Genomic DNA, 898,552 nt, shown 5'->3' with positions numbered 1-898,552 from the left:
CTCCTGCCCGGCGAGGATCAGGTTCTCGCGGACCGAGAGTTCCGGGAAGACCTGCAGGAGCTGGAAGGTGCGGCTGACTCCGAGCCGGTTGAGCGCGGAGGGGCGCATGTTGGTGACATCGCGGCCATCGAGCTTCACCGCCCCTTGCGTCGGTTCGAGCTGGCCGAGGATGCAGTTGAACAGGGTCGACTTGCCGCAGCCGTTCGGCCCGATGATGCCGAGGATTTCGCCCTCGTTGACCGAGAACGAAACGCCGTTCACGGCCTTGATGCCGCCGAAGGCCTTGTGCAGGTCGTGGACTTCGAGGACCGGGCTCATCGCGCGCCTCCGGTCTTGCGCCGGAGCGCATGCCAGCCGCGTTCGATCAGGCCGCTGACGCCCTGCGGGCAGATGACCAGCAGCGCAAGCACGATCGTGGCGAAGATGATCAGGTAGAGTGAGCCGGCGAAGCGCAGCCATTCCGGCAGCACGACGCCGAGCAATGCGCCGACGAAGGGGCCGAAGAGATATCCGGCCCCGCCCGCAACCACCATCAGCAGCAGGAACAGGCTCTGCGACAGCGAGAAGGGCGAGGGGTCGATGAACTCGACCAGCGGCGCATAGAGCGCGCCCGCGAAGCCGCCATAAGCCGAGCCGATGGCGAAGGCGAGCAGCGTATAAGTGCGGGTGTCGATGCCGAGGCTCGCGGCGCGGACCGGGTTCTCGCGCAGCGCCGTGAAGGCACGGCCCCAGGGCGAGCGGACGAGCCACCACAGCTTAAGCGACAGGATCAGCGTGACGACGACGACGAAGCGGTGGAATTCCAGCGCGCCGAACAGCTTGATCCCGAAAAAGTTCGGCCGGTTGATGTTGGAGATGCCGAAGACGCCGCCGGTCAGCCATTGCTCGTTGCGGAGCACGAGCCAGATCAGCGTCGAGAAGGCGAGGGTGACGAAGGCGAGGTAATGCGTGCGAACCCTGAGCGCCGGGAAGCCGAGCAGCAGCCCGACCCCGAAGGTCAGCAAACCCGACAGCGCGAAGGCGGCATACCAGTTCACCCCGTATTTCGTGGTCAGGATCGCCGTGGTGTAGGCGCCGAGACCCATGAAGGCGGCCTGCGCCAGCGAGGTCTGGCCGGCATAGCCGAGCGTGAGGTTGAGCCCCATCACACCGATGCTCATGACGAGCCAGAGCGAAAGCACATAGGTGCCGTAGCGGCCCATCCCGACCGGTGCGAACCAGAGGAGGACGGCGCCAAGCACGAGCCCGATCAACGCGGCATCGATCCGGCTGGCGGCGCGGCGCGGGGCGGCGGAATTCTGGACGGCAGGGGCGCTCATACGCGGCGCTCCTCCTTGCGGCCCATCAGCCCTTCCGGCTTGATCAGGATAATGGCGACGAGCAGCACCAGCGGCACGGCCAGCCGGTATTGCGTCGAGATATAGGCTGCGGCCAGCGAATCCGCGACGCCGATCAGGACGCCGCCGACCAGCGCACCGCGCACCTGGTTGAAGCCGCCGACGATGGCCGCGATGAAGGCGAAAAGGCCGATCGTTTCGCCATTGGAGAACTTGGCCAGATAGATCGGCGAGATCAGAAGCGAGGCGACGACCGCGAGCGCGGCGTTGAGCAGGAAGGTCAGCAGCACCATCCGCTCGACGGGAATGCCGAGGATGCGCGCGACCGTCGGGTTCTGCGCCGTCGCCTGCATCTGCCGGCCGAGCCTGGTGCCGCCGACGAACCATTGCAGCAGGCCGATCGCCGCAAAGGCAACGACGATGATCGCGAGATGCTGCAGCGAGATCGATATGCCGAGCAGGTTGATCATGTCGGTCGGCACCAGCGAGGGGAAGCTCTGCGCCTCTGCCGAGAAGCCGTCCTTGGCGCTTTCCTTCATCACGATCGAGAGCGCCATGGTGGCGATCGCGAGCGGCAGCACGCCATGCTTGATCATCGGGTCGACCACGACGAGCTTGAAGCCCGCGCCGAAGATCAGCAGGAAGACCGCGATGCCGAGCAGTCCGCCGGCCCAGAGCGGCAGGCCGAAAAGCTTGACCGCGAGCAGGATCAGCGCGGCCGGCAGCATGACGAACTCGCCCTGGGCGAAATTGATCGTCTGCGAAGTCTGCCAGACCAGCGTGAAGCCGATCGCGGCGAGCGCGTAGATCGAGCCCGTGGCGATGCCGGCGATGAGATAGGCGATGAATTCGGCCATGGCTTCCGCTTTGTGCCCAAACTCATGTCATCCCGGGCGGCCTCAGGGAGACCCGGGATCCATTCCGGAACCTTTCCGATGAAGGCTCAGGCATGGACCCCGGATCTTCGCTTCGCTCCGTCCGGGATGACGTCGAGGGTATGCTGGCTGCTTACGGCTTGATCCGCGGCAGGGTGGTGTTGATCACCTGCTTGCCGTCGACGACCTCGGCCAGGAAGCTTTCGCGGTCGAGATCGCCGTTCTGCTCGATCACCGTGTCGATCATGATGCCCGGCTCCTCGCTCGCCTTGATGGTCGCGCCGCGCAGCGTGTCGGCGAGGCCCTTCTTGTCGAGCTTCTTCTGCTTTTCCGTCGCCCATTTCACCATGAACACGGCCATGTAGCCCTTCACGCCGTTATGGTCGGAGGCGAAGCCGTATTTCTCGCGATAGCGCTTGCCGAATTCCTGCAGGGCCGGGATGGGTGCATCGGTCGACAGGCCGACATGGCCCTTGGCGCCGTTGGCGGCGTCGCCGGCCAGTTCCAGCACGCGGGCGCCGAGCAGCGTCGTCTCGCCGATCATCGGCTTGGTGATGCCCTGCTGCTTGGCGGCGCGCAGGAAGCGGGCGCTCTCCTCCTCGTTCAGGTAGACGAAGACGGCATCGGCATTGGCGTTCTTCACCTTGATCGCGTCGGCGGTGAAATCGGCCTGGCCCTGCTCGGTCGAGACGTCGACGGCGACCTTGATGCCGGCCTTCTCGAGTTCGGGCAGGATGGCGTCGCGCCCGCCCTTGCCGAAATCGTTGTTGACCCAGACCACGGCGATCGAGCCGGCCTTGACGGTGTCCTTCAGGTATTTGGCGATCTTCGGCATCGCCGCCGTCTGGCTGAGCGAGGTCCGGAAGATGTAGGGGTTGCCCTGCTTGGTGAAGCCGGCCGCCTCGCCGCCGACGATCTGGGCGACTTCGGCGCGCTGCGAGATCTGCATGGATGCGCCGATCGGGCCGGAGAAGATCGGGCCGAGAATGGCATAGGCGCCTTCGTCGATGCCGCGCTGCACGGCGGCACGGGTGTTCCCCGGATTGGTCTGCGTGTCGTAATGGACGATCTCGACCGGCTTGCCGAGGATGCCGCCCTTGGCGTTGATGTCGGCGGCGGCCATGTCGGCGCCGTTCTTCCAGTTGGTGCCGGCGGCGGCGCCCGCACCCGACAATTCGATGACGTCGACCAGCTTGACCTTGTCCTGCGCCTGCGCCGGCAGGCTGAGCGTGGCGCCAAGCGCGGCGGCCATGATCCAAAGCGATTTCATTCTCTGTTCCTCCCGGACGATTCTTGTCGCATGCGCGGTCTTGGACAGCCGCGGCGCCCGCCCGCTTCTTGCCGGGCTTTGGGGCGGGATGTCCAGAGCTCGTAACCCGCGGTACGGTCTAGGCTTCCGCTTTGCCGGGGATTGCGCGGCATCGCTGACCGCTCCGGCCGCTGACGCCTGCTGTCAGCATGCGGCCGGATCGGCCTGTCGCCATCGGCCGATGATGCTAAACAGGGAAGGGCTTTGCCGGAGGATGCCGCATGAAACAGGACCCGTTATTCGAGCGTCTCTGGGAAGGCTCCGCCGCGATGGAGGAATGGACGGCTGCAGTCTCGCATGGCGCGATCACGCAGGTGGACGACAACATCGTCACCGTCCACACCACCTATTTCTGCGGCAGCGTGACGGCGATCAAGACCTCGGCAGGCCTCGTGCTGATCGACACCGCCAAGCCCGACACCGCCAGGCAGACGCTCGACGTCATCCGCTCCTGGGATGACGGCCCGATCCATACGGTGATCTTCACCCATGGCCATATCGACCATACCAGCGGCATCAAGCTGATAGACGAGGAGGCGGATCGGCGCGGATGGGCGCGTCCGCGCATCGTCGCGCATCGCAATGTCGCCCGGCGCATGCAGCGCTATGTCGACACGCATGGCTTCAACAGCCTCGTGCAGAGCCAGCAGTTCAACATGCCCGGCTATGTCTATCCGATCGGCCAGCGCCGGCCTGACGAGGTCTATGACGACACCCTGTCGCTCACGATCGGCGGCGAGCGGCTCGAACTCTTCCACGGCCGCGGCGAGACGGATGACGCGACCTTCGTCTGGCTGCCGGAGCGGCGCGTGCTGGCGAGCGGCGATTTCGTGATCTGGGTGTTCCCCAATGCCGGCAATCCCCGCAAGGTCCAGCGTTATGCCGCCGAATGGGGGCAGGCGCTCCGGCGGATGGAAGCGCTCGAGCCGGAAACGCTGATCCCCGGCCACGGTCCCGTCGTGTTCGGGCAGGAGCGCGTGGCGCGGATGCTGAGCGACGGTGCCGAGGCGCTGGAGCATCTCGTCCGCGAGACGCTCACGCTGATGAATGCCGGCGCGACGCTCGAAGACGTCCTGAGCAAGGTCAAGGTACCCGCGAGCTATCTCGCCAAGCCCTATCTCCTGCCGAAATACGACGACCCCGAATTCCTCGTCCGCAGCATCTATCATCTCAATGCGGGCTGGTTCGACGGCAACGCCGCCCATCTGAAGCCCGCCCGGACGGCGGATCTGGCCGCCGAACTCGCCGATCTTGCCGGAGGCGCGCGGAAGCTGGCCGAGCGTGCGCAAGCTTTGGCAGGGCAGGGGCAGAACCGGCTCGCGGTGGCGCTGGCCGAACTCGCAGCCGCGGCCGTGCCGCACGATCCTGAACTCCAGGCCATCCGCGCCGCGACGCTTCGGAAGCTGATCGACGGCGAATCCTCGCTGATGGGCAAGGCCTTCCTCGCTGTCTACGAGCGCGAGGCGGAAGGGCGCGCGAAGGGGTGACAACGCTCCACCCTTGTCATTCCGGGGCTTTGCGGAGCGAAGAGCCCGGAACCCACGACCGGGTGAGACACTGGGCAACCCGCATGGAATGTCTTACCCGGTCGTGGGTTCCGGGTTCACGCCTGCGGCGCGCCCCGGAATGACAAGGGTTGTGCGAAGTCCCCGGCGTGTGGGTCGCGAAAGACCCTAAGGCGTGACCTGCAGCTCGCGCGACTTCCGGTCGAGTTCGCGGAACACTGGCAGGGTCTGCGCGGCGAAGCTCTTCAGTTCGGCATCGTCGCCTTCGCTGGCGTAGCGCTCCATCAGCGCCGCGACATCGCGGTGCATGCTGCGCTGGGCCTCGACATAGGCCTTGTCGAAGGCGGCGCCCTGCTTGTCGGCGAGATCGCGCAGGAGATCGAGATGGCGCCCGTCCGGTCGGTCGGGCAGGGCGATGTCCGAGCGCTTGGCGATGATGCGGCGCAGGCCGCTCGTCACCGCGCCTTGTTCGCTGGCGAGCGTATGCGCGAAATCCTTGATCGCGGGCGAACTGCTCTTGTGCAGCGCGAGCGTTGCCGACTCGATGCCGAACATCTGGGCGATGGCGGTCTGGCGCACGAATTCCCCGGCGGGAACGGATGATTGTGCCGTGGCAGTGAAGCCGAGCAGGACGATCCCGGCGAAACCCTGGAGCAAAGTCCGCCGGGTGCGATGAAAGATATGGGTCATCCCCGGGGAACCGCCAAGCCGCCGCGAGGTTCCATGGCGCCGGCGCCGGGCATCGACGCGCCGGCGCGCCTTGTCGCATCCCGCCTGCTGCGATAGCAGGGGCTCGGCGCGCTTGCCGTCCGGATGCAGAGGAATGCCCATGCCGAACACCGTCGAGACCGTGCGCGATGCGCTGGTGAAGGCCCGCCGCGAGCGTTCTCTGGCCGAGATCGCGAGCCTGCCGGTGCCGGCAACCCTCTCCGAAGGCCTCGTCGCGCAGGCCGCGGTCGGCAAGGCGCTCGGCCTGCCCGAAGCAGGCTGGAAGGTCGGCATCGCCGAGGATGGCACCGCGGTCGCCGGCCTGATGCCCGGCCCCTATCTGGCGCCCGGCGATGTCTATGACGGCGCGATCGGCGCGGAATTGCGTATCGAGATCGAGATTGCGCTCCGGCTCGCCCGCGACGTGCCGTTCCGTCCGGGCCAGCCCTGGTCGCGCGCCGAATTGCTGGGCTGCTGCGACAAGGCCTATCTCGGCATCGAGATCGTCGAGAGCCGCCTCGCCAACTGGTCCGGCAATGTCGCCTTCCCGCTCTGGCTCGCCGATGCGATGGGCCATGGCGGCTATCTCATCGGCCCCGAGCTCGACATCGCCACGCTCGATGATCTAACCGGTCTCGGCTGCTTCATCTCGCTCAACGGCGTGACGATCTATGACCAGCCGGCCGTACACGCCAACGGCGATCCGATGGCGCCCTTCCTTGCCTGGGCCAACCGCAGGAGCGACGATCTCGGCAGCCTCAAGGCCGGTCAGATCGTGACCACCGGCAGCTTGTGCGGCGGCGTGCTCTCGCCCGGAAAGGGTGAGGTCGTGACGCGACTTTCGCCGCTCGCGACGGTGGCCTTAACCCTTCGTTAGCAGGAACGTTCGAGTCCTTGAGCATTGCGCATGCCCGTCGGCTCCCTATGATGGCGGCGGGCATGGGCATGATTTTGCGTGTGGCGGGGGGTTGCTTGGAGGGTGGATGCGGTTTTGGCGTAGGGCAGGGCATGCGGTCGCGCTGAGCGGCGGCTGTGCGTTTGCCACTCTGCTGGGCCTGCAGGCGGAACCTGCCCGGGCTTTCGACCTTTCGTCGCTCGACGTGTTCGGCCTTTTCACCAAGAAGGACGAGCCGCCGGCGCCGAGCGCGTCCGCCTTGCCCTACAAGCTCGAATTCGATCTCGGCGAGGCCGACGATGCCAAGGCCCTGACGCGCTCGCTGCAGGACGCCTCGCTGCTCTATCGCCTGCGCCAGGACGCCCCGCCCGACGGCGAGAGCCTGGCGCGCCGGATGGCGACCGACCTCAACCCGATGCTCGATGCGCTCTGGTCGCAGGGCTATTTCAACGCCGATGTCACGCTGGTCGTCGACGGCGTCCCGCTCAAGGTCGGGGCCGAACCGAACGCAACGCTGGTCAGGACGCTCGAAGCGCATCGCAACCGCGATGCCGTGCCGATCAAAATCGTTGCCCGGCCCGGCAAGATCTTCGGTCTGCGCAAGATCGACATCGTCGAGCGTGACGAGGCGGGCGCCCCGGCGATCGCCGATCCCGTCAAGGTCTCCAGGCTCAAGGCCGGCGACCCGGCCACCGCCGCGGCCTTGCGGGCGGCGCAGGCGGCGCTGGTAGACCATATGCGGGCACAGTCGCGTCCGCTCGCCAAGGTCGTCGAGCTGCGCCCCGTCGTCGACCATGCCACCGGCATCATGGACGTGACCTATGTCATCGCGCCCGGTCCGCTTGCCGGCTTCGGCGACATCACGGTCGGCCAGACCGACGAGATCCCGCCGGAGGTCGTGCGCTCCTTCATCTATCTGGAGCCCGGCGATCCCTATTCGCCGAAGGCGCTGGCCGATACCCGCCGCTCGATTGCGACGATCCCCGCCGTCGGTTCCGTCCGTATCCGTGAGGGCGACAAGCTCGACGGTGCCGGCAACCTGCCGATCTTCGTCGAGGTGACCGAGCGGCCCAAACGCCTGCTCGGCTTCTCGGCCCGCTATTCGACCATCGACGGCCCGGCGGTGAAGACCTACTGGGAGCACCGCAACCTGTTCGGCGGCGCCGAGCGCCTGCGGCTGGAAGCCAGCGTCTTCTTCGCGCCGCGCATCGACGGCACCAAGCTCCAGCGCTTTGGCGATTTCAAGGAATCCGATCTCGGCGGCCGCTTCGCCTTCAGCTTCATGAAGCCGGCGCTCGGCGGCAGCCGCAACGACTGGCTGCTCGACGGCGTCGCGACGCGCGAGCGCGTCGGCCTCAACCGCTATGGCGGCTACACGGCGCGATACGGCAACGTCACCACGGCGATCCGCCATCGCTTCAGCGACACCTTCTCGATCCAGGGCGGCGTCGAGGTCGAGCGCGGCCAGACCAGCGACGTGCTCGGTCAGGTCGACTACACGCTTGTCGGCATCCCGCTCTCGGTGAAGTACGATTCCACCGACAACCTGCTCGACCCGACGCGCGGCTACCGCGCGACCGCCTCGTTCACGCCGTATCCGACCTTCCTTGGCTCGACGGTCGGCATCTATCAGACCAAGGCGGCCGTCTCCGCCTATTACGCGCTCGACGAGGACGCCCGTTACATCCTCGCCGGGCGCATCGGCTTCGGCTCGGTCTCCGGCGCGAGCCTCGATGACATCCCGGCGACGCGGCGCTTCTATGCCGGCGGCGGCGGCTCCGTGCGCGGCTATGCCTATCGCAGCCTGTCGCCGCTCGGGCCGTTCGGGCGGATCATCGGCGGCCGCAGCCTGCTGGAGGCCTCGGTCGAGGCCCGCATCAAGATCACCGACACCATCGGCATCGTGCCCTTCTTCGATGCCGGGACCGCCTTCGAATCGAGCCTGCCGGACGGCAAACAGAAGCTGCAAATGGCCGCCGGCCTCGGCTTCCGCTACTATACGGGCATCGGGCCGATCCGCGTCGACGTCGCCGCGCCGCTCAATCCGCGTAAGGGCGACAAGCCGGTCGCGCTCTACGTCAGCATCGGGCAGGCCTTCTGATGCGCCGGCTTCTCACCATACCGCGCCTTGCGCTTTTTGCTCTGCTGCTGACGGCCGGCTTCCTGTTCTCGGCGCATTTCGGTGGCTTCGCCCAGAATGCCCAGACCGACCGCGGCGTCGTCGCCGACCTGATCTCAAAGGCCCTGTCGAGCAGCACGAGCCAGGTTTCGATCGGTGAGGTCAACGGCGCGCTCTCCTCCGATGTCGAGATCCGCGATATCGTGCTCTCCGACCGCGACGGCGCCTGGCTAAGGCTCGACCGTGTCCGCCTGATCTGGACGCGCAGCGCCCTGCTGCTGCGGAGACTCGATGTCGACCGGCTGGAGATCGGCAAGCTCGAAATCCTGCGCAAGCCCGCGCCGCAGCCGGCCGGCGCGGCTCCGCCGAGCAACGAGCCGATCCTGCCCGAATTGCCGCTCAAGGTGATCATCCGCGCGCTCCAGCTCAACGAGCTGGCGCTGGGCGAACCCGTGCTCGGCGTCGCCGCCCGCCTCAGTGCCAATGGTGCGGCGCGGCTCGGGCCGCCGAACGAGGGGCTCGACCTCAAGTTTCAGGCGAAGCGGCTCGACATGGGCGGGCTCTTCGACGTCACCCTGTCCTTCGTGCCGGAGAACACGCGGTTGCAGCTCGCCGCCAAGCTCGATGAGCCGGCGGGCGGCCTGATCTCGAAGGTCGCGGGCCTGCCCGGCGAGCCGCCCGTGAAGCTCGACCTCAAGGGCGACGGCCCGCTCGATTCCTTCCGTTCCAGCCTCGTCTTCACGGCGGGCCCGACCATCGGCGCCGACGGTTCCGCGACGCTCACCCGCGCTGGAACCGAACGCCAGCTCGCGCTCGCTCTCGATGCCCGCATCGAAGGGCTGATGCCGGCGCCGGTGGCCCCGGTCTTCGCCGGTTCGACCCGTCTCGACGGCGCGGTCGGCTTCCGCGACGACAGCGGCATCGACATCCGCAATCTGGCGTTGGTCTCCGCGCTGGCCCGCCTCGACGTGCTCGGCCGCTACAACGCCGATAAGACGCTCGACCTGCGCGTCACTGCTGCCTCCCGCCCCAACGAGGGTGGGCGCACGGTCGCGTCCGGCACCGAGATCGGCAAGCTCGCCTTCGATGCGACGATCCGCGGCCCGGTGGCCGGGCCGACCGTCGTCGCGAAGCTCGACGCGAACGACGCCAAGCTGCCCGCCGGGCAATTTGGCAAGGTCGCTCTCTCGTTCAATGCGACGCCGACCGGCACCATCGGCGAGCCCGGCACCCGCATCGCGCTAGCCTCGGATGGCGAGGCCAGCGGCATCGTGCTGGCCGACAAGGCGCTGATGCGTGCGGTTGGCGACAAGGTCACCTTCACCTTGCGCGGCACCGGGCAGGATGACGGCACCGCCGATTTCGAGATGCTGAAGCTCGCGCTCTCTGGCGTCGAGCTCGATTACAAGGGCAAGCTCGGCCAGGCGCGCATGCTCGGCCAGCTCAAGGCCGTGCTGCCCGATCTCGCCCGGTTGAGCGGTCTGGCAGGCCGCCCGCTCGGGGGCAGGGCGGAGATCGCCGCCGATCTCGACGCGACCCCGCGCCTCAACGATTACACGGCGACGCTTTCGGGCAAGGCCGAGCGCTTGGCCACGGGCGAAGCCGCGCTCGATCGTCTGCTCGCCGGCAACCTGACCCTCGCCGGCCGTGTCAACGCGCTCGCCGGCGACTATACGGTGAACGGCCTGCGCGTCGCTGGCCAGCACGCCGCCTTCACCGCCGACGGCTCGATCGGCCAGCAGCAATCCAATCTGAAGCTCGCGCTGAGCCTGCCCGATTTGAAGCGCGCCGATCCCCGCCTGTCAGGCCGCGGTGACGTCACCGCCGAGATCACCGGCCCGCAGAACAAGCTCGACGCCACCGCTCGCATCGCCGTCGCCAATGCGACCGCGCTCGCCCGGCCGATCCCGCGCCTGACGATCGATGCCGTGGCCAAGGATCTGCAGGGCGCGCTCGACGCCAGCGTAACGCTCGCGGGCGAAGTCGATTCCAAGCCTGCGACCGGCTCGCTGCGCCTCGCTCGCCAGCCCGATGACGGCTGGAACCTCTCGACGCTCGACTTCGCCCTCGGCTCCGTCCGTCTGAGTGGCGGCCTGACGCTCGACCCGGCCAGCCGCGCCGCCGGTCGCCTGACGCTCGCCGCGCGCAATCTCGACGATCTCTCGGCCCTGGCGCTGACCAAGCTCGGCGGCCAGCTCGACGCCAATATCGTGCTGGCAGCGCCGGAAGGCCGGCAGGATGTCGACCTGACCGCTCGCGGCTCGCGCCTTGTCGGCCCCTCGCTGTCGATCGACAAGCTCGATGCCCGTGCGAATGCCCGCGATATCTACGGCCGCCCGATGCTCGACGCGGCGATCGCCATCGACCGCGCCGTCGCGGCCGGCGAGGCGATCAGCGGCATCCGCTTCGATTCGAAGGGCGCGCCTGACGCCAGCGCCTTCACGCTCAGCGCCAATGCCCGCGGCTTCGCCTTGAAGGGCGCCGGCCGGCTTGTCCCGGGCGAGCCTTTGAAGCTGGAGCTCGCCTCCTTCGACGCACGCCGCGACGGTCGCGCCATCACGCTCGCCAATCCCGCCGCCTTCAGCTTCCCGGCTTCCGGCGTCGAGATCGCCAATCTCGCTGTCATGATCGACAAGGGGCGGGTGACGCTGGACGGCCGCGCCGGCGAGACGCTCGATCTGCGCTTCGCCGCCCGCGACGTGCCGCTGTCCGCCGCAAGCATCGCGGTTCCCAGCCTGAAGCTCGGCGGCACGCTGAATGCCGAGGCGCAGGTCAAGGGCAAGCCCGGCGACCTGTCGGGGCCGTGGAAGCTCAGGATCGCCCAGCTCGTTACGCCCGAAACCCGCCAGGCCGGCCTGCCGCCGGTCGAGATCCAGGGCGAGGGCGCGCTCAAAGGCGACGCAGCCGGCATCTCCGCGACCGTCAACGCCGGGAAGGGCGCGAGTCTGACCTTGCGCGGCACCGCCCCGCTGAATGCCACCGGCCCGCTCGATTTGACCGCCCAGGGCCGGGTCGACGCCGCGCTCGCCAACACCATGCTGGGGGCGAGCGGTCAGCGTGTCACCGGAGCGGTCGCCCTCGACATGCGTGCCGGCGGAACCGCTTCCGCCCCGCGTCTCAGCGGCAACGCGACCCTGACCGGCGGCAGTTTCACCGATGCCCTGCAAGGCATCCGCTTCAACGCGATCGAAGCGCGGATCGCCGCCAATGGCGACAACCTGACGATCGAGCGCGCCTCCGCCCAGACGCCGAACGGCGGCACGATCTCCGCGAGCGGTCAGGTCAAGGTCGATCCGGGCGCGGGCTTTCCCGGCAGTATCCGTATTCGCGGCGATCGCGCCCAGCTTGTCTCCAGCGGGTTGGTCACCGCCGTGGCGGGGCTCAATCTCGAGATCGCCGGCCCGCTGGCGCAGCGCCCGCGTCTCGGCGGCCGGATCGATATCGCCTCGCTCGAAGTCTCCGTGCCGGATCGCCTGCCGACGACGCTTAGGCCGGTCGACGGCATCAGGCATGTCAATGCGAAGGGCGCGGCGGCTGCCCGCCTCGCCGCTGCTCGCAAGGCGCAGAAGGCCAGGGGACGCGGCGGCCGCGCTGCGCCGGCTTTCGACGCGACGCTCGCCCTGACCGTTTCGGCCCCCAACAAGGTCTTCATCCGCGGCCGCGGCATCGACGCCGAGCTCGGCGGCGAAATTCGTGTCGGCGGCACCTCCTCCGCGCCTGCGCTGGACGGCGGCTTCGAACTGCGTCGCGGCCGTTTGAGCGTCCTGACCCAGCGGCTCGATTTCAGCCGCGGCCGGCTGACCTTCGCCGGCGGGCTGATTCCCGATCTCGACTTCATCGCCCAGACCAGCGCCGGCGACGTCACCGCCCGGATCATCATCAGCGGCCCCGCCGACCAGCCGGTCTTTGCCTTCACCTCGCAGCCGGAACTGCCGCCAGACGAGGTGCTGTCGCGGCTGCTCTTCGCCCGTGCCTCGGGCTCGCTCTCGCCCTTCCAGGCGCTGCAGCTCGCGCAGGCGGCGGCGCAGTTCGCCGGTGGCGGTGGCGACGACACGTTCGAGCGGCTGCGCAAATCGCTCGGCGTCGACAATCTCGACATCCAGATGGGCGCAGGCGGCCCGACTGTCGGAGCCTCGCGCTATATCAGCGACAACATCTCCGTCGGCGTGAAGGTCGGCTCCAAGCCCGAGGACAGCGGCGTCTCGGTCGGCATCGACGTGACCAAGCGCCTGAAGCTCCAGGCAGAGACCGGGGCGGACGGCAGCGCTGCTGTCGGAATCGGGGCCGAGTGGGAGTACTGAATCAGGCTCTCGCTCCGGAATCGGTGCGAGAGGAGATTCGGCCGGATTCCCGATTTCCAGGCAGCGATTCTGGGCTGCGGCAAGCCGAAAACCCCTTGCACGGTGCCGTTGGGGTTAATGCCTGGTGAATTTCGGCGGTCAAAGCGTGGCTCGCCTGCAACACCGGTTTCCAAAGCACCCCATTCACAGGTCCGGGAGGCGGATCGTGGTTGATCGGCAGGGCGGCTTTCGTATGGTGGGAATGCGTCGGGACGTTCCCGGTCGCTGTTTTTCGCCTTCGCCTCCGAAATCGGTCGGTGACGCAGGCGAAAGACCGGGAATAGGCAGGTTCTGCGATCAGGCTGAAAGCTTGGGGCGGGGGGCAGGCTGAAGCCCGAGGGTCTCGAAACTCTTTTGGAGGTTACCAAATGAAGCTCGTCAAGAGCCTCCTCCTCGGTTCCGCCGCCGGCATCGCCGCGGTCGCCGGGGCTCAGGCCGCCGACCTTCCCTCGCGGAAGGCCGCTCCGGTCGAATACGTTCGCGTTTGCTCCGCCTTCGGCGCGAACTTCTTCTATCTGCCCGGCACCGACACCTGCCTTCGCGTTGGTGGTCGTGTCCGCGCCGAGTACTCCTTCGGTGAGCGTTGGAGCGCTGGCCAGGACATGTTCGGTACCCGCGCTCGCGGCCGTATCTTCTTGGACGCTCGCAACCAGACCGCTTACGGCACCCTGCGCACGTTCATCCGTTATGACGTGACGACCACCACGGGCGTCTATCGTTACGGCGGCACCAACTCGGCGGCCAACCGCTTCTCGTCGATCAACGGCGTGAACCAGGACAGCGGCATCGACCTCGTCGACGCAGTCGTCCAGCTCGGCCCGTTGACCGCTGGTCGTACGGCGTCGATGTTCCAGTTCTACGCCAACGACTACACCTTCCACGGCGCCCGCACCTCTGACCGTCAGGTCAACCTGCTCGCCTACACCGCTTCGTTCGGTGGTGGCTTCACCGCCACGCTGTCGCTCGAAGATCCGCGCACGACCGGCCGTCTGGCCGCCGCTGCCGGCACCGGTGGCTATGCTGGCCTGACCTATCCTGACGTCGTCGGCCAGATCCGCGTCGACCAGGGCTGGGGTTCGGCTTCGCTGTCGGGCGCCTTCGGTGACCGCAGCACCTACAGCTCGCCGTTCGTCGGCGGCAACGGTGCCAAGCAGGACGACATCGGCTGGGCCGTTCAGGCCGGCGTGAAGATCAACCTGCCGATGCTCGCCGCTGGCGACGCTCTGTTCCTGCAGGCTGGTTACGCCGACGGCGCTCTCGAGTACATCGGTTGGGGTGCCAACGCCGGTCACGGCCGCGTCGCTGCCTTCCCGGTCGGCAACTACGGCATCAACGGCTTCGGCCGCGTGGAGTCGAACACCGGCTACACCCTGCTCGCCGCCATGCGCCACTACTGGACCCCGGCGATCCGTTCGGACTTCCTGGTCTCGTACTCGGCTCTCCAGACGGCTGCGGTCATCCCGGGCTCGCTCCGCTCGTTCGACCCGAAGGAGCTGGTCGCCAGCGCCAACCTGGTGTGGTCGCCGGTCGCCGGCCTCGACATCGGCGTCGAGGTGCTCTACGCCCGCACCGAGTTCGGTGGTCGCGTTCCGGACGCCAAGGCTGGCTTCCTCGGCCGGACCATCAAGTCGGACGACTCCTGGAGCGGCCGTCTCCGCGTCCAGCGCGACTTCTGATCGGTTTCCGATCTCTAGTCAGGAAGCCCCGGGGAAACCCGGGGCTTCTTTTTTATGTGGGTTGTCCTGGCTTCGCTGTTGACGGAGCCCGCTTGCCCGGCCTGATCTGACATGGGCGTTCCGGCCGTGGTCCAAGGGCATGCGGCTTCGATCGTTCGTTGAATCGATATCTGCGGATCGCTCGACAAGTCCTTGAGAAAACGAGGGCGATCCCGATGGGGGTACCCATGCCGACCCCGGGTCGGTGCGGTGCAGGGGGCGATGCATGTCTCAACCGGCGCGTTGGCTCTGGGGGCTGATTCCACTGGGCTTGTTGTGGGGAGCCGGAAATCTCGCGCTCGATGCTGCGATCGAGCGTGATGTCGGCCTGCGCGCCGAGCAGGCCGTGGCGGCCGCAGCCGGCACGACGCCGGGCGCCCGTCCGGTCGTTGCCCAGGTCGATGGCCGCGACGTCACGATCGGGGGTGAGGTCCTGTCCTCCGATGGCGCGAGCAAGGCGATGGCTCGGCTGCATGGCGAATTCGGCGTCCGCCGGACCCTCGGCGGGTTGTCGCAGGTCGTCGCCCAGAAGCCCTATTCCTGGTTCGCGAGCCGCCAGGCCGAAAGTGTGACGCTCGGTGGCTTCGTTCCGGACCTCGACACCGCGGCGGCCAATATGGCGGTCGCATCCGCGGCCTTGCCCGGTTTGCGCATCGACGACCGCCAGACGGTCGCTTTCGGCGCGCCCGAGGGCTTCGCTGCGATGGCGGTTGCGATGCTCGCCGAATTGCCGAAGCTGGCCTCTGGGCGCGTCGCCCTCGACGATGGCCGCTTCTGCATCGAGGGCAAGGCGGCCAGCCCGGATTCGTTCCTGGCGCTCGAGGCCGCGCTGGCACAGGCGGAGCGGCCGGGTTTCCGCGCCGTGCAATGCGATCTCGAACCGCCGACCGTCGCACCTTATCGCTGGAGCGCCGAGCAGGAGGCGGGCGGCGGGGTCGTGTTGCATGGCTTCTATCCCGGCCAGGACGCGCGCCGGCAGATTCTCGCGGCGGCGCGGCAGGCGCTTGGCGCAGGCACAGCTCTCCGCGACGAGATGAAACCAGCACTCGGCGCACCATCGGCCTTCCTCGCGAAGGTCGCGCGTGCGGTCGGCGATCTGGCGCGGCTGCGGCAAGGCAAGGTCGAGCTCAACGGCGACACCTATACTATTGCCGGCAAGGGACCGGACACCTACGAGGCCTGCCAGGCCTTGCGCCTGCAGATCGCGCAGATGGATGGCCCGGACTCGGTGGCGCAGGCTGCGATCGAGTGCCCGCCGGCTCCGCCGCCGGTTCCGGTCGTCGTGCCGATCCCGGACGTGCCGGGCCTGATCCTTCATGACGTCCTGCCTGCTCAGCCGAAAGCGGACGGCTCGGCGGCGTCGCCTGCCTCCGGGCCTGCACCTGCCCCCGCGGCCCCACAAGATACGCCTCCCGCTGCGCCGCCCGGCGCACCGGTGGTGACACCGCGCCCGGCCGCGCCGGTGCCGCTGGAATGGCGGGCGATCCGTGGCACGGACGGCCTCCGCCTGGACGGAACGCTGCCGGACGCGGCCGCTCGTATCGAGTTTCTCGGGATGGCGCGCGGCCGTTTTGGTGAAACGCCTGTCGAGGACCGGATGACGGTCGAGCCGGCACTGCGAGCCGAAATCGACCTGCGCGCCGCCGTCGCCTTCGCGCTCGATGCGCTGTCGAAGCTCAAAGCCGGCTCCGTGACGATCCGCGAGAAGGCGTTTGCGATCACGGGCGAGGCGGCGGACGCCGCGAGCCTCACGGCGTTGCGTGATCTTCTCGCCGGTGGCGCCCCTGCCGGGCTGACGCTGGCCGCGACGCCGGACAATGTCGTCGTCCGGCCTTATAGCCTGTCGCTCTCGGCCGATCGGACCGGTTTGCGGCTCTCCGGATATCTGCCCGATCGTGCAACGCAGGCTGCGCTCCGGGCTCTCGTCGCTGATTCGCCGCTGAAGGACCGCTTCGAGGATGCGACGACGCTCGTTCCAAGGGCTCCCACCGGCTTTGCCGAAGCGGCGCGCGCCGTGCTCGCCGATCTGCTGCGCCTGGATCTCGGCTCGGCGACGATCGTGGACGATCAGGTGACATTGCGCGGCCTGACCTGCCGCGACCTGATCAAGAGCGAGATCGAGACCAGCGCCGCCACCGGCCTGCCGCAGGGCTTCAAGGTGGATGCGGCCGTCAGCTTGCGCCAGACCGGCTGCGTGGTCGATCCGCCGGCAAGCTGCCAGAACGACCTCGACGGACTGACCAAGCGCAACACGGTGCTGTTCGGCCAGGGAACCTCGGTCGTGGAGCTCGACGCCACGACCGAACGTGTCATCGGCGAGGCCGCTGCCATTCTGCAGAAGTGCCCGGGCTCTCCGGTCGTGATCGAAGGCCACGCCAATCGCGATGGCGAGCGGCGCGGCTTCGACAACATGGACCTGTCGCTGCGTCGTGCCTTGCGCGTCCGCGACGAGTTGGCGCGGCGCGGTATCGAGCCCGGCCAGCTTGCGGTCAAAGGCTATGGCAGTACCCGCCCGCTCGTGCCGCACGAGGCGCCAGAGGCCCGGGCGATGAACCGCCGCGTGCAGTTCACCGTGGCGAAGTAGGAGGCGGCCATGCTCTATCTCGCCAGCCAGTTCATCTGGTTCCTGCTCGCCGCGTTCGCTCTCGGTGTCGCCATGGGCTGGATCAGCCATGCTGGTGGCAAGGCCCGCTTCTGGAGCGGCGCCTGGAGCGCGGTGGCCGCGCTCTGGATTGCCGGCGCGGTCGTGACCTGGCTCCAGCTTCTGAACGGCATGCCGGCGACCTGGGTCGAGACGGCTTTGCTGTTCACCGCCGCCTATTGGGTCGGATGCATCTGCGCCGGCCTGGTGCGGAAGCCGGTTGCAGCTCAGCCGCGTTCCGTAGTCGCCGCAGCTCCGCAGCCGGCCGTCGCGGTAAGCCCTGCGCCAGCAGCACCGGCCGCCGCACAGCCACCCCAATTGCCGCCCGTCGAGAACGAGGCGGAACTGCCCGGCCAGCGTCCCGCGGGCCTCCTCGCAGCTCGCGACGAGAAGCCCGACGATCTCAAGCTGATCAAGGGCATCGGCCGGCAGAACGAGGGCCGCCTGCACGGCCTCGGCATCTGGCATTTCGAGCAGATCGGCGGCTGGTCGGCCGAGAATGCCGAATGGGTCGGCGGCTACCTCGCCTTTCCCGGACGCATCGAGCGCGAGGACTGGGTCGGCCAGGCCAAGCTGTTGGCGGCAGGAACCGAAACCGAGTTCGCCAGGCGGGCCAAGGCCGGCGAGGTCGAGACCTCGCGTGACGACGGTACGGCGGGGCAGGGCAACATCGCCGAGATCGTCGAGGACAAAAGCGAGGGGAAACCCCGGAAGTCCTGATCCGTATCAGCCAGCGCGGCGCTCTGTCCGGGCGATCAACTTGGCGATCCGCCGGATCATGTCCTTCGTGCCGAGCAGCGGGGCATGGCCCTGGCCCGGTGCGGTATAGGTTTCGCAATCGGGATGGCGCTCCGCCATCTCCTCCAGCGTCTTTTCGGCCAGCAGGTCGGAATTAGCGCCGCGGATCGCCAGGATCGGCACGGTCTTGAGCGCATCGAAATAGGTCCAGAGCACCGGCAGTGGCGCCTCGAGATCGAGTTCTTCCAGAATCTTCATCAGCCTGACGTCGTAATCGGGCTTCAGCGCTCCGTCGCGATCGGTCCAGGTCCGGCGCGCCATCATCTCCCATTCCGCCTCGCCGAGGATCGGGAACTGCTGGTCGGAGAGGCGCTTCAGGATTTCCGCACCTTCCTGGAAGCTGCGGGGCACCGGCAGCTTGCCGACATAGCCGCGGATGCGCAGCAGGCCGCGCGCATCGATCACCGGGCCGACATCGTTGAAGACGACGCCGCGGATCATGGCGGGCCGCGCCGCCGCCAGCGCCATGGCCAGCAGGCCGCCGCGCGAGGTGCCGACGAAGATGGCCTGCTCGATCCCGCTGGCGACCAGCACCTGAACGAGATCGTCGAGCTCGATGCGGATGTCGTAGTTCTTCCAGTTCCTGTCGTATTCCGAGAGCCCGCGGCCGCGATAGTCGAGCGCCAGCACGCGGCGCGGTTTGGCTTCGTCCTGCGACAGGGCGAGCGCCAGTTCGTGGAAGTCGGCGGCGGTACGGGCAAATCCGGGCAGGCAGACGATAGGCAGCGCGATCGCCGCGAGCGGCCCGTAATCGCGAAAATGCAGCTTGAGGCCGTCGTTGGCACTGACGAAGCGGGAGGTGAAGCCGGTTTCGGACGTCATGGCGGACTCAAAGGGGCAGGCGCGGCGGGAGCGCACCTAACCATGGCCGCGCCAGGCATGAAAGCCGGCTTTCGGGATGCCCCGGTTCAGGACGCGCCCCAACGGCGCAGTTTCGCAAGGCAATGGTTGAACTGGGCGAGTTCTTCCGGCGTCAGAATCGAGAGGAAATCGCGTTCCATCTCCTCGCCCAGCCGGTCGGCCTCCCGCCGGACCGCCTCGCCCTGCGTGGTGAGCTGCAGGGCAACACGTCGTGCATCGGCGCTTTCCAGTTCGCGCTGAACCAGACCGGCATCGACCAGCTTGCGCAGATGTTTGGAGATCAGTGTCTGCTCGATGAAGGTCGCGTCCGACAGAGTCCGGGACGACAGCCCCGGCTGGTCGCCGATCGCGCGCACCACCCTTAGTTCGCGAATGTTGAGCCCGAGCCGTTCCTTGTAGACCTGCGAGGCCTTCGCCATCGCGGTCTGGCTCAACTGGTCGAGCCGGAAGGTCAGGAACGAGTCGCGGGCCATCTTGCTCCCTTGCTCAGCCTTGCGTGCGCGTCCGGTTCGCCAGGCTCAGCGCAAGCAGCGAGACTGCCGTGCAAGCGAGGAGATAATAGGACGGAACCATGTCCGAGCCCGTCTTCGCCACCAGCCAGGTCAGGGTGAACGGCGCGAGTCCGCCGAACAGCAGCACCACGACATTGTAGGCGATCGACATGCCGGTCGAGCGCACTTGCGTCGGGAACATGCCGGCGAGCAGGCCGGGCGTCGGTGCCCAGATCGCGGCGATCGAGAGCGCGCAGATCGCCTGCGCGGTCAGCAGCCGCTCGAAGCTCGGTTGCGCCACGACATAGGCGAGCAGCGGATAGGAGAGCAGCGCGAAGCTCAGCATGCCCAGCAGCCAGACGCGGAAGGCGCTCCAGCGATCGGCGAGATGGCCCATGATCGGCACGAAGATGAAGAGCAGGATGCCGCCGATCAGCGAGCTCAGCATGGCGCTGGTGAAGGGCAGCTTGAGCTGGCGGATCACATAGCCGGGCAGGAAGATGAACCAGACATAGTTCGAAGCGGTGCCGGGGATCATGATGCCGAAGCAGCGCAGCAGCGCGTTGCGGTGTTCGGCCAGCACGGTGCGGAACGGCGTCTGGCCGGTGCTCTGCTTCGTATCCTTCTCATATTCCGGAGATTCGTCGACGAAGCGGCGGATATAGAAGCCGAGCGGCGTGATCAGCGAGCCCAGCAGGAACGGGATGCGCCAGCCCCAGCCTTGCAAATCCTCGGGCGTCAGCAGCGTCGCCAGCGCGTAGCCGGAGAAGGCGGCGAGCGCGAGCGCCAGCGCCTGCGAGCACATCTGGAAGCTGCCGAACATCATCTTGCGGCCGGGCGGCGCGTATTCGACCAGCATGGCGGTGGCGGAAGCGAATTCGGCACCGACCGAGATGCCCTGCAGGATGCGGGCGATGATGATGAGGATCGGCGCGAGGATGCCGATCGTCGCATAGCCCGGCGTCAGGCCGATCAGCACGGTCGAGAAACCCATGATCAGGATCATTACCGTCAGGATCGGCTTGCGGCCGAAGCGGTCGGCATAGGTCGAGAGCAACACGCCGCCGACCGGGCGGACGAGGAAGGAGATCGCGAAGGTCGCCGCCGTCAGCAGGGCCGAGACCAGTGGGTCGGAGGTCGGGAAGAAGACTTGCGCGATCACCGTGGCGAAGAAGCCGTAGACGAGGAAATCGTACCATTCGAGGCCGTTGCCGATCACCGAGGAGATCACGGCGCGGCGGACCATGGCGGAGGAGCGCGGCTCGGCGCTCGGGATCGCGGCGGCGGTCATGCGTTGGCTCCGGTCTGGCGCTCGACGAGGCGGCACAGGATGCTGGCGCCGACCGGCAGCAGGCGGTCGTCGAAATCGAAGGTCGGGTGGTGGCACATCGCGCCGGGCTGGCCGAGGAAGATATAGGCGCCCGGCCATTGCCGCAGCATCAGTGCGAAATCGTCCGAAAAGGGCAGGGGCGTGAGATCGGTCTGCACATTGGTTTCGCCGAGCACCTGCCCCGCCGCGGCGGCAGCGGCCGCAGCGGCGCGGGGATCGTTCAGGCAAGGCGGGCAACTCGCCTTTCTGGTGCAGGTGATCGTGCAGCCCGATAGCAGCGCGAAGCCCCGGCAGGCCGCATCGAGCTTGTCGATGATGCGGGCCTCCGTCTCGGGATTATAGGTGCGGATCGTACCGCTGAGCTCGGCCGAGTCGGGGATGACGTTCGAGGCCGTGCCGGCGACGAGCTTGCCGAGGCTGATCACGGCCGGCTGCATCGGGTCGACATGGCGGCCGACGATCGAGGAGATCTCGGTCGCGAGCCGCGCGGCGACCTGCAGCGGGTCGACGGTCGTATGCGGCGCGGCGCCATGGCCGCCGACACCCTTGATCGTGATCTCGAACACGGTCGTGCCGCTGAGCGTAGGGCCGGGCCGGACCGCGACGATGCCTTCCTCGTAAAGCGGGATGGTGTGGAGCGCGTAGACCTCGGAGCAGGGGAAGCGCTCGAACAGCCCGTCCGCGATCATGCGCTCGGCGCCCTGGCCGATTTCCTCGGCCGGCTGGAAGATCAGGTGGACCTTGCCGCGCTTCGGCGGATTGGCGGCGAGATGGCGCGCCGCGGCCAGCAGCATCACGGTATGGCCGTCATGGCCGCAGCCGTGGAACTTGTCCTTGGTGGAGGAGCGATAGTCGAGCCCGGTATCCTCCTCCATCGGCAGCGCGTCCATGTCGGCGCGCAGGCCGATGGTCGGCCCATCAGCGGCGCCCTTGATGACGCCGACGAGCCCGGTGCCGCCGAGTCCGCGATGCACTTCGATGCCGAAGGAGGCGAGCGTCTTCGCGACGAAGTCCGAGGTTCGGAATTCCTGGAAGGCGATCTCCGGATGGGCGTGAAGGTCGCGACGCCAAGCCTGAAGGGTCGGCGCGAAATCGGCAATGTCCTGCAGCATCGAAGTTCCTCCGCTGCCCGGCAGAGGTAATTGAAAATTTCAAATATTGCAATCAGCAGAGAATATCGTTGCCGAGGGGGCTGCGGGTTGTCATTCCGGGGCGTGCCGCAGGTACGAACCCGGAACCGACGACCGGGTGAAACATCATATGTCGAGTTATCTAGGGCTCTGCCCAGTCGTGGGTTCCGGGTTCTTGGCTGTCGCGAAGCTCCGGAATGACAAGGGGGAGAGAGCCCTCAGTCCCGCTTGCCGCCGCGCTTCAGGTCGTAGTCGATCAGGTAGGCCGTGCGCTGGTTCAGGCGCTCGCGATAGACCTGCAGGTTCTCCATCACGCGCTGGACGTAGTTGCGCGTTTCGGAAAACGGGATGCGCTCGACCCAGTCGACGGCGTCAACCTCGGGATCGCGCGGATCGCCATAGGCGGCGATCCATTTCTTCACATTGGGCGAGCCGGCATTATAGGCGGCGAAGGTCAGGATATAGGAGCCGCGCCATTCCTTGAGCAGGTCGTTGAGATGGGCGGCGCCCATCCGCGCTGCGTAGAGCGGGTCCTGCCCCAGCTTGTCCCAGTCGAAGGGCAGGCCGGCGCGCCTGGCCGTCTCGCGGGCCGTGGCAGGCATCATCTGCATCAGGCCGCGCGCACCGGCGCCGGACATCGCAGTCGGGTCGAAGGCGCTCTCCTGCCGGGCGATGGCATGGACGATGGCGCGCTCCATCGGGTCGCCGAGCACGTCGAATTCCGGAATGCCGTTGACCGGATAGGCCGTCATGTCGAGCGGGAATCCGCGCTGAAGCGCCGCCTTGCCGATGCCGACCTGCGCCCGCGCATCGGTCTCGCGCCGGGCGATGGCGGCGATCGCCTCCAGCGCCTCGGGGGTGTGCAGGCGCTGCGCCAGATCGTTCAGCATCAGGGTCGCGAGGTCGCGCTCGCCGATGCGGTAGAGCAGGCGTACGGCCTGGTGCGCCGGCACGGTCTCGATCCCGGCGGCAACCGTGCGTCGCAGCGGCAGATCCGGGAAGCCGAGCTTCGCCCGCGCCAGTTGTCCGTAATAGGCGATCGGCTGTTCCGCGGCCTTGCCGAAGGCGGCTCTGGCCTCTTCGGTCTTGCCGAGCTCGTCATAGGCGCGGCCCCGCCAATAGGCGGCGCGCGCGACCGAGATCGGCGTCTCGGCGATACCCGCCGCCGCATCGAAATGCTTGAGCGCGACATCCGGCTTCTTGAGGAAGCGCAGCGCGATGAAGCCGGCCTGCCATTCGGCCTCGATCCGCTCGGCCGCATCCTCGGCGCCATGGTTGGACGAAACCTCATAGGCCTTCTGCGGCTGGCCGGCATCGAGCAGCTTGCGGGAGATGATGCGCCGCTCCTCCCACCAGCCGTCGCCGTCGCCAAGAAGGGCAGGGTCGCGCGGGATCGCGGTCAGCGCCTTCACGGCATCGTCGAGCTTGTCGCCGCGGCGGGCCTGCTGGGCTTGCAGGAAAGCGAAGGAGACGTCGCCGCGCAGCGAGGCCGGCACGGCTGAAATCAGCTTCTCGGAAATAGGCCGGCGTGCCTTGGCGCTCGCGAGCCGCGCCTTGGCCAGCACGACATAATCGGCCGAGACGCGCGCCGCATTGCGCAGGGCCGCTTCGCCGTTCTCGCGGAACAGGAAGCGCTCGGTGCGCAGGCGGTGATCGTCCTTGGTGAGCACCGTCTCGAAAGCGGCGAGCGCGATCTTTTCCAGTGACTGTCCGAAAACGTCCTTGCGCCAGCTCTGGCGGATGAGGGCGTTGGCCTGCTCGGCCTTGCCTTCGTCCTGGAGTGCGATGGCCAAAGCGACACGCCCGGCCGGCGAGACCGGCTGTTGGCCATGGAAGAAGGCGCGCACGATGGCGGGGCTCTTCTTCTCGGCGATGAGCGCCTCCTCGGCGCGGCGTCGAAAACGGGTTGTGGCCGGATAGTTCGGGTGCTCGCGCAGGAAGGCGTCGATGCGCAGGAAGGGTACGGCGCCGGCATTGGCATGGATCGCCACCCATTCGAGCAGCGAGCGCGCGGAGCGATCCTCGATCCGCGCCGCGAGATCGTCCCCCTCGGCGAGCGCGCCCCGGCGATAGGCGGCGACAGCCGCCTTTACGGCCTCGACATTGACGGCGCTCTCGCCTCGCAGTGCGTTGGGCGGGTAGGGCGGCAGCGCGCTGGTGGTCTCGACATCGCCGAGCATGGCGAGCTTGCGCTGAATCGCGAGCATGCCGTCGTCACCCGCTCGCGTCGATGACGCCGAGAGCAGGGCCGGCAGCAGCAGGCAAATCAGTCTCCTCGCGGCGGCAGGCGAGGCCATGGCGCGGCTCCAGGCTCGGATGGTCATCAGGGAATGGTCGGGGAAGGCAGTTTATGAAGGTTTAACTATGAGGCCACGCATTTTCATGACTTGCCGGCTTTGCCTTGGCGAGACGACGGTTTATGTGTGGCGGCCCCGTAACCCGCGTTTTCGTCCCAGGATCGTCCCATGACCAAGCACATTGCCTTTACCGGCTCGATGCCCGCTCTGGTCACGCCGTTCAAATCCGGCAAGGTCGACGAGCAGGCACTGCGCGCGCTGGTCGAATGGCAGATCGAGAACGGCTCGACCGGGCTCGTCCCCGTCGGCACCACCGGCGAGAGCCCGACGCTGTCGCATGACGAACACAAGCGTGTCGTCGAGATCGTCATCGACCAGAACAAGCGCCGCGTCCCGGTCATCGCCGGCGCCGGCTCGAACAACACGATCGAGGCGATCGATCTCGCCGTCCACGCCGAGAAGGCCGGCGCCGACGCCGTGCTCGTGGTCACGCCCTATTACAACAAGCCGACCCAGGAGGGCATGTACCAGCACTTCAAGGCGGTGAACGATGCGGTCGGCATTCCGATCATCATCTACAACATCCCGCCGCGCTCGGTGGTGGACATGTCGGTCGAGACGATGACGCGGCTCTATGAGCTGAAGAACATCGCCGGCGTGAAGGACGCGACCGCCAATCTCGCCCGCGTCTCGCAGCAGCGCCACGCCATGGGGCCGGATTTCATCCAGCTCTCCGGCGAGGACATGACCGCGCTTGCCTATATGGCGGCCGGCGGCCATGGCTGCATCTCGGTCGTCGCCAATGTCGCGCCGCGTCTATGCGCCGACCTGATGGAGGCCGTCCAGAAGGGCGATTATGCCGGCGCGCTGAAAGTGCAGGACCGGTTGGTGCCGCTCCATGACGCGATCTTCAAGGAGCCTGGCCTCGCCGGAGCCAAGCACGGTCTCGCGCTGCTCGGCCGCATCGAGGAGGAGGTCCGCCTGCCGCTGATGCCGGTGACCCCGGCGACCGGCAAGGTGATCCGCGAGGCCATGGTTTTCGCCGGGCTGGTGAATGCCTAGATAGGATAAATGGCCGCGCTGGACTGGCGCGGTCATTCGCTTGCCGATCATGGCGGGCGAAAGAATGATAAGGCCGGTGTTTCAGGAGCTTGGGTGCCGATCCCGAATCGGATTGTCAGGCTCTGGCGGCGCCGGCCGCACAGCATGGATTCAGCGGAACGGCATGAAGAAACCTGATCCGGAGCGCTATCGTCTGGCGGCGGATAACCGCAAGGCGCGCTTCAATTACGAGATCAAGGAAACCGTGGAGGCGGGCATCGCCCTGCAGGGGACCGAGATCAAGTCGTTGCGCGGCGGCAAGGCGACGATTGGAGAGAGCTATGCCGGCCCGATGGGGACCGAGCTCTTCCTGTTCAACGCCCATATCCCGGAATATCTTGAGGCGAACCGCTTCAATCACGAGGTCCGCCGGCCCCGGAAGCTGCTGCTTCACAGGCGGGAGATCAACAAGCTGATGGGCGCGGTCCAGCGCGAGGGCATGGCACTGATCCCGCTCAAGGTCTACTTCAACGACAGGGGCCGGGCCAAGGTCGAGCTCGGTCTCGGCAAGGGCAAGAAGCTCCACGACAAGCGCGAGACCGAGAAAGAGCGCGACTGGAACCGAGACAAGCAAAGGCTGCTGAAGAACGGCGGGTGAACACCGCTTTCAGAATAAGGCGCGGGAACCCTTTACTGTAAGGAGAGGGGTTCTCCCGTTCTACTGGAGCGGCGTTTTGCTCACCCCTCCGCCGGCTCGTCGCCCTGGCGGATGCCGTAGCGGCGTTCCAGCGACGGATTGCCAGGAGTGACCGGCGCTCCGCCCGCCGTGCCGCTGCGGCTCGCCCGCTCGGCCGGGTCGCGGCCGATCTTCTGCATGAGCTGGGCGAGATCGACGAACTCGTCGCATTGGCGCCGCAACTCGTCGGAGACCATCGGCGGGTTGGTCGAGATCGTCGAGACCACCGAGACCTTCACGCCCTTGCGCTGCACCGCCTCGACCAGTGGCCGGAAATCGCCGTCGCCGGAGAACAGGTAGATCTGGTCGAGATGCGGGGCGAGCTCGAGCATTTCGATCGCCAGCTCGATATCCATGTTGCCCTTGATCCGGCGCCGGCCGGTGGCGTCGGTGAACTCCTTCGCCGCCTTGGTGATCACCCGGTAGCCATTGTAGTCGAGCCAGTCGACCAGCGGCCGGATCGAGGAGTACTCCTCGCTTTCCACCAATGTGGTGAAATAAAAGGCGCGGATCAGGTTGCCGCGCCCCTGAAACTCCCGCAGCAGGCGCCGATAGTCCATGTCGAAGCCGAGCTGCTTCGAAGTGGCGTAGAGATTGGCGCCATCGATGAACAGCGCGATGCGCGGTGCGGCGCTCATGGCAATCACTCCTGCTGAAATATCTTTAGGCATCAAAATGGAGGCAAAACGCGTTCTAACAATGTCGTTTCACGACTGAAATTTGACAAGTTACAAGGGCGGGCCGTGGCACACTGACGCAGCTCAAATTTCCGTTACGTCAGGGTCGCAGGCGCGCCGGATTGCCGACGGCCGTGGCGCCGGCCGGCACGTCGCGCGTAACCACGCTGCCCGCGCCGATGATGGCGTCATCCCCGATCGTGACGCCCGGCAGGATGATCGCGCCGCCGCCGATCCAGACATTGCGTCCGATCGCGACCGGGCGCCCGAACTCCAGCATCTGCCGGCGGTGTTCGGGATCGCGCGGATGATCCGCGGTCAGGATCTGCACGCCGGGGCCGATCTGCGTGCCCTCGCCGATCGTGACCGCGACGACGTCGAGGACGATGCAGTTGAAGTTGAGGAAGACGCCGTCACCCAGGCTGATGTTGTAGCCGTAATCGCAATGGAAGGGCGGGCGGATGACGACGTCGCGGCCGACATGGCCGAAGGCTTCCTGCAAAAGCGGCAGCCGCGCTTCCGGCGTGGCGCCGGTCGCGTTGAAGCGCTCCATCCAGGCGCTGATGCGGTGGTTATCGGCGATGAGCTCGGGGCTGTCGGCGCGGTAGAGCTCGCCGGCGAGCATCTTGTCCTTCTCGCTGCGCATCGCGTGGTCCGCGTCGCTCAGGCTTTGCCCTTGGGGAATTCCAGCCCCATCTCGCGATAGCGCTCCGGATCGTCGCTCCAGTTCTCGCGCACCTTCACGAACAGGAAGAGATGGACCTTGGCCTCGGCCGCTTCGGCGATCTCGACGCGCGCCTTTTGGCCGATCGCCTTGATCGTCTGGCCGCCTTCGCCGAGCACGATCTTCCGCTGGCCCTCGCGCTCGACATAGATCGTCTGCTCGATGCGGACGGAGCCGTCCGGCTTCTGCTGCCAGCTCTCGGTCTCGACCGTCGAGCGATAGGGCAACTCGTCATGCAGCCGCTCGAACATCTTCTCGCGTGTGATCTCGGCGGCGAGGAAGCGCAGCGGCGCATCCGAGATCTGGTCCTCCGGATAGAGCCAGGGGCCGAGCGGCAGGCGCTTCTCCAGCCAGGCCAGGATGTCCTTGACGCCATAGCCGGTCAGCGCCGCGACCATGAAGGTCGTCTCGAAGCTGCCGCGCTCGTTCACCTTGGCGGTGATTTCGAGCAGCTTCTCCTTCGGCACCGTGTCGATCTTGTTGAGGATCAGGAATTTCGGCTGCTTCAGCTCCGCGAGCTTCTCGAACAGCGCCGTGTTCTCCTCATGGTCGAAGCGCGCGACATCGATCAATACGCCGATCAGGTCGGCATCGGTGGCGCCGCCCCAGGCGCTCGTCACCATGGCGCGGTCGAGCCGGCGCTTGGGCGCGAAGATGCCGGGCGTGTCGACGAAGATGATCTGCGCCGTGCCAGCAAGCGCGATGCCGCGGACCTGCGTGCGCGTCGTCTGCACCTTGCGCGAGACGATCGAGATCTTGGCGCCGACGAGCTGGTTCAGCAGCGTCGACTTGCCGGCATTCGGCGCGCCGATCAGCGCGACGAAGCCGCAGCGCGTGGCTGGATCGGTTTCAGACATTCTCGTTTTCCGGGTTGTCGTTCCACAGGCCTTCGCGCCTCAGGAAGGTTTCGGCCGCGGCCTGCTCGGCCAGCCGCTTGGAGGGGCCGCGCGCCTCGGCGTCGGCGAGCCCCGTGATCTTGGCGGCGACGACGAAGACCGGCGCGTGGTCGGGGCCGGAGCGGCCGCGTTCGCTATAGGTCGGTGTCGGGTAGCCCTTGCCTTGCGCCCATTCCTGCAGCGCGGTCTTGGCGTCGCGCAGGGGTCGAACCGGCTTCAGCATGCGTTCGCCGAAGGCGCGCTCGACCAGCGCGCGCGCCGCCTCATAGCCGCCATCGATGAAGACGGCGCCGATGATCGCCTCGCAGGCATCGGCCAGGATCGCCTTGTTCTTGCGGGCGCCGCCGAGGATTTCTCCCTCACCGAGCCGCATGAACTGGCCGAGATTCCAACCCAGCGCCACCTCGGCGCAGGTCTCCTTGCGGACGAGATCGGCCAGCCGGCGCGAGAGATTGCCTTCTTCCGATTGCGGGAACTGCCGGAACAGCAATTCGGCGACCGACAGGCCGAGCACGCGGTCGCCGAGGAATTCGAGGCGCTGGTAGCTGGCGAGGCGTGAATCCTCGGCGCTCATATGGGTCAGCGCCGTGGCGAGCAGGCTCTGGTCCGCGAAGCGGTGCCCGAGCGCGGCTTCGAGCCGCGCGGTGTCCGGAGCCTTGCGCCCGCCGTCGCTCACCTTGCTCACTTGATGGTGCTGAACAGACGGTTCCAGCGAACCGTGTAGGGCCATTCCCAGATCTTCCAGGCCGAGGCGCCGTCCTCGATCGAGAAGAAGATGATCTCGGCGCGGCCGACGAAATTCTCGAACGGCACGGGGCCGACGCTGCGGTCGCGCGAGTCGAGCGAGTTGTCGCGATTGTCGCCCATCATGAAGAAATGGCCGGGCGGCACGATGAAGACCTGCGTGTTGTCGAAGGTGCCGGTGTCGCCCTCCCGCTCGATGATCTGGTGGCTGACGCCGTTGGGCAGCGTCTCGCGGTACTGGATCGTGGGGACGCTGCGGCCCCAGTTGTCGGCGGTCACGTAATCGGCGATCCGCTCGCGTTTCACCGGCTGGTTGTTGATGTGCAGGATGCCGTCGATCATCTGGATGCGGTCGCCCGGCAGGCCGATCACGCGCTTGATGTAGTCGGTCGAGTTGTCGCTCGGCAGCTTGAATACGGCGATGTCGCCGCGCTTCGGCTCGGACGCCCAGACCCGGCCGGAGAACAGCGGCGGGCTGAACGGGATCGAGTGCTTGGAATAGCCGTAGGTGTATTTCGACACGAACAGATAGTCGCCGATCAGCAGCGTCGGGATCAGCGATCCCGACGGGATGTTGAAGGGCTGGAACAGCAGGGTGCGGATGACGAGCGCGATGAGCAGCGCCTGGACGACGACCTTGATCGTCTCGAGGACACCGCCTTCATCCTTGGCCGCCTTGCTCTTGCTGTCGACGTCGTTGGCCACGCGGGCGCTCCTGAGGCTGCGATAGGCTGCGATCCTGCGCGCGGTCTAGCCGACTATCGCGCCTGCGACAACGCGCAAGAGCGGAATGGTAGGGTGTCGATAAGTGTAAAATGCGAATCCGAAGCAGGAAAACCGCGAGAACGCAGCGGCTTCCCACCCTAACGCGATTGACGGCCCCGGCTTTCGGGAACAGCATCGTTTTCGGCGACACTGGGGGGTATCGTTCATGAGCACGAAGAAGTTAGTCGCCGAAGCCATCGGCACGTTTTGGTTGACCTTTGCGGGTTGCGGCAGCGCGGTCATCGCCGCGGGATTTCCAAATGTCGGGATAGGGTTGCTCGGCGTTTCGCTGGCGTTCGGCCTGACGGTCGTGACGATGGCCTATGCCATCGGCCACATCTCGGGTTGCCATCTCAATCCCGCCGTGACGGTCGGCCTCGCGGCCGGCGGGCGCTTCCCGGCGGGGCAGGTCGTTCCCTACATCGTCGCGCAGGTTGTCGGCGCGGTCGTCGCGGCGGGCGTGCTTTATCTCATCGCCCGCGGCGCGCCGGGCTTCGATCTCGCCGGCGGCTTCGCCTCGAACGGCTATGCCGAGCATTCGCCCGGCAAGTACAATCTCGTCTCGGCTTTCCTCATGGAAGTCGTGATGACCATGATGTTCCTGTTCATCATCATGGGATCGACCCATGGCAAGGCGCCGGCCGGCTTCGCCCCGCTGGCGATCGGCCTCGGCCTTGTCCTGATCCACCTCGTCAGCATCCCGGTCACCAACACCTCGGTGAACCCGGCCCGCAGCACCGGCCCGGCGCTCTTCGTCGGCGGCTGGGCCATCCAGCAGCTCTGGCTGTTCTGGGTGGCGCCGCTGCTCGGCGGCGTGCTTGGCGGCGTGATCTATCGCTGGCTGAGCGACGAGCCGACAGGCGAGGTCACCGGCCGCTGAGCGGCCGGACAAGGACGGTAGCATCTAAAAGGCCGCCGCCATTCCGGACACATCGCCAAGCGGTGTCCCGGAAGGCGGCGGTTTCTGTTTGAGGGGGACGCTGCTTACGCGACCGGCCGGGCCTCGATCACCACGAAGGCTTGCGCCAGAGGCGGGTCGTCCGTCAGCGAGACATGGACAAAGGCCTCGTATCCCGGCGGGGTCATCGCCTTCAGCCGCTCGATTGCGCCGCCGGTCAGGCGCATCGTCGGCCGCCCGCCCGGCAGGTTGACCACCTCCATGTCGCGCCAGAACACGCCCTGGCTCATGCCGGTGCCCAAGGCCTTCGAGCAGGCCTCCTTGGCGGCAAAGCGGCGGGCATAGGAAGCGGCGCGGGTCGCGCGGCGATCCGATTTCGCCCGCTCGCCCTCGGTGAAGACGCGTTGGGTGAAACGCTCGCCGAAGCGTTCGAGGGAGCGCTCGATGCGGCGGATGTCGCAGAGGTCGGAGCCGATGCCGAGGATCATGCCCGCGATGTAGCGCGGTTTTCGCCCGACAGGAACCGCTTCCGGATGGAGGAGGGCGCGGCGCGGCCATTCAGCGTCCGCTGCGGCCCTCGTCCATGGCCTGCCGCATCCGGCGGATCGCCTCTTCGAGGCCGATGAAGATGGCTTCGCCGACCAGGAAATGGCCGATATTGAACTCGACGAATTCCGGCACGGTGGCGAGCGTGCGCGCCGTGTCGTAGTCGAGTCCGTGCCCGGCATGGACCTCGAGGCCGAGCCTGGCTCCGAGCGCCGCGCCCTTCGCCAGGCGCTGGAACTCGGCTTCCGCCTTGGCGGTTTCGCCGTCGATGACGGCATGGCACCAGCTTCCGGTATGCAGTTCGATGACCGGCGCGCCGAGCTTGGCGGACATCGCGATCGGCGCCTCGTCCGGCTCGATGAACAGCGAGACGCGGCAGCCGGCCGCTTTCAGCCGGGCGATGGCCGGGGTGAGATGAACTGCCTGCCCGACGACGTCGAGGCCGCCTTCGGTCGTGCGCTCCTCGCGCTTCTCCGGCACGAGGCAGGCCGCATGCGGCTTCAGCCGCTCCGCCAGAGCAATCATCTCTTCGGTCGCGCCCATCTCGAAATTGAGCGGCCTGGTCAGTTCGGTCGCGAGGCGCTCCATGTCGGCATCGCGGATATGGCGCCGGTCCTCGCGCAGATGGGCGGTGATGCCGTCCGCGCCAGCGGCGACGGCGAGATGCGCGGCGCGGACCGGATCGGGCAGGGCGCCGCCGCGCGCGTTTCGCACCGTGGCGACATGGTCGATATTGATGCCCAGGCGTAGCCGGTCGGCCATCATGCGCCCCCCTTGTTTCTTTGAGCCTTGCTTAGACGAAAGCGGCGCATCGGCTCAAGGCAGGGATTGTGATGCCGGGCTCACGAAATGTGATCGGTGCGAGGCGCGGGCCGAACCATTACGATTCGATGAAGCGGAATAACTGCTCCGCGTGAAGGTAATCGTAACCGAAACTCCGTAGCGTCGATGTCCGACATAGCAGAATTCACGCAGGCCGATGCAACTCCCACTGAAGAACGCGGCTTTCCACACCGATGTTCAACCGGACAGGCGCGACAGCCAGCAGCCGCCCGAGCGGGCGCTCGGCCGCGTCATTGCCTGCGACGGCTCGCGGGCGACGATTCTCAGCGCGGTCTCGACCGACGGCTGGCAGGCCGGCGATGCCTGGGCTATCGGCCAGATGATATCGATCAATCTTGGCGCGAGCCGTATCGTCGCGCTCGTCTACAAGCTGCACGCCATCGATGCCGCCTGGTACGACACCGAGGAGAACCCGATCCGGGTCGAGGTGGAGTTGCTTGGCGAGGTGCTGGAAAACACCGATGGAAAACCGCGCTTCCAGAGCGGCATCACCACCTTTCCGTCGATCGGCGCTGTCGCCCACCGTATCCGCTCCGGTGATCTTGCGCTCGTCCATAATCTCGGTGACCGGGTCGGCGTCGAGATCGGTCATGTCACGCAGGATGCGAGCATTCCTGCGACCGTCAGCGTCCAGGACATGCTCTCGCGCCATTTTGCCCTGGTCGGGACCACCGGCGTCGGCAAGTCCAGCGCCGTTTCGCTGCTGCTGCGCCGTGCCGTCTCGGTTCGGCCGCGCCTGCGCGTGCTCATCCTCGATCCGCATAACGAGTATTCCAGCGCCTTTCCGGACCTCGCCCTGACCATCGATGGCGAAAGCCTCGATCTGCCGTTCTGGATGTTCAAGCAGGACGAGCTGGCCGACGTCGTGTTCCGCGGGCGGGCCGCTCTCGACGACGAGCCGGATATTCTGCGCGAGGTCGTCTCGGCCGCGCGCGCCCGCTACCGCCAGCCCAATGGGCAGGATCTGACGCGCGACCTGGGCTCGAGCCTGTTGAAGCGTCCGCTCGATCTCGGCGTTTCCCGACAGTCGGCCGATGCCCAGCAGGCCGGGCCGGCCGATGCCGCCACACCTTACCGCATCAAGGACGTCTTCACCGTCATTGACGAGCTGATCGGCCTGCATGAGCAGCGCTGGCCCCGCGCCGCCCTGCGCTCGCTCAAGGTGCGGCTGGAATCGCTGCACGCCGACCCGCGCTATCGCTTCATGTTCGGCCGGGCCAACATGTACGAGACCGTGGCGCCGATCCTGTCCCAGGTCTTCCGCATCCCGATGCATGGCCGGCCGATCACCGCTTTCCAGCTCGGCGGCCTGCCGTCCGAGGTCGTGAACGCCGTGGCGTCCGTGCTGTCGCGCCTGGCCTTCGACCTTGCCAGCGCGAGCCAGGGCGCCTGCGAGATCCTGGTGCTCTGCGAGGAGGCGCATCGCTACGTCCCCTCCGATCCCAAGCTCGGTTTTGCGCCGACGCGGCAGGCGCTCGCCCGCATCGCCAAGGAGGGCCGCAAATACGGCGCCTATCTCGGCATCGTGACGCAGCGCCCGGGCGAACTCGACCCCACCATCCTGTCGCAATGCTCGACAATCTTCGCGATGCGGCTGGCGAACGAACGCGACCAGCAGATCATCCGCTCGGCGATCTCGGATGCCTCCGCCAGCACGATCAACTTCCTGTCCTCGATCGGCAATCGCGAGGCGATCGCCTTCGGTGAAGGCGTCGCCACGACGATGCGCATGCGCTTCGCCCAGCTCCAGCCGCACGAACTGCCCGCCATGGGCGCGCGCGGAGGTGAGGTGATGGGACGGTACGAGCCGACGCTGGATGACATGGTGCGCCGCATGGGTGCCTGAGGCGGCGCCGGTACCCCGCGAAATTCTTGCATCGCGGTGGCTTTGCCTGTAAGGCCGTGCTCAATCCATTTCCCTGCATCGCTGAGATCGGAAGAAGCCGGCCATGGCTCGCGTTACCGTTGAAGACTGCATCGACAAGGTCGAGAACCGCTTCGAGCTGGTGCTCCTCGCCAGCCACCGCGCGCGGATGATCCAGTCGGGCTCGTCGATCCTCGTCGCCCGCGACAACGACAAGAACCCTGTCGTCGCGCTCCGCGAGATCGCCGACGAGAAGCTCAAGCCCGAGGATCTCAAGGAAGACCTGATCCACTCGCTCCAGAAGCATGTCGAGGTCGACGAGCCGGAGCAGGAGACCGTTCCGCTGCTCGCCAATCCGGCGACCGCTTCGACCCCGGACAGCGAAGTCCAGTTCGACCGCATGAGCGAAGAGGATCTGCTGCGCGGCCTCGACGGCCTCGTGCCGCCGACCGAGAGCGCCGACGACGAGGATTGATCCTCAAAGCATCGGCCCGAAAAGCGGTACGCGGTTTTCGGACAAGGCCGATGCAAAACCAAAGAGCCCGAGTGTCGGGCTGAGAAATCCGCGGTGTCGATCAGATGTGAATCGATTGTTCACCGTTTCCCACTAAAGCCCGGCAGTGCCGGGCTTTTTTCATGGCCCCCTTCCGGAAAACGCCTTGCTGCCGCCGATGCCTGTGCAAATAATAATGTGTTGCAATGATCGCAGGATGAGGTTGGGGCCCGCATGGGCATGATGCGGCAATATGAGCTCGTTGACCGGGTCAGGAGCTATAATCCGAATACCGACGAGGACCTGCTCAACCGGGCCTATGTCTATGCCATGCGCGCCCATGGCACGCAGAAGCGCGCCTCCGGCGATCCCTTCTTCGCGCATCCGCTCGAAGTCGCGGCGATCCTGACCGATCTCAAGCTCGACGATGCCACCATCGTCGCCGCCGTCCTGCACGACACGGTCGAGGATACGGCCGCAACGCTGGAAGAGATCGAGACCATGTTCGGGCCGGATATCCGCCGGCTCGTCGACGGCCTGACCAAGATCAAGAAGCTCGACCTCGTCTCGAAGAAGGCGGCGCAGGGCGAGAATTTCCGCAAGCTGCTGCTCGCCATCGCCGACGATATCCGCGTCCTGCTGGTCAAGCTCGCGGACCGCTTGCACAACATGCGCACCCTGCATTTCGTCCCGCCCGAGAAGCGCCTGCGCATCGCCGAGGAGACGATCGAGATCTATGCGCCGCTCGCCGGCCGCATGGGCATGCAGGAACTGCGCGAGGAGCTGGAGGAACTCTCCTTCCGCCACATCAAGCCAGAGGCCCACGCCACCGTGACCAAGCGGCTGGAGGAGGTGACTGCGCGCGAGGGCAAGGTCATCGGCGAGATCGAGGACGACCTGAAGGGCAAGCTCGCCGCCAGCGGCATCCAGGCCGAGGTCTTCGGGCGACGCAAGCGCCCCTATTCGATCTGGAAGAAGATGGAGCGCAAATCCGTCTCCTTCGAGCAGCTCTCGGACATCTTCGGCTTCCGCGTCATCGTCGACAGGCCGGAGGATTGCTACCGGGTGCTCGGCATCGTCCACATGACCTGGCCGATGGTGCCGGGCCGCTACAAGGACTACATCTCGACGCCCAAGCAGAACGACTACCGCTCGATCCATACGACGGTGGTCGGCCCCGGCCATAGCCGTGTCGAATTGCAGATCCGCACCGACAATATGGACCGCATCGCCGAGTACGGCATCGCTGCTCATGCGCATTACAAGGATGGCCGTGCCGGCGAGCCGATCGGCCTTGCCGACGAGAGCCGCGCCTATCAGTGGCTGCGCCGCACCGTCGACCTGCTGGCCGAGGGCGACAGCCCGGAGGAGTTCCTCGAGCACACCAAGCTCGAGCTCTTCCACGACCAGGTCTTCTGCTTCACGCCGAAGGGGCGGCTCATCGCCCTGCCGCGCGGCGCGACGCCGATCGATTTCGCCTATGCCGTCCATACAGATGTCGGCAACAGCGCGGTCGGCGCCAAGATCAACGGCCGCATCGCGCCGCTCCTGACCGAATTGCAGAACGGCGACGAGGTCGAGATCACCCGAGCCGACGGGCAGGCCCCGCCTGCCGCGTGGGAATCGCTCGTCGTCACCGGCAAGGCCCGCGCCGCGATCCGCCGCGCCACCCGTGTTGCGGTGCGCCGCCAATATGCCGGCCTCGGCCGCCAGATCCTGGAGCGCGCCTTCTCGCGGGCCGAGCGCGCCTTCTCCGACGACAAGCTAAAGGCGGCGCTGAAGCGCCTCGCTCGCAGCACCGTGGACGACGTCCTCGCCGCGGTCGGGCGCGGCGAGATGTATTCCGGCGACGTGGTCAAGGCGGTCTATCCGGATCTCGAACCGGAGAAGCGCGGCTCGACCGATGGCAAGCCGAACACCGCCGCCACCGGGAAGGGCTGGTTCGAACTGCGCCAGGGCGAGAACCTCAAGTTCAAGCTGCCGGGCGAGGCGCCGGATACCGCCATCCCGATCCGCGGCCTCGGCGGCGACCTGCCGGTGCGTTTCGCGCCGCATGGCGGCGCCGTGCCGGGCGATCGCATCGTCGGCATCCTGACGCCGGGCGAGGGGGTGACGATCTACCCGATCCAGTCGCCCGCTCTCGCCGCCTTCGACAACGAGCCCGATCGCTGGCTCGATGTCCGCTGGGATCTCGACGACAAGGTGCCGCAGCGCTTCCCGGCGCGCATCGCCCTGAAATCGATCAACGAGCCCGGTTCGCTCGCCCAGATCACCACGACCATCGCGGAGCATGACGGCAACATCGATTCCGTCTCGATGAACCGGCCGAACCAGGACTTCACCGACGTCACCATCGACCTCACGGTCTGGGACCTGAAGCACCTCTCGGCGATCATCAGCGAGTTGCGCGAGAAGCGGGTGATCAGCCGGGTGGAGCGGGTGGTCGGATAAGGCGGCAGGGGCGGCCGTTTGCGGCTGGCACCATCCTTGTCATTCCGGGGCTTCGCGCAGCGAAGAGCCCGGAACCCACGACTGGGTGAGCCACTTGCAGTCCGCTATTGAATGTCTCACCCAGTCGTGGATTCCGGGTTCGCGCCTTTTGGCGCGCCCCGGAATGACAAAGGTGGCTTCCAAGCCACCATGATCATGTCAGATCAGCCATTACCCCCGGAACGCCGCCGCCAGTTCGCGCACGAAGGCGCCCGCGCGCGGCGTCGCGACATTGCTGCGGAGCACGACCTGCGATCCGCCGAGCGGTGGCAGGCCCCATGCGGACCCGATATCCACGCTGCCCGCCGGCGCGATCCGTGCGGCCAATGGCGAGACGCCGAGCCCGACCTGGACGGCCGCCGCGACCGCCGCCATGCCGCCGCCGACGAAGGCCTCGCGCCAGGCGATGCCTGCGCGATCGAGCGTGTCCATGCTGTGCCGCCGCAGCCGGCATTCGGCGACGAGGCTGACCAGCGGCACGGGCGCGTCGGCCTGCCGCACGAGATCGGGCGCCGCGAACCAGCCGACCGCATCCTCGCGCAGCACCTCGCCGGTCCGCCCCGCCGCGAGACGGCGCACGATCACGGCATCGAGCTCGCCACGCTCGAACGCTTCTTCCAGAATCCGTGATGGCTCGATCCTGAGATTGATGACGATGCCGGGGTCATGGGCGGTCAGGCGCGCCAGCACGGCCGGGACCTCGGCGCCGACCGCCTGCTCGCTGATGCCGACGGCGATATGCTCGGGTATCACGGCAAAGGCGGCCAGCGCCTTGCCATGAGCCGCCAGCAACTCGCGGGCGGCGGGCAGGAAGCGCTCGCCTTCGGCCGTCAGGCGCACGAGCCGGGGATGGCGCTGCAGCAGCACCCGGCCGAGCCCGTCTTCCAGCCGCTTCACCCGCGTGCTGACCAGCGATTGCGTCGTACCGAGCGCCTCGGCGGCGCGGGTGAAGCTTTTCAGCTCGGCCGCACGCAGGAAGGAGGCGACGGCGTCGATGTCGAGAGTGCTCATAGATCATGATACCATATCATTGATATCATCATAGATGTTATTATCAGATATAAGGAAGCCGCTTATGGTGCTCTTCGACGGGCGCGGTTGCGCCTCGATACGGAGACAGACCATGCCCCTGATCAGGATTTCCATGCGCCGCGGCCGCCCGGCTTCCGAGCCGGCCGCCATCATCGACGGCGTCTACAAGGCGCTGCGCGAGACCTTCGAAGTGCCGGAGAAGGACCTCTTCGCCGTCGTCCACCAGCATGATGCCGACGAGTTCGTCTTCGACGCCAACTATTTCGGCTTCAACCGCAGCGACAGGCTGGTGATCATCCAGCTCACCGTCGCCAATACGCGCGGCGTGACGCAGAAGAAGAAGCTTTACGCCGCGATCGTCGAGAATCTCACCAGGGAGCCCAGCCTGAACCCGGACGACATCTTCATCAACCTCGTCGAGGTCAAGCGCGAGGACTGGTCCTTCGGCGGCGGCGTAGCGCAGTACGTGGCGTGAGGCGCACCCCGTCGTCATCAACCGCACCGTCATCCCGGACAAGCGGCGAAGCCGCGCCGATCCGGGATCCATCGTAGAACACTGAGCCCTCCGATGGATCCCGGCGCTCCGCTTCGCTTCGTCCGGGATGGCGTCGCGCATGAAATTGCAGCGGCGAGCCTCACGCCCTAAATCCTGTCCTTATGGAATGGACCGACGAGGGCACGATCATCGGCCTCAAGGCTCATGGCGAAAGCGCCGTGATCCTGGAGGCGATGACGCGCGCGCACGGCCGTCACCTCGGCCTCGTCAGGGGCGGGCGGTCGGCCAAGGCGCAATCCTCGCTCCAGCCCGGCAACAGCGTCTTGCTGACCTGGCGCGCCCGGCTCGACGAGCATCTCGGCGAGTACAAGGTCGAACTGCTGACCTCCCATGCTGCCCGCCTCATCGCGGCGCCGGTTGCGCTCTACGGGCTCGGCACGATCGCCGGCCTGCTGCGCCTGCTGCCGGAGCGCGATCCGCATCCCGGCCTCCATGAAGGGCTTTCGGTCCTTGTCGCCCATCTCGACGAGGCCGAGATGGCACCGGCCCTGATCATCCGCTTCGAACTGGCGATGCTGACGGAGCTGGGATTCGGGCTCGATCTCGCGCGCTGCGCCGTCACAGGCTCGCCTGATGACCTTACCCATGTCTCGCCGAAATCCGGCAAGGCGGTCAGCCGAAAGGCTGCGCAACCCTATCTCGATCGCCTGCTGAAGCTGCCATCCTTCCTCGTCGAAGGGCAGGGCGGGCGCCGGCCGTCGCCGGCCGACATCCTCTCGGGCTTTGCCCTGACGGGCTTTTTCCTGCGCCGCCATATCCTCGATCCGCGCGGCCTGCGCGAGCCGCCGGAGCGGGCGCGACTGGTCGAAATGGCAACACGCACTGCTGCGAATGCGCCACCCGGCGAATCATCCACCGCCTAAGCGCGAAAAGGCGCTCCCTGCGTTTGCGAAGGGGGCTTCGTACCTGCATTGTTCTGGCGGGCTGATTCGCGCTGTGCCATAGAGACCACGCGAATTTTGGACAAGTCGAGGGCTGACGCAGCATGGGCAAACCGGTCGATCCGCCGCCGGAAGATGAAGCCGAGCGCATCGATCTGAAATCGGCGCTCGAAGAGCGCTATCTCGCCTATGCGCTCTCCACGATCATGCATCGCGCCCTGCCGGATGCGCGCGACGGCCTGAAGCCGGTCCACCGACGCATCCTGCATGCCATGCGGCTGCTGCGGCTCGACCCCGGCCAAGTCCACAAGAAATGCGCCCGCATCGTCGGCGACGTCATCGGCAAGTTCCACCCGCATGGCGACCAGTCGGTCTACGACGCGCTGGTGCGCCTCGCGCAGGATTTCGCCCAGCGCTATCCGCTCGTCGACGGGCAGGGCAATTTCGGCAATATCGACGGCGATAACGCCGCCGCCTATCGCTACACCGAAGCGCGCATGACCGAGGTCGCGCGCCTCCTGCTCGATGGTATCGACGAGGACGCGGTCGATTTCCGCGAGACCTATAATGGCGAGGACGAGGAGCCGGTCGTGCTGCCGGCCGCCTTCCCGAACCTGCTCGCCAACGGCTCGCAGGGCATCGCGGTCGGCATGGCGACTTCGATCCCGCCGCACAACGCGGCCGAACTCTGCGACGCCGCGCTCTATCTGATCCAGCATCCGGACACGTCTTCCGAGCAGCTCATGACCTTCGTGCCCGGCCCGGATTTCCCGACCGGCGGCATCATCGTCGAGACGCGGGCCTCGATGGCGGAGACCTACCGCACCGGGCGCGGCGCCTTCCGCACCCGCGCGCGCTGGGTGAAGGAGGATCTTGAGCGGGGGGCGTGGCAAGTCGTCGTCACCGAGATCCCCTACATGGTCTCGAAGGGCCGATTGATCGAGAAAATCGCCGAGCTGCTCAACGACAAGAAGCTGCCGCTGGTCGCCGACCTGCGCGATGAATCGGCCGAGGACATCCGCATCGTCATCGAGCCGCGCGCCCGCAATGTCGACCCCAACCTGATGATGGAATCGCTGTTCCGGCTCTCCGAGCTCGAAGCGCGCATTTCCATGAACATGAACGTGCTGACTGGCGGGCTGGTGCCGCGCGTGCTCGGCCTTGCCGAGGCGCTGCGTGCCTGGCTCGACCATCGCCGCGAGGTGCTGCAGCGGCGCTCACGCTTCCGGCTCGGCCAGATCGACAAGCGCCTCGAAATCCTGCGCGGCCTGCTGATCGTCTATCTCGATCTCGACCGGGTGATCAAAATCATCCGCGAGGAGGACGAGCCCAAGGTCGAATTGATGAAGGTCTTCGATCTCACCGAGATCCAGGCCAACGCGATCCTCGACACGCGCCTGCGGGCGCTCCGCAAGCTCGAGGAGATGCAGCTCAAGACCGAGCTCGACGAACTGACCAAGGAGAAGGAGCAGATCGAGACGCTGCTCGGCTCCGAGGCGACGCAGTGGAAGACCATCGCCTGGGATATCCGCCAGGTGAAGAAGACCTTCGGCCCGGAAACCGCGATCGGCAAGCGCCGCACCGATTTCGCCGATATGCCGGAGACCGCCGATATCGACCTGACCCAGGCCATGGTCGAGCGCGAGCCGATCACGGTCGTGATCTCCAAGAAGGGCTGGATCAGGGCGCTGAAGGGCCATGTCCAGGACAAGTCGAGCTTCTCCTTCAAAGGCGACGACGCGCTCCAGACGGCCTTCTTCACCGAGACGACGGCGAAGGTCTTGGTCCTCGCCTCGAACGGCAAAGTCTTCACGCTGGATGCGTCCAAGCTCCCCGGCGGCCGCGGCTTCGGCGATCCGATCCGCCTGATGATCGAATTGGAGGAAACGGCCGAGATCGTCTCCGCCTTCCCCTACAAGCCCGGCTCGAAGCTGTTGATGGTGACGAGCGAGGGCCGGGGCTTCGTCGCGCCGGCCGACGACGTCGTCGCCAATACGCGCAAGGGCCGTCAGGTGCTCAATGTCGACGGGGCCAACGTCGCGGTGCTGGCCGTGCCGGCCGATGGCGACCATGTCGCGATCATCGGCGAGAACCGCAAATTGCTCTGCTTCCCGATCTCGGAAGTGGCGGAGATGGGCCGCGGCAAGGGCGTGCGCCTGCAGCGCTACAAGGATGGCGGCCTCTCCGACGCGAGGACCTTCAACCTGGCCGACGGCCTGACCTGGCTCGACACCTCCGGCCGGACCTGGACGGTGACGCAGGCCGATCTGCTGGAATGGCTCGGCCATCGCGCCGAAGCCGGCCGCCTGCCGCCCAAGGGCTTCCCGAAGAGCAATACCTTTGGTGGGTGAAGGAAGACACTCGGGCTTGACCCGAGCATCTCAGGAGGAAGCGGCGCTTTTTCCGGGAGGAGTTTCTCGGGTCGAGCCCGAGAATGACGTCAGATCAAAGGCTTGCCCGCCAAACCGGAATCAGCCTCGCAGCGGCCTGAATCAAATCCTCAGCGGATTTCCCGCCCGATGATGCCGGCCTCGAGGCCGATCGTGATCTTGTCGGTAACGGCCCACTGGACGCCAGCTCGGGCTTCGGGGCGCACCGCGATGCTGCTGCGGCTGAAGGGCGAGGAGAAATCGGTCGCGCCGAAGCGCCAGGTCTCGTTGGCCGCGCTCAAGCCGACCGTCGTGTAGAGCAGCACGTCGGGCGTCACGAGAACGCCGGCCTTGACCTTGAAGGCGCCGGCGAAGTCGCGGGTATAGGCGACATTGCCGAAGCTCGGATAGCCATAGCCGCCGATGGCGGGCGTGTAGTCGAGGGCGCCGGCAATGCCGTAGACGAAATTGCCTTCCCGCAGCATCGTGCCGGCCTCCAGTCCGATCGTCGGGCCGGCGCTGGTGCGCATATGCTTCGAACTGGTGACCTGGAAACCGGAAGAGATCCGGGCATAGGACCCCTCCCATTTCGGCGAGAGGCTCGGGCGGTCCCAGGCGAAGGAGGGCAACGGCGCGAAGCCGGACAGGGGCAGGATAGACTGCGCCTGCGCCGATGCGCCCGCGCCCAGCAGGGCGGCGAGCGTCGCGGCGGAAAGAAGCGGAAATCTCACGTCGAAAGCATCCTCGCGACAGCGTGCCCCGTCGGAAGCTAGCATGGAGCGAGGCGAATGTCGCGGTTTTGTGGCGCGGGGCCTCGCCGCAGCTCAGGCCATCTTGGTCCGGAGCTTGAGGAAGCGCAGCGTCCGCTCGGCCGTCGCGAGATCGAGCTTCTCATACGCGTCGACATCGTCGTCGACGTCGCGCGAGGAGAAATAGAGTCGTCGAGCCCGCAATTGCAGGATGGCGCGGAAGGCCGTGGCGCCGATGCCGAGCGAGCGGCAGGCGACGGCGATGCCGCTGGAATCGCGCTGCATCAGCACGCGCAGCGCCTGTTCGATCGAGATGCCGGCGATCTCCGCCAGCACCTGCGAGAGATGATAGGCGCGATCCTCGTCGGACAACATGATCAGCACGTCGTCGACCTCGCGCACCTTCGCGGCGAGATCGGAGAGCAGTAGCTTGACTTCGAGACGCTGCTGGCGGGCCTGCCGGGCGAGCGAGACATTGCCTTCCGTGGCAGGGGCCGCACTGCCATCGGAGAACTGCTCGACGATCCGCAGGACACGCTGCGCCCGGTTCGGCGCGAGATCGGAGCGGCGGGCGAGCGCACCGGTAATCGTGGCATCGGCCTCGCCGCGTTCGAGCAGCCGGTCGAAGCCGCGATCCGAGAAGGCAGCGCCCTCATTGGCGCTGACGGTGTGCAGCACCTTCTGGTCGCCGCGCTCGACGAGGATATCGGTGACGCTTTCGGACAGGCGCGCGCGCTCGGCGATGGCGACGAGATGCTGCTGCGACTGGCTGACCGCGATGGCAGCGAGATCTGTATCGGTCAGGACGGGGGACAGCGAGAGCACCAGCCGCGCCACCTCGGCATTGCTGTCGCCGCCGAGCGTGACGGCGACGTTATGCGGCAAGGTCGGCATGGTGGCGACGCGATCGGCATAGCCCTTGCGGTCCTCGTCGCCGAGATGGCCGAGCGAGCCGGCGGCGATCTCGCCGTAATGCTCCTTGGCCGCCTCGTTCGGATCCTGGTCGAGCAGGAAGAGGTCCGTCACGGCATGGAGAAGCTGCCGGCGCGAATCCGACGACATTTCCGCCGGCATTCGGGTCAGGTTACGCAGCATGAGGGCCCCCGCGACAAAGCAGTGACGGCACTCTGCGCAGGTCCGGCTTGATTTACTCTTAAGGCGACAGTGATCTTTTCTAAGCAACGGGGCAATGACGCCCCGTTGCTCAGTCCGTGGGTAAGCCTGCTGCTCGGGAAGAGGCAGGCTTTCTAATTTATACACCTATAGGTTGCAGTTTTCTTACCAGGACCGCGTCGAATATCACCATGACGACAAGCGACAGTCCGACCAGCGGAAAGACGAGCCCGCCGATGGCGAGCATCGCGACCACGACCCGCAGCGTCGTCTTCTCCGCCGGCAGCGGCGGCACGCCGAGCGAGCCCTGCGGGCGCCGCTTCCACCACATCACCAGCGCGGAGACGCAGAGCAGGACGATGGCCAGGCAGGCGGCGAGCATCACGAGCTGGTTCGCCAAGCCGAACTCCTGCCCCATATGGACGTTGATGCCCCATTCCAGCGCTTTGCCGAGCGGGCCGTAATCGGCATAGCTCATGTCGATCAGGGGCTTGCCACTATACTGGTCGAGGTGGATCACGCGCTGCAGCGCCATGTCCTTCGGGTAGACCGAGCCGGTATAGACGCCGCCCGGACCGCCCGGGAGATTGACCGCATAGCCGCGGGCCAGCCCCAGCCGGTCGAAGGCTGCGACGGCAGCATCGAGACCGATCGGTTCACCGCCGGTTGCCTGTGATGCCGGTAGCTTCGCCTGTTCAAGGGACCATGTCGTCGGCGCGACATGGGCAAGATGCTCGTCCGACATCGGCACGGCGACGCGGACGCCGGCGGGATAGCCGAAATTATGGCCGTTGGCCCATTGGTTGACCTTGGTGCCCCATAGCACCGACCAGGGCATGCCGGTGATTGCGAGGAACAGGATGAAGCCGCCCGCGACGAGCCCGGTCACCGCATGGAGATCGCGCCAGAACACGCGTTGGCGCGGCTTGCCCCTGACCGTGACCACGCCGCCGCTCTGCTTGCGCGGCCACCAAAGGTAGAGCCCGGTCAGCACCAGCAGGATCGCCCAGCCGCCGGCGATCTCGATCGCGCCGTTCGCGATCGGCCCGAAATACGCGAGGCTGTGGATCTGCCGGATCACCCACATCACCGTGCCCTTGTCCGGAATCTGGCCGAGCACGCGGGCGTCGTAGGGATCGACATAAACGACCATCCGCGTCCCGGCGGGATTGCGAATCGTGACCTCGGCCGAAGCGGTCGCAGTTTCGGGCGGGATGTATTTCACGGCTTGACCGGGAAAGGCTTTCACCGCCTGAGCGACGATCTCGCCGGGCGGGCGCTCAGCCGTCGCGCGGGCCTCGACACGTTTGACGTCGCGATGGATCAGGCCGTCGATCTCGGCCCGGAAGAGGTAGAGCCCGCCTGTCACCGCCAGCAGGATGAGGAAGGGCAGGGTGATCAGTCCGGCATAGAAATGCCAGCGCCAGACGGCGCGATAGAGGGATGCGGCAGGCCCGGCCGTGCGCTCGGGCGCGGCCGCTGCCGTTGAAACGGTTGTCATCGGGAAATCCTGGTCTGATCTGAAGGGAGAAGGGCTTCAGGCCAGGACAGGGGGAGCGCGGGCGCCGAGCGGATAGCCCGGTGCGGACGGAGACGAGACCTGTTCCGCCGGCAGGTTGCGGACGAGGGAGCGGGCAGGCTCGCGTGCGACTGGCACGGTGGCCGGAGAGGGCGGCGGCAGAGCGGTCGCGCCCGAGAGGCAGAGCGTCGAGCAGCAATCGGGTAGCTTGGCGCCGCCGCTATCGGGAGTCGGGTCGACCGGAGCCGTTTGGCCGGGCGCGCAGAGCGGATGCAGGAGGCCGGACGAAGGCTGCGCCGACAGGCCGGCTGCCAGCGCGACCAGCGTCGTTTGCAGGATGAGGACATAGACGGCGACGAGCGCGATCGCGCTCCTCCGCCAGTTCATCCGTCCCGCTGCGCCCGTCATGGAACGAGGCTTAGCCAATCCGCCCGATCAGTGGAAGCGGGCGCCGTGACGCGCCTCGATCTAAGCGGGCAGGCAGGCCGGGCCGAGCGGCTCGAAGCTCTTATAGGTCAGGATGAACTCCTGATGGCCGAGCTCTTCCGATTTCGTCCGGCCACCCTGGCCGAGCGAGACGACGAGATCGCGGATTTCGCTGCCGACCTCGTCGAGTCCGGCGCGGCCTTCGAGGATGCGCCCGGCATCGACATCCATGTCCTCGGACATCCGGCGATAGGTCTCGGGGTTTGCGCAGATCTTCACCACCGGCGAGATCGCCGATCCCACGACCGAGCCGCGCCCCGTCACGAACAGCACGCAATGCGCGCCGCAGGCGATCAACTCCGCGATCTCGGCATTGTCGTTGATATTGGGGAAGCCGAAGCGGACTTCTCCATCCGGCACGACGTCGAGCAGGTAGAGCCCGCCATGCGGCGGCACGTCGCCGGGCTTGATCAGGCCGGAGATCGGCGAGGCCCCGGACTTGGCATAGGCGCCCATCGATTTCTCCTCGATGGTCGAAAGCCCGCCTTCGGCATTGCCGGCGGCGAAGGAGCCATAACCAAGCGTCGCGTAATAGCGGGCGGCCTTGGCCACGGATTTCTCCAGCTCCAGGCCTAGCTCGGGCGTGATCGCGCGCGCCGCCATGATGTGCTCGCAGCCGATCAGCTCCCCGGTTTCCTCGAAGATGCAGGCGGCGCCTTCCGCGATGAGCTGGTCGAAGGCGCGTCCCGCCGCTGGATTTCCGGTGATGCCGGAGGTGCCGTCCGAGCCGCCGCAGACCGTGCCGACCACAAGCTCGGAAACCGCCATCGGCACCGTCTCATGTGCGTCGAGCAGGGCGCGCTGTTCCTCGACCCAGGCGCGACCCTCACGGATCGAGGCGCGGGTGCCGCCGGTGCCCTGGATGATGATCGTCTTCACCGGCCGGCCGCTGGCGCGCACGGCCCGCTCCAGCGCGTATTTGTTGAAGCTCTCGCAGCCGAGCGAGACCAGCAGCACTGCGCCGACATTCGGATGGGTGCAGAGCTGCTCCATCATCCGCTCGGCGTAAGGATTGGGGTAGCAGCCCGGAAAGCCGATGGCGTGGACGCCTTCCTCGCGCCAGGGCAGGGCGATCTCGCGCGCGACATGGTGGGCGCACTCGACGAGATAGGCGACCGCGACGGTGTTGCGGATACCCTTGCGCCCGTCGGACCGGAGATAGCCGCGCATCCTGCTCATGCCGAGGCTCCCGCCTTGCGTTCGTCTTCGAGATGATAGGTCGGCGTGTAGTCGCTGCGCATGTTGTGGACATGGACATGCGTGGCCGGCGCGATCGCCTCGGTCGCGACGCCGATCGGCGCGCCGTATTTCAGGATCTTCTCGCCGGCCGCGATGGCGCGCCGCGCGACCTTGTGGGCGAGCGCGATATCGCGGTCGAGTGCGGCCTGTCCGGAGCCGGTCTCGACCGTCTCGCCAGCCTTGAGGCGAACCCGCGCGACGAGGACGTTGTCGCGCGGATCGAGCAGGATGAGGCGCGGATCGTGGGTCATGGTGAGCCGCCCTTTGAAACGGTGATCGCGTCAGAACTTGCCGTATTGCAGATAGGCCTGCTGCGGATCGGTGCCGGCAAGGATCGCGGTGCGGACCTTGTTCTCGGCCGAGATCGCGGTCTCCGACTTGTCGAGCACCTCCTCGATGATTTCGGCGGGGATGCGCACGACGCCGTCGCGGTCGGCCAGGATGTAGTCGCCCGGCCGGATCCAGACCTCGCCGATCTTGATCGGCTCGTCGACGGCCTTGGGCAGCCAGGCGCCGACGATGTCGCGCGGCGTATAGGCCTTGAAATAGGCCTGGAAGCCCATCTCGACCATGAATTCGGTGTCGCGCGAGAGCCCGTCGATGACGCAGCCGCGCACGCCCTTGTTCTTCAGCGTCTCGGCCGAGAGCTCGCCCATCAGCGCGATCTCGTTGGTGTTCGGCTGGCAGACCCAGACATGGCCGGGCTTGGCGGCGGAGAGCAGGCCGGTCCAGCCGAGCAGCGTCTCATGGGCATCGAACTCGCCGGTCTTGCCCTCGACCGTGAAGGCCGGCCCCGCCAGCTTCTGGCCGGGCAGCAGCGGGCGTAACTCCGGCGGCAGGACGAAATCCTTCAGGCCCATCGCCCGCATCGTGTCGTGGATGATGCCGGTATAGCAGCGCTCCAGCCTGTCGGTGAGTTCCTGGCTCATCATTCCTCCGGTTCGGCCCCTGTCGCGTGGCTCTGCCGCCATGGCCGTTACCGCTACAGTGTCGGGAGGAGCGATGCGCGGCAAGCGCGTTTTCCGCGCGTCGCGGATGCGTTTCAATCGGTTGAATCGTTGTGATCCACGCGCTCCCAGCCTTGCGGCATCAGGCGTTCCTGCGGCAGGAAGCGCGCCTTGTAGGCCATCTTCGGCGAGCCCTCGACCCAGTAGCCGAGATAGACGTAAGGCAGGCCGAGCCGACGCGCCCTGGCGATATGGTCGAGCACCATGAAGGTACCGAGCGAGCGCAATTCCAGCCCGGGATCGTAGACCGAATAGACCATGGAGAGCCCGTCGCCGAGCGTATCGGTCAGAGCCATTCCGAACAGATCGCCTTCGCCCCGCCCGGTGAAGCCGGAATCGGGGCCGCGGCGGCGATATTCGATCAGGCTGGTCTCGACATGGGTGTCCTCGACCATCATCGCGAAATCGAGCGCCGACATCGTCGCCATGCCGCCATCGGGATGGCGCTCGTCGAGATAGGAACGGAACAGGGAATAGTGCTCGGAGCGTGGCCGCGGCGGCAGGGCCTCGCCGATCAGGTCGCTGTTGCGCGTAAGCACGCGCCGGAAACCGCGCGACATCCGGAAATCATCGACGCGGACCCTGACAGATACGCAGGAGCGGCAGGTCTCGCAGGCAGGACGATAGGCGATGCTCTGCGAGCGCCGGAAGCCGCCTTGCGAGAGCACGTCGTTCAATTCACGCGCCCGCGAGCCGACGAGATGCGTGAACACCTTCCGCTCCTCGCGCCCGGGCAGATAGGGGCACGTGGTCGGTGAGGTCAGATAGAATTGCGGGGCATCCCGCAATGGGCGCGTCACGTCGGCTGGCTCCCCGGAAGCTTCCGACTCTGAATGTAACATCGGCCGCTCCGGCAACAAGCACCGGGCGGCCGATGAGGGGTGGATTCGCGGTCTTTTGACCTGGCTCGACCGGTCAGGCGCGAACGATGACGAGCCCTGTCAGCAGGTCATGGCCCATGCGCCGGTCCTCGCGGGCAAAGCCGCAGGCCACATCGACGAGCCAGAGCAGGAATGTGCCGGCCGCCACATAGAACAGCAGCGCATGCACGGCGGCGGCAAGGCCGTCGGGGCGTCCGCCGCTGGCTGTCTCGACCCTCAGGCCGGCGACACGCATGCCCCAGGTCGACTGCTTGCGCCCGCCGATCGTCAGCGCGGCATAGCCGAGCGCAGTCGCGACCGTCGCGATTGGGATCAGCAGCCAGGTCGCGCCGAAGGTGACGATGCCGAGCACGCCCAGCAGGAACACGACCAGCCAGCCCAGGAAGAACAGCACGACGATGTCGATGAACCAGGCGAACAGTCGCGAGCCGAGAACGCCGCTGACGTTCTGGTAGGAACGCGGCTCCAGCGCCGTGATCGGCGGCTGGCCATAACGGGTGTCGCTCATCGGGACTTCGATCCTCCATCGGCGCGCGGAATGCGTGCCCGGGAGATAATGTTTGGTCAGCGGGCCGGTTCCGCAAGACCGCGCGGCAAAATCCGCCGCGGCGCGAAGCCGTTCCTGGCGAGCGCATCCTCGATCGCGCGCGAATGCGCCGCTCCGCGCGTCTCCACCGTGACGTCGAGCGTCACGCCCTTGGCAGGCACGTCGAGGAAGAGTCGGCCATGGCTGACCTCGAGGATATTGGCGCCTTCCTCGCCGAGCAGGCTGGCGATCCGGCCGAGCAGGCCCGGCCGGTCGCTGGTCGTCAGGCGGAAGGCGACGATGCGGTCGTCGCGCTCCAGCTCGCGCACCATGATCGCGGCGAGCAGGCGCGTGTCGATATTCCCACCGCTGAGCACGAGCCCGACCTTGCGGCCGGCATAACGCTCCGGCTCCTTCAGCATCGCGGCGAGGCCGGTCGCGCCGGCGCCTTCCGCGAGGCTGTGCTGGAGGCTGGCATAGGCATTGACCGCGCGCTCGATCAGGTCCTCGCCGACGAGCACGATGTCGCCGACGAGGGCGGAGATCACCGGAAGCGTCAATTGGCCGACGGTCTTGACCGCGATGCCTTCGGCGAGCGTCGGCCCGCCGATCGGCTTGTCCTGCCGATGCACGGCATTGAAGAAAGAGGGATACAGGCCCGCCTCGACGCCGATCAGTTCGATTCCCGGCTTGATCGCCTTGGCCGCGACGGCGTTGCCGGCCATCAGGCCACCGCCGCCGAGCGGGATGATCAGCATGTCGAGATCGGGAGCTTCCGCCAGCATCTCGCGCGCGAGCGTCCCTTGCCCGGCCATGACGGCGGCGTCGTCATAAGGGTGGACGAAGGTGAGCTTCTCGGCGCCGGCGAGTTCATGCGCCTTCTGGCTGGCTTCGGAGAGCGTCTCGCCATGCAGCACGACACGCGCGCCATGAGCGCGGGTGTTCTCGACCTTCACCAGCGGCGTCGGCTCGGGCATCACGATCGTTGCGGGGATGCCGAAGCGCTTGGCGTGATAGGCGACCGCCTGGGCATGGTTGCCCGCCGACATCGCGATGACGCCGCGCACCCGCTCGGCCCCGCTCAGCGAGAGCAGCTTGTTGACCGCGCCGCGCTCCTTGAACGAGGCGGTCGCCTGCATGTTCTCGTGCTTGACCAGCACGGTCGCGCCGGTGAGCTCGGACAGGCGCGGCGCCGGCACCAATGGCGTGCGCAGCACATGCCCGGCGATCCGCCCGGCGGCGGCGTCGATATCCTCGGGGGTGATCGCGAAGCTCTCGCTCATGCTCGGGTCTCGTTTCAGATCGGCAGGCGACGAGAGGGCCTCACACCCGCCGCGGCGTCAATTCGCCGTCGCCGAAAAAGCCGCCGGGACGCCAGATCAGCACGATGGCCAGCAGCGAATAGACCGCGAGGTCGCGTTGCTCGATCGGCAGCGTCGCCGACCAGATCGCCTCGAAACCGGCGATGAAGAGCCCGCCGAGCGCCGCGCCGCTGACCGAGCCGATGCCGCCGAGGATCGCCGCGACCAGCGCCTTCAGGCCGAGCGAGAACCCGCCGGCGAAGCCCATGCCGCCATAGATCGCGGTGACGATGACGCCGGCGATGCCGCAGCAGGCGCAGGCGATGATGATGGCGACGTCATGGACCGAGCGGGCATCGACGCCGAACAGCGCGGCAGTCTTCGCATCGTCCGATACGGCTCGCCACGCCCGGCCATAGGCCGTGCGCCGGATCAGCAGGACGACGCCGAGCGTCGCACCGAGCCCGATCGCGGCGAGCGCCAACGCAAGCGGATTAAGCGTGACCACGAAATTGCCGGCATGGGCGAGCGGGACCGGCGTGTTGAACACCGGCGGCAGCCAGCGCAGCTCCGGTCCCTGCACCAGCCGAAGGTATTCGGACATCGCGATGGCGAGCCCGATCGTGGCGATCAGCATCTGCTGGCCGGTGGCGCGTTCGAGATGGCGCAGCACGAAGCGGCCCATGGCGAAGCCGTGCAGGGCGCAGACGGCGATCGCGACGATGAAAGCGACGACAAGGCCAGAGATTGGCGTCGATATAGCCAGCGAGAGCAGCAGCGCGACCCCGACCACCGAAGCGAGCGCCCCCAGCGCCGCGAATTCGCCGAAGCTCAGGATGATCCGCCCGGTCAGGCCATAGACAAGAGCATAGGCGGCCGCGAGCATCGCGTAGATCGCGGCCGAGGGCAGGGCGCCCAGGCCCTGCTGCAGGCCGTAGGCGAGGCTGGCGGAAATAGCGGGCAGGGTTTCGACCAAGCGCTCGGCCGGATCGGGCGGTGGCGAGGCCCGGTCCTCCAGATAGAAGCGACGCAGCAGGTAGAAGCTCGCGTCGGCCATCGGCAGGCCATCGGACGCGATGCCGACGAGCGCGCCACGGCTGGGGCCGCTGCCTTCGCTGGCGAACAGGCAGTCGATGCTGCGATGGCGCGAAAGCCCGTCGCCGAGCTGGATCCGGTAGAGCAGCCTGAGCGCGCGCGGCACCGGCCCCTTGGTGGTTCGCTCGATCTCGATGCGGGCGTTCGGCGGATTGAGCGGCGGGATCGCCTGTCGGCACAGCCGCATCTGGTCGGTGTCGAAATCGGCGCCGCAGCCCGCCAGTGCGAGCGTGACGACGGCCAGAATCGACAGGAGGAGCGGGCGCATGCAATCGCGACGGTAGCGCCTGCGGGGCCGCGCTGTCATCCCGTGCGCGGTGCAGCGCGTAAGCGGTGCGCCGCAGTCACGAAGCCGCGTAACGAGAAGGCGCCCTTCCTGAAGACGGTCCCGCATCTGCGCAACGGCATTACATGCCGCAGCGCGTGCGGGATGACACCCTGTTTACGCGCTGGCCTTCAGCTTCTTCGCCACGCGCGGTGCGAAATAGGTCAGCACGCCGTCGGCGCCGGCCCGCTTGAAGGCGAGCAGGCTTTCCAGCATCGCCTTGTCGCCGTCGAGCCAGCCATTGTTGGCCGCCGCCATGATCATCGCGTACTCGCCGGAGACCTGATAGGCGAAGGTCGGGACGCGGAAATGGTCCTTCACCCGCGCCACCACGTCGAGATAGGGCAGGCCGGGCTTGATCATCACCATGTCGGCGCCTTCTTCGAGATCGAGCATCACCTCAGCGATCGCCTCGTCCGAATTGGCCGGGTCCATCTGGTAGGTGCGCTTGTCGCCGACGAGCGTGGCATTGGTGCCGATCGCGTCGCGGAACGGGCCATAGAAGGCCGACGCGTATTTCGCCGCATAGGCCATGATCTGCACGTCCTCATGGCCATCGCTGTCGAGCGCCGCGCGGATCGCGCCGATACGCCCGTCCATCATGTCGGAGGGCGCGATCACGTCAGCCCCGGCATCGGCGAGCGCCAACGCTTGCCCGACGAGGATCTGCACGCTGGCGTCGTTGAGGACGCGCTCGCCCTCCATCACACCGTCATGGCCATGCGAAGTATAGGGATCGAGCGCGGCGTCGCAGATGATGCCGATCTCGGGCACCTCGCGCTTGATCGCGCGCACGGCGCGGCACATCAGGTTGCCGGTGTTGAGCGCCTCCGAGCCGGTCGGGTCGCGCAGGGCCTTGTCGACATAAGGGAACGGCGCGATCGCGGGGATGCCGAGCGCGGCCGCTTCGGCCGCCCGGCGCACGGCCTCGTCGACATTGAGCCGGTCGACGCCGGGCATCCATTCCACCGGCGAACTGGCCTCGCGCGAATCCATCAGGAAGATCGGCCAGATCAGGTCGTCGGTCGTCAGCGCCGATTCCCGCACCAGCCGGCGCGACCACTCCGCCTTGCGGTTGCGGCGCATGCGGCGCGTCAGGCCGAGCGACGGTGCCTCGTCATGACGGGATTTCGGAGTCGGGAAAGGCCGCACGACCGGGGATTCCATGGCGATTGCCTCAAGCGATGAACGACACACGCGCGGCTTTCGTCATGCGGGCGAAGCCGACCAATGGCTTCTTTATCACATCGGAACGATTCCAAAACAGGGCGCATGGTCGCAACTTTGCCGGCATCGCGGCTGCGGTGGATGGCGGGCATCCTGCTCTTGCCTTGCAGGTCCTTTCGCGAGGAAGTCTGCCTTGCCGCTTCCAGGGACTCTCCGCGTGCCGAATCCGATCTGGACGATCATTCCCGTTCTTTGCCTTGTCGCAGTCCCGGCCCTGTCCGACGTTTCGCGCCGCGACGCAATAGAGGCGCAGACGGCGAGCGCGCTCGCTTCCGCTGACTACGCACAGCGTCACTGCCCGTCGCTGCGGATCGGCTGGCCGCGCGTCGAGCAGAACCTGAAATCGATCAAGGGCACGATCGAGGGTCTGCGCCGCACCGAAAGCTATGAGGAGCAGGTCGCGGCGCTGCAATCGGTGGAGAAACAGCAGGGCCGGGCGATGGTCTGCATGGTGTTGCCCTCCGCCCATGGCGGCTATGGGCGCGGGATCATCCTGCGCTGATGCGCAGGTGGATGGCCGATCCGTCGCGTTGACAAGCCATGCCCCGCCTTCCAGAACCGCTGCCCACGGAGGCCGGATCGGACCATGACTGAAGATCGCGAGATCATCTGCGAGATTCGCGGCGCTGCCGGCGTCGTCGTGCTCAACCGGCCGAAGGCGCTGAACGCGTTGAGCCTCGGCATGGTCCGCGAGCTCGCTCGCGCGCTCGACACCTGGGAGAACGACCCGCAGGTCACGCGCGTCGTCGTGGTCAGCACCAGCGAGAAGGCTTTCTCGGCCGGTGGCGACATCCGCTGGCTGCATGATTGCGGCAAGGCTGGCCGCCATGACGAGATGCTCGCCTTCTGGGGCGAGGAGTACATCCTCAACCACCGCATCAAGACCTATCCCAAGCCCTATGTCGCGCTGATCGACGGCATCGTCATGGGCGGCGGCGTCGGCATCTCCCTGCATGGCAGCCACCGCATCGCCGGCGATCGCTATCTCTTCGCCATGCCGGAGGTCGGCATCGGCTTCTTCCCGGATGTCGGCGCGACCTATGCCTTGCCGCGTCTCGAAGGCGGCTTCGGCGGCTTCCTCGCGCTCACCGGCGAGCGGGTCGGCGCGGCCGATGCGCTGGCGGCGGGCCTCGCGACCCATGGCGTCCCCAGCGAGCGCATGGCGGAGCTTGCCGACGCGCTGACGAAGCCCGGCTCGCTCGACGATATCCTCGCCGGGTTTACCTTGCAGCGCGGGCCCGGTCCCCTGCATGCCGAAAGGGCGGTGATGGCCGATGCCTTCACGGCGGGCAGCCTGCCGGAGGTGATCGCGCGCCTGAGGCAGGCGGCCGAGAAGGGCAGCGCCTTCGCCGGAAAGCTCCTGCAGACCATCGCGGTGAAGTCGCCGACCAGCGTCGCCATCGCCTTCGAGCAGATGCGCCGCGGAGGAAGACTCGACTTCGCCGAGGCGATGCGTACCGAATACCGCATCGTCTCGCGCATCGCCCGCGGGCATGATTTCTATGAGGGCGTGCGCGCCGTAGTGATCGACAAGGATCAGGCGCCACGCTGGCAGCCGACGACGCTGGACGAGGTCCGACAGGCCGATATCGACGCCTATTTCGCGCCGCTCGGCGCCGCCGAACTGAAGCTGGAGGGTTGAGCTTGGGCCTGGGCGGAGATGGCGAGGCCCTGCGCGGCGCCCGGACGGGCGAAGCCGAGGGCAAGCAGGCGAACCGCTGGCGGCTCGTCCTCGTCTGGTTCCTGCGTCTGCTCTCGGCCTTCTGGCTCGCCAAGGGGCTGACCGCCTGGATGGTGATCTTCGGCCTGCCCGGCAATCCGCAGCCGCCCTTCGAGAACCGGTTGCTGAGCTACCAGGCGATCATCGTCTATTTCGCGGTGATCGATCTCGTCGCGGCGGTGGGCCTCTGGCTGACATCGACCTGGGGCGGCGTGCTCTGGCTGCTGGCCGCGATCAGCCAGATACTGCTGAGCTTCCTCTTCCCGCGCTTCGTGCCGATGACGGCTTGGCTGGTCGGCCTCTATATCGGGCTGATCGCAGTCTATTTCCTGGCGACCTGGGCGGCCGAGAACGAGGCCGAGTAGCTGTCGGCGCGTGCGTGACCGGGGCGCGTTTCTCGTTACGCGGTCCCGTGTCTGCGACGCACCGCTTCGTGCTGCACCGCGCCCGGGATGACGGCGCGGGTTGGCCGCCTGACCCCTCGATTGCCCCGAGTCATGGTAAGAATCGCTTTAGCTTAAGCGTTTCTGGCTTCACTTACGATTCACTCAAAGGGGTAAATCCCTGATTCATCCTGATATTTAAACTCGTTTTCATCCGCTCCAGCTTATGGTGTGTTTCAGAAGCGGACCGGGAGACAAATCCTGGCCGACACACAACAGGCGGGATATACCATGAAAGCGAGCGTCAAGACTTCTGAGGTTGCCAAGACCGGCGATGCAGATCTCAACGTGAAGCCTCTTTATCTTGAGTCTCTCACGCTGGTGGAGCGGCTGCATCGCCGCCTGCTCGACGTCATCAAGGATGAGTTCGAGCGCCGCGGCCGGGACGACGTCAACAGCGTGCAGGCCCTGCTGCTCTACAATATCGGCGATGCCGAGCTGTCGGCCAGCGAGCTGCGCACCCGCGGCTACTATCTCGGCTCGAACGTCTCCTACAACGTCAAGAAGCTGGTCGAGCTCGGCTATCTCCATCATGCCCGCTCGCGCATCGACCGCCGCTCGGTCCGCATCAGCCTGACCGAAAAGGGCGCCAGCGTGCACGATATCGTGAAGGGCGTGTACGACAAGCATGTCCGCACGGTCGAGCAGATCGGCGGCATCGCGGCCGACGACTTCGAGCGGATGAACAACGCTCTGCTGCGCCTCGAGCGCTTCTGGACCGACCAGATCCGCTACAAGCTCTGAGGTATCAGCCGGTTTCCGGCATTCGAATGCTGCCCGCCTGGCAGGGGCACGACAGGGAGGTCATCCCGGTCGTGCCCATACGGCTTTGTCGAGCTGCGACCTCGACTGTGGTTTTGCTGCCATGCATGCGGCAAAAGCGGGCCATGCCCTAAATTCGCCTCTGTCATCACGCCTCGTTAACTGTGCTAGGACACCGTCGACGGCCGAGAGCTTGTCCGCCGCGCATCGCGTCGCCAGCGTCGCCCGTTCAGGCGGCGTTTTCTTGTGGCCGGCGTGCTCGCGTGAAGCCTTGAAGAGGGAAGAGATGTCGCAGTTGAGCCTGACCCGCCGCGAAACCGTGCTGGCTTTGCTTTCGAGCGCCGCCACGGCTGCCGCCGCACCGGCGCTCGCCCAGCAGGCCGAATGGCGCCAGAGCTACGATGCCGGCGCCCGCAACGCCGTGGCGCGCTCCTCCACGCCGATGCTGTCGGCCGAGGCGCTGCAGGCGACCGAGCAGGCGATCGTCGCCTATCGCGATCTCGCCGCGCGCGGCGGCTGGCCGCAGGTCCAGTTGCCCGAGCGGATGAGCGTCGGCGCCAAGGGGCCGGGGGTCGTGGCTCTGCGCCGCCGCCTGATCGTCACCGGCGATCTCGACGCCGCGGCCGGCGAAAGCAGCATTTACGATTCCTATGTCGAGGCGGGCGTGCGCCGCTTCCAGTCGCGCGTCGGCCTGTCGACGACCGGCTCGATCAACCGCGCCACCGTCGCCGCGCTCAACGTGCCGATCGACCGCCGTATCCGCCAGCTCGAGACCAATGTCGTCCGTCTGCGGAGCTGGTCCGGCAATCTCGGCAACCGCTATGTCGTGGCCAACATCCCGGCTGCCGCGGTCGAGACGGTCGAGAACGGCCATGTCGCGACGCGCCATGCCGCCGGCGTCGGCCGTGCCGACCGCCAGTCGCCGCTGCTGCAGACCAAGATCCCCGAGATCAATTTCAATCCCAACTGGACCGTTCCGGCTTCGATCATCCGCAAAGATCTGATCCCGAAGATGCGCAAGGAGCCGAACTACCTGGCCGAGAACAGGATCCGCATCATCGGCCCCTCCGGCGCGGAAATCCCGTCGTCGCAGGTCAACTGGAATTCCGACGAGGCGACGCGCTACACCTTCCGGCAGGATCCGGGCGGCGAGTTCAACTCGCTCGGCTTCGTGCGCATCAACACGCCGAGTAAGGACGGCGTCTACATGCACGACACGCCGTCGAAGGGAATCTTCGGCGACGATTACCGCTTCGTCTCCTCGGGCTGCATCCGTGTCCAGAACGTGCGCGACTATATCGGCTGGCTCCTCAAGGAGACCCCTGGCTGGGACCGCGCCAAGATCGACGAGACGATCCAGTCCGGCGAGAGAGTGAACGCGCGCATCTCCAATCCGGTGCCATGCTACTGGGTTTATGTCACCGCCTGGGCGACGCCGGACGGGGGCGTGCAGTTCCGCGACGACATCTACAACAAGGACGGCCTCGGCCCGGCCCCCGTTGCCGCGCTGCAGGGCGATCAGGACATCTGAGGCCTGGTCTTCACGCGCGTTTTGAAAAGCCCGCCGGCTTCCGGCGGGCTTTTTCGTGGGTTGCAGATCTCAGCGCGTCAGCCAGGATGGCGCGACATAGCCGACGCAGCGCGCTTCGCCCGGGCCCGGATTCAGGACTTCGAAGGCCGGAACGGGGCAGTTGTTTCCCGGCGCTGGATTGTTGAGGCGAGCGACGTTGCCGTCGCCGTCCGGCAGCGAGCGATAGACGCTGGTGGAGCCGCCCGGATAGTACTGTCTGGTCACCGTCCAGGTCTCGGCTGACGCCTCCTGGCTCAGCAACGGCATCGACAGGACGAAGACGCTCGCGCCGCCGAGAAATACCTTCTTGAGCTGCCTGGAGATCGGCTGAGCCGAATCTGGAACGGGACTCGCGTTCTGTTTTGGGGCGTTTTGTGTCATCGAGAGGCATCCAGTGTTGCGCTAGGTCATGCGCAGCAAGCTGCAAGCCATGATTTGTTAACCATTAAGGCGGGCGCCGGGGGCACCGCTGCCGCGGTGGCCCGACGCCCGCCCTCAGTGTCTCTGCGTCGGAACCGCACGGGAGCGGCTGTCCCGGTCAGCCCCCGACGCGCGAAAGCCTCGAGAAACGCGCTCCTGTCGCCGCGACCGCCATGACCGCGAGCAGCCAGGCGGTGCTGCTGAACAAGATCGCATAGCTATGGGCGGCGATCAGCGGCGTGCTGGCCAGCGGAGAGCAGAACTGGCCGATGAAGATCGATGCGGTCAGGATGCCGCCCGCCAGGCCTCGCGACCGTCGGGGCGCGAGATCGAGCGCCATCGCGACGAAGCTCGGCGACACCAGCGCATAACCGGCGCCGATCAGGAGCGCTGCCGTGAACAGTGTCGAAATCGATGCCGAGCGCGACAGGAACAGGAAACCAAGCGCCATCGCGGCATAGCCGGCGGCGAAGAGGCCCGCGGAGCCGATCATCTGCCGGATGCGCCGATAGAGCAGGGCGGAACAGCCGCCCGAAATCATCAGCAGGCCGAGTACCGTTCCGGTCATCACCGCACTGTCATAGCCGCTGGCCTCCAGGAAGAACGAGATCTGCGTCGGCATCAGGAAGAAGATCATGTTCGTCAGGCCCTGGAGCAGGACGAGCGCGGCGAGCAGGCTGCGCCAGGACGGATGCCCATCATCGCCGCTTGCCGGCAGGGCACCTGGCGCGGCCGCGAGGCGCGGCGGCTCGATGATGGCCAGCCACATCAGCGGCAGGAACATCGCCGCCAGCCCATAGATCGCGAAGGGCAGGCGAGGCGACAGGGTTGCGGCCCAGCCGGCCAGCGAGATGAAGACCAGCCCGCCGAAGTTCCGCGCCGAGATCTGCAAGCCGGTCAATGCGTTGCGGTCGTCTCCGCTGAAATAGTCGCCGATCAGCGCGGTCTGTGCGGTCATGATCAGCGCAACGGCGACGCCGAGCACGAGGCGGCTGGCGAAGATCGATGGCAGGTCGGGCAGGGCGAGCCCTGCGCAGCCCGCAATCACGAACAGAACGACACCGGCCAGCAGCATCGCGCGCCGGCCGAGCCGATCGGCGGCAAGGCCTGCGAGCGGCGCGAACAGCGCGACGCTGAGCGAAGGCGCCGGCACCAGCAGCCGCGTCAGCATCGCGGCGTTCGGGTCATCGGCGAACAGCCGCTCGATGCCCGGCAGCGCCGGGCTGATCGTCGCATTTGCCATGGTGGTGAGCGATGCCGCCAGCAGGAGCGCGATGGCGCGCGGGTCCATCCAGATCGCTCTTTCTCGTGCTGCAGCAAGGCTTTCCATGATTTTTCCTCTTGTCGTTTTCATGCGTTCGGCAGAGCCTACAAATTCAAGTCGACTTGAGGTCAAGCATGCTGTTGCTGGATATCGGAGAGGTCGCGGAACGCTCCGGCGTGCCGGCCTCGACCCTGCGCTATTACGAGGAGATCGGCCTCATCCGCTCGGACGGGCGGCGCGGCCTGCGCCGGCAATACGATCCTGATGTCCTGCTCAGGCTGTCGCTGATCGGGCTCGGCAAGACCGCGGGCTTCTCGCTGGACGAGATCGCCGCGATGTTCGGCGCGGACGGGCAGCCGAACATCCCGCGCGAGCAGTTGCGGGAGCGGGCCGACGAATTGCAGCGGCAGATGATCGGGTTGAGGACGCTGCGGGACGCGCTCCGCCACGTCGCGGATTGCCGGGCGCCGACTCATCTGGAATGCCCGACCTTCCGGGCGCTGCTGCGCACGGCGTCGCGCCGGCCGCTCGCCTACACGCCGTCCCGCCCAGCCGCGGAGAAGAAATTGCTGCCGAAGCGGCAAAAGCCGGGCGGTTGACGCTGCGGCGATGCAGCTTTTCCGCCGCGGCATCTATCGCTTGGACAGCCTCCCGCCACATGATAGGGGAGCCGCGACGAAGCCGGGCGCCCACCGGCCGTTGAACTTCAGGAGCCGGACATGACCGACGCCGCGCTGAACAAGCACCTCTCGAACTCCTTCTTCGGCGCCTCGCTGCATGATGCCGATCCCGAGATCGCCCGCGCGATCGACCTGGAGCTCGGTCGCCAGCGCGACGAGATCGAGCTGATCGCCTCCGAGAACATCGTCTCCCGCGCCGTGCTCGAAGCACAGGGCTCGGTGATGACCAACAAATATGCCGAGGGTTATCCGGGCCGGCGCTATTATGGCGGCTGCCAGTTCGTCGACATCGCCGAGAAGCTCGCGATCGAGCGCGCCACGCGCCTCTTCGGCTGCGCTTACGCCAACGTTCAGCCGAACTCCGGCTCGCAGGCCAATCAGGGCGTCTTCATGGCGCTGATGCAGCCCGGCGATACCTTCATGGGCCTCGACCTCGCTGCCGGCGGGCACCTGACCCATGGCGCGCCGGTCAACCAGTCCGGCAAGTGGTTCAACGTCGTCTCCTACGGCGTCTGCGTCGTCGACCAGATGATCGACTACGACGCGATGGAGCGCCTCGCCGTCGAGCACAAGCCGAAGGTCATCGTCGCTGGCGGCTCGGCCTATGCCCGCCACTGGGATTTCGCCCGCTTCCGCGAGATCGCCGACAAGGTCGGCGCTTATTTCATGGTCGACATCGCCCATTTCGCCGGGCTCGTCGCCGGCGGCGCGCATCCCTCGCCGTTCCCGCATGCCCATGTCGTCACCACCACGACGCACAAGACCCTGCGCGGCCCGCGCGGCGGCATGATCCTGACCAATGACGAGGCGATCGCGAAGAAGGTCAATTCGGCGATCTTCCCGGGCATCCAGGGCGGCCCGCTGATGCATGTCATCGCCGCCAAGGCGGTTTCGTTCCACGAGGCGCTGCAGCCGGAGTTCAAGACCTACGCCCACGCCGTCGTCGCCAATGCCAAGGCGCTGGCCGAGACGCTGAAGTCGAAGGGCTTCGATCTCGTCACCGGCGGCACCGACAACCACCTGATGCTGGTCGACCTGCGCTCGAAGAAGCTGACCGGCAAGGCGGCGGAAGCCGCGCTCGGCCGTGCGCACATCACCTGCAACAAGAACGGCATCCCCTTCGATCCCGAGAAGCCGATGACGACCTCGGGCATCCGCCTGGGCACCCCGGCGGCGACTTCGCGCGGCTTCGGCATCGCCGAGTTCAAGCAGGTCGGCGAACTGATAGCCGAGGTGCTGGACGGTCTCGCGGCCCATGGCGAGGAAGGCAATGCCGCGATCGAGCAGGCGGTCACCGCCAAGGTCAAGGCGCTGACGGCGCGCTTCCCGATCTACTGAGGCGGGATCGGGGAACCTGCATGCTTCGGGCTCAGGGGAACGTGCCCTTGAGCTCGAACATGATCATGTTCTCGGTCTGGTTCCCCATGTCGGGGCGGTTCTTGCGGCTGAGATCGACGCCCAGCTTCAGGCTCTCGGCGATTTTGTAGGAGGCCGAGGCGCTGCCGGTGACGTTGTCGTCCTTGATATTGGCGGCAACCGACAGGCCGAAACGATCCTTGTTGGCGCTGAGCCGCAGCGTCAGATCGACTTTCGGTTTCGTCAGGTCGACCTTGTTGGTCGCGTTCAGGCTGATCACGCCGTATTTCACCCCGACTTCGCTGGTGACCTCGGGCGCCTTCGCGTTTGCGGTGACGATCTGCAGCGACAGGTCGATCTTGAGCTGCTCCCAGGCGATTTTCCCGGTGACCTTGCCGCCATAGCGCTCGGCCGTCGGGTCGAAGATGATGTTGCCGAGACCAACGGTGACCTGGCCGGATTTCAGCGTGCCGACCTTCAGCACCTCGAATTTCAGCTTCTCCAGCTCCCGGATGCCCATGCCGTAGATCGTGCCGGACGGCTTGGTGATGTAGAGCGCGACGCCGGAACCGACCGCCAGCACCGCGCCGACCACATAGAGAATGCCCTTGTTGTGATCGACCCAGACGCCGATCGCCGATGATTTCGCCGCGTCCTCGAAGTTCTTGAGCTGCTTTTCCAGCGCCTTGAACTTCGAGGATTCCTTGATCTGCTTGAGATAGGCGTCGGTCGCAGCCGTTTTCACGCCGTTGACGATCGAGGATTGCAGCTTGCCGATCTCTTCGGTCGTCAATTGCGAGCTGGCGGTCGGGCTGCGGGATTTCGCGAAGCTGAGGACCGCATTCTCGGCCGCCTTGAGCAGTGCCGGGTTCTTGAAGGTCTGGATGAGGCGCTCCGGAGCCCGTGCAACCTCGGAATCCAGGAGATCGAAGGCCAGCAGCACCAGGCCGCCGAACGCGTCGCTCATGTTGTCTTCGTTTTCTGCCATGGTAGAAGCTCCGCCGCGCTCGCTGTGAAGGTCGAGTGTTCGTCGCCGTAACGCGCTTCGAGGTTCATCGCCGCGCGCAGCATAGCAGCAGCGGCGCCTTGACGTCTGGCGCGAGAACCGGCGCTGGGGCAAAGAAGCGTCGGGCGTCTCGCCCGCAGGCATTCAAGGATTCGCGCATGCGCTGCCCCTATTGCAGCTCCCTCGATACGCAGGTGAAGGACTCCCGTCCCACCGACGATCACGCCTCGATCCGCCGCCGCCGGGTCTGCCCGGATTGCGGCGGCCGCTTCACCACCTTCGAGCGCGTGCAGTTGCGCGAATTGACCGTCGTCAAGCGCTCGGGCCGGCGCACGCCCTTCGACCGCGACAAGCTGGAGACCTCGATCGCGCATGCCCTGCGCAAGCGCCCGGTCGCGCCGGAGCGGATCGAGCGCATGGTCAACGGCATCGTGCGCCAGCTCGAAAGCTCGGGCGAGGCGGAGATCCAGAGCTCGGCCATTGGCGAACTGGTGATGGAGGGGCTCAAAGGTCTCGACGACGTCGCCTATGTCCGCTTCGCCTCGGTCTACAAGAACTTCCGCGAGGCCAAGGATTTCGAGGAGCTGCTCGGCCAGCTCGGCACGATCGAGGAGGAGGGCGTCTCCGCCCCGCCGCGCCGCGCCGATGACTGATCCCAGGGCTTCTTCACACGAAGCGGCCATCGCTTCGCGTGAAGACAATGCGTCGGGCCGACAGCAGGCGATCGACCGCGCCTTCATGCGCCAGGCGCTCGCCTATGGCGCGCGCGGCCTTGGCACGACCGCGACCAACCCTTCTGTCGGCGCCATCGTCACCCGCGACACGCCGGACGGTCCCGTCGTGGTCGCACGCGGCCATACCCAGCCCGGTGGCCGTCCGCATGGCGAGGCGCATGCCTTCTCGCGAGCGGGCGCGGCCTCGATGGGCGGCACGCTCTATGTCACGCTCGAACCCTGCTCGCATCGCTCGGTGCGCGGCGGCATTCCTTGCGTCGAGCACACCATCCTCTCCGGCGTGAAGCGCGTCGTTTCGGCGATGTCGGACCCCAATCCCTTCATCGCCGGGCTCGGACATGCCTTGCTGCGGACCGCCGGTATCGAGGTCACCGTCGGCGTGCTGGAAGCCGAGGCGCGGCAGGCGCATCGCGGCTATCTCACCCGCATCACGCAGGGCCGCCCGATGGTGACCTTCAAGATCGCCCGCACCGCAGACGGCTATGCCGGCGGGGCAGGAGGCGTTCCGCTCGCCGTGTCGAGCCCGGTCGCCGGCGGCTGGGTCCATCTCCAGCGCGCGCATCACGACGTCATCATGCTCGGCATCGGCTCGGTGCTTGCTGACGATCCGCAGCTCACCGTGCGCTTGCCCGGCATGGCGGATCGCTCGCCGATCCGGGTTATCCTCGATACGCATCTGCGCCTGCCGCTGACGTCGAAGCTCGTCCGCACGGCCCGTGGGGTCCCCGTCTGGGTGATCGCGGCCGAAACCGCGCCGGTTGAGCCCGAACAGGCGCTGGTCGCTGCGGGCGTCGAGGTCATGCGGGTCTCGCTGGGACCGGACGGCCATCTCGACCTCGCCGAGGCGCTAACCCTGCTCGGCACGCGCGGCATCAACCGCGTCTTCTCGGAGGGCGGCCCGCGCATCGGCGAGAAGCTCGCGCTCGCGGGGCTCGCCGACGAGGTCATCGTCTCGACCTCTCCGAAAACGCTGGGGCAGCCCGGCATTGTTGCGGTGCGCCCGGGGCTTGCCGCTGAGCTGGCCGACCCCGATCTATACGCCCTTGTCGAGACCGGCCTGATCGGTCAGGACCGTTTCGAGCATTTCACGAGGAGAGGCTGATGTTCACCGGCATCGTCACCGCCATCGGTGAGGTCGTGGAGGCGGAGCGCAAGGGGCCGAGCCTCAAGCGCCTCGCCATCGCCTGCCCTTATGAGGCGGAAGGCATCGCCATCGGCGCCTCGATCGCCTGTGCCGGCGTCTGCCTGACCGTGACCGCATTGCGTGCCCGCACCGATGGCGAACCCGGCTGCATCTTCCAGGTCGAGGCTGCCGCCGAGACGCTGGCGAAGACGAATGTCGGAACCTGGGAGTCCGGCACGCGGATTAACCTCGAGCGCTCGCTCAAGGTAGGCGAGGAACTCGGCGGCCATCTCGTCACCGGCCATGTCGACGGCGTCGGACGCATTCTCAGGATCGAGCCGATCGAGCCCGATCCGGACGAGCCCTGGGGCGCAACGGCACGTTTCCATATCCGCGCGCCGCAGGGTCTGCCCCGCTTCATCGCGACCAAGGGCTCGATCTGCCTCGACGGCACCTCGCTAACCGTCAACTCGGTCGAGGACGATGTCTTCACCGTGCTGCTGATTCCGCACTCCTTCGCGGTCACCACCTGGGGCCAGCGTGGCGAGGGCGACCCCGTTCATGTCGAGGTCGATCTGATGGCACGGTATGCCGCGCGGCTTGCGGAGGCGCGCCCGCAAGGGTAACCAGCCCGATCACGTTCCAAGAAGGACAGAAGAAATGGCCGGACCCCGGCAGACCTCGGCCGACAAGGCCGCAACTCCTGCCGTCGAGATCGACGGCGCCCGCGTCCTCGTGGTCGAGGCACGCTTCTACGACAACTACGCCGACGAGTTGCTGGCCGGCGCCATCGCGGTGCTGGAGGAAGCCGGCTGTCGCGTCGATGTCGTCACCGTTCCCGGTGCGCTCGAAATCCCCTCGGCGATCGTCATCGGCCTGCGCGCCGCCGACGAGGCTGTCGACCCTTACGAGGCGGTCGTCGCGCTCGGTACCGTCATCCGCGGCGAGACCGGCCATTACGATATCGTTGCCGGCGAGAGCTCGCGCGCGCTGATGGATCTCTCGGTCGCCTTCGCCCTGCCGCTCGGCAACGGCATCCTGACCGTCGAGAACGAGGCGCAGGCCTGGGCCCGGGCCAGTCGCGAGGACATGAACAAGGGCGGCGGTGCTGCCGAGGCGGCGCTCGCCGTGCTGCGCTACAAGCGCTCACTGGCGGAGCCGTCCCAATGAGCCGCGCCGAGAAGCGGCGCGGGGCGCGGCTCTCGGTCGTGCAGGCGCTCTACGAGATGGAAATCGGCGGCCGCGGCGTCGTCGAGGCCATGGCCGAGTTCGAGCATTTCTGGATCGGCAAGGAGGTCGAGGAGATCGAGCTGCCGGAGGCGGAGATCGCCTTCTTCCGCGACATCCTCGGCGGCGTCGTCCGCGAGCAGCGCCTGGTGGACCGTACCGTAGACGAATTGCTGGCCAAGGACTGGCCGCTGAAGCGGGTCGAGGCCGTAGTCCGCGCGATCCTGCGTGCCGGTGCCTATGAGCTCGCCTTCCGCAAGGACGTGCCGGCCCGCGCCGTGATCTCGGAATATGTCGCGGTCGCGCGCGCCTTCTACGAGGGCGACGAGATCGGCATGGTCAACGCCGTGCTCGACCGCATGGCCCGCGACTTCCGCGCCGACGAGTTCGATCCCGCCAGCGCCTGATGACCGAACCGACCCGCCCCGGCGAATTCGAGCTGATCGCCCGCTATTTCGCGCCGATCGCCGGGCCGGGCGGGCTTGGTCTCCTCGATGATGCCGGCCTGTTGCGGCCGGGCCGTGGCTATGAGGTCGTGGTCACGGCCGATGCCCTCGTCGCCGGCGTCCATTTCTTCCCCGACGATCCGCCGGGCGCGATCGGGTGGAAGGCGCTGGCCGTCAATCTTTCCGACCTTGCCGCGAAGGGCGCCAAGCCCGAAGGCTTCGTCCTGACGCTCGCCTTGCCGCGCGGCTGGACCGAGGGCTGGCTCGCCGATTTCGCTGGCGGACTCGCCCGCATGGCCGAGGCGGCGGGCTGCCCGTTGATCGGCGGCGACACCGTCTCGACCTCGGGGCCGCTCACCCTCTCGATCACCGCCTTCGGCACGGTTCCGGCCGGGCGGATGGTCCGGCGCTCAGGCGCTAAGCCGGGTGATGTCGTGCTCATCTCCGGCAGCATCGGCGACGGCGCGCTTGGGCTCAAGGTCCATGGCCCGGACAAGCCGGACTGGGTCGCCGCGCTGAGTGCCGAGGACCGCGCCTTCCTCGCCGATCGCTATCTGCATCCGCAGCCGCGCCATGCGCTCGCCGATGCATTGCAGCGCCATGCCTCGGCGGCGATGGATGTCTCGGACGGCCTCGTCGGCGATCTCGCCAAGCTCGTGAAAGCATCCGGCGTCGGTGCCGAGATCGATCTCGACGCGGTCCCGCTCTCGGGTCCGGCCCGCGCCGCGCTCATGGCTGCTCCTGCGTTGGCGGAACTGGCCTGGACCGGCGGAGACGACTACGAAATTCTCTGCACGGCCTCGGAAAGGGAATATACTGCTCTCGTCGCGGCGGCGGAAGGAGCGATGCTTCTGCTGATGCCGGTCGGGCGGATCTCGGACGAGGCCGGCGTGGTGACTTATCGCGGGAAGGGCGGGCCGCAGAGCTTCGCGCAGGGCTCCTTCTCTCATTTCTGACAGCGGCGCATCACGGCGACCGCAAGGCGCGTTGTGATGAATCAGCATTTCTCGGCTCTCGACGGCGACAGGCTCGCGAAGCGCAATGCGCTTGTCCTCGCCGGCGCCCAGGCGCTCGGCGGCGCCAACCCGGCGATCATCGTCTCGCTCGGCGGCATCGTCGGCGCCCAACTCGTCGCCGATCAGGCTTTCGCGACCGTGCCGGTCAGCCTGCTCCAGCTCGGCATAGCCGCGGGCGTCATCCCGGCGGCGATGGTCATGCGTCGGCTGGGCCGGCGCAATGGCTACCTGATCGGGGCGCTCGTCGGCGCGGCCGGTGCGAGCATCGCCGCTGGCGGCGTCTCGCTGCGCCTGTTCTGGCTGTTCTGCCTCGGCACCTTCGTTTGCGGGCTCTACGGCTCCTTCGTCCAGAGCTATCGCTTCGCCGCCGCCGATACCGCGACCGACGCCTTCAGGCCGCGCGCGATTTCCTGGGTCATGATAGGTGGCCTCGCTGCGGGCGTCATCGGCCCGCAATCGGTCTACTGGACACGCGATCTGACGCCTGCCGCGCCTTTTGCCGCGAGCTTCATCGCGCAAGGCGCACTCGCGCTGATCGCGATCCTGATCGTGTCGCGCTTGCGGGCGCCGCCGGTCGCTGCGGTCCGTTCCGGCGGCGGGCGTCCGCTCGGGGTGATCATGCGCCAGCCGAAGTTCATCGCCTCGGTCACGGCCTCGCTCGTCGCCTACGGCCTGATGAGCTTCGTGATGACGGCAGCCCCGATGGCGATGGTCGCCTGCGGCCATTCGGTCGGCGACGCCACGCTCGGCATCCAGTGGCATGTGCTCGCGATGTTCGGGCCGAGCTTCTTCACCGGCCGCCTGATCGCCCGCTTCGGCAAGGGCACGGTCACTGCGGTCGGCCTCGGGCTGACGGCGCTCGCCGCTGTCGTCGGTCTTTCGGGTCTCAGCGTCGGCCATTTCTGGCTGGCCCTGATCCTGCTCGGCGTCGGCTGGAATTTCGGCTTCATCGGCGCGACGGCGCTGGTGACCGACTGCTACCGGCCTGAGGAGCGGGTGAAGGTCCAGGCGGCCAACGATTTCCTCGTCTTCGGCTCGGTCGCCATCGCCTCGTTTTCGTCGGGCGGCCTGCTCAGCCATGGCGGCTGGACGGCCGTGAACTGGCTGGTCTTCCCGCCCGTCGCGATTGCCCTTGCCCTGGTGGCATGGCAGCGTTTCCAGCGGCCGGCCGTGGCCTGAGCCCGGCCGCCGACAGATCCACGATTGGAGCCGATCGATGAACAACCGCGCCTTCCCGCCCGCGACCGGCCATGTTCCGCCCGGCGCCATCGGGCATAATCGCGGTGTCATCAAATCCAACTACGCCTTCATGCCGCCCGAGGGCGTGCTGGTCAGCCGCCTGCCGCAGTATCGCGATACGATCGTGCGCGTCCTGACTGGGCCGGTGATGGGCGCGGTTTTCGCCCAGTATGTCCTGGAGATCGCGCCCGGCGGCGGCACGCCGGCCGCCTTCAGCGAGGACGGCATCCAGCACTTCTTCTACGTCCTCTCGGGCGAGGCGCGGATCGCGGTCAGCGGCGGGGTGGCGCAGGCTCTCACCGTTGGCGGCTTCGCCTATCTGCCGCCGGCGACCGCCTTCACCCTGCGCAACGAATCGGCCGAGACCATCCGCGTGCTTGCCTTGCGCAAGCGCTACGAGGCGGCTCCTGGGCTCGACGTGCCCGAGCCGATCGTCTCGCATCAGGATGCCGTGCCGATCACGAATCACACCGGCATGGAAGGGCGCGGCTTCCAGTTCCTGCTGCCCTATGGCGACATGCGCTTCGATTTCGAGATGAACCTGATGTGGTTCAAGCCGGGAGTCTGCTTCCCGGCGGTCGAGACCCATGTGATGGAACACGGCCTCTACATGCTGGAGGGGCAGGGGCTCTATCTGCTCGGCGCCGACTGGCACGAGATCTGGGAGCGGGATTTCATCTGGATGGGCGGTTTTTGCCCGCAGCAATTCTACCCGACCGGCTACGGCGACGCCTGCTACATGCTCTACAAGAACGTCAATCGCGACCTCGCTCTCTGAGCTTTCGCCGATCTGCCTGACATTCGACCAAATTTGTAAGCCGAGGCGTTTGCGCTCCTCGCCGAAACTTGCCACAAATTCGCCTGACACTGGCGACGCGAGGCGGGCCTTGAGTCTTTAGGGCCCGTTTTTTCGCTGCCTGACGTCCAACGCTGCAAAGAGGAGCGATCACGCTCCCACGGCTGGAAGCTCAAGGTCAGGAAATCGAATGTCAGCTCTGCTTCTCATCATCATATTGAGTGCGCTTTCCATAGCCTACGGCGTCTGGGCCTATGGCGATGTGATGAAGCGCGACGCCGGCAACCAGCGCATGCAGGAGATTTCCGGTGCGGTCGCCGAAGGCGCGCAGGCCTATCTCAAGCGCCAGTACATGACCATTTCGATGGTCGGCGTCGTGCTTTTCGTCGCGCTCGCCTGGCTGCTCGGCAAATGGGTGGCGATCGGCTTCCTGATCGGCGCGGTGCTCTCGGGCGTCGCCGGCTTCATCGGCATGAACGTCTCGGTGCGCGCCAATGTCCGCACCGCCCAGGCTGCGATGCAGTCGCTGGGCGAAGGTCTCGACGTCGCCTTCAAGGCGGGTGCGGTCACCGGCATGCTCGTTGCCGGCCTCGCGCTGCTTGGCGTCGCCGTCTATTACGGCGTCCTGACCTCCTTCCTCGGCTTCGAGGCCTCCAGCCGCACGGTGATCGATTCGCTGGTGGCGCTGGGCTTCGGCGCCTCGCTGATCTCGATCTTCGCCCGTCTCGGCGGCGGCATCTTCACCAAAGGTGCTGACGTCGGCGCCGACCTCGTCGGCAAGGTCGAGGCCGGCATTCCCGAGGATGATCCGCGCAACCCCGCGACCATCGCCGACAATGTCGGCGACAATGTCGGCGACTGCGCCGGCATGGCCGCCGACCTGTTCGAGACCTATGCGGTGACGCTGGTCGCGACCATGGTGCTTGCGGCGATCTTCTTCGCCGGCCAGCCGGCGCTCGGCACGATGATGCTCTATCCGATGGCGATCGGCGCGGCCTGCATCGTGACCTCGATCATCGGCACCTTCTTCGTGAAGCTCGGCGCCAACCAGTCGATCATGGGCGCGCTTTACAAGGGCTTCATCGCTGCTGGCGTGCTTTCGGTCGGCGCGATCGCTGCCGTGAACTACGCCATGTTCGGCGGCTTCTCGGCCGCCTTCAAGACGGTGCAGGGCGTCAGCTTCACCTCGGGCGGGCTCTTTGCCTGCGCGCTGGTCGGCCTCGCGGTGACGCTGCTCATCGTCATCATCACCGAATACTACACCGGCACCGGCAAGCGCCCGGTGGTCTCGATCGCCCAGGCCTCGGTGACCGGCCACGGCACCAACGTCATCCAGGGCCTCGCGGTCTCCCTGGAATCGACGGCGCTGCCGACCATCGTCATCATCGCCGGCATCATCGCCTCCTACAGCCTTGCCGGCCTGTTCGGCATCGCCATCGCCACCACCGCCATGCTGGCGCTGGCCGGCGTGGTCGTGGCGCTCGATGCCTTCGGCCCGGTGACGGACAATGCCGGCGGCATCGCCGAGATGGCGGGCCTGCCCAAGGAGGTCCGCCACTCCACCGACGCGCTCGACGCCGTCGGCAACACCACCAAGGCGGTGACCAAGGGGTATGCGATCGGCTCGGCCGGTCTCGGCGCGCTGGTGCTCTTCGCGGCCTATACCTCGGACCTGAACTTCTTCATCTCCGAGGCCAACAAGGCGGGCTCGACGGCGTTCCAGTACTTCAAGGGCGTCACCGTCGATTTCTCGCTGTCCAACCCTTACGTCGTCGTCGGCCTGCTGCTCGGCGGCCTCATTCCCTTCCTCTTCGGCGGTATGGGTATGACGGCGGTCGGGCGCGCGGCGGGCTCCGTCGTCGAGGAAGTGCGCCGGCAGTTCAAGGAGAAGCCCGGCATCATGGAAGGCACGGACCGGCCCGATTACGGCCGCGCCGTCGACATGCTGACCCGCGCCGCGATCAAGGAAATGGTCGTGCCTTCGCTCCTGCCGGTGCTGGCGCCGATCGTGACCTATTTCGTGATCTACTGGATCGCCGGCAAGAACAACGCCTTCGCAGCCGTCGGCGCCATGCTGATGGGCGTGATCGTCACCGGCATCTTCGTCGCGATCTCGATGACCTCGGGTGGTGGCGCCTGGGACAACGCCAAGAAGAGCTTCGAGGACGGCTTCGTCGACAAGGACGGGGTGCGCCATCTCAAGGGCTCCGAAGCTCACAAGGCCTCGGTGACCGGCGACACCGTCGGCGACCCCTACAAGGACACGGCGGGCCCCGCCGTGAACCCGGCGATCAAGATCACCAACATCATCGCCCTGCTGCTCCTGGCCATCCTGGCGCATTCCTGAGCGCAGGCAGCACTGAGACGCTCACGGACCCGCGGCGCAAGCCGCGGGTTTTTCTCTTGAGGGGGCGGTTCAAAGATTTTTGAAAACAGAGGCTTAAGCGCCTCGCTTGAATCAATCCGGCAAGCCCCCTGAATCAAGCTCCGAAGCTACGGCCGGGTCCGTAGCGTTCCCGCATGCGCCGCTGCTGCCGCGCTGGCATGGTCCTGCGACCTCAGGAGAAACCATGGCCATCCGAACGCTCGATCAGTCCACTGCCACCCCGAACCGCGCCGTGGAGCTCACGCTCCTGCTGGTGCTGGCCGGGCTCTGGGGCGGTTCCTACACCTTCATCAAGCTCGGCGTGGAGACGATCCCGCCGCTGACCCTGATCGCGGCCCGGACCCTGATCGCGGGCGCAGCACTGCTCGCCGTCATCCGCTGGCGTGGCCTCAGGCTGCCGCACGATCTCGCAACATGGCGGCAGTTCCTGATCCAGGCCTGTCTCAACAGCGTCGTGCCCTTCACCCTGATCGCCTGGGCCGAGCGCAGCGTCGATGCGGGGCTGGCGACGATCCTGAGCTCGACCAGCCCGATCTTCGTCGTCCTGCTCTCCTGCCTCTCGGCGTCGGCCGAGCGCCTGCCGCCTTTACGCCTCGCCGGAATCGCGGCCGGCCTCGTCGGCACCATCCTGATCGTCGGGACACAGGCGATGGCAGGCTTCGGCGAGCAGCTCTGGGCACAGCTCGCGCTGGTCGCGGCGAGCCTCTGCTATGGCGGCGCGGCCTTGTTCGGGCGCAGCTTCAAGGGGCTGGATCCGATCATGCCGGCGGCCGGCTCGCTGCTCTGCGGTGCGCTCGTCCTGCTGCCGCTCAGCCTGCTGCTGGACCGGCCCTGGACCCTGTCGCCTTCCGCCCAGTCGATCCGGGCGCTGGTCGCGCTCTCGCTCGTGTCGACCGCACTGGCCTTCGTGATCTATTTCCGGCTGATCGCGCGGCTGGGCTCCGTCGCCACGACGGCGGTCGCCTATCTGCGTGTCCCGACCGGCGTGCTGATCGGCATGGTCTTCCTGGGGGAGGTGCTTGCGCCGATGGCCTGGGCCGGGCTCGGCTTTGTGATCATCGGGGTGATGGCGATGACGCTGCCTGCGAAGCGATCAGGCGCAGGCCGGGTGTCATGATACAAGAAGAGGTTGTGCCAGCCGAAACGGATCGTCCTCGGGGACTTGCCAAGGCCAAATACCGCGCGTGTCTGGATAAATCAGTTGTAGAACGTCGAAGTGTTTGCCGTCATTGAGCCAGAGGTTCCAGCCAAAATGCTGCCGATAGTGGCTGTGCCCGACTGCGCCAAACTGACAGGCAAATCCCTCTAGAAAGCCGTCGGCGACGTCTCCGGACTTGAAGAGCTCTCCGCTTCGAACACGAGCGTTATATTCATTGATGATCGAGTGGCAGAGTTCCTGCCGAAGCCCAAGCACGACCAGTTCCGGCACATTGCAGGAGCGCTGAATGCCCACGGAATACGAGAAGCGAGGGTAGTCCTCGCTCTCCAGTACATGGATGATATGGCAGCCGTAACGCTCGATGTCGGCGAGGCACTTGAGCTCGCCTGCATCGAGCGTCATTAACTCCCGCTCCGCTTACGAGCCGAGCGGGTTGAACTTGGTGACGCCCCTGAACAGGTTGCGCAGGAAGCTCTGTTCCTCGCCACCCGTCGGGGTCGTCCGGCTGATGAAGTCGAAGATCACGCCGTCCTGCAGGCCGTAATGCGCGATGCGCTCGACCTTGAAGCCCTTGTTGAAATAGATCACCAGCACCTGCTGGTCGATCGTCTGCGGGTCCTGGAACTGGAACCGGCGGCGCATCGTCTGGCTGATGTAGTAGAAGGTGCGGTTGCCGACCGTCGAGGTGGTCGAGGGCGTGCCGAGCGTCGTCAGCACCGCCTGCACGTCCATGCCGACCTTGACCTGCGCGATCAGGGTATCGTCCATCACGAAGCCGCGCTTGAACTCCTCGTTGATGCCCGAGGAGGTCGGCAGCACGAAGCCGCCGGCATCGGGGCCGCAGCCGGCCAGCGCAAAGGAGGTGGTCGCGAGGGCTCCGAGCAGAGCCGTGCGGCGGGTGATCTGGGTCATGCGGGCACGATCCGAAAGGCGAGCACGGCCCGGGACGATCCCAAGCCGCTTGTCAAAAGGGTAAGGGTTGGCGTAACGCCCGAGGATGGCTTTGGCAAGGCGAGGACGCCCCGAGCAAGAGCGGGCGGGAGTAAACAAGTGATTTTCGGGTTGTTCGGCAAGCGCGCCAATCGGCGCTCTCCTATGGACACGCTGTTCGCGCGGGTCGCAGAGGCCTCGCGCCTGCCGGCTCTTTATATCGAAGGCGGGATTCCCGACAGCTTCGAGGGCCGTTTCGAATCGCTCACCTTGCATGTTTTCCTGGTGCTGCGCCGTTTGCGCGAATTGCCACCGCCGGCCGCCGAACTGGCCCAGGAATTCATCGATGCCTGCTTCGCCTATCTCGAACTCGGCTTTCGCAATGGCGGCGTCAGCGACATCGCCGTGCCCAAGAAGATGAAGAAGATCGGCCAGATGTTCTATGGCCGCGTGCAGGCTTATGAGGCGGCGCTGGCGGCGCCGGGCCCGGAGGCGCTGGCCGAGGCGCTCGGGCGCAATGCCTGCGCCCCCGAGGCGGCGCCGACGCTCGCAGCCTATATGCGGGCCGCGCAGGAGCGGCTCGCCACGGCCGATCTCGACGGCATCATGAACCGGGAAGACCTTTTCCCGGCCTTCTCGGTCCCGGAGGCTGCTCATGACGCATGATCACCTGCCGGCTGCGCCGCTCAGGCACCCGATCCGCGTCGAGGCGATCCGTCCGCGCGGCACGGAGGTCGTGGTCCGGGCGGAGGCGGAGCAGTTGCCCGCCATCGCCGCGCAGCTCGGCCTCGTCTCCATCGAGTTGCTGGAAGGGCGCTACAACCTGACGCGCAACGGCGAGCGCGTGAAGCTCGACGGTCGCATCGCGGCCCGCCTCCACCAGGCCTGCATCGTGACGCTCGATCCGTTTCCGGTTCAGCTCGACGTGCCCGTGCAGCTCGACTTCGCCCCCGGGGAGGAGGCTGCGGCCTTCGCACGGCGCAATGACCGGGACGATGCCGAGATCGACATCGAAGTCCTCCTGAACGAGGACGACCCGCCCGAGCCCATTATCGACGGCGTGATCGACCTGGGCGGCATCACGCTGGAATTCCTGGCGCTGGCGCTCGATCCTTATCCGCGCAAGCCCGGCGCCAGTTTCGAGTCGTCGGAGAGTGACACCGGCACGGAATCGCCTTTCGCGGCGCTGGCAAAGTTGAAACGCGGTGACTGAAGCGCTCTCCGGCTCTTGCGTTGCTTGCGGCATTGGCCCAAGTCGCTATTGTCCGGCCGGCACTGAGCCGCCCCGGATCGAAGGTCGGCCATTTCCGGGACACGCCAGAATTCCATGACAAGACCGGTTACAATCGCGCTCGATGCGATGGGCGGGGATCACGGCCCCTCCGTCGTCATTCCCGGCGCCGCCATGATGCTCGAGCGCCGCCCGGATTGCCGCTTCGTCATCTTCGGCGACGAGAAGCAGGTGCTGCCGCTGATCGACCAGCATCCGAAGCTCAAGGCGGTCACGACCTTCCACCACACCGAGGTCTCGGTGAAGATGGACGACAAGCCGAGCCAGGCCCTGCGCTATGGCCGCTACAAGTCCTCGATGTGGCGCGCGATCGACGCGACCAAGACCGGGGAGGCGGATGTCACCGTCTCCGCTGGCAATACCGGCGCGCTGATGGCGATGTCGAAATTCTGCCTGAAGTCGATGCCGCAGGTCGACCGGCCGGCGCTCGCCGGTCTGTGGCCGACGGCGCGCGGCGAGAGCATCGTGCTCGATCTCGGCGCCACCATCGGCGCGGACGCCCGCCATCTCGTCGATCTCGCGGTGATGGGCGCCGCCATGGCCCGCGTCGTGCTCGATCTCGACCGCCCGACCGTCGGTCTGCTCAATGTCGGCGTCGAGGAGATCAAGGGCGTCGAGGCCGTCAAAGAAGCCGGGCGCATCCTGCGCGAGAGCAACCTGCCGCATCTCGCCTATCACGGCTTCGTCGAGGGTGACGATCTCGGCAAGGGCACGGTCGACGTCGTCGTCACCGAGGGCTTCACCGGCAATATCGCGCTCAAGACCGCCGAGGGCACCGCCAAGCAGATCGCCGAATATCTGCGCGCCGCGATGGGCCGTTCGCTGATGTCGAAAATCGGCTATCTTTTCGCCCGCGGCGCCTTCGCGGCGCTGAAGGACAAGCTCGATCCGCGCAAGTCCAACGGCGGCGTCTTCCTCGGTCTGGAGGGCATCGTCGTCAAGAGTCATGGCGGCACGGATGCGATCGGCTTCGCCAGCGCCGCCGAACTGGGTTATGAAATGGCACGCGAGGACCTGATGGCGAAGGTTCGCGAAATGGTCGCCGCGAGCACGCGCCCGGAGCTGACGGCCGCGCAGCCCGCCGAGGCCGAGTAAGGAACAACCTCCTTGTCCATCCTGCGCTCTCAAGTCGTCGGCTGCGGCTCCTATCTGCCCGCGCGCATCGTCACCAATGCGGAGCTGGCCGCCCGCGTCGATACCAGCGACGAGTGGATCGTCCAGCGCACCGGCATCCGCCAGCGCCATGTCGCTGCCGACGACGAGCCGACCTCCATCGTTGGTCTCAAGGCGGCGCAGGCCGCGATTGCCGATGCCGGTATCGATCCCGACGAGATCGACCTGATCATCGTCGCGACCGCGACGCCGGACCACACCTTTCCTGCCACCGCGACGCAGATCCAGGCGGCGCTCGGCATCACCGGCGGCGCGGCCTTCGATGTCCAGGCGGTCTGCTCCGGCTTCGTCTTCGCTTTGGCGACGGCCGACAAGTTCCTGACCACGGGCGCCGCCCGTGCCGCCCTCGTCATCGGCGCCGAGACCTTCTCGCGCATCCTCGATTGGGAAGACCGCGCCACCTGCGTGCTGTTCGGCGACGGCGCCGGCGCCGTGGTGCTGAAGGCCGCGCCGGGCGAGGGAACGCTGGCCGATCGCGGCATCCTCACCACCCATATCCGCTCGGATGGCCGCTACAAGGACAAGCTCTATGTCGATGGCGGCGCCGGTTCGACCAAGACGGTCGGCTTCCTGCGCATGGAGGGCAAGGAGGTCTTCCGCCACGCCGTCAACAATCTGGCCGAGACGGTGCGCCATACCTTCGAGCAGACGGGCCTCACCGGCACCGATATCGATTGGTTCGTGCCGCACCAGGCGAACCGCCGCATCATCGATGCGACCGCCGACAAGCTCGGCATCAGCCACGACCATGTCGTGATCACGGTCGACCGCCACGGCAACACCTCGGCGGCCTCTATCCCGCTGGCTCTGGCGGAGGCTCACGCCGATGGCCGCATCAAGCCCGGGCAGCTCGTGCTGGTCGAGGCGATGGGCGGCGGCTTCACCTGGGGCTCGGCCTTGATCCGCTGGTGACGTTGCGGCAATAAACTCACGAAAATTGTCATGAAACATCGTCATTTCGGGTCAAGTCCGGCCTGAGCGGGCATATTGCCCCCGCTTGAGGATTGACCCGCGCGGCGGGGGCGCCTAGCGTCCGCCGTCCGTAATGGCGAAGGGCCGGTGGTTTGAGCCGCCGCCTGCAATACGCCTTGGAGGATATGAATGGCGGGGCAAACGGTCACTCGCGCGGACCTGTGCGAGGCTGTCTACCAGAAGATCGGCCTGTCGCGGACGGAGTCGTCGAAGCTCGTCGAGGCGGTCCTCGACGAGATCTGCGACGCCGTCGCACGCGGCGAGAACGTGAAGCTCTCTTCGTTCGGTTCTTTCGTCGTACGAGACAAAGGCGAGCGAATCGGGCGTAATCCCAAAACTGGCGTTGAGGTGCCCATCGAGCCGCGTCGCGTGATGGTGTTCAAACCCTCGAACGTGATGAAGGCCCGCATCAACGGCCAGACGGGTGAGGGTGAGACTGAGTGAACCTGGAGTTCCACGCCGGCGATACCGAGGCCGAATTGGACACCAAGAGCCCAGATGCCTTCCGGACCATCAGCGAGGTCGCCGAAGACCTCGACATACCCCAGCACGTGCTGCGTTTCTGGGAAACCCGCTTCAACCAGATCAAGCCGCTGAAGCGCGGTGGCGGTCGCCGCTACTACCGGCCTGACGACGTCGCCCTGCTCAAGGGCATCCGGCGCCTGCTCTATGGCGAAGGCTATACGATCAAGGGCCTCCAGCGCATCCTCAAGGAGCAGGGGCCGCGCCATGTCCAGGCGATCGGTCGTGGCGCGCCGATCGGTGCTGCGCCGCCGGCCGAGCAGCGCGAGGCCTCCGCCGGGGCGGGCGGCGTCGCTGAGGTCGCTGCCGAGCGGACGGCGCCGTATCGGCAGCCCGTTCCCGAGGGGCTCGACGACGTCTCCATCCTGACGGCGGTGATGAAGGAGCTCGGCGAATGCCGGCGCATCCTCGAGCAGGCCCTGCAGCCTGCGCCCGACGCGGCCTGACTAGCGGCACACGCTGCCCCGTCGCCTTGCGCCCGCTTTTCACGGGACGCGTGTTTGTTCGTAGCCTGAAGCCGAAAGCGCTCAGCTTTGTGGCGCTTCCTCCGCTTCGGTGCGCTGGGCGGGCTCGCGGCGGATGGCGGCCTTGTGCTTTCCGCGGCCCAGCGGGCCAGCTTTCTTGAGTGGGACCAGGCTGGCGAGCACCGGATTGGGATAGTGCTCCAGTGTCGAGCCGGTTGCTGCGTCGACGCCCATCCCGACAACGCCGCCGATCAGGATGTTTCCAGCGAAACCGGCTGCGCCGGCACCGGCAATGCGAGTGGAGACGGGTACCTGCAGATCGGCATAGCCCTCTTTCGAGAAGCTGACGACGAACTCGGATTTGCGGCTGACTTCCCAGGTGCAGGGCGTGGCTGTGCAGGCATGCCCCAGCGATGAGCGGGCTTCTGCGCCGCCCGGTTCGCTGCTGATGGTGATCTGGTTCGTCGTGCCGCGTGTGACGGTCGCACAGCCACCCAATGCCGCAGCTACGGCGGCTGCGCCAAGAACGCGAACTATCAGCATGTTAAGCCCCTTGCCCTGGTGCTCAGCTAGGTTCGCTCACGGCAGAAGAGCAAGGCGAACATGCGTGCCGGCTGTGTACAACTTGCACGCGCGCCAGATTCGTAGCCTTGATGTACCAAGGCCGCAACATAGGTCCGATGAGCCGGGAATGATCTCGGTTACCTGTTGGACGCGGATCGCCGCGCCACATCCCCGGGGAGCGCCGGCATGGCTTGGCTCTATCTGTTCGTCGCGGGCCTGTTCGAGGTCGGCTGGGCGATCGGCCTGAAATACACCAACGGCTTCACCCGGCTCGTCCCGACGCTGTTCACCGGCGCCAGCATGATCGTCAGCCTCGGGTTGCTCGGCCTTGCCTTGAAATCGCTGCCCGTCGGCACGGCCTACGCGGTCTGGACCGGCATCGGCACGATCGGCACCGCGATCCTCGGCATCGCCCTGCTGGGCGAGCCGGCAGGTGCTCTGCGGCTGGCCTGTATCGGCTTGATCGTCGCCGGCATCGTCGGGCTCAAGCTGGTCTCGGCGTAAGCGCCGAGGCTCAGCTCCGGCGCCAGGATTCAGGCCAGTAGCCGCCGCGCTCCACCAGCACGATCAGGACGATGATCACGAGCGTGACCACGACGGTCATGAGCTTGGCGTTCCAGGGCACGCCACGGCCGATCAGCCAGATCAGGCTGAGGCCGACGATCAGGGGAATGACGATCTCCATGACAGCAGCCTAGCCTGTGGGGCGGGCGGGCGGCAATCACCCGATGGGGCATCGCTGCAGGCGTTCAGGCGGAGATGTCTGTGAGTCGTTCCGGGCCCGCACTCCTTCCGATCGGGCGACCGCCCTCGACCAGCGGCTTCAACCCCGCGAGCTCGACCGCCAGAAAATCGAGGAAGAGCCTGACCCGCGGCGTGTGGCGCATGTCCGGGTGGGTGAGAAGCCAGAGATCGGCGGCAAGATCGGGATCGGGGTTTCCAAATCGCCTGAGGGCGGGGCGCGTATCGCCGATGAAGCAGGGCAGGAAGCCGACGCCGATGCCGGCCTCGACCGCCTCGGCGAGGCCGAGCACGGTGTTGAGTCGATAGACGACGCGCTCCGGCGCGACATGGCGGGCGAGGTAGCGCACCGCGCTCAGCATGGTGAACTGGTCGCCGAGCGAAACCCAGCTACGCTCCCACAGGCTTTCGCGGGAGGGTGGCTCGGCTTCGGGAAAATCAACGGCGCGGCCATAGAGCGCCCAGGCGATCCGGGCCGGCTTGCGGCCTATCAGCGTTTCCGGTGGGTTGTCGGTGGCGCGGATCGCAACGTCGGCATCGCGCTTGGAGAGATTGGCCGCCTGGTTGCCGATCAGGATATCCAGCCGGATATCCGGGCACTGCTCCAGGAAGCGCGCGAAAAGCGGGGTCAGCAGGTCGACCAGCAGCGAATCGTTGGTGGCGACGCGCAACTCGCCGGCCGGCTTGATCTCCTGCCCGGCGAGCTTGCGGGCGAAGGCGGTGATGTCGTCGTCGACGCGGGCGGCGAGCTGGATCATCTCCTCGCCGGCCGGCGTCGCGACATAGCCGCTGCGATGGCGCTCGAACAGGCGGGTGCCGAGCGCCTCCTCGATCTGGCCGAGGCGGCGGAACACCGTCGAGTGGTTGACGCCGAGCGCTGCCGCGGCTGCCGGCAGCGCCCGTTTGTCGGCGATCGCCTTGATCAGACGGAAATCGTCCCAGGCCAGGGGTTTGGCGGCTTGATTCATCCACTCACTCTCGGCCAAGCGACGCTCCCCTTCAAGGCGGGCTCGCGTCAGGCCAGCGCCGGCTTGGCGCTGATGGCCGGGCGCGAGCCGGTGACGGCGAGCGCACCGTCGCCGATCAGCACATGTGCCAGCGCGGTGATGGCCAGGAAGGCGGGATATTCCCAGCCGCCATTCGGCGCATTGAAGACCCAGCCATTCGGCGCGTGGATCGCGAGAGCGCCGAGCAGGACCGGCAGCAGCGCAGCCGAGACGAGGCGGCCGTGGAAGCCGATGAGGATGGCGAGGCCGCCGAGAAGCTCGGCCAGCATGATCGGCCAGGCGAGGAAGCCGGGCAGTCCGACCTGCCCGAGGAAACCGGTGAAGCCGGCCGGCGTGAAGATGACGAGCTTGAGATAGGCATGGGCGATGAACATCAGGCCGAGCGAGACGCGAAGGCCGAGAGCGCCATAAGGAGCGAGGCGATTGTCGATCATGGGAAGTCTCCTGAAACGGGACCGGTTGGTCTCGGGTCAAAAGGTCAGGGAGATTGTTCCGCAAATCAAATTGTCAATTGGCGTTCGATACATTGCATCAGTGCAATGAAATGCCTCTGGCGCTCGGCCGCCTTCATGCCGATCTTCCGGCCAACGGGGCGAATGAGCGCCCATCACGATCAGATCACGGAGGAGCTGCCATGCAGATCAACGGCCTTCACCACGTTACCGCCATCTCCGGCCCGGCGCGCCGCAATCTCGATTTCTATGCCCGCGTGCTCGGCCTGCGCCTCGTCAAGAAGACGGTCAATTTCGACGATCCCGGCACCTATCACCTCTATTTCGGCGATGCGGATGCCGCGCCCGGTTCGATCCTGACCTTCTTCCCGTGGGAGCATGCCGCTCCCGGTCGCCTCGGCGTCGGCGAGACGCAGGAGACGGTCTTCCGGGTTCCGGAAGGCTCGATCGGCTTCTGGGCGCATCGCTTCGTCGAGCAGGGCGTGCCGCATGAGGCGCCCGCCAAGCGCTTCGGCGAGACCGTGCTGAGCTTCCGCGATCCGGACGGCATGAGGCTCGCCCTCGTCGGCCTGCCGGGCGTCGAGAAGGAGCCGGCCTGGGGCGAGGGCGGCATCCCCGCCGAGCATGCGCTGCGCGGCTTCCACAGCGTCAGCCTGCTGCTGGCCGAGGCCGCGCCGACCGGCGCCATTCTGAGCGACGTCTTCGGCTTCACGGAGATCGGCCGCGAGGACACGCTGATCCGCTATGCCGCGAAGGGCACGGCGATCGGCGGGGTGATCGACCTGCGCGTCGCCGGTGGCTTCCTGCCGGCCAGGCAGGGCGCGGGCTCGGTCCACCATATCGCCTTCCGGGCGGCCGATGACGCCGCCCAGCAGGAGATGGTGCGCCGCCTTGTGCAGAACCATGGCATCAGCCCCACGGAACAGCGCGACCGGAACTATTTCCGCTCGGTCTATTTCCGTGAGCCCGGCCATGTTCTGTTCGAGATCGCGACCGATATTCCGGGCTTTGCGGTCGACGAGCCGGCGGCCGAGCTCGGCCGTTCGCTGAAGCTGCCGCCTCAGTACGAGGCGCATCGCAAGGAGATCGAGGCGGTTCTGCCCGATCTCGGCTGACGAGACCCGTCGCCCGCCGCGCAGGCGGGCGGCGGAGCGACACCACGGCGTCCTGTCTGCTTGTTGCAAGGGGCAGGGCGCTTCCGCTTGTCGAAGGGAACGACCATGACCGCCACGACCGCCGCCACCGATTTCATTCATGTCTTCGAGCAAGGCCACGACCCGGCTCGCCGGCCGCTCCTGCTCCTGCATGGCACCGGTGGCGACGAGCGCGACCTGCTCTCGCTCGGCCGCACCGTCGCGCCCGGCGCGAGCCTGCTCTCGCCGCGCGGCAAGGTGCTGGAAGGAGCGGCGCCACGCTTCTTCCGCCGTCTCGCCGAAGGCGTCTTCGACGAGGCCGATCTCAGGCGGCGCACCGACGAACTGGCCGATTTCGTCCTATGGGCGCGGGAACGCTACGGTTTGCCGGCGCCGGTCGCGCTCGGTTTCTCCAACGGCGCCAATATCGCGGCGGCGCTGCTGCTGCAGCGACCTGAGATCCTCGCTGGCGCGGCTTTGCTGCGCGCGATGGTGCCTTTCGCAGAGCCGCCGCGCGCCGATCTCGCGGACAAGCCCGTGCTGGTCCTGTCGGGCGCGCTCGATCCGATCGTGCCGAAAGCCAATGCCGAGGCGTTGGCGCGGCAGCTCGGCGGGAGCGGGGCCGTTGTCGAGCATCGCGTGCTGCCGGCCGGCCACGGCCTTGGCCAAGCCGATATCGGCCTTCTCGGCGACTGGCTTGGGCGCAACTGACCGGAAGCGGCATCGCGGAGAAGGTTCCGCGGTGCCGCTGTCGCCATTAATCGATCAGGGGCATCAGGACGGCCATCGTAATGGCCAGAAGCACCAGCATGCGCAGCAGGACCGCCCGCTGGCTCGAAACCGGCATATCCACCGAACGCGACACCGCACGCATCCTCGACCTCCCAATCGACGCTACGTCAGACGATCGTGACGCCTGACGTTACGTCTGGCAAGCCGGCCCGAGATGCCCGGCGGTGGACAACTCCGTCTGTCCCGATCGGAACGCCACCAGAGCTGGAGCATGCTCCACTTTCACGGAAAAACACGCCGTCATTTCGGGCAAACGGCGACGTCGCGCTGATCCGGAATCCATCGTAAAGCTCGACGCTCTCCGATGGATTCCGGGCCAAGCCCGGAATGACGGCGCGGTTTGGCGTAAAATCAGCAGGCTCCAGCGCAATTCCGCAGATCTTCGAAGCGCGGAATTACTCCAGGCCCTTGTTTTATCGCATTGTCTCCACGCGAACCGGTGCCCGCTTCGCTGGAAAACGCTCTAGGCCTCGGCCAGGACGCTCCCGACCGGGTCCGCGACGATGACGCGGCGCGCCTTGCTGGCCTGCTCGGTCATCAGGGCGAGGTTGATCCTGCGGCGGTACTCCGCCCAGGAGCCCAGGCTAAGTCCGCAATTGGCGCAGGAGACGACGCTGGCATCGCTGAGCGTGTGCGGAATCGAAACGCCCGGCGAGCCGCAATCCTCGCAATGGAACCAGTCTTGCTTCAACGCGACACCGTCCGTGCTCATGCTTGACGCTACGGCAACGTCCGTGCCGCGCCGCCATCAAAGGCCATCGCAGATGACTATGGGCTGAACGCGGGCGTGAGCTGGAACGGGTCGCTACTCGACGGCCGAAGTCAGGTCGCGACGATCGGCTCGCGCGACCCTCTCGGCTTCGCTGCTGGTCGAGACGAGGCGCAAGGCGGGCCTGCCGGTCGGTTGCACGGCAGGAAGGTCCTTCCGGCTGGCGGCGGCACGACGAATCTGAGCCCGTCGCGCGATAAGCGACATCTGATGCTTGTGTTTCATGATGGAAGTTCCGGAGCCGCATGATCGTCATGACATCAAGGCGTGTGTTCGGGCAGCCCCCATTTGGGGTGTCTGCACCCGCGGGTTCCGGAACAGGGAGCGCTCGGTTCGCAGGCTTACCCAGGTAACCGCATCAGCGGCGAGGCCGGCGCAATGGCGCTTGAACAAGCCCTGACGCCCGAGACGCGGATGGGCTGCGGAGGCCACAGAAACCCGCAATCCGCTTTCACATGGCGGATGGGTATTTCTCAATGATTTCCGGTGGTGAATGGTCGGAGCGAGAGGATTCGAACCTCCGACCCCTTGTCCCCCAGACAAGTGCGCTAACCGGGCTGCGCTACGCTCCGACGGCTCGGCTTATAGTGGCGGGGCGCGGCAGATGCAATGCGCTTCGATGCGATCTTGAACAGCCTTGACGCAGGACGCATGAGGTTGCCGCCCGGCGGGGAGAATGCTCGCCTGATTAACCCTTGCTTAACCTTCCCGTTGCGGTCGGGCCGCCCTGCGGCCAATGTCGGCCGGGGATGGGCAGGGTGTGCAGAGGCGGAGGCGGTCATGTCCATGGCAAGTCTTGCGATCGCGGGTGGCGGGCCGGAGCGCCAGGCCATGACGCAACCGGCCGGCTCGCTTGCCGCTTTCTTCGGCGAGATCAGGCCCGGCTGGCATTCGGAATGGGCCTGGGAGCACTATGAGGCGACCATTCTCGGGCTGGCGCATCAGTTCGGCCTGCGCAGCGTCTGCGAGATCGGCGGCGGGCGCGATCCGCTGTTCACCCAGGAGCAGGCCACCCGCAACGGCATCGATCTCATCGTCAACGATATCGATGCCGGCGAGCTCGCGCGGACGGGGCGCGGCCTCAGGACCGCGCGCTTCGACATCGCCGGCGACCTTTCCGAGCCCGATATCCGGCGCGGCAGCTACGACATGATGGTCTCGCGCATGGTCTTCGAGCATGTCGACGGGGTCGAGCGCGCCTGGGCCAACATCCATGAACTGCTGGCGCCCGGCGGCGTGGCGCTCGCGTTCTTCCCGACGCTGTGGGCTCCCGTTTTCGCGCTGAACCGCATCCTGCCGGACAAGGTCTCTCACGCCATTGTCCAGGCGCTGTTTCCGGCGCGCCGGGATGGCGGCGACGATCCGAAATTCCCGGCTCTCTACGACTGGTGCCGCGGCGATCCGGCCGTGCTCGAGCCGATGCTGAAACGGGCCGGTTTTGCCGACATCCACGTCCAGCGCTTCTGGGGCCACGGCTATTTCGAACGGATGCCGGGGTTGAAGCAGATCGACCACGTCTTCAACGCGGTGGCGGCGCGAATCGGCTGGAATCTCGTCACGACCCACGCCTATGTCGTGGTCCGCAAGGGCCGGGCCTGAGCAGGCTCGCTGCTATCCGCGAGAGGGATGATCGGGGGCTGCGCCATCCGGCCCCAGCACGGCCAGGCCCCAGACGAGGCCCATGAGCAGATAGAGATGGCGCCAGTGGTCGGTGTCGATCTGGAAGCCTTGCAGGATCGTGACGAAGAGCACTGACCAGATCGCGATGGCGTGGAGTTGGGTCGGGCCGGGCCGGAACACCAGCCGCCAGCCGACATAGCAGGTCGCCACTGTCAGGCTGGCCCAGGACAACCCGCCGAGCCAGCCATAGGAGGCGAAGGCGTTGACATAGACGTTGTGCGGGTCGGCCTGGTTGAAGAGCCAGCGGAATTGCAGCGGCCCGAAGCCGTTGGGAGCTTCCAGCAGCATCGGGATGGCGCGCAACTGGTTGCCGAAGCGGCCGGTGACGCCTTGGTCATAGTCCTGTTCGAGGCTGGCGCGCGCTTCGAAGACGCTGCGGATCTCCTCGAAGGACAGCGCGACCAGCAGCGCGGCGAACGCGGCGACGAGCGCTGCCAGTGACATCGCGACGATGCGGCCCCGGCTGGCCGCGGTCGGCGCAGTCAGGAAGGTGAGGGCGATCATCAGCGCGGTCGAGACCACGAGCACGGCCCAGGCACCGCGCGAGAAGGTGAAGAACAGCGCGGCGAGCGGGACGCTGAGCGTGATCAGGCCGCGCAGCATGCCGACCTGGCCGGTCAGGATGCGTTGCAGGACATAGACGATCGGCAGGGCGAGATAGGGACCCAGCACGTTGGGGTCCTTGAAGGTGCCGGAGGCGCGGCCGTAGAGCGTGAAGATCGAGCCGAGCCCGGCGACGTCGAAATAGCCGAGCAGCGCCGCGAATCCCGCGATCCAGGCGGCGAAGAGATAGCCGCGCCGCAGCGTCTCCAGCCGGCCGGCCGCGTCCTGCGACATGATGCCGGCGATGAAGACCGCCGTGATCATCAGATAGACCGAGACGGCGGTGAAGCGCACCGAGTCGCCATCGCTCATCCAGGGAATGAGCGAAAAAATGCCGCCGATATTGTAGGCGAGCAGCAGTACGGCCAGAGGCAGCAGCTTCTGCGAGAACCGGATGCCGGTGAGCGCGAAGACGAACAGCGCCAGCAGGAAGACGACTTCGTAGGGCGAAGGCTCGATCAGGGCGAGCCCGCTGGAGGCGCCGAGCAGCCACAGGGTGCCGCGCTTGATCGCGGCATAGGAGATCACCAGCCGTGAGGCCGGCCCTGCTCGGGGCGTGTTCTGCGCCAGCGTGTTCAATAGGCGTTCTCGTTCTTGGTCAGGAGCGAGAACGGCGTCTTCGCGAGGATGTAGAGGTCGAGCAGCACCGACCAGTTCTCGATATAGTAGAGATCGTGCTCGACGCGGCGCTGGATCTTCTCGTCGGTATCGGTCTCGCCGCGCCAACCGTTGATCTGGGCCCAGCCGGTGATGCCGGGCTTGACCTTATGGCGCGCGAAATAGCCGTCGACGACCTGCTCATAGGCGCGGTTGGACGCCTTGGCGTGGATCGCGTGCGGGCGCGGGCCGACCAGCGAGAGATCGCCTTTGAACACGACGTTCAGGAGCTGCGGCAACTCGTCGATCGAGGTCTTGCGGATGAAGCGGCCGACGCGGGTCACGCGCGGGTCGTCCTTGGTGACCTGCTTGGCCGCCGTGTGGTCGGCCATGTCGTTGCGCAGCGAGCGGAACTTGAAGATGTCGACGGTCTCGTTATTGAAGCCGTAGCGCTTCTGGCGGAAGAAGACCGGCCCCTTGCTGTCGAGCTTGATGGCGATCGCGGTCGCCAGCATCACCGGCGAGAGCGCGATCAGCGCCAGCGTGCCGACCACCTTGTCGAAGGCCCATTTCACGACGATGTCCCAGTCGGCGATCGGCCGGTCGAAGACGTCGAGCACCGGGACGGCGCCGAAATAGGAATAGGAGCGCGGTCGCAGGCGCAGCTTCGAGAGATGGGCGGAGAGGCGGATGTCGATCGGCAGCACCCAGAGTTTGCGCAGCATGGTGAGCAGCCGCGCCTCGGCCGAGATCGGCAGTGTGAAGATCACGAGATCGAGCTTGGTGCGGCGCGCGAATTCGACGAGATCGTCAATCGTGCCGAGCTTGGGATAGCCGGCGACGAGATCGGGGGAGCGCTCGTCGCTGCGGTCGTCGAACACGCCGCAGATGCGCAGACCCGTGTCCTTCTGGCTTTCCAGGGCGCGGATCAGGGCCTCGCCCGCTTCGCCGCCGCCGACGATCGCCGTGCGTCGTTCCAGCCGGCCGGTGCGGGTGAGATGGCGCACGCCCGTCGTCATGACCACGCGCCCGGCGAGCAGGGCGCCGGCGCCGGAGAAATAGAAGCCGATCAGCCAGACGCGCGAGACCTGGTCACCGATCTTCAGGAAGAAGAAGGCCGCGAGCGCGACCAGGAACAGCATGGTCCAGCCGGTCACCAGCCTGACCGCGCTGCCGATGAAATGGCGCAGGGCGCCGATCGGGTACAATTGCAACGCCTGGAAGAGCACCAGCGTGCCGACAGCGAGCGCGCCGACCGTCACCTGATACGGCAGGGAGTCGACCTTGCCGGCTGCATAGAGCCAGTAGATCAGCCCGCCCGTGCCGAGCACGGCGATCAGGTCGAACAGCCGGGCCACGCCTTCGATCATGACCGGGGACAGGGTCGGCTTGACGGGGATGGCCGCGATGCGTTCGGCCAGCGGGTGGAAGCGCCGCGTCTGCCCCTTCTCGGTCCCGCCGAACACGCCCGGCGTCGCCGAGGCGGCCGCATCCGCCTTCATCATATCGCGGACGTCGAAAGTCCCCATGACCCTACACCCTCAACTCGGAGCGCCGTGCCAGGGGTGCGGCGATCCCGCTTCGGCTCTAACCGAAATTGCTCACGGAACGTTTAACCGGACCGCTTGCTGTTTCGACGGATTCGTAAAGCCTTGGAGGCAAGGCGGCGGCCCGCGCCGGACGCCTTTCGCACTGTGCAAAAAAGCGATGGCGAAAAAGTGGATTTTGTCTTGGCCGGCCAGTGATTTGGCACAGGTTCGAGACGGTCGGAAAATGCCGTGATTTCCCGCAAGTGATTGTTATTGCAAATGATCGCGAGTTGACAGGCCGGGGCGGCATAGGCATATTGGCTGACGATGAGTGTCTGAGAAGCATATAACGCTCAAGAAGAGCGCCGCGCCCCGACAGGTGTTTTACCTATGGCGTCGGTTGCTGGAGTAAATCTCCGGCTCAGTCTTCTTTTCGGAACTGTCGATTTAAAACTCTAACGATTGCTTGGCTGTCCCTGCGTCGCACCCGCGGCGTTCAGCGCCGGCTTCGCCCGTGTGCATCATGTCTTTTCATTGGTTGGTTCTGCTCGCGGCCATCGCCGTCGAGATCGTCGCGACGGCCGCGCTGAAGACGGCTGTCTCCAGCTCATGGGTCGTCGGCACCTTGCCGCTGATCCTGATCGGCTTCTCTTTCGTCCTGCTCAGCATCGCGCTGCGCGTCATCCCGATGGCGGTCGCCTACGCCGTCTGGGAAGGGCTCGGCATCGTCGGCATCGCGCTGATCGGCCATGTGCTCTTCGGCGAGCATCTGACCCCGGCGCGGGCGGCGGGTCTCGCCGCGATCCTGGCCGGCATTCTCCTCATCGAGAACGGGGTGGGGCACGAACGCAGCAAGGATCACGGGAGGCTCGTGTGAACGCCTCCTTCCTGCAGGCTGCGCCGTTCCTCTGGCTCCTGCTCGCCGTCGCTCTCGAAATCGGCGGCACCTATCTGCTCAAGCTCTCGGACGGCATGACCCGCCGTGCGGTGGGGGCCGGCGGCATCGTCCTTGTCATGGGCGCTTTCGCGGCGCTCGCACAGGCCATCGAAGGCATGGACCTTTCGGTCGCCTATGCGGTCTGGGGCGGAGCGGGGCTGGTCATCACCGCCATCATCGGCGCGCTGGTTTTCGGGCAGCGCATCAGGCCGGCGGGCTGGCTCGGCATCCTGCTGGTGGTGGCCGGCGTCGTCGCGCTGAAGATGGTCTGAAGTGCAGGCTTCAGGCGACGCCGCGCGCCTTCAGCGCGTCGCGATAGCCGGCGATGACGCCGTCGACCATGTCGTCGAGGCGGAAACTCTGCCGGACATGGCCGGCAAGATCCGCTGCCTGGGCGAGGCGCTCGGCCTCCGGCGCCTCCAGCATGGCCCGGATCGCCCCGGCGAGAATCGTCGGGTCGTTCGCCGGAATCAGGCGCTGGCGATGGTTGGGGCCATAGATCTCGCCGATGCCGCCGACATCGGTCGAGATCAAGGGCTGCGCGGCCGCGGCCGCTTCCAGGATGACATAGGGCAGGGATTCCGCCCGCGACGGGATCACCATGGCCCGTGCGCGCGCCAGCGCCTTGCGGATGGGCGCCGGCGGTTCGAAGACGCATTGGTCGGCGATGCCGCGCTCGCGCGTCATCTGGCGCAGTTCCTCCTCGTCGGGGCCGGAGCCGACGATGAGTATCCGCGGCGTCAGCCTGTCCCGGCGGCGCAGCAGCGCCAGTGCGTCGATCAGCGTGTCGACGCCCTTGGCCGAGCGCAGCTCTCCCAGATAGAGCAGGTCGAATTCCGCGGCACGGTGATCGATCGGCTCGAATTCCGCGTCGGAGACGCCGTTGAGCACGATGCGATGATCCGTTCGCGGCATATGCCCGACATGGGCCTCGAAGCGGCCGGCGATGAAGCGGCTTTCGAACAGGAACATGTCGGTCGCGCCCTCGAGCAGGCGCTCGACGCTCATATAGACCTTATGCTCCGTGCTGCCGGGCTTGTAGTTGAAGCTGCCGCCATGCGGCGTGTAGGCGGTGACATAGCGTCGGCCGGATGAGAACAGGGCGGGGATGCGGCCATAGACGCCGCCTTTCGAGCCGTGGCAATGCACCACGTCCGGCGCGAGCCGTCGCCGCAGCGACACTTCGGAGAGCTGTGCCTTGAGGTCGGTGATGCTCGGGTAGCGCGACATCGGCACCCGCGTCACGCCGAGCGTCAATTGCCCGGCGAGTTCGCTGAAGACCGCGTCGGCGCGCGCTCCGCCGGTGCTGGAATCGCAGAAGATGCCGACATCGTGCCCGCGCTCGACCTGGCCGCGCGCCACGTCGAGGACGTGCCGGAACAGCCCGCCGAGCGGCGCACGGAAGACATGCAGGATTCTCAGGGGGCGGGCGGCGAGGCTGTCCGTCATGGCGCGCGCCGCGATCTCAGAACCAGCGTTCCTTGATGACGATCGTATCGCCGGGCTGAACCGGGTAGGTGATCGGCACGGTCGCGGTCACGGTCTGCCCGTCGATCTGGCGCGTCACTTCGGCCGAGGAGCGCAGGCCGCGCGGCGTGAAGCCGCCGGCGATCGCGACCGCGGTCTGCACGGTCATGCCGTTCACATAGGGGAACTGGCCGGATTGGGTGACCTCGCCGAGCACGAAGAAGGGACGGTAAGTGTCGACCTCGACCGAGACCTTGGGCTCGCGGAGATAGCCGCCGCGCAGCTTGGCCTCGATCGCCTGGGCGAGCTGCTGGGTCGTGCGGCCCTGTGCCTCGATCGTGTTGATCAGCGGCATCGCGATGCGCCCGGCGCCGTCGACGGCATAGATATTGGAGAGGTTGTCCTGTCCGAAGACGATGATGCGCAGCCGGTCGCCGCTGGCGAGCCGATAGGGGCCGGCCGGCTCGGCGAGCGCATAGTCCGCCGCCGGATAGCGGGGCGCGCAGGCTCCCGCAATCATGGCGGCGGCCAAGGCGAGAGAGGCGAGGCGTCGACTCATCACTGGCTTACCCGTGCAGAATTGGCCCGATCTTTAGGCTCGACATGGTTAACAAAGGCTTCCCACGGGCATCATGGGGCGCGAGGTCGCGCCGTTTCGGCTCATCGCGGAGGGAAGGGCGCGCGAAAACGCTGCCGACTGCTAGGCTGTGGGGGTAGCTGCAGTCGGCAGCGGCCCGATCATGGCGACACGTTTGATCGAGCGATTCAAGATTCGCTTCCCTGGCTGAAGGGCCGATGAAACCGCCGCTCAGAATGGCGGTAACGGGTCGTTAACCTTCATTACCGCGTGCCGGGCCTTGCGCGCCGAAATCGCCGATCGCGGCTTGCCGCGGGGCTCGATGGCGGCTGGCGGACGTCATAGCCGTTTACGATTGAAGGCGCGGCCGGGCGGGAAATCGCGCCCAGCCGGCGAAGATCTCCCGCTCGATCAAGGGCGCCGTGCTGCCCTGGCGCCTCGGGAAGCCGGTTCGAGGCTCGGGTCGGCTGGTCTCGAATCGCCCGGACGTGGTCCGCGCCCGAGGAGGAAAGGGCCTGTGGCGCCCCCGACGTTAACTAACGCGATGAGATCGTTAGGGCTTCATTAGGCTTACTGAGCTTTCAATGGCGCCCGCGTCCCCTCCGCGGGACGAGAGTTTTGCGTCGATAGGTGGGCCCATGACCGCTCAAGCTGGGATTGATGCGCGCGGCGCCGGCGAAGGCCGGGGCGACATGCTCGATCTCTCCGCCCTCTGGGCGGCGATCAAGCGCCGCAAGTTGTGGATCATCGCGCCGACGCTCGCCGCTCTCGGCCTGTCCTTCGTCGCGGTGAATGTCGTCACGCCACGCTATACCGGTGAAGCCAAGCTGTTGCTCGAAAGCCGGGGCGGCTTCTATGCGCTGCCGGGCCAGGCCGTCGCCGATAGCGGCCAGTTCGATTCCGAAGCGGTGCAGAGCCAGGTCCAGATCATCATGTCTCGCGACCTCGCGCGTGAGGCGGTGAAGCGGATCGGCCTCGTCGGCAATGCCGAATTCGATTCCGGCGTCGGGGCGTTGAGCGCGGTGCGCAAGCTCGCGGTCATGATCGGGCTCGGCGGTCATCCGGCCGACCGCTCTCCCGAGGAGCGCGTTCTCGAAAAGTATTATGACCGTTTGCTGGTCTTCCCGGTCGCCCGCTCGCGCATCGTCTCCGTCGAGTTCACCTCGCGCGATGCCGCGCTCGCGGCCAAGGCGGCCAACACCATCGCAGAGACCTATCTGGAGTTCCAGGAGCAAGCGAAGCAGGAGAACGCGCGCAGCGCCTCGAACTGGCTCTCGACCACGATCGAGCCCTTGCGCAAGCGCGTCGCCGAGGCCGAGGCCAGGGTCGAGGATTTCCGCTCGAAGAACGGCCTGTTCGCCGGCCCCAACAACACCACCATCACCTCCCAGCAGCTCACCGATCTCTCGGCGCAGCTTTCGGGCGCCCGCAGCCAGCAGGCGGAGGCGCAGGCCAAGGCCGGGCTGATCCGCGACGCGATCAAGCAGGGCCGCACCTTCGAGATCCCGGACGTCGCGAACAACGACCTTGTCCGACGGCTGATCGAGCAGCGCGTCAACCTGCGCGCCCAGATCGCGGCGGAGGCGCGCAGCCTCCTGCCGGAGCATCCGCGGATCAAGGAGCTCAACGCCCAGCTTCTCGACCTCGAAGGCCAGCTCCGCGCCGCTGCCGAGCGGACGGTGCGCACGCTCGAAAACGAGGCCAAGATCGCCGGCCAGCGCGTCGAGAGCTTCCAGGCCGCGCTCGACGGCCAGAAGAAGAACGTCTCCAGCGCCAATGACAGCGAAGTGCAGTTGCGTGCCTTGGAGCGCGAGGCCCGCACCCTGCGCGAGCAGCTAGAGCAGTACATGCAGCGCTATCGCGAGGCGGTTGCGCGCGACACGTTGAATGCGACGCCCGCCGATGCGCGCATCATCTCGCGCGCCGTCGAGGCGACCGAGCCCTCCTTCCCGAAGAAGGTGCCGGTCGTGCTGGTCTCGACGCTAGCGACTTTCCTGATCGCGCTGGCGACGATCGTCACTCGCGAATTGCTCAACGGCCAGGGCCGCCCGCTGCCTGACGCCCCGCGCGGGCCGCGCTGGGTCTCCGCCAGTTCCTCGGAGGAGGAGACGGAGGGGCCCGGCCCGGTGCCCGGCGCGCCGCGGCATGCGCGCGTCGCGGGCCTGCTGACCCATGCCGGAAAGCTCGGCCAGACCCGGCTCGACCTCGATCACCCCGAATTGACGCTGGCCGAGATCGCCGAGCGGACCCGTGAGCCGGCGCGCGGCATGGCGCCGCTGGCGCTGGTTCTCGATGGCGCCGGCGAAGAGGCCGTAAAACCGCGTGACCTCGCCGAACTGCTCGCGCAGCGCTGCCGCTGCGTGCTCGTCGACCTCTCCTCCGACAATGCCGTCGGGGAGGCCGGCTTCTCCGAGCTTCTCGCCGGCGAGGCGCTGTTCTCCGACATCATCACGCGGGCGCCGGGCTCGCGGCTGCATCGTATCGGCGCGGGCCATGCCGGCCGGGCCGCCGTGCTGGCCGCTCCCGATCTCGTCGATGTCGCGCTGGACGCGCTCTGCGAGACCTATGACTGGGTGCTGGTCGCCGCCGCCTCGAACGACGATGGCGCGGTGCTGGCGCCGATCGCCCGCCGCGCGCAGGCCGGGCTCGTCATGGCCGGGCAGGTCGGCAACGGCCACGCCCTGGAGACCGCCTATCGCCTGAGCGAACTGACCGAGGCGCCGGTCACGCTGATCCTCGATGCCGAGGGCGGCATGCCGATGCCCCCGGTCTCGCGCTCGGAGATGCCCGTCGGCGCCTGACATCGCGGGCGGGACGGCTACTCCTCTTCGGAGCGCTTGCCCCGCAGCCAGCCCGACGCCCGGTGGGCGAGCTTCAATGCTGCCGGCGAGCGCTTGATCTGCCGCTTCAGCTCGCGCTTCGTCCGGGCGATCCGGGCGAAGACGCGGCCCTTGAGGGTCAATGGCAGGAAGCTGTCGACGAGATCGTCATGGTCGTCGCAGAAGGTCGTCTTGTAGCGGGCCTCGCCGACGCCGAGATCGAAGACCGCGATGCCCTCGCGGGCTTTCAGGCGGATCAATTCGGCCAGCAGCAACTCTCCGGGGCTGGTCTTGACGGTTTCGCTGGCCATGTCGAACGAGGTTGCCATCCCGGAGAAGCGCTCGCCCTGGATTGCGCCGACATAGGTTGCGACCGCCCGGCCGCCGAGATCGAGGGCATAGAGCTCGATCGCGGGGCGCCCGGAGCTGCCCTCCATGGCCGCCTGCTCCAGAAAGGCGCGCATCGCCGGCTCGGCGAAGGGATCCGGCACGCCCATGGCGCGGAAGCGCTCCGCCTTCTGCGCCAGGAAGGCGTCGATGATGCGCGCAGTCTCGCCGGGCGTCGTCGCGCGCGTCAGCACCGACGGCCCGAAATCCTTGAAGCGGCTATGCTTGTTCTTGAGCTTCTTGCGCGCGTGGCTGCTCATAGAGCGCCTGAGCGCCGCATCGCCGTCGCCGGCGATCAGGGCGAGCTTGTAGGCGCGGCTCGGGCTCGGGCCGGCGGCGAGCCGGGCTGCGGGGTTGGCGACGCCCTGCCAGATGACCGGCTGGTTGACGAAGGCGAATGCGTCGAGTCCGCCGATGGCATGGCCGATCTCGGTCAGCATGCGGGCGATCTGCGCCGCGTCGAGCTGTGCGGCGAAGTCCGGAGCATAGAGCCCCATGTGGTAATTGGCGTGCTTGCCGCCGATGAACTCGGCGAATCTGAAGCCGCTGCGCCGGGTGATGACGAGCGGCAGAAGCGCGCAGAGCTCGCCGTCGGGACCACGCACCAGCGCATAGCGCAGGGCCATGCCATGGGCCGCGCCGATCGTCTCGACGAAGGACTTGATCCAGCCATGGCTCTGATAGGGCGTCACCAGCGCGGTCGCCTCGAAGGCGCGCCACCGTTCGGCCAGCGCCGCGATATCGGTCTCGATCGCGACCGACGTCCAGGGGCGCGATACGGCGCCGGCGGCGGTCGCGTCAGGCATGGCCGGCGTTGAGGCGGTGGCTGCGGGCATGTTTCCTTCGCCCATGCGAGCAGGACAGATGGCGCCTCCTTAACCCGCCATTGTGAACGGATCGGCCACACTCCCGCGGCCCGGCAGCGCGATCGCACGATAGCGTTAGCGGGGGGTTGCAAAGGGACGGTTGCATTTGGCGGCGATGAACGGGCGTCACAGGGCCATTGCGGCCGCATTCCGGATGATGGCGGCGACCGGCGCCGACCGTTGGAGCCGCGGCTTCGCGCAAGGGCAGGGCGTGATCCTGACGCTGCACCATGTCCGGGCGGCGGAGATGCGTGGCTTCGCGCCGAATGCCCTGCTCGACATCACGCCGGATTTCCTCGACCGCGCGCTGCGCCTGATCCGGGCCGAGGGCTACGACATCGTCTCGCTGCAGGAGGCGCTGTCGCGTCTGCGCAATCCCAAGCCCGGCCGCTTCTTCGTGGCGCTGACCTTCGACGACGGCTATCGCGACAATGTCGAGGATGCCTGGCCCGTCCTCGCCAGGCACGAGGCGCCCTGGACGCTGTTCGTGACGCCGGGCTTCGCCGATCGGACCGCGCGACTCTGGTGGGTCGATCTGGAAGAGGCGATCCGGGCGCTGCCGCGGATCGATCTCGCCCTGCCGGATGGCCGCTTCAGCGCCCGGACCGAAACCGATGCCGAGAAGGACCGCGCCTTCGCCAGGCTCTACTGGCGCCTGCGCCGCGGGCCGGAAGCGATTCTGCTTTCTGCGGTTTCGGCCTTGGCGACCGAGGCCGGCATCGATCCCGTTGCCCTCGTCGAGCGCGAGTGCCTGCCCTGGGAGACGCTGCGGGCCTTGTCCGGCGCACCGGGCGTGACGATCGGCGCCCATACCCTGACGCATCCGATGCTGGCGAAGCACGACGCGGATGTGGCGCGCCGCGAGATCGTCGACAGCAAGCGGCGTCTGGAGGCGGAGCTGGGCATGCCGATCCGCCATTTCGCCTATCCGGTCGGCGATACCGGCTCGGCCGGGCCGCGCGATTTCGCCCTGGCCGCGGAGGCCGGCTTCGAGAGCGCGGTGACCACGCGGCCGGGCCATCTTCTTCCCGAGCACGCCGGCCATCTCCACGCCCTGCCGCGCGTCTCGCTCAATGGCCTCCACCAGAACGAGGCGGCGTTGCGAGCGCTACTGTCGGGGCTGCCGTTCTGGTTGCGGAGCGGGGGGCGTAAACTGGATGTTGGTTAGGCGCCGTCGCTGGCCATGGCTGCTCCGGGCCTCTCGGCTTGTCATTCCGGGGCTTCGCGGAGCGAAGAACCCGGAACCCACGACCGGACGAGCTGCTCACAACAACGGTGGTTCTCCCGTTGAGACCGGAGAAGCGTTTCAAGCCTCGTCCTTGCGCTCCATCCACTTGATCAGCGGCAGCAACGGCAGCACCCAGGCGAGGCCGAGCACGATGTAGGCAATGGTCTGCACCGGCTTCGAGGCCTCGGTGATCCGCCCTTGTGCCAGCGCCATCGCGACGAGCGCGTAGACGCAGACGAAGACGAGGATCAGCACGGTCCCGATCAGCTTGCGGTTGCGTTGTTTCATCGGGCTCTCCACCGCGCGGGCTCGGCTGCTGCGGCAATGCGGGCGTTGTCGCGCCGGAGCGACGGGTCTATGTCACCGGCGAGCGCGCTTGTGAAGCGCCAGCGTCTGCGACCGAAAGCCCACCCGTGACCCTAGCTCTGAACCAGACTGCCGGCGATCGCGCCAGGACTGATCATGCCGGCATCCGCCGCTGGCTCTGGATCGTGGCCGGGCTTGTCTTCCTGATGGTCGTGGTCGGCGGCGCGACAAGGCTGACCGGTTCCGGCCTCTCGATCACCGAATGGAAGCCGATCACCGGGGCGATGCCGCCGCTCTCCGCCGAAGCCTGGGCCGAGGAATTCGGCAAGTACCGCGCGAGCCCGCAATACCAGCTCCTCAACGAGGGCATGAGCCTGGGCCAATTCCAGTTCATCTACTGGTGGGAATGGGGGCATCGCCAGCTCGGCCGCTTCATCGGGTTGATCTATCTCGCGGGCTTCCTCGTCGTTGCCTTGCGCCGCCTGCTGCCGGCCCGACAGATCGCGACGTTGTTCGGCATGGGCCTGCTGCTCGGCCTGCAGGGCGCGATCGGCTGGATCATGGTCGCGTCGGGCCTGCAGCCCGGCATGGTCGCGGTTGCGCCGGTGAAGCTGACGCTGCATCTCACCTTCGCCGGCCTGTTCTTCGCCTCGGTCATTGCCTTCGCGACGGCGCTGACGCCGTTGCGTCGGGTCGAGCCGGCGCGGTGCAGGGCGATGGCCTGGCTGCTGCTGCTGCTGCTCTTCGTGCAGATCGCGCTCGGCGGGCTCGTCGCAGGCTCGAAGGCGGGCTTCACCTTCAACACCTGGCCGTTGATGGACGGCGTGCTGGTGCCGCCGGGCTCGCAGCTCTTCGCCCAGTCGCCGTTCTGGGAGAACTTCGTCGACAATGTCGCGCTGGTGCAGTTCAACCACCGCATCGGCGCCTATATCCTTTTCGCCGTCGCCTTGTGGAACGTGCTGAAGCTGCGCCGCGCCGCGCCGGGATCGGGCAGCGCCAAGCGTGCGACCGCCATCGCCGGGCTGGTGCTGGCGCAATCGGCGCTTGGTATCGTCACGTTGCTGCTGGTGGTGCCGCTCTGGGCCGGCCTCGCTCATCAGGCGCTCGGCTTCGCCGTGCTGGCGATGGGCGTGGTCCATGTCACCCGAACGGAACAGGCGGCGCGGGCGTAAGGAGCGCCGCCCGAGCATCTCAAAGAGAAAGGCGCCGTTTCCGGCGCCTTTATCATTTCAGGGATGCGCGTTTCGATCAGGTCAGCGCCTGATCCAGATCCGCGATCAGGTCCTCGACATCCTCGAGCCCGATCGAGAGGCGCACCACCTGAGGGCCGGCGCCGGACGCGATCTTCTGCTCGTCGGTGAGCTGGCGATGCGTCGTGGACGCCGGGTGGATCACCAGCGAGCGCGTGTCGCCGATATTGGCGAGATGCGAGAACAGCTTGAGGTTCGAGACCAGCTTGACGCCGGCGTCGTAGCCGCCCTTGAGCCCGAAGGTGAAGACCGCGCCGGCCCCCTTCGGCGTATAGCGCTTGGCAAGCTGCTCGTACTTGTCGCCGGCCAGGCCGGGATAGCTGACCCACTCGACCGCCGGATGCTTCTGGAGATGCTCGGCAACCTTCTGCGTGCTCTCGCAGTGCCTCTGCATGCGCAAGGGCAAAGTCTCGATGCCGGTCAGCAGCATGAAGGCGTTGAAGGGCGACAGAGCCGGGCCGAGATCGCGCAGGCCGAGCACGCGGGTCGCGATGGCGAAGGCGAAGTTGCCGAAGGTCTCGCCCAGCACCATGCCGTTATATTCCGGCCGTGGCTTGGAGAGCATCGGGTAGCGGTCGTCGCCGACCCAGTTGAACGAGCCGCCATCGACGATCAGGCCGCCGATCGAGTTGCCATGGCCGCCGAGGAACTTCGTCGCCGAATGCACGACGATGTCGGCGCCATGCTCGAACGGGCGCAGCAGATAGGGCGAGGCCATCGTGTTGTCGACGATGAGCGGGATGTTGTGCTTCTTGGCGATGGCGCTGATCGCGGCGATGTCGACGATGACGCCGCCCGGATTGGCGATCGACTCGATGAAGATCGCCTTGGTCTTCGGCGTCACGGCGGCGGCGAAGCCTTCGACATCGTCCGGATCGGCCCAGATCACGTTCCAGCCGAAGCTCTTGTAGGAATGGTTGAACTGGTTGATCGAGCCGCCATAGAGCTTGCGCGCCGCGACGAACTCGTCGCCCGGCTGCAGCAGCGCGTGGAAGCAGAGGAACTCGGCCGCATGGCCGGACGCGACGGCGAGCGCCGCCGTGCCGCCCTCCAGCGCCGCGACGCGCTCCTCCAGCACCGCGTTCGTCGGGTTGCCGATGCGGGTATAGATGTTGCCGAAGGCCTGCAGGCCGAATAGCGAGGCGGCATGGTCGACATCATCGAAGACGAAGGAGGTCGTCTGGTAGATCGGCGTGGCGCGTGCGCCCGTCGCTGCGTCGGGGGCCGCTCCGGCATGGATGGCGAGTGTGCTGAAACCCGGTGCGCGGTCGGTCATGGTTGCTCCCTGACAATCTGACGTCGAAAACGGATCGTTCGATTTAACGAACGGTTGGCGAGGCGTCAATTCGAGAGCGGCAGGCCGGTCAGGTCCCCGGCCGGTGGATCGTCAGCTTCTGGAAACCCTTGCCGGCAAGCACCGGCTTCTTGGCCGAGAGAATGCGCGAATTGATGCCTTGCCAGCCGATCTCGCCGGAAAGCCGGCCGTATTCGATCTTCGGGCAGCGGTTCATGATGACGGTGACGCCCTTCGCCTCGGCCCGCGCCGCGGCCTCGTCGTTGCGCACGGAGAGCTGCATCCAGATCACCTTGGGCAGGGGATCGAGCGCCAGCGCCTCGTCGGTGATCGGGCCGGCCGCTTCCGAATTGCGGAAGATCTCGACCATGTCGATCGGGCCGGGAATGTCCTTGAGCGCGGCATAGACAGTCTTGCCGAGGATCGTCTGGCCGGCGAGACCGGGGTTGACCGGAATGACGTCGTAACCCCGGTCGATCAGGTACTTCGTCACGATCCAGCTCGGCCGCGCCTCGTTGGCGGAGGCGCCGACCAGCGCGATCCTTTTCACGGATTTCAGGATGTCGCGGATCAGGCTGTCGGGATAGGCGTCGTGGTTCATGAAGCTGAGGCTCAGCGGCAGGGAAGGCGCAGGATCGATATAGGCTGCAACAATCACGCCGTCATCTCGGACGCAGCGATGCGGAGATCCGGAACCCATTCCGGAGCGTTTCCAATGGAGGTTCCGGCATGGATTCCGGGTCTCCCTCCGGTCGCCCGGGATGACGTGGAGGCTGCTACTTTCCCTCCCACACCGGCGCACGCTTCTCGACGAAAGCGCCGATACCTTCCTCGGCGTCCCGAGCGAGCATATTCTCGACCATCACCGCCGAGGCGTGGTCATAGGCCGCCTTCAGCCCCATCTCGCGCTGTTCGTAGAAGGCGCGCTTGCCGATCTTGACCGTCGCCGGCGATTTCGAGGCGATGATCGCGGCCAGCCGCTGGGCCTCGGCCAGCGCCTCGCCGGCCGGCACGACGCGGTTGACGAGGCCCATGCGCGCCGCCTCGTCCGCCGGGACCATCTCACCGAGCAGCAGCATCTCCAGCGCGTGCTTGGCCGAGAGGTTGCGCGAGAGCGCAACCATCGGCGTCGAGCAGAACAGCCCGATATGGACGCCGGGCGTACAGAAGCGGGAGGCCTCGCCCGCGACCGCGAGATCGCAGCTCGCGACAAGCTGGCAGCCGGCCGCCGTCGCCGTGCCTTCGACGGCTGCGATCACCGGCTGGGGCAGGGCGGTGATCTGCTGCATCATGGCCGAGCAGCGCCCGAGGATATCCGTGAAATAAGCCCGGCCCCGGTCGGCATCGGCGCGACGGGCCGTCATCTCCTTGAGGTCGTGCCCGGCGCTGAACACCGGCCCGGCTGCCGCGAGAATGACGGCCTTGACCGAGCGATCGGCCACGATCGCGGTGAAAGTCTCGCTCAACGCCGCCAGCATCGCCTCGCTCAGCGGGTTGCGCGCCTGCGGGCGGTTCAGCGTCAGCGTCGCGACGCCGCCGGCATCCTCGCGCAGCAGGACGGGCGCGGCTTCCGGCTTGTGATGGGCGTTCATCGGGCTCCCCTTCCGCAATTCCGCCTATTGTCGGAGCCGGTCGGCCATGCTGCAAGGGGAGAAGTCCCGCCTCAGCCTTCGGTTTTCCGCATGACGACCCGCATGAGCGCCTCCGAGATCGACGCCTATCTCGACGAGGTTTTCCCCCAGCTTCATCATGGCGGGCGCACTTATTTCATCGAAGAGGTCGGGCCGATGACGGCCCGGATGCGCTGCGACTACCATGAGAAGCACCTGCGCCCCGGCGGCACGATCTCGGGCCCGACCATGATGGCGCTGGCCGACCTTGCGCTTTATGCGGCGATCCTCGCCCAGATCGGTCCGGTCGGCCTCGCGGTGACGACGAGCCTCAACTTCAACTTCCTGCGCAAGCCCGGCCAGGCCGCGCTGATCGGCGAAGCGAAGCTGCTCAAGCTCGGCAAGCGGCTCGCGGTCGGCGAGGTCTGCCTCTATTCGCAAGGGGAACCGGACATGGTCTGCCACGCGACCGGGACCTATTCGATCCCTGCCGGGCGTTGAGCGGCACGCGGTCCCAACCGCAGCGCAAAATAATATGCGGTATCCTGATACCGTTTTTTGCAGTCTATTGAAAAATCGACGTTTTCTGCTTTTGAGTGGCGATCGTAGCGCTTGACAGCCGGCTTCCTTGCCCCTATCCCGACGCCACACCGCCGCCGGGCTCTCCGGCGGCTTGTCCTTTTTTACGCAACCGAGGGGTACCGCGATGAAGACCACCGTCTCGCTCAAGCCCGCCGATGTCGAAAAGAAGTGGGTTGTGATCGACGCCTCCGGGCTCGTCGTCGGCCGTCTCGCCTCCGTTGTGGCGATGCGTCTGCGCGGCAAGCACAAGGCCGCCTACACCCCCCACGTCGACTGCGGCGACAATGTCATCGTGATCAATGCCGAGAAGGTCTCCCTGACCGGCCGCAAGCGCGAGCAGAAGAACTACTACCACCACACGGGTTTCCCGGGTGGCATCAAGGAGCGTTCGGCCAAGTTCATTCTGGAAGGCCGCTTCCCTGAGCGCGTCGTCGAGAAGGCCGTCGAGCGCATGCTGCCGCGCGGCCCGCTCTTCCGCCAGATCCTCGGCAACCTGCGCGTCTACAAGGGCGCGGAGCATCCGCACGCTGCCCAGTCGCCGGAGGCGCTCGACGTCGCCGCGCTCAACAGCAAGAACAAGAGGGTCTGACCGTGGCTGAAGTTCTGCAGTCTCTCTCCCAGCTTGGCGACGTCGCCAAGCCCGCTCAGCCGGAAGCTCCGGTCCACGTCAAGAAGGTCGATGCGCAGGGCCGCGCCTATGCCACCGGCAAGCGCAAGAACGCCATCGCCCGCGTCTGGATCAAGCCGGGCTCCGGCAAGGTCACCGTCAACGGCCGCGACCAGGAGATCTACTTCGCTCGCCCGGTGCTGCGCCTCGTGCTCAAGCAGCCGCTGCAGCTCGTCGATCGCCTGACCCAGTACGACGTCATCGTCTCGGTCAAGGGCGGCGGTCTCTCCGGCCAGGCCGGCGCGGTGCGCCACGGCATCTCCAAGGCGCTGACCCATTATGAGCCGGAGCTTCGCGGCCCGCTCAAGAAGGAAGGCTTCCTGACCCGCGACTCGCGTGTCGTCGAACGTAAGAAGTTCGGTAAGGCCAAGGCCCGCCGCAGCTTCCAGTTCTCGAAGCGCTGATCGTTTCCGGGATTACCGGTATGCGGAAGGGCGGCTCGCAAGAGCCGCCCTTTTCGTTTCTATTGCTCTTCTATCTGTCCCAGCCCTCATCCTGAGGAGCCGTTCCCACGGGAATAGCTCCTCAGGATGAGGGCTGTGTCTCGTGAAGGAGCCCGCCATGACCCGCCCCGTCCTCCTCGTCACCGGCGGCAGCCGCGGCATCGGCGCCGCGACCTGCATCATGGCGGCCGGGCGCGGCTACGATGTCGCGGTGAACTACCAGAGCAACGCCAAGGCCGCTGCCGAGGTCGTCGCGGCCTGCGAGGCGGCGGGGGCGGAGGCTGTGGCTCTGCAGGGCGACATGGCGAGCGCGACCGACATCATCCGCGTCTTCGCCGAGGCGAAGGCGGCGCTGGGGCCGTTGACCCATGTCGTCAACAATGCCGGCATCACCGGCAAGTCGGGCCCGCTTGCCGAGGCCGATATCGCGATCATCCGCGAATGCATCGACGTCAACGTCACCGGCGCGATCCTCGTCGCGCGTGAGGCGGTCCGTGCTCTCATGGCCAACGAAGCTGCGGAGGGCAGGGCAATCGTCAACATCTCCTCCATCGCGGCGGAGCTGGGCTCGCCAGGAGAATATGTCTGGTACGCGGCGTCGAAGGGCGCGGTCGATTCCCTCACCATCGGCCTCGCCAAGGAGCTGGCTGGTCAGGGTATCCGGGTGAACGCGGTGGCGCCCGGCATCACCGAGACCGAAATCCACGCGCTCTCGACCGGCGAGGCTGGACGCGTCGCGCGGATCGCGCCGCTGATTCCGCTGAAGCGCGCAGCGACGGCCGATGAGATCGCCGAGGCGGTCCTGTTCCTGCTCTCCGGCGCTTCGAGCTACACGACGGGCATCATCCTGAAGGTTGGTGGTGGACGGTAGTTTCGGCGGCAGCCACTCGCGTGCTGTCCGGCTCTGATGTAGCAAGAGGCCCATGCGCGTCCTCCTCGTCCTGATCGCTTTCGGCATGATCGCGGTGCCGGCCCTGCTGATGCTGGCCCGGGAGGAGCTGCCGCGCGGGCGGCGCATCGCGCGGGCCTTGGTCATCTTCCTCGCGCCGGCCATTGCGCTCGGCTTCATCCACGGCGTGCCGGAGCTCGACGGGCGCGCACTCAACAACCCGAACGCCTGGACGATGCTGCGGCTCGTCCTGACCGCGCTCGCGCTGATCCTGCCCTGGTGCCTCTATGTCTGGTTCAATGCGCGCCGCTGACGATCCGAGAGGCACATGACCGAAGCCACCGACAAGCCGCCGATCGACCATGCCTTCACCGGGGACAGGCGCGGCGGCGCCGCCGACCCGAGCTATGCCGGCGCGCTCTCCTTCATGCGCCGCCGCTACGGCAAGGACGTTGCCGATGCCGATCTGGTGATCTGGGGGGTGCCTTTCGATCTTTCCGTCACCAACCGGCCGGGCACCCGCTTCGGCCCGCAGGCGATCCGCCGCGCCAGTGCGATTTTCGACGGTGACCCGCAATATCCCTCGGGCATCGACCCCTTCGCCCGGCTCTCGGCGATCGACTATGGCGATTGCGCCTTGCCGCGCGGCGATCTTCAGGGCTGCGCGCGCGCGATCGAGGCCGAAGCCGCCGGCATCCTCGCCTCGGGCGCCCATCTCGTGACGCTCGGTGGCGATCACTTCATCACCCTGCCGCTGCTGCGCGCCCATGTCGCGCGTCACGGCAAGCTGGCGCTGATCCAGTTCGACGCCCATCAGGACACCTGGGACGATGGTCCGGGCGGAATCGGCCATGGCAGCTTCGTACTGGAGGCGGTGCGCGAGGGATTGATCGATGTCGAGCGCTCGATCCAGGTCGGCATCCGCACGGTTGCGCCGCGCGATTGCGGCATCGCCATCATCGGCGCCTATGAGGCGCAGGAGCTCGACGTGGCCGGCACGGCAAGTCGCATCCGCGAGCGGGTCGGGGAGGGCGCGGCCTATCTCACCTTCGACATCGATGCACTCGATCCCGCCTTCGCGCCCGGCACCGGCACGCCGGTCTCCGGTGGCTTCACCGCGGATCAGGCGCTGCGCATCCTCTGGGCGCTTCGCGATCTCGATATCCGCGGCATGGACGTGGTCGAGGTCTCGCCGCCCTACGACCATGCCGACATCACCGCGATCGCAGCCTCGACCATCGTCCAGCATCACATCCAGGCGCTGGCGCTGAAGCGGGGCGGCTGAATCGGTTTGAGAGGAGGTGCGGCGAAGCGATTCAGATGAATCGCGTTTTCGAGATTGTTCGCTGCTTGCTCGGGCTTGACCCGAGCCGCTCATGACACGGAGATTCCTGCCCCTCCTTCCGCAAGAGCCTTTCGGGTCTGCGCTTCGCTCCACCCGAGAATGACGCCGGCCTCCAAGCTTTGATTGACACCCGGCCCAAGCGCGAACATATACGGTGCCATGATGACGAGCTTCATCCGACGTCGCCCTGTCCAGGCCGCTCCGGCGCGCCCGCGATGACGCTCGGCTGACGTCCGAACGCCCGCGACCGCGCCATGGAGCGCGGTTTTTTTATGCCCTTAGCCGACTTGCCTGCCAGCCACCGGGGTGCCCGATGAGCCAGAACCTGAAAACCATCTTCATCGACGGCGAAGCCGGCACGACCGGTCTCGGCATCCGCGAGCGCCTGGCCGTGGTGCCCGAGGTCGCGGTCAAGAGCATCGATCCCGACAAGCGCAAGGACCCGGCTGCCCGCAAGGACATGATGGCGAGCGTCGATCTCGTCGTGCTCTGCCTGCCCGACGATGCCGCCAAGGAATCGGTCGCGCTCGCCGATCAGCTCGGCTCCGACGCGCCCAAGATCGTCGATGCCGCGACGGCTCACCGTGTCGCGCCGGGTTGGGTCTATGGCTTCGCCGAGCTTGAGCCCGGCCATGCCGAGAAGATCGCCAAGGCCGACCGCGTCGCCAATCCCGGCTGCTATCCGACGGGCGCGATCGCGCTGCTGCGGCCGCTTGTCGATGCCGGGCTGATGGCGCAGGACCATCCGGTCACCGTCAACGCCGTCTCCGGCTATTCCGGCGGCGGCAAGTCGATGATCGAGGATTTCGAGACCGGCGTCGCCCCGGCCTTCGAGCTTTACGGCCTCGGGCTCCGTCACAAGCACCTGCCCGAATTGCAGGCCTATGCCCGGCTGACCCGGCGGCCGATCTTCGTGCCCTCCGTCGGCAATTTCCGGCAGGGCATGCTGGTCTCGGTGCCGCTGCATCTCGACACGCTGCCCGGCCGGCCGAGCGCGGCCGATCTGCATCACGCGCTGGCCGAGCGCTATGCCGGCTCGACCTATGTCAGCGTCCTCTCTCAGGACGGCAAGAACGGCAAGATCGAACCGGAAGCGCTGAACGACACCAACAAGCTGGAGCTCACGGTGTTCGGGCAGGACGATCTCGGCCAGGCGGTGCTGGTCGCGCGGCTCGACAATCTTGGCAAGGGCGCGTCCGGCGCGGCCGTTCAGAACATCCGCCTGATGCTCGGATTGCCGGAGGGCTGAACTTTCCGGCTGCGAGCGCGTTGCACCATCAACCAAGACCTGTGTTTTGACGAGACTTTTTGGCGTCGGGCGGGATAGTTTGGTTGTCCCACGAGAGGGAGCGACGTGACGGGCAGCGAGTTCGAGAATGCGTTGATCGACGGCATCTACGAGGCCGCGATCGTTCCCGAGAGCTGGCCCGCCGTACTCCGCGACACGGCGCGGATAGCCAGTTGTCGCGAAGCATTGCTGGGGACCGTGCTGCATGACGAGGCACGGCTTATCGGCTCAACGCCCGAATTCACCGATGGTTACGAGGAGGTGCTGCGCCGCATCCCCTTCGCCGTCAACGAGCGGGCCCAGCGTCTGCTCGCGCACGGCCGGCTCGGCTTCATCACCGACGAAGATGTCTTCAGCCGTGACGAGATCGCGCATGAGCCGGTCTATCAGGACATCCTGATCCCGGCCGGATACGGTTCCGGGGTGGCCACGGTGATTACGGCGCCCACCGGCGACACCACGATCGTCCATTGCGAGCGTTCGTTCGCGGAGGGCACCGTCGATGGCCAGGCCATTGCGGCGCTGGACCGTTTGCGTCCGCATTTCGCCCGGGCCGGGCTGCTCGGGCGCCGCCTTGCGATGGAGCGCGCCCGCGCCGCATCTCAGGCGCTCGAACTGATGGGTCTGCCGGCTGCGGTTCTCGGCCTGCGGGGCCATGTGCTCGACGCCAACACACTGTTCCAGGATCTGACTCCGAGCGTCTTCCTCGATCGCACCGCCCGCCTCGCCCTGAGCTATGCTCCGGCCGACGACATGCTGGCCAATGTGATCGCGGGATTCTCGCGGACGGACCTGCCTCAGCCCATCCACTCCGTGCCGATTCCGGCCTGGCGCGGCGCGAACCCGATGGTCGTGCATGTCGCGCCGGTGCGCGGACGCGCACGTGACATCTTCTCCTTCGCCGGTGCCATCATCGTCGCGACGCCGGTCACTGTGGGCGCGGGACCGGATGCAGGCCTGATTGCAGGCCTGTTCGATCTTACCCCGGCCGAGGCGCGGCTGGCCGCGGTCATCGCCGCCGGCCATCCGCCGCGGGACGCGGCGCTGCGTCTCGGCGTCACCGAGGCGACCGCGCGCACGACCCTGAAGCGAATCCTCGCCAAGACCGGCACGCGCCGGCAGGCCGATCTGGTGGGCTTGTTGAAGAGCGCTGCCGGGCCAGGCTGATGCGGCAGGGGAAAAAGCGCGAAATCCCTTCGCAATCATGAGGAAAATCGATCACCGGGCTGAAACATCGGCCATTTCCGGCCGTGGCGAGGCAGAATGACGCCTGGGAAACTCCCATTTGGGGGATGGCAGGATTTTCCGACGAGGCCATGGTGGTGGTCCGCAACGAGGCTGCAAGGCCACAGGCGAGTATCCGCTTGCACTGCCGAAGCTAGGTCAAGCAGCTTCGGCAGTGCCTTTTCGCGTTGGCGTCCTTGTTCCCCGCATCGGCTTCGTGGCCGGGTGAAGCGCCCACCGGGTGTCGGTATGACCCGGCGCCGGTATATGACTCCACCGACATGAAAAGGGGCGCCGCAGCGCCCCTTCCGGATCAGCCCTTGTAGGGCACGAAATTCTGCCTCTGCTCGCCGAGGCCCTCGATGCCGAGAGTGACGACTTCGCCGCCCTTCAGGAAGCGTGGCGGCTTGAAGCCGAGGCCGACACCAGGGGGCGTTCCGGTGGTGATGACGTCGCCCGGATCGAGCCGCATGAACTGGCTGATATAGTGGACCAGATAGGCCGCGCCGAAGATCATCGTCTTGGTCGAGCCGTTCTGCACGCGCTCGCCGTCGACCTCGAGCCACATGCCGAGATTCTGGATGTCCTTGACCTCGTCGGTGGTGACGAGCCAGGGGCCGAGCGGCCCGAAGGTCGGGCAGCCCTTGCCCTTGGCCCACTGGCCGCCGCGCTCCTGCTGGAAGGCGCGCTCGGAGACGTCGTTGCAGACGCAGAACCCGGCGATTGCCGCCATGGCCTTGTCTTCCGGGATATAGGAGCCGCCGTCGCCGATCACGATCGCAAGCTCGACTTCCCAGTCGGTCTTTTGCGAGCCTTTCGGGATGATCACGTCGTCATTCGGTCCGACGATGCAGTTCGGGGCCTTGTTGAACAGGATCGGCTCCTTCGGGATCTCGGCGCCGGTCTCGGCGGCGTGATCGGCGAAGTTCAGGCCGACGGCGATGAAGTTGCGGACATCCGCGACGCAGGCGCCGATGCGCGGCGAACCGGACACCAGCGGCAACGATTCCGGCGAAAGCGCCTTGATCTTGGCGAGCGAGGCAGAGGTCAGCGCCTTGCCGGCGAGGTCGGGAATGACGCCGGACAGGTCGCGCAACCCGCCCTTGGCATCGAGAAGGGCCGGCTTCTCCTGGCCGGATGCGCCGTAGCGGAGCAGTTTCAAGGTGTTTCCCCCGTTTCAAACGATCTAAATGGGTGAGGGGATTCTGATCGGATGCCGGCTGGAAACACAAGCCCATCATCGCGCATGGGACATCCGCAAGGAGCAGGCGGCCGGATTGTTGCCCGAATGCAACGGGGCTTCCCAAACCGACGATTGACCTTGGGGTAGCCTAAGGGATCGGGGCGGGCCGGAAATGCGCGAAAACCGACAATAGTTCTTATATAAACGATATCTTTCTGAACAATCTCGCCGACGCATGTCCGAAAACCGGTGATTTTGAGCAGTTTCCGGCTCTCTCGGGCTGAATTGCGGATGTCTTGCGGCGATTTCAGGGCGGCAGAAGCAGGATTGCGGCGGGAAACGGCTCGGGTCATGGTTCGAATCAAGCGGGGTGTCTGGCCTCGAAGAACCTAGAACCGGGATGGATTCGATGAAGGGCCTTGTTCGTACCGCCGCAGCCGCCACCGTCTCGCTCGCCGCCTTGCTCGCGGCTGGAGCGGCTTCGGCGAGCTCCTTCGCTATCCGCAGCGGCCAGAGCGCCGAGGGTCTCGGCATGGCCTATGCCGGCGCTGCCGCTGGCGGCATCGGCATGGGTTCGATGGCCTGGAACCCGGCGACCATCACCATGTTCCCCGGCCGCAACAGCCAGTGGAACTTCACCTATCTGCTGCCGCAGGGCGAATACACGCCGACCCAGGGCACGCGCGTCTCGGTTGCGCCGGGCGTCACGGTGCCGAACACCGCGCTGGGTGGCAGCCCGCTCGGCACCGGCGAACTCGGCGGCGATGGCGCCTTCATTCCCGCGTCCTACTCCGCCTGGCAGCTCAACGACCGGCTCTGGATCGGTATGACGACCGGCGCGCCGTTCGGCCTGCGCTCCAAGGCCGACAACACCTATAACGCTGCCCAGACCTATGGCCGCTCGGCCAAGGTGCGCTCGATCAACGTCTCGCCGACCATCGGCTACCAGCTCAACGACTGGATCTCGATCGGTGCCGCGCTCCAGGTCCAGTATTTCAAGGCCAATCTGAAGCAGGCGACCGGCCTGACGGCCGCTGCCGGCAATGCGATCCTCGATGGCGACACCATCGATTTCGGCTATCGCTTCGGTGTGAACCTCACGCCTTGGCAGGGCACCAATATCGGTATCGCCTATCGCTCCTCGATCCGGCAGACGCTCGAAGGCAAGTTCTGGCTGCCCAACGCCGTGCTGCCGATCAGGGCGAACCTGAATCTGCCCGACTCTGTCGTCTTCGGCGTCTCGCAGCAGATCAACGACCAGTGGCAGGCTCATCTCGGCGTCGAATGGACGAACTGGAGCCGCTTCCGCCGTATCCCGATCGTCAGCCAGCTCACCGGCCTGCCGGTCAACAGCCTGAACTTCGTCTATGACGACTCCTGGTATTTCGCTGCCGGTCTCGAATACAAGTACAACCGCGACCTGACGCTGCGCGCCGGTGTCGGCTACGAACTCTCGGCGGTCAACGACACCAACCGCACGGTCTATATCTCCGACAACGACCGCCTCTGGCTCTCTGCCGGTCTGAGCTACAAGTTCTCGGAGAAGATCAATCTCGACCTCGGCTACACCTATATCCATGTGAACAAGGCACGCGTGAACTACGGCCCCGGCCATCCCCAGTTCAGCCCGGCCGCGCCGGTCATCTACGCCGCGGAGGCGAAGCCGCAGGTCCACATCATGTCGGCCGCGCTGACCTATCGCTGGGACAACCCGATGGAGACGATCCCGGTTCGCCCGGTCGTCCGCAAGAACTGAGCGGCATCGCTCCGACGCAAAAGAGCCGGCCTTCGGGCCGGCTTTTTTGTTGCCGTTATCCCGCCGGTTTTTCCGGGATGCTGGCTGTAGCCTCGCGCAAGCATCGCCTGCGAAGCTGCAGCCTGGAGTGAAGATGACGATCAAGATCGAAAGAGCCGGAGAGCAGCATCTGGGCGAATGGGCGGCTCTGCGGGCCGAGCTCTGGCCGGATCAGGATGCGCAGGCGCATGGCACGGAACTGGCGGAGACGCTGGCCGCCGCGAATGATCGCGATTTCGCCTGCGTGGCCCTGACGGGCGAGGGCGCCTGCGTCGGCTTTGCCGAGGCGGCTTTGCGCAGCGACTACGTCAATGGCTGCGAGACATCGCCCGTCGTCTTCCTCGAAGGTATCTTCGTCGCCGAACCATACCGGCGTTCCGGGATCGGCCGGATGCTCTGCCGCGCCGTCGAGGACTGGGGGCGAGCGCAGGGCTGCACGGAATTCTCCTCCGACGCTGCGATCGGCAATGCGGCGAGCCTGGCTCTCCACCGCGCGCTCGGCTTTGCCGAAACGGAGCGCGTGGTGTTCTTCCGCAAGGCCGTCGGCGCACGCGCGGCCGACAGCGCCTGAGCAAAGGGAAAGGCGAGGCGCTGGCTAGGCCTTCATCTTCACATAGGTCCCTGGGGCATCGGCCAGCGGCTTGAGCTTGCCGCCGCCCGGCTCGCGGGCCGGAACCTTCTTCGGCGCCTGGGCCTCCAGCCAGCCGAACCAGTGCGGCCACCACGAGCCAGGATGCTCGTCGGCCTTGGCCAGCCAGTCCGCATAGCGGCCCCTGGCCGGGCCGCCGGTCCAGTACTGGTACTTCACCTTGGCCGGCGGATTGACCACGCCGGCGATATGGCCCGAGCCGGCGACGACATGCTCGACCGGCCCGCCGAAGCATTGCGAGCCGTTGAAGACCGATTGGGCGGGGGCGATATGGTCCTCGCGCGCCGCGAGATTGTAGATCGGGATCGCGATCTGCTTGAGATCGAGCTTCTTGCCGCCGATCCGCATCTCGCCCTTGGAGAGCTTGTTGTCGAGGTAGCAGTTGCGCAGGTAGAAGGAGTGGTTCGCCGCCGGCATCCGCGTCGAATCCGAGTTCCAGTAGAGCAGGTCGAACGGGGTCGGTGCCTTGCCCTTCAGGTAGTTGTTGACCGCGTAGGACCAGATCAGGTCGTTCGGCCGGAGCATGTTGAAGGCGCCCGACATGCGCGAGCCGTCGAGATAGCCGGTGCGGGCCATCTGCTCCTCGATCGCGCGGATTTGCTCCTCGTCGACGAAGACCGAGAGTTCGCCGGCCTGCGAGAAATCGACCTGCGTGGTGAAGAAGGTCGCGCTTTCTATGCGCTTGTCGCGCACCGCCGCCATATAGGCCAGCGTGACGCCGAGCAGCGTGCCGCCGACGCAGTAGCCGATCGTCGAGACCTTCTTTTCGCCCGTCACGTCCTCGATCGTGTCGAGCGCGGCGAAGATGCCCTCGCGCATGTAGCTCTCGAAATCCTTGGCGGCGTGGCGCGCATCGGGATTGACCCAGGAGATGCAGAAGACCGTCAGCCCCTGCTCGACGCACCAGCGGATGAAGCTCTTCTCCGGGTTGAGGTCGAGGATGTAGAACTTGTTGATCCAGGGCGGCACGATCAGGAGCGGCCGCTTCAGCACCTGCGGCGTCGCGGGCGCGTACTGGATCAGTTCGATGATCTCGTTGCGGAAGATGACCTTGCCCGGCGTCGTCGCGATATTGACGCCGACCTCGAAGGAGCTCGCATCCGACTGGCGGATCTTGAGCTCGCCGCCGCCGGCCTCGACATCCTCGGCATACATCTTCATGCCGCGCACGAGGTTCTCGCCGTTCTGCTGCAGCGTCTCGCGCAGCAATTCGGGGTTGGTCGCGACGAAATTGGTCGGCGAAAGCGCCCCGGCGATCTGCTTGATGTAGAAGCGGGCCTTCTCGCGGGTATGCGGGTCGAGATCGTCGGCCTTGTCCACCATCGTCTCGGCCCAGCGCGAGCCGATCAGGTAGGCCTGCTTGATGAAATCGAAGGTCGGGTGGTTGGTCCAGTCCGGGTCCTTGAAGCGGCCGTCGCGTTTGTCCGGCTCGGCGACGGGCGCGACCTCCTCGCCGCCGGCCCGCTTCAAGGCCGCGCTCCACAGGTTCATGAAGTCGCCGGTGAGGGAAGCCTGCGCCTCGATGATCTTGGAGGGATCGTTGACCCAGCGTTCGGCGACGCGCCCCAGCGTCTTGACCATGTCGCTGGCCTCGTCGGCCTGGCCGGTCTTGGCCTCGCCGCGTTCGACCGGTTTCAGATAGGCGGCGGTGACCTTGCCGTATTCCTCGACGAGCCGGCCCATATTCTGCGCGAACTGGTCGAAGTCGGGCGCGGCGGCCTCGGCCGGGCCGGTGGTGTCCTTCGCCCTGTCGCTTTTGCCGCTCATATCTCGCCCTTTCCCCCAGTCATTGTCGGATAGCGCATGGCGCTCCATTTTGGTCCTATTAAGGACGCAGCCTGTGTGCTTTACCAAGCAAAATCGACAACCGCTGGATGCAACGATGCCGACCGAAATCTCCGCGAAAAAGTTGCTCCTGATGCCGGCGGCGCTGGTCGCGATCGGGACGGCGCTCGCCGGCTGTGGCAGCGACGAGGGACTCAAGGGCGCCGCCGAGGCGGCGGGCCTCGCGACGACGCCGCAGCAATCGAAGGCTTTCGTCCGCGAAGCCCGCCCGGCCGACCTCGAATACGTCCCCGTCGGGTCGAGCGTGACCCGGGCGGCGCCGCGCAAGCCGGTCGAGGACTACAAGAAGATCGAGGCCACGCTCGAGGCCAAGCAGAAGGCCAATGCGGCTGCCGGCAACACCGCTAAGACGCTTGGCAGCACGCCGCCGCCGGCGCCGGCGAAGATCCCGCAGAACTGAGGGCGGGTTTGGTCCCGGCAGATTGAGCCGGCTGCCGATCAACGTCATCGGCCGACGAATCGCATAATATTGCGTCGTGGACCCTGTCATGACGAAAGATGCGATGCTAAGCACCCTCGGCGCAAGGATGTAATCCGCGCGAAATCATGACACCGCCCCTGGGCGGCCGAGGACCTGTTCGAGATGACCGATTTTCACCGTATCAAGCGCCTGCCGCCCTACGTTTTTGAACAGGTCAACAAGATCAAGGCTGCCGAGCGCGCCAAGGGCGTCGACATTATCGATCTCGGCATGGGCAATCCCGACCTGCCGGCGCCCAAGCACGTCATCGAGAAACTGGTCGAGACCGCCGGCAAGCCGCGCACCGACCGCTATTCCGCCTCGAAGGGCATCGGCGGCCTGCGTCGCGCCCAGGCAAGCTATTACGAGCGCCGCTTCGGCGTGAAGCTCAACCCCGACACGCAGGTCGTCGCGACGCTGGGCTCGAAGGAGGGCTTCGCCAACATGGCCCAGGCCATTACCGGGCCGGGCGACGTCGTGCTGGTGCCGAACCCGAGCTACCCGATCCACGCCTTCGGCTTCCTGATGGCGGGCGGCGTGATTCGCTCCGTTCCGGCCGAGCCGACGCCGGCGATGTTCCCGGCGCTGGAGCGGGCGATGATGCATTCGGTGCCGAAGCCGATCGCGCTCGTCACCTGTTATCCCGCCAATCCGACGGCCTATGTCGCCTCGCTCGATTTCTACCGGGACCTCGTGGCCTTCGCGAAGAAGCATGAATTGATCCTGCTCTCGGACCTCGCCTATGCCGAGGTCTATTTCGACGAGAACAACCCGCCGCCCTCGATGCTGCAGGTGCCGGGCGCGATCGATGTCGCGGTCGAGTTCACCTCGATGTCGAAGACCTTCTCGATGGCCGGCTGGCGCATGGGCTTCGCCGTCGGCAACGAGCGCCTGCTCGCGGCGCTGGCGCGGGTGAAATCCTATCTCGACTACGGCGCCTACACGCCGATCCAGGTCGCGGCGGCCGCTGCGCTGAACGGCCCGGACGACTGCATCCGCGAGATGCGCGAGATCTACCGCAAGCGCCGCGACGCGCTGGTCGAGAGCTTCGGCAAGGCCGGCTGGGAGTTCCCGGCGCCGGAGGCCTCGATGTTCGCATGGGTGCCGATCCCCGAGAAGTTCCGCCATCTCGGCTCGCTGGAATTCTCGAAGCTGCTGATCGAGAAGGCCGAGGTCGCGGTCGCGCCGGGCATCGGCTTCGGTGAGCATGGCGACGACTATGTCCGCATCGCCATCGTCGAGAACGAGCAGCGCATCCGCCAGGCCGCGCGCAATATCGGCCGCTTCCTCAAGGGCGCCGACACCACGCTGCACAACGTCATCCAGATGCCGAAGGCGGGGTAGGGTCCTCTCTCGCTTCCAAAGAAAGAACGTGGTCATCCCGGATCGGCGCGGCTTCGCCGCTTGTCCGGGATGACGGCGTGAGGTTGCCGCGCCTGCGGCATCGCATGCCTCTGGACCGCGCCCGCAAAACATGGGAACCGATGCGATGCGGACGGATGGCTCCGCATCGCGTCCGAGGCTCGCTTCCATGTTACGAACAGGCCGCCTGCTCGGCGTCGCTTTCGCCGTCTTCGCGCTGATCTGCCTCGTCGCGACCTATGACTATTCGCGTGGCCGCATCACGCAGACGAACTCGGCGCTGGTCTCGGATGTGCTGGCGGTTTCCGGTGGCCGGGAATGCGCCCGCGACGCGACGGATATCGTCACCCGCTACATCCCGGTCGGCACCGGCCGGGCCGATGCCGAGCGCGCGCTCTCGGAGATCACGATCGATCCGCCGAAACCCTGGTTCTGGACCCCCGCGGTCGAGAACAGCACCGTTTCCCAGGAGACGACGATCGAGGCGCTGCACACCATCAAGGCGACCGCCTTCGGCACCAATCTGCTGCGCATCTATCTGGGTTTCGAGGACGGCAAGGTGAAGCGCGTTGCCGCCGAGGTCGTCTGCCATTTCGGCTGAGGCGGCTTCCACGTTGACTCGCGCCGCACCTCATGCGACGCCGCGCGCATGACCAGCGTGCCTCTTTCGCCAGCCTCCCAGCCCCTGCGCATCGGACTTGCCGGCCTCGGCACGGTCGGCGCCTCCACCTTGCGCATCCTGCGCCGGCAGGAAAATGCCCTGGCGGCGCGCTGCGGCCGCGCGATCCGTGTCACCGCCGTCTCGGCGCGCGACCGCAACCGCGATCGCGGCATCGATCTCGGCGGCCTCGCCTGGTTCGACGACCCGGTCGCGCTGGCGAAATCGGACGAGATCGACTGCCTCGTCGAATTGGTCGGTGGCTCCGACGGCCCGGCCAAGGCTGCCGTCGAGGCGGCCCTGTCGGCCGGCAAGCATGTCGTCACCGCCAACAAGGCGCTGCTCGCGGCCCATGGCGTGGCGCTCGCCGACCTCGCCGAGAGCAAGGGCGTGGCGCTCGCCTTCGAGGCATCCTCGGCCGGCGGCATTCCCGTGGTGAAGACCCTGCGCGAGGCACTGGCCGGCAACAATGTCAGCCGCATCTCCGGCATCCTCAACGGCACCTGCAACTACATCCTCTCGCGGATGGAGCAGGAGGGACTGACCTTCGAGGCCTGCCTCAAGGACGCGCAGCGCCTCGGCTATGCCGAAGCCGACCCGACCTTCGATGTCGAGGGCTTCGACACCGCCCATAAGCTCGCGATCCTGACGAGCCTCGCCTTCGGCACGAAGATCGACGCCGAAGCGATTCATGTCGAAGGCATTTCCGCGATCACGCCGCTCGACCTGAAGATGGCCGACGACCTCGGCTACCGCATCAAATTGCTCGGCGTCGCCGAGCGGACCAAGACCGGCATCGAGCAGCGCGTTCACCCGACCATGGTGCCGAAATCCTCCCCGATCGCGCAGGTGATGGGCGTGCTCAACGCCGTCAGCGTCGACGCCGACGCGGTCCGCGAGATCACGCTGGTCGGACCCGGCGCCGGCGGCGACCCGACGGCGTCGGCCGTCGTCGCCGATATCGCCGATGTCGCGCGCGGCACGGCCGGCCTGCCCTTCGGCCTGCCGGTCGCACGTCTGGAAGAGGCGAAGCGCGCCCCGATGCAGCGCCATGAGGGCGGCTACTATGTCCGCCTGGCCGTGGCCGACCGTCCCGGCGCCGCCGCCGCCATCGCGACGCGCATGGCCGAAGCCGACATCTCGCTGGAAAGCATCGTCCAGCGCCGCTCGCCCGAGGCTGCGACGCGTGATCCCGGTGGCCGCTCCGGCGCGCCGGTCCCGGTCGTGCTCATCACCTATGCGACGAGCGAGACCACGATCCGCGCCGCGTTGGAAAAGGTCATCGCCGACGGCCATGTCGCGGAACCGCCACAAGTTATTCGGATTGAACGCGAACAGGTCTGACAAGACCTCCTTCCATCTCCCGATTTCAAAGGGGACTACATTTCATGTCCGTCGATCTCCGCATCTCCCCCGACCAGATCATCGAGCGCTATCTCTCGATGGAACTCGTGCGCGTCACGGAGCGCGCCGCCGTCGCAGCCGCCCGCCTGCGTGGCCACGGCAACGAGAAGGCGGCCGACCAGGCTGCGGTCGACGCGATGCGCCGTGAACTGAACCGCCTGCCGATCGATGGCGAGATCGTCATCGGCGAGGGCGAGCGCGACGAGGCGCCGATGCTCTTCATCGGCGAGAAGGTCGGCAACAAGCAGGGCCCGAAGGTGCATATCGCGGTCGACCCGCTCGAAGGCACCACGCTCTGCGCCAAGGATATGCCCGGCTCGATCGCCGTGATGGCGATGGCCGGCGCCGGCAGCCTGCTCTATGCGCCCGACGTCTACATGGACAAGATCGCTTGCGGTCCGGGCTACCCGAAGGGCGTGATCGACCTCGACGCCTCGCCGGCCGACAACATCAACGCGCTGGCCAAGGCCAAGGGCGTCAAGCCGAACGAGATTTCCACGCTGATCATGGACCGCCCGCGCCATGCCAAGCTGATCGAGGAGGTCCGCAAGACCGGCTGCTCGATCCGCCTGATCACCGATGGCGACGTCGCCGGCGTGATCTTCTGCACCCAGCCCGAGAAGACCGGCATCGACCTCTATCTCGGCATCGGCGGCGCCCCGGAAGGCGTGCTCGCCGCGGCGGCACTGCGCTGCGTCGGCGGCCAGATGCAGGGCCGCCTCATCCTCGACACCGAGGAAAAGCGCGTGCGCGCGGCCGGCATGGGCGTCAAGGACCCCAACAAGAAATACGACATGTCGGAAATGGCCTCGGGTGACGTCATCGTCTGCGCCACCGGCGTCACCGATGGCGGCATGCTTTCGGGCGTGCGCTTCGGCAAGGATTTCATCGAGACGGAGACGCTGGTCTACCGCTCGATCACCGGCACGGTCCGCCGCATCTATGGTGAGCACCGCGAGTTCTCGAAGTTCCAGCTCGACTGAGTACTTTCCTCACGCGGTCATCCCGGGCTTGGCGAAGCGCTGACCCGGGATCCATTCCGGAACGGCTCAGGGATGTATCCCGGATCGGCGCCGCTGACGCGGTTCGTCCGGGATGACGTGAAAGGAAATCAGATCACAGCGCCCGCCGCCGCCCGCCCGGCGGCGCGGCCCGAGAAGATGCAGCCGCCGAGGAAGGTGCCTTCCAGCGCCCGGTAGCCATGCACGCCGCCGCCGCCGAAACCGGCGGCTTCGCCCGCCGCATAGAGCCCCGGCACCGGCTCGCCGGCCTCGTCCAGCACGCGCGACGACAGATCCGTCATCAATCCGCCCAGCGATTTCCGCGTCAGGATATTGAGCCTGACGGCGATCAATGGCCCATGCGCGGGATCGAGGATGCGGTGCGGTTTTGCCGTGCGGATCAGCCTGTCGCCGAGATAATTGCGCGCGCCGCGTAAGGCCGTGACCTGCAGGTCCTTGCCGAACGGATTGACCAGAGCCCGGTCGCGCGCCTCGATCTGCCCGCGCAGGTTCGCCTCGTCGATCAGGTGCTCGCCGGCGAGCGCGTTCATGCGCGCGACGAACTGCGAAAAATCACTCTCGACGATGAAATCCGCGCCCTTGTCCATGAAGGCCTGCACCGGGCCGGGCACGCCGCCGCCCGCGCGGCCCAGCACCTGCTTCCAACTCTTGCCCGTCAGGTCGGGGTTCTGCTCCGAGCCCGAGAGCGCGAATTCCTTGGCGATGATGCTGCGGTTCAGCACGAACCAGGAATAGTCGTAGCCGGTCTTCATGATGTGCTCGAGCGTGCCCAGCGTATCGAAGCCGGGGAAGAGCGGCACCGGGAGGCGATGGCCACGCGCGTCGAGCCAGAGCGAGGACGGGCCGGGCAGGATGCGGATGGCATGCTTCGGCCAGATCGGCGCCCAGTTGGCGATGCCCTCGACATAGTGCCACATCCGGTCGCAATTGATCAGGCGCCCGCCGGCCGCTTGCGCCACGCCGAGCATCACGCCGTCGACATGATCAGGCACGCCCGACAGCAAGCGGGCAGGGGCCTGGCCCAGCCGCGCCGGCCAGTTGGCCCGGACAAGCTCGTGGTTGCCGCCGATGCCGCCGGAGGTGACGATCACCGCCTGCGCCCTCAGGCTGAACGAGCCCACGACCCCGCGCCCGCTCTTCTCGCCGCGTGCGACGCTGCTCGGCTCCAGAACCTCGCCCTCGACCCCATCCACCTTGCCGCCGCTCTTTGTAATGCCGGTGACGCGATGGCGGAAGCGGAAGGACAGCAACCCTTTCGCCTGAGCTTCCTTTGCCCGGCGCAGGAAAGGCTCCAGCACGCCCGGCCCCGTGCCCCAGGTCACATGGAAGCGCGGCACCGAATTGCCATGGCCGGTGGCGAGATAGCCGCCGCGCTCCGCCCAGCCGACGACCGGGAACCAGCGCATGCCCATCCCATGCAGCCAGCTTCGCTTCTCGCCCGCGGCGAAATCGAGATAGGCCTCCGCCCAGCGCCGCGGCCAGCCGTCCTCGGGCCGGTCGAACGCGGCCGAGCCGAACCAGTCGTCATGGGCCAGCGCGCGCGAATCGCTGATGCGCAGGCGCCGCTGCTCGGGGCTGTCGACGAAGAACAGCCCGCCGAGAGACCAGAAGGCCTGCCCGCCCAGCGATTGCTCCGGCTCCTGATCGAGCAGCACGACCTTGCGCCCGGCTTCTGCGACCTCGCAGGCTGCGACGAGGCCGGAAAGCCCCGCGCCTACGATCGCCACATCGGTTTCGTGCTGCATGATCCCCCGCGATGCCGCTTTGCCGATGGTCTGCCCGTACTATGGCGAGGCTACCGGGCCCGGCCAAGTTCGACGCTGGTTGACCTTGCGCCCGCTATGGGCGACGCCGGTGGCACGATGAGTCTGGTGCAGCAGTCCCGTGTTTTCCTCGGCGTGAGCCGTTCGGCCCTCGGCCGCCCCTGGCGCGATCGGCTCGATACGGCGGGCTTGGGCCGGGCCGAGGCGCTCTCCCAGCGCGAAGGGCTTTCCGACATCCTCGCGCGCCTGCTCGCCTCGCGCGGCGTCGAACCGGCCGAAGCGGCGCTCTTCCTAGAGCCGAAGCTGCGCGACCTGCTGCCCGACCCCGCCGTCCTCACCGACATGGAAGCCGCTGCCGCCCGGTTGGCGCAGGCCGGCATCAAAGGCGAGCGGGTCGCGATCTTCGGCGATTACGATGTCGACGGCGCCTGCTCCTCGGCCTTGCTGGCCGGCTTCCTCACGCAGGCCGGTGCCCGCCCGCGCATCCACATCCCGGACCGGCTGATCGAGGGCTATGGCCCCAATAGCGAGGCGATCCGCATGCTGGCGGGCGAGGGTGCGACCCTGCTCGTCACGGTCGATTGCGGCACGACCAGCGAGGAGCCCTTGGCGGAGGCGCGCCGGCTCGGCCTCGATGTCGTCGTGCTCGACCATCACCAGGCGCCGGAGCGGCTGCCGGCCGTCGAAGCGCTCGTCAATCCGAACCGGCAGGACGATCTCTCCGGTCTCGGCCATCTCTGCGCCGCCGGCGTCGTTTTTCTCGCTCTCGTCGCCACGAGCCGCGAACTGCGCCGGCAGGGCCATTGGGCCGCGCGGGGTGGCGAGCCCGACCTGCTGGCGGCGCTCGATCTCGTTGCGCTGGCGACGGTGGCCGATGTCGTGCCGTTGCAGGGCCTCAATCGCGCCTTCGTGCGGCAGGGGCTGGCGATGATGCGCAGCCGTGCCCGGCCGGGTCTTGCCGCGCTGATGGACGTCTCCGGCCTCGACGGGCCGATCCAGCCTTGGCATCTCGGCTTTCTGCTCGGTCCGCGCATCAATGCCGGCGGTCGCATCGGCGATGCCGTGCTCGGCGCACGCCTGCTCCTGACCGATGACGAGGTCGAGGCGCGCACCATCGCGACCGAGCTCAACCGCCTCAATCAGGAGCGCCAGGAGATCGAGCGCCTCGCCGTGCTGGAGGCGGTTTCGCAGGCCGAGCACGAGCTGATGGGAGCAGCCGAGCTGCCGGTGCTGCTCGCCGGCAGCGCAGATTGGCATCCCGGGATCGTCGGCTTGGTCGCGGCCCGACTGAAGGAACGCTTCCGCCGTCCGGCCTTCGCGCTGGCAGTCAACGGGGAGGGCGGTGCGACCGGCTCCGGCCGCTCGATCGCAGGCGTGGATCTCGGCCGTGCGGTGCGCGCGGCCGTCGAGGCCGGGCACGCGGTCAAGGGCGGCGGTCATGCCATGGCGGCAGGCGTGACGCTTGCCGCGGGCCAGACCAATGGCTTCCACGCCTTCCTCAAAGATTATCTCTCGCGTGAGGTCGCCGCCGTCGGCGATGCCGAGGCCCTGCTTGTCGATGCCGCGTTGAGCGCCGGCGGCGCCACCCCCCGTCTCCTGGCCGAGGTCGACAAGGCCGGCCCCTTCGGTTCCGGCAGCCCGGAGCCGGTCTTCGTCTTTCCGGCGCATCGCCTGACGGATGCCGTCGAAATCGGCAGCGGCGGCCATGTCCGCATCAAGCTGCGGTCAGGCGACGGCGCCAGCATCGGCGGAATCGCCTTCCGTGCGGCGCAGGAGCCGCTCGGACAGGCCCTGTTCGCCGCTCGCGGCGAGATGGTGCATGTGGCCGCGACGCTTTCTCTCAACCGCTGGGGCGGCCGGGAGACCGCGGAATTGCGCATCCTCGACCTCGCCCGGCCGGTCTGAGACGCTGCCGGCTATTTTCTTGTGAACGGGTGCTTGCGGAGCGGGGAGCCTGCCACTATACCTCGCCCCGCTTCGGCACGAACCCCGGCGGTTCGCGGCAAAGCGGTCTTCGTCTATCGGTTAGGACACCAGCCTTTCACGCTGGGAAGACGGGTTCGATTCCCGTAGACCGCGCCAAAATTCGGCCAACCTGATACAGAACTGCGAACGCTCGGCACCCCAAGAAGGAGGCGCGCGAGGGACGCGCTTCGTTGTGCATGCCGGATCGCGCCATAGCTGACATGGGTGAGGCGCCCGAAAGCAGACCTTGGCGGAGCCGCCAAACGCCGAAACGCGATCGGACGCTCTCGTGAAGCCTTGCGGGTGATCTCCGGCTGTTCACATCGAGACTTGAGCCGGTGTCGGCAGCTTCAAGTGCTCGGCCTGCCCTCAGCTCTCGAACAAGTCCGGGTAACTGGCTTCCGTCTTGGGGAGTGCCCGGAGAATTTCGGTCAGGTGATGGCGCATGGCGCTTGCCGCCGTGGGAGCGTCCTGCGCATCGATCGCCGCCATGATGCTCCTGTGCTGCTCGACCAGCGGCAGCATCACCGCCGCGCCGGGCAGGGTTAGCTGACATACGCGGTCCATATGCGCTTTGATGTCCCGGATGGCCTCCCAGGCCAGGGGCATGCCGACGCCCTCCGACAACTCGATGTGGAAGAGTTCGTCATAGCGCTGGAACGAGGCGTGATCATTCCGCTGGGCCGCCTTCTCCTGGACATCGAGAAGGTCGGCGATTCGGTGCCTGCTCTGGGGTGAGAAGGCCGTACAGGCCTCGCGCACGATCGCAACCTCGACCGCCTCGCGCACGAAACGTGCCTCCATCATCTTGCGGACCGAGAACTTGACCACGACCGTGCCGCGCTGCGGCTGCACGTCGACGAGCCGCGTCCTGGCGAGAGCGATCAAGGCCTCGCGTACCGGCTGACGCGAAACGCCGTACTTCAACGCGATCTCCTGCTCCGACAGGCGCGTACCCGGCGGCAACTCCAGCGCGACGATCGCCCGGCGCAACTCGGCTTCGACGCGCCCGGCCGCCGAAGCGCCCGGAGCGAGGGCGGGGGACGCCAACGAAAGGCTCAAGTCAAAAACCTCCACAGCCTGTTGCGTGCCATACCGCAACATACTACCATACAACTACTGCCGCAACCGCGACGGGAGCGGACAGCAAGCTTACGTTCGAGGCGCCAGCGAACAAGCCGGGAAACGGCAAGGCGCCCGAAAACACGGGAGAACGCACATGACCGCACGCCGCAGTTTCCTCGCTTATACCGCAGCTTTCGCCTTCTCGGCCGCTGCCGCGACTTCAGCCCTGGCCCAGAGCGTGACGCTGCGCTCGGCCGACATCCACCCGACCGACTACCCGACCGTCGAGGCCGTCCGCTATCTCGGCAAGCTGCTCGAGGAGCGCACGCAGGGCCGCGTCAAGATCAACGTCTTTCACTCGGCCCAGCTCGGCCAGGAGAAGGACACGATCGACCAGACCCGCTTCGGCGTCATCGACATCAATCGCATCAACATGGCGCCGTTCAACAACCTGATCCCGGCGACCAACATTCCGTCCCTGCCCTTCATCTTCCGCTCGGTCGACCATATGCGGAAGGCGATGGACGGGCCGATCGGCGACAACCTGCTCAAGGAATTCGAGAAGCACGACCTGATCGGGCTGGCGCTCTACGATTCCGGCTCGCGCTCGTTCTACAACTCCAAGCGCCCGATCAACACGCCCGCCGACATGAAGGGCCTGAAGATCCGCGTCCAGCAGTCCGACATGTTCGTCGCGCTGGTCTCGGCGCTCGGCGCCAATGCCACGCCGATGCCCTTCGGCGAGGTCTATTCCGCGCTCCAGACCGGCGTCATCGACGGTGCCGAGAACAACTGGCCGTCCTATGAATCGACCCGGCATTTCGAGGTCTCCAAGTTTTACTCGGTGACCGAGCACTCGCTCTCGCCGGAAGCGCTGGTGATGTCGAAGAAGAGCTTCGACAAGTTCAACGCCGCCGACCAGGCGATCATCAAGGCGGCTGCGAAGGAGTCGGTCGCCAAGATGCGCGAGCTCTGGGATGCGCGCGAGAAGGCGTCCGAGGCCAAGGTCAAGGCCGGCGGCGCCCAGATCAACCAGGTCGACAAGAAGCCCTTCATCGACGCGATGAAGCCGGTCTACGACAAGTTCGTCACCGACCCGAAGCTGAAGGAGATGGTCGCCGCGATCCAGGCGGTGAACTGAGCCTCGTCCAGGTGGGGCGGCCCATGGCGGCCGCCCCACCTTCGGCCCCTTGCCAGCCCGGGCAGATTACATGCGCGCTTTCGCAGCCTTTCTGACACGCCTCGATGCCAAGCTCAGCCTGTTCGCGCTGATCGCCGCCGGGGCCGGCCTCGTCCTGATGACCGTGATGGTCGCCTGGGGCGTGTTCGGTCGCTATGTGCTCAACGACACGCCGATCTGGGTCGAAGCCGGATCGCTCTTCCTGATGTCCTGGTTCATCCTGCTCGGTGCCGCTGTAGGCGTGCGCGAGAGCGACCATCTCGGCTTCGAGGTCGGGCTGGTGATGTCGCCGCCGCCGATGCGAGCCGCGCTGATCGTCATCGGCGAGGCCCTTGTCTGCGCCTTCGGCCTCGCCATGCTCGGCTATGGCTGGCAGCTCGCCGCCGGCACCTGGGCCGACCGCATGCCGATCATCGGCATATCCCGCGGCTGGGACTATGTGCCGATCGCGGCGGGCGGCGCGCTGATCGCGCTCTTCGCACTGGAAAAGCTCCTTCTCTTCATCACCGGCGAGCAGCAGGCGCCGCTCGGCTTCGTCCATTTCGGCGAAAGCCAGGAGGCCTGAGCCATGGAACTCTGGATTCTCTTCGGCGTCTTCTCGGTCCTGCTGCTGATCGGCGTGCCCGTCGCCTTCTGTCTCGGCATCGCCTCGGTCGCCACCGTTGCCTATATGGGCCTGCCCCCGGTCGTCGTCTTCCAGCAGATGAATTCCGGCATGAACGCCTTCGCCATGATGGCGATCCCGTTCTTCATCTATGCCGGCGACCTGATGATCCGCGGCGGCATCGCCGAGCGCCTGATCCAGATGGCGGCGAGCCTCGTCGGCCATCTGCGCGGCGGCCTCGGCCAGGTCAATGTCGTGACCTGCACGCTCTTCGGCGGCATCTCCGGCTCGGCCGTGGCCGATGCCTCGGCGGTCGGCGGCCTGATGATCCCGCAGATGAAAAAGCGCGGTTACGACGCCGACTACGCCGTCAACGTCACCGCCAACGCGGCGATCATCGCGCTCCTGATCCCGCCATCGCACAACATGATCATCTATTCGCTCTCGGCTGGCGGCAATCTCTCGATCGCCGATCTGTTCACCGCGGGCATCGTGCCGGGCCTCATGCTCTGCGGCGCATTGATGTTCGCGGCCTGGGCGGTCGCGGTGAAGCGCGGCTATCCGCGCGAACCGTTTCCAGGCTTTGCCACCGTCGGGCGTTACGTCGTGCTGGCGCTGCCCGGCATCCTCTTGATCGGCATCATCTTCGGCGGCGTCCGCTCCGGTGTCTTCACTGCGACGGAATCCTCCTGCGTCGCCGTGGTCTATGCCATCCTCGTCACCATCTTCGTCTATCGCCAGCTCACCTGGACGGCCTTCGTCGAGGCGACCCTGGGCGCGGTACGCACCACCGCGATGGTGCTGCTGGTGATCGGCACGGCCGGCGCCTTCGGCTGGCTGATGGCCTTCCTGCAGGTGCCGCAGGCGACGATCGCCGCGATGAAGGCGGTCTCGGACAATCCGATCGTCATCCTGCTGATGATCAACCTGATCCTGCTGGTGCTCGGCACCTTCATGGACATGGCGCCGATGATCATCATCTGCACGCCGATCTTCCTGCCGGTGGTGAAGGCCTTCGGCGTCGATCCCATCCATTTCGGCGTGATCCTGATCCTCAACGCCGGCATCGGCCTCAACACCCCCCCGGTCGGCTCGGTGCAGTTCGTCGCCTGCGCCATCGGCCGCATCTCCATCGGCGAGTCCATGCGCACGATCTGGCCGTTCTACGGCGCCAGCGTCGCCGTGCTCCTGCTCGTCACCTATGTGCCCGGCCTGTCGCTCTGGCTGCCGCGCCTGTTCCACTGAAGGACCGATCATGACCATCGAGATTCGCCAGGTTTCGCACCCCGAGGCCGTCAAGTGCTTCGACACGGCGGAGCTCAGGCGCCACTTCCTGATCGAGACGCTGTTCGCCGCCGGCGAGGTCAAGCTGACCTACAGCCATCTCGACCGCGTCATCGTCGGCGGCGCCATGCCGACGGCAAGCGCGATCGCGCTGCCGACGCCGAAAGCGGTCGGCACCGATGCCTTCCTGAAGCGCCGCGAACTCGGCATCGTCAATGTCGGTGGCCCCGGCAAGGTCTCGGTCGGCGGCCAAGGCTATGCTCTGGCCAAGCGCGATGCGCTCTATGTCGGCAAGGAAGCCGGCGAGGTCTTCTTCGCCAGCGACGATGCGGGCAATCCAGCCAAGTTCTACCTGCTCTCGACCCCGGCCCATGCGGTGCATCCGACCAAGATCATCCGGGAGGCTGATGCCAAAACGCTGGCGCTCGGCGAGCAGGCGACCGCCAACAAGCGCGTCATCCGCCAGTACATCATCCCCGGAATCTGCGAGACCAGCCAGCTCGTGATGGGCGTGACCACGCTGGACGAGGGCAGCGTCTGGAACACCATGCCGGCGCATGTCCATGACCGACGCTGCGAGATCTATCTCTATTTCGACGTGCCTGCAGACGCCCGCGTCTTTCATTTGATGGGCGAGCCGCAGGAGACCCGCCATCTCGTCGTCGCCAACGAGCAGGCAATCCTCTCGCCCGGCTGGTCGATCCATTCCGGTGTCGGGACGAAGGCCTATTCCTTCATCTGGGGCATGGGTGGCGACAATGTCGACTACACCGACATGGACATGGTCGCGACCGGAGACCTGCGTTGATGGCCGCTCCCTTCGATCTGACCGGCCGGACCGCCATCGTCACCGGGGCCAATACGGGCCTCGGTCAGGCGATCGCGGTCGCGCTCGCTGAGGCCGGCGCCGGCATCGTCGCAGTCGGCCGCTCCAGCATGGCCGAGACCAAGGCGCTGGTCGCAGCGACCGGCAAGCCCTTCCATGAGGTCGCCGCCGATCTCGCGACCGTGGAGCCGATCGCGCGCATCGTGGAAGAGGCCGCCGCCGCCGCAGAAGCCGATGGCTCACGCCTCGGCATCCTCGTTAACAATGCCGGCATCATCCGCCGCGCCGACGCGATCGACTTCACCGAGGCCGACTGGGACGCGGTGATGGACGTCAACCTGAAATCGACCTTCTTCCTGACGCAAGGCGTGGCCAGACGCATGCTCGCCGACGGCAAGGGCGGCAAGGTCATCAACATCGCTTCGCTGCTCTCCTTCCAGGGCGGCATCCGCATTCCCTCCTACACCGCTTCCAAGAGCGGGCTGGCGGGGCTGACGCGTCTGCTCGCCTGCGAATGGGCAGGCAGAGGCATCAACGTCAACGCCATCGCGCCGGGCTATTTCGTGACGAACAATACCGAGGCCCTGCGCGCCGATCCCGCCCGCAACGAGGCGATTCTCGCCCGCATTCCGGCCGGGCACTGGGGCAAGCCGCAGGAGATCGGCGGGGCGGCCGTGTTCCTCGCCTCCGCCGCCGCCGCTTACATCCACGGCGTGGTGCTGCCGGTCGATGGCGGCTGGCTCGCGCGCTGAGGGAGACTCGACATGGACCGCAAGAACGAGCCTTTCGCCCATGATGCCGACCTCGCCTGGGAGCCGGCCGGCGAAGGCGTGACGCGCAAGATCCTGACCTATCGCGACGAGGTCATGATGGTGCGGGTGCGCTTCGAGGCCGGCGCGGTCGGCCCGGCCCACAGCCACCCACATATCCAGTGCTCGCTGGTCGAGAGCGGCGCCTTCGACATCACCATCTCCGGCCGCACGGAACGTCTCGTCGCCGGCGACAGCTTCACCGTTCCGCCCGATGCGATCCATGGAGCCGTCAATATCGAGGCTGGAACGCTTGTCGACGTCTTCACGCCCATGCGCCAGGACTTTGTGAAGGCATAAGACCTCTGTCGCCGGCAGAACGATCGCTTTCGAGTGAGCAGGCTGGGAAAGCTATCCTGAACGACGGAGGTGGCTATGAAGCTGGCGCCCTAGCTTTGGGGTGGCAAGCCAAATAGGCCTGTGCTGGCCGCTTCCAGATGCTATTGCGCCAATTCGCGCACCGCCCGCGTCACGATGCTTCTCAACTCGGCGACCACCTTCGGAAAGCGCACGTTCGCTCCCTCGTCCAGCACCAGCTCGCGCTGGATGGTCGGCTTCACGATCTTCGCGCCCTGGAAGCGGCCGTTGTCCATATCCGACTTGATCGATCCGTAGCCGAGAATGCCCGGAGCGAACGCGTCCCGGATCAGGCTCTTGAGCGTCGGGAAGCCTTCCACCTCGGCCTCGATCCGGATGGTCAGCCCGTGCTTCTCCGCAGCCTCCTCGACCAGTTCGCGCACGACATGCCCGCGCGGCGGCAGAAGAAGCCGGTGCTGCAGCACATCGGCAAGTGCGATGGTCGGCTTTCTCAGGTCGATCAGGTTTGGCCGTGCGAAGACATAGAGATCCTCGAACAGGATCGATTGCGACGAAGCGGCCCCGCGCTCGCGCAGGTTCACGGCGAGATCGAGGCTGCCGTCGTCGACGCCCTTGCGCAGATAGAGGCTGGTGCCTTCGCTGAGCTGCAACTGGATGCCCGGGAAGCGCTCCTTGCATTCCCGCGCGATCCGCGACGCCACCGCGGGGGCGATCGAGGCCAGGAACCCGATGGTGACGATCCCCGTCGGCTGGCTCTTGCGCTCGCGCATCGCCAGCTCGGTCGCACGCATGGCTTCCATCACGCGCTTGGCATGCGCGAGCAGCACGATGCCGGCATCGGTCGGCACGACGCCGTCGGGGCGCCGATGCAGGAGGCGCTCGCCCACCGTCTTTTCGAGTTCGGCGATGTGATAGGTCAGGACAGGCTGGGTCACGAACGACGCATTGGCGCCGCCCGTCAGCGAGCCCTTTTCGCAGGCATTGATGAAATAGGTCAGCCGTCGGCTGTCGAGCATCCGGAAGTCCTCGTGTCTGGCTCGATGCTATAGAAAATTTGAATGCCTTGCGCAAAAATTTGAATTCGCTTTTCTATATCACCTGCCTCAGGCTGCCTCCAAAATCAGTCAAGCGCGACCAAGCGCGCAGGTGGAGGAAATGCCCGAGATGAAGACCGTAGCCTTCCTGCGCGCCGTTCTGGTCGCATCCATCGCCGCGCTCCTTCCGCTCGGTGCCGTGTCTCCGGTGGCGGCCCAGGCGGAGGTCCCGGCGGAGGTCATCGCCGCCGCCAAGGCGGAGGGCAAGCTCACGATCTACACCTCGGCCGTCGATGCCGAGATGCAGGAGATCGCCGGCCAGTTCGAGAAGGCCTATCCCGGCATCAAGATGGAATGGCTGCGCTTCCCGTCGACGACGCTGTTCACCCGCTTCGTCGGCGAGCAGAACGCCAAGATCTACACCGCCGACGTGCTGTTCTCCGGCTCGACGCAGCTCTACCAGCAGCAGCCTGAATTGTTCCGGCCGCTGACGCCGGAGCTGGTGCCGAACGTCAAGGCGCTGCGCGTGCCTGCCAAGAACGGCAACTATGCCGTGGCCGAGATCGTGCCTCATGCCGTCAGCTACAATTCCGGCCTGGTCTCCAAGGCGGATATCGAAAAGCACCTGAAGAGCTGGGCCGGCCTCGCCGATCCGCGCTGGAAGGGCAAGATCGCGCTGGTCGATCCGAAGATATCGACCAATGTCGTGTCCTGGCTGATCAACATGCGCGAGACCTATGGCGAGGCCTGGGTCAAGGGCGTGATCGCCAACCAGTTCAAGGTCGTCGGCACCGGCACCTCGGGTGCGCAGCAGGTCGCGGCCGGCGCCTTCCAGATCGTGGTGCCGACGGTGCAGAGCCACAGTGCCGACGTCCGGGCGCAAGGCGCGCCGCTCGTCGTCTACACGCCGGAAGGGCCGTCGCACGGCCTCGAGCAGGGGCTCGCCATTCCCGCCAACGCACCGCATCCCAACGCCGCCCGCCTCTATGCCAACTGGAAGCTCGGCCGGGACAGCGCGGCGCTGATCTGCAAGAATCTCGGCGTCCCCAATGTCGAGCCGCCGGCCGGCACCCAGTGCGCCGCGCTCTCGCCCCAGCATGTCGGCTCGAACGATACGCTGAACGCCGAGCAGCAGCGCGAGATCATGGCGCAGTTCGGGCTCAAGCCCTGATCCCTGTCCCGACCCGACCCAGCTTCCGCAGGACAGGTTTCGCGCGCCGATGACCGACCGCATCCAGATCACCAACGTCACCAAGCGCTATCGGCGGGCGGGCGGCGCAACGATCACGCCCGTCGACAATATCAGCCTCGCCGTTGCGCAGAACGAACTCGTCGTGCTGCTCGGCCCCAGCGGCTGCGGCAAGACCACGCTGCTGCGCTGCGTTGCCGGGCTGGAGACGCCGGACGAGGGCGAGATCGTCATCGACGGGCGGGTCGTGTTCTCCTCCGCCAAGGGCATCTTTGTGCCGCCCGACCAGCGCCGGCTCAGCATGATCTTCCAGTCCTATGCGCTGTGGCCGCATATGACGGTGGCGCAGAATGTCGGCTACCCGCTGGAGGGCCGGAAGCTCCCGCCGGCAGAAATCTCGCGGCGCGTCAGCGAGGCGCTGGAGCTTGTCGGCGTAGGCGGGCTCGAGCAGCAGTTTCCGGGCCGGATCAGCGGCGGGCAGCAGCAGCGCGTGGCGCTGGCGCGCGCGCTCGTCTCCAATTCCTCGGTCGTGCTGTTCGACGAGCCGCTCTCCAATGTCGATGCGCAGGTCCGCAACCAGCTCCGCTTCGAACTGAAGCGGATGCAGCGGCAGATCGGCTTCTCCGGCCTCTATGTGACACATGACCAGGCCGAGGCGATGGAGCTCGGCCATCGCGTCGCCGTGCTCCAGTCCGGCCGGATCGCGGCGCTCGACACGCCGCGGCGCGTCTATGAGGAGCCGGCCAATCACTACGTCGCGAATTTCGTCGGCGTCAGCAATTTCCTCGACGGTCAAGTCCGCTCCGTCGCCGATGGAAGGACGGTGGTCGAGACCCGTTTCGGCCTGTTCGAGACAGGCGCGCTGGAGCAGTCCTTCGCGCCGGGCTCGGCGGTCGAGCTCGTGCTGCGGCCGGAGAAGATCACTCTCGATGCCGTGGCTCCGTCAGGGGAGACGCGGAACACGGTTCCGGTGCGGGTCGAGGCGCAGCTCTTCTCGGGCGCCTATACCGAATATGTCGTCAGCGCCGGGGACCAGGTCTTCCGCGTCTGGTCGCATGACGACACGCTGCGCGGTTTCGCCGAGGGCGATGCCGCCTGGCTGTCGATCAAGCCGGCCGCCCTGCGCCTGATCCGGCATCCCGAGACGGCGGGAGCCAAGTCGTGACGATCCAGGACCGCACCGGCATGGACGAGGGCAGGGCGGGTCTGCCTCGGATTCTGCAGCCGCTCAACCTGCTGACCGGGCTCTGTTTCGCGGCGCTTGCCCTGCTGATCGTCTTCCCGCTCGGGCGGATGTTCCTCAGCACGCTCCTGCCTGGCGGCGTGCCCAATGTCGCGGCAGTATCCTCATTGCTGGAGCAGCCCTGGCTGCTGCCGGTGCTCGGCAACACCCTGATCGCGGTCGGCATCAGCACGGTGCTGGCGGTGGCGGTCGGGGCGATCTTCGCCTGGCTGAACGAGCGCACGGATGCCAGCCTCGGCATCTTCGGCACGATCCTTCCGGTGATCCCGCTGTTGCTGCCCAGCGTGGCGCTGACGATCGGCTGGGTCTTCATCGCCGCGCCGAATGTCGGCCTGATGAACGGCGTGCTCAACTGGCTGCTCGGCCCGGAGGTCTTCCAGGTCAATATCTACACCTGGTTCGGGCTGATCTGGGTCTACACGATCCATGGCGTGCCTTACGCCTACCTGGTCGTCTCGGCCGCCATCAAGAACCTCGATCCGGCACTGGAGGAGGCCTCGCGCATCAGCGGCGCCGGCATTCTGCGCACGCTGTTCCGGGTCTCTCTGCCGGCGATCATGCCGGCTCTGGCCGGCTCATGCCTGCTCGTCGTGATTTCCGGCCTCGGCACCTATTCGATCCCGGCGATCATCGCGACCACCGCCGAGATCAGCGTGCTGCCGACGCAGATCGTGCATCTCCTGGTCAAGGACTACCCGCCGAAGCTGGCCGATGCGCAATTGCTCGGCCTGATCATGCTGATGGTCGTGTTCGGCTTCTGGTTCCTGCAGAAGAAGATTTCCTCCTCAGGCCATTTCGTCACGGTCGGCGGGCGGGCCGGCGGGGGCTCGCTGCTGCCGCTCGGCCGGTGGCGCCTGCCGGCGCGGGTCCTGATGTGGCTCTACATCGCCATGGCCTCAGTGCTGCCGATGGCTGCACTTCTGCTGGTCGCGGTCCAGCGCTTCTGGTCGCCGGTCATCGACCCCTCGAAATTCACGCTCTTCCATTTCGAGCAGGTGCTCTTCGTCAACCGGGTGACTTTCGCTTCGTTCCGCAACAGCCTGCTGCTTGCCGGCACCGGCGCGACCATCGCGATGTTCATCGCGATCCTGACTGCGATCTACGCCTCCTTCCGCGGCGGCATCACCGGCAAGGTCGTCGATCTCGTCATCAAGTCGCCGGCGACCATCCCCAACCTCGTGATCTCGCTGGCCTTCCTGATCACCTTCAGCGGCGCGCCGTTCTTCCTGTCGAGCACGCTGACCATCCTGCTGATCGCCTTCATCGTGATGTACATCCCGCCGGGATCGATCGCGGCCGCCTCGGCGCTCACCCAGGTCGGAACCGACCTGCGCGAAGCCTCCTATATCGCCGGGGCCGGCGAGGGGCGGACGATCCGCCGGATCGTCTTCCCGATCGCGCTGTCGGGCTTCGCGGCGGGCTGGACGCTGGTCTTCGTCCATATGATGGGCGACCTCTCGGCCTCGGCCCTGCTCGCGGGCGTCGGCACGCCGGTCATCGGCTTCGCCATCCTGACGATCTGGGAAACCGGCAGCTTCGGCCTGCTCGCTGCCTTCTCGACCATCATGTGCCTGCTCAACGCCATCGTCGTCGGCGCGATGATGCTGTTCGTGCGCTCGCGCTCCTGGCGGTGAGGACGATGACGATGCACGACACTGTCAACACGATCGAAGCGGCGGCTTCCGCCTTGTCGCAGGCCATCGCAGGCGGGATGCGGCTGGCCGCGTTGCCCGGTCCCGGGCCCGCTTCGGAAGCGCAAGCCTACGCGGTGCAGGATGCCATCATCCGGGCGGTCGGCACGCGCGGCGGCTGGAAGGTTTCGCCCTTGCGCGAGGGCAAGGCGCGCTGCTCGCCCATTCCGGCGCGCTTCTTCGTCGATGCGCCCGCGCAGTTCGATACGGGCTTCCTGGACGGCTGCCTCGCCGAGGTCGAGATCGCCGTCCGGTTCAGAGAGGACCCGCTGGGGCAGGGCCGGGCGCTGAGCCCGGCGAAGCTCGCCGATTGCATCGCCAGCGTGCATCCCGCGGTCGAGCTTCTTTCCAGCCGTTTCGCGGCTCCGGACAGCGCGCCCGATCTGCACCGCCTGGCCGACCTGCAAGGCTGCGTCGCCGTCATCCTCGGCGCCGCCACGACCGACTGGGCTGCGCTGGAATTCGCGGAGCTTCCCTTCGCGCTGGCTCTGGCGGGGCAGGAGGTGTCGCTCAAGGTCAATTCTCCCACGACCGAGCAGACGCTGGAGGCACTGTGCTGGCTCGCGGACCACGCCGCCGCGCGCGGCGCGCCGCTCAAGGCCGGAGACGTGGTGATCACCGGGGCCAGGCTCGGCCCCGTCAGCCTTCAGGGCGTCCGTGATTGCCGGGCGCGGATCGGGACGCTCGGCCCGGTCGCGCTCTCGGCGCGCTGACGAAACACAAGCAAAGACGGGATCGATCATGCGCAGGACGGGATGGGTCGGAAAGCTGCGGCTGGTACTGGCAGCCACGGTGGGAACGATGGTCCTCGCGGGAGCGCTCTCGGCGGCGAAGGCGCAGGCCCCGCTGGAGGGCGTCGCGCTTGAAGCCGCGGCGAAGGCCGAGGGCAAGCTCACGCTCTACACGTCGTCGGTCGATGCCGAGACGCAGGAGATCGTGAAGAGCTTCGAGGCGCGCTATCCCGGCATCAAGATCGAATGGCTGCGTTTCCCCTCGACGACGCTGTTCACGCGCTTCGTCGGCGAGAGCGAGCAGAAGACCCATCACGCCGACGTGCTCTATTCCGGCTCGTCGCAGCTCTACCAGTTGCGCCCCGAGCTGTTCCAGAAGCTGACACCGGAGCTGGTGCCGAACATCACCAGGGTGATCGTGCCGGCGAAGAACCCGAACTATGTCGTCGGCGAGGTGCTGCCGCATATCGTCGCCTATAACAGCACGACCGTCTCGGCGGCGGATATCAGCACTCATCTGAAGAGCTGGAAGGACCTGGCCGATCCGCGCTGGAAGGGCAAGATCGCCATGGTCGATCCCAAGATCTCGACCAACATGGTCTCCTGGCTGATGCTGATGCGCCAGACCTATGGCGAGGACTGGGTCAAGGGCTTCACCGCCAACCAGTTCAAGGTCGTCACCGGCGGCCCGTCAGGCGCGCAGCAGGTCGCGGCCGGCGCCTTCCAGATGGTGGTGCCGAGCGTCATCAACCATTCGACCGACATTCGCGCGCAGGGCGCGCCGATCACGCTCTACAGCCCGGAAGGCCCGACCCATGGCCTCGAAATGGCGATGGGACTACCGCTGACGGCGCCGCATCCCAATGCCGCGCGGCTCTACGTCAACTGGAAGCTCGGGCACGATGCGGCGGTGCTGCTCTGCAAGATGGGCGGCGTTCCCAATGTCCCGGCGCCGACCGAACTGCCCTGTCCGACCATGTCGCCGCGCCATGTCGGCTCCAACGACATGATCACGCCCGAGCAGCAGAAGGACGTGCTGACCGCTTACGGCATCAGGCCCTGAGCCCGGGCGCCTGGCACCCAATCCCGACATCACCCTTACTCTCGAAGGAAGCTGCATCATGGCCGAATTGATCAAGAATCCGTCCGCCCCGCAGGTCGACCCAAAGGTCATCGCGCGGATCCGCGGGATCGCGATCGCGCTCCTTAGCGACAACCTGCACCGCAACCGCGGCAGCGTGGGCCTGAGGCCTTATCACAAGCCCGCGCCGATGGCTGGCACGGCTGTGACCGTCCGGACTCGCGGCGGCGACAATCTCGCGGCATTGCGCGCCTATGATTTCTGCCGGCCGGGCGACGTCATGGTGATCGATGCCGGCGGCGACCTGACCAACGCCGTCTTCGGCGGGATCATGGCTTTCGGCGGGGAGACGATGGGGCTGGGCGGCATGGTCGTCGACGGTGCCATCCGCGATGTGGCCGAGATCGCGGCGCGCGAGTTCCCAGTCTATGCCCGCGGTGTCAACCATCGCGGCCCCTACAAAGACGGGCCGGGTGAGATCAACGTCCCCGTCACGATAGGCGGCATGGTGGTGCGCCCTGGCGACATCATCGTCGGCGACCAGGATGGACTGCTCGCCTTCCCGCCGGAGCTCGCCGAAGCGACGATCACGGCTGCGCTCGCCCAGCATGCCAAGGAAGAGGCGACGATCCAGGCGATCCGAGACGGGAAATGGGACCGTTCTTTTGTCGACGCGCTGGAAGCGCGCTGCATGAATTGAGCGTCCGCAGGCTCACCCTTTGGGGCGAGACCATGAGCGAAGAAGAACGCCTCGGGCTTTTGTGGCCGGCCGGAAAACCCGGCCGTCGGAAAGTCCGAGGCGGCAGGACGTGTAAGCAGGCAGAGAGCCAAGGGCGCGGGCGCCTTCACCGTCACCATGATACGCCCGTCGCTCGTCTGATGCGCCAGAGGCAGCCTTGAGCCTCCGCCGGCAAGCGGACATCGGAGAATAGCGGTAGGTTCAGGGCTGCGCCGTCGCCGGCTCGTCACTTCGCACAACCGCCGTTTCAAGATTTTCGCCTGCGCGAATTGCTCGACCTCGCTCAATTCGAGCCGGCGAACGGGAACCTGCTGCCGGCCGGCGTGTTCGATTCGCTATCAGTTCCATCGCGATAGGACACGCCATGCCGGCGCTCGACCAATCGGAATGGGCGGTCGCCGACCGTCCTGCCGCCAATCGTTTCGTCATGAGCTTTCCGGGCGGCGAAGCCTTTGCAGTCTACCGCAAGCTCGACGCATACATTGTCGTATCCCATACCGAGGTGCCGGCGGCGTTTCGCGGGCGCGGCATCGGCGAGCGCCTTGTCGAAGGGGTCTTCCGCCTTGCGCGCGAGCGAGGGCAAAGCATCGTGCCCGCTTGCAGCTTCGTCGCCGACTGGGCCCGTCGCCATCCCGAGTTCCATGACGTTCTGGCAGCCAGCGACGGAGCGAGGCGATGATCGACCACGTCTCCGTCGGCACCAGCGATATCGCGCGTGCTGTTTGATCCGGACGGCAACAAGATCGAAGCCGTAACCCGTTCATCCCAGTGAAGGAGGACGCCATGCCTGCAAAATCAGCCGCACAGCAGAAGGCCGCAGGCGCCGCCCTGGCGGCCAAGCGCGGCGACATGAAGAAAAGCAAGCTCAAGGGCGCATCGAAATCTATGGAGAAGTCGATGAGCGAGACCGAGCTGGAGAAAATGGCTTCGACCAAGCGCAAGGGAAAGCCGGAGCACGCTTCCAGGCACTGACCGCGTATGCGCGGAGGCCGGACTGGCCGCCGCAGAGTAGCGCGATGACCGCACGTTTTGAGCCGCCCGACGCCGGGCGGGATCGAGGCGATGACGCCGCGGCCCGATCATGGCGATCCTAGCCTCTGGATCGCAGGCGCCTCTCCAGCGCACGGGCGTAATGCGAGATGAACAGGCAGAACGCGACATAGAGCAGGGCGACGAAGAGATAGGCTTCGAGCGAGAAGCTGCGCCATTGCGGATCGCCCAGCGCCTGCTTGGTCGCGAGCAGGAGGTCGGTCAGGCCGACGATACCCACCAGCGACGTATCCTTGAACAGGCCGATGAACAGGTTGGCGATCGCGGGAATGGCAAGGCGCAGCGCCTGCGGCACGACGATCAGCAGCGATCTCTGCCAGTAGCCGAGCCCGAGCGCCTTGGCCGCCTGCTCCTGTCCGGCCGGAACGGCCTGCAGGCCGCCGCGAATGGCCTCAGCCAGATAGGCCGCGCTGAACAAGGTGATCGCGATCAGGGCGCGCAGCAGCGCGTCGACCTGCAGCTTCCCAGGCAGGAAGAGCGGGATCATGAACGACGCCATGAACAGCACGCTGACCAGCGGCACGCCGCGCACCATCTCGATGAAGACGACGCAGATGCCCCTGATGACGCCAAGCTCGGAGCGCCGCCCGAGCGCCAGCCCGATCGCGATCGGGAAGGCGCCGATGATGCCGCCCACGGCCAGGAACACCGTCAGCGGCAGCCCGCCCCACAGATCGGTCGGCACGAGGTTGAGGCCGAGCACGCCGCCCCGCATCAGCACGATCACGGCGACGATGCCCGCCAGCCCGCCGGCGACGACGCTGCGCCAGCCGAAGCGCAGCGAGGAGCCCGCCAGCACCAGGGCGACGGTGAGCAGCAAGGCGAGGAGAGGGCGCCACTGCTCCTCGAACGGGTAGCGGCCGAACAGGACCAGCCGGAGCTTCTCGTGGATGAAGGCCCAGCAGGCGCCGCCCGCCGCGCGGCAGGCGGCGGGAGACGCCGCCCACCAGGTCGCGTCCCACACGGCCCAGCGCAGCAGCGCGGGCAGATAGGCGGAGAACAGGCCGAGCATCGCCAGGGTCAGGAGCGTGTTGCCGACGCTGCCGAACAGCCGCGCGCGCAGGGACAGCGCCGCGGCGTTCATGACGCCCCTTTCAGTGCGACGCGGGCATTGTACCAGTTCATGAAGGCCGAGATCGCGAGGCTCAGCGCCAGATACACGCACATCAGGATCGCGATCACCTCGACCGCCTGACCGGTCTGGTTGATGATCGTGTTGCCGATCGACATCAGGTCGGGATAGCCGATCGCGATGGCGAGCGAAGTGTTCTTGGCCAGGTTGAGATATTGGCTGGCGAGCGGCGGCACCGCGACCTTCATTGCCTGCGGGATCACCACGAGGCGCAAGCTCTGCCCCCGGCTCAGGGCGAGCGCGGCGGCCGCTTCCAGTTGGCCGCGGCCGACCGAGAGGATGCCGGCACGCAGGATCTCGCCGATGAAGGCGGCGTTGTAGAGCGACAGCCCGATCAACAATGCGGTCAGCTCCGGCGTGATCATGCCGCCGCCGGAGAAGCCGAAACGGGTCGGCCGCGGCACGTCGAAGGAGATCGTCGCGGCGTGTTCGAGCGCAACGGCGGCGATCGGCAGCGCGAGCAGCAGCAATCCCGGCCAGAGCCGCGCCGGCATGCCGGTCCGCTCGGCCCTGCGGCGAGCCCAGAAGCCGTGCCCGGCGAAGGCGAGGGCGCCGGCGAACACGGCCGCCAGGAGCGGCCCGGCGCCGTGCTGGAGCACCGGGAAATGCAGCCCGCTCTTGGCGAGATAGACACCGGGAAGTAGCTGCGGCGCGGCCGAGGCCGCCGGCAGCATCTGGGTCAGAACCGCGTACCAGAGATAGAGCTGCAGCAGCAGCGGCGTGTTGCGGACGAGCTCGACATAGAGCCGGGCCAGAGGGCTGACCAGCGGGTTGCGCGACAGGCTGGCGATGCCGACGACGAAGCCGGCGAGCGTCGACAGCACGATGCCAAGCGAAGCGACCACGAGCGTGTTGAGCAGGCCGACCAGCAGCGCCCGCCCGAAGCTGGCGCTCGGGCTCCAGGCGATGAAGCTCTGGCCGATCTCGAAGCCGGCAGCCTGCCAGAGGAAGCCGAAGCCCGTGCGGATCGAGCGCGCCTCGAGATTGCCGACGAGGTTCGTGGCGAGGAAGGCGATGGTGCCGGCGAGCAAAGCCAGCACGATCACCTGCGTCGCCAGCGCCCGGAAGCCCGGATCGGACCAGCCTCTCGCCGCTCTCACCGGCGAGACCGCGACGGCGCTCATCTCAGCGGACGGGCATGGCGTACATCAGCCCGCCCTTCGTCCAGAGCGCGTTTGAATTGCGCTCCATCCGCAGCGGTGTCTTGGGGCCGACATTGCGCTCGAAGATCTCGCCGTAATTGCCGACGCGCTTGACCGCGCGATAGGCCCAGCCCGGATCGAGCCCGAGCCTCTGGCCCATGTCGCCGGCCGTGCCGAGCAGGCGCTTGATCTCGGGGTTCTGGCTGTCCTTCATCTGGTCGACATTGGCGGCGGTGATGCCCTTCTCCTCCGCCTCGATCAGCGCCATCATCACCCACTTGGCGGCGGTGTACCAATCGAGGTCGTTGCGGGCGACGATCGGGCCGAGCGGCTCCTTCGAGATCATTTCGGGCAGGATCTGCCATTCGTCGGGGTTCGGTGCGTCCGAGGCGCGGACCGAGGAGAGATAGGACATGTCGGCCGAGAAGGCCTGGCAGCGGCCGCTGAAGAAGGCGGCGCGCGCCTCGTTCTGGGCCTCGAACACGACCGGCTTGAACGTCTTGCCGTTGGCGCGGAAATAATCGGCGAGGTTGAGCTCGCTCGTCGTGCCTGTCGCCGTGCAGATGCTGGCGCCGTCGAGCTCCAGCGCGCTCTTCAGGCCAAGCGATTTCGGCACCAGGAAGCCCTGGCCGTCATAGAAATAGACGCCGGCATAGATGAGGCCGAGGGAGGCATCGCGCGTCAGCGTCCAGGTCGCGACGGTGGTGAGCATGTCGATCTCGCCCGATTGCAGGGCGGTGAAACGCTGCTGCGGGCTGAGCGGGACGAATTTCTCCTTCGCCGCGTCTCCCAGCACCGCCGCCGAGACGGCCCGGCAGAAATCCGTCGTCAGCCCGGTCCAGCGGCCTGAGCTGTCGGCGATCGAGAAGCCGCCGATGCCGGTGCTGACGCCACACACGACCTCGCCGCGCTTGCGGACGGCGTCGAGCGTCGGCCCGGCCTCGGCCGGCGCGGAAAAGGTCGCGGCGATCGCCAGCGCGGCGGCGGCCAATCCCGACTTGAATGGAAACGTCATGAGCTCCTCCCCTGGAACGCCCGTTCGACGCTGCGAGCTGTCGCGGGCTTGTCTCGTCCCGATCGGCGCGGCTTCAGGCGCTTCGCCGGCCGCGCTCTTGTCCGGCCGCCGTCAGGTGACGGCGCGGCGTTTCGTGAAGCGCTCGTCGCGCCAGATCCCCGATGTCATCACGTCGTTGAAGGCTTCCGCCGCGGCCTCGGCGTCGGCATAGCCGAGATAGGCCGGCGCGAAGCCGAAGCGCATCATGTCCGGCGCCCGGAAATCGCCGACCACGCCGCGCGCGATCAGGGCCTGGACCACGGCGAAGCCATGCTCGAAGGTGATCGAGACCTGGCTGCCGCGGGCGGCGTGATCGCGCGGCGTGACGATGCTGGCGCCATGAACCCGGCAGACCGGCTCGACCAGCTCCATGAACAGATCGGTGAGGCCGAGGCTCTTGGCTCTGAGCGCGGTCATCTCGACATCCTCGATCGCCGCCAACCCGGCATCTACGACCCGCATGGACAGGATCGGCTGCGTGCCGCAGAGCAGGCGCTGGATGCCGCCGGCCGGCCGATAGCCGCGCTCGAAAGCGAAGGGCGCGGCATGGCCCCACCAGCCGGAGAGCGGCTGCGACAGGGCCTCATGGTGCCGCGTGGCAGCATAGATGAAGGCCGGCGCGCCCGGGCCGCAATTCAGGTATTTGTAGGTGCAGCCGATCGCGAGATCGGCGCCGGAACCGTCGAGATCGACCGGTACGACGCCGGCGCTGTGACAGAGATCCCAGACCGCGACCGCGCCCCTGGCGTGGATCAGCCGGTTGAGCGCTGCCATGTCGCGCAATTCGCCGGTCTTGTAGTCGACATGGTTGACCAGCACGACCGCGGTGCGTTCGTCGATCAGGTCCTCGATCTTCTCGGCATCGACGCCTTCGAGCTTCAGCTCCACATCGGGCCGGCCGGCAGCCACGCCCTCGGCGACATAGAGATCGGTCGGGAAACTGCCGCCCTCGGCGACGATCACGTTGCGATCGGGCCGCAGCGCGAGCGCAGCGTGCAGCGCCTTGTAGACGTTCACCGAGACGGAATCGCACACCACCGTCTGGCCGCTGCCAGAACCGATCAGGCGGCCCAGGCGATCGCCCAGCGTGCCGACGAGCGCGAACCAGCCGGCATCGTTCCAGCTCCGCACCAACCCTTCCGCCCATTCCCGGCGCAGCGCGGTTTCCATGTCGCCGAAGGCGGCGACCGGCGCCGGACCGAGCGAATTGCCGGCGAGGTAGATCGTGCCTTCCGGCAGATGGAAGCGAGCCCGCAGATGCCGCAACGGATCGGCCGCATCCCGCCGCGCCCCCTCGGAAGCGCTGCCCGCGTTGTCCAGCGATGCCAAGCTCATCCCGCCTCCGCTCATGATCGATATCGCGCCATCTGGAGTGTCGGGGCAGATCATTTCGGCCATTATCGAAGATGTCAATTGATATATATAATTTTGCCAAGGCGGATGGATTATATATAGTCGCCTCATCGCATGAGGGGTCCATGGACGAAGTCGAGATCGCCACCAAGACCGAGTCCGCCTACCGCACGCTGCGCCAGGACATCCTGGAGACGCGACTGCGCCCGGGCGCCCCGCTGAAGCTTGGCGCGATGCGCGAGGCCTATGGAATCGGCTGGACACCGCTGCGCGAGGCGCTGTCGCGCCTGGAAGCCGAGCGGCTGGTCATGTCGAGCGCCAACAAGGGCTACACGGTCGCACCGGTCTCGCTGGAAGAACTCAGTGACCTGACCCGCGCCAGACGCCTGGTCGAGTTGCCGATGCTGGCCGAATCCATTGCCCGGGGCGACGAGGCCTGGGAGACGGCGCTGGTTGCCGCCCATTACCGGCTGTCGCGCTGCACGCCGCCCGTGGAGAATCCGGAGGAACTCGCCCTGACCGATTGGGAAGAGCGGCACGAGGCCTTCCATACCGCTCTGCTCGCCGCCAGCACGTCGCCCTGGCTGATGCGCTTCTACGTCCAGATCAAGGACCAGCTCCGGCGCCACCACCGCGTGCTCTCGATCGCGCCGGCCTTGTCGCATGCGCGCTCCGGCGCGCGATGGCAGGACAGCCCCGGTTTTGCCGCGCTGCGCGAGGCGCTGGCGCTCGAACCGCACACCGCCCTGATGAACGCGGCGCTGGATCGCGATGCCGACCACGCTGTCAGGCTCCTGGACGAGCATATCGAGTTCACCCGGAAGGTCTTCCTCGCCACGGATCTCGAAGGCGAGGCAACCTGACTCCCGCGCGCTGACGATACCTCCGAAGGCCGCTCGTCAAGGCCTCCGATCCTGAAAGTCGACAAGGACGCCCTATGCCTTCCGCCTTCCCCGACGCCGGCCCTTCGCTCGCGCTGATCAACGGCAAGGTTCTCGCTGAAGACGGGAGTTGCGAGGCGCTGGCGATCGCCGGAAATCGCATCGTCGCGCTCGGAACCTCGGCGGAGATTACGGCCCGTGCCTCCGCCGCGACCGAGATCATCGATCTCGCCGGCCGGACCGTGGTCCCCGGGCTGGTCGACGGCCATGCCCATCTCGACCGCGAAGGTCTCAAGAGCGTGCTGCCCTCGCTCGCCGATTGCCGCTCGATCGACGATATCGTCGCGCGCATCGCCGCGATCGCCCGCACCAGGAAGCCGGGCGAATGGATCATCACCATGCCGATCGGCATTCCGCCGAGCTATGAGGACGTGCTGGCGGGCATAGCCGAGCACCGTTTCCCGGACCGCCACGATCTCGACCGTGCTGCGCCCGACAACCCCGTCTATATCCGCTCGATCTGGGGCTATTGGCGCTCCACTCTCCCGCTCGTCTCGATCGCCAACAGCCGGGCCTTGCGGCTGGCCGGCATCGATGCCGCGACGGTGCCGCCGGCGCCCTCGATCGAGATCTGCCGCGATGCCGATGGCGAACCGAACGGCATCTTCGTCGAGACCAACAAGATGCCGGTGGTCGAGCACAGCCTGATGCACCGGGCGCCGCATTTCTCCGCCAGCGAACGGGCCGGCGCGCTCGCCGCCTCGATGACGCTCTACAACCGCGCCGGCGCGACCAGCGTTTTCGAGGGGCACGGCATCGCCGCCGAGGTGCTCGACGCCTATCGGCAGGTGCGCAGCGAGGGACGCCAGACCGTGCGCGCCTCGATGATCTTCAGCCCGGCCTGGCCTTCGACCTCTGCCGAGGATTGCCGCGCCCTGCTCAAGTCCTGGGGACACTGGCTCGCCGGCAAGGGGCTCGGCGACGCCTGGCTTGGCATGGCCGGCCTCTATGGCGAGATCGACGATTCCGTCGAGCGCGAGCTACGCAGCCGGGCGTTTCCGCAGACCGGCTGGGCCGGCTTCCATTACAATTCGTCGCTGCCGCGCGAGGCCCTGAAGGAGGTGCTGGTCGAGGCCGCGCGCAACGGCATCCGCGCGGTCGGCATCCTCCCCAACATGCTCGATCTCTTCGCCGAGGTGGACAAGATCGCCCCGATTGCGGGCCAGCGCTGGGTGCTCGGCCACGTCGTCAGCCTGACGCCGGACCAGGTGAAGCAGGTCGCGGGCCTCGGGCTGGCGGTGACCACCCACCTGACCGCCTATATCTACAAGCGCGGCAGCGAACTGGTCGAAAAGCTCGGGCGGGAGCGGGCCGGCGAGATCGTGCCGCTGCGCTCCCTGCGCGAGGCCGGCGTCCCGATCTCCTTCGGCAGCGACAACGCGCCGCTCAGCCTGTTCCAGTCGCTCTCGCTCGCGGTCGACCGGCGCGACCGCTTGGGTGCGGTGATCTCGCCCGAGCAAGCCCTGACGCGCGAGGAGGCGCTCGAGTGCGCCACGCTCGGCGGAGCGAAACTGACTTTCGAGGATGGCGAGAAGGGCAGCATCGCCACCGGCAAGCTCGCCGACCTCGCGGTGCTCTCGGCCGACCCGCTGCGATGCGCCCCGGACGAACTCGGCCGCATCGAGTCCGAGCTCACCATCGTCGATGGAGGCATCGTCTACCGGGCGCAAGCCGGGGCGGAGCGATGACGGAGCCAGCCATGACCGAACCGGCAGCACGCGTCTATCTCGACTACGATCAGGCGCGGCTCGACCTGAACTACAACCAGGTGGCCTGGGCGCCCAATGCCGAAGAGATCATCGCCTGGTATCGCAGCGCCAGCCTGGAGGCGCATCGCAGGCTCGCCTGCCGCCATCTCGCCTATGGCGAGGGGCCGGCCGAGCGCATCGACCTGTTCCCTGCGGCCTCGCAAGGCGCGCCTCTCGTCGTCTATGTCCACGGCGGCGCCTGGCGCATGCTCGACCGGATGGACAGCGCCTTCGCGGCGGAGGCTTTCGTCGGCACCGGCCTGAATTTCGCGGTGCTCGATTTCGCCAGCATTCCCGCTGCCCGCCTCCCCGAGATGGTGATGCAGGTTCAGCGTGGCATCCGCTGGCTCGTCGACCATGCGGAGGAACTCGGCTTCGATCGCCGCCGCCTGTTCGTGATCGGTCATTCCTCGGGCGCCCATCTCGTCTCGGCCGCGCTCACGGCCGACACGCCGCATCGCATCGAGCCTGGCCTGGTGGCCGGCGCCCTCTGCGCCAGCGGCGCCTATGATCTCGAAGGGCCTATGCTCAGCGCGCGCGGGAGCTATCTCGGGCTGATCGCGGCAGAGATCGAGACGTTCAGCCCCATCCGCCATGCCGAGCGGCTTGGGTGCCCTGTCCTCGTCGCTTATGGCGATGGCGAGACCGATGAATATCGACGCCACGCGGTGACGTTTCACGCCGCCTTGCGGAAGGTCGGGGCGACGAGCGCCCTGCTGCTCGCTCCAGGGCAGAACCACTTCGAAGTGAGTCGCACGCTCGCCTCACGCGATAGCGCGCTCTTCGCGGAGCTGATGAAGAACATGACGCTCGCGTTCGGTTAGCGGTCCGCGGTTTCTCCACCTGTTTGGCTGACCGCGAGTTCAAGCTGAATGGGCCCCGGGGGGCTGCACCCTGGTTCTTGCGACCATAGCGCTGGCCTTCGATCCCATCGCGCCTGCCCACCTGCTGCACCTCATGCGGCCATGGGGAACTTGGGCGCCGGCCGGCATTGAGTCTTTCGCCCGCCGGCCGATCGTGCGCCGGACGGCAGAACAGATGATGACGCCGCAGCAACTTGCCCGTATCTACGGCGGCGAGATGAGCATCGTTGCCCATCCCCAGACACGGCGCCCGATCGCTCTTCCAGCCTGAGAGCGATCCCGCGGAGACCGATATGGACGTGATCAAGCGGTTCGCCGCCTATTACCGGCCGCATCGCGGCCTCTTCCTGCTGGATTTCTGCAGCGCGGTCGCAGCCGGCCTGCTCGAACTCGCCTTTCCCGTCGCTGTCACGCTTTTCATCGACCGATTGTTGCCTACCGGCGAACTCGGCATGATCGGCCTCGCGGCTGCCGGCCTGTTCGTCGCCTATCTGATCAGCGCGAGCCTGCAGGTCATCGTGACCTATTGGGGCCATATGCTCGGCATCGGCATCGAGACCGAGATGCGGGCCAAGGCCTTCGACCATCTCCAGAAGCTCTCCTTCGGCTTCTTCGACAACCAGAAGACCGGCCATCTCGTGGCGCGACTGACAAAGGACCTGGAGGAGATCGGCGAGGTTGCCCATCACGGCCCTGAAGACCTCTTCATCGCGATCATGACGCTGATCGGCGCCTTCATGCTGATGACCTGGGTCCATCCCCAGCTCGCCATCGTCACCGCTCTCGTCGTGCCGCTCACCGCCTTCGTCACCATCCGCTACGGCAGCCGGATGACCACGAACTGGCATGCGCTCTATGGCCGGGTCGGTGATTTCAACGCCCGCATCGAGGAGAATGTTGGCGGCATCCGCGTCGTGCAGGCCTTCGCCAACGAGGACCACGAGCGACGGCTCTTCGCCGAAAGCAACCGGCATTACCGCGACACCAAGCTCGCGGCCTACAAGCTGATGGCCGCCTCGACCTCGCTGTCCTATCTCTCGATGCGCTTCGTACAGGTCGTGGTGATGCTGGCCGGCGGCTGGTTCGTCGTGCGCGGCGAATTGTCGGCGGGCGGCTTTGTCGGCTTCCTGCTGCTGGTCGGCGTGTTCTTCCGGCCGGTCGACAAGATCAACGCGGTGATCGAGAGCTATCCGAAGGGCATCGCCGGCTTCCAGCGCTATCTCGCCTTCCTGGCGACGCGTCCCGACGTCGCCGACCGGCCGGGTGCCCGCGAGGTCGAGCGCCTGCGCGGCGACATCGCCTATCGCGACCTGAAATTCGGCTACAGTGCGGGGCGGCCGATCTTCGACGGGCTGAACCTCGAGATCAGTGCTGGCGAGACGATCGCCTTCGTCGGCCCCTCCGGCGCCGGCAAGACCACGATCTGCTCGCTGCTGCCGCGCTTCTACGAGGTCACGGGCGGCGCGATCACGATCGACGGCATCGATATCCGCGACATGACGCTGAAATCGCTGCGCTCCAATATCGGCATCGTGCAGCAGGATGTGTTCCTGTTCGCCGGTACGATCCGCGACAACATCGCCTATGGCCGCCTCGGGGCGAGCGAGGAGGAGATCGTCGAGGCGGCCCGGCAGGCCAGGCTCGACGCTGTCATCGCAGCATTGCCCGACGGGCTCAACACGGTGATCGGCGAGCGCGGCGTCAAGCTCTCGGGCGGCCAGAAGCAGCGGCTCGCCATCGCCCGCATCTTCCTGAAGAACCCGCCGATCCTGATCCTCGACGAGGCGACTTCGGCGCTCGACACCGAGACCGAGAAGGCGATCCAGCTCTCGCTGGCGGAATTGTCGCGCGGCCGGACGACGCTGGTGATCGCGCACAGGCTCGCGACCATCGCCAATGCCGACCGGATCGTGGTGGTCGAGAACGGCGACGTCGTCGAGCAGGGCAGCCATGTCCAGCTTCTTGCCCGGCAGGGCGGGCGCTATCGCAGCCTGCATGCCGCGCAGTCCGGCATGCCCGGCGCGGTTTCCGGCAATGCCGTCGCCTGAGCGGAGCCGATCCGCAGCGCGACGGCATGGCGATCTCGGTCTGAGATTGCCTCCGAAACGTACAAGAATATGTTCAAGCAAGGTGGATACCGGTTCGCGCGAAGGAAATGGAATAAACAAGAACGTGGAGCGCTCCCGCCTTTCTGGGAAACGTGGAAGCGCTCCGGATCGGGTCCGGCAGGGGGCGGGATGTTTCTGAGCGTATTCGACGTGTTCAAGATCGGGATCGGCCCTTCGTCCTCGCATACGATGGGGCCGATGACGGCGGCGGGGCATTTTCTCGCATTGCTGCGCCAGTCTCCGTCGCGCGACCGGGCCGCAGCGGTGAAGGCGACGCTCTACGGCTCGCTCGCCTTCACCGGGAAGGGCCACGCCACGGACCGGGCGGTCGCGCTCGGCCTGCTCGGCTGGACGCCGGCCGCCTTCGATTTCGATGCGGCCGAGCGCCAGCTCGAAGAGCTCGGCCGCAGTCATCTGCTGCGCCATGACGGCCTGCCGCCGCTGGTCTTCGATCCCGCGGCCGATATCGTCTTCGACTACGGCCCGCCGCTGCCGGGCCATGCCAATGGCCTTGTCTTCACCGCCTGCGATTCCGACGCGGCCGCACTCCTGTCCGAGACCTATTATTCGATCGGCGGCGGCTTCGTGGTGACGGCGCAGGAGCGCGGGGCGCCGGCAGCCGCGGCGGAGGCCGCTTCCTGGCCCTATCCGTTCGCCAATGCGGCGGCGATGCTGCGCATGGCCAAGGAGAGCGGGCTGTCGATCGCCGAGATGAAACGCGCCAACGAGATCCATCGTCTGTCGCCGGAAGAGGTCGACAGCGGTCTCGGCCGGCTCTGGTCGGTGATGAATGACTGCATCGAGCGCGGCCTGGGCCAGGAGGGCGAATTGCCCGGCGGCTTGCGCGTGCGGCGCAGGGCCGCGCGCATCCACCGGCAGCTTGAGGCCGAGAAGCTGGCCAATCGCTCGCAGCCTCATGCCACGACGGACTGGCTCAGCGTCTATGCGATGGCGGTGAACGAGGAGAACGCCGCCGGCGGCCGGGTGGTGACCTCGCCGACCAACGGCGCGGCCGGCGTCGTGCCTGCCGTGCTGCGCTATTATCTCGACCATTGCGTCGGAGCGGAGCCCGAGAAGGTCGCCGATTTCCTGCTGACGGCCGCGGCGATCGGCGGGTTGATCAAGCATAATGCCTCGATCTCCGGGGCCGAGGCCGGTTGCCAGGGCGAGGTCGGCTCGGCCGCTGCGATGGCGGCGGCAGGGCTCTGCGCCGTGCTCGGCGGCACGCCCGCCCAGATCGAGAACGCCGCCGAGATCGCGCTCGAGCACCATCTCGGCATGACCTGCGATCCTGCGGCGGGGCTGGTTCAGGTGCCCTGCATCGAGCGCAATGGCATCGGCGCGATCAAGGCCGTCGCGGCCGCCTCGCTGGCGCTGCGCGGCGACGGCTCGCATTTCATGCCGCTGGACAACTGCATCGAGGCGATGCGCCAGACCGGCGAGGCCATGAACGAGCGTTTCAAGGAGACCAGCCTGGGCGGGCTCGCGGTCAACCTGCCGGAATGCTGAGCCCTTCCCCTCAATTTTGCATGATGAGCCGGGCGAGCACCCGATAGGGTGGACGCTCAGCCCTGTAAGGATCGGATCGATGATCGTGGATGACTTCCGCTCGGATACGGTGACGCGCCCCGGCGAGGGGATGCGTGCCGCCATGGCGGCGGCTGAGGTCGGCGACGCCGTTTACGACGATTGCCCGACGACGAAGCGGCTGGAAGCCATGACAGCCGAGCGGCTCGGCAAGGAGGCGGCCCTGTTCTTTCCGACCGGCACGCAGGCGAACCTCGCGGGTATGATGGCTCATTGCGGTCGCGGCGAGGAGTATATCGTCGGGCAGATGGCTCATACTTATCGGCTGGAGGGCGGCGGCGCGGCCGTGCTGGGCTCGATCCAGCCGCAGCCCTTGCCGAACGAGGCGGATGGCACGATCGCGCTCGACGCCATCGCCAACGCGATCAAGCCGAACGATTTCCATTTCGCGATGACGCGCCTGCTGGCGCTGGAGAACACCTTCAACGGTCAGGTCCTGCCCGATGCCTATCTGGAAGCCGCGACCGGGCTCGCCCGCTCGCGCGGCCTTGCCACCCATCTCGACGGCGCCCGCCTGATGAACGCCGCCGCAGCGAGCAACCGCGATGCGGCCTGGATCGCCGGCCAGTTCGACACGGTTTCGTTGTGCCTGTCGAAGGGGCTGGGCGCGCCCGTCGGCTCCATCCTCGTCGGCCCCCGGGATTTCATCGAAAAGAGCCGCCGCATCCGCAAGATGCTCGGCGGCGGCATGCGCCAGACCGGCGTGATCGCGGCGGCCGCGATCTACGCGCTGGAGCATAACGTCTCCCGGCTCGGCGAGGATCATCGGCGCGCCGCGGCGCTGGCCGAGGTGCTGGCCCGTTTTCCGGAGCTCGGGGCAGGGCCGGCCCGCACCAACATGGTGTTCATGTCGCCGAAGGCGCTCGACACCGCAGCCTTCGCCGGCTTCCTGCGCGAGCGTGGGATCGCCGTCAGCGGGCGCTACGGCACGCTGCGCTGGGTAACCCATCTCGATGTGAGCGACGCCTCCGTCTCGCGCGTTGCGGAAGCCTGCGAAAGCTTCTTCGACAGCAAGCCGGCATCGGCGGGAGCGAAGCTGCACGCCTGAAGCGGCCTGACGCAGGCTGCTTGCAACGTCGTCCGGCGCCCTCCGGCGTTGGCGACGAATGCACGCGTCGTGCGCCAGCATTGCGCCCGGCAACGGCTGTGTTCTCCCGAGAGACCTGCTAGGGGAAGGATATTCTCCGTGTTAGCCGGCAGGGGCCCATGCAGCTTTCCCATAATTTCGACGAGCGGATCGATCGCCGCGGCACCCATTCGGCCAAATGGGACAAGATGGAAACCGTCTATGGCGTCTCGGCGGATAGCGGCATCGCGATGTGGGTGGCCGACATGGATTTCCGTCCGCCGGCCTGCGTGCAGCACGCCCTCGACGGCATGAATGCCCACGGCATCTACGGCTATTTCGGCGATGACCGCGCTTATCTCGCTGCGATCCGCTGGTGGATGCAGAGCCGCCACGGCTGGGAGGTCTCGCCGGATTCGGTCTTCACTACGCATGGCCTGGTCAACGGCACCGCGCTTTGCGTCGAGGCCTATACCAAGCCCGGCGACGGCGTCGTCCTGATGACGCCGGTCTACCACGCTTTCGCGCGCATCGTGACCGCGTCTGGTCGGAACGTCGTCGAGTGCCCGCTGGCGCTGGAGCAGGGCCGCTACGTCCTCGACGTCCCCGCCTGGGACGCCGCGATGACCGGCAAGGAGCGCATGCTCATCCTCTGCTCGCCGCATAATCCGGGCGGGCGCGTCTGGACGCGCGACGAGTTGCGGGCCATTGCCGATTTCTGCAAGCGCCATGACCTCATCCTGGTCTCGGACGAGATCCACCACGACCTGGTCATGCCCGGGCACAAGCATATGGTGATGCCGGTCGCCGCGCCCGAGATCATGGACCGCCTGGTCATGATGACGGCGACGACCAAGACCTTCAACATCGCGGGCGCCCATATCGGCAATGTGATCATCCCCGACGAACGGCTGCGGACGCTGTTCCGCGGGCGCATGGACGCGCTCGGCATCTCGCCGAATTCCTTCGGCATGGCGATGGCGACCGCCGCCTACAGCCCCGAGGGCGCGGCCTGGGTCGATGCGCTCAACCTCTATCTCGATGGCAATCGCCGCATCTTCGATGCCGGGATCAACGCGATTCCGGGCGTGCGCTCGATGCCGCTTGAATCGACCTATCTCGCCTGGGCGGACTTTTCGGGCACGGGCATGGACCCGGCCGAGTTCACCGCGCGCGTCGAGAAGCAGGCAAAGATCGCCGTCAATCATGGCCCGACCTTCGGCGAGGGCGGCGAGAGCTTCCTGCGCTTCAACCTGGCGACGCCGCGCGATGTCGTTTCGGAGGCGGTCGAGCGCCTGAAGCTTGCCTTCGCCGACCTGCAATGAGCGGGCGAGGCGACCTTTGGTAAGGAAAGGCTCGCGCTGCCGATTGACGGGAGCGGGGCCGCGTGGAACATCGTCAGCACTACCGTAATATGGGGATCGAACAATGAAGTTGACCTTGGCGCTTGCCGCTGCCGCCGTTTGCGCCGTTTCGGTTTCGGCCGAAGCGCAGACCCTGAAGACGATCCAGTCGCGCGGTGTCCTGAACTGTGGCACCGGTGCCAATCTGGCCGGCTTTGCGGTTCCGGACGCGAATGGCGTCCTGACCGGCATCAATGCCGACTATTGCCGGGCGCTGGCCGCGGCCGTCTTTGGCGACAAGTCCAAGGTGAAATTCATCCAGCTTCCCTCGAAGGACCGGATCACCGCGCTCCAGTCCGGCGAGACCGATCTCATCGCCGCCACCACGACCTGGACCATGAGCCGCGACACCACGCTCGGCCAGAACTTCCGCGCGACCTATTACTATGACGGCCAGGGCTTCATGGTGAAGAAGTCGCTGAACATCAAATCGGCGAAGGAACTCAGCGGCGCCTCGATCTGCATCCAGCAGGGCACCACGACCGAGCTCAACACCGCGGATTATTTCCGCAAGAACAACATGAAGTTCGAGCCGGTGACCTTCGCCACCAACAACGAGGCGACCGAGGCCTATGAGAGCGGCCGCTGCGACGCCTTCACCACCGACGCGTCCGGCCTCTATTCCGAGCGCATGCGCTTCAAGGCCCCGGCGGATCACATCGTGCTGCCGGAGACGATCTCGAAGGAGCCGCTCGGCTACGTCACCCGCCATGGCGACGACCAGTGGTTCGACATCGTCACCTGGGTCCATTTCGCCCAGATCACGGCCGAGGAGCTCGGCGTGACCCAGGCGAATGTCGACGAGATGCGCGAGAAGTCGGACAATCCCGAGATCAAGCGCCTGCTCGGCAAGGAAGGCACCTTCGGCGAGGCGCTCGGCCTCAAGAACGATTGGGCCTATAACGCCATCAAGGCCGTCGGAAATTACGGCGAGATGTTCGAGCGCAACCTCGGCCAGGGCTCGCTCCTCAAGATCGCCCGCGGTCAGAATGCGCTCTGGACCAATGGCGGCCTGCAATACGCTGCGCCGATCCGCTGATCGCGACGCCATCCGGCCGATGGAATAGGGAGGGCCCGGCTGCGACGAGCAGCCGGGCCCTTCTTCATTCGGCCAAGCGTGCGGCGCTTGCCGGCAATCTGCGAAACCCTCTTGCGATCCGCATCGGACAAGGGGAATGAGGAAGGGCTGTTGAAGTCCGAAAAGGTGAGGGTGAAGGCGATGGCGGCTCCAATCGTTCCGGCAGGCGAAGCTGCGGCCGAAAGCGAGGCGTTCCGCCCGCATACCTCGCATTGGGGGGTGTTCTCGGCGCGCATGAAGGAAGGGCAGCTCGAGGTCCGTCCGCATGCGGGCGATCCCGATCCCAACGAGATCATCCAGAATTTCCCGGCGGCCTTGCGCCATCGCGCCCGTATCGCCCAGCCCATGGTCCGGCGCGGCTGGCTGGAGGACGGACCCGGTCCCGATGATCGTCGCGGCCGCGACGAATACGTGCCGATGTCCTGGTCGGCCGTGCTCGACAAGCTGGCCGGTGAACTGCGCCGCGTGCGCGACGATTTCGGGCCCGGCGCGATCTTCGGCGGCTCCTATGGCTGGGCCAGTGCCGGCCGCTTCCACCACGCCCAGAGCCAGATCCACCGCTTCCTGAACACCTCGACCGGCGGCTATGTGAAGTCGGTCAATAGCTACTCCTCGGGCGCCTCCTCCGTCCTCGTGCCGCATATCATCGGCGACTATGAGGACCTGGTGAAGCGCAACGTCTCCTGGGAGCAGATCGCTGATCACAGCGAGATCGTGCTCGCCTTCGGCGGCATGGCGCTGAAGAACAGCATGGTCGCCGGCGGCGGCACCAGCCGCCATGTCGAGCGCGGCGCGATGGAGCGGGCGCAGGAGCGCGGCTGTGAATTCGTGCTGGTCAGCCCTCTGCGCAGCGACCTGCCGGCCGGAGCCCACGCCGACTGGGTCGCCAACAAGCCCGGCAGCGACACCGCGCTGATGATGGCGCTGGTCCACACGCTCGTCGTCAACGGCCTGCACGACCGCACCTTCCTCGATCGCTACACGGTCGGCTGGCCGGTTTTCGAGCGCTATCTGCTCGGCGAGACCGACGGCCAGCCGAAGGACGCAGCCTGGGCCGCGCCGATCGCCGGCCTGCCCGCCGGGGAGATCGTGGCGCTGGCGAAGCGCCTCCACGGTAAGCGCGCGCTCATCGTCGTGGCCCATGCCCTCCAGCGCGCCACCCATGGCGAACAGCCGGTCTGGATGGGCATGGTGCTGTCCGCGGCGCTCGGCCAGATCGGCCTGCCCGGTGGCGGCTATGGCTACGGCCTCGGCGCCATCGCCTATTACGGTCGGCGCTACAACGCCGTACCGATGCCGACCTTCTCGCAAGGCAAGAATCCGATCAGCGACTACATCCCGGTCGCCCGCATCTCCGATATGCTGCTGAACCCGGGCACGACCTATCGCTACAATGGCCAGACCCGGACTTATCCCGAGATCAAGCTGGTCTACTGGGCCGGTGGCAACCCGTTCCATCACCATCAGGACCTAAACCGCCTGCGCGAGGCCTTCGCGCGGATCGATACGCTGGTCGTGCATGAGCTCGCATGGACTGCCACCGCCCGGCACGCCGATATCGTTTTACCCTGCACGATGACGCTGGAGCGCGAGGATATCGGCGGCAACCCCAACGACCCGCTGCTGGTGCCGATGCATCCGGTGGTCGCGCCCTATGGCGAGGCGCGCGACGACTACGCGATCTTCGCCGATCTGGCCGACCGCCTTGGCACGGCCGAGGCCTTCACCGAAGGTCGCACCGCCCGGCAATGGCTGGAGCACCTCTACGAGCCGACCCGCAACGCGCTGGCGGCGAAGGGCCTGCCGGCGCCGAGCTTCGCCGAATTCTGGGCGGGCGAGGGCTTCGACCTGCCGCAGCAGCCGGATGATGGCGGCAATCTCCGCGCCTTCCGCAACGATCCCGATGCCGCGCCGCTGCCGACGCCATCAGGCAAGCTCGAAATCTTTTCGGAGACGATCGCCGGCTTCGGCGAGGCGGATTGCCCCGGTCATCCGACCTGGCTCGGCGCCAGCAATGTGCCCGACGAGACCAATCCCTATGTTCTCGTCGCCAACCAGCCCAGGACCCGCCTGCACAGCCAGTTCGATTTCGGCGGTCACAGCAGCGACGCCAAGCATCGCGGCCGCGAGGTCGCGCATATGCATCCGGACGACGCGGCCCTGCGCGGCATCGCCGATGGCGACATCATCCGGCTCTCGAACGAGCGCGGTGCCTGCCTTGCCGCGGTCCATGTCACCGACGGCATCCGCAAGGGCGTGATCCAGCTCCCGACCGGCGCCTGGTACGATCCCGCCGATCCGACCGAGGACAAGCCGCTCTGCGTCCACGGCAATCCCAACGTGCTGACCCGCGATATCGGCACCTCGGCTTTGGCGCAGGGCTGCACCGGCCAGCTCACCACGGTGCAGGTCGCGCGTTTCGACGGCAACCTGCCGCCGATCCAGGCCTTCGACCCGCCGGGCTCGCAGTCCGCACAAGCCGCCGAGTAAGCCTCGACATCCGCGATCCGCTGCCGGGAAAACCGGTGGCGGATCGCGGGAGCCGGCCACGAAAACAGCCCGCCGCCCGCCTTCCGCGAGACCGCATGTCCTCCTCCTATATCGACACCTATTACCGCCGGGCTCTCGCGACGCAGGAGAGCTATCCGCCGGCCGAAGGCACGCTGAAGACGGATATCTGCATCGTCGGCGGCGGCCTCGCCGGCCTGACCGCCGCGCTCAACCTTGCCCGCGCCGGCCGCTCCGTCCTGCTGCTGGAGGCGCAGCGCGTCGCCTGGGGGGCGTCCGGCCGCAATGGTGGCTTCGTCAGCCCGGGCTATGCGACCTCACTCGCCGCGATCGAGCGCCAGACCGGCCGCGATCAGGCGGACGAGCTCTACCGCCTGACCATGGAAGGCGTCGAGATCGTTCGTGGCAATATCGAAAGCCTCGCCATCACCGAGGCCGCGCCGTCGCCGGGCATCATGAAGGTCGTGCGCTATGACGGCGGCGCCGGGCTGCAGGCGGTACGCGACACGCAGGAGAAGCGCTTCGGGCGCAAGCTCCGCTATCTCGGCCGCGACGAGACGCGCGCGCTCCTCAATTCGCAGAAGTACCACGCTTCGCTGACGGCCGACGATTCCTTCCATTTCCACCCGTTGAACTACGCCCGCGCGCTCGCCCGCGAGATCGTCCGGCTCGGCGGGAGGATCCATGAGGGTTCGCCGGTTACGTCTTGCGAACTCGACGGCGCGGTGAAGCGGCTGAAGACGGCCAAGGCGACGATCGAGGCCGAGCAGGTGCTGTTCACCACCGGCGGCTATACCGGCGACGTGCTGCCGGCTCTGCGCCGGGCCTATATCCCGATCGCGACCTATGTGCTGCTGACCGAGGCCGCGCCCGACCTGATCCGCTCTGCGATCCGCATCGGCACCGGCGTCGGCGACGACCGGCGCGCGGGCGACTATTACCGCACGGTCGAGGGCGGCTCGCGCATCCTCTGGGGCGGGCGCATCACCACCCGCACGACCGAGCCAAGCGACGTCGCCGCGATCCTGCGCCACGAGATGGTCACGACCTATCCGCAGCTCGCCGAGCTGAAGGTCGAGGCCGCCTGGTCGGGCCTGATGTCCTATGCCCGCCATCTCATGCCGCAGATCGGCCAGTACCGGCCGGGCGTCTGGTACTGCACCGCCTTCGGCGGCCATGGCATGAACACCACCGCGATCGGCGGCACGGTCATCGCCGAGGCGATCCACGGCGCCAGCGACCGCTACAAGCTCTTCGCGCCCTTCGGCCTGGTCTGGAACGGCGGGCCGTTCGGCACGGCAGCGGTTCAGATGACCTATTGGAGCTATCAGGCGGCTGATCTGATCCGCGGACGATAATCACCTCTGAAGCGGCTGCCGGACCTACTGGAATCCGGCAGCCTGCAGCTTGAAAAGCTCGGCATAGCGGCCGTCCTGCGCCATCAGCTCGGTATGGCTTCCCTGTTCGAGGATCGCGCCGTTCTCCAGCACGAGAATGCGATCGGCCATGCGCACCGTCGAGAAGCGGTGCGAAATCAGCAGCGTCGTCTTGCCGGTGGTGAGGTGGCGGAAGCGCTCGAAGATCTCGGCCTCGGCGCGGGCATCGAGCGCGGCGGTCGGCTCGTCGAGGATCAGGATCGCGGCGTCGCGGAAATAGGCCCGCGCGATGGCGATCTTCTGCCATTGCCCTCCCGAGAGATCGAGTCCGCTCTGGAATCCAAGTCCGAGCATCTGGTCGTAAGACTCTGGCAGGGCAGCGATAACGGGATCGGCGAGGCTCTTGCGGGCAGCTTCGACGATCGCCGGCCGCTCGCCGATCCGCACCACCCGGCCGACGCCGATATTCTCGGAGGCCGTCAGGTTGTAGCGCATGAAATCCTGGAAAATCGCGCCGACATGCTCGCGCAAGTCCGGCAGCGGGATATCGCGGATATCGATGCCGTCGATCAGGATGCGGCCTTCGTCGGGCTCGTAAAGCCGCGTCAGCAGCTTGACGATCGTGGTCTTGCCGGCGCCGTTCTCGCCGACGAGCGCGAGCGTTTCGCCGGCCGGCAGGGTGAAGCTGAGATGGCGCAAGGCCCAGTCCGGCTTGCCGGGATAGCGGAATCCGACATCCTCGAAGACGACGCCCTGCCGGAGGGGCGCGGGAAAGGCGCGCGGATGCGCCGGAGGCGCCACGGTCGAGCGCATGTCGAGGAAGGCATAGAGATCGCCGAGATACTGGGCCTGCGAGGTGATCTGCGAGAGGCCGACGATCAGCCCTTCGAACAGCCCGTTGAGCCGCATCAGCGAGCCCGCCAGGAAGGTCAGGTCGCCGATGCTGAGTTGGCCCGTGAGTGCCCGCCAGGCGACTACGGCATAGGCCGCGTAATAGGCGAGCGAGCCGATCGCCCCTGACAGGCTGCTCCAGGTGGCGCGCCGCACGGCCAGCCGGCGGTTGGTGGCGATGATGCGCTCCGCGACCTCCCGCAGCAGGCCGGCGATATAGCTGCCGAGGCCGAACAGCTTCACTTCCTTCGCCGCATGCGTGGAGGAGCCGACATGCTGGAGGTAGTTGAGGCGCCGCCGTTCCGGGATCAGCGCCGTGGCCGCTTCGTACTGCCGGGCATTGAAATGCGCCTCGACCAGCAAGGTCGGCAGCAGTGCGACGAGCAGCAGCACGATTAGCCAGGGCACGAAGAGCACGAGGCCGGCCAGCAGCGCGAGCAGCGTCACGCCGTTCTGGGCCTGCGTGAGGAGATTGGTCACGAGCTGATAGCCGAGCATCGTCGCGGCATTGGCGCGTTGCAGCTTGTCCTGCGCCACTGCGCCTTCGATATCCCGGAGATCGAGCTCGGCCGCGCGCTCGACGAGCAGGGCGCCCATCGCGAAGCCGTGGCGCTCGGATAACAGGCCCTCGACCAGCGTCCCCAGCCGGTTGAGGGTGTTGCCGCCGGCGACCAGCAGGAATTCCAGCAGGATCCAGCCAGCCAATGCCGAAGCCCGGCCGCTCTCCAGCCAGTCCGACAGGGCCGGCCCGGGCGCCGGCGTTCGCGTCTGAAGCACGATCTCGTCGATGATCAGCTTGCCGACGAAGAGCATCGCCGGCGGCTGGAGCGCGCGCAGCAGGCGCAAGGCCGCGATTGCCGCTAAGAGGCGCGGGCTGGTCTGCCAGAGCGAGCGCAGCAGCCGCGGCACGTCCTGCCAAAGCGCCAGGCGCCGCCGAAGCGCGGCGGCCGCCTTGGAAAGCGAGGGAACGGTCATCAGGAGGCTGACGAAAAGGGCAGGCGACTCATCTGCGCTCAGCTTACCGGCTCGGCCAGTGCAAAGGCAGGGGCGGTCGCTGCTTCCAGCCGCGGCTTCCTCAACTCGATCATCTGGAGCGAGCCCAGCCCTTGCGGCGCACGATGTGCGATCAGGACCAGCGTGCTGTCAGGCAGCGATTGGCGCAATGCAGCCAGTAATTGCGCCTCGGATTCCAAATCGAGCGCGCTCGTCGCTTCGTCGAGCACGAGCCAGTCGGGCGCCTGCAACAGCGCACGTGCCAGTGCGAAGCGTTGCTGCTCGCCGCCGGAGAGCCCGCGCCGCTTGTCCGTCCAGCCGTCCTCGTCGAGCGACCAGAGCTCCTCCAGCTCGACGGTGGCGAGCGCCTGGCGCAAGGTCGCATCGTCGATGGCTTCCGGCGATAGCGGATAGGCCAGCGCGGCGCGCAGGCTCCCGAGCGGCAGATAAGGTTGCTGCGGCAGGACGAGCATCCGTCCTGCCGGCCGCTCGATCCGACCTTCGCCATGCGTCCAGAGCCCGGCGATCGCCTTCGCCAGCGTGCTCTTGCCATGGCCGGAGGGTGCCGCGAGCCAATAGCTGCCGCCAGCCTCCAGCTTCAGGTTCGGGACGGGTGGGAGGCGGCGTCCCGCAGGTGTTGCGAGCACGAGGTCGCGCAGCCGCAACTCCGCATTGCCCGCCTTGTGCATCGCTGGGCCGCTTGCCGGCGTGGCCGCGTTTTCGGCCGCCTTCATGAAATGCGAGAGGCGGCTCGCGGCCGCGGCGAGATCGGTCAGGTCGCGATAGGAGAAGACGAACCAGGACAGCGTCGTCACCACGTTCTGGAAGGCCGAGCCGATCTGCATCAGGCCGCCGAAGGTGACGCGCCCGGCGAGAAAGGCCGGCAGCGCCAGGAAGAGCGGGATGCGCAGCACGGTCTGGAAATAGGGGCGCGTGAAGAAGCCGAGGATCAGCTCTCGATTGGCGAGCTTCTGCCAATTCCCGGCGATCGCACCGAAGCGCTTGCGCAACAGCCGCCGCTCCGCCGGCTCGCCATCGGCCAGTGCCACGCCCTCGACATGTTCGCGCAGGCGTACCAGCGAGAAGCGGAAATCGGCTTCACGTCGCTGCTGCTCGACCGTCAGCGCCTTCAGCGGACGGCCGAGGCCATGCGTGATGAAGGTCGCGATGGCCACATAGAGCGGTGCAGCCCAGACCATGTAGCGCGGGATTTCGATGGCATGGCCGAACAGGGTGAAGGACAGCGCGAAGGTCGAGAGCGACCACAGGATCGAGACATAGGTCACCAGCGCGACGATGTTCGTGGCGAGCTCGAGCCCTTCGACCGTGAGCTTCTCGACGAAGATGCGGCAATCCTCGGCGATGCGCTGGTCGGGATTGTCGAGCCCGTGATCCGTTCGCTCGCGCATGTGCCAATAGGCCTTGCCGGCGAGCCAGCGGTCGAGCGCGGCCTCGGTCAGCGCGCGCCGCCAGCGAATCTGCAGCATCTTGCGCAGATAGGCGCTGGCAAGATGGATGCAGACGCTGATCGCGATCAGCCCGAAGAAGATCGCGATCTGCCTGAGCGCGCCGTCGACATCGAGCTTCTGCAGGGCGTTGTAGAAATCCGCGGTCCAGGAGATCAGGCGCACGCCGACCTGAACTCCGGCTAGCCCGAGCCCGAAGATCATCAGGAAATAGAGCGCGCCGACCTTGCCGCCCGGCCCGGCGATGCAAAGCCGGGTCAGCCCGATGATCTGGGAGAGCACGGCCCTCATGACGCGGCTCGCGGTGTCCGTCGCGATTGCGGTGGCTCGGGCGTATCGAGCCGGAACAGCGCGTCGGCGATGCCGGCGAGTGGCTCCGCTTCAGGCGCCGCATCGGTGGCCGGTAGCAGCACCGCGACATCCTCGATGCCGAGATCGCGGAGCTGGAACGGCGTACCATGGCCGTATTCGAGATGACCGCGCCCGATGATGCCGACGACCAGCGGATCGTCTTTGGCCCCAGCGAGATGATCGGCGACGCGGCAGGCGAAGGAGCGGTCCCAGCACTGCTGCGCTCGCACGAAGCGGTCGAAGCGTTCCGGCGCCATCGCCTCCGGCTTGGCCGCTCCGCTGAACCGGCCGGTGATGGCAGCGAGATAGGCGCGATAGCCTTCCGTTGCGGGCGCAGACGGCGTGACGCCATCGCGCTCCTCGACCGGGATCGCCTCCCAGCCGACCTGTCCGACCCGCGTGACCAGCGGGCGATGGCAGTTCAGCGCCAGCATCTTCACGCGCTGCTGCCGGCAGAAATGGAACAGCGGCAGGTAGAGTTCGGGATCGAAGCCCCAGACCTGTGCCCATTCGCTGCGCTCGATGAAACTCGCGGTGTCCATCTCGCCCGCGACCCAGGCGTCGAGCACCGGCTGGATGCGCAGCGGGAACATCTCGAAGCCCACCGCCATCTGTGGCCGCAGCAGATGCAGGCAGGTCGTGACATGAAGCTGCCAGCGATGGATCTCGGCGACGTCATGCGTCTCGCCGAGCAGGACGACGCGCTTTCGCGCCATCGCCTGCATCAGTTCGCCTTGCGCCAGCAGCCTGCCCGTGTTCGGGCAAAGCCATGTCGCGCGCGGATGGGCGAAGGTCGCGCCCATCGGTGCCGGTTCAGCCGCTGATGACATCGACATTGGGGACCTCTGCAAAGGCGGCAGCCGGGCCGCGCAGGACGAGGCCGAAGCTCTTGCCCTCGCTGTCGCGGGCATGAAGAGCGACGCTTCCCTCGCTTTCGGTCCGCTCCCAGCCGGAGACAGCGCCCGCCTTGAGATGCAGGTGGAAATCGCCCTGCATGATGTTGACGAAGCCCATCGCCGGCTTCGGCTCGGGCAGGGCGCCCTGCCAGTGCTGGAACAGGCCGGCACGCTCGACATCGATCGCGATCGCCTCGCCACTGGCAAGGATCGCCGCGAAGCTGCGGGCGCCGAGATCGTCTTCCGGCACATCGGCGGAACCGCCGCCGCTGCCCGGTGCCTCGCGCTGGACCGGCTCCAGCGTCTCGCCGGCGCCGAACGGTTCGAGCGCCTTGTCGAAAGGCTCCAGCCCGTCGAGCCCGATCAGGCTGAACAGGGTCTCGCCGGACGCATCCTGGCATTCCAGGCGCGGCAGCACGCGCTCGCGCATCTTGCTGGTCCGGTCGGCGACGATGCTGACGATCGTGGTGAGGTCGATGCGGCTGTCGTGGAAGGCGCCGGAGAGGCGGGCCTCGTTGCCGGCGATGGTCACGGTCTCGACCGCGCCCATCCGCTCATGGGTCGCGCCGCCGGAGCGGGTGCTGAGCATGACGCGGCCCATGCCGGGCAGGCTTTGCAGGATTTCGGCCGGCGACTGCGCGAATTTCTCGCGCGGATTGGTCTCGTTGCTCATGATGGTCTCCAAAAGGGTTGCGACGCCCCGGGGTCTCGACCGGGGCGCCGCTGATCCGCCGCGCTTTTGGCGTCCGGCGTCTCGAACAGGGTTCAGAACTCGATGGAAGCCGCCAGCTTGAAGGTGCGTCCCGGCGCCGTCTGCAGTTCCAGCGGATTGGTCGCTGCGGTCGCTAGGGTTGCCGTCTTGGAGTAATTCAGCACATCCGCGAAATAGCGCCGGTCGAAGATGTTCTGCACGCCGCCGCGCACCGTGATGTAGCTCGTCGGCTTCCAGTTCAGATAGGCATCGAACACCGAATAGCCGCCGGGCTTGGACGTGGTCGGAGCATCCGCGCGCGTCGCGCCGGCTGCGAAGGTGCCGATCACTTCGGCTTCCAGCCCGTATTCCGGCATCAGGTATTTCAGGCCGGCGACGGCCTTCAGCGGGCTGATATTGTAGGGAACGATGGGTGAGCCCTGTTCCTTGCGCTGCTTGCCGTACTGGTAGCTGACGGCGAGATGGCTGACCCAGCGGTCATGGAAGCGCCATTCGGCCGAGGCCTCGATGCCGGAGATCTTCACCCGCGACAGGTTGCGCGAGGTGATGTCGGTGGTGCCGGGCACCTCGTAGAGCTCCTGGATGAAGTCCTTGTAATCGGCATGGAAGGCGCCGAGCGAAAACCAGCCATCGGCAAAGCGGCCACGCAGGCCGGCTTCGTAGGATTTCACCTTCTCCGGGCGCAGGTCCGGGTTGGGGATCAGATTCTGGGTACCGAAGGGCAGCGAGGTGTAGAGCTGCTGCGCTGTCGGCATCTTGAAGCCTTCGGCATAGCGGGCATAGAGCGAATAGGTTTCGTCGAGCTTGAAGAGCGTGCCGACCTGCGGGATCACCCGGTGCGAGTCGAGTTCGCGCGGCGCCTTGCCGGGCACGATGACGTAACCCTGCCCGATGCGCGGATCGATGTTGTAATTGGCGTAGCGAAGGCCCGGCGTGATCGTCCAGCGCCCGTTCATGAGCTCGATCTCGTCCTGCAGGTAGAAATCGTAGCGCGTCGTCGTGGCATTGGCGAAGTTGAAGCCGCCCGCGATCGTCGTGGTGGTCACGCCGGTCGTCATGTTCCGGACGTCGTCGCGGCGCTTGTAGTCGGTGCGCGTGACGTCGCCCTGGAATCCATAGGTCAGGCGGTGGAAGGTCGGACCCAGCGCGAAGCTCGACTTCGCCTGGATATCGAGCTGCGAGAAGCGCTCCTTGTAGTCGAGCAGGCCGCGCGTGAAGCGCTGCTGGCCGTTCGAGAGCGTCTGCAGGCGGTTGTTGATGATTTCGCGCTCCTGCGGGGAGAACGAGGCCTGCCAGCGGACGGAGTCGAGGAAGCTCAGACCCGCCTGCCATTCATGTTCGATCGCGATGCGCTGGCGGCTCTTGGATTGGTCGCGGATATAGGCGCCGTTGCGGGTGCCGAGGCTCACGACATTGTAGTCCCAGAGCTGGTTCACCTTGGTATCGTTGTCGAAATACTCGCCGGTCAGCTTGATCGTATGGTCGGCAGATGGCTTGAAGACGAGCTTGCCGAAGGCGTTCCACACCTCGGTGTCGAGGGGATTGAGCTGGTTGCAGCCCAGGAAGCGCAGGGTCGGCACCGGGCAGCCCCAGCGCCCGCCATCGGCGCGGGCCTTGCTCAGCTTGCCCTCCTGCGCCGTGCGGTGGCTTACGCCGACGATCGCCTCGAAGGCGGGCGAGAAGCTGTAGGCCGCGACGCCGGTCTTCACCAGGGAGCGGTCGAAGCTGTCATAGCTCGTGTCCAGCTTGACTGCCCAGGGCTTGTCCTTGCGGCCCTTGAGCAGGTCCTGCGGGTCGAGCGTGCGGTAGGCGACGATGCCGCCGAGTGCATCCGCGCCCCACAGCACCGAGCCCGGGCCGCGCACGATCTCGACATTCTTGAGGAAGGGCAGGTCGACGAAGTCGCGGTTGCCGTCGGTGATGCGCTCGATCACGCGCGAACCGTCGACCTGCATCTGCACGCGGTTGCCGCCGACGCCGCGGATTGTGAAGCCGCCATAATTGCCGAACGGATCGGTGCCGGAGGTCTGGCGATTGACGATAACGCCCGGCTCGTAGCGCACGAGGTCCTGCGTATCGCGGGTGATCCGCTGCTCTAGATCCTGCCGCGTGATCACGCTGACGGTGCCGGGAACATCGAGCACCTGTTTTTCGCCGCGCGTCGCGGTGACCGTGATCTGATCGAGCGAGATCGCCTGTTCGGCAGTGTTGCCGTTGGCTTGCGGCGTCTGTGCCTGAGCCATCGAAAGGGCCGTCGTCGACAGCAGTGCCGCCAGGAAAGCCAGCTTGGAATTATTATTCATTACGTAACCCCAGTCCTATGTCTGGGGCGTCTAATAGTTTCGTGAAAAGATTCGCAAGTTGATTCTTGCTAGACCGATAATATAATAATTAATACAATTCAAAAGAACGCAGTCTATACAATATAATTAGTACAATAAATTGCCGTGTAAAGTGCTTTTGGACAAATTGATCGGGCGTTTGTTCGATATCGCTGCGGCGAATGAATGGCCATTCAGGCTGAATGCCGTGAACGGCGATCAGATCAGCGCCAGCAGATGCAGCCCGACGAAGCAGCCGGCACCTGTCGCGATCAGCAGCAACGGATTGACAGGCGTCAGCATCAGCAGGGCAGTCGAGATGAGCGCGATGGCCCGGCCGAGCCAGCCGCTGTCGAGCGACTGGATCAGCACATAGCTTGCCGCGAGGATCATGCCTGCCGCGACAGGCCGCAGGCCCTTCTCGAGCGCGCGCAGCAGGCGGGCGCCCTCATAGCGCGACCAGATATGGGCGACCCCGTAGATCAGGAACGCCGTCGGCCCAAAGATGCCGGCGGTGGCGGCGATCGCGCCCCAGAACCCGGCGATCTGCCAGCCGATCAGCGTCGCCAGCAGCGAGCCCGGCCCCGGCGCCAGCCGAGCGATCGCGAAGGCATCGACGAATTGCGCGGCGCTCATCCACTGATGCACCTCGACGATCTGCCGGTGCATGTCGGCGATGGCGCTCTGGCCGCCGCCGATGGTGACCAGCGAGAGCGGCAGAAAGACCAGCAGGAGGCTGAAAGGCAGGGATTGCATGGCCTGAAGTATTTTCGAGCGAAGTGGGCACCGGTTCGCGTGAAGAAAATGCGTCTGAAGCAAAAAAACGCTCAACCGTCGCGATAGGTCACGGCGACGCTGAGCGAGCCGAAGCCGAGCACGGTCCAGAGCAGTGGCCATTTCAGGATGGCGACGGCGACGAAGGTCGCGGCCATGATCGCGAGCGGGAACACGCGGCGCGGCACCCGTCGCGCCGCGGTCAGCCCCATCGCAAGCGAAAGGCCGATCGCCGCGGCGGCCGCGCCGCTGAGCGCGACATGGCTGAGTTCATAGCCGCTGAGCGAGGCGAAGACGCTGCCGATCAGCACGATGACGAAGGCGGCCGGCACCACGATGCCGAGCCAGGAGGCGATGGCGCCGTTGCGTCCGCCGAGCTTGTAGCCGATCCAGATCGCCATATTGGTGACGTTGACGCCGGGCAGGGCCTGCGCGACCGAGAGCCCGTTGAGGAAATCGTCCTCGCTCATCAGCCGCCGCCGCTGCACGAATTCCCGCAGCATCCAGCCGCTCAGGCCGCCGCCGAAGCTGGTCAATCCGATCCGCGCGAAGATCAGGAAGAGTTGCAGCGCGCTCGGGCGCTCGGCCAAGGCATTCGGCATCTGATTCTGCGCCCTGAGACGGCTGAGCAATCCAGAAAGCAGGCTTCGCCGGGATTGACCAGCGCCGCAGCGCATTGCCGGCATGACAGCGGCTTCAAACCACCTTTGTCATTCCGGGGCTTGGCGGAGCGAAGAGCCCGGAATCCACGACTGGGTGAGCGGCCTGCGACCGGGCATAAAATGCTTCACCCAGTCGTGGATTCCGGGTTCGCGCCTGCGGCGCGCCCCGGAATGACAGGGGGCTGGGAATGATCCCGCAATTGTCGACGCTGCCTAGCGCGTCGGAGCGTCCGGGCGACGCAAGGTGCGTTTGACGGCGCGTTTCAATTGGTCGCCGGCCTTGCGCACGAGTTCGCGATTGCTGCCGTGGTGCCCTTTGCCGGATGACAAGGCAGGCAGAGGCAAGGGCGCTTCCTTGTCCTGAGCGGTCGGCTTTCTCGAGGCCGCCTCAGCCGGCACGAGCGCGAGCTCGGGCGCGCTGACCGGCAGCGCTGCCAGGGCCAGATCGACGAAGGCCTTGATCGGCAGGTGGTCGGAGGCGACGCGCGCGAGCGGCGTGTCGTGGACCGCGACCTCCGACAGGATTTCCGGGCGGTTGGCGATGATCCGGTCGAGCGCCAGCAAAGGCAGTCCGGCCGGGAAGCTCGGCACCGGCACCGGCATCGCACCGAAGGCAGCATCGAGCGCGCTCAGCGCCGAGCGGCCGCCGAGGCGCCATTCGTTGAGGTCGCCGAGCAGGAGGGTGGGGCGCTCGTCGCGGCTGCGCATCAATTCGATGATCATGCGGGCCTGCTGCGAGCGCGATCGCCTGAGCAGCCCCAGATGCGCGGCGACGATGCGCAGCGCCGCGCCGCTCTCCAGGTCGATATCGACGACGAGCGCGCCGCGCGGCTCCAGCCCCGGCAGCGAGACCTGGTGGACTTCGCGCACCAGCCCCTGCCGGAACAGCACGACATTGCCGTGCCAGCCATGCGCCGCGGCATTGGCGCTCTCCACGGGGACCGGAACCAGCCCGGTCTCTTCCTTCAGGCGGGCGAGGTCGAGCAGGCCGTGGCGGGCTCCGAAGCGCTTGTCGGCCTCCTGCAGGGCGATGACATCAGGCGCGATCTCGCGGATCACCTGTCCGACCCGGCCGGGATCGAAGCGGCCGTCGATGCCGACGCATTTGTGGACGTTGTAGGACGCGACCAGCGTAGCGCCGGGACGGCCATCCTCGCCCGCAGGCACGGTGCCGGGGCGGTTCTTGCGCTGGCGCAGCGAGGCGATGATGCTGGCGGGCAGGCTCTGGTTCTTCTTCTGCATCGCTCCGCCGGCTCGTGCTCCGGACCCGCCGTGATGGGGCGAGTGACGGCTTAGGCATCCATGGCGTCAGGGGTATGACCGCATCGGTTCACAGATAGGGTGAGCCGAGCCAGATCAGCCTGTCGATCAGACGCATGACATAGGGCCGGGCGCGCAGGCCGGCAAGCGTCACCGGGGTCGCGCTCGCCATCACCGCCCCGATCCGGCGCTCGATCTCGCGGGCGAAGCCGTGGTCGAGAACCTCCAGGTCGATCTCGAAATTCAGGCGGAGTGAGCGCGGGTCGAGATTGGAGGAGCCGATATAGGCCCAGCTCCCGTCGACGGCGAGGAGCTTGGAATGGTCGAAGGCGCCGGTGGAGCGCCAGATCCGGCAGTAATTCTTCAGGATCTGGTCGAATTGCGCGGTCATGGCGCGGTCGACCAGCACCAGATTATTGACCGAGGGCACGACGATATCGATGTCGACGCCGCGTCGCGCCGCGGTGACCAGCGCGCTGATCAGTTCCTGGTCGGGCAGGAAATAGGGCGACATGATCTTCACCGAATCGCGTGCCACAGACAGGGCGCCCATCAACAGCTTGTGATTGGTCTCCAGATAGGCATCTGGCCCCGACGGCACCGCGCGCGCCAGCACCGGCATGCCGCCGCGCTCGAGCGTCGGAATTTCCCAGGCGGGACCCGTGAGCGGCTCGCCGGTGGCGAAGCACCAGTCCTCGGCCGCCACCGCGAAAAGATCTGCCACGACCGGGCCTTCGACCTTGAAATGCGTGTCATGCGCGAAAGCGTCGCCCGCGAATTCGCGGGTGAAGCCTTCGCGGATATTCATGCCGCCCATGAAGCCGACGAGCCCGTCGACGACGATGATCTTCCGGTGCGTCCGGAGATTGGCATAGGGCAGCCTCAGGCCCATGATGATGTTGCCGTTGAAGACGTCGACCGCAACCCCGCCCTCGCGCAGGTGCCCGGCGATGCTCGGCACGGAATAGCGCGCGCCGACCGCATCGATCAGGACGCGCACAGCGACGCCGCGCTTCTGCGCATCGATCAGCGCATCGGCGATGCGCAGGCCGATCGGATCACGGTCGAAGATATAGCTTTCCAGGATGATGCTGCGTTCGGATGCCGCGATCGCCGCAAGCATCGCGCCATAGGCTTCGTCGCCGGTCTCCAGCGTCTCGATGCGGTTGCCGGTGGTCAGCGGATGGCGGGCGACGCGGTCGCCGAGTGTCTTGAGCGCCAGGAAGCGCCGGCCGAAATGCGTCGCGACCGCCTCGTCCTCGACATGGAAATCGGCGGCTGCCATGCCATGGCCAGGGCGATTGGCCAGGATCGAGGCGCGCCGGATGCGGTTGACCCCGGCGATGGCGTAGAGCAGCGGCCCGACGATCGGCGAGAGGATGATGACGCCGACCCAGCCGATGGCGGCGCGCACCTCGTCCTTCGTCATCACCGCATGCGCGCCGGCGACGGTCGACGTCACGATGGTGATGACGGCGAGGATATGCGCCCAGTAGTCTTGGAGAATCCCCCACATGTGGCCGAGGCTAACCCGAGGCGAGGCGATCCGCCATGCTCAGCCGGCTTTGATCGTTCCTGTGGCTGACGACTGCATGATCTTCGCCTGGGAGAGCATCCGGACCGTCGCGATCACGGCGATGGCGGAGATCGCCGTCGCCAGCGAGAACAGGACGCCGTAGCCCATCGCGTCGGCAAGCTTGCCGGCCAGCATCGAGCCCGCGAGATAGACCAGCAATTGCGCGCAGGCGAGGATGGTGAAGTCCGTCCCGGGCTGGTCCGAGGTCGTCACCGCCATGAACAGCGAATAGAGCGCGACGATCTCCATGTAGCGGATCAGCGTCTGGAATCCGGCCGCACCGAACAGCGGCCAGACCCCGACGACCGCGCCGAGTGCATGGGCCGCGAAGAGCGCGAAGCAGACCGTCCGCATTCCGCCGAGCAGGGCGAGCACGAAGGACAGGCCCTGCCGCTTCACCATCCAGGCTGCGATGGCAGAGCCGGCAAGCCCCGCGGTCGTCGCCGAGAGGCCGGAGAGATAACCGATCTGGTCGAGCGGGATGCCGGCATCGACCAGGTACGAGCCCTCCATCGCCTTCACGAGCCCTTCGCTCGCCCGGTAGGTCAGGGCGATCCACAGGATCTGGCGCGCTTCCGGGCGCTTCAGGAAGGCGCGGATCGACGGACGCGGTGCAGGCGCGGCGCCCGGCACCGGATCGTTCTCCCGCATCATCGCGGCTGCGACCAGGGGCAGCAGCGAGATCGCGGCGATGGTCACCAGCATCCCGGTCCAGCCGATATGATGGTAGAGAACGAGGCCGAGCGTGCCACCGATGACGACGCCGAAGGCGACCGAGCCGCCCTGGATCGCGTTGCCGATGGCGCGGTCCGCTTCCGGCAGGTATTTCGCGGCATAGCCGTCGGTCGCGATGTCCTGCGTCGAGATCAGCAGCGAGGCGACGAAGCCGATCGCGATGATCGCGTTGACCTCGGTCGGCCCGACCATGATCAGGGCGAGGATCGCGAGGATCGTCAGGCTCTGGGTGATGAAAACCCAGCCGGCGCGATGCGCCCGCGCGAAGGGGCGGATGCGGTCGACCCAGGGCGCCCAGATGAATTTCAGCACGAGCGGCAGGAGCAGGATGCTCATCGCGCCGATCGCCGTGCGCGAGACCCCGAGCTCGCGCATGATCGGCGGCAATGCCGCGACGAAGAGATAGGACGGGATCGCCTGCGCCAGATACAAGCCGCCCAGCACGGCGAAGAGCCGGTAGCGTTGGCCCGGCGCGAGCGCGGCCGGCATGCTTAGGGGCTCCGTCGCGCTGCTCATGGCCTTGTTCCGCTGTACTGGCTCAGCAGGAAGGCACGCCCGACAGCCTCCTCCCGCTCGGCGACGATCGGGAACGGCCAGAGCCGGCGGAAGATTTCGGCGGTCTTCTCGCTGGCATCGGGTCGCACGATCGCACAGGCCCGGCACGCCTGCGAGACCCGATCCCGCGTCGCCTTGAACCAGAGCGCCTGCTCGCGCTCGCCCGCCTGCGAGAGGGCCCGCCCGCCGCCGAAGATCGTCAGCAGCGTATAGGGCTCCTCGCGCTGGCCGATCTGATGGAGCGCGTCGAGATAGGCGCGCTCATCTTGCGGATCGTAGGGCTGCATGAAGCGCAGCGTCACCACCGCATCCGCATCGATCTCGAGGCTGACCATGGCGTCAGAAGGTCTTGCGGAAGCCGAGGGTGACGGTGCGGCCCCAGCCATAGTTCGGCAGGTTGCGCACCGAGGTCGCGGTCGGGTTCTGGTAGGCGCGGTCGAACAGGTTGTTGACCGCGACATAGGCCTCGCCCTCCCAGACCGGGGCGGTCAGCGCGACGTTCATCGTCGCCGCGCCCTTCAGCTTGTAGCGGGTGCCGCGCAGGTCGATCGCGACGTCGCGGTCCGAGAACGCCTCGCCCTCGACGCGGAACTGCATGCCGTTCACGAAGCGGTAGCTGCCATAGAGCATGCCGCGCCAGGGCGAGCCGATGCGGTTGTTCGGCAGGTTGCTGTCGAGCCGGCCGTCGCCGTTGGTGTCGTAGCGGCCCTCGCGCCAGGACAGGACCGTGCCCATGGTGAAGGCGTCGGTGATGGTGACGTCGCCGGTCGCCTCGACGCCCCAGATCCGCTCCTTCTGCTGCGACATCGTGTTGGTCACGGAATCGAAGGTGACGCCGTCGTCGGAGGTGCTGACGAAGCCGGTCAGCGAGCCCTTGAAGCGGTCATAGCTGCCGCGGATGCCGAGCTCGTAATTGTTCACGATCTGCGCTTTCGGCGCGATTGCCGAATAGCTGATCGTCTGGCGGTTGGCCGGCAGGCAGTTCGGGAGCTGCACCGGGCAGGCATATTGCGTCGAGATGCCGGCGCGACGGGTGAAGGCGCCGACATCCGGCAGAGCGAAGCCTTGCGAGAAGCCGCCGAAGATCTCGCTCGTCTCGGAGAGCTTGATCGTCGCGCCGAGATTGGCGGTCAGCGCCGAATAGTCGAAATCGCCGCCGAGCACGCGCAGCGCCGGCAGCACGAACGCCTGGTAGCCCTGCGCGTTGTTGGCGGCCACCGCAGCATAGGCGGCCGGGCGGGTATAGTCGTTCACCGAGAGCGAGAAATGCTCGTAGCGCAGGCCGCCGCGCAGCACGACGCGCTCGCCGATCGGGATCTGGAGCTGGCCGAAGCCGGCCGCCGTCGTCTGCTTCAGCGGCGTGAAGACATCCTGTCCGCTGGTCAGGGTCTGCCAGGTCTTCTCCTGGATCAGGTCGCCGCCCCAGGTCAGCTTGGCGCCGGGCAGGATCGCGTCGAGGGATGTGTCGATCGTGGCGTTCAGGCCGCCGCGCTGCGAATAGAGCGTGGTCTGGTTGTCCCGGCTCGTCGGCGAGAGCGGGTTGAAGGAGTAGTAGACCTGCGAATTGTAGGGGTAGGAGAAGGTCGAGTAATTGAAGCGCTTCTTGATGTCGTTGTAGTAGCCGAGCAGGCTGAGCTTGCCGAGCGCGAAATCGGCGTCGCTATAGCGTAGCGACACGGATTTGGTGTCTTCCAGCACACTTTCGCCGGTATAGAGCTTCGTCCGGTCCGGCCGGGCGAAGGGCGCGGCATAATTGGTCAGGTATTTCGGGTCCTGGTCGAAACCGATCCAGGAGGCGTTGAACTCGATGCGCTTGCCCCCGGCGAAATCGTAGCCGAGCTTGGCGAGCAGGTTCCCGGCTTTGTAGCGGTCGCCGCCGCCCTGGCCGAGCAGGCCGTCGGAAGGCAGTTCGCGACCGGCGCCGTCATAGGTACGGCCCGCGCCGCGGATCTGGCCGGAGAACAGGTAGTCGATCCCGTCAGGCACCTTGCCGGAGACCGTCACCGAGGCTTCCGGCGCCAGCGAGCGCCCGATGTTCTGGGTGAAGCCGCGGATTGCGGTGTTGACCGTGACGCGCGGCTTGCCCTCGGCCGCCTTCTTCGTGATGAAGTTGACCGTGCCGCCGGTGGCGCCTGCGCCGTACAAGCTGGATGCGCCGGCGACGAGTTCGATCCGTTCCACCGTGTTGAGGTCGATCAGCGAGAGGATGCGCGAGACATCGCGCAACGGCGTGTTCATCGGCACGCCGTCGATCATCACCAGGAGGTCGCGGCCGCGATAGTTCTCCGAGGCGCTGGAGACCGTCTGCGTCGACATCGAATAGCCCGGCACCAGCTTGCCGAGCGCGGCAGCGGCATTGGGGCTGAATTTCATCTGCTGCTCGATCTCCGTCCGGTCGATGACCTGGATGGATTGCGGCGTCTCGGCCGAGCTGCGTTCGGCGCGGGCGGCGGTCACCGTGATGGTGTCGAGATCGATCGTGGTCGGCGCGGTTGCGGTGCGGCCCGATGCAGCAGGGCTGCCGGACTGTGGCGAAACCTGCGCGACCGCCATCGAGGAGGCGAGGAGGGCAACGAGGCTGGTGGCGAGGCTGATCGGTCTGGTCATGGTTCTATCCGGCGGCGCCGGCCGCGGCATGCCCATGTGTTGGGCGCGGTGCCGATGCCGAACGGGTGACGATTTACTTGGAGAGCTTGAGAATTCGTTCTTTAGAATTATAGTAAAGTAGCTTGATTTCATTGCGGATTCGATCTTTGGTGAGATCCGTGATCGATTTCAGTTGTTGCTGTAATGATGTTTCTGCGGTGTAAGCTTGGACACCCGCGAACGCGCTATAGGACTGAGACGAATCCGGTGTCGAAAACGGGAGATGTGGCTGTCGCGACACGCCTTGGCCTGGAGGCCGCGCCGGAAGCGCGAAATTTCGTGCCGTTCTGGCTGGTCTCCGCCGATGTCGGCCGCGACGAGGCGAGCACGCTGTCGCGGCGCATCCTCGGCCGTAACGTGGCCCGCGAAGCCGCAGCGCCCGATCTGCCCTTGCCTTTCGACGCCCGCTGCGTGCTGACCACGCGTCCCGATATCGGCCTGCGCTCCTGCTTCGCGCCGGCTTCGCATTGGACCTGGCAGCGGGGGCAGGGCGAGGAGGGCGCGCGCTATTGCCTCGTTCGTCCGGCCGAGGGACGGGTGGTGATCCGTCAAGGTGACCGCCGCATCGCGCTGCGTGCCCGCGAGGCGGCGGTGTTCGCTCTCGACCAGCCGACCGAGTTCGTCTTGGCCCAGCCCGGCCGCATCGATGTGATCGAACTGGACTTGGCCTTGCTGCCATCGCTTGTGGACGATGCTGGGCTGATGCAGGTCATCCCGCGCTCGAATCCGGGCTTGCAGGCGCTGGCGCATTACGGCGCGCTCCTGCTGCGCGGCCTGCTGCCGTTGAACTCCGCGGAGCTTCAGGCCCTCGCCAAGGCCCATGTCCACGATCTCATCGGCGCGGCCCTCTCGGATCGCGAGCCCGCGGCGCCGGCTGCGATGGCAGATCGGCGGGCCGGTCGCCTCGCCGCGATCAAGGCCGATATCGAGGCGCGGCTGGAGCGGCGCGAACTCGGCGTCGAGATGATCGCGTCCCTGCACGGCGTCAGCATCCGCGTCGTCCAGAAGCTGTTCGAGGCCGAGGGGCGGACCTTCTCCGACTATGTCCTGGAGCGCCGGCTTGATCGCGCCTGGCATCGGCTGGTCACGGCGGAAGCGGGGAACCTGACCATCAGCGCCGTCGCCTATGAGGTCGGCTTCGGTGATCTCTCCTATTTCAACCGCTGCTTCCGGAAGCGCTTCGGCCGCCCGCCTTCGCAGATCAAGGCACAGGCGATCAGCGGCGAGACCTGATCCGCGTCACGCTCTGGCAGGGGCATGGGGACGGCTGGAAGACTCGACTCGCCTTCCGGCGGGGAGCGTTCTATAAAAGAACAAATAAAGAACAATTGCCTTGCCCCCATGCCCGAAACCGCCCCGACCCTGTCCGATCTGCGCCGCAGCCTCGCTGAAGCCGCTCTGCGGAGCGGCCCGGCTGCGGCTGGCCGGGTCAGCCTGGGCGTGCCTGCCGTGGATGAGGCCCTGAATGGCGGGCTTGCGCGGGCGGCGTTGCACGAAATCTACGCGGCCGAGGTCGCCGACCTCGCCGCCGCGACCGGCTTCGCGCTCGGCCTCGCATTGCGGGCGGGGCAGGCGGAGGAGAAACCCGCCGAACGCACCATCCTCTGGGCGCGGCAGGATTTCGTGGATGCCGAAGCCGGGCGGTTGCATGCGCCGGGGCTGAACGAACTCGGCCTCGATCCGGCGCGCCTGCTGCTGGTGCGGGCACGCGACGGCGAGGGCGTCTTGCGGGCCGGAGCCGAGGCGGCGCGCTGTGCCGCGCTGGGCGCCGTGCTGATCGAGCCCTGGGGCGAGCCGCGCCCTTTCGACCTGACGGCGAGCCGACGCCTCGCTTTGGCGGCTGAAGCCTCGGGCGTGCCGGTGCTGCTGTTGCGCGTGGCCGCCGCCGAGGCGCCGAGCGCGGCGCGCACCCGCTGGCAGGTGAGGGCGCTCGCCTCGCGGGCGCTGGAGGCGAATGCGCCGGGCGCCCCGGCTTTCGCCTTGAGATTGCTGCGCCAGCGCGGCGGCGCGGCCGAGCGTGAGTGGCGTGTGGAGTGGGACCGTGACCGACATTGCTTTGCGGAACGCAGCCTTTTCGATCGATCTGCCCGGACAGACCATGCCGCGCCGCTATCTCGCCCTCTGGTTCCCCTTCCTGGCGACCGACAGGTTACGGCGGACGGGCGCGATTCCGACCTTCGGCGCGCCGGCTGAGAAGCCGCATGTGCTGACCGAGATGCAGGGCAATGCCTTGCGCATCGTCGATTGCGACAGCCGCGCCGTCGCTCTCGGCCTGACGCGGGGGATGACACTGGCCGATGCCCGCGCCCGCATCCCCGATCTCGTCGCGCTGGAGACGCAAGCCCTGGCCGATCGCGAATTCCTCGAAGCCCTCGCCGGTTTCTGCGACCGCTTCACGCCGCTGGTCGCCCTCGACGAGCCTGACGGCCTGATGCTCGACATCACCGGCTGCGCCCATCTCTTCGGCGGCGAGGCCGGGCTCGGCAATCTGGCCGGTCGCTCCATGCAGCGGGGTGGTCTCAAGCTGAAAGCGGCCATTGCCGGCACGCCCGATGCCGCCCGCGCCTGTGCGCGGCATGGCCGCGGCGGCATCGTCCCGCCCGGCCAGGAGGAGGCGTGGCTCCGCCCCCTGCCGACTGCCGCGCTCGATACCGACGCCGAGACCGTGATCGCGCTCTCGCGCGCCGGCCTGAAAACGCTGGCGCATCTCGCGGAGCGCCCCTCCGAGGCCCTCTCCGCCCGCTTCGGCGAGGCGCTGGCGGTCAAGCTCCGGCGCATTCTCGGCCATGAGGACCGCCGCATCACGCCATTGCGTCCGCCGCCCGATTGCGTGGTCGAGCGCCAATTCGCCGAGCCTTTCGCCGATACCGCAAGCCTCGAGGCCGTCGTCGTCAGGCTGATCGGGGAGGCGGCGCGGGTGCTGGAAGCCCGTGGCGAGGGCGGGCGGATCTTCGAACTCGGCTTCTTCCGCAGCGATGGCGCGGTGCGCCGCCTCGCCATCGAGACCGGCCGGCCGTCGCGCGATGCGAAAGCGCTGCTTCGGCTCTATCGCGAGCGCATCGAGACCCTGGCCGATCCGCTCGATCCGGGCTTCGGCTTCGATGCGATCAAGCTCGCTGTGCCGCTTTGCGAACCGCTCGACACGCCCCAGCACAGCCTCGATGGCCGCGCGGTGGAGGAGGAGGCGGTGGCCGATCTTGTCGACCGGCTGGTCACCCGCTTCGGCCGCGACCGGGTGCTGCGCTTCGCGGCGCAGGACACGCATCATCCCGTCCGCTCCGCCAAGGCGCTCTCCGCCGCTGCGCCATTGCCCGAAGCATCCTGGCCTGCGCCCGAGCCGCAGGAACCGCCGGCCCGTCCGCTCCAGCTCTTCGAGCCGCCGCAGCCGGTCGAAGCCATTGCGGAGGTGCCGGACGGCCCCCCGATCCGCTTTCGCTGGCGTCGCCTCACCCATGACGTCGCTCGCGCCGAAGGCCCCGAGCGCATCGCACCCGAATGGTGGCGCGACGGCTCGGATGAGCCGATGCGCGATTATTACCGCGTCGAGGATGCTGAAGGGCGCCGCTTCTGGCTCTACCGGATCGGCTTCTATGAGGCCGACAGCGCCCCGCCGCGCTGGTTCCTGCACGGGCTCTTCGCATGAATCAGAGTGGGAGCCTCTTCGCCGAACCCGTTGCCGCCTCGCATTTTTCCTTCCTGCGCGGCGCCTCGCCGGGGCAACATATGGTGCTGACTGCCCTGCTGGTCGGCTATTCCGGTATTGGCATCGCCGATCGCAACACGGTGGCGGGCGTGGTGCGGGCCTGGGCGGCGCTGAAGCAGTTGCGCGAGGACGGTTTGCCGGCGCCCGACAAGATACGGGAAGGCGGCAGTCCCGGCGAATATTACTGGGCCGAGAATCCCGAATTCGACGCCTTGCCTTTCACGCCAGAGGAGATGAAGGCAAAGGCGGAGCGTTTCAAGCTTGCGACCGGCACGCGTCTCGTCTTCGCCGACGCCACGCCGGACATCGTTGCCTACCCGGCCAATCGCGCCGGCTGGGGCCGGCTCTGCCGCCTGCTCAGCCATGGCAACCTGAAGGATGGTGTCAGGAAGGGCGAATGCCAGCTCGTTCTCGACGACCTCCTCAACGATGCCCGCGACCTGCTGCTGATCCTGATGCCCGCGCGCAGCCTCGACGGCCTGCCCGCATTGCTCGCCCGGCTGGATGATGCAGCGCCCGGCGCTGTCTGGCTCGCCGCCAGCATGCACCGGCGCGGCGACGACCGCCGCCGCCTCGCGCGTCTCAAGGCGATCGCCGCTGCGACCCGCACGCCGCTGATCGCGACCAATGACGCGCTCTACGATTCCATCGCGCAGCGCGACCTGCAGGATGTGCTGACCTGCATCCGCGAGGGCACCACCATCGAGCGGGCCGGGCGCCTGCTCGAATCCAATGCCGAGCGCCATCTCAAGCTGCCGCAGGAAATGGCCCGTCTCTTCCGGGATGCGCCCGAGGCCATCGCCGAGACGCAAGCCCTGTTCTCCCGCATCGAGTTCGACCTCGGTCAGCTCAAATACGAGTACCCTGACGAGCCGATCCCGCCCGGCTGGAAGGATCAGGACTGGCTGGTGGAGCTGGTCCGTCGCTGCTGCCTGATCCGCTATCCCAAGGGTGTGCCGGAGAAGGTCGAGAAGCTGCTGGCGAAGGAGCTCGATCTGATCGGGAAGCTCGGATACGCCCGTTACTTCCTGACGATCCGCCAGATCGTCGAATTCGCCGAGAGCAAGGGCATCCTCTGCCAGGGCCGCGGCTCGGCCGCCAATTCCGCGGTCTGCTACGTCCTCGGAATCACCGCCGTCGACCCGGCCGAGAACGACGTGCTCTTCGAGCGCTTTATCTCGACCGAGCGTAAGGAGCCGCCCGATATCGATGTCGATTTCGAGCATGAGCGGCGTGAGGAGGTGATCCAGTGGATCTACAAATTCTATGGCCGTGAGCGTGCCGGCATCGCTGCGACCGTGATCCATTACCGGCCGCGCAGCGCCATCCGGGAGGCCGGCAAGGTGCTGGGCCTGACCGAGGATGTCACCGCCCGCATAGCCGATACGAATTGGGGGAGCTGGGGCAGCGAGATCGGCGATGCCCGCGTCCGCCAGGCCGGGCTTGATCCGACCAATCCGACGATCCGCCGCGCCGTCGATTTCGCCACTCGCCTGCTCGGCTATCCCCGCCATCTCTCGCAGCATGTCGGCGGCTTCGTCCTGTCGCGCGGGCGCCTCGACGAGACCGTGCCAATCGGCAACGCCGCGATGGAGGACCGCACCTTCATCGAATGGGACCGCGACGACATCGATGAATTGCGTCTGATGAAGGTCGATGTGCTGGCATTGGGCATGCTGACCTGCATCCGCAAGGCGTTCGACCTCATCAGGGAGAACGGGGGCAAGGATTACGCGCTCGCCGACCTCAAGGATGGCGACGAGGCAACCTACGACATGCTCTGCGAGGGCAAGTCGCTCGGCGTCTTCCAGGTCGAGAGCCGCGCCCAGATGAACATGCTTCCGCGGTTGAGGCCGCGGGAATTCTACGATCTCGTCATCCAGGTCGCGATCGTCCGCCCCGGCCCGATCCAGGGCAACATGGTCCATCCCTACCTGAAGCGACGGGCCGGGATCGAGGAGGTGACCTATCCCTCGCCATCGCCGGAGCATGGGCCGCCGGACGAACTCTACGAAGTGCTGAGGAAGACTTTTGGCGTCCCGCTCTTTCAGGAGCAGGCGATGCGGCTCGCTATGCAGGCAGCCAAATTCACGGAGCCTGAAGCCAATGGCCTTCGCCGGGCGATGGCAACCTTCCGTAATGTCGGCACGATCCATCATTTTCAGGACATGATGGTCGAGCGTATGGTTGCGCGCGGTTATGAGCGCGATTTCGCCCAGCGTTGTTTCGAGCAGATCAAGGGCTTCGGCAGCTACGGCTTCCCGGAAAGCCATGCGGCTTCCTTCGGAAAGCTGGTCTACATCTCTTCCTTTCTGAAGAAGCATTACCCGGCGGCTTTCGCTGCCGCCTTGCTGAACTCTCAGCCGATGGGCTTCTACGCTCCCGCCCAGATCGTGCGGGAGGCGGAAGAGAACGGGGGCGTCGAGCCGCGGCCGGCCGATGTCAATTCCAGCTTTCTGGACAACAGCTTGGAAGCCGTTTCGGAATCAAGTTCTTACCGTGATCGGCCTCACCGGCCGAGCAAGCGTGACCCCTTCGCACTGCGCCTCGGCTTCCGCCAGATCGACGGCTTCAAGGATGAGTGGGGCAAGGCCATCGCCGGAGAGCGCGAAGCGGGCGGCCCCTATCGCGACGTCGAGGAATTGATGCGCCGGGCCAGTCTCCCCGCCCGTGCGATGCGCCTGCTCGCCGATGCCGATGCCTTCCGCTCGCTGGGTCTCGATCGTCGCGAGGCGCTCTGGGCCGTGCGCCGCCTGCCGGACGATCCCGTTCTGCCGCTCTTCCAGGCCGCGCAGGCGCGCGAGCTGGGCTCGGAACGGAGCATGGCGTTGCCGGTCATGCCGCTCGCCGAGCATATCGTCGCCGATTACCAGACCGTTAGGCTCTCCCTGAAGGGCCACCCGATGCAGCTCTTGCGTCCGCGTTTCCGGCGCGAGGGCGTGCTGAGCTGCGCCGAGACCGAGGCGAAGCCGGATGCCGCCTTCGTCCGCACGGCGGGAATCGTGCTGGTGCGCCAGCGGCCGGGCAAGGGCAACGCCATCTTCGTCACGCTGGAGGACGAGACCGGCATCACCAATGTCGTGATCTGGGCGCGATTGTTCGAGCGCTTCCGTCGCGAGGTCATGGGCGCGCGATTGATGCTGGTTGAAGGCCGGGTGCAGAAAAGCGTCGAGGGCGTCACTCATCTCATGGCCCAGCGCATCGCCGACCGCTCGATCGACCTGCTCTCGCTCTCGGATACCCATCGCGCAGAGGTTCCGATGCCCATCGACGAACTCAAGAACCCGCCGCTGCCCCGTCATCGCCACCCGCGCAATGTCAGAATCCTCCCGAAGTCGCGGGATTTCCATTGAGTTTATGCTGCTATGCGGCCCGGAAAGCGTCCGTCAAAACAAACTTCTCCAACAGAAGTGAAATAAGAAAAAACACGCTACCTCCTGTAAATTGAACCTTTGCCGCCATGGGTATAAGTGGTTCGTTCGATTTACCGAACAGGCGGCCACGATCATGGCGAACGGCTTCGGCTCGGACCAACTCACGGCGGCACCGCCGTCGGAGACATTGCTGACGCACCGTGCCGCTGCACTGGATGACGTGTTCGGCGAGGCGGATGTGCCCGGGCGCCTTGCCGGCATCGTCGCGGAAGCGAACGGGCGGGTTGTCTTCACCACCTCCTTCGGCCTCGAAGACCAGGTTCTCACCCATTTCATCGCAACCGCGAAGCTGCCGGTCGCTTTCGCGACGCTCGATACCGGCCGACTCTTCCCCGAGGTCTATGCGCTCTGGCAGGAGACCGAGGAGCGCTACGGCATCCTGATCCGCCCCTATTATCCGCGCCATGACACGCTTGAACTCCATGTCCGCCAGAACGGCATCAACGGCTTCTACGCCTCGCGCGATGCCCGCAAATCCTGCTGCGACATCCGCAAGGTGGAGCCGCTTGGCCGGGCGCTCGCCGGTGCCGATACCTGGCTCACCGGCCTGCGCGCCGATCAATCGGCGGCGCGGGGCGGGGTGAAGCTGGCGGAGGCCGACATGGCGCGCGGCCTCGTCAAGGCAAGTCCGCTGATCGACTGGACGCGCGAGCGCGCGCTCGCCTTCGCGCATGAGAACGGCGTGCCGATCAACCCGCTGCACGCGCAGGGTTTCGTCTCGATCGGCTGCCAGCCCTGCACCCGCGCTATCCGCCCCGGCGAGCCCGAGCGGGCCGGGCGCTGGTGGTGGGAGGACGACGCGGCCAGGGAATGCGGTCTGCATGTCGGGCCGGACGGAAAGCTGGCGCGCCTGAAATCTGTCCCGGCGGAGGCGCAGGCATGATCCAGCTCAGCCATCTCCAGAAGCTCGAGGCGGAGGCGATCTTCATCATCCGCGAGGTCGCCGCGACCTGCGACAAGCCGGTGCTGCTCTATTCGATCGGCAAGGACTCCGCCGTCCTGCTGCATCTCGTGATGAAGGCCTTTCATCCCGCAAAGCCTCCATTCCCGCTGCTCCATGTCGATACGACCTGGAAATTCCGCGAGATGATCGCCTTCCGCGACGAGACTGCGCAGCGGCTCGGGCTCGACCTGATCGTCCATATCAACCGCGAGGGCGTCGAGGCCGGGATCAATCCCTTCACCTCCGGCTCGCGCGTCCATACCGACGTGATGAAGACGCAAGGGCTGAAGCAGGCGCTCGACCTCTACAGGTTCGATGCGGCCTTCGGTGGTGCGCGCCGTGACGAGGAGAAGAGCCGGGCCAAGGAGCGCGTCTTCTCGCTGCGCAGCCCTGAGCATCGCTGGGACCCCAAGAACCAGCGCCCGGAGCCCTGGCAGCTCTTCAACACCCGCAAGCACCGCGGCGAGAGCTTTCGGGTGTTTCCGCTCTCGAATTGGACCGAGCGCGACGTCTGGGACTACATCGCGCTGGAGAACATCCCGGTCGTGCCGCTCTATTTCGCTGCGCCCCGCCCGGTCGTCCGGCGCGACGGCGCCTGGATCATGCGCGACGACGAGCGCATGGAATTGCTCCCCGGCGAGACCGTCGAGACGCGCACCGTTCGCTTCCGCACGCTCGGCTGCTACCCGCTGACCGGCGCGGTCGAGAGCGAAGCGGCCAATCTCACCGACATCATCGCCGAGATGCGCTCGTCGCGATCCTCCGAGCGGCAGGGCCGCGTCATCGACCATGACGGCTCCGGCTCGATGGAGCAGAAGAAGCAGGAAGGCTATTTCTGATGGGCTTCGCGCTCGCCAAAAAGAAGACACTGAGGCCGGCGCAGGCCCCGCTTCCGGCTAACGATGCACCAGCTTCATCCGAAACCGGCCAGCATTCACTGCTGCGCTTCATCACCTGCGGTTCGGTCGATGACGGCAAGTCGACCTTGATCGGCCGCATGCTCTACGAGGCCGGCGCGGTCTTCGACGATCAGCTCAGCGCACTCGACAACGACTCCCGCAAGTTCGGCACGCAGGGCGAGGCGCCTGATTTCGCGCTGCTGGTCGACGGCCTTTCGGCCGAGCGCGAGCAGGGCATCACCATCGATGTCGCCTATCGCTACTTCGCGACGCAGACGCGCAGCTTCATCGTCGCCGACACGCCCGGCCACGAGCAATACACCCGCAACATGGCCACCGGCGCCTCCACCGCCGATCTCGCGATCATCCTGGTCGATGCGCGCAAGGGGCTGCTGCCGCAGACGCGCCGCCACTCCTTCATCGTCTCGCTGGTCGGCGTCCGCCATGTCGTCGTCGCCATCAACAAGATGGACCTGGTCGGCTATGACGAAGCCGTCTTCGAGCGGATCGCGGCGGACTATCGCGCCGCGGTGCAGAGCCTCGGCTTCGCTTCGATCCGCTTCGTCCCGGTCTCGGCGCGGGACGGCGAGAACGTCATGCGCCCGTCCACGCTGATGCCGTGGTATGACGGCCCGGCGTTGCTGCCTTATCTCGAAAGCATCGCGATTGCGCGTGCTGTGCCGGCCGAGGAGGGCTTCGTTCTGCCGGTGCAATGGGTCAACCGGCCGGATCTCGATTTCCGCGGCTATGCCGGCACTCCGGTTACCGGCCGCGCCCGTGCCGGCGATCCGGTTATCGCATTGCCTTCCGGCCGCATCAGCCGCATCGCGCGCCTGATCGGCGCCGCGGGCGAGGCGAGCCAGATCGCTGCCGGCCAGGCCGCGACGGTGACGCTGGAGGACGATATCGACATCTCGCGCGGCGACGTCATCGCCGCCGCCGGCATGGCACTGCCGGTCAGCCGGGGGCTGAAGGCGCGCCTGCTCTGGACCGGCGAGCGGGCCATGCTCGAAGGCGGCCAGTTCCTGGTGAAGCTCGCGACGCAGAGCGCCAATGCCACGGTCGAGACGCTGCATCACAGCATCGATATCGAGGGCTCCCAGCCGCTGCCGGCGCAGAGCCTGGGCATGAACGGCATCGGCCTCGTCACGCTGCGTCTCGACCGGCCGCTGGTTTCGCTGCCCTATGCTCGCAGTCACGAGCTCGGCGGCTTCATCCTGATCGATCGCATCACTAACGAGACGGTGGCGTTCGGCTTCGTCGAGCCGGGCGAGGGCGAGGCTCGACAGGTTGTGGGCGAGGGCGGGGTTCTGGAGCGGACCCGGCGCGGCGTCCTCCGCGTCGTCGGAAGGCGTGGCACGCCGGATCGCCGGGTCTGGCTCGCGGGCGTGAGCTGGCGGGTCCTGAGCACGGCAGGGCTCTTCGCGGCGGCCTTCGCGTTGACGGCAAACGTTCCGGCTTCGCTCGCGCTCGCCTTCGGTGACATCCTGCTGCGGCCGGGCTTGCGGGCGCTGCATATGCGGCTCTGGCGCAAGGCGCCGATCGGCACCTTGCAGGACGGCGCGGGGATCTAGCCTCCAACCACCGCCGTCGCCTCGATCTCGACCATCGCCTCGGTCTCGACCAGCGCAGTGACCGCGACCACGGCCATCGCCGGGAAATGCCGGCCGAAGACCTCGCGATAGACCGGCCCCATCTCCTTGAGGCTGGCGCGATACGCCGCGATATCCGTGACGTACCAGGTCAGGCGCACGATATCCTCGACGCGCCCACCGCCGGCCCCGACCACCGCCTTGATGTTGATGAAGGTCTGGCGGAGCTGAGGGATGAAACCCTTGGCGAAGACGCCCTGCGCGTCCCAGCCGACGAGCCCGCCGGTCACCAGAACGCGGCCTTCCGCCACCATGCCGTTGGCATAGCCGCGCGGCTGCGGCCAGCCCTCGGGCAGGATGGCGCGGGATTGCGGAAGTTCGGACATGGCGTATCGCCTCGGTTTCGGCCGTTCGGGCTCTGTTGACGGGAAATCAGCTTTCGCCCTGCGCCATCTGGCGCAAGGCGAAGCGTTGCAGCTTGCCGGTCGCGGTCTTCGGCAGGACCGGAACGAATGCGATGGCGCGCGGATATTTGTAAGGCGCGATGCCGGCCTTCACATGCTCCTGCAGCGCCTTGGCCAGCGCGGCGTCGCCGGTGATGCCTTCTCGCAGCACGACGTAGGCCTTCACGATCTGCCCGCGCTCGGGGCAGGGCGCGCCGACCACGCCGCATTCGGCCACGGCCTCATGGGTGAGCAGGCAGGCTTCGACCTCGGGCCCCGCGATATTGTAGCCGGCTGAGACGATCATGTCGTCGGAGCGGGCCTGGTACCAGAAATAGCCGTCCGCATCGCGCAGATAGGTATCGCCGGTGATGTTCCAGCCGTTCAGGACATAGACCGCCTGCCGCGGGTCGGCGAGATAGCGGCAGCCGGTCGGGCCACGCACGGCGAGCCGGCCCGGCGTGCCGTCCGGCACGTCGCGCCCTTCGGCATCGACGACCTTGGCTTCGTAGCCCGGCACCGGAAGCCCGGTCGCGCCCGGCCGTATCGCCTCCTGCGGCGCACCGATGAAGATATGCAGCATCTCGGTCGCGCCGATGCCGTCGAACAGCTTCATGCCTGTTCGCGCCAGCCAGGCGTCGAAGGTTGCCTTGGGCAGCGCCTCGCCGGCCGAGACACAGATGCGGAGCGAGGCGATGTCGCGCCCGTCGAGCTTGTCGAGGATGGCGCGGTAGGCGGTAGGCGCGGTGAAGACGACGCTGACCTTGTGGCGCTCGATTGCGTCGATCAGGTCGGCCGGGCCCGCCTTCTCGGGCAGTACCATCGCCGCTCCTATCCGCATCGGGAACAGCACGAGCCCGCCGAGCCCGAAGGTGAAGGCGAGCGGCGGCGAGCCGGTGAAGCGATCATCCGGCGAGGCCTTCAGCACGCGGGCACCGTAGCAGTCGCAGATCGCCAGCATGTCCTGGTGGAAATGCATCGTGCCCTTGGGCTCGCCGGTCGTGCCCGAGGTGAAGGCGATCAGGCAGACATCGTCGCGGGCGGTGTCGACGGCCTCGAAACGCTCGTAGCCCGGTTGGGCCATCAGCGCTTCCAGCTCGCTGCCGGCGCTGCCGAAGGCGACGATGCGGGCAAGCTCCGGCACCTGCATCTTCGCGCTTTCCAACTCGGCCATGAGGCGGTGGTCGCAGAACGCCATAGCGATCTTCGCTTTGCGCAGCGGATAGGCGAGCTCGCCCGCCCGCAGCATCGGCATGGTCGCGACGGCGACGCCGCCGGCCTTGATGACCGCGAGATAGGCGGCGACCATCATCGGCGTATTGCCGGCGCGCAATAGCACGCGGTGGCCGCTGACCATGCCGAGATCGCGGGTCAGCACATTGGCGATGCGGTTCACCTTGTCCGCGAGATCGGCATAGCTCCAGTGCAGGTCATTGGCGATCACCGCCGTGCGCCCGCCGCGCCCCTCGACGATGTGTCGGTCGAGCAGTTCGGCGACGCAGTTCAGCCGCTCGGGATAGGCGAGCCCTGCTTCTTCCAACCTCAGGTCGGGCCAGCTTGCGCGCGGCGGCAGGTTGTCCCGCGCGAAGCTGTCCTGATGCCCCGATCTCGCGAATCCGGTTGCTGTCATGCTGTTCCCCTGCGCGAGCCGGATTCGATCAGGTCCCCTCGGCCTGATCGGCGAATCCGCCTCTAACGATCTGCTCTTCCGGCCTGTGCTTTCAGCAGGTCGCGCGCGATCACGACCTTCTGGACTTCCGAGGCGCCCTCGTAGATGCGCAGCGCTCGGATTTCCCGGTACAACTCCTCGACCTTGACGCCCTTGGTGACGCCGAGGCCGCCATGGATCTGGACGGCCCGGTCGATCACCGTCTGGGCGTTCTCGGTCGCGACGAGCTTGGCCAGCGCCGCCTCGCGGGTGACGCGGGCCGCACCGCGATCCTTGGTCCAGGCGGCGCGGTAGACGAGGAGTGCGGCGGCATCGACCTCGGCGGCGCTCTCGGCGATCGCCGCCTGCGAGAGCTGGAGATCGCCGAGCGTGCCGCCGAAAAGCTTGCGGCCATTGGCGTGTTCAAGCGTCTCGTGCAGCGCGCGCCTCGCGAAGCCGAGCGCGGCGGCGCCGACCGTCGAGCGGAAGATGTCGAGCGTGGCCATCGCGACCTTGAAGCCATCGCCCGGCCCGCCGATGCGGTTGTCCAGCGGCACGCGGCAGTCCTCGAAGCGCAGCGTCGCCAGCGGATGCGGGGCGATCACCTCGATGCGTTCGGCGATGGTCAGGCCGGGCGTGTCGGCCTCGACCAGGAAGGCGGAGAGCCCGCGCGCGCCCGGCGCCTCGCCTGTGCGGGCGAAGACGACGTAATGGTCGGCGATGCCGCCATTCGAGATCCAGCTCTTCTCGCCATCGATGCGGACATGCGTCTTGCCTTCTGGCGTCGCGGTTGTCGCCATGGCGGCGACGTCGGAGCCGGCTTCCTTCTCGGAGAGGGCGAAGGCGGCGATGCGCTTGCCGGCTGCGACATCCGGCAGGATGCGCCGCTTCATCGCCTCGGAGCCGGCGATCGAGATAGCGCCGGTGCCAAGCCCCTGCATGGCGAAGGCGAAATCGGCGAGCCCGTCATGCGCGGCCAGGATCTCGCGGGCGAGGCAGAGCGTGCGGACATCAAGCTTTTCGGACGAGCCGCCATAGGCCGCCGGCACCACAGCCTTCAGGAAGCCCGCAGCGCCGAGCGCCGCGACACGCGCCCGGCAGGCCTCGTCGACATCATCGGGAGGCAGGTCGGCAAGGTAGGAATCGGCCCAGCCGGAAAGCTCGGTCGCGAAGGCGCGATGGCTCTCCCCGAAGAACGGCCAGTCCAGCGTGTCGCCGAGGATGTCGAGGCCGAGAGGAGAAACACTGCCCATCTCAGTTGCCCTCGAAGACCGGCTTCTGCTTCGCGGCGAAGGCGTGATAGGCGCGGGAAAAATCCTCGGTCTGCATGCACAAGGCTTGCGCCACGGCCTCGGCCTCGATCGCGCTCTCGACCGACATCGCCCATTCCATTTCGAGCATGCGCTTGGTCATGGCGTTGGCAAAGGTCGGGCCGTCCGCCAGCTCGGCGGCGAGCGCCTGCGCGTCCGACAGCACGGCCTCGGAGGCGCAGATGCGGTTGAGGAAGCCCCAGCGCTCGGCTTCCTCGCCCTTGAGTACCCGTCCGGTATAGAGCAGCTCAGCGGCGCGGCCCTGGCCGATGATGCGCGGCAGCATCGCGCAGGCGCCCATGTCGCAGCCGGCGAGCCCGACGCGATTGAACAGGAAGGCGATCTTGCTGCTGGCCGTGCCGAGCCGCAGGTCGGACGCCATGGCGACGATGGCGCCGGCGCCGGCGCAGACGCCGTCGATCGCGGCGATGATCGGCTGCGGGCAGGCCCGCATCGCCTTGACCAGTTCGCCGGTCATCCGGGTGAACTTGAGCAGGTCCTTGGTCTCCATCGCGACCAGCGGTCCGATGATCTCGAAGACGTCGCCGCCCGAGGAGAAATTGCCGCCGGCGCCGGTGACGACGATCGCCTTGACCTCTTCCTCCTTCTGCGCGGCGAGGAAAAAATCCGTGAGTTCGCGGTAGCTTGCGAAGGTCAGCGGATTCTTTTTCTCAGGCCGGTTCAGCGTCATAGTCGCGACCTTGCCGGAGACCGAGAGGCTGAAATGCTCCGGCGTGAATCCGGCGAGCGGAAGGGTCGTGGCATTGGCGATCTCGCCCATCAGGCATCTCCCTTGGCGGCGTCGCCGGCCCGCCCCGCGATGGCGCGATGCAGCGAGGTCTTGGTCTCTCCGAGCAGCCTGAAGAGCTGCGCGATAGCGGGCTGGTCGAGCCCGGCGAACAATTCCGCGATCCAGTCCTCGTGGCGCTCGGCCATGGCGCGGAAGACCTTGCGGCCCTGTGCCGTCAGGGTGAGGATCTGCACGCGCCGGTCCTGCGGGGCGGAGCGCTTGTCGACGAGTCCGTCCGTGACGAGTCCCGCGACGACGGCGGTGACGTTGCCGTTCGAGACCATCAGCCGCTGCGAGACCTCGCCGACCGTCATGCCCACCGCGGTCTTGTCGAGCTGCGCCATCAGGTCGAAGCGCGGCAGCGTCGTCTTGAACTCCTCGCGCAGGCGATTACGGATCTCGGTCTCGATCAGGGTCGAGCAGGTCAGCATCCGCAGCCAGAGGCGCAGTTCGTCCTTGTGGTCGCCGGGGCGCTCGCTGGCCTTGGTCTCGCGGTCCAGCACCAGGACGGAGGAGGGCGTTTCCATCTCAGAACTCTCCGCCGTTGATCATCAGCGACTGGCCCGTGACGGCGTCGCTGCCCGGCCCGCAGAGATAGAGCACGGCCGCCGCGACCTCTTCCGGCGCGATCAGCCGTCCTTGCGGATTGTCCTTGATCATCGCCGACAGCGCCTCTTCACGGCTCTTGCCGGTCTTGGCCGCGACATTTTCGATGCTGGCGGTCGCCATGTCGGTATCGGCATAGCCCGGGCAGACGGCGTTGACGGTGACGCCGGAGCGCGCGGTCTCCAGCGCCAGCGACTTCACCAGCCCGACCACGGCATGCTTCGCCGCGGTATAGGCGCTGACATAAGGGTAGCCGCGATGCCCGGCGGTCGAGGCAATGGCGATCAACCTGCCGCGGCGGTGCTCCAGCATGGCCGGCAGCGTGGCGTGGAACAGGTTGACCGTGCCGATCAGGTTGATGTCGAGCATCCGGCGGAAGCGCTCGCCGTCGCTGCGCATGAACGGCCCGGTCTCGACCGCGCCGGCATTGGCGATGGCGATGTCGAAGAATTGTTCGCGGCCGAGCTGGCTGAGCGCCGCGGAAACCGAGACTTCATCGCGCACGTCGCAAGTGGCCCAATCGGCTGCCACGCCGGCAGCGATGGCTTCCCGCAGGGTCGCCTCGTCGCGCCCGAGGATGCTGACCCTGGCTCCAGCCGCCGTCAGCGCGGCGGCGATGGCCCGGCCGAGGCCGCGTCCGCCACCCGTTACCAGTGCGCGCTGTCCCTGCAGTGTCATGGCCGCTCGACCTCCGGCAGCAAATATATTTTAAGTCTGAAGGAATTTGCAAGCGGGCTGATGAGGACGGCCGGGCAGGGGGATTTCGCAGTGCAAAACTAGGCGCTCTACGGAGCGCTTTGCAGGACAGAGCGGTCACATTCCCGTCGAGATGGGCGCAAAAGCCTCTTGAGGTCAAAAACATTTTAGGCTTAAAATAATTTCTCAAGCCGGGTCGACCGGCTCCCGGATGGAGGCGTCGATGCGTATCGCGGTCGTGGGCGGAGGGCCGGCGGGGCTCTATTTCGCGCTCCTGATGAAGCGGGACTGGCCGGAGCTGACGGTCGATGTCTTCGAGCGCAACCAGCCCGACGACACCTTCGGCTTCGGCGTCGTCTTCTCGGACCAGACGCTCGACACCTTCAAGGCGGCGGATGCGCAGAGCTATGCCGCGATCCGCGACAATTTCGCCTACTGGGACGATATCGAGATCCGCTTCAAGGGCGACAGCTACCGCGTGCCCGGCAACGGCTTCTGTGGCTGCTCGCGCCGCTCGCTGCTGATGCTGGTGCAGGCGAGGGCGCGCGAGCTCGGCGTCAACCTGCATTTCGGGCAGGAGATCGCCGATACCGAGGCCTTGAAGCGCGATTACGATCTCGTCGTCGGCGCCGACGGCATCAACAGCCGCATCCGCGAGAACTGGCGCGAGCGCTTCCAGCCGCAGACCGACCTGCGCCCGAACCACTTCACCTGGATGGGCTCGACCCGCCCCTTCGACGCCTTCACCTTCTTCTTCAAGGAAACCGAGCACGGCGTCTTCATCGCCCATTGCTACCAGTACGAGGCCGGCCGCTCGACATGGGTGCTGGAGACCGACCCCGAAACCTTCGCTAAGGCGGGTCTCGGCGCGATGGACGAGGCGCAATCGGCCGCTTTCCTCGAAGGCGTCTTCGCCGCGGAGCTGGAAGGCCACAAGCTCATCACCAACCGCTCGCTCTGGCGCAATTTCCCGATGATCCGCTGCCGCAACTGGGTGGTCGAGAACGTCGTGCTGATCGGCGACGCCAAGGCGACGGCGCATTTCTCGATCGGCTCCGGCACGAAGCTCGCGATGGAGGACGCCATCGCGCTGCACAAGGCGATGGGGCAGGCGAGGCTCGATGTCGCCGCCGGCCTCAAGCTGTTCGAGACGCAGCGCCGCGAGGAGGTCGAGAAGACCCAGCACGCGGCCGATGTCTCGCTGGTCTGGTTCGAGGAGCTGAAGCGCTTCTGGGATTTCGAGCCCCTGCGCTTCGCCTTCGGCCTGATGACCCGCTCAAAGGCGATCACCTACGACAATCTCGCCCTGCGCGCGCCGGAAATGGTCACGGCCGTCGACAGGCTCGTCGCCGATGGCCTCGGCGATCTCGCGAAGCGCCGCAAGGACGGCTCGCCCGTGCCGCCGGCCTTCCAGCCTTTCAGGCTGCGCGAGATGCGGGTCGAGAACCGCATGACGCTCTCGCCGATGTGCCAGTACTCGGCCGAGGACGGCCTGCCGGGTGACTGGCATCTGATGCATTACGGCTCGCGCGCCATCGGCGGCCCCGGCTTGATCTTCACCGAGATGACTTGCGTCGCGCCGGACGCCCGCATCACCCCCGGCTGCACCGGCCTCTGGAACGACGAGCAGGAAGTCGCCTGGAAGCGGATCGTCGGCTTCGTCCACGCTCATTCAGCGGCAAAAATCTGCCTCCAGCTCGGCCATGCCGGGCGTAAAGGGGCGAGCAAGCTGATGTGGGAGGGCATGGATCGGCCGCTGTCGGAAGGCGCCTGGCCGATCGTCTCGGCCTCGCCGCTGCCCTACTATCCGGAAAGTCAGGTGCCGCGCGAGATGACCCGCGCCGACATGGACCGGGTCAAGGCCGAGTTCGCCGCCGCCGCCGAGCGGGGGATTCGCGCCGGCTTCGACATGCTGGAGCTGCACTGTGCCCATGGCTATCTGCTGGCGAGCTTCCTCTCGCCATTGACCAACAAGCGCACCGACGAATACGGCCGCTCGGTCGAGAACCGCCTGCGCTATCCACTGGAGGTCTTCCGGGCGTTGCGCGAGGTCTGGCCGCGCGAGAAGCCGATGTCGGTGCGCATCTCCGCGACCGACTGGGTCGAGGGAGGCCTTTCGGCGGCTGATTCCGTCGCGATCGCCGAGGCCTTTGGTGCCGAGGGCTGCGATCTCGTCGACGTCTCGACCGGCCAGACCGCGCGGGAATCGCGCCCGGTCTATGGTCGCATGTTCCAGACGCCGTTCTCGGACCGCATCCGCAACGAGGCGGAGGTCGCGACCATGTGCGTCGGCAACATCACGACCGCCGACCAGGTCAACACGATCATCGCTGCCGGCCGCGCCGATCTCGTCGCGCTGGGGCGCCCGCATCTGGCCGATCCGTCCTTCGTGCTGCGGGCGGCAGCCTGGTACGGCGTCGATGCCGACCAGCCGGTGCAGTACGGGCCCGGCAAAGACCAGCTCATGCGCAACACGCCGCGCGAGCGTCAGGACCTCGAAGAGCTGAAGCTCAAGGCCAAGCCCACCCGTCACGCCGTGACAAAATAGGCGGTCTCCCGCCTACTTGCCTTCGGCGTGGCTCCGGCGCCCGGAGAGCGAGACGTCGGGAATGGTCGGCGGTGCCGGCTTGCGCTCGCCGAACGGATTGGCCGAGGGCGGGTTGCGCCGCAGGCGGAAGGCGAGATAGGCCGCGGCTGCCGCTGAAAGCACGCCTAGATAGGCCAGGAGCCCGTTCGGCCCGGCTGCCTGCATGAAGGCGGCGGCAACCATGGGGCCGATCGCCGAGCCCACCGCCCAGAGGAAGAGCAATTGCGCGGAGAGGCCGAGCGCGCGTTCGCGGCCGAGCCGGAAATAGGCATGTGCCACGGCGACCGTGTAGATCGGCATGGCGCCGGCGCCGATCAGGGCGAAGAGCCCGAACAGCCAGAAGCGCGTATGGGGAACGGAGAACCAGAGCACGGCTCCCAGCGCCAGCGTGCAGAGCACGACCGACCCGGTGGCGCTCAGCATGATCTTGCGGCTATCGACGCGGTCCGCCAGCAGGCCGAGCGGCCACTGCAGCACGAGCGCGCCGATCTGGATGCCGGCCGTCAGCAGGATCGCCCAGGCCTGGTCGAGGCCGATCAGAATGCCATAGGCCGGTGCGATATTGGTCAGCGCGCCGCCCATCAGGCCGACATAGAGGCAGCCGATCACCGAGGCAGGCGCGTATTGCCACATCGTGTTGAGCCGGACCGAGACGACCTCACCCGATTCAGGTCCCTTGGCACGGGTCATGCCGACCGGGATCAGCGCGATCGAGAAGGTCGCGCTCGCCAGCAGGAAGATGTCGTGGGACTGCAGCGAGACATAGCCGACGCCGATCTGCGAGCCGATCAGCGCCAGGCGGTTGAGGATCTGGTAGAAACCGAACAGGCGCCCGCGCTGGCCGGCCTTGGCCTGGCCGCTGATCCAGCTCTCGATGCAGATGGCGTGGCCGGCGCCGGCGAAGCCCATGCCGAGGCGCGAAATGCCCCAGAAATCGAGCGACGTGAGCGCGAAGCTGATGGTGAACACCGCTTGCAACGCTGCGAAGACGCCGAAAGCGCGGATATGCCCGACGCGGCGGATGAAGGTCGGCACTAGGAAGCAGCCGGCGAGGAAGCCGACGGAATAGGCCGAGCCGACGAGGCCGATCAGCAGCGGCGCCTTCTGCTCCAGCGCCATCTTCAGCGGCACCACCGTGTTCACGATGGTCGAGGCGATCTGCAGGATCAGCGCCCCGCTGACGATCGCGCCCAGCGCGGCGACGGAGCTTGTCTTCGGCTCGGCTGGCTGGCTCACGGCGATCCCGGCCTCCGGCGCAGCCGCCGGGAAAGCCTCGGGTTCCGGCGGCGGCAACTCATGCGGTTGCGATGCTTGCGACATATCCGATTCGAGGGCCGGTTTGGGAAAAATGGGCTGGTATTGCAGCCTGGCCGGGAAAGATGGGCCAATCGGGGCAGCCTGCGAAAAATCCTCGTCTTTCTTCCTCCTCCGTCCGGACTCGATCGTGCCGTCTTTCGATGGTCATGCATCCCCGCGCCGAAGTCCGCTCCGCCGCGCGCGAACCACGAAAATTTATCGATACGGTTCACCGGCGATTAACCAAGGCGGCGCCTTATCGACACGGAACGAATTTTGGGTTCTCCCGGCATGCTCTGTCACCTCGCGACATGCACCGCGCCTCCGCTTGTCGGGGTGCGTGCGGCGGCGCTGTGCCTGCGGCCGCCGGGCGTGGCGTAAGCGTATCGAGAGTGCGGCGGATGACCTATGCGACCTATGTCCGGGAAGGTGGCGCACCTTATGTACGGTCGCGCCGCCGCCGCCGACCCCTTCTGAAGGGCTTCCTGCTCGCGCTCGCCCTCGGCGGCGGCGCGATGTCCGGCTTCTGGATGCTGGGGCAGGTGGCTCCGTCCCCCGATGCCGGCAATCCCCAGTCCGCAACAGCCCGGAAGGCGTCGAATGCCCGCGTCGCCCAGCAGCAGGCGCCGGCCTATAGCGGTCTGCTCGATCCGGCCTTGTCGGCCGGCAAGGGCGCTTCCTTCGTTCAGGGTGCTCCTGCGCGTGCAGCCTTCCAGCCCGCTGCTCCGTCACAGTCCTCCCTCGCCGCTGTCGCTTCCGCCGAGCCAGCCCTGCCGTTGCCGCCGCAGCCACCCGTCACGCTGGCGGAGAAGGCTGCGCCCATGCCGGTGCCGCGTCCGCTCGACCTGTTGCCGAAGGGTGAACCCCAGCAGCTTCAGCCGCAGCAAGCTCAGCCGCGCGTCGCTCAGCCGGGTACCTCGCGCCGCAACCGCACCGCAGCCGCCGCGCCGACGCCCGAGGACAACCGCAATTTCTTCGAGAAGCTCTTCGGCGTGCAGAAGCAGGCGGAGCCGGCTGGTCCCGCGCTCGCCTATGCCGCGCCGCAGGACGACATTATCGACCGCGGCCGCATCACCCGCCTCAGCCCCTCGACCGGCACGCCGCCGCGCACCGCCGAGGCCGGCACGGCGATCTACGATATCGCCGCCAAGATGGTCTACATGCCGAACGGCGAGCGGCTGGAGGCGCATTCCGGCTTCGGCGAGATGATGGACGATGTCCGCTACGCCCATGTCCGGATGAAGGGCGTCACCCCGCCGCATACCTACACGCTGACCGAGCGCGAGGCGCTGTTCCACGGCGTGCGGGCGGTCCGGCTCAACCCTGTCGGCGGCAGCGGCGCGATCCATGGCCGCACCGGTTTGCTGGCGCATACCTACCTGCTCGGGCCGCGTGGCGACTCGAACGGCTGCATCTCGTTCAAGGATTATGACCGCTTCCTGCAGGCTTTCCTGCGCGGCGAGGTGAAGCGGATCAGGGTAGTCGCGAGCCTCTGAGCGCCACTAGGACCGGCGTGAACGGCCGCTGATCCGCAGGATCAGGCCGGTCGCGGTCAGGACGCAGCCCAGCACGAAGGGCGGGACGAAGACCATGAGGGCTTCCGTATCCTCCCAGCGAAAGTAGAACCGGGAGAGGCTGCAGCCGCCCGAGGCTAGGCCGCAGGCGAAGAGGTTGAGCCCGACCCAGCCCGCGAAAGCGAGAAGGCAGAGCACTGCTCCGCCTCCGATCAGGAGCCAACTCGCGAGCCGCATTCAGGCCGTCCCAGGCATCTAAAGCCCGTTAGCCGCGCGCGGCCTTCGGTGCCTTTTTCGCGGCCGGCTCTGCCTCGGCCGCCTTCTTCGCAGGGGTCTTCTTTGCCGCAGCCTTCTTGGCGGGCGCCTTGGCCTTGGCTGCACCTGCAGCGGCCTTCGGCTTGCCCTTGCCGCCCTTGGCCTCGGCCTTGGCGTTCGCCAGCTCGATCGCCTGTTCCAGCGTGATGCTCTCGGCCGTCATCGTCTTGGGCAGGGTCGCGAAGATCTTGCCCCAGGCGACGTAAGGTCCGTATTTGCCGGCCTTGACCTCCAGGGCGCCTCCGGCGGGATGGTCGCCGAGCGCCCGGCCCGGCGTCGCCGCAGCCCGGCCACGCCCGCCGCCGCTTTCCTTGGCGACGATCAGGTCGATGGCGCGGTTGGCGCCGAGTTCGAGCACATCGTCGTCCTTGTCGATATTGGCGTAGACCTTGCCGTGCTGGACGTAAGGCCCGAAGCGCCCGATGCCGACGAGGATCGGTTCGCCGCTCTCGGGATGCCGGGCGACTTCGCGCGGCAGCGAGAGCAGGGCGAGCGCCTTCTCCAGCGTCACGCTCGCCGGGCTCATGCCCTTGGGCAGGCTCGAGCGCTTGGGCTTCTCGCCCTCGCCGAGCTGGATATAGGGGCCGAAGCGGCCGTCGCGCAGCGTGACTTCGAGATTGGTCACGGGGTCGGTGCCGAGGATGCGCACGCCCGGCGCGCCCTGGCCGCCCTCGGCAGACGCCTCGCCATCGGCGGCGGGCACGGAGAGGGGGCGCGTATAGCGGCATTCCGGATAGTTCGAGCAGCCGACGAAGGCGCCGAACTTGCCGAGCTTCAGCGAGAGCTGGCCGTTGCCGCAGGTGGGGCACACCCGAGGATCGGAGCCGTCGGCCTTTTTCGGAAAGATATAGTCGCCGAGGATGCCGTTCAGCGCCTCCAGCACGTCGCCTACGCGCAGATCCTTGGTCTCGCCGATCGAGGCCTGGAACTCGTCCCAGAACGCGCGCAGCAGCGCCTTCCAGTCGATCTCGGCATTGGAGACGCGGTCGAGATTCTCTTCCAGGTTGGCCGTGAAGTCGAACTCGACATAGCGCTTGAAGAAGCTCTCCAGGAACGCCGTGACCAGCATACCCTTGTCCTCGGGCACGAGGCGCTTCTTCTCGATGCGGACATACTCGCGGTCGCGCAGCGTCGAGAGCGTCGCGGCATAGGTCGACGGCCGGCCGATGCCGAGCTCTTCCATGCGCTTGACCAGGCTCGCTTCCGAGAAGCGTGGCGGCGGCTCGGTGAAATGCTGGTCGGCGGCGATCGCGCGCTTCTCCAGCTTGTCGCCGGCCTTCATCGCCGGCAGCTTCTTGGAATCCTCGTCCTCCTCGTCGTCGCGGCTTTCCTGATAGAGCGTCAGGAAGCCGTCGAAGAGCACGACCTGGCCGGAGGCGCGCAGGTCGAGATTGCGGGCGCCGACCTTGGCGGAGATATCGACCGTGGTGCGCTCCATCTCGGCCGATTCCATCTGGCTCGCGATGGTGCGCTTCCAGATCAGTTCGTAGAGCTTGGCCTGCTCGGGTTCGAGCTGGCGCGCGACCATGGCCGGCAGGCGGCCGAGATCGGTCGGGCGGATGGCCTCGTGGGCCTCCTGCGCGTTCTTGGCCTTGACCGTGTATTTGCGCGGCGCGTTCGGCACGTATTTCTCGCCGAATTCCTTGCCGATAACGCGGCGTGCCGCAGCAATCGCCGAGCCGTCCATGTCGACGCCGTCGGTACGCATATAGGTGATGAGGCCGACGGTCTCGCCGCCGATATCGACGCCTTCATAGAGGCGCTGGGCGAGCTGCATCGTCCGCGCCGGGGCGAGGCCGAGCTTGCGCGAGGCCTCCTGCTGCAGCGTCGAGGTCTGGAAGGGCGGCTGCGGATGGCGCTTGACCGGCTTGGCCTCGACCTCGCTAACGGTGAAGAGCGCGGTTTCCAGCGCCGCCTTGAAGGCCTTGGCCTCTTCCTCGTTGCCGATATCGAGCCGGGCGATCTTCTTGCCGTCGGCGCCGACGAGCCGGGCCTCGAAGGTCTGGCCGGACGTGGTCGCGAGCGTCGCCACCAGCGACCAGTATTCGCGGGCCCGGAAGGCCTCGATCTCGCGCTCGCGGTCGCAGACGAGCCGCAGCGCCACCGACTGCACGCGGCCGGCCGAGCGGGCGCCCGGGAGCTTCCGCCACAGCACCGGCGAGAGCGTGAAGCCGACGAGATAGTCGAGCGCCCGGCGCGCCAGATAGGCATCGACCAGCGCCTGGTCGATCGCGCGCGGATTGGCCAGAGCCTTCTGCACGGCGTCCTTGGTGACGGCGTTGAAGGTGACGCGTTCGACGGGGATGCCCTTGAGCACCTTCTTCTGGTTCAGCGCTTCCAGCACATGCCAGGAGATCGCCTCGCCCTCGCGATCCGGGTCGGTTGCGAGGATCAGCTTCTCGGCGCCCTTAACGGCGCGCGCGATCTCGGCAACCTGCTTGGCGCCGCGGCCCTCGATCTCCCATTTCATGGAGAAGTCGTTGTCGGGCTCGACCGAGCCGTCCTTGGCCGGCAGGTCGCGGATATGCCCGAACGAGGCGATCACCTCGTAGTCGGAGCCCAGGTATTTGTTGATCGTCTTGGCCTTGGCCGGCGACTCGACGACGAGGAGCTTCATGGTTTTCGTGTCTCGATGACAGCCTTGATCAGAGCGCGGAGCCGGCCCTGAAGGGCGGTCCCGCGACCCGCAAGACCGCTGCGGTTCGGATTTGCGCGCGAAAGTGGTTCAGCGCGCCCGCTCTGTCAAACCCCGAATGGGTGGTGACGACGATCGCCTGCCCGCTGATGCAGCGGTGAGACATGGGGGCGATCGCCGGCTTTGCAAGCGGAGCCTCAGCCCCGCGCCGCCACCAGCCGGTCGATGAAGCCATCGGTCTGGGCGCCGTTGATCCAGCGCAGCACGGCGACGACGTCCTGCTCGGGATCGACCCAGATCACATTGCTGCCGGCGCCGAGCGCCGAGAAGGACGAGGCCGGCACGCCCGGGCGCGCCGCCAGCCACCAGAGATAGCCGTAATTCGTCAGGGTGGGCGAGGGCGTCAGCATCCGCTTCACCCACTCGCGTGACAGAATCTGCCGGCCGCCCCAGTCGCCCTGCCGGCCGATCAGCAGGCCAAAGCGGGCATGATCGCGCGCGCCGATGAACAGCCCGCCGCCCCAATGACCGCCGCCCGGCACCGATTGGATCGAGCGTCCGTCGATATCCGTAAACGAGGTGCTGTAGCCCTCCCAGCGCCAATCCGGCGAGGCGCCGATCGGGTCCATCACCCGCTCGCGCAGCACCTCCGGCAGCGGCCGGCGGAAGCGCTCCAGCAGCGCGTAGGACAGCACGTTCACCCGCACGTCGTTATATTCGTAGAAAGAGCCGGGCGTCTTGAGCTCGCGGCGCTGGCCCTTGCGGCTGTTATCGGCGCCGGGGCCGATCTGGCGGTTATGGTCGACCTGGTCGGACTTGCCGAAGATCTCGCCCTGCCATTCGCTGGACTGCTGCAGCAGGTGGCGCCAGGTGATCTGGCCGTTATGAGCCCCGGAGAAGACGGGGCCGGCGACCGTCGCGCCGACCGCCTCGTCCACATCCGTGATCAGCCCGTCGTCGAAGGCGATGCCGGCGAGCACCGCGAGATAGCTCTTGGCGATCGAGAAGGTCATGTCGGTGCGGGCGGTATCGCCCCATTCGGCGACGATGCGCCCGCCCTTCAGGATCAGCCCGGCCGGGCCGCCGCGCTCGCGCACCGGGCCGACGATCTCGGTCCAGGGGCCGCGCTCGTTCCACTCGACATTCCCGACATAGCTGCCGTCCGGATAGTACAGGCTGCGCGGCCAGGGGCTTTCCTGCTCGCGAGCGAAATCGACCGCAGCTTTCAGTCTGTCCGGGTCGAAGCCGGCCTTGGCGGGCGCGATCGTCTGCCAGAGGGTGCCATCCGCGGCGGGGACGAAGGCATCGGTCAGGCTGGACAAGGCAGCATCCTCACGCACAGCGGAAAACCCGATTGGTAGCGCCGTTCGGCCGAAAGCTCCACGACCCACAGGACATGTGCGCTCCCGGCCCGGGGCGGCTTGCGCCATCAACGACTCGCGCCTAAACAGCCTGCTTCAAATGACATCGCCAGCACCGCTCTACCCGCACCGCCATCTCCTCGGGATCGAGGGGTTGTCCCATCTGGACATCGAAGCGCTATTGGACAGGGCGGAGGACTATGTCTCCCTCTCCAGGCAGGTCGAGAAGAAGACCACGGCGCTACGCGGCCGCACCCAGATCAACCTGTTCTTCGAGCCTTCGACCCGGACGCAGGCCTCGTTCGAACTCGCCGGCAAGCGCCTCGGCGCCGACGTGATGAACATGTCCGTCGCCTTCTCCTCGGTGAAGAAGGGTGAGACACTGATCGACACGGCGGCGACGCTGAGCGCGATGCGTCCCGACATCATCGTGGTGCGCCATCATGCGGCGGGCGCGGTCAACCTGCTCGCCCGCAAGGTCGGCTGCTCGGTGATCAATGCCGGTGACGGCGCGCATGAGCATCCGACGCAAGCCCTGCTCGACGCATTGACGATCCGCCGCAACAAGGGCCGCATCCAGGGCCTGACGGTGGCGATCTGCGGCGACATCCTGCATTCGCGCGTCGCCCGCTCCAACATCATCCTGCTGAACGCGCTTGGCGCGAAAGTCCGACTGATCGCCCCGACGACGCTGCTGCCGCCCGGCATCGAGCGCATGGGCGTCGAGATCTTCACCGACATGAATAAGGGCCTGGAAGGCGCCGACATCGTCATGATGCTGCGCCTCCAGCTCGAGCGCATGAACGGCGCCTTCGTGCCCTCGGCGAAGGAGTATTTCCGCTATTACGGGCTCGATCAGGAGAAGCTGGCGCGCGCTCAGGCTGACGCGCTGGTGATGCATCCCGGCCCGATGAACCGCGGCGTCGAGATTTCCTCCGCCGTCGCCGACGGGGCCCAGTCGCTGATCCGCGAGCAGGTCGAGATGGGCGTCGCCGTCCGCATGGCGGTGCTCGATGCGCTCGCCCAGCACCTGCCGAATGTCTGAGCGTAAAGAGACCGAACATGGCTGACACGCAGGACATGACGTCGAGAGACTTGGCAATCGTCAACGCGCGCCTGATCGACTCAGGCACCGGGCGCGAGGGCGCAGGTTCCGTTCTGATCCGCGATGGCGCGATCGCCTCGGTCGAATGGCAGGGCGCCCCTGCCACGGGCGAGGGCGTGCGCCGCATCGATGCCAAGGGCCAGGTGCTGACGCCCGGCCTCGTCGATCTGCGCGCCTTCCTCGGCGAGCCCGGCGCCGAATTCCGCGAGACGCTCGGCACAGGCTCGCAGGCCGCTGCCGCCGGCGGCGTCACCACGGTGGTCTGCCGCCCGGATACCAACCCGGTGATCGATGATCCCGCGATCATCGATTTCGTCAAGCGCCGTGCCCGCGACAAGGCCGTCGTCAACGTGCTTTCCTGCGCCGCCCTGACCAAGGGGCTGGAGGGCAAGGAGATCACCGAGTTCGGCCTGCTGCTGGAGGCCGGAGCGGTCGCCTTCTGCGATGGCGCGAGGGGTCTGCGCAATCCGCAGGTCATGCGCCGCGCCATGATCTATGCCCGCAACTTCGATGCCCTCATCATGAATCATGTCGAGGACCCCGATCTGCGCGGCTCCGGCGTGATGAACGATGGCGAATTCGCCAGCCGCAAGGGTCTGCCGGGCATTCCGATCGAGGCCGAGACGGTGATGCTGGAGCGCGACATCCGCCTCGCCCGCGCCAGCGGCGCCCGCTACCATGCCGCGATGATCTCCTGCGCGGAATCGGTCGAATTGGTGCGCCGCGCCAAGCAGGACGGCGTGCGCATCACCTGCGGCGTCTCGATCAACAACCTCACCCTCAACGAGAACGACGTCGGCGAGTACCGCACCTTCTGCAAGGTCACGCCGCCGTTGCGCCATGAGGACGACCGCCTCGCCATGGTCGCGGCCCTGGCCGAGGGCGTGATCGACGTCGTCGTTTCCGATCACGACCCGCAGGATGTCGAGACCAAGCGCCAGCCTTTCGCCGAATGCGCCGACGGCGCGCTCGGCATCGAGACCATGCTCTCGGCTGCCCAGCGCCTGGTCCAGGCCGGGCAGGTTAGCCTGCCGCAACTTCTTGCCGCGCTCTCGGCGCGGCCGGCAGCGTTGATCGGCCTTTCCGCCGGCAAGCTCGCGGTCGGTGCCCCCGCCGACCTCGTGCTCTTCGATCCCGAGGCGCCGTTCGTCGTCGACAAGCGCAAGCTCAAGTCGCGCGCCAAGAACTCTCCCTTCGACGAGGCCCGGCTGGAGGGCATCGTGGCGGCGACTTTCGTCGGCGGCCGGGTGGCTTACGAGGCTGAGCCGGGCTAGGCTGTCCGCGAACCGCGGGGAAAAGGGGCGGCATGACGGATGTTCTGAACTGGGGCCTCTCCGGCCCCGCCACGCTGGTCGCCCTCGTCGTCGGCTATCTCTTCGGCTCGATCCCCTTCGGCATCATCCTGACCAAGCTCGCCGGTGGCCCCGATCTGCGCAGCATCGGCTCGGGCAATATCGGCGCGACCAACGTGCTGCGCACCGGCAACAAGAAGCTCGCGGCCGCGACCCTCGTCGGCGACATGCTGAAGGGCACGGTCGCGGTCCTCGTCGGCGCGCGCTTCCTCGGCGGTCCGGAGGCGGCGCTGGCGGCTGGCGTCGGCGCCTTTCTCGGCCATCTCTTCCCGGTCTGGCTGGGCTTCAAGGGCGGAAAGGGCGTCGCGACCTATATTGGCGTGCTGATCGGCGTGAAGGCCTCGATCGCGCTCGTCTTCGCGGCGATCTGGCTGAGCCTCGCTTACCTCTTCCGCTATTCCTCGCTTTCGGCATTGGTCGCCAGCGCGCTGACGCCCCTCCTGCTCTGGTTCTGGGTCGGGATGCCCAAGGCGGCGCTCGTCATGGCCGGGCTCACCGTCCTGCTCTGGATCATGCACCGGGAGAACATCGCCCGGCTCTTGGCCGGGCGCGAAGGCAAGATCGGCCAGAAGGGCTGACGGGGCCATGGCTGGGATCGTCCTGTCCGATCGCCAGCGTCTCGATTGGTTGCGGTTGATCCGCAGCGAGAGCATCGGCCCGCGCAGCTTCCGCTCCCTGATGAACCGTTTCGGCGGCGCGGCGGCGGCGCTGGACGCGCTGCCGGATCTCGCCCGGCAGGCGGGCCGCGACATCCGCATCTGCCCGGCCGGAGAGGCCGAGCGCGAGTTCGACGGCCTGTCGCGCCTCGGCGGCCGCTTCATCGCGCTGGGCGAAGCCGACTATCCCCTGCCATTGCAGGCGATCGATTCGGCCCCGCCTTTGCTGGCGGTGCTCGGGCGCGCCGATATCCTGCAACGCCCTGGTGTGGCGCTGGTCGGCTCACGCAACGCCTCGGCGGCCGGCATGAAATTCACCGCGCGCCTCGCCCGCGAGCTTGGCGAGGCGGATTTCGCGGTGGTTTCGGGGCTCGCGCGCGGCATCGACACCGCCGCCCATGAGGCGAGCCTCGATACCGGTACGGTCGCCGTGCTCGCCGGCGGGCTCGACGAGATCTATCCGCCGCAGAACATCCCGCTCGCCCGACGCATCGTGGAACGCGGCGCCGTCGTCAGCGAGATGCCGCTCGGCTGGGTGGCCCGTGCCCGTGACTTCCCGCGCCGCAACCGCCTGGTTTCGGGGCTGTCGCTGGGGACGGTCGTGGTCGAGGCGGCGCGCCGCTCGGGCTCGCTGATCACGGCGCGCTTCGCCAACGAGCAGGGCAGGTTGGTCTTCGCCGTGCCGGGCTCGCCACTCGATCCACGTGCCGAGGGCGGCAACCACCTCATCCGGGAGGGCGCGACGCTCTGCGCTGAATCGGCCCATGTGATCGAGGCGCTGCAGCCCTTGCGCAAGCGCGAGCTCGACCTGTCGCCTCCGCCTCGCCTCATGCGCGAGGCCGTCGGCGAGCCGGCCTCCGAGGCGATGTGGGACGAGCTCGACCTGCCCGAGATCATACCGGCGCCCGGCTATGCCCGGCACGAGGATGGCTTCGAGCTGGAGCCTGCCTCGTCATCGCGGTCGGCCGGTGCCGCCGATCCCGGCCGCCGTGTGCTCGATCTCCTCGGGCCGACGCCGATCGCGCTCGACGATCTTGTCCGGGCCAGCGGTCTCGCGGCGGGCGAGGTCGGCCATGTCCTGGTCGAACTGGAACTCACGGGCGCGATACGGCGCCATCCCGGCGGAGCCCTGTCGCGCCTCGCGCCTTGAGCGCCGCGCGTTCGCTCAGTGACGTTCGCGACTCGGCGAGGCCAGTCGCTCGATTTCGGCGGAGGCCTCGATCCGGGCCATCTCCAGGAAATAGCTGAGCGTGCTGAGCTTGGTGTTGCGGGCCATGATGCGCAGCTCGGCAGCCATGCCCTCGATGAAGGAGGCCGCCTCCAGCGGCGTCATCGGCCGATTGCGAACCTCGTCGTTGCGACCCTCCGGGTCGGATTCGAGCGAGATGAGCTTGGACACTTTATGCTTCATGGCGAATGGATTCCCTCCCATAATGGGGGACCAACTCGTCCGCGGGGCTGCGATTCCCTACGGATATGCAATTATAGATTGCAAATGTGAACGAATTTCAAGCATTAGTATACTAAGCGACGGCATACTAAGTGAGAAGAAGGACGGCTGCCGGGAGCGTCGCCAGCGCGAGCAGCGTCTGCAGGGTCGTGATCTCTGCCATCAGCGGCGCATCGCCGCCGAGATCGCGCGCCAGGAAATAAGCGGCGGTCGCGGTCGGCACGGCGCCTGCGACCACGGTCATCGCCAGCGCTGGGCCGGTGACGCCGAACCAGCCGGCATAGAGCCAGGCGAGCACGGGCAGGACCGCGAGCTTCAGGCAGACAGCCACCGCATGGGCCAGCCGCGGACGGGCGAGCTTGTCGAGATCGAGCGCCGAGCCGACCACCAGCAATCCGATGCCGAGCGAGGCGCGCCCGAGAACGTCGAGATAGCCGGTGAAGGCGCTGGGCAGCATCCACTGGATCTGGTTCAGCGCCAGCCCGGCGGCCGAGGACCAGATGAACGGGTTGTAGAGGATCGAGCGGATCGTCGCGCCGAGGCTCATCGGCTTGCCGCTGGCATAGCGGGCGAGCACGAACACGCACATGACGTTCAGCAGCGGGATCATCGAGGCGACGGCGATCGCCATCAGCGTCGTGCCGGTGCGTCCTTGCAGGCCGGCGGCCAGCGCGAGGCCGACGAAGGTGTTCCAGCGCACCGAGCCCTGGAAGATCGAGGTGAAGGCCGGCCCGCCGATGCCGGCGCGCGCCAGCAGCGGGCGGGCGAGCAGGAGCAGGGCGGCGACGCTGAGGATCGCGAGCACGAGGCTCGAGCCCATGCCGAGAACCGGCATGCTGCGCAGGTCGGCCATGGCGAGCGTATGGATCACCACCGCCGGAAACAGCACCTGATAGGTCAGGCGCTCGACGCCGACCCAGTGCGCCGGCGAGACGATCCCCCGCGCCTTCAGGAACCAGCCCGTCGCGATGACGAGAAAGACGGCGATCAGGCTGTCGAGCATGCAGGGGCCGGAAGGGAGAGCGGGCAGGAACAGCGGCGGGCCGTCGGGAACAATGGCGGCGCGCCGTCGTTTTTACTGACGAACAGACCTGTCCCTGTCATGGCCTCCCGTGGCTGGCAAGGGCGCGGGGGAAAGAGCGCCCTGTCCCTGCCGCAATGCTGCCGCGATTGGTTCAGGTCCCATTCAACCGGATGGCCCCATGCTGGCTTCAACATTGGGTAATCTCGCGAAAGGAGATGCCGTCATGATGTCTCTGAAGAAAAAAGCCGCCGTTGCGCTGACCGTGGCCAGCGTCGCCGCCGGCAGCTTCGCCGTTCCGGCCATGGCCGGGGAAACGCGTGGTTTTGACCCGGCGCGCCTCGACAAGGCGCAGGCCGAGTACACGCAGTATCGCTACCGCGGCGGCTATCGTGGCTATTCGCGGGGGCCGTCGCGCGGCGCGGCTGTCGCCGGCGCGATCGGCCTCGGCATCCTCGGCGCGGCGGCGATCGCGGCCCAGAACCGCGCCTATGCGGCGCCGAGCTACTATTACGATGACGGCTATTATGCCGCTCCGGCACCGGTCTACGCCTATCCGCGCCGCTATTACTATCAGCAGCCCTATGACTGGCGCTATGATCGCTGATCGCCCTTGAACGGTCGGCCTTGCAAGGCCCGCGCAATTCGCGCGGGCCTTTGTGTGTGAGGAATTTTTTCGGATTTCGACGTCATGCATGGCGTCATGGATCGATGGATAGGGGGATTGTCACGATGAAACCGCTTCGACGCGCCGGGATCGCCGGACTTGGCCTGATCGCGCTGGCATGGGCTTCCGCCCAGCCGGCGGTCGCCCAGTATTATGGCGGCCAGGGCTATGGTTACGAGCGCCGCTCCGGCGAAGGTTACGAACGCCGGTCGCGGGACGGCTACCAACGCCGCGACTACGAGCGCCGCGATTCCCAGCGCTATGACGACCGCGGGCCGCGTTACGGCTCGGGCGGCGGCTATGGCCGCGATGATGGTCGGGGTCGTGGCTATGGCCGCCAGCAGAATCCGATGGCTGGGATGACGATCGAAGAGCAGAAGCGCGCGGTGAAGAACGAGCGCGAAGCGCAGAAGAAGGCGATCAAGCGCGGGCAGCTCTTCCGCTAGGCCGCCTCTCGCCGGCAGCAGTCGTCAGGTTTCCTTGAAGGCCGCTTCGCCATCGCGCGGGCGGCCTTCAGTCGTATTGGTCCTCGTCCTCGGCCTCCTGCGGGCCGAGCCGGTCCAGCCGGTCGAGCGCGCCCTGCAGGATATAGGCGGCCGCCATCTTGTCGACGACGGCGGCGCGCTTGGCGCGCGAGGCATCGGCATCGAGCAGGGTGCGCGTCACCGCCAGCGTCGACATCCGTTCGTCCCAGAACACGATCGGCAGATCGGTGAGGGGCAGGAGATTGCGCACGAACGCGCGGGTGGACTGCACGCGCGGACCTTCCGTGCCGTCCATGTTGAGCGGCAGGCCGATCACCAGTCCGGCCACCTGATGCTTGTTCGCCACCTTCAGCAGCGCGGCAGCGTCGAGCCCGAACTTGACCCGCTGGATCGTCTCCAGTGGCGAGGCGATCTGCCGTTCCAGATCGGAAAGCGCTAGCCCGATCGTCTTGGTGCCGAGATCGAGCCCGAGCAGCCGGGCATGGGTGGGCAGGTCGATGAAGGCTTCGAGCGGAACGACGGCACTGGTCATGGCATGGCGGTATCACGCGCCGGCCGGTCTCGCGAGCGATACCTCTCTGATGCGCCGGGAGAATGGCGGGTTTCCGGCCGCTGTAGCGCGGAAGTCATCGCGCATTGCCGGCCGCCACGTTATAGGCGCCGGCGTGGTAAGCGGCACGGCCGCTTGAGAAGGATGCCTCCCGTGCCGGCGCGGATTTCGCTGCAAGTTCCCGACAAGTCCCTGCTAGACGCCTATCAGGCGGCTTTGCGCAGTGGCTGGTCGCCGAATACGACACGCAACGTCGCGCCGCAGCAGCTTGCCGCCATCGCCGCCGATCCCGATGCCTTCCTCGCCGAGACGCGCGGTGGGCCGGGCCGCATCAAGCTGCCGGATGGCCGCGAGGTCGACCGCATTCCCGGCCCGACGCGCTGGATTTTCGCCGAGGATCGCCTGGAGCGGCCCTTCATTGGCTCGATCAACCTGCGCTGGCAGGAGAAGGACGGCCGCCCGATCCTCGCCCTGCCGGACCATGTGCTCGGCCATGTCGGCTACACCATCCTGCCGGCCTTTGCCGGCCATGGCTACGCTACCGCGGCGCTCGCTGCGATGCTGGCCGTGGCGCGCGAGGCCGGACTGCCCGAGATCGTCATCACCTGTGACGCGACCAACCACGCCTCGCGCCGCATCATCGAGAAGAACGGCGGGCGTCTCGTCGAGACCTTCGTCGCGCCGCTCTACGGCCCCGATCAACGCCTTCGTTTCATCGTCAGCACTGCCCCATGACCGACATCGTCATCACCGAATTCATGGACGACACCGCCGTCGCCAACCTGAGGGCGCGCTTTTCGGTCCATTACGATCCCGAGCTCTATGCCAACCCGGACGAGATGGCGCGGCTCTTCGCCGATGTCCCGGCCGTGATCGTGCGCAACCAGACGCAGGTTCGCGGCAAGGTGCTGGCGTCGGCGAAGCGGCTGAAAGTCATCGGCCGCCTCGGCGTCGGCCTCGATAATCTCGACATGGAAGCTTGCGCCGCACGCGGCATCCGCGTCTTCCCCGCGACGGGCGCCAACAGCCTCTCCGTCGTCGAATACGTCATCGGCACGACGATGACCCTGCTGCGCGGCGCCTATTTCGCCAATGCCGCGATGCTCGCCGGCGAATTCCCCAAGACCAAGCTGATCGGCCGCGAGATCGCCGGCAAGCTGATGGGCCTCGTCGGCTTCGGCTCCATCGCCCGCGACGTCGCCCATCATGCCCGCGCCATCGGCATGGAGGTGGCGGCCTACCATCCGCGCCTGCCAGCCGACGATCCTGCCTGGAGCGGCGTGCGGCGGCTGGAGCTCGACGAATTGCTGGCCGAGGCCGATGTCATCAGCCTGCATGTGCCGCTTACCGCGGAAACCCGCGGGATGATCGACGCGAAGGCCTTCGCCCGGATGAAGCCGGACGCGATCCTGATCAACACCGCGCGCGGCGGCATCATGGACGAGGCGGCCTTGGTGAAAGCACTCAAGGCCGGCAAGCTCGGCGGCGCCGCGATCGACGTCTACGAGCAGGAGCCGCTCGGCAAGGACGCCGCCAAGGTCTTCGCGGGCGCGCCGAACCTGATCCTGACGCCGCATATCGCCGGCAATACGGTGGAGTCGAACGGGCGGGTGTCCGGGCTCGTGGCCGAGAAGGTCATGGCGGCGCTGGAGGAGCGGATTTAGGGCGCAAGTCGGTCGATCGGGAACGACTGCTTTCGACCCTAAGCGGACTTCCCGCTCTGAGCATCCAGCGCGGCAAGATAGCGTTGGATCGATAACGCGACCGTGCTAGCTCGCGCATCTTGCCCTTGGTAAACGCCTAGCCCCATGTAGTCGCGTTCGACGGTCAGCAGGTATTTGGTGGCTTCCTCGACCGATCCCCCTTGACGGAGGTGGCGAGCCACCGCGAGCAGATATCGGTCATATTCGTCGGCAACGTCGGCTAGCCCAATCTCCTTGAGTTCGGACAGGCCAATAGGGTCCCATTCTTTCCAGCCGATATCGCGCAATGTCGCCAAATCAATTCGAGCTACGGCCTCCATTCGCTCCCCTTCGAAAATCACCGGCTAGACCCACGCTCGTCGACCTGTATGCATTGAGAGTGCTTATAGCCCCAGACGGGCTGCCAGCGAATGGCAGCTATCGACCCATTGCAGACGCTGGGCGATTGGTAGGCGTTATAGCCCACCACCACAGTCTCACACGAAATCGAACCGATCCACATCGACCAGCCCCTTGTCGGTGATCTTGAGATGCGGGATCACCGGCAGGGTCAGGAAGGCGACCTGCAGGAAGGGCTCGGCCAGCACGACGCCGAGCGCCTTCGCCGCGGCGCGTAAGCCCTCCAGATCGTGCCGCACCGCCTCGAAAGGCTGCTCGCTCATCAGCCCCGCGACCGGCAGCGCCAGCTCCGCCGTGACCGCGCCGCCGTCGGCCACAGCGAAGCCGCCGCCGATCTCGATCAACCGGTTGGCCGCCGCCGCCATCGAGGCCTCGTCGATGCCGACGACGCAGAGATTATGGCTGTCATGGCCGACGGAGGAGGCAATCGCGCCGCGCTTCATGCCGAAGCCGTGGACGAAGCCTGTGGCGATGCCGCCGTTCTTGCCGTGCCGCTCGATCACCGTGACCTTGATCGCGTCCTGCGCCAGATCGGGCAGGGCTTCGCCATCGCGCGAGGGCAGGGCCATCGAAAGGCGCTCGGTGATGATCCGGCCCGGCACCACGCCGATCACCGGCGTTTCGCCCTCGCGCGCCTTCGCGGAGAAATCGGCGGGAGCGAGCTTGCGGCTCTTCACGCTGCCGAGCCCGACCGGCGCGATCGTCGCCCGGTCCGCGAACAGCGCCTCCTCGACCAGCCGGCCACCTGTCAGAACCTGCTTCACCGAGCAGGCGGCGAGATCCTCGACCAGCACGATATCGGCGCGCTTGCCCGGCCCGATGAAGCCGCGATCGAACAGTCCGAAATTCCGCGCAGCCGACAAGGAGGCGATGCGATAGGTCGCCAGCACATCCGCGCCCTCCGCGATGGCGGTGCGGATCATGTAGTCGAGATGGCCTTCCTCGCCGATGTCGAGCGGGTTGCGGTCATCGGTGCAGAACGCGAGGAAGGGCGAGGTGTCCCGCGAGATCAACGGGATGAGCTGATGCAGGTCCTTCGAGACCGAGCCTTCGCGGATCAGGATCGCCATGCCTTTGGCCAGCTTTTCGCGGGCTTCGTCGGCGGTCGTGGTCTCGTGGTCGGTGCGGATGCCGGCCGCGAGATAGGCGTTGAGGTCCAGACCACGGACGAGCGGTGCGTGGCCGTCTATATGGCGATGCGAGAAGGCTTCCAGCTTGGCGAGGCAGCCGGGATCGCGATGGATCACGCCCGGGAAATTCATGAACTCGGCCAGGCCGATCACCTTGGGGTGATCCATCATCGGCGTGAGGTCAGAGGCCTCCAGCGCCGCACCCGCCGTCTCCAGATGCGTCGCCGGCACGCAGCTTGAGAGATTGACGCGCAAATCCATCCGCATCGCCTCGGCGCAGGCCAGGAAATAGCGGATGCCCTCAGTGCCGAGCACGTTCGAGATCTCGTGCGGGTCGCAGATCGCGGTGGTGACGCCATGCGGCAACACGCAGCGCTCGAATTCGAGCGGCGTCACCAGCGAGGATTCGATGTGCAGATGCGTGTCGATGAAGCCGGGCACGGCGATCAGGCCCTTGGCATCGATGACGCGCTTGCCATCGTAGGTCCCGTAGGTGCCGACGATGGTGTCGCCGCAGATGGCGATATCGCTCTCGACCAGCGTGCCGGTGACGAGATCGAGGAGCTTCGCGCCCTTGATGACGAGATCGGCCGGCTCGTCGCCATGGCCCTGGGCGATCCGGCGAGCGAGCGTGGCGGCGTCGGTCATGGGGCGATTCCGTGGGTTCGTCATGGCGCCAGCCTGCCTCTCTCTGCCTGCAATGTCGACTTGGTCGGCGGCCCGGATCGGCCTAGATAGGGGCCGGCATTTCGAAAGCCCGGAGCCTTCGCATGAAACTCACCTGGTACGGCCATTCCGCCTTCCGCGTCGATCTCGACGGCGCCGCCATCCTGATCGATCCGTTCTTCACCGGGAACCCGGCCTTCGCGGGTGATGTCGCGGCGATCTCCAAGGGCATCAGCCATATCGTCGTTACCCACGGCCATGGTGACCATGTCGGCGACACGCTGGATATCGCCGAGAAGACGGGCGCGACGGTGATCACCAATTACGACCTCGCCATGCATCTGGCCTCGCAGGGCTTGAAGAACTTCAGCCCGATGAACACCGGCGGCACGGTCGATCTCGGTCCGTTCAGTGTCACGCTTGTCCGCGCCGATCACTCGGCCGGGATGGGCGAGGGCGGCGTCAATGTCCCCGTCGGCAATGCCAATGGGGCGATCATCAAGGCCAAGGGGCAGAAGGCGCTCTGGCACATGGGCGACACCGATATCTTCTCGGATATGGCGCTGCTCAGCGAAATCCACGGCGTCGAGACTTGCATCTGCCCGATCGGCGACCGCTTCACCATGGGTGGCAAAGTCGCCGCGCTCGCCATGACCCGCTTCGTCAAGCCGAAGGTCGCGATCCCCAGCCATTACGGCACCTTCCCGATCATCGACCAGAACGCCGATGCCTTCGTCGCCGGCATGCAGGGCAGCGGCATTGAAGTCGTGCTGCCGAAGAAGGGTGAGGCTTTCGCGATCTGAGCCGGAGAAACCGCCTCGATCGCTCAATGCTGATTTACGTTTGCCCATTCGCCGCGCTATAGCGCGGCGAACCGTTTCCGGCGCGTGATCCGCGCCCTATCCAGGAGTCCGCCATGTCGGTCGATCTCGCCACCGTCAAACGCGTCGCGCATCTCGCGCGCATCGCCGTGCCGGAGGCCGATCTGCCCAAGCTGCAAGGCGAGCTCAACGCCATCCTAGGCTTCGTCGAGCAGCTCAACGAGGTGAATGTCGACGGCGTCGAGCCGATGACATCGGTGACGCCGATGGCGATGAAGCAGCGCGAGGACGTGGTCACCGACGGCGAGATCGCCGACGCGATCGTCGCCAACGCTCCGGCCTCCGAAGACGATTATTTCATGGTGCCGAAGGTGATCGAATAAGGGCGCGGCGCGCTCCTTCGACCATCCCGGATGCGCGTTGCGATCCGGCCTTTGCGACCAGATAAATTCCGGAATTCTCCCGTGACCGATCTCACCCGCCTGACGCTGACCGAGGCCCGCGACGGCCTGAAAGCCAAGACTTTCTCCGCGACCGAATTGACGAAGGCCCATATCGCCGCCGTAGAGAAGGCCCGCGCCCTCAACGCCTATGTGCTGGAAACGCCCGAACATGCCCTGAAGCAGGCCGCGGCTTCCGACGAGAAGCTCGCCAGGGGCGAGGCGGGCCCGCTCGAAGGCCTGCCGCTCGGTATCAAGGACCTGTTCGCGACCAACGGCGTGCGCACCACCGCCTGCTCGAATATCCTCGGCAATTTCGTGCCGGCCTATGAATCGACCGTGACGAGCCAGCTCTGGCGCGACGGCGCCGTGATGCTCGGCAAGCTCAACAACGACGAATTCGCCATGGGCTCGTCGAACGAGACCTCGGCTTTCGGTAACGTCGTGAATCCTTGGCGCCGCAAGGGCTCCAATGTCGGCGCAGGGCAGGGCGGTGCGGTTGAAGGCAATCATCTCGTGCCGGGCGGCTCGTCGGGCGGTTCGGCTTCGGCCGTTGCTGCCGATCTCTGCCTAGCCGCGACCGCGACCGATACTGGCGGCTCGATCCGCCAGCCGGCCGCCTTCACCGGCACGGTCGGCATCAAGCCGACCTATGGCCGCTGCTCGCGCTGGGGCACGGTCGCCTTCGCCTCCTCGCTCGATCAGGCCGGGCCGATCGCCAAGACCGTGCGCGACGCCGCGGTGATGCTGCGCTCGATGTCCGGCCACGATCCGAAGGACACGACCTCGGTAAACATGGCCGTGCCGGATTATGAGGCGGCTGTCGGCCGCTCGGTGAAGGGCATGAAGATCGGCATTCCCCGCGAGTACCGCCTGGACGGTCTCAACGCCGAGATCGACGCGCTTTGGCAGCAGGGCATCGAATGGCTGAGGGCGGCCGGTGCCGAGATCGTCGAGATCTCGCTGCCGCACACCAAATACGCCCTGCCGGCCTACTACATTGTCGCCCCGGCCGAGGCTTCCTCGAATCTTGCCCGCTATGACGGCGTCCGCTACGGCCTGCGCGAGCAGGGCAAGGACATCGTCGAGATGTACGAGAAGACCCGCGCCGCCGGCTTCGGCGCCGAGGTCAAGCGCCGCATCATGATCGGCACCTATGTGCTCTCGGCCGGCTATTACGACGCCTACTACGTCCGGGCCCAGAAGATCCGCACGCTGATCAAGCGCGATTTCGAGACGGTCTACGCGCAGGGCATCGACGCGGTTCTGACGCCGGCGACCCCGTCCGCCGCCTTCGGCATCGGCGAGAAGGGCTCGGCCGATCCGGTCGAGATGTACCTGAACGACATCTTCACGGTGACGGTGAACATGGCCGGCCTGCCCGGCATCGCCGTGCCCGCCGGCCTCGACGCACAGGGCCTGCCGCTTGGCTTGCAGCTCATCGGCCGCCCCTTCGACGAGGAGGCGCTGTTCTCCCTCGGCGAGGTGATCGAGCAGGCAGCGGGCCGCTTCGCGGTCTCCGAGCGCTGGTGGGGCTGAGCCGGATTCGGATCTGACTGAAACGTCTCAAGGAAAGACCCTGTCATCCCGGGCGGAGCGAAGCGAAGACCCGGGATCCATGCCTGAACATTTTTCGGGAAGATTCAGGCATGGATCCCGGATCGGCGCGGCTTTGCCGCTTGTCCGGGATGACGACTGTGGGGTCCGATAAGTAGGTTGCGGCGACCACCCCTTCCAAGGAGACGGCGATGATCGTCAGCCGCGCGATGGCCTATGCCTGCCTGATGGTGTTCGCCGGTATTCTCGTCCTCATCGCCGGGCTGATGATCCTGCTGACGATCGTCCAGTTGGCGCGCGGCGAGACGATTCCGGATCTGGGCGCCAGAGTGATCGGTACGCTGGTCGCCGCCGGCCTTGCGCCGCTCTGCCGGGCCTTGGCGCGGCGTCTGGTTTGAGCCTTGCGGAGCAGGTGCGGCGAGCCGCCCGCCGGTGACCGGCGAACGAAAAAGGGGCCGCATCGCTGCGGCCCCTTTCTTGTTGGCTGTCCCAGACCTTCCGCGGCCTCAATGGGCTCCGGACGCCTGCGTCGCGGCAGCCTTCCGCTTGTTCCCGCGCAGGTCCGCCAGCCAGCGCACCATCACGTAGAACACAGGCGTGAAGATCAGGCCGAAGAAGGTCACGCCCAGCATGCCGGAGAACACCGCGATGCCCATCGCCTGGCGCATCTCGGCGCCGGCGCCGACCGAGACGGTCAACGGCAGCACGCCGAGGATGAAGGCCATCGAGGTCATCAGGATCGGCCGCAGGCGGGTCTTGGCGGCGGCGATCGCCGCGTCGCGGCGATGCATGCCCTCGTCCTCCGCCTGCTTGGCGAACTCGACGATCAGGATCGCGTTCTTGGCGGCGAGGCCGACGAGCACCACCAGGCCGATATCGACCAGGATGTTGCGGTCGAGCCCGGCATAGTTCACCCCGAACATCGCGGCCAGGATACACATCGGCACGATCAGGATGACCGAGAGCGGCAGGAGCCAGCTCTCGTAGAGCGCCGCCAGCAGCAGGAAGACGAAGACCACTGCGAGGCCGAAGGCGATGACCGCGGTATTGCCCGCGAGCTTCTCCTGCAGCGCGATCTCGGTCCATTCGAAGCCGAACCCGGCCGGCAGCCGCTCCGCCGCGATCTTCTCGACCGCCGCGATGCCCTGTCCGGTCGAGAAGCCATGCGCCATCGAGAGCTGCACTTCCGCTGCCGGATAGAGGTTGTAGCGCGGCACGCGATAGGCGCCGGTCGTGTCTTGGAAGGACGCGATCGAGCCGATCGGCACCATCTCGCCATCCGCATTGCGGGTCTTGAGATTGGCGACGTCGCGCGTGGTCAGGCGGAACGGGTTGTCGGCTTGCGCCGTGACGCGATAGGTCCGGCCCAGCAGGTTGAAGTCGTTGATATAGGCCGAACCCATATAGACCGACAGCGTCTCGAAGATGCGCGTCACCGGCACGCCGAGCATCTCCGCCTTGGTGCGGTCGATATCGGCGTAGATCTGCGGCGTCTTGGTCGAGAACAGCGTGAAAGGCTGCTGGATTCCCGGGACCTGCCCGGCCGAGCCGGCGACGACCCAGGCCGCGCCTTCCAGCGCCGCGAGGCCGCGCCCACCGCGATCCTGGACATAACCCTTCAGGCCGCCGCCCGTGCCGATGCCCGGAATGGCCGGCGGCTCGATGACGAGCGTGAAGGCCTCGGGAATCGTGAACATCTGCTGGCGCAGGTCGTTCAGGATGCCGGCGGTGGTCAGCCCCGCCTTCTCGCGGTCCTTGAACGGCGAGAGCGTCACGAAGGCGACGCCGGCATTCGGCGCGATCGTGAAGGTCGCGCCGTCGAGGCCGGCGAAGGCGACGGTATGGGCGACGCCAGGGCGTGACAGCAGGAGGTCGTTGGCCTTGCGCAGCACGTCGTCCGTGCGCTGCAGCGAGGCACCCGGCGGCAACTGCATCGCGATGATGAAATACCCGCGGTCGAGTTGGGGCACGAGGCCGGTCGGCGTCCGGCGGATGTCCCAGACGGTCGCCGCGATCAGGCCGGAATAGACGATCAGCAGGATCACCGCGATGCGGATGAGGCGCGAGGTGACGCGTCCATAGGTCCGCGACAGCCAGTCGAAGCCGGCGTTGAAATAATGGAAGAACCCGCGGATCGGCGCGCCCAGCTTGTAGAAGAAGCCGTGCTGCTCGTTCTCGTCATGCTTCTTGTGGGCCTTGAGGAGCACGGCCGACATCGCCGGCGAGAGCGTCAGCGAGACGAAGCAGGAGATCGCCGTCGAGGCCGCGATCGTGACCGCGAACTGCTGGTAGAACGTGCCTTGCAGGCCGCTGATGAAGGCGGTCGGGATGAACACGGCGCAGAGCACGAGCGCGATCGCCAGCAGCGCGCCACCGACCTCGTCCATGGTCTTGTGCGCGGCTTCCTTGGGCGACATGCCCTCGGCGAGATAGCGTTCGACATTCTCCACAACCACGATCGCGTCGTCGACGACGATGCCGATGGCGAGAACCAGCGCGAGCAGAGAGATCGTGTTGAAGGAGATGCCGACGGCGCTCATCACCAGGAAGGTGCCGACCAGCGAGACCGGGATCGCGACGATCGGGATGATCGCGGCGCGCCAGGTCTGCAGGAACAGGATCACCACGATCACGACCAGCACGACCGCTTCGAGCAGCGTCCGCACGACGGCGTCGACGGACTCGCCGATGAACTCGGTCGGATTGTAGATGATGCGGTGCTCGAGGCCGACAGGGAACTGCTTGGCCATCTCGGCCATCGTCGCGATCAGCTTGTCCGAGGTCGCGAGCGCGTTCGAGCCCGGCCGCTGGAAGACGCCGATGGCGACGGTGTTCTTGTTATCGAGATAGGCGTTGGTGGTGTAGTCCTGCGAGCCCAGCTCGACACGCGCGATGTCGCGCACGCGGATCGTGCCGCCATCGGCGTCCGAGCGGACGACGATGTTCTCGAATTCCGAGATCTCGGTCAGGCGGCCGAGCGTGTTGACCGAGAGCTGGAAGGCTTCGTCCGACTTCGCCGGCGGCTGGTTCAGTGCGCCGGCCGCGACCTGCACGTTCGCGGCTCGCAGCGCCGCGACGACGTCGCCCGCCGTCAGGTTGCGGGCCGCGACCTTCGCCGGGTCGAGCCAGATGCGCATCGAGAAGTCGCGTGCGCCGAAGACCTGCACGTCGCCGACGCCGTCGACGCGGGTCAGCACGTCCTTCACATAGAGCGAGGCGTAGTTGGAGATGTATTGCGCGTCGCGCGACCCGTCCGGCGAGATCATGTTGATGACCATCAGGAAGTCGGGCGAGGCCTTGCGGACCTGCAGGCCGAGCTGGCGCACCTCGGCGGGCAGGCGCGCTTCGGCCTGCGAGACGCGGTTCTGCACCAGCACCTGCGCCTGGTCGACATCGGTGCCGCCCTTGAAGACGACGTTGATCGTCACCCGCCCGTCGCCGGTCGACTGCGAGGTGATGTAGAGCATGTCGTCGACGCCGTTCACCTCCTGCTCGATCGGCGTCGCCACCGTGGCGGCGACCGTCTCGGCCGAGGCGCCCGGATAGGTTGCGGTGATCGAGACCGTGGGCGGCGCGATTTCGGGATATTCGGCGATCGGCAGCGAGCGCTGCGCGATGGCGCCGGCGATCGTCAGCAGCACCGAGAGCACGGTGGCGAAGATCGGCCGGTCGATGAAGAAATGGGCGAAGCGGAACATGGGAATGTCCTGGCCGGAATAAGGCGGGCGGGCGCCCGGTGGCGCCCGTGTTTCAGTGCCGGGCCAGGCATGGCCCGAGAGGCGGGCACCGGCTTTCGGGGAAAGCCGGCGCGGCAGGCGCTCAGTTGGTCGTCGCGACCTTGATCTCGCCGGGCTGCGGCGTGACGGCAACGCCCGGGCGGACCATCGGGTTGGCGGAGCCGCCGACGATCACTTTGTCCTCGGGCGTCAACCCAGAGCGGATCACCCGCAGGCCCTCGCTGAGCGGCCCGAGTACGACCGGCTTGGGCACGACCTTGTTCTCGGGGCCGACCGTCAGCACGACCTTGTGGGCCTGGTCCGAGGCGATGACCGTATCCGGCACGAGCAGCGCATCGGACTCGCCGGCGAAGAAGCGCAGGCGGCCGAACGTTCCGGGGGTCAGGAACTGGTCCTTGTTCTCGAACACGGCACGGCCGCGGATCGTCGCCGAGCGGGCGTTGAGCGCGTTGTCGAGGAAGTTCACCTTGCCACGGCGGCCCCATTTCGGCTCGTCCGAGAGGCGGACCTCGACGATCGTCCCGCTGTCCTTGGCAGCTTCCTCACGCGGGTTGCTCATCCGGGAATAGCGCAGGAAGTCGGCCTCCGAGACGTCGAAGGTGAAGTAGATCGGTGCGACCGCGACGATGGTGGTCAGCAGCGAGGCGCCCGACTGGCCGCCGGCGATCAGATTGCCCGGATCGACGCGGCGGTTCGAGATGCGGCCGGCGAGCGGCGCGCGGACCTCGGTCCATTCGAGGTTGAGCTCGGCATTCTTCAGGTTCGCCTCGGCGCCCTGCAGCGAACCGACCGCGCTGTTCAGGTTGGCGCGGCGCTGGTCGACGTCGCGTGCCGTGATCGTGCGGTTCTGCGTGAGGCCTTCGGCACGCTCGACCTCGTTCTGGGCGAGCTCGACCTGCGCCTTGGCACGGGCGACCTCGGCACGGGCCACGTCGACGGCCAGTTTGTAAGGCCGCTGATCGATGGTAAAGAGCAGGTCGCCCTTCTGGACGAGCGAGCCGTCGCGGAAGTGGACGTTGTCGATGAAGCCGGAGACGCGGGCGCGCACATCGACCTGCTCGCTGGCCTCGAAGCGGCCGGTGAACTCGTCCCAGTTGGTGATGCGCTTGGCGAGCGGATTGGCGACCTGGACCGGAGGAGCCGGCGGAGCTCCCTGCGCGACGGCGTCGAAAGCCGTGAGCGCGGTCGACGTGAGGGCGGCGGTGAGCACCAGACCGATGAAACGGCTGCGTGACATGACGGAACTCCGGGGTAACGAGCCGGCACAACCAATGGGGGTTTCCGGCATTTTGCGCAAGAAGGGTCGGTCAGTGACGAATGTCAAGAACCATCACCCGTCAATCTGCGCGATATTGCGCCACATAAGCCACATTCCCGCCATCTGGTTGCAGGAGCGCAACGCGGCGGGCCGTTTTCGCCTCTCGTGAGTGCCGTGCCGGTGCAACGGATGCTTGCCGCCCGCCCGCCGACATCGTAACGCGTAGGCGAATAGAGCACGCGCCGATCAGATTGCGTTGCAATCCGATCGGGTCACGCGTCCTCTACTATAACTTAGAGACGGATTCACCGATCAGGTTTCCACCTGATCGGATCCGGCTCTAGCAGCCGGAAGAGTCAAGATGAACGCGCATGCCCGCCCCGCCGACCCGAAGAAGCTGATCAAGGGCGCGACCGGCGATTGGGAGATCGTGATCGGCATGGAGATCCATGCCCAGGTCACCTCCAATGCCAAGCTGTTCTCCGGCGCCTCGACCGGTTTCGGCGCCGAGCCGAACGAGCATGTCAGCCTCGTCGACGCGGCCATGCCCGGCATGCTGCCGGTGATCAACGCCGAATGCGTCAGGCAGGCGGTGCGCACCGGCCTCGGCCTGAACGCGCAGATCAACAACCGCTCGGTCTTCGACCGGAAGAACTACTTCTACCCGGACCTGCCGCAGGGCTACCAGATCAGCCAGTACAAGAGCCCGATCGTGGGCGAGGGCGAGATCGTCGTCGATCTCTCGCCGACCGAGCAGATCACCGTCGGCATCGAGCGGCTGCATCTGGAGCAGGATGCCGGCAAGTCGATCCATGACCAGCACCCGACCATGAGCTTCGTCGACCTCAACCGCTCGGGCGTGGCGCTGATGGAGATCGTCTCCAAGCCGGACCTGCGCTCGGCGGACGAGGCGAAGGCCTATGTCTCCAAGCTGCGCACCATCCTGCGCTATCTCGGCACCTGTGACGGTGACATGGAGAAGGGCAACCTGCGCGCCGACGTGAACGTCTCCGTCCGCAAGCCGGGCGACGCGCTCGGCACGCGCTGCGAGATCAAGAACGTCAACTCGATCCGCTTCATCGGCCAGGCGGTCGAGACCGAGGCGCGCCGCCAGATCGGCATCATCGAGGATGGCGGCACGATCGACCAGGAAACCCGCCTCTATGACCCCGGCAAGGGCGAGACGCGCTCGATGCGCTCCAAGGAAGAGGCGCATGACTACCGCTACTTCCCCGATCCGGACCTGCTGCCGCTCGAGTTCGACGACGCCTTCGTCGAGAGCCTGAAGGGCGCGCTGCCGGAACTGCCGGACGCCAAGAAGGCCCGCTTCATCGCGACCTACGGGCTTTCGCCCTATGACGCCTCGGTGCTCGTCGCCGAGCGCGATCAGGCCGATTATTTCGAGGACGTGGCCAGGGGCCGCGACGGCAAGGCCGCCGCCAACTGGGTGATCAACGAGCTCTTCGGCCGCCTCAACAAGGAAGGCAAGGACGTCACGACCTCGCCGGTCTCGGCCGCGCAGCTCGGCGGCCTCGTCGACCTGATCGGCGAAGGCGTCATCTCCGGCCGCATCGCCAAGGATCTGTTCGATATCCTCTGGACCGAGGGTGGTAACCCCCGCGAGATCGTCGAGGCCCGCGGCATGAAGCAGGTCACCGACACCGGCGCCATCGAGAAGGCGGTCGACGAACTGATCGCTGCCAATCCCGACAAGGTGGAGCAGGTCAAGGCCAAGCCGACCATGCTGGGCTGGTTCGTCGGCCAGGCCATGAAGGCCTCGGGCGGGAAGGCCAACCCGCAGGCCCTGAACGAGATCCTGAAGACAAAGCTTGGGATCGAGTAATCTCACCATGCCGTCATCCCGGACGCAGCGAAGCGGAGATCCGGGATCCATGCCTGAACCTTGCCCGGAAGCGCTTTGGCATGGATCCCGGGTCAAGCCCGGGATGACCGTGGTGGTTGTTGCGCAAGCTGGACGATTGGGATGACGCCCGCCGATCTCGTCATCCGCGACGCCGAAGCCGCCGATCTCCCGGCGGTCAGGGCGCTTTTGGTCGAGACCTGGCACGCCACCTATGACGGCATCTATGGCTGGCAGCGCGTCGCCGAGATCACCAATGCCTGGCACTCCCTGGAGAACCTGAAGGCCCAGCTCGGCCGCGACGAGGGCGTTTTCCTCGTCGCGCTGGTCGGCGAGGAGATCGTCGCCACCGCTTCCGCCCGGCAGGAGCGCGATCGGGCGGCGCTGCTGACGCGGCTCTATGTCCTGCCGAACCGGCAGGGCGTCGGCATCGGCCGCACTTTGCTGCAGGTCGCGCTCGCCTGCTTCCCGGACGCGCCGGTGGCGCGGCTCGAGGTCGAGAGCCAGAACGAGCCCGCGATCAGCTTCTACGAGCGCATGGGCTTCTTCCTGCAAAGGCAGGCCCGCTTCGACGGGCGCGAAGACACGCCCAACACGCTCCTGATGGCGAAGCGTCTCTTTGTCGCCTGAGCAGACTGCCAACGGACGAGATAGGCCTATGACGAAAACCGTCGCTACCGAAATCCGCATGCGCGAGGCGGCGAGGGCGGATGTGCCCCGCGTTGCGGAGCTCATCATGCATGGCGCCTCGGTGCAGAAGCGCACGCCGGACGAGATCGCGGATGAGGCGCGGGATCCGGCCTACCTCAAGGCTTTCGACGTCATCGCAGCCAATCCCTACAACACGCTCTTCGTCGCTGAGCTGGAGGGTAAGGTCGTCGGCACCTACCAGATCACCGTCCTGCCGGGCATGGCCGAGCGCGGGCGCATCCGCGCCAAGATCGAGAGCGTGCATGTCGCGCCGGAATGCCGTGGCCGCGGCATCGGCGCGATCATGATGCGCCATGCGATTGCTTTCGCAACTGAGAAGGGCGTCGGCCTCGTCGAACTGACCTCGCACAAGGCCAGGCCCGAAGCGCACCGCTTCTATAACGGGCTCGGCTTCGTGCAGAGCCACGAGGGCTTCAAGATGGCGCTCTCGCCCTGAGCGAGCCTGCCGTCAAGGCATGGGGCGGTCGCGCCCAAAGCACACCGCAGCCCCTTCCGGGGCCTTCGCAAGCTTCCTAGGTTTCGGGGCGAGGCCTCCCGCCTGAAAGGAAGCGACCGATGTCCGCAGCCCCCGCCAAGCCGATCGACCTCTATTACTGGCCGACGCCGAACGGCACCAAGATCACCATCATGCTCGAGGAGACCGGGCTGCCCTACGCCATCGTCCCGGTGAATATCGGCAAGGGCGACCAGTTCAAGCCGGATTTCCTGGCGATCGCTCCTAACAACCGCATGCCGGCGATCGTCGATCCCGACGGGCCGGACGGCAAGCCGATCTCGGTCTTCGAATCCGGCGCGATCCTGCAATATCTCGGCCGCAAGACCGGGGAGTTCTATCCCAAGGACGAGCGCGGCCGCGTCGAGGTCGACGAGTGGCTGTTCTGGCAGATGGGTGGCTTCGGGCCGATGCTCGGCCAGACCCATCATTTCCGGCTCTACGCGCCCGAACCGGTGCCGTACGCCATTGATCGCTACACCAACGAGGCCAACCGCCTCTATGGCGTGCTGAACAGGCGCCTCGAACGCCGCGATTACATCTGCGGCGACTACTCGATCGCCGACATGGCCTGCATCGGCTGGGCCCGCGGCTGGGAAAAGCAGGGCCAGGATATCAAGCAGTTCCCGAATGTCGCGCGCTGGCTGGAGACGATGCAGGCGCGCCCGGCCGTGCAGCGCGGGCTGAAGGTAGGCGAGGAATTGCGCAACCCGGCCGGCATCAGCACGGCCGCGGAAAAGGCGATCCTCTTCGGTCAGAAGGCGCGCTGAGCACGGGCCGTCATTGGAAGCACATGCGTCATGGTCGGGCCTGTCCCGGCCATCCTCGTCTTCACTGGTCGACGGGCGCGTTCGAGACGTGGATGCTCGCCACGAGGGCGAGCATGACCTCGAGCCTCAATTCATCCGATTCCACTTCACCGAGCGGCAGATCAGCCCGCCCATGACGCAGCCGGCGGTGGTCAGTGTGCTGCCCGAGAGCGTCATCGTGCCCGAATAGGTCTTGCCGTCCTCGGGGTTGAAGGCGCTGCCGCTCCACTTGTTCGCGCCGTTCGGCTTCATGTCGTAGAAGATGCGCTGGCCGACCTTGGCCGGGCCGCTCGTGTCCTTGAGCCAGAAGAGCGAGCCGCAGAGCGCTTCGCCGCATTTGCTGAAGCGCACGCGCGAGGCGCCGGTATCGCGCTCCCAGGTGCCGACGACTTCCTGAGCCGCCGCGGCCGAGACGCTGGCCAGCAGGCCGAGAGCAGTCAGGGCCGCAAGCTTCGATCCGGTTCCGTGATGCATTAGATCCTCCCGTGTTCGACCAGCTATGCCTGCATGGTTCAGATATGAACTATATCCGGGATTTGGCCTGTCTCCAAGCTGCCGCTACGGAAGAGGTTTTCGCCGCTTCCGCTGCGCAAGGTGAATCCATTCTCAACGCGCGTGACGCTGACGTAAGATCAGGCCTTTGAATTCATTCGGTTTCTCGCGATTCCGAGATGAATCCTTCGTTGATTTAACCGGCTGATTACGTCTCGTTGAGACTCGATTCATCGCAAAATTTAGGACGCATTTTAAAAATCGAGCCCAGTCTCGCTCACATCAGGCCGGGGCCTTGGACGGGTGGCTGGCCAGCAACGACAAATCAGGGTGGTTGTCATGGCACGCATGGAGATGAACGCGGTTCCTGCTTCGCTGGTGATCCCGGCGGAGGTTTCGGCGGAAGCCTATTATGAACTCGGCCTGATGCACGCCTCGGGGCGAGCCGGCGCTGTCGACCTGGTCAAGGCGCAGACATGGTTCAACGTCGCCTTCGCCCGTGGCTGTGCCCGTGCGGCGGCGCATCGCCAGGAACTGGCGCTCGAAATGAACCGCGACGAGATCGCCTTGGCGCTGCGCGAGGCCCGCGCTTTCCTGACGCGGCACTGACGCCACGCTCGGCATCCGCAAGGATGGCGCCGTGCGGCGCGTTCAGAACGCGGCGACGCCGCCCGAGGGCGGGGGCTGGTTGCCCCTGCGATCCCGGGTGATGGAATCGGGCGTTACGGACAGGATTTCACAAAGCAGCGCCAGGCAACTGGCGAAGGCGAGACCAATGAGCAGCATAGGCAGGCTCCTCGTCGTCAACGCCTCAATCTAGCATCGAATTGATCCGCCGGCTCATGGTTTCCGGGCATGACGGCCCGGCTCTGGAGCCTTGTGGGGTGCGAAGGCGGCAGCTATAAGCGCGCCGCATTTCCTTTTCCGTACCCCGTTCCAAGGATCGACCGATGGCTGTCCAGCGTACCTTCTCCATTCTCAAGCCCGACGCGACGAAGCGCAATCTCACCGGCGCGGTCAACGCGGTCATCGAGAAGGCTGGCCTGCGCATCGTCGCGCAGAAGCGCATCCAGATGACCAAGGCCCAGGCCGAGACTTTCTATGCCGTCCACTCGGCCCGTCCGTTCTTTGGCGAGCTCGTCGAGTTCATGACCTCCGGCCCGGTCGTCGTGCAGGTTCTCGAAGGCGAGGACGGCATCGCCAAGTACCGTGAAGTGATGGGCGCCACCAACCCGGCCAACGCTGCCGAGGGCACCGTCCGCAAGCTCTTCGCCCTCTCGGTCGGCGAGAACACCGTTCACGGTTCGGATGCGCCGGAAACCGCCGCGATCGAGATCGCGCAGTTCTTCTCGGGCAACGAGATCGTCGGCTGATTTCAGCTATTCGCTGAAAAGCAGAAAGGCGGGCCGGTTTCCGGTCCGCCTTTTCTTTTTGCGTAGCGGGCGCCGAGGCAGGGCAGGGAGCCCTGCGCGGCGCGGCGGCTTCTCAGAGCCCGAAGGAGTAGTTCGATCCGGTGTCGAACGAATAGCTCGCCGACAGGCCGAAGGTGAGCGAATCGCGCGAGCCGAACGGCCTGACGATCGGAGAGCGCGTGGCGTCGCCGACGAGGCGCTTGTACTCGACATAGGCCGTGGTCTTGAGCTGGTCGGACCAATGATAGGTGACCTGCGCCAGCGCGCCGACCGTGTGGACGCCGGCATTGTAGCGCTGCAGCAGGCCGCCGGTACCGGGCATGGCGCCGCCGGTGCCGAAATAGGTGCGGACATAATCGGCGGAGGCGATCCGCATGCGCGGGCCGACGCCCAGTGTCCACGTGCCGACGGTCGAGAAGGCGTCGAGCTTGAAATCGGCGACGACGCCGTCATGCGCGGCGACGCCGCGGCGCAGGTCGACGCGGCCCCGAAGCCAGGAGGTCGGGTAGAATTCGGCGAAGCCGCCGAGCTCGGCGCCGAACTTGGTGGCGGGCACCGCGACGAGAGCCGGATTGACCTTGGCCGAGCGCTTCCAGAGCAGGTCGCCCGAGAAGCCGATGCGCCAGCCCTGGCCGGAGAACACGCCGATGCTGAGCATCGCGTCGTCCTCGGCGCTCCACCATGTGCTCTTCAGGCCGCGGCCGAGCGAGATGATCGGGCGGGCCCGGAAGACGTAATCGTCCGAGCCGGTATAATCGGGCTGGTAGCGCACGCCGGCGCCCAGCGTGATGTACCAGTTCTGCGCCGACTGGGGCGAGGTCAGGGTCGTGTAGTCTCTCGACTGTGCCTGGGCCTGGCCCGGCAGCGAGAGGGAGAGGCAGGCCGAAAGACCCGCCAGATACGCAACGCAACGCATGATCCAGAACTCCGACGCGACGGCGTCTCCGATAGGCGATGCCCGCAATCTGGCGGACGAGGTTTAATGCGCGGTTAAGGTTCCCATTTCGTTATCTTCAGCATTTTCAAGTGTTTGAGCTTGTGGGGTTTTTTCAGATCGTTGGTTTTCGTTACGTCGTGTTCCGCGTGGGCTTCGCCAGCTTGCCGCCTCCGCGCGACGGCGCGGTCGTTCGGATCGCCGTGTTGAGCGCGGAGCAGGCAGACGCGCTGGCCGGCAGCCCGGTTACCGCGCGTTAAGCGATGACGGAGAGAATGGATCGCGAGGCCGGAGATGTCGGTCGAAAGAGACTCCAGGAGGAGCGGTGATCATGGAAGTGGCGATCCTCTGGCTGCTCTGTGCTGCGGTTTTTCTCGAATTGGCCGAGAGCGCGCCCGAGATCGACTAGCCGTCACCCAGGAAAGTCCAGGCTGTCCATCCCAGGAGGGCGATCCAGGCCGTCATCGTCACGCTCATGGCGCTCATGAGCAGCAGGCCGACGATCTTGCTCTGGGTTCGCGCTTCGTCTCGCGGGGGATCGGAGCGAGGCGGCTGCGGTTCAGGATCGTTCATCGCATGGCACCACAAGTCGGGCAGCCGTAGCGTCGCTGGGCACGGCGTGGGTTCGTCGAAGCAGAACGCGGTCCGGGGATGGCGCCGTCTCCATTTCCTGACCTGTCGAGTTTTCGATTTCGTCGGTCGATACGGCAACTCCCAAATGGGACCAGCCGCCCCCGGTTCTGGCCCGCCGGCTTTGCGGGCGGATTGCGGAAGCCGATCTGGCACGCAGGCGCGTCGAACAGGACGCACCGCTCTTGAAATCGACGGCCGGACCATGATGCACCTCTTGACCTAGGCGCCGCTCTATGGCCATGCCGGAACACGGGCTCGGCATCGTGGTCATCGCTGCGCTCCGTTCTCGAAGGGCAGGCGGAATCATGAAGATGCGGCGGATGGGTGCGGTCGTTCTGGCCGGTGGATTGTCGATTCTGGCGAGCGTTTCGGCCTATGCCGCGAGCAGCTCGACGACCTTGCCGCCGCCGGATCCGACGGCGAAGAACCTCACTCCCTACATGATCCAGTTGCGCGCCTTCGACGCCTGCCTGATCACGCAGTCGCAATTGATGAGCACGACGCGCGAAGCGGTCCACAACCCCTGTAGCTGCTACGCCAAGGGCACGGTCAGCGCGATGACCAAGGACGAGATCCAGGCCTTCCGCGACACCGGCTATTTCAACGACACGGCCCGCCAGAAGGGTCTGCAGTTCATCGATCAGTGCAAGCTGAAGCGCCCGTTCTGAGCTGAAGGCCGCGCCGGCACGCAGATGCCGGGGCCTCTCGACAGGTCTGCCTTGCTGCTGACAGACTGCTGACAGAAGCTGTCAGCGCGGCTGAGCCATTCTGCCGCAGGTCCACATCGTGATCCGTTCGATCCCCGTGATCGAACGGCATGGCTGTTGGATCGGGAGACGAGTGGGGAGACGCCGCCGTGCAGCGCGCTGAACGATTGCTCGACATGATCCAGAGCCTGCGTCGCCGCAGGCGCCCTGTGACAGCAGAGACATTGGCCTCCGAGCTCGATGTCTCCGTGCGTACGGTCTATCGTGACATCGGCGCGCTGGTGCGCCAGGGTGTGCCCGTGCGCGGCGAGGCCGGCATCGGATACGTCCTCGATGCGGGTTTTGACCTGCCGCCATTGATGCTCTCGCCGGATGAGATCGAGGCCGTGCTGGTCGGCATGCGCTGGCTCAGCGAGCGGGCCGACCCCGTGCTGGCCCGTGCGGCCGAGGATGTCGTCAGCAAGGTCGCGGCGGTGCTGCCGCAGCATCTGCGGCCGATCCTGCTCGATGGCGCCCTGTTTGCGGCGTCCCACCCCGGCGAAATGCCGGCCGATCAGGTCGATGTCGCGGCCGTGCGCGCCGCCATCCGTAACGGACGCAAGCTCTCGATCCATTACAGCGACGAGAGCGGCCACGCGACGCAGCGCATGATCTGGCCGATCGGCATGACCTTCTACGAGCGCGTGCGCATCGTCATCGCCTGGTGCGAGCTGCGGCAGGCCTTCCGCCATTTCCGCACCGATCGGCTGACCGGCCTCGTCGCGCTGGAAGAGCGCTATCCCGCCCGCCGCGCCGATCTCTTCCGCCGCTGGCAGAAGGAAGAGGAGAGGGCGAAGGAGGAGTGGGAGCGCTGCAAGCGCGAGGGAAGCGGATTGCCGGCAAGCGCCGAGGGCAGCGTCGCAGCCTAGCCGCGGATCACGATCCCGCCTTGGAGCGTCGCGCGGCCGGAGGCGACCTCCGCCAGCGCCGCAGGATAGAGCTTGTGCTCCTCGGCGAGGACGCGTTGCGCCAGCGTATCCTCGTCGTCGCCGGGCAGAACCGGCACCTTCGCCTGCAGGATCACCGGCCCGGCGTCGAGTTCCGGCACGACGAAATGCACCGAGCAGCCATGCTCGCTGACGCCGGCTTCAAGAGCCTGGCGATGCGTATGCGTGCCCTTGAACAGCGGCAGCAGCGACGGGTGGATATTGATCATCCGCCCTTCCCAGCGCGCCACGAACCAGGGCGTCAGGATACGCATGAAGCCGGCGAGCACGAGCAGGTCGATCTGGTTCGCCCGCAGCACTTCGTCGACCGCCCGCTCGAACGCTTCGCGATCCTTGTTGAAGGCGCGGTGATCGACCGTCGCCGTGGCGATGCCGAAATCACGCGCGCGCTCGAGCCCGGCGACATCGGGAATGTTCGAGATGACGAGCGCGATCTCGGCCGGATAGCCCGGCGCCTGCGCCGCTTCCGCCAGCGAGACCATGTTCGAGCCGCGCCCGGAGATCAGCACCCCGACGCGCTTGCGGGGAAGGGTGGCGCTCACAGCGAGAGCTTGCCGCGATAGCTGACCTGCTCCTCGCCGGCCGCGACCGGCACGATCTCACCGAGCTTCACCGGCGCCTCGCCGGCGGCCTTCAGGGCAGCCAGAACCTCATCCGCCTTGTGGGCTTCAGCGGCGACGATCATGCCGATTCCGCAATTGAAGGTGCGCAGCATCTCGCGCTCGGCGACGCCGCCGATCTTGGCGAGCCAGCCGAACACAGCGGGTACCGGGATGGCGGGAAGATCGAGCGCGACGCCGAGCCCGTCGGGCAGCACGCGCGGGATATTGTCGGGGAAGCCGCCGCCGGTGATATGCGCCAGCGCCTTGATGCCGTCGGTCGCCTTCAGCACCTGCAGCAGCGGCTTCACATAGATGCGGGTCGGCTCCAGCAGCGCTTCTGCCAGGGTCTTGCCGGGCGCGAAGGGGGCGGGCGCCTCCCAGCCGAGGCCGCTGACCTCGACGATGCGGCGGACGAGCGAATAGCCGTTGGAGTGGACGCCGGAGGAGGGCAGGCCGAAGACGACGTCGCCGGGCTTCAGGTCCTCGCGCGGCAGGAGCGTGCCGCGCTCGGCGGCGCCGACGGCGAAGCCGGCCAGGTCGTAATCCTTCTCGGCATACATGCCGGGCATCTCGGCGGTCTCGCCGCCGATCAGGGCGCAGCCGGCCTGGCGGCAGCCATCTGCGATGCCGCGCACGATCTCGACGCCGACCTTCGGGTCGAGCTTGCCGGTGGCGTAATAGTCGAGGAAGAGCAGGGGCTCGGCGCCCTGCACGATCAGGTCGTTGACGCACATCGCGACGAGATCGATGCCGATCGTCGAATGCAGCCCGCTTTCGATCGCGATCTTCACCTTGGTGCCGACGCCGTCATTGGCCGCGACCAGGATCGGATCGTTGAAGCCTGCGGCCTTGAGATCGAACAATCCGCCGAACCCGCCGATCTCGGCGTCGGCGCCCGGCCGGCGCGTGGCGCGCACCAGCGGCTTGATCTCGTCGACCATCGCATTGCCGGCGTCGATATCGACACCTGCCTGCGCATAGGTCAGTCCGTTCGCGCCGGGCTTGCTCATTGCGTTTCGCCTTCCTTGCGTGCTCGCGGGAGCGATAGGCAAGCACGCCCGCCATGGCAAGGCGTCAGGGCCGGTTTTGGCGATTTCGCACAGGCGGAGAGGCGTCATTCCGGTCGGACACAGGGTCTCTGACCGCAGGGCATTGGTCTTTCCGGCGGTTCGCGCGACAGTGCTGCCATGACGATCCCCAACCTGATCACCATCGGCCGCCTGTTCCTGGTGCCGCTGGTCATCGTCATGATCATCGGCGCGAACTGGGATGCGGCCTTCATCCTCTTCGTCGTCGCCGGTATCTCGGATGCGGTCGACGGCTTCCTCGCCAAGCGCTGCGGCATGGCGAGCGAATTGGGAGCTTGGCTCGATCCCGCTGCCGACAAGGCGCTGATCGTCTCGATCTACATCACGCTCGCCGTCGTCGGGGCGATCCCGGTCTGGCTCGTCGTCCTGGTCGTCGCGCGCGATCTCATGATCGTGGCGGCGGTGATCCTGTCCTGGCTGCTCGACAAACCGCTGACGATCGCGCCCATCGTCGTCAGCAAGGCGAATACCGCCGCGCAGATCGGCTTCGCTGCGTTCGCCTTGGGCTCGCGTGCCTTCGGGATCGAGCTCGGCTCGCTGGCGCTCGCCTGTGAGCTCCTCGTCGCTCTGTTGACGGTCGCCTCTATGACGGCCTATCTCGCCTTCTGGCTACGCCACATGGCAGGTTGATAGGGCTTTGTCTGCGTTCCGGCTTGGAACGGCTGGCCTTGATGCACATCTGACAGGTCCCGCCGGCCGAGAGACGCGAGAGAGGCTGATCGATGACGTTGCAACGCCAGATCGGCTTCTGGGTCGGCTCCCTTCTCGCCTTCGTCCTGTTTCTGGTCGTGTTGCGCGACGTTCTGCTGCCCTTCATCGCGGCGCTGGCGCTGGCCTATCTGCTCGATCCGCTCGCCGACAGGCTGGAACGCATGGGCATGAGCCGGTTGGTGGCGACGATCGTCATCCTCGTCGTCTTCCTGTTCGTCTTCGTGCTGGGGCTGGTGCTGCTCGCGCCGCTGCTCGGCCAGCAGCTTGCCGGCCTCGTCGCCCGCCTGCCGGGCGATGCCGCCAAGCTCCAGGCGCTGGTGCTGGAGAAGGGCACGCCCTGGCTCGAACGTTTTGGCGCCTCCGAACTCACCAAGGATGCGCAGAGCTCGCTCGGCAACCTCGTCGGCGACGGCATGAAATGGGTCGGCGGTTTGTTGCAATCGCTCTGGAGTGGCGGCACCGCCATCGTCGGGGTGTTCTCGCTCCTGGTGCTGACGCCGGTCATCGCCTTCTACCTGCTGGTCGACTGGGACCGCATGGTCGCGACCGTCGATAGCTGGCTGCCGCTCGACCATCGCGACACCATCCGCAGCCTCCTGCACGAGATGGATATGGCGATCGCCGGCTTCCTGCGTGGGCAGGCGCTGGTCTGCGTTCTGCTCGGCGGTTTCTACGCCATCGGGTTGAGCGTCATCGGCGTCAATTTCGGCGCGCTGATCGGCATCATCTCCGGTTTCCTCTCCTTCATCCCCTATGTCGGCTCGCTGACGGGACTCGTGCTCTCCGTCGGCGTCGCGACGGTGCAGTTCTGGCCGGACTGGACCTGGCCGCTGGCGACGCTCGGCGTCTTCTTCGCCGGGCAGTTCCTCGAAGGGAACATCTTCCAGCCCAAATTCGTCGGCGATTCCATCGGCGTGCATCCGGTCTGGCTGATGTTCGCGCTGCTCGCCTTCGGCTCGCTGTTCGGCTTCGTCGGCCTGCTGCTGGCGGTGCCGCTCGCAGCCGTCATCGGCGTGCTCTGCCGCTTTGCGCTGCGCCAATATCTTGCCAGCAACCTCTATCACGGCGGCGATGCCACCCGCGCGGCAGCGGCGAAGGCGCGCATCGACGCCGACGCCTGAGTTCTCATGTCCGATATCCCCCCGCGTCCGCGCCAGCTCGCCTTCGACCTGCCGGTCGACAGCCGCCATGGCGTCGAGGATTTCCTGGTCGGCGCCTCCAACGAGGCGGCCTACGGCCTGATCGAGCGCTGGCCCGCCTGGCCCGAGGCCTGGCTGCGCCTGACCGGGCCGGAAGGCGCCGGCAAGACCCATCTCGCCGCGATCTGGGCGCGTGCCGCCCACGCCTGGACGATCCCCGCGAGCGAGTTGAGCGAAACGCAGGTGCCGCATCTCGTCTCGGGCGGTGCGCTGGTGATCGAGGATTGCGATGCGGGCGCGCTCGACGAGCCAGCCCTGTTCCATCTGATGAACGCGATCAAGGCGCGCGGCGGCTTCCTGCTGCTGACGGCGCGGAGCGCGCCCGATCTCTGGGGTCTGAGCGTGCCGGACCTGCTCTCGCGCCTCCGGTTGGCCCCCGCCGCGACGATCGAGCCGCCGGATGACGGACTGCTGCGGGCGCTGCTGGTCAAGCTCTTCATCGATCGCCAGCTCGTGGTCGACATCGCCGTGATCGACGCCCTCGCCATGCGGATGGAGCGCTCCTTCGCCGCGGCGCGGCAGGTCGTTGACCGGCTCGATCGGCTCGCGCTCGAACGTGGCCGGCGCGTGACGCGCCCGCTGGTGCAGGAGGCTCTGGAGGAACTGTTTCCGGAGGAGCCGGGTTGACCCCGGCCATATCTGCGCAAGCCGCATGCTTCAAATCATGTCGCTTGTCATCGAACCGTCGCACTAGAATGGCTTCAACGGCGGCATGAGCGGCAAGATGACCAGGACGCGAGCGAAGCGCATGACCCTCGACACCGTGATCGACGAGTCGGAGAAGCTATCCAGCGAGGCTGATGCGGCGCCCCTGCGCCATCAGCCGGAGCGCTTCATGAACCGGGAGCTGTCCTGGCTCCAGTTCAACCGGCGCGTCATGGAGGAGGCCTCGAATCGCAGTCACCCGCTGCTGGAGCAGCTTCGCTTCCTCTCGATCTCCGCGAATAATCTCGACGAGTTCTTCATGGTCCGCGTCTCGGGCCTGCGCGAGCAGCTCAAGGCCGGTGTCGTCACCCGCAGCCAGGACGGGCTGACGCCGGCCGGCCAGCTTGCCGCCATCGGCGAGGCGGTCGCGGCACTGACCGCCGACCAGCAGGCGCGCTGGGCTGAACTCCGTCATGACCTGCATGAGAATCGCATCCACCTGCTGCAGCCGGGCGATATCGGGTCGCAGGACCGGATCTGGCTGGAGGACTACTTCCTCAACTACATTTTCCCGGTGCTGACGCCGCTGGCGATCGACCCGGCTCATCCCTTCCCCTTCATCCCCAATCTCGGCTTCACCATTGCGCTGGCGCTGGAGCGCAAGCATGACGGGCGCCAGCTCGACGCGCTGATCCGCGTGCCGACCAAGATCGATCGCTTCATCGAATTGCCGGACCTGGCGCGCGAGGGGCTGCATCGCTTCATCGCCCTCGACGATGCCGTCTCGCTGTTCATCAGCAAGCTCTTCCCCGGCTACGAGGTGAAGGGCGCCGGCTCCTTCCGCATCATCCGCGACTCCGATCTCGACATCGAGGAGGAGGCGGAGGACCTCGTCCGCGTCTTCGAGACCATGTTGAAGCAGCGCCGTCTCGGCGTCGTCATCCGGCTCGAACTCTCGACCGGCATGCCCGATCATCTGCGCCGGATGATCGTGCGCGAACTCAAGGTCGACAGTGACGAGGTCGTCGAGGTCAACGGCATGATCGGCCTGAACGAGCTCTCGCAGCTCGTCGGCACCGACCGGCCTGACCTGAAGTTCAAGCCCTATAATGCCCGCTTCCCCGAGCGCATCCGCGAGCACGGCGGCGACTGCTTCCCGGCGATCCGCCAGAAGGACCTGCTGGTCCATCATCCCTATGAGAGCTTCGACGTCGTCGTGCAGTTCCTGCAGCAGGCCGCGCGCGATCCCAATGTCGTCGCGATCAAGCAGACGCTCTACCGCACCTCGGCGAACTCCCCGATCGTCAAGGCGCTGACGGAGGCGGCCGAGGCCGGCAAGTCGGTCACCGCGCTGGTCGAGCTCAAGGCCCGCTTCGACGAAGAGGCGAATATCCGCTGGGCCAAGGAGATGGAGCGCGCCGGCGTCCAGGTCGTTTACGGTTTCATCGAGCTCAAGACCCACGCCAAGCTCTCGCTGGTCGTGCGCCGCGAGGCCGGCCAGCTCGTCAGCTACTGCCATATCGCGACCGGCAACTACCACCCGATCACGGCGCGCATCTACACCGACGTCTCGTTCTTCACCGCCGATCCGGTGATCGCGCAGGACGTCGCCCGCATCTTCAACTTCATCACCGGCTATGCCGAGCCGGCCGGGCTGGAGCGCATGGCGGTCTCGCCGACCAGCCTGAAGCAGCGCCTGCTCGCCGACATCGCCGAGGAGATCGCCCATGTGAAGGCCGGCCGCAAGGGCGCGATCTGGGGCAAGTGCAACTCGCTGGTCGATCCCGAGATCATCGACGCGCTCTATGATGCCAGCCAGGCCGGCGTCGAGATCGATTTCGTCGTGCGCGGCATCTGCTGCCTGAGGCCGGGCGTGCCCGGCCTCTCGGAGAATATCCGCGTCAAGTCGATCATCGGCCGCTTCTTGGAGCATACCCGCATCTATGCGTTCGGCGCCGGCCACGGCATGCCGTCGCCCAAGGCCAAGATCTACATCTCCTCGGCCGACCTGATGCCGCGCAATCTCGATCGCCGCGTCGAGGCGCTGACCCCGATCCTCAATCCGACCGTGCATCAGCAGTTGCTGGATCAGATCATGCTGGCCAACCTGCTCGACAACGAGCAGAGCTGGACGATATTGCCCGATGGCGGCTCGCGCCGCATTGTCCCCGCGCCGAACGAAGAGCCGTTCAACGCGCATAAGTACTTCATGACGAACCCGAGTCTGTCCGGACGTGGAAAATCGCTCTCCAATTCGAGTCCCCGCTCCCTCTCGCGCCGAGGGGGACGTAAAGCCTGAGCTCCGGCATGCGCCGGGGCGGCTGGCGCTGTCGCATACCCTCGCCATCGTCGATATCGGCTCGAACTCGGTCCGTCTCGTCGTCTACGAGATGCTGGCCCGCGCGCCGTCGCAGGTCTTCAACGAGAAGGAGATGGCGGGTCTCGGCCGGCAGGTCGCCTCGACCGGCCGCCTCGCCGACGATGCCATCGCCAAGGCGATCAACGCGCTGGTGCGCTTCCGCATCCTCTGCGAAGCGATGCATGTCGGCGAGATCCGCGTCATCGCCACCGCCGCCGCGCGCTATGCCAGCAACGGCCCGGAATTCATCGCACGCGCCGAGGAGGCGATCGGCCAGCCGATCGAGCTGATCTCGGGAGGGCGGGAGGCCGTGCTCTCCGGTCTCGGCGTGATCTCCGGCTTCGACAATCCGGATGGCGTCGTCGGCGACCTCGGCGGCGGCAGCCTGGAGCTGATCTCGGTCAAGGACGGCGCGGTAGGGCAGGGCGCCAGCGTCCCGCTCGGCGGCCTCGCCCTGCTCGATCGCTCGAAGGGCTCGCTCAAGGCGGCCGAGAAGATCGTCAAGGACGAGCTCGACAAGCTGCCGCAGCTTTCTGCCATGAGGGGCCGCGACTTCTACGCGGTCGGCGGCACCTGGCGCGCGCTTGCCACGCTTCATCAGCACCGCGCAGCTTACCCGCTGAACGTGATGCACGGCTACTCGGTGCCAACGCGCGACGTCGCCGATTTCGTCAAACTGGTCGAGCGGGCCGATATCTCGGTGCTCGACGCGATCGATTCGGTGTCATCGGCCCGGCGTCCGCTCCTGGCCTATGGCGCGCTGGTGCTCGACGAATTGATCAAGCGTGGCAGGCCGCGCGAGATCATCATCTCGGCCCAGGGCGTGCGCGAAGGCCTGCTGCACGAGCAGCTCTCGCCGGAGGAGCAGAGCGCCGATCCGCTGATGCAGGCCGCGCGCGACTACAACCTGCTGCGTGCCCGCGATCCGCGCCATGCGGCCGAACTGATCAATTGGACCCGCGGCATCCTGGAGACGGCCGGCCTGCCGCAGGACGAGCCCTCGGGCCGGATGATCGAGACCGTCTGCCTGCTTTCCGATATCGGCTGGCGCGCCCATCCCGATTATCGCGGCGAGCAGAGCATGAACGTCATCGCCCATGCCTATTTCACCGGCATCGACCATGTCGGTCGGGCCTTCCTGGCGCTGACGATCTTCCATCGCTATGCCGGGATGAAGGCGAGTTCTCCCGCCGCCGCCGGTCTGAAGACACTGCTGCAGCCGGCGGTCCTGGCACGGGCGATGCTGATCGCGGCGATCTTCCGCGTCGCCTATCTGCTCTCGGCCGGCATGTCCGGCATCCTGCCACGCATCCCGGCTGCTTGCGTCGACAACCGCCTGTTGCTGCGCTTCCCCAATGATCTCTCGGCGCTGGCGAGCGAGCGGGTCGAAGGGCGCCTCAAGCAGCTCGCGAAGCTGCTCGGCCGCGATTTCGAGATCGGAAGGCTCTGAGGCCTGGCGCTGCGGCTTCGTGGCACAGCTCTGTCATTCCGGGACGCGCCGCAGGCGCGAACCCGGAACCCACGACTGGGTGAGACATCAGTGTTCGGTTGTGAGCCGTGCGTCCGATCGCGGATTCCCGGTCTTTGCTGTGCGAAGCCCCGGAATGACGACGGGCGCGCCTAGCCCACCGCCCGCAAGCGCGCGAAGCCGGCATCGAGATCGGCCTTGAGGTCCTCGATATCCTCCAGCCCGATATGGATGCGGATCGTCGGTCCCTTGAACCCCGGCTTGGTCGCGGTGCGATAATCCTTGCAGTCGAAGGGCAGGACGAGGCTCTCGTAGCCACCCCACGACGCGCCGATGCCGAACAGTGTCAGCCCGTCCAGCATCGCGCCGACGGCCTTCATCGAGACCGGCTTCAGTTCGAAGGTGAAGAGCGAGGAGGCGCCGGTGAAATCGCGCTTCCAGATCTCGTGGCCGGGCGCGCCGGGCAGGGCGGGGTGCAGGACATTCGCGACCTCGGGACGATCGCGCAGCCATTCGGCCATGGCGATGCCGGCCGGCATCTGCTCCTTCAGGCGGATCGCCATCGTGCGCATCCCGCGCAGCGTCAGGAAGGCGTCCTCCGGGGCGATGATCAGGCCGAGCTGGCTCCAGGTCGCGCGCAGTTTCTTGTAGAGCTCCGGCGTGCGGGCCGAGACGGTGCCGATCAGCACGTCGGAATGCGCGGCGTAATACTTGGTGCCGGCCTGCACCGAGAGGTCGACACCGAACTTGTGGGCATCGAAGAACAGCGGCGTCGCCCAGGTGTTGTCCATCGCAACGAGAATGTCGCGCTCGCGTGCGGCGGCGACGATCGCCGGGATGTCCTGCATCTCGAAGGTCTGCGAGCCCGGTGCCTCGGTCCAGACGGCCCTGGTGTTCGGCTTGAACAGCTTCGCGATGTCGCCGCCGACCAGCGGGTCGTAATAGGTCACCTCGACCCCCATCCGCTTCAGGAAGGTGTCGCAGAAGATCCGCGTCGGCCGGTAGACGCTGTCCGTCACCAGAACGTGATCGCCGGACGAGAGTACGGTCAGGAAGGCGAGCGTGCAGGCCATCAGCCCCGATGGCGTCACCACGACGCCGGCGCCGCCCTCGATCGTGTTGGCGGCGGCCAACAATGCGTCGATCGTCGGGTTGCCGTCCGTGCCATAGGTGTAGCGCGCCTTGCGCACGAGGAAGTCTTCGGTGTTGGGATAAACGACCGTCGAGCCTCGTACGATAGGCGGATTGACAAAGCCGTAGCTATCGGTGGGGTCGCGGCCCGCAAGCGCCAGGCGGGTGCGCTCGCCGAGGCGCGCAAATTCAGGCGAAGTCAGCTTTTTCATGGAACGGCACGGCCAGGAGATGGGAAAACCATGGTCAGGCTTGACCACTCCCCACAAACTCGCATGTGATGTATGCAGGGAACAAGGGGCGGCTCATGCGTATGGTGGTTGCTTGACGCTCATGGGACGCTCTGGCAATCGACGCGAGGATATGGGGACGCCGCGCGCAAGCGGGATGAACCGAGCGGCGAAAATGCCGCCGGCGGCGGGACCAGAAATATCTTCCGGCATCAGCCGGATAACGGGGTCCAACGGGAGAGTACCGATGAAAAAGTTTGTTGCAGCCGCCCTTGCGGCCGGAATCGGCATGGCGCTGTCCGCGACCGGGGCTTCAGCTCAGGCGACGCTCGCGCAGGTCAAGCAGCGTGGCATCCTGAATTGCGGCTCGAACACCGGCCTTGCCGGCTTCGGCGTGCCGGATGCGCAGGGCAACTGGAAGGGGCTCGACGTCGATGTTTGCCGCGCCATCTCGGCGACGATCTTCAACGACCCCAACAAGGTGAAGTTCATACCGCTCTCGGCCAAGGACCGCTTCACGGCGCTCCAGTCGGGCGAAGTCGACGTGCTCGTGCGCAACTCGACCTGGACGATGACGCGCGACGCCTCGCTCGGCCTGCTCTTTACCGGCGTGAACTATTATGACGGCCAGGGCTTCCTGGTCCGCAAGAAGCTCGGCGTGAACTCGGCGCTGCAGCTCAACGGCGCCTCGGTCTGCACCCAGCAGGGCACCACGACCGAGCTCAACCTGGCCGACTACTTCCGCGCCAACAACCTCAAGTACGAAGTCGTGGCCTTCGCGACCTCGGACGAGACGGTCAAGGCTTACGATGCCGGCCGCTGCGACGCCTTCACCACCGACGCCTCGGGCCTCTATGCCGAGCGCCTGAAGCTGACGAACCCCGACGAGCATCTCGTCCTGCCGGAGATCATCTCGAAGGAGCCGCTCGGCCCCTCCGTCCGCAACAACGACCCGCAATGGTTCAACCTGATCAAGTGGGTCCACTTCGCCATGCTGAATGCCGAGGAGCTCGGCGTCACCCAGGCGAATGTCGAGCAGCAGCTCAAGTCCGACAATCCGGAGATCAAGCGTCTGCTCGGCACCGAAGGCAAGTTCGGCGAGCAGGTCGGCCTGACGCCGGACTGGGTCGTCCGCATCGTCAAGCATGTCGGCAATTACGGCGAATCCTTCGAGCGTAATGTGGGCCAGGGCTCGCTGCTCAAGATCGCCCGTGGCCAGAACGGTCTCTGGACCAAGGGCGGCCTGCAATACGCTCCGCCGGTTCGCTGAGGAGCATGCGGGGCGCCGGCCTGACCGGCGCCCCGTTTTCGCATGGGTTCATCGATGCGGCTTTTCTCGAAGGGCCGCATGATTCGTCTCTGTCGCCGCGCGGTGCCGTCGCTGTTGTCGTCCAAGACCCGTTACGCCATGGAAAAAGCTGGGATGCCGCCCCTCTTCGCGATGGCATTCGCCGCCATGGCCTCCGTCGCGCCCGGTAGCGGCTTGGCTGCGCCGGCGGACGGCCTGCTGGAGCAGGTCAGGCATCGCGGCGCCGTCGTCTGCGGCGTGGCGCCTGCGCTGGCCGGTTTCTCCAGTCCCGACAGCCAGGGGCGCTGGACCGGCTTCGATGTCGATCTCTGCCGGGCGGTCGCCGCCGCGATCTTCGACGATCCCGGGAAGGTGACGTTCATCCCGCTCCTGTCGAAGGACCGCTTCACGGCACTGCAGACCGGCGAGGTCGATCTTCTGTCGCGGACCTCGACCTGGTCGATGGCGCGCGACACGGCGCTCGGCCTCAACTTCACCGGCATCAATTTCTACGGCGGCGAGGGCTTCATGGTCCGCGGCAAGCTCGGCTTGACCTCGGCCCTTCAACTGAATGGCGCCTCGGTTTGCGCCGAGCAGGGCACCACGACCGAACTCAACGTCGCCGATTTCTTCCGCAGCCACGGCTTGAAATACGAGATCGTCACCTTCAAGGGCAGCGAGGAGACCGTGGATGCCTATGCCAGCGGCCGCTGCGACGCCTATGCCTATGATCGCGCCGGCCTCGCGATCCAGCGGATGAAGCTCCCGGCGCCGCAGGAGCATGTCATCCTGCCGGAGACGATCTCGAAGGAGCCGCTCGGTCCCGCCGTCCGCCATGGCGACGACCAATGGTTCGATCTGGTCAAATGGACGCTCTTCGCCATGCTGAACGCCGAGGAGATGGGGGTCGGCCAGAGCAATGTCGCGGCGATGCGGGCCTCGGAGCGACCGGATATCCGTCGCCTGCTCGGCATCGAGGGCGATTTCGGCGAGGCGCTCGGCCTCGATCGCGATTGGGCCTATCGCATTCTGCGTCATGTCGGCAATTATGGTGAATCTTTCGAGAGAAACCTCGGACGGGACTCGCCTCTGAAGATCGAACGTGGCCAGAATGCGCTGTGGACGCGGGGCGGGCTGCAATACGCTCCGCCGATCCGCTGAACCGTGCCGGGGCAGATCCGGATCGGGCCAAAATAAAACGGAGCCGCAAGGCTCCACGCGAGACGAAGCAATCGGGCAAGGCTCCGGGCGTGGCCCGGGACTTGCTGGCAAGCCGAGAGCGGGACGAACCCGCTCCGAACAGGGGTATGGCATGGAGAACATCATCGCGCCGGCGGCTGCCGGCGCCGGTTGCCCGTCGCCGCGCATGGCGCGCGCCGGGGCCGGGGGCTGAGGGGAAAGGCGCGCGGCCTGCCGGCCGGGCGCGATCGAACAACCAGAATCGAACAACCAGAAGAGTGGCACGGGCAACAAGACGACCGCGGCGCAACCGCACCGTCGCAGGATCGCCGGCCATGACAAGCGAAACAAAAAGGGCGTGACAGGTGTCGAGCATTCCCACCGAACAGGTAACACCCGGCAAGGCGTCGTTATTCTACGACCCGAAGATCCGGGGCTATGTCTATCAGATCGCTTTGGTGGCGATCGTCGCCTTCCTGATCTGGTCGGCGGCATCGAACGCGATCGAGAACCTGCGCGCGCAGAAGATCGCCTCCGGCTTTGGCTTCTGGCACAACGCGGCCGGCTTCGACATCAACCAGAAGCTGATCCCGTTCTCGGCTTCCGGCGGCTCGACCTATGGCGACGCCTTCATCGTCGGCCTGCTCAACACGCTGCTCGTCGCAGGGCTGGGCATCATCTTCGCGACCTTCCTTGGCTTCTTCGTCGGCGTTGCCCGGCTCTCGAACAACTGGGTCATCTCGAAGCTCGCGATGATCTATGTCGAGGTCATCCGCAACATCCCGCTGCTGCTCCAGCTCTTCTTCTGGTACAACGCGGTGCTGAAGCCGCTGCCGAACCCGCGCCAGTCGATCGAACTGCCGGCCGGGGCACTGCTCAACAACCGCGGCCTGTACCTTCCGGATCCGCATCTGGGCCCCGGCGGCAGCCTGATCGTCTGGGCTTTCGTGATCGGCATCGTCGCCACGCTCGTCTTCCGCTCCTGGGCTCACAAGCAGCAGGCGGCCACCGGCCGGCAGTATCCGATCGGCTGGGTCGCGCTCGCCATGATCGTGGTCGTGCCCGCGCTGATCTATTTCGTCCTGGGCCGGCCGGTCACCTTCGTCTATCCCGAGCTCGCAGGCTTCAACCTGCGCGGTGGCATCCAGATCTTCCCGGAATTCGTGGCGCTGTTGATCGGCCTGACCACCTATACGGCGGGCTTCATCGCCGAGGTCGTGCGCGCCGGCATCCTCGCGGTGTCGAAGGGGCAGACCGAGGCCGCCCATGCGCTGGGCCTGAGGAACGGGCCGACGCTGAAGCTCGTCGTCATCCCGCAGGCGATGCGCGTCATCATCCCGCCGTTGACGTCGAACTACCTCAACCTGACCAAGAACTCGTCGCTGGCGGTCGCGATCGGCTATCCCGATCTCGTCCAGGTCTTCACCGGCACGGTGCTGAACCAGACCGGCCAGGCGGTCGAGGTCGTGGCGATCACGATGGCGGTCTATCTGACGATCTCGCTGGTGACATCGCTGTTCATGAACATCTACAACAAGCGCATGGCGCTGGTGGAACGGTGAGGGCTGCGCGATGACCGACGCAACAACCGAAAACGCCCCCTTCGCCTTCGTCCGCAAGGAGACGCTGGAGCAGGAGCCGGCGCCGCTTTCCGTCGCCGGCCCGCTGGCCTGGATCCGGGCGAACCTGTTCTCGAGCCCGCTCAATATCATCCTGACGCTGCTCTGCGTCTGGCTGGTCATCGACACGGTTCCGGGAATGGTCCGCTTCTACTTCCTCGATGCGGTCTGGACCGGCACGAACCGCGACGCGTGCCTTGCCGACAAGGTCGGTCGGCCGGTCGGGGCCTGCTGGGCGTACATCGCTGATCGTACCCAATACTTCATCTACGGCTCCTATCCGGTGACGGAGCGCTGGCGCGTCAATATCGTCTTCGTGATGTTCGCGCTCGGCGTGGTCTGGCTGCTCTGGAACAAGATGCCGCTCAAGAAGGTCGGCTTCTTCTTCTTCTTCGTCATCCTGCCGGCGAGCGCCTTCATCCTGTTGCTGGGCGGCTCGCGCGCCGAGAGCTTCCTGCGCTTCCTGATCCTCGTCACCTTCGCGCTGGCTGTGCTCTATCTGGTGCTTTCCTTCGCGCCGGGGCTGATGAAGTTCTGGATCGGCGAGGGGCAGCTCGCGGTCGAGCAGGCGATGCCGGCCTGGCAGCGCTTCTATCGGCCCAAGCGCCTGATCCTGATCTCGCTCGTTGTCTTTGGCCTGCTGGCGATCCTCGCCGACAAGGTCGGTTTGCCGCGCGTCGATACCGGCCTTTGGGGCGGCATGACGGTGACCTTCCTGATCTCGGCGGTCGGCATCGTCTTCTCGCTGCCGCTCGGCGTGCTGCTCGCGCTCGGCCGCCGCTCCAAGCTGCCGGCGATCCAGTTGCTCTCGGTGATCTTCATCGAGTTCGTGCGTGGCGTGCCGCTGATCACGGTGCTGTTCATGGCCAACACCATGCTGCCGCTCTTCGTGCCGCAGGAATGGTCGCCGGACCGCTTGCTGCGTCCGCTGATCGGCGTCGCGCTCTTCGCCGCCGCCTATATGGCGGAGGTGGTGCGTGGCGGCCTGCAGGCTATGCCGAAGGGCCAGTACGAGGGCGCGATGTCGCTCGGCCTGGGCTACTGGCAGATGATGCGCCTGATCATCCTGCCGCAGGCCCTGCGCATCGTGATCCCCGGCATCGTCAACACCTTCATCGGGTTGTTCAAGGATACGACGCTGGTCACCATCGTCGGCATCTTCGACTTCCTGCGCACCATCGAGGCGACGCTCATCGATCCGACCTGGGCGACGCCCACGACACGGTCGACAGGCTACGCTTTCGCCGCCATCTTCTATTTCCTGTGCTGCTGGGGAATGTCGCGCTATTCGATCGCGGTCGAAAAGCGCCTCGCCGCCGGCCAAAAACGTTGAGAGGGACGACAACCATGGCAATGGCAGAAACCAAGACGACCGACACGCGTCCGGCAGCACTGAAGCCGACCTCGCTGAACACCGCGACGGCTGTCGAGATGATCGGCGTCAACAAGTGGTACGGCGAGTTCCACGTCCTGCGCGACATCAACCTCAAGGTCAGCCGCGGCGAGAAGCTGGTCATCTGCGGCCCGTCCGGCTCGGGCAACCATCCCAGCTCGCACGGGCCGGCATCCGAAACCCTTCACAGGAGCAGACACTGGGCTCCTGCCGAGAAGCGGACATTCAATCCGCATACAATTACCGGGTGGCTTGAAGCCTAAGGGTGCGCTCCAATGCGTCCGGTTCACTCCGACGCAGCGACACCAGAAGCGAGCTGCAGCACAGTGGTCTTTTCGGGGATCAGCGAAGGCATTGCCTGATCCCCCAGCCCACGGGAAGCGACGCGGAAAACTCTAACCCAAAGCGATCCAGTTTTAAGGGCTCAGATCATCGAGCTCACCGTCCTTCTTTACACCGCGCGCCACAATCTCCAGCGAGCCGCCCGGCAAAGGTCTTTGCAGCGCGAATGCCTGGTCCCAAGGCGCTGTCATCCAGGCCTCGCACTCTTCCGGTGTCGTCAGGATCACCGGCATCGCCTTCGGATGGATCGCTTTGACCTCGGCATTCGGATCGGTGGTGAGGAAGGCGTAGAGATCCGCCGTCACCTCACCCTCTTTGACCTTCCTGACGCTGCGCCATTGTGGCGTCCACACCCCGGCGAAGAAGGCCGTCGGCCGCTCCTGCCCGAAAGCGAACCAGATGTCACCGCCGGCATCCTTGTTGAATTCCGAGAAGGATGTGAACGGCACCAGACAACGATTCTCAACGCCCAGAAACCTCTGCCAGTGCCTGTATTTGGTATCGCGAATGTTCGTGTTGCCCGCGCTCGGCTCCAAGCGGATCAACTCGGCCATGTCGACTGGCTTGCCTTTCAGGGCGAGCTTGTCTGCCCGCTGCTTCGCCGCCTTTTCGATAACGAAGAACGGCGACGGCATGCCCCAGCGCGCCATGACAAGCTCCGGCATGCCGCCGCCGACCGGGTTGCGGATCACCGGCGCGGAGTAGTCAGGAAAGATCCCCGGCTGCGGCACGACCTGCGCCGCGACATCGAACTTCGCAAACAGCTTGCGCATGGCCTCGACGTTGCGCGTGTGGCTATAAAGATTGCACATGCTGTTCTCCTGGCTCGCCCGCCGCCGCGACTATCAGGCCCTCGTCGACGCCGAGGCAAGCAAGCTCGTCGAAACCGAAGGCGGCGCCGGCTATTACACCGCCCGGCAGATCGCCCGCGCCGCCCGTGAGAGGGGCGATGACCAAGCCGTACGTCTATGGCTCCGCGTTGCTAGACAGGTCGCCAACAGGACCGGCCTCGAACCAGCGCGCAGTAAGATCGGCCGTCCCGAGTCCGGGTGGTAGGTTAGTCCTCGACGTTGTACTCGGCCGCCTGCCGGTCGAAGGCGTCCTCGGCGTCTGCATCTGCCGCCATCGCGGCCTCTAACTCGTCGGCCGGCACGATGACGCCGCCGAAATGGCTGACGAACGCGCGGGCAAAGCGCGCTTCCTCAAACGCGATGCGGACGATCCCGGCAGTCATCGTGTCGAGCACGCGAAATCCGATCTGCCAGTCGCCGCACCACGCCTCGATCCGACGCAGGCGCTCGCCGGCGGACACCTTGTCCAGCCTGATCTCGACCTGATGTAGCAAATGCCCGGTCATCGCCACATGCCCCGCATCTTGGCCCGGACATCGACCTTGGGCCTGCCTGGCGGTGACCGCGAGGGCTCGGCCGCTGCGATGGGCCAGGCCATGCGTTCGAACTGGCCCAGAAGCGCATTGGGGATGAAGCGGGTCCGGTTGGCATAGACATGCCGATCGCCCGTCGCCGACTGGCCGTGCGTGAAAAAGCGCTGAGGCACCACGAGATGCAGATCGTCCTTGGCGCGCGTCATGGCGACATAGAGGAGCCGACGCTCCTCCTCGATCTCATCCCGGCTGCCGGCGCCCAGGTCGATCGGGATGCAGCCATCGACCGTGTTCATGACGAAGACCGACTTCCACTCCTGGCCCTTGGCCGAATGAATCGTCGACAGGATCAAATAGTCCTCGTCGAGATGCGGCACGCCAGCCTGGTCGCTGGTCGCGTCCGGCGGGTCGAGCGTCAACTCGGTCAGAAAGCGCTCGCGCGACGGGTATCCGCCCGCGATCTGTTCGAGCTGCACCAGATCCGCCTGCCGCGTGCTGGCGTCCTCATGGATGCGCTCCAGATGAGGTTCATACCAGCGGCGGGCCCGTTCGATCTCGGCCGGCCAGCCAGTGGCGCCGCCATGGAGCTCGCAGACCGCAGCGACAAACGAGGTCCAGTCGTCGCCGGCCCGCGGCGGAGCCGGAGCGGTCTCCAGCGCCTCCATGGGCGCCGAAGCCTGCGCCATATGCTCGATGATGCGCTGTGCTGAGGTCGGCCCGACCCCCGGGAGCAGCTGCAGAACCCGGAAGCCCGCGACCTTATCGCGCGGGTTCTCGACGAAGCGCAGCAGCGCCAGCAGATCCTTGATGTGGGCGCTGTCGAGGAATTTCAGCCCGCCGAACTTCACGAAGGGGATGTTCCGGCGCGTCAGCTCGATTTCGAGCGGGCCGCTGTGATGCGACGCGCGGAACAGCACGGCCTGCTGCTTCAGTGTCGAGCCACCTTCGCGGTTCTCCAGCACCTTCTCGGCGATGAAGCGGGCCTGGTCGGCTTCGTCACGAACATGCACGAGCTGCGGCCGCGATCCGGTGGCGCGATCCGTCCAGAGATTCTTGGTGAAGCGCTCCGCGGCCAGGTCGATGACCGCATTCGCCGCCGAGAGGATGGCGCTGGTCGAGCGGTAGTTCTGGTCGAGCGTGATGACCTCGGCCGGCGGCACGAAGGCTGCGGGGAAGTCGAGGATGTTGCGGACGGTTGCGGCCCGAAACGAATAGATCGATTGGGCATCGTCACCGACCACAGTGAGGCCACGGCCATCGGGCTTGAGCGCGAGCAGGATCGAGGACTGCAGCCGGTTGGTGTCCTGGTACTCGTCGACCATGACGTGATCGAAGCGACCGCCGATGTCCGCTGCGATATCCGGGTCCGTGACGGCCTGCGCCCAGTAGAGCAGCAGGTCGTCATAATCGAGCACGTTCTGGTTCTGCTTGGCCTCGACATAGGCGGCGAAGAGCTCCTTGAGCTCGACCGCCCAGGCGACGCACCACGGATAGGACCGGCCAAGCACGTCCTCGATCGGCAGTTCCGCATTCACGCAGCGGGAATAGATCGCCAGGCAGGTGCCTTTGGTTGGGAACCTCGCCTCGGTCTTGGAGAAGCCGAGCTCGTGCCGGACCAGGTTCATCTGGTCGGCCGAGTCCTCCCGGTCATGGATCGTGAAAGCGGAATCAAGGCCTAGCTGATCGGCGTAGTCGCGCAGAAGCCGCGCGCCGATGCCGTGGAATGTGCCCGCCCACGTCAGGGCGTCGGCAAGGACGCCGGCGCCATCGCCCAACACCTTACCCGCGATCCGTTCGACGCGTTTCGCCATCTCGGACGCGGCGCGGCGCGAAAAGGTCATCAGCAGGATCCGCCGCGGATCGGCGCCGCTGACCATGAGATGAGCGACGCGGTGGGCCAGCGTGTTCGTCTTGCCGGAACCCGCGCCTGCGATGACGAGCAACGGGGACGTAGCCACCGAGCCGACGCCATGGATGACGGCGCGACGCTGCGCCGGATTGAGCGTGTCGAGATAGCTGATCGGGGCGATGGCGTTCATGGCAACAGCCTGTTGGGTACGGTGCGGCGCGAGCCTGCCAGGTCGAATGACAGGAGAACGTCAGGATCATCGGCGTCGGCGGCGCGGCCTCGGCGGCAAGCGAAACGCCCGTTAGCCCAAGCCCCAAAAACCGTAGGTCCCGCCGACCTCCGGCTCGGGCTTGGTGAGCCACCCGCCATCCACGACGTTGGGGGCGTCGCGGCGCTCAAAGAGGTAGTAGCCGCCGCTCTCGTCGTCACAGTCGTAGGGACCACTCACCAGGCAGCCGTATGGCTCGGCCAGTTCGTCGAGTTGCTGGAGCACATCGGTCGCGTCGCCGAGTTGATCGCACCCGACGCCGCCCACGACGCCGCGGTCGCGGGTTTCGGCGAGCGACTCGCGGATCATCTCAACCGCCGCCGACGCGATGGCGACGCCGCTCTCCGGGCTCGTCAGTTGGAAGTTGCTCATCCTTCCCTCCGTCGATCAGTGTGAATTTGCGCATGGACGGCGGCAGATCAGGCGGTGGCGTGGCGTTCAGGTCGAGGCAGTAGCCGGCGCATCTGAAATACGGGTCCGCGACGTAGCGGCCGCTCTTCGATCGCGGCCGGTTCGGGCAGGTCGCATGAAAGCGCGCGAGCAGCATCTCGATCGTCTCGGTGGCTCCGAACTTCTCCGCCAAGCGCGCCAGGCGGGCGTCGCCATAGCGCCGGCAGTTCGTGCATCTGAAGCGCACCACGACCCATGGGTAGAACTCCAGCGTCGTATGTGGGCCGGGCGGCTCGCTCACGACTCCTTCTCGGGAATGGGCCGAGCCCCCTGCGAGAACAGGCCGCGCAGAAACCCGCGCGAAACGGAGCGATCAGCATCGGCCAAGAGGACAATAAAGTCGTGCGCCAAGGCGCGCAGCGCTGCCGCTTCGGAGCCGTGTTCTTCCATCAGGATCGAGACGATGCCCGTGATTTCGGCGTCGAGCGTGGTGTCCTCGACCTGCTGATCGGCTGGCTGGGCTGACATAGCTGCGTCCTCACATCTGAGAACATTAAGGGAACAAATACGCGACGAGAGTCAAGGGCAACCGAACTCGCTGGCGCCACACCACCCGTCACCACAGGGAAGGGGCGCTCACTATGCAGACGCTCATGGAGTTCTAGGGATTTTCGCTGGATAGCTCGATCCGCCGACTACGGCGCTGACAACGCCTCGACGATTGCGTCAGCATCAACAATGATCGCCGGACCGCCGCGTTTTGCGAGCGCTATATCGTATGGGACAGGGCGGCGATGAAATTGATGCTCCTGGGAGCGACGGGGCTCGTCGGTCAGAATGCCCTGCAGTTGGCCTTGGCCGATAGCCGCATCGATCAGGTGGTCGCTCCAACCCGTCGGCCGCTCTCGGAGCATCCCAAACTCCTGGCACCAATCATCGATTTCGAGAACCTGGACGATGAGGCGGACTGGTGGTCGGTTGACGCGGTCATCTGTGCGCTCGGCACGACCATAAAGACAGCCGGCTCCCAGGCGGGATTCTACCGGGTTGATCACGACTATCCGCTCGCCTGCGCACAGCTGGCGCTTCGGCATCACGCCAAAGCCTTTGTCCTGAATTCAGCGATAGGGGCGGATGTGACGTCCCGCTTCTTCTACAATCGCGTAAAGGGCGAGGTGGAGCGCGACATTGCAGGCCTCAACTTCGCCTCCCTGACGATTGTGCGCCCTGGCCTTATCGGCGGAGAGCGCCAGGAGTTTCGTCGCGGAGAGCGGTTGGCATTAGTCGCCCTGCGCCTTCTTAGCCCCATGCTGCCGCGGGGGTGGCGCATCAACCCAGCCGACAAAATCGCTGCCGCAATGCTCGATGCTGCTGTGGCTGCGAAGCCTGGTCGCCACGTTATCTCGTCAGCCGAGCTGGTTTGACGCGCGCAGGAGCACGGGAACCAAGAAGTCCGAACTTGTCGCACCATCGCTTGGTTGCGAAGATTTCGACGCCGACGGTTAGCTACGATAGGGTTGCCGCTTCGGCGTCGGGCAGGTTGCGCAATGTTTCTTTTCGACGGCCCCGAGCGGGCCGATGTGACGATCCTCCTGGCACACGGGGCCGGCGCTCCGATGGAGTCTGCCTCAATGACGGCTGCTGCAAATGCCCTGACTGGGGAGGGCTTTCGTGTTGCCCGCTTCGAGTTCGACTACATGGCGGCGCGGCGCACCGGGGCAGGGCGCAAGCCACCGCCACGCGCAGACAAGCTGCGGCCAGAGTATCTCGCGGCCATCGACGCGCTCGGCAGCAGCGGGAGTCTGGTCATTGGCGGCAAATCGATGGGCGGGCGCGTCGCGAGCATGGTCGCCGATCCACTGTTCGAGAGTGGCCGGATCCGTGGCCTTCTTTGCCTTGGCTACCCATTCCATCCGCCAGGCAAGCCCGGGCAGCTGCGGACCGCCCACCTTGCCGACCTCAAGACGTCCACCCTCATTGTGCAGGGGACGCGGGATGAATTCGGCAGCCGAGAGGAGGTCGAGAGCTACAACCTGTCGCCTCGCATCGACATCCTCTGGTTGAAGGACGGCGATCACGACCTGAAACCCCGCAAGCGGGTGTCCGGCTTTTCAGCGGCGGATCATCTCGCGACGATGGCCAAGACAACTATCGCCTGGACCGGGCGACTCCATCAGCCCGGCGACCTCACGACATGAAGATCGCGTCCACCCAAATCGACTTGTTCGATGATGCGCCCGGATACCGGCAAACGCCAAGGCCATCGCCGAAGAAGCGCAAGTGTGCTAGCTCGCCACCTTCGACCGGCGATGCCGATGAAGCAACAGCCCAGAGGCTGGAGCAGACCGGTCGTTTCAAGGTGCTGCGCAGGCTTGTTCCTCGTCCTATCGTCCCGAGAGCCCATAGCCCATTCCCAAACCTCGCCGTGTTGGTGGACACCGAAACGACGGGTCTGCAGCACGCTCGCGACGAGATCATCGAAATCGGCGCAGTCGCTTTCACCTATGACAGCGACGGAGCCATTGGCGATGTCGTCGGCGTCTATAGCGGCTTGCGGCAACCTTCAGAGCCAATTCCCGCCGAAATCACCCGGCTGACGGGTATTACCGACGAGATTGTCGCGGGTCATGACATCGATCTCGACGCGCTCCATGCGCTGATCGAACCTGCGGACCTCATCATCGCTCACAACGCCGCATTCGATCGGCCGTTCTGCGAGCGGCTTTCGCCGGCATTCGTGTCGAAGGCCTGGGCATGCTCCGTGACAGAGATTCGGTGGTCCGATGTGGGCTTTGAAGGCAACAAACTGGGATACCTTGTTGGTCAGTCCGGGCTCTTCCATGACGGGCACCGCGCGACGGATGATTGTAATGCCCTGCTGGAGGTGCTGGCACGGCCTGCGGGGCCTGGCGGAGCTCGACCGTTTGCCGAGCTTTTGCGATCTAGTGCAAGCAGCAGAATCCGCATCTACGCCGAACATGCGCCGTTCGATATGAAGGATCACCTCAAGGGGCGAGGTTACCGCTGGTCCGATGGGAGCGACGGCAGGCCCCGGGCGTGGTGGATCGAGATCGACGAAGAGCTCTACGAAGAGGAACTCAGATATCTCCGGACCGAAATCTATCAGTGGGCGGACGCCGAGCCGCTCACCGTCCGGCTAACGGCGCTTGATCGGTTCCGCGGGTGATTGGCAAGCTTCGATAGGGCAATTTGGAGCTTGGCGTCCGCGGAGCGCCATCGGACTAAGCCGCTCTCGCGGCAGGGCGCTGCGGCACGGTCATCGCTGAGATTTCGCCTGTGAGGCGCTGCATCCGAGGATTTCGGGGTCGTTTCCCCTGATCCTTGGAGGCCTCCATGACCGATGCCGTCACCGTCAGTCCGCTGCGCCAGCGGATGATCGAGGACATGACCATCCGCCGGTTTGGCGAGCACACGCAGCGCGATTATGTGCGGCAGGTCCGGGAGTTCACGGTCTTCCTCGGCCTGTCGCCGGATCGGGCCGAGCCCGAGGATCTGCGACGCTACCAGCTTCACCTGGCTTCGCTTGGTGCGAGCTACGCCCGGATGAACCAAGCCTGCACGGCGTTACGGTTCTTCTTCCACGTCACTCTGGGTCGGACCGGGTTCGGCGACCGCATGGCGCGGATCCCGACGCCGGAGCGCCTGCCGGTGGTGCTGGGCACCGAAGAGGTCGCGCTGTTGCTGGCGCATGCGCGGAGCCTGAAGGACCGGGCGGCGCTTAGCATCGCCTATGGCTGCGGACTGCGGGTCTCGGAGATCGCCCACCTCAAGGTCGCCGACATCGACAGCGCCNAGGACCGGGCGGCGCTTAGCATCGCCTATGGCTGCGGACTGCGGGTCTCGGAGATCGCCCACCTCAAGGTCGCCGACATCGACAGCGCCCGCATGCTGATCCGGGTCGAGCAGGGCAAGGGCCGCAAGGACCGCTATGTCATGCTCGCGCCCGACCTGCTCGATCTGCTGCGACAATGGTGGCGGGTGAAGCGGCCGCGCGGCTGGCTCTTTCCCGGCCAGCAGCCGGGCCAGCCGATCACGACGCGTCAGCTCAACCGAGCCTGCCATGCCGCAGCCGTTGCGGCGAAGCTCGACAAGCGGGTGTCGATGCACACGCTGCGGCACAGCTTCGCCACGCATCTGCTGGAACGGAAGACCGATATCCGGGTGATCCAGGTCCTGCTCGGCCACAGGAAGCTCGACACCACTGCCGTCTATACCCGCGTCGCGCTGAAGACCCTGCGCGAGGTGACCAGCCCGCTCGCGCTGCTGGCGCCGCCGCCACCGCCGTAACGCTCCGCGCCGATCATGGCGCGGCCTTCGCTGGAGGTCGCGGATATCCTGAACCGGCATGGCGACGCCTTCCTCGCGCGCCACCGGCTCAGCCGCGGCCAGCTCAAGGTCATCGGTGCGATCCGGGCCTGCCGCACGGCTGCGCTCGGCGGCCATGTCATGGCCTGCGGCGACTGCGATCACGCGACGATCGCCTACAACTCCTGCCGCAACCGCCACTGCCCACGCTGCCAGAGCGCGGCGGCGAAGGACTGGCTGGCGGACCGGCAAGCCGATCTCCTGCCCGTGCCTTACTACCATCTCGTTTTCACCTTGCCGGCGCCCCTCGCGGCCATCGCCTTCCAGAACAAGGCCGAGGTCTATGGTCTGTTGTTCAAGGCAGCGGCCGCGTCGCTCGCCACCATCGCGATCGATCCCCGCCATCTCGGCGCCCGCATCGGCTTCACCAGCGTCCTTCACACCTGGGGATCGGCGATGACGCACCATCCCCATCTCCATATCATCACGCCCGGCGGCGGCCTCTCGCCGGACGGCGCGCGCTGGATCGCGTGCCGGCCCGGCTTCTTCCTGCCGGTGCGCGTGCTCTCCCGGCTGTTCCGCAGGCTCTTCCTCGAAGGGCTCGCGGCCCTGCACGCGGCCGGCCGGCTCGCCTTCCATGGCGATCTCGCTCATCTGGCCGAAGCCCATGCCTTCACCGCCATGCTGGCGCCGCTGCGACGAGCCGACTGGGTTGTCTATGCCAAGCGCCCCTTCGGTGGCCCCGAGGCCGTGCTGGCCTATCTCGCCCGCTACACCCACCGCGTCGCCATCGCCAACAGCCGCCTCGTCGCCTTGGATCGGCACGGGGTCACGTTCCGCTGGAAGGATTATCGCGCCCGCTCCGCCGGCAAGGCCTGGCGCAAGACCATGACGCTGGCGGCCCACGAGTTCATCCGCCGCTTTCTGCTCCACATCCTGCCCGACGGCTTCCACCGTATCCGCCACTACGGCCTGCTCGCCTCCAGCCGGCGCGCCGGCACCATCGCCCGCATCAGGCAGATCATCGCGGCGCCGACGCCGGCCGCAACGACGGCAGATCGTGAAGCTGAGTTCTCGGCCGAACAATCCGATCTGGTCGACGAGCGGAGGTCACCTTGCCCATGCTGCGGTGGTCGCATGATCATCGTCGAGCGCTTCGCTCCGGGCACAGCGCCGCGCACCATCGTCGCCGTCAGGATCGACACATCATGACGACGGCGCCGGGGAGCCACCCAGACGGACCACCGCCGGTCTCAGCCAGAGAGCGGGCAAGCCCGTTCGCCCCGATGGCGGAAACAGAGATCACCGCAGGCTCGAATATATCCAATGCGAGGCCAAGTGCGGGCTCCCGGGCATCTCGGTCGGAGCATCGCGCCGCCGTCCCGCGCCTCGCACGATCCCGCCGACCAGGCCGCGCGGCGAAATCCCCATAGCGCACGACCCCGGGCCGCGGCTTCCTCCCCTGGAGGCTTTCGGACGCCGGCCCTCAGCCCGGTCAGACCCCGCCCGCACGGACCGGCATCCGAAACCCTTCACAACTACAGACATTGGAGTCTTGCCAGTAAGCGGACATTACGGCCACTAGGTTAAAGGAGGCACTTCGACCCGTGGCGGACACAAGGCGGTCTGATCGGACACGGTCGGGTATGACACCGCGAGATCGGCGTCACCGACGACGACGTGCAGGCCTGGCTCGACGCTGCCGCTTGCGACGGCGCTTGCGAAGATCGTCTCGCTGGTGGTCCGGAATGCCGGAACAAATGCGACAGATGGCTGAGGGCTTACGAGGCTTGGAGGAGGATGCCCCCCGCGAGGCGGGCTGGTTTCTTGACTCGCCGGCCAGTTTGGCGACCGGTCTCACGGCATTAGAGCGGACCATGTATTTTCGGGGTGAGTACCTGAACAAGCACTGGTGCCTGACATCTGCGGTTGTGCCCGAAAAGATGTAGGTTCGGAGCTAGATCTGACACGGCTCAGTAGCCAATACACAGAACCTTGCCAACTCCAGCAGTGCGTTCAGACGGCCCTTTCCTATCCCCTAGCGCACCTGACTAGGCCGCGCACGATCAAAGCCACCGCTTGATCCACGTGCGCGGTCCTCGCCAAGCTATGGCTCTCGTCTCTCTCCAAACCGTTCCTCAAAGCCGACAAACCGTGATCGCCGAAGTTGTCGCGACCTTTCCAGCGGAGACCACCGCCTTCGCCCGGAAGAAGCCGCATTTCAGCGGCGATGTCTCGCGCACAGCCACCGAACCCACCCATAAGGTAAAGCGGCCTCTCCGCTACGATAGCGCTAAGGACCTCTTCGGCAACGCCAGGCATTTTGCCTTTGAAGCCCTCGACGCGCCCACCGAGAGCGACAAGCGCATCGGTTTCACGCACGATTAGACGGCGCATAGCGGTCAGTTGCTGTTCGATGCCTGCCGACGAATGCCGAGCCAAGGCATCTCCCAGTCGATCCACAGGGATGACATGGCCGTCCAAGTCAAGAAACTTGAACTCGACCAAGCCTTCGGTCCTCGCGCGCTTCTCCTTCAAGTCCGCCAATGAAAGCGAAGAGATCGAGGGCCAAGGAAGGTAATTGACGATGGAAGCCCGCCGGTCGCCAGCGTCCGCGTCCCTACGATGCCGGGTAACCAATTCGAAGAGCAACTCGGTGAAGCCATCATCCCGGAGGTCGCCGCCGTAGGCCAGCCGGGCGCCTAGCGCCAGTAGGTGGCGGGCTATCTCGGCAGCCGCGTCTCGCAGATGCTCCGGCGCAAGGCCCAGCGCCGCCATGTCCGTACTTTCGGAGATCGAGATCGCGATCGTCCGATCGCTGAGGGGTTCGTTGTAGCTCACGCGCCGTCTCCCGAAAGAGCGATCCATTCGGTGAGGCTCCTCATACGCAAGTCCGGCACTAGCTCCTCAAACAAGCGTTGTTCTTCGGCGCCGAGAGGCGGGTCGGGATAGACGACCGTGACTGCGTTGCTTTTCGATCTGTCGAGCCCGACGAGGGAGATCAGCTCCGGTGGACGCGGTAGGTATTGTACGGTCCCGTCGGCCGGCTCTTCAAGCAGAGCGATGCGACAGCGCCACAGGAAATCCTTTAAAACCTCGTCCAACAGATGACCGATGACTTGCTCAATACGATCGAGCTGTGCGGGATCCATCCTCACGACGGGTACGTTGCCCATATACGGAAAGCCACGCTCATCCAGGTCCGTAAGGCAATTTGCGATCACGAGAGGCACACTGGCCCTCTTCGCCTCGATGATCTCTCGCCGACACCACTCACGGGACGAGAAGCTGTCGGTGTGAATGGCCACGACGGCGCTCGTGCGGATCTTATGGACGATGACCTTGTCGAAGCGGAGGCCCGGCGAGATGTCGTGGACGTCGAAGAAGCTGGAGAGACTGGATGTCTCGAACAAGGTCCTCCGGATCGCGTTGGCGATACGCTCGCCGTCGTCGTCTCGCTTGGAATGGCTCAGGAAGACTTCCACCTTCTTGAGATACCGGCCGAGTTCCTCGTCCGGATCGCCAGGATGCCGTAGCCGCTCGAGGTAGAGACGCAGCATTCGTGTGAACTGGTACGTCAATTCGGAGATCAGCTTGCGCCTACGTCCTTCCACCTCCTCTTTCATTCGGTCCCAACGAACGGCTTGCTCGACAATTCCCGAGTGTGTCAACGAGTCGTCGATAGCGACGGGGAATACCCGCGTTCCAAGACCTTGGGCGTCGGATCTCGCCGCAAGGTCGTCGTACCACTGGCGATAACTTGGGTCGTTCGCGAAATTCGCGTCGAACAGGACGACGACCGCGGCCGTGTCGCTCTCGGCGAAGTCGATCGGCAAGGGAGCATCCGAGCCGGTAGCCGGCTGCGATCGATATTGGACACTTAAGCCGGCGCCGCCAGATGCGTTCTCGAAGAGCTTGCGGCGAAAATGGTCGTACACGGCGCGGGCGATTTCGGAACCCTGCTCAAAGGCTGGATGCCAAGCGACGTACACGACGATGAAAGGGCGGGTCGGAAGTGTCATGCGACGATCAATCATAGCTTTCTTGGGCCAGGGCAACCGTCCTGCGCAGTCCCGTCGACCGCTGCGCAACCGGCGAAATGAATCGCGCGCTCAGGCCGTGTTGCGTTCGTCCATCTGCGCCACTCAAGCGATGACGCGGTCGCTCTTGTAGGAGTAGCGGGCCCCGCTGGCGTCGAAGTCGAAAGGATCGCCCATGACGCGGTTAAATTTCGATGCGAAGCTCGCGTGTAGCCAATCGAAGAGCGGCCTGGCGTTCTCGGCGTCGATGGAGCGGTGCCCCCGGCGATTGGAGTAGCCCAGGGCCTGCAGGACGTCGACGGGCACCACGGCGGCCTCGCGCCCCAGATAGACGAACCTTTCCGATATGAGCACTCGGTCCGTTCGGGTATCGGCTCGCACGTTGTAGTCGTCGGGAGCACCGTCGGGGCGACTGTGATGCGAATCCTCCTGCAACCAGGTCACACCGTCCGCCGCGCGACGATAAATGTTGTCGCCTACCATCGATTTCCGCGAACCGTTTCGGATCGGCCTTTTCGATCGGAAGCGAAGATCGGCCCAATATTCGTCGAAGGTCGCCGTTTCGGTCACCTGCATCGCGAACAGGCAGCGCCCCGTCGCGTTCAGCCTACTGCCGCCCATTCCGACGACCCAGTCCGCGACTTTGGCGACGCGGCGGATATCAGGCTTGCAGGTCGCCAAGGTGCAATAGCCATGGAACGGGTTGGGAGCGAAGCCGAAGTCCCGAGCGACGACGTAGAGATACGCGGTCGAAGGCCGCGTCAGCATCGAGACGTAGCCGATGCATGCACATTGTCCCGAGCCCCTCCCCCCGGAGCCTGGAAAGGACTGTCCGTGCCGTCGATCGCGTCGATCAAGGAATCGGAATTCCAGTTCACCAGGGCATCGCCGTACCGATCGAATTTCGAGGGAAGATCCGCAGCGGTACCGCCTCGCGCATAGACGCCGACGATCCTCTTCCCCAGCTCGTTGGCTGTCTCGATCTCCCAGTCCACCCACTTCCGGCTATGCGTGTTCGAGCCGATCAAGACGATGACCGTCGACGCCCAAGCCATCTTCATCCGCAACAGTCGCTTGATCGCGTTGTCGGAGACAAGGCCTTTCTCAATTCGTTCGCGATTGGCAGGTTTCGCTCGAATGGAACTATTACGAAGCGCATAGCCGTTACGCGAAAGCATTCCCGTCAGCCGGTCGACGTGTGCGTCGTCGGCGTGATGGTGACTTATGAAGACATGTTTCCGCTTGGACATGCCGCTCCTCGCTCGGAACCTGAGGTTGCAAGTTGCCATCCCGGCTTGCAACATGCCGAACGACCCGGCGGATCGTGTCAGGATCACTGCTTGTGGAAAAGTCAGTCTTTGGCTCGTTTCGGCGCCAAGGCTCACTTGGGCGGACGCTACGGGAAGCGGTGCGCCCGTCCACTCGTTAGCCCACTTTTCGCGGCATGCTCGACGGCGCGCTAGTCCGGTCCAGCACCCACTGCGCCCAAATGACCCTGAGAGCCGGATCGCGGCAGCTGTCCGACGCCGATTTGGAGAGCGCCTCCCATCCCCTTCGCCGAGCGCTGTCAGCCGCGGCAATCCGAACCATATCTGCATGACCTGAGGGCAGGCCTTCCGCCCGCACGATCTCCGCGAAGCGGGCTTCGACGAGGGCCTCGCTCGAAAGCTCTTCGAGAAATCCTATGCATTTCCCCAACGCGGCCTTCGCCGATGCGCGCGGAAGGGCGATGCGACATTCGCTGCGAGGATGCGGACATTCGCCGACTCGATACTTTTCCATGTCCGCCTCGTAGGCGTGGAGGCTGTCGGCGACGAGCACGAACGAACCTAGTTCCAGACCCAAGCAGCCAGCTATGTATTCCTGCAGGATCGTGAACTGGACGACGTTATAGGGCGTGCCGCGGAAAACGTCGTTGCTTCTGAGAACCTGTAGCCATTCCAGTCGCCCGGAACGCACCTTGAGGATGGAGCAGACGTTGCACGGCACGTCTGGCGACGGCGGACGGCCGCGATCGTCCGAAAGATCAACGCGGGGATCCCATATCTGGAGCACCACTTGCCGGCTGCTCGGGTTACCCGCCAGCGAGTCGATGGCCAACTCGATCTGATCGCGCCCGAACACGCTTCTCAAGCGCTTGCCATAGGCTCCGTCATAACGGGCGCCGTGCCCCGCGAACCTCGGCAGGGCCGGATTCCAGAAATTAACGAACCTCGCATCGTCCCTGCCACCAAGGATCCAGAACGCCTCGGCTATCGCGAAAGCGGGATTGATCGCGGGGCAGCGCGAAAAAACCCACCTCTGCGTGGGATCGGTTATTCGCATCGTCGAGTGAAGGATCTCCTTCGTCGCGCCGCCGCGCCCCTCGATTGGCTCGCCGAGGCTTCCGGTAACGGCGCGAACCGCGCCCACCCACGCCTCGTCGGCGGTCGCGCCGTGGAAGAACGGGATCGCCTGAAGAGGATCCTCGTCGTCCAGCCGCTCACAACTCATGCCGCTCCCTGCCCGTTCGGATCGATGCGCCAGTCGGCGCGAATGTCCAAGATTCGTTCCGACCTCATCCTATAGCAATGGGCAGTCCCGGACATGAGTTTCGCCTAAAGTGGAGCAACGGGGCGCCCGTCATCCCCAAATATCGTTGCGACCGATCTCGCCGAGCGCCCCTTGGGTATTTTATGCTCGGCCAATTCAAGGGCTTGGCGGCGGATGCAAATGGCCACGACGGCGACTTTCCTACACGTCACCGATACCCATCTCAAACCGGGCGGTCTCAGCAACCAAGAAGATCTAAAACTAGACGTACCCGGCATAGGCCCGGTTCGCCGTATCGACGCCCTTCGCATTACCGTCAGGCAATTGGCCGAGAGGCTGAAGGCCGAGGACCGGAAGCTGGACGGGGTGCTCTTTTCAGGCGACGCTCAGGACAAGGGCCTTCCCAACGGTCACAAAGAATTACGCGAGGTTCTGAGGGAAGAGCTCGGGGGCGTGATGTCCTGTGGCGCTCGCTTCGTTGCGACGCCCGGAAATCACGACGTACCTCAAGGAAGCGATCCGGGTAGCGAAAAGCGGTACGCGGAGTTTACGGAAATATGGCGCGATAAGAAAAATCCGGCCGTCACTCCTTGGCTGGACGACATCGACGGACCGTCCATCGCGGCTACGAACTTCGACGAGCACCGCTTCGCCGCACCAGACGGAAGCTGGGTGATCTATCCGCTGAACACGTGCAACTGGTCGCACACCCAGGTCAGGCTGCCTGAAACCGTGGCGGCGGCCATCGATAAAATCGACCAGCTCCTCGAAAGCCAGGAGGACCTTCGGAAGGAAGTCGCCGACCTCATTGCGAGGGACATCCGAGCGCCATACGAAAAGCATCTGCTCTACGACATCGCGCGCGTTTCGCCGCAGCAGCTCGGCGCCATGAAACCGCTTATCGACGACAGCAATCAGGATCGGAGAAAGCCCGTCCGGATCGTGCTGATGCATCACCATTTGCTGGCCCCCTCGATCCGGGAGGAGTTGCGGCCCTTCGGGGACATCGTGAACGTCAGCGGCCTGCGGACCTATCTCAAACAGAACGAGATCGACATCGTCATTCACGGCCACAAGCACGTGGAGGCTTTGGCCTACGACTATATCTACGATCACGACAAGACCGTGCAGACGGATGCGCGACGTATCATGGTCATCTCGGGTGGAACGGTCGACGGTCCTACCGATGCGAGTTCCATGCGCCTCATCACAATCGCGGGCTTGCCCGGGGCTCCGAAGGTCGAGGTCGAGCAGATCCCGCTCGGTCGGTTGGGATTCAAGCTGGCGAAAGGAGCCGTGTACGGTGGCCGCTTGTGGAGGACGAACGAACAGGTTCAGGGGGGGCCGGTCGTCATCAACGGCACCGATATAGACGACGTCTACGCGCAGGCCGTCCAAGCCGCCAAGGAAGAGGCAGACAAGGGGATGCTCATCGTGCATCTCGACCTGCCGGCTCCTAAACCGGCATCCGACGACGAGACTCCCAAGCTGCCGTTCCCGAGTACGTACCCAAATCCCGACGTCGCATCGAACGCGACCGAACAGCCGGAGCTCGACGCGTGGGTCGAGGATCTCGCATCCTGGTGGCAGTTGCCGACCTCGGCGCTGGAACCGAGATTTCCTTACGTCCATGGGACACGCCTGCGTCGCTTCGCAGGCCGCTTCGATCAGGTTCAAAGGGTGGTTGCCTTGCTGAAGGCTTCCGCTTCCACCTCGCGGGCCATCGCGGTTTTGATAGATCCGCTTAGGGATTTTGGCCAATCCGGCGAGGGCGAGGACTTCGCGTCGTTCTGCCTGGTGCAGTTCCGTAGGCGTTCCGCCGAGGCCGGGGGGAGCCATCTGGACTGCACGGCCTACTATCGTGCCCAGGAATTCAAGCACTGGTGGCCGATAAACGTCGCCGAACTTCGGAAGCTTCAATTGGAGGTCGCGGAGCAGCTCGGCTGTAGCCCTGGTCGGATCACCACGATCGCCGCCGACGCCCGCGCCGTCGTGAGTCGCGCGCCTGGCCAAGTGGCGGTACCGGCGATCGACAGATGGCTTGACCAGGCGCCGGCCAAACTCATGGCGTTGGCGAGCTACCTGTGCGTCGTTTCCCCGCCTCGGTCGGAATTGAAAGCGGTCGCAGCTGAATGGTTGCAATATCTCGCCGACCAAAAAGCGGCCACCGAGAAGACCGCCTTCAACGCGGACGGCGTTCCCGTGGCAATAGACAGCCTGGAGATCCTGGCTTCATACGTGGAGGCGCTGACGTCGACCGACCCCAACGAGGGACGCGGTCTCGCTGCCACTCTCAAGGATTTGGCACGTGAGAACCGCAAGTACGAGCGGTCGTCGAAGGATTGGTCCGCGTTTCGCGATTGGGCGGATAGGGCCTCGGCGCTCTGCGACCAACTCAAATTATTGGACGAATCCCGCATGTCCCACTTGGAAGCCGGCGAGCGCGATGCATCGATCGAGCCCGTTCCGGCATGACGCCTCGCGCCATGCCACCGATAAGCGGGGCCCGAGGCCTTCTCGTCGTCCTTGAAGGCCCCAACGAGGTGGGAAAGACCACGTTGGCGGACGCGCTGTCGTCCCGCTTGAGCGAACGCGGCTCTCCTAGCATCGTCCATCGCTTCCCCGGGCGGATGCCCTCGACGCTCGGCGAACACGTATACCGCCTCCACCACGCACCCCGGGAGTTCGGCATCGACGCGATCGCTCCTGCCGCGCTACAGGCCCTCCACGTCGCGGCCCATTTGGACGCCATTGAGCGGTTGATCCTGCCTGCTTTGGAGGATGGCATCAACGTCGTGCTTGATCGTTATTGGTGGTCGACGATCGCCTACGGGACCGCTGGCGGCGTCTCTCGGGATTTGCTTTCCAGCCTCGTCGCCGCCGAGCGCTTGGCCTGGCAAAGCGTCGAGCCCTCGTTAGCAGTGCTCCTCGATCGGTCGAGCGCGGAGTCCGCGGCGGGCGACCTGGACATGCGGGCCGAACTGCGCCGCGAGTACGCCAAGCTTGCGCACGACGCGCGCGCCCTCCATCCCGTGGCTCTCGTGGAAAATTCAGGGACGTTCGAGCGAACCTTGGACACGATATTGTCCCAGCTTGAACTCGCGATAAACGGCGCCACCCGCGCCCCCAATCCGACGGGCGGCCATGGCGACGCTTGAACCGACGGTGGTCTACGATACGTTCTGGCGGTTCGCCGCCGAGCGGCACGCGATCTACGAGCGCCGAATGAGCGGCAGCCCGGGCCCATGGACCAAGGACCCGATCCTGCTGCGGTATCGTTTCACGAACGCTTACAGGGCCGCGGACCGGGTGAGCCAGTACCTGATCACCGAAGTACAAAACGGTCCGGGGCGGTCCCAGGATCCGCGGGAAGTCTTCTTCCGCACCATTCTCTTCAAGCTCTTCAACAAGATCGAAACGTGGCGGCACATTGAGCGCGAATGCGGTGCCGTATCATTCGGATCCACGAACCTGGAAGACGTCGATCGCGCGTTGGAGGAGCTGCGTATACGGACGCCCATATATTCCGCCGCCTACATTATGCCGTCGCCCAAGCTGGGCGGCTTGCGTAAGCACACGAACCATCTGGCGCTTGTCCGCCTCATGATGAGGGAGAGGCTGGCGGAAAGACTGCATCAATCCGCGGGCTTGGCGGACGTCTACGAGAAACTGCGCGCCTATCCAGGCGTCGGCCGGTTTCTGGCCTTCCAATATGCGATTGACATCAATTATTCGGAGATGCTTCGATTCGACGAAGGTGCATTCGTCGTCGCAGGCCCGGGTGCTCTGGACGGTATCTCGAAATGCTTCGGCTCGACGTCGGGACTGACGCCCGAGCAGGTCATCATGCGCGTGACCGAGCGCCAGCACGAAGAGTTTTCGTCGCGAGGCATCAACTTCAAGGGCCTATTCGGAAGGCCTCTGCAACCGATCGACTGCCAGAACCTGTTTTGCGAGATCTCGAAGTATTCCCGCGTGGCGCATCCCGAGATACCGGGCCTCGCAGGCCGAACGAAGATCAAGCAAATCTATCGAACCGATCCGCAACCGCTGGCGCCCCCTCGATTTCCGGCTCATTGGAACCTAGGTATAAAACCTGCCTTCCGGTAAGGCGATAGAGATTCCCACCATTCGGATACTCCAGTCATACCTTAGCCAGACGTGGCGAGCCTGCGTCTGCCGCTACGCGCGACAAATAATAGCTTAAAATCTGCCGGCGCGATCCTCCTGTGTCGGAGTGATTTCTTACTGATAGAAAGCGCGCATCCAAAAAGGTCGAAATCGCCGTATCGCCATCGCGATCGATGCGGGATCCATCGGCGAGCGACGTATCCAGACGTTCGCCAGGCGGAGTGACCCGTTGTAGCGCTGCCGCTGCAACTTGAAATGCGTTAGCTTCCCATTGTTATGCTGCAGGCCTGATGCACGGCACCGGTGCACCTAACCATCTTCCGGATGAACCGCGATGCACATCAGCCGCCTCGTCATTAAGAACTTCAGGTGCATCCGCGACCTCGATATCGCGCTATCGCCGACTTCGGTGATCATCGGGGAAAACAACGCGGGCAAGTCAGCGGTACTTGATGCTGTGAAGATCGCCCTCGGCAGGAAATGGGGGCGTTCGGGGCACACGGGTTTTTCAGAGTACGACTTTCCTTTTCAGCGCGACGCCGGCGAACCGAGGCCCGAAATCCTGATCAAGGTGTGGCTCGCCGAGGCCCAGCCGGCCGAATGGCCGCAACCGCTCATTGACGAGCTTTCAGACATTGTGCGGACCAATCCGCACAATGGCCTAAACTCAATCTGCATGCAGGTCGGCTGCACGTTTGAGAGCGTTGCCAAATCAGTCGAGCCGGTCTGGCAGTTCATCAACGACCAGGACGTCCCATTCGCCGGAGCCGGTGCTCGAAACCAAAACCTATCGCGCTTCTTCGACTACGTGCCGTGCTTCTCAATGTCCGCCATGCGCGACGCCAGCGTCGAGTTTGGCGGACGCTCTCGATTTTGGGGCAGCCTACTCAAGACGATCGAAGTCGACGACGAAGTGGCCGCCGACCTTGAGCAGCGCTTCGCTGCCCTTAATACCCAGCTGCTCGGCGCCGATCCGAAGCTGGATGCTATCAAGACCACGCTCCGCGCCATTAGCGCGGTGATCGCGAACGGCGCCGCCGGGGACGTTGACGTGCGCGCCATCCCCGTAAACTTGTGGGAGATCATCAGCAAGGCAGAGGTCGTAGTTCAGGGCCAAGCGCAAGACCCCTGGTTGCCTATCGAGAAACATGGGCACGGAGTACAAAGCCTCGCGGTGATTTTCTTGTTTCGAGCGTTCGTCGAAAACGCACTTTCGGCCTCCCTACATGAAGAGACCGAGCCGGTTCTCACGCTGGAGGAGCCCGAAGCTCACCTTCATCCGCAAGCCTGCCGATCACTGTGGGAGTCGGTCAAGGCGCTTCCGGGTCAGAAGCTGATTACCACGCATTCGCCCTTCTTCGTTCAGAACGTGCCCTTCAAGGACATCGTCGTTCTCCGCCGTGGCCCCGGGGGACCGCGGGCCGCCGTCATCCCCCGGGTGGCGTTTGCGCAGGTGCCGCACAATGCCGCCCTCGCCGCGGAGATAGCGAAGCTTCCCGACGGCCTAGCATGGGACGCCTCCAAGGGGGCAATTGTCTGCTCGAAGACGCTCACGGAAGACCAATATCGTGGGCTGCTCCGCTGTTACACCGACGCCGACCGGCAGCAGCATCACGCCGCCTTGAAGGCTCTGCGTGATGCGAGCCGGACCTTCATCGCCGAGGAGGAAATCTCCAAGCTTGAGAGCTGGGCGAAGCGCATTCGCGGTGAGATATTCTTCGCGTCGAAGTGGCTGCTTTGCGAGGGCCAGGCCGAGTATGCGATTCTGGGCGCAGTCGCGGAAAAACTTGGCTGTCCTCTTGATGCCCACGGCATCGCGGTGATCGACTATCAAAACAATGGAAGCCCCGGAGCGTTCGCTGCTCTGGCGCGCGCCCTTGAATATCCTTGGTCCATGATTTGCGATGGCGATAATGGCGGCAATGATCACATTGACCAACTTCGCACCCACAACTTCACCGAGGCGGAGATTGCGGACCGGGTGACGCAGCTTCCGGCCGGCTTCGATCTTGAGCGCTTGATCCTCGAGAGCGCCCTCCGCCCGTGCCTTCTAGCGGCAGTGCGAGAGTTGGACCCAGCGGTCGCGGACGAGGATCAGGCGATCCTGGCCTATGCAGCGGCGAACAAAGAGGTCGTTGCTGTCCGGGTCGGGGCGCAGATTCGGCTAACCGCTGATCGGGGGCATATACCTGCGCAGTTCCGGCGCATATTCGTTCGGATCGGGGCATGCGAATGAGCGATCAGAACACCATCGACGGAGCTTTCCAGACCCTCAGCGATATCCAGCGCGAAGCTGCGAGTTGGGGGGACGGAGCTTTGATGCTTCTGGCCGGGCCTGGATCAGGTAAAACGCGTGTCCTAACCTCGCGCGTAGCGCGGTTGTTCGCAAATGAGCCCGCCGCCAAATGGCGCATTTTGGCGCTGACGTTCACGACCCGCGCCGCTGACGAAATGCGAAGTCGCATTGAGCAGTTGGCGCCGGACGCCGTTGGGCGGCTGTACGTCGGCACCTTCCATGCTTTCGCCTGCGAAATTCTCCGCCAGTCCGGATCCCACATCGGCGTTCAGACGGACTTCAAAATCTATTCAAATCCTGGGGACCGTGAACTGCTGCTGGCCGAAGCGCTGCGCGCAGCTGACCTTAACCTCGGTGAACCGCTTTCCAAAGCCTTCCCTGTGCTGGACGGTCTGCGGGATCGGTTGGCGGGACCGGACAACTGCCTCCGGTTTTTCGCTGATCCGGATCGGGGCACCCGGTTTGCCGCTGCCTATCAAGCCTACGTTGACCATCTTGCTCGCGAGAACGCTCTTGATTTTCCCGCCATTCTCTACATGGCGCATAAGCTATTCACCGACTTTCCACTCATGGCCGAGCGATATCGCCGGACCTATCGATACATAAGCCTTGATGAGTTTCAGGATACCAACTTGGCGCAATACGCCTTTGTGCGCGCGCTGACTGGGGACGTCTACAAGAACGTGTTCGTCGTCGCGGATGACGACCAGGTCATCTATCAGTGGAACGGTGCCAGTCCTCAACGACTGCAGCAATTTGCCAAGGACTACGAGCCAGCAATCCTACAGATGCCTACGAATTATCGCTGCCCCAGCGAGGTTGTCGAGATGGCGAACCGCCTGGTGGCCAACAATCGGCTCCGCACCGCCAACAAGCAGCCCCTTCTCTCCGGCAAGGCGATGCCGACGGTGCCGGATCGGGTGCGGGTTTTCGAGTTCGATGAGGACTCCGACGAGGCCGTTGGCATCGCGGCTGATATTAAGGCCCGCCACGGCTACGCCGCCGGCAATGTCGTTGTCATCGCGCGGACCAAAGCGATCCTTCAGGCAACGCAAGAGGAGCTAGGGAAGCGCGGGATTCAAGCGCAAATCGCCCAGAGACGGGACAGCTTCGCTAGTGTTCCGTACCAATGGCTCCACACGAGCCTCCAAGTCGCGAACCGCCGCTCCGACGAGCGGGAGTTCAAGAACTTCGTCGAAATTGGCAACGCGATGTGGGGCTTTGAGCTCGACACTGCCCAACTGGTAGCGAGGGCAAAATCCACGAACGGCGACTTGCTGCGCACTTGGGCAAAGGCGACCACTGATCTGCCCCTCTCTCCGTTCGGCGCTGAAATCATCCCTATAGTGAGGTCCGACCTAGCAGAGCGTTCGGACTTTCAGAGGTACCTCAGGGCTGCGAACGCGGCCCTTGCGGCGGCTGCGCCAACGTTGCTCGAAGAGCATCCGTCGGTCGACGAGGATGCGCGGGCATGGAAGGACCTCTACAAGGAAATCATCGGCGCGGTCGGCCGCACGGCGCCCCTCGAGGCCTTTCTCCAAGAACTTGATCTGAGATCGAAGGAGCCGCCGCTAGAAGCTGGCGTCATCCCGCTCCTGACAATCCACGGGTCGAAGGGCAACGAGTTTGACCACGTGTATCTGTTGGGCTTAGCAGAAGACGTACTTCCATCCTTCCAGAGCAAAAAGCAGGGGGACAACAGTCCGCAGCTTGAGGAAGAACGACGGAACTGCTTCGTCGCTATCACCCGCTGCATGGAAACGCTGACGCTATCGCGCGCCAAGTCCTACAAGGGATGGACCAAGTTGCCGTCGAGGTTCCTAGCGGAGATGGGAATCTGAGGTTGCTACGGCACACAAGCGGTCCTTTCGAAGGTTAGCCGAGGGCAAGTTTCGGCCGCAGCATCTTCTCGCAAGTTAGGTGCCTGAAAGCGGACGTTCCGCGAGTCCGCAACGGGCCAATATTCACCCTGCTGCCGGCACAATGTGCCCACGCGACACGTGCGCTTTCTGGCGAAGGTCTCGGTCGATTAAACCCAGGGGTAGGTGTCGCGCCGCTCTCTGCAGTGGCAGATTCGGTCTTGCCCCATCCGGCGTTTCCTCCCTTAATTTGCCCCGTCGGCCGGTGCCGGCGGGGCCACTTGGTTTGAGATGCCTTACTCATCGCTTCACGATCCGGTCGATGTCGCCCGGGCCTACGCGGCTGTTGGTAAGCGCTCCGCCGCGGCCCTACGGATTTGGGCTTGAGGTTTTCCGGAAGCGCCATGGCATGAGGTCTTCGACGGCGCTTTGTGGGTGGCCGTTGATGATGGCGTCGAGGGTTTCTGCGACATAGGCGACGGGATTGACGTCGTTGAGCCTGCACGTGGCGACGAGGGATGAGAGCAAAGCCCAGTTTTCGGCCCCGACCTCATGGCCCGCGAACAGAGCATTTTTTCGGGTCAGGCAGACTGGCCGGATGGCGTTCTCGACGGGGTTGGTGTCGAGCTCGAGGCGGCCATCTTCGAGGAAGCGGGTGAGCCCCTCCCAGTGAGCGAGCCCATAACGGATGTCTTCGGCCAGTCTGGATCCGGAGGAGATCAGCGACAGCTGCTTCTCGAGCCATGGTTTGAGGGCGGCGATAATCGGCGCGGAATGCTCCCGCCGGGCGGCGAGCCGCAGTTGCGGCGCTGCCCCGCGCACTGTCGCCTCGATGGCATAGAGCGCCGCGATCTGGCGTATCGCCGCCTCGGCGATCGGGGATTTGGTGTTGCGCGCCAGCTTGACGAACCGTCGGCGCAGATGGGCCCAACAATGGACGAGCCTCCAGGGCCCCTGCGGCCGTTCCAGGCGCGCCAGCCGATCGTACCCCTCATAGGCGTCGACTTGCAGGAACTGCCCGCGGAAGCCCTGAAGGAAGCGTTCCGCATGCTCGCCACTGCGCCCCGGCGCATAGTGGAACAGCACGATGGGCGGGCCCTGGCCGCCATGACCGCGGTCATCGGAAGCGATCGCCCAGAAGAAGCCCTTCCGGACCTTCCCTCGTCCAGGATCGAGCACCGGTGCGGTGGTCTCGTCCATGAACAGACGACCTGCCGCGGCCAGATGTTGGCGCATGCGCTCGGCGATGGGCTTGAGATGGAAGCAGGCCCGGCCAGCCCAGTTACCCAGTGTCGCGCGATCGAGCCGGATGCCCTGGCGGGCATAGATCTCGGCCTGCCGGTAGAACGGCAGGTGATCGCCGAACTTGGCGACGATGACCTGGGCGATCAGCGCCTCGGTGGGCAGGCCGCCCGGCACCACATGCTCGGGGGCATGGGCCTGCACGACCGCGCCCGAGCAGCGGCGGCAGGCGTATTTCGGGCGGCGGGTGACCAGCACGCGCAACTGCGCCGGCACCACGTCCAGCCGCTCGCTGACGTCCTCGCCGATCCTGGCCATTTCGCCGCAGCCGCACGGACACAGCCTGCTCTCAGGCTCGATGATCCGCTCCACCCGCGGCAGATGGGCCGGCAGGTGACCGCGGTTGCGCCGATGAGAAGCGCAGGCGCCGTCCGGGCGGCCCTTGATGATCCGCTGCGCTTTCTCATGGGCGGCGTCGAGCACGCCCTGGGCGATTTCGACGTCCTCCAGCGGCAGATGGTATTGATCGCAGGAGAGCTTCTCGGACCTGGCGCCGAACTTCTCGCGCTGGAAGTCGCTGACGATGCTCTCCAGCCGCCGCCGTGCTTCCTCGGACTGAGCCAGGGCCTCTTGCGTCTGCGCCAGCTCGGCTTTCAGACGCTCGACCTCGTCGTGGAGAACGGCGACGTTCATGCGCTATTTCGAGCACGGATCCACCGTCAGCGCCATGCGCGGCGCGCCCCTGAGTCAGTGTGCCGCACTCACCCGGCAAGCTGCGGACGCCGGGCCCGTTCGGGACGCATCAGGCGCCAATCCAGTCCCTCAAACAGCGCCGCAAACATCGCCGGCGACATCCGCATCACGCCATCGCGAACCTGCGGCCACACGAACTTCGAACCCTCCAGCCGCTTGTGCACCAGCACCAGCCCGGTGCGATCCCAGACCAATATCTTGATCCGGTCAGCCCTTTTGGCGCGGAAGACGACGGCCGCACCACTATAAGGATCAAGGCCGAGGACCTCCTGCGCCGTCGCGGCAAGCCCGTCGAGGCCGCGACGGAAGTCGACAGGGCGCGTCGCCATGTAGATCTTCAGATCGACGCCTGGCACAATCATCGCGAGGCCCGCACCGCACGGATCGGGATGGAGCTTGCCGTCATCACGCTTTGCATTGCGCGAGGTTCCGTGCAGAAAGAGCGCGCAGAACGCGATTGCAGGCCGCGTCTTCTGTTCCTTCGAATTGCCAATGCGCTCAAGAGCGACATTCTGGAAGAACAGGTCCATGGCGCGTTTCACGGCGCGATGCTGAGCTTCCTCGATCTTCATCCGGATATCCGGCGTGCCCAGCGCCCAGACGAGGGAGACGGACTTCGGCACCGAGAAGCTGATGTCTCTTGCGGACGTGGTTTCGATCGAGGCACTGCCTTTCTTCGTGGGCGTCTTTTGCTTGCTCTCGCGTTTGGCCGGCCCGGTTTCGTTAGTCCAGGGCAAGCGACGCTTGAGTACCTCTCTGAGGTCAGCCTCAGAGACGGGCGTGCCGTTGGGCACCTTCATGCGGATATCTGGCGCGTACCAGACTCCATTTGCCAGATCGTCGCGCGCTGCGAGGCCTGCTTCCTGATAGTAATAGGATGCGACGAACGCCGCGTTGTCTGAAACCGCCACGCAAAATCCCCCGACTTCATCGCGGTCATTCAACTGGCGATGCCGATAGCGGCCCCCAAATAGATTGCAGACAATTTGAGGGATGAGGCAGGTGGGTGCCCAATTCTCGAGGGGGCTTTTGACCATGGTTGATAAGCCATTGAGAACGGGCGCGTTGGCCACGCCACCTGTTGGTGCATAGAACTGTCTAAACAACATCCGCAGGCGCATCCTAGGTCTGACGAGAGGCCTTGAGTTGCCGCCTCGGGTCGCTCGGGCGGCTTGAGGAAATGTACCGGGCGAGGCACGCAAGAGCCCTCTGCGCTGCACGCGTCGGCCGCTTGCGTGAGCACCATCGCGAGGCCGCGAAGCGTTGGTGCATAGAACTATCAAAACAACAGACGACGCCGCACGAAGCGGACAGGCCAAAAAAATTTTTCGCCGTCACCTCTCGGTGCCGGGGCCTCCGGCAAAGCCGTTGGCTGGCGGGCTCAACGCCCGCGGCAAGGAACGGCGACCATCTGAACGATCGGCGCCCACGAGAAGAGGCAATTCCGAAAAAGGAGGTCCCTTTGGGACTGAGATCCCAAAACCCCTGAGAAAGGAAAATCAAGATGACGAACGCCGCTCGCCTCGCCCCTCGCGCCTGCTTCGGGCATGTCTCGCAGCCGGGGGAACCGGTGCTCACCGACGCGCTCAGCGCTATGCTCGCTGATGCGCCCGCGAACTACCTCGACCAATGGCACTATGGCCTGCGTCAACGCGGCGCCGAAGTCGCCGAGGGCCTGATCGCTCGCGCGATCCTGCGCATCTTCGTGCTGCGCACCTACTTCGCCGAACGTCATATGCAGCCGCTCGCCGCCTGTGACCGGGATGCCTGCCAGGCTGCGCACCTTCTGATCGCCGCAGACCTCGTCGCCGCGCTCCTTGCAGATGACAGCAAAGAAACGTTCGCACGAGTCAAAGACGCCATCGGGTTGGTCCTGCCCGATGTGCGGGAGCGCGCCGGCTCCGTCGATCTGCATATCGCAGCTGACAGGGCCAAAGCGCTGGGCCTTCATGATCTCGCCGAGGGCATGACCGACAGCGATCTTCAACAGATCGCACGGTGGTCGCGGGCGCGTCGCACTTCCGCTCCCGCCCGTGACCACGTCATCGGTCTCTTCAGCGACATCGCCATCGTTCACGATGCGCTGTTCAGCAATGTCGACGGCCGCGAATTCAAACTGCCCGAAACCGGGCTCGGCGTCCGGGCCCGCCACGCCTGCGTCATCGCGGTTGCGTTCTCCGTGGAACTCGCCGACCGCGAACCCGACCCTCGCGGCATCCTCATGCCCTGCGAGGATTGAAGCTTCCAGGCGGGCGGCATCACCGGGCCTGCCTTGTGGCCTCGCCTTGACGGTGACCTGCCATTGTCGAGGTCGCAATGCGCGTCCTCGACAAACCGCAGGGTGGCTCGATGACCGCTGCGAGCCAGAACGCCTTCGGCGGACCAGACGAGAAATCGGTGATTTCGAGGGAAGGCAGAAAGCACCCCCGAGAAAGAAGAGGGACCAGACATGACGAACGCCATTCACCAGATCACTTCGCCCAACAGCCTGGGCTCGGCGGCCGCAAAGCCGAAAGTCGCTGATCGCCTGCGCCAGCACAGCGTGCGCCTCTACTCCGCCGACGGCCATCCGCTGTTCCAGTACAGCGACAAGGCAAAGACCCCTTTCGATGCGGTTGAACAGGCTCGGGCCAAATACGACGATGTGCTCGAGGCCATCTTTCGGGCCCGAAGCCTGACGCGCGCCGATGTGCTTCCGAAGTTGCGAGCGGCAACAAGCGAGATTTTGCCCGGACGATCTGCAAATGGTTGGCGGGTCACGTCCCGCGCATCATCCGGCGCGGCAAATCATCCAAGGGCTCAGCACGCGCGATTGGGCCCAGCTCGCGTCACCGAGATCATGCAGAGCCTCGCCATGACCGACCGCAACTGCATCATGGCGCTGCAAAGGGATTATTCCGTCAGCCTCGCGATGTGGCTGTCGCCCGTCGGTCATGACAGGCTCATCGAGGTCGACAGTGCCTGGCTGGTGAACACCGGGTCGGATGAAATCTGGATCCCTCATGCCAACACCGTCGTGCGCGATATGGTGCGGCTCGTCATCTTACGAGCCCTGTCGCCCTACCACGAGAGTCCCGGGCCTAAGCAACGCCCGTTCGGCGGCGTGACGGTCACAATCTATCGACCCGGCTCAACCTTGCTGGCCCATGCTTACGGCCAAAAGCCTGCTCCATCGGACGTGCTCCTCCGTTGGCTCGAAGGCGAGGGCATGGCCGACGCCGCGAAGCGGTATCGCGAGGCATTCTGACGCTCTGCGAGGGGCCAAGGGCCCGCAGCGAGGTCTCCGCTCTATTACCCGCTCGATCTCGATCCAAAACGAACAGAGAAGCCCTGCCTCACCGAGTGCGGGGCTTTTTCACTGAGAGAAGTCCGCGGCGTAGCGAAAGGGGAATTACCCCCGAGAAAGTAGAGAGTTTGCCGCATGGAACTGTATCACTTCACCGCGATCGAACACATCGAGTCGATCATGACGTACGGCCTCAATCGCGGGGAGGTCGTGATCGACAGTCCCAACCTCGTTGGGAACATGAAGAAGCCCGACAAGCGCAGGTACTACGGTCGGAACCTGATCGCTAACGGCGTCAACCTGACCACCGATTCCGATCCAGCTGAACACGGGCTTGGCGAGCCTGGGCTGCTCACCGCGAGCCAGCGCCGCTTCTTCGAGGAGGCTGACGGCGTTCGTCCGCCAAATGGAGCGCGCTTCGCTGACAAGCGACAGGTTCGCATCCAAATCGACCTCCCTGAGCACAGTCATGGTCTCTTCAACTGGCTTCAGTGGTCGACGACCAAAGTCGACAAGGACACGCGCCGTGCCCTGATCCTCTCCGGTGGCGGGTTCATCAAAGCCTCGACCTGGTACGTGTCGTTCGAAACCATCCCGACGAGCGCCATCGTCGAGATCGGCATCCGCAATGAGGCGGGGTGCTACGTCGCCTGTCGAAGCCGATCCGAGGTCCAGCAAGCGATCATGGCACTGAACCTCCCAGGTGTCCGCCTCGTGCAGACGTCCAGCGGCGGCAACGCGATCTGAGCTCACCGCTCGGATGCTTCGAGAGCACTCGAAACTCGGATTGCGGTCGTCAACGGCTGCAATCCGCCAGGCACATGCTCAAAAACACGACGTGCCGATCACACGGCGCCCGGACCGGCGCAAGCCCCTTGGGCCTAGGATGCCAGATCTCGCCGTACACGCTTCGCCGTGTATCCGATGCCATAAAGGCATCGCGGCCTGCCAAGCATGCTCAGCGGCCCGGAATAATCCGCCGCGACAGACCAGCATCTTCGTCGAAGTCCGTTCCGCTGCTCTCGAACGCCAAAACGGATGCACGAGGTCAGTCGAGGCACAAAGAAGATTGTTTGGAAGTAATTCCGAATAACCCCCGAAAGACAAAATACTGAAAGTGAAGACTATGACTATCATCACCTTCGGGCATGTTAGCTCACCGGGCAAGCCGCCGATTACCGACGCGATGTCGGCCATTCTCGACTGCTCGCCCGACCAGCGCGAGGCATTCAATTCGTTCTTTCAGAGCAATAGCTTGCCTGGCTACTCCGAGGCCTTCCTCGTTAACGCCTACGCGCGCATGAAGGTAATCAGCGAAGCGACCAAAGCGCTTCCAAGCCGGCGCGATACTGCTGAATTCGCCGAGGCTGCTAATGCTGCCGATCTGCTGATCGCGAGCGACCTGCTGATGGCGCTGCTGGTCAAAAGACCGCTGCAGAACAACGCAGTGTTCCGGGATCTTCTCGCCACGTTCCTGCCGGAAGCGGGAGGGGTCGCCAGCTGTGATCTTGACACTCATCTGATCGGCGGAGCCGAAGTGCCCATGGCTGGGAAGAGCCTGCGCGATGGCATCGATGATCGTCAGCTCTCGGCGCTTGCAGCCTGGCACAGAGAGGTGCTGCAGAGCGACTATTCCTGCAAGCCCTACTCCAACGGTTTCATCGGCGAAGTCGCACTCCTGCGGGAGCAACTCTTCGAAACATATCTCGGACGGGCCTGCGACATCGCTGGCGATGCGGCCGTCTCGCGCGAGGCAATGACGGGCTGCGGCCTCGCCACCCTGCTCGCGACGACGCTCGTCATGCGACGTCGCGAGCGCCAGAAACTGGCCGGACGAACCTGACCTCATCGCAGCCAAGAGCGAGGCTTGCAGCGGCGCAGGTCCCGCTTGCCCTCACAAAGCCTCGAGCAGCTCGGTGGCTTCGATCTCATAGGAATTCATGCTATGTTCTTTGTGCATCGTGATCGATTCGGGTCGCGGGTGACGGCCAGCGGGATTCTCCACACACCGGGATACCTCGCCCCTTCGCCTTCCGATGAAACAGCGCTGTTGCCGCGTGACCACGATGTTCGGCAGCGCCGGCGGCAACCGGAGGCCGTCGGCATTCGACATCCGGAAGGTCTTGGTCGATTACGGCTCATGTTCGTAGCGGCCGCGTCGTTGGAACGAATTAGGGGTCGGCGTAAACAGATCCCGCTGGGCCGTCGCGTTGAGACCCGCGATCCCGCCGTGCCAGGCAAATGTGCCAGCCTGGGCGAATTCGAGTGAGGCACGGACGCTGCGCCTTAGGGCGGGGTTTAGCCGTGGAATCACTCGTGCCGCAAACCGTCCCCTCGTTTGACGATCCTCATCGGTATCAGCGCGGCAGTGTGCCGTGATGGTTCTCGATGTGATCCCCCCGGAAAAATACCTCACCGAGCAGGAAGTCGAGGCCCTATGGCCTTTTTTCCGCTCTGGCGAGCTTCGGCGCGCCCGAAAGTCCGGAGCGATCGATTTCTACGCGTTCCCGGTAGGGCCGCGCTTCACCCCTGAGGATGTCCAAGCCTACATCAATCGCCAGTATCGAAGGCCTTCGTCATGTCCAAAAAGTCGCGATCCGTCCCCAGCACTGCAAGCGCCAATCCGGGCGCCATCGGTTGGGAGTACGGAGGCTACTATCTCGACGTCCCCCATCCCGAACGCGGAGGCATCTACTACGCCTGCCGTTATGACGCCGGAACTCGCACGGTCCGCCGCAGAAGCCTCCGCACTGCGGATGGCGAAGAAGCGCGGCAGGCCCTGGTCGCACTCGTCGCAGCCGCTCCCGCCAGATCGGCAGAAGAGTGCCCCCTCCCGGGAGAGGTCCTGACGGTTCACGTCCTCGAGGCCTATCTGAACGGCCACGCGACGACGATTGCGAGCGAGGCTCAGGCGGCGCGCGCGATTGAAATCATCGTCGAGTACCTGCGGGACGGCGCAAAGGACCTGACGGTGCCAGTCTCCTTCTGGACGCCATCACGGCAGCTGGATCTCGCCCGGTTTTGCCATCAACGGCACAACCACAGCGCCGCATATATTGATCGCACATTGAGCGTTCTCGGCGCTGCCCTGAACGACGCTGCCGCTGTCAAGATGCGTGTGGATCCGATCGGTCGTCATGTCGAAGGGGCGCTCGTCGCCCATGCGCCGAAGATCGTCTATCAGCGTGTCCGCATTTCGCGAGAGCTCAGGATTGCCCCACCTCGAAAAGGCGGCTTCGTCCCGTCGATGGCCGAGATGGCGACCTTCATCGACGCCGTGGAGACACCCCATCTCAAGCGCTGGATCATCCTCGCTCTGAACACCTGGGCTCGCCCGGAAGCCATCGCGGACTTTGATCCTGGGACTCAGTACGATCGGACGATCGGCATCGTGAAGCTGAACCCGGTGGGCCGGATCCAGACGAACAAGCGCCGACCCGACATTCCGGTGACTCGAGGGCTGGCCGATTGGCTCGACCGCTGGTCACAGGAAGACGTGGCTGCCTGGATCAAGCGATATGGCGAAAGGCCGCGAGAGGCAGTTCCGCTCCTGGTCTACAAGGGAAAGCGAGTGAAGCAGGTGAAGCAGGCCATCAAGCGAATCGCTGACGATGCCGGAGTGCCTGATCTCACCCAGAAATCCTTCCGCTCCTTCATGAGCACCCATGTCAGGAAGCTGTGCCCTGGAGTGTCGCGCGAGTTTCGCTCGGGATGGCTCGGTCACACCGTTAGGGAGGGCTCTGCAACGACCGAGCACTACGAAGGGCTACCCTTCGATATTCTCGAAGACGTCGCGCTCGCGACCGACTTCGTCATCAGCGAGCTGCAGAAGCTCACCGATACGCGGCTCTTTGCTATTGAAGTGCGATTGAATCGCGATGAACTGAGGAAGATTGGAGGAACCCCCCGTTCCGTAAAGGCCTTACAGAACAGGGGGTTAAATGGTGGGCGCGACAGGGATCGAACCTGTGACCCCTACGATGTCAACGTAGTGCTCTCCCGCTGAGCTACGCGCCCGTCGCCGCCCTGAGGAGGCTTCCGGAAGCGTGTCCGAGCCGTGTTGGCCGCGTTCACGCTGCGAGGTGAGGGGGCTATAGCGGCTCGCTTCGCGGGTGGCAAGGCGTTTGCCGCATAAATTCTCACGAGGCTGTTGGCATCTCTTTTCGCGAGATGCCGAACGGCGCTCAGGCCGCCAGCAGCTTCTCGACTTCGTTGACGAGCTCGCGCAAATGGAAGGGCTTGGACAGCACCTTCGCATCCTTCGGGGTCTGCGAATCGGGGTTCAGCGCCACGGCGGCGAAGCCGGTGATGAACATCACCTTGATGTCGGGATCGAGCTCGGTGGCGCGACGCGCCAGCTCGATGCCGTCCATTTCGGGCATGACGATATCCGTCAGCAGGAGCTCGAACGGCTCCTCGCGCAGGCGGTTATAGGCCGACAGGCCGTTGTCGAATGAGGCGACGTCATAGCCCGCATTCTGCAGGGCCTTGACCAGGAAGCGACGCATATCGTTGTCGTCTTCGGCGAGCAGTATCTTCGTCATGGGCCTGATCTATGCGTCCCTGAGGCCTGTGTTTCTATAACGTCTGGCACCGCGGCCAAGGCCGGGTCTGGAACGGTTGGGTACTCACCCGGCCGCACAGTTGGAACCATGTCCTTTGATAAGGCAACATCATGGTAAACAACGCGTGAATCCAGCAGAGAATTTACAGGGGTTCGCGACATCGCTTCAACCAGTCAGGTTTGTGTGCTTCAGTCGCTCGTGATGAGCCTGTCCTCAGCTCCTTTCCCGCCCGCGCCGGACGACGTCGTCGCCGAGATCGAGCGGCCGTTCAGCCTCTACCAGCCGGCCCTCCAGGTCGTGCCGGTGGTGGTCGACGTGCCGCATGCCGGCCGCTGTTATCCGCGCGGATTCGTCGAGGCGGCGCGCCTGCCCCTGCGTAGCCTCCGGCGCTCGGAAGACGCCTATGTCGACAGGCTTTTCGCACAGAGCGTCTCGCTCGGCGCGCCGCTGCTCGTGGCCGAGTTCCCGCGCGCCTATCTCGACGTCAATCGCGAACCCTACGAGCTCGATCCGCGTATGTTCGAGGGGCGGGTGCCGCCCTTCGCCAATACCCGCTCGATGCGGGTCGCCGGCGGGCTCGGCACGATCCCCCGGATCGTCGGCGACGGGCAGGAGATCTATTTCGGGAAGATTCCGGTCCAGGAGGGGCTCGCCCGCATCGAGGATCTCTACCGGCCCTATCACGCCGGCCTGCGCAGCCTCGTCCAGCGTACGCAAGGTGTGTTCGGCACTTGCATCCTCGTCGATGCGCATTCGATGCCCTCGGCCGGGCTCGATCGCGACGGGCTGGCGAAATCCGACATCATTCTCGGCGACCGCTTCGGCACCAGCGCTGCCGGCTACATCATCGACATTGCCGAGCAGTCCTTCACGCGACTGGGCTTCAGCGTCACCCGCAACCGGCCCTATGCGGGCGGCTTCATTACCGAGCATTACGGCGCGCCGGCGGCCGGCGTGCATGCCTTGCAGATCGAGGTGAACCGGGCGCTCTACATGAACGAGGCGACGCTGGAGCCGCATGCCGGTTTCGGCGAAGTCGAGCAGGCGATGACGGCTGTGATGGCGGATTGCTTCGCGCGCTGGAGCGGCTGGCTCGACGAATGGCGCGAGGCGGCCGAATAGCGGCAGGGGCGGAGCGGGACCATTTCCAAGAAAAAAGGGCCGCACACTTGCGTGGCGGCCCAAGTCTAGGGAGGAAACGCCCAAGGAGGGCAATGAAGGTTTGAGGTCATCTCCCCTTCGCAATGCACAATATGAGGGTGCGCTGCAAAACGCAATTAAAATCAGCGAAATCAATGGCGCCATGCGGTGAGCGCATGATGCCATGGCCAAAAGCCAGGGTTTTTCGGATATCTCCGCATCCGAGCCCCGGTTCGAGTGGTCCACCGCGGGGTTTATGCTGCAAAGCAGCAAACTGGAGTGCCTATTCATGAGCGCAGTCGATTTCGGCGCTTTCGTCGCAGAGCTGGCGACGCAGTCCGGCCGGGCGATCCTGCCTTTCTTCCGGGCGCTGCATGCGACGGAGGACAAGTCCCGCGGCGGGGTGTTCGATCCCGTGACCGAAGGCGACCGCGCCGGCGAAACGGTGATGCGCCACATGATCAAGCGGCAGTTCCCGGCCCATGGCGTGCTCGGCGAGGAATTCGGCAGCGAGAACACCGATGCCGAGTATGTCTGGGTGCTCGACCCGATCGACGGGACGCGCGCCTTCATCTCCGGCATCCCGGTCTGGGGCACGCTGATCGGGCTCACCCGCAACGGCGTGCCGGTCTACGGCATGATGCACCAGCCCTTTTCGGGCGAGCGCTTTTCCGGGGACGGGCGCGAGGCGCGCTATGAAGGACCGGGCGGCCCGAAGAAGCTGCGGACGCGCCAGACCACAGATCTCGCAGCGGCGACGCTGATGACGACGACGCCGGCCCTGTTCAAGGGCGCGGAGGCGAAGGCCTTCGCCCGCGTCGAGAAGGAGGTCCGGCTCTCGCGCTACGGCTGCGATTGCTACGCCTATTGCATGCTGGCGGCCGGCCATGTCGATCTCGTCATCGAGAGTGGCCTCAAGCCCTACGACATCGTCGCGCTGATACCCATCATCGAGGGCGCGGGCGGCATCGTCACCTCATGGGACGGTGGCAGCGCTGCCGGGGGCGGGCGTATCCTCGCGGCCGGCAGCAAGGCGCTGCATGAGGCCGCCATGGCCTTGCTCGCCGGCTGAGGCCGGCGAAGCCTGGTCCTCGCCGGGGATGAAGGCGTCGAAGGCGGCCCAGAACTGGGCGCGGATCGCGTCGCTTTCCATCAGGATCTCGTGGCGTGCGGTCGGCAAGACCAACGCCGAGCCAGTCTTGAGCCGCGCCGCGAAGCGTTCGATCGCCGGCGTCGAGACGACTGGATCGCGCCCCGCCGCGATGATCAGGGTTGGAACCTTCACCTCCAGCGGGGCAGAGGGCGTGCCGAGGCGCGCCATCAGGCGGAAGGCGGCCCTGATCCAGGCGACGGTGGGATCGCCGATGCTGAGATCGCGTGCCGCCGCCGAGAGCACGGCGTTGCGGGCGTAGCGGACGGGGTCGCTGGTCAGGCGATTGCCCTCGAAAGGTTTCGTGGCGATCGCGGTGTCGCCGCCGCCCGGGACGAAGGCACGGCCGAGGCCGAGCCAGTAGAGCAGACTCGCCAGGAACTTGGCCCGGCCGGGATGCGCAATCATCGCGATGCCGAGCATCGGCGCGAGCGCGACCATGCGCGCGACCGGCAAGGCATTCGAGCGAGCCGCATCGAGGCAGAGCGCGGCGCCCATCGAATGCGAGAGCACAAAATAGGGCGGAGGCAGCTTCGCCTGCATCTCGGCCATGGCCAGCGCGAGATCGGCCTCGTAGTGCTTGAGGCGCCCGACATGGCCCTTGCGCGTGCGGCGGACGAAGCGCTGGGAGCCGCCCTGGCCGCGCCAGTCGAAGGCCAGCACATGGAAGCCACGGCGGCGCAGTTCCGCGACGGTTTCGCTGTAGCGCTCGATGAATTCGGCCCGGCCCTGCACGACGACGATCGTGCCACGCACCGGCTTTATCGTCGGGCGCCAGCTTGCGAAACGCAGGGACGCGCCGTCCCGTGTCGTGGCGAGCCAGGTCTTGCCATGCCCCGGGACGGGGTAGTTCGGATCGGCAAAGAAAGCGGCCTCGGCCATCAACTGCTCCGCATCTCGGCTACGTCATCGATCGTGGCCGCCGCATGCCCGACATCCTGCACGGGATATCCTGCGAAAACATGTCGGTGCGTCGAAAAGAAATGCGAGGGCTGATTTCTGGCCCGAAAGAACGGCTCTTGAAAAGCCCGAGCGCCTCCCCAGATCAGGTCTGTGCAGGCCAGAACCGGCTGCGCGAAAGCAACGAAGGTCCGCGCTCAGGCGAGGCGGACCGACATCATTGTCGCTTCTTCGGAGGACATATCATGCGTCATTTCGACCTTTCCCCGCTCTATCGCTCGACCGTCGGTTTCGACCGTCTGTTCAATCTCCTCGACCAGGCGACGAGCAACGAAGCCGCCCCGAGCTACCCGCCCTACAATATCGAGCGGACCGCCGAGAACGCCTACCGCATCACCATCGCGGTTGCCGGCTTCGGTGAGGGCGACCTCTCCATCGAATCCAAGGAAAACGCGCTGACCGTCAAGGGCGAGAAGCAGCCCGTCGAGGGAGCCGAGAAGCGCGAGGTCCTGCATCAGGGCATCGCCGCGCGCGCCTTCGAGCGTCGCTTCCAGCTTGCCGATTACGTACAGGTAACCGGCGCCAGCCTGGAGAACGGCCTGCTGCATATTGACCTCGTGCGCGAGATTCCCGAGGCCAAGAAGCCCCGCCAGATCGCGATCGGCACCGGCGGTTCGGCCAAGGTCCTCGAGGCCAAGGTCGCCAAGGCCGCGTAACCTACGCCAAGCTTTCGATTGAAAGCGAAAGGCTCCCGGAAACGGGAGCCTTTTTTGTTGGCGGATCAGTTCATCGGGGCGACCGGGGCGATCGGCGTCTCGGGCTTCGGCGTCGATGGCGTGGAGTCGATGTTCTGTACCGGGGGGATTGACCCGGCTTCGACTGCGGGCGCGGCTGTCGAAAGCGGCGGCTTGCGCTCGGTGCCCTCGGTATTGCGCACATCGCTGGGGTTCACGAGCTTCGGCTTGTCGGCTCCGGTGTCGGGATTGGTCGCACCGGGCGAGGGCTCTGCCGGCTTGGCGGGTTGCGGCGGTGCGACGGTCGCGGGGGCGCTGGCTTCGGCCGGGCCCGGTTCCGCAGGCTTCACCGGCTCGGGGGCAGGCGGCGCAGCAGGAGACGGCGGTGAGGTCGTCGCGGGCGCGCTGGCCTCGGCCGGCGGCTTCTCGACTGGCGCGGCGGGCTCAGGCGCAGGCGGTGCGGCCGGCGAGGGCAGCACGGTCGTTGCCGGGGCACTGGCTTCCGTCGGCCCCTTCAGTTCGGCAGGCCGCTCGGGCGGCTGGGGCACCAAGCGCTGGCGCGGCGGAGCATGTTCCTCGCGCGGGTCGGCGCGGGCGACGCTGGGGGCGGCCTGTCCGCGCAAGGGGATGCGACGGATCAATTCGCCGGCATAAGCGTCGAGGATGAGGCGCTGGCGCTGACCACCCGCCGTGACGCCGTCGACGATATAGGTGTCGTCGCGCCGGATCGTGCGCTCGATCCGGACAAGGCCGTAACGGCGGGCGGCGCCGCTGTTGACAGAGTAGGGCGAGACGGCAGCCGGCGCGCGCGGCACCGCGGCGGGTGGGCGCGGGGCGTAGCCATAGTCGTAACGATAGCCATATCCATAGGCGGGATAGGGCTCGTACCCATCGTCGTAATAGTAGTACTGGGCGCTGGCGGTACCCGCCATGCCGGCCATTGCGCCGGCCACGACCAGGCCCATCAGCGCGATACGCCCCGGTGCGGTCGAACGATCTGCCATGCCAAATTCCTTAACGACTGACTGCTCGCCATTCAGTCTTGTTAGGGATTGCGGCAGGTATGCGGCTGGAAACGGGGCGCAAATGCGCCCGCTCAACCGGCGATCGCAGCGACCAAGCGTTCCACGTCCTCAGCTTCCGTCGCGAAGGACATGACGAACCGGCCGACGACTTCGCCATCCTTGAGCGGCGCTTCCGCTGGCAGCGAGCGGGCCGACCAGTCGTAATAGCCGATGCCTGCCGCCTTCAGGCGCTGCTGGACGGCGGGCGGCAGCACGAGGAAGACCTCGTTCGCCTGGCAGGGCCAGGCGAGGCGGGCCTCGCTGCCCTGCGTCACCGAATCCGCCAGACGCTTCGCGCGCGCATTGGCGTGGCGGGCGAGATCGAGCCAGTGATCGTCGGCGAGCAGGCCCTCGAACTGGGCGCCGAGAACGCGGCCCTTGGAGAGCGTCTGGCCGGCGCGCTTGCGCCGCCATTTCATCTCCTCGGCCTCGGCCGGGTCGAAGAAGATCACGGCTTCCGCCGCGAGCGCGCCGTTCTTGGTGCCGCCGAAGGAGAGCACGTCGACGCCGGCCTTCCAGGTGATCTCGGCCGGCGTGCAGCCGAGCGTGACCAGCGCATTGGCGAAGCGGGCGCCGTCCATATGGAGCTTGAGACCGCGCGGCGTGACGGCGTCCTTCAGGGCACGGACCTCGGCCGGCGTATAGATCGTGCCGCATTCGGTCGCCTGCGTGATCGTCAGCGCCTGGGCCTGGACTTGATGGAAATCGCCGGCGCGCAGATGCGAGAGCGCCTTCGTCACCGTCTCCGGTTTCAGCTTGGCGCCGGTGCCGGGCAGGTCGACCAGCTTGGCGCCGTTGGTGAAGAACTCCGGTGCGCCGCATTCGTCCTCTACGACATGCGCCTCCTCATGGGTGAGGATCGCGCCCCAGGGCTTGACGATACTGGCCAGCGCCAGCGCGTTCGCCGCCGTGCCGGTCAGCACGAGGAAGACCGCGACCTCGCGCTCGAAGATCGCGGCGAAGCGCTCCTCGACGCGGCGCGTCCAGTCGTCCTTGCCATAGGGAGAAGCGGCGCCGGCATTGGCGGCGGCGAGCGCGGCCATGACGCGGGGGCTGGCGGCGGCGGTGTTGTCGCTGAAGAAATCCATGGCTTGAGGGTTAGGCGCAGCGCGTTTTCCTGCCAAGCGGCTCCGGCGAAGAGGGGGTTTGCGCGCTGCGCTGGGGCAAGACCCTGTGTTATGCTCAAAAACAAGAACCGGACTGCCTGAGTCAGGCTTTCATTCCGGAAATGTCTGGTGCGGATTCGATTTTGCAATAAAATTTCGCTGCAGCGCGAAATCGGCGCTTGTGCGTAGATTGGAACTCTGGCAAGTTCACCGCAATAGGACAGTGTTGCTGTCCAATTTTTCACCGCGCCGACCAAAAGCTGATCTAGCTGGAGGTCGCGCCGTCGCAACGGAGGCGAGCATGACGAAGGGCCGGGCTACCAACGCCAAAGCCAATCGCACGCGCGCCGTCCGTAAAACGACGGCCTGAAGACAGGCGCGAACGGGCGAGGCACGCCCGGAGGCGCCTGCGGAGGACGCGGGCGCGGTGGAAACAAAGCGCAAGCAAAAAAGCCTCCAGGAAGACGACGGCCGGACCGCCTTGGCCCCATCCTTGCTGCCGACTTCAGGTCGGCTCCGAGGGCCGCAGCGGTCGGGATCATGGACTGACGGGTCTCCCTGCCGGCGCAAGCTCGCGGGGTTCTGGGAAGCGGGGTTTGACGATGAGCGTGACCAGCAAGTCGAGCGGCGCAGAGGCTTTCGAGCGCTTTCCGGCCGTGCGCGATCCGGCGATGCCGACGCGCCAGGGCCTGTACGATCCCAATAACGAGAAAGACTCGTGCGGCGTCGGTTTCATCGCCGACATGAAGAACCGCAAGAGCCATGCGATCGTGCAGCAGGGCCTGCAGATCCTGCACAATATCGACCATCGCGGCGCGGTCGGTGCCGATCCGAAGCTCGGCGACGGCTGCGGCATCCTCGTCCAGATACCCGACCAGTTCTTCCGCGAGGAGACGGCGCGGCTCGGCATCGCGCTGCCGGAGCAGGGCCACTACGCGATCGGCCAGTTCTTCATGCCGCGCGATCCGGCCGCTCGGGCGATGTGCGAGGAGATCATCTCGCAGACCGTGGCGGAGGAGGGGCTCGTCTTCCTCGGCTGGCGCGACGTGCCGGTCGACAACAGCGATCTCGGCCATGCGGTGCTCGCGACCGAGCCGATGCATCGCCAGCTCTTCGTCGGCCGTCCCGACGACATCACCGATGAGGACGAATTCGAGCGGCAGGTCTATGTCCTCCGCAAGTCGGTTTCGAACAAGGTCTACAAGCATCAGGAGCGCAAGACGGCGGAGTACTACCCCGTCTCGATGTCCTGCCGCACCATCGTCTACAAGGGCATGGTGCTGGTGAACCAGCTCGGCTCCTACTTCAAGGACCTGCAGGACGAGCGCTTCGTCAGTGCGCTCGCCCTCGTCCACCAGCGCTTTGCGACCAACACCTTCCCATCCTGGCGCCTCGCCCATCCCTATCGGATGGTCGCCCATAACGGCGAGATCAACACGCTGCGCGGCAACGTCAACTGGATGGCGGCGCGGCAGGCGAGCGTCGATTCCGATCTGTTCGGCTCGGATATCTCGAAGCTCTGGCCGATCTCCTATGAGGGCCAGTCGGACACCGCCTGCTTCGACAACGCGCTCGAATTCCTGGTACAGGGCGGCTACTCGCTCGCCCATGCCATGATGATGCTGGTGCCGGAGGCGTGGAACGGCAACCCGCTGATGAACGAGGAGCGGCGCGCCTTCTACGAGTATCACGCCGCGCTGATGGAGCCCTGGGACGGGCCGGCAGCGATCGCCTTCACCGACGGGCGCCAGATCGGCGCGACGCTGGACCGCAACGGCCTGCGCCCCGCGCGCTATCTCGTCACCGACGATGGCCTCGTCGTGCTCGCTTCGGAATTCGGCGTGCTGCCGATCCCGGAGGAGAAGATCGTCGAGAAGTGGCGCCTTCAGCCCGGCAAGATGCTGCTGATCGATCTCGAACAGGGCCGCATCATCGGCGATGACGAGATCAAGACCTCGCTCTGCCTCGCCAACCCCTACAAGGACTGGCTGAAGCGCACCCAGATCGTGCTGGAGGATCTGCCGCCGGTCGAGGCGCGGGCCTCGCGCACCGACGTGCCGCTGCTCGATCGCCAGCAATCCTTCGGCTACACCACCGAGGATGTCCGCCTGCTGATGGCGCCGATGGCGGTGACCGGGCAGGAAGCCGTGGGCTCCATGGGCACTGATACGCCGATCTCGGCGCTCTCGCTCAAGTCGAAGCTGCTCTACACCTATTTCAAGCAGAACTTCGCGCAGGTCACGAACCCGCCGATCGACCCGATCCGCGAAGAGCTGGTGATGAGCCTGCTCTCCTTCATCGGGCCGCGCCCGAATATCCTCGACCTCGAAGGCACCTCGCGGCGCAAGCGCCTGGAGGTCCGCACACCGATCCTGACCAATGACGATCTCGAGAAGATCCGCTGCATCGGCCATTACGAGGATCGCTTCGACACCAAGACGATCGACTTCACCTATCCGGCCCGCGAAGGCGCGTCTGGGATGGAGGGCGCGGTGGTGCGGCTCTGCGAGCGCGCCGAGGCTGCCGTCCATGGCGGCTACAACATCATCATCCTGTCGGACCGGCAGGTCGGGCCGGACCGCATCCCGATCCCGGCGCTGCTGGCGACGGCGGCGGTGCATCATCACCTGATCCGCAAGGGCCTGCGCACCTCGGTCGGCCTCGTCGTCGAATCCGGTGAGCCGCGTGAGATCCATCATTTTTGCTGCCTCGCCGGCTACGGCGCCGAGGCGATCAACCCCTATCTCGCCTTCGACACCCTGCTCGACCAGCATGAGCAGGGCGCCTTCCCCGAGGAGGTCGATGCCGACGAGGTGGTGAAGCGCTACATCAAGTCGGTCGGCAAGGGCGTGCTGAAGGTCATGTCCAAGATGGGCATCTCGACCTACCAGTCCTATTGCGGCGCGCAGATCTTCGACGCCGTCGGCCTGAAGAGCGCCTTCGTCGACAAGTTCTTCTTCGGCACGGGCACGGCGATCGAGGGCGTCGGTCTCGACGAGATCGCCGAGGAGAGCCTGCGCCGGCATCGCGACGCTTTCGGCGACTCGCCGCTCTACCGCAACAGCCTCGATATCGGCGGCGAGTACATGTACCGCGTCCGCGGCGAGGACCATGTCTGGAAGCCGGATGTCGTCGCCTCGCTCCAGCATGCTGTGCGTCTCAACGCGCAGGATCGCTACGAGGAGTTCGCGCAGCAGGTCAACGACGACGCGCAGCGGCTCAGCACCATCCGCGGCTTGTTCAAGGTCAAGATGGCCGTCGACAATGGCCGCGCGCCGGTGCCGCTGGAGAGCGTCGAGCCCGCCGCCGAGATCGTGAAGCGCTTCGCCACCGGCGCGATGTCGTTCGGCTCGATCTCGCGCGAGGCGCATGAGACGATCGCGCTCGCGATGAACCAGATCGGCGGCAAGTCAAACACCGGCGAGGGCGGCGAAGAGCCGATCCGCTTCCGGCCGATGCCGGATGGCCGCTCGAAGCGCTCGGCGATCAAGCAGATCGCGTCCGGCCGCTTCGGCGTCACCACCGAGTATCTCGTCAATGCCGACGTGATGCAGATCAAGGTGGCGCAGGGCGCCAAGCCCGGCGAGGGCGGCCAACTCCCCGGCCACAAGGTCGACGCCAAGATCGCCCGGACCCGGCATTCGACCCCGGGCGTCGGCCTGATCTCGCCGCCGCCGCATCACGACATCTATTCGATCGAGGATCTGGCGCAGCTCATCTTCGACCTGAAGAACGTCAACCCGGCGGCCGATGTCTCGGTGAAGCTCGTCTCCGAGATCGGCGTCGGTACGGTTGCCGCCGGCGTCGCCAAGTCGCGGGCCGACCATATCACCATCTCCGGCTTCGAGGGCGGCACGGGCGCGAGCCCGCTGACCTCGCTGAAGCATGCCGGCTCGCCCTGGGAGATCGGTCTCGCCGAGACGCAGCAGACGCTGGTGCTGAACCATCTGCGCGGCCGCGTGGCCTTGCAGGTCGATGGCGGGTTGCGCACGGGTCGGGACGTCGTCATCGGCGCGCTGCTCGGCGCCGACGAGTTCGGCTTCTCGACCGCGCCCCTGATCGCGGCCGGCTGCATCATGATGCGCAAGTGCCACCTCAACACTTGCCCGGTCGGCGTCGCGACGCAGGACCCGGTGCTGCGCAAGCGCTTCAAGGGCCTGCCCGAGCATGTCGTGAACTACTTCTTCTTCGTGGCCGAGGATGTCCGCCGGATCATGGCGGAGATGGGCTTCACGAAGATCGAGGAGATCGTCGGCCGCTCGGACCTGCTCGACAAGCGCGATGCGATCGAACACTGGAAGGCGAACGGACTCGACTTCACCAAGCTCTTCCACAAGGTCGATCTGCCGGGCGTGGCGATCCGCCATGTCGAGTTGCAGAAGCACCCGATCGACACCGTGCTCGACCGCCAGCTCCTGGCCGAGGCGGCGAATGCGATCGAGACCGGCACGCCGGTCGTGATCGAGAAGCCGGTCGGCAATGTCGACCGCAGCACGGGCGCGATGCTCTCGGGCGCGGTCGCGAAGAAGTACGGCCATGCCGGCCTGCCGGAAGACACGATCACGGTGAAGCTCACCGGCACTTCGGGCCAGAGCTTCGCGGCCTTCCTCGCGGCCGGCGTCACGGTCGAGCTCACCGGCCAAGCCAACGACTATGTCGCCAAGGGCCTCTCCGGCGGCAAGGTGATCGTGAAGCCCGATCCGGCGACCAAGGCGGTGGCCGAGCGTTCGATCATCGTCGGAAACACCGTGCTCTACGGCGCGATCGCGGGCGAGGCCTATTTCCGCGGCGTCGCGGGCGAGCGCTTCGCGGTGCGCAATTCCGGCGCCATCGCGGTGGTGGAAGGGACGGGCGACCATGGCTGCGAATACATGACCGGCGGCGTCGTCGCGGTCATCGGCCAGACCGGGCGCAATTTCGCGGCCGGCATGTCGGGCGGCATCGCCTATGTGCTGGACGAGGACGGCACCTTCAAATCGCGCTGCAACCTCTCGATGGTCGATCTCGAACCGGTCGAAGAGGAAGAGGACCTGATGGAGCGCCTGCACCATCACGGCGGCGATCTCGAGCACAAGGGCCGGATCGACATGACCAACATGTCGGGCCACGATGAAGAGCGCCTGATGCAGATGCTGACGAACCATGTCGACTACACCGGCTCGGAGCGCGCCCGCACCATCCTCGACAACTGGGCGGATTACCGCACCAAGTTCGTCAAGGTGATGCCGGTCGAGTACCGCCGCGCGCTGCGCGAGATGGAACAGGCCCGCACCTTGCAGGCTGCGGAATAAGCGAACGCCACCCCGCCGGGGCCGTCACGGTCCCGGCATCTCGATCAAGTCAAGGCACGCGCACGGGGACGCCCCGCGCACACGGCGAGAGAAACGGCATGGGCAAGGTCACGGGCTTTCTCGAATTCGACCGGCAGGAGCAGAAATATCAGCTCGCCGGCGACCGCATTCGCCACTTCCGCGAGTTCACGCTTCCCCTGGAGGAGCGCGACATCAAGAAGCAGGCGGCGCGCTGCATGGATTGCGGTATCCCGTTCTGCCATGGGCCGACCGGCTGCCCGGTGCATAACCAGATTCCGGACTGGAACGAGCTGGTCTATTCCGGCGGCTGGGAGGATGCCTTGCGCAACCTCCACTCCACCAACAACTTCCCGGAATTCACCGGCCGCATCTGCCCGGCGCCTTGCGAGGAAGCCTGCACGCTCAACCTCGAAAACATGCCGGTGACGATCAAGACGATCGAGCAGGCGATCGCCGACAAGGGCTGGGAAGAGGGCTGGATCGCGCCGGAAATCCCGGCCAAGCGCACCGGCAAGCGCATCGCCATCGTCGGCTCCGGTCCTGCCGGGATGGCCGCGGCGCAACAGCTCGCCCGCGTCGGGCACGATGTCCATCTCTATGAGCGCGAGGCCAAGGCCGGCGGCCTGCTGCGCTACGGCATCCCCGACTTCAAGATGGAGAAGAAGCATATCGACCGCCGGGTGAAGCAGATGGAGGCGGAAGGCGTGACCTTCCACTACAATGCCAATATCGGCGTGACCCTGCCCTTCGCCACGCTGATGGCCGAGCATGACGCGGTGCTGATGACAGGCGGCGCCGAAGCGCCGCGCGATCCGGGCCTGCCGGACACCAACCTTGCCGGCGTCCACTACGCGATGCCGTACCTGACCCAGCAGAACAAGCGCGTCGGCGGCGAGGATGTTTCGAACGAGGCGCCGATCAGTGCCGCCGGCAAGCATGTCGTCGTGGTCGGCGGCGGCGATACCGCTTCGGACTGCGTCGGCACCGCCTTCCGGCAGGGGGCGCTCTCGGTGACGCAGCTCGACATCCGGCCGATGGCGCCGGAGCTGGAGGACAAGCTCACCGTCTGGCCGTACTGGCCGACCAAGTTCCGCACCTCGTCCTCGCAGGCCGAGGGGGCCGAGCGCGAGTTCCAGGCGGCGACGCTTGGCCTCGAAGGCCGCAACGGCCGGCTCACCGGCGTGAAATGCGCCCGCGTCGACGAGAAGCGAAAGCCCGTTCCCGGCAGCGAATTCGTGCTCCAGGCCGATCTCTGCTTCCTCGCCATCGGCTTCGCCGGATCGGTGATCGAGGGCATGATCGCGCAATCGGGCGTAGGCGTAGACAAGCGTGCCAACGTCGTCGCCAATGACCGCGACTACAAGACCAGCGTCGGCAAGGTCTTCGTCGCCGGTGACATGCGTCGCGGCCAGTCGCTGGTGGTCTGGGCGATCCGCGAGGGCCGCCAGGCGGCCCATGCCATCGACAAGGAGCTGATGGGCGCGACGATCCTGCCGGTGTGAGGAGAAGGGTTTGTGATGAACTCTTTTGCTAAATTGGGCGTCGCTGCCTTTGTTGTAGCAGTCTCGGTTTGGGGAGTTTATACATCGTCTCGGATAATCTGGGTCGCGCTCAAGACGGGTTTCATCGTTGGGCCGAAAGTAGTTTATTCTTTTGATACGCAAGGGGGAATATTCAAGGCTGCCTTTATCATGCATATATGCTTGATATTGCTATGGTCTGTATGTATTTATGCATTTCTGAGGCATTTTCCTGATTTTTGAAATTTGCCTCCCTGGATTGAACTCGGCGGAGATGTCGATAGGGCCGATCCCCGGTTGACCCGGATCGGCGTCAGTTCTTCACCGTCCCGGCCTTGTAGAGCCGGACCGGCGAGCCGGGCGCGCGCCTGATCGTGCCCTTGGCTTCGAGATCGAGCTGCACGGCCTTCAGCCACCATCCCGCCGTCTTGCCCTGTGGAAACAGAGTGTCGGGCAGATGCGGCAGCAGCGCTTCCTTGGCTTCGGAAACCTTCAGGCCCGGCGCGGCCTCCGGCAGGATGTTCAGCAGCGCCTTGCGCATCCCGAGGTATTTGGCCCGGTCGACCCGCTCGGTCTTGCCGGGCGTATTGACGTTCTCGATCTCGATCTTGTCGTCAGCCATCGATCTCTCTCGCTGCTGCGGTTCTGAAACATACGGCTGTCATTCCGGGGCGCGCCGCAGGCGCGAACCCGGAACCCACGACTGGGTAGGACATTCCGTATTCATTGCCGGCGGCTCGCCCAGTCGTGGCTTCCGGGTTCCTCGCTGCGCGAAGCCCCGGAATGACAAGAGCGGCGCCGACCGGCAACGTTTGAACAGTGACGCGCACAATCTGATCCGAAAGAGGTCAATCCATGTCATGAGCGAGCTCCGCGCCGGGCTCGCGCCCCTCATACCTGCGGCGCCCTGTTCACCGGTCTCGCCATCGCTATGATCGCCATCATGGAATCGACCCTGAAGGGGAAGCAGGCGCCGCGCCGCCGCTTCCGTTGCCGCACCCGCGGACCTGTCTGCGCCCCGCGCTTCACCTCGCGGGGCTGACCGGGAACGCATCGTCGTCTCATCGTCAGCCTTTGTTGGCGCGCTCTTGCGCGCATGCCTGACTTGATGAGATTCCGATGTCCCTGATCACCCTGAAAGACCTGTCGCTCGCTCGTAGCGCTCCCCTGTTTGCCGGCCTCGACCTCGCCATCGCCAAGGGCGACCGGCTCGGCCTCGTCGTCGCCAATGGGCGCGGCAAGTCTTCGCTCCTGCGCATCCTGGCCGGCACCGAGGAAGCGAGCGGCGGAACGCTGACTCGCTCGCGCGGCCTCGTCACCGCCTTCGCGCCGCAGGATCCGCCCGAACGCCTGCTGACGATGAGCCTCTACGATGCCGTGCTGGATGCGCTCGATGCCGAGGCGGCCGAGTCCGAGAGCTGGCGCGTCGACGTGCTGCTCGACGATCTCATGGTCGAGGAGAGCCTGCGTGCCCGCGCAGTCGGCAGCCTCTCCGGCGGCTGGCAGCGCACGATGCTGCTGGCGCGGGCGGTGGTGATCGAGCCGGACCTGCTCTTGCTGGACGAGCCGACGAACCATCTCGATCTCGAACGCATCGGCCTGCTGGAACGCTTCCTCGCCAATCTGCCGCGCGACTGCGCCGTGATAGCCGCCAGCCATGACCGCGCATTTCTCGACGATGTCAGCACGCGCACCCTGTTTCTGCGTCCGGCCGAGAGCGCCGATTTCGCCTTGCCCTATTCGCACGCCCTGCAGGCTCTGGAAGAGCGCGACGCGGCGCGGGGCCGGCAGTTCGAGAACGAGATGCGCAAGGTCAAGGCGCTTCGCCAACAGGCGGCCAAGCTGAAGAATATCGGCATCAATTCCGGCTCCGACCTGCTGGTGGTCAAGACCAAGCAACTGTCCGAACGCGCCGACAAGCTGGAGGAACAGGCCAGGCCCGGTCACAAGGAGCGCTCGGCCGGCACGATCCGGCTGGCCAGCAGCGGCACCCATGCCAAGGCGCTGGTCTCGATCAAGGAAACGACAGTCGGCACGCCGGACGGGCGCCTGCTGTTCCGCACCGGTCCGCTCTGGATCGAGAAGGGCGACCGCATCGCGCTGCTCGGCGCCAACGGCAGCGGCAAGACGCGCTTCGTCGCGCGCTTGCAGGCGGCGCTGGGCGGCTCGGATCCGGAGATCCGCGGCGCCGCGACCCTGAAGGCCGGCTGTTCCGATCAGGGCCTGTCGCAGCTCGACGCCTGGCGCACGCCCTGGGATGCGGTGAAGCATTCCAGCGATCTCGGCGACCAGACGGCGCGCACCGTGCTGGCCGGCGCCGGGATCGCCAGCGAAGCGCAGACTGCACCGACGGCACGCCTCTCGGGCGGGCAGCGCGCGCGGCTCGCGATGCTGCTGCTGCGCCTGATCGAGCCGAACTTCTACCTGCTGGACGAGCCGACCAACCATCTCGATATCGAGGGGCAGGACATGCTGGAGAGCGAATTGATCAAGCAGGAAACGGCTTGCCTGCTGGTCAGCCATGACCGCGCCTTCGTGCGGGCGGTGGCGACGCGGATCTGGGTCATCGCCGGCAAGAAGCTGGTCGAGGTCGACGATCCCGATCCGGTCTTCGACCGATTGATGGCGGGATGACGCGGGTTCAGCGCGGCCAGCGGTAATCGTCGAGCCGGCCCGGAAGCGGGTCCGGCGCGATGCCCTGGCCGAAGACGCGTTCGAGCTGGAGGGCGGCGTCGCCGCGCCCGCGCGCCTCGGCGATCGAGGCGAGCAGCGGCTGCTCGGAGAGCGCGGCCTGGCCGGTGAGTGGCTGGATCGGCCCGGCGAGCGGGCGGGCCTGCAAGGCGGCGGGCAGGCCGATCGTCGGCACGCCCGCGACCATCTGGTCGATCAGGCGCTCGACGCCGCCGGGCTGGAGCTCCGGCGCGCTGGGGGCGCCGGTCTCGGGCGAGACGGGCAGGGCGATGACGCTGTTCTGCGGGGCGGCCTCGATCATCCGGCGGATGACGAGATCGACGAAATGCGCGGCCTTGCGGGCGCCGGCCGCGGTGAAATGGATGCCGTCGCCGAGGCGCAGGCGCACCGGCTGGCCGGAGACGTCCGGGCCGGTCGCGGCATAGCGGTTCTCGGCATCGACGAAGCCGCCCCAGAGATCGACATATTGCCCGCCCGCCTTCTCGACACGCTGGCGATAGAGGTCGTTGAAGGTGACGAGATCGGCCGAGAGCCGTCCGTTCTGCATCGGCGGCGCACCGACCCAGATCAAGGGCACGCGCTTGCCGGCGAAGGCGTTGGCGATGGCGTCGATCCGGTCGCTGTAGAGTTCGAGCCAGCGCGGACTCAAGGGTTCGTGGACGGTCTCGCCCTCGCGCATCGGCTGGCGGTCGTTGAGGCCCAGCAGGACGACGCCGATGCTGATCTTCTGGTCGCTGGCGAGCAGCTCGGAGATCGTCTTCGGCCAGTCGTAGAAGTCGCTGCGCACCAGGCCGGAATCGGGCTTGGCCTTGTGGATCACCTCGACATCGGGCCGGTTGTTGAGGGCGTCGTCCAGGCCGTTCGCCAGGAGATTGGCGAGGGAATCGCCCATGACCACGATGCGGCTGGTGACATCGACCTTGGGGATGACCGGATCGTCGCGGACGACGACGGGCGCATCGCGGCGGCGGACGGCCGGCGCGACGCGCTGGCGCGGCTGCGGCGTCGCGTTTCGCGGCTGGGCCGGGATCTGCCAGAACATCTGGAACAGGCTGCGCTGTTGCGGCTGCTGCTGGGCGAGAGAGGTCGGCCCGCCCGTCAGCAGGAGCAGGCAGGCGGCAGCCAGAACCATGGCGAGCGAGCGCAGGCGCATAGGCCGATCCGGTGGTTCCCCTTCGCTCCCCATTATAGGCCCGGGCCGGCCCGAAGTCAGCGCTTGCCGCGCAGCTTCGACAGCAGGGCCGGCGTGGGATAGCCGTCGGCGATCTCGCCGGCGCTGATCTGGTAGCGGCGGACCGCCTCGCGCGTGCCTGTGCCGATGCGGCCATCAGCATCGTGATTGTAGAGGCCGAGCGCCTTCAGGCGGTTCTGGAGATCGCGGGTCGCGGCCATGTCGAGGCGCGGGGCCTTGGTCGGCCAGTTGCCCTGGATCGCGGCGCGCCCGGCGATGCGGTCGCCGAGATGGCCGACGGCCATCGCATAGGCATCCGACGAGTTGTATTTCTTGATGACGTCGAAATTGGCAGTGAGCAGCATCACCGGGCCGGTATGACCGGCCGGATAGAACAGGCGGCCTTCGCCGGAGGAGGGCAGGCGCCCGCCATCGGCGCGGCGGATGCCGGCGGAAGCGAAGCTGGAGAAGCTCGCCTTGTCCAGGCGGTGGTCGAAGCCGGCAGGAAGCGTCACCTCCATGCCCCAGGGCAGGCCGGGCACCCAGCCATAGCCCTTGAGATAATTGGCGGTTGAGGCGATGGCGTCGCTCGACGAGGTCCAGATGTCGGCGTGGCCGTCGCCGGTCCAGTCGACCGCATATTTCATGTAGCTCGACGGCATGAACTGGGTGTGGCCCATGGCGCCAGCCCAGGAGCCTTTCAATTCGCTGCGCTCGACATGGCCCTTCTCGATCAGTTCGAGAGCGGTCAGGAGTTCATCGCGGAAGAAGTCGCCGCGATAGCGGATCGAAGCCAGCGTCGCGAGCGAGCGGATGACATCCTTGCCGCCCTTGAACGAGCCGTAATTGGTCTCCATGCCCCAGACGCCGAGGACGACCTCCTTGGGCACGCCGTAGCGCGCCTCGACCTGCGCGAGCACGGAGGCATTTTCGGCCGCGGCCTCGCGCCCGCGCTGGATGCGCGAGCCGCCGACGGCATTCTCCAGATAGTTCCAGATCGGGGCGCTGAACTCGGACTGCTTCTTCGTCAGCGCGACGATCGACGGATCCGGCGTCACGCCGCGGAAGGCGAGGTCGAACGTGGCGCGCGAAATGCCGCGGCCTTGAGCCAGCGGCCAGAGCCGTTGCACGAAAACGTCGAAGGAGGCGCTCGCCGGGGTCGCCTGCGCATTGCTGCGGGCCTGGGCGCCGGACGCGTTGATCGAGCCGGTGGTCTGGGCCAGCGCCGGTGCCAGGCTGATCAGGACTGAGGCTGCGATGACGGACAGACGCATGGACACTCCCGGCGAATGCTGGATGGAAACATCTTCACAGCGCCCGAACAAGATTAACCAAGGGTTAAGGGAGCGCCAGTGGGGTGGCGTCCGGACCTGTCAGCGACACTAAGGCGCGGCTGGCAATGAGACGTGTTCGTGATTTGACAAGCCTCGGTGATTGTCAGACTCTCGGCGGATGAACAGCGCGTCCCCCTTCCGCCGCGGCCTGCACCGCTCGGGCAACCTCATCGCGGGCTTCTAGCCCCGGGCCTGTCGCGCTTGGCGCCTCCGGTTCGGGGGCGCTTCCTCTTCCCAGTTTCCCTGCGAGTTCGACCTTTGGATGCCGTGCGGTTTTCGTCCGCCGGCGGGCGCTCGCCTTTTCGATGAAAGACCTGTCCTGATGTCCACCAAGCGTCCCGCCATCACCGTCACGGCCGCGGACCATGCCATGCTGAGCCGCATCGCGGCCGGCGCGGCCCATACCATGCCCGACCTCGCTGCCGAGCTGACCCATGAGCTCGATCGCGCCCGCATCCTGCCGGAGGGCCGCGTCTCGCATGACCATGCCCGGATCGGCAGCCAGATCGTCTATCGCGACGAGAGCACCAAGCGGGAGACCGCCGTCACGTTGGTATGGCCTGAGCATGCCGATATCGAGAAGAACCGCATCTCGGTGATGACGCCGATCGGCGTCGCGTTGATCGGTATGGCGGCCGAGCGATCGATCGACTGGACGACGCGCTCGGGCGACGTGAAGCGCCTGACCGTGCTGGAGGTTCGCGAGCCGGCGCAGGAGCAGGCCGCGTCCTGACTCCCTCCTGTCATTCCGAGGGCATGCCGCAGGCGCGGCCCCCGGAATGACAGAGGTCGCCTGATCGGGGCTGCCTCGTAACCGCGCATGGGCGCTAGTCAATGTGAATGGACAGATCGAACAGGTCCGGATGGCTCACAAGGCCGTCCTCATCCGCCATTCTTTGCCGCCACAAAGCATTGAACGAGCCCGAAAGCGAGTCGATCCGGTTGTCCGCAGTCGTGGGATTGTGAATGTTCGACAGGAGCGCCATGTCCGTTTCGAAGAGGCTGATCACCCAGCCGTCGAAATCCTGAAGCGGCGAGACGAGCCGGTCGACGACGGCCGAATAAGCGGCGTTGTTTTCCATCCGCTTGGCATCCAGGCCGCCGCGGCAGGCCATCTCCAACTGGTCGATGGCGGTCTGGAGACGATTGATCTCCTTCTTCCCCTGCGTGATCTTCCACAGCAGGAGCTTGAAGAGCCTGGCCCGGATCTGGCCGATCTTTGCGGGAGACGGGTGGATGGCTTTTGAGCGCAGAAGCTTTTCGAAGCCGTCGAGATAGCCAAATCGGATCAGATAGCGATTGATCTCTGCTGCTTTCATGACGCGCCTCTGGTTTTGGCGTCGACTCCGAAAAGCGGGGAGCGATCTGAGCGAACTGTACCTCGTTTATCGTCGCGAGCCTCGGTAAGGTTCACATTGGCGGGCTGAATTCACACTCCGTCAAAGAGGGTGGTGCTGCCTGCGCGAGGCAAGCGGCGTGAATCTCAGGCCGAGGCGTTCTTCATCCTGAGCTTCTCTTCCCAGGCGAGCGCCTGGCCGACGATCTCGTCGAGATCGTCATGCTCCGGCTGCCAGCCCAGTTCGGCGCGGATGCGGTCGGCCCGGGCGATCAGCGAGGCCGGGTCGCCGGCCCTGCGTTCCGCCAGCGTCACCGGGAAATCGACGCCGGATACCTTCTTCACGACCTCGACGACCTCCTTCACCGAATAACCGCGGCCATAGCCGCAGTTCAGCGTGAGGCTCTCTCCGCCGCCGCGCAGATGGTCGAGCGCAGCCAGATGCGCGCGGGCGAGATCGGTGACGTGGATATAGTCGCGCACGCAGGTGCCGTCCGGCGTCGCATAGTCGGTGCCGAAGACGGTGAGGCCGTCGCGCTGGCCGAGCGCCGCCTGGCTCGCGACCTTGATGAGATGGGTCGCGTTCGGCGAGGACTGGCCGGAGCGGCCCTTCGGATCGGCGCCGGCGACGTTGAAATAGCGCAGCGCCACGTAGGAGAAGCCATGGGCCTTGGCCGCGTCCTGCAGCATCCACTCGCTCATCAATTTCGAGCGGCCATAGGGGTTGATCGGGTTCAGCGCGATCTCTTCCGGCACAGGCGAGACCGGCGGCTCGCCATAGACGGCGGCTGTGGAGGAGAAGATCACGTGCTTCACGCCCTTGCGGGCGGCGCTCTCGATCAGCCCGCGGGTCTTCACGGTATTGTTGAAATAATAGCCCAGAGGGTCGGAAACGGATTCCGGAACCACGATCCTGGCGGCGAAATGCGCGATCTCGGTGATCTCATATTCGCCGATCAGGCCCTCGACGAGTTCCTGGTTGCCGATATCGCCCTGGACGAAGATCGCCTCGGGCGGCACCGCCCACCAGAAGCCGGTCGAGAGATTGTCGAGCACCACGACCTTCTCGCCGCGATCCAGCAATTCCAGAACCATGTGGCTGCCGATGTAGCCGGCGCCGCCGGAAACCAATACCGCCATCGTCTCTCTCGCCTCATCTTCGTCAGGAACCGGATCTATCGAAAAACCGTTGACGGCTTCTCAAGGCCTGTCAGCTAATACCGCCTGATGGCCGCCAACCATGACAGTTGTGCGGCCGTTCCCATCACTGCCTGGCTTCGGCAAGGCTATTGCGCCCAATGGATTTTTCATGACGAAACGCATCCGCAAGGCCGTTCTTCCCGTCGCTGGTCTTGGCACCCGCTTCCTGCCCGCCACCAAGGCGATCCCGAAGGAGATGCTCACCATCGTCGACCGTCCGGTCGTGCAGCATGTCGTGGACGAGGCGCGCGCCGCCGGCATCGAGCATTTCATCTTCGTCACCGGCCGCAACAAGGCAGTGATCGAGGACCATTTCGACATGGCCTACGAGCTCGACGACACGTTGGCCAAGCGCAACAAGACGAAGGAACTGGAGGCGCTGAAGCACGACCTGCCGGCCGCCGGCGCGACCAGCTTCACCCGCCAGCAGGCGCCGCTCGGCCTCGGCCATGCCGTCTGGTGCGCGCGCGAGATCGTCGGTGACGAGCCCTTCGCGCTGCTGCTGCCCGACATGCTGCATTACAGCGCCGGCAAAGGCTGCCTCGCCGAGATGATCGAGGCCTATGACCAGCATGGCGGCAACCATATCGCCGTCGCCCCCGTGCCGGACGACCAGACCCATCAATATGGCATCGTCGGTGTCCAGGACGCCAAGGCCAAGGTCTCGAAGATCACCGGCATGGTCGAGAAGCCGCCGAAGGGCACGGCCCCGTCCAATCTCCACATCACCGGCCGTTACATCTTGCAGCCCACGATCTTCAACCTGCTCGCCAATCAGGAGAAGGGCGCAGGCGGCGAGATCCAGTTGACCGATTCGATGATCGCGCTGTCGCGGCAGGAAGCGTTCCATGCCGTGCGTTTCGACGGCGAGATTTACGATACCGGCTCGAAGATCGGCTTCCTCACGGCGAATATCGCCTATGCGCTCGATCGCGGCGACCTCGGCCCGCAGTTGCGCGCTGAAATCGAGAAGCTGCTCGACCGCTGAGCGGCACACGGCTCGTTCAACTCAGCCCTCGTCCTGAGGAGCTGTTCCGAATAGGAATGGCACCTCGAAGGGTGAGGGCTTACGTCTTGCTGACGGTGCAAAGTTGAGTGACCAGAGTCTTGTCTTCGACCGGGCACTCGGCCGTTCGCGGCTGAGGCGCGCGCTGGCCGGCGACTATCCGGATTTCCTGCTGCAACGTGCGGCCGGGGATCTGGAGGATCGGCTTGGCGCGGTGCTGCGTGAATTCGCGGTCGCGGCCGACCTCGGCACCCCGCTGCCGGTCCTCGCCCCCATTCTCGCCGGCAAGGCTGGTCGTGTCCTGCGCATGGCCGAAGCCAGGGGCGGTCAGGCCGATCTCGTCGGCGATCTTGAGAGCCTGCCTTTCGCTGCTGGTTCGCTCGATCTCGCCGTTTCGCTGCTGGCGCTGCACGGGGTCAACGACCTGCCTGGCGCCTTCATCCAGATCAAGCGGGCGCTGAAGCCCGACGGGCTGTTCATGGGCTGTCTGCTCGGCGGGCGCACCTTGCAGGAGATTAGGCAGGCCTTGCTCGAAGCCGAGAGCGAGACGACGGGCGGGGTCAGCCCGCGCGTCGCGCCCTTCGCCGACCTGCGCGATCTCGGCGGGCTCCTGCAGCGCGCCGGTTTCGCATTGCCGGTCATCGACAGTGAGATCGTGACGGTGCGCTATCGCGACGCCTTCGGGCTGTTCCGCGACCTGCGCGCCATGGGCTGGGCCAACACGCTCGTCGCCCGGCGCAAGACGCCATCGCGGCGCGAGACGCTGCTGCGCGCGGCTTCGCTCTATGCCGAACGTTTTGCCGATCCGGACGGGCGCCTGCCGGCGACGTTCGAATTCGTCTGGGTCTCCGGTTGGGCGCCGCATGAGAGCCAGCAGAAACCATTGAAGCCGGGCTCGGCCAAAACGCGGCTGGCCGATGCGCTCGGCGTGCCGGAGATCAAGGCGGGCGAGAAGCCGGGAGGTGTGGAATGAGCGAACGCCAGCCCCGCCTGACCCGCGCCGATTTCCGCGCCTTCCGCGCCATTCCGACGCGCTGGCATGACAACGACGCCTTCGGCCACGTCAACAACGTGGTCTATTATGGCTGGTTCGACACCGCGGTGAATGCCTGGCTGATCGAGAACGGCTTCCTCGACCTTTCCGGCAGCGACATAGTCGGGCTCGTGGCCGAGACCGGCTGCACCTATTTCGAGAGCGTCGCCTTCCCCGAGACCGTGGAGGCCGGGATCGCCGTCGAGCGGCTCGGCAACAGCTCGGTGACCTATCGCATCGGCATCTTCCGGCAGGGTGGCGATCAAGCGGCGGCGCAAGGGCGCTTCACCCACGTCTATGTCGAGCGGGCGAGCCAGAAGCCCGTGCCGATCCCGCCGCCGCTCAGGGCTGCGCTTGCCGCCATCCAGCGCTGAAAGCGCCGTCCGCACCGGGAATGTTGTCTCGCGGGCCGAGGCAGGCTATGCCCCTGCCAACCCCTATCGCCGGACCCGCCAGGAACCCTGAGCCCGTGATTCCGAACGACATCAAGATCACCCCGCAGCTCGTCGCCGAGCACGGCCTGAAGCCGGACGAGTATCAGCGCTTCCTGCATCTGATCGGCCGCGAGCCGACGATCACGGAACTCGGCATCGTCTCGGCGATGTGGAACGAGCACTGCTCCTACAAGTCGTCGAAGATTCATCTGAAGACGCTGCCGACCAAGGCGCCCTGGGTGATCCAGGGCCCGGGCGAGAATGCCGGCGTCATCGATATCGGCGAGGGCACGGCCATCGTCTTCAAGATGGAGAGCCATAACCACCCGTCCTTCATCGAGCCCTATCAGGGCGCGACGACGGGCGTCGGCGGCATCCTGCGCGACGTCTTCACCATGGGCGCGCGCCCGATCGCGGTGCTGGATGCGCTGCGCTTCGGCTCGCCCGATCATCCGAAGACCCGCCACCTCGTCTCCGGCGTGGTTGCCGGCATCGGCGGCTACGGCAATTCCTTCGGCGTGCCGAATGTCGGCGGCGCCACCGGCTTCCATACGCGCTATGACGGCAATATCCTCGTCAACGCCATGGCGGTCGGCATCGCCCAGGCCGACGAGATCTTCTACGCCAAGGCTTCGGGCGTCGGTAAGGCGATCGTCTATCTCGGCTCCAAGACCGGCCGCGACGGCATCCACGGCGCGACCATGGCCTCGGCCGAATTCGACGACAAGTCGGAGGAGAAGCGTCCGACCGTGCAGGTCGGCGACCCCTTCGCCGAGAAGCTGCTGCTCGAAGCCTGCCTCGAGATCATGGCCGCCGGCCATGTCGACGCGATCCAGGACATGGGCGCGGCCGGCCTGACCTGCTCGGCCGTCGAGATGGGCGCCAAGGGCGACCTCGGCGTCGAACTGGACCTCGACAAGGTGCCCTGCCGCGAGGAGGGCATGAGCGCCTATGAGATGATGCTGTCGGAGAGCCAGGAGCGCATGCTCATGGTGATCAAGCCCGGCCATGAGGACGCCGCCGAGGCGATCTTCAAGAAGTGGGGCCTGGACTTCGCGGTCATCGGCCACACCACCGACACGCTGCGCTTTGTCGTGAAGCATCAGGGCGAGGTCATGGCCGACCTGCCGATCAAGGAGCTCGGCGACGAGGCTCCCGAATACGACCGGCCCTGGATCGAGACCGCGCCGCAGCAGCGCATCGCGGCCGAGACGGTGACACCGCCTTGCGGCAATGCGGAAGCCTTGAAGAAGCTGATCGGCTCGCCGGACCTGTCGTCCAAGCGCTGGATCTGGGAGCAGTACGACACGCTGATTCTCGGCAATTCGGCGGTGACGCCGGGCGGCGATGCCGGCGTGATCCGCATCGAGGACGGGCCGCGGGGCCTCGCCATGACCGCAGACGTGACGCCGCGCTATTGCGAGGCCGATCCGTTCGAGGGCGGCAAGCAGGCGGTGGCGGAAGCCTGGCGCAACCTGACCGCTACGGGTGCTACACCGCTGGCCATCACCGACAACCTGAATTTCGGCAACCCCGAGAAACCGGAGGTCATGGGCCAGCTCGTCGGCTGTGTCCGCGGCATCGGCGAGGCCTGCAAGGGGCTCGACTTCCCGGTCGTCTCCGGCAACGTCTCGCTCTACAACGAGACCAATGGCGTCTCGATCCTGCCGACCCCGACCATCGGCGGCGTCGGCGTCATGGCCGATGTCACCAAGCACGCGACCGTCGCCTTCAAGGCCGCGGGCGAGGCGATCATCCTGATCGGCGAGACCGCCGGCTGGCTCGGCCAGAGTGCCTATCTTGCGACCGTTTGCGGCCGCGAGGAGGGCGCCCCGCCGCCGGTCGACCTCGCGATCGAGCGTCGCAACGGCGATTTCGTGCGCGGGCTGATCGCGTCGGGCAAGGTCTCGACCTGCCATGACTTGTCGGATGGTGGCCTGGCCGTGGCGCTTGCCGAGATGGCGATGGCCAAGGGTATCGGAGCCACCATCGAGACGCTGCCGGCCGGCCCCGTCCATGCCGCGCTCTTCGGCGAGGATCAGGCGCGCTATGCCCTGACCGTCCCGGCGGGCGAAGCCGATGCGGTGATCGCGGCGGCGAAGGCTGCCGGCGTGCCGGCGCTTGCCATCGGCAAGACCGGCGGCGCTTCGCTTGCATTGCCGGGCGAGCCGGCTCTGGCGATCGCCGATCTCCGCAAGATCCATGAAGACTGGCTGCCGTCCTACATGGCTGGCAAGGCGGCCTGAGGAGTTCGACCCATGGCGATGGATGCCCACGAGATCGAACGCATGATCAAGGCGGCGCTGCCGGATGCGGCGATCGAGATCAAGGATCTGGCCGGCGACGGCGACCACTATGCCGCGACCGTCGTCTCGGCCGCCTTCAAGGGCAAGACCCGGGTGCAGCAGCACCAGATGGTCTATGCTGCGCTCCAGGGGAATATGGGCGGCGTGCTGCACGCCCTTGCGCTGACGACCAGCGTTCCCCAAGATTAGAACAGTAGCATCCGGCGGGCCTTGAACCCGCTTCAGGAGAGACACGATGTCCGACGTCAATGCCCGCATCGAAGCGGAAGTGAAGAACAACGACGTGGTGCTCTTCATGAAGGGCACGCCGCAATTCCCGATGTGCGGCTTCTCCGGCCAGGTCGCGCAGATCCTCGGCTATATCGGCGTGCCCTATAAGGGCGTGAACGTGCTCGAGGACCAGGAAATCCGCGAGGGCATCAAGGCCTTCTCGAACTGGCCGACGATCCCGCAGCTCTACGTCAAGGGCGAGTTCGTCGGCGGTTGCGACATCACCCGCGAGATGTTCCAGGCCGGCGAATTGCAGCAGCTCTTCGAAGAGAAGGGCATCGCGGTGAAGCAGGCGAGCTAAGGCTCGCCGGTTTCCCGATCAGCTTTCTGACCTGAGCGCTTTCGTCAAGCCGCCGCGCATTGCGGGTGCGGCTTGCGGACGCGTTCGGTCGAGGCCGGGTATTTCTCCAGCATCCGCTCCGGCCTGATCGGCCGGCGCACGAGATCGCCGCCGCAGTTCGGGCAGGTGCCGGCGAAGCGTGTCTCCACGCAATCGGCGCAAAACGTGCATTCGAAGGTGCAGATCAGGGCGTCGCGCGATTGCGGCGGCAGGTCGCGGTCGCAGCATTCGCAGTTCGGGCGCAATTGCAGCATGGCGTCGTCTCCTTCCGACAGGCCGGAACAATGACCGCAAACGAGGTTGAAACCAGCGATTTCGCGTGATCCGACCGATCACCGCGGCGGATCGATAGGCCGCCCGTTACTTCACCAACAGCCAGTCGTCGATCACCAGCGCGTCGAGCCCGCTGGTATAGAACATCAGGATCGCGTCCTCCGCCGTGTGCAGGATCGGCTTGCCCATGATGTTGAAGGAGGTGTTGAGGATCACCGGCACGCCCGTCAGATCATGGAAGGCCGAGATCAGCGCGTGATAACGCGGGTTGCGCTCGGCGGTGACACTCTGGAGGCGCCCCGTCGCATCCTCATGAACGACAGCCGGAACGCGGTCTCGGACTGCTTCCTTCCACACCAGCGTGCGCTCCATATAGGGCGCGTCCTGATAGTGCTCGAACCAGTCGGCGGCATGCTCGGCCAGGATCGAGGGCGCGAAGGGCCGGAAGGCCTCGCGGTACTTCACCTTGGCGTTGAGGATGTCCTTGGCGTCGGCGGGGCGCGGATCGGCGATGATCGAGCGGTTGCCGAGCGCACGCGGGCCGAACTCGGCGCGACCCTGCACCCAGCCGATCAGCTTGCCCTCGGTCAGGAGCCTGGCGGTGACCGGCGCGATCTCGTCGGGAGCAAGCTTGCGCAGCCGCTTCTCCCAGAGCTGCATGCGCTCGAAGGGTTCGGTCGAGACTGTCGAGCCGAGATAGGGAGTGAGCGGTCCCTTGGGTGCGCGCCAGTCCGGATTGGCCTCGGCGTGGGCGAGCCACGCGGCACCGATCGCGTTGCCGTCATCGGCGGGCGCCGAAGGTACGAACACGGTCTTGAAACCGTGGCGGCCGGCGATCTTGCCGTTGAACGAGGAGTTCAGCGCGCAGCCGCCGGCCATGACGAGGTTTTCGCTCGGCACGAGAGCGGCGGCCTCGGCCAGCAGGGCCTCCATCATCTCGGCGAAGACGTCCTGCCCGCAGCGGGCGAGATCGGCCCAGCCCTGGTCGAGGGCGTCGGCCGGGCGCTTCGCCAGGATCTCGGCGGCGACGCCTTGCACCACATCAGCCTTGGCGAAGGAGAGCTTGTGGCCGTCGATCGAGTAGAGCTTGCGCAGCAGCGCCATCAATTCCGGGTCGGTCTTGCCATAGGGTGCGAGCCCCATGATCTTCCATTCCTCGCCCTTGGCCTGGTCGAAGCCGGCGAGGTCGGTGACGAGGCCGAAATAGAAGCCGATCGATTCGCGGCCGCGATGGCGCTTCACTTCGCGGAGCTTGCCGTTCTCCAGCGCGAAGATGGCGGATGCCCCGGTCTCGCCCATGCCGTCGACGACGAGGCAGGCGGCATCGTCGAAGGGCGAGGACCAGCAGGCATAGGCCGCGTGGCTGAGGTGGTGGCCGTAGCGCGTGAGGCCGGTGACGTTCGCCTTGCCATAGGCGCGGTCGAGCCCGAGCAGAACGCCCATGCCGGCGCGCTGCTGGCCGAGATGGAGCGAGGCGATCAGGGCGCGCTCGGTCCGTTCCGGCACCAGCGAGCGATTGAGCTCGGGCGAAAGCTTGAGCAGGGCGTCGAGCGTGAAGGAGCCGGCGCGGGCCATCTGGTCGAGGAAGCCGGTGAAATCCTCGCCCCAGCTCGTGGCGATGCGGACCTCGGCTGCCTTGGGGATGTAGCGCTTCAGCAGGCCTTCCATGCGCGGTGCCGAATCCGGCTCGCAGTTCGGCGCGCGCTTGTATTGCAGGTAGCGCTCGGTCGCTTCCGCGAAGAGAACCTCGCCATCGGGGCCGATGATCGCGATGGCGGGATCGTGGAAGGTGGTGGCAAGGCCGATCGTATAGGTCATGCCCTGCCTTACCCTTGTCGGCGCCCCCAGCCAATTGGATTGAGCGGAGAGCGCGACAGGGTGACGCGGTGCCGGGCTACTTCGCGGCGAAAGCGATGCTGGCCGCGACCTTCTCGATGCCGGCCCTGACGCCGTCATAGGCGCTGGCCGGCGCGATCGCGATCAGCCTGACGAAACGCCCGTCGGCTCCGACTGCCATGTATTGCGCGAAGCGCTTCTCGGCGCCGCGATCCGTAGCCGTGCCCGAGAGGAGGATGCCGGACGATCCGGCGAAGGGCACGCGCTCGCGCTTGGTGATCGTGGCGGTTTCGAGGTTCTTGGTCTGCTTGAGCAGCGCCTCGGCGCCGGCTTCGAGCTTGTCGGTCGGGATCGGTGCGGAAAGCTGATAGGCGACGACGATGATCGGCTGCGTGCCGGACGGGTCGGCGTCGAGCGGGCCGGCGGTCATCAGCACGCCCGAACCGCCAAGCGTATCGATGACCCGGAACGGCTCGGCAGCCGCGACCGTGAAGGGCAGGGCCTTGAGCTTGTCGGCCATGCTGGGCGGGGCTCCGAGCGAGACCGTCTTTAGCATCGCGACGATATCGTCGGGTTCGAGATCGGCGCCATCCGGCGACTGGACGGTGATCAGCACGGTCCTCTCGCCCTTCAGCAGCACCATCCACTTGTCGTAGCTCGTGCCGTTCGCTTCCTGGCTGCCGGTGATCAGCGGCGCCGGGCCGGCGGCGGTCTCGATCGTTTCGATGTCGTCGACGGTGATGTTCTGGCGAGCGAAGTTCGCCTTGGCCTTGTCGATATCCTTGAAGATCGGGGCGAGCTGGTCATGCGCCTGAGGCGGCAGTTCGGCGACGAGGAGCGAGGCCTTGGTGCTGGCGCTTTCGAGCCCGGCGAAGGTTGTCGATGACGTGAAGCCGGTGAGCGGCACGAGCGAGACGGTTGTGCCGGTGATGGCCTTGCGGTCCTGGGCCTGAGCGATGCCGAGGCCGGCGCCCAGCAGAGACAAAGCGAGGAGGCAGCGCAGAAGCGCTGTGCGGAAGACGGATATGCTCACGATTGAAGACCTCGCTGACGACGGATGCTGCCTCCCACCGGCGCGCAATAAGCCTGCGAGGTTCAAAGCCGTCAATCAGCGGCCGATGGCGGCCCTCATCAGCGCCTTCGCATCGGCGCTGGCCCAATCGGCCGGGCCCTGGATGATGCCGAGTTCGCAGCCGGCCTTGTCGACGATGATGCTGACCGGCATGCCCTCGACCTTGTGGGCGGCGCGCAGGGCCTGGAAGGTCGCGGCCTGCGGATCGCCATAGTAGGGCAGGGCGGCGACCTTGTTGTCGGCAAGCCAGGTCTTCGGCTTGTCGAGATTGCGGGTATCGATATTGACCGCGACCACTGCGAAATCAGGCCCGCCCGTCTCCTTCTGGAGCGCGTCGAGCGAGGGCATTTCCTGCAGGCAGGGCGCGCACCAGGTCGCCCAGAGATTGACCAGCAGCGTCTTGCCCTTGAGCGCGGCGAGCGTCGTCGGCTGGCCGTCCGGCCCGGTGAAGGCGAGTGCGGGCGCCGGCTGAGGGCGGGCACGCAATTCGACGGCCGCGACCTCGCCCTTGACCAGTGGTTTCATGCGCTCGACGGAAGCGCTCGCGGCACTGCATGATCCGTTGCCGGCATCGCCCCGGACGGAGTAGAAGGCGGCTACGCCAGCGAGGCCGAGCGCCGCCACGACCCCGAGGGCCAGTCCGATCTTTTTTCCAGACGTCATTATGCGTCCTCAAAAGCAGGAAAGACCGTCGTGAGCAATCGCATGTGGGGTGGGCGTTTCGCCACAGGTCCCGACGCCATCATGGAGGAGATCAATGCCTCCATCGATTTCGACCAGAAGCTCTGGCGCCAGGATATCCGCGGCTCGCTGGCGCATGCGGCCATGCTGGCCGAGACCGGCATCCTGACCAAGGAGGATGTCGCGACGATCATCGCCGGCCTCAAGAAGGTCGAGGGCGAGATCGAGAGTGGCGCCTTTACGTTCTCGCGGGCGCTCGAAGACGTCCATATGAACGTCGAGTCCAATCTCAAGGACAAGATCGGCCTTGCCGCCGGGCGGCTGCACACCGCCCGCTCACGCAACGACCAGGTCGCGACCGACATGCGGCTCTGGGTGCGCGACACGCTCGACGAGATCGACGGCCAGATGGCCGATCTCCAGCTCGCCATGGCCGAAAAGGCCGAAGCTTACGCCGGCGCGGTGATGCCGGGCTTCACCCATCTCCAGTCGGCGCAGCCGGTCACGTTCGGCCATCACCTGCTCGCCTATGTCGAGATGCTCGGCCGCGACCGCAGCCGCATCCGCGACGCCCGCGTGCGACTCAACGAGTGCCCGCTCGGCGCGGCCGCGCTCGCCGGCACCTCGTTCCCCATCGACCGGCACATGACGGCGAAGGCGCTCGGCTTCGACCGGCCGACGGCGAACTCGCTCGATTCGGTCTCGGACCGAGATTTCGTGCTGGAGACGCTCTCGGCGGCTAGCATCTGCGCGATGCATCTCTCGCGCTTCGCCGAGGAGATCGTGCTGTGGTCGACGCCGCAATTCGGCTTCGTCAGGCTGTCCGACGCCTTCTCGACGGGCTCCTCGATCATGCCGCAGAAGCGCAATCCCGACGCGGCCGAACTGGTGCGCGGCAAGGCGGGCCGCGTCTTTGGTGCGCTCCAGGCGCTCCTGACGATGATGAAGGGCCTGCCGCTGACCTATTCCAAGGACATGCAGGAGGACAAGGAAGGCACGTTCGACGCGCTGCAGACGCTGTCGCTTTGCCTCGCGGCCACTGCCGGCATGGTCCGCGACATGCAGCCCGACCTCAAGGTGATGAAGAAGGCCGCCGGCCTCGGCTACGCCACCGCGACCGATCTCGCCGACTGGCTGGTGCGGGTGCTCAAGATGCCGTTCCGCGACGCGCATCACGTCACCGGCCGCCTCGTCGGCATCGCTTCGGAGAAGAAGGTCGGGCTGGAGAAGCTGTCGCTCGCCGAGATGCAGGCCGTCGAGCCGCAGATCACCGATGCCGTCTTCGCCGTGCTTGGCGTCGACCAGTCGGTGAAGAGCCGTGTCAGCTATGGCGGCACGGCCCCGGCCAATGTCCGCAAGCAGGCAAGGCGCTGGCTGAAGCAGCTCGCGAAAGGCTGAGGTCTGTCGATATCTGCTTGTAGCAGCTCACCGTTGTCATTCCGGGTTCGTGCCTGCGGCGCGCCCCGGAATGACAGAGGAGGGCGGTCACAAGCGCTCGCGCTCCGCCGCATCCTCCGCTAAGGTCCCGCCACGTTTCGCCCCGAGGGTTCGTTTTCGTGCTTGATTCCCGCCTGAAACTCGGCCGCACCTTGCTGGTCGTCGGCTTGCTGGCCGTTGCGCTCGGCGCCTGCGGGCGCAAGGGGCCGCTGGAGGCACCGCCCAACGCGACCGGCGCCATCGACCTGCCTGATGACCAGATCGGCGCGAAGGAGAACGATCCGGCTTCGCTGGGCTCGAGCTCCGTGCTGGCGAAGCCGGCCAAGGTCAACAAGGCGATCACCGTGCCGAACAAGCCTTTCGTGCTCGATCCGCTGATGTGACGGCCGGCGCCGTCGCGACATCTCTATCACGCGTCATGCTCGGGCTTCGCCCGGGACGCCGACCGCCTAGCCTGACTGCGAGCTCATCCCATGCATCATTTCGCTTATCGCGACGGCTCGCTCCATGCCGAGGGCGTCGATCTCCAGCGCATCGCGGCCGAGGTCGGGACGCCGGTCTATGTCTATTCGAGCGCGACGATCGAGCGGCATTACAAGCTGTTCGAGGCGGCGATGAAGACGACCGCGCCGGCCGGCAAGGCCCATGTCTTCTACGCGATGAAGGCGAACGGCAACCTCGGCGTGCTGAAGACGCTGGGCGCGCTCGGTGCCGGCATCGACACCGTCTCGGAAGGCGAGGTACGCAAGGCGCTGGCCGCCGGCATTCCGCCTGAGAAGATCGTGTTCTCGGGTGTCGGCAAGAGCGAGCAGGAATTGCGCTTCGCCGTCGAGGCCGGACTCTATCAGGTCAATATCGAGAGCGAGAGCGAGCTCGACCTGCTCTCCAAGGTCGCGGCGTCGCTCGGCAAGCGGCAGGAGGCGGTTTTCCGGGTCAATCCGGATATCGGCGCCGGCGGCCATGCCAAGATCACGACCGGCTCCTCCGAGAACAAATTCGGCGTCTCCTTCGAGGAGGTCGGCCGGCTCTATTCCCGCGCGGCCAACATGCCGGGCGTGCGGATCATGGGCCTGGCCGTGCATATCGGCAGCCAGATCGGCGAGATCGATGCCTTCGAGGCGGCTTACACCAAGATGGTTGCGCTGGTCGGCGACCTCAAAGGCGAGGGCCACCGCGTCGACCGGCTCGATCTCGGCGGCGGGCTCGGCATTCCCTACGACATCCCGAAGACCTTCGATTATGGGCCCGGCCTGATCGAGGCCTATGCGCAGATGGTCGCCAAGGTGACCAAGGGGCTCGATGTCGAACTCGGCTTCGAGCCCGGCCGCCTGATCGTCGGCAATGCCGGCATCCTGCTGACGCGGGTGCTGCATCTCAATCCGCGTCCGACCAAGCAGTTCCTCGTCGTCGACGCCGCCATGAACGATCTCGTTCGCCCGGCGATGTACGAGGCCTATCACGAGATCTGGCCGGTGACGGAGCCCGAGATCGGCGGGCCGGAGCTGGCCTATGACGTGGTCGGGCCGATCTGCGAATCGGGCGACACCTTTACGACCGGGCGCAAGCTGCCGCAGCTCCGGCAGAACGACCTCGTCGCCTTCATGACGGCCGGCGCCTACGGTGCCTCGATGTCCTCGACCTATAACCAGCGCCTGCTGGTCGCCGAGGTCATGGTCAAGGGCGACCAATATGCCGTGACGCGGCCGCGCCAGAGCTATGAGGAGCTCATCGGCACGGACAAGCTGCCCGGCTGGTTCGCCTGATCGGCTCAGTCCCGCACCGCTCCGTTCACGAAAGGCGGAGCGCTGTGCGTTGGCGCCTCTTCGCGCTGGCAATGCCACATTCCCGTGCTAGCCTGATCATGTCAGGCAAGTTCAGACAGGAATGGGGGCTGCCCGGAGCGATGGCATGAGCGAGGCAGAGCGCCGCAAGGCGCCCGACACGATCGACGGCATCCGGCAGCGGCTCGGCCGTCTCGCCGTTGCGTCGCGCCTTTCGCTCGGCTGGGAGCGGCTGTGGCCGCGGCTTTGGCTGCCGCTTAGCGTCGTCCTCGCCTTCCTCGCGGTCTCCTGGTTCGGCCTGTGGACGCATCTGCCCTGGTATGGGCGGATCATCGGCGTGCTCGCCTTCGCTGCCGCCTTCGCCGCCAGCCTCTGGCATGTCGCGCGTTTCGTCCTGCCGACGCATCGCGATGCGCTGACGCGGCTCGACCGTTCCGTCGCCGATGGCCACCGGCCGGCCTCCTCGCTTGAGGACAATCTCGCAATCAGCTCGGCCGATCCGGTCTCGCAGGCGCTGTGGAAGCTGCATGTCGAGCGTCAGAGCCGGCAGGTCGCGGCGCTGCGCGTTCAGCCGCCGCAGCCGCGCATGGCGGGCCATGATCGGCGGGCGCTGCGCGCCGTGCCGCTGCTCGCCGCCATCACCGGCTTTTTCGTCGCGGGCCCCGAGGTCACGCAGCGGCTTTCCGCGGCTTTCGACTGGAAGGGGCGTTCCGCGATCGCCGCTTCGACCCGGATCGACGCCTGGATCGATCCGCCGGCCTATACGCGCCTGCCGCCGATCCTGATCGATTTCGCCAAGCTCGCGAGCCCTAATCTGAACGCGCCCGAGAAATCGGTCATCGTCGTGCGTATCGCCGGCAAGACCAACATGGACGTCGCCACGACCGGCCGGCTCGATCTGATCAAGCCGGAGGTGAAGGAGGGCGAAGCCAAGGACGGCCAGGCCAAGCCTGCTCAGCCTACCGGGCCGCAGCAGGCGGTTCTGGAAAAGCGCTTCACGCTCACCGGCAACGGCACGCTGAAGCTCACGGGCAGCGGCGCGCCCGGGACCACGCTCACCATCACCTCGGTTCCTGACCAGCCGCCCAGTATCGCCTTCACCGACCCACCGAAGCCGGTGACCGGCGCGCAATCGGGTGGCTTGGGCATCACCTACAAGGCCAGGGACGATTACGGCATCGCCTCGATCGAGGTGAATGTCTCGCGGCCCGACGTGGCCAAGGGCGGGCGCTCGCTGGTCGATCCACCGAAGCAGAATCTCGCCGTGCCGTCTTCCGCTTCGGGCGAGGAGGAGAACAAGAGCACGGTCGATTTCTCTGCCCATCCCTGGGCGGGCGCCAAGGTCAGGATGGTGCTGATCGCCAAGGACGAAGCGGGGCAGGAGGGCCGCAGCGAGCCGCTGGAGGTCGTGCTGCCGCAGCGCACCTTCACCAAGCCGCTGGCCAAGGCACTGGTCGAGCAGCGCCGCAAGCTCGTCATGGATGTCGAAGACCGCTCCAAGGTGCAGCTCGCCATGGATGCGCTGATGATCGAGCCGGGCCTTTTCATGAAGGAACCGGGCGTCTATTTGGGCATGCGCATGCTGGCCGAGCGCCTGCGCCGGGCCGGTGGCGACGACGACTTGCGCGAGGTCTCCGAGCTGATGTGGGCGATGGCGCTCCAGCTCGAGCACGGCGACATGTCCGATGCCGAGCGGGCTTTGCGGCAGGCGCAGGAGAACCTGCAGCAGGCGCTGGAGCGTGGCGCCTCCGAGGAGGAGATCAAGAAGCTCACCGACGAGATGCGCCGGGCCATGGACAATTTCATGCGCCAGCTCGCCGAGCAGATGATGCGCCAGCAACAGCAGAACGGCGATCGCGACCAGGCGCGCCTGCCTGAGAATTTCCGCACGGTGACGCCGCGCGACCTGCAGAACATGCTCGACCGCATCGAGGAGCTGTCGAAGCGCGGCGACATGGCCGAGGCGCAGCGCCTGATGGAAGAGCTCAACCGGATGCTCAACAATCTCCAGATGGCGCGCCCGGGCCAGCAGGACCCGCGCCAGCGCGAGATGAACCAGGCGCTCGGCGATCTCGACCGGATGACGCGCGACCAGCAGAACCTGCGCGACGAGACCTATCAGAACGAGCAGCGCCGCCAGCAGGGGCAGGGCCAGACCCAGCGCGGCCAGCGCCCCGGCCAGCAGCAGGCACGGCCCGGCCAGCGGCAGCAGGGTCAGCAAGGCCAGCAGGGGCAACGCGGCCAACAGGGACAGCGTGGCCAGCAGCCGGGACAACAGCCCGGCGAGCAGGGCGAGGATGGCGAAGGTGGCGAGGGCATGCAGGGCCAGAACGGCCAGGGGCAGGGCCTGTCGCAGCGCCAGCAAGCCCTGCGCGAGCGCCTGCAGGACCTGCAGCGCCGGATGCGCGGCATGGGCGCGCCGCAGAACGGCGAGCTCGACGAGGCCGAGGACGCGATGCGCGATGCGGAGAGCCAGCTCGGGCAGGGGCAGGGCGAAGGCGCGCTCGATGCGCAGGGCCGCGCGCTCGAAGCCTTGCGCAAGGGCGGCCAGAACCTCGCCCAGCAGATGCAGGGCCAGCCCGGCGAGGGCGAAGGCGAGGGGCAGGCCTATGGCGAGCCGGACGGGCGCCAGCAGGGCCGGCCTTCGGCACAGCAGCGCGGCAGCGAGGACCCGCTCGGCCGGCCGCAGCGCCAGCGCGACTGGGCCGATGGCCGGGTCAAGGTGCCCGGCGCCGACGAGAGCGCGACCCAGCGGGCGCGGCGCATCCTGGAAGAGCTGCGCAAGCGGCTCGGCGATCCCCTGAGGCCGACCGAAGAGCTGGACTATCTGGAGCGGCTGCTGCGACGGAATTGAGTAGAGTGCCTCGACGAGAGGCGCCTGCATCTCATTTGCGGGATTGCAATCCGCCGCCGCTTGCCACCAGTGCCCCGACCACGATGAGCGCGCAGGACGCTGCGAGCAGCCAGCTCGCAGGTGCGTAGCCGAACAGCACCAGGATCAGCGTCGACAGCACCGGTGCGGCATAGGAGGCGACGCCGAGCAGGGCGACGTCGCCCTGCTTCATGCCGATATCCCAGACGACGAAGGCAAGCCCGATCGAGCCGAGGCCAAGACCGAGAACGCCACCCCATTCGACCGATGTCAGCGACCAGAGCGTGGACTCGAAAGCGAGATGGCAGGCCAGCGCCGGGATCGCGCAACCCAGCATGGTCACGCAGAGGCTCTCGGAGGGGACGGTGGCGAAGCGGCGCGAGGCCACCGAATAGCTCGCCCAGACGAAGGCGCCGAGCGCCGCCAGCACATGGCCGAGTGCCAGCCCGCCGCCGCTTCCGAGGCCGCCCGAGACGAGGAGGCCGGTCGCCACCAGACCGATCAGCGCGCCGAAGAGGTGGCGGGGCTTGAGGCCGCGGCCCGGCAGCAGGGCGGCAAAGAGCACGATCAGCAGCGGCCAGAGATAGTGGATCAGGTTCGCCTCGGCCGGCGGGGCCGTCTTCACTGCGGCGTAATAGAGCGCGGTGTCGCCGAACGGCCCATAAAGGCCCAGTGCGAAGGAGGCTGGCGTCGGGCGGATGCGCGAGAGCTGCCCGCGCAGCGCCGTGATCGCCAGGATCAGCAGCCCGCCGATGACGAAGGTCATCGCGACGAGCTGGAACGGCGGGACGCGGCCCGACATCGCCGTGAACAGCGCGAGCGTCGACCAGAGCAGGATGGCGCAGAAGCCGATGAGGGTCGCGGTGCGGGCGGTCATGAGCGGGCCGGGCAAGAAGACCGCGCGGCGATAGCAGGTTTTACTGGGCTTGCCGATGGGGCGCCGGGCCCGGCGACTGGATGCTGCACCGCAACCCAGCCTTGCAGCCATGGGCGTCATGCTCCCGGCCCCGTTGACCGCAGGCAAAAGCGGGCTCATTGCCTGCTTTATGACCACGATCCCGCTGCAATCCGTCACGCGCCGTCCGCTGATGCCGGTTCTGGTAGCGCTCAGCGTAGCGCATCTGCTGAACGATCTCGTCCAGTCGATGATCCCGGCACTCTATCCGCTGTTCAAGGAGAACTATCAGCTCGATTTCGTGCAGATCGGCCTGATCACGCTCGCCTTCCAGGTGACCTCGTCGCTGTTGCAGCCGATCCTCGGCTTCGTCACCGATCGCAAGCCGTGGCCCTATGCGATGGTCGCCGGCATGTGCTCGACGCTGGCGGGCCTCTTGATGCTCTCCTTCGCCCATAGCTACGCCATGGTCCTGCTCGCGGCGGGGCTGATCGGGCTGGGCTCGGCGGTGTTCCATCCGGAAGCGACGCGGATGGCGCGCCATGCCGCGGCCGGCCGTCAGGGCCTCGCGCAGGGCGTGTTCCAGGTCGGCGGCCATATCGGCTATTCGGTCGGCCCGCTGCTGGCGGCGGCGGTGGTGATGCCGCGCGGGCAGGCGAGCCTGTCCTGGTTCTCCGGCGTCGTGCTGGTCGCCATGCTCGTCATGGGCTGGCTCGGCTCGCGCTATTCGGCGATGCGGCGCGAGCAGAAATCCTCGTCCAGCCATGCCGATGAAAGCGCGAGCCACGGCCTGCCGCGCGGGCGCGTGCTGCTGACGATGGCGGTGCTGGTCATGTTGCTGATCTCGAAGAACGGCTACACGGCCGCCTTCACCTCCTATTACACCTTCTACCTGATCGAGCGCTTCGGCATCGAGATCCAGCTCTCGCAGATCATGCTGTTCCTTTATCTCGTCGTCGGCGCGATCGGCGTGATCGTCGGCGGCATGATCGGCGACAAGATCGGCCGCGACCGGGTGGTCTGGCTCTCGATCCTGGGGTCGCTGCCCTTCGCGCTGATGCTGCCCCATGCCGACCTGTTCTGGACCGGCGTGCTCAGCATCGTCGTCTCGTTCATCATGGCGAGCGCCTTCTCGGCGATCCTGATCTACGCGATCGACCTCGTGCCGCACCGCGTCGGCCTCGTCGGCGGGCTGTTCTACGGCCTGTCCTTCGGGCTCGGCGGCGTCGCTGCGGCCGGCATCGGCCTGCTCGCCGACAAGATCGGCATCATCGAGGTGTTCAAGATCTGCGCCTGGCTGCCGGCCCTGGGCCTGCTGACCTTCCTGCTGCCGAAGGCCGGGCGACAGAGCTGAGGCTCAAAGCCGCGTCATCACTCAAACGAAAAAGACCCCGGAATCGCCGTCAGGCCATTCCGGGGTCTTTCTGTTTCAGTCGCCTGAGGCAGGCGACGGGGCCGATCAGGCCATGTACTGGCCGCCATTGGCGGAGAGGGTCGAGCCGGTGATGAAGCCGGCATCGTCGCTGGCCAGGAACACCACGGCGCGGGCGATCTCCTCGGGCTCGCCGAGGCGGCCGACCGGGATATGCGGCAGGATCGACTTCTCGATCACGGCCGGGTCGATCGCCCGCACCATCTCGGTGGCGATATAGCCGGGGCAGATCGCGTTGACGGTGATGCCGGCGCGGGCGCCTTCCTGGGCCAGCGCCTTGACGAAGCCGATATCGCCGGCCTTGGCGGCGGAGTAGTTGACCTGGCCCATCTGACCCTTCTGGCCGTTGATCGAGGAGATGCAGATCACGCGGCCGAACTTGCGGGCGCGCATGCCTTCCCAGACCGGGCGGGTCATGTTGAACAGCGAGTTCAGGTTGGTGCCGATCACGGCGTTCCACTGATCCTTGGTCATCTTGTGGAACATGCCGTCACGGGTGATGCCGGCATTGTTGACGAGCACGTCGACCGGGCCGAGATCGGCCTCGACCTTGGCGATGCCGGCGACGCAGGAATCATAGTCCGAGACGTCCCATTTATAGGTCTTGATGCCGGTCTCGGCGGTGAACCTGGCCGCAGCCTCGTCATTGCCGGCATAGCTCGCGGCGACGGAGTAGCCCGCCGCCTTGAGACCCTTGGAGATCGCCTCGCCGATACCGCGCGAGCCTCCCGTAACCAATGCCACCTTCGCCATAGGCCAGTCTCCCTTTCAGTGATCGTCTTCCGGCTTGCCGCCGTTATTGTTCAGATAGTTGCAGGGTGGGCGCGTAGGCCGCGTCCACGTCCTTGATGATGGCCTGGCCACAGATGACCCGGCCCTGGACCGTGTCGAAGGTCAGGGTGGGCTGGCCGTAGAGCGACCAGCCGAGGCTCAGAGCTTCGGAAACCCGATGACAGAAGGATGCGTCATCGGGGCCGGTGAGATAGCGGTAGAGCGTCGTGCGCTTCGCCATGAGGTGGGGGCGCTTCTTCTCAGCGCTCCACGGCCATGGCGACGCCCATGCCGCCGCCGATGCAGAGCGTGGCGAGGCCCTTCTTGGCGTCGCGCTTGGCCATCTCGTGCAGCAGCGTCACCAGCACGCGAGCACCGGACGCGCCGATCGGATGGCCGATCGCGATCGCACCGCCATTGACGTTGACGATGTCCGGGTTCCAGCCGAGGTCCTTGTTGACCGCCAGAGCCTGTGCGGCGAAGGCCTCGTTGGCTTCGACGAGATCGAGATCGCCGACCTTCCAGCCGGCCTTCTCAAGCGCCTTGCGGGTCGAGGGGATCGGGCCGGTGCCCATGATCTGCGGATCGACGCCGGCCGTCGCCCAGGAGGCGATGCGGGCGAGCGGGGTCAGGCCGCGGCGGGCCGCTTCCTTGGCAGTCATGATGACGAGCGCGGCGGCGCCGTCATTGAGGCCCGACGCGTTGCCGGCGGTCACCGTGCCGTCCTTCGAGAAGGCGGGGCGCAGTTTGGCCATGGCTTCGATCGTGGCGCCATGGCGCGGATACTCGTCGCTGTCGACGACGATGTCGCCCTTGCGGGTCGAGATGGTCACCGGGGCGATCTCGTCCTTGAACTTGCCGGCCTTCTGGGCGGCCTCGGCCTTGTTCTGCGAGGCGACGGCGAAGCGGTCCTGCTCCTCGCGGCTGATCTGGTACTTGGTCGCGACGTTCTCGGCGGTCGTGCCCATGTGGTAGCCGTGGAAGGCGTCCCAGAGGCCGTCCTTGATCATGGTGTCGACGAACTTGACGTCGCCCATCTTGGTGCCGGCACGCATATAGGAGGCGTGCGGGGCGAGCGACATCGATTCCATGCCGCCGGCGACGATGACGTTGGCGTCGCCATTAGCGATCTGCTGCAGGCCGATCGCAACGGTGCGCAGGCCCGAGCCGCAGAGCTGGTTCAAGCCCCAGGCGGTCTTCTCCTGCGGGATGCCGGCGATCATCGCGGCCTGGCGGGCCGGGTTCTGGCCCTGGCCGGCGGCGAGCACCTGGCCGAGCACGACCTCGTCGACCTCGGCCGCTTCGACCTTGGCGCGGCGCAGCGCTTCCTTGATCGCGACGGCGCCGAGATCATGGGCGGGAGTATTGGCAAAAGCGCCGTTGAAGGCGCCGACCGCCGTGCGGGCCGCACCGACGATCACGATATCCGAATCTGCCATGAGAGGGTTCCTCGCTTTGTTGTTACGGTTGCACCGCTCCCGCCGGCTCAACCGTTCCCCGCCACCTTCGAAGCCCGCCGCGGCTCCGTCAAGACGGGCGAGCGTCGAAATCGTCCAGAGCGTCGCCGCTTGAGTGACGTAACGGAGGGTACATGCTTGTGGTTGCGGGACTTCGGCGATTTTTGCAGCGCCCGCTCAAAGAGCTTGCGGTGCAGCACCGACAGGCTATCGTCAGGCCATGGGAGACCGTTTCGCCGAGCACGCCGGAATCGCCGGCGGCCGCGGATCAACGTCAAGTAGGACCGATGGCCAGCGACAAAGAACCGACCGTCATCAAGAAATACGCCAATCGGCGTCTCTATCATACGGGCACCAGCTCCTATGTCACCTTGGAGGATCTCGCCGGGCTCGTGCGCTCGGGCGAGGATTTCGTCGTCTATGACGCAAAGTCCGGCGAGGACATCACGCGCTCGGTGCTGGCGCAGATCATCTTCGACGAGGAGGCCAAGGACGGGCAGAACCTGCTGCCGATCGCCTTCCTGCGCCAGCTCATCCGCTTCTACGGCGACAGCATGCAGGCGCTGGTGCCGCGCTACCTTGAGTTCTCGATGGAGAACCTCACGCAGGAGCAGAGCAAGTTCCGCGAGCAGATGTCCAAGGCCTTCGGGGGTTCGGCCTTCGGCGGCAATGCGCTCGACGCCATCCAGGCGCAGACGCGGGCGAACATGCAGATCTTCCAGGAGGCGTTCCGGCTGTTCAACCCGTTCACCGCGGCGGCACAGGCCAAGCAGGAAGCGGCCGCCGGCGCGAAGCCCGCGGCGGAGGCGGGCAGCGGCGAGCTCGGCGATCTCAAGCGCGAGCTGAACGAGATGCGCGAGCGGCTGGACAAGCTGTCACGCACGCGGTGAGGCAAGCCTGACGATTTGCGCCGCGCTCTCAGGACATGAGGGCGCGGTTTTTATTTGTGCCGGGGGCGCTACGAGCGTCGGGACGGGGTCGAAAGTTGACGCGCCACCCTCACACCTTTTGCTGCCCGCAACGAGGTCACAATCACATCTGGGGCTGGCTTTACCGATGCCGTCGAGAGCTGAACGCGGCTGCTATGTGAAGCGAATGTCGGAGTTGACGATTTCCGGAGCCAGTTCGCGCTCAAACGCCAGAGCGTAGACGCCATTCTCGAGGCGCAGCACAATGGCTGCATGATCACCGAGCCGAACCACCGCACCCAATGGTAGGAACACACTTGATCGTACAGCAGCTCCGCCGCGTGACACATTCAGAATCTCAACCGCGTGCGCTGCGTTATTGGTGAATAGCAACGCATCTTTGACAACCGGCGATATTCTTTCGGTCGTTCGGCCGCCAATCTCCTCTAGTTTCGCCCATGTCAGTGCACCAGCAATCTTATCCTTGCGATAACGGGTTCCAGCGATTGTGATCGCGAAGCCATCCTTCGATATGCGCGCCGCAGTGCCTTCGATGCGCCCTAGGTCCGAGACATAGGCGATTACGCGCTGGCCTCGATACGGCACCGCACGCGAGCGGAAACTGATACCGGTCAAGGATGCATCAACCGTCTCCGCCAAATGCTCGCTGCCATCTTGCAGCATGAATCTGGCTTCTAACCTGACAGGGACTCTATGATGCCTTCGCCGTTCTGGCATACCCGCACCTCCACGATTGAAGAGGACGATAGACCAGTCAGGTTAACCTAGAGTAATTCTCAAAAGCGCCCGCCACGCTTCTACCCTTACTGTGTGCCGCCGAAAACTTCAGCGCAGCAAAGCGTCCTTGGAAATTTGCTGGGCTTCCGGGGTTCGCCAATCGGCGCCACTTCGAAGATCCCGCGACGCCAGGTCTCCAATCTTCCTACTGCAAAACCTCGCTGGCCGCGCTCGTTGTGCTCGTCGTCGACTATTTTAAACGCTTGAACGAGACCTACGGGTCGCCTTGCCGACCTATCGCAAAAGCTTGAAATAAGGGCAGAGGCTGGTATCTGACGACACCGATGGGTCGGAGACAATATGAGCAACGAAGATAGGCGCGCTGATCCCGAGCCCCGACAACTTGCGGTGTTGCGCGCTCTAGGGATTGGTCTCGGCACTTTCGCGTGTCTCTTTGCCTTCACTATCTTGGCTTCTTGGGCAATTGGTTTCGAAACTGTGCTCGGCTTCGTGTTCACCCTTCGACGCGGCTAACGTCTGTATCCACGCTGACGCTGTGCATGGACTGAACGTCAGCATTGGGTCGAAAGCAGAACCCTGCGAAAGGCCATCAGACGCAAGCCTCGACCGCGCCGATCCCATGAGATGAGGCGCGCCCTTCGTATCCGACATCAGACCCGCCAAACACGCCCTCGCGATGCCTCGTCCATATGGATGAAGCGGCGTCGAGCCCTCTCCGCCATTCTCATCCGGCGGGGAGCGGCGCCGGAATGACGCCGGCCCGTGACGTGGCTGAAGCATTCTGAACGAAGGAGCTGCACATGCCGCATTTTGTCGGTATTCCGGCGACCAAGAACAGCCCGGGCTTGAGCAGTCTGGCCCTGAAGGACCCCTCTGGAAACGCCGCCATAGCGGTCTGGGCCGCCGATATGGATTGGTCGATCCAGCTATGTCAGCCCGGCAATGCCTATGTGCCGATCAACAGCAGCCGCTTTCAATCGCCGCCGCCGTATAAGAAGGACGGAAATCTGCACGTCTACTTCATGCTGCGCGGGTTGAAGGCGGGAGACAATATTGCTGCCTATGACGCGGCCGGCCGGCCGCAGACGGCGGCCCTGCCGATAACATTTGCTTCGACCGACCGTGCATCGAACAACCTGCCGTCGCGGCCGAGCGCCTTTTCGTCGAAGCTGATCCTGAACCCCGCCGGCGCGGAACAGGCCGATCTCAAGACGACCGGCCAGGACTGGATCAACGGCATCGAGAAGGTCATCAAATACATCCTCGCCAACGAGATGGGCCGGCTGATCGTCAATTCCATGCCGGGAAACGTCGACATCTTCCCCTTTCTGTCCGGGGAGCAGAACGCCAACTCGACCGTGCAGTTCTCGCCGAAGAATTTCTCGGGAAGCCTGGCGCCGGGCGCGCAGCCGAACGAGATTCTCTTTCACGAATTCTGCCATATCGCCGACGGGACGCTGGGAACCTATGTTCGCCTGACCGACGGCGGGGTGAACTACGAGTATGACAAGTTCGATTTCTTCTCGGTCAACGCGACCAATGTCTACGCGTCGATGAGAGGCCGGCCCCTGCGGAAGGACCACTGGGGCTTCCAGGCCATGCCCGCGAAATTCAAGGACTTCGACAAGTTCTGGGAGTTTGCGAAGCCGAACCTGGACAAGCTCAGGGCGGCCAAGCCGATCCTGTACGGCCATGTCAGCGCCATCGACGCGCCCTGGAACCCCTTCTGAGCCTGTGACCGCCGCCGCCCGTCAGGGGTAGCCTTCCGGCTCGGGGATCGGGATTTTGTGCGATGCCTGCGTCAGCCGGCCGCCAACCGGCGCGGCGCAGCCTGCAGTGGCTCGGCAACCTCCGCCCGCCCGACGAGATGGCCCTGCAGATAGGTGACGCCCCAGTCGCGCAGCATGCATGCCTGCATCTCGTCATCGACCCATTCGGCCACCGTCTCGACGCCGAGATGGCTGGCGAGCTCGACCAGGGTGCGGACATAGAAGCGGTCGTCGGTCGAGCGGCGCAGGTTCTGGGTGAAGGCGCCGTCGATCTTGAGGATGTCGATCGGGAAGGCGCGCAGGTGCTTGAGCGAGGTGTGACCGGCCCCGAAATCGTCGATCGCGACGCGCGCGCCCTGTTCCTTGATCCGGCCCAGCAGTTTGGCGATGCGGCCGGGATTCTCGATCGTTGCGGTCTCGGTGATCTCGACGATCAGGCGCGAGGCCTTGCCGCGCGCGGCGCTGGTGCAGGCGATGAAGGCGTCGAACCATTCGGGATCGTTCAGGGAGCGCGGCGAGACGTTGACCGAGAGATTGAGGTTCGGGTCGGCGCCCAGCATCTCGATCGCGAGTTCCAGCACGCGCTGGTCGAACAGCCGGACGAGGCCGCGCCGCTCCAGCATCGGGATCAGCTCGGCCGAGGCGAAGTAGAGGCCGGTCTCGCCCTGGCCGACGCGCAGCAGCGCTTCGTGGAAGGCGACCTCGCGCGAGTTCGTCCGGACGATCGGCTGCAAGGCGAGGCGCACGCGGCGCTCGTTGAGGGCGGCAATGGCCTGCACGTCGAAGCCTGTCTGGTCGCTGCCCGAGCTACGGCGCGGCTGCGGCCTGGCCATCACGGCGGTATCGACGGCGCCGGCACGGGCACTTGCCAGGGCGCCTTCCGCCGCGGCGAGCAGGGCGCCGCCATGGCTGCCGAGCTCGGGGGCGCTGGCGGCGCCGACGCGCAAGCGCACCAGCGCGATGCCGCGACTGGTCTCGATCGCCGATTGGGCGACGACCTTGATGAAGCGGCGGGCGGCGGGCTCGACCTGTTCCGGCGGGCAGCCGACCAGGAGGATCGCGAAGCTGTTGCCGGCATAGCGGACGAGATGGTCGCGCCGGCGCGTCACCGAGCGCAGGCGCTCATGCACGGTGGCGATGATCTCGTCGGTGGCCTCATGGCCGAAATCGTCGTTGAGCCGAGCGAGCTCGTCGATGGCGGCGACGAGGACCACGACCGGCCGCTCCGCCGGCAGATGTTCCTGCAGGGCCATGCCGATTCGTTCGACCAGGGCCGGGCGGTCGCAGAGCTCGCTGCCGAACTGCTCGAGCTCGTCCGGCCTCGCGGCGCGTTCGAGCCTGAGCACGCCGCGCGCGCTCGCCGGATAGCCGTCGCTGCCGGCGAACCAGCGGCCGGTATCCTCGGCCCACATCTTGCGGCCGGCGAGATCGATGGCGTAGCGCGTGCGGTAGATGACGCCGTCGCCGGTGTCGTGCTCGCTGGAGCAGAAGATCGCGTCGTAGCGGCTCGGCCCGCTGCCGGGCTCGACCAGGCCGGCAAAGGCGAGGCCGCGCTGCATGGCCTGCCCGGGAAGCGCGCCGAGGACCTCGCGGGCGTTCGGCCCCCAGCTCAGCGCGTCGCTCTGGATGTCCCAGCCATAAACCACTTCGCCGATCGAGGAGAGGATGCTGCGGGGATCAACCGGGCTGCCGTTCTGGAAGCTGAAGATCGACGGGGAGGGCATCGGTCGGCCTCGATCGGACGGTTGCGCGGCTCCGTTCCGGTGCTTCGGCGCTCTGTCCATGTGATGGGAAGTGCTTCGAAACGATGCGGTATTCCTGATTAACGCAGCGTTAAGGCTGGTTGATTCCTTGCACTGACCACTCCGTCACAAGTTGCGTGTGCCGGAGTGATACATGGCGGAAGCCGGAAGCTGGACCGAACGGAATGCCGCCGAGGCCAATGCATCGGCGCTCGTGCTGCTGCAGGCGGCTGCGGCGCGGGCGGAGATCGGCCCGTTCGCCCGGCGCGGCCGGGCGAGCCCGCAAGCGGCGGCGAGCCTCTATCGTGCGACGGCGCGGCTCGCCGTTCCGGCAGCCAGCGTCCGTCTGCAATCGGCGCGGGGCTGACGGCAAAGAAAAACCGGCCTCGCGGCCGGTTTCAAACTTTTGCAGGCAAGCCTGTGTCGAAGACGGAACGCCTCAGGCGTCGGTCTTGACCTTCAGGACCTGACGGCCGCGATACATGCCGCTCTTCAGGTCGACATGGTGCGGACGGCGCAGCTCACCCGAGTTCTTGTCCTCGATATAGGTGGGCTGCTTCAGGGCGTCGGCCGAGCGGCGCATGCCACGCTTCGACGGCGACGTCTTTCTCTTCGGAACGGCCATTGTACTTCTCCATCATGCCACCGCCCGGACGCTGGCCCAAGGCCACGCATCCGCCACAGCGACGGATCAATCTCGTGAGGCGTTGGCCTTACACGGTCGGGGCGAGGATTGCTAGTGCCGAATCCGGTTTTCTTCGCTGGCGCGGCAGGTTCTAGCCGGGAAGGCCGCAATCGCCCAGCGATCCGAGCTGGCCGAGCTGGCGCAGGCTGCGGCCGGCTGCGGATTGCAGCGCCCGATTCGGCTTTGCCGGGTTGCGCAACAGCGGATTGGGCAGGGCGCCGGCAAGCCGGGCGGCCTCGGCCGGCGTCAATCGTGCCGCGGATTTGCGGAAATAGCGCTGTGCCGCGGCTTCCGCCCCGAACAGGCCTTCGCCCCATTCGGCGACGTTCAGGTAGACCTCGATGACGCGCGGTTTTGACCAGGCGAGGTCGATCGCCATGGCGAGCGGGATCTCCATGCCCTTGCGGATATAGGAGCGGCCGGGCCAGAGGAAGACGTTCTTGGCGGTCTGCATGGTCAGTGTCGAGGCGCCGCGGCTCGGCCCGTCCTCGTTCTCCAGCACCTTGTTGAGCTCGACCCAGTCGACGCCGCCATGGCTGCAGAAGCGCTGATCCTCGGAGGCGATGACGGCCTTGATCAGGTGCGGCGAAATCTGGTCGAGCGGCACCCAGTCGCGCTCGACCGGCTTCAGTACAAGCCAGCGGCCGAGCATCAATGTCGAGGGCACCGGCACAAAGCGATAGAGCAGGATCAACGCCGCGAGGGCGAGGAGCAGCCAGATGGCGAGCCGGAAGCACAGGCCGAGAACCCTACCCAGCACCTTGCTTCACCCCCGCTGCCGCTCGGCCGGCCCGGCCGTCATGGCCCGAGCCCAAGGCGGCGCAGCTTGACGATGCAGCGAACGTCCGGCAAGGCCCCCCTTCCGGCAGCGAACGCGAGACCTGCGCATGAGTTCCGTCCCTCCTTCGGTCCATTCCGGCGATCTCGATACCCGGCTGGCGCAGAACGCGGTTGCCATCGAGGCACTATTGGAGGCCGTGCTGTCCAATGCTCCGGCTACGGGCGAGATCGTACGCCCGCCGCGTCTGGTTGCCGCGATGCGGCATGGCGCGCTGGCCGGCGGCAAGCGGCTGCGGCCCTTCCTGACGGTCGAGACGGCGCGGTTTTTGGGTGTCCCTGCCGAGCAGGCTAGGCGGGCGGGAGCCGCGGTCGAATTGCTGCATTGCTATTCGCTGGTGCATGACGACCTGCCGGCGATGGATGACGACGACCTGCGCCGGGGGCGGCCGACCGTCCACAAGGCCTTCGACGAGGCGACGGCGATCCTGGCGGGCGATGCCCTGCTGACGCTGGCCTTCGAGGTGCTGGCCGACGAGGCGACGCATCCCGACGGCGCGGTGCGCGCGGCGCTGGTGACCTGCCTCGCACGGGCCTCTGGCGTCGGCGGCATGGTCGGCGGCCAGATGCTGGACCTTGCTGCCGAAGGGCGCTTCGAGCCGGTGCGCGGCGCGCTTCCGGAAGCGGAGATTCGCCGGCTCCAGGCGATGAAGACCGGGGCATTGCTGGCGGCGAGCGTCGAGATCGGCGCGCGGCTCGGCGGAGCGGATGCGGCGGCGCTGGCCGCGCTCGGGCGCTATGGCCGGGCGCTGGGCGCGACCTTCCAGGTCGCCGACGACATCCTCGACGTCGAATCTGATGCCGAGCAAATGGGCAAGGCGACCGCCAAGGACGCCGACAAGGGCAAGGGCACGCTGGTCGGCGCGCTCGGCCTCGACGGTGCCAAGCGCGAGCGCGATCGGTTGAGCGCCGAGGCGGTGGAGGCTTTGGCGGGCTTCGGCCCGGAGGCGGATATGCTGCGGGCGGCGGCGCGGTTCGCGGCCGAGCGGAAGAGCTGAAGAGGGGCGCGGGATCCCCTCTCCTGTAAGGAGAGGGTAGGGGTGAGGTGTCGGCGCCTGGACCAGCCAGCTACAGCCTCACCGCTGCGCGGCGACCACCTCAAAGCTCACTCGGTGAGGGGGCTACCCCTCACCCTACCGCGCTATACGCGCGTCTCTGGAAAAGACGATAGCGCGGCGCGCCCTTACCGCCAGCGGCCGAAGGCGTCAGCTAGCGTCTGGCTGCCGGAGACGCCCTTCTCGAAGGTGATGATGCCACGCCGGCCCGAGGCGAAGCGCACGGGCACGTCGATCCAGCTACGGCTGAGGATCAGGTCGACATTGCGCTCGACCTCGACCGGCACGTTCGACAAGGCCGCGACGAAGAGATTGTCGCCGAGCGCCGAGTTGATCGCCGAGAGCGGCGCGCCGCGCTCGCCTTCCTCGCTCTTGAACTGGGGAACGCCGACTTCCTTGACCGTCTGGGTCGCCGGGTCGCCGGTGCTGGTGAAGCGCAGGCCGATGATATGCGAGGCCGGGAAAGCCGAATCGGTGTTGCGGCGGATGGTGAAGTCGAGGCTCAAGCCCTCTTCGGGAATCTCGACGGTCGCCCGCACGATGGTCTCGATCGGGCGGCCCTGGCCGGCGCTCTCGCTGTCGAGGCGCCAGAACACGCGGCCGGTCCTGGTCTGCGGCTGCTGCGGGGTTTCCGGCACCTCGATGAAGAGGACGGCACGCTGGGCGACCGCGATCTCGCCGCTGGGCTGCGGCACGGGGGTGCCGGGCGTATTGCCCTGCGGGTTGCCGGCAGGGCGATTCTGCTGCGGCGAGCCCGGCTCGCCGGCCCGCTCGGAAATCTTGCCGGCATTGTCGGGTTGCGTCGGTTGGGCGCGTTGGGCGGTCTCGCTGCTCTGGCGCGGCGTGTCCTGCGGCCGGAGCTTGTGGACATAGATCGCCGTGGCCGCGATCGCGGCGACCGCGACCGCCACGACGCCGCCGACGACGGCGGAGCGGATATGGCCGGGCTTGACCCGCCGTTCGCGCGGCGGCTGCACCCGCGGCCGGGCAACCTGCGGCTCGGCCGGTTCCGGCAGGGGCTCGCCGTCGTCCTGACCGGCAGCGGCGGGGAGCGGCGCGAATTCCGGCGCCTTCTTCGGCGTCGGCGGGCGGATCGGCAGCGTCGGGTTCTCGACGGTGCGGATCACCGGGCCGTCGGACGCCGGCGGCGGAGCCGGCGCGTCGTCGTAATCAGCCTCGATCCGGGCGACCGCCTCGTCGAGCGACAGGCGCTCGCGCATGATCTCGGCCTCGCTCAGGGGCGGGTCGAGACCGCGCAACTGCGCGACGAGCGCCGTCCGCGCCCGGTCGTAGATGGCGCGCCGGGCCTCCGGGGAGGTTTCGGGCAGCCCGGCGACGGCACGCGCCAGGATCGGATAGAAGTCGGCCATTGGCCTCACTTGTCGCTGATAAAGCCCGCCGTCAACCCTCGAAAGGATTATGGACGAGGATCGTATCGTCGCGCTCCGGGCTGGTGGAGAGCACGGCGACGGTGGCGCCGATCAGCTCCTCGATGCGGCGGACATACTTGATCGCCTGCGCCGGGAGGTCGGCCCAGGAGCGGGCATTGGCGGTGGAGCCTTCCCAGCCTTCGATCGTCTCGTAGATCGGCTCGACGCGGGCCTGGTCGTTCTGGCCGGCCGGCAGGTGCTCGAGGATCTGGCCGTCGAGCTTGTAGCCGACGCAGACCTTGATCTCCTTGAAGCCGTCGAGGATGTCGAGCTTGGTCAGCGCGATGCCGTCGATGCCGGAGGTCTTGACCGTCTGGCGCACCAGGCAGGCGTCGAACCAGCCGCAGCGACGCTTGCGCCCGGTGACGACGCCGAATTCCTTGCCCTTGGTCCCGATCAGCTCGCCGACCTCGTCGAAGAGCTCGGTCGGGAAGGGACCCTCGCCGACGCGGGTGGTGTAGGCCTTGGCGATGCCCAGCACGTAGCCGACCGCGGAGGGGCCCATGCCCGAGCCGGTCGCCGCCTGGCCGGCGACGATGTTCGAGGAGGTGACGAAGGGATAGGTGCCGTGATCGACATCGAGCAGCGCGCCCTGCGCGCCCTCGAACAAGATGCGCTTGCCGGCGCGGCGCTCGGTATCGAGCAGCGCCCAGACCGAGGTGGCATAGGGCAGCACCTCGCCAGCGATCGTCTTGAGCTGGCCGAGCAACTCGCCGGCATCGACCTCGCCGATGCCGAGGCCGCGGCGCAGCGCGTTGTGATGGGCGAGCAGGCGCTCGATCTTGGCCTCGAGCAGGGCCTCGTCCTTGAGGTCGATGACGCGGATGGCGCGGCGGCCGACCTTGTCCTCATAGGCCGGGCCGATGCCGCGCTTGGTGGTGCCGATCTTCATGCCGGCATTCGAGGTCTCGCGGAAATGGTCGAGCTCGCGGTGCAGCGGCAGGATCAGCGTCGCGTTGTCGGCGATGCGCAGGTTGTCGGGGGTGATCGCGACGCCCTGGGCGCGCAGCTTGGCGATTTCCTCGACGAGATGCCAGGGATCGACGACGACGCCGTTGCCGATGACCGAGAGCTTGCCGGGGCGGACGATACCGGAGGGCAGCAGCGAGAGCTTGTAGACTACGCCGTCGATGACGAGCGTATGGCCGGCATTATGGCCGCCCTGGAACCTGACGACGACATCGGCCTGGCTGGAAAGCCAGTCGACGATCTTGCCCTTGCCCTCGTCGCCCCACTGGGCGCCGACCACCACAACATTCGCCATGAGCGAGGTGTCCCTGCTGTTACCGCGTTGCCTTCACGCAAGCGGCCCGCGCAAATGCAAAACCCCGGCGCAAGGCCGGGGTTTCGGGGCAGGTCCTTGCAAGCCCTCATGGGCCAACACGGCCCGCAGGTCAAGTTTTCCGGCGGCCTGGACACCAATTTGGCGGGATAAACTGCCGGAGCATGGCCGCCCTGCAGCATCTGCGCAGTGATGCTGCCACAATCGGGCGTAAGGGCTATGGGTCAGCAGGCGGCGATGGAGGGGCCACGCCGCGCGCCGACCCAAGGAGAGGGGATTTCACCGACCATGACGAAGCTCGACGCCTGGCTCGACCAGCACCATGCCGCCTTCACCGCGATCCGCCGCGACATCCATGAGCATCCCGAACTCGGCCTCGAAGAGGTGCGCACGGCCAAGCTCGTCGCGGACAAGCTGCGCGAATGGGGCGTCGAGGTCACCGAGAATGTCGGCAAGACCGGCGTCGTCGGGGTGATCCGCGGCAACAGGCCCGGCCGGGCCGTGGGCCTGCGCGCCGACATGGACTGCCTGGCGCTCGATGAGACGACGAACCTGCCCTATTCCTCGAAGAATCCGGGCCGGATGCATGCCTGCGGTCATGACGGGCACACCACGATGCTGCTCGCGGCCGGGCGCTACCTCGCCGAGAACCGGGATTTCGAGGGCACCGTCAACCTGATCTTCCAGCCGGCCGAGGAAGGCCGCGGCGGCGCCAATGCGATGCTGGCCGACAAGCTGTTCGAGCGTTTTCCCTGCGATGCGATCTACGGCCTGCACAACACGCCCGGCATGGCGCCCGGCACCTTCGGCACCACGGTCGGCCCGTTCCTGGCGGCGGCCGATAGCTGGAAGGTCACCTTCCACGGCGTCGGCGGCCATGGCGGCTCGCAGCCGCATCGCTCGACCGACATCACCTATGCCCAGGCGCATTTCGTGCTCGGCCTGCAGGGCATCATCGGCCGCAACGTCGCCCCGCTCGACACGGCGGTGATCAGCGTCGGCTATATCCATGGCGGCGACGTCAACGCCTCGAACGTCATTCCCTCCGAACTTGTCATCGGCGGCACGGCCCGCACCTACTCGCTTGAGGTGCGCGATCTCGTCGAGCGCCGTATCGGCGAGCTCGCGGCGGCCACCGCTCAGGCCTGGGGTTGCAAGGCCGAGGCCTATTATCATCGTGGCACCAGCCCGCTGGTGAACGAGGCCGAGCAGGTCCGGGTCGGCGTCGCGGCAGCGACGGCCGCGGTCGGCGCCGAGAAGGTCAACGGCCAGTTGCGGCCGGGCACGGGCGGCGAGGATTTCGCCGAGATGATGCTGGTGCGCCCTGGCGCTTTCATGCGCATCGGCAACGGCGTCAACCCGGACGGCTCCTTCGTCGGCCTGCATACGCCGCTCTACGACTTCAACGACGAGATCATCCCGGATGGCGTGCGCTACTGGGTCGGCGTCGTCGACCAGGAGCTCGGGCAGGCCAAGGCCGCCTGATCACGATCATCGCGGCCGGCCCTCCGGGGCCGGCTGCGATCACGCAGGACAGCCCGTCATTCCCGGTCGTTCCACACGGGGGCCGGCCCAGGCTTCGCCCCATCCGGATGGCACGCGCTGTTTCGGTCGGGGCAGTTGGCCTGGACGTTCGACCTATTTCGAAGAATTCTGCGATATGGAGCGGATCGGGAACATCGGCTGAGCTCACATTCCCGATGCCGCAGGAGAGGGGAAGACACCGATCATGACCAAGCTCGACGCCTGGCTCGGCCAGCATCACGCCGCCTTCACCGCGATCCGCCGCGATATCCATGCTCATCCTGAACTCGGGCTCGAAGAAGTCCGCACGGCCAAGCTCGTTGCCGACAAGCTGCGCGAGTGGGGGGTCGAGGTCACCGAGAATGTCGGCAAGACCGGCGTCGTCGGGGTGATCCGCGGCAACAGGCCCGGCCGTGCGGTGGGCCTGCGCGCCGACATGGACTGCCTTGCGCTCGATGAGACGACCAATCTGCCCTATTCCTCGAAGAATCCGGGCCGGATGCATGCCTGCGGCCATGACGGGCACACCACGATGCTGCTCGCCGCGGCGCGCTACCTCGCCGAGAACCGCGACTTCGCCGGCACCGTCAACCTGATCTTCCAGCCGGCCGAGGAAGGCCGCGGCGGCGCCAACGCCATGCTGGCCGACAAGCTGTTCGAGCGCTTCCCCTGCGACGCGATCTATGGGCTGCATAACGTGCCCGGCATGCCGGTTTCGAGTTTCGGCATCAATGTCGGCCCGTTCCTGGCGGCGGCCGATAGCTGGAAGGTCACCTTCCGCGGCGTCGGCGGCCATGGCGGCTCCCAGCCACATCTTTCGACCGACATCACCTATGCGCAGGCGCATTTCGTGCTTGGCCTGCAGGGCATCGTCGGCCGCAACGTGCCCCCGCTCGACACGGCGGTGATCAGCGTCGGCTATATCCATGGCGGCGACGTCAACGCCTCGAACGTGATTCCGTCCGAGCTCGTCATCGGCGGCACGGCCCGCACCTATTCGCTGGAAGTACGCGACATCGTCGAGCGCCGTATCGGTGAGCTTGCGGCGGCGACGGCGCAGGCCTGGGGCTGCAAGGCGGAAGCCTTCTACCGTCGTGGCACCAGCCCGCTGATCAACGCAGCCGAGCAGGTCCGCGTCGCCGTCGCTGCGGCGACGGCAGCGGTCGGCGCCGAGCGCGTCGAAGACCAGCTTGCGCCGAGCACGGGCGGCGAGGATTTCGCCGAGATGATGCTGCAGCGCCCTGGCGCTTTCATGTTCATCGGCAACGGCATCGATCCGGACGGCAGCTCTGCCGGACTGCATACGCCGCTCTACGACTTCAACGACGAGATCATCCCGGACGGGGTGCGCTACTGGGTCGGCGTCGTCGACCAAGAGCTCGGGCAAGCCAAGGCCGCCTGATCACCATCATCGCGGCCGGCCCTCCGGGGCCGGCTGCAATCATGCAGGGCAGCCCGTCATTCCCGGTGGTTGTATAGCCGGCGCAAGGGCGCTAGGCGGCGGGCTCCGTAGTGGAGGCGTGCCATGAAGACCCTGTCCATCTCGACCCTGACGATCTGCGGCATCGAGGAATTGCCCGGCAACAGCGCCCGCGAGGTGACGCATGTGCTCTCGGTGATCGATCCCGACCGCGCCGAGATCGACGCTTTCGGAACCTATGGCGAGCATCATCGCGTCACGCTGCGCTTCCACGACATCATCGACCCGAAGCCCGGGCAGGTCATGCCGACGCAAGATCATGTCGGCGAGATCCTGACTTTCGGCGAGGGCCTGCGCGGGACCGCGGCCGGTCGCGTGAAGGGCCATCTCCTCGTGCATTGCCACATGGGCATCTCGCGCTCGACGGCGGCGATGATGACCTTGATGGCGCAGGCCGATCCGGCCGAGGACGAGGACGCGCTGTTCGCGCGGCTGCGCGAGATCCGGCCGCAGGCCTGGCCGAATTCGGTGATGATCGGCTTTGCCGACGAGCAGCTCGGCCGCGGCGGCCGGCTGACGCAGGCGCTGCGGCGGCATTATGCCCATCAGCTCGAGATTCAGCCGAAATACCGGATCTGGATGAACGATCTCGGCCGCAAGCGCGAGATCGAGATGGGGATGGGGCTCTGAGCGAAGGCTTCCGCCTCACTTCCCCGGCAGCGGCTGCTCCTCGAAGGACAATTCGCGGTCGCCCGGCCATTTGATGCGGTAGGCGAGCTTGATCTCCTTCTCGGCACCGGGCGCGAGATCGAAGGTCCAGGCGGCGACGCCACGGCGATCGCCGGCCTGCTTCTCGGTCGGCGGCGTGGTCTGGGCGGCTATAGTCTCGACCGTGATCGCGCTGCTTTCCGAGAAGGGGATGCGCTCCAGCACCGTGATCTTGACCGGCTTGGCATGCAGGCTCTTCACCACCGTGCGGAATTCGCGCAGGTCGGTGCGGGTCTGGCCGAGCCAGCTCGGCTCGTTCTCGCGGCGCTTGACCGGCGCGAAGGAGACCTTGATCCGGTCGTCGGCGCCGAAGCCGAGCTCGACCTTGTCGCCGGGCGCGACGAGATTGAACTGTCCCATGCCGACATAGGTGCCGTCGCGATGCAGCGCGACGCGGCCGGCCAGCAGCGGCGCTTCCTCCTCGTGGACGAAGCCGGCTTCGAGATAGGCCTTCTGCTCAAGCTCGGGGACTGTGCGGGCGGCGAGCGTCGCCTCGGTCTTGCGCTGGGTCAGCGTCACCGTCTTCGAGCTGCCGTCCTGCGGGATCGTGGCGCGGCCCGGTACCTGGAAATTCGCCTGATAGGCGCCGGCCTCTATCGTCGCGACCTGAATTTCGGCGGGTTTCGGTGCGGCCGAGCGCTGGGGCTGCTTGGCGACGGCATCGGCCGCAGCTTCGGCCTCCGCCTTGGCGCGGGCGGCCATCGGCGCAGGGGCGAGGGCGCCGGCCCGCGCACGGCTTTCATAAATCACCGACGGCTCGAAGAAGGCGACCTGCATCGGCGTCAGTTCGGGTGCGCGGGTGCCCCCGGCCGAGCGCGTGGTCGAGAGGGTGAGTGCCACGTCATCCCAGGCTTCGCCGCTGCGCTGGCGGATTTCGGCGCGGCGCGTCAGGGCGATTTCCGGCTTCTCGCCGGTCGTGGTCAGTCGAGCCTCGTAGGTCGGCGTCCAGTTGGCGCCGGTGACGCGGTAGCTCACCGTGAATTCGGCCGCGACGGACTGCGGCGCCTCGACGGCGATGGCGATGTCGCGCTTCGGCGCGCCGGGGCGGCCGGCCTGCGGACGGGCGCGCTCCAGCGCGGCGATCTCGGCATCGACATCGGCCAGGCGGTTGCGGGTGCCGCGCAATTCGTCCTGGACCTTGACCAGCGCGGTGCCGATCGCCTCGAACACCGCCGGCCAGTCGCCGACGGGCAAGGCCTTGCCATCGGGGCCGAGCTTGTCGGGGCCGACCTGCGCGAAGCGCTCGATCGTGGCGCGCTTGGATTCGATCGCGCCGATCTGGCCGGAGAGCTTCTCCTTCTCGTCGCGCAGCGTCTTGAGCTTCTCCTCCAGAACCGTGTCGAGCACGGGCCTGGCGTCGCCCGGCGTGACACGGACATCGACGGCGCCGACCGAGAAGGTGCCGTCGCCCAGTCCTTGCGCCAAGCCCTTGCCCTCGACGCGGATCGAAGCGGGGTCGATCGTCGCCGGCAGGCCGCGCAGCACGATCTGCGAGACGCCCTGCAGGAGGTCCGCCTTGCCGAGCCGCGTCACCACCGCGCCGTCCGGAAAGACCGTGACGCGGTCGATCCGGCTCGACAATTCGGTCTCGGCGGCGCTGGCAAGGCCGGGCGCGAGAAACAGGGCGGCTGCAATATGGCTTCGCATCAAAATCTTCCCCTCCAGATCGCAATCACGTCGCCGTGATAGGCACTGCCGAATTCGGCGTGCCCAAGGCGGAATTGGGCCGGAATGCAGATAGGCGGGGCGGGCGCCGGAGGCGTCCTGCGTTTGCAGGAGCGACCCCGCCGTTCAATGGCCGGGATGCAGCGCGTCGTTCAGGTAGATGCAGGCGAGCACGGTGAAGACATAGGCCTGCAGCACCGCGACCATGAATTCGAAGGCGGTGAGCGCCACCGTCATCAGCAATGGCAGCGGCGCCAGCAGCGACGTACCGATACCGGCGGCAAGCAATGCCGCGACGAAGCTGCCGAAGACCTTGAGCGCGATATGGCCGCCGAGGAGGTTGGCGAAGAGGCGCAGGCTCAGCGAGATCGGCCGCGACAGGAAGGAGACGATTTCGATCAGAGTGATGAAGGGCAGGAGCCACTTCGGCACGTCGGACGGCACGAAGAGCTTGAGGAAGCCGAAGCCATGGCGCAGCACGCCGTAGCCGATGACCGTCGCCATCACCAGCATGGCGAGCGCGAAGGTCACGACGATATGGCTGGTGACGGTGAAGGCGCCGGGGATCATGCCGAACAGGTTGAGCACCAGCACGAACATGAAGAGCGAGAAGATCAGCGGCAGGAAGCGCATGCCCTCGCGGCCGGTGGCGTCGGTCAGCGTCTTCGCGACGAATTCGTAGAGCATTTCGGCCAGCGCCTGCGCGCGGCCGGGGACGATGGCGCGCGAGCGTGTTGCCAGGATCAGCCCGCCGGCGATCGCAGCGGTGGCGAGTACCATCATCAGGGCCGCGTTGGTGAAACCGAGATCGAGCCCGCCGAGGCGCAGCGGCACGAGGGTCTTGACGATGAACTGGTCGCTGGGATTGGCCAAGGCGAGGGCCTCCGCTCACGGGGTTGCGCGACGGCGCGGAGCATTCCGCGTCGTGGGGCCGTCCCCTATGAGGTTGCGAAGGCCGCGGGTCGTCCCGAGGCCCGGCCTGCCTAGAAGGCGCCGGCCGCTTTGGCAAGAGCGGCTATCAGCTCGCCGAGAGCTTCATCATGACGAGGCCGGAAACGATCAGCACTGCGGCTGCGATGCGCATCGGCGTCAGCGCCTCGCCGAGCACGGTGACGCCGACGATGAAGGCGCCGACCGCGCCGATGCCGGTCCAGATCGTGTAGGCCGTGCCGAGCGGCAGCGAGCGCATCGCCAGCGAGAGCAGGGCGAAGCTGCCGATCATCGTGACGATGGTGATCGCGGTCGGCATCGGGCGCGTGAAGCCGTCCGACTGCTTCATCGTGAAGGCCCAGACGATTTCGAGAATGCCGGCAGAAAACAGATAGAGCCACGCCATAGCGGGTCCCCCATGGTTTTGCCGGGTCGTCCCGGCACATGTCCCAGGTTGGGGGAGGTCGTGGCCTCGCGGGTGCTTAGGTAGCCACCGGAAATCGCGATGGCAAGGGTAGGGCCGGCTTGCAGCCGAACTCATCGTCTCAGCCCTCATCCTGAGGAGCCGCGTCAGCGGCGTCTCGAAGGATGTTTCAGGAGGCTCCGGAACCCTCTGGACCACCCTTCGAGACGGCCCTGCGGGCCTCCTCAGGATGAGGGCTGGTGTTGCCAGTCAGATATTCAGGAGGAGGGCCTGAGAGGCGTGCCGTCTAAGGCTCAGGCGCGTCCGCGCGTGCTCGCATGCGGCTTGACGCGATGTTCCATGAAATTGCGCAATTCGGTGACACGGCGCTCGGTGTCGAGTACCTCGCGGTCGAGGCCATGCGCCCAGGCGAGGTCCTGCCGGTCGGGCTCGGCATCGAGCGTCAGCATGTCGTCGAGCCAGGCCTGCGCCGAGGCTTCGTCCTTGCGGAAGCCTTCCTTGATGAGGAGCTGCGTCCGGGGGCGGAGGATCGCTGCGATCTGCTTCAGGGAGAATTCGGGGTGGTACTGCACGCCCCAGAAGGTGCCGCCATTATGCTTGATCTCGGCAGCCTGGACCTGGCTGTAGGCGTTGGAGGCGAGGATCGTCGTGCCATGCGCCGGCAGGGCGATCGTATCGAGATGGATCGCCGGGGCGTCGAAGGAGGCCGGGCGGCTGGCGAGCAGGGCGTGATTGCGGCCGGCCTCGGTCGGCGTGATCCTGCGGGCGAAGCCGGTTTCGCGGCCCTTCGGATTGGCGGTGACGGTGCCGCCCGCCGCGACGGAGCCGACCTGGATGCCCCAGCAAGAGCCGAAGCAGGGCGTGCCGCTGGCATAGATCGCTCGCATCAGCTCGATCTGGCGGGTCACCGGTGGGGCGGTGTCGTAGATGTGCAGGGCCGAGCCGGTCAGGAAGATGCCGTCATAGGATTCGAGGCCTTCGCCGTCGGGGAGGTTCGCGCCCTCGTCGGCTGGCAGGCAGATATCGGAGACGATGCCCGGCTCGAAGGCCGCGATCTCGGCGGCATAGGCCTCGCCATAGGCCATGCCATAGGATCGGCGCAGCCCTTCGCGGGTGTCGCGCATGTTGCCGTCGACGAAGAGCAGGCGGAGCGGGCGGGCGCTGGTTTCGATCATCTGGGGTGTTCCGCAGGGATGCGCAGGGCGACGGGCAGGTGTGCGCCCGATCTCATATGAGCCGGGTACACGCAAGGGTATTGCATGAGCCCTTTCTCGCAACAGGGCGGAAACGTGCACCCTACCCAGACCTGGCTGCAACGCGCCTGGGGCAATGCCTACCTGCTGATGGTGTTGACCACGCTGATGTGGGGCGGCAACGCCGTGGCGAGCCGGCTCGCCGTCGGCAACATATCGCCGATGATGCTGACCTCGCTGCGCTGGGTGGCGGTCTGCGCGATCATGCCCTGGCTGCTGCGCGAGCAGTTGCGCCAGCATTGGCCGGTGCTGCGGGCGCATTGGCGATTGATCGCCGTGCTCGGCACGCTCGGCTTCACCACCTTCAACACGCTGATGTATCTTGCGGCCTATTCGACCAGCGCGATCAATATCGGCATCTTGCAGGGCTCGATCCCGGTCTTCGTGCTGATGGGCGCCTTCCTGGTGTTCCGCACGAAGATCACCCCGATGCAGGCGATCGGCGTGGCGGTGACGCTGCTCGGCGTTGCGGTCACGGCGAGCCGGGGCGACATCCAGACACTGCTGGCCTTCCGCTTCGTGCCGGGTGACCTGCTCATGATCGTGGCCTGCGTGCTCTATGCCGGCTTCACCGTCGGCGTGCGCAAGCGGCCGGCCGTGCCGGGGCTCGTGTTCTTTACGGCGATGGCGAGCTTCGCCTGCCTGGCCTCGCTGCCATTGCTCGCGACCGAGATCGCGCTCGGCCGCTCCTATATCCCGACGCCCCAGGGCTGGCTGATCCTCGCCTTCACGGTCATCTTCCCGTCGATCGTCTCGCAGCTCTCCTTCATGCGGGCGATCGAGCTGATCGGACCTGGCCGCGCCGGCGTCTTCGTCAATCTCGTGCCGGTCTTCGCGCCGATCCTGGCCGTGCTGATCATCGGCGAGCCCTTCGGGCTCTATCATGCGCTGGCATTGGCGCTGGTGCTCGGCGGCATCTTCATCGCCGAGCGGCTGGGACGGTAGTCAGAGCGATTGGCAGCCGGCTTCGGCGGCAAGATTCATGCCGAGCCGCATCAGTACATCCTTGAGTTTGCGCTTGAGTTCGTCGTCGGCGATCTGCCTGGCGATGCTGTAGGCCAGCATGACGTGATCCGCGACACGAGAGATCGGGGTTGCCGATTCTGAACTGCGCTGCCTCGTGATGTCGAAGGCCATCCCGACATAATGTCCGGCGGAGCCCTCTTCCGTGCGGTGGCACTGGGCGAAAGCCGATATCTGCCGCTCGCCCGAGGGCGGGACGATGCGGTATTCGCAGTGGAAATCGACGGCCGTTTGAACACAACGCTCGATCTCTCGCGCTACGCCTTCACGGTCGTCCGGATGGATGCCGTCGACATAGGCGTCGCAGCGCGCCCCGCGCATCGCCTCCTGCGGATCGACATTGAAAAGCGAGGCCATGCGTGCGTCGGCGTAGAGCCGATCGTTCAGCACGTCCCAATACCACATGCCAACGATGGCATTGTCGTTGAGGCCGTCATCCGCGAACAAAGGGGGCGGTTGCGAGGTGCCCTCTTCGAAAACCGAGCTGCCCATGTGCTGTCCCCCAAAAGCCAGACTGGGAGACGGTAACCTCTCACGCAAGAGGAGATAAAGTATAAGCCCGCGGCGGCGCCTCAGTGCAGCGCGGAGACCGCGAGCCGCGCGACATCCGCCAGCGCTGCGGAGCGCTCGTCGGCGTCGGCGCGGGAGCCGGCGAGATAGGTCACGATGACGAAGCGCCGGCCGTCCGGCAGGGTCGCGATGCCGATATCGTTGGTGGCGTGGTTGATGCCGTCGGTGGTGAGGCCGAGCCCCGTGCGATGGGCGAAGCGCGTGCCCGCCGGCAGGCCGGCCTTGAGCCGGTCGGTGCCGACCTTCGATTCCGCGACGATCTTCTCGATGAAAGCAGTGTGGGCGGGATCGCGCAACCAGTTGCCCTTGGCGAAGGCCTCCAGGAACTGCGCGCTCGCTTCGGGCGTAGAGGCATCGCGCTTGTCCTTGAGCGCGTTCGACAGGGCGGCGATGCGCAGGCGCGGCCGCATCGCCTTGAGTTCGGCGCGGAACGCCTTCTCGTCGACGACCTGATCCCAGCCGAAGCCCTTGAGCCCGTAGATTTCCGGCTGGAACAGGCGCTCGTAGCGATCGACCGATAGGCCGGCGATGCCGCCATCGCGCAACATCTTGGTCACGACCTGCGGGCCGCCGATCTCGCGCATCAGCAGGTCGGCGGCGGTGTTGTCGCTCTCGCCGGCCGCGAGCCGGATCAGTTCGCGCAGCGGATAGTCGTTGCGCTCGCCCTTGAAGCCCTTCGCCAGCGGGCTGTGGAAGAGCGAGAAATCCTTGCGGATGACGGTGATCGGCTGGTCGAGCCTGAACTTCCCGGCCTCGACCTGCTGCAGCACCGCGACCGCCAGCGGCAGCTTGAAGACGCTCTGCATCGGGAAGGTCTCGGAGCCGCGATGCGACCAGAGCTTGCGGTCGCGCAGGTCCAGCAGCGCGACGCCGAGCCGGCCTTTGGAGGCCTGCTCGATTCCCTTGATCGCCTCGTCGAGCTTGTCGCGATCCCAATCGGCGAGGGCCGGGACGGCCGTCAGGCAGACGAGGGCAACGGCGGCGAGGCGGGCAAGGGCAGGCATGGGCGGTCCTCTGCGATGGAGCGATCACAGGGCCGTGATATTGCGGCAAGGTTGCGGCGGCGCTCAGACGGGCTCGCCACTCTCCGCATCGCAGAGCGACAATTCGACCGGGCAGCCCTCGATCCCGAAGCATTCCGGCAGGAGCCGGGTCAATCGCTCGTGCAGGGCCTCCAGCGTCTCGGCCTCGGTGACGATGCCGAGCTCGCCGGTATCCATGGCGTACCAGAGGCCCGCCGCCTCATCGCGGCGGACCTCGAAATGAACAGGCTCCGCCGCGCCGGTGGAGGCGGCAACGAGAGCCTTCAGCGAACCGAGCAAGATCAGAACCGCAGGCGCCGGGCGCGCTTGACCATCGGGATCGCGTGGATCTTGTCGAGCAACTCGTCCGAGATCGGCTCGTCGACGGCGACATAGCAGATCGCGTCGCCGCCGGGCTTGTCGCGGCCGAGCGCGAAGGTCGCGACATTGACGCCGGCGCCGCCCAAGAGCGAGCCGAACTGGCCGATGAAGCCCGGCTTGTCGGCATTGCGCACGTAGAGCATGTGCGGCGCGAATTCGGCATCGATGGCGATGTCGCGGACCTCGACGATGCGCGGCTTGCCGTCATGGAAGACGGTGCCCGAAGCGTGGCGCGGCATGTCCTCGGCGTCGACGACGATGCGGATGACGCTTTCGAGATTGCCGGCGACCTCGCGGGTCAGTTCCTCGACGACGATGCCCTTCTCCTTCGCCACCATGGCCGAATTGACCATGTTGATCTCGGGCAGGAAGGGGCGCAGCACGCCGGTGATCGCGGCAGCCGAGATCGCCTTGAGGTTCAGGCCCGCGACCGCGCCCTCGTACTCGATGCGGATGCCCTTGACCGGCGCTTCGGTGAGCTGGCCGAGGAAGGAGCCGAGCTTTTCGGCGAGATCGACGAAGGGCTTCACGCGCGGCGCTTCTTCCGCCGTGATCGAGGGGAAGTTGACCGCGTTGGTGATCGCGCCCTTGAGCAGGTAGTCGCTCATCTGCTCGGCGACCTGCAGCGCGACATTCTCCTGCGCCTCGTTGGTGGAGGCGCCGAGATGCGGCGTGCAGACCACGTTTTCCAATCCGAACAGAGGGTTCGATTCCGCCGGCTCGACCGAGAACACGTCGAAGGCGGCGCCCGCGACATGGCCGGAATTGATGAGATCGGCCAGCGCCTGCTCGTCGACGAGGCCGCCGCGGGCGCAGTTGATGATGCGCACGCCTTTCTTCGTCTTCGCCAGGTTTTCGGCCGAGAGGATGTTCTTCGTCTTCTCGGTCATCGGCACGTGCAGCGTGATGAAGTCGGCACGCTTCAGCAGGTCTTCGAGCTCGACCTTCTCGACGCCGAGCGCCACCGCGCGTTCCGGCGAAAGATAGGGGTCATAGGCGATGACGCGCATCTTCAGGCCGATGGCGCGCTCGGCGACGATCGAGCCAATATTGCCGGCGCCGATCAGGCCAAGCGTCTTGGCCGTGATCTCGACGCCCATGAAGCGATTCTTTTCCCACTTGCCGGCCTGGGTCGAGATATCGGCAGAAGGGATTTGGCGGGCGAGCGCGAACATCATGGCGATGGCGTGCTCGGCGGTGGTGATCGAGTTGCCGAAGGGCGTGTTCATCACGATCACGCCGCGCGCGGTCGCGGCGGGGATCTCGACATTGTCGACGCCGATGCCGGCGCGGCCGATGACCTTCAGGTTCGTCGCCTGCTCCAGCAGCTTGGCGGTCGCCTTGGTGGCCGAGCGGATGGCGAGGCCGTCATAGTCGCCGATGATCGCGGCGAGCTTGTCCTTGTCCTTGCCGAGGTTGGGATCGAAGGTCACGTCGATGCCACGGTCCTTGAAGATCTGGACGGCGGCGGGGGAGAGGGCGTCGGAAATCAGGACCTTTGGTGCGGGCATGGGAGGCTCCGGCTGGCGCCGCGCTGCACGGGGAGCGGTCTGGCGCTGAGAAGGGGGAGGGCACCCCGCCTGTCATTCCGGGGCGGCGAAGCCGAACCCGGAACCCACGACGGGGTGCTACGCTTTTTGCTCTGGAAGACGCGGTAGAAAGGGCTCGCCCGGTCGTGGGTTCCGGGTTCGCGGGCAAAGCCCGCGCCCCGGAATGACAGGGCTTAGCGCCTCACGCCGCCTTCTTGCCGAGCGAGGCCTTGGCCTCGGCGAAGGCATAGGCGATCCAGGGCATGAGCGCCTTGAGGTCGCGCGACTGGACGGTCGCGCCGCACCAGATGCGCAGGCCGGGAGGGGCGTCGCGGTAATGGCCGAGATCGTAGCCAGCGCCGGCCTTCTCGATGATCGACACCACCTGCTTGGCGAAGGCCGCCTGCGCGTCCGCCGGCAGGGCGGTGACGGCCGGGTCGGTGAACTTCAGGCAGACGCTCGTGTTGGAGCGCGTCTTCGGCTTCACGGCCAGGAAGTCGATCCAGTCGTTCTCGCGCACGAACTTGGCGATGACGCGGGCATTGCCGTCGGCGCGCTTCACCAGGCCGTCGAGCCCGCCCACTTTCTGCGCCCATTCCAGCGCGTCGATATAGTCCTCGACCGCGAGCATGGAGGGGGTGTTGATGGTCTCGCCGGTGAAGATGCCCTCGATCAGCTTGCCGCCCGAGGTCATGCGGAAGATCTTCGGCAGCGGCCAGGCCGGCTTGTAGCTTTCGAGCCGGGCGACGGCGCGGGGCGAGAGCACGATCATGCCATGCGCGGCCTCGCCGCCGAGCACCTTCTGCCAGGAGAAGGTGACGACATCGAGTTTTGGCCAGTCGAGGCGCTGGGCGAAGGCGGCGGAGGTGGCGTCGCAGATGGTCAGCCCCTCGCGGTCATCCGCGATCCAGCTGGCGTCGACGACGCGCACGCCGGAGGTGGTGCCGTTCCAGGTGAAGACGACGTCGCGGTTCTTGGTGTCGACCTTTTTGAGGTTCGGCAATTCGCCATAGGGCGCGTCGAACGTGCGGACATCGGCGAGCTTGAGCTGCTTGACGACATCGGTGACCCAGCCGGCGCCAAAGCTCTCCCAGCTGACCATGTCGACGCCGCGGGCGCCCAACAAGGACCAGAGCGCCATCTCGACGGCGCCGGTATCGGAGGCCGGCACGATGCCGATGCGGTAATCGGCGGGGACCTGAAGCACCTCGCGCGTCAGGTCGATCGCGCGCTTGAGCTTGTCCTTGCCGATCTTGGCGCGATGCGAGCGGCCGAGCGGGGCGTCGGAGAGGTTCTTGAGGGCCCAGCCGGGGCGCTTGGCGCAGGGGCCGGACGAGAAATTAGGCACGCGCGGACGCGTGTTCGGAACGGTATTCGCCATCGATGTCTCCATCCTTACAGATGGGCGCGCCCCGTTGGGGGGGCGTGTCCCGTCGATGGGGGTAGGATGGGAGGGCGGTGGGAGTCAAGCGGGGAGTATCTGCCCTTCAAATTATCAAAGTGGTCCAAGGATTTGCAAAAAATGAGCTTTAATGTGTTGATGTTGAAAGTTAAATTCTTAGTTCTGCTACGGTGAGGGTATTCATGGCACCCGAGGGGGAACTCGATCAATCTGAAACTTGGGGGTTCGATGGAGATGATTTGGAGGTGCGAGTTGCTCGCGCGATGTATGGCGCCGCCATCGAACGAGTAAGGCAGCATGCGTCTGAAATTGATCTCAGACGTGATTACGTCGAAAAGGTCCTTACAACGGCGATAGCCGAGTCGGACCGTTCCGCGGCAATCCTAATATTTGCTCTCGTTGAAGATTTAATGCTTGATGCATTTAAAAGATATCTTTCTGCTTCATGCATAAAAGGCGGTTGGAGCGAGGTGATCGGTGGTAATGGATTGCTTGCTACTGCCAATGATCGGATCACATTGGCGTGTTTGTTGGGTTGGATACGGCCAGCTGTCTATGCCGATCTTCGCATCCTCAAATCGATTAGAAATCGATTTGCCCATCACGCGCAGATAGAAGGTTTCTCTGACGGTTCGGTTCAAAGCTGGATTTCAGCATTGAATATTACGGAAGAGCCTGCTGTGGATTCGTTTAGAGCCAGCGGATTTTGTATTTCTGAGTCGTTTTCTTTGCGTGAAAAGTATCTGATGAGGGCGTCGTTGGTGGCTACCGAGCTTCTGACCGATTTGGCAATAGCTCCGCACGCTCGCCAGACGATGGTGTCTCCGGGGCATGTCGGCGGCCCTTGGGAGAATGTTCCTGATAATATTAAAGATATACGACGAATAGCTGCTAGGATTATCGGGGATATAATCCAGAAGAAATTGCCGTAGTGGGATCGGAACAGAGCCTGTGAGTAGGATTGCGCCCACTCCAAGATACTTCGGGGCACTACCGCAACCAAGTAATGCGCGGGGAACCCCTCTCCCATCCGGGAGAAGGGTTCCCGCGCCTTTTTTTGGGGTGGTTGAGGTAAGTTGGCGACGAGAGATGAGCAGGCGCACCCTATTCTCCAATCGCCTTTCGAATAGCGGCGATGACTGAGTCCCTGTCCTCCAAGACTTCGGCATTGCTGAAGCGGGTGACCTTGAAACCGTGCCGCTCGATTTCCTCCGTCTGGGCGGCATCATAATCTGCTTCCCAGCGATGTTGGCAGCCGTCGATCTCGACGATCAGCTTTCGGTAAATGCAGATGAAATCGATGGTGTAGCCGAGCAGGGGAACCTATCGGCGGAACTTCAGCCCGTCGAGTTGGCGATTACGCAGGAGCGACCAGAGGATGTTCTCCGGTTTGGTGGAGCGCCCTCGAAGGTGTCGAGCAAACTGCCGCTGTTTGGTTGTCATTTGGGCAGATGTTGAACGCGCTCGCCCTCGCGATCAACGGCGGGCCCTCACCCCTGCCCCTCTCCCATCCGGGAGAGGGGTTCCCTGCGCCTAGCCGTCGCCGTCGTGAATCTTATCCCCGCCCTCCCACCTTGCTCCTATCCTCATCCCACCTCGTCCCCGAGGGGCAGCCATCCGGAGGTATGCCGTTGGCGGGGCGGGGGCGGCGCCTGCGGGTGGGGTTACGACCCACTCCCGGGAGGCTTCGGGGCACCGCCCTGGGGGTACTACGGCCCCTGTGCGAGGAGCTCGCTGGAAGGCATGGCGGCACCGCCTCTGCGGGGCCAGGACGCGACAAGGCCGGCATCGGACCGAAAAGCGGCTCAAGCCCGTTTCGGGATCATCCGCTGCACGAGACAAAGGAGATCGCGCAAGCGTCTCTGCCGAACTGGCGTCGAGGCCCGCAGCTCAGCGAAACGCCCTGCCGTATAAGCGCGGCCCGGAGACTTAAGAACGCCGGCAACGCAGCCAAGTGTTCGCAGGCTGCGTAAACTTGCCTGCTTGGCGCCACGGGGCGTGCGGAAGGTGGCTCAATCCATCCGCGCCGCATCCTGGCTCAATGGAAGCGGCTTAGATCACCCGCGCCTCGCGGCGCTCCGCTGCCCCTCATGCAAATCCGCCGCGCGATCCGCGCGGGCGGTATGTCGGTATGCGCGACAATGCGGGGAAGCGTCCTCAATCCCCCGTCATCGTCATTTCGGCGTCGATCGCCTTCATCCGCGGATTGGCGGTGCAGAAGGCCTTGATCTTGTTCGCGACGGGGGCTGCGTATTCGCTTTTGCGGTGGGCGCCGGATTTCAGCCAGTCGGCGCAGCTCAGCTCCCGGTCGGTGATGCGGGCGCCGGCGGGCGCGGCGAGGAGGAGGCCGGCGACAGCGGCAAGCAAGGCGAGGCGGGGCATGGTCTGGTCCTGAACGGGCGGCCGCATCACAGGCCAGCCTCGGGCGCCGCTCCTGCTAGTGCATCGGACCGGAAAGGGGAATCCACTTTTTCGGGAGAATTCGATCGGGCAGGCAGGGATCGGCATTTCGTGATAGGCAGCGGCTCGATCCGAAACAGGTGAAGAGACCATGGCCAAGAAGACCCCCGAACAGCTCGCCCAGGAATTCGAGGGCCGCAAGGCCAAGGGGCTGGCCAAGGGCGGGGCGGCGTTCTGGCCCAACATCATCGCCAATGCTGTGCTGAAGCTCACCCAGCAGCGGGCCGCGATCACGCCGGACACGCTGATCGAGATGATCGAGCGCGAGGCGCCGACGCTGGAGATCACGGTCCGGTCCGGCGCGGCGGAGGCCGTCGCGCGCCTGAAGCAGGCCATCGCCAAGGGTTCGTGAGGTTCAGCCCGGCTCGCCGGCGATGACGCCCTTGCGCAGCAGGAAGCAGCCATAGGGTCGGGGATCGCCGACCTGCACCACGGCAAAAGCCCGTCGCGCCTGATCGTAGAAGGCGAAGCGCTCGATGCCGGCGAGCGGCGTGGCACGGCCCAGCGCCTTGTCGACCTCGAACTGGACCGCGCGCTGGACCTCGGGGATCGCGGCGGCATCGCCGACCACTTCCATGCGCCTGAGCGGCTCAGGCTCGAAATCGTCGATCGGCAGCACCGAGAGGATGGCGCGGGCGGCGCGCTGCATCGTCAGGCCGGGAAGGCGGATCAGCCGGCCGCTGGTGGTCGAGCTGGCGATGGTCTCGGCCGGGTGGTTGGCATCGACCAGCGCGAGATCGTCGCCATGGCCCATCGCGGCGAGCACCCAGAGCAGGTCGGCGGAGAGGACGGGATCGACGTTCTTCAGCATGACGGGCGGCGGCCCCTTTTCGTCAGGTAGATGCGGGCGGCGTTGCCGCCGAAGATCGCGGCGCGCTCAGGCCCGGTGAGCGTCGCGGTGAGGCGCTCAGTGGCGGCGAGCCACTGATCGTAGCTGGCGGCGAGCGTCGCGACCGGCCAGTCGCTGCCCCAGAGCAGGCGCTCAGGCCCGAAACAGGCGACGAGCTGGGCGACGGCCGGCGCCAAGGTCGCCTCGCGCCAACCGGGGCCGGCTTCGGTGACGAGGCCGGAGAGCTTGCAGGTGGTGTTCGGCCGCGCGGCCAGAGCCGCGATGCCGCCGCGCCAGGCGGAGAGGTCGGCGCCGGTCAGGTCCGGCTTGGCGCCATGGTCGATGACGACGGGCAGTTCCGTCTCGCGCTCCAGCAGCTTGAGGAGGGCGGGGATCTGCGGCGGCTTCACCAGCGCGTCGAAGACGAGGCCGTGCTCCTTCAGCGCTGCGAAGGCGGGGGCGAGGTTTGGGCGCGCGAGCCAGTCGGGATCGGGGATGTCCTGCGCCATGGGGCGCAGGCCCACGAGCAGCGGATCTGCGGCCAGCGCGGCGATGCGGGCGGGGGCGTCGGGCGCCTCGAAATCGGTCCAGCCGACGACGCCGGCGACGAAGGGCGTGGCGGCGGCGAGCGCGAGAAGATGATGCGTCTCGGCCTCGGTCGGCGCGGCCTGGACGAGGATGGTCGCGGCGATGTCGTGCTCCGCGAGATGCGGGGCGAGATCGGCGGGCTCGAAATCGCGATGGATCGGTTTCAGCGCGGGCGTCAGCCAGCCGTAGTCGCCGCGGGCGAGCCGCCAGAAATGCTGGTGGGAATCGATGCGGGGCGGGCTCGTCACGGGGCGACTCTCGCAAGAGATTCGACGGCAGGGATGACTGGTGTGGCGCACTATGTGCATGCCAACATGTTAGCTTGCAACCGGGTCGAAAGGAGAATAGCGTCCAGCCCGATCACGGATGCGGGAGGCGGTCGTCGCCTCATGGTCCGCGCGACATCAAAGGCCCGAAACGGGCCGTGTTCAAGTCCTGGGGAGGACGCCGATGACCGATAGCATTCTCAAGCCGACCCGTCGTGTCCTGCTGGCCGGCGGCGTCGCCGCGATCGCCTCGCCCTTCGTGCTGCGCAAGGCGCAGGCGCAGGGCGCGTTCGACTGGAAGAAATTCTCCGGCCAGTCGATCGACGTGCTGCTGGTGAAGAACCCGCGCTCCGACCTGATGCAGGCGGCGGAGAAGGAGTTCACCGAGCTCACCGGCATCAAGGTCTCGGCCGAGCAGGTGCCGGAGCAGCAGCAGCGCCAGAAGGCGGTGATCGAATTCGCCTCGGGCAAGCCGAGCTTCGACGTCAGCGGCATTTCGCTGCATGTGCAGAAGCGCATGGCGGCCAAGGGCAAGTGGTTCGAGAACCTCGACCCCTACATCAAGAACCCGTCGCTGACCGCGCCTGATTTCGATTTCGCCGATTTCGGCGCCGGCCCGGTCGCCTATGCGCGGCAGGCCGACGGAGCGCTCGATACGATCCCGTTCTTCGTCGATTACTGGATGGTCTACTACAACAAGGAGCTCTTCGACGCGAAGGGCGTGGCCTATCCCAAGACGATGGACGAGATGTTCACCGTCGCGCAGAAGCTGCACGACCCTGCGAAGGGCGTCGCCGGCTTCGTCTCTCGCGGCCTGAAGAACGCGAACGTTCCGGTCTGGACCTCGCTGATGCTCGGGCAGGGCATGGAGACGACCTCTACGGACGGCAAGCTGCAGACCGATACGCCGGAAGCGATCTGGGCGGCCGATCTCTACCGCAAGCTCAACAAGGAAACGGGGCCGGTCGGCCAGGTCGGCTTCAACTGGAACGAGTGCCAGACCACCTTCATGCAGGGGCGGGCCGCGATGTGGCTGGACGGCATCGGCTTCGCCACCCCGCTGGAGGACCCGACCAAGTCGCGCATCGTCGGCAAGGTCGGCTATGGCGTGACGCCGCCGGGGCCGAAGGCGCATCATGCCGGCATGTTCGCCGACGGCATGGGCATCTCGCGCGGCTCCTCCAAGAAGGAGGCGGCCTGGCTCTACCTGCAGTTCATGACCAACAAGAAGAACCAGATCGCCATGCTCAAGGCCGGCGCGGGCGCGCCCGGCCGCTCCTCGGCCTATCTCGACACCGAGACGATCGCGCAGTCGAAGTTCGGCAAGCAGTATTTCGACTGCCTGCTGGCTTCGGCCAAGGTCGCGCGGGCCGGGTTGCCGCAGATCGTGCCGGTGACCGAGTTCCGCGACGTGTTCGGCGTGGCGCTGACCAATGCGATCGGCGGGGCCGATGTCGCAGCCGAACTGAAGAAGGCGACCGAGACCTTCGCGCCGGTGCTCGCCAAGAGCGAGCAGGGCTGATCCGGCTCGGCGCGGGCGGGGCGTCATGGCCGGACCTGACCCGGCCATCCACGTCTTCCTCGGTGGAACTGCGTATTCAAGACGGGAATGCCCGCCACAAGGGCGAGCATGACGAGTGGTTTCCAGTGAAGCAGAACGCATGACCAGCACGTCCCTGCCAGCCAGCATGACCAGTCCGACGCAAACAAGCGCCGCTGCGGCTTCGGCCGATTTTACGCCGCGCTACTGGCTGTTCTCGCTGCCTGCGGTGCTTGTCATCGGCGCCGTGATCGTCTTCCCCTGGCTGTTCACGCTCTACATGTCCGGGCAGGACTGGAAGATCGGCGGGGGGGTGGAGTTCGTCGGCCTCGGTAATTTCGCTGAACTGATGAAGGACCAGCGCTTCATCGAGTCGATGGGGCATACGTTCTATTTCACGGTGCTGGCGGTGGTGCTGCCGATCGTGTTCGGCACAGCAGCGGCGCTGGTCTTCCATCGCGAATTCCCGATGCGGGGCCTGCTTCGCACGATCTTCGTCATGCCGATGATGGCGACGCCGGTCGCGGTCGCTCTGGTCTGGACGATGATGTTCCACCCGCAACTCGGCGTACTGAACTACCTGCTCTCGCTCGTCGGCATCGGGCCATCCGGCTGGGTCTACGAACCCTCGACGGTGATCCCGACGCTGGTCCTGGTCGAGGTCTGGCACTGGACGCCGCTGGTCATGCTGATCGTGCTCGGCGGATTGGCCGGGCTTCCGCGAGAACCTTACGAGTCCGCGCTGATCGACGGCGCCAGTGACTGGCACATGTTCCGGCACATCACGCTGCCGCTGGTCTGGCCGTTCATCATGGTGGCGATCGTGATCCGCACCATCGATGCGCTGAAGGCCTTCGACACGATCTTCGTCATAACGCAGGGCGGGCCGGGCACGGCGTCGGAGACGCTGAACATCTTCCTCTACCTGCAGGCCTTCCAGTTCTACAAGATCGGCTACGCCTCGGCCGTCGTGGTGATCTTCTTCGTCATCATCATCATGCTCTCGCTGCTGCTGCTCTATGCGCGGCAGAAGTCGAAGTGGAACGCGTGATGAACCGCACGCTCAAGAAAGTCGGCTTCTGGGCCTCGGTCTTCGTGCTGGTCTCGCCGGCGGTTCTGGTCTTCCTCTGGATGATCTCGCTGTCGCTGAAGAACGAGCTCGACAACACGGCCTTCCCGCCGGTCTTCATCCCGAATCCGCCGACGCTGAAGAACTATGTCGATGTCTTCGCGCAGAACAACTTCGGGCTCTATCTCTGGAACTCGATCCTGGTCACGGGCGGGGCTGTGCTGCTTGGGCTGCTGGTCGGCGTGCCGGCCGGCTACGGCATCGCGCGCGGCAAGGCGCATAAATTCGCGGTGCTGATCCTGGTCGCGCGGATGACGCCGGCCCTGTCCTACCTGATCCCGCTCTTCCTGTTGTTTCAAATCACAGGATTGGTGGGCTCCATTACGGCGCTGGTCATCACACATCTGGTCATCACGATCCCGATCATCGTCTGGATCATGATCGGGTATTTCGAGAATGTTCCCATGGAGCTCGAAGACGCATCGCGCATCGACGGCGCCACGACCTGGCAGGCCTTCCGCCATGTCGCGCTGCCGCTGGCCAAGCCCGGCATCGTTGTCGGCGGCATCCTCGCCTTCATCTTCTCCTGGAACAATTTCATCTTCTCGGTGGTGCTCGGCGGCAAGGCGAGCCGGACGCTGCCCTCGGCCGTCTACAACTCCCTTACCTTCGAGCAGATTTCGTGGGGGCCGCTGGCGGCGGCGGCCCTTCTGGTGACGCTGCCCGTGCTCCTCGTCACCGTCATCGCCCAGCGCCAGATCGTCGCCGGCCTCTCCGCCGGAGGCCTCAAGGACGGCTAGCCAATGCGCGAGGGGCCGCTTGCGGGCCGCTCTGTCTTCATACTAACATGTCAGTCAACGTTCAGACCCGAAAGCTCATCCCATGGCCTCCGACAAAACCCGCTTCGGCCTCTCCTGCGCGATCACCACCCCGATGCGGGAGGGCGGCAGCGTCGACCTGCCGCGCCTCGTCCATCACGCGCGCCATGTGCTGGCGGAAGGCTGTGATTCCGTCACGCTGTTCGGTACGACCGGCGAGGGCGCGGCGCTGGGTCTCCCGGCACGGACAGCGATGATGGGGGCGCTGATCGGGGCGGGCGTCGATCCCGCGACGCAGATCTATGCGGGCGTCGCCGCAGCCTCGATGCACGAGGCGGTGGAGCAGGCGCGCATCGCGCTTGATGCCGGAGCAAAGGGGTTGCTGGTCGCACCGCCCTTCTACTTCAAGGGCGTCAGCGACGAGGGGCTCTATGTCTGGTTCTCGCAATTCTTCGAGAAGCTCGGCGCCGCCGCCCGCAACGTGGTCGTCTACCACATTCCCTCGGTTACGGCCGTGAGCATCAGCGTCGAGCTCGTACAGCGGCTCAAGACCGCGTTCCCCGGCCTCGTCATCGGCGTCAAGGATTCCTCGGGCAGCTATGCCAATACCGAGGCGCTGCTGAAGGCGCATGGCGAACTCGCCATCCTTGTCGGCGACGAGCGCCAGCTTGCCAAGGCGGTGCGCAACGGCGCGCAGGGCACGATCTGCGGCCTCGCCAATCTGGTACCGGGCCTGCTGCGTCCGATGGTCTACGAGGGCAAGGACAGCCCGGTGGTGAACGCTCTCGTCGACGAGATCTGCTCGCATCCGGTGCTGGCGGCGGTGAAGGCACTGGTCGGCCATATCCATGGCGATGACGGCTATGGCGCGATGCGTCCGCCGCTGGAGGCGCTGGACGCCGCTACCCGCAAGCGGCTCTTCGCCGCCTTCGATTCGATCAAGCAGGCGAAGGCTGCCTGAGAGGGATGCCGGAAGGAGGGATCGTGAGCGAGCCGGAGCAGGAAGCGCGCGAGGGCGAACCGCTGAAGCTGAGGGAGCGTGCCTATGCCTCCTTCACCGAGCGATTGCTGGCGCGCGAGATCAAGCCCGGACAGTTCGTGACCCAGCGCGAGCTCGTCGCGATGACGGGCTTCCCGCTTGGCGCGATCCGCGAACTGGTCCCGCGACTTGAGGCGGAAGGGCTGATCAAGACCGTGCCGCAGCGCGGCATGCAGGTCGCCCATGTCGACCTCAATCTGATCCGCAACGCTTTCCAGTTCCGGCTCTTCCTGGAGAAGGAGGCGACGGCGCTCTACACGCAGAACGCGACCGACGCGGAGATCGCCGAGCAGCGCGCCCGCCATGAGGCGATCATCGCGCGGGCCGAGGCCGGCGGCGACGAGCGCCTGATCGAGGATGCCGAGGATGTCGACCGCCTGATGCACGAGGCGATCATCGACCATCTCGACAACGACATCGTCAGCCAGGCTTTTCGCGTGACCTGGCTCAAGATCAGGCTGATCCGCCAGTACGAGACGCGCATCCAGAACCACATCCTCGTGCCGGTGATGCAGGATCATCTCAAGATCATCGCCGCGATCGAGAGCCGCGATCCCGAACGCGCCGCGGGCGAGATGAGCATCCATATCGGCAACGCCCGCGCGCGGGCGATGCAGTACTGACGACCTGAGGACGACGACGCAGCACAGCCATGACGACGAGCCGGAAAACCGGCCGCACGGGAGGGAAATCACCATGACGAAACTGACGAAGCGCAGCTTTCTCCAGGGGGCCACCGCGGCCGCCGGTGCGGCAGTGTTCATGCCGGCGATCGCACGGGCGCAGGCGACCGTGCTGCGCTGGGGCGAGATGCTGCCGGCGACGCATCCGCAGGTGCAGATGGTCGAGCGCATCGCCAAGCAGGTGAAGGAGAAGACCTCCGGCCGCGTCGACATCCAGTCCTTCCCGGCCGGCCAGCTCGGTTCCGGCAAGGATATGATGGAATCGGTCGCGTCGGGCGCGCTGACCATGACGACGGATGGCGCGGCGGCGCTCGGCTCCTTCCTGCCGCAGCTCTCGGTGGTGGAAGCGCCCTATCTCTGGCGCGACGCCGCCCATATGGCGAAGGTCGCCAAGGCGCCCGTCTTCACGCAGATGAATGCCGAGCTGGAGAAGAAGCGCGGCATGCGCATGGCCGCGGTCACCTATTACGGCAAGCGTCATCTCACGACTGGCTCCAAGGCGGTGAAGGGCGCGGCCGATGTCGCGGGGCTCAAGCTGCGCGTGCCGCCGGTCGATACCTTCCGCGCCATGGTCGAGGCCTGGGGCGCCAAGGCGACGCCGGTCAATTTCAACGAGCTCTATCTTGCGCTCAGCCAGGGCGCGGTCGACGGGCAGGAGAACCCGCTGCCGACGATCCACAGCGCCAAGCTGCAGGAGGTGCAGAAGCACCTGATCCTGACCGGCCACATCATCACGCCGCGGCTGGTCATCGTGAACAGCGATTTCTGGAAGGGGTTGAAGGACGCCGACCGCAGCGTGGTGGAAGCGGCGATCGCGGATGGCGTCGCCTGGCAGGATACGGAGCTGGCGAGCCAGGAAAGCAGCCTCGTCGCGACGCTGAAAGCCGCCGGCATGACCGTGACCGAGCCCGATCTGGAGAGCTTCTCCAAGCCCGTGCTGGCGAGCCTGCCCAAGCAGTTCGAAAGCAAATGGGGCAAGGGCACCTGGGACGCGCTCGCGGCGCTTTGAGGGCGCAGCGCACGACATCCCCGATCTCGTCATCCCGGTCTCAAGCGAAGCGCAGACGCGGGATCCATTCCGGAACGGTTCAGGCATGGATCCCGGATCGGCGCGGCTTACGCCGCTTGTCCGGGATGCTGCTGCTGCGTTCAATCGAACAGGGAAGCCGATGGTGTCCGTGAAATCCTTCGCCGCATTGGCGGACCGGCTGGTCTACTGGGCTGCGGTCGTCCTGCTGCTGACGCTGCTCGCCGTGGTGGTGCTCGGCGTGTTCTTCCGCCAGATCAACCAGCCGCTGGCATGGTCGGACGAGCTGGCGCAGTACCTGCTCGTATGGACCGGCTTCGTCGGCTGGATCATCGCGGCGAGGCGGCGCTCGCATATCCGCATCATGGTCTTCGCGGAGAAGCTGCCGCGCCCGATACAGGTGGCCTTGGAAATCGCGACGCAAGCCTCGGTGATCGTCTTCGCCGGGGTGCTGCTGCGCTATTCCTGGGCGTTGATCGAGCGGACCTGGGACGTGGAATCGATCGCGCTGCCGATCTCTTCGGCCGCGCTCTACATCGTCATGCCCTTCGCAGCGCTGGCGCTGATCCTGCAGGCGCTGGCCGAAATTGGCGACGTGCTTGCCGGGCGCAAGGTCGCGGTCGCGGAGCCCGGAGCGCAGGCGCTATGACAACGCTGATGCTGCAGATCCTGCCGGTCTGGTTCCTGGCGCTGATGATCGGCGTGCCGCTCTTCGTCTCGATGGGGCTTGCGGCCGTCGCGTTCGTCTTCCTCGGCGGCTTCCCGCTCGGCATCGTGCCGCAGAAGATCGCGCAATCCGCCAATTCCTTCCCGATGCTGGCGGCACCGTTGTTCATCCTGATGGGCAACATCATGAATTCGGCGGGGATCACCGACCGGATCTTCGCCTTCGCCACGGCCTGTGTCGGCTTCATGCGTGGCGGGCTCTGTCATGCCAATATCCTGGCAAGCGTGATCTTCGCGGGCATGTCGGGCTCGGCCGTGGCGGATGCCGGCGGCGTCGGCACGCTCGAGATCAAGGCGATGCAGGACGAGGGCTACGATACCGAGACGGCCGCCGCGATCACGGCCGCGTCCGCGACGATCGGCCCGATCATCCCGCCCTCGCTGCCAATGGTGATCTATGGCGTGACCGCCGACGTCTCGATCGGCGGGCTGTTCATCGCCGGAATCATCCCCGGCCTGCTGATGGCCGGCGCGCTGATGGCGATGGTCGTCTACATCGCCAAAAAACGCGATCTTCCGCGCCATCCGTTCCCCGGCTTCCGCCAGCTCTGGGTTGCCTACAAGGATGCTCATTGGGCGCTGATGACGCCGGTCATCCTGTTCGGTGGCATGATGGGCGGCATCTTCACGCCCACTGAGGCGGCGGCGGTCGCGACCGCTTATGCGCTGGTGCTCGGCCTCTTCGTCTATCGCAGCTTCACGCTGAAGAGCCTGCCGGAGCTCGTGGTCCAGACGGTGGAGACCACCGGCGTGGTGCTGGCGCTGGTGATGGCGGCGGCGGCGCTCGGCTGGTGCCTCTCGATCTCGCGCATTCCGCAGGTGGTCGGGCCGGCGCTGGTCGAGTTCGCCGGCAGCCCGATCGTCTACCTCCTGATCGTCAACCTGCTGCTGCTCTTCGTCGGCTGTTTCATGGAAGCGCTGGCGGCGATGCTGATCCTGATCCCGATCCTGACGCCGGCAGCGGCGCAGTTCGGCATCGATCCGATCCAGTTCGGGCTGATCTTCGTGCTCAACCTGATGATCGGCACGATCACGCCGCCGGTCGGGGTGGTGCTGTTCGTGACCTCGAAGGTGGCGAACATCTCCTTCGAGGCGATGTCGCGGGCGATCGTGCCCTGGCTCGCGCCGCTGGTTGCCGTGCTGATCGCGATCACGCTCTGGCCGCCGCTGACGACCTGGCTGCCGCAATTGATCATGGGGCGCTGAGACGCCGCTCCTGGCAGGGCGTGTCAGCAATGCGCCCGCGCCGGGTTCGCCGCGCGGGAGCGATCGCCTAGACTGTCGCCGATGCGCGAGATCGGCGACCTCACCCGGCAATTCATTCATCTGTGGCGCTTCGGCTGGCCGATGCTCCTCTGCATCGCCGCCGTCGGGGCGCTCGTCACGGACCTGTTGATGCCGCTGGCGGTGAAGGCGGGCTTTGCCAACGCGCTCGCCGGTTTCGCCGTGCTCTCGGCCATCGTGCTGGCGAAGCTCGTCACGGTGGTCGCGATGTTCCTGTCGCTGCGTCCGGCGATGCCGGCGGTGGCCGCGCTGTTTCCGGCGAGGCCACGAGCAGGCGCGAGCGAGACCGCGACGAAGGACCCGGACTGGCTCGGCGTGGTCGCGATCGCGATCATCCCCTTCTTCGCCTATTACGCGGCCTGGGGTTTTCTCGGCGACACGGTGCGGGATTATTCGCTGCTGGCGCTGGATATGGCCGATCTCGGCCAGAAGCTCGCGCTGTTCGACGTCCCCGCGACGCTCTGGCTCGGCATCGCCGTCGCCTTTGCCTTCGGCATGCGGCGATTGGCCAAGCTGATGCAGACGCGCAGTTCGCGCCCGGCCTGGCAGTTCGTCATCGTGCTCTGCGACGCCAACTGGATCTTCGTCGGCCTCTATGCGCTCGCCGGCTGGAAGAATGCGATCTGGTCCTGGATCGGTGCGGGCGGGCCGCTGCCCTATTTGCTCCGGGCGCGCGATCTTCTCCTCGGACTGATCGGCAAGGCGCAGGCGGCGACGCCGGTCGCGGTCGATCTCGCGCCGCCCTCCTTCCAGAGCAGTGCGCAGGGGCTTTTCCTCTATGCCCTGCTGCCGCTGGTCTGGCTCCTGATGGCAGCGGTGATCTACGGCTTCGACATGAAGGATGCGGCGGCCCTGACCAGCCATCGACGCACTGCGGCAGCCCTCTCGCGCTACGGGCGGTTGCCGAGATTCCTGCGCGAGTTCGTCGAGCATTTCGTCGCCGGTTATCGCTCGCGCTACCTGCCGGTCGTGAACAGCGTAAGGCTCGCCTTCGGGGCGGGGCTCGCGGTGCTGATCGGCTTCGTCGTGCTCTATCGCGTCATCAGCTGGGCGGCGGCCTGGGGCTGGATCGGCCTGGCGCATCTGATCGGGCCGCAGGAATTGCCGGCCTGGCAGGCGCTGGCCAGCGTCATCGCCTTCTTCCTCGGCGGCCCCAGCGATATCCGCGGCGGCATCCTGGTCGAGGCGCTGCGCATCTGCCTGATCGCGGCCGTGGTCGAGCAGGCATCCGCAAAGCGGGTCGAAGCGCTCAGTTCGACCGGAGCAAGCGAAGATAGCGTGGCCGCGACGCCGGCAGGCTGATCGTGACATCGGCCGTCGCGAAAGCTGCGGCCGGCAGGATGAAGCTCTCGGTGATCGCGACGGTGGAGCCTACGGGCGGCTTGCCGAGAAAGGCGGGACCGCAGGTCTTGCCCTCGTCCTTGTCGCGGCTGAGGACGCGTCTTGCCTCGCTCGGCGCCAGGAAAGACGGCTGCCAGCGCCGGCCGTCCGGAGCGATGAGAGCGATGCGGCAGGGCGGCTGCGCGACGCTCTCCGCGTCGAGCACCTTCGCCTCCATCCGCAGCAGTGCGACGGCGGAGCCGTCCGGCCTTTCGGCGACGCGCTGGAGGCTGACGATGCGCCATTCGGCGCCGGCGAGGGTGGCGGGCCTATCGAACGGCGAAGCTTGCGCGACGAGATCGTTTGTTCCGGCCCAGGCCGAGACGGTCTTGCGCGCCTGCACGAACAAGGCCAGCGGCAGGACGACCGGTAGCGCCCACAGGCAGCGCCTGCGCCAGTTCGGCGGCGGTTTCGCTGCGGGCTGGGCTACGGTCGCGTCCGTCATGACAGCGTTTCGAGATCGAGCGCTTCCGCCTGCTCGATGCGTTCGTCGGGGATCGTGATGCGCAATTGCGTATCGAGACGCGGCCAGCGCGACATCGAGACGAGCAGGGCGCCGCCCCGCGCCGCATCGCGGCCGATCTCGAAGATCAGGAGCCCCCGCTGCGGCAGGCCGGGTTCAAGGCGCTTGCCGCGCAGGAAGCCGCGGGCCTGCTCGGCGCGCTGGCTGGCCTCGAAGCGCAGGCCGGACGCGGCCAGCCAGGTTGCGCCGCTGAGTGCCGTGGTGGCCGGGGTGCCCTCGGCTTCGACGACAGCGACGGCCCAGAGCCCGCCGGTGTCGCGGTCATAGCTGCGGCCGAAAGACTGCCATCGCAGGCGCTCGGCGAGAACGACCTTCTCAACCCGAAGCGTGAAGCCGCGCGCCTGGATCGCCGTACCGGGGACGCCATTCTGCGTGATCGGGCCGGTGATCTCGCTATAGCCCGGCGTGGTCTGCTGGAGGGCGAAGAGGATCAGCGCGGCCACGGCGAGCGCGGCGGTGCGAACGAGGAAACGGATCACGATCCGGCGCTTTCAGTTCGCAGCGGCAAGCTGATCGCGGCGATGGGCTTCGGATTGAACCAGCCCGGCGCGGCGAGGAGATTGTCGCGCGGCTTGAAGGTCTCGCCGGTGACGACGAGGCGGATCGTTTCAGGTGTGGGAGCTGCGTCCGGGAGTTCCCAGATCATACGAACGCGCTCCGGCAGGCCCGGCTGCAGGGCACCGAGGATCGCGCCGTCGCGCAGCAGATAGGCGGTGGGCGACGGCGAGAGGCCGGCGATCGGCGGATCGAAGCTCAGCAGGCGGGCCAGGGCGTTGCTGCTCTCGGAGCTGCGATTCGTCAGGTCGAGATCGACGCTGAGCGCCTTCGTACCGGGGCGCCCGCGATAGCCGTCGGGGCGCGGAGCGCTGCTCAAACCGGCCTCGCGGATCACGACCTGCCAACGCCCGGCCGCGATGGGCTGTCCGGCCTGAGCGGTCGGGAGACTGGCTGATGGCATTGCCTCGCGCAGGGTCTGGGCCGTCGTCAGCCCGAGCGCCAGCAAGCCGCCGATGCCTATCGTCAGCTTCGATGCGAGGGATCGCCGCAGGGCTGCGAAAGCCAGGGTCGCCATGGGCCGGAAGATCACCCGATTCTGTGACCGGAATCCGGCAGGAGCGGTTCGTATGACCTAATCAGCGGCCCTCAGGCTCGCCGCCATTGTCGAGATAGCGATCCACCGGCAGCACGATGTCCTCGTCCAGCGTGCCGATCGCGTCCTCGTCCTTGTCCTTGTAGGGGATCGTCTTCAGCACGTAGCGGATGGCATTGAGCCGGGCGCGGAGCTTGTCGTTGCTGCGCACGACATGCCAGGGCGCGGCCTCGGTCGAGGTGCGCGAGAGCATCTCGTCGAAGGCGCGGGAATAGTCGTCGAAGCGCGGAATCGACTCGAAATCGATCGGCGAGAGCTTCCAGCGCTTGAGCGGGTCGTGCCAGCGTGCGTGCAGGCGTGTCATCTGCATCTCGCGCCCGATCGTCAGGAAGAGCTTTATCAGGCGGACGCCGTCGCGGGCGAGCATGCCTTCGAAGGCCGGGGCTTCACGGAGAAATTGCTCGGTCTCCTCCGGCTTGCAGAAGCCCATGACGCGCTCGACGCCGGCGCGGTTGTACCAGGAGCGGTCGAAGAACACGATCTCGCCTGCCGTCGGCATCTGCGCGGCATAGCGCTGGAAATACCACTGGCCCTTTTCGGTGTCTGAGGGTTTGGATAGCGCGACGATGCGGGCCTGGCGCGGATTGAGATGCTGGGTGAAGCGGGCGATGGTGCCGCCCTTGCCGGCACCGTCGCGTCCCTCGAAGACGATGACGATGCGCTCGCCATGCTTGCTCGCCCAGCGCATCAGCTTCTGCAGTTCGATCTGCAGCGGCTCCATCTCGCGGTCGTAGCGCTTGCGCTTCATCCGCTTGCCATAGGGGTAGTTGCCGCTGTGATAGGCGGCGTCGATGATGGCTTCCGGCAGGCTGTCGGCCTCGATGTCGAAGCCCTTCATCTTCTTCGACTTGGCGCGCGCCTTCGCCGGTTTGGTAAGATACTCCGACGTCGTGACGACGGGTTCCTTGACGTCCGAGCCCAAGAGTTTCTTCGCCATCGTCATGTCTCCGCTTCGCACGCAACCTAGCCGGCTAGAGCAATTCCGCAATTCCCTGAATGACGGAATTGTTCTAGCTCCTTGTTTTGTCGCATTTTCTTCACGCGAACCGGTGCCCACTTCGCTTGAACATGCTCCAGCCCACGGAAGGGAATTGACGCCCGCCGCGCTTCCGCTCAGGAAAGGCCCCGTCGGCACCCGCCGTCTGTCTCCGGGCTCCTCATGGTCAATCTTTCCGCTTCCAATGCCGCGCTGGTGCGGGACGTGGTCGAGGCGTTCGGCGCGCCGGCCGTGCTGCTCGACGGGCAGGGTGTGGCGCAGGCGCTGAGTCCGGCCATGCCCGTCCTGATCCCGGGGCTGGCAGTCGGCAAGCTGCTGGCGCTGGTCCTGCGCGATCCCGATCTCAATGACGCGATCGAGCAGGTTGCGATCGAAGGCGGGCGCAAAACCGTCGAGCTGGTCGAGCGCGTGCCGGTCGAGCGGACTTTTCGCATCCATATCGCCGCGCTGCATGACAGCGGTTTGCGTCATGCCACGCTGCTAACCTTCCAGGACCTGAGCGAGCAGCGTGTGATCGAGCGCATGCGCGTCGATTTCGTCGCCAATGCCAGCCATGAACTGCGCACGCCCTTGGCCTCGCTGCTCGGCTTCGTCGAGACCTTGCAGGGGCCAGCGCGCAATGACGAGCGGGCCCGCGAGCGCTTCCTCGGCATCATGCGCGAGCAGGGCCTGCGTATGGCCAGGCTCGTCGACGACCTGCTTTCGCTGTCGCGCATCGAGCAGCGCGCCCATGTCGCGCCGGACACGCCGGTCGATCTCGCCGGCATCGCCCGCGAGATCGTGGATTCGCTGACGCTGATGGCGAGGGAGCGCGACGTCACGCTGGCGCTGAAGACGCCGCGCGAGGCGCTGCAGGTCCCGGGCGACCGCGACGAATTGCTGCGACTGATGGAAAACCTCGTCGAGAACGCGATCAAATACGGCAAGCCGGGCGGCGAGGTCGCGATCACCGTCGAGACCGGCGAGAGCGAGGCGAGCTTCAGCGTGCGCGACGATGGGCCGGGCATCGCGCCGGAGCATCTGCCGCGCCTGACCGAGCGCTTCTACCGCGTCGACACCGCCGCGAGCCGCGAGGCGGGCGGCACGGGCCTGGGGCTTGCCATCGTGAAGCATATCGTGCTGCGCCATCGCGGGCGCCTGACGATCGAGAGCAAGCCGGGGCAGGGCGCGACCTTCAGGGCGATCCTGCCGCGTTTCGAGGCGGGGCGCGCCAACGGCTAGTTTCGAGCAGTCCCGTTGTCATTCCGGGGCGTGCCGCAGGCGCGAACCCGGAACCCACGACTAGGTTCACGTTCACGATCATGCTGTTGCAGAGGGCTCACCCGGTCGTGGGTTCCGGGTTCTTCGCTTCGCGAAGCCCCGGAATGACAACGGCGGTTCTGGCCGATCCTACCACCGCTCAATCCGTGCATGACGGGCATTCATGACAGCTTTCATGACGGATTGTCATTTGGCTGTCATACAGAGGGTGTTCTGACAGGGCCGCTAGATAGTGCGACCCAATGAGGACACCTCACATGCGCAAGATTTTCGTTCTGGCGGCCGTTGCCGCCGGGATCGCCGGTTCCGCCCAGGCTGCCGACATCACCGGTGCCGGCGCGACCTTCCCCTTCCCGATCTATGCCAAGTGGGCCGAGGCCTACAAGAAGGAGACGGGCACCGGCCTGAACTACCAGTCGATCGGCTCGGGTGGCGGCATCCGCCAGATCAAGGCCAAGACCGTCGCCTTCGGCGCCACCGACGCCCCGCTCAAGGGCGAGGATCTGACCAAGGACGGCCTGATCCAGTTCCCGACCGTGATGGGCGGCGTCGTGCCGGCCGTGAACATCGCCGGCGTCGAGCCGGGCAAGCTCAAGCTCTCGGGCGAGGTCATCGCCCAGATCTATATGGGCGACATCAAGAAGTGGAACGATCCGAAGATCGTCGCGCTCAATGCCGGCGTCACCCTGCCGGACGCCAACATCAACCCGGTCTACCGTTCGGACGGCTCGGGCACGACCTTCGTGTTCACCGACTATCTCTCCAAGGTCTCGGCCGAGTGGAAGTCGAAGCTCGGCACCAACACCGCCGTGCAGTGGCCGGTCGGCATCGGCGGCAAGGGCAACGAGGGCGTCTCGGCCTCGGTCAAGCAGGTCGCCAACTCGATCGGCTATGTCGAATACGCCTATGCCAAGCAGAACAAGCTCTCCCACGCCCTGGTTAAGAATGCCGACGGCAACTTCCCGGCGCCGGAAGAGAAGGCCTTCCAGGCCGCTGCCGCCAACGCCAACTGGAGCGAGCAGCCCGGTTTCGGCATCTCGCTGAACAACCAGAAGGGCGCGGACGCCTGGCCGATCACCTCGGCGACCTTCATCCTGGTCCATGCCAAGCCGGAGAAGCCGGAAGAGGTGCAGGCCGCGCTGAAGTTCTTCGAATGGGCCTACAAGAGCGGCGACAAGCTCGCCAGCGACCTCGACTACGTCGCCCTGCCGGCGAACGTGAAGGACCAGGTCCGCAATGCCTGGAAGGGCGTGACCGACAATTCCGGCAAGCCGATCTTCTGATCGCTGCCACCGACACGGGCGAGGCGGGTTTCGACCCGCCTCGCCGCACTCTTGAAGCCCTCATCCTGAGGAGCCTTTTTCGGGCGCTCTTCAGGATGAGGGCTGGGGTCGGGCGGGTCACCCGACGATCCCGGCCATGCCACCGGAGCCTCCGCGGATGACCGCAGCAACCGACATGTCGAGCATTCCCGGCGCGACGCCAATCGTCCGGAAGACACCGAAGGCAACCTTCGACCTGGTCTTCCGCAATGCCAGCTTCGCGGCGGCGCTGCTGGTGCTGGTGCTGCTCGCCGCCATCATGGCCTCGATGGTGATCGGCGGCTGGCCGGCCTTCCGCGAATTCGGCCTCGGCTTCATCACCTCCAGCGTCTGGGATACCCAGAACGAGCAATACGGCGCCTGGCCGGCGATCGTCGGCACGCTCTCGACTGCGCTGATCGCGCTGGTGATCGGCGTACCGCTCTCGCTGGGCATCGCGGTCTACCTGACCCAGCTCGCGCCGGCCTGGTTCAAGAAGCCGGTCGCGACCGCTATCGAGCTGCTCGCCGCCGTGCCCTCGATCATCTACGGCATGTGGGGCCTGTTCGTCTTCGTGCCGCTCTTCGCGGCCTATGTGCAGATCCCGCTGTCGAACATCGTCGAGGGCATGCCGATCGTCGGCACGGTGCTCTACTCGCGCTCGCCCTCGGGCCTGGGCATCTTCACTGCCGGCATCATCCTCGCCTTCATGATCGTGCCGTTCATCGCCTCGATCACCCGCGACATGCTGGAGCAGATCCCCTCCGTGCTGCGCGAGAGCGCCTATGGCATCGGCGCGACGACCTGGGAGGTCGTGCGCCACGTCCTGGTGCCCCAGGCCGGTGTCTCGATCATCGGCGCGGTGATGCTCGGCCTCGGCCGCGCGCTCGGCGAGACCATGGCGGTCACCTTCGTCGTCGGCAACGCCAACCGGCTCTCGGCTTCGATCCTCGATCCCGGTTCGACGATCGCCTCGCGCATCGCCAACGAGTTCAACGAGGCGATGGGCCTTCAGCTCAACGCGCTGATCGCGCTGGGGTGCATCCTGTTCTTCGTCACCTTCGTCGTCCTCGTCATCGCGCGACTGCTGGTCGCCCGCGTCAAGCGCTACTGAGGCTCACCCCCATGACCATGACGACCACGACTCGCGAATTGCCGCGCCAGCCCTGGGGGCGCGTGCGCCAGTCCCGCCGCACGGCCGACCGGATGATGAAGATCATCGCCACCGGCTTCACCTTCACCGCCATCTTCGTGCTGTTCTGGATCCTCGGCATGCTGCTGGTGAAGGGCATCGGCGGGCTCTCCGTCGCGACGTTCACGGCGGTGACGCCCGGCCCCGGCACAGAAGGCGGCGGCATCGCCAACGCCATCGTCGGCTCCTTCGTGCTGACCTTCCTCGGCATCGCCATCGCCACGCCGATCGGCGTGCTGGCCGGAACCTGGCTCGCGGAATACGGCCGGCGCTCGAAGCTCGCCAATCTGATCCGCTTCATCAACGACATCCTGCTCTCGGCGCCGTCGATCCTGATCGGCCTGTTCGTCTACGTCATCCTCGTCGAGCCGTTCCGCGGCTATTCCGGCTGGGCCGGCGGCGTCGCGCTCGGCATCATCGCGATCCCGGTCATCGTGCGCACCACCGAGGACATGCTCAGCCTCGTGCCCGGTCCCTTGCGCGAAGCCGGCGCTGCGCTCGGCGCGCCGCCTTCCGTCGTGATCACCTCGGTGACCTGGCGCGCGGCCAAGGCCGGCATGGTCACCGGCATCCTGCTGGCGCTCGCCCGCATCGCCGGCGAGACCGCGCCGCTGCTCTTCACCGCGCTCAACAACAATTTCTGGTTCTCGCCGACACTTGTCGGCGGCGTCTCGAACCTGCCGGTGACGATCTACCAGTTCGCCTCCGCCCCTTACGAGAACTGGCAGCAGCTCGCCTGGGCCGGCTCGCTGATCATCACCATCTCGATCCTCGTGCTCTCGATCGTTGCCCGGCGTATCGTCGCCGGCAGCAAGTGAGCCTGAAACCAACCCGGTCGCGACCGACCTTGAGGACCCATGTCGATGCTTTCGACCCTTGAACTCTCCCCCCAGTCGCTCGATGCCGAGGCGCCCGTCCGGATCGCGGTCAAGAACCTCGATTTCTACTACGGCGAGCACAAGGCGCTGAAGAACATCAATCTCGACTTCCGCGACCGGCACGTCACGGCGCTGATCGGGCCGTCGGGCTGCGGCAAGTCGACCCTGCTGCGCATCTTCAACCGCATCTACTCGCTCTACCCCGAGCAGCGCGCCGAAGGGCAGATCATGCTCGACGGCCGCAACATCATCTCGAAAGAAGTCGATGTGAACGAGCTGCGCTCGCGCGTCGGCATGGTCTTCCAGAAGCCGACGCCGTTCCCGATGTCGATCTACGACAACGTCGCCTTCGGCATCCGCCTCTACGAGAAGCCGCCGAAGTCGGAGCTCGACGACCGCGTCGAGGGCGCGCTGCGCCGCGCCGCGCTCTGGGACGAGGTCAAGGACAAGCTGAAGAGCTCCGGCATGGGTCTCTCCGGCGGCCAGCAGCAGCGCCTGTGCATCGCGCGCACCATCGCGCAGAAGCCGGAAGTGATCCTGTTCGACGAGCCGACCTCGGCGCTCGATCCCATCTCGACCGGCAAGATCGAAGACCTGCTGGAGCAGCTCAAGAGCGACTTCACCATCGCCATCGTCACGCACAACATGCAGCAGGCGGCGCGCATCTCGCAGTACACCGCCTTCATGTATCTCGGCGAGGTCATCGAGTTCGCTCCGACCAACACGATCTTCATGAACCCCGCCAAAAAGCAGACGCAGGACTACGTCACAGGCCGTTTCGGCTAAGCGACGCCGTGGAGGGCAATGCCATGACTGAACACATCGTCCGTTCCTACGACGCCGATCTCGAAGGTATCCGCCGCAGCCTCGCCGAAATGGGCGGAATGGCCGAGCGCATGCTGGGCGATTCCACGGTCGCGCTCGTTCGCCGCGATACCGCGCTGGCCCAGAAGATCATCTCGGCCGACCAGCGCCTCGACAACCTCCAGCGCGAGGTCGAGGAGAAGGCCGTGCTTACCATCGCCCGGCGCCAGCCTCTGGCGCAGGATCTGCGTGAGCTGATCTCGGCGATCCGCCTCGCTTCGGACATCGAGCGCGTCGGCGATCTCGCCAAGAACATCGCCAAGCGGGCCGTCGCCATCGCCGGGCAGTTCCAGCCGCCGCATCGCGCGGTTGTCGGCCTCGAGCATATCAGCCGCCTCGTGCAGGCCCAGCTCAAGGATGTGCTGGACGCTTATGCCGCCACCAACGAGCAGAAGGCGCTCGAGGTCTGGAAGCGCGACGACGAGATCGACGCGCTCTACACCTCGCTGTTCCGCGAGCTCCTGACCTACATGATGGAAGACCCGCGCAACATCACGTTCTGCACGCATCTGCTGTTCTGCGCCAAGAACATCGAGCGCATCGGCGATCACACCACCAACATCGCCGAGACCATCCATTACCTCGTCACCGGCGATTCCCTCGATGTGAACCGGCCGAAGCTCGACACGACCAATATCGAGGTCGAAGCGGTGACGGGAAACTAAGGTCAAAGCCAACATGGCCGCACGCATCCTGATCGTCGAGGACGAAGAGCCGCTCACCCTGCTGCTGCGCTATAATCTCGAGGCCGAGGGCTTCGAGGTCGACAGCGTCGCGCGGGGGGACGACGCGGAGCTGCATCTGCGCGATCACACGCCTGATCTCGTCCTGCTCGACTGGATGCTGCCGGGCCTGTCCGGCATCGAGCTCTGCCGGCGCCTGCGCTCGCGGCGCGACACCGAGCGCGTGCCGATCATCATGCTGACGGCGCGCGGCGAGGAGACCGAGCGCGTGCGCGGGCTCGCGACCGGCGCCGACGACTATGTCGTCAAGCCGTTCTCGCTGCCGGAATTGATCGCGCGCATCCAGGCGCTTCTTCGCAGGGCGAAGCCCGGCCATGTCGCGGGGCTGCTCGCGGCCGGCGATCTCGAACTCGACCGTACGACGCGCCGCGTCAGGCGCGCGGGTAGCGAACTCCATCTCGGACCGACCGAGTTCCGCCTGCTGGAATTTCTGATGCAGGCGCCGGGCCGGGTCTATTCCCGCGCCCAGCTTCTCGACGCCGTCTGGGGCCGCGACGTCTATATCGACGAGCGCACGGTCGACGTGCATGTCGGGCGTTTGCGCAAGGCGATCACGCCGGGGGATGCCAAGGACCCGCTGCGGACGGTACGCGGCGCGGGCTATGCCTTCGACGAGACCTTTGCGCGCGGCGGCGCCGCATAAGCCTCAGGCGTCTGGGCCGCCCTCGATATCGCCGACCCAACTCAGCGCCTTCTCGTAGTCCTCGGGCTTGAAGGCGCGGACCTTGACGAAGGGAATCGCCGGGTCGAGCAGATCGACGAAGCCGGCGAGCCAGCCTTTGTCGGTGATCACCGCTTCCTTCGGGAAACGACGGAGCTCCCAGAGCTTGCCGAGGCTGTAGCGTGCGTCCTTCCAGGCGGCGGCCAGCGTCATGTCGGTGAAATCGGTCATGTCGGCGAGGATGCCGAGCTTCTCGTGGCGGACGAGCCGAGCTTCGATGTCGGCCATGATCGCGTCGAGATCCTCGCCAGTCAGCGTCTGCGACAGGCGATAGGCGGCGACATGGTCTGGGGCGGGCAGAATGGTGAGCATGGCTCCTCCTCCTCAAGCGCCAACGCGCGGCCGAGCAGGAGGTTTCGCCGGGCTGGCCTTGCCGCGGATCGGGCGATATGGCCTCCGACGACATTCACGGAGGACGCGGTGTGAGCGCGGCGCAGATCACGAAGGCTGGTGCGGCCGTGGCCATCGCCCATGTCAGCAAGCGCTTCGGCGAGGTGAAGGCGCTGAGCGACGTCTCGCTTGCAGTGGCGCCCGGAGCGATCCTGTGCCTCATCGGGCGGCCGGGCGCCGGCAAGTCGACGCTGCTGCGCTGCATCGGCGGGAGCGAGGCGATCGACGAAGGGACGATCCAGATCGATGGAGCATCGATCGAGGCGGAGACCGCGCGCCAGGGTCTTGTCGTCGGCATGGTCTCGCAGCGTCCCGAACTGTTCGATCACATGACCGCCCTGCAGCACATTCTTGAAGGGCCGCTCGGCCAGCTCAGGCTGTCGCGACGGGAGATCGTCGCGGAGGCGATGGCTGCGCTGGAGCGGGCCGGGCTGGCCGACAGGCGCGATGCCTATCCAAGCGAGCTTTCGGGCGGGGAGCGGTGGCGCCTTGGCGTCGCGCGAGTGTCGGCGGCGCGGCCGAGGCTGATGCTGTTGGACGAGCCCACCGCGGGGCTCGATCCGGACACGGCAGGCGAGGTGCTCGCCGTGATGCGCAACCTTGCCACGTCGGGCCTGACGATGATCGCGGCGACGCATGAACTCGGCTTTATCAGCGATGTCGCCGATGGCGTCGCCTTCATGGCTGGTGGTGAGATTGTCGAGCACGGGTCTCCGCAGACCATGCTGACGAGGCCGAGGCAGGCGCGCACGCGCGACTTCCTCGCGGCCCTCTCGGTATGATGCGGGTCCGCCCAAAGCAGCCCTGCGGACTTGCGGTGAGTGCGGGGCTGCCGTAACCCGGTCTGGTCTTTTCCGGATCGCCAGCGCCCGCCGTCATGTCAGCCTCGATCACCGACCGTTATGCCGCCCTGGTCGAGGCGGGCGCCATCGAGCGCGATCCCGCGCAGGTCGCGGTGGTCAAGAAGCTCCAGGCGCTGACCGAGACGCTCGCCGCCCGCCGGCTCGCGCGCAAGGGCAGCGCGCTCGGCTGGCTCTTCGGCAAGAAGCCGGATACGGCTGCGGCGCCGAAAGGGCTCTATGTCTGGGGCTCGGTCGGCCGCGGCAAGACCATGCTGATGGACATGTTCTTCGAGGCGGCGCCGGTGAAGCGCAAGCGCCGGGTGCATTTCCACGAGTTCCTTGCCGACGTCCATGGCCGCATCAATGCCTATCGCCAGAAGATCAAGAGCGGCGAGGTCAAGGATTCCGACCCGATCGCGCCGGTTGCTGCCGATCTTGCGGACGAGGCCTATCTGCTCTGCTTCGACGAGTTCACCGTCACCGACATCGCCGATGCGATGATCCTCGGGCGGCTGTTCACGGCGCTGTTCGCGGCCGGCGTCGTCGTGGTTGCGACCTCGAATGTCGAGCCGTCGCGGCTCTACGAGGGCGGGCTCAACCGGGCGCTGTTCCTGCCCTTCATCGAATTGCTGCAGACCAAGGTCGAGGTGCTCAAGCTCGATGCGCGTACCGATTTCCGGCTGGAGAAGCTCGGCGGCGCGCCGGTCTATCATGTCCCGGCCGACGAGAAGGCGCAGGCTGCGCTCGATGCCGCCTTCAAGGCCCTGTCGGGCAAGACGCAGGGCCAACGCACGGTGCTCACCGTGCAGGGGCACGATCTCGTCTTGCCGCAGGCTGCCGGCAGCGTGGCGCGGGCGGGCTTCGCCGATCTCTGTGCGCAAGCCTATGGCGCCTCCGACTATATCGCGCTGGCGCAGCGCTTCCATACGCTGGTGCTCGACGAGATCCCGATCCTCGATTTCGACCGGCGCAACGAGGCCAAGCGCTTCATCATCCTGATCGACACGCTCTATGAGCATCATGTGAAGCTCGTCGCTTCGGCGGCGGCGGAGCCGCACGAACTCTATCGGGCGAGCAAGGGCCGCGAGGCGTTCGAGTTCGACCGCACCGTCTCCCGCCTGATCGAAATGCGCTCCGAGGAGTACCTGGCGATGCCGCATGGCCGGCCGGACTCGGCGGCGAGCGGGAACACCACCGGCCTGGTCGAGACCTGACCGATGGCGCAGCGCGAGCCGAGCGAGACCCGCATCCTCACGGTCGCCGGCGAGCATCTGCGCAAGTTCGGGCTGAAGCGCTTCACGGTCGTCGCCGTGGCGGAAGAGGCGGGCATGACCCATGCCAATGTCTACCGCTACTTCCCCTCCAAGGGCGCGCTGATCGATGCCGTCGTCGATGTCTGGCTGAAGGCGACAGAGCGCCGGCTCGCCGATGTCGCCGATGGACCCGACCCGGCCGACGACAAGCTGGAACGCCTGATCCTGGCGCTCGCCAAGGCCAATCGCGACCTGCTGACCGAGGAGCCGCATCTCTTCGCGGCCTTGTCGCTCGCCGTCGCCAAGCGGCACGCGATCAGCCGGCGCAACCGCACCCGCGTCCGCGCGCTGTTCGAGCGGGTGGTCGACGAGGGCATCGCGACCGGCGTGTTCGAGCCGCGCGATCGCGACCGGGCGATCGCCTTCGTCATCGACGCCACCAACCGCTTCATCCATCCGGCCTCGCTGGCGCTGGAGGCGGATGTTCCGCAGGCGTCGGTCGATACGCGGCTCTCTACCCTGATCCGGGTGATCCTGCGGGTGCTCGGCAACGGGATCGTGTGAATAATCCGGTTACCAATTACAATATCTGTAAATTGTAATTATCGATTTTCGTTCCTGATGGAACCGAGCGTGCGGGATTGCCTCCGCTAAGTCATTGAAAAATCGGGATCGGCCTCGCGCGGTGTCGCGCGAGGCGCGTCATGCCCGAGAAAAGCCGCTTTTTCGGCAAGGGTTGCGGCAAAAGCCCGGTTTGGGCCAAAGGAACGCACGGTTTGGCCGGCTCCCACCGGGAGCTGACCTGTCGCAGCGCCAAGGCATTTTGAATGTCGAAGCCGGCAGCAGCCGGATCGATGGTCGCGCCAGAAACAAAGGACTAGGCAATGGCCCGTAAGAAGATCGCCCTCATCGGCTCCGGCCAGATCGGTGGCACGCTCGCTCACCTCGCCGGCCTCAAGGAACTGGGCGACGTCGTCCTGTTCGACATCGCCGAGGGCATTCCGCAGGGCAAGGGCCTGGACATCGCCGAGTCCGCCCCGGTCGACGGCTTCGACGCCGGCTACAAGGGCACGAATTCCTATGAGGACATCAAGGGCGCCGACGTGATCATCGTCACCGCCGGCGTGCCGCGTAAGCCGGGCATGAGCCGCGACGACCTGATCGGCATCAATCTCAAGGTGATGAAGTCGGTCGGTGAAGGCATCAAGCAGTACGCCCCGAAGGCCTTCGTGATCTGCATCACCAACCCGCTCGACGCGATGGTCTGGGCTCTGCAGAAGTTCTCGGGCCTCAAGCCCAACATGATCTGCGGCATGGCCGGCGTGCTGGATAGCGCCCGCTTCCGCCACTTCCTCGCCGAGGAGTTCCAGGTCTCGGTCAAGGACGTCTCGGCCTTCGTGCTCGGCGGCCATGGCGACGACATGGTGCCGCTGGTCCGCTATTCGGGCGTCGCCGGCATCCCGCTGCCGGACCTCGTCAAGATGAAGTGGACCACGCAGGAGAAGCTGGACGCCATCGTCGAGCGCACCCGCAAGGGCGGCGGCGAGATCGTCAACCTGCTCAAGACCGGCTCGGCCTTCTACGCCCCGGCGGCTTCCGCGATCGCGATGGCAGAGAGCTATCTCAAGGACCAGAAGCGCGTCCTGCCGGCGGCGGCTGCGCTGCGTGGACAGTACGGCGTCAAGGACATGTTCGTCGGCGTTCCCGTCGTGATCGGCGCCAAGGGTGTCGAGCGCGTCGTCAAGATCCGCCTCAACGGTGCCGAGAAGGAGATGCTGGCGAAGTCGGTGGCTTCGGTCCAGGGCCTGATCGACGCCTGCAAGAACATCGACTCGTCACTCGCGTGATCTAACTGAAGGCGGCGAGCGTCGATCCGCTTCGCCGCCTTTTCGTCTTCATTTGTCGCTGTCAGGGAAACCGAGCACATGAACATCCACGAATACCAGGGCAAAGCCATCCTGAAGGAATTCGGCGCGCCCGTTTCGGCCGGTTTCCCGGCGCTGACGGTGGCTGAGGCGGTCGAGGCCGCCAAGAAGCTGCCGGGCCCGCTCTATGTCGTGAAGTCGCAGATCCACGCCGGCGGGCGCGGCAAGGGCAAGTTCAAGGAACTCGGCCCCGACGCCAAGGGCGGCGTTCGCCTCGCCAAGTCGGTGGCCGAGGTCGAGGCCCACGCCAAGGAGATGCTCGGCAACACGCTGGTCACGATCCAGACCGGCGAGACCGGCAAGCAGGTCAACCGCCTCTATATCGAAGACGGCTCGGACATCGAGAAGGAGTTCTACCTCTCGGCGCTGGTCGACCGCGAGACCTCGCGCATCGCCTTCGTCATCTCGACCGAGGGCGGCATGGACATCGAGGCCGTCGCCCATGACACGCCCGAGAAGATCGAGACCTTCTCGGTCGATCCGGCGACCGGCATCATGCCGCATCACGGCCGCGCCATGGCGCGCATCCTCGGATTGCAGGGCGACCTTGCCAAGCAGGCCGGCACCGTGCTCGGCCAGATCTACAACGCGTTCGTGGCCAAGGACATGGACATGCTGGAGATCAACCCGCTGATCGTGACCACCCAGGGCCAGCTCAAGTGCCTGGACGCCAAGGTCTCGTTCGACTCGAACTCGCTCTATCGTCACCCCGAGGTCGTTGCGCTGCGCGACGTCACCGAAGAGGACGAGAAGGAGATCGAGGCCTCCAAGTACGACCTCGCCTATATCGCGCTCGACGGCACGATCGGCTGCATGGTCAACGGCGCCGGCCTCGCGATGGCGACGCTCGACATCATTCAGCTCTACGGTGAAAGCCCGGCGAACTTCCTCGACGTCGGCGGCGGCGCCAGCGAAGAGAAGGTGACGGCGGCGTTCAAGATCATCACCGCCGATCCGAAGGTGAAGGGCATCCTCGTCAACATCTTCGGCGGCATCATGAAGTGCGACGTCATCGCGCGCGGCGTCATCGCCGCGGTGAAGGCGGTCGGCCTTCAGGTCCCGCTGGTCGTGCGCCTCGAAGGCACCAATGTCGAGGAAGGCAAGAAGATCATCCGCGAGTCCGGCCTCAACGTCATTCCCGCCGACGACCTGGACGACGCCGCGCAGAAGATCGTCGCCGCGATCAAGAAGGCCTGAGGAGCAGACATGTCCATCCTGATCGACAAGAACACCAAGGTCATCTGCCAGGGCTTCACCGGCAAGAACGGGACCTTCCATTCCGAGCAGGCGATCGCCTATGGCACGCAGATGGTCGGCGGCACATCTCCGGGCAAGGGCGGCTCGCTCCATCTCGGCCTGCCTGTCTTCGACAGCGTGCATGAGGCCAAGGCCAAGACCGGCGCCGATGCTTCGGTCGTCTATGTGCCGCCTCCGGGCGCCGCGGACGCGATTTGTGAGGCGATCGATGCCGAGATCCCGCTCGTCATCTGCATCACCGAGGGCATCCCGGTGCTCGACATGGTGCGCGTCAAGCGCTCGCTGGTCGGTTCCAAGACCCGCCTGATCGGCCCGAACTGCCCCGGCGTCGTCACCGCCGGCCAGTCGAAGATCGGCATCATGCCGGCGAACATCTTCAAGCCGGGCAATGTCGGCATCGTCTCGCGCTCGGGCACGCTGACCTATGAGGCGGTGTTCCAGACCACGAACGAAGGCCTCGGCCAGACCACGGCCGTCGGCATCGGCGGCGACCCGGTCAAGGGCACCGAGTTCATCGACATGCTCGAGATGTTCCTGGCCGACGACAAGACCGAGTCGATCGTCATGATCGGCGAGATCGGCGGCTCGGCCGAAGAGGACGCGGCGCAGTTCATCAAGGACGAGGCGAAGCGCGGCCGCAAGAAGCCGATGGTCGGCTTCATCGCCGGCCGCACGGCTCCTCCCGGCCGCCGCATGGGCCATGCCGGCGCGATCATCTCGGGTGGCAAGGGCGGCGCCGAGGACAAGATCGCGGCGATGGAAGCCGCCGGCATCCGGGTCTCGCCCTCGCCGGCGCGCCTTGGAAAGACCTTGGTCGAAGTGTTGAAGGGCTGACATCGCGCGAGCGGCATGGCCGGGGCGATCCCGGCCATGCCGCCGGCGGCCTCAGCTTACGAAACGATTAGGTCGGGCTTGAGGCCCGGCCGAGCGAACTAAAAGGATGTCCGGGCAAGGGTCCGGACATGGCTTAAGCGGCGAAGGAAGGCAGGAGCATCATGGCTCGCCAGGACATCAACGAGGCTCTCGCGCAGACCGGCTTCCTCTATGGCGGCAACGCCGCCTATATCGAGGATCTTTATGCTCGCTACGAGGCCGACCCCAAGTCGGTCGACGAGCAGTGGCAGAGCTTCTTCGGCGCGCTCAAGGACGACAAGGAAGCCGTCCTGCAGAACGCCAAGGGCGCGTCCTGGAAGAAGCCGAACTGGCCGGTCGCCCAGAGCGGCGAGCTGGTCTCGGCTCTGGACGGCAACTGGGCCGTCGTCGAGAAGGTGATCTCCGACAAGCTCGGGGCCAAGGCCAAGGCCGCGGGCACCGCGCTTTCCGCCGCCGACGTGCAGCAGGCGACCCGCGATTCCGTGCGCGCCATCATGCTGATCCGCGCCTACCGGATGCGCGGCCATCTCCATGCCAAGCTCGACCCGCTCGGCATCGAGAGCCGCAACGACCACGAGGAACTGTCGCCGGCCGCCTTCGGCTTCACCGACGCCGATCTCGACCGCAAGATCTTCATCGACAACGTGCTCGGCATGGAGTTCGCCACGGTCCGCGAGATGGTCGCGGTGCTGCAGCGGACCTATTGCGGCACGGTCGGCATCGAGTTCATGCACATTTCCGACCCCGAGCAGAAGGCCTGGCTGCAGGAGCGCATCGAGGGGCCGGACAAGGAAATCGCCTTCACCAAGGAAGGCAAGAAGGCGATCCTGAACAAGCTCGTCGAGGCCGAGGGCTTCGAGAAGTTCCTCGATCTCAAGTTCACCGGCACCAAGCGCTTCGGCCTGGATGGCGGCGAGGCGCTGGTTCCGGCGCTGGAGCAGATCATCAAGCGCGGCGGCGCGCTCGGCGTGCGCGACATCGTCTTCGGCATGGCCCATCGCGGCCGCCTCAACGTGCTGACCCAGGTTCTGGGCAAGCCGCATCGCGCGCTGTTCCACGAGTTCAAGGGCGGCTCCTTCGCGCCTGACGACGTCGAGGGCTCGGGCGACGTGAAATACCATCTCGGTGCTTCCTCGGACCGCGAGTTCGACGGCAACAACGTCCATATCTCGCTGACCGCGAACCCGTCGCATCTCGAGATCGTCGACCCCGTCGTGCTCGGCAAGGTGCGCGCCAAGCAGGACCAGTTCGGCGACATCGTCGAGCGTTCCAAGGTGCTGCCGCTGCTGATTCATGGCGACGCGGCCTTCGCCGGCCAGGGCGTGGTGGCGGAATGCCTCGGCCTGTCCGGGCTGAAGGGCCACCGCACCGGCGGCTCGCTGCACTTCATCATCAACAACCAGATCGGCTTCACCACCTATCCGCGCTATTCGCGCTCCTCACCCTATCCGTCCGACGTGGCGAAGATGGTCGAGGCGCCGGTGTTCCATGTGAACGGCGACGATCCGGAAGCGGTGGTCTTCGCCGCCAAGGTCGCGATCGAGTTCCGGCAGAAGTTCCACAAGCCGGTCGTGATCGACATGTTCTGCTATCGCCGCTTCGGCCATAACGAGGGCGACGAGCCGGGCTTCACCCAGCCGCTGATGTACCGCAAGATCCGCGGCCACAAGTCGACGTTGGAACTTTATGCGGCCAAGCTCGAAGCCGAGGGCGTGCTGACCGCCGGCGAACTCGACGAGTCGCGCGCTGCCTGGAAGGCCAAGCTCGAGATCGAGTTCGACGCAGGCCAAGCCTTCAAGCCGAACAAGGCCGACTGGCTCGACGGCCGCTGGGCCGGCATGAAGGCGATCCGCGCCGACGAGGACGATCCGCGCCGCGGCGCAACCGGCGTGCCGGCGGACGTGCTCAAGGAAATCACCGAGAAAATCACGGCGGTTCCCGCCGGCTTCAACGTCCACAAGACGATCCAGCGCTTCCTCGACAACCGCAAGAAGGCGGTCGAGGCCGGCGAGGGCATCGACTGGGCGACGGCTGAATCGCTGGCCTTCGGCTCGCTGCTGCTCGACGGCAACCCGGTCCGCCTCTCCGGCCAGGATTGCGAACGCGGCACCTTCTCGCAGCGCCATTCGGTGCTGATCGACCAGGAGACCGAAGCCCGCCACACCTCGCTGAACCATATCCGCGAAGACCAGTCCCGCTACGAGGTCATCAACTCGATGCTCTCGGAGGAGGCGGTGCTCGGCTTCGAATACGGCTACACCCTGTCGGAGCCGAACGCTCTGACGATGTGGGAGGCGCAGTTCGGCGACTTCGCCAACGGCGCGCAGGTCGTGTTCGACCAGTTCATCTCGTCGGGCGAGCGCAAGTGGCTGCGCATGTCCGGCCTCGTCTGCTTGCTGCCGCACGGCTACGAGGGCCAGGGTCCGGAGCACTCCTCCGCCCGCCTGGAGCGCTTCCTGCAGATGTGCGCCGAGGACAACATGCAGGTGGCGAACTGCTCGACCCCTGCGAGCTATTTCCACATCCTGCGCCGCCAGCTCAAGCGCGACTTCCGCAAGCCGCTGATCCTGATGACGCCGAAGTCGCTGCTGCGCCACAAGCGCTGCCTCTCCGACCTCGCGGACCTCGCCGAGGGCTCGACCTTCCACCGCGTGCTGGCAGACGATGCCGAGCGGGGCAAGTCGACCACCAAGCTGGTCAAGGACTCGAAGATCCGCCGCGTCGTGCTCTGCTCGGGCAAGGTCTATTTCGACCTGCTGGAGGAGCGCGAGAAGCGCGGCGTCGACGACGTCTACCTGATGCGCGTCGAGCAGCTCTATCCGTTCCCGCTGAAGACGCTGGCGCAGGAACTGGCGCGCTTCAAGGGCGCCGACGTGGTCTGGTGCCAGGAAGAGCCGAAGAACATGGGCTCCTGGACCTTCGTCGAGCCCTATCTGGAGTGGGTTCTGGGCCATGCCGGCTCCAAGTCGAAGCGTCCGCGCTATGTCGGCCGCCCGGCCTCGGCCGCGACCGCGACCGGCCTGATGTCCAAGCATCTCGCCCAGCTCAACGCTTTCCTCGACGAGGCCTTCGCGGCCTGACATCCTTTCCGGCGGCGCCTTGAGCGCGCCGCCGGATTTCATTGCTGCATCGGCGCCCCAGCCGGTGCCGAACCTGCCGCCAGAGAACGAGACAACAGAGGCCTGACATGGCGACCGAAATCCGCGTACCCACCCTCGGCGAATCCGTTTCCGAGGCGACCATCGGCAAGTGGTTCAAGAAGCCGGGCGAGGCGGTGAAGGCCGACGAGCCCCTGGTCGAGCTCGAAACCGACAAGGTGACGCTGGAAGTCAACGCGCCGGCCGCCGGCGTGCTCGGCGAGATCGTTGCCAAGGAAGGCGATACGGTTGGCGTCAGCGCGTTGCTCGGCACGATCGCCGAAGGCGGCGCGGCTGCCGCCGCTGCGCCCGCTCCGAAGGCCGAGGCCAAGCCTGCTGCCGCTCCGGCTGCCGCTGCCGAGGCTCCGAAGGCTGCGGCGACCAAGGCCGCCGATTCCGGCCCGGCCGTCTCGCGCCTCGCTGCCGAGAGCGGCGTCGACCCGTCCAAGGTCGCTGCTTCCGGCAAGGACGGCCGCGTGACCAAGGGCGACATGCTCGCCGCGATCGCGACCGGCGGCGCTGCCGCTCCGGCCGCTGCGCCTGCGCCCATCGCCGTTCGCGCCCCGTCGGCGCCTGATGACGGCGCTCGCGAAGAACGCGTCAAGATGACCAAGCTGCGCCAGACCATCGCGCGCCGCCTCAAGGAAGCCCAGTCCAACGCGGCGATGCTGACGACCTTCAACGAGGTCGACATGTCCGGCGTGATGGCGCTGCGCAACCAGTACAAGGACGTGTTCGAGAAGAAGCACGGCGTGAAGCTCGGCTTCATGGGCTTCTTCGTGAAGGCCTGCGTGCAGGCGTTGAAGGAGATCCCGGCGGTCAATGCCGAGATCGACGGCACCGACATCATCTACAAGAACTACTACCATATCGGCGTCGCCGTCGGCACCGAGAAGGGCCTGGTGGTTCCGGTGGTGCGCGATGCGGACGAGCTCTCCATTGCCGGCGTCGAGAAGAAGATCGGCGAGTTCGGCCGCAAGGCCCGCGACGGCAAGCTCTCGATCGAGGAGATGCAGGGCGGCACCTTCACCATCTCGAACGGCGGCGTCTACGGCTCGCTGATGTCGACCCCGATCCTGAACGCGCCGCAGTCGGCGATCCTGGGCATGCACAAGATCCAGGAGCGTCCGGTCGTCGTGAACGGCAAGATCGAGATCCGCCCGATGATGTATCTCGCGGTCAGCTACGACCACCGCATCATCGACGGCAAGGAAGCCGTGACCTTCCTCGTCCGCATCAAGGAAGGCCTGGAAGACCCGGCGCGCCTCGTCCTCGATCTCTGATCGCGCGGGACGGGATATGTCGGGCGTTGCGATCGTCACCGGCGGCAGCCGGGGAATCGGCCGGGCGACCGCGATTCTGCTCGCGGAGCGCGGCTACGATCTCGTCGTCAACTACCAGTCCAATGCCGAAGCCGCGGCCGAGACCGTCGCGGCCGTGCTCCGGCAGGGCCGGCAGGCGGCTGCGGTCAAGGGCGATGTCGGCGACGATGCCGATGTCGCCGCGATCTTCGCGGCAGCCGACAAACTCGGGCGCCTGACCGCACTGGTCAACAATGCCGGCGTGATCGATGCCCCGCAGCGCCTCGACGAGATGAGCGTCGCGCGGCTTGACCGGATGTTCCGGATCAACCTGACCGGCAGCTTCCTCTGCGCCCGTGAGGCGGTGAAGCGGATGTCGACCCGCCATGGCGGGCAGGGCGGCGGCATCGTCAACCTGTCCTCCGCTGCGGCGGTTCTGGCAGGTGCCGGGCAGTATCTCGACTATGCCGCCGCGAAAGCCGGCATCGATATCTTCACGCTCGGCCTCGCCCGCGAGGTCGCGGCCGAGGGCATCCGGGTCAATGCCGTCAGGCCCGGGATCATCGATACCGATATCCATGCCAGCGGCGGGATGCCGGACCGGGTGGCGCTGTTGCGCGACCAGTTGCCGATGAAGCGCGAGGGCACGGCGCGCGAGGTGGCGCAGGCGATCGCCTGGCTGCTCTCGGACGAGGCCTCCTACACCAACGGAACCGTCTTGAACGTGACCGGCGGGCGCTGAAGCGCCGCCGCATTCGAACACAGGAAAGGAAGTCACCATGGCTGCGGCCTACGATCTCGTCGTCATCGGAACCGGCCCCGGCGGCTATGTCTGCGCCATCCGCGCCGCCCAGCTCGGCCTCAAGGTCGCAGTGGTCGAGAAGCGCAAGACCCATGGCGGCACCTGCCTGAATGTCGGCTGCATCCCCTCCAAGGCGCTGCTGCACGCTTCCGAGATGTTCGAGGAAGCCGGCCACACCTTCGAGAAGCTCGGCATTGTCGTCGGCAAGCCGAAGCTCGATCTCAAGGCAATGATGGCCCACAAGCAGGAGACGATCGACGCGAACGTCACCGGTGTCGGCTTCCTGCTGAAGAAGAACAAGATCGACGCCTTCCTCGGCACGGCCTCGATCCCGGCCGCCGGCAAGGTCGTCGTGACCGCCGAGGACGGCAAGACGCAGGAGATCGAGACCAAGAACATCGTCATCGCGACGGGTTCGGAGTCGGCGCCGCTGCCCGGCGTGACCGTTGACGAGAAGACCGTCGTGACCTCGACCGGCGCGCTCGAGATCGGCTCCGTGCCGAAGGAGCTCGTCGTGGTCGGCGCCGGCGTGATCGGCCTCGAGATCGGCTCGGTCTGGAGCCGTCTCGGCGCCAAGGTCACCGTCGTCGAGTTCCTCGACCGCATCCTGCCCGGCATGGACGGCGAGGTCGCCAAGCAGTTCCAGCGCATCCTGGAGAAGCAGGGCTTCACCTTCCAGCTCGGCTCCAAGGTCACCAAGGTCGACGTGGCCAAGAAGGGCGCGACCGTCACCGTCGAGCCGGCGACTGGGGGCGAGGCCAAGACGCTCAATGCCGATATCGTGCTGGTCGCGATTGGCCGTCGTCCGAACACGGATGGCCTCGGTCTCGACAAGGCGGGCGTCGCGACCGAGCGCGGGCGCGTCGTCATCGACGATCATTTCAAGACCAATGTCGCCGGCATCTATGCCATCGGCGACGTCGTGCGCGGGCCGATGCTGGCGCACAAGGCCGAGGACGAGGGCGTCGCGGTCGCCGAGATCATCGCCGGCAAGCACGGCCATGTGAACTACGACGCGATTCCCGGCATCGTCTATACCGCTCCGGAAGTCGCGGCGATCGGCAAGACCGAGGAAGAGCTGAAGGCGGCCGGCGTCGCCTACAAGGTTGGCAAGTTCCCGTTCACGGCGAACGCCCGCGCCCGCGCCATGCGCCATACCGACGGCTTCGTGAAGGTGCTGGCCGATGCCGCGACCGACCGCGTGCTCGGCTGCCACATCATCGGCCCGCATGCCGGCGACCTGATCGCCGAAGTGACCGTGCTGATGGAGTTCGGCGGTTCCTCGGAAGACCTCGCCCGCACCTGCCATGCGCATCCGACACTGGCCGAGGTGGTGAAGGAAGCCGCTATGGCGGTGGAGAAGCGCCAGATCCATATGTGATCGACTTGCGAAGAGCGCGCGCCTGCGCGCTCTTCGCATACGAGCCCTCATTCTGAGGAGCGGGCGCAAGTCCGCGTCTCGAAGGATGCTCCAGAGCGCGCTGGACCATCCTTCGAGACGCCGCTTTCGCGGCTCCTCAGGATGAGGGCTCGTTTTATTTTAGAAGCCCGAGGCTACCCCCGCCGGGCGTGGAAGGCCGTCAGCGTGTTCTTGAGCAGGCAGGCGATGGTCATCGGGCCGACGCCGCCGGGAACCGGAGTGATGGCGCCCGCGACCTTCACGGCTTCCGCAAAATCGACGTCGCCGGTCAGCTTGCCGTCGGGCAGGCGGTTGATGCCGACATCGATCACGGTGGCGCCCTGCCTGATCCAGTCGCCCTGGACCATGCGCGGCCGGCCGACCGCGGCGATGACGATATCCGCGCGCTTCACCACTGCAGCCAGGTCGCGGGTGCGCGAATGGGCGATAGTGACCGTGCAATCGGCCTGGAGCAGGAGCTGCGCGACCGGGCGGCCGACCAGTTCGGAGCGGCCGATCACCACGGCGTCGAGCCCGGACAGCGATGGCAGCGCCTGCTTCAACAGCAGCATGCAGCCGAGCGGCGTGCAGGGCACGAGACCGTTCTTGCCACCGGCGAGCAGGCCTGCATTGATCGGGTGCAGGCCGTCGACATCCTTGGCAGGGTCGATGGCATCGATGATGCGGCCCGTATCGATGTGCTTCGGCAGCGGGAGCTGGACGAGGATGCCGTCGACATTGTCGTCGGCGTTAAGCTCGGCGAGCTTCGCGAGGAGCTGTGCTTCGGTCGTATCGGCGGGCAGCCGGTGAGCGACCGAATTCATGCCGATTTCGACGGCGAGCTTCTCCTTCGAGGCGACATAGACCTTGCTGGCCGGGTCCTCGCCGACGAGGACGACATGGAGGCCGGGCACGATACCCCGTGCGGCCTTGATGGCGGCGACCTCGCGGCCGATCTCGGCCCGGAGCGCAGCGGCCGTGGCCTTGCCGTCGATGATGCGGGCTTCGCCGGTCATGGGTCCGACCTCGTGTTGGCTGATGACGCCGCCCTCATGCGCGATCCCGCAGGCCCGGACAAGCCCGAATGCGCGGCTATCCCGGTTGCGACGTCATCGGGCGGGGAGGAGCGGGCGACGCGGCTTGCAGGTGCCCTATCGGCCCGGTATCTCCGAACCGGACTGAGAGAGGCCGGAGAGGCGAGACAACGTGACGACCGGTTTCGCCCGCCTGCCAGATGCCTCTGCCTTCCGGCTGTCCGATCTACGCGTACCCGCCTGCCTGATCGAGGGCGGCGATCTCCCGGCTGACCGCAACGGGCTGGCGCGTGTCGACCTCGCCATCGCGGGTGGCCGTATCGCGGCGATCGAGCCTGCCAGGGCGACCACAGGGGCCGAGCCAGCTTTGAGCCTCGATGGCGGCATCGTGCTGCCGCGACTCGTCGATGCCCATGTCCATCTCGACAAGGGCCATATCTGGCCGCGCAGCCCCAATCCGGACGGTACCTTTCCGGGCGCACTGAACACGGTCGGTGCCGATCGCGAGGCGAACTGGTCGGCGCAGGACGTGCGGGCGCGGATGGATTTCTCGCTGCGAACCGCCTTCGCGCATGGCACCGCGGCCATGCGGACGCATCTCGATTCTTTGGGCAAGCAGATCGGGATTTCCTGGCCGGTTTATGCCGAGTTGCGGGCGGAATGGGCCGGGCGCATCGCGCTTCAGGCTACGCCGTTGTTCGGCGCCGATGCCGCGCTGGACCCCGCACATATGCAGGCGGTGATCGCCGCCGTGAAGGCGCATGGCGACAAGCTCTTGGGCTGCGTCACCTATATGATCCCGGAGCTCGACCGGGCACTCGACATCCTGTTCCTGGCGGCGATCGAGAACGGCTTCGATCTCGACTTCCATGTCGACGAGACCAACGATCCGGCGGCGCGCTCGCTGGAGCACATAGCGGACGCAGCTTTGCGCCATCGCTTCGAGGGGAAAATCCTCTGCGGGCATTGCTGCTCGCTCGCGCTTCAGGCGCCCGAGGATGGGGCGCGAATCATCGCAAAGGTTCGCGAGGCCGGCATCGCCGTGGTCTCGCTGCCGCTGTGCAACATGTATCTGCAGGACCGCCAGCAAGGACGCACGCCGCGCTGGCGCGGCGTCACGGCATTGCATGAACTGAAGGCTGCCGGGGTGCCGGTGATGATCGCCTCCGACAATACCCGCGACCCCTTCTACGCCTATGGCGATCTCGACCTCGTCGAGGTGCTGCGCGAGGGCACGCGCATCCTCCAGCTCGATCATTCCGGACCTGACTGGGCCAATGCCGTGGCCCGCACGCCGGCGCAGGCGATGGGGATCGAGGCCGGTGTCATCACGGTGGGCGGGCCGGCCGATCTCGTCCTGACGCGAGCGCGCGACTGGACCGAACTCTTCTCCCGGCCGCAGGCCGATCGCACCGTGCTGATTTCCGGCCGTGCGATCGACCGGACCTTGCCTGATTACCGCGAACTCGACCATCTGATGGGCAGAGCATCATGACTGCACGCTACGACATCGCCACGCTGAAGAGCCGCCTCGGCAGCATCCGCACCGAGGAGAATCCGGCGCTGGTGAAGCAGAAGAGCCGCGACTTCTTCTGGTACTCGCCGATCCTGAAGCGCCAGCTCGACCATGTCTTGGCCGATATCGTGGTCTCGCCCACGAGCGAGGCCGAGGTCGTGCAGGTGCTCGCCGCCTGCCATGAACTCGGCATTCCGGTGACGCCGCGCGGTACCGGCACCGGCAATTACGGCCAGGCGATGCCGCTCTCCGGCGGCGTGCTGCTCGATCTCTCCGGCTTCAACAAGGTCAAGGAGATCGCCGCCGGCCGCTATGTCGCCGAGCCCGGCGCGATCATGGCCCGGATCGACGACGAGACGCGGGCGCATTCGCGGCAGGAACTGCGGTTGCATCCGTCCACCTACCAGACGGCTTCGATCGGCGGGTTCATCGCCGGCGGCTCCGGCGGCGTCGGCTCGATCAAATGGGGCGGCTTGCGCGACTGGGGCAACATCATCCGGCTGAAGGTCGCGACGATGGAGGCAAGCCCGCGCATCCTCGAGTTCTCCGGTGAGGACCTGCACAAGGTCGCCCATGCCTATGGCACCAACGGCATCATCACCGAGGTCGAGATGCCGCTCGGCCCGGCCTATAACTGGGTCGACGTCATCGTCGGCTTCGAGGATTTGCGGGCCGCGACCGAGTTCGCCAATGCGGTCGGCGAGCAGGACGGGCTTGCGCTGAAGAACCTCTGCGTCGTCGCGGCGCCCGCGCCGCATGACTATTTCCTGCGCCATCGCAAGTTCCTGCCGCGCGACAGCCATCTCGTCATCGTCATGGCTGCCGATTTCGCGGTCGATGCGCTCTGTGCCTATGCCCGCCGCTTCAAGGGCGCGGAGCTTCTGCTGCGCACCGACAAGCTTTCGCCGGAGGATGCCAAGGGTCTGCCGCCGGCCTATGAGCTCGGCTGGAACCATACGACGCTCAGGGCTTTGCGCGTCGATCCGGCGATCACCTACCTGCAGGTGCTCTATCCCTTCCCGAACCAGGTCGATCTCGTCGACAAGATCCATGCCCGCTTCGGCGACGAGGTGACCTGCCATCTCGAATTCGTGCGCTTCGACGGCAAGATCACCTGCTTCGGGCTGCCGCTGGTGCGCTTCACCAGCGAGGAGCGGCTTGAGGAGATCATGGCGATCCATGAGGAGATGGGCGCGCCGATCTTCAACCCGCACCGCTACACGCTGGAAGAGGGCGGCATGAAGCAGACCGACGAGACGCAGCTCGCCTTCAAGCGCGAGGCCGATCCGCAGGGCCTGCTCAACCCCGGCAAGATGATCGCCTGGGAAGACCCGTCCTACGATTACCGCTCGGGCAAGACCTTCCTGTTCCGCAGCCTCAGCGAAGCCGGCGTCGGCTAAGGACCATGCGCGTGCTCGTCCTCTATGCCCATCCGGTTCCTGAAAGCTTCGGCGCGGCCATCCATGAGACGGTCGTCGCTAGCCTCAAGGCAGCGGGGCACGAGGTCGACGATTGCGATCTCTATGCCGAGGGCTTCGACCCGGTGCTGAACCGGGAGGAGCGGCGCGGCTATCACGACACCGCCAGCAACACATTGCCCGTCGCCGGTTACGTCGAGCGGGTGAGGCGGGCCGAGGCGCTGGTGCTGTGCTTTCCGGTCTGGAATTTCGGCTTTCCCGCGATCCTCAAGGGCTTTCTCGATCGCGTCTTCCTGCCCGGCGTGTCCTTCAAGATGGTCGATGGCAAGGCGCAGCCGGCTCTGCACAATATTCGCCGGCTGGTCGCGGTGACCAGCTATGGCGGTTCGCGCTGGCGCGCCCTCCTGATGGGCGATCCGCCGCGCAAGGCGGTATGCCGGGCGCTGCGGGCGGTCTGCCACCCGCTGGCGCGCACGACCTATCTCGCCCATTACGAGATGAATCTCTCGACGCCGGCGAGCCGCGCGGCTTTTCTGAAAAAAGTCGCGACCAAACTCACGCTCTCGTAGCTCTGACATCCGATTGTCATCTCGCTGTCATGTTCGCGCGCGAGTACGCAGCCGGCGAAGCGTCTGCTTATCCGTCCAAGGATCGGCCCGAAGGATCGACCCCATGACCAAGGCAATCGAGAAGAGTGTCGGACGTGCCCTGCTCGTCACCGCGCGGCTGCACCGCTCGCGGATGGGCGAGAGGCTGAACGGCCTTGGCTTGTTTCCCGGGCAGGAGCAGGCGCTGAAGGCGCTGCAGCCCGCCCCGATGACGATGGGCGAGCTCGCCGCGCTGCTGCGCGTCAAGCCGCCGACCGTGTCGAAGACGATCGGGCGGCTCTCGCTGCAGGGCCTCGTCACCCGCGAGGGCGGCAATCGCGACGGCCGCCTCGTGCAGGTCGCGCTGACCGAAGCCGGCCAGAATACCGCGGCCGAACTCGACGCGGTCTGGAACGAGGTCGAGGAAGAATTGCTCGACAAGCTCGACGGCAAGGAGCGCAAGCAGTTGCGCAAGCTCCTGCGCAAGGCGTCGAAAGGCCTCTCGAAGGCCGGCGCCGAGAATGACGATCCGGATACCGATCTCGACGAGGCCGATAGCGACGGCTGATTTCTGCATGGAGTGCATGCTTCAGCGTAGTGGCTCCGCTGATTAAATCGGTTCAATCTGCCCTCGTCATTCCTCCAGAGCATGGCGAGACTCTGTGTCCCCACCAGTGGCGCCCTCCGAAACCGGCCACGCACGCATGGCCGCGATCGGCCTGATGTGCGCAGCCGTCCTGCTGTTCTCGCTGCTCGATACCAGCGCGAAATGGCTGGGCCAGTCGATGAACCCGCTGCAGGTTGTGTTCGCGCGCTATGCCGGCAGCATGATCCTGGTGTTGGCCGTCATCAATCCGTGGACGCGGCCCGGTGTGCTGCGAACCAAGCGGCCCTGGCTGCAATGGGGCCGCTCGCTCCTGCTGCTTGCCTCGACGGCGCTGAACTTCGTCGCGCTGCGCTATCTCCAGCTCGCGGAGACGATCTCGATCATGTTCGCGACGCCCTTGCTGGTGGCGCTCGCTTCCGGGCCGCTGCTCGGCGAGTGGCCGGGGCCGCGCCGGCTGGCAGCGATCGGCGTCGGCTTCATCGGCGTGCTGGTGGTGACGCGGCCGGGGATCGGCGGCATGCATCCGGCAGCGCTGCTGATCGTGCTCGGCTGCCTGTGCTACGCCTTCTACTCGCTCTCGACCCGGATGCTCTCCGGCCATGATTCATCGGAAACGACGATGATCTATTCGGGCGCGGCGGGGACGCTCGCGACGATTCCGCTGCTGCCCTGGATCTGGGAAACGCCGCAGACGCTGCTGCCCTGGCTCCTGATGTTCGCGGTCGGCGCGTTCGGCGCCTTCGGCCACTGGCTCCTCATCCTGGCGCATCGGATGGCGCCGGCGACGGTGCTGGCGCCGTTCATCTATTCGCAGATCGTCTGGATGCTGCTGCTCGGCTGGCTGGTGTTCGACCAGTTGCCGGACCGCTGGACATTCGTCGGCGCCGGCATCGTGATCTCGTCCGGGCTTTACCTGCTCTATCGAGAGCGGGTGCGGCATGTGCCGCAGGAAGCGGCTTCGGCGCGACTGGACTGAGAGACTGCTCGGCAACTCAACTGCGACGGCCGACTGACGGCGCGTTCTGCGCTTCCGGTGCTCACGTACTGTAGTACGCTCCGCTCCGGTTCTCGAAAACACCGCCATTCGACTCCCCGCAGCGACCTGCCAAGCAGTCTCTGCGGCGAGCTATTTCCATTCTTCCGGACTGATCGCTTCGCAATCGTCCGGAACAGCGATGAGTTGATCAGACCGTGACCTGCGTGCCGACCTCGACGACGCGGCCGGTCGGGATCTGGAAGAAGTCCGTGGCGTCGGTCGCGCTCTTGGTCAGGCCGATATAGAGATTGTCCTGCCAGACCGGCATGCCCGATTGCGGCGAGGCCTTGATCGAGCGGCGCGACAGGAAGAACGAGGTCGACATGATGTCGAACTTGAAGCCCTGCTTGCGCAGCATGGCCAGGCCCTTCGGCACGTTCGGGCTTTCCATGTAGCCGTAGACCATGTCGACGCGCCAAAAATCGTCGGTGATGCGGGCGAGGCGCACGCGCTCCTCCTCGACGACGCGGGGCGTATCGGCCGAGCGCACGGTCAGTACGACGTTGCGCTCGTGCAGGACCTTGTTGTGCTTGAGATTGTGGAGCAGCGAGGCCGGCGCGGTCTCCGGATCGCTGGTCAGGAACACGGCCATGCCCTTGACGCGAGCCGGCGGGCTCTTCGAGAGCATGGTGACGAGCTCGAGCAGCGGCACGTCGGTCTTGCGGGTCTTGTCGAACAGGATCTTGGTGCCGCGCATCCAGGTCCACATCACCAGGGTCAGGCCCATGGCGAGCAGCACCGGCACATAGCCGCCGTTGAACAGCTTCAGCATGTTGGCCGAGAAGAACGACACGTCGACAACGAAGAAGGGCAGGATTAGCGCGCCGGTCGCCAGCGGGCTCCAGCCCCAATGGCGGCGGATCACGATCGCGGCGAGCATGGACGAGACGACCATCGTGCCGAAGACCGAGATGCCATAGGCATGCGACAGGCTCGACGAGGTTCGGAACGACCAGACCAGGATCAGCACGACGACCAGCAGCAGCAGGTTGACGCGCGGCACGTAGATCTGGCCGGAGGTCTGCTCGGAGGTGTGGCGGATCTCCATGCGCGGGAGGAGGCCGAGCTGGATCGCCTGCCGGGTCAGCGAGAAGGCGCCGGTGATGACCGACTGGCTGGCGATGATGGTCGCGACCGTCGCCATGACCACGAAGGGCAGCAGCAGGCCCTGCGGCGCGAGCCGGTAGAACGGGTTGTCGATGGCGCTGGGGTCGGCGAGGATGAGCGCACCCTGGCCGAGATAGTTGAGCCACAGCGCGGGGAAGACGATATAGAGCCAGGCGCCCCGGATCGGGCCGCGGCCGAAATGGCCCATATCGGCATAGAGCGCCTCGGCGCCCGTCACCGCCAGACAGACCGAGCCGAGCACGGCCAATGCCACGCCGGCATGATCGCGGAAGAACAGCAGTGCGTAATAGGGATTGATCGAGCGGAAGACGCTGAGATCGTCGGCGATATGATAGATGCCGAGCCCGGCCAACGTCAGGAACCAGATCAGCATGATCGGGCCGAAGAAGGTCGCGACACGATGCGTGCCGTGGCTCTGCATCACGAACAGGCCGATCAGGATCACCGAGGCGATCCAGAGGATGTAGTCATTCAGCACCGGTGTGACGAGCTTGATGCCCTCGATCGCGGAGAGCACCGAGATCGCCGGGGTGATGACGGTGTCGCCGTAGAACAGGCCGGCGCCGATCATGCCCAGCAGCAGGGCGATATGGCTGCGGGCGCGGCCGAGGCTGCGCTGCGCCAGCGCGACGAGGGTGAGAATGCCGCCTTCGCCGTTATTGTCGGCGCGCATCAGCAGCACGACATATTTCAGCGTGACCACGATGACGAGCGACCAGAGGATCAGCGAGAGCACGCCGATAACGACGCTGGGGGGGATAACCGCGCCCTGTTCACCACCAGTCGCGGCCAGAAGCGTCTCGCGCAGCGCATAGAGCGGGCTTGTGCCGATATCGCCGTAGACGACGCCGAGCGCGCCCAGTGCCAGCGCAGCGAAACCCTGCTTGCCATGCCCATGGCCACCGTTCTGGCCGTGCCCGGCATCCATGCCGAAGCGTGAATCCTCCGGCCGGACGGTCGCAGGATTCGGGTTCTCATGCCCCATCAGGGATCTCCGCGCATGCTGCGGTGCAGCGAAAGGCCGGGGCCTCTAGCACGTTGCGGGCGGCGCGCAAAGGCGCGATCAGCCGGTGGCGCCGAGACCGACGCCGTAGCGCCGCTCGACATAGGTGGCGACCATGGTCTTGAATTCGGCGGCGATGCCTGCGCCGCGGAGCGTGGCGACCTTCTTGCCATCGACGAAGACGGGGGCCGTCGGCGCCTCGCCGGTGCCGGGCAGCGAGATGCCGATATCGGCATGCTTGGACTCGCCGGGGCCGTTGACGATGCAGCCCATCACCGCGACGTTGAGGTTCTCGACGCCGGGATAGCGCGTCTTCCATTCGGGCATGGAGGTCGAAATCCAGCTCTGGATGTCCTGCGCCAGCTCCTGGAACACGGTCGAGGTGGTGCGGCCGCAGCCGGGGCAGGCCGCGACCAGCGGCACGAAGGCGCGGAAGCCCATGGTCTGGAGCAGTTCCTGCGCCGTCCTGACCTCGAGCGTCCGGTCGCCGCCGGGCTCGGGCGTCAGCGAGAAGCGGATGGTGTCGCCGATGCCTTCCTGCAGGAGGATGCCGAGCGCGGCCGAGGAGGCGACGATGCCCTTCGACCCCATGCCGGCCTCGGTCAGGCCGAGATGGATGGCATAGTTCGCCCGGCTCGCCAGCATGCGGTAGACCGTGATCAGGTCCTGCACGCCGGAAACCTTGGCCGAGAGGATGATGTATTCGCGGGCGAGGCCGAGTTCCTCGGCGCGCTCGGCCGAGAGCAGGGCCGACTGGACCATCGCCTCGCGCATGATGGCGCGGGCATCGAGGGGGCGCACGGCGCGCGCGTTCTCGTCCATCAGCGCCGTCAGCAATTCCTGATCGAGCGAGCCCCAGTTGGCGCCGATGCGAACCGGCTTGCTGTGCTTGATCGCAAGCTCGATGATCTGGCCGAACTGCTTGTCCTTCTTGTCCTTGAAGCCGACATTGCCCGGGTTGATCCGGTACTTCGCCAGCGCTTCGGCGCAGGCCGGATGGTCGGTGAGCAGCTTGTGGCCGATATAGTGGAAGTCCCCGACCAGCGGCACGTCGACGCCGATGCGGTCAAGCCTTTCCCTGATCTTCGGGACGGCCGCCGCGGCCTCGTCGCGGTCGACGGTGATCCGGACAAGCTCCGAGCCCTGGCGGGCGAGCGCGGCGACCTGCGCGACGGTCCCCGCGATATCGGCGGTGTCGGTATTGGTCATCGACTGCACGACGATGGGCGCGCCGCCGCCGACCGTGACATGCCCGACCTTGACGGGGACAGTGAGCTGCCGGCCCAGCGGGCCCGCACGTTCCGGCGTCAGATAGGAAAAGGCGCGCTCATTCATGCGGCTGCTCTATCATGAACCGGCATTCCGGCAATGCTCGCAACGGCCGACGATCTCGACCATCTGGTGCGAGGGTGAGAATTGCCCGTTTTCAGCGATCGCCGCCACCGCTTTCTTCATCGCAGGCGAGGAATCCTCGTCCACCCCGCCGCAGGATTCGCAGATCAGGAAGGCGACGACCTCGTTCGCGCCATGGCCGTGCAGGCAGGCGATATAGGCGTTCTTCGAGGAGAGCCGGTGGACGAAGCCCTGCTCGACCAGGAAATCGAGCGCGCGATAGATCGAGATCGGCGCAAGCCGCCGTCCGCCGGCGGGCGAGATGCGGTCGGCCAGGTCATAGGCACCGACGGGGCGATGGTCGGCATGAAGGGCTTCCAATGCCTGCCGCCGGATCGGCGTCAGGCGCAAGCCACGCTCGCGGCAGATCCGCTCAGCCCGGGCGAGCGCGTCCGCGGCGTGGCGGGCGTGATCCTCGGCATGGCGGCAAGGGCCTTCGCCATGCGCGTGCGACGCATGGTCATGGTCGCCGTGATGATGCGCGTTCGGCTGCATTTTCGTCATGTTGCGTTGCGAAGACTCATCGGGCACCCTGCGACGATATCCTGTCGGCGCATTGCCCGTTCGACCCCGAACCTAAGCATTTTCTCCCCGATTGTCAGGAGCCTTGACGCTCATGTTCCTCAAAGACCGTACGGCTGCGATCACCGGCTCGACCTCTGGCATCGGCCTCGCCTATGCCCGCGCTCTCGCCGCCGAAGGCGCCAACCTCGTCATCAACGGCATCATGGCTCCAGCCGATGCCGAAAAGCTGCGCGCCGATCTGGAAAAGGAATTCGGCATCAAGGTGGTGTTCTCGGGCGCGGACATGACCAAGCCGGCCGAGATCGCCGGCTTCATCGCCGAGGGCGAGAAGGTCTTCGGCGCGATCGACATCCTGATCAACAATGCCGGCATCCAGTACGTCTCGCCGATCGACGAGTTCCCGATCGAGAAATGGGACCAGATCATCGCGATCAACCTGTCCTCGGCCTTCCACACCATCCGCGCCGCCCTGCCCAAGATGAAGGAGAAGGGCTGGGGCCGCATCATCAACACGGCCTCGGCGCACGCCTTCGTCGCCTCGCCCTTCAAGTCGGCCTATGTCGCGGCCAAGCACGGCATCGCCGGCCTGACCAAGACGGTGGCGCTCGAAGTCGCGACCAAGGGCATCACCGTCAACGCGATCGCGCCCGGCTATGTCTGGACGCCGCTGGTCGAGAAGCAGATCCCGGACACGATGAAGGCGCGCAACATGACCAAGGAGCAGGTCATGAACGACGTGCTGCTCACGGCGCAGCCGACCAAGGAATTCGTCACGGTCGAGCAGGTCGCGGCGCTGGCCGTGTTCCTGTGCACGGATTCGGCCAAGTCTATCACCGGCACGACGCTGCCGATCGATGGCGGCTGGACTGCGGCGTGAGCGGGCGCCCCTCCCGCAAGGCCGAACCGGTCAAGGGACTGGTCGGGCCGAAGGCGGAGAAGACGGTTTCGCTGGCGCTGCAGGGCGGAGGCGCGCATGGTGCCTTCACCTGGGGCGTGCTCGACGCCGTGCTGGAAGACGGGCGCCTCGGCATCGAGGCGCTGACCGGCACCAGCGCTGGCGCGATGAACGCCGTCGTGCTGGCGGAGGGCTGGATCGATGGCGGCATCGACGGGGCGCGCGCCAAGCTTGAGGCATTCTGGCGGGCGATCAGCGTCGACGGCAAATATGGCGGCTCGGAGCGTTCGCTGCTCGACACCATGCTTGGTGCCTGGGGCAACAGTAACGGCACGCCGCCGGGCATGCTGTTCTTCGAGATGTTCGCGAAGGTGGCGAGCCCCTATGACGTCAACCCGCTGAACATCAACCCGTTGCGCGGTGTCGTTGCCGATCTCATCGATTTCGAGAAGGTCAGGGCTTGCGACGCGGTGAAACTATTCATCGCCGCGACCAATGTCCGTACCGGCAAGATCGCGGTGTTCGACGGCAAGGACCTGACGCCGGACCATCTGATGGCCTCGGCCTGCCTGCCGATGGTGTTCCAGGCGGTGGAGATCGACGGCGAGGCCTATTGGGACGGCGGCTACATGGGCAATCCCGCCCTGTTCCCGCTGTTCTACAAGGCGCATTGCGACGATATCCTGCTCATCCAGATCAACCCGATCCAGCGGCGGGAACTGCCGACCAAGGCGCGCGAGATCCAGGACCGGCTGAACGAGATCACCTTCAATGCCTCGATGCTGCGCGAACTGCGCGCGATCGATTTCGTCAACCGCCTGATCGACGACGGCAAGCTGCCGCGCGAGGAATACAAGCGCGTGCTGATGCATCGCATCGACGGCGGGCCGCCGCTTGCCGAGCTGACCTCGTCCTCGCGGATGAACGCGGAGTGGTCCTTCCTGCTGAAGTTGCGCGACATGGGCCGCACCGCCGGCAAGCGCTGGCTGAAGCGGAACTACGAGGCGATCGGCAAGACCGGCACGCTCGACCTCCGGGAAGCGATCGGCTGAAACGGGAGGCGCCGGCATCCTTCACGTTCCGGCGTCGCAGTTGTTCCGAGAGCGCTCTTGCGCGGTCCTCCGGCCTGATGTCATTCAGCAGGTCCGAAACGCTTCCAAGAAGACGGGGATTTCATGAGCAAGCTGATCGTCACCGCCGGGCCGTTCAAGTTCGACGCCAAGTTCGAGCTGGAAGCCGCCCCGAAGACCTGCGCCGCCTTCAAGAAGCAGATGCCGTTCATCAGCAAGATGGTGCATGTGCGCTGGAGCGGAGAGGGCGTCTGGATGCCGCTCGGCGATCTCGATTTCGGCGTCGGCTACGAGAACAACACCGCCTATCCGGCGCCGGGCCACATCATCCTGTATCCGGGCGGCGTCAGCGAGACGGAGATTCTGCTCGCCTATGGCGGCGTGCAGTTCGCCAGCAAGGCCGGCGTGCTCTCCGGCAACCACTTCATCACCCTGACCTCGGGGCTGGAGAACCTCTACACGCTCGGCCGCAAGACGCTCTACGAAGGCGTGCAGGACGTGCGCTTCGACCTCGTCGACTGAGCGCCATCGGCATGTGAATACGGAAAGGGCGGGGCGCCTGGAGTCCCGCCCTTTTCTTATGCCGCGGCCGGGGGATCGGCGGGCGGGTTTTCCGCCGGCTTCGCCGGTGGCGGCTTGGGAGCGGGCACCTCGGCTATCGCTTCGGGCCTGGCTGCCTCGGGCGCCGCCTCCGGTTCGGCCGGCGGAGGCGCGCCAGCGTCCTTGAGGTTCTGGCAGAGCGAGAGCATGGCGCGGGCGATCTCGGCCTCGCCCATGATCGTCAGCGTCGCCCCGCACTTGGTGAGATGCGCGACCTCGGCATCGGAATGGGCGCGGGCGACGATCGGCAGGGCCGGATTTTCGGCACGGGCCTGCTCGCAGACCTGCCCGGCCTCGAAGCTGCCGGGGATGGCGACGAAGAGGCGCACGGCCCGTCCGACTGCGGCGGCGGAGAGCACCTCTGGATCGGCGGCGTTGCCGACGAGGAGTTCGGCGCCGTCGCGCTTCGCGGTGGCGACCGCGTCGGGATTGTCCTCGATGACCAGGAGCTTCGCGCCCTGCGAGAGCAGGCCGGCGCCGAGCAGGCTGCCGACGCGACCATAGCCGACGACGACGATATGGTCGGTGAGGCCGGTCGGAGTGATGTCGCGTTCCGGCGGAGCTTCCGGCTGCGGCTCGGGTGCGGCAGTCGTCTCGGCTTCGCCAGCTTCGGGGGGCGCCGCGGGCTTCGGCTTGGCGGCCGGGGTCTCGGGTGCCAGACGCTCGGCCAGTGCGAAGACCACCGGGTTGAGCAGGATCGAGAGGATCGCGCCGGCGAGGATCAGGTCGCGCCCCTGCGCCGGCAGGATGCCGAGCGCCGTGCCGAGGCCGGCGAGGATGAAGGAGAATTCGCCGATCTGGGCGAGCGAAGCCGAAATGGTCAGGGCCGCGGTCTGCGAGCGGCCGAAGGCGCGCATGATCAGCCAGGCTGCGACGGACTTGCCGATCAGGATGATGGCAAGCGTGGCGATCAGCGGCCCCGGCGCGCGCAGAAGGATGCCGGGGTCGAAGAGCATGCCGACCGAGACGAAGAACAGCACCGCGAAGGCGTCTCGCAGCGGCAGCGTTTCCTCGGCTGCGCGCTGCGAGAGCGGGGATTCCGACAGGATCATGCCGGCGAAGAAGGCGCCGAGCGCGAAGGAGACGCCGAACAGGGTCGCGGCCGCATAGGCGACGCCCAGCGCAACGGCCAGAACCGCCAGCCGGAAGAGCTCGCGCGAGCCGGTATGGGCGACCCAGTGCAGCACCCAGGGGATGACGCGGCGGCCGATGACGAGCATGAAGGCGAGGAAGCCGATCAGCTTGGCGAAGGTCAGGCCGAGCACGCCCCAGAGGCCGAGGTCGAAGCGGGTGGCGAGCGGCGCGCTGCCACCGGACGGCGTACCATTGATGATCTCGGCCAGCACCGGCAGCAGCACCAGCGCCAGCACCATCGCGATGTCCTCGACGATCAGCCAGCCGACCGCGATGCGGCCGCGCTCGGTCTGGACCAGCCGCCGCTCCTGCAGCGAACGCAGCAGCACGACCGTCGAAGCGGTGGAGAGTGCCAGGCCGAAGACCGCTCCCGAAAACCAGCTCCAGCCGAGCCATGTGCCGAGCCCGAGCCCGAGCAGCGTTGCGATGCCGATCTGGACGACGGCGCCGGGCACGGCGATCGCCTTCACCGAGAGCAGGTCCTTCAGGGAAAAATGCAGGCCGACGCCGAACATCAGCAGGATGACGCCGATCTCTGCCAGCTCGTTGGCCAGGTTCTGGTCACCGACGAAACCCGGCGTGAACGGGCCTGCGGCGACACCGGCGAGAAGGTAGCCGACGAGAGGCGAAATCCGCAGTCTCTGGGCGAGCGCCCCGAAGACGAAAGCAAGGCCGAGGCCCGCGACAATGATGGCGATCAGCGGGCCGTTATGCATGGGTCTCCCAAATCCGAAAGGTCAAGAAATCAAGATTGTTTGAACATTCCGAGCATGGGGTTTCGAGCCTGTGATTTCAACCGAAGGACGTACGACTTTTCAGGCTTTCGCTGACGAAAATTCCGGCCGCCGGGAATGGCGGGCGATGCAGTCAGGCCTTCGGCTTCTCCAGCAGGATCTGGCCCTGCTTCTCGACGCCGATCTTGAGCTTCTCGGCGAAGACCGCGAGCATCCAGGGCAGCGTCACCTCGACGCGGATCAGCCTGTCTTCGACCTCGACGCGGCCATGGACGGTCTGGCCAAGCGCGCCGACGCCGAGATGCAGGGCATCGCCCTCCCAGCGCTCCTCGACCAGTTGCATCCGGACCATGCCGAGCCGGTCGCGGATCGTGTCGATGCCGCCGCGCAGACGCGCCAGCGCTGCGTCCCGGCCGAGATCATGCGAGATGGTGATGGAGACGGGTTTGCCCATGACAGCTCATCGGAAAGGAAGAGAGGGCTCTACATGGCAATGGCGGCGGCATTTTTCCAGCGCCGCCGGGCCGGGAGACCTCGCGGGAGATATCTGCTAACCGGGCCCGAGAGGAGCCCTGGAAGCCGTCATGTTGCTGGAGCGAGCGAAGAAGTGGGCGCGCCTGCTGAAGCGCGACGTGATCGCGCTGTGGATAGCGGCTCGCGACAGCCGGACGCCCTGGTATGCGAAGCTCGCGGCGGGTGCGGTCGCGGCCTATGCGCTCAGCCCCATCGACCTCATCCCGGATTTCATCCCGATCCTCGGCTATCTCGATGACCTGATCATCGTGCCGATCGGCATCCTCCTCGTGGTTAAGCTCATTCCCGAGCCGTTGATGGCCGAGTACCGGGCGATGGCGGCAGGGCAGGCCAGGCAGGCGAGCCATGGCGGCATGATCGCGATACTGGCAATCTGGATCGCGGCTGCAGCCGCGCTGCTGTGGTGTGTGTGGCCGGGAGGATCGCGCTGAACCTTCAGTCCCAGACATGGAAAAGCCCGCCGAACGGGCGGGCCTGGTTATCCATCGCTTGTGCCGGAACGCCCGGCTTTCGTCGGCCTCAGTCGCGGTCGTTCAGGCGCTTCTGGCCGGTCTGGGTGACCCGCCAGATGGTGCCGTCCGACTCGACGAGACCGCGATCCTGCAGGGAATGCAGCATCGTCTCGTCGAAGATGAAGTGACGGGTCTCCTCCTCGATGCTCTCCAGTGCGATCCATTCGGGATCGGAGAGAACGAACGGGTGAGCGATCTGGAGGTGCTGAACATGCATGCGCGTCTCCTTCTCGTTGATTGCCCCTGTTCCAAGGTCAGTCGCATCCAATCATGACGCGGTCATGGCCGAACAGGTGAAGAATCGTGACCCAGCCGTTTTGTCGCGGATTGGAACCCGGCCGCGCCCGCTTCGTTCTCTCGCCATGACCCCTTTCAGAAACGGAGAGACCGCCATGGCGATCAGCAGCAACAGCTTCCCGCCCGACGTTCCGAGGGCTGCCGACGAGGCCGCAGAAACCGTGAGCGCGAGCGTGAGCAGCCTGCGCGGCAAGGCGGCGGAATTGGCGGACAAGGCCAGTGAGACCGTCAAGGGCGGCTATGAGCGCGCCAAGGAGGCCTGGGACGAAGCGGAACCGCTCGAGGCCGTGCGCGGTAGCGGCCAGGCCGTGGTGCAGAGCGTGGAACGCCATCCGCTTGCGGCGCTGGGCCTCGGCGTGGCCGGTATCGGCCTTGTCGCTTGGGCGATGCTGCGCAGCCAGCCCTCGTCCGGCTGGGAGCGCTATCAGCCGGATTACGGTCGCTGGCGCGGCTGGCTCCGGGATTACGGTTCCGAGGCTGCGGACGCCGGCAACCGGGTCCTGAAATCGGGTAGCGGCTGGCTGCGTTCGCATCGCGACGTCGCGGATGACTATGCCGATCGCGCCAATGATTATGCGGCGATGGCTCGCGATTATGCCGACAGGGGCGGGCGCATGCTGGCGAAGCGCGCCGAGCGCGAACCCATGGCGGTCGTGGTCGGTCTCGGGCTCGCAGCCTATGTGATCGGCTCGCTGCTCAGCGCGGCTTCGGCCAGCGAGCCGGCCGCGGCGCCGGCACGCAAGCGCGCTGCCCGGCGCTGAACGCTCTCGGTCGAGAGGCTTTGGGCATGAAAAAGCCCTGCGGCACACAGCGCCGCAGGGCTCGGTATATCCGGGGATCCTCCGAGCTGGAGCCCCTTTGTCTTACCACCAGTAGCCGCGACGGCCGTAGTAGCCGCGGCCGTAATAGGCGCGGTTGTCGGCAGCGATCAGGGCGCCACCGATGACACCGGCGGCGACGCCGGCGGCGACGGCAGAACCCGCCTCGTTCGAGGCGCGACGGTTCTCAACATAGTTCGCCGAGCGGCACTGCTGGTAGGCGCGGCTGCCGGGGCGGAAGCCCTGGGACTCGCAGGTCACTTCGGCGTCGGCCATCGACTCCTGCGCGGTCTGACAACCGGCGAGAAAAGCAGCCATGGCGCCAACGATCAGAATGCTACGCATATTTTATCCCTTTTCAGCCTCCCATTGGCCTGAAGCGACTTAAGAGCAGCCGCGTCGGCAGGTCAAGAATGACGCGGGCTTTGCGTTAAAGTTCGCACGTCAAATCGCGACAATTCCGCTGCAATTGTGACGTTTCCGTCGAATGGACGAGCGGTGAGGTGGTTTCGCGCCGGCGCGGGCTTGCATTTGGAGCGAAGCGGCGGAACATGCGCGCGAGATCCGATCAGCCCAGCCCGGACGCGACGATGCCCCGCTTCTTCATCCTCCTGCCGGCCCTGCTGCTCGGCGCCTGCACCTATCACACGTCGCGCAGCAGCATCGTCGTGGTGACCGATACGAAGAGCGTTGTGGAGAATTGCAAGGCGCTGGGCCAGGTCGACGGGCAAGACAGCTCGCAGGCGATCATGCCGCTCGACAAGACGCGCGATTCGGTGGTCGCGCGCCTGAAGATCGCCGCGGCGGAGAAGGGCGGGACCCATGTCTTCGCCACCGCCGCCGATATCAAGTGGAAGGGGCCGGATACCAAGGGCACCGCCTACATGTGCTCGCCCTGAGGTGCAGGGCCGCCACGCCCTTCCTTGCCGGGTTCGTCAGCTCTTCAAGAGCCACTCATGCTCGGTGGCGTTGTGGAACTTCCAGGTCCGCCTCGGGCCGGCCATGACGTTGAGATAGTAGAGATCGTAGCCGTGGCAGGTGGCGCAGGGGTGATAGCCCTTGGGCACCAGAACGACGTCGCCATCTTCGATCGCCATCGCCTCGTCCAGGCTGCGGTCATCGGTATAGACGCGCTGGAAGCCGAAACCCTGCGGCGGGTTCAGCCGGTGGTAATAGGTCTCCTCCAGATGGGATTCGCGCGGCAGGTCGTCACGGTCGTGCTTGTGCGGGGGATAGCTCGAGGTATTGCCAGCGGGGGTGATGACCTCGACCACGAGCAATGAATCCGCCGGCTCGTTCTCGGGCAGGATGTTGGTGACGTGGCGGGTGTTGGAACCCTTGCCGCGGGTTTCCTGGCCGAGATCGTCCGGGCTGATGACGCGGACGGGCAGGCCGCCCTCGAGCCCAGGCGCCGTGCAGACGGCGAGCTCCAGATTGGTGGTCGCGGTGACCGACCAGTCGGAACCCTCCGGCAGGTAGACCGACCAGGGCTTGCCCTCGAAAGGGCTCATGCGCTGGCCGAGTTCGCCGAGCGCCCTGCCGCCGGCCGTGACCGTGCCCTTGCCGGTGACGAAGACGAGGCAGGTCTCGCGGTCGCCGGTCTGCGCCGAAACGGTCTCGCCCGCCTTCAGGCGGTGCAGGTCGAAACCGACATAGGTCCAGCCGGCATTTTCCGGCGTGACATGTGTGACGCGACCGCTCGTGCCCTGCGGCTTGACCTTGAGATGGGACATCGGCTGTTTCCTATCCTTGGGCGATCAAACCAGCCCGGCTTCCTTGATGAAGCGGCTGAGATTGGCGTGGCCGAGCTTCGCATAGGTCGCGGGCTCCGCCTTCTTCGGATCCTGCTCGGCCTCGACCACGATCCAGCCCGAATAACCCTGCAATTCCTGGAGCACGCGGACATAGTCGATCAGGCCGTCGCCCGGCACGGTATAGACGCCGGCAAGCACGGATTCGAGGAAGGACCAGTCCTCGCGGTTCGAGCGCCACATCACCGCCTCGCGGATGTCCTTGCAATGGACATGGTGGATGCGCGCCTTCCAATGACGGGCGATCCGGGCGGGATCGCCGCCGCCCCAGGTGGCATGGCCGGTATCGAGGAGGAGGCCGACGGCCGCGCTCGTGACGCCCATGAACCGGTCGATCTCGGCCTCGGTCTGCACCACGGTACCCATGTGATGGTGATAGACGAGCTGGAGGCCGTATTCGGCCTTCAGGGCTTCCGCGAAATTGGTGTAGCGCGCGCCGAAATCGTCCCAGCGGTTCTTCGGCAGGACGGGACGGGCCGAGAGCGGCCTGGTGATGTCGGAATGGATCGCGTTTGAGGTCTCCGCCGCGATCAGGACCGAGCAGCCCATGTCGCGCAGCAGCGTCGCATGCGCCTTCACGGCGACCATCTCGGCGGCGGCGTCACGGACGAGCAGTTCGGTCGAGTACCAGCCCGAGACCAGGGCATGGCCGTGGGCGTCGAGGATCGGCTTCAGCTTCGCCGCGTCGCGCGGAAACTTGTTGCCGAGCTCCATGCCGGTGAAGCCTGCTTTGTGGGCCTCCTTCAGGCAGGTTTCGAGCGGGATGTCGCCGCCGATCTCCAGCATGTCGTCATTCGACCAGCCGATGGGGTTCGCGCCGATGCGGATCATGTGTCGGGTCTTTCTCGCCTATGGGAACGGCTTAGTTGCCGATGGTCTGACGCTTGCGTCGTTCGTCGTAATTCGCTCGCGCCGTGCGGACCTGCTCGCGATCACTCACCTCGGGCACCGCGACATCCCACCAGGCGCCGCCGGCACCGGTCGAGATCAGCGGGTCGGTGTCGATGACGACGACGGTCGTGCGGGTGTTGGCCTTGGCCTGCGCCAGTGCTGTTTCGAGTTCGGCAATCGAGGCTGCCTTCACGGCGATCGCGCCCATGCTGGCGGCGTGCTGGACGAAATCGATTTCCGGCAAGGTTTCGTACCTGCTGTCCTTGAGCAGGTTGTTGAAGCTCTGGCCACCGGTCGCGTTCTGCAGGCGGTTGATGCAGCCGAAGCCGCGATTGTCGAGCAGGACGATGGTGAGCTTGAGGCCCAGCATCACCGAGGTCGCGATCTCGGAATTGAGCATGAGATAGGAGCCGTCGCCGACCATGACGACGACCTCCTTGTCGGGCCGAGCCATCTTGGCGCCGAGCCCGCCGGCGATCTCGTAGCCCATGCAGAAGCCGTATTCGGCATGGTAGGTGCCGGGCGCGCCGGCCTGCCAGAGCTTGTGCAGTTCGCCGGGCAGGCCGCCTGCCGCATGGAGCAGGATGACGTCGGAGCCCAGCGTGCGCTGGACCGCGCCGATGACCTGCGCGTCCGAGGGCAGGGACGCATTGCTGGCGGCGGTCGCCTTGCCCGCTTCCTTCTGCCAGTCGGCCTTGCCGCTCTTGGCATTGTTGGTCCAGCTTTCGGGGGCCTTCCAGCCGCCGATGGTCTCGGCCAGTTCGACCAGGCCCTCACGAGCGTCGGCAACCAGGGGCAGGGCGCGGTGCTTGCCGGCGTCGAAGGGCTGGACGTTGAGGCCGATGATCGTCTTTTGCGCTGCGCCGAACAGTGCCCAGGAACCGGTGGTGAAATCCTGCAGGCGGGTGCCGACGGCCAGCACGAGGTCGGCTTCCGCGGCGAGTCGGTTGGCCGCGCCCGTGCCGGTGACGCCGACGGCGGCCATGTTGAGCGTGTTATCGTCGGGCAGGGCGGATTTGCCGCCTTGCGTCTCGCAGACGGGTATACCGGTCGCTGCCGAGAAGCGGGCGAGTTCGTCGCTGGCGCCGGAATAGAGCACGCCGCCACCGGCGACGATGAGCGGCTTCTTCGCGGCTTTCAGTGCTTCGGCTGCGGCCTTGAGTTCGGTGCGATCGGCGCGGGAGCGGCGCGGCGTCCAGAGGCGCTCAGAAAAGAAGCTCTCGGGGTAGTCATAGGCCTCGGCCTGCACGTCCTGGCAGAGCGCGAGCGTGACCGGGCCGCATTCGGCCGGATCGGTCAGCACCTGCATGGCGCGGGTCAGCGCCGGGATGATCTGCTCGGGCCGGGTGATGCGGTCGAAATAGCGCGAAACCGGCCGGAAGCAGTCATTGGCCGAGACGGTGCCGTCGCCGAAAGCCTCGACCTGCTGAAGCACGGGATCGGGAATGCGGTTGGCGAAGACGTCGCCCGGCAGCAGCAGCACCGGCAGGCGGTTGACATGGGCGAGCGCGGCAGCGGTGACGAGATTGGTCGCACCGGGGCCGATCGAGGTGGTCGCGGCCATGAAGCGGCGGCGCATGTTCGCCTTGGCATAGGCGATGGCCGCATGGGCCATGGCTTGCTCGTTATGGGCGCGGAAGGTCGGCAGGCGGTCGCGCTCGTGCCAGAGCGCCTCGCCGAGGCCGGCGACATTGCCATGGCCGAAGATCGCCCAGACGCCGCCGAAGATGGGCAGGCGCTCGCCGCCGATCTCGGTCATCTGCGCGACGAGATAGCGCGTCAGCGCCTGCGCCATGGTGAGGCGGACGGTGCTCATGATCTCTGTCTCCGAGATGGAAGCTATGCTGCCTTCCGGCCGCGCGTGGCAAGCCAGAGACCGGTCAAGGCTTCGAAGCGCCTGGCCATGTCGGCGATCGCCGCTTCGTCGTCGAGCTTGCCGGCAAGCCAGCCCTCCGCCGCGCTCATGAAGATGGTACGGCCGACGGCGAAGCCCTTGACGATGGGGGTGCCGGCAGTGGCGGCGAAGCCGGCTTCCAGCTCCTCCGCGGGAGCATCGAGCCCGAGCAGCAGCACGCCGCGGCACCAGGGATCGTGCTTGGCGATGGTCTTCTCGATCGCAGTCCAGGCGGCGGGGGAGGATTGTGGCTCCAGCTTCCACCAGTCGGGCTTGATGCCGAGCGCGTAGATTTCCTCCAGCGCCCGCGAAATCGTATCGGGACCGAGCGGGCCGTTCTTGCCGGCGATGATCTCGATCAGCACTTCGCGGCCGACCTTGCGCGCCGCCTCGAACAGGCCGCGCAGCTTCTCCTGCTGCTCGCGCTTCAGCTCCTCGGAATCGTCCGGATGATAGAAGCAGAGCGCCTTGATGCAGTGATCGACCGGCCATTCCGGCAGGAGCGAACCGATATCCTGGCTCGTCTCGAAGCGCAGCGGGCGTGAGCCGGGAAGCTCGACCGGGCGGCCGAGCCAGGCGAAGGGATGGCGGCCGAACTCGAACATCGCCTCGCGGCCATGCTTCTCGTCGAGCAGCATGCCGTAGCCCGGGCGGCCATCGGCGACGCGGGCGGCAGCCTTCACCGCCAGCACCTTGAAATCGCGGATGCGGGCGGGATCGGCGCCGGCCTTCGCGGCGATTTCTTCAAGCTGCGAGCGATGGTCGCAGGCGAGCGCCATCAGCGAGGGGATGTCCCGGCGGCGCGTCGTCGCCCAGTGGATGTGGTTGATGTCCGCGTCCTTGCGTAGCGCGCGGTGCGGGCTGCCGTTCCTGAGGAAGTACTGCAATTCCTCGAAGGTCGGGCTTTCCGGCGAGCAGAGCAGGCGCGAGACGGCGAAGGCGCCGCAGGCATTGGCCCAGGTCGCGGCGGTCTGGAGGCTTTCGCCGCCGAGCCAGCCGCGCAGGAAGCCGGACATGAAGGCGTCGCCGGCGCCCAGGACGTTGTAGACCTCGATCGGGAAGCCCTTGCCGATAATGCCCTTCTCGAGGTCGTCGGGAATCGCGCCCTCATAGACGATGCAGCCCATCGGGCCGCGCTTGAGCACGATGGTCGCCGGGGTCAGCGCGCGGATCGTCTTCAGCGCCGGCAGCAATTCGCTTTCGCCCGAGGCGATCAGCACTTCCTCTTCCGTGCCGATGATGAGGTCGCAGCCGGGCAGGACGGTCTTCATCCGCTCTGACACGGCCTGCGAGGCGATGTAGCGGTTGTCGCCGGCGTCGTGGCCGGCGAGGCCCCAGAGGTTCGGGCGGTAGTCGATGTCGAGCACGACCTTGCCGCCGTTGCCGCGCATCAGCTTCATCGCCTTGCGCTGGGCAGCCTCGGGGCTGGGCCGGGCGAAATGCGTGCCGGTGACCACGACGGCGCGGGCCTTGGCGATGAAGGCTGGATCGATATCGCCTTCCTCCAGCGCCATGTCGGCGCAGTTTTCGCGATAGAACAGCAGCGGGAAGGACTTGTCGCTCTCGACCGAGAGGATGGCGAGGGCGGTCAGGCGCTCGGGGTCGGTCTTGAGGCCGTCGAGGTTGACGCCTTCGCGGCCGAGCTGCTCGCGCAGGAAACGGCCGAACTGCTCGTTGCCGACGCGGGTGAGCAAAGCCGAGCGCAGGCCGAGCCTGGCGGTGCCGATGGCAATATTGGCCGGGCAGCCTCCGACCGACTTGGCGAAGGAGGTGACATCCTCCAGCCGCGAACCGATCTGCTGACCATAGAGATCGACCGAGGCGCGGCCGATGGTGATGACGTCGAGCGCCTGCGTCGATCCGCCGAGCGGTCCCGTCATGTCTGTCTCCCGGCAGCGCTGGTCATCGGAGCCGAATGGCTCCGGTGGCGGGAATGAAATAATAATTCCAGTATTTCGTCAATGCGGAATGTCTATTCCTAAATCTTTAGGCTTGGCCGCCGCGACGGGCCTTGCCGCGCCCGGTCCGGCGGGCTTCGCCGACGCCGACGGCGAGCGCCATCGAGAGGGCCATGGTCGAAGCCAGCGTGCGGAACCCCCCGAAATCCGCCTCGGCGACCTCAAACCAGAGCTTGGCGATGCTGGCGAGCGGGGAGAAGGCGCTGTCGGTGATGGCGACGAGCGGTACGCCGCGTTCGGCGAGGCCGCGCGCATCCTCGATCGTGGCCGGCGCATAGGGTGAGAAGCTGATGACGAGGACGGCATCCTTCGGCGTGGCGAAGGCGATGATCTCCGGATCGAGGCCAGCGGCCGACTCGACGAGCTGGTTGCGGACTTCGAGCTTGCCCAGCGCATAAGCCAGATAGCTCGCGATCGGATAGGAGCGGCGGCGAGCAAGGATATAGATCGTCTCGGCGCGGGCCAGCACATCGATGGCGCGGTCGAGCGTGCCCTCGTCGAGGGTGCGGCTCATCACGTCCAGCGACTTGCGCGATGCGGTGAGGAAACCGTCGAGGATGCGGTGGTTGCCGGCAGCCGTTCCGTCGCCGCCCCGCAGCGTGTTGAGGCGCTCCTCATAGCTGGAGTTGCGCTCGCGCAACCTTGCGCGGAAGACGCCCTGCAGGCTGGTGAAACCGTCGAAGCCGAGATGCTGGGCGAAGCGGATCAGCGTGGAGGGCTGGACGCCGGCCGAGACCGCGATGCTGGCGGCGGTGCCGAAGGCGATCTCGTCGGGATTGTCGAGGGCATAGGCTGCGATCTGGGCGATGCGCTTGGGCAGGCTCTCACGCTGGGCGAGGATCGATGCGCGCAGTTCGTCGAAATCGCGCGGCAGCTCCGCAACGGCGGTGTCGCTCATCCTGGATTCCCGTTGAGGTCCCTGTTGGCGACAGTTCTGGCAGCGATGCGGAAATGGAGCAAGCGTTCCAATAGAGGAATGAACGCTCGACCTTGGCTCAGCCCAGCGGCGCGGTCGTGCAGCTCTGGCCGCCATCGACCGGGAGGCAGACGCCCGTGATGAATTTCGCTTCGTCGGAGGCGAGGAACACGGCCGCGTTGGCGATGTCCCAGGCGGTGCCCATCTTGCCCATCGGCACCTGCGCATCGCGGGCGGCGACCATTTCCTCGACGGAGGCGTATTGCGAGGAGATCTGCTTGTAGATCAGCGGCGTGTCGATCAGGCCGGGCATGATACAGTTCGCGCGGATCCCCTGCCTCGCATATTGCATCGCGAGCGCGACCGTTGCCTGGTTCACCGCCGCCTTGGTCGCGTAATAGGCAAAGTACGGGTAGCCGGTCCAGCGGATGGCGGCGAGCGAGGAGATGTTGACGATGGCGCCGCCGCCGCCTTTCAGCATCTCCGGAATCACGGCCTTGGCGCAGCGATAGACCGAGCCGAGATTGAGTTGGAGCGAGGCGTTGAACTGCTCTTCCGACAGCTCCACCGGGCCGCCCATATGGGTGACGCCGACATTGTTGTGGAGGATGTCGAGCCGGCCGAAATGCCTGATGGTTTCAGCGACGCAGGCCTCGACCGAGGCGAGATCAGTGACATTGGCGGCAAGCGCGAGTGCCCTGCCGCCTTCGCCGGCGATGATCTCCGCGGTTTCCTTGGCAGCGTCATGGTTCAGGTCGATGCAGGCGACGCCGGCACCTTCGCGGGCATAGGCGACGGCCGCAGCCTTGCCATTGCCCCAACCGGGGCCGGAGGAGCCGGCGCCGAAGACGATAGCGATCTTGCCCTTCAGCCGGTCGGCCATGGTGCTTGGTCTCTCAAGGTCAGAAATAGGCGCGGGTCATCCCGGACAAGCGGCGAAGCCGCGCCGATCCGGGATCCATGCCTGGACTGTTCCGGCATGGATCCCGGGTCTCCGCTTCGCTACGCCCGGGATGACCCGCGTTTGTGGTTGGCGCCGATCAGCTCAGCGAGCTGCCGACGGCCTTCTCCAGTATCGCCCAGGCCTCGTCGCCGTACTTCTTCTTCCACTCGGCGTAGAAGCCGGCCTTGCGCAGCGCCTCGCGGAAGGCGTCGGCCTTGGTCTCGTTGATCGCCATGCCCTTCGACTGCAATTCGCCCTGCAGGCCGGCATTGAGCTTGGCGACGTCGTCGCGCTCCAGCAGCGCGGCGGCGTTGATGTTCTTGGCGACGATGGCGCGCAGGTCTTCCGGCAGACGCTCCCAGGCGCGACGGTTGGCCAGGAACCAGAAGCCGTCCCACATGTGATTGGTCAGCGAGAGGTATTTCTGCACCTCGAAGAGCTTGGCGGTCGCGATGATCGCGAGCGGGTTCTCCTGGCCGTCGACGACCTTGGTCTGCAGCGCGGTGTAGACCTCGGCGAAGTTGATCGAGGCGGGAGCCGACTGGAAGGCGGTGAACATCGAGGTCCAGAGCGGCGAGACCGGCACGCGGATCTTGAAGCCCTTGAGATCATCCGGCGTGTTGACTGGGCCCTTGGACGAGGTGATCTGGCGGAAGCCGTTATCCCAGATCTTGTCCATGACGACGAGGTTGGCCTTGTTGATCTGGCCGCGGACGTAAGTCCCGAGCTCGCCGTCCATCGCCTTCCAGACCGCATCGTAGTTCGGGAAGGCGAAGCCGATACCGGAGAGCGAGGCGTTGGCGACCAGCGTCGAGAGGATCAGCGGCGAGAGCGTGAAGAACTCGACGCCGCCCGAGCGGACCTGGCTCAGCATGTCGGTGTCGGAGCCGAGCTGGTTGTTCGGGAAGATCTGGATGTCGACCCGGCCGTTGGTCTCCTGCTTGATCTTCGCCACCGCCTCGTTGGCGCGGGCATTCATCGGGTGCGCGACGGGCAGGTTGTTGGCGTATTTATAGGTGAACTCGGCGGCCTGGGCATTGGCGCGGCCGATATGGAAGGTGCCGATGGCGGAGGCGGCGGCCGAGGCCTGGAGCAGTGTACGGCGCGAAATGGTCATGAGCGTTTCTCCTCTGGGATTGTCTGGTTTCTTGTTGTGAGCTTCACAGCACCCAGGTCGAGAGACCGGGCACGAGGGCGATGACGATGAGTCCGACGATCAGGGCGATGAGATAGGGCCAGATCGCGCCCATCGCCTCGTCCGGCGAGACGTTGCCGATCTTGCAGGCGATGTAGAAGCCGATGCCGATCGGCGGTGCCATCAGGCCGATATTCATCGCGGTGACCACGACCATCGAGTAATGCACGTCGTTGATGCCGAGATTCTTGGCGATCGGGAACATCAGCGGTGCCATCAGCACGATCGCCGGCAGGCCCTCCAGCACGCAGCCGAGGATCATGAAGACGACGATGGTGACCGCCATGAAGGTGAGCCAGCCGCCGGGCAGGTTCGCCATGAAGGTGGCGAGGTCTCGGGCGAAGCCGGTCTGGGTCAGTGCCCAGGCCATGGCGAGCGCCGTGCCGAGAATGACCAGGATCGCGCCCGAAAGCGCCGCCGTCTCGACCAGCATCTGGTAGAATTTGCGCGGGCTGATGCCGCCATAGAGTACGATGCCGATGACGAGCGCGTAGAGCACCGCGATGGTCGAGACCTCGGTCGCGGTCGCGACGCCGCCGCCGACCGCGGCGCGGATGATGAAGGGCAGGACGAGCGCCGGTGCGGCGACGAGCGCGACCTTGCCGATCACCGCGAGGGGAGCGCGGCGCACGCCCTTCATGTCCTCCGCCGCCGCCTTCCAGCGCGCGAGGCCCGCGAGCGCGACGAGGAGCACGCCGGCGATGACGAAGCCCGCGTTGAACAGGCCGGCGATCGAGACGCCGGCGACGGAGCCGAGCACGATCAGCACGATCGAGGGCGGGACCGTGTCGGCCATAGCGGCGCCGGTCGACAGCAGCGCGATCAGGTCCTTGGGCTTGTAGCCGCGCCGCTTCATCTCCGGGAAGAGCGCGGGCGCCACGGTCGCCATGTCCGAGACCTTCGAGCCGGAAATGCCCGAGACGAGATAGAGCGAGCCGAGCAGGACATAGGACATGCCGGCGCGGACATGGCCGAGGAGGGACGCCAGGAAATCGACGATCGCCTTGCCCATGCCGGTGGCGTCGAGGATGCAGCCGAGCAGCACGAAGATCGGCACGGAGAGCAGGATGAGGCTCGACATGCCCTCGTCCATGCGCCCGATCATCACGATCATCGGGACATTGGTCGAGAAGGCGAGGAAGGCGAGCGTGCCCAGCCCGAAGCAGAAGGCGATCGGAACGCCGGCGACGAGGCAGGCGGCGACGACGCAGACCAGGAAGATCAGGATGTTGTAGTAGCCGAGGGTCTTCAGCGTCGGACCGAGCAGCCAGAAGGCGAGGCCAAACCCGCCGATGATCAGGACCGAAGCCGCGATGTCCGCCAGGCGCCCGGTCTTGAAGGCGTAGCGGATCGTCAGCAGCAGCATCAGCACGATGCCGACGGCGATGGCCGAGACCCGCCAACTGACTGGGATGTTGAGTGCCGCCGAGGTGACGTAGCTCTCTTCCACGGCGTAATCGATGGCCGGGTAGACCATCGCGGCCAGGAAGGTGGCTACCGCCAGCAGCGCAAGCGTCTCGACGAATTCGCGCAGGCGCGGCGGCATCATGCCGACGAAGAGCGTCAATCGCAGATGCTCGTTGCGGTCGACCGCGATGGCTGCGCCGAGCATGGCGAGCCAGATGAAGGAAATCGAGGCGACCTCATCGACCCAGACGAAGGGCAGCGAGAAGACATAGCGCGAGACCACGCCGAGCAGCAGTACGCCGATGATGAAGGCGACTAGGGCTGCTGCGACGATCTCGACCGGGCGCATGATGGCCGAGCCGGGGCGCGCGCCCTCGTTCTCGCTCAGGTTCTCGGGGATATGCAGCGTATCGACGACATCGACCATGTGGCGGCCTCAGATGCCGGTCGCCGGGCGCGATCCACCCGTTACGCAGAATGCCTCGAGGGCCATCGTTCCGTTCCTCCCTTCGCGCCGATCTTGTGGTGTCGTCGGCGTCGATTGCGGTCCACACTGTGAATAGCTGGGCAGTGGGACGGGCCGCAGATTACACGAGGGGGACGGCATTGCAATCCGCAAAGCGCCCATCTACGGTTGGGAGATAAGAATAAGGTCCATATCATGGACCGCTTGGAGGAGCGTTTGCCGCAGAATTCCATGGCCGAGGCCGGACTATCCGGCTCGCAGAGCGTCGACCGCGCTCTGGGGCTGCTCTCGCTGATCGGGCGGGAGCCGGCCGAAGGCCTGCCGCTCGGCGAGATCGTCTCCGGCAGCGGCCTCAACAAGCCGACGACGCGGCGCCTGCTGCTGGCGTTGATGCGGGCGGGGCTGGTCGAGCAGGAGCCGCAGACGCGACGCTATTGCCTCGGCGAGGAGGCCTTCGTGCTCGGCGTGCTGGCAGCGCGGCGCCACGGCTTGCTTGAGATCGCGATGGACGGCCTGCGACGCCTCTCGGCCGAGACGCAGGATACGAGCTTCCTAACCGTTCGCCGTGAGAATTACGCGATCTGCCTGCATCGGGAGGAGGGGACCTATCCGGTGCGGACCCACGCGTTGCAGACCGGCGACCAGCATCCGCTCGGCGTCGGGGCCGGCTCGCTCGCGATGCTGGCGGCGCTGCCGGACGACGATGTGGACCGCGTGCTGGCAGCTAGTGAAGCCGTGCTGTTGGAGCGCTATCCCGGATTTGCCCCGGATGCCCTGCGGACCGATGTCGTGGCGACGCGCGCGCGGGGCTTCTCGCTCAATCCGGGTAAGGTCGTCGCCAGTTCCTGGGGCATCGGCCGGGCGTTCCGCTATCCGGACGGGCGGGTTGCTGGCGCGCTTTCCATCGCCGCGATCGACAGCAGGATGATGCCGGCCCGGCAGGCTGAACTCGCCATTCTCCTGACGCGCGAAGCCGAACGGCTGGAAGCGCTGCTCCAGCAGATGTTCGTATCCAAACGGGCGGCGCGGCCCACCATGCCCGCCGCGCCGCGATCCATCGAGACAGGGAGAGCCGCAAGATGAGCTCTGCAAAGCCAGCCCCGACCGGGGGCGTCGTGCCGATGACCCGGCGCGTGATGAACCTCGCCCATATCGCGACGCAGAACGCGCGGCGCCTGCCTGCGCATCCCGCCTTCATCTGGGGCGAAAAGGTGCTCGACTGGGCCGAGATCGATGTGCAGGTCTCCGCGCTGGCTGCGGGCTTGAGGGCGCGCGGCATCGGCAAGGGCGACCGGCTGCTGGTCCATTCCAAGAATTGCGACGCGATGTTCGTCTCGATGTTCGCGACCTTCCGGCTCGGTGCCGTCTGGGTGCCCACCAATTTCCGCCTGTTGCCGGACGAGGTCGCCTATCTCGCTACGGCTTCCGGCGCCAAGGGCTTCCTCTGCCATAGCGATTTCCCGGAACATGCGGCGGCCGTCGCAGCCGCGAGCCCGGCGCCGGAGTTCATCTGGCGGATCGGGGATGGCGCGTTCGGCGAGGACGAAGTCGGGGCGGTGATCGCGCGCCATCGCGGCGAGAAGGTCGAGAACGCAGCCGTCGAGCATGACGATCCCTGCTGGTTCTTCTTCACCTCCGGCACGACCGGGCGCTCCAAGGCGGCCGTGCTGACCCATGGCCAGATGGGTTTCGTCATCACCAACCATCTCTGCGATCTCGTACCCGGCTCGACCGAAAGGGATGCGTCGCTGGTGGTGGCGCCGCTCTCGCATGGCGCCGGCGTGCATCAGCTCATGATCTCGGCGCGCGGCGCGACCTCGATCCTGCTGCCGACCGAGCGCTTCGACATCGACGAGGCCTATCGGCTGATCGCGAAACACCGGATCAGCAACATCTTCACCGTGCCGACGATCCTGAAGATGCTGGTCGAGCACCCCGCGGCCGACAGCCACGATCATTCGAGCCTGCGCTACATCATCTATGCGGGCGCGCCGATGTATCGCGAGGACCAGAAGGCGGCGCTGAAAAAGCTCGGCAAGGTGATCGTGCAGTATTTCGGGCTGGGCGAGGTGACCGGCAACATCACCGTGCTGCCGCCGGCCCTGCACGAGGCCGAGGACGGGCCGAATGCCCGCATTGGCACCTGCGGTTTCGAGCGCACCGGCATGCAGGTGCAGATCCAGGACGATGAGGGGAAAGAGGTCGAAGCCGGCGTGCAGGGCGAGATCTGCGTGATCGGGCCGGCCGTCTTCGCCGGCTATTACGACAACCCTGAAGCCAATGCGAAATCCTTCCGCAACGGCTGGTTCCGCACAGGTGATCTCGGCCACATGGACGAACAGGGCTTCGTCTACATCACCGGCCGGGCCTCGGACATGTATATCTCCGGCGGCTCGAACATCTATCCGCGCGAGATCGAGGAGAAGATCCTGACCCATCCCGCGATCGCCGAGGTCGCGGTGCTCGGCGTCCCCGATCCGGTCTGGGGCGAGATCGGTATCGCGGTCTGCGTCAACCGGCCTGGCCAGAACGCGACGGAAGGTGAGATCGCGGATTTCCTCGGGCCGAAGATCGCCCGCTACAAGATGCCCAAGCGCTTCCTGTTCTGGGAGGCCCTGCCGAAATCGGGTTACGGCAAGGTGCCGAAGCGCCTCGTCAAGGACGAGCTGGAAAAGCGCGGCGAGCTCGACTTCCTGAAGGGGAAGGCGTCGTGAGGCGGATCCAGCAGCCCGGCACCGGCACGCCCGAGCGCATCCAGTGGGTGGAATGCGGCGGGCGTGCCTTTTCGCTGAGGTTGCCGGCTGGCATGCCCTTGCTGGAGGCGGTGAGCCGCGGCTTCGCGGCCGAGGGGGTCGCGTCGGGCGTGGTGAAGCTCGATGGGCTCAAGCTCTCGCCCTTCGCCTATGTGATGCCGGCGCTGTCGAAGACGCCGGAGCATGCGGCCTTTTACAGCGAGACCTTCCGGCCGGAGGACGGCGCGCGCATTGAGGTTGGCGCGATGACCTTCGGCCAGCGCGACGGGGCGCCGTTCTTCCATGCTCATGCCTTGTGGGTGGAAGGCGACGCCAAGCGCAGCGGTGGTCATATCCTGCCGGACGAGACGACCGTGGCCGAGACGATCACGCTGCAGGCGGTGGGACTCAGCGGCGCGGTGTTCACGGCCGAGCCGGACAGCGAGACGCATTTCAAGCTGTTCGGGCCGGTGGCGGCGGGGTCAGGCGGTGCCGGGGCAGGGCGGTTTTTTGCGCTGCGCGTGAAGCCAAATGTCGATTTCTGTGGTGCGCTGGAAGCGTTCTGCGTTGAGCGCGGCATTCGCGAGGCGGTGATCCATGGCGGCGTCGGCTCGACCATCGGGGCGCGGTTCACCGATGGCGGAGTCGTGGAGAACTTTGCCACGGAGATAGCGATCACCGACGGGCGGATCGTGGCTGGTACTGGCGGATTCGAGGCGGCAATCGATGTCGCGCTCGTCGACTATAGCGGCGCGCTGGCGAGCGGGCGCTTGGCTCGGGGCGATAACCCGGTGCTGATGACCTTCGAATTGGTGCTGGAGGCTCGCTGACGCGGCGTCGCATCAACCAACAAGGGAGGCGCCGTCATCCCGGACAAGCCGCTACGCTCCGCCCGGGATGACAAGGAGGTTGAGTTTAGTTTCCCCTTTGCTTCGCGATCTCCCGGTTGCGCAGGTCTTTGCGCATGATCTTGCCGGTCGCGGTCAGGGGCAGCTCGGTCACGAATTCGACCTCGCGCGGATACTGATAGGCCGCCAGCCGGTCGCGGACGAAGGCCTGAATCTCTGAAGCCAATTCTGCCGTTGGCGTCACATCCGGCTTCGGCAGGACGAAGGCTTTGACGATCTCGGTGCGGACGGGATCAGGCACGCCGACCACCGCGACCATCAGCACGGCCGGGTGGCGGATGATGCAGTCCTCGATATCGCCTGGCCCGATGCGATAGGAGCCGGAGGAGATGATGTCGTCGTCGCGGCCCTGGAACCAGAAATAGCCCTCCTCGTCGCGCGCGCCGCTATCGCCGGTGACGAGCCAGTCGCCGATGAACTTTGCCGCCGTGGCCTCGGGCTGGTTCCAGTATTCGAGCATCATCACGGGATCGGGGCGTGCGACCGCGATCAGTCCCTGCTCGCCATCAGGCAGTTCGCGGCCTTCGGGCGAGATAACCGCGACGCGGTGGCCGGGCACGGCGCGGCCCATCGAGCCGGGTTTTACGGGATAGAGGCTCGCGCAGTTGGAGACGAGCAGGTTCGCCTCGGTCTGGCCGTAGAACTCGTTGACCGGGAAGCCGAAGGTCTCGCGGCTCCAGTCGAGCATGTCTGCGCCGAGCGTTTCGCCGCCGGTGCCGATCGAGCGCATCGCGTAGCCGAAGCGCCGGGGATTGCCGATCTGCCGCATCAGCTTCAGCGCGGTCGGCGGCAGGAAGGCGTTGCGCACCTTGTGCCTGTTCATCAGCGCGAAGGCGGCTTCGGGATCGAATTTGCGGGCGCGGGAGGCCAGAACCGGCACGCCGCAATAGAGGCTGGGCAGGAGCACGTCGAGCAGGCCGCCGATCCAGGCCCAGTCTGCCGGGGTCCAGAACAGGTCATGCGGTTGCGGGAAGAATTCCTGCGGCAACTGCACGCCCGGCAGATGGCCGAGCAGGACGCGATGGGCATGCAGAGCGCCCTTCGGCTTACCCGTCGTGCCGGAGGTATAGATGATCACGGCGGGATCGTCGGCGCGCGTATCGGCGGCGGTGAAGCGGTCGGAGGCCCTCGCCATCTCCGCCTCGAAATCGAGATGGCCGGCGCCGCCGACGACGAAAATCTTGCGCAGGTTCGGCAGGGCGTCGCGGATCGCCTCGACCTTGCCGATATTCTCGGCGTCGGTGACGAGCACGCTGGCGCCGCTATGGCCAAGCCGGTGCTCCAGTGCCTCCGGTCCGAACAGGATGAAGAGCGGCAGGGCGATGGCGCCCAGCTTGTAGGCGCCGAGATGCGCGATCGCGGTCTGCGGCGATTGCGGCAACAGGATGCCGACGCGCTCGCCAGGCCCGATGCCGTGATGGGCAAGGAGATTGGCGAAGCGATTCGAGGCGCGGGACAATTCATCGAAGGAGAGCGTCGCGACCTTGCCGCCGTCCTCCTCGAAGATCAGGGCAGGTTTGCCGGTTCCGTCAGCATGGGCGTCCGAGCAGGCGGTGCCGATATTGAAGCGCTCCGGTATGCGCCAGGCGAAGGCGTCCAGCGTGTCGCGGTAGGTCGCGCGGCGTTCGAGCATAATCGGCTCCGGTCTTCGCATGCGTTTGTGCCGATCCTGCCCAGCCGACCTGTGGGCTGACAAGCCTGAGCGGAGCAGCTTACGGTTTGTGCAAAATCGCGGGACGAAAGGAAGCGCCGTGACCAAGCCGATCTGGGTCGAGGCCGCGATCAACGGTCCCTGGGGCAAGGAGCGCCAGCCCGGCATTCCCATCAGCATTCCCGATATCATCGCGGATGGCATTGCCGCCGTGGAAGCCGGCGCGGCCATCGTGCATCTGCATGTCTACGACATGGCGACCGGCCGCCAGCGCGACGACTGGGAACTCTATGCGCAGGCGATCGAGGGAATCCGTGCCAAGGTCGACGCCATCGTCTATCCGACGATCCCGATCCTCGGTTCGGGCTATGCTGGCGATATGATCGGCTCGGGCCGCTACACCCATCTCGAAGAACTGGCGAAGCGTGGGCTTGCCGAATGGGGCGTGCTCGATCCCGGCTCCTGCAACTGGACGACCTTTGCCGGCATCCCGCAGGGCGAGGCCGGCTTCATTTACCAGAACCCCGGCGAGCATATCCGCGAGGGGATGGAGGTGGCGGAGCGCCACAAGGTACACCCGAGCTATGCGATCTACGAGCCGGGCTTCACGCGGCTCGGCGCGGCCTTGGCCAAGGCCTATCCGGGCATGCCGATGCCGATCTATCGCTTGATGTTCTCGGAAGCCTTCGCCTGGGGGTTTCCGCCGCGCGAATGGGCGCTCGAGGCGCATCTCAGGCTGCTCGCCGAAGACGCGCCCGAGGCGCCGGTGATGATCGCCGGGCTCGGCGTCGATCTCCGCGACCTCATCGGCCCGGCGGTGGCGCGGGGCGTCCATGTCCGCGGCGGACTGGAGGATGCGCCCTTCGGCTGCGACAAGACGAATCGTGAATTGATCGCGGACAGCGTCCGGCTGGTCGAGGCGGCGGGCGGACAGCCTGCCAGCGCGGCCGAGGTGCGGGGCTGGTTGGCGCGACAGGCCAAGGGAGAGGCATAGTGAGCGTGCGCGATAAATTGCTCGAACGGTTCCTGCGCTATGTCGCGATCGAGAGCCAGAGCGACATGAAGGCGACCACCCTGCCGAGCACGCCGGGCCAGCAGGTTCTGGCGGAACTGCTTGCGGAGGAGCTGCGCGCGCTCGGCCTGGAGAACGTCGTCATCGACGACCATGCCACGGTGACCGCGCTGAAGCGCGGCACGAAGGCGGGCGCGCCGCGGATCGGCTTCATCGCCCATGTCGATACGGTCGACGTCGGCCTGTCGCCGGTGATCAAGGCGCAGGTGCTGCGCTTCGAGGGCGAGGATCTTTGCCTCAACGCGGAGAAGGACATCTGGCTGCGCGTCGCCGAGCATCCGGAAATCACCCGCTACAAGGGCAACGAGATCGTCTTCAGCGACGGCACCAGCGTGCTCGGGGCCGACAACAAGGCGGCGGTCGCGATCGTGATGACGCTGCTGGCCGAATTGCGTCCCGAGGACGAACATGGCGACATCCTTGTCGCCTTCGTACCGGACGAGGAGATCGGCCTGCGCGGCGCCAAGGCGCTCGATCTCGCCCGGTTCGACTGCGACTTCGCCTATACGATCGATAGCTGCGAGGTCGGCGAGGTCGTCTGGGAGAATTTCAACGCCGCGATGGCCGAGATCGTCTTCACCGGCGTCACCGCGCATCCGATGTCGGCCAAGGGCGTGCTGGTGAACCCGATCCTGATGGCGCAGGACTACATGGCCGACTTCGACAGGGCGCAAACGCCGGAGAACACGGCCGGCCGCGAAGGCTATACCTGGTTCGTCGAGATCGTCGCCAATGCGGCCGAGGCCGTGCTCAGGGCCAATATCCGCGATTTCGACAAGGCGTCCTTCGCGGCGCGCAAGCAGCGGATCGGCGAGGTCGCGGCGGAGATCGCAAAGCGCTATCCGACCGGGCGTGTCACCTCGGACGTCACGGATGTCTACGGCAACATCGCCGACAGCCTGGGCGAGGACCGGCGCTCGGTCGATCTGCTGATGGCGGCGCTGTCCGAACTGCAGATCGCGCCGAAGCGGATTCCGATGCGCGGCGGCACGGACGGGGCGGCGCTCTCGGCGCGCGGGCTGCCGACGCCGAATTTCTTCACCGGCGCGCATAATTTCCACTCGCGCTTCGAATTCCTGCCGCTGCCGGCGTTCGAGACCTCCTATGAGGTCGCGCGGCGCATCTGCCTGCTGGCGGGGCAGGGCGTTTAGCTCCACACAGTTGTCATTCCGGGGCGTGCCGCAGGCACGAACCCGGAACCCACGACCGGGTGAGGCGCCTGCAACGAGGTATTGAATGGCTCGCCCCGTCGTGGGTTCCGGGTTCTTCGCTGCGCGAAGCCCCGGAATGACAAAGGGGCGTAGCACGGCTTGTCGCATTGGTGCTGGCGTGGTCCGCGCCTACATGATGGGGGCAGGAACAGCGAAAGCACTATCCGCATGTCCGAACGCGACGCCGAAGCCAACCGATTCTCCGCCCGCGCGGCGCGCTATGCCCGCGTCGGCGCCAATGTGGGCGGGGTGGCGGCGCGGATCGCGGGCGCGCGGCTCTTCGGCGTCGAGGGACGCGACGCCACCAATGCCGAGGCGCTGGCCAAGGCGCTGGGCGGGCTGAAGGGCCCGATCATGAAGGTGGCGCAACTCGTCGCCACCATTCCCGATGTCGTGCCGCCGGAATACGCCGCCGAATTGCAGAAGCTGCAATCGCAGGCGCCGCCGATGGGCGCGGCCTTCGTCAAGCGCCGGATGATGGCCGAGCTCGGCGCGGGCTGGCGCGAGCGCTTCGGCGAATTCGACCTGAAGCCGGCGGCGGCGGCCTCGCTGGGGCAGGTCCATCGTGCGACGACGCTGGATGGCGCGGCGCTCGCCTGCAAGTTGCAGTATCCCGACATGGAATCGGCGGTGGAAGCCGATATCGCACAGCTCGAGGTGCTGTTCTCGCTGCACCGGCGCATGGGCGCGGTGATCGACACGACCGAGATCGCCAAGGAGATCGGCGCGCGTGTCCGCGAGGAGCTCGACTATCGCCGCGAGGCGAAGCATGCCGCACTCTACCAGGCGATCCTGTCGGACACACCCGAGGTGCGGGTGCCGGCGCTGGAGCCGGCTTTGTCGACCGGGCGACTTCTCACCATGCACTGGCTGGAAGGCAGTCCGATCCTCTCGCACAAGCAGGATGGGCAGGCGGTACGCGACCGGATCTCGACCGCGATGTTCAAGGCGTGGTGGCGCCCGTTCAGCCATCACGGCGTCATCCATGGCGATCCCCATCTCGGGAACTACACGGTGTTCTCGGAGGGCGGCGAGCCTCAGGGTATCAACCTGCTCGATTACGGTTGCATCCGCATCTTCCCGGAAAGCTTCGTCGGCGGGGTGGTCGATCTCTACAAGGGCCTGCGCGATGGCGAGGAGGGCCGCGTCGTCCATGCCTACGAGACCTGGGGGTTCAAGGGCCTGACCAAGGGCCTCGTCGATACCCTGAACATCTGGGCGCGCTTCATCTACGGGCCGTTATTGGAGGACCGGGTGAGGCGCATCGCCGAGGATGTCAGCCCGGCCGAGTACGGCCGCAAGCAGGCCTTCCAGGTGCATCAGGCCCTGAAGGCGCGGGGCCCGGTGACGGTGCCGCGCGAATTCGTGTTCATGGATCGCGCCGCGATCGGGCTCGGCGGCGTCTTCCTGCATCTCGACGCCGAATTGAACTTCCATCAGTTGTTCGAGGCGGAGATCGATGGATTCTCAGTCGAGCGTGTCGCCGTGCGGCAGGGCGCGGCGCTGGCGGCTACGGGTTTGAGGCAGACGGGCTGAGTCCGGCACCATTGCGACGCATCGTTCCACGGCTGCAGCACGCTGCCGCGTTGCCCGTGCGGCGCGGGTGCGCTACAGGGCTTGCAGAGACTTCGTCTTTTCAGGATCGAGACCATGGCCGACCACGCCCATCACGCCGAAGCCCCCGCGATGGACTATCCCGAGCATGAGCGGACCTATACCGGCTTCATTCATTTCTCCGAGGTCGGAACCGTCGCCTGCCTCGCCATCGTAGCTGCGCTCGCCGTCGGCGGCACCAAGCATGCGTGGGGCACGGCGCTGATCGGCACGCTGTTTGCGGTTCTCGGCACCGGCATCGGCATCGCTGCTCCCTCGATCGGCTGGCGCGCGCCGCTCGTCTCGCTCGTGCTGATGCTGCTGGCTCTGGTACTGCTCTGACCGGTTAGCGCCTCACAGGCCCTGCATATCCATGCGTTATCGCCCCGGCCGAAAGGCGCGGGGCGAAATCGCGTTTGGTGCCGTGGCAGCGCTCGCCGCTGCCGGTCGACGTGATGCTTTGCAGCTTGCCCGCCGGGCTCAGGCCGGTAGAATCAGGCAGCCGAAGCGCCAGCCGTTCGACCAGCGAACCTCGGCGCGCACCTCGCCACGCTCGGGCAATTCGACGGTCACGATCGAGCCGACGAGGACCGTTTCCTCCGCCTCGGCCATGAAGCCCGCATCCGAGATGTTGCCGAGCCGGGCGAAGAGCTCGCGGCCGGCGTGATCGACCACGGTGATGTCGGCCGTACACTCCCAGCGCGCCGGACGGTCGACGTGCTTGTGCTCTGTCGCTGCCATCATCAGTGCATTCTCCCCTGCCATTGTGCGGCCAAGATTGGCGCAAGAGCTTTCGGTCGGCTTAAAGGCGGCACGAGAGTTGTCCGGACCTGACGTTTCGGGCCCGGAAATCGGTTCTCGCTGGTGCTGCAGGGCGACTCGGGCGAAACGACGGCATGTATCGGATCCTCAAGCTTCTCGTCCTGGTTTGCCTCCTGGCCTATCTCGGCGTGCTGGCGACGCTCTATGTCAGGCAGCGCGAGATGATGTATCCGCGCGATCCCCAGCGGGCCGAGATCGGCTCGGCTGGTCTCGCTGCTGCCGAGGAGACCGGCGTGACCACGGCCGATGGCGAGCGGCTCGTGGCCTGGGTGGTGCCGCCGCGCGCCGGAAAGCCGGTCGTGCTCTATTTCCACGGCAATGCCGGCAATCTCGGGCGGGCCGGGCGGATCGAGCGCTTCCGGGGCCTGACCGAGGACGGCACCGGGCTCTTCGCCGTCAGCTATCGCGGCTATGGCGGCTCCACGGGCCTGCCGAGCGAAGAGGGGCTGCTGCAGGATGCGCGGGCCGCCTATGGCGCTGCCGCCGCGCGGTTCGGCGCGGGCAGGCTGATCGGATATGGCGAGTCGCTGGGGACCGGCGTGGTGCTGAAGCTCGCAGCCGAGGTGCCGTTCCAGGCGGTGGTTCTGGAGGCGCCCTATCGTTCGACCCTGGCTGTGGCGCAGGATCTCTACCCCTATCTGCCGCTCAGCCTGGTGATGAAGGATCAGTTCCGCTCGGACGCGGTCATTGGCCGGATCACGGCGCCGCTGCTGGTGCTCCATGGCGAGCGCGACCAGGTCATCCCCTTCGCGCAGGGACAGCAGCTCTATGATCTCGCGAACGCGCCCAAGCGTTTCCTGCGCTTTCCGGCGGGGCGGCATGCGGATTTGCCGCGCTACGGCTCGCTCGGCGAGATCAGGCGTTTCCTGGTGGATGCCGTAGCAGGCGGCATCGCGGGGGCTGAGAGCCTGACGATCGGAGAGGGCGCGCGTCCGTGACGGCACGCGCTCTTCGGGTCAGCTCCGGAAGAAGCCGCCGCCGCCGCCGCCGAGACGCGAGGAGCCGGCACGGGCCTGGGCGTTGTTGCCGTCGATGGAGAGCGCGCGCTGATAGGCTTCCAGCGCTTCCGCCTTCTTGCCGAGCTTCTCGAAGGCGAAGCCGCGGCCGGCCCAGGCATCGGCATTGCGGTTGTCGACATTGAGCGCGGCGGTGAAGTCTTCCTGTGCCGAATCGTACTTGCCGAGCGCGTTCAGGCTCTGGCCGCGCGCGATATAGGGCGGGGCGGTGTAGGGGTTGCGGTCGATCACCGAGTCGAAATCGGTGACGGCGTGCTGGTGCTGGCCTTCCTTCTGGTAGACGAGGCCGCGGGCATGGAAGGCTTCCGCCGATTCGGGATTGAGCCGGATCGCGGTGTTGAGATCGGCCAGCGCCTGCTGGCTGTTGCCCTGCTGGCGCAGCAGGTTGGCGCGGGCGATATAGGCCGGTGCGTAGTTCGGGTTGGCGGTGGTGGCGCGGTTGAAATCGGCCAGCGCCGAATCGGCACGGCCGCTCTGGCGCAGCGCCAGGCCGCGATTCGTATAGGCCGAGGCGAGGTTCGGATCGAGCTGCACCGCCTTGGTGAAATCCCCGATAGCATCCGAGAAGCGGCCGACGCGGGCATAGGCCGCGCCGCGGGTGTTGTAAGCTCCCGGATCGTTCGGGTTGCGCGAGATGACGTCGCTGAGCGAGCCGATATTGACGCTGGCATCGGCGGTGTCGCGCGTGTCGAGCTCGGCGACGGCGGGTTGGGAGCCGAGATTGGAGACGGTGTCGCAACCCGCGAGTGCCAGAGCCATGCCGGCTGCGGCCAACCAGTTACTGCCTCGGATCATGCTCTGCCTCATCGGTTTGGTGCTTCGCCTGCCGCGATCTCCCCGACTGCCGGAGATGTCGGCCTTGCGGCCGTCGCGGCGTGATCGCGCTCCCCAACCGCAGCGCCCCTGCGAGAGACAACGCCCGAAACCCGCCAAAACTTGGTTAACGCCGCCAAAATGACAACGCGCCCGGAGCGGGCTCCAGGCGCGAAACGCTATCGGCCCTGTCCTGGCGACCCAATGGGTCGCCCGAAGGGAATCAGGGACGCTTGGGCTTCACCGGCGCGGGCAGGAGGCCTTCGCGCTGGAGCTTCTTGCGCTGGAGCTTGCGGGCGCGGCGGACGGCCTCGGCCGACTCGCGGGCGCGCTTCTCGGACGGCTTCTCGTAGTGACCACGAAGCTTCATCTCACGGAAGATGCCCTCGCGCTGCATCTTCTTCTTGAGGGCGCGGAGCGCCTGATCGACATTGTTGTCGCGAACGAGAACCTGCACGTTAAACGTCCGTCCTTAACGGGTTGAGCCAGAAGTGGGGGCTGGCGGCAAGGCAGAGCCCACCGCGCGAAGATGGGTGCGGATAGCAGAATTCATTTCGCATGTCCACGCCGCGATCCCTTGAAAATGCGGGGCCGCATGCAGTTCGGACATGAGGGCGGGCCGGGCGCTCAAGCGCGCTCGTCCGTGACGCGGGTGACATGGCCCATCTTGCGGCCGGGGCGGGCGTCGCGCTTGCCGTAGAGATGCAGATGCGCACCGGGCTCTGCCAGCAATTCGCGCCAGCGCAGCGCGCTCGCGCCGATCAGATTCTCCATCTCGACGCGACCGCGCCGCGCGGTGGAGCCGAGCGGGAAGCCGCAGACGGCGCGGACATGCTGGTGAAACTGCGAGGTGTCGGCGCCCTCGCTGGTCCAGTGCCCGGAATTATGGACGCGCGGGGCGATCTCGTTGACGACGACGCGCTCGGCGAGGTCGCCCTCGGCCTCGAGTACGAACAGCTCGACCGCGAAGACGCCGACATAGCCGAGCGCTTCGCCGATGCGGCGGGCCGCGTCGATCGCCTGCAGCGACGCACCTTCCGAGAGCGACGCGGGAATGCGGGTATAGGCGAGAATGTGGTCACGGTGCTCGTTCTCGCAGACGTCGAAGGCGGCGAAGGAGCCGTCGAGCCCACGCGCCGCGACGACCGAGACCTCGCGCACGAAGGAGACGAAGCCTTCGAGAATCGCGGGGAAGCGCCCGATCGCCTCATGGGCCTCGGCGAGGTCGCTGCCCGCCGCGATCTTGACCTGGCCCTTGCCGTCATAGCCGAAGCGGCGGGTCTTCAGCACCGAGGGGCGGCCGAGTTCGGTGGCGGCGGCTTCGAGATCGGCCAGCGTGTCGACCGCCCGGAAGGGCGCGACGGCGAGGCCGAGCTCCGAAACGAAGCGCTTTTCGCTCAGCCGATCCTGCGTCACCGCCAGGGCGCGGGCGCCCGGATGCAGCGGCACGCGCGCACCAAGGAAGGCGGCGGTCGCGGCCGGCACGTTCTCGAATTCGTAGGTCACCACATCGACGGCATCGGCGAAGCGGGCGAGCGCTTCCTCGTCCTCGTATTCCGCGACGGTGTGGCGCGCCGCGACGTCGAAGGCCGGGCTATCGGCCTCGGGCGCAAAGACATGGCAGCGGATGCCGAGATCGGCGGCGGCGAGCGCCATCATGCGGGCGAGCTGGCCGCCGCCGAGGATGCCGAGCATGGCGCCGGGCGCGAGGCCGGTGGGAACGGGCGGGTTCATGCGTCGTCCCGGTCGGGGCGCTCGGCGATGCCGGCGCTCTGGCGGGCGCGATAGGCGTCGAGCCGCTCGGCCAGGCCGGTATCGGATAGGGCGAGCACAGCGGCGGCCAGCAGGGCGGCGTTGACCGCGCCGGCCCGGCCGATGGCGAGCGTGCCGACGGGAATGCCGGCCGGCATCTGCACGATCGAGAGCAGGCTGTCCTGGCCCGAGAGCGCCTTCGATTCGACAGGGACGCCGAAGACCGGGAGCGGCGTCAGCGATGCCGTCATCCCCGGCAGATGCGCCGCGCCGCCGGCGCCGGCGATGACGACCTTGAAGCCTTCGGCCTTGGCGCCCCTGGCGAAGTCGAAGAGCCGCTCCGGCGTGCGGTGGGCCGAGACGATGCGGGCGTCATAGGGGATGGCGAGCGATTCGAGCGCCTCGGCGGCATGACGCATCGTCGCCCAGTCGGACTGGCTGCCCATGATGATGGCGACGGGGGGGCTGCTGGCTGCCATGGAATGCGCTCGGGCTCGGCTCCGGAAGCGCGCGATCTAGACCGGGCGATGCCGGGGAAGCAAGGGCGAATCGGCGCGGCGCGACCGGAATCCGCTTTGTCAGGCAATGATATCGGGGGTAAGCGCATCTTCGATCTGCGAGATACGGTCCTTGAGGTACAGCTTGCGCTTCTTCAGGCGCTGGACCTGAACCTGATTGATCGAGCCGACGCGCTCCAGGGCGTCGATGGCGCTGTCGAGATCGCGATGCTCCTCGCGCAGCCGCGCGAGTTCGGAGGTGAAGGTCTCGACCTCTTCGGGGCTGAGCTCGAATCCCATGGGCATCTCATCATTGCCTTGATCGGGAGCGACTATGCGCGTGCCGCCCCACGTACCGCAAGTGCGGGCGAGGCGGCTGAAGGCATGGGGAAGCCATCTATTCACGGCTTTCCGGAAACGGATCGGTGACGATCACAGAATCTCATGAATGCCGTGTGACGGCACAGGGAAGACGTGAAGCCGGCTCTATGTCAGATTGGTTGTGTCAACCGCTCATCAGGAGGATCCAGATGTCGTTGCAGACCCGTCTTGCGGAACTCGAGCGCAAGCACCGTCAACTTGAAGACGCTATCGCCCAGGCTGTGGCGAGCCCGTCTTCGAGTGACCTCAGCCTCGCAGAGCTGAAGCGGAAGAAATTGCAACTGAAGGATGAGATCGAACGCGTACGGACGACAATGCCGGAGCGAACCTTGCACTGAGCCCCGCGGGCCAGAAGGCCCGCAGACCCCAGTGAAGGTTACGGATGAACCGGCCCGAAAGGGCCGGTTTTTCGTTGGTGGCAGGCAGAAGCGGGCTCCGTCAACGGATTGACACAAATCGGCGGGAACTTCTGCCGCGATGACCGGTTGAGGCCGGGCGCGCATCGCGAGGGGAGGCAGCCATGGGCTTCATCTGGACCGTCATCATCGGTTTTATCGCCGGCGTCATCGCCAAGTTCATCACGCCGGGCTCGAACGAGCCGGCCGGTTTCATCCTGACCACGATCCTCGGCATCATCGGCGCCTTCGTTGCGACCTGGCTCGGCCAGTCGCTCGGCTGGTACGCGCCGGGCGAGGGCGCCGGACTGATCGGCGCGGTTGTCGGCGCCATCATCGTGCTGGTCGTCTGGGGCGCGATCAACGGCCGCAACCGCGCCGCCTGAATTCGACCTCCCCGCATCGGAGCTCCCGAAGTCGCGGCACGGCTACGGGACGATGTTTTCTCCCACATGGAGTGACTGCCGTGAGTGACGACAACAGCAGCAGCGGTTTTCCGTCCCTGACCGCCCTTCTCGGGCTTCTTGCCGTCGCCGGCTACCAGAACCGCGACAAGATTTCGGAATGGCTCGGCGGGCGCGGGCAGCCGGAGCCGGGGCAAGTGCCGGCCCCGCAGCCGGGCCAGGCGGGCACTGCACCGCAGAACGATGGCGGTGGGCTGCTCGGGGGCCTCGGTGGCCTGCTCGGCGCCGGCGGCATCGGTGGTTTGTTGAATGGCGGGCTCGGCGAGCTTTCCGACCGGTTCAGGCAAGCGGGGCAGGGCGAGAAGGTCGATTCCTGGGTGCAGCAAGGACCCAATCAGGACGTGGCGCCCAACGATCTCGAACAGGCGCTCGGCCCGCAGGTGATCGATGCGATCGCAACCCGGACGGGCCTGTCGCGGGACGAATTGCTGGACCGGCTGTCGCAGGTTCTGCCGGAAGCCGTCGACCGCTTCACGCCGAACGGGCGAATCGACCGCGCCGGGGCTTGAGGGCGTTTCGCAACGCTCCACGTCATGGTCGGGCTTGTCCCGACCATCCACGTCTTCGCTGGTCCAAGGTCGTGTTCAAGACATGGATGCTCGCGACAAGGGCGAGCATGACGGCTGTGGGATGCCGTGGCCGCGCTGGTTGGCCTACAACGCCCGCGCCATCTCGCGCAGACGAAATTTCTGGATCTTGCCGGTCGAGGTCTTCGGGACCTCGGCGAAGACGATGGTACGCGGGCACTTGAACGCGGCGAGATGCTCGCGGCACCAGGCGATGATCTCCGCTTCCGTCGCGGACTTGCCCGGCTTCAGTTCGATGAAGGCGCAGGGCGTCTCGCCCCATTTCTCGTCGGGGCGGGCGACCACGGCAGCCGCCTGCACGGCCGGATGCTTGTAGAGCGCATCCTCGACCTCGATCGAGGAGATGTTCTCGCCGCCGGAGATGATGATGTCCTTCGAGCGGTCCTTGAGCTGGATATAGCCGTCCGGGTAGCGCACGCCGAGATCGCCGGTGTGGAACCAGCCGCCGGCAAAGGCGGCCTCGGTGGATTTCCGGTTGCCGAGATAGCCCTTCATCACGACATTGCCGCGCATCATCACCTCGCCCAGCGTCTGGCCGTCGCGCGGGACGGGCTGCATCGTCTCGGGATCGAGCACGTCGAGCCCTTCGAGCGCGGGATAGCGCACGCCCTGGCGAGCCTTCTTGGCGGCCTGTTCCGCCGGCGAGAGGGCATTCCAGTCGTCGTTCCAGTCGTTGACGACGGAAGGGCCGTAGCACTCGGTCAGCCCATATAGATGCGTCACCTCGAAGCCGGCCTGCTTCATGCCGGCGAGCACCGCCTCGGGCGGCGGGGCGGCGGCTGTGAAGAAGGAGACCGTCTGCGGGAAGTCGCGGCGCTCCTCGGCCGGAGCGTTCAGCAGCGTCGACATCACGATCGGCGCGCCGCAGAGATGGGTCACGCCATGGTCGGCCAGCGCATCGTACATCGCCTTGGCGCGGACCTGACGCAGGCAGACATGGGTGCCGGCGACGATGGAGATCGTCCAGGGGAAGCACCAGCCGTTGCAGTGGAACATCGGCAGCGTCCAGAGATAGACCGGATGGCGGCCGAGATTGCCGGTGATGACGTTCGAGGTCGCGAGCAGGTTGGCGCCGCGGTGGTGATAGACCACGCCCTTGGGATCGCCCGTCGTGCCGGAGGTGTAGTTCAGCGCGATCGCGTCCCATTCGTCCGAGGGCATCGGCCAGTCGAAATCGGGATCGCCGGACGCGACGAAATCCTCGTATTCGATCGCGCCCAGCCGCTCGCCGGGGCCGTCATAGACGGGGTCGTCGTAATCGATGACGATGGGCTTCGCCTTGCAGAGCGAGAGCGCCGCCTTGATCGTCCCGGAGAACTCGCGGTCGGTGATCAGCACCTTGGCGCCGCCATGGTCGAGCGAGAAGGCGATGATCGCGGCGTCGAGGCGGGTGTTCAGCGTGTTCAGGACGGCGCCGGCCATCGGCACCCCGTAATGGCATTCGAGCATGGCCGGGGTGTTCGGCAGCATGGCCGCGACGGTGTCGTTCTTGCCGATGCCGTGCCTCGCCAGCGCCGAGGCAAGGCGGCGCGAGCGAGCGTAGAACTCGGCATAGGTACGGCGCAGCGGGCCGTGGGTGATCGCGGTACGGTCGGGGAAGACCGAGGCGGCGCGCTCGAGGAAGGCGAGCGGCGTCAGCGGCTGATAATTCGCCGGGTTGCGGTCGAGATCGGTGTCATAGGCCGAACGGGTCATCGGGAGCCTTCCTCGCAAGCGCCGAAAGCCTTAGCGGCTGGCGCGCTCCGGGGTAATCCATCCCTTTTTCCGATGCGGCGCAATCGCGCGGAGGCCGATCAGCCGAGGAGATGCAGGCCCTGCAGGCCGTCGTAGACGAGCTTTGTGCCGACCAGCAGCAGGAGCCAGTAGACGATGCCATAGAAGCGCTCGGGCGGAACGCGCCGGACCAGCCAGACCCCGGCGAAGGTCGCTGCGACGGCGAAGGGCAACAGCGCGGCCGAAGCCAGCAGGTTCTGGCCGTTGAGCTGGCCGAGCGCGAGATAGGGGATGAGCTTCACCAGGTTCATCGCGGCGAAGAAGACTGCGCCCGTGCCGACGAAGACGGCGGGCTTCAGCTTCTGCGGCATGACATAGATCTGGAAGGGCGGGCCGCCGGCATGGGCGACCATGCTGGTGAAGCCGCAAAGGAAGCCCCAGAGGCTGCCGGCGCTCCAGTTCGCCTGCGTGGCAATTGCAGGTTTCTTGCCGTCGCTCAGCATGCGGCGCAGTGCAAAGCCGACCGAGATCAGCCCGACTGCGAGCACGATGGCCGCGTCCGAGACCTTCGCCGCCAGCAGATAGCCGACGAGGATGCCGAGCAGTGCGCCCGGCGCCAGCGTCGCAAGATTGCGGCGGTCGAAATCGCGCCGGTAGGACCAGACCGAGACCACATCCTGCGCGATCAGGAGCGGCAGCATGATCGCGGCTGCCGTCACCGGCGAGACGACCAGCGCCATCAGCGGCAGCGAGAGCAGGCCGATGCCGGAAAAGCCGCCCTTGGCCAGCCCGGTCAGGACGACGGCCGGCACCATGGCGGCGAAGAAGAGCAGGTCGAAGGGCATGTGCTACTGCGTCGCAGGGCCGGGAAATGCAGATCGGGATCGGCGAAAGTCTTAAGGCCGCAAGCTTGCGCCGAGCGCGGGGAAGAGCGCAGGGTTCCACGCAAAATCAGCCCCGCCATCGCCGGCTCGCCGCGGGGCTTTAGGATGAAACCCGGCACAGAGGAACGCTTGCGATGAATGGCCCCCATGCGGCGCCCGCCCACCCGACGCAAGGCTATGCCGAGACCTATGCAAGCTGGCAGGCCGATCCGGATGCCTATTGGCTCGACATGGCCAAGGCGATCGACTGGATCAAGCCGCCGGTGAAGGCGTTCGATTCGGCTGCCGGTATCTATGGCCGCTGGTTCCCGGATGCGACCTGCAACACCTGCTTCAACGCGCTCGATCGGCATGTCCGCGACGGGCGCGGCGACCAGGCCGCGCTGATCTATGACAGTCCGGTCACCGGGACGAAGGCGAGCTACACTTATGCTCAGATGCTGGATGAGGTGGCGACGCTCGCCGCCGTCCTGCAGGAGCTTGGCGTCGGCAAGGGTGATCGCGTCCTGATCTACATGCCGATGGTGCCGGAGGCGGCCTTCGCCATGCTGGCCTGCGCCCGCATCGGCGCCGTGCATTCGGTGGTGTTCGGCGGCTTTGCTGCGAAGGAACTGGCGACGCGCATCGACGATGCCGAGCCCAAGGTCATCCTGACCGCGACCTGCGGCATCGAGCCGACGCGCGTCGTCGAATACAAGCCATTGCTCGACGGGGCGATCGAGATGGCCAGGCACAAGCCGCAGACCTGCGTCGTGCTGCAACGGCCCCAAGTCGATGCCTCGATGCATGTCACCCGCGACAGGAACTGGCGCACGCTGGTGGCCGCTGCGAAGGCCGCCGGGCGCAAGGCGGATTGCGTCGAGGTCGCGGCGACCGACCCGCTCTACATCCTCTACACCTCCGGTACGACGGGGCGGCCGAAGGGCGTGGTGCGCGACAATGGCGGGCACATGGTCGTGCTCAAGGCGACGATGGACCAGCTCTTCGACGTCGGGCCGGGCGAAGTGATGTTCTGTGCCTCCGATGTCGGCTGGGTCGTCGGCCACGGCTATATCGTCTACGCGCCGCTGATCCAGGGCGCGACCAGCGTGCTCTACGAGGGCAAGCCGGTCGGTACGCCCGACCCCGGCGCCTTCTGGCGGGTGATTGCCGAGCATGGCGTGAAGGTGCTGTTCACGGCGCCGACCGCCTTCCGCGCCATCCGCAAGGAGGACCCCGACGGCAAATATCTCGCGGGGCACGATCTCTCTCGCTTCAGGGCGCTGTTCCTAGCCGGCGAGCGGGCCGATCCCGAGACGCTGAAATGGGCCGAGGCGATGCTCAAGGTGCCGGTGATCGACCATTGGTGGCAGACCGAGAGCGGCTCCCCGATCGTCGGCGACCCGATGGGGCTGGGCCTGCTGCCGGTGAAGCACGGCTCGCCGACCGTGCCGCTGCCGGGCTGGGATGTCCAATGCCTCGACGAGGGCGGGCGCCCGGTCGAACCCGGCAAGATGGGCGCGATCGTGCTGAAGCTGCCCTTGCCGCCGGGCGCCCTGCCGACACTCTGGAACGACGATGCACGCTTCAGGGAGGCGTATCTGACGACCTATCCCGGCTACTACAACACCTCGGATGCCGGCTTCATCGACGAGGACGGCTATGTCTTCATCATGGGCCGCACTGACGACATCATCAATGTCGCTGGCCACCGGCTCTCGACCGGTGGCATGGAGGAGGTGCTGGCGGCGCATCCGGCCGTAGCGGAATGCGCGGTCGTCGGCATCCGCGACGCGCTCAAGGGCGAGCAGCCTTGCGGTTTCGTCGTGCTGAAGGCCGGTGCGACGGTGTCGCCCGAGCAGGTCGAGAAGGAGCTCGTCGCATTGGTGCGCGAGCGCATCGGGCCGGTCGCGGCCTTCAAGCTGGCGCTGACGGTCGCGCGATTGCCGAAGACGCGCTCCGGCAAGATCCTGCGGGCCACCATGAAGAAGATCGCCGATGGCGAGGATTATGCCGTGCCGGCGACGATCGAGGATATCGCCGTGCTCGGCGAGATCGGCACCGCGCTGAAGGGCAGGGGACTCGGGTAGGGCCGATCCTGCGCGGGCGAGCTAGTAGGCGATCGTCGCGCCGTTCCAGCTCAGGAGCCGCTCCGGCACGGCGAGGCGCATCAGGTCTTCGCCGACCAGCAGGGCGCCGGCATAGCCTGCCGCCCGGACCTCGCGGGCGAGCGCGGTGGTGTCGGCGTTCGGCGGGACCAGATGGGTCAGTGCCAGCGCCTTCGCGCCGGTTCGCGTTGCGAGCCCTGCCACGACTGCAGGCGTCATGTGGTAGCTCTCGACGGCCGCGACGGTCTCGGCCGAGCGGACACCCGCGACGACGGGCATCTGGCTGGCGATGAAGACCTCGCAAACCAGCAGGTCGCACCCGTTGGCTTGCGCCTCCAGCGACGGCGTCAGGCGCGTGTCGCCCGAGAAGACGACGCGAGTGCCGCCATGCGACAGAGTCAGGCCGAAGGCCGGCTCGACCGGGCGGTGGTCGACCAGGAAAGCCTCGACCGAGAGTGCGCCGAGGCCTGAGACCGGGCCTTCATGCAATTCCTCGAAGATGACCTCAAGGCCCGTCGCATCGGGCCGCTTCTCGAAGGCGATGCGCAAGGCCCGCTCGCGCTCGAAGGCGGTATATTGCGCGCGGAGATTGGCGAGAGCGGGCGCCGGAGCGAGCACGCGCCAGGGTTTGGCGCGACCCTGATGCCAGGAGGAGACCACGAGCTGGTAGAAATCGACCAGATGGTCGGAATGTTCATGCGTGACGATCAGGGCGTCGATATCGGCGCCGCGCGCGCCGGCGGCGACCAGGCGCTGGCTGACGCCGGAGCCGCAATCGATCAGCAGCTTGCGGCCGGCCGCCTCGACGAGATGCGAGGGACCGGCGCGGCGCAGGCTGACGGGCGGTGCGCCGGTGCCGAGGAAGGTGAAGGCGAGGCCATCCATGCTCGACATGCGCAGTGTCCGTCCCGTGAAGTCTTACTCGTCGTCTTCTTCGTCGGCCGGGCGCTTGAGCTGCTTCAGCTTGGCGAAGACGGAATCGACGTCGATAGCCGCTTCCTCCTCGCGCTTCGGTCGGCTCATGTCGGCGAAGGGCTGGCTCTCGCTGGGCTTCGGCTCCGGAGCGATCGCCTCTTCCACCGTGAGCAGGGTCGAGCCGGCCTCGGCCAGCGCGGCCGGGCGGTCCTTGGCGGCGCGGCCGACTTCGAAGTCGAGATCGATCTGCGAGCACAGGCCGAGGCTGACGGGGTCGATCGGGGTCAGCGACTGGGCGTTCCAGTGAGTGCGGTCGCGGATCTGCGCGATGGTCGACTTGGTCGTGCCGATCAGGCGGATGACCTGCGCGTCCTTGAGCTCGGGATGATTGCGCAGCAGCCACAGGATGGCGTTCGGCCGGTCCTGACGCTTCGAGACCGGGGTGTAGCGCGGACCCTTGGTGCGCTTGATCTCCGGCACCTTCACCTTGCGCTCGGCGAGCTTGAGGTGATGGCTCGGGTTCTTGGCCGCGCGCTCCAGTTCCTCGCGGGTGAGTTGGCCGGAGGTGATCGGGTCGAGGCCCTTGATGCCGGCGGCGACTTCGCCGTCCGCGATGCCGCGCACCTCGAGCGGGTGCAGCTTGCAGAACTCGGCGATCTGCTCGAACGTCAGCGAGGTGTTCTCGACCAGCCAGACCGCGGTGGCCTTGGGCATCAGCGGGGTTTGTGACACGGGATGGTCTCCTGTTCGCCTTCGCGCCGCCGCTCGCAGGGGGCTCTCAAAAGGCAGGGTCGCGGACAATAGCTCTCATGCGCCGACCGGCCTCCCCGGCCGGCCATCCAAATCATCGACGATGAGCAGGATGGCGCGCCTTATAGGCGAGGGCGGGGCAAGTGTCCATGAAAAGCAACGTGATCGCAGCCGGTCAGACCGTCAGCACGATCTTGCCGATATGGGTGCTGGATTCCATCAGGCGATGGGCTTCCGCGGCCCGCGCCAGTGGGAAGGTCGCGTGGATCAGCGGCTTGCAGCGTCCGGCCTCCAGCAGCGGCCAGACCTTGGCGTGCAGCTCCGCGGCGATGGCGGCTTTTTCCGGCACTGTGCGTGGGCGCAGGGTCGAGCCGGTATGCGTCAGGCGCTTCAGCATCAGGCGGCTGAAATTGACCGTCGCCTTCGGGCCGTTGAGGAAGGCGATCTGGACGATGCGGCCCTGATCGGCCGCCAGCTCGTAATTGCGGTCGATATAGTCGCCGCCGACCATGTCGAGGATCAGGTCAGTGCCGCGCCCGCCGGTCATGGCCTTGCCCGCCGCGACGAAATCCTCGGTGCGATAGTTGATGGCGTGATCGGCGCCGAGTTCGATGCAGGCTGCGCATTTGTCATCGGAGCCGGCGGTGGCGATGACGGTCGCGCCGAAGGCCTTGGCGAGCTGGATAGCCGTGGTGCCGATGCCGGAGGAGCCGCCATGGACGAGGAAGGTTTCACCGGCCTGCAGGCGGCCACGCTGGAAGACATTGGTCCAGACCGTGAAGAAGGTCTCGGGGATCCCGCCGGCCTCGGTCAGCGTGAGGCCCTTGGGCGCGGGCAGGGCGTTGCGTTCGTCGACCACGGCATATTCCGCGTAGCCGCCACCGGCCACGAGGGCACAGACGGTCGAGCCCACCGCGAAGCGGTTGGCGCCTTCGCCCTGCGCCACGACCGTGCCGGCGAATTCGAGACCGGGAATGTCGGAAGCACCGGGCGGCGGGTTATAGCCGCCCTGGCGCTGCAGGACGTCGGGGCGGTTCACGCCGGCCGCCGCGATGGCGACGAGCATCTGGCCGGGGCCGGGCTTCGGCACAGGGCGCGTTTCCGGCCTGAGCACCTCGGGGCCGCCGGGCGCCGACATGCCGATCGCCGTCATCGTCTCGGGAAGGGTGGTCATGGCCGTCGTCCTCTTGCATTGGTGCGTCGCAGCGTGACTGCGGTCGAAGCGTAGTGCTCGCCTGGAGCATTGCTACCAGCGAAAAACCGGTTCCCACTTTTTCGCGCAATGCTCTAGCGTGCCGCGCGCAGTTTGAGCAGATGCGAGGCCGCCATGTCGATATTCCCGGAGGACGACCGCCCCAAGCCGAAGAGCGTGCATGAGATCGGGCAGGACCTGTCGACGCTGTCGCTGGGCGAGATCGACGAGCGCATCGCTGCGCTCAAGGCCGAGATCGAGCGCCTGATCGAGACGCGATCGCGCAAGGACGCCTCACGCTCGGCAGCGGATGCGTTCTTCCGCAAGCCCGCCTGAAAAAGCGTCAAAAAGAAACGCCCGTTTACCGGGCGTTAATGATTCCAAAGTATGAATCGCATCATCCAGTTTGTCTGGATGTCGAGTGGCTCCTGCCCACTCTGTTTGACGCCTCCCTGTTGACCTTCGAGCCGCCTTTGGCGGCTCTTTTTTTGCCTGCGCGTTCCCTTGCGTCGGCTGGTCGGTTCAATCTTGTGGAGCCGCCTGCCTTGTTGTCGCCACAGCGGTTTAGCCTCGTTAAGGTTAATGGCACCTTACCGACGCCGGAAACCACGATCGGCGCTATCCTTGCGACATCGGTGACCATATCCGTGACGCGTTCCATAGGCGCACGGGTTTGTGCCGATGGGAGACACCAATGAACGACGCCCAGTTGCTCGATCCGCAGACGGAAGAGGGCGCGATTTCCTTTGCACGCGGTTTCGTGCGCTCAGAGGCCTTCATGCTGCTGTTTCGCGAGGGAATGGGACTGGTCGAGCAGACGGCAAGCTATCTCGACGGGGACGGGCGCAAGGATGCCGCCGCGCTGCCGCGCGAGGCCTCGCTGACCTATGCCACCGAGAGCATGCGCCTGACGACGCGGCTGATGCAGATCGCTTCCTGGCTCCTGGTGCAGCGGGCCGTCGCCGAGGGCGAACTCACCGCCGAGCAGGCCCGCACCGAGCATAACAAGGTCAAGATGGGCGATCCGATGCCGCCGCCGGCCGAGCATGTCGTGGCGCAATTGCCGGAACGGTTGCGCGACCTGATGGCGCATTCCTTCCGGTTGCAGGAGCGCATCCGCCATCTCGAGGGCCAGATGTCGGGCGCGGCCCCGGTCCGCGCGAGCATGAATCCCGTCTTGAACCAGCTCGCGAGCCTGGAAGCGCGTCTCGGCTTCGGGCGCTGAGGATTTCAGGTGCGCGGTGCCTGCGGGTGCCGCGATCCGATCATGCCAAAACAAAAAACCCGGCCGCGAGGCCGGGTTTTTTGTTCGAGATCAATGACGGCGGCGCCGGAGCGCCGCAGCATCACTTCTTGCCGATGGCGCCGATGCCGCTGAAGCGCGAGTTGAAGCGCGAGACGCGGCCGCCGCGGTCCAGCATGTGCTGGGTGCCGCCGGTCCAGGCCGGGTGGGTCTTGGGGTCGATGTCAAGGTTCAGCGTGTCGCCTTCCTTGCCGTAGGTCGAGCGGGTGGCATATTCGGTGCCATCGGTCATGACGACCTTGATGGTGTGATAATCGGGGTGGATGCCGGCCTTGGCCATTACGAAGTCCTCGGAGCTACAAAAACGGGCGCATCGACAAGCAGGCGAGCCTGCCCGGCCCGTCGAAAGAATTCGGATGAGCCTGTCGTGAAGTCGCGTGCACATATCGCAGCCGGCGCCTCAGCGCAAGCACAACGCGCCTTTCGAGGCTGCCCCTGCGGCGTTGCGTCGTTTGCCAAGCCCGTCCCGATCGGCTTCACCGGGGCCGATTTGATCGTATTCGAAAGAGCGCGTGCCATGCGTGCGCGCGATGCAGGAGTGCCAGTGCGTGGCCGAAGCTGACAAGAACGACAGGAAGGCCCGGCCCGATTTCCGCTCGCTCGCGACCTTCTGGCCCTATGCGCGGGCGCAGAAGCGCCGGATCGCGCTGGCGCTGGTCGCGCTGGTCGTCGCCTCGCTGGCGACGCTGGCGCTGCCGCTGGCGGTTCGGCGCGTCATCGATGTCGGTTTCGCCGGCGGGGAACGGCAGCTTGCCGACAGTTACTTCATCCTGCTGATCGGCGTGGTCGGCGTGCTGGCGCTGGCGAGCTCGGCGCGGTTCTATCTCGTGATGACGGTGGGCGAGCGCATCGTCGCCTCGCTGCGCTCCGACGTCTTCCGCCATCTGACGCGGCTGGAGCCGGCCTTCTTCGATTCGAGCCGGGCGGGCGATCTCGTCTCGCGGCTCACCGCAGATACCACGCAGATCAAGTCGACCTTCGCCTCGACCGCGTCGATCGCGCTGCGCAACGCCATCATGGCGCTGGGCGCGCTCGCGATGATGGTGGCGACGAGCCCGCGGCTCTCCGCGATCGTCATCGGCGTCATCCCGCTGATCGTGATCCCGCTGGTGCTGTCCGGGCGCTCGGTCCGGCGGCGCTCGCGGGCGGCGCAGGACCGGCTGGCCGATGCCTCCGCCTTCGCGGCCGAGGCGGTCGGCGCGATCCGCACGATGCAGTCCTTCGGCGCCGCCGGCCAGACCTCGGCGCGCTTCGAGGGCGCGTCCGACGACGCCTACTCAGCTTCGCGAGAGGCCACTGCCTCGCGCGCACTGCTCTCGGGCGTCGCGATCTTCCTGGTCAGCGCCAGCGTGGTCTGCGTGCTCTGGGTTGGAGCGACCGAGGTGTTCGACGGCCGGATGAGCGGCGGGCGGCTGTCGCAGTTCATCCTCTACGCCGTGCTGGCGGCGAGCTCGCTCGGCCAGCTCTCCGAGGTCTACGGTGATATCAGCGCCGCCGCAGGCGCCTCCAGCCGGCTCGGCGAGATCCTGGCCCTGAAGCCGGCCATCGCCGCGCCGCCGCATCCCAAGGCGATGCCGGCCCCGTCGCTCGGCGAGCTCGCCTTCGAGAACGTCTCCTTCAGCTATCCCGGCCGCGTCGGTCCGGCATTGTCCAATCTGAACTTCTCGGTCCGGCCGGGCGAGCGAATCGCGCTGGTCGGCCCGTCAGGAGCCGGCAAGAGCACCGTGCTGCAACTGGCGCTGCGTTTCTACGATCCGCAGGACGGGCGCGTCGTCGTCGACGGCGTCGCGGGGCCGGAGGCCGATCCGGAGGTCTGGCGCGAGCGTTTCGCGCTGGTGCCGCAGGAGCCCACCGTGTTCGGCGTCTCGGTGCGCGACAATATCGCCTATGGCCGGCCTGGCGCCTCGCAGGACGAGATCGAGGCTGCCGCAAGACTCGCGGCGGCGGACGAATTCATCCGCGCTCTGCCGGAGGGCTACGAGACAGTCGTCGGCGAGCGCGGCGTGACGCTCTCGGGCGGGCAGCGCCAGCGCCTCGCGATCGCGCGGGCGATCCTCAAGGACGCGCCGATCCTGCTGCTCGACGAAGCGACCTCCGCACTCGATTCGGAAAGCGAGCGGGCGGTGCAGGACGCGCTCGACCGGCTGATGCAGGGCCGGACCACGCTGGTGGTGGCACATCGGCTGGCGACCATCCTCTCGGCCGACCGCATCCTCGTCATGGAGGACGGGCGCATCGTCGAGGAGGGCAGCCATGCCGAGCTCAAGGCGCGCGGCGGGCTCTATGCACGGCTGGCGGCGCTGCAGTTCGGGCTGGAGGCGGCGTAGAGAATCGGACTGAGTATCGTATTCAGTCCGATGTTCCAGCTCTTTGATCCTACATCGGCTTTCCCCGAAAACCGCGCTCCACTTTTCGGGCCGATGCTCTAGGTCGGCTGGCTCGCGGCGACGCGCAGGCGCGGAACCCGGAACCACAAGCCGCTGGCAACGATGATGCCGTTGGCGATGCCATAGGTCACCAGTGCGGCCGCCAGCGCGACGAAGAGCCCGTTGCCGTGGCCAAGGACAATAACCGCGAGCCAGCCCCCGCCCGCTGCGATTGCGACCCGCAGCGCCGCGGCCATGACGGGCCAGCCGACGCGGCCCGCACCCTGCGAGGCGAAGTAGAGCGTCAGGCCGAAGCCGAAGAAGCCATAGGCCGGGCCGACGATGCGCAGATAGTCCGACCCGACCGCGATCATCTGCGGATCATCGCCGAAGAGCGAAAGCCAGGCAGAGGGCATGGCCGCGGCCGCGATGCCGATAGCTTCGGTCAGCAGGCCGGCGATAATGGCGCCGGTCCAGGCGACTTGCAGCGCCCGCTCGCGTTTGCCGGCGCCGATGCAGGTGCCGACCATGGCCGCCGTGGGTGCGCCAAGGCCGAAGACCAGCGGGACGAGGAGGTATTCCAGGCGAGCACCGGTGCCGTAGCCGGCTGCCGCAGCCGGGCCCAGCAGGCCGGCGAGGCCGGTCGCCATCGCGACGGTCAGGTTGGTCGAGACGCTGACGAGCGAGGAGAGGGCGCCGACGCGCAGGATATCCCGCAAAGGCGGCCAGGACAGGCGTGGTGGTAGCATCGATGGCTTGAGCACGCCGCGCCCGGACCAGATATGGGCGGCGAACACGACCGTTCCCACGCTGTAATAGATCAGGATGGCGAGGGCGCCGCCGGCTACGCCGAGATGCGGCAGCGGGCCATAGCCGAAAATAAGCATCGGCGAGAGCGGGATCAGCACGAAGGCGCCGACGATGATGACGGCCGCCGGGAAGAACATATTGCCGGTGCCGCGGATCACTGCTGCGAGCGAGTTGAACAGCCAGATCGGAATGGCGCCGGCGAAGACAAGGTTGGCGTAGAGGACCGCCGCAGCCAGCGAACCCTCTCTCCCGCCCATCGCGGCGAACAGGCGCGGTGCGAAGAGCAACGCTGCGACGGTGACCGCAGCACCGAGCAGGACGGTGATGGCGACCGCATGCCAGACCAGTCCATTGGCTTCCTCGCGCCGGCCTGAGCCCAGCGCCCGCGCGATCGCGGACAGAATGCCGCCGCCCATCGCGCCGGCGGAGACCATCTGCAGCAGCATCAGGAGGGGGAAGACCAGCGCCATGCCGGTCAGCGCGTCGATGCCGAGCTTGGCGACGAAATAGGTTTCGATGAGGCCGATCGAGGCCTGCACGACCATAACGGCAACATTCGGCAGGGCGAGGCGGACGATCGTCGGTCCTACCGGAGCTTCCAGAAGGAGTCTGGTGCGCGCGTCCATCGTCGTCTCCAAAAGAGTGCATATGCACTTGCTATTCCGACCGATACGCGCATATGCACATAATTCCAAGTGCCGTTTGCCAAACGGGCGGCCCGTGACCGGAATGGATGCCATGCAAAAACTGCTGCAGCCGGAAAGCCCGCTGACGCCGTGCAACTGTCTGGCGCTTCGCCAGGCTGCGCGCCATGTCAGCCAGATCTACGAGGCGCATCTCGCGGCGGAAGGCCTGCGCGCCTCGCAATACTCGATCCTCTCGGCGTTGGGCCGTGGCGGACCGATGGCGATCGGCGCGCTCGCCCGCGCGATGGTCATGGATCGGACAACATTGGGGCGGGCGTTGCGGCCACTGGAGCGCGATGGCTTTCTGGAGATCGCGCCGGGGCCGGACGGGCGCACGCGCAGTCTGCGGCTGACCCCGGCCGGCGAGACCAAGCTCGCTGCCGCCGCGATACGGTGGCGCGAGGCCCAGGCCGAGTTCGAGACGTCTTTCGGAACGCAGGCAGCGGCCGAATTACGCGATACGCTGCGGCAGGTCGTCGTCCGGACCGGCGAGCGCGGCGTCCACGGATAGACGCCGCTGCGCGCTTCTCACCGCTCCGTGATCTTGAACTCGATACGGCGGTTGCGGCGGTGGGCCTCGTCGGTATTGGCGACGTCGAGGGGCTGGTATTCGCCGAAGCCGGTCGCGGCGACGCGGTCGGTCGGCAGGCTGCGCGAGATCAGGTACTCAACCACGGCGATGGCGCGGGCCGAGGAGAGATGCCAGTTCGAGGGGAACTGCGCGGTCTTGATCGGGCGGTTGTCGGTATGGCCGTCGACGCGCAGGATCCAGGGCAGGTCCGGCGGCATCTCGTTGCCGAGATCGAGCAGGATGGTCGCGAGCTTGTCGAGCTCGCCCTTGCCTTCCGGTTTCAGCACGGCCTGCCCGGCATCGAAGAAGACCTCGGACTGGAAGACGAAGCGGTCGCCAACGACGCGGATATCGGGCCGCGTGCCGAGCACCTGACGCAGGCGGCCGAAGAAGTCGGAGCGGTAGCGGGCGAGTTCCTGCACGCGCTGGGCCAAGGCGACGTTGAGGCGCGAGCCGAGCTCGGAGATGCGGGCCTGCGAATCCTTGTCCTTGGCCTCAGAAGCGGCGAGCGCCTCTTCCAGCGCGGCGAGCTGGCGGCGCATGGCCTGGATCTGTTGGTTGACGAGATCGACCGTCGCCTGGGCGCGGGCGGAGAGCTGCTTCTCGGCGTCGAGAGCCTTCTGCGATTCGGCGAGCTGGGCGCCGGCATTGCTGCCGGCTTGCGTGTCGATCAGGCCCTGAAGGCGGGTGCGATCGCCCTGCGCCTGCGCCAATGTCGACTGCATGAGCTGGAGGCTTTCCTGCGCCTGCCGGTTGGAGGAGCGCTCCAGGGCGAGCAGGTCGGTCAGTTCGGAAATCTGCTTGTTGAGACGCTCCAGCGCCGTGTCCTTGCCGGTCAGTTCCTGCGAGAGGAAGAACTGGCCGAGCACGAAGACGGTGAGCAGGAAGACGATGCCGATCAGCATCGTCGATAGCGCATCGACGAATCCGGGCCAGAAGTTCGTTTCCTCGCGGCGATGGGCGCGGGAGAGGGCCATCCGTCAGCGTCCTGCCTTGTCCGAAAGCATCATGGCTCGGTGACCTGGTCGGCGGTGAGGCGGTCGATCAGGCGCTTCAGGTCCTTTTCGCGGGCGGCCTGCGCCTCGACCCAGTCGCGGATCATCTGCTGCTCGGAGCGCATGTGCTGGACGAGGCCCTGGATGCCTTCCGCGAGATTGGAGAGGGCCTGCGTCGCGGCGCGGTTGTTGGAGGCGCCGTCGGCCATGGCGGCGCTGAGCTGCTCGAAGCGGTCGGCGAGCGGGTTGCCGACGCCAAGCAGCGCGGCGGGCGCCTCGGGCGCGCCGGTGCGGCTGCCGAGCCAGCTTTCGACCTCGTTGCGGAAGCGGCGCTGCGCCTGCCCGACCTGCAGGTCGAGGAAACCGAGAATCAGCGAGCCGGCGATGCCGAAGAGCGAGGACGAGAAGGACAGGCCCATGCCGGCGAGCGGGGCGGAGAGGCCGGCCTTGAGTTCGTCGAAGAGCACGCCGGCCTCGGCACCGGTGCGCAGCGACTTGATGACGCCGCCGACCGAGCCGACCGTGTCGAGCAGGCCCCAGAAGGTGCCGAGCAGGCCGAGGAAGACGAGCAGGCCACCGAGATAGCGCAGCACTTCGCGGCCGTCGTCCAGCCGGACCGCGATCGATTCGAGCACGGAGACGGCCTGGGCCGGTGCCAGCGTACCGCGCTCCAGCGCCGGCAGGACCGAGCCCATCGGGGCGATGATCTGGCCGCGGCGGAGTTCGGCCGATGCGGGGTCCAGCGCGAGGTTGGTCGCGGCGCGCGCCTCGCTATGGAGGCGCCAGAGCTCGCGCAATGCGATCAGGCAGCCGACGAGCAGGGCGCCCAGGATGAGGCCGTTCAGACCGGGATTGGTCATGAAGGCGTCGACCAGCCCGCGCTGCAGGATGTAGCCGAGGAAGCCGATCAGGGCGAGGAACAGGACCGCGCGAACGACGTAACGGAGCGGCCTGGAGAAGCGGACTTGCGTCCGCACGCTTGCGGCCGTTGCCGGCTCGGCCGCGAAATCCTCAGTCGCCATGCGTCGTCTTCCGTTCGCCTCGGAGTGCGGGGAGGACTGTCGCCTCCCACGCCGCCGGGATCAAGCACGAAAGAGCAACAGTTTGGTGGCTCTTGGATTTCAGGCCGCCGCGGTCTTCAATGCGGCGCTCAGCGCGCGCTCACCGGCCTCGTTGCCGCAGATGATGTCCTTCGCGCTGGTCATGGGCTTGCCGTCGAGCGTGCCGAAGGTGCCGCCGGCCTCGCGGATCAGCACCGCGCCGGCCGCGAAATCCCAGGTGTTGAGGCCGCGCTCCCAATAGGCGTCCATGCGGCCGGCCGCGACATAGGCGATGTCGAGCGCGGCCGAGCCCATGCGGCGGACATTGGCGAAGCGCGGCATCACGGCGGCGAGCTCGCGCAGGAACTGGCCATGGCCGCCCTTGCCGATATGCGGGATGCCGGTGCCGATCAGCATGTCGGCGGGCTCGTTGCGGCCGGAGACGCGCAGGCGGCGGTTGTTGACGAAGGCACCCTTGCCCTTCTCTGCCATGAACATCTCGTCCTTGGCAGCGTCGTAGATCACGCCGGCGATGAACTGGTTGTCGCGCTCCAGCGCGACCGAGATGTTCCAATGCGGGATGCCGCGCAGGAAGTTATGGGTGCCGTCGAGCGGGTCGATATGCCAGCGGTTGCTCTCGTCGGTGCCGTGGACGACGCCGCTCTCCTCCATGACGAAGCCATAGCCGGGGCGGGCCTTCTCCAGCGCCTCGCGCAGGATCTCCTCGGCCTTGTGGTCAGCCTTGGAGACGAAATCGCCCGGGCCCTTGGCGAGGACCTGCAGGTTCTCGACCTCGCCGAAATCGCGCTTCAGCGAACGGGACGCCTTCATCACGGCGTCGGTCATCACGGTCATCAGGGGGGAGCGGATCATCGGAAACCTCTTGCGCGCCGGAACGACGCGATGAGCCAGCGGCGCAAGCCTTGCGCCCGGCAGGAATTTAGTGAGCCGTCACTTGCGCGGGTCTTAGGGCGCCGTCAAGACGGCGCTGCTGATCCGGCCGGCGGCCATGCGGGCGGCGCGGGCCTGCTGCTCGGGCTTGAGGCGCTCGAACAGGTCGTCCAGCGCGGCATCCTTCAGGCCCTGCGAACGGGCCGCGAGATGCCAGGCGGCCGCCTCGATCGTATCAGGCGCGATGCCGAGCCCGAATTGATAGAGCTTGGCGAGCCGGTTCTGGGCGATCGGGTTGCCCTGCCAGGCGGCGCGGCGGAACAGGTTCGCAGCGGCGGTCTCGTTCTTGTCCACGCCGGTGCCGTTGAACAGCATGATGGCGTATTCGACCTCGCCGGGCACATTGCCGGCCGCGGAGGCCTGCTTCATCCAGCGGGCCGCGACCTCCTCGTTTGCCGGCATGCCGCGACCCTGCTTGGCCAGAACGCCGAGGGCGTACATCGCGTCGCCGACCTGGGCCTTCGCCGCGATCTCGAGGCAGGCGACGGCGCGCTTGTCGTCTTCCTCCCGGTTCGCCGCGAGCAGGGCGATGGCGAGATTATAGTTGGCGGCGGGGTGGCCTGCCTTGGCAGCCTTCTCCAGCAGGGCGCCGGCGCGGGCCGGATCGCGCTTGCCGCTCTTCTCGTCGAGAAGCTGCGTCGCCAATGCGAAGGCAGCATTGATGTCGCCGCGCGTCTCGGCGCGCTCGTACCATTCTGTGGCGACCTTCTGGTCGGGCGGGACGCCGAGGCCCTGGCGATAGAGTTCGCCGACGAGGGTCATCGCAGCGGCGTCGCTGCTGTCGGCCTCGATGCGCTTCAGCGCCTCGGCCAGCGCACGACGATAATGCCCGGCCTGATAGGCGCCATAGGCGGCGTCCGGCGTGGCTGCTGCCTCGGCCGGACCCAGGAGAAGGGCGCCGGCGAGCAGGACGAGCCCGGCAAGCCGTTTCATCGCGCCGCCTTCCGCGCCGCGCAGGCGGCGGTGGCGGCATTGGCCTGCTCGACCAGGGCGCGGATATCCTGGCCCTCCTCGAAGGCCCAGGCGCCGAGCGCGACGAATTCAGCGCCGGTCTCGACCAGCGCCGGGATGGATTCGGCGTCGGGCGCATAGGCGACGCAGGGCGTCTCGAAGATCTCGGCCCACCAGCCGGCGCGCTCGACCACCGCCGCCAGCGGCGGCAGCGAGCCATCCGGGCGCGGCTCGCCGAACATCACGTAATCGACGCCGGCCTCGCCGGCATCCATGGCGTCATGGCGGGCTCGCAGGCCGCCGATGCCGATGATGCGCTCGCTCTTCAGGCTGGAGCGCGCCTCGGCGACCGCGGCCGGGCCGCCGGTGAGATGGACGCCATCGGCGCCGCCGCGCGCGGCGACGAGCGCGTTGTCCTCGACGACGAGCGCAACGCCGTTGGCCTGGACCGGGCCGGCGAGGCGCTTGACGCGCTCGATCCTGCTGCGGTCGTCGCCGGGCGTCAGGCGCAGCAGCACGGCGGCGACATCGCCGCCGGCCATGGCCTGCATCAGGCGAAAGGCCATGGCCTCCGCGTCAGCGACGGGAGGAGTGACGAGCATCAGGCGAGTGGAGAAAGATTGTGTGGTCATGATTTGCTGCGCAAACGGCCCGCAGCGAAGTCCAATGTCAAGACCGCAAGACCGGCAACGAGGCTCCAGAAGGCCGAGCCGATGCCGAAAAGCGAAAGGCTGGAGGCGGCGACGGCGAAAGTGACGACGGCAGCGAAGCGCTCCTTGTCGGAGGCCATGGCCTGTCCGAGCGCGCCGGTGAGCGAGCCGATCAGCCCCAGGCCCGCCACGGCGACGATCAGTGCCTTGGGCAGCGCCAGCAGGAGGGCGATCAGCAGGCCGGTGCAGGCGGCGACGACGAAATAGGCGAATCCGTAGAGCACGCCCGCCTTCCAGCGCTGGGCCGGGTCGGGGTGAGTGTCGCTGCCCGTGCAGATCGAGGCCGATATCGCAGCCATGTTGGTCATATGCGCGCCGAAGAGGGCGGTGAGCAGCGATGTCAGGCCCGTGACGAACAGGGAGGGCGCGGTCGGCGGATTGTAGCCGGCGGCGCGCAGCACGGCGAAGCCCGGCAGGTTCTGGGCGGCCATGGTGACGAGATAGAGCGGGACGCCGATGCCGAGCATGGCCGGAATATCGAAGCGTGGCGTGACGAATTCGAGGCCGCTCAGCGTCATTGCTCCGGCAGGCCAATGGGCGAGGCCGCCGACGAAGCTGATCGCGATGCCGGCGACGAGCGCGGCGATGACGCCGAGGAACGGGTTGAGCAAGCGCGCCACGAGGAAGACTGCCAGCAGCGGCAGGACAAGGCCGGGCGAGAGCCGCATCTCGTCGAAGACGGCGACGACGAAGCGGAAGATGACGCCGGCGAGCATCGCCGCCGCGACCGGCATCGGGATACGCTCGATCAGCCTGCCGAGGGGGCGGAACGCGGCGGTCAGCATCATCAGCACGGCGGCGACCAGGAAGGCGCCGACGGCGGAAGCCATGTCGAAGCCGGTGACCGCCGCGATCAAGGCCGCGCCGGGCGTCGACCAGGCGCAGATCATCGGCATGCGATAGCGCCAGGACAGGAAGAGGCTGGAGGCGCCGGTGGCGAGGCAGAGCGCCGCGATCCAGGAGATGGTCTGGCCGGGCGTGGCGCCCAGCGCCTGCGCGGCCTGCAGGATGACGGCGACGGAGGCGGCAAAGCCGACGAAGACCGCAACCAGGGCAGAGAAGACGATCGACATGGTGCGGGTAGCCGGCTGGAACGGAGGCAAGCCAGCGTTGAACCAGAAAACGCGGGACGCGGAAAGGGTGGCGGACGCAGGGCCGGAGCCACTCTGGGGTACGGAGCTTGCCCGAAGATGGCCTGCCGATGGAAGGAACGTGTCATGCGGCTGTCAAAGCCTGAGTCTAGCTGCGCATTATTCCAATCCGAAGTGACCGGGGCCGGCCATGCGCGATGACGAATACGAATCCACTTTCGGCGCCAGCATGCTGGAGCATGAGGATGCCGAGCCGCGGAATCCGACCGAAAACCCGACCATGGGTGAATTGATTTCGCAGCGCTTCTCGCGGCGTGGGTTGCTGAAAGGCGCGCTGGCCGTCTCGGCGATCTCGGCGACGGTCGGCACGCTGGCGCTGGAAACCGCCGCGGAGGCGCAGGTGCAAGGCGCGAAATCCGCCTTCTCCTTCAAGGAGGTCGAGGTCGGCGTCGATGCCGATCATCATGTCGCTGATGGCTACGAGGCGCAGGTTCTGCTGCGCTGGGGTGATCCGCTGACGGCCGATGCGCCGGCCTTCGACCCGGCGAAGCAGAGCGCCGAGGCCCAAAGCAAGCAGTTCGGCTACAATAACGATTTCGTCGGCTATGTGCCGATGATGGGCGCCGCCGACCCGTCCGCGCACGGGCTGCTCTTCGTCAATCACGAATACACCAACCCGCACCTGATGTTCCCGGGCGTCGTCGAGATGAAGGACGGCAAGCCGGTCATGAAGAACGCGACGCCGGACCGCTTCGCGATCGAGGCGATGGCGCATGGCGCGACGGTGGCGGAAATCCGCAAGACCGGGAGCCAGTGGGCGCTGGTCAGGGATTCCAGGTACAATCGCCGTGTTACCGTGGCGACCGAGATGCAGCTCTCTGGACCGGTCGCCGGCCATGAGCGCGTGCAGACCAAGGCCGATGCCACGGGCCGCAAGGTGCTGGGCACGCTCAACAACTGCTCGGGCGCGCTGACGCCCTGGGGCACCTTCGTCTCGGGCGAGGAGAATTTCCACGGCTATTTCTCCGGCAAGCTGCCGGAAGGCCATCGCGAGGAAGCCAACTACAAGCGCCTCGCCGTGCCGTCCTCGCCCTATGCCTGGGGCCGTTTCGAGGAGCGTTTCGACCTCGCCAAGGAGCCGAACGAGGCCAACCGCTTCGGCTGGGTGATCGAGGTCGACCCCTTCGATCCAAACTCGGTGCCGAAGAAGCGGACTGCGCTCGGCCGCTTCAAGCACGAGGGCGCCGACATGATCGTCGCCAGCAATGGCCGCGTGGCCGTCTATCTCGGCGACGACGAGCGCTTCGACTATGTCTACAAATTCGTGACAGCCGGCCGCTTCGACCCGAACAACCGCGCGGCCAATCTCGACCTGCTCGATGCCGGCACGCTGTACGTCGCCAAGTTCGCTGCCGACGGTACGCATGAATGGCTGCCATTGGTTTTCGGGCAGGGGCCATTGACGGCCGTCAACGGCTTCCAGAGCCAGGCGGACGTGCTGATCGAGGCGCGCCGCGCCGGCGATCTGCTCGGCGCGACCAAGATGGATCGCCCCGAGGACATCACGCCGAACCCGGTGACGGGCAAGGTCTATGTGATGCTGACCAACAATACGAGCCGCAAGGATGGGGAGGTTGATGCCGCCAATCCGCGCGCCAAGAACGCCTTCGGCCATATCATCGAGATCGCCGAGGCCGATGGCGACCACACGGCGACCAAGGGGCGCTGGGAGATCCTGCTGAAATGCGGCGACCCTTCCGTCGCTGCGGTCGGCGCGAGCTTCTCGACCGATACGACGAAGAACGGCTGGTTCGGCATGCCCGACAATGCCGTGGTCGATTCCGCCGGGCGGCTCTGGGTCGCGACCGATGGCAACGGTATCGACGTGACAGGGCGCACCGATGGGCTCTGGGCGGTTGATACCGAGGGCGGCGCGCGCCGGACCTCGAAGCTGTTCTATCGCGTGCCGCATGGCGCGGAGATGTGCGGCCCCTGCTTCACGCCGGACGACACCACCGCTTTCGTTGCCGTGCAGCATCCCGGCGACGACGGCCCGGACTGGCCGGAATTCGGCCGCCGTTCCTATTACGAGGACCTGTCGACCCGCTGGCCGGACTTCAAGCCGGACATGCCGGTGCGGCCGTCCGTGGTGGCGATCACCAAGAAGGGCGGCGGCAAGATCGGCGTTTGAGGCGGTTCGCCGTCATGGCCGGGTTCGACCCGGCCACCTCCCGAAAGCAAAAACGCCCGGTCGATGCGACCGGGCGTTTCCGTTTGAAAGCCTGCTCACTTGCAGTGAAGGTCAGGCCGCCTTCTTGGCTCCGAAGGTCGGGTCGAGCTCGCCCTTGGCGTAGCGCTTGGCCATCTCGGCCAGGGTGATGACGCGCTTGATCTTCGAGGCCTGGCCGGCGGTGTTGAACTCTTCAAGGCGCTGCTTGCAGAGCTTGGTCATCGCTTCCATGGCGGGCTTCAGATACTTGCGCGGATCGAACTCGCCGGGGTTCTCCGACAGGATCTTGCGGATCTGGCCGGTCATCGCCATGCGGTTGTCGGTGTCGATGTTGATCTTGCGCACGCCGTGCTTGATGCCGCGCTGGATCTCCTCGACCGGCACGCCCCAGGTCTGGGGCATCTTGCCGCCATACTGGTTGATGACGTCCTGGAGGTCCTGCGGAACGCTGGACGAGCCGTGCATGACGAGATGCGTGTTCGGCAGCAGCTTGTGGATCGCCTCGATGACATGCATCGCGAGGATCGCGCCGTCGGGCTTGCGGGTGAACTTGTAGGCGCCGTGCGAGGTGCCCATGGCGATGGCGAGCGCGTCGACCTTGGTCTCGGCGACGAACTTCACCGCTTCGTCGGGATTGGTCAGGAGCTGGTCGTGGCTGAGCTTGCCCTCGAAGCCGTGGCCGTCCTCCTTCTCGCCCTCGCCGGATTCGAGCGAGCCGAGCACGCCGAGCTCGCCCTCGACCGAGATGCCGCCGAGATGGGCCATGTCGGTGACGGTCTTGGTCACGCCGACATTGTAGTCCCAGTCGCCCGGCGTCTTGCCGTCGGCCTTGAGCGAGCCGTCCATCATCACCGAGGTGAAGCCGGCCTGGATCGCGGTCATGCAGGTCGCCGGCTCGTTGCCGTGGTCGAGATGCACGCAGACCGGGATATGCGGATAGATCTCGGTGACGGCGTCCATCATGTGCTTGAGCATGATGTCGTTGGCGTAGGAGCGGGCGCCGCGCGAGGCCTGGATGATCACCGGCGCGTCGGTCGCATCCGCCGCCGCCATGATCGCCAGCGCCTGCTCCATGTTGTTGATGTTGAAGGCGGGCACGCCGTAGTCGTTCTCGGCGGCATGATCGAGCAACTGGCGAAGCGTGATACGGGCCACGATGGCACTCCCCTTTGGTTTATCGGTCTGAGGGTGGATTTAGTGCGTCGGCGCCGGCCGCGCAAAGCGAAACCGGCGAAAACCTTAAAATGCGAGCGGCCGCCCCGTGTCGAAGCGGGTGACGGGGGCGCCCTGTCGAGGATCAGGCCTTCCTGAGCGCCTCGACGCCGGGCAGGGCCTTGCCTTCCATCCATTCGAGGAAGGCGCCGCCCGCCGTCGAGACATAGGAGAGGTCCTCGGCCACGCCGGCATGATTCATGGCCGCGACGGTGTCGCCGCCGCCGGCGACCGCAACGAGCTCACCTGCCTGGACGCGCCTGGCTGCGGCCTTGGCAACGGCGACCGTCGCGGTGTCGAAGGGCGGCAGTTCGAAGGCGCCGAAGGGGCCGTTCCAGACCAGTGTCTTGACCTTCTCCAGCCGCATGATGACTTCGGCGATCGAGAGCGGGCCGGCGTCGAGGATCATCTCGTCGGCTTCGACGCCGCCGACCGGCACGACGCGGTAGCTCGGATGGGCCTTGAATTCGCGGGCCACAAGCGCATCGACCGGCAACAGGATCTCGCAGCCGGCGGCCTTGGCTTTCTCCTCGATCTCGCGGGCGGTGCCGACGAGGTCGTGCTCGCAAAGCGACTTGCCGACATCGACGCCGCGCGCGGCGAGGAAGGTGTTGGCCATGCCGCCGCCGATGGCAAGCACGTCGACCTTCTTCACGAGGTTGCCGAGCAGCTCGAGCTTGGTCGAGACCTTGGCGCCGCCGACGATCGCCATGACCGGACGGGCCGGGTTGTCGAGGCCGGCGGAGAGAGCTTCGAGCTCGGCCTGCATGGTGCGCCCGGCATAGGCCGGCAGGACATGGGCTAGGCCTTCGGTCGAGGCGTGCGCCCGGTGCGCAGCCGAGAAGGCATCGTTGACATAGAGATCGCCGTTGGCGGCGAGCGCCTTCACGAACTCCGCGTCGTTCTTCTCGTCGCCGGCGTGGAAGCGGGTGTTCTCCAGCAGCAGGACGTCGCCGTTCTTCGCGGCGCTCAGCGCCTTGGCGACATCGTCGCCGATGCAATCCTCGACGAAGGTGACGGGGCGGCCGAGCGCTTCGGTCAGCGCCGGCACGACCTGGCGCAGGCTGTTCTTGTCGTCGCGGCCCTTCGGGCGGCCGAAATGCGCGAGCAGCACGACCTTGCCGCCCTTGTCGGCGATCTCGCGGATCGTCGGCAGGATGCGGTCGATGCGGGTGGTGTCGCTGACCTTGCCGTCTTCCATGGGAACGTTGAGGTCGACGCGGACAAGCACGCGCTTTCCGGCGAGATCGGCGTCGTCGAGGGTGCGGAAGGCAGTCATCGGGCTCTCTTATCGGATGCGTTCGAACAGGCTGGGATAATCGACGACGAGGCCGTCCTCGTCGACAGGCAATTCAGCCTCGAAGCTGCCATCGGCCGCCTGGTAGCGGAACAGGCGCGGGGCGAGGCAGGTATAGGTCTGCCGGTCGATGGTCGGGACGAAATCGTCGAAGGGGATGTAGAGCATCGTGAACGTGCGGCTCTGGCCGATTTCCCAGCGCTCCCGCCGGATCGGCAGGGTGTTGGTGAAGGGCGAGCCCTGCAGGTCGATGTCGGTGCAGTCGTCGAAGGCGGGCAGCGCCGTGCCGGCAGCGTCATGCCAGCGACCGGCGCGGCGCTCCATCGCGAGGCGGCGGCCATCTGTCGTCGCGATTGCGAAGCTGGTGACCGTGAAATCCGCGGTGCAGTCGATGCGGTAAGAGACGCCATAGGGCGGCTCGCCGCGCTCGCCGATGACGACGGCCTCGGCGCGGATTCCGGCTTGCGTGGTCGCGAGCGTCAGATGCTCCAGTCCGACGCCCTCGACCGGCCGCCAGCGCAAGCTGCGCGGCACGGCAAGGAGGGCGACGTCCCGAAAGCTCATCGGGCGAGCAGGCCTCCGAACAGGCCGGGGACGCCGAATTTCAGCACGAGGATGGTGAGAATGACGGTCAGCACGGCCGTGACGATCGCAGTCATGAACAGCGTACCGGAGCGCGGCGTCGCATCGACGCGGTTGCGCAAGGCGGTGATCTCGCCGCGGATCGAAGCGAAGTCCATGGTGCCGGCGGCGGCATCGACCTTGTGGGCGCTGCGCTCCAGCGAAGCTTCGGCGCGGGTCAGGACGGCCTCGTAGCGGGCGAATTTCTCCTCGATGCGCGCCGCCTTCTCCTCGATGCGGGAGAGCTGGTCGAGCTTGCGCGGCTCGGTCGCGGGCGCGGGGGCCTCGGCAGCGGGCGCCGTTGCCACGATCGTTGGGCTGAAGGCGACGGGCGGCTCGGTGTTCGCCGGGGTCACGACGGTCGGCTCGATCTTGGCCATAGGCGCTCCGTAGCTGGGAGGTGTCGGGCGAGGCCGGGCTTTGGCAGCGCGGCCTCGCATTGATGTGTCATGCCCTCAGAGAAGGGCAGAAAGGTGGTGGCTCAGAGCAGGGCGCCCATGGCGACGGCGGTGTCGCTCATGCGGTTCGAGAAGCCCCACTCGTTGTCGTACCAGGACAGCACGCGCACGAACTTGTCGTCCATGACCTTGGTCTGGTCGAGGGCGAAGGTCGAGGACGCCGGATCGTGGTTGAAGTCGATCGAGACGTTGGGCTGGTCGGTGACGGCGAGGATGCCCTTGAGCGGGCCGCGCTTCGACGCCTTGATGATGGCCTCGTTGACCTTCTCGACCGTGGTCTTGCGCTTCGAGATGAACTTGAAGTCGACGACCGAGACGTTCGGGGTGGGAACGCGGATCGAGGTGCCGTCGAGACGGCCCTTCAGGTCCGGGATGACCAGGCCGATCGCCTTGGCGGCGCCGGTCGAGGTCGGGATCATCGAGAGCGCAGCGGCGCGGCCGCGATAGAGATCCTTGTGCATCGTGTCCAGCGTCGGCTGGTCGCCGGTATAGGCATGGATCGTGGTCATGAAGCCCTTGTCGATGCCCACGCTGTCATGGAGCACGCGCACGACCGGCGCGAGGCAGTTCGTGGTGCAGGAGGCGTTCGAGACGACGACGTGGTCCTTGGTCAGCTCGTGATGGTTGACGCCGTAGACGACGGTGAGGTCGGCGCCGTCGCAGGGGGCGGAGACCAGCACGCGCTTGGCGCCGGCCGCAAGGTGGGCGGCGGCCTTGTCGCGGGTGGTGAAGATGCCGGTACACTCGAAGGCGATGTCGACGCCGAGCGCCTTGTGCGGCAGGTCCTTGGGATCGCGGATCGCGGTGACCTTGATCGGGCCCCGGCCGACATCGATCGTGTCGCCGGAGACGGTCACCGTGCCGGGGAAGCGGCCATGGACGGAGTCGAAGCGGAAGAGATGGGCGTTGGTCTCGACCGGGCCGAGATCGTTGATCGCCACGACCTCGATATCCTTGCGCTTCGATTCGATGATCGCGCGCAGAACGTTGCGCCCGATGCGGCCGAAGCCGTTGATCGCCACCTTGACCGTCATGTCTTCCTCTCCTTAGCCGAGCGTCCGGCGTAAGCCGTCGCTATCCACGCGGGCAATTCGGCCAAAGAATGGCCGAACGCAAGATGTCTTTCGGGAAAATCAGCCCTGCCTGCGGCAAACAGGCGCTCAGGCGTTGTGCTTCTTCATCGCGGCGTCGGCGATGGCCTCCGCCGTGATGCCGAAATGCTTGTAGACCTCCTTGTAGGGGCCGCTGGCGCCGAAGGAGTTCATGCCGATGAAGGTGCCGTCATGGCCGATCACGGCATCCCAGCCGAAGCGCACGCCGGCCTCGACCGCGATCTTGATCGGAGCCGAGCCGATGATGGCGGCCTGCGCCGCCTCGTCCTGCTCCAGCAGGAGCTCCAGCGAGGGCACGGAGACGACGCGGGCGCGGACGCCCTTCTCGGCGAGCAGCTTGCGCGCAGCGACGGCAAGCTCGACCTCGGAGCCCGAGGCGAAGAGCGAGACCTGTGCCTTGCCGCCTTCGGCCGCGAGGAGCTCGTAGGCACCGGCCGCCGAGCGGTTCTTCGCGGTGGCATCGGTGCGGAGCTGCGGCAGGTTCTGGCGCGAGAGGGCGAGAACCGTCGGGCCATCGGTGCGCTCCAGCGCGGCCTGCCAGGCTTCCGCGGTCTCGATCGTGTCGGCCGGGCGGAAGACGCGCATGTTCGGCATGGCGCGCAGCGAGGCGACCTGCTCGACCGGCTGGTGGGTCGGGCCGTCCTCGCCGAGGCCGATCGAGTCATGGGTCATGACATAGACGACCGGCAGGCCCATCAGGGCGGCAAGACGCATCGAGGGGCGGGCATAGTCGGCGAAGACCAGGAAGGTGCCGCCGCCGGTGCGGAAGCCGCCATGCAGCGTGATGCCGTTCATCGCGGCGGCCATGCCGTGCTCGCGGATGCCGTAGCGGACATAGCGGCCCTTCGGGGTCTTCGGGGTGAAGTCCTCGGCAGCCTTGGTGCGGGTGTTGTTCGACGGGGTCAGGTCGGCCGAGCCCATCACCAGCTCCGGCATGATCGGGGTGATGGCTTCCAGTGCCAGCTCCGAGGCCTTGCGGGTCGCGACAGCCTGCGGGGCGGCGATCAGCGCCTTCTTGTGGGCGAGGATCGCCTTGTCGAGCTTGGCCGGGACGGTGTGGGCGAGGCGGCGGTCGAACTCGCCGCGCTTCCGCTCGGAGAGGGTGGCGAAGCGCTCGCTCCAGTCCTTGTGGGCGGCAGCGCCGGCGGCACCGGCAGCGCGCCAGGCCTTGAGCACGTCGGCCGCGACCTCGAAGGCGCCGCCGGTGATGCCGAGCTTCTGCTTGGCCGCGGCGAGCTCCTCGGCGCCGAGCGGCTCGCCATGGGCCTTGGAGGTGCCGGCCTTCTTCGGGGCGCCGAAGCCGATCACGGTCTTGCACGCGATCATGGTCGGCTTGTTCGACTTCCGGGCGCGGTTGATCGCGGCCTCGATCGCCTCGGGATCATGGCCGTCGATGCGCTCGGAGCGCCAGCCGCAGGCCTTGAAGCGCGCGACCTGGTCGACATTGTCGGTGATCGAGAGCGGGCCGTCGATCGAGATGCCGTTATCGTCCCAGAGCACGATCAGCTTGCCCAGCTTCTGGTGGCCGGCGAGCGCGATCGCCTCCTGGCTGATGCCTTCCATCAGGTCGCCGTCGGATGCCAGCACATAGGTGTGGTGGTCGACGACCTTCTTGCCGAACTCGGCGGCGAGCATGCGCTCGGCCATCGCCATGCCGACGGCGGTGGCCAGACCCTGGCCGAGCGGGCCGGTGGTGGTCTCGACGCCCGAGGTCATGAAGTTCTCGGGATGACCGGGGGTCTTCGACTCGAGCTGGCGGAAAGCCTTGAGGTCGTCGAGCTGCATGCCGGGCGCGCCGGTGAGGTACAGCAGGGCGTAGAGCAGCATCGAGCCGTGGCCGGCGGAGAGCACGAAGCGGTCGCGGTCCGGCCAGCGCGGATCGGCTGCGTCGTACTTCATCACGCGGGTAAACAGCACGGCGGCAACGTCGGCAGCGCCCATCGGCAGGCCGGGATGGCCGGACTTGGCCTTCTCGACGCCATCCATCGCCAGGCCGCGGATGGCGTTGGCGAGCTTGTCGTGCTGGGCGCGGTCGATGCTGGTCATGATGGTCTCACAGGGCTCCGTCGGGCGGGAGGACCGGGCCGGCCTGCGCGACAGCGGGCCGGCGAGGGGGAAAGCAGTTCGCCGCCGCTTGCGGCAGGCTTGGAAAGGACGGGGTGGATTAGGCCCGGCCCTCCCTGCGAGTCAATTCGCCAAACCCTGCTTTCGGGGTCGCAGGCCCCGCTTTCGCGCGGTTTTCCGCAGATGGCGCCTCAGCCCCGCCCCGCAAGCCGTTGCACGGACGTGTTTACAAGGCCGCGAGAGCGATTCCTGTTTTCCGGCGCTTTGCTGTAAATTGGGGCACGAATCGTGTGAGCCGGCTTCGATCTGAAAGGAGAGCGACGGTGGCGAGCCTGATGCTGGACAATGCGCTGGCGCGCCTCGATACGGCGCTGGGGCAATTGGAGGCGGCAGCGCGGCGGCGGGTCGAGGCTGAACGTGGACGTGGCAACCTCGAAACCGAACTCGCCCTGATGCAGGACGACCGGGCGCGGCTGGCCGCCGAGCTCGATGGCGCAATGTCGCGCCTCGGGCAGGTCGAGACCGCCGCCGCCGATGTCGACCAGCGGCTGGAGCGGGCGATGAACGTCGTCGGTGCCGTGATCGCGCGGGTCGAGGCGCAGCAGCCGCCGCAGCCCGAGGCGGACTAAGAACCAAGAACTGGAGACCGAATGCCGCAAGTCAACGTCATGATCTCCGGGAAGGCCTACCGCATGGCCTGCGGGGAGGGCGAGGAGGGCCATCTCGAAGGGCTCGCCCGGTTCTATGACGAGAAGATCGGCGAGATGCGGCAGGCCTTCGGCGAGATCGGCGACATGCGCCTGCATGTCATGGCGGCGCTGATGGTGGCGGACGAGGTCCATGAACTGAAGCAGCGATTGGCGAAGCTCGAAGCCGACCTCGCGGCGACGCAGGGCAATGCCGGCGCCGCCGACGAGCGCCTCAGCGAGGTCGAGGACCGGGCGGCGGAAGCGCTGGTCGCGGCGGCCGAGCGGATCGAGGGCGTGGCGCGGAGCCTGATCCCGTCCGCGGTGGGATAAGCGCTTTATCCAGGCATGAAAAAGGCCCCGGATGTCGCCATCCGGGGCCTTCTTGTTTGTCTCTGTGACCGGATCAGACGCCAGGGGCGCCGCTGGCGCCGTCCAGCACCGTGACCGAGCGGCGGTTCTGCGACCAGCACGAGATGTCGTTGCAGACCGCGACCGGGCGCTCCTTGCCGTAGGAGATGGTGCGCATGCGGTTGGCAGCGATGCCGCGCGAGGCGAGATAGTCGCGCACGGTCTGGCCGCGGCGGGCGCCGAGCGAGTAGTTGTACTCGCGGGTGCCGCGCTCGTCGGCATGGCCTTCGACGGTGAAGGTGTAGCGCGGATAGCGCTGCAGCCAGCTCGCCTGCTTGTCGAGAGTAGAAGTCGCGGTCGAGGTCAGATCGGTCGAATCGGTCTCGAAGAAGACGCGGTCGCCGACATTGACGACGAAGTCCTGCGCGCTGCCCGGAGTGGCGGCGCCGCCGGCACCGAAGCCCGAGCCGGAACCGTCGGCGTTCTGATCCTTGGCGCAGGCGCCGAGCGCGAGCGTGGCAGCGATGGCGGCAGCGAAACGGACGGCACGGCCGCCGGGAACGAGAGTGGTCAACATGGCTGGACTCCGGGGCAATCGAATTCATGTGGCGACGCGCTTCGACGGGGCGTCGCGATGCCTCATCAATGAACCGTCAACCTAAACGAGACCTTGCCAAATCAGGGCGAAGTGGCGGCATTGCGGCTTATGGTTAACCAATTATGGCGAAAGGCGTTTGCTGCGCCGGCTGTTGCGCCGTGAGCACAGAAATAGCCGGGACTTAGGGCGGAAATGCGTCGCCGCCCCCGCTTGACGCGCCTGCGATCCGATGCGGCGAGCCTCTCGCCCGGGCTTTCCGGCTTGACGAATTCATAGCTGAATGGTTATGGGTTTATTCATAGCCAATTGGTTATGGATTATCGATGCCCGACACATATGACCTGCTCTTCAAGACGCTGGCCGATCCGACGCGGCGGGGGATTTTTGAACGCCTGTGCAGCCAGGGCGAGCAGACGGTCGTGGCGCTGACGGCGCAGGCCGGCGTGTCGCAGCCGGCGGTCTCGAAGCATCTGGCCGTGCTGAAGCAGGCGGGGCTGGTGCGGGACCGCCATCAGGGCCGCCAGACGCATTACAGCGCGCAACTCGCGGCGCTCGCACCTCTCGCCGACTGGACGAACCGCATGGCCGGATACTGGGAAAGCCGGTTCGACGATCTCGAAGACCTGCTCAAGAGGATGGACCAATGACTGAAACCCGCTCCGTCGTCGTCGAGCGCGAGATGCCCCATCCGCCGGAAAAGCTCTGGCGCGCGCTGACGCAGCCGCACCTGATCGCCGAATGGCTGATGAAGAACGATTTCGTGCCGAGCGTCGGCCACCGCTTCAATCTGCGTGGCGACTGGGGCGGCGTGCTCGATTGCGAGGTGCTGACGGTCGAGCCGAACCGGTCTCTTTCCTATAGCTGGGACTTCGCGCATGACGACCCGGCCTATGCCCTCAAGAGCGTGGTGACCTTCACGCTCACTCCCTCAGTGAAGGGCACGCATCTGCGCATGGAGCAGGTCGGATTCCGGCCGGAGCAGAAGCAGGCCTTCGGCGGCGCCAAGGCGGGCTGGCAGCAGTTCTTCGGCAAGCTGGAAGAGGTCGCGGCGCGCGCCGACTGAGGCGTGGGGTCGCTTCCGGTCAGAACCACCCTTGTCATTCCGGGGCGCGCCATAGGCGCGAACCCGGAACCCACGACTGGGTGAGCACTTTCCATGCCGGATTGCAAGCGGAGTACCCAGTCGTGGGTTCCGGTTTCTTCGCTGCGCGAAGCCCCGGAATGACAAGGGTGTTGCCCTAAGGGGCGGCACTTCTCATCCCCTGATCAAAGGAGGTCTGCTTGACCTGGAACGCCGCAATCCGGCAGGGCCATCGCTGGCTCTCGATCATCTTCACCGCGACCGTTCTCGCAAATTTCGCCGCGATGGCGCGTGGTGAGCCGCCGGCCTGGATCGTCTATTCGCCGCTGCTGCCACTCTTCCTGCTGCTGTTCAGCGGGCTCTACATGTTCATCCTGCCTTACGCCGTGAGATGGCGCAGCCGGCGCGAGGCCTGACGGCGAGCCCAGCTTCGGCGCAGCGCGAAAAAATTGCGCAAACGGGGCGCAGAATTGCAGCGCAACTTTCGCGCTCTCCGGTCTATCGTTAGGGGATCAGGCCTGCCTCGGCCCGTCTTCCTGTCCCGACCGGAGATCGCGATGGCTCATTCCCTCAAGTCCGGCGCCGCGAGCGTGACGCCCCTTCGTGGCCCGAACCAGCCCGATCTCGATTCCGACATCGTCTGGGAAGCGCGCCGGGATCTCGCCGCGACCTTCCGGATGGCTGCGCGTTATGGCTTCGAGGAGGGCATCTGCAACCATTTCTCGGCGCTGGTGCCGGGCTATGACGACCTCTTCATCGTCAACCCCTATGGCTGGGCCTTCCGGGAGCTGACGGCGTCGAAGCTGCTGATCTGCGACTTCCACGGCAATGTCGTCTCGGGCGAGGGGCAGCCGGAGGCGACGGCCTTCTACATCCATGCCCGCATCCACAAGAACGTCCCGCGGGCCAAGGTCGCCTTCCATACGCATATGCCTTATGCGACGGCGCTCTCGATGACTGAGGGCGATCCGCTGATCTTCGCCGGGCAGACCGCGCTCAAGTTCTACGGCCGCACCGCCGTCGATCGCGACTATAACGGGCTGGCGCTGGACGAGCGCGAGGGCGACCGCATCGCGGCGGCGGTCGGCGATGCCGACATCGTTTTCATGAAGCATCACGGCGTCATGGTGCTCGGGCCGAATATCGCAGAGGCCTGGGATGATCTCTACTATCTGGAGCGGGCCTGCGAGGTGCAGGCGCTGGCGCTCGCGACGGGTCGTGAGGTCAGAGCGGTGAAGCCGGAGATCGCGGAAGCGGCCTATCGCCAGATGCGTGAGGGCGATCCGGAATCGGCTCGGCTGCATCTGGCGTCGATCCGGCGTCAGCTCGACGCCGAGGAGCCGGTCTATCGCGACTGAGTTGATCGGTCACGAAACGCAAAAGCCGCCCGAGATGGTCGGGCGGCTTTCATAGAGGATGAGGCTGAAGACCGCCTGCGCTTCAGCGCTGGCCGCTCAGCAAGGGCGACCAGGTCGGGTCGGAGGCGAAGGCCGGGGTCGGCACGGGTACTTCGACGCGGCCGGTGATGTCGACCATATAGAGCTTGCCGCCGGACTGGCCGCCCGGATCGCGGAAGAACATGATGTACTGGCCGTTCGGCGCCCAGTTCGGGGCTTCGTTGTGGAAGCCCTCGGTCAGGATGCGCTCGCCGGAGCCGTCCGGCCGCATCACGCCGATGGCGAAGCCGCCGCCGCCCTGGCGGGTGAAGGCGATGAGGTCGCCGCGCGGCGACCAGGAAGGCTGCGAATAGCGGCCCTGGCCGAAGGAGATGCGCTGGCCCTCGCCACCGCCGGCGCCCATCACATAAAGCTGCTGCTGGCCACCGCGATCGCTTTCGAAGACGATGCGCGAGCCGTCCGGCGCATAGGAAGGCGAGGTGTCGATCGCCGCCGTCGAGGTCAGGCGCGTGGTCGAGCGCGAGCCGATATCGATGGCGTAGAGATTGGCGTTGCCGCCCTGCTGGAGCGAGAGCACGACGCGCTGGCCGTTCGGCGCAAAGCGCGGGCTCGAGCTCATGTCGGGGAAGTTGCCGACGATCTGGCGCTGGCCGGTTTCGATGTTCAGGACCTGCACGCGCGGCTGCTCGCCCTGGCGCTGGGTCATGAAGGTGACGTCCTGCGAGACCGGCGAATAGCGCGGCGTCACCACCGAGGTGTCGCCATTGGTGAGGTAGCGCACATTGGCGCCGTCCTGGTCCATGATGGCGAGGCGCTTGCGGCGCGTCTCCTTCGGCCCGGATTCGTCTACGAAGACGACGCGGGTGTCGAAGAAGCCGCCGAGCCCGGTGACCTTCGAGAAGATCGCGTCCGAGATGATATGGCCGACGCGGCGGGCATTGCTCGGGTCGGTGAAATACTGCTGGCCGTCGGTCTGGGTGCCGGTCGCGACGTCCCAGAGCCGGAACTCGGCGCGGATGCGGCCGGCCTCGCGCGCGACGCGGCCGGTGACGAGGGCCTGCACGCCCGCAGCCTTCCAGGCGTCGAAGCGCGGGGCGGCGTCGAAGGGTGGGTTCGCCTCCGGGAAGCGGCCCTTGTCGATCGGCGTGAAATAGCCGCAGCGCTTCAGGTTGTTGGTGATGACGCCGGAGACGAGCACGCCGCCTTCGCCGCCGAAATCGGCAATGGCGATCGGCATCGGCTGGAAGGCGCCGCCCGTCAGGTTGATGACGAGCTCGGCCTTTGCTGCGGCGGGCACGAGCAGCGCCGCGCCGGCTGTGGCGAGGAGGCGGCGGCGCGTCGGCGCGGCCGCGAGGAAGGGGAGGGGAGTATGGTCGATCATCGGGGTCACATAACGTCCCTGGCGTCGAAATTGACGACGACATCACGCCAGTCGTCGTAATAGGAGGCGAATTGAGCCGGAATGCGCAAGGGCGCGCAGCGGCGGGTGGCGGTCAGCGCCGAATCGGCGGCGACCCTGAACAGCGGGTCCGAGGACGAATTGATCACGCCGGGCTGGCCGATGAGCGAGCCGTCGGTGTTCAGTTTCATCCGCACGGAGGGCACGACATTGCTGCTGCCCTGGGCGTTGGCGAGCGCGATCGGCACGTTCCAGCACTTCAGGAGCTGCTCCTGAATGATGCCGATGAGCTGGGACCGGAGCGAGGGGCTGAGCTTCTGCGAGGAACCGCGCTCGGTGCCGAGCGAGGCCGTACGGTTGACCTGCGGCGCCGAAGAGCCGGACGACTGCGCCTTCTCCTTCGACTGGAGCAGCTTGGCGATATCGTTGGCGTTGAAGTTCTTGGCGATCTCCGCCTCCTTCTTCGCCTTGGCCTCGGCTTCCTGCTTGGCCTTCGCCTCGGCAGCGAGCTTGGCCTTCTGCTCGGCCTCTGCCTTCGCCTTGGCGGCAGCTTCCGCCTTTTCCTTGGCCGCCTTCTCGGCTTCCGCCTTGGCGAGCGCCTCGGCCTTGGCCTTGGCATCGGCGGCACGCTTGGCGGCCTGAGCGTCGGCTTCCGCCTTTGCCTTGGCGGCAGCCTTCGCCTCCTCCTCGGCCTGCTTCGCCTTGGAGGCGAGTTCGGCCTCTTCCTGAAGGCGCGCCTGTTCCTCGCGCTTCTGCTCGGCCTCGCGCGCGGCGGCGGCCTCGCTCTTCTGCGGCGGCTGCTTGGCGGGCTCGGGCTGCTTGGCCTCGGGCTTGGGCGGCTCGACCGGGCGGGCCGGCGGCGGAGGCGTCGTGGCGTTGTTCTCGGCGGTCTTCAATTCCGGCGGGCGCGAGGGCGGGGCCGGCGCATCGGCCTTGGCTTCGCCGGCCTCCTTGCGCTCGACCCTTTCGGACTGGCGCTCGGCGCGGGGCGTCGGCTGGGCCTGGACCTTCTCGGCGCTGCGCTCGCCGCGCGTCACCTGGTTCAGCGCGCTGGGATCGATCACCTCGACGGCGATCGCCTCTTCGTTCTCCGGCAGCGGCGCAGGCGACGAGAACGCCAGCAGCCCCGCGACGAGGAACGTCGCGTGGCCGAGCGCCGACACCAGCATGCCAGGTTCGGAGGTCGAAAGCTTCACGCCCTTAACGTCCTTACTCTCTCAACCTTCAGCGGCTCGGCTCGGTGACGAGCGCGACCCGCTTGAAGCCGGCGGCGGTGATGGTCGACATCACCGAGGCGACGCGGCCGTAATCGACCTGCTTGTCGCCGCGAACATAGATGCGCTCGTCGAAGCCCTGCTTGGCCAGGCCCTGGAGCTTGGCGGCGAGGTCGGGCTCGAGCGTTGGCTCGTCCTGCAGAAAGATCTGGCCCTTGCTGTCGATGGCGATGGTCAAGGGCTTCTGGTCGACATTGATCGGCTTGGCGCCGGTCTGCGGCAGGTCGAGCGGCACGCCGGTCGCGATCAGCGGCGCGGCGACCATGAAGATGATGAGCAACACCAGCATGACGTCGATGAACGGCGTCATGTTGATCTCGGCGATGGCGCCGTGGCGGCGTCCGCGCCGGCCCCGGCGGCCGGAACCGCCCTTTGCGCCTGAAGCGGCTGACATACCCATCGGTCAGCCCCTCACGCTGCCATGCGTTCGTCGATCTGCCGCGACAGGATCGCGGAGAACTCGTCGGCGAAGGCTTCGAGACGCCCCTGCGCCTTGGCGACCTCGGACTGGAGCTTGTTGTAGGCCATCAGCGCGGGAATCGCGGCGAAGAGGCCGATCGCGGTGGCGAAGAGCGCTTCGGCGATGCCGGGCGCGACGACCGCGAGCGAGGAATTCTTGGAGACCGCGATCGCCGTGAACGAGGTCATGATGCCCCAGACCGTGCCGAACAGGCCGATGAAGGGCGCGGCCGAGGCGATGGTCGAGAGCACGAGCAACCCCGATTCCAGCCGCTCGGTCTCGCGCTGGATGGTGACGTCGAGCACCTTGTCGATGCGCTGGGAGAGGCTGGCGACCGAGCGCCCGCCATTCTCGAAGGAGCGCTTCCACTCGCGCATCGCCGCGACGAAGACGGCGGCCATGTCGTTGACAGGCTTGCTGGCGAGGTCGCGATAGAGCTCCTCCAGCGAGCGGCCGGACCAGAACACCTCCTCGAAGGCGTCCATGTCCTTGCGGGTCCGGCGGTAAAGCAGCGTCTTGTCGACGATGATCGACCAGCACCAGACCGAGGCACCGAGCAGGCCCAACATGACCAGCTTGACGACGATATGGGCGTTCCAGAACAGCGTCCAGAACGACATGTCGATCTGCGGCGCGGCCTGCGCGACGTCGGCGGGGTTCATCCTGTCATCCTTCTCACCCAGGCGGTACGGCCGGGGCTGGACGCTTAAGCCTCCAGCCCCGGCCCAAACCCCGCCGCTTGCGTCGCGGGAGACCCACGCCGCCGCCCGATCCGCGATCCGGGGAAATGCCGTATCCCTCCAATCGCGCGTGAATCCGGCGAAAGATGGGCCGAAACGGGGTTTCCCACGGAACGCATGCTCCAGACCGAGTTAAGCATCCGGCAAGGTTAATGTCGGGTATACGCCGGGAGATAAGCGCTCGTGCGCAGCGGCTGCGGCGTCATGGCGGAGAGGTCGACCCGGCGCCAGTCGGCAGGAAAGGGAAAGTTCTTGGGGAGCAACGGCGCCGATTGACCCAGCGTCATGTGCGGTCGATAGTTGCCGAGCCCGGTATCGCTTAACGTGGAATTCGAGCCGATGAGCAAAGCTCGTGATCGAGCGCGCCAGTTCTGCGCCAAGGTGCCACCTTCCGGCTTCGGATCCCGCGATAATTCGCTGGCCTTCGACAACATGGTCGGCCCCGGTCCGCTGAAGAAAGGCGAGGACGGCCGCATGAAGAAGGTGTTCGAGAATCGCCAGAAGGAGGGCGAAAACTCGAACTGGCAACGCACTTTCTGTAACGACTTCGCAGGAGAGTGCTCACGCTTCTCGACCAACGGATCCTATCTCGGCAACATCATACCCACCCTGAAAGAGGCGACGCTGAAGGGGCCGAAGCCTTATGCATGGGTCGATGCGGGCTCCGGTGTCGAGCCCGACTACGGCGATATCCTCGGCTTCCAGATCGGCAAGAACATGCATCTGGGGGTCGCGGTCGGCGTGAAAGGCGGAAGGCTGCACAAGATCGAGGCGGGCCAAGGCGGTGTCAATTTCGGACAGGATTTCATCAAATGGACCAGCTCGACCTGGCCCAGTCCGCCGAACCTCGTAGGGTGGGTCAATATCGATCTCTGGTGCTACGGCAAGGCGTATTCCAGCGGCCAGACGTCGCCGGAGGGCCTCTGGACCGTTTGGATGAACAAGCGCACCGCGCGTTATGCCTATAAGTTCGGGGAGACGACGGTAACCTGGCGCGATGTCTTCAACGGACAGACGGGATCGGGGACCTGGTCCTTCGAGGATGAAGGCCTGGTGATCCGCTGGAAATCGGGTACCAAGGATGTCTGGGACTTGCCACTCGACTATGGCGGCACTGCAGGTTACGAGCAGTCACCCGGGGCGGGCAGGCTCGATATCTTCGCCACGAAGGACTAGAATATCGCTCCTCCTGTCGTCCGCGCCTCATGATGATCCATCTCACCGGCCCGACGTATCTGCGCATTTCAAACGGATAGGGCACCGTCTGGCATTCACGTTGCGCTAAGACAGCGGCTGGGCAGTTTCGCCAGCCGCAGCATGACTGCGTATCGATGCGCGCCAGGCGGGTCTGCTGAAATGGGTATGCGGCATACCAAACGGCCCGCCTCGACAGATCGAAGCGGGCCGCGTGGCGGTCGCGATGCCTGACGATCAGGCCGCGTCGGGCTGGGCCGGGGTGTTGGCCGGCGGGTTGTTACGGCGCTCGTTCATGAACTGATCGAACTCGGCCTTGTCGCGGGCCATGCGCAGGCGGCCGAGGAAGTCGTGGAACTCGCGCTGCTCGTCCTCGAGCCGGCGTAGCGTCTCCGAGCGGTACTCGTCGAAGGCGCGGTTGCCGCTGGAAGGGCCGCCGCGGCCCCAGCCGCCGAAGCCGCCACCGAAGCCGCCTTCACGGCCGGTCATGCGCTCGCGCAGGCGGTCCATCTTGCCCTGAAGGCGGTTCATCCGGTGCTCGTACCGGTCTCCGGCATATCCACAACCCATGCGTCCACTCCAGAAAAGAAAGGCCAGGGTCGCAAGACCCAGGGGCCAGAACAGGATGAAGCCGAGAACCGCGAAGGCGATCCAGGCACCCCTCCCATATTCGTCCAGCTTCTCGACGATCGGCATTGCTCCCTCACTGCATCAGCGTGAATGTAAATCACATTTACATAGATGCGCTCGACCCCGCCGCTTGTCAAGGAGTGGGCTCGCGGAAAAAATCAGCCGGGCGTGGAAGGGCCGTTGCGGCCGATGCCGAGCCCCTGGAGATAGATCAGCATGCCGGCTTCCAGGAGTTCGGCGGCCGACATCGGCAGCGGGCGACGCCCGCCATCGGCGCGGCCGAACAGGGCGGCGACGCCATGCGACATCGACCAGACATGCAGCGCCATCATCAGGGCTGGCGGGCGCTTTCCCTGCGGGAGCTGGGCGATCAGCGCTTCGGAGGCCTGACGCAGGCCGGCGAAGGCGCGATCGGCGGCGGCGCGCAATTCGGGGCTGGCATCGAGCGGCACGCCGGCCTCGAACATCGCCGAGTAATAGGCGGGCTCGTCATGGGCGAAGGCGAGATAGGCGCGGCCGAGCCGGTGGAAGGCGGTTTCCGGGTCGGGCCGGCCCTGGTCCCAGGCGCGCGACAGCGCCGCCTCGAAGGCTTGGAAGCCGCGCGCGGCGACATCGGCCAGGAGCTCGTCGCGGTCGCGGAAATGGCGATAGGGCGCGGCCGGGCTGACGCCGGCCATGCGAGCGGCCTCGGCAAAGGTGAAGCCGTTCGGGCCCTTCTCTCCGATCAGCCCGAGCGCAGCCTTCACCAGCTCCTCCTTGAGGTTGCCGTGGTGATAGCCGCGGGGTGTCTCGGGGCGGTCGCGCTTCCAGCTCATGTAAGGAGCGCTAACATGCGGGCAGGGGCTGCGTCGACTGTTGCAGGCGCTCAGTCGTCGAGCATCAGGCGCTTGCGCAGGCCGTCCGGGATGCGCCGGGCCCGGCCGCCGCCGACGCAGGCGACCATGACCTGCGCCGTGATCAGCACGTCCTCGCCGCGCAGCACGCGCTGTTCGAGGTCCATGGTGGCGCCGCGGGCCGCGATCGAACGGGTCTCGACCGTCAGCAGGTTGTCCATCACGGCCGGCCGCAGGAAATCGATGGTCATCTTGCGGACCGCGAAGCCGAGCGCCGTCTCGCCATCGAAGAGCTCGCGCTGTTCGACGCCGAGCGCGCGGATCAGCTCGGTGCGGCCGCGCTCCATGAAGCGCAGATAGGATGCGTGATAGACGACGCCGGAAAAATCGGTGTCCTCGTAATAGACGCGGACCTCGATGCGATGGACCCTGCTCATGGTGCTCCGGCGCGGTTTGGAATGCTTGCCGCTGCCATAGACCAGGAGATGCGGCTTCGGAAAGGCTGGAACTGCTTTGCCGGCGGGACGTTGCCCGTTGCGTGATCACAGCAAGGGAGAACCTGTCATGGCGCAATCCAGCAAGGCGACCGCGCGGCTGCTCGACAAGGCCGAGGCCGACCTCGTCGCCCGCAGCCAGCGCGGCGCGATCGGGGCTCTTCCGGATGACGAGTTGCGGGACCTCGCCGGCAAGCTGCGTGAACGGCGCGACAAGGCGCGCGACGGCGCGCGGCGGCAGAAGCGCGAGATGCGCGGCAAGGCCGAGCCGAAGGGCGCCAAGGCCGCCAGCGACAATACCGGCACCAAGGCGAAGGCGGACGCGCTGACCGCGGCGCTGAAGCGGGTCGGGGCCGAGCGCACGCGCCGGGAGGAGAAGGCTAAGCTGCCGAGCCAGCGCAGCCTTGCGCGCAAGGCGCTCGCGCTCAAGCAGCGCCAGCTTGCGGCCGAACGCCCTGCCAGCCGCACGGCCGGCAAGGGCATGCGTCCGGTCGAGAATCCGAAGGCGGCGAAATCCGGCGCGCTGAACGATGCCGGGGCGCGACCGGCGCTGATGCGCTCGAAGATCGCGCGGCAGTCATAGCGATATCCAGCCCTGCGGGCGCTCAGCGCTTGCAGGGCTTGTTCATGAAGGAGCCGCAGTCATAGGACTTGGAGAGCTCTTCGCGGACCGAATAATCCTTGCCCTCGACGCGGTTGACGATGTCGTCGATGCGCCAGCCGCCGCCTTCCTGGATCATGCGGAAGCGCACCGTGACGGGCTGCTTGAAACTGCGGAAGCTGGCGTTGACCAGAGCCCGGCCGTTTTCGGGCGGCCCGGCGACGGTGACCTTGAGGAACTTTACCTCGCCGTCCTGGCCGCTGATGAAGGGGTCGGCGCCGATATGGCCGATCTCGCCGGCCTCGTCCTGATAGAGATCGTCGCGGGCGAAGAGCGCAGCGAGGCTCTTGCTCATGAGCTTGTCGCGATGCGGCGGGCGCCAGGGCGGCTCGCCCGACGAGGCCAGCGTCTTGCGCGTGACGGCATAGGCGTCCATCACGGTGCCTGCCGGGGTCTTGTCGCCGGCCTGGGCGGTCGCCGCCGCAAGGAGAAGCGCCAGCGCGGCCGGGCCGGCGAGGCGGCTGAAGGACATGTTCGGTCTCCGAAGCGTATCTACCTGGTGAGGCGTGGATGACTAGCCGCGCATCCGCCATATGAGCGAGAAAGTCGAACCACTTCAATCGTCATGATCCGGGCAAGCCGCATAGCGGCCCTGCTCGGGCAGTGGCACCGGGTGCGGCTCTCCTCGCCAGGCTCGTATCCACGCCGTGCCGGCGTGGAACCCGGCTTCAGTTCTCGTCCTCCCCATCGCCGAACAGGCCGAACTGCGCCGTCTCGCGCGAGGGCTCGGGCATGCCGAGATGGCGGAAGGCGTGGGGCGTGAGCAGGCGGCCGCGCGGCGTGCGCTGGATGAAGCCCTGCTGCAGCAGGAAGGGCTCGATGATCTCCTCGATCGCGTCGCGCGGCTCGGAGAGCGAGGCGGCGATGGTCTCGATTCCGACCGGGCCGCCGCCGAAATTGACCGCGACCGTGGTGAGGTAGCGCCGGTCCATCTGGTCGAGGCCGATCGCGTCGACGTCCAGCAGAGAGAGCGCCTTGTCGGCGACCTTGCGGGTGACGATCGGATCGCCGTCGACGATGGCGAAGTCGCGCACCCGGCGCAGCAGGCGCCCGGCGATGCGCGGCGTGCCGCGGGAGCGCTTGGCGATCTCGTTGGCGCCGTCGTCAGACATCGGCACGCCGAGCACGCGGGCGCCACGCGCGACGATGCCCTGCAATTCCTCGACCGTGTAGAACTGCAGGCGGATCGGGATGCCGAAGCGATCACGCAGCGGCGTGGTCAGGAGGCCGGCGCGGGTGGTGGCGCCGACGAGGGTGAACTTCGGCAGGTCGATCTTGACCGAGCGGGCGGCCGGGCCTTCGCCGATGATCAAATCGAGCTGATAATCCTCCATCGCGGGATAGAGGATTTCCTCGACGGCAGGGTTGAGGCGGTGGATCTCGTCGATGAAGAGCACGTCGCGCTCTTCGAGGTTGGTGAGCTGGGCCGCGAGGTCGCCGGCCTTGGCGATGACCGGGCCGGAGGTCGAGCGGAAATTGACGCCGAGTTCGCGCGACACGATCTGCGCCAGCGTCGTCTTGCCGAGGCCGGGCGGGCCGACGAAGAGGACGTGGTCGAGCGCGTCGCCGCGGCTCTTGGCGGCGTTGATGAAGACCTGGAGATTGGCGCGGGCGGCCGCCTGACCGGTAAAATCGGACAGCGAGAGCGGACGCAGCGAGGTTTCGCTGTCGTCGTCGCGGCGTTCGGCCGTCATCAGGCCGGAGCGTTTGGGTTCGCTCACAGCACGATCTCCAGCTCGATGGCGTCGTGAATCGGAATGTCCTTGTACCCCGTCTTGATGATATCAGGCACGACCGAGCGATAGGCGTCGATCGCCTCGAGATAAAGGCCCGAGAGGCGGAAGCCGCGGCGCTGGTAGAAGGTCATGCCCGGCATGTTGTCATTGGTCAGCATCGCCTTGAGCTTCTTGGCGCCGGCCTTGCGCGCCGCGAAGATGACGGCGTCGAGCATCTGGATCGCGACACCTTCGCCGGGCCTCAACGAATGGAGCGCGCAGAGATAGGCGGTGTCGCCACGGAGCGTCCAGCTCGCCAGCGCCGCGGTGCGGCCCGAAGGCTCGTAGAGGCCGAGCGCGTCGATCTCGGCGACGTCATAGACGTGGAGGTCGATCATCATGCTCTGCGAGCCCCAGCTCGCCAGCATGATGCGGCAGAGCTCGGTCTTGTCGGTGACGACGCGCAATTGAAGCTCGTCGGGCGTTTCGCTCACTTGGCCAGTTCCTTCAGGCCCAGCTTGATGAGCTGGGCCGTGCCGGCCCCATCGCCGGCGGCCTTGGCCGCAGCCGCCACGGCGGCCACCGCCTGGGCCTGAGGATAGCCGAGATTGGCGAGCGCGGACACGGCGTCGGCGATCGGCTGCGGCAGCTTCCTGTCCTCCAGCGCGCCGGAGAGCTGGACCACGCCCGGATCGATATGGCCGAAGGCCGGGGCCTTGTCCTTGAGCTCGGCGCAGAGGCGCTGCGCCAGCTTGGGGCCGACGCCCGGAGCGCGCGCGATCGCAGCCTTGTCGTTGGTGGCGATGGCAGTAGCGAGCCCACCCGGATCGAGCGTCGAGAGGATCGCCAGCGCGACCTTGGCGCCGACGCCCTGCACGACCTGCATCAGGCGGAACCAGTCGCGCTCATTGTCGGACATGAAGCCGTAGAGGCGGATCGCATCCTCGCGGACATGGGTCTCGATCGAGAGCGCGGCAGCCTCGCCGGGCTGGGGCAGGCGCTGGAGCGTGCGCGCCGAGCACTGCACGACATAGCCGACGCCCTGCACGTCGATGATGACGTGGTCCTCGCCATAGGAATCGATCAGGCCCTTAAGCTTGCCGATCATCGTCTCGTTCCCCCGGCCGCCATCATCATCCTGCCACGCGCATCTGCGCGACCAGCGCCTTCATGCCGCGATGCTGGGCATGGCAGATCGCGACGGCGAGCGCATCCGCCGCGTCGGCCGAGGAGGTCTCGGCCTTTGGCAGCAGCACCCGGATCATCGCCTGGACCTGCTTCTTGTCGGCATGGCCGACGCCGACCACGGTCTTCTTGACGAGGTTGGCGGCATATTCCGCGACATCGAGCCCGGCGAGCGCCGGCACGACCAGCGCGATGCCGCGGGCCTGGCCGAGCTTCAGCGCCGATTGCGGGTCGCGGTTGATGAAGGTCTCCTCGACGGCGGCCTCGTGCGGGCGATGCGTGACAAGAACCTTGTTGAGGCCCTCATGCAATTGCCGAAGGCGCTGGCCGAGCGGCAGGGCGCCGTCGCTCTCGACGCAGCCGCAGGCGACGAAGGAGAGCTTGCTGCCTTCCGAAATCACGATGCCCCAGCCGGTTTTCCGGAGGCCGGGATCGATGCCGAGGATGCGAATCGGAGGAGCCATGATGCCTGCAAACTAGCGGATGTTTCGGATTTGTCCCGCGCCGAGACGAGCACGCGACCGGGCGGGATGAATTCCCCTGATCGATGACATCAAAAAGGAAAGTTGTTCTTGCCGCAGGCCTGCGGGCATGGTCCGTCGCATCTTTCTTCTCCTCAGCCGGCTCCATGTCCTCGATCCTGTCTTCCTTCATGCCGGGCGTCAGCGCCGACGGCATCGCCGTCCTGCTGGCCGCGACGCTGCTCGGCGGGCTGGTGCGCGGCTTCACCGGCTTCGGCTTCGCCATGGTGTTCATGCCGCTGGCCTCGGTCGTGCTCGGGCCGGTCGCGGCGCTGGGCCTGATCTGGTTCATCGATCTGCCCTTCGCATTGCCGATCGCGGCCCGCAGCGCCAGGACGGCCGAATGGCGCGAAATCCTGCCGCTGCTGCTGACTGCGACGCTGGCGCTGCCTGCCGGCATCTGGCTGCTGATCTGGCTCGACCGCGAGACGATGCGCTGGGTGCTGGCCACGCTGGTGCTGATCGCGGTCGCATTGATGGCGTCGGGCTGGCGCTATCACGGGCGACCGACGATCCCGCTTTCGCTCGGTGTCGGCGCGCTGTCCGGGCTGTTCAACGGCATGGCCTCGATCGGTGGCATGCCGCTCGCCGTGTTCTGGCTCGGCGCCCAGCGCAACGACCGGCACAAGACGCGGGCCAACCTGCAGGCCTTCTTCGGCGTCTCGACGCTGATCAGCGGCGCGGTGCTATGGTGGAAGGGAATCCTGACCGGAGGCGCCTTGCTGATGGCAGTGCCACTCTTCGCCGTCTACGGCATCGGGCTCTGGGCCGGCACCCATGGCTTCCGGCTGGCCTCGGAGGAGACGTTCCGGCGCGGGGCCTATCTGGTGATCTTTCTCAGCGCGCTGATCAGCCTGCCGCTCTGGGACGTGGTGATCGGGCGGTAGGAGACGTCGCGGAGCATCCGCGTTTTCAGCGCTATGGCGAGGCTGCAAAGACGCAAATGGCCGGGACGAGCCCGGCCATGATGCAGAAGGCGTTGGCTTCGGCTCAGGCGCTGAGCTTGGCCATGATGTCGTCGGCGATCTCGAAATTGGCGAAGACGTTCTGGACGTCGTCGTCGTTGTCGAGGGCTTCCATCAAACGCATCATCGAGGCGGCCTTGTCTTCGTCGAGCGGGGCGCTCGTCGTCGGGCGCCAGACGGGCTTGGCAGAGGCCGGAGCACCCAGCGACGCTTCGAGCGCCTTGGAGACCTCGTTCAGAGCATCGAAGGCGCAGAGGATGGTGTGGCCGTTCTCGTCCGAGATCACATCGTCGGCGCCGGCCTCGATCGCGGCTTCCATCACCTTGTCGGCGTCGCCGGCCTCGGACGAGTAGCTGATCTCGCCGACGCGGTTGAACATGAAGGAGACGGAGTTGCTCTCGCCCAGCGCACCGCCCGACTTGGTGAAGTAGGAGCGCACGGCGGAAGCGGTGCGGTTGCGGTTGTCGGTCAGCGCCTCGACGATGACGGCGGCGCCGCCCGGGCCGTAGCCCTCGTAACGGACCTCGTCATAGTTGTCGCCTTCGCCGCCGGCGGCCTTGTTGATGGCGCGCTGGATGTTGTCCTTGGGCATGTTCTCGGCGCGCGCGGCAAGCACGGCCATGCGCAGGCGCGGGTTCATGTTGATGTCGGGCATGCCCAGCTTGGCGGCGACGGTGATTTCGCGGGCCAGTTTCGAGAACAGCTTGGAGCGCACGGCATCCTGCTTGCCCTTGCGGTGCATGATGTTCTTGAACTGTGAATGGCCGGCCATGGGAGCTCGTTACCTTCAGAGGTTGCGGCGGAAAGCGCTGGAAGCCGGCCTTATAGGCGCCGGCTCCGCCCGCGCGCAAGCGCTGCGCGGGCCGTAAAGCGTCAGGAAATCCAGGCTTCCGGCACGGCCTGGCTGAGATGCGGGCCGACGCGCACCGCCCAGACCGCTTTGGCCAGGCCGGTCGCATCGTCGATATCGACCGCGACGCCGGAGAGCGTGCCTTCGCCGGTCGCCGGCTCGAGGCGGGCGCCAGGCACCTTCTGCAGGAAGCGGCGCACCGGCTCGTCCTTCTGCATGCCGAGCACGGAATCGTAGTCGCCGCACATGCCTGCGTCGGACTGGTAGGCCGTGCCGGCGGGCAGGATGCGGGTGTCGGAGGTCGGTGCATGGGTGTGGGTGCCAACGACGAGGCTGGCGCGGCCGTCCAGGAAATAGCCCATGGCCTGCTTCTCGCTGGTCGCCTCGGCATGGACGTCGACGATGACGGCGTCCGCGACTTCGCCGAGCGGGCAGGCCGAGAGCTCGCGCTCGACCGCCGCGAAGGGATCGTCGAGCGCATCCATGAACAGCCGGCCCATGACGTTGACGACGAGGACGCGGGCGCCATTGCGCGCCTCGATCACGGCGGCGCCGCGGCCGGGCGTGCCGGGCGGGTAATTGGCCGGGCGGATCAGCCGGTCCTGCCTGTTGATGAAGACGAGGGCCTCGCGCTGGTCCCAGGAATGGTTGCCGAGCGTCACGACATCGGCGCCGGCGGCGAGGATCTCGTCGCAGATCGCCTCGGTGATGCCGAAGCCGCCGGCGGAGTTCTCGCCGTTGATGACGACGCAGTCGAGCTTCCAGGCCTCGCGCAAGGCAGGGAGCCGCTCCTGAACCGCAATCCGGCCGGGGCGGCCGACGATATCGCCGAGGAAGAGAAGACGCATGAAACAGACTCGAAAACCGTGAAGGCTTTCTCCCTCGCGCGAAGGCGCGCGGGAATCAACCGCAACGAATCGCTTCGCGCTCGGTCACGATCCAGTCGAGGCGCCGGTCATGCGGTTCGTCCGGGACGGCGTCGACCTCCTGTGCGGCGTAACCGATGCCGATGCTGACGGTCGGGCCGAGCTCGGTCAGAGCACGGTCGTAATAGCCCTTGCCGTAGCCGATACGGTAGCCGCGCCGGTCGAAGGCAGCGAGCGGCACGAGCAGGATCGCAGGGTTCAGCTCAGACTGGTCGGGCGTGGGAACCAGCGTGCCGAAGCCACCGGGCACGATCGGTTCATAGGGCGCCCAGCGCCGGAAGACCATGCGCTTCTCGACGATCGCCGGCAGGCAGAGCGGCAATCCGCGCTCGCGAAGGGCTTCGAGGATCGGGCGGGGATCGGCCTCCGAGCGCATCGGCCAATAGGCGGAAACCGGGCCGCTGCTGCCCTTCCAGACGGGCAGGCTCAGCGCATGGGCTGCGATCCCGGCATCCCATTCCAGCCGGTTGTCGAGATCGAGCGCGTCGCGGCGGGCCAGCGCCTCGGCGCGGAGGATCGCCTTGCGCGGGGAGGGCGTGACCAGCGTGTCGGACGTCGTCGTCATAAGGGCTGCGGAGCCACCTCGGCCGTGGAGTTTTGAATCCCGGGACACCTACTAAAGTAGGTGGGCGCCGTGTGTCCGGTTCCGATGGATCCGGTCAGGGACAGCTCCCTAGGGAGTCGTATGGGCCCGGGGAATGCTGTCTCTCACGCACCAGGCAGCCCCGCTCCGCCAATGTAGGGAACGCGCCCGCAAAGCGCCAGTGGTGTTTGCGGGGGACGGCGCGAATTCCCGCTTCGCCTCGGCTCCTCAGGATGGGGGTTGGGAAAGGACGGGAAGGATTTTCGGGCCCCGGACGCGCCCTGTCATCAGGCCGGCCATGAAAACGTTCATATTTTGGCCGTGGTGCGCTGATGGTATAGAGACGCGCGCGACATGTACGGAAACCGGTTTCAGCGATGCTTCGTTCTCTCCTAGCCCGCCATCTCTCCCGTCCGGGACTGGCCGCCCTGGCGCTCTCCGCCGCGCTGGCCGGCGGCATCGCGCCTGCTTCGGCGCAGGATGCGGCCGATCTGCTGGTCCGCACCACGCGGCTGGAGAACCAGTTGCGTCAGATGTCAGGCCAGATCGAGCAGCTCCAGTTCGAGAATCGACGGCTCTCCGAGCAGCTCCGCAAGTTCCAGGAGGATGTCGATTTCCGCCTGAACGAGAAGGGTGGCGGCGGGCGTCCGAATACGGCCGCGCCCGGTCCGACGGGCGCCCCGCCTGCAGGCGCAGCGCCGCAGCGGCAGCGCCGCAGCGATGCCTTCGACCCGACGATGCAGCAGGGCGCTGCCGGTGCTCCCCAGCAGCTCGGCGGTGGCGGCGCGATCGCCGGCATCATCGAGGATGACTATGCCGCTGGCCCGGCGACGGGGCAGCCGCTCGACCTGCAGGGCGTCGGGCGGCCGGTGCCGCAAGGCGGGATACCGCAGGACAGGCCGCGCGGCGCGAGCGTCGCCGCCGCGAGCGGCCCGCAGAGCGCCAAGGAGGCCTACGACCTCGCCTTCGCCTCGCTCCAGCGCAAGGAATACGAGCAGGCCGAGATGGGCTTCCGTCAGTTCCTGCAGAGCTATCCGCGCGACCGGCAGGCCGTCGATGCGACCTACTGGCTGGGCGAGAGCTATCTCCAGCGCCAGCGCTATCGCGAGGCGGCCGAGCAGTTCCTGAAGATTTCGCAAGGCTCGCCGAAGGCGGCCAAGGCGCCGGACAGCCTGCTCAAGCTCGGCATGTCCCTCAACGGGCTCGGCGCCAAGGAGCAGGCCTGCGCGACCTATGCCAAGGTCGGTATCGACTATCCCTCCGCCTCCAATTCCGTGCGCCAGGGCATTGCCCGCGAACGCCGCCGCTCCGGCTGCGCTTGAGCGCGGCCCCGATCGCAACGCATTCCGCGCCGGTCTCGCCCGCCGAGGCCGGCGTTGCTTTTGAAAGGCTGTCGGGGGAGACGGCCCTGCTCGTCGCCGTTTCCGGCGGGCCGGATTCGCTGGCGCTGCTGGCGTTGCTGGCCGGATGGGCACAGATGCCCGGCCGGCCGGCTCTCCATGCCGCGACCGTCGATCACGGCTTGCGCCCGGAATCGGCCGGGGAGGCCGCTGCCGTGGCAGCTCTCTGCGCAAGGCTCGGCGTCGGCCATGCGACCTTGCGTTGGGAGGGGATGAAACCGACCAGCGCCGTTCAGGCTGAAGCACGGCGCGCCCGCTATGCCCTGCTGGCCAACGAGGCGAGGCGGCTCGGCGGCGCGACGCTGGTCACGGCCCATACCCTGGACGACCAGGCCGAGACCATGCTGATGCGGCTTGCCCATGGCTCAGGCCCATCCGGACTTGCGGGCATGAGGGCGCGGAGCGAGGTCAACGGGGTTCCGCTGGCCCGGCCGCTGCTCGGCTTCCCCAAAGCGCGGCTGGTTGCGATGGCCGAGGCGCGCGGACTGCCCTTCGTGCGTGACCCCAGCAACAGCGATCCCCGCTTCGAGCGCGTGCGCTGGCGCGAGGTCATGCCGGCCCTGGCGGAGCAGGGGCTGACGGCGGAGCGGTTCGGCCGTTTGGCGGAGCGGATGGCGCGGCTCGACGAGGCTGCCGCGCAACGGGCTCGCGAGGTGCTGGCGAAGGTGATACTGCCGCATGCCGCGACGGATAAGGGCTTGCGCCTGTGCTTCTCCACGCTGGTGTCGGAGCCGGAGGAGATTGCGTTGCGGGTTCTTGTGCTGGCCTTCGATGGCGTCGTGCCGGGTGGCGAGGGACAGGGCCGCCTGGAGCGGCTGGAGGCTTGCGGCGCGGCCCTGATCGCGGCGGCACGAGCCGGTTCGGCCCTGCGGCGGACCTTGTCGGGCTGCATGCTCTCGCTCGGCCGCGATGGCGTGCTGACGCTGCAACCGGAGCCGCCGCGCAGACGCGGCGTTCACCCTTCGGCGTCATAGTGCCGCCACGTCATTGCTTTCCCTTGGCAACGGCGTGCGCGACACCTAAATTGGTAGTCGGGAAACTCTAGGCCTCATCCGGTTGCACCGGCAGGCCCGATCGGACTGGGAATGAATCCGAATTTTCGTAATTTTGCCCTCTGGGTGGTGATCTTCCTGCTGGTTCTGGCGCTGGTCACCCTGTTCCAGAGCCCGAGTCAGCGCGCCAGCACCAATGAAATCCCGTATAGCCAGTTGATCAACGAGGCCGAGGCCGGACGCGTGTCGAACGTCGTCGTCGCCGGCCAGGAGATTTCCGGCTCCTTCTCGGATGGTCGCAACTTCGTGACCTATGCGCCCTATGGCGACCCGAACCTCCTGAAGACCATGGCCCAGAAGGGTGTGCAGGTCTCGGCCAAGGCGCCGTCGGAAGGCACGCCCTGGTTCATGGCGCTGCTGGTCAACTCGCTGCCCTTCGTCATCTTCATCGGCCTGTGGATCTTCATGTCCCGCCAGATGCAGAATGGCGCCGGCCGGGCGATGGGCTTCGGCAAGTCCAAGGCCAAGCTCCTGACCGAGGCGCATGGCCGCGTAACCTTCGAGGATGTCGCGGGCATCGACGAGGCCAAGGAAGATTTGCAGGAGATCGTCGAATTCCTGCGCGACCCGCAGAAGTTCCAGCGGCTGGGCGGTCGTATTCCGCGCGGCGTGCTGCTCGTCGGCCCTCCCGGTACGGGTAAGACCCTGACCGCGCGCGCCGTCGCGGGCGAGGCGAATGTGCCGTTCTTCACGATCTCGGGCTCCGATTTCGTCGAGATGTTCGTCGGCGTCGGCGCCAGCCGCGTCCGCGACATGTTCGAGCAGGCCAAGAAGAACGCGCCCTGCATCATCTTCATCGACGAGATCGACGCGGTCGGCCGCCATCGCGGCGCCGGTCTCGGCGGCGGTAACGACGAGCGCGAGCAGACGCTGAACCAGCTCCTCGTGGAGATGGACGGATTCGAGCCGAACGAGGGCGTGATCATCATCGCCGCGACGAACCGTCCCGACGTGCTCGACCCCGCGCTGCTGCGTCCGGGCCGCTTCGACCGCCAGATCGTCGTCCCGAATCCGGACGTCGCCGGCCGCGAGAAGATCCTGCGCGTCCATGTTCGCAAGGTGCCTATGGCGCCGGATGTCGACCTCAAGATCCTCGCCCGCGGTACGCCCGGCTTCTCGGGCGCCGACCTGATGAACCTCGTCAACGAGGCGGCGCTGCTGGCGGCGCGGCGCGGCAAGCGCATGGTCACCCATGGCGAGTTCGAGGACGCCAAGGACAAGGTCATGATGGGCGCCGAGCGCAAGTCCATGGCCATGTCCGAGGAAGAGAAGAAGCTGACCGCCTATCACGAGGCCGGTCACGCCATCGTCGGCCTCTACGTTCCGGCCGGCATTCCCGTCCACAAGGCGACGATCATCCCGCGCGGCCGTGCGCTCGGCATGGTCAAGTTCCTGCCGGAGGGCGACCGCTACTCGATGAAGTTCAAGGAGTTCACCTCGCAGCTCGCGGTCGCCATGGGCGGGCGCGTGGCGGAGGAGATCACCTTCGGCCGCGAGAACGTGACCTCCGGCGCGACCGGCGACATCCAGCAGGCGACCAAGATGGCCAAGGCCATGGTCACGCAGATGGGCTATTCGGCCGAGCTCGGCATGGTCGCCTATGGCGACAACCAGGAAGAGGTCTTCCTGGGCATGTCGATGGGCCGCAGCCAGTCGCTCTCCGAGGCGACCGCGCAGAAGATCGATGCCGAGGTCAAGCGCCTCGTCGACGAGGGCTATGCCGACGCCAAGAAGATCCTGACCGATCACCACGAGGAGTTCGTCGCGGTGGCCGAGGCCCTGCTCGAGTTCGAGACGCTGACCGGTGAGGAAATCCGCGACCTGATCGCGGGAAAACGCCCCTCGCGCGACCTCGACGACACGCCGCACGCCCCGCGCGGCTCGGCCGTGCCGAGCGCCGGCAAGGGCCGCAAGCGCGGCGAGCCGGATGCCGGCCTGGAGCCGCAGCCGCAGGGCTGAGGCGGGTTTCTATGGAATGCGAAAGGGCGGCCGTTAGGCCGCCCTTTTTCGTTGGCCGGAACCGATGTCACGTTCCGTCACAATTTGTGAGAAGGCGGAAAGGTTTTTTGGCTATAGAACGCCCGAAACGGACGCGATCCGCCTCTCGGAACCGAATCACGATGACGCGCAAGTATTTTGGAACGGACGGCATTCGCGGGCGTGCGAACGGCGTCATCACGCCGGACCTAGCCCTGAAGGTCGGCCAGGCCACGGGCATCGCCTTCCGCCGCGGCGAGCATCGCCACCGGGTGGTGATCGGCAAGGATACCCGCCTTTCCGGCTACATGATCGAGTACGCCATGGTCGCAGGCTTCACCTCGGTCGGCATGGACGTCATGCTGCTCGGCCCGATGCCGACGCCGGCGGTCGCGATGCTGACGCGCTCGATGCGCGCCGATCTCGGCGTGATGATCTCGGCCTCGCACAACGCTTACGAGGATAACGGCATTAAGCTGTTCGGGCCGGACGGCTACAAGCTCAACGACGAGGTCGAGCGCGAGATCGAGGAACTGATCGATGGTGATCTGACGCCCCGCCTCTCCGGTTCGCCGAAGCTCGGCCGGGCCAAGCGCATCGACAGCGCCGATGCGCGCTATGTCGAGTTCGCCAAGCGCACCATGCCGCGCAACATGAGCCTGGAAGGCCTGCGCATCGTGCTCGATTGCGCCAACGGTGCCGGCTACAAGGTGGCGCCGCAGGCGCTCTGGGAGCTGGGCGCCGAGGTCATCGTCATCGGCGACGAGCCCGATGGATTCAACATCAACCGTGATATCGGCTCGACCCATCCGGCGACGCTGGTGGCGAAGGTCCGGGAATTGCGCGCCGATGTCGGTATCGCGCTCGACGGCGACGCCGACCGCGTGCTGGTCGTGGACGAGCAGGGGCAGATCGTCGATGGCGACCAGCTCATGGCGGTGATCGCGCGCTCCTGGCTGGAGGATGGCCGGCTTTCGGCGCCGGGCATCGTCGCGACCATCATGTCCAATCTCGGCCTGGAACGTTATCTCGCGGGGCTCGGCCTCACGCTGGCGCGGACCGCGGTCGGCGACCGCTATGTGCTGGAGCATATGCGCAACCATGGCTTCAACCTGGGCGGCGAGCAGTCCGGCCACATCATCCTCTCGGATTTCGGCACGACCGGCGACGGGCTCGTCGCGGCGCTGCAACTGCTTGCCGTGGTCAAGCGGATGGACAGGCCGGTTTCCGAGGTCTGCCACTGCTTCGAGCCGCTGCCGCAGATCCTCAAGAACGTCCGCTACAAGAAAGGGCGCCCGCTGGAGGAGCAGCCGGTGGTCAGCGCGATCGAGGCGGCAAAGCAGCTTCTCGGCGAGAGTGGCCGCCTGGTGATCCGCCCCTCCGGCACCGAGCCGGTGATCCGCGTGATGGCCGAAGGCGACGACCGCGACCTGGTCGAGCGCGCGGTCGACGATGTCGTCGAGGCGGTGACGAAGGCCGCGGCCTGATCTCTGAAATCCGTCATCTCGGGCTTGACCCGGAATCCATCATAGAGTGCTGAGCCCTTCGATGGATTCCGGATCGGCGCGGCTTCGCCGCTTGTCCGGAATGACGATGAGATTGTGGGTGGACCTCACACCACCGAAGTCAGCCCACCATCGACCATCAGCAGGTGGCCGTTGACGTAATCGCTCGCCGCCGAGGACAGGAAGATCGCGGCACCCGCCAGCTCCTTCGTCTCGCCCCAGCGCCCGGCCGGCGTGCGGCTGCAGACCCAGTTCGAGAAGGCCTCGTCGGCGATCAGCGCGGCGTTGATCTCGGTGGCGAAATAGCCGGGGCCGATGGCGTTGGCCTGGATGTTGTGCTTGCCGAGCTCGGCGGCGAGGCCCCGGGTCATCATCTTCACCGCGCCCTTGGACGCCGTATAGGGAATGATGGTGGCGCGGCCGAGTTCGCTCATCACCGAGCCGATGCTGATGATCTTGCCGCGCTTGCGCGGCACCATGCGCTTGGTCACGGCCTGGGTGACGTAGAACACCGAATGCAGGTTGGTGTTGATCACCTCGTGCCAGCCCTCGACCGGGAATTCGGTGATCGGCGCGCGCTTCTGCATGCCGGCATTGTTGATCAGGATGTCGATCGGGCCGATCTCGGCTTCGATGGCTGCGACGCCGGCCTCGACCGCGGCCTGGTCGGTGACGTCGAAGGGGGCGATGGAGGCCTTGCGACCGGCCTGAAGCAGCGTCTGCTGGGCACGCTCCAGCTTCGCCTTGTCGCGGCCGTTCAGCACGACATGGGCGCCCGCATCGGATAGTCCTTCAGCCAGCGCGAGACCGATGCCCTGGCCCGAGCCGGTGACGAGCGCGATCTTGCCGGCGAGACTGAACAGCGACAGCGACATGGCATATCCTCGCAAAATGCCGGATGCGGCGATTTCGGTTTGCGCACGGGGCGCTGCTTTGGGTAAGCAGGTTTCAATCGATTAGACAATGGTGCCGCGTGCCGTCGCGCGGCGAATTCGGGAGCGTGCCATGCGTGCCGTCGTCATTCATGCCGAGAAGGATCTGCGGGTCGAGCCGACGACCGCGCCTGAACTCGGGCCGCGCGACGTGCGCGTCCGGATCGAGGCCGGCGGCATCTGCGGCTCGGACCTGCATTACTATCTGCATGGCGGCTTCGGCACGATCCGCGTTCGCGAGCCGATGATCCTCGGCCATGAGATCGCCGGCCGGGTCGAGGCGACCGGCGGCGAGGTCTCGCGGGTGAAGCCGGGCGACCGCGTTGCGGTCAATCCGAGCCGTGCCTGCGGCCATTGCCGCTATTGCCAGATGGGCTTGCAGCAGCACTGCACCGACATGCTGTTCTACGGTTCGGCGATGCGCTTCCCGCATGTGCAGGGTGGCTTCCGCGATGTGCTCGTGGTCGAGGAGCGGCAGGCGGTGAAGGTGGCGCCGCGCGTGACCGCGGCCGAGGCCGCCTTCGCCGAGCCGCTTTCGGTCTGCCTCCATGCCGCCAAGCGCGCCGGGCCGCTGCTCGGCAAGCGCGTTCTGGTGACGGGGGCGGGGCCAATCGGCGCGCTCACCATTCTCGCCGCCAAGGCGGCGGGCGCCTCCGAGATCGTCGCGACCGACGTGGTCGACGGGCCATTGCCGGTGGCACGCAAGATGGGTGCGACGGCGACGGTCAATGTCGCGGCCGAGCCGGAGCGGCTGAAGGCCGAGTACGGCGCGGAGAAGGGCGCCTTCGACGTGATGTTCGAGGCCTCCGGCAACCAGCACGCTCTGACGGGGGCCTTCGACGTGGTCAGACCGGGCGGCGTCATCGTCCAGATCGGCGTCGGCGGCCAGTTCACGCTGCCGATGAACGTCGTCGTCGCCAAGGAATTCGACCTGCGCGGCTCCTTCCGCTTCCACGAGGAGTTCGACTGGGCGGTGGCGATGATCGGCTCGGGCTCGATCGATCTTTCGCCGTTGCTGACGGCGTCGATCCCGGTCGACCGTGCCGTAGAGGCCTTCGACCTCGCCGCCGACAAGTCGAAGGCGATCAAGGTCCAGCTCGACTTCGCCTGAGGCGTGTCATCCCGTGCGCGCTGCAGCGCGCAACGCTGCGGCGCAGACACGGGATAATGCGCTTCAGCCGCTGCTGCGCCGGAGCAGCGGCAGCTCCTCCGGCGGGCTGACGGTGAAGCCGTTGCGGCCGTTGCGCTTGGCGACATAAAGCGCCTCGTCGGCCCGGCGCGTGGCTTCGCTCAACGTGTCGGAAGGCTCCAGGATGGCTGCGCCGATGCTGGTCGTGACCGGGACGGTTTCTCCGCTGGCGAGAGTAACGGGGCGCTCCGCGGCGGCGGCGACGATCGCGGTGGCGATGGCCGACAACCCGTCGCGATCGACATTATCCAGCAGCAGGATGAATTCGTCGCCGCCCCAGCGGGCGCAGATGTCGCGGTCGCGCAGCAGCGTCGTCATCCGCCGGGCGAGTTCGGCGATGACCTCGTCGCCGCTTTGGTGGCCGTGGCGGTCGTTGAGCGGCTTGAGATTGTCGAGATCGACCAGCAGCAGGCCGGCCTGATGTCCGGTGCGTCCGGCTCGGCTGCGGCTCTTCGCGAAGGCGCGCTCGAAGCCGCGGCGGTTGAACACGCCGGTCAGCGGATCGGCATGGGCGAGCCGCTCGAGCTGCTCGGTGCGTTCGCGCACGGCCTCTTCGAGCCGGACTGTATTCTCCTCGATGCTGCGTGCCATCGTGCCGAAGGCCTGCGACAACCGGCCGATCTCGTCGCGCCCGGCATCGATCGCGACGGCGCGGAACTCACGGGCGCGGACATGGCTCGCGGCATGCTCGACGCGGGCCAGCCGGTCGAGCACGGCGCGCTTGAACAGCAGGGTCATCAGGGCCGCGGCCGCCAGCAGGACGGCGCCGAATAGCAGGCCGAGCGGCAGGAACAGGCTGCGGTCGATGATGCGGTCGATATCCATCACCGTGACGTTGAACCAGCCGAGGCGGTCGAGATAGCCGACGCCGACGAGCACGCGTTTGCCGTCGACCGTCATGAAGCGCGACTGCACGAGGTCGTCGCCAGCTCCGACTCGGGCGATCATCTGGCCGAGCAGACTGCGGTCCGGATCGTTGTCGACGAGCTGGTAGATCGTCTTCTTGGAGGAGATGTCCTTGGTCAGGCTGTGGAAGTCGACGAGGCTGGCGTCGCGATGGGCCTGCACGGCGCCGCTGCGGTCGACGAACATGCTCTGGACGCCGGTCTGCGGGATGTCGACGACCTCGCGGATGAACTGCGTCAGGTCGAGCCCGGTGCCGATGATCCCCAGCACGCGGCCATCCTTGCGGATGATGCAGTTGATCCAGACCTTGGTGACCCGGAGATTGTCGTCATTGTCGACATTGAGGTGGCAGCCGGTGCCGAGCGCGGCGGTCTTGTAGTACCAGCCGTCACGCGGATTGGCGGCCGAGAGCGTGTAGCGCTTGCGCGCGTGCTCGTAGCTGTTGTCCTTGTCGTTGAAGTAGTAATTGCCCGAGCCGCCGAGGACGGTGAAATAGCTGCGGTCCCGGAAGGACTGGCGGTAATGTTCGAGTTCGGCCAGCCCGCGTTCGGCTTTTCGCGGATCGTCCTCATTCTCCGCCCAGTCGACGATCGCCGGTGCGCGGGCGACCGTCTCGGCCAGCGAGACCTCGCGCATCAGGGCCTCAAGCCCGCGATAGCGATCGAACAGAATCTGCTTCTCGGCGACGAGCGTGCCGAGCTTCACAACGGTCGCGTCGACGAGCCACAGGAAGGCCGCGCCGGCCGGAATGGCGATTGCCACCAGAACGGCGAACGTCCAGCCCATGACACGGGCTTTCAGGCTGTGCGTGCGGGGCAGACCGGTTTCGGTCTGGCTCATCGGATCGGATTCCTTGCGGGGTAGCGCAAGGTAGAGAGCCATCCGTTGCGTAAGCTTTAAGAAACCCGCTGGGGCATTAACGATGTTCCCGCCTTGGGGCAGGATCGTCATACCGTGCGCGCTGCGGCGCGGAATGCCGCTGCGCGCACGGGATGACCCGCTTCAGAACAGCGGCAGCCTTCAGAACAGCCCTTCGATGCGCCCCTGCTCGTCGATATGGATGCGCTCGGCGGCGGGCTCGCGCGGCAGGCCGGGCATGGTCATGATGTCCCCGCAGATCGCGACGACGAAGCCTGCGCCGGCCGAAAGCCTGAGTTCGCGCAAAGGAACGGTATGGCCGGAGGGCGCGCCGCGCAAAGTCGGGTCGGCCGAGAAGGAATACTGGGTCTTGGCGACGCAGACCGGCAGGCTGCCGAAGCCTGCCTCCTCCAGTTCGGCGAAGCGGGCCTTGAGCTTGGCATCGACGCTGACGCCCTCGGCGCCGTAGATCTCGCGCGCGATCGTCTCCAGCTTCTGCCGCAGCGGCATCGCGTCGGGATAGAGCGGGGCGAAATCGGCCTCGCCCTCGTCGGCGAGCGCGGCGACCTTCCGGGCGAGCTCTTCGGTGCCGGCACCGCCCTCGGCCCAGTGCCGGCAGATCACCGCCTCGACGCCGAGATGGTTGCGGCAATAGTTGCGGATCAATTCATGCTCGGCGGCGGTGTCGGTGGTGAAGTGGTTGATCGCCACGATCGGTGGCACGCCGAACTTCCTGAGATTGTTGACATGGCGGGAGAGGTTGGCGAGCCCGACCTCCAGCGCCTTCAGATCCTCGCGGCCGAGCGCGTCCTTGGCAAGGCCGCCATGCATCTTGAGGGCGCGGACGGTGGCGACGACGACGGCGGCGGCAGGCTTCAATCCGGCCTTGCGGCATTTGATGTCGAAGAATTTCTCGGCGCCGAGATCGGCCCCGAAGCCGGCCTCGGTGACGACGTAGTCGGCGAGCTTCAGCGCGGCCTTGGTCGCGATCACCGAGTTGCAGCCATGGGCGATGTTGGCGAAGGGGCCGCCATGGACGAAGGCGGGCGTGCCCTCCAGCGTCTGCACGAGGTTCGGCATCAGCGCGTCCTTGAGCAGTACGCTCATCGCGCCGGTCGCCTTGATGTCGGCGGCGATGACGAGGCGCTTGTCGCGGGTGCGGCCGATGACGATGCGGCCGAGGCGTGCCTCCAGATCGGCGGCGTCGCGGGCGAGACAGAAGATCGCCATGACCTCGGAGGCGACGGTGATGTCGAAGCCGTCCTCGCGCGGGAAGCCGTTGCTGGCGCCGCCGAGCGAGGAGACGATCGAGCGCAGCGCACGGTCGTTCATGTCCATGACGCGGCGCCAGGCGATATGGCGGGTGTCGAGCCCGAGGCCGTTGCCCCAGTAGACATGGTTGTCGATCATCGCCGCCAGAAGGTTATGGGCGCTGGTGATCGCGTGGAAATCGCCGGTGAAATGCAGGTTGATCTGCTCCATCGGCACGACCTGGGCATAGCCGCCTCCGGCGGCGCCGCCCTTCATGCCGAAGCTCGGCCCGAGCGAAGGCTCGCGCAGCGCGATCATCGCACGCTTGCCGATGCGGGAGAGGCCGTCGCCGAGGCCGACGGTCGTCGTGGTCTTGCCTTCGCCGGCCGGAGTCGGGCTGATCGCGGTGACCAGGATCAGCTTGCCGTCCGGCTTCGCCTGGAAGCCGGGGATCGCGTGGGTATCGATCTTGGCGATGTATTTGCCGTACGGGTTCAGGGCCTCGGAGGGGATGCCCGCCTTTTCGGCGATCGTGGCGATGGGCTGCAGCGTGGCTACGCGCGCGATCTCGATATCGGTCGGCATTCGTCCTCTCGGAGGCTTTTTCCTTCCCGCGTCTCCCGAGCGCGGAACCGCGCGGACACTGGCCCGAAAACCCCGCCGCCGCCAGCGCTTTTGCCGGCGGGGCGGGCATGATGCACAAGCCGATATGTCATTTTACATGCGCGGGAACCGCGGCGCCTGTTACTCGTTTGGGAGTGGTTCAAGGGCTGCATGTGGCGGCCCGTGAAGCCTGCGCCGGGGCGCGGCTTCTCGTTCCGGTCGGTTGGGGGGATACGACCTTGGAGAAGCGAACCTGGCCTGTCGGGCAGGGCGAGATGGCAGAACGGCTGCGCGGCTGGACCGGCCGCGAGATCGCGCTTGGCCCGCCGCGGGATTGGCCGGGCGTGCTGCGCAATGCCTTGCAGCTCGTCCTGTTGTCCCCGGCCGCGATGACGCTGCTATGGGGCCGGCAGGGGCTTATGCTGTACAACGACGCCTATGCGATCATCGCCGGGGCGCGGCACCCTGCAAATTTCGGCATGAGCGTCTTCGAGGCCTGGCCGGAGGTCGCCGATTTCAACCGCGCGGTGATGGACCGCGTCTACGCTGGCGATTCGCCTTCCTATCGCGACCTGCCTTTCGTGTTCTACCGCAATGGCGCGGCGGAGGATGTCTGGCTGAATGTCGATTACAGCCCGGTCCTCGACGAGGCCGGCGAGGTCGTAGGCGTGCTCGCGATCGTTACCGAGACGACCGAGCGTATGCAGGCCGAGATGACCTTGCGCCGGCGCGAGGCAGAGCTCGCACAGGTCCAGAAGATCGGCGGAGTCGGCGGGCTGGAGGTCGATCTGCGTTCGGGGTTCCGCAACCGTCGCTCACCGGAATATCTGCAGATTCACGGGTTGCCGCCTGAGGCCGTGCAGGAAACCCATGAAGACTGGGTCAGGCGCATCCATCCCGAAGATCGGGCGACGGTCGTGGCGCATTTTCAGGAGGCGGTGCAGGGAAGTGCCACGGCTTATCAGGCCGAGTACAGGATCATCAGGCCGTCGGATGGACAGATCCGCTGGATCGCGGCGACGGCACAGATCGAACGCGGAGAGAGCGGCGAGCCGCTGCGCCTGATCGGCGCGCATCGCGACGTCACCGAGCGCAAGGAGGCAGAGGCCGAGCAGCGCCTGCTGATGCAGGAGCTGGCGCATCGCGTGAAGAACACGATGGCCATGATCCAGGCGCTGGCGTCCCAGACATTGCGCAGCGCCGGCACGCTCGAGGCGGCGCGCGAGACCTTCAGCGCCCGGCTGGCCGCGCTCGCCCGCGCGCATGACCTGCTGGTGGGCGGCCGGCGGGCCGATGCCACGGTCCAGGACATCGCACAGAGCATCATCGCCCTGCAGGGCGATCCGGGGCGTTTCCGCATCGCGGGGGAAGAGGTCGTGCTGGGGCCGAAGGCTGCACTGGCGCTGACGCTCATCCTGCATGAGCTCACCACGAATGCCGTGAAATACGGTGCGCTCTCCAACGATACCGGTGTGGTTTCGCTGAGCTGGGGTGTCGGGGAGATCGAAGGCGTCCGGCAGTTCCGGTTGCGCTGGCGCGAGAGCGGCGGGCCGCAGGTTGCGCCGCCGTCGCGGAAGGGTTTCGGCTCGCGCCTGATCGAGCGTTCCTTTCCGGCGGCGCGCACCGGCACGGCCAGCGCCTATCTTCCCGAAGGGCTCGTCTTCACGCTGGACGCGCCGTTCGATGCGCTGGGGGTTGGCGAAGCCGGCGTTTGAGAGGAGGGCGCCGGCCGCCGCTCAGCCGGCCAGATGGGCGTTCTGCGGGAAGAGGAACTTCCGGGCCTCGGCATCGAAATCCGTCTTGAAGGCGAACTGGTCCTTCAGCGCGACGGCGCGCTGTGCGGCAGGGCGAGCCGAGATCTCGTCGAGATGGCGCTTCACATGCGGGAGCATCTCCGGCCAGGTCTCGCCGATGGCGAACGAGAGCCGCGTCGCCCAGCCCCAGATCGACATGTCGACCAGCGTGTAGCGGTCACCGAGCATGTAGCGGCGGCTGGCGAGCAGGTCGTTGACGATGCCCCAGTGCCGCTCGGCCTCGCGGGCATAGCGGTTGATGGCATAATGCAGCTTTTCCGGCGCGAAGCGGCTGAAATGCACGGCCTGGCCGCAATAGGGGCCGATGCCGGTCGCGACGAACATCAGCCAGGACAGCATCTCGCCGCGCGCCTTCGGCGTATGCTCGGGCAGGAACTGGCCGGTCTTCTCGGCGAGATAGAGCAGGATCGCGTTGGAATCGAAGATTGTGACGTCGCCGTCGGTCAGGGCAGGCGTCTTGGCGTTGGGATTGATGGCGAGGAAGTCCGGCTTGAACTGGTCGCCCTTGCGGGTGTCGACCGGCACCATCTCGTAGGGCAGGCCGGCTTCCTCCAGGAAGAGCGCGATCTTCGCCGGGTTCGGCGAGGGATGATAGTAGAGCTTGATCATCGGGGTCTCCACGAGCGGCGCGTCAGGCCTGGCTCAGTCCGGCGACATAGGAGACGAGATCGGTCAGCGCGGCAATGGTCGCATCGGCCTGGAAGCCGAGCTGCTCCGGCTGCATCCGGAGTGCCCTGAACATGAGCGCGGGGTCGATCGTCGACGCGGCGGCAAGTTCATTGCGCAGGCTGCCTGCCGGCACGCGCTCGATGCGCGCGACATGGAAGCCATGCGCCTTGGCACCGGCGATGTCGAAGCCGTTCGAGGAGACGAAGAGGATTTCGTCGCGGGCGAGGCCGAGCCGCTTCTCGACATGTGCGTAGCCGCGCGGATCGGGCTTGTAGACGCCGATCTCATCGACGCTGATGACGGTCTCCAGCAGGTCGGTGATGCCGGCATGGGCGACGAGCCGCTTCAACATGTCCGGGCTGCCATTCGAGAAGATGGCGAGGCGGTGGGAGGCGAGGCCTTCGAGCGCGGAGCGGGCCTCGGGGTAGAGCAGCAGCGCGTCATAGGCGGCCGCGATCCTGGCCACGAGCTCGGGCGAGGAGGCGAGGCCGAGCGTCCTGAGCGTGAAATCAAGGGAGTCGCGGGTAACGGTCCAGAAGTCCTCGTAGCGATCCATCAGGGCGCGCAGCCAGGTGTATTCGAGCTGCTTCAAGCGCCAGATCTGGGTGATCGTCGCGCCATGCCCGGGAAAGGCCGCGTCGGTGACGGCGGCGACCGACTGGACGTCGAAGAGCGTGCCATAGGCATCGAAAACCAGCGCCTTGATCGACATCGCGATCCTCCATGGCTGCCCTTTGCCGGAACTCAGCCCCCATCCTGAGGAGCCGCGTCAGCGGCGTCGCGAAGGATGCCCCGGATGATTCCGGAACCTCCTGAAGCATCTTTCGAGACGCGCCTGCGGCGCTCCTCAGGATGAGGGCTCGAATTCCAAAGTCGACTCTTAACACTCGCATCGGCGTCGTGGCGCGTGGTATCCGCACAGACACCTTTCACTATTGCCGACAGGTCAAGCCAATGCCGCCTCGCCCCGTGATGCTGATGATCCTCGATGGCTGGGGCTGGCGCGAAGAGAGCGAGAACAACGCCGTCAAGCTGGCAAACACGCCAAATTTCGACCGGCTCTGGGCGGCGAACCCGCATGCCTTCCTGCACACTTCGGGCCTCGATGTCGGCTTGCCGCCGGGGCAGATGGGCAACTCCGAGGTCGGCCATCTCAATCTCGGCGCCGGCCGGGTGGTGATGCAGGACTTGCCGCGCATCAACCAGGCGATCGCCGACGGTTCGATCGCGGTGGCCCTGGAGGCGACCGGCCTGGTTGCCGGTTTGAAGGCGAGCGGCGGCGCCTGCCATCTCATCGGCCTCGTGTCGCCGGGCGGCGTCCATGCCCATCAGGACCATGCGGTCGCGCTCGCCCGCATCCTGACCGCGCAGGGCGTCACCGTGCATGTCCATGTCTTCACCGACGGGCGCGATACGCCGCCGCAATCGGCGGCCGGCTACGTGAAGGCCTTCGCCGCCGCGTTGCCGGCGGGCGCCTCCATCGCCAGCGTTTCCGGCCGCTATTACGCAATGGACCGCGACAATCGCTGGGAGCGGGTCGAGAAGGCCTGGCGCGCGATGGTGCTGGGGGAGGGCGAGCGCTTCCCGGATGCACAGGCTGCGATCGCTGCCGCCTATGCGCAGAACGTCACGGACGAGTTCATCCTGCCGGCCGCGATCGGCGGCTATGCCGGGATGAAGGATGGCGATGGTCTGCTCAGCTTCAATTTCCGCTCGGACCGCATCCGCGAGATCCTCGCCGCCGTGCTGGAGCCGGATTTCGCCGGCTTCGTTCGGCCGCGGCGGCCGGCGCTGGTCAAGGCGGTCAGCATGACCTCCTACAGCGCCGAGCTCGACAAGGTCATGCCGATGCTGTTCGCAGCCCAGACGCTGGCCAACGGGCTTGGCGAGACCGTCGCCAAGGCGGGGCTCAAGCAGGTGCGGATGGCGGAGACCGAGAAATATCCGCACGTCACTTATTTCTTCAATGGCGGCGAGGAGACGCCCTATCCAGGCGAGGACCGGGTGATGGTGCCGTCGCCCAAGGTCGCGACCTATGACCTGCAGCCGGAGATGTCGGCGCCGGAACTGACCCGGAAGGCGGTCGAGGCGATCGATTCCGGTCGCTACGATCTCGTCGTGCTCAATTTCGCCAATCCCGACATGGTCGGCCATACCGGGGTGCTCGCCGCGGCGATCAAGGCGGTCGAGACGGTCGATGCCGGACTTGGCGCCATCGCCGAGGCCGTCGGGCGGCAGGGCGGGGCGATGCTGGTTACGGCCGACCACGGCAATGCCGAACTGATGGTCGATCCGGTGACCGGCAAGCCGCATACGGCGCACACCACCAATCCGGTGCCGCTCTTGCTCGTGGGCGGGCAGGGCAGGGGGCTCGCCGATGGGCGCCTCGCCGATATCGCGCCGACGCTGCTCGCGCTGATGGGGCTTGCGCAGCCAGCCGAGATGACGGGTGAGTCGCGGCTGCGCTGACACAAGCAAAACGGCGCGGAGTGATCCGCGCCGTTCTCGTCTTCATCCGATGCTTCGGATCAGTACTTGCGCACCACCGGCGGCGGGGCGTAGGCGACCGGCTCGCGCTCGACCGGGCCGCAGCAGTTCGGGTCGCCGAAGTTCCAGCGCATGCCGATGCGGAAATCGTGGCTCTCGATGTCCTTGGCCTTGAGGGGGGCCTGGATCTGGCCGGTGAAGGCGTTGATCAGGCGGCCGGACTGGGCATCGCCGAGGTTCATGTAGCGATAGCCGGCTTCGAGGGTCAGGTTCTTGTTCACCTCGTAGCCGACGCCGGCCATGAGCGCCCAGGCGAGGTCGGTCTTGCTGCCGCTATTGGCATAGCCCAGCGTCGGGCCGACGAAGTTGCCGAGCAGGGCTCCCTGATCGGTCAGCCCGCTGATGCGGTTCTGCGAGAAACCGATACCGGCGCCGATATAGGGCGTCAGGCAGTTCCAGGTGCCGAGGTCGAAATAGCCGTTGAACAGGGTGACCAGCGAGGTCAGGTTGCCCTTGTAGGTATTGGTCTGGTTGCCGTTGTTGAACGGGTTGAAGACGATGTCGTTCACGCCGATCTGGCCGGCACCGCGATATTCGCCGGTGACGTCGAAGCGCAGCCAATTGTTGAAGCGATAGCCGACGCCGAGCCCACCGAAGAAGGCGGCATTGTCGCTCTTGCCGAAGAAGGCGCCGCCGAACTGCGCGACGTCGTCCTGTTGGTACTTGCCGACGCTCTGGACGCCGACGCCGATATCGCCGCGCAGATAGATGCCGCTCGAGATCGTGCCCTTGAGGCCGAGCGGCTCCGGCGGTGGGGGAGGCGGCGCATAGGCAAGATCGGCAGCTTGTGCTGCGGCGGAAACGCCGAGGGCCAGGCCGCCCGCCAGCGCGAGAGTTTTCAGGCTGCCCATGGCAGTGTCCTTCGCATTTGCGCGGCGCAGAGAACGCAGCCCGCGCGTGTTACCCACGACAGGACCATGGCAGCGAAGTCTTAAATGACACTTAACCCTAAAAGCTAACCTTACCGGCGATTGAACGAGGATTAGGACCGGACGATTCAGGCGCGCGGCAAGAGGGCGCGTGCGACGGAGCGCCAGCCTATGCCGACGGTTTTTCGGGAGCCGACGAGGCGAGCTTTCGGGCCTTGGCCGCCATGGCCTCGAACTCGTCGCGGATCGCTTCGAGCTTGTCCTCATCGAGTTCTTCGAGATCGAGCAGTTCCTCGCGGGCGCCTTCCAGCCGGCAGATTAGTTCGTCGAGCTTGATCTGCATCGCAGCCGTGTCGCGGTTCTGGCTGTTCTGGATGATGAAGACCATCAGGAAGGTGACGACCGTCGTCGACGTGTTCACCACCAATTGCCAGGTGTCGTTATAGCCGAAGAACGGGCCGGAGAGCGCCCAGAGCACGATGAGGGCAGCCGCGCCGATGAAGGTTTGCGGCCGTCCGGCCCAATGCGAGACGGTTTGCGACAGGCGGGTGAAGAGCGAGCGGTCGCTCTGCGGCATGCGGCGCTTGGCCATGGAACGATCCCCCGAGGCCGGTTGAGGCTGTGCTGCTCTCAACGCGGCCTGGGTAGGGGCCGTTCCGCTGTGGCAGCGTCAGGCGGTCAGGCGCTCGGCATGCCAGGCAATGTGTTGGGCCATGAAGGTCGAGATGAAGTTGTAGGAATGGTCGTAGCCGTCGCGCATCGTGAGCTGGAGCGGGATGCCGGCAGCGGCGCAGGCGATATCGAGCAATTGCGGGCGCAGGCCCTCCTCGAGGAAGCCGTCGGCCGTGCCCTGGTCGACCAGAAGGTCGCGGATACGGTGACCATCGGCGATCAGCAGGGTCGTGTCATAGGCACGCCATGTGGTCTCGTCCGGTCCCAGGTATTTCTCGAATGCCGGGCGCGACCAGCCGGCCGTCGAGGGCTGGGCGATCGGCGCGAAGGCGGAAACGGAGCGGTAGCGGTCAGGGTTCTTGAGCGCGAGCGTGATCGCGCCGTGTCCGCCCATGGAATGGCCGAAGATGCCCTGCCTGTTCATGTCGACCGGAAAATGCCGGCCGATCAGTTCCGGCAGTTCGTCGCGGATGTAAGTCTCCATGCGGTAGTTCCTGGCATAGGGTTCCTGCGTTGCGTCGAGATAGAAGCCGGCGCCGGAGCCGAACTGCCAGTTATCCGGCTCGTCCGGCACGCCTTCGCCGCGCGGGCTGGTATCCGGGCAGATGATGGCGATGCCGTTGGCGGCGGCGGCAGCGCGATACTCGCCCTTGTCCATGACGTTCTGGTGCGTGCAGGTCAGGCCCGAGAGATACCAGAGCAGCGGAACCGGCCCGTCCTCGATCTGATGCGGCAGGTAGATCGCGAAATTCATCGGGCAGGCGCAAGCCGCGCTGTCATGCCGGTAGACGCGCTGCGAGCCGCCGAAGGCCTTCGAGGAGGAGAGCAGTTCCATTACCGAGCATTCTCCAATTGAAATTCAATCTGCTCTAATTGATGCCGCCACCAATAAACGGCTAATCTATAGGCCTGAAGGGCATCTTCGCCATCGCCATAAATCAATGTTGGATTGCCATTCATAATTTCGATACGCGCGCCTATCGTATAAGTTTTAAGAATATTATTTCGTTCGTTCTCGATAAACCCAAAGAATATGTCATTTGCTTGACCGGGGAGCTTCCATGCCTTGTATGCCGCGTCGATCATGGTGCGATGTCTTGAAGAGGTTAAGGCATCCACTTTGGCTAAGACATGGCCAACGCACCGTAGCAGGGCCAAGCCTGCAATCCAGTTGGTGCGCCATTCTGGGTGCTCGTCATCAATATCCGAGTTCTGAAATTCAAACAGGATATCAACGCAATCCCAGAATGGCTCCCAAGCCTTCAAAGTCTGTGGCTTAGGCTGTCGAACGAAAATGTCGCCAGCTATCCGCATTCAGTAGACCACCACGCTCCTGATCGACTTGCCCTCATGCATCAGGTCGAAGCCGGTATTGATCTCGTCAAGCGAGAGCTTGTGGGTGATCAGGTCGTCGATGTTGATCTTGCCCTCCATGTACCAGTCGACGATCTTCGGCACGTCGGTGCGCCCGCGCGCGCCGCCGAAGGCGGTGCCCTTCCAGACACGGCCGGTGACGAGCTGGAACGGACGGGTCGCGATTTCCTTGCCGGCCTCGGCTACGCCGATGACGATCGATTCACCCCAGCCGCGATGGCAGCATTCCAGCGCCTGGCGCATGACATTGGTGTTGCCGGTCGCGTCGAAGGAGAAATCGGCGCCGCCGCCGGTCAGGTCGACGATCGCCTGCACGACCTTGTCGTTGCCGATCTCGCTCGGGTTGATGAAGTCGGTCATGCCGAATTTCTCGGCCATGGCGCGCTTGGCCGGATTGATGTCGACGCCGATGATCTTGTCGGCGCCGACCATGCGGGCGCCCTGGATGACGTTGAGGCCGATGCCGCCGAGACCGAAGACCACGACATTGGCGCCCGGCCAGACCTTGGCCGTGTAGATCACCGCCCCGATGCCGGTCGTCACGCCGCAGCCGATATAGCAGATCTTGTCGAAGGGGGCGTCCTCGCGGACCTTGGCGAGCGCGATCTCGGGCAGCACCGTGAAGTTCGCGAAGGTCGAGCAACCCATGTAGTGGAAGACCTCCCCGCCATCGCAGGAGAAGCGGCTCGTGCCGTCCGGCATGACGCCCTGGCCCTGGGTCGCACGGATCGAGGTGCAGAGATTGGTTCGGCGCGAGAGGCAGGACTTACAGCTCCGGCATTCCGGCGTGTAGAGCGGGATGACGTGATCGCCGGGCTTCAGCGAGGTCACGCCGGCGCCGACCTCGCGCACGATGCCGGCCCCCTCATGGCCGAGGATCGCGGGGAACTTGCCCTCCGAATCCAGCCCCGAGAGCGTGTAGGCATCCGTATGGCAGATGCCGGTCGCCATGACCTCGACCAAGACTTCGCCAGCCTTCGGGCCGCCGATCTCGATGGTCTCGATGGTGAGGGGCTTGCCGGCTTCCCAGGCGACGGCGGCGCGGGTCTTCATCGGGTGGTTCCTTCCTTGCGGATGTTCATTTCAGATAGGGGCGGATGACCCGCATGATCGCGGCGATTTCATCGTTGTCAGTGGCTGCCGACTGCGCCGCCTCGGCGGGACGGGCCATGGTCTCGCGCAGATGGCTTTCCAGAACCTCGGCCATCAATCCGGTCGCGGCGCCACGAAGCGCCGCGAGCTGCTGGAGCAGGGCACCGCATTCCTCGCCGCGCTCGACGGCGGCGATCAGGGCATCGGTCTGCCCCTTGATCCGGCGCAGCCGCGTGACCGCGCGCTTCTTCTCTTCCGGCGTATGAGGCATGGGTACCGAGGCTCGGGTTGCCACGACGCTATGGTACTGAGGGGGAGTATGTCAACGCGCAAGGCGCGCTGAAACGAAAGGAGCGGCAGCTTCGCGGCTGCCGCTCTTCCGCCGATGCGTCGTCCGAACTGCTTCAGAAGCTGTAGCCGAGCTTCACCTTCACCAGATGCTGGCTGAAATTGGTAAGGTCGAGATCGCCGGGCTGGCCCTTGGCCTTGCCGGCGACCTGGATGTTGTAGGCGGCCGAGAGGGCGAGCTGGTCGGTAGCTTGCCAGAAGATGCCTGGGCCAACGAAGGTGGCATAGCCTGCCTCCTTTCCGAAGCCGAGCTCGTTATGAGCGCGCATATGGCGGACCTCGCCGCTCAGATAAAGCCCGTCTGACACCTGCCAGGCGAGCGAGCCGGCTACCGTGAAGGTCGAGGCGCGCTGGTAGGGCGAGGGGCCGGTCCAGGTCAGGTCATGCGAGATGTTCAGCGCGGCATGGAGCGTGTTCGGGATCAGCGTCTTGTCGGCGAAGAGGCGGAAGCCCGTGTTGTAGGTGGTGAAGCGGCCGGCGCCGTCCGGGTCCGTGCGGTTGAGGCTGGGGTCGATGACCAGCGTCAGGCCGAGGCCGTGCATGTCGCGCCCCAGCAGCTTGTACTTCATCTCGACGCCGGCGCCGAAGGCGCGCGAGTCGGCGCTGACGCCCCCGGCCGAGGCGCTGGTAATATTACCCAGCACATAGGGACCGATCTCGAAGCAGGGGAAGAGGCCGTAGGAGCCCTGCAAGGTCAGGCCATGGCCGTTCGAGCTGCCCGAGCGGGCGCCGAAGGCGCCGCCATAGGTCAGGCTCGGGCCGAAATCGCCGACGGCTGCGACATCGGAGCCGGTGGTGAAGCCGAATACGTCGGTCGGAATGCTCTTGCCTTCCGTACAGGCAAAGGCGTTGGGGAATGGCTCGGCGGGAGCTCCCTTGCGGGACGAGAGGTCGGCGGCGATGGCCGGGGCCGAGAGCGCAGCGGCGATCAGGGCGAGAGCGATGGCTTTCGAAGACATAGATGTGCTCCGGGGAGGTCTCGGATTGATACGCTAATGCAAATCAATTGCAATAACTACTTCATCCTCAACTGAACCATGTCGGGAGCCTGATCCTGCCGCGATAAAAGAGCCATAGTCGTTTCCGCAATTCGCCCTGCTGTTGTTGCGCCGCAACGGTCAGGAAGGCGGCAGGTTGGACAACCGCTCCAGCGCACGCGGCGCGATTTCGGCGAGCGCATCGATCGGCTTCCAGGCGGCGGCATGAACCTCTTCGACCTGTGCGACGAGCGGCAGGGCCGGGTCGGCGAGGAAGAGATATTGCAGGTCGTGATGGATATGTGCGGGCTCGCCGCGTGACGGCTTGCCCGGCACGTCATGGCTGTCGATGGTGAAGGGCAGGTCGCCGCCCTGATGCCAGGGATGCAGGACAAGGCCCTGCACGCCGGTTTCCTCGATCGCCTCGCGCGCGGCGGAAAGATGGAACTGCTCGGCTTCCTCCCAATGGCCGCCGGGCTGGAGCCAGCGGCCGATCACGACGTGATCGATCAGCAGCACCTGCGCATGATCGGGCGAAAGCACGAAGGCGCTGGTGGTGAGATGGCCGGGGAAGGTGTCGCGCCGGTCGAGCGCATGGCCCTGCGCCATCTGCCAGCGCAGCAAGGCGAGGTGCTCGCGCGGGTCGGCGATTTCTGCGCGATAGCGCTCGACGGCGCGGGAGAGGTCGTTTCGAAAATCCATGGGGTCAGCGAGGCTCGAGCGGAAGGCGGTAGGATTCGAAATGCCCGTTCTTGGGGCCGTCATAGCCGACGAGCACCGCGAAACCCTTGTCGTCCGGCGGAAGGACGGTCAGGGATTCCGCCTTGTCGCCGCTCCGGGCCGGCAGGTCGCCCAGCGACGTCGCTGCGTCGGGTCTGGCCGGGTCGATCAGCATCAGGGAATAGGGCAGGGCCTGCTCCTGCGCCGGGCCGAGCAGGGCGAGCAGGCGGCCGTCGGGCAGGGGCGCGAGGTCGCGGATGCCGCGGTTGCTACCGGCCGGCAATTCGACAATGCGTGGCGTTTCCGTCGTCTGTGCATGGCCTGGCGCGAACAGGGCCTTGAGCGAGGCGCCGACGAGGAAGCCGCGATTGCCGAGCGAGGGCGCGCGCAAGCCCGCCCAGAGCGTGTCGCCGGTGACCGCGATGCCCTCGATGTTGAGGCCATTATCGTCCATCAGGCCCCGGCCGAAAAAGGCGCCGGCCGGTCCTGCTCTGCGCAGCATGTCGCTCAGGCGATAGGTCAATTCGACCTTGCCGGTGGTGGTGCCTTCGGCATCGACCTTGATGCGGGCGAGGTGGAAGGACGAGAGGCGGAACTCGCCCTTTTTGCGCGAGCAGCCATGCGAGCCGGCGACATAGAAGGCGCCATCGGCATAGGCGACCGCCTCGCCGTCGAGCTCGGCGAAGCGCCCGGGCATCTTGCAGATGCCTTGCGGCGGCTGACCCAGCGTATCTGGCGTGGCTTCGGTCCCGATGATCGGCAGCGTCGCGTCCGGGGTGATGCGGTTCTCGGCGATGCGGGCGAACTGGGCGAAGGAGCCTTCGTCATTGATCAGCAGGCAGCGCTGCACGCCGTTCGCGGCGGGCATGCAGGCGAGGCCGCTGACATCGCGCGCCGGCCTGCCAGGCTTTTTCGCGGAAAAGTCCCCGAGCGTCCTGAAGCGCTGTTCCGGTGCGAGCGTTGCGGCCTGGGCGAATGAGGGGCCGAGCAGGCTTGCGGCGATCAGGGTGGCGAGGAGGCGGTACCGCATCGGGCGAATCCGGAGGGAGGGGCACGGATTGAGCGCGCGGGACCCGTGGATGTCAAAGCGCCGCGGACGCGATCGTCGGCATCCTCGAGCGGCGGGGCGATCTCGTCCGCTGCGACCGGATCGCCCGCCTGCGCGACCGCCGCTTCATACGATTGACCGGGGCGGCCGACACCATCCCCGCCTATCTGCTCGCAGGCGGTTGCGGGGCGATCACCAGCGTCGGCAATCTCGCGCCGCACTGGCTGGCGCGGCTGGAGAGCGCGGCACGTTCCGAATTCTACGGCCAGGCGCAGATCCTGCAGCGGCGGCCGGTGCCGTTGCTCGACTTGCTGGCGCGAGAGCCCGATCCCGTCCTGATCAAGCTCGCCCTGTCGATGCTGCATCCGGAGGTCGGCGCGACCTGCCGCGCGCCGCTCGCGCTGCCGCGCCCGGAATGCGTGTCGCTGCTTTGCGATGCGATCGAGGACCTGCCGCATCCGCCGGTCGGCATGGCGACGAAGACCGAGCGCAATGGCGCGGCGGTCGCGGCTCGCCGTGCCTGACTCCGCAGCGGCGTAGCCGCGCCCGCCGCGAAGCGAAGGGAGGTTTGCATGACCACGATCGGCGCCTATCGCCGCCGCCGGGCGGTGGTCTACCGGACCGTCCGCCGGACATCGGCGGGCGGCTGGAAGGCCGATCTGCTGCATCTGTTCGGGTCGGTCGTCCTGCTCGCGGCGCTGATCGGCGCACGCGTCTGGTGGCACCTGCACTGATCGCTCAAACGAAAGGGCGCCGCGATGCCGCGGCGCCCTCCCGATATCACCGATCCGAGCCGAGCTCAGTTCAGCTTGGCGTAGGCGGGGACGGTTAGGAAATCCTCGAAGTTCGGCGCCAGCGAAAGCGTCTCGAACAGCGCAATCGCCTCGGGGAAGCGGCCCTTGGCATAGTTTTCAGGCCCGAGCTCGCCCTTCACGCGCTCCATCTCTTCCGGCAGGCAGCGCTTGAACAGCGCGGCATCGGCGGTGATCCCGCCGTCGAGCGCGACGCCATACTGGCAGAACTGCCAGATCTGGGCGCGGCTGATCTCGGCCGTCGCTGCATCTTCCATCATGTTGTAGATCGGCACTGCGCCGCGGCCGCGCAGCCAGGCCTCGATATACTGGACGCCGACGCGGATGTTCTCGCGGAAGCCTTGCTCGGTGCGCGTGCCCTCGTGAACCTCCAGCAGGTCCCTGGCGCCGATCGAGACGTCATCGCGCTTCTTGTCGAGTTGGTTGGCCTGCGGCATCAGCCGGTCGAACACTTCCATCGCGACCGGGACGAGGTCGGGGTGGGCGACCCAGGTGCCGTCATGGCCGTCGCCGGCCTCGCGCTCCTTGTCGGCCTTGACCTTGGCGAAGGCGGCGGCATTGGCCTCCGGATTGTTCTTGACCGGGATCTGCGCCGCCATGCCGCCCATCGCGAAGGCGCCGCGCTTGTGGCAGGTCTTGATCAGCAGCAGCGAATAGGCGCGCAGGAAGGCCTTGGACATCACGACCTGCGAACGATCCGGCAGGACATAGGCCTTGTTGCGGGCGAGCTTCTTGATGAAGGAGAAGATGTAGTCCCAGCGGCCGCAATTGAGGCCGGCCATGTGCTCGCGCAGCTCGTAGAGGATCTCGTCCATCTCGAAGGCGGCAGGCAGGGTCTCGATCAGGACGGTGGCCTTGATCGTGCCGTTCTTCAGGCCGAGCGCCGACTGGGCGGCGACGAAGACGTCGTTCCAGAGACGGGCCTCGAGGTGGCTCTCCAGCTTCGGCAGGTAGAAATACGGGCCGGAGCCGGCGGCGAGCGCCGCCTTGGCGTTGTGGAAGACGTAGAGGCCGAAATCGACCAGGGAGCCCGAGGCCTCCTCTCCATCGATCTGAAGGTGCCGCTCCGGCAGATGCCAGCCGCGCGGGCGGATGATCAGGACGGCGGGCTTGGCCTTGAGCTTGTAGTCCTTGCCGTTCGTCGGGTCGGTGAAGTCGATCTTGTTCGCCCAGCGGTCGCGAAGGTTGATCTGGCCCTCGATCATGTTGGCCCAGACCGGCGAGGACGCATCCTCGAAATCGGCCATGAAGACCTTGGCGCCGGAGTTCAGGGCGTTGACGATCATCTTGCGATCGACCGGACCGGTGATCTCGACGCGGCGGTCGAGGAGGTCGGCCGGGATCGGCGCCACGCTCCAGTCGCCTTCACGGATATGTTTGGTCTCGGCGAGGAAATCCGGGGTTTCGCCGGCGTCGAAACGCTTCTGGCGCTCGGCGCGCAGCGCGAGCAGGCGCTTGCGCGTCTCGTTGAAGCGGCGGTGCAGGTCGGCGACGAAGGCGAGGGCCTCGGTGGTCAGGATCTGATCGAAGCCGGGCTGCAGGGCGCCCTTCACGGTGACGCCGGCGGGCAGGGTGAGAGTGGGGGTGTCCGACATGGCTGGTCCTCCGATCACGATGAGGCATCATTGAGCAAAAATGCGTTTTGCAAAATCTGGATAAAGTGATGATCACTTATTCATTATCGGAAATAATCCTGTTTCCGGGCAGGAAGCCATAATTGCTCCCATAGGTTGTGTCTTGCGAGCGTTGAACGCAAAATGACGTAACGGCATAGCCTTTCGATTCAAAATGTGCAGATAGGCGCGACTTCCGCAAATCGGCTTCAGCAATTCGTAAGTTCCGGCCGCCAACGCTCCCAGGGTCGAGTGCGGCAATTTGGCCCTGGATGAGACAGATGATGAAGATCGGATCCCTGCCTGAGCTGATCCGGCGCTTCCGCCGGGACGAGGGCGGCAACTTCCTGATGCTGTTCGGGCTCACGCTCATTCCGCTGATGGGCGTCGTCGGCGTCGCGATCGACTATTCCCGCGCCAGCAACGCCCGGCAGGCGCTCAGTGCGGCGATCGACTCCGCAGCGCTGATGGCGGCGCGCGATGCGCAGAAGCTGACGGATGGACAGCTCAAGAGCCGCATCGACGCGTGGGTCCTCGAGAACCTGCCGCCCGACGTGAAAAAGGAGTTCACCGGCGTTACGGTGGCGATCGACCGGACGGCGCGGACGATCAAGATCGACGCCAAGGCCGTCGTGCCGACGACCATCTCCAGCGTGCTCGGCGTGAACCAGTTGCCCGTGGGGACGAATAGCCAGTCGACCTGGGGAACCAACAAGATCGAGCTCGCACTCGTGCTAGACAACACGGGTTCGATGGCGAACTCGAACAAGATGACCAATCTGAAGACGGCTTCGAAGAGCCTGCTCAAGATCATGAAGGACGCCGCGATCACGACCGATCAGATCCGCGTCTCGATCGTTCCGTTCAATACACAGGTCCGCATTGCGAGAACGTTCAAGGATGAGGCGTGGATGCGTTATGGTCTGACGCGAAACGTCACTTGTAGCAGCAATAAGCAGAATTGTTATGTCAACAATACCGATATTTATGTATATGATACAGGTAATTTGACTTGCGACTCGAGGGGTCGGACGTGTTCTTACAATACAATTACGAAAGCAAATTGGTCGGTAGCCGGCCAAGGCTGCATTACCGATCGTAATCAGGATTACGATACCAAGGATGGCGGATCGGCAGCCACTGCCGAGCAGTATCCGGCATTTTGGTGCAGTCAGACTTCGCTTGCGGAAATCATGCCGCTGAGCTCCGATTGGACGGCTCTGGGAGCACGGGTCGACGCGATGACGTCGGCTGGCAACACGAACGTCACGATCGGTGCCGTTTGGGGCTGGGCGACCTTGACACCGAGCGTGCCCTTCACCGAGGCGAAGCCTGCGACCGAGCCGAACCTCAAGAAGTACATGATTTTGCTCACCGACGGCGACAATACGGAGAACCGCTTCACCGCCACTGGCAACGATATCGATGCCCGCACCAAGGCGGCCTGCGCGAATGCCAAGGCGACAGGCATCAATATCTATACGATCCGCGTGATCGATGGCGATGCCGACCTGCTCAGGGGATGCGCGAGCAACCCCGGCATGTATTACGACGTGCAGAACGCCGCGCAGCTCGATCCGATCTTCAAGGCAATCGCCAACGAGATCAGCGCGGTGCGCCTGACGCAGTAAGCCCGGCCCCGCCGAGCGCGGCGAAGCGCGCCAGGAAGCGCGCCTGCGCCGCCTCGGTGTCGAGCGGATCGAGCCATGCCAGGACTTCGGCCGGCAGCGCCTGCGGCCGGCCGAAGAATTTGAGGGCCTCCTCGCGGCCGAAGCCGGCCAGGCGCGTCGCCTCGAAGAAGGCGGCGATGGTATCAGCCTCCTTGACCTTCTTCTTCAAGGTGGCCGGCGTCGCCGCCGGCAGGCCGAAGCGCAGGTGGATCGCCGCCAGCAGGCGCAGTTCCACGCTCTTATAGGCGTCGCCCATCACCACCTTGAACGGCGAGATCATGTCGCCGATGACGTATTCGGGCGCGTCATGCAGCAGCGCCATCAGGCGCCAGCCGTCGTTCCAATCCGGATTGAGATGGGCTGCGATCGCCTCGACCAGCAGCGAGTGTTGCGCGACCGAGAAGGAGTGGGCGCCGCGCGTCTGCCCGTTCCAGCGAGCGACGCGGGCAAGGCCATGGGCGATGTCCTCGATCTCGATGTCGAGCGGGGAGGGGTCGAGCAGGTCGAGCCTGCGGCCCGAGAGCATGCGCTGCCAGGCGCGGGGCGGTTCCGGCTTGCGGGCCATCAGGCGGCGGGGCGCGAGTCGCGGGCGAGCGCGGCGCATTCGCTCCAGCGGAAGCAGTCGGTCAGGTGGTCGTTGACCAGCCCGCAGGCTTCCATGAAAGCGTAGACGATCGTCGGGCCGCAGAAGGTGAAGCCCGCCTTCTTCAGCTCTTTCGAGACCGTCTCGGATACCTTGGTCTGGGTCGGGACCTCGCCTTGCGTGCGGTAGCTGTTCTGCAGCACGCGGCCGTCGAGATGCTTCCAGAGGAAATCGGCGAAGGGCTCGCGCTCGCTCAGCTTGAGATAGGCTTGCGCGCTCTTGATCGTGCCCTCGATCTTGCCGCGATGGCGGATGATGCCGGGGTCGGCGAGCAGGCGCTGGACATCGGCTTCGGTGAAGCGGGCGACGGTCTCGGGATCAAAATTGGCGAAGCCGGCGCGGAAGGCGTCGCGCTTCCGGAGGATGGTGATCCAGGACAGGCCGGCCTGAAAGCCGTCGAGGATCAGCTTTTCCCAGAGCGCGCGGGAATCATATTCCGGCACGCCCCATTCGGTGTCGTGATAGGTGAGATAGAGCGGGTCGGTGCCCGGCCAGCGGCAACGGAACTTGCCGTCCGCGCCCTGGATCGCGATGCGCTCCTCGCCGACGATGACGGTGTCGCTCATGGGGCAGCTCCTGCGACGGCTCCGAAGCCTGCTTCGCCGGGGAAGGGAAAGCGGATGAAGCCGGGCTTCTCCGCGAGATGGAAGGGCATTCCGCCGCCGAGCGGAGGCGTGCCTGCAGCGAGCGCATCGGCGAGCCGGTCGAGACGGAGCATGGCGAGCGCCCGCCCATTGGCGCCCGAGCCGATGCTGCCGAGCGGCTTGCCGCCGGCCGTGGCGTCCGCGCCGGTCTCGGCGGCGATGCCCTCGTCGAAGACGATCGGCACGACGCGGGTGCGGGCCGTGCCGCGATGCTGCATGCGGGAGACGACCTCCTGCCCGATATAGCACCCCTTCTTGAAGGAGACGCCGCCGATCTGGTCGAGCAGGGCCTCATGCGGAAAGGTGTCGCCATAGGCGAAGTCGCGCCCGCCCGCGGGAATGCCGAGCGCGATGCGGCGGGCGTGATAGGCCTCCGGCTCGGCGGTGACGAGCGCCTCGACGCCCTCTGCATCGGTGATGGCGCGCTGGCCGAGCGGCGGCAGGCGCGGGTCGTCATAGATGAAGCCGGCGTCAGTGGGCAGCGGCGCGCCGTCTGCCGAGGCGATGACCGCGCTCTTCTCGGTTAGATCCTCCAGCGCGACCTTGGCGCGCAGCTTGTAGAGCTTCAGGCGTTTCATCAGATCGGCGGTCTGGAGCAGGGGCGTGTCAAGCAGGAAGCCGCCGCCATCCTCCGGCGCCAGCGCGAGGATGAAGAAATCGCAGATCATCTTGCCTTGCGGCGTCAGCAGCGCGCCGTAGCCGGCCTGTCCGGGCACGACCGGATCGAGATCGTTTGTCACGAGGTTCTGCAGGAAGTCGCGCGTGTCGTCGCCGCTGACGCGGATGACGCCGCGATCGATCAATCGTGTGACGGACATGAGGCCGTTCCAGTTCTGGTTTCGGGTCGAGGTCTCGACAGCCGAAAAGGAGACACTGGCGCCACCCGAAAACTGTTTGGGCTTCCGGGACGGCGCGTTGGCCGATAGGTAGGCTGCATCCAGTCTTTGCTCAACCTCCCGGAGACACGCCATGCCCCAGACCTACGACGTCATCCTCAAGGGCGGCACGGTGGTGAACCAGGACGGCCGCGTCGCGCGCGATGTCGGCGTCACCGGCGGCAAGATCATGGCTCTGGGCGATCTCTCGCAGGCTTCGGCCGGAGAGGTCGTCGATTGCACCGGCCTCCACATCCTGCCCGGCGTGATCGACTCGCAGGTGCATTTCCGCGAGCCGGGGCTCGACCACAAGGAGGACCTGGAGAGCGGTTCGCGTTCGGCCGCGCTGGGCGGCGTGACCTGCGTCTTCGAGATGCCGAACACGATCCCGCAGACGACGACGCCGGAGGCGCTGGCCGACAAGATCCGGCGCGGGCGCCATCGCATGCATTGCGACTTCGCCTTCTGGGTTGGCGGCACGCATGAGAACGCCCATGATGTGCCGGAACTGGAGCGGCTTCCCGGTGCGGCCGGCATCAAGGTCTTCATGGGCTCCTCCACAGGCGACCTCCTGGTCGAGGACGACAGGGGCGTCGCCGAAATCCTGAAGCGCACGCGCCGGCGCGCCGCCTTCCATTCCGAAGACGAGATGATGCTGCGTGAGCGCATGCCGCTGCGTGTCGAGGGCGATCCGTCGAGCCATCCGGTCTGGCGTTCGCCCGAGGTGGCGCTGACCTGCACCAAGCGGCTGGTGCGGATCGCGCGCGAGACCGGCGCGCGCGTCCATATCCTGCACATCTCTACGGCTGAGGAGATGCTCTTCCTGAAGGATCACAAGGATGTCGCGACGGTCGAGGTGCTGCCGAACCACCTGACGCTGGTCGCGCCCGATTGCTACGAGCGGCTCGGCACCTATGCCCAGATGAACCCGCCGATCCGCGACGACAGCCACCGCCAGCGCATCTGGTGGGGCGTCGAGCAGGGCATCGTCGACGTGCTCGGCTCCGACCATGCGCCGCATACCCATGAGGAGAAGCACCACCCTTATCCGGCGAGCCATTCCGGCATGCCGGGCGTGCAGACGCTGGTGCCGATCATGCTCGACCATGTGAATGCCGGCCGGCTGACGCTGGAGCGCTTCGTCGATCTCAGCAGTGCCGGGCCGCAGCGCATCTTCGGGCTGGAGGGCAAGGGCCGGATCGCGGTTGGCTATGATGCCGATTTCACCATCGTCGATCTCAAGCGCCGCGAGACGATCACCAAGGAGTGGAGCGCCTCGAAATGCGGCTGGACGCCCTATGACGGCGTCACCGTTACCGGCTGGCCGGTCGGCACCTTCGTGCGTGGGCTCAAGGTGATGTGGGAGGGTGAGCTGACGACCCCGTCGCAGGGCGAGCCGGCCCGCTTCCTGGAGGCGCTGCCGCGCCGCGCCTGAAACGGATCGGAGCCGCCCGCGTTGGCTTTCCGATGAGGGCGCGGGTGGCTCCGCAAAAAAATCGAAAAAAGATTCCCGGCGCTGTCGATTCCGGTCGCGCCCGTTCGACGTGCAGTCAGAGAACGGGTTTCGGCGGTCGACGCCGGAGCCGCCCGGTTCTCCCAAACCCAAGGAGAAAACCGATGCGCGTGATGGTTCTGGTCAAGGCCAGCAAGGACAGCGAAGCCGGCGTGATGCCGGACCCTGAGGGCTTCGCGAAGATGGGCGTCTATAACGAGGAACTGATCAAGGCCGGCGTCCTGCTGGCCGCCGAGGGCCTGCATCCGACATCGAAGGGGATCCGCATGCGCTTCTCGGGCAGCGAGCGGGCGATCACCGATGGCCCCTTCGCGGAGACCAAAGAACTGCTGGCTGGCTTCTGGCTCTGGCAGGTGAAGTCCTTCGACGAGGCGGTCGAGTGGCTGAAGCGCGCGCCCTTCGACGGCAACACCGAGATCGAGCTCAGGCCCGTCTTCGAGATGGAGGATTTCGGAGACCTGGTGACGCCGGAGCGGCGCGAACGGAAGGACAACCTGCGCGCCGAATTCGAGAAGCGTTCCGGCTGAGCCTGTCCGATACCTCAAGCCCAGTTCAAAGGACGGCGCAGACGATGCGCCTGTCCCTCTCAACCTCTCAAAGGAGAAAACCGATGCGTTTCATGGTGATGGTCAAGGCGACCAAGGACAGCGAAGCCGGCGCGCCGCCGACCCAGGAGCTGCTCGAGGCGATGATGGCCTATAACGAGGAGCTGGTGAAAGCCGGCATCATGAAGGGCGGCGATGGCCTGCAGCCCAGCGCGAAGGGCGCGCGCGTCCAGTTCGACGGCACCAAGCGCGCCGTCGTCGACGGGCCCTTCGCCGAGACCAAGGAGCTCGTCGCCGGCTACTGGCTCTGGGAATGCGCATCGCTCGACGAGGCGATCGCTTGGGTCAAGCGCTGCCCCAATCCGATGCCCGGCCCGTCCGAGATCGAGATCCGCCCGCTGTTCGAGCTGGCCGATTTCGGCGAGATCGTCACGCCGGAGACGGCGGCGCAGTGGGACCGGCTCAAGGCCGAGTCCGAAGGCCAGGGCTGATCGACAGGCGCCTTGCCTGCGCCCCTTGCCAGCCGACGGGCTGATGGTGTGTATCGCTTCCCATGTCGGGCAGCGATGCACACCGCACCATCGAGACAGTCTGGCGCATGGAGGCGCCCCGGCTGATCGCGGGGCTCGCGCGGGTAACGCGCGATGTCGGCCGGGCCGAGGAACTGGCGCAGGACGCACTGGTCGCGGCGCTGAAGCAGTGGCCCGGAGAGGGCGTGCCGCGCAATCCGGCGGCCTGGCTGATGCAGGTCGCCAAGCACCGCGCCACCGATGCGGCCCGCCACGAGATCATGGCCCGGCGCAAGCAGGGCGAGATCGGCCGCAATATCGACAATGAAGGACCGGCGATGCCGGATCTCGACGAGGCGCTCGACGATGAGGTCGGCGACGACCTGCTGCGCCTGATCTTCACCGCCTGCCACCCTGTCCTGCCCAAGGAAGCGCGGATCGCGCTGACGCTGCGGTTGCTCGGTGGCCTGACCACCGACGAGATCGCGCGCGCCTTCCTGGTGCCGGAGCCGACGATGGCGCAGCGCATCGTGCGCGCCAAGAAGGCGCTGAGCGAGGCTAGGGTGCCTTATGAGGTGCCGGCTGGCGCCGAACTCGGCGAGCGGCTCGCTTCCGTTCTGGAGGTCGTCTACCTCATCTTCAACGAAGGCTATTCGGCCACGGCCGGCGAGAACTGGGTCAGGCCGGGCCTGTGCGAGGAGGCGCTGCGGCTCGGGCGCATCCTGGCGGCGCGCGCGCCGCAGGAACCGGAAGTGCATGGCCTCGTCGCGTTGATGGAATTGCAGGCTTCGCGGCTGCGGGCGCGCATCGGTTCGGATGGCGAGCCGATCCTGTTGCTCGACCAGAACCGAACTCGCTGGGACCGCTTGCTGATCGGGCGCGGCCTTGCGGCGCTGGAGCGGGCACAGCGGCTCGCCGGTGTGGCTCCCGGCCCCTATCTGCTCCAGGCGGCGCTGGCCGCCTGCCATGCCCGCGCCCGGACGGCCGAAGAGACGGACTGGAAGCGGATTGTTGCGCTCTACACCGTGCTCGGTCAGGTGGCGCCGTCGCCGGTCGTGGCGCTCAACCGCGCGGTCGCGGTCAGCATGGCGGACGGGCCGGAAGCCGGCCTTGCGCTGGTCGAGGCCCTGGCCGACGAGCCGGCGCTCAGGCGCTATCATCTGCTGCCGGGCGTACGCGGCGACCTGCTCGCCAAGCTCGGCCGCCACCGGGAGGCGGCTGAGGCTTTCGACAGCGCTGTTGCCTTGACGCAGAACGCGAGGGAGCGGGCTCTGATGCAGGAGAGGGCTGCCAAGGAGCGCGCTGCCGGCGCGTGATCCTGGTCTCGTGGGCCGGCTTCGCCCTGTTGCTTGCGCTGCCGCGAACCTGTCGCATTCCGTTGCAACTCTGTTCATGCTGGCGTCTATAAGGGATGTCGCATCCTGACTTGCCTGGAATGAGAGCCTACATGAGCGATAACGTGAGTCCCCTGGCCGGCAAGCGGCTCGAGCCCGGCCAACTCGTCGACGTGGCGGCCCTCACCAAAGCCTATTACGAGCAGCCGGATCCTGCGCAGCGTTTGCAGCAGGTCGCCTTCGGCACCTCAGGCCATCGCGGGTCGGCCCTGCTGCGCTCGTTCAACGAGGCGCATATCCTGGCCGTCGCGCAGGCGATCTGCCTCTACCGCCGCGAGCAGGGGATCGACGGGCCGCTCTTCCTGGGGATCGACACGCATGCGCTCTCGCGCAATGCCTTCGAGACGGTGCTGGAAGTGTTCGCCGCCAACGGCGTCGCCACGATCATCGACGAGAAGCTCGGTTTCACGCCGACGCCCGTCATCTCCCACGCCATCATCGTGCATAACCGGGGCCGCTCGGCGGGGCTCGCCGACGGCGTCGTGATCTCGCCCTCGCATAACCCGCCGGCCGATGGCGGCCTGAAATACAATCCGCCGCATGGCGGGCCGGCCGATACCGATGCCACCGGCTGGATCGAGAAACGGGCGAATGCCTTTCTCGTCGACAAGCTCGCCGGCATCCAGCGGATTCCCTATGAGCGCGCGCTGAAGAGCGAGCATGTCCACCGGCACGACTTCATCGCCGGCTATGTCGCGGACCTCGCCAGCGTGGTCGATATGGAGGCTATCCGCCGGGCCAGCGTCGTGATCGGTATCGATCCGCTCGGGGGGGCAGGGCTCGACTATTACCAGCCGATCATCGACCGCTACGGGCTGAACGCGACGATCGTCAGCAAGGAGATTGATCCGGCCTTCGGCTTCATGACCGCCGACTGGGACGGAAAGATCCGGATGGACTGCTCGTCGCCTTACGCGATGGCGAGCCTGATCGGCATGCGCGACCGCTTCGACGTCGCCTTCGCCAACGATACCGACGCCGACCGGCACGGCATCGTGACGCGCAGCAGCGGGTTGATGAACCCGAACCACTATCTCGCGACGGCGAGCGCCTATCTCTTCGCCAACCGGCCGGGCTGGCGCGCGGATGCGGCGATCGGCAAGACGGCGGTATCGAGCGCGATCATCGATCGCGCCGCGGCGAAGCTCGGGCGGAAGCTCGTCGAGGTGCCGGTCGGCTTCAAATGGTTCGTCGACGGCCTGATCTCGGGCAGCTTCGGCTTCGCCGGCGAGGAGAGCGCCGGCGCCTCCTTCCTGCGCATGGACGGCTCGGCCTGGACCACCGACAAGGACGGCATCATCCTCGGCCTGCTTGCCGCGGAGATCACCGCGAAGACCGGCAGCGATCCCGGCGTGCTCTACGGCAAGCTCACCGCGGAACTCGGCGAACCCCGCTATGCGCGCGTCGACGCGCCGGCGAGCGCGAGCCAGAAGGCTGTCCTGAAGAACCTGTCGGCCGAGCAGATCGCCACGAAGGAGCTCGCCGGGCAGCCCATCACGGCAATCCTGAGCAAGGCTCCGGGCAACGACGCCCCGATCGGCGGCGTCAAGGTCACGGCGGCGGATGGCTGGTTCGCGGCGCGCCCGTCGGGCACCGAGGACGTCTACAAGATCTATGCCGAAAGCTTCCGGGACGAGGCGCATCTCGCCGCGATCCAGGAGGACGCGCGCAAGATCGTCGGGCAGGCCTTCGCGGCGGCTGGGGCATCCTGAATGTCAGAGGGCCGGCGCGGGAGACGACCGCCGCCGGCCTGTCGCGCGTAGCGGACGGGCTGCCTGCCCTGTGTTCTCCAGGACGTTCTAGTTGTCGATGGCCGGAGCTCGCTCGACCAATTCGAGAAAGATTGCGGCGCAAGCCAGCCAGACGATCATCGACCAGAGCAGCATAACCCCTCCCAAAGTTTTGCTTTGCTTCAGCATAGCCGAGGATTCGGGCGCAGCAAGCGTGCCGATTCTGCAGAACACGCAATATGTTATGCGAATCCGGGGGCTGATCCGGTGGATTCCGGACGCTCGGAAGACACCATCTGATTCGCGTTCCCATCGAGGAGGCCCGCCGGCTGGCGGGCTTGCCGTGTCATAGCATTCAGCAGCCTGCCGCTTCGGTGGAGTTGCGCCGCGTCACGCCTCGATCGCGCAGCCCAGCCGCGCGAGCGTGGCGTCGATCCAGCTACGATCGTCCTTGCCCTGCTCGATGGCCTGCATCTTCTTTTCTTCCATCGCGTGCTTCTTGTGTGCGGCGGCGTAGATCGCCTCGGCCTGATCGAAGGGTACGCAGAGGATGCCGTCATCGTCGCCGATGACGAGATCGCCGGGCTCGATCACCATGCCCTCGATCGCGATCGGGACGTTGATTTCGCCGGGGCCGTCCTTGTAGGGGCCGCGATGACTGATGCCGGCGGCATAGATCGGCAGGTCATTCTCGCGAATCCAGGCGGAATCGCGCACCGCGCCGTGGAGCACGATGCCGGCGATGCCGCGCGTGCGAGCATGGGCGATCATCAACTCGCCGATCAGCGCATTGGTGAGGTCACCGCCGCCATCGACGACAACCACGTCGCCGGGAGAAGCAAGGTCGAGCGCCTTGTGGATCATCAGGTTATCGCCAGGGCGCGTCTTCACGGTGAGCGCGGGGCCGGCCATCACGCCGCCGCGGTGGAGCGGACGCAGCGAGGCGCCGCCGGCCGTCATGCGCGACATGGAATCGCTGACATTGGCGACCGGTACCGTGCGGAAGCGCTCGACGAGGTCGGCGGCGACCTGGCGGCGGCGCTTGAGGATGCGAAATCCGATCATGGGATGTCCTTGGTTGTCGCGCCGAACCGGGCAGCGCAGCGGCTGAGGAAATGATGGTCTGCGAGGGAGTGACGCGCCGGCGCGCTCAGGTCGCGCCGGCTTCCTCCTCCTGGTCGACGCGGGCCTTGCCGCGGCGGATGGCGGGCAGGGCCATGCTGACGAGCAGCAGCAGCGAGAGGATCAGGAAGGTCAGGCTGATCGGGCTCTTCACGAAGATCGAGAGATCGCCTTCCGACAGAAGCAGCGCCCGGCGGATGTTCTCTTCCATCATCGGGCCGAGCACATAGCCGAGCACCAGCGGGGCCGGCGGGCATTTCAGCTTGGCCAGCACATAGCCGAGCACGCCGATCGCCGCGCAGAGATAGACGTCGATGGCGCTGTTGTTGAGGCTGTAATTGCCGAGCGCGCAGAACATCACGATCGCCGGGAACAGCCAGCGATAGGGGATGCTGAGCAGGCGGACCCAGAGACCGACCAGCGGCAGGTTCAGCGCGACGAGCAGGGCGTTGCCGATGAACATGCTGGCGATGACGCCCCAGAATAGCTCGGGATTGCGCGCCATCACGGTCGGGCCGGGCTGGACGCCGTTCATGATGAGCGCGCCGAGGATCAGCGCCATGGTGGCGCTGCCGGGAATGCCGAGCGTCAGCGTCGGGATGAAGGCGGTCTGCGCTGCCGCATTGTTGGCGGCTTCCGGCGCGGCGACGCCCTCGATCGCGCCCTGGCCGAAGCGGGAGGGGTCCTTCGCCAGCTTCTTCTCCAGCATGTACGAGGAGAAGGAGGAGATCGAGGGGCCGGTGCCGGGCAGGATGCCGAAGAAGGAGCCGATGGCGGTGCCGCGCAAGGTTGGCAGGAACGAGGCCTTCAGGTCGTCCCAGCGTGGCATCAGGCCGCCGACATTCTTGGTGAAGACCTCGCGCGCCTCCTTCTGCTCCAGGTTGATGACGACCTCGGAGATCGCGAAGATGCCGACGGCGAGCACGGTGAAGCCGATGCCGTCGGCGAGCTCGGGCAGGCCGAAGGTGTAGCGCTCGATACCCGAGTTCACGTCGGTGCCGACGAGGCCGATCAGCAGGCCGACCACGACCATCGCGAGCGCCTTGACCATGTCGCCATGGCTCAGCACGGAGGCGGCGACGAGGCCGAGCACCATCAGCGCGAAATAGTCCTCGGCACCGAAGCGCAGGGCCCAGGAGGCGAGCGGCACGCCGAGCGCGACGATCAGGAGCGTGCCGATGCAGCCGGCAACGAAGGAGGAGAGCGCGGCAATCGCAAGAGCGGCGCCGGCCCGGCCACGACGCGCCATCTGGTAGCCGTCTAGGCAGGTGACGGCCGACGAGGTCTCGCCCGGCAGGTTGACCAGGATCGCCGTGGTCGAGCCGCCATATTGCGCGCCGTAATAGATGCCGGAGAGCATGATGACGGCGGAGACTGGCGGCAGGCCGAAGGTCACCGGCAGCAGCATCGAGATCGTCACCAGCGGGCCGACGCCCGGCAGCACGCCGATCAGGGTGCCGAGCAGCACGCCAAGGAAGCAATAGGCAAGGTTCTGCAGCGACAGCGCGACGCCGAAGCCGAGCACGAAGTGATCGATGATCTCCATGGCTCAGAAATTCCAGGCGAAGAGGCTGTAGGGCAGCTTCAGGCCCCAGACGAAGACAGCGGCGGCGAAGATCGACATCACCACCGTTAGCACCAGAACCTCCAGCGCCTTGAACTCGTGGCCGGCACGGGCCGAAACGAAGAACAGTGCGGCAAGCGCCGGCACGAGCCCCAGGCGCTCCAGCAGGAAGCCGAAGAGCAGGAGCGCGGTGCTCAGCAGGAAGAGCGGCAGCCAGGCCCAGCCGCCTTCGACGGGCATGCAACTGCGCAGCCCCCTGAGGAAGGTGACGATGCCGAACCCGATCAGGACGAGGCTGAGGATGCGCGGGAAATAGCCCGGCCCCATGTCGATCGTGGTGCCGAACTTGTAGCCCAGCGCGATCGCGAAGCCGAGCGCGCCGAGCCCCATGAACAGCAGGCCGGCGAGGGCATCCTGGTTCTTGAAGATGCTGGTTTTCATGGCCGATATCCGACGTGATGCCGGGCGGCGCGCTCGGCGCCGCCGGGACACAGGCTTTCAGGATGGGCATGGGCTGGGCCGGGAAGCCGCCACCCTGTGGCGTGGTCTCCCGGCCAGCGTCATCGGCTCAGTCGGAGACCTTCACGTCGGCCGCTTTGATGACCGCAGTCCATTTCGGCACGTCGGACTTGATCAACGCACCGAACTCTTCGGCGCTGCCGCCGAGCGCCTCGGCGCCGGCCGAGCGTAGTTTGGCCTTGGTGTCGGGCTGCTGCAGCACCTTGTTGAGCTCGGTATTGATCCGCTCAACGATCGGCGCAGGCACGCCCGCGGGCGCCGCCAGGCCCCACCAGGTCACGGCCTCGGAGTTCTTCAGGCCCTTCTCCTCGAAGGTCGGGACATCCGGCAGGTCGGCATCGCGCTTGTTCGCGAAGACCGCGATCGGGCGCAGCACGCCTTCCTTGATCTGCACCATCGCGGAGGGAACCGAGGAGATGTAGATATCGACGCGCCCGCCGAGCAGGTCCGGCAAGGCCTGGGCCGCACCCTTGTAGGGAACGTGGCGGAATTTCACGCCCGCGATCTGCTGGATCAGTTCACCGGCCAGATGCGAGCTTGTCCCGACGCCCGGCGAGGCGAAGGTGAGCTTGCCGTCCTTGGCCTTGGCGGCGGCGATGAGATCCTCGACCGTCTTGAGCGGGGAATCCTTGGCGACGACCAGCACCTGCGGCGCGGAGGCGACGAGGCCGATCGGCGCGAAATCCTTGATCGGGTCGTAATTGGCCTTGCCGAGGATCGGGTTGATAACGAGGTTGGCGTTCTGCGCGAGGACGATGGTGTAGCCGTCCGGGGCTGCCTTGCCGGCCAGGCTCAGGCCGACGCTGCCGCCGCTGCCGGGCTTGTTGTCGGCCACCAGCGTCCAGCCGGTGCTCTCGCCGAGCTTCTGGGCGATAACGCGCGCGACGACGTCGGTGCCGCCGCCCGGCGGGAACGGAATGACCAGCCGGATCGGCTTCTCAGGATATTGCTGCGCCGAAGCCGTCGTCGCGAGCGCGGTCAGGGCCAGCGCGGCGAGCGCCTTGTAGACAACCTTCATGGTATTTCCTCCCGTTTGCTTGTTTGTCGTCCGGTATCTGGTCCGGATCTTCAGGCTGCAAGTTCGGTCAACCTCGCGAGGCTGGCCGCATCCGGCTCTTCTCCATCGAGCACGGCGATGACGTGCCGGGCGGCGATCTCGGCCATCGTCTTGGCCGATCCCGCGGTGACGCCGGCGATATGCGGGGTGGCGATCAGGTTGGGCAGCGCCCAGAGCGGGCTGTCCGGTGCCGGCGGCTCGACGGCGAAGCTGTCGAGCCCCGCGCCGGCGATCCGGCCTTCCAGCAGCGCGGCGCAAAGGGCCGCCTCGTTGATCAGAGCGCCGCGCGCCGTATTCACGACGAGGGCATTCGGCTTCATCAGGCCGAAGCGGCGTGCATCGAGGAGATCGCGCGTGGCGTTGGTCAGCGGGCAATGCAGGCTGACGATGTCGGCTTCCGCAATGAGGCTGTCGAGGTCGCGTTCGCAATCCCCGCCGAACTGCGCGATCGCCGTGCGGGCATGGGGGTCGTGCAGGAGAACGGTCATGCCGAGCCCCTGCGCCATCCGGGCGACATGCTGGCCGATCGAGCCGAAACCGACGAGGCCGATCACGGTGCCGGCGATGTCGCGCCCGATGAAGCTCGGCTTCGGCCAGGTGCCGGCCTTCACGGCGGCGTCGAGGCGCGGGATATCCTTCAGCAGGGTCAGGGCCAGCGCGATGGTGTGTTCGGCGACGGCGCGCGAGTTCGAGCCCATGGCGCGGATGACGGGGATGTCGCGCGAGGCTGCCGCCTGCAGGTCGATATTGTCGACGCCGACGCCGTGCTTGGCGATGACCTTCAGGCGTGGCGAGGCTGCGATGATCGCGTCGTCGACGCGGCCCTGGCGGACGATCAGCGCGTCGACCTGCAACTCGGCCGCACGCGCGGCCACCTGCTCGCTCGGCGCATAGGCCGGCGAGAAGAAGACGTCGACGTCATGCGCGTTGAGAAGCTCGATGGCGTTTTCGGCCAAACGATCATGCGTGACGAGCACGCGCCTGCCACGATTGCGGGCACCGGTATCGGTCATCTCTGCGTTTCCTCACGGCTGCCTCGCATCCCGCATCGCAGCGGTTGGGCGCCTTTCGGGAACACTATTGACCAAGGAAGCGATGCTCGTATGCTGAAATAATGGCATATATCAATGATCTTTTATCATGAAACATCCTATCGACGGCATCGAGGCCTTCATCCAGATCGCGGAGCTCGGCAGCTTCAACAAGGCGGCCGAGAAGCTGCACGTCACGCAGACCGGCCTGACGCGGCGCATCCAGAGGCTGGAGGCCCATGTCGGGCTGAAGCTGATCGACCGGACGACCCGCACCGTCGCGCTGACCAGCATCGGCCGCGAATTCCTGCCGGAAGCCCAGCGCATGCTCGATGCCGTCGACCGCTCGTTCGAGCGGCTGAAGACGATGTCGCGCTTCTCGACCGGTGACATCACGATCGCCTCGGTGCCCTCGCTGATGTACGGGCGCCTGCCGCGCATCCTGCGCAGCTATGCCACGCGCCATCCCAACAACCGCGTTGAGATACTTGACCGGACCAGCACGCTGGTGATCGAGGCGGTGCGGCGGCGCCAGGCCGAGTTCGGCCTGCATGTCCAGCCGCCGAACCAGCAGGACCTGCACAACGAGATTTTGGTCCGCGACCCTTTTGTCGTCTATTGCCGCAACGACCATCCGCTGGCGACACGCGAGACCATCGCCTGGGCGGATCTCGCCGGCCATGACCTGATTACGCTCGGCGGCAGCAGCGGCAACCGGCTGCTGATGGAAGCGCAGCTTTCACGCTCGGGCATCGAGGTGAAGACCAAGTTCGTGGTCGAGTATTTCTCCAGCGCGATCGGGCTGGCCTCGGAAGGGCTGGGAATCGCGATCCTGGTGGAGTCGCTCGTCGAGAACCTGCGCCCCGATCTCGCGCAGATTCCGCTGGTGAACCCGATCGTCGACCGGCCGGTCTCGCTGATCCGGCGACGCGGCGAGACGCTGACCCCGGCCGCGCAGGCGCTCTACAACCTGATCGTGCGCGATCTCGGGCCGCTCTAGTCTATCGCAGGGCGAAGCGAGAGCGGCCCGGATGCGGGATCAGGCTGCGTTCTGGCGGTGCCAGTCTTCCAGATAGGCCAGCACGGTCTTGAGATCGGAGACGTCGACGTAACGGCGGCCGAGATCGCGGAGATTGTCGCGATGCGGCTGCTCCTCGATGTCGCCGACGCAATCCTCGGGCACGATGGTGCGGTAGCGATAGCTGAAGCTGTCGATGGAGGTGGCGCGGATGCAGCCCGAGGTGTTGCAGCCGGTGACGATCACCGTGTCGACGCGCTCCTTGTTGAAATAGTCGCTGACGCCGGTGTTGAAGAAGATCGACGGCGCCTTCTTGCAGATCGTCAGGTCGTAGTCGGGATCGTAGATGCGCGGGTCGAAGGCCGAGCTGGGATGGTCGTGGCGGAAGGTGTCGCGCACGGCGGTGATCTTCCAGTAGGGCATCTCCCGCTCGCTCATATAGGCCGTGTTGCAATTGGCGACCGGCACGTTGTAGCGGCGCGCGACCTCCAGCAGCTTGGCCGTGTTCTCGACGGCGCGCATGACGAGCGGGGCTCCGCCGAGTGGGTATTGCGCATCGGTGAAGCCGGTCTGGAAATCGACGACGACGATGCCCGGCTTCTTGCCGAAGCCGACCGGAATCTCGCCGTAGCTCCTATTCTTGTAGTCGTCATCTGCCATGGTCTTCTCCCTTCGTGCGCTCATTCGTGCGGCGACCAGGGTACGGTATGCTCTTGAAAAAATCAGGCAAGATTGTTTTTATTTCAGTGGCGCCCTGGCTCGTGCGAGGCGACAGGAAGGGGAGCGGTCAGATGACAGCAGAGATGAAGCAGGCTTCACGCTCCGAGCGCCAGCAGCAGGCGCGCAGCGTCGCGACCTATGAGCGATTGATCCAGGCGACGCTCGATGTCATTCACGATGTCGGCTACCACGCGGCCACGACGCAGGAGATCGCCGAGCGCGCGCAAGTCTCGCGCGGGGCGCTGCTCTACCATTTCCCGGCCCGGGCGGACATCATCCTGGCGGCGATGGAGCGCCTGCTCGACGACGGCACCGCCGAGATCCGCGCCGTCGCCCAGCGCGTCCAGAAGGGCGAGCTCTCCCTCGAAGGCTTCGTCGGCTTTCTCTGGGAGCTGTTTTCCGGGCGCTTCTTCTACCTGTCGCTGGAAATGATCACCGAGGCGCGCAACGATGCCGAACTGCGCGAGCGGATGATCCCGGTCGTGAAGCGCTTCCACGAGGCGCTCGACGCGACCTGGGTGGAGTTCTGCAATCCGGAGAGGCGCACGGCGCGGGAGGCCCGCATCATCCTCAACCTGACGGTCTGCCTGGTGCGCGGCATGGGCGTCCAGACCGTGCTGCGCCCGGACCCCGGCTATTTCACGGACATGATCGAGGCCTGGAAGGCGCTGCTGCCGGAGATCGTCGAAGGCAGGGCCGGGGACGCGATGTTCAGCGGCCCCCGGTTTCGCCTGCTGGAGGGTTGAGGCGCCTTCGAGCCGACGGACAGGGCCGGTCAGCCGTCGAGCGCTTCCCGATGCGCCCTGGCGAGATCGGCCATGCTGTTGAAGCGGAAATCGTATCTGGGCATGTCGCCCGGATGCATCGTCGCGCCGAAGCCGTCCTTGTCGTGGCGGCGATAGATCCAGCAGGAGGCCAGGCCATGCCGGTTCGCCGGGCCATGGTCGTGGAACATGCTCTCGGCCGTGTGCAGGACCTCGCCCTTCCGGATGCCGAGCGTCTCGAGGTTCCGGAGCATATAGTCGAAATTGCGCTCCGACGGCTTGTAGGAGCCAATATCCTCGGCCGTATAGATCGCGTCGAAGGCAACCTGGAGCTTGGCATTGCTCGCGGCGAAGCTCTCATTGTCGACATTGGACAGGATCACGAGCTTGTAGTGGCGCTTGAGATACTGGAGCGCTTCGGCTGAATCCGGGAAGGCCGGCCAATTCTTGACCGATTGGCCGTAGGCGATGCACTCGTCCCAGGTGACGGGCAGGCCCCATTCCTCGGCGAGGCGCTTGTAGACGATCGGCAGCAGGTCCCGGTAGAGCCGCGCCGGCGTCTGCAATTGCTGCGCCGATTCATGGCGCGCATGCGCCTCCAGCACCTGATCGCGCGTCGGCGGCGTGGCGAGCCGGCTGATGAGCGGCTTCAGCCCCTCGAACATGCCGGTTTCCCAGTCGATCAGCGTGCCGTAGCAATCGAAGGTCAGGGCTTTGAAATCGGTGAGTTTCATCGGTCTGTTCCTGTCTTCCAAGGAGGCTAGGCGACCTCAACGCCTAATCCTATAGGTATCGGACACTTAAGTGTTCGGGCGGGCAGCGGTCGGGGAGAGATTGCCGGTGGAGGTGGATTTTCGGCTGGCTTTCGAGAATGCCCCGGTCGGGCTGGTCATCGGCCGCAGCCGCATCCTCCTGGCCTGCAACCACGTCTTCGCCGGGATGTTTCGCGGAGCGATGGACGATCTGGTCGGCCAGTCCTTCGCGCGGCTCTACCCAACGCAATCCGACTACGAGGAGACCGGGAAGCGGGTCGGGACGCGCCTGGCCACTGAGCGCAGCTACACTGACGACCGCGTGATGCGGCGTCTCGACGGCGACCTGTTCTGGGTCAGGGTCAGTGGGTTCACCTATACGCCCGACGATGCCCATGAGCACACGCTCTGGGTGTTCTCCGAACTCGGAAAGGCCGAAGCCGACGGCCAGTCGCTGCGGACGTCGCTGACCCCGCGCGAACGCGATGTTGCCGCGCTGCTGATCGACGGCAAGACGGGCAAGGAGGTCGCGAAGGCGCTGAATATCAGCCCGCGCACCGTCGATATCTATCGTGCGCGGCTGCTCCGGAAATACGACGTCAACAGCACTAAGCGGCTGATCGAGTTGCTGTTGAGCGGCTGATCCAGCACGTCCTATCGCAACAGGAAACCATGCCGCAGCGGGTCGCCGCGATCGATGGTCCAGGTCGCCTGGCCGCAGATATGGGCGCTGCCCGAGACTTCCGGGATGATCGCCTCGATCGCTCCCAGCTTCGTCTCCTGCAGGACGCGGCCCGTCATGATCGAGCCGACGATGGACTCGTTGACTAGAAGCTCGCCGGGCTTGAGCAGGCCCTTGGCGTGGAGCAGGGCGGTGCGCCCGGCCGTGCCGGAGCCGGTCGGCGAGCGATCGAGTTGCCGGTCGGCGAAGATGCAGCAATTGGCCTGCGTTGCCTTTGGGTCGAGCGGATCGCCATCGATGATCGTGCCGTAGATATGGTTCAGCTCCGGGATGTCCGGGTGAACGACCGGAAAGGCCGCGTTGGCGGCGATCTTCACCTCGGCACCGAAGCGGATCAGCGCCTCGGCATTCTCCCGCCGGATCGCGAGGCCGAAGGGGCGGCCATCGGTATAGAAGTAGAAGGCGCCGCCGAAGGCGATGTCGCCGGTGACGCGGCCGAAGCTCGGCGTCTCCACGTTGACATCGCGATGGACGAGATAGGAGGGGACGTTGACGAAGCGCACGCTGGCGGCGCGCTTGCCGTCCCAGGTCACGAAGGCCTCTATGAAGCCGCAGGGCGCGTCGATCCCGACGCGCGTCTCCGGCTCGGTGCGCTTGACCCAGCCAAGCTCGACGGCCGCGGTCGCGAGCGCGATGACGCCGTGGCCGCAATGGTCGCTGTAGCCCTCGTTATGGACGAAGATCACGCCGAAATCGGCTTCGGCTGAGACCGGTTCGGTCAGATAGCCCGCATACATGTCGGCATGGCCGCGCGGCTCGAAGATCAGCGCCTGCCGGATCTCATCGATATTGTTCTTCACCCAGTCGCGCCGCTGGACGATCGTCTTGCCAGGCAGACGCGGCAAGCCGCTTGTCACGATCCGGAAAGGCTCGCCGCCGGTATGAGCCTCGACGGTCTGGATGACGCGATCTGCCTGCATCGTTCCCCCTGAACTCACGCTGTCTCGGCACAGCCTTGCGCAGGTTCAGACGCCGTCCGCAAGGGAGGCGCCTGAACGCGTGTTCGTCTCAGCCGATGGTCATCAAGCTGGCATTGCCGCCGGCGGCCGTGGTGTTGATCGAGGTCGAGACCTCTTCCAGCAGCCAGTTCAGGCAATAGGCATCGGGATCGCGCTTCAGCTCCTCGGTGCTCGCCGCCTGGACCAGCACGAGGGGGCCAGACAGCGTGGCGATCCGGCGGTTCATCTCGCCGATCCGCTTGCTGTCGCCCTCGACCAGCGCTCCAGAGAACGGGCCGTCGGCTTCCCAGTCCGAGGTCCAGCTCACGCGGGCTTCGACCGCCGCTGGGAGACCCGACAGGGCGCCCTTCAGGCCGGGAGCCGCATCGATGACGAGTTGGTTGCCCGTCGCCAGCGCCGCCGCGACCTGCTGATGGAGGCCGGCTTCCGTCTGCGGCACGAGCAAGATGCGGCCGCGCGGATGCAGCGCATAGAGATTGCGCTCGCCGACCGGGCCGGCCAGCTCGACATTCAAGCCCAGCGCCGAATGGCCGCCGATCTCGCGCGCGGCATCGGCTTCCGCCTTCAGCCCCTTGCCCGAAAGCCATCCCGCATATTCGAGCAGGGCCGGATCGAGATGGACCGAGCTGTGCTGCGGCGGCACGGGGGCCTTGCGCACGAGCCGGCCGATATAGAGCGGCCCGCCGGCCTTCGGCCCGGTGCCGGAAAGCCCGCGACCGCCGAAGGGCTGCACGCCGACCACCGCGCCGATGATGTTGCGGTTGACGTAGAGATTGCCCGCCTTGATGCGGCTGGTGACATGGGCGATCGTCTCGTCGAGCCGCGTATGCAGACCGAAGGTCAGGCCGTAGCCGGAGCCGTTGACCTCGTCGATCAGCTTGTCGAGATCGTCGCGCTGATAGCGGATGACGTGGAGCACGGGGCCGAACACCTCGCGCTTCAGGTCGGTCAGGCTCTTCAGCTCGACGATGGTCGGGGGCACGAAGGTGCCCTTCGCCGCGGCTTCCGGCAGTGGCAATTGCTCGACCTTGCGGCCGAGGCCACGCATCCGCGCGACGTGATCGTCGATCTCGCGCTGGGCGCCCTCGCTGATCACCGGGCCGATATCGACGCTGAGCTTGTCGGTACGGCCGATGGTGAGTTCCTTGAGCGCGCCCTGCAGCATGTGCAGCGTGCGGTCGGCAATATCCTGCTGCAGGCAGAGCACGCGCAAGGCCGAGCAGCGCTGGCCGGCGCTATCGAAGGCCGAGGCGATGACGTCGGCGACGACCTGTTCCGCCAGAGCCGAGGAATCGACGATCATGCCGTTCTGGCCGCCGGTCTCGGCGATCAGCGGGATCGGCTTGCCCTCGGCCGAAAGGCGCTCGGCGAGCTGGGCCTGGATGCCGCGCGCGACCTCGGTCGAGCCGGTGAACATCACGCCGGCCGTCTCCGGTGCGGCGACCATCGCCGCACCGAAACGTCCGCTGCCGGGCGTGAACTGCAGGGCGCAGCGCGGGACGCCGGCCTCGTGCAGGATCCTGACGCTCTCATGCGCGATGATCGGCGTGACGCCGGCAGGCTTGGCCATCACCGCATTGCCGGCGACCAGCGCCGCAGCGACTTGGCCCGTGAAGATAGCCAGCGGGAAGTTCCACGGGCTGATGCAGACGATCGGTCCGAGCGGCGCATGGGCCGGCCCGAGCGTCTTGCGCGCCTGATCGGCATAGTAGCGCAGGAAGTCGATGGCCTCGCGCACCTCGCTGATCGCATTGGCGGCGGACTTGCCGGCTTCGCGCATGGCGATGCCCATCAGGGTCTCGATGCGCGCCTGCATGATGTCGGCGGCGCGGTCGAGGCAGGCGGCGCGTTCGACTGGGGGCACGGCGGCCCAGGCCTTGCAGCCCTCGGCGGCCAGGCGCGCAATCTTGGCGGCATCCTCGACGGCAAGTTCGGTGACCTGCCCGACCACATCAGAATGATCGGCCGGGTTCAGTATCGGCCGCGTCGTGCCGGCGGTCGAATTATCCGCCAGCAGCGGCACGGCATGCCAGTTCTGCCCGACCGTCGCAGCGAGATTGCCAGCAAGCTTGGCCAAAGCCGCTTCGTTCGAGAGGTCGATGCCCTTCGAGTTGGCGCGGTCGGCGCCGTAGAGGTCGGCCGGCAGCGCGATCTGATCGTGCAGCATGCCGATGACGGGCATCGCCTCGACGACATCGACGGGGTCGGCGACGAGCGAGTCGATCGTCACCTTCGGATCGGAGATGCGGTTCACGAAGGAGGAGTTCGCACCGTTCTCGAGCAGGCGGCGCACGAGATAGGCGAGCAGCGTCTCATGCGTGCCGACCGGCGCATAGATGCGGCAGGGCCGGTCGAGATTGTCCTTCCCGACAACCTCGTCATAGAGCGGCTCGCCCATGCCGTGCAGGCACTGGAACTCGTATTTGCCCACGGCGAAGTCGTTGCCGGCGAGATGATAGATCGTCGCCAGCGTCTGGGCGTTATGCGTGGCGAATTGCGGGAAGATCGCGTCGGGCGCCGCGAGCAATTTGCGGGCGCAGGCGACATAGGCGACGTCGGTATGGACCTTGCGAGTATAAACCGGGAAATCGGCGAGCCCGTCGACCTGGGCGCGCTTGATCTCGGCATCCCAGTAGGCGCCCTTGACCAGCCGCACCATCATGCGCCGACTGGCACGGCGGGCGAGATCGATGATCCAGTCGAGCACGAAGGGACAGCGCTTGCCATAGGCCTGCACCACGAAGCCGAGGCCGTTCCAGCCCTGCAGCGCATTGTCGAAGCTGAGTGCTTCCAGCAGATCGAGCGACAGCTCCAGCCGGTCCGCCTCCTCGGCATCGATATTGAGGCCGATATCGTAGTTCTTGGCGATCAGCGCGAGCTCGCGCACGAGCGGCAGCAGCTCGCTCATAACGCGGCCGGCCTGAGCGCGGCTGTAGCGTGGATGCAGCGCCGAGAGCTTGATCGAGATGCCCGGGCCTTCATAGACGCCGCGCCCGTTCGCGGCCCGGCCGATGGCGTGGATCGCGTTCTCGTAGTCGCGGTAGTAGCGCGCGGCATCGGCGGCAGTCGTCGCGGCCTCGCCGAGCATGTCGTAGGAATAGCGGAAGCCGCGCGCTTCCAGCGGGCGGGCGCGCTTCAGCGCCTCGTCGATCGTCTCGCCGGTGACGAACTGCTCGCCCATCATCCGCATCGCCATGTCGACGCCACGCCGGATCACCGGCTCGCCGGCCCGCGCGATCAGGCGGGTCAGGGCGGCGGCGAGGCTGCGGTCATTGACGGTGGAGGTCAGCTTGCCGGTGACGACGAGGCCCCAGGTCGCGGCATTGACGAAGAGCGACTTGCCGCCGCCGACATGGGACTTCCAGTCGCCGTCCGCGATCTTGTCGCGGATCAGGGCGTCGCGCGTCGCGGTGTCCGGGATACGCAGCAGCGCCTCGGCAAGGCACATCAGCGCGACGCCCTCCTGGCTGGAGAGCGAATATTCCTGGACCAGCCCCTCGACGCCGGTGCCCTTGTGCTTGGCCCGCAGCGCCTCGATCAGCTTGCGTCCGGTCACGGCGATTTCCTGCTTGCTCGCCGGAGCCAGTTTCGCTGCGGCCAGCAGGGGCGGAAGGCATTCGGTCTCCGGGCGGCGATAGGCGGCGGTGATCGCCCGGCGGAGTGCCGATTGCTCCCGGATCGGCGGAGCGAAACCCTCGAAGGGCGCTGGGCTGGTGGCGGTGGCGACGGCGGAAGCGGCGGCTTGGTTCATGGCTTGTCCCGGCAGGTTCGAGCGCGACGGGCCGGGGCTCAAAATCCCTCCCCCGTTCTTTGCGCGGGAGCTTATCACGAGCGCGATTCTCAGGCGGTCCAAATTTTGCTATCCTGCAGTCCATTCGGACTTCAGATTTGAGGATGGAAAGTGAAGAAGCCTAAGGAAATGCCAAACGAAGGCGATCTGGACGCGCTCGATCGCAAAATCCTGGACGTCCTCAGGGAGGACGGCCGGATTTCGATCGCCGAGCTCGGGGCGCGGATCGGCCTGTCGAAGACGCCTTGCCAGATCCGGTTCCGCCGCCTGGTCGATGATGGCTACATCGAAGGCTTCCGGGCAACGCTCAATCCGGCGAAGCTCAAGCTCGATCACATCGCCTTCGCCGAGGTGAAGCTGTCCGACACCACGGAAAAGGCGCTGACGAAATTCAACGAGGAGGTCAAGAAGATCAGGGAGGTCGAGGAATGCCACATGATCGCCGGGCGCTTCGACTATCTGCTGAAGATCCGCACGCCCGATATCCGGCGCTATCGGGCCGTGCTGGGCGAGAAGATCTCGAACCTGCCCCATGTCGCGAACACCTCGACCAATGTCGCGATGGAGACGGTCAAGGAAACCTGGTGAAGTCCCACTCTCCTTGAGTGGCCGGCGCTGATCGCTCAGGCGCCGGCCCGTCGTTCAGGCCTCCAGTCCGGCCTTGCGGCTTTCCAGCGCCGAGATGACGCGGAAGCCGATCGAACGGAAGGGCTCAGGCGCGATCCAGCTCGCCTCGCCCATGATCGCCTCGACCTCCCTGGCGTCGCCGACGCCACGGATCAGCTCTGCGAGACGGCGGCCGAGCATCGTGCCCTTGGCGAGGCCGCTGCCGTTGCAGCCGCCGGAGGCATAGAGCCCGTCCTCGAGCTTGCCCCACCAGGGCGCGCCATTCATGGTGAAGGCGGTCGTTCCACCCCAGACATACTCGAATTCGACATGCCGCAGCGCCGGCCAGCGGCGCTGGAAGCGGTCGCGCAATTCCCTGATGGCCGTTGACTGTACGATCTCCGCGTCATGGGCATAGAGCGAGCGGACCATGAGCCGGTCGCGGCCGATGCGGCGCAAGGTCGTGCCGAGCCGATGCGAGGGCAGCAGGCCCCAGGCCGGGGACTGGCCGAGATGCTCGATATCGGCACCCTTCACCGCCTCGGTGACCGCGGCATAGGTAAAGATCGTCGCCATGCGCGACTTCAGGTAGCCGAGACGGGGGATGAAGCCGTTATTGGCCAGCACCACCGTACGGCAGCGGATGCTGCCGCCCTCGATGCGGAGGCGCCAATCGGAGCCCTCCCGGCTGATATCGCGGACCGGGCTCTGCTCGTAGAGCGTGATGTTCGCGGGGAGCGCATCGACGAGGCCACGGATCAGGGCCGCCGGCTGTAGCAGCCAGGTGTCGTGCATGTGGAGGCCGTAGCGGTAATAGTCCGCGCCGATGCGCTCGCGGATGCCCGCGCGGTCGAGGATCGTATGCTGGAGGTTGTTGGCGCGCGCGACCTCCGCGACCTTGCGCAGGGTGGCCTCGCCCTCTTCGGTCGCGGCAGCGCGGATCGAGCCGACCTTCTGCATGTCGCAGGCGATGTCGTTGTCGCGGATGATGCCTTGGAGCCAGTCGAAGGCTTCGGTGAAGAGCCGCGTCTGGTTGCGCGCCTTCTCGGCCATTTCCATGGAAGCCGTGCGCGGCAGCACATCGGGGGTGGTGAAGCCGGAATTGCGCGCGGAGGAGCCTTCGCCGACCGTTGTCGCCTCGACCAGGGCGATGCGCGCCTGCGGATCGAGCTCGTGCAGGCGCCGGGCCGCCGCGACGCCGGTATAGCCGGCGCCGACGACGGCATAGTCGACCGTGACGTCTTCGCTCAGCGCGGCGCGCGGTGTGCGCACCGGGAGCATCGCGGTCCAGCCGCAGAGATTGGTGTATTTCGGATAGGTCAGCTTGGACATGGCTTTGTCTGGATGGAGGAAGACCGCGCCCGATGGGGCGCGGTCGAAGGGTGGTTTCAGTCGACGAAATGGGTCTGTTCGGTCACGAGCGGGCCGAGCGACATCGAGCCCTTGAGGTCGAAGCCCCAGTTGAGCTTCTCCCGGCGCGCCCAGACCTGCCCGGTCTCGGTGATCGGGATGACGCAGACATTGCCGATGATCAGCTTCTGCGCCTCCTGCCAGAGCGCGATCTGCTTCTTGGGGTCGGTCTCGCCGCGGGCCGCCTCGATCTGCTTGTCGGCGACGCTGCAGTGGCTGAAATTCACGACTTGGCCGGGTTGGCCGATGGCGCTGTTCGAATGATAGAACTGCGTCAGGTAGTTGTCGGCGATCGGGAAGCGTGCGGCGCCGTACATCACGAGCGGGCTCAGGTCCTTGCGGATCATCTGGTGCCAGGTGGCATGCTCGACCGGCTGGAGATTGAGCGTAATCCCGGCTTCGGCGACCTGACCCTGGATGATCTGCGAGGTTGATTCCAGGCTCGGCAACTGGCTGGCGAGCATGGTTACGGTCAGGCCGTTGGGGAAGCCGGCTTCGGCCAAGAGCTTCTTGGCCTTGGCCGGGTCCGGGGGCAGCACGCCTGCATTCTCGTCGAAGCCGAGATTGTTGGAGGGAATCGCCGACTTGCCGGCGCGGGTGAAGCGCGGGCCGCGATACTGGGCGATCTTGCCCGCATCGATGGCGTGGGCGAGGGCCTGACGCACCTTGATGTTGTCGAAGGGCGGCTTGGTGACGTTGATGCTCAACGTCGTCAGCTCGGCCGGGTCGAAGCTGTCGACGACCACGCCGGGATTGGCTAGCGTGCGCTGCAGCCAGCGCTGGTCGGCAAGGCCGGTCGCGGCATCGACCTCGCCGGCGACGAAGGCGAGGTCGCGCGCCGCGTTGTTGTTGAGGAAGCGGTAGGTGATCTTGGTGAGCTTGGGCTTGCCGCGGAAATAGGAGTCGTTCGCCTTGAAGGTCACGGCCTGGCCGGGGGTGATCGCATCGAGCGCGAACGGCCCGAAGCCGACCGGCGCGCGCCGGAAGCCCTCGCCGCGTTCCTCGAAGGCTTTCTTGGAGATGATGAAGCCGCCGGCATAGTTGGTGAGCAGGCCGAGCAGGCTCGGCACGCGGGTCGACAGGGTGATGCGGACCGTCCCGGAATCGACCGCCTCGACCTTCTGGAAGGCGGCATAGTCGCTGGCGAAGGCCGAGCGCTTGGGATCGCGCGCCTTGTCGAGGCTGAACACGACATCCTCGGCGGTGACATCGCCATAGCCGTGTTGCCATTTCACGCCGGGGCGCAGCTTGAAGGTCCAGACCATGCGGTCGTCGCTCGCCTGCCAGCTCTCGGCGAGATCGGCCTCGATCGTGGCCGGGTCGGTCGAGCCGGGGGCGAAGCGGACGAGCCCGCCGAAGATCCAGGCCGAGAGGATGCGGTCCGAGGTGCTGCTGGCGTAATGAGGGTCTAGCGTGCCGACATCGACGGCGGCGGCGCCTAAGGTCAATTCGGTCTTCGCGGCGAAGGCCGGCATGGATGCCAGCAGGCCGAAGCCGAGGACGCCGGCGAGAAGTCCGGCCTTGGTCGAAGCTGTACTTTTCATTGTTAGCCTTCCCCTGTTGAAACCAGTCGCAGCCGCGCCGGCTGCGTGCCGAGCGCGGCGAAAAGTGGCCGGAAGCCGTCGCTCGTCAGTCCGTCGAGCGCGGCCAGGATCGTGTCCTGCCAGTCGGGCGCGACGCTCGCCGCGCCGATGCGCCGGAATTTCTCGGTGACCTCAGCGCGATTCATCGGATTGGCGACGTCGCCGAGCGGGTAGGGCACCGTCAGGCTGCGCGGGCCTTCGCCCTGGTCGATGATGACGCGGCAGGGCGTGCTCTTCGGGAAGGCGGCAGCGAAATCGTCATGCGCGGACAGTTCGATCCGGCTGGCGAGCTCGAGCACCTGCGGATCGTGGAGATGCGCGGGGTCGACCGGCTGCAAGGCGGCCGCGCCATGGATCGCCGCCAGCGCGCAACTGAAATAATAGCTGTACTGGCCGCCTTCGAGCGTCTGCGGCGCGCGTTCGTTGGCGAGGCCGAGCCCGCGCGGGAACGTCTCTATGCGCAGGGAGAGGATCGGCTTGCCGGGCTGGCGCAGCGCCAGGATCGCATCGACCGCGGCATGCATGTAGCGGCAGCAGGCATAGGGCTTGAGGTAGCAGTCCTGCAGCCACCAGCGTTCGCCGAGACCGCCGGTCAGCACGCTGCGGGTGAAGCGGTCATCGCGGTCGAGCAGGTCGCGCGGGCCGGTGGCGCCGGCGCGGGCCCGGTAGGCGCCGGTCAGGCCGGCGACGACGGCCGGCGGGATGACCTCCTTCACGGTGCTCCCCTGGTATTTCGACGAGCCCATGGGGAAGCTGATCGGCCCCTCGGCCCCGGCGATCGCCATGGCATGGGCGAGGGCCGGCGCGTCGAGCCCGAGCAGGCGGCCGGCCGTGGCGGCGACGCCGTAATTCACCCAGCGGCCACTGCTATAGGTCTCGATGGTCGGTGTCGGCCGCGCTGCCGCGACCCGGAGCGCGACGTCGTAGCCGAGCGCGATCGCATCGAAGATGCTCTCATCCGACGCATCGAGCGCCTGCCCGACGGCGAAGGCGGCCGGGATGATTCCGGCGCCGGCATGGCCGGCTGCGCCGCGATGGCCGTCATCGATATCGAGCGCGCTCGCCGCCGCCGCATTCGCCATGGCGGCGCCGGCGACACTGAGCTTGGTGCCGGTCAGCCAGATACCAGCCGGACCTGAACCGTAAAGTTGCTGGGCTGCGGCGCGGGCGGCCGTGGCCAGCCGCGAATCCAGTCCAGCCGCCGTGGCTCCGATCAGGTCCGCGACCAGGAGCGAGGCGCTTTCCCGTGCCTCTGCCGGCAAGGCGCCCTCAGGGTGGTCGGCGACGAAGGCGGCGAGTTCCTCGATGGCGTGCATGGTTCGCGTTCCGGCTCCTGAATGACTAGCTCGCCCGGCGGATGAAATGGCCGTCGGCCATCATCTCCCAGCTCGGCGGCGGCGGGCGGTAGCCGAGGGGTTTCATAGGGCTGCGCGGTGGCGTGGCGTCGACGCGCTGCGGCGGGCGGCCGCCGCGCTGGTCGGGATGGGTGATCGGGATCGCCGAGAGGAGGCGCTGCGTATAGCCGTGGCCGGGCCGGCCGATGACGTCGTCGCGCGCGCCGATCTCGACGATCTCGCCGAAATACATCACCGCGACGCGGTCGCAGATGCGCTCGACCGCCGCCATGTCATGGCTGATGAAGAGATAGGAGACCTCGAATTCCTTCTGCAGGTCGATCATCAGGTCGATGATCTGCGCCTTGATCGCCACGTCGAGCGCCGAGACCGCCTCGTCGGCGATGATCAACTTGGGCGACATCGCGAGCGCGCGCGCGATGCAGATGCGCTGGCGCTGCCCGCCCGAGAACTCGTGCGGCAGGCTGGTGGCCCGCGCCGGATCGAGCCCGACGCGCTCCAGCAGCCACTCCATTTTGGAGCGCGCCTCCTTGCCGGAAGCGATGCCATGGACCTGCATCGGTTCGATGATCGCCGAGCCGATGCTCTGGCGGGTATCGAGCGAGCCGAACGGATCCTGGAAGATCATCTGCACGTCGCGGCGCAAGCCGGCGAGGCTGCGCGGGTCGGCATAGTCGATCCGGCGGCCGGCGACGGTGATCTCGCCGGAATGACGCGGGGCCAAATCGATGATCGCCTTGCCGATGGTCGACTTGCCCGAGCCCGACTCGCCGACGAGGCCGAGCGTCTCCCCCTTGCCGATGGCGAAGGAGACCTGCTCGACAGCATGGACCTCGCCCTTCAGCCGGCCGAACAGGCCGCCACGCGAGGGGAAGCGGACGGAGAGATCGCGCACCTCCAGCACGGCTGTGTCGCCGCGGAAGGAGAGCGGCACGCCCTCGACGCCGCGCGCGGCGATGGCTCCGCCCGCGAGCTTGCCGACGAGGCTCGGTGCCGCCGCGATCAGGCTGCGCGTATAGGCGTCGCGCGGGTTGGAGAAGACTTCGTGGACCGTGCCCTGCTCGATCGCGCGGCCGCGGCGCATGACGAGGACATGGTCGGCGATCTCGGCGACGACGCCCATGTCATGGGTGATGAACAGGATCGCCGTGCCGGTCTCGCGCTGGAGTTCCTTGAGCAGCGCCAGCGTCTGCGCCTGCACGGTGACGTCGAGCGCGGTTGTCGGCTCGTCGGCAATGATCAGCGCCGGGTTGCAGGCCAGTGCCATCGCGATCATCACCCGCTGGCGCATGCCGCCGGAGAAGGTGTGCGGGTAGTTGTCGATGCGCTCTTCGGGGTCGGGGATGCGCACCTTGCGTAACATCTCCAGCACGGCCTCGCGCAATTCAGCGCCCCTGAGGCCGCGATGGATGCGGATCGCCTCGCCGATCTGGTCGCCGATGCGCTGGACCGGGTTCAGCGAGGTCATCGGCTCCTGGAAGATCATGCTGACCTGGCCGCCGCGCACGCCGCGCATCTCGGACTCGCCGAGCGTCAGCAATTCACGGTCGCCGAGCCTGACCGATCCGCTCGCGCGTCCGATCCGCTCGGGCAGCAGACCCATGATCGCGAGCGAGGTCACGCTCTTGCCCGAGCCGGATTCGCCGACCACGGCGAGGGTCTCGCCGGCGGCGATCTCGAAGCCGAGATCATGCACGACGGTGGTGGAACCGAAGGCGATCGTCAGGCCGCTGACCGACAGGACCGGCTTGCCGTCCCTCATCTGGCCGCTCGTGTTCTTGCCGACCATCACGATGCGTCCTTCAGGCGGGGGTCGATCGCGTCGCGCAAGCCGTCGCCGATCAGGTTGAAGGCCAGCACGAGGATCAGGATCGCGAGGCTGGGGAAGAGCGCGAGATGGAACGAGCTCAGGATGTTCTCGAAGCCCTCGCGCACCATGCCGCCCCAGGTCGGCGTGGGCGGCGCGAGGCCGAGCCCGATGAAGGCGAGCGAAGCTTCGGTGCGTACCGCCGTCGCCATCCAGAGCGAGGTCATCACCATCACCTCCGGCAGGATCGCGGGTAGGATATGGCGGAACAGGATGCGCCCGCCAGAGAAGCCCATGGCGCGGCAGGCCTGGACATACTCGCGGTCGCGCTGGGCGATGACCGCGGCGCGCGCGATCCGGGCGAAGGCGGGCGTCGCCGTGAAGGCGATGGCGATGACGATATTCGTCATCGTCGCACCCATCAGGGCGACCAGCGCGAGCCCGAGGATCAGCGAGGGAAAGGCGAGGATGACGTCCATCACCTGCATCAGCAGGATGTCGGTGCGCCCGCCGCGATAGCCCGCGGTCATGCCGATCAGCGACCCGATCACCAGCGCCGTCAGGATTGCGAAGAGGCCGATGGTCAGGGAGTAGCGCGCGCCGAAGAGCAGCCTCGACCAGATGTCGCGGCCGAACTGGTCGGCGCCGAGCAGGTAGCCGCCGCCGGGCGGGGCGAGCTGGTCCATGATGCTCTGCTTCGCTGGCGGATGCGTCGCGAGATAGGGCGCGAAGATCGCGGCGAGCACAAGCAGCACGACGATGGCGACGCCGATCCAGGTCGTGAGGTTGAGCCGGGCCAGCACGCCGCGGAAGGCGCTTTGGCGAGCGAGGGGGCGAGCGGTTTCCGAGGTGGTCTCGCTCATTTGTACTGCACCCTCGGATCGAGAAAGCCGTAGGTCAGGTCGGTCAGCAGGTTCACGATGACGACCATCAGCGTGTAGACGACGATCATCCCCTGCAGCAGCGTGTAATCGCGCTGGCTGAGCGCGGTCAGGATCAGCTTGCCGAGGCCGGGGCGCGAGAACACGATCTCGGTCAGCACCGAGTTGCCGATCAGGATGCCCAGATAGAGGCCGATGACCGTGGTGATCGGGATCAGGCAGTTGCCGAGCGCATGCGACCAGATCACCGCCGAGGCAGAGGCGCCCTTGGCCCGCGCCGTGCGCACGAAATCCTGGCTGAGCACCTCCAGCATCGCCGAGCGCGTCACGCGGGTGATGTAGGCCATCATGATCAGCGCGAGCGCGAGTGTCGGCAGCGCCATCTGCCGGAGGCGCTCGGTCAACGTATCGGCGCCGCCCGCGCTGATCACCGGGAACCAGCGGAACTGGATGGCGAAAACCATCAGCAGGATGATCGCGGCAACGAAGGCCGGCAGCGAAAGGCCGAGCAGCGAGAGCAGGCGCAGTACGTAATCGGGGAGCCGGTTGCGCCGCACCGCGGCCCAGACGCCGGCGGGAATCCCGAGCGCGGCGCCCAGGAGCAGCGCGGCGATGGTCAGTTCCAGCGTATAGGGCAGGACGGCGAGGATTTCCTCCGTCACCGGCCGGCCGGAGATCATCGAGGTGCCGAGATCGCCGCGGAACGCTTGGAGCAGGAAGCGCCCGTACTGGACGGGCAGCGACTGGTCGAGACCGAGCCGCTGGCGCAGCGCGAGGACGCTGGCGGGGCTCGCCTGATCGCCCAGGATCACCAGCACGGGATCGCCGGGCAGGATCCGCACGATCAGGAAGACCAGCGTCAGGACGCTGAACAATGTGACGACGGCGAAGCCCAGACGCCTCGCCAGGAATGACACCATCCGGTTCGCCCCCGCATTATCCGGCCAGCGATGGGGCTGGCGCGGCTGCCTGTTGGCGGCCGGATGGCGAGGCGCTCCTAGACGTCTCGACGATCCGGCAGCACCTCCAGCGAAAAGGACAAACCGGCCCTTGTCAACAAATTCCTGTATTCGGTATGATAAGGTATAATTTGTTCTGATAATCGGAATTATTGCCGTGGCGAAGCCCCTGAGTTCCTCGTCGAATGCCGAGCGAGCGCTGGATATCGTCCTGGCGCTCGGCGAGGTCGGGCCGGAGGGATTGAGCCTGGCGGAGATTGCCGAGCGCATGGGCTGCGCGAAATCGGTGGCGCATCGCAGCCTCGTCGCCCTCTTGCAGAAGGGCTTCGCCGAGCCGACGGGGCGCTATGGTCATTACCGCCTCGGCTCGGCCGTGCCGATGCTGGCACGGCGGCAGGAGCGGCTCGAGCCGCAGGTCCAGAAAGTGCGTCCCGGCATGACCGAGTTCGCCCGCCTGACCGGCTTCACCGTCTACCTGATCGTGCAGTCCGGGGTCGACGCGGTCTGTGCCGAGATGATCAGCCGCTCGACGCGGCGCCAGTTCTCGATGGGCGTGGGCTATCGCGTGCCGATGGGCGTCGGTGCCGGCAGCCTCGCCCTGATGTCGCTTTTGCCGGAGGCAGCGATCCAGCAAATCATTACAGCCAATGCCGAGCGCTACCTGAAGCACCCCTCGGGGCGCCATGTCGATGGCGACGTCATCCTCGGGCAGGTCACCGATGCGCAGCGCCGCGGCTATGCGCTCAACATGGGATATTACTTCCCGGGGCAGGGGGGCATCGGCCTGCCCCGGCCGAGCCAGGCCCCGCACGACGTCAATATGGCCGTCTCCTTCAACGCGCCGCTGGAAATGATGACCGACGACTGGGTCGAGAGTCAGATCGCGCTCTTGCGCGAATGCCTGGCTTGAGGCCGTTGAGAGTAGGCTGGGTTCAGCCTTTCCTGGCGATCGGCTCCCTGACCGGCGCGTCCGGCCGGCAGCGGCCATCGCTGCAGACGATCACGATCGTCTTGTGGGAGGAGCCGAGGCAATTGGCGCGATAGGCGACGAGGCCGCGCTGCTGCAGGATGGTTTCGATCTTCGGTTCGATACAGCCCTGTTCGAGCAGGACCCTTTGCAGATCGCCATCGGAGGCCAGGGCAGCCGAAGCAGCCATCAGCGCCGCCAGGATGATCGTAACGGCGCGAGGGAGGCGGACATGCTGAACGCGCCCGCCTCCTTCGGTCGTCGTCACTTGGCAGGCTGGAGTTTGGTCACCGTGAGCTGGCCGTTGACGCGGTCGGCGTCGAACTTGACCTTGGTGCCGGCCTTCAGCCCCTCGAGCATGGCCGGGTCGCCAGCCCGAAACACCATCGTCATGGCGTCCATGTCGAGATTCTTGATCGCGCCGTGATTGATGGTGAGCTTGCCCTGGGCCTCGTCGACCTTTGTGACGGTGCCGCTGACCGATTGGGCGGCGGCCGGCAGCGCAGCGAGCAGGAAGGCGAGGGCGGCGACGGTTTTCAGCATGGGATGTTCCTTTCGCTGACAGCGTTCACTTGACGATGATCTTGCCGGTCATGCCGGCTTCGCGGTGGCCGGGGATGAGGCAGGAGAAGTCGAACTCGCCTGCCTTGGTGAAGGCCCAGACGATCTCGCCGGTCTTCTTCGGCGCGAGGCGCTTGGCGTTCGGATCGTCATGTTCCATGTCGGGGTTCTTCTGCATCGCGACTGCATGCTTGAGGTTCTCCTCCAGCGTCGCGACGACGAGTTCGTGGTCGAGTTCGCCATTGTTACGGAGCTGGAAGCGGATCTGCTCGCCGCGACGAACCTCGACCCGGTCAGGGATGAAGGACATCTTGCCGTCCCGCTCGGCCATCACGACCTGGACGATGCGGGCGGGCTTCTTCGGGTCGCCGGCCTTGCCATAGGCGGTCTCGTCGCCATGGCCGTGCCCGGCACCGCCGGGGCCGGCGAAGGCCGCGCCGGCCGAGAGGGTGATCGCGATCGCGGCGAGCTTGAATGCTGCTATGCCCATGAGGCTCTCCTGGCTGGGATGGCGTGTCAGTGGTTGGAATGCGGCTTCTTGGTCGCGGGGCGCGGCTTGCCGTCCGGCCCGAGGCTCGGCTTGCGCGGGTCCTTGGCGCGCCATTCCGCGGCCTGGACGCCACTCTCGGGCGGGGTCGCGCGCGGGGCTTGCCCGAGCTTCGTGCCCTTGAGTTCGTAGGCGACGGTGCCTTCCGGATGCTTGAACCAGCCGGGGTCCTTGTAGTCCCCCTTCGCCAGGCCTTCACGGACCTTCACCACCGAGAACATGCCGCCCATCTCGATCGGGCCGAATTGACCGAATCCCGTCATCATCGGCAGGGTGTTCTCAGGCAGAGGCATCTCCATCGAACCCATCTCGCCCATGCCGTTCGAGCCCATCGGCATGTAGCCCGGCGCGATCCTGGCGATGCGCTTGGCGAGGTCCTTCTTGCTGACGCCGATATAGTTCTTCACCGAATGCCCCATGGCATTCATGGTGTGGTGCGACTTGTGGCAGTGGATCGCCCAGTCGCCCGGTTCGTCGGCGACGAAATCGAAGGCGCGCATCTGGCCGACGGCGACATCGACCGAGACCTCGTCCCAGGCCGCAGCCGGATCGACCCAGCCGCCATCGGTGCAGGAGACCTTGAACTCGTAGCCGTGCATATGGACCGGGTGGTTGGTCATGGTCAGGTTGCCGAAGCGGATCCGGACCTTGTCGTTCTTGCCGACGACCAAGGGATCGATGCCCGGGAACACGCGGCTGTTCCAGCACCACATGTTGAACTCGGTCATCTCGGCGACCCGCGGCACATAGGAGCCGGGCTCGATGTCGAAGGCATTGAGCAGGAAGACGAAATCGCGGTCGACGCGGCGGAAGGCCGGGTCCTTCGGATGAACGACGAAGAAGCCCATCATGCCCATCGCCATCTGGACCATCTCGTCCGAATGCGGGTGGTACATGAAGGTGCCGGAGCGCCTGAGCACGAACTCGTAGACGAAGGTCTTGCCCGAGGGGATATGCGGCTGCGTCAGCCCGCCGACGCCGTCCATGCCGTTGGGCAGACGCTGGCCGTGCCAATGCACCGCCGTGCTCTCGGGCAGTTTGTTGGTGACGTAGATGCGGACCTTGTCGCCCTCGACCGCCTCGATCGTCGGCCCCGGCGACTGGCCGTTATAGCCCCAGAGATAGGCTTTCATGCCGGGCGCGAGCTCGCGCACCACCGGCTCGGCAACGAGATGGAACTCCTTCCAGTCGCCGTTCATGCGCCATGGTAGGGACCAGCCGTTCAGCGTCGCGACCGGCTGGTAATCCGGCCCGGTGGTCGGCACGAGCGGCGCCTGCGTCGCAGCCTCCGCCATGGTCGGAGCCTCCGGCACGGCGGCGAAGGCTGTGCGGCCCGAGACCGCTGCGGCGCCGGCCAGGACCAGCCCGGACGAGCCGATGAAGCCTCTGCGGGAAAGGGATGTCATGTCCGTCGACTCCTTCAGTGGCCTGCGGCGCCGGCATCGCCGCCGCCGGCCGCCGCCACGGTGGCCGCGCCACCCGCGCTGCCGCCGCCAATCAGCGCGTGCTTGAAATCGGTATGGGCGATCCAGAAATCGCGGCGGGCATTGATCGCGGCGATGTTCGAGAGGATGCGGCTGCGGGCATCCGCGATCAGGTCCGTCACGTCGTTGAGCATGCCGCTGTACTGCAGCAGCGACTGCTCCTGGATGATCCTGCGCAGCGGCAGGACATTGGTCTGGTACTGGCGCGTGATGTCGTAATTGGCGCGATAGGCGGTGTAGGCCTCGCGCGCTTCGGAGCGGATATTGACCGCCTTCTCGGCCAGCTTGTTGGCGGCCTGCATGTAGGTCTGCTCGGCGAGCGCGACCTTGGACTGGCCGAAATCGTAGATCGGGATGTCGATCTCGAGTTCCAGCGTCCGGCTGCGGCTGCTCTCGCGCTCGACATGGCCGTGGTCGTTGATGCTGCGGCTGCGGTCGTAGGTGCTTCGGCCGAGCAGGTCGATGTCGTTGACGAAGCGCGTCGCCTGGGTGAGCCCCAGCGACTTCGCGAGCGTGTCGAGCTCGGCCCGCGCGATCCGGAGATCGACGCGCTTGCGCAAGGCCTCGGCCTCGATCGCCTTTACCGATTGCAGGCGCGGCAAGGGCGGCAGGCTGCTGACCCGGAAATTGAGGTCGTCGCCCCAGAGGCCGAGCTGGCGGACGAGACGCTCGCGTTCCTGGCGCTGCTGCTGGCGGGCCTGGGCGAGCTGCACTGTGAGTTCGGCCTCGAAGGCGAATTCGCGGGCCTGGTCGATCTTGTTGACGCCGCCGGATTCGCCTAGCCGCTTGAGCAGTTCGGACGCCGCATCGGCGGAGCTTTTCGCCTCCTGATAGGAGGCGACCTGGGCGTTGGCAGCGGCGGCGCGATAGTACTGGCGGCGCGTGTCGGCCGCGAGCTTCAGCACCGCCTCGGCCGTCCGCATCTGCGCGGTCTGGAAGCGGTCGCGCGCGATCTCGGCCCGTGCCGGCAAGGTCGCGAGCGCCAGCAGGCTGCCGATGATCTGGCGCTCGATCTCGATCTCGAAGCGGCCGGAGAGCTTGGAGATGCCGAAGCGCGGATTGGGCGGTAGGCTCGCCGCGACCATCTGCGCCTCGGCCATGCCCAGCTCGTTGAAGGCGGCCTGCAAACCGCGATTGTTGAGCAGCGCGACCTGCACGGCCGCATCCGCCGTCAACGGCTTGCGCAGGAGCTGGTCGACGCGCCCCTTGGCGGTGAGAGCGGTCTGGTCGTCACTGATCTTGGCCACGTCCTTGCCGATATCGGCATAGGTCGCGCTCTGGATCGCGCTCATGCCGCCATCGGCGGAGAAGCCCGCGCAGCCGCCCAACAATGCGGTGGCGCCGGCAAGCAGGGTCCAGTGCAGCAGGCGCCGGGCTTTCGGGACAGGAGAATGGGGCAACGCCGGTCCTTGGACAGTGGCGCGAGACGGCGCGGCGACAGGGTGGTTCGGCTGCGTCATGATTTCGGCCCGACCCGGCGGTTGAGTTCGCGCCAGTCCTTGGGCTCGGCCGGGCGGTAGGTGGCCGCGCCGGCCGTCACGCTGCCATAGGTGGCGGCGGGAACGCGGGCATTCGGATCGGCCGGCCGGGCCAGATGGTCTGGAACGGCGGAGACCGAGCAGGCACCGAGTGCCAGGCCGATCGCCCCCAGGAACGGCAGCTTCACCAAGTTCACGACTCACGGCTCCCTTGTTGCGGTGGAGCAGGGGTAGCAACGCCGATCCGCGGGCGTCCGTTACAAATTGTTTCAAAGCGATGCGGGCAGCCGGACCACGGGCGCGCTATGGTCGGTTCTCACAGAGGAGAGCCGGCGCTCGCGCGGCATGGTGATGGCAGGGAACGCGGACCACGAAATTGATCAGGCGTCGGTCGCACCGACCAATGACGATCACGGCCATATCCTGGTGGTGGATGATGATCCGCAGATCAGGCTCCTCGTCGCGCGTTTCCTGCAGCGGCACGGTTACCAGGTGACGGGTGCGTCGGATGGTCGGGCGATGATGGAAGCGCTGATGCATAGCGCCATCGACCTGATCGTACTCGACCTGATGCTGCCCGGCCGCTCCGGCGTCGAGCTCTGCCGCGACCTGCGCACGACCTCGCATGTCCCGATCGTGATGCTGACCGCGCGCAGCGAGGAGAGCGACCGCATCGTCGGTCTCGAAGGCGGGGCGGACGATTATGTCACCAAGCCGTTCAGCCCGCGCGAATTGCTGGCGCGCATCCGGGCCTTGCTGCGCCGGGCGCGGGCGGGGCAGGGCGCGGCCGTCTCGCAGGCGAGCGCGCTCGTCACCTTCGACGGCTGGCGCATGGACCTCAGGCGACGGGAGCTGCAATCGCCGGCCGGGACCTTGATCGACCTCTCGACCGGCGAGTTCGACCTGCTCGTCGCCTTCGTCGAGCATGCCAACCGGGTGCTGTCGCGCGAGGCGCTGATGCAGTTCGCCAAGGCGCGGATGAGCGACGATCCGTTCGACCGGACGATCGACGTCCAGATCAGTCGCCTGCGCCGCAAGCTGGAGGCCGATGCCAGCGGCGGCCAGTTGATCAAGACGGTGCGCGGCGCGGGCTACCTATTCGCTTCGACGGTCGGACATCACGAAGGACAGAGCGCTTGACGAGGCTGCCCGGACGCTTCTGGCCCGATACGGTGGCAAGCCGTGCGATCCTGATCCTGGTCGCGGCACTACTCGCCTTTCACCTGCTCGGCTACTGGGCCTTCCGCGTCGGCGCCGAGAGCTTCGCCTCGGCCGGGCGCGACGGCAGCCTCGCCGAGCGCATCGTCTCGATCAAGCGGGCCATCGCCAGCATTGCCGACGGGGCGGAGCGCGACCGTGTCGCGCACGACCTGTCGAGTGCGAGCCTCGAAGTTCACTGGAGCAAGGTCAGTCTCGTCCTCGGCAATGTACCGGCGACCACGCGGACGCGCGAGATGGAAGCGCGGCTGAAGCAGTTCGCTCCCGATCTCGCTGTCGAGGCCTTCCGAGTCGGACTGGCCGATGACGACGGAACCGCGACCGACCGGCACCTGATGCTGGTTTCGATCCGGCTCGACGATGGGAGCTGGGTCAATTTCTCGTCGTCGACGCTGGGCGCCGCCCAGCATCTCGACTGGAATCTGACCGCGATCATGATCTGCTTCGCCGTCGGCATCGTCGTCGTGGCGCTGCTGCTGCTGCGCTGGGCGACCCGGCCGCTGCGCGATCTCGCGCTCGCCGCCGAGCGCTTCAGTCTCGATCAGGTGCCCCAGCCCCTGCCGGAGGACGGCCCGGCCGAGGTCCGCCGCGCGGCGCGCGCCTTCAACACCATGCGCGAGCGCATCCAGCGCCTCGTCGCCGAGCGCATGCAGGCGATGGCCGCGGTATCGCACGACCTGCGCACGCCGATCACCCGCCTGCGTTTGCGCTCCGAACTGCTCGACGACGACGTGACGCGGCGCCTGATCGATGCCGATCTCGGCGAGATGGAGGAGATGATCGGTTCGACGCTGGAATATCTGCGCGGCGGCGTGTCGAGCGAGGCGGTCCGGCCAATCGATCTCGCTTCCGTCATTGAGACCATCGTCGACGAGCATCTCGACCAGGGGCACAAGGTCAGCCTGTCCGGCCTGAACGCAGCGCCGATCCTCGGCCGCGTCCTGCCGCTGAAGCGGGCCTTCTCGAACGTCATCGGCAATGCCGTGAAATACGGGGGGGCGGCCGCGGTCGGCATCGCCGAGGCCGGTGGCCAGATCGTGGTCACCATCGAGGACGAAGGACCGGGAATAGCACCGGCCGACGGCGAGCGCGTCTTCCTGCCCTTCGTGCGACTGGAGGAATCGCGAGGGCGCGAGACCGGGGGCTCGGGGCTCGGCCTCACCATCGCCCGGGCCGTCGTCGGGTCGCATGAGGGGAGCATCGCGCTGGAGAACCGGGTGGAGGGCGGCCTGCGCGTCACGGTCTCCCTGCCGCGGCTCGATCGCCCGGCGCCGGAAAGAAGTGCTGGCGGGGACGGATGATCCGCTATTGGATCATGCTATCGGCCGGCGATCCGGCACCGACCATCGCGAGAACTCCGATCGATGAAGATCCGGCAGATCGAAATCTTCCGCGCCGTCATGGCCGGCGGTTCCACGACCGCCGGCGCCGTCACGCTCGGCCTGTCCCAATCGGCCGTCAGCCGCCAGCTCACGCAGCTCGAGGAGGAGCTGGGCTTCGAATTGTTCGAGCGCAGCAATGGCCGCCTGCTGCCGCGGCCGGAAGCCTTCGCCCTGATGGACGAGGTCGGCGAGCTGGCCTCGCTGGTCGCGCGGCTGAAGCGCTACACCGAGGACCTGCGGGCGGGAACCGTCGGCCAGCGCTTCCTCAAGGTGGCCGTGCCGCATTCCTTCATCGCGACGGTGATGCCGGAGGTGATCGAGACCTATCTGGCCGAACGCCATGACGCCTCGGTCGAGCTGATCGGAGGCCATTACGACGCGATCGAGCAGATGGTGCTGGCGCGCGTCGCCGATCTCGGCTTCGTCAGCCTGCCGCCGCGCAACAAGGGGTTCGAGGCCCGCGAGATCGTGCGCTCCGAGTCGGTCTGCATCATGCCCGCCGGCCATTCGCTGGCGGAGCGGCCGAACCTGACGCCTCGCGACCTGTCCGGACATCACCTGATCATGCTCGGCCGGCAGCGGCCGGCGCGGCTCGCTTTCGAGCGGCAGTTGCGGCGGGCGGGCGTCTTCCCGATCGTGCGCATCGAGGTGCATTCGGTCGAGGCCACCTGCGGGCTCGTCGCCCGCGGTCTCGGCGTCGCCGTGGTGCCCGAGCTGATCGCCGGGCTTTACCGGCACCTGCCGATCGCGCAGCGCCCGTTCAGCCCCTGCATCCACGGCGCCTACGGCATCGTCACGCTGAAGGGCGCGCCGATGTCGCGCTCGGCGGAAGCCTTCACGGAGATCCTGAAGACCCGGCTGGAGGCGCAGGCCAGCACATAGCCCGATGCGCTTTGCGCATAAGGTTGCGGAGGCTTTCGGGGCCAATCATGGTCGGCATGACAGGTGAACGGCGATCACGCCGCCCTGCCAATGCCGGGAGCCATCGATGACCGTCTTCGTCATTCGACGATTGATGCAGAGCTTGCTGGTGCTGGCGGCGACCGCCGTCATCGTCTTCGTCGGCGTCTATGCCATCGGCGACCCCGCTGAGATGCTGATCGCGCCGGACGCCACTCCGGCCGAACGGGCGCAGGTCGAAGCCTCGCTCGGCCTCGACAAGCCGCTGCCGGTGCAGTTCCTCGCCTTCCTCGGCAATGCGCTCAAGGGCGATCTCGGCCGCTCCTTCGTCTTCAACCAGCCCTCGATCTCGCTGATCTTCGAGCGCCTGCCGGCGACGCTGGAGCTCGCGCTGGTCGCGATCCTGATTTCCCTCGTCATCGGTATCCCGCTCGGGCTGATAGCGGGCCTGAAGCCGCGCTCCGTCGTCGACGAGACGATCATGACCGGCTCGATCCTCGGCTTCAGCCTGCCGAATTTCTGGCAGGGCATGATGCTGGTGATGATCTTCTCGGTCTGGCTCGGCTGGCTGCCCTCCAGCGGGCGCGGGCCGACCGGGCAGATCTTCGGCATCGAGACCAGCTTCGCTTCCTGGGAGGGCATCCGCCACCTGATCCTGCCGGCGACCAACCTCGCCCTGTTCAAGCTCTCGCTGGTGATCCGGCTGACGCGCACCGGCGTGCGCGAGACCATGCCGCTCGATTTCGTCAAGTTCGCCCGCGCCAAGGGGCTCACCGAGCGCCGGGTCGTGCTGGTGCATGTGCTGAAGACGATCATGATCCCGCTCGTCACCGTGATCGGCATGGAGATCGGCTCGCTGATCGCGTTCGGCGTCGTCACCGAGACGATCTTCGCCTGGCCCGGCATCGGCAAGCTCCTGATCGACTCGATCATGCGGCTCGACCGGCCGGTGGTGGTCGCCTATCTGCTCGTCGTCGTCAGCCTCTTCATCGTGCTGAACTTCGCGGTCGACGTGCTCTACTCGATCCTCGATCCGCGCATCCGGCTGGGGCGCAACTGATGGCTTTCGCAAAACCCGCCCTGTTCGCAGCTTTGCGCCCCGATGCCGACAGCCTTCTGGCGCGCTCGCTCGCCGGCGTCCTTAAGAGCCCGAAGGCGACGATCGCCGCCGTCGTCTGTATCCTGCTGATCCTGACCGCGGTGTTCGGCCCGGCACTCGCCCCGCAGGACCCTTACGACCTCTCGACGCTCGACATCATGGACTCAAAGTTGCCGCCGGGCTCCGAGAGCATGAGCGGCGCGGTTTACTGGTTCGGCACCGACGTGCAGGGCCGCGACATGCTCTCGGCCATGATCTACGGCCTCAGGACCTCGCTCTTCGTCGGCGTCCTCGCCGGGGTCGTGGCTCTCCTCGTCGGCACCGTGCTCGGTCTCTCGGCCGCCTATTTCGGCGGGCGCGTCGACAGCGTGATCATGCGGCTGGTCGACCTGATGCTGGGCTTCCCGACCCTGCTCGTTGCGCTGATGCTGCTCGCCATTCTCGGGCAGGGCGTCGGCAAGGTCATCTTCGCGCTGGTGCTGGTGCAATGGGCGATGTTCGCCCGTGCTGTCCGTGCCGCCGCCCTGGTCGAGAAGGGCAAGGACTATATCGAGGCGGCGAAGATGCTCGGCCTGTCGCGGCCGCGCATGCTGTTCGGCCATCTCCTGCCGAACTGCCTCTCGCCGCTGATAGTCATCGGCACGCTGCAGGTCGCGAACGCGATCTCGGCCGAGGCGACGCTGTCCTTCCTCGGTATCGGCCTGCCGATCACCCAGCCCTCGCTCGGCCTCCTGATCGCCAACGGCTATCAGGTGCTGCTCGCCGGCCAGTACTGGATCAGCGTCTATCCCGGACTGCTGCTGCTCGCCCTCGTCTTCAGCATCAACATCGTGGGCGACCGGCTGCGCGAAGTGCTGAATCCCCGTCTCGCGGAGCGCTGAGCCATGGCCCCGGTGCTCGTCGTCGAGAATCTCGAAACCCAGTTCGCCAGTTCCGCGGGCCTCGTCCGCGCCGTGGATGGCGTCTCCTTCAGCGTCGACCGTGGCGAAATCCTCGGGCTCGTCGGTGAATCCGGCTCGGGCAAGTCGATCACCGGCTTCTCGATACTCGGATTGATCGAGCCGCCTGGGCGGGTCGCGGGCGGGCGCATCCTGTTCCAGGGCGAGGACCTCGTCGGGCTCCCGACCGAGCGGCTCAGGCGCCTGCGCGGCAAGAAGATCGCGATGATCTTCCAGGACCCGATGATGACGCTCAATCCGGTGCTTTCGATCGAGACGCAGATGGTGGAGGCCGTGCTCGCCCATGACGCGGTCTCGCGGGAGGAGGCGCGGGTGCGTTCCCGCGATGCGCTGGGCCTCGTCGGCATTCCCTCGCCCGAGGAACGGCTGAAGGCCTATCCGCACCAGTTCTCCGGCGGCATGCGCCAGCGCGTCGCCATCGCGATCGCGCTGCTGCACAAGCCCGACCTGATCATCGCCGACGAGCCGACGACCGCGCTCGACGTCACCATCCAGGGCCAGATCCTGTTCGAGGTGCGCCGGCTGGCGAGCGAATTCGGCATGGCGCTGATCTGGATCAGCCATGATCTCGGCGTGGTCGCCAGCCTCGCCGACCGGATCGCGGTGATGTATGCCGGCCGCATCGTCGAGACCGGCGCCACCGACGACGTGCTCGACCGACCGGCCCATCCCTATACGCGCGGCCTGATGGAGGCGCTGCCTGCCAACGCGACGCGCGGCGCAAGGCTGCATCCGATCCCCGGCCTCTCGCCTTCGCCCTTGGCGAGACCCGGCGGGTGCGCCTTCCGGACGCGCTGCTTCGCCGCAAGCGAGATCTGCCAGGAGGAGCCGAAGCAACAGGGCGTGAACCACAGCTTCCGCTGCCACCACCCGCTCATGGCCGGAGCAGCAGCATGACCGAAGCCCTGATCGAAGGACGCGGCCTCGTCCGACGCTTTTCCCGCGGCCTCGACGCGGCCGAGAAGCTCGCCCGGGCGCTTGGCGCGAATATCTCCGAGGAAACCGTCCATGCCGTCGAAGGCGTCGACATCGCCATCCGGCAGGGCGAGGTGCTCGGCCTCGTTGGCGAATCCGGCTGCGGCAAGTCCACGCTCGGCCGCCTGTTGGCAGGGTTGCTGCCGCTGACCGAGGGCACCTTGCTCTGGCAGGGCAAGGATGTCGCCTCGCTCTCGCGCAGCGAGGCGCTGGAGATGCGCCTGGCCGTGCAGGTGATCTTCCAGGACCCGATGTCCTCGCTCAACCCGCGCAAGCGCGTCGTCGATCTCGTCGGCGAGGCGCCGCGGGTGCACGGCCTCGTCCGGGCAGGGGAGGTGGACGACTATGTGGCGGAGCTGCTCGAGAAGGTCGGGCTCGATCCCTCCTACCGCAAGCGCTATCCGCACCAGTTCTCCGGCGGCCAGCGCCAGCGCATCGGCATCGCCCGGGCGCTCGCGGTCAAGCCGCGGTTGATCGTCTGCGACGAGTCGGTCTCGGCCCTCGACGTCTCGATCCAGGCCCAGGTGATCAACCTGTTCATGGATCTGCGCGAGGAGCTCGGCCTGACCTATCTCTTCATCAGCCACGACCTCAGCGTGGTGAAGCATATCAGCGACCGGGTCGCGATCATGTATCTCGGCCGCGTGGTCGAGACCGCGCCGGCCGATGCCTTCTTCGCCGCGCCGAACCACCCCTATACCGCGGCGCTTCTACGCGAATTGCCCTCGGTGAAGGAGCGTCGGCGTGCCTTCACGCCGATCCGCGGCGAAATTCCCTCGCCGCTCCATCCGCCCTCCGGCTGCGCCTTCCATCCGCGCTGCCCGCGCATCTTCACGCCTTGCGCCCAGGCGCGGCCAGCTCTCGAACCGATCGCTGAGGGACATCTCAGCGCCTGCCATCTCAACCAGGTCGCCGCCGCATCGCTCGCGGCAGGCGGCAGCGCCTGAAGAGGAGACATCGCATGACCTCCAAGCTTCGCACGACCCGCAAGCCGCACCTCACCGCGCTCTTGCCCTTGCTCGCCAGCGCCGCCTGGCTCGGCACTGCCGGCTTGGCCCAAGCCGCCGACCTCGTCATCGGCACGGCGAGCGAGCCCTCGGCCATGGACCCGCTGTTCTCCCGCACCGGGCCGAACCAGAACATCGCCATGCAGATCTTCGACCGGCTGGTCGAGACCGACGCGCATCTGCGCATGCAGCCGAGCCTCGCCGAGAGCTGGTCGGCAATCGACCCGACGACCTGGCGGATCAACCTGCGCAAGGATGCCCGCTTCCAGAGCGGCAAGCCGGTCACGGCCGATGATGTCGCGTTCTCGCTGGAGCGCGCGCGCAACGTCCCCAACAGCCCGGCGCCGTTCTCCAACAACGTCTCGGGCGTGATTTCGGCGAAGGCGATCGATGCGACGACGCTGGAGGTGAAGACCGAGGTGCCGACGCCGGACCTGATGGAGCGGGTCGGCTTCGTCTATATCCTCGAGCGTGCCTCCGCCGAGGGCAAGAGCCTGCAGGACTACAACAAGGGCGATGGGCTCGTCGGCTCCGGACCCTACAAGTTCAAGGAGTGGGTGCCGGGCGACCGCGTCATCCTGACCCGCAACGAGGGCTATTGGGGACCGAAGCCCGCCTTCGAGACCGTGACGATCCGCTTCATCGCCAATGATGCTGCCCGCGTGGCAGCGCTGCGCTCGGGCGCGGTCGACCTGATCGACGGCGTGCCGCCGGCCGACCTGCCGGTGCTGGAGAAGACGGCGGGGCTCAAGGTTCATGCGATCCCCTCGGCCCGCCTGATCTATCTCGCCCTCGACACCGCGCGCGAGGAGAGCCCCTTCGTCACCGACAAGGACGGCAAGCCGCTGAAGCCCAATCCTCTGCGGGATCTGCGTGTGCGCCAGGCGCTGGCCAAGCTGATCAACGTGCCGGCGATCGTCGAGCGGTTGCTCAACGGGGCGGGCGTGCCGGCCGGCCAGCTCGTGCCGGAGGGCGTCGCTGGCTTCGATCCGACGCTGAAGCCGGTCGCCAACGACCTCGCCGGCGCCAAGGCCCTGCTGCAGCAGGCCGGGCAGAAGGACGGGTTCGGCATCACCATCCATTCCTCGAACGACCGTTTCGCCGGCGACAAGGACATCGCACAGGCGATCGGCCAGATGTTCTCGCGCGGCGGCATCAAGGTGAACGGCGTGATGACGCAGCCCTATAACGTCTATGCCAGCGCCGCGAGCCGGCAGAGCTTCTCCGCCTTCATCTTCTCGCTGGGCACGACGACCCCGACCGCGGGGCCGGGCATGCGCAATCTGTTCATGACTGCGGATTCGAAGGCCGGCACCGGCGGCTTCAACCGGGCGCGCTATTCCAACCCCGCCTTCGACAAGGCGCTGGCCGAGGCGCTGACGCAGTTCGACGACAGCAAGCGCATCGCCGGCATCCAGGCCGCGTCGAAAATGGTCTTCGGCGATCTGCCCGTGATCCCGCTCTACTGGCAGAAGATCGCCTGGGCCTCGAAGGCCAACATCACCTACGAGGCCAACATGGCCGAGGACACCACTGCGGCGCGGGCGGGGCTGGCCAAGTGAACTCCCAATCGATGAAGGCCGCCGCTCCCGAGAGCGGCGATGATGTCGTCACGCTGAAGGACGTCAGGGTGACGATGCGGGACGGCGTCCGGCTCGCCACGGATATCTATCTCCCGGCACGGGACGGCAAAGTCCTTCCCGGTCCCTTCCCCGTCGTGATGGAGCGCACGCCCTATGGCAAGGCGGAGCTCTCGCGCTCCGAGATCGGCCGCGGCGAGGCCAAGCCGATGGCCCGCACTGCTGTCGCGGCCCATTTCGTCCGGGCCGGCTATGCGGTGGTCTATCAGGATTGCCGCGGCCGCTACGGCTCGGAGGGAGAGTTCGTCAAATACGTCTCCGATGCCGAGGACGGCTACGATACCTGCGCCTGGATCGTTGCGCAGCCCTGGTGCAACGGCCGGATCGGCACGATGGGCCTGTCCTATGCCGCCCATACCCAGGCGGCGCTGGCCTCGCTGACGCCTCCCGGCCTCGCCTGCATGATCCTCGATTCCGGCGGCTTCTCGAACGCCTTCTCATGTGGCATCCGCCAGGGCGGCGCCTTCGAGCTGAAGCAGGCGACCTGGGCCTATAACCGGGCCCAGGAAAGCCCGGATGCGCTCGCCGATCCCGTCGTCGCCGCGGGCCTCGCGGCGGAGGACCTGCATGCCTGGTTCCGCGTGATGCCGTGGAGCGAAGGCCGTTCGCCGGTGCGCTGGGTGCCGGAATACGAGACCTATCTGCTCGACCAGTGGCGCGCCGGCACCTTCGGCCCCGAATGGAAACGGCCGGGCCTCTGGCTGGAGGGCTTCTACGACGCGGTGCCCGACATACCGATCCTGCTGATGTCGAGCTGGTACGACGTCTATGTGAAGACCACCTTCGACAATTTCGCGGGCCTCGGTGCCTCGGGCCGCCGGCATCTCAACGTCATCATGGGCGCCGGCCTGCACGGCAACCGCCAATCGACCTTCGCCGGTGACGTCTCCTTCGGCGATGCCGCGCCCTTCGACGGCAATGTCGGCACGAACTGGCTCGATTTCCGCAAGCGCTGGTTCGACCGCTGGCTGAGGGACGAGCCCAACGGGCTGGAAGCCGACCCGACCTTGCGCCTGTTCCTGATGGGCGGTGGCTCGGGTGAGAAGGATGCCGATGGACGCCTCGTCCAGGGCGGGCGCTGGATCGAGACCTCGCACTGGCCGCTGCCGGAGACCGAGCAGCAATCCTGGTACATTCACGGCAATGGCCGGCTCTCGCGCGATGCACCGGCTCCCGATGCCGCGCCGCTGACCTATGATTTCGACCCGGCCGATCCGGTCCCCACGATCGGCGGCGCGCTGACCAGCGGCCAGCCGATCTTCGAGGGCGGCGGCTTCGACCAGCGCGAGGGGCCGCGTTTCTTCGGCTCGCGCGATGCCGGCATGCCCCTGATCGCGCGGCGCGACGTGCTCGCCTTTGAAAGCCTGCCGCTGGAAGAGGACATGGCGGTGATCGGGCCGATCACGGTCGAGCTCTGGGTCGCCTCCGATGCTCCGGACACGGATTTCACCGCCAAGCTGGTCGACATGCATCCGCCATCGGCCGACTATCCCACGGGCTTCGCGCTCAACCTGACGGACGGCATCTTCCGCTGCCGCTATCGCAAGTCCTGGGAGAAACCGGAGCCGATCGAGCCGGAGGTTCCGTTCCGGATCACCATCGAGCCCTTCGCCACGGCGACGCTGTTCAAGGCTGGGCACCGGATCAGGCTCGATATCTCCTCGTCGAACTTCCCGAAATTCGACGTGAACCCAAACACCTTTGCCCCGGAAGGACATGGGCGCACGAGGCGTGTCGCCCGCAACATGGTGTTCTGCGACGGCGCGCGCGCCTCACAGATCGTCATCCCGGTCGTGCCGGTGGCTTCGCTGTCGGAGCACCGTCTCGAGAGAGCCCGGCAACCCGGTCGATCCGCGTAACGAGCTTCATCGACCCAAATACCGCGCTTTGCGGATGCGGCCGAGTTGGGTCGGGTTTCGCGGAGCGACCGTCGCGCTGCTGCGGCGCCTGCGGCGTTGCACGATGACGCTGACACGCTCGGCCACTGTGTCGGGCTGGGACGGGGTGGCCTGCGGGGACGCCGGCAACCGGCGCACGGAATTCCTCGCCGCAAGGCTCCCCCGGCATCCGGCTATGCGTCGGCAAGCGGCGATGCCGGCACCGAGGCGTTTCTCAACGGGCGCGGCGCCGAAGCCTTGTCGCCGGAGGAGGACAGCAGGTTGCTCGGCGCCAGCAAGTCATCCGCACCGACCATCGTCCGTGGCCCGCGCGTGGATGCTGGACGGGCCGCGATGGAACGCGGAAAGCCTGACGAGCGCGCAGGTTATTTCTCCGAACGCGGATCGAAGGCGTGCTGCATGGCGTCGCCGAGGAAATTGACGGCGATCACCGTGATGAAGATCAGCAGCCCCGGATAGATCGCCAGCGCCGGCGCGGTGGTCACCAGCTCCTGGGCGTTGTTGAGCATGTTGCCCCAGCTCGGCGTCGGCGGCACGATGCCGAAGCCGAGAAAGCTCAGCACCGATTCGAACAGGATAACGCGCCCGACGGTCAGGGTGAAGGCGACGATGATCGGCGTGATCGTGTTGGGCAGGATATGCCGCGCCATGATGTAGAGCGCGTTCGCACCGGTGCCGCGCGCCGCACTGACATAGTCGCGCTCCTTGACCGAGAGGGTGGCGGCCCGGACGATCCGCGCGATAGCCGTCCAGTCGACCAGGGCGATGATCAGGATGATCCGCCAGAAGGCGACCGATTGCGAATGGGCAGCCTCGGTGGAGAAGCCGAGCTTGGTCAGATCGACCGCGCCGAGCACGATCAGCAGCGGCAGCAGCGGCAGCGCGATCATGCCGTCGGTCAGCCGCATCAGGGCATTGTCGAGACGGCCGCCGTAATAGCCAGCGAGCAGGCCGAGCGAGACCCCGAAGACGCTGCCGATGAGGGTGGCCAGCAAGCCGACCAGCAGCGAAACCTGGCCGCCATACATCAGTCTTGCCAGCACGTCGCGCCCGGCATCGTCGGTCCCGAGCCAATGCTCGGCCGAGATCGGCTGGTAGCGCTTGAACAGGTCGGTCTGCGTCGCGTCGATGCCGCGCCAGGCTTCCAGCGGCCACGCCATCAGGCAGAACACGACCAGCAGAGCGAGCACGATGAGGCTCGCCACGCCGGTGCGGTGCCCGCGGAAACGACGCCAGCGCAGCGCCCAGATCGATTGCGTATCGGCCGCGCGCGGCTGGCCGTGTCCGCCTTGCGCCATCGGCGTGTCCAGAGTGCTCATTCCAGTCGAATCCGCGGGTCGAGGGCGACATAGGCCAGATCGGCCAAAAGATTGGCCATCAGCGTCGTGAACGTCGCGAACAGCAATCCGACCAGCGCGAGATTGAAGTCGTTGGACAGGATGGAGTCATAGATCATCTTGCCCATGCCCATCTGCGCGAACATCGTCTCGGTGACGAGGGCTCCGGAAAACAGCGACCCGAAGCTCAGAGCCATGATCGTCACGAACGGCACCATGGCATTGCGCAATGCGTGAACGAGGATGACGCGCCGGCTGCCGACGCCTTTCGCGCGTGCCGTGCGGACGAAGTCCATCTGCAGCGTCTCGATCATCGCAGCGCGGACATAGCGCGTGAACTGGCCGGTATTGGCCAGCGTCAGGGCCAGGACCGGCAGCGTGAGATGCCGTGCCTGATCCCAGAAGCCGAAATTGCCGACTTGGCCCATGCCGCTCGCCGGCAGCCATTGCAGCCCGACCGCGAAGGTCAGGATCAGCACCAGGGCGAGCCAGAAGATCGGCACCGAGATCCCGGCGAAGGCGAACAGGCTGACGAAGCCGTCGATCCAGCCGCCGGGCTTCAGCGCCGAGGCGATGCCCAGGATCAGCGACAGGATCACGCTGAGCGTGAAGCTCGCCAGCATGAGCTTGCAGGTTTGCAGCAGGGCCGGGGTCAGAACTTCCAGCACGGGCCGTGCATGCGTGCGCGAAAAGCCGAAATCGCCGCTCAGCACCGCCATAAGCCAGCGCGCATAGCGAACCATGAGCGGCTGATCGAGCCCGTAGATGGCCCTTAGATTGGCCATGACCTCCGGAGTCATGCCGGGCTGGCTCGCCGCCATGATGTCGACGGGATCGCCCGGCATCAGCCCCATCAGCCCGTAGACCACGAACGACATGATGAGCAGCACCACGAAGGTCTGCAGCAGCCGGCGGGTGATGAAGGACGCCATCAACCCAACTCCCTATCGCGGCGCGCTCCCGCGCGCCGCAGCGTGAGGCCTTGCCCGCCCAGCGGCCGCGTCGTCGCGGCTGCGTTCGGGCTTGCAGCTTGTCCGATCACTCGGAACGCCAGTTCTCGCTGAACATCGAGACGTAATGACCGTGTCCGGTCGGCTCGTAGCCCTTCAGCCATTTCGGATAGACATGCGCCTCCGAGCGGAAGAACAGCGGGATGACCGGCAGTTCCTGGGCATAGATCTTCTGCATCTCGGCCCAGAGCACCTTACCCTCCTCCGGATCGAGCACCGTTTCGGACTTGGCGATGAGCTCGTCCATGCGCGGGTTGGAGAAGTTGATGTAGTTGGCGCCGCCCCAGCCATTGGCTTCGGTCGGAATGTTGTCGCTCGCCAGTGTCCGGCGCGGCGATTCCGTCACGCTGCTCGACCAGGCGTACATCGCCAGCCCGCCATAGCTGCGCTTCTTCATGGTCTCGCCGAAGAGGGTTCGCGCCGGCTCGTTCTTGATGCGGACCTCGATGCAGGCGGCCTTCCAGTTATTCTGCAGCACGGCCTGCTGCAATTCGCGCAGGCGGTTGCCCGCCGTGGTGGCGAATTCCAGCGACAGGCGCGTGCCGGCGGCGTCGCGGCAGATGCCGTCCGGGCCTGGCTTCCAGCCCGCTTCCGCCAGGACGGCCTTGGCCTTGGCGAGATCAAAGGGGTAGTGCAGCGTGTCCTTGGTGAAATTCGCATTGAGCGGATTGACCCAGGTGTCGGCCACCGGCTGCAGGCCCTGGAACAGGCGGTCGGTCAGCGTCTTGCGATCGGCGGAATAGATCAGGGCCTGCCGGACCCGCACATCCTTCAGCAGCGGGTTGCCGTTCTGCAGGTCGATATGCTCGTAGTTCAGGCTCGGCTTGAACAGGTACTCGAAGCGATCGGGATGCTGCTTGCGCAGCTCCAGAACCTGATCGATCGACAGGCCGACGCCCTCGCCGCCGATCATGTCGACATCGCCCGACAGGAGATTGGCCTGCAGGGCCGCGGTGTTCTCGATCAGCTTGAGGATGATGCGCTTGAAGCCGGGCTTGGTGCCGGCCCAATGCGGATTGGGCTCGAGCACGACCTGGGAGCCGGAGGTGTACCCGGTGACCATATAAGGGCCGTTATACAGGCCGGGCGTGGTCGGGTTGCGGGCATAGGTCGTCTGCTTGATGTAGTCGCCGGCTTCCTTGGCCTTCTCGTAGACGGGGCCCTCGATATGCTCCGGCAGGATCTGGTCCCATTCGTTATAGGACGACAGCACCTTGTCGAGGGTCAGTACCGCCGTCGTCGCGTCGATGATGTCGAGCTTGACGGCCCGCGTCCAGGGCTGGGAATTGGAGAAACCGGTCTTCGGATCGCGCCCGAGACGCCAGGTGAATTCCAGATCCTTGGTCGTGACCGGCTTGCCGTCGGCCCATTTCAGATCCGGCTTCAGCTTGATCGTGACCTCCATGCCCTTGCCGCCATTGGGCAGGTCGATGATCTTGGCCGTGCCGTTCTTCACGCTGGGAAGCTCGGTGCAGCTCAGGCAGGTGTTCTTCCAGTCCTTGTCGAAGGCCGTGATGTTGCGGATGACGAAGCCCAGCGTATAGGCCTTGATCACTTCGGCATCGATGTTGGGGTGAAGCGTCGAGGGGAATTGCGCGACGCCGATGGTCAATTGATCCTTGGCAGCCTGCGCCGGCGCGGCGGTCATCATCAAACCCGCAACGCCCAGTGCGGCCAGTGTCGTCCTGAAAATCATCAAATCACCTCCGGCGTCATTCGAGAGTTCACCACGTCGCCGAGCGGCGACGCTGGACTTCACCTGCCGGTTCTGTGAGGCCGGCTGCTGGCGCGAGAGTATTGCTATCGCTTCACCCGATGCAATCGGCGATCGGAGTTCATCCAGCGCCGGGCGCCTCCAAAACGCGCCAGGAAAGCCTCGCCGGCCAAGCCGCTGGATAACAAGTATGATCTAGTTGTCGCAGGTAGATCTGCTGCAGATCGGCAGCCCAGCCGGCGTTCCCGGTATTCTTTTTCTGTTGCCTTTGCTGAAATTCCGGGCTGATCTTTGTCGGTTTGCGAATATAGACTTTAGTTCAATCGTCGCGGTGAGAGAAAGCCTTGTGTGACAGGAGCAGCCAAATGGAAATGGAGTGGATTTAGTCGAGGGCAGGCGCAAAGCGGTGACTTTGCAAAGTGCTTAGCGGACGGCCGGAGCTTCGGTCGTTGCCAGGTGATTGTTCGTGTCAGACTTGCTGCGGTGCGGGTCTTGCCAGTCGGGGACGGCGCTGATCGATCATGGCCGGGAGAACCGGCGCGCGCGCCACGCCTGCACGGCGTTTGAGGCGAAATCAAAAGCCGCCCTCTGCGATCTCGTAACGACAGTGACGGTTCACCCGGCCGAGATCGGAGCAATTCCAGAGATTTCGATCGAGGGCCACCTGACGAACACGATCGGTGGCAACCACTTCCCGACGAAACGGTCGGGGGGGCCGATGGTAGCGGGAGAGGGACTTGAACCCCCGACACGCGGATTATGATTCCGCTGCTCTAACCAGCTGAGCTACCCCGCCACAGGGCCGAGGCCGGCAGAGCCGGCTCGTCTTCGAGGCGCGATATAGGCGTCGCGGCGGGGGGCCGTCAAGCCTTCGATCGTGCGTTATTGGCAGAAGCCTGCTTGCGAAGCCTGACGACCTTGAAATAGCCGCGCCCGACATGGACGGTCTCGTAGCGGCCCGTGGCCTTCGCCCAGGCGGTCAGGCGACTGACCTTGAAGTCGGAACTCCAGCCGATCGCCTTCGACAGGGGCGCGACCGCACTCCAGAACGGCGCCAACAGGCCGCCATCATCGACGAGGCGGCTGGAGATGATGATCTCGCCGCCGGGCTTCAGCACGCGATCCATCTCGGCCAGCGCCTGCTCGGGATTCGGCACGAGCGTGATCACGAATTGCGCGGTGACCGCGTCGAAGCGCTCATTGCCGAAACCGAGCCGGCAGGCGTCCATCACCATCAGCCCGCGGACATGGTCGAGCTTCTGGCTCACGACCTTGCGATGAGCGATCCTGAGCATGTCCAGCGAGAGATCGGCGCCGAGTACGCGCGAATCGGGCATGAAATAAGGCAGGGTGAGCCCGGTGCCGACGCCGATCTCAAGAATGTCCGGCCCGCAACGCGAGGCGGCCTCGACCGCCTCGCGTTGCGGGCGCGCCAGTATGTTCCGGTAGATCCGGTCGTAGAACTTGGCCCAGGTCGCGTAGACGCGCTTCTGGCCGTCGAGGTGGTGGGTCACCGGCATGATAGGGAATCCGAGCGGAAGAGCGGGCCTGAGCGATCAGGACACGGCGAGGGCGGCCGGCGAGGGCGAGGCCGGCATGGCGAGCGGGCGCCGCAGGATGGTGCCACCGCCGAGAACCCGGGAGCCGGGGCCGGCATCGGCATAAATCACGCAGGCCTGGCCGGGCGAAACGCCTTCCTCGTCGCTGGCGAGCTCGATGCGCAGGCCGTCCGCGTCACGGAAGAGCCGGGCCTCGCGAGGAGCGCGGGTCGAGCGGACGCGCACGGCGACGTCGAGCCCTTCCGGCGGCAGGGCGTCGAGCGCGGTCTCGCCGAGCCAGTTAAGGTCGCGCAGGCGGATTTCGCGCACGCTCAGCGCCTCGCGCGGGCCGACGATGACACGGGCGTCGTCGGCATCGAGGCGCAGGACGTAAAGCGGTTCGCTCGCGCTGATGCCAAGCCCCTTGCGCTGGCCGACGGTGTAATGCAGCACGCCATCGTGATGGCCGAGGATGCGGCCGTCGAGATGGACGATGTCTCCGGCGCGGGCGGCGCCGGGCTTCAGGCGCTCGATGACGTCGGCATAGCGGCCGTTCGGCACGAAGCAGATATCCTGGCTGTCGGGCTTATCGGCGATGGCGAGGCCGAGCTCGGCAGCGAGCGCGCGGGTCTGCGCCTTGTCGATATGCCCCAGCGGGAAGCGCAGCAGGTCGAGCTGCTCCTGCGTCGTGGCATAGAGGAAGTAGCTCTGGTCGCGGCTCGCGTCGGCAGCACGGAACAGGCCGCGATGGCCGTCGCCGAGATCGCGGCTGAGCACGTAATGGCCGGTCGCCAGGGCGTCGGCACCGAGTTCCCTGGCGAGATCGAGCAGGTCGCGGAATTTCACGGTCCGGTTGCATTCGACGCAGGGGATCGGCGTCTCGCCGGCGAGATAGCTCTCGGCGAAGCGCTCGATCACCGCGTCGCGAAAGCGGCTTTCGTAGTCGAGCACGTAATGCGGGATGCCGATCGTCTCGGCGACGCGGCGGGCGTCGTGGATGTCCTGCCCGGCGCAGCAGGCGCCGGCGCGATGGACGGCGGCGCCGTGATCGTAGAGCTGGAGCGTGACGCCGATGACATCGTAGCCCTCGCGCTTGAGCAGGGCCGCGACCACGGAGGAATCGACGCCGCCGGACATCGCCGCGACGACGCGCGTGGCCGCGGGCGGCTTGGCGATGTCGAGGGAATTGCGGGAGGGCGCGGTCATTCTGGGCTGTGTCGTGGCTGGCTCGGAGGGCTTGAAAGGCGGCGTCGGCGCGCCTGCCGGCTCTATACCGGCTTTGCTCCGATGCCGCCAGCAGGATCGGCAAATCCTGCCGGGCTGGGCGTGTTGAACCGGGCTCATCTTGCCCGTTCGGCAAGAGAAGTGGTGCTAAGGCCTTGATTCAGCAAGGACCGTTTCTGGCTCGCAACTTGCTGGAACGGTTCGGGCGCGTTGTTGCCCGCGTCACGGGACCGTTCATGCCGATCCAGTCTGCGTTCACAAGTCAGGCCACTGCCGAAGCGCCGGTCGTCCGGTCGCGCGCCGGTCAAACCGAGCAGCGCGAGGGCGGCGAGGTCTTCACGTTGCCGGAGGCCGAGACCGGTTCCGCCGAAGCGGGCAAGGCAGGCGCGGCCGGCAAGGCCGCGGCCGCCTCCGAGGTTGTCGCAGCCAAGGAGGCCGCTGGCGTGGAGCAGGTCGTCGATCCAGCCAAGGTGAAGGCACAGCTTACCGCATCTCAAGCGGCCGTTTCACCCGCCGAACCGGTTTCTTCCGCCGTTCAGACCGGTGCGGCCACGCCGCAGCAGCCAAAGGCCGCCGCAACCGGGATCGCATTCCTGATCGCGATGGCCGCGGCCCAGGCGGGCTCGCAGGTCAAGCCTGCCGGCGAAGGCGAAGCGATCGAAGCCGGCGAAGCTGCCGGCGAGACGGAGGACGGTTCGGCAAAGAAAGACAGCAAGGCAGCCGGCGAAGGCGAGGTTGCCACCACGGCTCCAATCGCTGCGGCCGAGGTCCAAGCTACTGTCGCTCCGGTTCCGGTCGCTGTCCTGCCGGCGCTGCTGCCGCAAGGGCCGCTGCTGGCCGCCGCCGAGGGCGAGGCCATCGAGGCGTCGTCGACCGAAGGTGGCGCGAAGAAGGATACCGCGCGGCCGCAATTCGCTGCTGCCGGCGCCGGATTGCCTGTCATCGCCATGCCGGGGACGGAACAGGAGCCAGCCGCGGGCGCGGTTGTCCAGGACGGCAAGACCGCTCAGGGCGTGCAGGCCATCGGAACCGCCGGGCAGGGCGTGAAGGAGCTTGCGGATATCCTGGCCAAGGCCGACCAGCCTGCGGCCGCCAATCGCCCGCAGGCACCGGCCGAGGCCAAGGCGCTCGATGCTCCCCAGCAGCCGGCAACACCGTTCGACCTCTCGACCCTGCTGCAGCAGGCACCCGGGAAATCCGGAAATGAGCGCCTAGCCCTGCCGTTCGACCCGAGCGCGGCGGCTGGTAATGCTCCCGGCGCACCCGGCCAGGGCACGGCGAGCGGCCAGCCGACGCCGATCCATGTCGTGCCGATCGAGATCGGCCTGCGGGCCATGTCGGGCGCGCGGCAATTCGATATCCGGCTCGATCCGGACGAGCTGGGCCGCGTCGACGTCAGCCTGTCGATTTCCGACAAGGGCGAGGTCAGCGCCAGGCTGGTCGTCGACCGCGTCGAGACGCTGCAACTCCTGCAGCGCGATGCGCGCACGCTGGAACGCGCCTTCGAGCAGGCCGGCCTCAAGCCGTCCGATGGCGGTGTCGACATCACCTTGCGCGACCCGTCCGATCAATCCGCCTTCCGCCAGAACCGCCAGCAGGACGAGGCGCCGCAGCGCCCGCGCCAGCCGAACGGCATCGAGCTGGCCGAAGACGCTCCCCTTTCCGTCGACTCCGTACCGCAGCGCCGTCTGATCCGGCTCGGCGGCGTCGATCTCAGCATCTGAACGAGGACAAGCGCCATGGCGGTCTCCGGCACATCAGGCACTTCCGGCACATCGGGCACCAGCAACAGCACGGTGACCGGCGGCACGAGCGGCATTGCCAATAATTTCGACCAGTTCCTGACGCTGCTGACGACGCAGCTCAAGAACCAGTCGCCGCTGGATCCGCTCGACACCAACCAGTTCACGGCCCAGCTCGTGCAGTTCGCCGGCGTCGAGCAGCAGCTCAAGACCAACGAGACGCTGGGCTCGCTGCTCAGCCTCAGCGCCGCCGGCACGGCGACCAACGCGGTCGGCTTCATCGGCGCGACGATCACGGCCGACGGCACCACGACGCGGCTGGCCAACAACAAGGCCGACTGGAAGGTCAACATGGCCTCGGCCGGCACGGCCACGATCACGATCAAGGATTCGAAGGGCAGTGTCGTCCAGACGATGACCCGGACGCTGACTGCCGGCGACCAGACCTTCACCTGGGATGGCTCGACCTCGCTGGGCACCAAGGCGCCGGACGGTGAGTACAGCATCTCGATCGACGCCAAGAACGTCGCCGGCGAGAGCATCACGGCGAAGACGCAGATCAGCGGCGTGGTCGACGGCGTCGACTTCACCTCCTCGATCCCGATGCTCAAGATCGGCTCGATCAGCGTCCCGATCGACAAGGTCAAGAGCGTGGTGCGCAGCGAGTGAGCGGCGGCGAATCAGTCGTGGACATCCGAGGCGATCGTTTTAGCCAATTCTTAAAGCCGCCCGCCTATGCTGCCCTCAGTAGCTCTGTTGAGTTGTGTGAGAGTACCATGACCGAGCCATTGCGACCGCGGGTGAAATACGTGATCGGACCGGACGGAAGTCCGCTGACGATCGCGGATCTCCCGCCGATGAATACCAGGCGCTGGGTCATCCGGCGGAAGGCCGAGGTGGTGGCTGCCGTGCGCGGCGGGCTGCTCAGCCTCGAAGAGGCGTGCCAGCGCTACACGCTGACCGTCGACGAGTTCCTGAGCTGGCAGATGTCGATCGACCAGCACGGCCTCGCCGGCCTGCGGACGACCCGGATCCAGCATTACCGCCAGTAAGAAGCAGAATTTCGTTTCTTTTCAAAGGCGTCGGCCCGAACAAGGCCGGCGCCTTTGGCGTTTCCGACGCTCGGTCGGCGAGAAAGTTTAACGACCCGCATCCAAAAATTAACCAGCCGCTAACCATGCACCGGGAAAAACTTGCCTAGTGGGGCGGGACAGGTGTGCCGTCCCCTGCGATTCTGTGGGACGGATGGCGGCGTGAACGGCCTGATCGAGCAGTTTGCCAAATTCGGGGCGGCGCGCCTGGCAGCCATGCTGGCCGTCACCCTGGTGCTCGTCGGCTTCTTCGGCTTCGTCATGCTCCGGATGTCCCAGCCGGCGATGAGCGTGCTGTTCTCGGACCTCGGCAGCCAGGACGTCAGCGCCATCCTCAAGGATCTCGACGCGCGCGGCATCAAGTACGAACTGCGCGGCGACGGTCAGACCGTGCTGGTACCCAAGGCCGACGTGCCGCGCCTGCGGCTCGATCTGGCCAGCAAGGGCATCCCGGCCGGCGGCGGCGTCGGCTACGAGATCTTCGACAAGGGCGATGCCTTCTCCTCGACCAGCTTCGTCCAGAACATCAACCATCTGCGGGCGCTCGAAGGCGAGTTGTCCCGCACGATCCGTTCGATCGGGCGGGTGCAGGCGGCGCGCGTCCATCTCGTCATCCCGGAGCGACGCCTGTTCGAGCGCGATCGCGAACCGCCGCGCGCCTCGATCGCCCTCAAGCTCGCCGGCGATCTCGATGCTGCGCAGGTCCGGGCCGTGCGCCATCTCGTCGCCTCGGCGGTCGATGGCCTGAAGCCAGAGCGCGTTTCCATCGTCGACGAGCGTGGCCGGCTCCTGGCCGACGGTGCCCAGAGCGATCAGGGCCTGATCGGACTCGGCATCGAGGAGCGCCAGACCGCGATCGAGAAGCGCATCAAGAGCCAGATCGAGGATATCGTCGCCAGCGTCGTCGGCTATGGCCGGGCGCGGGTGCAGGTCTCGGCCGCGCTCGACACCAACCGGGTTGAGAGCCGCTCCGAGAGCTACGATCCTGAAAGCCGCGTCCTGCGCTCCAGCCAGAACCGCACGGAAGCCTCGACCACCACCGATGGCAACGGCACGGTGACCGTCGGCAACGAGCTGCCGGGCGCGCAGCAGACGCAAGGCGCGCAGCAGAACCAGCGCGAGAACTCCTCGAAGAACGAGGAAGTCGCCAATTACGAGATCTCGCGGACGACCCGTACCGAAGTGCTCGAAGGCGGCCGGGTCAAGAAGCTCTCCGTCGCCGTCCTCGTCGACGGCAACTATACCCGCAGCCCGACCGGCGAGATGGCCTATCAGCCGCGCAACAACGAGGAGCTGGAGCGCATCGGCGAGCTGGTGCGGACCGCCGTCGGCTTCGACCAGGGTCGTGGCGACAAGGTCGAGGTCGTCAATCTACGCTTCGCCGAGGCTCCGCCGCCGCCGGCCGACATAACCGAGCAGACGCTGCTGCAGCAGCTCACCTCCTTCACCCGGGAGGACCTGATCCGCTTCGCCGAGCTCGCCGTTATCTCGCTGCTCACCGTGATCGTGCTGATGACGGTGGTGCGTCCGCTGCTCAAGCAGATTCTGGCTGCCGACAACAGCAATGTCCGGCCGATCCCCTCCTTCATGCGCAATGGCGGCGCAGCGCTCGCCGGCCCGCCCGGCGCGACCGGCGATCCGGCCGGCAGCTCGCGGGCCGTGACGGTCGGTCCGGATGGCGAGTCGCTTCCCGTGGACGTCGATACGCCGGCCTCCGAGCGGATGCTGGCGATCGCGCAGGTCAAGGGGCAGCTCAAGGCGCAGTCCGTGGAAAAGATCGGGGCCCTGGTCTCGCAGAACCCGGCCGATTCGGTCGCGGTGCTGCGGAACTGGATCCACGAGAAGTCCGCGGCGTGACGGGGCGCTGAACCATGGCGGACATGCGATCCATCGCACCACGGAATACCGGCTTCCAGGACGCCGTCGAGGGTGGCGGCTTCGGCGTGACCACCGTCGCCGAGATGAGCGGCCCGCAGCGCGCCGCCGTCATCCTGCTCGTGCTTGGCGAAGAGCACGGCCGCAAGATCTGGCAGGAATTCGACGACGACGAGATCCGGATCATCACGCGCGCCATGGCCGAGCTCGGCACGGTCGATGCCGATGAGGTCGAACGCCTGATGCTCGATTTCGTCGGCAAGCTCTCCAGCGCCGGCGCGGTGACGGGCTCTTTCGACCGCACGATCTCGCTGCTGGAGAAGATCCTGCCGACCGATCAGGTCGCGCTGATCATGGAGGAGATCCGCGGACCTGCCGGCCGCAACATGTGGCAGAAGCTCGGCAATATCGACGCCATCGTGCTCGCGAACTTCCTGAAGAACGAATACCCGCAGACCATCGCCGTGATCCTGTCGAAGATTCGGCCCGAGCATGCCGCCAACGTGTTGCGCAACCTGCCGAACGATCTCTCGATCGAGGTCGTCGGGCGCATGCTGCGGCTGGAATCGGTGCAGAAGGAAGCGCTCGACCATATCGAGAACACGCTGCGCACCGAATTCGTCTCGACGCTGACCCAGACCCGCCGCCGCGATCCGCACGAGATGATGGCCGAGATCTTCAACGGCTTCGACCGGCAGACCGAGCTGCGCTTCCTCTCGGCACTGGACGCCTCGAACCAGGATTCGGCGGAACGTATCCGCGCCCTGATGTTCACCTTCGACGACCTCGCCAAACTCGACCCCGCCGGATTGCAGACGCTGGTCAGTCAGGCGGACAAGAGCATGCTGGCGCGCGCTCTCAAGGGCGCCAGCCAGTCGATGCGCGACTTCTTCCTCGGGGCGATGTCGCAGCGCGCCGCCAAGGTCATGCAGGACGACATCGCGGGCATGGGTCCCTTGCGCCTCAAGGAAGTCGACGAGGCTCAGACGACGCTCGTCCAGATGACCAAGGACCTCGCCGACAAGGGCGAGATCGTGCTGTCCAAGGGCAGCGCCGACGACGAGTTGGTGTACTGAGATGACGTCTGCGAAAAAATTCATGTTCGGGACGGATTTCCGCGAAGGCAGCCGCAAGGCCGCCGGCGAAGCGGAGCTCGCTGCAGCCCGTGCGGAAGGCTTCCATGCCGGGCAGGAACAGGCGCATCGCGAGGCGCAGTCCCAGCTCGCTGGCCTGACCGGGCAGCTCGCGCGCTCGGCCGAGCGGCTCTTCGCGCAGGAGGCCGCCCGCACCGCCGCGATCGAAGAGCACGCGGCGCATGTCGCGATCGTGACGGCGAAGGCGCTCGCGGGGGCCGCGCTGGCGGAGAAGCCGCTGGCTGCGCTGGCCGGAGCCATCCGCGAAGCCTTGAGCCATGCCCGGACCGCGCCGCATCTGGTGCTGCGCGTTCATGAGAGCGCGGTCGAGGCCGCCGAGGAACTGGCCCGGAAGCTCGCGGCGGAGCATGGCTTCTCCGGCAAACTGATCGTGCTCGGACAGTCCGACATCACGCCCGGCGACGGGCGCATCGAATGGGCGGATGGCGGCTTCGTCCTCGACAGCCAGCAACTCACGGCTCTGGTGGAACAGGCGGTCGCGCGCGTGTTCGGCCAGGGCCACGCAGAACCATGAAGGTCTGAACCATGAGCCCGGAGAACGATCTCAACCTGCCGCCGCTGAACCAGGCCGACCTGTCCTTCGACCAGGGCGAGATGTCGGTCGCGCGTTCGGGGCCCGTGCCGGTCAAGACGGCCGAGGACCTGGAACAGGTCTTCGACGTGCCGGTCACGGTCTCGGCCGTGCTCGGCTCCTCGAAAGTCGCGGTCGGTGACCTCCTGCAGATCGTGCCCGGCGCGGTGCTCGAACTCGACCGGCGCGTCGGCGAGGCCATCGACATCTTCGTCAACGAGCGGCTGGTCGCCCGCGGAGAGGTCGTCGTCGTCGAGGACCGTCTCGGCGTGACGATGACGGAAATCATCAAGGCGGACCGGTGACGGCCCGCCCCATGACATCTGATAACGGAAGGACCTGAGCCATGCGCCTCATCATCGCCGGCGGTCTCAAGGGACAGATCATCGCAGCCGCCAAAATCGCCATGTCGCATGGCGCGGCCGTGACCCATACCGAAAGCCTCGATCAGACGCTCGCCGTGCTGCGCGCCAAGGGCGCCGACCTGCTCATGATCGACGTCGTGCAGCCGATCGCGAACTATGTCGCGGCGCTGGAGGGCGAGCGCATCCGCACGCCGATCGTCGCCTGCGGCACCTCGACCGATACGCGCGCCGCCGTCGCCGCGATCCAGGCCGGCGCGCGCGAATACGTGCCGCTGCCGCCCGATCCGGAACTGATCGCCGCCGTGCTGGAGGCGGTCGCCGCCGACCAGTCAAGCCTGATCTGGCGGGATCCTGCGATGGAGCGCGTCGTGCAGCTCGCGACGCAGATCGCGCGCTCGGAAGCGCCGGTGCTGGTGACTGGGGAAAGTGGCACCGGCAAGGAGGTGATCGCGCGCCATCTGCACCAGAAGTCTGCCCGCAAGGACCGTCCCTTCGTTGCGGTGAACTGCGCGGCAATCCCCGACAATCTGCTCGAATCCGAATTGTTCGGCCATGAGAAGGGCGCCTTCACCGGCGCTATCGCGCGGCGCATCGGCAAGTTCGAGGAGGCTAATGGCGGCACGCTGCTGCTCGACGAAATCTCGGAGATGGATGTCCGGCTGCAGGCCAAGCTGCTGCGCGCGCTGCAGGAGCGCATGATCGACCGCGTGGGCGGCACGCAGCCGGTCAAGGTCGATATCCGGATCATCGCGACCTCGAACCGCAACCTCGCCGACGCCGTGCGCGAGGGCTCGTTCCGCGAAGACCTGCTCTATCGGCTCAATGTCGTGCATCTGCGCCTGCCGGCGCTGCGCGAGCGGCCGGGCGACATCCTCGTGCTGGCGGATCACTTCGCCAAGAAATATGCGGATCTGAACGGGCTGCCGCCGCGGCCTATCGCGACCGATGCACGCAAGCTGCTGCTGGCCGGCTCCTGGCGCGGCAATGTCCGCGAACTGGAGAATACGATGCACCGGGCGGTGCTGCTGGCGAGCGGGCCGGAAATCGCGGCCACAGCCGTGCTCAGCCCGGAAGGGGAGGCGCTGTCGCCGGCTCCGTCGCGCGATCCGGCCGCGCGGGCGGCCCAGACGGCGGAGGCGATGACGCGTTCGCTGGTCGGGCACACCGTCGCCGATGTCGAGCGCGAACTCATTCTCGATACGCTGGATCACTGCCTCGGCAATCGCACGCATGCGGCCAAGATCCTGGGAATTTCGATCCGCACGCTGCGCAACAAGCTCAGCGAGTACACCTCGTCCGGCATCACCGTGGCCGAGCCGGGTCAGACACGCATCAGCGCGGCCTGACCCGGTCGGTCCTCAGTAGTAGCGCCGGCGATAGTAGTAGCGCGGACGGGCGTAATAGCGCGGCCGGTAATAGTAGCGCGGGCGCACATAATAACGTGGGCGCGCGTAGTAGCGCGGCCGGCGATAATAATAGTACTGGCTGAATTCGGCGTCGGTCTTGTCCAGCGCCTCCTTCATCTCGGCGGTCACGGCTTCCTCGCCCTTGTTGGGCTCGGTGTCCGGCAACGGCGCCAGCTTCGGCTGGGCCGCTTCGGCGACGGCGATGCCGCCCATGCCGGCTGCGGCAAAGCCTCCGACCAGTGTCATCAGGAATGAGCGTCTGTCCACGACCGCCTCCAGGCTGTTGTCACCACATCTCCAACGGCATTCTTAGACAGGGAATGCCAGCGTAGAATAATGCATTCGAATGATGCTTTGTTCCCACCCTGCGGTGTTTTCGCGCGCTATGGTTACGGCGGCCTCCTGTCAGTCCACGGCGTTGAGCGGCCGCGCCACGCTTTCGAGCGGCTGGCGTTCGGCACGGATGGCGAAACGGGCCGCGATCACCGCTGCCGCCAGCATCAGAAATGCCCCCAGCAGGTAGCCGCCGAAGACACTGCCGCGCGAGCCGGTGTCGATCAGGATGCCGAAGAGCCAGGGGCCGGCGATGCCGCCCGCGCCGGTGCCGACCGCATAGAACATCGCGATGGCGAGCGCCCGCATCTCGACCGGGAAGGTCTCGGAGACCGTGAGATAGGCCGAGCTCGCCGCGGCCGATGCGAAGAAGAAGACGACGCTCCAGCACAGGGTGAGTTGCGAGGCCGTCAGCCAATCCTTCCAGAACAGATAACCGGTCCCGGTCAGCAGCAGGCCCGACAGGGCATAGGTCGCGGCGATCATCGTGCGGCGGCCGAGCGTGTCGAAGAGCCGGCCGATCAGCAGGGGCCCGAGGAAATTGCCGGCGGCGAAAGGCAGGATGAACCAGCCTATATTCTGCGAGGGCACGGCATAGAAGTCAGTCAGGATCAGCGCGTAGGTGAAGAAGATCGCGTTGTAGAAGAAGGCCTGCGACAGCATCAGCGCCAGCCCCACCAGGGCGCGCTCGCGATGGGCAACGAACAGCGTGCGGAAAACCTCGCCGAGCGGGGTGGCGGCGCGGGGCCGCAGCCTGGTCACGGGCAGGACTTCGCCCACCGGCGGGACGAAGCCGGCGCGGCGCTCGATATCGGCGACGATGGCCGCGGCGCGTTCGGGATGGCCGTGGCTTATCAGCCAGCGCGGGCTTTCCGGAATCCATTGCCGGAGAAACAATATGACGAGGCCGAGCGCGGCGCCGATGAAAAAGGCGAGGCGCCAGCCATATTCCGGATTGATCCATGCCGGATCGAGCAGGACGATCGAGCCGAGCGCGCCCAGCGCCGCGCCGATCCAGAACGAGCCGTTGATGACGAGATCCGTCCAGCCGCGCACGCGCGCGGGGATGAGTTCCTGAATGGTGGAGTTGATCGCGGTGTACTCGCCGCCGATGCCCATCCCCGTCAGGAAGCGGAAGAGGATGAAGCTCCAGACGTTCCAGGAGAAGGCGGTCGCGGCCGTCGCGGACAGGTAAACGAGCACAGTAATCGTGAAGAGCTTCTTGCGCCCGAGACGGTCGGTGAGCCAGCCGAAGAACACGGCACCCAGCACGGCGCCAGCGATATAGGCGGCGCCGGCGAGACCGATCTCGGTATTGGTGAACTTTAGGGCCGGACTTTCCTTGAGGGCGCCGGAGACCGAACCGGCGAGCGTGACCTCGAGCCCGTCCAGAATCCAGGTTATGCCCAGCGCTGCAACCACGAGCGTGTGAAAGCGCGACCATGGCAAACGGTCGAGCCGCGCGGGTACGTCGGTTTCGATGACGACAGGGGCTGCATCTCTCGGGGCAGGGGCCGTCACGCTGTTCTCCCAAGGGGGGGCGCCGCTTCCAATGGAAGCGGCGGAAGGCTGATACGAGGCGGCTGGAACCGCCCAGCGTCAGTAGACGCGGCGACGCGTCACGACGCGGCGAACGGGCCGGCCGAAGCGATCCCGACGCACGACGACGCGGCGATTGACGACGACGGGGCGTCCGCGACGGTTATGACGGATGATGCGCTCGCGCCGGACGACCTGCGTGAACTCGGCATCGGCCTGATCGAGCTTGCGCGCGGTCTCGGCATCGATGGCCTGCGGATCGGCGACCGGAAGCGGCTGGGGAGCCGGAGCCGGGATTGCGCCAGTCTTGGCGAAGGCAGCGCCACCGATGCTGGCGATCGCAAGACCACCGAACAGGCTGGTGATGAAAGAACGTCTATCCACTTGAATCCTCCGTAGAGTCCGGCGCGAAGCGTCGGTTTGTCGGCCCGGCCCGAAGTCTCGGGGTGAATGCGGCCAGAACAGGGCCTTTCGATAACAGGACGTTCAGGGAAAGGTTCCGGAAGGATTTTTCAGGCCCGTCTTAACCACTCGTTCACCATAAGCCCGGCAAGAATTGCCGAGCTGCGCCCTGCTTCGGGCGCGTCCTGTCGTGGACAGGTAACGGGCGTGGGGCGGAGCGGTCGATGACCGATGTGACGGCAGGGCAGGGCAAAGGCTTCACCATTCCGGATCGCGGGGCGCTGGGCAAGCTGCTCAACCGTCCCGACCTGTTCCTCGCGGTCGGCGTCATGGGCATCCTGGTGGTGCTCATCTTCCCGATGCCGGCGATGCTGCTCGACCTGCTGCTGGCGCTGTCGATCATCCTGTCGGTGCTGGTGCTGATGACCGCGCTCTTCATCGAGGAGCCGCTGGAATTCTCGGCCTTCCCGACGGTGCTGCTGATCGTCACCATGTTCCGGCTGGCGCTGAACCTGGCCTCGACGCGCCTGATCCTCGCCCGTGGCCATGAGGGCACCGCGGCGGCGGGCCATGTCATCGAGGCCTTCGCCGGCTTCGTGATGAGCGGCAATTTCGTGATCGGCGTGATCGTCTTCACGATTCTGATCATCGTGAACTTCGTGGTCATCACCAAGGGTTCGGGCCGCATCGCGGAAGTGGCCGCGCGCTTCACCCTCGACGCCATGCCCGGCAAGCAGATGGCGATCGATGCCGATCTCTCCGCCGGCCTGATCGACCAGGAGACGGCCAAGATCCGCCGTAAGGCGCTGGAGGATGAATCCTCCTTCTTCGGCTCGATGGACGGCGCCTCGAAATTCGTGCGCGGCGACGCCATTGCCGGCCTGCTGATCACCTTCATCAACGTGCTCGGCGGCATCGTCATCGGCGTCGCGCAGCAGGGGCTCAGCTTCAGCCAGGCCGCGCATAACTACACACTGCTGACCGTCGGCGACGGCCTCGTCAGCCAGGTTCCGGCGCTGATCGTCTCGACGGCGGCCGGCCTGCTCGTCTCGAAGGCGGGCGTGCGCGGCGCGGCCGACAAGGCGCTCGGCAAGCAGCTCTCCGGCTATCCCAAGGCGCTGGGCATGTCGGCGGCAGTGATGCTGCTGATCGCGCTGCTGCCGGGCATCCCGATGCTGCCCTTCCTGCTGCTGGCGGCAGGCGCCGGTTTCCTCGCCTATCGCTTCGGCAAGGCGGCCAAGGCCCGTGAGGCCGAAGCGGGTGTGCTCGATCCGACGCAGGCCGGCGGCGGGGTCTCGGCGGGCGGCACGCCGCGCGAGGAGACGCTGAACGACCTCCTCAAGATGGACGAGCTCAAGATCGAGATCGGCTACGGGCTGCTGCCGCTGGTCAATGCTCCGAGCGGGCAGGACCGTTTGACCGACCAGGTCCGGGCACTGCGCCGCCAGCTTGCGGCCGAGCTCGGCTTCGTCATGCCGGCGGTACGCATCGTCGACAACGTCCAGCTCGAAGCGAACCACTACTTCATCAAGATCAAGGAGATCGATGCCGGGCAGGGTATCGTCTATGCCGGCCAGTACATGGCGATGGACCCCATGGGCGGCGCCGTGAACCTGCCGGGCCACAACGTGCTGGAGCCGACCTTCGGCCTGCCGGCGACCTGGATCGACGCTGCCCTGCAGGACGAGGCGCAGTTGCGCGGCTACACCGTGGTCGATGCGGCGACCGTGATCTCGACGCACCTGACCGAGGTGCTGAAGTCGAACATGCCCGAGCTGCTCTCGCATTCCGAGGTCCAGAAGCTCTTGCGCGAGCTGCCGAAGGACCATGCCGATCTCGTCAAGGAGATCGTGCCGAGCCAGATCTCGACCACCGGCATCCAGCGCGTGCTGCAGCTCCTGTTGTCGGAGCGCATCTCGATCCGCGACCTGTCGACGATCATCGAAGGGATCGCCGAGGTTTCCTCGGGCATGCGCAACCCGCGCGAGATCGCCGAGCATGTCCGCGCCCGGCTCGCCCGCCAGATCTGCGCGCAGTTCTCCAACATGCAGGGCGTGCTGCCGATCATCACGCTCTCGCCGGCCTGGGAGAGCGTCTTCGCCGAGTCGGTCATCGGCCAGGGCGAGGAGCGCCACCTCGCCATGCAGCCCTCGCGGCTGCAGGAATTCGTGCATCACGTCCGCGACAAGTTCGAGGATGCGGCGCGCATCGGCGAGATGCCGGCGCTGGTCACATCGGCCATGGCGCGGCCCTTCGCCCGCCAGATCATCGAGCGCTTTCGCCGGGAGACGCCGGTGCTGTCGCAGGCCGAGATCCATCCGCGCGTACGCCTCAAGACGGTCGGCAGCGTCTGAAGCGGTCTTGCCTCCGGTTTCCACGGGGGCGCGATGCCCGCGGCGCAATGGTCAGCGTCCCAGGCTGCGGCTAAGCGGAAGCCATGTCGCGCAATGCCGCCCTCTTCGCCGTCATGTGCCTCGTCTGGGGCCTGACCTGGCTGCCGGTCAAAGTCGGGTCGACGCATGTCCCGCCGGTCTTCCTGGCGGCGGCGCGCTTCTCGATCGCCGGCTTCCTCATGCTGCTCTGGGCCGGGCGCGACGTGTTCAAGGTGCCGGGTGGCGCCTGGCCGCGCCTGATCGGCACGGCGCTGCTGCTCAATACCGCCAATTACACATTGCTGTTCTGGGGCACGAAGCACGCGCCGACCGGGCTCGCGGCCATCGTCAATTTCGCGACGATCCCGATCTACACGCTGCTGGCGAGCCGGGCGATCGAGGGCGTGCGCATCGACGGGCGCAAGCTCGTGGCGATCGCGCTGGGCACCGTGGGCCTCGGCTTCCTGTTCGCGACACGGGCGCTGGGCGGGCTTTCGGCCGCGCAGGGCGACCCGCTGGAGATGATCGGGCTTGCGGCCGTGTCGGTCGGTACGCTGTTCTACTGCGTCGGCGCGGTGCTCTCCCGACCGATCGCGGGGACGATGCCGACATTGACGCTCGCCGGCTGGCAGACGCTGATCGGCGGCATCGGCCTGGCCGTGGTCTCGCTCGCGCTGGAACCGGTCGGGCTCGCCGATATCCGGGCGCTGGTGAGCTGGCCGGTTCTGCCGGCGGTGCTGTTCCTGATCGTCGGCGGCTCGCTGATGGGCTTCACCATCTATATGCGCCTGCTGCGCGACTGGGGGGCGTTTCGCGCCGGGCTCTATGCCTTCGTCAGCCCTGCCATCGCGGTCGCGGTCGGCGTCGTCGTGCTCAGCGAGCCCTTCGGCTGGTCGGAGGCGATCGGCGCGCTCCTGATGTTCGGGGCGGCTGCGATCGCACTCAAGCGATGATTGCCTTGCCGCGCATCGGCCTGCCCCGAAAACCGGTTCCCACTTTTCGGGCCGATGCTACGGCGGGGGGGCGATGCGGGTGTTGCGCTTGAGCTGTGCCCGCTCGAAGGCGAGCACGATCGGCAGCGAGAAGACCAACGGCAGGATGAGATAGAACATCCGCCAGACCAAGAGCGCGGCGAAGACCGCAGGCGCCGGAATGCCCGGCATGATCGCGAGAAAGACCGCTTCCATCACGCCGACGCCGCCGGGAACCTGGCTGAGCAACCCGGCCGAGAACGAGAGCAGGAAGGCGCCGAGCACGATCAGGAAGCCCGGATTGCCTTGCTCGGGCAGCGCGAAATAGATGATGCCGGCAGCGCCCGCGAGCTCGATCGGGGCGGCCAGGTACTGCCTGATGACGATGGGCAGCCGCGGATAGATGATCTCGAGCTTGCCGATCTTGAGCGGCTTGAACCGCAGCCAGGAACCGACCGTATAGAGCGCGACGAAGGCGAGCATGCCGACGCCGATCCATCGGGCGGTGCTGTCGGTGATCGCGAACCATTTCGACATCCGCTCCAGCGGCTGCAGGATCTGCGGTTCGTAGATCAGCACGAGCCCCATCAGAAAAATCGTGCCGAAGGCGAAGGTGAAGGAGCAGAGCGCAACGAGGACCGCGACCTCGGCCGCCGTCAGGCCCTTCGCCGTATAGGCGCGGTAGCGCACCATGCCGCCCGAGAAGACCGAGGCGCCGATATTGTGCGAGAGCGCATAGGTGACGAAGGAGCAGAGCGAGATGTAGGGCCAGGAGATGCCCTTCTCCTTGCCGAGATGGATCAGGGCGATGCGGTCGTACCAGGCTAGCGCGGCATAGGCGACGAGGGTCGCCAGCCCCGCATGGAGGAAGGCTTCCGGCGGGATCACCGCGATCTTGTAGCCGATGCGGTGGGCGATGATCTTGATGCTTTGCCAGAGCCCGGCATTCTCCAGCAGGGCTTCCACGGCAGCGTCGGAGCCGGCCTCGGCCTTGAGCTTGCTCCAGAGCAGTTCGACGGACCAGACGACGGCGACGAGCCCGATGATCGGCCAGAGATAGTCGAGATAACGTTTCATGGAGGCCGCGGGGCTCAGGACAGGTTGGTGACGGGCTACCGTTGGCCCACGTCGTCACCGTTGCGGCGCGAACCTTTACCCCTTCTCTGCCAGTGGGGAAGGGCGAGGGCAAGCGCCCGACGGCGCTCGACCTCACCCAGGGTCAGGGGAGCGAAGGCCGGCCGCGAGAAGGGCTGCCAGGGCGTTGGCGGTGCGTTTCATCTCGTCTCATCCTCGATCAGGCGCGCGTGCGGGTCGCGCCTGCGCCGGCGCTTCGATCCATCGCGATGTCCGGCCGGGAAGGCGGGAGGGGGCGCGATGCCGTGACGCCGGGCATGCATGGGTGTGCCGTGATCTTTCGACCCCGATCATGTCATGATCGCGGCAGATTCCCTGACGAGCCGCCGAACAGATTTTCATGACCCAGAGCCTGACCATCACCCTGACCGGGACGACCGACCTGCCCCCCGGCAAGATCGCGACGATTGTGACCTCGCTAGAGATGTTCGCGCGGCCACCGGTGCGGCCCGATCCGCCGGGCATGGGAGGTTTCTCGCTCGATGCGATCGGCCGCTCCGATGTCGAGCGTTATCTCGCCGTCTACCGACTGCTCGGCGAGCGCTGGATGTGGTTCAGCCGCCTGACCAAGCCGCTAGCCGAGATCGAGGCGATCCTTGCGAACCCGGCGGTGGATTTCTACGCGGTTCGCCATGACGGGCGCGATGTCGGCCTGCTCGAGCTGGATTTCCGCGTGTCGGGGGAGGGCGAACTCGCCTTCTTCGGGCTGGACGAGGTCGTTGTCGGCAAGGGCGCCGGCCGCTGGCTGATGAACCGGGCGCTCGCACTGGCATGGGCCAAGCCTATCGCACGTTTCTGGGTGCATACCTGCACGCTCGACCACCCCGCCGCGCTCGCCTTCTACCAGCGCTCGGGCTTCACGGTGTTCAAGCGCGGGGTCGAGGTGGATGACGACCCGCGCCTGACCGGCAAGTTGCGGCGCGACTCCGTCGAGCATCATCCGATCATCGCATGAAAAAGGGCGGCGCCCCGAGGACGCCGCCCTTTTCCTGAACCCTTGAAGCCGGCCTCAGGCGCGCGAGCGCAGCCCGATGGCGTCCATGGTAGCCTGGTCGCGGGCGGCTTCCGCCGCGCGCTCCGAGGCGCGTTCGCGATCGTCGAGAATCTCGACCTTCTTCATGTCCTCGAAGGCTTCCTGCAACTCGGCCTTGGCCTCGTCGAGCTGGCCCTTCAGGTTGTCGGCCGACTGGCGCAGGTTGTCCCGACGGCCGAGCGCGGCCTTGGCATAGGTCGGATAGGCGAAATGGGCGGGGTCCGCGATGCCGGCGCGCGATTCCTCGGCCTGGATCTCGCGATCGAGATCGCTCGCCATCCGATGAAAATCGGCGATCATCATCTCGATCTGGCTTACCCGGCGACGTTTCTCGTCGACCTGGAAGCGCTTGAGCCGAAGAAGCGTCTCTCGCGACTTCATGTCGTTTTCAACTCCTGATTACGCATCGGCGCTGCCGACCCCTCGGCGCGCGCCAGAACTCCATCCGCGAGACGAGGAGCAACATGGCGCAAGGAGGTTGACCTTTCCTTACCGGGATGGGCTGCCTTTTACGCATGATCAGGCTGCACCCCGGCTCCTGCCGCTGGCTGTCGGGATGATCTAGTGAGTCTGGGAGAGCGGCCCTCCGGCCGCTTTGCTCCCGCGGATATCCCGTCTTGGTTGCCTCTTCTCGTTTCGGCGGGCATGGCCCCCTGCTTCTCGGCCTCGCGCTGACCCGCATCATCGGCTGGGGCTCGACCTTCTATTCGCCATCGGTGCTGGTCGGCGCGCTCGACCGCGAGATCGGGCTCAATGCCGAGATCGTCTTCGGCGGCATCACGATCCTGCTGATCACCGGGGCGCTGGTCGCGCCCGCGATCGGGCGCATCCTCGATCGCGAGGGCACGCGGCGTTCGATGTGCATCGGTTCGGTGATCTGCGCGCTCGGGCTCGCGGTGCTGTCGCTGGCGCAGGGGCCGGTGAGCTATCTCGCGAGCTGGTTCGTGATCGGGCTGGGCCATGCGATGTCGCTCGCCAATACCGGCAATGTCACGATTTCCCAGTTGATGGGCGAGCGGACGCGGCGGGTGATCGGGCTGATGATGCTGGTCACGGGGCTCGCCTCCAGCGTGTTCTGGCCTTTGACCGCGGTGCTGATGAATGCCTTCGGCTGGCGGGTCACATTGCTGATCTTCGCTGGAATGCAGTTCGTCATCGTGCTGCCGATCTATGCGGCGATCCCGCGCTATCGCCGCGTCATCGCCCCGGTGGCTGCTTCAGAAACAGCTCAGGGCGCTGCATCGGCGGGCGAGCATGGCAGCGTGCCGGCGCATGCGCGCCGGGCAGCCTTCTGGCTGGTGGCGCTCGCCTTTTCCTCCAGCGGGCTGGTTTCCTGGGGGCTGCCGCTGCACCTGATCAGCCTGTTCCAGGAGGCGGGGCTGACGCAGGCCGAGGCCGTCTGGATCGCGACGCTGAGCGGGCCCGCCACGCTCGCCGCGCGCGCCATCGACGCGACTTTGGGCGAGCGATTGCCGGCGGAGAAGGTGGCGCTGTTCGGCTTGCTGCTGGGGCCGGTGCTCTGCCTGCTGCTGCCCTTCGTGACGATGACGATCACGGCGGCGGCGATCTTCATCGTGCTGTTCAGCGCGGCGCTCGGCGTGATTTCGATCGCGCGGGCGACATTGCCGCTGGCCCTCTTCGGGCGCAACGGCTTCGCGACGATGCTCGGCAAGCTCACCGTGCCGCAGAACATGACCTTCGCGGTGGCGCCGCTGCTCTTCGCGGTGATGGTCGAGCGGTTGGGTGCGAGCCCGACGCTGATGATCTCAGCGGCCATCCAGGCCGTCGGCTTCGCCGCGATGTTCGCGTTGGTGCGGATGGTGGCGCGGAACTGAAGCCAGGTCAGATCCGGGCCAGCAGCGCCGCGATGGCAAGCGCAGCGGGCAGGGCCTGGATGTAGAGGATCTTGCGGCTGGCCGTCGCCGCGCCGAAGAGACCCGCGACGAGGACGCAGACCAGGAAAAAGAGCTTGATCGCGAAGCCTTCCGGTCCGAGCCAGAGGCCCCAGGCAAGGCCGGCGACGAGGAAGCCGTTATAGAGCCCCTGATTGGCGGCGAGCACCTTCGTGCGCGCGGCGAATTCGGGTGTCAGCCCGAAGGCCTTGTGGCCGCGCGGGGTGTCCCACCAGAGCATCTCCAGGATGACGATGTAGACATGGATCAGGGCGACGAGGCCGATCAGAAGCGTTGCGAACATCGGTCGGGCATCCTGCGGTGGAAGGCTTCGGCTATTGTCAGACGGTTCCGTTCATGATCGCAGCGAGGCGCGCATAGCACTCATGGAGCGGGGTCGCGTCGTCCTTGGCCTGCTTGAGGAAGGCTTCGAGCGCGGGGTGGAGGCGGATCGCCTCGTCGACCTCTGCCGAGGCACCCTGGCGATAGGCGCCCAGGCGAATCAGTTCCTCCATGTCGGCATAGGTCGCGAGCGTCGAGCGGGCCTTCTGCACAACAGGGTAATAGGCGGGATCGCAGGAGCGCGGCATCGTCCGCGAGACCGATTTCAGGATGTTGACCGCCGGATAGCGCCCGCGCTCGGCGATCGAGCGCTCCATGACGATATGGCCGTCGAGGATGCCGCGGACCGCGTCGGCGACGGGCTCGTCATGGTCGCCACCATCGACCAGCACGGTGAAGAGACCGGTGATGGCGCCGTCGCCGGTACCCGGGCCGGCGCGTTCGAGCAGGCGCGGCAGTTCGGCGAAGACGGTCGGGGTGTAGCCCTTGGTCGTCGGTGGCTCGCCGGCCGCCAGGCCGATCTCGCGCATCGCCATGGCGAAGCGCGTCACCGAATCCATCAGGCACATCACCTGGAGGCCGCGATCGCGGAAATATTCGGCCAGCGTCAGCGTTGTCAGCGCCGCCTGCTTGCGCATCAGGGCCGGCTCGTCCGAGGTTGCGACCACGACGATCGAGCGGGCGAGGCCTTGTGGCCCGAGGTCTTCCTGCAAGAACTCCTGCACCTCGCGGCCGCGCTCGCCGACGAGGCCGATGATGTTGACGTCGGCCTGCGCATAGCGGGCGAGCATCGAGAGCAGCACGGATTTGCCGACGCCCGAGCCGGCGAAGATGCCCATGCGCTGGCCGATGCAGCAGGTCAGGAAGGTGTTGAGCGCGCGCACGCCGAGATCGAGCGGGCGGCCGACCCGGCGGCGCTTGTGGGCGTTCGGGGGATCGTTGCGATAGGCGAAGAGTGTGTCGCCCTGTGGCAAGGGCGGGCCGCCATCGACGGGACGGCCGAGCGCATCGACGACGCGGCCAAGCCAGGCGGGCGTGGGGCGCAGGCCCGGCTGGGCGCGGTCGACATGGACGGGGCAGCCGCGGCGGACACCATCGAGTCCGCCGAAGGGCATGACCAGCGCCTTGTCGCCGGAGAAGCCGACGACCTCGCAGGGAACGCGCGTGCCCGGCGCGATTTCGATGCCGACGCGCCCGCCCAGGCTCATCGTGCCGATCGGCCCGGCAACCTCGACTAGCAGGCCGCGCACGCCGATGACACGGCCATAGATCGTCACGCCCTCGATATGCTCGATGGCGGTCGCCAGCGCAGAGAGACGGTCATGGCCGTGGGAGGGGGAACTCATCGGGATATTTCGCGGTTATCGGTCATGTGCAGATCAGCGCTATCAGCTGGCGGGACCCCTGTGGATGATTTGGTAAGGGTTCCTAACAAATTGCGCTCATTTACCAGCTGTTAAGCTCTGTGGTTAACACTGCAGATCGAGGCTGCCGCGTGACGCAGGGCGATTATAGCCCTGTTTCCCGATGCAAGCCTTCGCGAAAGGCGCTTTCGCGGCCGAGAAGTTCAGCGATCCGTGTCAAATTCGACTCACCTCGACAAGGATCGTTCACTTTCTCCGAGGAAGCGCTTGCGCTCGGGAATCACGGTTTGTTAACCAGTTTCCTCGTAGCGTGTCGCGTGGCGTTTCATTGGGCAAGTGCGTCGTCGTCAAGGGCCGAACGGTCCGGGCGGAAACAACGGTCAAACCTGCCCTGCGGGCGAAATTGGGGACGTGGACATGCGGGTTCTGCTGATCGAGGACGATAGCGCGACCGCTCAAAGCATCGAGCTCATGCTCAAATCGGAGAGCTTCAACGTCTATACGACGGACCTCGGCGAAGAGGGCGTCGATCTCGGCAAGCTCTACGACTACGACATCATTCTGCTCGACCTGAACCTCCCCGACATGTCGGGTTACGAGGTTCTGCGCAGCCTGCGCGTGGCGAAGGTCAAGACGCCGATCCTGATCCTCTCCGGCCTCGCCGGCATCGAGGACAAGGTGAAGGGTCTCGGCTTCGGCGCCGACGACTATCTCACCAAGCCGTTCCACAAGGACGAGCTGGTTGCCCGCATCCATGCGATCGTGCGTCGCTCGAAGGGCCATGCCCAGTCGGTCATCACCACCGGCGACCTGGTCGTCAATCTCGACACCAAGACGGTCGAGGTCGATGCCGCCCGCGTGCATCTGACCGGCAAGGAATACCAGATGCTGGAGCTGCTCTCGCTCCGCAAGGGCACGACGCTCACCAAGGAGATGTTCCTCAACCATCTCTACGGCGGCATGGACGAGCCCGAGCTCAAGATCATCGACGTCTTCATCTGCAAGCTGCGCAAGAAGCTCGCCAACGCGTCGGACGGCAAGAACTACATCGAGACCGTCTGGGGCCGCGGCTACGTGCTGCGCGAGCCGTCCGAGGCCGACGAGCGCATCCCGGCCTGACGCCTTTCCGTCGCCCGCCCGTCATCGGGCGGTCATGAAGCGACGCTAGACCAGATCTTGACCTGATCGTCGGATGTACACGACAGGTCGACGGGGACCCCGCCGAGAGGCGGGGTTTTTGTTTGTGCGGTGACGGTGATCGCGTCGGGAAACGCGGCTGGTTCAGCCGCGCATGCCGATGGCGGCGGCAGGACGCGGCCTGAGGCCCGGCGCAGGGGAGGCGGCGAGCGGGGGCGCCATCGCAGCGTGCCGATAGAGGCCGCGGTGCTGCGGATCGCAGGTCAGGTTCGTCGCCAGCCCCAGTACCGTCTCGGCGGCACCGAGCAGGAAGGCGCCGTCCGGCACGAGGCGCGGCGTCAACAGTTCCAGCACCTTCACCTTGGTCGGGACGTCGAAATAGATCAGCACGTTGCGGCAGAAGATCACGTCGAAGCGGCCGAACGGATCATTGCGCTCCAGCAGGTTGTGCTGCTTGAACGTGACCATCGAGCGGATGCGCTGCGAGACCTGCCATTTGTCGCCGACCTGCTGGAAATGCTTCAGCAGCATCTGGATCGGCAGGCCGCGCTGGATCTCGAACTGGCTGTAAATGCCGGCGCGGGCCTTTTCCAGGATTTCCTCGGAGAGGTCGGTTCCCAGGATCTCGATCTTCCAGCCGGCGAGCCGCTCGCCGAGTTCGTCGATCAGCATGGCCAGCGAATAGGCTTCCTGGCCGCTGGAGACGGCGGCGCACCAGATCCGCAGCGAGCGGCTGGCGGCGTTGGCGGCGAGGCGCTCGGGCAGGATCACATCCCGGAACAGGTTGAACGGCGTCTGGTCGCGGAAGAACAGCGTCTCGTTGGTGGTCATCGCGTCGACCACGGCGCTCTCCAGCGCGGGATCGCGCGCGAGCCTGAGCTGGCGGATCAGCGCCTCGAGATCGGCGATGCCGCGGCGGCGGCAGAGGATGCCGAGGCGGCTCTCGGCGAGATAGCGCTTGTCCGCGGTCAGCGACAGGCCGGAGCGTTGCTGGAGCAGCAGGCGCAGGAAGGAGAAATCCGCCTCGGTCATGCCGTTTGCACTCCGCGGATCAAGCAGCGGATCGAGGCGCCGATCTCGTCGAGCGCGATGACGGTGCTGGCATGGCGGGCGCGCACGACCGAGCCGGGCATGCCCCAGATCGTGCTGCTCGGCTCGTCCTGGGCGATGACGGCGGCGCCGGCCTTGCGCAGGGCGCCGGCGCCCTCGGTGCCGTCGCTGCCCATGCCGGTGAGAACGAGGCCGAGCGCGGCCGCCCCGAGATGGCGGGCGGCATCGCTGAACAGAACGTCGACGGCCGGGCGGCAGAAATTCACGGGCGGTTCGTCGCCGATACGGGCGACGATATGGCCGAGCCGGCGGTCGACGCCGAGATGGCGTCCGCCGGGCGCGATATAGACGGTGCCGCGCATCAGCCGCTCGCCGTCGAAGGGCTCGCGGGCGGGAACGCCGATATGGGCAGCGACCTGCTCGGCGAAGGAGGCGGTAAAGAGCGGCGGCATGTGCTGGACGACGACCGTGGTCAGGTCGTTGAGGCCCTCACCGATGTCGAAGAGGACCTTGGCGACGGCGCGCGGACCGCCGGTCGAGGCGCCGATCACGAGATAGCGCGGCATCACCGAGACCAGGGGGCGCAGGTTCGTCGGCCCGGCATGCGGCAGGTCGGTGTCGATCTCGGGCGGGAGCGAGCCGGGCTTCACCGGCGCCTGGACGATGTTGCCGAGCTTGAGCAGGAACTCGCTGCGGAAATCGAGCGAGAGCGTCATGCCGCTGCGGCTGTCCGGCTTGGAGACGACGTCCATAGCACCTCGCGTCATGCATTCCAGCGCGAGGCGGGTGTTGCGCTCGTTCAGCGTCGCCGCGAGCAGGACCCCCGTGTTCGGACTTTCCTTGAGGATCTGGGGCAGGGCGGCCGCGCCGTCGACGCCGGGCATGTCGAGGTCGAGCACCATCACGTCGGGCTTGAAGCGGGTGGCGTGGGCGACCGCCGTCTCGCCGTCGCCGGCGACGGCAACGACGTGGAAGTTGCCGGCCTCGCCCAGCCAGCGCGCGAAGAGCCCGCGCACGACGACGGAATCATCGGCGATCACCACGGTCTTGTGCCGCGATGCGGGGCTTGCGGGAAGCGCGCGGGGAGACAACATCGGCATGTTTCTCTCAGGGCCGGCGGTGGCGGCGAGGGCATTCTGGACGATGGTTTTCCGATGCGCCCGCATCGGAAGGCACTCGCTCAGAGCAGTCCGACCTGATGGAATTTCGAAGCCACGATCTCCTTGTCGAAGGGCTTCATGATGTATTCGTCGGCCCCGGCATGCATTGCGCGCGCGATATGGGCGATGTCGTTCTCGGTCGTGCAGAACACGACCTTCGGACGCTTGCCGCCGGGCATCTGGCGCAGCGTGCGCAGGAACTCGTAACCGTCCATGATCGGCATGTTCCAGTCGAGCAGGACGGCGTCCGGCATCTCGCCCTTGCAGGCGTCGATGGCGCGCGCGCCGTCCTCGGCCTCGGCGATGCGGAACTGCAATCCTTCGAGGATTCGGCGGGCCACCTTGCGGATCACCGCTGAGTCGTCGACGACGAGGCAGTATTTCATGATTGGGTCTCCAGAATGGTGGCGCCGCCGTCAGGCTGCGCTGCGAAGGTCGAGATCGAGGACGGCGTCGAGGTCGAGCACGACGAGAAGCTCGTCGGCCAGGCGATGGATGCCCGTCGCCAAGGCCGTCCAGACGCGATCGAGGTGAACAGGGAGCGGCTCGAAGGTGGACCGGTCGAGCCGGATGACCTCGCCGACCGCGTCGACGATCAGCGCATAGGCCTCGCCGCCATGGTCGATGCCGATCGCCGTCAGTTCATGGCGGCCCTGGCCGTCGGGCTGGAGCGAGACCGGACGGCCCAGCCGCTTGCGCAGGCAGATCGCGGTGACGATGCGGCCGCGCAGGTTGATCAGCCCGACGATCTCGTCGGGCGCGCGCGGCACGATCGTGATGCGGTTGGTGATGAACACGTCCTGGACACGGCCGATCGGCAGGCCGAGAAGCTGCTCGCCGACGCGGATCGTCACATAGTCCAGCGAGTCGCCAAAGCCGGGCGCGACGGGTTCGGGGATGTGGGTTTCGTTCGACATCATGCCGCATGCCTCAGATCGGCGCCGGCCGCGTTGATCTCGCTCAGCAGGGCGCGGCGGTCGAATTTCGCGACGACGTCGTCGAGACCGGCCTGGACCGCCCGCATGTGCAGGTCGGGCGTGGCGCAGGTCGTCAAGCCGAGGATGCGCAGGCGCTCGCCCTTGGCGCGTTCGCGCAGGAGGCTGGCGAAGGCAAAGGCGGCGTCGCTGTCGCGGTCGAGATCGAGCAATGCGGTCACGATCGGCTCGCCGGCCGTCGCCAGGGCCGCTTCGCTGAAATCGGCGATCGGGGCGATGATCCGGCCGGAGGCCCTCAATACCGGGCTGAGCATGTCGCGCAGGAAGTCGGAGGGCTCGACCAGCAGGACCCGGCCGGGAAGCTCGGCATTGCGCCCGGCCGCGAACCAGCCGGGCTCGTTCAGCGGCAGGTAATGGGCGAGATCGAGGATGTCGGTGGCGCGGCCGCGGATCATGGCCGAGCCGATGATGCCGCGCGCGTCGGCCGCCGCGATCTCCAGATCGAAGGTTTCCTCGACGATGTCGACGATCGCCTCGACGGCGAGCGCCACGGTGAGATCGCCGTTCGAGACGATGACGAGCGGCTGGATGCCCTCAGCACGCAATGGCGTGTCGGCGACGGGGGTCACGGGGACGAGACGGCCGCGGTAATGCAGCAGGGTGCGGCCGCCGCTGCGCTGGAATTCGCCGGCCTCGATCTCCTCCAATCGCGTCACAAGCGAGAGAGGCAGGGCCTGCAGGCTGCCGGCGCCGGCCCTGAAGACCAGCATCGTCGTGCGTTCGCCGCGATGCACCTGGGCCGCTGCCTCGCGCGGCTCCTCCTGCGCGTCCTCGGACGTGGTTGCGCCGACCAGGCGAGCGACGCCGTTGGGATCGACGATGAGCACGACGGTGCCGTCGCCGAGAATGGTGTTGCCGGAGAACAGGTGGATATGGCGTAGCTTGCTCGACATCGGCTTCACCACGATTTCCTCGGTGTGGAAGACGCTGTCGACGAGGATGCCGAACTGCCGCTCGCCAATCTGGGTGACGACGATGAAGCCCTCGCCATCGGCCCGCCGGGCGGCTTCCCGCCCCGGGCAGGCCATCAGCCCCGGCAGCGAGACGATCGGGAGGAGGCGTCCGCGCAGCCGCAGCACCGGGGCGCCGTTGATCTCCTCGATGCGGTTGTCGTCGCCGGCCTTGGCCCGGACCAGTTCGCGCACCGCGATCTGGGGAATGGCGTAGCGGTCCTCGCCGGCGACCACGATCAGCGCCGAGATGATCGCGAGCGTCAGCGGAATCTTGATGGTGATCGTCGTGCCGAGGCCGGGGCGGCTGGCGACATCGACCGTGCCGCCGATCGAATCGACATTGGCCTTGACGACGTCCATGCCGACGCCGCGGCCGGAGACTGCTGTGACGCTGTCGGCCGTGGAGAAGCCGGGATGGAAGATGAAGCGGCTGATCTGCGCGTCGCTGAGCTTGTCGAGCTCGGCTTCGCTGGCGAGGCCCTTTGCCATGGCCTTGCCGCGGATGCGCTCGATATCGAGGCCGCGTCCGTCATCGGCGATCGAGATCGTGACCGAGCCGCCCTCGTGATAGGCGGCGAGGCGAATCGTACCGTGCTCGGGCTTGCCGGCCTCGCGGCGGTCGGCCGGCAATTCGATCGCATGGTCGGCGCAGTTGCGGACCATGTGGATCAAGGGGTCCTTGATCAGGTCGAGGATCTGACGGTCGAGCTCGGTCTCGGCACCATCGGTCAGCAATTCGATGCGCTTGCCCAGTTCGGCGCTGAGATCGCGCACGATGCGCGGCAGCTTAGACCAGGCATTGCCGATCGGCTGCATGCGCGTCTTCATCACGCCGTCCTGCAATTCGGCGGTGATCAGCGACAGGCGCTGGAGCGGGGCCTTGAGCCCGGCATCCTCCTGTCGCCGCGCGACCTCGAGGAGCTGGTTGCGGGTCAGGACAAGCTCCGAGACCATCGTCATCAGGTGCTCGATCGTGTCGACATTGACGCGCAGGGTGGCCGGACCGCCGCTGCGGACGGGGCCTTGCGAATCCTCCGCGGGGGCGGCGGTTTCGCTGCCTTCGATGCGGCCGTCGCGCCCGCGCTGCGGGCCGGGCGCGCTGCGGAAGACGATATCCTCGGTGCTCGTCGGGGCCGGCGCGGCCTGGCCATGGCGGGCGAGATAGGCAGCGACCGGGTCGAGCGAGATGTCGGCCGGAGCCTGCTGCCTGAGCTCGCCCTTGGCGTGCTCGGCCAGCGCGAACAGCTCGCCGATCAGCGTCTCGTCGTTGCCTTCGGGCTCCTGCCCCTTCTCGGCAAGCTCGGCCAGGATGTCCTTGATCCGGTCGATCGTTTCCAGGATCGCGGTGACGGCGATGGGCCTGACGGTGGCGCCGTCGCGGAACTGCCCGATCACCGACTCGGCGGCGTGGGTCAGCGCTTCCAGCCGCGGCAGGCCGATGAAGCCGCAGGTGCCCTTCACCGTATGGACCAGCCGGAAGATGTTCCGCAGGATGTCGCGGTCGTTCGGGTCCTGCTCGAAGCGAACGAGTTCCCGATCGACCGTGTCGAGATTCTCGCCGGTCTCCGTCAGGAACTCTTGCAGCAACTCGTCCATGCAGGAACTTCACTCAACGCGGAACGCTGCAGGAACTAAAGCAGGAGAACGGTTTATGATCGGTTGAGATCGCCTCTCGACCGGTAACGATCCTTCAAGCCGCCTTGGCGGCCTTGATCGTCACGGTATCGCCGTCGATGGCGAAGGTGATGCCCATTTCAGCGGCGCGTGCGACCATGCCGGTATAGAGCGGCTGGACGGCATGGGCGTCGATCGTGCCGGTTTCCGAGCGCCCGGCCAGGAGCTCCTCGACATGGGCGGGAATGCGGGCATGCGAGCCGGTCGCGGTGATCTCGAACGTGCCCTGCTCGCCTTCGACCGTGGCGCGCGAGACGAGCTTGCCGCCGCGCGGCACGGCCTGCGTCGCGATGACCAGGAGGTTGAGCAGAAGCTTGACCTGGTTCTTCGGCAGCAATGCGCGCGGCGCGTCCCAGTCGAGTGAGAGCTTCTCGTCGTTGAGGAAGCCGTTGGCGACATTGCCGGCATCGCCGAGATCGATCATCGCGCCGGCGGAACCGGCGGCGCCGAAGGCGAGGCGGGCGAATTGCAGGCGGGCCGAGGCGGCGCGCGCGCTCTTCTTGATCAGCTCCAGCGCGAAATCGCGCATCGAGGGATCATCTTCCTCCAGGACTTCGAGAGCGTTGACAATCGCGCCGACCGGGCTGATCACGTCATGGCAGACGCGGCTGCAGAGAAGCGCAGCCAGATCGAGCGGCTCGAGCGAGATGTCGGTCATGGGGGCGAGGTCCTGAAACGGGGACGCGCCGGATTGGGGCGCCGTTATCGCTTGATATGCTGCTATCTTGGTTTTCATGTGGTTAATCGCCATATCGGGGACGATTACGGGAAGGATGGGCCGCGATGATCGGCCATGACGATCCCCGCCTGCGCGACCGCGACGGGCTGGGGCGCAAGCTCGCGGAAGCTGCGGCTGTGAGTGCCGCCGTTCTGCTGGCGAAGCGGGCGGCACGCGACGTGACGCTCAAGAGCGACGGCTCGCCGGTCTGCTCCGCCGATCTTGCGGCCGACCACGCCGCCAAGGAGGCGCTGACGCGCCTGTTGCCCGGCTTTCCGATCGTCAGCGAGGAGACGGCGCAGAATACGGCGCCGGACGCCATCTTCATCCTGCTCGATCCGCTCGACGGCACGCGCGAGTTCCTCGCGGGCGGCGACAGTTATTGCGTGGCGATTGCGGTCGTCCGCGACGGCAGGCCGATCGCAGGCGCTATCGCAGCCCCGGCGATGGGGCGGCTCTGGTTCTCCGGTGCGCATGCCTATGAGCAGGACTTCGCCCCGGATGGGGGCCTTCTGGGCGAAGCGCGACCGACAAGTGTCAGGGCCGTGCCGGGCGAAGGGCCGGTCGCACTGGTCAGCCGCTTCCATGGCGACGGCCGCAGCGACGGCATCGCGGCGGCGATGTGCTGCAGCAAGGGTATTCCGGTCTCGTCGGCGGTGAAGTTCGGAATGATCGCCTCGGGCGAGGCCGACATCCATGTCCGCTGCGGCCAGACGATGGAATGGGACATCGCGGCCGGCGACGCGATCCTCTCGGCCGCGGGCGGGATCGTGCTGACGCTAGACGGTACGCTGCCCGATTACGGGCGCAGCGAGCGCCAGTTCCGCAATCCGCCCTTCGTTGCGGCATCGAGCGAAAAGCTGGCGCGACAGGCCATCGCCGGGGATTGCGGCGGCTGAAGCAGCCGCCTGCCTAGCGGGCGACGAGGCGCAGCACCGCGTTCCAGCGGCTTTCGGCCTGGGCCAGCAATCCGGCTTCCCGCAGGAAGCGCTGGCGGTTTCCGGCGGAGCGGAACAGGAAGAGGCGCGACCCGATCACCGCGAACTGGCTCGGGTCGCTCTCGACGGCGAGGCCATTGGCGACGCCGGTCGGATCGAAGCCGCCGAAAGCGGGCATGTAGATATCCGGCGCGTCGCGGAAGGCTTCGAGATTGGCCTGCGAGGCGAAGCGCCAGACGAAGCGATCCTGGATGAGTTCGTATTCGGCGCGTCCCGCCATGGGCTTGGTGCCGAGCCGATAGGAGACCGGGTCGAAGCCGTTGATGGCGAGGCCGGTGCGCAGGTCCCGCTGCATCATCTCGCCGAGCGAGGGCATCTCAAACAGGGCAGCGAAGGGTACGGGCGTCGGCGCGGCGGACGGGGTGCTCGCGAAGCCTGGCCGCCCGATCAGGGAGAGCGCGACGGCGCCGGCGGCGAGCAAGCCCCAGCGCTGCCTTGTTGCGGCCTTCATCGCATCAAATCCTCGGACAAGTCCCATCCCGGGCTCAGCGGCTCTCCGGAATCTTCACGCCTTGGATAGATTTGCAGCGTATCAAATTCGTTACCGAATTGATTCGCATTCGCCGAACGTCACGCTTCGACGTTCGGCCGGGCGGCGGATGGCCCAGGATCGGCCCGCCCCCCGGCCCGTACCGCATCCATCCCGGGCCGGCTGCCGCGCAGCCCCCGCCGGTGCCGAGCGGACGGACGATCGAACCGCCCCGGCGCTCTGCCTTGTCTGGCGCCCTGCCTGGAGATGTCGCTGATGACCCAGACCCGCCGCAACCTGATAACGGGCGGTCTCGCCGTGGCCGGCGCGAGCCTGAGCGGGATGCCGCTTCCGGCGCTCGCCCAGAAATACCAGGAGCAGCAGTCGTTCAGCCAGAACGAACTCGTCGGCTCCGGCCACAAGTTCTTCGGCAACGTCTCGCGCGGTCTCGCGCTGACGATCGAGGAGGCGGTGCGCCGCTGGGGCGAGCCGAACGGCTATGTCCTCGGCCAGGAAGCCTCCGGCGCCTTCGTCGGCGGCCTGCGCTATGGCGAGGGCCAGCTCTATACGCGCAATGCCGGTGACCGCCGCGTGTTCTGGCAAGGCCCCTCGATCGGCTTCGATTTCGGCGGCGAAGGCGCGCGCACGATGATGCTGGTCTACAACCTGCCGGTGGTCGATGCGCTCTACCAGCGCTTCGCCGGCATCGACGGCTCGGCCTATTTCATCGGCGGCTTCGGCTTCACCGCGCTGACGGCGGGCGGCATCATGGTGGTGCCGATCCGCACCGGCGTCGGCTGGCGTCTCGGCGTCAATCTCGGCTATCTCAAGTTCACGTCGCAGGCGACCTGGAATCCGTTCTAGGCCGAGACTGAAGGGGCCGTCGCCGTCACGTTCGGGCGATGGTCTCTGGCCATGGCGCCGCCGCCATGGCAGATTCGATCTCAGCTTGCAGCCGGGAGACCTGAGACTTGATCGAAGCCGCCATGCTGTTTGCGCTCGGCTTCCTCTGCGCCGCCCTCTTGGCGCTGGCGGCCGTGCCGGCGCTGGCGCGGCGGGCCGACAGGCTGGCCCGCAAGCGGGCCGAGGCGGCGTTTCCGCTGTCTCTCGCCGAAATCGCCGCCGACCGCGACCACTTACGCGCCGAGCTGGCCTTGCGCATGCGCTCGGCCGAGCAGGATGCCGAGCGCGGCTTCGCCGCCAAGGCCGGCGCGATGCAGGAACTCGGCCGGCGCGACATGGCGATCGGCCGGCTCGAGCGCGAGCTTGGCGAACGCGATGCCCGGATCGGCGGGCTGGAAGCCGACCTCGAGCAAACGCGCGGCGAGCTTGCCGATACGCAAGGAGCGCTGGCGAGCGAGCGGGCCGGCCATGGCGAAACGGCCGCGACGCTGGAGAAGCGCGTCGCCGACCTCGCGAGCCTCGAACGCAATCTCGAAGAGACGCGCGCGGCGCTGACCGGCACCGGCGCCGATCTGGTGGCGCGCAGCGGCGAATTGGACTGGGAGCGCGAGACCGTCGGGCGCATCGAGACGATGCTGGCGGAACGCGAGCGGGAATTAGGCGAAAGCCGGAGTCAGGCCGAGAAGCTGCGCGTCGCGCAGGTCGAGGACGGGACGCGGATCATGGTGCTGCAAGGCAAGGGCGACGAGCTTGCGGACAAGCTCGCCCTGACCGAGAAACGCCTTGCTCAGAGCGAGGCGGCGCTGCGCGCCATGACCGGCGAGCGCGACGGCGAGAGGGTGCGGGCCGATGCCTTCGACGCGCGCGCGGCGCAGGCCGAGGCCGGATTGGCCGCTGCCGATGCCCGGGCCAGCACGGCGGGCGTGGCAGCCCACCAGCTCGACACGCAGCTTCGGCAGGAACAGGCCGACCATGCTGCGACCAGGGACATGCGGGCTGCACTTGACCTGGCGCTGACCGCTGCGAAGGGCGAGCACGAGGCGGCCAAGCAGCGGAATCGGGAGGAGGTCGTGACCTTGCAGGACGCTCAGAACGAACGCGAAAGCCAGATCGAGATGCTGCGGGCCGAACTCCAGACGCTGCAAGGCGCTCTGACCCAGGCGAGGGCCGACCGAACTCACCTGATGGACGAGATATCGGCATTGCGCCGGGGCGGACCTGGAGGCGCGGGAGCCAATGACGCAGCTCTGCGTCAGGAAATCGTCAAGCTGGCGGACCGGCTGATGAATGCCGCTCCGAAGCGGGAAGCGGCGGAGTAAGCGCAGTCCCCCGCTACAGTCTCCGGGTGCCGGATTCTTCGCCGACACCGGATTTCACTTTGCCATTCGATGCTCTAGGAAGGCTGTGTTCCCCGGCATTCCCTCGCCATCTGAATGGTTTGAAACGTGACCGACAGCCGCTTCGATCTTCTCTGCCTCGGCGAACCGCTCGGCGAGTTCAATGCGACCCGCGCCGAGAGCGGCGCCTTCCTGTTCGGGCATGGCGGCGATACCTCGAACTGCGCGGTCGCGGCGGCGCGCCAGGGCATGTCGGTCGGCTATCTCGGCGCGCTGGGCGATGACAGCGCCGGTCATTCGATCCGCGGCCTGTGGAAGCGCGAAGGCGTCGACGACAGCCATGTCGCGACCCATCCGAGCGCGCCGACCGGCCTCTATTTCGTCGATCACGGCCCGTCCGGCCATGTCTTCTCCTATCTGCGCGCCGGCTCGGCCGCGAGCCTCTACGGCCCGCGCGACCTGCCGCGCGACCTGATCCGCTCCGCCCGGATCATCCAGGCTTCCGGCATCAGCCAGGCGATCTCAGCCAGCGCCTGCGACGCCGTGTTCGACGCGTTCGACACCGCGCGCAAGGCCGGCGTGCTCACTGCCTACGACACCAACCTGCGCCTTAAACTCTGGCCGCTGACCCGCGCCAGGGCGATCATCCATGCCGCCTGCGCCATGGCCGACATCATCCTGCCCGGTCTCGATGATGCGACGCAGCTCACGGGGCTCAACAACCCCGATGCCATCGTCGATTTCTATCTCGGGCTTGGCGCGCGGGTCGTGGCGTTGACGCTCGGCCACGAGGGCTCGCTGGTGGCGACACCGGTTCGGCGCGAGCGCTTCCGACCGATCAAGGTCGATGCGATCGACGCGACCGGCGCGGGCGATTGCTATGACGGCGCCTTCCTTGCCGAATACCTGCGCACGGGCGATGCCTTCGCCGCCGGTGCCTACGCCAATGTCGCGGCGGCGCTTTCGACGCTGGGGTATGGTGCGGTGGCGCCGCTGCCGCGTCGCGTCGATGTCGAGGCCCGCATCGCTGCGGAGGCGCGGTCCTGATGAGCGTTCCGATTCTGAAGCGGGCGGGCGATCTCCTCGCCCGCTACGATGTGCTGATCAGCGATGTCTGGGGCGTGGTGCATGACGGGCTCTGGGCGCTGGAGCCGGCCTGCGACGCGCTGATCGCCTATCGCGAGCGCGGCGGCACGGTGGTGCTGCTCTCGAACGCGCCGGGGCCGTCGCAGCAGGTCGCAGGACTGCTCGACGCCAAGCGCGTGCCGCGCGAGGCCTGGGATCGGCTCGTCACTTCCGGCGACGTCACGCGAGCGCTGATCGCGCAGAGCCATCACAAGCGCGCCTACCATATCGGCTGGCAGAGCGACCGAGCCGTGTTCGACGGACTGGATGTCGCGCTCGTCGACGAGGACAAGGCCGATATCGTCGTTGCGACCGAGCTCAACGACTACCGCACCGAGACGCCGGAGCAGTACCGGCCGCTATTGGAGCGCTTCGCCCGGCGCGGTCTGCCCCTTATCTGCGGCAATCCCGATCTCGTCGTGCATGTCGGCGAGGACCTGCTGCCTTGCGCCGGTGCGCTCGCGACGATCTACGAGGAGCTCGGCGGCTCCGTCGCCTGGGCCGGCAAGCCGTATCGCCCGGCCTATGACCTCGCGCTGGCGGCGGCGGCCGATGCCCGTGGCGGCCGATCGGTCGAGCCCGGCAAGGTGCTGGTGATCGGCGACGCGGTTCGCACCGACCTCGCCGGGGCGCGCCTGATGGGTTTCGACAGCCTGTTCATTGCCGGCGGCATCCATCGCGACGAGACCATGCGCGGCGGGGAGGTCGACGCGCCCGGCCTGGCCAAGGTGCTGGACGGACTGCCCGTCCAGCCGATTGCGGCGATGGGTGCGCTGGCCTGAGGCTGCGTTCAGTGCGCGTCGCCCGTGCGGGCGTCGCGCAGGGTCGTCAGCGTGATGACGATGCAGAACAGCATGCCGACGATCGACAGGATCGCCACCGCGCGGAAGCCGACCATGAAGGCCTCGCTGGCGCGAGCCAGCATCGGCCCGGCATGATCGGGCGAGAGCCCCGCGGCCAGCGCCAGCGCGCCACCGAGAGTCGAGCGTGCCGGGGCGAGCGCATCCGCACTGACGCCGGATACGGCGACATCCGCCATGCGGCTGCGATAGAGGGCGGCGCCCAGGCTGCCGAGCACGGCAATGCCGAGCGCGCCGCCGAGTTCGGCCGAGGTTTCCGACATGGCGGAGGCCGCGCCGGTGCGCTCGGGTGGAGCCGAGCCGACGACGATGCCGGTCGTCAGCGTGATCACCGGCGTGAAGCCGATCGAGAACACGACCGAGGCCGCGACGATCTGGATCAGGCTCGGCGCGAAGACGAGCCAGACGAAGCCGAGCGCCGAAAGCGCCATCCCGCCGGCCATCAGGGTCGCCGGCTTGTAGCGCCCGACCAGCGCCGGCGTCACGAAGGAGGCGAGCGTGAAGGCGATCGCCGAGGGAAGCGACCAGAGCCCGGCCTGCAGTGGCGTCAAACCGGCGACGAGCTGGAAATACTGCGCCATGAAGATGAAGCTGCCGAACATGAAGAGGATGCCGGCAAGGTTGATCGCCAGCGCCGCCCGGAAGGCCGGAATCCGGAACATGGCGAGGTCGACCACCGGGTCGGCGAGCCGCTTCTGACGGCGGATGAAGATCAGGACGAAGGCGAAGCCGACGAGGATCGCCGCGGCGGCCAGCCAGTCGAAGCCCTCGGCTGCCCAGTGCTTGACGCCATAGATCAGGCTGAGCACGGCGGCGAGCGAGAGCAGTGCGCTGAGCACGTCGATGCGCCCGGCATTCGGCGCGCGGTACTCCGGCAGCAGGATCGGGCCGATCGCGAGGAGCAGCAGCATTGGCGGCACGGCGATCAGGAAGACCGAGCCCCACCAGAAATACTCGATCAGGAAACCGCCGACGACCGGGCCGATGATCGCGCCGGCCGAGAAGCTGGCGATCCACATCGAGATCGCGAAGGTGCGCTCCTTCTCGTCGGTGAACATCACGGTGATCAGCGAGAGCGTAGAGGGCGCCAGCGTCGCGCCGGCGATGCCGAGCACGGCGCGCATCGCGATCAGCATCTCCGCGCTGTTCGAGAAGGCAGCGACCGTCGAGGCGACGCCGAAGAAGGCGGCGCCGATCATCAGCAGGCGGCGGCGGCCGATGCGGTCTCCCAGCGTGCCCATGGTCATCAGGAAGCCGGCGACCATGAAGCCGTAGATGTCGATGATCCAGAGGAGCTGGCTGGCGCTCGGCTTCAACTCGCGCGTCAGCGTCGGCACGGCGAGGTTCAGCACCGTCAGATCCATCGAATAGATCATGCAGGGCAGCGCGATCGCAATCAGGCCGAGCCATTCGCGCCGGGTCGCCTTCGTCCCTCCGCCGGTCGAAGCGGGTGCCGCCGTCATCGTCATCTCGCAAGTCTGGTTATCAGGCCGGGCTGTTTGCCACGATAGCGCGGCGGAAATTGGCAGGAGAGGCGATTTTCGCCTTCCCGCCGCGGCCGGCGGGCTAACCCGGCTGCGTTGCCGGAGGCTTGTGCAGATACGCGGCGATATCCTGCCAGAGCCCTTGCAGCGGGCGGAAGACGAAGCGCACCGTCGACTTGCCGGGCGGCACGACGACAGCCCGGAACAACACGTTGGCACGGAGCAATTCGGCCGGCTGGCCGTCGATCTCGACCTGCCACCAATGGTGCCAGACATCGTTGAGCACGAGATAGCCGCCGCGCGCCGTCTCGGCCGAGAGGGTGACCGTCGTCGTGCCGTAGTCGCGGATCGCGACACTATCGGGTCCGAGCGGGCCGGTGGGGAGTGGAGGGGGGTCGCGGTCGAGCAGGACGGTGCGGCGCGGGTCGAAGCCTTGCGGCCATTCGCCGGATTTCAGGATGGCGTCGAAATCGGCCTTTCGGGCCTCTGTCACCAGCAGCACGCGCGGCAGGGCGCGGGGGTTCTCGTAGACGAAAGCGTCCTTGGTCCGGGCGATCTGCCTGAGGTCGCCGGGCTTCAGGCGCTTGTCGATCTGCTCGACGGGAACTCCGGTCGCGATGAAGCGCAGGCCGAGCATGTCGGCGAGCAGGGAGCGATAGCCCGGCATCAGCGGCGAGAACGTGCGCTGGTCGGGCAGCGCGACATGGTCTCCGGCCCCGGTCGCCTTGGTGTAGAGGCCGAGCCGCAGCGGATTGTAGCCCAGCGTGTTGTCGAGACCGTGGACGAGGCTGGCATTGGGCCAGTGGAAGTCGATGGCCGCAAGCTCGATGCGGTCGCGGCGATCAGGCGCCATGGTGCGGGCCGTCTCGCGCTTCAGCAGGGCGATGGTCTCGTTGTTGCTGTCTTTGCGCAGCACGTCATAGGTCTGCGCGGGCAGGGCCGTGGATTCGCTCGGGCCATTGTTGACCGCGAGGTCGATGGTCAGCGTCGCCGCCAGCACCATGGTCGCGGCGAGGACCGAGTTCCGTTTGGCGAGCCCATGCGCCGCGACAAGGCCGCCGAGCGAGAGCATGGCGCATAACGCGGCGAAGACGAGCGGCATGGTCGCGACCGGGATGCGCCCAACCGTCCAGGCCAGCCACAACGCGAGAGCGAGCGCCCCCGTGAAAATCAGGGCTTCGAGGGCGATGTGCCAGGGGCGTGCCTTCGGGGCGCTGCCGGTCATGACGAGATGGGTCAGGTAGCCGCCGAGCAGGGCAAGTAGGGCACCGAGGATGAACAGCGCATCGGCCGGGCGGCGATAGAAGCTGATGCCGGGCAATTCGAACAGCACCCGGAAGGCCGGCGTGTAGCGGCCGAGCGCGAAGAGCAGGACGATGATGGCCGCAACGGTCAGCGGGACGATCTCGCGCCGCCAGAGCGCGCCGCGGACGAGGCCGACCGTCAGGATCAGCCCCATCGGCAGCAGGCCGAGATAGAGCTGGCTCATGTTGCGGGCGAGGAAGAGGCTGAGCGGGCCGAAGCGCGCTTCCCAGGCCGGGCTTGGCGCGCCCCAGAAATCGGCGAGCGGTCCGGCGGCGCCATAGAGATTGGCGAATAGCCCGGTCAGGAGCGCGGCCGGGTGGAGCGAGCCCTTGCCGGCCTCGACGAAATCGATGACGGGTCGGTTCGATTCCTGCGCGATGAAGGCGGTCAGCAGGATCGGGACCGTTGCGACCAGGATGGCGCCGAGCGTGCCGGCGACGAGCGGCGGCAGGCTGGCGCGGAAGGCCCGCCATGGGCTCTTCGCCATCAGGATGGCGGCGATGGTCAGCCCGGCGAGGACATAGACGCCGAGCAGCGCGATCTGATCGCGTCCCAGCACCATGAAGCCGGAGACGATGCCTGCTGCGAAGCCATAGGCGATAGAGCTGCGCTCCAGCGCACGCGATAAAAGGAAGAGCGTGATCGCGAAATAGCCGAGGCTCAGCACCTGCCCGACATGCTGGATGCGCCAGGCGGCCGCCGCGCCGAAGGCGAAGGAGAGAGCCGCGACGACGGCGCCGGCCGGATGCCAGCCGCGGTCGCGGAAGATCAGGACGATCGACAGCGCTCCAAGAAGCAGCGTGCCGAGCAGGGCGCCATCGCTCCAGCGGAAATCGGGAGCCGGATTCAGCGCGGCGATCAGCGCGAAGGAGGGCGAGAAGATCAGGGATTGCGGATCGGCGACCTGCGGCGAGCCGGAGAAGACATAGGGCGTCCAGAAGGGCGAGAGGCCCTTGTGCCAGGCATCGGCGAGGAACTGGAGCTGCGGGTGGAAATGCGCCTTGGCGTCCCAGGGAATCGTGACGGTGCCCGAGAGCCAGGGCCAGGACAGGGCAAGCCAGGCGATAAACACGATCGCGCAGACGCTGGCGAGCGGCCAGCGTCCGGGATTGTCGGGCGGGGTGTTGTCGGGCTCGGGCATCAGCCTGGCCTGATCGCAAACGGGACCGGGGTCAATCCGTCGGGGCGGCGCGCGCCATCAGCGCGTCCATGTCGATAAAATGGCCGGCACGGTCGCGCTTCGAGGCGAGATAGCGGACGTTATGGGCGTTCGGACGGCCGAGCACGCGCTGGGTTGCGGCCACTTCCAGCCCGGCGGCCTCGATCGCGCCGATCTTCTGCGGATTGTTGGTCAGCGCCACCACCCGCGAGACGCCGAGCTGCTTCAGCATCGTCGCGGCGAAATCGAAATGGCGCTGGTCGAGATCGAAGCCGAGGACCTCGTCGGCGTCATAGGTGTCCCAGCCCTGGCTCTGCAGCTTGTAGGCGCGCATCTTGTTGGAGATGCCGTTGCCACGGCCTTCCTGGTCCAGATAGAGCAGGATGCCGCCCTCGTTCTCGGACATCCACTGCACCGTCTCGCGGAGCTGGTCGCCGCAATCGCATTTCAGCGAGCCGAAGAGATCGCCGGTCAGGCAGGCCGAATGCAGGCGAACCGGCATGGCAGCGGCGAGATCGGGCTTGCCGACGATGATCGCGACCTGATCGCGCAGGCCCTCGCCGCCGCGGAAGACGACGAACTCGGTGTCCGGCGCGCCTTCGAGCGGCACCGGGGCGCGGCCGACGATCTTGAGCGTCGCCGCCTGCTCGGCGCGGTAGCTGTCGACGGCAGCGATTTCGACCTCGACGAGCGGCTCGCCGGCCACCACCTCGGCACTGACCGGCACAAGGATCACGGCCGGCAGCACGAGCGAGAGGCGGGCGAGTTCAAGCGCGGCCTCGTCGAGAGCTGAAGCCGGGGCGACGGGCGCATCCATGCGGCCGTCAATCTTGAGCGCGAGCGTCTCGATGCGGCCGCTATCAATGGTCGGGAGCGCGAATATGCCGGTCTCCAGGCGCCCCTTGGCGCCGAGACGGCGCAAGCGTGCGGCGCTCAGCACGAGATGGCCGCGGCCCTGCGCCAGACGATCGAACCGGCGGACGAGTTCGGCGTCGGCGAGCTCGGCGGAAAGGGCCAGCGCCAACCGCCCGCCGTCGCGGAGCAGGACGGGGCGGCCGGCGCGAAACTCGGCGATCGCCCGCTCGACCTTCACGAGATCCGTCTGGAGGGATGGGCCGAAGAGCGTACGCGACTCAGGCATCGAAAAGTCCGTCAGATTGGGCCGGGAAGCGGCCGAGGGAGCGTCCAGGGCACCATCGGGTATCGATATAGGACCTTGCAGTGCGCTCTGCCAGCAACGTGGCGGGCGGGGCGCCGGTTCCATGATCAAAACCCCGTCAGATGGCGCGCGTCAGCAAGCGAAAACGGGAACTTCCGGAGCATGTCGCAGTCCTATGGGCGCATGCGCTTGAACGTGAGATGAATATCGTTCCGGCAGCAGGTCAGGAGGCTTTCCGATGCAAGACGAAATGCCGGCAACCCGCGTCTACAGCCCGGCCGCCCGGGCGCTGCACTGGATCACAGTCGCCGCGGTCCTCGTGATGATCCCGGTCGGGCTCACCATGAGCTATCGCGGCAATGTCCTGAATATCTGGGACGGGCTGACCAACGGGCTCTACAGCGCGCACAAGCTCGTCGGCTTCCTGCTGCTGTGGTTGATGGCGGGCCGGCTGGCCTATCGTTTGCTGCACGGAGCGCCACCGGACGAGCCGAGCCTGGCCTGGTGGCAGAGGGTCGCGTCACATCTGATGCACTGGTTGCTTTACGGCTTGCTCATCGTCGTGCCGCTGCTCGGCTGGATCGGGGTGTCGCTGTTTCCGGCGCTGACGATCTTCGACCTGTTCGACCTGCCGGCATTGGCCAAGCCCAACGAGGAGGCGGCCAAACGCGTGCTTTCCATCCATGGCAAGCTTGCGCTCGCGACCGGTGCGCTCGCGCTGATGCATATCGGCGCGGCGCTGCACCACTACCTGATCCTCAAGGACGGCGTGATGCGGCGCATGTTGCCGTGGGTGAGGTAGAGTCTTTCTAGATCGGACGGGCCCAGAGGTCCTGGTGGCCGATCATGGCTGATTGCGCTTCACGGCGCGTTGCGAGCCAATCCGCGATGGTCTTGGGGTCGAGGCGCTCGGTCTCGCCGACGGCCGAGGCGACGCCTTCCGCCAGCGCTTGCTGCAGAGGCCGGCGTTTCGCGTCCAGCAGCCAATTGCTGTCGCCGCTCGAAATCGCGAAGCCCGACTTGCGGAAGGCTTCCGCCATGATCTCGCTGGCCCCCGGACCGGCGGCCGGGCCAAAACCCTTGTCGCGATGCTGATGGTCGGTGAAGGCGGCATGGATGCCGGTATCGGCCGGGTGCTCGGGCAGCCAGGTCTCGCGGCCGTCATGGGTCAATACGGCATAGAGCGGCAGGTGCTGGGCGGCCAGAGCCGCGACGAAGCGCTCGATCCAGCGCTTCGAGGCCAAGTCGAACAGCGCGGCAGCAGTGACGAGATCCGGCTGCCAGCCCAGCACCCATTCGAGGTCCTTGTTGAGGTCGACCTTGCGGGTGTCGACCGTAATCGTCTTGCCGTCCTTGGCGAGCACGAGTTCCTCGCCCTGCTCGCGCGCCTCGTCGGCCCATTCCATCAGGCGCTCGCGGGCGAAGGCGAGAAGCTCGGCATCGTGATCGACGAGTGTCCAGTGCTGGCGATCGGGCAGGGCGGCATAGGTTCCGCGCAGATTGGAGCCGGCGCCGCAGCCGAGATCGAGCACCGAGAGCGAGGCCTTGTCGGCAAAGTAGCCGCCGACGGCGGCGAGAACCTGCGGATTGCGTGCCGCATGATCGGCCGGCTCGCGCAAGGCGAGCCATTCCGGAGAGAAACCAGCCATTACCCCACCTTTCGGCCGCCGTCGCGCAGGCACGTCTCCGCGACGATGCGCGCGGTCTCGCTCCAGCGCGGCAGATCGCCGGCTGCGGCCCATGCGGCATCGGCGCGCTGCCGACGCTCTGCCGGCGCATCAATCAGTCTCGCGAGCGCCTTGGCAAGTGCCGCTGTGTCGCGGGGCGGTACCTTGAGGGCGGCGGCATCGGGCAGGGCGTCGGCGCCGGCACCACTCAGCGTCGTGACGATCGGCAGACCGCGCGCCAGCGCTTCGGTCAGCACCATGCCGTAGCCTTCATAGAGCGACGACATCACGAACAGATCGGCTTCGTCATAGAGTAGAGCGAGTTGCTCCGCTCCTACGCCGCCCGTCAGCGCGATGCGATCGGCAAGTCCGGCGCGGGCGATGCCATCGCGCAATTCCGCTGCCGTCGCCGGAGCATGATCGGGAGAGCCGGCGATGGTCAGCGTCCACGGACGATCCGCGATTTCCGCCAGCGCTTCGACGAGGATGCCGTAGCCCTTGCGGGGAATGAGCGAGCCGACGGCGAGCATGTACAGCGCCTCGCTGCGTCCGGAGCCCTGAGCACGCGGCGCCGGGTCGGTGCCGGGGATCGCGACGGCGATCTTGTCGGCGGGGACTTGGAATTCCGCTTCCAGCGTCAGCTTCGTCGCCGGGCTGGTGACGACGATGGCGCGGGCATGGCGCAGAGCAAGCGTTTCGCTCAGCCGCAACGTCTCGGCGGCCTTCGGGCTGTGCCCCGTCTCCAGTGCCAGTGGATGGTGGACCAGCGCGACCAGTCGATCCGCAAAGCGTGCCGCGAGCGCCTCCGGGAAGGCGCCGAAGGCCAGGCCATCGACGAGCAGGATGTCGTCGGGCGCGGTCGTGACGAGGAGCTGTTCTGCCGCCGCGAGATCCTTGACCGTCGGAAAGGGGAAGGAGCCGGGCAGGGCGAGATGACGGGCTTCGATGCCGGCTTCCCGCCATTCGCGCAGGAGGCGCCGGTCGTAGCCATAGCCGCCGGTCGGCGCATCGATATCGCCGGGGATGGCGAAGACGATGTCGCTCACGCCAGCGCGCCCTCGTAGCTCGCGCGGGCGAGGTCGGTCTCGTGCAGGGTGACGCGGATCTTGCTCAGCCCTGCGCCATCGGCGCCGAGCGCGCCGGATTTCGCCGCTGCCGCCATGGCGTCGAAAATGTGCTTGCAGAGGAATTCGGTGGTGGTCAGCACACCCGCGAATTGCGTGAGGGCGTCGAGGTTCTGATACTTCAGGGGCTTCAGCGTCTCGGCGAGGGTGTCGAGTGCCGCGCCAATGTCGACCACGACGTTCTGCCGGTTCAGCGCCTCCCGAAAGAAGGCGACATCGACCACGAAGGTGGCGCCGTGCATGTTCTGCGCCGGACCGAAAAAGGGATCGGGCAGGGAATGGCCGATCATGATGCGGTCGCGGACTTCGACGGAAAACATGCGATCTCCCGGGATGGGTTTCAGGCTCGGCCCGGTCAGGGCCGCGTTTCATAGCAAATCGCGGCGGTCAGGCCAGCGGCGCCCGGCGCGAGCAGGCCGGGCAGGCGCTGCGGCAGGTCGCGAAAGGCGATCTCGTCAGTGATCAGCGCATCGAGCCGGTCGTCGGCGAGCAGGGCCATGGCGGCTTCGGCCCGGCGGGCAAAATTCCAGCGCGCGCGGCGTGAGGCCGAGACCAGGCCGACCTGCGACGAGACGAGCTGCAGCCGGCGGGCATGGAAGGCGCCACCGAGCGCGGCGGGAACGGCGCCTTCGCCGTACCAGCTCAGCTCGACGATGCGCGCCTCGGTGCCGGCTGCCGCGATGGCGGTGGCGAGGCCGGCTGCGGTAGCGCTGGTGTGGAAGACGATGTCGGCGTCGTTGGGCGCTGCATCGGGCAAAGCAAAGCCGAAGCCCAGCTCGGCGGCGAGCTTGGCCCGGCTTGGCTCGACATCGACGAGGGTGACCTCTGCTCCCGGCAAGCGAGCCGCAAGCCAGGCGACGAGCAGCCCGATAACGCCGCCGCCGACGATCACGATCCTGTCAGCGGGGCCGGAGCCGGCATCCCAATGGGCGTTCAGAGCCGTCTCCATGTTGGCGGCGAGGATCGCGCGCCGAGGCGGAACCGCATCCGGCACCAGTACGAGACTTCCGCTTGGCGCGACGAAACGGTCCTGATGCGGGTGGAGACAGAAGGCGATGCGGCCGATCCTGTCCTGCGGACCGGCCTCGACGCGGCCGACGGTGCAATAGCCGTATTTGACGGGAAACGGGAAGCTGCCTTCCTGAAAGGGCGCGCGCATGCGCTGGTGCTCGGAAACGGGCACCCGGCCCTCGCAGACCAGTCGCTCGGTGCCGCGGCTGACGCCGCTCCAGAGCGTCGTCAGCAGATAGTCCTCCGGCCCAAGAGCCGGCAAGGCGACCTCATTCAGGTTGCATTCACGGGGCGCTGTATACCAAAGCGCAAGAGCCTTTGTCCTTGCGTCAGTCGATGTTGCAGGCTTTAGCTCCCGCGCCATTCGCGTCCGATCCCGTCCGTCCGAGCCTGTCTGCCTACCATGACAGAGACCGCCATGAACCAGCGTCCCGCTCCGACCACGTTCCGGCGGGCGACGCAAGAGGCCGGGCCGAACGGTCTGACCCCGGCCGGGCTGCAGGCGGAAACGGTGCTGCGGCGCCGGCGGTTCCTCGTCCTCGCTCTGAATCTCGGCACGCTCGCCCTGCTGCTCGCCGGACTCGCCCGCGTGCTGGGGGCAGGCGGCTGGAGCGTCGTGGATATCGCGATCTTCATCGCCTTCCTGTTCGGGGCGCCCTGGACCGTGCTCGGTTTCTGGAATGCCGCGATCGGGCTCTGGCTCCTGCATGGCAAGGCTGATGGGCTTGCCGGGGTCGCGCCCTTTGCCGTGGCCAGCGAGGAGGCGACACCGTTGACCCTCCGCACCGCCGTCCTGATGACCTTGCGCAACGAGGATCCGGCCCGCGCCTTCCGGCGGCTCAAGGTCGTCAAGGACAGCCTCGATGCGACCGGCGAGGGCGCCTGGTTCGACTATTTCGTGCTGTCGGATACCAGCGATCCGGCGGTTGCCGAAGCCGAGGAGAAGCTGGCCGCGGCCTGGACGCGTGAACTCGGCGATCCGGCGCGATTGACCTATCGCCGCCGCAGCGACAATGCCGGGTTCAAGGCCGGCAATCTCCGCGATTTCTGCGAGCGCTGGGGCGAGCGCTACGAACTGATGCTGCCTCTCGATGCCGACAGCGTCATGGCGGGCGAGACGATCCTCGGGATGGCCCGAATGATGCAGGCGCATCCGAAGCTCGGAATCCTGCAAAGTCTGGTGGTCGGCATGCCCAGCCGTTCGGCCTTCGCCCGCATCTTCCAGTTCGGCATGCGCCACGGCATGCGGCCCTACACCATGGGCTCGGCCTGGTGGGGCGGCGATTGCGGGCCGTTCTGGGGACATAACGCGCTCGTGCGGATCGCGCCGTTCCGCGAGCACTGTCATCTGCCGGTGCTGCCGGGCGGGCCGCCTCTGGGCGGAGCCGTGATGAGCCATGACCAGGTTGAGGCGACCTTGATGCGCCGCGCCGGCTACGAGGTGCGCGTGCTGCCGGTCGAAGGCGGGAGCTGGGAGGAGAACCCGCCGACCATGCTGGAATTCGCCAAGCGCGACCTGCGCTGGTGCCTCGGCAACCTGCAATATCTCAAGCTGATCGACATTCCCGGCCTCAAGCCGATGAGCCGTTTCCAGCTTGTCTGGGCGATCCTGATGTTCCTCGGCCTGCCGGCCTGGACACTGATGATCGCGCTCCTGCCGCTGAAGGTCGTCGAGGATCGGGCGATCGCCGATTATCCGGCCGTGCTCGCAGGTGGGCTCTATCTGCTGTTTCTGGCGATGTATCTCTCGCCCAAGCTTGCCGGTTTCGCCGACATCCTGCTGACGCGCGGTGGCGTCGAACGTTACGGCGGCAAGGCGCGGTTCCTCGTCTCGGCGGCGGTCGAGCTGGTGTTCTCCTTCCTGCAAGGTGCCGTTTCGAGTTTCCGCACCACGCTGTTCATGATCGGGCTCGCCTTCGGACGGGCCAGGATCGGCTGGAACGGGCAGGCACGCGATGCCCACGCACTGTCCTTCGCGACGGCTTTCATGGGACTGTGGCCGCATCTGCTGTTCGGGGCCTATTTGTTCGTCACGCTGAGTCTGGTGGCGCCAGCGGTGCTTTTCTGGTCGCTGCCGTTGACCGCGGGCTACGTGCTGGCGATCCCCTTCGCCATGCTGACGGCGGCGCCCGCTTGCGGTGCCTGGCTGGCGCGGCGCGGGCTCTGCGGCATTCCCGAGGATTTCGACCTGCCGCCGGTGCTCGCCGCAATCCGTGACGGGGAGGCGGCATGAACGCCGTGACCTATCCCAAGGGCACGGTGAAGGCGCTGTCGCGCTCGCTGCGTGTTTATCATGGCGACAAGCAGCGCAATGCGGCGATGGACCGGCTCTACGGGACCTTCCTCGCGCCTGGCGATCTTGCCTTCGATATCGGCGCCCATGTCGGCGACCGGATTTCCTCCTTCCGTAGACTGGGCGCGCGTGTCGTTGCGCTGGAACCGCAGCCGGGGCCGGCCCGCGTCATCCGCCTCATCCATCGGCGCGATCCTCTGGTGACATTGGTCGAGGCGGCCTGCGGCGACCATGAGGGCTCGATCGCGCTCCGGATCAACAGCGAGAATCCCACGGTCTCGACAGCCTCGGCCGCCTTCATCGGTGCTGCCGCAGGCGCTGGCGGCTGGGAAGGGCAAATCTGGGATCATGAGATCACCGCGCCCTGCACGACGCTCGACCGGTTGATCCAGCGCTACGGCCTGCCGAAGCTGCTCAAGATCGATGTCGAGGGCTTCGAGGCGCATGTGCTGGCCGGCCTGACCAAGGCGGTGCCGGTGATCTCCTTCGAGTTCACGACGATCCAGCGCGAGGTTGCCGAGGCCTGTCTCGCCCTGCTCGAAACGCTCGGCCCCTATCGCTTCAACGTTGCGATCGGCGAGAGCCAGATCCTCGAACTCGCGGAGCCGGCGAGCGCCGAGGCGATGGGCGATTATCTGCGCAGCCTGCCGCATGAGGCCAATTCGGGCGATGTCTACGCGATCCTGACGGGTTGAGGCGCCTCAGAGGCTGCTTACGCCGAGCCAGGCGAGGATCGCTGCGACCAGTAGGCTGAACCAGCCGGGATGGCGCCCGCGCGTCGCGAACAGTACCAGCGCCGAGCCGGCCAGCGATGCCACGATCGCGACCTTCACCAGCCATGTGCTCGGCAGGGGCTGACCCGGCACCAGCGCGAGGGCGATCAGGATCGCGGCGACCGCGCATCCCAGGATGCTGACGAGATGCCAGCTCGCCCAGAGGATCCTGACATGGCGCTCCCGCAGCAGCGGGCCTCCTTGCGTCGGAACGATGCCGCCGTTGCGCAATTGCCGGAAGATCAGGAACTCGCCGACGACCGAGTGGACCAGCGCCGTCAGCGCCATCACCACCCCGGCCCCAAAAAGCAGCGGCTGCATCGATCGCCCCGTCGGCTGCAGAGGAGGGAACTTCTGCGCTTCCCGTTCGTAGCAGTGCTGGGCCTGATGCCGGAAGCGGGCTCGTTGTCGCGGCTGCCGCGGTTTCGCCATAAGCCGGTCAGCCACGGTTCATCTCGCTGCGATCAGGCTGTCCGAACCTCATCATCAGGGATCGCCATGACCAGCCTTCTTCGCCCGCTCGCGGTTTCACTCGCTCTTCTCGCCTCGCTGACGGTCGCGCGGGCAGCGGGCGATGTCGCGGTCGAGGTGAAGAACGAATCCGAGCCGGTGCTCTGCGCCGAAAAGGACAATGTCACGATCAAGGTGGTCTCTCCCGAAGTCCGGCGCTTCCAGATCGAGGCGGCGCATCCGGCCTATGTCGCGGGGCTCGTGCGCGACAACTGGGATGCCGACTGGACCAATTGCGACATGAAGGGCGACCCGTCCTTCACGCCGCCGACGCCGCCGCGCCGCGTCACCTTCTATGAATCGATCGATTACTGGCTGGTCGGCTATACCTTTCCGAGCTTCTGGCGCCCGGCTGAGGCGACCTTCCGCGTCGGTGATCGCGTCGAGAAGAACCTGCACCTCGTCCAGCTCTGGAAGCTCGGCAAGGACAAGTCTCATGAGGTGCTGGTCGTCTATCCGCAGGACGGCAATTGGCGCGCCAGGCCGCTGCCGCCGGAGCATCTCGGCTTTTCCTCCTACGGTTCCTCTTTCCTGTTCGGGCCGATCGAGCAGGAGAGGCGTCCTGTCGTGAACATCAAGGAGATCGAATTCGACCCGAAGACGCTGACTTTCAAGCTGAGCTTCAAGGACGGCTCGTCCGGGAGCCTCAAGCTCGACAGCGTCGACGAGAATCGGATGGTGCTCGACGCCGTGCTCGACAAACCGGTGACGGGAGGCAAAGGCTTTCTGGCGCTGCGCTCGATGTATGTCACAGAGTTCAACAACGATGTCGCCCGCATCGCCCTGCGCGAGCCCGGTGCCAAGGGCTGGCGGGAGGAGGCGCTGATGTCCTATCCCGGCGGCAAGGCCACCGATATCTGGATGGGGCGCACGACGCATTCGCGCCACAACACCTCCTCGCCCGACATGGTGTTCCGGCGCTTCTCGACCGATCCGAACCCGCCGCCGAAGCCGGAGAAGAAGTGACGGCCGGACGGCCGTAGCGGAACGCATTGCCTCCCTGCCGCGTTTGGCAATGACGCGGCGGGCGCATCGGTTTAGCCTGCGGCCACCGATACCGCCCAGCCTGCAGAGAGACACATGCCGCGTTTCGCCGCCAACCTGTCGATGATGTTCACCGAATGGGAGTTCCTCGATCGCTTCAAGGCGGCCGCCGAAGCGGGGTTCGAGGCGGTCGAGTTCCTGTTCCCCTATGAGCAGACGCCCGAGCAGATCGGGCTCGGACTGGCGGGCGGCAACCTCACACAGGCGCTCTACAACCTGCCGCCCGGCGATTTCGCGAGGGGCGAGCGCGGCATCGCCTCGTTGGCGGGCCGCGAGGACGAGTTCAGGGCTTCGGTCGATACCGCGCTGTCCTATGTTCATGAGACCGGGGTCAAGCGGCTGCACATGATGGCGGGGCTGGCCGACCCCAACGACCCCGTCGCGCAGAAGACCTATCGGGCCTCGCTCGCCTATGCCGCCGACAAGCTCGGCGAACAGGGGATCGACCTCCTGCTGGAGCCGATCAACGGCAAGGACATGCCCGGCTATTTCCTCAATGATTTCGACCAGGCGGCGGCTTATGTCCGCGAATCCGGCCGGCCGAATGTGCGGCTGCAATTCGACATGTATCACTGCGAGCTGATCCATGGCGGCGTCTCGGCGAAGTTGAAGGCGCTCTACCCGCTCGTCGGCCATGTCCAGATCGCCCGCGCCAACGGCCGGCATGAGCCCGACGCCTCCGGGCCGGACTATCCGGTGCTGTTCGACGAGCTCGACGGCCTCGGCTATGACGGCTTCGTCGGCTGCGAGTATCGGCCCGAGGCCGGCACGCTCGAAGGGCTGGGCTGGTTCGCGCCCTGGCGAAAGCCGCTCTGATGCGCCCCCCCTCGATCTCCTATCCGGTGCTGGTCGCCGATATCGGCGGCACGAATTGCCGCCTGTCTCTGGTGAGCGATGCCGAGTGTGCGCATCGGCCATTGGCGCGGATCGGCACGGGCAGCTATCCGACCGCCGAAGCAGCCTTTGCTGCCGTGCTCGCGGAAGTGCCGGACAAGCCTCATTCGGCCGTGATAGCGGTTGCCGGTCCGCTCGACGGCCGGCAGGCGCAGTTGACCAATGCGGTCTGGCATCTCGACGGGCCGCGGATCGCGGGAGCTCTTGGACTGAGCCAAGGCTTGATGGTCAATGATTTCGAGGCCCTCTCCGCTTCGCTCGCGGTGTTGAGGCCGGGCGATCTCACCACATTGGTCGAAGGCGATCCGGAGCCTGAAGGCGTGAAGCTGGTGCTGGGGCCGGGAACCGGCTTCGGCGCCGCGGCTCTCCTGATGCGTGGCGAGCGCGGCGTGCTGATCCCGACCGAATCCGGCCATATCGGCGTCGGCCCGGAGGACCAGACCGAGCAGCGGATCTGGCCGGCGCTCAGCGAGGGCATTCCGCGCCTCACCGTAGAGCATCTGCTGAGTGGTGACGGGCTGGTGCGCCTGCACAAGGCGGTGGCGCGGACCTCCGGCATGCTGGAGGCCGAGGTCAGCGCGGCCGACGTTTCCCGCCTAGCCCATGACGGCGATCCGGCGGCGCTGATGGCGGTGGTCTGCTTCTGGCGCCTGCTGGCGCGGGTCGCGGGCGACCTCGCGCTGATCTTCAAGGCGACGGACGGCGTCTATATCGCGGGCGGCATCGCGCCGCACCTCTTGCCGCTGGCCGACAAGGCGGCGATTCGCGCGGCCTTCGCCGGCAAGCCGCCGATGGAGGATCTGGCCGGGCGTTTCGCCCTGCATGTCATCACCGCAACGGATGCGGCCGAGCAGGGTCTGGCGGCGATCGCCGCCAATCTCCATCGCTTCGGGCTCGACGATCCCAAGCGGCTGTGGTTTGGCTGAGCGGTCTTTCTGTTCAGCACTTCCTCAGGTTCGCGTGCAGCCCATCCATTCGATCCAGGTTCTGCGCGCGCTCGCGGCCTTCATGGTGGCGATCCACCATGTCCAGCCGGATGCGGCCGTAGTGGCGGCGCGCGCGGGCCTGAGCTTCACGCGCAGCGATGTCCTGCCCTGGATGGCCGGCGTCGACATCTTCTTCGTCGTATCCGGCTTCATCATGGTCCATGCCTCGCAGGACCTGTTCGGGCGCGATGGTGCCTCGCGCCTCTTCCTGAAGCGGCGGCTCGCGCGCATCGTGCCGCTCTATTGGGCGATGACGACGCTGTTCCTGCTGGTCGGGCTCGCTGTCCCAGCCGTGCTCAATTCCGGCGTGCCGAACCTCCAGCAGATCCTCGGTTCCTACCTGTTCTGGCCTGTGGTCTCGACCCAAGGGCTGGTTCAGCCGGTCTATTCGCTGGGCTGGACGCTGAACTACGAGATGCTGTTCTACGTCCTGTTCGCGGCTGGCTTGATGCTGCCGCGAGCCTGGACCTTGCCCGCGATCACGCTTGTGCTGGCTCTGCTTGTTGGCAGCGAGAGCCTGAAGGGGCCGTTGTCACTGCCCTTCGGTTTCTGGGGCCAACCGATCGTACTCGAATTCGCAGCGGGGATGGGGATCGCCGTCCTCAGGCAGAAGGGCTTGCGCCTGCACGGGGCGGTGCGGATCGCCGTTGCAATGGCCGGTGCCGCCTTGCTGGTCATGGCTGCCCATTTTCCGGGCACGGATGGGCCGTGGAGCAGCGTATTGTGGCGCGGCGGGGCCGCCGTGCTGCTGATGCTCGCCGCGGGCTGCGGCCGCGAGGGCATCGTGCCTTTCCCGCCTGTGAAGGCGCTGGCTGCGGTGGGGGACGCCTCCTATGCGCTCTATCTCGTCCACCCCTTCGTGATCCGTGGGATGCGCGAGGTCGTGCTGCGGCTCGGTCTGCATTCGCCCGCGCTCTACATCGCGCTGGCGCTCGCCGGCTCCGTGGTCGCGGCGCTTCTGGTCTATCGCTTCTTCGAGAAGCCGGCGACGCGACTGGCCCGGCGCTGGTTTGGCGGCTGAACCTCAGCTCAGCTTCATGCCCTTTAGGGACCGGCCGACCACGCCGCCATCCTTGCGGCGCTGGGCCCGCTTCGACTTGATCGTCGCGACATGTTCGGGCTGCGGGAAATAGCCGCGCTCCATGATCTCCAGCGAATATTCCTCGTAGGTGAGGCCAAGCGCCGAGGCGTTCTCCTCGCGCCTGAGCGCGACCTCGCGCGGCTTCTTCCAGGCCTTGCGATGGGCGAAGCGCCAGTCGAAATAGCGGCCGATGCCGCCCGAACCCGTAGCGGAGCGGCGTTTGCGCTCCTTCAGTGGCGGGCCGCCATTATGGCCGATCCCGATGGGGCGTTCGCTGGGCATCGCTCTTGGACTCATCAGGCCACAATCCGGATCACGATAAGGGGCTTGAGGCGACTGGCAAGGGCCGTGCCATGGCTTGCGGGCGTGACAGCGGAGCAGTGGCGGTCTATCCCGCAGGCCGAACACAGGACGGATCATGGCCCCCTTGCTGCATCTGCGCGACGTCGCGCTCACCTTTGGCGGACAGCCGTTGCTCGAAGCCGCCGAGATCGCGGTCTCGGCCGGCGTGCGCGTCTGCCTCGTCGGCCGCAACGGCTCGGGCAAGTCGACGCTGCTCAAGATCGCGGCGGGGATCGTCGAACCGGATCATGCCGAGATCTTCGTTCAGCCGGGCGCGACCATCCGCTACCTGCCGCAGGAGCCGGATTTCACCGGGTTCGACACGGCACTCGCCTATGTCGAGGCGGGGCTCGGGCCGGGCGACGATACCTATCGCGCGCAATACCTGCTGACCGAACTCGGCCTGACCGGGCAGGAGAGCCCGGCCTCGATGTCGGGCGGCGAGGGCCGCCGCGCGGCGCTGGCACGGGTGCTGGCGCCGGAGCCGGATATCCTGCTGCTGGACGAGCCGACCAACCATCTCGATCTGCCCGTCATCGAATGGCTGGAGCAGGAGCTGAAATCGCTGCGCTCGGCCATGGTGCTGATCAGCCACGACCGGCGCTTCCTGACCTCGCTCTCGCGCGCGACGATCTGGCTCGATCGCGGCGTGACCAAGCGAGCAGAGAGAGGCTTCGGCGAGTTCGAGGCGTGGCGCGACGAGGTGCTGGCGCAGGAGGAGCTCGACCGCCACAAGCTCGACCGCAAGATCGCGCGCGAGGAGGACTGGCTGCGCTACGGCGTCAGCGCCCGGCGCACGCGCAACCAGCGCCGTCTCGGCGAGCTGCATGCGCTGCGCGACCAGCGCCGCACGGCGCGGGCCGCGCAGGGCAATGTCCGGCTGGAGGCGAGCGAGGCGCAGAGCTCCGGCAAGCTCGTCATCGAGGCGATCGATGTCGCCAAGGCCTATGGCGACAACACCATCGTCAAGAACCTGTCGCTCAGGGTGGCGCGCGGCGACCGGATCGGCATCGTCGGACCGAACGGCGCCGGCAAGACCACGCTGATCAACCTGCTGACCGGCGCGCTCGCGCCCGATTCCGGCAAGGTCAAGCTCGGCACGGCGCTGGAGATGGTGACGCTCGACCAGCGCCGCGAGAGCCTCAACCCGGAAACGCCGCTCGGCGATGTCCTGACCGGCGGCGGTTCGGACCAGGTCATGGTCGGCGGGCAGCCGCGCCATGTGATCTCCTATATGAAGGACTTCCTGTTCCAGCCGATCCAGCGCGGCACGCCGGTCGGCGCGCTCTCGGGCGGCGAGCGCGGGCGTTTGATGCTGGCGCGTGCGCTGGCCAAGCCCTCGAACCTGCTGGTGCTGGACGAGCCGACCAACGATCTCGACCTCGAGACGCTCGACCTGCTGCAGGAACTGCTGGCCGACTACCAGGGCACGGTGCTGCTGGTCAGCCACGACCGCGACTTCATCGACCGGGTCGTCTCCTCCGTGCTGATCTCGGATGGCGACGGCGTCTGGACCGAATTCGCCGGGGGGTATTCCGACATGCTGGCGCAGCGAGGCCGCGGCGTCGGGGCCAAGGTGCGGCCGGTCGAGAAGGCGGCGCCCGCGGCTCCCAAGGCTTCTACGGCGCCAGCCGCGTCCGCCTCCAAGCGCAAGCTCTCCTTCAACGAGAAGCACGCGCTGGAGACGCTGCCGAAGAAGATCGAGACGCTACAGGCCGAGGCAGCCAAGCTCAACACGGCGGTCGCCGGTGATCTCTACACGCGCGATCCGAAGCTCTTCGCCAAGGCGACGGCAAGGCTCGAAGAGGTCGCACGCGAGATCGGCGAAGCCGAGGAGCGCTGGCTGGAGCTGGAGATGCTGCGCGAGGAGATCGGGGCTTAAGGCCGCTATCCCATTTCCGCATCCGCCCGCGCGCAAAAAGCGCATTTACCGCCACGCTCAATCGTTTCAAACATCGTGGCAACGAGACCGCGAGGGACGACCATGAGACTGAAGGGCAAGACGGCGCTGGTGACCGGCGCTGCGCAGGGGTTCGGCTTCGGCATCGCAGAGACCTTCGTGCGTGAAGGCGCGCGCGTCGCGGTGCTCGACATCAACGGCGACAAGGCCAAGGAAGCCGCCAAGGCGATCGGCCGAAAGGCCTTCGCCGTGACCTGCGATGTCGGCAAGGCCAAGAGCGTCGACAAGGCGGTCGAGAAGATCCTCGCCAAGGTCGGGCGGCTCGACATCGTCGTGAACAATGCCGGCACCACCCATCGCAACAAGCCGATGACCGAGGTGACCGAGGAGGAGTTCGACCGGATCTTCGCGGTGAACGTGAAGTCGATCTATCTGATGGCGCGCGCGACCGTGCCGCATTTCCGGCAGCATGGCGGCGGCGTGATCCTGAATATCGGCTCGACGGCCGGTGTGCGCCCGCGCCCGGGCCTGACCTGGTACAACGGCTCGAAGGGCGCCGCGAACCTGATCTCGCAGTCGATGGCGGTGGAGCTGGCGCCGGACAAGATCCGCGTCAATGCCATCGCGCCTGTCGCCGGCGAGACGCCATTGCTTGCCACCTTCATGGGCGAGGATACGCCGGAACGTCGTGCGCAGTTCACCGCTTCGATCCCGTGGGGCCGTTTCTCGACGCCGCAGGACATCGCCAATGCGGCGCTGTTCCTGTGCTCGGACGAGGCCGACATGGTGACCGGCTCGGTGCTGGCGGTCGACGGTGGCCGCTGCGTCTGACAGTCGGTATTTTCGGAGGTGATGTCTTCCCGTGCGCGCTGCGGTGCGCAGCGCCGCTGCGCAGACACGGGATAACACCCTTCAGGTGGCTTTCGTCAGAGTGATCTCCTGGCGAAGAATCACCGTGCCGTCCGGCTCGAAGCCGCGCTGCTCCAGCGTGATCGCCGGTTCTTTTGCGTCGCCGTCGATGCGGAAGAGATGCCAGGTGCCGAGCTCGCCATGGCCGCGCGGGCCGATAGAGGCCGAGGGCACGCCGATGATCGGCACGTCGCGGCGCAGGCCGGGCCGCCAGGCCAGCGAGAAGCTGTGATTATGGCCGTGCAGGACGAGGTCTGCTCCCTTGCGCTTCAGCATCGCCTCGAAGGCGGCGGCATCGACCAGTTCGCGGCCGCGCTTGGCGCCGCCGACATAGGGCGGGTGATGGATCAGCACGACGCGGATCAGCCCTTCGTCGCGGGCGCGGTCCAGCAGCGCCTCGGTGCGGGCGATCTGCTCGCTGCCGACGCGGCCGGTCGCCATCAGGGGGAGGGTCGGCACTCCGCTATTGACGCCAATCAGCGCGACCTGGTCGCGGCGGCGATACCAGGGGTAGCCGGCCTTGCCCTCGTCATCGGCGATCCAGGGCGCGAGCAGGCCGGCCAGCGGCTTCAGCGAGGAGCGGGCATAGGCATCGTGATTGCCCGGCACGAAGCTCACGGTCTCGCGCGGGCCGAGCTCGTCGAGAAAGGCGATGGCGGTCTTGAATTCGTCGGGCAGGCCGATATGGGCGACGTCGCCGGTGCAGGCGACATGGTTGGGCGCCTGAGCGTGGATATCGGCGACGATGCGCGCCAGGATATCCATGTCATGGGCGTGCCGGCGCTTGCGGCGCCAGTTGACGTAACCCGTCGCGCGCTTGCCGAAGAGCTGATGCAGCGAAAACCCGGCGAGCGGGCCGAGATGCGGGTCGGACAGATGCGCGAGCTTGAACACGCTCTAGCGCTTGCCCCCGCAGGAGGCCGTCAGTCAAGCGCGCCGATGGCGCGCCTGGACCGCGGAAAGGTCGAAAGACCTCAGTTGGCGGCGCCGGTCAGTTCCGACACGATGCGCGAATCGGTCAGCGTGACGGCGGGCTTCCAGACATAGGCCGGCTTGGCCTTGAAGCGAGCGATGATGAAAGAGAGAAGCATGGTTTCGGTGTCCTGATGTTGCAGTGCGATATCTGCCTCATTTGGGGCGCGTTTGTGGCAGAGCAACTGAAGCGCTTGACGGTCCGTCATGCGTTTTTTGCATAGACAATTAACCCGCCCTTGAGAATCGATCGGATGCAATCAGCGCCGCCGCCGCCAGCCGCCGATCCGGAGAAGCCGCGCACGCCTGCGCAGCGCCTGCTGACGTGGCTGCTGCATCTTTATTTCCGCTTCGCGCGGGGCATGACCCTCGGCGTGCGCGCCGTCGTGCTGAACGAGCGCGGCGAGGTCTTCCTGATCCGCCACACCTATGTGCCCGGCTGGCATTTTCCGGGTGGAGGGGTCGAGGTCGGAGAGACGGCGGAATTGTCGCTGGAGCGCGAATTGTCGGAGGAGGCGTGCATCGCTCCGACCGAACGACCTGTCCTGCATGGGCTGTTCTTCAACCGGAGGATCTCGCGCCGCGATCATGTCGCCGTCTATATCCTGCGCCAGTTCCGGGTCGAATCCATCAAGCAGCCGGATCGCGAGATCGCGGAGGCCGGCTTCTTCCCGCTCGATAATCTGCCGGACGGCACGACGCCGGCGACGCGGCGGCGGCTGGCGGAGATCACGTCCGGGCAACCGCCTTCAACGGAGTGGTGAGCGCGACCGCGCTGTCGATCAGTTCGCGCTCTTCGCCAGCGCGCCGAAATCGGCGTCGAGCTTGGCCAGACCTGCCGTGATCTTCGCGCGCCTGTCCTTGATCCAGGTATCCTGCCGGTCGAGCCGCTGCTTCGCCTCGGCCAGCATCCGGTCCATCTCGGCCGGCTGCGGACCGCCAGAGGTGGCGCGATTCCTGATAATCGCGACGGGGTCGAGCGTCGCGCGGAACTCGGCTTCGCTCATCGGCAGATCGGCAGCGGCGAGCCCCATTTCCGGTGCGGCCTTGCGGTAGATCGCCTGTGCCTGCGCATAGGGAAACTCGGTCGGCTTGATGTTGTTGAGCTTGGCGTAGTCGACGACCTCCGACGCGAAATGGTGGCCGGCGCGGAAGGGCAGTTTGTATTTCCGCATCAGCACGTCGGCGAGCTCCTGCGAGGCCGTCCAGTCGCTGTTGAGTTCTTCGAGCGCGCGTTCGGGGTCGATGGCGAGCGCCTTCAGGATGCGGTCGAGCCCCTGCAGGGCCTTGGTCGCGCTGTCGGTCATGGCGCTGTTGGTTTTGGCGTCCTTCGCGTCGGGCATGCCGGGCGGGATATTATGCGCCCTGAAGACCGGTCCCATCGCCAGCGAGAGCGCGGTAGAGGCATCCTCACGCGTGCCGTTCAACAGGCCCGGATTGCGCTTCTGCGGCATGGCGCTGGAGACATAGGTATTGCCGCCGCCTTCGCGCAGGATGATCCAGGGGCGCGACTGCGCATATTGCGTCATCACGTCCTCGATGAAGCCGCCGACATGCAGCGCGATGCCGGTGACGATGCCGCCGACCTCCACGGGCAGGTCGGCCGCGGCGATCTGCGAGGCGTCATAGGCGTTCTCGACGAGGCCGGCGAAGCCGAGATAATCCGCCATGCGCTGGCGATCGAGCGGCCAGCTCGTGCCGTTCAGCACCGTCGTGCCCATCGGCGAGCGATCGACGCGGGCATAGGTCTCGCGAATGCGCTGCGCGTCGCGATCGAGCCCGGCGGCGAGGCCGAGCAGGTAATGACCGTAGCTGTTGGGCTGCGCGGCGACGCCGTTGGTGTAGTTGGGCACGACCGTGTCGCGATGTGTCGCGGCGAGCTCGACCATCGTCCGCGTCGCCTGGTTGAGGCGCTCTGCCAAGGTCAGGAGCCGGTCTCGCATGATCGCGGCGCGATAGGTCGCATGCATGTCCTGGCTGGAGCGGCCGGCATGGATCAGCGTGACCTCGACCCCGGCTTCCTTGATCATCAGGGGCTCGAAGGTGATGACGGTGGAAGGCCGCCTTGCGCCGGGCTGGTTGCCGGCCTCGAGGACCTTGGCGATGCCCTGTGCGAGCTTCGGCGCCAGCGCCCGGTCGAGCAGGCCCTGCTCGGCATTGATGACCGTGCTCGCCTTGTTGATCTCGCCGAGCCAGAAGAACTCGTCGCGGACGGGCTCCTTCGGCGGCGCCGGTTGCTGGGCATGAGCAGGCAGGGCAGTCGCCGCCAGAAGCAGGGCGGCGGCGAGCGGCTTATATCCGGACATCGGTCGTCTCCGTTCCGACAGGCGAGATCGCCTGCGGCTTCCGTGGGTTGTTCCCCCGCCTGGAAACCGGAGTTGAGACCAAAGCGACGGAGCCGACAAGTCTCCGCAGCAGATCGGCGCAAGAGGATGGACATCGCTCGGGTGCTCTATCGCGCCACATCAGATTTTTCCGAAAGGCGGATTTCCCTTTCCGATCCGATGCTGTAGAGGCGCTTTCATGATGATCCGCCTGAGCCTGCGAGACCTGCGACGACCGGCGCGCTGAATGCGCCCTTCCGGCAACGCGCCCGCACGCGCCTGCCCTCGCTCTGCCGATCTGCTCCCCGCGCTACACGTCGATCATCATGACATCCCTGCCTCTGACCATCCGCCACGAACTCCCCGTGGACGCCGCCGCGATCGAGCGACTGCATGAGCGCGCTTTCGGCCCCGGCCGCTTCGCGCGCACCGCCTTCCGCCTGCGCGAGGGCGTCCCGCCCGACCACGCCCTGTCCTTCGCCGCCCATGTCGGCACCTTCCTCGTCGGCTCGGTGAAGGTGACGGCGGTTCTCGCCGGCGGCCACAAGGCGCTGATGCTCGGACCGCTGACCGTCGATCCCGCCTTCGAGGGAAGGGGCATCGGGGCGGCGCTGATGAACCGTTCGATCGAGTCAGCGCGCGAGGCCGGACACGACCTGATCATGCTGATCGGGGACGCGCCCTATTACGCCCGCTTCGGCTTCAAGGTGCTGCCGCCCGGCCAGCTCGTGCTGCCGGGGCCGGCTGATCCGGCGCGTTTCCTCGCGCTCGAGCTGGTCGAGGGCGTGCTGAAGCAGCGCAGCGGGGCGGTGACCTCGATGCGCTTCAGCTCTGACGCTTGAGGCGCCTGCCGCTCTCACCGAGCCAGCCGGCGACGAGCGCGCCGAACAGTACGGCCAGGCCGAGCAATCCGATGAAGAGCGGCGAGATGCGCACGCCGCGCACGATCCCGGAATCGCTGATCCTCAGCCCGATCCAGTCGTTGCCGGCGAACTGGCTGCCGGAGCGCATCGGCACGATGCGCGGCACGCTGACGGCCGAGCCGCTCTCGCGGCCGATCCGCCGCGAGGAGCCGCCGGTCGCCTGCGCCAGTTGCTGGAGCGCGCCGGGATCGCTGACCACTTCCATCAGTTCGCGCGGGTTCTCGGGGCCGACGCTGGCGAAGGCGGTGAGATTGTCGGCGGTCAGCCGGTAGAGGCCGAGATCGCTGGTCGGGATGCGAGCGGTGAACAGGCCGGGGCGGCCGGGCTCGAGCGTCACCGTGCGTGACTGGCCGTCCGGGCCGGTGATGGTGATGGGGCCGGGATTGTCGCGCAGCGTCTGGCGCTCGACCTCGACGGTTGCGCCGCGCACCGTGGCGCGCAGCGCCTCTTCCTCCAGCTCCGGCTCCTTCATCAGCCAGTGGCTGAGGCGGCGCAGCAGGTCGAGATAGGGGCCGCCATCGCGGAAGCCGCGGGCCCAGAGCCAGGCATGATCGGAGAGGAAAAGCGCGACGCGGCCCTTCTGCTCGCGCGCCAGCATCAGGAGCGGCCGATCGCCCGGGCCGGTCATCACCGGCGCGCCGCCGGCTCGCGCCTGGGCGCCGACCATGCGCAGCCATTCGCCCCAGCGCGGCGGCGAGACCTCCGAGCCCGGCAGGTCGCGGGTGACGGGGTGGCGCTTGCCGGGCTCGCTGACCTCAGCGCGATAGGCCTCGTCGATGACGCTGCCATCGGGCAGGGCGGGCAGGATCTGGCCGAGCGGGGTGCGGGCCAAGGTCTGCGAGCCCGCATATTCCGGCCCTGCCGCGACGAGCAATGCACCGCCATCGCGGACATAGCGGACGATGTTCTCGAAATAGAGCAGCGGCAGGATCGACTGGTTGGCGTAGCGGTCGAAGATGATCAGGTCGAATTCCTTGATCTTGACCTGGAACAGCTCGCGCGTCGGGAAAGCGATCAGCGAAAGCTCGTTGATCGGCGTACCGTCCTGCTTCTCCGGCGGCCGCAGGATGGTGAAATGCACGAGATCGACATTGGCGTCGGCCTTGAGGAGATTGCGCCAGGTGCGCTCGCCCGGATGCGGCTCGCCCGAGACCAGCAAAACGCGGAGCTTGTCGCGCACGCCCTCGATGGTGATGACGGCGCGGTTATTCGCCAGCGTCAATTCGTTGTCGATGGCCTGCGCCTCGATCTCGACGACGTTCGGCCCGCCCCGGTCGATGCGGACGGGGACCTGCACCGTCTGGCCGGTCGTGACCTCGCGGCGGGCGACGATTTCGCCATCGCGGCGGATGGTGAGGCCGGCACGGCCGGGGCCCCCCTTGTCGGCGACGCGCAGGCGGATGATCTGGTCCTTGCCGACGATGCCGAAACGGGGCGAATCGACCAGTACGATGCGGCGGTCGATCTCGGCATTGCGGCCGGTGGTCAGGACATGCAGCGGCGCGCGCAGGCCGAGCGCTTCGGCATTGGGTGGGGCGTCATGGGCGAGACCGTCTGTGATCGCGATGGCGCCGGCGACACGCTCGGAGGGCACGTCGGCGAGGCTTGATGATAACGCCTCGAACAGGCGGGTGCCGTCATTGGACCCTTGCGCATCACGCAGCTCGACGATCCGCGGTTCGACATTGGGAATGCCGCGCAATTGCCGCTCGATCTCGGCGACGGCCGCATCTGTCTGGGCCACGCGGTCGGCGAGACGGTTCGAGGCCGAGCGGTCGACCACGACGGAGACGACGTCCTTGACCGGCTCGCGATCCTCGAAGACGAGCGAGGGATCGGCGAGTGCCGTGGTCAGCACGACGAGGGCGAGCGCACGCAGGATGGCGCTGCGGCCGGCGAGAACGATGGCGGCGCCCGCAGCCAGAGCCGCGAGCACGGCAAGCCCGATCAGCAGCGGCAGAGGCACCATCGGGGCGAGGGAGACGCTCCACATGGCTATTGTCCCAGGCGCTCGAGCAGGGCCGGGACATGGACCTGATCGGCCTTGTAGTTGCCGGTGAGCGCGTACATCACAAGGTTGACGCCGCCGCGGAGCGCCATCTCGCGCTGGCGCGGATCGCCGCCGGATAGCGGCACCAGCCCTTCGCCGCGCCGATCGATCGCCCAGGCGGCGGCGAGATCGTTGGCGGTGATGACGATGGGCGAGACGTTGTCACCGGCACGGGCAGGGCGGCGGCCGTCGCTATCGGCGGGCGGCAGGGTCTCGACCCAGGTCGTGCCGGTATCGTAGCGGCCGACGAGCTCATCGAGGATGTAGAAGGTCTTGGTCAGGACGTGGTCGCGTGGCAACGGCTCCAGCTCGGGAATGTCGAGCGTCTGCAGCATGCGCTTGAGCTGGTCGCCCTCGGGCGTGGTGCCGCCGCCGGGGCGCGCACTCATCGCATCGCGTGTGTCGAAGATCACGAGGCCGCCGCCCTTCATATAGGCTTCGAGCTTGCGCAACGTCTCGGCCGAAGGCAGCGGCCGGCCGGCGACGATCGGCCAGTAGAGCACGGGGAAGAACGCGAGTTCGTCGCGCTCGACGCTGACGCCGACCGGCTCGCCCGGCTCCAGTGCCGTGCGGGCGCCGAGCACGGTGTTGAGGCCGGTGAGGCCCGCCTTGGACATGTCGTCGACGGGCTTGTCGCCGGTGACGACATAGGCCAGCCGGGTCATCGCGCCATTGGCGAGCAGGGCACGGGGAATTGGTGGGCGGGTATCGGCCTGCGCGTTCGGCGCGGGCTGCTGGGCGCGGGCGGTATCGGGCGTCAGCGCGAAGGAGGCCGCGAACGTGAGCAGGATCGCAGCCGGCACGGCCGCCTTGCGCAGGCGGCCGAGGCTGAGACGGCCACCGAGCCAGAGTGTCGCCAGCGTGTCGATAACGAGCAGCAGCAGGGCGAGAACCAGCAGCGGCGGACGGATGTCGCGCGCCACCGGCTCGTCGATCGGCAGCACGGTGACGCCGAGGCTCGCGAGGTCGAGCGCCGTGAGCGTGTCGGTCGGCGTCAACGCGTTGACGGCGAGCGAGCCGTCTGTCGGGCCGTAGAGGCCGGGCGGGTGGGCGAGCGTCGCGCGGCCGGCATAGTTGCGCGCCACCGGCTGGGCCGTTGCAGGCGCCGTGCGGAACTGGCCGATGCCGTCGAGCACGCGGGCCGGCGACAAGGTCTCGACGCGCTTGTCGTCGCTCTGGGTTTCGACTGCGGCGGGGCCGTTGCCGGCGAGATTGACGATCTTGCGGAGCATGTCGACGAAGAGGCCCGAGAGCGGAAGGTTCGACCAGGTGGTGTCGGCGGTGACATGGACCATGGCGATCAGACCGTCGCCGCGTCGCTCGGCGGTGACGACGGGCGTGCCGTCCTCCAAGGCCGCCCAGGTCTTGCGGGAGAGATTGGGCTCCGGCTCGGCCAGGATCTGGCGGCTGACGCGGATGTCGTCGCTGATATTCAGGCCGAAGAAGGGGCTCTCGCGGGTGAAGGGCGCGAGCTTGCGCGGCGTTTCCCAGGAGAGGCCACCGCCTAGCGTACGGCCGCCGCGACGCAGGCGCACGGGCGTCAGGTCGTCGGAAGCGGCTGCGAGGCGGGCGCCGGCGAAGCGCAGCAGCACGCCGCCGCGCTCGACGAAGCTGGTGACCTTCTCGGCCGTCTCACGGTCGAGCGCGCCGATATCGGCGAGGACCAGCACCGAGAGATTCTGAGCCAGCAATTCGCCGATCGGGTCGGTCGAGCCCTGCCGCGGCTCGCGAATCTCGGCGAAGGGCTGGAGTGCGCGGGAGAGGTAATAGGTCGGCGACAGCAAGGGCTGCGCGGTGTCGGCGGTCGCGCCGGAGACGAGGCCGATGCGGCGACGCTTGGCCCGGTCGTCGAGCAGCGCCACGGCGCCGGCACTGCGCTCGCCGACGATCTCCAGCCGCGAGACGGCGTTGCGGACCTCGATCGGCAAGGTCAGGCGGGCTGTCGTCTCCAGATTGCTGCCCTCGAAGATGAAGGGGGCGTTGCCGAGCGGCAGGCCCTTGAGATCGAGCGCGCGGACCTGTCCCGTCGCGGCGGCGTTCGTGGTCGGGCGCAGCACCTTGACGGTCAGGGCGCCCGCGAGGTTCTCCGGCGCGGAGAGAGCAAGCTGCGCGGCCGGGGCGGCATGAACAGCGAGGCGGCGGGCTTCGGCGTCCTGCTTCAGGCGGGCGAGGAAACTGCCATCGTCGGAGACGGCGAGGCTATCGGCGACCCAGACAATCTCGGCGCCGGGGGAGCCCTGCAGGAAGGCTTCGATGCGCTGGAGGTGGGCGGCGCGGTCGGGCGCGTGCGGCTGGAGCGGGAGCGCGCGCAGACGGTCAAGCGCGATGCGGGGCTCGGCCAACGCTATGGCGGCCGGCGCTTCGGCGAGGCCGACCACGGCGACGGGGCGGCCTTCGCGTGTGGCGGCGGCGATGCGCGATTCCGCGACCGCGACACGCTCGGACCAGTCGATCGCGGCGCCGAAGCCGTTATCGATCAGCAGCAGAACGGGACCGCGCGAGGGTGCGGCATCGCGCACAGGATTCCAGACCGGGCCGGCGACGGCGAGGATCGCGAGCGCGGCCACCGCCATGCGCAGGGCGAGCAGCCACCAGGGCGTATGGGCCGGCGTCTCGCGCTTGGCGATCAGGTCCGCCATGATCTTCAGCGGCGGGAAGTCGATGCGGCGCGGACGCGGCGGCGTCACCCGCAGGATCAGCCAGAGCGCCGGCAGCAATGCGAGCGCGGCGAGAGCGAGCGGGGCGGAGAAGCTGAAGGGCAGGGCGCTGAGCATCGGTGTTTCCCCTCAGAAGCCCGAGGCGCTGCGCGACGCAGCGACAAGGCTTGCGATGCGCAGCACCGCTTCGCTGGCGGGGCGGTCGGTGCGATGCAGCGTCAGCGTCCAGCCCGCCTTGCGGCAGGCTTCGGCGATGGCCTCGCGATGGGTGGCGAGGCGCTGACGGTACTCATCGCCCCAGGCACCGGCATCGCCGACGCGCAGGGTCAGCCCGTCCTCAAGGTCGAAGAGCTCGGCCTGGCCGCTGAAGGGGAAGGTCTCCTCGATCGGATCGGCGATCAGCAGGACATGGCCACGCGCGCCCGATGAGGCGAGCGTCGCGATCCGCTGGGCGAGAGCGGAGGCGGGCGACAGCCCGTCGGTGATGACGATCGCGTCGGCCAGTCGGGGCAGCGGCGCCTCCGGCGGCAGGTCGGAGGAGGCGTTGCGTTCGTCCGCGACGATCGCCTGCGCCAGCATCTCGACGATGCGGCGCGAGGCGAGCGCCCGTGTCAGCCCGAGATGGCCGACGCGCTCGCCGCCCTCGACCATCGTCTCGGCCAGCGCGAAACCGGCGACCAGCGCGCGGTCGAGCTTCGAGGTCATGGCCAGCGAGGAGGCGAAGCCCATCGAGGGCGATCGGTCGATCCAGAGCCAGATCGAATGCGAGGCTTCCCATTCGCGCTCGCGGACGAAGAGATGGCCGTCGCGGGCGGAGCGGCGCCAGTCGATGCGCGAGGCCGCTTCGCCGGCGACCAGCGGGCGGTACTGCCAGAAGGTCTCACCCGGGCCGGAGCGGCGGCGGCCGTGGATGCCATGGATGCTGGCGGAGACGCGGCGCGATTCCAGGATCAGGCGCGGGAGGCGCGCGGCAAGGTCGAGCGATTCCGTCAGGACCGGCCGCGAGGGCTGCCTTTCGCTCGGAGCCAGGACACGCGTGCGCAGCATCGGCCTATCCCAGCCGTTCCACGAGCTTGCCGATCAGGCCCTCGACCGTCTCGCCATCGGCACGGGCGGCGAAGGTGAGCGCGACGCGGTGCTTCAGGACGGGGATGGCGAGTGCCGCGACATCGTCGACGGATGGGGCGAGTCGGCCTTCGACGAGGGCACGGGCACGCACGGCCAGTGTCAGCGACTGGCTGGCGCGCGGACCAGGACCCCAGGAGAGCTTGTCGGTGACCGAGGCCTCGCCCTCGCCGGGGCGGGCGGAGCGGACGAGATCGAGAATCGCCTCGACCACGGCGTCGCCAACCGGCAGGCGACGGACGAGGCGCTGGATCGACATCAGCGTCTCCGCGGTCATCGCCGGCGAGGGCTTGTATTCGGCGGCGCCGGTCGTCTCCAGCAGGATGCGGCGCTCGGCCTCGCGGTCGGGATAACCGACATCGATCTCCAGAAGGAAACGGTCGAGCTGGGCCTCGGGCAGGGGATAGGTGCCCTCCTGCTCGATCGGGTTTTGCGTCGCCAGCACATGGAAAGGCGCCGGCAGATCGTAGCGCTCGCCGGCGACGGTGACGTGGTGCTCCTGCATGGCCTGGAGCAGGGCCGACTGGGTGCGTGGCGAGGCGCGGTTGATCTCGTCCGCCATCAGCAACTGGGCGAAGACCGGACCCTTGATGAAGCGGAAATGGCGCTTGCCGTCACTCGATTCGTCGAGAACCTCGGAGCCGAGGATGTCCGATGGCATCAGGTCCGGCGTGAACTGGACGCGCCGCGCTGCGAGGCCGAGCACGGTGCCCATCGCCTCGACGAGCTTGGTCTTGGCGAGGCCGGGAACGCCGACCAGCAGGCCATGGCCGCCCGAAAGCAGCGTCACCAGCGAGAGGTCGACGACCTTCTGCTGGCCGAAGATGACCTGGCCGATTTCCTTGCGCGCCGCGCCGATGGCGCCGAGCGCGGCTTCGGCCGCCTCGACGATGCCTGTGTCGAGGTCGATCGGCGAAGTGCTCTCGTTTGCCCGGGCTTGCGCCGCCATGTCGGTCTCCTTCACTGTCGCGGGCCGCTGCACCGTCCTGCGAACCGTCGATGCGTTCGGCCGTTCAGTGTGGACGGGCCATCACGGCGGCTCAAGCGCCGAATGGAACGGTACACATCAACTCGGCTTCACGATTATGTGGAGTTCAAGGCGGAAACACGATGCAGGCACGATGCCGCAACAGGTGGAGATTGGCCTTTCGATGACCGGACCGGGCAATGCGATGGAGCGCCTGATGGCCTCGCTCGGCGGCGGCAAGACGCGCGGCCTGCCGCCGGTCGAGCGCTGGAACCCGCCTTTCTGCGGCGATCTCGACATGCGCATCGCTGCCGACGGTACCTGGTTCTACATGGGTACGCCGATCGGGCGGCCGGCGCTGGTGAAGCTGTTCTCCTCGGTGCTGAAGCGCGAGGGCGACGATTACTTTCTCGTGACCCCGGTCGAGAAGGTCGGGATCAGCGTCGAGGACGCGCCGTTCCAGGCCGTCGAGATGCAGGTCGACGGCGGAGGCGACAACCGGACGCTCGCGTTCCGGACACAGGTCGACGATCTCGTCTGCGTCGGGCCGGACCACGCCCTGCGTTTCGCGCGGGCTGCGCAGGACGGATTGACGCCTTATGTCCATGTCCGGCGTGGCCTCTCGGCCCGGCTGACGCGGGCGTTGACCTATGACCTGCTCGCGCTTGGGGAGATCAGGGACGTCGAAGGGCAGGCAATGTTCGGGATCGCCGCCGCGACGCAGTTTTACCCGGCAGTGCCGGCGAGCGAGATCGAGGGCATCTAGTGCTGAAGACAACCGAGGCCGCCCTCAACCTGAGCAGCGAGGGCTTCGCGGCGCTGGCGCGCGAGCGATTGCGAGCCGAGCCGCCCATGCTGGGGGATGTGATCAGCCGGCCGCGCGGCGATCATGAGAATCAGGCGGCACCCGTGCCGATCCCCGACGAGAAGCGCGCCGTGCCGGCCGCCGTGCTGATCGGCATCGTGCCGCGCCCAACGGGACCGACCGTGCTGCTGACCCAGCGCGCGGCAGCTCTGCGCAATCACTCGGCGCAGGTCGCCTTTCCGGGAGGACGGGTCGATGCCGTCGATGGCTCGCCGGTCGTCACGGCGCTGCGCGAAACCGAGGAGGAGATCGGCCTGTCGCGCTCGCATATCCGCACGCTCGGCTTCCTCGATGCCTATCTGACCGGCACCGGCTACCGGATCGTGCCGGTGGTGGCGCTGGTCGAGCCGCCCTTCTCGCTGACGATCAATCACAACGAGGTCGACGAGGCCTTCGAGACGCCGCTCTCCTTCCTGCTCGACCCCGCGAATCACAAGCGCGAGGGCATCGAGTGGAAAGGGCATTTCCGCACCTACTATGCGATGCCGTTCGAGGGTCGCTATATCTGGGGGGCGACCGCCGGCATGATCCGCAATCTCTACGAGCGGCTGGCCGGGTAGAACTGCTATTGCGCGGACACCGCGCCTGGGAACGACGAAGCCGATGCTGCGCGCGATCATCGAAGAGGTTCTGCTCTTCGTCCTGCCTTTCTGTATCTTCGCAGGCTATCTCGTCATCAAGCGGCGCAATCCCTTCGATGTCGAGCACTGGAGCCGCCATGTCTTCGCCCTGGCGGTGGTCGGCTTCCTGCTGGCGATCGCCGTGCTGATCTATGGCGGTTTCATCGCGCCGCGCAGCAAGGGCGTCTACGAGCCACCGCATATGGAGAACGGGGTGCTGGTGCCCGGCCGCTTCAAATGAGCGGCGGCCGAGCCGGCGAGATCGCGCGCTTCCTGGCCCAGCCGGCGCTTGCGCGGCTGTTGTCGGCGCTCGACGGCCACGGCGAGGAAACCCGCGTCGTCGGCGGCGCGGTCCGCAACCTGCTGATCGGCGAGCCGGCGAGCGATATCGATCTCGCCACGACGGCCTTGCCGCAGGAGATGATCCGGCGGGGCATGGCGGCCGGGTTCAAGGCAGTGCCGACGGGCATCGAGCACGGCACGGTCACGCTCGTCACTGACGGCGCGAGTTTCGAGGTGACGACGCTGCGGCGCGATGTCGAGACGGACGGGCGGCGGGCCAAGGTGGTGTTCGGCCGCGATTTCGCGGCGGATGCCTTGCGCCGCGACTTCACCATCAATGCGCTCGGGCTCGGCCGGGGCGGCACGGTGCATGATTATTGCGGCGGGCTCGACGATCTCGCCAGGCGGCGCGTTCGCTTCATCGGCGATGCCGCGACACGCATCCGCGAGGATTACCTGCGCATTCTGCGCTTCTTCCGCTTCCATGCCCGCTATGGCGAGGGCGAGCCCGATGCCGAGGGCTTGCGCGCCTGCATCGCTGGCCGCGAGGGGCTCGCCGGACTGTCGCGCGAGCGTGTGCGGGCGGAACTGCTGAAGCTACTCGTCGCTCCCGGCGTCGTCGCGACCCTCGGCGCGATGGCTGGTGCCGGGCTCGTTATGCCCGTGATCGGCGGGGTGCCGCATCTCTCGCGCTTTGCCGCGATCGCCCGATATGATGGCGAGAGCGTCCAGCCGGCGTTTCGGCTGGCGGCGCTGGCGGTTGCCGCCAGCGAGGACGCGCTGCGGCTGCGCGAGCGGTTGCGACTCTCGAACGAGGAATTCGACCGGATCGAACGGATCGCGCGGGCGCTGGAAGGCCTTGGCGGTCAGGCCGGTTTGCCCGGCATCGCGGCGCTGCGCCATGTCGCCCATGGCGCCGGAGACGATGCTGCGGCTGCGGCCCTCGTCCTGCTCAACGCTTCGGCGGGAAGCAAAGGCGGGAGCGACGTGCAGCGCCTCATCGGTGAACTTGGCCGGACGCCCCCGTTCCTGCCCACGGGCAGGGACGTCATCAGCCTCGGGGCCGCGCCCGGACCACGCATCGGACAGGCGCTCGCGACAGCCCGGCAGGGCTGGATCGAGGCCGGCTGCCCGGCCGGGGTGGACGAGCAGATCGAATTCGTCAGGTCGGCTCTGACAGCCACCCATTAGCGCGGATTGCGCAAGGAAGCCTTGGCTCAGGGCCAGCGCACTGTCGGCGGCATCGAGGACAGGATGGAATCGACATTGCCGCCGGTCTTCAGCCCGAAGATCGTGCCGCGATCGTAAAGCAGGTTGAACTCGACATAGCGGCCGCGCCGGACCTGCTGCTCATGGCGCTCGGCCTCGCTCCAGGGCTGGCCGAGGTTGCGGCGCAGGATCTCGGGATAGCTGCCGAGGAAGGCTTCGCCGACCGCCTGGGTGAAGGCGAAATCGGCTTCGACATCGCCGGTCCAGACATAGTCGTAGAAGATGCCGCCGATGCCGCGGGGCTCGTTGCGGTGCTTCAGGAAGAAATACTCGTCGCACCAGGCCTTGAAGCGTGGATAGTCGGCGACGGCGGGAAAGCGCTCGCAGGGCGTGCGCATCGCGGCATGGAAGTCATGCGCGTCCGGATCGTCCTGGTTGCGGCGGGTGTCCAGGACCGGCGTCAGGTCGGCGCCACCGCCGAACCAGGGCTTCGTGGTGACGACAAGCCGCGTGTTCATGTGAACGGTCGGGGCGTGCGGATTCCAGGGATGGGCGATCAGTGAGATGCCGGTCGCGTGGAAGCGCGGATCCTGCGCCGCGCCGGGAATCTGCCCGGCGAAATCCGGGTGGAAGGTGCCATGCACGGTCGAGACGTGAACACCGACCTTCTCGAACACGCGGCCCTTCATGATCGACATGACGCCGCCGCCGCCGGGCGCGCCATCGTGGTTGGTGCGTTGCCAGGGTGTGCGGACGAAGCGCCCGGCCGTGTCAGCCTCGGGCGGGAAGGGACCAGCGGCCTCGTCCTCGACCGCTTCGAAGGCGGCGCAGATGCGATCGCGCAGGGTCTCGAACCAGGCGGCGGCGCGGGGCTTCAGCGCCGCCACGACGGCGGGGTCGGCGGAAGGGGATTCAACGGGCTTCGGGGTGACCATCGTCTGCTTCTGTTCCATCGCGGCCCGGATAGCCGCCAGTCTGTCGCAAGGCCTCGCCCATTACCATCGCTGCCGCCAGCGCGACATTGATCGAACGCAATCCCGCCTGCATGGGAATGTGCAGGCTGACCTCCGCCGCGGCCTGGACCTCGGCCGTCACGCCGGCCGACTCACGGCCGACGAGGATGATGTCGCCGGGGCGGAAGGTGAAATCGGGCAGGGGCGTCGCGCCGTCGGTCTCCGCCAGGACGAGGCGGTGGCCTTCCGCCCGGCGCCAACTGTCGAAAGCCGCGAAAGAATCATGACGCCGGACGGCGGCCCGTTCGAGATAATCCATGCCCGAGCGCCGGAAATGCCGGTCGGAGACGTCGAAGGCGGCAGGCTCGACGAGGTCGACGGCGATACCGAGGCAAGCGGCCATGCGGATCATCGTGCCCGCGTTCTGCGGGATATCCGGCTGGAAGAGGGCGAGGCGAAGCATGAGCCGGTGATGCCGGGTCGTGTCGGGATGCGTCAAGCCCGGGCGGGGAACGCAGCATCGCCCGATCCTGCGAAATCCGGTCGTGCTGAACCGGGAGAGGCTTTCGGCCGATAGCCGCAGCACTCTCCCGGTTCGGTTATCCGCAGGTTTGCGGGTTCAGTTGATGCCGACGCCGACGCCGAGGCCGCCATTGCCGACGCCGACGCCGGCTCCAAGGCCGCCCGAGCCGTTGCCGACGCCTGCGCCGACGCCGAGGCCGTCACCGTTGAGGCCAGCGCCGGCGACGGCGCCGAGCCCGCCGGTAGCATTTCCGAGACCGGCGCCCAGACCGGCTCCGAGGCCGCCATTGCCGGCACCGACTCCGGCTGCTGCGCCCAGGCCGCCCGAGGAATTGCCGAGACCGGCGCCGACGCCGGCGCCTATGCCGCCGTTGCCGACATTCGCTCCTGCCGCGGCACCGAGGCCGCCATTGGCGTTGCCGGCACCGGCCCCCAAGCCTGCACCGATACCGCCGCCTCCGGCGCCGACCCCGGCCCCAGCGCCAAGTCCGCCATTTCCAGCTCCGACATTTGCCCCGGCTCCCGCCGCGAGCCCACCATTGCCGACCCCAGCCCGTGCGCCGGCATTGGCCCCGATGCCGCCAGCATTGGCGCCGAGCCCGAGGGCGAGGCCCAGCAGGCCGCCCGGGTTGTTGCCGCCGGGATCTCCAGGATTGCCGGGATTATTCGGATTGCCTGGGTTCCCCGGATTGCCCGGGTTTCCGGGATTTCCCGGATTCACGGGATTGTTGCTCGCGACATCGCGCGATCCGTTCGCGCCGCGGTTGTTCACTGTCGGGCTATAGGTCGCAGCGAGCCTCAGGCATTTGCTCTTGGCGCCGCCACGCAGGCCGTCGCAGCCATCGAAGGCGGTATATTCGGCAGCACTGTTGCAAGCAGCGAGAAGTGTGCAGGCGCTCAACGCGCCGAGTATTTGCAGCCGCATGGCTCTCTCCTTGGCGGGTTAGTCTATGCTGCCAAAAACAGAGTCTGTTGCTTGCGGGTTCCTCGGGAACGACTGTGAAGGATATCAGGTGCTATACACAGATGTGATGATTTTATGATTGTTCTATCTTTGCCCTTCGCTGCCGCGCTCAAGCGGGCAGACACTTGGCCTTTGCCCTAATGCCGCCACCGGAGGCGCCTAGAGGCTGTTTGACCTCATCAAATCCTCTCCCATGGTTCATAACAGCCTCTAGCTGCATCTGTGGCGACGCTTGCCCGGCCGGCTCCTGACAAGGGGCGGCATGGGGGAAGCCGGTATCCCGAATTGTCGTTTGTTCCGTCCCCTCATTCCCGCTAGCGAAGCAGGCATGTTCGCTCCGCTCTTCCGTTGGCTCGAAAGCCGAATCGACGTCTTCGCTCCCTTCGACGAGCAGGAGACGCCGCCGCGCGGCGTCTGGCCGTTCATGTGGCACCACATCAAGGGCGTGAAGGGCTGGATGGCCCTGATCATGCTGACGGGGCTCGGCTTCAGCGGCATCGAGGCGGCGATGTACCTGATGGTCGGCTGGTTCGTGGACCTGCTCTCGACACAGTCGCCGGAGACGATTTTCCGCGACCAGGGCTGGCTCCTGGCGGGTGCGGCCTTCCTGCTCGTGGTGGTCAGGCCGCTGATCTATTTCGCCAATCACGCGATCGTCGACCAGGTCGTGGTGCCGCAGATCACCAATCAGATCCGCTGGCGCAACCATGTCTACACGCTCGGCCATGCGCTGGGCTATTTCCAGAACGATTTCGCAGGGCGCCTCTCCGCCCGCGTGATCCAGGCCGGGCAGTCGATTCGCGGCGCGACGATCGAGGTCATCGACGATCTCTGGTACGCGCTGGTCTTCGCAACGGTCGCGATCGGCTTCTTCGGCAAGACCAGCCTGTGGCTGGCGCTGCCGGTGATCCTGTGGCTCGGGGCTTACGTCACGCTGCTGATCTATTTCGTGCCGCGGGCGAAGCAGCGCTCGGAGGCGAATTCGCTGGGGCGTTCGACGACGACGGGGCGCATCGTCGATTCCTACACGAACATCCTGACGGTGAAGCTGTTCGCGCGGGCCGATGCCGAGCGCTCGGCGGTGCGCGACTCGTTGTCGCGCTGGAACGCTTCCTTCCTCAATCTGTCGCGCCTGATCACCGGCGTCAGCGTCATCCTGCAGACGATGAACAGCCTGCTCGTGGTGGCCACCGCCTGGCTTGCGCTGCTGCTGTGGAGCCAGGGCGAGATGACGCCGGGCGCGGTCGCCGCCGCCATCGGCCTTGTGCTCAGGCTGGTGCAGATGTCGGGCTGGCTGATCCATCTCGTGCGCGGCATCTTCGAGAATATCGGCTCGGTGCAGGAGAGCATGGAGACGATCGCCAAGCCGCACGACCTGCCGGATGCGCCCCATGCGGCGCCGCTGGTCGTCGACAAGGGCGCGATCAGCTTCGAGACGATCCGCTTCAATTACGGCCGGAGCCAAGGGCTGTTCGAGGGGCTCGATCTCCAGATCAAGCCGGGCGAGCGAGTGGGTCTGGTCGGCCCGTCGGGCGCCGGCAAATCGACCCTGGTGAACCTGCTTCTGCGGCTCTATCCGCTCGAAAGCGGGCGCATCCTGATCGACGGGCAGGACATCGCCCATGTCACGCAGGACAGCCTCCGCGCCCAGATCGGCATGGTGACGCAGGATAATTCGCTTCTGCACCGTTCGATCGGCGACAATATCGCCTATGGCCGGATCGGCGCGAGCGAGGCCGAGATCGCGCGGGCGGCCGAGCAGGCCGAGGCGCATGGCTTCATTCTCGGGCTCGGCGACCAGGACGGGCGCCAGGGCTTCGATTCGCGCGTCGGCGAGCGCGGCGTGAAGCTCTCGGGCGGCCAGCGCCAGCGCATCGCGATCGCCCGCGTGCTGCTCAAGGATGCGCCGATCCTGATCCTGGACGAGGCGACCTCGGCGCTCGATTCGGAGGTCGAGGCGGCGATCCAGCAGCAGCTCGCCGCGCTGATGCAGGGCAAGACGGTGATCGCGATCGCGCATCGGCTTTCGACCATCGCGGCGCTCGACCGATTGATCGTGCTCGACCAGGGACGCATCGCCGATACGGGCAGCCATGACGAGCTGATCGCGCGGGGCGGACTCTATGCCAGGCTCTGGGCCCGACAGTCGGGCGGATTCCTGGCGGCTGCCGATCCGGAAAAGCTCGCGGTCTGACGTCTACGTCGACGGACTGTGTGCCATGCATGGCCGGGGCGTTCCAGACAGTAGACTTCGTCCAATCTGCATGTCAAAGAGCCCAAGGTGACGCACCGCCGCATTGCGGCGGCAGCGGCGCGCCCCTATGAGGGCGAGAGGCGATAATTTCGAGCTGTTCCAGCTCGCAAGACGTGTAAGAGGATTGGATCGTGGCGCACGCGACCGATACATCGACCGAAACTACCCGCCGCGATTTCCTGATGCTTGCGACCGGCGCATTTGGCGCCGTCGGTCTCGGCGCCGTCGTCATCCCCCTGGTCAGCCAGCTCGCGCCCGACGCGCAGACGGTCGCGGCCGGCGCTCCGGTCGATGTCGACCTCGCGCCCATCGCGGAGGGGCAGGCGATCAAGCTGTTCTGGCGCGGCAAGCCGGTTTTCGTGCGTCATCGCACCAAGAAGGAGATCGACGAGGCCAAGGCGGTCGATGTCGCGACGCTCCGCGATCCGCAGACCGACGCCCAGCGCACCAAGGCCGGGCACGAGCAGATCCTCGTCGTCTTCGGCAACTGCACCCATCTCGGCTGCATTCCGCTGGGCACCTCGCCGGGCGAATCGAAGGGCGATTTCGACGGCTGGTTCTGCCCCTGCCACGGCTCGCACTACGATTCCTCCGGCCGCATCCGCAAGGGCCCGGCGCCGCTCAACCTGCCGGTGCCGCCCTACGCCTTCAACGGCGACACCAAGATCAAGATCGGCTGAGCATGCGCTCGACGCTTTCCCGCCAAGATGAGACAGCCTTGAGGCATTCTTCATGAGTGGTCACAGTTCCTACGTCCCGAAGACCGGCATCGAACGCTGGCTCGACGCACGCCTGCCGATCATCCGGCTCGCCCATGACTCGGCGGTCTCCTACCCGGTGCCGCGCAACCTGAACTACCTGTGGACCTTCGGTGGTATCCTCGTGTTCATGCTGGTGGCGCAGATCATCACCGGCGTCATCCTGGCGATGCACTACACGGCCAACTCGCTGCTCGCCTTCAATTCGGTCGAGCACATCATGCGCGACGTGAACTACGGCTGGCTATTGCGCTACCTGCACTCCAACGGCGCCTCGATGTTCTTCGTCGCCGTCTACATGCATATCTTCCGAGGGCTTTATTACGGCTCCTACAAGGCGCCGCGCGAGGTTCTCTGGATCCTCGGCGTGGTCATCTTCCTGCTGATGATGGCGACGGCGTTCATGGGCTACGTGCTGCCCTGGGGCCAGATGTCCTTCTGGGGCGCGACCGTCATCACCAATCTGTTCTCCGCGCTGCCGGTGATCGGCGAGACGATCGTCACCTTCCTGTGGGGCGGCTACTCGGTCGACAACCCGACGCTGAACCGCTTCTTCTCGCTGCATTACCTGCTGCCGTTCATGATCTTCGGCGTCGTCGTGCTGCATATCTGGGCGCTGCATGTCGTGGGCCAGAACAACCCGACCGGCGTCGAGGTGAAGAACGTCGCCAAGGACACCGTGCCGTTCACGCCCTACGCGACCGTCAAGGACATCCTCGGCATGGTCGTGTTCATGATCCTGTTCGCCTGGTTCGTGTTCTACCAGCCGAACTATCTGGGCCATGCCGACAACTACATCGTCGCCAACCCGGCCTCGACGCCGGCCCACATCGTTCCGGAATGGTACTTCCTGCCGTTCTATGCGATCCTGCGCGCCATCCCCGACAAGCTCGGTGGCGTCATCGCCATGGGCGGCGCGATCGTGGTCCTCGCCTTCCTGCCCTGGATTGACACCTCCAAGGTCAAGTCGATGAGCTATCGGCCGATCGGGCGCCAGCTCTTCTGGATATTCGTCCTGATCTGCATCGGCCTCGGCTATCTCGGCGCTATGCCGGCCGATGAGCCCTATGTGACCCTCTCGCGCATCCTCACCGTGCTGTATTTCGGCTTCTTCGTCGCGCTGTTCATCGTGGGGCTGTTCGAACGCTCGAATGCGCTGCCGACCTCGATCGCCGATTCCGTGCTCGCTTCCGCCGATCGCGGTTCGGCGGCGCGCGTCGCGACCGCTGCCGAACCGAACGTCAAGGGCTGACGGAACCATGAGCAGAACATCGTTTCGTCTCGCCCTGACCGGGCTCGCTGCCGGCCTCTCGCTGGCGTTCGTGCAGCCGGCGGCGCAGGCCGCCGAAGCCAGCCCGAAGCCGCCGGCTCTCACCTGGTCGTTCTCGGGACCATTCGGCAAGTTCGACCGGGCCCAGCTTCAGCGCGGCTTCAAGGTCTACAAGGAAGTCTGCGCGAGCTGCCATGGCGCGAGCTTGGTTTCCTTCCGCAACCTGTCGCAGCCCGGTGGCCCCGAGTTCACGCCGGGGCAGGTCGCAGCCCTCGCCGCGACCTATCAGATCAAGGACGGCCCGAACGAGCAGGGCGAGATGTTCGAGCGGCCCGGCCGCCCGGCCGATCGTTTCCCGTCGCCGTTTCCGAACGAGCAGGCGGCCCGTGCGGCCCAGGGCGGCGCCTACCCGCCGGACTTCTCGGTCCTGGCCAAGGCACGCACCTATACTCGCGGCTTCCCGGCCTTCGTCTTCGATATCTTCACGCAGTACCAGGAGCAGGGGCCGGACTACATCCACGCCCTGATGGTGGGCTACAAGGAGCCGCCGGCCGGCTTCCCCGCCTTGCTGCCCGGGCAGAACTACAACGAGTACATGCCCGGCAACCTGATCGCGATGCCGAAGCCGATTTCGGATGGACAGGTCGAGTACCCGAAGGGCGCTGACGGCAAGTCGCCGGTGCCGGAAACCGTCGACCAGTATTCTCGCGACGTGGCTGCCTTCATGGTCTGGATGGCCGAACCGCATCTCGAGGCGCGCAAGCGCATGGGCATGCAGGTGATGGCGTTCCTCACGATCTTCGCCTTCCTGCTCTACTACACCAAGAAGAAGGTGTGGTCGCGCATGCCGGACGGCTCGCCGGCTCACTGAGGCGGGTGATTGGAGTTCTGGAAAAGGCCCCGGCGACGGGGCCTTTTTCTTTGCGCGTAAGGGGGCGCCGGGAGGTTGCTTCGGCGGGAGATGCCTGGAGCAAGCTCAGGCATGACGGCATCCCGCCGGGTCGTATTGCGACCGTCATCGAAAGGTGGTCCTTTCCGCGCCGCAATGAGGAATCGACCATGAGCGAAGCCGTTCTCGGAATCATCGGCGGATCGGGCATCTACGATCTGCCGGGCCTGACCGACTTGCGCGAGGAGCGCATCGAAAGCCCTTGGGGCGAGCCCTCCGACATATTGCGGATCGGACGCATGGGCCAAACGAAGATCGTCTTCCTGCCGCGCCATGGCCGCGGTCATTCGATCCCGCCGTCGGAAATCAATTACCGCGCCAATATCGACGTGATGAAGCGGGCGGGGGTGACCGATCTCGTCTCGCTCTCGGCCTGCGGCTCCTACAAGGCCGAGTTCTATCCCGGCCTGTTCGTGCTGGTCGACCAGTTCGTCGACCGGACGAGCCGGCGCGAGAACTCCTTCTTCGGCCGCGGCTGCGTCGCTCATGTTTCCGTCGCTCATCCGGTCGGTCCCGCCCTGCAGGCGCGGATCGCGGCGGCGGCGCAGGCCGAGGAATTGCCCTTCGTGCGCGGCGGCACGCTGGTCACGATGGAAGGGCCGCAATTCTCGACCTATGCGGAATCCATGACCTATCGCGGGCTCGGCTACGACCTGATCGGCATGACCGCGATGCCGGAAGCCAAGCTCGCCCGCGAGGCCGAGATCACCTATGCGACCGTCGCGATGGTGACCGACTACGACTGCTGGCACGAATTGCACGGTGCGGTCGACGTCGCCTCGGTCATCGCCGTGCTGCATGACAACGCTCACAAGGCCCGTCAGCTCGTGGCGCGGCTCGCCGCCGATTTTCCGGCCGAGCGCGAGCCGTGCCCGGCCGGCTCCCACAACGCGCTCGACAACGCCATCGTGACCGCGCCGGCCTTCCGCGATCCGGCCCTGCTGGCGAAGCTCGATGCCGTCGCCGGGCGCGTGCTCAAGGCGGCGTGATGACGGCGCCCTTGACGAAGTCTGCCCGGCGTCCGACCAAGGCCTCCGTCAGTTCTCCCGAGACGGTGCCAATGAACCTCGCCGACAGCATCCGCGCGATTCCCGACTATCCCCGGCCCGGTATCGTCTTTCGCGACATCACCACGCTGCTCGGCGATGCACGGGCCTTCCGCCGGGCGGTCGACGAATTGGTTCAGCCCTTCGCAGGCTTGAAGATCGCCAAGATCGCGGGGATCGAGGCGCGCGGCTTCATCCTGGGCGGGGCGGTGGCGCATCAGCTCTCGGCCGGCTTCGTTCCCGTTCGCAAGAGGGGCAAGCTGCCGCTGGAGACGCTGCGTGCGACCTATGCGCTCGAATACGGCACGGACGAGATCGAGATCCATCGCGACGCGGTGCAGCCGGGCGAGCGCGTCCTGCTCGTCGACGACCTGATCGCTACCGGCGGCACGGCGGAGGCGGCGGTCAATCTGCTCGCAGGGTTGGGCGCCGAGGTCGTGGCGGCCTGCTTCATCGTCGACCTGCCGGAGCTCGGCGGCGGCGACAAGATCCGGCGGCTCGGCGTGCCGGTGCGCACGCTGGTCTCGTTCGGCGGGCATTGAGCGGCCATGAAGATCAACGGCCAGCCTTACCGGACGATCTGGCTCGCGCAGGATGGCTGGCGCGTCGTCGTGATCGACCAGACGCGGCTGCCGTTCCGGTTCGAGACCGTGGCGCTCGGCTCGGCCGAGCAGGCGGCTGATGCGATCCGCAGCATGGTCGTGCGCGGGGCGCCGTTGATCGGTGCAACCGCCGCCTATGGCGTGGCGCTGGCGATGCGGGCCGATGCCTCCGACGAAGCTCTGGAAGCGGCATTCGCCCTGCTCGGCGCGACGCGACCCACCGCCGTCAATCTGCACTGGGCGCTCATGCGGATGCGTGGCGCCCTTGCACCGCTCTCGCCGGAGGCCCGCATTGAGGCTGCCTATGCGGAGGCTGCGGCGATCTGCGACGAGGATGTCGCCCTGTGTCGGTCGATCGGCGAGCATGGCCTGCCGCTGATCGCCGGGATCGCAGCGCGCAAGCCAGCCGGCGCGCTGGTCAACATCCTCACCCATTGCAATGCCGGCTGGCTCGCCACGGTCGACTGGGGCACGGCGCTGGCGCCGATCTACTTCGCACATGATGCCGGCATTCCCGTTCATGTCTGGGTCGACGAGACCCGGCCTCGCAACCAGGGCGCGGCGCTGACGGCCTATGAACTCGGCTCCCATGGCGTGCCGCATACGGTGATCGCGGACAATGCCGGCGGCCACCTGATGCAGCACGGGCAGGTCGACATGGCGATCGTCGGCACCGACCGGACGACGGCGAGCGGTGACGTCGCCAACAAGATCGGGACCTATCTCAAGGCGCTCGCAGCGCATGACAACGGGGTGCCGTTCTATGTGGCGCTGCCCTCGCCGACGATCGACTGGAGCATAAGCGACGGCCTCGCCGATATCCCGATCGAGGAGCGCGCGGCGCGAGAGGTGACGCATCTTTCGGGATTGGCCGAGGATGGCGAGGTGCGGTCGGTCCGCGTTGTCGCGCCGGGCAGTGGCGCGGCCAATCCGGCCTTCGACGTGACGCCGGCACGGCTCGTCACCGGGCTCATCACCGAGCGCGGCGTCTGCGCGGCCAGCGCCGAGGGGCTGGCACAACTCTTTCCCGATCTGGCGAACAGGGACAGGACATGACCGAGCAGGAGCTGCGGCAGGAGATCGTTTCGGTCGCGCAGGCGATCGACCGGGCCGGGTTCTGCCCGTCGAAATCGGGCAATGTCTCCTCGCGGTTCGGCGGCGGGCTGCTGATCACGCCCTCGGGCCTGCCCTATGCACAGACGAAGCCGGAAGACCTGATCCATCTCGGGCTGGACGGCACGGTCTTGAGCGGCAGCCGCAAGCCGTCCTCGGAATGGCCCTTCCATGTCGCGATCTACAAGGCGCGGCCGGATGCGCAGGCGATCGTGCATACCCATTCGCCGCGGGCCACGGCGCTTTCCTGCACGCGGCGCGGCATTCCGGCCTTCCACTACATGATCGCGCTCTGCGGCGGCGCCGATGTGCGCTGCGCCGAGTATGCTACCTTCGGCACGCCCGAGCTCGCCGAGAACGCGGTAACGGCGCTGGACGGTCGCAAGGCCGTGCTGCTCGCCAATCACGGCGTGATCGCGCTCGGCCAGACGCTTGGCGGCGCGCATACCATCGTCGCGGAGGTTGAGAATCTCGCCGGGCAGTATCTCGACATTCTGGCGGCGGGGCTCGAGCCAGCCATCCTCGATGCGGCCGAAATGGAGCGCGTCGGCGCCAAATTCGCGGGTTACGGAAAAGTCGGTTGATCTGATCGCATCGGCCTTACGCGGCGTTAAACACTGCCACCTTAGGGTAGCGCATGATCGTTTCGCGCTACCTGCACGAGTCATTCGATGTGCTGTCGGTCGGCGTCTGCGAGTACGATGCGGAACATCGTGCCGTCGGGTGGAACCGCACGTTCCTGCATTTCTTCCCCGAGGACGACGGGCTGATCTATCCCGGCGAGCCTTATGTCGAGAATCTCCGGCGCTTCTACACGCTCCGGCTCGCGCCGGAGGAGATGCACGACATGGATCGCTATATCGCCGAGGGCATGGCCCGCCACGAGAACCAGACGCAGGCCTTCGAGTTCCTGCATAACGGCCGGCGACTGCGTGCGAACTCGCTGCTCTCGCCCTGCGGCGGCCGGGTCAGGATGTGGCAGATGCTGGAAGCGCCGCGGCGCGCCGGGGTCGAGGCGATGCTGCCGGCCTTCGAGGCGCTGCGCTTCATTCCCGATGGCGCCATGCTCCTCGACGGCGAGGACAGGATCATCGCGACGAACGACGCCTTCCGCGATCTCTACGACATTCCCGCCGACACGCTGCTCGTCGGCCTGAAGTTCGACGAGATCGTCAGCGAATGCTGGCGCGGCGTCTCGGCGGTTGCAGGCCTGCGGGCCAGCATCCTCAACGGTCTGCGCTATGACGGGGCGCCCTTCGAGATCGAACTGCCCGGCCAGCGCTGGCGGCGCGTCGTTGCCCGCCACACGCTGGAGGGCTTGAGCTGCTTCATCCATGCCGACACGACGGCGGCAAAGCGCCAGCAGGCGGCGCTGCTGAGTGCGCAGGACGCCTTGCGCGAGGCCAATGCCGAACTGGTGAAGCTGGCGCAGACCGACGGATTGACCGGGCTTGCCAATCGCCGCCGCTTCATCGAGTGCCTCGCCAGCGAGGCGGCGCGGTCGCAGGCGCTTGCGCTGCTGATCGTCGATGTCGATCATTTCAAAGCGATCAACGACCAGTTCGGCCATGTCGCCGGGGATACCTGTCTGCGATTGATTGCGCAGATCATCGACGGTCCGCCGACCGGCGCGGCGCGTCTGGTCGCGCGGCTCGGCGGCGAGGAATTCGGCGTGTTGATCGCGGATGTAACGCCAGACGAGGCGACGGCGGTCGCCGAGGCGATCCGGCAGGCATTGGCGCAGGCGCCCTGGCGCGCGGTCGATGCGCAACTCCAGGGCGCGACGGTGTCGATCGGGCTTTGCTGCGGGCATGGCCCGCTCGATGGCGACGCGCTCTACGCCCATGCCGATGCGGCGCTCTATGCCGCCAAGCGCAACGGCCGCGACCGGATCGAGACCGCGCATCTGCCCGCTGCGGCCGGCCTCAAGGCGGGCTGAGCTCAGGCCGGTTTGCGCTCGACGAACACGCAGCCGTCGAAGCTGAAGACCTCTTCGCCGTGTTGGTTCGTGCCGGTGTTGCGGTGGAAGAACAGACCCCATTGCGGGCGAGAGGCGCTTTCGCGCTTGTCCCCGACCTCGGAGCGATAGGTGATCCGGTCCCCGGCGAAGACGGGTTTCGTCCAGCGCAGGTTCCTGAAACCGGGGGAGGGGCCGAGCCGCGCCACGCGGTCCGGCGCCGCCGCGAGCTGGCTCTTTCGATGCCGGACCATGCAGGCCATCCAGACGGCGGCCGTGTGCCAGCCGGAGGCGGCGAGCCGGCCGAAGGAGCTGTTGCGCGCCGCTGCCTCGTCCATGTGGAAGGGCTGCGGATCGAAGCTGCGGGCGAAGGCGACGATCTCCGCGGGCGTGAAAACGAAGCTGCCGAGCTCGTGGCTGTCGCCGATCGAGAGCTCCTCGAAGAAGCGCGTCGGTCCCGGTGGCTCGGCGGGCGCTTCCAACGGGTTTTCGACCGTCGGGCGCCGATAGGTCGGTGCGTGGTCGAGCCAGGGGCCGGCCGGATGGGTGCCGATGCCGGAGCCCCTGCGGCCGAACATGATCCAGTTGGTCTGTTCCAGGATCGGCTCGTCGCGCTGGTTCAGGAGCTCGAGCCTGAAGCGCACGAGGCCCATCTCGGGGCGCGAGCGCGAGACCTTGCTCTCCAGCACCGTGCGCCGGGCGCTGACGCTGTCATCGGGGAGGAGCGGGCGCAGCCACTTCACCTCGTCGATGCCCGGCGCACCCATGCTGGCGGCATCGAGCAGGAAATCCTCGGCCATCAGACGCATCAGCAGGGAGCAGCTATGCCAGCCCGAGCCGATCAGACGACCGACGAAGCTCGCCTTGGCGGCTTCGGGATCAACATGGAAGTCCTGCGCGTCATAGCGCGAGGCGAAGGCGACGATGTCGTCCTGCGAGACGTCGAGGCTGCGCGAGCGTGCGCTCTGGCCCGGAACGAAATCCTCGAAATACGCCATCGCCGGCAGGCTCTTCAGTTCGCGAAGCGGAAATGCAGCACGTCGCCATCGGCGACGACATATTCCTTGCCTTCGAGCCGGAACTTGCCGGCCTCGCGCGCGCCGGCCTCGCCCTTGTTGGCGATATAGTCGTCATAGGCGATGGTCTCGGCGCGGATATAGCCCTTCTCGAAATCGGTATGGATCACGCCGGCGGCCTGCGGCCCCTTTGTGCCCTTCTCGATCGTCCAGGCACGGGCCTCCTTCGGGCCGACCGTGAAATAGGTGACGAGATGGAGCAGGGCGTAGCCGGCGCGGATTACGCGATTCAGGCCGGGCTCGTCGAGGCCGACGGCCTCCAGATACTCGGTCTGCTCCTCGGCCGGGAGGACGGCGATCTCGCTCTCGATCTTGGCGGAGACGACGACGGCGACGGCGCCTTCCTCGGCAGCACGCTTCTTGACCAGCTCGGAGAAGCTGTTGCCCTTGTCGGCGCTGGCTTCCTCGACATTGCAGACATAGAGCACGGGCTTCGACGAGAGCAGCCCGAGCAACTCGAAGGGGCGGCGCTCCTCCGCCGAGAGCTGGACGAGGCGGGCCGGCTTACCATCGCGCAGCAGGGTCAGGCAGCGGTTCATCAGGTCGACCGCTTCCTTGGCCTCCTTGTCGCCGGACTTCGCCTTCTTCTCCAGCGGCAGCACGCGCTTCTCGAGGCTGTCGAGATCGGCGAGCATCAATTCGGTCTCGATCGTCTCGATATCGTCGACCGGCGAGACCTTTCCTTCAACGTGCGTGATGTCGCCATCCTCGAAGCAGCGCACGACATGGGCGATGGCGTCGCATTCGCGGATATTGGCGAGGAACTGGTTGCCGAGCCCTTCACCGCGCGAGGCGCCGCGCACCAGGCCGGCGATGTCGACAAAGGTCAGCCGCGTCGGGATGATCTCCTTGGAGCCTGCGATCGCCGCGAGCTTCTCCAGCCGCTCGTCGGGCACTGCGACGTCACCGACATTCGGCTCGATGGTGCAGAACGGATAGTTCGCTGCCTGCGCTGCGGCCGTCTGCGTTAGCGCGTTGAAGAGGGTCGACTTGCCGACATTCGGCAGGCCGACGATTCCGCATTTGAAGCCCATGGTCGCCTGTTCCGTTGCCCGCTGCGGATCAGCCGCGGCCGGGCGTGAAGCTTTTGAAAGTTGCGGCCTTATTGGGGGGCTTGCGCGATAAAGACAAGTGCCGCGCTGGGGATGGCTGCTGCGCCCCTCACGCGAACGTGCATGGCGGCGCGACCGAGGCGGGTGCTGGATCGGACCACCTGCCTGCCGCCTCGATCGGAGCCTCGAAATGAATCGCCTTCGCCTCGCGCTTGTCCTGTCATTTCTTGTTCTTGTCGGCGGCATTGCCGCTGCCCAGACACCGGGAACACGGCTACGCGGCGAGGTCGAGGCGCTGAACGGAACGACCCTGACCCTCAAGGCCGCTGACGGGCGGGAGATCAAGGTCGCGCTGGCACCGGGCTTCTCGGTCGGCGGGATGGTCGCGGCGAAGGCGAGCGATATCGCAAAGGGCAGCTTCATCGGCGTCGGCGCGAAGCCGCAGGCCGACGGCACGCTGCTCGCCGTACAGGTGGTGATCTTCCCGGAAGCGATGCGCGGCACGGGCGAGGGGCACCGGCCCTGGGGCGTGCTGCCGGATGCGACCATGACCAACGCCACGGTGGCCGAGACCGTCTCCAGGGTCGACGGCGCCAGTCTCGTTCTGAGCTATCCCGGTGGCGAGCAGAAGGTCGCGATCACGCCGGAAGCGACGATCCTCATGGCGGCACCGGCCGAGGCGAGCGAGCTGAAGCCCGGTGCGCAGGTCGCGATGACGGCGAGCCGGCAGGCCGATGGCAGCTACAGCACGAGCCGCGTCACGGTGGCGAAGGCTGGCGCCAAGCTGCCACTCTGAACGAAATCAGTCTTCGCTCTTCTCGCCGAGGCGCTTCACGGCGGCGTGGCCGCGCGCGTCCATGAAGAGATGCACCTTGTTCTGGAAGCCGGTGTCGTCATGGGCCGCGAGCAGGGCGGCATGGTCGGCGCAGGCCGTGCAGAGGTCCTCGACCCAGGGCTGTTCGGGCTTGCCGAAATCGTTGAGCACATAGGAGTGGACCAGCGCCTTGTCGCCGGGATGGCCGATGCCCATCCGCACACGGCGATAGTCGTTGCCGATAGCGGCGGTGGTCGAGCGCAGGCCGTTATGCCCGGCATTGCCGCCGCCGAGCTTCACGCGCAGCTTCGCGGGGGCGAGGTCGAGCTCATCGTGGAAGACGACAACATCTGCCGGCGCGATCTTGAAGAAGCGCGCTGCTTCGCCGATCGCGCGGCCGGATTCGTTCATGTAGGTCTGCGGCTTGAGCAGGATGACCTTTTCGCCGCCGATCGTCGCCTCGCAGGCCTCGGCCTGGAAGCGGGCGCGCCAGGGCGAGGCACGATGCAGGCGCGCGATTTCGTCCACGGCCATGAAGCCGATATTGTGCCGGTTGCGGGCATAGCGCGCGCCGGGATTGCCGAGGCCGGCGAAGATCAGCATGGCGGGACTCCGGCAGGCTTGTCGTTACATAGCAAAACGGCCGGGGCTGGCCCGGCCGTCTCGTGATCGTTCCGGATGGAAGCGGCGCCGGCTGGCGCCGTTTCATCAGGCCTTGGCTTCGGTCGCGGCTTCCGCAGTCTCGGCAGTCTCAGGCTCGGCCTCGACGGTCGGCGCGGAGACCGTGACGATCGTGGCGTCGGTCCCGACGGAGAGCTTGGCGCCGGCCGGGAGCTTGATCGCATCCGCATGGACGGAGTCGCCGATGTTCAGGCCGGCCACCGACACGTCGATGGACTCCGGAATGTTGTCGGGCTCGACGGTGACCTCGAGGCTATGCTCGACAATCTGGACCAGGCCGCCGTTCTTGACGCCGGGGCTCTGCTCCTGACCGACGACGTGAACCGGGACCTGGACCGTGACGGTCTGGCCCTTGGCGACGCGCAGGAAGTCGACATGGATCGGGAAATCCTTGACCGGGTCGAGCTGGTAATCGCGCGGAATGACGCGCTGCTTCTTACCGGCGACGCTGATCTCGAAGATCGTGGTCAGGAAGTGGCCGCCGAAAATCAACTGGCGGGTCTTGTTGGCGTCGAGCGCGATGGCTTCGGGAGCAGCGCCCCCACCATAGATCACGGCAGGCGTCTGGCCCTGGCGGCGAACAGCACGAGCGGCCCCCTTGCCGACCTGTGCGCGCGCCGAAGCCTCGATTTGCTTCACGGCGGTCATGTTGGATGTCCTTGACTTGTAAAATGACAAGGCCGCCTCGTGGCGGCCATCGGATTGCGCGTTCAGAGCCTCCAAGGGTGTCAGCCGAACGCAGGGGTGCTCATAGGCGAAAAACGCCGCGATCTCAAGCCCGGCCTGGCGTTGCTCAGGCGGCGTTCGCGACGCGGCCGGGAGCGGGAGTGGCGACCTGTGCGGGCTGGGCGAAGCGCTGCAGCCATTCGCGTATGACCGAGGCCGAAACTGGCGGGGAATAGAGATAACCCTGGCCGAGGCGGCAGCCCATCTCGATCAGGCGCTCGGCCTGTCCTTGCGTCTCGATGCCCTCGGCCACGATCTTCATGCCGAGGCGGCGGGTCATGGTCAGCAGCGCCTCGATGATGATCTCGCTGCGGGTGCCGCTGTCGATCGAGCCGACGAAGGAGCGGTCGATCTTGATGATGTCGATCGGGAATTCGAGCAGATGGGTCAGCGAGGCGAAGCCGGTCCCGAAATCATCGAGCGCGACCGGCGAGCCGCAGGCCCGAAGCGCCTCCATGGTGCGTGCGACGCCATCCTTGCGACCGCCCATGAAGACCTGCTCGGTGACTTCGATCACGAGCTGCTGCATCGGCACGGCGGCCTTCTCCAGAATGCGGCTGGCGCGCTGCACCAGATCGCCCTTCTGGAAATCGGCCGAGGTGACGTTGACCGCGACATGCTGGAAATTCAGGCTTGCCGCCCGCCATTCGGCCATGTCGGCGGCGACCGCCGTCAGCATCTGCGTGGTGGTGCGATGGGCGATCTTCGGATCGCGAAGCGCGTCCTGGAACTCGCCGGCGGTGACGATGCGGCCGTCGTCGAGGCGCATCCGGGCCAGGGCCTCGACGCCGACGACCTCGGCCGTGTCGAGCCGGATGACCGGCTGGTAATAAGGGATGATGCGCTCGTCGCCGAGGGCGCCGGCGACATCGCGGCGCACGCGGATGCGGTGCATCATCGCACTGCGCAACTGTCGGCGGAACCGGACATAGCGGCCGCGCCGCGTCTCCTTGGCGTGATAGAGCGCGAGATCCGCATTCTGCCGGAGAGTGACGCTGTCCTGCCCGTCAGCGCCGGCGATAGCGCCGCCGATGGTGATGCTGGGGGCGATGCTGTGCCCGTCATGGTCGAGCGGGGAAGCCATCGCCGCGGTGGCGGCCGCGGCGAGGGAGCGCATGCGCGCCGGCCCCTCGCAATCCGGGATCAGGACGGCGAATTCGTCGCCCCCGATCCGGCAGGTGAGGCAACCGGCGAGCGCCGTGCCGAGCCGCGTGCCGACCTCTGCGATCAGGGCATCGCCGGCCGCGTGGCCGAGCGTGTCGTTGACCAGCTTGAGGTGGTCAATATCGATCAGCATCAGCCCGAAGCGGCGGCCGGAGGCACTCATGCCGGCAATGGCGCCATTGAACTGGCTGCGGTTCGGCAGGCCGGTCAGCGTGTCGAAATAGGCGAGGCGGTGATTGCGGGTACGGACCTCGTCATGCTCGATCGCAATGGCGCAGAGATGGACACAGGTCGCGACGATCTGGCGCTCGAGCAATTGCGCACGGCGCGGCCGGTTGAAATAGAAAGCGAAGGCGCCGACGACGCGGCCGTCGCGAGCCTTGATCGGCGTCGACCAGCAGGCGCGCAGGCCGAGCGGCAAGGCCAGCCCGGTATAGGGCGCCCAGAGCGGATCGGTCGCGATATCGGTGACTTCGACAGCCTCGCCGCGGAAGACCGCGGTTCCGCAGGAGCCGACATTGGGTCCTGCCGGCAATCCCTTGATGGCGCCGACATAGTGCGGGGGCAGGCTGGGCGAGGCGAGGGGCTGAAGGCAGCCCTGATCGTCGATGGTGACGACCGAGCAAATGACGCCGGGCGAGATCGACTCGGCACGATGGCAGAGACGCTCCATGCAGGCGGCCAGCGGCTCGCCCCGCGCGATATCTTCAAGAATATCGTTCTGCAGAGCCTGCAGGCGGCCCGAAGGTCTGATCACGGATTGTCCGACTGAGTGCTCGTCGAAGAACCCGCATGCTAGCGGAAATGCTTTAAGGGCGGGTTGAAACGCCGCCTCAAACTTTACGTGGGATTGCAGGATCCCGCGTTCAGGCGGCGACCAGGCCGAGCCGCTCGTCGCGACGGCGCAGGAGATGCATCAAGGGCAGGGCGAGCAGCACCATCCAGGCCTTGCCGATGATCTGGCCGGCGAGGAAGTCGAGACTGCCGAAGGCGAGATGCAGGAAGACGAGGCTGTCGACGACGAGGCCGATCACGCTGGAGGCGAAGACGGCCGTGACGAAGCGGCGGCGCTGCAGCGGCGTGTAGACCGCGAAATCGGCGAGCTCCGAAAGCAGGAAGGCCGCGACCGAGGCGAGAACGATCGCGGGCGGGGCCAGCGTGGCCGAGATCAGCGTGCCGACCGCTATGGCGCCGAGACCGGCGAGCGGGCCGAGGCGACGCTGGACGATGTCGCGCAGGACGAGCGCGAGCCCGACCATCAGGACGCCGCTCGGCGCCATGACGCCCGGCCAGACCGGCACGAGGCAGGGGCCATTCGGCACGCAGACCGCGCCGGCATTGCCGATCAGCCAGTTGGCGGCAGGGATGGTCAGGCCGAACAGGATGAGGGCGATGACGCCTTCAGTCAGGCGCTGGCGGTCACGGGTCATAAGTCAAGTCCGCTGTCGTCGGGGGCTGCGAGGTAAGCCGCGAAGCCTTTTGATCGCAAATCGCATGCCGGGCAATGGCCGCAGCCGTAACCCCAGCCATGCCGGGTCGTCCTGTCGCCGAGATAGCAGCTATGGCTGTCCTCGATCACGAGGTCGAGCAGGGCCTGGCCGCCGATAGCGCGTGCGAGGGCAAAGGTCTGCGCCTTGTCGCGCCACATCAGCGGCGTGTGCAGCACGAGCCGGCGGTCGAGCCCGAGATTGAGCGCGACCTGCATCGCCTTGATCGTGTCGTCGCGGCAATCGGGATAGCCGGAATAATCGGTCTCGCAGACGCCGAGCACGATGTGCTTGAGGTCGCGGCGATAAGCGAGCGCGGCCGCGAAGGTCAGGAAGATCAGGTTGCGGCCGGGCACGAAGGTCGTCGGCAGGCCGGTCTCGGCGAAGGCGATCTCGGTCTCGCGGGTGAGCGCGGTCTCCGAGATCGCGCCGAGAGCCTTGAGATCGAAGACATGGTCGGGGCCGAGCCGCTCGGCATAGCGGGCGGAGAGCGCCGGCAGCTTGGCGCGGATCGTCTCACGGCACTCCATCTCGATGCGATGGCGCTGGCCGTAGTCGAAGCCGACAGTCTCGACCGCGTCGAAGCGGTCGAGCGCCCAGGCCAGGGTCGTGGTCGAGTCCTGGCCGCCGGAGAACAGGACGAGGGCGCGGGAGTTGCCCAAGCCGAAACCTCTCAGTCGAACAGGCTCGACACGCTGGTCTCGCTCGCAGTGCGTTCGATGGCTTCGCCCATCAGGCCGGCGATCGAGATGACGCGGATGTTGCGGGCGACCTTGACGGCCTCGGTCGGCATGATCGAGTCGGTGATCACCAGCTCCTTGAGCTTGGAGCCGGCGATGCGGGCGACTGCGCCGCCGGAAAGCACGCCATGTGTGATATAGGCGAAGACTTCCTTGGCGCCCTGCTCGAGCAGGGCGTCGGCCGCATTCACCAGCGTGCCGCCGGAATCGACGATGTCGTCGATCAGGATGCAGGAGCGGCCCTCGACCGAGCCGATGATGTTCATGACTTCCGACTCGCCCGGCCGGTCACGGCGCTTGTCGACGATGGCGAGCGGCGCGTCGATGCGCTTGGCGAGCGCCCGCGCCCGGACCACGCCGCCGACGTCCGGCGAGACGACCATGGCGTTCTTCCACTCCAGCCGGTCCTTGATGTCGCGCGCCATCAGCGGGGCGCCGAACAGGTTGTCGGTCGGGATGTCGAAGAAGCCCTGGATCTGGCCGGCATGGAGGTCGAGCGTCAGCACGCGGTCGACGCCGGCATGGGTGATCAGGTTGGAGACGAGCTTGGCCGAGATCGGGGTGCGGCCCGAGGCGCGCCGATCCTGGCGGGCATAGCCGAAATAAGGGATCACCGCCGTGATGCGCTTGGCCGAGGAGCGGCGCAACGCATCTGTGATGATCAGCAGTTCCATCAGATGGTCGTTCGTCGGGAACGAGGTCGACTGGATGATGAAGACATCCTGGCCGCGCACGTTCTCCTGGATCTCGACGAAGACCTCCATGTCGGCGAAGCGTCGGACGGAAGCCTTGGCGAGCGGAATGCTGAGATGGTTGCAGATCGCCTCGGCCAGCGGGCGATTGGAGTTGCCGGCGACGACTTTGAAGTGGGAGGCCATGCCGTAGCGCACCGTTGCAGTAAGGCTGAGCAGGGAGGGCCGGCATTGCCGGCTCAATTCGAACGGCTCTTAACAGCGCGGTCGGATGGAGTCGACCGCTGCAGTGCAATATCGGTCAGCAAAAAGCGCGGGGCGCCATGCCGTGACCCGGAAACCACTGCCGCAGCGTCGCCGCGGCGGGGGCCTCAGCTCTTCTTCTTGTCGTCGGTCGCGGCGACGCGGGTGCCCGGCTCGGCGGGTTTCGCCGGCTTGTCCTCGATCGCGAGCGTCTCGACGCCCGGTGTGGTGACGAGGAAACCGGCTATCGCATCCATCGAGTCCGACGCCGCCTTGGCGACGATCGTGCGATCGATGCCGGCCCAGGGATCGGAACCGCCGCTGCGCTTGCCGATGCTCTCGCCCTGGACGCGCTGGGCTCGCTGCTTGGTCGAATCGTAGACGTCCCAGACGAAGGCGAGCGCGGTCTGGCCGTCCTCGGTGGGCTGGGCGGTGAGGTAGCCCTTGACCCGGAAGCGCGCCGGCTTGTTGCCGGGGACGATCTCCATCTTGCGCTCGGCCGCGGCCTCGCCGAGCAGGCCGGCGAAGCTGGTGGTGACGTCCTCGGGCGCGCCGGAAATGCTCTGGACGGAGACGGGGACGCCGGGCGCATCGACGCGCGGGCGAGCCGCGGTCTGGGTGGTTTCCTGGCAGCCAGCGACAGCGAGCGCCAAAACCGGCCCCAGAACGAGGCCGCTAAAACGGTTGATCATGACGCCTCCCGCCCTTTGGGCTGTGGACTGCTTCGAGATTCCCTGCTCGCCCGTTCTAGGCTCAACGGATGACGAGGTCCAGATCGGGCAGGTTGAGCGCCTCGGCGCCGCCTTCGCCGACCAGATAGGTCCGGCCAAGGCACATCGCGGTTTCGCTGGCGGAATCCATCAGGATCATGTGAGCGAACATCACCATGCCCGGCACGATCGGCCAGTCATTGGCCCCATAGAACATCGGCCAATCCATCCAGGACGGGGTGAACTTGGCGCCCAACGAATAGCCGCAGGCATTGAGTCGGTGCTGCGCCAGGCCATGCTCGTCGAAGATTCGGGCATGGGCGGCGAAGACGTCACCGGCCGTGCGCCCAGGCTTCAATTCGGCCTCGCAAGCCAGCAAGGCGTCGCGGGCGGCGGCATGATAGGGGCGGTGGAGCGGGCGCGGCTCGCCGACGACGACGGTGCGCATCGCGGCGACATGATAGTGCCGGTCGGTGCCGGCGAATTCGAGGGTGATCTGGTCGTTGGCATCGAGCCGGCGCCGGCCGGATTTGTAGCGGCAGAGCAAGGCGTCGCGGCCGGAGCCGATGATGAACTCATTGGCGGGATAGTCGCCGCCGCCCGCGAAGATCGCATTGTGCTGGGCGGCGAGAATCTCGCCCTCGTCGGCGCCGGCCCGGATCGCAGCGAGCGCCGCGCGGTCGGCGGCATCGGCCAGCACGGCGGCGCGCCGGACATAGGTGATCTCCTCCGCCGATTTCACGGCGCGCAGGCGGGTGACGATCAGCGAGGCGTCGGTGAGATCGGCCTGCCCGGCGAAGCGGGCTTCGAGCTTGCGATAGTTCGAGGCGACGAGGCCGTAGGATTCGAACTCGACGCCGATGCGCTTGCCAGCGAGGCCGAGATCGCGGTTCAGGGTGAGGAGATCGGCCGTCGGGTCGGCGTCGCGGCCGTCCTTCCAGATGCGGATGTCTGTGAGGTTCGAGGTCTGCTGGGCCTGCCGAAGATCGGCGGAACGAGTCAGGAGCGCCATGGTGCCGTCGGCTTTGACGACGAGGCACTGGAAGAAGCAGAAGCCGAAGGTGTCGTAGCCGGTCAGCCAGAACATCGATTCCTGCTGGAACAGGAAGAGCGCATCGAGCCGGTCCTTCCGCATCGCGGCCAGCAAGGCATCGCGGCGGCGGGCGAATTCGGCGGGCGTGAAATGCAGGGCCATGGCGCGTTCCTCCGGATGGTCGCGCATGTGATCGTGCCGAGGCCTTGCGGGCAAGCCCGACAACCGGTCGCAATTGCGGCCCCCGCGCGGGCTGCCTATAGGCTGTCCTCAGAGAGTTTCGCGCCTCTGGAGCATCAGACTGAATACCGTACTCAGTCCGATGCTCCAGATCTTTGAATTTGCATCGGCTTTTCCCGAAAACCGCGTCACACTTTTCGGGCCGATGCTCTAAGGGAGAGAGCCATGGTGAACCCCGGCAACCGCATCCTCGACGATATCGCCCGTCTCGCCACGGATGCCGCAGGCGCGGCGCAGGGCGTGCGGCGCGAGGTCGAGACGGTGGTGAAGACCCAGATCGAGCGGCTGCTGCGTGATCTCGACGTCGTCGCCCGCGAGGAATTCGAGGCGGTGCGCGAGATGGCGCTGATCGCCCGCGAGGAGAACGACAAACTCGCTACCCGGCTGAAGGCGCTGGAGGAGAAGCTCGGCAAGGCCTGAGACTCGTCCGGGGTTGTGTGGAAAGCGCGCCCCGGTTGCCCTCAGGTTATGTCCACAGCCATGTGCTGTGGACAGCCCTCCAGAGGGATTGAGCCCGCCGGCCGAATCCGCGGAGCTTGGCGCCGTGTTGGGAGCGTCACAGCGCCTGCGCTATCGTCGGTGGAAAGAATTGATTCGTCGGGCGGATTCGTCTTGCCGCGCCGGATGGGAGCCTCTTTTCAGAGGCTCCGGAGGTGTGTTGCGTTCCTTCGGCTTTCCAGTCGCCGTGTTCCTCTTCTCGAACGCGCCGGGGCTCTCGCTCCGGAAGGTGGACCTTAGGGCATGATAGACCTCGATATGGATGCCGAGCTGGATCGGCCTTCCAACCCGCTCGACCTGTTTGAACGCCTCGCAGCACTCAATGACTGGTCCTTCGATCGCGACAGCGAGGACGAGCTTTCGGTTTCCGTGACCGGCGGCTGGTCGGAGTATCACGTCGCGATCACCTGGCTCGCCGAGGTGGAGGCGCTGCATATCGCCTGCGCCTTCGATCTCAAGGTACCGGAGCGGCGGCGCAGCGAGGTGCTGCAACTCGTCAGCCTCGTCAACGAGCAGCTCTGGCTCGGCCATTTCGACCTGTGGAGCAGCGAAAGCGTGGTGATGTATCGCCACGGCCTGCTGCTCTCCGGCGGGGCGGAGCCGACCGAGGAACAGGCGGCGGCGCTGGTCAAGGCAGCGGTCGAGGCCTGCGAGCGCTATTACCAGGCCTTCCAGTTCGTCGTCTGGGCCGGCAAGACCGCCAAGGAGGGCATGGAGGGGGCGATCCTGGAGACGGTCGGCGAAGCCTGATCCGCTGATTTCGCGCGAACGGGCTTGACCGGGCGGCTGCGGGACGGGAAGGCTCTCGGCCGTGAGCGTCCGGGCAGGGGCCTGCGGCGCGCCAAGCCTGTGAGGCCGCCATGTCGAACTCCCTTCCGCAATCGCTCGTGCTGATCGGCGCCGGCAAGATGGGCGGCGCGATGCTGGAGGGCTGGCTGCGCATCGGCATCGACCCGAAGGGCGTCAGCCTGATCGACCCCAAGCCGTCGGACGAGATGGTCGCGCTCGCCCAGGAGAAGGGCATGCGGCTCAATCCCTCGGCCAAGGAAATTTCCCCTGCCGATGTCGTCGTGCTCGCGACCAAGCCGCAGATGCTCGATACGGCTGCGCCTGCCGTGCAGGCTTTCATCCATCCCAGGACGCTGCTGATCTCGATCCTCGCTGGCAAGACGCTGGGCGATCTCGCTGCGCGCCTGCCCAATGCCAACGCGATCATCCGCGCCATGCCGAACCTGCCGGCGGCCGTGCAGCGCGGCGCCACGGCAGCGGCGCCCGGCAAGGGCGTGAGCGTGGCGCAGCGCGCCACGGCGGACGCGCTGCTCAGCAGCATTGGCAAGGTCGAATGGCTCGACGACGAGGGGCTGATCGATGCCGTGACGGCGGTGTCCGGTTCGGGGCCGGCCTATGTCTTCCATCTCGTCGAATGCCTGGCCGCTGCCGGCAAGGAAGCGGGGCTGCCGGCCGATGTCGCGGAGCGTCTGGCGCGGGCGACGGTGGAAGGCGCCGGCGAATTGCTGTTCCAGTCGCCGCTGCCGCCCGGCACGCTGCGCCAGAACGTGACCTCGCCGGGCGGTACCACCGCTGCCGCGCTCGAGGTGCTGATGGCCGAGGACGGCATGAAGCCATTGATGCGCAAGGCCGTGGCTGCCGCGAAACGTCGCGCCGGAGAGCTTTCGGGTTGAATGGCCTTCCGCCTGCCACGATAGCGGCCTAACCTCCGCTCATTGCGAAGCGAGAGGAGCTGCCCATGGCCCGCAAACCCGTTTCCGCCCCGCCCGAGGCGGCGCAGCCAAAGCCGGCCGCAAAGCCGGTCGATCCGCGCAAGCGCGCCGTCGATGCGCTGATGACGCTCGCGGCTGAACGGCCCTGGGACCAGATCGAGCTGCCGGATATCGCGACCGAAGCCGGCCTGACGCTTTCGCAGTTGCGCGGGCTGTTCCCGTCCAAGCTTGCGATGCTCGGCGGGGTTACCCGCATCGTCGACGATGCCGTCCTGGCCGATACCTCCAACGACCTCGCGGGCGAGCCGGTCAAGGAGCGCATGTTCGACCTCGTCATGCGCCGGCTCGATGCGATGGCGCCCTACAAGGCGGGCCTGCGCAAGATCGCGCCCGCCATCCGCCGCGATCCGCTGGCGCTGGCGGCGCTCAATCGCGGTGCCGTCAATTCCTGGCGCTACATGCTGGCCTCGGCCGGCATCCAGACCGAGGACGCACTCGGCCACCTGCGGGTGCAGGGCGCCGTGCTGCTGATGGCGCGCGTTTCCGAGGCCTGGCTCGACGATGACGAGCCGGAACTGTCGAAGACCATGGCGCGGCTCGACCGCGAACTGAAAACGGCGGGGCGCATCATGGCGCGTGCCGAGGACGTCCACAGGCTGACGGCGCCGTTTCGCGGGCTGGCGCGGGCGATCTGCTCCGGGCGGCCGCTGAAGGCGCGCCGACGCGAACGCGCCTCGGATCGCGGCGAGGACAAGGAGGATTACGCGCCGGCGATCTGACGCTGAGCGCACGAAATATGGCGAAACTGCGCCAATGTTAAGCGGGCCTTAGCCAATTCTGCGCAAATGAGGGGAATCCCCTATCGCGCAGGATACGCGAATGTCGTTCACCCGGAAGCTTGCGACCCTCTCGATCAGCCGTTCCTTCGGTCTGATCGCCGCCCTGGCCGTGCTGATCGCCGTCGGCGCCGTCGGCTACACGCTGAATGCCGCCCGCAACGAGATGATCAATCTCAAACGGGCGGAGATGAAGAATGCCGTCGAGTCTGCCGCGACCACGGTGAAAGGCTATCTGGCGCGCGTCCAGAGCGGCGAGCTGAAGGAAGACGACGCCAAGAAGCTGGCGATGGATGCCCTCGGTAGCGCGCGCTTCGACGGCGGAAACTACTACTTCCTGATCAATTACGACGGCATCAGCGTCCTGCACGCAAACAAGAAGATCCAGTCGACCGACATGCGTCCGCTCAAGGATGCGGACGGCAAGTTCTTCGTCCAGGACATGATCGCGCTGGCGAAGGCGAAGACCGAGGGCTTCGTCGACTATGGCTGGCTGAAGGCCGGCGACAAGGAGCCTTCGCTCAAGATCTCCTACATCATCGGCGTTCCGCAGTGGCAGTGGGTGGTCGGCTCCGGCCTGCATGTCCAGGACGTCGATGCGGCGTTCATGGGTATGGTCGCCGGCGTCGCCAAGGTCCTGGTGCCGCTCGGCCTCATCATGCTCGGCCTCGTGATCGTGCTGAGCCGTCGCGCGTCGGGCATGCTGCACTCGGTGCGCGGGTCGATGGAAGGTCTGGCTGCCGGCCAGCTCGACACCCCGATCGCGCATCAGGAACGCTCCGACGAGATCGGCGCCATGGCGCGGACCCTCGTCGTCTTCCGTGACGCCGCCCTCGCCAAGGAGGCGATGGAAGCCGACAAGATCCGCATGGAGGAGGAGGCCGCCGGCCACCGCCACGCCGCCGATGGCGAGCGCCGCCGCAACGAGGCCGATCGTGCCGAACAATCCCGCGTGCAGGCCGATGTGGTCCATGCGCTCGGCCAGGGCCTGGAGCGCCTCTCGGACGGCGACCTGACCTATCGGATCGAGGAGGCCTTCTCGGCCGAGTACGTCAAGCTGAAGGACGATTTCAACGGCGCCATCGCCAAGCTCCAGGACGCGATGCGCCAGATCGCGACCAATACCGAGAGCATGAAGGCCGGCTCCACCGAGATCAGCCAGGCGGCCGACGACCTCGCCAGCCGCACCGAGCAGCAGGCCTCTTCGGTCGAGGAGACGGCGACGGCGCTCGATGAGCTGACCGCAACGGTCCGCCAGACCGCCGAGAGCGCGCGCCTCGCCAACCAGGCGACGGAGCAGGTCAAGACCGAGGCCGAGCAGTCGACCAGCATCGTTCGCGATGCGGTGACGGCGATGGGCGGCATCGAGAAGTCCGCCCAGGAAATCTCGCAGATCGTCGGCGTGATCGACGAGATCGCCTTCCAGACAAACCTGCTCGCGCTCAACGCCTCGGTCGAGGCGGCGCGGGCCGGCGACGCCGGCAAGGGTTTCGCCGTCGTCGCTTCCGAGGTGCGGGCGCTGGCGCAGCGTTCCGCCTCCGCCGCCAAGGAGATCAAGACCCTGATCGACGCCTCGACCATCGAGGTCGAGAAGGGCGTCCAGCTCGTCGGCCAGACCGGGGGGGCGCTGCAGCGCATGGCCTCCGAGATCACGCGCGTCACCACGCTGGTCGCGGAGATCGCCGGGGCCGCGCAGGAGCAGGCTTCGGGCCTACAGGAGGTCAATTCTGCGGTTGGCGAGATGGACCAGGCGACGCAGCAGAACGCCGCGATGGCGGAGCAGTCGACCGCCGCTGCGCATTCCCTCTCACAGGAAGCTGACCGGCTGTCCTCGCTGGTCGCCCGCTTCCAGCTTGGCGGCGATGTTGCCCGGCTCAAGGCGATCTCGCAGACGATGCGGGCCGCGGTCGCTTCGGCGCCGCGCCCGGCGGTTCCGCGGGCCAAGGCGGCCAACGGTGCTGCTCCGGCGCCCAAGGCCGGTGCGCGCGACGACGGCTGGGCCGAGTTTTGAGCGAGCCTTCCGCCCCGGCCGCGCAGATCGGCTTCGACGACTTCCTGAAGGTCGACATCCGTGTCGGCACGATCGTCGAGGCCGAGCCCTATCCAGAGGCGCGCAAGCCGTCGATCAAGCTCGTCATCGATTTCGGCGGCACGATCGGCCGCAAGAAATCCTCGGCGCAGATCGCCAAGCACTACCGGCCGGAGGATCTCCCCGGTCGGCAGGTCCTCGCGGTGGTGAATTTCCCGCCGCGCCAGATCGGCAGGTTCATGTCGGAAGTGCTGACGCTTGGCATCCCCGATGCCGAGGGCGAGGTCGTCCTGATCGGGCCGGGACACGAGGTACCGATCGGCGGGCGGCTCTTCTAGGCGGCCACAGACCACAGGCCGGTCTGCAAGGCGGTTGGTGCGAATTCCGGCGCCGACCAGCGCAGGCGGAGTGCGCCGGGACGGCGCCAGCCACGCTTCACATGGAAGCGCCACAAGCGTTCGGTGCCATCGAGGCGGACCAGCTCCGGACCCTGCCAGACGATTTCCGCCTCGCCCTGCAATTGCAGCAGGCTGCCGGTCGCGAAGTCGACGAAGAGCAGCGCGGCGCGCGACTCCTGCAGCAGGTTCCCGAAGGTATTGAAGTAGCTGTTTCCGGCGAAATCCGGGATGGTGAGGGTGTCGCCGTCGATGCGGCCGAGCCGGTCAGCGGCCTTCTGCGCATCACCGCGCCGCTCTCCTTCGGCCGGCGGCATGTCACGCTCCTGGTCAGCGAGTTCCTCGATCGTTATCCGCAGGTGCAGGTCGAGCTCGTGCTGGCGGATCGCAATCTCGACCTGATCGAGGAGGATCTGCAGCTCGCCGTCCGGATTGGGACGCTACCGAATTCCGGGTTGCTGATGCGCAAGGTCGGAGAGGTTCGGCGCATCCTCGTGGCTGCGCCGTCCTATCTCGCGAATTGTCCGCCGCTCAGACGCCCGGCCGACATCGCCGCGCAAGAGACGATCGCGAGCGTTGCCGCCAACCAGACGCTGACCTGGCGCTTCGGCGGGCCGCGCTCGGGAGCGCGGTCGTGCTGACGAAGCGTCTGATCGTCAACGAGGCGGAATCGGTGCTGATCGCGGCGCGGGCAGGGCGCGGGCTGGCTCGGGTCCTGTCCTATCAGGCGGCGGATGATCTCGCTGCCGGAACGCTGGTGCGCCTGCTGTCGGAGTTCGAGCCACCGCTGCTGCCGGTGCAACTCGTGGTGCCGGGCGGCCGGCAGCCGGCACCCCGTGTGCGCGCCTTCATCGACCATGCCGTGGCGCGCTTGCCGGAACTCGCGCCGATCGGAGCTGGTGCTAGCGCAGCGAGCCCGCAAAGCTCGTGATGGCGGAGACGACCTGGCCCTCGCGGCCGATGAAGCCGTGATAGGCGCGGGCCTGGCAGGGATCGCCTGTCGAGCTGCCGCCATCGATCCAGATCAGGCGCGCCTTGCCGCCGGTCCATTGCTGGAAGGTGACCGCCGATTCGGGCAGCGTCAGGCGGCAGCTATCCTGCTTATGGTGGATGATGAGCGTCGGAGGCAGCCTTGCGGGATCACCGATCATGCCGCGCGCGCCGTCAAGGATCGATGAGGCGAAGACGACGCCGTCCGGCCGGGCCGCGAGCGTATCGGCGACCTTGAGGGCGCCCCGACTCATCGCCACGACGATGACGCGGGGCGCGATGCCACGCATGTATTCCACAGCCTTGGCCGGATTGGCGCCGGCATCGAGCGTGATACTGGCGATGCCGTTGCGGGCGTAGGCGCCACGGGTGCGCACGATCCAGTTGCCGCTGCGCGCAACGCTGCCATCCGCGCCGACGCCGATATTGCCGTCGCCGCCCGTCAGCAGCACGAGCCCGGCGCGCGCCTTGCCGGCCGGCTTGTTGAGGAGGGCACGGCCTCCGCCGAAGAAGCTTCCTCCGAGATCGATGACCTCCTCGGCCTGTGCTGTGGGGGCCGCCAGCAGCATGGCTGCGGCGAGGGAAGCCAGAAATCGTCTCAGGAACCGCATGTCGGGTCTCCCCTTGCGTCACCCGGAGACTAGCGCCCGGTTTTCGCTGCTGTCGAGCGAAACTGCGTTTCTAGACCGGGAGCCGAACGGTCGCGCGCAGGCCGCCCAGCGGCGAATCGGCCAGCATGATGTCGCCGCCATGGGCGCGCGCGATGTCGCGGGCGATAGCGAGGCCGAGGCCCGTGCCGCCGCCATCGACATTGCGGGCTTCGTCGAGCCGGAAGAAGGGGCGGAAGACGTCCTCGCGTTGATCCAGCGGGATGCCGGGGCCGTCATCGTCGACCATCACGATCAGGTAGCGGGCATCATGGGTCGCCCGGATCGCGATGCGGTCGCCGTAGCGGGCGGCGTTCGAGACGAGATTGGTGAGCAGGCGGCGGAAGGCATCCGGGCGGATCACGACGAGCGGATCGCCCTCGACCGTCAACCCGGTCTGGTGACCCTGCCGCTCGGCATCGGATTTCAGCTCTTCCAGCAGGGAGCGGATGTCGGTCTCGACCGCGGTCTCGCCGGCATCGCCGCGGGCGAAGGCGAGATAGTCCTCGAGCATGCGGCTCATCTCGTCGACATCCTTCTCCAGCGCCTCGATCTCCGAGGAGCGCTCCATCAGGGCGAGCGAGAGCTTGAAGCGGGTGAGTATGGTGCGCAGGTCGTGGCTGACGCCGTTCAGCATCGTGGTGCGCTCGCCGATCGAGCGCTCGACGCGTCGCTTCATCTCGATGAAGGCATTGCCGGCGCGGCGGACCTCGCGGGCGCCGCGCGGCCGGAAATCGGCGTCGCGGCCCTTGCCGAAAGCTTCGGCCGCGTCGGCGAGCTTCAGGATCGGGCGAATCTGGTTGCGCAGGAACAGCACCGCGATGGTCAGCAGGATCAGCGAGGTCCCGATCATCCAGAGCAGGAAGATGTGGCTGTTCGAGGCATAGGCCGAGTTGCGCCGCGTCAGGATGCGCATCACGTCCTTGCCGAGCTTGATACGGATCTCGATCAGGCTGGAGCGGCCGACCGTGTCGAGCCAGAAGGGGCGGGCGACCTGTTGGGAAAGCTCCGTCGAGAGCGCGTTATCGAGCAGCGAGAAGAACGGGCGCGGGCCCGGCGCCGGCAGGTCTGAATCGGCGATGATGTCGAGGTCCATGCCGAGCCGCTCGGCGGCGATGCGCGACAGCGTCGTGGTGTCGGCATCCTGCGGATAGCTCTCGTAAACATCGATCAGCATGGCGATGTCGGCGGAGACGGCCGAGGACAGACGCTGCGTCACCGTCTGCCAGTGCCGCTCCATGAAGACATAGGCGATGACCGATTGCAGCAGCACGACCGGGGCGATGACGATGACCAGCGCACGCGGATAGAGCCCCTTGGGCATATAGCGCGCGACGATCTGCAAGGGCCGTCCGATACGCTTGACGGTCGGCCGCACAGCCTTGCCCAGGCTTTCGAGCGCGTGCTCCAGCAAGGCGTAGACGCGCGCCAGCGTACGTGCGGCGGAGCGCAGCACGGTCGGACCTTTCCTGCCGGGTTGCAGCGGTGTCACGTCCGGTCCGTCACCAGCCTGTAGCCGACGCCACGCACGGTCTGGAGATAGAGCGGGTCGGTCTGGTCGCGCTCGACCTTGCGGCGCAGGCGATTCATCTGGACATCGACGGTGCGGTCATTGGCGGCGGAGCCCTGCGCGGCCAGTTCCTCGCGCGGGACGACCTCGCCGGCGCGCTCCGCCAGTGCAGTCAGGATCTCGCGCTCGCGCTCGGTCAGGCGGATCGTCTCCTCGCCCTTGCGCAATTCGCCGCGCGCCAGCCCGTAGATGAAGGGGCCGAAGCGGACGAAATCAGGCCGCGTGCCGGATTGCGCGGCCTCGACGACCAATGTGCGCTTGAGGATGTTGCCGAGCCGGAGCAGCAATTCGCGGGGCTCGAATGGCTTGGAGAGATAGTCGTCGACGCCGATCTCGAGGCCGTTGATGCGGTCCTTGCCGTCGGCGCGGGCGGTCAGCATCAGGATCGGCACTGTCGAGCCGTCGCGGAAGCGCCGCGCGAAGTCGAAGCCGTTCTCGCCGGGCATCATCACGTCGAGCACGATCGCGTCGAAGACGAGATTGCCGAGCCGCGTATCGGCCTCGGCTGCATTGGCGGCCGTCGTCACCCGGTAGCCGTTATCGCCGAGGAAGCGCCCCAGCAATTCGCGCAGGCGCCGGTCGTCATCGACGACGAGGACATGCGGGGCTTCGTCAGGCAGGGGCTTGCGGGCCGGCTTCGCCAGGGTCTCGGTTGCGATCATCTCGCGCCTTTCTCCTGCGCCGGTTGGACCCGGCGCTCTCGCGGTGCAGGGTTCCCATAGCATAACGCAGGGAGCCGGTCGCCGCTAAGACGGCATGACGATCGTTCTTGGATAGCGCTACCCTTGTCATTCCGGGGCTTCGCGCAGCGAAGAACCCGGAACCCACGACCGGGCGAGCGGCTAACGACTTGGGGTCGAATGTCTCACCGAGTCGTGGGTTCCGGGTTCGCGCCTGCGGCGCGCCCCGGAATGACACGGGGTGCAGCCGAGATTCCTAAGCCTTGTCGAGAAGGCGCTCCACCTTCGGCCGCTCGGCCGGGTCGATCAGCGCGGCGAGATAGCGTGCCGCGACGGCTGCGGTCTCGGGGGCGGCGCCTTCGAGCGCGCGGTTGATGCGCTTCGCCTGCAGGCGAACGAGGCGCAGCGCCAGGTCCTGGCCCGAGGCCGTGGTGTGGAGATGACGCTGGCGCTTGTCCTGCCGGCCGGTTCGCTGCTCGATATAGCCCTTCTCGACGAGCTCCTTGAGCACGCGGTTCAGGCTCTGCTTGGTGATCTGCAGGATGTCGAGCAATTCGGCGATGGTCAGGCCCGGCCGGCGCTGGACGAAGTGCAGGACGCGGTGATGCGCCCGGCCAAAACCGTAATCGGCGAGGATGCGGTCGGGGTCACCGACGAAGTCGCGATAGGCGAAGAACAGGAGTTCGATCAGGTCGTGCGGCACCGCCTCGGAGGAGGGCCTGAGCGGCAGGTCGTCAGCGTCGGAAGGGGATGGGGCCAAAACGCGAGTCCAAAAATTTGGGTCAGCCTTATTGACATATCTCAGACGCAAGATTACCGGTCAAGGGCGTTGAGCGAACGATTATTTCAAAGCGTCGCGTTGCAACGCAGCTTCAGACCCGCGCTTGCGTTCCGAAAACGGCTGTGCCCGAGTTCCGGAAACGAGCACCCAGGAGAAGGTCCATGTCAGTCATTCCTTTCGACCAGCGCGATGGCGTCATCTGGTTCGACGGCAAGCTCGTGCCGTGGAAGGACGCCCGCATTCACGTACTGACCCATGGACTGCACTACGGCTCGTGCATCTTCGAGGGCGAGCGCTCCTATGACGGCGTGATCTACAAGAGCACCGAGCACTCGCAGCGCTTCCACAAGTCGGCCGAGATCATGGATTTCACGATCCCCTACTCGGTCGCAGAGCTCGACGAGGCCAAGTATCTCTGCCTGAAGGAGAACAACCTGAAGGACGCCTATATCCGCCCGGTCGCCTGGCGCGGCTCGGAGATGATGGCGGTCTCCGGCATGAACAACAAGATCCACACCGCGATCGCCGTGTGGGAATGGCCGAGCATGTTCGACATGGCGGCGAAGCTGAAGGGCATCCGCCTCGACGTCGCCGATTACCGCCGGCCCGATCCGGCCTGCGCGCCGGTTCATGCCAAGGCGGCGGGCCTGTACATGATCTGCTCGCTCTCCAAGCACAAGGCCGAGCGCGCCGGCTATGCCGACGCGATGATGCTCGACTGGGAAGGCAATGTCGCCGAATGCACCGGCGCCAATATCTTCTTCATCAAGGACGGCGTGATCCACACCCCGCTGGCCGACCGCTTCCTGAACGGCATCACCCGCCAGTCGGTGATCGACCTCTGCCGCCAGCGCGGCTTCGAGGTGGTCGAGCGACGCATCCGCCCGGAGGAGCTGGAAAGCTTCAACGAGTGCTTCATCACCGGCTCGGCCGCCGAGGTGACGCTGGTCTCCGAAATCGGCCCGTACAACTTCATCACCGGCAACATGGGCAAGGTGGTGATGGAGGACTACTCGGCCGCGGTGCGCTCGCAGTCGAAGGCGGCGTGAGGCTCGGCCTTTCGTAACGACAATGTCATGCTCGCCCTTGTGGCGAGCATCCACATCTTGGACACGCCCCTCGACTCATGAAGACGTGGATGGTCGGGACAAGCTCGACCATGACGGCAGGCGTCGGGCCCCTACTTCTCCCGGCTCTGGAACAGCGTGATCCAGTCGTCGCCGGGGATGAGGCGGCATTCGCTCATCCTGCTGAGCTGCAGCACGGCAAAGCGCGTCCCGTTCCAGCCATAGGAGCCCGACGAGCCGCAATCGCCGATGCCGCGGCCCTTCGCGAAGAACATCACCCGCCCCGTCTTCGGGTCGAAATCGGCGTTGACCAGCTCATTGCCGGGCTTGTCGCTATTGCCCTCGAAAGCGGCCGGCTTCGCCTTGGCGACATCGCGGCCCGGCACGAGCCAGAACTGGCTCGCGACATTGTAGGCGCCGCGCGAGCAGGCGACCACGACGAGGTTCGTGGCGTCGTTCAGGGGCCAGGCCCCGTCGCTATCGGTGAAGCCTTCAGGGGTGTCCTCGCAGGAATCCGGCTCCCGCCGGTTCAGTTCGGCGCGCAACGCCTTGGCCAGTGCGGCGGCCGGATCTTTGGCGAACGGCCTGCCGGCGGGAGGTGTCGTGGCGACGAGTGGCGGCTCCGCCGCTGCCGGCACGGTGCCGGCCGTGCCCTTGCGGATCAACGCGGAGGGGGTGTTCAGGCGTCCCTGCTGCTCGTCGATCCAAAGCATCGCGGCAACCGAGCCGCCGAGCGACAGCTTGAAAGTCTGCTTCTCGATCCTGGCCGTCAGGACGGTGGCCTTGCGGGCGGCACCGATCAGGGCGTCGACATCGGCGGGGGCGAAGGCGATTTCGGCGGTTTCGCCGTCATTGCTGCTGCCCTGGAGACGGCGACCTGCCGCCGGAAACGGCGCGCCGTCCAGTGCCAGCTCGATCTCGAAGCGGGGCTTGAGCTTCTGCCGTCGCAGCTTGAGGGCGAGGGACGGAGTGCCTTCCGGCCCGGCCGCGCGATCGAGCCGCAGGAAGGCGACCTCGTCGTCGGCCTCGTTCGGCAACGAAAGCGCCGTGCAGACGCGGATATTGTCGCAGCCGGCGACCCAGTCGCGGAAGGTCTTGATCTGGCCGATCTCGGCCCGGGCCGGGGCGATCAGGGCCAGCGACAGGAGACATGCGGCGAGCCCGTGCTCAACCCCAGCGTTTCGCCGCATCGTCGTCATCCGCCTTGGCTTCGACCCAGCCGCCGAGCGTGCCGTCGGCGCGATGCTCGCGCTTCCAGAACGGGGCGCGGGTCTTGAGATAGTCCATCATGAAATCGGCGGCCTCGAAGGCGGCGCGGCGATGGGCGGAAACCGCCAGCACCAGCACGATCTGCTCGCCCGGCTTGACCAGCCCATAGCGGTGGATCGCGACGAGGCCCATGAGCGGCCAGCGCCCGGCCGCCTCGGTGGCGACGCGGGCGATCTCGGCGTCGGCCATGCCGGGATAATGCTCGAGTTCCAGTGCGGCGAGCGTGCCGGCCTCGTCGCGGCACAGGCCCGTGAAGGAAACGACGGCGCCGATATCGGCGCGGCCGGCCGAGAGCGCGTCGATCTCGTCCTGAAGCGAGAAATCCTCGCGCTGGATGCGGACGAGAGGCGTCATCACCGGCTCAGCCGCCGGTCATCGGCGGGAAGAAGGCGATCTCGCGGGCCTGGCCCAGCCGGGCCTGGGGCTTGGCATGGACATGGTCGAGCGCAGCGCGCACGACCGTCTCGTCGGCGAAGGCCGCCTCGTAGCCCTCGCCGCGTGCCTTCAGCCAGCGCACGAGGTCGGCGATGGTGGCGAGGTCGGAAGGGATGTCGAGCGTCTCCTCGGGCAGGCCGACGCGCTCACGCACCCAGGCGAAATAGACGATGCGGACGGGCCGTGTGCCCGCCGTTGCCGTGGCGGTCGCGCTGCTCATGGCGTGCGCTCGTCCTCTGCGACGAGATGGCGGATGCCGGCGTTGAAATAATCCCAGCCGGTGTAGATCGTCAGGCCGGCGGCGGCCCAGAGCAGGACGATTCCAATCGTGGTGTTGCCGGGCAGGACCTTGTCGCCAGCCGGGCCGACGACGAGGAAGCCGAGCGCGAAGAGCTGCGCCGTCGTCTTCCACTTGGCGACCTTGCTGACGGGGACGCTGACCTTGAGGTCGGCGAGGAACTCGCGCAGGCCGGAGACCAGAATCTCGCGGCAGAGGATCACGATCGCGGCCCAGAGCGTCCAGCCCTCGATCTGGCCGGTATAGACCAGCATCAGCAGCAGGGCGGCGACGAGCAGCTTGTCGGCGATCGGATCGAGCATGCGGCCGATCGCCGATTGCTGGCTCCAGGCCCGGGCGATGTAGCCGTCCAGATAGTCGGTGATGGCGGCGGCGGTGTAGATGCCCAGGGCGAGCCAGCGCATCCAGTCGTCGCGCGGCCAGAACAGGATCGCTACCAGGGCCGGGATCGCCAGGATCCGCCCGTAGGTGAGGAGGTTGGGCAGCGACCAGGGGCCGCGCCGCCTGATGGCGTCTGGAAGAATCGTCACGTCGAACACCAAAGCAATCCGGCCATCGCAGCGTCAACACGCAACAGCGTGAATGTGGCAGAACTTCGCGACCACGTCGCCTTCGGACGCAAGCGTCCGAAGGCGAAAAACGTGCTCGCTATCGACAAAATGGAGCATTGCTGCTGCGAAAAACCGGTTCCCACTTTTTCGCGCAATGCTCTACGCATCGTGAAAGAAATCATGCACGGCCTTGGCCGTTGCCGCATTGACGCCCGGCGTTCGCATGAGGTCGTCGAGCTTGGCGCGCTGGATCGCCTTCACCGTGCCGAAATGCAAAAGCAGCGCGCGCTTGCGCGAGGGGCCGATGCCGGGGATTTCGTCGAGCGGGTTCTTCATCGTCTCGCGCTTGCGCTTGGCGCGGTGGGTGCCGATAGCGAAGCGATGTGCCTCGTCGCGCAGGCGCTGGATGAAATAGAGCGCGGGATCGCGTGGCTGCAGCTTGAAGGGCTCCTTGCCCGCCATGTGGAAGGTCTCGCGCATCGCATTGCGATCCTCCCCCTTGGCGATGGCGACGAGCGGGATGTCGGCCGCACCGAGCTCCTGCATGATCCTGAGTGCGGCGCTGAACTGGCCCTTGCCGCCGTCGACGATGACGAGATCGGGACGGGAGGGGAAGCCGTCCTCGTCCTTGCGCGGCTTCGGCGCCTTGCGAGCCTTTTTCGGGGGAACCTCTTCCTGAACAGCGCCGTCAGGCATCTCTCCGGGGAGGCCCGCCGCGGCTCCGTCAGCCCCTGGAGCATCCGTCGAGACGGCCGCATTCGCGGCCTCCTCAGGATGAGGGCTCAGGGAAATGCCTTCTTCCTTCGCCAGCTTCGCGAACCGCCGCGTCAGCACCTCGCGCATCATGCCGAAATCGTCGCCGGCGATGGTGTCGGTCGAGATATTGAAGGTGCGGTACTGGTTCTTCACGAAGCCGTCCGCCCCGGCGACGATCATGCCGCCGACCGCGTTCGTGCCCATGATGTGCGAGTTGTCGTAGACCTCGACCCGGCGCGGAGCCGTGTCCATGCCGAAGGCGGCGCCGAGCGCGGCGAGCAGCGATTGCTGCCCGGCATTCTCGGCGAGCTTGCGGGAGAGCGCCTCGCGGGCGTTCTTCACGGCATGGGCCATCAGGTCGGCGCGCTCGCCGCGCTTGGGATGAGCGACCTCGACCTTGCGGCCGGCGCGGGCCGAGAGCGCCTGCCCGATCAGCTCGATCTCCTCGACCGGATGCGAGAGCAGCACGAGGCGCGGTGGCGGCTTGTCGTCGTAGAACTGGGCGACGACGGAAGCGAGCACCTCGGCCGGCGTCAGGGAGCGGTCGGCGCGCGGGAAGAGGGCGCGATTGCCCCAGTTCTGATGGTTGCGGAAGAAGAAGATCTCGACGCAGAACTGTCCCGCCTGCTCGTCGATGGCGAAGACATCAGCTTCCTCAACCCCTTGCGTGTTGATGTCCTGCCCGGCCTGCACGGCCGAGAGCGCTGCCAGGCGGTCGCGATAGCGCGCTGCCTTCTCGAATTCGAGATCCTCCGCCGCGGCCTGCATGCGGGTGGACAGGAGCTGCTTAACCGCCGAGGAGCGGCCGGAGAGGAAGTCGCGGGCCTGGCCGGCGAGCGCCTGATATTCGGGGATCGAGATTTCGCCGGTGCAGGGGCCGGCGCAGCGCCTGATCTGGAAGAGCAGGCAGGGGCGGGTGCGGTTCTCGTAGAAGGAATCCGAGCAGGTGCGGATCAGGAAGGCCTTCTGCAACGCGTCGATGGTGCGCGTCACCGCCCAGACCGAGGCGAAGGGGCCGAAATAATCGCCCTTGCGATGACGCGAGCCGCGGTGCTTGGCGAGCGCGGACGCCTCGTGGTCGCCGGTCAGCAGGATATAGGGGAACGACTTGTCGTCGCGCAGCAGTACGTTGTAGCGCGGCCTGAGCTGCTTGATCAGATTCGACTCCAGCAGCAGCGCCTCGGTCTCGGTGCCGGTGGTGACGAACTCCATGTTCGCCGTCTCGGCGATCATCCGGGCGACGGCATTGGTATGCGCCATGCCGCGGGCATAGGAGGTCACGCGGTTCTTCAGGCTCTTGGCCTTGCCGACATAGAGCACCTCGCCGGCGCGATCGAACATCCGGTAGACGCCGGGCCGGTTCGGCAGGTGTTTTGCGAATTGCTGGATGACCTCGATGCCTGCCTTCAGCGCGCCGGGCGCAGCCTCCGCAAGGACGAGCGCAGGCTCGGCGGGGAGGGCGTTCTCCTCGTCCTCGAACTCGTCCTGGGGCAGATCGTCCTGGCGTTCGCGATTCATGGTCTCCATGTAGGATGCCGCAGCCGCTTCGTCATGTCAGGAGAGGCGCGGTTTGCTGCGTCACATGAGCGGTCGCATCCCGCACGTAGAAAGCCAATGTGGAATTGAGGACGACGATCGTTTTTTGACGGTTGTTTCTCGTTGTTCAGGTGGCTGATTTTCGTTTTCCCGGAGCGGCATCTTCGTTGTCGATTTGACATCGGTCCAGATGGTCCCTATCTCTTGATCTCGATTTAGGCCTGATGACTTGGCCATTCGTGCCGCTTGAGCGCGACATGCTGACGATTTTCTTCCTCTAATCGAATTCGCCGCCGCATGTTTTCCATGGGGCTTGGACAAGCATGTTTGCGGGAGGCGCATATGGCTTCTGGTACGGTCAAGTGGTTCAATTCCACCAAGGGTTTCGGTTTCATTCAGCCTGACGATGGCGGGCAGGACGTTTTCGTCCATATCAGCGCTGTCGAGCGCGCCGGTCTGCGCGATCTGCGCGACGGCCAGAAGATCTCCTACGAGATCGTTCAGGACAAGCGTTCGGGCAAGAGCTCGGCCGACAACCTGCGGGCTGAATAACTGCCGCGGGAGCGGAACGACGACGCTTTGCGGCGACCACGGATGTACCGGCGCCACGACACGATGTTTCGCACCAGCGGTTGATGGAGGGTCGGGACAACAAGCCCGGCCCTTTGTGCTTTCTGGAAAGGATGACCATGCAAGTTCTCGTTCGGGACAACAATGTCGAGCAGGCGCTCCGCGTTCTGAAGAAGAAGCTGCAGCGCGAAGGCGTGTTCCGCGAGATGAAGCAGCGCCGCGAATACGAGAAGCCGTCCGAGCGCCGCGCCCGCGAGAAGGGCGAGGCTGTTCGCCGCGCCAAGAAGGCGGCCCGCAAGCAGGCGCAGCGCGAGGGCCTTCTGCCGGCGCCGAAGCGCAAGCTGCCGGTCGGCAAGGGTCGCCCCGGAGCGGGACCGGGAGCCGGGGCGCCGCGTCCTCCTTCCGTCTGATCGGCGCAGACCGATCAACGCCCGTCGCGTGAGGAGTTTCGCATGTCGAGCCGCAACATGAAGCTGGACGAGATCGCTGCGCGGGCGCAGGAAGCTCTTGCGACGACCGAGCAGCGCCGAAAGGATGCCCTCGACGCCTGGCAGGCGGTCGAGGATCAAGCCAGCGCTGCCCGACTCAAGACCGAGAAGCTGCGGGCGCTTCGTCTTGCGCGGGATGCCGAAGAGGCTGCCGCCAAGGCGGTCGCCCCGATCAGCAAGGCGGTCGTGAAGCGCCCGAGCCGGGTCGCCGCGAAGTCGCTCTGACGCTTCGGCCGTGCATATCCCTGGCCGGGCGCCAACTACGCGCCGCGGCCGCATTGGACTGCTGCTGCGTCGCGATCAAGCAGAGCTGTGAAGGGCCGGCCGCAGCCGGTGCTGCGCGTTTCATTGCAGCCGATCTGGCCGATCAGGCCGCAGCTTCTTCCTCGACCCAGTCCTGAACGATGGCCGTGTTGGCGTGGATGCAGATGAGCTCCAGCCGCCCCGGGCCGATGTTGACGAATTTATGCGGGATTCCGGCGGGGCCGACCACGATCGCCCCGGCGCCGGCCCGCAGCTTTTCCCGGCCGACCGTGAATTCCGCCTCGCCGGACCGGATCACCCAGGTTTCCGAATAGGGATGGATATGCAGGCCCGGTCCCTGGCCCGGCTCGTTGTCGACCAGGAAGAACGAGACCTGCGAGCCATAGCCGCCGCCCTCGAATTTCGCCGTCCGGCTCGTGCCGTTGCGCAGGATGTCGCTGTCGATCGCCGTCGTCATCACCGTCTCCTCAAAATTATCTTTGTGCAAAGATAATTATCGAGCGGTATCTTCCTGTCAAGATATCTCTTGGCGCAGCACGCGCATTGAGGCAGAGGAAGGGCGAGGGAAGGCAGGCGATGACGAAAATGGATCATGTCGAGCGGGTCAGGGCGCAATGGGCCCGCGAATTGCCGGATCTCGATACGACGCCGACCGCGATCCTTGGGCGGGCCTACCGGCTGTCCAATCTTGTGCGGCCGAGCATCGAGGAGACGTTCGCGGGGTTTGGTCTCGATCGCGGCGAGTTCGACGTCATCAGCACCTTGCGCCGCAGCGGGCCGCCCTATCGGCTGACGCCGACGGCGCTCTATCGTTCGCTGATGATCACCTCCGGCGGCCTGACACACCGGCTGGGGCGGCTGGAGAAAGCCGGGCTTATCCGTCGCGAGAAATCGCCGGAGGACGGCCGCAGTCTCCTCGTCGTCCTGACGGAGCTGGGCTTCCAGCGCGCCGAGGAGGCGCTGCGCGCCGACATGGCGAGCGAGGCGCAATTCCTCGCAAGCCTCGACTCGGACAAGCGGGCGACCCTTGCGGGGCTCCTGAAGGAGCTTCTGGCGACGCTCGAAAGTGAAGCACGGCCGGAGCGGCAAGGATGATTCCGGCCAGGCCCGGCCGCATCATCCTGCTCAACGGCGCGTCGAGCAGCGGCAAGTCCTCGCTGGCACGCGCCATCCAGGCGCGGATCGACACGCCGTTCTGGCATATCTCGATCGACCATCTCCGCGATTCCGGCGTGTTGCCGAGCGCCCGGATCAGGAGCGGCGAATTCGACTGGCGGACCATGCGAGAGGCCTTCTTCCTCGGCTTCGAGCGCTCGCTCACCGCCTATGTCGAGGCCGGCAACGATCTCATCGTCGAGCACATCATGGAAAGCGAGGCCTGGCTGCTGCGGCTGGCCGATGCGTTTGCCGGGCAGGACGTGTTCTTCGTCGGTGTCCATTGCGCGCTGGAGGAGCTGGAGCGACGTGAGCGCGAACGCGGCGACAGGCCGGTTGGCGACGCGCGACGCGACTTCCATCGCATCCATTCCTACTGCCTCTACGATGCCGAGGTGGATGCGATGCAGGATCGCGACGCCAATGCCGATGCGGTCATCGCGGCGTGGCGGGCGCGGATGCGGCCTTCGGCCTTTGAACGATTGCGCGAGCGCAGCAACCGCGGCTGATCGAGGCCCGGCGACCGGCTTGTCATGTCATCGACGCGCCAGCACCGGCCGCGAATGCAGGGCGAGGGGACTGCCGTCGGCCTCGGGCTGCGCCAATATGAGGGGAGACAGGCCCGTGCCGCTCTCTACCGAGGATCGAAACCCATGTCCCAGTCCGGCAGCGTTCGCATCATTCTCGCCTCGCGCCCCGAAGGGCGCCCGAGCCCGCAGAATTTCCGACTGGAGCGGGCCGCGATCCCGGCGCCCGCCGAGGGGCAGGTGCTGCTCAAAATCCTCTATCTCTCGCTCGACCCCTATATGCGCGGGCGGATGAGCGCGGCGAAATCCTATGCTGCGGCGACCGAGATCGGGCAGCCCATGGAGGGCGGCACCGTCGGCGAGGTGATCGAGAGCCGCGACCCGGCCTTCAAGCCGGGCGATATCGTGCTCTCGCATTCCGGCTGGCAGTCCCATGCGGTGGCGAACGCTGCGCAGTTGCGCAAGCTCGATCCGAAAGCCGCGCCGCTGACGACGGCGCTCGGCGTGCTCGGCATGCCCGGTTTCACCGCTTATGCCGGGCTGCTCACCATCGGTCAGCCCAAACCTGGCGAGACGGTGGTCGTCGCGGCGGCGAGCGGGCCGGTCGGTTCGGCGGTCGGCCAGATCGCCCGGATCAAGGGCGCGCGAGCGGTCGGCATCGCCGGTGGTCCCGAGAAATGCGCCTTCGTGCGCGACACCTTCGGTTTCGATGCGGTGATCGACCATCGCGATCCCGACATGGCGGCCAAGCTCGCGGCGGCCTGCCCGGATGGCATCGACGTCTATTTCGAGAATGTCGGAGGTCATGTCTGGGATGCGATCTTCCCGTTGCTCAACACCTTCGCGCGCATCCCGGTCTGCGGTCTCGTCGCGCATTACAACGCGAGTGGAGAATTCCCGGGGCCTGACCGTTTGCCGGGGATGATGCGGCAGGTGCTGTCGAAGAGCCTGACGATCCGCGGCTTCATCCAGCGCGAATTCGCGGCAGCGCAAGCGCCGACCTTCAGGGAGGAGATGGCGCGCTGGATCACCGAGGGCGCGGTCAAGTACAAGGAAGACATCGTCACCGGGCTGGAGAACGCGCCCGAGGCCTTCATCGGGCTGCTGGAGGGCAAGAATTTCGGCAAGCTGATCGTCGAGCTCTGAGCGCCTGATCCAAACTTGAGCCCTCATCCTGAGGAGCCATTCCCTCGGGAATGGCGTCTCGAAGGATGTTTCAGGAGGCTCAGGGTTATCTGGAGCATCCTTCGAGACGCCGCTTGCGCGGCTCCTCAGGATGAGGGCTTCGAGCTTGCGTTCTGAGGCAGGCTGTCACGCGCCGGCCTTTTTCCTTGACCATTGAGCGGGGGCGCGGCCATCTCGCCCCGCCTGCCACTGGACTTCGCCATGCCCGTCTTCGCCATTCCTTTCCCGATGATCGACCCCGTCGCGGTTCAACTCGGGCCGCTGGCGATCAAATGGTATGGGCTTGCCTATGTCGTCGGACTGCTCGGCGGCTGGTGGTATGCGCGCAAGCTCGTGGCCTCCGATGGCCTTTGGGGCGGTCGCGCAAGGCCGCAACCGGTCGAGCTCGACGACATGCTGCTCTTCGTCGCCTTCGGCGTCGTGCTCGGCGGGCGCATCGGCTTCGTGCTGTTCTACGATCTCGCGCGCTATCTCGAACGGCCGCAGGACATCTTCGCGATCTGGCAGGGCGGCATGTCCTTCCATGGCGGGCTGATCGGCGCGACGCTCGGCCTGTGGCTCTTCGCCAGGCGGCGCGGCTATCCCGCTCTGTCGGTGTTCGATCTCGCCGCCGCTGTGGTGCCGATCGGACTCATGCTCGGGCGCATCGCCAATTTCATCAATGGCGAGCTCTGGGGCCGGCCGGCTCCAGATTTCCCCTATGCCATGGTCTTCCCGAATGGCGGGCCGCTGCCGCGCCATCCGAGCCAGCTCTACGAGGCTTTCGCCGAAGGCCTCCTGCTCTTCATCCTGGTGAACCTGCTGGTCCGGGCCGGCGGCTTCAAGCGGCCGGGTTTCGTCGCAGGCGTGTTCGGCATGGGCTATGCGGTCGCCCGGATCGTCTGCGAGTTCTTCCGCGAGCCCGATCCGCAGCTCGGATTCCTGTTTGGGACATCGGTCGATGCGCTCTCGGGTGGTATCACCATGGGCATGCTGCTGTCGCTGCCGGTGTTCTTCGCCGGCCTGTGGCTGGTGCTGCGCAGCCGGCGCGAGACGCCCGGCGAGGCGCGGGCGTGACCACGCTCAAGGCCGAGATCATCGATTTGATCCGGCAGGAGGGGCCGATCGGCATCGGCCGCTACATGGGGCTGGCGCTCGGCCATCCGCGCCATGGCTATTACATGACGCGCGATCCCTTTGGGGCCGAGGGCGATTTCACCACGGCGCCCGAGATCAGCCAGATGTTCGGCGAACTGATCGGGCTCTGGGCGGCTCATGCCTGGCAGGCGATGGGCGCGCCGGCGCGCTTCCGGCTGGTCGAGCTCGGGCCCGGACGCGGCACACTGATGGCCGACATGCTGCGTGCGACGCGGATCGTGCCGGGTTTCCACGCGGCGCTGTCGGTTCATCTCGTCGAAACCAGCCCGGTGCTGCGCACCCGGCAGGCGGCGGCGTTGAAAGGGTTCGAGCCGGTCTGGCACGACACGGTTGCGGATGCGCTCGACGGCCCGGTGATCGCGGTCGCCAATGAGTTCCTCGATGCCCTGCCGCTCGATCAGTTCGTGATGACGCAGGACGGGTGGCGCGAGCGATTGGTCGGGCTTGGCGATGATGGCGATCTCGCCTTTGGCTTGTCCGCCGCGGGAGAGAGCACGCCGGCGCTTGCCGCGCCAGTGGGCTCGGTGTTCGAGCAGCCATCGATTGCCCTCGATATCGTCGTGCAACTAGCCGGCCACATCGATTCGGCAGGCGGTGCGGCGTTGCTCATCGACTATGGCTCGATGCGCTCAGGCTTCGGCGATACGCTGCAGGCGATGAAACGACATGAGTTCGTCGCTCCGCTGGCGGAACCCGGCGAGGCGGATCTCACCGTCCATGTCGACTTCGAGCGGGTGGGGCAGGCCGTCCTCAAGGCAGACGCCGCCCTGCACGGGCCGGCGACGCAGCGCGATTTCCTGGTCGCGCTGGGGTTGCCGCAGCGGGCACAGGCCTTGTCGCTCAAGGCGAACCCCGAACAGCGGGCCGCAATTTCTGAGGCCTTCGATCGCCTGATCGCGCCGGGCGAGACCGGGATGGGGGATTTGTTCAAGGTTCTCGCGCTATCGCAGCGGAACCTGCCGCCTCTGCCCGGATTTGACCTTCATCGGCTGCCAGATCGGGGCTGAACCCAGCGGGGCCGCTCGCGGCCGCGCGCTAACCGGACCGCCACGCCCATGTTCATCACCGCCCGCGAACTCGCCGGAGAAGCCGGCATCCGTCACGCCTTCTTCACCCGCGAGGGCGGCGCCTCGACCGGAATCTATGCATCGCTGAACGGTGGGCTCGGCTCGGCCGATGATCCGGCGGCGATCCGCGAGAACCGAGTGCGGATGGCGCGCCATCTCGAAGTGACGCCGGACAACCTGATCAGCCTCTACCAGGTCCATTCCGCCGATGTGGAAGTGGTGACCGGCCCCTGGCCGGGCGATCGCCCCAAGGCCGATGCCATGGTGACGACGGCCTCGCATGTCGCGCTCGGCGTCTCCACTGCCGATTGCGGGCCGATTCTCTTCGCCGATGGCGAGGCACGGGTGATCGGCGCAGCTCATTCCGGCTGGAAGGGGGCCTTCACCGGCATTGTCGGCGCGACCGTGACGGCGATGGAGAAGCTCGGCGCGAGGCGCGAGCGCATCACCGCCGTGCTCGGCCCGACGATCAGCGCCAAGGCCTATGAGGTCGGGCCGGAATTCATCGAGCGCTTCAAGGCCGAGAACCGGACCTATGCGCGCTTTTTCACGCCGTCCGAGCGCGCCGCGCATGCGATGTTCGATCTCCCCGCCTTCATCGGCCTGAAGGCGCAGGAGGCGGGAATCGGCCGCTTCGTCGACATGGGCCTGTGTACCTATGGCGACGCGCAGCGCTTCTTCAGCTATCGCCGCACGACCCATCGCAGCGAGCCCGATTATGGCCGCCTGATCTCGGCGATCGTCCTCACTTGAACGATTAGCGGTTGAGCGGTGCGGCAGCTTATCGCACCGCTGCTGTCGATGCATCGTCCCGCTGCCGGGGGAATGCATCGCTTCTCGCGGGTGCATGTCCTTCAGGCGATGCATTGAGATGCGGGGCCCGAGATGGAACAGATCCTGATCGCCGGCGCGATCGGCGCGCTGAAGAACAAGGCGGCCTGAGCCAATCGTTCCTGTTCCTGTGCCAACCCGGCTTCCCGCGGAGCCGGGCTGTGCATGGTGCAGGGCGGTGACCTTGCACGATGGCTCAGGTGGCGGCGATGCTGTCCCACCGGAAAACACCGCGAGGCAGCCTTGTCACGTTCGATCACCTATTATTTCTCGCTGCATTCGCCCTGGACCTATCTCGGCAACGCGGCCTTCCACGAAATTGCGCGGCGTCATGGCTGCGGGATCGACTACCGGCCGATGCCGTTGCGCTCGGTTTTCGACGAGACGGGCGGCTTGCCGCTGCCGAAGCGCCACCCGGTGAGGCAGCGTTATCGGCTGCTCGATCTCCAGCGCTGGCGCGCGGCGCGGGGCCTGCCGCTGGTGCTGCAGCCGAAGCATTTTCCCTTCGATCCGTCGCTGGCAGATCGCATGACGACCGCGATCCTGGCCAAGGGGGGCGATCCCTTCGCGTTCATCGGCGATGTGATGGCCGGTTTGTGGGCTCGGGACGAGGATATGGGCCGACCCGAGGCGCTGCTGGCCTGCGCGGCGCGGGCGGGCCTCGACGGGGCCGCGTTAATGGATTCGGCTGAAGGCCCTTCGGTCAAGCTTCGGTACGAGGAGACGCTCGGCGAGGCCGTGAAAGCCGGCGTCTTCGGAGCGCCGAGCTATGTGCTCGATGGCGAGGTGTTCTGGGGGCAGGATCGGCTCGACCTGCTGGATTCGGCGCTTGCCAGCGGCCGCGCGCCCTATCGCGTAGAAGGCGCCGTTTGACGATCAGCCGACGATGTCGGGCGTGCGCCAGCCGAGATGCTGGCCGGCATCGACGGCGATCATCTGCCCGGTCACCGAATGGGCGCGGGCGAGATAGAGCACGGCTTCGGCGATCTCCTCGGGCACGACCCGGTGGCCGAGCAGGGTGCCTGCCGCTTCCTGCTCCAGCCGGTCCGTGCCGTCATAGGCGTTCGGGAAGGTGGGGCCCGGCCCGACGGCGTTGACGCGGATGCGCGGGGCCAGCGCCTGCGCCAGCGTCTGGGTCGCGGTGAGCAGGGCGGCCTTGGTCAAGGTGTAGGAGTAGTATTGCGGCGTCAGCTTCCATACGCGCTGATCGACGATGTTGACCACGGCGCCCTTGGCATCGGCGGGCAGGCGTTCCGCCATGATCCCGACCAGTTGCGAGGGCGCACGCAGGTTGATCGAGAACTGGCGATTCCAGGTGGCGATGTCGAGCGAACGGACATCGTCCGCGACAAAGCTCGCGGCGTTGTTGACCAGCAGCGTGACCGGGCCGAGCGCGGCTTCCGCTGTCGGAATCAAGGTCGCGACCTCCGCGGGATCGACTAGATCGGCTGTGAGCAGGCAGGTTTTCGCGCCGTCGGCTTCGAGCTTTCGCGCCAGGGCCTCGGCGTCCTCGAGGCTGTCGCCGTGATGGATCGCGACCGCATAGCCGGCCGCAGCCAGCTTCTCGACGATGGCGCGGCCGATCCGCCTGGCGCCGCCGGTGACCAGCGCGACCTCAGCCATTTTGGCCATCGCGATTCGCGGGAGGCGTCGGGGCTTCAGCCGAGGCGCGCCGTTGCAGGCGGCGCTCCCAGTGCTTGGCGACGCGCAGATAGCGATAGAAGGCGTAGTTCATCGCGGTCATGAAGCCGTAGATGCCGCGCAGCGCATGGCGCCGCCCGATATAGGCCTTCAGGAAATTGGCGGGGAATTCGGCGACCAGCCGGAAGACTGAGAGCGTGCCGCCGCGGGCGTCGAGGTCGTCGGCCTGCGCATCGCTATAGGCGTTGAGCTTATCCATCTGCTCGCCGAGAGAGCGGACCGAGAAATGATGCACCGTTCCGCGTAGGCGTCCGACGCGCGCATCCGGCGAGAGATCGACACGATCATGCACGGGCGAGGGCGAATAACGGCCCTTGCTCCTGCGATAGAGACGTACGGGGGCGAGGGCATAGGCGAATCGATGCGGGGCGCCTTCGCCCGGGAAGATCTCGGCGATTCTCAGCTTGTAGGCGTCCTTGGATGGCAAGCCGGCGGCGAAGAGCGCGGCGATCTCCGCGGCGAGATCGGGTGGAATCACCTCGTCGGCATCGAGATTGAGCAGCCAGTCATGGCGGCATTGCTCTTCCGCGAAGCGCTTCTGCTGGCCATAACCCGGCCAGGGATTGAAGATGACGCGCGCGCCCAGTGATTCCGCCAGCGCCTGGGTGCCGTCGGTCGAACCGGAATCGACGAGAACGATGTCGTCGCTCAAGGCTCGCGCCGCCTCGATCGTGCGGCCGATCCGGTCTGCCTCGTTCTGGGCGATGATGAAGATCGAGAGAGGCGGCACGGTTCTTCTTCGGTTCCTGTTGCCTCAAGGCTTAAGCACGCGCGGCCCGGAGCGGCAAGACAGGGCGAAAAAGGGGCAGTCCGCCGCGGAACCTTGGGAAAGCTCCGGCGTTTGTAGGCCGGGCGATATTCCTACGCCGACGGGTGATCGAGTTTCTATTAGTATTCGATTTACCATGATGGCTAGTCAGTGGTTGGTTAACTTGGTTTTACCTTTTTGCGTTCAGTTATCGCATTCGTGCCGCATTTCTGCCGCGGTCTGCAAGGCAGATGTGCTTCCGATGCAACAGACAAAGCCGGCTCCCGGTCTTATAACGGGTTCATCGAAATCAACCGCCGGGGTTTCCGGCGTCAGCGACGACTAAGGAGTTTGTCATGAAGAAGTATCTGCTTGCGAGCGTTGCCGCGCTCGGCCTCGTCGCCGCTGGCGCCGCCTCGGCCGCCGACCTGCCGTCCCGCAAGGGCCCGATCGCTGCCCCCGTCTACATGCCGCCGGCGTTCTCCTGGACCGGTTTCTACGTCGGTGGTAACGCCGGCTACGGCTGGGGCAACGTGAACGCCAACGGCTTCGCCAATGTCGGCGATCTCGACGGCTTCGTCGGTGGCGGCCAGATCGGCTACAACTACCAGATGGGCCAGTTCGTTCTCGGCCTTGAGGCTGACCTGCAGTTCGCTGACCTCAGCTCCGGCAACAACCTCGGCCTGGTGAACGTCAAGACCGACTACTTCGGTACGGTCCGCGCTCGCGTCGGCGTCGCCTTCGACCGGTTCATGCCTTACATCACCGGTGGTTGGGCCTACGGCAACGTGAAGACCTCGATCCCGGCGATCGGCTTCTCTTCGGATCGCAGCCACACCGGCGGCTTCGCCGTCGGCGGCGGTCTCGAGTACGCCGTGACCAACAACATCATCGCTGGCGTCGAGTACCTCTACGTCGACCTCGGCGAGAAGAACATCCTTGGCGCCGGCACCAAGGTCGGCACCGACTTCTCGGTCGTCCGCGCCCGCCTCAGCTACAAGTTCTGATCCTCTCCTCCCGGAGACAGAACGGACCCGGTGGCCTCGGCCACCGGGTTTTTTTATTGCCCGCATGCCGGCGTCTTCACGGGAGCGGGCATGAAAAAGCCGGCGGCCAAGGCCGCCGGCTTCGGGATGATGTCGATTGTTCGCAGCGCGACCGGCGCTACGTCGATCAGCCCTTGAAGCGGGTCGCCTCGAAGGCGGGGACGCGGGCTGCGAAATCATCGAGCCAGGCGACGAGCTTCGGATGGGTCGCGCGCCAGGTTCCTTCGAAGCGCAGGTCGAGATAGCCCAGCGCGCAGGCAACCGCGATCTCGCCGATGCGGGGGCGATCCGCGAAGGTGGGTGGTAGGACTTCGAGTGCTTGCAGGCCACGCGCAACCTTGCCGTCCTGATGCGCGACCCAGTTGGCGTTGCGGCCTTCCTCGGGGCGGAAGCGTCCCTCATAGACCTTGAGCAAAGCGGCATCGCAGATGCCGTCGGCCAGCGCCTGAAGTCGGAGCTGTGCGAAGCGGGCTTCGCCGGCCGGGATCAGCTTCCCGCCGCTGAGATGGTCGAGATAGTCGACGATGACGCGCGAATCGAACAGCGTCGTGCCATCCTCCAGCACCAGGGTCGGGATCTTGCCGAGCGGATTTTGCTGGCGCAGCGCCTCGGCCGGGTCGTTCGTGTCGGCCGGAACGATGTCGATCCGCTCCATCAGCCCGAGTTCGATGGCCGACATCTTGACCTTGCGGCCGAACGGAGAGGCGGGGGAGGAGCGCAGGACGAGCATCGGCGGAATCCTTGATGCGGACGGGGATGTGGTCGATCAGCCGTCGGGGCGGATCGCCTCGCAGTGATAGCGCGGGCGCGGCCCTTGGGCGAGCCGTTCGGTCAGGGCCGGCAGCAGCGTTTCCGCCTCCTCGGCCAGTCGCCAGGGCGGGTTGACGATCAGGAGCCCGGTGGCGCTGAGGCCGCCCGCTGCTTCGGGGCGATCGACATCCATTTCGAGGCGCAGGAGCCGGCCGATTCCCGCGTCGAGCACCGAATCCATCAGCGATTCGATGCCGTGGCTGCCCTTGATCGGATACCAGAGCGCGTAGATGCCGGTCGGCCACTTGCGATGGGCCGCGATGAACTGGTCGGCGAGGGTAGCGAACTCGTCCTTTTCCTCGAAGGGCGGATCGATCAGCACGAGGCCGCGGCGTTCCTTCGGCGGGACATTGGCCCGAAGCGCCGTCCACCCGTCGATCGCGAGCGGTATGCAGCGCTTGTCGCGGCCGATCGCTTCGGTCAGCTTCTTGTAGGTCTGCGGATGGAGTTCGGCTGCGACCAACCGGTCGTCGGGTCGCATGGCATGGCGGCAGAGCCAGGGAGAGCCGGGATAGGCGCCCGCACCATGGAGCGCGCGGGCTCCTTGGAGCGCGGCACGATAGGGAACGAGCAGGGCTTCGACCGCGGGGGACAGGGGCGAGCGGTCGATCCGCGCGATGCCGTCCTTCCACTCATGCGTCCTCAGCGCCTCTTCCGAATCGAGATCGTAGCGGCCGCTGCCGGCATGCGTGTCGATGATGCGGTAGGGCGCCGGCTTGGCATTGAGGTGCAGCAGGATGCGCGTCAGGACGACATGCTTCAGCACATCGGCGAAGTTTCCGGCGTGGAAGCCATGGCGATAGTTCATGCCGCCGTTGGTAGAGGAAGCCGCTCGCGACCGGAAGCGGCAAAGTCCTGCCTTATTGCGCTTTCAGCGCGGCGCGATGACCGTGAACTCGCGAGCGCGGCAGCCGGAGCGGTCGACCTGCTGGCAGGAGCGGAAGTCGCGAAGATCTTTCGAGAAGCAGATCTTGACCTCCTGCAGCACACCACGCTTGCAGGCGACCGACATCATGTCCGGGCGCAGGCCGGGATTGGCGGCGGCGAAGGCGCGTTCGAGATCGAGCGCCGTCCAGGTCTGGTCGCGATCCACCTTGGCGAGCGTCGGCGGAATCGCGACCTTCTCGCGGGCGCGGCGGACATCGCGGAAATAGTCGCTCGGGCTGGAGCCGGTGCAGGTACCGTGCTTGCGCCACTGATAGCGGGCGAGGCCCTCGCTCGGGAACAGGCCCTCGGCCTGCTCCATCGCGATCCGCGACGGCGAGCGCCCGGCTGGTCCGCATTCGCTGGGATAGCCGCGCTCGTTCTGCGGCCAGAGACCGTGTACAACGAAGCGCAGGCCGGCTCCTTCGCCGCATTGCTCGCGATTGCGCGAACGGTCGCCGTCGAGCTCGCAGAAGCCTGGCGACCATGACAGGGCAAGCACGTAGAAATCGAAATCACCCGGCGCGCCGCCGCGCTGGCCGAAGCCTTGGGCATGGCCGGCCCCGGCGAAGCCGAACAGCGCCAGAGCTGCAATCGCCAGCGATTTCATCATCGGACGACCTGCGATCAGGGGCGCGCCATCTTGCAATCGGGCGCATGGGTGCGCAGCCTGTCGAGGCCGCTCACGCACCAGTTGACGTTCCAGGTCAGGCCGAAGAGGCCAAGATTCTCGCGCACGGAGTAGTCGACGCGGCGGAACTTGCCGTCGTTCAGCAGCACGCGGCCACTGCAGAAGCGGCGCGGGATGAAGTCGGCGCCCCAGCTACGGTAGCCGATCTGCCCGATGCGGTCGTAGGACAGAGCTTGAAGCGGCCCCCAATAGGTGTTCTCGCGGGAATTGAAGCGGCTGCTGACCTCGCCCAGGACAGCCGGGTCGTCGCAGCCGGGCAGATTGCCATACATCGCGAAGGTACGGTTCTCCGCCCGGTCCAGCGGGTGAACGAAACGGCCGTTCGCGGCGTTGGCCGCGAAGCCTGCGAGGCAGGCGATGGAAACAAGGGCGGTTCGCAGCAGGGCGCGGCGCATCGAATCAGGCCTCGTACAAGAGGGCAAAGATGGGGCGCACGATGGCGATGTGCCGGTCATGGGTCAAGGCGCATGCGAAGCGGGCGACGCCATGCGGAGAAAGGCTGTCCGGCAGAAGTCGTCGGCGCTGGCGCGGTGAGCTGCGATCGGACAGATTGGCCGGAGAAACAGGGGAAACAAGATGACGGATTGCTTCGACGACCCCACGGCACGCATTGCGGATGCGGATGCCTTGCGCGGCCATATCGGCCCGGTCTCGCCGCTGGCAGCCAGCAAGGTGCTCCGCCGGCTGGACCATTTCTGCCGGGACTTCATCGCGCTGTCGCCTTTCCTCGTGCTCGCGAGCTGCGATGCCGAGGGCAATGCCGATGCCAGCCCGCGCGGCGACGGGCCCGGCTTCGTGCGCGTGCTCGACGACACGACCCTGCTGATCCCCGACCGGCGGGGCAACAACCTGATCGATTCCTTCCGCAATATCGTCTCGTCGCCGGGCGTCGGGCTCGTCTTCATGGTGCCGGGCATTCCGGAGACCTTGCGCGTCAACGGCAAGGCGCATGCGACGCGCGATCCCGCTCTGCTGGCGCCCTCCATCATGCAGGAGCGCGTGCCGGTGACCGGGCTGATCGTCACGGTCGAGGAAGCCTATTTCCATTGCGGCAAGGCGCTGATCCGCTCGAAGCTGTGGGACCCGGCCTCGCAGGTGCCGCGCAACTCCTTCCCGACGCTCGGCCGCATCATCGCCGACCAGACCAAGGCGGTCGACGGCGACGAGGCCGATCGCAATCTCGAGGAAGCCTATCGCACGCGCCTTTACTGAGGCGTGCGCGCCTCGCGTCTCTCCTGCCGGCGGCGGTGCAGCAGCGTGCCGAACTGCCAGGCGGCGAAGGCGAGGACACCGAGGCCGATCAGGATGCGGTTGCGCGCCGACTCCTGGAGCTTCGCGACGCTCTCGTCATAGGAGAGCAGGCTTCGGCCTGCGCTCGTCGCCTCATAGACAAGCCCGGCATCGGGATCGACGAGGAAGCGTAGCGGCTGACCCCAGCGGATCGTGTCGAGGTCGTTGACCCAGAGGTTGCGCGGCGGGGAGTAGGTCCGCAGCATCCGGCCGGATGCGACAAGGGCAAGGCGCTGCGTGCGATAGCCGCCGCGGTTGCGGCCGATGCCGTCGCTGATGATGGGCATCTCGACCGAGATCGGGCCGACATGCTCGGCGATCGCCAGTTTTTCGCGGGGCAGGGGTTGGGCTGGCCAGCCGGCCAGGACCACATAAAGGCCTATGCCGGCGGCGGCGAGGCCGACGGTGATGATCAAGCCATCGGATGGCTTCCGGCCCGTCGGCGTACCCTCTCGCGTCTCAACTCTGCTGGCGGATCGTAGCTGCTTTCACGACGGGTTTGTAGTTCGCGACAGTGGCTCGTCGCTCCAGGACGAGCAGGACGAGGCCGGCCGCCACGATCAGGGCCGCGCCGCAGAGCATGGCCGGCGTCGGCCAGTCGCCGAAGACGAACCAGCCGAAGACCAGCGCCCAGACGATCAGGGTGTACTGATAGGGCACGACGACCGAGGCTTCCGCCAGCTTGAGCGAGCGAGTGACGCAGATATGCGCGCCCATCGCGACGATGCCGAGCAGGCCGAGCAGGGCGGTGTCCTTCAGGCTCGGCGTGACCCAGCCCAAGGGCAGGAGCACGAGCCCCATCAGGAGCGCGCCGAGCGTCTGCCAGGCGACCAGCGTGACGTCCGGCGTGCCGCGCAACTGGCGGCCGGCGATCATCATCGCGGCGAAGAGGAAGCTGCCGGCGGCGGCGATAAGGGCCGGCATCGACAGGCTGGCATCGGTTGGATTGAGCGAGACCGCGACGCCGGCGAAGCCCAGCGCGATGGCAAGCCAGCGCCGGCCGTCGATGCGCTCGCCCAGCAGCAATGCGGCGAGGATCACCACCCAGACCGGCGCCGCCAGCCAGATCGTCATCGCATCGGCGAGCGGCAGATAGGTCACGGCCAGATAGAACAGCGCGACCTCGCCCGAGCTGAACAGCACGCGCAGCGCCTGCAGGCCGGGGCGCTCCGGCCGCAAGGTCCGCTGCAGGCCCTGCTTCAAGACGAAGGGCAGGATGACGACGAGCGCGGCCAGGCTGCGCACCAGCAGGAGCTGGCCGACCGTGTAGGTCGCGACCAGCCATTTGCCCATCACGTCGTTGAGCGAAAACAGCAGGATGCCGATCAGCATCATCAGGATGCCGGAAAGTGAAGCGTTTCGGTAGGCCATGGCAGACACGCGGGGAATCGAGCCCACGCTCTGACGCAGCGCCGCCCGTCGCGCAATCTTGCACTGCAGCATAAAGCCGCAGGCGGCCCTCTTGAACCTCCAGTGGCTAGAGCTCCTATCTTTTCGGTTTGCGGTGCCGCTTCGGCCCGCGCGCAGGATGAAGGAGCATCAGTATGAGCCGTCCTCCTCAGCAGCGGCGCCAGGATTCGGCGGTTGGCTGGAACGCCGCCGCTTCGTCGGGCGGCGGCGCGTTGCGCCGGGTGTCTGGATTGTTCTGGGTCCTCGCCCTTCTGGCGATGGCGGCCTGGTCGCTGTTCGCCTGGTTCGCCTATTCGCTCGCCGACCCCGTCCTGGCCTGGCTATCGACCAGTGCGCCGGCACTGGTCGATAGCGGGCGCGGCGCGGTCGAGAGCTATGGCGGAAAGGCTGCGGGCGATGCGCTGAAGACGCTCGACATGGGCGGACTCGCCGGGCAGGCGATTGCCCTGCTGAAGCTGGTCGTCAAGCCGGCGATCGTCGTCATCTGGGTGCTCGGCATGGTCGCGCTCGCCGTGCTGCCGATGCTGATGTCGGCCGTGCGGCGGCTGTTCGGCTCGCGGCGGTAGCGCCTGCGGGCTTTTACGATGGATCCGTCCGACATCCTGCCGATTCTGCTGGCTTACGGGTTCGCGGGCGTGTTCGTCATGGCCCTGCTGGAGAAGTTCGCTCCGATCGTCCCGTCCTATCTGATGTTGATCCTGTTCGGGACGGCGGCGTCCGGGGAGGCGGAGCTCGGCGCTTTCCTCGCCGTCACGGTGGCCGGGTCCTTCACGGCGACCGCGGCCTGGTATTCGATCGGCCGCGCGCTCGGCGAGAGGCGGGTGCGGGCGGTGGTCGCGCGCTATGGGCGCTATGTCTTCTTCAACCTCGAGACCTACGACTACCTCGCCGGGAGCTATCGGCGGAACAGCTTCGCGGTCACGCTGATCGGCCAGACGATACCGGTCGCGCGGATATTCCTGGCGCTGCCCGCCGGCGTGCTCGCCATCCCTGGCGCGACCTTCCTGATCGCGGCGGCGATCGGGATCGCGATCTATAATTTCGCCTTCCTGGTGGTCGGCTTCGCACTCAGGGACACGTCGAGCGATCCGGTCGAGATCGGGCTGTGGGTATCGCTCGGGCTGATCGTCGTCGAAGGGGCGGCGGTCTATGTCATGCGTCGCTATCGCCGGCGACCCGAGGCGGTCCGGGCCGATCCCGCTGTGCCGCCGACGCCGGATGCGCAGGCCGCTGAGAAGCGCCTATAGGCTCGCTGCCGCCCGGGCCGCCTGGTCGTACTGGCCGGAGAGCGAGCGCATGGCGGCGGCGATCTCGGAGAGCCGGGCCGGGTCGGCGCCGGTCGCGCGGATGGACTTAACCAGGAGCTGCTCGCGGATCTGGGCATAGCGACGGCAGGCTTCCTCGCCGGCCGGCGTGACCTCGACGGTCTTCTCCTTGCCCTTGCGACCGCCCTTGAGCAGCTTCAGCCGCTCGAGCTTCTTCAGCGAGTAGTTCACCAGATGCGTGTCCTCGATATTGAGGACGAGGCAGATATCGGCAAGGCGCTTGGCCTTGCCGCGGTGGTTGACGTTGTGCAGCACGAGCACGTCGAGCGGCGAGAGATCGGCGATGCCGGCCGCCGCCATGCAGCGGATCATCCAGCGCTGGAAAGCATGCACGGTCATGCTCAGCGCGAACTCGAATTCCGAAAGAGCCGGCAGAGCCCCCGAGGCGAGATGCCCGGAGGAGACGATCGGGCCGAGGTCGTCGGGAGCCGGGGAGGTCATCGCGCTCTGTTATCCTGGAGAAAAGGCTGCGTCATCCCGGACGAGCCGCTTCAGCGGCGTTGATCCGGGATGACAGTCATCGGGCGCGGAGACGCGGCGCGGTTCCCCGCGTCACATCTTCTTGTAGGCGTCGACGATGGCCTGGCCTTCGGCGCCGGCCTTCTTCAGCCAGTCCGCGGTGAGCTGCTCGCCGGCCTTCTTGAACCCGGCTGCGAGCGCCGGCGAGGGCGCCTGGACCTTCATGCCCTTGGCCTTGAGCTGCTCGAGGTACCAGCCGGCCTTCTCCTGCCACATCTTCCAGCCGCGCTCCTCGGCCGTCGCGGCGGCCTTGAGGATGGCGTCCTGCGTCGCCTTGTCGAGGGCGTTGAAGGCGGCCTTGTTGACGAAGGTGGCGTCCTTCGGGATCCAGGCCTGCGTGTCGTAGAAATGGGTCAGCGATTCCCAGGCCTTGGAATCGTAGCCGGTGCCGCCCGACGACATGAAGGAATTGACCACGCCGGTCGCCAGCGCCTGCGGCAGTTCCGCCGCCTGGATGGTGACGGACTGCATGCCGAGCAGCTCGCCGAGGCGGGCGGTGCCGACATTATAGGCGCGCCACTTCAGCCCCTTCATGTCCTCGATCGTGTTGATGTCCTTCTTAGCGTAGACGCCCTGCGGCGCCCAGGGGACCATGAAGAGGAGCTTGATGCCCTGCGCATCGAGCTTCTTCTCGATCGCGGCCTTGGAGGCCGTGTAGAGCTTGCGCGAGTCCGCGAAGGAGGTCGCCAGGAAGGGGACGACGTCGATGCCGAAGATCGGGTCCTCGTTCTCGTGGTTCGAGATCAGGACCTCGCCCATCTGGGCCTGGCCGGTCTGCACCGCGCGCTTGATCTCGGGCGCCTTGAACAGCGAGGCGTTGCCATGGACCGTGATGGAGAGCTTGCCGCCGGTGGCAGCCTCGACGTCCTTGGCGAAGAGGACGAGGTTTTCCGTATGCGGGTTGTCGTTGGGATAGGCGGCAGGCAGGTTCCACTTGGTCTGGGCCGAGGCCGAGCCGGCACCGAGCGTCAGGGCAGTGGCGGCGACGCCGGCAACGAGCAGGCCCTTGATGAAGTCCTTGCGATACATGGTTTGTCTCCGTTCCCTTGGTTTTGATGCGTGATTATTGAGGCGGAAAGGCCATCTGGGGCAAGACCATCACGATCCACGGGAAGATCGTGATGATCGCGACGGCTGCGACCAGCAGGAAGAAGAACGGCAGCGCCGCCAGCGCGACCGTGTTCGAATCCTTGCCGGACATCGTCTGCAGCACGAAGAGGTTGAAGCCGACCGGCGGCGAGACCTCGGCCATCTCGACGATCAGCACGAGGAAGATGCCGAACCAGACGAGATCGAAGCCGGCTGTCTTGATCATCGGGATGACGATGGCTGTGGTCAGCACGATCATCGAGATGCCGTCGAGCGCGGTGCCGAGGATGATGTACATCACCGTCAGTGCCGCGATCAGGGCGTAGGGCGACAGGTGCAGCGAGTCGACCCAGGCGGCGAGCGCCGCCGGGATGCCGGTATAGGCCATCGAGGTCGACATGAAGGAGGCGCCGGCCAGGATCAGCATGATCATGCAGGTGATCCGGGTCGTGCCCATCACGCTCTGCCAGAAGGCTTCCCTGGTCAGCGAGCCCGACCACCAGGCGATGCCGAAGGAGCCGAGCACGCCCCAGGCGGCGCATTCGGTCGCCGTCGCCCAGCCGAGCAGGAGCGACAGGAAGACCAGCGCGATCAGCAGCATGCAGGGGATGAGCTGTGCCGATTCCCTGAGCTTCTCGCGCAGCGGCATCTTCGGCTCGCGCGGCGGCGACTGGTCGGGATGCAGCAGGTGCCAGACGATGATGTAGCCGGAATAGAGCGCCATCACGAGCAGGCCCGGCAGGAAGCCGGCGAGGAAGATCTGGATGATCGAGACATTGGCCGCCACCGCATAGACCACCATGGTGATCGAGGGCGGGATCAGGATGCCGAGCGTGCCGGCGCCGGCGAGCGAGCCGAGCGCGAGCTTCTCGTTGTAGCCGCGCTTCTTGAGCTCCGGCAGGGCGATCTTGGCGACGGTGGCGCAGGTCGCGGCCGACGAGCCGGAAACCGAGCCGAAGATGCCGCAGGCGAGCACGTTGACGTGCATCAGGCGGCCGGGCAGCCAGTTGAGCCAGGGCGCGAGGCCGCGGAACATCTCCTCGGAGAGCTTCGTCCGGTACAGGATTTCGCCCATCCAGATGAAGAGCGGCAGCGCGGCCAGCGTCCAGGAGGCGCTGTTGCCCCAGATGGTGGTCGCCAGCACGGAGCCGGCCGGGATGCCGCCGCCGACGAACTGCATCGCGACCCAGCCGCAGGCCATGAGCGAGATGGCGATCCAGACGCCGCCCGCGAGGAAGACGGCGAGCAGGAGCAGCAGAAGGCCGGAGATTTCGATCATTGCCATCGGATCAGACTCCGCTTGCCATGGCGCGCTCGACGATTTCCTCGTCCGATTTCGCGGGGGGCTTCTCGTAGCGCGGCTCCTGGCCGCGGATCACGACATGGACGAACTCGTCGAGCATCGCGATGAAGAGGATGATCAGGCCGCCGGAATAGCCGAGCTGCGGGATCCAGAGCGGCATCGGCACGACGCCGCCGGCGACGTCGTTGAACGCATAGGACTGCCAGGTCATGATCGTGGCGTGCCAGGCGAAGAAGCCGGAAAAGCCGAGGCCGAGAACCAGCGAGAACACCTCGAAGAACCAGCGGCTGCGGCCCTGGAAGCGGTCGATCAGCAGGCCGACGCGGATCATGTCGCCCGACTTGAAGGTATGGGCGAGGCCGAGGAAGGCCATCGCGGCCATGCACCACGAGGCGAAATCGTCGCCGGCGGGAATGTTGAGGCCGACCTCGCGGCCGATCGACATCCCCATCATCAGCAGGAAGATCATGATGAGGAAGAGGCCGGCGGCGTAGCCGGCCCAGAGATAGAGTGTGTCCAGCGTGCGGCGGATCATGGGAGGGAGTGCCCCCGCCTGATGGGGGCGCCTTCGCGCCCGATTGCCAGATTGGCTCGCATCGTCGCATCCTCCGCTTTCCGCCGGCCTGGCCCCTCAGCCATGTTCCAGCCACATTTGGGATCGTAGCCCGCAGAATCGCCTTGTCAATAACTCATCGACGATTTATCGATAAAACGTCAGCGTAAACCTCGGCTGGCTTGACGGAGGGGAGAACGTCTTATGTCGGCGGCGCATTGGGACTTCTGGATCGATCGTGGCGGCACCTTCACCGACGTGATCGGGCGTGACCCGGCTGGCAATCTCCATGCCAGGAAGATGCTCTCCGAGAATCCCGGTGCCTATCGTGATGCCGCCGTGCAGGGGATCCGCGAGCATCTCGGGTTGAAGGCGGGCGAGCCAATCCCGACCGGGACCATCGGCGAGGTCCGCATGGGCACCACCGTCGCCACCAATGCGCTGCTGGAGCGCAAGGGCGACCGCACGCTGCTGGTGACGACCAAGGGTTTCCGCGACGCGCTGCGCATCGGTTACCAGGCGCGGCCGGACATCTTCGCCAAGCAGATCGTCCTGCCCGAGGCGCTGTATGACGCGGTCGAGGAGATCGAGGAGCGCGTGCTGGCCGACGGCACGGTCGAGCGCGCGCCCGACGAGGCGGCGATCCGCAAGGCCTTGCAGGCGCAGTACGATGCCGGTTTCCGCACTGTGGCGATCGTGTTCATGCATGGCTACCGTTACACGGCGCATGAGCAGGTCGCGGCCAGGGTCGCTCGCGCGATCGGCTTCCCGCAGGTTTCGGTCAGCCATGAGGTCTCGCCGCTGGTGAAGCTGGTGGGTCGCGGCGATACCGCCGTGGTCGATGCCTATCTCTCGCCCATCCTGCGCCGCTACGTGCAGCAGGTGTCGGAAGAGCTCGACGTCGCCCGCACCGGCGCGCGCCTGATGTTCATGATGTCCTCGGGCGGCCTCACCGCGGCCGAGCTGTTCCAGGGCAAGGACGCGATCCTGTCCGGCCCGGCCGGCGGCGTGGTCGGCCTTGCCGAGACCGGCCGCTCGGCCGGGTTCGACAAGGTGATCGGCTTCGACATGGGCGGCACCTCGACCGACGTTGCCCATTTCGACGGCGAATACGAGCGCGCCTTCGAGACCGAGGTCGCCGGCGTGCGCATGCGCGCGCCGATGATGCTGATCCATACGGTCGCGGCCGGAGGTGGCTCGATCCTGCATTTCGATGGAAGACGCTTCCGTGTCGGGCCGGATTCGGCCGGCGCCAATCCGGGTCCAGCCGCCTATCGCCGCGGCGGGCCGCTCGCGGTGACCGACGCCAATGTCATGGTCGGCAAGCTGATCCCGTCCTATTTCCCGGCGATCTTCGGGCCTGACCAGAACGAGCCGCTCGATGTCGGCATCGTCCGCAACAAATTCGCGGTGCTGGCGGCCGAGGTCGGCGACGGGCGCAGCCCTGAGGAGGTCGCCGACGGCTTCATCCAGATCGCCGTCGCCAACATGGCCGAGGCGATCAAGAAGATCTCGGTGCAGCGCGGCTACGACATCACCCGCTATGCGCTGAACTCCTTCGGTGGTGCCGGCGGCCAGCATGCCTGCCTCGTGGCGGACGCGCTCGGCATCAAGACCGTGCTGCTGCATCCGTTCTCCGGCCTGCTCTCGGCCTATGGCATGGGGCTCGCCGAAATCCGCTCGACCCGTACGTCGGCGCTGGACGTTGCGCTCGACGGCGAAGCGAAGGCCGCGATCGAGGCCGTCGCCGCGAAGCTTGCCGCCGATGCGAAGGCTGAGGTTGCTGGCCAGGGCGTGGCCGAGGGCGATATCGCGATCCACGTGCGCGCCCATATCCGCTATTCCGGCACCGATACCGCGATCGCGGTCCCGGCCGGCACGCGGGCGGCGATGCAGGAAGCCTTTCAGACGGCACACAAGGCCCGCTTCGGCTTCATGGACAAGACCAAGGCGCTGGTCGTCGAGGCGGTCGAGGTCGAGGCCGTCGGCGGCGGCGCGAAATTCGAGGAAGCGGCTGCTGCCGAGCAGGCCGGCGAGCCGGTTGCGGCCGAGCGCACCCGCTTCTTCGCCAAGGGCCAATGGCACGATGCGGCGATCGTTCGCCGAGAGGCGATGAAGCCGGGCCAGAGCGTCGCGGGACCTGCCATCATCATCGAGCCGAACCAGACCGTCGTCGTCGAAGAGGGCTGGAGCGCGAAGCTCACGGCCCGCGACCATCTGGTCCTCGTCCGCGTCAAGGCGCTGGTCCAGCAGGCCGCGATCGGCACCAGGGCCGATCCGGTAATGCTCGAGATCTTCAACAACCTGTTCATGTCGATCGCCGAGCAGATGGGCGTGACACTGCAGAACACCGCCTATTCCGTGAACATCAAGGAGCGGCTCGACTTCTCCTGCGCGGTGTTCGACCAGACCGGCGCGCTCGTTGCCAACGCCCCGCATATGCCGGTGCATCTCGGCTCGATGGACCGCTCGGTCGAGACGGTGATCGCCAACAACCCGGTGATCAAGCCGGGCGACGTCTACTGCCTGAACGCGCCTTATAACGGTGGCACGCACCTGCCGGATATCACGGTCTGCACACCGGTCTTCGACCCCGAGGAGAAGGACATCCTGTTCTGGGTCGCGAGCCGCGGTCACCATGCCGATGTCGGCGGCACGGCGCCGGGCTCGATGTCGCCGCTCGCGACCAATATCGAGGAGGAAGGCGTCTATATCGACAATTTCAAGATCGTCGATCAGGGCCGCTTCTGCCAGGAGGAACTGGTCAAGCTCCTGACCGGCGCGCGCTATCCCGTCCGCAACGTGGTGCAGAACGTCAACGACCTGAAGGCGCAGATCGCCGCCAACGAGAAGGGCCTGGCCGAGCTGAAGAAGATGATCGGCTCCTTCGGCCTCGATGTCGTGCAGGCCTATATGGGCCATGTGCAGGACAACGCGGCCGAGAGCGTGGCGCGATTGCTCACCAAGCTGCACGATTCCGAGTTCACCTACCCAATGGACCAGGGCTGCGCGATCAAGGTGAAGATCACCATCGACCGCGAAAAGCGCGAGGCGACGGTCGATTTCACCGGCACCTCGGAGCAGCGGCCGGACAATTTCAACGCGCCGGCGCCCGTCACCCGCGCCGCCGTGCTCTATGTCTTCCGCGTCATGGTCGACGACGCGATCCCGATGAATGCCGGTTGCCTCAGACCGATCCGGATCGTCGTGCCGGATGGTTCGATGCTGAGTCCCCGCTATCCGGCGGCGGTCGTGGCGGGCAATGTCGAGGTGTCGCAGGCGGTGACGAACACGCTGTTCGGTGCGCTCAAGGCGATGTCCTGCTCGCAGGGCACGATGAACAACCTGACCTTCGGCAACGACCAGTACCAGTATTACGAGACGATCTGCTCGGGCTCGCCGGCCGGTCCCGGCTTCGATGGCACGTCGGGCGTGCATGTCCACATGACCAATTCGCGCCTGACCGATCCGGAGATCCTGGAGACGCGCTTCCCGGTCGTGCTAGAGGATTTCCATATCCGGAAGGGCTCCGGCGGCAAGGGCGAATGGTCGGCCGGCGACGGCACCTCGCGCACCATCCGCTTCCGCGAGACGATGGATTGCGCGATCCTCGCCTCGCATCGCCGGGTGCGGCCCTTCGGCGTCGATGGCGGAGAGGCGGGCGAGCTCGGCAAGACGCTGGTGCGCCGGCTGTCCGGTGCGGTCGAGGAGCTGAAGCCCTCAGACCAGACCCTGCTCCAGGCCGGCGAGGCGGTGACTGTGATCACGCCGACGGCAGGCGGCTATGGCAAAGCACGGGATTGAGGTTTAGGTCCGTCTCCTGACCATGGAGACGGACATGCCCCAGACCTGGATGATCACCGGCGCCAATCGCGGCATTGGACTTGCCATCACCATCGAATTGCTGCGCCGGGGCGACCGCGTGATCGCAGCGGCGCGCAATCCCTGGGGCGGGGCGCTCGCCGAGCTCGCGGCCGAGCATCCGGCCGCGCTGATTCCGGTCGAACTCGACGTGACTTCGGATGCCAGCGTCGCTGCGGCCAAGGAGGCGCTCGCCGGGCAGCCGATCGACGTGCTCCTGAACAATGCCGGGCTCTACGGCCCGCGCGACCGGCAGAGCGGGCTCGACGTCGATTTCGACGCCTGGCGCGAGGTCTTCGAGGTCAATGTCTACGCGCCGATCCGGGTGGCGCAGGCCTTCCTGCCGAATGTCGAGGCTGGGCAGGGCCGCAAGATCGCGACGATCTCCAGCCGCATGGGCTCCATTGCGGCCAATCCCGGCAATGCGCTGATCTATCGCTCGTCCAAGTCGGCCGTGAACATGGCCATGGTTGTGTTCGGCAACAGCGTACGGTCGCGCGATGTCAGCGTGATGCTGTTCCACCCCGGCTGGGTCCAGACCGACATGGGCGGCAGTGGCGCGGACATCACGCCGGCCGAGAGCGCCAATGGCCTGATCCGCACCATCGACGCCTCAGGCATGGCCGAGACCAACAGCTTCCGCGACTATACCGGCGAGGCGATCGCCTGGTGACGGCAGACGGTCTCAGTTCGCCCGCGTCGAGGCGAGCCAGAGCCCGCCCCCGACCAGGAAGCCGCCGCTGAGCTTCGACAGCAGCCGGACCCTGCTGCGCGACAGCAGATGGCCGGCCCTGCCGGAGAGCAGGGCATAGGCGCCGTCGCTGAGCGCGGCGAAGGCGAGGGCGGTGGCGCCCATGATCGCGATCTGGGTGGCGTGGTCGCGCGCGGGGTCGAGGAATTGCGGGAAGAAGGCGCCGAAGAACAGCAGCGTCTTCGGGTTGCTGAGTGCGACCAAAGCGCCCTGCAGGAAGAAGCCGCCGCGCGGCGGCTTCGCCGGCGCCGTGCCGTCGAGATCGGCGCCGGCCGAGCGGAACATCTTCCAGCCCAGCCAGATCAGGTAAGCCGCGCCGGCGAGCCGGACCCATTCAAACCAGTGGCCGAGGGCGGCAATCACCGAGCTCAGCCCGATACCGGCGACGAGGACCATGACGCCGAGCCCGGCCTGGGTTCCTGCCACGTTGAGGAGGCCGGCGCGGGTACCGTGCTTCAGGCTGTTGGCGACGATCAGCGTGACGGTCGGGCCTGGAACGATGATGATGAAGATGCAGGCGACGAGATAGGCAGCATAGGTTTCGAGCGACATGGCGCTGGCCTCCGGCGATGTCGCACAGTGATCTGCCGAACCTGGCCGCCTGTCCAGATGCTCTGCCTTGCTGCGGATGGGAGGTCGCGATGCTGCCGACGGGTTTTGACGTGACGCCGCTGACGCCCGAGCGCTGGAGCGATCTGGAGGATCTCTTCGGTCCGCAGGGCCCCTGCTATGGCTGCTGGTGCAACCATTTCCGCATGCCGCAGCGCTTGCGGAAGCCGCTGCTCGGCGAGGGCGCACGGCAGCTCTTCGAGGACCGTGTGAGGAAGGGGCCGCCGCCCGGCGTGCTGGCCTATATCGAAGGCAAGCCGGTCGGCTGGTTGCAGGTCGGGCCGCGCGCCGACATCCCCGAATGGAACAATCCGCGCCGTGCTTCGACGCCGCTGCCGGATGCGCCGGCCGAGGATACCCGCAACTGGGCGGCTTCCTGCTTCTTCGTGAGGAGGGGCTTTCGCGGCAAGGGCGTCACCGGAGCGCTGGTCGACGGTGCCGTGGCTTTCGCGCGCAGGAGCGGTGCGCGATTGATCGAGGCGGCGGCCATGGACAATCAGGACAAGCGCAGCGCCGAGGGGCTCTATGTCGGGCCGGAAAGCGTCTTCCTGCGTGCCGGCTTCACCGAGGTCGCCCGGCAGAAGCCGGGGCGGCCGCTGCTCAGGCTGGTGCTGTAGGCGGTGCGGCTTTCACCTCAGGCAAGGATGAAGTCGCGGATCGCCTGCAAGGCGCCTTCCTCATCGTCGGCGACGATGCCATGGCCGCAGCCGGGGAAGCGCCGGAACTCGACCTGCTCGGGCGGGAGGCTGGCCACGATCTGTTCGCTGAAGGCGATCGGCGTGATCGGGTCCTTGTCTCCGGCCATGACGAGGACCGGGCAGGATACGCCCGCGAGCGCATCCCTGAAGTCGAAGCGGCCTTGTTCGTTGCCGGGGCCGTTGAAGTGGACGCCGGTATCGTTGCGCGAGATGGCGCGGGCGACCCACGCTCCATCATCCGCACGGTTGCGTGGGGCGTAGAGCGGGACGCAGATCTTGCTGTAAACCGCTCGTGTCTCGTCTGACGGTGCCGACCAATAGTCTCGGGCGGCGCGTTCCGCTTCGGCGCCGCCGAGGCGCCCGAAAGCCGCATAGACCCGCTGGAAATCGAACTTCGCGGCCGTGCTGATCAGGACCAGCCTTGCGGCATGGCCGGGATGGCGCGTTGCATAGGCCTGCGCGACGAAGCCGCCGAAGGAGGTTCCCAGCACGATCGGGTTCTCGATGCCGAGCGTATCGCAGAGAGCCCTGACATCGTCGCCCCACTGGTCGAGCGTCCAGCGCTCGGTCGGGCCGTTCTCGCTGCGGCCGCAGCCGCGGTGATCGTAATAGACGATCTGGGCGATATCGCTCAAAGCCGCGAAGGCGGGCTTGTACATGCTGTGGTCGAAGCCCGGTCCGCCATGGAGCAGGACGAGCGTCGGTTTCTCACGCATCCGCGGCCCGTCGGGGACCAGCCCGGCGCCCTCGATATCGACGTAGAGGCGAACCCCGTTCACGGTGACGTGCATGGTTCTCGTATCCGGGAATTCAGTTCTTCAGCCCGACCAGGAAGGCCGTCAGCCGATCGAGCGCCTGCCTTCCCTCGGACCGGCCGAGATCGAACTGGTATTCATGCGGGAGCTTCGGATCGGTCTCGGGCGGGAAGAACAGGGTGTCGACCCTGACGCCGCGGTCGCGCAGGGCCTGCGCCATCACCACGGATTGCGGCGCCAGCGGGTCGCCGTTGCCGACCGAGATGAAGCTCGGCGGGAAGGCTTCAGTGACATAGCGCGGCACGGCCGCCTCCGTGATCTGCTCGCTGTCGAACGGGCTCGACGTGCCGAAATAGGCGAGGAGCACGGAGCGGATGAAACCGCCGAAGGGGCCGGTCAATTCAAAGGCTGTCGGATCGAAGGCGCCGGAGAACAGGACGGTGCCGCGCAGGCTCGTGGGCGGGATCGTGGGCTTCAAGCCGAGCCGCCCGGCATAATCCGTGCCGGTCAGGCCGGCGGCGAGCTGGGCGGCGATATGCGCGCCGGCCGAATCCCCGGCCAGCACGATGCGTGCCGGATCGAGGCCGAGGCGCTGCCCCTCGCGCTGGAGGAACCCGAGTGCGGCGTTCGCCTGCAGCACTGGCATCGGATAGCGGGCCGTGGGCGCGCGGGTATAGCCGATGGCGACTGTGGCGAAGCCGCGCCCGGCCAGGATTTTCAGGTAAGGCGCGACGTCCTTGCGATCGCCGGCGACGAAGGCGCCGCCATGGATCCAGACGATGGTCGGGCGGCCGGGTTCGACATCGCCGGGCGGAAGGTAGATGTCGAGCTTTTCGTCTTCCGCGCTGCCATAGCGAATGTCGCGCTGCTCGCGGATGCCAATCGGGGCATGGGGGGTGAGCGCCGCCGTTGTCTTCGCAGCGCCGTAACCAAAAGCAAGCCGCGTCAGCAGCGCCGAGGGCCAGGGCGACAGGACGAAGGCAGCGTAGCCCGCGAAGGCAAGGGCGAGGCAGAGCAGCAGGATTCGTTTGGCGCGACGTCTCATGGCGCGAAGCTAGGCCGGCCGGCGATCCCTCGCAATCGTATCCCGCTCCGCTTTGGGAGGCTGCGGGGCGAATTATTACATATCCGGCTAAGTTATTGATATTGTTGTGTCATCTTGCTCCGCGTTAACTTCGTGTTCGTTCGCCTCTGCCACATGGACGGCGAATACGAGACTGAGGCGGCGATGCGGCGACTGGGACTGACGGCGAAGATCATGATTTTCTTCGCCCTGCTGGCTCTCGCCGGTGCGTTGGGGCTCGCCAGCGCCTTGCGCGGTTTCGACGAGGCCCGGCGCATCGATGCGGCGGCGTTCTCGGATATCCGCCTCGCTGGCAGCGCTTCGCTGCTGTCGAGCCGGATCGCGGCCGCAGCGCTGCTCAGCCGGGTCGATATGGACAGCTCTCCGCAGGAGATCGAGGCGATGGTCGGCAAGCTCGATGCTGCCATCGAGCTGGTGGACGCGGCCCGGGCGCACCTGATCTCCGCCTTGCCGGCAAGCCTGCGTGAGGCCAATCCGACACTCGATGCGCGGATCAAGACCTTCATCGCCTTCCAGCACGGCATCGTCGATATCGGCCAGCGCGTTTCGGCCAAGGCTGCCTTGCTGGAGGCTGGCGCGGCCGAGGCGCGCATCAATGTCGACGAGATCGTCGCAACGACGGCTGCCTTGCGCGACAAGCTCGCCAAGCGGGCTGGCGAGGCTTCCATTCGAGCCGGCGCACGGGCCGAAGCGGTTCGCTTCCGGACGATCCTTTTGGCGATCTTCCTGCCCTTGGCGGGCGGGCTTCTCGCCTTGCTGATGCTGCGCAGCCAGTTGACGCGCCCGTTGCGCAACCTGATGGCGGCGATCCAGCAAGCGGTGGCATCCGACCGGATCATCGAGGTGCCGCATCGCGAGCGGGCGGACGAGATCGGCCAGCTCGCCCGCGTCGTGCGCCAACTCAGCGAGATCCGCGCGACACTGGTGACGCGCGAGAGCGAGGCCGACGACGCGAGGCGGCTGGAGCAGCTCCGGAATGCCGAGCTCGCCGGAATTGCCGACGAGTTCGAGGCGCGGCTCGGTGCGCTGCTCGGGGAAATCGGACTCGCCAGCGAAACGCTGCGCATGGCGCTTCAGGATAGCGCCGTTCGCGTCCATCAGATCTCGCGAAGCACCGAGACGGCGGCGGCTTCGGTCGACGGGGCAGGGATCGATGCGCGCCGCTCCAGCGAAGCGGCCTTGCGGCTGGATTTCGTCCTCGGCCAGATCAATCGCGAAGTCAGGCGCGTTTCGGAAATGGCGACCGAGGCGACGCGCGAGGCCGCCGGGACACATGCGCTGGTGACGAGCCTGACCGAGAACGCCGCCCAGATTCGCGATGTCGTGGGGATCATCGATGCGGTGGCACGCCAGACCAACCTTCTCGCCCTCAACGCGACGATCGAGGCCGCGCGGGCCGGCGCCCATGGGCGCGGCTTCGCCGTGGTTGCCGCCGAGGTGAAGACGCTCGCCAACCAGGCATCGGATGCCGCCGGGCGGATCGTGCGGCGGATCGCGCTGGCTGACGAGGCCTTGTCCCATGCGGCGGAAGCGGTGTCCGCGATCGGCGCCAGCGTCGCGGCGGTGGAGCAGACCGGCACCGAGATCGCGACCATAGTGGGATCTCATGTCGAATTGCTGGGCTCGCTCGGCGAGACCGTCGCGCGCATCTCCGATGTGACCGGCACGGCTGCGCTGGCGATGGGCGAGATCGCGACGGCCAATCTCCAGACCGTCGGCCAGGCGGATACCGGAGCAGCGAGTGCGCAGGAGCTGGATCGGCAGATCGATGCCCTGCAGGCCGAGGCCGAGGCTTTCGTCCGGCGCCTGCGCGCAGCCTGAGCAGTTTCGGCGACGCCGGGCTTGCCTCACGGCCCGACTCGGCCCCATCTGCGGCATGCCTTTTTCGATGATGGTCCCGCGATGAGCTGGTCGCCCCAGCAGGATATGGCTTTGACCGCCGTGGCGCGCTGGCTGCAATCCGGCGAGCCGCAGCTTTTCCGCATGTTCGGCTATGCCGGCACCGGCAAGACGACACTCGCACGCCATATCGCGGAGGCCGTCGATGGCGATGTCGTCTTCGCCGCCTATACCGGCAAGGCCGCGCTGGTTCTGCGCAACAAGGGCTGCCATGGCGCGCAGACGATCCATTCGCTGATCTATCGTTCGCGCGGCGTCGATGAGGAGAGCCCGATCTTCGCGCTGAACCGCGACAGCGCCGCGGCAAAGGCGAAGCTGATCATCATCGACGAATGCTCGATGGTCGACGAGGAACTGGGCCGGGACCTGCTCTCCTTCGGCACGCCGGTGCTGGTGCTCGGCGATCCCGCGCAGCTCCCTCCGGTCAAGGGCGGCGGCTTCTTCACCGAGCAGGAGCCCGACGTCATGCTGACCGAGGTCCACCGCCAGGCGGCGGACAATCCGATCGTGCGGATGTCGATGATCGTGCGCGAGGGCGGGCAGCTCGAGCTCGGCGATTACGGCCCGAGCCGGGTGATCCGGCGCCATGAGATCAATCCCGAGATCGTCATGGGCGCCGATCAGGTGCTGGTCGGCATGAACAAGACGCGGCGCAACTACAATGCCCGCATCCGCCAGTTGATGGGCCGTGCGGATAACAGCCCCGTCGCCGGCGAGAAGCTGGTCTGCTTGCGCAACGACAAGAGCAAGGGCCTGCTGAATGGCGGCTCCTGGATCGTGCAGGAGATCAAGACCTCGAAGAAGGGGCTGATCACCATGCGCGTCACGCCGGAGGATGATGCCGGCGGCAAGGCGGTGAAGGTCTCGGTACTGCCGAATTTCTTCGACGGTACCGAGGAGGAGGTGCCGTGGGAGCTGCGCAAGCACACCGACGAGTTCACCTTCGGCTATGCTCTGACCGTGCATAAGTCGCAGGGCTCGCAATGGGACGATGTCGTGCTCTTCGACGAGAGTTTCGCTTTCCGCGAGCACCGGGCACGCTGGCTCTATACCGGCCTGACGCGCGCGGCCGAGGCGATCACGGTGGTGGTGTAGGCACTGGACAGAGGGAGGGCCGCCATGGCGAAGGACGAGGTTCAGGACCAGGCGGCTTCCGGGCTCATTGACGCGAAGATCGCATCGCTCGTCGACTGGCGTGGTGCGACGCTGGCGCGATTGCGAGCACTGATCCGGGAGGCTGATCCCGACGTGGTCGAGGAGGTGAAGTGGCGCGGCGTGCCGGTCTGGTCCCATGGCGGCATCATCTGCACCGGCGAGACCTACAAGAGCGTGGTCAAGCTGACCTTCATGAAGGGCGCTTCGCTGGCGGACCCGGCCGGGCTGTTCAATTCGAGTCTTGAGGGCAATGCCCGCCGCGCTATCGATATCCGCGAGGGCGAGGTGATCGATGAGAGCGCCTTCAAGGCTCTCATCGGCGAGGCCGTCGCCCTCAACATGTCCAGCAAGAAAGCCCGCTGAGCCCCGACCGGATTGGCGAGAATTCGAGCAGATTGCTTGAGTTTACCCGGATTCGACCTGCAATCCGGCGAACATTGCCGAATTGTCATGAAAGCCGCCGGCTTTTCGCCATAGTCGATATCGATCCTCGCTCGACGACCAGCGGAGGCCTGGCAGATGGCGGAGACCGGCGAACTGAGGGCAGGGGCGATTGCACTGCAGCGGTTCGGCCTGGGGTCGAAACCCGGACAGGGCGAGGCGGCGCGGGCGCAGATTCGCGAAAAACTGCTGGCGGAGATTGCTGCTGGCAGCGTCGCACAGCCCGAGGGCGTGACTTTTTCCGGCGCGGCCGAGATCGGCAAGGCGCTCTATGATTTCGAGGATCAGGAAAGACGGGAGCGCGAGGCGCGCCGCGTCGCCGTTGCGCCACCCATGTCAGGCGCACAGCAGGGCATGGAGGTCGCGGGCGCCGCACCGCAAGGCCCGCCGGCTGGATCGCAGAACCAGATGGCCCGGCCGCAAAAGCCAGCGAACGAACCGGCACTGCCCTACCGGACCTATCGCGACGAGGTGAAGGCGCGGGTTGATCTCGCGCTCGCAACCGAGACCGGGTTCGGCGAGCGATTGGTGATGTTCTGGTCGAACCATTTCTGCATCGGTGCGACCAAGAGCAACATGTGCCGGATCATGGCCGGCGCCTATGAGCGCGAGGCGATCCGCCCGCATGTCTTCGGCCGCTTCGAAGACATGCTGATCGCAGCGGAAAGCCATCCGGCGATGCTGGACTTCCTCGACAACCGCCAGTCGGTCGGCCCGAATTCGCCTGCCGGACGCCGTCGCGGGCGCGGCCTCAACGAGAACCTCGCCCGCGAGATCATGGAGTTGCACACGCTTGGCGTCTCTGGCGGCTATGCCCAGGCCGACGTGACCAATCTCGCCCGGATCATCACGGGCTGGACTGTGGTCGGGCGCGAGGGCGTGCTCGGCTTTCCCGGCTCCTTCGCCTTCAATGCCGGCTTGCACGAACCGGGCGTGACGCCTTTGCTCGGGCGCCGCTACGACCAGCCGGGCAAGGCGCAGGGCATCGCCGCGCTGACCGACCTCGCACGCCATCCGGCGACGGCCAGTTTCATCGCGACGAAGCTCGTTCGTCATTTCGTCGCCGATGCGCCGTCGCGTGCGCTGGTCAACAAGCTGGCGCTGACTTTCCGGAAGAGCGGCGGCGACCTGCCGGCCGTCTATCGCGCGCTCATCGAGGACGATGCGGTCTGGCGGGCGCCGGCCAGCAAGATCCGCTCTCCGCAGGAGTTCCTGCTGGCGGCCTATCGTGCGCTCGGCCGCAAGCCGGATTTCGGCCAGATCATCGGGCCGGCCGGCGTGATGGGCCAGCCGTTCTGGCAACCATCCGGCCCCAATGGCTATGCCGACGACAATGCCGCCTGGGCCTCGGCCGAGGGGCTCAAAACACGGGTCGATGTCGCGGCGGGCTGGGGGCGGCAGGCGGCGGGTTCCGCCGCGGACCCGCGCGTGCTCGCCGACGACATTCTCGGATCACTGCTTTCGCCTGAGACGAAGCAGGCGGTGGCGCGGGCCGAGAGCAAACCGCAGGCGATCGCGCTCTTGCTGATGTCGCCGGAATTCCAGCGGAGGTGACGATGACGGCTCACCACGACGATGATTGCGAACGGATGACCCCGTCGCGCCGCGCCGTGCTCGGTGCGGCCGGCGCGCTCTTCGCCTGGTCCTTCGTGCCGAAATTCGCCTATGCGGCGGCCGGCGCGCGCGATCCGCGCTTCCTGCTGGTGATCCTGCGCGGCGCGCTCGATGGGCTCTCGGCGGTGCCGCCGATCGGTGACCCCGATTATGCCGGGCTGCGCGAGGGCATTGCGCTTGCCAAGGACGGGCCGGAGGCGGCGCTGCCGCTCGACGGCTTCTTCTACCTGCATCCGGCCATGCCGAACCTGGCGCGGCTCTACAAGCAGGGGCAGGCGAGCGTCGTTCACGCGGCTGCGACGGGCTATCGCGAGCGCTCGCATTTCGATGGGCAGGATGTTCTGGAGAGCGGCCAACCCGGCGCAGGCGCGACCCAGAGCGGTTGGCTCAACCGGTTGGTCGCGAGCCTGCCGGCCGGCGAGGGCATCTCGCGCAAGGGCGTGCTCGGCGTAGGCGTGGTGCCGCCGCTGGTGGTGCGCGGCGATGCGCCGGTGTTGGGCTGGGCGCCGCCGCGCATGGTGCGCGCCGGCAGTGACCTGACGATGCGGCTCGCTGATCTCTACGGCCAGCGCGATCCTGGGTTGGCGCGGGCGCTGGCGCAGGCGATCGAGACCGAAGGGCTGGCGCAAAGGCGCGGCATGGCCGGCGAGCAGAAGGGTGGCGGCGGGCCGGATTCCGCCGACGGCATGCGTCGCATCGCCGAGGGCGCGGCTGCGCTGGTCGGCGCCGATGACGGGCCGCGCATCGCGGCGCTCGCTTTCGAGGGCTGGGATACCCATGCGAACGAGGGCGGTGCCAGGGGACGCCTCGCCAACCTGCTCGGCGGGCTTGATGGCGCTTTCGCCGCGCTCGAGCAGGGATTGGCGTCAGTCTGGAAGGACACGGTGGTGATGGTCGCGACCGAGTTCGGCCGGACCGCCGCGGTCAATGGCACGATCGGGACCGATCATGGCACTGGCACCGTGGCGTTTCTCGTCGGTGGCGGCGTGAAGGGCGGCCGGGTCGTCGCCGACTGGCCGGGCTTGAAGGCCGAGCAACTCTACCAGAACCGCGATCTCAAGCCGACGACCGATATCCGCGCCGTGGCCAAGGGCGTGGTCGCGGAGCTTTTCGGCCTGTCCGGCCCGGTGCTGGCCGAGAAGGTCTTTCCGGAGAGCGGCGGGCTCGCTCCGATATCCGGGCTCATTGTCTGATCGCGGATGTCCGACCACGCCATCTTGCCGCGTACCCGCGGAGCCGAAGCTTGATCAGATGCAGGCGATCGCGCAGATCGGTGGGGCCGGCAGCGGCTAGCGAACGGGCCAGCACGGCAGCGGCATCCTCATGCCGGCCCTCGTGACAGAGAGTGTCCGACCAAAGCCGCAGCATCGCGGGATGGTCTCCCGTCAGCTCGACTGCGCGCTGGAAGGCGATGAAGGCCTCATCGATCCGGCCTGCGGAGCGGAGTTGCTCGGCCAGTGCGACCCAGGCGAAATCGGCCGTGGGGCCAAGCTGGAGGGCGCGTCGCGTGAGGGCGATGGCCCGCTCCGGGTTACGGATGCCGGCCACGCGGCCCAGCGCGACAAAATAGGATGTCGAGTTCCTGCGATGATCGCGAGCGGTCTGGAGCAGAGCGGTAAAATCCATGTGCCCTGCGAGAACGCCAAGGGCCAACGGGCGCAGCAGGCCGCACTCGGCGAGATAGCCGCCGGAGGGATGGCCCGAAAAGGGCAGGGCGATGCGCCGGACGGACATTTCCAGCGCGATCAGGTCGACATGGCGGCGGTCGAGGGCATGGGCGGAGTCGTAGACGATGACCGCTGGAAGATCCGCCGGCAATGGTCCGGCGAGCTCCGGCCGCCAGCGATTGCCGCGCACCGCCTTTGCCCAGCGGGTATCGAAATCCGCCTTGCCTGGATGCAGGCTGTATTGCGGCGAGATCGCTAGCGCGCTCGTTGCGCCGATCATCTTGCCGAAGCGGAGCGCAGCATAGCCGCCCATGCTGGAGCCATAGGCCAGCACGCGCCGGTAAGGGAGCGTCGCTGCTGCGACCGCCACCACCATCTCGCGCCATTCCGGCTCCTGATACCAGGCGTTGCGCCGGTTCACGACATGGATCGCAGGTATGCCGGCCTGCGCGAGAGCGGCCTCGCCGAAGGCCAAGCGATCGAGGCCGGGATCGTCCGTGAAGGAATCGAACGTGACGACGCAATCCTCGCCCGGGCGCCGCGCGGCCTTGACCAGCAGGTTGCCCGAGCGAAAGAGGGTGTCGGTCACATGGAGGGCTCCGGGAGAGGCTTTCGCCTCAGGCCCAGGCGCGCTGCTTCAGCTTTTCCTCATAGGCGTCGATCTTCGTGCCCTTCTCCATGGTCAGGCCGATGTCGTCGAGGCCGTTGAGCAGGCAGTGCTTGCGGAACGGGTCGATCTCGAAGGTGATCTCGCCGCCGTCCGGGCCCTTGATCGTCTGGTTCGCGAGGTCGATCGTCAACGTCGCGTTGGAGCCGCGCTCGGCGTCGTCGAACAGCATGTCGAGCTGCTGGGGCGTGACCTTGATCGGCAGGATGCCGTTCTTGAAGCAGTTATTGTAGAAGATGTCGGCGAAGCTGGTGGAGATCACGCAGCGGATGCCGAAATCGAGCAGCGCCCAGGGCGCATGCTCGCGCGACGAGCCGCAGCCGAAATTGTCGCCGGCGACGAGGATCTCGGCCTTGCGGTAGGCCGGCTGGTTCAGCACGAAATCGGGGTTCTCCGAGCCGTCCTCCTTGTAGCGCATTTCCGAGAACAAGGCGGTGCCGAGGCCGGTGCGCTTGATCGTCTTCAGGTACTGCTTGGGGATGATCATGTCGGTGTCGACATTGACCACCTTCATGGGGGCGGGCGTCGAGGTCAGGGTTGTGAAGGGCTGCATGGCGGAAACTCCGATGGGCCTGTTGGCGATATTCTTGCAGTGAAAGGTTTCAGAGCTGCGAGGTCAGCAGCTTGAAGCTGGCGAAGGTGAAGAAGGCGGCGAGGCAGGCCTCGGCCCGGCGGCGGATGCGGCGGTAGCCCGCGATCATCGATGCCGTCGAGAACAGCACGGCATAGAATTGGTTGATCGCGAGCGAGATCAGCATGCAGCCGCCGATGATGGCGTAGAGCACGACAGTTGGCGTGTCGGGCCGCAGGGCCAGCGCGATGATCGCTGTCCAGCTCAGGATCGCCTTCGGGTTGGTGATGTGCATCAGGTAGCCGCGCAGGAAGGTACGGCGGCCCGAAGCGGCCAGCTTCACCGGAGGCATCTCCGCGCGCATCGCCGAGCGGGCCGACCGCCAGGCGAGGAAGAGCAGGTAGAGGCCGCCGACGACCTTGATGGCATAGAGCGCGCCCGGATGGGCTACGATCAGACCGGTGACGCCAATCGCAGCCAGGATGCCCCATGTCAGCGAGCCCGCGGTGACGCCGAGCGCCAGGGTGGAGCCGGCGCTGCGGCCGCGCTCCATCGAGGTCGCCATGACCTGGAGATTGCTCGGGCCAGGGCTGGCGACTGCTAGGAAGAAGGCCGAATAGACCAGCATCAGGCCGGGCAGGTTGCGGATCAGGTCGTCGAGCATCGCTTAGCGCTCCGCCGCGGCTTCGATGGCTTCCATATCCTCGTCGGAGAAGCCGAAATGGTGGCCGATCTCATGGACCATGACATGGGTGACGATCGAGCCGAGGCTCTCGTCGTGCTCGGCCCAGTAGTCGAGGATCGGCCGGCGATAGAGGTGGATGGTATTGGGCATCTGGCCGGTCTGGGGGGCAAAACCCTGCTGCGGCAGGCCGACGCCGCTGAACAGGCCGAGCAGGTCGAACGGGCTTTCCGCCTCCAGCTCCTTCAGAACGTCGTCCTCGGGGAATTCGGTGACGTTGAAGATCACGTCCGAGCAGAGAGCGCGGAATTCCTCCGGCAGACGGTCGAAAGCGGCTTGCGCCAGGACCTCGAACGCCTCCTGCGAGGGCGCCTTGACGCCGTCCCAGTCGATCTCCGCTGTTGTCGTGACCCTGGCGTCCACGCCCTTGCCCATCACCAGATTTTCAGTTGGTAGCCGAGCCACCAGGCCAGCACGATGACGCCGACGAGCGAGAGGGAACGGCCGATGCGCCGGCCCCAGAGCTCGACCTTGTCGCCCTCGGGCGCGTCTGCGCCCGAGAAATGGTTGGCTGCCCGGCCCATGGAGGAACCGAGCAGGCTCTCGCTGTCGCGCTTGACCCGGTCCAGCGCCGCCTTGGATTCGGCGGCGCGGCCGGCTTCGCGGGGATCGTTCGACATGGTCAGCTCCCCGCCTCTTCGCCTCAGCCCAGCGTGCGGACGTCGACGAAGCGGCCGGTGAGGGCCGCCGCCGCCGCCATCGCCGGCGAGACGAGGTGGGTCCGGCCACGATAGCCCTGACGACCCTCGAAATTGCGGTTCGAGGTCGAGGCCGCGCGCTGGCCGGGCTTGAGCTGGTCGGGGTTCATGCCCAGGCACATCGAGCAGCCCGGCTCGCGCCATTCGAAGCCGGCGGCGATGAAGATCTTGTCGAGACCCTCGGCCTCGGCCTGCTCCTTCACCAGGCCGGAGCCGGGAACGATCATGCCGTAGTCGAGGCTCTCATGGAGCTTCTTGCCCTCGACGATCTTCGCTACGGTGCGCAGATCCTCGATGCGGCCATTGGTGCAGGAGCCGATCCAGATCACGTCGAGCGGGATGTCGGTGATTCTGGTGCCAGCGGTCAGGCCCATATATTCGAGCGCGCGCTTCTTCGAGGCGCGCTTGACCTCGTCGGCGATCAGCTCGGGATCGGGGACGGCGCCGGTAACCGAGATCACATCCTCGGGCGAGGTGCCCCAGGAGACGATCGGCGGCAGGTTGGCGGCGTCGAGACGGACGACGCGGTCGAAATGCGCGCCCTGGTCGGTGCGCAGCGTTTCCCAGTAGCGGACGGCGGCGTCCCATGCGGCACCCTGCGGCGCCTTCGGGCGGCCCTTCAGATAGGCGAAGGACTTCTCGTCCGGCGCGACCATGCCGGCGCGGGCGCCGCCCTCGATCGACATGTTGCAGACCGTCATGCGGCCTTCCATGGTCAGGCCGCGGATCGCCTCGCCGGCATATTCGATGACCGAGCCGGTGCCGCCGGCGGTGCCGATCTCGCCGATGATCGCGAGCGTGATGTCCTTGGCGCCGACGCCGGGAGCCGGCGTGCCGTCCACCTGGACGAGCATGTTCATCGCCTTCTTCTGGATCAGCGTCTGGGTGGCGAGCACATGCTCGACCTCCGAGGTTCCGATGCCGTGGGCGAGCGCGCCGAAGGCGCCATGCGTCGAGGTGTGGCTATCGCCGCAGACGATCGTCGTACCGGGCAGGGTGAAGCCCTGTTCGGGGCCGACGATGTGGACGATGCCCTGGCGCTTGTCGAGCTCGTTGAAGTACTCGACGCCGAAGTCGCGGGCGTTCTTGGCGAGCGCCTCGACCTGGATGCGGCTTTCCTCTTCCGCGATGCCCTTGGTGCGGTCGGTCGTCGGGATGTTGTGGTCGACGACGGCGAGCGTCTTCTCAGGGCTGCGGACCTTGCGGCCGGTCATGCGCAGGCCCTCGAAGGCCTGCGGACTCGTCACCTCATGGACGAGGTGGCGGTCGATATAGAGCAGGCAGGTGCCGTCATCCTGCCGGTCGACGACATGGTCGTCGAAGATCTTGTCGTAGAGCGTCTGGGGACCCTTGGTCGCAGTCATGGCTTGGTCTCGGTCTTCTGAAATCTGCTTGGAAGATCATGCGCCGGTTCGCTGGAGCCGGCACGCAAAAACGGTTCGCCTGTCGCCGGCCGCATGGAGGCGGCCGGTCTCAGGCGCCGGTAAGGCCTGCGGCAATCGAAGCGGTGAAGCGGCCGAAGAAGCGCCAGGGCAAACGGGCATGGTCGTGCAGCGCGGCAAAATCCTGCGTCGTCGGCAGGGGCGGCAGATGGCCCTCTCCCTGCACGGCGCTGAAGCGCTGCAAATGATGCTCACACGGCGACATGGCTACTGTTTAGCAGTTCCAATCAAGCCGGACAATCGATCCCGTTGCAGCCGCGCCATCGATGTGACGCAAGGGTGACGACGCGGATGCGATCAGGGAGCAGCCAGGGCAAGGCTGCCGCTGGAGCCCGATGTGACGTTGGGATAGCATCCGCTTCGTTGGCCTGCGCTTGTCACGGAGTTTCGGACGAAGGGAGACGACGCATGAGGATATTGTCGGGAATCGCGGTTGCAGCCGCTCTTCTGCAGTTCGCTCCGGTCTTCGCTCAGGCTCCGGGAAAGGCTCCCCCGGCGGTGCAGAAGGAGTTCGACGACTTCATCGCCAAGTTTCGTGCGGCGTTGAAGGCGAATGATGCGGCGACTGTCGCAACCATGACGCGGCTGCCCTTCATGGCCGACGATTCCGTCCGCGACGCCGCGCAGTTTCGTGCCAAGGCCTATCCGCGCGATTTCACGGCGAAGAACCGTGCCTGCCTCCAGCGCACGAAGCCCGTCTACGCTGTCGACGGCAACAAGAACGACGTCTACTCCGTCATCTGCGGCGAAAGCATCTTCACCTTCACACGAACGCCGGCCGGGTTCCTTTTCACCGATCTGGACACGAACGACTGATCGTCCGCGCCGGACCGTCAGCGTTGCGTGGTGTCGACGCTGACGACCACGGACATGCCCGGCGCCAGTCGCTCCGCGATAGGCTGTCCGGGATCGACCGTGATGCGCACCGGCACGCGCTGGGCGATCTTGATGAAGTTGCCGGTGGCGTTGTCGGGCCGGATCACGCTGAATTCCGAGCCGGCGGCAGGCGAGAAGCGCTCGATCGTCCCGGTGAGGCGAGCGTGGCGCAGCGCGTCGACGGTGAAGCTCACCGGCTGGCCGGTGCGCATGCCGGCAAGCTGCGTTTCCTTGAAATTGGCGACGACCCAGACCTGGTCCGGCACCAGCGCCATCAATTGCGTGCCGGCCGAGACATATTGGCCGAGCCTGGCCTGGACCTCGCCCAGTCGCCCGTCTTGTGGGGCGGTGATGCGGGTGTTGCTGAGATCGATCTCGGCGAGATGGACGGCGGCCTCCGCGCCTTCGACCGCCGCGACCAGCGACTGACGGTTGACGATGGCGGTCTGGATGTCCTGCCGGGCGACGTCGACTGCGGCGTTGGTCGCGGTGATCGCGGCGCGCGCCTGGTCGAGCGCCTGCTGGCTCTGGTCGGTCGAGGTCTGGCTGACGACGCCGCGCTCGCGCAATGGTTCGATGCGGCCCCAATTAGCCTCGGCCGTGCGGAGCGCGGCCTCGGCGCTCGCGACATTGGCGACAGCGGCGCGCAGGCGGGCTTCGGCGGCGGCGCGCGACTGGTCGGAATTGGCGAGCCCGGCGCGCTGGGCGGCCAGGCCGGCACGGGCCTGCTCCAGCTTCTGGGCATAGATGCGGTCGTCGATGCGCAGGAGCAGGTCGCCGCGCTTCACCGTGGCGAAATCCTGCACCGGGACCTCGGCGACATAGCCGGCGAGTTGCGGCGCGATCACGGTGACCTGGCCGCGGACATAGGCGTTCTCGGTCACCTCGACGGCGCTGGCGAAGGGCGGCAGCCGCCAAGCGTAGAGGATGATGCCGAGGCCGACGAGGCCAATGGCGAGCGCGACATAGGTCGAGACGGAGCGGAAGATGCGGGACATGGCGGTCAGGGAGCGGGTTGAGCGACGGGGGCGGCGGGTTTGCGCAGTTGCAGATAGGCGAGGTGCGCGAGCAGGCCGGCGAGGGCGAGGCCGGCGATCGCGGAAATCAGCATGAAGGCGTCGTTATAGGCGAGGACGATGGCCTCCTGAGAGGCGCGCTGGGTGAGCAGCGTCACGCCTTCCGCCCGCAGCAGCGTCGGGTCGGTCAGGACATGGCTGTAGACGCCGCCGAACTGGTTGACTCGCTGGGCGAAGAGCGGGTCGGACAAGACGAAATGCTCGGCCAGCACGTTGAAATGGAACGTGGTGCGCAGCGTAATGAAGCTTCCGAAGATCGCGGAGCCGAGCAGGCCGCCGATGCTCTGCGTGAACAGGAAGACGGTGATGAAGCTCAGGATGTAGATCGGGCCGCGCGCGATCGCGCCTCCCATGCCCTGCGCCATCGCTGCGGGCAGGAAGAGGCCGGAGCCATAGGCGACGAGCGCCTGACTGAGCCAGATATCGTGCGGCCGGGTCTGGCTGGTGGCGCCGCTGTCGAGCCAGGCGCCGAGCGCGACGCAGGCGAGCGCGGTGGCGTAGAACCAGTTCTCGCGGCCGGGCCGCAGCAAGAGCGCGCAAGTGATGCCGCCGGCGAGGATCGCGCAAAGAATCAGGCCGTAGAGCGGCATGGTTTGTTCGTTCTGGATGCCGAGCGCCTGGAAGAAATTCGAGGCGCCGACGGTCTGCTCGGCCAGCACGACGCGCATCAGGAGAATGGCGCCGGCGAAGTGCAGCGTCGCCGGGCTCGTCAGCCAGCGGATGTCGATGAGCGGGCTGTCGCGATGCAGCTCGACGATCACCGCCAGCGTCAGGCAGATGACGGCGCAGACGAAGAGCCAGCCCAGCCAGGGTGCCTCGAACCACCAATAGATCCGTCCCAGGCTGAGCGCGACCGCGATCGAACCGAAACCGATCGCGATCAGGAGATAGCTGACGATGTCGAGGGGGCCGATCCATTTCACCCGTGGCGGCGTGGTCAGCGGCAAGGCGAAGACGAAGCCGAAGGCGACCATGGCAAGGCCCATTTCGAACAGGGTCAGGCCATGGAAGCCGCCGAGATCGAGCAACCAGGGCGAGATCAGGCGCGTCACGGGGATGCCGAGCGTGGTGTTGGTCAGTGCCAGCGAGAGGCCGACGGTGAGCTTCTTCTGCGGCGGCAGCGGCTCGATCATGTAGAAGAAGGCGAGCGAGGACATCGGCGCCGCCGCCATGCCGCTCATGAAGCGCACGACCACGGCCGATGGCAGGTCATGCACGAAGACGAGGTTCAGGAACGCTGCGAGCACGAAGCCGGCCAGGCTCATCTCGGCGAAATTGCGCAGGCCGTACTGCATCCTGATCTTGATCAGGGCGAGGGAGAGCGAGACGTTCGGCGCCATATAGGCGGCGATCAGCCAGTTGGTCTCGGCAAGCGTGGCGCCGAGCTCGCCCTGGATCTGGTAGACATTGGTGTTGACGAGGTTCGCGCCGATCTGCTGCGTCATCGCCAGCGTCACCGAGGCCAGCATATAGGCGAGCGCACGAGCCGGCGGCATCGTCAGCCCTGCCGGGGCCGGCTGAGGTGCAGCAGCAGTCGTTGAGGCTTCAGGTGTACTCACGGAGCGGCGCTCCGGCCTGCCGCGATATTGCGCGAGGTGCGGCGCAGGACGTCAAGCGCTGCTTCCAGTTCCTCGGGCGCGATGCCCTGCAGGATGCCGGCGCGCAGTTCAGCCAGGAAGTCGAGGATGTCCTGCGCCTGGGCGCGCGCGGTCTCGGTCAGGAAGACGCGGCGGGCGCGGCGGTCGCCTTCGACGGCGCGGCGCTCGATCATGCCGTTGCGCTCCAGCCCGTCGAGGAGCCGGACCAGCGTCGGCTGCTCGATGTCGAGCAGGCCGGCGAGATCGGACTGGATCGGGCCGTCGGCCTTGGCGAGCTCCATCAGAAGCCGGGCCCGTGACAGGGTCAGGCCCATGTCGCGCGCGCGATCGTCGACGAGCGCCCTCAGCTTGCGGTTGACGGCGGCAAGTTCGCCGGTGAACGCGGCCTGAAGCTCGATGAGATCCATAGGGGCAACATAAATAGCATGCTAATGATTGTTGTACTTATACGTGCTTGATTTGCATGGCAAGGCGAATTGTGATGCGTCGATATGCGCTATGTGAATGGCTGCGCTTGGCCGTGAGCAACAAAAAACGCGGCCCCGAAGGACCGCGTTCTGATCTCTTTGCGCGGAGGGTTCGGCTTACTTGCCGGCGCCCTTCTGGCCCTTGGCGGGCTTGGCATCGACGCGCTCGGCGATACGGGCCGACTTGCCGCGACGATCGCGCAGGTAATAGAGCTTGGCGCGACGCACCTTGCCCTTGCGGATGACCTTGATCGAGTCGAGGTTCGGCGAGAAAAGCGGGAAGACGCGCTCCACGCCCTCGCCATAGGAAATCTTGCGGACGGTGAAGCTCTGGTTGAGGCCGCCGCCGTTGCGGGCGATCACGACGCCTTCATAGGCCTGGACGCGGCTACGCTCGCCTTCCTTGACCTTGACGTTGACCTGCACGGTGTCGCCGGGCTGGAAGGCGGGAATGGCCTTGCCTTCGCTCAGCTTGGCAATCTGCTCGGCGTCGAGCTGTTCGATGATGTTCATGGGTCTCTCCATGGCCGTATTCGCGCGGAAGCGCGGGCTTTCGGCTCGCTGTTTTCAGTTGAGTGCGGGGCCATACAGGAGCGCGGCGGGTTTGTCGAGCGGCAATCCCGGCTTGTTGGCGGCGCTGCCGGCATGCATAGCCTGTGCGGAAGCGACATACCACCGGACGAGACGCCATGACCGATCCCGTTATCAAGACCGCCCTCGTGACAGGTGCCGCGCGCGGCATCGGCCTCGCCACGGCCAAGCGCTTTCTGACCGAGGGCTGGCAGGTCGGCCTGCTCGACATCGACGGGGCCGGGCTCCAGCGGGCGGCTGCCGAGATCGCGACGCCGGAGCGGGTGCTGGTGCTGACCTGCGACGTCGCCATGCCCGCGCAGCTCGAATCGGCCTTCGCCGGCATGGCCAAGCGCTTCGGGCGGCTCGATGCCCTCGTCAACAATGCCGGTACGGCCGTGTTCAAGCCCATGCTGGAGACCACCCATGACGAGTGGCAGCGGGTGATGGCGGTGAATCTCACCGGCCCGTTCCTGGCGACGCAGCTTGCGGCCCGGGCGATGGCCGATAATGGCGGCGGCGCCGTCGTCAACATCACCTCGATCTCGGGCCTGCGCGCCTCGACGCTGCGGGTCGCCTACGGCACCTCGAAGGCGGCGCTGGCGCATCTCACCAAGCAGCAGGCGGTCGAACTCGCGGGGCTTGGCATTCGCGTCAACGCGGTCGCGCCGGGGCCGGTCGAGACGGCTATGGCCAAGGCGGTGCATAGCCCGGAGATCCGGGCTGATTATCGCGATGCCGTGCCGCTCGGCCGCTACGGGCTGGAGGAGGAGCTGGCCGAGGCGATCTTCTTCCTCTGCTCCGATCGGTCGACCTATATCACCGGGCAGGTTCTGGCCGTCGACGGCGGCTTCGACGCGGCCGGCATCGGGCTCGCGACGCTGCGCGGCGAGCGGCGCAATCTCTGACGCTGGCAGGCGCCGCTACCCCTTCGCCTCGCGCTGCTTGAGCAGCTCGTTGAGCATGTCCTGCTGCTCGTTCAAACGGTTGGCGAGCGCCTCTTCCACGGCGGCGCCGGAGGCTCCCGTCGCCTGTTCCATCAAGTCGGCGATGTTGCGCCGGAGGAGGGCGATACGGTCGTCCAGTTCCATTCGCGAAGCGTTCTCGGGCATCGGCCGGTTCTCCCTGCTCCATCTCGGCCGCGAAGGCGGCCCGCCCCGTAGAATGTCCGGAAACCCTTCAGGTTCCGCGGCCGCAGCGCCGAAACCTCATGAGTTTGCCGGCCTTGCCTCATGGTGCTGGCAACTAGGCGGAGGCCTGATGAAATCACACGTCGCTACGGCAGGATAGCTGTTCCGGCGGCGATGGCGCCACCATCGACAGGGAGGCTTCTCCCGCTTGCCGTTTCTCCGCCGACAAAGCCCTTGCGTCCGCCGCGGATCGGCGCGAACCTCCTCCCACCTGCCTCTCCGACGGCCGCCCGACCCTGTCGGGCCCGAGCGACCGCCGCCCATCCGGCGTGAGCGCATTCGCTGTTCCCGCCGGCTTTCCGCCGTGCCGGAGCCGGGGTTGTCAGACCTTGTTCTCCATCGCGGCCAGTCCCGAAGGAGGAAGCCATGCCCGCATCGGCACAAAACGGAGTCTCCGCAAACGGCACCCGACGCGCGGGGCCGCGATGCATCGCGATCGTCGGCCCCTTCCAGAGCGGCAAGACCACGCTGCTCGAAAGCATCCTGATGCGGTGCGGCGCGCTGACCCGCACCGGCACGGTCAAGGGCGGCAACACGGTGGGTGACGCGGCGCCGGAAGCCCGCGCCCACCAGATGAGCACAGAGCCGACGGTGGCTAGCGTCGATTTCCTCGGCGACACCTTCCATTTCATCGATTGCCCCGGCTCGGTCGAGTTCCTGCACGAGATGCGCCATGTGCTGCCGGCGGTGGATGCCGCCGTCGTCGTCTGCGAGGCGGATGACCGGAAAGCGCCGGCGCTGGAGCTCGTGCTGCGCGAGCTGGAGGAGGCCGACATCCCGCGCTTCCTGTTCCTGAACAAGATCGACACGGCCTCGCGCCGGGTGCGCGAGACGCTCGCCATCCTGCAGCGCGCTTCCCGCACGCCGCTGCTGCTGCGCCAGATTCCGATCTGGCAGAAGGGCATCGCCGTCGGCTTCATCGACCTCGCCCTTGAGCGGGCCTTCATCTATCGCGAGCATGCGCCGAGCGAGATCGTGCCGCTGGCCGTCGACGAGACCGACCGCGAGAAGGAAGCGCGCTTCTCGATGCTGGAGCGGCTCGCCGATTACGACGACGAGTTGATGGAGGAACTGCTTGGCGACATGGAGCCGCCGCGCGACCGCGTCTTCGACGATCTCGCCCGCGAATTGCAGCATCGCCATGTCGTGCCGGTGCTGATCGGCGCGGCCGAGCGCGGCAACGGCGTGACGCGGCTGCTCAAGGCACTCCGGCACGAGGCGCCGGGGCTGGCGGAGACGCGCGGTCGGTCCGGCATTCTCCCCGAAGGCCCGGCGCTCGCCCAGGTGATGAAGACCTGGCATTCGAGCCAGGGCGGCAAGCTCTCGCTGGCCAGGGTGATGCGCGGCCGGCTGGCGGAGGGCGATGTCGTGACCTCGTCCGGCGGGACGGAAGCCCGCATCGCCGGGGTCGTTTCCCTGAAGGGCTCCGAGCAGAGTCGGAAGCCCGCGGCGGAGGAGGGCGATGTCGCCGGTTTCGCCAAGCTCGACGGCATCGCAACTGGCGAGGCCTTCATGCTCGGCAAGGCGCGCGCGAGCGTGGTCAGCGCGATTGCTCCGCCGGAAGCCGTGCATGCCTTCGCCATCGCCGTGAAGGACCGCAAGGACGATGTCAGGCTGGCGGCGGCGCTGCAGCGCCTGACCGAGGAGGATACGGCGCTGGCGGTGACGCAGGTGCCGGAGCTCGGCGAAACCAGGCTGTCCGGCCAGGGCGAGATGCATCTGCGCGTCGCGCTCGAGAAGCTCGCTGGCCGCTATGGCGTGACCGTCGCCAGCAAGACGCCGCAGGTCGGCTATCGCGAGACGATCCGCGGCCAGGCTGGCGCGCGTGGCCGGCATCGCAAGCAGAGCGGCGGGCACGGCCAGTATGGTGATGTCGTGATCGAAGTGGCGCCCGTGCCGCGCGGGGAGGGCATCCAGTTCGTCGACAAGATCACCGGTGGTGTCGTGCCGCGCCAGTATATCGGCTCGGTCGAAGCCGGCATGCGCGATTTCTGCGAGAAGGGGCCGCTCGGCTTTCCGATCGTCGATGTCGCGGTGACGTTGACGGATGGCTCCTATCACACGGTCGATTCCTCGGACATGGCGTTCCGTCAGGCGGCGCGGCTCGCCATGAACGAGGCGATGCCGCAGGCGAAGCCGGTGCTGCTCGAACCAATCCTGTCGGTCGACGTGGTGATTCCCTCCGAGGCGATGTCGCGGGCCTCTGCCCTGATCTCCGCGCGGCGGGGGCAGATCCTCGGTTACGACACGCGTCCGGGCTGGCGCGGCTGGGACCAGATCAAGGCGCTGGTGCCGGAAGCCGAGATGACCGGGCTGATCGTCGAATTGCGCTCGGCAACGTCTGGGGTCGGTTCGTTCAGCGCGCGCTTCGACCATCTCGCGGAACTTGCCGGCAAGCCGGCCGAGGCCGTGGTCTCCGCCCAGGCGCTCGCCCTCGCACAAGCGCGCTGATCCGGGAATTCGGGCCCGCCTTCCCGCCGAGAGCCATTGATCGGCTCCCGGTTCGGGCTTGATTTCGTGCCGTGCAGACGGTTTAGATGTGAACATTCTGCAGCCGATAGCGGCTGGAGCTTGCGCTCCCGGTCGCTGTTCCGCACTGTACGATCATGAAAATGCACCGGAACCCGCATTCCAGGGCGGCTAACCGGGCGAGAGGGAGGGAAGAATGACCGCGACCGGCGCCACGCAGGCCAGGAACACGCTGCGCCCCTGGATTGCGCATTATCCGCCGGCCGTTCCGCCGGAGCTCGACGAAGCCAAGATCGGCACGCTGGCGGACCTGATCGGCTCGGCCTGCTCGACCTACGCGAACCGCCCGGCTTTCGAGAGCTTCGGCAAGACGATCACCTTCGCCGAGACGCGCCAGGCCGCCGAGGCCTTTGCCGGCTGGCTGCAGGCCAAAGGGCTGAAGAAGGGCGATCGCGTCGCCCTGATGATGCCGAACATCCTGGCCTATCCGGCGGCGATCTTCGGCGTGCTGCTCGGCGGCTTCACCGTCGTCAACGTCAACCCGCTCTACACGGCGCGCGAGCTGACCCATCAGATCAACGATTCCGGGGCGCGCGTGCTCGTGGTGATCGAGAACTTCGCCCATGTGGTGGAAGAGGCGAAGCCGAACCTTAAGCTCGACGCCATCCTCGTCGCCACGGCCGGCGACCTGATGGGCTTCAAGGGCAGGATCGTCAATTTCGTCGCGCGCCGCATCAAGAAGGTGGTTAAACCCTACAACCTGCCGGGCTCCTCTGCTTTCCAGCAGGTTCTCCAGAGCGGCGCCCGGATGAGCCCCGTGACGATCGGGCCGGAGGATGTCGCCTTCCTGCAATACACGGGCGGGACGACCGGCGTCGCCAAGGGCGCGACGCTGACGCATCGCAATGTCGCGGCCAATGTCCAGCAGGCCGGCCTCTGGCTGGAATGGGTGCTGGAGCCGCCGCTCGGGCGCAGCGACTACCAGCATGTCATGGTCACGGCGCTGCCGCTCTACCACATCTTCGCGCTGACCTGCTGCTGCATGTTCATGCTGCGCATCGGCGCCAAGGGCCTGCTGATCGCCAATCCACGCGACATCCCCGGCTTCATCAAGACACTGAAGGCAAGCCGCTTCACGCTCTTCTCCGGCGTGAACACGCTCTACAACGCGCTCGCCAACCATCCCGAGATCAAGGATGTCGATTTCTCCGAGATGCGCTTCGCGGTGGCCGGCGGCATGGCGACGCAGGCTGCGGTCGCCAAGCAGTGGAAGGCCGTGACCGGGCGCCCGATCATCGAGGGCTACGGCCTGTCGGAGACCTCGCCGATCGCCACGATCAACCGGCCGGACCTGACGGAGTTCAGCGGCACGATCGGCTATCCGATCCCCTCGACCGAGATCGCGATCCGCGACGCCGAGGGCAACGACATGCCGATGGGCGAGGCGGGCGAGATCTGCATCCGCGGGCCGCAGGTGATGGCCGGCTACTGGAACCGCCCGGACGAGACCGCCAAGGCGATGACATCAGACGGCTATTTCCGCAGCGGCGATGTCGGCGTGATGCTGCCGGACGGACAGGTCAAGGTTGTCGACCGGATGAAGGACATGGTGCTGGTCTCCGGCTTCAACGTCTATCCGAACGAGGTCGAGGACGTGCTGGCCTCGCATGCCGGCGTGCTGGAATCGGCCGTGATCGGCCTGCCGGACGAGCATTCCGGCGAGGCGGTGACGGCCTTCGTCGTGCGCAAGGACCAGACGCTGACGGCGGACGCGCTGCGGGCCTACTGCAAGGAGAACCTGACGGGATACAAGGTGCCCAAGCAGATATTCTTCCGCGAGAGCCTGCCGAAGACCAATGTAGGCAAGGTGCTGCGTCGGGCACTGCGCGAGGAGGTCGTCGCCAAGCGCTGACGCCGGGGTGACGGTCGACAGGCGGGCGAGCATCGTGTCATCTCTTGTCGGCTTTCGCTTGGGCGGGTGACCGCCTTCGATCATCGCGTGCCCTGTCGGACGCACGATGATCTGTTGCCTGGTTATCGCATCGGATCAATCCGATGCCGTAGCACCGCCGGAGATCATCGCTGCTTGCCCCATCGCCTCGTCGAACTGCCGCTGCTGCGCAACCTGAAGCCCGGCCTCCACATCTACGAGGAAGAGGCGCTGAATGCCGAGCCGGCGCTCGCGCTGCTCGACGAGCCGATCACGCCGGTCGATTCCTTCTTCATCCGCAACAACGGCCATCTGCCGGAGATCGACGAGACCGGCTGGACGCTGACGATCGATGGCGAGGTCGAGCGCCCGGCGGTCTGGACCGTCGAAGGCCTGCGCCAACGCTTCGAAACCGTCACGGTCACCGCTGTTCTGGAATGCGCCGGCAATGGACGTTCGCAGTTCTCGCCGGCGACGGACGGTCTGCAATGGCGGCTCGGCGCCGTCGGCTGCGCGCGCTGGACCGGAGTCAGGCTGGCGGATGTGCTGGAACATGCCGGCCCGAGGCCGGGCGCGGTCTATACCGCCCATCACGCACCCGATCGGCAAATCGGCAAGCCGGAAAAAGCCGCTCTCTCGCGCGGCCTGCCGATGGCCAAGGCGGTGGCTCCTGAAACGCTGATCGCCTTCGCCATGAACGGCGAGCCCTTGCCGCGGCTGCATGGCGGGCCATTGCGCATCGTTGCGCCGGGCTATCCCGGCTCGGCCTGGCAGAAATGGCTCGATCGGGTCACGCTGCGCGATATCGAGCATGACGGCGAGAAGATGCGCGGGACGGACTACCGCCTGCCGATCAGGCCGGTTCGCCCGGGCGAGCCGCTCCACCCCGAGAATTTCGCCGTCATCACCGACATGCCGGTCAAGTCGCTGATCACGGCGCCGCTCGACGGTTTCGTGGTGAAGCAGGGCGAGCGGCTTAAAGTTGCAGGCTTCGCCTGGAGCGGTGCCGTTCCGCTGGAAACCGTCGCCATCTCCAGCGATGGCGGTGAGAGCTGGAGCGATGTCGCATTGCAGGCGGGAGAGGGGCGCTTCGCCTGGCAACGCTTCGAGGCGGAGATTGTTGCCGGGCAGCCGGGTCCCTTCGTCGTCATGGCGCGGGCATGCGATGCCGAGGGTGGCGTCCAGCCGCTGGAGCCGGTCTGGAACCCGCGCGGATACTGCAACAATCAGGCCCAGCGCGTGCGCGGCGCGGTCATTGCGTAGCCTTTGAACCTTTTGGCGGTTTGTCGCGTCTAAGGAATGGGTCTGCCATTCCGGGCATGGCTCTGCCGCCTCGGTCACTCCTCCTCCCATCGGCGACCGAGGCGGCTATTCCTCACAGGAAAACGAGTTCAGGCGGCGAGAAGCGCCTTGCCGTCGGCTGCATGGCCGGTAGCCGGCACGATCTCGCCCGGCGTGACGTCGCTGCCGAAGCGAACCAGGGTGAAATCCTCGGCGCGGCCGGTATTGCCGCGTTCGGTCAGGACGCTCAGCGGGCGGCCGATCCGTGCGGCGAGATGGCGTGCGTGAGCAGCACCCGCCGTTGCGCGCAGTCTTGCGGCACGCTCCGAGACGATCTCTCCCGAGAGTTGCGGCATGCGCGCGGCCGGCGTGCCGGGGCGGGCCGAGTAAGGGAAGACATGGACGAAGCTCAGGCCACAGGCTTCGACGAGATCGAGCGAGCGGGCGAACATCGCCTCGTCCTCGGTCGGGAAGCCGGCGATGAGATCGGCGCCGAAGACGATGTCGGGCCGTAAGGCGCGGATCTCCGCGCAGAAGCGGATGGCATCTTCGCGGCCGTGGCGGCGCTTCATGCGTTTCAGGATGAGGTCGTCGCCGGCCTGCAGAGAGAGATGCAGATGCGGCATCAGGCGCGCTTCGGTCGCGAGCAGGTCGCGCAGGGCGTCGTCGACCTCGACGGCGTCGATCGAGGAGAGGCGCAGACGGGGCAATTCGGGCAAAGCACGGAGGATTGCCCCAGCAAGCGCGCCCAAGGATGGCTCGTCGGGGAGATCGCGGCCATAGCTGGTGAGGTCGACGCCGGTCAGTACGATCTCGCGCGCGCCGGCTTCCAGCAAGGTGCGGCATTGGGCGACGACATCGGCGGTGGCGAGCGAGCGCGAATTGCCGCGTCCAAACGGGATGACGCAGAAGGTACAGCGGTGGTCGCAGCCGTTCTGGACCTGGACGAAGCCGCGGGTATGGCTGGTAAAGCGGCCGGTGACGGGCGCGCGCATGGCGGTGCGGGCCATGATGTCGCCGACATCGAGCTTGTCGGCGGCTGCCGCGTCGGCATGCCCGAGGCTGTTGGAACGGGCGAGGGCCGCCCAGCTCCCGGGCCGCAGCTTCTCGTCATTGCCGAGGACGCGATCGACCTCCGGCATGTCGGCGAAGCGGGCGGGTTCGATCTGCGCTGCGCAACCGGTGACGATCACGGGCCTGTCCGGCTGTTCGCGCTTGAGGCGACGCACGGCCTGCCGCGCCTGCCGGGTCGCCTCGGCGGTGACGGCGCAGGAATTGACGATCGCGGCATCCTTCAGCCCGGCAGCTTCCGCCTGAAGCCTCAGCGCCTCGCTCTCGACGATGTTGAGGCGGCAGCCGAAGGTGACGACCTCCAGAGCATCTTCGCGGTTCTCCGAACCGCGAAGATGCTCTGGGTTATTGTCTGGTCGCATTTTCTTCACGCGAACCGGCACCACTTCGCTTGAAAATGCTTCTGGGTCATTACGCGGCGCTCGTGAACAACGCCGGGTCGAGCGTGCCTTCCCATTCGAATTCGACCGGGCCAGTCATCAGGACATGGCCGTCGCGCTCGCGCCATTCGATGGCGAGGTCGCCGCCGGGCAGGCTGACGGTGGCCTTGCGGGCGGTGAGCTCGCGGCGCACGCCCGCGACCAGTGCCGCGCAGGCGCCCGAGCCGCAGGCCTGGGTGATGCCGGCGCCGCGCTCCCAGACGCGCAGCACGATATGGTCCGGAGCCTTCACTGCGGCGAGCTCGATATTGGCGCGGTCGGGGAAGATCGGGTGGTTTTCGAGCAGCGGGCCGATCTGCTCGAGATTATAGGCATAGGGATCCTCGACGAAGAAGACCGCGTGCGGATTGCCCATGTTGACTGCGCAGGGCGTGTGCAGAATCGGATCGTCGATCGGGCCGATCTGCAATTCAAAGCGGCTGGTGTCCTCGAAGGGCTCGGCCAGCGGGATCTGGTCCCAGGCGAGGCGCGGGGCGCCCATGTCGACGGTAAAGAGGGTATCGCCCTCACGCACGGCCGGCAGCAGGCCGGCCTTGGTCTGGAGCGCGAGCCGAGCCTTGCTGGCATCGCCCATCTGCGGATCGGCGATCATCGCCCAGGCGACGCAGCGCGTGCCGTTGCCGCAGGCGCCGGCTTCGGAACCGTCGGCGTTGTAGATGCGCACGAAAGCGTCGGTGCCGGGCGTCGCGGCATCGTGAAGGACCATGAGCTGGTCGAAACTGGCGCGCGGCTCGGAGGCGATGGCGCGAGCCTCGCTTTCGCTGACGACATGCTTGCTGCCGCGCAGGTCCAGCACCGTGATCTGGTTGCCGAGACCGTTCATCTTCAGGAACCGGCGATTGGCCAGAGCGTTCATTTGGTCACATGTCCCGTGAATAGTGGGTCTATGGCCGAGGCGACGTGAAAAAGCCACCCTCGTCCCCGTTCCTGAAACAAGGTGGACATTCTATGTTGCGCCGCAAGGGCGCGAATCGCGTGAAACTCAGGGCCGTCATGATGCGGTATTCCCGGATTTGTGTTCTGACGCTGGCCGGCCTGGCGAGCGCTTCGAGCGTAACAGCCTTCGCGCAAACACGGGTCGCGCCGCCGACCGCGGTCGAATCCGCGCCTCTCGCTCCACCACCCGGCGCCAGCCCCGTCCAGATGCCGTCCGCGCCTGCGCAGACGCCGCCGGCACCCGTGCCCGATTCCCAGCCGGGGCCGCAGCCGGTCCAGCCGGCTCCGTCGCTGCCGGGCCCGGTGACGCCGCAGCCGGTGCAGCCTGCGCCGAGATTGCCCGGGCCGGCCGAACCGCAGCCCGTGCAGCCGCCGCCGTCCCTGCCGCCGCCGGTCCAGCCGGCGCTCCCGCCCGTGCAGCAGCAGCAGACCGGCGTGCCCGATCCCGATGCGACGCTCGCCGGCAAGCGCGGCGACACCAGCGATATCGACGAGGTCGCGCTGGTCGCCAAGCCCGTGCTGCTGCTGTCGGGGCAGGCGAGCTGGGACCAGGGCTTCCAGAAGCTCTCCGAAAGCTTCAACGCCTTGCGCGCAGAGGCGCAGAAGGCAGGCCTGCCCGTCGCCGGGCGGCCCTTGTCGCTCTTCGTCGAGACGACCGATGACGGTTTCCGCTTCGACGCGATGCTGCCGGTCGCCGCACCCGCCGGGGGGCAGGTTCCAGCCTTCGGGGGCGGGGTGAAGCTCGGCTCGTCACCGGTGGGCAAGGCGCTGCGTTTCATGCATGTCGCGCCCTATGACGACATCGATTCCACCTACGAGACGATCACGGCCTATCTGGAAGCCAAGAGCATTGCGGTGAAGGACGCCTTCCTCGAGGAATATGTCACCGACCTCAAGGACCCGGGCGACCCGAACCTTGAGATCAACGTCTACGTCCAGCCGAAGTAGCTTTCGCTGTCATTCCGGGGCGATCCGTAGGATCGAACCCGGAATCCACGACCGGGTGAGCCTTTGCCCGGCCTGATTGCTTGAGGTTGTGCCCAGTCGTGGGTTCCGGGTTCGGCGCGATGCACCGCCCCGGAATGACAAGGCTGGTGGTCACACGCTCCAGCTCAAACCGGGCCGCATCGGCCGAAAGCGCTCTTCCGGCAAGCCGGCTTCGGCGAGCGCGGCCTTCAGCGCTTCGGGCGGGCGCTCGACGCCCTCGTCGGTGAGCTGGAAGGTACCCCAGTGGTGGCCGATCGCCTGCTGCGCCTTGAGTGCGAGCATGACCTTCACGGCCTCGTCCGGATTCATGTGGTTGTCGGACATGAACCAGCGCGGCTCATAGGCGCCGATCGGCAGGACTGCGAGGTCGAACGGCCCGTGCTTGCTGCCGAGTTCGGCGTAGAGCGAGCCGTCATGGTAGCCGGTATCGCCGACATGGAAGATCTTCGCGGCCGGTGTTTCGAGGATGTATGAGCACCAGAGCGCCATGCGCCGGTCGAAGGCGCCGCGCGCCGACCAGTGGTAGCTCGGCACCAGCGTGACCGCGGCCTTGTCAGAGAGCGTGAGCCGGTCGTTCCAGTCATGCGCCTCAGTGCGGGCGTCGGGAATGCGGGCCCGGACGATCGAGTCGTTGCCGAGCGGCATGATCATGCGCGGCTGGTCGCGGCCGTGCAGCAGCGCCAGCGTCTCGATGTCGAGATGGTCGTAATGGTTATGCGTGACCAGAACGGCATCGATCTTCGGCAGGTCGGCGAAGGCGACGCCCGGCGCGTTCACGCGCTTGGGGCCGATGAAGGAGAAGGGACTCGCGCGCAGCGAATAGACGGGGTCGATCAGCAGGTTGAGGCCGGCGACCTGATAGAGGAAGGAGGCATGGCCGAGATGGACGATCCTGACACCGTCGACGCTGGCCGGCGGCTTGTCCTGCGGCGGCGCCTGATAGGCGAGGGGGAAGGCCTCGCGCTCGCGCTTGCCGGTCTGCCAGCGCAGCACGTCGGCGAGGCCCTTGGTCACCGGGCGGCCGTCGCTGAAGACGAGGCCGTTGAAATGGTCGCTGACAGGTCCCTGGTAATAGGGATTGCGCGAGCGGGAGATCGCGGCCCAGGCGGCGCCGGTCGAAGCCAGCAATGCACCGAGGCCAACGAAGGAGAGGAGCTTGCGGCGGGTCATGGTCCTGAACAGGTAAGCCGCCGCGACCCGGCGTCAAGATGGGCTCAGGAACGCGGTCTCAGTTGCTGCTCGAGCGGATCGCGACGGTGGCGACACCGGCGCCGATCAGGAGCGTGCCGCCAGCCTTGTTGAACAGGCCGATCGCGCGGGGATTGCTGACCACGGCCCGCGCCCGCGAGGCGATCAGCGCGTAGCCCATGGCATTGGCGAAGGCGAGCGTGATGAAGGTCACCTCGAAGATCAGCATCTGCGTCCAGAAATCGCCCTTGGTGTCGAGGAACTGGGGCAGGAAGGCGACGAAGAAGGTGATGCTCTTCGGGTTCAGCGCCGTCACCAGCCAGGCATGACCGAGCATCTTCCAGCCGGGGGCAGCATCCTCGCGAGGCTTGGCGTCGAGCGTGCCGCCGGCGCGGAAGAGCTTGATGCCGAGCCAGACGAGATAGGCCGCGCCGATCCATTTCAGCGTGGTGAAGACCAAAGCCGAGGTGGCGAGGAGCGCGCCGACGCCGAGCATCGACAGCGTCATCGCCGTGAAATCGCCGAGCGCGACGCCGACGGCGATCGGGAAGGCGGTGCGCCAGCCCTGGCCTAGCGCATAGGAGATGACGAGGAGGATCGTCGGTCCGGGGATGACCAGGAGGACGGCGGTGGCGGCGGTGAAGGCGATCCAGGCTTCGAAGGTCATGATGTGATGGCTCCGCTAAAGACCAGAGCCATCACCAGAAGCGGGGGGTTGTAAAGAGCTTATCGCGTCGGCTGCGGATTGTTCCCGAACCACATGACCGGACCGGCACCCTGAGCGGCAATCTCGCGGCGTGCTTCCGGTTCCGCCGCGACGACCAGCGCCCACCAGACGCGGTAGCTGGTACGCGGGTCCTTCGAGAGCGCGATGCCGTAGCGGGTCGCTTCCTTCATGCGCAGGTTGGCGTCGTGGCCCGCGGACTTGCGCCAGCCGTCGAAGGCCTCCTCGACCGAGAAATAGCCGCCGCCGAGATTTTCCGCCGCACGGGCGCTGTCGACGCCGGCCGCAAGGATGCGGGCGGTGAAGTTGCCGCCGGCATCATGCGAGAGCGCGTTGGCCTTGACCATGGCGTCGGCCTGGCGCTGGGCCATCGCCATCAGGCGCGGGTCCGGCCGGACCGGGCCGAGGCCCTGGCTGGCGCGATAGGCATTGAGGATACGCCCGGCCTGGGCAGGATCGAGCGAGACAGCCGCGACCTTCTCGACCATGCGCGGATCGAGCGGGCCTTCGCGACGCGGGTCACCGGCGCAGGCGGCCAGCAGGACGGAGAGGGCCAGCAGGATCGAGGTAGGTTTCAGTGTCATGGGCCGGTACGTTTGCGAATCGGGCCGCAGCGATGCCGCCCGATCAGGGCCTTTCTGGGGCCGGGGTTTAGCTGCGTGCGCCGCCGATCACGCGGCAGAACGCCTTGCGCACATAGTCCTCCGGCGCGACCTGTCCGGCCTGGACGACGAAGACCGCATCCACGCGGGTGCCCTTGCCGTTCTTGCGGGCGGTGATGCGTAAGGTCTGCGGGCGGCCGGAGCCGGTGGTCTCCTGGATGGCGACGACCGCGCTCGTCGCCTTGTCGATGCGCATATCGGCGAAACCCTCCGCCGAAACGGCGGCACCGAGATCGCTGAGCACGGCCGCAGGTTGGCGGGTAGGGATGAGGTCCCAGGTGCGGTAGCTCAGCCCGGTCACCATCGGCACGCCATCGACCTTGAAATTGCTGGCGCAGGGTTGGGCCAGAGCCGGGGCAAGGCTGGCGAGCAAGAGGCCGGCGGCGAAAGGCAGGCTGCGAGGGGCGGAAAAGCGCATCGTCGGTTCCCTGATGATGAAATCGAATGAGCCAGCAATGCGGGCGATAGCGCGATCTGGCAATCAAGGCGTCATTTTCGCCGTGACCTTGTCCCCAAAACTTGACTTTCGCCACAGTCTTCCGCTTTAAGACCGCATCCGTTTCGCCGACATCGCCGAAACCACATCCGCCGACCGGGCCGCGCAAGCCGCTTTCATGAGCCCGGAGGTCAACGCCCGACAGCGCGATTGCGCCCTCGGGCGCGAAACCGCTTGGCGATGAGGCTTTGGCGCTGAAGGCTCGCGGATCACCGCGCGTCCGAACGGACGCGGTCACGGTGATCCATCCGATCGTTGGAGCATCGGATTCGTCCGAAAAGTGGCTTCCACTTTTCGGTCCGATGCTCCGGAGGCAAGCAGGCAGGTCCGCATGTTCGGCACGCTGAGCGACAGGCTCTCCGGCATCCTCTCGGGGCTGACCCGCAGGGGTTCGCTGACCGAGGAGGACGTCAACGCGGCTCTCCGCGAGGTTCGGCGCGCGCTGCTCGAGGCGGACGTCGCGCTCGAGGTCGTCCGGTCCTTCACCGACAAGGTGCGCGAGCGTGCCGTCGGCGCCGAGGTGCTGAAGTCGGTCACGCCCGGCCAGCAGGTCATCAAGATCGTCAACGACGTCCTGATCGAGACGCTGGGCGGCGAGGGCGAGGGCATCAATTTCGATGCCGTGCCGCCGGTGCCGGTCCTGATGGTGGGTCTGCAGGGCTCCGGTAAGACGACCTCCACGGCCAAGATCGCCAAGCGCCTGACCGAGCGCCACAAGAAGAAGGTGCTGATGGCGTCGCTCGATACGCGACGCCCGGCCGCCATGGAACAGCTCGCCATCCTGGGCACGCAGGTCGGCGTGCAGACGCTGCCGATCGTCGCCGGCCAGTCGGCGGTGCAGATCGCCAGGCGCGCGGTCGAGGCCGCCCGTCTCGGCGGCTACGATGTCGTGATGCTCGATACCGCCGGCCGCGTGACGCTCGACGACACGCTGATGGCCGAGGTCGCCGAGGTGAAGGCCGCGACCAACCCGCATGAGGTGCTGCTCGTCGCCGACGCGCTGACCGGCCAGGACGCCGTCAATACCGCCCGCGCCTTCGATGCCCGCGTCGGCCTCACCGGCATCGTGCTGACCCGCATGGACGGCGATTCGCGCGGTGGCGCGGCGCTCTCGATGCGCGCCGTCACCGGCAAGCCGATCAAGCTCGTCGGCATCGGCGAGAAGGTCGACGAGCTCGACGAGTTCCACCCGTCGCGCGTCGCCAACCGCATCCTCGGCATGGGCGACATCGTCTCGCTGGTCGAGAAGGCGGCGCAGACGATCGATGCCGAGCAGGCGCAGGCCACCGCGCAGCGCATGGCCAAGGGCCAGTTCGACCTCTCCGACATGCGCGCGCAGCTCCAGCAGATGGAGAAGATGGGCGGTATCGGCGGCGTGATGGGCATGCTGCCCGGCATGAAGCAGGCTCAGTCGCAGCTCGCCAATGCCGGCGTCGGCGACAAGATGTTCAAGAGCATGATCGCCGCGATCGACTCGATGACGGCGGCGGAGCGCAAGAATCCCGACCTGCTGAAGAACAGCCGCAAGAAGCGCATCGCGGCCGGCTCCGGCACCACGGCCGAGCAGATCAACAAGCTGCTCAAGATGCATCGCGGCATGGCCGATGCCATGAAGATGATGGCCAAGCAGAAGGGCGGCATGCTCGGCAAGCTCGGCTCGATGTTCGGGCTCGGCGGCGGCCTGCCGGCCGGCATGCCGGATCCCTCGAAGATGGACCCGGCCCAACTCGCGGAATTGCAGAAGCAGCTCGGCGCGGGCGGCGGCCTGCCCTCGATGCCGCCCGGCGGTTTCCCGGGACTACCGAAGGGCGTGACCCCGCCGGCGGGCATGATGCCGAAGTTGCCGGGCCTCGGCGGAAGCGGCCTGCCCGGCCTGGGTAATCCGTTCGGGGGCAAGAAGAAGTGATCCCCGTTCTGGAAACGGAGCGGTTGCGGCTGCGCGGCTGGACGGCCGCCGATTTCGACGTGCTCGTCGATTTCTATGCCGACGAGGACCTGACCCGCTATGTCGGCGGCACCAGCGACCGCTGGGACGGATGGCGGCGCTTTTCCGCGATGGCCGGCCACTGGGCGTTGCGTGGCCACGGCCTCTGGGCGCTGGAGGCGAAGGCGGACCAGCGGCTCGTCGGCTGGTGCGGCCTGCTCTCGCCGGAAGGCTGGCCCGAGCCGGAGATCGGCTGGAGCCTGTTCGCAGGCGAGCATGGTCGCGGCTATGCGACCGAGGCTGCGCTGCGCGCCCGTGACTATGCCTATCGCGACTTGGGATGGACCACGCTGATGAGCTTGGTGCATCCCGACAACCGACCCTCGATCCGCGTCGCCGAGCGTCTCGGCGCGCGCTTCGAGAAACCCTTCGTGATCCGTGGCACCGAGGTCGGCATCTACCGGCACCCGGCCGCCACGCCTGCGAAACACTGAACCAAAACCAAACCTGACCGGAGAAGACCCATGTCCCTCAAGATTCGCCTGACCCGCGGTGGCGCCAAGAAGCGCCCGTATTATCGCATCGTCGTTGCCGACTCGCGCTCGCCGCGCGATGGCCGCTTCATCGAGAAGATCGGCTCCTATGATCCGATGAAGGCCAAGGACGCCGCCGACCGCGTCGTGCTCGATCTCGAGAAGGTCCAGGCCTGGCTCGCCAAGGGCGCTCAGCCGACTGACCGCGTCCTGCGCTTCCTCGACGCCGCCGGCCTCGCCAAGCGCCCGGCCCGCAACAACCCGAACAAGGCTGTTCCCGGCGAGAAGGCCAAGGAGCGCGCCGAGAAGAAGGCCGAGAAGGCCGCTGCTCCGGCTGCCGAAGAAGCCGCCGAGGCGTGAGCCTGATCGTCCGCACGTCGGTCTCGGGCGAGGCTCAGCCTCGGCCCGGGAGTTTTCTCAAGGAGATGCCCGGCTCAAGGCCGGGCATGGCGTGCTGACATGAGCGATCTCATCCTGCTCGGTATCGTCGGCGCGCCGCATGGCGTGCGCGGCGAGGTCAGGATCAAGACCTTCACCGGCGATCCCCTCGGGATCGCCGGTTACGGCCCGCTGACCGACAGCAAGGGCCGCAGCTTCGAGATCACCGATATCCGTCCGGCCAAGGAAGTGGTCGTCGCCCGGCTCAAGGACGTGACGACGCGCGAGCAGGCCGAGGCGTTGAACGGGACCGAACTTTTCGTCGTCCGCGACAAGCTTTCGGCCGATGTGGACGAGGACGAGTTCCTGCATGCCGATCTGATCGGCTGCAGTGTCGTTGGACCTGACGGCGTGGTGCTCGGCACCGTCACCGGGGTCGAGAATTACGGGGCCGGCGACCTGCTCGACATCAAGACGCCGGACGGGCGCTTTGTCCTGATGCCCTTCACCAAGGCCTTCGCGCCGCGCCTCGACATGGTGGCGCGCCGGATCGAGGCCGAGCCCCCCCTGGGATTGTTCGAGCCCGACGATGACAAGCCATAAGCCTGCCCGCGCGCTAATCTTCGACATGGACGGTACCATCGTCGACAACATGCGCTTCCATGACGATGCCTGGGAGAGCTGGCACGTCAGCAACAAGTTGCCCTTCGACCGCAGCACCTTCGCTGCCCGCACGGCCGGCATGGCCGGCAACGAGATCATCTCGTCCTATTTCCCGCAGGCCGCCGTGGCCGAGCTCGACGCGATGAGCGATGCCAAGGAAGCGCTCTATCGCGAAGCCTATCTGCCGCATGTCGCCGCGACCGCCGGTTTTCTGGAGCTGATCGCGCGCGCCGAGAAGGCGGGCGTGCCGATGGCTGTCGGGACGGCGGCGCCGCCGGCCAATATCGAGGTCGTGCTCGATACGCTCGATCTGCGCCAGCGCTTCGCGACGATCGTCTCGCCGAGCCAGGGTTTTCGCGGCAAGCCGCATCCCGATATGTTCCTCGCGGCGGCCGAGCGGATGAAGGTCGATCCCGCCGATTGCATCGTCTTCGAGGATGCGCCGCTCGGCGTCGAGGCCGCGCGGCGCGCCGGCATGCGGGCCGTGGCGCTGCTCACCATGCTCGGCCCCGAGGGTTTCGCGGGCTATGACAACCTGATCGCGTCGGCTCGCGATTTCACGGCGCTGGACGGGTTGCCGGCGCTGCGCTTTGCTTGAAGGCATGTCCTTCCGCGCATCGATCCTGACGCTCTACCCGGAGATGTTTCCCGGGCCGCTCGGCATCTCGCTGGCGGGGGAGGGGGTGCGCAAGGGATTGTGGTCGCTCGACACCCACCAGATTCGCGAGCACGGCATCGGCCGCCATCGCAATGTCGACGACAATCCGGCCGGCGGCGGCGCCGGCATGGTGCTGCGCTGCGACGTGCTGGCGGCGGCGATCGATGCGGCCGTGCCGGCCGATGATCTGCGTCCGCGCCTGCTGATGTCGCCGCGCGGGCGCCCGCTCAAGCAGGAGCAGGTTCGCGACTGGGCTGAGGGCCCCGGCCTCGTCATCGTCTGCGGGCGCTTCGAGGGTGTCGACGAGCGGGTGATCGAGGGGCGCAACCTGATCGAGGTCTCGATCGGCGACTATATCCTCTCCGGCGGCGAGATGGCGGCGCTGACGCTGCTCGATGCCTGCGTGCGCCTCATCCCCGGCGTGATGGGCAAGGTCGCGTCCGGCGAGGACGAGAGCTTCGAGAACGGTCTGCTCGAATACCCACATTACACCCGCCCGCGCGAATGGGAGGGCCGGGGCCTGCCCGAGGCGCTGCTCTCCGGCGACCATGCCCGCATCGCGAAGTGGCGGCGCGAGCAGGCGGAGCGGATCACGCGGGAGCGGCGGCCTGACCTGCTCGCCGAGCGGGATCAGGGATAGGCCGAGACGGGCAGTTTCTCGGCCAGCCAGCCGCCCGGTCCGAGCATGCCGCCGCGCACGCCAGCGAGATCGCGCCATCCGCGCCCGGCGAGCTTCTGTGCCACGGCGACCGCCTGCGCGCCCGTGCGATCGATCAGGACGATGCGCTTGCCGGGATTGTCGAGACGCAAGCCCGCGATCCTGACCTCGAAGGCCGGCGCGTCGACATCCAGTGCGAGAGCGCCCTGAGGCAGGCCGGTATCGGCCCATTCCTGCGCATTGCGGATATCGATCAGCAGGATGCGCTTTGCCTGCGCCTGTTCAAAGGCCTCGCGGGGTGAGAGCGCCGCCACCGATTGTCCGAAAACGAAAGAGGCCGGGAGCATGAAGCTCCCGGCCAGAACGATTCGGCGCGTTGCGGCGCCTTTGGTCATCGTGCTCAGCGCAGCTCGGCGCAGAAGCGCTGGATGCGGCGGCAGGCCTCTTCCAGCTTCTCGTCCGAAGTGGCGTAGGAGATGCGGAAGTTCGGGCCGAGTCCGAAGGACGAGCCATGGACGGCTGCGACGGCTTCCGACTCGAGCAGGCCCATGACGAGGTCCTCGTCGGTCTCGATCTTCTTGCCGTTCGGCAGGGTCTTGCCGATCAGGGCCGAGCAGTCGGGATAGACGTAGAACGCGCCTTCCGGCACCGGGCACTTCAGGCCGCGAGTCTGGTTCAGCATGGAGACGACGAGGTCGCGGCGACGCTCGAAGGCCTTCTTGAAGACCGGGATATGCTCCTGCGTGCCGTCCAGCGCCTCGACCGCGGCCCATTGCGAGATCGCCGAGGTGCCGGAGGTCTGCTGGCCCTGGACGAGGTCCATCGCGTTGATCAGAGCTTGCGGGCCCGCGGCGTAGCCGATGCGCCAGCCGGTCATGGCATAGGACTTCGAGACGCCGTTCATGGTCAGCGTGCGCTCGTAGAGAGCGGGCTCGACCTGGGCCGGGGTGACGAAGGTGAAGTCGCCATAGACGAGGTGCTCGTACATGTCGTCGGTGAGGATCCAGACATGGGGATGGCGCATCAGCACATCCGTGAGCTTCTTCATCTCGGCATGGCTGTAGGCGGCGCCGGACGGGTTCGACGGCGAGTTCAGGATCACCCACTTGGTCTTGGGGGTGATCGCCTTCTCGAGGTCCTCGGGCTGCAGCTTGAAGTCGTTCTCGAGATAGGTCTCGGCGAAGGTCGGGGTTCCCCCGCAGAGCGCGACCATCTCGGGATAGGAAACCCAGTAGGGCGAGACGCAGATGACCTCGTCGCCGGGGTTCAGCGTGGCGAGCAGGGCGTTGTAGATGACATGCTTGCCGCCGGTCGAGACGATGGTCTGGCTCGCCTTGTAGTCGAGGCCGTTCTCGCGCTTGAACTTGCGGGCGACGGCCTCGCGGAGCTGCGGGATGCCGGAGACCGGGGTGTACTTGGTCTCGCCGCGCTTGATCGCGGAGATCGCGGCTTCCTTGATATTGTCCGGCGTATCGAAATCAGGCTCGCCGACGGAGAGCGAGATCACGTCCTTGCCCTGGGCTTTCAGGTCGCGGGCCTTCTGCGTGATCGTGATGGTCGCGGACGGCTTCACGCGCTTCAGGGCATCGGCAAGAAAGGCCATGGGACTGATCTCCGGGGAGGCGGACGGGTGAGCGCGGGACAAGGCGCGGGCGAGGTTTATGACTCGACGGCGACGATCGCAAGCGCAACTGATTGATGTCTGGCAGAAACGTCATGAATTCAGGGCGGTTTGCCCTTGCGCCCCGGGCATGCGAAGGCCCGTCCATGACGAATGCAACCGGCCCCATCGCTGTTTACGTCGATGCCGACGCCTGTCCGGTGAAGGAGGAGGTCTATCGCGTCGCCGGCCGGCACCGCCTGCATGTCTTCGTCGTCGCCAACAGCTTCCTCAGCGTGCCGCGCGAGCCCTGGATCGAGCGTGTGACGGTGCCCGGCAATTTCGATGCCGCCGACGACTGGATCGCGGAACGGGTCTCGCGCGGCTCGATCGTGATCACGTCCGACATCCCGCTGGCCGATCGCTGCATCAAGGCCGGGGCCGACGTGATCGGTCCGACCGGAAAACCCTTCACCGAAGCCTCGATCGGCATGGCGCTGGCGACACGCGACATGATGGAGGACCTGCGCGCGATGGGGACGGTTCAGGGCGGGCCGAAGCCGTTCTCGCAGAAGGACCGCTCGGCCTTCCTGCAGGCGCTCGACCTTGCGATCCAGCGGCTGAAGCGGGCGGGTTTCGGCGCCTGAGCGCTCAGATCTCCGAGAAGTCGCCGCCGCGCCCCTTGCCCGCGGCGAAGCGGCCGGCGCCGGCCGCGCCTTCCGTCGCGATGGTGTGTACACCACGCCGCCATTCTTGCCGGAGAGCCTCCTGCACGCCGAGCCCATGGCCGGCGATGGCGCTGGCGCGATCCGCCCGGACGGCGCCCTGCGGAAAGCGCGCGATCTCCTGTGCCATCGCTTCGGCCTTGGCGCGCGCCTGCCCCTTCGGCGCAATCGCCTCGCACAACCCGATGCGCAGCGCTTCATCGGCCGGAACCTTCCGGCCGGTCATGATGATCTCCAGTGCGCGGCCCTGGCCGACAAGGCGTGGCAGGCGCATTGTGCCGCCATCGATCAGCGGGATGCCCCAGCGCCGGCAATAGACTCCGAAATAGGCATCCTCCGCCATCACGCGGACATCGCACCAAAGCGCCAGTTCCATGCCGCCCGCGACAGCAGGGCCTTCGATCGCGGCGATCAAAGGCTTTCTCATTTCCAGGCGGGAAGGACCCATGGGCCCGCGCGGTGTCGTTCCATTGGCTGCGGGAAAGGCGAGGGCTTCGACGATCTCGCTCTCGAAACGCCGGGCATCGGTGAAGGCCTGGGCATATTTCAGGTCCCAACCGGCGCAGAAGGCGTCGCCTTCGCCCCAGAAGACGATTGCGGCAATGTCGTTGTCGCCGTCGAGGTCGACGAAGGCGCGGGTCAGGGCCTCGGCACTGTCGGGGTCCATCGCGTTGCGCGCTTCCGGCCGGCTGTGGATGACCGTCGCGACCTTGCCCTGTCTTTCGATGCGCACTGCCATGAACTTTCCTCCCTCTGTTTCCCACGCAGATTAGGCCGCGTTTCGGAGCCGAGGTCTGGCGCTGGACGCATGGCGCCTTTGCCCGTAAATCTCGCCGCAAAGCAGGCTCGCCATTCAGGCGGGCGCCCGGGAGGAAGTCCATGTCGTTGACCCGCCGTTCCACGCTCGGCCTGATGGCCGGCGCCGTCTTCGCGCCATCGATCGTCCGGGCCCAGAGCTTCCCCAGCAAGGTCGTCACGCTTGTCGTGCCCTATCCGGCGGGTGGCCCGACCGACGCCATCGCGCGCTTCGTGGCGCAGGACCTCACCGTCGCCTTCGGGCATAACGTCGTCGTCGACAACCGGGCCGGTGCCTCGGGCGCGGTCGGCACGCGCGCCGTCGCCCATGGCGCGGCCGATGGCTACACCATCGTCTTCGGCAACAACCAGACGCATGGCAACAACATGTTCCTGCTGAAGGAGCCGGGCTACGACGCGGTCAAGGATTTCGCGCCGCTCGCCGGCGTCGGCGCCTTCGAGCATGCCTTCGTCGTGCGCAATGGCCTGCCGGTGAAGAACATCCAGGAGCTGATCGCGCTCGCCAAGGCCGATCCGGGCAAGCTCAATTACGGCTCGACCGGTGTCGGCTCCGGCTCGCATCTCGCCATGGAGCTGTTCATGCAGCGCACCGGCATCAAGATGACGCATGTGCCGTTCCGCGGCGCCGCGCCGCTGGTGCAGGAGATCGTCGCCGACCGCATCGACATCGCCAATTCGACGCTGCCGAGCGTTCTGGAGCAGATCAATTCCGGCACGTTGCGCGCGCTGGCGCTGGCGAGCCCCGAGCGCAACCCGCGCGCCAAGGATATCCCGACGCTGCGCGAGCAGGGTGTCAGCAATGCCGACGCCGATTCCTGGGCGGCCTTCTTCGCCCCGGCCAAGACGCCGGACGCGGTGCTCGACACGCTCTCCAAGGCGGTTATCGCCTCGCTCAACAAGCCCGAGACGCGCGAGGCGATCCTGAAGCTCGGCTTCACGCTGAAGGTGCGCGATCCCGCGGCGTTCAAGCCCTATCATGCCCAGGAGATCGCGACCTGGAAGCAGATTATCGCTGATGCCGGCGTGAAGCCGGAGTAGAGTGTCTGCTTCATTCGGTATGGAAGCGACTGGAGCAGTTCCGCAATTCTTCGGATCGCGGAACTGCTCCAGTCCTTCATTTTATCGCATGTTCGCTGACGCGGACCTTCGGTTCTTCACGCGAGCCGGTGGCCACTTCGCTCGAAAATGCTCTAGGCGGGCTTTAACCAGTCGCGTTGAACCCGAATTAACCGGTGTCCGCAGATAAGAAGGCATGCTCAAAAGCGTCGCGCATGCCTATGCTTTATCCGTGGCCCGGCGTTCCAACGCTGCCACATGGGCTCTGCTCATGTCGGCCGGCGTCGTTTGTGCCATATGGGTAGCGCTGTCACCTCTGTCCCTGGTCAAGGCGCCGCTGATCATCCCGGTGGGAATTGCCGCGTGTCTGGCCTTGCTGGGCTGGTTCTATCGCACGGTCCGTGGAGACATGCGCTTGTCCGACGCTCTGGACGTCACAGCGCAGTTGATCGGCTTCCTGATCCTAGCCGGGGTTTTTTCCTACCTCGTCGCAACGCTGAATTTCCCGCTGCAGGACCAGTTGCTCTATGCGGCGGATCGTGCTCTCGGGCTCGACTGGCAGCTCTATCTCCGGTTTGTGAACGATCTGCCATGGCTCGGCAGGCTGCTGCACTGGGCCTATCTGAGTTTCCTGCCTCAGATCGTGATCCTGGCGCTGGCCCTCGGTTTCTCTGGCCGTGGGGAAGCGGCTCGCATCATGGTTCTGGCCATGATCGCGACAGGGATCGTCACGATTCTCATCTCCGGCTTCATGCCGGCGGTCGCGATGTTCGCCCATCTCGGATTGAAGCCGGAGGACTATCCGAATTTGACGCCGGCTGCGTCCTTCGTTCACCTGAGAGATCTGGAGGCTTTGCGGTCAGGGGCTCCCTTCATCCTCGATGTTTCCAGGATGGAAGGCATTGTGACGTTTCCGTCGTTCCACGCGGCCGTAGCCCTGCTGCTTTTGCTGGGAGCCTGGGCGCATCCATGGCTGCGGTGGCCATTCCTGGCTGTGAATCTGGCCATGATCGCGGCGACGCCGATCGACGGCGGTCATTATTTTGTCGATGTCCTGGCCGGGCTGGGTCTCGCAGCGCTCTGCCATGTCGTCGCAGGTCGTTTCATCGCTCCGGTCACGCGGAGGGCCAAGTCTCCACAGGTCGCAGCCGCAATTCAGCCTGCGACGTGAGGCGGTGGACCGCGAATTCGTGAAGAGCCGGGTGGTTTGCCTTCGGATCCGTCAGCGCTATCGGATGTTTCGTTCCGACGAACGGACGGGATGTGCCATGTTACGCCTTGCTGCGATAATCCCCTTCGCCATTGCTCTCATGGCAGCCGCTCCCTGCGAGGCGCAGAAGCGTTTTCCGTCGAGCGCGGGTGAACTCGCCGTCGAGACCGTGGCGAGCGGGCTGGAGAACCCCTGGGGACTTGCCTTCCTGCCGGACGGGCGCATGCTGGTCACCGAGCGTCCGGGCCGGCTGCGGCTGGTCGAGACCGACGGCAAGCTCTCGCGCCCGATCAACGGCGTGCCGAGCGTCGTGGCGCGCGGGCAGGGCGGCCTGCTCGGCATCGCGCTCGATCCCGCTTTCGCGCAGAACCGTCTCGTCTATCTCTCCTTTTCCGAGCCGCGCTCCGGCGGCAACGGCACCAGCGTCGCGCGCGGGCGCCTCAACGAGCAGGGCACGGCGCTGACCGCCGTCGAAGTGATCTTCCGGCAGATGCCGGCGATCAATTCCAACATGCATTTCGGCTCGCGACTCGTCTTCGACCGGACGGGCGCGCTCTTCGTCACTGTTGGTGATCGTTACAGCCAGCGCGACGAGGCGCAGAATCCCGCCAATCATATCGGCAAGGTCATCCGCATCCGGCCGGACGGCGCGACGCCGGCCGACAATCCGAAGAAGGAGGGCTGGGCTCCGGAAATCTGGTCGATCGGCCATCGGAATGTCCAAGGGGCCGTACTCCACCCGCAGACGGGGCAGCTCTGGACGGCGGAGCATGCGGCGCGCGGCGGCGACGAGATCAACACGCCCAAGGCCGGGCTGAACTATGGCTGGCCGGTCATCACCTATGGCGTCGACTATTCCGGCGCGAAGATCGGCGAGGGCACGTCGAAGCCCGGCATGGAGCAGCCCCTGTTCTACTGGGACCCATCGATCGCGCCGTCCGGCGCGGCGTTCTACACCGGACCAGCTTGGCCGGCCTGGAAGAACTCGCTCTTCGTCGGGGGGCTGGCCGGGCAGATACTGGTTAGACTCTCGACCGAAGGCGAGAAGGTGACGGGCGAGGAGCGTCTGCTGACCGATATCGGCGCGCGCATCCGCGACGTCGTGCAGGGGCCGGACGGTTTCCTCTACCTGCTCAGCGACGATGCCGACGGGAAAGTGCTGCGGGTTCGGCCGGCCCGCTAGAGCCATTCCGCAATTCTCCGAATCGCGGAATGGCTCTAGGCCTTTGTTTTAACGCATTTTTTTCACGCGAACCGGTGTCCACTTCGCTCGAAAATGCTTGAGCTGCCGATCAGGGGCCGCAATCCCATTCGCGCTCGATGACGAAGACCTTGCGCGTCGCGAGGCTGCCGTTCGGGTCGTAGAGATCACCGACATAGTATTCGGTGCCGGCAGCGTCATGCGCGCTGCGCTCGACCTGGAGCGACCAGCCGTAGCCGACCTGCTTGCCATTCTGCCAGTTGCGATGAACGGCGCTCGCCGAGGGGCCGGAGAGGATGCGAACGGTGTCATTGCTCGGGCTGCAGGTCGGGCCGGCGAGGGCGGCCGTGGGAGCGAGCACGAGGCCGCAGAGAAGCAGTGCCGTCTTTTGCAAGGCAGTCGGTCCTGTCGAAGAGAAAGTGAAGCGCGGCGCTCAGGCCTTGGCGTGGAAGATGAAGAAGGCGCCGGCGGCGATCAGGGCGAAGCCGATCGCGTGGTTCCAGGTCAGCGATTCCTTCAGCCAGAACACCGAGAAGCCGGCGAAGACGGTCAGGGTGATGACCTCCTGCATCGTCTTGAGTTCGGCGGCGGAATAGACGGCGGAGCCGATGCGGTTGGCCGGAACGGCCAGCATGTATTCGGGCAGGGCGATCATCCAGCTCGCGAGGATGGCGAGCCAGATCGCCGTGCTCTTGTAGCTGAGATGCCCGTACCAGGCGAAGGTCATGAAGATGTTCGAGCCGAACAGCATTGCGATCGGCAGGAGATGGGCCAGGGAGAGCGAGGGCATGCCGAGGGCTTTCTTCGCGACGGCAGGGAGGGGAGGCAGGCGGCATCCAAGGTGACCGCGGTCCCATAGCCGGATTCGCGATCACCTCGCCAGATGGCATGGTTAACTTCCGTTAACGGCAACGCCCTAGTTTTGCGGGAATTCTGCGATTCGGTGGAGACCATGCGCGCAATCACACTGGCCTTGCCACTCATCCTTCTCGCTTCCGCCGCTTCGGCGCAGAGCGGGTTCCAGTCCTGCCTTGCCGGTCTGAAATCCGCGGCGGCCGCCAAGGGCGTCTCGGGCGCGACCTTCGACCGGGCCATGGCCGGCGTCGAGCCGGACATGAAGGTCATCGAAGCGATGAACAACCAGCCGGAGTTCAAGACGCCGATCTGGGACTATCTCGGCACCCTCGTCGACGAGGAGAAGGTCGCGGAAGGGCGCGCGATGATGCGCCAGCATGCCTCGACCCTCGCGGCCGCGGAGCAGCGCTTCGGCGTCGACCGCCACACCATCGCCGCCGTCTGGGGGGTGGAAAGCGATTTCGGCAAGGCACGAGGCAAGATGCCGCTGGTGCAGGCGCTTTCGACCGGCGCCTGCCTGGCGCCGCGCCGCAATGCCTTCTTCAAGGGTGAATTGATCGCGACGCTGCAGATCATCCAGCGCGGCGACGTCCGGCCCGAGCGGCTGTTCGGCTCCTGGGCCGGCGCCTTCGGGCATACCCAGTTCATTCCCTCGACCTATCTGCGCCTTGCCGTCGATGGCGATGGCGACGGCCGGCGCGATCTCGTCGACTCGATCCCCGACGCGCTGCACTCGACCGCGAATTTCATGGACAAGGCCGGCTGGGTCACCGGCGCGAGCTGGGGCTACGAGGTCCGGGTTCCCGGAGGCTATTCCGGCCCGACCGGGCGCAACCCCAAGCAGCCGGTGTCGAGCTGGGCTTCGCGCGGCATCGTCAAATACGACGGCTCGGCGCTGACGGGATCGGGCAATGCCGGCCTGCTGATGCCGGCAGGGCGCAACGGCCCGGCCTTCCTCGTCTTCAAGAACTACGACGCCGCCTACAGCTATAACGGCGCGGATTCCTATGCGCTCGCCATCTCGCTCCTGTCCGACCGCCTGCGCGGCCGGCCGGGCGTGCAGGGCGACTGGCCGACCGACGACATGCCGCTCTCCCGCGAGCAGCGCCGCGAGCTGCAGCGTCTGCTGATCGCCCGTGGCTACAATGTCGGCGAGCCGGATGGCGCCGTCGGTTCGCTGACGCGCGCCGCGATCAAGGAGATCGAGGCCAAGATCGGCATGCCCCAGACCGGGCGGCCGGGCGAGAAGGTCCTGCGCGCGCTCAAGGGCGGGCGGGTCTGATCGCGCAGAAAACGGGTGGCGTCGGGGGAGCGCTTCGGAACAGCGTTCCTGCCGCATTTGAAGCCTTCGGAGACGCCATGACCCGCCGCCTGCTTTCCACCGGCTCGCCCTTCGAGCGCAATTTCGGCTATTCGCGCGCCGTGATCGACGGCGACCTCGTCTTCGTCTCCGGCACGACCGGATACGACTATGCCACCATGGTTCTGCCCGACGATCCGGCCGAGCAGGCGCGCAATATCTTCCGGACGATCAGCGCGGTGCTGGAGGAAGCGGGCTCCTCGCTCGCCCAGGTCGCGCGTGCCCAGTATTTCGTCACCGATCGCAGTTATTGCGAGCCGGTGCTCGGCGTCTGCGGCGAGTTCTTCCGCGAGATCAGGCCTGCCGCCGGCATCTATGTCGTGGCCGGATTGCTCAAGCCCGAGATGAAGGTCGAGATCGAGGTGACGGCGCGCCTGCCGAAGGCCTGACGTCGCCACGGTTCGCACAGGGCAGGACTGCATCGCGGCGCTTGCGCGCGCCGCCTTGCACCCGTAATCACCCGCCAACGCAAACACGCGAAGGCGAGGCGACGACCATGGCGACCCACAAGCTCCTGCTGCTCCCCGGCGACGGCATCGGCCCCGAGGTGATGGGCCAGGTCGAGCAGATCGTCTCTTGGTTCGGCAAGCAGGGACTCGGCTCCTTCGAGATCGAGAAGGGCCTTGTGGGGGGCGCAGCTTACGACGCGCACAAGCAGGCGATCTCCGAAGGCGACATGAAGCTTGCGCAGGACGCCGACGCCGTGCTGTTCGGCGCGGTCGGTGGTCCCAAATGGGCCGATGTTCCCTATCAGCACCGTCCGGAAGCCGGCCTGCTGCGCCTGCGCAAGGATCTCGGCCTGTTCGCCAATCTGCGCCCCGCGATCTGCTACCCGGCGCTGGCCTCGGCCTCCTCGCTGAAGCCGGAGGTCGTCGAGGGCCTCGACATCCTGATCGTGCGCGAGCTCACCGGCGGCGTCTATTTCGGCGAGCCCAAGGAGATCGTCACGCTGGAGGACGGCCAGAAGCGCGGCATCGATACCCAGCTCTACACGACCGGCGAGATCGACCGGATCTGCCGCGTCGCCTTCGAGCTGGCGCGCACCCGCCGCAACAAGGTCTCCTCGGCCGAGAAGCACAATGTCATGAAGACGGGCGTGCTCTGGAAGCAGACGGTCACCGCGCTTCACGCCGCTGAATACAAGGATGTCGAGCTGGAGCATGTGCTGGCGGATAACTGCGCCATGCAGCTCGTACGCTGGCCGAAGCAGTACGACGTCATCGTCTGCGACAACCTGTTCGGCGACATCCTCTCCGACGTCGCGGCGATGCTGACCGGCTCGCTCGGCATGTTGCCCTCCGCCTCGCTCGGCGCCGAGGACCCGGCCACCGGTAAGCGCAAGGCGCTCTACGAGCCCGTCCACGGCTCGGCACCGGACATTGCCGGCAAGGGCCTTGCCAATCCGATTGCGATGATCGGCTCCTTCGCGATGGCGCTGCGCTACTCGTTCGGCGCGGGCGAGGCTGCGGACCGTCTCGAAGGCGCGATCGCCGACGTGCTCGGTTCCGGTACCCGGACCAAGGACATTGCGGCTCCCGGCGCCAATGCCGTCTCGACCGGCGAGATGGGCCAGGCGATCATCAAGGCGCTGGAAGCGCGCGGCTGATTTCAGCCCGAGCACGACGAGGGAGAGAATATCTCTCTCCCTCGTGAATTGCCGTGACCCCGCTTTCGTGGCCTAACGGGCGCAACGAAAGCGGAGTATGTCCGTCATGCTGATCAAACGCCGTGCCGGCTGGGAAATGCCGGAAAGCCAGGCCACGCCCGAAAGCGTGTTCCTCAATCGCCGCCAGTTGATGACGGCAGGCGCCGGATTGATAGCAAGTGCCGCGCTGCCCGGTCTCGCGAGCGCGCAGACACCCGATCCGACGCTCGATCTCTATCCCGCCAAGCGCAATGCCGCCTATGTGCTGGGCGTGCCGCAGACGGCGGAGGACGACGCCGCCAACTACAATAATTTCTACGAATTCGGCATGTCGAAGGACATCGTCGATGCCTCGAAGCGCCTCGCGACGCGGCCCTGGAATATCCAGGTCGAAGGTCTTGTCGAGAAGCCCTTCGAGATCGGCTTCGACGACCTCATCCGCAAGCTGCCGATCGAGGAACGGCTCTATCGCTTCCGTTGCGTCGAGGCCTGGGCGATGGCCGTGCCATGGACCGGCATTCCGCTAGCGTCGTTCGTGGCGCTGGCGAAGCCGCTCTCGGGCGCGAAATATATCCGCTTCGAGACCTTCATGAACCCGCGGGTCGCGCCGGGCCAGAGCCAGCGCTGGTATCCCTGGCCCTATACGGAAGGGCTGACGATCGCGGAGGCGACGAATGAATTGCCGCTGCTCGTCACCGGCATCTATGGCAAACCGCTGCCGACGCAGCATGGCGCGCCGATTCGGCTGATCACGCCGTGGAAATACGGCTTCAAGTCGGTGAAATCGATCCGCAAGATCAGCTTCGTCGCCGAGCGTCCCAAGACCTTCTGGGAGGGCTTGCAGGCTTCGGAATACGGCTTCTGGGCCAATGTGAACCCGGCCGTGCCGCATCCGCGCTGGAGCCAGGCGAGCGAGCAGATCCTGGGCTCGCGCGAGCGGCGCCCGACGCAGATCTATAACGGGTATGGCGAGCAGGTCGCCGGGCTCTACAAGGGGCTGGAGGGCGAGAAGCTCTTCATGTGACGGCAGGACAGGCCCGGCAGGTTTCGGGTGCCGTCTCCTGCCATCGCTGTGATAGACCTCATGTCATCCCAAGCCGGAACGACACGAGTCGAGCATGGCCAGTCAGCATTTCCATCTGTTCGAGACCACGATCGGTCCCTGCGCTGTGGTCTGGGAAGGCGCGCGCTTCATCGGCGCGCAATTGCCCGAGCGCGATGAGGCGCACGCTCGCAAGCGTCTGGAGCGGCGGTTTCCCGAGGCCGACGAGACAGAGGCCGAGGGCTTTGTCGCGGAGGCGGTGGCCGGCATCCGTGCGCTGTTCGACGGCGAGAAGCGCGACCTGTCGCATCTGCCGGTGGCGCTGGAAAACGTTTCCGAGTTCAACCGCAAGGTCTACGAGGTCGCGCTTGCCATTCCGCATGGCGAGACCCTGACCTATGGCGAGGTGGCGCAGCGCATCGGCGATCCCGGCGCGGCGCGGGCCGTCGGCGTCGCGCTCGGCCAGAATCCCTGGCCGATCATCGTGCCCTGCCATCGCATCCTGGCCGCCGGCGGCAAGACTGGCGGCTTCTCGGCCGAGGGCGGCGTCGAGATCAAGCTCAGAATCCTGACCATCGAGAAGGCGCGCACCAGCGCCGAGCCCAGTCTGTTCGACGCGCTGCCGCTGGCGGCGCGGCCCGGACGGCATTGAAGACGCTCGCCAGCCGCGCAGCTTGAAATCGCGCAATGTCGCCCTTGCAGCGCCGCTGCTTGCGTGGACGGGCTGGCGGCCTCTACTGTGCCGGCCTTTCCACCCTCACTGGGGACTACAATGGCCAAACTGAAGCTCGCCGTCATCGTGGGCAGCAACCGCCGCGACTCGATCAATCGCAAGCTGGCCCAGGCGCTGGCGAAGCTCGGCGAGGGCGCCTTCGACGCCAGTTTCGTCCAGATCGACGACCTGCCGATGTTCAACCAGGACCTGGAGCCGAACCGGCCCGAGTCGACACTGCGCCTGAAGCGCGAGATCGAAGCCGCCGACGCGATCCTGATCGTCACGCCCGAGCATAACCGTTCGATCCCCGCCGTGCTCAAGAACGCGATCGACTGGGCCTCGCGCCCCTATGGCAAGAATTCCTGGGCCGGCAAGACCGTGGCCGTCACCGGCACCAGCGGCGGCGCCGTCGGCACCGCCGTCTCGCAGAACGAACTGCGCATGATCCTGACCAATCTCGCCGGCGTCGTCGTCGGCAGCCAGGTCTTCGTCACCTTCAAGGACGACCTGATCGACGCCGAGAGCAACGTCACCAACGAGGCGACGCGCGGCTTCCTGCAGGGCTTCGTCGACAATTTCGCGAAGATCGCCGGCAAGCTCGCCGCCTGATCGAAGCAGTCCCTGCGCTTGCACCAAGGCGTCGCCTCCGGGCGGCGCCTTTTTCGTTTCGTCATGTCGGTAGCAAGGGAATTCAAGCAAAAAAAAGAGCCGGCGTCCCCGAGGGGAGCCGGCTTTGTAAGTTTGAAACATCTGGCGAAACGCCAAACATCTCAGAGGGGAACGGCTGAAACGAACTCAACGCCGGGAGGAGATTGCGGAGCCCGTCTCGAACAACCGTGAGTTCAATATCGGGCATGCCCTGCCATTTTGCAATGCAACATATCTTGGGTCCGCCATGCATGCATTGCATGAACCAAGGGCAGATGGCGCAAATTTGAGCCTAAATGATTGAGAAATATGCGTTCGCTGCAGGGTGGGGTCTGCGCGGAGAAGTTGCAGGTCCCCTGGAAATCCAGTTTTCGTCCGCTGCTGAACAGTTTTCAGGCGAACAGTCCGATTTTGGCGCATGCGAGATGCTTGCTTGGTCACAAAACCGCCAGAATTGAAAAGGGCGCCTTGCGGCGCCCGATTCCTTTTCACCGGTCGTGTGAAATCAGTAGGTCCAGCGCTGGGCCTTCTGGATGAGGAAGTCGCGGAAGACCTGGACGCGGGCGACCGACTTCATTTCCTCGGGATAGACCAGATAGCTTTCGAGCTGCGGCATCTCTGTCTCGCGCATCAGCTGCACGAGCGGGGAGCCGGTCTCGATCAGGTAATCCGGCAGCACGGCGATGCCGGCGCCCGAATCCACCGCCCGCTTCATCGCGGTGATGTTGTTGACCGTGAGATGGATCGGTCGCGGGTTGCGCTGGTCGCGCCCCATCGTGCCGAGCCAGTGTACCGCAGTCAGGTAGGACGGCGAGGTGCCGCCGAAGGACAGGATGCGGTGATTGTCGAGATCGTCGTAGCTCTTGGGTTCGCCAAAGCGCTTCACATAGGCCGGTGAGGCATAGACGTGGAAATGCACGGTGAAGAGCTTGCGCTGGATCAGGTCCGGCTGCTGCGGCTGGCGCAGGCGGATGGCGATATCGGCCTCGCGCATCGAGAGGTCGAGTTCCTCATCGGTGAGGATGAGCTCGACCCGGATGTCGGGGTAGAGATCCATGAACTCCGAGAGACGCGGCGTCAGCCAGTGGCCGCCGAGGCCGCGGGTCGCCGTGACCTTGAGCTCACCCGATGGATGCTCGCGCGTCTCGGAGAGCTGCGAGCGCGTGCGCTCCAGCCGCTGCGTCATTTCGCGGGCGGCGCGCCACAGCAATTCGCCCTGTTCGGTGAGGATCAGGCCGCGCGTATGGCGGTGGAACAGCGGCGCGCGCAGCTCCCGCTCAAGCGCGCCGATCTGGCGGCTGACGGCCGATTGACTCAGGCCGAGAACATCGCCAGCTTTCGTAAAGCTGCCTGACTCCGCGACCGTATAAAAGATTCTAATGCGGTCCCAATCCACCGCGCTTCCCCCGCTATGCGTTTTTTGCATGATGGGGGATAAAGGCGTTGTGCGTCAACGCCTGTGTGGCGGGGAGTCTCTGTTATTCGTCGTGAATCTGGTGACGCAACCCATCAGAGTCAGTGATGGGTTGCGCCAAAGCCTTCATTCCGCGGCTTCGCGGCGGTCCAGCGCGCTGGCGGCGAGCCAGCGTTCGGCATCGAGGGCCGCCATGCAACCCAGGCCAGCGGCGGTCACCGCCTGGCGGTAATGCTCGTCGGTGACGTCGCCAGCGGCGAAGACGCCCTCGACATTGGTGCGGGTCGTGCCGGCCTCGACATCGAGATAGCCGGATTCGTTCATGGCGAGCTGGCCGACGAAGAGCTCCGTCGCCGGCTTGTGGCCGATGGCGATGAAGACGCCGTCGGTCTTCAACTCGCTCTCGGCGCCGGTCTTGAGGTTCCTCAGGCGCAGGTGCGTGACGCTGGGCGGGGTCGTGCCGCCGCAGATCTCGGCGATCTCGCTGTCCCAGATCACCTCGATCTTCGGATGCTTGAACAGGCGCTCCTGCATCACGCGCTCGGCCCGCAGGCCGTCGCGGCGATGGATCAGCGTGACCTTGCTGGCGAGATTGGCGAGATAGAGCGCTTCCTCGACGGCGGTGTTGCCGCCGCCGACGACCGCGACCTCCTTGTTGCGGAAGAAGAAGCCGTCGCAGGTGGCGCAGGCCGAGACGCCGAAGCCCTGGAAAGCCTGCTCGGAGGGCAGGCCCAGCCACTTGGCCTGGGCGCCGGTCGCGATGATCAGCGCATCGCAGGAATAGGTCTCGCCGCCATCGCCCCAGAGCCGGAACGGGCGCTGCGAGAGGTCGACGCGGGCGATATGGTCGGAGACCATCTTCGTGCCCATGTGCTCGGCCTGGGCGCGCATCTGCTCCATCAGCCAGGGGCCCTGGATGACGTCGGCGAAACCGGGATAGTTCTCGACATCGGTGGTGATCATCAACTGGCCGCCGGCCTGCATGCCGGAGATCAGCACCGGCTCCATCATGGCGCGGGCGGCGTAGATCGCGGCGGTGTAGCCGGCCGGGCCGGAGCCGACGATCATGACGCGGGCATGGGTGTGGGCCATCGTCTCAGTTCCTCTCCTGCGGGCCTGGAGCCGCAGCCTCGATCCGTCAGATACGCAGGCGTAGCGCCGAAACAAGGGTCGCCGGGTTCAGGAGCGCGTGAACCCAAGGGCAGCCCGGTGGCGCAGCCAGCCTTGCCGTATCGCATCGGCTATGATCGGCGTTGAGTCTATCGGTTCGTAAGGCTGGCCTTCAAGGCGTCCACAGAAGCGATGCACAACGCCCTCGCGTTCCAGCGCCGCGACCAGCGCTGCGATCTTGGGATGGCCGCCGGTTGGCTCGAAGACGAGCACGGGGACACCGGCCGCCGCAGCCTCTCCGATCATGTTGGTCGAGTCGGCGGTGACCACTACCGCATCGGCATTGGCGAGCAGGGCGGGATAAGGATTCTCGCCCGTGCCGTCCCACCACCAGCCGCCATGCCGGGCGAAAACGGCGGCGACGGCGGCTGCCAGGGCCGGCGAGGTTCGCCGGGAGGGTGAGCCCATGAGGCTCGCGCCCGAGCCGGCGAGTTCGTCGAGGTGCTTGGCGAGGCGCTCGATATCGGCCGGGGTGAAGCGGTGGTGCCGGCTGTCGCCGCCGACAAGCACGGCGACGCGCGGTCCATGCAGGCTCGCGATCGCCGCAGGCGGCACTGAGCGGGCGGCGGCGAGTTTCGCGGGCGTCAGGCGATGCGGCGAGGTCGTCGTGACGAGCACGTTGTCGCCGCGCAGCCGGTCATGGCCGGAGACCCAGATCAGGTCGGCAGTGCCAGGGCCGGTGCGCGGATCCTTGAGGAAGACGGTGTAGGTGGCGCCGTTCGAGGCCTGCTTCAGGGCGCGCAGATAGGCGACGGCGCGCCGGCCCGAGGCGATGGCGATATCGGGGAACGGGGGCCTGAGCGGGCTCTCCGGCCTGTCCGGCGCCTCGCGCGGGTCGATCGGCCCGCGCGGCATCAGCCAGGCCCAGGGCTTGCGCGGTTTCACACGGCGGATTTCCGGCACGCCGCCGAGTTGTTCGGCGACGCCGAGGCATTGCAATTCGTCGCCAGCCTTGCCGTCGGTCAGGACCCAGACGGTCGGCTCCGGATTGTCGTGCATGGCGATCTGCGCGCGTGGCATGCGCCTTGTATCGCTTGGCGACGCCGTCTACACCAGCGCGACCTTCACGCGAGGACCCTCATTGCGCCCCAAACTCGACGATATCGACCTGCGCATCCTGCGCGAACTCCAGGCCGATGGGCGCATGACCAATGTCGAGCTCGCCAGCCGCGTCGGCATCTCGCCGCCGCCGTGCCTCAGGCGCGTGCGTGCGCTTGAGGAGGCCGGACTGATTCGTGGCTATCATGCCGATCTCGATGAGCGGAAGCTGGGTTTCGAGGTGGTTTGCTTCGCCTTCGTGCATCTGGCGAGCCAGGCCGAGGCCGATCTCGTCGCCTTTCAGGAGCGGATACGGAACTGGCCGGCGGTGCGCGAGTGCTGGACGCTCTCGGGCGATATCGACTTCTCCCTGAAATGCGTCACGCCGGACCTGAAGGCGTTCCAGGACTTCGTCGCGGAGCTGACCGCGATGCCGAATGTCCGCAATGTCCGGACCGCGCTCGCCCTCGACCGGGTCAAGGACGAGCCGATCGTTCCCTTCGGCTGAAGCGGGGCCTCAGCCAGCGATATAGCGCTTCACCCACCAGGCATTGTTGCGCGCCAGCGCCTTCAGGCGGAACTGGTCGGCTTCCGGCAGGCGCAGGAGCCCGGCGCCGGTTGCGGATTCGGTGGAGCGGATCGGATAGCTGGCGAGCTGCCGGCCGCTGCGGTCATAGAGCGTGGCGGTGCTTTCGAGATAATCCTCATTGGCCCCGGCCCAGCCGGTCCCCCGCGTGCTGCTGGAGAGCCAGACGCGCCCGATGGTGACGACGAGCCTCGTCCCGGCACCGCGCTGCAGCGAGGGGCCGAGAATCTCGACCAAGGTCCGCTGCAGTTCGGTCTTCACCAGCGGGAGATTGTCTCCCCAGGCTTCCACGACCGAAGGCAATGCCTCGACCCGGATCGTGCCGACGGCCTGCCCTTGCGCGAAAGCGGGCGAAGCCGCCAGCGCGGCAGCGCCGAGCGCGGATGCCAGTGCCTGTCGACGGGTGATCATGGCCGGATCTCCGAAAAAAGCCTGTCCCCTCAATGTAGGGACGGAGCAGCGATAGTCCATGGCCGGCGGTTCGGCGCGATCATACGCGGCGCATGGTTGCCAAGCCGTGTGGACAACCGGTCTATCGGGGCGGGGCTGACATGGACGGCATCATCAAGGCGATGCGGGTCGTGCTGGCGGGGTAAGGCGGCGACGACCGGCCGTCATGGTCGGGCTTGTCCCGACCATCCACGTCTCCGCTGATCGCAAGCCGTGTTCAAGCCGTGGATGCTCGCCACGAGGGCGAGCATGACGGGTATACGCGGGGTCGTCTCAGCGGAAGACGACGCTGACGACTTCGTAGGACTTGCCGCCGCCCGGCGTGTTGACCTGCACAGAATCGCCGACCTTCTTGCCGATCAGGGCGCGGGCGATCGGCGAGCCGATCGAGACCTTGCCGGACTTCACGTCCGATTCCGGCTCGCCGACGATCTGGTAGCTCTTCTCTTCCTCGGTATCGTCGTCGATCAGCTTGACGGTGGCGCCGAACTTGATCGTGTCGCCACCGGCGAGCTTGGCGATGTCAATGATGTCGGCGCGGCCGATCAGCGATTCGAGTTCCATGATCCGGCCCTCGTTCAGCGACTGCGCTTCCTTGGCCGCGTGATATTCCGCGTTCTCGGAAAGGTCACCCAGTGCGCGCGCCTCGGCGATCGCGGTGATGATGCGCTGACGCTGGACCTGCTGACGGTCCTTCAGCTCGGCCTCCAGGGCGGCAAAGCCGCCCGCGGTCATCGGAACCTTTTCCATACCTTCCGTCCCATAAGCTCCGAAAGCGCGGCCCACCGGCGGCATATCGACCGCCGGTTCCCGCGCTTCCGCTCAATCTCTAGATTTCGCGACGTGCGGCCGATCAGGCCGCGCGTTCGAAATACGACTGCAAGGATCGTACTTCGAGATCGCCGCTGCAATAGGCCTTGATGCCCTCCGCCGCAGCGATCGCTCCGGCCAAGGTGGTATAATAGGGCACCTTGTGCAAGAGGGCCGTGCGCCGGAGCGCACGGGAGTCTGCAAGCGCCTGCGGTCCCTCGGTGGTGTTGAAGACGAGCTGGATCTCGCTGTTCTTCAGCGCGTCGACGACATGGGGGCGGCCTTCCAGGACCTTGTTGATCTTGGAAGCCGAGATGCCCTGCTCCTGCAGGTGGCGCAGCGTGCCGCCGGTCGCGAGGATGCGGAAGCCGAGATCGGCGAGGATGCGGACCGCCGGCAGGATGCGCGGCTTATCCTCGTCGCGCACCGAGACGAAGACCGTGCCTTTGACCGGGACCTTCGAGCCGGCGCCGAGCTGGCTCTTGGCGAAGGCGGTGTCGAAGGAACGGTCGAGGCCGATGACCTCGCCGGTCGAGCGCATTTCCGGCCCGAGCAGGACGTCGACGCCAGGGAAGCGCGCGAAGGGGAAGACCGCTTCCTTGACGCCGACATGGCCGAGCTTGGCGGGCTTCAGGCCGAAGCCTGCGAGCGGCTCGCCGGCCATCACGCGGGCGGCTATCTTGGCGATCGGCTCGCCGATGACCTTGGCGACGAAGGGCACCGTGCGCGAGGCGCGCGGGTTGACTTCGAGCACGTAGATCTCGCCGTCCTTGATGGCGTACTGGACGTTCATCAGGCCGCCGACATCGAGGGCCAGCGCCATCGCCTTGGTCTGGCGCTCCAGCTCGGCGATGGTCTCGGCCGAGAGCGAACGCGGCGGCAGCGAGCAGGCAGAATCGCCGGAATGGATGCCGGCTTCCTCGATATGCTCCATGATGCCGGCGACGAAGACGTCCTTGCCGTCGCAGAGGCAGTCGACATCGACCTCGATCGCATCCGACAGGTAGCGGTCGAACAGCAGCGGGTTCTTGCCGAGCACCGTGTTGATCTGGCCGGTCTTGTCGTTCGGATACTTGGCCTTGACCTCGGAGGGGATCAGCGAGGGCAGGGTGCCGAGCAGATAATCCTCGAACATGATCTCGTCGCGGATGATCGCCATGGCGCGGCCGCCGAGCACATAGGACGGGCGCACGACGAAGGGCAGGCCGAGCTCGCCGGCGATGATGCGGGCCTGCTCCACCGAATAGGCGATGCCGTTCTTCGGCTGCTTCAGGTGCAGCTTGTCGAGCAGGCGCTTGAAGCGGTCGCGGTCCTCGGCGAGGTCGATCATGTCGGGCGAGGTGCCGAGGATCGGGATGCCGGCTTCCTCCAGCGCATTCGCCAGCTTCAGCGGGGTCTGGCCGCCGAACTGAACGATGACGCCCATCAGCGTGCCGTTCTGCTTCTCGGTCTCGAGGATCTCGAGCACGTCCTCGGCCGTCAGCGGCTCGAAATAGAGCCGGTCGGAGGTGTCGTAGTCGGTCGAGACCGTCTCCGGGTTGCAGTTGACCATGATGGTCTCGTAGCCGGCATCGCGCAGCGCGTAGCAGGCATGGCAGCAGCAATAGTCGAACTCGATGCCCTGGCCGATGCGGTTCGGCCCGCCGCCGAGGATCACGACCTTCTTGCGGTCGGACGGGTTCGCCTCGTCGGCCGCCTTGCCGGCGAAAGGCATGGCGTAACTTGAATACATATAGGCCGTCGGCGAGGCGAACTCGGCCGCGCAGGTGTCGATGCGCTTGTAGACCGGGCGGACCTCCAGCGCGCGACGCGCCTTCCTGACTTCGGCCTCGGTCTGGCCGGAGACGGCCGCAAGGCGCTTGTCGGAGAAGCCCATCGCCTTGATCTGGCGGAAGGCGCCGGGCGTGGTCGGCAGGCCGATCGAGCGGATCTTCTGCTCGGTTTCGACGATCTCACGCATCTGCGCGAGGAACCAGGGATCGATCTTGCAGCTCTCGTGGATCTCCTCGTCCGTGAAGCCGGCGCGCATGGCCTGGGCGACATGGAGGATGCGGTCCGGCGTCGGGGTCGAGATCGCCGCCTTGATGGCGTTGCGGTCGTCGCCCTGGCCGAAGCCCTCGATCTCGATCTCGTCGAGGCCGTCGAGGCCGGTCTCCAGCGAGCGCAGCGCCTTCTGCAGCGATTCCTGGAAGGTGCGGCCGATCGCCATGGCCTCGCCGACCGACTTCATCGCGGTGGTCAGCGTCGGCTCGGAGCCGGGGAATTTCTCGAAGGCGAAGCGCGGGATCTTGGTGACGACATAGTCGATCGTCGGCTCGAAGGAGGCGGGCGTCGCGCCGCCGGTGATGTCGTTCTCGATCTCGTCGAGCGTGTAGCCGACGGCAAGCCGCGCCGCGACCTTGGCGATCGGGAAGCCGGTGGCTTTGGATGCCAAGGCAGACGATCTCGATACACGCGGGTTCATCTCGATGACGATCATGCGGCCGGTGGCCGGATCAATCGCGAACTGGACGTTCGAGCCGCCGGTCTCGACGCCGATCTCGCGCAGCACCGCCAGCGAGGCGTCGCGCATGATCTGGTATTCCTTGTCGGTCAGCGTCAGAGCCGGCGCGACGGTGATCGAATCACCGGTATGGACGCCCATCGGATCGAAATTCTCGATCGAGCAGACGATGATGCAGTTGTCCTTCTTATCGCGGACGACCTCCATCTCGTATTCCTTCCAGCCGAGCACGCTTTCCTCGATGAGGACCTCGCTGGTGGGGGAGGCGTCGATGCCGCGCTCGACGATGTCGATGAACTCGCCCTTGTTGTAGGCGATGCCGCCGCCGGTGCCGCCCATGGTGAAGGACGGGCGGATGATCGCCGGCAGGCCGATATCCTCAAGCGCGTCGAGCGCCTGGCCGAGCGTCTTGATGTGGTGCGAGCGCGGGGTGTCGAGGCCGATCTTGGTCATCGCCTCGCGGAAGAGCTCGCGGTCCTCGGCCTTGTCGATCGCCTCGGCGGTGGCGCCGATCATCTCGACGCCGAACTTCTCGAGCACGCTGATCTTGCTGCCATCGGGCTGGACGATCGACTTCTTGTTGAGCGAGAGCGCGCAGTTCAGCGCGGTCTGGCCGCCCATGGTCGGCAGCAGCGCGTCGGGGCGCTCCTTCTCGATGATCTTGGCGACGATCTCGGGCGTGATCGGCTCGACATAGGTCGCGTCGGCCAGGTCCGGATCGGTCATGATCGTCGCCGGGTTCGAGTTGACCAGGATGATGCGGTAGCCCTCGGCCTTCAGCGTCTTGCAGGCCTGGGTGCCGGAATAATCGAACTCGCAGGCCTGTCCGATGATGATGGGGCCGGCGCCGATGATCAGGATGGACTTGATGTCTGTGCGCTTGGGCATGATCTCGACCGGTCTTGGGCAGGCGCGCGCAAGGCTTGCGTCCGATCGTGCGAGCGGAGGCGGGGCGAGCGTCTGAATGAATGCTAGGCGCTCGCTATAGACGGCCAAGGCCGCGGGGGAAAGCTAAAAGCGCTTGCCCTTTCGCTCAACGCACAGGTCTTGGCTCGGGGACGACAAGATCGATCTCCAGCGTGCCGGGCTGCCGGCGCTTGCGCCGCATGGCGACGAAGAGCACGGCGAGTGCCGCGACCTCGCAGGCGGCGCCGACGAAGCCGAGCGGCCAGGTGCCGGCATGGCGCATTACCTGCTGGCCCAAGGCGGCGCCGGCCGCGATGCCGAAATAGAGCGCGGAGGCGTTGAGCGAGAGCGCGACCACGGTCGCGTCCGGCGCCATCGCGGCCAGGCGTGACATCTGCGCGGGATGGCCGGCCCAGCCTGCGGCGCTCCAGACGAAGAGCACGACGGGAATCGGCCAGATCGCCAAAGCCGGGGGCAGGTTGACCGCGATCAGCGAGGCGGCGAGCAGCGCTGCAGCCAGGATCGACAGCACCACGGTGAGCGAGCGCTCGGGGCCGAAGCGGTCGCTGGCGATGCCGCCGAGCTGGTTGCCGATGGCCGAGCCAAGGCCGGAGACGACCAGCGTCGCGGCGAGCCAGGGGCCGGTGATGCCGGCATGATCGGTCAGGAAGGGCGCGATATAGGTGTAGAGAACGAAGGCGCCGGTGGTCCACAGCATGGTCGTGGCGAGCGCCAGCAGCACGTCGCTGCGCGCCGCTACCTGCAGCCGCTCGCGCAAGGTGTTGGTGCCGCGCGGCAGGCCGGGCGGCAGCTTGACCAGCAGGCCGACGAGCGAGAGGGCGCTGAACAGTGCCACGATCAGGAAGGCGAGATGCCAGCCGCCGAAGCCGACGACCGCCGTGCCGATCGGAATGCCGAGAATCAGCGAGACGGTCATGCCGCCGGTGACGAGCGCGATGGCGCGGCCGCGCCTCTCGGGTGCGGAAACCGCGACGGCGACCGCGTTTGCGGCGGGCATGAAGACGCCGGCCGAGAGCGCCATGACGATGCGGGCGGCCATCACCACCCAGAAGTCGTTGGCGAAGGCGGCGCCGAGATTGGCGAGGCCGAACACGGTGATCGCGCCGGCCAGGACGAGCTTGCGATCGGCGTCGCCGAGCACGGTCGAGAGGATCGGCGAGCCGATGGCGTAGGCCAGAGCGAAGATCGAGATGAGCAGGCCGGCGGTGTCGATGGAGACGGCGAGGCCGGAGGCGAGATGGGGCAGGATGCCGGTGACGATCAGGCTGCCCGTGCCGATGGCGAAGGCGCCGCCGGCGAGCGAGAGAAGGCGCGTATCCATGGGAGTGATCCTTGCGGATGATCGCTGTTTCGAAAACCGGGTTCGAAATTCAATGATCGTTGAAGTAAACCCGTGCCACAATTACCGCAAGGGTAATTTCAATGAATGTTGAATATTGTCAGGAGCGACCGCATCGCCTATCTCGAAGGCCATGAAGCCGGTTTTCCACCCCGATATCGAGGATGTCGCGCCCGCCGACGTGTTCGGCGCGCTGGCCGATCCGATCCGGCTTGGCATCCTCGTGGCGCTGTCGGACGTCAACGAGGTCGACAAGGCGCGCTGCAGTCATTTCACCGCCTTCGCCTCGCCTTCGCTGCTGTCCTATCATTTCGCCAAACTGCGCGAGGCCGGCATCACCCGCATGCGGGTGGAGGGCACGTCGCGCTATCTCAGCATTCGGCGCGAGGAATTGAACCAGCGCTTTCCGGGGCTGATCGACAGCGTGATCGAGACGGCGCGGCGCGATCCCAACCTGCCGCGGCTCGGCCCGGAATGGCTTTCGGGCGCGGAACAGGTTCAGGGTCAGACTTCGTCACGTTGACAGGCTCCCGCACGGGTCTAGCGTCATCTCTTCCGCGATGGCGTCGAGCCGGATCGCGACACGGCACCGGCCACGCCCGAACCCGAGGAGCATGGCCATGCGTGCTGCCGACCCTGAGAAGCTCGATGCCCTGGTTGGACGTCTCGTCGGCGATGTCGGTGCCTCCGTCACCGGCGCCCTGATCGTGCTGGGCGACCAGCTCGGCCTCTACAAGGCGATGGCCGACGGCAAGCCCGTCACCTCCCTGCAACTGGCGGAGAAGACCGGGCTCAAGGAGCGTTATCTGCGCGAGTGGCTCGCGGGCCAGGCCTCGGCCGGCTATGTCGACTATGACGAGGGCAGTGACAGCTTCAGCCTCTCGCCCGAGCAGGCCATGGCCTTCGCCGAGGAGGACAGCCCGGCCTTCTTCGCCGGCGCCTTCGAGATCGTGCAATCCATGTGGATGGACGCGCCGAAGGTCGAGGAGGCCTTCCGCAACGGTTCGGGGCTTGGCTGGCACGAGCACAGCAAATGCCTGTTCCGGGGGACCGAGCGCTTCTTCCGGCCGGGCTATAACGCGCATCTGACGGCGGACTGGATTCCGGCGCTCAACGGCGTCCAGGCCAAGCTGATGGAGGGCGCGACCGTCGCCGATGTCGGCTGCGGGCATGGTTCCTCCACCATCCTGATGGCGCAGGCCTATCCGCAATCCCGCTTCCACGGCTTCGACTATCACGGGCCGTCGATCGAGCGGGCGCGTGAGGCGGCGGAGAAGGCCGGCGTCGGCGACCGCATCGTCTTCGAGCGCGCCTCGGCCAAGGATTTCCCGGAGCGGAAATATGACCTCGTGACCATGTTCGACTGCCTGCACGACATGGGCGACCCGGTCGGCGCCGGCAAGCATGTGCGCGACGCGCTGGCCGATGACGGGAGCTGGATGATCGTCGAGCCCTTCGCGCATGATCACCTCAAGGACAATCTCAACCCGGTCGGGCGGATCTTCTACGGGGCCTCGACGATGATCTGCACGCCGGCCTCGCTCTCGCAGGAGGTCGGGCTCGGCCTTGGCGCGCAGGCCGGCGAGATGCGCCTGCGCAAGGTCGCGATGGATGCGGGTTTCCAGCATTTCCGCAGGGCGACCGAGACACCGTTCAACATGGTGTTCGAGGTCAGGGCCTGAGGTCGACAGGCTGATCGCCGTTCTACGAGATTGCGCCCGCCTGGAGGGAACTGGCTGCCTTCGAGGCGATGCCGGCATTCGACTGCGCCTATGGCGCGAAGACGCCGACGCCGAGCCTCGCCGTGATCGGCGGCAGCGCCTTCGTCAGCGACCCCGCGAACGGGCGCATTCGCGAATACCATCTCGATACGCCGAAGCAGGGGCTCGACATGCCCGTCGGCGGCATGCCGATCGATCTCGCCGGCAACGACGTGGGCTGACGGGCTTCCGTGCGCGTGCGGCATCCTCTAGGAAGCGCGGATGCCGCTTCGCCGCTATCCGCGTCAGTTCCGCCAGCTCGCCGCCTATGTCCTGGCCGGCGGGCTGACCGCGGTCGCGCATTACGGCGTGCTGATCGGGCTGGTCGAACTCGGCCGCATCGACCCCGTGCCGGCGACGCTCGCCGGCTTCATCGTCGGCGCGCTGGTTTCCTATGCGCTGAACCGCTGGATGACCTTTGATGCGACTCGCAGCCATGTCCAGGCCGGCTGGCGCTTCGCCCTGATCGCGGCCGGGGGCTTCGTGCTCACCGGCATCCTGATGCATCTCTTCGTGGTGCGGGCCGGCTTACCGTATCTGCCCATGCAACTGGTTACCACGGGCGTGGTGATGGTGTTCTCGTTCCTCGGCCACAAGTTCTTCAGCTTCGCGGACAGGGCGGGGTGACGCGTTGCGCTACCGCCGCCCCATTTGGTCTTAGGATGTCGGGGCGACGGTCAGCGTGATCTGCCTGCGGCCGATGCGGCCTTCCTTGTCGGTCGCTTCGATCTCGATGACATGGCTGCCGCTTGGCACGACGACGGAAGGCGCGTCGATGCCGTTCGGCGTGATGTACTGCTTGATCCGCTGGGTGATGTCGACCGGAGGATCGCGCCGGTAGAAGACGCGTACGGTCGCCGGATCGATCGGCACGCTGTTCGCCGGCAGGAAGCGCACGTTGAGGCGGAAGGGCTTGCCGTCGACGCCCTTGTCCGGGGTCGGAAGCGTGTCGATGCCGGGGCCGCGCGTCAGGTTGCGCGTGCTGGCCGGGATCTTGGCCGAGGCCGGCAGGCCGGCTTCCTCGCGGGTGATGAGATGGACCGGATCGGCGGCTTGCACCGCCGTCAGCATGGCGGCGGTGGCGAGAACGGCAGGCAGCATGTGCCGAGCGAGCACAGACTTCATCATCGTCCTATTTCACTCCAAGGATTGCAGCGATGAGGCCGGCGATTGCCGAAATGGCGGTGCCGGCCATCAGGATGGTGGTTTCGATCGTCTTCAGCGTTTCCATCGGCACCTTGCCGTGGACGGCCTGAAGGCCCTTCCGCAGTTCCGGCAGCGAGACGAGGCCACGCGCGGTGAGCGCAGCCTGCGTCACGCGCAGCAACATCCCCGAGAACATCGAAGCGCCGATGCTCAGCGCGTAGAACGATGTCTCGCGCCAGGCAGCCGCCCCCTGCGGAAGGAGCGGTATGTTGTCGTGCCAACCCAGCAACGCGTTCATGGTCGCGACGGAAAAAATCGCGAAGACGATCGCGACGCCGATATCGAAGGCGATCAGGCGCGGGCGGATGCCGAAATAGATCAGTCCGGTGAAGAACGGGATCGCGATCGAGGCGAGGCGCAGCGTCCACAGCGGCAGGTCGAGCCACAGGATCACCGCGCAATAGGCGAGCAGCAGCAGCACGAGGCCGAAGGGCAGCACCCAGAAACGCCGGCGCGCGAGCCCCAGGCTGGGCGGCGGCGGTTCCTGAGCTGCTTCTGCGGGCGCGAAGGTGGCGGCTATGACCGGCTGGGCCATGCGAGCGGCATCGAGCGCGGCGCGATCCTCCTCCGCGCGCATCTCCGCGGCGGCGAGGCGCTCTTCCAGCGCATCGAGGCGGCGCAGCAGCGGCAGCACAGGCGTGAGGTCCCGGCCGCAGCTACGGCAAGACAGCACGCCCTTGTTGAGCGGAGCTTCGCAATAGGGACAGATGAACTGGTCCTGCACGGAAATCTCGCGGGGCAAGCCGCGGTCAAAGCCATATTTGGAGCGTCAAATCAAGGCATTTGGCGAATTTCCGCAAGGGAATGTTTGCGTGAAATCGCCGGATTTCCGGCCCGAATTCTACTTTCGTCTATGCTGCGGCCTTGGTTGCCTTGAAGGTCATGCGGTGCGGGTTGTGGCCGAAATTCGCCGGCCGCTGCACATCGGCGAAGCCGGCTTCGCGGATCAGGGCGGTGATTGCGTCTGCGGTATAGGTCGAGAGGCCGTATCGCGCCCTGAGCTTGCGATAGTCCGAAAAGGCGGTAAGGACGAGGCCGCCGAGCGCCGCCGTGAGGAAGCCGCCGCGCCAGGCGAAGGCGAGCAATTGCGAGGCATCGGTCAACGGACTGACATCGGGCGGGATCACGTCGGCGAGGATCAGCGCGCCGCCCGGCTTCAAGCGGTCGCGCCAGATTTCCAGCAGCGCCTTCAACTCGTCGCGCGAGAGATATTGCAGCAGCGAGTTGGCGACCACGAGGTCGAACGAGGCCGGTGGCAGCGCCTCGACCTCTTCCGGCGAGACCACGACGATATTCTCCTTGCGGCCAAACTGGGCGCGCAGCTTGTCGCGGACATTCGGCGCCGCTTCGCAGAGATAGAGCTTGCCGCAGGACGCGGCGACGCGGGCGGCGTCGAGCGCCTCGCCGCAGCCATGGTCGAGGACGACGGCGTTGCTTGCGGGGATATGGCCGATCAGGTCGGTCGCGATGGCGCGATAATGCAGGGCCTTGTGGCGCGGCGAGACGTAGATCGAATGCTCGCCGTTCCAGAAATCGCGCCAGGACATGTGTTCGGTCGATCCTCGGGGCGCGGCCGGTGGCGGCCGCCTGTTCCCGATGACTACGCACAAGCCGGCTGGCTCTGCAACCGCCGGGGTTTCGAGGCCGTAGCGTTTCCGCTTTAGTTGGCGAAACAAGACGAGGGGCGACCATGCTGCTGCTGCCGCGATTGCTCAAGCGGTTCATCCGCCACGGACGGCTGACGGTCATCACGCCGGACGGCAAGAGGCATGTCTTCGGCTCCGGGCCGGCGGAGCTGCTTTTCGCCGGCGTCACCAAGACGGCGCCGGCCGTCACCGTGCGCTTCCATGACAACCGCATCGAGCGCGAGCTCTTCCTCAATCCCGAGCTCGCCTTGGCCGAAGGCTACATGGACGGGCGGATCGATTTCGAGGAGGGCACGATCCACGATCTGCTGACGCTGTTCTGGCTGCAGCGTCGCGAGATGCGCAAGGATCCGTTGCAGCAGGCGATCCGCAAGGTCCGTTTCAATATCCGGCGCTGGCGGATGCACAACCCGCTCGGCGTCGCCGGTAAGAAGGTCAAGCATCACTACGACATCCCGACTGATTTCTATCGGCTCTGGCTCGACGAGACGATGACCTATTCCTGTGCCTACTGGCATACGCCGGACGTCGGATTGGAGAACGCCCAGAAGGCCAAGCTCCGGCACCTCGCCGCCAAGCTGAAGATCGAGCCGGGCATGAGCGTGCTCGATATCGGCTCGGGTTGGGGGGAGCTCGCGATCTACCTCGCCAAGGCCAGCGGGGCGAAGGTGACCGGGCTCAACGTCTCGCCCGACCAGATGGCGGCGGCGCAGAAGCGCGCCAAGGCGGCGGGCGTCGGCGATGCCGTGACCTTCATCAACAAGGACTATCGCGAACTCGGCGGCACGTTCGACCGCGTCGTCTCGGTCGGCATGATGGAGCATGTCGGCGTCGCGCATTACGGCGAGTATTTCGGAGGGATCCGCGATCTGCTGACGCCGGACGGAATCGCGCTGGTCCACTGCATCGGCCGCGTCGGCCCGCCTGGCTTCACCGGGCCGTTCTTCGACAAGTACATCTTCCCGGGCGGCTATGCGCCAGCGCTGTCGGAGGTGTTCGCGGCGCAGGAGCAGACGGGCCTTTGGGCGTCAGACTGCGAGTTCTGGCGCCGGCACTATCACTGGACGCTGGAGGCCTGGCGCGAGCGCTTCATGGCCAAGCGCGACGAGGTCGTCGCGATGATGGGCGAGCGCTTCGCGCGGATGTGGGAATTCTATCTCTGCGCCTGCTCGATCTCCTTCGATATCGGCGGCGACATGGTGTTCCAACTCCTGCTCGGCCGGCACAAGAGCGCCGTCCCGATCATCCGCGACTATATCGCGGATGACGAGAAGGCGTTGGAGGCGAGAGGGTTCTGATCAGCGCTTCAGATTGACGGCGACCACCCCGGCGAGCGCCATGGCGCCGCCGATCAGGCCGAAGATCGTGGGGATTTCGCCGAGCCAGAGGAAGCCGATCAGCATCGCCATCGGCGGCACGGCGTACTGGAAGTTCGAGGCGCGGGCCGCCGGCAGGCGTGAGAGCGTGATTGCCCAGGTGCCGTAGGCGATCAGGCTCGGCACCACCGCGAGATAGACCACCGACCAGAAGGAGACGCTCGGCGCGACCTGCGCCTGCTCAATTGCTGAAGGCAGGAAGGGCAGGAGCACGAAACCGCCGATCGCCATGTTCCAGGCGGCGACATGGAGCGGCTTGTAGCGGGCGAAGAGCGGTTTCTGCACGACCGTGGTGATGGCGTTGCAGAAGGCGGCGCCGAGGATCAGCAGCACGCTCATGCCGATTTCGACATCGAGCCCCTTGCCGAGCGCGATCACGCCGATGCCGGCGAAGGACAAGGCCGTACCGAGCCAGGCGGTCAGACTGAAGCGCTCGCCGAGGATCATCATGGCGAGCACGGCGGTCATGATCGGGTTGGTGTTGATGATGAAGGCGGCCGGCCCCGCCGGCACGACGCGCTGACCGAAATTCAGGAGCAGCGCATAGCCCGCGATGAAGATCACGCCGCCGACGAGGAAGCGCCAGATGTCGCCGCGCTCGGGCAGCTTCGCCCGCGTCGCGATCAGGAAGAGCGCGGCCGGGCCTCCGGCCAGAGCGAAGCGCAGCGCGGCCATCTCGGTCGGGCCGAAGCCGGCGAGCCCGGCGCGGATCGCCGGGAAGGAGGAGGCCCAGGCCATGACCGTGAAGGTCACGGTGAAAACCAGCGTCGGGTCGAGGCGCTGGCTGCCGGAGGTGGCGAGGGCTGGGGAAGCGCAGCTTGAGGAGGACATGGCGTCGTTCCATCGGTGATGAGAAGTTGCTCCCGATAAGCGCCTCGACGAGCTGATTGACAAACGAACAATTCGCGCATGAGCTGTGAGAATGGATCACAGCTCGAACCTGCCGCCGCTCGACACCTTGCGCGCTTTCGAGGCGGCTGCCCGCACCGGCAGCTTTTCCTCCGCTGCCGAGGCGCTGAACCTGACCCACGGTGCCATCAGCCGGCAGATCGCCAAGCTGGAGCATTGGCTCGGCCTGCGCGTCTTCCTGCGGCAGGCGCGGGGCGTTTCGCTGACGCCGGAAGGGCAGCGCCTGCTCCAGCGCACGCAGGAGGCGTTCGCGCTGATCGCCGATAATTCCGAGCGCTGGCGCGAAGCGCGTGGCGCCTCGGTAGTGCGGGTCAGCGCGCCGCCCTCGGTCTGCGCGCTCTGGTTGATGCCGCGACTGGCCGTGCTGGAGGCGGGCACGCCTTCGCTGCGGATCGTGCTGCAGGTCGAGCATCGCAAGGTGGATTTCGAGGAGGAGGGCGTCGATCTCGGCATCCGTTGCGGGCGCGGCGGCGCGCCGGACCGGCTTTCGCTCAAGCTGTTCGAGGAATGGTGTTTCCCGATCGCCTCGCCGAAGCTTGCCGAAGCGATCGGGGAGGGCGCGCCCGAGCGGCTGCTCGCGCAGCCTCTGATCCATGATTCCGATGCCGCCGGCTGGAAGGCGTGGTTTGCGGCGCAGGGACTGGACTACCGCCCGCGCCCGCAGGATCGGCGCTTCGAGGACTACAATCTCGTGCTGGATGCGGCCGCGCATGGGCTCGGCATCGCCCTGGCGCGTCCGCCGCTGGCGCGCGAGCAACTGGCAGCAAGGCGCATCGTCAGGGTCGACGAGCGCGAGGCGCTGAACCCGGTCTCCTACTGGCTCGACCGGCCGCTCTGTGCGCTTCGGCCCTCGGCGGCTGCCTTGGCAGAGCGGATCGCACGGGAAGCCGGAGCCGATCGCGCGGAGATCGCGACGTTTCTCAGCCGGGAAGCCAGGGCGGCTTGATCAGCGCAAGCTGTGACGCGGCGCTGTAAACTCGCCGCGCTGGCTGGCGCGGGCCATTTCGAAGCTGTCGGCGATGCGCCGCGCCCGGATGATGAAGGCTTGCGCGATATCCGGCGGGCAGACCTCGTGCGCGGTGATCTCGAACAGGTCGAGCCAGCGGTCGAAATGCTTGCCTTCCAGCGGCAGGATCAGGTGCGGGCGCATCGGGCGGCCATCGTAACGACCAGTGCGCAGCATCACGCCGCTCCAGAAATCGGTGATCTTGCCGATATGATGGTCCCAGTCCTCGACCGCCGCCGCGAAGACCGGGCCGATCAGTTTGTCCTCCCGGGCCCGCGCATAGAAGGTGCGGACGAGTTCCGCGATCATCGGCTCGCGCAGGTCGGGATGGGCGGCGCCCGGGTAGAGCAGGGGATTGTCGGTCATCGCTGGAATGTTCGCGTTTTCGGTATTTTCATCGGAGCGGGTCGCGAAGGCTAGGCCTGCGCGACCTCTGCGACCTTGTGAGGCAGGGCGGGGGATGCCGCCGCTTCGGCATGGCCATGTTCCAGGAACAGTCGCATCTCCTCGGCCAGCGCGAAGAAGCGGTCGCGCACAGCCTTCGCATGCGGATTGGCGCGCTCGATCGCCATGAAGACATTGGGCGCGTCGTAGCGGACCATTTCGGTCGCCTGCATCAGGAGGTCGAAGCTCGCCGTGGTCATCGTCCGGGGCAGGGGCTCCATGCGGACCAGGATCTTGGCGATGAGATGGGTCAGGCCCTGCACCATCGCAACCTCGCGGTCATGAGCGTCGGCCGTGGTGACGATCACCTTCAGCTTCAGCACATGGCGCAGGAAAGCGGCAATGCGCGGGGTGCTGTGGCCTCTGATAGGACACAGCGCGATCTTGAGGCCGGCTAGCCCGTTGCGGGCGCTCTGCGGGCCGAAGAGCGGATGCGTGCCGATGATCTCGACATCGTCGGGCAGCGCCGCCTGCATGGCGCGGGCCGGGCCGATCTTGACCGAGCCGACATCGAGCACGATGGCGCCGGCCTTGAGATGCGGGCGCAACGCTGCGATCGCCTCGGGGATAGCCGGGACGGGGACGGCGAGGATGACGAGATCGCAAGATGCGACTTCCGCCGCGCTGGCTGGCTGCATTCCTTCGCCGCTCGGATCGGCTGCGGGCGCACTGGCGGGATCGCAGACGCGCAAGGCGAAATGCGGCTGGAGATGACGGGCCATCAATCGCCCGAAGGCGCCGAAGCCCATGATGCCGATGGTGGAGATGGTTCTGATCGTGGAGGACATCGTTTTCGCTCTGTCGAGAGCCGCGATGTCGGATGAGAGCCTGAATTCAACCGCCAGCGCGGCGGTTGAACATGGGAATGCCACCGCCTTATGAGGACGGGGCGTAATAGCTGCGCTGGAGGGCCATCAGGCTGGTCATGCGCTGCTTAAAGCGCGCAGGGCCGGCCCTTGTCAATCGAGAGCCGGCGAATAGGCGGTCGGCGTCATCAGGCGATCCTCGATCGCGCCGACGAGGCTGCCATGCTCCAGCGAGGTGACGCGCTTGATCTCGATCCATTCGGGATCGGCCATGAAGCTCGCCCAGGCCTTCGCCTTGGTCTCGGCATCGGGCCAGGCGAGGATATAGGCGAATTCGGTGCGCCCGGCGCTCGCCGTTTCCCACATAGCCACGATGCGGAAGCCATGACGGACCATGATCCGCGTGGCATGGTCGCGGAAGCGGGCATGGAAGGCCGCCTTGTTGCGCTCGTAGATCTCATAGATGCGCAACTGGTGGATCATGCCCGTCTCCCTCGGTAGCCCTCAGGCCGCCTTCTTCGCCTTCTCTGCCGCCATCAATTCGGTGAAGCGATTGAAGAGATAGTGGCTGTCCTGCGGGCCCGGTGAGGCTTCCGGGTGGTGCTGGACGCTGAAGGCCGGGCGGTCGGTCAGCGCGATGCCGCTGTTCGATCCGTCGAAGAGCGAGACATGGGTCTCGACGGCATTCGCAGGCAGGCTCGCCGGATCGACCGCGAAGCCGTGGTTCATCGAGACGATCTCGACCTTGCCGGTGGTCTTGTCCTGGACCGGATGATTGGCGCCGTGATGGCCCTGCTTCATCTTCATGGTCTGGCCGCCGATGGCGAGCGCCATCATCTGGTGTCCCAGGCAGATGCCGAAGGTCGGAATCTTCTTTTCAAGCAGCTCCCTGATCACCGGCACGGCATATTCGCCGGTCGCGGCCGGGTCGCCCGGGCCGTTGGAGAGGAAGATGCCGTCCGGCTTGAGCGACAGGATGTCGGCGGCGGTCGCGGTCGAGGGCACGACGGTGACGTCGCAGCCGGCCTTGGCGAGCAGGCGCAGGATGTTGCGCTTCACGCCATAATCGATGGCGACGACCTTGAACTTGCTGCTGTCGCGCTTGCCATAGCCGGCCGGCCAGACCCAGGGCGTCTCGTCCCAGTCGTAGCGCTGCGAAGCGGTGACCAGCGGGACGAGGTCGAGGCCGGCCATCGAGGGCAGCGCGGCCGCCTGCTTCTTCAGGCGCTCGATGTCGAAGACGCCGTCGGGGCTATGGGCGAGGATCGCGTTCGGCATGCCGTTGTCGCGGATCAGGGCGGTGAGCGCGCGGGTGTCGACGCCGCAGATGCCGACGATGTTGCGGGCCTTGAGCCAAGCGTCGAAATGCCGGTTCGCACGCCAGTTCGAGGGCTCGGTGATGGCGGCATGGAGCACGCAGCCGCGCACGCCGGAGGAGGCGGCGGCGTTGACGGTCTCGGTGTCCTCCTCGTTCACGCCGACATTGCCGACATGCGGGAAGGTGAAGGTGATGATCTGCCCGGCATAGGACGGGTCGGTCAGGATTTCCTGATAGCCGGTCATCGCTGTGTTGAAGCAGACTTCGCCTGGCGCCTCGCCGACGGCGCCGAGGCCGAAGCCCTCCAGCACCGTGCCATCAGCCAGCACCAGGAGCGCGGTCGCGCGCGGTTCGGTCCAGCCGCCTGCAGCGGGGTTTCCTTCGGGAGCGGTCATGTCTATGTCTCGGTCCAGGCCGCGCGAGCGGCAAAATGCGGGGGCGGGGCTTGAGGCAATCCACTCCGCCGGTCTGGAACGCGAGCCTTAAAGAGCCGGGCGCTGCCCGTCAATCGAAGCTGGCGCAGGCCGCACAGGACAAAAGAGCAAGAGAAAAGGACGACGACGATGACCAGCCTGCGCGAGCGCTTCACGGCCGACATGAAGGAAGCGATGAAGGCCGGCGAGAAGGCGAAGGTCGCGGCAATCCGCCTGATCGTCGCCGCGCTGAAGGAAAAGGACATCGAGGCGCGCGGCGCCGGCAAGGGCGAGGCGACCGCCGACGAGATCCTCGGCGTGCTCCAGAAGATGATCAAGCAGCGCCAGGAATCGATCGCGATCTACGACGCCAACAACCGCCCCGAGCTGGCCGAGGGCGAGCGCGTCGAGGTTGCGGTGATCTCGTCCTATCTGCCCAAGCAGATGTCGGACGAGGAGGTGAAGGCCGCGATCGACAAGGCCGTGGCCGACACCGGCGCGACCGCCGTGAAGGACATGGGCAAGGTCATCGGCGTGCTGCGCGCGGCCTATGCCGGCCAGATGGATTTCGGCAAGGTCAGCCCGATGGTGAAGGCCGCGCTTGGCGGCTGATCATGAGGAGGCGAGCGGGCCTCAGGCCCGCTCGATATCCGTCTCGGAAAAGTCATCGCCCTTGTAGAGCAGCGGCCAGCCGCGGGATTTCGCGAGCGCATAGGCGGCGCAGTCGCCCATGTTGAGGCGGGCCGGATGACGGCCCTTGCCGTAGCGGCCATAGGCCTCGAAGGCGAGATCGGAGAGCGGTTCGTCGAAGGGGACGATGTCGACTTGCCAGCGCGCGATCAGTTCTTCCAAGTGCGACGACGGTACATTCCGGCCGTAGCCGAGGACGATGCGAGTCTCCAGATGGTTCGCCGCTGAGAGACAGCGCTCCGAGGCCGCAGCTATGCGCCCCAATAATTCGCCTGCGTCGGCCTCACCGGTGAGAATCGCGACGAGTGCCGAGCTGTCGATGACGATCTTCACCACATCCCGTTCTCATCATAGCCGATGATGTCATCCATCTCCTGCTTGGTCATCGGCTTCTCGGCGGGCTTGATATTGTGCCGCTTGTAGAAGTCGGCGAGCCAACGCCTGCCTTCCGCCACGCGCCGCGCCTTCTCCTCCTCGGACAACTCGTCCTTGCCGAGTTCGCTCCTGACGGCCTGGCGCACGGCTTCTGTCAAACTCAGACCGCGGCGGCGTGCGAGCAGGCGGACGGCCTCCTCGGTCTCGCGATCCTTGATGTTGAGCGCCATGGCTTTCTTCCTTTTCTCCGATTTTCTTTACCAGATGGGGAGCGCTGTGGATATCGTCCATAAGCCGGGCGCTGGGCGTCTCGGCAGTTGGCAAGCGGCCTCACAGAGACCAGATAGGACCCCATGAAATTCCCGCCCTCCGTCCTTGATGAGATCAAGGCGCGGCTGCCTGTCTCGGCGGTCGTGGGCAAGCGCGTGCGCCTCCAGAAGGCGGGGCGCGAGTGGAAGGGGCTCTCGCCCTTCAATGCCGAGAAGACGGCTTCCTTCTTCGTCAACGACCAGAAGGCTTCCTTCTTCGATTTCTCCTCGGGCAAGAACGGCGACATCTTCAAATTCGTAATGGAGACCGAGGGGCTCTCGTTCCCCGAGGCGGTCGAGAAACTCGCGGCCGAGGCCGGCGTCATCCTGCCGAAGATCACGGCGGAGGCGCAGGTCCAGGAGGAGAAGCGCAAGGGGCTGCACGAGGTCGTGGAGCTCGCCGCACAGTTCTTCGAGGCCGAATTGATGGGCGATCGCGGCGGCGGGGCCCGGCGCTATCTCGCGACGCGCGGGCTCGACGGCGAGGCGCGCACGCGCTTCCGGCTGGGCTATGGGCCGGCCGATCGCTTCGCGCTGCGCGACCATCTGGCGGGGAAGGGCGTGCCGGCCGAATTGATGATGGAAGCGGGATTGCTCGTGCATGGCGAGGAGATCGCCGTGCCCTATGACCGCTTCCGCGACCGGGTGATGTTCCCGATCCATGATGCGCGAGGACGCGTGGTCGCCTTCGGCGGGCGGGCGATGAGCTCGGAGGTCGCGGCAAAATACCTGAACTCGCCGGAGACGCCGCTCTTCCACAAGGGCCATCTGCTGTTCAACCACCACAATGCCCGCAAGGCCGCGCATGACACCGGGCAGGTCGTGGTCGTCGAGGGCTATGTCGATGTCATCGCGATGTCGCTTTCAGGATTTCCGCAGTCCGTCGCGCCGCTTGGCACGGCCCTGACCGAGGACCAGCTCGGACTGCTCTGGCGCATGGCCGACGAGCCGGTGATCTGCCTCGACGGCGACAAGGCCGGCCGCAAGGCCGCGAGCCGGGCGATCGATATCGCGCTGCCGCTGCTGGAGCCGGGCAAGTCGCTATCCTTTGCGCTTTTGCCGGATGGGCAGGACCCTGACGATCTCGCCCGCTCGGGCGGGCGACAGGCGATCGCGGAGGTCGTCGCGGCGGCGCGTCCGCTGGTCGACATGCTCTGGCAGCGCGAGGTCGAGGCCGGCCCGCTCGACACGCCGGAGCGGCGCGCCGCCTTCGAGCGGCGCCTGAAGGAGCCGCTCGGGCATATTCGCGACGAGACCACGCGCAAGCACTATCGCCGCGAGATGGACGAGCGGCTGGCGCAGCTCTTCGCCAGCGCCGCCCCGGCGCGGCCGGAGCGCGGCGGTGGTGGCGGCGGAAATTACCAGCGCGGCCGGGGCGGGGCGCCCCAGCGCGGCGGGTTCGGCCGGCAAGTGCCGCCCTGGCTTGCCGGGCCGCTCAAGGCGTCGAGCGCGCTGACGCAGTCGCGCCTGATCGCGAAGGTGCGCGGCGAGGACCAGCGCGAGGCCTTCATTTTGCTGGCGCTGGCGAGCCATCCCGACCTCATCCTGCGCTGTGCCGACGAGATCGCCGAACTCTCGCTGGACGGGCCGGCGGCCGAGCGCTTCCGGCAGGCGCTGCTTGATTCCGTCGAGGACACGCTCGACCGGGAGACGCTGGCGAATCGGCTGACGCAACCGCGAGTCAGGGAAGCGCAGGGCCATCTCATGGCCGTCACGGGCCCGGCCGAGCGGTTGAAACTCGCGCAAGATGCTGATCCTGAATCGGTTTTTGACTCGATTCATCAGGCGCTCGTCTTGCATCATCGCGCGCGGACGCTAAATAGCGAGTTGAGAGCAGCCGAGCGCGCCTTGGCTGACGACGCGACCGAAGCCAATTTCGCCTGGATCAAGGACGTGAAGGCCCGCCTCGAGACGATCGAAGGCACCGAGGCCATGTCCGAGGATTGAAACCCAGCGAAGGGTGGACGCGGGTCCAAGTGCGCGCAAGCTGTCGGGTGGTTCACGATTCGTCAACGACGTCTGGTGCCATCTGCAACTGGATTTGGGTGGGTGAGCGCGCCGGACCTGCGGTCGCGCCGCCCTTTTATGCGTCGGTATATGGCTTTCTCGGCCAGAGCCGGCGCGAGTGCGGAGCGCTGATTGATGGCGACTAAAGCGAGCGAACGGGAAAAGACCGATCAGGTCGCGCCGGATGCCCCCCCGACTACCGACGGCCCGTTGCTCGACCTGACCGATCAGGCCGTAAGGCGCATGATCAAGCTCGCGAAGAAGCGCGGCTATGTCACCTATGACGAACTGAACGAAGTCCTGCCCTCCGAGGAGTTCTCCTCGGAGCAGATCGAGGATGTGCTCGGCCAGCTCAGCGAGCAGGGCATCAACGTCGTCGACAACGAGGATCCGGAAGCGGCCGGCGAGGAGCGCGCCAACCGCAAGGATGGCGGCGCCGACGAGGAAGAGGCCGAGGGCGGCGACATGGTCGACGCCTCGCGCCAGACCCTGCCGGTCGAGACCAAGCGCAACCTGGAGCCGACCGAGCGCACCGACGATCCGGTCCGCATGTACCTGCGCGAGATGGGCTCGGTCGAGCTGCTGTCGCGCGAGGGCGAGATCGCGATCGCCAAGCGCATCGAGGCTGGCCGCGAGGCGATGATCGCGGGCCTCTGCGAGAGCCCGCTGACCTTCCAGGCCATCATCATCTGGCGCGACGAGCTCGTCGACGGCAAGGTTCTGCTGCGCGACATCATCGATCTCGAAGCGACCTATGCCGGCCCGGACGGCAAGAACCCCGCCGTCGCCGGCGAGGAAGAGGCCGAGGAAAGCGAGCAGGCCGAGACCCCGGAGGGCGAGACCCCGCCGGACATGGACGACGACGACATGGAGAACAACGTGTCGCTCTCGGCCATGGAGGCCGAACTCAAGCCGCGCGTGCTCGAGACCTTCAACGCCATCGCAGACGACTACAAGAAGCTGCGCCGCCTGCAGGATCAGGATATCGCCGGCCGGCTGGAGAACGCCAAGCTCTCGCCGTCGCAGGACCGCAAGTACAAGAAGCTCAAGGACGACATCATCACCGCGGTGAAGTCGCTCTCTCTCAACAACAACCGCATCGAGGCGCTGGTCGAGCAGCTCTACGATATCAACAAGCGCCTGATCGGCCATGAGACGCGCCTGCTGCGCCTGGCGGAGAGCTACGGCGTGGCGCGCGACGACTTCCTCAAGCAGCATGTCGGCGGCGAGCTCGACCCGAAATGGGTCCTGCGCGTCTCGAAGCTAGGTTCGCGCGGCTGGAAGGAGTTCGTCGCGGCGGAGCTGGAGCGGATCAAGCAACTGCGCGAGGAGGTGCATACGCTCGCCTCCGAGACCGGCCTGGAGATCCAGGAATTCCGCAAGATCGTGCTGATGGTCCAGAAGGGCGAGCGCGAGGCCCGTCAGGCGAAGAAGGAGATGATCGAGGCCAACCTGCGTCTCGTGATCTCGATCGCCAAGAAGTACACGAACCGCGGCCTGCAGTTCCTCGACTTGATCCAGGAAGGCAATATCGGCCTGATGAAGGCGGTCGACAAGTTCGAGTACCGCCGGGGTTATAAGTTCTCCACTTACGCTACATGGTGGATCCGGCAGGCGATCACGCGCTCGATCGCCGACCAGGCCCGTACGATCCGCATCCCCGTGCATATGATCGAGACGATCAACAAGATCGTGCGGACCTCGCGCCAGATGCTGCACGAGATCGGCCGCGAGCCGACCCCGGAGGAGCTGGCCGAGAAGCTCGCCATGCCGCTGGAGAAGGTCCGCAAGGTCCTGAAGATCGCCAAGGAGCCGATCTCGCTGGAAACCCCGATCGGCGACGAGGAAGATTCGCATCTCGGCGACTTCATCGAGGACAAGAACGCGATCCTGCCGATCGACGCCGCGATCCAGTCGAATCTGCGCGAGACGACGACCCGCGTGCTGGCCTCGCTGACGCCACGCGAGGAGCGCGTCCTGCGCATGCGCTTCGGCATCGGCATGAACACCGACCACACGCTCGAAGAGGTCGGCCAGCAGTTCAGCGTCACCCGCGAGCGCATCCGCCAGATCGAGGCGAAGGCGCTGCGCAAGCTGAAGCATCCGAGCCGCTCGCGGAAGCTCAGGAGCTTCCTGGATAACTGAGGGCGCTGCGGCTTTCTGCCGATTGCGAACGAGGCCCGCTTCCGCATTGCGGAGGCGGGTTTTTCTTTGGGCGGAGCATAGCGCTGCGCTGGACCGGCTCTCCTGCGATCGTAGGATGCCGCCGGGCCGGCCTCTGGTCAGTCTGCCGCCGCCTCGTGGCCCGGAGACTCGCCATGCTTCCCTTCACCTATGACGCTCTCGCCGCACGCTTTGCCACGGTTCGTCCCTGGGCGAAGAAGACGATCGGCGACAAGACCAATCGCTGCGCCATCTGCATGGGCTATACGCTCCGGCTGACGCCGTCCGAGGACGATGCCACGATCGAGAAACTGGCGGAGGTCGCAACCCAGGTGAACGCCGATGCCGGACCTGCCGGAGGCGCGCGCCCGCTGACCACGCTCAGCGCCAATTTCTTCATCCGGGCGGCAGAGCTGGAGCCCCGCGTCAGGCGGGTCTATGGCGAGCCGGATGTCCAGGGTATCTCCAACAAGGTCTGGCGCTCGGTGCTCGGCAAGAAGGGCGTGCTCTACCTGGAGGATTGCTACCAGACGGAGGGAGACAAGAGCACGTCGTTCCTGTTCTTCCAGCGCGTGAACGGCGATCACTGGGACCTGTTCAACGGCATCAACATGGTCGCCGAGGAATATCTGCTCAGCGGCAACAGCCATGCAGGCCAGCTCTGCTTCTGGATGGCGCGATAGCGCCCGGACCATCCGCCGGAGCAGGGGGCCGACTGTCGGCCTTTCCCTGTCTGTCTGCTGCTCGGCCATGCCCTGCAAAACCCGCTCGGTGCCGCCATAGTTCTGCTAAGGTCGCCACGAAGATCGGTGCTTCGGAGAAGAGCAGATGACCGGTATCCCAACGCCCGAAGAGATCGAGGCCGCACAGGCGACCTTGCGGGCGCAGGCCGAGCCGAAGCAGGAAACCGGGTCCGCCACGGCCGATATCATCGGCGGCGCCCTGGATATCGCCGGCACCGTCACGATCGATGCGGTCGGAGCCGTACTCGAAGGCGTGGGTACCGCTGCCGTTGCAACCGGCGAGGCGGTCGTCACCGTCATCGGCGGCATCTTCGAAGGGTTGAGCTCCTGATGTCCCCGGAATTCCTGCTGACCTCGCTGATCATCGTGGCATCGCCGGGAACGGGCGCGATCTACACCATCGCCGCCGGCCTGACGCGTGGCTCGCGGGCGAGCGTGCTCGCCGCTTTCGCCTGCACGATCGGGATCGTGCCGCATCTGATCGCGGCGATGATGGGGATCGCGGCGCTGCTGCATGCCAGCGCGCTCGCCTTCGCCATCGTGAAATATGCCGGCGTCGCCTATCTGCTCTACATGGCCTGGCAGACGCTCCGGGAGCATGGCGCGCTCAAGGTCGAAACCAGGGCGGATGCGCGCTCGGCCTGGCTCGTGCTGCGTGACGGGCTCGCGCTCAACCTGCTCAACCCCAAGCTCTCGATCTTCTTCGTCGCCTTCCTGCCGCAGTTCATCGCGGCCGACGAGGCGAGCCCGATGGCGCGGATGCTGGAGCTTTCCGGCGTGTTCATGGCGATGACCTTCATCGTCTTCGCGCTCTATGGGCTCTTCGCCGCGGCGATGCGCGACAAGGTGATCAGCCGCCCGGCCGTGATGGCGTGGCTGCGGCGCAGCTTCGCCGCCGCCTTCGTCGCGCTCGGTGCCAAGCTGGCGCTGACCGAGCGCTGATGGCGCAGCAGACGATCCTGAGCGTCGAGACGCGCGGGCCGGGACTCTACGAGTTCACAGACCGCGCCGTTTCCTTCGTGAAGGCAAGTGGCGAGACGAGCGGATTGCTGACGCTGTTCGTGCGCCACACCTCCTGCTCGCTCTTGATCCAGGAGAATGCCGATCCGGATGTACGCCGCGATCTCGACGCGTTCTTCCGCAGGCTGGTGCCGTCGGCGGATGATCCCGCGATGGCCTATCTCGTCCATCGCGACGAGGGGCCGGACGACATGCCAGCCCATATCAAGGCGGCGCTGACGCCGGTCTCGCTCTCGATTCCGGTTATGGGCGGGCGCCTCGCGCTCGGCACCTGGCAGGGCATCTATCTGTTCGAGTACCGCCAACGGCCGCATCGGCGCGAGGTCGCCCTGCATCTCTCCGCGTGACGGATCAGGCCGGCGGCGCGACCACGAGCGCGACGAGGCGCCGGACGATCGGCAGGACCAAGAGCAGCGTCGGGAAGGCGACGAGCCAGGACAGGGCCCAGGCGCCGGGCCAGGTCTGGAGGAAGGCGGCGGTCGGGCCGAGCGCCTTCAGGGTCGAGATGCCGGAGACGACGAAGGTCATCAGCACGGACAGGAAGAAGGGCATCACCACGCCGGCATAGCGGGCGGGGAGGCGAGGGTAGGTCGAGCTGGTCATGGACAGGCTTTCGCAAGGGACAGGCCGCTCGAACACATCCGATACGGCCTATGCCGGAAGGATGCGTTGCCTGACGTGAGACGCTTACGAACGGGTCAGAAAGCCCGGTCGCGGCTGCATAGGGAAAGCCTCGGCCGCTGCCAAGCGATTTCTCTGGCGCTGGCAGGTTGGCAGCGGCCGTCGTCGAGGCTACTTGTCCGGGATAGACTGACGCCCGGTTCGAGGAGCGCCCGCCATGTCCTTCCTGAAATCGCTGTTCGGCGGCCGCAAGCCAGCCGAGGAGAAGCCCGCCGGCCCGGTCAAGAGCATCGAGCATAACGGCTTCACCATCCATGCCACGCCCTATCAGGAGGCGGGCCAGTACCAGCTCTGCGGCGTGATCGAGAAGGTGGTCGATGGCGAGACCAAGAGCCACCGTTTCATCCGGGCCGACCGTTTTCCGGGGCAGGCCGAGGCGGCCGATTTCACCTTGGTGAAGGGCCAGCAGATCGTCGATATGGAAGGCGATCGCGTCTTCCGCTGAACGGCCGGCCACGATTTTCCGGGAACGGTTCAACGGCCCGGCGGTTTCCTGATCACACCCCAACCGATCAGGAGAACGCCATGGCCGATCTCACCGGAAAGAAGATACTCATTCTCGCGACGCATGGTTTCGAGCAATCCGAGCTCGATGTGCCGCATGCCGCCTTGCAGAAGGCGGGCGCGACCGTCGACATCGTTTCGCCGGAGGCCGGCGAGATCAAGGGCTGGCAGAACAAGGACTGGGGCCGGCCTGTCGCGGTCGATCGCACGCTCGATCAGGCCCGCGCCGAGGATTACGACGCGATCGTGCTGCCCGGCGGCCAGATGAATCCCGACACGCTGCGCGGCAACGATAAGGCGCTCGGCCTGATCAAGAGTTTCTTCGACCAGGGCAAGGTCGTCGCAGCGGTCTGCCACGGACCCTGGCTTTTGATCGACACCGGCATCGCCAAGGGGCGAAAGGTCACGTCCTACAAGACGATCAAGCAGGACCTGATCAATGCCGGGCCAAACTGGGAGGACAGGGAGGTCGTTACCGACAAGGGCGTCGTGACCTCGCGCAAGCCCGACGACCTGCCGGCCTTCGTCGCCAAGATCATCGAGGAGGTCAGGGAAGGCCGCCACGAGCGCCGCGCCGCCTGACGACGGTTTCACTCCATACCGCAAGGCACGGCATCCGCGGTCCATCGGCTGCGGATGCCGCGTTTCAGTGGCCCACCATGATCGCGCGGCCGCCCTGCCTCCGGCGCGCTTGCCCGGCGGGTTGCATGCGCTAAAGCTGCCCGGAGAAGAGCCGCCTCCCAAGTGCGGCCGCCGAGGAAGCATGTCCCAGGACGTCGACCGCTACCAACCCGATTCGTCCTATGCCTGGCTGAGGCTCGCCGTTGCCTTGCTGGTCGGCACGATCGCCTGCGTCGGCTCCTGGTCGGTCGTCGTCGTGCTGCCGGCGATGCAGGGCGAGTTCGACACGCTGCGGGCCGGGGCGTCGCTGCCCTATACCTTCGCCATGCTCGGCTTCGGCGCCGGCAACATCATCATGGGCCGGGTGGCGGATCGCTACGGCATCATGGTGCCGATCGTGATAGGCGCCTTCCTGCTCGCGGCCGGCTATGCCGCCGCGGCGATGTCGCAGTCGCTCTGGCAGTTCGCGCTGGCGCACGGGCTGTTGATCGGCATGGGCAGCGCCGCCGGCTTCTCGCCGCTGATTTCCGACCTGTCGCACTGGTTTCGCAAGCATCGTGGCCTCGCCGTGGTCTGCGGAGCGTCTGGCAGCTATCTCGCCGGCGTGTTCTGGCCGCAGGTCATCACCTGGGGCGTGGCCAATCATGGCTGGCGCGCCACCCATTTCGGCATCGCCATCGTCACCTTGGTGGTGCTGCTGCCGCTCGCGCCGTTCTTCCGGCGCCAGCCGACGGCCGCGACCATGGCCGCGGCGGAAGCGAGCAGCGCCGGAGCGCGCGGCGATCTCGGACTCAGCGCCGGCCAGCTCCAGCTCCTGCTCTGTGTCGCCGGCTTCGCCTGCTGCGTCGCCATGGCGATGCCGCAGGTCCATATCGTCGCCTATTGCGGCGATCTCGGTTACGGGGTCGCGCGCGGCGCCGAGATGCTCTCGCTGATGATGCTGCTCGGCATCGTCAGCCGCATCGGCTCGGGCTTCGTCGCGGATCGGATCGGCGGCGCGGCGACATTGGCGCTGGGCTCGCTGATGCAGGGCGTGGCGCTGTTCCTCTATCTCTGGTTCGACGGTCTGCAGTCGCTCTATGTCGTCAGCGGCATCTTCGGCCTGTTCCAGGGCGGCATCGTGCCGATGTACGCGGTCGTCATCCGCGAGTATCTGCCGGCCAAGCAGGCAGGTATCCGGATCGGGCTGGTGATGTCGGTGACCGTGCTCGGCATGGCCTTCGGCGGCTATCTCTCCGGCGTGATCTTCGATTATTTCAGCTCGTACCGGATGGCCTTCCTCAACGGGCTCGCCTGGAACCTGGTCAATCTCGGCATCGTCTGCTGGCTGATGCTGCGGGCGCGGCGGTCGATGCCGCCGCTTCAGGTCGCGGGCTGAGAAGGGCGATAGGTGCCGAAGCACCAGACATGACCCTCCGGGTCCATGCAGATGAAGTCGCGACTGCCATAGGGCTGGTCGGTCGGTTCCATGCAGATTTCGGCCCCGGCCTTGCGGGCGCGCTCGCAGCGCGCGTCGATATCGTCGGTGGCGATGTAGGGCGAGGCGGTGGTGCCGCCGAGTTCGGCCGGCCGTGACACCAGCTTGCCGAACTCGTTGTTATCGGACGAGCCGAGCATGACGAAGCTCGAGCCCATCCTGAGTTCGCCATGGAGGAGCGTCCTGCCGTCTTCGGAATAATAGGCGGCGTGCTTCTCGAAGCCGAAGGCCTCGATCAGCCAGTCATACATCCGCGGCGCATCGGCATAGCGCAGCGAGATGATGATCATTGGCGCGGGGGCGTTGGCGCTGGACATGGTATGTATCCCTGTTCGCGTGGCCTGCCGGGATTGTCGGCGACATCGCCGGGCAGTGCAAAGCGCCGCTTGCGCACCCGTCGCAGCGTCAGCATCATCGGCGATGCGGATTCCCCGCCTGCCTGAAGGATGCCGATGAGCCCCGCTGCCGACGGACCCGAGGAAGCCCCGCGCGGGACGCTGACCGTGCGCACGATCGCGATGCCGGGCGATACCAATGCCAATGGCGATATCTTCGGCGGCTGGGTGATGTCGCGGATGGACCAGGCCGGCGGCATCGCCGGCGTCGACCGGGCACAGGGGCGTGTCGTCACCATCGCGGTCGACGCGATGACCTTCTTCCGGCCGGTGAAGGTCGGCGACGTGCTCTCGGTCTATACCGAGATCGAATCCGTCGGCCGCACCTCGATGAAGATCCATGTCGAGGCCTGGGCCAAGCGCTTCCGTACCACGCTGCACGAGAAGGTCACCGACGCCACCTTCACCTTCGTGGCGATCGACGAGGAGGGGCGCCCGAGGCCGGTGCCGAAGCTTGAAGGTTAAAGGAACTTAACCTCCTCTAACGTCAGGTGAATCCCGCCCGCGCACGAGTGATTCAAAAGAATCCACTTTTAAGCGTTCTTTAAGCGCACTTGGACGATGCTGCGCTCCAGACCGGGGGATACGCCCCGGCTAGGGGATTTCCATGGTCTTTCGATGCCGCATGCGGATCCTGCCGCCTGGCCAGCACGCCGGGAGAGGGAGGGGATTCCCATGTCCGCCGCTCGACAGGACCGGCTCGGGTTCAGCCTGAGCGGACAAGTCTTCCTGTTCTTGAATTCCTTATCTCCAGCGTTGCGTGAATTCCGGAGTACGACTTCATGACGAAAGCCAAGCCCGTGCGTGAGGGCAAGCCGATGCGGGTCGGTATCGCGCCTCGCATCTACGCCGCGCTCGGCGTGATGACGGCCCTGACCATCGTCTCGTCTTCGGTCGCCTGGTTCTCCTATAACAGCGTCGACCAGACGGTGGACGACCTCGTCGGGCAGAAGATGCCCGTCGTGGAGCTCGCGCTCGAACTCTCGCAGGCGGCGACGCAGTCGACCGCGCTGGCCGCCCGCTTCAGCGAGGTCTCGACCCTGCAGCAGCGCGCGACCCTGACCGGCGAGCTCGATACCGTGGAAGCCCGGCAGCTCGAAATGCTGCGACGCATCGCCGAGCAGGGCAAGGTCGACAAGTCCAAGCCGCAATCGGCGATCGACGACCTGGCCCGGCAGATCAACGACATCAACGACCTGACGGGAGAGCGGCTGCGCAACGCCGCCGACACGGCGACGGCGCTGGCGGCCCTGTCCAAAGCCCGCGACGGCTTCAGCGCCATGGCCGATTTCGAGACGGCCGACGCCCAGTTCAACGTCAAGATGAACATCACCAGTGCGGCCCAGCTCACCGGCGCCGAATTCGACGCCGCGCTGTCGAAGGTGCTGGACAAGGACCTGTCATCGCTCCAGACCGCACAGTCGCTGCAGCTTCAGATCAGCGAGACGGTCGGCCTGCTGCGCGAGATCTCCCAGGTCGACAGCACCGAGAAGCTGGAACATGCCAAGTCGCGCCTCAAGGCGCAGCTCGGCCAGGTTCGCGGTCTTCTGATGGCGGCGGACATGCTCCAGGCCAATCCGGCGCGCGGGCAGGCGGTCAATGCCGTGACCGATCTCGGCGAAGGCGCCGGTGGCCTCGTCGCCATCCGCGAGCGCGATCTCGCGACGCAGGCGGCGATCGTCGCGGGCCTGAAGAATCTCGACCAGGCGGCGGAGAAGGTCCGCCGCGAGGTCGGCGAGCTCGTGGCTTCCGCCCGCGGCGGCGCGATTGCCGGCCGTGACTCGACCAAGGCGATGATCCAGCGCAGCGAAATGACGCTGGCCGCGATCGGCATCGCCTCGCTGCTGGTCGCGCTGGCGCTCTCCTTCTTCTTCGTCCGCCCGATGATCGTCGGCCGTCTCAACCGGCTCTGGGCCGCGACCAAGGCCATTGCCGACGGTGCGCTGGAAACGGTGGTCGACACCAAGGGCAATGACGAGATTTCCGACATCTCGAAGAGCGTCCTGCTCTTCCGCGACAACGCGGTGGCGCTGCGCGCCGCCGAGCTCGCCAAGGTCGAGGACGAGGCCCGGGCGCAGGAGCAGCGCCGCGAGATGATGCGCGAGCTGGGCGAGGCCTTCGGCGTCGTCGTCGCGGCGGCTGCGGCCGGCGATTTCACCCAGCGCGTCGCGGCGCAGTTCGCCGACCCCGAGCTCAATGCGCTCGCCGGCTCGGTCAACACGCTGCTGGAGACCGTGCAGACCGGCCTGCTGGAAACCTGCGACGTGCTGTCGCAATTGTCGGCAGGCCATCTCTCGACCCGGATCGAGGGGATGTATCAGGGCGCCTTCGCCGAGCTCAAGGACGGCACCAACGCGCTCGCCGAAGAGTTCGAGAGCACGCTTGCCCGCCTCGCGGAGACGGTCACCGCCGTCCGCAGCGCGACCAGCGAGATCCTCGACGGCGTAACCGATCTCGCCGAGCGGACCAGCGAGGAGAGCAACGCCGTCTCGATGGCGACCAATCAGCTCGGCGCCTTCGCCGGCACCGTGAAGAAGACTGCGAGCGAGGCTGCCCAGGCGACCGGCATGGCGCAGGGTGCGGAAGAGCGCGCGCAGCAGGGCGAGAAGGTCGTGGCCTCGGCGCTGGAAGCGATGCAGCGCATCCGCCAGTCCTCCAGCAAGATTTCCGAGGTCATCGCGATGATCGACGAGATCGCCTTCCAGACCAACCTGCTGGCGCTGAACGCCGCGGTCGAGGCGGCCCGTGCCGGCGACGCCGGCAAGGGCTTCGCTGTGGTCGCGACCGAGGTGCGCAGTCTGGCCAAGCGCTCGGCCGACGCCTCGAACGACGTCAAGAAGCTGGTCGAGGCGGCGCATGGCGACGTCAAGGTCGGTGTCGGCCTGGTCGAGGAGACCTCGGCGATGTTCGGTGCGATCGTCTCTTCGGTGAACGAGTTGACCGGCCTGATGAACGGTATCTCGCAGACCGCCCGCAGCCAGGCCAGCGACGTCTCGGCGATCAATACCGAGATCGACGGCATCGGCACGATGGCACATCAGAACGCCGCGCTGGTCGAGGAGACCAATGCCGCGCTCGCGCTGACCGACGAGCAGACGCGGGCGCTGACCGAGCATATCGGCCGCTTCACCTTCCGCCAGGGCCATGCGGCCGAGGAGCACGGCGAACGCAGGCACGCCGCCGCGGCCTGAGACGACAAAGCGGAACCGCTTCGCTCTCCAAACCGAAACAAGGCCTCCCGGTATGCCGGGAGGCCCTTTCGATTCGAGCCTGATGCAGCTTGCTTGCCGGGTGGCGGTGATCTAGCTCGTTGTTTGGCATCGGATTTTCCGAAAAGTGGCTTCCACTTTTCCGCCCGATGCTCTAGGCGAGGAGCGGGCCGGTAGCTCAATGGTTAGAGCTCGCTGCTCATAACAGCGCCGGTGCCGGTTCGAGTCCGGCCCGGCCCACCATTCCCTTTATTATCAGTGCCTTGGCCCTATGTCTCTGCCGGTGAGACAGTCTGGTGAGGCATTCAGGTGTTCAATCCCGCCTATTTGCAGTTGTCTCGAAGCAGAATCTACTATCTGCGGTGGCCGATTCCGCGACGGCTTCATCCAAAGCAGCAGCCATCCACGTTGCGGATATCGCTACGGACTCGCGATCCGAAAGCGGCGTTGCGCTTCTCTCGTTCAGTGAGTCAGATGGCGCATGTTGTGATTGAAGCGGGATCAAGACGCGGAATGCGGTACGACGAGATTCGCAGCGTGGTGCGGGATCATTTCCACCGATTTCTCAATAGGGATATTGAGAGCATTGCGGCTACGGGTCCAATGGTGGGATTGGATCGGGCAAGTCGCGAAAATGCTGCGGCAGCGCCGGAGTTGTCGATCGATGACGACACCGTTCGCAGCTTCATCGAGAAATACGACCTGCAAATCCACGGCGGTTCGAATCAATTTCAGTTGCTAAGACAAGAATTGATTGCTGGTTATCAAAGCTATGCCCGAGCTTCTCTCAAACATAATGAAACGTTACTGTCTTACGATTTCGGTCCGAAGCCTGAAGTGGCAGTAAATCAGCCTGCCGATGCTCAATTCACAATGACCCTATCTGAATTGGGAAAAGCCTACGAAGCCGACAAGAAGCGTGCTGGCCAATGGGTCGCGAAGACCGAATTCGAGAAGGCCGATCATCTCGCGCTGCTCACTGAGATACTCGGAGGCGATGCAGACGTAGCACGGCTATCACCTCAAGATGCGAAGAGGGTGAAAGACACCCTTCACAAATATCCGAAAAACCGATCGAAGAATCCGAAGACGCGCGGGAAGGCGCTTGATGCCGCGCTTGCTGTTGCGGACGTACCTAGGCTTAGCGTGAAGACGATCAACAAATATATCCAGACTTACGGGGATATGTTTGGTTGGGCCTTGAGAAACGGGTACGTCAAGGCGAATCTCTTTTCAGGTCTAACAATCAGGCAGAGCCGCCGCAACGAAGTAGGCAAGCGCGAGTCTTTCAGTGCTGATGAGGTCAACTTAATCGTCAATGCGATATGCGCCCCGGATACGAGAGCGGAGCGGAAGCCATACCAGAAATGGGGGCCGCTAATTGGCATATATTCGGGTGCTCGCCTTAATGAGATAGCACAAGTCCACCTAAAGGATATCCGTCAAGAAGGTGGCATCTGGTGCTTTGATCTCAATGAGGACGATGAAGGGAAATCGCTGAAGGCAGCAGCATCCAAGCGACTTGTGCCGATTCACTCGCGGCTCATCGAACTGGGTCTATTGCAGTACGTTGATGAGTTGCGCGGCAAGGGAAAGCAGAAGCTATTCCAGGATTTCCGGTACTGCTCCAAGAATGGTTGGGGGCGGAATCTGGGGCGATGGTTCAACGATACCTTATTGCCGCGCCTCGAACTCAAACGGAAGGAACTCGTGTTTCATAGCCTTCGACATACCGTTGTTACGCAATTGCTGCGGGCGGATGTGCCAGAGCCAATCGTGAAGGCATTGGTCGGACATGCACAGGAAGGTGTAACGCAGCAGAATTATTTTCAGAAGGGCTACACCGTTCCACAGCTCAAGGAGGCGATGGAGCGGCTGAAGTTCAGCGTGGGGTAGTCAGAAGCCTGCGGACAAGCGATTGGACATCAAGGTCGATTATGCTCGCTATGTCGAGAAGCTCGACGATGTCTATGCGCCGCTCTCCGCTCTCGATGTTGGCAATGAAAGGCTGGTGCCGTCCCAAGGCACTGGCGACCTGTGCTTGAGACATGCCTTTGACGCGCCGCTGCTCGGCGAGTGCGGTCGCGATCTGCTTATGCCTTTCGGAGTGAACGGACTTTGCCATTTGCCTGTTGACGCGGTGGTCAGCAGGCGGGTAATTCGATTTTTGGATTATCCAAAAATCAGATAATTCTAGGTGGCTACGATATCGTCGGTGCAATGGGGGGCGACGTGGAAGTTTTAATTCTCGGATTGGTTGTCGGTTCTGCGGTCTACATATTACTCAAGACTAATACGATGCGTGGTGCCGAGGCGGTGAGGGCGCATATTTACTTGGGGGGTATGGAAGCCGGTGTTTCAAAGGCAGAAGCGAATTTCGTTGCAAATATTGATGCGGCAGAAATCCCAACAGAGATAATTATCCAAACGAAGCAACGTATCCAGCAGCAATATGGAAGCAAGCAGCTTCCAATGATTGCGGATGCTTATCGGGCAGGAATGGTGCCGAAGCTGCCGACTTGGCAAAGAATGCTCATGGGCTTCTGACGCGCTGATGGACAACCATTAGTCTAGCTGTTCGATTCTGGTCCTAGACAAAAACGCCTAGGAAGCCCACCGGCACCCTCGTCGCGTGAACATGTGGTCGACCCTTGCCGCTAGGTCCGATGGGCTTCACGGGCCATCCTGGCGCTCCTGAAGAGGCATGTGGCATCGCCTCGAAGGCACTGGCTCGAATAGGCGCATTCTTGAATACAACTGGCTGTTCAGGGCGCTAGCCATTTGCCGGGGGGATCTCGGCGAGCGAAATTGGCAGAGGTGAAACCGGTCCCCCGACCTCTTTCATCAAACACATTGCCCAGGGGTGGACCGGGCCGACGCGACACCAAGTCATTGATTTTTCTACATCAGTTTCGCCGACCGGTGATGTTTGCGCCCCGGTCTTCGGTCGCGATGCAAGTCCCCGGCGGATGGTGCGCTTCCGCTTAAGGGCACGCGAATGATCGCCTATCCATCTGCCTCTGCTACGATATTTTCTTCATTTTTGCTTCGAGTACTAACCTTCGTAACTGTGCCTCCCCCAGCCTGTGCGAAATGCCGAAGGCGCTGCGACGCCTCGCGGCAGGTCCACAGCAGCATCTAGGCAGTGTCCCGCCTGACTGATCGCTGGGGACAACCCGCGCGCTAAGGTTGCGCAGCCAGCATGCCCTGCAATTCTCCGGCTGCAGTATCGACAAGGGGGAAAAGATGAAGCGGGTATTTCTGAGCTTTAAGATGGAAGACAAGAAACAGGTCGATGGCGTTCGGCTGCTGGCGTGGCATCAGCACGTAGCGCTGGAGTTCTATGATGAGTCCGTGCGTGTCCCGTACGATAGCCAGAACTCGAGCTATATCCGTGGCAAGATCAAGGAGAAAATTAGCCGCTCCAGCATTGCAGTCGGCCTACTTGGCGCCAACACATATCAGAGCCAGTGGGTCGACTGGGAGCTGAAAACCTCGCTGGACCTCGGCAAGAAGGTCATCCTGATGGGATTGCCCAATGGCCCTGATCGCTTGCATAAGCCACCGAGTGTGCAGCATCTTCCCTGGTATTTATGGAACGTAGCAGATCTGCAGAGAATGATTGAGGCGGCGGCATGAGCTACGTTGAGCCCGACTCAGGCTACGAGCGCCTAGAAGCTCAGATCCGCTGGTACGACCAGCGGAGCGGTTCTGCCCAGCGCAACTTCAAATGGGCGAAGTATTTTGTGATCGCCGCATCCGCAACAATCCCGATTGCTGCCTTGCTTGGCCACACTCATATCGCTGCCGTTCTCGGAGGGATGATCGCGATCACTGAGGCTGTCAGCCACATCAATCAGTGGCAGCACAACTGGATTACCTACCGCTCGACCTGCGAAGCGCTCCGCCACGAGAAGTACACCTACATCGAGCGGGCGGATCCGTATGACGGATTTGACGACCGAGATGCTCGCAAGCTTCTGGTCGAGCGGGTGGAAAGCCTCATATCCACTGAGCATTCGAAATGGATTGCGAGCCAGGAAAAGGCTGCTGATACGGCGCCGCGCGGCGAGCGCAGGCCTGCAAGAGCACCGAACTAAGATTTATTGTCGGGCAACGGCGAGCTGCTCTTGACGGACGCTGGAACAGGCTGAGTGGCAGGGCGAAATGTTCAATGTGATAATGCGCCACTACGACTGGAACGACTCAACCGGGTCGATGGATATTAGTCGCGTGTTCGAGAACACGGACCCAAATGTTGAGGCCCAGTTCAAGGACGGCAACCTTCCCGCCTTTGATCGGCTGATACGCCTCCCATGCCTCTTCATTCCGGAAGGCATTCGCGACGAGATCTGCCGGGTCGGGACGGTCACTACCGCCCGGATCGTTTTTCGAGAAGTAAGGTTTGAGTACACCCTCGATCCAGATGTGCCGCCGCTACGAAATTCATCTCTGCATGCGCAAAAGGGCCGGCTCGACATGGACCGTCAGCGGAACGATTTTGACTGGCACCGGAACTATTGGGCGGTAAAGGACGTCGACCTGTACCGTTTCCTTCTCCGTAACGTAAATCCGCGTCGGCAACGGCCTCAGGTCTTCAACATTCCCGAACATCAAGCAATCGAACCGCAATTGTTGTCCGTGATGATGCCCTTCGATGCTGGCTTTGCGCGGGTTTATGAGGCGATCCAGCAGGCTGGAGCCCAGTGCGACCTCTTAACGAGACGCGCCGACGAGATATGGGAAGCTCCTGGTATAGTCCAGGACGTTGTAAGCTTGATCGACCGAGGCCGGATTGTTGTTTGCGACCTCACCGGAAGAAACCCAAACGTTTTTTATGAAGCCGGGATCGCTCACACGCTCGGGCGGGAAGTGATCATCATAACCCAAAATGACCATGACGTGCCCTTTGATCTCAGGCACCTTCGCTATATTAGATACCTTAACAACAATGAGGGGTTGGCGGCTCTATCGCAGGCATTGCAGGCTCGCATTCAGAACATTCTCGGACACTAAAATTTGCTCAGCTAGCAGCTAGGCCTAGCCGATAAGATGAGCTCGAAAGCCTTGGGGCCGAACATCCCGAAAACATCGCCGGTTAGTGGTAAGGCGACTGGCACCCCCGCTCCGGGTCGTTTTCACGCACGAACTCCAGTTTTTTGGCAGGCGACAGCGAATTAAGCCCAAATAGCGCAAACGCCTCATCGAAAGCTTCGGTGAGAAATGCCTCCTGCTCCGCAGGGTTGGACCAGTCCCGCCGGGTTCGTTCGAGCTTCCATGCGTTACGACGCGCAGGCGGATTTGACGAGATGTGCCATCCGCCCGGAAATCTGACATCCTCCATGCCTGTAAAACCCACCTCCACGCGGCGGGCGGGGAGTGCTCCAAAGTGGTCGAGCAGCCATTGGATCCTTCTCAGTGCCGTCGCCCAACCTTTGAACACCCAGGCTAGCTGCAGGAAGCGGCGACCGTTGCCGGCCTCAATCACAGCGCTGCCGTGGAGGATCCAGAATTCTCCAGTTGCGTCGAAATACATAGACACATCCTCAGCCCTGACCGGAGGTCCAGGCTCACGCGCGACCCAGTACCTGACGAACCCCTCGCTAGTGACGCCAAAATTGCCGACGTTTGATCCCGGGAACGCATCCGGCGCTGCGTAGATATCCAGCCGCCCGATTGCGGCCGCCGATGGCGGCTTTGCCTTCCAGCCGGTGGGGATCACTCGTAGGTAAGCGCGGGGTCCGGGGGGAATGTTAACCTCTTGCCAATAATCCCGCCCCATCGAGTCCATATGCTTGAACCCGGACTCGCCGCCGTCCCAAATCGACGGTTCATCAGCCTTCGCGGCCCGCCCTACCGCTGGCGCAGCTTGCGCTTTCTCATCGAGATGTTCGCGCAAGATCACCTGAATGGCGCCGATCAGGTCGCGCACCAACTGCTTCTTTACTCGCTCGGAGGCTTTACCATCCGCAGTTTCAGAAAGCGTATAAGTTAGAACACGCCGATGCCGAATATCGAATGGCAGTTGGTCAGCGGTCCACCCATTTGCGGTGTTGAGAATGTAGATTTGCCGGTCGTCGCCTGGCTTGTGGAGGGACCAGCCGAGTTCGACCATCACGTTGGGGTTCGGCAATGCCTTGCCTTTGGCCGTCGTACCTATTGGGGTGACATCGGCCACAAAAACAGCGCTGGCTGCGATCTTTGCCATGAGAGTCGGAACGATCTCCTTGGCGCCGGCGACCCCCTTGGTGTCGTGATCAAGTTCAGGCCGGTCTGCATCCTCCGCCACGTAGTTACCTTCGATAGCCGCTACAGCCTCCTCAAGCGCGGCCTTGATGAATTGCCGGTTCGTCTTGCGAGGCGAATCGTCTTGCCAGGACCAGAAAACCTTCATTCTTTCCCCCCGGCCTCGTAAGCGACCGTAAGCCCGACCATAAGCGCATCGGCGTTGCCAGAAAGCTGACGGATCGTCGAGAATCTGATCAGCGATAGTCGCCTTTCAAATTAATGGTCATCGGAGCTCGGCTCGTCTAGCGACCCTCCGGCATGCGATGCAAACGGGAATTTCGAACGACCAGATACGCACCAAACCAAGCCGTAGCAACCGCTGTGGGGCACAGCGGCGGCTAGGCCCGAGAGGGGTGAAGCGCCTTCGTCAACGGCTGCGAGCCGTATGCATGCTCACGAGAAAGCCTTGATTTGGCACGTTCCTTGGAACAAATTCGGCGCACGAAGCGGCTGTGATCCGTGACGCCTATCGGTATGGTAATGGACACCACTCTCATCGGCACCGGCTTGTATAGCCTTCCAGAAGCCTCGCGGCTTGTGGGCGCCGACCTGCGCTCGGTTCGCCGGTGGCTCCTCGGATACAAGCGCCTCTATCGAGGCGAGAAGCGCGAGTCAGCGCCGCTCTGGAAGACGCAGTTATCGGGAGAAGATTTGCCCGAGCCGACGATCGGCTTCCGAGACCTTCTGGAGCTGCGGCTCGTGAACGCGTTCGCCAAGCACGGTGTCGACCTTCGCGTGATCCGCGCGACGGCCGACGCTGCGCGCGACATGTTTCATAGCGACTACCCGCTAACGATGCGCCGCTTTCTCACGGATGGAAAAGGCATCTTCGCAGAGGCTGTCGACGCGGCCGGCGAGGTCCGCATGCTCGATCCAAGGAAAGCTCAGTTTGTTTTTTCGACGATTGTCACACCGTCTTTGTATGCTGGCATTGATTATGACGGAGAGACTGCGAGGCGCTGGTTCCCGCTGGGGCCGACTAAAAAGTCTATCGTCATTGATCCCGCCAAACAGTTTGGCGCGCCAATCGTGACGGAGGCTGGAATACCTACCGCCACCTTATTTGCCGCATTTAAGGCTGAGGGTGAGGACAAGGGCGCGGTCGCGCGCATTTTCGATGTCCGGCCTCGCGACGTTGAGGCGGCTGTCCGATATGAGCAGGCTCTCGCCGCTTGAAGATATTCTTCGACAACAATCTGTCGCCGAATATCGCGCACGCGATGCGAGAACTGTCGAAATCCGAAGTCGATGTGGGAGAGGTTATCCACCTCCGAGACCGATTCTCGCCGAGAGCGGATGACATCGAATGGATAAGCGCGCTCGTCGAGGATGGCCCGTGGGTAATCATGTCAATCGATCGCTTTAAAAAGCAGAACGACGCCGAGCGAGCTGCCCTTCGAAGCGCCGGCCATACCGTCTTCGTGATGGACAGCCAGTGGGCCGAGCATCGGTACTGGCTGCAAGCAGAGCGTCTCGTCCGCTGGTGGCCCCAGATCCTGGCGCAGGCACGGCTGGTGAGTGCGAGCGCATTTCGCGTTCCGTGGCACCACAACAGCAAATCGAAATTCACGGTCATTCGTCTTTAGGCGGACGTTCACGCACGCCTATTGCGAGCATTCCGCCGCCATCGCAATCTCCGTTGCAACCCTGGGGAGATCGAAATGCGCATGGCCGGAGCGGCGCTCGCCGCCGTAGTGATGATGGCAGGATCTGCAAAAGCGGATGACGCGGACGCTTTGCGCAAATGCACCGCGATCCGAGAGTTCAGCGCCCGCCTCGAATGCTTTGACGCCTATGCCCAGGCATTCCTGACGAACGAAGCAAAAACAAGCGCCTCGACAAAAGAGGTGATCGCGGCGAAGCCTGCCGAGTTCAAGCGGACCGACGCCGTGGATCTGCAGATTACCCCGAACAAGTATATCGGTCGCGGCGTCGAGGTCGTTGGGTTCCAATGCTTTCACGCGGATAAAGACGAGTTCCGTTGCATTCATCCGACTGCCACGCTCATGGTCCTGACGGTAAAGGTTCAGCCCGCAGCCGAGCAGGCCTCGCTCGAAGATGTCTGCGGCTCGATCAAAACCGCCGTGACCTCGCCGAAATGCCGTCGAACCCTGCGCTTCGTGCCTGTCAAGGCTGAGAACGACAAAATCGATGGCTATCGGTCCCGGACCGTCATTCTGGCTCCCGAGGTCGAGGTGGTTCAGGCGGCTCGCCCTCGGCGCTAGCGGTTCTCAAAGCGAGAACAGGGGCTTTCTGAGGAGGGGAGCGCATCTCATGCGGCTGCTCCAACGCTCTCCGTAACTCCTCCGGCGACAAGCCGGCGGCATAATCTGCGAGAGCGTCGACCAGAGCGCCCAGCTTATCGTCGATCGGCACAGGGCCTCCTATTTGAGCGGCTCGCGGCGCAACTTCCTCGGCGCCTTGCCGGCGGGCGTGGGCTTCCGCCTTGGGGGATCGAGCCCCTCGATGACCGGGAGTGGCTACTCCGCATCACCAAGCTTAAACACGACATCGGGCCGAGCGCCGGCTCGGCGTCCGAGAGCGCGAGCCAGCGCCAGGATAGCTGGATCAACAGGCAGGCCGGAGCCGCTTGTGTGCGTCGGTGTCCATCGCGTCGACCTCCAATCTCACTCGCTTCAGATTTCAAGGAAGAATATTGGGTGAGAAATGCCGGTGTCGCCGCTCAACAACCCCGCTGCCATCGCTTGCGAGCTGAGCCCTGGAGCATCTGAGGTAGTATTGTCCGAAAGCTAGGTGACGATGAAATCCATAGCGTCAACGTCGGAAAGGTCTGCAGGAAGGCCGACCTCAACCGGCCCTATTTATGCTCGTTGCTTCGGTTCGGCGGTAATACGCGGAGCGCACCCAGCAGGCCCGCAGCACTGGATTGGGCGTCGTCGCCGACGGCGACACAGCGAAGCGGCTCACTAATGAGCCGCAGGTCCACAACCCGCGCCTCCGCTACCTCCGCCCAAGTATCACTGGCTTCTCCTCGATCGATCAGGTCTGCCAACATCTCCGCCCGAGCGGCCATTTCGGGAAGATCCTCGGCGGGGTTGGTGCAGAGCCTCAACACGACGCCGCTGGCGAGATCGGCCGAAATCTTCAGCCGCCGCGATCATGCGGCGCCTATCCGCAAGCAGGCCACTCACTTGCTAAGCTCCAAAAGCCGGCTGACTTGCACAGGGCTCCAAGATCCGCCGCGCGTGGCCGTGATGCTTCGTTCATTCAAAGCCTTGGCGACCGCCCGGAGCGAGCTGGCGCCCCCCGCCTTGATCTCTGCGACGATCGGATAGAGATCAGCCACACGGCCGCTGGCCTTCTCCTGCCGCACTCTGAGGCTCACAGCGCGCCCCTGAGCGGCAACTTTCGGTAGGTTGCCGCGATCCCCGCCAAGCTTGACGCCGCGAGCCTTCGCGGCTGCCAGAGCGTCCTTGGTGCGGATGGAAATGGCCTTGGCCTCATGCTCGGCAACAGCAGCGAGAATATGGACCGTTAGCCGGTTCGCCTGGGGGAAATCGACCGCGACGAATTCGGCGCCCGACTCCATCAGGTTCGAAATGAACGCGACGTTGCGCGCCAGCCGGTCCAGCTTGGCGATGATGAGCGTGGCCTTGTGCAGACGGCAGAGCCGGAGAGCATCCGCCAGTTTCGGGCGATCAGGGCGCTTGCCGCTCTCAATCTCGACAACCTCGGCAACAAGATTCCAGTTGCCACCGTTGAGATGCGAGCGGACCGCTTCTTTTTGTGCCTCAAGGCCAAGGCCGGAGCGACCCTGCCGGGCGGTGCTGACTCGGTAGTACGCGACGAATTTGCCTTCGGCCACTGCGTTACACTTTCAGCTATGTTCGTTGCTACAAATGTAATGGCATCGCTTTATGACGGTCAAGACATCCGGCTTAGCCTTCGATGGAGGGGGCGGAACAGCGAGTCGACTTTTAGAATGGCCGTCGATCCGCACTAGGTGTCCCGCAGCTCGGTCTCGGTAGGGGCGGTGGAGTCGGGCTTGATCATCTCGACGTGCGATCTCGACGATTAGGCTTACGGAGATACTGCATCCCAGCAGCGATAGTTGCGATAAACGGCTGTCTGTCGGTCGATCTCCGTCTCAGCCGCAGAACGATCGGCGTGTGAAATGGGCTGTATTCAAACCCATGTTCGCGCTAGACCAAGCTTTCGCTCGATCGTCAAAATATCCGGCAGATTACTTTAACGTATCAACTCATTCATTGAGCCGGATATTTGATGAGTTCTAATTGTTGAATTATTGTATTGAGTATTAATTTTAAAAACTAACAGATATCAATAAGATGTCATCAATAATATCAACTCATTATAAGGGTGAATTCATGTATATTTATCTACACGGTATGTTACCTACATACTTTATTGTGTGGTAGTTTATTTTCTTGCGTCCTATACAATCATATAAATATCTAATTATCTACCTATATACATATCTGACTAACTAGCTATCTAGATACATATCTATCTATTGATCCATATCTGCATCATTGTATTACATGCAATATTTCATATACATAATGAAACCGATACGAGAACGCCTTTATCCTAATACGCTACTCCTCTGGCTGAGATGCATACCCTATCCTACCCATCCCATTTGCAACATCCGGCTCTAAGCAGGAACTGAATGAAGAGAATGGGAATATGCCGGCCATAAACTGACATGGGGTACGGGGGGCAGGAGCCCAAAAAGGGAATACAGATACCCGAACGAAATTCTCCGTCATTTTTTCAGTCCGGCTGATTGAGTGCAGACGCAGTATGAGCTAGGCCAATTAAGTGGGCCATTGTGAACAAGCTTGCTGTGTAGAGCTTAGGACTATCAAGCACTTAGAGGGGTGGTAGGCGCTCCGGCCCGGCCCACCATTCCCGGTCAGAACGGCGATGAAGGCCGGCGGCGAGGCGCTGCCGATGCCTTTCGATAACCGCTTCAGCGGATCAACGCTCTGACGCGGGACGAGATCAGGTCCGCAACCAGCACCATCGCGAGGATGACGAGGATGCAGGTCGCGGTGTCCTGGTACTTGAACAGCTTCATCGAGGAGACGAGCTCGAAGCCGATGCCGCCGGCGCCGACCATGCCGAGCACCGTCGATTGCCGGACATTGGTCTCCAGCCGGTAGAAGATCGTCCCGAGCCAGGTCGGCAGGACCTGCGGCAGCACGCCGAAGAAGAAGGTCTTGAACGGGCCGACCCCGGCCGAGCGGAAGGCCTCCAGCGGCCCTTCGTCGATGTCCTCCATCGCCTCGGCGAAGAACTTGCCGAGCATGCCGGCGCCGTGGATGGCGAGCGCGAGCACGCCGGCGAAGGGGCCGAGCCCGATCGCGGCGACGAAGATCAGCGCCAGGATGATCTCGTTGATGCCGCGCATGCAGTTGAGCAATTGCCGTGTCGCGTGGAAGACAGCCGGGCTCGGGCTGAGGTTGCGCGCCGCGAAGAAGCAGATCGGCAGGGCGATGACGACGCCGAGCAAGGTGCCCCAGACCGCGACCTGCAGGCTCTCCAGCGCCGGCTTCCAAAGCCGTTCGAGGAATTCCGGGTTGGGCGGCACCATCCGGACGAGGAAGTCCCACATATAGGGGATGCCGTTCCAGAGATTGCTGGCGTTGATCTGGGAGCCGAGCGCCGCCCACCACAGGAAGGCGAGGATGGCGAGCGCGATCGCGCCGACGCCCCACCAGCCGAAGCGGTTCTGCGGCGGGCGGATGACGAGTTGCAGCGTTCCGAAGGACATGGCTCTTCCTCCCGTCAGGCGATTGCAGGGGCGATCATCGGCGCCAGTGCGGGCTGGCTCACTGGCCGGGGCTTGAGGACGCGGCTGATGCCGGGGTCCTCAAGACCGGGATAGATCTGGTGTACGATCTCCGAGGTCAGGTGATCGGGCGTGTCGTCGAAGATCACCCGTCCGCCGCTCAGGCCGACGATGCGCTCGCCGAACTCCACGGCGTAATCGACCTGATGGAGGTTGCAGATCACCGCGATCCCCTCGGCCTTGCAGATCGCCTTGAGGTAACCCAGCACGATGCGCGAGGTCTTGGGATCGAGGCTCGCCACCGGCTCGTCGCAGAGGATCACCGCCGGCTGCTGCGCCAGCGCGCGGGCGATGCCGACACGCTGCTGCTCGCCGCCGGAGAGCTGGTCGCCACGCGAATTCGCCTTGTGAGCAAGCTCGACCCGCGCCAGGCAATCCATTGCAATGGCAACGTCCTCCTTCGGGAAGAGCTGGAGCATGCTGAGGAATGAGGACAGTCCGGCCATCCGGCCGACCAGTACGTTCTTCAGCACCGAGAGGCGCTTCACCAGATTGTGGTGCTGGAAGATCATTGCGACCGGCCGTTTGCCGGCCGCCGCGCGTTTTGTGTCGAACACCGTGCCGTCGATGACGGTGCGCCCGGCATCGGGCTGGGCCAGCCCGTTGATGCAGCGCAGCAGCGTCGACTTGCCGGCGCCGCTGGGGCCGAGCACGACGAGGAATTCGCCGGCTTTGACGCTGAGGTCGATGCCCTGGAGGACCGGGCGGCCGGCATAGGATTTCTTCAGGCCTTCGATCGTGATCATGTCGCTTTCTCCGCCGGTCGCGTTCGCGACTACTTCATCTTGGTGAGATCGAGCTTCAGCACCTTCGCCGTCTCGCGGATGATGTCGTAGGCTTGGTCGTTGGTCTCGACGAAGCGGTTGAGCTTGCCCTGGTCTGCCCAGGTGATGTCCCGGATATTCAGGAAGGCCGACTTGATTTGCTTCTTCAGATCGTCGGGCAGGTTCTTGCGCCAGCAGGTCGGCGATTCCGGAATCGGATCAGATTCCCACACGACGTGGATATCGGCCCGATCAACCAGCTTCTTCTGCACGGCCGCATCGAAGATGCGGTCGGCGATCGTCGCGGCGTCAACGCGCTTGTTGGCGACGGCGAGCGCATTGGCGTCGTGCGAGCCGGTGAAGAGGACGCGGCCGAAATCCTTCTCCGGGTCGAAGCCGAGCTTCATCAGCCCGGCCTTCGGGAAGAGATGGCCCGAGGTGGAGGATGGGTCGACGAAAGCGAAGGTGCGCCCTTTCAGGTCCTTCCAATCGCGGATACCGCTATCCTTCCGCGCGATGATCTGGCTACGATAGAAGCTGCGGCTCGACTTTGCCGTTTCCGCCGTCGCGAAGGCCTCGATCGGCGCCACCGTCGTGCCCAGCACATAGGAGAACGGCCCGAGATAGGCGACGTCGACATGGTTCGAGCGCATCGCCTCGATCACGCCGTTATAATCCGAGGCGACGAAGCCCTGGACCTTGATGCCGAGGTTCTTCTCCAGCGCATCGAGGAGCTGCTGGCTCGATTCCAGCATCGCCCGCGAATCCTCGGACGGGATCAGCCCGACGCGGATCTGTTTCGGCTGGGCCTTCACCAGTGCCGGCATCGCCAGCACCGTTCCCGCGACAAGCGAGCTCTTCAGAATCGTCCGACGCGTAATGGTCATGTCATCCTCCCAAGATGATCCGGCGATCTTTTGATCTGCCGGTGAACCGTTGCGGGTGTCGTTGCCCGTCGCTTGCTTTCAGGCGGCCATGGCCGCCTGTCTTCCGATGAAATTGCGGCCGCGCTCGCCTTCGAGCGCCTTGCCGACGAGGCGGTTCCACTCGAGCGCCGAGACACCGTAGGCGGTCGGATCGGTCGAGACGCCGAGATTGCGCAGGAAGGCGCCGAGCCGCTCCGCTCCTGCCTCGAGATCGGGGCCGAAGACGCGGCGCAGCGCGGCGTCGCATTGCGGCTGGGCACCCATCGCCCAGCGCATTACGATCGGCAGCGAGAAGGAACAGGCAATGCCGTGGATCGTGCCGCTCTTCAGCGTGATGTCGTAGGAAATGTTATGCGCGAGCGCGGTCTTGGTATTGGAGAAGGCCATGCCGGCGAGCAGGCTCGCGCGCATCTGCCGGGCGCGAAGCTCGACATCGTCGAGGCGCTCCAGCAGGCGGGGCAGGGTGTCGATGATCTCCCGCGCCGCCTCGACCGCGTAATTGGCGGAGACCGGGTTGCCGTTGACGTTCCAGATGCTCTCCAGCGCATGGGACAGGGCGTCTAGCCCGGTCGCCAGCGTCAAGCCGCGCGGCGCGCCGACCGTCAGAGCGGGGTCGAGCACTGCGGTCTCCGGATAGAGCCGGGGATGCGCGAGCGAGTATTTGCTGCCGTTGGCTGAGTCCCAGACCGTCGCCCAGGAGGTGACCTCGCTGCCGGTGCCGGCGGTCGTCGGCACGGCGATGATCGGGATGATCGTGTTTTCGTCGAGCGGCTTCTTCTCGACGAGGTGGCGGCGCACGGTCTCGAAATCGCCGTTGCTGGCGGCCAGCACCTTCGCGGCGTCGATCATCGAGCCGCCGCCGAGCGCGACGATGACCTCGGCCGGCTCGGCTGCGCCGAACTGGCGGCATGACAGGGCGAGATCGGCGCAATCCGGATTGGTCTCGATATTGGTGATCGAGACGACCGGCACGCCGGCAATTGCGGTCAAGCGGGCGGACAATTCACGGAAGATCGGCTGGTCATAGGTGACGAGCGCCCAGCGGCGCTTACCGATCAGCCCTGCGACCTCGTCGAGCAAGCCGGAGCCGAAGCGGATCCTGACGGGATTCCAATACGCCCAGTTCATGCGGTTCATCCTCGCAATGCGCCTTGCCGGCTTCGTTGCGAGGATGCTCACAGAACCCCATCACCATAACAAATTGATTTTTTGATCCTTATTGATCGGCTTTTTCTATGTAACTCCGAGGCAAGCCGCCGCTTTTGCCCGGAAGGGCGCGGGCAACCATGCTCGGCCATACCTATGATGCGGCCTTGCAGATGTTCCCGGCGCTCGTCGTGGCAGCCGGAGTCGATGCCTCCCGCGTCAAGCTGATCTTCTCGGAGGATTCGCTCGGGCTGATGGTGCGGCGCATGGTCGAGACGCGCGATTGCGACGGCGTCTTCGGCTTCGTCAACACGATCAAGGCTTCGCTCTCCGAGGAAGGCCTCTCGATCGAGGACAAGGTCGGCTTCATCGAATACCGCGACTGGCTGCCCTCGTTCTACGGCAATACCCTGCTGGCATCGCCGGCCTTGCTGGCCGATGCCGGCCTGGCCCGCGCGCTGGTCGAGGCGGTCGCCAAGGGTTTCGCCGATCTGCGCGCCGATTCGGAAGCCGGGATCGATGCGGTGATGGAGATGCGGCCCCAGCTCGATCGCGCGATCAATCTGCGGCGCCTCAAAGGCACGCTCGCGATCGAGATGAACCATACCGAGCGGCAGGGCGTGCGGGACGGCGATGTCGATCCGGCGCGCCTGCAGGAGGCCCTCGACCTGCTGGCGCGGGCTTTCCCGGAGACGCGGCCACTCAAGGCGAACGAGGTTTTCGCGCAGTTGCGGCCGGCGTGAGGCGCAAATGTTGTGGCAGGCTTCGCCACAACATCACCGCGAAATGACCAGACCGGCTTCAGCCTGAGACCGCATTTCGACTGTCCGATGGCCTTTCATCGCCAACAGACAGGAGAACACTCCATGCGGAAGGCCATGATTGCCATCGGAACCGCGCTGCTCGTTTCGGGCAGCGCGCTCGCGCAAGCGCCGGCGACCCCCACGCCGCCGGCTCAATCCACACCCTCCCAGGATCAAAAGGCCGGGACGATCAAGTCGATCAGCGTGGTCGACATGGACGCTCTTCCGGCCGCGGCCCAGGAGCAGGTGACGCAGCAGTCGAAGGCGCAGCCGGCCGGGCAACTGCAACGCATCCAGGCCACGATCGAGAACGAGCCGAAGCTGAAATCGGCGCTGGCCACGAAGGGCTTCACCTCCCGCGACGTGGTCATCGCCTCGCTCGACGACGATGGCGAACTGACCATCGTGGCGAAGCGGGCCGGTTAAGCCCGATCGTTCAGCCCTCCCGGAGGATGCGGATTAGTTCCGCCTCGACCTCCGGGGGATGGCCGAGCTTCTCGAGCTTCGCGACCGTCGTTTCGATCCGATAGTCGTAGTTGCGAAGCTCGAAGACGCCGTCCTGCCAGATCGCATAGCTCGGTCGCGGCTTGCCGCGGCGCGGCTGGCCGATGCTGCCGGGGTTGACGACGGTCTTGTTGCCGATCCGGCGGATGAAGGGCGTATGCGTGTGCCCGACCAGCAGCACGTCGGCATCGACGCTCTCCAGCTCGGCTGCCCAGCCATCCGCATCCGCAAGCAGGTAGCCGTAATGCGGGTCCGAGGGGGTCGCATGCACGAGCTGGAAGCGTGTGCTGCCGCGCTCGACCTGTACGGTCAGCGGCAATTCGCGGAGATAGAGCTTCTGCTCGTCGCTCAGCTCGGCGGAGGTATGGCGGCGCGTCGCCTCGGCCATGGCGCGAAACGCGGGCGTCCAGCGGCTGTCATCGTCGAAGCCGACAGCGTGATCGTGGTTGCCCTGGATCGCGATGCCGGCACGATCCCGGATGATCTCGACGACTTCGCGCGGCTGCGGGCCGAAATTGACCTGATCGCCCAGCACCCAGAGCTCATCAAAATTCTCGGAAGCTGCCTGGCTCTCGAAGAACACCTGAAGCGCGTCGAGATTGCCGTGGATGTCGGAGATGATCGCGATCTTCATGGGGTGGCTCGTCAAAGGCTGTCGCGGAAGGCTCACGGGGCATGAACCATCCATCATCCCTGCTTAGGCCGGGTGCTTCATGAAGGCGAGCCGGCCTGACTTCAGACCGGGATCAACGTCGCGACATGGCGGTCGATCGGCCGTTCGCTTTCGGCGAGGCCTCCGGCCACGCCGGCACGGTCGGCCGGGCTGCGGTTCTGGCTGAGCTTGCGCTTGCCTTCGAGCGTCGCGATCGGCATGCGCAGGCCGACAATGCCGCGCAATTGCGCCTGGATGAACTCCGCCGGCGCATCGGAGACCGCCCAGGGCGCGGCGCGCTCGCCTTCATGCAGGTTGGTCAGGCGCGTGACGACGTCGAGCAGGCGGGCCGCATCGTCGAAGAACTCGACCGGCCCGGAGGCGTGGACAGTGACATAGTTCCAGGTCGGCACGACCTTGCCTGTCTCCTGCTTCACGGCATACCAGCTCGGCGTCACATAGGCGTCTGGCCCGGCGAAGATGGCGAGGCCGTTGCCGATGGCAGGAGCGCGCCATTGCGGGTTCGCCCTGGCGAGATGCCCGTAGAGCACGCCATGTTCGCCCTCGCTGTCGTCGATGAAGAGCGGCAGCGGCGTCGCCAGCGGGCCTTCCACGGTAGCGGTGATGAAGGTGGCGAGCCGCGCGGCGCGGATCGTCGCCAGCAGGCTGTCCCTGTTTTCATCGCGGAAGGCCGGTGGGGTATACATGGGGAAACTCCTTGTGCCGCCGTCGTCATGCCTACAATCTGGACTGTCAGGAATATCCAGTTCTGAGGATTTCGTGTGGTCCAGTTGGAAGGGCAGGGTGTCGCCCGCCGGATCATCGCCGCGATCAAGCAGCGGATTCATGACGGGGAATACCGCCCCGGCGACCGCCTGCCGTCGAGCCGGGCGCTGGCTATCGAATGGGGCGTGTCGCGGACCACGGTCACGGCCGCCTACGGGCAATTGATCGCGGAGGGCTATCTGCTCAATCGTACCGGCGCGCGGGCCGTCGTGGCGGGTGGCCTCGCGGCAGTGCCGATGCCGACGGTCGCCGCGCCCGCAAGCGCGCGGATTCTGTCCGATTTTGCCGAGCGTCTGCTTGCCTTGCCCAAGCCGGCCCGATTCCTGACCTATCGCGTCGCCGATCTTCGCTATGGCGATCTGAACGGGGCGGATTTCCCGATGCTGGCCTGGCGGCGCGCGCTCAACCGGGCGAGTCTGCGCCGGGCCGAGCGACTGCGCTACAGCGATCCGCAGGGCTCGGCTCCGCTGCGGGCGGCCTTGCAGAGCTATCTGTGGCGCGCCCGCGGGATCAGTTGCACGCCGGAGCAGATCGTCGTCGTCAACGGCTCTCAGCAGGGGCTCGACCTCTGTGCGCGATTGTTGCTCAACCCGGGCGACCGCTTCGTCATGGAAGATCCCGGCTATGTGCTGGCGCGGCACGCCTTCGCTGCCTCGGGTGGCGTGGCGGTGCCCGTTAGCGTCGATCGCGAGGGCATCCGGACCGAGGAACTGCCGGAAGCCCGATTGGCTTATGTCACGCCGTCGCATCAATACCCGCTTGGCAGCGTGCTCTCGGCGGCGCGGCGGCGGACCCTGCTGGACTGGGCCGCCGAAACCGGGGCCATGATCGTCGAGGACGACTATGACGGAGAATACCGGCACAATATCGCGCCGATCCCGCCTCTCCAGGCATCCGCACCCGATACGGTGATCTATCTCGGCACCGTCTCGAAGACGCTCTCGCCGACGCTGCGGCTCGGCTATCTCGTCGTGCCGCCCGATCTCTGCGGCGCCTTCACGGAGGCCAAGCGCCTGACCGACCGGCACACGCCGCTGCTGGAGCAGGAGGCCTTGGCGGAGTTTCTCGCTGGTGGCGGCTATGAGCGCCATATCCGCAGCATCCGCAGGCGGAATGCGGAGCGCCGGGCGGCGCTGTTGCAGGCTCTGGCGACGGAGTGCGGCTCGCGCCTGACGGTAACCGGGGCGGATACGGGCCTGCATGTCGTCGCCTGGCTGAACGGCGTCCCGGCAGAGCGCGAAGCGGCCATCGTCGAGGCGGCTCGCGAGACAGGGATCGGCCTCTATCCGATAGGGCCACTCTATGCGCCCGGGGCCGCGCGGCCGACCGAGGCGGGGTTCGTCATCGGCTATGCGGCGCATGATGTCGACGTGATCCGGCGTGGCGTCGCCGGACTGGCCAAGGTGTTTGCGGCGGCGGCCTGAAGTCAGCCGCGCAGGCCGCCCAGCATTAGGTCGAAATAATCCTGCGCGAAGGATGCGGCGCGACGGCCCTTGCCCGGCTTGAACCAGCGCACCATCCAGTTGAGCATCGAGAGCACGGCGCGGCTGGTGACGTCGACATCGACCGGCCGGAAGGCTCTCTTGGCAATGCCGTTGGCGATGATCTGCCGCAGGGCCTGCTCGTGCTCGTCACGCAGCTTCTGCGCCTCGGCGAGCATCACCACGTTCTCCATGCCGCCATAGCCGACGAGCATGGCGAGGAAGCCGTCATAGTGATCCTCGAAGAAATCGGCATGGGCGGTCATGAAGCGAGCGAGCGCCTCTTCCGGGGCTGCGACCTGAGCCATGGCCTGAGAGACATGATGGCGCAGCCCTTCGAGGGTCCGCACGATGATCGCCGCGTAGATCTCCTGCTTGTTGGGAAAGTAGTGGTAGATCGCCGCCTTGGTGACGCCGACGGAGGTCGCGAGATCGCCGAGCGAGGTCCCGTCATAGCCGTTGCGGGCAAAGAGGCGGGCGGCGTTATCGAGGATGCGGTCGCGGGCGTTTGCGATCGTTGGCGGGCGGCCCTGGCGCTTCGGTTTCGGTGCGGGGTTGCCCGGTGCCGCCATGGCTTGCGTCAACCGATCGCGCCGGAGGAACGCAAACGGGCGATCTGCTCTGGCCCAAGACCAAGATGCTCGGCCAGGACCGCGTCCGTGTGTTCTCCGACTGAAGGCGGCGGCGTCGGCTCCTTCATCGGGCTCGCCGACATGCGCAAGGGGCTGCGCACCGAGCGGAACGTGCCGATCGTCGGCGCCGGCACGGAAACGACGCTCTGGCGCAGCTCCGCGATGTCGCTGGTCAAGGCCTGCCCGACGCTGCGGACATCGCCGGCCGGGACGCCGGCTGCGTGCAGAGCAGCGAGCGTTCCCGCAAGCTTCAGGCCGGAGAAATGCTGTTCGAGCAGCGGCAGGAGCGTGTCGCGATGCTCGGTGCGCTTGCGGTTGGTCGCATAGCGTGGGTCTTCCGCAAGCGCGGGCAGGCCGATCACCCGGCAGAAGCGCCGGAACTGCTCGTCGGTGCCGATGGCGATGGCGATGCGGCCATCGCTGCAGGCGAAGATCTGGTAGGGCGCGATGCTGGGATGGGCGTTGCCGTAGCGGCCATGCTCCTTGCCGGTGTTGAGATAACCCGAGGCGACATTCGCCAGGAGGAACAGCGCGCTGTCGTTGAGCCCGATATCGAGCCACTGTCCCTCGCCGGTGCGCTCGCGCATGTAGAGTGCAGCGAGCACCGCCTGCACCGCGTTCATGCCGGTGACGAGATCGATGAAGGCGACGCCCAGGCGCATCGGTTCGCCGTCGCGCTCGCCGGTGATCGCCATGAAGCCGGATTCGGCCTGGATGATGAAGTCGTAGCCGGGCCGCTCCTCCTGTGCGTGGCCGCGACCATAGCCGGAGATCGAGCAGACGATCAGGCGCGGATTGATCGCCTTGAGGTCGTTATAGGTCAGCTTGAACTTGCGCAGCGAGGCCGGCCGGAAGTTCTCGACGAGGATGTCGGCCTTGCGGGCGAGTTCGACGATTATCTCGCGGCCCTCGGCCGTGCCCATATCGACGGCTAGGCTCTTCTTGTTGCGGTTGGCGCCGAGATAATAGGTCGAGATGCCCTCGACCGAGGGCGGCATCCAGCCACGCGTGTCGTCGCCCGCGCCGGGCTGCTCGATCTTCCAGATTTCCGCGCCGAGATCGCCCAGTGTCATCGTCCCCCAGGGGCCGGCGAGCACGCGGGTGAGATCGAGAACCTTGATGCCGTCCAGTGCCGCGCCCATCGCCGCTCGCCTCGCGCTCTCGATATTTACTTACCGGCTGGAAGGTATTTAACTGCCCCGCCTTGTCAAGGAAGCCCGAGGTGCCGGGCGAGGGCAAGCGAGGGAGAGGACGATGGCCTTGGACAGCGAGACGATGCAGGGGCTGCTGGAGAGCGTGGCGCGCTTTGTGCGCGAGCGCCTGCGGCCTCTGGAGCATCAGGTCGCGCAGGAGGATCGCATTCCGCCTGAGATCCGCCGGGAGATCGCGGGTATGGGCCTGTTCGGCCTGTCGATCCCGGAGGAGTATGGCGGCCTCGGCCTGACGATGGAGGAGGAGGTCCGGGTCGCCTTCGAGCTCGGCAAGACCTCGCCGGCTTTCCGCTCGCTGATCGGGACCAATAACGGCATCGGCTCGCAGGGGCTGATTATGGACGGCACGGAGGAACAGAAGCAACGCTATCTGCCGCGACTGGCTTCGGGCGAATTGATCAGCTCCTTCGCGCTGACCGAGCCGGAGGCGGGCTCGGATGCCGCCTCACTCAAGACCTCGGCGCGAAAGGTCGAGGGCGGCTATGTCCTCAACGGCACCAAGCGCTTCATCACCAATGCCCCGCATGCGGGCCTGTTCACGGTGTTCGCGCGGACCGATCCGTCGCAGCCGGGCGCCAAGGGCGTTTCGGCCTTTCTCGTCGAAGCGGGCACGCCCGGGCTCTCGCTCGGGCCGGTCGACAAGAAGATGGGCCAGAGTGGCTCGCATACATCGGATGTGATCTTCGAGGATTGCCGCGTGCCGACTGACGCCCTGCTCGGCGGGCGCGAGGGGCAGGGTTTTCGCACGGCGATGAAGGTGCTCGATCGCGGGCGCCTGCACATCTCGGCGGTTTGCGTCGCGATGGCCGAGCGCGTGATCGATGACAGCCTGCGCTATGCCGTCGAGCGCAAGCAGTTCGGCCAGCCGATCGCGGAGTTCCAGCTCGTGCAGGCGATGCTGGCCGACAGCCGGACGGAGGCCTATGCGGCGCGCTGCATGGTGCTGGAGACGGCGCGCGCCAAGGATCGGGCTGAGGACGTCGCGACGGACGCCGCCTGCTGCAAGCTCTTCGCCAGCGAGATGGTCGGGCGCGTGGTCGACCGGGCCGTGCAGATCCATGGCGGGGCCGGCTACATCGCCGACCACGGCATCGAGCGCTTTTATCGCGATGCCCGCCTGTTCCGCATCTACGAGGGCACCTCGCAGATCCAGCAGATCGTCATCGCCCGCAACATGGTGAAAGCGCTGGATTGAACCCGCTCAGCGCTTTTCGTCGAGCGCGTCGCGGACGCCGTCGCCGAGCAGGTTCACTGCCAGGATCAGCAGGCAGAGCCCGGCGCCCGGCAAGGCGATCAGCCAGGGGTCGAACAGGATGTGCTCGCGCCCTTCCGCGATCATCAGGCCCCAGGAGGGCGTCGGCGGCTGGGCGCCGAGGCCGAGGAAGGAGAGCGCGGCTTCGAGCAGGATGACGTTGGCGATCTCCAGCGTCGCGACCACGATCAGCGTGTTGCGCAGGTTCGGCAGGATGCCGTGCAGCATGATGTAGAGATGCGAGGCGCCGAAGGATTGGGTCGCCTGCACGAACTCGCGGCTGCGCAGGCTTTGCGCCGCAGCGCGCACGACCACCGCGAAACGATCCCAGAGCAGCAGGCTGAGCACGATGGCGAGCGTCTTCAGCGAGGCGCCGCCGAGCGCCACCGCGGCGAGCGCGACCAGCACGATCGGCAGCGAGAGTCGCGTCGTTACGATGAAGCTGATCGCCATGTCGGTGCGGCCGCCGAAATAGCCGGCGGCGAGGCCGAGCATCGTGCCGATGAACCCGGCGCAGAGCGTGACGCCGAGGCCGATCAGCAGCGAGACGCGGGCGCCATAGAGCAGGCGGGCGAGGTAGTCGCGGCCGAGATGGTCGGTGCCGAGGAGGTGGGCCGGGTCCGAGCCCGGATACCAGAAGGGCGGCACCATGCGCTTGCCGAGATCCTGTGCGATCGGGTCATGGCTCGACAGCCAGGGCGCGAAGATCGCGACGAAGACGATGATGGCGAGCAGGCCGCCGCCGATGCGGATGGCGCTGCTGGCGCTCAGGCCCTTGAAGAGCTTGCGCCGGCGGATGGTAGGGCTGTCGGCGATCGACATCAGGCGCTCCTCAGGCGGGGGTCGAGCCAGGCATTGATCAGATCGGCCGCAGTGGTCAGCGTGACGTAGATCAGCGAGAGGATCAGGATGATCGCCTGCACCACCGGCAGGTCGCTGCGCAGCAGCGATTCCCAGGCGAGGCGCCCGAGCCCGTTGATGGCGAAGACGCTTTCAATGACGATCGAGCCGGAGAGCATCAGGCCGAACTGCACGGCGGCGAGCGAGACCAGCGGCAGCACGGCGTTGCGCAGGGCATGGACCAGCAGGACGCGCGGCTGCGAGGCGCCCTTGGCGCGGGCGGTGCGGATATAGTCGGCGGTGAGCACGTCGATCATCCCGGCGCGGGTCAGGCGCATCAGGGCGGGCATCGCGTAGTAGCTGAGCACCACCACGGGCAGAATATAGCCCTGCCAGCTTTCGGTGCCGGAGATCGGCACGAGCCCGTACCACATGCCGAAGATGACGATCAGGATCAGGCCGAGCCAGAAGCTCGGGATCGCCTGGCCGAGCACCGCGAGCATCAGGGCGATGCGGTCGATCGTGCCGCCGGGCTTGAGCGAGGCGAGGATGCCGAGCGGGACGGCGACGACGAGCGCGAGCAGGAAGGCGGCCGAGCCGAGGACCAGCGTGACCGAGAGCCGCTCGGCGATGATCGGCGCCACCGGCAGGTTGAAATAGAGGCTCGTGCCGAAGTTGCCGGCGAAGGCATTGCCGATCCAGCTCAGGAACTGCAGCGGGATCGGCCGGTCGAGGCCATAGACCTGCCGGATCAGCTCGACATCCTGCGCCCGGCCGGCCTGGCCGGCGAGGACGACGGCGGGATCGCCGGAGACGAACATCAATCCGAAGGCGACGGCCGAGACGGCGAGCGCCACGAGGGCGGCGACGATCAGGCGGCGCGCGAGAAAGGGCAGCATGACGGCTCCGGGGATAGCGGGTCGGCCTGCCTGGCAGGGGATGTGCCGCTACCGGTCGAAAACCGGCAGCGACGCGGCGATGTGGAAGAAGCTGTTACTTCCAGCTCGACAGCCACCAGCGGGCGAACTCGTCCGGATGCGGCTTGAAGGTGAGCTGCTGCGACAGGCCGTAATTGATGTTGAAGTCGTACATCGGCAGCCAATAGGCCTGATCGGCGATCTTCTTCAGCGCCTTGGCGTAGTTCGCCTCGCGCAGCGCGCGGTCCTGCGAGGTGTCGGCCGCGTTGACCAGCTCCATGACTTCCTTGTCCTGGACCAGGTCGTCGGCGCCGCCGCCGAAGAAGTTGGAGATGATGAAGGCGACGTCACCGGTGCCGTAGCTGCCCCAGTTGGTGAAGAAGGCCGGCAGTTCGCCCGCGCGCCACTTCTGCACGCCGGCGGCATATTGCTGCTCGTTCAGCGTGGTGCGGATGCCGACCTTGCCGAGATCATTGGCGATCGCTTCGGCGACCGGGCGCGGCATGGCTGCGAAGACCATCTCGATATCGACGCCGTTGGCGAAGCCGGCTTCGGTCAGCAGGGCCTTGGCCTTGGCCGGGTCATAGGCGTATTTCGTCACGTCCTGGGCGCAGCCGAACTGCTTGGGGTTGCAGGCGGTGTTGAGGACCTGCGAGGCGCCGCCGGCGAAGGCCTTGACGATGGCCTCGCGGTTGACGGCGTGGTTGATCGCCTGCCGGACCTTCAGGTTCTTGGTCGGGTAGTCCTTGCCCTTTCCGGTCACGGTCATGCCGACATAGGAGATGCGCATGATCGGGCCGTTGACGATCTGCACGCGGCTGGCGAGGCGCGCGGCCTGGTCCGGCGGGATGCGCCAGGTCCAGTCGAGCTTACCGGCCATCAGTTCGGCGAACTGCGTGTTCAGCTCGGGAATTGTGCGCACCACGATCTTGCCGATGGCGGGCTTGCCCTTCGGGCTGCCGGCATAGTGGCCGTCGAAGCGCTCGAAGGCATAACGGATGCCGGGCGTCATCTCGGTGAGCTTGAAGGGGCCGGTGCCGACGGGCTTGGCCGCCATGCCGGCCGAGCCGACCTCCTTGAAATAGGCGGCCGGATAGATCGGCAGTGCATCGGCCAGCATCTCGACCGCGCCGGCGAAGGGCTTGGCCATCTTGATGCGGACCTGGAAGTCCGAGACCTTCTCGACCTTGTCGATCCAGTCCACGGCGATACGGAAGCGGGTGCCATAGGCCGGGTCGAGCACGGTGGTCAGGGTATAGACCACGTCGTCGGCGGTGAACTTGGCGCCGTTATGGAAGGTCACGCCCTCGCGCAGATCGAATTCCATGGTCATGGGATCGACGAAGCGCCAGGCCTTGGCGAGCGCCGGCTTGATCTCGCCGGTGTCGAGATCCTTGTAGAGCAGGCCGTCATAGATGTGCCGGGCGAGGATCAGCCCTTCGCGACCGGCGATCTTGTAGGTATCGAGCGCTTCCGGCTCCAGCGCGAAGGCGGCGTTGAGCGTATCGTCGGCCTTGCCGGCCATCGCCGGAGCCGGCGCGAAGGCGAAGGAGGCGGCCAAGAGCGCGCCGGCCAGCGCGGTCGTTCCCAAAATCTTCATCGGTCTATTCCCCTGTGTTTTCTGGATGATCCATCCGGCCGGAGCGCGCCTCTATGGGCGATTCTGCGGCCGGAGCCTACGAAGGTTGCGACTTTTCCCAGAGCTTCCGCGCGCCGTTGATCTCGTCGATGCGCTCGCCCTTGAGGACGCGCGCGATGACATCCGGCTCGGCCGCCTGCATGGCGGCGCAGGTCCGGGCCAGGGTCTCGGCTTCGGCGGGATCGATGACGCAGACACCGTTCTCGTCAGCGAGGATGAGGTCACCGGATCGCACCGTCGCGCCACCGCACTGGACCGTTTCGCCGATCGTGCCGCCCTTGCCGAGGAGCTTGGTCGTCAGGGGCGAGCGGCCGCGGCACCAGACCGGCAGGCCGGAGGCCCGGATCGCCGCGACATCTGTGACGAAACCGTCGATGACGACGCCGACAATGCCCGCGGCCTGCGCGGCGGCGGTCATCACCGCGCCCCAGCAGGCATGGCGCTCGTCGCCCTGGCGGTCGATGACGAGGATGTCGCCGGGCTTGGCCTGCGTCAGGGCGCAGGAGAGAACCGCGCCGTCATCCGCCGGGACGCTGACGGTGAGGGCCGGGCCGCAGACGCGCGGGCCCTCGATGACGCACTGGATCGCCGGAGCCATGAAGCCCTCGGTCAGGATATGGCCGAGCGTCGCGGTCTCGATCTCGCGGAAGAGCGCGGCGCGCTGTGCGATCGAGGCTTCGGCCGATGATCCGGTCGCTGTCATGGTCGCCCTTGCGCTGGAGGATGTCGCGTTCTGCCGAACCTAAGGAAGCGGTGAAACCGGGTCCAATAGACAGTTCCTATGCTAAGCATAGGCTTGCCACGGCAGCGGGTTTGCATAAGGGGCAGGGACCATCAAGGAAAGAGAGATACGCGCTTGAACGGAACGAAGCCGAAGCTGCACCATCTCAACTGGAACCTGCTGCACACCTTCCTCGTCATCGTCGAGGAACGCAGCATCACGCGGGCGGCCGACCGTCTGCTCGTGCGCCAGCCGACGGTGAGCGCGGCCCTGCAGCGACTGGAGGAGACGTTGGGCGGCCAGTTGATCCAGCGCGACAGCCGCCGCTTCGTCCTGACCAAGCGCGGCGAACTGCTCTACAAGGAATGTGTCGACATCTACCGCAGCGTGGCGCGCATCGGCGACCGGCTGTCGGAGGATCATGACGATCTGACCGGGCTGGTGCGGCTCCTCGTCGTCACCCATGTCGTGCTGCCCCCGCTCGACCGGACGCTGACGCTGCTCAACCGCAAGCATCCCGGCGTCAGCGTGCGGATCGACGTCGCCAACAGCCAGGACATCGTCCGGGCGGTCTCGCAGAAGCTCAGCCCCTTCGGCTTCTGCCTGCTCGCCAAACCCTTGGCCGGGCTCGATTGCCGGCCGCTTCTGCGCGAGGAATTCGGCATCCTGTGCGGGCGCGGGCATCCGCTCTTCGGGCTCGCGGACGTGCCGCTCACGGAACTGCGCGACGAGCCTTTCGTCGCGCTCGCCTGCGGGCAGGACGGTGCGTTGGAGCCGATGGTCTCGGTCAGGGAAGGGGCGGGACTCGGCAGCCGGGTCGTCGGCTCCAGCCCCAATCTCGAGGAGGTCACGCGGATGATCTCCGCCGGACTCGGCATCGGCATCCTGCCGCTGGCCTCGGTGGCCGAGGCATTGGAGAGTCGCTCGCTGTGGAATTTGGCGCGGCCCGAGGATCTGCTCGGTGCCGATCTTTATTTTGTCTCGAACCCCGCCATGCAGCTCAATGCCGCGGAAGAGGCCTTCCTGCGGCTGTTCGAGCAGCAGCGTATCGTGACGGAGGAAGAGCCGGCGGCCGAGGCCGCCGAGGCTCTGCTCAGCGATCCGCCCGTGCCATGACGGTGTGAAGCAGCACGTTGAGGCCGGGTTCGAGGTCTTCCTTCGTGCAGAGCTCGGCATTGTTATGGGTGATGCCGCCCTTGCAGGGCGCGAAGATCATCGTCGTCGGAGCATGGCGGGCGACGAAATAGGCGTCGTGCCCTGCCTGGCTGAGGATGTCCTGCGTGCGGTAGCCCAGCGCCAGCGAGGTCTTGCGGACGCTGTCGATCAGCTCCTGCGCGAAGATCCTGCCGCCCCATTTCCAGACATCGAGGATCTCGGCAGTGCAGCCGGCGCGGGCGGCGGATTCGCCGACGGCGCGGCGCACGCGCTCGGCCATGACCTCGGAGGTTTCCGGGTCGGGATGGCGGACGTCGCAGACGGCCTGCGCCCAGTCCGAGAGGATGCCCGGCTTGTTCGGCCAGGCGGCGAGGCGCGCGGCCGTCGCCTTGCCGCCGCCAGCGGCATAGGCCCAGCCGATCTCGTCGGTCTCGACCAGCAGGCGGGCGCCGGCGAGCAGGGCGTTGCGGCGACGCTCCATCGGCCAGGGGCCGGTATGGGCGGTCTCGCCCTTGAACTCGACGAGCATGCCCGTGCTCGGAAAGCCACCGGTGACGACGCCGATCTGCATGCCGTCGCGGTCGAGATAGTAGCCCTGCTCGATATGGAACTCGACATAGGCGTCGAAGGCGTGGGGCGCGGCTTCCATCTCGCCGCGATAGCCGATCCGCTCCAGCTCCTGCCCGATCGTGCGGCCATCCTCGTCGGTGCGCCCCTGCGCCCAGTCGAGCGTATAGGCGCCCACGAAGCAGCCGGAGCCGACCATCGGCGGCGAGAAGCGCGCGCCTTCCTCGTTGGTCCAGTTGACGATCTCGATCGGCCTGCGCGTGCGATGGCCGAGCGCGTCGAGCGTGCGGCAGACTTCGAGCCCGCCGAGCACACCGGCGATGCCGTCGAAGCGGCCGCCGTTGATCTGCGTGTCGAGATGGCTGCCCATCACCACCGGCGGCAGGCTGTCATCGGTGCCGGCGCGGCGGGCGAAGATGTTGCCGATGCCGTCGACGCGGACGGTGAGCCCGGCTTCGCGGCACCAGCCGACGAAGGTGTCGCGCACCTGCTTGTCGGCATCGGACAGAGCAAGGCGGGAGAGACCGCCCGGCCGCCCCGGGCCGATCTCGGCCGAGCGCTCGATCGTGGTCCAGAACCGCTCGATGTCGATACGGGCCGTGTCGAGGCTGGGCATGACGGTCTCCTCTCCGCCGGATCGGGCGGGGGCTGCTGCGGGACGATGGTTCGCACCACCATCGCGAGCGAACCATCCGTCTCAGGATTTCAGGCCGGGGGCGGCGCAGGCAAATAGATATTGCCTATGCTAGCCATCGGCGCGCCTGCGTCAGCGGAGTTGGCCGGCCGCTTCGGCCGCGCGCTGTCGGGGCAGGACGATCGCCCAGGAGCCGATCAGTACGATGATCTCCGAGAGCGCGCCGCCGAGCAGCGCCCAGGACGGCGAAACCGTCAGCAGCAGGACGAAGACGACGAGCAGGCCCGCCGCGGCGGCGATGGCCGAGAGGATGGCGATCGAGCGAAAGTCCTGCGCGATCTCCAGCCAGATGCGCGGCATGACATAGAGCATCGGCAGGCTGCTCATCACCCAGGCCAGGATCGAGATCTTGAGGAAGCGCGTGCCTTCGAGGCTGTTCGGCTCGATGAAGGGCAGGGCGACCATCACGACGATGCCGTAGAGGATGCCGAGGCAGGCCAGCGGCAGGGGCCAGCGCCGCAGCCGCTCTCCGACCTTGGCGAAGTCGCGATGCGCCATGAGCTTGGAGAGCTCGGGGTGCATCATGTTGGCGAAGGCGGTGGAGACGATGCGGAGCGGAACGAAATTGACCAGCGCGGCCGCGATCGGAGCATAGGCCGCCGGGCCGGCCATGGCCGCGACCATCAGCGCCATGCCCTGGCCCTGGAGATTGGTGATCGTCACGCTCAACACCGACCATCTCAGCTCGCGCCAGAGCCGCCGGTAGCGCCGCCGGACATGCCGGCCGAGGCTGGCCCGGATGGCCCGCCGCCCGAGGACCAGCAAGACCGCGATGCCGAGCGCGTTGGCCGCGGTCATCACCGAGAAGGTGCGCAGGAGAATGTGCGTCTCATCCCAGATCACCCAGATCGTTCCGGCCGCCCCGCTGAGCGTGAAGGCGAGGTCGCTGGCGCTGACCAGCATTTGCCGGCCGCGGGCGAAGAAGACCGTGCGCAGATGCGTCCGCAGCGCCCAGAGGCCGACGAAAGCCCCGCCGAACAGGGCGCCCTCGTCGAGCCAGACGCTGAGGGCGCCGGTGACGGCGAGGCCGAGCAGCAGCGATAGCAGCATCGCGGCCGAGCCGAAGGTGACTTCATAGGCTCCGGCCGCGCCAAGGCGGCGGCTCTGAGCGATGGCGATGCTGGCCGGCAGGGCCGTGAACGCGCGGATATAGGTCAGGCCGAGGCCGCCGACGACCATCACCAGCGCGAAGACGCCGTAGTCCCGCGCCGAGACCGCATGCAGCAGCGCGATGTTGAGGCCGAGATGGAAGGCGCTCTGCATCGCCTCGCCGCCGACCATGACGACGAGCCGCAGGATGATCTGGCGGATGGCTTGGGCGTTCATCGCGGTCGGCCCACGCTCCGGCCCAGCATGTCGTCGGCGACGGCGGCGATGGCCTCCGCCACGGCCTGCTCGCTGAAGAGCGCGACGAAGCGCTCGCGCCCGGCCTGTGCCATCGGCGCGAGCACGCCGGGATTGCCGACGATCTCGGCGAGCGCCTGTGCCAAAGCAGCGGCATCGCCCGGCGGCAGCAGGCGGCCCGTGACGCGGTCGGCGACGACCTCGCGCAATCCGCCGATGGCGGAGGCGAGCGGTGGCCGGCCGAAGGCCATCGCCTCGATCGCGACACGGCCGAGCGATTCCGGCCGGCGCGACGGCACGGTCACGACATCCGCCCAGCGATAGAGCGGAGTGGGATCGTCGAGGAAGGGCTCGACGCTGACATGGGATCCAAGGCCGGCGCCGGTCACGGCTTCGCGCAAGGCCATTTCGAGGCCGGGGTCCTCGAAGGCGCTGCCGACGATGCGGGTCTCTATCCGGTCGCGGATATCGGAGGGCAGGGCGGCGAGCGCCGCGAGCAGGACCTCCTGCCCCTTGATGCGGTTGATCCGGCCGAGCATCAGCACGCGCAGGCGGCGCTGGCCGTCATAGTCGGTCGGCGCCCAGTCGGCGGGGCCGGCGACGCCGTTATAGATGACGCCTGAGGGGTGGCCCGGCGGGGCCTCGAAGGCGTCGCGCGTCGCCCGCGAATTGAAGATCAGCCGGGCACGGCCCCAGAGGACGAGCCGGCGCAGCAGCCGGCGCGTCGCGCCTTCGGGAATCTCATGGATGTGCTGGATCGCCTTGCCCGGAAAGAACCGGGCCGCGAGGACGTGATCGACGATAACCGAGGTGTTGATGTACACTAGATCGCATCGCCTGAGACGCCGTGCGGCCCGGAGCACGGCGAGGGGCAGGACCACTGGCGCGGTCGCGACCAGCCGGGGAAGGTCCTTGCGCCTCAGAACCCAGAGCGGCTCGATCACGATCCTGTCGGCATTGGTTTCGAGCAGTCCGCGAATTGGTCCATCGCGTGGCAGGACGACCTCGATCTCGGCCGAAGGATAGGCTTGGCGCAGCGCCGCGACGCTCTCGGCGAAGCTGCGATCCGAGCCGTAGAGCTCGTAACCCTGGTGAATGCAGGCGATGCGCAGCGTCACGATCCATTTCCGTTCAAGGCCGTCTTGGTCCCGGCCGAACGAGTCCGGAATGCGGGAAAGCAGGTCCTAACCATTCCGGATGAAAGGGGGATAAATCATGGAAACTCAAGGCATAATGAAGCTGCGACGCTTCGCTCGCGATGATGTGCGAGCCGGTTTGGACAGTTTGAAAATGGCTACCCCTCCCACCCTGCTGATCCTCGGAACGCGAGGGATTCCGGCAGCGCATGGCGGTTTCGAGACCTTTGCGGAGAAGTTGGCGCTTTTTCTCGTCGAGCGCGGCTGGCGCGTCGGTGTTTACTGCCAGGATGAGGTTGCGACCGTCACGCAGCGCTTTCGCAGCGAGATGTGGCGGGGCATCGAGCTGATCCGCACGCAGGTCGCCTCGGAGGGACCGCGGGCGACGCTGGAATTCGATTGGCACTGCGCGCGGGATGCGGCACGGCGCCAGGCGGTGAGTCTCGTGCTGGGCTATAACGGGGCCGTCTTCCTGCCCTGGCTGCGCCTGGCCCGCCGGAAGATCCTGACCAACATGGACGGGATCGAATGGCGCCGGCCGAAATGGCCCTTTCCGGTCCGTGCCTGGTTCTGGCTCAACGAATGGATAGCGGCCTGGTCGTCGCATCGGCTCGTGGCCGATCATCCGATCATCGCCGATCACCTGGCGACCCGTCGCTCCCGCTCCGCCACGGCGATGATCCCCTATGGCGGCGTGCCGATCCTGTCGGCGCCGACGGCGCCGCTTGCCAAGCTCGGCCTCGAAAGCGGGCGCTATCTCGTCTCGATCGCCCGGATCGAGCCCGACAACTCGATCCTGACGCTGGTCGAGGCCTTCTCGCGCAAGCCGCGGGGCATGAAGCTCGTGGTCCTCGGCACGCTCTCGGACGAGATCGAATACCATCGCCGGGTCATGGCCGCGGCCGGGCCGGAAGTGCTGACGCCCGGCGCGATCTACGATGCGAGCATCGTACAGGCCCTGCGCTTCCATGCGCGCGTCTATCTGCATGGTCACACGGTCGGCGGCACCAATCCGTCCCTGGTCGAGGCGCTCTGGGCCGGCAATCCGGTCGTCGCGCATGACAATGCCTATAACCGCTGGACGGCCGGCGATGCTGCGCTGTTCTTCAGCGACGAAGCGAGCTGCTCGGAGGCGATCGACCGGCTGATCGCGGACGATGCCCTGGCCGTACGCCTGAAGACGGCGGCGCTGGCGCGTGCGCAGGAGGCTTTCCAGTGGCAAGCCGTGCTCGAACAATACGAGCGCGAGGCGCTGGCCCTGATGGACCGGGTGGCCTTGCCGGAGATGACCTCCGGCAAGCTGGCCGATAAGGGCTCCGGATGAGCGCAAGCCGCCGCGCGATTCTGGCGGGAGCTGCCGGAGCGGCGCTCCTTGGCTCGGGACAGGCGCGCGCTGCCGTGCCGATCTCCCTGCGGCGCGGGATCAACCTGTGGCCGTGGTTCTCGCTGACACGCGAATTCCCGGCGCCGCGCACCGATTACGACTGGCCGCCGTTTCAGCTCGATCGGCAGGTTCCGACGCTGCGCGATCTCGGGCAGTTGCGGCGGGCGGGCTTCGACTTCGTGCGTATTCCCGTCGATCCCGGCCCGATCGTCGCCGCGGCGCCGCGTGAGCGGGCGATCCTGCTCGATCAGGTCATGGCGGCGGTCGCGCTGGCGCTCGGCCAGGATTTCACCGTCGTACTCAATCTCCACGCCAATGCGGCCACACATCACTGGACGCCGGTCTATCTCTTCGGCAGCGAGGCCGCGCCCGGCTTTCCAGCCTATCTCGCGCTGATAGCGGAACTGGCACGGCGGCTCGTGCGGCTGGGGCGGGACCGCGTCGCGCTCGAACCCGTCAACGAGCCGTTCCAGGCTTGCGGCGCCGCCACATGGGAGCGGGTCCAGACGCGCATGCTGGGCGCCGCGCGCGCCGTCGCCCCGGACCTCTCCCTGGTCGCGACGGGAGCCTGCGGCAGCATGATAGCCGGGCTGGAACCGCTGAAGGCCAGGTCGCTCGCGGCTTTCGAGCCGCTGCTCTTCACCTTCCATTTCTACGAGCCCTATCTGTTCTCGCATCAGGGCGCGAAATGGATGAGCGAGCCGTTCTACCCGGCGCTCAACGCCGTGCCATGGCCGGCTTCTCGCGGAACGCTGGAGACGACGCTCGCCGCGGTCCGGGACCGCATGGTCGCGCTCGGCCAGCCGGCATCGGGACGGGGAGCCGCTGCCTATCGCGAGACCGAGCGGGTGCTGAAGGAGTATTTCGATGCTCAGCCGGACCGTCCGTTCATCGAAGGCTATCTGCGCCAGGTCCGTGCCTGGGCGCAGCGCGAGGGCGTCGCGCCCGGCCGCATCCTGATGGGCGAATTCGGTGCGGTGCGGACAGGCGCGGGCATCGCCGCCTCCGCGCCGGTCGACCGGGCGCGCTATGTCCGCGATGTCCGGGCGAGCGCCGAGGCGCAAGGCTTTCCCTGGGCGTTCTGGAACCTGTTCGACAGCCTGGGGCTGCTGGTCGACGATGTCAGCCGGCAGCTCGATCCGGCCATGATCGAGGCACTCGGGCTGCGGATGCCGGGCTGAGCGGCTCGGTTCGGGCAGGGCGCTCGGGCCGATACAGACAGAATACGACGATCGCGAACTTGGCGGGCAGGTTCGTCTTGGTCGCGATGCTCTCCGAGCCGTTCAGCAGGATGATCCAGACGACCATCGGCAGCCAGACGCCGCCGGCCCGCCCGACCCTTGCGAACTCGTACATGAACAGGCCGAAGGCCACGGTCACCAGTGCGGTGACGATCGCGCCCTGGTAGAGCACCATGCGGATGAAGGGGTTTTCGATGCCCCATTCCAGGCCGTTGACGCGCCTGAGCGTGTCGACGAGGTCGTTGTCCGGGCCGAAGACGAGATCGCCCAGCGAGAACATGCCGAGCAGGTCGAGCATCTCCTTGCGCGCATTGGCGCTGCCGCCGTCCGAGACGAAGCGCGTGGCGAGGTCGTCGAAGAAGCCGAGCACCGCCAGCCCGCCGATCGCAACCGGCAGGAATGCCGCCAGCACGCAGGCGATCGCCGCGCCGACCAGCGGGACCCGTCCGCCGCGCAGCGAGGAAAACAGCATGGCGATGCCGTAGCACAGGCCCAACGCCAGCGAGACCAGCAGTGCCGTGCGGCCGCCGAAGACGACGAGGGCCGCACTCTGCAATGCGATCAGCGTGCCGCGGACAGCCGGCGACAGGGGCCGGGCGCCGCTGATCAGCGCCATCAGATAGCAGGCGGTGATCATGGCATTGGCCAGCGGGTGGCCGTGCAGCGCAGCCGAGCGCGTGTCGGTCTCGAAGGCGATGCCGTCGAAGCGGTAGGGAAAGAGGCGAATCTGGGTGACGAATTCGGCGAGCGCGAGCAGGGCGTTCAGCGTCATCACGACATGCAGAAGCGCGGTCAGCGTTGCCATGGTCTCGTCATCGGCATCGGCAAGCAGGAAGACCAGCAGGCAGGAGGCGATATAGGTGTCGACCATGCCGCCGATGCCGGCGCCGCCGCGCAGGATGGTCACGATGATGACGGCGATGGTGACGAGCAGCATCAGCAATGTCGCCGGGCGGACGCTTGCGAGATGGATGCTGCGGCTGACCGGATCGCCGCTGGCGATCACGCTCCAGCAGAAGGCCAGCACGATCAGGTAGGTCGAGGGATGGATCTTGCTCGCGGCCGAGCCGGTGAGGCCGTCGTAATTGTAGCCGACGAGCCAGAGCATGCCGCCGGAGACGCAGAACAGCACGAGCACAGCGGCGATGAGCATGATGCGGCTCAGGCCGTCGAGCCGGGCCCAGCCGGGCGCTACCTGGAGCCCTGCTGAGGCGCCGGAGCTGGCGGCGCGCATCAGCCGCGCCCGCTGCCGTCGACGAGGATCGTCGCCGTGATCGTGCGGCCCATGATGCGCGCGGCTTCCATGGCCTGGACGATGTCCTGCTGGCGTGTCCCGTAGAGCCGCGCGACCAGCACGATCTCCTCGGCCATGCCGACGAGCGGGGCGATCCTGACATTGCGGCCGAGCGAGCCGCCATCCATCACCACGAGGTCGAAATGCCGGCTGGCATCGGCGAGCATCCGCATGGCGAAGGTGCGGCCGACGCCCTTCTGCGGCGGGGCCTTGCGGCGCCCGCCCGACATCATCGCGACATCCTTGCTGGCACCGAAATGGATCGCCGATTCCAGGCTGCTTTCACCGCGCAGCAGGTCCATCAGGCCGGGGCCGGCTTCCTCCAGTTCCTTCTCCAGATCGGCGTCGATCAGCAGAACGCGCTCGCCCTGCTGGACCGCCGCTTCCGCGAGCAGGTCGGTGACGCGCTCGCGATCGCCGGCATCGCTCTCGACCGAGGTCAGGAGCAGGCTGCGGGCGGCTGTGGCCGCGGTTTCCGGCGCGTTGAACAGGCGCAGCAGCGCGAAACCGGCCTCGCTCCGGGTTTCGGCTGGTACCGGCGGCGGCTTGCGCAAACGCCAGCGCCGCTTCGCGGCCGGCTTGCCGGGGCGCAGCACGGCGATGACCGGCGCGCCCACCAGCGCCTCGGCCTGGGAACGGGAGATGAGATGGGGCGCGGCATATTCTCGGATCAGCGCAAGGCCGGCGCCAAGCCCGAGGCCCAGCATTCCGGCGGCGGCGATGAGTGGCAGGGTCGGAGGCCAGCTCGCCTGCTGCGGCGGCTGCGCCCGGCTGATGATGCGGGCATTGGTCGTGTCGAGATTGGCCTGCTCGCGGGTTTCCTGGGCGCGAAGCAGGAAGTTGGCATAGACCGTGCGGGCGGCTTCCAGGTCGCGCTGGAGCTCGCGCAAGCGCACCGAGGCCTGGTCGGCGCCTTGCGTCTGCCGGGTCAGGGCTTCCAGCTTGCCGGCGAGGAGCTTCTCGTTGCCCTGGGCGCGCTCGTAATCGGTGCGGACGGATTGTTCGACGCGGGCGATTTCGGTCGCGATCATCCGGCGGATGGTGACGAGCTGGCTCTGGGCGGCGCCGATCGAGGGATGGCGCGGCCCGAGCTGGCTCTGCAGGTCGGCCTCGCGCTGGACCAGCGTCGCCTCCTGCTCCCGCAGCTTGGCGACGACCGGCGACTGGATCGCCTCGGTCGAGCTGCCGGCAAGGCTGCCACTGCCGCGGCGCTGCTGGGCGATCTGCTCGACCTGCGACTTGAGCGCGGCCGTGCGCGCCTGGGCGGCGGACAACTGGTTGCTGATCTCGCCGAGCTGCTGGTCGCTGATCAGGCGGCCGGAGGAGGCGACGAGGTTGTTCTGGGCGCGGTAGCGCTCGACGGCGTTCTCGGCCTTCTCGACGCGCTTGCGCTGCTCGTCGAGCCGGGCGGTCAGGCCATCGGAGGCCTCGGTCGCCGCCTTGCTGCGGGCGTCGGCCTGGTCGGCGAGGTAGGCTTCGGCTACGGCATTGGCGAGCTTCGCGGATTTCTCCGCATCTTTCGTCGTGACCACGACGTCGACGACGAAGACCTTGTCGGCACGCCGTACCGAGAACTTGCGGCGCAGATTGGCGAGGGTGCGCGCTTCCGCCGGCGTCAGGCTGCCATCGGCATTGGGCGGATCGGCCGCGACGCGGCCGAGCAGGCGCGAGAGCAGGCCCCGGCCGTTGAACTCGCTGTCCTCGGCGAGCTTCGTCGCGCGGATGGCGCGCATCAGCACGCTGGTGGACTGAATGACGCTGGCCTGGCTCTCGACCTGCGCCAGCCCGCCATCCGGGGAAACAGAGCTGGGATTGACGTCGTTGCTGACGACGTTGCGGTCGCGCGGATCGATCAGGAGCTGGGCCGAGGCGGTATAGAGCGGCGAGGTCACGACGCCATAGGCCAGTGCCAGGCCAGCCAGCAGGCCGGCGATCGCCAGGATCATGAAACGGCGGTGCCAGAGGATGCGCCAGAGCTCGGAGATCTCGACAGCACCATCCGGACGCCGGCGATAGCTCTCCCGAAGAGCGGGCTGCGCCGCTTGCTCCTGCCGATGATCGCTCGCAGCCAGGCTGGCCATTCCTCTACTCTACCAACGCAACAACGCCGGCGCTGCGGTTTTTTCAGGCCGCGGCACCTCGGCGACCATGGCATCGACTCCTTAACAAGCCCCGCTCGGCCAGAAGTCCGCTGCCACTACAGGGCTAATGAAATCGAAATCCCGATATGGCAGGTTGCGGCCCGCTCGCGGATCGCCCGATGCGCGCAGCGAGTTTGGGTGGGGCATGCGACTGACGTTGAACATCGATGCGTCGCCGCTGCGGCGATGGCATCTCCTCCTCATCGAGCGCCTGCGGATGAATCCAGGCCTCGACCTGTCGATCTCCCTGCCGGAGACCGAACTCGCCGATCGGAGCGGCCTCGGCCCCCTGTTCCGCGTCGAGGGCCTTCTCCATAACCTGCGCTCCGACGGCCTGTTCGCCCGGGCATCGCGGGCGGAGGTGCCGATTCCGGCCAACCCGCTCCCGGGCGGATCCGATCTGGTTCTCGACCTCGGAGATGGGCGCGCGTCGATGTCGGGGCGCCGCTGGACCTTGCATGTCGACGGCGAAGCGGGGGAGGGCGCCCTTGTTGCCGCCTTGCTCGCCGGGCGGATGCCATTGGTCGAACTGAAGGAAGGCGCGGCGCTGATCGCTGCCGGCCGGCCGGGAACCGAATATGGCCGCATCCTTCTGGCGACGCTGGACGATGTCCTCAGCCGCGTGGTGACGCTGATCGTCGCCGCCGTGGCGGGCGGGCGGTTGCGTGTCCCAGCCCTGCCGCCGACGGAAGCCGAGCAGGCGGAGCCCCCGCCGCAGGCCGGCATCGCGCAGACCGTCGTCAAGGCGGGGGTCTCGAAGGCGATCGAGCTGGTCTATCGGAGCTGCTTCCACGCGCCGCATTGGCGGGTCGGCTGGCGCAGGCTCGACGGCCCCGATCTGTTTTCGCTGAAACGGCATCCCGACAGCGGCTGGATCGACCTGCCGGATGACGGCACCCGCTTCTATGCCGATCCGTTTCCGATCCTGCACGAGGGCAAGCTCACGCTCTTCCTCGAGGATTTCGTCCACGCGACCGGAAAGGGCATCATCTCGGCGGTCGAGTTCGGGCCGGACGGTCCCTTGGGCACGCCCGAACCCGTCTTCGAGCAGCCGGGCCATCTCTCCTACCCCTTCGTTTTCGAACGGGATGGCGAGGTCTGGATGATCCCGGAAAGCTGCAGCGCCGGACGGGTCGACCTGTTCCGGGCGACGGCCTTCCCCGGCGGCTGGGTGAAGGAGGCGACCCTCATCGAGGGCGTCACCGCGAGCGACGCCACCCTGATCGAGCGGGACGGGCTGTGGTGGCTGTTCGCGACGGTGCGCGACGACGGCGGCTCGTTCTCGGATGCACTGCATCTGTGGTCGGCGCCGGATTTCCGCGGACCCTGGACGCCGCATCCGCGCAACCCCGTGCTGATCGACATCGCCTCGGCAAGGCCGGCCGGGGATATGATCATCCGGGACGGCCAGTTGCTGCGCCCGGTGCAGGATTGCCGTCAGGGCTATGGCAAGGCGCTCGGCATCGCCCGCGTCACCCGGCTCGACGGCGACGGTTTCGCGCAGGAGGTTGAGACCATCATCGAGGCCGGGGGGCCGCTCTGGCCGGGGCGGCGCCTGCACAGCCTGAACAGCGCGGGCGGCTTCGAATTCATCGATGGCTCGGCGATGGCTCGACGGAATCCGCTGGCGCGCCGGAAGCCGGCGGCTGCGCTCGCCAGTTCCTGATGGCGTGGACGGTACGGTCGGCCAGCATGGCGAGCCGGCCGATCAGCGTGCGCGCACCGGTGACTGAGCCCAGCGTCTCGGACTGCGTGGCGAAGCGCCGCTTGAAATCCTCGCCGCCGCACATGAAGTCGACCATCTCCAGTCCCTGGTCGATCGACCACTGGATATAGTCCATCATCAGAACCATGCCGGGCGAGGCGCGCTCGAATTCCGGGTCGTAGGTGGTGATGAAGGCCATCATCCGCCGGCGCTGGACGACATTGATCGAGATCGCGACGACGGTATCGGCCAGTTCCAGCACGAAGACATGGAGGATACCGAGGCGCCGCATCACGTCGACCAGCGCGGCCAGGGCCGGCGCCCCCTCGTCGAACAGGTCGGAGGCGCGGCCATGCCGTTCCAGCCATTTGCGCTTGAGTGCGGCAACGCGGGCCAGCACCGGCTCCAGCGGCTCGTCCGGTCCCATCAGGCGGAAGCGGAGTTCGCCAGCCTCCTCCATGAATTTGCAGCCGCGCCGGTAGTTCTGCCGGGTCTTCTTCGACTGCGCCTCGAACCACTCCGCGCCGCGCTGCCAGGGACCGGCGACGCGATAGCTGATCTCGCTGCGATGGTTGGGGCGCAACGTGCCGGCCGAGATGTCGGAAGCGATGATCGCCCGCATCGCGGCATCGGGCAGGAGCCGGTTGAGGTAGAGCATGTCGAAGCGGCCGGTCGCTGCGATCTCCCACCATAGCGCGGCGACGGCATCGCGGTTCCGGTCCGGAGCAAGCAGCGCGTCGCCATAGTCGCTATGCTCCTTAGCGGCCCATTCCAGCACGGCGACGCCGCGGCGGCGGATCGTGGCGAAGGGCAGCACCGCTTCGAGCTCCGCACCGTTCCAGACCAGGCCGATCATGAGGTCGCGGTCGTCTCGCCGCGTCGCTGTGCGCCACCAGGCATCGATCCAGGCATGACTCTGGAAGACGAGGCCGTCGGCGCGCTGCCAAAGCGCATCCCAGGCCGGGGCGAGCGCAGCGAACTCCTGATAGAAGGTGACGATCTCGATCTCGCGGCCGCCGGCCGCGGCGAGCCGCTTCGGCCGGGTCACGACCGGGTTTCCTCGATCTCCGGCGCAGCCTCCCGGCTGGCGCGCGGGCGCAGGCGCAGCCTGATCTGGTGCCACATCCGCTTGAGCGGCATGAGATAGAGGCCGGAAAGCGACTGGTAGTCGCGGACATTGCGTTCCATCAGCCCGAACTTGAAGTCCTCGTCGGGCTTCGGCACGCAGAGCGTCCCGAAGAAGCGGTCCCAGAACGAAAAGAGCAGGCCGAAATTCTTGTCGTAGTGACGCGGGTCGACACTGTGGTGCAACTGATGCCAGTGCGGGCACAGGACCACGTTGTTGAGCGACCCGAACGAGATCTTGAAATGCGTGTGCCTGACGAAATCCATCATCAGGATGTTGCGCATCACATAGACATTGATTCCGAAGACGGTGAGCTCGACGAGGTTGAGCGAGACCAGCGACCAGATGCCGAAGCAGATGCCGGGGATCACGCCGTCCCAGGCGCGATTCATCAATTCGTCCAGCGGGTGGACGCGATCCTTGGTGATGCCGACCATCACCTCCGCCGAATGATGGACCTTGTGCAGCTCCCACAGGATGGGGAACCGGTGTTGCGCGACATGGTAGAAATAATAGGAGATGTCGTAGGCCAGCAGCATGGTCGCGGTGAAAATCACCGTGGTGATCGGCCCGGCCGGGCCGGGGATCAAGGGCGGGTCGATCTGGAAGAGCGTCGCCAGCACGCGGTTGGTCGCATAGCCCACTGCAACGACGAAGGTGATCCCCGCCGGCAGCATCAGGAAGGGCATCAGCGCCTTGCGCGTCACCCAGAACAGCAGATCGGCCTTCGCCGAGGGGTGCGTGATGATCTCGTTGGGGAACACGAAATCGAAGAATTCGCGGAAGCTGCGTTCCTTCGTTGTCCTGAGATAGGCGACCAGCGCGCTGACGAACGCCGTCAGCAGGAGCATCCCGGTTGCCACCAGGCTCGTCGCCGAAATCTTGTCCAGGATCTTGCCGACGAAGTCGGTCATCTCAGCAAACATCGGCATCTCGATCTTCGATGCGGAGTCTCATCTCCGGCACGCAACTGATTAGACCTTCAGCCGGTACGATTATAGGCCGATGCCCGGACGGAAGCCATTTCTGGTTAAGCCCGGGAGACCGCATTCGCAGAATCTCGGGGCGGCGAGACCGAACGATCGGCCTCTTCCGCCTCCCTTCATCGACGCGCGCGCCGATCAGCGATCGGGCGACAACTCCGCAAAGACCAGGCGGTCGCGCCCCTCGTTCTTGGCGCGGAACAGGGCGAGGTCGGCGGCGTTGACGAGCCTTGCGGGATCGCCCTCGGCGTCGGGCCAGGCGGTCGCCACGCCGACGCTGATCGTCACCCGGTCCGCCCCGTGCGCGATGTTGAGGTCGCGCACGCCCTGCACCAGCCGCTCGGCGACATGGCTCGCGCCTTCCTGCGGCACACCGGTCAGGATCACCACGAACTCCTCGCCGCCGAAACGAGCGGCGAGATCGGTCGAGCGGGTCGAGCCGTCCTGGATCACGCGCGCGACCTGCTTGAGCACATCGTCACCGGCGAGATGGCCATAGGCGTCGTTGTAGCGCTTGAAATGGTCGACATCGATCATCAGCACCGAAAGCGGGCTCTGGGTGCGCTGGCAGCGCTTCCATTCGGCTGTGAGGTATTCGTCGAAATAGCGGCGGTTGCCGAGGCCGGTCAGGCCGTCGATCCGGGTCAGGCGCTCCAGCTCGAGATTGGCGCGCATCAATTCGCGCTGGCTCTCGCGCAGGGCGCGATAGGCCTCGTCGCGCTGGAGATGATCGAGATAGGCGCGGGTGTGGTAGCGCACGCGGGCGATCAATTCGATCTTGTCGGGCAGCTTGACGAGGTAGTCGTTGGCGCCGGCCTGGAACGCCTCGCTCTTGGTCGCCGGGTCCTCCTTGGTGGAGAGCACGATGACCGGCACGGCATGCAGGGCCGGATGCTTGCGGTATTGCCGGACGAGGTCGAGCCCGTCGACGCCGGGCATGACGAGGTCCTGGAGGATGACGGTCGGCTTGACGCGCTGGGCGACGGCGATCGCTTCCAGCGGATCGGTGCAATAGTGGAAATCGACATCGCCGTGATGGGCGAGCGCGCGCCGGACGGCTTCGCAGACCATGACCTGGTCGTCGACCAGCAGGACCATGGACAGATAGCTGTCGGCCGGCGGCGGGACGTCGGGCAGGGAGGGTTTCGTTTCGCCTGTCATGGACAAACCTTCATCAGGACGACGGAGCACACGCCTCGGTCAGGCGAGGGGCGATCGCGCCCAATGGTAGAATCTCGGCGGCCGCGCCGATGGCGGCTGCGGCCTTGGGCATCCCGTAGACCGCGCTTGTGGCCTTGTCCTGCGCGATCGTCAAACACTGCCGATCGCGCAGCAGTTTCAGGCCGCGGGCGCCGTCGCGTCCCATGCCCGTCAGCAGGACGCCGACCGGGTCGCCCTGCCAGCGTTCCGCGACGCTCTCGAAGAACACGTCGACCGACGGACGATAGGGATAGTCGCGCGGTTCGGCCCGGTAGCCGAGCTCCCCGCCCGGCTTGAAAACGAGATGGTCGGCGCTCGCCGCGATCAGCACGATGCCGCGCTCCGGCCTGTCGCCTTCGCGGGCCGGCCGGACGGGCAGGCGGCAATGCTGGCTGAGCCAGCTTGCGAAGCCCGGCACGAATTGCTCGTCGAGATGCTGGACCAGGATGATCGCGGCCGGGAATTCGGGTGCCAGCCCGCCGAGCAGGGTCGCCACGGCGGCCGGACCGCCGGCGGAGGCGCCGATGGCGACGAGGCGTTGCGAGGGGGAGGCCGGCGCGGGCGGCCGGCGTTGACTCAGGCTCACCGCCGGCAGCTTGCGCGAGAGCCGCCCGATCGTCGCGATGCGCGCGAGCAGGGCCGCCGTCTGCGCCGAGCTGTGTCCGTTGAGCCCGACGCTGGGAATGTCGACCGCATCGAGCGCGCCATGGCCCATCGCTTCGTAGACGCCGGAGACATTGGCGTCGACGCTGGCCGTGACCAGCAGGATCGGGCAGGGCGTCTCGGCCATGATCCGGCGCGTCGCCTCGACGCCATCCATCTCCGGCATGTTCAGGTCCATCAGGATCAGGTCGGGCCGGTCGCGCCGGCAGGCCTCGACAGCTTCATGGCCATTCATGGCTATCCACGCCACTTCGTGCTCTGCCGTCGAAGCGATGACGCGTCGCAACAGCTCGACCGCCATCGGCAGGTCGTTCACCAGACCGATCCTCATGGAACGCCCCCACAGCGTATGATTATCCCCATGGTTCGCCGATCAGGTCGACGACCGCATGGATCAAAGTTTCGTCGTGGAAACTCCCTTTGGTCAAATAGTAATCCGCGCCGGCATCGAGGCCACGGCGGCGATCCTCCTCGCGGTCCTTGTAGGAGACGATCATCACCGGCAGGTTGCGCAGGTTGGGATCGCGCTTGATCAGGGTGACGAGCTCGATACCGTCCATGCGCGGCATGTCGACATCGGTGACGACGAGGTCGAACGTGTCGGAGCGCACCGCGTTCCAGCCGTCCATGCCGTCGACGGCGACTTCGACCTCGAAGCCGTGATGGTCGAGCAGCTTGCGCTCCAGTTCGCGCACTGTCATCGAATCGTCGACGACGAGGACGCGCTTGCGCCGCTTCTGCCCGGCGCGCGCCACGCTGCGTTCGAGCGTCCGGAGGCGTCCGCCCGAGACCAGCTTGTCCATCGAGCGGATCAGGTCCTCGACATCCAGGATCAGGACCGGCGAGCCATCGTCCATCAGGGCGGCGGCGCTGACATCCTTGACCTTGGCGAGGCGCGGGTCGAGCGGCCGGACCACGAGCTCGCGCTCGCCGAGGAAGCGGTCGACGACGAGCGCATAGAGATTGTCGCTCTCGCCGACGACGACCGTCGGCAATTCGGTCTCGCCGGCGGCGGCTTCGCCCCGGCCGAGGATCTCATGGGCCGTGACGAGGCCGACCTGCCGCTCGCCCAGGCGGAAATGCGGCCGGCCTTCGAGCAGCTCGATCTTGTCGCGCGGCAGCCGCAGGGCACGCGCGATCGCGGTGAGCGGCAAGGCATAGGGTTCGCCGTCGATCTCGACGAGGAGCGCGCGGATCACCGACAGCGTCAGCGGAAGCTGGAGCTGGAAGCGGGTGCCGATGTCCGGCTCGGAGGTGACGGTGACCTGGCCGCGCACCTGCCGGACCATCGCCTGGACCGCATCGAGGCCGACGCCACGGCCGGAAATGTCGCTGACCGTCGCCTTCATCGAGAAGCCGGGCAGGAAGAGGAATTCGAGCAATTCCTCCTCGCTGAGGTCCCAGACCGTTTCGGCCGTGGTGAGGCCGCGCGCCAGCGTCGCCTGCCGGAGTGCCTCGATATCGATGCCGGCGCCATCATCCGAGACGATGATCTGGAGCAGCCCTGCATTGTGCCGCGCCTCCAGCCGGATCAGGCCCTCGGCCGGCTTGCCGGTGACGCGGCGCTGCTCGGGCATCTCGATGCCGTGATCGGCCGCGTTGCGCAGGAGATGGCCGAGGGGGGCGTCGAGCTGGTCGAGGATGTCGCGGTCGATGCTGGTGGCGCCGCCAACGATGTCGAGGCGCACCGTCTTGCCGAGCGCCCGGCCGATATCGCGGACATTGCGCTGGAAATGCCGGACGCCGTCCTCGAAGGGCCGCATCCGGCTCGCCAGCGTCTCGTCATAGAGCCGGTTGGCGAGGTCGGTCGCGCGGCGGTCGACCGTGTCCATCTCGTCGAGGCGCTGGGCCAGGAGCGCCTGGCCCTCCGCCAGCTTGAGCTGCGCGCTCGTCAGTGCCTGCGCGGCGCGGCCGTCGCCATCGCCTGGTATCGCGGCGCGCAGGTCCTCGAAGCTCTTGGCAAGCTCGGACTGGACGCGCCGCAATCGCAGCAAGCCGTCGTTGAAAGGACGCAGCCGCCGCGCCGACATCAGCGATTCACCGGCGAGGCCGAGCAGACGGTTCAGGCTGTCGGCGGTGACCCTGACCATGCGCTCGCCAGCCGCGCCATCTCCTGTCGGGGCTGGCGCCTCTGTAAGGGCAGGCGTCGGGGGAGGGGTCGCTTCGGCCGCTGGGGCCTTTTCCGTGGGGGCTGAAACGCTCTGAGCAGGCCTCGGCGCAGGCGCCTCCGCTTCATCGGAGACCTGTCGCAGGACCTGCGCGAAAGCCTCGATCCTGCTCCTTGTTTGCGTCTCAGGCTCCTCCGCTCCGGCAGCGATCGCAGCAAGGAGGTCCAGTCCAGCAAGCAGCGCGTCGATATGCCGTTGGTTCAGCCGGATCTTGCCGTGCTGTGCGGCGACGAGACATTCCTCCATCTCGTGCGCGACCTGCACGGCCGGCGTGAGATCGATGATGCGGGCGGCGCCCTTGAGCGAATGGGCGGCGCGCATGCAGGCTTCGAGATGGGCGGCGGCGGCCGGATCGCGTTCCAGGGCAAGCAGGCCGGTCGTGAAGGCCTGCGCCTGCGCCGCGAGCTCGGCCCGGAACAGCTCGAGCATGGAGAGGTCGCTGAGATCCTCGCCGCTCATGCGATGCTCCGGTCGATCAGGTCGAGCAGGCGCCCGGCATCGAGGCAGCCGACCGCGCGGCCGTTCCACGGGATCATCGTCGCGACGACGCTCGCCGCCGAGCGGCCGACCGTCGCCGGCACCGCGCCCCGCTCATGGGCGCGATAGCCGTGCAGGCCATGGACCTCGTCGACTGCGAAGGCGACATGGCGCGCCTCCTCGCCGGTGACGATGAGGCGCGGAAAGACGGCGATGCGCTCGGCGCCGCCGGAGGAGGAGATGGCGCCGATGCCGAGCAAGGCGGGCAGCGAGATGCAGATCAGCAATTCACCGCGGACATTGACGATGCCGCGAACGGCCTCGCTGCGGCGATGAGGCAGGGAATGGACCGGGCGCGGCTCGGCGATCTCGCGGCAGATCGCGGCCGGCAGGCCGAGCCATTCCTCGCCGATGCGGAAGATCAGGACGCTGTCGATCTCCTCGCCTTCGGGCGCCTTCTCGTCGCGCTTGGCGAAATGCTGCGTCCAGGCGTCGCGATAGCCGGGCGGCAAGGGCCGGTCGAGCAGCTTGCGGGCGATCTGAGCATGGGTCGGACAGTTGCGGCAATGGAGATGCTCGTCCAGCTCGGGGCAGGAGCGATCGCCGCTGACGCCGATCTCGCGCCAGCACTCCTCGATGGCGTCGGTCGTCATCGGATCTGTCTCGGCGGACATCAGGCGCCGCTCCGCTTCGTCAGCCGGTCGAGCCGGTCGGCCAGCGCCTTGGCGCCGCTATGGTCGCCCAGGCGCTGTTGGAGCAACCTGAGCTGGGCGAGTGCCCGCTGGTGATCAGGTGCGAGATAGAGCGCCTTGCGGTAGTTGCGCATCGCGTCCTCCGCCGCATCGGCCGCATCATGGGCGAGGCCCAGCCAGTAGAACGCATCCGGCGAGGGGCCGAATTCGGCGATATGGCGCTCGGCGGCTGCGCTCACCTCGGCGAGCCGCCCGGCATCGGCTGCGCGCTCGATACCGGCCAGGCTGGCCGCCACCCGATCCGGCGCAGGCGCGGATGGCTGGGCGGGGGGCGCCTTCTGGGTGAAGGGACGAGGTGTCGGCAGCGGTGCGGCCGTCTTGGCCGGGATCGAGGGGGGAGTTTTCGCCGGAGCCGGTCGCGGCTTTCGCGCAGCCGGCGGCTCGGCGCATTTCACGCGGGCGGCCTGGGCCTTCACGAACGCGAAAGCCCGCGGAAAGCGCACCGATGCGAAGCCGAGCAGGGGCGGCAGGCCGGATTCGGCCGGGCCGACCAGCAGCATCCCGTCATCGGCCAGCATCTGCCGGAGCCGGGTCAGTGCCGCACCTTGCGTCTCGCGATCGAAATAGATCAGGAGGTTGCGGCAGAAGATGACGTCGTAGGCGTCCTGCCCGGCAGGGGTTGTCGTCGCAAGCACGTTGCCGAGGCGGAAGCGGACCTGTCGGCGGACGATGTCATGCGGCCTGAAACCACCTTCTCTGGCCTCGAAATAGCGGTCGCGAAAGGCCATGTCGGCGCCGCGGAACGAATTCTTCCCGTAGATGGCGCGCTCGGCATGAACGAGATTGCGGGTGCTGACATCGATCGCGTCGATCTGGAAGCTGCCTTCCGGAAAGCCGGCATCGAGCAGGGCCATCGCGATGGAATAGGGCTCCTCGCCGGTCGAGCAGGGCAGGCTGAGCAGCCTCAGCGGGCAGCCGGTCGCACGGTTCTCGCTGATATGCCGGACCATCGCGCCGAAGGCCTCGCGGTCGCGGAAGAACCAGGTCTCGGGGACGATGACGGCGTCCACCAACTCCTGCCGCTCAGCAGCGTTGGCCGCGACGAAGGCCCAGTAGGCGTGGAGATCGGCCATGGCGCAGGCCGTCATCCGCCGTTTCAGGGCATGGCGGATGACGGAGGCGCCAACCGTCTCCATGCTCAGGCCGATGGTCTCCCTGAGCAGCTTCTCGAAATCCCGGATCGGCGCGGTCTCGTCCATCACGGTTCCGTCGCTTGCTGACGGAACAGGATATCGCGGATCTCCGGCGTGAGCAGGGCCTCGCCCCGAACCCACTGGATCAGACCGTGCTCGTCGCTGGCGACCGGACCAAGATAGGGCGGCATGCCAGCCTCGACGCCGGAGGTGGTGAAATCCGCGACGTCGCGCTCGATCGTCTCGACGGCCTGTTCGACCAGCAGTCCGAGAAGATCGTCGCGGCCCTGCGCGGCCGGATAGCGCAGCAGGATGATGCGGGTGCTCAGGCGCGGCTCGGCCGGACGCCCGAGCGCCAGCAGCGCGAGATCGACGACAGGCACAGGCCGGCCGCGATAGCTGATCGCGCCGGTGACGCCCGCAGGTGCGCCGGGCAATTGCTTGGCGCTGAGCAGCGGCAGCACGGCCTCGACCTGCCCGGTCTCGAGCACATAGCGATCCCGCCCCAACTGGAACATCAGAAACAGCATCGCGCGGTTCCGTTCCGCCTTTCGTGTCAGGCCCGCAGCTTGAAGCGCGAGATCGAGCTGCGCAGCCCGTTCGAGACCTGGTTGAGTTCGTCGATGGCGAGCGTCGACTGCTGCAGGGATTCGACCGTTTGCTGCGCGGCCTCGCTGAGCTGCGAGAGCGCCTCGCTGATCTGGCCTGCGCCGGTCGCCTGCGCCTGCATGCCTTCGTTCGCACCCTCGAAGCGCGGCACCAGCCCCTGGACCTGCTCGATGATCTCCGACAACTGGCCGCCGACCTGCTGGACCTCCTGCATGCCGCGCCGCACCTCCTCGGAGAACTTGTCCATGCCCATCACGCCGGCCGCGACGGCCGACTGGATGTCCTTGACCATCTGCTCGATGTCGTAGGTCGAGACGGCGGTCTGGTCGGCGAGGCGGCGGATCTCGGTCGCCACCACGGCGAAGCCGCGGCCGTATTGCCCGGCCTTCTCCGCCTCGATCGCGGCGTTGAGCGAGAGCAGGTTGGTCTGGTCGGCGACCTTGGTGATGGTGGTGACGACCTGGTTGATGTTGCCCGCCTTCTCGCTGAGGATCGCGAGCTTGGCGTTGATCGCGCCGGCGGCCTCCATCACCTGCCGCATCGTGCTCTCCATGCGCGCCAGCCCGGCCTGCCCGCCATTGGCGAGCGTCGCGGTCTGCTCGGCCACGGCCGAGACCTCATCCATGGTGTGGGCGAGCTCGTTGGAGGTGGCGGAGATCTCCTTGGCGGTGGCGCCGATCTCGGTCGTGGTTGCGGCGATCTCGTTGGCCGTCGCCTGCTGCTCCTTCGAGGTCGCGGCGACCTCGGTGATCGACGTGTTGACCTGGATGCTCGACTTCTGGACCTGGCCGATCAGCCCGGCGAGGTCGTCGGCCATGGCGTTGACGCCGTCGGCGAGCGTGCTGAACTCGTCGCGCCGGGCGAGCGTCAGGCGTTCGCTGAAATCGCCCTGCCGCATATGCTCGACGATGCCAAGCAGCTTGCCGAGCGGCACGGTGACAGCCCGGAACAGCAGGTAGCCGCAGAGGATCGCGAGGACGAGCGCGATCACGAAGCAGATGATCAGGCCGAGTTCGGCCGCACGGACGATGGCGACGATCTGACGGGTCGAAGCGTCGGCTTCCGCCTTGTTGAACTCGACCATCTCGCGCAGCGCGGAGCGCACCTTGGCGATGGTTGGATCGAGTTCGCTGCGGATCGCTGCGGACTGGTCGACGGCCTGGCCGTTCGCCGACGCCTGCTTGCCTGCAGCAAGGATCGCATCCTCGGCTGTGGCGAATTGTTCGACAAGCTGTGCGGCTGTGTTGTGATTGCGCCGGTCGATCTCCGTCGTGATCGCGCCTTCATAGGACTTCAGCAATTCGCGAACCCGCGCCCGGTTGGCGAGAACCGCATCGGCGGCCTGGCTTCTGGCCGCGGGATTCTCGGCGCGTCCCATCTCCCGGGCCAGGCGGGTGGCATCGGCCCAGACCACCATCAACTGCGCGCTGTAATAGAGCCCCGGAACGGTCTTGGTCTCAACCTCGAGCACCTCCCGCTCCGTCTGCAGGAACCAGAAATAGCTGGCTCCGGCCATGGCGGTCATCACCGCGAGGATCGCGGCGAAGCTGATCAGGATGCGACGGCGTATCGTCAGGCTCTTCATCGTTCAATCCATCGTCACGACGCGCGACAGGCGGCCGGGCCGGCTGCATGAGCGAAATCGTTCGCAGATCATCGTTAGCGGGGAGTTATTGCGCGTCCGTTGAGGAAACGCGTCGCAATGATGGCTGTAGAGCGTGGTGGCACAGCCGCCGGCCGGGTCAGGCGCTGCGGGCCTGGGGTAGAAAGCGCTCGGCGGCGAAGGGGGCGGGGTCGCAGAGTGTCGGCGCGCCCGTCATCATCTCGGCGAGCAGGCGACCGGTGGCGGGGCCGAGGGTGAAGCCGTGATGGGCGTGGCCGAAGGCGAACCAGAGGCCGCGATGGCGCGGGGCCGCGCCGATGATCGGCAGCATGTCCGGCAGGCAGGGGCGGGCGCCGCGCCAGGGCTCGGCATCGAGCCGGCGGCCGAGTGGTACGATCTGCCGGGCGATGCGCTCGGCCCGGTCGAGCTGCCAGGAATCGGAGGGTTCGTCGCGCCCGGCGAGCTCGATCCCCGTGGTCAGGCGGACGCCGCGCTGCATCGTCGTCAGCACGAAGCCGGCCTGGGCGTCGCAGAGAGGGTGACGCGGCGCCGTGTCGTCGGCGCTCTCGTAATGCATGTGGTAGCCGCGCTTGAAGCCGATGGGGAAGCGATAGCCGAAGCGCTCGACGAGATCGTTCGACCACGGGCCGAGGGCGACGACGGCCTCGGGCGCCTGCCATTCCGCGCCGTCGACCGACAGGCGCCATTCCCCATTCTCTTGCTGGAGGCTTGCTGCATCCGCCGGCTTCAACAGGCCGCCACGGGCGACGAACAGTGCGGCATAGGCGCGGGTCACCGCACCGGGATCGCTGACGGTGACGGGGTCGCGCCAATGCACTGCGCCGGAAACGCTGCCGGCGATCAGGCCGGGCTCGAGGCGGCGCAGCGCGTCCTCGTCGAGCAGATCATAGGCGAGACCGTAGGCTGCGAGTTCAGTGGCCCCCCGGGTCGCCATGTCGAAGCCCTGCCGCGTGCGGTAAAGCTCGATCCAGCCCTCGCCGCGCATGAGCGCCTCGGTGCCGGCGGCCTGCGTCCAGCGCCGGTGCTCGTCGATGCAGCGCTCGATCAAAGGCAGGATGGAGCGACCGAGCCGGTCGAGCCGGTCGGGGGCCGAGTTCCACCAGTAGCGCGCGAGCCAGGGCGCCATCCGCAGCAAGGCCGCCGGGCGATAGCGCACGGCGATGGAGCGGTTCGAGGCGAGGCTGGCGAGCGTCGCGATATCGCGCGGGAAAGCATAGGGCACGACCGAGGAGCGCTCGATCAGCCCGGCATTGCCGTGGCTGGTCTCGGCGCCCGGCTCGCCGCGATCGACCAGCAGCACGCGCCGGCCACGCTCCTGAAGGTGCAGCGCCACGCTGACGCCGACGATACCAGCGCCGAGCACGAACACATCGGCCTGTTCAATCGCGGTCGCCATCGTCGCTGGAATCCTCCCCATCTGCCGGACATACGCCCAGCGGAACCGAGCCTCAACTGGATCATTTTTGCAAGAAAATAAAAATCGATTGACAGTTTGAAAGAAAAATTTCTTGATCTCTCCAAGCGCGGGAGTGCCGATGTCGCAGACGCTTCGCCAGAGATTGCAGGCTTGCCTTGCCAACGGCTCCAAGGCCGACAAGGCGCTGGCGAGCTATATGCTGGCGCAGATGCCGAGCCTGCCCTTCGAGACGGCGGCGAGCCTGGCCGAGAAGGTCTCGCTTAGCGAGCCCACGGTCGGTCGCTTCTGCCGGACGCTCGGCTACAAGAGCCTGAAGGATCTCAAGGCCAATCTCGCCGAGGAGATCGGCGACAGGCCCTGGCTGATCAGCGACCGCCTGCGCGACTTCCAGCAGCGCAGCCTCGCCGGCGACGATCAGCTCGCGCGCAGCCTGCAACTGGAGATCGCCGGGCTCGTGCGCATCTACGAGCTCGCCCAGAGCGAGGAGTGGAAGCGCGTCGTCCGCCGGCTGGCGACGGCGCCCTCCGTCCATGTCACCGGTTTCCAGACCGAACGCGGCCTTGCGCAGTACCTCGCCAACCAGCTCCAGTACCTGCGCGACGGCGTGCATCTTGCCGATCTTGCAGCCGGCAATTTCTCGGAGCTGCTGCTATCGGGCGAGAAGGACCGCTGCCTCGTGATCTTCGAGGCGCGGCGCTATTCGCGCATGGCCAAGGTGCTGGCCGAGCAGGCGAAGGCCGCGGGCATCAAGACCACGCTCATCACCGATTCCTTCTGCGACTGGGGGCAGGGGCTCGTCGACGAGATGCTGGTGGTCTCGACCGAGTTCAACCTGTTCTGGGACTCGACCGCGCAGATGGCGAACCTCGGCAACCTCCTGATCAACGCGGTCTTCGTCGAGCTCGGCCCGCAGGTCGAGGCGCGCCTGAACCGAATGGCCGAGCTCTACGGGCGGTTCACCGGCCATGTCGGGGACAGTTCCGGCCCGCTCGACTGACGGTCGCGATCAACGCCTTTCGCAACATCTCGAAACAAAAGGGGAAGCGGGATGAAGACGATGATGAAGGGGAGCCTGCTGGCGCTGGGTCTGTCGGCGCTGGCAGCCGGCACGGCACTGGCGCAGGAAGCCACGTTCGTGATGACCGCGCGCCTTGTCGGCGCGCCGACCTACAACCCGATCAAGGCGACGAAGCTCAACACGGCGACGACGCTGATCTACGACCGGCTGGTGGTGCAGGATGCCGACCAGAGCTTCCACGGCCAGCTCGCGACCTCCTGGGAGTCGAGCCCGGACGGCATGCTCTGGACCTTCAAGCTGAAGCCCGGCGTCAAGTTCCACAATGGCGAGCCCTTCAACGCCAAGACGATCGAATGGTGGGTGCCGCAGTTCAAGGGCACCGAAAACGCCTTCACCGTCGAGGCGATCGACAAGGTGGAGGTCGTCGACGACCTGACCGTGCGCTTCCACATGAAGAATCCCGACCCGAACCTGCTGTTCAACCTCGCCAGCTCGTTCATGTGCATCCCGGAGCCGAAATCCTACGAGGCGCTCGGCGACAAGTTCGGCGTGACCGAGGCGATCGGCACCGGCCCCTACAAGATGCAGCAGTTCACGGTAGGCCAGCAGACCGTGCTGGTGCGCAACGACGACTACAAATCGGCTTCCGCCCTGTCGAAGAACCAGGGGCCGGCCAAGTTCAAGAAGCTGACCTTCCGCGAGATCGGCGAGGAATCGACCGCCTATCTCGAACTCAAGACCGGCGGCGCCGACGTGCTCGTCAACGTGCCCACCGACTTCCTGCCGCGCATCCAGGCCGACAAGGCGGTGAAGCTCGTGACCATCCCCGGCAACGAGGTGGTCTATATGCCGATCAACACCAGCGTTGAGCCGTTCACCGACGTGAAGGTGCGCGAGGCGACCGCCTTCGCCGTGAACCAGAAGGAAATCCTGACCAGCCTCTATGGCGGCAATGGCGAGACCGCCGACACCTTCCTGATCTCCTCGCTGAAGGAGTCGCAGGTCGATCCCAAGTACAAGATTTCCTACGATCCCGAGCGCTCGAAGAAGGTGTTCGATGCGGCCGGCTGGAAGCCCGGCCCCGACGGCATCCGTGTCAAGGACGGCAAGCGCCTCGAGGTGAAGCTCTGGGCCCAGAACGGCACCGAGTTCAAGCGCCTCGCCGAGATCGTCCAGGCGCAGCTCAAGGCCGTCGGCATGCAGGCCGATATCAGCATCGTCGATGCCGGCTCGATCAATGCGCAGTACCGCAAGAAGACCGAGCACCAGCTCGCGGTGCGCGCCTATCAATGGACCAATGCCGATATCGTCGACTGGTTCTTCGCGGCCAAGCGCGCGGGCTATCCCAATGTCTCTATGTTCAACGATCCCGAGGCGGAAAAGCTCAACGACATCGCCATGAACAAATCGAAGACCTGGGACGAGCGCGTCGCGAATTTCACGAAATACCATGAGTACGTGCTGTCGCAGTATCCGTTCGCGCCGATCTACCAGCCGGTGCAGAGCCTGGCCTATGGCAAGCGCGTCGTGATGCCCGAGAAGATCCGCGGCATCGGCTTCTCCAGTCAGTCGATGATCGACATCGCCCCGGCCAACTGAGCCGGGACGAACTCGCGTAGGAGATCGATCCTTGCTGCGCTTCGCGATCCGGCGCCTCGCCATGCTGGTGCCGGTCTTCCTCGCCGTCTCGCTGGTGATCTTCATGATCATCCATCTCGTGCCGGGCGACCCGCTGGAGCATCTGATCCAGGTCGGCTCCTCGCCCGAGCAGCGGGCGCAGATGATCGCGCGCTACGGCCTGGACCAGCCCCTGCTGGTCCAGTACGGGCGCTGGCTCGCCAAGGTCGTCACCGGCGATTTCGGCGACGCCATCGTGATGCGCCAGCCGGTATCCCAGCTCATCGCCGAGAACATGCCGCATAGCCTCGCGCTCGGCGGCACGGCGCTGATCTTCTCGACGGTGGTCGGGATCGTCACCGGTGTGCTCGCGGCCTCCTTCCGCGACAGCCTGTTCGACCGGGCGGTGATGGGCTTCATCCTGCTCGGTTCGACTCTGCCGAGTTTCTGGCTCGCGCTCCTGATGATCCTGATGTTCGCCGTGCAATTCGAGTGGTTCCCGGTCTCGGGCGCCCGGACATGGGACGCGCTGGTGCTGCCGGCGCTGACCATCGGCATCGGCGGTACGGCGCTGATCGCCCGCGTCACGCGCGCCGCGATGGTCGAAATCTCGCAGCGGGACTTCGTGCGCGTGCTGCAGGCCAAGGGCGTGCCGTTCTGGCGCATCCAGCTCCGCCACATCCTGCAGCAGGCGATGCTCCCGGTCATGACCATCCTCGGCCTGCGCATCGGCTGGATTCTCGGCGGCGCGGTCACCGTCGAATACGTCTTCGCCCGGCCGGGGCTCGGCTCGTTGCTGATCACGGGCCTGGGTCAGCGCGACTATCCGCTGGTGCAGGGTTGCCTGCTGATGCTGGCGATCGCGGTGATGTTGGGCACGCTGATCGGCGATCTCGCCCAGGCGGCGCTCGATCCGCGCCTGCGCGAAGCGATGGGTGCGCGATGAGCCGCAAATCTCTCGCCGGCCGCATCCTCCGTTCGCCGCGTGGCGCCATCTGCGCGTTGTTCCTCCTCGCGCTCGTGCTCTGCGCGATCTTCGCGCCCTGGATTGCGCCTTACGATTATGCCGCGCAGAAGCTCTCCATCGCCAATACGCCGCCCTCGGCGGCGCATTGGCTTGGTACCGACGAGTTCGGGCGCGACCTGCTTTCGCGCATCATTCAGGGCGCGCGGACCTCGCTCAGCGTCAGCGTGCTCTCGATCGCGCTCTCGGTGCTGATGGGCGCGGCGCTCGGCGCTGCCGCCGGCTATTTCGGCGGTATCTTCGATAAGGTCGTCACCGTCTTCGTCGACCTGACCTGGTCCTTCCCGGAAATCCTGCTGGCGCTGATCCTGATCGCGATCCTCGGGCCCGGATTGCATTCGACGGCGATCGCCATCGCGATCGCCTATCTCGCGCAGTTCACCCGCCTGACGCGGGCGCAAGTGATGGCTCTGAAGGGCGAGCTCTTCGTCGATGCGGCTGTGACGGCGGGTGCTCGGCCGGCCCGCGTGCTCTTCCTGCATCTCCTGCCCAATGCGATGACGCCGGTCGTTGTCGCCGGCATGTTGGCGACCGGCGATGCGATCGTGCTGGAAGCGACGCTCGGCTTCTTCGGCCTCGGCGCCCAGCCGCCCGTCCCGAGCTGGGGGGCGATGATGAGCTCCGGCACCGCGCAGATCTTCATCGCGCCCTGGATCATCATCTTCCCCGGCCTCGTCATCGCCACGACTGTCATCGCCATCAACGTCTTCGGCGATGCGCTGATCGAGGCGCTCGATATCCGCCGCCCGCTGCGGGACGGCTGAAATCCGCCCCATCACTCGCGAAAGCAGCCAGAGGAACGCCATGAGCTTCACCGTCCTGACCGCCGAGTTCTCGCATGAGAGCAACACTTTCAGCCGCTGCCCGGCCGATTACGCAGCCTTCACCGATCGCGGTATCCAGCTTGGCGACGACGCCATCGCCGCGCGGGCCGAGGCCAACACGCCGATCGCCGGCTTTCTCGATATCGGCCGCCCGGCCGGGTGGAAGGTCATCCATGCGATCAGTGCCGCTGCGCAGCCCTCCGGCCCGGTGACGCGCGATGCCTTCGACCGGATCGCCGGCGTCATCGTCGAGACCGCGAAAGCCCATGCCGGAAAGATCGACGGCGTGCTGCTTGGCCTGCACGGCGCGATGGTCACGGAATTCTGCGAGGACGGCGAGGGCGAATTGCTGGAGCGCGTCCGCGCCGTGCTCGGGCCGGACGTGCCGATCGGCGTGACGCTCGATCCCCACGCCAATGTCACCCGGAAGATGACCGATCTCGCCAATATCGTCGTCTCCTACAAGACCTATCCGCATGTCGACATGCGCGAGATCGGCAAGCTTGCGGCCGGCATCATGCAGCGGACGATGAAGGGCGAGATCAGGCCGGTGACGCTGCGCGCCGAGCGGCCGATGCTGGAGGAGGTCAATGGCGGGCGCACCGATGTCGGCCCGATGGTCGAGCGCATCGCCAAGGCAAGGGCATATGAGAAGGAGGCCGGCGTCTTCGCCGTCAGCGTCAATGGCGGTTTCGGCAATGCCGATATCCACGAGGTCGGCCCGACAGTGCTCGTCACCTGCGAGGGCGAGCGCGAGAAACACCATGCTTTCGCCGAAGCGATGGTCGAGGACATGTGGCAGCGCCGCTTCGACGTGGTGACGCCGTTTCTCTCGGTCGAGGACGCCGTCGACGAGGCCAAGTCCTATGTCGCGACGAAGGGACCGCTGATCATCGCCGACTACTCCGACAATCCCGGCGGTGGCGGCTATGGCGATGCGACCGGCCTGCTCAAGGGCATGATCGCGGCCGATCTCAGGCAAGCCTGTTTCGGCCCGATGGTCGATCCTGAAGTCGCCGCCGAGCTGCGCAAGGGCAAGCCGGGCTCGACCGTCTCGGTCAGGCTCGGTGGCAAGGTCGATCCCGAGATCGGCGGCGGGCCGCTCGAGCTCACCGGCACGCTGGTCAGCGTCAGCGACGGCGACTATACCGGCGACGGCCCCATGATCGGCGGCTTGCAGGCGAGCTGGGGGCCCTGCGCCGTGCTGCGCGTCGGCGATATCGAGATCCTCGTCACGACGATCCGTGCCCAGATGAACGATCTGCAGCAGTTCCGCGCATTCGGTATCGACCCGGCGGCGAAGCGCGTCGTCGGGCTGAAATCGATGCAGCATTTCCGCGCCGCCTTCGAGCCGATCGCCGGCAAGGTGATCGTCTGCGACAGCGGGGCGCTCTGCACGCCCGATCTCAGCAAGCTGCCCTATCGCCGGGTGCGGCGGCCGCTCTACCCGCTCGACAAGGGGGTGTGAGGGGTAGAGCGCCCCGGATCAGGCCGGGGCGATAGCCGCCTTGCGCGCGAGGACCTGCCTGAGCAGCACGGGCGCGCCGATGATGAGACCGGCCACGATCGAATAGGGCGTGGCCAGGATCATCGGAAGGGCCGCTAGCCCGATGACGAAGCGCTCCCACATGGCAAGCGGTGCCAGGAACCAGCCGGAGAAGGCGGCCGAAAGCAGGGTGATGCTGGCGATGCAGGCGGCGGTCGAGCCGACGAACTCGGTCCAGGTGAAGCCCGGCGCCATGATCAGCATGGAGGGCGAGAACACGAAGACGAAGGGCACCAGCACCTTGCCGAGCGCCAGCCGGAAGGCAGTGTTGCCGGTCCTGAACGGGTCGGCGCCGGCCATGCTCGCCCCGGCATAGGCCGCGATCGCTACAGGCGGCGTGATGTCGGCGAGGACGCCGTAATAGAACACGAAGAAATGGGCGACGAGCGGGTTGACACCGAGCATGCCGAGCGCGGGCGCCGCCACCGTCACCATGATGATGTAGTTCGCCGTCGTCGGCACGCCGCAGCCGAGCAGGATGCAGACGATGCCGGTCAGGAGCAGCGTGAAGAACAGCGTCGCGCTCTTGATGTCGAAGGGCAAGAACGGGACGAGATCGATCAGGCCCTTGGCCCATTGATCGGCAAGCGAGGTCACGATCCAGGAGATCTTGAAGCCGACGCCGGTCAGCGTCACCACGCCGACGATGATACCGACGGTCGCGGCCGCCGCACCCACGCCGATCGCGTATTTCGCGCCGAGGACGAAGGCATCGACCATGTCGTTGACGCGCCTGCGGCCCTCAGTCGAGCGCAACAGCACGCCATGCGCCATGACGGCGAAGGCGGCAGTCACCAACGCCGCGTTGACGCCCGGCACGCGCAGCAGTTCGGTCGGGGCGGCGATGCCGATGGCGAGCGCCAGCGCCAGTGCGGCGCCTGCCCGGTAATGCGCGAGGCCGACCAGCATGCAGCCGGTGATGCCCCAGAAGGCGGCGAGATAGGGCGTGTAGCCGGTGAAGAGCACGACGATCAGTGCGAAGAGCGGCGCGACAGTCGGCCAGTCACGGGCGAAGACCTCGCGGAGCTTCGGCGCCTCCGCGTCGGTCATGCCGCCCATGCCGGTGCGGCGCGCCTCGAAATGCACCTGCATCAGCACGCCGAAGAAATGCATGAAGGCGGGCACGATCGCGGCGATGACGATGGTCGCATAGGGCAAGTTGAGGAACTCGACCATCAGGAAGGCGGCGGCGCCCATGATCGGCGGGGTGATCTGGCCGCCGGTCGCGGCGGTCGATTCCACGGCCGCCGCGAAATGGCGCTGGTAGCCGAGGCGGATCATCATCGGGATGGTGAGCGAGCCGACGGTCACGGTGTTGGCGACCGAGGAGCCCGAGATCATCCCGAACAGGGCCGAGCCGAAGATCGAGACCTTGGCCGGGCCGCCGGCGAAGCGGCCGGCGACCGCCGCAGCGACGCCGAGGAAGAGGCGGCCGAGGCCGATGCGGGTTGCCAGCACACCGAACAGCACGAAATGGAAGACATAGGTCGCGACGACGCCGAGCGCGACGCCATAGACGCCCTGACTGGTCAGGTAGAGATGGTTGACGAGGTTCGACCAGGTCGAGCCCGGATGCAGGAAGATGCCGGGGAACCAGTTTCCGAAGAGCGCGTAGACGATGGCGAAAAGCGCGATCAGCGGCAGGCCCCAGCCGATGGCGCGGCGCGTCGCCTCGATCATCAGGACGATGGTGATCGTGCCCATCGCGACGTCGAGCGGCGAGGGATTGCCGACGCGGAAGACGAGGTCCTCGAAGATCCAGGGTACGTAGAGGCTGGCGACGGCGACTGCGATCGCGAAGACCCAGTCATAGAGCGGCACGCCGCCGGGGCGGAAGGCGGTCGAGGGATAGACGGTGCCGGCCTCGCTCTTGCGCGCGGAGAAGACGAGGAAGATCAGCCCGAGCACGAAGGCGAGATGGATGCCGCGATGCGTGGTCTCGCGCAGCAGGCCGAAGCCGGCCGTGTAGTAATGGAAGGCCGACAGCGCAAGCAGCAGGCCGCCGATCAGCAGCGCGGTGCCATGCGGCACCTTGCGGAACTGCATTTCCGGATCGAGTTCTTCCTCGAGCTTGGCGAGTTCTGCTGCGGAGGGCTGGTTGGTCATGGGAAGAGACCTCGGCGATCGAGCTGGAACAGCGCCATCCGCGCCGTCAAAATAGAAGCGCCGTCATCCCGGGTCGGGCGTTGCTCGCCCGGGATGACGGATCAGACGCACGGATGCGTGGTCTGCTTACTTGAGCAGGCCGGCTTCCTTGTAGAACTTCTCGGCACCCGGATGCAGCGGCACGCCCTGCAGGCCGGAGAGCGCGGTCTCCTTGCGGATCGCCTTGCCCTTGGCGTGGCCGGCATCGAGCGCGGTGCGAGCCTTGTCGCTCCACAGCGACTTGGTCACGGCATAGACGGTGTCGGCCGAAATCTTCGAGGAGGTGACCCAGTGGGCGCCGACCGCGACGGTCTTCACAGCGCCGACATCCTTGTATGTGCCGGCCGGGATTTCGTCGGCGGCGAAGAAGGGCGAGTCCTTGGCGAGCTTCTCGGCCGGAGCGCCGGTGATCGGCAGGATGTCGATGCCCGAGCCAGTCGAGGCGAGCTCGGAGATGGCGGCGGCCGGATAGCCGCCGGTGAAGAAGAAGGCATCGACCGAGCCGTCCTTCATCTTCTCGGCCGCCTGGTTCGGCTTGAGGTACTCGGCCGAGATGTCCTTCTCGGTGACGCCGAAGGCGGCGAGGATCGCCTTGGCGTTCAGAAGCGTGCCGGAACCAGGCTCGTCGAGCGAGACCTTCTTGCCCTTGAGATCGGCGACGCTCTTCACGTTCGAGGCCTTGCGGACGACGAGGTGAACGCTCTCAGGATAGAGATTGGCTATCGAGCGCAGTTCCGCGACCTTCGGCTTGCCCTCGTAGACGCCGGTGCCGGAATAGGCCCAGTAGGCGACGTCAGCCTGAACGAAGCCGGATTCGGCGGCGCCGCCGACGATGGCGTTGACATTGGCGACGGAGCCGTTGCTGGCGACGGCGGTCGCGACGAGTTGCGGCGGGGCCGAGATCGCATTCGCGATCAGGCCGCCGATCGGATAATAGGTGCCGGCCGTGCCGCCGGTGCCGATGCGGAAGAAGGCCGGGGCCTGGGCAACGGCGATGCCGGCCACCAGAGCAACGGCTCCAAGGGCGAGGCCAGCAGCGGTCAGTTTCGAACGAAGACGCAGAGACATTCAGTCAACCTCCCATGAAAGCGGGCAATCTCGGCAGGATTGGACGCGGGATCAATCGGAAATTCAACTCGGTCGGTGCGATCAACAGCGATCTGGCCGGATTTGACGGCTTTCAGGACGCGAAAAACTGGCCAGGCATGCAGTGAGGGCATTGCCGTGGTGCCGGCTCATGAAATTGTGCGGGCGGCGGCGATCCTCTAGAGCCTTCGACCGCGTCACGAGGCGGGAATCGGCCTGCCGCAGACGCTGCGGGACTTTGCCGAGATGACCGCTAGCGCGCCGACTGCCTCCCTGCCGCAACGCGCCATGATGCCGGTGCTGATCGCGCTGAGCTTCACGCATCTGCTCAACGACATGATCCAGTCGCTGATCCCGGCGATCTACCCGATCATCAAGGAATCCTACCGGCTCGATTTCGGCCAGATTGGCCTGATCACCCTGACCTTCCAGGTCTCGGCCTCGCTGCTGCAGCCGGCCGTCGGACTCTATACCGACAAGCATCCGATGCCCTATTCGATGGTTGTTGGCATGGGTTTCACGCTGTCGGGGCTGATCGGGCTGGCCTATGCCGGCAGCTACGGCTTCCTCCTGCTCTCGGCCGCCTGCGTTGGCATCGGCTCCTCGATCTTCCATCCGGAGGCGACCCGCATGGCGCGTAACGCGTCCGGCGGCCGGCACGGTCTGGCGCAAGGCATCTTCCAGGTCGGGGGCCAGACGGGCGGGGCGCTCGGGCCGTTGCTTGCCGCCTTCGTCATCGTGCCGCGCGGGCAGGGCAGCCTCGCCTGGTTCTCGGTCGCGGCGCTGGTCGCGATGATGTTGATGGTCTGGACCGCGGCGAGCTATGCCCGCCTCGATAGGGCGCGGCCGCCGAAGGTTGCTGCGGCGACCGCTGCGCCGGCGCGGCCGGGCAAGCGCTCGGTCGCCTTCGCGATCACGATCCTGATCATCCTGCTGTTCTCGAAGAACGCCTATTCGGCGAGCTTCTCGTCGTTCTACACCTTCTACCTGATGGGCAAGTTCGGCATCTCGATCCAGAACTCGCAGGTGATGTTGTTCCTGTTCCTCGCCTCTTCGGCGGCGGGAGCGCTGGCCGGCGGCATGCTGGGCGACCGGATCGGCCGCAACAAGATCATCTGGTTCTCGATCCTGGGCGCGCTGCCCTTCACGCTGGTCCTGCCCTATGCGGACCTGTTCTGGACCGGCGCACTGACGATCGTGATCAACCTGATCATGTCGAGCGCCTTCGCCGCGATCCTGATCTATGCGCTGGAACTGCTGCCCGGTCGCGTCGGACTGGTCGGCGGCTTCTTCTACGGGCTGTCCTTCGGGCTCGGCGGGCTTGCCGCCGCGCTGCTCGGCGAGTTCGCCGACATTCTCGGCATCGAGATGGTCTACAAGATCTGCTCTTTCATCCCGCTGATGGGTCTGCTCGCCTGGTTCCTGCCGCGGCTCAGCGAAGGCACGCGCGGGGCGAAGGTCGGGCATTAGCGGAGAGGGCGGTCATGCTCGGGCGAGCCCGAGCATGACGCGACCGGCGATTCCTGTCAGAGCGCGAGCTTGCCCGCCTTGGCGGCGGCATAGCGCTCGTTGACCTTCTTCCAGTCGACCACGTTCCACCAGCCCTTGAGGTAGTCGGCGCGGCGGTTCTGGTACTTCAGGTAATAGGCGTGCTCCCAGACGTCGTTGCCGAGCAGGACCATCTGCTTGTCCATGATCGGGCTGTCCTGATTGGGCTTGCCGAGCAAAGCGAGCTTGCCTGCCTTGTCGACGGTGACGAAGACCCAGCCCGAGCCGAAGACGCGCAGGCCAGCCGCCTCGAAATCCGCCTTGAACTTGTCGAAGCCGCCGAGATCGCGGGTGATCGCTTCGGCGACCTCGCCGGCCGGCGCGCCGCCGGCGCCCGGCGCCATGATCTCCCAGAACATGCTGTGGTTGGCATGGCCGCCGCCATTGTTGCGGACGAGGGTGCGGATGCTCTCGGGCAACTGGCCGAGATCGGCGATCAGCTCCCCGACGGAGGCCTTGGCGATGACGCCATTGTCCTTGGCGGCATTGTTCAGCGCCGTGACATAGGCCGCATGGTGGCGGTTATAGTGGATGTCCATCGTGGCCGCGTCGATATGCGGCTCCAGCGCATTGGCCTCATAGGCGCGCTTCGGCAGCGAGAACGGGCCGGCCGGAGCAGCGGGGGCTGCGGCCTGCGCCCAGACCTTCGGCGCGGCGGCGACGGCGAGCGCGGCGGCGCCCAGGCCGATCAGGCCACGGCGGGAGACGGCGGAAACTGCGGTCATGGGAATCCTCCGGAAAGCGTTCGGGCGTGTTGGCTTTCTGCTCAACGCGCGTTGCCCGTTGCGGGTCCGCCGTCGATCGCTCCCAGCTATAGCACGGGCGTGCGCAGCAGTTGACCCTGCGGCAATATCACAATTCCGGCTTGCATATCGAAAGTGGTAAACCGCCCGATCGGGCTCTTAACCGGCGATTTACCGCGTTTCTCTACATTTCCGAGAGAAATCCTCCCGGGTTGAAGGGGCGTCCCGCCATGCATGCACTGGCTCGCAAGCTCGATCTGCCCGTTGGCGCGGCCATACCGGCCAATGGCGACGAGCCTGCAGGGGCAGGCGCCGAGCGCGCGGTGCGCGAGATCGCAGACCGTTTCGGCAAGCTCAGCGCCGAGATCACCGATATCGCCGGGCGCGTCGGCGACGTCACGCAGCAATTCGACAAGCAGACGGCGGGCCTGCGCCGCGTGGTCGGCGCGGTCGAGCAGGTCTCGCAGGCCAACAACGCGATCCGGCAGGCGGCCGAGGGCGCGCAGGCCGCCGCTTCCGGCGTCCGCAACGGCCTCGAGCGCGTGACGAAATCCGTCCGGCTCGGGCTCAATGCGGCGCAGGCGGATATCGAGACCCTGTCCCAGGAAGCGCAATCGATGTCGCAGGTTCTGGCGCAGGCCGTCGGCGATGCGCACAAGGCGCGGGCGTCGAGCGACGCGATCCAGTCGATCACGCGCGAGATCCAGCTCCTGTCGATCAATGCCGGCGTCGAGGCGGCGCGCAGCGGCGAGGCCGGCAAGGGCTTTGCCGTCATCGCGGCGGCCGTGAAGGCGCTGGCGGAGCAGACCCGCGAGGCGACGGCGGCGAGCGCGGCCCAGCTCGACCTCCTCGTGAAGGCGGTCGATGCCGTCGCCCGCCGCAGCCAGGAAAACGCCCAGACCGCGCAGCGCGCGCAGGCGGGCAGCCAGACGATTTCGCAGCAGATCGGCGAGTTCGACAGCTTCGGCCGCTCGGTGGTCGAACTGATCGGCGAGATCGAGGCGGTGTCGCGGCCGACGCGGGAGAATGCCGAGGCCTGTGCCAAGGCGGGACAGGACCTCGCGGGCTTGGTCAGCGGGGTCGATGCCTCCACCGACAACCTCCAACAGGCCGGGCAGCGTACCGAGGCGCTGGTGGCGATCAGCGAAGGCATTCTGGGCTCGATCGCGGCCTCGGGCGTGCGGACCGCCCAGTCGGAGCTGATCGCGACCGTGATGGAGACGGCTGGCACGATCGGACAGATGTTCGAGGCGGCGCTGGCGCGCGGCGAGCTCACGCTCCCGGACCTGTTCGACGAGGCCTACCGGCCGATCCCCGGCTCGGACCCGGTGCAGCATATGACGCGCTTCGTCGCCCTGACCGACCGGTTGCTGCCGCCGCTGCAGGAAGAGCTTTTGACCTCGAACGGGCGGATCGTGTTCTGCGCGGCGGTGGACCGCAACGGCTTCCTGCCGACGCATAACCGCAAATACGCGCAAGCCCAGGGCCGCGACCCGGTCTGGAACAACGCCAATTGCCGGAACCGGCGCATCTTCGACGACCGGACGGGGCTCGCCGCGGCCCGGAACCGCAAGCCGTTCCTGCTGCAGAGCTATCGGCGCGACATGGGCGGCGGGCAGTTCCTCGTCATGGAGGACCTGTCGGCGCCGATCATGGTGAAGGGGCGGCACTGGGGTGCCTTCCGCTTCGGGCTCAAGGTTTAGCAACCAGTCGCGTGCGATTTGTCGAGTTGAGTGAACGAGTTCCCGAGTCCGCGCCATGCATATAGCGCCTTCCTTCCCGAACCTCTCGGTGCTGCTCATCGATCCGAGCCCGCATTACCGCCGGATCGTGCGCACCATGCTGTACCAGGCGCAGCTCAATCGCATCTTCGAGGCGTCCGACCTTTCCTCGGCCGCCTCGACCTTCATCCAGAAGCAGCCGAACATCGTCATCCTCGACTGGGACATGCCGGAGGGGAACAGCGTCAAGTGCCTGGCGGCGATCCGCTCCTTCAGGACCTCGCCCTTCGCCAAGGCACCCGTACTGATCATGATGGAGCGGCCCGACCGGCGCTCGGTCGTGCAGGCGGCGAAGCTCGGCGCGCATGAGATCGTCACCAAGCCGATCTCGCCCAACAATCTCTGGCTTCACCTGTCGGGCGTCATCAACGTACCCCGCAAATACAGGGAGGCCGAGGGCAAGATCACGCTGGTGCCGCGCGCGATCAGCAACGCCATCTTCTGATTGTTGCTCAGAGGCTCCCCGAACGGAATGCGGCGGCATTGTTCGGCTCCAGCCGGCGGCGTGGCGTCCTTGCGCGCAAGCTCGAGCTCGTCACATCGCCGCCGAGGCCTGCGACAACCCCAGGTAGGTCGCATCTGCCCCGAAAACGCCAAGAGTATTGATCCGCCTCAACATATTTAGCGAAGTTTTTACCAGTTTGACGCGATGCTCCAGGCGCAATCCTGGGTCGCCCTTCATGGTCATCACCGTCTCGCTTCCCCCTTTCCTCGGCCGGACCGAGGCCGCGACGTTCCGCAACCAGTTGCTGGTGGCGCTGGAACAGCGGGAAAGCATTGCCGTCGAGTGCGCCGAGGCCGGCCCGCTGCCCAGCCTCTGGATCCAGCTTCTCCATTCCGCAGCCTCCAGCGCCGCCGCGCGGGGGCTTTCGGTCACGCTCAAGGCGGCTTCCGAGGAATGCCGCGAATCCTTGCGGGCGATCGGCTTCGATGCCGCTCACAGCGCTCTCGTTCTGGAGTGATCAGGTATGAAAATCCTGGCGATCGACGATACCAAGACACTGCTCAGCCTGCTCAGCCTGACGCTCCGCAATGCCGGCCATGAAGTGGCGGAGGCCGAGAATGGCGAGGACGGCCTCAACAAGTTCGACCAGTTCCGCCCCGATCTGGTGATCACCGATCTCAACATGCCGATCATGGACGGCATCGAATTCACGCGCGCCTGCCGTTCGCGCCCTGCCGGGCAGAACACGCCGATCATCGTGCTGACCACGGAGAACGGCGCAGAGATCAAGGCGGAAGGCCGCCGCGCCGGCGCCAGCGCCTGGATGGTCAAGCCCTTCGAACCCAATACGCTGCTCGGCCTCGTCGCGCGCTACCAGAACTGAAGGTCGGCCGATGGATCCGTTGGCAGAACTCAAGCAGACCTTCTTCCAGGAATGCGAAGAACTCCTCGGCGCGCTGGAGCAGAAGCTCCAGGCCCTCGACGAGGGTTCCACCGATTCCGAGGACGTCAATGCCGCTTTCCGCGCCATTCACTCGATCAAGGGTGGCGCGGGTGCCTTCGGCTGCACGGAGCTGGTCGGCTTCGCGCATGTCTTCGAGGCTTCGCTCGATCATCTGAGGTCCGGCCGCGTCGCCATCGAGGACGCGCCGTTCACGCTGTTCCTGCGCTGCGCCGACGCCGTCGCCGATCTGGTTTCCGCGGCTCGAAACGATGAGCCCGCGACCGAGCGCCCGGACCTGCTGGCCGCGCTCGAACAGGTCGGCAAGGAGCCGCAGGCCTCGGTTGCCGCGCCCCCGCCGGCTCCCGCTGCGCCAGCTCCGGCGCCGGCCGCTCCCATCGCCGACAACGACGCACCGATCGGGATCGCCGCACTCGGCAATCTGCTCGCCATGGTCGAGGCGAAGACGGCGGCTCCGGCCGTCGCTGCCGATGACGGCTGGGACGACGAGCCGGTCGCTGCGCCTGCGCCCGCTTCGAACAAGCCCGGCCGCGACGTCCATCTGCGTATCACGCCGGAGCAGGACCTCTTCCGCCGGGTGATCGAGCCGCGCGTTGTGCTCGGCTCGCTGCCGGCCGACGATATCGTCTCGATCCGCTGCGACCTGAGCCAGGTGCCGCCGCTCGAAAGCCTCGACGTCAGCGATTGCTGGATGCGCTTCGACGTGGACCTGCGGACCGAACTCTCGGTCGAGGACCTGCACGGCCGCTTCGATTTCAGCCTCGCAAACGAGGAATTCGAGATCAGCTTCCCCGAGCCGGAAGCCGTGATCGACGCTCCGCAGGCCGCCGAAGAACCGACTTCCGAGCCGGAAGTCTCCAGCGCCGTCGCTGCCGACCTCTCCGCGATCCTCGCCAAGCTCGGCGCGGCGCCGAACGTGGCGAGCGAGCCCGATATCCAGCCTGCTCCGGCCCCGATTGCCGCCGTCGCCTCGGCTGTCGCCGTCGAGCCTGCCGTTGTTCGCGCCGCGCCGCGCGCCCCGGCCGCCCCCGACACTTCGGCGCGCCAGCGCCAGGCGGTCAGCGTCCGCGTTGACCTCGACCGTATCGACAAGCTGATGAACCTCGTCGGCGAGATCGTCATTACCCAGTCGATGCTGGTCGAATGCGTGCGCTCGCTGCCTTACGACGTCCACGCCAAGACCGCCGAGGGCATGCTGACGCTCTCGCGCCAGACGCGCGAATTGCAGGACCACGTCATGGCGGTCCGCGCCCAGCCGGTGAAAGCCGTGTTCCAGCGCATGCCGCGCCTGGTGCGCGAACTCGCCCAGACGCTGGGCAAGGAAGTGCGCCTGGTGCTCGAAGGCGAGAACACCGAGGTCGACAAGACGATCATCGAGGAACTCGCGGATCCGCTGACCCACATGATCCGCAACTCGATGGATCACGGGCTCGAGACGCCGGACGAGCGCGTCGAGGCCGGCAAGCCGCGCGAAGGCACGATCAAGCTGGTCGCCGAGCATCGTGCCGGCCGCATCGTGATCTCCGTCACCGATGACGGGCGTGGCATCGGCCGCGACCGGCTTCTGGCCAAGGCTCGCTCGCGAGGCCTCGTCGGCGCCGACGAGCGCCTGCAGCCGGAGGAGATCGATCAGCTCATCTTCGCCGCCGGCCTGTCGACCGCCGAGGTCGTCAGCGACGTCTCCGGCCGCGGCGTCGGCATGGATGTCGTGCGCCGCAACGTGGAATCGCTCGGCGGGCGCATCTCGGTCGATTCCGAGCCGGGCCGGGGCTGCAAGTTCACGCTCGCCTTGCCGCTGACGCTCGCCGTGCTCGAAGGCATGGTGATCCGCTGCGGCGACGACCGCTACGTCATCCCGATCGCCTCGGTGATCGAGACGCAACATCTCGCCTCGACTCCCATCGAGCGCCTGCCCTTCGGCCAGGAAGTCCTGCGCTGGCGCGGCGAGGTCACTCCGCTCTACCGCCTCGGCGACGTGATGGGCTCGATGGGCAAGACCAACGAGAACATCGTGATCATCGCCGAGAACGAGCGCGGCAACAATGTCGGCATCGCCGTGGACGAGATCGTCGGCCAGCAGCAGGTCGTCGTGAAGAGCCTCGAGGCCAATTACGGCGCGGTCAACGGCGCCTCGGCGGCGACGATCCTCGGCGACGGCCTCGTCGCCCTGATCCTGGATATCGACTCGATGCTGCGGCTTGCCGCCTCCGGCAGCCGGAACACCCAATCTGACCTCAAGATGGCTGGATGACCATGAGCCTTCAACTCGGCGAAAAGCACTTCTCGTCGGCGCAGCCTGAATCGGCCGCGCGCCGGATCGTGACCTTCAAGGTCGGCGACCGCACCTTCGGCATCGATGTCGGCATGGTCCGCGAGATCAAGGGCTGGCAGGCGACGACGCCGCTGCCGCATGCGGCCCCGCATGTGCGGGGCGTGCTGAACCTGCGCGGTGTCATCCTCGCGGTCTACGACCTGCGCACCGCGATCGGGCTCGGCGCGACCGAAGCCACCGCGACCCATGTCATCGTCGTCGTCGATGTCGAGGACAAGACGGCCGGCCTGCTGGTCGACTCGGTCTCCGATATCGTCGACGTGCCGGTTTCCGCGGTTCGTCCTGCTCCCGACCTGGAGCGCGACGAGCACGGCCTGATCGAAGGCCTCGTCCTGCTCGATACCGATATCGTGGCGCTGCTCGATCTCGCAGCGGTGATCCGCGACGGCGGCGCCGAGACCCAGCTCAAGACCAGCCGGGCCGCCTGACCTTCTGAGACCAGCCCGAGCGTAGCGTTCAGGAAGCGGGCGAGAACAAGAAACGATCGAACCATATGGGCAGCGCGCTCGGCCCCTTCTCACGTCTCTCGGTCAGCCAGCCGCTGCTAGCCGCCGGCTCGGCGGCGCTCGCCGGCAGCCTGGCATCCTACGCGGCCGTTGCCGGCGCTCCCGCCCTTGGAGCTGCCGCGGTGACGGCCGTTGCGCTGTTCGGCGGCCTGGCGGCCTGGGGCACGACCCGCCCGCTGGCGCGCAGCGCCGCCGCGGTCGCCCGCCTGGCTGAGGGCGGTGAGGTCGCGCTTCCCGAGACCTCCGGATCAGGTGAGGGCGCGGAGCTGTCGCGCGCGCTCGCGATCATCCATGAGCAGGGCCAGGAAGCCGAAAGGTTGCGTGCCGCGCTCGACCATGGCCGCGCCAGCGTCATGCTCTGCGACCCCGCCGGCCGCGTCGTCTATGCCAGCAAGGCGCTGCTGCGCTTCTTCGGAGAGGCGCAGGAGGATTTTCGCGCGGCCTTTCCGGGCTGCTCGGCCAAGGACATGCTGGGCCGCGTCATGGAGCGCGTGCAGGGCGAACACCAGCCGCATAACGGCCAGCCGGTGCGCCTGACGCTCGGCCGCCGCACGATCTGCCTGACCCTGACGACCATGATGCGTTCCGACGGCCGCAGCTTCGGCACTGCCGTGGAATGGCGCGAGATGACCGGCGATCTCAAGCTCGCCGCCGAGATTGTGGCGCTGGTCGAGGCGGCCGAGGCCGGCGATTTTTCTCGCCGTCTGTCGTCGGAAGGGCAGCCGCTGCCGCTCGGCCACGCGGTCAAGGGCCTGAACCGGATCAATGCCGCGCTGGAAGGTACATTCGACCAGATGGCTCATGCCGTCGCGGGGGTGAGCGAGGGCGATTTCAATCGGTCCATCCCGGTGACCGGTCAGGGCAGCCTGGGCTTCCTTCAGGACAGCCTCAACGAGGCCTTCGGGCATGTCGGTGCGACGCTTGCGACGATCCGCGACAGCGCCGGCCGGGTTTCGCAGGCAGCGGCCGAAGTCGATGCCGCGACCACGGAGCTCGCGGCCGGCACCGGGCGGGCATCGGCCGATCTCGGTGAGGCTTCTGCTGCCGCCGAACAGGTTACCGCGTCGGTCGGACGCAGCAGCATCCGCACGCGCGAGGCCGGCGAACTCGCCGGCGAGACGATGAGCGTCGCGCAGCAGGGGCAGGGCGTCGTCGCCCGCGCCGTCGATGCGATCGGGCGCATCGAAAGCTCGTCGGTGAAGATCGCCGAGATCGTCGGAGTGATCGACGAGATCGCCTTCCAGACCAATCTGCTGGCGCTGAATGCCGCCGTCGAGGCGGCGCGTGCCGGCGATGCCGGCAAGGGCTTTGCGGTGGTGGCGTCCGAAGTGCGCTCGCTGGCGCAGCGCTCGGCGCAGGCCGCCAAGGATATCAAGGGGCTGATCGTCTCGTCGAACGGGCAGGTCGCGGAGGGGGTCGGCTTCGTCCGCGAGACCGGCGCGGCGCTGCAGCGCATCGTCGCGGCGGCGGGCAAGGTCTCGGCCACCGTGTCCGAGATTTCCAGCGCGACGGCCGAGCAGGCGCAAGGCGCCGGCGAGATGGGTCGCAGCGTGACGAAGATGGACAAGGGTGTCAGGCAGAACGCCGACCTGGCCGGCCGGAGCGCCGAAGCGGCAGCCGAGCTCGCCGAGCAGGCGGCGGCGCTGCGCGCCTATGTCGAGGCGTTCAGCGGCGGCCAGACCGTGGCCGGAGGTGCCCTGCCGCCGCTTCGCAGCTCGGCGCCGACCGTCGCGCAGCCGTCACGGATGATGCCGCCGCCACAGCACCGCCGCGTCGCTGCCGGCGGTCGCATGGGGATTTGAGAGATGAACAGACCTGCCTCGCCCAATCCCTTCGCGCTCGCCCAGCCCGTCATGGCGGACGTCACGCTGACGCGCGACGACATGAAGTTCATCGCGACGCTGGTCTATGAGCAGGCCGGCATCGTCATCCGCGAGCATAAGGAAGCGATGACGCGCGGCCGCCTGGCGCGGCGCGTCAAGGCGCTCGGCATGAACTCGGTCGCGGAGTACTGCGCCTTCCTCAAGACGCCGCAGGCGGCGGGCGAATTGCCCGAGCTGATCAATGCGGTGACGACGAACCACACCGCCTTCTTCCGCGAGCGCCACCATTTCGACCATCTGCGCAAGGACGTGATGCCGCGCCTGCTGCAGGAGCGCTCCGGCAGGCGCGGCCGCATCCGCATCTGGTCGGCGGCCTGTTCCTCGGGCGAGGAACCCTATTCGATCGCCGCTTCCTGCCGCGACGTGGTGGGGCCGCGCAGCGACCTCGACTTCAAGATACTCGCGACCGACATCGACACCGATATCCTGACGCGCGCCGAGGCCGGCATCTATCCGGCTGAATTGTTCGAGCGCCTGCCATCCGACGTGAAGCCGATGCTCAAGCTCGAAGGCGGGGCCGGGCGGGGCGAAGCCCGGATCAGCGAGGAGCTGCGCCGGATGATCGCCTTCAAGCGGCTGAACCTGATCGAGAAATGGCCGATGAGCGGCCCGTTCGACGTGATCTTCTGCCGCAATGTCTTCATCTATTTCGACACGCAGACCAAGGCCTCGATCCTCGACCGTTTCGTGGCGCTGCTGGCGCCCGGCGGCTTCCTCTATCTCGGGCATTCGGAATCGCTGCCGCAACCGCATCCGAACCTGCGCCTGATCGGCCGCACCATCTACGAGAGGACTGCATGAGCGTCTCCCGGTCCTCCCGCCGCTATTTCGACCCGCGCTTCCAGGCGACGATCATCACCGTCGCGCCGGGCGAGCACGAGATCACCTCCGCCAAGGACGAGATCGTCGCGACCGTGCTTGGCTCCTGCGTCTCGGTCTGCATGCGCGATCCCGTCGCCGGTGTCGGCGGCCTCAACCATTTCCTGCTGCCGAAGAACAATGGCGGCTCGGATGCCAGCGCCGGCGAACGCTATGGCGACACGGCGATGGAGGTGCTGATCAACGACCTGTTGAAGCGCGGCGCCAAGCGGAGCAATTTCGAGGCGAAGGTCTTCGGCGGCGCCCGCGTGCTTTCGGGCGCGACGATGCTGGCGATCGGCGACGGCAATATCGCTTTCGTCAACGAGTTCCTGAAGGTCGAGGGCATCCCGGTGGTCTCGCGGGATGTCGGCGGCACGCGCTCGCGGCGCATCCATTACCAGCCCTCGACGGGGCGGGCCTGGGTGCAGCACGTTCAGCCGACTTCGCGCGACAGCGGCCACGAGCAGGAAATCGCCTATCTCAACCGGCTCAAGACGCAGCCGGTGGCTGGTGAAGTGGAGGTCTGGTGATGGTTGTCGCGACGTCTTCCACCGCTCCGGTCAAGGTCCTCGTCGTCGACGATTCCGTGCTGATGCAGAAGCTGATGACGCAGATCATCAACTCGGCGCCGGGCTTCGAGGTGATCGGCGTCGCCGGCAGCGCCGAGGAGGGCTGGGACGCGATCCAGGAGCTCAGGCCCGATGTCCTGACGCTCGATCTGGAACTGCCGGGCCGGCACGGCCTCAAGCTGCTGGCGCGCGTGCTGAAGCAGGACCCGCTGCCGGTGCTGATCGTGTCGGCCTTCGGCGGGCCGGGCGCCGACAACACCATCCAGGCGCTGGAGCTCGGCGCGATCGACTTCATCGAGAAGCCCGACGGCACGACCCATACGCTCGACGGCTTCATGAAGCATCTCGTCGCGGCGCTGCAGCGCGCCGCCGCCAGCCGCAAGATGATCGCCGCCGCAAGGCAGATGACGCAGATGGCCGCCGCTGCACCGGCCCGCCCGGCCGCGCTCGCGCCGTCGCGGGAGCCGGCGCGCAGCGGCAAGACCTCGCTGATCGCGATCGGCGCCTCGACCGGCGGCGTGCCTGCCGTGCAGACGGTGATGCGGGATCTCGCGCATCTCAGGCTGCCGATCGTCGTCGTGCAGCACATGCCGCCGGGCTATACGGCGAAGTTCGCGGCGCGGCTCGCGACCGCAACCGGGCTCGACGTCCGCGAGGCCGTCGATGGCGACAGGCTGCGGCCCGGCATGGCGGTGGTCGCGCCTGGCGGCCCGCGCCATCTCGAAGTCGAGGAGCGCCGCGGCGAGTTCGTCTGCGCGCTGCGCGAGGGGCCGCTGGTCAGCGGCCATTCGCCTTCGGTCGACGTGATGTTCCATTCGGTGGCACGCAGTGTCGGTGCCCATGCGGTCGGCATTCTGCTCACCGGCATGGGGCGCGACGGCGCTGACGGTTTGTTAGCCATGCGCAGAGCCGGCGCCGAGACGTTAATCCAAAGCGGGGAGACCTGCGTGGTAAACGGAATGCCGAAAGCGGCCTACGAGTTAGGAGCGACCGAAAGGGTCGTTCCATTGACCCAGATTGGTACCGCGGTCAGCCAGTTGATCGGCGAAAGACCGAACCTGCGCACCGCGTAAGGAGAGTGTGATGTCAAAGGCCAGAAGCGAATACCGCATCCTGGTGGTCGATGACCAGAAGAGCATGCGCGGCCTGGCGACCTATTTCCTCAAGCAGATCGAGTTCCAGGACATCGACGAGGCGGAGAACGCCCGCGAGGCCCTGATGAAGATGCAGACCAAGCGCTACGACCTGCTGCTGCTCGACTGGAACATGGACGGCATGAGCGGCATCGACCTGCTGCGTGCCATCCGCTCGGTGCCGGAACTCAACCAGATCAAGATCATCATGGCGACCTCGGAGCGCTCGGTCGACAAGATGGACGAGGCGACCAGCAACGGCGCCGATCATTACGTCGTGAAGCCCTACGAATTGCGCGACCTCGAAGTGCGCGTGAAGAAGGTCCTCGCCTGCTGAGGGTTGCCTGCCGAGGCCTTCCGGTCTCGCCATCGTGAAGCGAAGCCTCGCGCCGGCCGGCTGCGAGGCTTTTTGCTTTGGGGCATGATGCCGCCCGTTCGTTTGCCGAACCGGAGGAAAGCCATGCTGCCGTCGCGCCGCCAGATCGTCGCCGGGATCGCCGGAGCCGCTGCTGCGGGCATCGCCTCTCGTGCGACCGTGGCGCAAGCTCTCACCGGCGCCCATGCCTTCGTCTTCGATAAGCCCGATGGCGGACGCATGCCGCTCGCCGATTATCGCGGCCGGCCGATCCTCGTCGTCAATACGGCAACGCGCTGCGGCTATGCCGGGCAGATGGCGACGCTGGAACAGCTCTGGCAGCGCTACCAGACCCGCGGGCTGATGCTCGTCGCCGTGCCGAGCAATGATTTCGGCGGCCAGGAGCCGCTGGATGGTGCCGCCATCGCCGAGGCCGCCCGGCAGAGCCATGGCGCGACCTATACCTTCGTGGAGAAGGCCGTGGTGCGCGGGCCGGAGGCTCATCCCTTCTATCGCTGGGCCGCTTCGGAGAAGCCTGCGGACACGCCGCGCTGGAACTTCCACAAATACCTGATCGGCCGCGACGGCGCGCTGCTCGGCGGCTTTCCGGCAGGGACGGATCCCCTGTCGCCGCAGCTCGTGCAGGCGATCGGGCGCGAGCTGTCGGCTGAGTAGAAGCCTGTGTCATTCCGGGCTCGCGCCTGCGGCGCGCCCCGGAATGACAAGCGCGGAGATGCTCGGGTCGAGCCCGAGCAGGACACGCTGCACCGTCACTTCTTCGGCCGAAACGCCGCGATCACCGCTGGATCGGTCTCCAGCCAGGGACCTTCGATCAGGTCGATGCAATAGGGGATGGCCGGCATCACCGCGTCCAGGCATTCGGCGATGGCGCGGGGGCGGCCGGGCAGGTTGACGATCAACGACTTGCCCCGGATGCCCGCGGTCTGGCGCGAGAGGATCGCGGTCGGCACCTTGGCGAGGCTGACCTGGCGCATCAGTTCGCCGAAGCCGGGCATCGGCTTCTCGACGACATCCTCGGTCGCTTCCGGCGTGACGTCGCGCGGGGCCGGGCCGGTGCCGCCCGTCGTGACGATCAGGCAGCAGCCCTCCTTGTCGGCGAGGTCGCGCAATGTCTGCGCGATCACGGCGCGATCGTCGGGGATCACCCGCGCGACAGGCTCCCAGGGGGAGGTCAGGACCTTCCGGAAATAGGCGTCGATCGCCGGTCCACCCTCATCCGCATAGATGCCGGCCGAGGCGCGGTCGGAGACCGTGACGATTCCAATCCGGGCGGTGGTGGTCATCGGCTTTCTCCTGGGGGCAGGCCTGCTCTATCGGCGCGGCCAATGGCCGGTCAAGCCGATCTCGCCAGCATTGGAATGATCTGCTAGCGCAGCGCCATGCGCCTTGCCGCCGCCTTGTTCCGTTCCGCCGATCCACGCGGCTTCGCCACCTGCTTCGCGGCGACGGTCATGCTGGCGCTCGGGGTGCTGACGGCACTGACCCTTTGGCGTGATCCCTACTGGGTGTTTCGCGACAACCCGCCCTGGACCCGCGACGGCGTCGGCGCGAGCCGCCTGCTCGATGTCGAGATGCGCCTGATCAAGCCGCTCCAGATCGCCAGGCTGAAGCCGCAAACGCTCGTGATCGGCTCGTCGGTGGTCTATCGCGGGCTCGATCCGCGCGACGTCTCCGGCGCCGAGGGCCAAGTTTACAATGCCGGGATCTCCGCCTTGATGGCGCGGGAGCTGCCAATTCTCGCGGCTCTGGCGGTCGACGTCACCAGTGTCCGCCGGGTCGTGATCGAACTGGACTATTTCATGTTCACGGCCTGGCCACCGCCGCCGCCGATCGATCGCAAGCTCGCGACGGCAGCGGGGCGTCGCGAGGCGCTGGTCTCCGTCGTGCTCAACCCGAAGACGATCGACAACCTGCGCGGGCCACGACCGCTGCGGACGGAGCCCGGCCTCTGGCGCGGCGACGGCTACAAGGCGACGCCGGATTTCGATGCGGAGCTGGTGCGCAGGATCACCCGCGAGCAGAACATCGCGGCGATGGCTTATCGGCCCGATGATCTCGCTCATCTCGAAAGGGCGCTCGACCTGTTGCGGGAGCGGGATGTCATCATCGTCCTGTCGCCGATGAGCGCGGCGCAGCGGCAGCTCGTCGAAGCGGGCGGTCGCGGGGCGGAACTGGCGTCCTGGCGACGGGACATCGCCGCGCTGGCTGTACGGCGCCAGCTACCCTTCCACGATTTCGTTTCGGAACATCCGTTCGAGGATTTCGACCCCGGCAAGGCGTCGTCGCGCTACTGGCTCGACACCCTGCACTTCAAGCCCGAGGTCGGCCGCTGGATTTTCGCGCGAATCGGGCTCGGGCGGCATCCCGCAGGCGCCTGAGCCACATCCGGCCGAACGCTGCGATCTGCGCGGCGCCGATGCGGCCCGCGCCGACGCGGATGATCGCGTTGGCCATCTCGCGGCGCTCGCCCCAGACATAGGTGCCGGCATCGACGCCCTCGCCCGCACCGCTGTCGAAGAAGGCGGGCGGCGTGCCGTTGAAATCGGCCTGGAGCATCGCGATCGCCAGGGTCCGGCCGGGCGAGTGGCGTCCTTGTGTTTCATCATAGGCGATCTTGAGGAAATGCCGGCGGTTGCCGCTCTCGACCAGCAGACCCATGGCGATCGCGCGGCCGTCATGCAGCAACGTGTCGATCAGGAGCGTATCGTCATTGGTGCAGAGCTCTGCCAGCCGGCGGATATAGGCGGCGTCGGCCGGCAGGCAGGCGATGGCGGTGCCGGCTTCGCCCTTCCAGCCGGAGGCTTCGAGCGTGAGGAAGGCGTCGAGCGCTTCCAGCGCGCCGCGGCCGCGATTGCGCCGGAAGGTGAGAGCGCCATGCTTCGCCGCCTGCCGGAACTGCTGCATGCGCTTCTTGTAAGCGGAACCGAGGGCGCGGCGCAGATAGGCCTCGAAATTGTCCTCCGGGCGCGGGATCATCACCGGCCGGACCCAGCGCTCATAAGTCGAGATCGCGCTGCCGGTCTGGCGGCAGGCTTCGGCCAAGGCGGCGTAGCAGGGGCCGTCGAGCGGGAGCAAAGGCAGCAGCAGGCGATGCGGCAGGTCGCGCGAGGCGAGGAGATAGCGCATCAGGGCGCGCGCCGCTTCCGAGGCATGGTCACGGTCGAGAACCGGCAGCGAGGAGACTTCGTAGAGCGGCACCAGCGGCGATGCGAGCGCGGCGGAAAAGCCGCTGCGCCAGCCCGTCACGCGCCGGAAGGCCCAGATGCCGACGAGCTGCTCGAAGTCGAGCGCGGCGCTATGCCAGGCGCAGAGGACGACGATCTCGTCTTCCGGCACGAGCAGGGTCGCGGCCGAGACGGCCGAAGGAGCCATATGCGGGTTGGGCTCGAGCGCATGGCGCGCAAGCTCCGCGAAAACCGGCCCCAGCTCCGCGTAGGCGGCGGGGCCGAGGCGCCTGACGACGATTCCCGTGCTCAAGACCGATGGCCGTCCCGGTTCGGCCGGCGCAATTCGCCGCGCAGGGAGAGGACGAAGGCGATGACCTGCGCGGTCGCGCGGTAGAGCTCCTCCGGGATCTGGTCGTCGAGTTCGACCGCCGAAAGCGCCTGGGCGAGGATCGCGTTCTGCTCGACGGCGACGTCGTGCTCGCGCGCGGTCTCGACGATGCGCTCCGCCAGTTCGCCGCGGCCCTTGGCGGTCACGCGGGGCGCGCCATGTCCGTCATATTCGAGCGCGACGGCGATGCGAGGTGGCTGCGGCGCGCTCATGACAGGCGGTCCAGAAACTGGCCGGCGGTCGGCTGCATCACGCGCGGCTGGCCGGTATGGATGTCGATGACGCCGCTGGCGAAATCGGCATCGAGCAGTGCGCCTTCGAGGCCGGGCGCGGCGCCGCGCAGAAGCTGGCTCGTCTCCTCGCGCTCGGCCCAGATCGAGACGCCGACATCGCGGCCCTGCAAGGTGACGACGCCCTGAAGCGGCCCCATCGGCTCGACATCGAGCGCGAAGCGGATGCGCCAGATCGGCGGGGCCACGCCCTGTGCATCGCGGCGGGGGGCGTCGCGCTCGACCTGGAGCGGCAGCATCGTGATGCCCTGCTGGAAGGCGAGCGGGATCTCGGCGAGCCAGCGCTGCGCTGCTTGCGTGCCGTCCTGCCGGGCGGGCTCCAGCGGCAGCGAGGCGTATTGCGTCAGCTTGATCCGGTCGAGCGCCGCCTCTGTCTGGTCGAGCAGGGTCTCGGCGATGGCGAGTGGTTTCTCGCCGGGCCCCAGCGAAGGCTCCACGGCCGGTTGCGGCGCGAGCGGGCCGTCGCGGCGGGGAGGGGCGAGGCGAGTGGATTGGTCGCCGGAAGCCAAATCGGCTGGCTGCTCGGCGCCGGAAGCGCTGCCATACTCACGACGGCTCGCCTTCGGATCCGGCGACAAGGCGTCGATGATCGGCAGCAGGGTTTCCCGCAACGCCTGCAGGCCGGCCTTGAGATCGCCCTGCCGGGGCGCGGGCAGCCCCGAGGCTTGCCGTGCGTCGAGGAAGAGTCCCGAGGCCTGGAAGGCTTCCTTCAGCTTCGCCGCGGTGGGCGCCTGCCGCTCGGCGGGAAGGGCCTGGGCCAGCATCTGCTGGATTGCTGGGGGCAGGGTCTTGGGCAAGCCCAGCGAGATCGAGCCCTGCGCGATCGCGCGCAGATTGGCGAAGAGCGGAGCGAGGCCCGCCTGCTGCTGCAGCATCGGGCCGAGCAACGGCCCGGCGACGGCACGGGCGGTCGCTGCCGTGATCACCGGAGCAGCAGGGGGCGTCGCGGCTGCTGGCGAAGCGGAGTTGGTGGCGTTCGCCGGTGTGCCTCCTGCCGCGATGGGCGGCGTGGCAGCCGCCTGCGCTGCCGGCAGTCCCAATGGCTGCAGGGCTTGCTGCAGGAAGGCTTGCTGTATCGCGACCGGGGAAGGCGGATGGGCGGCTTGCGCGACGGCCGGCGCCGGCATGGCGGGAGGCTGAGGCACGGGATTAGGTGCGGCCACCGGGATTGGCCGGGCTGGAGCGGCCGTCGAAACCGGGGGGGCTGCTGGCTGAGCAGGTTGGGCTGCAGGGAGCGGTTGCGCTTGAACCTGTCCGGCGGCCGGCGTCGATGGCGGGCGGACCTCGACCAGCGTGGCGCGCAGGTCGCCGCCGGGCTGCGCGGGCGGATCGAGCCGCAGCAACAGGGTGGCGCCGGGCTGCAAGGCAGCCTGCCTGGCCTGCGGACCGGCGAGGACGAGCGCGACCTTGGTCTCGCCGATCATGGCGGTCGCGGTGCCGTCCGGCTCCAGCGAAGCGAGCCTGGCCTGCACCGTCCGGCCAGCCGCCAACTCTCCGCCTGCGTCGAGCGCCTGCAGCAAGGTGGCGAGGGTCTGGCTCTTGACGAGCTGGGCGAGATTCATCGGATGACCATGTGACGACGCAGCATCCTGTCACGAAAGATTAAGCATTTCCTTGCCGGCCGGCTGCGCGATGCAGGGCGTGCCTGCGCGCCGGGCGCTGGTCTCGGGCGCCGCGCTGCGGCAGGGTTCGCCCACCCCGTTCGAGGATATCAGCCATGGAATACCGCCGTCTCGGCCGCTCCGGCCTCAAGGTCTCGCCGCTCTGCCTGGGCACGATGATGTTCGGCGGCCCTACCGACGAGGCGATGTCGCGCCGGATCATCGACAGCGCGCGCGAAGCCGGGATCAATTTCATCGACACGGCCGATGCCTATAACGAGGGCCAGTCCGAGGAAGTGACCGGCCGCGCCATCGCCGCTCATCGCTATGACTGGGTGCTCGCGACAAAGGTCGCAAACCCCATGGGCAAGGGGCCGATGCATGGCGGGCTGTCGCGGCGCTGGGTCCTGCGCGCCTGCGAGGACAGCCTGCGCCGGCTCGCCAGCGAAACCATCGACATCTACTATCTCCACAAGGAAGATCACACGACGCCGCTGGAGGAGACGGTGCATGCGATCGCCGATCTCGTCCGGCAGGGAAAGATCCGGCATTTCGGCGTCTCGAACTACCGCGCCTGGCGATTGGCCGAGATCTGCCGGCTCTGCGACGAGCTCGGCATCGACCGGCCGGTGGTCAGCCAGCCCTATTACAACGCGATGAACCGCATGCCGGAGGTCGAGCATCTGCCGGCCTGCGGCTATTTCGGGCTGGGCGTCGCCTCCTATTCGCCGCTGGCCCGCGGCGTTCTTACTGCCAAGTACGCGCCGGGGCAGGCACCGGCCGAAGGCACGCGCGCCGGGCGCGGCGACCGGCGGATGATGCAGGCGGAATGGCGCGAGGAAAGCCTGGTCATCGCCCAGACGATCAGGGAGCATGCGGCCGGGAAGGGGCTGACGCCGATCCAGTTCGCGGTGCGCTGGGTATTGAACAATGCCTTCGTCACGGCGGCGATCGCCGGTCCGCGCACCTTCGACCAGTGGGAGGCCTATCTCGCCGCGCTCGATGCCGGGTTCGACGCGGATGATGAGGCGCTGATCGACCGGCTTGTGCCGGCCGGGCACCCATCGACGCCGGGCTACAGCGATCCGGCCTATCCGCTGGAGGGGCGCGTCAGCCGCGTCTGAGGTCGACCCTCAGTTCAGCATGCAGAAGCCGTTGACCACGACATCCGTCTGGCACCACGGCTTCTTGGCCTCGCTGTTCGCGGAAAGGCGCAGCGGCAAGGGCTCCTCGCCTCGGGCGGTCGCAGTCGGGAAGGGCACGCGCTCGGGCTGACCCGTCTCGGCCCGCGCGCGGCTCGCGCCCAGAGCGGCGCCGGGCACGACGACGACGCTGCGGCTGCTCGTGGTCGATGAGCCGGAGCTGCGCCCGCCGAAACGGAACTTGGCCGCCTCGGCCTGGACAGGCAGCAAGGTGGCGGTTGCGAGCAGGCAGGCGAGGGCGGCGATGCGGCGCATGAGGGCGGTCTCCCGGTTGCCGACAGGATGCCGCGATCTGCCGCAACGGCAAGAAAAGCCTCGGATCAGCCTCAGCGAGGGGTTAACGCGGCTGTTCAGGCGGCTGCGCGCGGCCGGGTGAGGCCATTCCAGGCTGCCATGGCGCCTTGCGCGATGGCCTCCAGCATTAGCCGCGAAGCACCGTCGCGGGCCTGGATCGACATGCCCTGCTGGACGGTGACGTAGTAGCTTGCGATCGCATGGAGATCGAGTGTGGACGGCACCTCGCCCTCGGCGATGGCACGCCGCAGCCGCTCCTCGATCATCGTGATGCTGCCGGCCCGCATCTCGCGCAGGATGCGGCTGGTCTCGTCGCCGACACCGACGGCGTTGACGGCCGACAGCACGACCATGCAGCCGGGCGGGCGCCCGGGGCGGGTGAAGGTTTTCGCGCTCGCCATCAGGTAGCCTTCGAGCGCTGCCCGCGCAGTGGGGGCGTTCTGCAGCGGTGCGAGAATGTCGTCGCTTTCGGTCGCGGCGAAATGATGGATGGCCTCCCGGTAAAGCTCCTCCTTGCTGCCGAAGGCTGCGTAGAGGCTTGGCGAATTGATGCCCATCGCCTCGGTGAGGTCGCTCATCGCGGCGGCCTGGTAGCCCCGCTCCCAGAACACCTCCATGGCGCGCTCCAGCGCTGCCTGCCTGTCGAAACTGCGTGGACGGCCCCGTTCGGCCATGCGGGTCGCCTCCTCGAAATTATTTTGTATCGGTCGTTATATATTTCACTTGACGGCCGGGATCAAGCGCGTCAGCTATTATGTATCGATCATTATAGAAATGGAGTTTGCCATGTCACGCCTTGCTGGAAAGCGCGCTCTCGTCACCGGCGGCAGCCGCGGAATCGGCGCCGCCATCGCCCGCAGGCTTGCTGCCGAGGGCGCCGATGTCGCGCTGACCTATGAACGCTCCGCCGAGAAGGCGGCGGCGGTCGCGAGGGAGATCGAGGGGCTCGGTCGCAAGGGCTTCGCCATCGCCGCCGACAGCGCCGATCCCGCAGCCGTGACCCGTGCTGTCGACGAAGCCGCCAAGGCGCTCGGCGGGCTCGACATCCTCGTCAACAATGCCGGGATCTATCGTGGCGGCCCGGTCGCCGACTGGAGCCTCGCCGATATCGACGCGACGCTTGCCGTCAATGTCCGCGCCGTGGTGCTGGCCTCGCAGGCCGCTGCCGCGCATCTGGGCGAGGGCGGGCGGATCATCTCGACCGGTTCCTGCCTCGCCGACCGGGTGGTCGAGCCGGACGTGACGCTCTATGCGATGAGCAAGGCGGCGCTGATCGGCTTCACCAAGGGGCTGGCGCGCGATCTCGGGCCGCGTGGCATCACCGTCAACATCGTCCATCCCGGCTCGACCGATACCGACATGAACCCGGCCGGCGGCCCCGGCGCCGACGCGCAGCGGGCGCGCATGGCGATCCCGCGCTATGGCCAGCCGGAGGATATCGCCGGGCTCGTCGCCTATCTCGCGAGCGAGGAGGCGCGCTTCATCACCGGCGCTGGCTTCGCCATCGATGGCGGCGTGAACACCTGAGACGGGCCGATCCGAAGGGCGTCCGTCATGGTCGGGCTTGTCCCGACCGTCCACGTCTTCGCTGGTCACGGACCGTGTTCAAGACGTGGATGCTCGCCACAAGGGCGAGCATGACGGGGCTGGCAAGTTCGCGCCATTGTGCTGTGCGTGGCCCTACTGCCCCGGCAGAACGATCATGGTGGGCTTGGCCGGCAACGTCGCCTTGCCGAGCGTGATCGTCGCCTGTTCGCGGCGCTCGACCGGCCAGATATCCTGTGTCCGCGCGAGGAAACGGTTCAGCGTGCCGCCGCCGAAGAAATGCATGGGGATCATCACCCGCGCCTGGATCGACTTCAGCACGTCCAGCATGCCGGACTGGTCGAGCGTATAGCTGCCATCGACCGGGAAGAGCACGATGTCGACCCGGCCGAGCGCGCGCAGGTGGCCGGGCTCCAGCGGGTGATGCAGATGGCCGAGATGGGCGATGCAGAGCTCGCCGATCTCGAAGACGAAGATCGAGTTGCCGTCATAGTCGGTGCCGCCCTCGTAGGTGCGGATATTGGTCGGCACGTTGCGGACGCGGACATCGCCGAAGGTAAGATCGTGCTGCGCCGCGCCGCGGCCGGACAGGTCCCAGCCGGGCAGGACATTCTTGATCGCCGGATCGGGATTGCGAGAGTTATGCGTCGAATGCGCCTTGTTCATTGTGGCGATGTCGGGCGTTACGGGTGGGCGGACATAGTCGTTGTAGTCGGTCGCGATCTTCACGCCGCCCGGCGTCTCGATCAGGAAAGTGGCATGGCCGGCGAAGGTCAGCCGTGCCTCGTCCTTGGCCAGTTGCGCCCGCTGGATCGGCAGGCCGAGGCTCGCCATCTCCGGCCGACAGCCGGGTTCGTTCGACTGGGCGCGGGCGGGCAGCGTGGCAAACAGCGCCAGGGCGAGAACCGTGAAGATACGCAACAGGACGGCGGGCAGGCTCATCGGCGGGCTCCGGCATCGTTCAGGCCGGAGGAGCTTCCGGCAAAACCCGGCCCGGGGGAAGGGCGCATGGATCGCTCTACCGGTTTTGTGAAAGGCACCTGCTCCGCCGGCAGGCGGTTGCGGGCGGCGCGCCCGGTCGCTACATAGCGGCCAGATTTCCCGACATCCCTTGTCGCAGCGCCTTAAAGCGGAGCCCGCTCGCCCCATGTCTCGCCAGTTCATTTACCATATGCGCGGCCTGTCCAAGACCTATCCGGGCGGCAAGCAGGTCCTGAACAACATCCATCTCTCCTTCTATCCGGATGCCAAGATCGGCGTGCTCGGCGTCAACGGCGCCGGTAAGTCGACCCTGCTCAAGATCATGGCCGGCATGGACAAGGAATGGACCGGCGAGGCCTGGGTCGCGGAAGGCGCGCGCGTCGGCTACCTGCCGCAGGAGCCGAAGCTCGACGAGGGCCTGACGGTCCGCGAGAACGTGATGCTCGGCGTCGCCCCGCAGAAGGCGATCCTCGACCGCTATAACGAGCTCGCCATGAACTATTCGGACGAGACCGCCGACGAGATGACCAATCTTCAGGACGAGATCGAGGCCAAGGGCCTGTGGGATCTCGATTCCAAGGTCGACCAGGCGATGGATGCGCTGCGCTGCCCGCCGGATGACTGGGCCGTGGACAAGCTTTCGGGCGGCGAGCGCCGCCGTGTCGCCATGTGCAAGCTGCTGCTGGAGCAGCCGGAGCTCCTGCTGCTCGACGAGCCGACCAACCATCTCGACGCCGAGACCACCGCCTGGCTCGAAGGGCATCTCAGGACCTATCCGGGCGCGATCCTGATTGTCACCCACGATCGCTACTTCCTCGACAATGTCACGAGTTGGATCCTTGAGCTCGATCGCGGCCAGGGCATTCCCTACGAGGGCAATTACTCCGCCTGGTCGGTGCAGAAGCAGAAGCGCCTCGCCCAGGAAGGCCGCGAGGACGCCTCGCGCCAGAAGACGCTGGAGCGCGAAGCGGAGTGGATGGCGCAGTCGCCCAAGGCCCGCCAGGCCAAGAGCAAGGCCCGTATCCAGCGCTATGACGAGCTGGTCCAGAAGGCCAACAGCAAGGGGCCCGATACCGCCCAGATCATCATCCCGATCGCCGAGCGGCTGGGCAACAACGTCGTCGATTTCGAGGGGCTGTCGAAGGGCTTCCAGGACAAGCTGCTCATCGACGATCTCTCGTTCAAGCTGCCGCCCGGCGGCATCGTCGGCGTGATCGGCCCCAACGGCGCCGGCAAGACCACGCTGTTCAAGATGATCACCGGCGTCGAGAAGCCCGATGCCGGCACGATCAAGGTCGGCGAGAGCGTCCAGCTCGGCTATGTCGACCAGAGCCGCGATTCGCTCGACGACAAGAAGAACGTCTGGGAGGAAATCTCCGGCGGCAACGACGTGCTCTATCTCGGCAAGCGCGAGATCAATTCCCGCGCCTATTGCTCGGCCTTCAACTTCAAGGGCGGCGACCAGCAGAAGAAGGTCGGCTCGCTCTCGGGCGGTGAGCGCAACCGCGTTCACCTCGCCAAGATGCTGAAGTCCGGCGCCAACCTGCTGCTGCTCGACGAGCCGACCAACGACCTCGACGTCGACACGCTGCGCGCGCTCGAAGAGGCGCTGGAGGACTATGCCGGCTGCGCCGTGATCATCAGCCACGATCGCTGGTTCCTCGACCGGATCGCGACCCATATCCTCGCCTTCGAAGGCGACAGCCATGTCGAATGGTTCGAGGGCAATTTCGCCGATTACGAGGAGGACAAGAAGCGCCGCCTCGGCATCGACTCGACCATTCCGAAGCGTATCCAGTACAAGAAGTTTTCGCGCTGAGTGCTTGATATCTGAATCGAAAAGCCCCGCGGTGCCGCAAGGTCCGCGGGGCTTTTTCGTTGGGTGGTAGGTCGTCGACTTTGGCCTTTGCCTCTAGCCTGCAGTCGCCTGAAAGTTGGTTCTGTCGGCATCGGTGATTGCTCTGATCACGCGACAGGGCACGCCGGCCGCAATCACGTTCGGCGGCACGTCCTTGGTGACGACGCTTCCCGAGCCGATGATGCTGTTGTCGCCGATCGTGACGCCCTGGTTGATGTTCACCCCGCCACCGACCCATACACGGTTGCCGATGGTCACAGGCCGGGCGTAGCAAGCCCCGGCAGACCGCTCGTCGGCATCGACGGCATGGTTCGACGTGTAGATGCCGACCCGTGGCCCGAACAGGACGTGGTCGCCGATAGTGACCTCGCCGCCATCGAGGATGACGCAGTCGAAATTGGCGTAGAACTTCACGCCGATCGAGATGTTGAAGCCGAATTCGCAGCGGAAGCGCGGCTCGAAATGCGCTCCCTCGCCGACATGCCGCAGAAGCTTGCGGAGCCGCGCCTCGCGCTTGCCTTGGGATTTTCCGAAGCAGTCATTGTAGCGGTCGGTCAGGCGCACAGCCCGCGCCCGCGCTGCGATCAGTTCCGGTGTGAGGTCGTTGTAAGGCGCACCGGTCAGCATATGGCTGCGCTGCTTCTTCAGGTTCATGAGGCTTACCCGGGTAGGCTTGGACATGTGCGAACCGGGTGCAGATCGCGCAACGAATGTGACCTCGCTATGTCGGTATCGCCGCCATCCGGCTTGCCGGCGCGGAAGCGGCGACCTAAGGCTCTGATCAATGCCGCGCATATAAAGACCGCATGAACCCATGAGCCAGACGGCCTCGCTCCCTCGCCCTGATCCGTCGCTCGGGAGCTATGCGACGATGCTGTTGCTCGCCTTGCTGTGGGGGCTGTCGATCCCGATCACCAAGCTCGGCCTCATCACCCTGCCGCCGCTGACGCTGACGGCGCTGCGCTTCATCATCGCGGTGCCCTTGATGTTCGTCCTCGTCGTCGGCAAGCAGCGCCTGCCCCGGCGGGAGCTGCCGCGGCTGGCCGCGCTCGGCATCCTCGGCATCGGCATCGGGCAGGTCGCGCAGACCTTCGGCGTCGCCGGCACCTCGGCCTCGGTCGGCACGATCATCTCCGCGACGATTCCGATCTTCGTCGTGGTTTTTGCCGCGATGAGGCTCAGGCAATCGGTGTCGCGGCTTCAGGCGCTCGGGCTCGCTGCCGCCTTTGCAGGCATCGCCGTCGTCGCCTCCGGGCGGGGCGATGCGGCTTCCGCCGCGACGCAGACCACGCTCGCCGGTGCGATGCTGGTGCTGCTCTCGGCCGTGACCATCGCGTTCTACTATGTCTGGAGCGTCGAACTCTCCGAGCGCTGGGGCACCGCGACCGTCGCGGCCTGGAGCACGCTGTTCGGCTTCCTCGCGCTGCTGCCCTGGGCCGGCTGGGAGATGTGGCACGTGCCGCTCACGATCACCGTGACGGGGCTCGCCGCCGCGACCTATCTCGGCGTCGTGGTGACGGTGGCGGGGCTGTTCATGTGGCTCGCCATCCTGCGCACGGTCCCGGCCCGGATCGCGGCCGCCATCCAGTATCTCCAGCCGGTCGTCGGCGTCGCGGCGGCGGCCGTGATGTTCGGCGACGATCTCGGGCTGATGTTTGCGCTCGGTGTCGGCCTCGTGCTCGGCGGGCTGGCGCTGACCGTCACCAATCGGCGCGGTGAGGCGGGCTGACGTTCCCGGGCGGCTGGACAGTAGGCCGCGCCGGCTTCAACTGACGGGCATGCTCACCCTCGACCATCTTACCGTGATTGCCCCGACGCTTGCCGAAGGCGTCTCGCATGTGCGCGATTGCCTCGATCTCGACGTGCCGTTCGGGCAGCGGCACGGCTATATGGGCAGCCATAACCACCTGCTTCGGCTCGGTGACATGACCTATCTGGAGATCGTCGCGTTCGATCCGGACGGGACGCATCCTGGCCGGGCGCGCTGGTTCGGGCTCGACGACCAGAAGCGGGTCAGGCGGGATTGGGATGCCGGCCGCCGCTTGCGTGGTTGGGTCGCCCGCACCGATGGGATAGACGCCGTGCTGAAGGGCAGGGAGGCGATTTTCGGCCGCAAGGTCGGGCTGCCGACGGATGCGCCGGCCTTCGATTTCGCCATTCCCGATGATGGCTCGCTGCCCTGGGCCGGGGCCGCTCCCTCGATCATCGACCGGCGCGGCAAGCCGCGCTCGATGGCGACCATCGCCGATCTCGGCGCTCGCCTGCGCGGGTTTTCGCTGGAGCATCCGGAGGCCGAAGCGATCGCGGCGCTGATGCTGGAGCTTGGGACGGAGCGGGGACCCGTTGTCACCCTCGGGCCGGAGCTGCGCTATCACGCACAGATCGAGACGCCCGCCGGGCTCAGGGACCTGTCCTGATCGCTGAACCCGGCCGGTGTGGCTGCTACATCCGCTCGCCGGGTATCCGGCTCGCCTGGCTGACCCAGTCCGAGAACTGCGCTTCGTCGAGGGCATCGTTCTCGTAGATGTCGAGATAGCGCACCTCCTTCTGCTTCGAGGGGCCGGGCGGCATCGGCCTCAGCGCCGCGCCCTTGAAGAAGGAGACCTTCACATAGCGGGTGAAGCAGTGGATGCCGAGGAACCAGCTCTGGTTGCCCATGCCGTAGAGCGGCGAGTTCCATTTCACGGCCTTCTGTACATCCGGCACGGCCTGCACGATCAACTCGTCGATGCGGCGGCCGAGTGCGCTCTTCCAGCCCGGCATGGCGGCGATATAGGCCTGCACCGGCGCATCGCCGTCGCGCTTCGGGATCTGCGGGTTGCCGCCGGACAGAAGGCGCGGCTTGTCGTCTTCGCTCATGCTGTCGCTCCTGCCGGGAGCCCCCGACGTGGCCATGGTACGGAAGCGGGCAGGCGGCCTGCAACCGCGGCTGGCAGTGGCGGAAAACATCCGCACGGCGGCTGCGACGCTATGACATGACTCGCGGGTAACCCGGCCGGCAGCGTTTTTCCGTTGGGAATCAATGTAATTTAGCCGGGGCTACGAGTGACAGGCAGACCCGCCATGCAGTACTCGCCTGACGACTTAAGTTATGATTAAGGCGGCGGCTCCTAGGAGCAGAGTCGCGTCCAAGGCTATTCTAGGCCTTGGAACTGATAAACCCGATCTGGAACTGGTCAAGTTATTGATCGTGTTCTTGCTGCCATGACGTGAAGGTAGATTATGACTAGCCAGTATATCCAGGGTATGGTGCAGGACGTGAAGAAGGGCGGCCTGTCGCGGCGCTCCTTCATCCAGAAGATGGCGGCGCTGGGCATCACCGCGCCGATCGCGACCCAGATCCTCTCCTGGAACGATGTCGCGATGGCCAATGCCACGCTCGAATACAAGCCGACCAAGGCCGGCGGCGGTGGCCCGCTGAAGATGCTGCTCTGGCAGGCCCCGACCCTGCTCAACCCGCATTTCGCCTCGGGCACCAAGGACCAGATCGCTTCGCGCGTGTTCTACGAGCCGCTCGCCGGCTGGGACAAGGAAGGCAACCTGATCCCGCAGCTCGCGGCCGAAGTCCCGACCAAGGCCAATGGCGGCCTGTCCGAGGACGGCACGACCGTGACCTGGAAGCTGAAGAAGGATGTGAAGTGGCATGACGGCAAGCCGTTCACGGCCGACGACGTCATCTTCACCTGGGAATACGCCGCCGATCCGGCGACCGCCGCCTACACCACCGGCGCCTACAAGGACATCAAGGTCGAGAAGGTCGACGATTTCACCGTCAAGGTGATCTTCGCCAAGCCGACGCCGTTCTGGGCGGATCCCTTCGTCGGCGTCGCCGGCATGATCATCCCGAAGCATCATTTCGGCGAGTACAAGGGCGCCAAGTCGCGCGAGGCTCCGGCCAATCTCAAGCCCGTCGGTACCGGCCCCTACAAGTTCGCCGACTTCAAGCCGGGCGACATCCTCTCGGGCACCCGCAACGAGGCCTATCACGTCGCCAACCGTCCGCATTTCGACACGTTCGAGATCAAGGGCGGCGGTGACGCGGTCTCGGCCGCTCGCGCCGTGCTCCAGACCGGCGAATACGACTACGCCTGGGATACGCTGGTCGAGGACGAAGTCCTGAAGCGCATGGAGACCGGCGGTCGCGGCAAGATCAGCGCCGCGCCTGCAGGTGACATCGAGTTCATCACCCTGAACACGACCGATCCGTGGACCGAGGTCGATGGCGAGCGTTCCAGCGCCAAGACCAAGCACCCGACGCTGAGCGATCCGGCCGTGCGCCAGGCGATCAACCTGCTGATCGACCGCGACTCGATCCAGAAGTTCATCTACGGCCGCGCCGGCGCTGCCACGGCGAGCTTCGTGAACGAGCCCAAGCAGTTCAAGTCGGAGAAGCTCAAGTACGAGTTCAGCATCGAGAAGGCCAACAAGATCCTCGACGATGCCGGCTGGAAGAGGGGCTCCGACGGCATCCGCGAGAAGGATGGCAAGAAGCTCAAATATGTCTTCCAGACCTCGATCAACGCTCCGCGCCAGAAGGTGCAGGCCATCATCAAGCAGGCCTGCCAGCGCGCCGGCATCGATATCGAGCTGAAGTCGGTGACGGCCTCGGTGTTCTTCTCGTCGGACGTCGCCAACCCCGACACCTACACCAAGCTCTACACCGACATCGAGATGTACACGACGACGCAGCCGCAGCCCGATCCGGAGCGGTTCCTCAACCAGTTCACCTCCTGGGAAGTCGCCAGCAAGGAGAACAAGTGGCTGGGCCGCAACGTCTCGCGCTACACCGATCCGGCTGCTGACGAGGCCTACAAGGCCGCCCAGAAGGAGCTCGACCCGGCCAAGCGCGCCGCGTTCCTGATCAAGGTCAACGAGATATTCTGCGAGGCCAACGTCATCCTGCCGATCCTGTCGCGCAAGAAGGTGGTCGCGGCGTCGAACACCCTCTCGCATGACCATTCGGGCTGGGATGTCGACACCTGGAACCTCGCGTCCTGGTATCGCGCCTGAGCATGAACTGCCTGCCTCGCGCTGTATCGCGGGGCGGGATCTTCTCCGGAAACAAGGAAGGCCCGGCGGATGCGATCCGCCGGGCCTTCTGTCGTCTAGCGGCGCGCTCTGGCCGGAACCGGTTACTTCGCGTCCTCGGCGAGGGTATCCGCCACGATGGCGTTGGCGTGCCCATGGCCCATGCCGTGCTCCGTCTTGAGCATCGCCACGAGTTCCATATGCTTCGCGGGGAGGCGGGCGCGTACCATCGCCTTCCATTCGGAGATCGGGCGGCCGTACTTCTTCTCGATGGAGGGGAAGTAGGATGCGGGTCCCTTGACCGGCTGGCCTGACATCTCGGATTTCCTGTGAAGCGAAACTCAGGCCGTCGCCAGCCGCTTGATCGCCCCGGCGCGGCCGCCGACGAGGATGCGCTCGTCGACTTGCTTGATGTCGCGCAGGCCGCAGAGCGCCATGGTGGTGTCGAGCTCCTTGCGGATGATGTCGAGCGCGGCGGTGACGCCCTGCTCGCCCATGGCGCCCAGCCCGTAGAGGAAGGCGCGGCCGATGAAGGTGCCGTGCGCGCCGAGCGCGATCGCCTTGAGCACGTCCTGGCCCGAGCGGATGCCGCCGTCGAACAGCACCTCGATGCGGTTGCCGACCTGATCGACGATGCCGGGCAGGGCCTCGATCGAGGACAGCGCGCCGTCGAGCTGGCGGCCGCCATGGTTCGAGACGATCAGGGCGTCGGCGCCGCTTTTTGCAGCCATTTCAGCATCTTCGGCGTCGAGGATGCCTTTCAGAATCAACTTGCCGCCCCACTGGTCCTTGATCCACCGGACGTCGTCCCAGTTCAGCTTCGGGTCGAACTGACTGGCGGTCCAGGAGGAGAGTGAGGACATGTCTGCGACGCCGGTGACATGGCCGACGATATTGCCGAACTGCCGGCGCGGCGTGTCCAGCATCTTCAGGCACCAGCGCGGCTTTAAGGCGAGGTTGATCAGGTTGGCGAGGGTCGGCTTCGGCGGCGCGGAGAGGCCGTTGCGGATGTCCTTGTGGCGCTGGCCGAGGATCTGCAGGTCGAGCGTCAGGACCAGGGCCGAGCAGCCGGCCTTCTTGGCGCGCTGGATCAGGCGCGAGATGAAGTCGCGGTCCTTCATCACGTAAAGCTGGAACCAGAACGGCGCCCGGGTGTGGTTCGCGACATCCTCGATCGAGCAGATGCTCATGGTCGAGAGCGTGAACGGCACGCCGGCCTTGGCGGCGGCCTTGGCCGCGAGGATCTCGCCATCGGCGTGCTGCATGCCGGTGAGGCCGGTGGGGGCGAGCGCGACCGGCATCGTCACCGGCTGGCCGATCATCTCCGAGGCGAGCGAGCGGTCGGTCATGTCGACGGCGACGCGCTGGCGCAGCTTCACCTTGGCGAAATCGGTCTCGTTGGCGCGGTAGGTGCCCTCGGTCCAGGCTCCGGAATCGGCGTAGTCGTAGAACATGCGCGGCACGCGGCGCTTAGCCAGAAGGCGCAGGTCTTCGATGGTCAGGGGCTGGGCCATGTCTCGTCTCGCCGTTGGCGTCGCGTCTTGTCTTATCGGTTTGCTCGCATGCTGGCGGGCAGGGCGCAACCGTCCCGCCCCACCGAAGGCCTGCGTCAGGATACCGCCATGGAGCCGCCGGGCTTGTGGTTCATGCCGAGGATGGCATTCAGTGCGAGGCCGGCCGCGCCGCCGGTCAGCAGCGTCGCCTTGGCGTAGAGGACGATGGCGAAGCTGATCATCAGCGTGCCCGGCGGCAGGGCGAGGAGATCTTCGTAGAAGCGGTGCTGCTGCGGCATGGCGGAGATGACGGCTTGGGACATGGCGAGGCCTGTATCGGCTGGCCGCTTGCAGGCAAGGGTCGCGCCGGATGCTGGGGCGTTTCAGTCGGGCTTGCTCGAAACCGGCGCGTCCGGAGCGACGCTGCGAGGATGTCGTGGCCTGACTGCTTTCATGGCCGCGCGATTTCCGCGCGGCTTCAAGGATTTCGCCAAGGTGATGCTCGCAGTCGGCAAGAGCGAGAGAACAGGCTGGAGGTTGAGAGCGCAGGAATGCGACACTCATGACGCGCGGGGACGCTACGTCGCCAGCGCGGCAGCGATCGGGGCCGTCTGGACGGATCTTGTCGCGCGGCGGCCAAGACACGGATCGCGTTGACAAAATCTTGACGAAGGGAGGCAGGGCCTGCCTGTCCTTTCATCTCGACAAGGATCGGTTTTCGGTCAATCCTTCCCTTGCCGGCATAGGAGCCATGCGTTCAGTGCCGGTGTGAGACGCTTTGGCTTCGAGGGATGTGGCGATGGCGACCGGAACCGTGAAGTGGTTCAATACTGAGAAGGGGTTCGGCTTCATTCAACCGGCGGAAGGCGGCAAGGATGTGTTCGTACACATCACGGCCGTGAAAGAGGCCGGCATGATGACGCTGACGGAGGGGCAGAAGGTTTCATTCGAGCTGAAGACCGAGCGCGGCAAGACGGCCGCGGGCGATCTGAAAGTGCTCTGAGACTATTCTGTCGCCGCAGGGCTCGCCTGCCGCGCGCGGCGGGGTGCGGGCGAGCGCGCGCCTAGCAAGTGACGACCGGACCGGCCTCTCGCCATGTGTCCGGCGCGATGGTTTTTGACGTGACATGATGCGCCGAAAGCCCCGTCCAGGCCTGACCTGCGGGGTTTTCTGCTCTGAGCACCCAGGGGATGCCCGGAGCCTGGCGGCGCTTATGATCGACGGCTGCGCGCTGATGTCGAAACGATGTCGGTGGCGCCCTCGCGTGGCCCGGCTCACAACCAGCAGCGGCGCGGCTGCCCATCTTCGCGATGCAGAGACCGAAGCGCTCCAGGAGAGCGATCTCCGGTGCGCTGGTGTGGGTCGCAGGCTGGCCCAGCGACACAAGCCAGACCAATCTCGTTAACGTTCAGTTAAATTTGAGCTTTTTCTGCTGGACGAAGCGTCGTCCTAATGATATCCATAGGTTGTTCAAATAAATAAAATAGAGTTTCAGCTTATCTGCGTTTCGTGTTTCGCCCTCCAAGACATATCGGCTTGGGTTTCGTTGAGATTTGCGGATCTCAAGATCTCCCGAGTTGGTTTCTCTGGAATGCGATTCGCATCCGCGGCCTCAAGCCTGAGCTCATGATCCGAAAACGGGGTAGTGAGGCGTCATGGCGTGGAAAGCCTTCCGCAGTGTGCTCTCGGGGGCGCCTTCTCCTCAGGGGGAGGCTGGAGTCGAGCCTTCGCGTGACGCTCAGTCGCTTTCCGGTCATCAGCCAGCCAAGCTTGCGTCGAAGCCTCTCGCTCTGGATGCCATCGGCCAGCGCGATGAGGTCGTAAGGCAGCGCATCGGTGCGATGATGGATCGCCTCGATGATCTGCGAAGCTTGCGGGACGATTTTTCGTCTATTCTTGAGCCGCTGGTCCAGATCAGCGACGAGTTGCCTCGCTCCGGCATGCGGATCGCCGAGCTGGAAGTTTCGCTTTCGCAGGAACGCCAGTCCTTGGCAGCCGTTCGGCAGGATCTGACCGATGCGCTCTTTAAGTCCGGCGTCGTCGCCAATGATCTTTCCGAAGCGTTGGCCAGGGCGGATCGGGCCGAGAGCGATCTCATGGATCGCGAGCGCCTGATTTCGGAGCAAACGATCGCGCTGCGCGACAAGACTCTGGCGACCGAAAACCTGGAGCGTCAGCTTTTCGGCGAGACGGAGCTGGCCAAGGCCCTCGCCAGCGAGAACAAGGCCCTGCGCTTGGAAGCGCAGGCCGCCGATTCAGCGCTTTCGCGATCGGAACATGAACTTCTCACCGCACGGGAACGTTTGGGTATCCTCGACCAGGAGAGCCGCAAGCTGCAGCTTCTGAGCGAGGAGCAGAGCACCCATCTGGCTGAACTGACCGAGCGCTTCAAGGATCTGGAAGGAACGGCTGAAGCCAGCCGGCACCGGCTGCGCACGGTCGAGGCCGATCTGGTCGGCGAGAAGGAGGCGCGCGAGCGTCTGGAGGCGCAGAACGAGGTCGAGGTTGGCAGTTACAAGACCGAGCGTGCTGCGCTGGGCATGAAGCTTGAAGCAGCCGAGAATCGTGCCGCGACGAACGATCAGTTGCTGTCGCAGACGCGCAATCTTCTTCGAGAGAAGGATGAGGCGCATCGGACTGCCGAGCGCAATTTGAAGGAAGCGAGCATCGCCAGGGCGACAGCCGAGCGCCGCGTCGAGGCCTTGCAGGCGGATCTCGTGCGGCAAACCGAGCGCTTCCAGGAAGCTCAGCGCGTCAGGACCGAGCTCGATAGCCGTGCCGCAATGCTCAACAAGGCGATGGCAGCGAAGGATTCGGCGCTGGATCAGGCGACGATGCGCAATACCAGCTTGACCGACCGCATCGCCGAGCTGACGCGCAAACATGAGGCGACCCGTGCCGAGCTCGAGATCGGCAACCGGCGGCTGGCCGAGGATCTCGAGAACGAGCGCTCGGAAAGAACCCTGTTGCAGGGCGCTCTCGACATCGCGCGGGAAACGAGAGTTGCCTTGCAAAAGCAGCATGAGGCCTTGAAGCGCTCTGGCCGCCATTGGCGCGATGAGACGAAGGCCGAGATCGATCACGAAGCCGAGCAAAGCGGCGATAGCAGTAATGTCCGTCCGTTCGCAGCGCCTGCCAAGCCAGTTTGACGATAGAAATCGCTTTCCCGGGAGAGCGTTCTCGAAAGCCAGGATGAAACCGTGACCGATCAAGCGCTCAAAGGTATCGCCGCGTTCGTTCCCGCTCTGAACGCCCACGCGGCCCGCCAACGTCAGATCTCCCCGCTTCCTGTCAGCGAAAAGGTTGTCTCGTTGGCGCTCCCGATTGTCGAACAGCCCGCCGCGCAAGCCGATGTGCCTGCTACGCGAGACTGGGCTGCCGCGCTTGAACTCGTTCGAGAGGCAAGCGAGGCGATCCGTGTCGGCGAAGAGCGGGCCAGCCAGCTCGAGCAGCACCTCGCGGAGGTTCTCACGGAGGCCAATGCCGAAATCAAGCGCCTCACCGACCTCATCGCAGCCGGCGAGGTCAAGTTGGCGCAGTCCGAGGCGAAAGCGAGCGCAGCGGAGACGCGGGCAGAGGAAGCCGAGGCATGGCTCAGCAAGTTGCACGACGCCGTCGTCGCTTCCTTTGCTCCTATTCTCGGTAAAGGCGAAGAGCTGCAGCAGCCCGAAGATATCCAGGCCAGTTCGGTTCAAAACTAGATCGTCGCGAATCTGCTGGGCTGGGGGAGCCGAGCTTGATTGCGGCGTGACGTGCGGAAGTCAGCTTTCCGGCATTTCAATCGCCGCTTTGAGCATCTCGATTTGGTTCTCACAGATAACATGACCGAACCCATGCGATATCCGATGCTGGTCGCCGAAGCAGCGGCTCCTGCCGAAAAGACGGCCCACCGCGCCGCCCAGCTCCAAAACGATCCCGGCTTTCATTCGACGCTCGCTTGCGTCGAGCGAGCGGCAGAGATGATCAGGACGCTGCAAAACGAGAACGAGGTTGCGAGGCGTCAGATTGCGGCGCTTCGGGATCAACTTTCCCAAGAAAAGCATGAGAGCCAAAAGGAGGCTGACAAGCTGAATGCGCTTGTCAGAGGTTGGCACGACAGGGCCAAGGCTGCAGAGAAGGCCAATGTGGAAGCAAGTGCTCTTGCGGTTGCCGCGATTGCGCAGTGCGAGGAACTGGCTGCGCGTGAGATTGAGCTGCGGGGGCAGTTGAAACAGGCTGAATCACGGGCAGTTGAGGCAGAGAATTACCTTACCGGGCTGCAGAACGCGATCGAGTTCGAGCTTTCAAGCATCTTGCCGTGAAGCAGGCCATGAATTTTGAAGATTATGAGGCTGCCGACAAGGAAGGCGGCCCGAATTCTGAAGATGTCGAATTATTTGCGCGATTCGCCGAATTGGTTTCGAACGCTTCGCATCCGCCGCCTCCGGCCGCGGAGCACGCGCGGGCTGTCACCCAGAAATGGGAGAGTTCCCTCAAATTCATCAAAGACGTCGGAGAGCGCCTGCGTGACTCCCAGAGGCGCTCCGAACAGGTGACCAGCGACGCTTACGAAGTCGCCCGCAAAGCCATTTTCGCGATGCAAGAAGAAAGAGAGCGCGCAAATCACGCCGAGATGGCAGCGGCGGATGCGATGGCGAGAGCGAAAGCTGCGGAAAGCGAAGTGCAGGCATTGAGACGCCAACTCGAGCAACGCGATGCCCCGCCCAGCGAAATCGATCACTGGCTTCGCGAAGCGCATGCCCGGCTTCAATTGGTGCGTCGTGACGCGACTGAGCATCAATAGCAAAGAGTACTTGAGCGTCGCCTCATGTCCCGACCGCGCGGATGGAGTGGCTATCACGCAAGTGTGGTAGGCATGGCCATCCGCCTCGGCTTCGCCGAGCCGCCTTACCTCCAAGGGGAGCAGCAAGAAGCCTCGTCCTGTTTTCCGCACGACAATCCGCTTGCACGAACGGCGTGTTCGATATAAAGATATCTTTATATCTTTTTCCTTGTCGACAAAGGACGCCAGCGCGTGCGGCAGCCGACGACATTGTCTTCCGATGTGCTTCTCGCGGGCCTCAGGGCCGCCGGCGAGGAGACGCGGCTGCGCATTCTCGCGCTGCTCTCCGAGGGCGAGCTCTCTGTCTCCGATCTGACCGACATTCTCGGCCAGTCGCAGCCGCGCATCTCGCGCCATCTCAAGCTCTTGGCCGAGGCCGGGCTGGTGCGGCGTTCGCGCGAAGGCGCCTGGGCCTTCTTCCGGCTCGACGAGACCGGGCCGGGCGGCGCCTTCGCCGCTTCGCTAGCCGCCTGGCTCGACCTCACCGATCCCGTGCTCGCGGCCGATCGCGAGCGGCTCGCCGCCGTCCGCGCGACGCGAGCCGAGGCGGCGCAAAGCTATTTCGCCAGCGTCGCGCGCGACTGGGACCGCTTGCGCGGCCTGCATGTGCCCGACCATGCCGTCGAGGCGGCGGTCGAGGAGGCGGTCGGCGAGGGCTCGCACGGCGCGATGCTCGATCTCGGGACGGGTACAGGCCGGATGCTGGAACGGATCGCGCCGAAATTCGGCCGGGCCGTCGGTGTCGATGCCAATCACGCGATGCTGGCGGTGGCGCGAGCCAATCTGGAGCAGGCGGGGCTGTCGCGCGTCGAGCTGCGGCAGGGCGATATCTATGCATTGCCCTTCGCGCGCGGCTCCTTCGATCTCGTCGTCATCCATCAGGTGCTGCATTTCCTCGACGATCCCGGCCGGGCGGTGCGTGAGGCTGCGGCGATGCTGGCGCCCGGCGGGCGCCTGATCGTCGTCGATTTCGCGCCGCACGAGATGGAATTCCTGCGGACCGAGCATGCGCATCGCCGGCTCGGCTTCTCCCGCCAGCAGATCGCCGCCTGGTTCGCCGAGGCCGGCCTGTCCTGCGATCTCTCCCGCGAAGTCACCCTTGCCGATGGCGGCTCGGGCCAGCTCCCGGTCATGCTCTGGCGTGGCCGTGACCGGCGCGTCCAGGCCGACCCGCCGGCCCGCACGATCAATCTCGAGGTTGCGTGATGAATGCTTTCCGTCCCAGCCGCCACGGCTCGCGCCGCCCGCGCGTCTCCTTCGAATTCTTCCCGCCCAAGACGGAGGAGATGGAGGTCGCGCTCTGGGACAGCGTGCGCCGGCTCGAGCCGCTCGGCCCCAGCTTCGTCTCGGTGACCTATGGCGCCGGAGGCTCCACCCGCGAGCGCACCCATGCCACCGTCAAGCGCATGGTGGAGGAGACCGCGCTGAAGCCGGCAGCCCATCTCACCTGCGTTTCGGCCTCGAAGGCCGAGATCGACGACGTCATCCGCTCTTATTGGGATGCCGGCGTGCGCCATGTCGTGGCTTTGCGCGGCGATCCGGCCGGCGGGCTCGGCACGGTCTACGAGCCGCATCCGGATGGCTATCACCAGACCTCGGATCTCGTCGCAGGCCTGAAGCGCATCGGCGATTTCGAGGTCACGGTCTCGGCCTATCCCGAGAAGCACCCGGAAGCGGCCTCGCTCGATGCCGATATCGACGCGCTCAAGAAGAAGGTCGATGCCGGTGCGACGCGGGCGATCACCCAGTTCTTCTTCGATAACGACGTCTATTTCCGCTATCTCGACAAGGTGCGCGCCAAGGGCATCGAAATCCCGATCCTGCCCGGCATCGTCCCGGTCCAGAACTTCAAGCAGACCGCCAACTTCGCCCGCAAGACCGGCGCGAGCGTGCCGCAATGGCTGGCCGACCGCTTCGAGGGGCTGGAAGACGACGTCGCGACCCGCCGCCTCGTCGCGGCCGCCGTCTGCGCCGAGCAGGTGCTCGACCTGATCGATCGCGGCGCCCCCGACTTGCATTTCTACACGATGAACAAGGCCGACCTCGTCTATGCCATCTGCCACCTCGTGGGCCTCAAGCCCGAGAAGGCAGCGGCGCAGGCCGTGGCGGCGGAGTAAGCCTATGTCCGACTTCATTCCCGCTCCCGTCGACGGCGCCGAGATCGAGCGCTCGCTACGCCAAGCCGCGCGCGAACGCATCCTCGTGCTCGACGGCGCGATGGGCACGCAGATCCAGAACCTGAAGCTCTCGGAAGCCGATTTTCGCGGCGAGCGCTTCAAGGGCTTCAACCACGATCTCAAGGGCAATAACGACATCATCGCCCTGACGCAGGCCGAGGCGCTGCGCGACATCCATCTCGCCTATTTCCGGGCGGGCGCCGATATCGTCGAGACCAATACCTTCTCGGGCACCTCGATCGCCCAGGCCGATTACGGCATGGAGGCCTATGTCTACGAATTGAACGTCGAGTGCTCGCGCATCGCCCGCGAGGCGGCTGCGATCGCGCAAAAGGAAGACGGGCGCCGCCGCTTCGTCGCCGGCGCGATCGGCCCGACCAATCGCACGCTCTCGATCTCGCCCGACGTCAACAATCCCGGTTTCCGCGCTGTGACCTTCGACCAGGTTCGCGATTCCTATGCCGAGCAGGTGCGCGGGCTGATCGACGGCGGCTCGGAGCTGCTGCTGATCGAGACGATCTTCGACACACTCAATGCCAAGGCCGCGATCGTCGCGATCGAGGAGGTGTTCCGCGCCAAGGGCATCCGCCTGCCGGTGATGATCTCCGGCACGATCACCGATCTCTCTGGCCGCACGCTCTCGGGCCAGACGGTCGAGGCGTTCTGGAATGCGGTGCGCCATGCCGCGCCGCTGACCATCGGCCTCAACTGCGCGCTTGGCGCGCGCGAGATGCGGGCGCATATCAAGGACATGTCGCGCATCGCCGACACGCTGGTCTGCGCCTATCCGAATGCCGGCCTGCCCAACGAATTTGGCCTCTATGACGAGCGCCCGGAAGCGACGGCGCAGATGCTCGCCGAATTCGCCGACGCCGGCTTCGTCAACGTCGTCGGCGGCTGCTGCGGCACCACCCCCGGCCATATCGAGGCGATCGCCCAGGCGGTGGCCGGCAAGGCGCCGCGCCAGATCCCGGAGGCGAAGCCTTATCTGCGCCTCGCGGGCCTGGAGCCCTTCACGCTCGACGAGACCATTCCGTTCGTGAACGTGGGCGAGCGCACCAATGTCACCGGCTCGGCCAAGTTCCGGAAGCTGATCACGGCGGGTGACTATGCCGCCGCGCTCGACGTGGCGCGCGACCAGGTCGCCAATGGCGCGCAGGTGATCGACATCAACATGGACGAGGGCCTGCTCGATTCCGAGAAGGCGATGACCGAGTTCTGCAACCTGATCGCCTCGGAGCCGGATATCTCCCGCGTTCCGATCATGGTCGACTCGTCGAAATTCCCGGTGATCGAGGCGGGTCTGAAGACCATTCAGGGCAAGCCGATCGTCAACTCGATCTCGATGAAGGAGGGTGAGGAAGCCTTCCTCGAACAGGCGCGCATCTGCCGGCAATATGGCGCGGCCGTCGTCGTGATGGCTTTCGACGAGGTCGGCCAGGCCGACACGTTCCAGCGCAAGATCGAGATCTGCACGCGGGCCTACAAGCTGCTGACCGAGACCATCGGCTTCCCGCCCGAGGACATCATCTTCGACCCGAACATCTTCGCGGTGGCGACGGGCATCGAGGAGCACGACAACTACGGCAACGACTTCATCGACGCGACCCGCGCGATCCGCGAGACGCTGCCGCATGCTCATATCTCGGGCGGCGTCTCGAACCTGTCCTTCTCGTTCCGCGGCAACGAGAAGGTGCGCGAGGCCATGCATTCCGTGTTCCTCTATCACGCCATCAAGGCGGGTATGGACATGGGCATCGTCAATGCCGGCCAGCTCGGCTCCTATGACGATCTCGATCCGGAGCTGCGCGAGCTCTGCGAGGATGTCGTCCTCAACCGCCGCAAGGATTCGACCGAGCGCCTGCTGGAAGCTGCCCCGCGCTTCAAGGGCGACGGTTCGGTTGCGGCTTCGGGCAAGGACCTCGCCTGGCGCGAACTGCCGGTCGAGAAGCGGCTGGAGCATGCGCTGGTCGCCGGCATCACCGAGTTCATCGAGGCCGATACGGAAGAGGCGCGGCTGAACGCCGAGAAGCCGCTCCATGTCATTGAAGGCCCGCTGATGGCCGGCATGAACGTGGTCGGCGACCTGTTCGGCTCGGGCAAGATGTTCCTGCCGCAGGTAGTGAAATCCGCCCGCGTGATGAAGCAGGCTGTCGCCTATCTCATGCCTTACATGGAGGAGGAGAAGCGCCTGAACGGCGGCTCCGAGCGCTCGGCCGCCGGCAAGGTGCTCATGGCGACGGTGAAGGGCGACGTCCACGATATCGGCAAGAACATCGTCGGCGTCGTGCTCCAGTGCAATAATTACGAGGTGATCGACCTCGGCGTGATGGTGCCGACCCAGAAGATCCTGGAGACGGCGCGCAAGGAAAACGTCGATATTATCGGCCTCTCCGGCCTGATCACGCCCTCGCTCGACGAGATGGTGACCGTCGCCTCCGAGATGGAGCGCGAGGGCTTCGACATTCCGCTGCTGATCGGCGGCGCGACGACGAGCCGCGTCCATACGGCCGTCAAGATCCACCCGGCCTATGAGAAGGGCCAGGCGGTGCATGTGAATGACGCTTCGCGCGCCGTCGGCGTCGTCTCCAGCCTGCTCTCCTCGGAGCAGAAGCCGGGTTATGTCGCGGGCGTGCAGGCGGAATACGCCAAGGTCGCCGAGGCGCATCGCCGCTCCGAGGCCGACAAGCAGCGCCTGCCGCTGGCCAAGGCGCGCGCCAATCCCTTCAAGACGGATTGGTCTGCCTATCAGCCGCCGAAGCCGAGCTTCCTTGGCACGCGGACCTTCCGAACCTACGACATCGCCGATCTCGTGCCGGTGATCGACTGGACACCGTTCTTCCAGACCTGGGAATTGAAGGGCCGCTACCCGGCGATCCTGCAGGACGAGAAGCAGGGTGAGGCGGCGCGCGCGCTCTGGGACGATGCGCAGGCGATGCTGAAGCGCATCGTCGAGGAGCGCTGGTTCAACCCGAAGGCGGTGATCGGCTTCTGGCCGGCCAATGCCGTCGGCGACGATATCCGCCTCTATACCGGCGAGAGCCGGCAGGACGAGCTCGCGACCTTCCACGGCCTGCGCCAGCAGCTCTCGAAGCGCGACGGCAAGCCGAACATGTGCCTGTCCGATTTCGTCGCGCCGGAAGACGTGGCGCCCGACTATATCGGCACCTTCGTCGTCACGGCCGGCGCCGAGGAGGAGCGCATCTCCGAGAAGTTCGCGCGCGACAATGACGATTATCGCTCGATCATGGTCAAGGCGCTGGCGGACCGCTTCGCCGAGGCCTTCGCCGAGCGGATGCACCAGCTCGTGCGCAAGGAATTCTGGGGTTATGCGCCGGACGAGACCTTCAGCAACGAGGAACTGATCCGCGAGGAGTACCGGGGCATTCGTCCGGCGCCGGGCTATCCGGCCCAGCCAGATCATACCGAGAAGGAAACGCTGTTCCGTCTGCTGGAGGCCGAGCGCCGCGTCGGCGTGAAGCTGACCGAGAGCTATGCGATGTGGCCGGGCTCCTCGGTCTCGGGGCTCTATTTCGCCCATCCGGAGGCCTATTATTTCGGCGTCGCCAAGGTCGAGCGCGATCAGGTCGAGGATTATGCCGCGCGCAAGGGCATGACGATCGAGGAGGTCGAACGCTGGCTGGCGCCGATTCTCAACTACGACACATCAGCCTATCGCCTGCAGGCCGCCGAGTAGTTGCCTTCCAGCGCTGTGGCGGGCATCACGCCTGCCGTAGCGATGGAGAGTGCTCGTGACGACTGATGAGGCAAGGCTGATCCGCAAGGCGGTGGCGGCAGATGAGCCGCGCATCCGTGCCATCCGCATGGGCGTTCGCGAGAACATCCTGAGCGATCCCTCGAAGGTCACCGACGAAGACGTCGCCTGGTATCGCGATAACGCGATCTTCCTGGTTGCCGAAAGCGCCGGCGCGATCGCGGGCTTCGCCTGCGCCAACCATCAGACCGGCCTGATCTGGGCCCTTTTCATCGACCCGGCGCAGGAGGGGCGAGGTCATGGCCGCGCCCTCATGGATGCGGCGCTTGCCGGCTTGAAGGCGGCTGGCCATGCCCAGGCCTGGCTCGAAACCGGGGCCGGCACGCGGGCGGAGCGCTTCTATGTCCGCCATGGCTGGCGCGACATGGGCCGGGGCCTCGACGGGCAGATCGTCTTCACCAAGCTGCTCTGACGCAAGAAAGCCGCCCCATGGGGCGGCTTTCGCGTTCGCGGTGTCGAGTGCCGGTTCAGGCCGGAACGGCCGCAGGACTCAGGCCGCCGAGGCCTACTTCAGTGGCTTTCGTACCGGCCCGCACCATCACGACCTCGCGCGAGACCGAGCGGCGTTCGGCGTCGATGCGCTCGATCAGGAAGAAGGCGCGTTCTGCGCTGCCGAGCAACGCAAGGATCGCGCCGCGCTCGACCCAGGGGAGTTCGGAGCCAAGGCGCAGACAGCGCTCGCGCAGGGCGAGGAGCTCCGCATTGCGCGCTTCGGCCATGCCGGTCGCAGGTGCCCGGTCCTGCCCGATCGGCACGATGGTCGCGAGGGCTTCGGAGACGCGGTCGAGCACCGTGTCGACGAGGGGGCGGCCCTGCTCGCCGAAGGGCTGGCGCTCGATGCGGCGGGCGATCTGGTAGAGGGTCTCGCCGAGGCTTGCGGTAAAATCCTCTTCCTCGATCAGGCTCGCGACGAGATCGGCCCGCGCATAGGGCATCTCGGGCGTGAACATGCCGGAGGTGTAGGCGCGGATGTCGCGGTTGAGGATGTCGATCGCGGCATAGTGCTCCTCGATCTTGTCCGGCGCGTCGGGCTTGCCGCGAGCGATATCGACGAAGAGCCGGGCGGCCTCGAGATAACGCCCGGTCTCGCGCTGGATCGCCTGCACCGCCTGCGCATGGTCATGCGCCTTCACCAGATAGCGCGGCTGCGAATAATCCTCCATCTCGTCCGTGGCGCTCGCTCCGACCTTCATCAGCAGCCGCTCGAACACACCGACGAAGGGGAACAGCAGGATCACGTTGAAGATGTTGAAGAAGGTCGAGTAGACGCCGATAGCGACAGGCACCAGCGGATAGGTCTCCTTGCCGTTCACCATGACCGGGACGCCCGGATCACCGCCGAACCACTGCATGACCCAGGTCAGCACGTCCATCGATACGAAGAACAGCGGTATCGTGACGGCTACGCCGATGATGTTGAACGAGATATGGGCGTACGCCGCGCGCTTGGCGTTCTTCGTCAGATTGAGCGAGGCCATCCACGAGGTGATGGTGGTGCCGAGATCGGCGCCGAGCGAGAAGGCGACGGCGGTCTTCCAGTCCAGGATGCCGGCGGCGCCCAGGCCCATGACGATGCCGATGGTCGCCGAGGAGGAGTGGATCATCGCGGTGATGCCGGCGGCGATCAGCACGCAGTAGATCAGGCCGAGATAGGTGTCCGCCTTCAGCGCCGAGATCACGCTCATCACCTCCGGCATGTTGCGGAGCGGGCGCAGGCCACCGGTCATCAGGTTGAGGCCGTAGAAGATCAGCGCGAAGCCCATGCAGGCGAGCGCGATGTTCTTGACCTTGTCGGTCTTGGCGAAGATGTGGAGCAGCGCGAAGATGCCGGCCAGCAGCAGGCCGAGCGGCCCGAGCGGCAGCGCGATCAGGCCGTTGCCGAGCGTCGTGCCGATATTGGCGCCCATGATCACGCTGATCGCGGGCCTGAGGCCTATGACGCCGGCATTGACGAGGCCGACGACCATGACGGTCATCGCGGTCGAGGACTGGATCACGCCGGTGATGAAGGTGCCGGCGAGCACGCCCTTGGACGGGGTGCCGGCGATCCGGGCGAGCAGCGCCCGCATCTTGTTGACGGCGAGCGACTGGATGCCGTTGCTCATGAATTCCAGCCCGAGCATGAAGATGCCAAGGCCGCCGATAACCGGCACGATGACTTGCGAGAAGATGTCGATCTGCATCGGAGATTCCCGGCGCGGCCGGGGCTGATGCACCGGCGAGGCTTGCGGCGCGGCCGCCACCGCCCCGGCAAGGCCGGGCCGATCCCGGCCACAGGTGAGGTCTCGATCGATCGCCTTCTTCTAGTGCTTCCCCTGCGACAGTGTTGTGACCGCCCGCCGGCTCGTCCGAAACGGTGCGTCGATGGCTTGCGTCAGCCGGCGAATGCCGGCCGGCTGACGGCGGTTACCGGTCCGTCGAAGACGCGGACGCAATCCCCGCCAGCCATGCCGGCAACCTGGAGCGCGGCCTCGGCTTCCGTGAAAATCTCATGCTGCTCACGATAGCCCTCCGGCGTCAGCAGGGCCGCGCCGATCGATAGCGTGAAGTCGACGACGAGATTGCCGCGTGGCATCGGCCGGCACAGCAATTTGCGCGTGCCTGACAGCATCGAGGCGAGATAGCCCTTGTCGCCGGGCATGCGCAGCAGCAGGGCGAAGGCGCCGGGACCGGTCTGATCGATCGCGAGCGCATCGGGGAAGAGCCGGCGCAACCGCTCGCCGAAATGGCGGATCACGTCGTCGCCAGCCGGCCGGCCATAGGTCTCGACGAGCGTCGCGAACCGGTCGATCTCGAAGATTGCGAGGGCGAAGCGCTCGGGCTCGCGGCCGCGCTCGTGGCGGAACTGGCGGAGCGCGTCGGTGAAGCTGCGGCGGGCCGCGAGGTTGGTCGACGCGTTCGCCCGCACAAGCGAGGCGGTTTCGCTCCACAGCCCTTTCTCGGCGGTGACGTCCTGCTTCGAGCCGAAGACGCGGATTGGCCGGCCGTGCTCGTGGCCGACGCCGACGATGAGGCGCATCCAGCGCTTCTCGCCATTGGCGGACCTGATGCGGCAATCCAGCGCGAAGCCCTGGCCGGTGCTGATCGCCTTGCTGCGCGCCTGGTTCATCTCGCGGCGCGAGCGCTCCTCGTAGAGGTCCAGCGTTGCGCTGCGGTAGATGGCGGAACCGCGCTGCAGGCCGAACAGGTCATAGACACCGTCGGTCCAGCTCAGCGTTTCATTGGAGAGATTGCATTCCCAGGCGCCGACGGCCGTGGCGGCGACCGCCCGGTCATAGAGGGGTTGCGTTGTCGTGGTGAGCTGCTGGCTGTTCACGGTCCGCCTCCTGACTGCCTCAAGGGCAGCCTAGAGCCGGCCGGGTTAAGCGACCCTTGCGGCGGGCGGGAAAAATTCCCGCCTCACTCGCGCCGGAGCGCCTCGATCGGATCAAGCCTCGCGGCGCGGCGCGCGGGATAAAAGCCGAAGAACACGCCGATCAGCCCGGAGACGCCGACCGCGATCAGGATGGTCTGCACCGAGATCACCGAGGGCCAGCCCGCGACATGGGCGATGATCAGCGCCGCCGCGATGCCGAGCCCGACGCCGACCGCGCCGCCGATGGTCGCAAGCGTCGTCGCCTCGATCAGGAACTGGGTCAAAACCGCGCTCTGGCGGGCGCCGACCGCGAGCCTCAAGCCGATCTCGCGCGTGCGCTCGGTCACCGAGACCAGCATGATGTTCATGATGCCGATGCCGCCGACGAGGAGCGAGACGGCGGCCACCGCCGCGAGCAGCCAGGAGAGCGTCGTTGCGGCGGCGGTCGCGGTATTGGCGATCTCGGTGAGGTTGCGGACGATGAAGTCGTCCTCCTGATCCTCCGTCAGGCGATGCCGCTGGCGCAGCAGGGCGGTGACCTCGGCGATGCCGGGATTGATCGCCTCCTCGCTGGCGAACTTGACCATGATCGTCTGCACCGAGCGGTCACGGGCATAGTTGCGCCCGACGATGCGGCGCCGGCCGGTGTCGAGCGGCACGAAGATGACATCGTCCTGGTCCTGCCCCAGCGCCGACTGGCCCTTGGGCGCCATCACGCCGATGACCTTGAAGGGCACGTTGCGGATGCGGAACTGCTGGTCGAGCGGGTTCTCCTCGCCGAAGAGGTTGCGCGCGACCGTCTGCCCGATCACGGCGACGATCTCTCCCTTGCGTAGTTCCTCGGGCTCGAACAGGCGCCCCGACCCGATTTCCCATTCGCGGGCGGCGAAGAAGTCGAGGTCGGTGGCGGTGATCTGGGTCGACCAGTTGGTGCCGGCATAGACGGCTTGCGCACGAGTGACGAGGACGGGCGCCGCCGCCGTGACGTCCTCGACCTCCTTGAGGATCGCGGCGGCGTCCTCGTCGGTCAGCGTCGAGGAGGCGCCAGCGCCGAGCCTGACGCCGCCTTGCGTGACATTGCCGGACTGGATGATCGCGAGATTGGCGCCGAGCGACTTGATCTGGCCGGTGACACGCTCGCGGGCGCCGGCGCCGATCGCGACCATGGCGATGACGGCGGCAACGCCGATGATGATGCCGAGCATCGTCAGGGCCGAGCGCAAGGCATTGGCGCCGATGGCGGAAAGGGCAGAGCGGATCGCTTCGGTGAGGCTCATGCGGCGGCCTCCGGCAGGCTGATACCGGCATCGAAGGCTTCAAGCGCGGTGCGGGCGTCGGCCGGCTCCTGCCTGACATCGCTGAGCAGATGGCCGTCGCGGAAACGGATCAGGCGCCTGGCATGGCGGGCGACCTCGGCATCGTGGGTGACGAGGACGACCGTGACGCCTTCACGGTTCAGGTCCTGGAAGAGCGCGAGGATTTCAAGTGCTGTGCGGCTGTCGAGCGCGCCGGTCGGCTCGTCGGCAAGGAGCAGGCGCGGCTCGTTGACCAGCGCGCGAGCGATGGCGACGCGCTGCTGCTGGCCGCCGGAGAGCTGCATCGGGCGGTGATGGGCACGCTCGGCGAGGCCGACGCGGGCGAGCGCCGCCAGAGCGCGCCGTTTCCGCTCGGCGCGGGCGACGCCGGCATAGACCATCGGCAATTCGACATTGGCGCAGGCATCGATACGCGGCAGCAGGTTGAACTGCTGGAAGACGAAGCCGAGCTTGCGGTTGCGCAACTCCGCGAGCCCGTCGCCCGACAAGGTCTCGACCGCGACGCCGTCGAGCACGTAATGGCCGCCGCTCGGCCGGTCGAGGCAGCCGATCAGGTTCATGAAGGTCGACTTACCCGAGCCGGACGGGCCCATCACCGCGACGAGGTCGCCGGCTTCGATCGCCAGCGAAACCCGGTCCAGCGCGGTCACGCGGCCGGAATCGAGATCGTAGACGCGGGAGAGGTCGCGGGTTTCGATCAGGGGCATCGCCACGCCCTCAGAACAACCGCGGTCCGCGGGGGCGGGGAGCGGTGGGCTCGGGCGCCGTGGTCAGGCGCGGGCCACCACCGGTCACGACCTGCGCGCCCTCCTTGACCTCGCCGCCGAGCAATTCCGTGAAGGCACCATCGGTCGGGCCGAGCATCACCGGCATGGCCTTGGGCTGGCCGGCCTCGTCGAGCACATAGACGCGGCCGGGAACGCCCTGGCGCGGTGCCCCGCGGCCCTCCTGCATGATCGCCTCGAACTTGGCGCGGCGTTCGGGATCGAGCACGGCGCCGATCTTCGTGACGATCTCGCTCCGCGCTGTGCGGAAGGCAGCGCGGCGCTCTTCTGGCGAGAGCCCGGCCATGGCTTCGCGATTGCCGCGGCGCTCCCTGAGGATCTCGCCGATCGCTTGCTTCTGCTCGGGTGTTGGCTGCAATTCGGTCTCGATCCGCTCGCGCAGGGCGCCGGCCGCTCGCGGCCCGCGTTCGCCGGCGTCCGGAAGCGCTACAGCGCCGGTGCCCGAGCCAGCAGCGGCGGCACCCGCCGCTCCGACAGGGCGGAAGCGCAGGGCGGCATTGGGCACGCGCAGGGCATCCAGCCGGTCCTCGGTCACGACCTGGAGATTGGCAGTCATGCCCGGCAGGAGCGCCATGTCGCGGTTCTCGACGCGGATGATGCCGGTATAGGTGACGACGTTCTGGATGGTCTGGGCGCCGAGCCGGACCATCTCGACCCGGCCCTGGAAATTGCGGTTGGGGTAGGCGTTGACGGTGAAGGAGACCGGCTGGCCGGGCTTCAGCCGGCCGACATCGGCTTCGTCGATATTGGCGTAGATGTCGATGGTGCGCAGGTCCTGCGCGATCTGGAACAGGGTCGGCGAGGAGAGCGAGGCGGCGACCGTCTGGCCGAGGTCGACCTAGCGCTGGACCACGACGCCGTCGACCGGCGAGCGGATCTGCGTGCGTTCGAGATCGATCAGGATGTCCCGGAGCTTGGCGTCGCGGCTGCCGATCAAGGCCTGGCTGGCCTGGACCTGCCCCTCGGCGAGCTGGATATCGGCGTCGAGCCCTTTGAGCTCGGTCCGGGCCGAGACGAGCTGCGCCTCGTTCGAGGCGAGCGACGCCGTCTGGACCTCGACCTGGGTGCGGGCGGTGTCGAGATTCTGCTGCGAGCCCGTGCTGCGGTTGAAGAGCTGGTCCTGCCGCTCGAAGGTGCGCCTGGCGTCGGCGAGCTGGGCCGAGGTACGGGTGCGCTGGGCTTCGAGATCACGGATGATCGAATCGGCCTTGATCCGGGCGGCGCGGGCGCGTTCGAGCTGGGCATTCTTGACCACGAGATCGGCCCTCGCCTGCTCGAGATCGGCCTGGGCAGCGTCGCGGCGCGTGCGGATCTGGTCGCTCTGCAGGCGGGCGACGACCTGGCCGGCCTTCACCTGCGTATTGTAGTCGGCGAGGAGCTCGACGATCTGGCCGGACAGTTGCGAGCCGACGAGGACTGTGGTGACCGGCGTCAGCGTCCCGGTGGCGCGCACAGCGGCGGTGATACGGCCGCGATCGAGCGCAGCCGTGCGATAGGGCGGTTCATTGGCATTGCCGCCGGCCGGGCGCAGCGCCCAATAGCCGCCGGCCGCCGCAAGCACGATCAGCACGGTTCCGATCAGCCATTTGCGCAAGGTCACTTCCCCATCCCGTCCGCGCCTCAGCGCGGCCGATGGAGAGCTTGCCAGAAAGCGGGCCGTCCGGCGAGTTAACTTCCTGCAATCTTTGGGTTAGCCGTGCTTCAGGCGGTGCGGGCGCCTTGCGTGGCGGCGAGCAGATCGCGCAGCGTCGTGATCGTCGAGGAATCGGCGACGCCGTCGACCTTGTCCTGGCGCCAATGGCGCTGGAAGGCAGCAACGACCGCCTCCAGCTTCTCGTCGAAGACGCCGTCGACGGTGACGCCGTAGCCCAGCATCGCGAACATCGCCTGCAAGGCCTCGACCGGCTGGCCGCTCTCGCCGCGTGCGAAGAACCGTCCGCCGCGGATCGGTGCCGGCTCCGTCCACAGCCCGACGCCGGCCTCGGCGAAGCGCCGCCACGGGAATTTCTCGCCGGGATCGATCTTGCGGCCGGGTGCGATGTCGGAATGGGCGAGCACGCGCTCCGGGGGAATGGACCAGCGCTCGCAGATGTCGCGGCAGAGGTTGAGCGTCGCGGCGATCTGCTCTTCCGGATAATCGGGCAGGCCGCCGGGGTGTCCGGGATTGGCGATCTCGATGCCGATCGAGCCCGAATTGATGTCGATCTCGCCGGCCCAGTGCGAGGCGCCGGCATGCCAGGCGCGCCGGCCCTCCGGCACGAGCTGCAGGATGTGGCCATTCTCGAAGACGAAATAATGCGAGGAGACCTGCGCGACCGGGTTGCAGAGCCATTGCAGCGCTTCGCCCGCGACCGGCATGCCGGTGTAGTGCAGGATCAGCATGTCCGGTCGCCGGCCCGGCGTGCCGTCCGGGTGCTTGCGCTCGCCATGGTTCGGCGAGGGGAATATCTTCGCGGCGAAGCGGCTGTCGGGCCTGGCGACGTCCGGCGGGGCGGTATCGGTCATGTGAGGCGGCTCAGGCGGGTTGGGGCGTGAGGCTGCGGCTCATGCCGCGTTCCCGTTGGATCGCATCCCAGGCAGCATTGATGGCGGCGATGCGGCGTGTCGCGATAGCGATCGCCTCCTCGGGCAGGCCGCGCGCGATCTCGCGGTCGGGATGGGTCTCGGCGACGAGGCGACGGTAATGGCGCTTCAGCTCGGCGTCGTCCATCTCGCGATTGGCGCCGAGCACGAGATAGGGATCGTCCGGCCGGCGGGCATGGCGCGCCTCGATGCGGACGAAATCGACCTCGGCGATGCCGAAGATGCCGGCGACCGACTGGAGATAGGCGTGCTCGGCCTCATGGATCGCACCGTCGGCAGCGGCGATCAGGAAGAGCCCGTCGAGCACGTCCTCCAGCAGAGCGGGTTCATCCTTGAAGACGCCGGCGATCTGCGTGGCATAGGCCTCGAAGCCGGCGCTGGTCTGCTTGGCGAGATCGAAGAGGCGCTCGATGCGCTGCTGCTGGTCGGGCGGGACCTCGACGATGCGGCGGAAGGCGGTGACCTCGTCGCAGGTCACGACGCCGTCGGAGCGCGCCATCTTGGCGGCAAGCGCGACGAGGCCGGTGGTGAAGACCAGCTCGCGCGGCGCCGGGCCGAAGGGCGCGCCTTCGCGATCGACCAGGACATGGCCGGCGAGCGCGCCGACGAGCGCGCCCAGCGGGCCGCCGATCACGAGCCCGAGCCCACCGCCGCCCAGAGCGCCCCAGAAAGAGGAAGCCATCACAAAACCGATCCCGGTGAATCTGAGTGCGCGATGATGGGAGAAGGGGGCTTGTCCGCGCAAGAGCGCCCGGTGCGACGGCCTGCCGCGCCAAAAAAGCACTTCCAGCCGGGAATGCGGCCGAAATGGGGCGGCTGATTCGCCTGCTTGATTCGCGTTCACAGGCGAGGAGCCGGCGAAGTTTTTCAGGCGAACAAATACATATGAATACTGAATAGTTAAATATAGAATATATTCCTGTTTACGCTAATTGTTGTACGTTTTCCTGCGGGATGTGCCAGATTATCGACACATTCGACCATCAGTTGAGCGCCCCCATCGGCCAGTCATGGCTCAACGGGGTTCAGTTCAACATGCGATATATCTGTGGTGGTCTCGCGGCTGCGTGCCTGATTAGCCTCTCCGGAGTGGCCCTGGCCGAGGATTTCGTCAACGCGGAAACGGACCCCAGAGCTATCGTTCGCCGCGACGCCGAGATCGCCCGCGCCAAGGCTGTCGAGAGCAAGGGTGAAGAGGTTCAGGCCGAGGCGCCCAAGGCCAAGTCCGCGACCCGCGCCGCCAAGGCCGAAGCTGCCAAGGCTGACGCCGACAAGAGCGAGACGCGCGACAGCCGCGCGCTCGCCGCTCCGGCCGGCTCCGAAGGCATCAAGGCGATCATCGCGCGCCATGCCGCCGCCAATGGCGTGCCGTTTTCGCTGGCCGACGCCGTCGTACGCGTCGAGAGCCGCTACAATCCGCGCGCTTCCAACGCCGGCAATTACGGCCTGATGCAGATCCGCCACCAGACGGCGCGCGGGATGGGCTATTCCGGCGGCGCCGGCGGCCTCCTCGATGCCGAGACCAATGCGCGCTACGGCATGAAATACCTCGCCATGGCCTACAAGATGGCCGGCGGCGACACCTGCCGCACCATCATGAAGTACCAGAGCGGCCATATGGCGACCCGGATGAGCGGCGCCAACCGCACCTATTGCGCCAAGGTGCGCACGATCACCGCCCGTAACTGATCTAACTTGGAGTCTCTGACGCGGTTCCGCTTGACGCGGGCCGCGGCAGCGCGCATCTCCCCCTCGCCAGTCGGCCGGACGGCCGCTCTCGCTTGCGAGGGAGGAAAGTCCGGGCTCCACGGAAACACGGTGCCGGATAACGTCCGGCGGGGGCGACCCCAGGGAAAGCGCCACAGAGATCGAACCGCCCTGCGCTGGAGAGCTTCGGCTTTTCCGGCAGGGTAAGGGTGAAAAGGTGCGGTAAGAGCGCACCGCGGACCCGGCAACGGGGACGGCATGGCAAGCCCCACCGGGAGCAAAACCGAATAGGGACGATGCTGCCGGCGCAAGCGGGCAGGGGCAGGTTTCTGTGCCTTGTCGTCCGGGTTGGTTGCTCGAGGCGCGCAGCAATGCGCGTCCCAGAGGAATGGCCGTCACGTTACCGGAGAAATCCGGTAGCCATCCAGAACCCGGCTTACAGGCCGACTGGCACCTCGACCGTCGTGAATTCTACTCCGGCGGGCATCCGACGCAGCTTTCTGCGCTTCCGGTGCTCACGGACCGATGTCCGCTGCGCTCCGGTTCTCGAAAGCCACGCCGGCTGTCTCACCGGAGCGAATTCCCGATCGGTCTCGGGCTCGACGAATACGAGCCGGGACGCGTTGTCTCAGGCGACCGTCGTTTCGACCGGGATGTTGCCCTTCGTCGCGTGCGAATAGGGGCAGACCACATGGGCCTTCCTGACGAGGTCCTCGACCGCGGCCTTGTCGAGGCCGGGCACCGAGACGGTCAGCCTGGCGGTGATGCCGAAGCCCTGGCCGTCGTCGCGGGCGCCGATGCCGATCTCGGCCGAGACCTTTGCGTCATCCGGAATCTTCACCTTCTCCTTGCCGGCGACGAACTTGAGCGCGCCGAGGAAGCAGGCCGAATAGCCCATGGCGAAGAGCTGCTCGGGATTGGTGCCTTCGCCGCCACCGCCGCCGAGCTCCTTGGGCGTGTTCAGCACGAGCTTGACGTTGCCGGTGTCGGTCGCGGCCTGGCCTTCGCGGCCGCCGGTGGCGGAACCATGGGCGGTGTAGAGCGTCTTCATGATCGAGGTCCCTTCCTTGGTAAGGCGATGCTTGTCATATAGATTGTGCGCGATTAGATTGTCAACAATTAATTTGAGCAGAGCGGAGAGCGGTTGATTGCTGGGCCGCTTTCGGCTTTCCGTGAAGCAAGGTGATCGGCGAGGGTGCGATGGCGAAGCAGGACAAGGCCGGGGACGGGATGCCGCGTCTGGAGCAGCAGCTCTGCTTCGCGATCTATCAGGTCGGCCATGCCTTCAACCGGGCCTATCGCCCGATCCTGGCCGCGCTTGGGCTGACTTATCCGCAATATCTCGTGATGCTCGTGCTATGGGAGCAGGATGGGCTCACGGTGAAGGAACTGGGCGAGCGGCTGATGCTCGATTCCGGCACGCTGACGCCGCTGCTGAAGCGGCTCGAAGCCTCCGGCCTGCTCCGGCGTGAGCGCGATGCCCGCGACGAGCGGCAGGTGCGCATCCACCTCGCCGTGAAGGGCGAAGCGCTGCGCGAGCAGGGACGATGCGTGCAGGACGCTGTCGGCGAGGCGCTGGGTGGTGCAGCCGGGGAGGCCGGGCGCCTGCGCGACCAGCTTGGCCGTGTCCGCGATGCGCTGCTTGCGTCGGCGCGCGAGGACTGAGCGGGCGCAATTCGCGGTTGGCGCGACCCTTGTCATTCCGGGACTTCGCGTAGCGAAGGGCCCGGAACCCGCGACCGGATGGGCGGCTTTCAGCGCGGCATGGGGATCGTCTCGCCCAGTCGTGGGTTCCGGGTTCGCGCCTCCGGCGCGCTCCGGAATGACAAGGGTGATGCCTTCCGATCGCCTGCGTATCTGCGCCGCTTTGCCGCGCGCCGAAAATAACCGCGCGCTTTCGTAAAATTTTTTCGCAGCGTTGATGCGCTTTTCCGCCTGGCTATAGGGCCGAGCGGCACCGAATTGCGCGTGCTTACGGATACTTAACCTTAACGAGCTGTGATGCCGGAGAGACCCTTCGGGCGCGTCGCTGCGCCCGTGATTCCATTGACGCCCATAAAGGCCCATGCTATCCCAAGTCATCCCGTCGAAGCCGGCAGGCAATCCAAGGGTCAGGCTCCGTGTGCCGCGCGGAATTTGGCTTGCAGGCGTGCTTTGCCCGCTTCGACGGGGAGACCTTTCGCCGCTCGCCCATCTCAGCGGTGGCGCCTTGAAGAGCAGGCCGGGAGGCGGCGTTGACGGACCGCTTCGTCTCGAATTTCACGAACCGGCTCGACGCCAAGGGGCGCGTCTCCATTCCATCGAGTTTCCGGGCTGTTCTGGCGAAGGACGGCTACGAGGGCCTCTACGTTCATCAGGGCCTCGACCTGCCGGCATTGGATGCCGGCGGCAACGCGCTGCGCTCTACGATCGACGATATTCTCGCGCGCTTCTCGCCGTTCTCGGACGAGTGGGAGCTGCTCTCGACGGCGCTGAACGGCACGTCGGAGGTGCTGAAGATCGACACGGAGGGGCGGATGGTGCTGAGCGAGGCGCTGAAGGCGCATGCCGGAATCGGCGACGCCGTGACCTTCGTCGGTCATGGCCACAAATTTCAGATCTGGGAGCCGGAGCGGTTCCGTGCGCATCTCGATGCGGCCCGGACGCGCCTGCGCGACGTGAAGCGCACGCTCGGCAGCTTGACCATTCCAACGGGAGGCTCGGGCACATGACGGACCATGGCGACCGTTCCGGCGGAGCCATTGGCGGACCGGTTCGTCATGTGCCCGTGTTGCTCGCCGAGGTGCTGGCCGCGCTTGGGCCGCAGGCCGGGGGGCGCTATCTCGACGGCACCTTCGGGGCAGGGGGCTATTCGCGCGCGATCCTCGATGCCGCACCGGACGTCACCCTGCTCGGGCTTGATCGCGACCCCTCGGCGATCGCCGGCGGGGCCGATCTCGTCGCTGCGATGGCTGGACGATTGACGCTGTCGCAAGCCAATTTCGGGGAGCTTGCCGAAGAGGCCGAGCGCTTCAGGATGACACCGCTCGACGGTGTCGTGCTCGATATCGGCGTTTCCTCGATGCAGATCGACCAGGCCGAGCGGGGCTTCTCGTTCCGCTTCGACGGGCCGCTCGACATGCGGATGAGCAGCGCCGGACAGAGCGCCGCCGACCTCGTCAACGAGGCCGAGGAAGGGCTGCTCGCCAATGTCTTCTACCATTACGGCGAGGAGCGCCGCTCGCGCGCCGTCGCTCGCGCCGTGATCGAGGCTAGGCGCAAGGCGCCGATCACGACGACCAAGCAACTGGCCGATCTCGTCGCCGGCATCGTGCGCGGAGAGCCGGGCGGGGCGCACCCGGCGACGCGCGTCTTCCAGGCGCTGCGCATCGCGGTCAATGACGAATTGGGCGAGCTCGTCAGGGCGCTGCATGCGGCCGAAGCCGTGCTGAAGCCGGGCGGGCGGCTGGTCGTCGTGACGTTCCATTCGCTGGAAGACCGCATCGTCAAGCAGTTCTTTGCCGAGCGCTCGGGTCGCGTGCCGGCGGGCTCGCGCCATGCGCCGGCGGTTGCTGCTGCGCAGCCGACCTTCAGACTGGTCGAGAAGGGTGCGATGGCGCCGACCGAGGCCGAGATGCGGGCCAACCCACGGGCGCGCTCGGCCAAGCTGCGCGCCGCCGAACGCAACGAGGCGCCGGCACGCCATGCCGATGCCGGGCTCGTCGCGCTTTCGACAGTCCCTGACCCGCAGCCGCGCCGGAGATCCTGAGCGTGATCAAGCTCCTGCATGTCATTGCCATCGGCGCGCTGGTCTCCTCGGCGGTCTATGCCTATTCGATCAAATACGAGACGACGCTGGCGACCGAGCATCTCCAGAAGCTCAAGTCCAAGACCCAGCGCGAGCGGGACGCGATCCAGGTTCTCAAGGCCGAGTGGCAGTTCCTCAATCGCCCCGACCGCGTCCAGATGCTGGCCGAGCGCCATCTCGACCTGCAGCCCTTCGTGGTGACGCAGGTGGTCAAGCCGTCCGATATCCCGAACCGCGGCCCGAAGGTCGATGCGATCGGCCGCAAGCTCGAGGATCTCGGGCTCGGACTGCCGACCGAGACGCCGCGGAACACCAAGGCGGGTACGACCACGCCGGGAGCCATGCCATGAGCCGCGCGATCGATCAGGAGGCACCGGTGGAAGTGCAGGCGGGAACGGAGGAGGTCGTGGTCAGGCGCGGGCGCTTCGCCTGGCTGCGCGACGTCTTCCGCATGAGCGGCGAGAAGAGCGAGCCGCGCGTCGGCCTCGTTATTCTCTGCTTCTCGGCGCTGTTCCTCGCGATCGCCGGCCGGCTGGTCTATCTCGGGGTCGCCCCGAACGAGCAGGTGGGCCTGCGCCGCGCGACCTCCAACGCCATCTCCTCCGCGCGGCCCGACATCGTCGACCGCAACGGCGAGATCATGGCGACCGATATCCGCACAGTGTCGGTCTTCGCCGAGCCGCGCCGCATCCTCGACAAGGATGAGGCGACCGAGCTGCTGACAGCCGTGCTGCCGGATCTCGACGCCAAGGAGCTGCGCGACAAGCTCGGCACCAAGAAGGGTTTCGTCTGGGTGAAGCGCGAGATCACCCCGCGCCAGCAGGCTGAAGTGCATCGGCTCGGCATTCCCGGCATCGGCTTCGTACCCGAGAACAAGCGCGTCTATCCGAACGGGACGGCGGCGGCGCATGTGCTCGGCTTCGCCAATGTCGACAATGTCGGCATCGCCGGCATCGAGAAATATATCGACTCGCAGGGTCTGCAGGACCTGAACGGCGCGGGGCTCGCGACCGAGGCGTCCGACCTGAAGCCGGTCCAGCTCTCGATCGATCTGCGCGTCCAGCATCTGCTGCGCGACGAACTGTCCAAGGGGCTGGAGCGCTTCAAGGCGATCGCCGCTGCCGGCGCGATCATGGACGTGAATACCGGCGAGGTGATCGCGCTGGTCTCGCTGCCCGATTTCGATCCCGGCAATCCGGTCGACGCGCTGGAGAAGGACCGGATCAACCGGATGAATGTCGGCGTCTATGAGATGGGCTCGACCTTCAAGGCGCTGACCGTCGCGATGGCGCTGGATTCCGGCAAGGCCAATATCAATTCGAGCTATTCGACCGCTGGCGGCATGATGCGGTTCGGCTCGCAGGTCATCCGCGAATACAAAGGCACAGGCCGCACGCTGACGGTGCCCGAGGTCTTCGTACACTCATCCAACATGGGTACCGTCAAGATGGCTCTGTCGGTCGGCGTCGACGGCCACAAGGCTTTCCTCAAAAAGATGATGCAGCTCGACCGGATGACGACGGAGCTGCCGGAAAGCGCGGCGCCGATCGTGCCGCAGCGCTGGGGCGAGCTCAACACCGCGACCATTGCCTTCGGTCACGGCCTTGCCGTCGCTCCGCTCCAGGCACTGGCCGCGGTCTCGGCGCTGGTCAATGGCGGCCATCTGATGAAGCCGACCTTCCTCAAGCGTTCGCAGGAGGAGGCCCGTACCGTCTCAACCCAGGTAATCAAGCCGGAAACCTCCGAAGCGATGCGCTTCATCATGCGCGTCAACGGCGAGCGGGGCTCAGCCCGCAAAGCCAATATCGAAGGCTATTTCGTCGGCGGGAAAACCGGTACGGCCGAGAAGGTCATCAACGGCCGCTATGCCAAGAACCGCAATTTCACGACCTTCATGGCGATCGCTCCCGCAGACAAGCCGAAATACCTGTTCCTCGCGATCTATGACGAGCCCAAGGGCTATGCCGAGAGCGGCGGCTATTCGACTGCGGCCTGGAATGCCGGCGTCACCACGGGCAAGGTGATCGAGCGCGCCGCGCCGATCCTGGGACTCAACCCGCGCTTCGACCCGCCGCCGTTGCCGTTCCCGCTGATGGCGCGACTTGGCGCCTGGGGCTCGCGCTGAACTCGACCGATAACGGTGACCATGACGATGACCGGATACAGCCTCGGAGACCTCTTTCCCGAGATTTTCGAGGCTGAGGCCGCCAGCCAGCAGGTGCATGGCATCGCCTTCGACAGTCGCAAGGTGACGGGAGACGACGTCTTCGTCGCGCTCGCCGGCGCCAAGGCCGATGGTGCGCGCTTCATCATGGATGCGGTCGGGCATGGCGCGGTCGCGATCGTCTCGGGAGGACCGCGCCCGGCGGACCTGCCGGCCGGCGTCGCCTTCGCGCAGGTCGAGGATCCCCGCCTTGCGCTCGCGCTTGCGGCGGCGAAAATCCATCCGCGCCAGCCCAGGACCATCGTCGCGGTGACCGGCACCAGCGGCAAATCCTCGGTCGCGGATTTCACCAGGCAGATCTTCCAGGCGCTCGGCCATGAATCGGCCAGCGTCGGCACGATCGGCGTGGTGACCAGCAAAGGTGCCGATTACGGCTCGCTGACGACGCCGGACCCGCTCTCGCTCCACGCCTCGTTCGACAAGCTCGCGGGCGAGGGCATTACGCATCTCGCGATGGAAGCATCCTCGCACGGGCTCGACCAGCGCCGCCTCGACGGTGTCCGCTTGAGCGCAGGGGCCTTCCTCAACCTCGGGCGCGACCATCTCGACTATCATCCAGGCGTCGAGGAATACCTTGCCGCGAAGCTGCGGCTCTGGGAGTTGCTGCCTGATGGCGCGCCGGTCGTGATCAACCGCGACGAGCCCTATGCGGAGGAGGCGGCTGAGGCTGCTTCCAGGACCGGGCATCCGATCATCGGCATCGGCCGCAAGGGCGAGACACTGACGCTGCTCGCGAACGAGCGCGATGGCTTCTCGCAGCGGCTGACGGTCAGCTTCGACGGGCGCGAGCTTGTCGTCGGCTTGCCGCTGGTCGGCGACTTCATGGCCGGCAATGCGCTGGTCGCCGCCGGACTCGCCATCGCCACCGGCGAGGACAAGGCCGCGTCGCTCAAGGCTATCTCGGGGCTCACGGGTGTCGCTGGGCGGTTAGAGCGCGTCGGCGAGGCCAATGGCGGGCCCGTCGTCGTCGACTACGCTCACAAGCCCGATGCGCTCGCTGCCGTGCTGACAACGCTGCGGCCCTACGCGACCGGGCGGCTGATCTGCGTCTTCGGCTGCGGCGGCGACCGCGACAAGGGGAAGCGCCCGCTGATGGGCGCGATCGCGGCCGAGAAGGCCGATATCGCCATCGTCACCGACGACAATCCGCGCAGCGAGGACCCGGCGACGATCCGGGCCGAGATCATGGCCGCTTCACCGAAGCTCCAGGAAATCGGCGACCGAGAGGAAGCGATCAACGCTGCCGTCAAGATGCTGAAGCCTGGGGATCTGCTCGTCGTGGCCGGAAAAGGCCATGAATCCGGCCAGATCATAGGCGACCGGACGCTGCCCTTCTCGGATCATGACGTGGTCCGAAAAGCGCTATCGGAGGTGAAGTAATGGGCGCCCCGCTCTGGACCGGAGACAAGCTGATCGCGGCGCTGCGCGCGCGAGCCGAAGGCGCCGTGCCGCCGGTCGTGACGGGCGCTTCCATCGATACCCGCACGCTGGAGCCGGGCGACGTCTTCTTCGCGATCACCGGCGAGACCCGCAACGGGCATGATTTCGTCAAGGCTGCGCTCGACAAGGGCGCGGCGCTCGCCGTGGTCGACGAGGCGCATGCATCGCAGTTTGAAGGCGCCGGCGCACTCGCCATCGTGCCGGACGTGCTGAAGGCTATGGAGCATGCCGGCACCGCGCGCCGCGCCGAGCTCAAGGCCGGTGTCATTGCGGTTACCGGCTCGGTCGGCAAGACCGGCACGAAAGAGGCCTTGCGCCTCGTGCTCTCGCGCCAGGGCAAGACCCATGCGCCGGTCGCCTCCTACAACAACCACTGGGGCGTGCCCCTCACGCTCTGTCGCACGCCGGCCGATGTCGCCTATGGCGTCTACGAGATCGGCATGAACAGCCCCGGCGAGATCGTGCCGCTGGCGCGGATGGTGCGCCCGCAGGTCGCCATCGTGACCACGATCCAACCCGTGCATCTCGCGGCTTTCGCCTCGCTCGAAGGGATCGCCGAGGAAAAGGCAGGCGTTTACTGGGAACTCGAAAAAGGCGGCACGGCGATCGTCAACGCCGACATCCCGCAATCCGAACTGCTGCGCGACATCGCCAAGTCGGGGCCTGCCGGGCGGATCGTCACCTTCGGCGAAAGCCCCGATGCCGACGTCAAGCTGATCTCCTGCGCGCTGAAGCCCGACCTGTCGACGGTCGAGGCCCGCGTCTTCGGCGAGCCCGTGACCTATCGGCTCGGCAGCCCCGGCAAGCATATCGTGCTGAATTCGCTCGCCGTGCTCGCCGCCGTCCATGCGCTCGGCGCCGATCTCGCGCTGGCGGCGCTGGCGCTGGGTGATCTCACGCCGCCGGCCGGGCGTGGTGCCCGCCAGGTTCTGCAGGCGCCCGGCGGCAGGATCACGCTGCTCGACGAAAGCTATAACGGCAACCCCGCCTCGATGCGGGCCGCGATCGAGAATCTCGGCCGCCTGCCGGTCGAGGGGCGCGGAAGGCGCATCGCCGTGCTCGGCGACATGCTGGAGCTCGGGCCGACCGGTCCCGATCTGCATCGGGGGCTCGCCGAGCCGCTGGTTTCCAACGGAATCGACAAGGTCTTCACCTGCGGCCCGCTGATGAAGGGGCTGCATGAGAGCTTGCCTTCCGCCATGCGGGGGGCTTATGCCGCAACCGCGAGCGAGCTGGAGCCGCTCGTGCTCGATGCGATCCGCGGCGGCGACACCGTCACGGTCAAGGGATCGCTGGGCACGCGCATGGGTCCGATCGTCAAGGCGATCCTCGCGCGCTTTCCTGCCGTGCCTGCCGAAGACCAATAGACAAGAGAACCCTGCAGAATGCTCGTTTGGCTCGCCGACTTCGCCGGCACCTTCCCGGTGCTAAACGTCTTCCGCTACATCACCTTCCGCGCAGGCGGAGCGACGGCGACGGCGCTGCTTTTCGTCTTCTTCTTCGGTCCCTCGGCGATTTCCTGGCTCCGGATCAAGCAGGGCAAGGGCCAGCCGATCCGCACCGACGGGCCGGAATCGCATCTCGCCAAGCGCGGCACGCCGACCATGGGCGGGCTGATGATCCTGACCGGGCTGTTCGTCGCGGTGCTGCTCTGGGGCAACCTGCGCAATCCTTACGTCTGGATCGTGCTCGGCGTCACCGCGGCCTATGGAGCGATCGGCTTCTATGACGATTATCTCAAGGTCACCAAGCAGTCGCACAAGGGCTTCTCGGGCAAGGCGCGCATTTCGATCGAGGTCGTGGTCGCGCTGATCGCCTGCTATTTCATCATGCAGACGCAGCCGCCGGCGATCGGCTCGGGCTTCGCGATGCCCTTCCTCAAGGAAGCGATCATTCCGCTCGGCATCCTGTTCCCGCTGGTTACCGCCTTCGTCGTGGTCGGCGCCGGCAATTCGGTGAACCTGACCGACGGTCTCGACGGCCTCGCCATCGTGCCGGTGATGATCGCGGCCGGCACCTTCGGCTTCATCTCCTATCTCGTCGGCAATGCGATCTTCGCCAATTACCTGCAGATCCACCACATCCCCGGCGCGGGCGAGCTTGCGGTGATCTGCGGCGCGGTGATCGGCGCCGGCCTCGGCTTCCTCTGGTTCAACGCGCCGCCGGCCCAGATCTTCATGGGCGATACCGGGTCGCTGGGCCTCGGCGGCCTGCTCGGCACCATCGCGGTCGCGACCAAGCACGAGATCGTGCTCGCCATCGTCGGCGGCCTCTTCGTGGTCGAGGCGCTCTCGGTCATCATCCAGGTCTTCGTGTTCAAGCGCACCGGCAAGCGCGTCTTCCTGATGGCGCCGATCCACCACCATTTCGAGAAGCTGGGCTGGACCGAGCCGCAGGTCGTGATCCGCTTCTGGATCATCTCGGTCGTGCTGGCGCTGGTCGGCCTCGCCACGCTGAAGCTGCGCTGATTTGAGTGAGGGCATGATGTCCCCCGAAAACCGGTTCCCACTATTCGCTACCGCGGACCTGCGGTTCGGCATCATGACGCGATGACGCCCGTCACCGTTTTCGCCGGGCGCAAGGTCGCCCTGTTCGGCCTCGGCGGCTCCGGGCTCGCGACGGCGCGCGCGCTCAGGGCAGGCGGCGCCGCGGTCGCGGCCTGGGACGACAACGAGAAGAGCCGGGACAAGGCGGCGGCCGAGGGCATCGCCGTCGTCGACTTGGCGAATGCCAACTGGTCGGGCTTCGCGGCTTTCGTGCTCTCGCCCGGCGTGCCGCTGACCCATCCCGAGCCGCACTGGACGGTCGGCAAGGCCAAGGCTGCCGGCGTCGCGATCATCGGCGATGTCGAGTTGTTCTTCCGGGAGCGGGCGAAGATCGCGCCGGGCGCGCCGGTCGTCTGCATCACCGGCACCAACGGCAAGTCGACCACGACCGCACTGATCGCGCATGTTCTGCGTGAAGCCGGCCGCGACGTGCAGATGGGCGGCAATATCGGCACGGCCGTGCTGGCGCTGAACCCGCCGGCCGCGAACCGCATCCATGTCATCGAGTGCTCGAGCTATCAGATCGATCTCGCGCCCTCGCTTGCGCCGACCGTCGGCATCCAGATGAACCTGACGCCCGACCATCTCGACCGGCATGGCTCGCTGGAGAACTACGCCGCCATCAAGGAGCGGCTGGTCGCGGCCGCCGATATCGCCGTCGTCGGCGTCGATGACGATGCCTCCAAGCAGATGGCGCGTCGTCGTGCCGCCGGAGGCCGCCCGCTGGTCAGGATCAGCGGCGAGCAGCCGCTCGACGAAGGCGTCTTCGCCGGCGTCACCGCCAATCAGGGCCGGCTCGACACCCGCATCGTCGAGGTCAAGGACGGCAAGCCGCGCGTCGTCGCCAATCTCGCCGGCATCGGCTCGTTGCGCGGTTCGCATAATGCGCAGAACGCGGCGGCTGCCTTTGCTGCCTGCTCGGCCTTGGGCCTCACCGCTGAAGAGATCGCGGCGGGCTTCAAGACCTATCCGGGCCTGGCGCATCGCATGGAGGAACTCGGCCGGATCGGCCGCGTCGTCTTCATCAACGATTCCAAGGCGACCAATGCTGACTCCACCGAGAAGGCGCTGACCTCCTTCCACGGCATCTTCTGGATCCTTGGCGGCAAGGCGAAGGACGGCGGGATCGAGTCGCTCCGCCGCTATTTCCCGAACATCGCCCGTGCCTATCTGATCGGCGCGGCGAGCGATCTCTTCGCCGCGACCTTCGACGATGACGGGCGCGTCGCCTATGAGCGCAGCGTCACGCTCGACAAGGCGGTAGCCGATGCGACGCGCGACGCGCTGGCGACGTCGGGCGAGGGCGAGATCGCGGTGCTGCTCTCGCCGGCCTGCGCCTCCTTCGACCAGTTCCCGAATTTCGAGGTGCGCGGCGACAGCTTCCGCAAGCTGGTTGCCGACCTGCCGGGCTTCGAGCCCTTCGGCGGCAAGCGGTAGGTCTCAGCCGCGCCGGGCCGCCTCGATCTTGGCGACGTCGATCTTCTGCATCGTCATCATCGCTGCGAAAGCGCGCTTGGCCTCCTCGCCACCGGCGGCGAGCGCCTCGGTCAGCACGCGCGGCGTGATCTGCCAGGACAGGCCCCATTTGTCCTTGCACCAGCCGCAATCGCTCTCCTTGCCGCCATTGCCGACGATGGCGTTCCAGTAGCGATCCGTCTCCGCCTGGTCCTCGGTGGCGATCTGGAAGGAGAAGGCCTCGCTGTGCTTGAACATCGGCCCACCATTGAGGCCGAGGCAGGGAATGCCGAGGATCGTGAAGGTGACGGTCAGCGCGTCGCCGGCCTTGCCGGAAGGAAAGTCGGTGGGGGCGCGGAACACCTCGTTCACCGCGCTGTCCGGGAAGGTCTGCGCATAGAAGCGGGCGGCAGCCTCGGCATCCTTGTCGTACCACAGGCAGATCGTGTTCTTGGCGATGGCCATGATCAGTCCTTTCGCTGTTGGTGCAAGCCGTAGCTCCTCCCATGGGGGCGACAATGCGTGTCAGGAGCGGCCTTCGCATTTGATCGGCAACACGAGTCCGATTTGAGGCACGAAGCCGATCGACATGGTCGAACCTGCGTCGAAGAGGTCGCGAGGAGCCATGCGCCACTGTGGATTGCGGTGCGCTGAGACCACTGATCCGGCGCATCGGAATCAATCGGTTAACCATTCATTGACAGAGTGATTCGTCACGCAAGCGCGGCTTCGGCCGCGCCGAATTTGTCGATGGGATGCCCGTCATGGTCTCGCGCGCGGAACCTTCTCTCAGCGGTCGCTGGTGGTGGTCGATCGATCGCCTCATCCTCGCCGCGCTCGTCGCCCTGATGGTCTCGGGTGTGGTGCTGCTGATGGCGGGCGGGCCGCCGGTGGCCGAGCGGCTCGGCCTCTCGACCTTCCATTTCGTCAACCGACAGGCGGCCTATCTGCTCGGCGCTATGGTGATCTTCCTCGGGGTGTCGCTGATGACGCCGCGCCAGGTGCGCCGTGCCGCGCTGTTGATCTATCTCGGCTCGCTCGCCATGGTGGTGGCGACGCTCTATTTCGGCGTCGAGGTGAAGGGCGCCAAGCGCTGGCTGACGCTCGGGCCGCTCGGCTCGGTCCAGCCGTCGGAGTTCCTCAAGCCCGCTTTCGTCATCATGGCGGCCTGGGCCTTCGCCGAGGGCACGCGCCGGCCGGACCTGCCGGGTACGATCCTGGCGCTGCTGCTGCTGCCGGTCACCATCGTGCCGCTCATCCTGCAGCCCGATTTCGGCCAGACCATGCTGGTCAGCCTCGTCTGGTGCGGCCTGTTCTTCGTCGCCGGCCTGCATTGGTTCTGGGTGATAGGGCTCGGCGGCATCGGCGCCGTCGGCATCTTTGTCGCCTATGAACTGGTGCCGCACGTCCGTGCCCGCATCGAGCGCTTCATGGACAAGGGCTCGGGCGATTCCTTCCAGGTCGACACGGCACTGGAGAGCTTCGCGCAGGGCGGCTGGCTCGGCAAAGGCCCGGGCGAGGGCACGGTGAAGCGCATCCTGCCGGACGCCCATACCGACTTCATTTTTGCAGTCACGGCCGAGGAATTCGGCATCGTCGTCTGCATGCTGCTGGTCGCGCTCTTCGCGATCATCGTGATCCGGGCGCTGTTCGTGGCGCAGAAGGCGGAGGACCCGTTCATCCGCCTCGCGGTCACCGGCCTTGCCCTGCTCTTCGGCATCCAAGCGGCGATCAACATGATGGTCAACCTGCACATGATGCCGGCCAAGGGCATGACGCTGCCCTTCATCTCCTATGGCGGCTCCTCTCTGCTCTCGCTCGCGGTCGGGACCGGCTTTCTGCTGGCATTGACGCGGCGGCGCCCCCGCGCGGTGGATTTCGGGCGCTGATCCGATGGCCACGGGCAAGCTGATCATGCTGGCAGCCGGAGGAACCGGTGGCCATCTCTTCCCGGCCGAGGCGCTGAGCCACGCGCTGCATGCCAAGGGCATGCGCGTCGTGCTGATGACCGATACGCGCGCCGCCGAATTCGCCGGCAGTTTCCCGGCCGAGGCGGTGCATGCCGTGCCGGCCGCGACGCCGTCCGGCCGCTCGCCGCTGCAGAAGGCGGCAGCCCTCCTCCACATCGCCAAGGGCACGTTCGCGGCGCGTCGGATCATCCGGCAGGTGAAACCGGACGTCGTCGTCGGTTTCGGCGGGTATCCGACGGTGCCGCCGGTGCTTGGCGCCTCGCTTGCGGGCGTCCGTACTCTCATCCACGAACAGAACGCCGTGATCGGCCGCGCCAACCGCTTCCTCGCCGGCCGCGCCGATGTGATCGCGACCGGTTTCGCGAGGGTAGGCGGGCTCAGCGAGGCGCAGCAGGCCAAGTGCCGCCATGTCGGCAATCCCGTGCGCCCTGCCGTGATCGAGGCTGCGACCCGTGACTATGGCCCGCCGGGCGAGGGCAAGATCAGGCTGCTCGTCTTCGGCGGCAGCCAGGGCGCGCGCATCATGGCCGATATCGTGCCGCCGGCGATCGAGCTCCTGACCGAGGCCGAGCGGTCGCATCTCACCATCGTGCAGCAGGCGCGCGCCGAGGACGAGAAGCGCGTGCGCGGCATCTACGAGACGCTCGGCGTTCAGGCGACGATAGCACCCTTCTTCAAGGACCTGCCGGCGCAGATGGCGGTGGCGCAGCTCGTGATCGCGCGCTCCGGTGCTTCGACCGTGGCGGAACTGACCGTGATCGGCCGGCCGGCTTTGCTGGTGCCGTTGCCAGGCTCGCTCGACCAGGACCAGGCGGCAAACGCCGCCTTCCTCGAAGGGGCGGGCGGCGCGATCCGCATTCTCCAGCCGGACTTCACGCCGCGCCATCTTGCTGCCGAATTGTCCAAGCTCATCGCGCAGCCCACGCACTTGACGACGATGGCAGCAAACGCGAAGAGCGCCGGCATCCCCGACGCTGCCGACCGCCTGGCCGATCTCGTGATCGCCACGGCTCAATCGAACTGACAGGATTCCAGGACCATGAAGCTGCCGCCGAAGCTCGGCTCCATCCATTTCGTCGGCATCGGCGGCATCGGCATGTCCGGCATCGCCGAGGTCCTGCACAATCTCGGCTACAAGGTGCAGGGCTCGGACGCCTCCGACGGCGCCAACGTCAAGCGCCTCGCCGACAAGGGCATCACCACCTTCGTCGGCCACAAGGCCGAAAACCTCGGCGAGGCCGAGGTCGTCGTCGTCTCGACCGCGATCAAGCGCGACAATCCCGAATTGCTCGCCGCCCGCGAACTGCGCCTGCCGGTGGTGCGCCGCGCCGAGATGCTGGCTGAGCTGATGCGCCTCAAGAGCTGTGTCGCGATCGCCGGCACCCATGGCAAGACGACCACGACCTCGCTGGTCGCGACGCTGCTGGAGAAGGGCGGGCTCGACCCGACCGTGATCAATGGCGGCATCATCAACGCCTATGGCACCAATGCCCGCATGGGCGAGAGCGACTGGATGGTGGTCGAGGCCGACGAGTCCGACGGCACCTTCCTGAAGCTTCCGGCGGACGTCGCGATCGTCACCAATATCGACCCCGAGCATCTCGACCATTTCGGCACCTTCGACGCGATCAAGGCGGCCTTCCGCTCTTTCGTCGAGAACCTGCCGTTCTACGGCTTCGCCGTGATGTGCATCGACCATCCGACGGTGCAGGGGCTGGTTGGACAGATCACCGACCGCCGCGTCGTGACCTACGGCGAGAACCCGCAGGCGGATTTCCGCCTGATCGACATCGATCTCTCGGGCGGGCAGGCGAAGTTCACGCTGCTGATCCGCGACCGCAAGACCGGCCGCGACGAGGTGATCCGTGATCTCGTGATGCCGATGCCCGGCCACCACAATGCGCTGAACGCCACGGCTGCGATCGCCGTCGCCTACGATCTCGGCATTCCCGTTCCGCGCATCCGCGAAGCGCTGGCCGGCTTCGGCGGCGTCAAGCGCCGCTTCACCAAGACCGGCGAGTGGAATGGCGCGCTGATCTTCGACGATTACGGCCACCATCCGGTCGAGATCGCTGCCGTGCTGAAAGCGGCCCGCGCCTCGACCAAGAACAAGGTGATCGCGATCGTCCAGCCGCATCGCTACACCCGCCTGTCGAGCCTGTTCGACGATTTTGCCGCCTGCTTCAACGATGCCGATACGGTGATCGTGGCTGATACCTATGCCGCCGGCGAAGCGCCGATCGCGGGCGCGGATCGCGATTCGCTGGTCGCGGGGATCAAGGCGCGCGGCCACCGCCATGCGCTGCCGCTGGAGAGCTCCGACAAGCTCGCCGGGATGGTGGCGGAGCTGGCCGGGCCGGGCGACTACGTTGTCTGTTTGGGCGCCGGCAACATCACGCAATGGGCCTACGCGCTGCCGGGGGAACTGGCTGCGCTCAAGGGATAAGCCGGGATCGCCGCAATTGCGCCGTCATGCGCTGGCCTGAGCCGCGCATGACGGGCTGTTCCGTCCCGGACCATCATGTTCTAAAGCGACACCATGCTCTTCGCAGACCTTTCCTCCGATATCCGCGCCTCGGCTCCCGATCTGAGAGGCCGGCTCCTTGCCAATCAGGAGCTCGCGGGACTGACCTGGTTCCGCGTCGGTGGCCCCGCGCAGATCCTGTTCACACCGGCCGATGACGAGGATCTCGCGTATCTTCTGTCGAAGCTGCCGGAGGATGTCCCGGTCACGGTGATCGGGCTCGGCTCCAACCTGATCGTGCGCGATGGCGGCATTCCCGGCGTCGTGATCCGGCTCGGCGGCAAGGCCTTCGGCGAGATCGCGCTGGAGAGCGGCGACCGTCTGCGCGCCGGCACTGCGGTGCCGGACGTCAAGGTAGCTCGCGCTGCGGCGGATGCCTCGCTCGATGGGCTCGCCTTCTATCGCGGCATCCCCGGCTCGATCGGCGGGGCGCTGCGCATGAATGCCGGCGCGCATGGTGGCGAGACCACGGATGTTCTGGTCTCGGCGCGCGGCGTCACCCGCAAGGGCGAGATCGTGACGCTCTCCCATGCCGAGATGGGCTTCACCTATCGCAACAGCGCGGCCTCGACCCGCGACATCATCTTCACCTCGGCCCTGTTCCAGGGCCGGCCGGGCGATCAGGCGGAAATCCTTGCCGAGATGGACCGTGTGACCTCCGCCCGCGAAGCGGCCCAGCCGATCAAGGAGCGCACCGGCGGCTCGACCTTCAAGAACCCCGAGGGCGGCAAGGCCTGGAAGCTGATCGATGCGGCCGGCTGCCGTGGCCTGCGCGTCGGTGGGGCGCAGGTCTCCGAGATGCACTGCAACTTCCTGATCAACACTGGCGGCGCGACGGCGGCCGATGTCGAGGGGCTCGGCGAGGAGGTTCGCCGCCGGGTCAAGGAGAGTTCCGGCTTCGAGCTGCAGTGGGAGATCAAGCGGCTCGGGGTTGCGGCGTAGCCGGCACGGCCGAGGCGCGGCGGCGCGACAGGATCATCCCGACGATGGTCGAGCCGAGCACGATCGCGATGCCCAGGAATTGCAGCGGGCTCAGCCATTCGCCCAGCAGCAGGGCGCCCAGAATCGTCGCCATGGTCGGGCTGAGCAGCCCGAGGAAGGCGACGCCGGCGCCCAGCGTGGTGATGCCCCTGATCCAGAGCCAGTAGGTCAGGGCGGTACCGACCAGCACGAGATAGGTCAGGCCGATTCCGTTCAGCGCGCTCGGCACCGACGGTATTCCTTCGACGATGAGCGCGACCGGCAGCAGGATCAGACCGCCGAGCGTGAGCTGCCAGGCTGCGATCGCGAGCGGCGAGCCCATCTTGCCCCAGCGCTCGATCAGCACGGTGCCGGTCGCCATCGAAGCGGCGCTTGCGAGGCCGGCGATAATGCCGAGCGCATCGAGCTTGGCATGCGGATCGAGCACCAGCAGGGCGACGCCGACGAGGCCGGCAAGCGCAGCGAGAAGCTGCCCGCGGCCCGGGCGCCGGCCGAGCAGGGGCCAGGCGAGCAGGCCGACGATCAGCGGCTGGATCGAGCTCACCGTAGCGGCGAGCCCACCCGGCAGGCGCGCGGCGCTGACGAAGAGCAGGGCGAAGAAGATGCCGATATTGGCGAGGCCGAGCGCCGCCAATGGCAGAAGCTTGTCGCGCGGCGGCAAGCCGGGCCCGAGGGCCATCAGCAACAATCCGGCCGGTAGCGCCCGCAGCGCGCCGACGAGCAGCGGATGATCCACCGGCAGCGTCTGGGTGAAGACGATGTATGTGGTGCCCCAGATGCAGGGCACGAGGATCGTGGTCAGCAAGGTCCGGTTCAGCGGCATTTCGGCCTCCGATGCGCGCCGCGCTTGGCTCTGGCGAGCACGGCTGCTAGTTTGATTTGATGCAAGATAATTTGATATCAAATTATCGGACGTGAAGTTACTTGGCAAGGAGCCGGAATGAGTCAGGAGCAAGCCGGTGGTCAGGGCGGCCCGATGGATTCGATCCTGGCTCAATGGCGGCGGGAGCGGCCCGATCTCGATACGAGCGTCATGGCGGTCTGCGGCGATCTCTGGCGGGCGGCGGACCGGGTGCGCGACGGGGTCGCCGCCAATCTCGTGGGCGACGAGCTCGACCTCGCCGGCTTCGACGTCTTGCTGACGCTGCGGCGGCAGGGCAAAGGGCGGGCGCTCTCGCCCTCCGAACTGGCCGAGGACATGATGATCTCGACCTCGGCGATGACCAACCGGCTCGACCGGTTGCAGAAGCGCGGGCTGATCGAGCGCCAGGCTGACCCGGCCGACCGACGGGCGCTGCGGATCGTGCTGACCGAAGCCGGCTTTGCGCTGGCCGACCGAATCGTCGTCAGCCATGTCGCGACCGAGGAGCGGCTGGTGAGTGCCCTCTCGGGGGAGGAGCGGGCAGAGCTCAGGCGGCTGCTCGCGAAGATCGGCGAGGCTCAAGCATAACGGGCTTGGCGCGGCTTCGAGCCGCTGCGCCGTGACCCCTCCCTAACGCCGGGCCCATCATGGTTAACTCCCCGTTAACCAAGTTTAACGAGGTTGGACGCATCGCAGGAGCGAAGCGTCGATGACCAGACATGTTGCAGTGCTGATGGGCGGCTGGTCCGTCGAGCGGGAGGTCAGCCTCAACAGCGGCGCGGCCTGCGCGCGGGCGCTGGAGAGCGTCGGCTATCGCGTCACCCGCGTCGACGTGCAGCGCGACATCGCCGAGGTTCTGGCGAAGCTCAAGCCTGACGTCGCCTTCAACGCCCTGCATGGCCGCTTCGGTGAGGACGGCACGATCCAGGGCGTGCTGGAAATCCTGCGCATTCCCTATAGCCATTCCGGCGTGCTGGCCTCGGCGCTCGCGATCCGCAAGGACCGGGCGAAGACAGTGGTGAAGGCAGCCGGCGTTCCCGTCGCGCATGGCGTGAACGTCTCGCGATTCGCGGCCGCCAAGATGCATGTCCTGCCGCCGCCCTACGTGCTCAAGCCGATCGACGAGGGCTCTTCCGTCGGCGTCGTGATCGTGAAGAAGGACAGGGAACACCCGCCGCAGGAAATCGCCCGGCCGGACTGGCCTTGCGGCGAGATGCTGCTGGCCGAAACCTTCATTGCGGGGCGCGAACTGACCTGCGCCGTGATGGGCGACCGCAGCCTCGGTGTGACCGAAATACAAGCCGCAACCGGCGAGTTTTACGACTACGACGCGAAGTATGCGAAAGGCGGCTCGATCCACATCTGTCCGGCTCAAATTTTACCGAAAATTTACCAGCAGATCGAAGAGTGTGCGTTAACGGCGCATCAAGCAATCGGATGCCGGGGCGTCAGCCGATCTGACTTCCGCTACCACGACGAGAGCGACACGCTCGTCTGGCTGGAGGTCAATACGCAGCCCGGGATGACCGAAACCAGCCTGGTGCCCGAGTTGGCTGCCCATGCGGGTCTGGATTTCGGTGAGCTCGTCAAATGGATGGTGGAGGACGCCTCCCTCGATCGGTGAAAGCGATGACGACGAAGACCGTTGCCATGCCCCGATTCGCGCCTGCCCGGCCGCTCTCCCGGCTCCCGGTCGCGCATGCCGCCCCCCAACTCCTGGTGGGTGAGCAGCGCCAGGGCCGCTGGATGCGCCGCTCGCGCCGCAGCGCCATCGCCGTGCCGCTGGCGCAGCGCCTGCCGCAGAGCCTGGGCACCTGGCTGGCGCTCGGTTTCCTCACGCTCAGCCTCGGCACGGGCTTCGTGCTCGGCGGCCACTGGCAGACCATGCAGGACAATTACGGCGAGCCGCGTCACATGTTCGCGCGGGCGCTCGGCTTCGGGATCGACCGCGTCACCATCTCCGGCCTCTCGGGCCTGTCCGAGCAGGAGGTCCTGGTCGCGGCCGGCATCGATTCGAAGACGTCGCTGGTGTTCTTCGATGCCGACGAGGCCCGCAAGCAGCTCGAAGCCACGCCGCTGATTCGCGAGGCCGCCGTCCGCAAGCTCTACCCGGGCGAGGTCTCGATCGCGCTGACGGAGCGCGAGCCCTATGCGCTCTGGCAGGTGAAGGGCGAGCTCTTCGTGATCGCGGCCGATGGCACGGTGATCGACAAGATGGACGACGGCCGCTTCGCCTATCTGCCGCTGGTCGTCGGCAAGGACGCCAACAACCGCGCTGCCGAATACCTGGCGCTGCGCAGCCAGGCCGGCGCCTTCGCCCAGCATATCCGCGCGGCGACGCTCGTTTCCGGGCGCCGCTGGAACCTGAAACTGGACAACGGCATGGATGTGCGCTTGCCCGAGACCAAGCCGGAAGCCGCGGTGCAGCGCCTCGTCTCGCTGGAGAGCGATTATCGCATCCTCGAAAAGGACGTGCTTGCCATCGACCTGCGCCAGCCCGACCGGGTGACGATGCGGCTCTCGGAGGAGGCTGCCGCGGCCCGCGCCGACCAGCTCAAGAGCAAGTCCAAGAAGAAGGGGGGCGAGGCGTGAACCACGTCACCTCCCAGGGTCTGACCCCGCGCATGCGTCCGCTGTCGTCGCGCAAGAGCGCGACCTTGTCGATTCTCGACATCGGCACCAGCAAGGTCGTCTGCCTGATCGCCGAGCTGAGCCCGGCCGAGACCAACGAACGGCTGCGCGGGCGCACCCATGTCGCGCGCATCATCGGCATCGGTCACCAGCGCTCGCTTGGTCTCAAGGGCGGCGCGATCGTCGATCTCGAAAGCGCCGAGCGCGCGATTCGCGCTGCCGTGGACGCGGCCGAGCGCATGGCCAAGGTCGAGGTGCAGTCGGTCATCGTCAACCTGACCGGCGGGCGCATCGGCTCGCAGCATTATGCGGCGAGCGTCGACCTGCGCTCCGGTTCCGTCGGCGACAGCGATGTGAAGCGCGTGCTCGCGACCGCCGCGACCCATGCGCTGCGGCCCGGCAAGGCCGTGCTCCATGCCCTGCCGACCGGATATGCGCTGGATGGAGTGCCGGGCGTGCTCGATCCGCGCGGGCTGATCGGCGGCAAGCTTTCGGTCGACATGCATGTCGTCGCCAGCGAGGCGGCCGCGGCGCGCAACGTCATGCTCGCGGTCGAGCGCTGCCATCTCGAAGTCGAGGCTGTTGTCGCGACCCCCTATGCCTCCGGCCTCTCGGTTCTCGTCGACGACGAATCGGAGATGGGCGTCGTCCTCGTCGATCTCGGCGGCGGCTCGACCTCGCTCGGTGTGTTCTCGGGCGGACATCTCGTCCATGCCGACGCGATCGCGGTCGGCGGCAACCACATCACCATGGACGTGGCGCGCGGTCTCTCGACCCGTGTCTCGGCGGCCGAGCGGCTGAAGACGCTGCACGGCTCCTGCATCTCCAGCGCGTCCGACGAGCGCGACATGATCGCCGTGCCGCAGGTTGACGACGACGAGCGCGACATGCCGAACCATCTCGCCAAGTCGCATCTGGTCAGGATCATCAAGCCGCGCGTCGAGGAGATCCTCGAACTGGTGCGCGACCGGCTGAACAATGCCGGCTTCTCGGCCCAGGCCGGGCGGCGCGTCGTCCTCACCGGCGGCGCCTGCCAGCTCACCGGCCTGCCGGAAGTGGCGCGGCGTATCCTTGGCGGCCAGGTCCGCACGGGGCGGCCGCTCGGGATCAAGGGCTTGCCGGAAGCGGGCAAGGGCCCGGCCTTCGCGGCTGCGGTCGGCCTGCTGGTCTATCCGCAGGTCGCCCATGTCGAGCATTTCGAGCCGCGCGCGGCCGGCGGGCGGCCGCTGATGACGGGGACGGACGGCTATTTCTCGCGTGTCGGGCGTTGGCTGAAAGACAGTTTCTAGTGAGTACGGCTCGTCCAGAGGGCGAGCCACGGCGTCAAACGTAGCAATCGGGACGGCTCCCGCCAGGCGCCGGACAAGGGATCAAAAGAGGCAACCATGGCGATGAATCTGCAAGCCCCGGACATCCGGGAACTGAAGCCCCGGATCACGGTGTTCGGCGTCGGTGGCGCCGGTGGCAATGCGGTCAACAACATGATCGAGGCCGGCCTCGACGGTGTCGACTTCGTCGTCGCCAACACCGATGCGCAGGCTCTCGCCCTGTCACGCGCCTCCCGCATCGTCCAGATGGGCCTGCAGGTCACCGAGGGCCTCGGCGCCGGCTCGCAGCCGGAAGTCGGCCGCGCGGCGGCCGAGGAGGTCATCGACGAGATCCGTGACCATCTGGCGGGCGCCCACATGGTCTTCATCACCGCCGGCATGGGCGGCGGCACCGGCACCGGCGCAGCTCCCGCGATCGCCCGCGTCGCCCGCGACATGGGCATCCTGACCGTCGGCGTCGTCACCAAGCCGTTCCAGTTCGAGGGCCAGCGCCGCATGCGCATGGCCGAGGCCGGCATCGGCGAACTGAACGAGGCGGTCGACACCCTGATCGTCATCCCGAACCAGAACCTGTTCCGTGTCGCCAACGAGACGACCGGCTTTGCGGACGCCTTCGGCATGGCCGACCAGGTGCTCTATTCCGGCGTCGCCTGCATCACCGACCTGATGGTGCGTCCCGGCCTGATCAACCTCGACTTCGCCGACGTGCGCGCCGTGATGCGCGGCATGGGCAAGGCAATGATGGGCACCGGCGAGGCGCAGGGCGAGAAGCGCGCGCTGACCGCGGCCCAGGCCGCGATCAACAACCCGCTGCTCGACGACGTCTCGATGAAGGGCGCGCGCGGCCTGCTGATCTCGATCACCGGCGGGCGCGACATGAAGCTCTACGAGGTCGACGAGGCCGCCACCCGCATCCGCGAGGAGGTCGATTCCGAGGCCAACATCATCGTCGGCGCGACCTTCGACGAATCGCTCGAAGGCACCGTGCGCGTCTCCGTGGTCGCGACCGGCATCGACAAGCCGATCTCCTCGCTGGTCGAGAACGACGACACCGAAGCCCGCATCGCCCAGGTCGCCGAGCGCCTGAAGGCCGAGGCCCGCCTGCGCAGCAACGCCGCCGTCGCCGCCGCCCGTCCGGTCGCCCCGCCGGCGCCCGTGATCGAGACCGCCCGCGTCGCCCCGGTTCAGATGCCGGAGCCCGCCCCGCTTGCCCAGGTCGCGCAGGACATCCGCATCGAGCCGGTGCAGCCGCGCCCGGTCATGGTTGCCCCGCCGGCGCCTGAGCCCGTCCACCATGCCGACCCGCACCTGCATTTCGACGAGAGCTTCATCCCGCCGATGCCGGAGCGCGCCGTCGTCCGCCCGACCCGCATGCCGCGCGTCGAGGACCTGCCGGCTCCCGGCCAGGCTCAGCTCAACGCGCATCGCGGCGCCCAGCCCGCGCCGCAGCCGCCGAGCTCCGTCGAGCAGAAGCGCATGTCGCTGATGCAGCGCCTCGCCTCGGTCGGCTTCGGCGGCCGCAAGGACGAGGAAGCCGAGCAGGCTCCGGCCCCGGCACCCGTCCGTCAGATGCCGCAGGCCCCGATGCCGCAGGCGGCCGCGCCGAGCGCCGCCCATGCCGAGTACATGCGCCGCCCGGTGCAGCAGCAGCCGGCCTCGCGCCCGGCCCAGGGGCAGCTCGACCCGCATGGCCGCGCCGCGCCGACTCGCTCCAGCGAGGAAGACCATCTCGAGATCCCCGCCTTCCTCCGCCGCCAGGCGAACTGACGGGGCAAGCCTCTCACGGCTTTTAACAGGACCCGCCGCGGCATCTCCGCGGCGGGTTTTCCGTTGTTAGAAAATGTTTATCTTTCAGCGCTTTATATGATCCGATCCGCCTGGGCAGCGCTGTAACACAGCGAAAGAAAGCGTGATTTTGAGAGGCGGCCCCAAAAGCTTATCTTGCGGCGCATCAGAACGACAGCGTCGCCGGGTCTGCTCCGGTGCCGGCCTTGGATAGACATCGCCGGACCGTGCCACCTTCGCCCTGGCGGAGAGCAGGCTGAACCCGGTGATCAGGATTGGATAACCGAATGACC

At 66.5% G+C, this 898,552-nt stretch carries 868 protein-coding genes, 5 tRNA genes, 2 other RNA genes and 5 pseudogenes (2 of these 880 running past the window's edge); 456 read left to right on the top strand and 424 right to left on the bottom strand.

The window, feature by feature from the left end:
• The 4 genes from Q9235_RS04930 to Q9235_RS04915 all read right to left on the bottom strand — a co-directional run.
• Positions 1–318: the beginning of an ABC transporter ATP-binding protein gene (locus Q9235_RS04930; protein ID WP_306225688.1), read on the bottom strand. 426 nt of this gene lie to the left of the window's left edge; 318 of the gene's 744 nt are visible here — the first part of the coding sequence; it begins with the start codon at positions 316–318; the stop codon falls past the left edge of the window.
• The gene (locus tag Q9235_RS04925) at positions 315–1,319 is read right to left on the bottom strand and encodes a branched-chain amino acid ABC transporter permease (protein ID WP_306225686.1); all 1,005 of its coding nucleotides are present in this window, start codon (positions 1,317–1,319) and stop codon (positions 315–317) included. Before Q9235_RS04925 ends, Q9235_RS04930 begins: the two co-directional genes overlap by 4 nt.
• Positions 1,316–2,194: a branched-chain amino acid ABC transporter permease gene (locus Q9235_RS04920; protein ID WP_306225685.1), complete on the bottom strand. Its 879-nt coding sequence runs from the start codon at positions 2,192–2,194 to the stop codon at positions 1,316–1,318. The genes Q9235_RS04925 and Q9235_RS04920 overlap by 4 nt, the downstream gene beginning before the upstream one ends.
• A gap of 151 nt (positions 2,195–2,345) precedes the next feature.
• Positions 2,346–3,482 (bottom strand): ABC transporter substrate-binding protein, encoded by a 1,137-nt coding sequence (locus tag Q9235_RS04915; protein ID WP_306225683.1) that lies wholly within the window; start codon positions 3,480–3,482, stop codon positions 2,346–2,348.
• Positions 3,483–3,742: 260 nt separating this feature from the next.
• Between Q9235_RS04915 and Q9235_RS04910 the strand changes: the two genes are divergently transcribed.
• Complete coding sequence (locus Q9235_RS04910; RefSeq protein ID WP_306225681.1) at positions 3,743–5,008, top strand: alkyl sulfatase dimerization domain-containing protein; 1,266 nt, start codon at positions 3,743–3,745, stop codon at positions 5,006–5,008.
• 186 nt (positions 5,009–5,194) lie between these two features.
• Here the strand turns inward: Q9235_RS04910 and Q9235_RS04905 are convergent, their stop codons facing one another.
• Entirely contained in the window at positions 5,195–5,857 is a 663-nt protein-coding gene (locus Q9235_RS04905) for a DUF4142 domain-containing protein (protein WP_306225680.1), read from the bottom strand.
• Here Q9235_RS04905 and Q9235_RS04900 point away from each other — a divergent pair.
• From Q9235_RS04900 to Q9235_RS04875, 6 genes are all read left to right on the top strand, one after another.
• Positions 5,856–6,611, top strand: a complete 756-nt coding sequence (locus tag Q9235_RS04900) for a hypothetical protein (protein ID WP_306225678.1) — start codon at positions 5,856–5,858, stop codon at positions 6,609–6,611. The two genes, Q9235_RS04905 and Q9235_RS04900, sit on opposite strands and share 2 nt — an antisense overlap.
• 106 nt (positions 6,612–6,717) lie before the next feature.
• Positions 6,718–8,730: an autotransporter assembly complex protein TamA gene (locus Q9235_RS04895; protein ID WP_306225677.1), complete on the top strand. Its 2,013-nt coding sequence runs from the start codon at positions 6,718–6,720 to the stop codon at positions 8,728–8,730.
• The gene (locus Q9235_RS04890) at positions 8,730–13,049 is read left to right on the top strand and encodes a translocation/assembly module TamB domain-containing protein (RefSeq protein ID WP_306225676.1); all 4,320 of its coding nucleotides are present in this window, start codon (positions 8,730–8,732) and stop codon (positions 13,047–13,049) included. The genes Q9235_RS04895 and Q9235_RS04890 overlap by 1 nt, the downstream gene beginning before the upstream one ends.
• Before the next feature lie 407 nt (positions 13,050–13,456).
• Positions 13,457–14,764: a porin gene (locus Q9235_RS04885; protein WP_306225675.1), complete on the top strand. Its 1,308-nt coding sequence runs from the start codon at positions 13,457–13,459 to the stop codon at positions 14,762–14,764.
• Positions 14,765–15,029: 265 nt separating this feature from the next.
• Positions 15,030–17,387, top strand: coding sequence for an OmpA family protein (locus Q9235_RS04880; RefSeq protein WP_306225674.1), 2,358 nt, complete (start codon positions 15,030–15,032; stop codon positions 17,385–17,387).
• 9 nt (positions 17,388–17,396) lie between these two features.
• Positions 17,397–18,164, top strand: a complete 768-nt coding sequence (locus Q9235_RS04875; protein ID WP_306225673.1) for a hypothetical protein — start codon at positions 17,397–17,399, stop codon at positions 18,162–18,164.
• Between the two features lie 6 nt (positions 18,165–18,170).
• On the opposite strand, the gene Q9235_RS04870 is transcribed toward Q9235_RS04875, so the two are convergent.
• The 5 genes from Q9235_RS04870 to Q9235_RS04850 form a co-directional block, all read right to left on the bottom strand.
• Positions 18,171–19,064, bottom strand: coding sequence for an alpha/beta fold hydrolase (locus tag Q9235_RS04870; protein ID WP_306225672.1), 894 nt, complete (start codon positions 19,062–19,064; stop codon positions 18,171–18,173).
• A gap of 86 nt (positions 19,065–19,150) precedes the next feature.
• Entirely contained in the window at positions 19,151–19,576 is a 426-nt protein-coding gene (locus Q9235_RS04865) for a MarR family winged helix-turn-helix transcriptional regulator (RefSeq protein WP_306225669.1), read from the bottom strand.
• 13 nt (positions 19,577–19,589) lie between these two features.
• Positions 19,590–20,885, bottom strand: a complete 1,296-nt coding sequence (locus Q9235_RS04860; RefSeq protein WP_306225667.1) for an MFS transporter — start codon at positions 20,883–20,885, stop codon at positions 19,590–19,592.
• Positions 20,882–22,036, bottom strand: coding sequence for an amidohydrolase (locus tag Q9235_RS04855; RefSeq protein WP_306225665.1), 1,155 nt, complete (start codon positions 22,034–22,036; stop codon positions 20,882–20,884). The genes Q9235_RS04860 and Q9235_RS04855 overlap by 4 nt, the downstream gene beginning before the upstream one ends.
• Before the next feature lie 236 nt (positions 22,037–22,272).
• Positions 22,273–24,351, bottom strand: a complete 2,079-nt coding sequence (locus tag Q9235_RS04850) for a lytic transglycosylase domain-containing protein (protein ID WP_306225664.1) — start codon at positions 24,349–24,351, stop codon at positions 22,273–22,275.
• A 168-nt stretch (positions 24,352–24,519) separates the two neighbouring features.
• Here Q9235_RS04850 and dapA point away from each other — a divergent pair, with 168 nt between their 5' ends.
• On the top strand, positions 24,520–25,413 hold the full coding sequence (gene dapA, locus Q9235_RS04845) for a 4-hydroxy-tetrahydrodipicolinate synthase (protein WP_306225662.1): 894 nt from the start codon (positions 24,520–24,522) through the stop codon (positions 25,411–25,413).
• Positions 25,414–25,576: 163 nt separating this feature from the next.
• Positions 25,577–26,050 (top strand): SsrA-binding protein SmpB, encoded by a 474-nt coding sequence (smpB, locus tag Q9235_RS04840; RefSeq protein WP_306225661.1) that lies wholly within the window; start codon positions 25,577–25,579, stop codon positions 26,048–26,050.
• Positions 26,051–26,130: 80 nt separating this feature from the next.
• Here smpB and Q9235_RS04835 read toward each other — a convergent pair whose 3' ends face one another.
• From Q9235_RS04835 to lepB, 5 genes are all read right to left on the bottom strand, one after another.
• On the bottom strand, positions 26,131–26,766 hold the full coding sequence (locus tag Q9235_RS04835; protein WP_306225660.1) for a LabA-like NYN domain-containing protein: 636 nt from the start codon (positions 26,764–26,766) through the stop codon (positions 26,131–26,133).
• 139 nt (positions 26,767–26,905) lie between these two features.
• Positions 26,906–27,451, bottom strand: a complete 546-nt coding sequence (locus tag Q9235_RS04830; RefSeq protein ID WP_306225659.1) for a sugar O-acetyltransferase — start codon at positions 27,449–27,451, stop codon at positions 26,906–26,908.
• Positions 27,452–27,468: 17 nt separating this feature from the next.
• Positions 27,469–28,386 carry a GTPase Era gene (gene era, locus Q9235_RS04825; RefSeq protein ID WP_306225658.1) on the bottom strand — a complete coding sequence of 306 codons (918 nt, stop codon included), beginning with the start codon at positions 28,384–28,386 and terminating at the stop codon, positions 27,469–27,471.
• On the bottom strand, positions 28,379–29,110 hold the full coding sequence (rnc, locus tag Q9235_RS04820; protein ID WP_306225657.1) for a ribonuclease III: 732 nt from the start codon (positions 29,108–29,110) through the stop codon (positions 28,379–28,381). The genes era and rnc overlap by 8 nt, the downstream gene beginning before the upstream one ends.
• Complete coding sequence (gene lepB, locus Q9235_RS04815; protein ID WP_306225656.1) at positions 29,107–29,874, bottom strand: signal peptidase I; 768 nt, start codon at positions 29,872–29,874, stop codon at positions 29,107–29,109. Before lepB ends, rnc begins: the two co-directional genes overlap by 4 nt.
• Positions 29,875–30,100: 226 nt before the next feature.
• On the opposite strand from lepB, the gene aqpZ reads away from it, so the two are divergent.
• Entirely contained in the window at positions 30,101–30,814 is a 714-nt protein-coding gene (gene aqpZ, locus Q9235_RS04810) for an aquaporin Z (RefSeq protein ID WP_306225655.1), read from the top strand.
• Between the two features lie 104 nt (positions 30,815–30,918).
• Here the strand turns inward: aqpZ and acpS are convergent, their stop codons facing one another.
• Both acpS and Q9235_RS04800 read right to left on the bottom strand, forming a co-directional pair.
• Complete coding sequence (gene acpS / locus Q9235_RS04805) at positions 30,919–31,320, bottom strand: holo-ACP synthase (RefSeq protein ID WP_306225653.1); 402 nt, start codon at positions 31,318–31,320, stop codon at positions 30,919–30,921.
• 70 nt (positions 31,321–31,390) lie between these two features.
• Entirely contained in the window at positions 31,391–32,143 is a 753-nt protein-coding gene (locus tag Q9235_RS04800) for a pyridoxine 5'-phosphate synthase (protein ID WP_306225652.1), read from the bottom strand.
• Between the two features lie 214 nt (positions 32,144–32,357).
• Here Q9235_RS04800 and Q9235_RS04795 point away from each other — a divergent pair, with 214 nt between their 5' ends.
• The 3 genes from Q9235_RS04795 (at position 32,358) to Q9235_RS04785 (ending at position 37,029) form a co-directional block, all read left to right on the top strand.
• Positions 32,358–34,067, top strand: coding sequence for an ATP-binding protein (locus tag Q9235_RS04795; protein WP_306225651.1), 1,710 nt, complete (start codon positions 32,358–32,360; stop codon positions 34,065–34,067).
• A 103-nt stretch (positions 34,068–34,170) separates the two neighbouring features.
• Complete coding sequence (rpoZ, locus tag Q9235_RS04790; protein ID WP_306225650.1) at positions 34,171–34,560, top strand: DNA-directed RNA polymerase subunit omega; 390 nt, start codon at positions 34,171–34,173, stop codon at positions 34,558–34,560.
• A gap of 258 nt (positions 34,561–34,818) precedes the next feature.
• Complete coding sequence (locus tag Q9235_RS04785; protein ID WP_306228117.1) at positions 34,819–37,029, top strand: RelA/SpoT family protein; 2,211 nt, start codon at positions 34,819–34,821, stop codon at positions 37,027–37,029.
• Between the two features lie 210 nt (positions 37,030–37,239).
• Here the strand turns inward: Q9235_RS04785 and Q9235_RS04780 are convergent, their stop codons facing one another.
• Positions 37,240–38,079, bottom strand: coding sequence for a LysR family transcriptional regulator (locus tag Q9235_RS04780; RefSeq protein ID WP_306225649.1), 840 nt, complete (start codon positions 38,077–38,079; stop codon positions 37,240–37,242).
• A 112-nt stretch (positions 38,080–38,191) separates the two neighbouring features.
• Between Q9235_RS04780 and Q9235_RS04775 the strand changes: the two genes are divergently transcribed.
• The 3 genes from Q9235_RS04775 (at position 38,192) to parC (ending at position 41,888) form a co-directional block, all read left to right on the top strand.
• The gene (locus Q9235_RS04775; protein ID WP_306225648.1) at positions 38,192–38,575 is read left to right on the top strand and encodes a tautomerase family protein; all 384 of its coding nucleotides are present in this window, start codon (positions 38,192–38,194) and stop codon (positions 38,573–38,575) included.
• Between the two features lie 182 nt (positions 38,576–38,757).
• Complete coding sequence (gene recO / locus Q9235_RS04770) at positions 38,758–39,519, top strand: DNA repair protein RecO (protein ID WP_306225646.1); 762 nt, start codon at positions 38,758–38,760, stop codon at positions 39,517–39,519.
• A 122-nt stretch (positions 39,520–39,641) separates the two neighbouring features.
• Positions 39,642–41,888, top strand: a complete 2,247-nt coding sequence (gene parC / locus Q9235_RS04765; protein ID WP_306225645.1) for a DNA topoisomerase IV subunit A — start codon at positions 39,642–39,644, stop codon at positions 41,886–41,888.
• A gap of 149 nt (positions 41,889–42,037) precedes the next feature.
• Here the strand turns inward: parC and Q9235_RS04760 are convergent, their stop codons facing one another.
• The 12 genes from Q9235_RS04760 to hemB all read right to left on the bottom strand — a co-directional run bounded on the left by Q9235_RS04760 (position 42,038) and on the right by hemB (position 53,314).
• Positions 42,038–42,637, bottom strand: a complete 600-nt coding sequence (locus tag Q9235_RS04760) for an outer membrane protein (RefSeq protein ID WP_306225643.1) — start codon at positions 42,635–42,637, stop codon at positions 42,038–42,040.
• A 93-nt stretch (positions 42,638–42,730) separates the two neighbouring features.
• Positions 42,731–43,750, bottom strand: coding sequence for a DUF2336 domain-containing protein (locus Q9235_RS04755; RefSeq protein WP_306225642.1), 1,020 nt, complete (start codon positions 43,748–43,750; stop codon positions 42,731–42,733).
• Between the two features lie 157 nt (positions 43,751–43,907).
• The gene (locus Q9235_RS04750; protein WP_306225640.1) at positions 43,908–45,269 is read right to left on the bottom strand and encodes a PepSY-associated TM helix domain-containing protein; all 1,362 of its coding nucleotides are present in this window, start codon (positions 45,267–45,269) and stop codon (positions 43,908–43,910) included.
• 36 nt (positions 45,270–45,305) lie between these two features.
• Entirely contained in the window at positions 45,306–45,695 is a 390-nt protein-coding gene (locus Q9235_RS04745; RefSeq protein WP_306225639.1) for a hypothetical protein, read from the bottom strand.
• 60 nt (positions 45,696–45,755) lie between these two features.
• On the bottom strand, positions 45,756–46,952 hold the full coding sequence (locus Q9235_RS04740) for a UxaA family hydrolase (RefSeq protein ID WP_306225637.1): 1,197 nt from the start codon (positions 46,950–46,952) through the stop codon (positions 45,756–45,758).
• A complete protein-coding gene (locus Q9235_RS04735) occupies positions 46,949–47,263 on the bottom strand; it encodes a UxaA family hydrolase (protein WP_306225636.1) in 315 nt (104 codons plus the stop codon). Before Q9235_RS04735 ends, Q9235_RS04740 begins: the two co-directional genes overlap by 4 nt.
• Positions 47,264–47,293: 30 nt before the next feature.
• Complete coding sequence (locus Q9235_RS04730; RefSeq protein ID WP_306225635.1) at positions 47,294–47,941, bottom strand: RraA family protein; 648 nt, start codon at positions 47,939–47,941, stop codon at positions 47,294–47,296.
• Positions 47,942–48,054: 113 nt separating this feature from the next.
• Positions 48,055–48,819 carry an arginyltransferase gene (locus tag Q9235_RS04725; protein WP_306225634.1) on the bottom strand — a complete coding sequence of 255 codons (765 nt, stop codon included), beginning with the start codon at positions 48,817–48,819 and terminating at the stop codon, positions 48,055–48,057.
• A gap of 115 nt (positions 48,820–48,934) precedes the next feature.
• Positions 48,935–49,408, bottom strand: a complete 474-nt coding sequence (locus tag Q9235_RS04720; RefSeq protein WP_306225632.1) for an RDD family protein — start codon at positions 49,406–49,408, stop codon at positions 48,935–48,937.
• 56 nt (positions 49,409–49,464) lie between these two features.
• A complete protein-coding gene (locus tag Q9235_RS04715; RefSeq protein WP_306225631.1) occupies positions 49,465–50,709 on the bottom strand; it encodes a threonine ammonia-lyase in 1,245 nt (414 codons plus the stop codon).
• 40 nt (positions 50,710–50,749) lie between these two features.
• Positions 50,750–52,090 carry a branched-chain amino acid ABC transporter permease gene (locus Q9235_RS04710; RefSeq protein WP_306225630.1) on the bottom strand — a complete coding sequence of 447 codons (1,341 nt, stop codon included), beginning with the start codon at positions 52,088–52,090 and terminating at the stop codon, positions 50,750–50,752.
• 174 nt (positions 52,091–52,264) lie between these two features.
• Positions 52,265–53,314: a porphobilinogen synthase gene (gene hemB, locus Q9235_RS04705; protein ID WP_306225628.1), complete on the bottom strand. Its 1,050-nt coding sequence runs from the start codon at positions 53,312–53,314 to the stop codon at positions 52,265–52,267.
• A gap of 217 nt (positions 53,315–53,531) precedes the next feature.
• On the opposite strand from hemB, the gene Q9235_RS04700 reads away from it, so the two are divergent.
• The 5 genes from Q9235_RS04700 to Q9235_RS04680 all read left to right on the top strand — a co-directional run bounded on the left by Q9235_RS04700 (position 53,532) and on the right by Q9235_RS04680 (position 57,830).
• Complete coding sequence (locus tag Q9235_RS04700; protein ID WP_306225627.1) at positions 53,532–53,876, top strand: hypothetical protein; 345 nt, start codon at positions 53,532–53,534, stop codon at positions 53,874–53,876.
• 84 nt (positions 53,877–53,960) lie between these two features.
• The gene (locus tag Q9235_RS04695) at positions 53,961–55,016 is read left to right on the top strand and encodes an enoyl-CoA hydratase/isomerase family protein (protein ID WP_306225626.1); all 1,056 of its coding nucleotides are present in this window, start codon (positions 53,961–53,963) and stop codon (positions 55,014–55,016) included.
• Between the two features lie 2 nt (positions 55,017–55,018).
• Positions 55,019–55,459: a DUF6163 family protein gene (locus Q9235_RS04690; RefSeq protein WP_306225625.1), complete on the top strand. Its 441-nt coding sequence runs from the start codon at positions 55,019–55,021 to the stop codon at positions 55,457–55,459.
• A gap of 309 nt (positions 55,460–55,768) precedes the next feature.
• Complete coding sequence (gene ldtR, locus Q9235_RS04685; protein WP_061964053.1) at positions 55,769–56,281, top strand: transcriptional regulator LdtR; 513 nt, start codon at positions 55,769–55,771, stop codon at positions 56,279–56,281.
• A 304-nt stretch (positions 56,282–56,585) separates the two neighbouring features.
• On the top strand, positions 56,586–57,830 hold the full coding sequence (locus Q9235_RS04680; RefSeq protein ID WP_306225624.1) for a L,D-transpeptidase family protein: 1,245 nt from the start codon (positions 56,586–56,588) through the stop codon (positions 57,828–57,830).
• A gap of 69 nt (positions 57,831–57,899) precedes the next feature.
• Here Q9235_RS04680 and Q9235_RS04675 read toward each other — a convergent pair whose 3' ends face one another.
• Positions 57,900–58,250, bottom strand: coding sequence for a hypothetical protein (locus Q9235_RS04675; protein ID WP_306225622.1), 351 nt, complete (start codon positions 58,248–58,250; stop codon positions 57,900–57,902).
• 157 nt (positions 58,251–58,407) lie between these two features.
• Positions 58,408–59,580, bottom strand: coding sequence for an MFS transporter (locus Q9235_RS04670; RefSeq protein ID WP_306225621.1), 1,173 nt, complete (start codon positions 59,578–59,580; stop codon positions 58,408–58,410).
• Between the two features lie 107 nt (positions 59,581–59,687).
• Here Q9235_RS04670 and Q9235_RS04665 point away from each other — a divergent pair, with 107 nt between their 5' ends.
• Both Q9235_RS04665 and glyA read left to right on the top strand, forming a co-directional pair.
• A complete protein-coding gene (locus Q9235_RS04665) occupies positions 59,688–60,152 on the top strand; it encodes a helix-turn-helix domain-containing protein (RefSeq protein ID WP_306225620.1) in 465 nt (154 codons plus the stop codon).
• Positions 60,153–60,272: 120 nt separating this feature from the next.
• Positions 60,273–61,571, top strand: coding sequence for a serine hydroxymethyltransferase (glyA, locus tag Q9235_RS04660; protein ID WP_306225619.1), 1,299 nt, complete (start codon positions 60,273–60,275; stop codon positions 61,569–61,571).
• Positions 61,572–61,602: 31 nt separating this feature from the next.
• Here the strand turns inward: glyA and Q9235_RS04655 are convergent, their stop codons facing one another.
• Entirely contained in the window at positions 61,603–62,556 is a 954-nt protein-coding gene (locus tag Q9235_RS04655) for a hypothetical protein (protein ID WP_306225617.1), read from the bottom strand.
• Between the two features lie 197 nt (positions 62,557–62,753).
• Here Q9235_RS04655 and nrdR point away from each other — a divergent pair, with 197 nt between their 5' ends.
• The 10 genes from nrdR (at position 62,754) to Q9235_RS04605 (ending at position 72,679) form a co-directional block, all read left to right on the top strand.
• Complete coding sequence (nrdR, locus tag Q9235_RS04650; protein WP_265058865.1) at positions 62,754–63,248, top strand: transcriptional regulator NrdR; 495 nt, start codon at positions 62,754–62,756, stop codon at positions 63,246–63,248.
• A gap of 85 nt (positions 63,249–63,333) precedes the next feature.
• Positions 63,334–64,431 carry a bifunctional diaminohydroxyphosphoribosylaminopyrimidine deaminase/5-amino-6-(5-phosphoribosylamino)uracil reductase RibD gene (gene ribD, locus Q9235_RS04645; protein ID WP_306225615.1) on the top strand — a complete coding sequence of 366 codons (1,098 nt, stop codon included), beginning with the start codon at positions 63,334–63,336 and terminating at the stop codon, positions 64,429–64,431.
• Entirely contained in the window at positions 64,431–65,078 is a 648-nt protein-coding gene (locus tag Q9235_RS04640; RefSeq protein ID WP_306225613.1) for a riboflavin synthase, read from the top strand. Before ribD ends, Q9235_RS04640 begins: the two co-directional genes overlap by 1 nt.
• Positions 65,079–65,112: 34 nt before the next feature.
• Positions 65,113–65,622 (top strand): 6,7-dimethyl-8-ribityllumazine synthase, encoded by a 510-nt coding sequence (ribH, locus tag Q9235_RS04635; RefSeq protein ID WP_306225612.1) that lies wholly within the window; start codon positions 65,113–65,115, stop codon positions 65,620–65,622.
• The gene (nusB, locus tag Q9235_RS04630; RefSeq protein ID WP_257731627.1) at positions 65,619–66,086 is read left to right on the top strand and encodes a transcription antitermination factor NusB; all 468 of its coding nucleotides are present in this window, start codon (positions 65,619–65,621) and stop codon (positions 66,084–66,086) included. Before ribH ends, nusB begins: the two co-directional genes overlap by 4 nt.
• Positions 66,086–67,081: a thiamine-phosphate kinase gene (thiL, locus tag Q9235_RS04625; protein WP_306225609.1), complete on the top strand. Its 996-nt coding sequence runs from the start codon at positions 66,086–66,088 to the stop codon at positions 67,079–67,081. Before nusB ends, thiL begins: the two co-directional genes overlap by 1 nt.
• 36 nt (positions 67,082–67,117) lie before the next feature.
• A complete protein-coding gene (locus Q9235_RS04620) occupies positions 67,118–68,320 on the top strand; it encodes an MFS transporter (protein WP_306225608.1) in 1,203 nt (400 codons plus the stop codon).
• Between the two features lie 37 nt (positions 68,321–68,357).
• A complete protein-coding gene (gene allE, locus Q9235_RS04615; RefSeq protein ID WP_306225606.1) occupies positions 68,358–69,158 on the top strand; it encodes a (S)-ureidoglycine aminohydrolase in 801 nt (266 codons plus the stop codon).
• Between the two features lie 208 nt (positions 69,159–69,366).
• Positions 69,367–71,523, top strand: coding sequence for a sodium-translocating pyrophosphatase (locus tag Q9235_RS04610; protein ID WP_306225605.1), 2,157 nt, complete (start codon positions 69,367–69,369; stop codon positions 71,521–71,523).
• Between the two features lie 223 nt (positions 71,524–71,746).
• Positions 71,747–72,679, top strand: coding sequence for a DMT family transporter (locus Q9235_RS04605; protein ID WP_306225604.1), 933 nt, complete (start codon positions 71,747–71,749; stop codon positions 72,677–72,679).
• Here Q9235_RS04605 and Q9235_RS04600 read toward each other — a convergent pair.
• Together Q9235_RS04600 and Q9235_RS04595 are read right to left on the bottom strand one after the other, a co-directional pair.
• A complete protein-coding gene (locus Q9235_RS04600; RefSeq protein ID WP_306225603.1) occupies positions 72,674–73,123 on the bottom strand; it encodes a DUF4262 domain-containing protein in 450 nt (149 codons plus the stop codon). The two genes, Q9235_RS04605 and Q9235_RS04600, sit on opposite strands and share 6 nt — an antisense overlap.
• Positions 73,124–73,138: 15 nt before the next feature.
• Complete coding sequence (locus Q9235_RS04595) at positions 73,139–73,633, bottom strand: outer membrane protein assembly factor BamE (RefSeq protein ID WP_306225602.1); 495 nt, start codon at positions 73,631–73,633, stop codon at positions 73,139–73,141.
• A 183-nt stretch (positions 73,634–73,816) separates the two neighbouring features.
• On the opposite strand from Q9235_RS04595, the gene Q9235_RS04590 reads away from it, so the two are divergent.
• The 6 genes from Q9235_RS04590 to Q9235_RS04565 all read left to right on the top strand — a co-directional run bounded on the left by Q9235_RS04590 (position 73,817) and on the right by Q9235_RS04565 (position 78,055).
• Positions 73,817–74,317 (top strand): ubiquinol-cytochrome C chaperone family protein, encoded by a 501-nt coding sequence (locus tag Q9235_RS04590; protein WP_306225601.1) that lies wholly within the window; start codon positions 73,817–73,819, stop codon positions 74,315–74,317.
• Positions 74,307–74,864, top strand: a complete 558-nt coding sequence (locus tag Q9235_RS04585; RefSeq protein WP_306225600.1) for a YceD family protein — start codon at positions 74,307–74,309, stop codon at positions 74,862–74,864. The genes Q9235_RS04590 and Q9235_RS04585 overlap by 11 nt, the downstream gene beginning before the upstream one ends.
• A 114-nt stretch (positions 74,865–74,978) precedes the next feature.
• A complete protein-coding gene (gene plsX, locus Q9235_RS04580; protein WP_306225599.1) occupies positions 74,979–76,037 on the top strand; it encodes a phosphate acyltransferase PlsX in 1,059 nt (352 codons plus the stop codon).
• Positions 76,038–76,049: 12 nt separating this feature from the next.
• On the top strand, positions 76,050–77,027 hold the full coding sequence (locus Q9235_RS04575; RefSeq protein WP_306225598.1) for a beta-ketoacyl-ACP synthase III: 978 nt from the start codon (positions 76,050–76,052) through the stop codon (positions 77,025–77,027).
• A 189-nt stretch (positions 77,028–77,216) separates the two neighbouring features.
• Entirely contained in the window at positions 77,217–77,531 is a 315-nt protein-coding gene (locus Q9235_RS04570; RefSeq protein ID WP_047573001.1) for an integration host factor subunit alpha, read from the top strand.
• A complete protein-coding gene (locus Q9235_RS04565) occupies positions 77,528–78,055 on the top strand; it encodes a MerR family transcriptional regulator (RefSeq protein ID WP_306225597.1) in 528 nt (175 codons plus the stop codon). Before Q9235_RS04570 ends, Q9235_RS04565 begins: the two co-directional genes overlap by 4 nt.
• An 81-nt stretch (positions 78,056–78,136) precedes the next feature.
• Here Q9235_RS04565 and Q9235_RS04560 read toward each other — a convergent pair whose 3' ends face one another.
• The gene (locus tag Q9235_RS04560) at positions 78,137–78,613 is read right to left on the bottom strand and encodes a translation initiation factor 2 (protein WP_422678348.1); all 477 of its coding nucleotides are present in this window, start codon (positions 78,611–78,613) and stop codon (positions 78,137–78,139) included.
• 210 nt (positions 78,614–78,823) lie between these two features.
• On the opposite strand from Q9235_RS04560, the gene sugE reads away from it, so the two are divergent.
• Entirely contained in the window at positions 78,824–79,141 is a 318-nt protein-coding gene (gene sugE / locus Q9235_RS04555; protein WP_306225595.1) for a quaternary ammonium compound efflux SMR transporter SugE, read from the top strand.
• Positions 79,142–79,151: 10 nt separating this feature from the next.
• Here the strand turns inward: sugE and Q9235_RS04550 are convergent, their stop codons facing one another.
• The 3 genes from Q9235_RS04550 to Q9235_RS04540 all read right to left on the bottom strand — a co-directional run bounded on the left by Q9235_RS04550 (position 79,152) and on the right by Q9235_RS04540 (position 80,819).
• On the bottom strand, positions 79,152–79,322 hold the full coding sequence (locus tag Q9235_RS04550) for a hypothetical protein (RefSeq protein WP_306225594.1): 171 nt from the start codon (positions 79,320–79,322) through the stop codon (positions 79,152–79,154).
• A gap of 64 nt (positions 79,323–79,386) precedes the next feature.
• Complete coding sequence (locus Q9235_RS04545; RefSeq protein WP_306225593.1) at positions 79,387–80,346, bottom strand: LysR family transcriptional regulator; 960 nt, start codon at positions 80,344–80,346, stop codon at positions 79,387–79,389.
• A gap of 47 nt (positions 80,347–80,393) precedes the next feature.
• Positions 80,394–80,819 carry a DoxX family protein gene (locus Q9235_RS04540; RefSeq protein ID WP_306225592.1) on the bottom strand — a complete coding sequence of 142 codons (426 nt, stop codon included), beginning with the start codon at positions 80,817–80,819 and terminating at the stop codon, positions 80,394–80,396.
• A gap of 200 nt (positions 80,820–81,019) precedes the next feature.
• Between Q9235_RS04540 and Q9235_RS04535 the strand changes: the two genes are divergently transcribed.
• The gene (locus Q9235_RS04535; RefSeq protein WP_306225591.1) at positions 81,020–81,952 is read left to right on the top strand and encodes a ring-cleaving dioxygenase; all 933 of its coding nucleotides are present in this window, start codon (positions 81,020–81,022) and stop codon (positions 81,950–81,952) included.
• A gap of 105 nt (positions 81,953–82,057) precedes the next feature.
• Positions 82,058–82,681: an alpha/beta hydrolase gene (locus tag Q9235_RS04530; RefSeq protein ID WP_306225590.1), complete on the top strand. Its 624-nt coding sequence runs from the start codon at positions 82,058–82,060 to the stop codon at positions 82,679–82,681.
• 544 nt (positions 82,682–83,225) lie between these two features.
• On the opposite strand, the gene Q9235_RS04525 is transcribed toward Q9235_RS04530, so the two are convergent.
• The 3 genes from Q9235_RS04525 to Q9235_RS04515 form a co-directional block, all read right to left on the bottom strand.
• Positions 83,226–83,474 (bottom strand): hypothetical protein, encoded by a 249-nt coding sequence (locus Q9235_RS04525; protein ID WP_306225589.1) that lies wholly within the window; start codon positions 83,472–83,474, stop codon positions 83,226–83,228.
• Positions 83,475–83,567: 93 nt separating this feature from the next.
• A complete protein-coding gene (locus tag Q9235_RS04520) occupies positions 83,568–83,756 on the bottom strand; it encodes a hypothetical protein (protein ID WP_306225588.1) in 189 nt (62 codons plus the stop codon).
• Between the two features lie 269 nt (positions 83,757–84,025).
• Positions 84,026–84,103, bottom strand: a tRNA-Pro gene (locus Q9235_RS04515).
• A gap of 208 nt (positions 84,104–84,311) precedes the next feature.
• Between Q9235_RS04515 and Q9235_RS04510 the strand changes: the two genes are divergently transcribed.
• The gene (locus tag Q9235_RS04510; RefSeq protein ID WP_306225587.1) at positions 84,312–85,130 is read left to right on the top strand and encodes a class I SAM-dependent methyltransferase; all 819 of its coding nucleotides are present in this window, start codon (positions 84,312–84,314) and stop codon (positions 85,128–85,130) included.
• 12 nt (positions 85,131–85,142) lie between these two features.
• Here Q9235_RS04510 and Q9235_RS04505 read toward each other — a convergent pair whose 3' ends face one another.
• A complete protein-coding gene (locus tag Q9235_RS04505; RefSeq protein ID WP_306225586.1) occupies positions 85,143–86,393 on the bottom strand; it encodes an O-antigen ligase family protein in 1,251 nt (416 codons plus the stop codon).
• Positions 86,390–87,940, bottom strand: a complete 1,551-nt coding sequence (locus tag Q9235_RS04500; RefSeq protein ID WP_306225585.1) for an undecaprenyl-phosphate glucose phosphotransferase — start codon at positions 87,938–87,940, stop codon at positions 86,390–86,392. Before Q9235_RS04500 ends, Q9235_RS04505 begins: the two co-directional genes overlap by 4 nt.
• A gap of 523 nt (positions 87,941–88,463) precedes the next feature.
• Between Q9235_RS04500 and Q9235_RS04495 the strand changes: the two genes are divergently transcribed.
• Together Q9235_RS04495 and Q9235_RS04490 are read left to right on the top strand one after the other, a co-directional pair.
• Complete coding sequence (locus Q9235_RS04495; RefSeq protein ID WP_306225584.1) at positions 88,464–88,817, top strand: DMT family transporter; 354 nt, start codon at positions 88,464–88,466, stop codon at positions 88,815–88,817.
• Positions 88,814–89,149: an SMR family transporter gene (locus Q9235_RS04490; protein WP_306225583.1), complete on the top strand. Its 336-nt coding sequence runs from the start codon at positions 88,814–88,816 to the stop codon at positions 89,147–89,149. The genes Q9235_RS04495 and Q9235_RS04490 overlap by 4 nt, the downstream gene beginning before the upstream one ends.
• A gap of 10 nt (positions 89,150–89,159) precedes the next feature.
• On the opposite strand, the gene Q9235_RS04485 is transcribed toward Q9235_RS04490, so the two are convergent.
• Both Q9235_RS04485 and Q9235_RS04480 read right to left on the bottom strand, forming a co-directional pair.
• Positions 89,160–90,326 (bottom strand): glycosyltransferase, encoded by a 1,167-nt coding sequence (locus Q9235_RS04485; protein WP_306225582.1) that lies wholly within the window; start codon positions 90,324–90,326, stop codon positions 89,160–89,162.
• Between the two features lie 16 nt (positions 90,327–90,342).
• Positions 90,343–90,903, bottom strand: a complete 561-nt coding sequence (locus Q9235_RS04480; RefSeq protein WP_306225581.1) for a polysaccharide biosynthesis/export family protein — start codon at positions 90,901–90,903, stop codon at positions 90,343–90,345.
• Positions 90,904–91,559: 656 nt separating this feature from the next.
• Here Q9235_RS04480 and Q9235_RS04475 point away from each other — a divergent pair.
• Positions 91,560–93,722 carry a GumC family protein gene (locus tag Q9235_RS04475; protein WP_306225580.1) on the top strand — a complete coding sequence of 721 codons (2,163 nt, stop codon included), beginning with the start codon at positions 91,560–91,562 and terminating at the stop codon, positions 93,720–93,722.
• A gap of 17 nt (positions 93,723–93,739) precedes the next feature.
• On the opposite strand, the gene Q9235_RS04470 is transcribed toward Q9235_RS04475, so the two are convergent.
• Positions 93,740–94,963, bottom strand: a complete 1,224-nt coding sequence (locus Q9235_RS04470) for a GNAT family N-acetyltransferase (RefSeq protein WP_306225579.1) — start codon at positions 94,961–94,963, stop codon at positions 93,740–93,742.
• 136 nt (positions 94,964–95,099) lie between these two features.
• Between Q9235_RS04470 and Q9235_RS04465 the strand changes: the two genes are divergently transcribed.
• Entirely contained in the window at positions 95,100–96,161 is a 1,062-nt protein-coding gene (locus Q9235_RS04465; RefSeq protein WP_422678269.1) for a polysaccharide deacetylase family protein, read from the top strand.
• A gap of 138 nt (positions 96,162–96,299) precedes the next feature.
• On the opposite strand, the gene Q9235_RS04460 is transcribed toward Q9235_RS04465, so the two are convergent.
• Positions 96,300–96,509, bottom strand: coding sequence for a DUF2842 domain-containing protein (locus Q9235_RS04460; protein ID WP_306225577.1), 210 nt, complete (start codon positions 96,507–96,509; stop codon positions 96,300–96,302).
• A gap of 125 nt (positions 96,510–96,634) precedes the next feature.
• Here Q9235_RS04460 and Q9235_RS04455 point away from each other — a divergent pair, with 125 nt between their 5' ends.
• Positions 96,635–97,699 (top strand): COX15/CtaA family protein, encoded by a 1,065-nt coding sequence (locus Q9235_RS04455; protein ID WP_306225576.1) that lies wholly within the window; start codon positions 96,635–96,637, stop codon positions 97,697–97,699.
• A 76-nt stretch (positions 97,700–97,775) separates the two neighbouring features.
• Here Q9235_RS04455 and Q9235_RS04450 read toward each other — a convergent pair whose 3' ends face one another.
• The 3 genes from Q9235_RS04450 to Q9235_RS04440 all read right to left on the bottom strand — a co-directional run bounded on the left by Q9235_RS04450 (position 97,776) and on the right by Q9235_RS04440 (position 100,663).
• The gene (locus tag Q9235_RS04450) at positions 97,776–99,053 is read right to left on the bottom strand and encodes an O-acetylhomoserine aminocarboxypropyltransferase (protein WP_306225575.1); all 1,278 of its coding nucleotides are present in this window, start codon (positions 99,051–99,053) and stop codon (positions 97,776–97,778) included.
• Positions 99,054–99,141: 88 nt separating this feature from the next.
• The gene (locus Q9235_RS04445) at positions 99,142–99,672 is read right to left on the bottom strand and encodes a CoA-binding protein (RefSeq protein ID WP_306228115.1); all 531 of its coding nucleotides are present in this window, start codon (positions 99,670–99,672) and stop codon (positions 99,142–99,144) included.
• A 175-nt stretch (positions 99,673–99,847) separates the two neighbouring features.
• Positions 99,848–100,663 carry an enoyl-CoA hydratase gene (locus Q9235_RS04440; protein WP_306225574.1) on the bottom strand — a complete coding sequence of 272 codons (816 nt, stop codon included), beginning with the start codon at positions 100,661–100,663 and terminating at the stop codon, positions 99,848–99,850.
• A gap of 90 nt (positions 100,664–100,753) precedes the next feature.
• On the opposite strand from Q9235_RS04440, the gene Q9235_RS04435 reads away from it, so the two are divergent.
• From Q9235_RS04435 to Q9235_RS04400, 8 genes are all read left to right on the top strand, one after another.
• Positions 100,754–101,182 carry a PaaI family thioesterase gene (locus tag Q9235_RS04435; RefSeq protein ID WP_306225573.1) on the top strand — a complete coding sequence of 143 codons (429 nt, stop codon included), beginning with the start codon at positions 100,754–100,756 and terminating at the stop codon, positions 101,180–101,182.
• A gap of 205 nt (positions 101,183–101,387) precedes the next feature.
• Positions 101,388–101,852, top strand: coding sequence for a 50S ribosomal protein L13 (gene rplM / locus Q9235_RS04430; protein ID WP_047574119.1), 465 nt, complete (start codon positions 101,388–101,390; stop codon positions 101,850–101,852).
• 2 nt (positions 101,853–101,854) lie between these two features.
• On the top strand, positions 101,855–102,334 hold the full coding sequence (rpsI, locus tag Q9235_RS04425; RefSeq protein WP_306225572.1) for a 30S ribosomal protein S9: 480 nt from the start codon (positions 101,855–101,857) through the stop codon (positions 102,332–102,334).
• 157 nt (positions 102,335–102,491) lie between these two features.
• Positions 102,492–103,244 carry an SDR family oxidoreductase gene (locus Q9235_RS04420; protein ID WP_306225571.1) on the top strand — a complete coding sequence of 251 codons (753 nt, stop codon included), beginning with the start codon at positions 102,492–102,494 and terminating at the stop codon, positions 103,242–103,244.
• A gap of 52 nt (positions 103,245–103,296) precedes the next feature.
• Positions 103,297–103,575: a hypothetical protein gene (locus Q9235_RS04415; protein WP_306225570.1), complete on the top strand. Its 279-nt coding sequence runs from the start codon at positions 103,297–103,299 to the stop codon at positions 103,573–103,575.
• Positions 103,576–103,590: 15 nt separating this feature from the next.
• Positions 103,591–104,547, top strand: a complete 957-nt coding sequence (gene speB / locus Q9235_RS04410) for an agmatinase (RefSeq protein ID WP_306225569.1) — start codon at positions 103,591–103,593, stop codon at positions 104,545–104,547.
• A 373-nt stretch (positions 104,548–104,920) separates the two neighbouring features.
• The gene (gene argC, locus Q9235_RS04405; RefSeq protein WP_306225568.1) at positions 104,921–105,856 is read left to right on the top strand and encodes an N-acetyl-gamma-glutamyl-phosphate reductase; all 936 of its coding nucleotides are present in this window, start codon (positions 104,921–104,923) and stop codon (positions 105,854–105,856) included.
• A 105-nt stretch (positions 105,857–105,961) separates the two neighbouring features.
• Positions 105,962–107,062 (top strand): helix-turn-helix transcriptional regulator, encoded by a 1,101-nt coding sequence (locus Q9235_RS04400; RefSeq protein ID WP_306225567.1) that lies wholly within the window; start codon positions 105,962–105,964, stop codon positions 107,060–107,062.
• A 370-nt stretch (positions 107,063–107,432) separates the two neighbouring features.
• Here the strand turns inward: Q9235_RS04400 and Q9235_RS04395 are convergent, their stop codons facing one another.
• Positions 107,433–108,281, bottom strand: a complete 849-nt coding sequence (locus Q9235_RS04395; protein ID WP_306225566.1) for a fumarylacetoacetate hydrolase family protein — start codon at positions 108,279–108,281, stop codon at positions 107,433–107,435.
• A 430-nt stretch (positions 108,282–108,711) separates the two neighbouring features.
• Here Q9235_RS04395 and Q9235_RS04390 point away from each other — a divergent pair, with 430 nt between their 5' ends.
• Positions 108,712–110,058, top strand: a complete 1,347-nt coding sequence (locus Q9235_RS04390) for an OmpP1/FadL family transporter (protein WP_306225565.1) — start codon at positions 108,712–108,714, stop codon at positions 110,056–110,058.
• Between the two features lie 133 nt (positions 110,059–110,191).
• On the top strand, positions 110,192–110,668 hold the full coding sequence (gene aac(6'), locus Q9235_RS04385; protein WP_306225564.1) for an aminoglycoside 6'-N-acetyltransferase: 477 nt from the start codon (positions 110,192–110,194) through the stop codon (positions 110,666–110,668).
• A 24-nt stretch (positions 110,669–110,692) separates the two neighbouring features.
• Here aac(6') and phaC read toward each other — a convergent pair whose 3' ends face one another.
• Positions 110,693–112,513 carry a class I poly(R)-hydroxyalkanoic acid synthase gene (gene phaC, locus Q9235_RS04380; protein WP_306225563.1) on the bottom strand — a complete coding sequence of 607 codons (1,821 nt, stop codon included), beginning with the start codon at positions 112,511–112,513 and terminating at the stop codon, positions 110,693–110,695.
• Between the two features lie 115 nt (positions 112,514–112,628).
• On the opposite strand from phaC, the gene Q9235_RS04375 reads away from it, so the two are divergent.
• The 5 genes from Q9235_RS04375 (at position 112,629) to glpX (ending at position 117,458) form a co-directional block, all read left to right on the top strand.
• Positions 112,629–112,991 carry a hypothetical protein gene (locus tag Q9235_RS04375; RefSeq protein WP_306225562.1) on the top strand — a complete coding sequence of 121 codons (363 nt, stop codon included), beginning with the start codon at positions 112,629–112,631 and terminating at the stop codon, positions 112,989–112,991.
• A 183-nt stretch (positions 112,992–113,174) separates the two neighbouring features.
• Positions 113,175–114,395, top strand: coding sequence for an LL-diaminopimelate aminotransferase (locus Q9235_RS04370; RefSeq protein WP_306225561.1), 1,221 nt, complete (start codon positions 113,175–113,177; stop codon positions 114,393–114,395).
• A gap of 187 nt (positions 114,396–114,582) precedes the next feature.
• Positions 114,583–115,014 carry a hypothetical protein gene (locus tag Q9235_RS04365; protein WP_306225560.1) on the top strand — a complete coding sequence of 144 codons (432 nt, stop codon included), beginning with the start codon at positions 114,583–114,585 and terminating at the stop codon, positions 115,012–115,014.
• A 48-nt stretch (positions 115,015–115,062) separates the two neighbouring features.
• A complete protein-coding gene (locus Q9235_RS04360; protein WP_306225559.1) occupies positions 115,063–116,415 on the top strand; it encodes a homoserine dehydrogenase in 1,353 nt (450 codons plus the stop codon).
• Between the two features lie 44 nt (positions 116,416–116,459).
• Complete coding sequence (gene glpX, locus Q9235_RS04355) at positions 116,460–117,458, top strand: class II fructose-bisphosphatase (protein WP_306225558.1); 999 nt, start codon at positions 116,460–116,462, stop codon at positions 117,456–117,458.
• A 128-nt stretch (positions 117,459–117,586) separates the two neighbouring features.
• Here the strand turns inward: glpX and Q9235_RS04350 are convergent, their stop codons facing one another.
• Positions 117,587–119,242 (bottom strand): FAD-binding dehydrogenase, encoded by a 1,656-nt coding sequence (locus Q9235_RS04350; RefSeq protein WP_306225557.1) that lies wholly within the window; start codon positions 119,240–119,242, stop codon positions 117,587–117,589.
• 117 nt (positions 119,243–119,359) lie between these two features.
• On the opposite strand from Q9235_RS04350, the gene recJ reads away from it, so the two are divergent.
• Positions 119,360–121,165 (top strand): single-stranded-DNA-specific exonuclease RecJ, encoded by a 1,806-nt coding sequence (gene recJ, locus Q9235_RS04345; RefSeq protein WP_306225556.1) that lies wholly within the window; start codon positions 119,360–119,362, stop codon positions 121,163–121,165.
• Between the two features lie 102 nt (positions 121,166–121,267).
• A tRNA-Glu gene (locus Q9235_RS04340) sits at positions 121,268–121,342 on the top strand.
• A 252-nt stretch (positions 121,343–121,594) separates the two neighbouring features.
• Here the strand turns inward: Q9235_RS04340 and Q9235_RS04335 are convergent.
• Positions 121,595–122,329: a GntR family transcriptional regulator gene (locus Q9235_RS04335; RefSeq protein WP_422678268.1), complete on the bottom strand. Its 735-nt coding sequence runs from the start codon at positions 122,327–122,329 to the stop codon at positions 121,595–121,597.
• Positions 122,330–122,444: 115 nt separating this feature from the next.
• On the opposite strand from Q9235_RS04335, the gene Q9235_RS04330 reads away from it, so the two are divergent.
• The 6 genes from Q9235_RS04330 to Q9235_RS04305 all read left to right on the top strand — a co-directional run bounded on the left by Q9235_RS04330 (position 122,445) and on the right by Q9235_RS04305 (position 127,293).
• A complete protein-coding gene (locus Q9235_RS04330; RefSeq protein WP_306225554.1) occupies positions 122,445–123,431 on the top strand; it encodes a TRAP transporter substrate-binding protein in 987 nt (328 codons plus the stop codon).
• 70 nt (positions 123,432–123,501) lie between these two features.
• Complete coding sequence (locus tag Q9235_RS04325) at positions 123,502–124,035, top strand: TRAP transporter small permease (protein ID WP_306225553.1); 534 nt, start codon at positions 123,502–123,504, stop codon at positions 124,033–124,035.
• Positions 124,036–124,038: 3 nt separating this feature from the next.
• The gene (locus Q9235_RS04320; protein WP_306225552.1) at positions 124,039–125,319 is read left to right on the top strand and encodes a TRAP transporter large permease; all 1,281 of its coding nucleotides are present in this window, start codon (positions 124,039–124,041) and stop codon (positions 125,317–125,319) included.
• 10 nt (positions 125,320–125,329) lie between these two features.
• A complete protein-coding gene (gene kduI, locus Q9235_RS04315) occupies positions 125,330–126,166 on the top strand; it encodes a 5-dehydro-4-deoxy-D-glucuronate isomerase (protein ID WP_306225551.1) in 837 nt (278 codons plus the stop codon).
• Positions 126,166–126,936: a 2-dehydro-3-deoxy-D-gluconate 5-dehydrogenase KduD gene (gene kduD / locus Q9235_RS04310; protein WP_306225550.1), complete on the top strand. Its 771-nt coding sequence runs from the start codon at positions 126,166–126,168 to the stop codon at positions 126,934–126,936. Before kduI ends, kduD begins: the two co-directional genes overlap by 1 nt.
• A gap of 12 nt (positions 126,937–126,948) precedes the next feature.
• Positions 126,949–127,293 (top strand): cupin domain-containing protein, encoded by a 345-nt coding sequence (locus tag Q9235_RS04305; RefSeq protein ID WP_306225549.1) that lies wholly within the window; start codon positions 126,949–126,951, stop codon positions 127,291–127,293.
• 140 nt (positions 127,294–127,433) lie between these two features.
• Here Q9235_RS04305 and Q9235_RS04300 read toward each other — a convergent pair whose 3' ends face one another.
• On the bottom strand, positions 127,434–128,327 hold the full coding sequence (locus Q9235_RS04300; RefSeq protein ID WP_306225548.1) for a LysR family transcriptional regulator: 894 nt from the start codon (positions 128,325–128,327) through the stop codon (positions 127,434–127,436).
• 148 nt (positions 128,328–128,475) lie between these two features.
• On the opposite strand from Q9235_RS04300, the gene Q9235_RS04295 reads away from it, so the two are divergent.
• From Q9235_RS04295 to Q9235_RS04260, 8 genes are all read left to right on the top strand, one after another.
• A complete protein-coding gene (locus tag Q9235_RS04295) occupies positions 128,476–129,516 on the top strand; it encodes an ABC transporter substrate-binding protein (RefSeq protein ID WP_306225547.1) in 1,041 nt (346 codons plus the stop codon).
• A gap of 49 nt (positions 129,517–129,565) precedes the next feature.
• Positions 129,566–130,699, top strand: coding sequence for an ABC transporter ATP-binding protein (locus Q9235_RS04290; protein WP_306225546.1), 1,134 nt, complete (start codon positions 129,566–129,568; stop codon positions 130,697–130,699).
• Positions 130,696–132,411 (top strand): ABC transporter permease, encoded by a 1,716-nt coding sequence (locus tag Q9235_RS04285; protein WP_306225545.1) that lies wholly within the window; start codon positions 130,696–130,698, stop codon positions 132,409–132,411. Before Q9235_RS04290 ends, Q9235_RS04285 begins: the two co-directional genes overlap by 4 nt.
• An 11-nt stretch (positions 132,412–132,422) precedes the next feature.
• Positions 132,423–133,181, top strand: coding sequence for a hypothetical protein (locus Q9235_RS04280; protein WP_306225544.1), 759 nt, complete (start codon positions 132,423–132,425; stop codon positions 133,179–133,181).
• A gap of 28 nt (positions 133,182–133,209) precedes the next feature.
• Entirely contained in the window at positions 133,210–134,262 is a 1,053-nt protein-coding gene (locus Q9235_RS04275) for an extracellular solute-binding protein (RefSeq protein WP_306225543.1), read from the top strand.
• A gap of 58 nt (positions 134,263–134,320) precedes the next feature.
• Complete coding sequence (locus Q9235_RS04270; protein WP_306225542.1) at positions 134,321–134,980, top strand: RraA family protein; 660 nt, start codon at positions 134,321–134,323, stop codon at positions 134,978–134,980.
• A 403-nt stretch (positions 134,981–135,383) separates the two neighbouring features.
• The gene (locus Q9235_RS04265; protein WP_306225541.1) at positions 135,384–135,698 is read left to right on the top strand and encodes a GNAT family N-acetyltransferase; all 315 of its coding nucleotides are present in this window, start codon (positions 135,384–135,386) and stop codon (positions 135,696–135,698) included.
• Between the two features lie 104 nt (positions 135,699–135,802).
• Positions 135,803–135,991 carry a DUF3008 family protein gene (locus Q9235_RS04260; protein ID WP_306228113.1) on the top strand — a complete coding sequence of 63 codons (189 nt, stop codon included), beginning with the start codon at positions 135,803–135,805 and terminating at the stop codon, positions 135,989–135,991.
• Between the two features lie 118 nt (positions 135,992–136,109).
• Here Q9235_RS04260 and Q9235_RS04255 read toward each other — a convergent pair whose 3' ends face one another.
• From Q9235_RS04255 to kynU, 4 genes are all read right to left on the bottom strand, one after another.
• On the bottom strand, positions 136,110–137,153 hold the full coding sequence (locus Q9235_RS04255; RefSeq protein ID WP_306225540.1) for an amino acid ABC transporter permease: 1,044 nt from the start codon (positions 137,151–137,153) through the stop codon (positions 136,110–136,112).
• Positions 137,150–138,325, bottom strand: a complete 1,176-nt coding sequence (locus Q9235_RS04250; RefSeq protein ID WP_306225539.1) for an amino acid ABC transporter permease — start codon at positions 138,323–138,325, stop codon at positions 137,150–137,152. Before Q9235_RS04250 ends, Q9235_RS04255 begins: the two co-directional genes overlap by 4 nt.
• A gap of 1 nt (position 138,326) precedes the next feature.
• Positions 138,327–139,358, bottom strand: coding sequence for an amino acid ABC transporter substrate-binding protein (locus Q9235_RS04245; protein WP_306225538.1), 1,032 nt, complete (start codon positions 139,356–139,358; stop codon positions 138,327–138,329).
• A 111-nt stretch (positions 139,359–139,469) separates the two neighbouring features.
• The gene (gene kynU / locus Q9235_RS04240) at positions 139,470–140,732 is read right to left on the bottom strand and encodes a kynureninase (protein WP_306225537.1); all 1,263 of its coding nucleotides are present in this window, start codon (positions 140,730–140,732) and stop codon (positions 139,470–139,472) included.
• A 143-nt stretch (positions 140,733–140,875) separates the two neighbouring features.
• Here kynU and Q9235_RS04235 point away from each other — a divergent pair, with 143 nt between their 5' ends.
• From Q9235_RS04235 to Q9235_RS04190, 10 genes are all read left to right on the top strand, one after another.
• The gene (locus Q9235_RS04235; protein ID WP_306225536.1) at positions 140,876–141,613 is read left to right on the top strand and encodes a GntR family transcriptional regulator; all 738 of its coding nucleotides are present in this window, start codon (positions 140,876–140,878) and stop codon (positions 141,611–141,613) included.
• Positions 141,614–141,687: 74 nt separating this feature from the next.
• Positions 141,688–143,379, top strand: a complete 1,692-nt coding sequence (locus tag Q9235_RS04230) for an amidohydrolase (RefSeq protein ID WP_306225535.1) — start codon at positions 141,688–141,690, stop codon at positions 143,377–143,379.
• 11 nt (positions 143,380–143,390) lie between these two features.
• Positions 143,391–144,263, top strand: coding sequence for an alpha/beta hydrolase (locus tag Q9235_RS04225; RefSeq protein WP_306225534.1), 873 nt, complete (start codon positions 143,391–143,393; stop codon positions 144,261–144,263).
• Positions 144,264–144,595: 332 nt separating this feature from the next.
• Entirely contained in the window at positions 144,596–146,350 is a 1,755-nt protein-coding gene (locus Q9235_RS04220) for an ABC transporter ATP-binding protein (protein ID WP_306225533.1), read from the top strand.
• A 189-nt stretch (positions 146,351–146,539) separates the two neighbouring features.
• A complete protein-coding gene (locus Q9235_RS04215) occupies positions 146,540–147,919 on the top strand; it encodes an L-serine ammonia-lyase (protein ID WP_306225532.1) in 1,380 nt (459 codons plus the stop codon).
• A 79-nt stretch (positions 147,920–147,998) separates the two neighbouring features.
• A complete protein-coding gene (gene ltaE, locus Q9235_RS04210; RefSeq protein ID WP_306225531.1) occupies positions 147,999–149,045 on the top strand; it encodes a low-specificity L-threonine aldolase in 1,047 nt (348 codons plus the stop codon).
• A 158-nt stretch (positions 149,046–149,203) separates the two neighbouring features.
• On the top strand, positions 149,204–150,388 hold the full coding sequence (locus Q9235_RS04205; protein ID WP_306225530.1) for a MalY/PatB family protein: 1,185 nt from the start codon (positions 149,204–149,206) through the stop codon (positions 150,386–150,388).
• Positions 150,389–150,491: 103 nt separating this feature from the next.
• Positions 150,492–151,505, top strand: coding sequence for an amino acid ABC transporter substrate-binding protein (locus Q9235_RS04200; protein ID WP_306225529.1), 1,014 nt, complete (start codon positions 150,492–150,494; stop codon positions 151,503–151,505).
• Positions 151,506–151,685: 180 nt separating this feature from the next.
• Complete coding sequence (locus Q9235_RS04195; RefSeq protein WP_306228110.1) at positions 151,686–154,034, top strand: molybdopterin guanine dinucleotide-containing S/N-oxide reductase; 2,349 nt, start codon at positions 151,686–151,688, stop codon at positions 154,032–154,034.
• A gap of 95 nt (positions 154,035–154,129) precedes the next feature.
• Positions 154,130–155,410, top strand: a complete 1,281-nt coding sequence (locus Q9235_RS04190; protein ID WP_306225528.1) for an NAD(P)/FAD-dependent oxidoreductase — start codon at positions 154,130–154,132, stop codon at positions 155,408–155,410.
• 24 nt (positions 155,411–155,434) lie between these two features.
• Here the strand turns inward: Q9235_RS04190 and Q9235_RS04185 are convergent, their stop codons facing one another.
• From Q9235_RS04185 to Q9235_RS04130, 12 genes and pseudogenes are all read right to left on the bottom strand, one after another.
• Positions 155,435–157,294: an ABC transporter ATP-binding protein gene (locus tag Q9235_RS04185; RefSeq protein WP_306225527.1), complete on the bottom strand. Its 1,860-nt coding sequence runs from the start codon at positions 157,292–157,294 to the stop codon at positions 155,435–155,437.
• 38 nt (positions 157,295–157,332) lie between these two features.
• The gene (locus Q9235_RS04180; RefSeq protein WP_306225526.1) at positions 157,333–159,069 is read right to left on the bottom strand and encodes an ABC transporter ATP-binding protein/permease; all 1,737 of its coding nucleotides are present in this window, start codon (positions 159,067–159,069) and stop codon (positions 157,333–157,335) included.
• Positions 159,066–159,965: a ChaN family lipoprotein gene (locus tag Q9235_RS04175; protein WP_306225525.1), complete on the bottom strand. Its 900-nt coding sequence runs from the start codon at positions 159,963–159,965 to the stop codon at positions 159,066–159,068. Before Q9235_RS04175 ends, Q9235_RS04180 begins: the two co-directional genes overlap by 4 nt.
• Positions 159,943–160,698, bottom strand: a complete 756-nt coding sequence (locus Q9235_RS04170; RefSeq protein WP_306225524.1) for a ChuX/HutX family heme-like substrate-binding protein — start codon at positions 160,696–160,698, stop codon at positions 159,943–159,945. The genes Q9235_RS04175 and Q9235_RS04170 overlap by 23 nt, the downstream gene beginning before the upstream one ends.
• 92 nt (positions 160,699–160,790) lie before the next feature.
• Complete coding sequence (locus Q9235_RS04165; RefSeq protein ID WP_306225523.1) at positions 160,791–163,040, bottom strand: TonB-dependent hemoglobin/transferrin/lactoferrin family receptor; 2,250 nt, start codon at positions 163,038–163,040, stop codon at positions 160,791–160,793.
• A gap of 237 nt (positions 163,041–163,277) precedes the next feature.
• On the bottom strand, positions 163,278–163,814 hold the full coding sequence (locus Q9235_RS04160) for a chromate transporter (RefSeq protein ID WP_306225522.1): 537 nt from the start codon (positions 163,812–163,814) through the stop codon (positions 163,278–163,280).
• 71 nt (positions 163,815–163,885) lie between these two features.
• Positions 163,886–164,434: a chromate transporter gene (locus tag Q9235_RS04155; RefSeq protein WP_306225521.1), complete on the bottom strand. Its 549-nt coding sequence runs from the start codon at positions 164,432–164,434 to the stop codon at positions 163,886–163,888.
• A gap of 501 nt (positions 164,435–164,935) precedes the next feature.
• Positions 164,936–165,736 (bottom strand): annotated as a pseudogene (locus Q9235_RS04150) (endonuclease/exonuclease/phosphatase family protein); the annotation flags it as partial.
• 88 nt (positions 165,737–165,824) lie between these two features.
• Entirely contained in the window at positions 165,825–167,270 is a 1,446-nt protein-coding gene (locus Q9235_RS04145; protein WP_306225520.1) for a phospholipase D-like domain-containing protein, read from the bottom strand.
• Positions 167,271–167,309: 39 nt separating this feature from the next.
• Entirely contained in the window at positions 167,310–168,581 is a 1,272-nt protein-coding gene (locus tag Q9235_RS04140) for an MFS transporter (RefSeq protein ID WP_306225519.1), read from the bottom strand.
• A complete protein-coding gene (locus Q9235_RS04135) occupies positions 168,578–168,955 on the bottom strand; it encodes a hypothetical protein (protein WP_306225518.1) in 378 nt (125 codons plus the stop codon). The genes Q9235_RS04140 and Q9235_RS04135 overlap by 4 nt, the downstream gene beginning before the upstream one ends.
• 4 nt (positions 168,956–168,959) lie before the next feature.
• The gene (locus Q9235_RS04130; RefSeq protein WP_306225517.1) at positions 168,960–171,227 is read right to left on the bottom strand and encodes a TonB-dependent receptor; all 2,268 of its coding nucleotides are present in this window, start codon (positions 171,225–171,227) and stop codon (positions 168,960–168,962) included.
• Between the two features lie 246 nt (positions 171,228–171,473).
• On the opposite strand from Q9235_RS04130, the gene Q9235_RS04125 reads away from it, so the two are divergent.
• The 7 genes from Q9235_RS04125 (at position 171,474) to Q9235_RS04095 (ending at position 181,819) form a co-directional block, all read left to right on the top strand.
• Positions 171,474–172,499 carry a helix-turn-helix transcriptional regulator gene (locus tag Q9235_RS04125; RefSeq protein ID WP_306225516.1) on the top strand — a complete coding sequence of 342 codons (1,026 nt, stop codon included), beginning with the start codon at positions 171,474–171,476 and terminating at the stop codon, positions 172,497–172,499.
• Between the two features lie 108 nt (positions 172,500–172,607).
• Positions 172,608–173,459: an ImuA family protein gene (locus tag Q9235_RS04120; protein ID WP_306225515.1), complete on the top strand. Its 852-nt coding sequence runs from the start codon at positions 172,608–172,610 to the stop codon at positions 173,457–173,459.
• Positions 173,365–174,909, top strand: a complete 1,545-nt coding sequence (locus Q9235_RS04115) for a Y-family DNA polymerase (RefSeq protein ID WP_306225514.1) — start codon at positions 173,365–173,367, stop codon at positions 174,907–174,909. Before Q9235_RS04120 ends, Q9235_RS04115 begins: the two co-directional genes overlap by 95 nt.
• Complete coding sequence (locus Q9235_RS04110) at positions 174,906–178,322, top strand: error-prone DNA polymerase (RefSeq protein ID WP_306225513.1); 3,417 nt, start codon at positions 174,906–174,908, stop codon at positions 178,320–178,322. Before Q9235_RS04115 ends, Q9235_RS04110 begins: the two co-directional genes overlap by 4 nt.
• Before the next feature lie 154 nt (positions 178,323–178,476).
• Positions 178,477–179,286 carry a phosphoadenylyl-sulfate reductase gene (locus tag Q9235_RS04105; RefSeq protein ID WP_306225512.1) on the top strand — a complete coding sequence of 270 codons (810 nt, stop codon included), beginning with the start codon at positions 178,477–178,479 and terminating at the stop codon, positions 179,284–179,286.
• Positions 179,283–180,185, top strand: coding sequence for a sulfate adenylyltransferase subunit CysD (cysD, locus tag Q9235_RS04100; protein ID WP_306225511.1), 903 nt, complete (start codon positions 179,283–179,285; stop codon positions 180,183–180,185). Before Q9235_RS04105 ends, cysD begins: the two co-directional genes overlap by 4 nt.
• Positions 180,185–181,819, top strand: a complete 1,635-nt coding sequence (locus Q9235_RS04095) for a sulfate adenylyltransferase subunit 1 (RefSeq protein WP_306225510.1) — start codon at positions 180,185–180,187, stop codon at positions 181,817–181,819. The genes cysD and Q9235_RS04095 overlap by 1 nt, the downstream gene beginning before the upstream one ends.
• On the opposite strand, the gene Q9235_RS04090 is transcribed toward Q9235_RS04095, so the two are convergent.
• The 6 genes from Q9235_RS04090 to Q9235_RS04065 form a co-directional block, all read right to left on the bottom strand.
• A complete protein-coding gene (locus tag Q9235_RS04090; protein ID WP_306225509.1) occupies positions 181,816–182,223 on the bottom strand; it encodes a RidA family protein in 408 nt (135 codons plus the stop codon). The genes Q9235_RS04095 and Q9235_RS04090 overlap by 4 nt on opposite strands.
• 46 nt (positions 182,224–182,269) lie before the next feature.
• The gene (locus Q9235_RS04085) at positions 182,270–183,910 is read right to left on the bottom strand and encodes a benzoate-CoA ligase family protein (protein WP_306225508.1); all 1,641 of its coding nucleotides are present in this window, start codon (positions 183,908–183,910) and stop codon (positions 182,270–182,272) included.
• 62 nt (positions 183,911–183,972) lie between these two features.
• Entirely contained in the window at positions 183,973–185,181 is a 1,209-nt protein-coding gene (locus Q9235_RS04080) for an acyl-CoA dehydrogenase family protein (RefSeq protein ID WP_306225507.1), read from the bottom strand.
• Position 185,182: 1 nt separating this feature from the next.
• Positions 185,183–186,019, bottom strand: coding sequence for an enoyl-CoA hydratase family protein (locus Q9235_RS04075; RefSeq protein ID WP_306225506.1), 837 nt, complete (start codon positions 186,017–186,019; stop codon positions 185,183–185,185).
• Complete coding sequence (locus Q9235_RS04070) at positions 186,019–186,555, bottom strand: MarR family winged helix-turn-helix transcriptional regulator (protein WP_306225505.1); 537 nt, start codon at positions 186,553–186,555, stop codon at positions 186,019–186,021. The genes Q9235_RS04075 and Q9235_RS04070 overlap by 1 nt, the downstream gene beginning before the upstream one ends.
• Position 186,556: 1 nt before the next feature.
• Positions 186,557–187,312 (bottom strand): SDR family NAD(P)-dependent oxidoreductase, encoded by a 756-nt coding sequence (locus Q9235_RS04065; protein ID WP_306225504.1) that lies wholly within the window; start codon positions 187,310–187,312, stop codon positions 186,557–186,559.
• A 241-nt stretch (positions 187,313–187,553) separates the two neighbouring features.
• Between Q9235_RS04065 and Q9235_RS04060 the strand changes: the two genes are divergently transcribed.
• On the top strand, positions 187,554–189,878 hold the full coding sequence (locus tag Q9235_RS04060) for a bifunctional salicylyl-CoA 5-hydroxylase/oxidoreductase (RefSeq protein WP_306225503.1): 2,325 nt from the start codon (positions 187,554–187,556) through the stop codon (positions 189,876–189,878).
• A 12-nt stretch (positions 189,879–189,890) separates the two neighbouring features.
• On the opposite strand, the gene Q9235_RS04055 is transcribed toward Q9235_RS04060, so the two are convergent.
• Complete coding sequence (locus Q9235_RS04055) at positions 189,891–191,153, bottom strand: MFS transporter (RefSeq protein WP_306225502.1); 1,263 nt, start codon at positions 191,151–191,153, stop codon at positions 189,891–189,893.
• Between the two features lie 461 nt (positions 191,154–191,614).
• On the opposite strand from Q9235_RS04055, the gene Q9235_RS04050 reads away from it, so the two are divergent.
• Positions 191,615–192,709 carry a tlde1 domain-containing protein gene (locus Q9235_RS04050; protein ID WP_306225501.1) on the top strand — a complete coding sequence of 365 codons (1,095 nt, stop codon included), beginning with the start codon at positions 191,615–191,617 and terminating at the stop codon, positions 192,707–192,709.
• A gap of 6 nt (positions 192,710–192,715) precedes the next feature.
• Here Q9235_RS04050 and Q9235_RS04045 read toward each other — a convergent pair whose 3' ends face one another.
• The 3 genes from Q9235_RS04045 to Q9235_RS04035 all read right to left on the bottom strand — a co-directional run bounded on the left by Q9235_RS04045 (position 192,716) and on the right by Q9235_RS04035 (position 196,999).
• Positions 192,716–192,964, bottom strand: a complete 249-nt coding sequence (locus Q9235_RS04045) for a hypothetical protein (RefSeq protein ID WP_306225500.1) — start codon at positions 192,962–192,964, stop codon at positions 192,716–192,718.
• Positions 192,965–192,992: 28 nt separating this feature from the next.
• On the bottom strand, positions 192,993–195,659 hold the full coding sequence (gene topA, locus Q9235_RS04040; protein WP_306225499.1) for a type I DNA topoisomerase: 2,667 nt from the start codon (positions 195,657–195,659) through the stop codon (positions 192,993–192,995).
• A 215-nt stretch (positions 195,660–195,874) separates the two neighbouring features.
• Positions 195,875–196,999, bottom strand: coding sequence for a serine hydrolase domain-containing protein (locus Q9235_RS04035; RefSeq protein ID WP_306225498.1), 1,125 nt, complete (start codon positions 196,997–196,999; stop codon positions 195,875–195,877).
• 139 nt (positions 197,000–197,138) lie between these two features.
• On the opposite strand from Q9235_RS04035, the gene Q9235_RS04030 reads away from it, so the two are divergent.
• The 4 genes from Q9235_RS04030 to dprA are packed head-to-tail and all read left to right on the top strand — an operon-like array spanning position 197,139 to position 201,301.
• Positions 197,139–198,083, top strand: coding sequence for an aspartate carbamoyltransferase catalytic subunit (locus Q9235_RS04030; protein ID WP_265059009.1), 945 nt, complete (start codon positions 197,139–197,141; stop codon positions 198,081–198,083).
• Between the two features lie 17 nt (positions 198,084–198,100).
• Entirely contained in the window at positions 198,101–199,417 is a 1,317-nt protein-coding gene (gene pyrC / locus Q9235_RS04025; protein ID WP_422678267.1) for a dihydroorotase, read from the top strand.
• Between the two features lie 32 nt (positions 199,418–199,449).
• Positions 199,450–200,073 carry a glycerol-3-phosphate 1-O-acyltransferase PlsY gene (gene plsY / locus Q9235_RS04020; protein WP_306225497.1) on the top strand — a complete coding sequence of 208 codons (624 nt, stop codon included), beginning with the start codon at positions 199,450–199,452 and terminating at the stop codon, positions 200,071–200,073.
• Between the two features lie 16 nt (positions 200,074–200,089).
• Positions 200,090–201,301 (top strand): DNA-processing protein DprA, encoded by a 1,212-nt coding sequence (gene dprA / locus Q9235_RS04015; RefSeq protein ID WP_306228108.1) that lies wholly within the window; start codon positions 200,090–200,092, stop codon positions 201,299–201,301.
• A gap of 15 nt (positions 201,302–201,316) precedes the next feature.
• Here the strand turns inward: dprA and Q9235_RS04010 are convergent, their stop codons facing one another.
• Positions 201,317–201,562 carry a hypothetical protein gene (locus tag Q9235_RS04010; protein WP_306225496.1) on the bottom strand — a complete coding sequence of 82 codons (246 nt, stop codon included), beginning with the start codon at positions 201,560–201,562 and terminating at the stop codon, positions 201,317–201,319.
• A 127-nt stretch (positions 201,563–201,689) separates the two neighbouring features.
• A complete protein-coding gene (locus Q9235_RS04005; protein WP_306225495.1) occupies positions 201,690–202,604 on the bottom strand; it encodes an AEC family transporter in 915 nt (304 codons plus the stop codon).
• 244 nt (positions 202,605–202,848) lie between these two features.
• Here Q9235_RS04005 and Q9235_RS04000 point away from each other — a divergent pair, with 244 nt between their 5' ends.
• Positions 202,849–203,229: a hypothetical protein gene (locus Q9235_RS04000; protein ID WP_306225494.1), complete on the top strand. Its 381-nt coding sequence runs from the start codon at positions 202,849–202,851 to the stop codon at positions 203,227–203,229.
• 125 nt (positions 203,230–203,354) lie between these two features.
• Positions 203,355–203,735 (top strand): hypothetical protein, encoded by a 381-nt coding sequence (locus Q9235_RS03995; protein WP_306225493.1) that lies wholly within the window; start codon positions 203,355–203,357, stop codon positions 203,733–203,735.
• 67 nt (positions 203,736–203,802) lie between these two features.
• On the opposite strand, the gene ruvX is transcribed toward Q9235_RS03995, so the two are convergent.
• Complete coding sequence (gene ruvX / locus Q9235_RS03990) at positions 203,803–204,306, bottom strand: Holliday junction resolvase RuvX (RefSeq protein ID WP_306225492.1); 504 nt, start codon at positions 204,304–204,306, stop codon at positions 203,803–203,805.
• 171 nt (positions 204,307–204,477) lie between these two features.
• Between ruvX and Q9235_RS03985 the strand changes: the two genes are divergently transcribed.
• Positions 204,478–205,059 carry a GNAT family N-acetyltransferase gene (locus tag Q9235_RS03985; protein ID WP_306225491.1) on the top strand — a complete coding sequence of 194 codons (582 nt, stop codon included), beginning with the start codon at positions 204,478–204,480 and terminating at the stop codon, positions 205,057–205,059.
• Positions 205,056–205,988 (top strand): hydroxyacid dehydrogenase, encoded by a 933-nt coding sequence (locus tag Q9235_RS03980; protein ID WP_306225490.1) that lies wholly within the window; start codon positions 205,056–205,058, stop codon positions 205,986–205,988. The genes Q9235_RS03985 and Q9235_RS03980 overlap by 4 nt, the downstream gene beginning before the upstream one ends.
• A 38-nt stretch (positions 205,989–206,026) precedes the next feature.
• On the opposite strand, the gene Q9235_RS03975 is transcribed toward Q9235_RS03980, so the two are convergent.
• Complete coding sequence (locus Q9235_RS03975; protein WP_306225489.1) at positions 206,027–206,347, bottom strand: hypothetical protein; 321 nt, start codon at positions 206,345–206,347, stop codon at positions 206,027–206,029.
• 156 nt (positions 206,348–206,503) lie between these two features.
• Positions 206,504–208,204, bottom strand: coding sequence for an adenine deaminase (gene ade, locus Q9235_RS03970; protein WP_306225488.1), 1,701 nt, complete (start codon positions 208,202–208,204; stop codon positions 206,504–206,506).
• 122 nt (positions 208,205–208,326) lie between these two features.
• Here ade and Q9235_RS03965 point away from each other — a divergent pair, with 122 nt between their 5' ends.
• From Q9235_RS03965 to Q9235_RS03950, 4 genes are all read left to right on the top strand, one after another.
• Positions 208,327–209,025: a metal-dependent hydrolase gene (locus Q9235_RS03965; RefSeq protein WP_306225487.1), complete on the top strand. Its 699-nt coding sequence runs from the start codon at positions 208,327–208,329 to the stop codon at positions 209,023–209,025.
• Positions 209,026–209,138: 113 nt separating this feature from the next.
• Positions 209,139–209,426 carry an Asp-tRNA(Asn)/Glu-tRNA(Gln) amidotransferase subunit GatC gene (gene gatC, locus Q9235_RS03960; protein WP_199087433.1) on the top strand — a complete coding sequence of 96 codons (288 nt, stop codon included), beginning with the start codon at positions 209,139–209,141 and terminating at the stop codon, positions 209,424–209,426.
• Positions 209,427–209,507: 81 nt separating this feature from the next.
• Positions 209,508–211,022, top strand: coding sequence for an Asp-tRNA(Asn)/Glu-tRNA(Gln) amidotransferase subunit GatA (gene gatA / locus Q9235_RS03955; RefSeq protein ID WP_306225486.1), 1,515 nt, complete (start codon positions 209,508–209,510; stop codon positions 211,020–211,022).
• A 209-nt stretch (positions 211,023–211,231) separates the two neighbouring features.
• Positions 211,232–211,438, top strand: a complete 207-nt coding sequence (locus Q9235_RS03950) for a hypothetical protein (RefSeq protein WP_306225485.1) — start codon at positions 211,232–211,234, stop codon at positions 211,436–211,438.
• Between the two features lie 108 nt (positions 211,439–211,546).
• On the opposite strand, the gene Q9235_RS03945 is transcribed toward Q9235_RS03950, so the two are convergent.
• Positions 211,547–214,738 carry an efflux RND transporter permease subunit gene (locus Q9235_RS03945; RefSeq protein ID WP_306225484.1) on the bottom strand — a complete coding sequence of 1,064 codons (3,192 nt, stop codon included), beginning with the start codon at positions 214,736–214,738 and terminating at the stop codon, positions 211,547–211,549.
• 121 nt (positions 214,739–214,859) lie between these two features.
• Complete coding sequence (locus Q9235_RS03940) at positions 214,860–216,014, bottom strand: efflux RND transporter periplasmic adaptor subunit (RefSeq protein WP_306225483.1); 1,155 nt, start codon at positions 216,012–216,014, stop codon at positions 214,860–214,862.
• Positions 216,015–216,396: 382 nt separating this feature from the next.
• On the opposite strand from Q9235_RS03940, the gene gatB reads away from it, so the two are divergent.
• From gatB to Q9235_RS03920, 4 genes are all read left to right on the top strand, one after another.
• Positions 216,397–217,878, top strand: coding sequence for an Asp-tRNA(Asn)/Glu-tRNA(Gln) amidotransferase subunit GatB (gene gatB / locus Q9235_RS03935; RefSeq protein ID WP_306225482.1), 1,482 nt, complete (start codon positions 216,397–216,399; stop codon positions 217,876–217,878).
• Positions 217,879–218,019: 141 nt separating this feature from the next.
• Positions 218,020–218,526, top strand: a complete 507-nt coding sequence (locus Q9235_RS03930) for a GNAT family N-acetyltransferase (protein ID WP_306225481.1) — start codon at positions 218,020–218,022, stop codon at positions 218,524–218,526.
• 28 nt (positions 218,527–218,554) lie between these two features.
• Entirely contained in the window at positions 218,555–219,043 is a 489-nt protein-coding gene (locus Q9235_RS03925; protein ID WP_306225480.1) for a GNAT family N-acetyltransferase, read from the top strand.
• A gap of 119 nt (positions 219,044–219,162) precedes the next feature.
• Positions 219,163–219,870: a glutathione S-transferase N-terminal domain-containing protein gene (locus Q9235_RS03920; protein WP_306225479.1), complete on the top strand. Its 708-nt coding sequence runs from the start codon at positions 219,163–219,165 to the stop codon at positions 219,868–219,870.
• Between the two features lie 126 nt (positions 219,871–219,996).
• Here the strand turns inward: Q9235_RS03920 and Q9235_RS03915 are convergent, their stop codons facing one another.
• Entirely contained in the window at positions 219,997–220,383 is a 387-nt protein-coding gene (locus Q9235_RS03915) for a DUF2147 domain-containing protein (protein WP_306225478.1), read from the bottom strand.
• A 357-nt stretch (positions 220,384–220,740) separates the two neighbouring features.
• On the opposite strand from Q9235_RS03915, the gene Q9235_RS03910 reads away from it, so the two are divergent.
• Positions 220,741–221,010 carry a hypothetical protein gene (locus Q9235_RS03910; RefSeq protein ID WP_306225477.1) on the top strand — a complete coding sequence of 90 codons (270 nt, stop codon included), beginning with the start codon at positions 220,741–220,743 and terminating at the stop codon, positions 221,008–221,010.
• A 42-nt stretch (positions 221,011–221,052) separates the two neighbouring features.
• Here Q9235_RS03910 and Q9235_RS03905 read toward each other — a convergent pair whose 3' ends face one another.
• The gene (locus tag Q9235_RS03905; protein ID WP_280528818.1) at positions 221,053–221,187 is read right to left on the bottom strand and encodes a hypothetical protein; all 135 of its coding nucleotides are present in this window, start codon (positions 221,185–221,187) and stop codon (positions 221,053–221,055) included.
• Positions 221,188–221,351: 164 nt separating this feature from the next.
• Here Q9235_RS03905 and ndk point away from each other — a divergent pair, with 164 nt between their 5' ends.
• The gene (gene ndk / locus Q9235_RS03900; RefSeq protein WP_047579744.1) at positions 221,352–221,774 is read left to right on the top strand and encodes a nucleoside-diphosphate kinase; all 423 of its coding nucleotides are present in this window, start codon (positions 221,352–221,354) and stop codon (positions 221,772–221,774) included.
• Positions 221,775–221,886: 112 nt separating this feature from the next.
• On the opposite strand, the gene Q9235_RS03895 is transcribed toward ndk, so the two are convergent.
• Positions 221,887–222,729: a MipA/OmpV family protein gene (locus Q9235_RS03895; RefSeq protein ID WP_306225476.1), complete on the bottom strand. Its 843-nt coding sequence runs from the start codon at positions 222,727–222,729 to the stop codon at positions 221,887–221,889.
• Positions 222,730–222,767: 38 nt separating this feature from the next.
• On the opposite strand from Q9235_RS03895, the gene Q9235_RS03890 reads away from it, so the two are divergent.
• A complete protein-coding gene (locus tag Q9235_RS03890) occupies positions 222,768–223,007 on the top strand; it encodes a hypothetical protein (RefSeq protein ID WP_306225475.1) in 240 nt (79 codons plus the stop codon).
• A gap of 145 nt (positions 223,008–223,152) precedes the next feature.
• Here Q9235_RS03890 and Q9235_RS03885 read toward each other — a convergent pair whose 3' ends face one another.
• Positions 223,153–223,320 carry a hypothetical protein gene (locus Q9235_RS03885; RefSeq protein ID WP_306225474.1) on the bottom strand — a complete coding sequence of 56 codons (168 nt, stop codon included), beginning with the start codon at positions 223,318–223,320 and terminating at the stop codon, positions 223,153–223,155.
• Positions 223,321–223,685: 365 nt separating this feature from the next.
• On the opposite strand from Q9235_RS03885, the gene Q9235_RS03880 reads away from it, so the two are divergent.
• Entirely contained in the window at positions 223,686–224,048 is a 363-nt protein-coding gene (locus tag Q9235_RS03880) for a hypothetical protein (protein WP_306225473.1), read from the top strand.
• Between the two features lie 188 nt (positions 224,049–224,236).
• Positions 224,237–224,995 carry a helix-turn-helix transcriptional regulator gene (locus Q9235_RS03875; protein WP_306225472.1) on the top strand — a complete coding sequence of 253 codons (759 nt, stop codon included), beginning with the start codon at positions 224,237–224,239 and terminating at the stop codon, positions 224,993–224,995.
• On the opposite strand, the gene purN is transcribed toward Q9235_RS03875, so the two are convergent.
• Both purN and purM read right to left on the bottom strand, forming a co-directional pair.
• The gene (purN, locus tag Q9235_RS03870) at positions 224,992–225,555 is read right to left on the bottom strand and encodes a phosphoribosylglycinamide formyltransferase (protein ID WP_422678347.1); all 564 of its coding nucleotides are present in this window, start codon (positions 225,553–225,555) and stop codon (positions 224,992–224,994) included. The two genes, Q9235_RS03875 and purN, sit on opposite strands and share 4 nt — an antisense overlap.
• Positions 225,556–225,611: 56 nt before the next feature.
• Positions 225,612–226,685, bottom strand: a complete 1,074-nt coding sequence (gene purM, locus Q9235_RS03865; protein WP_306225470.1) for a phosphoribosylformylglycinamidine cyclo-ligase — start codon at positions 226,683–226,685, stop codon at positions 225,612–225,614.
• A 177-nt stretch (positions 226,686–226,862) separates the two neighbouring features.
• On the opposite strand from purM, the gene Q9235_RS03860 reads away from it, so the two are divergent.
• The 5 genes from Q9235_RS03860 to ppx all read left to right on the top strand — a co-directional run bounded on the left by Q9235_RS03860 (position 226,863) and on the right by ppx (position 233,127).
• Entirely contained in the window at positions 226,863–227,393 is a 531-nt protein-coding gene (locus Q9235_RS03860) for a CDP-alcohol phosphatidyltransferase family protein (RefSeq protein ID WP_306225469.1), read from the top strand.
• A gap of 92 nt (positions 227,394–227,485) precedes the next feature.
• Positions 227,486–228,595, top strand: a complete 1,110-nt coding sequence (locus Q9235_RS03855; protein WP_306225468.1) for an AI-2E family transporter — start codon at positions 227,486–227,488, stop codon at positions 228,593–228,595.
• Between the two features lie 6 nt (positions 228,596–228,601).
• The gene (locus tag Q9235_RS03850; RefSeq protein WP_306225467.1) at positions 228,602–229,300 is read left to right on the top strand and encodes a P-loop NTPase family protein; all 699 of its coding nucleotides are present in this window, start codon (positions 228,602–228,604) and stop codon (positions 229,298–229,300) included.
• Positions 229,301–229,421: 121 nt separating this feature from the next.
• Positions 229,422–231,617, top strand: a complete 2,196-nt coding sequence (locus Q9235_RS03845; RefSeq protein WP_422678345.1) for an RNA degradosome polyphosphate kinase — start codon at positions 229,422–229,424, stop codon at positions 231,615–231,617.
• Positions 231,553–233,127: an exopolyphosphatase gene (ppx, locus tag Q9235_RS03840; RefSeq protein ID WP_306225465.1), complete on the top strand. Its 1,575-nt coding sequence runs from the start codon at positions 231,553–231,555 to the stop codon at positions 233,125–233,127. Before Q9235_RS03845 ends, ppx begins: the two co-directional genes overlap by 65 nt.
• 170 nt (positions 233,128–233,297) lie before the next feature.
• On the opposite strand, the gene metC is transcribed toward ppx, so the two are convergent.
• Positions 233,298–234,488, bottom strand: a complete 1,191-nt coding sequence (metC, locus tag Q9235_RS03835; RefSeq protein ID WP_306225464.1) for a cystathionine beta-lyase — start codon at positions 234,486–234,488, stop codon at positions 233,298–233,300.
• Positions 234,489–234,753: 265 nt separating this feature from the next.
• On the opposite strand from metC, the gene Q9235_RS03830 reads away from it, so the two are divergent.
• The 5 genes and pseudogenes from Q9235_RS03830 to Q9235_RS03810 form a co-directional block, all read left to right on the top strand.
• Positions 234,754–235,776: an amino acid ABC transporter substrate-binding protein gene (locus Q9235_RS03830; protein WP_306225463.1), complete on the top strand. Its 1,023-nt coding sequence runs from the start codon at positions 234,754–234,756 to the stop codon at positions 235,774–235,776.
• Between the two features lie 153 nt (positions 235,777–235,929).
• Positions 235,930–236,955, top strand: a complete 1,026-nt coding sequence (locus tag Q9235_RS03825) for an amino acid ABC transporter substrate-binding protein (protein WP_422678266.1) — start codon at positions 235,930–235,932, stop codon at positions 236,953–236,955.
• A gap of 383 nt (positions 236,956–237,338) precedes the next feature.
• Positions 237,339–238,535, top strand: coding sequence for an amino acid ABC transporter permease (locus tag Q9235_RS03820; protein WP_422678265.1), 1,197 nt, complete (start codon positions 237,339–237,341; stop codon positions 238,533–238,535).
• A 10-nt stretch (positions 238,536–238,545) separates the two neighbouring features.
• A complete protein-coding gene (locus tag Q9235_RS03815) occupies positions 238,546–239,925 on the top strand; it encodes an amino acid ABC transporter permease (RefSeq protein WP_306225462.1) in 1,380 nt (459 codons plus the stop codon).
• A 20-nt stretch (positions 239,926–239,945) separates the two neighbouring features.
• Positions 239,946–240,131 (top strand): annotated as a pseudogene (locus Q9235_RS03810) (amino acid ABC transporter ATP-binding protein); the annotation flags it as partial.
• A gap of 270 nt (positions 240,132–240,401) precedes the next feature.
• Here the strand turns inward: Q9235_RS03810 and Q9235_RS03805 are convergent.
• Entirely contained in the window at positions 240,402–241,139 is a 738-nt protein-coding gene (locus tag Q9235_RS03805; RefSeq protein ID WP_306225461.1) for an SOS response-associated peptidase, read from the bottom strand.
• Between Q9235_RS03805 and Q9235_RS03800 the strand changes: the two genes are divergently transcribed.
• On the top strand, positions 241,138–241,383 hold the full coding sequence (locus tag Q9235_RS03800; protein ID WP_306225460.1) for a hypothetical protein: 246 nt from the start codon (positions 241,138–241,140) through the stop codon (positions 241,381–241,383). The two genes, Q9235_RS03805 and Q9235_RS03800, sit on opposite strands and share 2 nt — an antisense overlap.
• A gap of 1 nt (position 241,384) precedes the next feature.
• On the opposite strand, the gene Q9235_RS03795 is transcribed toward Q9235_RS03800, so the two are convergent.
• The 5 genes from Q9235_RS03795 to Q9235_RS03775 all read right to left on the bottom strand — a co-directional run bounded on the left by Q9235_RS03795 (position 241,385) and on the right by Q9235_RS03775 (position 244,746).
• Positions 241,385–241,684, bottom strand: coding sequence for a hypothetical protein (locus Q9235_RS03795; RefSeq protein WP_306225459.1), 300 nt, complete (start codon positions 241,682–241,684; stop codon positions 241,385–241,387).
• Positions 241,681–243,750: an ATP-dependent helicase gene (locus Q9235_RS03790; RefSeq protein WP_306225458.1), complete on the bottom strand. Its 2,070-nt coding sequence runs from the start codon at positions 243,748–243,750 to the stop codon at positions 241,681–241,683. Before Q9235_RS03790 ends, Q9235_RS03795 begins: the two co-directional genes overlap by 4 nt.
• A gap of 111 nt (positions 243,751–243,861) precedes the next feature.
• Entirely contained in the window at positions 243,862–244,137 is a 276-nt protein-coding gene (locus Q9235_RS03785; RefSeq protein ID WP_306225457.1) for a hypothetical protein, read from the bottom strand.
• Between the two features lies 1 nt (position 244,138).
• The gene (locus Q9235_RS03780; protein ID WP_306225456.1) at positions 244,139–244,519 is read right to left on the bottom strand and encodes a hypothetical protein; all 381 of its coding nucleotides are present in this window, start codon (positions 244,517–244,519) and stop codon (positions 244,139–244,141) included.
• On the bottom strand, positions 244,516–244,746 hold the full coding sequence (locus Q9235_RS03775; RefSeq protein WP_306225455.1) for a hypothetical protein: 231 nt from the start codon (positions 244,744–244,746) through the stop codon (positions 244,516–244,518). Before Q9235_RS03775 ends, Q9235_RS03780 begins: the two co-directional genes overlap by 4 nt.
• 266 nt (positions 244,747–245,012) lie before the next feature.
• On the opposite strand from Q9235_RS03775, the gene Q9235_RS03770 reads away from it, so the two are divergent.
• From Q9235_RS03770 to Q9235_RS03750, 5 genes are all read left to right on the top strand, one after another.
• Entirely contained in the window at positions 245,013–245,642 is a 630-nt protein-coding gene (locus Q9235_RS03770; RefSeq protein WP_306225454.1) for a Rossmann-fold NAD(P)-binding domain-containing protein, read from the top strand.
• A gap of 123 nt (positions 245,643–245,765) precedes the next feature.
• A complete protein-coding gene (locus Q9235_RS03765) occupies positions 245,766–246,416 on the top strand; it encodes an alpha/beta hydrolase family protein (RefSeq protein ID WP_306225453.1) in 651 nt (216 codons plus the stop codon).
• Complete coding sequence (locus Q9235_RS03760) at positions 246,413–247,405, top strand: 3'-5' exonuclease (RefSeq protein ID WP_306225452.1); 993 nt, start codon at positions 246,413–246,415, stop codon at positions 247,403–247,405. Before Q9235_RS03765 ends, Q9235_RS03760 begins: the two co-directional genes overlap by 4 nt.
• A 167-nt stretch (positions 247,406–247,572) precedes the next feature.
• Positions 247,573–248,526 (top strand): tyrosine-type recombinase/integrase, encoded by a 954-nt coding sequence (locus Q9235_RS03755; RefSeq protein WP_306225451.1) that lies wholly within the window; start codon positions 247,573–247,575, stop codon positions 248,524–248,526.
• Positions 248,527–248,541: 15 nt separating this feature from the next.
• Positions 248,542–249,756 (top strand): IS91 family transposase, encoded by a 1,215-nt coding sequence (locus Q9235_RS03750; protein ID WP_306225450.1) that lies wholly within the window; start codon positions 248,542–248,544, stop codon positions 249,754–249,756.
• Positions 249,757–250,575: 819 nt separating this feature from the next.
• Here the strand turns inward: Q9235_RS03750 and Q9235_RS03745 are convergent.
• The 5 genes from Q9235_RS03745 to Q9235_RS03725 form a co-directional block, all read right to left on the bottom strand.
• Positions 250,576–251,385: a hypothetical protein gene (locus Q9235_RS03745; protein ID WP_306225449.1), complete on the bottom strand. Its 810-nt coding sequence runs from the start codon at positions 251,383–251,385 to the stop codon at positions 250,576–250,578.
• Positions 251,382–252,566: a toll/interleukin-1 receptor domain-containing protein gene (locus Q9235_RS03740; RefSeq protein ID WP_306225448.1), complete on the bottom strand. Its 1,185-nt coding sequence runs from the start codon at positions 252,564–252,566 to the stop codon at positions 251,382–251,384. The genes Q9235_RS03745 and Q9235_RS03740 overlap by 4 nt, the downstream gene beginning before the upstream one ends.
• Before the next feature lie 123 nt (positions 252,567–252,689).
• Positions 252,690–253,352, bottom strand: coding sequence for an Nmad2 family putative nucleotide modification protein (locus Q9235_RS03735; RefSeq protein WP_306225447.1), 663 nt, complete (start codon positions 253,350–253,352; stop codon positions 252,690–252,692).
• A complete protein-coding gene (locus Q9235_RS03730; RefSeq protein WP_306225446.1) occupies positions 253,346–253,834 on the bottom strand; it encodes a TIR domain-containing protein in 489 nt (162 codons plus the stop codon). Before Q9235_RS03730 ends, Q9235_RS03735 begins: the two co-directional genes overlap by 7 nt.
• A 175-nt stretch (positions 253,835–254,009) precedes the next feature.
• The gene (locus tag Q9235_RS03725; protein ID WP_306225445.1) at positions 254,010–255,077 is read right to left on the bottom strand and encodes a thymidylate synthase; all 1,068 of its coding nucleotides are present in this window, start codon (positions 255,075–255,077) and stop codon (positions 254,010–254,012) included.
• A 219-nt stretch (positions 255,078–255,296) separates the two neighbouring features.
• Between Q9235_RS03725 and Q9235_RS03720 the strand changes: the two genes are divergently transcribed.
• The 5 genes from Q9235_RS03720 to Q9235_RS03700 all read left to right on the top strand — a co-directional run bounded on the left by Q9235_RS03720 (position 255,297) and on the right by Q9235_RS03700 (position 263,384).
• Positions 255,297–257,591, top strand: coding sequence for a metallophosphoesterase (locus Q9235_RS03720; protein WP_306225444.1), 2,295 nt, complete (start codon positions 255,297–255,299; stop codon positions 257,589–257,591).
• Between the two features lie 83 nt (positions 257,592–257,674).
• Entirely contained in the window at positions 257,675–258,274 is a 600-nt protein-coding gene (locus Q9235_RS03715) for a dTMP kinase (RefSeq protein ID WP_422678264.1), read from the top strand.
• Complete coding sequence (locus Q9235_RS03710) at positions 258,261–259,226, top strand: nucleotide kinase domain-containing protein (RefSeq protein ID WP_306225442.1); 966 nt, start codon at positions 258,261–258,263, stop codon at positions 259,224–259,226. Before Q9235_RS03715 ends, Q9235_RS03710 begins: the two co-directional genes overlap by 14 nt.
• 355 nt (positions 259,227–259,581) lie before the next feature.
• Complete coding sequence (locus Q9235_RS03705) at positions 259,582–261,483, top strand: ATP-dependent nuclease (protein ID WP_306225441.1); 1,902 nt, start codon at positions 259,582–259,584, stop codon at positions 261,481–261,483.
• A complete protein-coding gene (locus tag Q9235_RS03700; protein WP_306225440.1) occupies positions 261,480–263,384 on the top strand; it encodes an ATP-dependent helicase in 1,905 nt (634 codons plus the stop codon). The genes Q9235_RS03705 and Q9235_RS03700 overlap by 4 nt, the downstream gene beginning before the upstream one ends.
• A gap of 387 nt (positions 263,385–263,771) precedes the next feature.
• Here the strand turns inward: Q9235_RS03700 and tnpC are convergent, their stop codons facing one another.
• From tnpC to Q9235_RS03685, 3 genes and pseudogenes are all read right to left on the bottom strand, one after another.
• Positions 263,772–265,337 carry an IS66 family transposase gene (gene tnpC / locus Q9235_RS03695; protein ID WP_306225439.1) on the bottom strand — a complete coding sequence of 522 codons (1,566 nt, stop codon included), beginning with the start codon at positions 265,335–265,337 and terminating at the stop codon, positions 263,772–263,774.
• A 68-nt stretch (positions 265,338–265,405) separates the two neighbouring features.
• The gene (tnpB, locus tag Q9235_RS03690; RefSeq protein ID WP_306228105.1) at positions 265,406–265,759 is read right to left on the bottom strand and encodes an IS66 family insertion sequence element accessory protein TnpB; all 354 of its coding nucleotides are present in this window, start codon (positions 265,757–265,759) and stop codon (positions 265,406–265,408) included.
• An 87-nt stretch (positions 265,760–265,846) separates the two neighbouring features.
• Positions 265,847–266,434: pseudogene (locus Q9235_RS03685) on the bottom strand (relaxase domain-containing protein); the annotation flags it as partial.
• 467 nt (positions 266,435–266,901) lie between these two features.
• Here Q9235_RS03685 and Q9235_RS03680 point away from each other — a divergent pair.
• The 4 genes from Q9235_RS03680 to Q9235_RS03665 all read left to right on the top strand — a co-directional run bounded on the left by Q9235_RS03680 (position 266,902) and on the right by Q9235_RS03665 (position 270,526).
• The gene (locus Q9235_RS03680; protein WP_306225438.1) at positions 266,902–267,636 is read left to right on the top strand and encodes a hypothetical protein; all 735 of its coding nucleotides are present in this window, start codon (positions 266,902–266,904) and stop codon (positions 267,634–267,636) included.
• A gap of 210 nt (positions 267,637–267,846) precedes the next feature.
• Positions 267,847–268,644 (top strand): hypothetical protein, encoded by a 798-nt coding sequence (locus Q9235_RS03675; protein ID WP_306225437.1) that lies wholly within the window; start codon positions 267,847–267,849, stop codon positions 268,642–268,644.
• A gap of 174 nt (positions 268,645–268,818) precedes the next feature.
• On the top strand, positions 268,819–269,430 hold the full coding sequence (locus Q9235_RS03670; RefSeq protein WP_306225436.1) for a hypothetical protein: 612 nt from the start codon (positions 268,819–268,821) through the stop codon (positions 269,428–269,430).
• Positions 269,431–269,809: 379 nt separating this feature from the next.
• A complete protein-coding gene (locus Q9235_RS03665; protein WP_306225435.1) occupies positions 269,810–270,526 on the top strand; it encodes a hypothetical protein in 717 nt (238 codons plus the stop codon).
• A gap of 1,152 nt (positions 270,527–271,678) precedes the next feature.
• Here Q9235_RS03665 and Q9235_RS03660 read toward each other — a convergent pair.
• From Q9235_RS03660 to cpdR, 3 genes are all read right to left on the bottom strand, one after another.
• Complete coding sequence (locus Q9235_RS03660; protein ID WP_306225434.1) at positions 271,679–271,846, bottom strand: hypothetical protein; 168 nt, start codon at positions 271,844–271,846, stop codon at positions 271,679–271,681.
• A gap of 779 nt (positions 271,847–272,625) precedes the next feature.
• A tRNA-Val gene (locus tag Q9235_RS03655) sits at positions 272,626–272,700 on the bottom strand.
• 167 nt (positions 272,701–272,867) lie between these two features.
• Complete coding sequence (cpdR, locus tag Q9235_RS03650; protein WP_038363805.1) at positions 272,868–273,227, bottom strand: cell cycle two-component system response regulator CpdR; 360 nt, start codon at positions 273,225–273,227, stop codon at positions 272,868–272,870.
• A gap of 222 nt (positions 273,228–273,449) precedes the next feature.
• Here cpdR and Q9235_RS03645 point away from each other — a divergent pair, with 222 nt between their 5' ends.
• Together Q9235_RS03645 and hisN are read left to right on the top strand one after the other, a co-directional pair.
• Positions 273,450–274,370 carry an N-formylglutamate amidohydrolase gene (locus tag Q9235_RS03645; protein WP_306225433.1) on the top strand — a complete coding sequence of 307 codons (921 nt, stop codon included), beginning with the start codon at positions 273,450–273,452 and terminating at the stop codon, positions 274,368–274,370.
• A 307-nt stretch (positions 274,371–274,677) separates the two neighbouring features.
• Complete coding sequence (hisN, locus tag Q9235_RS03640; protein ID WP_306225432.1) at positions 274,678–275,460, top strand: histidinol-phosphatase; 783 nt, start codon at positions 274,678–274,680, stop codon at positions 275,458–275,460.
• On the opposite strand, the gene Q9235_RS03635 is transcribed toward hisN, so the two are convergent.
• Positions 275,365–276,420, bottom strand: a complete 1,056-nt coding sequence (locus Q9235_RS03635; RefSeq protein ID WP_306225431.1) for an alpha/beta fold hydrolase — start codon at positions 276,418–276,420, stop codon at positions 275,365–275,367. The genes hisN and Q9235_RS03635 overlap by 96 nt on opposite strands.
• A gap of 263 nt (positions 276,421–276,683) precedes the next feature.
• Between Q9235_RS03635 and Q9235_RS03630 the strand changes: the two genes are divergently transcribed.
• Entirely contained in the window at positions 276,684–277,154 is a 471-nt protein-coding gene (locus tag Q9235_RS03630) for an Hsp20 family protein (protein ID WP_306225430.1), read from the top strand.
• Positions 277,155–277,219: 65 nt separating this feature from the next.
• Here the strand turns inward: Q9235_RS03630 and Q9235_RS03625 are convergent, their stop codons facing one another.
• Positions 277,220–278,176: a hypothetical protein gene (locus tag Q9235_RS03625; protein ID WP_306225429.1), complete on the bottom strand. Its 957-nt coding sequence runs from the start codon at positions 278,174–278,176 to the stop codon at positions 277,220–277,222.
• 92 nt (positions 278,177–278,268) lie between these two features.
• Positions 278,269–279,324, bottom strand: coding sequence for a threonine aldolase family protein (locus Q9235_RS03620; RefSeq protein ID WP_306225428.1), 1,056 nt, complete (start codon positions 279,322–279,324; stop codon positions 278,269–278,271).
• 620 nt (positions 279,325–279,944) lie between these two features.
• Here Q9235_RS03620 and gltB point away from each other — a divergent pair.
• Together gltB and Q9235_RS03610 are read left to right on the top strand one after the other, a co-directional pair.
• On the top strand, positions 279,945–284,633 hold the full coding sequence (gene gltB, locus Q9235_RS03615; RefSeq protein ID WP_306225427.1) for a glutamate synthase large subunit: 4,689 nt from the start codon (positions 279,945–279,947) through the stop codon (positions 284,631–284,633).
• 98 nt (positions 284,634–284,731) lie between these two features.
• Positions 284,732–286,156 (top strand): glutamate synthase subunit beta, encoded by a 1,425-nt coding sequence (locus tag Q9235_RS03610; protein WP_306225426.1) that lies wholly within the window; start codon positions 284,732–284,734, stop codon positions 286,154–286,156.
• 331 nt (positions 286,157–286,487) lie between these two features.
• Here Q9235_RS03610 and Q9235_RS03605 read toward each other — a convergent pair whose 3' ends face one another.
• Positions 286,488–286,796 (bottom strand): DUF6958 family protein, encoded by a 309-nt coding sequence (locus tag Q9235_RS03605; protein ID WP_306225425.1) that lies wholly within the window; start codon positions 286,794–286,796, stop codon positions 286,488–286,490.
• A 497-nt stretch (positions 286,797–287,293) separates the two neighbouring features.
• Here Q9235_RS03605 and Q9235_RS03600 point away from each other — a divergent pair, with 497 nt between their 5' ends.
• Positions 287,294–288,808 carry an ABC-F family ATP-binding cassette domain-containing protein gene (locus tag Q9235_RS03600; RefSeq protein ID WP_306225423.1) on the top strand — a complete coding sequence of 505 codons (1,515 nt, stop codon included), beginning with the start codon at positions 287,294–287,296 and terminating at the stop codon, positions 288,806–288,808.
• Between the two features lie 7 nt (positions 288,809–288,815).
• Here the strand turns inward: Q9235_RS03600 and Q9235_RS03595 are convergent, their stop codons facing one another.
• The gene (locus Q9235_RS03595) at positions 288,816–290,018 is read right to left on the bottom strand and encodes an SGNH/GDSL hydrolase family protein (RefSeq protein WP_306225422.1); all 1,203 of its coding nucleotides are present in this window, start codon (positions 290,016–290,018) and stop codon (positions 288,816–288,818) included.
• Between the two features lie 56 nt (positions 290,019–290,074).
• A complete protein-coding gene (locus Q9235_RS03590) occupies positions 290,075–291,310 on the bottom strand; it encodes a lytic murein transglycosylase (RefSeq protein WP_306225420.1) in 1,236 nt (411 codons plus the stop codon).
• A 382-nt stretch (positions 291,311–291,692) separates the two neighbouring features.
• On the opposite strand from Q9235_RS03590, the gene rnk reads away from it, so the two are divergent.
• Positions 291,693–292,103 carry a nucleoside diphosphate kinase regulator gene (gene rnk, locus Q9235_RS03585; RefSeq protein WP_306225418.1) on the top strand — a complete coding sequence of 137 codons (411 nt, stop codon included), beginning with the start codon at positions 291,693–291,695 and terminating at the stop codon, positions 292,101–292,103.
• Between the two features lie 94 nt (positions 292,104–292,197).
• On the opposite strand, the gene Q9235_RS03580 is transcribed toward rnk, so the two are convergent.
• Together Q9235_RS03580 and galE are read right to left on the bottom strand one after the other, a co-directional pair.
• Positions 292,198–292,689, bottom strand: a complete 492-nt coding sequence (locus tag Q9235_RS03580) for a hypothetical protein (protein WP_306225417.1) — start codon at positions 292,687–292,689, stop codon at positions 292,198–292,200.
• Positions 292,690–292,853: 164 nt separating this feature from the next.
• Positions 292,854–293,846 (bottom strand): UDP-glucose 4-epimerase GalE, encoded by a 993-nt coding sequence (gene galE / locus Q9235_RS03575; RefSeq protein WP_306225416.1) that lies wholly within the window; start codon positions 293,844–293,846, stop codon positions 292,854–292,856.
• A gap of 169 nt (positions 293,847–294,015) precedes the next feature.
• Between galE and galU the strand changes: the two genes are divergently transcribed.
• From galU to grxD, 6 genes are all read left to right on the top strand, one after another.
• Positions 294,016–294,894 carry a UTP--glucose-1-phosphate uridylyltransferase GalU gene (gene galU / locus Q9235_RS03570; protein WP_306225414.1) on the top strand — a complete coding sequence of 293 codons (879 nt, stop codon included), beginning with the start codon at positions 294,016–294,018 and terminating at the stop codon, positions 294,892–294,894.
• Positions 294,895–294,997: 103 nt separating this feature from the next.
• A complete protein-coding gene (locus tag Q9235_RS03565; protein ID WP_306225413.1) occupies positions 294,998–295,885 on the top strand; it encodes a methyltransferase domain-containing protein in 888 nt (295 codons plus the stop codon).
• Complete coding sequence (locus Q9235_RS03560; protein ID WP_306225412.1) at positions 295,882–296,319, top strand: acyl-CoA thioesterase; 438 nt, start codon at positions 295,882–295,884, stop codon at positions 296,317–296,319. The genes Q9235_RS03565 and Q9235_RS03560 overlap by 4 nt, the downstream gene beginning before the upstream one ends.
• A 95-nt stretch (positions 296,320–296,414) precedes the next feature.
• Positions 296,415–298,625: a phosphoribosylformylglycinamidine synthase subunit PurL gene (gene purL / locus Q9235_RS03555; RefSeq protein WP_306225411.1), complete on the top strand. Its 2,211-nt coding sequence runs from the start codon at positions 296,415–296,417 to the stop codon at positions 298,623–298,625.
• A 12-nt stretch (positions 298,626–298,637) separates the two neighbouring features.
• Positions 298,638–298,874, top strand: a complete 237-nt coding sequence (locus Q9235_RS03550) for a BolA family protein (protein WP_061970071.1) — start codon at positions 298,638–298,640, stop codon at positions 298,872–298,874.
• Positions 298,875–298,920: 46 nt separating this feature from the next.
• Positions 298,921–299,256 carry a Grx4 family monothiol glutaredoxin gene (grxD, locus tag Q9235_RS03545; protein WP_061970069.1) on the top strand — a complete coding sequence of 112 codons (336 nt, stop codon included), beginning with the start codon at positions 298,921–298,923 and terminating at the stop codon, positions 299,254–299,256.
• Positions 299,257–299,300: 44 nt separating this feature from the next.
• Here the strand turns inward: grxD and Q9235_RS03540 are convergent, their stop codons facing one another.
• The 4 genes from Q9235_RS03540 to tlpA form a co-directional block, all read right to left on the bottom strand.
• On the bottom strand, positions 299,301–299,549 hold the full coding sequence (locus Q9235_RS03540; RefSeq protein ID WP_061970067.1) for a DUF1272 domain-containing protein: 249 nt from the start codon (positions 299,547–299,549) through the stop codon (positions 299,301–299,303).
• 106 nt (positions 299,550–299,655) lie between these two features.
• On the bottom strand, positions 299,656–301,386 hold the full coding sequence (locus Q9235_RS03535) for a carbamoyltransferase family protein (RefSeq protein ID WP_306225410.1): 1,731 nt from the start codon (positions 301,384–301,386) through the stop codon (positions 299,656–299,658).
• A gap of 76 nt (positions 301,387–301,462) precedes the next feature.
• Positions 301,463–302,437, bottom strand: a complete 975-nt coding sequence (locus tag Q9235_RS03530; RefSeq protein WP_306225409.1) for a hypothetical protein — start codon at positions 302,435–302,437, stop codon at positions 301,463–301,465.
• 75 nt (positions 302,438–302,512) lie between these two features.
• Positions 302,513–303,139: a thiol:disulfide interchange protein TlpA gene (tlpA, locus tag Q9235_RS03525; RefSeq protein WP_306225408.1), complete on the bottom strand. Its 627-nt coding sequence runs from the start codon at positions 303,137–303,139 to the stop codon at positions 302,513–302,515.
• 30 nt (positions 303,140–303,169) lie between these two features.
• Here tlpA and argH point away from each other — a divergent pair, with 30 nt between their 5' ends.
• The 4 genes from argH (at position 303,170) to Q9235_RS03505 (ending at position 309,229) form a co-directional block, all read left to right on the top strand.
• The gene (gene argH, locus Q9235_RS03520; protein ID WP_306225406.1) at positions 303,170–304,555 is read left to right on the top strand and encodes an argininosuccinate lyase; all 1,386 of its coding nucleotides are present in this window, start codon (positions 303,170–303,172) and stop codon (positions 304,553–304,555) included.
• Between the two features lie 158 nt (positions 304,556–304,713).
• A complete protein-coding gene (gene lptM, locus Q9235_RS03515; protein WP_306225405.1) occupies positions 304,714–304,977 on the top strand; it encodes an LPS translocon maturation chaperone LptM in 264 nt (87 codons plus the stop codon).
• A gap of 90 nt (positions 304,978–305,067) precedes the next feature.
• Positions 305,068–306,357, top strand: coding sequence for a diaminopimelate decarboxylase (lysA, locus tag Q9235_RS03510; protein ID WP_306225404.1), 1,290 nt, complete (start codon positions 305,068–305,070; stop codon positions 306,355–306,357).
• A gap of 145 nt (positions 306,358–306,502) precedes the next feature.
• Positions 306,503–309,229 (top strand): TIGR02302 family protein, encoded by a 2,727-nt coding sequence (locus tag Q9235_RS03505; protein WP_306225403.1) that lies wholly within the window; start codon positions 306,503–306,505, stop codon positions 309,227–309,229.
• Between the two features lie 31 nt (positions 309,230–309,260).
• Here the strand turns inward: Q9235_RS03505 and yddG are convergent, their stop codons facing one another.
• Positions 309,261–310,124: an aromatic amino acid exporter YddG gene (gene yddG, locus Q9235_RS03500; protein ID WP_306225402.1), complete on the bottom strand. Its 864-nt coding sequence runs from the start codon at positions 310,122–310,124 to the stop codon at positions 309,261–309,263.
• Between the two features lie 169 nt (positions 310,125–310,293).
• Here yddG and Q9235_RS03495 point away from each other — a divergent pair, with 169 nt between their 5' ends.
• Positions 310,294–311,496 (top strand): MFS transporter, encoded by a 1,203-nt coding sequence (locus tag Q9235_RS03495; protein ID WP_306225401.1) that lies wholly within the window; start codon positions 310,294–310,296, stop codon positions 311,494–311,496.
• A 105-nt stretch (positions 311,497–311,601) separates the two neighbouring features.
• Here Q9235_RS03495 and phbB read toward each other — a convergent pair whose 3' ends face one another.
• Genes phbB through Q9235_RS03480 form a run of 3 tightly spaced genes read right to left on the bottom strand, consistent with a single transcriptional unit; the run spans position 311,602 to position 313,784 of the window.
• Positions 311,602–312,327 carry an acetoacetyl-CoA reductase gene (phbB, locus tag Q9235_RS03490; protein WP_306225400.1) on the bottom strand — a complete coding sequence of 242 codons (726 nt, stop codon included), beginning with the start codon at positions 312,325–312,327 and terminating at the stop codon, positions 311,602–311,604.
• Positions 312,328–312,370: 43 nt separating this feature from the next.
• Positions 312,371–312,586, bottom strand: a complete 216-nt coding sequence (locus Q9235_RS03485) for a DUF1737 domain-containing protein (RefSeq protein WP_306225398.1) — start codon at positions 312,584–312,586, stop codon at positions 312,371–312,373.
• A 19-nt stretch (positions 312,587–312,605) separates the two neighbouring features.
• Entirely contained in the window at positions 312,606–313,784 is a 1,179-nt protein-coding gene (locus Q9235_RS03480; protein WP_306225397.1) for an acetyl-CoA C-acetyltransferase, read from the bottom strand.
• A 305-nt stretch (positions 313,785–314,089) separates the two neighbouring features.
• Here Q9235_RS03480 and phaR point away from each other — a divergent pair, with 305 nt between their 5' ends.
• Positions 314,090–314,692, top strand: coding sequence for a polyhydroxyalkanoate synthesis repressor PhaR (phaR, locus tag Q9235_RS03475; RefSeq protein WP_306225396.1), 603 nt, complete (start codon positions 314,090–314,092; stop codon positions 314,690–314,692).
• Positions 314,693–314,884: 192 nt separating this feature from the next.
• On the opposite strand, the gene Q9235_RS03470 is transcribed toward phaR, so the two are convergent.
• The gene (locus Q9235_RS03470) at positions 314,885–315,394 is read right to left on the bottom strand and encodes a hypothetical protein (RefSeq protein ID WP_422678263.1); all 510 of its coding nucleotides are present in this window, start codon (positions 315,392–315,394) and stop codon (positions 314,885–314,887) included.
• Between the two features lie 143 nt (positions 315,395–315,537).
• Between Q9235_RS03470 and Q9235_RS26825 the strand changes: the two genes are divergently transcribed.
• Together Q9235_RS26825 and Q9235_RS03465 are read left to right on the top strand one after the other, a co-directional pair.
• Entirely contained in the window at positions 315,538–315,759 is a 222-nt protein-coding gene (locus Q9235_RS26825) for a diguanylate cyclase domain-containing protein (protein WP_422678344.1), read from the top strand.
• Between the two features lie 510 nt (positions 315,760–316,269).
• Positions 316,270–317,199 (top strand): type III secretion system effector protein, encoded by a 930-nt coding sequence (locus Q9235_RS03465; RefSeq protein ID WP_306225394.1) that lies wholly within the window; start codon positions 316,270–316,272, stop codon positions 317,197–317,199.
• A gap of 71 nt (positions 317,200–317,270) precedes the next feature.
• Here the strand turns inward: Q9235_RS03465 and Q9235_RS03460 are convergent, their stop codons facing one another.
• Entirely contained in the window at positions 317,271–318,962 is a 1,692-nt protein-coding gene (locus Q9235_RS03460) for an EAL domain-containing protein (protein WP_306225393.1), read from the bottom strand.
• A 172-nt stretch (positions 318,963–319,134) separates the two neighbouring features.
• Between Q9235_RS03460 and Q9235_RS03455 the strand changes: the two genes are divergently transcribed.
• Entirely contained in the window at positions 319,135–319,347 is a 213-nt protein-coding gene (locus Q9235_RS03455) for a hypothetical protein (RefSeq protein WP_306225392.1), read from the top strand.
• 72 nt (positions 319,348–319,419) lie between these two features.
• Here the strand turns inward: Q9235_RS03455 and rpmF are convergent, their stop codons facing one another.
• Positions 319,420–319,605, bottom strand: coding sequence for a 50S ribosomal protein L32 (gene rpmF / locus Q9235_RS03450; RefSeq protein ID WP_047582212.1), 186 nt, complete (start codon positions 319,603–319,605; stop codon positions 319,420–319,422).
• Positions 319,606–319,756: 151 nt separating this feature from the next.
• Positions 319,757–320,425, bottom strand: coding sequence for a monofunctional biosynthetic peptidoglycan transglycosylase (gene mtgA, locus Q9235_RS03445; protein ID WP_422678262.1), 669 nt, complete (start codon positions 320,423–320,425; stop codon positions 319,757–319,759).
• 127 nt (positions 320,426–320,552) lie between these two features.
• On the opposite strand from mtgA, the gene Q9235_RS03440 reads away from it, so the two are divergent.
• Positions 320,553–321,500 carry a polyprenyl synthetase family protein gene (locus Q9235_RS03440; protein WP_306225391.1) on the top strand — a complete coding sequence of 316 codons (948 nt, stop codon included), beginning with the start codon at positions 320,553–320,555 and terminating at the stop codon, positions 321,498–321,500.
• Between the two features lie 185 nt (positions 321,501–321,685).
• Here Q9235_RS03440 and Q9235_RS03435 read toward each other — a convergent pair whose 3' ends face one another.
• On the bottom strand, positions 321,686–322,927 hold the full coding sequence (locus Q9235_RS03435) for a histidine kinase (protein ID WP_306225390.1): 1,242 nt from the start codon (positions 322,925–322,927) through the stop codon (positions 321,686–321,688).
• Between the two features lie 31 nt (positions 322,928–322,958).
• On the bottom strand, positions 322,959–324,251 hold the full coding sequence (locus tag Q9235_RS03430; RefSeq protein ID WP_306225389.1) for an adenylosuccinate synthase: 1,293 nt from the start codon (positions 324,249–324,251) through the stop codon (positions 322,959–322,961).
• 306 nt (positions 324,252–324,557) lie between these two features.
• Here Q9235_RS03430 and Q9235_RS03425 point away from each other — a divergent pair, with 306 nt between their 5' ends.
• The 3 genes from Q9235_RS03425 to Q9235_RS03415 all read left to right on the top strand — a co-directional run bounded on the left by Q9235_RS03425 (position 324,558) and on the right by Q9235_RS03415 (position 327,903).
• A complete protein-coding gene (locus Q9235_RS03425; protein WP_306225388.1) occupies positions 324,558–325,754 on the top strand; it encodes a M20 aminoacylase family protein in 1,197 nt (398 codons plus the stop codon).
• Positions 325,755–325,998: 244 nt separating this feature from the next.
• The gene (locus Q9235_RS03420; protein WP_306225387.1) at positions 325,999–327,195 is read left to right on the top strand and encodes a M20 aminoacylase family protein; all 1,197 of its coding nucleotides are present in this window, start codon (positions 325,999–326,001) and stop codon (positions 327,193–327,195) included.
• A gap of 123 nt (positions 327,196–327,318) precedes the next feature.
• A complete protein-coding gene (locus Q9235_RS03415) occupies positions 327,319–327,903 on the top strand; it encodes a tyrosine phosphatase family protein (protein WP_306225386.1) in 585 nt (194 codons plus the stop codon).
• A 15-nt stretch (positions 327,904–327,918) separates the two neighbouring features.
• On the opposite strand, the gene Q9235_RS03410 is transcribed toward Q9235_RS03415, so the two are convergent.
• The 4 genes from Q9235_RS03410 to Q9235_RS03395 all read right to left on the bottom strand — a co-directional run bounded on the left by Q9235_RS03410 (position 327,919) and on the right by Q9235_RS03395 (position 332,175).
• On the bottom strand, positions 327,919–329,628 hold the full coding sequence (locus Q9235_RS03410; RefSeq protein WP_306225385.1) for a mucoidy inhibitor MuiA family protein: 1,710 nt from the start codon (positions 329,626–329,628) through the stop codon (positions 327,919–327,921).
• A gap of 144 nt (positions 329,629–329,772) precedes the next feature.
• Positions 329,773–330,519 carry a F0F1 ATP synthase subunit A gene (locus Q9235_RS03405; RefSeq protein WP_306225384.1) on the bottom strand — a complete coding sequence of 249 codons (747 nt, stop codon included), beginning with the start codon at positions 330,517–330,519 and terminating at the stop codon, positions 329,773–329,775.
• A gap of 145 nt (positions 330,520–330,664) precedes the next feature.
• The gene (locus tag Q9235_RS03400; protein ID WP_306225383.1) at positions 330,665–330,982 is read right to left on the bottom strand and encodes a DMT family transporter; all 318 of its coding nucleotides are present in this window, start codon (positions 330,980–330,982) and stop codon (positions 330,665–330,667) included.
• Between the two features lie 311 nt (positions 330,983–331,293).
• Positions 331,294–332,175 carry a type 1 glutamine amidotransferase gene (locus Q9235_RS03395; protein ID WP_306225382.1) on the bottom strand — a complete coding sequence of 294 codons (882 nt, stop codon included), beginning with the start codon at positions 332,173–332,175 and terminating at the stop codon, positions 331,294–331,296.
• An 84-nt stretch (positions 332,176–332,259) separates the two neighbouring features.
• Here Q9235_RS03395 and Q9235_RS03390 point away from each other — a divergent pair, with 84 nt between their 5' ends.
• On the top strand, positions 332,260–333,198 hold the full coding sequence (locus Q9235_RS03390; RefSeq protein ID WP_306225381.1) for a DMT family transporter: 939 nt from the start codon (positions 332,260–332,262) through the stop codon (positions 333,196–333,198).
• Here Q9235_RS03390 and Q9235_RS03385 read toward each other — a convergent pair whose 3' ends face one another.
• The 5 genes from Q9235_RS03385 to Q9235_RS03365 all read right to left on the bottom strand — a co-directional run bounded on the left by Q9235_RS03385 (position 333,199) and on the right by Q9235_RS03365 (position 338,159).
• On the bottom strand, positions 333,199–333,768 hold the full coding sequence (locus Q9235_RS03385; protein WP_306225380.1) for a PAS domain-containing protein: 570 nt from the start codon (positions 333,766–333,768) through the stop codon (positions 333,199–333,201).
• An 80-nt stretch (positions 333,769–333,848) separates the two neighbouring features.
• Entirely contained in the window at positions 333,849–334,850 is a 1,002-nt protein-coding gene (gene bla / locus Q9235_RS03380; protein ID WP_306225379.1) for a class A beta-lactamase, read from the bottom strand.
• A 63-nt stretch (positions 334,851–334,913) separates the two neighbouring features.
• Positions 334,914–335,168: a DUF1902 domain-containing protein gene (locus Q9235_RS03375; RefSeq protein ID WP_306225378.1), complete on the bottom strand. Its 255-nt coding sequence runs from the start codon at positions 335,166–335,168 to the stop codon at positions 334,914–334,916.
• A 2-nt stretch (positions 335,169–335,170) separates the two neighbouring features.
• Complete coding sequence (gene serA, locus Q9235_RS03370; protein WP_306225377.1) at positions 335,171–336,760, bottom strand: phosphoglycerate dehydrogenase; 1,590 nt, start codon at positions 336,758–336,760, stop codon at positions 335,171–335,173.
• A gap of 220 nt (positions 336,761–336,980) precedes the next feature.
• Entirely contained in the window at positions 336,981–338,159 is a 1,179-nt protein-coding gene (locus Q9235_RS03365) for a phosphoserine transaminase (protein WP_306225376.1), read from the bottom strand.
• 203 nt (positions 338,160–338,362) lie between these two features.
• On the opposite strand from Q9235_RS03365, the gene Q9235_RS03360 reads away from it, so the two are divergent.
• Positions 338,363–339,112 carry a hypothetical protein gene (locus Q9235_RS03360; RefSeq protein ID WP_306225375.1) on the top strand — a complete coding sequence of 250 codons (750 nt, stop codon included), beginning with the start codon at positions 338,363–338,365 and terminating at the stop codon, positions 339,110–339,112.
• A gap of 172 nt (positions 339,113–339,284) precedes the next feature.
• Here Q9235_RS03360 and Q9235_RS26820 read toward each other — a convergent pair.
• Together Q9235_RS26820 and Q9235_RS03350 are read right to left on the bottom strand one after the other, a co-directional pair.
• A pseudogene (locus tag Q9235_RS26820) lies at positions 339,285–339,623 on the bottom strand (endonuclease domain-containing protein).
• Between the two features lie 714 nt (positions 339,624–340,337).
• Positions 340,338–340,562, bottom strand: a complete 225-nt coding sequence (locus Q9235_RS03350) for a hypothetical protein (RefSeq protein ID WP_306225373.1) — start codon at positions 340,560–340,562, stop codon at positions 340,338–340,340.
• Between the two features lie 169 nt (positions 340,563–340,731).
• Between Q9235_RS03350 and Q9235_RS03345 the strand changes: the two genes are divergently transcribed.
• Entirely contained in the window at positions 340,732–340,992 is a 261-nt protein-coding gene (locus tag Q9235_RS03345) for a hypothetical protein (protein WP_306225372.1), read from the top strand.
• Between the two features lie 3 nt (positions 340,993–340,995).
• Here the strand turns inward: Q9235_RS03345 and Q9235_RS03340 are convergent, their stop codons facing one another.
• The gene (locus tag Q9235_RS03340) at positions 340,996–341,451 is read right to left on the bottom strand and encodes an RbsD/FucU family protein (RefSeq protein WP_306225371.1); all 456 of its coding nucleotides are present in this window, start codon (positions 341,449–341,451) and stop codon (positions 340,996–340,998) included.
• Positions 341,445–342,305, bottom strand: a complete 861-nt coding sequence (locus tag Q9235_RS03335) for an amidohydrolase family protein (RefSeq protein ID WP_306225370.1) — start codon at positions 342,303–342,305, stop codon at positions 341,445–341,447. Before Q9235_RS03335 ends, Q9235_RS03340 begins: the two co-directional genes overlap by 7 nt.
• Before the next feature lie 202 nt (positions 342,306–342,507).
• Here Q9235_RS03335 and Q9235_RS03330 point away from each other — a divergent pair, with 202 nt between their 5' ends.
• The 9 genes from Q9235_RS03330 (at position 342,508) to Q9235_RS03290 (ending at position 351,811) form a co-directional block, all read left to right on the top strand.
• On the top strand, positions 342,508–343,845 hold the full coding sequence (locus tag Q9235_RS03330) for an ABC transporter substrate-binding protein (RefSeq protein ID WP_306225369.1): 1,338 nt from the start codon (positions 342,508–342,510) through the stop codon (positions 343,843–343,845).
• Positions 343,846–343,984: 139 nt separating this feature from the next.
• Positions 343,985–344,914 (top strand): carbohydrate ABC transporter permease, encoded by a 930-nt coding sequence (locus tag Q9235_RS03325; RefSeq protein ID WP_422678261.1) that lies wholly within the window; start codon positions 343,985–343,987, stop codon positions 344,912–344,914.
• Positions 344,914–345,732 (top strand): carbohydrate ABC transporter permease, encoded by an 819-nt coding sequence (locus Q9235_RS03320; RefSeq protein WP_306225368.1) that lies wholly within the window; start codon positions 344,914–344,916, stop codon positions 345,730–345,732. The genes Q9235_RS03325 and Q9235_RS03320 overlap by 1 nt, the downstream gene beginning before the upstream one ends.
• An 82-nt stretch (positions 345,733–345,814) precedes the next feature.
• Positions 345,815–346,711 (top strand): dihydrodipicolinate synthase family protein, encoded by an 897-nt coding sequence (locus tag Q9235_RS03315; RefSeq protein ID WP_306225367.1) that lies wholly within the window; start codon positions 345,815–345,817, stop codon positions 346,709–346,711.
• Positions 346,712–346,734: 23 nt separating this feature from the next.
• Positions 346,735–347,412, top strand: a complete 678-nt coding sequence (locus tag Q9235_RS03310) for a GntR family transcriptional regulator (RefSeq protein WP_306225366.1) — start codon at positions 346,735–346,737, stop codon at positions 347,410–347,412.
• A gap of 73 nt (positions 347,413–347,485) precedes the next feature.
• Entirely contained in the window at positions 347,486–348,481 is a 996-nt protein-coding gene (locus Q9235_RS03305; RefSeq protein WP_306225365.1) for a sialic acid TRAP transporter substrate-binding protein SiaP, read from the top strand.
• Between the two features lie 169 nt (positions 348,482–348,650).
• Positions 348,651–349,148 carry a TRAP transporter small permease gene (locus Q9235_RS03300; protein WP_306225364.1) on the top strand — a complete coding sequence of 166 codons (498 nt, stop codon included), beginning with the start codon at positions 348,651–348,653 and terminating at the stop codon, positions 349,146–349,148.
• The gene (locus Q9235_RS03295) at positions 349,145–350,431 is read left to right on the top strand and encodes a TRAP transporter large permease (protein ID WP_306225363.1); all 1,287 of its coding nucleotides are present in this window, start codon (positions 349,145–349,147) and stop codon (positions 350,429–350,431) included. The genes Q9235_RS03300 and Q9235_RS03295 overlap by 4 nt, the downstream gene beginning before the upstream one ends.
• 81 nt (positions 350,432–350,512) lie before the next feature.
• Entirely contained in the window at positions 350,513–351,811 is a 1,299-nt protein-coding gene (locus Q9235_RS03290; protein WP_306225362.1) for a hypothetical protein, read from the top strand.
• On the opposite strand, the gene Q9235_RS03285 is transcribed toward Q9235_RS03290, so the two are convergent.
• The 4 genes from Q9235_RS03285 to ppk2 all read right to left on the bottom strand — a co-directional run bounded on the left by Q9235_RS03285 (position 351,759) and on the right by ppk2 (position 354,499).
• Positions 351,759–352,334 carry a hypothetical protein gene (locus Q9235_RS03285; RefSeq protein ID WP_306225361.1) on the bottom strand — a complete coding sequence of 192 codons (576 nt, stop codon included), beginning with the start codon at positions 352,332–352,334 and terminating at the stop codon, positions 351,759–351,761. The genes Q9235_RS03290 and Q9235_RS03285 overlap by 53 nt on opposite strands.
• Positions 352,331–352,891 (bottom strand): hypothetical protein, encoded by a 561-nt coding sequence (locus Q9235_RS03280; RefSeq protein ID WP_306225360.1) that lies wholly within the window; start codon positions 352,889–352,891, stop codon positions 352,331–352,333. The genes Q9235_RS03285 and Q9235_RS03280 overlap by 4 nt, the downstream gene beginning before the upstream one ends.
• Entirely contained in the window at positions 352,888–353,484 is a 597-nt protein-coding gene (locus tag Q9235_RS03275; protein WP_306225359.1) for a hypothetical protein, read from the bottom strand. The genes Q9235_RS03280 and Q9235_RS03275 overlap by 4 nt, the downstream gene beginning before the upstream one ends.
• Before the next feature lie 61 nt (positions 353,485–353,545).
• A complete protein-coding gene (ppk2, locus tag Q9235_RS03270; protein WP_306225358.1) occupies positions 353,546–354,499 on the bottom strand; it encodes a polyphosphate kinase 2 in 954 nt (317 codons plus the stop codon).
• A gap of 222 nt (positions 354,500–354,721) precedes the next feature.
• On the opposite strand from ppk2, the gene Q9235_RS03265 reads away from it, so the two are divergent.
• From Q9235_RS03265 to phoB, 7 genes are all read left to right on the top strand, one after another.
• Positions 354,722–355,780, top strand: coding sequence for an ATP-binding protein (locus Q9235_RS03265; protein WP_306225357.1), 1,059 nt, complete (start codon positions 354,722–354,724; stop codon positions 355,778–355,780).
• A gap of 296 nt (positions 355,781–356,076) precedes the next feature.
• Positions 356,077–357,102, top strand: coding sequence for a phosphate ABC transporter substrate-binding protein PstS (pstS, locus tag Q9235_RS03260; RefSeq protein WP_306225356.1), 1,026 nt, complete (start codon positions 356,077–356,079; stop codon positions 357,100–357,102).
• Between the two features lie 157 nt (positions 357,103–357,259).
• Positions 357,260–358,234, top strand: a complete 975-nt coding sequence (gene pstC, locus Q9235_RS03255; protein WP_422678260.1) for a phosphate ABC transporter permease subunit PstC — start codon at positions 357,260–357,262, stop codon at positions 358,232–358,234.
• A gap of 11 nt (positions 358,235–358,245) precedes the next feature.
• Positions 358,246–359,130: a phosphate ABC transporter permease PstA gene (gene pstA, locus Q9235_RS03250; protein ID WP_306225355.1), complete on the top strand. Its 885-nt coding sequence runs from the start codon at positions 358,246–358,248 to the stop codon at positions 359,128–359,130.
• Positions 359,131–359,169: 39 nt separating this feature from the next.
• Entirely contained in the window at positions 359,170–359,976 is an 807-nt protein-coding gene (pstB, locus tag Q9235_RS03245; RefSeq protein WP_306225354.1) for a phosphate ABC transporter ATP-binding protein PstB, read from the top strand.
• A gap of 23 nt (positions 359,977–359,999) precedes the next feature.
• Complete coding sequence (gene phoU / locus Q9235_RS03240) at positions 360,000–360,719, top strand: phosphate signaling complex protein PhoU (RefSeq protein WP_291654758.1); 720 nt, start codon at positions 360,000–360,002, stop codon at positions 360,717–360,719.
• A 13-nt stretch (positions 360,720–360,732) separates the two neighbouring features.
• On the top strand, positions 360,733–361,440 hold the full coding sequence (gene phoB / locus Q9235_RS03235) for a phosphate regulon transcriptional regulator PhoB (RefSeq protein WP_047576054.1): 708 nt from the start codon (positions 360,733–360,735) through the stop codon (positions 361,438–361,440).
• A 3-nt stretch (positions 361,441–361,443) separates the two neighbouring features.
• On the opposite strand, the gene Q9235_RS03230 is transcribed toward phoB, so the two are convergent.
• On the bottom strand, positions 361,444–361,830 hold the full coding sequence (locus Q9235_RS03230; RefSeq protein WP_306225353.1) for a SpoIIAA family protein: 387 nt from the start codon (positions 361,828–361,830) through the stop codon (positions 361,444–361,446).
• A 110-nt stretch (positions 361,831–361,940) separates the two neighbouring features.
• Between Q9235_RS03230 and Q9235_RS03225 the strand changes: the two genes are divergently transcribed.
• The 10 genes from Q9235_RS03225 (at position 361,941) to lpdA (ending at position 374,679) form a co-directional block, all read left to right on the top strand.
• The gene (locus Q9235_RS03225) at positions 361,941–362,690 is read left to right on the top strand and encodes an amino acid ABC transporter ATP-binding protein (RefSeq protein WP_306225352.1); all 750 of its coding nucleotides are present in this window, start codon (positions 361,941–361,943) and stop codon (positions 362,688–362,690) included.
• A 95-nt stretch (positions 362,691–362,785) separates the two neighbouring features.
• Positions 362,786–363,964, top strand: a complete 1,179-nt coding sequence (gene zapE / locus Q9235_RS03220; protein ID WP_306225351.1) for a cell division protein ZapE — start codon at positions 362,786–362,788, stop codon at positions 363,962–363,964.
• A gap of 3 nt (positions 363,965–363,967) precedes the next feature.
• The gene (locus Q9235_RS03215; protein ID WP_306225350.1) at positions 363,968–364,567 is read left to right on the top strand and encodes a TetR/AcrR family transcriptional regulator; all 600 of its coding nucleotides are present in this window, start codon (positions 363,968–363,970) and stop codon (positions 364,565–364,567) included.
• Between the two features lie 320 nt (positions 364,568–364,887).
• On the top strand, positions 364,888–365,850 hold the full coding sequence (gene mdh / locus Q9235_RS03210; protein WP_306225349.1) for a malate dehydrogenase: 963 nt from the start codon (positions 364,888–364,890) through the stop codon (positions 365,848–365,850).
• 78 nt (positions 365,851–365,928) lie between these two features.
• Complete coding sequence (sucC, locus tag Q9235_RS03205; RefSeq protein ID WP_306225348.1) at positions 365,929–367,125, top strand: ADP-forming succinate--CoA ligase subunit beta; 1,197 nt, start codon at positions 365,929–365,931, stop codon at positions 367,123–367,125.
• A gap of 9 nt (positions 367,126–367,134) precedes the next feature.
• Positions 367,135–368,019 (top strand): succinate--CoA ligase subunit alpha, encoded by an 885-nt coding sequence (gene sucD / locus Q9235_RS03200; RefSeq protein ID WP_047577032.1) that lies wholly within the window; start codon positions 367,135–367,137, stop codon positions 368,017–368,019.
• A gap of 161 nt (positions 368,020–368,180) precedes the next feature.
• Positions 368,181–371,138 (top strand): 2-oxoglutarate dehydrogenase E1 component, encoded by a 2,958-nt coding sequence (locus Q9235_RS03195; RefSeq protein ID WP_306225347.1) that lies wholly within the window; start codon positions 368,181–368,183, stop codon positions 371,136–371,138.
• Between the two features lie 107 nt (positions 371,139–371,245).
• Positions 371,246–372,478, top strand: a complete 1,233-nt coding sequence (gene odhB / locus Q9235_RS03190; protein ID WP_306225346.1) for a 2-oxoglutarate dehydrogenase complex dihydrolipoyllysine-residue succinyltransferase — start codon at positions 371,246–371,248, stop codon at positions 372,476–372,478.
• A 16-nt stretch (positions 372,479–372,494) separates the two neighbouring features.
• Entirely contained in the window at positions 372,495–373,238 is a 744-nt protein-coding gene (locus Q9235_RS03185; RefSeq protein WP_306225345.1) for an SDR family oxidoreductase, read from the top strand.
• A 37-nt stretch (positions 373,239–373,275) separates the two neighbouring features.
• The gene (gene lpdA, locus Q9235_RS03180) at positions 373,276–374,679 is read left to right on the top strand and encodes a dihydrolipoyl dehydrogenase (RefSeq protein WP_306225344.1); all 1,404 of its coding nucleotides are present in this window, start codon (positions 373,276–373,278) and stop codon (positions 374,677–374,679) included.
• A 173-nt stretch (positions 374,680–374,852) separates the two neighbouring features.
• Here lpdA and folD read toward each other — a convergent pair whose 3' ends face one another.
• Positions 374,853–375,713 carry a bifunctional methylenetetrahydrofolate dehydrogenase/methenyltetrahydrofolate cyclohydrolase FolD gene (folD, locus tag Q9235_RS03175; protein WP_306225343.1) on the bottom strand — a complete coding sequence of 287 codons (861 nt, stop codon included), beginning with the start codon at positions 375,711–375,713 and terminating at the stop codon, positions 374,853–374,855.
• A gap of 190 nt (positions 375,714–375,903) precedes the next feature.
• Here folD and Q9235_RS03170 point away from each other — a divergent pair, with 190 nt between their 5' ends.
• From Q9235_RS03170 to Q9235_RS03150, 5 genes are all read left to right on the top strand, one after another.
• Positions 375,904–377,226 carry a cytosine deaminase gene (locus tag Q9235_RS03170; RefSeq protein ID WP_306225342.1) on the top strand — a complete coding sequence of 441 codons (1,323 nt, stop codon included), beginning with the start codon at positions 375,904–375,906 and terminating at the stop codon, positions 377,224–377,226.
• Positions 377,223–378,647, top strand: coding sequence for an FAD-binding oxidoreductase (locus Q9235_RS03165; RefSeq protein WP_306225341.1), 1,425 nt, complete (start codon positions 377,223–377,225; stop codon positions 378,645–378,647). Before Q9235_RS03170 ends, Q9235_RS03165 begins: the two co-directional genes overlap by 4 nt.
• Before the next feature lie 5 nt (positions 378,648–378,652).
• Entirely contained in the window at positions 378,653–379,234 is a 582-nt protein-coding gene (locus Q9235_RS03160) for an NAD(P)H-dependent oxidoreductase (RefSeq protein WP_306225340.1), read from the top strand.
• A 103-nt stretch (positions 379,235–379,337) separates the two neighbouring features.
• Positions 379,338–379,820 carry a MarR family winged helix-turn-helix transcriptional regulator gene (locus tag Q9235_RS03155; protein ID WP_306225339.1) on the top strand — a complete coding sequence of 161 codons (483 nt, stop codon included), beginning with the start codon at positions 379,338–379,340 and terminating at the stop codon, positions 379,818–379,820.
• 136 nt (positions 379,821–379,956) lie between these two features.
• The gene (locus tag Q9235_RS03150; protein WP_306225338.1) at positions 379,957–380,835 is read left to right on the top strand and encodes a DMT family transporter; all 879 of its coding nucleotides are present in this window, start codon (positions 379,957–379,959) and stop codon (positions 380,833–380,835) included.
• Positions 380,836–381,043: 208 nt separating this feature from the next.
• Here Q9235_RS03150 and Q9235_RS03145 read toward each other — a convergent pair whose 3' ends face one another.
• From Q9235_RS03145 to Q9235_RS03135, 3 genes are all read right to left on the bottom strand, one after another.
• Complete coding sequence (locus Q9235_RS03145; RefSeq protein ID WP_306228101.1) at positions 381,044–382,951, bottom strand: potassium transporter Kup; 1,908 nt, start codon at positions 382,949–382,951, stop codon at positions 381,044–381,046.
• A gap of 135 nt (positions 382,952–383,086) precedes the next feature.
• Complete coding sequence (gene ispG, locus Q9235_RS03140; protein ID WP_306225337.1) at positions 383,087–384,361, bottom strand: flavodoxin-dependent (E)-4-hydroxy-3-methylbut-2-enyl-diphosphate synthase; 1,275 nt, start codon at positions 384,359–384,361, stop codon at positions 383,087–383,089.
• 12 nt (positions 384,362–384,373) lie between these two features.
• Positions 384,374–384,922 (bottom strand): Fur family transcriptional regulator, encoded by a 549-nt coding sequence (locus tag Q9235_RS03135; RefSeq protein ID WP_306225336.1) that lies wholly within the window; start codon positions 384,920–384,922, stop codon positions 384,374–384,376.
• A gap of 112 nt (positions 384,923–385,034) precedes the next feature.
• Between Q9235_RS03135 and Q9235_RS03130 the strand changes: the two genes are divergently transcribed.
• The 3 genes from Q9235_RS03130 to Q9235_RS03120 all read left to right on the top strand — a co-directional run bounded on the left by Q9235_RS03130 (position 385,035) and on the right by Q9235_RS03120 (position 387,430).
• Positions 385,035–385,820 (top strand): 3-hydroxybutyrate dehydrogenase, encoded by a 786-nt coding sequence (locus Q9235_RS03130; protein ID WP_306225335.1) that lies wholly within the window; start codon positions 385,035–385,037, stop codon positions 385,818–385,820.
• Positions 385,817–386,890: a patatin-like phospholipase family protein gene (locus Q9235_RS03125; protein WP_306225334.1), complete on the top strand. Its 1,074-nt coding sequence runs from the start codon at positions 385,817–385,819 to the stop codon at positions 386,888–386,890. The genes Q9235_RS03130 and Q9235_RS03125 overlap by 4 nt, the downstream gene beginning before the upstream one ends.
• Before the next feature lie 123 nt (positions 386,891–387,013).
• A complete protein-coding gene (locus Q9235_RS03120; RefSeq protein WP_047578809.1) occupies positions 387,014–387,430 on the top strand; it encodes a DUF3830 family protein in 417 nt (138 codons plus the stop codon).
• 56 nt (positions 387,431–387,486) lie between these two features.
• On the opposite strand, the gene Q9235_RS03115 is transcribed toward Q9235_RS03120, so the two are convergent.
• Together Q9235_RS03115 and Q9235_RS03110 are read right to left on the bottom strand one after the other, a co-directional pair.
• Positions 387,487–389,358: a cation:proton antiporter domain-containing protein gene (locus tag Q9235_RS03115; RefSeq protein ID WP_306225333.1), complete on the bottom strand. Its 1,872-nt coding sequence runs from the start codon at positions 389,356–389,358 to the stop codon at positions 387,487–387,489.
• Between the two features lie 151 nt (positions 389,359–389,509).
• The gene (locus Q9235_RS03110; RefSeq protein WP_306225332.1) at positions 389,510–389,830 is read right to left on the bottom strand and encodes a polyhydroxyalkanoic acid system family protein; all 321 of its coding nucleotides are present in this window, start codon (positions 389,828–389,830) and stop codon (positions 389,510–389,512) included.
• Between the two features lie 130 nt (positions 389,831–389,960).
• On the opposite strand from Q9235_RS03110, the gene Q9235_RS03105 reads away from it, so the two are divergent.
• Positions 389,961–390,341 (top strand): YkvA family protein, encoded by a 381-nt coding sequence (locus tag Q9235_RS03105; RefSeq protein ID WP_306225331.1) that lies wholly within the window; start codon positions 389,961–389,963, stop codon positions 390,339–390,341.
• A gap of 88 nt (positions 390,342–390,429) precedes the next feature.
• On the opposite strand, the gene Q9235_RS03100 is transcribed toward Q9235_RS03105, so the two are convergent.
• Positions 390,430–390,639: a hypothetical protein gene (locus tag Q9235_RS03100; protein WP_306225330.1), complete on the bottom strand. Its 210-nt coding sequence runs from the start codon at positions 390,637–390,639 to the stop codon at positions 390,430–390,432.
• Positions 390,640–390,814: 175 nt separating this feature from the next.
• Here Q9235_RS03100 and Q9235_RS03095 point away from each other — a divergent pair, with 175 nt between their 5' ends.
• Entirely contained in the window at positions 390,815–391,480 is a 666-nt protein-coding gene (locus Q9235_RS03095) for a hypothetical protein (protein WP_306225329.1), read from the top strand.
• Between the two features lie 102 nt (positions 391,481–391,582).
• On the opposite strand, the gene Q9235_RS03090 is transcribed toward Q9235_RS03095, so the two are convergent.
• Positions 391,583–391,882, bottom strand: a complete 300-nt coding sequence (locus Q9235_RS03090; protein WP_306225328.1) for a hypothetical protein — start codon at positions 391,880–391,882, stop codon at positions 391,583–391,585.
• Positions 391,883–392,127: 245 nt separating this feature from the next.
• On the opposite strand from Q9235_RS03090, the gene Q9235_RS03085 reads away from it, so the two are divergent.
• Positions 392,128–392,436 carry a hypothetical protein gene (locus tag Q9235_RS03085; RefSeq protein WP_306225327.1) on the top strand — a complete coding sequence of 103 codons (309 nt, stop codon included), beginning with the start codon at positions 392,128–392,130 and terminating at the stop codon, positions 392,434–392,436.
• A 36-nt stretch (positions 392,437–392,472) separates the two neighbouring features.
• Here the strand turns inward: Q9235_RS03085 and iolB are convergent, their stop codons facing one another.
• From iolB to Q9235_RS03045, 8 genes are all read right to left on the bottom strand, one after another.
• A complete protein-coding gene (iolB, locus tag Q9235_RS03080) occupies positions 392,473–393,270 on the bottom strand; it encodes a 5-deoxy-glucuronate isomerase (protein WP_306225326.1) in 798 nt (265 codons plus the stop codon).
• A gap of 24 nt (positions 393,271–393,294) precedes the next feature.
• Positions 393,295–394,179 carry a myo-inosose-2 dehydratase gene (gene iolE, locus Q9235_RS03075; RefSeq protein WP_306225325.1) on the bottom strand — a complete coding sequence of 295 codons (885 nt, stop codon included), beginning with the start codon at positions 394,177–394,179 and terminating at the stop codon, positions 393,295–393,297.
• A 31-nt stretch (positions 394,180–394,210) separates the two neighbouring features.
• The gene (gene iolD, locus Q9235_RS03070; protein WP_306228097.1) at positions 394,211–396,058 is read right to left on the bottom strand and encodes a 3D-(3,5/4)-trihydroxycyclohexane-1,2-dione acylhydrolase (decyclizing); all 1,848 of its coding nucleotides are present in this window, start codon (positions 396,056–396,058) and stop codon (positions 394,211–394,213) included.
• A gap of 20 nt (positions 396,059–396,078) precedes the next feature.
• A complete protein-coding gene (locus Q9235_RS03065) occupies positions 396,079–398,013 on the bottom strand; it encodes a bifunctional 5-dehydro-2-deoxygluconokinase/5-dehydro-2-deoxyphosphogluconate aldolase (RefSeq protein ID WP_306225324.1) in 1,935 nt (644 codons plus the stop codon).
• Between the two features lie 106 nt (positions 398,014–398,119).
• A complete protein-coding gene (locus Q9235_RS03060; RefSeq protein ID WP_306225323.1) occupies positions 398,120–398,989 on the bottom strand; it encodes a MurR/RpiR family transcriptional regulator in 870 nt (289 codons plus the stop codon).
• A 97-nt stretch (positions 398,990–399,086) separates the two neighbouring features.
• Complete coding sequence (locus Q9235_RS03055) at positions 399,087–399,890, bottom strand: SDR family NAD(P)-dependent oxidoreductase (RefSeq protein WP_306225322.1); 804 nt, start codon at positions 399,888–399,890, stop codon at positions 399,087–399,089.
• A 157-nt stretch (positions 399,891–400,047) separates the two neighbouring features.
• Positions 400,048–401,067 carry a TRAP transporter substrate-binding protein gene (locus Q9235_RS03050; RefSeq protein ID WP_306225321.1) on the bottom strand — a complete coding sequence of 340 codons (1,020 nt, stop codon included), beginning with the start codon at positions 401,065–401,067 and terminating at the stop codon, positions 400,048–400,050.
• Positions 401,068–401,110: 43 nt separating this feature from the next.
• Complete coding sequence (locus Q9235_RS03045) at positions 401,111–402,979, bottom strand: TRAP transporter large permease (RefSeq protein ID WP_306225320.1); 1,869 nt, start codon at positions 402,977–402,979, stop codon at positions 401,111–401,113.
• A gap of 234 nt (positions 402,980–403,213) precedes the next feature.
• Between Q9235_RS03045 and Q9235_RS03040 the strand changes: the two genes are divergently transcribed.
• From Q9235_RS03040 to Q9235_RS03030, 3 genes are read left to right on the top strand one after another with little or no spacing between them, the layout of a single operon-like run.
• Positions 403,214–404,101: an IclR family transcriptional regulator gene (locus tag Q9235_RS03040; protein WP_306225319.1), complete on the top strand. Its 888-nt coding sequence runs from the start codon at positions 403,214–403,216 to the stop codon at positions 404,099–404,101.
• Positions 404,098–405,732 carry an acyl-CoA synthetase gene (locus Q9235_RS03035; protein ID WP_306225318.1) on the top strand — a complete coding sequence of 545 codons (1,635 nt, stop codon included), beginning with the start codon at positions 404,098–404,100 and terminating at the stop codon, positions 405,730–405,732. Before Q9235_RS03040 ends, Q9235_RS03035 begins: the two co-directional genes overlap by 4 nt.
• A complete protein-coding gene (locus Q9235_RS03030) occupies positions 405,729–406,580 on the top strand; it encodes a PCC domain-containing protein (RefSeq protein WP_306225317.1) in 852 nt (283 codons plus the stop codon). Before Q9235_RS03035 ends, Q9235_RS03030 begins: the two co-directional genes overlap by 4 nt.
• An 85-nt stretch (positions 406,581–406,665) precedes the next feature.
• Here the strand turns inward: Q9235_RS03030 and Q9235_RS03025 are convergent, their stop codons facing one another.
• Entirely contained in the window at positions 406,666–408,291 is a 1,626-nt protein-coding gene (locus tag Q9235_RS03025; RefSeq protein WP_306225316.1) for an acyl-CoA synthetase, read from the bottom strand.
• 118 nt (positions 408,292–408,409) lie between these two features.
• On the opposite strand from Q9235_RS03025, the gene Q9235_RS03020 reads away from it, so the two are divergent.
• From Q9235_RS03020 to Q9235_RS03005, 4 genes are all read left to right on the top strand, one after another.
• Complete coding sequence (locus Q9235_RS03020) at positions 408,410–409,303, top strand: beta-keto acid cleavage family enzyme (RefSeq protein ID WP_306225315.1); 894 nt, start codon at positions 408,410–408,412, stop codon at positions 409,301–409,303.
• Positions 409,303–410,532, top strand: coding sequence for a peptidase T (gene pepT, locus Q9235_RS03015; protein WP_306225314.1), 1,230 nt, complete (start codon positions 409,303–409,305; stop codon positions 410,530–410,532). The genes Q9235_RS03020 and pepT overlap by 1 nt, the downstream gene beginning before the upstream one ends.
• Positions 410,533–410,760: 228 nt before the next feature.
• Positions 410,761–412,128, top strand: a complete 1,368-nt coding sequence (locus Q9235_RS03010; protein WP_306225313.1) for an ABC1 kinase family protein — start codon at positions 410,761–410,763, stop codon at positions 412,126–412,128.
• A gap of 114 nt (positions 412,129–412,242) precedes the next feature.
• Complete coding sequence (locus Q9235_RS03005; RefSeq protein ID WP_306225312.1) at positions 412,243–412,527, top strand: aa3-type cytochrome c oxidase subunit IV; 285 nt, start codon at positions 412,243–412,245, stop codon at positions 412,525–412,527.
• Positions 412,528–412,665: 138 nt separating this feature from the next.
• Here the strand turns inward: Q9235_RS03005 and Q9235_RS03000 are convergent, their stop codons facing one another.
• Positions 412,666–412,929 carry a PilZ domain-containing protein gene (locus Q9235_RS03000; RefSeq protein WP_173044386.1) on the bottom strand — a complete coding sequence of 88 codons (264 nt, stop codon included), beginning with the start codon at positions 412,927–412,929 and terminating at the stop codon, positions 412,666–412,668.
• Positions 412,930–413,081: 152 nt separating this feature from the next.
• Here Q9235_RS03000 and Q9235_RS02995 point away from each other — a divergent pair, with 152 nt between their 5' ends.
• Entirely contained in the window at positions 413,082–413,945 is an 864-nt protein-coding gene (locus tag Q9235_RS02995) for an alpha/beta hydrolase (protein ID WP_306225311.1), read from the top strand.
• Between the two features lie 18 nt (positions 413,946–413,963).
• Here Q9235_RS02995 and Q9235_RS02990 read toward each other — a convergent pair whose 3' ends face one another.
• The 5 genes from Q9235_RS02990 to Q9235_RS02970 all read right to left on the bottom strand — a co-directional run bounded on the left by Q9235_RS02990 (position 413,964) and on the right by Q9235_RS02970 (position 417,385).
• Positions 413,964–414,818, bottom strand: coding sequence for a tetratricopeptide repeat protein (locus Q9235_RS02990; protein WP_306225310.1), 855 nt, complete (start codon positions 414,816–414,818; stop codon positions 413,964–413,966).
• Positions 414,819–415,059: 241 nt separating this feature from the next.
• On the bottom strand, positions 415,060–415,293 hold the full coding sequence (gene rpsU, locus Q9235_RS02985; RefSeq protein WP_047579559.1) for a 30S ribosomal protein S21: 234 nt from the start codon (positions 415,291–415,293) through the stop codon (positions 415,060–415,062).
• Between the two features lie 170 nt (positions 415,294–415,463).
• Positions 415,464–416,570, bottom strand: a complete 1,107-nt coding sequence (locus tag Q9235_RS02980; protein ID WP_306225309.1) for a 5-(carboxyamino)imidazole ribonucleotide synthase — start codon at positions 416,568–416,570, stop codon at positions 415,464–415,466.
• A complete protein-coding gene (gene purE / locus Q9235_RS02975; RefSeq protein ID WP_306225308.1) occupies positions 416,567–417,067 on the bottom strand; it encodes a 5-(carboxyamino)imidazole ribonucleotide mutase in 501 nt (166 codons plus the stop codon). The genes Q9235_RS02980 and purE overlap by 4 nt, the downstream gene beginning before the upstream one ends.
• A gap of 99 nt (positions 417,068–417,166) precedes the next feature.
• Positions 417,167–417,385: a YdcH family protein gene (locus Q9235_RS02970; protein ID WP_047580734.1), complete on the bottom strand. Its 219-nt coding sequence runs from the start codon at positions 417,383–417,385 to the stop codon at positions 417,167–417,169.
• A gap of 230 nt (positions 417,386–417,615) precedes the next feature.
• Here Q9235_RS02970 and Q9235_RS02965 point away from each other — a divergent pair, with 230 nt between their 5' ends.
• From Q9235_RS02965 to Q9235_RS02955, 3 genes are all read left to right on the top strand, one after another.
• A complete protein-coding gene (locus tag Q9235_RS02965) occupies positions 417,616–417,804 on the top strand; it encodes a YdcH family protein (RefSeq protein ID WP_306225307.1) in 189 nt (62 codons plus the stop codon).
• Positions 417,805–417,986: 182 nt separating this feature from the next.
• On the top strand, positions 417,987–418,247 hold the full coding sequence (locus Q9235_RS02960) for a GlsB/YeaQ/YmgE family stress response membrane protein (protein WP_306225306.1): 261 nt from the start codon (positions 417,987–417,989) through the stop codon (positions 418,245–418,247).
• A gap of 80 nt (positions 418,248–418,327) precedes the next feature.
• A complete protein-coding gene (locus tag Q9235_RS02955) occupies positions 418,328–418,834 on the top strand; it encodes a YidB family protein (RefSeq protein WP_306225305.1) in 507 nt (168 codons plus the stop codon).
• A gap of 144 nt (positions 418,835–418,978) precedes the next feature.
• Here the strand turns inward: Q9235_RS02955 and Q9235_RS02950 are convergent, their stop codons facing one another.
• Both Q9235_RS02950 and Q9235_RS02945 read right to left on the bottom strand, forming a co-directional pair.
• Positions 418,979–420,607 (bottom strand): acyl-CoA synthetase, encoded by a 1,629-nt coding sequence (locus tag Q9235_RS02950; RefSeq protein ID WP_306225304.1) that lies wholly within the window; start codon positions 420,605–420,607, stop codon positions 418,979–418,981.
• Positions 420,608–420,705: 98 nt separating this feature from the next.
• Complete coding sequence (locus Q9235_RS02945) at positions 420,706–421,470, bottom strand: sulfite exporter TauE/SafE family protein (RefSeq protein ID WP_306225303.1); 765 nt, start codon at positions 421,468–421,470, stop codon at positions 420,706–420,708.
• A 173-nt stretch (positions 421,471–421,643) separates the two neighbouring features.
• On the opposite strand from Q9235_RS02945, the gene Q9235_RS02940 reads away from it, so the two are divergent.
• Positions 421,644–423,578, top strand: a complete 1,935-nt coding sequence (locus Q9235_RS02940) for a propionyl-CoA synthetase (protein WP_306225302.1) — start codon at positions 421,644–421,646, stop codon at positions 423,576–423,578.
• 21 nt (positions 423,579–423,599) lie between these two features.
• Here Q9235_RS02940 and Q9235_RS02935 read toward each other — a convergent pair whose 3' ends face one another.
• From Q9235_RS02935 to Q9235_RS02925, 3 genes are all read right to left on the bottom strand, one after another.
• The gene (locus tag Q9235_RS02935) at positions 423,600–424,490 is read right to left on the bottom strand and encodes an MBL fold metallo-hydrolase (RefSeq protein WP_306225301.1); all 891 of its coding nucleotides are present in this window, start codon (positions 424,488–424,490) and stop codon (positions 423,600–423,602) included.
• Positions 424,491–424,514: 24 nt separating this feature from the next.
• Entirely contained in the window at positions 424,515–425,243 is a 729-nt protein-coding gene (locus Q9235_RS02930; RefSeq protein ID WP_306225300.1) for a DUF1013 domain-containing protein, read from the bottom strand.
• Positions 425,244–425,436: 193 nt separating this feature from the next.
• Entirely contained in the window at positions 425,437–426,435 is a 999-nt protein-coding gene (locus tag Q9235_RS02925) for an NAD(P)H-quinone oxidoreductase (RefSeq protein WP_306225299.1), read from the bottom strand.
• Between the two features lie 153 nt (positions 426,436–426,588).
• Here Q9235_RS02925 and Q9235_RS02920 point away from each other — a divergent pair, with 153 nt between their 5' ends.
• A complete protein-coding gene (locus Q9235_RS02920) occupies positions 426,589–426,789 on the top strand; it encodes a DUF1192 domain-containing protein (RefSeq protein WP_306225298.1) in 201 nt (66 codons plus the stop codon).
• A gap of 358 nt (positions 426,790–427,147) precedes the next feature.
• On the top strand, positions 427,148–427,678 hold the full coding sequence (rcdA, locus tag Q9235_RS02915; RefSeq protein WP_306225297.1) for a protease adaptor protein RcdA: 531 nt from the start codon (positions 427,148–427,150) through the stop codon (positions 427,676–427,678).
• A 121-nt stretch (positions 427,679–427,799) separates the two neighbouring features.
• Here the strand turns inward: rcdA and rpmE are convergent, their stop codons facing one another.
• On the bottom strand, positions 427,800–428,036 hold the full coding sequence (gene rpmE, locus Q9235_RS02910) for a 50S ribosomal protein L31 (protein WP_199091846.1): 237 nt from the start codon (positions 428,034–428,036) through the stop codon (positions 427,800–427,802).
• 250 nt (positions 428,037–428,286) lie between these two features.
• Here rpmE and Q9235_RS02905 point away from each other — a divergent pair, with 250 nt between their 5' ends.
• Positions 428,287–430,083 carry an ABC transporter transmembrane domain-containing protein gene (locus tag Q9235_RS02905; RefSeq protein WP_422678343.1) on the top strand — a complete coding sequence of 599 codons (1,797 nt, stop codon included), beginning with the start codon at positions 428,287–428,289 and terminating at the stop codon, positions 430,081–430,083.
• Positions 430,084–430,181: 98 nt separating this feature from the next.
• Here Q9235_RS02905 and Q9235_RS02900 read toward each other — a convergent pair whose 3' ends face one another.
• Positions 430,182–431,558 (bottom strand): MATE family efflux transporter, encoded by a 1,377-nt coding sequence (locus tag Q9235_RS02900; protein WP_306225295.1) that lies wholly within the window; start codon positions 431,556–431,558, stop codon positions 430,182–430,184.
• A 112-nt stretch (positions 431,559–431,670) separates the two neighbouring features.
• On the opposite strand from Q9235_RS02900, the gene Q9235_RS02895 reads away from it, so the two are divergent.
• Positions 431,671–432,129, top strand: a complete 459-nt coding sequence (locus tag Q9235_RS02895) for a MarR family winged helix-turn-helix transcriptional regulator (protein WP_306225294.1) — start codon at positions 431,671–431,673, stop codon at positions 432,127–432,129.
• Positions 432,130–432,146: 17 nt separating this feature from the next.
• On the opposite strand, the gene Q9235_RS02890 is transcribed toward Q9235_RS02895, so the two are convergent.
• The 6 genes from Q9235_RS02890 to Q9235_RS02865 all read right to left on the bottom strand — a co-directional run bounded on the left by Q9235_RS02890 (position 432,147) and on the right by Q9235_RS02865 (position 437,909).
• On the bottom strand, positions 432,147–433,166 hold the full coding sequence (locus tag Q9235_RS02890) for a peptidoglycan -binding protein (RefSeq protein ID WP_306225293.1): 1,020 nt from the start codon (positions 433,164–433,166) through the stop codon (positions 432,147–432,149).
• A 29-nt stretch (positions 433,167–433,195) separates the two neighbouring features.
• Complete coding sequence (locus tag Q9235_RS02885; RefSeq protein WP_306225292.1) at positions 433,196–434,206, bottom strand: flagellar motor protein MotA; 1,011 nt, start codon at positions 434,204–434,206, stop codon at positions 433,196–433,198.
• Between the two features lie 99 nt (positions 434,207–434,305).
• Positions 434,306–435,097 (bottom strand): inositol monophosphatase family protein, encoded by a 792-nt coding sequence (locus tag Q9235_RS02880; RefSeq protein WP_306225291.1) that lies wholly within the window; start codon positions 435,095–435,097, stop codon positions 434,306–434,308.
• Positions 435,098–435,190: 93 nt separating this feature from the next.
• Positions 435,191–436,108: a tetratricopeptide repeat protein gene (locus tag Q9235_RS02875; RefSeq protein ID WP_306225290.1), complete on the bottom strand. Its 918-nt coding sequence runs from the start codon at positions 436,106–436,108 to the stop codon at positions 435,191–435,193.
• Positions 436,105–436,758 carry a thiamine phosphate synthase gene (locus Q9235_RS02870; protein ID WP_306225289.1) on the bottom strand — a complete coding sequence of 218 codons (654 nt, stop codon included), beginning with the start codon at positions 436,756–436,758 and terminating at the stop codon, positions 436,105–436,107. Before Q9235_RS02870 ends, Q9235_RS02875 begins: the two co-directional genes overlap by 4 nt.
• Positions 436,755–437,909: a benzoate/H(+) symporter BenE family transporter gene (locus tag Q9235_RS02865; protein WP_306225288.1), complete on the bottom strand. Its 1,155-nt coding sequence runs from the start codon at positions 437,907–437,909 to the stop codon at positions 436,755–436,757. Before Q9235_RS02865 ends, Q9235_RS02870 begins: the two co-directional genes overlap by 4 nt.
• Before the next feature lie 208 nt (positions 437,910–438,117).
• Here Q9235_RS02865 and Q9235_RS02860 point away from each other — a divergent pair, with 208 nt between their 5' ends.
• Entirely contained in the window at positions 438,118–440,118 is a 2,001-nt protein-coding gene (locus Q9235_RS02860; RefSeq protein WP_422678259.1) for a PhoX family protein, read from the top strand.
• 111 nt (positions 440,119–440,229) lie between these two features.
• On the opposite strand, the gene fba is transcribed toward Q9235_RS02860, so the two are convergent.
• The 6 genes from fba to tkt all read right to left on the bottom strand — a co-directional run bounded on the left by fba (position 440,230) and on the right by tkt (position 446,903).
• Positions 440,230–441,312: a class II fructose-bisphosphate aldolase gene (gene fba, locus Q9235_RS02855; protein WP_047577136.1), complete on the bottom strand. Its 1,083-nt coding sequence runs from the start codon at positions 441,310–441,312 to the stop codon at positions 440,230–440,232.
• 142 nt (positions 441,313–441,454) lie between these two features.
• Entirely contained in the window at positions 441,455–442,648 is a 1,194-nt protein-coding gene (locus Q9235_RS02850) for a phosphoglycerate kinase (RefSeq protein WP_306225287.1), read from the bottom strand.
• A 9-nt stretch (positions 442,649–442,657) separates the two neighbouring features.
• A complete protein-coding gene (locus tag Q9235_RS02845; protein WP_306225286.1) occupies positions 442,658–443,230 on the bottom strand; it encodes a putative glycolipid-binding domain-containing protein in 573 nt (190 codons plus the stop codon).
• Complete coding sequence (locus tag Q9235_RS02840) at positions 443,227–443,667, bottom strand: hypothetical protein (RefSeq protein WP_306225285.1); 441 nt, start codon at positions 443,665–443,667, stop codon at positions 443,227–443,229. The genes Q9235_RS02845 and Q9235_RS02840 overlap by 4 nt, the downstream gene beginning before the upstream one ends.
• 101 nt (positions 443,668–443,768) lie before the next feature.
• A complete protein-coding gene (gene gap, locus Q9235_RS02835) occupies positions 443,769–444,779 on the bottom strand; it encodes a type I glyceraldehyde-3-phosphate dehydrogenase (RefSeq protein ID WP_306225284.1) in 1,011 nt (336 codons plus the stop codon).
• A 126-nt stretch (positions 444,780–444,905) separates the two neighbouring features.
• Positions 444,906–446,903 (bottom strand): transketolase, encoded by a 1,998-nt coding sequence (tkt, locus tag Q9235_RS02830; protein ID WP_306225283.1) that lies wholly within the window; start codon positions 446,901–446,903, stop codon positions 444,906–444,908.
• A 341-nt stretch (positions 446,904–447,244) separates the two neighbouring features.
• Between tkt and Q9235_RS02825 the strand changes: the two genes are divergently transcribed.
• Together Q9235_RS02825 and Q9235_RS02820 are read left to right on the top strand one after the other, a co-directional pair.
• Complete coding sequence (locus tag Q9235_RS02825; RefSeq protein WP_306225282.1) at positions 447,245–447,550, top strand: DUF4164 family protein; 306 nt, start codon at positions 447,245–447,247, stop codon at positions 447,548–447,550.
• Between the two features lie 21 nt (positions 447,551–447,571).
• A complete protein-coding gene (locus tag Q9235_RS02820; RefSeq protein WP_306225281.1) occupies positions 447,572–447,940 on the top strand; it encodes a cell division protein ZapA in 369 nt (122 codons plus the stop codon).
• Positions 447,941–448,013: 73 nt separating this feature from the next.
• Here the strand turns inward: Q9235_RS02820 and pal are convergent, their stop codons facing one another.
• Positions 448,014–448,535, bottom strand: a complete 522-nt coding sequence (pal, locus tag Q9235_RS02815) for a peptidoglycan-associated lipoprotein Pal (protein ID WP_306225280.1) — start codon at positions 448,533–448,535, stop codon at positions 448,014–448,016.
• Between the two features lie 344 nt (positions 448,536–448,879).
• On the opposite strand from pal, the gene Q9235_RS02810 reads away from it, so the two are divergent.
• From Q9235_RS02810 to Q9235_RS02795, 4 genes are all read left to right on the top strand, one after another.
• Positions 448,880–449,203: an ArsR/SmtB family transcription factor gene (locus Q9235_RS02810; protein ID WP_306225279.1), complete on the top strand. Its 324-nt coding sequence runs from the start codon at positions 448,880–448,882 to the stop codon at positions 449,201–449,203.
• Complete coding sequence (locus tag Q9235_RS02805; protein ID WP_306225278.1) at positions 449,200–449,619, top strand: SRPBCC family protein; 420 nt, start codon at positions 449,200–449,202, stop codon at positions 449,617–449,619. Before Q9235_RS02810 ends, Q9235_RS02805 begins: the two co-directional genes overlap by 4 nt.
• 218 nt (positions 449,620–449,837) lie before the next feature.
• Complete coding sequence (locus Q9235_RS02800; RefSeq protein WP_306225277.1) at positions 449,838–450,053, top strand: hypothetical protein; 216 nt, start codon at positions 449,838–449,840, stop codon at positions 450,051–450,053.
• Positions 450,054–450,194: 141 nt separating this feature from the next.
• Positions 450,195–450,995, top strand: coding sequence for an aldolase (locus Q9235_RS02795; protein ID WP_306225276.1), 801 nt, complete (start codon positions 450,195–450,197; stop codon positions 450,993–450,995).
• 82 nt (positions 450,996–451,077) lie between these two features.
• Here Q9235_RS02795 and tolB read toward each other — a convergent pair whose 3' ends face one another.
• The 4 genes from tolB to tolQ are packed head-to-tail and all read right to left on the bottom strand — an operon-like array spanning position 451,078 to position 454,829.
• Complete coding sequence (gene tolB / locus Q9235_RS02790; RefSeq protein WP_306225275.1) at positions 451,078–452,415, bottom strand: Tol-Pal system beta propeller repeat protein TolB; 1,338 nt, start codon at positions 452,413–452,415, stop codon at positions 451,078–451,080.
• A gap of 5 nt (positions 452,416–452,420) precedes the next feature.
• Positions 452,421–453,629, bottom strand: coding sequence for a cell envelope integrity protein TolA (gene tolA / locus Q9235_RS02785; protein WP_306225274.1), 1,209 nt, complete (start codon positions 453,627–453,629; stop codon positions 452,421–452,423).
• Between the two features lie 28 nt (positions 453,630–453,657).
• Positions 453,658–454,101, bottom strand: a complete 444-nt coding sequence (tolR, locus tag Q9235_RS02780; RefSeq protein WP_422678341.1) for a protein TolR — start codon at positions 454,099–454,101, stop codon at positions 453,658–453,660.
• Positions 454,102–454,118: 17 nt separating this feature from the next.
• Positions 454,119–454,829 carry a protein TolQ gene (gene tolQ, locus Q9235_RS02775; protein WP_306225272.1) on the bottom strand — a complete coding sequence of 237 codons (711 nt, stop codon included), beginning with the start codon at positions 454,827–454,829 and terminating at the stop codon, positions 454,119–454,121.
• Between the two features lie 417 nt (positions 454,830–455,246).
• On the opposite strand from tolQ, the gene Q9235_RS02770 reads away from it, so the two are divergent.
• The gene (locus Q9235_RS02770) at positions 455,247–456,083 is read left to right on the top strand and encodes a hypothetical protein (protein ID WP_306225271.1); all 837 of its coding nucleotides are present in this window, start codon (positions 455,247–455,249) and stop codon (positions 456,081–456,083) included.
• A gap of 255 nt (positions 456,084–456,338) precedes the next feature.
• Here Q9235_RS02770 and Q9235_RS02765 read toward each other — a convergent pair whose 3' ends face one another.
• The 3 genes from Q9235_RS02765 to ybgC form a co-directional block, all read right to left on the bottom strand.
• The gene (locus Q9235_RS02765; protein WP_306225270.1) at positions 456,339–456,797 is read right to left on the bottom strand and encodes a DUF2852 domain-containing protein; all 459 of its coding nucleotides are present in this window, start codon (positions 456,795–456,797) and stop codon (positions 456,339–456,341) included.
• 92 nt (positions 456,798–456,889) lie between these two features.
• Positions 456,890–457,546, bottom strand: a complete 657-nt coding sequence (locus tag Q9235_RS02760; protein ID WP_306225269.1) for a TetR/AcrR family transcriptional regulator — start codon at positions 457,544–457,546, stop codon at positions 456,890–456,892.
• Positions 457,547–457,596: 50 nt separating this feature from the next.
• Entirely contained in the window at positions 457,597–458,001 is a 405-nt protein-coding gene (gene ybgC / locus Q9235_RS02755) for a tol-pal system-associated acyl-CoA thioesterase (protein WP_306225268.1), read from the bottom strand.
• Between the two features lie 127 nt (positions 458,002–458,128).
• On the opposite strand from ybgC, the gene Q9235_RS02750 reads away from it, so the two are divergent.
• Positions 458,129–458,641 carry a hypothetical protein gene (locus Q9235_RS02750; RefSeq protein ID WP_306225267.1) on the top strand — a complete coding sequence of 171 codons (513 nt, stop codon included), beginning with the start codon at positions 458,129–458,131 and terminating at the stop codon, positions 458,639–458,641.
• A gap of 22 nt (positions 458,642–458,663) precedes the next feature.
• Here the strand turns inward: Q9235_RS02750 and Q9235_RS02745 are convergent, their stop codons facing one another.
• The 5 genes from Q9235_RS02745 to ruvC all read right to left on the bottom strand — a co-directional run bounded on the left by Q9235_RS02745 (position 458,664) and on the right by ruvC (position 462,083).
• Entirely contained in the window at positions 458,664–459,191 is a 528-nt protein-coding gene (locus Q9235_RS02745) for a DUF3828 domain-containing protein (protein WP_306225266.1), read from the bottom strand.
• A gap of 196 nt (positions 459,192–459,387) precedes the next feature.
• Positions 459,388–460,413, bottom strand: coding sequence for a Holliday junction branch migration DNA helicase RuvB (ruvB, locus tag Q9235_RS02740; RefSeq protein WP_306228092.1), 1,026 nt, complete (start codon positions 460,411–460,413; stop codon positions 459,388–459,390).
• Positions 460,414–460,436: 23 nt separating this feature from the next.
• On the bottom strand, positions 460,437–460,928 hold the full coding sequence (locus Q9235_RS02735) for a GNAT family N-acetyltransferase (RefSeq protein ID WP_306225265.1): 492 nt from the start codon (positions 460,926–460,928) through the stop codon (positions 460,437–460,439).
• A complete protein-coding gene (ruvA, locus tag Q9235_RS02730; RefSeq protein ID WP_306225264.1) occupies positions 460,925–461,542 on the bottom strand; it encodes a Holliday junction branch migration protein RuvA in 618 nt (205 codons plus the stop codon). The genes Q9235_RS02735 and ruvA overlap by 4 nt, the downstream gene beginning before the upstream one ends.
• A gap of 25 nt (positions 461,543–461,567) precedes the next feature.
• Positions 461,568–462,083 (bottom strand): crossover junction endodeoxyribonuclease RuvC, encoded by a 516-nt coding sequence (gene ruvC / locus Q9235_RS02725; protein ID WP_306225263.1) that lies wholly within the window; start codon positions 462,081–462,083, stop codon positions 461,568–461,570.
• A gap of 164 nt (positions 462,084–462,247) precedes the next feature.
• Here ruvC and Q9235_RS02720 point away from each other — a divergent pair, with 164 nt between their 5' ends.
• Positions 462,248–463,027 carry a sulfite exporter TauE/SafE family protein gene (locus Q9235_RS02720; protein WP_306225262.1) on the top strand — a complete coding sequence of 260 codons (780 nt, stop codon included), beginning with the start codon at positions 462,248–462,250 and terminating at the stop codon, positions 463,025–463,027.
• 103 nt (positions 463,028–463,130) lie between these two features.
• Here the strand turns inward: Q9235_RS02720 and Q9235_RS02715 are convergent, their stop codons facing one another.
• The 4 genes from Q9235_RS02715 to ssrS form a co-directional block, all read right to left on the bottom strand.
• Positions 463,131–463,877 carry a YebC/PmpR family DNA-binding transcriptional regulator gene (locus tag Q9235_RS02715; RefSeq protein ID WP_306225261.1) on the bottom strand — a complete coding sequence of 249 codons (747 nt, stop codon included), beginning with the start codon at positions 463,875–463,877 and terminating at the stop codon, positions 463,131–463,133.
• A 101-nt stretch (positions 463,878–463,978) separates the two neighbouring features.
• Positions 463,979–464,803, bottom strand: a complete 825-nt coding sequence (locus Q9235_RS02710; RefSeq protein ID WP_306225260.1) for a TIGR00282 family metallophosphoesterase — start codon at positions 464,801–464,803, stop codon at positions 463,979–463,981.
• Positions 464,804–464,858: 55 nt separating this feature from the next.
• Complete coding sequence (locus Q9235_RS02705; RefSeq protein WP_306225259.1) at positions 464,859–465,446, bottom strand: 5-formyltetrahydrofolate cyclo-ligase; 588 nt, start codon at positions 465,444–465,446, stop codon at positions 464,859–464,861.
• 6 nt (positions 465,447–465,452) lie between these two features.
• A non-coding RNA gene (ssrS, locus tag Q9235_RS02700) (6S RNA) lies at positions 465,453–465,610 on the bottom strand.
• A 231-nt stretch (positions 465,611–465,841) separates the two neighbouring features.
• On the opposite strand from ssrS, the gene ybgF reads away from it, so the two are divergent.
• The 4 genes from ybgF (at position 465,842) to glmM (ending at position 471,380) form a co-directional block, all read left to right on the top strand.
• Positions 465,842–466,786 (top strand): tol-pal system protein YbgF, encoded by a 945-nt coding sequence (ybgF, locus tag Q9235_RS02695; protein ID WP_306225258.1) that lies wholly within the window; start codon positions 465,842–465,844, stop codon positions 466,784–466,786.
• Positions 466,783–467,838 carry a tRNA lysidine(34) synthetase TilS gene (gene tilS, locus Q9235_RS02690; protein ID WP_306225257.1) on the top strand — a complete coding sequence of 352 codons (1,056 nt, stop codon included), beginning with the start codon at positions 466,783–466,785 and terminating at the stop codon, positions 467,836–467,838. Before ybgF ends, tilS begins: the two co-directional genes overlap by 4 nt.
• Positions 467,839–467,949: 111 nt before the next feature.
• Positions 467,950–469,875 (top strand): ATP-dependent zinc metalloprotease FtsH, encoded by a 1,926-nt coding sequence (gene ftsH / locus Q9235_RS02685; RefSeq protein WP_306225256.1) that lies wholly within the window; start codon positions 467,950–467,952, stop codon positions 469,873–469,875.
• Between the two features lie 161 nt (positions 469,876–470,036).
• Positions 470,037–471,380 (top strand): phosphoglucosamine mutase, encoded by a 1,344-nt coding sequence (gene glmM, locus Q9235_RS02680; protein WP_306225255.1) that lies wholly within the window; start codon positions 470,037–470,039, stop codon positions 471,378–471,380.
• 125 nt (positions 471,381–471,505) lie between these two features.
• On the opposite strand, the gene Q9235_RS02675 is transcribed toward glmM, so the two are convergent.
• Positions 471,506–472,273, bottom strand: a complete 768-nt coding sequence (locus Q9235_RS02675; protein ID WP_306225254.1) for an SDR family oxidoreductase — start codon at positions 472,271–472,273, stop codon at positions 471,506–471,508.
• 130 nt (positions 472,274–472,403) lie between these two features.
• Here Q9235_RS02675 and Q9235_RS02670 point away from each other — a divergent pair, with 130 nt between their 5' ends.
• Complete coding sequence (locus Q9235_RS02670) at positions 472,404–473,441, top strand: L-idonate 5-dehydrogenase (protein ID WP_306225253.1); 1,038 nt, start codon at positions 472,404–472,406, stop codon at positions 473,439–473,441.
• Between the two features lie 63 nt (positions 473,442–473,504).
• Here Q9235_RS02670 and Q9235_RS02665 read toward each other — a convergent pair whose 3' ends face one another.
• The gene (locus Q9235_RS02665; protein WP_306225252.1) at positions 473,505–475,265 is read right to left on the bottom strand and encodes a sensor domain-containing diguanylate cyclase; all 1,761 of its coding nucleotides are present in this window, start codon (positions 475,263–475,265) and stop codon (positions 473,505–473,507) included.
• 180 nt (positions 475,266–475,445) lie between these two features.
• Entirely contained in the window at positions 475,446–477,119 is a 1,674-nt protein-coding gene (locus tag Q9235_RS02660) for a formate--tetrahydrofolate ligase (protein WP_306225251.1), read from the bottom strand.
• Positions 477,120–477,376: 257 nt separating this feature from the next.
• On the opposite strand from Q9235_RS02660, the gene Q9235_RS02655 reads away from it, so the two are divergent.
• Positions 477,377–478,852 carry a sensor histidine kinase gene (locus Q9235_RS02655; RefSeq protein ID WP_306225250.1) on the top strand — a complete coding sequence of 492 codons (1,476 nt, stop codon included), beginning with the start codon at positions 477,377–477,379 and terminating at the stop codon, positions 478,850–478,852.
• Positions 478,853–478,873: 21 nt separating this feature from the next.
• Here Q9235_RS02655 and Q9235_RS02650 read toward each other — a convergent pair whose 3' ends face one another.
• Together Q9235_RS02650 and Q9235_RS02645 are read right to left on the bottom strand one after the other, a co-directional pair.
• Positions 478,874–479,560: a glutathione S-transferase family protein gene (locus tag Q9235_RS02650; RefSeq protein ID WP_306225249.1), complete on the bottom strand. Its 687-nt coding sequence runs from the start codon at positions 479,558–479,560 to the stop codon at positions 478,874–478,876.
• A 22-nt stretch (positions 479,561–479,582) separates the two neighbouring features.
• Positions 479,583–480,332 carry a haloacid dehalogenase type II gene (locus tag Q9235_RS02645; protein ID WP_306225248.1) on the bottom strand — a complete coding sequence of 250 codons (750 nt, stop codon included), beginning with the start codon at positions 480,330–480,332 and terminating at the stop codon, positions 479,583–479,585.
• 242 nt (positions 480,333–480,574) lie between these two features.
• Between Q9235_RS02645 and gpmI the strand changes: the two genes are divergently transcribed.
• Positions 480,575–482,089: a 2,3-bisphosphoglycerate-independent phosphoglycerate mutase gene (gene gpmI, locus Q9235_RS02640; RefSeq protein WP_306225247.1), complete on the top strand. Its 1,515-nt coding sequence runs from the start codon at positions 480,575–480,577 to the stop codon at positions 482,087–482,089.
• Between the two features lie 59 nt (positions 482,090–482,148).
• Here gpmI and Q9235_RS02635 read toward each other — a convergent pair whose 3' ends face one another.
• From Q9235_RS02635 to Q9235_RS02595, 9 genes are all read right to left on the bottom strand, one after another.
• On the bottom strand, positions 482,149–483,018 hold the full coding sequence (locus Q9235_RS02635) for an outer membrane protein (RefSeq protein WP_306225246.1): 870 nt from the start codon (positions 483,016–483,018) through the stop codon (positions 482,149–482,151).
• Positions 483,019–483,205: 187 nt separating this feature from the next.
• Positions 483,206–483,628, bottom strand: coding sequence for a low affinity iron permease family protein (locus Q9235_RS02630; protein WP_306225245.1), 423 nt, complete (start codon positions 483,626–483,628; stop codon positions 483,206–483,208).
• 78 nt (positions 483,629–483,706) lie between these two features.
• Positions 483,707–484,543: an S-formylglutathione hydrolase gene (fghA, locus tag Q9235_RS02625; RefSeq protein ID WP_306225244.1), complete on the bottom strand. Its 837-nt coding sequence runs from the start codon at positions 484,541–484,543 to the stop codon at positions 483,707–483,709.
• On the bottom strand, positions 484,543–485,022 hold the full coding sequence (locus tag Q9235_RS02620; protein ID WP_306225243.1) for a hypothetical protein: 480 nt from the start codon (positions 485,020–485,022) through the stop codon (positions 484,543–484,545). Before Q9235_RS02620 ends, fghA begins: the two co-directional genes overlap by 1 nt.
• Positions 485,023–486,135: an S-(hydroxymethyl)glutathione dehydrogenase/class III alcohol dehydrogenase gene (locus Q9235_RS02615; RefSeq protein ID WP_306225242.1), complete on the bottom strand. Its 1,113-nt coding sequence runs from the start codon at positions 486,133–486,135 to the stop codon at positions 485,023–485,025.
• Between the two features lie 25 nt (positions 486,136–486,160).
• A complete protein-coding gene (locus tag Q9235_RS02610) occupies positions 486,161–486,445 on the bottom strand; it encodes a metal/formaldehyde-sensitive transcriptional repressor (protein ID WP_306225241.1) in 285 nt (94 codons plus the stop codon).
• Between the two features lie 133 nt (positions 486,446–486,578).
• The gene (locus Q9235_RS02605; protein ID WP_306225240.1) at positions 486,579–487,481 is read right to left on the bottom strand and encodes a hypothetical protein; all 903 of its coding nucleotides are present in this window, start codon (positions 487,479–487,481) and stop codon (positions 486,579–486,581) included.
• Between the two features lie 159 nt (positions 487,482–487,640).
• Positions 487,641–488,201: an NUDIX hydrolase gene (locus Q9235_RS02600; RefSeq protein ID WP_306225239.1), complete on the bottom strand. Its 561-nt coding sequence runs from the start codon at positions 488,199–488,201 to the stop codon at positions 487,641–487,643.
• 4 nt (positions 488,202–488,205) lie between these two features.
• The gene (locus Q9235_RS02595) at positions 488,206–489,249 is read right to left on the bottom strand and encodes a DUF3616 domain-containing protein (RefSeq protein WP_306225238.1); all 1,044 of its coding nucleotides are present in this window, start codon (positions 489,247–489,249) and stop codon (positions 488,206–488,208) included.
• A gap of 71 nt (positions 489,250–489,320) precedes the next feature.
• Here Q9235_RS02595 and Q9235_RS02590 point away from each other — a divergent pair, with 71 nt between their 5' ends.
• Both Q9235_RS02590 and Q9235_RS02585 read left to right on the top strand, forming a co-directional pair.
• Complete coding sequence (locus tag Q9235_RS02590) at positions 489,321–489,791, top strand: dihydrodipicolinate synthase family protein (protein ID WP_306228090.1); 471 nt, start codon at positions 489,321–489,323, stop codon at positions 489,789–489,791.
• Between the two features lie 48 nt (positions 489,792–489,839).
• Complete coding sequence (locus Q9235_RS02585; protein WP_306225237.1) at positions 489,840–490,001, top strand: hypothetical protein; 162 nt, start codon at positions 489,840–489,842, stop codon at positions 489,999–490,001.
• A gap of 65 nt (positions 490,002–490,066) precedes the next feature.
• Here Q9235_RS02585 and aceB read toward each other — a convergent pair whose 3' ends face one another.
• Entirely contained in the window at positions 490,067–491,674 is a 1,608-nt protein-coding gene (aceB, locus tag Q9235_RS02580; protein ID WP_306225236.1) for a malate synthase A, read from the bottom strand.
• A gap of 299 nt (positions 491,675–491,973) precedes the next feature.
• Between aceB and Q9235_RS02575 the strand changes: the two genes are divergently transcribed.
• Positions 491,974–493,323, top strand: a complete 1,350-nt coding sequence (locus tag Q9235_RS02575; protein WP_306225235.1) for a pilus assembly protein — start codon at positions 491,974–491,976, stop codon at positions 493,321–493,323.
• On the opposite strand, the gene Q9235_RS02570 is transcribed toward Q9235_RS02575, so the two are convergent.
• Genes Q9235_RS02570 through ygfZ form a run of 3 tightly spaced genes read right to left on the bottom strand, consistent with a single transcriptional unit; the run spans position 493,298 to position 495,467 of the window.
• On the bottom strand, positions 493,298–493,966 hold the full coding sequence (locus tag Q9235_RS02570; RefSeq protein WP_306225234.1) for a YfbR-like 5'-deoxynucleotidase: 669 nt from the start codon (positions 493,964–493,966) through the stop codon (positions 493,298–493,300). The two genes, Q9235_RS02575 and Q9235_RS02570, sit on opposite strands and share 26 nt — an antisense overlap.
• The gene (locus Q9235_RS02565) at positions 493,927–494,571 is read right to left on the bottom strand and encodes a DNA-3-methyladenine glycosylase I (RefSeq protein ID WP_306225233.1); all 645 of its coding nucleotides are present in this window, start codon (positions 494,569–494,571) and stop codon (positions 493,927–493,929) included. The genes Q9235_RS02570 and Q9235_RS02565 overlap by 40 nt, the downstream gene beginning before the upstream one ends.
• Positions 494,568–495,467 (bottom strand): CAF17-like 4Fe-4S cluster assembly/insertion protein YgfZ, encoded by a 900-nt coding sequence (ygfZ, locus tag Q9235_RS02560; protein ID WP_306225232.1) that lies wholly within the window; start codon positions 495,465–495,467, stop codon positions 494,568–494,570. The genes Q9235_RS02565 and ygfZ overlap by 4 nt, the downstream gene beginning before the upstream one ends.
• A 151-nt stretch (positions 495,468–495,618) precedes the next feature.
• Here ygfZ and Q9235_RS02555 point away from each other — a divergent pair, with 151 nt between their 5' ends.
• The 5 genes from Q9235_RS02555 to pgm all read left to right on the top strand — a co-directional run bounded on the left by Q9235_RS02555 (position 495,619) and on the right by pgm (position 501,197).
• Positions 495,619–496,959 (top strand): dihydroorotase, encoded by a 1,341-nt coding sequence (locus Q9235_RS02555; RefSeq protein WP_306225231.1) that lies wholly within the window; start codon positions 495,619–495,621, stop codon positions 496,957–496,959.
• A 182-nt stretch (positions 496,960–497,141) separates the two neighbouring features.
• Positions 497,142–497,564 (top strand): YciI family protein, encoded by a 423-nt coding sequence (locus Q9235_RS02550; protein ID WP_306225230.1) that lies wholly within the window; start codon positions 497,142–497,144, stop codon positions 497,562–497,564.
• An 83-nt stretch (positions 497,565–497,647) separates the two neighbouring features.
• Entirely contained in the window at positions 497,648–498,073 is a 426-nt protein-coding gene (locus Q9235_RS02545) for a YciI family protein (RefSeq protein ID WP_306225229.1), read from the top strand.
• Between the two features lie 62 nt (positions 498,074–498,135).
• Entirely contained in the window at positions 498,136–499,407 is a 1,272-nt protein-coding gene (locus Q9235_RS02540; protein ID WP_306225228.1) for an RNA polymerase sigma factor, read from the top strand.
• Between the two features lie 131 nt (positions 499,408–499,538).
• Positions 499,539–501,197, top strand: coding sequence for a phosphoglucomutase (alpha-D-glucose-1,6-bisphosphate-dependent) (pgm, locus tag Q9235_RS02535; protein ID WP_306225227.1), 1,659 nt, complete (start codon positions 499,539–499,541; stop codon positions 501,195–501,197).
• A 408-nt stretch (positions 501,198–501,605) separates the two neighbouring features.
• Here the strand turns inward: pgm and Q9235_RS02530 are convergent, their stop codons facing one another.
• The 5 genes from Q9235_RS02530 to Q9235_RS02510 form a co-directional block, all read right to left on the bottom strand.
• Positions 501,606–502,280 (bottom strand): RraA family protein, encoded by a 675-nt coding sequence (locus Q9235_RS02530; protein WP_306225226.1) that lies wholly within the window; start codon positions 502,278–502,280, stop codon positions 501,606–501,608.
• 85 nt (positions 502,281–502,365) lie between these two features.
• Positions 502,366–503,883: a tripartite tricarboxylate transporter permease gene (locus tag Q9235_RS02525; protein ID WP_306225225.1), complete on the bottom strand. Its 1,518-nt coding sequence runs from the start codon at positions 503,881–503,883 to the stop codon at positions 502,366–502,368.
• 3 nt (positions 503,884–503,886) lie between these two features.
• On the bottom strand, positions 503,887–504,342 hold the full coding sequence (locus Q9235_RS02520) for a tripartite tricarboxylate transporter TctB family protein (RefSeq protein WP_306225224.1): 456 nt from the start codon (positions 504,340–504,342) through the stop codon (positions 503,887–503,889).
• Between the two features lie 127 nt (positions 504,343–504,469).
• The gene (locus Q9235_RS02515) at positions 504,470–505,438 is read right to left on the bottom strand and encodes a Bug family tripartite tricarboxylate transporter substrate binding protein (protein WP_306225223.1); all 969 of its coding nucleotides are present in this window, start codon (positions 505,436–505,438) and stop codon (positions 504,470–504,472) included.
• Between the two features lie 50 nt (positions 505,439–505,488).
• Positions 505,489–506,490, bottom strand: coding sequence for a hydroxyacid dehydrogenase (locus tag Q9235_RS02510; protein WP_306225222.1), 1,002 nt, complete (start codon positions 506,488–506,490; stop codon positions 505,489–505,491).
• A 127-nt stretch (positions 506,491–506,617) separates the two neighbouring features.
• Between Q9235_RS02510 and Q9235_RS02505 the strand changes: the two genes are divergently transcribed.
• Positions 506,618–507,508 carry a LysR family transcriptional regulator gene (locus Q9235_RS02505; protein WP_306225221.1) on the top strand — a complete coding sequence of 297 codons (891 nt, stop codon included), beginning with the start codon at positions 506,618–506,620 and terminating at the stop codon, positions 507,506–507,508.
• Between the two features lie 39 nt (positions 507,509–507,547).
• Here Q9235_RS02505 and Q9235_RS02500 read toward each other — a convergent pair whose 3' ends face one another.
• Positions 507,548–508,186, bottom strand: coding sequence for an isochorismatase family protein (locus Q9235_RS02500; protein ID WP_306225220.1), 639 nt, complete (start codon positions 508,184–508,186; stop codon positions 507,548–507,550).
• A gap of 131 nt (positions 508,187–508,317) precedes the next feature.
• Between Q9235_RS02500 and Q9235_RS02495 the strand changes: the two genes are divergently transcribed.
• Complete coding sequence (locus Q9235_RS02495; RefSeq protein ID WP_306225219.1) at positions 508,318–508,992, top strand: TetR/AcrR family transcriptional regulator; 675 nt, start codon at positions 508,318–508,320, stop codon at positions 508,990–508,992.
• Positions 508,993–509,021: 29 nt separating this feature from the next.
• Here Q9235_RS02495 and Q9235_RS02490 read toward each other — a convergent pair whose 3' ends face one another.
• Positions 509,022–509,744, bottom strand: coding sequence for a haloacid dehalogenase type II (locus Q9235_RS02490; protein ID WP_306225218.1), 723 nt, complete (start codon positions 509,742–509,744; stop codon positions 509,022–509,024).
• 106 nt (positions 509,745–509,850) lie between these two features.
• Between Q9235_RS02490 and Q9235_RS02485 the strand changes: the two genes are divergently transcribed.
• Positions 509,851–510,405: a LuxR C-terminal-related transcriptional regulator gene (locus tag Q9235_RS02485; protein ID WP_306225217.1), complete on the top strand. Its 555-nt coding sequence runs from the start codon at positions 509,851–509,853 to the stop codon at positions 510,403–510,405.
• A gap of 11 nt (positions 510,406–510,416) precedes the next feature.
• Here the strand turns inward: Q9235_RS02485 and lhpH are convergent, their stop codons facing one another.
• Positions 510,417–511,424 carry a trans-3-hydroxy-L-proline dehydratase gene (lhpH, locus tag Q9235_RS02480; RefSeq protein WP_306225216.1) on the bottom strand — a complete coding sequence of 336 codons (1,008 nt, stop codon included), beginning with the start codon at positions 511,422–511,424 and terminating at the stop codon, positions 510,417–510,419.
• 88 nt (positions 511,425–511,512) lie between these two features.
• On the bottom strand, positions 511,513–515,214 hold the full coding sequence (gene putA / locus Q9235_RS02475) for a trifunctional transcriptional regulator/proline dehydrogenase/L-glutamate gamma-semialdehyde dehydrogenase (RefSeq protein ID WP_306225215.1): 3,702 nt from the start codon (positions 515,212–515,214) through the stop codon (positions 511,513–511,515).
• A 168-nt stretch (positions 515,215–515,382) separates the two neighbouring features.
• On the opposite strand from putA, the gene Q9235_RS02470 reads away from it, so the two are divergent.
• Complete coding sequence (locus Q9235_RS02470) at positions 515,383–515,841, top strand: Lrp/AsnC family transcriptional regulator (protein WP_306228087.1); 459 nt, start codon at positions 515,383–515,385, stop codon at positions 515,839–515,841.
• Between the two features lie 54 nt (positions 515,842–515,895).
• Here Q9235_RS02470 and Q9235_RS02465 read toward each other — a convergent pair whose 3' ends face one another.
• Genes Q9235_RS02465 through Q9235_RS02440 form a run of 6 tightly spaced genes read right to left on the bottom strand, consistent with a single transcriptional unit; the run spans position 515,896 to position 523,815 of the window.
• Entirely contained in the window at positions 515,896–517,191 is a 1,296-nt protein-coding gene (locus Q9235_RS02465; RefSeq protein WP_306225214.1) for an NAD(P)/FAD-dependent oxidoreductase, read from the bottom strand.
• Between the two features lie 56 nt (positions 517,192–517,247).
• Positions 517,248–518,813, bottom strand: a complete 1,566-nt coding sequence (locus Q9235_RS02460; RefSeq protein WP_306225213.1) for an ABC transporter substrate-binding protein — start codon at positions 518,811–518,813, stop codon at positions 517,248–517,250.
• A 2-nt stretch (positions 518,814–518,815) separates the two neighbouring features.
• Positions 518,816–520,168, bottom strand: coding sequence for an MmgE/PrpD family protein (locus Q9235_RS02455; protein WP_306225212.1), 1,353 nt, complete (start codon positions 520,166–520,168; stop codon positions 518,816–518,818).
• A 25-nt stretch (positions 520,169–520,193) separates the two neighbouring features.
• Complete coding sequence (locus tag Q9235_RS02450; RefSeq protein ID WP_306225211.1) at positions 520,194–521,996, bottom strand: ABC transporter ATP-binding protein; 1,803 nt, start codon at positions 521,994–521,996, stop codon at positions 520,194–520,196.
• Positions 521,996–522,877 carry an ABC transporter permease gene (locus Q9235_RS02445; RefSeq protein WP_306225210.1) on the bottom strand — a complete coding sequence of 294 codons (882 nt, stop codon included), beginning with the start codon at positions 522,875–522,877 and terminating at the stop codon, positions 521,996–521,998. The genes Q9235_RS02450 and Q9235_RS02445 overlap by 1 nt, the downstream gene beginning before the upstream one ends.
• The gene (locus Q9235_RS02440) at positions 522,874–523,815 is read right to left on the bottom strand and encodes an ABC transporter permease (RefSeq protein WP_306225209.1); all 942 of its coding nucleotides are present in this window, start codon (positions 523,813–523,815) and stop codon (positions 522,874–522,876) included. Before Q9235_RS02440 ends, Q9235_RS02445 begins: the two co-directional genes overlap by 4 nt.
• A 196-nt stretch (positions 523,816–524,011) precedes the next feature.
• On the opposite strand from Q9235_RS02440, the gene Q9235_RS02435 reads away from it, so the two are divergent.
• Positions 524,012–524,764 carry an IclR family transcriptional regulator gene (locus tag Q9235_RS02435; protein WP_306225208.1) on the top strand — a complete coding sequence of 251 codons (753 nt, stop codon included), beginning with the start codon at positions 524,012–524,014 and terminating at the stop codon, positions 524,762–524,764.
• Between the two features lie 22 nt (positions 524,765–524,786).
• Here Q9235_RS02435 and Q9235_RS02430 read toward each other — a convergent pair whose 3' ends face one another.
• The 6 genes from Q9235_RS02430 to Q9235_RS02405 all read right to left on the bottom strand — a co-directional run bounded on the left by Q9235_RS02430 (position 524,787) and on the right by Q9235_RS02405 (position 529,088).
• Complete coding sequence (locus Q9235_RS02430; protein ID WP_306225207.1) at positions 524,787–525,011, bottom strand: hypothetical protein; 225 nt, start codon at positions 525,009–525,011, stop codon at positions 524,787–524,789.
• Between the two features lie 74 nt (positions 525,012–525,085).
• On the bottom strand, positions 525,086–525,364 hold the full coding sequence (locus Q9235_RS02425) for a copper-binding protein (protein WP_306225206.1): 279 nt from the start codon (positions 525,362–525,364) through the stop codon (positions 525,086–525,088).
• 25 nt (positions 525,365–525,389) lie between these two features.
• Positions 525,390–525,872, bottom strand: a complete 483-nt coding sequence (locus Q9235_RS02420; RefSeq protein WP_306225205.1) for a cupredoxin domain-containing protein — start codon at positions 525,870–525,872, stop codon at positions 525,390–525,392.
• A gap of 26 nt (positions 525,873–525,898) precedes the next feature.
• Positions 525,899–527,335, bottom strand: a complete 1,437-nt coding sequence (locus Q9235_RS02415) for a multicopper oxidase family protein (protein ID WP_306225204.1) — start codon at positions 527,333–527,335, stop codon at positions 525,899–525,901.
• A gap of 14 nt (positions 527,336–527,349) precedes the next feature.
• On the bottom strand, positions 527,350–528,813 hold the full coding sequence (locus Q9235_RS02410) for a TolC family protein (protein WP_306225203.1): 1,464 nt from the start codon (positions 528,811–528,813) through the stop codon (positions 527,350–527,352).
• A 56-nt stretch (positions 528,814–528,869) separates the two neighbouring features.
• Positions 528,870–529,088, bottom strand: a complete 219-nt coding sequence (locus Q9235_RS02405; RefSeq protein WP_306225202.1) for a hypothetical protein — start codon at positions 529,086–529,088, stop codon at positions 528,870–528,872.
• A gap of 154 nt (positions 529,089–529,242) precedes the next feature.
• Here Q9235_RS02405 and Q9235_RS02400 point away from each other — a divergent pair, with 154 nt between their 5' ends.
• The 9 genes from Q9235_RS02400 (at position 529,243) to Q9235_RS02360 (ending at position 539,930) form a co-directional block, all read left to right on the top strand.
• The gene (locus tag Q9235_RS02400) at positions 529,243–530,031 is read left to right on the top strand and encodes a response regulator (protein WP_306225201.1); all 789 of its coding nucleotides are present in this window, start codon (positions 529,243–529,245) and stop codon (positions 530,029–530,031) included.
• Positions 530,028–531,410, top strand: coding sequence for an ATP-binding protein (locus Q9235_RS02395; protein ID WP_306225200.1), 1,383 nt, complete (start codon positions 530,028–530,030; stop codon positions 531,408–531,410). Before Q9235_RS02400 ends, Q9235_RS02395 begins: the two co-directional genes overlap by 4 nt.
• A 63-nt stretch (positions 531,411–531,473) precedes the next feature.
• Positions 531,474–532,373, top strand: coding sequence for a LysR substrate-binding domain-containing protein (locus tag Q9235_RS02390; protein WP_306225199.1), 900 nt, complete (start codon positions 531,474–531,476; stop codon positions 532,371–532,373).
• 106 nt (positions 532,374–532,479) lie between these two features.
• The gene (locus Q9235_RS02385) at positions 532,480–533,451 is read left to right on the top strand and encodes an ABC transporter permease (RefSeq protein ID WP_306225198.1); all 972 of its coding nucleotides are present in this window, start codon (positions 532,480–532,482) and stop codon (positions 533,449–533,451) included.
• Positions 533,451–534,371 (top strand): ABC transporter permease, encoded by a 921-nt coding sequence (locus tag Q9235_RS02380; protein WP_306225197.1) that lies wholly within the window; start codon positions 533,451–533,453, stop codon positions 534,369–534,371. Before Q9235_RS02385 ends, Q9235_RS02380 begins: the two co-directional genes overlap by 1 nt.
• A 3-nt stretch (positions 534,372–534,374) precedes the next feature.
• Positions 534,375–535,346: an ABC transporter ATP-binding protein gene (locus Q9235_RS02375; protein WP_306225196.1), complete on the top strand. Its 972-nt coding sequence runs from the start codon at positions 534,375–534,377 to the stop codon at positions 535,344–535,346.
• Positions 535,343–536,371 (top strand): ABC transporter ATP-binding protein, encoded by a 1,029-nt coding sequence (locus Q9235_RS02370; RefSeq protein ID WP_306225195.1) that lies wholly within the window; start codon positions 535,343–535,345, stop codon positions 536,369–536,371. The genes Q9235_RS02375 and Q9235_RS02370 overlap by 4 nt, the downstream gene beginning before the upstream one ends.
• 14 nt (positions 536,372–536,385) lie before the next feature.
• On the top strand, positions 536,386–537,993 hold the full coding sequence (locus Q9235_RS02365; protein WP_306225194.1) for an ABC transporter substrate-binding protein: 1,608 nt from the start codon (positions 536,386–536,388) through the stop codon (positions 537,991–537,993).
• Positions 537,990–539,930, top strand: a complete 1,941-nt coding sequence (locus tag Q9235_RS02360) for a CocE/NonD family hydrolase (protein WP_306225193.1) — start codon at positions 537,990–537,992, stop codon at positions 539,928–539,930. The genes Q9235_RS02365 and Q9235_RS02360 overlap by 4 nt, the downstream gene beginning before the upstream one ends.
• Positions 539,931–540,334: 404 nt before the next feature.
• Here the strand turns inward: Q9235_RS02360 and Q9235_RS02355 are convergent, their stop codons facing one another.
• The 6 genes from Q9235_RS02355 to mnmA form a co-directional block, all read right to left on the bottom strand.
• Positions 540,335–541,288 carry an ABC transporter permease gene (locus Q9235_RS02355; RefSeq protein WP_306225192.1) on the bottom strand — a complete coding sequence of 318 codons (954 nt, stop codon included), beginning with the start codon at positions 541,286–541,288 and terminating at the stop codon, positions 540,335–540,337.
• On the bottom strand, positions 541,285–542,238 hold the full coding sequence (locus Q9235_RS02350; protein WP_306225191.1) for an ABC transporter permease: 954 nt from the start codon (positions 542,236–542,238) through the stop codon (positions 541,285–541,287). The genes Q9235_RS02355 and Q9235_RS02350 overlap by 4 nt, the downstream gene beginning before the upstream one ends.
• 106 nt (positions 542,239–542,344) lie before the next feature.
• Positions 542,345–544,012 carry a peptide ABC transporter substrate-binding protein gene (locus Q9235_RS02345; protein WP_306225190.1) on the bottom strand — a complete coding sequence of 556 codons (1,668 nt, stop codon included), beginning with the start codon at positions 544,010–544,012 and terminating at the stop codon, positions 542,345–542,347.
• Between the two features lie 737 nt (positions 544,013–544,749).
• A tRNA-Met gene (locus Q9235_RS02340) sits at positions 544,750–544,826 on the bottom strand.
• Between the two features lie 67 nt (positions 544,827–544,893).
• Complete coding sequence (locus Q9235_RS02335) at positions 544,894–545,550, bottom strand: class I SAM-dependent methyltransferase (RefSeq protein WP_306225189.1); 657 nt, start codon at positions 545,548–545,550, stop codon at positions 544,894–544,896.
• 36 nt (positions 545,551–545,586) lie between these two features.
• The gene (gene mnmA, locus Q9235_RS02330; RefSeq protein ID WP_306225188.1) at positions 545,587–546,774 is read right to left on the bottom strand and encodes a tRNA 2-thiouridine(34) synthase MnmA; all 1,188 of its coding nucleotides are present in this window, start codon (positions 546,772–546,774) and stop codon (positions 545,587–545,589) included.
• A 254-nt stretch (positions 546,775–547,028) separates the two neighbouring features.
• On the opposite strand from mnmA, the gene Q9235_RS02325 reads away from it, so the two are divergent.
• From Q9235_RS02325 to flbD, 8 genes are all read left to right on the top strand, one after another.
• On the top strand, positions 547,029–548,516 hold the full coding sequence (locus Q9235_RS02325) for a flagellar hook-length control protein FliK (protein ID WP_306225187.1): 1,488 nt from the start codon (positions 547,029–547,031) through the stop codon (positions 548,514–548,516).
• Positions 548,517–548,531: 15 nt separating this feature from the next.
• Positions 548,532–549,203, top strand: a complete 672-nt coding sequence (locus tag Q9235_RS02320; protein WP_306225186.1) for a flagellar hook assembly protein FlgD — start codon at positions 548,532–548,534, stop codon at positions 549,201–549,203.
• A 107-nt stretch (positions 549,204–549,310) separates the two neighbouring features.
• Positions 549,311–549,586 (top strand): CtrA inhibitor SciP, encoded by a 276-nt coding sequence (sciP, locus tag Q9235_RS02315; protein ID WP_038359348.1) that lies wholly within the window; start codon positions 549,311–549,313, stop codon positions 549,584–549,586.
• Between the two features lie 201 nt (positions 549,587–549,787).
• Positions 549,788–551,482, top strand: coding sequence for a flagellar basal-body MS-ring/collar protein FliF (fliF, locus tag Q9235_RS02310; RefSeq protein ID WP_306225185.1), 1,695 nt, complete (start codon positions 549,788–549,790; stop codon positions 551,480–551,482).
• Positions 551,483–551,505: 23 nt separating this feature from the next.
• Positions 551,506–552,576, top strand: coding sequence for a flagellar motor switch protein FliG (gene fliG, locus Q9235_RS02305; protein ID WP_422678340.1), 1,071 nt, complete (start codon positions 551,506–551,508; stop codon positions 552,574–552,576).
• A 1-nt stretch (position 552,577) separates the two neighbouring features.
• Entirely contained in the window at positions 552,578–553,168 is a 591-nt protein-coding gene (locus Q9235_RS02300) for a FliH/SctL family protein (protein WP_306225183.1), read from the top strand.
• Between the two features lie 11 nt (positions 553,169–553,179).
• Complete coding sequence (gene fliN / locus Q9235_RS02295; protein ID WP_422678258.1) at positions 553,180–553,530, top strand: flagellar motor switch protein FliN; 351 nt, start codon at positions 553,180–553,182, stop codon at positions 553,528–553,530.
• A gap of 41 nt (positions 553,531–553,571) precedes the next feature.
• Positions 553,572–554,936, top strand: a complete 1,365-nt coding sequence (gene flbD, locus Q9235_RS02290; RefSeq protein WP_306225182.1) for a sigma-54-dependent transcriptional regulator FlbD — start codon at positions 553,572–553,574, stop codon at positions 554,934–554,936.
• A gap of 12 nt (positions 554,937–554,948) precedes the next feature.
• On the opposite strand, the gene Q9235_RS02285 is transcribed toward flbD, so the two are convergent.
• The 3 genes from Q9235_RS02285 to Q9235_RS02275 all read right to left on the bottom strand — a co-directional run bounded on the left by Q9235_RS02285 (position 554,949) and on the right by Q9235_RS02275 (position 557,252).
• On the bottom strand, positions 554,949–555,263 hold the full coding sequence (locus tag Q9235_RS02285; RefSeq protein WP_306225181.1) for a hypothetical protein: 315 nt from the start codon (positions 555,261–555,263) through the stop codon (positions 554,949–554,951).
• 138 nt (positions 555,264–555,401) lie between these two features.
• Positions 555,402–556,850, bottom strand: a complete 1,449-nt coding sequence (locus Q9235_RS02280; protein WP_306225180.1) for an MFS transporter — start codon at positions 556,848–556,850, stop codon at positions 555,402–555,404.
• 78 nt (positions 556,851–556,928) lie between these two features.
• On the bottom strand, positions 556,929–557,252 hold the full coding sequence (locus tag Q9235_RS02275; protein ID WP_306225179.1) for a hypothetical protein: 324 nt from the start codon (positions 557,250–557,252) through the stop codon (positions 556,929–556,931).
• A gap of 242 nt (positions 557,253–557,494) precedes the next feature.
• Here Q9235_RS02275 and flhA point away from each other — a divergent pair, with 242 nt between their 5' ends.
• Positions 557,495–559,624, top strand: coding sequence for a flagellar biosynthesis protein FlhA (gene flhA, locus Q9235_RS02270; protein WP_306225178.1), 2,130 nt, complete (start codon positions 557,495–557,497; stop codon positions 559,622–559,624).
• Positions 559,625–559,707: 83 nt separating this feature from the next.
• Positions 559,708–560,595, top strand: coding sequence for a DMT family transporter (locus tag Q9235_RS02265; RefSeq protein WP_306225177.1), 888 nt, complete (start codon positions 559,708–559,710; stop codon positions 560,593–560,595).
• Between the two features lie 57 nt (positions 560,596–560,652).
• On the opposite strand, the gene Q9235_RS02260 is transcribed toward Q9235_RS02265, so the two are convergent.
• Complete coding sequence (locus Q9235_RS02260) at positions 560,653–561,690, bottom strand: lysylphosphatidylglycerol synthase transmembrane domain-containing protein (RefSeq protein ID WP_306225176.1); 1,038 nt, start codon at positions 561,688–561,690, stop codon at positions 560,653–560,655.
• A 397-nt stretch (positions 561,691–562,087) separates the two neighbouring features.
• Here Q9235_RS02260 and Q9235_RS02255 point away from each other — a divergent pair, with 397 nt between their 5' ends.
• Positions 562,088–562,702, top strand: a complete 615-nt coding sequence (locus Q9235_RS02255) for a GNAT family N-acetyltransferase (protein WP_306225175.1) — start codon at positions 562,088–562,090, stop codon at positions 562,700–562,702.
• A gap of 54 nt (positions 562,703–562,756) precedes the next feature.
• On the opposite strand, the gene fliJ is transcribed toward Q9235_RS02255, so the two are convergent.
• Entirely contained in the window at positions 562,757–563,161 is a 405-nt protein-coding gene (fliJ, locus tag Q9235_RS02250; protein ID WP_173044742.1) for a flagellar export protein FliJ, read from the bottom strand.
• Positions 563,162–563,397: 236 nt separating this feature from the next.
• On the opposite strand from fliJ, the gene Q9235_RS02245 reads away from it, so the two are divergent.
• The gene (locus Q9235_RS02245) at positions 563,398–564,615 is read left to right on the top strand and encodes an MFS transporter (RefSeq protein WP_306225174.1); all 1,218 of its coding nucleotides are present in this window, start codon (positions 563,398–563,400) and stop codon (positions 564,613–564,615) included.
• Between the two features lie 7 nt (positions 564,616–564,622).
• Here Q9235_RS02245 and Q9235_RS02240 read toward each other — a convergent pair whose 3' ends face one another.
• Both Q9235_RS02240 and fliI read right to left on the bottom strand, forming a co-directional pair.
• Positions 564,623–564,976: a DUF1304 domain-containing protein gene (locus Q9235_RS02240; RefSeq protein ID WP_306225173.1), complete on the bottom strand. Its 354-nt coding sequence runs from the start codon at positions 564,974–564,976 to the stop codon at positions 564,623–564,625.
• Between the two features lie 37 nt (positions 564,977–565,013).
• A complete protein-coding gene (gene fliI / locus Q9235_RS02235) occupies positions 565,014–566,360 on the bottom strand; it encodes a flagellar protein export ATPase FliI (protein WP_306225172.1) in 1,347 nt (448 codons plus the stop codon).
• A 435-nt stretch (positions 566,361–566,795) separates the two neighbouring features.
• On the opposite strand from fliI, the gene ctrA reads away from it, so the two are divergent.
• Positions 566,796–567,497 carry a response regulator transcription factor CtrA gene (ctrA, locus tag Q9235_RS02230; RefSeq protein WP_089174306.1) on the top strand — a complete coding sequence of 234 codons (702 nt, stop codon included), beginning with the start codon at positions 566,796–566,798 and terminating at the stop codon, positions 567,495–567,497.
• 162 nt (positions 567,498–567,659) lie between these two features.
• Here the strand turns inward: ctrA and Q9235_RS02225 are convergent, their stop codons facing one another.
• From Q9235_RS02225 to chpT, 6 genes are all read right to left on the bottom strand, one after another.
• On the bottom strand, positions 567,660–568,547 hold the full coding sequence (locus tag Q9235_RS02225; protein ID WP_306225171.1) for a CheR family methyltransferase: 888 nt from the start codon (positions 568,545–568,547) through the stop codon (positions 567,660–567,662).
• The gene (gene cheB / locus Q9235_RS02220; RefSeq protein WP_306225170.1) at positions 568,544–569,659 is read right to left on the bottom strand and encodes a chemotaxis-specific protein-glutamate methyltransferase CheB; all 1,116 of its coding nucleotides are present in this window, start codon (positions 569,657–569,659) and stop codon (positions 568,544–568,546) included. Before cheB (Q9235_RS02220) ends, Q9235_RS02225 begins: the two co-directional genes overlap by 4 nt.
• An 86-nt stretch (positions 569,660–569,745) precedes the next feature.
• Positions 569,746–570,111: a response regulator gene (locus tag Q9235_RS02215; protein ID WP_038359309.1), complete on the bottom strand. Its 366-nt coding sequence runs from the start codon at positions 570,109–570,111 to the stop codon at positions 569,746–569,748.
• A gap of 30 nt (positions 570,112–570,141) precedes the next feature.
• The gene (locus tag Q9235_RS02210) at positions 570,142–570,645 is read right to left on the bottom strand and encodes a chemotaxis protein CheW (protein ID WP_306225169.1); all 504 of its coding nucleotides are present in this window, start codon (positions 570,643–570,645) and stop codon (positions 570,142–570,144) included.
• On the bottom strand, positions 570,642–573,269 hold the full coding sequence (locus Q9235_RS02205; protein WP_306225168.1) for a chemotaxis protein CheW: 2,628 nt from the start codon (positions 573,267–573,269) through the stop codon (positions 570,642–570,644). The genes Q9235_RS02210 and Q9235_RS02205 overlap by 4 nt, the downstream gene beginning before the upstream one ends.
• Before the next feature lie 94 nt (positions 573,270–573,363).
• Entirely contained in the window at positions 573,364–574,005 is a 642-nt protein-coding gene (chpT, locus tag Q9235_RS02200) for a histidine phosphotransferase ChpT (protein ID WP_306225167.1), read from the bottom strand.
• A 125-nt stretch (positions 574,006–574,130) separates the two neighbouring features.
• Between chpT and Q9235_RS02195 the strand changes: the two genes are divergently transcribed.
• On the top strand, positions 574,131–574,964 hold the full coding sequence (locus tag Q9235_RS02195; RefSeq protein WP_306225166.1) for a 3'(2'),5'-bisphosphate nucleotidase CysQ family protein: 834 nt from the start codon (positions 574,131–574,133) through the stop codon (positions 574,962–574,964).
• 13 nt (positions 574,965–574,977) lie between these two features.
• On the opposite strand, the gene Q9235_RS02190 is transcribed toward Q9235_RS02195, so the two are convergent.
• Positions 574,978–575,514, bottom strand: a complete 537-nt coding sequence (locus Q9235_RS02190) for a YHS domain-containing (seleno)protein (protein WP_306225165.1) — start codon at positions 575,512–575,514, stop codon at positions 574,978–574,980.
• A gap of 360 nt (positions 575,515–575,874) precedes the next feature.
• Here Q9235_RS02190 and Q9235_RS02185 point away from each other — a divergent pair, with 360 nt between their 5' ends.
• The 4 genes from Q9235_RS02185 (at position 575,875) to Q9235_RS02170 (ending at position 579,679) form a co-directional block, all read left to right on the top strand.
• Positions 575,875–576,396 (top strand): DUF1134 domain-containing protein, encoded by a 522-nt coding sequence (locus Q9235_RS02185; RefSeq protein WP_306228084.1) that lies wholly within the window; start codon positions 575,875–575,877, stop codon positions 576,394–576,396.
• 107 nt (positions 576,397–576,503) lie between these two features.
• Positions 576,504–577,754, top strand: a complete 1,251-nt coding sequence (locus Q9235_RS02180; RefSeq protein ID WP_306225164.1) for a coiled-coil domain-containing protein — start codon at positions 576,504–576,506, stop codon at positions 577,752–577,754.
• A 126-nt stretch (positions 577,755–577,880) separates the two neighbouring features.
• Positions 577,881–578,819 (top strand): sugar kinase, encoded by a 939-nt coding sequence (locus tag Q9235_RS02175; RefSeq protein ID WP_306225163.1) that lies wholly within the window; start codon positions 577,881–577,883, stop codon positions 578,817–578,819.
• Positions 578,819–579,679 (top strand): TIGR01459 family HAD-type hydrolase, encoded by an 861-nt coding sequence (locus Q9235_RS02170; protein WP_306225162.1) that lies wholly within the window; start codon positions 578,819–578,821, stop codon positions 579,677–579,679. Before Q9235_RS02175 ends, Q9235_RS02170 begins: the two co-directional genes overlap by 1 nt.
• Before the next feature lie 8 nt (positions 579,680–579,687).
• Here Q9235_RS02170 and Q9235_RS02165 read toward each other — a convergent pair whose 3' ends face one another.
• The 3 genes from Q9235_RS02165 to ribA form a co-directional block, all read right to left on the bottom strand.
• On the bottom strand, positions 579,688–581,220 hold the full coding sequence (locus Q9235_RS02165; RefSeq protein ID WP_306225161.1) for an MFS transporter: 1,533 nt from the start codon (positions 581,218–581,220) through the stop codon (positions 579,688–579,690).
• 103 nt (positions 581,221–581,323) lie between these two features.
• Complete coding sequence (locus Q9235_RS02160; RefSeq protein ID WP_306225160.1) at positions 581,324–583,687, bottom strand: glycosyltransferase family protein; 2,364 nt, start codon at positions 583,685–583,687, stop codon at positions 581,324–581,326.
• Between the two features lie 31 nt (positions 583,688–583,718).
• Positions 583,719–584,846, bottom strand: coding sequence for a GTP cyclohydrolase II RibA (gene ribA / locus Q9235_RS02155; protein ID WP_306225159.1), 1,128 nt, complete (start codon positions 584,844–584,846; stop codon positions 583,719–583,721).
• Between the two features lie 256 nt (positions 584,847–585,102).
• Here ribA and Q9235_RS02150 point away from each other — a divergent pair, with 256 nt between their 5' ends.
• Positions 585,103–585,666: a cytochrome b gene (locus tag Q9235_RS02150; protein ID WP_306225158.1), complete on the top strand. Its 564-nt coding sequence runs from the start codon at positions 585,103–585,105 to the stop codon at positions 585,664–585,666.
• A 7-nt stretch (positions 585,667–585,673) separates the two neighbouring features.
• On the opposite strand, the gene Q9235_RS02145 is transcribed toward Q9235_RS02150, so the two are convergent.
• From Q9235_RS02145 to Q9235_RS02130, 4 genes are read right to left on the bottom strand one after another with little or no spacing between them, the layout of a single operon-like run.
• A complete protein-coding gene (locus tag Q9235_RS02145; protein WP_306225157.1) occupies positions 585,674–586,513 on the bottom strand; it encodes a small ribosomal subunit Rsm22 family protein in 840 nt (279 codons plus the stop codon).
• Positions 586,513–587,577, bottom strand: a complete 1,065-nt coding sequence (locus Q9235_RS02140; protein WP_306225156.1) for a glycosyltransferase family 4 protein — start codon at positions 587,575–587,577, stop codon at positions 586,513–586,515. The genes Q9235_RS02145 and Q9235_RS02140 overlap by 1 nt, the downstream gene beginning before the upstream one ends.
• On the bottom strand, positions 587,574–587,975 hold the full coding sequence (locus Q9235_RS02135; RefSeq protein ID WP_306225155.1) for a 6-pyruvoyl trahydropterin synthase family protein: 402 nt from the start codon (positions 587,973–587,975) through the stop codon (positions 587,574–587,576). The genes Q9235_RS02140 and Q9235_RS02135 overlap by 4 nt, the downstream gene beginning before the upstream one ends.
• 35 nt (positions 587,976–588,010) lie before the next feature.
• The gene (locus Q9235_RS02130) at positions 588,011–589,030 is read right to left on the bottom strand and encodes a zinc-dependent alcohol dehydrogenase (RefSeq protein WP_422678257.1); all 1,020 of its coding nucleotides are present in this window, start codon (positions 589,028–589,030) and stop codon (positions 588,011–588,013) included.
• Positions 589,031–589,084: 54 nt separating this feature from the next.
• On the opposite strand from Q9235_RS02130, the gene mdoH reads away from it, so the two are divergent.
• Together mdoH and Q9235_RS02120 are read left to right on the top strand one after the other, a co-directional pair.
• Positions 589,085–590,899, top strand: coding sequence for a glucans biosynthesis glucosyltransferase MdoH (mdoH, locus tag Q9235_RS02125; protein ID WP_306225153.1), 1,815 nt, complete (start codon positions 589,085–589,087; stop codon positions 590,897–590,899).
• The gene (locus Q9235_RS02120; RefSeq protein ID WP_306225152.1) at positions 590,896–591,654 is read left to right on the top strand and encodes an FkbM family methyltransferase; all 759 of its coding nucleotides are present in this window, start codon (positions 590,896–590,898) and stop codon (positions 591,652–591,654) included. Before mdoH ends, Q9235_RS02120 begins: the two co-directional genes overlap by 4 nt.
• A gap of 6 nt (positions 591,655–591,660) precedes the next feature.
• Here Q9235_RS02120 and Q9235_RS02115 read toward each other — a convergent pair whose 3' ends face one another.
• Positions 591,661–592,053: a hypothetical protein gene (locus Q9235_RS02115; RefSeq protein WP_306225151.1), complete on the bottom strand. Its 393-nt coding sequence runs from the start codon at positions 592,051–592,053 to the stop codon at positions 591,661–591,663.
• A 177-nt stretch (positions 592,054–592,230) separates the two neighbouring features.
• Between Q9235_RS02115 and Q9235_RS02110 the strand changes: the two genes are divergently transcribed.
• From Q9235_RS02110 to Q9235_RS02095, 4 genes are all read left to right on the top strand, one after another.
• The gene (locus Q9235_RS02110; RefSeq protein ID WP_306225150.1) at positions 592,231–593,208 is read left to right on the top strand and encodes a hypothetical protein; all 978 of its coding nucleotides are present in this window, start codon (positions 592,231–592,233) and stop codon (positions 593,206–593,208) included.
• Between the two features lie 114 nt (positions 593,209–593,322).
• Complete coding sequence (gene otnI / locus Q9235_RS02105; RefSeq protein WP_306225149.1) at positions 593,323–594,102, top strand: 2-oxo-tetronate isomerase; 780 nt, start codon at positions 593,323–593,325, stop codon at positions 594,100–594,102.
• On the top strand, positions 594,102–595,106 hold the full coding sequence (locus Q9235_RS02100) for a glucokinase (RefSeq protein WP_306225148.1): 1,005 nt from the start codon (positions 594,102–594,104) through the stop codon (positions 595,104–595,106). The genes otnI and Q9235_RS02100 overlap by 1 nt, the downstream gene beginning before the upstream one ends.
• A gap of 34 nt (positions 595,107–595,140) precedes the next feature.
• On the top strand, positions 595,141–596,187 hold the full coding sequence (locus Q9235_RS02095; protein WP_306225147.1) for an acyltransferase family protein: 1,047 nt from the start codon (positions 595,141–595,143) through the stop codon (positions 596,185–596,187).
• A 3-nt stretch (positions 596,188–596,190) separates the two neighbouring features.
• Here Q9235_RS02095 and Q9235_RS02090 read toward each other — a convergent pair whose 3' ends face one another.
• Entirely contained in the window at positions 596,191–596,529 is a 339-nt protein-coding gene (locus Q9235_RS02090; protein ID WP_306225146.1) for a hypothetical protein, read from the bottom strand.
• Between the two features lie 133 nt (positions 596,530–596,662).
• Between Q9235_RS02090 and Q9235_RS02085 the strand changes: the two genes are divergently transcribed.
• Positions 596,663–598,471 carry an ATP-binding cassette domain-containing protein gene (locus Q9235_RS02085; protein WP_306228083.1) on the top strand — a complete coding sequence of 603 codons (1,809 nt, stop codon included), beginning with the start codon at positions 596,663–596,665 and terminating at the stop codon, positions 598,469–598,471.
• 102 nt (positions 598,472–598,573) lie between these two features.
• Entirely contained in the window at positions 598,574–599,320 is a 747-nt protein-coding gene (locus tag Q9235_RS02080) for a glucose 1-dehydrogenase (protein ID WP_133562802.1), read from the top strand.
• 81 nt (positions 599,321–599,401) lie between these two features.
• On the opposite strand, the gene Q9235_RS02075 is transcribed toward Q9235_RS02080, so the two are convergent.
• The gene (locus Q9235_RS02075; protein ID WP_306225145.1) at positions 599,402–600,292 is read right to left on the bottom strand and encodes a metallophosphoesterase family protein; all 891 of its coding nucleotides are present in this window, start codon (positions 600,290–600,292) and stop codon (positions 599,402–599,404) included.
• 332 nt (positions 600,293–600,624) lie between these two features.
• On the opposite strand from Q9235_RS02075, the gene Q9235_RS02070 reads away from it, so the two are divergent.
• A complete protein-coding gene (locus Q9235_RS02070; protein WP_306225144.1) occupies positions 600,625–601,134 on the top strand; it encodes an NUDIX domain-containing protein in 510 nt (169 codons plus the stop codon).
• 18 nt (positions 601,135–601,152) lie between these two features.
• On the opposite strand, the gene Q9235_RS02065 is transcribed toward Q9235_RS02070, so the two are convergent.
• Positions 601,153–602,676, bottom strand: a complete 1,524-nt coding sequence (locus Q9235_RS02065; RefSeq protein WP_306225143.1) for an argininosuccinate lyase — start codon at positions 602,674–602,676, stop codon at positions 601,153–601,155.
• 344 nt (positions 602,677–603,020) lie between these two features.
• Between Q9235_RS02065 and Q9235_RS02060 the strand changes: the two genes are divergently transcribed.
• Positions 603,021–603,536: a GNAT family N-acetyltransferase gene (locus Q9235_RS02060; RefSeq protein WP_306225142.1), complete on the top strand. Its 516-nt coding sequence runs from the start codon at positions 603,021–603,023 to the stop codon at positions 603,534–603,536.
• On the opposite strand, the gene Q9235_RS02055 is transcribed toward Q9235_RS02060, so the two are convergent.
• Genes Q9235_RS02055 through Q9235_RS02040 form a run of 4 tightly spaced genes read right to left on the bottom strand, consistent with a single transcriptional unit; the run spans position 603,520 to position 610,398 of the window.
• Positions 603,520–605,610, bottom strand: coding sequence for a hypothetical protein (locus tag Q9235_RS02055; protein ID WP_306225141.1), 2,091 nt, complete (start codon positions 605,608–605,610; stop codon positions 603,520–603,522). The two genes, Q9235_RS02060 and Q9235_RS02055, sit on opposite strands and share 17 nt — an antisense overlap.
• 2 nt (positions 605,611–605,612) lie before the next feature.
• On the bottom strand, positions 605,613–608,441 hold the full coding sequence (locus Q9235_RS02050; protein ID WP_306225140.1) for a DUF4159 domain-containing protein: 2,829 nt from the start codon (positions 608,439–608,441) through the stop codon (positions 605,613–605,615).
• 12 nt (positions 608,442–608,453) lie between these two features.
• Entirely contained in the window at positions 608,454–609,371 is a 918-nt protein-coding gene (locus tag Q9235_RS02045; RefSeq protein WP_306225139.1) for a DUF58 domain-containing protein, read from the bottom strand.
• 4 nt (positions 609,372–609,375) lie between these two features.
• Positions 609,376–610,398, bottom strand: a complete 1,023-nt coding sequence (locus tag Q9235_RS02040; protein WP_306225138.1) for an AAA family ATPase — start codon at positions 610,396–610,398, stop codon at positions 609,376–609,378.
• Between the two features lie 202 nt (positions 610,399–610,600).
• Here Q9235_RS02040 and Q9235_RS02035 point away from each other — a divergent pair, with 202 nt between their 5' ends.
• Genes Q9235_RS02035 through Q9235_RS02020 form a run of 4 tightly spaced genes read left to right on the top strand, consistent with a single transcriptional unit; the run spans position 610,601 to position 613,374 of the window.
• Entirely contained in the window at positions 610,601–611,182 is a 582-nt protein-coding gene (locus Q9235_RS02035) for a DUF1285 domain-containing protein (protein WP_306225137.1), read from the top strand.
• On the top strand, positions 611,182–611,841 hold the full coding sequence (locus Q9235_RS02030; RefSeq protein WP_306225136.1) for a CoA pyrophosphatase: 660 nt from the start codon (positions 611,182–611,184) through the stop codon (positions 611,839–611,841). Before Q9235_RS02035 ends, Q9235_RS02030 begins: the two co-directional genes overlap by 1 nt.
• Before the next feature lie 43 nt (positions 611,842–611,884).
• A complete protein-coding gene (locus tag Q9235_RS02025) occupies positions 611,885–612,142 on the top strand; it encodes a DUF6111 family protein (RefSeq protein WP_306225135.1) in 258 nt (85 codons plus the stop codon).
• Positions 612,139–613,374, top strand: a complete 1,236-nt coding sequence (locus Q9235_RS02020) for a CCA tRNA nucleotidyltransferase (protein WP_306225134.1) — start codon at positions 612,139–612,141, stop codon at positions 613,372–613,374. Before Q9235_RS02025 ends, Q9235_RS02020 begins: the two co-directional genes overlap by 4 nt.
• A 26-nt stretch (positions 613,375–613,400) precedes the next feature.
• Here the strand turns inward: Q9235_RS02020 and hemF are convergent, their stop codons facing one another.
• From hemF to Q9235_RS02005, 3 genes are all read right to left on the bottom strand, one after another.
• Positions 613,401–614,327, bottom strand: coding sequence for an oxygen-dependent coproporphyrinogen oxidase (hemF, locus tag Q9235_RS02015; RefSeq protein WP_306225133.1), 927 nt, complete (start codon positions 614,325–614,327; stop codon positions 613,401–613,403).
• Positions 614,305–614,808: a tRNA (cytidine(34)-2'-O)-methyltransferase gene (locus tag Q9235_RS02010; RefSeq protein WP_306225132.1), complete on the bottom strand. Its 504-nt coding sequence runs from the start codon at positions 614,806–614,808 to the stop codon at positions 614,305–614,307. The genes hemF and Q9235_RS02010 overlap by 23 nt, the downstream gene beginning before the upstream one ends.
• A 156-nt stretch (positions 614,809–614,964) precedes the next feature.
• Positions 614,965–615,792 (bottom strand): hypothetical protein, encoded by an 828-nt coding sequence (locus tag Q9235_RS02005; RefSeq protein WP_306225131.1) that lies wholly within the window; start codon positions 615,790–615,792, stop codon positions 614,965–614,967.
• A gap of 367 nt (positions 615,793–616,159) precedes the next feature.
• On the opposite strand from Q9235_RS02005, the gene Q9235_RS02000 reads away from it, so the two are divergent.
• The 9 genes from Q9235_RS02000 (at position 616,160) to Q9235_RS01960 (ending at position 625,762) form a co-directional block, all read left to right on the top strand.
• Positions 616,160–618,025 carry an ABC transporter ATP-binding protein gene (locus Q9235_RS02000; protein WP_306225130.1) on the top strand — a complete coding sequence of 622 codons (1,866 nt, stop codon included), beginning with the start codon at positions 616,160–616,162 and terminating at the stop codon, positions 618,023–618,025.
• A gap of 242 nt (positions 618,026–618,267) precedes the next feature.
• Complete coding sequence (gene petA / locus Q9235_RS01995) at positions 618,268–618,765, top strand: ubiquinol-cytochrome c reductase iron-sulfur subunit (RefSeq protein ID WP_422678339.1); 498 nt, start codon at positions 618,268–618,270, stop codon at positions 618,763–618,765.
• A 52-nt stretch (positions 618,766–618,817) separates the two neighbouring features.
• On the top strand, positions 618,818–620,095 hold the full coding sequence (locus tag Q9235_RS01990) for a cytochrome b (RefSeq protein WP_306225128.1): 1,278 nt from the start codon (positions 618,818–618,820) through the stop codon (positions 620,093–620,095).
• A 7-nt stretch (positions 620,096–620,102) separates the two neighbouring features.
• Positions 620,103–620,984 carry a cytochrome c1 gene (locus Q9235_RS01985; protein WP_306225127.1) on the top strand — a complete coding sequence of 294 codons (882 nt, stop codon included), beginning with the start codon at positions 620,103–620,105 and terminating at the stop codon, positions 620,982–620,984.
• 188 nt (positions 620,985–621,172) lie between these two features.
• Complete coding sequence (locus Q9235_RS01980) at positions 621,173–622,051, top strand: S-methyl-5'-thioadenosine phosphorylase (RefSeq protein ID WP_306225126.1); 879 nt, start codon at positions 621,173–621,175, stop codon at positions 622,049–622,051.
• 71 nt (positions 622,052–622,122) lie between these two features.
• The gene (locus tag Q9235_RS01975; protein WP_306228082.1) at positions 622,123–622,650 is read left to right on the top strand and encodes an adenine phosphoribosyltransferase; all 528 of its coding nucleotides are present in this window, start codon (positions 622,123–622,125) and stop codon (positions 622,648–622,650) included.
• Between the two features lie 6 nt (positions 622,651–622,656).
• Positions 622,657–623,766, top strand: a complete 1,110-nt coding sequence (gene mtnA, locus Q9235_RS01970; protein ID WP_306225125.1) for an S-methyl-5-thioribose-1-phosphate isomerase — start codon at positions 622,657–622,659, stop codon at positions 623,764–623,766.
• Positions 623,763–624,407 carry a class II aldolase/adducin family protein gene (locus tag Q9235_RS01965; RefSeq protein WP_306225124.1) on the top strand — a complete coding sequence of 215 codons (645 nt, stop codon included), beginning with the start codon at positions 623,763–623,765 and terminating at the stop codon, positions 624,405–624,407. Before mtnA ends, Q9235_RS01965 begins: the two co-directional genes overlap by 4 nt.
• 53 nt (positions 624,408–624,460) lie before the next feature.
• Positions 624,461–625,762: a sensor domain-containing diguanylate cyclase gene (locus Q9235_RS01960; protein ID WP_306225123.1), complete on the top strand. Its 1,302-nt coding sequence runs from the start codon at positions 624,461–624,463 to the stop codon at positions 625,760–625,762.
• Between the two features lie 2 nt (positions 625,763–625,764).
• On the opposite strand, the gene Q9235_RS01955 is transcribed toward Q9235_RS01960, so the two are convergent.
• Positions 625,765–626,778: a MaoC family dehydratase gene (locus Q9235_RS01955; RefSeq protein ID WP_306225122.1), complete on the bottom strand. Its 1,014-nt coding sequence runs from the start codon at positions 626,776–626,778 to the stop codon at positions 625,765–625,767.
• Positions 626,779–626,792: 14 nt separating this feature from the next.
• Positions 626,793–627,890 carry a redox-regulated ATPase YchF gene (gene ychF, locus Q9235_RS01950; RefSeq protein WP_306225121.1) on the bottom strand — a complete coding sequence of 366 codons (1,098 nt, stop codon included), beginning with the start codon at positions 627,888–627,890 and terminating at the stop codon, positions 626,793–626,795.
• 208 nt (positions 627,891–628,098) lie between these two features.
• On the opposite strand from ychF, the gene Q9235_RS01945 reads away from it, so the two are divergent.
• On the top strand, positions 628,099–628,704 hold the full coding sequence (locus Q9235_RS01945; RefSeq protein WP_306225120.1) for a DUF5666 domain-containing protein: 606 nt from the start codon (positions 628,099–628,101) through the stop codon (positions 628,702–628,704).
• A 6-nt stretch (positions 628,705–628,710) separates the two neighbouring features.
• Here the strand turns inward: Q9235_RS01945 and pth are convergent, their stop codons facing one another.
• The 8 genes from pth to Q9235_RS01905 form a co-directional block, all read right to left on the bottom strand.
• Positions 628,711–629,325, bottom strand: coding sequence for an aminoacyl-tRNA hydrolase (gene pth, locus Q9235_RS01940; protein ID WP_306225119.1), 615 nt, complete (start codon positions 629,323–629,325; stop codon positions 628,711–628,713).
• A 105-nt stretch (positions 629,326–629,430) separates the two neighbouring features.
• The gene (locus Q9235_RS01935; RefSeq protein ID WP_306225118.1) at positions 629,431–630,051 is read right to left on the bottom strand and encodes a 50S ribosomal protein L25/general stress protein Ctc; all 621 of its coding nucleotides are present in this window, start codon (positions 630,049–630,051) and stop codon (positions 629,431–629,433) included.
• A gap of 145 nt (positions 630,052–630,196) precedes the next feature.
• Entirely contained in the window at positions 630,197–632,050 is a 1,854-nt protein-coding gene (locus Q9235_RS01930; protein WP_306225117.1) for a putative bifunctional diguanylate cyclase/phosphodiesterase, read from the bottom strand.
• A 109-nt stretch (positions 632,051–632,159) separates the two neighbouring features.
• Positions 632,160–632,723, bottom strand: coding sequence for a VUT family protein (locus Q9235_RS01925; RefSeq protein WP_306225116.1), 564 nt, complete (start codon positions 632,721–632,723; stop codon positions 632,160–632,162).
• The gene (gene queC, locus Q9235_RS01920; RefSeq protein ID WP_306225115.1) at positions 632,720–633,442 is read right to left on the bottom strand and encodes a 7-cyano-7-deazaguanine synthase QueC; all 723 of its coding nucleotides are present in this window, start codon (positions 633,440–633,442) and stop codon (positions 632,720–632,722) included. Before queC ends, Q9235_RS01925 begins: the two co-directional genes overlap by 4 nt.
• A gap of 11 nt (positions 633,443–633,453) precedes the next feature.
• On the bottom strand, positions 633,454–634,398 hold the full coding sequence (locus Q9235_RS01915; protein ID WP_199089353.1) for a ribose-phosphate pyrophosphokinase: 945 nt from the start codon (positions 634,396–634,398) through the stop codon (positions 633,454–633,456).
• A gap of 185 nt (positions 634,399–634,583) precedes the next feature.
• A complete protein-coding gene (locus Q9235_RS01910) occupies positions 634,584–635,147 on the bottom strand; it encodes a hypothetical protein (RefSeq protein ID WP_306225114.1) in 564 nt (187 codons plus the stop codon).
• 61 nt (positions 635,148–635,208) lie between these two features.
• Complete coding sequence (locus Q9235_RS01905) at positions 635,209–636,360, bottom strand: M24 family metallopeptidase (RefSeq protein ID WP_306228079.1); 1,152 nt, start codon at positions 636,358–636,360, stop codon at positions 635,209–635,211.
• A gap of 243 nt (positions 636,361–636,603) precedes the next feature.
• On the opposite strand from Q9235_RS01905, the gene Q9235_RS01900 reads away from it, so the two are divergent.
• The 6 genes from Q9235_RS01900 to Q9235_RS01875 all read left to right on the top strand — a co-directional run bounded on the left by Q9235_RS01900 (position 636,604) and on the right by Q9235_RS01875 (position 641,860).
• Entirely contained in the window at positions 636,604–636,858 is a 255-nt protein-coding gene (locus Q9235_RS01900) for an accessory factor UbiK family protein (RefSeq protein ID WP_306225113.1), read from the top strand.
• Positions 636,859–637,179: 321 nt separating this feature from the next.
• Entirely contained in the window at positions 637,180–637,686 is a 507-nt protein-coding gene (locus tag Q9235_RS01895; RefSeq protein WP_306225112.1) for a type III secretion system chaperone family protein, read from the top strand.
• Between the two features lie 110 nt (positions 637,687–637,796).
• The gene (gene proC, locus Q9235_RS01890; protein ID WP_306225111.1) at positions 637,797–638,618 is read left to right on the top strand and encodes a pyrroline-5-carboxylate reductase; all 822 of its coding nucleotides are present in this window, start codon (positions 637,797–637,799) and stop codon (positions 638,616–638,618) included.
• A gap of 65 nt (positions 638,619–638,683) precedes the next feature.
• The gene (locus Q9235_RS01885) at positions 638,684–639,436 is read left to right on the top strand and encodes a TetR/AcrR family transcriptional regulator (RefSeq protein ID WP_306225110.1); all 753 of its coding nucleotides are present in this window, start codon (positions 638,684–638,686) and stop codon (positions 639,434–639,436) included.
• 100 nt (positions 639,437–639,536) lie between these two features.
• Entirely contained in the window at positions 639,537–641,504 is a 1,968-nt protein-coding gene (locus Q9235_RS01880; RefSeq protein ID WP_306225109.1) for a methyl-accepting chemotaxis protein, read from the top strand.
• Positions 641,501–641,860 carry a tRNA-binding protein gene (locus tag Q9235_RS01875; RefSeq protein ID WP_306225108.1) on the top strand — a complete coding sequence of 120 codons (360 nt, stop codon included), beginning with the start codon at positions 641,501–641,503 and terminating at the stop codon, positions 641,858–641,860. The genes Q9235_RS01880 and Q9235_RS01875 overlap by 4 nt, the downstream gene beginning before the upstream one ends.
• Here the strand turns inward: Q9235_RS01875 and Q9235_RS01870 are convergent.
• Positions 641,857–642,234: a pyridoxamine 5'-phosphate oxidase family protein gene (locus Q9235_RS01870; protein ID WP_306225107.1), complete on the bottom strand. Its 378-nt coding sequence runs from the start codon at positions 642,232–642,234 to the stop codon at positions 641,857–641,859. The two genes, Q9235_RS01875 and Q9235_RS01870, sit on opposite strands and share 4 nt — an antisense overlap.
• Here Q9235_RS01870 and Q9235_RS01865 point away from each other — a divergent pair.
• Together Q9235_RS01865 and Q9235_RS01860 are read left to right on the top strand one after the other, a co-directional pair.
• Entirely contained in the window at positions 642,118–642,558 is a 441-nt protein-coding gene (locus Q9235_RS01865; RefSeq protein WP_306228077.1) for a LysR substrate-binding domain-containing protein, read from the top strand. The genes Q9235_RS01870 and Q9235_RS01865 overlap by 117 nt on opposite strands.
• Positions 642,552–642,848 carry a LysR substrate-binding domain-containing protein gene (locus tag Q9235_RS01860; RefSeq protein WP_306225106.1) on the top strand — a complete coding sequence of 99 codons (297 nt, stop codon included), beginning with the start codon at positions 642,552–642,554 and terminating at the stop codon, positions 642,846–642,848. The genes Q9235_RS01865 and Q9235_RS01860 overlap by 7 nt, the downstream gene beginning before the upstream one ends.
• Here Q9235_RS01860 and Q9235_RS01855 read toward each other — a convergent pair.
• The 4 genes from Q9235_RS01855 to Q9235_RS01840 form a co-directional block, all read right to left on the bottom strand.
• Positions 642,820–643,518, bottom strand: coding sequence for an alpha/beta hydrolase (locus Q9235_RS01855; RefSeq protein ID WP_306225105.1), 699 nt, complete (start codon positions 643,516–643,518; stop codon positions 642,820–642,822). The genes Q9235_RS01860 and Q9235_RS01855 overlap by 29 nt on opposite strands.
• Positions 643,519–643,588: 70 nt before the next feature.
• Positions 643,589–644,878, bottom strand: coding sequence for an ATP-binding protein (locus Q9235_RS01850; RefSeq protein WP_422678338.1), 1,290 nt, complete (start codon positions 644,876–644,878; stop codon positions 643,589–643,591).
• Positions 644,879–645,042: 164 nt separating this feature from the next.
• Complete coding sequence (locus tag Q9235_RS01845; protein ID WP_306225104.1) at positions 645,043–645,786, bottom strand: response regulator; 744 nt, start codon at positions 645,784–645,786, stop codon at positions 645,043–645,045.
• 274 nt (positions 645,787–646,060) lie between these two features.
• Positions 646,061–646,564 carry a MarR family winged helix-turn-helix transcriptional regulator gene (locus tag Q9235_RS01840; protein ID WP_422678256.1) on the bottom strand — a complete coding sequence of 168 codons (504 nt, stop codon included), beginning with the start codon at positions 646,562–646,564 and terminating at the stop codon, positions 646,061–646,063.
• A 182-nt stretch (positions 646,565–646,746) separates the two neighbouring features.
• On the opposite strand from Q9235_RS01840, the gene Q9235_RS01835 reads away from it, so the two are divergent.
• Positions 646,747–647,634, top strand: coding sequence for a branched-chain amino acid aminotransferase (locus Q9235_RS01835; protein ID WP_306225103.1), 888 nt, complete (start codon positions 646,747–646,749; stop codon positions 647,632–647,634).
• 131 nt (positions 647,635–647,765) lie between these two features.
• Here Q9235_RS01835 and Q9235_RS01830 read toward each other — a convergent pair whose 3' ends face one another.
• The 5 genes from Q9235_RS01830 to uvrC form a co-directional block, all read right to left on the bottom strand.
• Positions 647,766–648,842 carry a DUF1176 domain-containing protein gene (locus tag Q9235_RS01830; RefSeq protein ID WP_306225102.1) on the bottom strand — a complete coding sequence of 359 codons (1,077 nt, stop codon included), beginning with the start codon at positions 648,840–648,842 and terminating at the stop codon, positions 647,766–647,768.
• Positions 648,820–649,275 (bottom strand): molybdenum cofactor biosynthesis protein MoaE, encoded by a 456-nt coding sequence (locus tag Q9235_RS01825; protein ID WP_306225101.1) that lies wholly within the window; start codon positions 649,273–649,275, stop codon positions 648,820–648,822. Before Q9235_RS01825 ends, Q9235_RS01830 begins: the two co-directional genes overlap by 23 nt.
• 7 nt (positions 649,276–649,282) lie before the next feature.
• Entirely contained in the window at positions 649,283–649,576 is a 294-nt protein-coding gene (gene moaD, locus Q9235_RS01820) for a molybdopterin converting factor subunit 1 (RefSeq protein ID WP_306225100.1), read from the bottom strand.
• Positions 649,573–650,193, bottom strand: a complete 621-nt coding sequence (pgsA, locus tag Q9235_RS01815; protein ID WP_422678255.1) for a CDP-diacylglycerol--glycerol-3-phosphate 3-phosphatidyltransferase — start codon at positions 650,191–650,193, stop codon at positions 649,573–649,575. Before pgsA ends, moaD begins: the two co-directional genes overlap by 4 nt.
• Positions 650,194–650,364: 171 nt before the next feature.
• A complete protein-coding gene (uvrC, locus tag Q9235_RS01810; protein WP_306225097.1) occupies positions 650,365–652,479 on the bottom strand; it encodes an excinuclease ABC subunit UvrC in 2,115 nt (704 codons plus the stop codon).
• 360 nt (positions 652,480–652,839) lie between these two features.
• On the opposite strand from uvrC, the gene Q9235_RS01805 reads away from it, so the two are divergent.
• The 3 genes from Q9235_RS01805 to Q9235_RS01795 all read left to right on the top strand — a co-directional run bounded on the left by Q9235_RS01805 (position 652,840) and on the right by Q9235_RS01795 (position 653,780).
• Positions 652,840–653,049, top strand: a complete 210-nt coding sequence (locus Q9235_RS01805) for a cold-shock protein (RefSeq protein WP_306225096.1) — start codon at positions 652,840–652,842, stop codon at positions 653,047–653,049.
• Between the two features lie 137 nt (positions 653,050–653,186).
• Complete coding sequence (gene rpsU / locus Q9235_RS01800; RefSeq protein ID WP_306225095.1) at positions 653,187–653,477, top strand: 30S ribosomal protein S21; 291 nt, start codon at positions 653,187–653,189, stop codon at positions 653,475–653,477.
• Between the two features lie 42 nt (positions 653,478–653,519).
• Positions 653,520–653,780 carry a transcriptional regulator gene (locus Q9235_RS01795; RefSeq protein WP_306225094.1) on the top strand — a complete coding sequence of 87 codons (261 nt, stop codon included), beginning with the start codon at positions 653,520–653,522 and terminating at the stop codon, positions 653,778–653,780.
• A 142-nt stretch (positions 653,781–653,922) separates the two neighbouring features.
• Here Q9235_RS01795 and Q9235_RS01790 read toward each other — a convergent pair whose 3' ends face one another.
• Positions 653,923–654,276: a cupin domain-containing protein gene (locus tag Q9235_RS01790; RefSeq protein ID WP_306225092.1), complete on the bottom strand. Its 354-nt coding sequence runs from the start codon at positions 654,274–654,276 to the stop codon at positions 653,923–653,925.
• A gap of 119 nt (positions 654,277–654,395) precedes the next feature.
• On the opposite strand from Q9235_RS01790, the gene Q9235_RS01785 reads away from it, so the two are divergent.
• The 7 genes from Q9235_RS01785 (at position 654,396) to Q9235_RS01755 (ending at position 660,594) form a co-directional block, all read left to right on the top strand.
• Complete coding sequence (locus Q9235_RS01785; protein WP_306225090.1) at positions 654,396–654,914, top strand: MarR family winged helix-turn-helix transcriptional regulator; 519 nt, start codon at positions 654,396–654,398, stop codon at positions 654,912–654,914.
• Entirely contained in the window at positions 654,911–655,483 is a 573-nt protein-coding gene (locus Q9235_RS01780; RefSeq protein ID WP_306225088.1) for a chloramphenicol phosphotransferase CPT family protein, read from the top strand. The genes Q9235_RS01785 and Q9235_RS01780 overlap by 4 nt, the downstream gene beginning before the upstream one ends.
• Positions 655,484–655,627: 144 nt before the next feature.
• The gene (locus tag Q9235_RS01775; protein WP_306225087.1) at positions 655,628–656,647 is read left to right on the top strand and encodes an NADP-dependent oxidoreductase; all 1,020 of its coding nucleotides are present in this window, start codon (positions 655,628–655,630) and stop codon (positions 656,645–656,647) included.
• Positions 656,648–656,887: 240 nt separating this feature from the next.
• On the top strand, positions 656,888–657,742 hold the full coding sequence (lgt, locus tag Q9235_RS01770; protein WP_306225086.1) for a prolipoprotein diacylglyceryl transferase: 855 nt from the start codon (positions 656,888–656,890) through the stop codon (positions 657,740–657,742).
• Positions 657,739–658,830: a class I SAM-dependent methyltransferase gene (locus tag Q9235_RS01765; RefSeq protein ID WP_306225084.1), complete on the top strand. Its 1,092-nt coding sequence runs from the start codon at positions 657,739–657,741 to the stop codon at positions 658,828–658,830. The genes lgt and Q9235_RS01765 overlap by 4 nt, the downstream gene beginning before the upstream one ends.
• A 48-nt stretch (positions 658,831–658,878) precedes the next feature.
• Positions 658,879–659,643, top strand: a complete 765-nt coding sequence (gene pgeF / locus Q9235_RS01760) for a peptidoglycan editing factor PgeF (RefSeq protein ID WP_306225082.1) — start codon at positions 658,879–658,881, stop codon at positions 659,641–659,643.
• Between the two features lie 321 nt (positions 659,644–659,964).
• The gene (locus Q9235_RS01755) at positions 659,965–660,594 is read left to right on the top strand and encodes a 2-hydroxychromene-2-carboxylate isomerase (protein ID WP_306225081.1); all 630 of its coding nucleotides are present in this window, start codon (positions 659,965–659,967) and stop codon (positions 660,592–660,594) included.
• A 3-nt stretch (positions 660,595–660,597) separates the two neighbouring features.
• On the opposite strand, the gene Q9235_RS01750 is transcribed toward Q9235_RS01755, so the two are convergent.
• Together Q9235_RS01750 and Q9235_RS01745 are read right to left on the bottom strand one after the other, a co-directional pair.
• The gene (locus tag Q9235_RS01750) at positions 660,598–661,353 is read right to left on the bottom strand and encodes an SDR family oxidoreductase (protein ID WP_306225080.1); all 756 of its coding nucleotides are present in this window, start codon (positions 661,351–661,353) and stop codon (positions 660,598–660,600) included.
• Positions 661,337–662,152, bottom strand: coding sequence for a glycosyltransferase family 2 protein (locus Q9235_RS01745; RefSeq protein WP_306225078.1), 816 nt, complete (start codon positions 662,150–662,152; stop codon positions 661,337–661,339). Before Q9235_RS01745 ends, Q9235_RS01750 begins: the two co-directional genes overlap by 17 nt.
• 374 nt (positions 662,153–662,526) lie before the next feature.
• Between Q9235_RS01745 and Q9235_RS01740 the strand changes: the two genes are divergently transcribed.
• Together Q9235_RS01740 and Q9235_RS01735 are read left to right on the top strand one after the other, a co-directional pair.
• Positions 662,527–663,177, top strand: coding sequence for an outer membrane protein (locus tag Q9235_RS01740; protein WP_306225077.1), 651 nt, complete (start codon positions 662,527–662,529; stop codon positions 663,175–663,177).
• A gap of 30 nt (positions 663,178–663,207) precedes the next feature.
• Positions 663,208–663,354, top strand: a complete 147-nt coding sequence (locus Q9235_RS01735; protein ID WP_306225076.1) for a hypothetical protein — start codon at positions 663,208–663,210, stop codon at positions 663,352–663,354.
• Here the strand turns inward: Q9235_RS01735 and Q9235_RS01730 are convergent.
• The 4 genes from Q9235_RS01730 to Q9235_RS01715 all read right to left on the bottom strand — a co-directional run bounded on the left by Q9235_RS01730 (position 663,344) and on the right by Q9235_RS01715 (position 666,036).
• A complete protein-coding gene (locus tag Q9235_RS01730) occupies positions 663,344–663,946 on the bottom strand; it encodes a glutathione S-transferase (RefSeq protein WP_306225074.1) in 603 nt (200 codons plus the stop codon). The genes Q9235_RS01735 and Q9235_RS01730 overlap by 11 nt on opposite strands.
• Positions 663,947–663,982: 36 nt before the next feature.
• The gene (locus Q9235_RS01725; RefSeq protein ID WP_306225073.1) at positions 663,983–664,834 is read right to left on the bottom strand and encodes a 23S rRNA (adenine(2030)-N(6))-methyltransferase RlmJ; all 852 of its coding nucleotides are present in this window, start codon (positions 664,832–664,834) and stop codon (positions 663,983–663,985) included.
• 63 nt (positions 664,835–664,897) lie between these two features.
• Positions 664,898–665,563 (bottom strand): ribonuclease T2 family protein, encoded by a 666-nt coding sequence (locus Q9235_RS01720; RefSeq protein WP_306225072.1) that lies wholly within the window; start codon positions 665,561–665,563, stop codon positions 664,898–664,900.
• A 14-nt stretch (positions 665,564–665,577) separates the two neighbouring features.
• The gene (locus tag Q9235_RS01715) at positions 665,578–666,036 is read right to left on the bottom strand and encodes a hypothetical protein (RefSeq protein ID WP_306225071.1); all 459 of its coding nucleotides are present in this window, start codon (positions 666,034–666,036) and stop codon (positions 665,578–665,580) included.
• Between the two features lie 181 nt (positions 666,037–666,217).
• On the opposite strand from Q9235_RS01715, the gene Q9235_RS01710 reads away from it, so the two are divergent.
• On the top strand, positions 666,218–666,853 hold the full coding sequence (locus Q9235_RS01710; RefSeq protein WP_306225070.1) for a pyridoxamine 5'-phosphate oxidase family protein: 636 nt from the start codon (positions 666,218–666,220) through the stop codon (positions 666,851–666,853).
• Here Q9235_RS01710 and Q9235_RS01705 read toward each other — a convergent pair.
• Together Q9235_RS01705 and Q9235_RS01700 are read right to left on the bottom strand one after the other, a co-directional pair.
• Positions 666,847–667,347, bottom strand: coding sequence for a hypothetical protein (locus Q9235_RS01705; RefSeq protein WP_306225068.1), 501 nt, complete (start codon positions 667,345–667,347; stop codon positions 666,847–666,849). The genes Q9235_RS01710 and Q9235_RS01705 overlap by 7 nt on opposite strands.
• 43 nt (positions 667,348–667,390) lie before the next feature.
• On the bottom strand, positions 667,391–668,302 hold the full coding sequence (locus Q9235_RS01700; protein WP_306225067.1) for a DMT family transporter: 912 nt from the start codon (positions 668,300–668,302) through the stop codon (positions 667,391–667,393).
• 173 nt (positions 668,303–668,475) lie between these two features.
• Between Q9235_RS01700 and Q9235_RS01695 the strand changes: the two genes are divergently transcribed.
• Together Q9235_RS01695 and Q9235_RS01690 are read left to right on the top strand one after the other, a co-directional pair.
• Positions 668,476–668,907: a hypothetical protein gene (locus Q9235_RS01695; protein WP_306225066.1), complete on the top strand. Its 432-nt coding sequence runs from the start codon at positions 668,476–668,478 to the stop codon at positions 668,905–668,907.
• A gap of 18 nt (positions 668,908–668,925) precedes the next feature.
• On the top strand, positions 668,926–669,588 hold the full coding sequence (locus Q9235_RS01690) for a DedA family protein (protein ID WP_306225064.1): 663 nt from the start codon (positions 668,926–668,928) through the stop codon (positions 669,586–669,588).
• On the opposite strand, the gene Q9235_RS01685 is transcribed toward Q9235_RS01690, so the two are convergent.
• The 4 genes from Q9235_RS01685 to Q9235_RS01670 all read right to left on the bottom strand — a co-directional run bounded on the left by Q9235_RS01685 (position 669,583) and on the right by Q9235_RS01670 (position 673,112).
• Positions 669,583–670,107, bottom strand: coding sequence for a winged helix DNA-binding protein (locus Q9235_RS01685; protein ID WP_306225062.1), 525 nt, complete (start codon positions 670,105–670,107; stop codon positions 669,583–669,585). The two genes, Q9235_RS01690 and Q9235_RS01685, sit on opposite strands and share 6 nt — an antisense overlap.
• A 111-nt stretch (positions 670,108–670,218) precedes the next feature.
• The gene (locus Q9235_RS01680) at positions 670,219–671,214 is read right to left on the bottom strand and encodes a TRAP transporter substrate-binding protein (protein ID WP_306225061.1); all 996 of its coding nucleotides are present in this window, start codon (positions 671,212–671,214) and stop codon (positions 670,219–670,221) included.
• A gap of 34 nt (positions 671,215–671,248) precedes the next feature.
• Positions 671,249–672,559 (bottom strand): TRAP transporter large permease, encoded by a 1,311-nt coding sequence (locus tag Q9235_RS01675; RefSeq protein ID WP_306225060.1) that lies wholly within the window; start codon positions 672,557–672,559, stop codon positions 671,249–671,251.
• Between the two features lie 4 nt (positions 672,560–672,563).
• On the bottom strand, positions 672,564–673,112 hold the full coding sequence (locus tag Q9235_RS01670; RefSeq protein ID WP_306225058.1) for a TRAP transporter small permease: 549 nt from the start codon (positions 673,110–673,112) through the stop codon (positions 672,564–672,566).
• A gap of 222 nt (positions 673,113–673,334) precedes the next feature.
• Between Q9235_RS01670 and Q9235_RS01665 the strand changes: the two genes are divergently transcribed.
• Positions 673,335–676,934: a hydantoinase B/oxoprolinase family protein gene (locus tag Q9235_RS01665; RefSeq protein WP_306225057.1), complete on the top strand. Its 3,600-nt coding sequence runs from the start codon at positions 673,335–673,337 to the stop codon at positions 676,932–676,934.
• A gap of 34 nt (positions 676,935–676,968) precedes the next feature.
• Entirely contained in the window at positions 676,969–677,664 is a 696-nt protein-coding gene (locus Q9235_RS01660) for an SDR family oxidoreductase (protein ID WP_306225056.1), read from the top strand.
• A gap of 12 nt (positions 677,665–677,676) precedes the next feature.
• Here the strand turns inward: Q9235_RS01660 and Q9235_RS01655 are convergent, their stop codons facing one another.
• Complete coding sequence (locus Q9235_RS01655) at positions 677,677–678,294, bottom strand: LysE family translocator (protein ID WP_306225055.1); 618 nt, start codon at positions 678,292–678,294, stop codon at positions 677,677–677,679.
• Between the two features lie 89 nt (positions 678,295–678,383).
• Here Q9235_RS01655 and Q9235_RS01650 point away from each other — a divergent pair, with 89 nt between their 5' ends.
• Positions 678,384–678,968, top strand: coding sequence for a GNAT family N-acetyltransferase (locus Q9235_RS01650; protein WP_306225054.1), 585 nt, complete (start codon positions 678,384–678,386; stop codon positions 678,966–678,968).
• Between the two features lie 17 nt (positions 678,969–678,985).
• On the opposite strand, the gene Q9235_RS01645 is transcribed toward Q9235_RS01650, so the two are convergent.
• Positions 678,986–679,840, bottom strand: a complete 855-nt coding sequence (locus Q9235_RS01645; RefSeq protein WP_306225053.1) for an alpha/beta fold hydrolase — start codon at positions 679,838–679,840, stop codon at positions 678,986–678,988.
• 19 nt (positions 679,841–679,859) lie between these two features.
• On the bottom strand, positions 679,860–680,849 hold the full coding sequence (locus tag Q9235_RS01640) for an alpha/beta hydrolase (protein ID WP_306225052.1): 990 nt from the start codon (positions 680,847–680,849) through the stop codon (positions 679,860–679,862).
• Positions 680,850–680,981: 132 nt separating this feature from the next.
• Between Q9235_RS01640 and Q9235_RS01635 the strand changes: the two genes are divergently transcribed.
• The 5 genes from Q9235_RS01635 to Q9235_RS01615 all read left to right on the top strand — a co-directional run bounded on the left by Q9235_RS01635 (position 680,982) and on the right by Q9235_RS01615 (position 687,190).
• Positions 680,982–682,709, top strand: coding sequence for a methyl-accepting chemotaxis protein (locus Q9235_RS01635; RefSeq protein ID WP_306225051.1), 1,728 nt, complete (start codon positions 680,982–680,984; stop codon positions 682,707–682,709).
• 81 nt (positions 682,710–682,790) lie between these two features.
• On the top strand, positions 682,791–683,882 hold the full coding sequence (locus Q9235_RS01630) for an ATP-dependent DNA helicase (RefSeq protein ID WP_306225049.1): 1,092 nt from the start codon (positions 682,791–682,793) through the stop codon (positions 683,880–683,882).
• A 24-nt stretch (positions 683,883–683,906) separates the two neighbouring features.
• Positions 683,907–684,305, top strand: coding sequence for a DUF1801 domain-containing protein (locus Q9235_RS01625; protein ID WP_306225048.1), 399 nt, complete (start codon positions 683,907–683,909; stop codon positions 684,303–684,305).
• A 156-nt stretch (positions 684,306–684,461) separates the two neighbouring features.
• Positions 684,462–685,937, top strand: coding sequence for a DUF1800 domain-containing protein (locus Q9235_RS01620; protein ID WP_306225047.1), 1,476 nt, complete (start codon positions 684,462–684,464; stop codon positions 685,935–685,937).
• Between the two features lie 2 nt (positions 685,938–685,939).
• Positions 685,940–687,190 (top strand): DUF1501 domain-containing protein, encoded by a 1,251-nt coding sequence (locus tag Q9235_RS01615; protein WP_306225046.1) that lies wholly within the window; start codon positions 685,940–685,942, stop codon positions 687,188–687,190.
• Here the strand turns inward: Q9235_RS01615 and Q9235_RS01610 are convergent.
• The 7 genes from Q9235_RS01610 to Q9235_RS01580 all read right to left on the bottom strand — a co-directional run bounded on the left by Q9235_RS01610 (position 687,180) and on the right by Q9235_RS01580 (position 691,968).
• Positions 687,180–688,253, bottom strand: a complete 1,074-nt coding sequence (locus tag Q9235_RS01610) for a tetratricopeptide repeat protein (protein WP_306225045.1) — start codon at positions 688,251–688,253, stop codon at positions 687,180–687,182. The genes Q9235_RS01615 and Q9235_RS01610 overlap by 11 nt on opposite strands.
• A 28-nt stretch (positions 688,254–688,281) precedes the next feature.
• Positions 688,282–688,884 carry a 3-isopropylmalate dehydratase small subunit gene (gene leuD, locus Q9235_RS01605; RefSeq protein WP_306225044.1) on the bottom strand — a complete coding sequence of 201 codons (603 nt, stop codon included), beginning with the start codon at positions 688,882–688,884 and terminating at the stop codon, positions 688,282–688,284.
• 49 nt (positions 688,885–688,933) lie between these two features.
• Complete coding sequence (locus Q9235_RS01600) at positions 688,934–689,566, bottom strand: LysE family translocator (protein WP_306225043.1); 633 nt, start codon at positions 689,564–689,566, stop codon at positions 688,934–688,936.
• 3 nt (positions 689,567–689,569) lie between these two features.
• Positions 689,570–690,019: a metallopeptidase family protein gene (locus Q9235_RS01595; protein WP_306225042.1), complete on the bottom strand. Its 450-nt coding sequence runs from the start codon at positions 690,017–690,019 to the stop codon at positions 689,570–689,572.
• Complete coding sequence (locus tag Q9235_RS01590; RefSeq protein WP_306225041.1) at positions 690,019–690,264, bottom strand: hypothetical protein; 246 nt, start codon at positions 690,262–690,264, stop codon at positions 690,019–690,021. Before Q9235_RS01590 ends, Q9235_RS01595 begins: the two co-directional genes overlap by 1 nt.
• A gap of 23 nt (positions 690,265–690,287) precedes the next feature.
• The gene (gene leuC, locus Q9235_RS01585) at positions 690,288–691,706 is read right to left on the bottom strand and encodes a 3-isopropylmalate dehydratase large subunit (protein WP_306225040.1); all 1,419 of its coding nucleotides are present in this window, start codon (positions 691,704–691,706) and stop codon (positions 690,288–690,290) included.
• Positions 691,707–691,815: 109 nt separating this feature from the next.
• Positions 691,816–691,968: a hypothetical protein gene (locus Q9235_RS01580; protein WP_156134498.1), complete on the bottom strand. Its 153-nt coding sequence runs from the start codon at positions 691,966–691,968 to the stop codon at positions 691,816–691,818.
• Between the two features lie 224 nt (positions 691,969–692,192).
• Here Q9235_RS01580 and Q9235_RS01575 point away from each other — a divergent pair, with 224 nt between their 5' ends.
• Complete coding sequence (locus Q9235_RS01575; RefSeq protein WP_306225039.1) at positions 692,193–692,600, top strand: hypothetical protein; 408 nt, start codon at positions 692,193–692,195, stop codon at positions 692,598–692,600.
• A 17-nt stretch (positions 692,601–692,617) separates the two neighbouring features.
• Here the strand turns inward: Q9235_RS01575 and Q9235_RS01570 are convergent, their stop codons facing one another.
• From Q9235_RS01570 to rplS, 4 genes are all read right to left on the bottom strand, one after another.
• The gene (locus tag Q9235_RS01570) at positions 692,618–693,658 is read right to left on the bottom strand and encodes an HlyD family secretion protein (RefSeq protein WP_306225038.1); all 1,041 of its coding nucleotides are present in this window, start codon (positions 693,656–693,658) and stop codon (positions 692,618–692,620) included.
• Between the two features lie 5 nt (positions 693,659–693,663).
• On the bottom strand, positions 693,664–695,232 hold the full coding sequence (locus tag Q9235_RS01565) for an efflux MFS transporter permease (RefSeq protein WP_306225037.1): 1,569 nt from the start codon (positions 695,230–695,232) through the stop codon (positions 693,664–693,666).
• A gap of 59 nt (positions 695,233–695,291) precedes the next feature.
• Positions 695,292–695,741, bottom strand: coding sequence for a MarR family winged helix-turn-helix transcriptional regulator (locus tag Q9235_RS01560; protein ID WP_306225036.1), 450 nt, complete (start codon positions 695,739–695,741; stop codon positions 695,292–695,294).
• Positions 695,742–695,918: 177 nt separating this feature from the next.
• A complete protein-coding gene (gene rplS / locus Q9235_RS01555; RefSeq protein ID WP_047575147.1) occupies positions 695,919–696,314 on the bottom strand; it encodes a 50S ribosomal protein L19 in 396 nt (131 codons plus the stop codon).
• A gap of 176 nt (positions 696,315–696,490) precedes the next feature.
• Between rplS and Q9235_RS01550 the strand changes: the two genes are divergently transcribed.
• Positions 696,491–697,279, top strand: coding sequence for an SDR family NAD(P)-dependent oxidoreductase (locus tag Q9235_RS01550; protein ID WP_306225035.1), 789 nt, complete (start codon positions 696,491–696,493; stop codon positions 697,277–697,279).
• A gap of 15 nt (positions 697,280–697,294) precedes the next feature.
• Here Q9235_RS01550 and Q9235_RS01545 read toward each other — a convergent pair whose 3' ends face one another.
• Positions 697,295–697,483, bottom strand: a complete 189-nt coding sequence (locus Q9235_RS01545) for a hypothetical protein (RefSeq protein ID WP_306225034.1) — start codon at positions 697,481–697,483, stop codon at positions 697,295–697,297.
• 444 nt (positions 697,484–697,927) lie between these two features.
• On the opposite strand from Q9235_RS01545, the gene Q9235_RS01540 reads away from it, so the two are divergent.
• From Q9235_RS01540 to Q9235_RS01530, 3 genes are all read left to right on the top strand, one after another.
• Entirely contained in the window at positions 697,928–700,012 is a 2,085-nt protein-coding gene (locus Q9235_RS01540; RefSeq protein ID WP_306225033.1) for an elongation factor G, read from the top strand.
• A 214-nt stretch (positions 700,013–700,226) separates the two neighbouring features.
• Positions 700,227–701,942 (top strand): AMP-binding protein, encoded by a 1,716-nt coding sequence (locus Q9235_RS01535; RefSeq protein ID WP_306225031.1) that lies wholly within the window; start codon positions 700,227–700,229, stop codon positions 701,940–701,942.
• Between the two features lie 174 nt (positions 701,943–702,116).
• The gene (locus Q9235_RS01530) at positions 702,117–703,223 is read left to right on the top strand and encodes a sulfite oxidase (RefSeq protein WP_306225030.1); all 1,107 of its coding nucleotides are present in this window, start codon (positions 702,117–702,119) and stop codon (positions 703,221–703,223) included.
• A gap of 128 nt (positions 703,224–703,351) precedes the next feature.
• On the opposite strand, the gene mtaB is transcribed toward Q9235_RS01530, so the two are convergent.
• Positions 703,352–704,674, bottom strand: coding sequence for a tRNA (N(6)-L-threonylcarbamoyladenosine(37)-C(2))-methylthiotransferase MtaB (gene mtaB / locus Q9235_RS01525; protein WP_306225028.1), 1,323 nt, complete (start codon positions 704,672–704,674; stop codon positions 703,352–703,354).
• A 49-nt stretch (positions 704,675–704,723) separates the two neighbouring features.
• Positions 704,724–705,608, bottom strand: a complete 885-nt coding sequence (dapF, locus tag Q9235_RS01520) for a diaminopimelate epimerase (RefSeq protein WP_306225027.1) — start codon at positions 705,606–705,608, stop codon at positions 704,724–704,726.
• Between the two features lie 323 nt (positions 705,609–705,931).
• On the opposite strand from dapF, the gene Q9235_RS01515 reads away from it, so the two are divergent.
• Complete coding sequence (locus tag Q9235_RS01515; protein ID WP_306225025.1) at positions 705,932–706,636, top strand: GyrI-like domain-containing protein; 705 nt, start codon at positions 705,932–705,934, stop codon at positions 706,634–706,636.
• Positions 706,637–706,786: 150 nt separating this feature from the next.
• Here Q9235_RS01515 and Q9235_RS01510 read toward each other — a convergent pair whose 3' ends face one another.
• The 4 genes from Q9235_RS01510 to Q9235_RS01495 all read right to left on the bottom strand — a co-directional run bounded on the left by Q9235_RS01510 (position 706,787) and on the right by Q9235_RS01495 (position 709,667).
• A complete protein-coding gene (locus tag Q9235_RS01510; RefSeq protein ID WP_306225024.1) occupies positions 706,787–707,845 on the bottom strand; it encodes an MBL fold metallo-hydrolase in 1,059 nt (352 codons plus the stop codon).
• Positions 707,846–707,903: 58 nt separating this feature from the next.
• Complete coding sequence (locus Q9235_RS01505) at positions 707,904–708,530, bottom strand: LysE family translocator (RefSeq protein ID WP_306225022.1); 627 nt, start codon at positions 708,528–708,530, stop codon at positions 707,904–707,906.
• Positions 708,531–708,589: 59 nt separating this feature from the next.
• Positions 708,590–709,171, bottom strand: coding sequence for a CAP domain-containing protein (locus Q9235_RS01500; RefSeq protein ID WP_306225021.1), 582 nt, complete (start codon positions 709,169–709,171; stop codon positions 708,590–708,592).
• A gap of 67 nt (positions 709,172–709,238) precedes the next feature.
• Entirely contained in the window at positions 709,239–709,667 is a 429-nt protein-coding gene (locus Q9235_RS01495) for a hypothetical protein (protein ID WP_306225020.1), read from the bottom strand.
• Between the two features lie 409 nt (positions 709,668–710,076).
• Here Q9235_RS01495 and ffh point away from each other — a divergent pair, with 409 nt between their 5' ends.
• The 6 genes from ffh to trmD all read left to right on the top strand — a co-directional run bounded on the left by ffh (position 710,077) and on the right by trmD (position 714,541).
• The gene (ffh, locus tag Q9235_RS01490; RefSeq protein ID WP_306225018.1) at positions 710,077–711,651 is read left to right on the top strand and encodes a signal recognition particle protein; all 1,575 of its coding nucleotides are present in this window, start codon (positions 710,077–710,079) and stop codon (positions 711,649–711,651) included.
• The gene (locus Q9235_RS01485; RefSeq protein ID WP_306225017.1) at positions 711,648–712,163 is read left to right on the top strand and encodes a GNAT family N-acetyltransferase; all 516 of its coding nucleotides are present in this window, start codon (positions 711,648–711,650) and stop codon (positions 712,161–712,163) included. Before ffh ends, Q9235_RS01485 begins: the two co-directional genes overlap by 4 nt.
• A 30-nt stretch (positions 712,164–712,193) precedes the next feature.
• On the top strand, positions 712,194–712,562 hold the full coding sequence (rpsP, locus tag Q9235_RS01480) for a 30S ribosomal protein S16 (protein WP_306225016.1): 369 nt from the start codon (positions 712,194–712,196) through the stop codon (positions 712,560–712,562).
• A 99-nt stretch (positions 712,563–712,661) separates the two neighbouring features.
• Positions 712,662–713,183, top strand: coding sequence for a ribosome maturation factor RimM (gene rimM, locus Q9235_RS01475; protein WP_306225014.1), 522 nt, complete (start codon positions 712,662–712,664; stop codon positions 713,181–713,183).
• Positions 713,170–713,841, top strand: coding sequence for an HAD family hydrolase (locus Q9235_RS01470; protein ID WP_306225012.1), 672 nt, complete (start codon positions 713,170–713,172; stop codon positions 713,839–713,841). The genes rimM and Q9235_RS01470 overlap by 14 nt, the downstream gene beginning before the upstream one ends.
• Before the next feature lie 4 nt (positions 713,842–713,845).
• A complete protein-coding gene (gene trmD, locus Q9235_RS01465) occupies positions 713,846–714,541 on the top strand; it encodes a tRNA (guanosine(37)-N1)-methyltransferase TrmD (protein ID WP_306225010.1) in 696 nt (231 codons plus the stop codon).
• Here the strand turns inward: trmD and Q9235_RS01460 are convergent.
• Positions 714,532–714,906, bottom strand: a complete 375-nt coding sequence (locus Q9235_RS01460; RefSeq protein WP_306225008.1) for a rhodanese-like domain-containing protein — start codon at positions 714,904–714,906, stop codon at positions 714,532–714,534. The genes trmD and Q9235_RS01460 overlap by 10 nt on opposite strands.
• 53 nt (positions 714,907–714,959) lie before the next feature.
• Complete coding sequence (locus Q9235_RS01455) at positions 714,960–716,162, bottom strand: pyridoxal phosphate-dependent aminotransferase (protein WP_306225007.1); 1,203 nt, start codon at positions 716,160–716,162, stop codon at positions 714,960–714,962.
• A 164-nt stretch (positions 716,163–716,326) separates the two neighbouring features.
• Here Q9235_RS01455 and Q9235_RS01450 point away from each other — a divergent pair, with 164 nt between their 5' ends.
• Positions 716,327–716,806: a YaiI/YqxD family protein gene (locus Q9235_RS01450; protein ID WP_306225006.1), complete on the top strand. Its 480-nt coding sequence runs from the start codon at positions 716,327–716,329 to the stop codon at positions 716,804–716,806.
• A 4-nt stretch (positions 716,807–716,810) separates the two neighbouring features.
• Here Q9235_RS01450 and Q9235_RS01445 read toward each other — a convergent pair whose 3' ends face one another.
• Positions 716,811–717,623, bottom strand: coding sequence for a crotonase/enoyl-CoA hydratase family protein (locus Q9235_RS01445; RefSeq protein WP_306225005.1), 813 nt, complete (start codon positions 717,621–717,623; stop codon positions 716,811–716,813).
• 140 nt (positions 717,624–717,763) lie between these two features.
• Here Q9235_RS01445 and Q9235_RS01440 point away from each other — a divergent pair, with 140 nt between their 5' ends.
• From Q9235_RS01440 to Q9235_RS01430, 3 genes are all read left to right on the top strand, one after another.
• Complete coding sequence (locus Q9235_RS01440) at positions 717,764–718,738, top strand: Bug family tripartite tricarboxylate transporter substrate binding protein (protein ID WP_306225004.1); 975 nt, start codon at positions 717,764–717,766, stop codon at positions 718,736–718,738.
• A gap of 214 nt (positions 718,739–718,952) precedes the next feature.
• Complete coding sequence (locus Q9235_RS01435) at positions 718,953–719,927, top strand: phosphatase PAP2 family protein (RefSeq protein ID WP_306225002.1); 975 nt, start codon at positions 718,953–718,955, stop codon at positions 719,925–719,927.
• A gap of 97 nt (positions 719,928–720,024) precedes the next feature.
• A complete protein-coding gene (locus Q9235_RS01430; protein ID WP_306225001.1) occupies positions 720,025–721,149 on the top strand; it encodes a PQQ-dependent sugar dehydrogenase in 1,125 nt (374 codons plus the stop codon).
• Positions 721,150–721,258: 109 nt separating this feature from the next.
• On the opposite strand, the gene Q9235_RS01425 is transcribed toward Q9235_RS01430, so the two are convergent.
• On the bottom strand, positions 721,259–721,561 hold the full coding sequence (locus tag Q9235_RS01425) for a hypothetical protein (protein ID WP_306225000.1): 303 nt from the start codon (positions 721,559–721,561) through the stop codon (positions 721,259–721,261).
• A 39-nt stretch (positions 721,562–721,600) separates the two neighbouring features.
• Positions 721,601–721,957: a DMT family protein gene (locus Q9235_RS01420; protein WP_306224999.1), complete on the bottom strand. Its 357-nt coding sequence runs from the start codon at positions 721,955–721,957 to the stop codon at positions 721,601–721,603.
• A gap of 162 nt (positions 721,958–722,119) precedes the next feature.
• Between Q9235_RS01420 and Q9235_RS01415 the strand changes: the two genes are divergently transcribed.
• The 7 genes from Q9235_RS01415 (at position 722,120) to Q9235_RS01385 (ending at position 727,890) form a co-directional block, all read left to right on the top strand.
• On the top strand, positions 722,120–723,304 hold the full coding sequence (locus tag Q9235_RS01415; RefSeq protein ID WP_306224998.1) for a lytic murein transglycosylase: 1,185 nt from the start codon (positions 722,120–722,122) through the stop codon (positions 723,302–723,304).
• 77 nt (positions 723,305–723,381) lie between these two features.
• Positions 723,382–723,771 (top strand): RidA family protein, encoded by a 390-nt coding sequence (locus tag Q9235_RS01410; protein ID WP_306224997.1) that lies wholly within the window; start codon positions 723,382–723,384, stop codon positions 723,769–723,771.
• A 107-nt stretch (positions 723,772–723,878) separates the two neighbouring features.
• Positions 723,879–724,988, top strand: a complete 1,110-nt coding sequence (gene leuB, locus Q9235_RS01405; RefSeq protein WP_306224995.1) for a 3-isopropylmalate dehydrogenase — start codon at positions 723,879–723,881, stop codon at positions 724,986–724,988.
• A 106-nt stretch (positions 724,989–725,094) separates the two neighbouring features.
• The gene (gene msrP, locus Q9235_RS01400; protein ID WP_306224994.1) at positions 725,095–726,051 is read left to right on the top strand and encodes a protein-methionine-sulfoxide reductase catalytic subunit MsrP; all 957 of its coding nucleotides are present in this window, start codon (positions 725,095–725,097) and stop codon (positions 726,049–726,051) included.
• Between the two features lie 94 nt (positions 726,052–726,145).
• Positions 726,146–726,721, top strand: a complete 576-nt coding sequence (locus Q9235_RS01395) for a methylated-DNA--[protein]-cysteine S-methyltransferase (protein WP_306224992.1) — start codon at positions 726,146–726,148, stop codon at positions 726,719–726,721.
• A 120-nt stretch (positions 726,722–726,841) separates the two neighbouring features.
• On the top strand, positions 726,842–727,393 hold the full coding sequence (locus Q9235_RS01390; protein ID WP_306224991.1) for an NADPH-dependent FMN reductase: 552 nt from the start codon (positions 726,842–726,844) through the stop codon (positions 727,391–727,393).
• Positions 727,394–727,728: 335 nt separating this feature from the next.
• Positions 727,729–727,890: a hypothetical protein gene (locus Q9235_RS01385; protein WP_306224990.1), complete on the top strand. Its 162-nt coding sequence runs from the start codon at positions 727,729–727,731 to the stop codon at positions 727,888–727,890.
• 47 nt (positions 727,891–727,937) lie between these two features.
• On the opposite strand, the gene Q9235_RS01380 is transcribed toward Q9235_RS01385, so the two are convergent.
• The 3 genes from Q9235_RS01380 to Q9235_RS01370 form a co-directional block, all read right to left on the bottom strand.
• A complete protein-coding gene (locus tag Q9235_RS01380) occupies positions 727,938–728,828 on the bottom strand; it encodes a LysR family transcriptional regulator (protein ID WP_079591033.1) in 891 nt (296 codons plus the stop codon).
• 144 nt (positions 728,829–728,972) lie between these two features.
• Positions 728,973–729,938 carry a thioredoxin-disulfide reductase gene (gene trxB / locus Q9235_RS01375; protein ID WP_306224989.1) on the bottom strand — a complete coding sequence of 322 codons (966 nt, stop codon included), beginning with the start codon at positions 729,936–729,938 and terminating at the stop codon, positions 728,973–728,975.
• An 87-nt stretch (positions 729,939–730,025) separates the two neighbouring features.
• Positions 730,026–731,036 (bottom strand): mitochondrial fission ELM1 family protein, encoded by a 1,011-nt coding sequence (locus tag Q9235_RS01370; RefSeq protein WP_306224988.1) that lies wholly within the window; start codon positions 731,034–731,036, stop codon positions 730,026–730,028.
• Between the two features lie 61 nt (positions 731,037–731,097).
• Between Q9235_RS01370 and Q9235_RS01365 the strand changes: the two genes are divergently transcribed.
• Positions 731,098–731,562, top strand: a complete 465-nt coding sequence (locus tag Q9235_RS01365) for an Lrp/AsnC family transcriptional regulator (protein WP_306228070.1) — start codon at positions 731,098–731,100, stop codon at positions 731,560–731,562.
• Positions 731,563–731,571: 9 nt separating this feature from the next.
• On the opposite strand, the gene Q9235_RS01360 is transcribed toward Q9235_RS01365, so the two are convergent.
• From Q9235_RS01360 to Q9235_RS01345, 4 genes are all read right to left on the bottom strand, one after another.
• Positions 731,572–732,051 carry a hypothetical protein gene (locus tag Q9235_RS01360; protein WP_306224987.1) on the bottom strand — a complete coding sequence of 160 codons (480 nt, stop codon included), beginning with the start codon at positions 732,049–732,051 and terminating at the stop codon, positions 731,572–731,574.
• Positions 732,052–732,363: 312 nt separating this feature from the next.
• A complete protein-coding gene (gene greA, locus Q9235_RS01355) occupies positions 732,364–732,840 on the bottom strand; it encodes a transcription elongation factor GreA (RefSeq protein ID WP_047579718.1) in 477 nt (158 codons plus the stop codon).
• Between the two features lie 103 nt (positions 732,841–732,943).
• Positions 732,944–736,291 (bottom strand): carbamoyl-phosphate synthase large subunit, encoded by a 3,348-nt coding sequence (gene carB / locus Q9235_RS01350; protein WP_306224985.1) that lies wholly within the window; start codon positions 736,289–736,291, stop codon positions 732,944–732,946.
• Between the two features lie 145 nt (positions 736,292–736,436).
• Positions 736,437–737,651: an MFS transporter gene (locus Q9235_RS01345; protein WP_306224983.1), complete on the bottom strand. Its 1,215-nt coding sequence runs from the start codon at positions 737,649–737,651 to the stop codon at positions 736,437–736,439.
• Positions 737,652–737,802: 151 nt separating this feature from the next.
• Between Q9235_RS01345 and Q9235_RS01340 the strand changes: the two genes are divergently transcribed.
• The 4 genes from Q9235_RS01340 (at position 737,803) to Q9235_RS01325 (ending at position 740,056) form a co-directional block, all read left to right on the top strand.
• Entirely contained in the window at positions 737,803–738,192 is a 390-nt protein-coding gene (locus Q9235_RS01340) for an ArsR/SmtB family transcription factor (protein ID WP_306224982.1), read from the top strand.
• A 97-nt stretch (positions 738,193–738,289) separates the two neighbouring features.
• Positions 738,290–739,351, top strand: a complete 1,062-nt coding sequence (locus Q9235_RS01335) for a class I SAM-dependent methyltransferase (protein ID WP_306224981.1) — start codon at positions 738,290–738,292, stop codon at positions 739,349–739,351.
• Positions 739,352–739,419: 68 nt separating this feature from the next.
• A complete protein-coding gene (locus Q9235_RS01330; RefSeq protein WP_306224980.1) occupies positions 739,420–739,611 on the top strand; it encodes a hypothetical protein in 192 nt (63 codons plus the stop codon).
• Positions 739,612–739,651: 40 nt separating this feature from the next.
• On the top strand, positions 739,652–740,056 hold the full coding sequence (locus Q9235_RS01325; protein ID WP_306224979.1) for a GtrA family protein: 405 nt from the start codon (positions 739,652–739,654) through the stop codon (positions 740,054–740,056).
• A 30-nt stretch (positions 740,057–740,086) separates the two neighbouring features.
• Here Q9235_RS01325 and Q9235_RS01320 read toward each other — a convergent pair whose 3' ends face one another.
• The 3 genes from Q9235_RS01320 to Q9235_RS01310 all read right to left on the bottom strand — a co-directional run bounded on the left by Q9235_RS01320 (position 740,087) and on the right by Q9235_RS01310 (position 742,182).
• Positions 740,087–740,557 carry a hypothetical protein gene (locus Q9235_RS01320; protein ID WP_306224978.1) on the bottom strand — a complete coding sequence of 157 codons (471 nt, stop codon included), beginning with the start codon at positions 740,555–740,557 and terminating at the stop codon, positions 740,087–740,089.
• Positions 740,558–740,561: 4 nt separating this feature from the next.
• Positions 740,562–741,359, bottom strand: coding sequence for a hypothetical protein (locus tag Q9235_RS01315; protein WP_306224977.1), 798 nt, complete (start codon positions 741,357–741,359; stop codon positions 740,562–740,564).
• Between the two features lie 127 nt (positions 741,360–741,486).
• On the bottom strand, positions 741,487–742,182 hold the full coding sequence (locus Q9235_RS01310) for a class I SAM-dependent methyltransferase (protein WP_306224976.1): 696 nt from the start codon (positions 742,180–742,182) through the stop codon (positions 741,487–741,489).
• Between the two features lie 143 nt (positions 742,183–742,325).
• Here Q9235_RS01310 and Q9235_RS01305 point away from each other — a divergent pair, with 143 nt between their 5' ends.
• On the top strand, positions 742,326–743,579 hold the full coding sequence (locus Q9235_RS01305; protein WP_306224975.1) for an SAM-dependent methyltransferase: 1,254 nt from the start codon (positions 742,326–742,328) through the stop codon (positions 743,577–743,579).
• On the opposite strand, the gene Q9235_RS01300 is transcribed toward Q9235_RS01305, so the two are convergent.
• A complete protein-coding gene (locus tag Q9235_RS01300) occupies positions 743,580–744,488 on the bottom strand; it encodes a DMT family transporter (protein ID WP_306224974.1) in 909 nt (302 codons plus the stop codon). It lies immediately after the preceding gene.
• 91 nt (positions 744,489–744,579) lie between these two features.
• Between Q9235_RS01300 and Q9235_RS01295 the strand changes: the two genes are divergently transcribed.
• Positions 744,580–745,512: a LysR family transcriptional regulator gene (locus tag Q9235_RS01295; RefSeq protein ID WP_306224973.1), complete on the top strand. Its 933-nt coding sequence runs from the start codon at positions 744,580–744,582 to the stop codon at positions 745,510–745,512.
• On the opposite strand, the gene Q9235_RS01290 is transcribed toward Q9235_RS01295, so the two are convergent.
• The 4 genes from Q9235_RS01290 to carA all read right to left on the bottom strand — a co-directional run bounded on the left by Q9235_RS01290 (position 745,513) and on the right by carA (position 748,535).
• Complete coding sequence (locus tag Q9235_RS01290) at positions 745,513–745,938, bottom strand: group III truncated hemoglobin (RefSeq protein WP_306224971.1); 426 nt, start codon at positions 745,936–745,938, stop codon at positions 745,513–745,515.
• A gap of 50 nt (positions 745,939–745,988) precedes the next feature.
• Positions 745,989–746,804, bottom strand: a complete 816-nt coding sequence (locus tag Q9235_RS01285) for a prephenate dehydrogenase (protein WP_306224970.1) — start codon at positions 746,802–746,804, stop codon at positions 745,989–745,991.
• Positions 746,805–746,975: 171 nt separating this feature from the next.
• Entirely contained in the window at positions 746,976–747,305 is a 330-nt protein-coding gene (locus Q9235_RS01280) for an NIPSNAP family protein (protein WP_306224968.1), read from the bottom strand.
• Between the two features lie 21 nt (positions 747,306–747,326).
• On the bottom strand, positions 747,327–748,535 hold the full coding sequence (carA, locus tag Q9235_RS01275; RefSeq protein WP_306224966.1) for a glutamine-hydrolyzing carbamoyl-phosphate synthase small subunit: 1,209 nt from the start codon (positions 748,533–748,535) through the stop codon (positions 747,327–747,329).
• 168 nt (positions 748,536–748,703) lie between these two features.
• Between carA and Q9235_RS01270 the strand changes: the two genes are divergently transcribed.
• Positions 748,704–749,165: a GatB/YqeY domain-containing protein gene (locus Q9235_RS01270; protein ID WP_306224965.1), complete on the top strand. Its 462-nt coding sequence runs from the start codon at positions 748,704–748,706 to the stop codon at positions 749,163–749,165.
• A 21-nt stretch (positions 749,166–749,186) separates the two neighbouring features.
• Here the strand turns inward: Q9235_RS01270 and Q9235_RS01265 are convergent, their stop codons facing one another.
• On the bottom strand, positions 749,187–749,579 hold the full coding sequence (locus Q9235_RS01265) for a type II toxin-antitoxin system VapC family toxin (RefSeq protein WP_306224964.1): 393 nt from the start codon (positions 749,577–749,579) through the stop codon (positions 749,187–749,189).
• Complete coding sequence (locus Q9235_RS01260; protein ID WP_306224963.1) at positions 749,573–749,848, bottom strand: type II toxin-antitoxin system VapB family antitoxin; 276 nt, start codon at positions 749,846–749,848, stop codon at positions 749,573–749,575. The genes Q9235_RS01265 and Q9235_RS01260 overlap by 7 nt, the downstream gene beginning before the upstream one ends.
• Before the next feature lie 123 nt (positions 749,849–749,971).
• On the opposite strand from Q9235_RS01260, the gene dnaG reads away from it, so the two are divergent.
• The 6 genes from dnaG to Q9235_RS01230 all read left to right on the top strand — a co-directional run bounded on the left by dnaG (position 749,972) and on the right by Q9235_RS01230 (position 756,206).
• Positions 749,972–751,873: a DNA primase gene (dnaG, locus tag Q9235_RS01255; RefSeq protein ID WP_306224962.1), complete on the top strand. Its 1,902-nt coding sequence runs from the start codon at positions 749,972–749,974 to the stop codon at positions 751,871–751,873.
• 195 nt (positions 751,874–752,068) lie between these two features.
• The gene (gene rpoD / locus Q9235_RS01250; RefSeq protein WP_306224960.1) at positions 752,069–754,078 is read left to right on the top strand and encodes an RNA polymerase sigma factor RpoD; all 2,010 of its coding nucleotides are present in this window, start codon (positions 752,069–752,071) and stop codon (positions 754,076–754,078) included.
• A gap of 173 nt (positions 754,079–754,251) precedes the next feature.
• Positions 754,252–754,779: a T6SS effector amidase Tae4 family protein gene (locus Q9235_RS01245; RefSeq protein ID WP_306224959.1), complete on the top strand. Its 528-nt coding sequence runs from the start codon at positions 754,252–754,254 to the stop codon at positions 754,777–754,779.
• 145 nt (positions 754,780–754,924) lie between these two features.
• The gene (locus Q9235_RS01240; RefSeq protein ID WP_306224958.1) at positions 754,925–755,170 is read left to right on the top strand and encodes a hypothetical protein; all 246 of its coding nucleotides are present in this window, start codon (positions 754,925–754,927) and stop codon (positions 755,168–755,170) included.
• On the top strand, positions 755,170–755,781 hold the full coding sequence (locus tag Q9235_RS01235) for a LysE family translocator (RefSeq protein WP_306224957.1): 612 nt from the start codon (positions 755,170–755,172) through the stop codon (positions 755,779–755,781). Before Q9235_RS01240 ends, Q9235_RS01235 begins: the two co-directional genes overlap by 1 nt.
• On the top strand, positions 755,781–756,206 hold the full coding sequence (locus Q9235_RS01230; protein WP_306224956.1) for a secondary thiamine-phosphate synthase enzyme YjbQ: 426 nt from the start codon (positions 755,781–755,783) through the stop codon (positions 756,204–756,206). The genes Q9235_RS01235 and Q9235_RS01230 overlap by 1 nt, the downstream gene beginning before the upstream one ends.
• A gap of 4 nt (positions 756,207–756,210) precedes the next feature.
• On the opposite strand, the gene Q9235_RS01225 is transcribed toward Q9235_RS01230, so the two are convergent.
• Positions 756,211–756,462 carry a DUF2798 domain-containing protein gene (locus Q9235_RS01225; RefSeq protein WP_306224955.1) on the bottom strand — a complete coding sequence of 84 codons (252 nt, stop codon included), beginning with the start codon at positions 756,460–756,462 and terminating at the stop codon, positions 756,211–756,213.
• Positions 756,463–756,697: 235 nt separating this feature from the next.
• On the opposite strand from Q9235_RS01225, the gene Q9235_RS01220 reads away from it, so the two are divergent.
• From Q9235_RS01220 to Q9235_RS01210, 3 genes are all read left to right on the top strand, one after another.
• Positions 756,698–756,985 (top strand): HlyU family transcriptional regulator, encoded by a 288-nt coding sequence (locus Q9235_RS01220; RefSeq protein WP_306224954.1) that lies wholly within the window; start codon positions 756,698–756,700, stop codon positions 756,983–756,985.
• Between the two features lie 80 nt (positions 756,986–757,065).
• Positions 757,066–757,626 (top strand): type 1 glutamine amidotransferase domain-containing protein, encoded by a 561-nt coding sequence (locus Q9235_RS01215; RefSeq protein WP_306224953.1) that lies wholly within the window; start codon positions 757,066–757,068, stop codon positions 757,624–757,626.
• 181 nt (positions 757,627–757,807) lie between these two features.
• Complete coding sequence (locus tag Q9235_RS01210; protein WP_306224952.1) at positions 757,808–759,043, top strand: MFS transporter; 1,236 nt, start codon at positions 757,808–757,810, stop codon at positions 759,041–759,043.
• On the opposite strand, the gene Q9235_RS01205 is transcribed toward Q9235_RS01210, so the two are convergent.
• Positions 759,028–759,459 carry a VOC family protein gene (locus Q9235_RS01205; protein ID WP_306224951.1) on the bottom strand — a complete coding sequence of 144 codons (432 nt, stop codon included), beginning with the start codon at positions 759,457–759,459 and terminating at the stop codon, positions 759,028–759,030. The two genes, Q9235_RS01210 and Q9235_RS01205, sit on opposite strands and share 16 nt — an antisense overlap.
• 135 nt (positions 759,460–759,594) lie before the next feature.
• Here Q9235_RS01205 and Q9235_RS01200 point away from each other — a divergent pair, with 135 nt between their 5' ends.
• From Q9235_RS01200 to Q9235_RS01185, 5 genes and pseudogenes are all read left to right on the top strand, one after another.
• Positions 759,595–760,002, top strand: coding sequence for an acyl-CoA thioesterase (locus tag Q9235_RS01200; RefSeq protein ID WP_306224950.1), 408 nt, complete (start codon positions 759,595–759,597; stop codon positions 760,000–760,002).
• A gap of 317 nt (positions 760,003–760,319) precedes the next feature.
• The gene (locus Q9235_RS01195) at positions 760,320–762,728 is read left to right on the top strand and encodes a methyl-accepting chemotaxis protein (protein WP_306224948.1); all 2,409 of its coding nucleotides are present in this window, start codon (positions 760,320–760,322) and stop codon (positions 762,726–762,728) included.
• Positions 762,729–762,913: 185 nt separating this feature from the next.
• A tRNA-Ile gene (locus Q9235_RS01190) sits at positions 762,914–762,989 on the top strand.
• 66 nt (positions 762,990–763,055) lie between these two features.
• A pseudogene (locus Q9235_RS26815) lies at positions 763,056–763,178 on the top strand (hypothetical protein); the annotation flags it as partial.
• 81 nt (positions 763,179–763,259) lie between these two features.
• Positions 763,260–764,642, top strand: a complete 1,383-nt coding sequence (locus Q9235_RS01185) for a site-specific integrase (protein ID WP_306224946.1) — start codon at positions 763,260–763,262, stop codon at positions 764,640–764,642.
• Here Q9235_RS01185 and Q9235_RS01180 read toward each other — a convergent pair.
• Positions 764,629–764,796: a helix-turn-helix domain-containing protein gene (locus tag Q9235_RS01180; RefSeq protein WP_306228069.1), complete on the bottom strand. Its 168-nt coding sequence runs from the start codon at positions 764,794–764,796 to the stop codon at positions 764,629–764,631. The two genes, Q9235_RS01185 and Q9235_RS01180, sit on opposite strands and share 14 nt — an antisense overlap.
• A gap of 170 nt (positions 764,797–764,966) precedes the next feature.
• Here Q9235_RS01180 and Q9235_RS01175 point away from each other — a divergent pair, with 170 nt between their 5' ends.
• The 4 genes from Q9235_RS01175 (at position 764,967) to Q9235_RS01160 (ending at position 767,762) form a co-directional block, all read left to right on the top strand.
• On the top strand, positions 764,967–765,293 hold the full coding sequence (locus Q9235_RS01175) for a hypothetical protein (RefSeq protein ID WP_306224945.1): 327 nt from the start codon (positions 764,967–764,969) through the stop codon (positions 765,291–765,293).
• Between the two features lie 642 nt (positions 765,294–765,935).
• The gene (locus Q9235_RS01170) at positions 765,936–766,385 is read left to right on the top strand and encodes a TIR domain-containing protein (RefSeq protein WP_306224944.1); all 450 of its coding nucleotides are present in this window, start codon (positions 765,936–765,938) and stop codon (positions 766,383–766,385) included.
• Positions 766,382–766,846: a DUF4231 domain-containing protein gene (locus Q9235_RS01165; RefSeq protein ID WP_306224943.1), complete on the top strand. Its 465-nt coding sequence runs from the start codon at positions 766,382–766,384 to the stop codon at positions 766,844–766,846. Before Q9235_RS01170 ends, Q9235_RS01165 begins: the two co-directional genes overlap by 4 nt.
• A 133-nt stretch (positions 766,847–766,979) precedes the next feature.
• On the top strand, positions 766,980–767,762 hold the full coding sequence (locus Q9235_RS01160; protein ID WP_306224942.1) for a hypothetical protein: 783 nt from the start codon (positions 766,980–766,982) through the stop codon (positions 767,760–767,762).
• Between the two features lie 82 nt (positions 767,763–767,844).
• Here the strand turns inward: Q9235_RS01160 and Q9235_RS01155 are convergent, their stop codons facing one another.
• Complete coding sequence (locus Q9235_RS01155) at positions 767,845–769,140, bottom strand: hypothetical protein (protein ID WP_306224940.1); 1,296 nt, start codon at positions 769,138–769,140, stop codon at positions 767,845–767,847.
• Positions 769,141–769,514: 374 nt separating this feature from the next.
• Here Q9235_RS01155 and Q9235_RS01150 point away from each other — a divergent pair, with 374 nt between their 5' ends.
• From Q9235_RS01150 to Q9235_RS01140, 3 genes are all read left to right on the top strand, one after another.
• Positions 769,515–770,210: a DUF433 domain-containing protein gene (locus Q9235_RS01150; protein ID WP_306224939.1), complete on the top strand. Its 696-nt coding sequence runs from the start codon at positions 769,515–769,517 to the stop codon at positions 770,208–770,210.
• A complete protein-coding gene (locus Q9235_RS01145) occupies positions 770,207–770,620 on the top strand; it encodes a PIN-like domain-containing protein (RefSeq protein ID WP_306224938.1) in 414 nt (137 codons plus the stop codon). The genes Q9235_RS01150 and Q9235_RS01145 overlap by 4 nt, the downstream gene beginning before the upstream one ends.
• Before the next feature lie 75 nt (positions 770,621–770,695).
• Positions 770,696–771,259, top strand: a complete 564-nt coding sequence (locus tag Q9235_RS01140) for a hypothetical protein (protein WP_306224937.1) — start codon at positions 770,696–770,698, stop codon at positions 771,257–771,259.
• Positions 771,260–772,182: 923 nt separating this feature from the next.
• Here the strand turns inward: Q9235_RS01140 and Q9235_RS01135 are convergent.
• The 5 genes from Q9235_RS01135 to psrA all read right to left on the bottom strand — a co-directional run bounded on the left by Q9235_RS01135 (position 772,183) and on the right by psrA (position 777,691).
• Entirely contained in the window at positions 772,183–772,860 is a 678-nt protein-coding gene (locus tag Q9235_RS01135) for a recombinase family protein (protein WP_306224936.1), read from the bottom strand.
• A gap of 1,131 nt (positions 772,861–773,991) precedes the next feature.
• A complete protein-coding gene (gene phnE / locus Q9235_RS01130; RefSeq protein ID WP_306224935.1) occupies positions 773,992–774,795 on the bottom strand; it encodes a phosphonate ABC transporter, permease protein PhnE in 804 nt (267 codons plus the stop codon).
• Positions 774,796–774,809: 14 nt separating this feature from the next.
• Complete coding sequence (phnC, locus tag Q9235_RS01125) at positions 774,810–775,619, bottom strand: phosphonate ABC transporter ATP-binding protein (protein ID WP_306224934.1); 810 nt, start codon at positions 775,617–775,619, stop codon at positions 774,810–774,812.
• A gap of 29 nt (positions 775,620–775,648) precedes the next feature.
• Positions 775,649–776,524, bottom strand: a complete 876-nt coding sequence (gene phnD / locus Q9235_RS01120) for a phosphonate ABC transporter substrate-binding protein (protein ID WP_306224933.1) — start codon at positions 776,522–776,524, stop codon at positions 775,649–775,651.
• Between the two features lie 78 nt (positions 776,525–776,602).
• Positions 776,603–777,691, bottom strand: a complete 1,089-nt coding sequence (gene psrA, locus Q9235_RS01115) for an iron-containing alcohol dehydrogenase PsrA (protein ID WP_306224932.1) — start codon at positions 777,689–777,691, stop codon at positions 776,603–776,605.
• A 158-nt stretch (positions 777,692–777,849) separates the two neighbouring features.
• Between psrA and Q9235_RS01110 the strand changes: the two genes are divergently transcribed.
• On the top strand, positions 777,850–778,452 hold the full coding sequence (locus Q9235_RS01110) for a periplasmic binding family protein (protein ID WP_306224931.1): 603 nt from the start codon (positions 777,850–777,852) through the stop codon (positions 778,450–778,452).
• Positions 778,453–778,539: 87 nt separating this feature from the next.
• Entirely contained in the window at positions 778,540–778,938 is a 399-nt protein-coding gene (locus Q9235_RS01105; RefSeq protein WP_306224930.1) for a hypothetical protein, read from the top strand.
• Between the two features lie 10 nt (positions 778,939–778,948).
• Here Q9235_RS01105 and Q9235_RS01100 read toward each other — a convergent pair whose 3' ends face one another.
• Positions 778,949–779,650 (bottom strand): metallophosphoesterase family protein, encoded by a 702-nt coding sequence (locus Q9235_RS01100; protein ID WP_306224929.1) that lies wholly within the window; start codon positions 779,648–779,650, stop codon positions 778,949–778,951.
• A 101-nt stretch (positions 779,651–779,751) separates the two neighbouring features.
• Positions 779,752–780,375, bottom strand: a complete 624-nt coding sequence (locus Q9235_RS01095; RefSeq protein WP_306224928.1) for an FMN-binding negative transcriptional regulator — start codon at positions 780,373–780,375, stop codon at positions 779,752–779,754.
• 75 nt (positions 780,376–780,450) lie between these two features.
• Between Q9235_RS01095 and pdxR the strand changes: the two genes are divergently transcribed.
• Positions 780,451–781,878, top strand: coding sequence for a MocR-like pyridoxine biosynthesis transcription factor PdxR (pdxR, locus tag Q9235_RS01090; RefSeq protein ID WP_306224927.1), 1,428 nt, complete (start codon positions 780,451–780,453; stop codon positions 781,876–781,878).
• A 2-nt stretch (positions 781,879–781,880) separates the two neighbouring features.
• Here pdxR and Q9235_RS01085 read toward each other — a convergent pair whose 3' ends face one another.
• Both Q9235_RS01085 and Q9235_RS01080 read right to left on the bottom strand, forming a co-directional pair.
• Complete coding sequence (locus Q9235_RS01085; RefSeq protein WP_306224926.1) at positions 781,881–782,507, bottom strand: TetR/AcrR family transcriptional regulator; 627 nt, start codon at positions 782,505–782,507, stop codon at positions 781,881–781,883.
• 8 nt (positions 782,508–782,515) lie between these two features.
• Positions 782,516–783,709 (bottom strand): CaiB/BaiF CoA transferase family protein, encoded by a 1,194-nt coding sequence (locus Q9235_RS01080; protein WP_306224925.1) that lies wholly within the window; start codon positions 783,707–783,709, stop codon positions 782,516–782,518.
• A 112-nt stretch (positions 783,710–783,821) separates the two neighbouring features.
• Here Q9235_RS01080 and Q9235_RS01075 point away from each other — a divergent pair, with 112 nt between their 5' ends.
• Entirely contained in the window at positions 783,822–784,973 is a 1,152-nt protein-coding gene (locus tag Q9235_RS01075; protein WP_306224923.1) for an acyl-CoA dehydrogenase family protein, read from the top strand.
• Between the two features lie 6 nt (positions 784,974–784,979).
• Here the strand turns inward: Q9235_RS01075 and Q9235_RS01070 are convergent, their stop codons facing one another.
• The 4 genes from Q9235_RS01070 to Q9235_RS01055 form a co-directional block, all read right to left on the bottom strand.
• Positions 784,980–785,852 carry an ABC transporter permease gene (locus tag Q9235_RS01070; protein ID WP_306224922.1) on the bottom strand — a complete coding sequence of 291 codons (873 nt, stop codon included), beginning with the start codon at positions 785,850–785,852 and terminating at the stop codon, positions 784,980–784,982.
• Positions 785,852–786,769 (bottom strand): ABC transporter permease, encoded by a 918-nt coding sequence (locus Q9235_RS01065; RefSeq protein WP_306224920.1) that lies wholly within the window; start codon positions 786,767–786,769, stop codon positions 785,852–785,854. The genes Q9235_RS01070 and Q9235_RS01065 overlap by 1 nt, the downstream gene beginning before the upstream one ends.
• Positions 786,770–786,863: 94 nt before the next feature.
• The gene (locus Q9235_RS01060) at positions 786,864–788,387 is read right to left on the bottom strand and encodes an ABC transporter substrate-binding protein (protein ID WP_306224919.1); all 1,524 of its coding nucleotides are present in this window, start codon (positions 788,385–788,387) and stop codon (positions 786,864–786,866) included.
• A 76-nt stretch (positions 788,388–788,463) separates the two neighbouring features.
• The gene (locus tag Q9235_RS01055; RefSeq protein WP_306224918.1) at positions 788,464–789,129 is read right to left on the bottom strand and encodes an RraA family protein; all 666 of its coding nucleotides are present in this window, start codon (positions 789,127–789,129) and stop codon (positions 788,464–788,466) included.
• Positions 789,130–789,282: 153 nt separating this feature from the next.
• Here Q9235_RS01055 and Q9235_RS01050 point away from each other — a divergent pair, with 153 nt between their 5' ends.
• On the top strand, positions 789,283–790,263 hold the full coding sequence (locus Q9235_RS01050; RefSeq protein ID WP_306224917.1) for a LysR family transcriptional regulator: 981 nt from the start codon (positions 789,283–789,285) through the stop codon (positions 790,261–790,263).
• Here Q9235_RS01050 and Q9235_RS01045 read toward each other — a convergent pair.
• From Q9235_RS01045 to Q9235_RS01035, 3 genes are all read right to left on the bottom strand, one after another.
• A complete protein-coding gene (locus Q9235_RS01045) occupies positions 790,241–791,485 on the bottom strand; it encodes a Zn-dependent hydrolase (protein WP_306224916.1) in 1,245 nt (414 codons plus the stop codon). The genes Q9235_RS01050 and Q9235_RS01045 overlap by 23 nt on opposite strands.
• Positions 791,486–791,635: 150 nt before the next feature.
• Complete coding sequence (locus Q9235_RS01040) at positions 791,636–792,889, bottom strand: hypothetical protein (protein ID WP_306224915.1); 1,254 nt, start codon at positions 792,887–792,889, stop codon at positions 791,636–791,638.
• Positions 792,886–794,025, bottom strand: coding sequence for a glycosyltransferase family 4 protein (locus Q9235_RS01035; RefSeq protein ID WP_306224914.1), 1,140 nt, complete (start codon positions 794,023–794,025; stop codon positions 792,886–792,888). Before Q9235_RS01035 ends, Q9235_RS01040 begins: the two co-directional genes overlap by 4 nt.
• A gap of 172 nt (positions 794,026–794,197) precedes the next feature.
• Between Q9235_RS01035 and Q9235_RS01030 the strand changes: the two genes are divergently transcribed.
• Both Q9235_RS01030 and Q9235_RS01025 read left to right on the top strand, forming a co-directional pair.
• On the top strand, positions 794,198–795,367 hold the full coding sequence (locus Q9235_RS01030) for a DUF1972 domain-containing protein (protein WP_306224913.1): 1,170 nt from the start codon (positions 794,198–794,200) through the stop codon (positions 795,365–795,367).
• Complete coding sequence (locus Q9235_RS01025) at positions 795,364–796,608, top strand: glycoside hydrolase family 5 protein (RefSeq protein ID WP_306224912.1); 1,245 nt, start codon at positions 795,364–795,366, stop codon at positions 796,606–796,608. The genes Q9235_RS01030 and Q9235_RS01025 overlap by 4 nt, the downstream gene beginning before the upstream one ends.
• Here the strand turns inward: Q9235_RS01025 and Q9235_RS01020 are convergent.
• Positions 796,550–797,902: a VpsF family polysaccharide biosynthesis protein gene (locus tag Q9235_RS01020; RefSeq protein WP_306224911.1), complete on the bottom strand. Its 1,353-nt coding sequence runs from the start codon at positions 797,900–797,902 to the stop codon at positions 796,550–796,552. The genes Q9235_RS01025 and Q9235_RS01020 overlap by 59 nt on opposite strands.
• The gene (locus tag Q9235_RS01015; protein WP_306224910.1) at positions 797,902–800,043 is read right to left on the bottom strand and encodes a GumC family protein; all 2,142 of its coding nucleotides are present in this window, start codon (positions 800,041–800,043) and stop codon (positions 797,902–797,904) included. Before Q9235_RS01015 ends, Q9235_RS01020 begins: the two co-directional genes overlap by 1 nt.
• Before the next feature lie 277 nt (positions 800,044–800,320).
• Here Q9235_RS01015 and Q9235_RS01010 point away from each other — a divergent pair, with 277 nt between their 5' ends.
• Complete coding sequence (locus Q9235_RS01010; protein WP_306224909.1) at positions 800,321–801,769, top strand: glucosamine inositolphosphorylceramide transferase family protein; 1,449 nt, start codon at positions 800,321–800,323, stop codon at positions 801,767–801,769.
• Here Q9235_RS01010 and Q9235_RS01005 read toward each other — a convergent pair.
• From Q9235_RS01005 to Q9235_RS00960, 10 genes are all read right to left on the bottom strand, one after another.
• Positions 801,693–802,856, bottom strand: coding sequence for a GNAT family N-acetyltransferase (locus tag Q9235_RS01005; protein WP_306224908.1), 1,164 nt, complete (start codon positions 802,854–802,856; stop codon positions 801,693–801,695). The genes Q9235_RS01010 and Q9235_RS01005 overlap by 77 nt on opposite strands.
• The gene (locus Q9235_RS01000) at positions 802,853–803,866 is read right to left on the bottom strand and encodes a sterol desaturase family protein (protein ID WP_422678254.1); all 1,014 of its coding nucleotides are present in this window, start codon (positions 803,864–803,866) and stop codon (positions 802,853–802,855) included. The genes Q9235_RS01005 and Q9235_RS01000 overlap by 4 nt, the downstream gene beginning before the upstream one ends.
• A 189-nt stretch (positions 803,867–804,055) precedes the next feature.
• Positions 804,056–805,078, bottom strand: a complete 1,023-nt coding sequence (locus Q9235_RS00995; protein ID WP_306224907.1) for a GGDEF domain-containing response regulator — start codon at positions 805,076–805,078, stop codon at positions 804,056–804,058.
• Positions 805,079–805,091: 13 nt separating this feature from the next.
• Positions 805,092–806,096 (bottom strand): chemotaxis response regulator protein-glutamate methylesterase, encoded by a 1,005-nt coding sequence (gene cheB, locus Q9235_RS00990; protein ID WP_422678253.1) that lies wholly within the window; start codon positions 806,094–806,096, stop codon positions 805,092–805,094.
• A 37-nt stretch (positions 806,097–806,133) separates the two neighbouring features.
• Positions 806,134–808,407, bottom strand: coding sequence for a hybrid sensor histidine kinase/response regulator (locus Q9235_RS00985; protein ID WP_306224905.1), 2,274 nt, complete (start codon positions 808,405–808,407; stop codon positions 806,134–806,136).
• On the bottom strand, positions 808,404–809,099 hold the full coding sequence (locus Q9235_RS00980) for a chemotaxis protein CheW (protein WP_306224903.1): 696 nt from the start codon (positions 809,097–809,099) through the stop codon (positions 808,404–808,406). Before Q9235_RS00980 ends, Q9235_RS00985 begins: the two co-directional genes overlap by 4 nt.
• Positions 809,099–810,376 carry a CheR family methyltransferase gene (locus tag Q9235_RS00975; RefSeq protein WP_306224902.1) on the bottom strand — a complete coding sequence of 426 codons (1,278 nt, stop codon included), beginning with the start codon at positions 810,374–810,376 and terminating at the stop codon, positions 809,099–809,101. The genes Q9235_RS00980 and Q9235_RS00975 overlap by 1 nt, the downstream gene beginning before the upstream one ends.
• Positions 810,376–810,840: a chemotaxis protein CheW gene (locus tag Q9235_RS00970; RefSeq protein WP_306224901.1), complete on the bottom strand. Its 465-nt coding sequence runs from the start codon at positions 810,838–810,840 to the stop codon at positions 810,376–810,378. Before Q9235_RS00970 ends, Q9235_RS00975 begins: the two co-directional genes overlap by 1 nt.
• A gap of 26 nt (positions 810,841–810,866) precedes the next feature.
• Positions 810,867–812,504 carry a methyl-accepting chemotaxis protein gene (locus tag Q9235_RS00965; RefSeq protein WP_306224900.1) on the bottom strand — a complete coding sequence of 546 codons (1,638 nt, stop codon included), beginning with the start codon at positions 812,502–812,504 and terminating at the stop codon, positions 810,867–810,869.
• Positions 812,505–812,661: 157 nt separating this feature from the next.
• Positions 812,662–813,939 carry an NAD(P)/FAD-dependent oxidoreductase gene (locus Q9235_RS00960; RefSeq protein ID WP_306224899.1) on the bottom strand — a complete coding sequence of 426 codons (1,278 nt, stop codon included), beginning with the start codon at positions 813,937–813,939 and terminating at the stop codon, positions 812,662–812,664.
• A 139-nt stretch (positions 813,940–814,078) separates the two neighbouring features.
• Between Q9235_RS00960 and Q9235_RS00955 the strand changes: the two genes are divergently transcribed.
• From Q9235_RS00955 to Q9235_RS00935, 5 genes are read left to right on the top strand one after another with little or no spacing between them, the layout of a single operon-like run.
• On the top strand, positions 814,079–814,957 hold the full coding sequence (locus tag Q9235_RS00955; protein ID WP_306224898.1) for a MurR/RpiR family transcriptional regulator: 879 nt from the start codon (positions 814,079–814,081) through the stop codon (positions 814,955–814,957).
• Positions 814,958–815,008: 51 nt separating this feature from the next.
• Positions 815,009–816,577: an ABC transporter substrate-binding protein gene (locus tag Q9235_RS00950; protein WP_306224897.1), complete on the top strand. Its 1,569-nt coding sequence runs from the start codon at positions 815,009–815,011 to the stop codon at positions 816,575–816,577.
• Between the two features lie 31 nt (positions 816,578–816,608).
• On the top strand, positions 816,609–817,541 hold the full coding sequence (locus Q9235_RS00945; RefSeq protein WP_293809060.1) for an ABC transporter permease: 933 nt from the start codon (positions 816,609–816,611) through the stop codon (positions 817,539–817,541).
• Positions 817,538–818,383 (top strand): ABC transporter permease, encoded by an 846-nt coding sequence (locus Q9235_RS00940; protein WP_306224896.1) that lies wholly within the window; start codon positions 817,538–817,540, stop codon positions 818,381–818,383. The genes Q9235_RS00945 and Q9235_RS00940 overlap by 4 nt, the downstream gene beginning before the upstream one ends.
• Positions 818,384–818,423: 40 nt before the next feature.
• Positions 818,424–819,911 carry a M81 family metallopeptidase gene (locus Q9235_RS00935; protein ID WP_306224895.1) on the top strand — a complete coding sequence of 496 codons (1,488 nt, stop codon included), beginning with the start codon at positions 818,424–818,426 and terminating at the stop codon, positions 819,909–819,911.
• Between the two features lie 18 nt (positions 819,912–819,929).
• On the opposite strand, the gene Q9235_RS00930 is transcribed toward Q9235_RS00935, so the two are convergent.
• Positions 819,930–822,095: a TRAP transporter permease gene (locus Q9235_RS00930; protein WP_306224893.1), complete on the bottom strand. Its 2,166-nt coding sequence runs from the start codon at positions 822,093–822,095 to the stop codon at positions 819,930–819,932.
• Positions 822,096–822,221: 126 nt separating this feature from the next.
• Positions 822,222–823,202, bottom strand: coding sequence for a TAXI family TRAP transporter solute-binding subunit (locus Q9235_RS00925; RefSeq protein ID WP_306224892.1), 981 nt, complete (start codon positions 823,200–823,202; stop codon positions 822,222–822,224).
• A 14-nt stretch (positions 823,203–823,216) separates the two neighbouring features.
• Here Q9235_RS00925 and Q9235_RS00920 point away from each other — a divergent pair, with 14 nt between their 5' ends.
• Together Q9235_RS00920 and Q9235_RS00915 are read left to right on the top strand one after the other, a co-directional pair.
• Positions 823,217–823,348, top strand: a complete 132-nt coding sequence (locus Q9235_RS00920) for a hypothetical protein (protein WP_306224891.1) — start codon at positions 823,217–823,219, stop codon at positions 823,346–823,348.
• A 118-nt stretch (positions 823,349–823,466) separates the two neighbouring features.
• Positions 823,467–824,690 carry an MFS transporter gene (locus tag Q9235_RS00915; RefSeq protein ID WP_306224890.1) on the top strand — a complete coding sequence of 408 codons (1,224 nt, stop codon included), beginning with the start codon at positions 823,467–823,469 and terminating at the stop codon, positions 824,688–824,690.
• Between the two features lie 56 nt (positions 824,691–824,746).
• Here Q9235_RS00915 and Q9235_RS00910 read toward each other — a convergent pair whose 3' ends face one another.
• Entirely contained in the window at positions 824,747–825,493 is a 747-nt protein-coding gene (locus tag Q9235_RS00910) for a superoxide dismutase (RefSeq protein ID WP_306224888.1), read from the bottom strand.
• A gap of 248 nt (positions 825,494–825,741) precedes the next feature.
• On the opposite strand from Q9235_RS00910, the gene Q9235_RS00905 reads away from it, so the two are divergent.
• A complete protein-coding gene (locus Q9235_RS00905) occupies positions 825,742–827,214 on the top strand; it encodes a methyl-accepting chemotaxis protein (RefSeq protein WP_306224887.1) in 1,473 nt (490 codons plus the stop codon).
• A 55-nt stretch (positions 827,215–827,269) separates the two neighbouring features.
• Positions 827,270–827,737, top strand: a complete 468-nt coding sequence (locus tag Q9235_RS00900; RefSeq protein ID WP_306224885.1) for a response regulator — start codon at positions 827,270–827,272, stop codon at positions 827,735–827,737.
• Between the two features lie 90 nt (positions 827,738–827,827).
• On the opposite strand, the gene Q9235_RS00895 is transcribed toward Q9235_RS00900, so the two are convergent.
• The gene (locus Q9235_RS00895) at positions 827,828–827,980 is read right to left on the bottom strand and encodes a hypothetical protein (RefSeq protein WP_306224883.1); all 153 of its coding nucleotides are present in this window, start codon (positions 827,978–827,980) and stop codon (positions 827,828–827,830) included.
• Here Q9235_RS00895 and Q9235_RS00890 point away from each other — a divergent pair.
• From Q9235_RS00890 to Q9235_RS00845, 10 genes are all read left to right on the top strand, one after another.
• Positions 827,973–828,254 (top strand): STAS domain-containing protein, encoded by a 282-nt coding sequence (locus Q9235_RS00890; protein WP_306224881.1) that lies wholly within the window; start codon positions 827,973–827,975, stop codon positions 828,252–828,254. The genes Q9235_RS00895 and Q9235_RS00890 overlap by 8 nt on opposite strands.
• 6 nt (positions 828,255–828,260) lie before the next feature.
• A complete protein-coding gene (locus Q9235_RS00885; RefSeq protein ID WP_047578672.1) occupies positions 828,261–828,620 on the top strand; it encodes a response regulator in 360 nt (119 codons plus the stop codon).
• 10 nt (positions 828,621–828,630) lie between these two features.
• Positions 828,631–830,949 (top strand): chemotaxis protein CheA, encoded by a 2,319-nt coding sequence (locus Q9235_RS00880; protein ID WP_306224880.1) that lies wholly within the window; start codon positions 828,631–828,633, stop codon positions 830,947–830,949.
• A complete protein-coding gene (locus tag Q9235_RS00875) occupies positions 830,946–831,458 on the top strand; it encodes a chemotaxis protein CheW (RefSeq protein ID WP_306224879.1) in 513 nt (170 codons plus the stop codon). Before Q9235_RS00880 ends, Q9235_RS00875 begins: the two co-directional genes overlap by 4 nt.
• A gap of 65 nt (positions 831,459–831,523) precedes the next feature.
• Positions 831,524–833,338: a methyl-accepting chemotaxis protein gene (locus Q9235_RS00870; protein ID WP_306224878.1), complete on the top strand. Its 1,815-nt coding sequence runs from the start codon at positions 831,524–831,526 to the stop codon at positions 833,336–833,338.
• A gap of 3 nt (positions 833,339–833,341) precedes the next feature.
• Positions 833,342–834,220, top strand: coding sequence for a CheR family methyltransferase (locus Q9235_RS00865; protein ID WP_306224877.1), 879 nt, complete (start codon positions 833,342–833,344; stop codon positions 834,218–834,220).
• Positions 834,217–834,810, top strand: a complete 594-nt coding sequence (locus Q9235_RS00860; protein ID WP_306224876.1) for a chemoreceptor glutamine deamidase CheD — start codon at positions 834,217–834,219, stop codon at positions 834,808–834,810. The genes Q9235_RS00865 and Q9235_RS00860 overlap by 4 nt, the downstream gene beginning before the upstream one ends.
• Complete coding sequence (cheB, locus tag Q9235_RS00855) at positions 834,810–835,922, top strand: chemotaxis-specific protein-glutamate methyltransferase CheB (protein WP_306224875.1); 1,113 nt, start codon at positions 834,810–834,812, stop codon at positions 835,920–835,922. The genes Q9235_RS00860 and cheB (Q9235_RS00855) overlap by 1 nt, the downstream gene beginning before the upstream one ends.
• 10 nt (positions 835,923–835,932) lie before the next feature.
• A complete protein-coding gene (locus Q9235_RS00850; protein WP_047578914.1) occupies positions 835,933–836,319 on the top strand; it encodes a response regulator in 387 nt (128 codons plus the stop codon).
• A gap of 123 nt (positions 836,320–836,442) precedes the next feature.
• Entirely contained in the window at positions 836,443–837,012 is a 570-nt protein-coding gene (locus tag Q9235_RS00845; protein ID WP_306224874.1) for a glutathione peroxidase, read from the top strand.
• 95 nt (positions 837,013–837,107) lie between these two features.
• Here the strand turns inward: Q9235_RS00845 and mog are convergent, their stop codons facing one another.
• The gene (gene mog, locus Q9235_RS00840) at positions 837,108–837,641 is read right to left on the bottom strand and encodes a molybdopterin adenylyltransferase (RefSeq protein WP_306224873.1); all 534 of its coding nucleotides are present in this window, start codon (positions 837,639–837,641) and stop codon (positions 837,108–837,110) included.
• 96 nt (positions 837,642–837,737) lie between these two features.
• Here mog and Q9235_RS00835 point away from each other — a divergent pair, with 96 nt between their 5' ends.
• Complete coding sequence (locus Q9235_RS00835) at positions 837,738–838,736, top strand: hypothetical protein (protein ID WP_306224872.1); 999 nt, start codon at positions 837,738–837,740, stop codon at positions 838,734–838,736.
• Here the strand turns inward: Q9235_RS00835 and Q9235_RS00830 are convergent.
• From Q9235_RS00830 to fliK, 3 genes are read right to left on the bottom strand one after another with little or no spacing between them, the layout of a single operon-like run.
• On the bottom strand, positions 838,669–839,835 hold the full coding sequence (locus tag Q9235_RS00830) for a GNAT family N-acetyltransferase (RefSeq protein WP_306224871.1): 1,167 nt from the start codon (positions 839,833–839,835) through the stop codon (positions 838,669–838,671). The genes Q9235_RS00835 and Q9235_RS00830 overlap by 68 nt on opposite strands.
• The gene (locus Q9235_RS00825; protein ID WP_047578906.1) at positions 839,832–840,125 is read right to left on the bottom strand and encodes an EscU/YscU/HrcU family type III secretion system export apparatus switch protein; all 294 of its coding nucleotides are present in this window, start codon (positions 840,123–840,125) and stop codon (positions 839,832–839,834) included. The genes Q9235_RS00830 and Q9235_RS00825 overlap by 4 nt, the downstream gene beginning before the upstream one ends.
• On the bottom strand, positions 840,122–841,765 hold the full coding sequence (gene fliK, locus Q9235_RS00820; RefSeq protein ID WP_306224870.1) for a flagellar hook-length control protein FliK: 1,644 nt from the start codon (positions 841,763–841,765) through the stop codon (positions 840,122–840,124). Before fliK ends, Q9235_RS00825 begins: the two co-directional genes overlap by 4 nt.
• Before the next feature lie 155 nt (positions 841,766–841,920).
• Here fliK and Q9235_RS00815 point away from each other — a divergent pair, with 155 nt between their 5' ends.
• On the top strand, positions 841,921–842,928 hold the full coding sequence (locus Q9235_RS00815) for an aldo/keto reductase (protein ID WP_306224869.1): 1,008 nt from the start codon (positions 841,921–841,923) through the stop codon (positions 842,926–842,928).
• Between the two features lie 9 nt (positions 842,929–842,937).
• Here the strand turns inward: Q9235_RS00815 and Q9235_RS00810 are convergent, their stop codons facing one another.
• Positions 842,938–843,261: a hypothetical protein gene (locus Q9235_RS00810; protein ID WP_306224868.1), complete on the bottom strand. Its 324-nt coding sequence runs from the start codon at positions 843,259–843,261 to the stop codon at positions 842,938–842,940.
• A 95-nt stretch (positions 843,262–843,356) separates the two neighbouring features.
• A complete protein-coding gene (locus tag Q9235_RS00805) occupies positions 843,357–843,974 on the bottom strand; it encodes a TetR/AcrR family transcriptional regulator (RefSeq protein WP_306224867.1) in 618 nt (205 codons plus the stop codon).
• 112 nt (positions 843,975–844,086) lie between these two features.
• Between Q9235_RS00805 and Q9235_RS00800 the strand changes: the two genes are divergently transcribed.
• Positions 844,087–844,827 carry an SDR family NAD(P)-dependent oxidoreductase gene (locus Q9235_RS00800; RefSeq protein WP_306224866.1) on the top strand — a complete coding sequence of 247 codons (741 nt, stop codon included), beginning with the start codon at positions 844,087–844,089 and terminating at the stop codon, positions 844,825–844,827.
• Between the two features lie 153 nt (positions 844,828–844,980).
• On the opposite strand, the gene Q9235_RS00795 is transcribed toward Q9235_RS00800, so the two are convergent.
• Positions 844,981–845,787 (bottom strand): MBL fold metallo-hydrolase, encoded by an 807-nt coding sequence (locus Q9235_RS00795; protein WP_306224865.1) that lies wholly within the window; start codon positions 845,785–845,787, stop codon positions 844,981–844,983.
• 205 nt (positions 845,788–845,992) lie between these two features.
• Here Q9235_RS00795 and ettA point away from each other — a divergent pair, with 205 nt between their 5' ends.
• Positions 845,993–847,645 (top strand): energy-dependent translational throttle protein EttA, encoded by a 1,653-nt coding sequence (gene ettA, locus Q9235_RS00790; RefSeq protein ID WP_306224864.1) that lies wholly within the window; start codon positions 845,993–845,995, stop codon positions 847,643–847,645.
• A gap of 93 nt (positions 847,646–847,738) precedes the next feature.
• On the opposite strand, the gene Q9235_RS00785 is transcribed toward ettA, so the two are convergent.
• Positions 847,739–848,365, bottom strand: a complete 627-nt coding sequence (locus Q9235_RS00785) for a sugar O-acetyltransferase (RefSeq protein ID WP_306224863.1) — start codon at positions 848,363–848,365, stop codon at positions 847,739–847,741.
• 133 nt (positions 848,366–848,498) lie between these two features.
• Here Q9235_RS00785 and Q9235_RS00780 point away from each other — a divergent pair, with 133 nt between their 5' ends.
• Complete coding sequence (locus Q9235_RS00780) at positions 848,499–849,413, top strand: DMT family transporter (protein WP_306224862.1); 915 nt, start codon at positions 848,499–848,501, stop codon at positions 849,411–849,413.
• Between the two features lie 49 nt (positions 849,414–849,462).
• Complete coding sequence (locus Q9235_RS00775) at positions 849,463–850,101, top strand: VOC family protein (protein WP_306224861.1); 639 nt, start codon at positions 849,463–849,465, stop codon at positions 850,099–850,101.
• Positions 850,102–850,126: 25 nt separating this feature from the next.
• Here the strand turns inward: Q9235_RS00775 and Q9235_RS00770 are convergent, their stop codons facing one another.
• A complete protein-coding gene (locus tag Q9235_RS00770) occupies positions 850,127–850,579 on the bottom strand; it encodes a DUF1801 domain-containing protein (RefSeq protein ID WP_306224860.1) in 453 nt (150 codons plus the stop codon).
• A 327-nt stretch (positions 850,580–850,906) separates the two neighbouring features.
• Between Q9235_RS00770 and Q9235_RS00765 the strand changes: the two genes are divergently transcribed.
• On the top strand, positions 850,907–852,694 hold the full coding sequence (locus tag Q9235_RS00765; protein ID WP_306224859.1) for a peptide ABC transporter substrate-binding protein: 1,788 nt from the start codon (positions 850,907–850,909) through the stop codon (positions 852,692–852,694).
• A gap of 122 nt (positions 852,695–852,816) precedes the next feature.
• On the opposite strand, the gene Q9235_RS00760 is transcribed toward Q9235_RS00765, so the two are convergent.
• The 3 genes from Q9235_RS00760 to Q9235_RS00750 all read right to left on the bottom strand — a co-directional run bounded on the left by Q9235_RS00760 (position 852,817) and on the right by Q9235_RS00750 (position 854,528).
• Complete coding sequence (locus Q9235_RS00760; RefSeq protein ID WP_306224858.1) at positions 852,817–853,029, bottom strand: DUF4287 domain-containing protein; 213 nt, start codon at positions 853,027–853,029, stop codon at positions 852,817–852,819.
• A gap of 24 nt (positions 853,030–853,053) precedes the next feature.
• Positions 853,054–854,226, bottom strand: a complete 1,173-nt coding sequence (locus Q9235_RS00755; protein ID WP_306224857.1) for an alpha-hydroxy acid oxidase — start codon at positions 854,224–854,226, stop codon at positions 853,054–853,056.
• Between the two features lie 95 nt (positions 854,227–854,321).
• Positions 854,322–854,528 carry a hypothetical protein gene (locus tag Q9235_RS00750; protein WP_306224856.1) on the bottom strand — a complete coding sequence of 69 codons (207 nt, stop codon included), beginning with the start codon at positions 854,526–854,528 and terminating at the stop codon, positions 854,322–854,324.
• Between the two features lie 476 nt (positions 854,529–855,004).
• Between Q9235_RS00750 and Q9235_RS00745 the strand changes: the two genes are divergently transcribed.
• From Q9235_RS00745 to Q9235_RS00705, 9 genes are all read left to right on the top strand, one after another.
• The gene (locus tag Q9235_RS00745; protein WP_047581917.1) at positions 855,005–855,208 is read left to right on the top strand and encodes a cold-shock protein; all 204 of its coding nucleotides are present in this window, start codon (positions 855,005–855,007) and stop codon (positions 855,206–855,208) included.
• Between the two features lie 653 nt (positions 855,209–855,861).
• A complete protein-coding gene (locus tag Q9235_RS00740) occupies positions 855,862–857,355 on the top strand; it encodes a chromosome partitioning protein ParA (RefSeq protein ID WP_306224855.1) in 1,494 nt (497 codons plus the stop codon).
• A 51-nt stretch (positions 857,356–857,406) separates the two neighbouring features.
• Complete coding sequence (locus Q9235_RS00735; RefSeq protein ID WP_306224854.1) at positions 857,407–857,907, top strand: hypothetical protein; 501 nt, start codon at positions 857,407–857,409, stop codon at positions 857,905–857,907.
• 39 nt (positions 857,908–857,946) lie between these two features.
• Entirely contained in the window at positions 857,947–858,507 is a 561-nt protein-coding gene (locus Q9235_RS00730) for a hypothetical protein (protein ID WP_306224853.1), read from the top strand.
• Positions 858,504–858,989 carry a hypothetical protein gene (locus Q9235_RS00725; protein WP_306224852.1) on the top strand — a complete coding sequence of 162 codons (486 nt, stop codon included), beginning with the start codon at positions 858,504–858,506 and terminating at the stop codon, positions 858,987–858,989. The genes Q9235_RS00730 and Q9235_RS00725 overlap by 4 nt, the downstream gene beginning before the upstream one ends.
• Positions 858,990–859,220: 231 nt before the next feature.
• On the top strand, positions 859,221–860,234 hold the full coding sequence (locus Q9235_RS00720; protein WP_306224851.1) for an ArsR/SmtB family transcription factor: 1,014 nt from the start codon (positions 859,221–859,223) through the stop codon (positions 860,232–860,234).
• The gene (gene metF / locus Q9235_RS00715; RefSeq protein ID WP_306224850.1) at positions 860,234–861,145 is read left to right on the top strand and encodes a methylenetetrahydrofolate reductase [NAD(P)H]; all 912 of its coding nucleotides are present in this window, start codon (positions 860,234–860,236) and stop codon (positions 861,143–861,145) included. Before Q9235_RS00720 ends, metF begins: the two co-directional genes overlap by 1 nt.
• A gap of 4 nt (positions 861,146–861,149) precedes the next feature.
• Entirely contained in the window at positions 861,150–864,902 is a 3,753-nt protein-coding gene (gene metH, locus Q9235_RS00710; protein WP_306224849.1) for a methionine synthase, read from the top strand.
• 55 nt (positions 864,903–864,957) lie between these two features.
• Positions 864,958–865,392, top strand: a complete 435-nt coding sequence (locus Q9235_RS00705) for a GNAT family N-acetyltransferase (protein WP_306224848.1) — start codon at positions 864,958–864,960, stop codon at positions 865,390–865,392.
• Between the two features lie 55 nt (positions 865,393–865,447).
• Here Q9235_RS00705 and Q9235_RS00700 read toward each other — a convergent pair whose 3' ends face one another.
• The 8 genes from Q9235_RS00700 to Q9235_RS00665 all read right to left on the bottom strand — a co-directional run bounded on the left by Q9235_RS00700 (position 865,448) and on the right by Q9235_RS00665 (position 873,701).
• Entirely contained in the window at positions 865,448–867,163 is a 1,716-nt protein-coding gene (locus Q9235_RS00700; protein WP_306224847.1) for a Na/Pi cotransporter family protein, read from the bottom strand.
• A 191-nt stretch (positions 867,164–867,354) separates the two neighbouring features.
• The gene (locus tag Q9235_RS00695) at positions 867,355–868,296 is read right to left on the bottom strand and encodes a sensor domain-containing diguanylate cyclase (RefSeq protein ID WP_306224846.1); all 942 of its coding nucleotides are present in this window, start codon (positions 868,294–868,296) and stop codon (positions 867,355–867,357) included.
• A gap of 83 nt (positions 868,297–868,379) precedes the next feature.
• Positions 868,380–869,612, bottom strand: a complete 1,233-nt coding sequence (locus tag Q9235_RS00690) for an ABC transporter permease (RefSeq protein ID WP_306224845.1) — start codon at positions 869,610–869,612, stop codon at positions 868,380–868,382.
• Positions 869,609–870,358, bottom strand: coding sequence for an ABC transporter ATP-binding protein (locus Q9235_RS00685; RefSeq protein WP_306224844.1), 750 nt, complete (start codon positions 870,356–870,358; stop codon positions 869,609–869,611). Before Q9235_RS00685 ends, Q9235_RS00690 begins: the two co-directional genes overlap by 4 nt.
• 10 nt (positions 870,359–870,368) lie before the next feature.
• The gene (locus Q9235_RS00680; protein WP_465248469.1) at positions 870,369–871,157 is read right to left on the bottom strand and encodes a hypothetical protein; all 789 of its coding nucleotides are present in this window, start codon (positions 871,155–871,157) and stop codon (positions 870,369–870,371) included.
• A 117-nt stretch (positions 871,158–871,274) separates the two neighbouring features.
• The gene (locus tag Q9235_RS00675) at positions 871,275–872,036 is read right to left on the bottom strand and encodes an HlyD family secretion protein (RefSeq protein WP_306224843.1); all 762 of its coding nucleotides are present in this window, start codon (positions 872,034–872,036) and stop codon (positions 871,275–871,277) included.
• Positions 872,037–872,137: 101 nt separating this feature from the next.
• The gene (locus tag Q9235_RS00670) at positions 872,138–872,941 is read right to left on the bottom strand and encodes an N-acetylmuramoyl-L-alanine amidase (RefSeq protein ID WP_306224842.1); all 804 of its coding nucleotides are present in this window, start codon (positions 872,939–872,941) and stop codon (positions 872,138–872,140) included.
• A 10-nt stretch (positions 872,942–872,951) separates the two neighbouring features.
• Entirely contained in the window at positions 872,952–873,701 is a 750-nt protein-coding gene (locus Q9235_RS00665; protein ID WP_306224841.1) for a TerB family tellurite resistance protein, read from the bottom strand.
• A 407-nt stretch (positions 873,702–874,108) separates the two neighbouring features.
• On the opposite strand from Q9235_RS00665, the gene Q9235_RS00660 reads away from it, so the two are divergent.
• Both Q9235_RS00660 and rnpB read left to right on the top strand, forming a co-directional pair.
• Positions 874,109–874,708, top strand: a complete 600-nt coding sequence (locus Q9235_RS00660) for a lytic transglycosylase domain-containing protein (protein WP_306224840.1) — start codon at positions 874,109–874,111, stop codon at positions 874,706–874,708.
• Positions 874,709–874,774: 66 nt separating this feature from the next.
• An RNA gene (gene rnpB, locus Q9235_RS00655) (RNase P RNA component class A) lies at positions 874,775–875,181 on the top strand.
• A 173-nt stretch (positions 875,182–875,354) separates the two neighbouring features.
• Here rnpB and Q9235_RS00650 read toward each other — a convergent pair.
• On the bottom strand, positions 875,355–875,777 hold the full coding sequence (locus Q9235_RS00650; protein ID WP_306224839.1) for an organic hydroperoxide resistance protein: 423 nt from the start codon (positions 875,775–875,777) through the stop codon (positions 875,355–875,357).
• A gap of 149 nt (positions 875,778–875,926) precedes the next feature.
• Here Q9235_RS00650 and Q9235_RS00645 point away from each other — a divergent pair, with 149 nt between their 5' ends.
• The 9 genes from Q9235_RS00645 to murD all read left to right on the top strand — a co-directional run bounded on the left by Q9235_RS00645 (position 875,927) and on the right by murD (position 886,160).
• On the top strand, positions 875,927–876,391 hold the full coding sequence (locus Q9235_RS00645) for a MarR family winged helix-turn-helix transcriptional regulator (protein WP_306224838.1): 465 nt from the start codon (positions 875,927–875,929) through the stop codon (positions 876,389–876,391).
• 569 nt (positions 876,392–876,960) lie between these two features.
• Positions 876,961–877,437: a division/cell wall cluster transcriptional repressor MraZ gene (locus Q9235_RS00640; protein ID WP_306224837.1), complete on the top strand. Its 477-nt coding sequence runs from the start codon at positions 876,961–876,963 to the stop codon at positions 877,435–877,437.
• Entirely contained in the window at positions 877,434–878,474 is a 1,041-nt protein-coding gene (gene rsmH / locus Q9235_RS00635; RefSeq protein WP_306224836.1) for a 16S rRNA (cytosine(1402)-N(4))-methyltransferase RsmH, read from the top strand. The genes Q9235_RS00640 and rsmH overlap by 4 nt, the downstream gene beginning before the upstream one ends.
• A gap of 2 nt (positions 878,475–878,476) precedes the next feature.
• Positions 878,477–878,863, top strand: a complete 387-nt coding sequence (gene ftsL, locus Q9235_RS00630; RefSeq protein ID WP_306224835.1) for a cell division protein FtsL — start codon at positions 878,477–878,479, stop codon at positions 878,861–878,863.
• Positions 878,860–880,638, top strand: a complete 1,779-nt coding sequence (locus tag Q9235_RS00625; protein ID WP_306224834.1) for a peptidoglycan D,D-transpeptidase FtsI family protein — start codon at positions 878,860–878,862, stop codon at positions 880,636–880,638. Before ftsL ends, Q9235_RS00625 begins: the two co-directional genes overlap by 4 nt.
• A gap of 27 nt (positions 880,639–880,665) precedes the next feature.
• On the top strand, positions 880,666–882,117 hold the full coding sequence (locus Q9235_RS00620) for a UDP-N-acetylmuramoyl-L-alanyl-D-glutamate--2,6-diaminopimelate ligase (RefSeq protein ID WP_306228062.1): 1,452 nt from the start codon (positions 880,666–880,668) through the stop codon (positions 882,115–882,117).
• Positions 882,117–883,544 carry a UDP-N-acetylmuramoylalanyl-D-glutamyl-2,6-diaminopimelate--D-alanyl-D-alanine ligase gene (locus Q9235_RS00615; protein ID WP_306224833.1) on the top strand — a complete coding sequence of 476 codons (1,428 nt, stop codon included), beginning with the start codon at positions 882,117–882,119 and terminating at the stop codon, positions 883,542–883,544. The genes Q9235_RS00620 and Q9235_RS00615 overlap by 1 nt, the downstream gene beginning before the upstream one ends.
• An 18-nt stretch (positions 883,545–883,562) precedes the next feature.
• Positions 883,563–884,645: a phospho-N-acetylmuramoyl-pentapeptide-transferase gene (mraY, locus tag Q9235_RS00610; RefSeq protein WP_173045221.1), complete on the top strand. Its 1,083-nt coding sequence runs from the start codon at positions 883,563–883,565 to the stop codon at positions 884,643–884,645.
• 81 nt (positions 884,646–884,726) lie between these two features.
• Entirely contained in the window at positions 884,727–886,160 is a 1,434-nt protein-coding gene (murD, locus tag Q9235_RS00605; RefSeq protein WP_306224832.1) for a UDP-N-acetylmuramoyl-L-alanine--D-glutamate ligase, read from the top strand.
• Between the two features lie 3 nt (positions 886,161–886,163).
• Here the strand turns inward: murD and Q9235_RS00600 are convergent, their stop codons facing one another.
• Entirely contained in the window at positions 886,164–886,643 is a 480-nt protein-coding gene (locus Q9235_RS00600; protein ID WP_306224831.1) for a VOC family protein, read from the bottom strand.
• 299 nt (positions 886,644–886,942) lie between these two features.
• Here Q9235_RS00600 and Q9235_RS00595 point away from each other — a divergent pair, with 299 nt between their 5' ends.
• The 4 genes from Q9235_RS00595 to murB all read left to right on the top strand — a co-directional run bounded on the left by Q9235_RS00595 (position 886,943) and on the right by murB (position 891,614).
• The gene (locus Q9235_RS00595; RefSeq protein ID WP_306224830.1) at positions 886,943–888,067 is read left to right on the top strand and encodes an FtsW/RodA/SpoVE family cell cycle protein; all 1,125 of its coding nucleotides are present in this window, start codon (positions 886,943–886,945) and stop codon (positions 888,065–888,067) included.
• A 4-nt stretch (positions 888,068–888,071) separates the two neighbouring features.
• Positions 888,072–889,172, top strand: coding sequence for an undecaprenyldiphospho-muramoylpentapeptide beta-N-acetylglucosaminyltransferase (murG, locus tag Q9235_RS00590; protein ID WP_306224829.1), 1,101 nt, complete (start codon positions 888,072–888,074; stop codon positions 889,170–889,172).
• 15 nt (positions 889,173–889,187) lie between these two features.
• Positions 889,188–890,594, top strand: a complete 1,407-nt coding sequence (murC, locus tag Q9235_RS00585; protein WP_306224828.1) for a UDP-N-acetylmuramate--L-alanine ligase — start codon at positions 889,188–889,190, stop codon at positions 890,592–890,594.
• Between the two features lie 93 nt (positions 890,595–890,687).
• Positions 890,688–891,614, top strand: coding sequence for a UDP-N-acetylmuramate dehydrogenase (murB, locus tag Q9235_RS00580; RefSeq protein ID WP_306224827.1), 927 nt, complete (start codon positions 890,688–890,690; stop codon positions 891,612–891,614).
• On the opposite strand, the gene Q9235_RS00575 is transcribed toward murB, so the two are convergent.
• The gene (locus Q9235_RS00575) at positions 891,589–892,476 is read right to left on the bottom strand and encodes an EamA family transporter (RefSeq protein ID WP_306224826.1); all 888 of its coding nucleotides are present in this window, start codon (positions 892,474–892,476) and stop codon (positions 891,589–891,591) included. The genes murB and Q9235_RS00575 overlap by 26 nt on opposite strands.
• Positions 892,477–892,593: 117 nt before the next feature.
• Here Q9235_RS00575 and Q9235_RS00570 point away from each other — a divergent pair, with 117 nt between their 5' ends.
• The 6 genes from Q9235_RS00570 to lpxC form a co-directional block, all read left to right on the top strand.
• The gene (locus Q9235_RS00570; RefSeq protein ID WP_306224825.1) at positions 892,594–893,103 is read left to right on the top strand and encodes a MarR family winged helix-turn-helix transcriptional regulator; all 510 of its coding nucleotides are present in this window, start codon (positions 892,594–892,596) and stop codon (positions 893,101–893,103) included.
• 121 nt (positions 893,104–893,224) lie between these two features.
• Complete coding sequence (locus Q9235_RS00565; RefSeq protein WP_306224824.1) at positions 893,225–894,139, top strand: D-alanine--D-alanine ligase; 915 nt, start codon at positions 893,225–893,227, stop codon at positions 894,137–894,139.
• A 5-nt stretch (positions 894,140–894,144) separates the two neighbouring features.
• Entirely contained in the window at positions 894,145–895,107 is a 963-nt protein-coding gene (locus Q9235_RS00560) for a cell division protein FtsQ/DivIB (RefSeq protein WP_306224823.1), read from the top strand.
• A 32-nt stretch (positions 895,108–895,139) separates the two neighbouring features.
• A complete protein-coding gene (gene ftsA / locus Q9235_RS00555) occupies positions 895,140–896,435 on the top strand; it encodes a cell division protein FtsA (RefSeq protein WP_306228061.1) in 1,296 nt (431 codons plus the stop codon).
• 96 nt (positions 896,436–896,531) lie between these two features.
• Entirely contained in the window at positions 896,532–898,241 is a 1,710-nt protein-coding gene (gene ftsZ, locus Q9235_RS00550) for a cell division protein FtsZ (protein ID WP_306224822.1), read from the top strand.
• Positions 898,242–898,546: 305 nt separating this feature from the next.
• Positions 898,547–898,552, top strand: the 5' end (the start) of a protein-coding gene (gene lpxC / locus Q9235_RS00545; RefSeq protein ID WP_306224821.1) for a UDP-3-O-acyl-N-acetylglucosamine deacetylase. It continues 942 nt past the right edge of the window; the window shows 6 of its 948 coding nt (coding positions 1–6); its start codon is at positions 898,547–898,549; its stop codon lies off the right edge, out of view.

The sequence above is a fragment of the Bosea beijingensis genome (assembly GCF_030758975.1).
Classification (GTDB): Bacteria; Pseudomonadota; Alphaproteobacteria; order Rhizobiales; family Beijerinckiaceae; genus Allobosea; species Allobosea beijingensis.
Note: the sequence above shows the minus strand (reverse complement) of the source record. Positions and strands in the feature narration are given on the sequence as shown.

Bases quoted from the DNA above. Each gene is read 5' to 3' on its own strand.
- Q9235_RS04925 (WP_306225686.1), bottom strand. From the start codon at position 1,319: ATGAGCGCCCCTGCCGTCCAGAATTCCGCCGCCCCGCGCCGCGCCGCC.
- Q9235_RS04920 (WP_306225685.1), bottom strand. From the start codon at position 2,194: ATGGCCGAATTCATCGCCTATCTCATCGCCGGCATCGCCACGGGCTCG.
- Q9235_RS04915 (WP_306225683.1), bottom strand. From the start codon at position 3,482: ATGAAATCGCTTTGGATCATGGCCGCCGCGCTTGGCGCCACGCTCAGC.
- Q9235_RS04910 (WP_306225681.1), top strand. From the start codon at position 3,743: ATGAAACAGGACCCGTTATTCGAGCGTCTCTGGGAAGGCTCCGCCGCG.
- Q9235_RS04900 (WP_306225678.1), top strand. From the start codon at position 5,856: ATGCCGAACACCGTCGAGACCGTGCGCGATGCGCTGGTGAAGGCCCGC.
- Q9235_RS04905 (WP_306225680.1), bottom strand. From the start codon at position 5,857: ATGGGCATTCCTCTGCATCCGGACGGCAAGCGCGCCGAGCCCCTGCTA.
- Q9235_RS04895 (WP_306225677.1), top strand. From the start codon at position 6,718: ATGCGGTTTTGGCGTAGGGCAGGGCATGCGGTCGCGCTGAGCGGCGGC.
- Q9235_RS04890 (WP_306225676.1), top strand. From the start codon at position 8,730: ATGCGCCGGCTTCTCACCATACCGCGCCTTGCGCTTTTTGCTCTGCTG.
- Q9235_RS04885 (WP_306225675.1), top strand. From the start codon at position 13,457: ATGAAGCTCGTCAAGAGCCTCCTCCTCGGTTCCGCCGCCGGCATCGCC.
- Q9235_RS04880 (WP_306225674.1), top strand. From the start codon at position 15,030: ATGTCTCAACCGGCGCGTTGGCTCTGGGGGCTGATTCCACTGGGCTTG.
- Q9235_RS04875 (WP_306225673.1), top strand. From the start codon at position 17,397: ATGCTCTATCTCGCCAGCCAGTTCATCTGGTTCCTGCTCGCCGCGTTC.
- Q9235_RS04870 (WP_306225672.1), bottom strand. From the start codon at position 19,064: ATGACGTCCGAAACCGGCTTCACCTCCCGCTTCGTCAGTGCCAACGAC.
- Q9235_RS04865 (WP_306225669.1), bottom strand. From the start codon at position 19,576: ATGGCCCGCGACTCGTTCCTGACCTTCCGGCTCGACCAGTTGAGCCAG.
- Q9235_RS04860 (WP_306225667.1), bottom strand. From the start codon at position 20,885: ATGACCGCCGCCGCGATCCCGAGCGCCGAGCCGCGCTCCTCCGCCATG.
- Q9235_RS04855 (WP_306225665.1), bottom strand. From the start codon at position 22,036: ATGCTGCAGGACATTGCCGATTTCGCGCCGACCCTTCAGGCTTGGCGT.
- Q9235_RS04850 (WP_306225664.1), bottom strand. From the start codon at position 24,351: ATGGCCTCGCCTGCCGCCGCGAGGAGACTGATTTGCCTGCTGCTGCCG.
- dapA (WP_306225662.1), top strand. From the start codon at position 24,520: ATGACCAAGCACATTGCCTTTACCGGCTCGATGCCCGCTCTGGTCACG.
- smpB (WP_306225661.1), top strand. From the start codon at position 25,577: ATGAAGAAACCTGATCCGGAGCGCTATCGTCTGGCGGCGGATAACCGC.
- Q9235_RS04835 (WP_306225660.1), bottom strand. From the start codon at position 26,766: ATGAGCGCCGCACCGCGCATCGCGCTGTTCATCGATGGCGCCAATCTC.
- Q9235_RS04830 (WP_306225659.1), bottom strand. From the start codon at position 27,451: ATGCGCAGCGAGAAGGACAAGATGCTCGCCGGCGAGCTCTACCGCGCC.
- era (WP_306225658.1), bottom strand. From the start codon at position 28,386: ATGTCTGAAACCGATCCAGCCACGCGCTGCGGCTTCGTCGCGCTGATC.
- aqpZ (WP_306225655.1), top strand. From the start codon at position 30,101: ATGAGCACGAAGAAGTTAGTCGCCGAAGCCATCGGCACGTTTTGGTTG.
- acpS (WP_306225653.1), bottom strand. From the start codon at position 31,320: ATGATCCTCGGCATCGGCTCCGACCTCTGCGACATCCGCCGCATCGAG.
- Q9235_RS04800 (WP_306225652.1), bottom strand. From the start codon at position 32,143: ATGATGGCCGACCGGCTACGCCTGGGCATCAATATCGACCATGTCGCC.
- Q9235_RS04795 (WP_306225651.1), top strand. From the start codon at position 32,358: ATGCAACTCCCACTGAAGAACGCGGCTTTCCACACCGATGTTCAACCG.
- rpoZ (WP_306225650.1), top strand. From the start codon at position 34,171: ATGGCTCGCGTTACCGTTGAAGACTGCATCGACAAGGTCGAGAACCGC.
- Q9235_RS04785 (WP_306228117.1), top strand. From the start codon at position 34,819: ATGATGCGGCAATATGAGCTCGTTGACCGGGTCAGGAGCTATAATCCG.
- Q9235_RS04780 (WP_306225649.1), bottom strand. From the start codon at position 38,079: ATGAGCACTCTCGACATCGACGCCGTCGCCTCCTTCCTGCGTGCGGCC.
- Q9235_RS04775 (WP_306225648.1), top strand. From the start codon at position 38,192: ATGCCCCTGATCAGGATTTCCATGCGCCGCGGCCGCCCGGCTTCCGAG.
- recO (WP_306225646.1), top strand. From the start codon at position 38,758: ATGGAATGGACCGACGAGGGCACGATCATCGGCCTCAAGGCTCATGGC.
- parC (WP_306225645.1), top strand. From the start codon at position 39,642: ATGGGCAAACCGGTCGATCCGCCGCCGGAAGATGAAGCCGAGCGCATC.
- Q9235_RS04755 (WP_306225642.1), bottom strand. From the start codon at position 43,750: ATGCTGCGTAACCTGACCCGAATGCCGGCGGAAATGTCGTCGGATTCG.
- Q9235_RS04750 (WP_306225640.1), bottom strand. From the start codon at position 45,269: ATGACAACCGTTTCAACGGCAGCGGCCGCGCCCGAGCGCACGGCCGGG.
- Q9235_RS04745 (WP_306225639.1), bottom strand. From the start codon at position 45,695: ATGACGGGCGCAGCGGGACGGATGAACTGGCGGAGGAGCGCGATCGCG.
- Q9235_RS04740 (WP_306225637.1), bottom strand. From the start codon at position 46,952: ATGAGCAGGATGCGCGGCTATCTCCGGTCCGACGGGCGCAAGGGTATC.
- Q9235_RS04735 (WP_306225636.1), bottom strand. From the start codon at position 47,263: ATGACCCACGATCCGCGCCTCATCCTGCTCGATCCGCGCGACAACGTC.
- Q9235_RS04730 (WP_306225635.1), bottom strand. From the start codon at position 47,941: ATGAGCCAGGAACTCACCGACAGGCTGGAGCGCTGCTATACCGGCATC.
- Q9235_RS04720 (WP_306225632.1), bottom strand. From the start codon at position 49,408: ATGAGCGACACCCGTTATGGCCAGCCGCCGATCACGGCGCTGGAGCCG.
- Q9235_RS04715 (WP_306225631.1), bottom strand. From the start codon at position 50,709: ATGAGCGAGAGCTTCGCGATCACCCCCGAGGATATCGACGCCGCCGCC.
- Q9235_RS04710 (WP_306225630.1), bottom strand. From the start codon at position 52,090: ATGCGCCCGCTCCTCCTGTCGATTCTGGCCGTCGTCACGCTCGCACTG.
- hemB (WP_306225628.1), bottom strand. From the start codon at position 53,314: ATGGAATCCCCGGTCGTGCGGCCTTTCCCGACTCCGAAATCCCGTCAT.
- Q9235_RS04695 (WP_306225626.1), top strand. From the start codon at position 53,961: ATGACTGAAGATCGCGAGATCATCTGCGAGATTCGCGGCGCTGCCGGC.
- ldtR (WP_061964053.1), top strand. From the start codon at position 55,769: ATGAAAGCGAGCGTCAAGACTTCTGAGGTTGCCAAGACCGGCGATGCA.
- Q9235_RS04680 (WP_306225624.1), top strand. From the start codon at position 56,586: ATGTCGCAGTTGAGCCTGACCCGCCGCGAAACCGTGCTGGCTTTGCTT.
- Q9235_RS04675 (WP_306225622.1), bottom strand. From the start codon at position 58,250: ATGACACAAAACGCCCCAAAACAGAACGCGAGTCCCGTTCCAGATTCG.
- Q9235_RS04670 (WP_306225621.1), bottom strand. From the start codon at position 59,580: ATGGACCCGCGCGCCATCGCGCTCCTGCTGGCGGCATCGCTCACCACC.
- Q9235_RS04665 (WP_306225620.1), top strand. From the start codon at position 59,688: ATGCTGTTGCTGGATATCGGAGAGGTCGCGGAACGCTCCGGCGTGCCG.
- glyA (WP_306225619.1), top strand. From the start codon at position 60,273: ATGACCGACGCCGCGCTGAACAAGCACCTCTCGAACTCCTTCTTCGGC.
- Q9235_RS04655 (WP_306225617.1), bottom strand. From the start codon at position 62,556: ATGAGCGACGCGTTCGGCGGCCTGGTGCTGCTGGCCTTCGATCTCCTG.
- nrdR (WP_265058865.1), top strand. From the start codon at position 62,754: ATGCGCTGCCCCTATTGCAGCTCCCTCGATACGCAGGTGAAGGACTCC.
- ribD (WP_306225615.1), top strand. From the start codon at position 63,334: ATGCGCCAGGCGCTCGCCTATGGCGCGCGCGGCCTTGGCACGACCGCG.
- Q9235_RS04640 (WP_306225613.1), top strand. From the start codon at position 64,431: ATGTTCACCGGCATCGTCACCGCCATCGGTGAGGTCGTGGAGGCGGAG.
- ribH (WP_306225612.1), top strand. From the start codon at position 65,113: ATGGCCGGACCCCGGCAGACCTCGGCCGACAAGGCCGCAACTCCTGCC.
- nusB (WP_257731627.1), top strand. From the start codon at position 65,619: ATGAGCCGCGCCGAGAAGCGGCGCGGGGCGCGGCTCTCGGTCGTGCAG.
- thiL (WP_306225609.1), top strand. From the start codon at position 66,086: ATGACCGAACCGACCCGCCCCGGCGAATTCGAGCTGATCGCCCGCTAT.
- Q9235_RS04620 (WP_306225608.1), top strand. From the start codon at position 67,118: ATGAATCAGCATTTCTCGGCTCTCGACGGCGACAGGCTCGCGAAGCGC.
- allE (WP_306225606.1), top strand. From the start codon at position 68,358: ATGAACAACCGCGCCTTCCCGCCCGCGACCGGCCATGTTCCGCCCGGC.
- Q9235_RS04610 (WP_306225605.1), top strand. From the start codon at position 69,367: ATGTCAGCTCTGCTTCTCATCATCATATTGAGTGCGCTTTCCATAGCC.
- Q9235_RS04605 (WP_306225604.1), top strand. From the start codon at position 71,747: ATGGCCATCCGAACGCTCGATCAGTCCACTGCCACCCCGAACCGCGCC.
- Q9235_RS04600 (WP_306225603.1), bottom strand. From the start codon at position 73,123: ATGACGCTCGATGCAGGCGAGCTCAAGTGCCTCGCCGACATCGAGCGT.
- Q9235_RS04595 (WP_306225602.1), bottom strand. From the start codon at position 73,633: ATGACCCAGATCACCCGCCGCACGGCTCTGCTCGGAGCCCTCGCGACC.
- Q9235_RS04590 (WP_306225601.1), top strand. From the start codon at position 73,817: ATGGACACGCTGTTCGCGCGGGTCGCAGAGGCCTCGCGCCTGCCGGCT.
- Q9235_RS04585 (WP_306225600.1), top strand. From the start codon at position 74,307: ATGACGCATGATCACCTGCCGGCTGCGCCGCTCAGGCACCCGATCCGC.
- plsX (WP_306225599.1), top strand. From the start codon at position 74,979: ATGACAAGACCGGTTACAATCGCGCTCGATGCGATGGGCGGGGATCAC.
- Q9235_RS04570 (WP_047573001.1), top strand. From the start codon at position 77,217: ATGGCGGGGCAAACGGTCACTCGCGCGGACCTGTGCGAGGCTGTCTAC.
- sugE (WP_306225595.1), top strand. From the start codon at position 78,824: ATGGCTTGGCTCTATCTGTTCGTCGCGGGCCTGTTCGAGGTCGGCTGG.
- Q9235_RS04550 (WP_306225594.1), bottom strand. From the start codon at position 79,322: ATGGAGATCGTCATTCCCCTGATCGTCGGCCTCAGCCTGATCTGGCTG.
- Q9235_RS04545 (WP_306225593.1), bottom strand. From the start codon at position 80,346: ATGAATCAAGCCGCCAAACCCCTGGCCTGGGACGATTTCCGTCTGATC.
- Q9235_RS04540 (WP_306225592.1), bottom strand. From the start codon at position 80,819: ATGATCGACAATCGCCTCGCTCCTTATGGCGCTCTCGGCCTTCGCGTC.
- Q9235_RS04535 (WP_306225591.1), top strand. From the start codon at position 81,020: ATGCAGATCAACGGCCTTCACCACGTTACCGCCATCTCCGGCCCGGCG.
- Q9235_RS04530 (WP_306225590.1), top strand. From the start codon at position 82,058: ATGACCGCCACGACCGCCGCCACCGATTTCATTCATGTCTTCGAGCAA.
- Q9235_RS04525 (WP_306225589.1), bottom strand. From the start codon at position 83,474: ATGAGCACGGACGGTGTCGCGTTGAAGCAAGACTGGTTCCATTGCGAG.
- Q9235_RS04520 (WP_306225588.1), bottom strand. From the start codon at position 83,756: ATGAAACACAAGCATCAGATGTCGCTTATCGCGCGACGGGCTCAGATT.
- Q9235_RS04510 (WP_306225587.1), top strand. From the start codon at position 84,312: ATGTCCATGGCAAGTCTTGCGATCGCGGGTGGCGGGCCGGAGCGCCAG.
- Q9235_RS04500 (WP_306225585.1), bottom strand. From the start codon at position 87,940: ATGGGGACTTTCGACGTCCGCGATATGATGAAGGCGGATGCGGCCGCC.
- Q9235_RS04495 (WP_306225584.1), top strand. From the start codon at position 88,464: ATGTCTTTTCATTGGTTGGTTCTGCTCGCGGCCATCGCCGTCGAGATC.
- Q9235_RS04485 (WP_306225582.1), bottom strand. From the start codon at position 90,326: ATGACGGACAGCCTCGCCGCCCGCCCCCTGAGAATCCTGCATGTCTTC.
- Q9235_RS04480 (WP_306225581.1), bottom strand. From the start codon at position 90,903: ATGAGTCGACGCCTCGCCTCTCTCGCCTTGGCCGCCGCCATGATTGCG.
- Q9235_RS04475 (WP_306225580.1), top strand. From the start codon at position 91,560: ATGACCGCTCAAGCTGGGATTGATGCGCGCGGCGCCGGCGAAGGCCGG.
- Q9235_RS04470 (WP_306225579.1), bottom strand. From the start codon at position 94,963: ATGCCCGCAGCCACCGCCTCAACGCCGGCCATGCCTGACGCGACCGCC.
- Q9235_RS04460 (WP_306225577.1), bottom strand. From the start codon at position 96,509: ATGAAACAACGCAACCGCAAGCTGATCGGGACCGTGCTGATCCTCGTC.
- Q9235_RS04450 (WP_306225575.1), bottom strand. From the start codon at position 99,053: ATGACCGACCGCGCACCGGGTTTCAGCACACTCGCCATCCATGCCGGA.
- Q9235_RS04445 (WP_306228115.1), bottom strand. From the start codon at position 99,672: ATGAACCACGACGCCTATCCCGACAGCCTGATCCGCGACATCCTGAAA.
- Q9235_RS04440 (WP_306225574.1), bottom strand. From the start codon at position 100,663: ATGAACGCCCATCACAAGCCGGAAGCCGCGCCCGTCCTGCTGCGCGAG.
- Q9235_RS04435 (WP_306225573.1), top strand. From the start codon at position 100,754: ATGACGACCCGCATGAGCGCCTCCGAGATCGACGCCTATCTCGACGAG.
- rplM (WP_047574119.1), top strand. From the start codon at position 101,388: ATGAAGACCACCGTCTCGCTCAAGCCCGCCGATGTCGAAAAGAAGTGG.
- Q9235_RS04420 (WP_306225571.1), top strand. From the start codon at position 102,492: ATGACCCGCCCCGTCCTCCTCGTCACCGGCGGCAGCCGCGGCATCGGC.
- Q9235_RS04415 (WP_306225570.1), top strand. From the start codon at position 103,297: ATGCGCGTCCTCCTCGTCCTGATCGCTTTCGGCATGATCGCGGTGCCG.
- speB (WP_306225569.1), top strand. From the start codon at position 103,591: ATGACCGAAGCCACCGACAAGCCGCCGATCGACCATGCCTTCACCGGG.
- argC (WP_306225568.1), top strand. From the start codon at position 104,921: ATGAGCCAGAACCTGAAAACCATCTTCATCGACGGCGAAGCCGGCACG.
- Q9235_RS04390 (WP_306225565.1), top strand. From the start codon at position 108,712: ATGAAGGGCCTTGTTCGTACCGCCGCAGCCGCCACCGTCTCGCTCGCC.
- phaC (WP_306225563.1), bottom strand. From the start codon at position 112,513: ATGAGCGGCAAAAGCGACAGGGCGAAGGACACCACCGGCCCGGCCGAG.
- Q9235_RS04375 (WP_306225562.1), top strand. From the start codon at position 112,629: ATGCCGACCGAAATCTCCGCGAAAAAGTTGCTCCTGATGCCGGCGGCG.
- Q9235_RS04370 (WP_306225561.1), top strand. From the start codon at position 113,175: ATGACCGATTTTCACCGTATCAAGCGCCTGCCGCCCTACGTTTTTGAA.
- Q9235_RS04365 (WP_306225560.1), top strand. From the start codon at position 114,583: ATGTTACGAACAGGCCGCCTGCTCGGCGTCGCTTTCGCCGTCTTCGCG.
- Q9235_RS04360 (WP_306225559.1), top strand. From the start codon at position 115,063: ATGACCAGCGTGCCTCTTTCGCCAGCCTCCCAGCCCCTGCGCATCGGA.
- glpX (WP_306225558.1), top strand. From the start codon at position 116,460: ATGTCCGTCGATCTCCGCATCTCCCCCGACCAGATCATCGAGCGCTAT.
- Q9235_RS04350 (WP_306225557.1), bottom strand. From the start codon at position 119,242: ATGCAGCACGAAACCGATGTGGCGATCGTAGGCGCGGGGCTTTCCGGC.
- recJ (WP_306225556.1), top strand. From the start codon at position 119,360: ATGAGTCTGGTGCAGCAGTCCCGTGTTTTCCTCGGCGTGAGCCGTTCG.
- Q9235_RS04335 (WP_422678268.1), bottom strand. From the start codon at position 122,329: ATGTTGCGGTATGGCACGCAACAGGCTGTGGAGGTTTTTGACTTGAGC.
- Q9235_RS04330 (WP_306225554.1), top strand. From the start codon at position 122,445: ATGACCGCACGCCGCAGTTTCCTCGCTTATACCGCAGCTTTCGCCTTC.
- Q9235_RS04325 (WP_306225553.1), top strand. From the start codon at position 123,502: ATGCGCGCTTTCGCAGCCTTTCTGACACGCCTCGATGCCAAGCTCAGC.
- Q9235_RS04320 (WP_306225552.1), top strand. From the start codon at position 124,039: ATGGAACTCTGGATTCTCTTCGGCGTCTTCTCGGTCCTGCTGCTGATC.
- kduI (WP_306225551.1), top strand. From the start codon at position 125,330: ATGACCATCGAGATTCGCCAGGTTTCGCACCCCGAGGCCGTCAAGTGC.
- kduD (WP_306225550.1), top strand. From the start codon at position 126,166: ATGGCCGCTCCCTTCGATCTGACCGGCCGGACCGCCATCGTCACCGGG.
- Q9235_RS04305 (WP_306225549.1), top strand. From the start codon at position 126,949: ATGGACCGCAAGAACGAGCCTTTCGCCCATGATGCCGACCTCGCCTGG.
- Q9235_RS04300 (WP_306225548.1), bottom strand. From the start codon at position 128,327: ATGCTCGACAGCCGACGGCTGACCTATTTCATCAATGCCTGCGAAAAG.
- Q9235_RS04295 (WP_306225547.1), top strand. From the start codon at position 128,476: ATGAAGACCGTAGCCTTCCTGCGCGCCGTTCTGGTCGCATCCATCGCC.
- Q9235_RS04290 (WP_306225546.1), top strand. From the start codon at position 129,566: ATGACCGACCGCATCCAGATCACCAACGTCACCAAGCGCTATCGGCGG.
- Q9235_RS04280 (WP_306225544.1), top strand. From the start codon at position 132,423: ATGCACGACACTGTCAACACGATCGAAGCGGCGGCTTCCGCCTTGTCG.
- Q9235_RS04275 (WP_306225543.1), top strand. From the start codon at position 133,210: ATGCGCAGGACGGGATGGGTCGGAAAGCTGCGGCTGGTACTGGCAGCC.
- Q9235_RS04270 (WP_306225542.1), top strand. From the start codon at position 134,321: ATGGCCGAATTGATCAAGAATCCGTCCGCCCCGCAGGTCGACCCAAAG.
- Q9235_RS04265 (WP_306225541.1), top strand. From the start codon at position 135,384: ATGCCGGCGCTCGACCAATCGGAATGGGCGGTCGCCGACCGTCCTGCC.
- Q9235_RS04260 (WP_306228113.1), top strand. From the start codon at position 135,803: ATGCCTGCAAAATCAGCCGCACAGCAGAAGGCCGCAGGCGCCGCCCTG.
- Q9235_RS04255 (WP_306225540.1), bottom strand. From the start codon at position 137,153: ATGAACGCCGCGGCGCTGTCCCTGCGCGCGCGGCTGTTCGGCAGCGTC.
- Q9235_RS04250 (WP_306225539.1), bottom strand. From the start codon at position 138,325: ATGAGCGCCGTCGCGGTCTCGCCGGTGAGAGCGGCGAGAGGCTGGTCC.
- Q9235_RS04245 (WP_306225538.1), bottom strand. From the start codon at position 139,358: ATGACGTTTCCATTCAAGTCGGGATTGGCCGCCGCCGCGCTGGCGATC.
- kynU (WP_306225537.1), bottom strand. From the start codon at position 140,732: ATGAGCTTGGCATCGCTGGACAACGCGGGCAGCGCTTCCGAGGGGGCG.
- Q9235_RS04235 (WP_306225536.1), top strand. From the start codon at position 140,876: ATGGACGAAGTCGAGATCGCCACCAAGACCGAGTCCGCCTACCGCACG.
- Q9235_RS04230 (WP_306225535.1), top strand. From the start codon at position 141,688: ATGCCTTCCGCCTTCCCCGACGCCGGCCCTTCGCTCGCGCTGATCAAC.
- Q9235_RS04225 (WP_306225534.1), top strand. From the start codon at position 143,391: ATGACCGAACCGGCAGCACGCGTCTATCTCGACTACGATCAGGCGCGG.
- Q9235_RS04220 (WP_306225533.1), top strand. From the start codon at position 144,596: ATGGACGTGATCAAGCGGTTCGCCGCCTATTACCGGCCGCATCGCGGC.
- Q9235_RS04215 (WP_306225532.1), top strand. From the start codon at position 146,540: ATGTTTCTGAGCGTATTCGACGTGTTCAAGATCGGGATCGGCCCTTCG.
- ltaE (WP_306225531.1), top strand. From the start codon at position 147,999: ATGATCGTGGATGACTTCCGCTCGGATACGGTGACGCGCCCCGGCGAG.
- Q9235_RS04205 (WP_306225530.1), top strand. From the start codon at position 149,204: ATGCAGCTTTCCCATAATTTCGACGAGCGGATCGATCGCCGCGGCACC.
- Q9235_RS04200 (WP_306225529.1), top strand. From the start codon at position 150,492: ATGAAGTTGACCTTGGCGCTTGCCGCTGCCGCCGTTTGCGCCGTTTCG.
- Q9235_RS04195 (WP_306228110.1), top strand. From the start codon at position 151,686: ATGGCGGCTCCAATCGTTCCGGCAGGCGAAGCTGCGGCCGAAAGCGAG.
- Q9235_RS04190 (WP_306225528.1), top strand. From the start codon at position 154,130: ATGTCCTCCTCCTATATCGACACCTATTACCGCCGGGCTCTCGCGACG.
- Q9235_RS04185 (WP_306225527.1), bottom strand. From the start codon at position 157,294: ATGACCGTTCCCTCGCTTTCCAAGGCGGCCGCCGCGCTTCGGCGGCGC.
- Q9235_RS04180 (WP_306225526.1), bottom strand. From the start codon at position 159,069: ATGAGGGCCGTGCTCTCCCAGATCATCGGGCTGACCCGGCTTTGCATC.
- Q9235_RS04175 (WP_306225525.1), bottom strand. From the start codon at position 159,965: ATGTCGATGTCATCAGCGGCTGAACCGGCACCGATGGGCGCGACCTTC.
- Q9235_RS04170 (WP_306225524.1), bottom strand. From the start codon at position 160,698: ATGAGCAACGAGACCAATCCGCGCGAGAAATTCGCGCAGTCGCCGGCC.
- Q9235_RS04165 (WP_306225523.1), bottom strand. From the start codon at position 163,040: ATGAATAATAATTCCAAGCTGGCTTTCCTGGCGGCACTGCTGTCGACG.
- Q9235_RS04160 (WP_306225522.1), bottom strand. From the start codon at position 163,814: ATGCAATCCCTGCCTTTCAGCCTCCTGCTGGTCTTTCTGCCGCTCTCG.
- Q9235_RS04155 (WP_306225521.1), bottom strand. From the start codon at position 164,434: ATGCCGAATGCCTTGGCCGAGCGCCCGAGCGCGCTGCAACTCTTCCTG.
- Q9235_RS04145 (WP_306225520.1), bottom strand. From the start codon at position 167,270: ATGTGGGGGATTCTCCAAGACTACTGGGCGCATATCCTCGCCGTCATC.
- Q9235_RS04140 (WP_306225519.1), bottom strand. From the start codon at position 168,581: ATGAGCAGCGCGACGGAGCCCCTAAGCATGCCGGCCGCGCTCGCGCCG.
- Q9235_RS04135 (WP_306225518.1), bottom strand. From the start codon at position 168,955: ATGGTCAGCCTCGAGATCGATGCGGATGCGGTGGTGACGCTGCGCTTC.
- Q9235_RS04130 (WP_306225517.1), bottom strand. From the start codon at position 171,227: ATGACCAGACCGATCAGCCTCGCCACCAGCCTCGTTGCCCTCCTCGCC.
- Q9235_RS04120 (WP_306225515.1), top strand. From the start codon at position 172,608: ATGCCCGAAACCGCCCCGACCCTGTCCGATCTGCGCCGCAGCCTCGCT.
- Q9235_RS04115 (WP_306225514.1), top strand. From the start codon at position 173,365: ATGCCGCGCCGCTATCTCGCCCTCTGGTTCCCCTTCCTGGCGACCGAC.
- Q9235_RS04110 (WP_306225513.1), top strand. From the start codon at position 174,906: ATGAATCAGAGTGGGAGCCTCTTCGCCGAACCCGTTGCCGCCTCGCAT.
- Q9235_RS04105 (WP_306225512.1), top strand. From the start codon at position 178,477: ATGGCGAACGGCTTCGGCTCGGACCAACTCACGGCGGCACCGCCGTCG.
- cysD (WP_306225511.1), top strand. From the start codon at position 179,283: ATGATCCAGCTCAGCCATCTCCAGAAGCTCGAGGCGGAGGCGATCTTC.
- Q9235_RS04095 (WP_306225510.1), top strand. From the start codon at position 180,185: ATGGGCTTCGCGCTCGCCAAAAAGAAGACACTGAGGCCGGCGCAGGCC.
- Q9235_RS04090 (WP_306225509.1), bottom strand. From the start codon at position 182,223: ATGTCCGAACTTCCGCAATCCCGCGCCATCCTGCCCGAGGGCTGGCCG.
- Q9235_RS04085 (WP_306225508.1), bottom strand. From the start codon at position 183,910: ATGACAGCAACCGGATTCGCGAGATCGGGGCATCAGGACAGCTTCGCG.
- Q9235_RS04080 (WP_306225507.1), bottom strand. From the start codon at position 185,181: ATGGGCAGTGTTTCTCCTCTCGGCCTCGACATCCTCGGCGACACGCTG.
- Q9235_RS04075 (WP_306225506.1), bottom strand. From the start codon at position 186,019: ATGGGCGAGATCGCCAATGCCACGACCCTTCCGCTCGCCGGATTCACG.
- Q9235_RS04070 (WP_306225505.1), bottom strand. From the start codon at position 186,555: ATGGAAACGCCCTCCTCCGTCCTGGTGCTGGACCGCGAGACCAAGGCC.
- Q9235_RS04065 (WP_306225504.1), bottom strand. From the start codon at position 187,312: ATGACACTGCAGGGACAGCGCGCACTGGTAACGGGTGGCGGACGCGGC.
- Q9235_RS04060 (WP_306225503.1), top strand. From the start codon at position 187,554: ATGCGTATCGCGGTCGTGGGCGGAGGGCCGGCGGGGCTCTATTTCGCG.
- Q9235_RS04050 (WP_306225501.1), top strand. From the start codon at position 191,615: ATGACCTATGCGACCTATGTCCGGGAAGGTGGCGCACCTTATGTACGG.
- Q9235_RS04045 (WP_306225500.1), bottom strand. From the start codon at position 192,964: ATGCGGCTCGCGAGTTGGCTCCTGATCGGAGGCGGAGCAGTGCTCTGC.
- topA (WP_306225499.1), bottom strand. From the start codon at position 195,659: ATGAAGCTCCTCGTCGTCGAGTCGCCGGCCAAGGCCAAGACGATCAAC.
- Q9235_RS04030 (WP_265059009.1), top strand. From the start codon at position 197,139: ATGACATCGCCAGCACCGCTCTACCCGCACCGCCATCTCCTCGGGATC.
- pyrC (WP_422678267.1), top strand. From the start codon at position 198,101: ATGGCTGACACGCAGGACATGACGTCGAGAGACTTGGCAATCGTCAAC.
- plsY (WP_306225497.1), top strand. From the start codon at position 199,450: ATGACGGATGTTCTGAACTGGGGCCTCTCCGGCCCCGCCACGCTGGTC.
- Q9235_RS04010 (WP_306225496.1), bottom strand. From the start codon at position 201,562: ATGAAGCATAAAGTGTCCAAGCTCATCTCGCTCGAATCCGACCCGGAG.
- Q9235_RS04005 (WP_306225495.1), bottom strand. From the start codon at position 202,604: ATGCTCGACAGCCTGATCGCCGTCTTTCTCGTCATCGCGACGGGCTGG.
- Q9235_RS04000 (WP_306225494.1), top strand. From the start codon at position 202,849: ATGATGTCTCTGAAGAAAAAAGCCGCCGTTGCGCTGACCGTGGCCAGC.
- Q9235_RS03995 (WP_306225493.1), top strand. From the start codon at position 203,355: ATGAAACCGCTTCGACGCGCCGGGATCGCCGGACTTGGCCTGATCGCG.
- ruvX (WP_306225492.1), bottom strand. From the start codon at position 204,306: ATGACCAGTGCCGTCGTTCCGCTCGAAGCCTTCATCGACCTGCCCACC.
- Q9235_RS03980 (WP_306225490.1), top strand. From the start codon at position 205,056: ATGACCGACATCGTCATCACCGAATTCATGGACGACACCGCCGTCGCC.
- Q9235_RS03975 (WP_306225489.1), bottom strand. From the start codon at position 206,347: ATGGAGGCCGTAGCTCGAATTGATTTGGCGACATTGCGCGATATCGGC.
- ade (WP_306225488.1), bottom strand. From the start codon at position 208,204: ATGACCGACGCCGCCACGCTCGCTCGCCGGATCGCCCAGGGCCATGGC.
- Q9235_RS03965 (WP_306225487.1), top strand. From the start codon at position 208,327: ATGAAACTCACCTGGTACGGCCATTCCGCCTTCCGCGTCGATCTCGAC.
- gatC (WP_199087433.1), top strand. From the start codon at position 209,139: ATGTCGGTCGATCTCGCCACCGTCAAACGCGTCGCGCATCTCGCGCGC.
- Q9235_RS03950 (WP_306225485.1), top strand. From the start codon at position 211,232: ATGATCGTCAGCCGCGCGATGGCCTATGCCTGCCTGATGGTGTTCGCC.
- Q9235_RS03945 (WP_306225484.1), bottom strand. From the start codon at position 214,738: ATGTTCCGCTTCGCCCATTTCTTCATCGACCGGCCGATCTTCGCCACC.
- Q9235_RS03940 (WP_306225483.1), bottom strand. From the start codon at position 216,014: ATGTCACGCAGCCGTTTCATCGGTCTGGTGCTCACCGCCGCCCTCACG.
- gatB (WP_306225482.1), top strand. From the start codon at position 216,397: ATGAACGCGCATGCCCGCCCCGCCGACCCGAAGAAGCTGATCAAGGGC.
- Q9235_RS03930 (WP_306225481.1), top strand. From the start codon at position 218,020: ATGACGCCCGCCGATCTCGTCATCCGCGACGCCGAAGCCGCCGATCTC.
- Q9235_RS03925 (WP_306225480.1), top strand. From the start codon at position 218,555: ATGACGAAAACCGTCGCTACCGAAATCCGCATGCGCGAGGCGGCGAGG.
- Q9235_RS03920 (WP_306225479.1), top strand. From the start codon at position 219,163: ATGTCCGCAGCCCCCGCCAAGCCGATCGACCTCTATTACTGGCCGACG.
- Q9235_RS03915 (WP_306225478.1), bottom strand. From the start codon at position 220,383: ATGCATCACGGAACCGGATCGAAGCTTGCGGCCCTGACTGCTCTCGGC.
- Q9235_RS03910 (WP_306225477.1), top strand. From the start codon at position 220,741: ATGGCACGCATGGAGATGAACGCGGTTCCTGCTTCGCTGGTGATCCCG.
- Q9235_RS03905 (WP_280528818.1), bottom strand. From the start codon at position 221,187: ATGCTGCTCATTGGTCTCGCCTTCGCCAGTTGCCTGGCGCTGCTTTGT.
- ndk (WP_047579744.1), top strand. From the start codon at position 221,352: ATGGCTGTCCAGCGTACCTTCTCCATTCTCAAGCCCGACGCGACGAAG.
- Q9235_RS03895 (WP_306225476.1), bottom strand. From the start codon at position 222,729: ATGCGTTGCGTTGCGTATCTGGCGGGTCTTTCGGCCTGCCTCTCCCTC.
- Q9235_RS03890 (WP_306225475.1), top strand. From the start codon at position 222,768: ATGCCCGCAATCTGGCGGACGAGGTTTAATGCGCGGTTAAGGTTCCCA.
- Q9235_RS03885 (WP_306225474.1), bottom strand. From the start codon at position 223,320: ATGAACGATCCTGAACCGCAGCCGCCTCGCTCCGATCCCCCGCGAGAC.
- Q9235_RS03880 (WP_306225473.1), top strand. From the start codon at position 223,686: ATGAAGATGCGGCGGATGGGTGCGGTCGTTCTGGCCGGTGGATTGTCG.
- purN (WP_422678347.1), bottom strand. From the start codon at position 225,555: ATGGTCTCGCTGGCGGAAGCGGCGCAGGCGCCGGGCTATCCGGCCGAG.
- purM (WP_306225470.1), bottom strand. From the start codon at position 226,685: ATGAGCAAGCCCGGCGCGAACGGACTGACCTATGCGCAGGCAGGTGTC.
- Q9235_RS03860 (WP_306225469.1), top strand. From the start codon at position 226,863: ATGACGATCCCCAACCTGATCACCATCGGCCGCCTGTTCCTGGTGCCG.
- Q9235_RS03855 (WP_306225468.1), top strand. From the start codon at position 227,486: ATGACGTTGCAACGCCAGATCGGCTTCTGGGTCGGCTCCCTTCTCGCC.
- Q9235_RS03850 (WP_306225467.1), top strand. From the start codon at position 228,602: ATGTCCGATATCCCCCCGCGTCCGCGCCAGCTCGCCTTCGACCTGCCG.
- Q9235_RS03845 (WP_422678345.1), top strand. From the start codon at position 229,422: ATGACCCTCGACACCGTGATCGACGAGTCGGAGAAGCTATCCAGCGAG.
- metC (WP_306225464.1), bottom strand. From the start codon at position 234,488: ATGAAAAAGCTGACTTCGCCTGAATTTGCGCGCCTCGGCGAGCGCACC.
- Q9235_RS03830 (WP_306225463.1), top strand. From the start codon at position 234,754: ATGAAAAAGTTTGTTGCAGCCGCCCTTGCGGCCGGAATCGGCATGGCG.
- Q9235_RS03825 (WP_422678266.1), top strand. From the start codon at position 235,930: ATGCCGCCCCTCTTCGCGATGGCATTCGCCGCCATGGCCTCCGTCGCG.
- Q9235_RS03815 (WP_306225462.1), top strand. From the start codon at position 238,546: ATGACCGACGCAACAACCGAAAACGCCCCCTTCGCCTTCGTCCGCAAG.
- Q9235_RS03800 (WP_306225460.1), top strand. From the start codon at position 241,138: ATGCTGTTCTCCTGGCTCGCCCGCCGCCGCGACTATCAGGCCCTCGTC.
- Q9235_RS03805 (WP_306225461.1), bottom strand. From the start codon at position 241,139: ATGTGCAATCTTTATAGCCACACGCGCAACGTCGAGGCCATGCGCAAG.
- Q9235_RS03795 (WP_306225459.1), bottom strand. From the start codon at position 241,684: ATGACCGGGCATTTGCTACATCAGGTCGAGATCAGGCTGGACAAGGTG.
- Q9235_RS03790 (WP_306225458.1), bottom strand. From the start codon at position 243,750: ATGAACGCCATCGCCCCGATCAGCTATCTCGACACGCTCAATCCGGCG.
- Q9235_RS03785 (WP_306225457.1), bottom strand. From the start codon at position 244,137: ATGATCCGCGAGTCGCTCGCCGAAACCCGCGACCGCGGCGTCGTGGGC.
- Q9235_RS03775 (WP_306225455.1), bottom strand. From the start codon at position 244,746: ATGTCAGCCCAGCCAGCCGATCAGCAGGTCGAGGACACCACGCTCGAC.
- Q9235_RS03770 (WP_306225454.1), top strand. From the start codon at position 245,013: ATGAAATTGATGCTCCTGGGAGCGACGGGGCTCGTCGGTCAGAATGCC.
- Q9235_RS03765 (WP_306225453.1), top strand. From the start codon at position 245,766: ATGTTTCTTTTCGACGGCCCCGAGCGGGCCGATGTGACGATCCTCCTG.
- Q9235_RS03760 (WP_306225452.1), top strand. From the start codon at position 246,413: ATGAAGATCGCGTCCACCCAAATCGACTTGTTCGATGATGCGCCCGGA.
- Q9235_RS03750 (WP_306225450.1), top strand. From the start codon at position 248,542: ATGGCGCGGCCTTCGCTGGAGGTCGCGGATATCCTGAACCGGCATGGC.
- Q9235_RS03740 (WP_306225448.1), bottom strand. From the start codon at position 252,566: ATGACACTTCCGACCCGCCCTTTCATCGTCGTGTACGTCGCTTGGCAT.
- Q9235_RS03735 (WP_306225447.1), bottom strand. From the start codon at position 253,352: ATGCTGACGCGGCCTTCGACCGCGTATCTCTACGTCGTCGCTCGGGAC.
- Q9235_RS03730 (WP_306225446.1), bottom strand. From the start codon at position 253,834: ATGTCCAAGCGGAAACATGTCTTCATAAGTCACCATCACGCCGACGAC.
- Q9235_RS03725 (WP_306225445.1), bottom strand. From the start codon at position 255,077: ATGAGTTGTGAGCGGCTGGACGACGAGGATCCTCTTCAGGCGATCCCG.
- Q9235_RS03720 (WP_306225444.1), top strand. From the start codon at position 255,297: ATGGCCACGACGGCGACTTTCCTACACGTCACCGATACCCATCTCAAA.
- Q9235_RS03710 (WP_306225442.1), top strand. From the start codon at position 258,261: ATGGCGACGCTTGAACCGACGGTGGTCTACGATACGTTCTGGCGGTTC.
- Q9235_RS03705 (WP_306225441.1), top strand. From the start codon at position 259,582: ATGCACATCAGCCGCCTCGTCATTAAGAACTTCAGGTGCATCCGCGAC.
- Q9235_RS03700 (WP_306225440.1), top strand. From the start codon at position 261,480: ATGAGCGATCAGAACACCATCGACGGAGCTTTCCAGACCCTCAGCGAT.
- tnpC (WP_306225439.1), bottom strand. From the start codon at position 265,337: ATGAACGTCGCCGTTCTCCACGACGAGGTCGAGCGTCTGAAAGCCGAG.
- tnpB (WP_306228105.1), bottom strand. From the start codon at position 265,759: ATGATTGTGCCAGGCGTCGATCTGAAGATCTACATGGCGACGCGCCCT.
- Q9235_RS03680 (WP_306225438.1), top strand. From the start codon at position 266,902: ATGACGAACGCCGCTCGCCTCGCCCCTCGCGCCTGCTTCGGGCATGTC.
- Q9235_RS03675 (WP_306225437.1), top strand. From the start codon at position 267,847: ATGACGAACGCCATTCACCAGATCACTTCGCCCAACAGCCTGGGCTCG.
- Q9235_RS03670 (WP_306225436.1), top strand. From the start codon at position 268,819: ATGGAACTGTATCACTTCACCGCGATCGAACACATCGAGTCGATCATG.
- Q9235_RS03665 (WP_306225435.1), top strand. From the start codon at position 269,810: ATGACTATCATCACCTTCGGGCATGTTAGCTCACCGGGCAAGCCGCCG.
- Q9235_RS03660 (WP_306225434.1), bottom strand. From the start codon at position 271,846: ATGGGCGACGAGCGCCCCTTCGACATGACGACCGATCGGATCCACACG.
- cpdR (WP_038363805.1), bottom strand. From the start codon at position 273,227: ATGACGAAGATACTGCTCGCCGAAGACGACAACGATATGCGTCGCTTC.
- Q9235_RS03645 (WP_306225433.1), top strand. From the start codon at position 273,450: ATGAGCCTGTCCTCAGCTCCTTTCCCGCCCGCGCCGGACGACGTCGTC.
- hisN (WP_306225432.1), top strand. From the start codon at position 274,678: ATGAGCGCAGTCGATTTCGGCGCTTTCGTCGCAGAGCTGGCGACGCAG.
- Q9235_RS03635 (WP_306225431.1), bottom strand. From the start codon at position 276,420: ATGGCCGAGGCCGCTTTCTTTGCCGATCCGAACTACCCCGTCCCGGGG.
- Q9235_RS03630 (WP_306225430.1), top strand. From the start codon at position 276,684: ATGCGTCATTTCGACCTTTCCCCGCTCTATCGCTCGACCGTCGGTTTC.
- Q9235_RS03625 (WP_306225429.1), bottom strand. From the start codon at position 278,176: ATGGCAGATCGTTCGACCGCACCGGGGCGTATCGCGCTGATGGGCCTG.
- Q9235_RS03620 (WP_306225428.1), bottom strand. From the start codon at position 279,324: ATGGATTTCTTCAGCGACAACACCGCCGCCGCCAGCCCCCGCGTCATG.
- gltB (WP_306225427.1), top strand. From the start codon at position 279,945: ATGAGCGTGACCAGCAAGTCGAGCGGCGCAGAGGCTTTCGAGCGCTTT.
- Q9235_RS03610 (WP_306225426.1), top strand. From the start codon at position 284,732: ATGGGCAAGGTCACGGGCTTTCTCGAATTCGACCGGCAGGAGCAGAAA.
- Q9235_RS03605 (WP_306225425.1), bottom strand. From the start codon at position 286,796: ATGGCTGACGACAAGATCGAGATCGAGAACGTCAATACGCCCGGCAAG.
- Q9235_RS03600 (WP_306225423.1), top strand. From the start codon at position 287,294: ATGTCCCTGATCACCCTGAAAGACCTGTCGCTCGCTCGTAGCGCTCCC.
- Q9235_RS03595 (WP_306225422.1), bottom strand. From the start codon at position 290,018: ATGCGCCTGCGCTCGCTCGCCATGGTTCTGGCTGCCGCCTGCCTGCTC.
- Q9235_RS03590 (WP_306225420.1), bottom strand. From the start codon at position 291,310: ATGCGTCTGTCCGTCATCGCAGCCTCAGTCCTGATCAGCCTGGCACCG.
- rnk (WP_306225418.1), top strand. From the start codon at position 291,693: ATGTCCACCAAGCGTCCCGCCATCACCGTCACGGCCGCGGACCATGCC.
- Q9235_RS03580 (WP_306225417.1), bottom strand. From the start codon at position 292,689: ATGAAAGCAGCAGAGATCAATCGCTATCTGATCCGATTTGGCTATCTC.
- galE (WP_306225416.1), bottom strand. From the start codon at position 293,846: ATGGCGGTATTGGTTTCCGGCGGCGCCGGCTACATCGGCAGCCACATG.
- galU (WP_306225414.1), top strand. From the start codon at position 294,016: ATGACGAAACGCATCCGCAAGGCCGTTCTTCCCGTCGCTGGTCTTGGC.
- Q9235_RS03560 (WP_306225412.1), top strand. From the start codon at position 295,882: ATGAGCGAACGCCAGCCCCGCCTGACCCGCGCCGATTTCCGCGCCTTC.
- Q9235_RS03550 (WP_061970071.1), top strand. From the start codon at position 298,638: ATGGCGATGGATGCCCACGAGATCGAACGCATGATCAAGGCGGCGCTG.
- grxD (WP_061970069.1), top strand. From the start codon at position 298,921: ATGTCCGACGTCAATGCCCGCATCGAAGCGGAAGTGAAGAACAACGAC.
- Q9235_RS03540 (WP_061970067.1), bottom strand. From the start codon at position 299,549: ATGCTGCAATTGCGCCCGAACTGCGAATGCTGCGACCGCGACCTGCCG.
- Q9235_RS03535 (WP_306225410.1), bottom strand. From the start codon at position 301,386: ATGACCTATACGATCGGCCTTGCCACCACCTTCCACGATCCCGCCATC.
- tlpA (WP_306225408.1), bottom strand. From the start codon at position 303,139: ATGACGTCTGGAAAAAAGATCGGACTGGCCCTCGGGGTCGTGGCGGCG.
- lysA (WP_306225404.1), top strand. From the start codon at position 305,068: ATGCATCATTTCGCTTATCGCGACGGCTCGCTCCATGCCGAGGGCGTC.
- Q9235_RS03505 (WP_306225403.1), top strand. From the start codon at position 306,503: ATGAGCGAGGCAGAGCGCCGCAAGGCGCCCGACACGATCGACGGCATC.
- yddG (WP_306225402.1), bottom strand. From the start codon at position 310,124: ATGACCGCCCGCACCGCGACCCTCATCGGCTTCTGCGCCATCCTGCTC.
- Q9235_RS03495 (WP_306225401.1), top strand. From the start codon at position 310,294: ATGACCACGATCCCGCTGCAATCCGTCACGCGCCGTCCGCTGATGCCG.
- phbB (WP_306225400.1), bottom strand. From the start codon at position 312,327: ATGGCGAAGGTGGCATTGGTTACGGGAGGCTCGCGCGGTATCGGCGAG.
- Q9235_RS03485 (WP_306225398.1), bottom strand. From the start codon at position 312,586: ATGGCGAAGCGCACGACGCTCTACCGCTATCTCACCGGCCCCGATGAC.
- Q9235_RS03480 (WP_306225397.1), bottom strand. From the start codon at position 313,784: ATGGCAGATTCGGATATCGTGATCGTCGGTGCGGCCCGCACGGCGGTC.
- phaR (WP_306225396.1), top strand. From the start codon at position 314,090: ATGGCCAGCGACAAAGAACCGACCGTCATCAAGAAATACGCCAATCGG.
- Q9235_RS03470 (WP_422678263.1), bottom strand. From the start codon at position 315,394: ATGCTGCAAGATGGCAGCGAGCATTTGGCGGAGACGGTTGATGCATCC.
- Q9235_RS03465 (WP_306225394.1), top strand. From the start codon at position 316,270: ATGCCGCATTTTGTCGGTATTCCGGCGACCAAGAACAGCCCGGGCTTG.
- Q9235_RS03460 (WP_306225393.1), bottom strand. From the start codon at position 318,962: ATGCCCTCCCCGTCGATCTTCAGCTTCCAGAACGGCAGCCCGGTTGAT.
- Q9235_RS03455 (WP_306225392.1), top strand. From the start codon at position 319,135: ATGGCGGAAGCCGGAAGCTGGACCGAACGGAATGCCGCCGAGGCCAAT.
- rpmF (WP_047582212.1), bottom strand. From the start codon at position 319,605: ATGGCCGTTCCGAAGAGAAAGACGTCGCCGTCGAAGCGTGGCATGCGC.
- Q9235_RS03440 (WP_306225391.1), top strand. From the start codon at position 320,553: ATGAGTTCCGTCCCTCCTTCGGTCCATTCCGGCGATCTCGATACCCGG.
- Q9235_RS03435 (WP_306225390.1), bottom strand. From the start codon at position 322,927: ATGGCCGACTTCTATCCGATCCTGGCGCGTGCCGTCGCCGGGCTGCCC.
- Q9235_RS03430 (WP_306225389.1), bottom strand. From the start codon at position 324,251: ATGGCGAATGTTGTGGTGGTCGGCGCCCAGTGGGGCGACGAGGGCAAG.
- Q9235_RS03425 (WP_306225388.1), top strand. From the start codon at position 324,558: ATGACGAAGCTCGACGCCTGGCTCGACCAGCACCATGCCGCCTTCACC.
- Q9235_RS03420 (WP_306225387.1), top strand. From the start codon at position 325,999: ATGACCAAGCTCGACGCCTGGCTCGGCCAGCATCACGCCGCCTTCACC.
- Q9235_RS03415 (WP_306225386.1), top strand. From the start codon at position 327,319: ATGAAGACCCTGTCCATCTCGACCCTGACGATCTGCGGCATCGAGGAA.
- Q9235_RS03410 (WP_306225385.1), bottom strand. From the start codon at position 329,628: ATGCGAAGCCATATTGCAGCCGCCCTGTTTCTCGCGCCCGGCCTTGCC.
- Q9235_RS03400 (WP_306225383.1), bottom strand. From the start codon at position 330,982: ATGGCGTGGCTCTATCTGTTTTCTGCCGGCATTCTCGAAATCGTCTGG.
- Q9235_RS03395 (WP_306225382.1), bottom strand. From the start codon at position 332,175: ATGATCGAAACCAGCGCCCGCCCGCTCCGCCTGCTCTTCGTCGACGGC.
- Q9235_RS03390 (WP_306225381.1), top strand. From the start codon at position 332,260: ATGAGCCCTTTCTCGCAACAGGGCGGAAACGTGCACCCTACCCAGACC.
- Q9235_RS03385 (WP_306225380.1), bottom strand. From the start codon at position 333,768: ATGGGCAGCTCGGTTTTCGAAGAGGGCACCTCGCAACCGCCCCCTTTG.
- bla (WP_306225379.1), bottom strand. From the start codon at position 334,850: ATGCCTGCCCTTGCCCGCCTCGCCGCCGTTGCCCTCGTCTGCCTGACG.
- serA (WP_306225377.1), bottom strand. From the start codon at position 336,760: ATGCCCGCACCAAAGGTCCTGATTTCCGACGCCCTCTCCCCCGCCGCC.
- Q9235_RS03365 (WP_306225376.1), bottom strand. From the start codon at position 338,159: ATGGCGAATACCGTTCCGAACACGCGTCCGCGCGTGCCTAATTTCTCG.
- Q9235_RS03360 (WP_306225375.1), top strand. From the start codon at position 338,363: ATGGCACCCGAGGGGGAACTCGATCAATCTGAAACTTGGGGGTTCGAT.
- Q9235_RS03350 (WP_306225373.1), bottom strand. From the start codon at position 340,562: ATGCCCCGCCTCGCCTTGCTTGCCGCTGTCGCCGGCCTCCTCCTCGCC.
- Q9235_RS03345 (WP_306225372.1), top strand. From the start codon at position 340,732: ATGGCCAAGAAGACCCCCGAACAGCTCGCCCAGGAATTCGAGGGCCGC.
- Q9235_RS03340 (WP_306225371.1), bottom strand. From the start codon at position 341,451: ATGCTGAAGAACGTCGATCCCGTCCTCTCCGCCGACCTGCTCTGGGTG.
- Q9235_RS03330 (WP_306225369.1), top strand. From the start codon at position 342,508: ATGACCGATAGCATTCTCAAGCCGACCCGTCGTGTCCTGCTGGCCGGC.
- Q9235_RS03325 (WP_422678261.1), top strand. From the start codon at position 343,985: ATGACCAGCACGTCCCTGCCAGCCAGCATGACCAGTCCGACGCAAACA.
- Q9235_RS03320 (WP_306225368.1), top strand. From the start codon at position 344,914: ATGAACCGCACGCTCAAGAAAGTCGGCTTCTGGGCCTCGGTCTTCGTG.
- Q9235_RS03315 (WP_306225367.1), top strand. From the start codon at position 345,815: ATGGCCTCCGACAAAACCCGCTTCGGCCTCTCCTGCGCGATCACCACC.
- Q9235_RS03305 (WP_306225365.1), top strand. From the start codon at position 347,486: ATGACGAAACTGACGAAGCGCAGCTTTCTCCAGGGGGCCACCGCGGCC.
- Q9235_RS03295 (WP_306225363.1), top strand. From the start codon at position 349,145: ATGACAACGCTGATGCTGCAGATCCTGCCGGTCTGGTTCCTGGCGCTG.
- Q9235_RS03290 (WP_306225362.1), top strand. From the start codon at position 350,513: ATGCGCGAGATCGGCGACCTCACCCGGCAATTCATTCATCTGTGGCGC.
- Q9235_RS03285 (WP_306225361.1), bottom strand. From the start codon at position 352,334: ATGACGGACGCGACCGTAGCCCAGCCCGCAGCGAAACCGCCGCCGAAC.
- Q9235_RS03275 (WP_306225359.1), bottom strand. From the start codon at position 353,484: ATGGCGACCCTGGCTTTCGCAGCCCTGCGGCGATCCCTCGCATCGAAG.
- ppk2 (WP_306225358.1), bottom strand. From the start codon at position 354,499: ATGGCGAAGAAACTCTTGGGCTCGGACGTCAAGGAACCCGTCGTCACG.
- Q9235_RS03265 (WP_306225357.1), top strand. From the start codon at position 354,722: ATGGTCAATCTTTCCGCTTCCAATGCCGCGCTGGTGCGGGACGTGGTC.
- pstS (WP_306225356.1), top strand. From the start codon at position 356,077: ATGCGCAAGATTTTCGTTCTGGCGGCCGTTGCCGCCGGGATCGCCGGT.
- pstC (WP_422678260.1), top strand. From the start codon at position 357,260: ATGACCGCAGCAACCGACATGTCGAGCATTCCCGGCGCGACGCCAATC.
- pstA (WP_306225355.1), top strand. From the start codon at position 358,246: ATGACCATGACGACCACGACTCGCGAATTGCCGCGCCAGCCCTGGGGG.
- pstB (WP_306225354.1), top strand. From the start codon at position 359,170: ATGTCGATGCTTTCGACCCTTGAACTCTCCCCCCAGTCGCTCGATGCC.
- phoU (WP_291654758.1), top strand. From the start codon at position 360,000: ATGACTGAACACATCGTCCGTTCCTACGACGCCGATCTCGAAGGTATC.
- phoB (WP_047576054.1), top strand. From the start codon at position 360,733: ATGGCCGCACGCATCCTGATCGTCGAGGACGAAGAGCCGCTCACCCTG.
- Q9235_RS03230 (WP_306225353.1), bottom strand. From the start codon at position 361,830: ATGCTCACCATTCTGCCCGCCCCAGACCATGTCGCCGCCTATCGCCTG.
- zapE (WP_306225351.1), top strand. From the start codon at position 362,786: ATGTCAGCCTCGATCACCGACCGTTATGCCGCCCTGGTCGAGGCGGGC.
- Q9235_RS03215 (WP_306225350.1), top strand. From the start codon at position 363,968: ATGGCGCAGCGCGAGCCGAGCGAGACCCGCATCCTCACGGTCGCCGGC.
- mdh (WP_306225349.1), top strand. From the start codon at position 364,888: ATGGCCCGTAAGAAGATCGCCCTCATCGGCTCCGGCCAGATCGGTGGC.
- sucC (WP_306225348.1), top strand. From the start codon at position 365,929: ATGAACATCCACGAATACCAGGGCAAAGCCATCCTGAAGGAATTCGGC.
- sucD (WP_047577032.1), top strand. From the start codon at position 367,135: ATGTCCATCCTGATCGACAAGAACACCAAGGTCATCTGCCAGGGCTTC.
- Q9235_RS03195 (WP_306225347.1), top strand. From the start codon at position 368,181: ATGGCTCGCCAGGACATCAACGAGGCTCTCGCGCAGACCGGCTTCCTC.
- odhB (WP_306225346.1), top strand. From the start codon at position 371,246: ATGGCGACCGAAATCCGCGTACCCACCCTCGGCGAATCCGTTTCCGAG.
- Q9235_RS03185 (WP_306225345.1), top strand. From the start codon at position 372,495: ATGTCGGGCGTTGCGATCGTCACCGGCGGCAGCCGGGGAATCGGCCGG.
- lpdA (WP_306225344.1), top strand. From the start codon at position 373,276: ATGGCTGCGGCCTACGATCTCGTCGTCATCGGAACCGGCCCCGGCGGC.
- folD (WP_306225343.1), bottom strand. From the start codon at position 375,713: ATGACCGGCGAAGCCCGCATCATCGACGGCAAGGCCACGGCCGCTGCG.
- Q9235_RS03165 (WP_306225341.1), top strand. From the start codon at position 377,223: ATGACTGCACGCTACGACATCGCCACGCTGAAGAGCCGCCTCGGCAGC.
- Q9235_RS03160 (WP_306225340.1), top strand. From the start codon at position 378,653: ATGCGCGTGCTCGTCCTCTATGCCCATCCGGTTCCTGAAAGCTTCGGC.
- Q9235_RS03155 (WP_306225339.1), top strand. From the start codon at position 379,338: ATGACCAAGGCAATCGAGAAGAGTGTCGGACGTGCCCTGCTCGTCACC.
- Q9235_RS03150 (WP_306225338.1), top strand. From the start codon at position 379,957: ATGGCCGCGATCGGCCTGATGTGCGCAGCCGTCCTGCTGTTCTCGCTG.
- Q9235_RS03145 (WP_306228101.1), bottom strand. From the start codon at position 382,951: ATGGATGCCGGGCACGGCCAGAACGGTGGCCATGGGCATGGCAAGCAG.
- ispG (WP_306225337.1), bottom strand. From the start codon at position 384,361: ATGAATGAGCGCGCCTTTTCCTATCTGACGCCGGAACGTGCGGGCCCG.
- Q9235_RS03135 (WP_306225336.1), bottom strand. From the start codon at position 384,922: ATGACGAAAATGCAGCCGAACGCGCATCATCACGGCGACCATGACCAT.
- Q9235_RS03130 (WP_306225335.1), top strand. From the start codon at position 385,035: ATGTTCCTCAAAGACCGTACGGCTGCGATCACCGGCTCGACCTCTGGC.
- Q9235_RS03120 (WP_047578809.1), top strand. From the start codon at position 387,014: ATGAGCAAGCTGATCGTCACCGCCGGGCCGTTCAAGTTCGACGCCAAG.
- Q9235_RS03115 (WP_306225333.1), bottom strand. From the start codon at position 389,358: ATGCATAACGGCCCGCTGATCGCCATCATTGTCGCGGGCCTCGGCCTT.
- Q9235_RS03110 (WP_306225332.1), bottom strand. From the start codon at position 389,830: ATGGGCAAACCCGTCTCCATCACCATCTCGCATGATCTCGGCCGGGAC.
- Q9235_RS03105 (WP_306225331.1), top strand. From the start codon at position 389,961: ATGTTGCTGGAGCGAGCGAAGAAGTGGGCGCGCCTGCTGAAGCGCGAC.
- Q9235_RS03100 (WP_306225330.1), bottom strand. From the start codon at position 390,639: ATGCATGTTCAGCACCTCCAGATCGCTCACCCGTTCGTTCTCTCCGAT.
- Q9235_RS03095 (WP_306225329.1), top strand. From the start codon at position 390,815: ATGGCGATCAGCAGCAACAGCTTCCCGCCCGACGTTCCGAGGGCTGCC.
- Q9235_RS03090 (WP_306225328.1), bottom strand. From the start codon at position 391,882: ATGCGTAGCATTCTGATCGTTGGCGCCATGGCTGCTTTTCTCGCCGGT.
- Q9235_RS03085 (WP_306225327.1), top strand. From the start codon at position 392,128: ATGCCCCGCTTCTTCATCCTCCTGCCGGCCCTGCTGCTCGGCGCCTGC.
- iolB (WP_306225326.1), bottom strand. From the start codon at position 393,270: ATGTCCCATCTCAAGGTCAAGCCGCAGGGCACGAGCGGTCGCGTCACA.
- iolE (WP_306225325.1), bottom strand. From the start codon at position 394,179: ATGATCCGCATCGGCGCGAACCCCATCGGCTGGTCGAATGACGACATG.
- Q9235_RS03065 (WP_306225324.1), bottom strand. From the start codon at position 398,013: ATGACGGGACCGCTCGGCGGATCGACGCAGGCGCTCGACGTCATCACC.
- Q9235_RS03060 (WP_306225323.1), bottom strand. From the start codon at position 398,989: ATGAGCGACACCGCCGTTGCGGAGCTGCCGCGCGATTTCGACGAACTG.
- Q9235_RS03055 (WP_306225322.1), bottom strand. From the start codon at position 399,890: ATGGCCGACCGGCTGAAGGGCAAGATCGCTATCGTCTTCGGCGCCGGC.
- Q9235_RS03050 (WP_306225321.1), bottom strand. From the start codon at position 401,067: ATGACCATTTCGCGCCGTACACTGCTCCAGGCCTCGGCCGCCGCCTCC.
- Q9235_RS03045 (WP_306225320.1), bottom strand. From the start codon at position 402,979: ATGGTCGATGTCGTCGATACGCTGCATATCCCCGAGAACCTGAGCGAG.
- Q9235_RS03040 (WP_306225319.1), top strand. From the start codon at position 403,214: ATGGACCGCTTGGAGGAGCGTTTGCCGCAGAATTCCATGGCCGAGGCC.
- Q9235_RS03035 (WP_306225318.1), top strand. From the start codon at position 404,098: ATGAGCTCTGCAAAGCCAGCCCCGACCGGGGGCGTCGTGCCGATGACC.
- Q9235_RS03025 (WP_306225316.1), bottom strand. From the start codon at position 408,291: ATGCTCGAACGCCGCGCGACCTACCGCGACACGCTGGACGCCTTCGCC.
- Q9235_RS03010 (WP_306225313.1), top strand. From the start codon at position 410,761: ATGTCCGAACGCGACGCCGAAGCCAACCGATTCTCCGCCCGCGCGGCG.
- Q9235_RS03005 (WP_306225312.1), top strand. From the start codon at position 412,243: ATGGCCGACCACGCCCATCACGCCGAAGCCCCCGCGATGGACTATCCC.
- Q9235_RS03000 (WP_173044386.1), bottom strand. From the start codon at position 412,929: ATGATGGCAGCGACAGAGCACAAGCACGTCGACCGTCCGGCGCGCTGG.
- Q9235_RS02995 (WP_306225311.1), top strand. From the start codon at position 413,082: ATGTATCGGATCCTCAAGCTTCTCGTCCTGGTTTGCCTCCTGGCCTAT.
- Q9235_RS02990 (WP_306225310.1), bottom strand. From the start codon at position 414,818: ATGATCCGAGGCAGTAACTGGTTGGCCGCAGCCGGCATGGCTCTGGCA.
- Q9235_RS02980 (WP_306225309.1), bottom strand. From the start codon at position 416,570: ATGAACCCGCCCGTTCCCACCGGCCTCGCGCCCGGCGCCATGCTCGGC.
- purE (WP_306225308.1), bottom strand. From the start codon at position 417,067: ATGGCAGCCAGCAGCCCCCCCGTCGCCATCATCATGGGCAGCCAGTCC.
- Q9235_RS02970 (WP_047580734.1), bottom strand. From the start codon at position 417,385: ATGGGATTCGAGCTCAGCCCCGAAGAGGTCGAGACCTTCACCTCCGAA.
- Q9235_RS02965 (WP_306225307.1), top strand. From the start codon at position 417,616: ATGTCGTTGCAGACCCGTCTTGCGGAACTCGAGCGCAAGCACCGTCAA.
- Q9235_RS02960 (WP_306225306.1), top strand. From the start codon at position 417,987: ATGGGCTTCATCTGGACCGTCATCATCGGTTTTATCGCCGGCGTCATC.
- Q9235_RS02950 (WP_306225304.1), bottom strand. From the start codon at position 420,607: ATGACCCGTTCGGCCTATGACACCGATCTCGACCGCAACCCGGCGAAT.
- Q9235_RS02945 (WP_306225303.1), bottom strand. From the start codon at position 421,470: ATGCCCTTCGACCTGCTCTTCTTCGCCGCCATGGTGCCGGCCGTCGTC.
- Q9235_RS02940 (WP_306225302.1), top strand. From the start codon at position 421,644: ATGAATGGCCCCCATGCGGCGCCCGCCCACCCGACGCAAGGCTATGCC.
- Q9235_RS02935 (WP_306225301.1), bottom strand. From the start codon at position 424,490: ATGTCGAGCATGGATGGCCTCGCCTTCACCTTCCTCGGCACCGGCGCA.
- Q9235_RS02925 (WP_306225299.1), bottom strand. From the start codon at position 426,435: ATGACCACCCTTCCCGAGACGATGACGGCGATCGGCATGTCGGCGCCC.
- Q9235_RS02920 (WP_306225298.1), top strand. From the start codon at position 426,589: ATGTCGATATTCCCGGAGGACGACCGCCCCAAGCCGAAGAGCGTGCAT.
- rcdA (WP_306225297.1), top strand. From the start codon at position 427,148: ATGAACGACGCCCAGTTGCTCGATCCGCAGACGGAAGAGGGCGCGATT.
- rpmE (WP_199091846.1), bottom strand. From the start codon at position 428,036: ATGGCCAAGGCCGGCATCCACCCCGATTATCACACCATCAAGGTCGTC.
- Q9235_RS02905 (WP_422678343.1), top strand. From the start codon at position 428,287: ATGCAGGAGTGCCAGTGCGTGGCCGAAGCTGACAAGAACGACAGGAAG.
- Q9235_RS02900 (WP_306225295.1), bottom strand. From the start codon at position 431,558: ATGGACGCGCGCACCAGACTCCTTCTGGAAGCTCCGGTAGGACCGACG.
- Q9235_RS02895 (WP_306225294.1), top strand. From the start codon at position 431,671: ATGCAAAAACTGCTGCAGCCGGAAAGCCCGCTGACGCCGTGCAACTGT.
- Q9235_RS02890 (WP_306225293.1), bottom strand. From the start codon at position 433,166: ATGGCCCTCTCCCGCGCCCATCGCCGCGAGGAAACGAACTTCTGGCCC.
- Q9235_RS02885 (WP_306225292.1), bottom strand. From the start codon at position 434,206: ATGGCGACTGAGGATTTCGCGGCCGAGCCGGCAACGGCCGCAAGCGTG.
- Q9235_RS02880 (WP_306225291.1), bottom strand. From the start codon at position 435,097: ATGATCCGCTCCCCCCTGATGACCGTGATGACCGACGCCGTGATGAAG.
- Q9235_RS02875 (WP_306225290.1), bottom strand. From the start codon at position 436,108: ATGAAACGGCTTGCCGGGCTCGTCCTGCTCGCCGGCGCCCTTCTCCTG.
- Q9235_RS02870 (WP_306225289.1), bottom strand. From the start codon at position 436,758: ATGACCACACAATCTTTCTCCACTCGCCTGATGCTCGTCACTCCTCCC.
- Q9235_RS02865 (WP_306225288.1), bottom strand. From the start codon at position 437,909: ATGTCGATCGTCTTCTCTGCCCTGGTTGCGGTCTTCGTCGGCTTTGCC.
- Q9235_RS02860 (WP_422678259.1), top strand. From the start codon at position 438,118: ATGCGCGATGACGAATACGAATCCACTTTCGGCGCCAGCATGCTGGAG.
- Q9235_RS02850 (WP_306225287.1), bottom strand. From the start codon at position 442,648: ATGACTGCCTTCCGCACCCTCGACGACGCCGATCTCGCCGGAAAGCGC.
- Q9235_RS02845 (WP_306225286.1), bottom strand. From the start codon at position 443,230: ATGAGCTTTCGGGACGTCGCCCTCCTTGCCGTGCCGCGCAGCTTGCGC.
- Q9235_RS02840 (WP_306225285.1), bottom strand. From the start codon at position 443,667: ATGGCCAAGATCGAGCCGACCGTCGTGACCCCGGCGAACACCGAGCCG.
- gap (WP_306225284.1), bottom strand. From the start codon at position 444,779: ATGACGGTCAAGGTGGCGATCAACGGCTTCGGCCGCATCGGGCGCAAC.
- tkt (WP_306225283.1), bottom strand. From the start codon at position 446,903: ATGACCAGCATCGACCGCGCCCAGCACGACAAGCTCGCCAACGCCATC.
- Q9235_RS02820 (WP_306225281.1), top strand. From the start codon at position 447,572: ATGCCGCAAGTCAACGTCATGATCTCCGGGAAGGCCTACCGCATGGCC.
- pal (WP_306225280.1), bottom strand. From the start codon at position 448,535: ATGTTGACCACTCTCGTTCCCGGCGGCCGTGCCGTCCGTTTCGCTGCC.
- Q9235_RS02810 (WP_306225279.1), top strand. From the start codon at position 448,880: ATGCCCGACACATATGACCTGCTCTTCAAGACGCTGGCCGATCCGACG.
- Q9235_RS02805 (WP_306225278.1), top strand. From the start codon at position 449,200: ATGACTGAAACCCGCTCCGTCGTCGTCGAGCGCGAGATGCCCCATCCG.
- Q9235_RS02795 (WP_306225276.1), top strand. From the start codon at position 450,195: ATGGCTCATTCCCTCAAGTCCGGCGCCGCGAGCGTGACGCCCCTTCGT.
- tolB (WP_306225275.1), bottom strand. From the start codon at position 452,415: ATGATCGACCATACTCCCCTCCCCTTCCTCGCGGCCGCGCCGACGCGC.
- tolR (WP_422678341.1), bottom strand. From the start codon at position 454,101: ATGTCAGCCGCTTCAGGCGCAAAGGGCGGTTCCGGCCGCCGGGGCCGG.
- tolQ (WP_306225272.1), bottom strand. From the start codon at position 454,829: ATGAACCCCGCCGACGTCGCGCAGGCCGCGCCGCAGATCGACATGTCG.
- Q9235_RS02770 (WP_306225271.1), top strand. From the start codon at position 455,247: ATGAGCAAAGCTCGTGATCGAGCGCGCCAGTTCTGCGCCAAGGTGCCA.
- Q9235_RS02765 (WP_306225270.1), bottom strand. From the start codon at position 456,797: ATGCCGATCGTCGAGAAGCTGGACGAATATGGGAGGGGTGCCTGGATC.
- Q9235_RS02760 (WP_306225269.1), bottom strand. From the start codon at position 457,546: ATGAGCTGGAAGCGCGACCGCCCCGAGACACCCCGCGGCTATCACCAC.
- ybgC (WP_306225268.1), bottom strand. From the start codon at position 458,001: ATGAGCAGGGTCCATCGCATCGAGGTCCGCGTCTATTACGAGGACACC.
- Q9235_RS02750 (WP_306225267.1), top strand. From the start codon at position 458,129: ATGGCGCAATCCAGCAAGGCGACCGCGCGGCTGCTCGACAAGGCCGAG.
- Q9235_RS02745 (WP_306225266.1), bottom strand. From the start codon at position 459,191: ATGTCCTTCAGCCGCCTCGCCGGCCCGGCCGCGCTGGCGCTTCTCCTT.
- ruvB (WP_306228092.1), bottom strand. From the start codon at position 460,413: ATGACGGCCGAACGCCGCGACGACGACAGCGAAACCTCGCTGCGTCCG.
- ruvA (WP_306225264.1), bottom strand. From the start codon at position 461,542: ATGATCGGCAAGCTTAAGGGCCTGATCGATTCCTATGGCGAGGACCAC.
- ruvC (WP_306225263.1), bottom strand. From the start codon at position 462,083: ATGGCTCCTCCGATTCGCATCCTCGGCATCGATCCCGGCCTCCGGAAA.
- Q9235_RS02720 (WP_306225262.1), top strand. From the start codon at position 462,248: ATGTCCTCGATCCTGTCTTCCTTCATGCCGGGCGTCAGCGCCGACGGC.
- Q9235_RS02715 (WP_306225261.1), bottom strand. From the start codon at position 463,877: ATGGCCGGCCATTCACAGTTCAAGAACATCATGCACCGCAAGGGCAAG.
- Q9235_RS02710 (WP_306225260.1), bottom strand. From the start codon at position 464,803: ATGCGTCTTCTCTTCCTCGGCGATATCGTCGGCCGCCCCGGCCGGATT.
- Q9235_RS02705 (WP_306225259.1), bottom strand. From the start codon at position 465,446: ATGACGACGACGTCCGACACGCTGGTCACGCCCTCCCCGCGCAAGGCG.
- ybgF (WP_306225258.1), top strand. From the start codon at position 465,842: ATGCTTCGTTCTCTCCTAGCCCGCCATCTCTCCCGTCCGGGACTGGCC.
- ftsH (WP_306225256.1), top strand. From the start codon at position 467,950: ATGAATCCGAATTTTCGTAATTTTGCCCTCTGGGTGGTGATCTTCCTG.
- glmM (WP_306225255.1), top strand. From the start codon at position 470,037: ATGACGCGCAAGTATTTTGGAACGGACGGCATTCGCGGGCGTGCGAAC.
- Q9235_RS02675 (WP_306225254.1), bottom strand. From the start codon at position 472,273: ATGTCGCTGTCGCTGTTCAGTCTCGCCGGCAAGATCGCGCTCGTCACC.
- Q9235_RS02670 (WP_306225253.1), top strand. From the start codon at position 472,404: ATGCGTGCCGTCGTCATTCATGCCGAGAAGGATCTGCGGGTCGAGCCG.
- Q9235_RS02665 (WP_306225252.1), bottom strand. From the start codon at position 475,265: ATGAGCCAGACCGAAACCGGTCTGCCCCGCACGCACAGCCTGAAAGCC.
- Q9235_RS02660 (WP_306225251.1), bottom strand. From the start codon at position 477,119: ATGCCGACCGATATCGAGATCGCGCGCGTAGCCACGCTGCAGCCCATC.
- Q9235_RS02650 (WP_306225249.1), bottom strand. From the start codon at position 479,560: ATGATCAAGCTCTACTATCATCCCTCGCCGAACCCGGCGAAGATCGCG.
- Q9235_RS02645 (WP_306225248.1), bottom strand. From the start codon at position 480,332: ATGTCGATCAAGGCGCTGGTTTTCGATGCCTATGGCACGCTCTTCGAC.
- gpmI (WP_306225247.1), top strand. From the start codon at position 480,575: ATGCCGCCTCGCCCCGTGATGCTGATGATCCTCGATGGCTGGGGCTGG.
- Q9235_RS02635 (WP_306225246.1), bottom strand. From the start codon at position 483,018: ATGGGCAGCCTGAAAACTCTCGCGCTGGCGGGCGGCCTGGCCCTCGGC.
- Q9235_RS02630 (WP_306225245.1), bottom strand. From the start codon at position 483,628: ATGGCCAAGCGCCGCATGCCGCAGAGCGACCGCTCGCTCTTCACCCGC.
- fghA (WP_306225244.1), bottom strand. From the start codon at position 484,543: ATGGAACTGCTCTCCTCCTCGAAGGCCTTCGGCGGCTCGCAGCGCGTC.
- Q9235_RS02620 (WP_306225243.1), bottom strand. From the start codon at position 485,022: ATGCGGATAGCTGGCGACATTTTCGTTCGACAGCCTAAGCCACAGACT.
- Q9235_RS02615 (WP_306225242.1), bottom strand. From the start codon at position 486,135: ATGAAGACCCGCGCCGCCGTCGCCTGGGAAGCCGGCAAGCCCCTCACC.
- Q9235_RS02610 (WP_306225241.1), bottom strand. From the start codon at position 486,445: ATGCCTCATACGCCGGAAGAGAAGAAGCGCGCGGTCACGCGGCTGCGC.
- Q9235_RS02605 (WP_306225240.1), bottom strand. From the start codon at position 487,481: ATGTCTTCGAAAGCCATCGCTCTCGCCCTGATCGCCGCTGCGCTCTCG.
- Q9235_RS02600 (WP_306225239.1), bottom strand. From the start codon at position 488,201: ATGGATTTTCGAAACGACCTCTCCCGCGCCGTCGAGCGCTATCGCGCA.
- Q9235_RS02595 (WP_306225238.1), bottom strand. From the start codon at position 489,249: ATGCGGTACCGCCTCCTCGCCACCCTGATCGCCGCAAGCCTGCTCGGC.
- Q9235_RS02585 (WP_306225237.1), top strand. From the start codon at position 489,840: ATGACCACGATCGGCGCCTATCGCCGCCGCCGGGCGGTGGTCTACCGG.
- aceB (WP_306225236.1), bottom strand. From the start codon at position 491,674: ATGTCGGACACCCCCACTCTCACCCTGCCCGCCGGCGTCACCGTGAAG.
- Q9235_RS02575 (WP_306225235.1), top strand. From the start codon at position 491,974: ATGATGAAGATCGGATCCCTGCCTGAGCTGATCCGGCGCTTCCGCCGG.
- Q9235_RS02570 (WP_306225234.1), bottom strand. From the start codon at position 493,966: ATGCGCCGCGCTCGCCCGCGACTCGCGCCCCGCCGCCTGATGGCCCGC.
- Q9235_RS02565 (WP_306225233.1), bottom strand. From the start codon at position 494,571: ATGAGCGACACCGTCATCGTCGGCGAGGAGCGCATCGCGATCCAGGGC.
- ygfZ (WP_306225232.1), bottom strand. From the start codon at position 495,467: ATGTCCGTCACACGATTGATCGATCGCGGCGTCATCCGCGTCAGCGGC.
- Q9235_RS02555 (WP_306225231.1), top strand. From the start codon at position 495,619: ATGCCCCAGACCTACGACGTCATCCTCAAGGGCGGCACGGTGGTGAAC.
- Q9235_RS02550 (WP_306225230.1), top strand. From the start codon at position 497,142: ATGCGCGTGATGGTTCTGGTCAAGGCCAGCAAGGACAGCGAAGCCGGC.
- Q9235_RS02545 (WP_306225229.1), top strand. From the start codon at position 497,648: ATGCGTTTCATGGTGATGGTCAAGGCGACCAAGGACAGCGAAGCCGGC.
- Q9235_RS02540 (WP_306225228.1), top strand. From the start codon at position 498,136: ATGTCGGGCAGCGATGCACACCGCACCATCGAGACAGTCTGGCGCATG.
- pgm (WP_306225227.1), top strand. From the start codon at position 499,539: ATGAGCGATAACGTGAGTCCCCTGGCCGGCAAGCGGCTCGAGCCCGGC.
- Q9235_RS02530 (WP_306225226.1), bottom strand. From the start codon at position 502,280: ATGATCGGATTTCGCATCCTCAAGCGCCGCCGCCAGGTCGCCGCCGAC.
- Q9235_RS02525 (WP_306225225.1), bottom strand. From the start codon at position 503,883: ATGGAGATCATCGATCACTTCGTGCTCGGCTTCGGCGTCGCGCTGTCG.
- Q9235_RS02520 (WP_306225224.1), bottom strand. From the start codon at position 504,342: ATGAAAACCAGCATCTTCAAGAACCAGGATGCCCTCGCCGGCCTGCTG.
- Q9235_RS02515 (WP_306225223.1), bottom strand. From the start codon at position 505,438: ATGAAGGTTGTCTACAAGGCGCTCGCCGCGCTGGCCCTGACCGCGCTC.
- Q9235_RS02510 (WP_306225222.1), bottom strand. From the start codon at position 506,490: ATGACCGATACCGGTGCCCGCAATCGTGGCAGGCGCGTGCTCGTCACG.
- Q9235_RS02505 (WP_306225221.1), top strand. From the start codon at position 506,618: ATGAAACATCCTATCGACGGCATCGAGGCCTTCATCCAGATCGCGGAG.
- Q9235_RS02500 (WP_306225220.1), bottom strand. From the start codon at position 508,186: ATGGCAGATGACGACTACAAGAATAGGAGCTACGGCGAGATTCCGGTC.
- Q9235_RS02495 (WP_306225219.1), top strand. From the start codon at position 508,318: ATGACAGCAGAGATGAAGCAGGCTTCACGCTCCGAGCGCCAGCAGCAG.
- Q9235_RS02490 (WP_306225218.1), bottom strand. From the start codon at position 509,744: ATGAAACTCACCGATTTCAAAGCCCTGACCTTCGATTGCTACGGCACG.
- lhpH (WP_306225216.1), bottom strand. From the start codon at position 511,424: ATGCAGGCAGATCGCGTCATCCAGACCGTCGAGGCTCATACCGGCGGC.
- putA (WP_306225215.1), bottom strand. From the start codon at position 515,214: ATGAACCAAGCCGCCGCTTCCGCCGTCGCCACCGCCACCAGCCCAGCG.
- Q9235_RS02470 (WP_306228087.1), top strand. From the start codon at position 515,383: ATGCCAAACGAAGGCGATCTGGACGCGCTCGATCGCAAAATCCTGGAC.
- Q9235_RS02465 (WP_306225214.1), bottom strand. From the start codon at position 517,191: ATGTCCAAGCTGACCTATCCGAAATACACCAATCTCTGCGGCTGGACC.
- Q9235_RS02460 (WP_306225213.1), bottom strand. From the start codon at position 518,813: ATGAAAAGTACAGCTTCGACCAAGGCCGGACTTCTCGCCGGCGTCCTC.
- Q9235_RS02455 (WP_306225212.1), bottom strand. From the start codon at position 520,168: ATGCACGCCATCGAGGAACTCGCCGCCTTCGTCGCCGACCACCCTGAG.
- Q9235_RS02450 (WP_306225211.1), bottom strand. From the start codon at position 521,996: ATGGTCGGCAAGAACACGAGCGGCCAGATGAGGGACGGCAAGCCGGTC.
- Q9235_RS02445 (WP_306225210.1), bottom strand. From the start codon at position 522,877: ATGAGCGAGACCACCTCGGAAACCGCTCGCCCCCTCGCTCGCCAAAGC.
- Q9235_RS02440 (WP_306225209.1), bottom strand. From the start codon at position 523,815: ATGGTGTCATTCCTGGCGAGGCGTCTGGGCTTCGCCGTCGTCACATTG.
- Q9235_RS02430 (WP_306225207.1), bottom strand. From the start codon at position 525,011: ATGGCTGCTTCGGCTGCCCTGGCCTCCGATGGCGATCTGCAAAGGGTC.
- Q9235_RS02425 (WP_306225206.1), bottom strand. From the start codon at position 525,364: ATGCTGAAAACCGTCGCCGCCCTCGCCTTCCTGCTCGCTGCGCTGCCG.
- Q9235_RS02420 (WP_306225205.1), bottom strand. From the start codon at position 525,872: ATGGGCATAGCAGCATTCAAGCTCGCCGCGATCGCGATCACCCTCTCG.
- Q9235_RS02415 (WP_306225204.1), bottom strand. From the start codon at position 527,335: ATGACATCCCTTTCCCGCAGAGGCTTCATCGGCTCGTCCGGGCTGGTC.
- Q9235_RS02400 (WP_306225201.1), top strand. From the start codon at position 529,243: ATGGCAGGGAACGCGGACCACGAAATTGATCAGGCGTCGGTCGCACCG.
- Q9235_RS02390 (WP_306225199.1), top strand. From the start codon at position 531,474: ATGAAGATCCGGCAGATCGAAATCTTCCGCGCCGTCATGGCCGGCGGT.
- Q9235_RS02385 (WP_306225198.1), top strand. From the start codon at position 532,480: ATGACCGTCTTCGTCATTCGACGATTGATGCAGAGCTTGCTGGTGCTG.
- Q9235_RS02380 (WP_306225197.1), top strand. From the start codon at position 533,451: ATGGCTTTCGCAAAACCCGCCCTGTTCGCAGCTTTGCGCCCCGATGCC.
- Q9235_RS02375 (WP_306225196.1), top strand. From the start codon at position 534,375: ATGGCCCCGGTGCTCGTCGTCGAGAATCTCGAAACCCAGTTCGCCAGT.
- Q9235_RS02370 (WP_306225195.1), top strand. From the start codon at position 535,343: ATGACCGAAGCCCTGATCGAAGGACGCGGCCTCGTCCGACGCTTTTCC.
- Q9235_RS02365 (WP_306225194.1), top strand. From the start codon at position 536,386: ATGACCTCCAAGCTTCGCACGACCCGCAAGCCGCACCTCACCGCGCTC.
- Q9235_RS02355 (WP_306225192.1), bottom strand. From the start codon at position 541,288: ATGAGCACTCTGGACACGCCGATGGCGCAAGGCGGACACGGCCAGCCG.
- Q9235_RS02350 (WP_306225191.1), bottom strand. From the start codon at position 542,238: ATGGCGTCCTTCATCACCCGCCGGCTGCTGCAGACCTTCGTGGTGCTG.
- Q9235_RS02345 (WP_306225190.1), bottom strand. From the start codon at position 544,012: ATGATTTTCAGGACGACACTGGCCGCACTGGGCGTTGCGGGTTTGATG.
- Q9235_RS02335 (WP_306225189.1), bottom strand. From the start codon at position 545,550: ATGCCGGTGACCCACCACCTCGACGGCCAGAAGCGCGTCTACGCGACC.
- mnmA (WP_306225188.1), bottom strand. From the start codon at position 546,774: ATGACCGCGCCCTCCCGCAATTCCCTCGACATCGCCAAGCCGCCCGCG.
- Q9235_RS02325 (WP_306225187.1), top strand. From the start codon at position 547,029: ATGCCGATCCAGTCTGCGTTCACAAGTCAGGCCACTGCCGAAGCGCCG.
- Q9235_RS02320 (WP_306225186.1), top strand. From the start codon at position 548,532: ATGGCGGTCTCCGGCACATCAGGCACTTCCGGCACATCGGGCACCAGC.
- sciP (WP_038359348.1), top strand. From the start codon at position 549,311: ATGACCGAGCCATTGCGACCGCGGGTGAAATACGTGATCGGACCGGAC.
- fliG (WP_422678340.1), top strand. From the start codon at position 551,506: ATGCGATCCATCGCACCACGGAATACCGGCTTCCAGGACGCCGTCGAG.
- Q9235_RS02300 (WP_306225183.1), top strand. From the start codon at position 552,578: ATGACGTCTGCGAAAAAATTCATGTTCGGGACGGATTTCCGCGAAGGC.
- fliN (WP_422678258.1), top strand. From the start codon at position 553,180: ATGAGCCCGGAGAACGATCTCAACCTGCCGCCGCTGAACCAGGCCGAC.
- flbD (WP_306225182.1), top strand. From the start codon at position 553,572: ATGCGCCTCATCATCGCCGGCGGTCTCAAGGGACAGATCATCGCAGCC.
- flhA (WP_306225178.1), top strand. From the start codon at position 557,495: ATGACCGATGTGACGGCAGGGCAGGGCAAAGGCTTCACCATTCCGGAT.
- Q9235_RS02265 (WP_306225177.1), top strand. From the start codon at position 559,708: ATGTCGCGCAATGCCGCCCTCTTCGCCGTCATGTGCCTCGTCTGGGGC.
- Q9235_RS02260 (WP_306225176.1), bottom strand. From the start codon at position 561,690: ATGAAACGTTATCTCGACTATCTCTGGCCGATCATCGGGCTCGTCGCC.
- Q9235_RS02255 (WP_306225175.1), top strand. From the start codon at position 562,088: ATGACCCAGAGCCTGACCATCACCCTGACCGGGACGACCGACCTGCCC.
- fliJ (WP_173044742.1), bottom strand. From the start codon at position 563,161: ATGAAGTCGCGAGAGACGCTTCTTCGGCTCAAGCGCTTCCAGGTCGAC.
- Q9235_RS02240 (WP_306225173.1), bottom strand. From the start codon at position 564,976: ATGTTCGCAACGCTTCTGATCGGCCTCGTCGCCCTGATCCATGTCTAC.
- fliI (WP_306225172.1), bottom strand. From the start codon at position 566,360: ATGAGTTCCCCCTCCCACGGCCATGACCGTCTCTCTGCGCTGGCGACC.
- ctrA (WP_089174306.1), top strand. From the start codon at position 566,796: ATGCGGGTTCTGCTGATCGAGGACGATAGCGCGACCGCTCAAAGCATC.
- Q9235_RS02225 (WP_306225171.1), bottom strand. From the start codon at position 568,547: ATGACCGAGGCGGATTTCTCCTTCCTGCGCCTGCTGCTCCAGCAACGC.
- cheB (WP_306225170.1), bottom strand. From the start codon at position 569,659: ATGTTGTCTCCCCGCGCGCTTCCCGCAAGCCCCGCATCGCGGCACAAG.
- Q9235_RS02215 (WP_038359309.1), bottom strand. From the start codon at position 570,111: ATGAAATACTGCCTCGTCGTCGACGACTCAGCGGTGATCCGCAAGGTG.
- Q9235_RS02210 (WP_306225169.1), bottom strand. From the start codon at position 570,645: ATGATGTCGAACGAAACCCACATCCCCGAACCCGTCGCGCCCGGCTTT.
- Q9235_RS02205 (WP_306225168.1), bottom strand. From the start codon at position 573,269: ATGGACGAGTTGCTGCAAGAGTTCCTGACGGAGACCGGCGAGAATCTC.
- chpT (WP_306225167.1), bottom strand. From the start codon at position 574,005: ATGACCGACATCTCGCTCGAGCCGCTCGATCTGGCTGCGCTTCTCTGC.
- Q9235_RS02195 (WP_306225166.1), top strand. From the start codon at position 574,131: ATGATCGGCCATGACGATCCCCGCCTGCGCGACCGCGACGGGCTGGGG.
- Q9235_RS02190 (WP_306225165.1), bottom strand. From the start codon at position 575,514: ATGAAGGCCGCAACAAGGCAGCGCTGGGGCTTGCTCGCCGCCGGCGCC.
- Q9235_RS02185 (WP_306228084.1), top strand. From the start codon at position 575,875: ATGCCGCTTCCGGCGCTCGCCCAGAAATACCAGGAGCAGCAGTCGTTC.
- Q9235_RS02170 (WP_306225162.1), top strand. From the start codon at position 578,819: ATGAGCGTTCCGATTCTGAAGCGGGCGGGCGATCTCCTCGCCCGCTAC.
- Q9235_RS02165 (WP_306225161.1), bottom strand. From the start codon at position 581,220: ATGACGGCGGCACCCGCTTCGACCGGCGGAGGGACGAAGGCGACCCGG.
- Q9235_RS02160 (WP_306225160.1), bottom strand. From the start codon at position 583,687: ATGCCCGAGCCCGACAACACCCCGCCCGACAATCCCGGACGCTGGCCG.
- ribA (WP_306225159.1), bottom strand. From the start codon at position 584,846: ATGCCTGAGTCGCGTACGCTCTTCGGCCCATCCCTCCAGACGGATCTC.
- Q9235_RS02150 (WP_306225158.1), top strand. From the start codon at position 585,103: ATGCAAGACGAAATGCCGGCAACCCGCGTCTACAGCCCGGCCGCCCGG.
- Q9235_RS02145 (WP_306225157.1), bottom strand. From the start codon at position 586,513: ATGGCTGGTTTCTCTCCGGAATGGCTCGCCTTGCGCGAGCCGGCCGAT.
- Q9235_RS02135 (WP_306225155.1), bottom strand. From the start codon at position 587,975: ATGTTTTCCGTCGAAGTCCGCGACCGCATCATGATCGGCCATTCCCTG.
- Q9235_RS02130 (WP_422678257.1), bottom strand. From the start codon at position 589,030: ATGGCGCGGGAGCTAAAGCCTGCAACATCGACTGACGCAAGGACAAAG.
- mdoH (WP_306225153.1), top strand. From the start codon at position 589,085: ATGAACCAGCGTCCCGCTCCGACCACGTTCCGGCGGGCGACGCAAGAG.
- Q9235_RS02120 (WP_306225152.1), top strand. From the start codon at position 590,896: ATGAACGCCGTGACCTATCCCAAGGGCACGGTGAAGGCGCTGTCGCGC.
- Q9235_RS02115 (WP_306225151.1), bottom strand. From the start codon at position 592,053: ATGCAGCCGCTGCTTTTTGGGGCCGGGGTGGTGATGGCGCTGACGGCG.
- Q9235_RS02110 (WP_306225150.1), top strand. From the start codon at position 592,231: ATGACCAGCCTTCTTCGCCCGCTCGCGGTTTCACTCGCTCTTCTCGCC.
- otnI (WP_306225149.1), top strand. From the start codon at position 593,323: ATGCCGCGTTTCGCCGCCAACCTGTCGATGATGTTCACCGAATGGGAG.
- Q9235_RS02100 (WP_306225148.1), top strand. From the start codon at position 594,102: ATGCGCCCCCCCTCGATCTCCTATCCGGTGCTGGTCGCCGATATCGGC.
- Q9235_RS02090 (WP_306225146.1), bottom strand. From the start codon at position 596,529: ATGCCCAGCGAACGCCCCATCGGGATCGGCCATAATGGCGGCCCGCCA.
- Q9235_RS02080 (WP_133562802.1), top strand. From the start codon at position 598,574: ATGAGACTGAAGGGCAAGACGGCGCTGGTGACCGGCGCTGCGCAGGGG.
- Q9235_RS02070 (WP_306225144.1), top strand. From the start codon at position 600,625: ATGCAATCAGCGCCGCCGCCGCCAGCCGCCGATCCGGAGAAGCCGCGC.
- Q9235_RS02065 (WP_306225143.1), bottom strand. From the start codon at position 602,676: ATGTCCGGATATAAGCCGCTCGCCGCCGCCCTGCTTCTGGCGGCGACT.
- Q9235_RS02060 (WP_306225142.1), top strand. From the start codon at position 603,021: ATGACATCCCTGCCTCTGACCATCCGCCACGAACTCCCCGTGGACGCC.
- Q9235_RS02055 (WP_306225141.1), bottom strand. From the start codon at position 605,610: ATGTGGAGCGTCTCCCTCGCCCCGATGGTGCCTCTGCCGCTGCTGATC.
- Q9235_RS02050 (WP_306225140.1), bottom strand. From the start codon at position 608,441: ATGCTCAGCGCCCTGCCCTTCAGCTTCTCCGCCCCGCTCGCTCTCGCC.
- Q9235_RS02045 (WP_306225139.1), bottom strand. From the start codon at position 609,371: ATGCTGCGCACGCGTGTCCTGGCTCCGAGCGAAAGGCAGCCCTCGCGG.
- Q9235_RS02040 (WP_306225138.1), bottom strand. From the start codon at position 610,398: ATGGCGGCGCAAGCCCGGGCAAACGAGAGCACTTCGCCGATCGACCTC.
- Q9235_RS02035 (WP_306225137.1), top strand. From the start codon at position 610,601: ATGACCGGACCGGGCAATGCGATGGAGCGCCTGATGGCCTCGCTCGGC.
- Q9235_RS02025 (WP_306225135.1), top strand. From the start codon at position 611,885: ATGCTGCGCGCGATCATCGAAGAGGTTCTGCTCTTCGTCCTGCCTTTC.
- Q9235_RS02020 (WP_306225134.1), top strand. From the start codon at position 612,139: ATGAGCGGCGGCCGAGCCGGCGAGATCGCGCGCTTCCTGGCCCAGCCG.
- hemF (WP_306225133.1), bottom strand. From the start codon at position 614,327: ATGGTCACCCCGAAGCCCGTTGAATCCCCTTCCGCCGACCCCGCCGTC.
- Q9235_RS02010 (WP_306225132.1), bottom strand. From the start codon at position 614,808: ATGCTTCGCCTCGCCCTCTTCCAGCCGGATATCCCGCAGAACGCGGGC.
- Q9235_RS02005 (WP_306225131.1), bottom strand. From the start codon at position 615,792: ATGCGGCTGCAAATACTCGGCGCGTTGAGCGCCTGCACACTTCTCGCT.
- Q9235_RS02000 (WP_306225130.1), top strand. From the start codon at position 616,160: ATGTTCGCTCCGCTCTTCCGTTGGCTCGAAAGCCGAATCGACGTCTTC.
- petA (WP_422678339.1), top strand. From the start codon at position 618,268: ATGCTTGCGACCGGCGCATTTGGCGCCGTCGGTCTCGGCGCCGTCGTC.
- Q9235_RS01990 (WP_306225128.1), top strand. From the start codon at position 618,818: ATGAGTGGTCACAGTTCCTACGTCCCGAAGACCGGCATCGAACGCTGG.
- Q9235_RS01985 (WP_306225127.1), top strand. From the start codon at position 620,103: ATGAGCAGAACATCGTTTCGTCTCGCCCTGACCGGGCTCGCTGCCGGC.
- Q9235_RS01980 (WP_306225126.1), top strand. From the start codon at position 621,173: ATGAGCGAAGCCGTTCTCGGAATCATCGGCGGATCGGGCATCTACGAT.
- Q9235_RS01975 (WP_306228082.1), top strand. From the start codon at position 622,123: ATGAACCTCGCCGACAGCATCCGCGCGATTCCCGACTATCCCCGGCCC.
- mtnA (WP_306225125.1), top strand. From the start codon at position 622,657: ATGAAGATCAACGGCCAGCCTTACCGGACGATCTGGCTCGCGCAGGAT.
- Q9235_RS01965 (WP_306225124.1), top strand. From the start codon at position 623,763: ATGACCGAGCAGGAGCTGCGGCAGGAGATCGTTTCGGTCGCGCAGGCG.
- Q9235_RS01960 (WP_306225123.1), top strand. From the start codon at position 624,461: ATGATCGTTTCGCGCTACCTGCACGAGTCATTCGATGTGCTGTCGGTC.
- Q9235_RS01955 (WP_306225122.1), bottom strand. From the start codon at position 626,778: ATGGCGTATTTCGAGGATTTCGTTCCGGGCCAGAGCGCACGCTCGCGC.
- ychF (WP_306225121.1), bottom strand. From the start codon at position 627,890: ATGGGCTTCAAATGCGGAATCGTCGGCCTGCCGAATGTCGGCAAGTCG.
- Q9235_RS01945 (WP_306225120.1), top strand. From the start codon at position 628,099: ATGAATCGCCTTCGCCTCGCGCTTGTCCTGTCATTTCTTGTTCTTGTC.
- pth (WP_306225119.1), bottom strand. From the start codon at position 629,325: ATGCTGATCTTCGCCGGCCTCGGCAATCCCGGCGCGCGCTATGCCCGC.
- Q9235_RS01935 (WP_306225118.1), bottom strand. From the start codon at position 630,051: ATGACCGCCGTGAAGCAAATCGAGGCTTCGGCGCGCGCACAGGTCGGC.
- Q9235_RS01925 (WP_306225116.1), bottom strand. From the start codon at position 632,723: ATGACCCGTGACCGCCAGCGCCTGACTGAAGGCGTCATCGCCCTCATC.
- Q9235_RS01915 (WP_199089353.1), bottom strand. From the start codon at position 634,398: ATGGCCTCCCACTTCAAAGTCGTCGCCGGCAACTCCAATCGCCCGCTG.
- Q9235_RS01910 (WP_306225114.1), bottom strand. From the start codon at position 635,147: ATGATCAACCGTTTTAGCGGCCTCGTTCTGGGGCCGGTTTTGGCGCTC.
- Q9235_RS01905 (WP_306228079.1), bottom strand. From the start codon at position 636,360: ATGGCCCTGCATTTCACGCCCGCCGAATTCGCCCGCCGCCGCGATGCC.
- Q9235_RS01900 (WP_306225113.1), top strand. From the start codon at position 636,604: ATGGTGAACCCCGGCAACCGCATCCTCGACGATATCGCCCGTCTCGCC.
- Q9235_RS01895 (WP_306225112.1), top strand. From the start codon at position 637,180: ATGATAGACCTCGATATGGATGCCGAGCTGGATCGGCCTTCCAACCCG.
- proC (WP_306225111.1), top strand. From the start codon at position 637,797: ATGTCGAACTCCCTTCCGCAATCGCTCGTGCTGATCGGCGCCGGCAAG.
- Q9235_RS01885 (WP_306225110.1), top strand. From the start codon at position 638,684: ATGGCCCGCAAACCCGTTTCCGCCCCGCCCGAGGCGGCGCAGCCAAAG.
- Q9235_RS01880 (WP_306225109.1), top strand. From the start codon at position 639,537: ATGTCGTTCACCCGGAAGCTTGCGACCCTCTCGATCAGCCGTTCCTTC.
- Q9235_RS01870 (WP_306225107.1), bottom strand. From the start codon at position 642,234: ATGCCGCCGGCCGAAGGAGAGCGGCGCGGTGATGCGCAGAAGGCCGCT.
- Q9235_RS01855 (WP_306225105.1), bottom strand. From the start codon at position 643,518: ATGCGGTTCCTGAGACGATTTCTGGCTTCCCTCGCCGCAGCCATGCTG.
- Q9235_RS01850 (WP_422678338.1), bottom strand. From the start codon at position 644,878: ATGCCCAAGGGGCTCTATCCGCGTGCGCTGGTCATCGTCATCGCCCCG.
- Q9235_RS01845 (WP_306225104.1), bottom strand. From the start codon at position 645,786: ATGATCGCAACCGAGACCCTGGCGAAGCCGGCCCGCAAGCCCCTGCCT.
- Q9235_RS01835 (WP_306225103.1), top strand. From the start codon at position 646,747: ATGTCAGTCATTCCTTTCGACCAGCGCGATGGCGTCATCTGGTTCGAC.
- Q9235_RS01830 (WP_306225102.1), bottom strand. From the start codon at position 648,842: ATGCGGCGAAACGCTGGGGTTGAGCACGGGCTCGCCGCATGTCTCCTG.
- Q9235_RS01825 (WP_306225101.1), bottom strand. From the start codon at position 649,275: ATGACGCCTCTCGTCCGCATCCAGCGCGAGGATTTCTCGCTTCAGGAC.
- moaD (WP_306225100.1), bottom strand. From the start codon at position 649,576: ATGAGCAGCGCGACCGCCACGGCAACGGCGGGCACACGGCCCGTCCGC.
- uvrC (WP_306225097.1), bottom strand. From the start codon at position 652,479: ATGAATCGCGAACGCCAGGACGATCTGCCCCAGGACGAGTTCGAGGAC.
- Q9235_RS01805 (WP_306225096.1), top strand. From the start codon at position 652,840: ATGGCTTCTGGTACGGTCAAGTGGTTCAATTCCACCAAGGGTTTCGGT.
- rpsU (WP_306225095.1), top strand. From the start codon at position 653,187: ATGCAAGTTCTCGTTCGGGACAACAATGTCGAGCAGGCGCTCCGCGTT.
- Q9235_RS01795 (WP_306225094.1), top strand. From the start codon at position 653,520: ATGTCGAGCCGCAACATGAAGCTGGACGAGATCGCTGCGCGGGCGCAG.
- Q9235_RS01790 (WP_306225092.1), bottom strand. From the start codon at position 654,276: ATGACGACGGCGATCGACAGCGACATCCTGCGCAACGGCACGAGCCGG.
- Q9235_RS01785 (WP_306225090.1), top strand. From the start codon at position 654,396: ATGACGAAAATGGATCATGTCGAGCGGGTCAGGGCGCAATGGGCCCGC.
- Q9235_RS01780 (WP_306225088.1), top strand. From the start codon at position 654,911: ATGATTCCGGCCAGGCCCGGCCGCATCATCCTGCTCAACGGCGCGTCG.
- Q9235_RS01775 (WP_306225087.1), top strand. From the start codon at position 655,628: ATGTCCCAGTCCGGCAGCGTTCGCATCATTCTCGCCTCGCGCCCCGAA.
- lgt (WP_306225086.1), top strand. From the start codon at position 656,888: ATGCCCGTCTTCGCCATTCCTTTCCCGATGATCGACCCCGTCGCGGTT.
- pgeF (WP_306225082.1), top strand. From the start codon at position 658,879: ATGTTCATCACCGCCCGCGAACTCGCCGGAGAAGCCGGCATCCGTCAC.
- Q9235_RS01750 (WP_306225080.1), bottom strand. From the start codon at position 661,353: ATGGCCAAAATGGCTGAGGTCGCGCTGGTCACCGGCGGCGCCAGGCGG.
- Q9235_RS01740 (WP_306225077.1), top strand. From the start codon at position 662,527: ATGAAGAAGTATCTGCTTGCGAGCGTTGCCGCGCTCGGCCTCGTCGCC.
- Q9235_RS01730 (WP_306225074.1), bottom strand. From the start codon at position 663,946: ATGCTCGTCCTGCGCTCCTCCCCCGCCTCTCCGTTCGGCCGCAAGGTC.
- Q9235_RS01725 (WP_306225073.1), bottom strand. From the start codon at position 664,834: ATGAACTATCGCCATGGCTTCCACGCCGGAAACTTCGCCGATGTGCTG.
- Q9235_RS01720 (WP_306225072.1), bottom strand. From the start codon at position 665,563: ATGATGAAATCGCTGGCGATTGCAGCTCTGGCGCTGTTCGGCTTCGCC.
- Q9235_RS01715 (WP_306225071.1), bottom strand. From the start codon at position 666,036: ATGCGCCGCGCCCTGCTGCGAACCGCCCTTGTTTCCATCGCCTGCCTC.
- Q9235_RS01710 (WP_306225070.1), top strand. From the start codon at position 666,218: ATGACGGATTGCTTCGACGACCCCACGGCACGCATTGCGGATGCGGAT.
- Q9235_RS01700 (WP_306225067.1), bottom strand. From the start codon at position 668,302: ATGGCCTACCGAAACGCTTCACTTTCCGGCATCCTGATGATGCTGATC.
- Q9235_RS01695 (WP_306225066.1), top strand. From the start codon at position 668,476: ATGAGCCGTCCTCCTCAGCAGCGGCGCCAGGATTCGGCGGTTGGCTGG.
- Q9235_RS01690 (WP_306225064.1), top strand. From the start codon at position 668,926: ATGGATCCGTCCGACATCCTGCCGATTCTGCTGGCTTACGGGTTCGCG.
- Q9235_RS01685 (WP_306225062.1), bottom strand. From the start codon at position 670,107: ATGACCTCCCCGGCTCCCGACGACCTCGGCCCGATCGTCTCCTCCGGG.
- Q9235_RS01680 (WP_306225061.1), bottom strand. From the start codon at position 671,214: ATGTATCGCAAGGACTTCATCAAGGGCCTGCTCGTTGCCGGCGTCGCC.
- Q9235_RS01675 (WP_306225060.1), bottom strand. From the start codon at position 672,559: ATGGCAATGATCGAAATCTCCGGCCTTCTGCTGCTCCTGCTCGCCGTC.
- Q9235_RS01670 (WP_306225058.1), bottom strand. From the start codon at position 673,112: ATGATCCGCCGCACGCTGGACACACTCTATCTCTGGGCCGGCTACGCC.
- Q9235_RS01665 (WP_306225057.1), top strand. From the start codon at position 673,335: ATGTCGGCGGCGCATTGGGACTTCTGGATCGATCGTGGCGGCACCTTC.
- Q9235_RS01660 (WP_306225056.1), top strand. From the start codon at position 676,969: ATGCCCCAGACCTGGATGATCACCGGCGCCAATCGCGGCATTGGACTT.
- Q9235_RS01655 (WP_306225055.1), bottom strand. From the start codon at position 678,294: ATGTCGCTCGAAACCTATGCTGCCTATCTCGTCGCCTGCATCTTCATC.
- Q9235_RS01650 (WP_306225054.1), top strand. From the start codon at position 678,384: ATGCTGCCGACGGGTTTTGACGTGACGCCGCTGACGCCCGAGCGCTGG.
- Q9235_RS01645 (WP_306225053.1), bottom strand. From the start codon at position 679,840: ATGCACGTCACCGTGAACGGGGTTCGCCTCTACGTCGATATCGAGGGC.
- Q9235_RS01640 (WP_306225052.1), bottom strand. From the start codon at position 680,849: ATGAGACGTCGCGCCAAACGAATCCTGCTGCTCTGCCTCGCCCTTGCC.
- Q9235_RS01630 (WP_306225049.1), top strand. From the start codon at position 682,791: ATGAGCTGGTCGCCCCAGCAGGATATGGCTTTGACCGCCGTGGCGCGC.
- Q9235_RS01625 (WP_306225048.1), top strand. From the start codon at position 683,907: ATGGCGAAGGACGAGGTTCAGGACCAGGCGGCTTCCGGGCTCATTGAC.
- Q9235_RS01620 (WP_306225047.1), top strand. From the start codon at position 684,462: ATGGCGGAGACCGGCGAACTGAGGGCAGGGGCGATTGCACTGCAGCGG.
- Q9235_RS01615 (WP_306225046.1), top strand. From the start codon at position 685,940: ATGACGGCTCACCACGACGATGATTGCGAACGGATGACCCCGTCGCGC.
- leuD (WP_306225044.1), bottom strand. From the start codon at position 688,884: ATGCAGCCCTTCACAACCCTGACCTCGACGCCCGCCCCCATGAAGGTG.
- Q9235_RS01600 (WP_306225043.1), bottom strand. From the start codon at position 689,566: ATGCTCGACGACCTGATCCGCAACCTGCCCGGCCTGATGCTGGTCTAT.
- Q9235_RS01595 (WP_306225042.1), bottom strand. From the start codon at position 690,019: ATGGGCAAGGGCGTGGACGCCAGGGTCACGACAACAGCGGAGATCGAC.
- Q9235_RS01590 (WP_306225041.1), bottom strand. From the start codon at position 690,264: ATGTCGAACGATCCCCGCGAAGCCGGCCGCGCCGCCGAATCCAAGGCG.
- leuC (WP_306225040.1), bottom strand. From the start codon at position 691,706: ATGACTGCGACCAAGGGTCCCCAGACGCTCTACGACAAGATCTTCGAC.
- Q9235_RS01575 (WP_306225039.1), top strand. From the start codon at position 692,193: ATGAGGATATTGTCGGGAATCGCGGTTGCAGCCGCTCTTCTGCAGTTC.
- Q9235_RS01570 (WP_306225038.1), bottom strand. From the start codon at position 693,658: ATGTCCCGCATCTTCCGCTCCGTCTCGACCTATGTCGCGCTCGCCATT.
- Q9235_RS01565 (WP_306225037.1), bottom strand. From the start codon at position 695,232: ATGCCGCCGGCTCGTGCGCTCGCCTATATGCTGGCCTCGGTGACGCTG.
- Q9235_RS01560 (WP_306225036.1), bottom strand. From the start codon at position 695,741: ATGGATCTCATCGAGCTTCAGGCCGCGTTCACCGGCGAACTTGCCGCC.
- rplS (WP_047575147.1), bottom strand. From the start codon at position 696,314: ATGAACATCATCGAACAGCTCGACGCCGAGCAGATTGCCAAGCTGAGC.
- Q9235_RS01550 (WP_306225035.1), top strand. From the start codon at position 696,491: ATGACCGATCCCGTTATCAAGACCGCCCTCGTGACAGGTGCCGCGCGC.
- Q9235_RS01545 (WP_306225034.1), bottom strand. From the start codon at position 697,483: ATGCCCGAGAACGCTTCGCGAATGGAACTGGACGACCGTATCGCCCTC.
- Q9235_RS01540 (WP_306225033.1), top strand. From the start codon at position 697,928: ATGCCCGCATCGGCACAAAACGGAGTCTCCGCAAACGGCACCCGACGC.
- Q9235_RS01535 (WP_306225031.1), top strand. From the start codon at position 700,227: ATGACCGCGACCGGCGCCACGCAGGCCAGGAACACGCTGCGCCCCTGG.
- mtaB (WP_306225028.1), bottom strand. From the start codon at position 704,674: ATGCGACCAGACAATAACCCAGAGCATCTTCGCGGTTCGGAGAACCGC.
- dapF (WP_306225027.1), bottom strand. From the start codon at position 705,608: ATGAACGCTCTGGCCAATCGCCGGTTCCTGAAGATGAACGGTCTCGGC.
- Q9235_RS01510 (WP_306225024.1), bottom strand. From the start codon at position 707,845: ATGACCCGCCGCAAGCTCCTCTCCTTCGTTGGCCTCGGTGCATTGCTG.
- Q9235_RS01505 (WP_306225022.1), bottom strand. From the start codon at position 708,530: ATGACCTTCGAAGCCTGGATCGCCTTCACCGCCGCCACCGCCGTCCTC.
- Q9235_RS01500 (WP_306225021.1), bottom strand. From the start codon at position 709,171: ATGACACTGAAACCTACCTCGATCCTGCTGGCCCTCTCCGTCCTGCTG.
- Q9235_RS01495 (WP_306225020.1), bottom strand. From the start codon at position 709,667: ATGCGCTTTTCCGCCCCTCGCAGCCTGCCTTTCGCCGCCGGCCTCTTG.
- ffh (WP_306225018.1), top strand. From the start codon at position 710,077: ATGTTCGGCACGCTGAGCGACAGGCTCTCCGGCATCCTCTCGGGGCTG.
- rpsP (WP_306225016.1), top strand. From the start codon at position 712,194: ATGTCCCTCAAGATTCGCCTGACCCGCGGTGGCGCCAAGAAGCGCCCG.
- rimM (WP_306225014.1), top strand. From the start codon at position 712,662: ATGAGCGATCTCATCCTGCTCGGTATCGTCGGCGCGCCGCATGGCGTG.
- Q9235_RS01470 (WP_306225012.1), top strand. From the start codon at position 713,170: ATGACAAGCCATAAGCCTGCCCGCGCGCTAATCTTCGACATGGACGGT.
- trmD (WP_306225010.1), top strand. From the start codon at position 713,846: ATGTCCTTCCGCGCATCGATCCTGACGCTCTACCCGGAGATGTTTCCC.
- Q9235_RS01460 (WP_306225008.1), bottom strand. From the start codon at position 714,906: ATGCTCCCGGCCTCTTTCGTTTTCGGACAATCGGTGGCGGCGCTCTCA.
- Q9235_RS01455 (WP_306225007.1), bottom strand. From the start codon at position 716,162: ATGGCCTTTCTTGCCGATGCCCTGAAGCGCGTGAAGCCGTCCGCGACC.
- Q9235_RS01450 (WP_306225006.1), top strand. From the start codon at position 716,327: ATGACGAATGCAACCGGCCCCATCGCTGTTTACGTCGATGCCGACGCC.
- Q9235_RS01445 (WP_306225005.1), bottom strand. From the start codon at position 717,623: ATGGCAGTGCGCATCGAAAGACAGGGCAAGGTCGCGACGGTCATCCAC.
- Q9235_RS01440 (WP_306225004.1), top strand. From the start codon at position 717,764: ATGTCGTTGACCCGCCGTTCCACGCTCGGCCTGATGGCCGGCGCCGTC.
- Q9235_RS01435 (WP_306225002.1), top strand. From the start codon at position 718,953: ATGCTCAAAAGCGTCGCGCATGCCTATGCTTTATCCGTGGCCCGGCGT.
- Q9235_RS01430 (WP_306225001.1), top strand. From the start codon at position 720,025: ATGTTACGCCTTGCTGCGATAATCCCCTTCGCCATTGCTCTCATGGCA.
- Q9235_RS01420 (WP_306224999.1), bottom strand. From the start codon at position 721,957: ATGCCCTCGCTCTCCCTGGCCCATCTCCTGCCGATCGCAATGCTGTTC.
- Q9235_RS01415 (WP_306224998.1), top strand. From the start codon at position 722,120: ATGCGCGCAATCACACTGGCCTTGCCACTCATCCTTCTCGCTTCCGCC.
- Q9235_RS01410 (WP_306224997.1), top strand. From the start codon at position 723,382: ATGACCCGCCGCCTGCTTTCCACCGGCTCGCCCTTCGAGCGCAATTTC.
- leuB (WP_306224995.1), top strand. From the start codon at position 723,879: ATGGCGACCCACAAGCTCCTGCTGCTCCCCGGCGACGGCATCGGCCCC.
- msrP (WP_306224994.1), top strand. From the start codon at position 725,095: ATGCTGATCAAACGCCGTGCCGGCTGGGAAATGCCGGAAAGCCAGGCC.
- Q9235_RS01395 (WP_306224992.1), top strand. From the start codon at position 726,146: ATGGCCAGTCAGCATTTCCATCTGTTCGAGACCACGATCGGTCCCTGC.
- Q9235_RS01390 (WP_306224991.1), top strand. From the start codon at position 726,842: ATGGCCAAACTGAAGCTCGCCGTCATCGTGGGCAGCAACCGCCGCGAC.
- Q9235_RS01385 (WP_306224990.1), top strand. From the start codon at position 727,729: ATGATTGAGAAATATGCGTTCGCTGCAGGGTGGGGTCTGCGCGGAGAA.
- trxB (WP_306224989.1), bottom strand. From the start codon at position 729,938: ATGGCCCACACCCATGCCCGCGTCATGATCGTCGGCTCCGGCCCGGCC.
- Q9235_RS01370 (WP_306224988.1), bottom strand. From the start codon at position 731,036: ATGCCACGCGCGCAGATCGCCATGCACGACAATCCGGAGCCGACCGTC.
- Q9235_RS01360 (WP_306224987.1), bottom strand. From the start codon at position 732,051: ATGATCACCCGTCGACAGGCACTGGCATCCGCGCTCGGCGCTGCCGCG.
- greA (WP_047579718.1), bottom strand. From the start codon at position 732,840: ATGGAAAAGGTTCCGATGACCGCGGGCGGCTTTGCCGCCCTGGAGGCC.
- carB (WP_306224985.1), bottom strand. From the start codon at position 736,291: ATGCCCAAGCGCACAGACATCAAGTCCATCCTGATCATCGGCGCCGGC.
- Q9235_RS01345 (WP_306224983.1), bottom strand. From the start codon at position 737,651: ATGGATACGCGCCTTCTCTCGCTCGCCGGCGGCGCCTTCGCCATCGGC.
- Q9235_RS01340 (WP_306224982.1), top strand. From the start codon at position 737,803: ATGAAGCCGGTTTTCCACCCCGATATCGAGGATGTCGCGCCCGCCGAC.
- Q9235_RS01335 (WP_306224981.1), top strand. From the start codon at position 738,290: ATGCGTGCTGCCGACCCTGAGAAGCTCGATGCCCTGGTTGGACGTCTC.
- Q9235_RS01330 (WP_306224980.1), top strand. From the start codon at position 739,420: ATGCCGGCATTCGACTGCGCCTATGGCGCGAAGACGCCGACGCCGAGC.
- Q9235_RS01325 (WP_306224979.1), top strand. From the start codon at position 739,652: ATGCCGCTTCGCCGCTATCCGCGTCAGTTCCGCCAGCTCGCCGCCTAT.
- Q9235_RS01320 (WP_306224978.1), bottom strand. From the start codon at position 740,557: ATGATGAAGTCTGTGCTCGCTCGGCACATGCTGCCTGCCGTTCTCGCC.
- Q9235_RS01310 (WP_306224976.1), bottom strand. From the start codon at position 742,182: ATGTCCTGGCGCGATTTCTGGAACGGCGAGCATTCGATCTACGTCTCG.
- Q9235_RS01305 (WP_306224975.1), top strand. From the start codon at position 742,326: ATGCTGCTGCTGCCGCGATTGCTCAAGCGGTTCATCCGCCACGGACGG.
- Q9235_RS01300 (WP_306224974.1), bottom strand. From the start codon at position 744,488: ATGTCCTCCTCAAGCTGCGCTTCCCCAGCCCTCGCCACCTCCGGCAGC.
- Q9235_RS01295 (WP_306224973.1), top strand. From the start codon at position 744,580: ATGGATCACAGCTCGAACCTGCCGCCGCTCGACACCTTGCGCGCTTTC.
- Q9235_RS01290 (WP_306224971.1), bottom strand. From the start codon at position 745,938: ATGACCGACAATCCCCTGCTCTACCCGGGCGCCGCCCATCCCGACCTG.
- Q9235_RS01285 (WP_306224970.1), bottom strand. From the start codon at position 746,804: ATGTCCTCCACGATCAGAACCATCTCCACCATCGGCATCATGGGCTTC.
- Q9235_RS01280 (WP_306224968.1), bottom strand. From the start codon at position 747,305: ATGATCCACCAGTTGCGCATCTATGAGATCTACGAGCGCAACAAGGCG.
- carA (WP_306224966.1), bottom strand. From the start codon at position 748,535: ATGACCGCTCCCGAAGGAAACCCCGCTGCAGGCGGCTGGACCGAACCG.
- Q9235_RS01270 (WP_306224965.1), top strand. From the start codon at position 748,704: ATGACCAGCCTGCGCGAGCGCTTCACGGCCGACATGAAGGAAGCGATG.
- Q9235_RS01260 (WP_306224963.1), bottom strand. From the start codon at position 749,848: ATGGCGCTCAACATCAAGGATCGCGAGACCGAGGAGGCCGTCCGCCTG.
- dnaG (WP_306224962.1), top strand. From the start codon at position 749,972: ATGAAATTCCCGCCCTCCGTCCTTGATGAGATCAAGGCGCGGCTGCCT.
- rpoD (WP_306224960.1), top strand. From the start codon at position 752,069: ATGGCGACTAAAGCGAGCGAACGGGAAAAGACCGATCAGGTCGCGCCG.
- Q9235_RS01245 (WP_306224959.1), top strand. From the start codon at position 754,252: ATGCTTCCCTTCACCTATGACGCTCTCGCCGCACGCTTTGCCACGGTT.
- Q9235_RS01240 (WP_306224958.1), top strand. From the start codon at position 754,925: ATGACCGGTATCCCAACGCCCGAAGAGATCGAGGCCGCACAGGCGACC.
- Q9235_RS01235 (WP_306224957.1), top strand. From the start codon at position 755,170: ATGTCCCCGGAATTCCTGCTGACCTCGCTGATCATCGTGGCATCGCCG.
- Q9235_RS01230 (WP_306224956.1), top strand. From the start codon at position 755,781: ATGGCGCAGCAGACGATCCTGAGCGTCGAGACGCGCGGGCCGGGACTC.
- Q9235_RS01225 (WP_306224955.1), bottom strand. From the start codon at position 756,462: ATGACCAGCTCGACCTACCCTCGCCTCCCCGCCCGCTATGCCGGCGTG.
- Q9235_RS01220 (WP_306224954.1), top strand. From the start codon at position 756,698: ATGTCCTTCCTGAAATCGCTGTTCGGCGGCCGCAAGCCAGCCGAGGAG.
- Q9235_RS01215 (WP_306224953.1), top strand. From the start codon at position 757,066: ATGGCCGATCTCACCGGAAAGAAGATACTCATTCTCGCGACGCATGGT.
- Q9235_RS01210 (WP_306224952.1), top strand. From the start codon at position 757,808: ATGTCCCAGGACGTCGACCGCTACCAACCCGATTCGTCCTATGCCTGG.
- Q9235_RS01205 (WP_306224951.1), bottom strand. From the start codon at position 759,459: ATGTCCAGCGCCAACGCCCCCGCGCCAATGATCATCATCTCGCTGCGC.
- Q9235_RS01200 (WP_306224950.1), top strand. From the start codon at position 759,595: ATGAGCCCCGCTGCCGACGGACCCGAGGAAGCCCCGCGCGGGACGCTG.
- Q9235_RS01195 (WP_306224948.1), top strand. From the start codon at position 760,320: ATGACGAAAGCCAAGCCCGTGCGTGAGGGCAAGCCGATGCGGGTCGGT.
- Q9235_RS01185 (WP_306224946.1), top strand. From the start codon at position 763,260: ATGCGGTACGACGAGATTCGCAGCGTGGTGCGGGATCATTTCCACCGA.
- Q9235_RS01180 (WP_306228069.1), bottom strand. From the start codon at position 764,796: ATGTCTCAAGCACAGGTCGCCAGTGCCTTGGGACGGCACCAGCCTTTC.
- Q9235_RS01175 (WP_306224945.1), top strand. From the start codon at position 764,967: ATGGGGGGCGACGTGGAAGTTTTAATTCTCGGATTGGTTGTCGGTTCT.
- Q9235_RS01165 (WP_306224943.1), top strand. From the start codon at position 766,382: ATGAGCTACGTTGAGCCCGACTCAGGCTACGAGCGCCTAGAAGCTCAG.
- Q9235_RS01155 (WP_306224940.1), bottom strand. From the start codon at position 769,140: ATGAAGGTTTTCTGGTCCTGGCAAGACGATTCGCCTCGCAAGACGAAC.
- Q9235_RS01150 (WP_306224939.1), top strand. From the start codon at position 769,515: ATGGACACCACTCTCATCGGCACCGGCTTGTATAGCCTTCCAGAAGCC.
- Q9235_RS01140 (WP_306224937.1), top strand. From the start codon at position 770,696: ATGCGCATGGCCGGAGCGGCGCTCGCCGCCGTAGTGATGATGGCAGGA.
- phnE (WP_306224935.1), bottom strand. From the start codon at position 774,795: ATGTCCTTCGGAACGCTGCAACTCGTCATCCGCCCGCCGCAGAACCGC.
- phnC (WP_306224934.1), bottom strand. From the start codon at position 775,619: ATGATCACGATCGAAGGCCTGAAGAAATCCTATGCCGGCCGCCCGGTC.
- phnD (WP_306224933.1), bottom strand. From the start codon at position 776,524: ATGACCATTACGCGTCGGACGATTCTGAAGAGCTCGCTTGTCGCGGGA.
- psrA (WP_306224932.1), bottom strand. From the start codon at position 777,691: ATGAACTGGGCGTATTGGAATCCCGTCAGGATCCGCTTCGGCTCCGGC.
- Q9235_RS01110 (WP_306224931.1), top strand. From the start codon at position 777,850: ATGCTCGGCCATACCTATGATGCGGCCTTGCAGATGTTCCCGGCGCTC.
- Q9235_RS01105 (WP_306224930.1), top strand. From the start codon at position 778,540: ATGGCCTTTCATCGCCAACAGACAGGAGAACACTCCATGCGGAAGGCC.
- Q9235_RS01100 (WP_306224929.1), bottom strand. From the start codon at position 779,650: ATGAAGATCGCGATCATCTCCGACATCCACGGCAATCTCGACGCGCTT.
- Q9235_RS01095 (WP_306224928.1), bottom strand. From the start codon at position 780,375: ATGTATACCCCACCGGCCTTCCGCGATGAAAACAGGGACAGCCTGCTG.
- Q9235_RS01085 (WP_306224926.1), bottom strand. From the start codon at position 782,507: ATGGCGGCACCGGGCAACCCCGCACCGAAACCGAAGCGCCAGGGCCGC.
- Q9235_RS01080 (WP_306224925.1), bottom strand. From the start codon at position 783,709: ATGGGCGCGGCACTGGACGGCATCAAGGTTCTCGATCTCACCCGCGTG.
- Q9235_RS01075 (WP_306224923.1), top strand. From the start codon at position 783,822: ATGGCCTTGGACAGCGAGACGATGCAGGGGCTGCTGGAGAGCGTGGCG.
- Q9235_RS01070 (WP_306224922.1), bottom strand. From the start codon at position 785,852: ATGTCGATCGCCGACAGCCCTACCATCCGCCGGCGCAAGCTCTTCAAG.
- Q9235_RS01065 (WP_306224920.1), bottom strand. From the start codon at position 786,769: ATGCTGCCCTTTCTCGCGCGCCGCCTGATCGTCGCCGCCCTCGTGGCG.
- Q9235_RS01060 (WP_306224919.1), bottom strand. From the start codon at position 788,387: ATGAAGATTTTGGGAACGACCGCGCTGGCCGGCGCGCTCTTGGCCGCC.
- Q9235_RS01055 (WP_306224918.1), bottom strand. From the start codon at position 789,129: ATGACAGCGACCGGATCATCGGCCGAAGCCTCGATCGCACAGCGCGCC.
- Q9235_RS01045 (WP_306224916.1), bottom strand. From the start codon at position 791,485: ATGCCCAGCCTCGACACGGCCCGTATCGACATCGAGCGGTTCTGGACC.
- Q9235_RS01040 (WP_306224915.1), bottom strand. From the start codon at position 792,889: ATGAACGCCCAAGCCATCCGCCAGATCATCCTGCGGCTCGTCGTCATG.
- Q9235_RS01030 (WP_306224913.1), top strand. From the start codon at position 794,198: ATGGCTACCCCTCCCACCCTGCTGATCCTCGGAACGCGAGGGATTCCG.
- Q9235_RS01025 (WP_306224912.1), top strand. From the start codon at position 795,364: ATGAGCGCAAGCCGCCGCGCGATTCTGGCGGGAGCTGCCGGAGCGGCG.
- Q9235_RS01020 (WP_306224911.1), bottom strand. From the start codon at position 797,902: ATGCGCGCCGCCAGCTCCGGCGCCTCAGCAGGGCTCCAGGTAGCGCCC.
- Q9235_RS01015 (WP_306224910.1), bottom strand. From the start codon at position 800,043: ATGGCCAGCCTGGCTGCGAGCGATCATCGGCAGGAGCAAGCGGCGCAG.
- Q9235_RS01010 (WP_306224909.1), top strand. From the start codon at position 800,321: ATGAATCCAGGCCTCGACCTGTCGATCTCCCTGCCGGAGACCGAACTC.
- Q9235_RS01000 (WP_422678254.1), bottom strand. From the start codon at position 803,866: ATGCCGATGTTTGCTGAGATGACCGACTTCGTCGGCAAGATCCTGGAC.
- Q9235_RS00995 (WP_306224907.1), bottom strand. From the start codon at position 805,078: ATGACAGGCGAAACGAAACCCTCCCTGCCCGACGTCCCGCCGCCGGCC.
- Q9235_RS00985 (WP_306224905.1), bottom strand. From the start codon at position 808,407: ATGAGCGGCGAGGATCTCAGCGACCTCTCCATGCTCGAGCTGTTCCGG.
- Q9235_RS00980 (WP_306224903.1), bottom strand. From the start codon at position 809,099: ATGTCCGCCGAGACAGATCCGATGACGACCGACGCCATCGAGGAGTGC.
- Q9235_RS00975 (WP_306224902.1), bottom strand. From the start codon at position 810,376: ATGGACGAGACCGCGCCGATCCGGGATTTCGAGAAGCTGCTCAGGGAG.
- Q9235_RS00970 (WP_306224901.1), bottom strand. From the start codon at position 810,840: ATGCTGTTTCTGATGTTCCAGTTGGGGCGGGATCGCTATGTGCTCGAG.
- Q9235_RS00965 (WP_306224900.1), bottom strand. From the start codon at position 812,504: ATGAAGAGCCTGACGATACGCCGTCGCATCCTGATCAGCTTCGCCGCG.
- Q9235_RS00960 (WP_306224899.1), bottom strand. From the start codon at position 813,939: ATGGCGACCGCGATTGAACAGGCCGATGTGTTCGTGCTCGGCGCTGGT.
- Q9235_RS00955 (WP_306224898.1), top strand. From the start codon at position 814,079: ATGTCGCAGACGCTTCGCCAGAGATTGCAGGCTTGCCTTGCCAACGGC.
- Q9235_RS00950 (WP_306224897.1), top strand. From the start codon at position 815,009: ATGAAGACGATGATGAAGGGGAGCCTGCTGGCGCTGGGTCTGTCGGCG.
- Q9235_RS00940 (WP_306224896.1), top strand. From the start codon at position 817,538: ATGAGCCGCAAATCTCTCGCCGGCCGCATCCTCCGTTCGCCGCGTGGC.
- Q9235_RS00935 (WP_306224895.1), top strand. From the start codon at position 818,424: ATGAGCTTCACCGTCCTGACCGCCGAGTTCTCGCATGAGAGCAACACT.
- Q9235_RS00930 (WP_306224893.1), bottom strand. From the start codon at position 822,095: ATGACCAACCAGCCCTCCGCAGCAGAACTCGCCAAGCTCGAGGAAGAA.
- Q9235_RS00925 (WP_306224892.1), bottom strand. From the start codon at position 823,202: ATGTCTCTGCGTCTTCGTTCGAAACTGACCGCTGCTGGCCTCGCCCTT.
- Q9235_RS00920 (WP_306224891.1), top strand. From the start codon at position 823,217: ATGAAAGCGGGCAATCTCGGCAGGATTGGACGCGGGATCAATCGGAAA.
- Q9235_RS00915 (WP_306224890.1), top strand. From the start codon at position 823,467: ATGACCGCTAGCGCGCCGACTGCCTCCCTGCCGCAACGCGCCATGATG.
- Q9235_RS00910 (WP_306224888.1), bottom strand. From the start codon at position 825,493: ATGACCGCAGTTTCCGCCGTCTCCCGCCGTGGCCTGATCGGCCTGGGC.
- Q9235_RS00905 (WP_306224887.1), top strand. From the start codon at position 825,742: ATGCATGCACTGGCTCGCAAGCTCGATCTGCCCGTTGGCGCGGCCATA.
- Q9235_RS00900 (WP_306224885.1), top strand. From the start codon at position 827,270: ATGCATATAGCGCCTTCCTTCCCGAACCTCTCGGTGCTGCTCATCGAT.
- Q9235_RS00890 (WP_306224881.1), top strand. From the start codon at position 827,973: ATGGTCATCACCGTCTCGCTTCCCCCTTTCCTCGGCCGGACCGAGGCC.
- Q9235_RS00895 (WP_306224883.1), bottom strand. From the start codon at position 827,980: ATGACCATGAAGGGCGACCCAGGATTGCGCCTGGAGCATCGCGTCAAA.
- Q9235_RS00885 (WP_047578672.1), top strand. From the start codon at position 828,261: ATGAAAATCCTGGCGATCGACGATACCAAGACACTGCTCAGCCTGCTC.
- Q9235_RS00880 (WP_306224880.1), top strand. From the start codon at position 828,631: ATGGATCCGTTGGCAGAACTCAAGCAGACCTTCTTCCAGGAATGCGAA.
- Q9235_RS00875 (WP_306224879.1), top strand. From the start codon at position 830,946: ATGACCATGAGCCTTCAACTCGGCGAAAAGCACTTCTCGTCGGCGCAG.
- Q9235_RS00870 (WP_306224878.1), top strand. From the start codon at position 831,524: ATGGGCAGCGCGCTCGGCCCCTTCTCACGTCTCTCGGTCAGCCAGCCG.
- Q9235_RS00865 (WP_306224877.1), top strand. From the start codon at position 833,342: ATGAACAGACCTGCCTCGCCCAATCCCTTCGCGCTCGCCCAGCCCGTC.
- Q9235_RS00860 (WP_306224876.1), top strand. From the start codon at position 834,217: ATGAGCGTCTCCCGGTCCTCCCGCCGCTATTTCGACCCGCGCTTCCAG.
- cheB (WP_306224875.1), top strand. From the start codon at position 834,810: ATGGTTGTCGCGACGTCTTCCACCGCTCCGGTCAAGGTCCTCGTCGTC.
- Q9235_RS00850 (WP_047578914.1), top strand. From the start codon at position 835,933: ATGTCAAAGGCCAGAAGCGAATACCGCATCCTGGTGGTCGATGACCAG.
- Q9235_RS00845 (WP_306224874.1), top strand. From the start codon at position 836,443: ATGCTGCCGTCGCGCCGCCAGATCGTCGCCGGGATCGCCGGAGCCGCT.
- mog (WP_306224873.1), bottom strand. From the start codon at position 837,641: ATGACCACCACCGCCCGGATTGGAATCGTCACGGTCTCCGACCGCGCC.
- Q9235_RS00835 (WP_306224872.1), top strand. From the start codon at position 837,738: ATGCGCCTTGCCGCCGCCTTGTTCCGTTCCGCCGATCCACGCGGCTTC.
- Q9235_RS00825 (WP_047578906.1), bottom strand. From the start codon at position 840,125: ATGAGCGCGCCGCAGCCACCTCGCATCGCCGTCGCGCTCGAATATGAC.
- fliK (WP_306224870.1), bottom strand. From the start codon at position 841,765: ATGAATCTCGCCCAGCTCGTCAAGAGCCAGACCCTCGCCACCTTGCTG.
- Q9235_RS00815 (WP_306224869.1), top strand. From the start codon at position 841,921: ATGGAATACCGCCGTCTCGGCCGCTCCGGCCTCAAGGTCTCGCCGCTC.
- Q9235_RS00810 (WP_306224868.1), bottom strand. From the start codon at position 843,261: ATGCGCCGCATCGCCGCCCTCGCCTGCCTGCTCGCAACCGCCACCTTG.
- Q9235_RS00805 (WP_306224867.1), bottom strand. From the start codon at position 843,974: ATGGCCGAACGGGGCCGTCCACGCAGTTTCGACAGGCAGGCAGCGCTG.
- Q9235_RS00800 (WP_306224866.1), top strand. From the start codon at position 844,087: ATGTCACGCCTTGCTGGAAAGCGCGCTCTCGTCACCGGCGGCAGCCGC.
- Q9235_RS00795 (WP_306224865.1), bottom strand. From the start codon at position 845,787: ATGAGCCTGCCCGCCGTCCTGTTGCGTATCTTCACGGTTCTCGCCCTG.
- ettA (WP_306224864.1), top strand. From the start codon at position 845,993: ATGTCTCGCCAGTTCATTTACCATATGCGCGGCCTGTCCAAGACCTAT.
- Q9235_RS00785 (WP_306224863.1), bottom strand. From the start codon at position 848,365: ATGTCCAAGCCTACCCGGGTAAGCCTCATGAACCTGAAGAAGCAGCGC.
- Q9235_RS00780 (WP_306224862.1), top strand. From the start codon at position 848,499: ATGAGCCAGACGGCCTCGCTCCCTCGCCCTGATCCGTCGCTCGGGAGC.
- Q9235_RS00775 (WP_306224861.1), top strand. From the start codon at position 849,463: ATGCTCACCCTCGACCATCTTACCGTGATTGCCCCGACGCTTGCCGAA.
- Q9235_RS00770 (WP_306224860.1), bottom strand. From the start codon at position 850,579: ATGGCCACGTCGGGGGCTCCCGGCAGGAGCGACAGCATGAGCGAAGAC.
- Q9235_RS00765 (WP_306224859.1), top strand. From the start codon at position 850,907: ATGACTAGCCAGTATATCCAGGGTATGGTGCAGGACGTGAAGAAGGGC.
- Q9235_RS00760 (WP_306224858.1), bottom strand. From the start codon at position 853,029: ATGTCAGGCCAGCCGGTCAAGGGACCCGCATCCTACTTCCCCTCCATC.
- Q9235_RS00755 (WP_306224857.1), bottom strand. From the start codon at position 854,226: ATGGCCCAGCCCCTGACCATCGAAGACCTGCGCCTTCTGGCTAAGCGC.
- Q9235_RS00750 (WP_306224856.1), bottom strand. From the start codon at position 854,528: ATGTCCCAAGCCGTCATCTCCGCCATGCCGCAGCAGCACCGCTTCTAC.
- Q9235_RS00745 (WP_047581917.1), top strand. From the start codon at position 855,005: ATGGCGACCGGAACCGTGAAGTGGTTCAATACTGAGAAGGGGTTCGGC.
- Q9235_RS00740 (WP_306224855.1), top strand. From the start codon at position 855,862: ATGGCGTGGAAAGCCTTCCGCAGTGTGCTCTCGGGGGCGCCTTCTCCT.
- metF (WP_306224850.1), top strand. From the start codon at position 860,234: ATGAATGCTTTCCGTCCCAGCCGCCACGGCTCGCGCCGCCCGCGCGTC.
- metH (WP_306224849.1), top strand. From the start codon at position 861,150: ATGTCCGACTTCATTCCCGCTCCCGTCGACGGCGCCGAGATCGAGCGC.
- Q9235_RS00700 (WP_306224847.1), bottom strand. From the start codon at position 867,163: ATGCAGATCGACATCTTCTCGCAAGTCATCGTGCCGGTTATCGGCGGC.
- Q9235_RS00690 (WP_306224845.1), bottom strand. From the start codon at position 869,612: ATGAGCCTCACCGAAGCGATCCGCTCTGCCCTTTCCGCCATCGGCGCC.
- Q9235_RS00685 (WP_306224844.1), bottom strand. From the start codon at position 870,358: ATGCCCCTGATCGAAACCCGCGACCTCTCCCGCGTCTACGATCTCGAT.
- Q9235_RS00670 (WP_306224842.1), bottom strand. From the start codon at position 872,941: ATGACCGATACCGCCCCGCCGGACGTCGCCAGGCCCGACAGCCGCTTC.
- Q9235_RS00665 (WP_306224841.1), bottom strand. From the start codon at position 873,701: ATGGCTTCCTCTTTCTGGGGCGCTCTGGGCGGCGGTGGGCTCGGGCTC.
- Q9235_RS00650 (WP_306224839.1), bottom strand. From the start codon at position 875,777: ATGAAGACGCTCTACACCGCCCATGGTTCCGCCACCGGCGGCCGCGAA.
- Q9235_RS00645 (WP_306224838.1), top strand. From the start codon at position 875,927: ATGGCGAAGCAGGACAAGGCCGGGGACGGGATGCCGCGTCTGGAGCAG.
- rsmH (WP_306224836.1), top strand. From the start codon at position 877,434: ATGACGGACCATGGCGACCGTTCCGGCGGAGCCATTGGCGGACCGGTT.
- Q9235_RS00625 (WP_306224834.1), top strand. From the start codon at position 878,860: ATGAGCCGCGCGATCGATCAGGAGGCACCGGTGGAAGTGCAGGCGGGA.
- Q9235_RS00620 (WP_306228062.1), top strand. From the start codon at position 880,666: ATGACCGGATACAGCCTCGGAGACCTCTTTCCCGAGATTTTCGAGGCT.
- Q9235_RS00615 (WP_306224833.1), top strand. From the start codon at position 882,117: ATGGGCGCCCCGCTCTGGACCGGAGACAAGCTGATCGCGGCGCTGCGC.
- mraY (WP_173045221.1), top strand. From the start codon at position 883,563: ATGCTCGTTTGGCTCGCCGACTTCGCCGGCACCTTCCCGGTGCTAAAC.
- murD (WP_306224832.1), top strand. From the start codon at position 884,727: ATGACGCCCGTCACCGTTTTCGCCGGGCGCAAGGTCGCCCTGTTCGGC.
- Q9235_RS00600 (WP_306224831.1), bottom strand. From the start codon at position 886,643: ATGGCCATCGCCAAGAACACGATCTGCCTGTGGTACGACAAGGATGCC.
- Q9235_RS00595 (WP_306224830.1), top strand. From the start codon at position 886,943: ATGGTCTCGCGCGCGGAACCTTCTCTCAGCGGTCGCTGGTGGTGGTCG.
- murG (WP_306224829.1), top strand. From the start codon at position 888,072: ATGGCCACGGGCAAGCTGATCATGCTGGCAGCCGGAGGAACCGGTGGC.
- murC (WP_306224828.1), top strand. From the start codon at position 889,188: ATGAAGCTGCCGCCGAAGCTCGGCTCCATCCATTTCGTCGGCATCGGC.
- murB (WP_306224827.1), top strand. From the start codon at position 890,688: ATGCTCTTCGCAGACCTTTCCTCCGATATCCGCGCCTCGGCTCCCGAT.
- Q9235_RS00575 (WP_306224826.1), bottom strand. From the start codon at position 892,476: ATGCCGCTGAACCGGACCTTGCTGACCACGATCCTCGTGCCCTGCATC.
- Q9235_RS00570 (WP_306224825.1), top strand. From the start codon at position 892,594: ATGAGTCAGGAGCAAGCCGGTGGTCAGGGCGGCCCGATGGATTCGATC.
- Q9235_RS00565 (WP_306224824.1), top strand. From the start codon at position 893,225: ATGACCAGACATGTTGCAGTGCTGATGGGCGGCTGGTCCGTCGAGCGG.
- Q9235_RS00560 (WP_306224823.1), top strand. From the start codon at position 894,145: ATGACGACGAAGACCGTTGCCATGCCCCGATTCGCGCCTGCCCGGCCG.
- ftsA (WP_306228061.1), top strand. From the start codon at position 895,140: ATGCGTCCGCTGTCGTCGCGCAAGAGCGCGACCTTGTCGATTCTCGAC.
- ftsZ (WP_306224822.1), top strand. From the start codon at position 896,532: ATGGCGATGAATCTGCAAGCCCCGGACATCCGGGAACTGAAGCCCCGG.